A 722612-nucleotide genomic window follows, 5' to 3' on the forward strand; every position below is an offset into this window, starting at 1 on the left:
GGCCTGCTGCTGACCACGTCGTTCTACTGGGACATGGACGACAAGACCCGCGAATGGTCGAAGCGCTATTTCGCCAAGATGAACCGGATGCCGACGATGTGGCAGGCCGGCGTCTATTCCTCGGTGACCGCCTATCTGAACGCGATCAAGGAGACCGGCACCGACGATCCGCTCAAGGTCGCGGCCAAGATGCGCGAGAAGCCGGTGGAGGATTTCTTCGCCCGCAACGGCAGGCTGCGCGAGGACAATCTGATGGTGCACGACCTCTGGCTGGTTCAGGTCAAGACACCGGCGGAGTCGAAATATCCATGGGATTATTACAAGATCCTGGCCAAGATCTCGGGCGAGGACGCATTCGGGCCGCCGGATCCGGCCTGTGCGATGGCAAAGAAGTGAGATCAGCGAATGACGGATAGAGGGTAGCGAATAGGTGCGACCGTCAGCTATTCGCCACTCACTGTTTGCCGCGCTAGCGCGCCACCCCGATCTCGCGGAAATATCTCAGCACGCCGGGGTGGATCAGGTTGGGATCGGGCGCCGCGGCGACGGTGTTCGCCGCGGTGGTCTCGCAGGCCTGGACGAGCTTCTTGCAGAAATCAGCCTCGGCGCCATGCAACGTCTTCGCCAGCCGATAGGCGACGTCGTCGGGCAAGCTGTCGCGCACCAGGATGTAGCTCCAGGAGCCGATCGAAACGATCGGCTCGTTCTGCTTCGGATAGCTGCCGGCGGGGATCGTCAGCGGCTTGAGGAAACTGTGCTTGGCGCGGACGCGCGCGATCTCGTCCGCGGTCGGCGCAATGAACCGCGCTCCCGTCGCGCTTTCGGCGAGCTTGGTGAAACTCGGCCAGCCGATTCCGGCGCCCCACAGCGCGGCGACGCGGCCATCTTCCAGCATCGCGGGGCCATCGCCGGCGCGATCGAGATAGACCGATTTGAAATCCTCGTCCTGCTTCAGCCCGATGCCGTCGAGGATGTAGCGCGACAGGATCGGAATGCCGGACCCCTTGGCGCCGAACGCAACCGATTTTCCGACCAGATCCTGGATCGTCCGGTACGGGCTGTCGGCGCGCACCACGAACATGCCGGGGGCCGAATACATCGCGGTGAGGATCCTGAGTTTCGTCGCCTTCGGCCGGCCGATGCCCATGAAGGCCTCGTAGGCCGGCTCGCCGGCAACGGTTGCGATGTCGACGCTGTCGGCCTCGAGCAGCGGAATGTTCTCGCTGGAGCCCTTGGTGTTGCGCGGTTCGATCGACAGTGTCGGATCGGCCGCGTTCATCACCTCGGCGAGGGCGTTGCCATAGAGCGGAAAGCCGCCGCCCGGCGTCGCCGTGGCGAAACTGATCGTAGTTTTGGAAATGGTCTTGCCCCCCTCTTGCGCCGCCGCGCCGCCCGCCAGCAGCGCGCCGGCGCAGATCATAACAGCGAATTTCATCCCGAGCCTCAAGCATTGCACATGAGCAAGACTATCGTCGCACGGGCGGTGTCGTAGGCAAAGGCGGCGTTTTGTGAAACCATGACGGCAACAGTCACGAGAAAATGACGGGAGACATGATGATCCGGTTCGCACGTGCCGCCTTGCTTGGTTTGGCCTGCTGTCTTGCTTCGCTCAGCCCCTCAACCGCATCCGACTATCCGAACCGGCCGGTGCGCTGGCTGATCGGGTTTGCCGCCGGCGGCCCGGTCGACATCGTCGCCCGCATCATGAGCCAGTGGCTGTCGGACCGTCTCGGCCAGCAATTCGTGGTCGAGAACCGCGCCGGCTCCGGCGGCAACATCGCGGCCGCCGCCGCGATCAACTCGCCGGCGGACGGTTACACGCTGCTATTCGTCGCGCCCAACAATGCGATCTCGGCCTCGCTCTACAAGAAGCTGCCCTACGACTTCCTGCGCGACACCACGCCGGTCGCCAGCATCATGCAACTCACCAACATGCTGGTGGTCTCGAATGCGATGCCGGTGAAGACGGTTCAGGAATTCATCGACTACTGCAGGGCCAACCCGGGCAAGATCGCCTACGCCTCGTCCGGCAACGGCACCTCGGTGCACATGTCGGCCGAGCTATTCAAGGCGATGACCAAATGCGACATGCAGCACGTGCCGTACCGCGGCTCGGCGATCGCCTTCCCCGACATCATCTCCAACAAGGTGCAGCTGATCTTCGACAACCTGCCATCTGCGCTGGAGCAGTCGCGCGGCGGCAGCGTCCGGGCGCTCGGCGTCACCTCGCCGACGCGCTGGCCGGGCGTGCCCGATGTGCCCGCGATCGCCGAGACCGTGCCGGGCTTCGAATCGGTCGGCTTCTACGGCATCTCCGCGCCGAAGGGCACGCCGCCGGAAATCGTCGATGCGCTGAACAAGGCGGTCGGCGAGGCTCTGAAGGACCCCAAGCTGGTGGCGCGACTCGCCGAGGTCGGCGGCATCCCGAAGCCGATGACCCCGGCCGAATTCGGCAGACTGGTGGCGGACGAGACCGAGAAATGGCGCAAGGTGGTGGAGTTCGCCGGCGTCTCGGTGGACTGAGGCGCCGGCCGCCGAGCGCGCCGCCAATGGCTCCCCACCGCTGTCCCCTACGGCGCGCCGTGGGATTCGGCCGCGCCGCCGGATGCGGCGCCCGGGGCCTCCCGCGCGGCATTGCCGAAACCCCACGCACCCTGTAAACGGAGCCCGCACCGTTGCCGGCCGCCCCTCCGCGGCCCGCAAGGCGGCGGGGCCTGTAGCTCAATGGTTAGAGCCGGCCGCTCATAACGGTCTGGTTGCAGGTTCGAGTCCTGCCGGGCCCACCAAGAGGATCAATAACTTACTGGGTCCTCGTTGCCCGTAGCGCGACGGCCGCACCAGAAACCGCACCAGATACGTGCGCTTTCGTTCGTGCGACAGTTCGCGCATCGCAAATCGCTCGATGGGCTGGTCCAACTTGGGTCATGGCAAATCTAATCATCCCCCACTCATCGATTGGTGGAGATACTCCAACAAAGCCGCTGATTAAGAGACGCATGATTTGCAAGAAATATCAGTAGCTATTCCGACAAATGGGCAGATGGAACAGCATTGAACGAACGAGAGCCTTTTGATCTGTCGGAATGCTGGGTCCACTCGCTGTTGTTCGGCGCGCGGTTTGCCCCCCGATCGGCGCCGAAGGTTGACCCTGGCCAACACAGCCGAATTCATTGAACCGTCACGGGAATGTTCATTACGTATGGGGTCAATGTTGTAAGCTGATTGGGGTCAAAGTTCGGCGCTTATTCAAAGCCTGGCGGCGATAAAGGCAAAGGTCACACGTTCGAATCGTGTCGGGTGCGCCACTTCCGTACAGAACTGGGCACGCCAAAACCTGCCGTTTTTGCGCTTGAAGCCGCGACGAGCGTGCGCAGCCGCCAGTTCCGGCACCTGTCGCAAGCGCGACTTGACCCAACTGCAACATGAACAGAGCCGCAATGCCGCTGGCCACCACACTGCCCTTGCCGCCGGAGCACCCTGTTCTGGAGCACTTGGTATCGCGCTCGCAGTCTATTGTCCGACGACAATGCGATTGACACAATACATGCTCCGAGAACAAGCGTTGTAAGCTAAGCCTTCGATCTTTAGTCGGAGCGTTCAGGGATCCTCGACGCCAAGGCGCCCGTCAGACCACGCCCGCTCAAATGTTGTCAGCACGATGATCCGTAGATGGGAGCAAGGGAGGCATCCGTTTTGCATTTTATTCCTTCAACCGTCTGGCGGTTTGCACATGTCATGTCGGAGTGGACTTCTCGTTACATGCGGAGTCGATACGAGCTCATAGATCCTGTCATCACTCAAGCCCTTCAGACAGCCGAGCCTTTCCAGTGGTGCCGGGACTTGGAACGAAAAGCCCCATCCGCTGCGGCCCCCCGATACTTTGGGTATCGCGTCCATCACTAAAGTAGCGATCAGTTAAACCCCCGTGCAATAGAGCAACTATTCAATGTCTCCTAGGTGGATGAAGAGCCAAATGTTTTGGTCTCGTTATTTTCGCGCGGAGAAGCCAATGAGTAATTTTGTACGTCTCTCAGCAGGATTGATCGCTGCAGTCCTGATCACCGCCCCAGCTATGGCGCGCAAGCACCACGTCAAGTCCTGGCATGACAAGAGCGGGGCTGTTGTCGAAAGTTCGAACGTCGTGCACATCAATGGCCGTCATTGCATTCGCGCTCCGGATGTCGGCGCATTTGCGTCCGATCCTTACCGGAGGCCTCCCTGCGAACCGGCGCGTTGGTACTGAACTACTAGCGGGCGGAATGTGATTCGCATTCTGCCCGCTCCCGATCTCAAACTCGGCAACACACTGGCGGCGTGGCTATCCCGAAACTTGCAGACCCCTAGTCGAGCGACGAACCCCAAAGAACTTCCACGTTAGAATTTGGCCCAATCGTAGGCACCGACGGAAGTAGCCGCCTCGCAGCACTGTTGAGAACCCTCGCAGAAGTCCAGCTGAAGCCCACTACTCTTCTGGCATAGAGCAATGGAGAAAGACGATGCGCGTTTCATTGGCTTTGAGCTTGTTGCTCGGCTTGACTGCTTTGACGAGTACCCAAGCGACCGAGCAACGCCATCGGCGAGATCGTGTTGTCGTTCGCCCAAGTTTCACCGCGGGTTTTCCAAGCCAAGGCTACCGACCGGGTGGACCAAGTCCGATTAGCAACGTTCCTAATTCTGACGATCCCTCTGAGCTCGGCGGGCAACCACCTTGTGGCTGTTGAGACGCCACGGACGGACGGATCGTACCCCCGACACGCAATCAGACTGCGATTGCCCCGCTCCGACGCCCCGACCGGTCCGGACGTCGATGTTTGCGATACGCCGCCCAGCGATTTCTCTTGACAGCCACGGCTACACTCAGCGCTTCTGCTTAGCGTAACGCGGTCCCATGCGCGATCAGTGCTCCCAGGCAGGTGCTCCATGTGGCCTTTGCAATTAATCAACAATAGCGGGCAGAGTGAACTGAAAAACCGCTCCGCGGGGAACATTCGCGCCCGCAAATAGCCGCCCACCATGCGACTCGATAATTGATTGACAGATCGACAAGCCAAGCCCGAGTCCGCCAGGCTTCGTCGTGAAGAATGCTGTAAAGAGCCTTTCGATAGCAAACGACGATAGCCCGCCCCCCGTATCCCGTACCCTTACAAGGACATCCGAATTGTCAACCGCGGTCTCGATCAGCACCTCTCGCGAACGATCATCGACGCTCTGCGTCGCTTCCATCGCGTTGATCACGAGGTTCAACACCACCTGCTGCAGTTCCACCCGATCGCCCTTCACGGGCGGAAGGTGGGCTGAGAGGTCAGTGCGCACGCAAACGCCATACTTGACTGCTTCTCCACGAGTGAGCTCCACAACCTCGAGGATGCCCTGGTTGATATCAAGCGGCTTGCTGCTCAAGGAAGTCCGCTTAACGAGGCCGCGTATTCTGTCGATGACGTCGCCGGCACGCTTGCCGTCCTGCGCGATCTGCATAAGTGCTTCCCACGCTTCCTCTAGATCTGGCGGCTCCGCGCGCAGCAAGCGCTGGGCCGCTTGAGCGTTGGTGACCATTGCCCCAATCGGCTGCTTCACTTCATGCGCTATTGACGCTGTGAGCTGCCCCATCGTCGCGACGCGATTCGCATGTGCGAGTTCCTTCTCCATGCGTCGCGCTTGCGCTTCCGCGCGCTTACGCTCGGTTAGGTCAACAACAAAAGTCACCCATCGGTCTTGCCGCTCATCAATCGCAGCGGTCCCAACCATCACCGGAACGCGCGTGCCGTCCCTGCGGACGTATTCATCTTCGAATTGCTGGACCGCACCGTTCGCTTCAAGCGCCGCGAAAGGAACGGTTGCGACCCCGAGCCGTGCTGGCCCCGTCAGATCGGCCCAACGAAGGCGCCCCGCAGAGAGGTCTTCGCGCTCATATCCCGCGATCTTAAGGAACGCATCGTTTGCCTCGAAGATCCCACCGTCGCGGCCGGAGATGCATATTCCGACAATGTTGGCGTCGACCAACCTCCGGATCTTGGCTTCCCGCTCTTCGAGCTCACGATACAATCGGGCGTTCTCAAGAGCTATGGCCGCTTGAGATGCCAGCAGCTTGAGAACCGCTGTTCCGGTCGGGACAAATGCTCGGGGCACAAGGTTATTTTCAAGATAGATTGCTCCGACTAGTTTGTCTTGCGTCACGAGAGGCAAACAAAGAACAGAGCGTGCCCGCCGATCCTGTATATAGCGATCAGCGGCGAACGACGGTTCGACCGTGGCATCGTCGAGAATGACGGTCTTTCGCGTTCTCATGACATATTGTAGGACTGATCTCGGCAACGCCGTATCCAGACGGCATTGAAAACGCGCTCCCCCGCCATCATTGTTTGCGGTCGCTTCGGCAACAATCCGCTCTTCCATTCCCTCCGACAGAACGAGCACCGCTCGTTCAGCGCCTGCCTGAGCAAGTGCCAGTCGAGTTAGCTTTTCTACCAACCTTTCGAGCGCAATCTCACCGGCAATTGCCTGTGATATTTGCAGCACAATCGCCAAGTCCAGGTGTTCGATCGGCTGCTCGATGGTCCGCGTTCCGAAGGGATTCCGATCCAGAGCCCCGAGGCACGGATGCAACGCGTCTAGCTGAAGCACCTTTCCATCTGCTCCCCAGCGCTTGTAGCAGTACCGCGCCTCTTGGAGATGGACGCGACCCACTGTTTCAAGACCATGAGCGAGATAGAATCGAGCGGCTAGTTCATGCGCAAGCGCCTCATTTTGCACGAAGCCGCTCGAGCGGGCAGATCGAATCGCCGACTCGAACAGACGCATTGCCTCAATGTCTTTTCCTCGAATACGTGCGATCTCAGCTCCAACGAGAGCGGCTTGGTCTGCGAAGTTCTCGGAGCAAGCACTCGCCAGAGCCTCAAGTTCTTCGTGATTAGATATGAGCGTTTCTAGGGTCGATGGATCATCACCGGAAACGACAGAGCCATGGTGGGCCGACAGACTGAGCGAACTGTAAAGGTAGTAGTCGGCCGCTTCGATCGGTGAGGGTAGCGACCACAGCAGTTTTTCGACTATGCGCCCAATCTCAAGGGCCTCGGCATATTCGCCAGCGAAAAAGCGAGCCCGGAGCTTGTGTATCCAGTACTTCCGACCGGTCCGACCACTGTCCAACAAATCGCTTTCGATTTTGCGCTCTTCGAGCTCATCACCGCCTAGAGAACCAAATTTCGGACCGCGCCCACGGAGCATCTGTATAAGGCCAAGCAGCCCCCCAAGCCAGTCGACGACCGGGCTAAACCTCGCTTTCCTCGCGAATTCAAGACCGGCTACCGCCGCCTTTTCTGCATCAAGGAGCGCGTCCCCGGACGCGAGCATATTCTCAACTAGAACAGCGTCACTGTATCCGGCGAAAAGAAGATCCCCGTTCTCCCTCGCCAACTCCGCCGCTCGTCGTAATAGTTCCCGTCCCGCCCGCACGTGTTTCGTCAACAACATCAACTGGGCGCCGAAATGCAGATATATGCGTGGCTTTAGACGAGTGAAGCCGAGCCTTTCGATGAGTTCATAGCCAGTCTGTCCGAATCGAAATGCGTTCTCATAATCACCGAAATGCTTTCCAGCGATCAGGCCGAGGCCCACATACGCCAGACACGTCCCTTCGCTGTTCCCTTGCTCTAAGCCAATGCTCAAAACTTTGCATACAGCCAATATCCACAAATTAGGATCGGAAAGGAAAGCCGGCGTTGACATCTTGAGCAAGATATCGATCGTCGCGAGCGCTTCGGGAGCCAGCAAGAGAGGGAATTTTAGCAAATCCTCGACTGTACGGTCCTTGAGTTGCGAGCAAATGTGATTGTACTGCCGACGCGCTTCATCGTCTGTCGGCTGCAAACTCCAGTTGCAACCGAGGTGGTTCAGATACGCCAAACCGACAAGCACGGCACGTTCATTTCGCCCAAACGTTGTGTGCAGATCAATCTGCAATGACGTAATAGCGGCCCGATCAGCGGTAGTGATAGCACGAGCTGAGAGCAATTCCAATCTTTGCTCGGCTTCGGTCAACGCTCCGGTCAGGAATTCGCATTCAGCGCGAATGAGCTCAAATGATAACGGCAGCTGCAACTGGCGCTTTTGTGAATGGTCTGACAACAGACCAGCACCTGCACTGAGATAGGAGAGCGCAGATGCATAGGCATTCGAGTCCTTTGCTCGCCGTGCTGCGAGGAGGTTGAGCTCAGCGAGTTGTTCGCGCTTGTCACGATCGATACGCGCCACGCCATGATTGAGTTGATTGACAATATCGAATATTGCCTCTTCACGCCGCTCAAGCGCCGTCTGAGTGAGCATGAGATGGCCGATCAAAAGATGATAGTCGGCACGCTCCTCTTCGGAGATCATCGAATACGCCGCCTCCTGAACTCGATCATGCGCGAACCGATAAGAATCGGCTCGCCGCTCCAACAGACCGAGATGGAGCGCCGGCCACAGTGCGGCCTCCACGCCTTCCTTCGTCGACTCGAGGATCGTAGACAGCAGCGTGGTTCCGGCAGCATTGCCGAGACAGGCCAGATATCGCAGCGCCGCCTGGGTTTTAATGGGCAAACGTGCCAGCTTGCCGACCATGAGATCCACAACGTTGTCGGTACATCCCATGGCGCGGATACGCTCGAGATCCCAAGACCACCTCGCTGAGGTATAGTCGAATGTAAGCGAGCCTTCCTCAGCCAGGAGAGAGACAAATTGGCTGACAAAAAACGGATTGCCGCCCGTCTTCTGATAAACAATTTGCGCGAGCTGGGCTACGCTTGCGAGCTCACTGTGGAGTGTGTCTGCGATAAGCTGCTGCAAGTCGTGCACCGTCAGAGCAGAAAGTTCGATCGCACGGATCCTCCCGTCGAGCTCACGTATCCTCTCGAGTCGCCTTATCAACGGGTGGTTGGCTTCGACTTCGTTATCTCGATAGGCACCCACCAAAAGCAGGTGTTGCAAATTGGACCGGGTTAGCAAATCCTCGATGAGATCCAGCGTCGCCGCGTCCACCCACTGCAGGTCATCGATGATCAAGATCAGCGGATGTTCCGCACGAGCTAGAGCAGCGACGAAGCGTCGGATTGTCAGCTGGAACCGGCTTTGGGCCTGCTGCGCCGGAAGTTCTGGCACCGGCGGTGGTTCACCAACAATGAGCCTCAACTCAGGGACTAGATCCACTACAAGTCGCCCATTGGGCCCTAAAGCCTCCTGAAGCGAGAGACGCCAACTAGCGAGCTCGGCGTCGTTAGTGCTGAGAAGTGATTGTACGAGCCCTTCAAAGGCCTGCACCACCGGAAAGTAAGGAACATTGCGCTGGTGGGGGTCGCATTTGCCAGAGGCGACAACGCCTCGGGGCGTCACCACGGACTTATGCAGTTCGCCAACAACGGATGACTTTCCGATCCCCGCGTAACCAGAGATCAGCACGAGTTCTGTCGAGCCGGTCCTCACGACATGATCGAAGGCCGCAAGCAGGGCCCGGATCTCGCTCAGCCTTCCATACAATTTCTCCGGAATTATGAGCCGATCAGGGACGTCGTTTTGACCGAGTGGAAAGCTCGAAGACGGCGAGCCGATCTCGACGTTTGCCAGACAGCGTCTCAGATCTTCTTCCACACCAATTGCAGTCTGGTAGCGATCTTCGGCAGTTTTCGCGAGCAGCTTCATCACGATCGCGGAGATCGCGTCCGAGATATCAGGTCTTCGCTCACGGACGGAAACCGGTCGCTGAGCGATATGGCAGTTCACCCACCCCATTGGGTCTGCGGCGACAAAGGGCAGTTGCCCCGTCAGCATCTGATAAAAGGTGACACCGAGTGCATAGAGATCACTCCGAGAGTCGACCGAGCGGTTCATGCGTCCTGTCTGCTCGGGGGCCATGTACGCAAATGTGCCGGCGATCAATTCGGGCGGTCCCAAGCCATGTCGCTCGCGCCGCAAGCGCGAAGCGATGCCAAACCCGGTCAGACGCACCCGTCCGTCCAGGCAGTTCACCAGTATATGAGCGGGCTTTATGTCTTTGTGAACGATACCGTGCCGATGGACAGAGCCTAACGCAGCTACGGTGCCGAGCGCCAAATGAAGAAAGTCCTTCGGATCCATGGCTGCGCCAAGCAGTCCCTGGAGCGGCTCGCCGCCAGGATCCTCAAGCACCAGGGCCGTCTGCCCTGCTCTGCTCGCAAGCTCCAAAGGCCGAATGGCACCTGCCAACGCAAGTTCGTGCCTCAGCTCATATTCTCGCTTTAGCCGCTCCACGGTTGATGGCGAGGGTCGATCCACGGTGGGTACCAAGACGAGCACGGCGTCCGCCCCACCATCTTTCCCTCGCCGCTTCGTTCGGTACAAGACTCGATCGCTATCCTGAGACACGACCTCGACCCCATCTACGCCGAGGCCATCGATGGAAAGGGATCGACTCACTTGACGAGCCTGTTGTTTGACACGCGTGGGTCCGGCTCCGTCCCGAAAAACCTCATTACGCTCATTAGCGATCCGCTAGGTCGCCCTCGATCGACAGCAGTTCCTCGAACGCTCGCACATCGCCACGAGGAAAACGCGACCACACAGGTGTTCAGTTTCGATCACGCCTCATCGGTATCTGACCGACGTTTCAAAGCCTCATTGACACATTCAAGAAGCACAGACTCATCAAAGGGTTTGGTTAGAAAGCCAATAGCTCCGTGCTTCATAGCCTGACTTCGTACCCGCTCGTCAGAGAAGGCGGTTATAAAGACCATTGGGACTAGCCGACCTTGAGCAATCAAACGCTCTTGCAGATCAAGACCACTCATCCCTGGCATGGCCACATCTACTATCAGGCAGCATGCCTCATTTAAATGAGGCGACGATAACAGCTCTTCCGCCGACGCAAAACCGCGCGCCAAAAACCCCATCGCCTTGAGCAATCGCACGGTCGCCCCGCGTAGCGAGACGTCATCATCAACCACCAAAACCGTCGGCACTTCCACGTGACGGTCTCTCTTCATTGAGAGGATAGAGACCCAGTGGCATCTGTGCCAGAAACCACCGGTCCACCAAATAACATAGCAATTTCAGATCGAGAACTATACTTAGGTTTCGAGTCTCCTGATCGCACCACGCTTGGGGGCCTTTGTGTTTTCATCTGAGCACCTAAACCTTCAGCTATCAAAGCTGACCTCCGTGGCGACCGAACTCGTGTGGTACGATCCCTGCCGGCGCAGATAAGTCATTCCAGTCCCCTCCCGATCGCCGAAGCACTAAACGCGAAGACGTTGAATTTCTCGATACAAGATACCGGACAATGATCCATCAAATCTTCCAAAGGGACTGACATTATTCCCTAAGTGCACGCCGTGGCCGCAATCGTCGGAGTAGCTAAAATCGCTGTCGGACACCCGGCGGCGTTGACTTTCAATCCCTCGATTGCGGCGAAGGAATAGCCTTGCTCGAGTACTATTTCGGTTCATCGCTGCGCCATCTCTCCAAGGTCGCCTTAGCCTTGGACTATGCGCCAGCGGGAATTTCAAAAATTGACGTCGGACTGACCACCGCAATCATGATCGCGCTACGTTGCCTAAAGCGCCATCGGGTGTGACTAGTCGGTGCCCGCCGCTGGAATGGTAAATTCAAAGACTGCGCCCCCTCTGAGTCCCTGCCGGGCGGTCAGTTGTCCACCATGCCCCTCAACGATTGACCGGCAAATAGACAACCCGAGCCCCAAACCTCTCTGCTTGGTCGTATAAAATGCGGCGAACAGGTCATCGACAGCCAACGATGGCAGTCCGGGGCCGGCGTCCTGGACGCTGACGAGTACGCCCGCATCAACTGTAGCAGTAGTAATCATTAGTTGCCGGGAACCGCCGCTAACGGCATCCATCGCTTCAATCGCATTGACGATAAGGTTGAGTACGACTTGCTGCAGTTCCACTCGATCTCCGCGAATCGCTGGCAGACGTTCTCCAAACTCGGTCAGAACCAGCACATTGTTCTTCGTCGTTTCGCCCCTAGTGAGCTCGAGCACCTCTCGGATCGTCTCGTTGACTTCCAATGCATCCCTCCGAGGAGGCACTTTTCCGATCAAAGCACGAGTCCGGCTGATGATCTCGCCCGCCCGGCTTCCATCCTTGACGATATCGCCAAGAATAAGTTGAATTTCTTCCAAGTCCACAGGACTCGCATTGAGGAACCTAAGTCCAGCATTGGCATTCGTGACCGTCGCGGCTATCGGTTGCTGTATCTCGTGTGCTATCGATGCCGTGAGTAGCCCCATGGTCGCAACTCGATTGGCATGCGCCAACTCGCGCTCCATTTTGCGTGCCCCTGCTTCGGCCTGCTTAAGCTTCGACAGATCGAGTACAAAAACTACCCCATCTGCCTGACGCTCATCGAATGTCGCCGATCCAATCAATACAGGCACTCGCGTGCCATCTTTGCGCAAACATTCCTGTTCGTAAGGCTGGATGACAGCGGGAGCTAATAGCTCCCGCCTGACTTGGTCAGTGCTGCTCTGCCACCCCGACGCCATGAGCTCCGTCCAGCGGATGCGGTGCTCTGAAAGGTCTGCCCGGTCGTAGCCAACAATCTTGAGGAACGCATCATTGGCTTCGACAATTTCGCCAGTTCGCAACGTGATAGCAATTCCTACAATGCTCGTGTCGACCAAGCGCCGGATCTTAGCTTCCCGCACCGCCAGATCCTTGTAAAGTCTGGCATTTTCGTAAGCGATTGCAGCCTGCGACGCCAACAGTTTGAGGATGGCGCTCCTCGCCGGAACGAACACGCGAGGCGCCAGATTGTTTTCGAGATAGAGCACCGCCACAAGCCGCGCCTGTGTCGTCAGCGGCAAACAAAGAACTGAACGGACCTGTCGCTGCCGCACATAGGGATCCATTGCAAATTCAGGCTGGATCATGGCGTCATCTATAACAACTGTGTCGGCCGTGCGGACGACGTATTGAACGACGGATTCCGGATGCGCCGAGTCAACAGCTTCGCGAGCCCGAACGATCAATCCGCTGTCGCTAATGGTCGCTTCAGCCGCTATTTGATGTCCGACTTCGCCAAGAACAATTAACAGTGCACGCTCGGCACCTGCGTGAGTGAGAGCATTACGTAGCAACGTGTCGATCAATCTATCCAGAACAATCTCACCGGCAACCGCTTGCGAGACCTGAATTACCGTGGCCAAGTCCAGCCGTTCGATCGGCTCCCCGATAGTGCTCGTCGAGCCCGATTCGTAAATATTGGTCGCGAGACGTGGATGGTCCTCATCGAGCTGCTGCACTTTTCCATCAGCTCCCCATCGCAGGTAGCAGTAACGAGCATCGTATAGGAGGACGTCGGAGATCCTTCGAAAACCACGAACGGCGTAGAACAGCGCAGCACGCTCATTCGCCACCGCCTCAATATGGACAAATCCGTTCGTCCGCGATGAGCTAATCGCTTGCTCGTACGAACGTTCCGCATCTAGCTCACGTCCCTCGATTCTGGCGATCTCCGCACGAACAAGCGCAGCCCGACCATCGAAGTTCTCGCCGCAATTTTGGGACCAGATCTCAAGCTGTCGGCTGTATTTCTGTAACATTTCGAAGTATTGGCAGCCCTGCGGGCCGGCAGCGATGTCACAACGCGCAGCTATCGCCAATGCGCCGTAGAAATAGCACTCAGCCTTTTCGAAAATCGCTGGCGTTGTCCAAATCAGACGATCTGCTCTAAGGGTCGCATCGACAGCTACGTCATAGTCTCCAGCAAAGAACCTAGCTTGCAGTTTTCGCGTCCAGTACCAGCATTCAGGCAGCGCCAATGTGCCATCTGCGGCAAGATGGCGTTCAAATTCACTCTCATTGAATGTATCATTGTCAAAACAACCAAACTTTTGCGTTAGGCCGCGTAACGTTCGAATGAGTCCAAGCTGCGCGGCGATAATGTCTGAGACAAAGCCGAATCTCGCCTTCTGCGCAAATTCAAACCCCTTTTCCGCTTCCGACTGAGTCAGAGCGAGTGAATCACCTGCCGCTAGCATATTTGTGTTGAGGTTATTGCAGGCGTATCCGGCGATCGTCATATCGCCAACCTTGTTGGCGGCGTCGAACGCTTGCCGCATCAAATCCCGGCATAAGATGATGTGCCGATTCCACGGCATTACGAACTGCGCGAACCAAAGATATGTTCGAGCGGTGAAGCGTTTTAAACCGCGCTTTTCGACCAGGTCATATCCAACCCGAGCAAACTCAAATCCCGCGGAATAATTCTCGAACCGCGGTCCTGCTATCATTCCCAGCCAGACATATGCCACACATGATGCATCGCAGTTCCCATTCTCGATGCTTAGATTGACCGCACGACAGCTGGCAACCGAGAAGAGATTGGCGTCCGTGAACAACGCCGGCGGGAGAATCTTGCTGATAACGTCAAGGGTCGCAAGCGAGCCAGGGTCAGTCATCAGTCGTAGATCAAGAAGATCTTTGATTTCTAGGTCGTCTCCAAGATGCGACCATATGCGTGCATATTCGTCGCGCGCCTCCTGCTCCGTCGGATGTGCCGACCACATGACACCGAGATGACTAAGGTACTCCAGGCCAACGGCAACAGCTCGATCGCTTCGATTCAGCGTGGTGTAGAGATCAATCCGAATACATGCGACGTTCGCTCGTTCAACTGTGTCGGACGCCTGCCGCGAGAGTTCCGTTAGTCGCTCTTCCGCGGCATCGAACTCTCCGACGAGAAACTCGCACTCAGCCCGTTGTAGATCGAGCTGGAAGCTCAGTTGACGCTGCCGCACCCAACGGTCATCTCCGAGTTGCTCCTGTCCGGCCTTGAAGTATGTCGACGCTGACACATAGGCGGTCGACGCTTTGGCGCGATTTCCCGCGATCAGATTCAGCTGCGCCATTTCATCGCGTTCGTCGGACGAACCTGCAGCCGACATCCCGAGATTGAGTTGACTAACTATTTCGAAGACCGCCTCCTCCAGGCGCTCAGGAGGCGTTTTTGCCTTCAGCAGCCTCCCAATCTGCAGGTGGTTGGCAGCACGGGATGGTTCTGCAATTAGAGAGTAGGCGGCTTCCCGCACCCTATCGTGAGTAAAGTGGTACTGCATTCCGCGGCGCTCGACCAGCTCCTGACGCACCGCCGCCGCCAGGACCAAATGCACCTGCTCCTTCGGGCTGCCGAGAACGATCGATAGCATCTCAGTATGAGCGCTCGCTCCAAGGCATGCGAAGAGCTGAAGTGCCCTTTGTGTCTTAGCCGGCAAATGAAGTAGCTTTCCAACTACCAGCTTTACAACGCTATCGGCATATGTGTTAGCGTGAAGACTCCTAAGATCCCAATTCCAGCGTAGCGCGCCGAGATCAAACGAGAGCACCCTTTCATCGGCCAGGGTCTGCAAGAACTGAGTCACAAAGAAGGGATTTCCGGACGTCTTCTTGTGCACTATCTCCGCCAGGGGTGCTGCGCACGATGGCTGGCAGCGAAGCGCATCCGTCACCAGCTCTGCCACCTGTTCGTTACCAAGTGGGCCAAGGCGGATCTCTTCAACAAGACCTCCGGCACGGCGTATTGCCCCAATCTTGCTCGTAAGCGGATGTTCGGAATCAACCTCGTCATCTCGATACGCGCCGATCAGCATCAAGAATCGCAGGTCGGATTGAACAAGCAGATATTCAATTAGCTCGAGCGTCGCGATATCTAGCCACTGCAGGTCGTCGAGAAACAAAACAAATGGATGCTCGGGGCGCGCAAAGACCGCAAGAAAGCGCCCGAGTACGAGTTGGAATCGACGCTGGGAATCCGTAGGAGGCAATTCAACGACTGGCGGCTGATCGCCAAGAATCAGTCCTAGTTCCGGCACAAGGTCAACAACGAGCCGCCCGTTCGGTTCTAGGGCCTCCTGCAGCGCGCTACGCCACTCGTTCAGCTCTGCCTCACTCTTCCCGAGAAGCGCGCGGATGGGGGCCTGCAACGCTTGCTTAAAGGTAGAATATGGGATGTCATGCATATACTGGTCGAACTTACCGCCCGAAAGCAGCCCTCGACGCGGTACGAGCGTTCTGTAGAACTCATTGACGACGGCCGACTTGCCGATACCGGACTTTCCCGACACCAGCGCCAAGATAGGCGCCTCCCCGCGCGCTATACGATCGAACGCTGCGAGTAACGCATTGATCTCAGGCTCCCTCCCGTACAATTTCTCGGGCATCATGAGCCGATCGGGCACGTCATACTGCCCCAGCGGGAAGTCGTCTATCACCTGACGCCTGTCCCAATCATCAAGACAACGTCGCAGATCACGTTCGGCGCCGCCCGCGGTCTGATAGCGGTCTTCCGCCGTCTTTGCGAGCAACTTCATAACGATGGCGGCGACTGACTTCGGAATACTTGGCAGCAACTCACTGGGTGGAATCGGCCGTCTGGCTATATGGCAGTGTACCCACTCCGTGGGATCGGTTGCGACGAAGGGGAGCTGCCCCGTCAGCATTTGGTAGAACGTGACACCCAGTGAGTAGAGGTCACTGCGATGGTCGACTGATCGGTTCATACGTCCCGTTTGCTCGGGCGCCATGTAGGCGAGCGTCCCGGCGATGAACTCAGGTGGCGCGGGAGTGTATCGCTCGCGCTGCAACCGCGAAGCAATCCCGAACCCGGTGAGCCGCACCCGGTCGTCCCTGCAACCCACGAAGATATGAAGGGGTTTTATATCCTTGTGGACAAGGCCTCGCTGGTGGACCTTGCCCAACACCGCGGTGACGTCGATGGCCAAGCGCAAAAAGCTGGAAAGATTCATGGGGGAACGGAGCAGCCCCTGTAACGGCTCGCCGCCAGGATCCTCCATCATCAGAGCGGTCCTACCTGCCTCGATGAAGAGCTCAAGCGGACGGACCGCCCAAGAGGCATCCAGGTCTTCTCTCAAATGGTATTCGTGGGCCAGGCGATCTAAAACAGACGATGAAGGACGCTCTGACAACGGGATTATTGCCAGAACCGTTGCTGTATCAGCCCCCGCAACTCCACCCGATCTTCGACAGAGGATCTTCTCATCGTCTCGCCACAAGACTTGTAGGTCAGACGCACCGGAGGAGTTGGCATCGAGAGAACCGCTCACTTGCAGACTTCCTCCTAGCGGAGCCTTTGACCGCGAGCCGCGACCTGCTTTCGCAGTGTCGGGCATTCGTCGAGGTTCAATCTAACTACGAGCGCCTGTTATCTGATGCGCTGCGCTTTCTGAGTAAGGCTCTCTGAATGCATGCTAGCAATCTCGTCTCATCGAAGGGCTTAGCAAGAAGATCGACTGCACCCGCCCTCATTGCTCGATCCCTGAGTTGATCCTCGGGAAATGCGGTAATGAAGATGATGGGTGTTTCGTATCCAAGGGTGATCAAATGCTCCTGCAACTCAATTCCGCCCATGCCGGGCATTTCAACATCTGCTATCAGACAAAGCGTGTCATCTGCCCGACGCAACGAGAGATATTCGTGCGCAGACGCAAAGGACTCAGCGCAAAATCCCATGGATCTCAGCAGCCGGACGACCGCAGAGCGCAACGACTCATCGTCATCGATAATCGAAACCGTTTCACCTTTCACGCAAGTACCCTTCCCGAGAACCTACCGGATAAGGGCCGTCCCGCTTCGGCACCGCCGCGATCGCAGGCTAGCACAGGCACTACAGGTCGAAATACGATACTTAGGTTTCGAGATAGTAGCGTATCGGGGACCACTCTTCCGATTCTCGATTGAAGAAATACCGGTGCGATAGCCTTCAGCTTGAGGCTCGATTGCCGGATGGTTTGAACGAAGTAGGTTCGACGCCGAGAGCTTCCGCCATCCTGACCAACTCAGCCGCCGTTCTTGCTCCCATCTTTCTCATAAGATGGCTTCGATGTACTTTTACGGTGATCTCGCTGAGCCCGCACTTGACTGCGATCTGCTTGCTCATCATTCCGCTAGCCACAAGCGTCATGATCTCTCGTTCGCGAGTCGTTAAGGTTTCAAAATTCGTCTTCAACCGGGCAATCGAACGCTCCTTGTCACGCCGGTCCTGATCCCGTCGGATCGCCGCCGCGACTGCATCCAATAGATCCTGGTCACGGAAGGGCTTCTGAAGGAAATCGATCGCGCCTGCCTTCATCGCTCGAACGGTCATTGGAATATCTCCATGACCTGAGATGAACACAATCGGAGTCCGGATATCAGTCTTCGCCAGGTCAGCCTGAAAGTCGAGACCATTCAACCCTGGAAGGCGAACGTCAAGAACGAGGCAGCTCGGTACGTCGGGCCGTAAACTCCCGAGAAACTGCTGCGGCGATGCAAAGGCTTCGACGCGCAATTTTACAGAGAGAAAAAGCCTCGATAGAGCTTGGCGCATCGAGTCGTCGTCATCCACGACGAACACCACGGGCGACTCATCAACAACAGTCTTCATCGACGGTTTGCGCTGCGTCACCTTGTGTTCTCGCGCGGCTGACTATTCCAACGAAGCCCCTTCAGGCTTACGCAGCCCTCATCAGGGTTCAGTCAGCCAATTTAGGCCAAAACGGTATATCCCGCAACACGATTGCCTGCTCGAACAGGTTGCCCTCCTCAAGCACGATTGAGATTCCGCTGTTGCAAGACGTGCGTAGACGACCGGCATGCCTTTGAGAAGGAGGCCGCCTATCACGCTATCGTGCGCCCCAAGTGAGATAGCCCAGTAGACCCGTCTTGCGACCCAATCGCGGGGCGGCGCCAGGCAAAAGATTACAGGGATGGAGGAGGCCGGCAAACCAGTGCGTCGCGAACTCTTCGTTCTCACGCACGACCGCACGCCATCGCCCCGGTTTAGCAATGTTGCGCGCTCATCGGGTCCGCAATCGATGGCGTTGGGTATTGCCGTTACAATCGAGCCATCGCTTTGAAATCACATGATCGCGTTAATCAGCACAACCGGCCTCGATCCCGACCGTCGGCGACTGCCGGCGACCATCTGCTTCGATTCTATCGCTCAGTTCAATGAAAGGTCCCTGCGTGCACCATCTCAAACAGCTTGTGATTGTCGCGATAGTCGACGTGGACACCAATAATGACTGGCCCCTCGGTCTCAAACGCCTTCCTCATAATCGGCGCGATATCATTCGGCTCCTCGATCATGAGGCCCTTCGCACCAAACGCCTCGGCGTACCGAACGTAATCGACAGGGCCTAGATCAACACCAGTGGTCCGGCCGTACTTGAGCTGCTCCTGGACAGCCACCATATTATAGGAGCCATCGATCCAGACCATGTGGACCAGATTCGCGCGCAAGCGCACTGCGGTCTCGAGCTCCATAGCGGAGAAAAGGAAGCCGCCGTCTCCCGATACAGAGAGAATCTTCTCGGCTGGCCTTACGAGGGAAGCGGCGATACCCCACGGAAGCGCTACCCCCAACGTCTGCTGACCGTTGCTGATGAGGACCTGGCGAGGCCGAAAGCTGTAGAGATGTCGTGCAAACCAGAGGTGAAACGATCCAATGTCGAGACAGAGCGTCGTGTCTCCTCCAACGAATTGCTGCAAGTCATGCACCAAACGCATGGGATGGATTGGCGTGCCACCCCGGAGCGCGCTCTCGGTTCTCAGAAATTGCCGCTCGGCCACGATCATATCGAGGACCTCCAACGACAGCGGCGATCTCGTGCTTCGCTTGACTGCTGGCGTTAGCGTCTCCAACGTTTGATCGATACTGCCCGTCAGCTCCACAGTTGGCGAGTAGCAGTTGTCGAGATCAGACGGCAACACGTCGACATGAATAATCGTACGCTTTCGCTTTCCGTTCCAAAGCGACGGCCAGTACTCTACCGGATTGTATCCAATGGTGATCACGAGATCGGCCGCCTCGAGGAGCCGATCCGCCGGCTGGTTCGCGATCTGACCGACGCGCCCTCCGAAATTCTCGAAACTCATTGCTCCTACGGCACCTGCTGATTGGAAAGTACCGACGACAGGCAAGTTTCCCTTGGTCAAGAATGACTGCAAAGCACGGTTGTTGGATGGTTTACTGGCCAACATGCCCAACAGAACCACCGGATTGGACGCCACGTTGATGAGACGTGCAGCCTCCCTGGTTGCATTGGCATCGGCGGGGCCGAGGCCACAAAACGCCGGCACTTCTAAAGGCTCGTGCGCGCACGGAGCGGTCATGATATCCACCGGCAGATTGACGAAAGCAGCGCCAGGCCGCCCAGATTCGGCCGCGCGGAACGCGTTGGCTAGGACCTCACCCAACTGGTCGGGAGCGCCGACCGTCGCACTGAACTTGGTCACTGGCCTCATGATAGAGACAGCATCCAACGTCTGGTGCACTTGCTTCAATGCATCAGACGTCGGTACCGATCCGCCAAGCGCGACGACCGGGTCCCCTTCGGAATTCGCCGTCGCAAGGCCAGTCGTAAGGTTCGAGATGCCTGGGCCAGAGGTCGTGAGTGTCACCCCAGCCTTTCCAGTCATGCGCCCGATACCACCCGCGATAAATGCGGCATTCTGCTCGTGGCGGCAAACGACTGTCTTAATCTTGGAATCGGCAAGAGCATTGAAGACGGTGTCGATCCTGGCTCCGGAGACTCCAAGGACGTGCGTAACGCCTTGAGCTTCAAGAGTTCGAACTACCAGTTCAGCCCCGGTCTGCGCCCTAGTTTCCACCGCTTGGGCTTGGCGGCTTTCAGTGGGCTTGTTCGGCATAAGCGAGCTCCTCGGCTGTGTTCTTGCTAAGATCTGCCTTCAAAAAGGCTTCTGACTCCGGCAGCGCAAGATGAAACTCCGTTAGCGGCTCAAAGCCGAGGTGAAGCGACTTTGCCTCGACATCAAGTAGATGCCCGCCGTGCTGCCGGTCCTTCGAGATGAAGTGATAATGATAACCCGCAACACTAAACGCACTTGAGAAGCCAGGAGACCACAGCCCCACTAAAGTTCCGTCGATGTCCGCGAAACTGAATTCGCTCTGCGTCTTCGCGGCATCGACAAGACGCCCGCCGGACGGAGGCGGATTGACGGCCCGCGTGCGAACACGCGTAAAATGCCCATCCAATCGCATTGCGTAGAAGATGTTTCCAGAGCTGCGAAACTTGTCGCAGCAGATTTCCAACTCTTTGAAGCTTGCCACAGGCCCAATGTCGGCCTCGGCGTCTGGGTGAAAGCGCGTGACCACCGCGAAAGGTGCGCCAGCGCCCGCAGTCGCTTCCGATACTCGTCCGCTGCCCAGAACTTGAAACGCTCGGCCATCAAGCACGACCAATTCGCCATCCAAGTGCGCGAAAGTGCCCAGCCCGAAATCTCCATGCTCCAGGATCGATCGGACGCTAACTTCTCGATCGAAAACGCCTGCCACCAAGGCACCTGATATCGAGACCTGGAACAGCGTATGGATCGATACGCCAAGGAATTCTGATAAGGCAGCTGTTACGACAGACGACAAAGGTCGACCGATCCTTGCCACCTCAGCGTCCAGGGCCATTTTCAAGGACAGAGGAATATTCGTTGTCAGATCGGCCATTCGATTCCTCGCATTTGGTCGGCAGAAGTCTTGCATATCGATGCTGCGCTTTATGTTCTTCCGAGATGGACGCATTTTTCTTCCAAAGCACGTCGTTGCGGGCCAACGCGTGCGCAAAATACTTTTCACGATGAATCACCTTGAGTCGTCGACGCCGCGGCTGCACCACCGAATGTCTCCGCACCGATAGTGGGACGCCTGTTGAGCGACGGCTCAACCGTTTGGCATATGCTTTGGTGGGCAGCGGCGGAGCTGAAAAAGATGCGGCTCTTGAACTCCAGCTCATAGGCGGAGTACGCCTATTTTTCGGCAACACCGTTCAAGCGGCGCGCACTTCGCCATTGATACGGCGTATTATTCATGAAGCGTTTGAACACGCTAGTGAAGTGGGCCTGAGTACGAAAGCCTACAGTCAAGGCGATCTCGGCAAGAGACAGATCGGTTTGGCTCAGAAGATGCTCGGCCCGCCGTATTCGCTGACGAAGCAGATAGTCGTGAGGACGCATTCCAGTGGCTGCTCGAAATTGCGACGCGAAGTGCATTCGACTTAGTCCAGCGGCTGCAGCAATATCTTGCAGCGAGATCTTATCGGTCAAATGACTATCAATGTATTCGAGAACCCGCTTGAGGCGCCATCTCTGCAGCGCGCGACTTGGCCGGCAGGGCGCGCCTGCTTCAATGTTCTCTTCATCGGGATATCCCGAATTGAAGTGCAGTCCGACCATCCTGGCTACGATAGCAAGCCGCAATGCATCTGCTTGTATGCCGGCATCGCCACTTTCCATTGCCTGAGTGGTCCTAAGAGCGTCTGACAGCCTGACTACAACTGGATCATTGCTATCGTCTGCTAACACGTCATAGAGGACCGATGGCATGGCCATTCCGCCCAATTTGGCAACGTTGCGAGCGGCGATCGCCAACACCACATTCAGGTGCTGAAAAGCGAGCGTAATGCCTTGGCTGTCATCGCGAATTTTGCCAGACTTCCGTTCATCGGCAAGGCCGCTGAAGTGCAGAGACTCCTCCTTTTCCGCCGGCGGAAGGACCGCGCCCATGTCAACTCTCTCGCGCGAGAGAGTGAACTCGCCTAGGGCTATGGGTACTGGTTGCATTTTGAACGATCCTCTCTTGTTGTCGCCAACAGTCAGAACCATCCAAGCGCACCCAGCATCGCTCGATATCTCAGCATCAGCCGAAGACAGGTCCTAACCGTCTGAGACTACAATAAAGAGCAGATGCCGTTTTGCGCCATTCTACAGGTGAGTCGGCGTTCGAAACCTTGGTATCTATCGCCGCCCACTCGCGAAATCGGTCTTAGAACGTGGGAATGGCGCACCGAACTCTTCGGTCGAACCCAAGACGGTCGATAGTCCGAGTTGGACCGCGTCCCAGCCAGGCTGTGGTTTGCCGTGAGAGATCAATTTCCCGGTCTGTTCAAGTTTTCCACACTCAGCAAGTCCACGCAGGATCGACGCTTTGGTACGTTTGCATGCTCTACGCGCGCAGCGCGAGCTTCGGACGGAAGGTCCAGTTCAGCCGGACTGCGCGGTTCATTCCGTTCACAAAACTCAGCCTGTGAACGTAGGCATGGAAAGACACGGGCGAGACGACCCTCCGACGTGTCGTCTCGCCATCCTTGATACAAGATACCGGGCGATTTCAACGCGATTTCAGCACCTCAAGTCTGAATTCGGCCCCTGAACACCCGAAAAGAAACGACAGTGTAGACCAGCATTAATGGAAACACGAACAAGCCCGCACCCCAGAACATGAAGGCGAGACTCGCATGCGGCGCAGCAGCATCACGAATAGTGATCTCAAACGGTATCATGTAAGGCCAGAACGAGAGGGCTAGCGTGGCGAACGCTGCCACGAACACCAGCGCTACCATGTGGAAAGGCCAATAGTCATCGTGATGCTTGACGCTTCGCGCGAGAACGCCGGCCGCGATTGCACCAATCGCGGGAAAAATGAAAAGATAGGGCCGCTCGAGCCATCGATGAAGAATGGTCAAGTGTTCAAAGAGAGCGTGTATGAAGACGACTATAAGAAACACCGTCATTGCGATGGCGAGCACGCAGATATGACGGCGCGCAACATCACGAACTTCGCGGTCGCACTTTCGGACAAGCCAACAGGCACCAAGCAAACCATAACCAAAGCAAAGTCCAACACCGCATATGACTGAGAACGCCGAGACCCAGCCGAACGTCCCGCCGGAATACTGCCCATTTGTGAACGATAGTCCTTCGACCAAAGCGCCAACCATGGCCCCCTGCGCAAACGCTGCAACTAAAGATCCGCCCGTAAGGCTCATATCCCATATCCAGCGCGTGCCCTCTCCCTGATTGCGAAACTCGAACGCGACTCCGCGCAAGATCAACCCCAGCAGCATGACAATGACTGGCAAGTAGAATGCCGACAGCAGAGTAGCGTAAACGACTGGAAACGCTCCCCAGAGAATGACCCCGGATACCACCAGCCAAGTCTCGTTTCCGTCCCAGACGGGCTCGATTGCACGTAACATCTGACTGCGATGGTTCACGTTGGCCGTGGCACCGCATAAGATTCCCACGCCGAGGTCAAACCCGTCGAGCAACAGGTAAATCAAAGTGCTGATGGACAGAACCGCAACCCAGAACATCACCATCATCATTCTCCTGCTTTCAACTCGGAACGGGCACCAGACCCTTGACCAAATACGGTGGAGATGCCCGACGGGGCGCCATATGGCGTTTCAGCGGCAACAGCATGCGGACCGGCGCGCAACAACCTATAGATGTAGTAAACGCCGAATGAGAATATGAAGACATAGGCAGCACCGAACAGCACCAGCGTCGCGAAGGCCGCCTCTGCCGTCAAAAATGGTGTGACAGCCTGCGATGTGCGCAGAACTCCATAGACCGTCCACGGCTGCCGGCCAATTTCCGCCGTATACCAGCCCGTGAGGATCGCAATGAATGGTAGTGGGAAGTTGAGAAAGATGAGCCAGAGCACAGCTCGGCTGCCTTCGAGCCTGCGCTTGAACGCGAGGTAACAGCCGAACCAGGAAAGCACGAGCATGATCATGCCACAGCCGACCATGATCCGAAATGCAAAGAACGGAGCAAGGACAGGCGGCCTGTCCTGAGCCGGAAAGCTCGTCAATCCGACTTCCTTCGACGAGAGACTCATGCTCGCGATGATGCTACCGAGGACCGGGATCCGAATTTCGTATCGATTGGTCTCCGTTGCCGGATCCGGCAAAGCGAGCAGCACCTCGCTTGCTGGCTGTTCGTCATGCCAGCGCGCTTCGATAGCGGCGAACTTTGCCGGCTGATGCTGATGGACGTAGTCACCGACCAAATGTCCGAACAGGAGTTGAATGGGGATGAGCACTGCCGCGAGTCCAAGACCCATGTGCACCATCACCCGCGCTTCGGTGAGGTGGATGGAGCGCAGCAGATACCAAGCGCCTGTTGCGGCCACACAGAATGCACTGGTCAGATACGCAGCGAGCAGCATGTGGACGAAGCGGACGAGGACCACCCAATTGAAAATGATCTTCGACCAGCTTTCAGGAACGAATACGCCGTTCTCTACGGCGTAGCCCACCGGGACCTGCATCCAACTGTTGTTGGTCATGATCCAAAATGCCGACAACGTCGTTCCAAGCGATACCATTGCTGCTGAGAGGAGGTAGAACCACGCTGGCACTCGGCTACGGCCGAACATCAGGATGCCGAAAAAGCTCGCCTCCAACATGAAGGCCGTGAACGTCTCATATGACAACAGCGGCCCTTGGATCGGCCCGCTCATCCTAGACAGTTCGCTCCAATTCGTTCCGAACTGGAATCCCATAACGATGCCCGACACCACGCCCATCCCGAACGCAACACCGAATATCCTGAGCCAAAACTCGAAAAGAACGCGATATGCTCTACGGCCCGTACGAATGTGCAGTGCCTCAAGCAGGGTAAGCCAGGCAGCCAAGCCGATCGTAAAGGCCGGAAATATTATGTGAAACGAAATCGCGAATCCGAACTGAATGCGCGAGAGGAGCAATGCCGTAGGATCCATGGGAGAACTTTCCTTTGTTCACGACCACAGATTGGTTTTGGCTAGATCAACGAGATGCTCGCCGCGACCGTTGAACAGCGCCTTCAACATGTAGAGCGAGAAGCTCTTTGCCATGTCGAGCGTAATGGCTGGCGGTGCGGGAAGACGTAAATTTCCTCGACCGCAACTTCCGGCGCAGACAGCGAGCTCTCCCGTCAAGTGAGCTTCCGCACCCGCTGCGAAGGCTGCCGCTTCCTGGTGGCGCATGCGACCACACTCGATCCTGCCGTCGCGCCGGATCGCGCCCGTCAATCCGTTCAGGCTGTCGCCGACGATTCCGCAGATTCGCCTAACGCCTGCTGCCGTGAGGTTCTCTACGAACATCTCTGCAACCTTCGCGAACATAGCGACCTCTCCTTGTTTTCGGCGATGACGTGAGTTCAATCGCAACGCCGTGCGATCGCGTCCCTAAAGGCCTGCAAGCCTATGAGAGTTTCGTGCCCTGGGCTTCTTCGAAAGAACGGCTTTTGCGGACATACACGTTCTGTCCGCAATTCAATGACGCGACCGCAACATCGCGCAAGCAAGCGATCATTCCTCGTCTCACATAGACGACGGACGTACGAACGCGGGCGGCAGACACGTCGCTAGACAGAATCAGCTTGTTGCAATCCAGATGAGGCTAGCTCACATACTTGCAGCGGCCGCTTGGCGAGCTAACAGCTCGTAGAAATCGCCTCGCAAGTAAAGAGATCTGATCGAAGATATCTGAGCGCTACAATCAGGCTCTGTCGAAGGACGCGGAGCCATCAACCGTCTCCGTCATCACGGGCGTCTCGCTAGTCGAGGACGCACTCGACATCCGAAGATGATCTCGGTGCCCCTCCAACGAGGCGGACTCCCGCAAATAACCGCGGCCCGTCGAACGGCCCGCCGACCGACAAGCATTCCTGGCCCGGCAGCAGACCGAGGTATCGAAGAATCAATCGCTCGAGTTCGTCGCGATGCTTTGAGATGACAAGGACGGGGACGCTTGGCCGAAATTCCGGAGGATCACCCCCCTCCCTTGTTACTGGGCAACGTAAACCGGAGAATTGCGCCCTGATCCCCGTTTGCAGATGCCCACAAATGGCCGCCGTGGGACTCAACAATACGCCGACTGATGGCTAATCCCATGCCAGTACCTTGCGCCTTTGTCGAGAAGAACGGCTTAAAAATGTGCTCAGGCTCGCCAGCCGGAAGTCCACAGCCAGTATCACTCACCGATATCAGCAATTGACCATCATGAGTCATCCCCGACTCCACCTTCAGTTCACCACCGGTCCCCTGCATGGCTTCGATGCCGTTTAACATCAAATTCATCAGCACTTGTTGTAGCTGGACGCGATCCGCCAACGCGTCGGGAACAGTTGAATCGAGCTCGTTCCGCAATAGGACGAGACAGCGTCTCGCAGCCGGGTCAAGGACACCGGTCATCTCTCGAACCAAAGCGTTGACGTTGACCAATTCCCGCTCTGATCTTCCATGACCATAGAGAGCGCGCACCCGCCCAATAATGTCAGTCGCGAACGATAAGCTCGTCATTACGGCCTCGGCGGCTGCGCGCGCTTCATTGATGTCAGGCGTATGTGCGAGCAGCCACTGTCTGCACGCCTTGGCATTAATGATTCCAGCCGCGATCGGCTGCTGTACTTCATGCGTTAGTGCCGCAGCTAACTCTCCCATCATGTTGACGCGATTCATCTGGGCAAGTTCATGACGCAATCGCTCGCGCTCGAGTTCCGCACGTCTGAAGTCGTCGATATCAGTCAAAATTCCGTACCATTTGAGAATCCTACCCTGCTCATCGTGCAGTGGCACCGCGCGCACGAGAAACCATCGGTAGTCACCCTCCGCACTACGATGACGCGCCTCGTTCTCGAATGGCTCGCCGCTTCTCATCGACTGCTGCCATTTGACGATATGTTCAGAAAGGTCATCCGAGTGAATCGCCGATTGCCAACCCGCGCCCGCCGTCTCCTCGACGGTCAATCCAGAGTACTTGACCCACCGGTGGTTTATCCAAATACCTCGTCCATCGGGCTCAGCCGTGAATGCTATTGAAGGTATTGTATCGATGATGCCGCGAAGCTCTGCTTCGCTCCGGCGCAACGCGTCCTCGGCTGCTCGCCGTGCGGCCCGATCGCTAGCCTCACGCAGCGCACGCTGAACAGCTGGGATGAGTCTCGACAGCCGGCTCTTCAACACATAGTCGGTGGCGCCGACTTTCAGAGCTTCAATAGCCGCTTCTTCGCCGAGAGTACCAGAAACGAAGATGAACGGTAGGCCGGGGTGGACACTCATCGCCAAATGCAATGCGGACAGTCCGTCGAACGACGGAAGCTTGTAGTCGGAGAGGATCAAGTCTGAGTTGCCGACATCTTGGAGCGCCGTCAAGAACTCCGCGCGGCTCTGGATACGGATCACATGACACCTAAAGTGCTCGGCAAGCAGCGCTTCGATCAGATCAGCGTCGTTTGGATCGTCCTCAAGCAGTAGGATTTTCACGGTCCGCGTACTCATAGGGCTTTCTTTGCACTTCCGGGGGGAGGCTGGTTCACGATCCCCCAGAACAATCCGAGTTCCTTAACCGCATCCACAAACTCGTGAAAATCGACTGGCTTGACCACGTATGCGTTTACACCAAGCTGGTAGCTATCCAACACGTCCTTTTCTTCGTGCGATGAGGTGAGCACGACCACCGGAATCATCTTGAATTGTTCGTCGGACCTAATCTTCTGCAATACCTCCAGACCGTTGACTTTCGGCAACTTCAGATCCAATAGGATCACTGCCGGATTGCCTTCGGCTCGCGAAGCAAAACCCTCTCGACGACAAAGATAGTCCAGCGCCTCCTTGCCATCTCGAGTGACAACAACCTCGTTGGCGAGCTTGTATTCGTCGAGAGCCGTGAACGTCAACTCAACGTCTCTCGGGTCATCGTCTACGATCAGAATTCGCCTGAGTTCGCGCATGATGCGTCTATCGCCCTTTCCACTGGACACTTTTCCCTTGGCAGCGAAACATAGAACGTCGCCCCACGATCAACCGCCCCTTCTGCGCGCACTGATCCGCCATGCCGCTGGGCGATACGCTGAACGGTTGCCAAGCCAATTCCTGTGCCTTCGAACTCGTCAGTCCGATGCAGGCGCTGAAACACCCCAAATAATTTTCCCGCGTATTCCATATCGAATCCAACACCATTGTCCTTCACATAGATCTCCACCGAAGTCGCACTCCCCTCCAATGCGCCCACTTCGATTCTCGCCGGCTTTCGAAGGCTCGAAAACTTTACTGCATTGGAAAGCAAGTTCAGCATGACTAGCTTTAGAAGTGAGCGGTCTCCATGGCAGGCGGGAAACGCGCCAACCTCCCAGTGGATGTCTCGGCCATTCGTCTGCTGCTTAACTTCCGCAATCGCTTCCGTGATCAACCCTTGTAGATCAACGGTAGCCATCCTGCTTTCCGTTCGCCCTATTCTGGAGAACGTCAAAAGGTCGTCGATCAAGCTGCCCATTCTCTTTCCAGCATCGAAGATCGTCTCGACATACTTCTGGCCTTTCTCGTCCAGCGAACTCGACGCATGTTTGCGTAATAATTCCGAAAACCCGACAAGATGACGCAGCGGCGCGCGGAGGTCGTGCGAAACGGAATAAGTAAACGACTCTAGCTCCTTGTTAGCCGCAGCCAGTTCCGACGCGCGCAACGTCAACTCCTGATTTAACCTACGTATCTCACCCTCCCGCCGCTGGCGCTGATCGAGCTCGATCTGGAGGCGGTCGCGCGCTTGACGAAGGCTTTCTTCGCTGCGTCGACGGACGCTGCTGAAGAACGTCACTGTTACTGCGGAAAGCACGAAGATCACGAAATAGGGCAAGTCTTGTCCAGATACGTAGAATGTATAGATTGGTTCGACAAACAGGTAGTTGAAGGTCGCTGCAGCTAACACAACGGCAACTGCAGCGGGACCACTGCCCGCGTACCAAGTGACGATTCCAATCGCGAGTACGAGAGCCGGCAGCTCTGCGTCACGCAAATCGTATGATTGCAGTACCAACGCGACAGCAGTCACAATAAGTATCGACGTGACGGCGAAGACATAACGCATGACTGACGACCTAGGCAGCCGAAAGTCTTTTATCTTATGTATCACTTCCGATCACCCACGGCACGCCGCGGCCACAAGATGTAAGCGCCGAGGCCTGAGCGACACCGATGATTGCGATCATTGCACACTTTGTGTCCTATCGCCTACTCGGCTAATTTGTCCCTCGGACGGCTTAGTGCGCAGTCCTGGTGTCAGCGCAAGCGCTTCAGCTCGGTAAACAATACATCAACAACAGGGATGACCGACTTCAAAGCGGCCACCTTATTTCCAAATCGCATGATCAGGACACTGCGCCACGGCATAGAGCGTAAGTTACGGCTCTGAGGTGATCGTCGTGTCTCTCTCGTCTATTCTCGGCACGTGTGCCGGATCGTAATCGAGGTGCAGCAATGTCTTGGATCAGTGAGCCGTGCGCGGCCCATATCGACCCTAGGATGGCGCACGCCGCCCGTTTCGTTGATTGAACCCACGCCGGATACCAAACAAGGCTCCTAGCTGAAATGCCTCGGGTCGATCGGCACTGCCGTGCCGACGACCTAGCCGAGGAGTATCCGCCCTACATCTGCTCCTGCGGGGCAAGCCTCAGCATTGTAGGTCATCGGAAAAATCACGGTCGAGCTAGTTCCCTGAGGTCCAGATTTCACGTCGATTGTTCCATGTAAGCGAGAGACAAGAGCTGCAACGATCCGCAGTCCTCGGCCAGGCACAGCGCCTGGATGAGCCACGCCATTGTCACTGATCCGGCATGCGATCATGTTACTCGTCGTGAACAGTTCCAGATCGATTTTACCCGTACCGCTCAGGAACGCGTGCCGCGCAGAATTCGTAATTAGCTCAAACACGATCATTCCCAATAGCCAGCAACGTTCGGAAGTGATCCACACGGGACAGAGAGACAATGCCAGCTCAATCTTCCGGCTCTCAAGCTTCGAACGACAGAGAGCCTTACACAGCTTTTGAAGGTAGCTCGTCAGTTCGACAGTCGTGCTGCACTCCGGCATCTGCAACGAGTGATGGACACTAGCGTAGCCTTGAAGCCGATCCTGCACGGCAGCAAGCGTCGCTTGCACCTCACTGTTTTGACTACGCTTTGCCGCGAGCGAAATAAGACTGATGGCTGACGACAACTCATTGTTTATTCGGTGACTGAACTCGCGCAGTAGCAGATGGTCCGATACGGATCCGTTCTCAGGACGCGCAACTCTCGCCGAGCCGGTTTGCTCACCAAACCCCATCTAATCACCTCTTCACGTTCTAAATCGGTCAACGATCGTGCGGCCAACTGCCGCTCGACCCCTTGGTGCGCATCCAAGGGTGGGTTTCTATAGCAAGGCGTCATTTCTCGGTCTTTCCAAGGGCGAGACGCAATTCCGCGATTGCACGTCCACACCTTTGGCGATCGCTACCAAAGCGGGGCAACCCGCGACGGCTTAGTGGGTGCGGCCAAGTATCGGGTCCCTAGCGACAATGCCATTCGCCTGACGAAAGCCTCAGCGCAAGACCGCGCCACAATGCTAAACTGACTGCGATCACTAGCTCAGCTCCTGCGCGGGATATGCTGTAGTATGAGGCCGAAAAATATCGCTCGCGATTTCCGCACCCCAAATTCGGAGCTACCTAGTAGCCCCGCCAACCACGCAGCTAGGCGCGCTCAACTCTAGAATTGAGCGGCACTACGGACGAAAGGTCACAAGCGTGACGATCAAAAGTTTGATGTAGCCAATGAAGCTGGGTGCTGAGGCCATATTATGCGTGAGTCGAGATCCACCTGACTGCTGATAGAAGGCCAATCATGCGAGTTCAATAGTTCCAGTCGGATGTGAAATACTCTCCATGCGATCCAATATAGACAAGACGATGAGGGCTACCCCCAGCCCTTTGCCAGGCTCGAACGCGCTTCCTCCCACCGTCGAGCCGACTGGGCCGTCCGCTCCCCCCCCAGCGGGCGGCCCATTTTTTGGCCAACCGCTTGATCGGCATTTGCCGTGTCGGCAGCGACCTTCGTAAGCGAATGTGGGACTCTCTCCAGGCTACGCATTATTTAGTTCCGTTCCTCTAACCCGCGAAGCCTACCTGTCAAGTTGAGGAGTCCTCAGGACTCTGCTCGCTGCCTCTCAATGCGTCCCCTATGTATTCCGGACCGCCAGAGGACGAATCCTTTGCAGCTATTGTGGAACATATGACGCATCGCGTCGCGGTGATGTATCTAGGAAAATTTGTTGAAGTCTTGAAGTCGCAACTAGGCGGCAGATATTTTCAAAGCCTCGCCATCCCTACACTCTGGCACTGCTGTCGGCCGTGCCGGTGCCCGAACCTGATGCAGCACGGAAGCGCATCGCTTGGGCGGCGATGTGCCCAGTCCGATGAGTCCTCCGAGTGGCTTCCGGTTCAGCACTCGTTGCCCTTTCGCGTTCGATTGCTGCCAGCAGGAGGAGCCGTCGCTACAGGCGGATGAAGATGACCGAACCGTCGCGTGCCACCTATACGATCTGCCCGACGCTCACACGCTTCGTACAGCGCAGCTTGGCGGCACTATACGTCGGCATCAATTGGCTTTCCGCTGGCGAACCATTTCGGCAGTAACAAGACCAGGCTTTCCGCCAAAGTGAGCAATGACGTAGTTTGATACCGCGGCGAGCTCTTCCGCGGAATATGCTTTGCCAAACGGCGGCATATATGCCCTGACTTTACCCGAAGCTAGGTCTGCACCCGTGAGCAGTATCTGTATCAAGTTAGTACCTGTAGGGTCGTTAACAGTCTGGCTACCTGCGAGCGCGGCGTACGATGTTTGCTGTCCATTGCCGTTCCACTGATGGCAACTTGCACATGCGCCCTCGAATATTCGTCGTCCCAACCCGTCTGCATCTTCTTCAATGCCCGGTCCCCAGGGGCTTGATACCGCCATCGCTGGCGAGGAGAGGCTGATCTCGGACCCTCGCTGCCCTAATTGCGGTGAGATCCGCTTTAAGTATGCCACCAGTGCGTCAACATCCCCAGATGCCAGATACTGCAGGCTGTCGGCCACCGCCTCTCCCATAGGCCCGCCCGCGGATCCCCTGTTCGCCGCGTGCCCACTGCTTAGGTATTCGGCGAGAGCATTATCGCTCCAGCCGCCGACGCCGAAGCGTTGATCCGAGCTAATGTTGTAAGCACGCCATCCTTCGACGATGGCCCCTGCGAATTTCTTAGAGTTGTCAAGGGCGAACGCCATGTTCCTCGGGGTGTGACATTCGCCACAATGACCGAGTGCCGATGCCAAATACGCTCCACGATTTTCTCTATCGTTCAAGCTCGGGTCCGGTCGGAATCGTCTGTCTTTGAGGAATAGGAGATTCCATATCGCCATTGACCAACGTTGGTTAAAGGGAAACGATAGACTGTTGGCTCGTGGTGGCGCGTGAACCGCCGGAAGGCTGAACAAATATGCCTTGATTGCGACAGCATCTTCACGCCTCATCGCGGTGTACGACGTGTATGGAAATGCTGCGTAAAGATAGGTTCCATCCTTTGCAATTCCGCGGTGGAGCGCACGTACAAAATCATTGTCGCTCCACGACCCGATCCCAGTCTCTCGATCCGGAGTAATATTAGTCGAATAGATTGTCCCAAACGGAAGGCGAAACGCGACCCCGCCAGAGAATGGCGCGCGACCAGGTGCACTATGGCAGGCGACGCAGTCCGCTGCTCGCGCGAGGTACTCTCCCTTCGCAATCAAGGCAGGTGACGACTCGACGTCGGCTGCAACGACTTCAGGATCACGATCGAGCAGACGCCACGTCAGACCGGCACATAGCGCCGCAATGATGGCAATTGCGAATGCCCCCATGACGCGCAAGGCCCGACCTTTCCTGCCAAAGCTGTCCCAGAATCTGATGTTCATTGTGTCTGGGCCACCTGCTGTGCGAACGGAATACGGCGCAGACGCCGACCAGTCGCAGAATAGATCGCATTCGCCAGTGCCGGTGCCGCCGCCACGGTACCCGTCTCCCCGATCCCACCGATTGGAGCATCAGGATTGTTCACTAGATGGACCGATATTTCAGGCGCTTGGTTCATGCGAAGCATGCGATAGTCATTGAAGTTGCTCTGATCGACCCGACCATTCGTAACCGTAATCTCGCCGTAAAGTGCCATGGTCAGGCCGAAGATCATCCCTCCTTCCATTTGTGCTTCAATGATATTCGGGTTGACGACTGGGCCACAATCTACGGCAATGTGCACACGTCTTAGCCGTATTTCACCTCCGGAGATCTCCGCCTCAAGCACCGAGGCAACATGAGTATTGAAGGAGAATTGCAGCGCAACCCCCCTGCCCCAGCCCTTGGGAAGCGGCTTCCCCCATCCGGACTTCTCAACAGCGAGATCAAGCACCGAGCGGCCGCGAGAATTCTTTTTTAGAAACTTGCGCCGAAAGTCGACCGGATCCTGGGATGCAGCCGCAGCAAGCTCGTCCATCAAGCTTTCCACGACGAATACGTTGTGCGTCTGACCAACGCCGCGCCACCATAGCGTGTCGAATACGCGAGGTTCGCAACGAACGTAGTCGACCAGAGTTGCTGGTAGTTCGTACGGGGTTTCGGTGGCCCCTAAGACGGCGTCTGGATCAAGATGGCCGTCCTTCTGCATTCTGGATGGACGCCATCGGGCCGCGACGGACGATCCGGTCACACGATGGGTCCATCCGGAGATATTGCCTTGTGCGTCGAGCCCCGCAGAGACCCTATCGTAGTAATAGGGTCGATACAGGTCGTGCTGGATGTCCTCTTCGCGAGTCCAAATCAATTTTACCGGATACGGGAGTTGCTTTGCAATTCGTGCTGCCTGATGGATCGAGTCTACGTCGAGACGACGACCGAACCCTCCACCTAAATACTGATTATGAATGTTGATCGACTCTTGGGGCAAACCGGTAACGAGCGCGACGGCAAGTTGCGCGCGAACCGGGACCTGTGTGCCCACCCACACATCCGCACCATCGGCTCGAATGTGTATCGTCGTATTGATCGGCTCCATTGGAGCGTGGGCCAGAAAGGGAAGTTGGTACACAGCATCGATCCGTGTGACGCTACCCGCAATGGCGGAGACAGGGTCTCCCTCTTGTTTTGCCACGACGCCCGGCTGCCGGGACGCAGTGTCCAAGTCCTTGATCAGATCTTCCGTTGATACACTCTTGTTCGGTCCCTCATCCCAATGGGGATTTGCGGCGGCCAGGCCTTGCGTTGCAGCCCACATGTTGTCGCCGATTACCGACACCAAATCATCAAGGCGAACGACGTCGCGGACACCGGATACGCGCTTGGCCGCGGCTTCGTCGATAGAAACAAGGCGACCACCCCTGACAGGACAGGCAGCAACTGTCCCGATCTTCATTCCAGGGACCTTGATATCAATTCCGAAAGTCGCCGTCCCGTTAGCCTTTGCCGCACTATCCAGTCGGTGAGCCGATGAGCCTATCAGCCTAAACTCTGATGCTGGCTTGAGCGGCACATTGTCCGGAACGGGCTGTCGCGCCGCATCTTCCGCGAGTTCCCCATACGAGGCGCTGCGTCCGCTTGCGGAATGGGTGACCATCCCTTGTCGCGCTACGCAATCCTCGAAGACAACCCCCCACCGCTTTGCGGCCGCCATGATCAGCATAACTCGAGCGGTTGCACCCGCCTGGCGAAGTGGAATCCAACTACTCCTCGTTGATGCAGACCCGCCGGTTTCCTGCTGGCCCAGGATCGGGTCGGTGTATAGCGCCTCATTAGCCGGAGCCGCCAGCGCTTCGATCTGATCAAGACGCACCTCGAGTTCCTCTGCGATCAGCATGGCGGCCGCCGTGTAGATACCTTGGCCCATCTCGACACTGCGCATAATGAAGCTGATGGCTCCTCTTCCATCAATGCGAATGAACGCATTCGGAGAAAATTCGCCGCCATCCACTAAACGTTCAGATCCATACGCGAACTCGGGAAGGCGCATTTCGAGGAGAAGCCCCCCGCCGATGGCTACTCCAGCTCGTAACACCGACCGACGAGAAATTTCACTTATCATGACAAGCCTATCAGGTATTGACCGCGGCGGCATGGATCGCTCGTCGGATACGCACGTAGGTGCCGCAGCGGCATATGTTCCCCGACATTGCCGCGTCGATGTCAGCGTCGGTCGGATTTGGCACATGCTTCAAAAGTGCCGCAGCAGTCATGATCTGACCTGATTGACAGTATCCACACTGAATGACTTCGTGCTCGAGCCAGGCTGCCTGCACCTTTGAGCCTTCGGTAGTGGCGCCAATCGCCTCGATCGTCGTCACTGGGCGCGCGCCGACGTCACCGATTGACAGCACACATGATCTAAGCGCAAGCCCGCCGACATGCACGGTGCATGCTCCGCATTGGGCAATCCCGCAACCGAATTTCGTACCGGTAAGACCGAGAACATCGCGAATAACCCACAGCAAGGGCATATCAGCCGGCACGTCCACGTCATGCGTCGCGCCGTTGATGTTGATGTTGATGATGGCCACAAAACCTCCCGTCCTCTGCGGCACTAAGGGCAACGTAACGGCGCGCGCGGCCGACTCCCATCTACCGCATCAAGATGTGATCTCGTGACGTTGCGAGCCGAGATTGGCAATACCGCATTCCAGCACATCGCCTACCTTCATGAAGCGATTTTTACCGAAACCAACGCCAGGCGGCGTGCCCGTTGCCAAAATGTCGCCGGGAAGCAACGTCATGTGCGATGAGAAGTAGGCAAGCATCTCGGGGACACCGAACAGCATGTCGCTTGTATTGCCACGTTGCTCGTAGTTTCCGTTCAACTTGGTCCAGATATCGAGCTGCATTCCATCGACACCAGTCGTTAAATAGGGTCCGATCGGGGAATATCCCGGTCGCGACTTGGCGCGCACCAAGTGTTGCTGACCTTCTTCATCGACCTGCGTTGCGCGATCCGAAACGTCGTTCACACAGACGTAACCGAAGATGTAGTCGGCTGCGGCGGCAGCGCTGACATCTTTCGCTTCCCGCCCGATCACGATTGCCAACTCGACTTCCCAGTCAAGTTTCACGTTCTGATTAGGACCACGAGAGATCGGATCGAAGGGTCCCGTCAGTGAGCTGATCGCCTTCAAGAACACCTCAGGTTCCGTCGGCGGCTTCATCTTGAATTCTTCGATGTGCTTCTTGTAGTTGAAGCCCGTCGCCGCGATCTGCCGAATGCCATCGATTGGCGCCAGGTATGTGACGTCACCGGCGATCGGAGAGAGGCGAGAGGTATCGACATTGATTAAAGCACCTCCAGCTATCGCGTCCGGGTTGATGTCGGAAACAATGGGCCGCAGGTCGAGGTGCTCACTACCTTTCAGAATTACCGGAACGGCGCCTTTGTCTGTTAGTACACGCGCGAACTGTTGCATCGTCGGTTCTCCGTCACTTTGTCGGTTAAAGTACACATCGAGATATCCGACCTACCAACGCGGCCAACCTCCGTCTCCCCCGAACGAACGATATTGTCGCGAAAACACGGCACCTGAAGACGAAGCCGAGTCTGTCGCCGACCACTTCGCTAGGCCGATACGCCTGCTGTCGCCCACCGTCGGCACAGCCTGCAAATTGAGTCTCATCGTTTGCGAACGAAGAACGCACGCGATCTTCGGACGGGATTCTGTCGACGCAAACATGTCCAACCGCTCTTTCCGTTCTTTTGCGAAAGACCAGCAACTATTCCTCTTGCAAGTAGACAACACTGACCGCGACCGCCCTTTCGAGGATGAGCAAGATGACCAGGAGCACGAACTGCTACGCCACCATCACCGCGCTATTGGCCGCTACCTCCGCCCAAGCCAGTCCGTGCGCTCCTTCAATCGCGCGCGTTCAGGCACAGATCGACGCCGCCATCGAAAGACAAGCAGGAACCGATGGATGGAAGTCGGAAAGCCTCGACGCACTGCGCGGTTATCAGCCGACGCCGCGATCGCTGGCGGCCACCGAAGGCAGCCATCGGCGGGGCTTCGAACAGGCGCTCGATGCATTGGCTCAGGCTCGCGCCGCCAGCGACGCCGGGGACTCCGCTGGCTGCCATCGGGCGCTCACCAATGCGCGCGCCGCGCTGCGCCCGTAGTCGAAACGTCGTTGCAGGCGGCAGTATCCTGGTCAGGCGTGGAGAAGCGCGAAGGCACCGAGACGTGGCGCCGATGATCATCAGCGAATGCCACAACACGCTCCGGAGTTCGTTCATGCAGAAGCTGAAGGCTGATTGGGCACGGGTCAGGACTGACACCAAGATCGCGATGAAGAAGGATTGAAAACAAAATCTGAGCAGCGGCGTCCCGCGGCGACGTTGCACGATCGCTTAGCGGGCGACGGATCCAGCAAGCGTGTAAGACTCTCATGAATGAAAGGAAATAACGATGGATCGGATCATGACGATTTGCGGGGCTATCTTTGTCGTAATCTTGACAACGGCGGCGCCAGCTTACTCTCGCGGCGGTGGCCATGGTGGCGGCGGAGGCTTTCATGGTGGTGGCGCGCATTTCGGCGGCACCGGACGCTTTCGAGCCTCTTCAGCAGGAATTCGTGCCGCTGGCACTCTTCACAGATCTGCGATGGGCCTTGGTCGTCTAAATCACGTCGATGCGAATCGGCTCGGTGCTGGCAGATTCCATCACAATCGCACCCACCGATGGGCGTACGCGCGCGGCTTAGGACTTGGCGGCGCTTTGGTATCAGGCGCATACCTTGGCTGGCCCTACTATGGTGACGGCTACGACGATTGGCTCCACGATGATTACGATGTTGCCACTGCTTCCAACTTTTGCGCACAGAGGTATCGCTCGTACGATCCGAATACCGGGACGTATATCGGTTACGACGGAAGGAGGCACCCATGCCCCTAGCGATGGCGACCTAAGGAACTGCCTCTACGAAGACCTCAGAGTTTCCGCTGTGCTTCGTAGTTAGAAGGCGCTTGAACAAGCCGTTCCCGGCGCGGCGCGTATTTTCCAAAGCCCGTTTTCGTCACAGCATTACGGGAAACCGGCTGACGAATGCGAAGACTTCACGCGAAGTGTTCAGCCGGCTCCCAGAAGGAGTCGGCTGAAGCATCTTTTTTCGTACGACCGGATACCTCGACCTTCTCGCCAGTGCGATCCTGGCTAGCACGAGAAGCACCGCAATCGGTGTGCTCATAGCGTTAGGTAGGCCGAGCGGGCGAGTGGCTTCATCTAGTTATATCCAGAGTCCGAGCGTCGGGCCATCGACACCACCGGGTGGATTTATTGACGCAGATGCGCAGGAATCCGAGCCTCGTCGAAAGACTTCGAACGCGGTTGTTGTCGCAAGCAAGGCTCAAGGCCTGGCATTGAGGCGCCGTCGCTACTTCCAGATCAAAACACAACGCGCAACGTAGACGAAGACCAGGGTGTTTGTGATACTGCATGCTAACTTCAGAGCGGCCACACGGGTCCTTGCGCATTTGAGCGTTCGGCTTGGGAATTGGCGTGCGTCTCGGCAATACGGGATATGGCAAATTGCTATACCGTTCCGGTGAAGCAGCTGCTTCTGCATCGCAGCGAGTGCTAAGGGAGCCGTCGCGTTGAGCTACAAACGAGGGTTGCCATACGTGGTTGTGGGAACAGCGATTGTCGCAGTTATCGGCATTTCGGAAGCCACACTGAAACCTCCGGAAGTTTACACCAATCGCTTCTGCTTGTTGGACCAGGGCAAACGAACATGTCGCTTTCAGACACTCACTCAATGCATGACGGCGATGCCGACTTCAGACTCCGAGTGCGTGAGAGATACGGTGAAGCCCAGCACACTGAGAAGCAAGATACGTCGCTATTGCAGCGGTGACCCCGGCGCCGCTAGCCCACTTCGGTATGCCTGCACACGCTGGCTGTGATGAGATTTCCATCATAGGCGCGAACGTGAAGCGGATCATGCGCCGGCAACGACGGTGACCCCGTCAATCCGCAAGGAAGGCCTCCGGCTCATGCGCATCATGCAGCGCTCACTCTGCTCTTTATCATTGGCGTGCAACCTGGTTCGGAGCACCACACATGCGAAGACGGCTCAAATGGCACAGGGGCGCTTTCGTCCTGTGCATGTGGCTCGCAACCGGCGCGATCGGGAGGCCCGTTGCAGCAAATGCCCAGACGACATCTTCAACTCCGCCGTCGTCAGGCGCGCGAGCAACATCGCCATTCATGATGGAGCCGAGCGGCGCGCCAGGCATTCCGCTCGGCGCGACCGAAATCGCAACGCCCGGCGTAAGTCCGATCATCCCCTCGCCAGGTACAGGCATCGGGAATTGCGCCGGCTCGAGTGCTGCTCCGTCATCGAAAGCTCCATTCGACGGTGGCGGGATTTCCGGAAGCGCGCCGCTGTCGTGCACCGACAGCAGCATTCCTTCGTCTCCCCTGCCCTCGTCGTCGACGGCCGGACGTGCCGGGGTTCCCTTGGGAGCGACCGAGATCGGCAATGCCGGAATCAGCCAAGTCGCGCCCGTTGCGGGCCCAAGCACACCAGCCAATGCGGTTTCGATCACCGGTTTCGGCCATCCCTGAGATTCATGAGAGGAACACCACCGTGAAACGCAGCTTCATTGTCGTGCTGGTCGTGCTCGCCACTGCCCTTGGCGGCGGGAGCGTCTGGTACTTCGGCAAGAGAGCCCGGCCGGCCGCAGCGAGCCTGCCGGCGTCTGCCGCAATCCCAGTGGTCGCTGCCACGGTCACTGGCAGGAATGTCCCGATTTACCTGCGCGGCATAGGCACGGTGATCGCCTACAACACTGACGTCGTGCGCAGTCAGATCCAGGGACAAATCGTCCAGATCGCCTTCACCGAGGGCCAGACGGTCAAGGCCGGCGATCTGCTTGCACAGATAGATCCCCGTCCATACGAGGCCCAGATCGAGCAGTTCACAGCCAATCGCGACCGCGACCGGGCCCAGCTGACGAACGCGGAGGCAAATCTTTCCCGCTACACCCAGCTCGGCGACAAGGGATATGCCACTCCGCAATTGATCGAGACGCAGAAGGCGCAGGTCGCGCAGCTACAGGCCGCCGTCAAGTCGGATCAGGCGCAGATCGACGAAGCCAAAGTTCAGCTCAGCTACACGCGCCTGACGTCGCCAATCCCCGGCGTTACCGGCGTCAGGCAGATCGACGTCGGCAACGTCATTCACCCGACCGATCCGAACGGCCTTGTCGTAGTGACCCAGGTGGAGCCGATCTCGCTGCTCTTCACCCTTCCGGAGGCGGATCTCCCGGAGATTCAGCAGCAGTTGACCAAGGGACCGCTGAAGGTCGTCGCCTACAGCCAGGACGACAAGATCAAGCTCGACGAGGGTGAGCTGCTTCTCATCAACAACGAGATCATCCAGACGACGGGCACACTTCAGCTCAAGGCTACTTTTCCAAATCGCGATCACCGGCTATGGCCGGGACAACTGATAAATGCCCGCCTGCTGCTCGACACCCGCAAGGACGCCTTGACCGTCGCCGGCTCAGCCGTGCAGCAGGGCCCGAACGGCGCCTATGTCTACGTGGTGAAGCCGAACCAGACGGCGGAGCTCCGCCCAGTCCACGTCGCGCAGATCAGCGACGGGCAGGCGCTGATCGATCAGGGCCTGAAATCGGGCGATGTCGTCGTGATCGACGGACAGTACCGGCTCAAGGAAGGCAGCCAGGTTCAGGAGCTGCACGGCAAGGCCGCGCGCGAAGCGGACCTGCAAAGCTCTGTGCAGGACGCGCTGCCATGAATTTCTCCGCGCCCTTCATCTTACGGCCGATCGCAACCGCCCTGCTGATGGCCGGCCTGCTGCTGTGCGGCCTTGCGGCCTATCCCCTGCTTCCGGTCGGGGCGTTGCCCAACGTCAACTTCCCGACCATTCAGATCTCGGCGCAGTTGCCCGGCGCCGATCCGCAGACCATCGCATCGTCTGTTGCCACGCCCCTGGAACAGCAACTGAGCCAAATCCCGGGCGTCACGCAACTGACCTCATCGAGCGCGCTCGGTGTGGCTCAGCTGACCGTGCAGTTCGAGCTCTCACGTACTGTCGACAGCGCGGCCGTCGACGTCCTGTCGGCGATCAATGCCGCCAGCCCCTATTTGCCGCCGAATATTCCCTATCCGCCGACCATCCGGAAGGTGAATCCGGCCGAGACGCCGATCATGTTGATCGCGCTATCGTCGGATACGCTTCCGATGACGACCGTCGATGCCTACGCCGAGAATATCCTGCTGCCGAAGATCTCGCAGGTGCCTGGCGTGGGCCTGGTTGGAATCGGCGGGCAGCAGAAGCCGGCCATTCGTGTCCAGGTCAACCCGCAGGCCCTTGCCGATCGTGGCATTGGCCTCGAGGATGTCCGTAGTGTGATCGCCGGAGCCAACGTCGATCTGCCCAAGGGCACGCTCAACAGCCCGCGCGTGACCTACACGCTGAACACCAACGACCAGTTGTTGAAGCCGGCGGCGTATGACGACCTCATCATCGCCTATCGCAACGGCTCGCCGGTGCGGATCCGCGATATCGGCACGGCGATCGAGGGGCCCGAAAACAATCTGCTGGCCGGCTGGTACGGCAAGCAGCCCGCCATCATTCTCGCGGTCCAGCGGGTTCCGGGCGCCAATGTCATCGAAACCGTCGATCGCATCAGGACGTTGCTGCCAACACTGCAGGCGTCGGTGCCCCCCGCAATCAAGGTCACGATTGCCGCAGACCGGACCGCGACCATTCGCGCCGCCGTCTCGGACGTCCAGTTCACCCTGATGTTGACCGTTGCGCTGGTGGTGATGGTCATCTTCCTGTTCCTGCGAAATTTCTGGGCCACGATCATTCCGGCGGTGACCGTGCCGCTCTCGTTGATCGGCACGTTCGCTGTGCTTTACGTGCTCGGCTACAGCCTCGACAACCTGTCGCTGATGGCGCTGTCGATAGCCGTCGGCTTCGTGGTCGACGACGCCGTGGTCGTGATCGAGAACATCGTGCGGCATCTCGAAGCGGGGCTCACGCCCATGCAGGCGGCGCTCAAGGGCTCCAGCGAGATCGGATTTACGATCATTTCAATCACGCTTTCGCTGATTGCCGTGTTCATCCCGCTCTTCCTGATGGGCGGCTACGTCGGAAAGCTGTTCCAGGAATTTGCGATCACGATCACCGCAGCGCTACTGCTGTCGTTGATCATATCGCTGACCCTGACGCCGATGATGTGCGCGCGCCTGCTCAAGGATGAATCGCGCAGAAAGCACGGCAGGCTCTACCTGTTGTTCGAGAGGGGCTTCGATTCCCTGCTCGCGCTCTACGCGCGCGGCCTGCACGTCGTGCTGCGCCACCGCTTCGCGACGTTGCTGGTGATGCTCTCCACCATCGCGCTGACCGGCTACCTCTACGTCGTCATCCCGAAGGGCTTTTTCCCGCAGCAGGATACCGGACAGATCGTCGGCATTACCGAGGCCGCGCAGGACATCTCCTTCCCCGCGATGTCCGAGCGTCAGCAGGCGCTCGTGGGCATCCTGCAGAAGGATCCCGACATCGAATCGGTAGCAAGCTATATCGGGCCCGGCGGTCCGACCGCGACGCTCAATCAGGGGCGCATCTTCATCGTTCTGAAGCCCAAGCCGGGACGCAAGGCGAGCGCGGATCAAATCATCAACCGGCTGACGCGGGAGCTCGCCCACATCCAGGGCATCAACCTGTACATGCAGGCGGCCCAGGACATCACCATCGGCGCGCGCCTGTCGAAGACCCAGTATCAGTACACGCTCACCGACGCGGATTCCAATGAGCTGTCGCACTGGTCGGCGATCTTCCTGGACAAGCTGCGTGCGCTCGATGTCATCACCGACGTCGCCAGCGACCAGGAGAATGCCGGTCCGATGCTCGACGTGACAGTCAACCGCGAGGTTGCATCAAGCTACGGCATCCTGCCCTCGACGATCGACAACACCCTGGACGACGCCTTCGGCCAGCGAATCGTCTCCACGATGTTCACCTCGTTGAACCAGTATCACGTCGTGATGGAGGTCAATCCCAGCTTCCAGTACGGGCCCGACGCGCTCAAGGGCATCTATGTCAATTCCGCGAGCAACCAGCAGGTGCCCCTCAGCACGCTCGTGCATGCCGTCATCAAGCCGGCCCCGATTCTCATCAATCACCAGAGCATGTTCCCATCCGTCACGGTCTCGTTCAACCTGAAGCCGGGTGTCGCACTGGGCGACGCGGTCTCGGCGATCCAGAAGATCGAGCGGGACACCGGAAAGCCCGCTTCGCTGGCCACGTCGTTCCAGGGCAACGCCCAGGCCTTCCAGTCCTCGCTATCAGGTACCCCGCTGCTGATCGGCGTGGCGCTGATCGTGATCTACATCATCCTCGGCGTGCTCTACGAGAGCCTGATCCACCCGATCACGATCCTGTCGACCTTGCCTTCCGCCGGCATCGGCGCGTTGCTCCTGCTGCTCGCTGTGCACATGGACCTCAGCGTGATCGCCATCATCGGCATCATCCTGCTGATCGGCATCGTCAAGAAGAACGGCATCATGCTCGTCGACTTTGCCCTCGAGGTGCAGCGCGAGCATGGCCTGAGCCCGCAGGAGGCGATCTATCAGGCCTGCACGCTCCGCTTCCGGCCGATCCTCATGACGACGATGGCCGCGCTGCTCGGCGGCGTGCCGTTGATGGTCGGCACCGGCACGGGCTCGGAGCTGCGCCAACCGCTCGGCTACACCATCGTGGGCGGCTTGATGCTGTCGCAGATCCTGACCCTCTACACCACGCCGGTGGTCTATCTCTACCTCGACAAGCTCGGCGCGTGGCTCACCCGGCGGCCGCAGGGCGCCTCCGAAACATCCCCGCCCCCCGTCGCGGAAGAAACGAGGATTGCATCATGAATCCATTCGACAAGGTGACGACCGGCATGACCGCAGAAAAGGTCGTGGTCGTCACGCCCGAGATGACAGTCGGCCACGTCGTGCCGGGCATGCCCGCGGTGTACGGCACGCCGATGATGATCCTGCACATGGAGATGGCCTCGGGGTCGGCCATCCAGCCGTTCCTGCCGGTCGGTTATGTCAGCGTCGGCATGATGGTCAACATCCGCCATCTCGCGGCAACACCGATCGGCCGCACCGTCCGAGCCATTGCAAGGGCCGTCGGAGTCGAGGCAAAGAGTATCCTGTTCGAGGTCGAGGCCTGGGACGGCGACCGCAAGATCGGCGACGGCACCCATCGGCGGGGCATCGTCAACGTCGCCGAATTCGAGAGGCGGTTCGGCGTGACGAAGCCCGAGGCGGCGGTCACCTAAATGATCATGCGCTTAAGGTTCGAGATGGTCTGAACCGCGCCTCTGCTTCGCTGGGGTTGACGAAGCCCTACGGATCGTAGCGGCTGCGATGGTGGAATCGTGCCGGTGATTTGCCCGGCGTGTCGATTCGCCGGACATCGCGCAGGCGTCCATCAGCTGCTTTGCATGGGGTTGTTTTCGATGTTTTGCTGTGCGGGCCGGAAATCTCGCGACCATACCCGATCGTTGCCTCCGGCTGCTCCGCCGGAAGCTGGGTCCGAAGCTGCGATCCTCGATAGCGACGGCGCACGGTCCCCGACTTCGCCTCAGGCGGGCTTCTTCAGTGATCGAGCAGCACGGCGGCTTCATCGGTACCGCTGGATCGCACGAGCCGGATCGGGATGCCCTTGTAGGACGGCGTGAAGCTCAAGGGATCGCGGGCATAGAGCGGGACCAGCGAGTTGGTCTCCGGGTAGTACGCGGCGCAACAGCCGGTCGGGAAGGAATAGCCGACCACGCGGAAGTTGCGCACGACCCGCTCGACCCCGTCGGTCGATTCCGTGATCAAATCCACACGGTCGCCTTCGGCAAATCCCCGCCGTTTCATCTCGTATTCGTTGAGGAACACCACGTCACGCTGGCCGAACACGCCGCGATAGCGGTCGGACATCGAGTAGAGCGTCGTATTGTACTGGTCATGGCTTCGGATCGTGCTGAGCCACAGGAACTCCGGGTCGCTCTGTGGGGGATCCTCGCCGCAGCCTTCGAAGACCAGGAAGTTCGCCTTTCCGGACGGCGTCGCCCAGATGCGCTCGCGCGCCGTCGAGTTGAGATGAAAGCCGCCGGGAATCCGGATACGGGCGTTGTAGCCCTGAAAAATCGGAAAGACGGCTTCGATCGCCTCGCGGATCAGGTCATAGTCGGCGGCAAAGCCGTCCCAATCGACCACCGTGCGATCGCCGAGCGTCGCCTTCGCCATGCCGGCGATGATCGCCACCTCGCTGCGCAGATGTTCCGACGCAGGCTTGTTGCGTCCGCCGGAGGCGTGCACCATGGACATGGAGTCTTCCACGGTGATCGACTGCGGCCCGCCCGCCTGAATGTCGATTTCGGTGCGTCCGAGGCACGGCAGGATCAGGGCATTGCGACCGTGGACCAAATGGCTGCGGTTGAGCTTGGTCGAGACGTGAACGGTCAGATCGAGATTGGACAGCGCCGCCCGCGTCGACTGCCAATCGGGAATGGCGGCGGCAAAGTTTCCTCCCATCGCGAAGAAGACCTTGGCCTCGCCGCGGATCATCGCTTCGAGAGCCGTTACGACGTTGTGCCCTGGCGCTGCCGGTGGCTTGAAGCCGAACCGCTGCTCCAGACGCGCGAGCAGTTCCGCGCTGGGCACCTCGGTAATGCCGACCGTCCGGTCGCCCTGGACGTTGGAATGGCCGCGAACCGGGCACAAACCCGCTCCTTCGCGCCCGATGCTTCCGCGCAGCAGCGCCAGATTCGCCATCTGCTGGACGTTGTTGGCGCCGCGAAAGTGTTGCGTGATCCCCATCCCGTAGACGAAGATCGCGCGCTCCGATTTCATGTAGGCCTTGGCCGCATATTCCAGATCCTCGCGCGTCAACCCGGACCGGCGCTCGATGTCGGGCCATTGCGTGCGCTTGAGGTCATCGGCGAGCGCCTCGATGCCCACGGTGTGTCCGCGGATGAAATCCCAATCCAGGATCTCGGGCTGCTCCGCGGCGCGTGCCGCCTCATCCGCCTCGACCAGGATCTTCATGATCCCCTTGAGTGCGGCGACGTCGCCGCCGACCCGCACCTGGAATAGCTTTGAGCTGATCGTCGTCGACGACAGCGTGATCATCTCGACGGGGCTCTGCGGCGCCTGGAAACGCTCCAGGGCTCGCTCGCGGAAGGGATTGAACGAGATGATCGAAGCGCCGCGGCGAGCCGCGTTGCGCAGGCTCGTCATCATTCGCGGGCTGTTGGTGCCTGGGTTCTGGCCGAAGATGAAGATGCAGTCCGCCTTGTCGAAGTCCTCCAGCAGCACGGTCCCCTTGCCGACGCCGATCGATTTCGGCAGGCCGACGCTGGTCGCCTCGTGGCACATGTTCGAACAGTCGGGGAAATTGTTGGTGCCGTATTCGCGGACGAAGACCTGATAGAGGAAGGCCGCTTCGTTCGAGGTCCGCCCGGACGTGTAGAAATCCGCCATGTTCGGATCGGGCAGCGCCCTCAAGTGGCTGCCGATGGTTTGGAAGGCTTCGTCCCAGCCCACCGGAAGGTAGCGATCGGAGGCGGCGTCATAGGCCATCGGATGAGTGAGCCGTCCGACCATCTCGAGGTCGTAGTCGCTCCAGCCCGCGAGTTCCGTGACGGTATGCTCTGCGAAGAACTCTGGCGTGCAGCGCTTGGCTGTCACCTCCCAGGCGACCGCCTTGCCGCCGTTTTCACAGAACTCGAATGACGAGGTGTGCTTGGGATCGGGCCAGGCACAGCCGGGGCAATCAAAGCCCTGCGGCTGGTTCATGCGTCTCAGTGTCGCTGCACCTTTCACCGGGACCCGTTGTACCAGCAGAGCGTCGCTGAGCGCCTTGAGCGCCCCCCATCCGCCGGCAGGCTCGCGATAGGGACGAACCGATTTGCTGGTCATTTGAGATCTCTTTTGGTGCCACGATCCTGCTGTCAGTTAGGATCATCGCGCGAGCACCGTCTTTTCAAATCGGACTTCGCTTTTCGCGATCGCACAAGCACGGCGACCACCATCGACGGAGTCCGATCGGGCCAACACGCCTCGACAGTGCGTTCCGAAAAAAGAGACGCCCTTCGCGGAAGCCTGCAATGCACGGCGCCTATAGGCTCGCTCAAGGAGCCTGCCGCGATGAGTGCGGCTCGTTTCAACCACATTTCAGGAGCAACCAACATGTTCTCACGACGGGATTTGCTGGCTCTTTCGGCGGCGGGCGCGGCCGCGGTCAGCGCCGGGGCGCAAGCAGCCACGGTTGGCAACCCGGACGAGCCGGCTCAGGGAGCCATTAACGCCAAAAGCCCAGGAAGTCTGTCCGATCCCGGACCGCAAAGCCCGGAGCTCGCGAAGCAATTTCCTTCCATGCAATCGCCGCCAGCAACTGACGTAGGTGGTCTGCCGATGGATTGGGCTTCGTTCAATAATGCACCAAGGCGCATACAGAACGGCGGCTGGGCTCGTCAGGTCACTGTCAATGATTTTGCGATCTCGAAAGAAATATCCGGCGTCAATATGCGGCTTTCCGCGGGCGGCATTCGCGAGCTGCATTGGCACCAGGCCGCCGAATGGGCGATCATGACGTATGGCAATTGCCGCGTCACTGTTCTCGATGCTGAGGGTCGGCCTTATGTCGGCGACGTCAAGGCCGGCGACCTCTGGTATTTCCCGGCGGGCGCGCCGCATTCGCTGCAGGGACTCGGGCCCGACGGCTGCGAGTTCGTGATCTGCTTCGACGACGGCCATGCCAACGAATTCAATACGCTGCTTGTCACGGATTGGTTCATACATACGCCGCCGGAAGTTCTGGCAAAGAACTTCGGCGTCTCGGCCGATACCTTCGCGAACATTCCGCTGCACAATCTCTGGATCTTCCAAGGCAAGGTGCCCGGCGCCCTCGCCGCTGATCGCGAAGCGATCGCAAAACATGCCGAGGCGCCGCCCTATCCATTTATCTTCCCGCTTAGCAGTTCGGCTCCGGTCAAGGAAAACGCCGGTGGAACTATCCGCGTGGCCGACAGCAGCAACTTCAAGGTTGCCACGACGGTCGCGGCAGCGCTCGTAACGGTGCGGCCCGGCGGTATCCGCGAGATGCACTGGCACCCAAACGCTGATGAGTGGCAATACTACATTAAAGGGAAGGGGCGGATGACGGTATTCAACACGGGCCCGAATGCCATGACGACGGATTTTTCCGCAGGCGACATCGGCTATGTTCCGCGCAATCTCGGGCACTATGTCGAGAACGTCGGCGATACCGACCTGGAGTTCGTCGGCGTATTCCGTGCGCCGCGCTACGAAGAGGTTTCACTGTCCAACTGGCTGACGCACACTCCGCCGGAGTTGGTCGCCCAGCATCTCAATCTGGGTGCGAAGCTGATTGCTCAATGGCCTGACACCAGTCCCGGCGTGATGCCAAAGACCTGAACGACAAGAAAGGCCCCGAATCCAGCGCCTCTCTTTTGGCGGCTTGCGACCTGGCGCCTCTGAGGCCGCGCCGCCATCCCATCACAATCGTCTGATCCGAGTACAGTTGCAACCGAAGATCCCGGTTGCCCAAACAAGAGCTGCGCCGGTACCAAGATCGCAGCGTAAGCCCACGGCTATTTGGACAGACCGCAACCATCTACCGCAAACGAATGCCAGCTTGCCAACAAGCATGGTCTCGAAAGACATCAGGCCTGCCAGCGGTGGCGGCGACCACATAGTGCGAGAGCGAAAGTCAATAATGCGATCGGAACAATCAGGCCGCCGGCGCCCAGCCGCTTCGTTGCCAATGCTCCGGCCGCGGCGCCCAGCAGGAACATCAGGCAGATCGTGAGTATGACTTTCGCGCCGCGCACAGCCTCGCGACGGGGATCCGTTACTAGGAGATCGATGGCCCGGAGCGTGTTTCCGGTCACCGTGACCGAGAGGTATTTCCAGCGTTCGACCAGCCTGAAGCTAGCTGTCTGCAGCGCAACCCCGAAGGCGACTCCGATCACTGCAACCGGCTCGGCAAGCCGGTGCAGCAACAGCATGACCACGGTCAGAGATACGATCTCGCCCGCGAGACACAGCAGCGGCGCTCGGACCGTTGTCGCCACCCATGCGCCCGCGACAAAGGCAAGGATCGGAGGAACGTGATGAAGCGCCTGGAACCACTGTCCGCTCGCAGCATACACTCCGAGGAAGACGACATTTCCGGTCTGCGAATTCGCAAAGACGCCACCGAGCGAGAGCCACGTGAAGGCGTCGATGAAGCCGCCTGACATACTCAGCAGACACGCGACCAGCAGCGACTGTTCCGGCACGCAGGCTGCAACCTGCTTCCTTGCAGCCGAGTGCGGAGAGAGAGCTTCCATGGCTATCTCATGCAATCATCGATCGACAAGCGGCTTGCCGCGGCGATCGTCTGGCCAGAACGACGCGATGCGGGTGCGTGAATATGCCGTATCCATCATCGCGAGCAGCGTTATCCCCGCCCCTTCCGCCGTCCCGATAGCCAGCGTCGTCGGGGGCGACATGGCAATCACGAACGGTACGCCGATCACCGCCGTCTTCTGCACCTTCTCGACGGAGACACGGCTGGTCAGCAGCACAGCTCCGCCTGGTGCCGAGTGCCCATCGGCGGAAACCGCCCCGGCGAGTTTGTCGAGCGCATTGTGCCGGCCGACATCCTCTCTGACCAATGCGAATCCGGCCGCCGCATGCCAGAACGCCGCCGCGTGCAGGGATCGCGTCTGCTGATTGAGACTCTGAAGCGGAGCCCGCACCTCGATGGTTTCGATTTCGCTCACGTGCTCGACGATGCCCTCGGTGAGGGTGAATCCGATGCCGAACTCCTCTAGATCAGACGGCGTCGCCATCATCACGGCATGCGTTGATCCATCGTAGCTCAGCGCAATGGCCGTCTCTTCGGCAACGAGCCGCGACGTGTGCAGGCTATGGTTCCCGCGCCAGGCGATCTCGTCATGCGGCGTGCATGTCGAACCCGTTATCATGGCTCACACCGTTGCAGGCTGGTTTGAACGGCGGGACGCACGCGCCCTCAGTGCCAGGCCAAACAGGATCAGGCCCCAGCCCTGGAAGATCAGGTCTACCACCAGCATCACGCCAAGGAGCAAGAGGCCAATGGCCGGCCATGCCGCAACGACCACGGCGCCGACGCAGACGGTGAGCGCTCCGGCGGCGACGAGCCAGCCCAGCCCGCCGCGGGCCGCGCATGGAAACCGGCCCAAACCCTCATGATACCGGAGATAGTAATAAAAACGCCCGCAGTCAGAGACGACGTCAACGACGCGAAGATCGGGTCGTAGAGGATGATTGCGCCGGCAGTTGCATAGACGACTCCGGCAAGCAGCCAGAGCAGAACGCCGCCCGGTCCGCGCGCCGAGAAAGCGTGAAAGATCTGGATCAGCCCGGCGACTGCGATGGCTGCGCCGATCACCAGCACCGACGCCAGACTCGCCGCCAGCAGATTTGTCGATGCGACGCCGCCAAGGATCAACTCACCGACGCCAAGGGCAACGAACCAGCCCCACCTTGGCGCGATCGCGTGGATTGCAGCTCCAAGCGCCGGCTTCACATTCAAAGCATTTGTCATGATCTGATCCTTGTCGACGAGCCGGGTGCGGTCGTAAGTCGCTCAGGAGATCAGCCTAGGCGCCGCCGGCGCAGGCATCTTTCAAGAAGTCGGCCGACATTGCCCATCCGCACGATGAGGCATCCTCGCAAGAGACGCACGATAGCGAGCGTGCTTTTGCGCAACTGGAACTCCGATCTGGGAATACCCTCGACCGCAACGTTCGTAGGTTCGGTGAACGTTACCTTGCGGAGGTCGCTCCGGCTCATCTTCATGAGCAGGCGTCACTGCACCAGTTTCGCACTAGAAACGACCGGGTCGAGGCGCAACGAACGCGATCAAATTCAAACAAAGAGATGAAGCCAGCCGCTATCCCGCCGCTCATGACGGTCTGATCGCAGGGCATTGTGCACAGTCATGCCACTGGAATTCTGACCTGACCGCGGCGAGGCCCCGGTTTCCACGCCGCACATGAGGGAAGAGCTTGTCATGTTGATGGCGCTCGACGAACTCAAGGACGGCGGCCCGAAGATCCTGAGCGGAATTTCCCAGAGGAACATTTAACCAATTCGGCGGCGCATCAGGTTTGAAGGGGTCGTGCGGTTTCCCAAGTTCGTTTCGCGATCCTCGTCCGGGCGCCTCTCCGTCGTTGAAACGTATGTTGCATTTGTTGAAACACTTTACGGCTTCCCGAACGATGCTGTCCGCTAGGAGCGCGACCAAAATAAAACCATCTCAACATTCCTCGCTAGTGTGGCTGCGGTTCGGTGAACTCACGTGCGACCAGGGACATCGGGCGTTTGGGGAAGACACCGTGACGTGGTTGCACAGCACGCCTCGCGGGTCCGGCGCGCAAGAGGCGATAGATGTAAAACGTACCGAACGAGAAGATGAAGACGTCGACCGCGCTAAGCATAATGATGGAGGTCAAGGCCGCAGGCGTGGTCAAAACGGGGGCACCGCGTCAGCCGCGGGCCGGATGGGGGATGGCGCCGCCCCTGCGTTCAACCGCGCTCGAAGGCGAGCTACCATTTACGCTTGAGCTTACCGCCGAGGACTAGTTGAGGACCTCGATCGAGCCGCAGCGCGCTTGGCGCCATCGGGCATGTTGATCCAGCCGGCGTAGTCCGATGCGACCTGCTTCGCCCCGTCGAGCAGCTTGGTCAAGAACACATCCAAGTCCTCGGGGCGAACTGGTCGGCCGCGCCATGTTGGGCGGCCTTCGTGCGGGGAACGATGAAGTCACCGCGGGAGAGTAAGTCGCACTGCACCCGTGACCATTGGCGTATTCGCCGATCTCGGGGCACGCCTTCAAACGGCGACCTGCCTAGCGACGACGTGCATTTTAGAAACTATCGAGCATTCGTGGAAAAGTTAAATTGTGGCGGCATCATCTAATGCGGTAACCAAGCGCAATCCGGTCACGGCTCTGTTGTGCCGGGCAACTTGAACTCCGGCAGAAGAACAATGACCTCGATGTCCCTCCCGCTCGCTCGATCGATCATGATCGTGAACTTGCGCAGCGCGGCACGCCGCGCAATTCCACCTGCCGGATTGGTTCGAGGTATGCGACCGGCGAAAGCCAACAGCGACTCGCTTGATTGTGAATGACGGCTGACGAACCCGAACTGAAGGCGCAGATGCTGGCAAGCCGGTGTGGTGACGCGATCGCCTACCATGCGCTTCTTGCGAACCTCGCACCACGGCTGCGCAGCTACTACGAGCGCGAGCTGATCAGACTTGGACACAGCACGGACCAAGTGGAGGATCTTGTCCAAGAGACGTTGCTGGCGATTCATCAGAAGCGTCAGACCTACGATTGCAGAGCGCTGTTCACGCCATGGCTGCAAGCGATTGCTCGCTACAGGTTGATTAGCTTCCTTCGCAGCAGAGGCGCGCAGGCGATCGAAACCTCAATCGACAATGGCGAACGTCCGGCGGCGAATCACGATTGCCTGCGGATCGAAGCGAAAGTAAGCATCAAGGTCCATCGCAGCCTGAAGATCCTAGCTCCCTTGATCGGAAGGGGCCGCCGAGGTTGAGGTATCGTAGCCGCCTATGCCCTGACAATTTAAGAGCCTCCTACAAAGCTGGGGGTGGGAAGGGGATAGGGTGAGCAGCTCGAACCTCCTCCGGATCGGCAACATGCCGACGCCGCGCGTCGATGGTCACACGCAGCGAGAGCAGTGTGACCGCTGGTCCCAGTCGCAAAAAATCCATCCTCCGAACACACAGCCAAAACCTACGGTTTGGGCGGCGACTAGGGGTACCATCGCAAATTAGCCGCAACGGCCTTTATCGCGCACTCCTTGTTTTTGCTGCTCAATTCGAACAATGGGTTAGAGAGGAGGGAGCGTAGTAGCGGAAGCACCCTCCTCCGAACCCGCGGCGAAAAAACTACGGCTTTCGCGAGGAATTAGCGCAACATTGCGGAGTTCTTCGGTGATTTCGCGGTAGATTCGAACAATCGGATACTGGGGAGAGCTGTGGCGTAGAAATGGCGGAGAGAGTGGAAGTCGAACCCACGAGCCAAGCCGTTCAGCGGTCGGGATCGCAGGCTAAGCCAGCCGCACCAGTTTCGCACCAGAAACGATCCCTCCAAGAGCGATAAACGCGGCCAAACATCACAAAAAATGCCGAAAAATCAACGGCCGCATCCCTTTTCCGGCCGCTCATAACGGTCTGGTTGCAGGTTCGAGTCCTGCCGGGCCCACCAAAGAATCCAGTGCGACTATCGTGACGTCAGGCGCTGCCTTTCCTCATCCGTCAGCTGGCGCGCCTGCTCCGCCGTCAGGTCGCCGCTCCCGACCACGCGAAACATGCTGTCCGGATCGTAGCTCTGCCGCTCTTTGTTGCGGCGGCGACGCTCGTCATCGTCGCCCGGATCCGACGTGCCGTCGCCGCCGCCATAGCCGAGCACCTCGACAATGATGACCGAGGGCTGGCCAGTGCTGGCGGCCGGTGCCGCCGCCGTTGGCTGTTGGGCCGCACCCGCGGTGTTGTTCGCCGCAGTCAACGCGCCCACCGGCGGCCCCTGCACCACCGGCACACCGACCGAAGTGCCCTGCACCTGGATGTTGGCGACGTTGAGCACCCGAAGCGCTTCGAGGGTGAGATTGCCCGACACGCGAATGCCCGCTTCGCCGGCATCGATCGTGCCATGCGGCGCGAACAGGTCGACGTTGCCGGGGGGAACACCGGGAACGCCGATCAGGGTCGCGATGCCGGCACCGGTTTGCGGCGTGTTCGGCGTCTTGGCGGCGCGGCCATACTGGTCGTAGACGACCAGCGGCGGCGATGTCACGATCGAGGTCTGCTTGCCCTTGCCGGCGTTGAGGTCGCCATTGGTCGAGAACATCAGGATGTCGCCACCGAGCTCGGTGAAGACGCGCGACTGCGCCACCACCACGCTCCGGTCGGTGAAGATGTTGACGTCGCCGCCTTCGAGCGTCAGCAGGCCGGGGCGCGCGGTGTCGGTCTGCCCGGTCAGGTTGGGCGTCTGGTTCTCGATGCCGAGCGACACGCCGCCGCCGGGCGCCAGAATGTTGATGCTGCCACCCTGCTCGGTGCGGATGCGCGCGAGTTGGAACAGCGACAGGTTGCCGGCATAGGCCGTGGTGGTACCGCCGATCACGCTGCCCGGAAACAGGGTCTGGATCGCGCGGTAGGCGCGATCGTAACCCTTGCCGCCGGCACCTTTCCCGTTTGCCGCTGCCTCGCCGCCCGCCTTGAGCTCGGCGAAATACACCTGCTCGATGAACGGCAATTGTGCGGCCGGCGCAAGTGCGCGGAAATCGGCCAACGCCTGGTCGCGACCGAGGGTGACGCCCTCGTTCCGGCTCATGTAGCTGGTGAGCTGCGCGAGATAGCCTTGCGTCGTCGCATCCATGTTGCGCGGATCGAGATAGAGGCTGATGAAGTCCGCGTTGTCGGGGCCGTTGGCGCCGGTGCCGACTGCGACGCCGATCGAGGCGCCGGTCGGCGGCAGCAGCGGATTGTCCGCGTTGCCGACCGACGTGATGCCAAGGCCCTGCGTCTTATACTGACCCAACTGAGCGAAAATGTTGCGTCCTGCAAGGACGGACAGCGCGCCGGGACCCTCGACGCGAATGTTGAAGAAATCCGGGTAGGCCAGACTGCAGGGCTGGCAGCTGACGATGTCGCGCCCGGCCTGCACCAGCGAGGCGTCACCGGGGCCGGCATTCTCGATATTGATAATCGGCTGGACGATATCGAGACCGGCGCGCACCTGCGCGCGCTCCGACGTCGCTAGCGCGAGCCTCGTCAAGCTCCCCTGGACCGCATAGGCATGGACGGTATGCGGATCGTTGAACTGCACCAGGTTCGACGGCAGCGACTGGGAGCCACCGAACGTGTCGTAAGGCGACGGGTTGGTGAATGTACTCGCATAGTCACTGCCTGACGGCGCCGAGGCGCCATTGACCTGGGCCGACAGATCTGCCGCCGTCATGCTGACGCCAAAACCGACGATGTCCTGCTGGGCCAACAGATCGAGGCGGGCCGTCGGTGCGGCCAGTGCCGCGAGATAATTGTAGCCGAAGGTGCTTTGCGCAACGGTGCCGGCCCGGATCGACCCGCCGGCCGCCGTCAGCTCGAAGATCGGCGGCACGAAATCGCCATTCACGATGATGTCGCCACCTTCCGTGAGTTCGCTCAACGCGCTGTTGGCCGTCATGCTGGTGAAGAAGCCGTAGGGCCGCTGCACGTTGTACTGATATGAGGGCGGCCCATTGCCTTCCAGACCGGCCGGGATGCGATAGCTGGTAAGGCCCAATGGATCGGGCTGCTGCGTTACTCGCGTCGGATCGCCGATGATCGCGTTGATTCCGCGCCGAGACACCACATTAAACTGGGCGTCGCCGATCAGCAGATCCACCCGCGCGGTCGACAGGGAACTGGCCGCCAGTGGCGCCATCCCGATCTCGCCAGCCTGGATGTCCGCCGTGCCACGCCCGACCAGCAGATTGGCGTAGTTGATGCCGCCTCCCACCGCCAGCGAGAGATTGCCACCACCATACACCGCCACTGCGCCGGCTGCGGTCAATCCGCCTGTCGTCGGCACGCTGATGTCGACATTTCTGAGGTCGCCGTCGACAGCGACACCGACGTTACCTCCGCCCAGCGCACCGAGTCCCCTGAACGCCGCCACCGACGGGAATGAATCGTATCCACCCTTGAGATAGGGTTGATAGTAAGTCCCGAAATTGATGAACCAGGTTGGACTGGCCGCGAACGGCTCGGTCCACAGCCAGTAGGTATCGAGCGCGGAGGCTGCATAGTTCTTGCTGCTGCTGGTGTCGGCGCCGATCAGGCTGCCATGCACCTTGACCGTGAGATTGCCGCCGCCGGTCTGATAACTCGGATGGAACGCCTGGACCGGATAGGACAAATCGTACGACACCTTATGACGGTGCGCGTCATAGCCATACCCGAGATAGGTATCGTACTTGTACGTGAACGCCGACTTGATCAGCGCGCGCGACGGCACAGCGAAATCCGGCGACGCCTGCTCACCTGCGGTATAGATGCCGAACGCGGTCTGGATGTCGATGTTTCCCGCCGCAGCAAGGTCGAGGTCGCGTGCTCCGGTGCGCACGACGCTCGGAATCTGCACGGTGACATTGGCGTCGGTCAGATAAGAGGCGGCAAAGATGATGGAGCCCGGCTCCGGATTGGCGATCGTGGCGACGGGGCGCAGCACAGTCGGCACGACGGCCAGCGGATCCGCCGCCGCGAGATCCGCGCCGGCCACCAATCGGAACGTGGCGGAGCCCGAGCCCGCCGGCAACGGCGCCGCGATCGCGAAGATGTTGCCGTCCGGCGAACCGACCGGCGCCGCAAAGCCGTCGCTGAGGCTGCCATTGATCAGCAGGCTTCCGGCCGCGCGCAGCGTCAGCACCATCGGCTCGCCATTGTAGCGGTAGGTATGCAGATCGATTCCCGAGTTGGTCCTGGACGCATTTTGCAGCAGTCGCAGGTTGCCGCCACTGTCCAGCTCGATGCCGGGCATCAGGTGGAACGCGGTAACGGAGGTGCCGGTCAGCGACCCGATCCCGGCCTTGATATTTGCTGCGGCGATATAGGCCCGCGCATCACTATCTGCCATCGCCAGGCTGGCGTCGACATAGGGCGAGCCGGTAACGTCGTAGACCTTGACCGCCTCGACATCGATCTCGCGCGCGCCGACAACATGGACCCCGCTGTTGCTGATGCGCACACCGGTGGTGCCGTCGGCGTTGACCGTCCGCGGCACGCGCAGCCAGAGCTGTCCACCGTTCTGCGCGATATTCGGATCGGCACCGGCAACGTTGATCGTCGGCGTGCTGCCGGAGCCGGCGTCGACATCGAACGTCAACATGCCCGAGCTGTTACCGGCGAGGCCGAGCGTCACCGTACCGCCCCTGGCCGCGGTGGTGCCGGCATTGAGCACCGCATGCGCGCCGAGCTCCAGATTGTTGCCGGCGATCAGGCGGATGGTCGCATTGCTACCGCCGCTCGCATCGATCAGGCCGGTGACGGTGATGTTGCCGCCGTTCGCGATCAGCTCGACGTCGCGGGCCGTGATGTTGCCGACGTTGATGTCACCGTTCGTCAGCGTCAGCGCCTGCTCGCCGGAGAAACCCGCGATGCTGCCGAGCAGCGCGCTCGCGTTGCCCGAATTGACTGTGACGATCGCCTTGCCGCCGATGTAACGCGGATCGGCGCTGGCCAGCAACTGTCCGTCGAGATGGGCGGTTCCGTTCGGCGCGATGACGGTGAGTGTCCCGGCGTTGCCGCCCTGGTCGGAATCCACGACATCGAGCATAGGCATCGTCACCGAGCCGAGCCGGCCGCCACGCAGATCGACCACCGCGCCGGAGGCGACCGCGACATCGCCGTTTGCGGTCTGCAGTGTGACGCTGCCGGCCGGAGCAATCCGCACCACATCGAAGAACGGCGTCACCGCCCCCGCGACGTTGGTGACCGAGCCGGCCTGCAGCGTGATGCCGTTCTGCGCGGTGAAAGCGATCACGCCGGAAGGCAGGTTGATGGTGGTGCCCTGGACAATGCTCTGCGCCGAGACCGAGAGCGTCGCGCCGTTCGAGGTGGCGACCGGCTGGCCGGTACCGCCGGGCAGCGCGGCAAAGGTGACCGTGCCGGCATTGGCGACAAGCTGCGTCAGCGCGCCCGCCTGTGCCGTCACCAACGGCGTCGCGATCGTCAAACCTCCGTTGACGCTGAAGGTGCCAGGCATCACCTCGCCTGGAGCATAGGAGACCGTGCCGATCTTTTGCATCGCGCCCGCAGCGAGCGGGCCCGCATAGGAGACGCCGTCGATCACCTGCCGGGACGCCGCCAGCGTCACGGTGTTGAAACCGCCGAAGGCAAGGCTGCCACCGCCGCCAAGCGTCAATTGCGTCGCATCGATCTCGAACGCGCCCTGCCCGGTTCCTGTCGCCGCGGCGCTGGTTGCGCCGCCGTTCAGCGTGATCGTGTTGGCGCGGAGCTTGACGCTGTCGGTGGCTGCACCGAAGCCGTTGATCGCCGACGCGCTCAACGTCAGCGCGGCGAGCAGTGGCTGACCGGTCACCGGATCCAGATCACCGAGATCGACTGAGCCATAGACGTTGATCGCCGTGGACGCCGACAGCACCAAATTGCCGGTCGCTGGCAGATTGCGCAGAGGGTCACCTTCGGACAACTGAGCGAGCAGGCTGGCGCTTAGGTTGAAGCCTGACGCGCCACCGGTGCCGAAATTGATCACCGGCACGCTGACCATGACGGTCGGCGCCGCAAGGCGGGCGGACGGATCCATGCTGATGGTGTTCGATGCGCTCAGCGCGACCTCGCCGCCGCCGAGGACTTGCGCACCCGCACCGATGCTCAGCTTGCTCGCTCCACTCCCTGCCGGCAACGTGACCGGCAACACCGGAGCGTTGGACGCCAGCACGAACGCGCCTGCCCCGCCTCCGCTGACACGCGCCAGTGCAATCGATCCCAGGGTCTTGCCGGTCTTTGGATCGTTTGGGAACAAGGTGGAGATCGCGCCGAACGACGTCGTGTCGATCAGCGCACCGGCGCCGACCGTGATCGCGGTGCTCGCCGTCAGCATGATTTCGGGCGCGGTCAGCACCGCTCCACTGTCGATCTGGAGCTGCTGCGCCGCCGGCGTGATGGTCAGCACGTTGCCGTACAGGCTGCGCGTACCGCCGATCAGAATGCTCTGGGCGCCAATGCTGTCGAGCGCATTCGCCAGCAGTCCGGTCATGCCCGGCGCTGCGGTGCTCCCCGGCGCGAGGATCTCGAGATTGGACGCGACGATATCGACCTGCCCGCCCCGGCCGCCTGCCGGAGCCGTGAAGTCACCGAACCCGCCGGTGGCCGGCAGCGACAGGCTGTTGGTCGCACTGATGACGAGTTGCCCCGCGTCGATCGGCAGATAGGGAGCCGCGATGCCGCTTGCGGCCGCCTTGGACGCATAGAACTGGCTCGCCGTGGTTTCGGCATATTGCGACTGCTGTCGGACGACCGAGCCCGGCGTGACGATGTAGACCGAGGGAAGCGGATCGTGGAAGCCCGTATTGGCGACCTCGCCGTAGCCAAGTATGCGGTAAGAGCCGTCACGCTGCGCGAAATTCGACAACCCGGTAGCGGAGGTCTGATTCACCGCGACGGTGACCTTGAAGGCGCCGGGCAACAACGCGTAGTGCCCCGGCAGCAAGGTGTAGGTGCCGGCCGGCAGCCCGGGAGCCCCACTCAGATAGACCTGCTGACCGACCTGCAAAGCAACCGGCGCCGCCGCACTCTGCGTCGGATCGCTGAGCTGCATTTGCGGATCGCGCGGCGCATAGCGGTTACCGAGGCTCGGCAGGATCGCGAATGTCTGGGTGCCATCAAGCGTATCGACCGAGCCGCCAGCACCGCTGACGAACTGCGCGCCGTACATGTCGCCGCCGCCGGATTCGTCGATGCGCGCGGAGCCCACCCCACCGGACGCTCCCGCGACCGTCAGCGCCCGGCCATAAAATGAGATCGTCTTGGCCGGCGGCGCGCTCATCGTGTTCGCCGTGCCGCTGTTGTCGTAGCCGTAGATCCAGTCGGTGTTGCCAAGCGGTGCGCCATACGGGATCAGCGTGCCGCCCGCCGACACCGAGGTGATGCTGCCCGGGAGCAGGTTGATCGCGCGCGTGCCGGAGGGATTCTTCGGGTCTCCGAAGGTGATCTGCCCGAGCGGCGCCAGCAGGACGCCGCCCTGGTTGATGGTCGGCGCGACGATCTGCACCGATCCACCCACCGACAGCGGTATGTAAGGCGTCTGGCCGTTGCCGATGAAGCTGACCACGCTGTTCGGTCCGGTCGCCTGAATCACGAACTGACCACTGGATACGCTCGAGGATCCGTTGTTGATCGGCCCGGTGCTGACCGGATAGATTTCCGTCCCGGTGAACGTCACGTCACCGGCAGTCGCCAGCGTGGTCGTCTTGCTGCCGTAAAGGGGCGCATTCTTGGAGGTTGGCACCAGGCGGATGTCGCCCAGGCTGTTGAACGACATGCTGGCGAAGCCGGGCAGCGACACCGCCCGCTGAACCGGCGTGTAGAAATTGAGGTAGTTCGTGACATAGCTGTAATTCGCGCCGCTGCGCAGCCCGCCCTCGACGTCGATCAGGCCGGCATCGACCTCGAGACGCGCGGTGCCGGCCAAGGGCGTTGCGCCATAGCTGCCCAGTGGCACGAAGCTGGAATATTCGTTGATGTTGCGCTGTCCACCGCCGATGTCGACATAGGGCGCGCTGAGCCGGACGCTCGCGTCCGGCGTCGCGCTGATGTTGGTGGCGTTGATGGTCAGGCTGCGCGTCGCGGCGAGATTGACGCTGCCGTTGAATACCAACGCATCGACTGCGCCGAGCGACACCGACGCGAAGCCGCCGCCGGAGATCTGGTCGGCGCCAATGTAGAGCTGCCCGAGCAGGTTGCCCGGGATCGCCTGCCCCGGCGACAGACCCGCCGACATCAGCGGCGGCGCCTGGCTCACGATGGTCTGGAAGATCGGCTGCAAGTATTGCGAGACCCCGGAGCTGTCGGCGACATAGCTCCCGATCGTCTGATCGATCGTCAGGCTGCCGCCCGCCACCCCGGCCCCTCCCGCCTGCGCCTTCATGGTGGCGTCGAACAGCAGACCGAGCGATGCCCGGATCGCGACGCTGCCGCCTGCGGTCGCAATAGGTGACTGGGTCGTTCCGGATCGACCCGCGGCCTGGCGTATCGTCCCCGACGCCCCCGACACGTCAATGATCGCCCCGGCTTGCGCCACGACGACACCGAGCGGTTGCTCGCCATAAGGCTGGGTGGCCGAATAGGGATAGTAGAGCGACGGCTGAGCGTCCTGATTGATGTTGACCTGTCCGCCGCCGAGCACCGTGTTCACCGGGCGCCCCAACGGGTCGAGTGTCGAGGTCACGAGCCCAGGCGCCAGCAACCGGGCGTCCGCTCCGATCCAGAGCGTCTGCGTCGCAGCATAGAACGGCCCATTATAGGGCGGCGTACCAGCCGCTGATCCAATCGGAACCCAGGGACCGGGCACGCCGGTCAGATCGAGATTGATGGTGCCGGCGGGTGCGTTGATCGTGCCGTCGACCGTGAGTTGACGGCGCGCGTGCAGAGATATCGTCGCCTGCGGATCGGCGTTGATCGCGGCACCCCGCTGAACATTGAGATTGCCGTTGAAGGCGTCGATCGCGCTCAGGACCAGGTTCACCGGCGCCGACGGCTGATACGAGGGCAGCGCCCTCGCCGTCGCGACATCAGCGACATCGCTGCCGCTCGGCGCCGATACGGCCTGCAGATTCGGAATCAGATTGACCCCATGCAGCTCGAGATCGGTGCCGGCAGCGACCGTCAGGTTCTGATAGCTGTAGAGCGCGTACTGGCTGAAGCCGCCGCCGGCGAAGAAGCCCGGCGACAGCCGCAGCACACTCGCGGGATCGACCGGCGTGAGGTTGCTGGTCCCCTCGGCATTGATAGAGCTGACCGTGCGGAGCGTAAGGATGGCATCTCCGCCGATCTGGATCGCAGGCGTGGCGATGCTGAGCGCCCCGCCACGGGTGAAGCCATAGGACCGTACCGTGCCGTCGAGATAGACCCGCCCCGGATAGCTCTGCGCGATCGTCGCCGAGTTGTGCAGCGTCGCGCCGAAGCCGTTGCTGATCACCGTGATGTTGCCACCGGTTCCGACCGGCAGGCCGTTGCTGGTCTTGATCCGGCCGTTGCCCTGCATCCAGCCACCGCTCGACGCATCGATCATCGCCCCGGCATCGATCCGAACGCTGCCATAGGCGGCCAGGCTGACGTTGCCGCCGTCATAGAGCGTAGGCGTGGCGGTGCTGCCGCTGAGGAAATCGTTGACCCACAAGCCGCGCGTATCGATCACTCCGCCGGAGTGCAGTTCGACGTCGCCGGTCCAGATCGTCGATCCGTTCTGCGCAGCGTTGACGGTGACCGAGCCGGCCCGCGCCACCAGTTGGCCGTCGATCGAAATTCCCCCGCCGATCAGGGCGATAGACGAATTCAGCGCGATCGAGCCGCCGGGGGCAACCTGAAGCGTGGCGCCGCCCACGATGCTGATCGCCGGAGATACGGCTTTGCTGACCGGATCGGCCACGCCGCCCCGCGCATTGATGGTGATGCTGCCATAGTTCGCCTTGTCGAGCAGATCAGCCGGCAGATAAACCGTCTGCTGCCAGGACGCCGGCAACAGCGACGTCACGCTCGGAAGATCCGGCGGCGTCACCGACGGCGCGACGACCACGCTGGAGGGGGCAACGCTCGCATCGGATGCCCCGATGGTGAACGCCGCGCCGGCCGGAAGCGTGTTGGCGGTCCGCTGATACGGGCCGTTGACCGTCGCCGCGACAACCGAGGCGTCGACCTCGGCAGCGTTCGCAATCACGCTCAGGGCGCCGGCGGCGCGTCCTTCGAGATAGGCCGGCTGGTATCGCTGATCGGAGAAAAATGGATTGGCATAATACTCGGTGACACCCCAGTGGGCATGATTGACCGTAAAGCCGCCCCCGATCGAGATGTAGGTCAGATCGGCAGGGGCCTGGTTGGCGCTGTAGATTCTGCCATCCGAGCCGATCAGCCAGGTGACCGGCACGTAGCCGGCCTGGTGCGCGAGCGAGCCGCCGGAAATATTGATCGACGCACCAGGTCGCAGGACGACATCGCCAGTGGAATAGACGACCACCGTGCCGCCCATGGTCAGGCGCTGGTCGATCGGCCGGTCGACCTGACCGAGCCAGCCCGACACCTCCAGCAGGCCGCCCGCGGTGTAGACCCGGTCCGAAGCCACCGGGTTGAGTTCGTGGACGTTCACCCACACGTTCTTGCTGGAGAGGATGCCGCCGCGTTGCAATGGCGAGTCGCGCAGCTCGTTGGCGCGCACGTTGACCTGCACCACATCGCCCGACGCCGCGACCGGCACGCCCTGCAACCCTGAAACGTCGATCAGGGACCCTGCGTCGACGAGAACACGCGCACCATCGCGGTTGGAGTTCGTGTTGATCTTGGCAGCGGGATTGTCTTGCAGATAGAGCTGGTCTCCGTAGCTCGATGCCTCGAGCGCCACGCGCCCGGACGGCGCGATGATCGCAGCTCCCGCCTGCACGTTGACGAAGCCGCCTTCGACCAAAATCTGCGACTGCGCCTGCGGCTGCGTGTCCTTCGCAGTGAGACCATCCTCCTCGGGGAGCACGGCGGTGACGCTGCCGCGCGCGAGCTGCACCGTACCGGTCTGCGTCGACACCGCATAATGCGAGGAGCTGTCGTAGCCAAACTCCCCCTGCAATCCCTGCTGCGCGGACAACAGGATCGAACCGGCCTGATTGACCGAGGTGGTCGCCACCAGCACACCGGATTGCTGCAAGTTCATACCGACCAGCGTGACGTTTCCGGTCGGCGCCGCGATCAGGCCGGTGTTGCTGACCGTGCCGCCATTGAGCACGTTCAACACCAGGCCCTGCTGGCTCGTGCTGCCGCTCGTCGTGACATAAACCGACGTGCCGGCGGCGAGCGCGGCCTGTCCACCCGGCGTCACGATGCTGCCGCTGTTCTGCACATTGGCGCCGAGCAGGAATACGTTGCCGCCTCCCGTGGTGACGGATGCGGGCGGCGCCGTGACGATCACGGCACCAGCCTCGACGATGACGTTGCCGGTTGGGCCGCTGCTGTTGCCGAAGATCGGCGCCTTCAGATTGCCGGCATTGTCAAACGGCGAGCGATTGAGCAGGCCGGTCTTGAACTGTTGATCGGTGATATTGAGCGTCGAGGCCACCAGCGACCCGACATTGACCTGGCTTGCACCACCGAAAATGATACCGCTCTGGTTGATCAGCAGCACCTGGCCGTCGGCCCTGATGTTGCCAAGGATCTGGCTCGGCCCGACATTGCCGGTCACGCGATTGAGCGCGACCCAGCTGCTGTTGCCCTGCTGGTTGAACACGACATCGGTCTGGGCGCCGACATTGAAGCTCTGCCAGTTGAGGATTGCCTGCGGCGCGGTCTGGGTGATCCCGACACTGGTGCGCCCGTTCACATTGGCTTGGGTCGGAAGGTTGGCACCGGACCAGAGGCCGGATCCGGGCGCAACCTGCAGCCCACCCGGCGCAAGACCATCGGGCACCGCCAACTGCGGCAGCGTCCGCGACGTGCCGGCCGCCTGTGCGGCATTGCGCGCGGCCGCCTGCGCCGCTTGCATGGCCTGGATCGCCTGGGCCGCCCTGGTCAGCGCTCCCGAGCTCCTCGCAGCCGCGTCTGCTGCCTGCTGGGCCCCAGTGCTCGCCGCATCGGCCGCGTATTGTGGCGCCGCGACCGTCCATGCGCCACCAAACGGCCTCGCATTCGCAGGATGCGCAGCGAGCAACAATGTCGCCAGGCTCGTGCCGGCCATCAACCCGGCGCGGGACATCTGGCGCGACAGCGCGCTGCCGGCCAATTCACCGCGTGCACGGGGATGATGGGTGGTTTGAGCTCGAGCCGGCATGACACGTCCTTCCAGCGAACATCGCAGAGGTCACACCAGCGTGACGGGAAGCCCCGCTCAAAACTGCATGGGTTTTTTGTGAAAGTTTCGTGTCACCGCAGAGCGGCCGGGAGAATGTGGGAACCCAGTCAGCTCAGCAGCACGATTCCGCCAGGCAGCAACCGCACACGCGCATCGAACGCCTGCTGGATCTGGGTCAGGATCTCATCCATGCGATCGATGCGGAAACGACCGCTGACGGGCAGCCGCGCGATCTCGGCATTGACAATGAAGATGTGGCCAGGCCGGTATCGGTTGATCTCGTCGACCACATCGGCCAGCGGCGTGAAGCGGAACAGCAGGAAGCCGCGTTGCCAGGCGGAGGCAATCTCGATATCGGCAGCGGCAAGGCTCTCTCCCCGCGCGTCGTAGCGCAGTTGCTGCCCTTCCTTCATGGCGATCAGCTCGGCCCCACGCTCGACCTGCAGCTCGCCGTTGAGGCAGGTCACACAAACCGGCCGCTCGCCGCCAGCCGATATATAACGCACATCGAACTGCGCCCTGTTCGCCAAGATCCAGCGGTCGGCCGCACGGACGCCAAAGCTGCGACCGGCTGTGGCGAACGCAGCCTCGCCGGAAAGCAACTCGATCCGCGCCGCACCGGGATCGGCGGGCCGCAACGCGATGCTGGTCTGCACGTTCATCCGGATCGAAACATCGCCGGGCAGCGCCACGCTGCGCTGCTCGCCGGTGCCGGTGCGGTAGTCGGCCGCGAGATCCGACCAGGACGGCCACAGGCCGAGCGGCGGACGCGCCAGCGCATAGACACCCGCAGCGGAGGCCGCGGTCGCGAGCCCACCACCGAGCAACACACGGCGATTCAAGTGCGCCGCGCTCCGCGATTGTCTGGCCATCTCGGCCGCCCGCACATTGCGGCCCGCCGGTGCAAGGTCGCGCCACAGGCGGCTTGCTGCAGCGAAGGCGGCAGCATGCTCGGCGCTCTGGGCGCACCAGCGCCGCAGCGCCTCGGCATCCGCCGCGGTGGCCTGCCCGGAGGTAAGATGCCGCACCCAGCCGACCGCGTCCCGCTTGAGCGGATCAAATCTCATGTCGTCGTTATCCGTCGCGCTCATGGCTGGCGTCCGCCTCGTGCCTGCCTACGCCGGGGCGTGGCGATTCTCATCACCCCCCTCACAATGACGTTTCCTGCCGGGCGAAACCGCATGTTATCCGTCGCTCCGACCACGCCGCGCCAAACAATATTCCTGCGCCCGCTGCAGCTCCAGATCCACCAGCCGCAGGGAAATGCCGAAGCGGCGTGCTATTTCCTGCCGCGGCATCTGGTCGAGGCGTGACGCGAGCAGAATCTCACGGCGGCGCGCCGGCAGCTCGTGCAGAATGGCCTCGAGCCCTCGCAGGTCCGACCGCGCGCGTGCCACGTGCTCGGGACCGGGCGCACCATCGGCGATCTCGAGCAACCCGTCGACTTCGGCGGCGCTCAGAATCCGGCTATCGGCGTTACGTAGGCGATCGCGCGCCGCATTCATGGCGACGCCAAAAACGTAATTGCCGGGATTGCCGACCACACCAACCGAATCCGCCTGGGCGATCCGGAGCCAGGCGTCGTGCAGCGCCTCACCCGCGAGTTCGGACGATCCCAGCCGTCGTGTCAGCCGGCGCTTGAGCTCATCATAGCGCTCCACCAACAGGCGTCTTATCACGGCAAGGGACGTTTCAGTCATGGCGTGCCGGAGAACCGTCACAGCCCATCGTGATGCCGGATCCCTGCGGGACCACCACCAGGGTCACAGGCTGGGCAAGGCCTGCCGGCGGCGCCATATCGACCTGCATCCGGCGCAGAGCATGATCAATACCAGCATCGAGCGAGGCGCTGCCCGCCGAGCCCAGTCGCTCGAACCGTTCGACCTTGCCGGCCGGATCAATCCAGAACTGCAACGCGATCCGGTAGCCGCCCGGCCGCGCATCGGCCTCCGCACACAGCGCGGCCCGAAGGCTGGTCTGTAGTCGCGAATAATAATGATTCACCGGCGCCGGCAGCGCCGCCTGCGCCATGGCCGGTGTCGGATAGAGGATGAAAGACGTCTCTCCAAGCACGCGCGCCGACAGGCCGGTGCCTGCAAGCAGGCGCGCGAGCGCGATGCCCGCGGTCATGGGTCCCCGCACGGCGCTGGAATGCCGTCCGGCCGTCAAGTTGCTGTTGTAGAGCACGCTCCGACCAGCCACGTCACCATACTGCTCCAGCGCGGCCGCCAGCGGCTGAGCTGCGATATCAAAGTCGATTTGTTTCCCTTCTGCGGATGCTTCCGGCGCCGCCAAGGCAAGACAGGCACCGAACATCAGCGCACGGCACAGCCGGGCGCTCCGGGCTTGCGCTGGCGCATCCGGGGTCAACTCGGCTCCTCGCGTTACAAGATTGTCATGGTCGGGCGGAGACCATAGGCAGGCCGTGTAACAGTCTCATGTCAGGACGATCGGATGGCCGGCATGGCACAGACGAGGCGCTTGCGCATATCGTCGGTGAGCTCGCCGAGATGATTGTGCAGCACCGAGCCGGCATTGACCGGATCGAGATGGGCCGAAATGAAATCGGCGACGTCAGGCCCGTTGGCACCGACGCCGATCAACACGCTGATCGACGCGCCAGATCAAATTCAGCGGTAGCCATATTCGACCGCGAGCAGCAGGATGGCCAGGCACAGCGTCACCATCGTCGCGAACAGCGGGATAATGAACCTGACCCATTCACCGAATCGCACGCGCCCGACGGAGAGAAAAGCGAGCAAGGTGGGAGAGGTCGGTGAAATCAGGTTCGGCAGCCCGCCCCCGAAGAGAAACGCCAGGACGACCGATTGACCACTTACACCGGAAAGCGCGGCGACAGGTGCGAACAGCGGCATCGTCAGCGCCGCCCTTCCCGAAGTGGATGGAACCAACAGATCGACGATCATCTCAATCGTCATCAGACAAGCAGCTGCGGACGGGGGCGCCAGATCCGCCATTCTGCTCGTCAACGCAAAGATGATCGGATCAAGCACCATGGCGTCTCGCAGAATGAGCTCCACAGCCTTGGCGAGTCCGACAAGTACGCCGGCGAGCAGCATCGCCTTCATGCCTTCAAGAAATAGCTGGCATGCCTCCGTCGGCCGGATCCGCGCAATCAGGGCGATAGCGGTCGCGAGCCCGATGTAGGCAGCAGCGAGGTCTGCATGTCCCCAATGATGCCACCGCACGCCGTAGACGACGGAAAGGACGAACACTGCAATCGTGAGAAGAATGGCCAAATGCCGGTGCGAAAGCCGCCGAGCCGACGCCTCGCTGATTGGTTGCTGGCCAAGCGTCAGACGCGCCGTCTTATGCAGCACGAAAAGAACACCGACCGACAGGAGAATGACGAACGCCGCCAGTCGAACGCCGAGACCACTGAAGACGGGGACACCGACGGCCGTTTGAGCGACAACCAGGCCGATCGGATTCGTAACCGACGTGAGGTAGCCGATTTTCGCCGGTATGATCACGATTGCGGCAGCGAGCACACGATTGAATCCGAGACGTTCTCCCAACGCAACCGCGACGGGGACGAACGCGATGTATTCCGAAATCAGTCCGACAAAAGATGCGCCGAAGGCGATGGTCAGCATCAGGAGCGGAATGAGCAATCTCACCCTCCCTCCAGTCAACGCAAGCAAACGGTCGAGCCCGGCATCCAGCGCTCCCGTATTTCGGAACACCGCGAAGGCGCCGCCAATAAACGTGATCATGAAAATGAGGGAGGCCGTCGCCGTAAGGCCGGCTGGTATCGCCTTGAGCGTCGTGACCACGGAGGCGGGTGCAGCGACCGCGACACTGCTTGCTTCGCCTGAGAACAGCGCACCAATGCGACGGTCTTTCGCGATGAAATGAAAGCTGCCCGGTTCGACTGCTCCCGTCGGCGAGCGGTTGTAAAGCCCTGACGGCAGAACGAACGTCAGGCCGGCCGCGAGGACAATCATGAACAGCATGATCGTGACAGGGTGGCGGGACGAACTCCTCCGAATTCCCGTCTCCACCATGGTCTGCTGATGAGCGGCTGCCACCATCGTCAGTGCACCGGTCCAATATTATCCATCGTGCGCCGCCGGCGTCAGATCCCAGAACAGGCCGGTCATGATCCGCAAGCCTTCTTGTATCAGCGGTCCCAACACATGCTCATCGGGACCGTGCTGCTTGCACCCTGCGTAGGAATGCGGCACCCAGATCGTCGGCACGCGCAGCTGACGGGCGAATGCGTCGCTCGGCAAGGAGCCGGCTCCGTTCGGCACCACAATCGGAGGAGCGCCGACGGTACGCGCGATGGACTGAACCGCCCAATCCACCCAGGGACTGGCAGGATCGGTACGCGAGGCGGGATGAAAGTCGCCTTCCCGTGCGACGATCTTGACCTGCTGGAAGCCGTTCTGATCGAGAAAGCCGCGCAGGCCGTCGAGAAATTTTCCGCTGTCCACGTCGGCCGTGAAGCGCAACTGGCACGTCGCGCGCGCAAACGGCTGGACGCCGTTGACCGGCCGATCGGGTTGCCCGGCGACGACGGCGAGAACGATGAAGCTCGTCCAGCCGAACATCTTCTCCGCACGTGTCAGGCCAGGCTCTCCCCAATCATCGGCAATGTGCGGGAAATCAAATCCTGGATCGACCGCGCAATCCAGCAGCATGGCTCGAACCGCCGGCGGGATCGCGTCAGGTCGCCATTCCGGCACCAGGATCTGCCCGCGCGTTGTGGTGATGCAGGTCAAGGCATGCGCGAGGATGATCGCAGGATCCTCCAGAACGCCGCCCCAATGGCCCGAATGGCGACTGCCGTCGCGCAGGTGGACCACAAGGTCGAACGACATCACACCCCGGTTGCCCAGCTTGATATCCGGCCGCTCAACCTTCATTCTCGGACCGTCCGAGGCGAGAAAGATGTCCGCCTGAAGCTCGTCGGCGTGGTTGCCGATCACCTCAGCCAGTCCGGGAGACCCGACTTCCTCGCCCATGTCGATCAGGATTCTGGAATTGAAGCCGTGCCTCCCGCGGACCTTGAGCACCGTTTCAAGCGCAGCGATGACGATGCTGTGTTGGGCCTTATTGTCCGCAGTCCCGCGGCCGTAGTACCGGTCACCTATCCGGGTCAGTTTCCATGGCGATAGGCCCTCACTCCAAAGATCGGGCAACCCCTGCACGACGTCGCCGTGACCATAGGTGAGTACGGTCGGCAAGCCCTTGTCCTCGGTCCGGCTCGCGATCAGGAACGGCGCTCGGCTCGCCACCGAATTGTCGACCAGGCGGCACGCATAGCCCATCCGCTCCAGCGTCGGGACCATCTCCTGTTTCAGATAATCGAGCAGTACGAACTGCCGCTCCGGAACCGAGCTCTCCGTGGGAAAGGCCACGCGACGGCAAAGATCGTCAACGAACTGTCCGCCGGAAAAGTGCTCCTGGGCGGCACGCAGTGCTGCTTCGCGGCTCACAGATATTCCCACATCATTTGAGGTGTTCTTTTCAGGTGCGGAGAAGCTGAAGCATAGAATTAGATGCGTCAAACCAGTTTTATTTCGCCTATGGCTAAGTTAAATTGAGCCTATTATGAAGAGTGAAACCTTGCCTCCGCTCAACAGCTTGCGAGCTTTTGAAGCTGCCGCCCGACATCAGAGCTTTGCTGCCGCAGCAGCTGAGTTGGGCGTGACGGCGAACGCGATCAGCCACCAGGTGAAGAAACTCGAGCAGCACATCGGGACGCTGCTCTTCGAGCGCCTACCGCGTGCTTTGGTTCTGACCACCGAGGGCCGCGATTTCCTGCCGGACGTGACTGCCACATTCGATGCCTTGCGGATCGCGGCCGCACGGGTCGCGCATCCGCAACGCCGTCACGTCGTCGCGGCGACCGCGCCCGCGGTATTCGCGATCGGCTGGATGCTGCCCCGCCTGCAGCGGTTTCATCTTGAGAATCCGCAAATCGAGCTTCAGCTTTCGACAGCACGCCGACCCGTCGATCTGGAGGCGGAGGGGCTTGATGCGGCGATCCGGCACGGACGGGGCGAATGGCCGGGACTGATCGCGGATCATCTGTTCGGAGATGCCATTCTGCCCGTGTGCAGCCCGAGCTATCTTTCATCTCGTCCGCCGGTTCGGACATCGCATAGCCTGCTCGCCGAGACGCTGTTGTTTTCAGCCATTGCGCCGAACGATTGGAACGACTGGTTTGCTCACGCTGGTATCAAGCAATCGACAGGCATTCGGCGAAGGCTCAATTTCGGCAACTCAACGCTCCCGATCCAGGCGGCGGTGCAGGGACTGGGCTTTGCACTCGCAGACGTCAACCTGATCGAAGATGAGTTGCGGGACGCCCGGCTTATCGCTCCGGTGGAAGAGCCGAAGATGGTGAGGGGAACAGCCTGGTATCTCACCTATCGGCCGGAGAACGGAAGCCTGGCACCGCTTGATGCGTTCCGCCAATGGATCCTGAGGGAAACACTGCGGGTTTGATCCCGATGCTGCGATCCCGCATCAGGCTGGCCCCGCGGGAGCAACGTTCGTTCTCGGCTCGGCGGTTCCGCATCCCCATGATTGCCTGATGGAGCCTAGATCCGGAAAAGTGCGAAGCGGTTTTCCGAAAAGATCATGCTCAAACAAGGAGCTAAAGCGCGATGACGCTTCACTCCGGTCTCATCGCGCTTTGGATGTAATTCTCGAACGCCAACCGCTGCGCCGGCGTCAGATGCAGGCCATGCTTGGTGCGCCGATCCAGGAAGTCGGCAGGCCTCCTCGCCCACTCCGTCTCGCGCAGATACGCCGCTTCGCATTCATAGAGATCGCCGCCGAAATGCCGGCCCAGGTCGGCCAGGACCCGGGCCGAACCCAGCAGTTCGCGCGCGCGCGTCCCGTAGAGCCGCGCATAATGATGGACAAGCTTTTGCGGTAGATCGCGATAGTCGCGCGCCAGCGCGCGCGCAAAATCATCGAAACTGCCGCCGATGTCGCCGCCCGGCAACGGCCTGTCAGCGGTCCAGGCCGGCGACAGCTTCGCAAACCACGGCGCGAGGCGCTGCATCGCCTGCTCAGCCAGCCGCCGGTAGGTCGTGATCTTGCCGCCGAAGATCGAGAGCAGCGGCGGCGCCCCCTCGGCGCCGTGAACCTCGAACACATAGTCGCGCGTCACGGCCGATGGATTGTCGGCATTGTCGTCGTAGAGCGGGCGGACGCCGGAGAAGGCGTGCACGATCTCGCTTGGCTGCGGCGGCATCCGGAAATAGCGGCGCAGCACCTGAAACAGGTAGTCGGTCTCGTCCGCGCCGATCGCAACCTCCTCGGCACGGCCATCATATGGAATGTCGGTGGTGCCTATCAGCGCGAGATCATTCTCATAGGGATTGACGAAAATCACCCGGCGGTCGCTGTTCTGCAGCAGATAGGCTTGCGGCCCGTTCCAGAATTTCGGCACCACGATGTGGCTGCCCTTGACCAGCCGCACGTTCTGGGCAGAGTTCAGTCCCGTCACGCCCTGGATGACATCCTGCACCCATGGCCCGGCGGCGTTGACCAGCGCTCGCGACCGCACGACCTGCGCTGTTCCGTCATCGCCCTGCATCTCGAGCAGCCAGGTCTCGCCGTCCCGGCGCGCGCGCAGCGCTCGCGTGCGCGACAGGATGCAGGCGCCATTCCGTGCTGCATCGATCAGATTGAGGATCACCAGCCGGCTGTCATCGACCCAGCAATCCGAATACTCAAAGCCACGCCGGAACTCTTGACGTAGCGGTGCGCCCTCCGGACCCTGCGACAGATCCAGGCCGCGGCTCGCCGGCAGCTGCTTGCGGCCGCCGAGATGGTCGTAGAGCAACAGCCCGGTGCGGACCAGCCAGGCCGGCCGCTGCTCCGGCGAATGCGGCAGCACGAAGCGCATCGGCCAGATGATGTGAGGCGCCGAAGCCAGCAGCACTTCACGCTCGATCAGCGCCTCGCGCACCAGGCGGAATTCGTAATATTCGAGATAGCGCAGGCCGCCATGGATCAGCTTGCCCGAGCGCGACGAGGTGCCCTCGGCGAAATCATCCTTCTCGCAGAGCAGGACCTTCAGACCACGGCCGGCGGCGTCGCGGGCGATGCCGGCGCCGTTGATGCCGCCACCGATAACAGCGATATCGACCAGCCCGTGATCCCTGCCTGCGACCGGCGCAGTGCCCTTCATCGCTTGTTGCTACGCCGTTTCTCGGCGCGGCGTGGCGCCGCCTTTGCCGTCGCACGCGCCTTGCTCGGCTTCGGCGCCTGCAAGCCATAGGTGGAGAACCCCTTCGCGGTGTCGGCAATCTCCTCGTCGGACAGGATGATACGCGAATCGAGCGCGAGCGAGAGATAGTACTGCCGCGCGATGGTCTCGAGCTCGACCGCGAGCCACATCGCCTTGTCGAGATTGGCGCCGAGCGCGATCATGCCGTGGTTGGCGAGCAGGCAGCCATTGCGGCCCTCCAGCGCCGCGATCGCGTGGTCGGACAACTCCTTGGTGCCGTAGCGCGCGTAGCCGGCGCAGCGGATGTCGGTGCCGCCGAATGCCGCCATCATGTAGTGGCAGGCCGGGATCGGCTTGCGCGCGATCGCGAGCACGGTCGCATAGGTCGAGTGGGTATGGACGATGGCGCCGACATCGGGCCGCGCGCGCGTGATGTCGAGATGGAAGCGCCATTCGGTGGACGGCTGCAGCGGTCCTTCCCACGCGCCATAGTCACCCTCGAGCGGCATCGACGCGATCATCTCCGGCTTCATCGAATCATAGGGGGTCGCCGATGGCGTGATCAGCATCCGGTCCTTGTAGCGCGCGGAGATGTTGCCTGATGTCCCCTGGTTGAGTCCCGACGCATTCATCCATCGGCACTTGGCGATAACAGCCTCGCGCAATTGTCGTTCCTCACGGGTCATTCGGACTGCCTTTCTCTTCAGCATGGATTGCGTGGCGGCTCGCCGGCCAGGAAACGGCGAACCTCTTCGGCCGCCTGCTCGGCGGCCACGGTGACGGTGCGCACGGAGGCGCCGGCGATGTGCGGCGTCAGCGTGACGTTGGGAAGCCGCAACAGCGGCCAGTCCGCCGGGACGGGCTCGACCGCGAAAGTGTCGAGCATGGCGCCGCCGAGATGCCCCGATGCCAGCGCATCATGCAGCGCGTCGTAGTCGACCAGCGGACCGCGCGCGGTGTTGATCAGGTATGCGCCCGGCTTGATTCGCGCCAGCGCGTCGCGCCCGATGAAGCGGGTGGTCTCCGGCGTGACCCGCGCATGCAGCGTGACGATGTCGGCGCGGCCGAGCAACTCGCCCAGCGCGACATGCTCGACGCCGTCATTGCGGTCCTGGGCGCTGAGCTGGACATAGGGATCGGCGACCAGGATTCTGCAGCCGAACGCCTTCAGCAGCTTGACCACGCGGCTGCCGATCGCGCCGTAGCCGACGATGCCGACCGTCATCTCGCCGAGCTCGCGCCCGGTGCGGTCGGCGCGATAGAGATCGCCGCGCCATTCGCCTCCGCGCAGTGCCTCGTGGCCGCTGCGGATCAGGCGGGTCTCGGCGAGAATGGCGCCGACGGTGAACTCCGCCACCGCGCTCGCATTGCGGCCGGGCGTATTCACCACCAGCACGTTGTGGTCGCGCGCCGCCTGCATGTCGATGTTGACGGGGCCGCCCCGCGACACCGCGATGAACTTGAGCTTCGGCAACCGCGCCAGCATCGACCGCGAGATCGGCGCGAGGTGCGTGACCAGCAGCCCGGCATCGCCGATGAAGTCGATGATCTCGTCAGGCTGCCCCATGAATTCCTTCAGGCCGTCGAGCTTCGAGCCGGCGTAGCCATGCTCCATCGGCTCGTCCGGCCAGGGCTGCTCCAGGGTGCGGATATCGACGCCGTTGCCGCAAGCGATGCGGATATGCTCGGCAAACACCGACGGCAGCATGAAACGGTCGCCGACGATGGCGATGGAGTTAGACATGGTCGTCTCCGGCGCGTAGCGCGGCGAGTTGCTTCCAGACCGGCCGCGACGCCAGCCTTGCATCGAGATAGGTTGGAAAGATGCTGGCGTAGCGCTTTGCCAGCGTGGCGTCCGGCGATTGCGGCGCGCTCAGATGCGGTGTGACCCACTGTTCCGCACAGGCGCGCATGTCGGGATGGGCATCGATCGCGACCGCCGCGATCATCGCCGCGCCTGCCGCACCGGCCTCGGCCCGGCTGCAGATCCGGACCTCGCAATCCAGTGCAGCCCCGAGAATGGCGCCGAGCGCGCGGCTCTTCGCGGCACCACCGGTGATCCTGACATCGCGGGGCAGCGCGCCTATCGCGGCGTAGCAATCCCGCGCGGCGAAGGCGAGGCCCTCCATCACGCCGCGCATCAGATCGCCATAGCGGTGGCGCGAGCGCAGGCCGAAGAATTGTGCGCTGGCCTCATGCGAGACGAACGGCCCGCGCTCGCCGGCATCGGAGATGAACGGATGGAAAAGGACCTCGCCGGGCCTGGCCCGCAGCACCTGGTCGTCGAGCCGGAGGATCAGCTCGGTGCGCGTGCGCGTCACGCCCTCCGCCGCCAGCAAGTCGCAGGCGAGATCGAGCATCCAGTCGATGTTCAATGTCGCCGCCATGTTGGACTGCATCTGGGCATAGTGCCCCGGCACCGGAAACGGCATGGTGTAGCCGGTTGCCTCCCGGTTCAGCGTCACCGCGTCCGCACTTGGCACCAGCCGCATATGCATGCCGGTCGAGCCGATGATGGTGCAGCCGACATCGGGTGACGGATCGTAGAGGCCGGCGCCGAGCGCATTGCAGATCACGTCGACATAGCCGAGGCAGACCGGCACGCCCGCCGGCAGGCCGATCTCGATCGCGGCCGCTGCGGTGAGCGGATGCGTCATGACCGCACCGTCGACGACGGGCGGGAACAGCCGCGTCAGGTCGGCGATCCCGATCAACCCTGCGGTCTCCGCGTCGAAACCGCGCTTGCGGAAATCGCCACAGGAGAATGTCGCTTCCGACGGATCGGTGGCGCGCTCGCCGGTGAGCAGGAAATAGAGCCAGTCCTTGCAATGAAAAGCCGTCGTCGCCCTGGCGATCGCCTCAGGCATGTGCGCCTGCAGCCACGCCAGCTGTGGTCCTTGCTGGCAGGCGTTCAGCCCGGAGCCGGTGCGGCGATAGAGCGGTGCGTTGCGCTCGCTTGAGCGGATCTCCTCGACCAGCCGCCCGGCTCGCGAGTCCAGCCACAGCAGCGCCGGCGCAACCGGCCGGCCATCATCGTCGATCAGCCAGGTGCCGTCGCCCTGCCCGGTCACCGCGATCGCCGCAATGCGTGCGGACAAGTCAGGTACTGACGTTGCGAGCGCGCGAATGACTGCGATCGTATCGCTCCAGGTCCGCGCCATGTCCTGCTCGACGTGGCCGCCGGGCGCGCTGCTGTACGCATTCGGCCGCGAGACGTCGGCAAGCTGCTCGCCGGCCAGCGTGAACGCCACCGCCTTGATCAGCGAGGTACCGGCATCGATGCCGATGATGACGTCGCGGCGTGCTGACGCGGTCATGGTCGGGACACCTCCGCATGGCGGATGCAGCTTCCGTCGCTGCCGAAGATGTGCAGGTGACGCGGCTCCAGCGCGAACGAAACGATTTCGCCCGGCCGCGCCGCGACGCGGCCCGGCGTGACCGCGATCAGCATGCGGCCGCCGCAATCACCGGCGATATGCGACTGATCGCCGAGCCATTGGTTGGAGACGACCTTCACCTTGATGTCGCCGGCGCCGACCGCGATCTTCTGCGGACGAATGCCGATGCGCACCTGCGGCGTGCCGGCGAGCGCCTTAGCTGCCGCACCGTCAAGCCCATTGATATCGAAGGCCATGTCGGTTCCGGCCGACAGGCGGAAGCCGCCGTCCGACCGCGCAACCTCGGCATCGAACAGGTTCATCGGCGGCTCGCCGATGAAGCTCGCGACGAACAAATTGGCGGGCCGGCCCTTCAGTTCCTTCTCGCTGGCGAATTGCTGCAGCACGCCGCCTTCCATCACCGCGATGCGATCGGCCAGCGCGCTGGCTTCGGTCTGGTCGTGGGTGACGAAGATCGCGGTCATGCCGCGCTCGGCGAGCAGGCTCTTGATCCGGCCACGCAGCACCGCGCGCAACTGCGGTTCGAGCTGGCCCATCGGCTCATCGAGCAGGTAGAGATCGGCGTCGCGCACCAGCGCCCGCGCCAGCGACACGCGCTGCTGCTGCCCGCCGGAGATCGCACGCGGATATTTGTCGAGGATGTCCTCGATCTCGACCAGGCGGGCAATCTCGTCGACCCGACGCGTCACCTCAGAGCGCGGCAGCTGGGCGGATTTCAGCGCGAAGGCGATGTTTTCGCGGACGGTGAGCGGCGGATAGAGCGAGTAGCCCTCGAAGGCCATCGCGACCTTGCGGCGCGCCGGCGGCAGCACGTGGATCGGCCGCCCGCCCAGCGCGATCGATCCGGCCGAGACGTCCTCGAAACCCGCGATCATGCGCAAGGTCGAAGTCTTGCCGCAGCCCGACGATCCCAACAGCGCGACGATCTCGCCCTTCTCGACCGCCATATCGAGCGCCCGCACCGCGTGCACCGGCACCTTGCCGCGGCTGCGATAGAGCTTGTCGATGCCGCGAAGTTCGAGCATGTCCATGATCATCCGCTCCTATGCCGCCTTAAGCCGGCACGATGGCGCGATCCGGAGCCCGGTCGCGCGATCGAACAGCATCGCTGCATCGGCCGCGAAGCGGACGAAAACGCTATCATCGGCCACGCCTTGCGGCGCATCCGGCGGCAGCGCCGCCAGCCATTCCGTTCCGTCGGCAAGACGGAGCAGCAACACCGCCCTCTCGTGCATCGGGGTGATCGCGAGAATGCGCGCCGGGATGGCGTCGTCCGCAGATGCCGACGAGATCGCGATATCCTCCGGTCGGACGCCGAGCCAGCATGGACCGGCAGGCGCTGCGCCATCGGCGGCGCCGAGCCGCATCCGGGCGCCGGCCACCACGGCCGACAGCATGCCGTGCTCGGCGACCGGCGAAACCTCGGCAAGGTTGATGGTCGGATCGCCGAACAACCGCGCGATCGCGACCGACCCGGGCTGGGCGTAGATATCCGCCGGTGTCGCGACCTGCGCGAGCCGGCCGTCGATCAAGACCGCGATGCGGTCGGCGATCGCCATCGCCTCGCGATAGTCCTGGGTCACATAGAGCACGGCGGCGGTCCCGCGCCGCAGCAGGTTCGGCAGCTCGAGCCGCATCTCGTAGCGCAGCTTGGCGTCGACGTTGCGCAGGGGATCATCCAGCAGCAGCACGTCCGGATTGCCGATCAGCGCCCGCGCCAGCGCGGTGCGCTGCTTCTGTCCGTTCGACAATTCGCGCGGCGTATGGCCCAGCACGTGCTCGATCTTGAGCAGCTTGCTGATCGCGGCAACGCGACCGGCAACTTCGTTGCCGCCGGCACGCAAGCCGCTTGCGATATTGTCGCGGGCGGTCATGTGCGGGAACAGGGCAAAATTCTGGAACGCCATGCCGATGCCACGCCGCTCGGGCGGCGCGCCGACCACCGAGCGGCCGCCGATCAGGATGTCACCGTCGTCGGGCTCGAACATGCCCGCGATCATCCGCAGCAGCACGGTCTTGCCGCTGCCGGACGGTCCGAACACCGCGACGATTTCGCCAGGCTCGACGGCGAGCGACAATCCGTCGGCGGGCCGCGCCACACCGAACGCCTTGCTCACCGCATTGATCTCGAGACGTGCCATCGGATCAGCCTTTCACCGCGCCGAGCGAGAGCCCCTCGACCAGATAGCGCTGCGCATAGAGCGCCAGCAACAGGGTCGGCGTCACCGAGAGCACGATCGCCGCCGCGATCTGACCGTACTGGATTCCGGACGCGGTGACGAAGGCGAGCGCGCCGACGGTCACCGGCTGCTTGTCGGCGGAAGCCAGGATCAGGGCGAACACGAAATTGTTCCAGCAGAAGATGAACGACAGCAGCCCCGCCGCGGCGATTCCCGGCCCTGCCAGCGGCACCGCGATCCGGGTGAAGGCCTCGCGCCAGGAATGCCCCGCGAGCCGGTAGGCGTGCTCGATATCGGGGCTGATATCCTCGAAATAGCCGCGCACGATCCACAGGATCAGCGGCAGCGCGATCAGCTGATAGACCCAGACGATGCCGAAGTAAGTGTCGTTGAGCCCGAGCTCCTGATAGTACAGCGACAGCGGCAGCAGCACGAGCAACGGCGGCGCGAAGCGGAACGACAGCAGCGTGAAGGCGATGCTCTCGCCGAGGCGGAACTTGAAGCGCGCAAAGGCGTAGGCCGCCGGCACGCCGAGCAGCAGCGCCAGCAGCACCGCCGCGCTCGAGAGCACGACGCTGTTGAACAGGTTGCGCATGAAGGAGATCTGCAGATTGCCGGCCGCGGTGCGCAGCTGGCCGGAGATCAGCGCCTCGTAATTCGCAAGCGTCGGCTCGAACAGGATCCGAGGCGGAATTCTCAGGATCTGATCGTTGTTCTGGAACGACATCAGGAAGATCCAGACGATCGGAAACATGAAGAAGATCAGGATCAGCGTGAGCGCCACGCCGCGGAAGATGCGGCCGGCAAGGCTGGAATGTTCCATCGCGCCTCTCCCCGTCACGCGTGGCCGTGCGCACGCGCGCGCAACCGCAGCCAGTTCTTGATGAAGATGTTGGACAGGATGTTGGTGATGAGCCAGAGGATCATCAACAGCGCCGCCGACCTGCCGACATTGGTGTACTGGAAGAATTCCAGATAGGCCTGCACCTGGAACACCATCAGCCGGTCACCCGGTCCGCCCTGCGTCATCGCATAGATGATGTCGAACTGCTGGATCGAATCGAGCAGGCGGAACAGCGATGCCGTGATGATGTAAGGCGCGAGCATCGGCAGCGTGATCCGGAAGAAGACGAAGCTCGCCGGCACACCGTCGAGCGCCGCGGCCTCGAACGGCTGCCGCGGCAGCGAGCGCAGGCCCGCAAGCAGCAGGATCATGATGAAGGGCGTGTAGACCCAGACATCGACCAGCACGACCGTGAACAGCGCGCTCGACGGATCGGAGGCCCATTTGAAGTCGGTGACGCCGAACAGGCCGACCAGGTAGGACAGGATGCCGAAGCTCGGATTGGTCATCAGCTTCCACATCAGCGCGGCGATCGCCGGCGCCGTCATCAGCGGCAGCAGCAGCATGATCGACACCGCATTGTGGAAGCGGGTCGGCCGGCGCAGCAGCAGCGCGATGCCGAGGCCGAGCAAAAGCTCGAGCACGACCGTCACAGCGGTGTAGGTGATCGATATCCGGAACGTATTCCAGAACGCCGGATCGGACAGGAAGTCGATGTAGTTGCCGGCACCGATGAAGCCGCGCAGATAAGGCAGGTTCAGCCGGTAACGCTGCAGCGAATAGACCGCCGCGGTCACGAACGGAACCAGGATCGCCACGCAGACGAGCAGCGCCGGCAGGCTCAGCAGATAGGGCAAGAGGCGCACGCGCGGCCTTGGTTTGGCCGGCGCTGCCTGCGCGTTCGTCTGGAGGAGTTGGACCATGCTCATGATGATATGAGATCGCGTTTGGCTGGCAAAACGCCGCCGGCTCGGAATGGGACAAGGCTCCGAGCCGGCGGATGGGTGCGGTGCGGGGGATCAAGCACCGCACAGTTGGCCCGTCAGCCGAGACCGGCCTGCTTGAGCTGGCGGTTGATGCTGTCGGCGAGCTTGTCGAGCCCCTCGTCGACACTGACCTCCTTCGCCACCATCTTCTGCAGCGAGGCCGCCCATTCCGTCGTGAGATCGAAGAACAGCGGCTGCGCCGTGAAGTAGATCTTGGCGCCGGGCGACGACATGTCGTGCTGGTCGAGATAGCCGGGATAGGACTTCGCGATACGGTCGCGGAACTCGCTGTCCTTCCACACCGAGGCGCGCACCGGATTGACGAAGTCCATCTTGCGTGCGCCGAACAGGTCGTGCTCGACGGAAGCCGCCCACTGCATGAACAGCCATGCGGCGTCCTTCTGCTTGGAGAAGGTCGACATCGCGAGCGACCAGATCCAGACGTTCGGGGTCGGCGCCTTGGCGGCCGGATTGGCGGCAAACGGCGCGTAACCGAGATGCCCCTTTTCCTTGTTGTCGCCACCATTCATGAAGTAGCCGAGGATGTCGGCGTCGAAGATCATACCGGAGGCGCCGGCGCCGAGATCGGTGCCGACCTGGTACCATGTGTAGGTCGACCAGTTCTTCGGGCCCGAGGTCTGGATCATCTTGACCCATTTGTCGTGGAATTCCTTGGAGGCCTTGGTGTTCATCGCGGCCTTCAGCTTGCCGCCCTCCATCACGAAGTCCTTCTGGCCGAAATTCGAATAGGCCGACAGGAAACCCGGATGGATGGTCGCCCAGGAGCGCGAGCCGCGCACGCCGACACCGTAGGGCCCGCCGGCGTCCTTTGTGATCTTGGCGGCGACCTCCAGCATCTCGTCGAGGTTCTTCGGCGGCTTGACGCCGACCTTGTCGAAGACGTTGCGGTTGTAGGTGATGTTGTTGAGCTCATAGCCCCACGGGATGCACCATTGCTTGGCCTTGCCCGAGCCGAGCTCGGAGCCGGCGACGCCGTCCCATGCGGTGGAAGCACGCAGGCCCGGCAGCACGTCGTCCCAGGCGAAGGCCGGGTTGGTCTTGGTAGGATCCTTGATGTAGGTGTTGAGGTCCTCGATCCAGCCCGCCGGACCGTAGGTCCAGGTCATGTAGGCGCCGGTCATGAAGGCGTCGTACTGGTCGGATTTCGACGACAGCGCCGCCGTCACCTTGTCGAAATAGACGTCCTCCGGAAAGATGTCGTAGGTGACGTTCATGCCGGTCAGCGTCTTGAACGCCTCGATGTCGCCGATCATCGCATCGACATAGGGGTGCTTGTTGAGCAACAGCTTGACGCTCTTGCCGCTTTGGGCCTTCCAGTTGAAGTCCGCGGCCATCGCCTTCGACATCGAGGAGGCGAAGGCGGCGTTGGCGGCAAGGCCGGTGATGCCGAGCTTGGCGGCGCCGTCGAGGAGATCGCGGCGGCTGATGCGTTTGGCAGCGTAGGAGTCGAACAGATTCTTCTCGCGATCGAACATGTATTTCCTCTCCTTGTTGACGCTTGTTTTATTTGTCCTTCCGGGTCTTGCTTCTTGTCTTGCCGGATGTGGTCTCCGGCTTGTCTGTTGTGAGCGCCTTTGCAGTCACCTCGTCGATGATGAGGCCGTGCAGCACGCCGCTGCGCAGCACCCCGCGCAGCGCGGTCACCTTGGCCGGCCCGCCGGCGATGGCGACGATGCGGTGCTTTCTGAGATCGGCCATGCTCATGGAGGTGGCGCGGGCCGAGAGATCGGTGTCCAGCACCGCTCCGTCGGCGCTGAAGAAATGGCCGAGCAGATCCGCGCAGGCGCCGACGCGCTTCAGCTCGGCGACCTCGTCGGGCTTGATCATTCCGCTCGCCACCAGAAAGCCGTCATGGCTGACCTGGCCGATGCCGACGAACAGCAGCGAGGCCTTGCGGGCCAGCGCGAACACGTCGGCGATGCCGAATTGCTGCATCAGCACGGCGCGATCGGCGACCGAATTGGCGAACACCGGCACCGGCAGCAGATATGCTTCCGCGCCGGTACGTTCGGCGAGGCGATGAATCACGTCGAACGGATTGGCGGCAAATTTCCGCGTCAGTCCGCCGAGCAACGACACGAATTGCGCGTCGCGCGCCGGGGTCTGCGGCATCTGCTCGACCACGGCGGCGAGCGTGCGGCCATGGCCGACGCCGATCACCTTGTCGTCGCCTCGCTCCAGGATCTGGCGCAGGAAGCTCGCGCCTTCCAGCGCCAGCGCCTTGAGCGGCAGATCGCTCTCGCCGAGATCGGGCGCGACGCGGCAGAACGATAGGCCGAAGCGCTGCGTCAGATCGTTCTCCAACGCCACGCATTCGGCGACCGGCCCCTCGACGAAGACCCGGATCATGCCCTCGCGGCTGGCGCGCGCGATCAGGCGGTGCGCCTTGGTGCTCTGGATGTTGAGGCGGTCGGCGACCTCCGACTGGGTCAGCCCGGCCGCGAAATACAACCACGCCGCGCGCGTCGCAAGCGACGCCTCGCCGTCGATCGTCGGCAGCCTGTCGGGCGGTGTGGCCATGTCCGGAAAAGTCCGCTTGCAAATTTCTTCACGTCCTGCAAAAAATTGCAGAGGCCGAACGGGGCGTCAATCCCCCAAACGTGCTGCAGCGCAACCAACGTCGAAGCGCGGGCACGAGAGAGCGGTGAGGTCGGATGGGAGGCTTGTATCTCGGCATCGATGTCGGAACCGGCGGCGTCCGCGCCTGTGCGATCGATCCGCAGGGCGGCATCCGCGGCTTCGCTTCGATCGCGCTGCCTGCGCCGCGCGTCGACGGCAACGCCATCGACCAGAACCCGGAGCTGTGGTGGCAGGCTGCGGCCGCAGCCATCCGCAAGCTCGGCGAGACCGTCGGTCTTGGCGACGTCACGCGTATCGTCGTCGACGGCACATCGGGCACGCTGCTGCTGGTCGATGCGGCCGGCCGCCCCTGCTCGCCGGGGCTGATGTACAATGATGCGCGCGCCACGCACGAGGCCGCACGCGTGGCGGCAGTCGCACCGCGCGAGAGCGGCGCGCATGGTGCGAGCAGCGCGCTCGCCAAGCTGCTTTATCTCCAGAACGACGGCTACATCGGCGATGCGCGCCACGCGGTGCATCAAGCGGACTGGATCGCTGGCCGGCTTGCAAACCACCATGCCATCAGCGACGAGAACAACGCGTTGAAACTCGGCTACGACCCGGTCGCGCGCGCCTGGCCGTCCTGGCTCGACCAGCTCGGCGTGCGCGACGATCTGCTTCCCGAGGTGCTGGTGCCGGGAACGGCATTTTCCGAGATGGATCCGCAGGTCGCGCGCTCACTCGGGCTGCCCGCCACAGCTCACGTCGCGGCCGGCACCACCGACGGCGTCGCGGCCTTCATCGCGACCGGTGCCGATCAGCCGGGCGATGCCGTCACCTCGCTCGGCACCACGCTGGTGGTGAAACAGCTTACGACCCAGCCGATCTTCGCGGCCGACCAGGGTGTCTATTCGCACCGGCTCGGCGAGCGCTGGCTCGCCGGCGGCGCATCGAACTCCGGCGGCGCCGCGCTGCTGCTGCATTTCAGCGCCGACGAGATGGATCGGCTGACGCCGCAGGTGATGCCGGACCAGCCGACCGGGCTCGACTACTACCCGCTGCCAAAACCCGGCGAACGCTTCCCGATCGCCGATCCGGCGCTGGCCGCGCGGATCACGCCGCGACCGGCCGAAGATTGTCGTTTTTTCCAGGGCCTGCTCGAGGGCATCGCCTCGGTGGAAGCCCTCGCCTACCGGCAGCTGGCGCGACTCGGCGCACCGCATCTGCGCCGCGTCATCGGAATCGGCGGCGGCGCGAAGAACGATGCATGGACCAGGATCCGGCACCGCGTGCTCGGCGTCCCGGTCTCGCTCGCCGAACAGACCGAAGCAAGCTACGGCGCCGCGCTGCTCGCGCTGAACGGAGGTCCGCCATGAAGGCCGATGCGACCGCGATCGCCGGCCTTCATGTCATCGCCGACCGCTTCGATCACGTGCTGCTCGACCAGTGGGGCACGCTGCACGAGGGGTTGGCGGTGTTCCCCGCAGCGCTGGATTGCGTGGCGCGGCTGCGCACGGCCGGCAAGCACATCCTGATCCTCTCCAATTCCGGCAAGCGCGCCGTCGGCAACCAGCGGCGCCTTGCCGCACTCGGCCTGCCGCCGGAGGCCTATGACGGCGTGCTGTCGTCGGGCGAGGTCACCTGGCGCGGCCTGCACACGTGCGACCAGGCGCCCTTTGCCGAAATCGGACGTAGCTGCTTTCTGATCTCGCGCGACGGCGATCGCTCGATCGTCGACGACACCGGCCTCACGGTCGCTTCGACCGTACACGAGGCTGATTTCATCCTGCTCGGCGGCCTTGACGATGATATGGCCGAGCCGGAACGCTGGCGCTCGCTGCTGACGGCGGCCGCTGCCCGGCAATTGACGATGCTGTGCGCCAACCCCGACCTCGTGATGTTCGGCGTCGCGGGACTGATCCCTGCACCGGGCGCACTCGCCGCCTTCTATCAATCGCTCGGCGGCACCGTGCTGTTCGTCGGCAAGCCGCATCCACCGATGTTTACCGCCGCGCGCGATCAATTGGGACGTCCCGCGCCGGAGCGAATCCTCGTCATCGGCGACTCCCTCGATCACGATATCGCCGGAGGCCGCACGGCCGGCATGCTGACCCTGCTGATCGGCTCCGGCGCCCATCGCGCGACGCTTGCGCAGGCGCACGACCTGCCGCAGGCGATCAAGGCCGCGGCCGGCGCAGCGGCGCGGATGCCGCACTGGACCATGGACCATCTGACCTGGTGAGAGCCGAGATGCGACCGCCTCAAATGCTGAACGAACTGTGCCGCATGTCGGCACGCGTCGGCCGGAATATCCTGCTGGTGCAAGGCGCCGGCGGCAATTCATCAGTCAAGGAGGACGACGTGCTGTGGGTCAAGGCGTCAGGCACCTGGCTCGCCGACGCCGAGGACAAGGACATCTTCGTGCCGGTCGCCCTGTCGGCCGCGCGCGCGGCCCTGGCGCAAGGCGACGAACGCGTGCCGCTCGCGCCGGACGCCGGAACGACGCTGCGCGCCTCGATCGAGACCTCGCTGCATGCGCTGATGCCGCACAGGATCGTGCTGCATGTTCATTCCGTCAACACCATCGCGTGGGCGGTGCGCAGCGATGCCCGTGACGAGTTTGCCCGGCGTCTGGACGGACTGGCCTGGCGGTACCTCGACTATCACCACCCGGGACTGCCGCTGGCCCGCGCGGTCGGTGAGGTGATCGCACGGGATGCGATCGACGTGCTGATCCTCGGCAATCACGGCCTGGTGGTTGGCGCCACGACCTGCGACGCGGCGGAAGCCTTGGTGGCCGAGGTCGAAAAGCGCCTGGCGCTGGAGCAGCGTCGCGCGCCGGCCGCGGATCATGACGCGCTCCGGAGGATCTGCGCCGGCACGATCTATCGCCTGCCGCGCGATCCGCGCGGCCACGACATTGCCACCGACCGCTACAGCCGCGCGATCGCGACCGCCGGCTCGCTCTATCCCGATCACGTCGTCTTCCTTGGCCCGGGCCTGCCGGTCCTGGAGCCTCACGAGAGCCTGAACGTCAGGACCGCAGAGACCATCGCGATCGGCCTGCCGCCGCCGGTTGCGCTTCTCGTCCCCGATGTCGGCAGCCTCATCCGCGAGGATGCCAGCGACGGCGCCGAAGCCATGTTGAGCTGTCTCGCGCTGGTTACCAGCCGGCTGCCCCTGACTGCACGGGTCAACTATCTGACGGCAGAGAATGAGCATGCGCTGCTCAACTGGGACGCCGAGCGATATCGCCGGCAACTGACCGCCGATCGCTGATCCGCCAGATCGCGATCTCGGTGGCGCCCCGCCGCGTCATCCCTGCTCGGCGGAGAGAAACAGGCGATAGGCCGGATTCTCGCTCTCGTTCCAGTAGGGATAGCCGAGCGCATCCAGCGCTTGGACGAACCGGGCGCGCTCCTGCGGCTTGACTTCGATCCCCGCCAGGATGCGTCCATAGTCGGCGCCGTGATTGCGGTAGTGGAACAGCGAGATGTTCCAGTCCGGCGCCAGGCTCTCGAGGAATTTCAGTAGCGCACCAGGACGCTCGGGAAACTCGAAGCGGTAGATCACCTCGTCCCTGAGCAGCGGCGCGCGGCCGCCGACCATGTAGCGCACATGGTCCTTGGCCATTTCGTTCTCGCTCAGGTCCAGGATCGGATAGCCCTCGCGGCGAAGCAGCTCCATCACCTCCCGCTTCTCGGCCTCACCGCGGCTCAGCGCGATGCCGACGAAAAGCTGCGCCGGCGCGGTGGTCTCGGCAAAGCGGTAGTTGAACTCGGTGATGGCGCGGGAGCCGAGAATGCGGATGAAGTGCCGGTAGCTGCCCGGCTTCTCCGGCACGGTGACCGCAAGCAATGCCTCGCGATGCTCGCCGACCTCGGCGCGATCGGCGATGGTGCGGAGCCGGTCGAAATTCAGATTGGCCCCGCTGTTGACGGCGATCAGGCTGCCGTCGCTCAGCGCACCGCGCTCGGCATAGGCTTTCAGCCCGGCGAGCGCCAATGCTCCGGAGGGCTCGGCAACCGATCGCACGTCGTCGAAGATGTCCTTGATCGCCGCGCACATCGCGTCGGTATCCACGGTGACGACCTCGTCGAGCAGGTCGCGGCAGAGCCGGAACGTCTCGGTGCCGACCTTGCGGACCGCGACACCGTCGGCGAACAGTCCGACCTGATCAAGCGCGACGACGTTGCCCTTGGCGAGCGCGGCCGCCATCGACGCGGCATCCGCCGGCTCGACGCCGACGACCTTGATCGAAGGGTTGAGGAACTTGACGAAGGCGGCGACGCCGGCCGCCAGCCCACCCCCGCCGATCGGCACGAAGATCGCCTCGATCGGATCGGGATGCTGGCGCAGGATCTCCATCCCGACGGTGCCCTGGCCGGCGATCACATCGGGGTCGTCGAACGGATGCACGAAGGTCAGGCCGCGCGCGACCTCGATCTCCCTGGCCTTGGCTTGCGCGTCGTCGAACGCGTCGCCATGCAGGACGACATCGCCGCCCAGACGCCGCACGGCTTCGACCTTGATGGCCGGCGTCGTCCGCGGCATCACGATGGTTGCGGGAATACCGAGCTTGCGCGCCGACAGCGCGACGCCCTGGGCGTGATTGCCCGCCGATGCGCAGATCACGCCCATCCGTCGCTGCGCGTCCGGCAGCCTGACGATCTTGTTGTAGGCGCCGCGGATCTTGAACGAGAAGATCGGCTGAAAATCCTCCCGCTTCAGCAACACGGATCGCGACAAGCGCTCTGACAGCCGCGGCATCGGATCGAGCGGCGTCTCGACCGCCACGTCATAGACCCGTGCGGTCAGGATGCTTTGGGCGTAGTCGCGGAGTGCGTTGGCGGTCATCGGGTCGCTTCTGTCGATGGGAGGCAATCCTTATCGGTTGCACCTGCCCATCGTCGGCGCCGACCTGGCGAGCAGACGGCACGGGACCGCCGCTGCATCCCGCCCGAAGCATCGCATGACCGGAGGCGCGAGTGAAGCAAAGACCGCCGGCGGGCGGACGCTGCCAAAATATCGAAAACAACCCCATGCAAAGGAGCCGGCGGCGGCCAGCAACTTGACACGTCGGGCAACTCAGGGATATATTTCTAATATTCCGAAATATGCGGGCGAACGCCTCCGGCACCGCAGCTCAATCGGTGCCCCATCCAAACATGCCGCCCCGGCGTTGATCGGCTCACGCCATGAGACGCGACGAATTCCATTCCCGGCCATGGTCACCGGGGGCTTCCCAGCCCGTTTCGGTGACGATCAGCGTGTCCTCGAGCTTGATGTAACCGCGCGCAGGATGCAGCAGCGCGGTTTCGATCGAGATCACCATTCCCGGCTCAAGCGGCCGGTCGGCGTCATATGGCGTGTAAGGGACCGGACCGGTCGCGGTCAGCCGCGGCGCCTCGTGGCTGACCAGCCCGATGCCGTGGGCGGTGAAGTCGAGCACGGCGCGGTTCGGCGACGATTTGACCATAGCCTCACCTGCCGCGATGATGTCGCCGCCCATCGCGCCCGGCCGGATCACGCGCCGGGCGGCCTGCTGAATGTCCTCGACTTCGTGCAGCAATTCGCGAAGCTCGCTGTCGGGCTCTCCCAGGATGCCCATGCGGCTGAGGTCGCCGATATAGCCCCGGTAGTTTCCGCCGGAATCGATCGAGATCACGTCGCCTTCCGCGAGGCGCTGGTTCGAGGGCGCGCGGTTATGGCTGTTGCCTGCGGCAATCAGGCAATATTCGAACACCAGATCGCGCGCCTGTTCCTCATGCCGCAAGCGGGCGACGACCTCGTTCTTGGTCATGCCTGGCACACAGTTCCTGAACGTCGCCAGCATCGCATCGACGACGCGTTCAGAGGCTTCCCTGATGAGATCGAGTTCGGCGGGAGATTTCACGGCGCGAAGCCGTTCGAGGGTGAAATGAGCTTCGCGCAGTTCGACATCGTCGAGCCCGGCCCGCAGATGATCCCTGGCATCGGCCGGCAGGAAGCTCGCCTCGATGCCGACGCGCTTTGCCGGAGCCCCAAGCTTGCGCACATGATCGATCGCGAGGCCCATCGCATCGATCGTTCCCCAGCTGCCTGTCTTGACCAGCGGTGTCCATATCCGTCCGAGATCGTGCTCGAACTTTTCCATGCGGTTGCCGATGTAGATCGCATTTTCCGGATGCCGCTTCTGATAGACGAACACCGGCAGATAGCGGCTGGTGCCGATCGCCTCCATGACTTCGAAGAAGAAGAAGCGATAGCCGCCGAGCAGGTACTGCACATTGTGACGCGAGGTTGCGATCAGGATGTCGAGCCCCGCCTCGTCCATCAGCCGGTCGAGCTTCGCGGTGTCGAACGGCGCCGCGGTTGCGATCGTGTCGTGCGCATTGTCCATGATATGACCCTTCGTCTTCTCAACTTGCCGTTTTCGCGGCCAGCGATTTCGGTGCGGCGCCCGCATTCTCACCGAACAGAGCCACCGGGCGACCGTGCGGCTCGACGCCGAGGAACGTGAAGGCGAGCCCAATCAGAAGGCCTGCGCCGGCGAGAAAGCAGAACGCCGGCATCACCGCCGCGGCGGTTGCGCTCGGATGCACGAGATTGTCGGCCCCCGCGATCAACGCAAGACACAGCGGCCCGACGATCTTGCCGACCCCGTTCGAGAGCTGGGCGAGGCCGACCGCGCGCCCCGAAAGCTGGACCGGGAAGATTTCCGCGGGATAGGGCCCGATGTTCGAGAACCCGCCGTCGAAGAACACGGCGCCGATGATCAGGAACACCAGAAACAGCGGCACCGAACCGGCAAAGTCATTGTGGAAATAGGCGGCGAGCGCCAGCGTGACCGCAGTGCCGTAGCCCATCAACTGACCGCACGGTTTGCGGCCGATCCGATGCGCCAGGAAGGCAAAGCCGGTCCGACCGAGGACGCCGGCGAGGCTGACATAGATGAACATCTTGGCCGCCTCCTGCGGCGCAACGCCGAGCAGCAGCGCCACGATGGTCGGTCCCCACAGGAAGACGCCGTAGTTCGCCGTGCTGGCGCCGAACCAGACCAGAACGGTCAGCCAGAACCGCCGCTGCTCGGCGAAGAGATCGGCAAATGTTGCGGAGCTCGCCTGTTGCAGCGTGGGCAACGCGAACGTGTCGCCACCGACCCGGTAGAGTTTCCGGATACTCGCCTGCGCCTCGCGCACGCGGCCCTTGCTGATCAGCCAGCGCGGCGATTCCGGCATGATGATCATGGTGAGAATTCCGAGGATGATCGGCAGGAAGCCGACCGCCGCCAATCCGCGCCAGCCGACCAGCGGCAGCAGGAAGCTCGCCGTCACCGACGCCGACAGCACGCCGAAGGCGACCGGCACGACCACGAGGCTCGTGACCAGCGTGCGATGACGGGTCGGGGCGAATTCGACGATGGCCGGAACCGCCGCGGCCGCGCCCGCGGCGAGGCCGAAGCCCACGAAGAAGCGCAGGACCGCGAACGCAATCCAGCCGTCTTCCGGAATGAACGCGATTGCGCCCGAGGTCAGGCCGCACAGCATGACGCCCGCCACCGCCAGCGGCTTGCGCCCGAAACGATCGGCAAGGATCCCGGCGGCGAACGCCCCGAGCATCGCCCCGATCCCGGCGCTCATCAGCATGATCGAGGTCTGCCCGAACGTCAGGTGCCATGTCGGCGCCAGCACCGAGACCAGAAACCCGACCACGAAGAAATCAAAGAAATCGACCACGCCGGAAATAGCGAAAAGGATGATCGATAGCCAATAGCGCGTCGTCACCGGCGCTTCGTCGAACGGCACTGCGTTCGCCTGCTCCATGGTCTCCCCCTGTCGTTGTTGTCAAGCCGCCTTCTTCTTTGAACTCAGAAATGCCGTCACCGCTTCCGCCACGCGTTCGGGCACCTGGATCGAGGCAACGTGGCCCGCGTTTGCGATCGTGCTGGTTTCGACCTGGGCAAGATCGCGGGCGAGCGCGAATGTCTCCGCATTCGGGATCAGCCGGTCGTCGCCACCGACCAGCAGCAGCGTCGGGCGATCGAAGCCGGCGAGATCGGCGGCGACGGGCTGCGCGAGCAAGGCGCCGCGTCGCGCTTTCTGGCCGTCGTCGCGGCTGGAGCCGCGGAAGATCTCAATCAGCTCGGGCCGCGTGCGCAGGTAGTCCGGCGGGAAGAAGAATTCCGCGATTTTTGGTGCGTTGCCTGCGGTGTCACTGCGGTACGACGCGAGCGCACGGAAGGCATCCGCGTTGACGTCCAGCGGGCTTTTGTTGACCTTCCAGGTGCTGCTCAGGACCAGGCGGTCGATGCTGCCGGGATGGCGCGCCGCCAGCACTTGCGCGATCTGCCCACCCAGCGAGGTTCCGAAAACATGGGCACGATCGTAGCCGAGCCCTCGGATCAAGGCCGCGGCATCGTCGGCCAGATCGGCCAATGAATAGGACGACGGGGGATTCCTGGTGGCGCCGGAATCGCGCTGGTCGTAGGCGATCACGGTGAACCGCGTCGCCAACACCGGCGCAAGGCCGTCGAACATCGAGTGATCGGCCTCGCCGCCATGCAGCAACACGATCGGTTCGCCGCGTCCCGTCTTCTCATATGCCGTAACGATGCCGTTGGCTTCGAGCGACTGCATCGGAGACCTCCCTAATGCAGCAAGGTCGAGAGCGCGCCGGCGAGCTCTTTCGCCGGATCCGACGGCAGCCACGGCATCCGCCACGCCACGTGCCCATCCGGGCGCACCAGCACCGCGCCGCGCATGCCGAGCTGGAAGCCGTCCGCCGGGTCGGCCGACGGCAACTGCTTCAGCGACAGCGGCATGCCGGTCTTCTCCGATACCTGCTTGCCCGCCTCCAGCCACTCGCTGCCGAGCGGACCGGTGACGACGGTGAATTCCTTGTCGAACCAGTCGAGTGTCGACTTCTTGCGCGACGGCTCGAGCCACATATGCGGAAAGCGCGCACCGGGACGGTCGGTCGGCGTGTAGTAGCGGGAGTTCATCGCCTTCGCGACGGTGCCATCGGGGATCACCGCCCCCTCCTCGTAATTGTGTCCGAGGTTCTGCCCGATGCTGTGCAGGTGATTGTCCATGTCGTTGATCCAGAATTTGATCCGGTCCGGATTGCGCGAGCGAACGGCGTCATCAGTCAGCCCAAAGCGCAGCCGATTGCCGTAGCTGAAATTGGCGTTGGACTGCGCGATCGGACGGCGCTCGCTGGAATAGCTGTCGAGCAGCTTTTCGTCCGCGAGGCCCTTCAGCACGAATGCGAGCTTCCAGGCGAGATTATGCGCGTCCTGAACGCCAGAGTTCAGGCCGAACCCGCCGGTCGGCGGAAAGCGGTGGGCGCAGTCGCCGACGAGAAGCACCCGGCCCTTTCGGAAGGTCTCGGCGACCTGCATGCTGACGCGCCAGATCGAACGATTCAGAAGCGTGACGTCGAGATCGGGAATGCCGACATGGCCGCGCGCGATCTCGATGAACTCCTGGTCGGTCCACGGCCTCTCACGATCGTCCTTGGTCAGGCCGATCTGCGTCACGGTCAGCCAGCGATCCCGGCCATTGGTGTTCAGGATGGCGGCGCGCGGCAGATCGGGCGTGTCCGGGACGATGATGAAGCCGGCGGCCTCGCGCGCGATCGGCAGCCGCGACAGGTCGGCGCGCCAGTATTCGTTGGACATCACGGCCAGCGTGGATGGTCCGACCATGTCGATCCCGGCGCTGCGCCGCGTCTGGCTGCCCGCGCCATCGGCGGCGATCAGATAGGTCGCCGTCCAACGTGTGACCTCGCCGGTCTTCTGGCAGCGCGTCGTGACGTTGACGCCGCTGTTGGTCTCCTCGAACGATTCACATTCCGTGCTGAACAGCACCGTCGCGTGCTTTGACTTCTCGACCACGCGCAGGATCTCTTCCTCAACGGCATCCTGGGCGACCAGGCTTTTCCAGGCAGGCGTATGACCGACATTCGGTTCGGGACGGGTGCGGCCGAACTCGTGACCCGCGATGCTGTCGAGGAACACGAACATGTCGGAGTTGTCTTGCAATCCGCGCTCGCGGATCGCCTGCTCGATGCCCCACTGCCGGAAGATCTCCATGGTGCGGACCCAGCAGCCGCGCGACTTCGGATGATCCGTCGTCGTCGTGCTCTTTTCGACCACCACGCAGTCGATGCCGAAGCGGTCGAGCAGCAGCGACATCGCCAGGCCCACCGGCCCGCCGCCGGCGATGAATACGGATGTCCGGCGTGCCTCATCGGTCGCGATGCCCATCCTCGTCTCTCCTCCGTTTGATCGTTGCGGAGAGACTGCGCTCTTTTTGGTATCTCACAAGAATATGTTTGATATGGTATCCATCTCGATATGAGATGGAGTGCCTGTCATGGACCTGCGGCAGATCCGCTATTTCGTCTCCGTCGCCGAGCGTGGCGGCTTTGCCGCCGCAGCCAGCACGCTCAACATCGCCCAGTCGGCGCTCAGCCGCCACGTCAAGGAACTCGAAGACGAACTGGGCGGCGCCCTGCTCGAACGCGGCGCGCGCGGCGTCTCCGTCACGGAGTCCGGCAAGGTGCTGCTCGCGCGCGGGCGCTGGCTGCTTGGGACAATCGACGACATCAAGGCCGAGGTGCGCACGGAGAACCGCGAGCCGAGCGGCACGGTGCGGATCGGCGCGCCACCGAGCCTCGGCGATGTCCTCTACGCGCCGCTGGCCCAGACATTCGTGAAGCAGTTTCCGCGTGTGCGGCTCGAGTTGAACGAGGGGCTGACCGAGAATCTGTCCGAACGCCTGCTGCGCGGTGAGCTCGACCTGGCGATCGTGACGACGCCGCCTCCCAATGATCATCTCGACTATGAGGTGTTGATGTTCGAGCAGGTGTTCCTGATCGGACCGCCGCGCGATCCGCTGTTCAAGCGCGGCAGGCTGAGCCGCAAGGAGTTCGACGCCCTGCCGTCCGCCGTGGCTCCGCTGAGCCGCAACCCGTTCCCGTCGACGACGCACTCCGCGGTACGGGTCGACAACAGCACGCCGATGAAGCGCATGGTGGCGTTGGGCCTCGGCTATGCCTTGCTGCCGTTCTCGGGAATTCACCAGGAAGTGGCGGCCGGCGCGCTGTCGGCGGCGCTGTTGCCGTGGATGCGCGCCGAACGCGTGCTGGCGCTGCCGCGCGGCCGGCCGGTCAGCCGCGCCACGCGTGAAGCAATCGCCGCGCTGAAGACGATCTGCAGCGGCCTGATCGATGCAGGAATCATCCTGACGGCGCCGGCGCGCAAGACCTGAGCAGCTCTTGCCACCGCAACGGCCTGCTACGGAACCCGGCGTGATTTATGTTTCAGTAAGCAAGTTGTAGCTAGGATCAAGCAGTGCGTTGCGTTTGCGTATGGGAGACTTCCAGTGATCGACTTTGACGAACTTCGTAGTATCGCCGCGGACGTTCGTATCTTCATCGACGCATCGGAAGACAAGGGTGGTGCCTTGAAGGCCATCGTCGACGCCTACGACGTCGTGCTCGGCATTTTCCCGGCAGGCCCCGGCATGGACCTTCACGTGGTCAAGGGCAACGAAGTCCTCAATCACATCGCACAGACCCAGGCCTCGTCGGGCTTTACCCACACCGCCATCGCATTCCAGACCCGCGAGCAGGCTGTTGCGCTTGAGCAACTGATGGCGGCCTAGCCATCGCCAACGCGCAGCTGACGGCTGCGCATTTCGCTTTGAGATCAAACGATTGCCGCCCAGGCGGCGGGCCTGATGTGCACTTTGTGCCAATCCCGCCCAGGCCGTGCCGTCTGGAAACGAAACCGCCAATCCCGTGCCGTCGCCCGCGTTGCCTTCCCGGGCAAAACCGGCAAGAATCCGCGCCGTCTCGTCGTGCGAATCGAACCCATCGGGGCGGGTTGTGTCGGGTTGTATTTTGTACTGATTTCACGTCATTTGGTATCGGCAGATTGGTCGCGCTACACTTGTGGGCGTGGATATGGGCAAGGACCTGTCGATTCACACCGGCGAGCTTGACGGCTTCGAGGGGCTCCACGACGCCGTCAAAGGTTCGCATGTCGAAGTCATGCAGCTCGAGCGCGGCAAGCTGCGCGGCACGTTGTCCCACGTCGGGATCGGCGACTTTTCGCTCAGTATCGGCGCGTTCAATGTCGGGGTCCGCACCCAGCGCACCTCCGCCGACGACAAGCTGATCATCGGCATGCTGCTCAATGCGACGGACCGCGTCACGCATTGGGCATTCGACATGCAACCGGCCGACGTGCTGGTGATTCCTCCGTCGGTCGAGCATGACGGCGTGTTCCACCGGGCCTCGTCCTATGCGGCGATTCGCTTCGACATGACCGATCTTCCCGAGCTGTTCGGCGGCGAGCCGCGGCTCGCCGATGCCGAAACCTGGCAAGCGAAGAACCACTTCCGTGCCGACCCCGCCATCGGCATGAGCGCCGCGGACCGGCTGCCGCAGATCGTCTCGCATCTTGCACGGTATCCGGACGCGCTGTCGGAGGCGTCGGCCGAATTCTGGAAACGCGCGATCGTCGACTGCGTGAGCGCGACGGTCGTCACGTCGCTGCCGCCGGACGGCACCAGATATCTGCCCTCGGCGATGAGGCTGGTGCGCGACGTCGAGGACTATCTGCGCACCGCGGGCACCCGCCCGGTCCATGTCTCGGAAATCTGCACCGAGCTTCGGCTGTCGCGGCGCAGCCTGCACCGCGCCTTCCACGAGGTGTTCGGCGTCGGCCCGGTGACGTTCCTGCGCTACAAGCGGCTCTGCATGATCCGTTCGATCCTGCGCGAAAGCACGCCGGAGCAGACCACCGTGTCCAAGGTCGCGATCGAACAGGGCTTCATCGAGCTCGGACGCTTCTCGCAATACTACCGCGCGATGTTCGGGGAGTACCCGTCGCAGACGCTTGGCTACGCCGGCTAAAGCGCGATGATATTTGGTTGAATCGTCATCGCGCTTTAGCTCTTTGTTTGAGCATGATCTTTTCGGAAAACCGCTTCGCACTTTTCCGGATCATGCTTTAGAGCCCGCAGGCTCATTTCGATCGCCCCGGATCGCCATTGCCGGACAGCACCTGCGCGGCGCCGCCGATACCGCGGCGAAAGGCTTCGTCGAAGGTGACACCGCGGAATTGCCATTTGTAGTCCCGGCCATGCCAGGCCATCCGCCATTGCGTGGCCCAACCCAGATCCTTGTCGTCCCAGACCAGTTGCCCGACCAGGATGGCCCCGCCGCCCTGCGGTGCCACGATCGGGGCAAGCTTCGCCGGCTGCGTCTTCAAGAGCTCGGCCGCGGTGATGCCGGCATTGGTCAGCGCGGACGCATCCGGCAGCACGAAACGCATCCCGCGCTTGCCGGCCGCTGCCGCGAGCGCGTCGCGCTGCAAATCCGACTGCGTGCCGTCTGATGTGACGATATAGTCCTTCGGGCCGTGCAGCATCTCGACGAAGACGCCGAGCACTGGCCGCTGCGATCGCCACGGCTTGAGGCCAAGTCCGGCGAGAATGCCGTCGATCTTACTCTGGTCGAAGGCCACGGTGAGGTCGTAAGGCCGATCGCGGGTGCCCTGCTCGTCGTGATGCGGCTTGCCGGCATACTGGTCGTGATAGTCGAAACTGCTGACGAACTCCTTGGCCCTGGATTTATAGCCCGCGAGCCGGCGGTCGCTTGCCAGCATCGGCTGGCCGGAGACCTTGATCAGGACGTCCTCCAGACAGGCGCCGAAGCCGATGATGCGGTTCGGCTCGCCCTGTCCGGTGACGACGGTCTGCGCGCGGTAGAGGCTGTCGTCTGCCGCCGCGATCGCGACACCACAGCAAATCAATGCAGCGGCAAGCAGCATGCGGACCACGCTGCGCGCGAAGGTGACGATTGGATCGCGTCTCGTCGCAAGCACGGCAGCCACGGTCACCTCCGCCAGATCATTTCATCGTTCGGCATGGGTTGGCGGCATGTGCCGCCGGCACCAAATTGTTCCAGCATAGGCGCCATTCCATCGGCCGCACCTCGCGCACTGGCCATGCGCGGCAAGCCTGACATATGCTCGCTGGATACGCGGCGGTGCCGGGTGCGCGGCCCAAAACGAGAATATCGACGAGAACACCTAGCAGGAGGCGTCCCGTGAAATGCTACGAGTTGCAAGGCCCCGGCGGCGTCGACGCGCTTGCGCTGGTCGACAAGCCGGTTCCGCAGGCAGGCACCGGCGAAGTGCTGGTGCGGCTGAAGGCGGCGACGCTGAACTATCGCGACCTGCTCACGGTCAAGGGCGGCTACGGCTCGCGGCAGAAATTTCCGCTGGTCCCGGCCTCCGACGGCGCCGGTGTGGTCGAGGCGGTCGGCGCCGGCGTCAAACATTTCGCGGCCGGCGATCGCGTGATCGGCAGCTTCTTCGAAAGCTGGCTCGGCGGCGAGCCGAGCGAGGCGCGGATGCGTGCGGCGCTCGGCGGCAGCGTCGACGGCGTGCTGACCGAATACCGGGTCTTCCCGGCGCAGGCGCTGGTGCGCACGCCGGGCTATCTCAGCGACATCGAGGCTGCGGCATTGCCATGCGCCGGCCTCACGGCGTGGAGCGCGGTGGTCAAGCTCGGCGACATCAAGCCGGGACAGACGGTGCTGACCCAGGGCACCGGCGGCGTCTCGCTGTTCGCGTTGCAATTCGCCAAAATGTGCGGCGCCCGCGTCATCGCCACCTCTTCCAGCGACGCCAAGATCGCGCGGCTGAAACAGCTCGGTGCCGATGTCACGCTGAACTACAAGACCACGCCCGACTGGGGCAAGAAGGTGCGCGAGCTGACCGGGCGCGGCGTCGATCTGGTGGTCGAGGTCGGCGGCGTCGGCACGCTGAACGAGTCGATCCGCGCCACCAGGATCGGCGGCACCATCGCCTTCATCGGCGTGCTCGCAGGTCCCGCCTCGTCCGACTCGCGGCTGCCGCTGATGGTGATGCAGCAGCAGCGCCTGCAGGGCGTCACTGTCGGCTCGATCGAGGATCTGCAGGCGCTCTGCGACGGCATCAGCATGCACGGCGTCAAGCCTGTTATCGACAAGGTGTTCGCATTCGACGAGGTCAAGGACGCGTTCGCCCACATGGCGAGCGGTGCCCATTTCGGCAAGATCGCGATCGCTATCGGGTAGCACCTGGAGCGCCAAGGCCTAGCGTCCCGTGAACTGGGCCTTGCGCTTCTCGACGAAGGCCTTGCGGCCTTCCTGCGCGTCGGCGCTTTCGCGGATGATTGACTGCAGCTCGATCTCGCGGCGGAACTGCTCGGCGTAGCTCGCGTGCTCGCTCTCCTCGAGGAGCTGCCGTGTCGCGACCAGCGCCCGCGTCGGGCCATCGGCGAGGCGGCCGGCGAGCACTTTTGCCTCGTCGAGCAACTTTGCGTCATCGACGACCTCGCGCACCAATCCCCACTCCTTGGCCCGCTCCGCCGACAGCGGCTCGTTCAGCAGCATCAGGTCGAGCGCGCGCTGCCGCCCGATCAGGCGCGGCAAGAGCCAGGTCGAGCCGAGATCGGGCACCAGGCCGATTCGGCTAAACACTTGGATGAAGCTCGCCGAGCGCGCGGCCAGGATGATGTCGCCGGACATCGCAAGGCTGAAGCCGCCGCCGGCCGCGACGCCGTTGACCGCGACCACCACCGGCATCTGGCATTCGCGCAAGGCCTGCATCGCCGGCCAATAATGCTTCATCACGCCGGTATAGATGTTGTCGCCGAGCGAGTTGAACGCCTTGAGATTCTGCCCGGAGCAGAAGCCGCGCCCCTCCCCGGTCAGGATCAGGGCGCGAATACCCCGCTCGACCCCCATCTCGCCGATCGCACGCGCGAGATCGCCGAGCAGTTCCGGTGTCATCGCGTTCAGGCTGGCTGGATCATTCAGCGTGAGGATGCCGACCTTGCCGTCCCGTTCGCGCTTCACGCTGCTCATTTTCCGCTCCCTGAAACTGGTTCTTGTTGTTGCACTGACAGTGCCATGCCTGACATGCTACGCCAACGTGCCCCGCCCGCAACAAGAACAGCGAAAGCAACGCCATGTCCGATCAGTTCTCCAACTCGCAAGTGATCCGTAAGCCGGCCGTCAGCACCAAGGGCGGCATCGTCGCGGCGCAGTCGCGCCGGGCGGCCGAAGTCGGCGCCGAGGTCCTGGCGGCGGGCGGCGATTGCGTCGACGCCGTGATTGCAACCACCTTTACCCTTGGCGTGCTGGAGCCGTGGATGAGCGGCGCCGGCGGCGGCGGCGCGATGGTGCTGTATCGCGCCAAGGAGAACCGCGTCGAGGTGATCGACTACGGCATGCGCGCACCCGACGGCCTGCGCCTGGAGGATTATCCGCTGACCGGCGGTGCGGCCTCCGACCTGTTCCCCTGGGCTCGCGTGAAGGACGATCGCAACCTGCATGGCCCCGGCTCGATCGCCGTGCCCGGCGTCGTCGCCGGCATGGAGGAGGCACATCGCCGCCACGCCAGGATGCCGTGGAAGGACCTGCTGGCGCCGAGCGTCAAGCTCGCCGGCGAAGGCCTGTTGGTCGATTGGTGGACCACCGACATGATCGCAAGCTCCGCCGCCGATCTGCGGCGCTATCCCGCCAGCGCGGCGGCTTATCTGCTGGATGGCCTGCCGCCGAATGCGCAGTGGGGCATCCGCTCGGTGGTCCGGATGCCGCAGGACGCGCTGAAGGCGACGATGGCGCAGCTCGCCGCGGCGGGCCCGCGCGATTTCTATGAGGGCGATCTGGCGCGCAGCATCGCCGACGATATCCAGGCCGCCGGCGGCGCGCTGTCGGTGCGCGATCTCGCCGCCTTCCGCGCCCATCTGCGCGAGCCGCTCAGGATTCCCTATCGCGGCGGCACGGTCTACGCGACGCCGGAACTGACCGCGGGCCCCACGATGGCACGCACGCTCGGTCTGTTGCAGAAGGCGTTAGCACCGGCGCAAGGCGGCCCGGATGCTGTGGCCTATGCAGCCTATGCCGAAGCGCTGCAAGCCGCCTATCGCGAGCGGTTGAAGGACATGGGCGACGTCGATGGCCGCCGCGCGCTCGGTGCCGAGGCGGTGGCGCCATCCTGCACCACGCATTTCTCCGCAGTCGACCGCGACGGCAACATGGCCGCAGTGACGCAGACGCTGCTCTCGACCTTCGGCTCCAAATTCGTGACGCCGAACACCGGGCTGACCATGAACAACGGCATCATGTGGTTCGATCCGGTGCAGGGCAATCCGAACTCGCTCGCGCCGGGCAAGCGCTGCCTGACCAACTACACGCCCGTGGTGGCGGAAGCGGCCGACGGCCGCCGCTTCGCCGCCGGCGCGTCCGGCGGCCGCCGCATCCTGCCCGCGGTGTCGCAGCTCGTCTCCTTCGTAATGGACTTCGGAATGAATCTCGACACCGCGATCCACGCGCCACGCATCGACGCCAGCGAAGGCGCCATCGTGATCGGCGATGTCCGCCTGCCGCAAGCCGTGCGCGAGGCGCTGCGCGGCCGCTTCGACTATGAGGAGGCGCGGATCCAGACCCAGCCGAAGAAGTTCGCCTGCCCCAGCATCGTGCTGCGCGACGGCACGACGAACAGCGGCGCCACCGAGCCGTTCCATCCGTGGAGCGATGCCATCGCGGAAGCGTGAGAAGAACGCGGCACGCACAACAACAAGCATCTCGGGAAAGCCGTCGTCCCGGCGAAAGCCGGGAGGTGGATTCACACTCGAAGTGCAACACTTGAGCAGCAAAGACCTCTGCCGGGGTCCTGAAGTCAAGGCATTTGCGCGGGGTGTTGTTGTAGGCGGCGATGGACTTGCGCAGGCGGCGGGTTGGCAGCTTTTCGAGGTCGGTGTTGCGCGGGATGAAGCGGCGCATGCGGCCGATGGCGTTCTCGATGCCCCCTTTTTGCCAGGGGGCGTGGGGATCGCAGAAGTACGTCTTGATCAAGAGGCTTTGCAAGGCAAGGTGAGATGCGAACTCGGTGCCGTTGTCGAAGGTGACGGTCTGGCGGATCGGCTGTGGCAGGACCTCGAACAGGCGTACGAGATGGTGAGCGACGCCGGAGGCGAGCTTGCTTGCGAGGGGGACGCCGAGCAACAGGCGGGAGGTGCGCTCATGCACGGCCAGGATCTGCTGACCGTATTTGGAGAACATCATGAGGTCGGCCTCCCAATGGCCCGGGGTCTTGCGATCGGCGACCTCGACGGGGCGCAGATCCAGCGAAACACGGCCTTCGATGAAGCTTGCGGGACTGCCGCCCCGCTTGCCGCGGCGACCGCGCTTGCTCTTGCCGCGCGGCAGGTAGCGCCGCCAGCTGAAGTCCGAGGTGCGGGTGAGCTGGGCATAAATGAAGCGGTAGATGCTCTCATAGGAGATCACCTTGCGGCCGTGCTCGCGAGCCAGCCGGCCGGCGACCTGCTCGGGCGACCAGCCCCGGCCAAGACGTTCCAACACCGCACGGCGCAGGCCGGGCTCCCGTTCGAGGCGAGAGCCCGTCCAGCGCCGCGCTCGCATCTGTTGCTGGGCATAGCTGGGCTTGTAGCCGACCTGAACGCCAGAATTACGGTTCAGCTCCCGAGAGATCGTTGATGGCGGGCGATCCAAAGCTGCCGCGATTTGCCGGATCGAGCTGCCACCGGCCGAAAGCCTGGCAATCTCGCATCGCTCCTCCAGGGAGAGCTGCTTGTAAGTCCGCCCCATGGCAACACCTCCAGTTGGAAGTGTTGCACTTCGTTTGTGAACTCAGGGGACCCATACTCCGCGGCAGATGTTGTCGGCGGAACTCGTCGTTGCAACATCGCGCAACAATAGGCATCGGTGGTTATGGGTCCCGGCCTTCGCCGGGACGACTGCGAATATGTGGCGCGCCTGCGAGGCTTGTTCAGTGTCATCACCCGCGAAAACGGGTGATCCAGTATTCCAGAGACAGGCGTTGTTGGATCGATGGGCCGCGGCGTACTGGATCGCCCGGTCATCGAGCCGGGCGATGACGTGTGGGTGGAGACGCAGCTTCGCGTTCTTGCGACATATGGCGCGACTCGATCGCTGAGATATAGTCCGGACGCCTGTTCAACAACCATTCGGAGCACCGCAGAATGATTACCTGCTACCTGCGTTATGAGATCAGGCTGGGCAAGCTCGCCGACTTCGAAACCTATGCTGCGATGTGGCTTGAGCTGCTGCCGCGGTTCGGCGGTGTCCATCACGGCTACTTCCTGCCGTCCGAAGGCGCGAGCGACGTCGCGCTGGCGATGTTCAGCTTTCCGAGCCTCGCGGCCTATGAGCAGTATCGGAAGGATTCCGCCGCGGATCCGGACGTGCAGAAAGCGATCGCTTTCGCAAAGCAGACGGGGTGCTTCACACGCTACGATCGGTCGTTCTTCCGGCCGTTGTTTCCGAAAGCGGCTTGATGACAGTGACCGGCCCGGACAAAGCAAGTGCAGACCTGCCGCCCGGCGCGCAACTTCTCGGACGCGAGTGGCTGGGCTTCGACGGCGTGGTCACCTCGATCCGCTTCGAAGCGAAGCCCGTGTTCACCAACCGGCACGGCACGATCCAGGGCGGCTTCCTCGCCGCAATGCTGGATTCGGCCACGGGCCTCGGCGCACTTGCAGCACTTCCCGCAACACAGACGGTGGTCACCAAAACCCTCGCCACGCGACTTCTCAAACCGGCGCGCGCGGGTCCGATCACGGCCAAGGCGAAGGTCGTCTCGCAGACCGGGCGCGATATGATCGTTGAGGCCGACCTGATCGATGCGGAGAACGTGACGGTCGCCACCGCCACCGCCGAGTTGCGAATTCTCGACAAGCGATAGCCCTATGCGTTGGTCTCCCTTGCTGTTCTCCGCTCTGGTGTCGCTCAGCCTCTCGGCTGCACAGGCGGCTGGACTGCGGGCTTTCAACGTGCCCGCGAGCAGTGACGGGCCCGCGATCCGAGGGGTGATCTGGCATCCCTGCGCGGAAGCTCCGCACGAGATCGATGCCCGTGGCGGCCGAACGTTCTTCGGCGTGAACGACTGCCCGATCATTGGAAACAAGCTGCCGCTGATCGTGATCTCGCATGGACGACGCGGATGGCTCGGCGGTCATCACGACACTGCCGCTGCGCTGGCGGATGCCGGCTTCATGGTTCTGACATTCAATCATCCGACCGACACCGAACGCGATACCAGCGGCACCGACAGTCTTGCCGTGACGGTCGAACGGCCCGCCGACATCAAGCGCGCAATTGACTACGCACTTCAAGGATGGCCTGATGCTGCTCGCATCGACGCCGGACGCATCGGTCTCTACGGTTTCTCGTGGGGCGGCTATACTGCCCTCGCGGCGATTGGTGGTGAGCCCGATCTCCGCAAGGACCTGCCGAACTGCCAGACGTCGAGCTTGCGGGCCTGCAAGGAACTCGAAAGCGGAGAGAAGCCGCGCGGACCGATCATCCATGATCCGCGGATCAAGGCTGCCATCATCGTCGATCCCTTTCCCGTGCTGTTCTTTGCGCCCGAGGATCTGAAAGCCGTGGCGATTCCGGTTCAATTGTGGAGCTCGGACCCCGCGCAGAACGGCGACGGTCTCTCCGGATGCTGTGCTGCCGCCATCAACGAGCGGCTTCCGTCCAAACCGGACTTTCACCTGGTGAAAGATGCGAAGCACTTCTCTTTCCTCGCGACTTGCACGGCGGAGGAGACAGCGAAGATGGCTGCCATTTGTACCGACGCGCCGGGCTTCGATCGCGTCGCCTTCCATCGGCGCTTTCACGCCGCGGCCATCGCGTTCTTCAGGACGCACCTTGCCGAGACCGGGACGCGATAGCGTTACACCCCGAGCTTGTCCCGCACCCGCCCGGTCAGCACCGCGGCGGTGACGCCGACCCGCCAGAACGCGTGCATCGGCATCGGCTTGATGCCGGTCACGGGCATGTCGATCTCGGCCTTGGCACCGCCGATCAGGCGGCGGGCGAGCTGCGCGCCCATCGCGGTCGAGAGCGCGACACCGCGGCCGTTGCAGCCGAGCGAGATCAGCAAATTCTCCGCGGGCTCATGGACATGCGGGTAGTGGTCGGCGGTGATGGCAAGACGGCTGTTCCAGCCATGGGTCCAGCTCGTGCCCTTGAGCTGCGGCCACAGCCGCTCGGCGTAGCGGATCAGATAGGCGACGTCGGTCGGCTTGCTGATCCAGCGCATCGGGCCACGGCCGCCCATCAACAGGCGGTTGTGCTGGTCGATGCGGTAGTAGACGGTGATATGGCCGCTCTCGTAGAGCACCGGACGCGTCGGCATGATTGAACGCGCGACCTCGTCGGGCAGCGGCGCGGTCGCCGCGATCGACGAGAACACCGGCACGATGGTGCGGCGAAGAGCGGGCCAGAGATCGTCGGTAAAGCCGTTGGTCGCGAGCAGCACCTTGTCGGCATGCACGATGGCGCGCGGAGTTTCGATCCGCCAGCGGCTGCCGTCACGGCGGAGCCGCAGCGCCGGCGTCTCGCCATGGACGGCAACGCCGGTCCCGATCGCGGCGCGCGCCAGGCCGCGGGCGTAGCTCAGCGGATGCAGGTCACCGCCGCGCGCATCGAGCAACGCGCAGAGGTAACGGTCGCTGCCGGTCATCGCGCGCAGTTCGGCGGCGTTGAGCAGCTTCACCGGCATGCCGCGCTGGATGCACTGTTTGGCCGTTGTCTCAATCGCTGCGGCACTGGCCTCGTTGTAGGCCGCGCGCAGCGTACCATTCTGCCGCGCCTCGCAGGGGATCTGGTAGCGGCGGATCAGATCATGGGTGAAGTTGGTGGTGCCGTAGGAGAATTCGACCATGCGGCGGCCGAGATCGGCGCCGAAATCCTGCTCGATCTGATCGGGGTCGTGCTTCAAACCGGGATTGGTCTGCCCGCCATTGTTGCCGGACGCGCCCCAGCCCGGCTCCTGCGCCTCCAACACGGTCGCGAGCACGCCCTGCTCGGCGAGGTACAGCGCGGTCGACAGGCCGGTGAAGCCGCCGCCGATGATCGCAACCGGCACGGTCTTGTCCGACGTCAGCGGCGGCGTTGGCGTCGCCTCGACGGCGGTGTCGGCATAAAGGCTTGGTGGCAGCGGCAGACGAGCCGATGTGGTCATGATTGGAGCTCGTGCTTCACCTCTCCCATCGGGAGAGGTCGGCGCGAAGCGCCGGGTGAGGGGTTCAGGTCCCACGAGAGAGCGTCACCCCTCACCCGGATCGCATCTAACGATGCGATCCGACCTCTCCCACAAGGGGAGAGGTGGACCGTTGGCATGGCAACGTCTCTATTCAAGTCAACCATCAGCGATCACAGCGGATGCAGCACGCGGCGCAGGAAATCCTGGGTGCGCGGGTGCTGCGGTTGGTTGAGGACGGATTTGGCGGCGCCCTGCTCGACGATGACGCCGCCGTCGATGAACAGCACGCGGTCGGCGACGTCGCGGGCAAAGCCCATCTCGTGGGTGACGACCACCATGGTCATGCCGTCATCGGCGAGCTTGCGCATCACCGACAGGACGTCGCCGACCAACTCCGGATCGAGCGCCGAGGTCGGCTCGTCGAACAGGATCGCCTTCGGCTGCATCGCCAGCGCGCGGGCGATCGCGACGCGCTGCTGCTGGCCGCCGGAGAGCTTTGGCGGATGCACCTCGGCCTTGTCGGCGAGGCCGACCTGGGCGAGCAGCGCGCGGCCGCGGGCGATCGCCTGCTCGCGCGGCTCTTTCTTCACATAGAGCGGGCCCTCGATGACGTTCTCGAGCGCGGTGCGATGCGGAAACAGATTGAAGCGCTGGAACACCATCGAGACCTGGGTGCGGATCGCGACGATCGAGCGGTCATTGCTGTCGACACGCGCGCCCTCGACGCTGATCTCGCCGCGATCGTAGCTCTCGAGCCCGTTGATGCAGCGCAGGATGGTCGACTTGCCGGAGCCTGAGGGGCCGATGATGCAGACCACCTCGCTCTTGGCGACCGAGGCGGTGATGCCCTTCAGCACCTCGACCTTGCCGAAGCTCTTGTGGACGTCGCGGAGCTCGATCATTTGCGGTTCGCCTTGTTCTCGAAGTGCCGAACCAGCAGGATGAGCGGAATGCTCATGGTGAGGTACATCAGCGCCACCAGCGTGAACACGCTGGTGTTCTTGAAGGTCGAGGACGCGATCAGCTTGCCCTGCAGCGCCAGCTCGGCGACCGTGATGGTGGAGGCCTGCGATGAATCCTTCAGCATCATGATCATGACGTTACCGTAGGGCGGCAGGATGATCCTGACCGCCTGCGGCAGCACCACGCGGCGCATGGTGAGCCACCAGCCCATGCCGATGGTCTGCGCCGCCTCGATCTGCCCCTTGTCGATCGCCTCGATGCCGGCGCGGAAATTTTCCGCCTGATAGGCCGAATAGGCGATGCCGAGCCCGATGATCGCGGCCTGCAACGCCGACAGCGCGATGCCGAAATCGGGCATCACGAAATAGATGTAGAACAGCAACACGATGATCGGGATGCCGCGGATCAGATTGATGAGCGCGGCGCTGAGCCAAACGAGGATGCGGATGCCGGACACCCGCATCAATGCCCACACCAGCCCGAGCACGGTCGACAGCGCGAGCGAGCCGATTGTGACGACGATGGTCAGCCAGACACCCTGCAACAGGATCGGCACGAACTCGACGGCGTCGTGGAAGAATTTTTGCATCGGCTAGCCGTATCCAATCCCGTCACATGCTCGAGTGCTTTTACCGTCACCCTGAGAGAGTGTGAATGTATTCAGCGTCGTCCTGGCGAAAGCCAGGACCCATTACCCCAACCGCTTGCTGCTGTGCGACGCTGGGGCCACGATCGCACTCTGCATCGAACTCGGTGGTTATGGGTCCTGGCTTACGCCAGGACGACGCCGTGGGGCCCACCGGCCGGGCCGTGCATCCTTCGAGACTCGGCGAAGACGCCGCTCCTCAGGATGACGGGTCACCTGAAATCCCGTCGAAGCACTGGCCCTCACGACCCGCTGGCCTTCTGGCCCCATTTCTCCAGGATCTTCGCGATCGTGCCGTTCGCCTTCAACTTCGCCAGCGAGGCGTTGATCTTGCCGAGCAGTTCGGTGTCGCTCTTGCGGACGCCGATCGCGACGGTGCCCACGGTGACGGGCTTGTAGCCGTCGACCAGGCGGACGTCGGCGAAATTGCCCTGCTGCAGATTGTAGGCGAGGATCGGATAGTCGGCGAAGCCGGCCTTGAGGCGGCCGGCATTCACGTCGCGCAGGATATCGGGAATGGTGTCGTAGACCTTGACCTCGCTGAACAGCCCGGTCTTCTTCAACGCATCGACGAACGCGGTGCCGACCTGGGCGCCGACCACCGTGCCCTTCAGATCCTCCTGCGAGGCGTAGGCCTTGGTGTCGGATTTCGGCACCACCAAGCCTTCACCATAGGTGTAGACCGGCTCGGAGAAGTCGATCACCTCCTTGCGCGCCGCGGTGGCGAACATCGCGGCGGCGATGATGTCGATCTTGTTTGCGGTCAGCGAGGGGATCAGTGCCGAGAACTGCATCGGCTCGATCTGCACGGTAAAGCCGGCGTCCTTGCCGATCTCGGTGGCAAGATCGACCATGATGCCCTGGATCGAATTGGTCTTGGTGTCGAGGAAGGTGAAGGGGATGCCGGTCGGCGTCGAGCCGACCTTGAGCACCTGCTGCGCCCCTGACGGCGCGCTCACGGCAAGGGCAAGTGCCGCGACCGCGGCCTGGACGAAACGCTGAAAGGACATCGCACCACCTCCCGAGACTGACGCCAAAACCGGCCCCGGTGCCGCTGCGCCCGCTGTGTCAGCGCTTTTGGTTGCGGGCGACGCCGTTCCGGCCTATTTTCACCAATATGAAATTGTGGTCACGAAACCGCCGCCAATGCAAGCGGTTTTCATGCACATGAAGGAAGCGGACTGACGTGAGCGGCGGCAAGAGAATGCGCAAAGGCGCGGCAATGAGGCCTGCAACGGCACGCCGCGCCGCCGGAAAGCCAGCCAAGAAAGCTGGGAAGAAACTCGAAAAGAAACTCGAAAAGAAGCCGGCCGAGCCCGCGATGGATCTCGCGGTCGGACGCCGGATCCGCGACCTGCGCCGGGTCAAGGCGATGTCGCTGGAGACGGTGGCCGCGCGCACCGAGCTGTCGATCGGCTTCATCAGCCAGATCGAGCGCGGCCTGTCGTCGCCCTCGCTGCGCGTGCTGGCGACGCTGGCCGACGTGCTCGGCGTCGGCATCGCTGCACTGTTCGGCGCAACACCGAAGGATGGCAGCACCGGCGGCGTCGTGACCCGCGAGGTACAGCGCGCCGAGCTGAAACTGTGGCGCACCGGAATCTCAAAGCAGCTGCTGAGCCCTGCCGGCAGCGAGAGCCGGCTCAACCTGTTCCTGGTGCATCTCGATCCCGGCGGCAACACCGGCGACGAGTTCTACACCCATGACGGTGAAGAGGCCGGCCTCGTGCTATCAGGCGAGATGACGCTGACTGTCGACACCGAGACCTGGACGCTGAAGCAGGGTGACAGTTTTCGCTTTGCCAGCCGCCGCCCGCACCGGTTTTCCAATCCCGCCACTGATGCGAAGGCCGTGGTGCTGTGGGTGAATTGCGTGACGGCGGCTGGGTAAGCCTGCGCTCCCTCACCGTCGTCCCGGCGAAGGCAATCCTGCGTCGTCCCGGCGAAGGCCGGGACCCATTACCACAGGGCTGTGTTGTTGAAGAAGGCTGCGGCCCCAGCTTCGCGCAACAACTCACGTTGGTGGTTATGGTCCCGGCCTTCGCCGGGACGACGACGATGGCGGGTTCGCGATTCGTAATTGCGAGGAGCGAAGCGACGACGCAATCCATGGCTCCGCATGCGCGTAGGAATGGATTGCTTCGCTGCGCTCGCAATGACGAAGAGCGTTAGCCGCTCAGCCCCATCACCACGTCCTCGATCTTGATCGGGAAATTGCGCACCCGGATGCCGGTGGCGTGGAAGACCGCGTTGGCGACGGCGCCGGCGCTACCGGTGATGCCGATCTCGCCGACACCCTTGATGCCGAGCGGATTGACGTGCGGATCGTGCTCGTCGACCGTGATGACCTCCATCGGCGGCACGTCGGCATTAACAGGCACATGATACTCGGCGAGGTTCGCATTCAGGATGCGCCCCGAACGATGGTCCATCACGGCCTCCTCGTGCAGCGCGAATGAGAGGCCCCAGATCATGCCGCCGTAGAGCTGGCTCCGCACCATCAGCGGATTGATGATGCGGCCTGCGGCGAAGGCGCCAACCATCCGCGTGGCGCGGATCTGGCCGAGCTCCGGATCGACCTTGACCTCGGCGAACACGGCGCCATGCGCGTGCATCGCATATTGCGATTGCGCCGTTGCGTCGGCCGCACCAGTGCCGCTGCCCTCAACCTCGGCGACGCCGGCGCGCGCCAGGATCTCGGCATAGCTTTCGCTGCGTGCGTCGTCGTCGCGGCGATGCAGGCGTCCACCGCGCGCCACCACGCCGGCATTGCCGGCGCCGAACAGCGGCGAGCGCTCATCCGAGGTCGCAAGCTCGGCGAGTTTTGCGATCACCGCAGCACCTGCGTTATGGATCGCTGCGCCGACAGTTGCGGTATGCCCCGAACCACCGGCAATGCCGGCGTCCGGCAGATCGGAGCTGCCGGAGCGGAACGTCAGCTGGTCGAAATCGAGACCGAGCGAGTCGGCCGAGATCTGCGCCAGCGCGGTCCAGGCGCCCTGCCCCATGTCGTGCGCACCGGTCTCCATCACGCCCTTGCCGTCGGCACGGATCACCGCGCGCGCATTGCCTTGGAACATGATGGCCGGGAACGTCGCGGTGCCGACTCCCCAGCCGACCAGGAAGCCGTTCTCGTCGCGCATCTGGCGCGGCTGCAGCGGACGTCCCGCCCAGCCGAAACGCTCGGCCGCCCTGGCGTAGCACTGGCGCAGCGCCTTGGAGGAGAACGGCTTGCCGGTGGTCGGCTCGACCTCGGCATAGTTCTTCAGCCGGAACTCCAGCGGATCGATGCCGCAGGCGAACGCCGCCTCGTCGATCGCGCTTTCCAGCACGATCGATCCGGTGGCCTCGCCCGGCGCGCGCATGAACAGCGGCGTGCCGGTGTCGACGCGGACCGCCTCATGCGCGGTGCGGATCGCCGGGCTGGCATAGAGCGTGTGCGAGGCGTCGGCCGCGGGCTCGTAGAAGTCGTCGAAGCTCGACGTCGTGACGCGCGCTTCATGGTTGATCGCGGTCAGCGCGCCGGCATCGTCGGTGCCGATCCGGATGCGCTGGCGGGTCGGCGGACGGTGGCCGACCGGGCCATACATCTGACTGCGTCGCAGCACCAGCTTGACCGGACGCCCAATCAGCTTCGCGGCCATGATGCCGAGCACCTGCGGGCCGGAGATCAGCCCCTTGGAGCCGAAGCCGCCGCCCAGGAACGGGCTGTTGATATGGATATTCGCCGGCGAAATGCCGAACAGCCCGGCGATGCGCATCTGCGCGAACCCCATGCCCTGGCTCGGCGTATCGATGAACAGCCGGTCGCCATCCCACACCGCGACGATCGCGTGCGGCTCCATCGCGTTGTGATACTGCGCCGGGGTCTCGTAGGTGGAGTCGGTCAGCTTCGAGGCGGCAGCCATTCCGGCATCGATATCGCCGTGGCGGACTTCGGCCGGATTGCCGATGCCGACCACCGGCGGCGCATAGGCCTCAGTGGCGTCGAGGCCGACGCGCGCGATCTCGACCTGGTAACGCGGCGACAACAGCGCGGCGCCTTCGGTCGCTGCTTCCAGCGTCTCGGCGATCACGACCGCGATCGCCTGATTGGCGTAGCGCACCTCGTCGCTCTGCAACAGCTCCATCCGGAAGGCGAACGGATTGCCCTTGGCGTCGGGGTCTTCCGCAAGCTCCGGCTTGTGCGCCGGCGTCATCACGTCGAGCACGCCGGGATGGCGCTTGGCAGCGGCGACGTCGAGCGATTTGACGCGGCCGCGCGCGATGCAGCTGCTCGCGATCACGGCATAGAGCATGCCGGGCGGATGATTGTCGGCGGCATAGCGGGCCTTGCCGGTGACTTTGAGCACGCCGTCGGTGCGGGTCATCGGCTGGCCGATGTTCGAGCCATGGCGGATATGGGCGGGGTCGCGGGTCAGACTGATCTCAAGCGTCATGCGTCACGCTCCTGCAACGGACGAGAAGGGAGAGCCCGGCAGCGCCGGAATACGATCCGGCGTGCCTCTGGCAGCAAGGGTGAGCGCGCGCACGATGATGCGCTGCGCAAGCTCGATCTTGAAGGCGTTGTCGCCGGACGGCTTTGCACCGGCGAGTGCGGCCCGCGCCGCCTCGCGATAGCGGGCCGCATCGGGCGTGGCACCGGCCAGCACCTGCTCGGCCTCGCGCGCCCGCCACGGCTTTGCGGCGACGCCGCCGAGCGCAAGCCGGGCTTCGCGGATTTTCCCGTCCTCGATGCGCAAGGCAGCGACGGACGAGACCACCGCGAACGCATAGGACGTGCGCTCGCGGACCTTGATGTAGCGGGCATGGCCGGCGAAGTCTTTCGCCTCGCCAGGCAGCCGCAGCGCGACGATCAGATCGCCGCGCTCCAGCGCGGTCTCCCGCTCCGGCGTCTCGCCGGGCAAACGATGCAGCGCATCGAGCGGCAGTTCACGGCGGCCGTCCTTGCCCTCGATCTCGACGACGGCATCGAGCGCGACCAGCGGCACGCAGAAGTCCGACGGATGGGTCGCGATGCAACCCTCGCTCCAGCCGAGCACCGCGTGCAGGCGGTTCTCACCTTTGAGCGCGTCGCAGCCGGCGCCCGGCCAGCGCCGGTTGCAGGCGCTGCCGGCGTCGTAGAAATAGGCACAGCGGGTCCGCTGCATCAGGTTGCCGCCGACGGTCGCGGCGTTGCGCAGCTGGGCCGATGCGCCCGACAGCAGCGCCTCGGCGACCGCGGGATAGTTGCGCGCGAAGTCAGCGTCATGCGCGAGATCGGCATTGCGCACCAGCGCGCCGATGCGGAGCGAACCGTCGGCGAGACGTTCGATACGATCGAGCCCCGGCAGCCGCGTGACGTCGACGAGAACGCTCGGCCGGCTGACGCCGCCCTTCATCAGGTCGAGCAGATTGGTGCCGGACGCCAGATAGCTCGCGCCCTTTTCGGAAGCTGCCGCGATCGCATCCGCGACATTGGCCGGCCTGACATAATCGAAATTCATCATGCGGAGCGCCTCTGCTTGGTGGCGGTCATGTTGGATTGTGCCTCGAGCACGGCCTCGGTGATCCCGGCATAGGCGCCGCATCGGCACAGATTGCCGCTCATGCATTCGCGCACGCGCTCCGGATCATCGCCGGCCTGGCCCTCCTGGATCAGGCCGATGCCGCTCATGATCTGGCCCGGCGTGCAGAAGCCGCACTGGAAGCCGTCATGGGCGATGAAGGCGGCCTGCACCGGGTGCAGCTCGCCGCCGCGCCCGACGCCTTCGATGGTTGTGATCTCGGCGCCGTCATGGCTGACGGCGAGCGCGAGGCAGGAATTGATGCGGCGGCCGTCGACCAAAATGGTGCATGCGCCGCACTGGCCGCGGTCGCATCCCTTCTTGGTTCCGGTGAGGTCGAGCCGCTCGCGCAGCAGGTCGAGCAGCGTGACGCGGGGATCGTCGAGGACAATGTCTCGGCGGACCCCGTTAATGGTGAGACTGAGTGGGAGATTCATGCAAGGCGCTCCGATCCGTGTATGGTCGGGTTGAATCGAGGCAACGCAGACCCGTGGCCGCCGATCCAGGGGGTCGGCGCGCCTTGTCAGGCCCGGTGCTGGTCGCCATATACGGAGGCATCCTCCGTTTACAAGGGAGGGTGAAAAGAAAAAGCAATGGCCGGCTCATCACCAGAAATTGTCCGCAAGCCGCGCGCCGATGCGGTGCGCAACCGCGAGCGCGTGCTGGAAGCGGCCAAGGCCGTGTTCTCCGCCGGCGGCAGCGAAGCGAGCCTGGAGGCGGTGGCGCGGCAGGCCGGCGTCGGCATCGGCACGCTGTATCGCCACTTCCCGACCCGCGAAGCACTGTATGAGGCGGTCTATCGCCGCGAGGTCGAACAGCTCGGCGACCTGGCCGAACAGCTGCAGAACGCCCCCGAACCCGTCGAGGCGTTGCGGCGCTGGCTGCGCGCCAATGTCCAATTCGTCGCGACCAAGAAGGGCATGGTGGCCGCGCTGGCGCTGGTCGCGGCCGGCTCGAGCGAACTGCAGGCCTACTCGTTCGATCGCCTGACCAAGGCGATCGGCACACTCCTATCGCGCGCGGTCGCGGCCGGCGCGATCCGCGACGACATCAGCGCCGAGGACGTGCTGCGCGCGCTGATCGGCATGTGCTACATGCACGACCAGCCGGGCTGGCAGACCACCGCGCTCAGGCTGCTGGACGTGTTCGTGGACGGCTTGCGCGTGCTGCCGGCGAACCCGGTGCTGACGACAAGGCCTGCGAAGAAGACCACTCGAAGGCCATCGCGTTAACCGGTCCCAAATGGCCCGCATGAGCCAACGAGGCGCGCTTCAAGGGCGGCCGGTGCGTGGCGAGAGCCAGGTCATGATGACCGCATGTGGCGTTCGTCGGCTGCGCGGCAGGCGATGCCGCTGCAGCGCGGATGTCGCGAAGGCCGATGCCTGCGCGCTGGACTGCCGCTTCTCGCGCGTGAGGGTCATCCACTCGCGAATGACCGTGCGTCGTACCTTGGACATCCGGATTTCCTCCCGTTCGCATCAGGCCGCGAGGCGCAGCGGATCAGCCTGCGACCTGCGTGCCGACAGCGCGCAACCGCATTGGTGCACGATGCCTTGCTCGACGACAAAGCCGCGCCGCTCCAGCGCGGTCCGCAGGCTCTGGTTGGCCGCCGGCTTCTGCGCGTCGAGCCACACCACCAGCACTGCGCGTGCAGTGAGGAAATTCGTCAGCCAGTCAAGCGTCGGCTCGAGCGCGTGAAGCGTGCGCCGCCGCCAATCGACCAGCGCGGCGTCATATTGCGCGGCCGCACGGCCGCAATTGGCAGTCGAAGCGGTTCGCAGGAAGCCGCGCCGCTGCAATTCGAGCATCAGTTCGATGCTCCTCGTGCCGGCCACGACGATGCGCTGCTGCGTCGAGCAGCCTGCCAGCGCGATCATCGGCTCGAGAATCCGGTCGCCGGCGGCCAATTCAATCGAAGACATCATGTCACCTGTTCGCGTTCGCCCTCGCGCGCAACCGGCCGCGTGTCGGCCGGCCTGCACGATGCGGGAGCGTTCGGGGTCAATATCTTCAGGACGGGATATGAATTCGAGAGCGCTGAGCGACATGCCGCATAGGCGCGGCATAGGCTCGCCTGGACGGGTCATCGTGCCCGTGGCGATCAGGAAACACAGTCACGCCAGTTGTGCGAAACTGCACAGACGGTCCCGATCGCACAAATGAAGACAACCGGAGAGCCCGTCAACGCGAGCGATAGATATCCGGGCGAAAGACTTCCATGAAGCGCGATGGATTGCCGAGCGCGTCGAATCCGAATTGGCGATACAGCCCATGCGCATCCGAGGTCGCGAGCAGGAAGCGCCTCAGGCCTTGCAGATCCTCGTGCTCGACGACGCAGCGCACCAGCCATTTGGATAGCCCCTTGCCGCGATGTCCTTTGAGAACGAAGACATCGGCAAGCAGGGCGAAGGTCGACCTGTCGGTGACGACACGCGCAAAGCCGACTTGTACGTCGCCGTGATACACACCGAAGCACAGCGAATTGGCGATCGCCCGCTCCACGACCGATCTCGGGACACCCTGCGACCAGTAGCTTTCTTGCGCCAGGAAGGCGTGAATCACGTCCAGGTTCAGGCGGCGTGCATCGGTCGATATCTCGTATCCGGCAACGGTCTCTTGCGTCTGCATGCACGCGCCTCCTGCGATGAAGCGGCCCTCAGCCGAACCTGTGATCGTAGCGATTGATCGACAGCTCCTTGGTGTCGATCTCGGGCGTCTTGCCGGAGAGCATGTCGGCCAGCACCCGGCCGGAGCCGCAGGCCATGGTCCAGCCGAGCGTGCCGTGGCCGGTGTTGAGGTGCAGGTTCGAATAGCGCGTCGCGCCGATCACCGGCGGGCCGTCCGGCGTCATCGGGCGCAGGCCGCACCAGAACGTGGCCTTGGAAAGGGCGCCGCCGCGCGGAAACAGATCGGTCAGCGAATGGTCCAGCGTCGCGCGCCGCGCGTCGTAGAGCTTGGTCGAATAGCCCGAGATCTCGGCGGTGCCGCCGACCCGGATGCGGTCGCCGAGCCGAGTGATCGCGACCTTGTAGCTCTCGTCCATCACGGTCGATTCCGGCGCGCCGGACGCGTCCTTGATCGGCACCGTGATCGAATAACCCTTCACCGGATAGACCGGCAGCGAGATGCCGAGCGGCCGCACCAGATGCGGCGAATAGCTGCCGAGCGCGAGGACGTAGGCGTCCGCGGTCATCATCCCGGCGCTGGTCGCAACGACGGTGATGCGGGTTGCGTCCGCATTCAACCCGTCGATGCCGACATTGAAGTTGAAGCGCACGCCGATCTTCTCGGCTTCCAGCGCCAGGGCCTGCGTGAACATGTGGCAGTCGCCGGTCTCGTCATGCGGCAGCCGCAGCCCGCCGGCGAATTTCTGCTTGACGCCGGCCAGCGCCGGCTCGGCTTTGATGCAGCCCTCGCGATCGAGCACCTCGAACGGCACGCCATACTGCTTCAGCACGTCGATGTCGCCGCCGGTGTGATCGAGCTGGGCCTGCTCGCGAAACAGCTGCAAGGTGCCTTGCGCGCGCTCGTCGTATTTGATGCCGATTTCGTTGCGCAGCGCCTGCAGGCAGTCGCGGCTGTACTCCGCGATCGGGATCATCCGGGCCTTGTTCGCCGCGTAGCGCGCCGTGGTGCAGTTGCGCAGCATCTTGAGCAGCCACAGCCACATCACCGGATCGAGCTTGGGGCGGATCACCAGCGGGCCGTGCTTCATCAGCAGCCACTTCACCGCCTTCACCGGCACGCCCGGGCCGGCCCATGGCGACGAGTATCCGGGCGACACTTCGCCGGCATTGGCAAAGGAGGTTTCGAGCGCGGGCTTCGGCTGACGGTCGATCACCGTCACCTCATGGCCGGCGCGCGCGAGATAATAGGCCGAGGTGACGCCGATCACGCCACTGCCGAGAACCAGGACCTTCACTTTTCCTCACATCCTGCAGCGAAAACGCAATCGCCGCTGCGAAACCACTCTGCTTCGCAACGGCGACAGCAATTTGTAGAGCCAGCTAGAATCTAGCTAGCAATTATCAGGCCACGCGCTTGATCGAGTCGCCCAGGATCGAGACGATGTCGTCGATATGCGACTTCTCGACGATCAAGGGCGGCGACAGCGCGAGCGAGTCGCCGCTCATGCGGAAGTAGAGGCCGGTGTTGAAGCAATCGACCATCACGTCGTAACCGCGCGCGCCGACGACGCCGTCACGCGGCGAGAGCTCGACCGCGCCCATCAGGCCCTGGTTGCGGATGTCGACGACATGCGGCAGGCCCTTCAGCGAATGCAGCGCATCGCGCCAGTAGTCGGCGATCGCGGCGCCGCGGGTCAGCAGGCCCTCGTCCTTGTAGATGTCGAGCGTGGCAAGACCCGCCGCGCAGGCCACCGGATGCGCCGAATAGGTGTAGCCGTGGAACAGCTCCATGGCGTTGTCGGGGCCGACCATCAGCCCGTCATGGACCTGGCGGCTGGCGAACACCGCGCCGCACGGCACGGTGCCGTTGGTGATGCCCTTGGCGGTGGTCATCATGTCCGGCGTCACGCCGTAGAAGTTGGCGGCGAACGGGGTGCCGAGACGGCCGAAGCCGGTGATGACCTCGTCGAAGATCAACAGGATGCCGTGCTTGGTGCAGAGCTCGCGCAGCCGCTGCAGATAGCCCTTCGGCGCCGGCAGTACCGCGGTCGAGCCCGGCACGGGCTCGACGATCACGGCGGCGATGGTGTCGGCACCATGCAGCGCGACCATCCGCTCGACGTCGTCGGCGAGCTCGGCGCCGTGGTCCGGCTGGTCCTTGGCGAAGGCGTTGCGGGCGAGATCATGGGTATGACGGATGTGATCGACACCAGGCAGATGGGTCGCGAACTGGCGGCGGTTGGCGACCATGCCGCCGACCGACATGCCGCCGAAGCCGACGCCGTGATAGCCGCGCTCGCGGCCGATCAGGCGGGTGCGGGTCGGCTGACCGGCGGCGCGGTGATAGGCCAGCGCGATCTTCAGCGCGGTATCGACCGACTCAGAGCCCGAATTGGTGAAGAAGATCCGGTCCAGCCCCTTCGGGGCGATCTCGGCGAGACGCTCGGCGAAATCGAACGCCAGCGGGTGGCCCATGTTGAAGGACGGCGCGAAGTCCAGCGTCGACAGCTGACGCTCGACCGCGGCCGCGATCTGCGGGCGGCCATGGCCGGCGTTGACGCACCACAGGCCGGCGGAGCCGTCGATCACCTGCCGGCCGTCGACCGAGGTGTAGTACATACCCTTGGCGGAGGAGAACAGCCGCGGCGCCTTCTTGAACTGCCGGTTGGCCGTGAAGGGCATCCAGAACGAATCGGTCTTGATGGTGTTCGGAATCTGATGAACGGTCACGGCGGCGCTCCATTGTTGGTTAGCGTAGTCGGACCACTCTTCACGGCACTCAACAAGTCCTTTTCTGTCGCAGCGCAAGCCATTGATCTTGTTGAGGCGGTCTGCGAAGATTTGTTCGATCCGCAACACCTGCAACAGGGATTTACCAAGGGGACTGTCATGAGCGTCGACATCGGCGGTCGGCTTCGATTCATTCGCGCGCGGCACAAGCTGTCGCAGCGCGAACTCGCCAAGCGCTCCGGCGTGACCAATTCGACGATTTCGCTGATCGAATCCAACCAGATGAACCCGTCGGTCGGCGCGCTCAAACGCATCCTTGACGGCATTCCGATGGGACTTGCGGAATTCTTCGCGATCGAGCCGGAGCGGCCGCGCAAGGCGTTCTACCGCGCCGACGAGCTGACCGAGATCGGCAAGAAGCCGATCTCCTACCTGCAGATCGGCGACAGCCTGTTCGGACGCGCGTTGCAGATCCTGAAGGAGCGCTACGAGCCCGGCAGCGACACCGGCCGGGTGCCGCTGGTGCATGAGGGCGAGGAAGGCGGCATCGTGGTCTCGGGCCGGCTCGAGGTCACGGTCGACGACGAGCGGCGGGTGCTCAACGCCGGCGACGCCTATTACTTCGAAAGCCGCCGCCCGCACCGCTTCCGCTGCATCGGCGCCAAGCCGTGCGAGGTGATTTCGGCCTGCACCCCGCCGACGTTTTGAACCCGGCGCAGGCGGTGCGCGACCCAAGCCGCAAGGGCCGCGTGTCGCGGCGTTGCGGGTGACGTCGATGCCTTGCTCCCCACGGCTTGCCGCCGCCGTCGCGGCCATCTCGGTCCTTGCGTCCGCTCCGTCCGTTGCGATGGACGATTTCCTACGCGCATCGAGCAGCGCGCCGACCACGATCACGCTGTGCGGCGACAATGGCGACGCCACGATCAAGACTGCCGCCTGCAAGAAGGCCGGCACCGACAGGCTGGTGGCGCAGATCGACAAGGCGTTCGACGCGGCGCTCGGCAAAATGCCGGCCAACGTCAAGCCGCTGCTGAAGCGCGACCAGGCCTGGTTCAACGAGATGATCATCGACGCCGCCGGGGTGCTCACCGATGCCGACGCGGACGAGTTGAAGCAGGCTTTTGCCGAGACCTTGCGCCGCCGCGCGGCCGCGCTCGAGGCAATCGCATCCGGCCGGCCCGGCATCGCCGGCACCTGGGTCAACGCCTTCGGCAGCATCACGCTGACGCCGGCCGATAGCGGCGCCTATCGCCTCGCCGCCGATCTGCGCGGCGACTATGGCGGCGACCGCCGGCGCACCTGCCAGCTGACCGCCGATCTGAAACCCGCAGGCGGCGGCTGGCTCGCCGGTCCCGTAGTGACCGAAGCGGATACATCGTCCAATAAGGCGAAGACCGACGCAGCCGCCGCTCCCGCCAAGCCGCCGTCGTTAAAGCTCCGCCGCCAGGGCGAGACCTTGCGGATCGTCGGGACCATCGATGACGAGGGCTGGGACGGGTTCAACGACTGCTCGTCGATGTGGCAGGTCACGGGCAGCTATTTTGCCGCCGGCAAGGATGCGGCATCCGACAAGGCGGACACCACCTTCGTCACACCGACCTTCGACTGCACCAAACCCGAGACCGCGACCGACGAAGAAATCTGCGCCGATCCTGATCTCGCCGGCAACGACCAGCGGTTGAACCGAGCATGGAAGGCGTTGCAGCCGCGGCTCGACGAAGCGACGCGGCGCGCGCTGATCGACGATCAGCGCAACTGGGTGAAGAGCCAGACCGAGCAATATCCGGAATTCCTGCATCCGGCCTGGAACAAGCAGAGCTCGCAGGTGCATTTCACCGTCGATGCGCGCGATCACGTCGACGGCCTGCAGCGCGAGCGCCTGGCGCTTCTCGAAGGCTTCGACGACAAGCGCAGCGGGCTTGCCGGGGTCTGGCTCGCCTACAACGCCGTCATCAAGGTCACCGCCGACGGCAACGGCGCCGTGACGGCCAAGGGATGGAAATGGGACCAGGGCGACTGGAAAGCCGGCTGCGACTACGAGATGACGGGCAAGATCACCGGCGGCGCGTTCCGCTCCGACGAGCGGCGCAAGAATCCGGACACACTCGAGCGCGACCATGCGATGCTGATCGTCAACCGGCAGGACGACGTCTTTGCCAAAAAGCGCACCGACCAGGACAGCGATGAAGCAAAATGCAGGCGCCGGCTCGACAACTCCTCGACCGCACGGCTGTTTCCTGCCCGCCCTTCACGCGACATCGACAATTTCAAGGGCTCGATTCGATAGCGGCGCGACCGTCCGGCTGCGCCGTCACAGGTTGCGCGTTTGCCTGTCGCCGTAGGCGATCACGAAAGCGACCGTCGCGAACATCATGGTCACGGCGATGACGACGAGAATGGTATCCAAGGTCATGGCGTTCCTCCAAGCTTGACGACCGAACGCTAATGCGCCGGCTGGAAGGGGCCTTGCGGCAGATCAATTTTGATCGAAAACGTCTGGGCATGAAACCGCGGCGGCGTCTTTTGCGTATGCTCAGTCATTGATCAGGGAGCAGACCAATGCGCGCGATCGCCCTCATTGCCGCCATCCTGTTCACCCTCACCTCGCCGGCCGCGGCCGACGATGTCAGGGCAGCGCAGGACGTGATCCGCGCCCAGGAGCAGGCGTTCGGCCGCGACGACGCAGCTGGCGCCTATTCCTATGCCGCGCCTGCGATCCGGCAGATCTTTCCGCAGGCCGAGATCTTCATGTCGATGGTGCAGCGCCAATACGCGCCGGTCTATCGCCACCGAAGCTTCGAGTTCGGCGAAGCGCAGAGCGCGGGCGACCGGATTGCCCAGCGCGTTCATATCGTCGACGCCGATGGCGAGGCGTGGGAGGCGCTTTACACGCTGGAGCGGCAGGCCGACGGCAGCTTGAAGATCACCGGCTGCTCATTGCTGAAGGCGGGTCAGGCGGTATGAGCGCATCGGCCCTCGCCGCTGTAGCTTCAGGACAAGCCCTTTCTCAGCCGAAGCCGGTCTTCGAGCCAGTCGAAGATGACTTCATTGGCCAGAGTGGGATTATCGATATGTCCTTGCATGGCAGCGGTTTCGGCACGACGGAACAGGATCAGGCTGGCGTCGCGATGACTGTTGCCCAATTGATTGCCGAATTCAGTCAACGCACCTGGAAGCAGCCAGCCGGCTTCGCCCGCGGTGACGAGCAGCGGACATTCGATGCTGCGCGAGATCGCATTGGCCTCCTCGAGCCATCCGGTCTGCGCATTGTCGCCTGCTTGCCGATAGAAGAAGCTTCTTTCGTGCGAGTCCCATATTCCGGCATCGCAAACGGCGGCGGCAAACCGGGCATCACTTGCTGCCGCGCGGGCCACCAGGGAGGAATTGCACGCATCAGCCACGATGGCGATCCGCGTGCTGTCGACACCGGGCTTCTCCGAAAGAAAGTCCAGGACACGACTCATGGCGGCTTCGAACTTGTGGCCGTCGAGCCGTTCCGGCGACAGCGCCGCCTGCGTTCCGAGCAGGTCCATGGCGAGCAGCGAGAAGCCGCGCTCGTTCGCATGACCGGCGTATTTGGTGATCAACTCTTCCTTGTAGGAACCCGGCTCGCCGATGCAGACGATGACGGGCCCATCGTCGCGAAACGCCGACGGCAGGTAATAGGCCTGAAGCGACAGGTCTTCGGTCCACGGAATCGAGAGCACCTGGCCGGCCGGAACCCGGGTCTTCAAAAAGCTGGTTGCACATCGCCGCATGCCGTCGACGGCACGTGTCAGCAACTCGTTGGCGTATCCGGGAGGCCTTGCGGCGGCGTGAAAGTAGCTCGTGGCCCGCAGCCAATTGCGACGGGCGGTGACCAGATTGTTGTTCAGCAACGAATGCTCGGCGCGCGCCTCGTTCAGTTCCGCGGTCTTGATCCACTGCTCGGACCACGAGCTCTCCGACGCGAGGTTGATCTTGCTCAAGGTCAACCAGCATTCGGAGACCGTCGAACCGCCTTCCTGCGCGGCGGCCAGCAGCTTGACGAACTCGGCCGACAGATCCTCTCGATCCGGCCAGGCAGGCCAACCTTTGTCATCGAATTCGACGCTGCTTGACGAGGCTCCGCGCGTCCCACAGTGGTCATGCATGTTTCGTCAACTCGTTCGCACCCGGCTGCGCTGCCGGTATGCGTTATCGGTACGAGCCCGCTTGTTGTTGTCGACGAACCGCCGCTTCGGTAGCCGCGCGACGCTGGCGCCGAAATCGCAAACGCCAATCACCCAGCTCTCCCAAGGAATATTCCAAATTCGCTTCATATAATTGAAGTAATTCGGCAGCGGCAAATGTTGATATGGCGGCGCAGGAATGCGTTGCGCTTATGCCTGCGGACCGAACGTTGCTGCAGCAATCGTCGCCGAGCAAACGCTCGGTAATGTTCCGCTTGCGAACCTGCCGCCGGCGCAAGTCTGCTCACAGGATCGCGAGAACCGATACGCCGTCACTCACTCAGTCGTGACTGCGCGCACACCCAGCAAACACGAGGCATATCCCCGCACCGCTAATCGGGTGCGCTGTGGCTCTGTCCCTAACCGGGTAGTGCATCGCGACGAGATCGAGAACGCAGCGTCGTTCATGCAATCCAGCCAGCCGTCATTGATGTTCGGCTGCATCGCGCACGCGAGTCGGCGCGAGCCTACCGTCTTCAAATGAAGAACCTCCGGCAGGGCATTGCCGGAGGTTTTGGAGGCTAGTTCATGAAGAAGTCTGATATCTCCTCATCATGGTCGGCAGAGCAACCGACACCAAGTTTGTACATGATAGACTAATGTTAGTAAATCATACAATGTGCTCTTCGTTCAAAATCAAAGCCTCGACAGTTTCCCGTCGAGGCTTTGGGTCGTAATCAAGTCCCGATCAACCGGGCCTTACCAGTTGCGCTGCGCGCGGAGCAGCAGCATGTAGGTATCCTGGTTGCTGAGCGAGTAGACGGCGGCCGGCTTGCCGATCGCCGCACTACCCGGGTAGCTGATCGTGCCCGCGTAGTTCTGATCCAGATGGGTGTAGGTGAAGTCGGCCGAGAATGTCAGGTTCTTCACCGGAGTCCACTGGGTCTGCGTACCGATCTGGGCAACGCTGTAGTCGGGGTTGCACGAGGTCAGGTTCGAGGTGGCGCCGATCAGGACACCGAACGATCCGCCCACGCCGGTCCCGCCGGGGCCGCAGATGTAGCTCTTGGCGGTGCCATTATAGTTGACCTGGGCCCACGCACCGTAGACGCTGGTGTTCCAATAGGGATTCCAGTTGTGGACATACGCGCCGCGCACGCCGTACGTCGTGATCAGCTGCTGCGATCCGCCGGAGACGAACACGCTGTCCGGCGCAATGCCGAAGCCGATGCTCTGATAGGCACCGGGAACGCTGGTGTTGCCGAACGAGGTGAACGCACCGGCACCCGAGAGATCCTGGATGTTGTAGCGCGTTGCGCCGTTGGTATAGACGCCCTGCACGTTGATGGTATCGCCAGGTCCGGTCGGGATGTTCTTGATCGACAGGGCCAACTGACCCGCCCAGCCCCACTTGTCGTCGGGATGACCGGTGACTTCAGTGCCGCCGTAGTAGGCCGCGTGATTGTTATGCGCCGCGAACGACGCCTGGAACAGGCCCCAGGCTTGGTCGACGCGGAGCGACGCGACCAGATCCGGAGCAATCGTGCCGGCATAGTCGCTCGCGCCGTAGGGACCGAGAGCGCCGGTACCCTGCACACCGAGATTCTGCACGCCGGCCTGATAGTAGGCCGACTGATCCTGGGCCGACAAGGCCAGCGACACGCCGTTGCCGAACTGCGCGGTGTAGGTGAACTGGTTGACGCCGGTGATCGTGCCACCGCCGCCGACGAGGCCGTCGAAATTGTTGCCCGGATAGTTGGCCCACGGCGCCGAGAACTGCGAGACCGCCTTACCCATGGTGAAGCCGGCGAACTGGATGAAGGCGTAATAGACGCCGACCGTGCCGGCGGCGACACCGCCCGAGCTGGCGTTGTTCGGAGCAGCAGACGTTCCGATCGGCGAGTAGACCGTCGAGCCTGCCGCGGCGCCCGCGCCATAGCTGTCCGAGGTCCAGCTGAAGGTCGCATCGAAGAAGGTGCGAACCACGCCGTATTCGGTCGCGGTGCGGGTGTCGACGTTCAGGTCTTCACGCGAACGCCAGGTGTAGCCGTTGGTGAAGCGGTTCTGCGCACCGCCGGCGCCGGCGTAGTTGCCGGTGTGATCCGAGTTGGTGTTCGCCAGAACGTCGACGCGCAAATAGCCGCCCAGCTTGATGCAGGTGTCGGTGCCCGGAATAAAGTAGAAGCCCGGACCATAGAGCGAGCAGACCTTGACGTACTCGACTGCCTTGGCCTTGACCGGAAGGTCGGCCGCCATGGCTCCGCTGCTCGCGGCGAGAACTGCCGCCGAGCCCAACAAAAGGCCCTTAACTATCTTCATGCTATCCTCCAAGTGATGCCTTGCTCTGCCGGCAAAGCGACAAACGTTCCCCTCCCGAAAACCGCTGCGGCGCAGCCATTTTCAAGATGCGCGTGGTCAACTCGGCCACTGCAGGCGTGAGATGGTGGATGCCCCCCATCTACGATGCGGAACAATGCAATTGAGAGGTCACATATTCAACTTATATTAGTTAGTCATTCTATGTTTGCGCAGCCATGTGTCATTCAGGCAACGGCCGCACGAACATTTTCGTCCGGCGCCTGCTTCAAAAAATTGCTCGAAGATGAATTTTTGTTAAGGTAGGGCATGACCGAGCGCAAAGCGACCGACAAACTGCAGGAGGCGACTGAGCGACTGGCTTGGGAAATCGTGTCGACCAGCATCCGCCTCGACGAATTGCGCAGCATCTGGGCCAAGATGATCGGTATCACCGGCCCGCAATGGATGATCATGACGGTGCTGGCGAATGCCGAGGACCGCAATGTCGGCCTGCCCGTCGGCGCGGTCTCAAGGGCGCTGCGGGTCGACCAGTCCTTCGTGGTCACGCAGTCGAAGCTGCTCGAAAAGAAGAACCTGCTGCGCCGCAAGAGCTCGACCGAGGATGCCCGGGTCGTGAACCTGTCGCTGACCGAGCACGCCAAGAAGCAGATGGCGAACCTGTCCGCGCAGCGCCGGGAGTTGAACGAGTTCGTCTATGCCGAGCTCGATCTGCGCGAGCTGCAGCAACTGACCGGCAAGATGGATTCCATCAAGACCCGCCTGGAAAAAGCGATCGCCAGAATCTCGGTCGATCTCTAGGAAGATCGCTGATATCAGCCGCAGTCCCGATCAGATTCTTGTTTGGCATGATCTCGTCGGAAAACCGCTTCGCGCTTTTCCGGATCATGCCAGTGCCAGCCGCTGCCGCGAGCGCATCAGGAGCAGCAGGATAATGCTGACATTGAGCAGGTTCCAGGCGAGGCCATTGGTGAAGGCCGCAGCATAGGAACCGGTGGCGTCGAAGATCACGCCCGAGATCCAGCCGCCAAACGACATCCCGAACACCGAGGCGAAGATCACGATGCCGATCCGCGTTGCCGCTTCCGATGCCGGCATCGCTTCGCGCACGATGATGGCGTAGCTCGGCACGATGCCGCCCTGGAACAGGCCGAACATCGCGGAGATGACGTAGAGCGAGGTCAGGCTGTCGAAGAACAGATAGAACAGCAGCGCGGAGCCCTGCGCGATCGAGCCGATCAGGAGCGTGCGGATGCCGCCGATCCTGTCGGCGAGAAAGCCCGAGCCGATCCGGCTGATTATGCCGAAGCCAAGCATCAGCGACAGCATCTCGGCGCCGCGCGCCACGCCGTAGCCGAGATCGCCGCAATAGGCGACGATGTGGACCTGCGGCATCGACATCGCGACGCAGCAGGAAATCGACGCCAGCGACAGGATCGCGGTCAGCGCGTTGGTGGAAAGCCTGAGATCGACGCGCGGCGGCGCAGCATTGACATGGCTGCGCCGGGTCGCCGCGCCCATCAACAGCCGCAGCACCACGAGCGCCAGCGCCATCGCGACCGCGGTGAAGACCCCGATCGCGATATGGGTGGCGCGCCAGCCGAGGCTCTGGATGCCGAAATTGACCAGCGGCGGCCACACCGTGCCGCCGACATAATTGCCGCTGGCGGCAATCGCGACCCCGAGACCGCGGTAGCGCTCGAACCAGTGTGAGGCCTCCGCCATCAGGGGGCCGAAGGTCGCGGCCGACGACAGGCCGATCGCGAAATGGAGCAGGATGAAGGCCCAGACCGACGGCGCGTAGCCGGCGCCGACATAGCCGAGGCCGAGGATGCCGATCCCGGCGCCGATCGCCGCAACGATGCCGTAGCGGTCGCTGATCTTGCCGGTCACGACCTGGCCGAGACCGAAACCGAGCATCACCATCGTGAAGGCGAGCGAGGCGGTTCCGCGGGTCGCACCGAAGTCGGTCTGCACCACCGGCAGCGCCACCACGACCGACCACATGCCGACGCTGCCGAGCGAGCCGATCACCACGGCAACGGCAAGACGCAGCCATGCCCGGCGCGAGTCGGGAATGAACGTTGCGGCTTCGGGGGAATATTCAGAAGAAATTACCACGGCCCGCGGAACTTCGTCGGCAATTGCCTCAAGGTCAAGCCGCATTGCCGAGAGATTAGGCATGCAGCAGCAAGGGGACGCGCCGAACTTCACCGGCGCGTGAAGCGCCTCATTTGCCGTAGTTCGGGTCCTGCGCCTGGAACGGACCGCACTTGGCGTCGAGCCCGAACCGGTGATCGAAATCGACGGTGCCGCCGCCGAGGGGAATGCGGGTCGGCGGCAGGCCGCGCGTGTACTGATCCACGGTCACGAATTTCTTGTCCGCGCTCATCGTCACATGCACCGGCTCGAGGACCTTGCCCTTGTTGAGCTCGGTCAGGTCGAGCGTGTAGTAGCCGTCCGCCGTCGCGCCCGCGGCCATGCCGCCATGCGGCGCCAACACCACCGATTGCGGCAAAAAGACCTCCATCAACACGCCGTTGCCCTTGCAGGCGACCATGCGGATCAACCAGGTCCGGTCGTCCGGCAGCGTCGCGGCGAAGGCCGGCGCCGACAGCAGCGCAATTGCGGCAGCAAGCGCCGCCATCAAGGTTCGACCCGTCCGGTTCGACATGGATCCTCGGGGGTGATTGGTGTCTCGCGTTTCGTCGAGGGCCAGGCCGCGAAAGTTCAAATCCGCTTCGTGCACCGCAGGGATCACAGCCGCACCCGATCGACCGGGAATATTGGCGATCGCACCGTGATCCATGTTGACGAAGAAAACTGATACAATGCGAGCCGGTTCACACTGACGGCTCGCCGTCCGGACCTATCATCCCGCCGGATGGCGCGCAGCTCGCAGGTATGAGGATCGAAGCGCACACTGTCGGAGGCCCATCATGCATTCATCGTCAGCAGAATGGTTACCCGTTGCGTCAGCACCGCCGGACCGGGAACTCGAGGTTTGCATCCTCGACTATGACGGCATGGTCCATGCGCTGATGTTCCCGTGCCACCGGGACGGTGCCGAGTGGGTCGAGCATCTCAGCAGCAGGCATCTCGACATCCAGCCGACGCATTGGCGCAACTGGATGCCGTCCGCCAACTAAAGCGCCTGCCCGGATATTGCGCTAGATTTGCCACGTGAGGTTCAAGGGTGGGCCAGGAGGCTCGTCATGGAATCACACGTGATCCCTTTCGAGAATCGTTGGACGAACGGCGAGCATGCCTCGGAGTGGCATTGCGAGCTCGAGCGGCCGGGCGTGCCGACGGTCCGGACGATGTATTGCGAGCATGAGACGCATTACCGCGGCGAGACGGCGGTGGTGTTCGACATCCCTGCCGGCTTTGTCCACGACTGGCTGGCGTTCCACGCCCGGCGCGCCGCCCGGCAGCAATCGCTGTGGCGCGCCAGCGTCATCACGCTCGGCCTCATCGCCGCATCGGGCGCCGTGCTCGGTGTGCTGAGATAGGGGCAACGACCCCGTCCCCGGAACGGCCAGACGGTCCGCCCCGCCCTTTCCGGCCCCGGAATCGCCTGCCCAAAAGCCTGCGACGTCAGGCGCAGCCCTCCGACGGCACTTATTAACCCTTTGCTAACCATACACCCGGCAAGAATTGCCGAGTGAAGTCGAGTGTCGTCGAACGCGTCTAACGGGCGGAGATCCCCGTGAACGCCAGCGCGGTGCCTCACTTTCGGAACGGCGGCCCTGCGGCCGTCGCGCAGACGCTTGGCGGCCGCGGCCGCCAGTCGCGGGGGAGAGCGGCAACCATGGTCGACATCACGGCGGGTCAGGGCACGGCGGGCAAGAGCGGATTGCCGAGCCTCGGCGAGATCGGGGATATCCTCAAGCGCGGCGATATCGCGCTGGCGGTCGGCGTCCTCACCATCCTGGTGGTGCTGATCCTGCCGCTGCCCTCGATCGTGCTCGACCTCTTCCTGGCGGTCTCGATCACGGTCTCGATCCTGATCCTGATGACCTCGCTGTTCATCCAGGCGCCGCTGGAATTCTCGTCGTTCCCGACCATCCTGCTGATCTCGACCATGCTGCGGCTGTCGCTGAACATGGCCTCGACCCGGCTGATCCTGAGCCACGGCCACGAGGGCACGGCAGCCGCCGGCCACGTCATCGAGGCCTTCGGCAACTTCGTGATGGGCGGCAACTTCGTGATCGGCATCATCGTGTTCGCGATCCTGGTGATCGTGAACTTCGTGGTCATCACCAAGGGTTCGGGCCGTATCGCCGAGGTCGCGGCACGCTTCCAGTTGGACTCGATGCCCGGCAAGCAGATGGCGATCGACGCCGACCTGTCCGCCGGTCTGATCGACGAGAAGGCCGCCAAGGAACGCCGCAAGGCACTGGAAGACGAGAGCGGCTTCTTCGGCGCGATGGACGGTGCCTCGAAATTCGTCCGCGGTGATGCCATCGCCGGCCTCCTGATCGTCGGCATCAACATCGTCGGCGGTATCATCATCGGCGTCGCCCAGCAGGGCCTCTCCTTCAGCGAAGCCGCCCGCACCTACACCGTGCTGACAGTCGGCGACGGCCTCGTCACCCAGGTGCCGGCGTTGATCGTCTCGACCGCGGCCGGCCTGCTGGTCTCCAAGGCCGGCATCACCGGCGCCGCCGACAAGGCGCTGATGCGCCAGCTCTCCGGCTATCCGCAGGCGCTCGGCATGTCGGCCGGCGTCATGCTGGTGCTCGGGCTGCTGCCGGGCATTCCGACCCTGCCCTTCCTGGCGCTGGGCTCCGGCGCCGCGATGCTCGCCTGGAACGCGCGCAAGCAGAAGCGGGCGGCGAAGGCGGCCGAAACCGCGGCAGCCGCCGCTCCCGCCGCAGCCGCGGCCGCCGCCGCTGCCGCCGCGGAAGAGCCGATCGCCGCCGCGCTGAAGATCGACGACCTCAAGATCGAGCTCGGCTACGCGCTGCTGCCGCTGGTCAACGGGCCTGACGGCACCGACCGCCTCACCGAGCAGATCAAGGCGCTGCGCCGCTCGCTCGCGATCGAGATGGGTTTCGTGATGCCGGCGGTGCGCATCCTCGACAACGTCCAGCTCGAGGCCAACAGCTACGCCATCAAGATCAAGGAAGTCGACGCCGGCACCGGCAAGATCTGGCCGGCCCAGTTCATGGTCATGGATCCCGCCGGCAACCAGGTGCAGCTGCCCGGCATCCACACCATCGAGCCGACCTTCGGCCTGCCGGCGACCTGGGTCGATGCCGGCCTGAAGGAAGAGGCCGCGCTGAAAGGCTACACCGTGGTCGACGCCGCCACGGTGCTGTCGACCCACCTGACCGAACTGCTCAAGACCAACATGTCGGACCTGCTGTCCTACGGCGAGGTGCAGAAGCTGTTGAAGGACCTGCCGAAGGAGCAGGGCGAGCTGATCAAGGACATCGTGCCGAGCCAGGTCACGGTGTCGGGCATCCAGCGCGTGCTGCAATTGCTGCTCGCCGAGCGCGTTTCGATCCGCGATCTCTCGACCATCCTCGAAGGCATCGCCGACGCATTGGCGTTCTCGCGCAATCCGGCGACCATGGTCGAGCACGTCCGCGCCCGGCTCGCCCGGCAGATCTGCGCCCAGAACACCTCGCCGAACGGCTACCTGCCGCTGATCGCACTGTCGGCGCGCTGGGAACAGGCGTTCGCCGAGTCGATCGTCGGCACCGGCGACGACCGGAGCCTCGCGATGCAGCCCTCGAAGCTCTCGGAATTCATGACCGCCGTGCGCAACGCCTTCGAGCAGGCGGCGCGCGAAGGCGAGGCGCCGGTGCTGGTGACGTCGGCCGCGATCCGGCCGTTCGTTCGCTCGCTGGTGGAACGGTTCCGTTCGCAGACCACCGTTTTGTCGCAGGCCGAGATCCATCCCCGGGCCCGTCTGAAGACGGTCGGCAGCGTCTAGCGCTTCGGCTCCGACCGCGGCGGAACCGAAGCTCTGGGTTGTAGTTTGACGGTTTTCGTCACGCCGGGCGGGGCGTCAGTTCGCGGGAAAAATGCTGTAGTGGCCGCAAATCACTTACGTTTTCGCCCGTGTTTTCCCGCCACAGGCAACTGATTTATGTGGAACCGGCCGAAACGGCCCCATCTGGAATGCAGCATTCCAGCGTCAGCTCAAGGCACTGATATTACGAAGGTTTAATGCGATCTGAGATTACCAAAGGGTCATTTTTGATCGCGACCGATCACGTATGATCACGCTCTTGTGATGCCATCTGGGGAACGGAATCGGCAAATCCTACGTTAGCGAGGCACGAGACGTTGAACCGGGCACCAAGCCGAACCGACAGATTGACAGAGAGCAGGAAGGCGGCAGGAGACTTCCATGAACCACTCGATCTACAGCGCTGATCGTACGACGCACCTGAAGATTGTGGTGGTCGCTTTGGTCGCCGGTATCCTGGTCGCTGGCTTCGGCATCTCGGCGCACAATTCGTCGGACGAGGGTTACACTCAGACCGCTCGTGTCATGAAGGCCGGCAAGCCGGTCGCGATCACCAGCACAAGCAATTCGCTGGTCCGCTAACAGGAGAGTTTCACGGAATTCACGTAGCTCTTTACAGCCCCCCAAAGTCGCTGCGTGGATATTTAAGACCCCCAACTACCCCCAAGTTGACTATCGAAAACGCCCGCTCCCCACGGGCGTTTTCTTTTTGTGCGGCGGGTGTGGCTGTCTCCACGTCACTGCCGACAGTCTCTCACGATAGGGTGCGGCCGCTATCGTGACCCGGGCGGCACGGTCTCTATCAGCTTGCCGGTGAAGATCGGCGCCGAGGTCGGCTGGCCGTTCGGCGAACCGCCGGCCTGTTCGACGGTCACCGCGTAGGTGGCGCCATTGATCACGTCGGGATCGTAGCCCGACAGCACCGGACGGGCGGTGAAATCATCGGCGCCGATCACGCCGAGCGAGCGCGGCTGCGGCAGCTTGTCGGAGATCAGCCAGAGCTCGAAGCTCTTGCCGGGCTCCGACGCGGCACCGACCTTGCGCACGGTGAAATTCTTGGTCGCGCCGTCGATGGTCATGATGAAGGCCGGCCCGCCATTCGGTCCCTGCAACAGCGCGACATATTGCGCCGACGGCGTGAGTGCCGGCGCCGGCGTCTTCACTTCCACGGTCTGGATGCGCGGCTTCGGCCGGATCGCATTCGGCAAGGCATCGGGCCGGTAGATCTGCAGGCCGAGCGTCACCAGCAGCGCGGCCGCGATCGCCGTCGCAGCGGACGCGATGCCGCGCCAGCGCTTCATGCGGCCGGTCAGCGCGACCACGTTGCTGTCGTCGCCAAGGCGTGGCCGCACCGATGGCCGCCGGATCTCGGCCGGCTGCCGTATCCCTTCCGGCTGCGAAGGCTCCGGATCGAACGCCGAGCCGAACTCGACATCGTCTGCGATCGGCGTCGGTGGCGGCGGCGCCACCGTGGCGGCCGGCGTCTCGGGCAGCACCAGCGGCGCCTGCGGCGCGCTGGCATGGCCGATCGCCGCCTTGATGTTCTCCCAGACCACCGGGCGCGGCTCGACCAGACCGACCATCTGGTTGAGCGGCCCGAGCCTGAACTCCCAGGCCTGCACCAGCGCGCCGAACCCGCTGTCGACGGCCATCATGGTCTCAACCTGCGTGCGCTCATCGGCATCGAGGGTACCGAGCGCATATTCCGCGGCGAGCGCGATATGGTCTTCGCTATAGGCCATCAATCAGAGTCCAAGACACTCCCGGATATCCATCAGGCTGCGGCGCAGCCAGGTCTTCACCGTGTTCACCGGTGTCTCGAACTTTGCGGCGAGCTGCTCGCGGCTCCAGCCGTTGTAATAGGCGAGCAGCACGAGCTTCTGACGATCTGGCTCCAAACGACCGACGCACTCCAGCAACCGCTTCAACTCTTCCGTCATCTCCCGCCGCGCCAGCGGATCGGGCGAGTCGGCGGCAACCTCCATAGCAGCCGGCTCGTCCTCCAATGAGGACTCGCCACGCTTGCGCACCACATCGATGGCGCGATTACGCGCGATCGACGTCATCCACGTGATCGGGGAAGACAGGGCCGGGTTGAACTGCCCGGCACTGTTCCAGATCTTGACGTAAGCCTCCTGAATGACCTCCTCGGCGAGATCCTGACGCCGCAAGATACGGAGCACGACGCCGAAGAGTTTCGCGCGGGTCGCGGCGTACAGCCGCTCGAAGGCGGCCTCATCCCCCTTGGCGACGGCGGCGATCAGCCAGACCAGCTCAGCCGGCGTCAGCATTCAGCGCCCTCCAAGCCTGCATCCCCCATCGCCTCATTGCCACCGCGCTGCCGATTATCCGCTCCGGACCGGTGGTAGCATATTTTGGGACAGCACCATCCGCCAAGTGGCTGACAAGTGGCCGAGCAGAGGCCGGCTTGTGGACAGCGCCCAACAAAAAGCCCGGGCGGTCGGCCCCGGCTCTCAATGTGGTCTGCGGAGGGAGCGAGGGGTCAGGCGATGACGCCCAGACGGGCCCGCATCAGGCCGATCGAATCCATGTCGGCTTGCTCGCGGGCGCTCTCCTCCGCGCGTTCGCGCGCCTGGTCGCGCTCGTCGAGCAGTTCGACCTTCTTCAATTCCTCGAAGGCTTCCGACAGCAGCGCCTTGGCGTCGTCGAGCTGGGCGCGCAATTCGTCGGCCGAGCGGGTCAGGTTCTCGCGGCGCTGGATCGCGGCCTTGGCATAGGTAGGGTAGGCGAAGTGCGAGGGATCGTTGATCCCGGCGCGCTCCTGCTCGGTCTGGATCTCGCGCTCGAGCTCGACGGACATGCGCTGGAAGTCGGCGATCATGCCTTCGATCTGGGTAACCCGACGGCGCTTTTCATCGACCTGAAATTTCTTCAGGCGGATCAGCGTTTCACGTGACTTCATCGACTCATACTCCCCAGAAGTCCCCAATCCGAACGCGGGACAGAGCCGGCTCCCCGCTGGGCCCCGCCGGCATAGCTATGGTGTGCCGGCGATGATGGCCTGACAAAGTTAGCGTTCCGTTTCCAAACCCGACAGGATTTGAGCCAGTTGCCGGTAGCCATCGCCGAGGCTGGTCGCCTCGTCCTTGGCCTGGCGCAGGAAGCTCTCCAGCGGCTCGTGCAACCGGATCGCCTCGTCGACCTCGGGGCTGGAACCCGGCCGGTAGGCGCCGAGCCGGATCAGTTCCTCCATGTCGGCATAGGTCGCCATCACCTGCCGCGCCTTGTTGATGAAGGGCAGGAAATTGGGGTCAGCCGACTTCGGCATGGTGCGCGAGACCGACTTCAGAATGTTGACGGCGGGATAGCGGCCGCGCTCGGCGATCGCCCGCTGCATCACGATGTGACCGTCGAGGATGCCGCGCACCGCGTCGGCGATCGGCTCATTGTGATCGTCGCCGTCGACCAGCACGGTAAATATCGCGGTGATGGTGCCGGCGCCAGTGCCCGGCCCTGCCCGCTCCAGCAGCTTCGGCAGTTCGGTGAACACGGTCGGCGTGTAGCCCTTGGCGGTCGGCGGCTCGCCCGCCGAGAGCCCGATCTCGCGCTGCGCCATCGCAAAGCGCGTCACCGAGTCCATCAGGCACAGCACGTCCTGGTCCTCGTCGCGGAAATATTCCGCGATCGCGAGCGTGAGGTACGCCGCCTGGCGCCGCATCAGCGCCGGCTCGTCCGAGGTGGCGACCACCACGACCGAGCGCGCCAATCCCTCCTCGCCGAGATCCTCCTGGAGGAATTCCTGCACCTCGCGGCCGCGTTCGCCGATCAGCCCGATCACCGAGATCGCAGCATCGACGTTGCGCGCCAGCATCGACAGCAGCACCGACTTGCCGACGCCCGAGCCGGCGAAGATGCCGAGCCGCTGGCCGCGGCAGCAGGTCAGGAAAGTGTTAAGGCCGCGGACGCCGAGGTCGAGCGGCGGCCCGACCCGCTTGCGCGAATGCGCCGGCGGCGGCGAGTTGCGGTAGGACATCGGCGAGGCGCCCTGCACCAAGGGCCCCTTGCCGTCGATCGGCTCGCCCATCGCGTTGACGACGCGGCCGAGCCAGGCCGGCGACGGCCGCACCTGGCTTGCCGCGTTGGCGATCACAGCGCGGCAGCCGCGCCTGACGCCCTCGAGCCCGCCGAACGGCATCACCACCGCATTCTCGCCGGAGAAGCCGATCACCTCGGCCGGGATGAAGCGGCCGGCGCCGACATCGATCACGATGCGGGCACCGACCGACATCGCGTGAATGGGGCCTGCGATCTCGACCATCAGTCCGCGGACGCCGACGACACGGCCATAAATATTGACGCCGTCGATGTCGCCGATCTGCTCCGCGAGCGCCTTCATTGCGAAAACCTTAAGTTTCCGCAATTTTGCGCCGGCCGCTTAACTTCGTGTTTACCCGCATCATTAATCATTGCGTCACTGTCTTTGGTGACTGAGGTCGCTCGCCCATCAGAAGAAGGGCGAGTCGCGAGAGTCGGTTAGGCCCGATTCTTAATGTGGAAACTGAACGAGCGCGGTTAGGAAAAGCTTCTTCTACGCAATATCTTAGGGCGATTCGACAAAAATTGCACGGTTAGAGCTTGCGTCGAGGAATCAGTTTTTGTTAACCATATCTCGTCAGGATCCGAATCAGTTGTTCAAAGGCGTTTTGTGAGTGCCGCAAGTGCGGCCGACCTGACGCCCGGAGCGGCGACTATAGGGGACTGGCATGCGCGTTTTGCTAATTGAAGATGATAGCGCCGTCGCGCAGTCGATCGAATTGATGCTCAAATCCGAGAGTTTCAACGTCTATACGACGGATCTCGGTGAAGAAGGCGTCGATCTCGGCAAGCTTTACGACTACGACATCATCCTGCTCGACCTCAACCTGCCCGACATGTCCGGCTACGACGTGCTCAAGCAGCTCCGGGTTTCGAAGATCAAGACTCCCATTCTGATCCTCTCCGGCCTCGCCGGCATCGAGGACAAGGTCAAGGGTCTCGGCGTCGGCGCCGACGACTACATGACCAAACCCTTCCACAAGGACGAGCTGGTCGCCCGCATCCACGCGATCGTCCGCCGCTCCAAGGGTCACGCCCAGTCGGTCATCCAGACCGGCGATCTCGTGGTCAATCTCGACACCAAGACCGTCGAGGTCGGCGGTCAGCGCGTGCACCTGACCGGCAAGGAATACCAGATGCTGGAGCTGCTCTCGCTCCGCAAGGGCACCACGCTCACCAAGGAAATGTTCCTCAACCATCTCTACGGCGGCATGGACGAGCCGGAGCTGAAGATCATCGACGTCTTCATCTGCAAGCTGCGCAAGAAGCTCGCGAACGCCTCCGAGGGCCGCAACTTCATCGAGACCGTGTGGGGCCGCGGCTACGTACTGCGCGAGCCGCATGAGGCCGACGAACGCATTCCCGCCTGACGCTTTCTATAGCAAACCTCCTCAACCCCGCCGCAAATGGCGGGGTTTTTGTTTTTGGGACGCTACGCCACCGGGACCGCGGCAAGGGCGGCGAGCACATCCGCGCCCCTGGGAACGCCGAGCCCGGTGCAGGCGCTCCAGCCGGGGCCGGCATCGTAGCCTTTGCCGCCGACGCGGTTGTTGCCCTGCTGGACTACGCGGAAGGCGCCGGGATTGCCGTAGAGCGCCGCATTGAGCAAGCCGATCTGCTCGCCGCGCGCGGCGATCGCAATCGCGACCAGGGCGGCCCATAGCGGCGTCGCGGCGCTGGTCCCGCTCATCGCCATCGGTTGCCCGTTGACGATGATACGGTAGCCCGGGCTTGCCGCGGCCGCGCAGGCGACATCAGGGACGCCGCGCCGGATCGCGCCGTCGTTCTGCGATTGCGGCAGCGTCAGATGCGACTGATAGTCGGGGACGGGAAACGCATCGCTGATGCCGCCGCCGGTGCCGATGGTGCCGGCGTTCCAGACCGCCTCCGCCGCGGCCGCCCCATTGCCCGCAGCAGGCCCGGGCTGCGTGCCGCCGCAGCTCGTCGCATAGGGGCTCGAGGCCGGAAACCAGACATGGACCTTGCCGTCGGTCAGGCCGCTGGTTGCGAGCTGGTCGCCGGAGGCGAACAGCACACTGACGCGCAGCCGCACGGCATCGGCGAGGACCGCCTGCATCGCGTCGCGCCCGGGCCCGGTCCAGAATTTCTCCGCGCTGCCCCAGCTGACCGAGATCACCTGGGGCGCATGCGCTTCATCGAACACCGCCTGATGGATCGCATCCGTGAGACCGGCGGCAGAGTTCTCGGCAAAGTAGACCACGATCTTGCTCTTCGGCAGCAGCCCGGCGAGCACCTGGAGGTCGAGCGCGATTTCCTGATCGGCGACATCGCTGGTGCCGAGGCCGTTGTCATTGCCGGTCGGCGGGACATTGATCACGACCGGCGGCTGCCGGTTCATGCCGGCCAGCGCCATGGCGAGGTCGCTCTCGAGATAGCCGCCGCCGAGGGCTACGATGCCGACACAGATCGACGACACGTCGCGATCGAGCGGAATGCCGTAGCGGGCCGCAATGTCGGTCGGCCACAGCCCGCTGTCGCTCCCCGCGCTGCCGCGGGCCCGCAGCAGCGGCCTCGTGGTCCGGAGCGGCCGCTGATCGAAGCCGAGAATGGCGCGGGTCCATGGCGCGATCTCGGCCGGCACCGTCAGCCCGCCGACCCGCGCGCGAAACACGCGCTCGCCATCACGATAGGTGCGAAGCGTCGCGCCGAAGGTCTCGGCCATCTGCCTCGCCGTGCCCTCAAGCGCCACCGTACGCGCGACGAGATCGGTGGCAACGACGGTGAATCCGCGCTCCGCCGCCAGACGCGTGATCCGCGCGGCGGCGCTGGCATGGCTGCGGTGGCGCTGCGTTGCGAGCTGGCGCCGCGTGACCGGTCTGGCGAGCCGGGCCAGATCGCCGGCGCTTCCCGGCGTAAACTCGTCGGGGGTGCGCCGCTTGACATAGACCACGACGGTGATCCGCTCGTCGGGATCGACATCGCCGACCAGCGTCGCGCCTTCGGGCACGGCGCGGTTGCTGCCGGGCAGCGGAATCCTGCGCTCGGAGGTGCCCGCCATCAATGCGGTCTCACTTGCCGCCGCATGGTGTCGGCTGCACCGGATTCTGCGTATCGTCGTAGGCGCAGAACGGGATCGACCAGACAAAATCCGCCGAGGTCGTGAAGCGCGTGAGACCTGGCTTGCCCTCGAAGATCGGCGGCTGGCTTGAGAACTTCCAGTACCATTCCGGCAACAACGGCCCGAGCGGGCCGATCGGACCGTTCGGGCCGAACGAGAGGAATCCGGCCTGCGACGACGGCGTGCCGTCGGCCTTGAAGACCGCGCGGCCGTGGCAGGTGATGCAGGACGAGGTCGCGACGAAGCCATCCTCGGTGACGGAATTGCCGACCCTGATGTCGAGCCCGACATTGTCGGTAAAATCGGTTTGGGATCCCTTCAGGCAGTAATTGCTGTAGACGGGATCGATGTCGGCGCTCGATAGCATCGCCGCCAATGCGGGCGTCTTCGCGCAATCCGGATAACCCTGGCCGGCGGTGCGGTTGGACGGCACGAACGCGGTCTGCGCACCGAAATTGTCGCGGCAGCCGATGATGTCGCAGCGGCTCGGATTGAACCGGTGCTCGAACGTCGCCCAGGTCCAGTTCGGGACCTGCTTGCTGATCACATGCATCGAGACCAGGGCGTATTGCACGCCGTCCGCGCTGTTGACGTGATAAAGCTGCGGCACCTGCGCCACCGTCACCTTGTTGTGGGTGAATTGCGGAATGCCACTGACCGGCACCCAATTGCCCTTCACCTCGACGGAGTCGACCGGAAACGACAGCGTCTTGCCGAACGCGGCCTTGAGGCCCGACCGCTTGTAGAGATTGTTCTGCACGATGAAGTCGAACGTCGGCTTGTTGTGCCGCGCTTCCTCCATCTGCCCCTGCCCGGCGCCCGGCGGCAGCGCCGGCAGCAATCCGCCGCTCTGCTGCACGCCTTCTTGCGCCACCTGCGGCAGGATCGGCGGGCGCAACGCCGGCGGCGTCGCGGCCGCGGGAAACTGCGGATTGGGCTGGAACAGGTCGGTATCGCTCGCCCAGGTCTCGAAGGTCGAATTGCTGCCGCCGGCGCGGGTATTGGCCTGGATGAAGAGCTGCCAGGCGACCTGATCCGGCGCGGTCATGGCCGGATTCGACGGCGATTGCGCCGCGGCCGGAACGGCGGGAAGCGCAAACAGACTACAAAGGAGCAGCGCGTCGATCGACCTTCTCATCTTTGCTCTCCAAATCGGGTTCAAGGTTGGAATCCGTCCCCCATCCAGCGCGCATAGAGATCGAGCGGGTCCTGCAACCAGCGGTGACCGGGCGGCATGAAGCCGGACGACAGCGCGGCGAAGACGCGGCGTGCATTGGCATGATCGGCAAAATCACCATTGCCGGCCGGGTCGCAGATCCAGTCGGCGTCGCTGAGCCGAACCCCCTTCGGCGTCATGCAGGCGATGTCGCCCGGTCGAAACATCGGCAGGATGTCGTTGCCAAAGCTGGTCGTCATCGGGATCACCGAACCCTTCGCGACATGCACTTCTGGTTGCATATCGTATAAACGACCATCGCACAGGCCGCTGTGAAGCGGCTCACACCGCCGCGCAGCAATTTTTCCACCGGTCCGCGCACGCCGATGCCCACAAGCCGGGGGACCCTTCGAACCCAAACTTCGCGAATTGCGACCAATCAGCTATAGGATGACCATCTGGGGCAATTCGGGCGCATCACATGATCCTGCAATCCCTCGCCGGCCTGCCGGCGTTCCTGGTCTATTTCTGCACGGCGCTGATCGCCGTGGTCGCCTATCTGTTCGTCTACACGCGCGTCACGCCGCATGACGAATTCCAGCTGATCCGCGACAACGATCCGGCGGCAGCGATTGCGCTCGGCCTCAGCCTGCTCGGCTTCGTGCTGCCGGTGGTCAGCGCTATCGCCCATTCCGCCAATGTGATCGACTGTCTGATCTGGAGCATCATCGCGCTGATCGTGCAGATCATCGTCTATTACATCGTGAAGATCCCGGTGCCGAACCTGTCGGCGCGGATCGCCTCCGGCGAAATGGCGGCGGCGATCTGGCTCGGGCTGTCCTCGCTCGCCGCAGGTGCGCTGAACGCGGCCTGCATGATCTACTGAGCCATTGAGCCGAACCATGGCGCGCAAACCAAACCCGGAATTCGGCAAACGGCGGCCGGTGGTGCCGGCGGTACCGCCGCGGCCCGATCCGCCCTCCAAGCGGTCCAATCATGTCGCGCTGCTGATGATGGGCACGCTCGCGGTCGGCAGTGGCGCCTACGCGCTGATGCCGCGGCAGAATTGCCAGCCGATCCCGCCGACGCCGCCGGGCGTCACCACGCCGGCCGTCCCGCAACCCGGCGCCGATTGCACGCAGCGCAGCTCGTCGTCCGGATCGGGCGGCGGTGGCAGCGGTGGCGGCTCGCGCAGCAGCTTCTACAGCGGAAGCTCGTCGTCGGGCGGCTCTTCATCCTCGTCAAGCTCGTCGTCAAGCTCGTCAGTGAGCCGCGGCGGCTTCGGCTCGTTCGCGCATGCATTCGGCTTCGGCGGCGGCTGATGAGCACATTGGCGTGTCGTCGCGTGCTTTCGCTTGCCCGGCAATCAGAGCTGATGGAAACTCGGCGCGGCTCCGCAAATGGCAGGGCGGAAGGTAGGGATCGCGTCGATGAAGCGCTCACGCCGGGTCTGGCTGAAACTGATGGGGAGCGTCGCGATCGGCGCAGCTTCGATCGGGCTGACGCCGGCTCACGCCCGCAGCCGTCATCACCATGCCGGACACAAAACGAAGCGCGATCCGGAGCAAGTGTCGGTGTCGCCCTCCGGCGGCTTCGGCGGCGCGCCGCGCGGCCTCGCCCATTTCGGCCATCCGTCGCATGGTGGCGGCTGATACGAGGCTGAGTAGCGATCAGGTCCCCTTCATGCAACGCATCGCATGTCCCGAGCGCGACGACTGGCAGGCCACCGCCGAGAGCGTCGGCTTCACCTTCCATACCATCGAAGGCGAACGCTACTGGGACGAGCGCGCCTACTACGCTTTCACGCTCGACGAGATCGAGCGTTCGATCGAGGCGCCGACCGGCGAGATCGATGCGATGTGCCTCGAGCTCGCCGGACGCGCGGTCAGGGATGAGCGCTATCTGCGCCGGCTCAAGATTCCGGAGGCGTTCTGGGACCTGATCGCGGCGAGCTGGCGCCGCAGGGATCCAAGCCTCTACGGCCGGCTCGACCTCAGCTTCGACGGCAGCAGCCCGGCCAAGCTGCTCGAATACAATGCCGACACGCCGACCTCGATCTTCGAGGCGGCGGTGTTTCAGTGGACCTGGCTCGAGCAGGCGATCGCGCGCAACATCATCCCGAAACGCGCCGACCAGTTCAACTCGATCCACGAGCGGTTGATCGAAGCCTGGAAGACCATCGGCGCCAACCATCCGCTGCATCTCACCGGATTGACCGGCAATGCCGAGGACGCCGGCACGCTTGCTTATCTCGAGGACACCGCGGCGCAGGCCGGGCTGAAGACCACGCTGCTCGACATCGAGGAGATCGGGCTGCGCGATGACGGCCAGTTCGTCGACCTCGACGAAAGCCTGATCGCACTCGCCTTCAAGCTCTATCCATGGGAGTGGATGTTTCACGACGCATTCGGCAAGAACCTCAGCTCGGCGCCGACGCAATGGATCGAGCCGCCTTGGAAGGCGATCCTGTCCAACAAGGGCATCTTGCCACTGTTGTGGGAGATGTTTCCGGGCCATCCCAACTTGCTGCCGGCCTGGTTCGACGACGACCCGCAGGCCGCGCAGCTAGGCACCTCCTTCGTGCGCAAGCCGATCTATTCGCGCGAGGGCGCCAATGTCGAACTGGTCAGCGCCGGCGTCACGCTGGTCGCCGAGCAAGGCCCCTACGGCGCCGAAGGCTTCATCCGCCAGGCGCTGGCGCCGCTGCCTAATTTCTCCGGCCAGTATCCGGTGCTCGGAAGCTGGCTGGTCGACCACACGCCCTGCGGGCTCTCGATCCGCGAAGATGAAAATCCGATCACCGGCAACACCTCGCGCTTCCTGCCGCACGCGATTTTGTAGCCGGAAGCAGTTGAAGCAAGCGCGATCCTTTCCCGTCATCCTTGAGGTGCGAGCGGAGCGAGCCTCGAAGGATGCACGGCCCGGCTGGTGGCCGTCGACCCTTCGAGACGCCGCTTCGCGGCTCCTCAGGGTCACGGAACGCGCAGAGTTGCGCTTCCCGGTCTAGAGAGATCCAGTCAAGTCACCGCGCAGCGGACGCGACCGCCTTCAGCACATGCAACGCGGCTCCGGCGCGCGCGACCGGGGCGGTGCTGGGCTGATAGAGCCCGCGGCGGTCGGGATACGGCCGGAACAAATTGGTGATGCCGACCACGGATTCCGCCGCGCCTAGCGCCAGCACGCCGTCAGGCTCGAGCATCCGAGAGATCTTGCCGAAGATGCCCGCCTTGGTCTGCTGATCGAAATAGATCAGCACGTTGCGGCAGAAGATCACGTCGAAGGTGCCGAGATGCGAGATGTCCTGCAGCAGGTTGAGCTGGCGATGCTGCACCATGCCGCGGATATCGGCGTTGAGCTGCCAGAGCTCGCCCTGCTGCTTGAAATACTTCAGCAGCAGCTGGATCGGCAGGCCGCGCTGCACCTCGAACTGGCTGAACAGGCCGGCCTTGGACTTTTCCAGCACCGCCTGCGACAGGTCGGTCGCGACGATCTCGATGCGCCAGCCCGCGAACAGCGCGGTCATCTCCTTCAGCAGCATCGCGATCGAATACGGCTCCTGCCCGGTCGACGATGCCGCGCACCAGATCCGCAGGCTGCGGCGCGCCGCGCGCGCCTGTGCCAGCGCCGGCAGCACTGCGTCCTTCAGATGATCGAACGGGATCTTGTCGCGGAAGAAGAAGGTCTCGTTGGTGGTCATCGCTTCGACCACCTCCGAGGTCAGCGCCTCGGCGCCGCCCTTCATCTTCTGGACCAGCTCGGGAATGCCGGCAAGGTTCGACCTGCGCGCCAGCGGCAGCAGGCGGCTCTCGACCAGATATTGCTTATCGCTCGACAGATCGAGCCCAGAACGTTCCTTCAGAAGCTTACGCAGATACTCGTAGTCCAGCGGCGTCACGAACGGTCTCCGGCAAACACGCGAACAAGCTTCGACGCGATCTGATTGAGCGGCAACACCGCGGCGCAGATCCCGGCATTGACCGCAGCACCAGGCATGCCCCACACCACGCTGGTGGCTTCATCCTGGGCGATCACGCTGCCGCCGGCGGCGACGATGTCCTTGCCGCCGCGCATGCCGTCGGAGCCCATGCCGGTCAGGATCACCGACATGATGCTGCCCTGCCAGACATCAATGGCGGAGGTGAACATCGGGTCCACCGCGGGCTTGCAGAAGTTGACCGGCGGCCCGTCGTCGAGCGCGATGGTGGCGTCGATGCCGTGGCGGACGATGCGCATGTGGCGCGCTCCGGGCGCCAGATAGATCCGGCCCGGCTTGATGCTCTCACCGTCGATCCCCTCATGCGCCGGCCGCTTGCTGGCGCGCGCCAGGTGCTCGGCGAGAATCGTGGTGAAGGTCGGCGGCATGTGCTGGGTGATCAGCACCGGGACGCGATCGATCACCGCACCGATCTCCGCGACCAGCGACATCAGCGCCTGCGGGCCGCCGGTGGAGGAGCCGATCAGCAGCACCTTCGGCTGCAGCAGGCCGAACGAACGGCGCGCGATTGGGGCCGACGCCGTGGGCGCTGCAGCCGGAGCCGCCGGACGCGATTTGTCGTGACCGGGCGCCAGCGGCGGACTTACCGTCGTGTGCACGGTGCTGCGCCGCGCCTTGGCGCCGAGATGACGGATCTTCTGGATCAGATCGTGGCGGAAGGTTTCGGCCGCGGTGGCCTCGCGCGTGCTCTCCGGCTTCGGAATGTAGTCGGACGCACCGAGCGACAGCGCCTTCAGGCTGATCTCGGCATTGCGGCGGGTCAGCGTGGAGGCCATGATCACGATGAGATCGCGCTTCTTCGCCAGCAGCTGCGGCAGCGCCGAGATGCCATCGAGGTCGGGCATCTCGATGTCGAGCACCGCGACGTCGGGATTGATGCGATCGAGCTGGTTGACGGCATCGAGGCCGGTGCGCAGCGAAGCCACGACCTCCATGTCGGGCTCGGCACCGATCCAGCGCGAGATCATCCCGCGGATCACCACGGAATCGTCGACCACCATCACCCGCACCTTGTCGGTTCGGGTCGATGTCGGGACCGCAGAACTTGTCAACGCAACACTCATGACTTCACCAGCGACGCAACACGACGCACAACAACCGTTGAGCCGAAGGCTTCTGCCGCCGGATCGAACAGTGAACCTAGATAAGCCCGACTTCCTGGAACTTCGCGGTGACGATGTCCCGGTCGAACGGCTTCATGATGTATTCGTTGGCACCGGCATGCAGCGCGCGGGCGATATGCGCGACGTCATTCTCGGTGGTGCAGAACACGACCTTGGGCTGATCGCCGCCGGGCATGCGGCGGAGATTGCCGAGAAACTCGTAGCCGTCCATCACGGGCATGTTCCAGTCGAGCAGCACGGCCTCGGGCATCGCGCGCTTGCACGCCTCGAGCGCTTTCGCGCCGTCCTCAGCCTCGACGATCGTGAAATCGAGCCCTTCCAGGATACGGCGGGCGACCTTGCGAATGACGCTTGAGTCATCGACAACAAGACAGGTTCTCATCTGCGACCTCACCTTCCTCATCCCCGGGGGGACGTTTCAGTTCTTCAATTCTGTCGGCCCGTCTCAGGCCGCCTTGGCATCAGGCACCAGTTCAAGCACGCGATCGACATCGAGGACGACCATGAGCTGGCCGTCGAGCCGGTGGACGCCGCCGGCGAGCTTGGCCATGCGGAGATCGAGATTGACCGGGTTGTCCTCGCGGCTGTCGTCGGGCAGCCGCAGCACCTCGCCGATCTGGTCGATCAGGAGGCCATAGGATTCGCCGCGCTGGTCGACGCCGACCGCCATCGGCTTGCCGTCGTCGGCCTTCGGCAGCCCGAGCCGGGCGCGCATGTCGACCACGGTGACGATGCGGCCGCGCAAATTGAGCACGCCGGCGATCTCGCTGGAGGCCAGCGGCACCCGCGTCAGCCGCTCCGGCATGAACACATCCTGCACCCGCGAGATCGGCAGCCCGAACAGCTGCCCGCCGATCACAGCGGTGACGTACTCGGCCATCGCGCCTTCACTGGTCTCGGTCTTGGTCATCAATGCTGTTTCCTTCAAGCGGCGCGCCGCAACTCTGCGGTCTGCTCTTTCAGCGCCGCGATCAGCCCGGGACGGTCGAACTTGGCGACATAGTCGTGGAAGCCGGCCTGCCGGCCGCGCTCGATCGCCGCCGGCGACACCATCGCCGACAGCGCGATGATCGGCAGCTGGTTCAGATTGTGGTCAGACCGGATGTTCTCGGCGAACTCGAAGCCGTTCATCTCGGGCATCTCGATGTCGGTCAGCACGACGTCGAAGGCCTGCCCCGAGCGCAGCGCGGCGAGCCCCTCCTGCGCGCCGCCCGCGGTCCGCACCTTGTAGCCGGCGGCTTTCAGCACCGGCGCCAGCATGTTGCGGAAGAACGCGCTGTCGTCGACCAGCAGCACCGACTGCGCGCTGGCCGACGGACGCATCTCCTTGCGCGAGAACCAGTCGGCGAACGCCATCGGGAGGAAGTGGCCGACGTCGATCACCTCGGTGGCCTGGCCCTTGATCACGGCCGAGCCCAGAATGCCGTCCTGGCTGCCCGCGACCTCGATGTTGAGCTTTTCCTCGACGATGTCGATGATCTCGTCGACCACGAGCCCCATCGAGCGGCCGTCGTCGGCGAACACCAGGATCGGCTGCGACCCCTGCGCCTGCACCTCGACGCCGGCCATCTGCACCAGCGGCATCAGCTGCTCGCGGTACTGCACCATGTAGCGGCCGTTCGAGAGCTCGATCTTGTCGGTTGCGATCTCCTCCAGCCGCGTGACGAGGCCGAGCGGCACCGCCTTGGGCTGCGAGGAGCCGGCGCGGAACACCAACAGCGAGGTCAGCTGCTCGCCGCTCGCGGCATGGGCTGAGGCATTTTCGTCGGCCATGTCATGGGCCGAGGAGCCGGAGGCGCCGAGCGCCTTGGCGATGCCGTTGGGGTCGATGATCATGATCACGGCGCCATCGCCCAAAATGGTGTTGCCGGAGAACATGTCGATGTGCCGCAGTTTTGTGGACATCGGCTTGACCACGATCTCCTCGGTGTGGAACACGCCGTCGACCACGATGCCGAAGGTCTGGCTGCCGACCTGCGTCACCACGATGAAGCCGTTCTCGGCATCGCTGGTGGTGGTGGCGCCGTCGTCGATCCTCAGCAGCTTCTTGAGATGAATCAGCGGCAGCAGCTTGTTGCGCAGCCGCAAGACCGCGGTGTCCTTGATCCGCTCGATGCGGTGCTCGGAGTTGGCGCGGGCCCGCACCAGCTCGACCACGGACAGTTGCGGAATGGCAAAACGGTCGCCGCCGGCTTCCACGATCAGCGCCGAGACGATCGCCAAGGTCAGCGGGATCTTGATGGTGACACTGGCGCCCTCGCCGGCCACGCTCTTGATGTCGATGGTGCCGCCGATCTGGTCGATATTGGTTCGCACCACGTCCATGCCGACGCCGCGGCCGGACACCGAGGTCACCTGCGCTGCGGTCGAGAAGCCCGGCGCGAAGATGAACTTGTGGATCTGGGCCTCGGTCATCTTCTCCAATTCAGCCTCGGTGACGAGACCGTTCTGGAGTGCCTTGGCCTTGATCCGCTCGGTGTTGAGCCCGCGGCCATTGTCGGCGATGCAGATGATGATGTGGCCGCCTTCGTGATAGGCACTGAGGCGGATGGTGCCCTGCTCCGGCTTGCCGGCGGCGAGGCGTTCGGCGGTGGTCTCCAGCCCGTGATCGGCGGAGTTGCGCACCATGTGCGTCAGCGGATCCTTGATCAGGTCGAGCACCTGGCGGTCGAGCTCGGTGTCGGCGCCGTGCATCTCGAGCTCGATCTGCTTGCCGAGTTCGCCGGAGAGGTCGCGGACGATGCGCGGCAGCTTCTGCCAGGCATTGCCGATGGGCTGCATCCGCGTCTTCATGACGCCTTCCTGCAGCTCGGCGGTGACGTTGGAGAGCCGCTGCAACGGCACCTTGAACTCGGTGTCCTCGTTGCGGCGCGAGATCTCCAAGAGCTGATTGCGGGTCAGCACCAGCTCGGAGACCATGGTCATCAGGTGCTCGAGGGTATCGACATTGACCCGGATCGACTGGTTGGCGATCTTGTCGCCTTCCTGGACGTCTTCGGCGGCGGCCTTGCGGGCCGGCTTCTTCGCAGCTTCAGCCGGCTCGGCGGCGGGGGCTGCGGCAACGAGCTTCGCGGCAGGCGCCGGCGCAGGTGCAGCCACTTCGATCTCGGTCTCGCGGAAGGCACGCTCGAGCTCGTCGAGCGAGACCTCGCCCGGACGCAAGGGGCGCTCCAGCGTCTGCACCACCAGCGTGCCTTCGGCCATATCCGCCTGTACCGACGGCGCTTCGACGACCGGCACATCTTCTTCGGCAGCGGCATCACCGGCGGCCATTGCCGCCATGCCGCGCTCGACCATCGCTTCCAGCTGATCGATCAGATCGCGGTCGTTGCCTTCGGGCTCGGCCTCGGCCGCCTCGAGGCCGGCCAATATCTCCTTGATGCGGTCGATCGAGGACAGGATCAGCGTCACGGCTTCCGCTCTCACCGGCATGCCGTCGCGGAATTTGCCCATCAAGGTCTCGCCGGCATGCGCCAGCGCTTCCAGCCGCGGCAGCCCGAGGAAGCCGCAGGTCCCCTTGATCGTGTGCACAAGGCGGAAAATGTTGTCCAGGATCTTCGCGTTGTTCGGATCCTGCTCGAACTGCACCAGCTGGTTGTCGACCGTATCCAGGCTCTCGCTGCTCTCCGTCAGGAACTCGCGCAACAGATCGTCCATGAAACCAACCTTCGAAAAACGCCGAAAACGCAGCGGCGCGCGAGATCGACGCGCCTGACGGAACTTGGGTCAGCTTCTCCGCAAAGCGTTTAAGTTTGGTTGAGCAAATGGAAAAGAACGGGATCAACAAAGAGATAAGGCCGCGCGATTGAATCGCGCGGCCCATCGTAACCTTTGATTAATGATCTTCGCGCGGCTGCCTTCAGGCTGCGGCGACAATGACCTTGTCGCCGTCGAGCGTGAGCGTCACCTTCAGCCCGCAGGCTTCCGCCAGCAGGCGCGTGTAATATGGCTGAACCGCATGCGCATCGACCGTGTTCGCCGACGTCCCGTTGAGGATATCGACGATGTTCTGCGGCACGCGGGCATTGAGCCCTGCGGATGTGATCCGGAAGAGCGTCGCGTCACCCTCGCCGACCGGATCGACGGTGAGCGTGCCGCCGCGCGGGATCGTCTGCTGCGCGACCACCAGCATGTTCAGCAGCAGCTTGACGCGGTTCTTGGGCAGCAGCAGCCGCGGCAAATTCCAGGTCAGCGTCACCTTGCCGTCCTCGATGTGCCCCTTCGCCATGTTCTGGGCGTCGCCGAGATCGATCTGCGCGCCGGAGGAACCGGCGGCGCCGAATGCAAGCCGGCAGAATTGCAGCCGGGCCGATGCGGTCTTCGCGCTCTTGCGGATCAGATCGAGCGCGAAGTCGCGATCTTCGGGCTTCGGATTGTCGTCGAGGACCTCAAGCCCATTGACGATCGCGCCGACCGGACTGATGAGATCGTGACAGACTTTCGAGCACAGCAGTGCTGCGAGCTCGAGTGCATCGGGAGCGGGACCGGGAGACGAAGTGCCAGACATCAATTGTTTCCTGGAAAGCCGCACGCCGACCGAGGAGTGCGAATCACGCATGCCTGTCGGCTTGATACACCGGGCAGACGGATGCTGCCAGCTTGCGGCGGGACTGACATCATGATCTCAGGGGAAGGCGAACAGGATATGAGACCCGCCCATGAATAAGGCACAATCGGCCACCGTCGACTGCGACAAGGCCGCAACGCTACTCGAATCACTGACCGAGCTGGTGATCCGGGCCGGCGAGGCGATTCTCGCGGTCAACCGTTCCGCCATGCATGTGACCGGCAAGAGTGACGGCTCGCCGGTCACCGAGGCCGATCTTGCCGCCGATCACATCATCGTCGAGGGGCTGACGCGGCTGGCGCCGCATGTGTCGCTGCTGTCGGAGGAGCGCGTCCATCTGGCGACGCCGCCCTACAAGGACAGTTTCTTCCTGATCGACCCGCTCGACGGCACCAAGGAGTTCGTCGCCGGCCGCAACGAGTTCACCGTCAATGTGGCGCTGGTCACGCATGGCGTGCCGCTGCTCGGCATCGTCGGTGCGCCGGCGCTCGGGCTGATCTGGCGCGGCATCGTCGGCAAGGGCGCGGAGCGATTGACTTTGCAAGGCCACGCGGTGTCGCAGGCGGTGCCGATCAAGACCCGTCCCTGCCCGCCGCGTGGCGCGCCCTGGACCGTCGCGGTCAGCCGCTCGCACGGCGATGCACGGACCGAATCCTTCATCGACGAACGTGGCGGTGCGGTCCGCGCCGTGCTGGGATCAGCCGTCAAGTTCGGCCGCGTCGCCGAAGGCGAGGTGGATATCTATCCCCGCCTCTCGCCGACGTCCGAATGGGATGTGGCGGCCGGTCATGCGGTGATCGTTGCGGCCGGCGGCAAGGTGACCGATTCGCACGGGCATCCCTTGCATTTCGGGCTCGGCCGCGAAAACTTTCTGGTGCCGGAATTCATCGCATGGGGCGACCCAGCCGCGGCCTAAAGCATGATCCGGAAAAGTGCGAAGCGGTTTTCCGAAAAGATCATGCTCAAACAAAAGAGCCGATTACTGTGCGAGACCTTCTTCCAGCTCCGGCCAGCGCGCCGCGGCTTCCGTCAGGAAGCGCGCGGGATCGGCGGCAAAGGCATCGCGGCTGTGTTCCCGATTGAACAGATAGAGCCTGTTCCCGATCACGACCCAGAATCGCGGATTGCCCGCGCAGGTGACGCCCCGCACCAGATCGGTCGGGTCGTAGCCGCCGAACTGTGGGCCATAGATTTCCGGATGTGCCACGAATGAGGCACGGTTGCCTTCGTTACGGAAACGCCAGACCACGCCGCTTCCGGCGGCCTCGAATTCCGGCCGCCCCTGGGTGGCGGCGGCGTCGGTGAAATAGGCGACCGGATCGAATCCCTCGATCGCAAGGCCGGAGTAGCGGTTCGTCACCACGCGCTCGCTCGTGGTGGCCCGAACCGGCAAAGCGGGCCAGATGGCCGCCAAAATGCCCGCCAACAGGCCGAAAAACGCCATGCCCCGGCACGATCCATATCTTTCCTGCCGTTGTGCCGTCATAGTTGATACCGATAACATCCGAGTCGAGGGGACACCGGGCGCAACCTAGAGCCGTGCCTGTTGGCATCAGGTTAAAGGGCAACGCCCGGATTTCGATAGCAGGGGTTCTTAATGACTTTCGCATCACGCCTTGCCGCGGTCGCGTTTGCCGCGCTGATGTGCTGGAGCGCAGGGGCGTCCGCGCAGCAGCCCCCACCACCGCAATATCCGCCGCCGCAGCGTCAACCGACCCCGTATACTTACGGGCCCGACGAACTGGTCGGCGCCGGACACAAGTTCTTCGGCAACGTTTCGCGCGGACTCGCCTCGGTGATCGAGCGCGCGGTCAGCCAATGGGGTCTGCCCAACGGTTATGTGCTCGGCGAGGAAGGCTCCGGCGCGTTCGTGGCCGGACTGCGCTATGGCGAAGGCACGCTCTACACCAAGAACGCCGGCGACCTCAGGGTCTACTGGCAGGGTCCCTCGGTCGGCTTCGACTGGGGCGGCGACGGCGCCCGGACCATGACGCTGGTCTACAATCTGCCCTCGACGCAGGCGATCTATCAGCGCTTCGTCGGCATCGACGGCTCCGCCTATATCGTCGGCGGCTTCGGCATGACGGCACTCACCGCCAACAACATCGTGCTGGTCCCGATTCGCTCGGGCATCGGCCTCAGGCTCGGCGCCAGCGTCGGCTATCTCAAATACACCCCGCGCGCGACCTGGAACCCGTTCTAGGCCGCAAGCCCCGGTCGGTTGAATCCGCCGGGGCGCGTCGGCGCCGTTAGCGATTCACCTTAACGCGGCAACGGGCTGGCCTTCGGCTGGCCCGCCGTGGCATTGTGATTAACAAATTCTTTCTTCCTCTCCTGGAGTGATCTTTCATGATCGAGCCGATCATGTACGCGGCGATCGGTTTCCTGATCTCGATGCTGTGTGGCCTGATGATCGTGCCGCTGGTGCATAACCGGGCGGTGCGGCTGACCACGCGCCGGATGGAGGCGGCCACCCCGCTGTCGATGGCCGAGATCCAGGCCGACAAGGACCAGCTCCGCGCCGAATTCGCCATGTCGGCCCGCCGGCTCGAGATGAGCGTCGACCAGCTCAAGAGCAAGACCACGAGCCAGCTCGCCGAGCTCGGCAAGAAGACCGATGCGATCAACCGCATGAAGATCGAGCTCGGCGAGAAGAACGCCGCGATCTTCGCGCTGGAAGCGCGCGAGAAGGCAATGAAGGAGCAGCTTCGCGCCACCGAGGAAGAGTTCGCCGCCAAGACCGAGCTGCTGCGCACCGCCGAGCAGGCGCTGACCGACAAGCAGGGCGAGCTCGGCAGGATCAACGCCGAGCTCAACGACCGCTCGATGACCGCCGACAGCCGCCAGGTCGAACTGGTCGCGGTGCGGACCCAGGTCGAGGAACTGAAGACCCGCGTCGGCGACGCCGCCAGGGAATTCGCGGCGACCGAAGCCCGCCTCGCCCAAGAGCGCAGCCAGTCGGAAACCGCAACGCGCGATCTCACCGATGCGCGCGGCCGGGTCGAGAATCTGAGCCAGCGGGTCACCGATCTCGACCGCCAGCTGATCGTCCAGGTCAAGGAAGCCGAGATGCTCGGCAATCGCGTCAGCGACCTCGAGACACGGCTTGCGACCCAGGGCAAGCTGCTCGCCGAGCGCGAATTCGAGAACGGCCAGCTCAAGCAGGCCAATGCTGCCGCCGAGCGGACCCTGCAGGAATTGCGCGAGGAGATCGCCGCAACCGGCGGCGGCAAATCGTCCGCGCTCGAGAAGCTGCGCCAGGAGAAGGCCGCGCTCGAGGAGCAGCTACGCACAGCCCGCGACGAGCGCGGCAAGCTGCAGCGCGACATCAACGCGATCCAGCAGCAGGCCGAAAGCTCCTGGGCAACCGAGCGGATGGAGAACGCGCTGCTGCGCGAGCGCATCAACGACATCGCGGCCGAGGTGGCCAAGCTGGCAATCCAGCTCGAGGGCCCCAATTCGGCGATCGAGGCCATGCTGGCGGCGGAGCCGACCGTGCCGGCCAAGGCCGCCGCCAAGCCCGCCAACGGTGCAGCAAACGGCGTCTCGCCGGGCAGCGGGATGCCCGAAGGCGGCGGCACGCTCGCCGAACGCATCCGGGCGCTGCAGTCACACGCCTCCCGCGCCCGCCAGCAGGGAGCCTGATTTACGCAGGGTTTGGCTTGACACCCCTACCCGGCACTTCGTAAATCGCACGCTCTGACGAAGCGCCTTCATCGACCGGCCGCCGACCAGCGGCCTTTGGCACGTCACATCCCGGACGCATAGCTCAGCGGGAGAGCGTTCCCTTCACACGGGAGAGGTCCAAGGTTCGATCCCTTGTGCGTCCACCATTCCTTTCCCGCCTGTCACCCAACCGCAGACTTTGGCCGGGCGTTATGCCGTCCCCGTACCCGGTCCACCGCAGCGCAACAAGCGCGCCGGGGAAGATCGGCCGACCACCCCTCCCACGGAGTCCTACGGGGTTTTGTTTACAGGCCTCCTCGGCTACCTTCCCGGAACTCGCGGGGGCCAGGGAAGTCTCGATGCGCAAGGGCAACGACTACATTCTGAAGCTGCGGCCTTGGTCCCTGTCGACCTTCGTCGTCGCCCTGCTGGTCGTGGTGCTGGCGACCGCGACCCAGGAGATGTTCGCAAGCTTCGGCATGCAACTCTATTTCGCTGGCTTCGTGCCGGCGATCCTGGTCGCCGGCCTGATGGGCGGCGCGCCGGCCGGCGCTTTCGCCACGATCATCACCGTTCCGATCGTCTGGTGGGCGTTCATGCCGCCCTATTTCGAATTCGCCTGGCCGACGGCCGACGACTACGACAGCATCGCGATGTTCCTGCTGTCGAGCGGGCTCCTGGTCAGCTTTTCGCAGCTCTATCGGGAAGCGCTGGTCATCCTGCGCAAGTAACGCGCCCGGCGCGGACCGCTCCTGCTCGACTGTGGCGGCAAGCCGGCCGCCTGCACCGATCGACCGCCTCAGATCCCGAACATCCAGACCGCGACGATGGTGGCCAGCGTTGCCAGTCCGCTGGTGGTCCAGCCCACCGCGTAGAAGGTGTCGTCGGGGGCGGTGTCGAGCACCGTATTGGTGGTTTCCGTCACTGATCGCCAACGCATGGCGTCTCTCCTCGGAACTCCTGCCCGGCGACATAACGCGGCTCGCGGTTCCCGGTTCCGCCTCGATCGCAGCGGCCGCGCCGTTCACGCTGAGCTCACGGACTGCTGATCGGCAACGCGGAACCTGCGACATTCTGTCCCGTTGAGGGGCGCCGGAAACCAACTTGGGAGAACCATCCGATGCGAACACTGATCCTCGCCGCCACCGCCCTCGCCTTCGTCTCGTCCACCGCACTCGCGCAGGACAAGGCAGGCGGTACCACGGCCCCCGCAGCACAAAGCGGCGACACAGCGGCCAAGGGCGAGGCGACCAAGATGGCGCCGAAGAAGAAAGCCAAGAAGGCAAAGAAATCGAAGGCCAAGTCCGGCGGCGCCGCCACCACCGGCGACGATGCGACCAAGCAATAATCAGAAACAATCGCGCACCGCGATCACGGAAGAGACGAAACGGAAAAGGCCGCCCGAAGGCGGCCTTTTTGCTGTCTCGGTGCGGATGCTGCCTCGGCTCGTCACGTCGTGATCAACTGCGCCGATCGTGCGAGGCCTCGAATCCTATGTCAGCAACGGCTGGACCGGTGATCGCCGGACCAACGAAATTCAGGTGCGGGAGAGGGAGCGAAAGAGGCGCAGAGCCGATAATCCGCACCGCCATCGGATCGTTCTGAAAATTGACCACCGGCTCCAGGAATTGCTCCACCTCCCGCACCTTTTGTTGTGCCGCGCGTGCAGCGACGACGCATGATCCAAACGGGCTATCACCTCGATGCGGTGACAAGATTCATTGATCAGCTGGGTGCTGAGGGCCATCGTCGTGGCGCCCCGCGAGCCCGCTCTCTTGCACGCGCTCCGCAAACCAGCGCGACGTGGCGTGGTCGATCGCGCCGCCGGCATAGACTTCGGAAAAGCTCACGCCGTTCGGTCCGACGATCACGAGCACGCCCATCGCATAGGCAAACCAGACATTCGGATCGGTCAGCGCGGCCAGCTTGCGCTGATCGTGATCGAGCGGCTGGTGATTGCTGTCCTTGCGCAGCTCGATGGCCAGGAGATTGTTCGGGATATCGCGCTGATGCACGACGATATCGGGATAGATCGACTTGCCGAGATGGTCATCGGTCGAGCTACCCGAGCCGCGTGGCAGCCGCAGCGTGCGCTCGCCGAGCCGATCGTAGTTGCAATCGACCTGCCAGCCGGCGAACTGCCGCTCGACATAGACCGCGATTCGGTGAGTAAGCGTTCGCTCGCCGAGATCGCGCTCCAGCAGGAACGTCTCCTGCGCGTAAAACTCCTGCACGGCGGCGATCACCTTGTTCAGCTCGGTCTGCATGGGCGCCTCCGACTGGACAAAAGCGCGATGAGCTTCATCGCGCGTTGGCTTCTTGTTTGAGCATGATCTCCGCGCAAACGCTTCGCGTTTGTCGCGAGGGAAAACCGCGTCGCACTTTGCGCTAACGCGGCCGTTCCGGTCGGGATCATGCTCGGGGCCGCCGCCGCGGCCATTTCAAATCATGCTCGCTACATCTGCACTTCGATCAGCCGCGGGCCCGGTTCGGCAACGGCATTCGCCAGCGCCTTGTTGAACTCATCCGCGGATGCGACCGCCACGGCCGGCACGCCCATTCCCTTTGCCAGCGCGACGAAATCGAGCGTCGGCCGGTCAATCTTCAGCATGTCCTGCGCCCGCTTGCCCGGCTCGCCCGCGCCGACGCCGTCGAACTCGCCGCGCAGGATCTGGTAGATCCGGTTGGCGAACACGATGGTCACGACGTTGAGCCCCTCGCGCGCCTGCGTCCACAGCGACTGGATCGTGTACATCGCGCTGCCGTCGCCGACCATGCAGATCACCTTGCGGTCCGGACAGGCGACCGCGGCACCGGTTGCCACCGGCGTCGAGAAGCCGATCGAGCCGCCCATGTTCTGCAACCAGTCATGCGGCGCCGCGCCCGCCGTCGGCGGAAAGAAGCCGCGGCCAGTGGTGACGGATTCATCGACCATGATGGCGTTGTCGGGGATCGCGCACGCAATCGCCTGCGCGATCGATGCGTGATTGAGGGCGCCGGTCGGCTTGATCAGTTCCGGATGCTGCTGCGGCTTGACGTCCTGCGCCGTCGCATGCAGCGCATTGGCCAGCGCCTCGAGGGCTGCGACCGAATTCTCGCCCCAGGCGGTCATGCGATGCACCTCGCAGCCTTCCGCCTTCAGCATACTCGGCTTGTTCGGATAGGCGAAGAACGCGACGGGATCGTTGGCCTCGACCAGGACAATGTGACGAAAATTCTTCAGGATCGGCAGCGCCTGCTCGATCACATAGGGAATGCGATTGATCGAGAAGCGGCCGCGGCCGCGCGCCATCCGCGGATGATAGGTCTGGCCCATCACCGTGCAGCCGGTCTTGCCGGCGATGCGCTCGGCGAGCGCCAGCCCGTGCTCGGTCAGCGCGCTGCCGGTGACCAGCAGCAGCGTGTGCGCGGCATCGCCGTGCAGGATTTTCGCCGCGGTGTCGACCGCCTGAGGCGAATAGCTCGGGCGCTGGGTGTCGACCGGCACCTCGGCGATGCCGTCGGCCTCGTTCCAGGCGGTGTCGGCCGGCAGGATCAGGGTTGCGATCTGGGGCGGCGCGCTCTTTGCCGCGGCGATCGCAGCCGCACCGTCGGCGGCGACCGACTTGGCATCCGGCGAGGTGCGCACCCAGGACGACATCGGCCGCGCCAGGCCCTCGATATCGGAGGTCAGCGGCGCGTTGTAGCCGATGTGGTAGGTGGCGTGCTGGCCGACGATGTTGACGATGCCGGAATGCGCCTTCTTGGCGTTGTGCAGATTGGCAAGGCCGTTGGCGAGGCCGGGCCCGAGATGCAGCAAGGTCGAGGCCGGTGTTCCCTTCATGCGGAAATAGCCGTCGGCAGCACCCGTCACCACGCCTTCGAACAGGCCGAGCACGCAGCGCATGCCCGGGACCTTGTCCAGCGCCGCCACGAAATGCATCTCCGAGGTGCCCGGGTTGGTAAAACAGACATCCACGCCGCCCGCGACCAATGTCCGCACCAGACTTTCCGCACCGTTCATGCTCTCGCTCCCGTTTCGAGATGTTCTTGAGGTCGCTCCAGATCAACCATTCTTCATCCGCTTCGTCAAAGGCTTGGCCGGACAATGCAGCTATTGCCTGCGGTCTGTTGCTTTTTTAAACCGTGTTGCCGGAAAGTGCCTAAAGTCACCGCTTCGTCGCTTGCGCAACGCCGGCAATTGTGGACTCTCTGGGCATATATTTGATTGTTCGCGAGGACGACGACCATGCGCCCGTTTGCCTTGATGTTTGCCGCGCTCACGATCCTGGCAGGTGCCGGCCAGGCCCAAGCCCAGTTCTTCGACTCCCGGGGCTACCAATCCGAAGCCCCGAGTTTCTTTGGCGGTGGCGGCGCAAGCCCGATCCCGCGCACCACCGTCGACTACCCGACCAACTATGCCCCCGGCACCATCGTGGTGAACACAGCCGAGCGCCGGCTCTATCTGGTGCAGGGCAACGGCCAGGCGTTGCGCTACGGTATCGGCGTCGGCCGCGACGGCTTCCGCTGGAGCGGCGTCCACCGCATCAGCGCGAAGAAGGAATGGCCGTCCTGGACGCCGCCCTCGGACATGCTGCGCCGCCGCCCCGATCTGCCGCGTCACATGGCCGGCGGCATCGAGAACCCGCTCGGCGCTCGCGCGATGTATCTCGGCTCGACGCTGTACCGGATCCACGGCTCCAACGAGCCGGAGACGATCGGCCAGGCGGTCTCGTCCGGTTGTTTCCGCATGACCAATGAGGACGTCAAGGACCTCTATGATCGCGTCTCGGTTGGTGCCACCGTCGTGGTGAAGAACTGATCGCGACGATTTCAACGGAACCGGGCGTCGCCATCCGGCAAGCTCGCCGATCCCGTCTTGCGCTGCCGCAAAGCTTGCGGCAGCGTTGTCATGATGTCCCAGCACCGTCCTTCGATCCTGCTCCTTCTCGCCGCAACGCTCGCCGCTTGCCTCACTGATGCCACCGCGCCTGCCGCCGCCGAGGTGCCGGCCATCATCGCGCGCCAGCGTCACGAGAAGAAGGTCTTCACCGACGCCGAGATCGTCGAAGGTTTTCTGAAGACCGCGTTCGGCGCCGAATTTCATCTCGCCGGAAGGGTCGACCGCATCCGCAAATACGACCGGGCGGTGCGCGTGTTCGCCGACGGCAACCGCGCCGACCGCAAGGCGCAGCTGGCCAAGGTCGTCGCCGACATCCGGGGCAAGGTGCAGCATCTCGACATCGCGATGAGCGACACCCACGACGCGGCCAATGTCGTGGTCAAGCTGGTGCGCGACCGCGAGCTCTACCGCACGATCGCGACCTTCTACGGCCAGGAGCGCGCCAAGGAAATCCGCTCCTCGCTCGACCCGCAATGCCTGTCCGGCTTCCGCAAGAACGAAAACTACGAGATCGAGCATTCCGACGTCATCCTCACCGTCGACAATGGCGATTTCGTCTTCCTCGACTGCGCCTATGAGGAACTGCTGCAATCGCTCGGCCCCATCAACGACACCGCGACCGTGCCATGGACGATGTTCAACGACAGCGTCTCGATGGGTTTCTTCGACGTCTACGACCAGTATCTGCTCAATCTGCTCTACGACCCGCGCATCAAGCCCGGCATGACCGTGCAGGAGGTCAAGGCCGCGCTGCCCGACGTGCTCAGAGACGTCCGCGCCTGGGTGGCGAAGGTGAACCATCTGGAGTGAGGGTGGGTGCAACCGGTGCACGGCGCTCGCCAGAAACACCGCCGACGTCCTGGCGCAAGCCAGGACGTCGCTGGAGATGACTCGATTCAAGATGTCAAACAGCAGGATGTCATCACCCGCAAACGGGTGATCCAGTATTCCGGAGACGCTGGTGCCGCACCTCCCGCTTGACCTGGCCCCAGCGGCCGCCTCCATAGAAATGCGGTCAGACGACACGAGGTGATTCGATGAATGCTCCTGCTGCCCGTTTCCTCAGCCCGTCCGAAGCTGCAAGGCAGCTCGGCATCTCGGCGAAAGCGCTGCGCCTCTACGAGGAGCGCGGCCTGGTCGCGCCCGCCCGCACGCCGGCGGGATGGCGCGCCTATGGCCCGGTCGAGATGGCGCGCTGCGCCGAGATCGTCGCGCTGCGCGCCCTCGGCCTCAGCGTCGGTGAAGTGGCGCGGATCCTGAACGGCGACACCGCCATCCTCGGCCGCGTGCTGGCTGCGCACGAGGCCACGCTCGAAGCACGCATCCGCCAATGCACCGACAGCATCGCCAGGGTGCGTCGGCTGCGCAACGACCTCGGCTGCGGCAAAATGCCCGCGACGCACGACCTGATCGGTGCGGTCAGGGCGCGGCCGGCGATCGGCGTCGCATTCGATCTGCCGTGGCCGTGGGGCGGCGAGCGCTTCGAACTGCGCGATATCAAATCGCTGAACTACATCGTCGGCCCGCTCGGCAGCGGCAAGACGCGCCTCGCGCAGCGGCTTGCCGAAGCGCTGCCCGGTGCCAGCTTTGTCGGACTGGACCGTGCAGCCGACGGCGGCGCGGCCGTTCGCGCGCGGCTCGACGCCGACCCCGCCCACAAGGCGAGGGTCGAGGCGAGCCTTGCCGTCCTGCTGGCCGATGGCGCCGTAGACTCACCCGCGCTCATCACCCTGCTCGCAGTTCTCGAGGCCGATGACGGCGCGATCCCGGTGATCGACATGCTCGAACAAGGGCTCGATGCGGCCAGCCAGGAGGCCGTGATCGCGCATCTGCGCCGTCGCGGACCGGAGGCGCGGCCGCTGTTCTTCCTCACGCGCTCCAACGCGATCCTCGACCTCGATGCCGTCGGCGACGATGAAGCGATCATCCTGTGTCCTGCCAATCACAGCCTGCCGATCTGCGTCAGGCCGATTCCCGGCGCAGTGGGCTATGAAGCGGTTGCGACCTGCCTCGCCTCTCCGGAGGTGCGCACGCGCACTGAAGGCATGGTGGCCTGGCTGCCATCCTGATTTCTCGTATTGGTTGTATTATCATTATATGACAATGCACGACGCAGGTCGGATGCACTTCGAAAAAGTGTGCTATAAGCACACGCGATGACCGAGCTTCCCCGTACCCAGGCCTTGCGTTGCTTCATCACGGTTGCCCGTGAGGGCACTGTATCGCGCGCCGCAGCGATGCTGAAACTGACCCAGCCGGCGGTCAGCTTGCAACTCAAGGCGCTGGAGGAAAGCACCGGGTTGCAGCTGTTCAACCGCACACCCAGCGGCTTCACGCTGACCGAGGCCGGCGCCTCGCTGCTGCCGCTGGCGCACCGGGCGGTGGCGGCGGCATCCGACTTCAAGGCGATGGCGGATTCGCTCAACGAGGCGCAGCGCGGCACGCTGCGCGTCGGCACCATCCTCGACCCCGAATTCACCCGGCTCGGACCGTTCGTGCGCAGCCTTGCGATGTCGTCGCAACGCACCGAAGTCTTCCTGCGCCACGGCGTCAGCGACGACGTGCTGGCGCAGATCGGCCGGGGCGAGCTCGACGTCGGCTATTACGTCGACGCCACGCCGCAGGAGCACCTGGTCCATCACAGCTTCACCGAACGGACCATCGCCGACGGCCGCTACCAGCTGGCGCCACTGCTCAGCTACGACTACCGCGTGATCGCGCCGATCGGCTGGCGGGACCGGGTGATCGGCAAAGGCTGGGCGGAGCTTGCCGAGCTGCCCTGGCTCGCAACGCCGCCGCATTCGGGCCACCGCCGGATGCTCGACGACATCTTCCGCCCGCTCGGCGCCCTGCCGAAGCGCGTCGGCTACACCGACCAGGAAGAGGCGATGATCGACTTCGTCGAATCCGGCCTCTGTCTCAGCCTCGCGCGCGACAATGTGCTGGCGCCGCGGATGGCGCGCCCGCATCAGTTCGTGGTGGCCGACAAGGTGAAGCTGACCTGCGATCTCTCCTTCGTCAGCCTCACCGCCCGCCGCCACGAGCCGGTGATCGCCCACGCCTTCGCGGCCGTACGCGCGGTGTGGAATATCAAGCCGGCGATCGCCGGCGCCGGACCGACGCGGACGCGCAAGGTCGCGAAGAACGTGTGACGCTGCGCGCTGATGCCCGACGGCGTTCTCCCGCCCCAGTCTCGCATAGCTCGGATCTGAGGCAGCGGGCGACAGCAATCACGGCGACGAGCGGCCGATTATCGCGGAGCGGTCGTTGGCTGACCGCCCGTAAGCTTTGCACCAAGATCTAGGCAGCAACGATCAGCGGCTGCGTCATGTCCGCCATCGCAGGCACCAGCGACGGCGCCTCGCAATCCTGCAAGACGAGCTCGTCCATGAGCTCGCGCAGCCTTGGCGGCAGATCGGCGTAATCGCCGCGCAGGGCATAACGCAGTCTCTCGCCGATCTCGTCGCAGATGGCGCGCACGTGCTCGGGCGCGATCGGATGAGGCTCACTCATGGACGTCGACCGCTTGCGACGGCGGCGCGCCGCCAAACTGCACTTCCGCTACCACGGATCCCGCATACGCAGATGCGATCAAGACGAGGATCCGAACAATGCTGAACATGGTTCGTACTCCCTTTTCCGATCCCTGGATAACAGGCGGAGATTGCCGCCCGATTAGGGAAACTGGTTCCCGCGGCCTTTAGGGGAGTGGTAAACGCGAGGTTCACGGCAGCCTGGGGAAACGCCGGTGCTGTCCGTCCGGCTGTCCCCAATCAGGGGGACAGACCGCCGCGGCGAAATCGATATCATGCGAAACCGGACACCGGCCGGCTATCATCGGCCGCGCATAAAAAGAACCTGCTGGGAGGATTTGCGATGAAGCTGGCCGTGGCCGGACTCTGGGTACTCGCAGGCGTGACGCTGGTTGCGCCGCACGTGCGGGCGGACATCAAGGTCGGCGTCGTGGTGTCGGGATCCGGGCCGGGCTCAGCGCTCGGCCAGCCGCAGATGCGCACCATCGCGGCGCTGCCGAAGGAGATCGGCGGCGAGAAGGTGGTCTATATCGCGCTCGACGACGAGTCCGATCCGACCAAGGGCACGCAGAACGCCCGCCGCCTCGTCATCCAGGACGGCGTCGACATCCTGATCGGCTCCTCGCTCACCCCGGTGACCATGCCGATGCTCGACGTCGCCTTCGAAGCCAAGACCCCGATCATCTCGCTCGCCGCGGCGACCGCGATCGTGCAGCCGATGGACGAGCACCGCCGCTGGGCGTTCAAGGTGGTGCCCAATGACGACCTGATGGCGACGGCGATCCTGAAATACATCGCGAAATCCGGCATCAAGACGCTCGGCTATATCGGCGTGTCGGACGGCTATGGCGAGGGCTATTACAAGGAGGTGTCGCGGCTCGCCCCCGGGCTCGGCCTCACCGTGACGACGCATGAGGTCTACGCGCGCTCCGACACCAGCGCCACCGGCCAGGCGCTGAAGGTGATCGCGACCAACCCCGATGCGGTGTTCATCGCCTCGGCCGGCACGCCGGCCGTGCTGCCGCAGGAGGCGCTGCGCAGCCGCGGTTACGCCGGCAAGATCTTCCAGACCCACGGCGTCGCCTCGGAGGAGTTCATCAAGCTCGGCGGCGCCAATGTCGAGGGCGCAATCTTCACCGGCGAGGCTTTCACCATCGCCGACGATCTGCCGGCCGACGATCCGTTCCGCCAGGCGCGCGACGAGTTCGTGTCGTCCTACGAGAAGGCCAACGGGCAAAAGCCGAACATCTTCGGCGCGCATCTGTGGGACGCCGTGACGCTGTTCAAGCGGGCGGCGGCGATTGCGCTGAAGACCGCCAAGCCCGGCACGCCGGAATTCCGCGCCGCGCTGCGCGACGAACTGGAGCGCGGCAAGGACGTCTACCTGAACAACGGCCTCTCGACCATGAGCCCGACCGACCATAACGGCTATGACGAGCGCTCGGCGTTCCTGATCAAGGTCGAGGGCGGCAAGTTCAGGCTGGTGAAGTAGGCGCCCAGCAATGGTCTAGTCGCCGCCCCAGCGCCAGCGCGGCGGCTCGCCCTTCCACCAGCAGACGGCGGTGAGCAGAACGCTCAGCACGGCCACGTAGCCGATGAAGCGCGCCGGGGAGTGCGGGAGGTTGATCGCTGCGCCGACGGCAATCAGCGCCACTAAGCCCGCGAGCACCACCCAGCCCTGCCAGTTGTTCGGCGGTCCCCAGCCCCAGCCGTAGCGCTTGGCGGGAAACCAGTATTTGTCATTACGCTGCATGGGATTGCTCCAGTGCCGAAATCCGCTTGCCTCACGTCTTGCCGCAGATGCCCTTCAGCGCATGCCATTCGGCCGGCGACAGCAGCGGCTTGCCCGCGAGCTTGTTGCTGGCGTCGGCCTTGGCCATCCGTTCGAGGCGATCCTCGGTCAGTGGATGGCTGGCGACGAGCGAGAGCCCGTTGCCGCCTTCCTTGCCGGTGACGCGGAACATCAGTTCGCCCATCGGCTTCGCCGGACGGCCAAGCTTGTGCATGGTCTCGATCGCAAAGGTGTCGGCATTGGTCTCGGCGTCGCGCGAATAGGACGACGTCACCAGCGAGCGCGAGGCGAAGATCAGCGCGCCGGAGCCGGTGATGTCGCCGAACAACAGCCCGATCAGGAACGAGGTGCCGCCATTGTGGATCAGCTCGCGCATGCTGTCGCGGTGCCGGAGATGGCCGAGCTCATGGGCCAGGACGCCTGCGATCTCGTCGGGGCTTTCCGCTTTCTCCAGCAGTCCGTCGAACAGATAGACCTTGCCGCCCGGCAGCGCGAAGGCGTTCGGCACCGGCGTCGCCAGCACGCCCGACTGCACCGAATTGTCGAGGCCTGCGGTGTCCCGCAGCTTGCCGACCAGCTTCTCGAATGCCGCTTGTCCGGCCGCACTGCTGCACGGCTTGCCGTCGAACACCACCCTGACCTGCGCTTCCGCGACGTCGCCGAGGCGCCGCTCGAAGGAATCCGGCACCAGCGGCGTCAACCGCTCGGCGGCGAGCGGCACGCCGAACAGCACCACCAGCACGATCGATACCGCGGCCGCGAGCGACCAGCCGACAATGCCGGCGACGCCCTTGCGGTTCGGCAGGTCCTGCTCGAGCCTGTCGCAGCGCGCGACCAGCTCGGCGATCAGCCCGGCGTCGCGGACCTCGAGCCGCGCCAGTGCCGGCGCAGTCAGGCAGCTCAGCCGCAGCAGGCCGGACGGACTGTCGGCACGGCGGATGTCAGCAAACGCCCAGCGCGCCAGCCGTTCGCCATCTTCCCTGATCTCCAGCGCGTCGGACAGCTTGAGCGCGACGACGCGCCGGCGGCTCGATGCGCCGTCGAAGAACACCGCACCCGGGACCGGCGCCGCCGCGGCATTGGCCTGGTTGAGATCGGCTTCCATGACGCTAAAGCGCGATGAGATTGGGTTGAATCGTCATCGGGCTTTAGCTCCTTGTTTGCGCATGATCTTTTCGGAAAACCGCTTCGCACTTTTCCGGATCATGCTTTAGAACCCCGCGACGTCGAGGCCGTCGGCAAAACCTTCACCGAGCGCATTGGCGAGCTCGCCGCGCGCGGTGACGTTGGCGGCCGCCCCAATGTTGTGCACGATGGTCGACGACAGCACCCGGACCCAGAGATCGCGCATCAGATAGACCCGCATCACGACGTTCATCGCCAGCGCAAGGGCGAGATAGCCGATGCCGAGCAGGACCATCAGCGGAATGCTCTTGGCGAACGCCTCAGTCTTGAAGAAGGTCTCGATCGAGGAGCCGTCGATGCTGGCCGCCAGGAAGATGCAGAGCACGAGATAGGCCAGGAACACCGTGCCGAGCAGCATGGCCCAGCCGATCACCTTCCAGTACAGGCCGATCAGGGCGCCGCGACTCATGGTCGATTCCAGTCTGACCTCGCCGAACCGGATGCCCGACAGCCACCAGCGCCACTCGATCGCCTTGAACGCGGCATAGGCGAACGGGCCGAAGATCGTCACCAGCGCGAACGGCATCAGTAGCCAGAGCCACCAGCCGCGTTTGAAGAAATCCCAGCCGCGGCCTTCGAAGGAGCCCTGCAGATCGCCGTAATACGAATGCCGCATCTTGTAGCGTTCGAGCGCCGCCTCGCGCCATGACAGCGCAAAGCCAAGCGTGATCACGACCAGGAGGCCCCATAGCGAGGCCTTCAGCGCATAGATCCAGCCCGAGCCGCTCATCCAGAAGCGGACGCCGCGCCACACCGTGCGGGTGAGCCGGTAACGCCGCGCGCGATAGATCGCGAACTGGCCGAACACATAAAAGAAGGCGACCATCGGCAACGAGGAGAATGTCTGGCCGTGCTCGGCCTCGATCACGAGCAGGGCGTAGCCGAGATAGACCGGAACCAGGATCGCGAGTGCGACCAGAAAGCCGATCAGGAGCTCCTTGCCGCGGCCGGTATATTCCGCCCCATCGCCGTCGATCAGGGTGTTCGACCAGAGGTGACGGCGGATGTCGGTGGTGAGCCAGAACCGGTAGAAGCCGACCGTGAAGAGCTCGAGCCCGGCGCCGCGCGCGACCAGACGGAAGAACTGCGTCCGGCTCCCCGAAAACGCCACCGGCATCGGCGGCGGAACCGGTTGCGGCGGCGGCCCCGGCGGGGCCCAGCTCATGTCGTTCACGGAAAAACTCCAGGACAGGACAATCTCTGCGCATCAAAAGCACAGGTTTGTCGCTGCGAGTGTGATCCAGGTTTCATACACGGTCGAGAGTGCCGCCGCGGGATTCGGCGGGTGCGGTTGGCTATGCCTTAATGGCCCCCCGGAAACCGGCCGCCGTCCACCGCCCCGCGTGCTTCGAACCCGGCGGAAGGAACGACGGACTTACCGAATGGGCGCGGCCGCAAGGAACCGAGCAATGAACAAGTGGATATTGCCGGCGTGCGTGCTGGCGCTTGCCGCAGCTCCCGCTGGGGCCGCCGATGTGCGCCTGGAATCCTATCGCAATCCGGCCAACGAGAACTTCCGCATCTTCAATCATATGTATCTGGACGGCGTCAGGGGCGGCCTGATGGCTTCCAATGCCTGGTTGAAACGGCACGGCGGCCAATTGCTGTTCTGCATGCCCGACACCCTCGTATTGTCCACCGAGCAAACCGAAGAGATCATGCTCAAGTCGGCCGACAAGCGGTCCGCGAAAGGCGAGATGATGGTCGCCCTCCTGCTGCTCTGGGGCATGCAGGACACGTACCCCTGCGAAAAGCCGGCCAGCCGATAGACAGTCCCTGCACCGCCCGCATGCGCCGCCTGAGCAAATCAAACGCCGTTTGAAACGGGCGTGGTCGCCGCCGACGCCGGTCCGTCGTTGGAAAGGCCCGGATTCGGCCGTTTTGGCCGGCTACCAATGCGGCCAAAAGCGCGCTGTCAGCTCTTGCGCAAACCGCGGAATGAGAATGTAATTCGGTAAAACATGGCGCGCCGGCGATGCCCCGGCTGCTGCAACGGTTGAGGAGCCGCTCATGCACGGGACCATCGATCTCGTCGACACCGCCCATCTGGACGCCGCACGCGAACGCGCCAACACACTGGCGCTGTCGGACTACGATCCCGGCCATCCCGAGCTGTTCAAGACCGATACCTTCTGGCCGTATTTCGACCGGCTGCGCCGCGAGGATCCGGTGCATTACTGCAAGGACTCGATGTTCGGGCCGTACTGGTCGGTCACCCGCTACAACGACATCATGGACATCGAGACCAACCATTCGGTGTTCTCCTCGGCCGCATCGCTCGGCGGCATCACGATCCGCGACGTGCCGCCGGATCTGCGCCGCGAGAGCTTCATCGCGATGGACCAGCCGCGCCACTCGGCGCAACGCAAGACCGTGGCGCCGATGTTCACGCCGACCCATCTCGACGAGCTCGCGATCAACATCCGCAAGCGCTCGACCGAGTGCCTCGACAATCTGCCGCGCGGCGAGGTGTTCGACTGGGTCGACAAGGTTTCGATCGAGCTGACCACGCAGATGCTAGCCGTGCTGTTCGACTTCCCCTGGGAGGACCGCCGCAAGCTGACGCGCTGGTCCGACGTCGCAACCACCCTGCCCGGCGCCGGCGGCCTCGTCGCCACCGAGGACGAGCGGCAGGCCGAGCTGATGGAATGCGCCGGTTATTTCGCCCGGCTCTGGAAGGAGCGCTCGAGCCAGCCGCCGAAGAGCGATCTGCTCTCGATGATGGCGCACAGCGACGCCACGCGGAACATGGATCCGAAGAACTTCCTCGGCAATCTGATCCTGTTGATCGTCGGCGGCAACGACACCACGCGCAACACGCTGTCCGGCAGCATCTATGCGCTGAGCAAGCATCCCGAGCAATACCGCAAGCTGCGCGAGAACCCGGCGCTGATCGACAGTTTCGTGCCCGAGGTGATCCGTTGGCAGACGCCGCTCGCCCACATGCGGCGGACCGCACTCACCGACTTCGAATTCCGCGGCCGCCAGATCAAGAAGGGCGACAAGGTCGTGATGTGGTACGTCTCGGGCAACCGCGACGAAGAGGCCATCGAGCGGCCTTACGTGTTCGACATCCAACGTGCCCGGCCGCGCACCCACATCTCGTTCGGCTTCGGCATCCACCGCTGCGTGGGCCTGCGGCTTGCCGAGCTGCAACTCAAGATCATCTGGGAGGAGATCCTCAAGCGCTTCGACACGATCGAGGTGGTGGAGGAGCCGCAGCGGGTGTATTCCAGCTTCATCAAGGGCTACGAGACGCTGCCCGTGCGTATCGCCGCGTGAAGCTGCATCCGCAGTCGTGTTGAAACATTTGCGTCGCTTGACCTGAGTTAGGCGGGCACAGCGGATGGGTTCCCTCCCCCCTTGCGGGGGAGGGTTAGGGAGAGGGGTAAGCCGTACGGGCGGTGGTCGCGGCTCACCCCTCTCTCCAACTCTCCCCCGCAAGGGGGGGAGAGAGCCCAACCACCTCCCGTGCGGCCTTCGAAAATTGTGCAGAGAGAGATCATGAACGTCCAGACCGCCATCCGTGCCGACCGGGCCGAGCTACAGCGCCAGGCGCGTGAGGAAGCCTATGCGACTCCGCTCAGGGATTTTCATCCCGGCGCGCCAAAACTGTTCCAGAACGACACGCTGTGGCCATGGTTCGAGCGGCTGCGCAAGGAAGAGCCGGTGCATTACTGCACCAACGCGCCGATCGAGCCCTATTGGTCCGTGGTCAAGTACAACGACATCATGCATGTCGACACCAGCCACGGCATCTTCTCCTCGGATTCCACGCTCGGCGGCATCTCGATCCGCGACGTGCCGCCCGGCTACGACTATCCGAGCTTCATCGCGATGGATCAGCCGAAGCACGCCCATCAGCGCAAGACCGTGTCGCCGATGTTCACGCCTGATCATCTCGACGAGCTGGCCAAGCTGATCCGCCAGCGCTCGGCCAGCGTGCTCGACAACCTGCCGCGCAACGAGACGTTCAATTTCGTCGAGCGCGTCTCGATCGAATTGACCACCCAGATGCTGGCGACGCTGTTCGACTTCCCCTGGGAGGAACGGCGCAAGCTGACGCGCTGGTCCGACGTCTCCACCGCGCTGCCGAAGAGTGGCATCGTCAACTCGCCGGAAGAGCGGCGGCGGGAGATGGACGAGTGCTATGGCTATTTCTCGAAACTCTGGAACGAGCGGGTCAACTTGGCCCCGCGCAACGATCTGCTGTCGATGATGGCGCATAGCGACGCCACGCGGCACATGGACCCCGACAATCTGATGGGCAACATCATCCTGCTGATCGTCGGCGGCAACGACACCACCCGCAACACCATGAGCGGCTCGGTGCTGGCGCTGCACGAGCATCCCGACCAGTTCCAGAAACTGAAGGAGAACCCGGCCCTGATCGACACCATGGTGCCGGAGGTGATTCGCTGGCAGACGCCGCTGGCTCACATGCGGCGCACCGCGCTGCAGGACACCGAGATCGGCGGCAAGACCATCCGGAAGGGCGACCGCGTCGTGATGTGGTACGTCTCCGGCAATCGCGACGACGAGGTGATCGACCGGCCCGACGAGTTCATCATCGACCGCGCCCGGCCGCGGATCCATCTGTCGTTCGGCTTCGGCATCCACCGCTGCGTCGGCATGCGGCTCGCCGAACTGCAGCTCAAGATCGTGTGGCAGGAGATGCTGAAGCGTTTCGACCGCATCGAGGTGGTCGGCGAGCCGAAGCGGGTCTATTCCAGCTTCGTCCGCGGCATCGAGAACCTGCCGGTGCGGATCCCGGGCTGAATAATCCTTGGCTGCAATTGCGTTCGGCCCTATGTCTCGCCGCGTCTTGCAGCTTGGGCCAGTTGACGGATCATGAACCGAAAAGAACGGCGCGCGGCCGGTAAGCGACGGGACGCGGCCGGCAAGAACGTACCTGCCTTCGGCTCCGCGGGCATCAGCATTGCCGACCTCGCCGCGGAGGCCAGCCGGTTCTACGGAATGCGCCGCTTCAACGAGGCGCAGGAGGTCTGCCGGCACATTCTCGCGCGCGAGCCCAGCCATGCGCAGAGCCTGAACCTTCTCGGCCTGATGGCGCAGGCGGCCGGCGATCACCGCTCCGCGGTGAAGGCGTTCGCGAAAGCGATTGCTGCCGATGACGTGAACGCCGCGTGTCACTACAATGCCGGCAATTCGTACCAGGCGTTGGGCAATCGCGCCAAGGCCGCCGCGCATTTCAGCAAGGCGCTCGCGCTCGGCATGGACGCGAAGGCCGTGGGCTTCATCCTCCAGAGCCCGACCGTCACCCGCTATGTCGGGCGGATTGCCGGCAAGTGGCCGCTGCCGGTGACGAGCGCGGACTTGTTCGGCGGCGAAGGCGTTGCCGCGCTGGCCAGCGATCTGTTCCTGCGCTGCGCGATGGAAGCGACGACGCTGGCGGGCATGCAGCTCGAAGTGCTGCTCGGGCACGTGCGAGCCGAATTGCTGCGGCTCGCCGGCGAGCAACGCAGGGATGGCGATGACGACGATCTCATTGCCTTTGCCTGCGCGCTCGCCCGGCAATGCTTCATCAACGAATATGTCTATGGACAGACCGAGGCGGAAGCCGAACGGGCGGCTGCACTGCGCGATCGATTGCTGCACGACCTGGCATCCAACGCCGCGTTCACGCCGCTGACGCTGGCCGTCGTCGCGGCGTATTTCCCGCTTCATACTCTGCCGGCGGCGGACGCGCTGCTGCGCCGGGAATGGCCTCCAACCGTCGCCGGCCTGTTGCGAGTGCAGCTTCGCGAGCCGCGCGAAGAGATGGAAGAGCGCCGCGCCATTGTGACGCTCACGCCGATCAGGAACGACGTATCGGTCGAGGTGATGCGTCAGTACGAGGAAAATCCCTATCCGCGCTGGACCGTGAACCCGCTGACGGCATTCGTCGCCGATCGGGCGCGAGGAAAGACGGCCGCGACCGCGGAGCAGCAGGCCGAACGGGATATCCTGATCGCCGGTTGCGGCACCGGTTCGCACGCGATCCAGATCGCGCAGGTCTGTCCGAACGCCCGCCTGCTCGCGGTCGACATCAGCATGACCAGCCTCGCCTATGCGCGCCGCAAGACGCGCGAGCTCGGCTTGCGCAATGTCGAGTATGCGCAGGCGGATATCCTGGAGCTGGGCTCGATCGATCGCAGCTTCGACAGCATCGAGTCGGTCGGGGTCCTGCACCATCTCGCCGAGCCGATGACCGGCTGGCGCGTGCTGGTCTCGCTGCTGCGGCCGGGCGGCACGATGCGCATCGGCCTGTACAGCGAGCTGGCGCGCCGCGTCATCGTCGAGGCCCGCGATCGCATCGCCGCGCGCAACTATCGCGCCACCGCCGACGACATCCGGCGGTGCCGGCAGGAGATTTTCCGCGAGGCCGACCAATGGCGGACGCTGATCGGCGCCAAGGATTTCTACAGCATGAGCGGCTGCCGCGACCTGCTGTTCAACGTCATGGAGCACCGCCTCACCATTCCCGAGATCGCGGCGTTCCTGAACGAACATGACCTGTCGTTTCAGGGCTTCGAGCCGTTCGACGATCCGGCGGTGCTGGAAAAATTCCGCAAGCAGTTTGCGGCCGCAGCCGACGAGATCAACCTCGATCAGTGGCACCGCTTCGAGGTCGATCACCCCGAGACGTTCTGGGACATGTACGTGTTCATGGTGAGGAAGGACGCGCGCTGAGGCCTCCTTTCGGCCCGGCCGGAAAGGGTCGCGCTGCCCCCTATAAAATTCCGGCATAGCTGGGCGAGCCAGATGCGAAGAGAATAAGGCTCTCGCCTGCCCTAAGCCTCCCGGCATGACGGCGCTCCAACGCGCGCCCTAGCCGAGGCCATGATGGACCAGATTGCCGTTCACCAGGACAGCGCGACCAGCCAGGACTGGCCAGTTGCGATCTACCGCACGCTGAAGAGCTTTGGCGTGGCGCAGGTGTCCTATGTTCCCGATGCGGGACATTCCAAGCTGATCAAGCTGTCGCACGCCGATACCGGCATCAAGACTACGGTTCTGACCACCGAGGAGGAAGGCGTGGCGCTGTCCGCCGGCGCCTGGCTCGGCGGCGAGCGCGCGGTCCTGTTGATGCAATCGAGCGGCGTCGGCAATTGCGTCAACATGCTGTCGCTGATGGCAAGCTGCCGCTTCCCGCTGCTGACCCTGGTGACGATGCGCGGCGAATGGGCCGAGTTCAATCCGTGGCAGATCCCGATGGGCCGCGCGACGCCGCAGGCCTTCGAGATCATGGGCACGACAGTGCTGCGGCTCGAGAACCCCGACGACGCCGAGGAAGTCATCTCGGCCGCCGCCTCGCTCGCCTATGACGGAGACCAACAGGTCGCCGTGCTGATCTCGCAGCGGATGATCGGCCGCAAGAAGTGGACCAAGGAGACGCACTGATGTCGGCAGCAACAGGCACACTCGACCGCCGCGCCGCGGTGAAGGCGCTGCTTGCCGACCGCGGCGGCCTTCTGGTGATCTCCGGGCTCGGCTCCTCGTCCTACGATGTGTTCGATGCCGGCGACCATGCGGGCAATTTCTATCTTTGGGGTGCCATGGGCGGCGCCGCGATGGTCGGGCTCGGGCTGGCGCTGGCGCAGCCGAAGCGCCCGGTGCTGGTCGTCACCGGCGATGGCGAGCAGCTGATGGGGATCGGCAGCCTGCTGACCATCGCCACCAAGCAGCCCGGTAATCTCTCGATTGCGGTGCTCGACAACGGCCATTTCGGCGAGACCGGCATGCAGCCCAGCCACTCCGGCCTGGGTGCGAAGCTCGAGGTGATCGCGAGCGGCGCCGGCATCGGCAATGTTTCCGACATCGCGGACATGGCCGGCATCGAGAATTTCCGCAACAGCCTGCGCGATCTCGGCGGCGGCCCGCGGCTGGCACGAATCCGTATCGCGTCCGGCGAAGTCGAGCGCGCGCTGCCGCCGCGCGACGGCACCTACCTCAAGACCCGCTTCCGCGGCCATCTCGGCTTCGTGGTGAAGTGATGCGAAGCCGCGCTCAGGCGAGCTGGATATCCCAGAGCCCCTCGGCGCGCAGCGCAGCGACCTCATCGCGCAACAGCTTTGCGATCAGTGTCATCGCATTGGAGCCGGGATGCTCGACCGGCGAGGCCAAGGTCAGCTCGCGCCGCGGCGCCGGCCGCGCGATCGGCGCGGTCTCAAGCCGGCCCTCCGCGACCTCGCTGCGCACCGAGGACGGCGGCAGCATGGTGTATCCGAGCCCCTCCTCGACCAGGCTCGTCAGCACCCGGAACGAATCCGCCTCGAGCTTGACGTCGAGATCGATCTTCTTTCTGGCCGCGGCATGTTCGAGCAGCGCACGGAGGCCGTGCGAATGACTGGGCAGCACCAGGCGCTGGCGCATCAGCCAGCCGAAATCCACCTGCTTCTTCTGCTTCAGCCCGCTGCCGCGCGGGCCGACGGCGACGATGCTGTCGCGGCCGAGGCTCTGCACCGCCAGATGCAGGTCGACCGACGGGCCGTAGATCACCGCAAGGTCCATCTCGCCGCGATGCAGCCACTCGATCAAATGGCCGCTATAGCTCTCGACGATGCAGAGCGAGATGCCGGGATAGCGCTCCACCGTGCGCCGCGCCAGCCGCGCCGACAGCACGCAGCTCACCGTCGGCACGAGGCCGAGCACGACGCGGCCGGACGGTGCGCCGCCGGCGGACTGGATGTCGTCGCGGATCTGGTCGATCTGCCGCACGATACCGCTGGTGCGCGCCAGCAGCAGCCGGCCGGCATCGGTCAGCACCATGCCGCGGCCATTGCGCGTGAACAACTCGGTGCGCAGCTCGTGCTCCAGGAGCTTGATCTGCCGGCTCAGCGCCGGCTGCGCGACCCGCAAGGTATCGGATGCCTTGCTCAGACTCCCGAGTTCCGCGACGCACGCAAAGGTCCTAAGCTGCCGGAAATCCATACTTGCCAATCCTGGAAGGCAGGTTCATACGCTATAACAAAACAGCATAGGGAGTTTACCGGGACCCCACAACAGCGGGCGCATTGCCCGTATCACGTGCAACCTCTCGGCAAGACGAAACAATGACCGCACACGAACAACACACCGACGACCACTCAGACATCCGCGACGCCGTCGCAAAGCTCTGCGCACAGTTTCCCGGCGAATACTGGCGCAAGCTCGACCGCCAGATGGCCTACCCGAAGGAGTTCGTCGATGCGTTGACGGAGGCCGGCTATCTCTCGGTGCTGATCCCCGAGGAATATGGCGGCGCGGGGCTGAAGCTGTCGGCCGCGGCGGCGATCCTGGAAGAGATCCAGCGCGCCGGCTGCAACGGCGGCGGTTGCCACGCCCAGATGTACACGATGGGCACCGTGCTGCGGCACGGCAACGACGCGCAGAAGGCGAAGTATCTGCCGAAGGTCGCGACCGGCGAATTGCGGTTGCAGGCGTTCGGCGTCACCGAGCCGACCAGCGGCACCGATACCTCGTCGCTGAAGACCTTCGCGCGCCGCGAGGGCGATCACTACGTCGTCAACGGCCAGAAGATCTGGACCAGTCGCGCCGAATATTCCGACCTGATGGTCCTGCTGGCACGCACCACGCCGAAGGAGCAGTCCAAGAAGCGCACCGACGGCCTTTCGGTGTTCATCGTCGACATGCGTGAGGTGAAGGGCAAGGGGCTGGAGATCCGCCCGATCAGAACCATGATGAATCACGCCACCACCGAAGTGTTCTTCACTGACATGAAAGTGCCGGCGGAAAACCTGATCGGCGAGGAAGGCAAGGGCTTCCGCTACATTCTCTCCGGCATGAATGCCGAGCGCATCCTGATCGCCGCTGAATGCATCGGTGACGCCAAATGGTTCATCGCCAAGGCCACCAACTACGCCAAGGAGCGCAGCGTGTTCGGTCGGCCGATCGGCCAGAACCAGGGCATCCAGTTTCCGATTGCAAAGGCCTACGCCTCGATGCGCGCGGCGGAATTGATGGTGAAGGAAGCTACCCGCAAATACGAGGCCGGGCTCGACTGCGGTGCCGAGGCCAACATGGCCAAGATGCTGGCGGCCGATGCGTCCTGGGAGGCGGCCAATGCCTGCGTGCAGACCCATGGCGGCTTCGGCTTCGCCGAGGAATACGATGTCGAGCGTAAGTTCCGCGAGACCCGGCTCTACCAGGTGGCGCCGATCTCTACCAACCTGATCCTGTCCTTCGTCGCCGAGCACGTGCTCGGCATGCCCCGCTCCTACTGAGTTGCTTGACCATGTTGCCGCTTGAGGGATTGACCGTCATCGCCGTCGAACAGGCGGTTGCCGCGCCGTTCTGCTCGTCACGCCTGGCCGATGCGGGCGCCCATGTCATCAAGATCGAGCGGCCCGAGGGCGATTTCGCCCGTGGCTACGACGCCGCGGCAAAGGGCCAGAGCAGCTATTTCGTCTGGCTCAACCGCGGCAAGGATTCCGCCGTGGTCGACCTCGCCACCAAGGACGGCCGCGCAGAGCTGGAACGGCTGATCGCGGGCGCCGACGTTCTGTTGCAGAATTTGAAGCCCGGCTCGATGGACAAACTCGGCTTCTCGCGCGAGCGGCTGCGCAAGGACTATCCGAAGTTGATCATGTGCACGATCACCGGATATGGCGACACCGGCCCCTATGCCGACCGCAAGGCCTATGACCTGCTGATCCAGGCCGAGAGCGGCCTCGCCTCGATCACCGGCGGACCCGAGGGCGCCTCGCGCGTCGGCATGTCGATCGTCGACGTCGCGACCGGCGCCACCGCGCACGCGTCCATTCTCGAAGCGCTGATCGGCCGCAGCCGCACCGGCCAAGGCGCCGACATCCGGATTTCGATGTTCGACGTGATGGCCGACTGGCTCACCGTGCCGCTGCTCAATGCCGAGGACGGCAAGTCGCCCAAACGCATCGGCCTCGCCCATCCCTCGATCGCGCCCTACGGCGTGTTCCGCTCGAAGGACGGCAAGGAGATCCTGATCTCGATCCAGAGCGAGCGCGAGTGGAAGACGCTGTGCGCCAAGGTGCTGGGCCAGCCCGGCCTGCCCGACGATCCGCGCTTTGCCAACATGGTCGAACGCGTCCGTAACCGCACGGTGACCGACCAGATCGTCAGCGACAGTTTTGGCAAGCTCACGCGCGAGGAATTGCTGGCCAAGCTCGCCGAGGCCGACATCGCTTTCGCCGAGGTCAACAGCATGGATGACCTTGCGAAGCATCCGCATCTGCGCCGCATCGAGGTCGACACGCCGAACGGCAAGGTCAGCTATCCGGCGCCGGCCGCGATCGTGGTCGGCGAGGACAGGCACTACGGCAAGGTGCCGGCGATCGGCGAGCGCACCAAAGGTTCCTGAAATCCCTCCTGCCCGGGCAAGACAGTCATGACCGACAAACTCGACCTCGATCATCTCCGCCAGTGGATCGGCAAGACCGCCGAGGCTTCCGACGTCGTCACCAAATACCTGGTCATGGGGCTGCGCGCGACGCTGTTCCAGGAGATCGGCGAGCCGAAGACGGGCGATGCCGCGCCGTGGACCACGCATTGGTGCCTGGCGCAGCCGGTGTTTCCGATGTCGCAGCTCGGCCCGGACGGTCATCCGACCCGCGGCGGCTTCCTGCCGCCGGTGCCGCTGCCGCGCCGGATGTGGGCCGGCGGCGAGCTCGAATTTTTCGATGCACTGCGGATCGGCGACGAGGCCAAGCGCGCTTCCAGGATTGCGGACGTCACCGTGAAATCTGGCTCGACCGGCACGCTGTGCTTCGTCTCGGTCAATCACGAGGTGACGACCTCGCGCGGTCTTGCGGTTCGCGAGCGGCAGGACATCGTCTATCGCGAGATGACGACCACCCTGGCCGCAGCGCCGGCCAAGGCGCCGCCGCCTCCGGTCGCGCAGCACCGCGAGAGCCATGTCTCCGATCCCGTGCTGCTGTTCCGTTACTCGGCGCTGACCTTCAACGGCCATCGCATCCATTACGATCGCGACTATGTCACCAAGGTCGAGGGCTATCCCGGCCTGATCTTCCACGGCCCGCTGCAGGCCTCGTTCATCGTCGAACTCGCCGCGAGGCTGCGCGGCGGCAAGCCGCCGAAGAAGCTGTCCTATCGCGGCGTGCAGCCGCTGTTCGAAGGCAGCGAGTTCTCGATCAATGCCAACGACAAGGACGGCGGCATGGAGCTGTGGACAGCGAACGCCGAAGGCCAGCCGACCATGAAGGGCACGGCGACCTGGTAGGCGGCGCTCCGCAGTTCCTACCTGGACCTGCATGTGCCGATTGGCGAATTCCTTACATGAGCCTGACGTTTGCCCTGGCGAATGACAGCTCATCGCAGCGGTGCCTCAAAAAATCTGTCATAGTCTTGAGGCAAAGGTTCCGGCGGCTTCGACAAAGTCAAAGTCCATCGCAAGCTAGAGCATAGCCCGCCGCCCGAGCGGCCAATTCGCCTGCAGACAGGAGCGGACGATGACTGCCGCCGAACCCGAGACCTTGACCTCGAGCGCCGAAGCGATTCCGGCCGAGACACCTCCAGCGCACGGCGCGATCGGCGCGATGGCGATCGGCGCCCTCGGCGTCGTTTACGGCGATATCGGCACCAGTCCGCTCTACACCTTCAAGACCGCGATCGAGTGGGCGGGAGGAAAGGCGACGCCGGAGGTGGCACTGGGCATCCTGTCGCTCGTGGTGTGGACCCTGCTGATCACCACGTCGATCAAATATGTCGCAATCGTCATGCGCGCGGACAACGACGGCGAGGGCGGAATCCTTGCACTGATGTCGCTGATCGGAATCAAGCATGGCGATCGCCCATTCGTGATCGCGCTCGGCATCATCGGGGCGGCAATGCTCTATGGCGATGGCGCCATCACCCCCGCGATCTCCGTGTTGAGCGCGCTGGAGGGATTGAAGGATCCGCTGCCGTCCTTCAGCCCGTACGTGCTGCCCCTTTCCGTGCTCGTGCTGATCGCCGTGTTCGCGATTCAACCGCAAGGCACGGCCCGCATCGGCGCTCTGTTCGGCCCGATCATGACGGTCTGGTTCGTGACGATTGGCGTGCTCGGTATCCTCGGTATCTTGCGAAATCCCGCCGTGCTTGCTGCGCTCGATCCCCGCGTCGGCCTCAGCTACCTCTTCGGGCATGGCTTCACCGGCTTCCTGGTGCTCGGCGGCGTGTTCCTGTGCGCCACCGGCGCCGAGGCGCTGTACGCCGACATGGGGCATTTCGGCGCCGGGCCGATCCGCCTGACCTGGTACGGGCTGGTGCTGCCGACCCTGCTGCTGAACTATGCCGGCCAGACCGCGATGCTGGTGCAAGGCGATCTGGCGGCCGGATCAAATCCGTTCTTCGCGCTATGCCCGTCCAGCCTGCAACTGCCGCTGGTCGCGCTCGCGACCGTTGCCACCATCATTGCAAGCCAGGCGATCATCTCCGGCACGTTCTCGATGACCCGGCAAGCCATTCAGCTTGGACTATGCCCGCGCCTCAACATCACCCAGACCTCCTCGGAGGGTTACGGGCAAATCTATGTCGGCTTCGTCAATTGGACGCTGATGGTGCTGACACTGGCGCTGACCCTGAGCTTCCGCTCGTCCGACAATCTTGCTTCCGCCTTCGGCATCGCCGTCGCATTGACGATGCTCCTGACGTCGATGCTGATGTTTCTTGCCATGCGCGAAGTCTGGGGCTGGCCCTTCTGGTCGAGTGCGCTGGTTGCCGGCGCGTTCATCCTGGTCGACCTGTCGTTCGTGGCCGCGAACATGATGAAGGTGATGGAGGGTGGCTGGGTCCCGCTTGCGGTCGGAGCTATCCTGTTTTTCCTGATGTCGACCTGGCGCCGCGGCCGCAGGGCGCTCGAAGCCCAGCTCGAGCGCGATACGCTGCCACTCAGCGAGTTCATCCAGCAGGTCCGGAACAAGCCGCGTGTTCCGGGAACCGCCGTCTATGTGACGAGCCGGCTCGACATGGTGCCGGTGCCGCTGCTTCACAATCTGAAGCACAACAAGGTGCTGCATGAACGCATCGTCCTGCTGCGCGTGGCTACGCTCAATATTCCCCGCGTCGCATCTGATCACCGTCTCATCCGCACGGACCTCGACGGCAATTTCCATACCTTGGTGGCCCAATACGGCTTCATGCAGCATCCGAACGTGCCGCGGCTGCTCGACCGGTGCGGTACGATGGGGCTTGAATTCAACTTGATGGACACTTCGTTCTTCGTCGGTCGCGTCAAGATCGTGCCGGCGGAACACTCGAAGTTCGGCCGCTTTCGCTCCAGAATTTTCGAGATCATGCACCGCAATGCGCTGCCGGCGACCGACTTCTTCCGGATCCCGCCAAATCGCGTGGTCGAGTTGGGCAGCCAGACGGAAATCTGAGCCGCGTGACCTGCACTGTCAGCAGATCGCGGCGGTGCTGCGCCGGCGGCCGCTGCCGGCCTCCTCTCGATATCCTGGCGAGGTGAAGAGCCGGCTTCCACCGAAGCGCGGCATCCCCTACTGTGATGAGATCAATCCCTGGATCACGGATCATGAGTCGCTTCTGGAGTTCGGTCGTCCACAATCTGTCGCCATATGTGCCCGGCGAGCAGCCGAAGATCGATGGCCTCATCAAGCTCAACACCAACGAGAATCCCTACCCGCCGTCGCCGCGCGCGCTGGCCGCAATCGCGGCGACCGCGGATCGGCTGCGGCTCTATCCGGATCCGCGCGCAACCGCCTTGCGCGAGGCGATCGCAACGCGCTATGGCGTCTCATCAGATGAGGTGTTCGTCGGCAACGGTTCGGACGAGGTGCTGGCCCACGCCTTCCCGGCGCTGCTCAAGCACGATGCGCCGCTGCTGTTCCCCGACATCACCTACAGCTTCTACCCGGTCTACTGTCGCCTCTACGGCGTCCGCTATGAGGTGGTGCCGCTCGACGCCGCGATGCGGATCAATGTTGCCGACTACCGGCGACCGGGCAGCGCCATCCTCTTGTGCAATCCAAACGCGCCGACCGGCGTCGCGCTGCCGCGTGCAGCGATCGAGGCGCTGGTCACCGGGCACCCGGACCGTCTCGTTGTGGTCGACGAGGCCTATGTCGACTTCGGCGCCGAGAGCGCGGTGCCGCTGGTCGCGCGCCATGACAATCTGCTGGTGATCCAGACCCTGTCCAAGTCGCGCGCGCTGGCGGGATTGCGGGTCGGCTTCGCCATCGGCCAGCGTCCGCTGATCGAGGCGCTGGAGCGCGTCAAGGACAGCTTCAACTCCTATCCGCTCGACTGCTTCGCGATCGCGGGCGCGGTCGCCGCGATCGGGGACGACATCTGGTTCGAGGAGACCCGGCAGCGCATCATGAGGAGCCGCGAGGCGCTGGTCCGCGGCCTCACCGAGCTCGGCTTCGACGTGCTGCCGTCGCTGGCGAACTTCGTGTTCGCGCGCCATGCCGGCCATCGCGGCGCCGATCTCGCAGCGAAGCTGCGCGAGCGCGGCGTCCTGGTGCGGCACTTCCAGAAACCGCGGATCGAGGATTTCCTGCGCATCACGGTCGGTACGGACGATGAATGCGGCCGCCTGATCGGCCTGCTGCGTCAGACCGTCTGATCTTTCGCTCGCCGCCGGAGCTCTATGCGGCGGGCGTGCACCGCGTTGCCGAAATCTTGATGCCGAGCCCTGCGCTCTCCTCGCGAAACTGTGCGATCGAGCGCGCATTGCGATGCGCCTCGAACGCGGCGTCATCCTGGTAGACTTCGTAGATCAACAGCTTCGAGGCGTCCTCGCGCGGCACCAGGATGTCGAAATGCAACGTGCCCGGCTCATCCCTGAGCGAGCGGGCGCCATGCGCCGCGAGCTGCGACAACACTTGGTCCCGCTTCTCGGGCGCGACCTCGACGGTGGCGATGAGGGCAAGTTTGGTCATGACGGATGTGCCTTTCAATTCTCAGATCAGCTTGCGGAGCGGCCGAAACGCGTCCCGAACTTCCCTGCTGAAGATGTCGGGCTGCTCCCATGCCGCGAAATGGCCGCCGGCCTCGGCCTGATGGAAGTAGATCAGCTTGTGATAGGCTTTTTCCACCCAGCTCCGCGGTGCCACGAAACTCTCGCCGGGGAACGCGGTGACGGCGGCGGGGATCGTGACATTGGCGGGCAGATAGAGATTGGTCTTGTTTTCCCAGTACAGGCGGCCTGAGGAGATCGCGCTGTTGGTGAGCCAGTACAGCGTGATGTTGTCGAGCACGTCATCGCGGGTGAGCGCGCCGGCCGAATGGCCGTTGACGGCACGTCCGAGCACGGCTGATTGCATCGCGGAGGCCGGCTGGGCGTAGCCGTCGCCGTGATCGAGCAGCCAGGCGGCAAGGCCCGCCGGCGAATCCGCGAACGCCGCAAGGGACTGCGGGCGTGTGCCCATGATCTGCGCATAGGCACGCCGCTTCGCGAATTGAAGCTTGATCTGCTCGAAGGCGTGCTGCTCCTCCGCCGACAGATCGTCCGGCGCGGGACCTCCGGAGGAGACGGCCTTGAACACCTCGGGCGGAACGACGCCGGGCAGGTTGACGTGGATGCCGAGCAGCTCCGGCGCACCCAGCTTAGCCATTTCATTGGAGACCGGCGAACCCCAGTCGCCGCCCTGCGCTACGAACTTGCTGTAGCCGAGGCGCTTCATCAGTTGGACCCAGGCCCGCGCGATGCGCTGCGAATCCCAGCCGACCGTGGTCGGCTTGCCGGAGAAGCCGTAGCCCGGCATCGACGGGATCACGAGATGAAACGCATCCGATGCACTGCCGCCATGGGAGGTGGGATTGGTCAGAGGCTCGATGATCTTCATCTGCTCGATCACCGACCCCGGCCAGCCATGTGTGACGATCATCGGCAGTGCATCTCCGTGCTTCGAGCGAACGTGGATGAAGTGAATGTCCAGCCCGTCGATCTCGGTGATGAACTGTGGCAGCGCGTTGAGCCGCGCCTCGACCTTGCGCCAGTCGTAGTCCGTCTGCCAGTAGCGGACGAGATCGCGCAGCATCGCCTGCGGAACGCCCTGCGAGTCGTCGTTGACGGTCTCCTTGTCGGACCATCGGGTTGCGGCCAGGCGGCGGCGAAGGTCAACGAGGTCTGCCTCGGGAATATCGATGTGGAACGGGCGGATCGCATCATCAGCGGCTGCCGCAACCGGGCGCGCCGGAAACAGGCTGGCGGCGCCCGCGGCAGCGAGGCCCAGCGCCGCGCCGGTGAGCAGCCTGCGTCTGTCCTGGTCGATGGCTTCCGGGTTGGATTGGCTTGCGGCAATTGCAACTAGTGTCTTCGATGTCCTGGTCATTGCACTGGCTCCTTTGAACGAGGTGCCGCCGGCAATGCCGCGATCACCTCGGCGGTTGTCTGGATGGAATGCGCGTAAGTCGGGCCGTTCAGCTCGTGGGCGGCATGCATCATCTCGTGCGAGAACGCGGCCGTGGCATCACGCACCAGCGTCACGTGGTAACCGAGCTCCATGGCGAAGCGGGCGGTGGATTCGATGCAGGTGTTGGCCAGCAGACCGACCACGATCACATGCGTGATCCCTTTTTGCTTGAGCAGGAAATCGAGATTAGTGCCGGCAAAGCCGCTCTGCCCCCAATGCTCTCCGGCGATCAGATCGCCCGGTTTCGGCGCGAAGTCCGGATGCCATTCGCCGCCCCATTCGCCGCGCGCGAAGCTGTGACGCTGCATGATCAGTCGCTGGCTCGGGTTGGGGTGATCCCAATCCTCATAGTCGCCCGGCTCCCAGCGACGGTGCGGGACGATCACCACCTGGATGCCCGCGGCGCGCACCGCGCCATCGAGCCGGCGCAGATTGTCGAGCAGGCCGACCTCGTCGACGATCGGCTTGATGCGCGGAAACACCTTGCCACGCTCGGAGAGAAAATCGTTGTAGGGATCAACGAGCAGCAGCGCGGTTCTTCCGCGTGGATAAATGGTCTCGGGCATCGACTGTCTCCTTGACTGCCAAGCGGCCTGTTGCACGGGTTGCGGTTTCGACTATTCGGGCAGCGGCTTGCCCGCCTGCTCGCGGGCGATGTGTTCGGCATACCAGTCCGGCCAGTTCGCATCATGCCCACCGGTCCTCTTCTCATGCTCGCCATGAGCCATCGCCGCTCGGCGGAGCGCGGCGGCGAGATCAGCCGACGAGGAGAAGTTCGTGCTGTTGCCGTCGACGCGACCCGGCAGCCGCTGCGTGACCTGCTGCAGCAGCCAGACATTGCCGTCGGGATCATTGAATGTTGCGAGCGAACCGTAGCTCGGGCGCTCCGGATCCGGTCCCTTGATGCGGCCTTCCGCGCCGCGATGAAACACCTCGCTGACGTCGGCGCCGCGCGCGATCAGCTCGGCGCGTGCTGCTTCGATATCGTTGACGATCAGGTAGCGCGGCAGCCCGGCTCCCGAGCCGAGATGGATCGAGGTCGGTGAACCCGGCGGCGTGAGTTGCACGGCGCGCGAACCGTCGGGCCTGACGAAGTCGGCATCGAGCCGCCAGCCGAGGTCCTGGTAGAAGCGCTTGGCGCGATCGACGTCGGCGACGGGAATGACGACGACCTCGAGCTTCAGATCGACTTTGGCCGCTGCCGGCGCCTGTTCGGTGGTCATGGCTGGCTCCCTGGCGATGAAGACCTGGGCCCAAAGCGGCCCATTGCATTTGCGACGATGCCGGGCCATATTGCTATGAAAATCATAGTAACAAGCCCGATGAAGAAATCGTGATGACGAAAATCAAGGACAATACGACTGACCAAACGCTGTGCCCTGTCGCCCGCGCCGAAACCGTCGTAGGCGACCGCTGGACTGTACTGGTTTTGCGCGAACTGTTCGCGGGCAGTTATCGCTTCGAGGAAATCCAGGCGCAGACCGGTGGCACGCCGCAGATGATCACCGCACGGCTGAAGAAGCTGGAAGCGGACGGTCTGGTGACGCGGCAGGTCTACAACAAGCGTCCGCTCCGGCACGAGTATCATCTCACCGAGAAGGGCGAGGCGTTCTTTCCAGTGCTGATGGCGCTGCGCGCCTGGGGCGAGACCTGGTGCAAGTCACCCAGGGAAGCCCGCGCCATGAATTACACGCACGTCACCTGCGGCAAGCCGGCGGGGCTCGGCCCGGTCTGCGAATCCTGCGGCGAGCCGGTCCGTCGCGACGACATGGTTGGAGAGCGGACGCCCAAATATCAAAAAGAGCGCAACGCGCGATGGGAAGCCTTCAAGGCCAGTCGTTGACCCCTTTGGGACCAACGACGATGCGGACAACGCAATCGCCGTCAGACCAGTGAATCATTTCGACCACGCGGGTCTCTTATGGCCGGGCCCCGCGCAACACAGGAGACCACCATGCCATTCGTTCGTATCGACCTGAAGCGCGGCAAGTCCGCCGAGTATCGCAAGACGCTGGGCGAGATCGTCTACAAGGCGATGCGCGAGACCATCAACGTGCCCGAGAACGACAAGTTTCAGGTCATCACCGAGCATGAGCGCGGCGACCTGAACTACGCCGACAGCTATCTCGGCAACAGCTACAGCGACGATCTGATCTTCATCCAGATCACCATGAATGCCGGGCGTACGGTCGAGATGAAGAAGGCGTTCTACAAGCGCATCGTGGACGACTATCAGAGCCAGTTGCAGGGACGGCCCGACGATGTCGTCATCAACCTGGTCGAGGTCGTCAAGGAGAACTGGTCGTTCGGCCACGGCATTGCGCAGTACGCGAGCTGATCAGCGGAACAGTCATGCGCGGGACGGCGGGGCGCCCTGACCGGCGGCCTGCCGTCCGCCGCTTGCGGCGGCCGTTGCCAGCACGCATAGTGTGCCCCGTGCACGAACAACAAGCAGGGAGGCAACCATGAGGACGATCGCAGCCGCGCTGTGCGCGCTTGCGCTGATCGCAACCGGTGCGCAGGCACAGACGCTGAAGGATTTCATGGCCACGGTCATGAAGAAATGGACCGCACCGTTCGAGCCGTACCAGCTGATCGACAACATCTACTATGTCGGCACCGACGGGATCGCGGTCTACGTCATCAAGACCTCGCAAGGCCTGATCCTGATCGACACGGCGATGCAGCAATCGACCGGCATGATCAAGGACAACATCACGAAGCTCGGCTTCAAGGTCGCCGACATCAAGATCATCCTCAACAGCCACGCCCATCTCGATCACACCGGCGGCTTTGCCGAGATCAAGCAGGAGACCGGCGCGCAAATGATCGCCGGCGAGCGCGACAAGCCCCTGCTCGAGGGCGGCTACTATCCGGGCGACGAGAGCAACGCCGATCTGGCCTTCACGCCCGTCAAGGTCGACCGCGCCGTGAAGGAAGGCGACAAGGTCACGCTCGGCGACACCACGCTGACCGCGCACGCCACGCCCGGCCATTCGCCGGGCTGCACCAGCTGGGAGATGACCGTGAAGGACGGCACCGAGAAGCGCGACGTGCTGTTCTTCTGCAGCGGAACCGTTGCCCTGAACCGGCTGGTCGGCCGTCCGACCTATCCCGGCATCGTCGACGACTACCGTTCGACCTTCGCCAAGGTCAAGGCGATGAAGGTCGACGTGCTGCTCGGGCCGCATCCGGAGGTCTACGACATGCAGGCCAAGCGCGCCGAGATGAAGGATGGCGCGCCGAACCCGTTCGTCAAGCCGGGCGAAAACGCCACCTATGTGGCGGGGCTGGAGCAGGATTTCGACAAGCAGCTCGCCAAGCAGACCGCTGCGCTGCAGAAGGACAACTAGCGCTCAATTTTCAGCCGTTGCCGCGGCAACCATGGGTGCCGCGGCTTGACATCGTCGGGCAATCCATCGACAGGTGGATTGCCTTTCCGCTTTTGCCGCGCGCAATGACGGGAACGTAACAAGACACGAAATGGGAGCCGCCCGATGTCGTCGCGCAAACCCGCCGCCAGCAAAGGCAAGACCGTCACCGTCAAGGACGCCACCTTCGGCCTGCTGCGCGCGTGGGGCATCAAGAAGGTTTTCGGCAATCCCGGTTCGACCGAGCTGCCTTTCCTGAGCGACTGGCCCGACGACATCGACTACGTGCTCGGCCTGCAGGAGGCTTCAGTGGTCGGCATGGCCGACGGCTATGCGCTGGCGACCCGCAATGCCGGCTTCGTCAATCTGCATTCGGCGGCCGGCGTCGGCAACGCGCTCGGCAACATCTACAACGCCTATCGTAACCAGACCCCGATGGTGATCACCGCCGGCCAGCAGGCGCGCTCGATCATGCCGTTGCAGGCGTTCCTCTACGCCGAGCGCGCCTCCGAATTCCCGCGGCCTTACGTGAAATTCGCGGTCGAACCGGCGCGCGCCGAGGACGTACCCGCCGCGATCGCGCGCGCCTATTATGTCGCGATGCAGCCGCCCTGCGGGCCGACCTTCGTCTCGGTCCCGATCGACGATTGGGCGCATGCGACGCAGCCGCTCGATGCGCGCCAGGTCAGCCGCGAGATCGGCCCGGATGCGGCCGCGATGCAGGCGCTGGCGGCCGCGCTCGGCGAGGCCAAGCGCCCTGCCCTCGTCGTCGGCCCCGCCGTCGATCGCGCCGAGGCGGTCGACCTCATGGTGAAGGTCGCCGAGAAGACCAAGGCTACGGTCTGGGCGAGCCCGTTCTCGGCGCGCTGCTCGTTCCCCGAACGGCATCCGCAATTTGCCGGCTTCCTTCACGCAGCGCCGGGCCAGCTCTCCGACGCGCTGCGCGAGCACGATCTTGTCGTCGTGGTCGGCGCGCCCGTCTTCACCTTCCACGTCGAGGGCCATGCCGCGATCTTCGACGGCGCGACCACGATCTTCCAGATCACCGACGATCCCGATGCCGCCGCGATGACCCCGACCGGCCACAGCATCGTCGCCACCATGAAGCCGGCGCTGTCGGCGCTGCTCGAGTTGCTGCCCGAAACGAAGCGTGCGGCACCGGCCGGCCGCATCCTGCCACCAGCGCCCGCAGCCGGCGACCCGATCCCCGCCGAATATGCGCTACACGCGCTCTCGGCGGCGATGGGGCCGCACGATGCGCTGGTCGAGGAGGTGCCGTCGCATCGCCCGCTGATGCAGAAGGCGATGCCGATGCGCGGCCAGGACAGTTTCTACACCATGGCGAGCGGCGGCCTTGGCTACAGCCTGCCAGCCGCGGTCGGCATGGCACTCGGCCGCAGCACGGGGCGCACGGTTTGCCTGATCGGCGACGGCTCGGCGATGTATTCGATCCAGGCGCTGTGGACTGCGGCGCAGCGCAAGCTGCCGCTGACGGTCGTGGTGATGAACAATTCCGGCTACGGCGCAATGCGCTCGTTCAGCCAGGTGATGCAGGTGCGCAATGTGCCGGGCCTCGACCTGCCCGGCATCGATTTCGTCAAGCTCGCCGAGGGCATGGGCTGCGACGCGGTGCGGGTGACGAAGTCGGCCGAACTCGCGGACGCCTACAAGCGTGGCTTGTCGGCAACCGGCGCCAGCCTGATCGAGGTGATGGTCGATTCCGCGGTGCCGCTGCTCTACACGCAGAAGGGCTGAGCGGCAGACGCAATTTCTACGCTCTCGTCAGGAAGGCACCGGCGGAAGAGTTCCCTCCCCCTTGCAGGAGAGGGAGCCTGACCAGGGTGCTCACCTCACGGCGACGGACTTGGGCACACGCGCCGCGAGTCACGTCCCGTAGCTCTCGCGCATCTTGGCCTGGATCTTGGCCATGCCGCCGATCCAGCGGTCGTAGTTCTCGGTCTTCTTGCGCATGTAGCCAAGCACCTGCGGGTGCGGCAGGATCAGGAAGGTCTCCTGCTCGATACCCCTCAGCGCGTCCTGCGCGACCTGCTCCGCCGTGAGATCGCCGTCGCCGGATTGCGGGCCCTTCGGGATCGAGCGCAGCATGTTGGTGTCGACGCCCTGCGGGCAGAGGATCGAGACCTTGATGTTGTCGGCGCGGTGCGAGATCGCGAGGTTTTCGGCGAAGCCGACCGCGGCGTGCTTGGTGGTCGAGTAAGCGGGACTGCCGACCTGGGACAAGAGGCCCGCGGCCGAGATCGTGTTGAGAAAGTAGCCCTCGCCGCGCGCCTTCATGCGCGGCACCAGATGCCGCGCGGCATAGACATGCGCCATCACGTGGATCGCCCAGCTCCGCGACCACGGCTCGTCCGAGGTGCCGCCGGCATTCTTCGACAGCGGATCGAAGCCGCCGCCGATGCCGGCATTGGAGCAGAACAGCGCGATCGGGCCGAACATGCGCTCGGTCTCCTCGATCACATGCAGGACGTTCTTCTCCTGACCGACGTCGCATTTGAAGGCGGCGCCGCCGACCGAGGCGGCGACCTTCTCGGCGGCCGCATGATCGAGATCGACCACCACGACCTTGGAGGCACCGGCGGCGTGGAACGCCTCGCACAGCGCCTTACCGATGCCATTGCCACCGCCGGTGACCACCACGACCTTACCTGCCACCTGCATGGCCATCCTCCCGATATCTTGATTTCAGGGCATGATCCGGAAGCCGGTCTCATGCTCAACGAAGAGCGACCATGATAGCGCATCTTTTGCCGATGCATGATCTTTTCGAGAGGCCGGCCCGGCCTTCTGAAGTCCGCGCTAGCTCGCCAGCACCACGTCGAACACCGCCGTATAGTGGCAGGCGGCTCCGAGCAGCACGAAGCCGTGCCAGATCGCATTCTGGAAGCGCAGCCGCCGCCAGGAGTGGAAGATCACGCCGAGGCTGTAAAGAATGCCGCCCGCCAGCACGAAGCCGAGCGCCATCGCCGGCAGCGCCTTGACGACGCGGTCGTAGAGCATGATGCCGCTCCAGCCCATCGCGAGATAGAGCCCGACCGAGAGCCGGTCGAAGCGGCCGGGATAACGCAGCTTGAGCCAGATGCCGACGATCGCCACGCACCACACGCCGACCAGGAGCGCGATCGCAAAATAGCTGTCCTTCAATTCCACGATGAACGGCGTGTAGGTCGCGGCGATCAACAGATAGATCGCGGAGTGATCGAAGCGCCGCAGCACCCATTTGGCGCGCGACACCGGCCAGAGATTATAGGTCGCCGACAGCGTCAGCATCGCGAGCAGGCCCGCGACATAGACCGACACCACGGCGACATCGAACGGGCCGGCATAGACCGCGGTCAGCACGATCAGCGCGGTGGCTGCAACCAGCCCGAAAGCGACGCCGACCAGATGAACGACGCCGTCGGCGATCAGCTCGGCCCGGTCGTAGTCCCACAGCGCGGTACCAGCCGCGTGGATCGAGGTCGAGGCGAGTTGCTTCAGGCGGAAGACCGTCATGCAGGCTTTCCTGTGGGCCGATGGATATGGGTAACGCGGGTGGCGTGATGCGTTCAATTCCCCTCGCCTGTAAAGGCGCCGGAAATGTGAAGCTTGATTTTGGCCCGATAATCGCCACCTTGCGGGTGATCGCCCGCCCTTTTGGTCCCTCCTGCCGGGTTTGTCGTTAACCCTCCATGCCCCCGAGTTTCTCTGATATCGTCGAGGAAGCCCGTCTCTCGGCGCGGGCGCTGCTCGACTATGGCGAGGGCTTGTTCAACCCGACGGTGCGGCTCGGCGTCACCGGCCTGTCGCGCGCCGGCAAGACCGTGTTCATCACTGCGCTGGTGCACGGCCTGACCCGCGGCGGCCGCTTCCCGGTATTCGAGGCCTATGCCTCGGGACGGATCGCGCGCGCCTACCTCGCTCCGCAGCCCGACGATGCGGTGCCGCGCTTCGCCTATGAGAACCATGTCCGGACATTGGTCGAGGAACGGCTTTGGCCGAGCTCGACCACCGACATCTCCGAACTCCGGCTCGTGATCGAGTATCAGCGGCAAAATGGCGCGGACCGCACGCTCACCCTCGATATCGTCGATTATCCCGGCGAATGGCTGCTCGACCTGCCGCTGCTGAGCAAGAGCTACGAGCAATGGTCGGCGGAAAGCCTTGCGTTGTCGCGCGAGCCGCTGCGCGCGAAACTCGCGGCGCCCTGGCACGCCCATCTGGCCACGCTGAAGCCCGAAGCGAGAGAGGACGAGCAGGCCGCGCTCACCGAGGCGCGCCTGTTCACCGATTATCTTCGCGCCTGCCGCGACGAGCGTTTCGCGATGAGCCTGCTGCCGCCGGGCCGCTTCCTGATGCCGGGCAATCTCGCCGACACGCCGGCGCTGACCTTCGCGCCGCTCGACGTGCCCATGGACGGCAGCGCGCCCGATCACTCGCTATGGGCGATGATGCGGCGACGATACGAGGCCTACAAGGACGTCGTGGTGCGGCCGTTCTTCCGCGACCATTTCGCGCGGCTCGATCGCCAGATCGTGCTCGCCGATGCGCTCGCCGCGTTCAATGCCGGCCCCGAGGCCTTGCACGACCTCGAGGCTGCGCTCGCCGGCATCCTCGACTGCTTCCGGATCGGCCGCAGCACGATCCTGAGCGCGCTGTTCCGGCCGCGCATCGACCGCATCCTGTTCGCGGCGACCAAGGCCGACCACCTGCACCACCAGAGCCACGACCGGCTCGAAGCCGTGCTGCGGCGGATCGTGGCCAGGGCCGCCGCGCGCGCCGAATATGCCGGCGCCGAAATCGACGTCGTCGCGCTCGCCGCGGTGCGCGCCACCCGCGAGGCGCAGGTCCAGCGCGGCCGGGACAGACTGCCGTCGATCCTCGGCACGCCGGCACCGGGCGAGGTCGCCAACGGCGAGACGCTGGATGGCGAGACCGAGGTCGCGACCTTTCCGGGCGACCTGCCCGACAATCCGGAGGAGCTGTTCAATGGAGGATTCCGCGGCCTCTCCAGCTCGGGCGCCGAGGCGGCCGATTATCGTTTCCTGCGCTTCCGGCCGCCGAAGCTGGAACGAAACGGCGATGCGGAGCCGGCGCTGCCTCACATCCGCCTTGACCGCGCCCTCCAGTTCCTGATCGGAGACAAACTGCAATGAACGAGAAGACGCCCCCGCGGCGGCCGGCGACGTTCAAGCTCGACGATCCCGGCGTGGTCGTGATGGATCCGGAGGATAGCGGCCGTCTCACGCGCGGCACGATCCAGATCGTGCCCGAGGCTGAGCCGGCACAGCTGCCGGTGCCGGCAGATACGCCGCTGCTGCCCGCGCGCCGCGGCTTCCGCTGGGGCACGCTGTTCTGGAGCGCGGTCGCGGGCCTCGTCGTGCTCGGCAGCGGGCTTGGCGTCCTCAACCTGATCGAGGATCTGTTCGCGCGCAACGAAGGCCTCGGCTTCCTCGGGCTGGCGCTCGCCGTGGTCGCTGCGGTGGCGCTGGCGGTCGTCACCATGCGCGAGCTGGTCGGCCTGGCGCGGCTTGCGACCATCGAGAAGCTGCATCTGCGCGCCGCCGAGGTGCTGATCAGCGACGACCGCGCCGCGAGCCGGGCCGTCGTCGCCGACCTGCTCAAACTCGCGCACCACACCCCGCAACTCGCCCGCGCGCGCAGCGCGCTGCAGAGCCACACCGATGATATCATCGACGGTGCCGACATGATCCGCCTCGCCGAGCGCGAATTGATGACGCCGCTCGACGAGGAGGCGCGGCGGCTGGTGTCGTCGGCGGCGCAGCGCGTCTCTGTCGTCACCGCGGTCAGCCCGCGCGCGCTGTTCGACGTGCTGTTCGTGTTCGTGGCGAGCTTGCGGATGATCCGGCAGCTGGCGCGGCTCTATGGCGGCCGGCCCGGCGCGCTCGGCATGATCCGCCTGCTGCGCCACGTGATCGCGCATCTCGCGATCACCGGCGGCATGGCCGCGAGCGACAGCCTGATCCAGCAGATGCTCGGCCACGGCATCGCGGCAAAACTCTCGCAGCGGCTCGGCGAAGGCATGCTCAACGGCCTGTTGACCGCCCGCCTCGGCCTCGCCGCGATCGACGTCACCCGCCCGCTTCCCTTCAACGCTTTGCCCCGCCCCGCGCTGACCGATCTGGCGAAGGATTTGATCCGCAAGCGCGACGAAGAGGAATAGCGCTTCGTCGTTTCGACGCGGAACGGCGCCCATCGCTGCGCCCTCTCCCTTGTGGGAGAGGGCAGCTCAGGCAGCCGTCAAAGGCTCGCTTGGGTGAGGGGTATCCATCCTTACACACCGCGCCTGCGGAGAGGGGCCCCTCATCCGGCAGCCTTTGGCTGCCACCTTCTCCCACAAGGGGAGAAGGTGATCTCGCAAGGCTCTGAGAGCATCGCCAGCACGCGCCAGCGGAAGAATGTGGTGTCCGGCGGCGGCGACAGATCGGGCGTCCAGCCTGAGATCTTCTCCAGCGCGTAGGTGTCCATCACCATGCCGCGCCAGCTTCGCGTCACGCGCTCCAGCGGCTGACGCACCGCAGTGGTTTCATTCCACAGCGGCAGATTGTTCTCGGGTTCGCGCCCGACGTAGATGCCTGTGTGATCGCGGATCTTGTCCATGCCGGGATCGGCAAAGCCCTGGAAGCGGCCGCGCTCGTTGATCTCGACCACCGGCACCCGACCGCGCAGCATCCACCTCAGCATCGCATAGGTGCGGTAGTCCGTGGTCGCGACCCAGGTCGCGCCGGTCGCCTCAACCTGCGCCAGGGTATGCGCGGCCACCGCGTCGTAGCCTGCCTCGGTGCCGATCGGATCGGTAGGGCCGATCAGATTCCACGGCGCGAACATGTAATACAGGAACACGCAGACGACGAAGGCGATGCCTGTCGAGATCGCGGTCCGAGCCCAATAGATCGTCGATTTGGCGAGACCGGTCGACCAGCCCTCGAACGGCATCCGCGTCAGATTGATGGCGACCGCAGCAAAGCCGGCCGGCCACAAGAACATCGGCCAGGTGTCGCCGACCCGCAAGGTCAGCGACTTCCAGAGGAAATAGACGAGCGGCACCAGCACCGCCGTCGCCAGCAGGATCGCCACCGGCTCGCGCTTGCGATAGCCGCGCCAGGCCGTCAGCCCTGTTGCGAACAGCGTCACCGGCAGCAGCACGAAACCGACCAGGCCGAACTGCATGCCGATGAATTCGCCGAGGGTGCGCAGCGTCAGATCGCGTTCGACGGTGGCGCGCACCGCCTGGAAGCGAAACGAGGCCCAGTCATGCTCCGCATTCCAGATCAGCACCGGCGAGAACACGACGATCGCGATCAGCGCGGCGAGGTAGGGATACGGGCTGCGCAGCCAGCGCCAGCGCCAGTCCGGCACCAGCGCAAAGGCGAGCACCGCCGGCGCGAACATGATCGCGGTGAATTTCGACAGCAGCGCAAGCCCTGCGAACAGCCCGGCGGCGAGCCACCAGCGCCCATCATGGCTCTGCGCGAGCCGCACCAGCGACCACAGCATCGCCACCGAGAACGGGATCAGCGCCGTGTCGGGCGCCACCTTGGCCATCAACAACCCGTAGTAGAGTGCGGCTTCCGGCAGCAGCAACGCCAGCATAACCGCGCGGACATTGTTTGACGTGACGCGACGGACGATGTCGGCGAGCAGCAGCTGGGTCACCAGCATCGCCACAATGCCACCGAGGCGGACGCCGAGATTGGTGTCGCCGAGAACAGCGGTGCCGAAGCGGATGAACCAGGCGACCATCGGCGGATGGTCGAGGAACGACAGCACGTTTTCCTTCGACCAGGTCCAGTAATAGGCCTCGTCGGTGCGCAAATCGAGCGCATGGGCATAGACCAGCCGCATCGCGGTCATGGCAACGATCGCGGCGATGACGCCCCGCCAATCCGGCGCCCGCGAACGGGCCGGCTTAACGCTGATGCTACCGGCTCCGGGTTTAGGTTCGGCTTGGGCTATCGTCACGGCGGCTTTTTGTTCGACTCTTAACGGAGTGTCAACGCACCTCCGGCTGCCGCGGCCCAACCGGCCCGCGGTGGTGGTGTTCAGCGCGGGAATTAAACATTAGACTTGCAGATCATGAATCACATGACCTCCCCCTCGCGCGAGCACCTGCAGGACATGGCCCGCGGCATCGGCCAGCGGCAGGTCCGCCTGGTGACCGGGACGATCATGTTCGCCTACCTGATCAGCCATTTCCTCAACCATGCGCTGGGCAATATCTCGACCGAGGCGCTCGCGATCGGGGTGTACTACCACACCGAATTCTGGCGGTTCCTGCCGGTCGCCATCGTGTTCTACTCGGCCTGCCTGGTGCACACCGCGCTAGGCATCTGGGCGTTGTTCGAGCGGCGCGAGTTCCACTGGAAGGCGATCGAGCCGCTGCAGCTTGCGCTCGGCCTCAGCGTTCCGATGCTGGTCATCGTGCATGTCGTCGGCGTCCGGCTCGGGCAAGCCCTGTATGGGCACGAGAAGCTCTATCCGCAGGAGCTGTATACGTTCTTCATCGCGTCGCCGAACCGGCTGTGGCAGATGCTGGCGGTGCTGGTGGTCGCCTGGGTGCATGGCTGCATCGGCCTGTATTTCTGGCTGCGGATGCGCCCGTTCTTCAAGCGTGCGGCGCCGTTCCTGCTCGCCGGAGCCGTGTTGATCCCGACGCTGGCGATGCTCGGCATCTATCAGGCCGGCCGCGCCACGATCGCCGACTACCAGGATCCCGACTGGCGGCGCGAGGAGCTGTCGGTGCAGAAGCTCGGCACGGCGGCGCAGGGGGCCATGCTCGAGAAGATCACCGATGACCTGACGATCGGCTATCTCGGCCTGCTCGGCCTCGTGCTGCTCGCGCGCGGCGCGCGGACCCTGCTCGAACGCCGCGGCGGCATGATCGCATTGTCCTACGGCAACGGCCGCACGCTGCGGGTGCCGAAGGGCTTGAGCGTGCTGGAAGCGAGCCTGCGCTACAACGTGCCTCATGCGAGCGTCTGCGGCGGCCGCGCACGCTGCTCGACCTGCCGCATCCGCGTCATCGGCGATCACGCCGCCCTGCCCGAGCCTTCGCCGCGCGAAGCCTTCGTGCTGCACCGGGTCGGCACCGACGATCCGTCGATCCGGCTGGCCTGCCAGTTGCGGCCGACCGGCGACCTGACCTTCTTCCAGCTGTTCCTGCCGAGCACGATGTCGGCCAACGCGCATGCCGGCAATCCGACGCGGGTCGGCCAGGAGCGTTATCTCGTCAGCATGTTCGTCGACATGCGCGGCTCGACTCAGCTGGCCGAGAAGCGGCTGCCGTTCGACACCGTGTTCATCGTCAACCGCTTCCTCGGCGCTGTATCGCAAGCGGTGCTGGAAGCCGGCGGGCGGCCCAACCAGTTCATCGGCGACGGCATGCTGGCGCTGTTCGGGCTCTCCTCCGACCGGCACGAGGCCTGCCGCCAGGCGCTGCGCGCGGCGGCATTGATCGCAACCAATATCGACGAACTGAACCAATTTCTCAGCCACGATCTGCGCGAGCCGATCCGCTTCGGCATCGGCATCCATGGCGGCGAGGTGATCGTCGGCGATATCGGCTATCGCGACCATATGGTGTTCACCGCGCTCGGTGATGCCGTCAACGTCGCCGCACGGCTCCAGGACATGACCAAGGCGCTGGCCTGCGAGGCCGTCATTTCCGACGAGGTGCGCGTCACCGCGGGCCTCGCCGACGATGCCCTGCCGGCGCAGGAGGTCGCGATCCGCGGCCGCAACGAGCCGATGACGGTGCGCACCGTCGAGGCGACGCGCATCCTGTCCGCGCTGGTCGACGACCGGCGCGCCGTCGCGGCCTGACCGCTTCATCCCCCTTCACCGAGTGTGACCTGCCGCACATCCAGCGGAGCGTTCAGCCGCGATGCTCGAACGCGTCCCGTGCCGGATGCGACTGACTGGCGATGGGTAACACTGCAACCGCGCCGCGACAGAGCTCAACGCGCATCTGAAGGAGACGACCATGCTTCGCAAAGTCACGCTTGCTCTCGCTACTGCCGCAACCCTCGGCGCCGCCGCGCTGGCGCCGACCTCGGCGTCCGCCAAGCCGTTCTTCTGGCATCCGTACCACCATCACTTCTGGGGTGGCCCGGGCATCTCCGTCGGCTTCGTCGACTCCGGCTGCTACGTCACCCGCCTGGTAATGACGCCCTACGGCTATCGCTATCGCACCGTCAACGTCTGCTACTGATCGAACCTTCGACGTCGCTGGAAATGCCCCGGTCGCCCGCGCGACCGGGGCTTCTCGTTGTTGCGACGCAACGCTGCGAAAGCTCAATTGACTCGCGGTTCCCCGATGCGACATTTGTCGCCGCGCGCAGTCCATGATGCGAAGGCGCGCAGGCCAAGGTGAGCCTGGTGATGACCAGCTCACGACAGAACAGCTTCGGAGGAAGCGGAATGCTCGATCGACGAGACTTGATGAGGCGCGCCGGGTTGGCGGCTTTGGTGACGGGGCTGGGATCAAGGGGCGCGCTCGCCCTCGACACCGTGACACTGCCCTTCGACAACGGCGAACGGCCGCTGGTGCGCTACCCCCAGAAGCGCCCGATGATCGGCCTGACCAGCCGGCCGCCGCAGCTCGAAACCCCGTTTGCAATCTTCAACGACGGTCCGCTGACGCCGAACAACGCGTTCTTCGTCCGCTATCACCTCGCCGGCATCCCCTACGACCTCGATCCGGACAAGTTCACGCTCGAGATCAAGGGCAAGGTCGACAAGCCGCTGAGGCTGTCGCTGAAGGATATCCGCAAGCTGAAGCCGATCGAGCTGGTCGCCGTCAACCAGTGCTCCGGCAACAGCCGCGGCTTCTTCAATCCGCGCGTCGCCGGCGGCCAGCTCGGCAACGGCGCGATGGGCTGTGCGCGCTGGCACGGCGTGCCGCTGAAGACCGTGCTCGACATGGCCGGCGTGCAGGCCGGCGCCAAGCAGGTCACCTTCAATGGCATGGACGGCCCTGTCATGGAGACGACGCCCGATTTCGTGAAAGCGCTCGACATCGACCATGCGCGCGATGGCGAGGTGATGCTGGCCTGGGGCATGAACGGCGAGGACCTGCCGTTCCTCAACGGATTTCCGCTCCGCCTCGTGGTGCCCGGCTATTACGGCACCTATTGGGTGAAGCACCTCAACGAGATCACGGTGATCGACAACGTGTTCGACGGCTTCTGGATGAAGTCCGCCTACCGGATTCCGGATACGCCGAACAACGCGGTCGAGCCCGGCACCGCGCCGAAGGCGACGATCCCGATCAACCGCTTCACGGTACGCTCGTTCATGACCAGCATTGCCGACGGCGCCAGGCTGAAGGCCGGCCTCACCACGCTGCGCGGCATCGCCTTCGACGGCGGCAAGGGCATCAAGGAGGTCGTGGTCTCGACCGACGGCGGCAAGATCTGGACACCGGCCAAGCTCGGCAAGGACCTCGGCAAATACGCCTTCCGCGAATGGAAGCTGAAAGTCACGCTTCCCCCCGGCCCGTCGGAGCTGAAGGTGCGCGCCACCAACAATGCCGGCGACACCCAGCCGATGGATCCGTTGTGGAATCCCGCCGGCTATCTGCGCAACGTCGTCGAAACCGTGCGCGTCACCGCGGCGTGAGGAGAAGCATCATGACCAGCAAGCTGCTTGCTTCCCTCGCCGCGGGCGCGGCCCTCTCGATCGGGGCTGCGATCGCCACGCCCGTCAACTACACGCTTCCCGAGGAGACCGCTTCGTTCAAGCCGGGTCCGAACCTCGACGTGGTCCAGAGCAACTGCACCGGCTGCCACTCGGCGGACTACATCAAGACCCAGCCGCAGGGCGAGAAGTTCAAGAAAGACTTCTGGCAGGCCGAGGTGACCAAGATGATCAAGGTCTACGGTGCGCCGATCGATCAGGCCGACGTCGGCAAGATCGTCGAGTATCTTTCCGCGACCTATTGAGACGCGGTCGATCCATCCCCGCGCGCTGGCCGACAGGCCGCGCGTGGGTTGACCTATCCAATTCGGCTCAGAGGAACTGATCTGTTTTTGCAGCGCATCAATTGACCACGAAACAGGCAATCCGGCACCAAAACCCCACAAAGCGGGTTGTTTCCGGGCAAAAACACACCGTGGTTTGATCTACCCAGCTTTTTCCAAACTGCTATCCTGTGCGGTGCGGACAAGCCGGTTTGTGCGGGGACCAGCTGGTCTGTTTTCGATTGATTCCGCGGAGACGACTGGAATGCCCAAAGGTACAGTGAAGTGGTTCAACCCGACCAAGGGTTATGGATTCATCCAGCCCGCAACGGGCGGTAAGGACATTTTCGTGCATATTTCGGCGGTTCAGAAGGCTGGTCTGCAGTCCCTGAACGAAGGCCAATCGGTTGAATACGAAGAGATCGCAAATCGCGGCAAGACGTCAGCCGAGAACCTCAAGGTCTAGCGCACCGCGCAAGATCGAGCGGCGCACTCTCGGACGCCATCCGGGAGTGAGGGCCGAATCCAACATCACACGCGTGACGTTCGGCGGAGCGGGCACGGTGCCCGCGCGCCACGGCATCGAATTTTTCCCAGCCGTCATCGACCACGTGCCGCTATTGGCCATTTGCCCGTTACATCGGGGCATCGCCCTATTGCCGACGCGCCAATCCGCTATCGCGCGACCACCCGATTGCGCAGCTCAACATCGCAACGGCGTCAGGGACGAGGGGCCGCGCATGAATCTCGCCGACAGCTGGGACGCCGAATCCGGCCGATGGATCGAATGGGCGCGGCGTCCGGGGCATGACAGCTATTGGCGATATCATCGCGACCAGTTCATCACGCTGCTGCCGCCACCCGGCCTCCATTCAGCCGTTCAGTCTTCCGTCACCCACTTGGCGACGGTCATGACATCAGGCGGTTGCAGATAACCGCGGGGCCAGAGATCGACGGCCCATTCCACCTTGGTGGCGCGTTCCACCAGCACGGCGGTATTGTGCGGCGTCTGCATCAACTGAAAGCCGCGATAATGAGGATCCCCCACATCGTGGAACTTGAACAGGTTCCAGGTCTGCATCACCAGCATCAGGCTGGTCGTGTTGCGGGTGGTGTCCCAGCAGTCGTAATTGTGCTGATCATCGTTGGCGCGGAAGTCCGCTTTCGCGACACGCTTGTTGGTGCCGAGGATCGGCCCCATCCGGCGATCGAACCAGATCACGGCCTTTTGCACGGCGGCGCGTTCGGCGGCGGCGTTGGCACGGCCGGTGGCCATGATCCGGGTCAACGCGGCTCTGTCGGCCGCGCTGAAGTCGAGCATCTCACGGCGCCGGCAGACGAAGCCGTAGCACACCGTCATCACCGAGGCCGACGGCGGATAGATCGACACCGATGTGTAGAGCTGCATGATGCCGGAGCTGAGCTCGGCCGCAGGGGCCGGCGTCATCGCGAACAGGGACAACGTCGCGACGCATAACGCGCCGGCAACCCCGGTTCGCTTCGCACGTATCGGCTGATTGGTATCGTCCATGTCGCGGCCCCCAACTGGAGGGAGAATTATCGCGGGTGCGGCGCGATGCCAAGGTATCCGGCGCATGGCTGTGGATCAGATCAGCCGACCGGCAGCGGCGCGTCGCGCTTGACTTCCTCCATCACCGCATAGGTTCGCGTCTCGCGCACACCCGGCAGCGCCAGCAGCGTCTCGCCGAGAAACCGGCGATAGGCGGTCATGTTGGCGACGCGCGCCTTGACCAGATAGTCGAAGCCGCCGGCCACCATGTGACACTCCAGCACTTCCGGCGCGGTCTGCACCGCCCTGGCGAAGCGCTCGAACACGTCGGGCGTGGTCTTGTCGAGCAGCACCTCGACGAACACCAGGAGGCCAAGGCCCAGCCGGTGCGGATTGAGTCGCGCGCCATAGCCCTCGACGAAGCCGTCGCGCTGCAGCCGCTTCAGCCGTTCACCGACGGAGGTCGGCGACAGGCCGATCCTCTCGGCCAGTTCCACATTGGCAATCCGGCCATCCCCTTGCAGGATCGAGAGGATTTTGCGGTCTGTCTTGTCGATTTCTGTCATATCCACGGCCAAACCATCAACTATCCAGATTTTCTAAGGCAAATCTGCTAATTTGTCTATCGAACTACGGTCCACGGACGCGTAGGTGTTCCCGTGCAACCCCGAGGAACCGCCGAGAAACCGCCATGCCAGACCAGCTCCCGCCCCCGTTCAGCGCGCCCTACGCCCCCGATGACACGGCGATCGCCAGCCGCCTGCGTCAGAACGCCGGGCTGGGCGCGGACAAGGAGGCCAGGATCGACCGCAGCGCGACCCGCCTGATCGAAGCGATCAGGGCCAATGACGATCCGCTCGGCGGGGTCGAGGACATGCTGCGGGAGTTCGCGCTGTCGACCAAAGAGGGGTTGGCGCTGATGGTGCTGGCGGAGGCGCTGCTCCGCGTGCCCGACGCGCGCACCGCCGACCAGTTCATCGAGGACAAGCTCGGCCAGGGCGACTTCGTCAACCACGAGACCAAATCCAGCGCATTCCTGGTCAACGCCTCGGCCTGGGCGCTCGGCATGTCGGCGCGCGTGATCCAGCCCGGCGAGACGCCGCAGGGCACGATCGGCCGGCTGACCAAGCGGCTCGGCGCGCCGGCGGTGCGCGCGGCGACGCGGCAGGCGATGCGGCTGATGGGCAGCCATTTCGTGCTCGGCGAAACCATCGAGGCGGCGCTGGCGCGGGCGCAATCGCACACGGCGCGCGGCTCGCGCTATTCGTTCGACATGCTCGGCGAGGGCGCGCGCACCGCCGACGACGCAAGCCGCTATTTCGAATCCTACGCCCGCGCGATCGAGGCGATCGGCAAGGCGGCCGGCGATCAGGCCCTGCCCGATCGGCCCGGCATCTCGGTCAAGCTGTCCGCACTGCATCCGCGGTTCGAGGCGGTGAGCCATGCGCGGGTGATGGGCGAGCTGGTGCCGCAGCTGATCGACCTGGCGCGCCGCGCCAAGGCGTACGACCTCAACTTCACCGTCGATGCCGAGGAGGCCGACCGGCTGGAGCTGTCGCTCGACGTCATCGCGGCTGCCTTCGCCGATCCGTCGCTCGCCGGCTGGAGCGGCTTCGGGCTTGCGATCCAGGCCTATCAGAAGCGCGCCACCGACGTGATCGACTATATCGACGCGCTGACGCGCGCACTCGACCGCAGGATGATGGTGCGCCTCGTCAAGGGCGCCTATTGGGACACCGAGATCAAGCGCGCGCAGGAGCGTGGGCTCGACGGCTATCCGGTGTTCACCCGCAAGGCGATGACCGACCTGAACTACATCACCTGTGCGCGCAAGCTGCTGGCGCTGCGGCCGCAGCTGTTTCCGCAATTTGCCACCCACAACGCGTTGACCGTCGCGACCATCCTCGAACTGTCGGACGATCCCTCAAGCTTCGAATTCCAGCGGCTGCATGGCATGGGCGAGGCGCTCTACGCGCAGCTCGGCCAGGATCGTCCTGAGATCGCCCACCGCACTTATGCGCCGGTCGGCAGCCACCGCGACCTGCTCGCCTATCTGGTGCGGCGCCTGCTCGAGAACGGCGCCAATTCGTCGTTTGTGGCGCTGGCCGCGGACAATCGCGTCTCCATCGTGGACCTGTTGCGCCGCCCTGCCGAGATCATCGGCGCCGATGACAACGCGGCGTATTCCGGAATTCCGCTGCCGGCCGATCTTTACCGGCCGCAGCGCGAGAATTCGCACGGCATCGAGTTCGGCGAGCGAAAGGCGCTCGATGCGTTGACGTCGGCGATAACAGTCGAACCCAAGGCGGCGTCTGGTGCGGTCGCGGCATCGACGAACGAACAGGCGAATGCCGCCGTCGCCGCCGCACGCAGCGGCTTCAAGGCCTGGAACGCGACGCCGGCCACACGGCGCGCGGCCATGCTGGACAAGGCTGCCGATCTGCTCGCGCAGCGCCGTGCCCACTTCCTCGCACTGCTGCAGAGCGAAGGAGGCAAGACGCTCGACGACGCACTCTCCGAGGTGCGCGAGGCGATCGACTTCTGCCGCTACTATGCGGCACAAGGCCGGACGCTGTTCGAGCAAGGCGAGACGATGCCGGGGCCGACCGGCGAGAGCAACGTGCTGGAGTTGCACGGCCGCGGCGCGTTCGTCGCGATCTCGCCATGGAATTTCCCGCTCGCGATCTTCCTCGGCCAGGTGACGGCGGCACTGATGGCCGGCAATGCAGTGATCGCAAAGCCGGCCGAGCAAACGCCGCGCATTGCGGCCGAGGCCGTCGCCCTGCTGCATCAGGCGGGCGTGCCGACGTCGGCGCTGCATCTGGTTCAAGGCGACGGCGCGGCCGGCGCGGCGCTGGTCAATCATCCCGCCATCGCCGGCGTGGTCTTCACCGGCTCGACGGAGGTGGCGCGCTCGATCAACCGGACGCTCGCGGCCAAGGACGGCCCGATCGTACCGCTGATCGCCGAGACCGGCGGCATCAATGCCATGATCGTCGATGCCACCGCGCTGCCCGAGCAGGTCGCCGACGATGTCGTGACCTCGGCGTTCCGTTCCGCCGGCCAGCGCTGCTCGGCGCTCAGACTGTTGTTCGTGCAGGACGACGTCGCCGACCGCATGATCGAGATGATCGCGGGCGCCGCGCGCGAATTGAAGATCGGCGATCCCTCCGAGCCATCGACGCATGTCGGACCGGTGATCGATGCTGAGGCCAAGCAACGACTCGACGCGCATATCGCGCGGATGAAACAGCAGGCGCGGGTGCATCTCGCCGGCGAGGCGCCATTAGGCAATTTCGTCGCGCCGCATATCTTCGAGCTGTCGTCGGCAAGCCAGCTCAGCGAAGAGGTGTTCGGCCCGATCCTGCACGTCGTGCGCTATCGCGCCGAGCGGCTCGGTGAGGTGCTCGCCGCGATCGAGGCAACCGGCTTCGGACTGACGCTCGGCATCCATTCCCGCATCGACGACACCATCGAACACGTGATCGAGCGCCTTCAGGTCGGCAACATCTATGTCAACCGCAACATGATCGGCGCGGTCGTCGGCGTGCAGCCGTTCGGCGGCAGTGGCCTCTCGGGCACCGGCCCCAAGGCCGGCGGCCCGCACTATCTTGCGCGGTTCGCCACCGAGCAGACGATCACGATCAACACCGCCGCCGCCGGCGGCAACGCCGCGCTGATGGCAGGGGTCGAGTAGTCGGACGCGTCATTGCGAGGAGCGAAGCCACGAAGCAATCCATCCCCGAGGTCAGGTATGGATTGCTTCGCTCCTTTCGCAATGACGCCCCAACAACCCGTTGCATCGTGCCCCCGAGATGGGTCAAATGGCGATCCGATCGGAATGATCGCACGCGATAATTCCAGCTACCGGAAAAACACCAACAAGCGCCACGGGAGCGAGGGCACGATGGAAAAAGGCATTTTTGACGGGCTCAAGGTCCTGGACTGCGCGAGCTTCATCGCGGCGCCCGCGGCCGCCACCGTGCTGTCCGACTTCGGCGCCGACGTCATCAAGATCGAGCCGCCCGGCGCCGGCGATCCCTACCGCAACCTGCCCAATCTGCCCGGCTATCCCGCAAGCGAGCATAATTTCGCGTGGATGCTGGAGGCCCGCAACAAGAAGAGCCTCGCGCTCGATCTGACCAAGCCCGAGGCGCGCGAGGTGCTCTACAAGCTCGTCGCCGAGGCCGACGTGTTCATCACCAACATGCCGCCGCAAGTGCGCGAAAAGCTCGGCATCACCCACGACCATCTCGGCCATCTCAACGACCGGCTGATCTACGCGTCCTTCACCGGCTATGGCGAGAAGGGTGAAGAGGCCAACAAGCCCGGCTTCGATTCCAACGCCTATTGGGCCCGCTCCGGCCTGATGGATCTGGTGCGCGCCGACGAGGACACCACGCCGGCGCGTTCGGTCGCCGGCATGGGCGATCACCCCTGCGCGATGGCGTTCTACGGCGCGATCGTCACCGCGCTGTTCCAGCGCGAGAAGACCGGCAAGGGCTCGCACGTCTCGACCAATCTGATGGCCAACGGCGTCTGGGCCAATGGCGTGCTGGCGCAGGCCAAGCTCGCCGGCGCCAAGTTCAAGAAGCGCAAGCCGCGCGAAGAGGCGCTCAACGCCGTCACCAACCACTACAAGTGCAGGGACGGCCGCTGGCTGATCCTGTCGCTGCTCAACGAAGACCGGCAATGGCCGACGCTGGCGCGCTGCATGGGCCGCGAGGACCTCGTCGCCGATGCCCGCTTCGCGACCAAAGCTGACCGCCATGCGCGCTCGGTCGAGCTGATCAAGATCTTCGACGAGGTGTTCGCGAGCAAGGATCTCGCAGAATGGCGCAAGATCCTCGACGGCAACGGCCTGGTGTTCGGCGTCGTCGGCATCCTCGACGACATCCCGAACGACAAGCAGATGATCGAGAACGAGGTGCTGGTGCGCTTCGAGAACGACACCATGCTGACCGTCAACAGCCCGATCTTCATCGACGGCGCCAAGAAGGTGCAGCCGCGCAAGCCGCCCGAGGTCGGCGAGCATTCCGACGAGATCCTGCGCCAGGCCGGCTACGACGAGGCCACGATCCGGAAGCTGCGTGCGTCCGGCGCGGTGGCATAGCACATCGACCACGTCGTGAGTGGCCCGGATGGAGCGAAACGAAATCCGGGATCAACGTTTCATCCAGGCCCAGACGATGGCTACCACGATGATGCCGATGATGACCGCGAGCCCGATCGCCCAGCTGCTGACGCGGACGGCACTGACCGCCTGACGCTCGGCCTCGTTGGCCGCGATCTCGCGGTTGCGTTGCTTGTTGTCCTCGGAAGCACTCATCAGGCCGGTCTCCGGTCAAGAGCTTCAGGTCTTTGGCAAGCTCGAGTGTAGCATCAAATAATGACGCGGAGACGCTTCGGTTCCAGTGAGGAGTTACCTCCCCTTTACGAAGCACATCCCCATCCGCGAGGTCTTCCCCGCGACCTGGCACGCTAGCCCCTCGGCACAGGTCCAGCCGCGGAAACTGCGGTCGGCCTCGGCCGGCTTGGTGCCCGGCAGATAGCAATGCGCGCCCCAGCCGTCGCTGTACTCAGTGCCGGCAAGCTCGGCGCTGGCCCGCAGCTGCGGCCGGTTGGAGAAGCCGCGGGAAAAATCCGGCGTCTTGCCGTCGCGGAAGCTTGAGAGGATATCGCGGCGGCGAGGCTGGTCGCCGAAGAAGTGCGGCGAGGCCGGCACCACGGTGGAGTTCGACGGCTTTGCTGCCATCCAGTCGACGCCCGGGAAATGAAAACCGCCGATGCCGCGGGTCTGGTGGCAACCGGCGCAGGTGACGTCGTTGAGGCGTCGTTCGAAGCCGGCCAGCGACTGGATGATTTGCAGCCGCGTTCCGTCCGACGCGGCCTTCTGCAAGGCACCGACGACATCGCTGTCCGAGAACACCGCGTCGCCGGACGTCCCCTCGCCCTGCACCAGGCCGAATTCGGGCTCGAGGTTGCTGACATCGAAACCGATCGGAGTGGGCGCCACCGCCGAGATTGCGAGGAAGCGATCCGGGATCAGCAAGGTGCCGCGATCGAGTTCGACAAAATGTTTGGGATCGAGCAGCCAGGCCTTGAAGTCGCGCTTGAGCGCCTCGTCTGCCAGGATGCGGTCGCGATCGATCTGGTTCTCCAGCGGCGCCTCGGCAAAGCGTTTTGCCGCGCCGTCATAGTCGAACACCTTGAGCAGATAGTCGGTGCGGAAATCGCGCACCGCGGATTTCGGCGCGTGCGCAATCTGCAGATTGGTCTCGATGCGATCGATATTCCGGGCATCGATCAAATCGAGCGGCCCGTCCTTGCCGAACAATTTATCCATCGCAGGCGGCGCGCTAGCGGTCGCGAGCCAGCGCCGCGCGATCTCGCGGCAGCTGAGCGACGCGTCATTGCCGTCGCCCTTCGCCTTCAGCACCAGGTTCAGCGTCATCGGCAGCCGCTGCGAGACCGCGTTCTCGCCGATCAGCGGCACATCGGTGCGCGTCAGTCGATAGATCAGCCGGATCTCGCCGCAGTCCTTCGGCGCCACATAGGCGCGGTCCATGCGGTTGACGATGCCAGCCAGCACGAAGCGGACATCAGGTGACCCCAGCAGCGCACGGTCGAACAGCTGAAACGCAAAAGCGTCGCCGACGCCGATGCTCTCGTTCGGCAGGCTTGCCTGATGCTTCGATACATATCGATCGAATTCGTGGTCGAGCGCCTCGCGCACCGGCACCAGAGCGGGCAAGGCGAACAGGTCGCGATTGGACAACGGCGTGTCGGCGGAGCGATCCGGCGCGAGCATCCGGCCGAGGCTGAAGCGGCTGTGATCGAGCTCGCGCAGAATCGCGGGATCGATCACCGCCACGCCACGCTCGAGCGCGCGATCCTCTGCGGCGCGTGCAGGCACGGCGGCACCGAGCAGAACGGACATTATCAGGAGGCATTTCAGCGCGCGGCCCATGCCTCCACTAACACCGCGCGGCAAACCCTATTCAAGAAAAAAGGCGCTTCACATCGCGGTGAAGCGCCTTGGTATCGTCGTCTTTCCGCAATCAACGCGAAACGATCAGACCCTTGCTGGTGACCACCACCCAGCGGCCGTCCTGCTTGCGGATGGCGTCGACGCGGCCAAGGCCTGGGACGGGATCGCCAGCATAGACCTCGTAGATGCCGCCGCGGCCCTCGATCAGCGCGCCACCATTGCCGACGTCGCGCAGCGCCCAGCCGTCGACCACCGGCAGGCGGCCGACCTCCGGCCTCGGCGCGGCCGGTGCAGCCGCGGCAGCCGCCGGGGTGACCGAGCCCGTGACCTCGCGGGCGGGCGTCGCCGCCGCGACGGTCGTCTGCGGGGCGCGGAGCTTGTCGACGGTCTCGCTGAGCTTGTTGAGCCTGGCGATCGGCTCGGCCTGGGCCTTCTCGACCTTCTCGATCCGCTCGCTGGCCTTGCTGAACTGAACGGTCCCGTTCCTGGCGGTCTGGTCGATGCTGGACTTCAGGGCAGCGATTTCGCCATCGATCCTGGCGATCGAGGCGTCGAGCGCGTCCTTGGCGGCCGTCTCCTTGGCAGCCGTATCCTTGGCGGAGGCAGCGGCTGGGCTGGTGAGATGGCCGAGGCCCGCGGTCGCGAGCGCGCCACCGATGGCGCCTGCCACAGTCGCCAGCGCGATCACCGCGGCCATCGCCCCGAACCGACGGGTGCCGGCCGGTTTGGCAGCCTGCTCGGCGCCCGGCTTGGAGGCGGTCGCCTCATGATCCCAGGTCCGGTCACCGGGCGCCATGATCATCAGCTTGCCCGGGAAACGCGGCTCTGCTCGCTTGCCGGTCTCGACCTTGGGCACATCCATATTGGTCGGCTCGATCTTGGCATCGAGCTTGGCGTCGATCTTGGCCTCGATCATGGGATCGAGCCGGGACGGCTCAACCTTGGGGGATTCAACCTTCGGCGCGTCCATCCTGGGCGCGTCGGCCTTTGGCGACGTCTCTTCCTGCTCGGGCGCGAGCCTCGGAGCCTCGACACCGGCCGCGGCCATTGCGGGCTCGCTCTTCGCCGCCATTTCGGCGCCGGTCTGACCGCTGACCGGCTTGCTCTGCTGCTCACTCACGTTCAAAGTCTCCAGGCTAGGTTGACAATTCGGTAACTTTTATTGCTTGCGAAATGGTTACCCCGTCGCGCCATTACCTAAATTTTAGGGAGTTTTCCGGGCCGGATTTGGGCGATGCGGCGCTGCGGCAATCTGCGTCAGCTCCGTTTGCGCGCGGCGCTTTCCCAATTAACATACCGCCATCTTCCAGCCAGAAGGCAGGGGAGTGCCATGACGATCGAGAAGTGCATCAAGGAATTTGATGTCGATGACGTCATTTTTGAGGAAGGCTCGACCGGCCGCGAGTTGTTCGTCGTGCTCGACGGCACGGTCGACATCGCCAAGATCGATGGCGGAAACAAGACCGTCATCGTCAGCCTCGGCAAAGGCGAGTTCTTCGGCGAGATGGCCGTGATCGACGGCTCGGCGCGCTCGGCAACCGCCATCGCCTCCGCGCCCGCGACGCGCGTGATGCGGATCAACCACGCCCGCTTCGTCTACCTGGTCAGCCAGCAGCCGGCCTTCGCGCTGATGGTGATGGATGCGCTCTCGAAACGCCTGCGCGCGTCCAACGCCGTCACTTACCGGGCGGCGGCCGCACATGAGTGAGCGCAAACCAAGCCCGTTCAGAACGCTGTTCGAGGCCGACGTCGCCACCCTGATCCAGGCAGCCGACGACGTCTACCAGATCCGCTTCAAGAACCGCGCGGCGAACGCCTATCTGGTGCGCGGCAGCAAGCGGACCATCATGATCGACGTCGGGCTGTCGACCAATTATCCCTCGCTCGTCGCCTGTCTCGACCATCTCGGGGTGACGCCCGCGATGATCGACATGGTGGTGCTGAGCCACGAGCATCTCGACCACATCGGAGCGGCCTATCATTTCCACGGCTCAGCTTACATCGCCGCACACCGGCTCGCCGCCAACAAGATCATGCTGCGCGACGACTTCTCGATGCTGCGCAAGATGTTCAACGAACCGAACGCGCCGATCGACGTCGACATCTGGCTCGAGGAAGGCAATCTGATCGACCTCGGCAATTTCCGCCTCAACGTGATGTATACGCCGGGTCACACCTCGGCCTGCATCTCGCTGTTCGATCAGGACAAGGGCCTGTTGTTCGCCGCCGACACGTTGATGCCGGGTGGCGTGATGGGCGGCGTGTTCGGCTCCGGCTCGATCGCCGATTACATCCAGTCGCTGGAACGGCTGAAGGGCCTCAATTCCAAGATCCTGCTGTCGGGTCATGGCCGCCTGTCCGATACGCCGCAAGACGACGTGCGGATCGCGCTGCAACGCTCGCACGCCCTGCTCGAGGACACCGCGCAGCTGTTCGACGCACTCGATGCCCGCTCGAACTTCGAGCCGATCATGCAGTCGGTGCGCGACCTCAACAAGCTCGACGATTGATCTTCGCCCTCCCGTACATTTGACAAATCCATTCGCGGCCTGTTCAACAGTCACAACAAAGCAAGAAGACAGGGAGAGAGGACCATGAAGCTTTACGACTCGATCGGGCCCAATCCGCGCATCGTGCGCATGTTCATGGCCGAGAAGGGCATCGAGATCCCCAAGCAGACCGTCGACCTGCGCAAGGGCGAGAACCGCGAGGAGGCGCATCTGAGGCGCAATCCGCACGGCCAGATGCCGGCGCTCGAGCTCGATTGCGGCAACTACCTCTCGGAGATCACCGCGATCTGCGAATATCTCGAGGAGAAGCACCCCTCGCCTGCGATGATCGGCACCACGCCCGAAGAGCGCGCGGAGTGCCGGATGTGGACGCGCCGCGTCGATCTCAACATCGCCGAGCCGCTCGCCAACGGCTACCGCTTCGGCGAGGCGCTGAAATTCTTCGAGAAGCGGATTCCGGTGGCGCCCGAAGCCTCGCCGGGCTTGAAGATGATCGCCGCCAACCGCATCAAATGGCTCGATGACCAGATGGCCGACGGCCGCAAATACATCTGCGGCGAACGCTTCACGCTGGCCGACATGCTGCTCTACTGCTGGATCGATTTCGGCAACCAGGTCGGCCAGCCGCTGGATCAATCGAACGCCAACATCGTCGCCTGGTTCAATCGCGTCGGCGAGCGGCCGTCGGTGAAGGCGTAGGTCGAGCTTCACCCTCCCTTGGGGGCAGGGTTATCGCATATAGCCCGCCTCCCGGAGGGGCGCGCTGACAAAACATCGAAAACAACCCCATGCAAAGTAGCCGGCGGCGTGCCGGCATTCGACACGGGGTTCTTGACATGTCGGGCAACTCAGCGGCATAATTCTATTATTCGGAAATTGCGTGCGGCGCGCCTCCTCCAGGACAGGGGAATCGCATATGGCACAAGAACTTCGTCGTCCCGGACAAGCGGAGCGCAGATCCGGGACGCATAACCACACGGCGTGGTGATAAAAGCGAGCTGGAGCCACAGCCTTGTTCAACAACAAGGCCCTGTGGTTATGGGTCCCGGCCTTCGCCGGGACGACACTGAACTTTGCATCTGCGATTGCCCTGCCCCTCCAGAGGAGCAGTGCGCTAAATCACCACCGGCTTGTCAGGCAGCTCGTTCGGGCCGCCCTCCGCATGCGGGAAATACTTAGCCAGCTCGCGCGACACCGCGGCGATGCCGTTGACCACGCCCTGCTCGAACCGGCCTGCGCGAAAATCGGCTTCCATCGCGCGGCAGATCGCGCTCCAACCGGCCTGGCCGACCTTGGCGTCGATACCGCGGTCAGCAACGATCTCGACGTCGCGGTCGGCGAGCAACAGATAGATCAGCACACCATTGTTGTGATGGGTGTCCCAGATCCGCAAATGCGAGAACACGTCGAGCGCCCGCTCCCGCGCCGGCTGATCGCGGAACAACGGCACACCGTCGAGCGCGCCCTCGACGACGAAGCGGATCTGCCCGGAATGGGTGGCCTCGCCGGCCTTGATCGCCTGCTCGATGGCGTCGAGCACGCGCGGTGGAAACTCGCGCCGAACGCGCCAACGATGTTCGAGCAGATGCTTGCCGATACGCTTGATGCCCATATCCCTACCAGCTCCCCGAGGCGCCGCCGCCACCGAAGCCGCCGCCTCCGCCGCTGAAGCCGCCGCTCGAACTCGAGCCGCCGCCACCCCAGCCACCGCCGCCGGACCAGCCGCCGGAATAACCGCCGCCGCGCCGGTAGGGTCCCGAGCCCGCCGCGGGGCCGCCGAAGTTCAAGCCGCCGAAGATCAGCGCCGCGACGGCGGCGAACAGCCCGACGACGACCGCGGTGGCGAGCGAGCCGGCAACCATCCAGGCGAACGCGCCGACGATGCCGCCGGTCGCGACCGAGCCCAACAGCCGCCCCAGTATCGCGCGCAGTACGCTGGCCACGATGATGACGATGAAGATCGTCACCGGATTGGCGAGATCGACGAGATTGGGCCCCTGCCAATGCTCGGGCTCCGGCGCCGGCAATTGCTCGCCATTGACGAGGCGGATCATCCGGTCGACGCCGGCCGAGATGCCCGCGGCGAAATCGCCGGCCTTGAATTTCGGCGTGATGTCCTCGTCGATGATGCGGTGGGTGACGACGTCGCTCAGCACGCCTTCGAGGCCGTAGCCGACCTCGATGCGCAAATGCCGGTCGTTCTTGGCGACGACGAACAGCGCGCCATCGTCGACCTTCTTGCGCCCGATCTTCCAGGCCTCGGCGACGCGGATCGAGAACTGCTCGATGGTCTCCTCAGCCGTCGTCGGCACGATCAGCACTGCGATCTGGCTGCCCTTGCGGGTCTCCAGATCCCTGAGTTTGTCGTTCAGTGACGCGATATCGCCTGCAGATAGCGTGCCGGTCTGGTCGACGACGCGGCCCGTGAGCTGAGGCACCGCGACCTCGGCCCATGCCGGGCAGATGATGCCCAGCAGGAAGGCGAACAGGATGACGCGTGCGGCGATCATCGCGACGGGCGCCCGACGGCGCTATTTCGACGGCGCAGCCGCGGGAGATGGCGGCGGATTGAAATCGACCTTCGGCGCGGTCGAAATCTCCTTCTCATTCTCGACCGAGAAGTTCGGCTTCTCCTTGTAGCCGAACGCCATCGCCGTCAGATTGTTCGGGAAGGTGCGGATGCCGACGTTATAGTCCTGCACCGCCTTGATATAGCGATTGCGCGCCACCGTGATGCGGTTCTCGGTGCCCTCGAGCTGCGCCATCAGGTCGCGGAACAGCGCATCCGATTTCAGCTGCGGGTAATTCTCGGTGACGACCAGCAGCCGCGACAGCGCGCTGGTCAATTCGCCCTGCGCCTGCGTGAACTTCTGGAATGCCGCGGGGTCGTTGAGCACCTCGGGCGTGGCCTGGATGCTGCCGACCTTGGCGCGCGCGTTGGTGACGCCGAGCAGCACGTCCTTCTCCTGCTGCGCAAAACCCTTCACCGAGTTGACCAGGTTCGGCACCAGGTCGGCACGCCGCTGGTACTGATTCACCACTTCCGACCAGCTCGACTTGACCTGCTCGTCATTGGTCTGGATCGCGTTGTAGCCGCAGTTGGTCAGGCTCAAGGTCGCCAGCGCTGCCAGCACGGTCCAAAGCTTGCGCATGAAGATGGTCCTCCCGGTGGATTCCCCAACACGGTAACAGATTTTCGCCCGATAATCCCGTGGTGCGGATTTCGCGCCTTGTTTTGCGGATGATGGCCCTTGCCTATCCCTCCCCGCGCCGTTCATCATGGCGGAAAAATCGATCCCGGGAGGATCCATTGGTATCTGAACAATTCGAGACGATCGTTGTCGAGCGGCCCGACCCTGCGGTTACGCGGATCGTGATGAACCGCCCTGAGGCGCGCAACGCCCAGAACCTGCAGATGACCTACGACCTCAACGCCGCCTTCGACAAGGCGGTGCAGGACGATGCGGTCAAGGTCATCATCCTCGCCGGCAATGGCCCGCATTTCTCGGCCGGTCACGATCTGCGGCCGGCCGGCAAGAACGAGGCGGGCGTCGATTTCCCGCCAGTCGGAAATTGGGGCGGCTTCGCCGAACCCAATGCCCACGGCCGTTTCGCGCGCGAGCAGGAGATCTACCTGCAGATCACACGGCGCTGGCGCAATTTGGCAAAACCGACGATCGCGGAAATCCACGGCAAGTGCATTGCCGGCGGGCTGATGCTGGCCTGGGCCTGCGACCTGATCGTCGCGAGCCATGACGCCGAGTTCTGCGATCCCGTTGTGACGATGGGCGTCTGCGGCGTCGAATGGTTCGTGCATCCCTGGGAACTCGGTGCGCGCAAGGCCAAGGAGATGCTGTTCACTGCCGATGTCTGGAGCGCCGACGAGGCACATCGCCTCGGCATGGTCAACCATGTGGTGCCGCGCGGCGATCTCTCGTCGTTCACGCTGGCGCTGGCGCGCAGGATCGCCGCAAAACCCGCTTTTGCGCTGAAGCTGAGCAAGGAGGCGGTGAACCGCTCGATCGACATCATGGGGCAGCCGGCCGCGATCGATCAGGCCTTCGCGCTGCATCAGCTCTGCCACGCCCACAACCTTCAGGAATTCGGCATGGTGGTAGACCCCGCGGGTCTGCATCCCTCCGTCAAGAAAACCGCCAACGTGTAGAAAGCCAGATGGACCTCACCCTCAGTGACGAGCAGCGCCTGCTGCGCGAAAGTGCCGACCGCTTCGTGGCGGAAACCTTCACATCGGAGCATCGCAAGAAGGCGGTGAACGATCCGCTGGGCTATTCGCCCGACATCTGGAAGCAATTCGCCGAGCTCGGCTGGCTGGCGCTGCCGATCAGCGAGGCCCATGGCGGGCTCGGCGGCGGCGCGATCGAGATCGGGCTGTTGATGGAAGCGTTCGGCCGCGGGCTCGTGTCCGAGCCGTTCCTCTCCACGGTGGTGATCGGCGCAGCCCTGGTCGCCGAATGCGGCACCGAGGCACAGCAGCAGGCGATCCTGCCCAGGGTCGCCGAAGGTGCGCTGACGCTCGCCTTTGCACATTCGGAACGCGCTGCGCGCTTCGACCTCGCCCATGTCGACACGACAGCCACCAAGACCGCCGGCGGCTGGCGGCTGAACGGCAGCAAGATCGCCGTGCTCGACGGCGCGGCCGCCGGCCAGATCATCGTGTCCGCCCGCGTTGCCAACGCCAATGGCGCATCCGGCAAGCTCGCCCTGTTCCTGGTGCCGACCGGTGCGCCCGGCCTCACTCTGCGCGACTATGCGCGGCTCGGCGGCGGGCGCGGCTGCAATCTCGATCTCAGGGACGTGCAACTGCCCGCCGATGCGTTGCTCGGCGACGGCAGCGACGCGCTGCCCGCGATCGAAACCGTGGTCGACCATGCGATGGCGGCGCTCGGCGCGGAGGCGGTCGGCATCATGCAGACGCTGCTCGACACCACGCTCGAATACACCAAGATTCGAAAACAGTTCGGCCGTCCGCTGTCGGCCAACCAGGTGATCCGCCATCGCCTTGCCGACGTGGCGATGCAGGTCGACGAGGCGCGCTCGATGGCGCTCCGCGCGGCGCTGATGGCCAACGCCGAGCCCGTGGCCCGCGGCCGTGCCGCCTCCGGCGCCAAGGCGAAGATCGGCAAATGCGCGCGTTTCGTCGCCGAGCAGGCGGTGCAGCTGCACGGCGCCATGGGCGTCACCGAGGAGCTCGACATCGGCGCCTATTTCAAGCGGCTGCTCGCCTTCGACACGCTGTTCGGCGGCAGCGCCCATCATTATCGCCGCCACGCCGCGCTGAGCGGCCGCGCCCACGCGTAACGGAGAGCGCATCATGGATCTCACCTTCAGCGCCGAAGAGCGCGCCTTCGAACAGGAAGTCCGCGACTATATCGCCAGTAGCCTGACGCCGGAGATGAAGCGCGCCACCGCGCTGACTCCGTCGGTGTTCTCCGACCCCGATATCGGCATGGCCTGGCAACGCGCGCTGCACAAGAAGGGCTGGGGCGCGCCGGGCTGGCCGGTGGAACATGGCGGGCCGGACTGGACGCCGGCGCAGCGCTGGATCTTCGAGGCCGAATGCGCCCGCGCCGGCGTGCCGAATGTCAACGTGATGGGCGTGAAGATGGTCGGCCCCGTCATCATCGGTTTCGGCTCGCCGGAGCAGCAGAACTTCTATCTGCCGCGGATTCTCTCCGGCGAGGATTACTGGTGCCAGGGCTATTCCGAGCCGGGCTCGGGCTCCGACCTGTCATCGCTGAAGACCCGCGCAGTGCGCGACGGCGACGACTACGTCATCAACGGCACCAAGATCTGGACCACGCATGCGCACCACGCCAACCGCATGTTCGCGCTGGTTCGCACCAGCGACGGCGAGCGGCAGCAGGATGGCATCAGCTTCATCCTGATCGACATGAAGACGCCGGGCATCACCACGCGCCCGATCCTGACCATCGGCGGCGACCACGAGGTCAACCAGGTGTTCTTCGACGACGTCCGGGTGCCGGTCGCCAACCGCGTCGGCGAGGAAGGCAAGGGCTGGACCTACGGCAAGTACCTGCTCGAGTTCGAGCGCGGCTCCGGGATCGCATCTGCAAAACTGCGCGAGGCGCTGAAGACGATCTCCGATCTCGCAGGCTCCGATGTCACCGGCCGAGCCATCGAGGACCCCGACATCGCGATCCGGATGTCGGAGGTCGAGGTCGATATCGACGCGCTGGAGATGACCGAGCTCAGGGTGCTGTCGGCGCTGCAGACCGGGCAGAATCCCGGCGCGGTATCGTCGCTGATCAAGCTCCGCGTCAGCGAGATCCGCCAGGCGGTGACGCGGCTCGGCGTCGACGTGATCGGCCAGGACGGCCTTGCCGTCGAGCCGGCGCGGCCGTTCTACCGGCTCAACCACGAGCCGGCGATTCCCGAGGAGCTATTGCCGGTGGTCCCGGAATATCTCAACGGGCGGGCGTATACGATCTTCGGCGGCTCGTCGGAGATCCAGCGCGACATCATCGCGAAGATGGTGCTGGGATTGTAAGGCACTCTGCCTCGTCATTCCCCGATGCGCAATTGCGCATCTGAGGGCATCGCGGAGCGATGAGCCCGGAATCCATCAGGCCGCATGGCGTGTGGCGCGATGGATTCCGGGCTCGCGCTTACGCGCGCCCGGAATGACGGGTGGACAGAGAACGGCCTTACGCCGCCCCAACCTTCGCGTCCCTGATCGCCTGCCAGATCTTCACCGGCGTCAGCGGCGTGTTGAGCTGGGTGATCCCGACCTCGCTCAGCGCATCCATCACGCCGTTGGTGATGCAGGGCGGCCCGCCGATCGCGCCGGACTCGCCGCAGCCCTTGGCGCCCAGCGGATTGGTCTTGCACGGCGCGGAGGGATCGAGCGTCACTGACATCGGGGGAACGTCTGAGGCGCGCGGGATACAATAGTCCTGATAGCTTGCGGTCAGAAGTTGGCCCTCCTCGCTGTAGGCCACGCCTTCGTACAGCGCCTGGCCGATGCCCTGGACGACGCCGCCATGCACCTGCCCGGTCACCAGCATCGGATTGACCGCGACGCCGACGTCGTCGACCGTGGTGTAGCGCACCACGCGCGTGACGCCGGTCTCGGGATCGATCTCGACCTCGCAAATATGCGTGCCGTTCGGCCAGCTCGGGCCGTCGACATTGCCCTCACTCTCGACCGAGAGTTTCGCGCCGCTTTCTTTCCTCGCGATCTCGAACAGGCTGATGCGCCTGTCGGTGCCGACCACGGTGAGGAAGCCGTCGCGATACTCGATGTCGCCGACCGAGGCCTCCAGCAAATGGGAGGCCTTGTCGCGCGCCTTGTTGATCATGTCGTTGGCGGAGACCGCAACCGCGGTGCCGCCGACGAACAGCGAGCGCGAGCCGACGCTGCCGAAGCCGGTGGCAAGGTCCGTGTCGCCCTGGATCACGTCGATCTTGTCCATGCCGATGCCGAGCGCATCTGAAATCATCTGGGTATAGGTGGTCGCGAGCCCCTGCCCCATCGCCATGGTGCCGGAATGCAGCACGATGCGGCCTTCGGCGGTCGCATGCAGCGAGACGTTCTCGGTGGGGGCGCGGCCGCCGGTCCATTCGATGTAGCTGGTCAGGCCGCGGCCATAGAGCAGGCCCTTCTTCTTGGCCGCCTTCTTGCGCGCGGCAAAGCCGTTCCAGTCGGCGAGATCGGACGCGCGCTCCAGCATGTGGGCGAACGCGCCGGAATCGTACACCTGCCCGACCGCATTGGTGTAGGGCAGCTGCGCCGGCTTGATGTAGTTGACCTTGCGGATGGTGCGCGGGTCCATGCCGATCTGGCGCGCGGCGGCGTCAAACAGCCGCTCGACGATGAACACGGCCTCGGGCCTGCCGGCGCCGCGATAGGCACCGACCGGCGCGGTGTGGGTCATCACCGACTTCACCTCGAAATGCACCAGCGGCAGGTCGTAGACGCCAGTCTGCACGAACGGGCCGAGCACCAGCGGAATGATGTTGGCGGTGCCCGAGGAATAGGCGCCGGTGCCGCCGATCGAGCGCACCCGGTAGGCCAGCACGCGGCCCTTGGCGTCGAGCGCGAACTCGCCGGTCGAGGTGAGGTCGCGGCCGTGGGTGCCGCCGACGAACTCGTCGGTGCGGTCGCCGCGCCAGCGGATCGTCTCGTTCAGCTTGGTCGCGGCATAGGCGACGATGCCGTCTTCCGGATAGAGGCTGGTCTTCTGGCCGAAGCCGCCGCCGATATCGCCGACCAGCACCCGCACGCTGTCCTTCGGCCGCTTCAGGATCGATTCCGCGAGGAGATCGCGGGTCGAGCCCGGGGTCTGCGATTGCACGTGGAGGATGAGCCGTCCGGTCTTCTTCTCGATCTCGGCGATGGTCGAGCGCGGCTCCATCGCCGATGGCACCAGGCGCTGGCTGATCAGGTCGAGCGATACCTTGTGCGCGGCGCTGGCAAAAGCTGCCTCGACCTTGGCGGCGTCGCCATAGCTCATCGCAGCGACGATGTTGTCGGGCGCCTCCGGCCAGACCACGGGCGCGCCAGGCTTGACCGCCTCGACCGGATCGACCACCGAGGGCAGCACCTCGTAATCGATCTCGATCGCTTCCGCGGCGGTCTGCGCCAGCGTCCGCGAGGTCGCCACAACAGCCGCAACGCCCTCGCCGGCGTAGCGCACCACCTCGTGCGCCAGCAGGCGCCGCGGCGGCACGGTCATCGGCGAACCGTCGGGCCGCTTGAAGATCGCGAGCGTCGGCAGCGTGCCGATATCGTCCTTGACGAGATCGGCACCGGTATAGACCGCCTTGACTCCCGGCATCTCCAGCGCCGCCTTGACATCGATCGACTTGATGTTGGCGTGGGCATGCGGCGAGCGCAGTACGTGCAGCCAGAGCGTGCCGTCCTGCGGCTTGTCGTCGATGAAATGCCCCTTCCCGGTGACCAGCCGCTGGTCTTCCAGACGCTTGACTGGCTGGCCCGCACCGAAACGCATATTGCCGGGAAGAATGTTCATCGCAGGGTCCTTGAGTTCAGAAATTTCGGCGGGTTTTAACGGATTGCTGGCTTTAGACAACCACCACCAGCGTCATTCCGGGGCGCGCCCCCTTGGCGCGAGCCCGGAATCCATTCCTCCACGAAGCATACGGTCCAATGGATTCCGGGCTCGAGGCTTCGCCTCGCCCCGGAACGACGAAGTGGTGAGAGCGCCCGCAACGCGCAAGCCAGTTTCAGGCGAGATCGCGCAGGGCTGCCTCGACCACCTTGCACTGCTCGGCCGTCAGCGGCGCCTGCGGCGGCACGGGGTCGCCGACATCGTAGCCCTGGCTCGCGAGCCCGGCCTTGATGCAGGCGGCGAGGTTGAAGCGGGCGAACGCCTCGTTGATACGCCACAGCTTGCGCTGCAGGACCATCGCCTCGTCCCAGCGGGCGCGGCGGCAGAGATTGTAGAGCTCGACGCTCTGCCGCGGGATGATGCAGGCCGGGCCCGCCATCCAGCCATGGCCGCCGATCAGCATCACGGCGGCCGGAATATGGGCTGACGCCGAGAACACCTTCAGGCTGTCGCCGCAGCGGTTCATGATCGACAGCAGCCGGCCGGTATTGGTCGAGGCGTCCTTGATGTAGCCGATGCGCGGGTGCTGGGCGAGGCGCGCAATGACGTCGAGCGTGAGGTCGGAGCGCTGGAAATTCGGATTGGTGTAGATCACCACCGGAATATCGACGGCGTCGGCAATGGCGCGGAAATAGGATTCCACCTGGGCGTCATTGAGCGGAAAATACGCCTCCAGGATCGCGAGAATGCCGGCAGCGCCCCGCTTCTGATAGGCCTTGGCCTGCGCCACCGCATCGGCCGTCGCGGTGGAGGCGACGCCCGCAACCACAGGCACACGGCCCTGCGCGGCCTCGATCGTGGTCGCCACCACCTGCATGCGCTGGGCGTTGTTGAGATAGGCGAACTCGCCGGTCGAGCCGAGCGGTGTCAGCCCATGGACGCCGGCCTTGATCAGATCGTCGCAGAGCCGGCCCAGCACCTCGGTGCGGACATGGCCGGCTGGATCGACCGGGGACACCAGATACGGAAAGACGCCGTGGAAATCAGCCATGTGCGAGCCTCGCTGAGGGCGAGACATAATCGGGATCGTGCGCGAAGGGAAGCGGCTCGCCGCCGCGCAGGGCGCCGAGCACCGCCGCAAAATCGGTTACCGCGCGGAAACCGAGCAGCCGTTCGGCCTTGCCGGCATCGTAGATTCGGCCGCTCGATTTCGGCAGCTGCCAGCCCTGCCGCGCGAACAGCGCCGGCGCGCCCTCAGAACACCTTGGCGATCGCGGCCTGCGCGTCGCCCTGGATCTTGTTCAGATGATCCGGCCCGCGGAAGCTTTCGGCGTAGATCTTGTAGACATCTTCAGTGCCGGAGGGACGCGCGGCGAACCAGCCGGCGTCGCTCTCGACCTTGATGCCGCCGAACGGCTGGTCGTTGCCGGGCGCCCTGGTGCGGACCGCGCGCACCGGATCGCCGGCGAGCTCGGTCATGTTGAGCTGCTCGGGGCCAAGTGCTTTCAGGGCGCTCTTCTGCTTCGGCGTCGCCGCGACGTCGATGCGCTCGTAATAGGGCACGCCGAGCTCGGCGGTCAGCTCGTTGAACAATTCGCTGGGGTCGCGTCCGGTCCTGGCGATGATCTCGGCCGCCAACAGGCCGAGGATGACGCCGTCCTTGTCGGTGGTCCAGGCCGAACCGTCGCGCTTCAGGAACGAAGCGCCTGCGCTCTCCTCGCCGGCGAAGCCGAAGCCGCCGCTGCCGAGCCCGTCGACGAACCATTTGAAGCCGACCGGCGTCTCGGCCAGCTTGCGGCCCAGCTTCTTGGCGACGCGATCGATGATCGAGCTCGACACGATGGTCTTGCCGATCGCGGCATCCCCGCTCCATTGCGGCCGGTGCGCGAACAGATAGGCGATCGCGGTGGCGAGGAAATGGTTCGGGTTCATCAGCCCGTTGGAGCGCGTGACGATGCCATGGCGGTCGGCGTCGGTATCGTTGGCGAAGGCGACGTCGAAGCGGTCGCGCATCCCGATCAGGCTGGCCATCGCGTAAGGCGACGAGCAATCCATCCGGATCTTGCCGTCCCAGTCCGCGGTCATGAAACGGAAGGTCGGATCGACCGCAGTGTTGACCACTGACGCGTTGATGCCGTAGCGCGCGATGATCGGTTGCCAGTAATGCACCGCCGCGCCGCCGAGCGGATCGATGCCGATCCTGACGCCGGCCGACTTGATCAGCGCGAGATCGACGGTGTTACCGAGATCGGCGACATAGGGCGTGATGTAGTCGTGCAGATGCGTGGTTGCGGCCTTGCGGGCGCGGTCATACGGCATCCGCGCGACGCCCTTGAGCCCGGCCTCGATGTAGCGGTTGGCGTTCTTCTCGACCACGCCGGTGACGTCGGTATCGGCCGGCCCGCCATGCGGAGGATTGTATTTGTAGCCGCCGTCCTCCGGCGGGTTATGTGACGGCGTGATGACGACGCCGTCAGCCAGACCCGTGCTGCGTCCCCTGTTGTAGCTCAGGATGGCGTGCGAGATCACCGGCGTCGGGGTGTAGCCGCCTTGCGCGTCGATCATGATCTCGACGCCGTTGGCCGCGAACACTTCCACCGCGCTGGCCAGCGCCGGCTCAGCCAGCGCATGGGTGTCGATGCCGATGAACAGCGGCCCGGTCAGGCCCTTCTCGCGGCGGTAATCGCAGATCGCCTGCGTGGTGGCGAGGATGTGGTCCTCGTTGAACGAATTCTTCAGCGACGAGCCGCGATGGCCCGAGGTGCCGAACGCAACCCGCTGGGTGGGATCGCTGGGGTCCGGCTTTCCGGCGAAATACGCCGTGACCAGCCGCGGCACATTGGCGAGCGCTGAGGGATCGATGGGTTTGCCGGCGGCAGGATTTGGTGCAGTCACGTGACCTCTCAGATCTGGTATCGCCGGACATCAGCACAACGGGTGATGTTGCGGCGTGCTACCATGGTGGCTAACGTTCAATCAAGCCGAGCGCTTTTCGTTCCTTGCCGTCAGCGGCAATCCGCTATTCGACGTCGATCTGCTGCACCTTCTCGCGCAGCTCGTCGACCAGCACCCGCTTGTTCTCGGTATAGTCGATCGGCACCACGACGAGGTGCACGCCGCCGCCGGAGAACGCCCGCTCGAGCGTCGGGACGATCGCCTCGGTGCTCTCGATCCGCGAGCCCTTGGCGCCGTAGCTTTCGGCGTATTTGACAAAATCCGGATTGCCGAAGGTGAGGCCGAAATCCGGGAAATTGTCGACCGCCTGCTTCCAGCGGATCATGCCGTAGGCGGAGTCTTCCAGGATCAGGATCACCAGATTGAGCTTGAGGCGGACCGCGGTCTCCAGCTCCTGCGAATTCATCATGAAGCCGCCGTCGCCGCACACTGCGAGCACGCGGGTCTTCGGATACAGCATTGCCGCCATCATCGCCGACGGCAGGCCGGCGCCCATGGTGGCGAGCGCGTTGTCGAGCAGCAGCGAATTCGCCAGCAGCGTGCGGTAGTTGCGCGCGAACCAGATCTTGTACATGCCGTTGTCGAGCGCGACGATGCCGTCTTCCGGGATCACCTGCCGCACATCGTGCACGATACGCTGCGGCGTCGGCGGCCAGCGGCCCTCGGTAGCGCGGTCGGTGATCTTGGCCAGAATGCTCTCGCGCAGGCTGAGCAGCGCGCTGGCATGAGGCAGCTTGCCCTCGAGCCGGTCAGCCAGCAATTCGAGGCTCGGCCCGACATCGCCGATCACCTCGCATTGCGGGAAGTAGACCTGCTCGACATTGGCCGGCATGTAGCTGACATGGACCACCTGGGGGCCCTTCGGCCCCATGATGAAGGGCGGCTTCTCGATCGTGTCATGACCGATCGCGATGATCAGGTCGGCGCGGTCGATCGCCTCATGCACATAGTCGCGCTCGCTCAGCGCCGCGGTCCCCATGTATTGATTGGTGCCGCCGGACACCGTGCCCTTGCCCATCTGGGTGGTGAAGAACGGGATCTTGGTCCGCCGCACGAAGTCGCCGATGCCCGCGGTCGAGCGCGGGCGCGATGCCGCAGCACCGAGCATGATCAGCGGACGCTGCGCCTTCAGGATCATGTCGGCGGCGCGGTCGAGCGCGGCGGCGTGCGCGATCGGAATTTCAATCGGATGCGGATGCACCAGCTCGACCGGTGCGGTCTCCTCGCCCGCGATGTCCTCCGGCAGTTCGAGCAGCACCGGCCCCGGCCGTTCCTGCGTCGCGATCCGGAACGCGTCGCGGACCAGCGTCGGAATCGTCGCGCCGCTGACGATCTGCAGCGACAGCTTGGTCAGCGGTCGGAACGTGTTGACGATGTCGACGATCTGGAACTTGGCCTGCCGGCTGCTCAAGATGCCCTTCTGCCCGGTGAGCATCACCATCGGCATCGCGCCGAGCAGCGCGTAGGCCGCGCCGGTGGTCAAATTGAGCGCGCCCGGGCCGAGCGTCGTGATGCAGACGCCGGGCTTTCCGGTCAGCCGGCCGTAGGTCGCGGCCATGAAGGCGGCCGCCTGCTCGTGGCGGGTCACGATCAGCTTGATCGAGGATTTGCGCAGGCTCTCGACGACGTCGAGATTCTCCTCGCCGGGAACCCCGAACACCCGCTCCACGCCCTCGTTCTCGAGCGCCGCGACCAGCAAATCGGAACCTTTGACCATCTCAGCCTCACATTGTTGATTGCATGCCGCGCACCGAGCATAGCCGCATCGCGCGCCGCCGGAAACTCCCTCGCGATCTCACGGCTTGTGCGCCCTGATCCAGGCGTCGGCGGCAGGGAGCACCCGCTGGGAGAGATCGGCCGAGATCGCGATCGCCTGCAAAGCGCGCGCCACCATCACCCGGCCACCGCTGGTCGATTGCGACGGGGCGAAGGCGGCAAGCTCCACAGCATGGGCCTGATCGGTAAAATTGGTCATGAAGTTCGGCACGAACTGGTCGCGGAAGTTCGGCCCCTGCTTGGCGAGTAGTGCGTCGAAATTGGCCTGGACGAAGTCCCACGCAAGCTGCGGCTGCTCGCCCGCGGATGCAACGGCGCCGATCATTCCGGCAACGATCGTATCCGGCAGTTCGTTGGTCAGTGTCAACGCGAGCGTTGCGTGCGCCAGTTCGGCATCGCGGGCGCCGGCGGCGGCGAAGTAATAGCGCAGCCGCTCATTGGTGACCGTACTGTTGCGCGCCAGGGTCAGCAGTCTGTCATAGGTGGTCCGATCGGCGGTGATGCCGACGACATGGGTGACGGCATCGCGCAGCGTGGTCGGCAGCGCGTTGGAATCATCGAGGAATGCCGCGAAGCGACGCTTCGCCTCGGCCACCACGGCGGCGTCACCGAGATCGCCAAGCGCCGAGATCAGGCTCGCACGCAGCAGCGCGGTGTCGTCGTCGCCCGCTCCGTGGCCGTCCGATCCGATCCGATCGAACACCGGGCGCAGCTTCGCTCGGGCATAGGCCTGGATCACCGGCCGCTCGGCGCGGTCGCGCGACAGGCGGTTGAGCGTGAGAAGCGACGAGATCGCCTGGTCCCACACCGCACGACGGTCGCCGGCATCGAGCGCGTCGAGCAGCGCGAGGTAGGATGGCGGCTCGGCGCGGCCGGCCTGCACCAGTGCCCAGCTGTCGGTGACGACATTGAGCCGGTCATCGACCTGCATTTGCGGGAATGCGTTCAGCAATGCCGCGCGGTTCTTCGGCCCGTATTCGACCCTGTAGTAGCCGACGTCCCCGAGATTGACCTTGATCGCATCGCCGCAAGCGCCGGCCGCAATATCGGCGCTGCCTTTCAGCAGGATCTCGTCAAGGGCCCTGCCGTGCACCGGGCCGGCCGCAACCGGGATCTGCCAGCTGTGAGCCGGCAGCGGCGGATCGTTGGCCGCCGCGATCGCGAAGCGGTCCTGCCGCAACGTCAGGCGCTGCGCGTCGCCATCGCAGGCGGTCTCGGCCACGACCAGCGGCACGCCGTCCTGTTCGGTGAAGGAGGCGGCGATGCCGGTGATCGGTTTGCCGCCGGATTGTTCGAGCGCCTGCCAGAGATCGGCCGTGGTGGAATTGCTGTAGGCGTGCGCGGCCATGTATTTGCGGATGCCGTCGCGGAACGGTTGCTCGCCGAGATAATTCTCCAGCATCCGGATCAGCGCCTGCCCCTTGTTGTAGGTGATGGCATCGAACGCCGTGACCGCCTCACTGTGATCGGCGATCGGCTGCTGCACCGGATGCGAGGTGCGGCGCGCATCGAGCGCCATGGCGAACTGCTTGGCGCCATAGCCGTTCAGCCAGCTCTGCCATTGTGGATAGAACTGCTCCGAGGCCTTGGTCGCCATCCAGCTGGCAAAGCCTTCGTTGAGCCAGAGATTGTCCCACCACGCCATGGTGACGAGATCGCCGAACCACATATGCGCCATCTCGTGCGCGATAATGCCGAAGATGCCGCGCTTGGCGGTCTCCGCATTGGTCGCGGGATCGAACAGCAGCCGGCTCTCGAAGAAGGTGATGCCGCCCCAATTCTCCATCGCGCCGCCGAACCCGCCGGGAACGGCGATCAAATCGAGCTTCGGCAGCGGATATTTCACGCCGAAATAGTCGTTGTAGTAGCCGAGCAGTTTCACCGCGCTGTCGAGCGCAAACTGGCCCTGCCCGCTCTTGCCCGCCGTCGTCACCACGCCAACCGTGACGCCGCCGGCATCAGCGGTGACACGTTCAAGCTCGCCGATCGTGAGCACGAACAGATAGCTCGACATCTTCGGCGTCGGCGCGAACGCGACGATCTTGGAATTGTCGGCGAGCGGCTGCTCTTCGGCAACGGGCATGTTACCAACCGCCAGTAGGTTCTTTGGAATTATGACGGCCAGCTCAAAGCTCGCCTTGAATGCCGGTTCATCCCAGCAGGGAAAGATTCGCCGCGCGTCAGCGGGCTCCAGCTTGCTCGAGATCAGCCGCTTGGTGCCGGCCTTGGTCGGATAGTCGACCACAAACAATCCCGTGCCAAACCTGTTGATCTGCGCCGTGAACGCGATGGCGAGCCTGTGCCGCCCCGCAGCGAGCGGCTCGGCGAAGCTGAACGTCGCCGTCTGCGCGGCCGCATCGGTCGCGACGTCAGCAGTCTGGGTCCCATCGACGCTGACGACTTCGAATGTGGTGTTGATTGCATTCAGCGTCAGCTGCGCAGTCGGCGCCCCCACCTCAATGTCGATGATCTCGTTGCCGTGCAATGCCAGGGTGGTGAAGTCAGGCGAAAGCCGGATCGAGTAACGCAACGGGACGACCGTCTTCGGCAACTTTCCGGGCGTGCTGTCGAACGAGAACGTCTGCTCGGCCTGTGCGCCGGCAAATGTGACCAGCAGCAAGCCGATCGCCGTGGCAAGACGACGCAGCAGAGCGGTTCGGACATCGGTTGCAAGCTTGTTCATCGCGCGCGGCTCATGAGGAACCTCGGGGATTCTCGGAGGTCATTGCGGAGGGACGTAGCAACCAATCTAGTAGAGAAAATGTTGCCGCAAAACTGACAACTCCGCGACATTGAGATCGCAAAGGTCCCGATTGACCGGCGGACAATCGCTGCGCCACTCCGGCCAATCGGCCCTTGTTGCGCGACGGCGGGGAAGGTTAACTTGTCGTCGGCATCCAGCCGCGACGGCCGGCGACCGGAGACAACAATGTTCGAAAAATTCTCGCGCCGGCAATTCGCGGGCCTAGCAGGCCTCTCGGCGCTCGGCCTGTCGGCCCCCGGTGAGGCGGCGAACCACGCCCCACGGCCTGACGGCGCGAACTTTCCACCGGGGTTCGTCTGGGGCACCGCGACCTCGTCCTACCAGGTCGAGGGCGCGGTCAACGAGGACGGCCGCGGCCCGTCGATCTGGGACACATTCACCCATAGATCAGGCAAGATCGAGGACGGCTCGACCGGCGACCGCGCCAACGACCATTATCACCGCTACAAGGAGGATGTCCGCCTCATCAAGGAACTCGGCGCCAAAGCCTACCGGTTCTCGATCGCCTGGCCGCGGGTGTTTCCCGACGGAGACGGCCCACCGAACCCGAGGGGCCTCGACTTCTACAACCGCCTGGTCGACGAACTGCTCGCCAACGGCATCGAGCCCTATGCCACGCTCTATCACTGGGACCTGCCGCAGGCGTTGCAGGACCGTGTCGGCGGCTGGCGCTCGCGCGACACCTCGAAGGCATTCGGCGACTATGCCGGCTATGTCGCGCAGCGCCTGACCGACCGGGTCAAGAACATCTTCACCCTCAACGAGGTCGGGCGTTTCCTCCCCTTCGGCTATGCGCTCGGCGTCGACGCGCCGGGGCTGACGCTGCCGCCGGCCGAGGTGAACCAGGCGCGCCACCACGTCGCGCTGGCGCATGGCCTCGCGGTGCAGGCGATCCGCGCCAAGGGCCGCGCCGGCACGCGGGTCGGACCGGCCGAGAACATCACCGCCTGCGTGCCGGCGATCAACACGCCGGAGCACATCCGCGCCACCGAGATCGCCACGCGCGAGTTGAACGCGGGCTTTCTCGGCGTTCTGCTCGAAGGCAAGTACACCGAGGCCTTCCTGCAATATGCCGGCACTGATGCGCCCAAATTCACCGCCGAGGACCTGAAGATCATCGCGCAGCCCAACGATTTCGTCGGGCTCAACATCTACGCGCCGCACTGCTATGTCCTCGCCACCGACAGCGCGCCCGGCTGGAAGCCGCTGCCGATGCCGGCCTCGTTCCCGCATATGAATTCCGATTGGCTGCGGATCGCGCCAGAGACGATCTACTGGGCGCCGCGGATCGCGGCCAAGCTCTGGAACATCAAGAGCATCTATATCAGCGAGAACGGCACGTCCGGCGAGGACAAGGTGGAGCCGGACGGGCAGGTCTACGACCTCGACCGCATCATGTTCCTGCGCAACTACCTCGCCCAGTTGCAGCGCGCGACCGCCGACGGCGTCCCGGTCCAAGGCTATTTCCTGTGGAGCCTGATGGACAATTTCGAGTGGATCTTCGGCTACAAGAAACGCTTCGGCCTCTATCGCGTGGATTTCGAGAGTCAGGCGCGCCTGCCGAAACTGAGCGCGGCATTCTATCGCGACGTGATCGCGCGCAACGCGATCGGCGTCTGATCATCCCGCGTGCGGCCGCGCGCCGGACCATGCGCGCTTCAATAGATCGGCGATGCCACGCTCTTCGATCGGCCGCGGATTCCAGTAGGGATTCCTGGTAGCAAGCGCGGCGGCCTTGGCAATGCCGTCCTCGGGCATGCCTATCTCGGCGAGCGAACGCGGCGCACCGAGTTTTGCGGAGAGATCGAACAGACCATCGGCCGCGTCAGCCGCGCCAAGCGCCCTCGCAGCGTGGCCGATCGCATCAGGTGCGGCCGGCGTGTTGTAGGCGATGGTGTGCGGCAGCAGCACCGCGTGGGTCTCGGCATGCGGCAGGTCGAACAGCGCGCCGACGGTGTGGCAGAGCTTGTGATGCAGCGCCATGCCGACAGTGCCGAGACAGACCGCGCACAGCCACGCGCCATACAGCGCATCCGAGCGCGCGTCGAGATCACGCGGCCGGTCGATCACCTCCGGCAGCGACGACGCGAGCTTCGCAATCGCCTCTTCCGCCATCAGCGAGGTGATCGGATTGCCATCCCGCGCATACAGCGCTTCCGCCGCATGGGCGATCGCGTTGAGGCCGGATATCGCCGAGAACTTTGCCGGCATCGAGAGGGTCAGGTTGACGTCGTAGATCACGGCCTCGGGCAGGATATTCGGCGACGATTGCGTGGTCTTGACGCCATCAACGGTCTCGCCGAGCACCGGCGTCATCTCGGAGCCGGCATAGCTGGTCGGCACGATCAATTGCGGCAGGTCGGTGCGCAGCGCGATCGCCTTGCTGAGGCCGGTCGCGGCGCCGGCGCCGATCGCAACCACGCCGTCGGGCTTCAACTCGCGGACCAACTGCATGGCGCGTTCGGTAACCACGACCGGCGTGTGCACGACCGCGCCGTCGAACACGCCGGCCATGCGGCCGCCGGTCAAGCTTGCGAGATCGCCGAGCTCGGCCTGCTGCCGCCGGCTCGCCAGCACCAGCGCACGGGCGATGCCGAGACGATCGAGTTCGTCCGCCAGCTGCGCGACCGTGCCGGTCCCGAACACGACGCGCATCGGGCTGACTTGATAGATGAATGATTGAGCCATGGCGGTTTCCGAACGTTGCTCAGCCGCGACGCCAGTCGCGCGGCGTGCAGCCGAAGCGATGCTTGAACCGCCGGGTGAAATGCGACAGGTCAGAGAAGCCCCAGTCGAACGCGACGTCGCCGATCGCGCGCCCGGCGATCGCCGGGTCCTTCAGGTCGCGCGCCGCACCGTCGAGGCGGCGATCCATCATATAGCTGGCGAATGTGGTGCCGGCCCGCTCGAACAATTTATGGACGTAGCGCTCGCTGATGCCGATCGCGGCAGCGATGGTGGCAACGCCGAGGCCGGGTTCACGCAGCCTGCGGTCCACGGCACGACGCAGCGCGAGCCACGTCGCCTCCGCAAGGCCCGCGCTCTCGGCAACGCCTGTGCGACTGCTGCGCGAGAGGCTAAGTGCAACGAGGTCGAGCAACACGCCGAACAGCCGCGCATTGTCGGCGTCCGAGGCGCGCAGCGCCGACGAATTCAGCACCTGCGCGGTCTCGGCGATGAGGTGACCGACAAACGGATCATCCGACACCCGCGCCGGGGCCACCGCCGGTGCCGACCGCAGCCGTTCATCCAGCGCCTCGGCCGGCACCCAGAACGATGCGACCTGCAGCACGGGACCGCGGTCGTGCAGCAGCGAGAAGCGCTGTCCGCTGTCGAAGATTCCGACCTGGCCCGGCGACAGGCTGATCTCGCGCCCCGCCTGCTGGATGCGGCAGCGGCCGGCGAGCTTGAGATTGAGATAGTAGCAGCGCCGGCTGGATGCGGCGATGTCGGCGGCCGAGCGCCGCACCACGTGCTCGGGGAAGCTGACCCGATTGATCGCGCCGTTGCCGAGCCCGACCGTCTCGACCCGTGCCAGGAATCCGGGCGTCGCCGGCTGCTCCGGTGTCAGGTTCATGAAGGCCTGGCAGATCGCCTCGCGATAATAGGCGAACTGCTCGCCCGGCCTGGTGTCCGCGGTATTCCAGCTCAGCCCGCGCGAGCGATCCGCGGCCGCGATTTGCTGCATCAGTTCACTCCGAGCCCAGTCCGGTTCGGTTACAGCCAAGCGCGTTCCCGGGGTCCGGGTCAATATCCGTCGAGAGCCGCATGAAGCCCGCGCACATTCCGGAGCCATCCCGGACGCCGCGATTGATCTGACCAAACCACGCAGGGAGGTACAACATGTCGACTTACGTTCTCGTCCATGGCGCCTGGCATACCGGCGCCGAGTTCGAGCCGGTTGCGGCTACTATCCGCAAGGCCGGCCACGTGGTCCACACGCCGACCATCAAGGGTAACCGGCCCGGCGACAGGAAAGACTCCGGGCTTGCCGAGGCGATCCAGTCGATCGTGGACTATCTTGCTGAGCACAATCTGAACGACATCGTGCTGGTCGGTCACAGCTATGGCGGCATGGTCATAACAGGCGTTGCCGACGCCACCGCCAATCGCATCCGCCGGCTGGTGTACTGGAACGCGTTCGTGCCGAACAATGGCGAGTGCCTCAACGACATGGTGCCGCCGCACTATGTCGGCCTGTTCGACGCCATCCATGCCGAGCGCGGCGACGGCTCGGTGGTGCTGCCTTTCCCGGTCTGGCGCGAGGCCTTCATCAACGACGCCGATGTCGAGCTCGCGCAGCGCGCCTACGACAAGCTCAACCCGCACCCGCTGAAGACCTTCCAGGACAAGATCGTCCTGCGGACCAATCCGGCCGGGATGCCGATCGCGAAATCCTACGTCAACTGCACGGAGGACACCGCGATGCCGCACGGCCTGCCCTGGCATCCGCGGCTGTCGGAGAAGCTCGGGCTGTTCCGCCTGGTCCAGGTGCCGGGCAGCCACGAGCTGTGCTTCTCCAATCCCGAACGCCTCGCGCAGGCCTTCATGGATGCCGGCCGCGACTGACTTTTGAGTCGCATGATCTCTTCGGAAAACCGCTTCGCACTTTTCCGGATCATGCGTTACGCGACTGCCTTGTACACCGGCGCGGTCGCAAGGAAGCGCGCATAGGCGTCCGCGTCCGGCGGCGTGAACTTTTCGACGAGCGGGTTGCGGCGCGAGGCCTTGGTGCCGATGTCCGCGAGCAGCTCGTCGAAATGCTTGAAGTGATAGGGCGCGACGCATAGCCCTCCATAGACGCCGGCGGCGGGACGCCCGACGCGCTTGAAGTTCAGCATCATTTCGATGTTGTCGCGCATCTCGGCCGCGCTCGGCTGCCGTGCGAGCTGCCCGTCGGCATAGCGCACCAGCCAGTTCGCGGCGAGGTCCGCGCACAGCACGGTGCAGAAGCTCGAATTGAAGCCGACGAAGCCCATGTCCGGCAGATCGGGATTGGCGATCAGCCGGTAGAGCCGGTATTGCCCATCGGCTTCCACCAGCTTCTTCTGGTACTCCTCGGGCAGGAACGGCACGCCGAGCTTGTAGCCGATCGCGAGCACCGCGACGTCGGCGGCGACATGCTGGCCGCCGCTCATAACGATGGTCTTGCCCTCATAATGATCGAAGGTGCCCTGCACCGCCTTGATGCGGCCGTCGGCGACCATCGGATAGAAGCCCGGGGTTGCGATCGGCACCGAGCAGTTGACGCCGTCCTCTATCCGCTCCTTCGGCACCATGCCGCACTGCTTCAGCTTGAGCTGCATCTTCAGCATGCTCTCGAGCCCGCGCCAGTTCGCCCAGACGAACGGCTTTGCCACGGCATGCGCGAGGCGGCCCATCGGACCGATGCCCCAGCTCGCGAACATCTGCTCCTGCGCGCGGATGTAGAGGATGCGCTTGAAGTTGACGAGGCCGCCGATGAAATAGGGAATCCGCCACACCGGCTCGCGAAACACGATGGTGACCTCGCTGGCGCCGGAATTGACCGCGTTCACCGCGATGTCGGTCGCGGATTTGGAGCCGCCGAGCACGACCACCTTGCGGCCCTTGGCGAGATCAGGATCGGCGTATTGCGACGAATGCAGGATCTGGCCGCCCTGTGCCTTGAAGCCGTCCTCGCCGGGCAGCGGCAGTGACTGCGGTTCGTTGAACTGCCCGGTGCAGACCGCGACGAAGTCGAAATCCTCATGGCCGGTGGCGCCGTCAGTGGAGCGCAGCGCGAGCGTCCAGCCCGGCCTGCCGTCGGCGCGCCGCTTCATGCCCTCGACCCTGGTGTTGAACCGCATTGCGCCGTCGAGCCCATGGCTGCGCGCGTAGTCGCGCAGATAGGCGTGGACCTGCGGGCCCTTCGGCCATTCCGGATAGGACTCCGGCATCGCCTTGTCGGTGTAGCGATAGAGCTCCTTCGGACTCTGGGTCTGCACGTCGGGATAAGAACGCACCGGCTCCCAGACTCCGCCGAGATCGCCACTGCGCTCGATGATGGTCACCTTGTGGCCGCGCCCGGCGAAGGCCTTGGCGGCGGCGAGCCCGGAAATGCCGGCGCCGATGACGCACACATGCTTCTGCTTGACCATGAAACCGCTCCCATATGAATGAACAGACGCAAAATTCGTCAGCGCGCACATCCTCGACATCGCCGGAGCCAGCTCCGGCGATTGCCGCCTCGTGTGCATCGTCTGTTTGGCAGCCGGCCTAGTCGTTGGCTTCCGGCGGCAGGAAGTCCACCTCGTGCTCGGCGGAAATACGCACCACTTCGACGGGGTCCTGCAGATTGTGCAGCTTCTCGAACAGCGCCTCGAGCTTCTGCATCGGCGACACCCAGAACAGCGCCCGCGCCGGCTTGTCCGACTTGTTGAAATAGCCGTGCGGAATGCCGCGCGGCATGCGCACGAGGTCGCCGGCCTTCGCCTGCACCCAGACGCCGTCGAGCTTGAGGTCGAGCACGCCCTCCTGCACCAGGATGAATTCGTCCTGGGTCGGGTGGATGTGTACCGGCACGAACTGGCCGGGATCGCTGTTGGTCTCGAACGCGAAGGTCGAGTCGGTGACCGCTTTCGGATAATAGACCTGGCCGAGGATATTCCAGGTCTTGCCGCCGTAGCCGGTGCCGGTGCGGGTAATGCCTTTTTCGAGCGTGCCCATGTCAGCCTCTCCAGTTTGCTGCGTATTACGGACACGGAGCCTGTCGCCGGCCGGTGGGGCTGTCTAGCCGATAAACGAATCCGCAAGCAGTGCGACCATGCTGCAGTGCGGGAGCATCGAGCCCGTCGTTCCTGCCCGACGCCGCTGCAGCTGTGTGCGCGCCGATCGGGCAGATTGCGCGACGAAACGGCGTTCCCCTCTGCCGGCGAATGGACTAGGCTGCGTGATATTTTAGACCTCAAACAACTCCGGACGGCCGGCGTGACTGTTGTTGGCGACGAGGTTTCAACAAGAGCAGATCCCGCGAGGGCAAGGCTGAAGGATTTCGCGCGCGTCGCCACCGCCCGCGTCGACGACGCAGCCGAAGCGATCGGCCGCATCTTCTGTCCGCACGACCTGACACCGGTCGATCATTCCGAGCGCGATTTCTCCGCGCATCACAATTGCGCAGACTTCGACGGCTTCTCGGTCAACTATGTCGCCTATGGCGGATCGGTCGCGATCAATCCGGGCTGCCTCGACCGCTTCTTCCTGCTGCAGATGCCGCTGTCCGGCTCGGCCGCGGTGCGGACCGCCGCGCGCGAGCTCACCACCGGACCGCGACACTGCGCATCGCTGCTATCGCCGACCATTCCAACCGAAATGACCTGGCGCGGCGACTGCGCCCAGCTGATCCTGCTGCTCGACCGCAAGCTGGTCGAGCATCGTGCTGCTGCGCTTGGCGGCGCGACGGTGCGGCCGGTCGAATTCGATCCGGCGGTTGAACTGAGCGGGCCGCTCGGGCAGGCGCTCTCGGCCAGGATCGAGCAGCTCGTGACGACGGCCGAGCGGCTCGGGCCGCGCAAATCGCTGTCGGCGGTCGCGGCGGCCGATTGGCGCGAACAATTGCTCAACGTCCTGCTCAACGACCAGCGGCACAGCCTGAGCTCGGCGATCGATGTCTTCAACGGCCGCACCGAGGCGCAGCCGGCGGCGCTGAAGCGGGTGCGGGCCTATCTGGAAACCCGCGCGACCGAGCCGCTGGATCTCGCCGAGCTCGCGGAGATCGCCGGCACCGGCGTCCGCGCGCTGCAACTCGGCTTCCGCCGCCACTTCGGCACCACCGTGTCCGAAATGCTGCTCGACATCCGCCTCGCGCATCTCAATGCCCGCCTCAAGACGGCGCGGCCGGGCGAACGCATCGTCGACATTGCATTCGACCTCGGCTTTACCCATCTGAGCCGGATGGCAAGCGCCTACCGCGCCAAGTTCGGCGAGAGCCCGAAGGCGACCCTGCAGCGGCTGAGCTGAGCGGCCTAGCGGTGAAACGACGCCGTCCTTGCCTGCGCCGAAAAATCGGTGATCGGCGCGTCGATCCGCCTGGTCTGCTTGACCATATGCACGCGCGTCGTCTGCTGCGAACGCTGTGCGTATTTCGACGGCGCACTGGCGGAAGCACCGGCGTGAGCGACCGGCGCCAGCAACCCGGTCATCGCAAGAATGCCGATCAGAGTGACAACAGACTTCAGCATCGCACCCTCCAGGAGGCTGAGACACCGAATAGCAACGGGCGTTTCCTAGACGACGCCTCTGCTCGGCGCCTCGTTAATGAGGAGCGATGCTGATCTCAAATCCGCCGAACCGCAACAAAAATCATCAGCTGCCGATTTTTTGGACAACCTATTGCGTCGATCAAGAAAGCGGCACCCGGCTGAATCCGACCAAGTACAATTCGGAACACCTATTGGCCCGACCACATCGGCGATTTCGGTCCGCCATAGTAGCGCATGTGATTGCCGGCGGAGCCATCGGCCGCCGGGATTGTCACCTCACTGGCGCAGCCGGCAACCGTGGCGCAAAGACCGGCAACCACGATGCAGCGCAACAACGCCTGCTTCAACGTCGCGACTGTCATGCCTTCCTCCTGCCCGTTCAGTATTTCGCGACCACCGGACCGCCGAACTTGTAGTCGAGGCCAAGCGTCACGACCGAGTAGGTGTTGTCGACGGTGTAGGGGATCTGCGCGTTCAGCGGCGCCGCGCGCTCGTATCGGCCGAAGTCGTAGTAGCGATACTCGAACTTGCCGATCAGATTGTTGGTGATCGCATAGGCGATGCCGCCGCCTGCGGTCAGGCCGCTCCTGTTGGCGCTGAACCGATCGACGCCGAACACCGGATCGGTGTTGGTGTGCTGGAATTCGCCATAGGCCCAGCCGCCGGTGAAGAACAGAAGCAAGCGGTCGACGGCGATACCGCCGCGGGCGCGAAGCGTGAAGCCGTCGCGAAGGCTGGTCGCGTCAACCGAGCCGATCGGCAAGGTGCCGGCGTTGAATTGATCGACATCGCTACCCTTGATGCCGGACCAGAAACCGTCGGCTTCGACGCCGACCACGATGTTGCCGCTCTGCACGTTGTAGCCGAGCTCGCCGCCCGCGATTCCGCCAGTGGAGGAGTAGTTGATGGTGTAGTTGGCGAAGCCGGCCGGGCCGAGCGCGTTGTTGAGATTGTGGTTGCCGTAGCCGCCGCCACCGAACACGCCGACATAGAAGCCCGACCAGTCGTAAGCCGGCGCCGCGATCGCGGGCGCCTTGGTGTACATCGGAAGGTCGGCGCCGAGCACCGGCGAGGCGGCAGCCAGCAGCGTGAGCGCTGCGGATGTGAGAAGAATTCGCTTCATGTTTTTCCCCTGTCCCTTGTTCTGACGAAATGCCCGGCGGGCATGCCGGGCGCGCTCGCGGTCAGAAATGAATGATGATGTCCGCCGAACCGATCAGAGCGAAGTTCTTGGTCGGGGCGATGCCGAGGTTGGAGTTGCCGTTGAACGCATTCGCATCCAGCGACTTGTAGTAAGAGACCTCGGGCCGGATCTCGATCTGCGGTGAGAACCAGTGCTGCCAGCCGATGCCGGTCTCGACGTAGCGCGTCTTCACGCCCGTGCGCTGACCTTGCTTGTCGTCGTAGAACTCGATCCGATACGAAATGTTGTCGAGCGGCGACGCCTTGTAGTTCAGGTAGGCGAGATAGGTCTGCACCGACGCCGTGCAGGCGAACACCGCAGCGCTGCTGCACTGGGCGAGGCCCGGCGCGTTGAACGGCAGGTATTGCGGCGAGAACGGCGTCCCACCAGCATTGAAAGCAGCCATTGCAGCGGGATTGTTGGCGTTCAGCACATTGTTCTGGTGCAGATTGTAGGTCTCGAACGAGATATGCCACTGCTCGTTGAACTTGTGGTACGCCGTCAGGCCGTACCATTGCAGGTTGTTGTAACCCCATGTGCCGCTGTTGATCGCGTCGGCGACGACATAGACGCTGTCGTTGCCGGAATCGCTGGTCCAGCGCACGCCACCGGTGATGCTCGGCACCGCACCCGGATCCTTCAACATGGTGGTGCCGGGGAACAGCGGGTTGGGGGACGGGTTGGCGATCTTCGCGTTGGCATTCCACGGCATGGTGTCGCTGCCGACCGAAACGCCCAGCTGCAGCATCCAGTTCTTGGTGACCGCCAGCGTGCTCTGAAGACCGGTGTTGGTGTAGTTGTCGAACGTGTACGTCATCGAGTGCGTGTACATGTAGTTGTTCGGCGCGAGCTGGGCCTCGATGTCGGGGATCGAGATGAAGCGTCCGAAGCGCAGCAGCAGGCCTTCGGCGATCTGCGGAATGAAGACCTCGCCGTAAGCCATCGGCAGGTCGTAGCCATAGTTCTTGTTCTGGTTCAGCAGCTGATTGCTCCACAGGCCGTACGCGGTCGTGTAGCGATAGTTCTCGCCGTAGATCGGAGCGATGCGGAAGCCCCAGTCGACGTGGTCCTTCTGGACCGTGTCGGGCAGGCGCTCGATGTAGAGCACCGCCTGGTCGAGCTGGACCGTATTCGGATTGTAATCGTACGCGGCCGGCGCGTTGCCGCCGCGCACCGTGTTGGAGCTCAGATTGCCGCCGGCATTGATCCAGCCGTAGACCTGAATATGCGCGTCGTTCATCCACTGTCCCGCGGGCGTCGTGCCGAGCGCCGCCATCAACGGGCTGTCGACCGAGCTCGGCCGCGTCACGCCAATGCTGGTCGTGCCGCCATACGGCCATTCCGTGAACGGCATCGGCGGCGTGCTTTGCGGCGTCGCCGGCCAATAGTCGCGGCGGGACGGCGGCGCTTTCGGATCCGACGGTGCAGAATCGTGGCCCCATTCGAGCCGGTAATAGTTGACGAACCGCGTGAAGAAGTCACTGCCGAGATAGCTATCGAGGCAGGAGTAATTCTTGTAAGGATCGCACGTCGATGACGGCGCCTTCAACAAAGGCGGATTGGCGTCGGCTGCGTGTGCCGCGTTGAACAGGCTCAGCGCCGTCAACGATACGCCCGCCAAAACAAGTCTCTTCATGATTATGCCCCAGGATATTGCTACCGACGCTTCGAGCGCTCTCGCGATTAACGTCTGTGTAATCTTTCGTGGGGGCTTGAGAAAAAGGCGATACGGGTCTCGCCGCGGTTTCATTAAGATAAAATATCCGGAACGACGGGCTTCGCCCCGCCTGCGCAGATACGCGTCATTTGCATCAGCGATTGCTGAAGAACTCGGCAAGAATCGTAAGGTTTTGTGACAGCCGCGCGTTGCGGTGCGAGAGAATCCACGCGACCTGTGCCATTTCCGCCATAGCTCGATTGGTGCAGCGTCCCTCATCAACGCGCGCGCTATTTTATTGCTACGCAGATCGTCGTGAAACCGCATCGAAGATATACGCGCGCAGCGGCTAGGCTGACTTCATCCGGCGAATCCTCGCCGCAGGTGCAACGGAGCGCCGCGCATCGTGGCCAACGTGATCAACAGTGCGAGCGAAGAGATCGGCGACATCGATCTGAATTTCCTGCCGGCCGATCTCACGGCGCAATGCCGCAACTTGATCGAGAGCTATCACGACATCCATGGCTATGCCTGCCTGCCCGACATGCTGTGGCGGGCGCGGCTCGGGCCGTTCATCGAACGGCATCACGAATTCAGGCAGCGGCTGCGCAAGGCCTCGACGACCCGAAGCGCCAAGAAGTCCAACCAGGGTTTTGTGGAGATCGCGACGGCGATCCTGTCGCTGGAGATATTGGCGAGCAGCTTTGCGGGCTGGACCGCGCTCTATCCGGAGGCCGGCGTGCGCGCGCTTGCGGTGCTGAAGCGGCAACCCGGCGGCTCGCAGACGCCGCTGATGGACTTCTATCTCTACCCGCCGAAGTATTTCAGCGCGACCGCGATTGCCAAGCTGACGCCGCCGCGGGCGAGCCAGACCGGCGAGTTCAGCCTCTACCGCGCGTCGAGGCCGGAGCTTGCCGGCGAACGGCTGGCGCTCAGCTATGTCGGTGAGCTGCTGCAGAAGTCGGATGATGCCGCTCTGCTCGAGCGGCGCTGAGGACGCATGGCACCGTGGTGCCTCACCGGCGCGCGATCGACCCCTCGGCCGCCGGTCTCGCACCGCGACTATTTATTTTATATTTCTCGTCCGCCTCAACAACATGGATTTTCTATCCGTTCCTGGGGAATGCTCGGCTCGCTGGGTAGTTGGTGACATCGGAGCAGCACCCGACGGTCGAACGTTGAATCATTGGCGAGGGCATACGCCGTTCTGACGGCGCTGAACCTCGCGTCGTCAGCGTTCCCATCGGATGTTGCAGGGACGGATTTCGTGCTGGCCGGGATGGCCGTGACGGGGATCTTCCGGTGTCTTTGTCTACGAAGGCGAAATCATTGATCTACTCCCTGCCCCTGTTTCAACGGCTCGCGCATGTCCGCGCGCGCCGCTCGGAAGCGGAGCATGTGTTCGCGCCGGGCTTCGACGCGAAGCCAAGGCTGGCGGTGTGGGCCGACGTCCTGCCCCTGCTGTGGTCGGTCGGATCAGTCGCAATCATCACGGCGGTCCTGTTGGTGCTCGACGAGCCGATCGCCGCGAATCTGGTGCCGATCGCCTATCTGATCCCGGTGATCTTTGCAGCCACGAGATGGGGCATCTGGTCGGGCACGCTGGCCTCGCTGACCGCAATCGCCGCAGCCGACTTCTTCTTTTTCACGCCGCTCTACAGCCTCCGGGTCGATAGCCCGCAGGAAGCCATCGACCTCCTCGTCTTCCTCGTCGTCGCGCTGGTGAGCAGCAATCTGGCATCGCGCCTGCAACAGGAAACCGAAAGGCTGCGTCGGCGCGAGCGGGAGATTCAGCATCTCTATGAGCTCTCCAAACGCCTGGCCGCCTGCTTCACCATCTCCGACCTGATCGATGCCATCAGGCATTATCTGGCGCATACGCTCGGCCAGCGCGCGGCGCTGTTCGTCGCGTCCGCGGGAGGTCATTTCGAATCTTCGCCTGGATCGGGTGCGGCTCCGCCCGCCGTCCAGGAAAGCGTTGCGGCGATGGCCGTCGCCGTCGGCGCGACAGATCGCAGTGTCGTCGATGAACAGACCCAGGAGGTGTGGCTGCTCCGCGCCATCGGATCGAAAAGCGTGGTGCACGGGGTCATCGCCATCAATGTCGGTCGCGGCACCCATGATGCGATCAAATTGCGCGCGCGCCGGGTCGAAGCGGTGCTCGAAGAGGTCTCGTTGACCCTGCAACGGCTCGATATCGGCAAGGCGATGGACGACGCGAGACTGCATCTGCAGGCCGAGCTGTTGCGGGACGCCTTCCACGGCACGCTCTCGCACGAACTGCGCTCGCCACTCGCCGCGATCCAGGGATCGGTGAGCGTCATGCGGGAGATGCCAGCTGTCGCGACCGATGACCGGTTGCGCTCGCTGGTCGAAGCGGTCAGGGATGAAGTGATTCGGCTCGACGGCCACATCCGCAACCTTCTGAACGCGACGCGCGTGACGGCCGGCGGGCTGACGCCCCGCCTCGAATGGTCCGACCCGCGCGACATCGTCAACGCCGCGATCAAGGCCCGTGCGCGGCGGCTGGCGGCGCATCATCTCGAGATCGGATTTGACGACGACCTTCCGCTGCTCAAAGTCGATTCCGGGTTGATCGAGGAGGCCTGCGGCCAGCTGCTGGAAAACGCCGCCAAATACTCCCCGTCCGGGTCGACGATATCAGTGCAGACCCGTTATGACCGCGGGCACGTCGTGATGTCGATCATCGACCAAGGGGTCGGCGTCACACCGGACGAGCAGCGCCACCTCGGCCGCAAGTCATTCCGCAGCCCGCGCCATCAGGCAAGCGTCCCCGGCTCCGGGCTCGGCTTCTGGATCGCATCGACCTTCATCAGGGCGCATGACGGCACCGTGGAGATCGCCAGCCGCGGCCAGGGCCTCGGGACAACGGCATCGATCTTGCTACCGGTCCAGCACGCCCTGGATCCGGAATTGGTGACCTCCGACGATGAGTAAGCCGCGTAACCTTGTCCTGCTGATCGACGACGAGCCGAAGATCCGGCGTTTCCTGCACGCAGGCTTCGAAATCCACGGCTTCTCCGTCGTCGAGGCCGAGAACGCCGCTGACGGCTTGAAGATCGCGACCTTCAATGCCCCCGATCTGGTCATCCTCGATCTCGGTCTGCCCGACCTGCACGGCAGCGAGGCGCTGGAGCGGCTGCGCTCCTGGTCCAATGTTCCGGTGATCGTGCTCTCAGTCGAATCCGACGAGGACGAGAAGGTTCGCCTGTTGCAGGCAGGGGCCGACGACTATGTCGTGAAACCGTTCGGCATGGCCGAGCTGCTGGCGCGCAGCGACGCCGCGTTGCGCCGCTATTTCAAGAGCAGCACCGAGAATCCGGTGGTCGTGGTCGGTCCGCTCTCCGTCGATCTCGTCAGCCGGGCCGTTTTGCTGAACCAGACCAGGATCAAACTGACGCGGAAGGAATATCGCCTGCTGCACGTGCTGGCGGTCCATGTCGGCCTGGTGGTCACGCACGATCAGCTGCTGAAGGAGATCTGGACCGGCAATCAGCGCGACAACATCCAGTATCTCCGCATCCTGGTGCGCAAGCTGCGCCAGAAGATCGAAACCGACCCGAACCAGCCCCGCCTGCTCGTCACCGAGTCCGGGGTTGGCTATCGGCTGGAGAACCGGCTGGAGACCAGCGTTGCCGATTGAGCATCCGGCCGGCCGCCGGCCGGCATATATACAAAAATAATATATTTCTGACCGAGAAAGCCTTAGCGTGCCCCGAAAAGGGGCACGCGGTGCAGTTCCTGATTCAACCGTTTCACTTCCTCGGCTTCGAGGGCCAGATCTGGATGCTGATCGTGGTCGCGCTGATCGCGGGCTTCGCCCTGCTTGGCTTGAGGACTCGCGACCGGGGCTGACCGGGTCGGGCACCCAGGGCGCCCTGCGGCCCTGCCCATCCGGCCAGTTTCGCCGCCGGCCGCAACATCCCAGATTGCGGGAAGCCAACGGAGTTTCCCATGACCGAACCGAACATCCTTGCCTCGCTGTCACCAGCCCTATCGGCGACCATCGCGCGCGCCGCGCCATCGGTCGTCTCCGTGCATTCGCATCGCGCGCGCGCCTCCGGCTTTGTCTGGAAAGCGGGCCTGATCGTCACCGCCGACGAAGCGCTGGCCGACGAGGGCGAGATCGAGATCCAGTTCGCCGACGGCAGCCGCAGGCCAGCAGCCGTCGCCGGACGCGACCACACCACCGACATCGCCCTGCTGCGCGTCAATGGCGACGTCGCGCCGATCAAGCTGTCGACCGACATCCCGGCACTCGGAGCGCTCGCGGTGCTGGTCGCCGCCGACCGCGGCGCACCGGTCGCGCGGCTCGGCATGGTCTCGCGGTCAGGCGCCGCCTGGCGCAGCCTGCGCGGAGGCGAGATCGACGCCCGGATCGAGCTCGACATCCGGCTGCGGCACAGCCAGCAGGGCGGGCTGGCGCTTGACGCGAGCGGCATGCCGTTCGGCATGGCGGTGCTGGGTCCGCGCCGCGTGCTGACGATCCCGGCTGTGACCATCGAGCGGATCGCAACCCAACTCGAGACAAGCGGCCGCATCGCGCGCGGATATCTCGGCCTCGGGCTGCAGCCAGTCCGTCTCGAAGATGGCCTCGGCGCGATGGTGATGAATATCGACAAGGCCGGCCCATCGGCTGCCGCCGGCATCCGCCAGGGCGACGTGATCGTTGCGGTCAATGGGGAGAAGCTGTCGGGCGTGCGGGCGCTGTCGCGCGGCCTCGGACCGCAGAGCGTCGGCAGCGTCGTCGAGCTCACCGTGCATCGCGGCGGCGAGCCGATGAGCTTCAAGGTGAAGGTCGGCGAAAGGCCCGAGACGTGAACAGTGAGCCTGCCTCCGACATCGTCATTGCGCTCGAGATCGACGACCCCGTGCTCGCCGACCGGCTGGCGACGTTGCTCGGCAGCGTCGCCGGCCTGCGCCTTGCCGCGCCGGGCGAGCAGGCAACGGCTACGATCGTCGCACGCAACCGCGAGGCAGCGGGCGGCGACTTCGAGCTGACGCCGCGCGAGCTCGACGTGCTGGCGCTGCTGGCCGAGGGCGCGTCCAACAAGATGATCGCGCAGCGGCTCGGGATCTCCGTCCACACCGCAAAATTTCATGTCGGCTCCCTGCTCGACAAGCTCGACGCCACCGGCCGCACCGACGCCGTCGCGCACGCTGCACGGCGCGGGGTGATCAATTTGTGAACCCGCTATTCGCTGTCCCGCGCCACTCATCTCCGATGTCATCGCCGGGCGGTGACACCGGAGAGTGTTGAGCACACGGCTCCTTCCGCGCGTCGTCCCGGCGAAGGCCGGGACCCATAACCACCGCGCTCGGTGATGAGCGGGATCGCGGCCCCGGCGTCGCACAACAATTCGCATGCGTGGCAATGGGTCCCGGCCTTCGCCGGGACGACAGCAAGTGTGCGGCACGGTTTGTGAGTCATAGCCCCGGGACAACGACCCCAACTCAGTGATTGCGAAAATTCCACCACGCGGACGCTTAGACCAATTGTGTAAGTAGTCGTCCGGATACAGACATCTTCGCGATCTCGATATGCAAGCTTCCGCCAACAAAAAGAAACGGCATGAAGAAGCTGATCTATCGCCACCGGGACATTGAATACACACTCAGCAACATCGAACCCGACCTCTGGAGCTGGAAATTCGAAATCAACGGCACGACCAAGCGCGGCACCACGCGCGCGCGCCTCGGCCTGCTGGCGCAGCGCCGCGTCTGTATGTTGATCGATCGCGAATTGAAGAGCGTGGAACGCGGGAAGCCGAAACGAGCTGACTAGCCCATCGCTCCATGCTCCGTTCGTCCGCCGGAGCGATCCACCGTCGCCTTGGCCTCATGACAGCGCGAGAACGGTCGCAGCGATCTCGAGCCGCGGCCCGGCATAGCGCCTGTCGTCCGGTCCATGCTGTCCGCACCCGACGCTCCAGAGCGCGGGCCACGAGAACCGCTCGAGCCCGGTCGCCGAGATCGCCGCGCACGACGTCCAGTTGATGTCACCACGCCATCGCCACAGCACGCCGCCCGGTCCCATGTCCGGATAGAAGGCGATGTCGAGATCGAAATCCCGCTCACCGCCGAGATCCGGACCGACCCAGTAGTGCGGACTACGCCCTTGCTCACGTCCGAGGATCAAGGTGAGGGTCTGGTTCGGCCCGCGCAGGCCGAGCCAGAGCGGCGCGATCATGTCCGGCACCGGCGTGCAGAGCAGCGTTTGCGGCGCGGCGCATGCCGCGGCGCTGCGGCCCGACAATTTGAGGGCGACGACCGTTCCGGGCGCCGGCATCCCCGACAGCGGCGCAGCGCTGACCCCGTGCGGCAATGGCGACCACGCGGCCCGGTCGAGCGATGGCAGCGGCCATGCGAATTGCTCGCGCACGACACCTTCGGTGTCGAGCACCTGATAGCGGAGACCGTCCTGATCGAGCGCCGCCTGCACGCAATGCAGGTACTCGACGCCTTCGGGCATCCGGTGCGCGGTGCCCGCACCCGCTGTGCAGATCTGCAGCACACCGCGATGGACCTGGACGTCGAATGCGAGGATGTGGCTGCAGAGATAGGCGGTCACGCCGGCGCGCACCAGGATATCCCAGAAGTGCGCACTGTATTCGTGGCCGATCTCGCGCTGATAGCTGCCGCTGTAGCCATTGATTGGGTAGACGGGATGGTGACCCAGCACCAGTTTGTATCTCGCGTCCTTGTGCTGCTGGAGGACCGTTTCCAGCCAGCCGGTCTCGACATGCCCCTCGCCGCCGAGCCCGCTCCACAGCGTGTGCACGAACACCATCACGAGATCGTCGCGGCGGACCCAGTAGGACAGCCCCTCCTGGCCGGGCGGACCATTGCGCGGCAGCTTCAGCGTCTCGCGGAACACCGCCTCGCTCATCGCGTCATAGGTGGTGTGGTTGCCGGTCGTGTGCCACAGCGGCACCGCGCGCCGGTCCAGCCAGCCCATTTCGATATCGAGCCAGTACCGCCATTGCGCGCGCAGCGCATCCGCATCGGCGGTGAGGCCGATGATCTCGTCGCCGGGGAAAAGGATGAATTCGGGCTGCGGATGCAGCCGGCGGACCACATCGTTGACCGATGCGAAAGTGCGCTCATGCAGCGCGCCGGGAACGCCGGAGCAGGCGTCGGCATAGATCACGAACTGGTGGCCCGAAGTTCTCGGCAACAGTGACGGAATTGCATCTTGCATGGCTGGACCGTATCGGGAGGGAGCGCGTCATGCGACGATCATGCCATGATCGGGAGCAAACCACACCAAGACGTGACTTTCGGAAAAGCTGGTTTGCCGCCGTGTGCTAGGCGGCGGCGCGCCAAGCTGCTAGCCTTTTGCGCTTCAGATTGCCTTACTCGAGGATCGGAGCAAATGGACAACCGTAGTGATGTTTGGCGCGGCGTCGACACGATCAAGCCGCGTTTCATCGAATTGAGCGACCGGGTCTGGGCGATGCCCGAGGTCTGCTACACCGAGGCGCGCTCCTCCGCCGAACATCTGGCCGAACTGCGCCACCAGGGTTTCCGCATCACCGAGAACCTCGCCGACATTCCAACCGCGGTGATGGGCGAATGGGGTGAGGGCGGCCCGGTGATCGCCTTCCTCGGCGAATATGACGCCCTGCCCGGCCTCAGCCAAGAGGCCGGCGTCGCCGAGCATCGTCCGGTCGAGACCGGCGGCCACGGCCATGGCTGCGGCCACAATCTGCTCGGCTCCTCCGCGCTGCTCGCCGCGACCGCGGTGAAGGACTGGCTTGCCGCCAACAAGGTGCCGGGCCGGGTGCGCTATTACGGCTGTCCCGCCGAGGAAGGCGGCGCCGCAAAGGCCTTCATGGTGCGCTGTGGCGCGTTCGAGGACGCCGACATCGCCATCACCTGGCATCCGCACAGTTTCTGGGAAGTCGCGGTGACGCCGTCGCTCGCCAACACCCGTGCCGATTTCATCTTCACCGGGCGCACCTCGCATGCCGCAGCCTCGCCGCATCTCGGCCGCAGCGCGCTCGATGCGGTGGAACTGATGAATGTCGGCGTCAACTACATGCGTGAGCACATGCCGAGCGATGCCCGCGTGCATTACGCGCTGCTCGACACCGGCGGCATTGCCCCCAATGTGGTGCAGGCCCATGCCCGGGTCCGCTATTCGATCCGCGCCCGCGACCTCCCCGGCATGAACGAGCTGGTGGAGCGTGTGCACAAGATCGCGCAGGGCGCCGCCCTGATGACCGAGACCAAGGTCGAGATGAAGATCATCTCCGCGGTCTCCAACATCCTGCCCAACACCCCGCTGGAACAGACGCTGCACCGGATCATGGAGGATCTCGGCCCGCCGCATTTCGACGATGCCGACAAGGAGTTCGCCGGCAAGATTCGTGCGACGCTGACCGACAAGGACATCGCCTCGGTCTACTACGCCATCGGCATGGAGCCGACCGACCGGCCGCTCGCCGATTTCCTGGTGCCGATCGACGCCAAACGCAATCCGCTGATCGGCTCGACCGATGTCGGCGACGTCAGCTGGGTGGTGCCGACGGTGCAGGTCCATGCACCGACGGTTGCAATCGGCACCCCGTTCCACACCTGGCAGGTGGTGGCGCAGGGCAAGACCCCGGCCGCGCACAAGGCGATGGTGCAGGCGGCCAAGGCGATGGCCGGTCTCGGCGTCAAGGCGCTGCTGGAGCCGGAACTGATTGCCGCCGCCAAGGCCGATCTCAAGAAGCGGACCACGCGAACGCCCTATGTCAGTCCGCTGCCGGCGCATGTTGCACCGCCGTTGGACATGTCGGTCGCCTGACGAGCCAGGTTTGCGAGCCGGACCTGCATCTTTCTGCAAGGTCCGGCCAAAGCCACGTTAACGCGGCTTGTTGGCGCGAACCGGCAGCCGCTACGCTTGCGAACGTTCGCTTGTGGCAAAAAAGCATCTCGGAACAAAGAATAACGAACAAATTTTCCGCAGCTGCGAGCTGCGGATAAGCGTAGTTTTGGCGCCGAAATGCCGAAACGATGTGCGGCACGGAGCGGTTCTGCACAAGTCGTAGCCAAAAGATCTATGAGTGAGGTCACACCGGACGTTGACCTTGGCGGTCATTCGGTGTGCCATCTGCCGCCAGAACGGCGGCCGCTTCCAAGGCCCGCCGCAATCACACGTGAGCCTGACCGAGGGGACTATGTTCGACAATAATCTGCGAGGCATGATCGACGACGTGAAGGACGGACGGCTGGACCGCCGGGCTTTCGTCAAGCGAATGATTGCCGTCGGCCTTACCGCGCCGATGGCGAACCAGATCCTCAGCCTCGGCGGCGTCGCGATGGCGCAGAGCCCCAACCCCTACAAGCCGACCAAGCGCGGCGGCGGCGGTCCGCTCAAGTTGTTGTGGTGGCAGGGGCCGACCCTGCTCAACCCGCATTTCGCCACCGGCACCAAGGACCAGGACGGCTCGCGCATCTTCTACGAACCGCTGGCAAGCTGGGACGTCGACGGCCATCTCAACCCGATCCTCGCCGCCGAGATCCCCTCGATCCAGAATGGCGGACTCTCCGCCGACGCCAAATCGGTGACCTGGAAACTCAAGCCCGGCGTCAAATGGCATGACGGAAAGCCGCTCAGCGCCGACGACGTCGTCTTCACGTGGGAATATGCCAGCGACCCCGCGACCGCGGCGGTATCGATTGAAACCTACAGCGGCCTGACCGTCGAGAAGATCGACGACCTCACGATCCGCATCAACTTCAAGAAGCCGACACCGTTCTGGGCCAATGCCTTTGTCGGGGGCTATGGCAGCATCATTCCGAAGCATCTGTTCGCGGACTACAAGGGCGGCAAGTCCCGCGAGGCGCCCAACAATCTGAAACCCGTCGGTACCGGCCCCTACAAATTCGTCGAGTTCAAACCGGGCGATCTGATCCGTGGCGAGCTCAACCCCGACTACCACATGGCCAACCGTCCATTCTTCGACACGATCGAGATGAAGGGAGGCGGCGATGCCGTCTCCGCGGCGCGCGCGGTGATCCAGACCGGCGAATATGATTTCGCCTGGAACATCCAGGTCGAAGACGAGGTTCTGCAGCGCCTGGAAAAGGGCGGCAAGGGCAAGGCGCTGTTCGCGGTCGGCGGCGACATCGAGTTCATTGCGATCAACTTCACCGATCCGAACACCGAAATCGACGGCGAGCGCTCGTCGATCAAGACCAAGCATCCGATCCTCTCCGACCCGCGCGTGCGCCAGGCGCTGGCGCTCCTGGTCGACCGCGAATCCATCAAGAAGGCGATCTACGGCCGTGCCGGCCGCGCCACGGCGAATTATCTCAACGGCCCCGAGGAGTTCGTCTCCAAGAACACCAAATGGGAGTTCTCGATCGAGAAGGCAGCCGCGCTGCTCGATCAGGCCGGCTGGAAGGCAGGCTCCGACGGCATCCGCGAGAAGGACGGCAAGAAACTCAAGCTGTTGTACCAAACCTCGATCAACGGTCCGCGGCAGAAGACCCAGGCGATCGTCAAGCAGGCCTGCCAGAAGGCCGGCATCGACGTCGAGCTGAAATCGGTGGTGGCCTCGGTGTTCTTCTCCTCCGACGTCGCCAATCCCGACACCTACGCCCATTTCTACGCCGACATCGAGATGTTCCAGATCCCGATGACGCAGCCCGATCCCGCCTTGCACATGCGCCGCTATCATTCGCGCAACGTCGCCACCAAGGAGAACAAGTGGCAGGGGCCGAACTTCCCGCGCTGGGCCAACAAGGAATTCGATGCCGCGATCGATGCGGCCGATACCGAGACCGATCCGATCAAGCGGGCCGACCTCTACATCAAGGGCAATGACCTGATGTGGCAGGACAATGTGATGATCCCCGTGATGCATCGGCTCGCGGTCGAAGCCTCCTCCAACACGCTGCGGCCCGCGCTCTCGGGCTGGGCCAACCAGACCGACAATCTGCAAGACTGGTATCGTGAAAGCTGAGCCGCTGGGGGCTCGAGATGTGCTCCTCCCTCTCCCCGTTCTTGGGGGGAGAGGGCTGGAGTGAGGGGCTTTATTCGCAACTGCGTTGAGAGGTGAGTTCGCGGAGAGTCCCCTCACCCGGAATTCAAGCGGAGCCTGTCATCGGGCGGCGCTTCGCGCCGACCCGTTGGCTTGAATTCCGACCTCTCCCCGCGCGGGGCGAGGTAAAGCTCGCCTATCGACTGGACAGCGAAATCAACCTGCTCAAGGTGCAAGCGTAAGTCAGATGATCCGTTCATGAGTCAATACATCCTGCGCCGCCTGATGATCGCGATCCCGAGCCTGCTCGGGATTTCGGTCGTCCTGTTCGTCGTGCTGGCGCTCGCGCCGGGCGATCCATTCAGCGAGCTCGCGACCAATCCGAACGTGCCGCCCGAGGTGCAGGCCGCGCTGCGTGCCAAGTTCGGCCTCGATGACCCGATCTATCTGCGCTACCTGCACTGGATCGTGGCAATGGCCCACGGCGATTGGGGCTTCTCGTTCGTCAGCAGGGTCGATGTCGACACGCTGATCCTGCAGCGGCTGCCGACCACGCTTTACGTGGTCGGCTCGTCGCAGCTGCTGGCGCTCCTGATCGCGATCCCGGTCGGCGTCTATGCCGCCACGCGGCCCTATTCGCTGTTCGACCAGCTCGCCAACACCTTCGCCTTCATCGGCTTCTCGCTGCCCACCTTCTTTACCGGCATCCTGTTCATCCTGGTGTTCTCGGTGAAGCTGGACTGGCTGCCCTTCGTCTACACCAGCGTGCCGGGGAGCGGCATCCCCTGGGTGCTGGAGATGATCCGGCAGGCCATCATGCCGGTGATGGTGCTCGGCCTGTTCCAGGCGGCCTCGATGACCCGCTTCGTGCGCTCGGCGATGCTCGACGTGATCCGGCTCGACTATGTCACCACGGCGCGCGCCAAGGGCCTCGGGCAGGCCAAGGTGATCGTCAAGCATGTGATGCGCAACGCGATGATCCCGGTCGTCACGCTGATCGCGCTGCAGATGCCCGCGGTGTTCGGTGGCGCCATCGTCACCGAGCAGATCTTCCGGATTCCCGGCATCGGCTCATTGCTGATTTCATCCATCCTCGCCAACGATACGCCGGTCGTGATGGCCGTGACCTTCGTCTTCGCGTGTCTCGTGGTGCTGTTCAACCTGATCGCAGATGTCCTCTATGGCTGGCTTGACCCTCGCATCTCCTTCCGCTGAACGGCGCGGCTATTCGCCCTGGCGCGAAACCTGGCGGCGCTACCGCCGGCACAGGCCGGCCGTGATCAGCGCCGCGCTGCTGCTGCTGCTGATCGCGGCCGTGGTGGTCGGTCCGTTCGTCTGGCGCGTCTCGATCAGCGACATCGACGTGGTGGCGGGCCTGCAAGGGCCCTCGCTGGCGCATCCGTTCGGCACCGACGATCTCGGCCAGGACCTGCTCGCCCGCATGATCTATGGCGGACGCATCTCGCTCGCGGTCGGCCTCGCCGCGATGCTGGTCTCGGTGTTCGTCGGCACGCTGATCGGCGCGCTCGCCGGCATGTCGCGCGGCGCGCTCGGCTATGCGCTGATGTGGCTGACCGACCTGTTCCTGTCGCTGCCGCAGCTGCCGCTGCTCCTGATGCTGATCTATTTGTTCCGCGACGGGCTCAAGGCGATGTTCGGCCCGGAGGGCGGCATCTTCATCCTGATCGTGCTTGTGATCGGCGGCTTGCGCTGGATGCCGGTCGCCCGCCTGGTGCGTGCCCAGTTTCTCTCGCTGCGCGAGAAGGAGTTCGTCGAGGCCGCGCGTGCACTCGGCGCAAGCCCGGTGCGCCAGGTGGTGCGCCACATCCTGCCAAATGCGCTCGGACCCGTGATCATCGCCGGCACGATCGACGTCGCCGCCGCGATCATTGCCGAATCGACGCTGTCGTTTCTCGGCCTCGGCTTTCCGCCTGACACTCCGACCTGGGGCCGCATCCTCTATGACGCCAAGGATTTTCTCGACATCGGCCCGCATTGGGCGCTGTTTCCGGGCGGCGCGATCTTCATCGCGGTGGTCGCCATCAACTTCATCGGTGACGGGCTGCGCGATGCGCTCGACGCCCGCAAGGTGATCTGATGGCGCTGCTCGACATCAAGGGCCTGAAAACCCATTTCAACACCGACGCCGGCGTGTTGCAGGCGGTCGACGGCGTCGACATCTCGATCAACCGTGGCGAAACGCTCTGCGTGGTCGGCGAATCCGGCTGCGGCAAGACCGTCACCGCGATGTCGATCCTGAAACTGATCGCGATGCCGCCGGGCAAGATCGTCGAAGGCGAGATCATGTTCGAGGGCCGCGACCTGGTGCCGCTGACCAGCCACGAGCTCGACGACATCAGGGCCAAGGAGATCGGCTTCATCTTCCAGGAGCCGATGACCTCGCTCAATCCGGTGCTGACGATCGGCGAGCAGATCGCCGAGAGCCTGCGCCGCCATGAGGCGGTGACCAGGAAGCAGGCGCTCGAGCGCACCATCGAGATGCTGAAGCTGGTGCAGATCCCCAATGCCGCGGGCCGCGTGCATCACTATCCGCACCAGTTCTCCGGCGGCATGCGCCAGCGCGTGATGATCGCGATGGCGCTGGCCTGCCGGCCCAAGCTCGTCATTGCCGACGAACCGACCACCGCGCTCGACGTCACCATCCAGGCGCAGATCCTCGACCTGCTGCAGGACATGAAGGAGCGCTTCGGCATGGCGGTGATGCTGATCACCCACGCCATGGGCGTGGTCGCGGAGACCGCGCAGCGCGTCGTCGTGATGTATGCCGGCAAGGTGGTTGAGGAAGCGCCGGTCGAGGAGCTGTTCGGCGATCCGCGTCACCCCTACACCCAGGGCCTGATCCGCTCGATCCCGCGCATCGACCTCGACGCCGAGCACAAGACGCGGCTGGAGGCGATCGGCGGCTCGGTGCCGATCCTGATCAACCCGCCGCCCGGCTGCCGGTTTGCGCCCCGCTGCAAGCACGCCATGAGCATCTGCACCGAACAGGAGCCGCGCCTGCGCGAGATCGCGCCCGGCCATCGCATGGCCTGCCACCTCGGAGACGCGTCATGAGCGAACCGCTGCTGCGCGTATCCAATCTGAAGAAGCACTTTCCGGTGCTCGGCGGCCTGCTGTCGCGCGAGGTCGGCCAGGTCTATGCGGTCGACGGCGTGTCGTTTGCTGTCGACCGCGGCGAGACGCTGGGACTGGTCGGCGAATCCGGCTGCGGCAAGTCGACCACCGGCCGCTGCGTGCTGCGGCTGATCGAGCCGACCTCGGGCGAGATCGTGTTCGACGGCCAGAGCGTGACGGGTTTGGGCGGCGGCGACCTGCGCGCCATGCGGCGCAACATGCAGCTCGTATTCCAGGACCCGTTCGCCTCGCTCAATCCGCGCATGACCGTCGGCGCGATCCTCGGCGAGCCCTTCATCATCCATAACCTCGTCACGTCAGCCAGCGAACGCGAGGACCGCGTCGCAAGCCTCCTGGTCAAGGTCGGACTGAAGGCCGAGCACATGCAGCGCTACCCGCATGAATTCTCCGGCGGCCAGCGCCAGCGCATCGCGATCGCCCGCGCGCTGACCCTGGAGCCGAAGCTGATCGTGTGCGACGAGCCGGTCTCGGCGCTCGACGTCTCGATCCAGGCCCAGGTCATCAACCTGCTCGAGGACCTGCAGGCCGAGCTGAACCTGACCTATCTGTTCGTGGCCCACGATCTCTCCGTCGTCGAGCACATCTCGGACCGCGTCGCGGTGATGTATCTCGGCCGCATCGTCGAGCTCGCCAAGGCCAGCGACCTCTACCGCAACCCGCAGCATCCCTATACCAAGGCGCTGCTCTCGGCGGTGCCGGTGGCCGATCCCAAGGCGAAGCGCGACCGCATCCGCCTGAAGGGCGACGTGCCGAGCCCGATGAACCCGCCGAAGGGCTGCCACTTCCACACCCGCTGCCCGATCGCCGAAGAGCGCTGCCGCCAGGAGGCGCCGGAATTGCGCGAAGGCAGCAATGGGCACTTTGTGGCGTGCCATCTGGCTTAGGCGTCAGGCGGCTTCGACTTGCTCGGCTTGCGCGGGACAAAAATATCGAAAACAACCCCATGCAAAGGAGTGGCCGCTGCCGGCGTCCGACCGGGCGGCTTGACACGTCGGGCAAATCAGGGATAGATTTCTAATATTCCGAAAATTGTATCAGCACCGCTGGCCCGGGCAGCTTGCGCCTCGTCCGCTAGCGACGGCGCTTCTTCGATGCGGGCTTTACCGGCTTGCGCTTTGCCTTGCCCCTCGCCTTTGGCCGCGGAGCCGATGCACCGTTCTCGCTCTCATCCACTTCCGCTCGCAGCGTATCGAGCAGCCAGTCGCGGAAGGCGCGCATGCCGGGCGTCACCACGCGCGACTTCAGCCAGGTCAGCCAGTACGACCCTGCCGGGACCTCGGCCGCGAACGGCCGCTTGAGCCGGCCGGACGCCAGCTCGTTTTCAAACATCGCGATCGGCACCAGCCCGACGCCGACGCCGCGCGCGGCGGCCTCGGCCATGCCGACCGAGCTGTCGAAGATCGGCCCCTGGATCTTCGGGCACGGCGCACCGGCGACTGCAAACCACAACGGCCATTCCTCGGCGCGGTAGGAGCGCAGCAAAAATTCCTGCGCGAGATCCGACGGCTTGCGCAGCCGCGCCGCCGCATCGGGACAGCATACCGGCGACAGCGGCGCCGACAGCAGGTGGATCGCCTCGGTGCCGTGCCACGAGCCGTCGCCGAAGCGCAGCGCGAGATCGAGCCCGTCGCCCGCGATGTCGACGCGGTTGTTGTTGGTGAGCAGGCGCAGGTCGATATAGGGATGTGCGCGCTTGAAGCGGTCGATCCGTTGCAGCAGCCATCCGGTCGCGAACGTCGTGACGCAGCCGACGGTGACGACCTCGCGCGTGCCCTTGGCCTCGATGCGGTCGATCGCAGCGCCGATCCGGTCGAACGTGTCCGACAGCACCGGCAGCAGCGCCAGCCCCTCGTCGGTGAGCACCAGCCCGCGCGGCAGGCGGCGGAACAGGCTCGCGCCGAGCAGATCCTCCAACTGCTTGACCTGATGGCTGATCGCGGTCTGCGTCACGCGCAGCTCCATCCCCGCGCGGGTGAAGCTCAACAGCCGCGCCGAGGCCTCGAAGGCGCGCAAAGCGTTCAGTGGGAGGTGCCGGCGCATGGCGTCATGACCAAGTTTTTCTCATGCCTCGTTGTATAAATGATCGTTTGTGCGCCGTCACGCCGTTCGGCAGGTTCGCGCCGCCAACGGAGACGGGACATGCTGACGAGACGGACATTGGGATTGCGCGCACTGGGCCTTGCGGCCTCCTGGACCCTGCTGCGGCAAAGTGCAGCGGCGGGACAGAGTGCAGCGGCGGCACCGGGCGCGCCGGCGCAACGGCTGCAGGAGGAGTTTGCACGCATCGAGCTGGCGACCAGCGGCCGGCTCGGCGTCGCCGCGCTCGACATGGAGACGGGATTGCGCGCGAACCGGCGCGGTGACGAGCGGTTCCCGATGTGCAGCACCTTCAAGGCGATGCTGTCGGCCGCCGTGCTGCACCGGGTCGATCGCGGCGAATCCAGCCTTGATCAACGGATGCAGGTCGAGGCCAAGGATATCTTGGCCTACGCGCCCGTCGCCAAGCAACACGTCGGGTCGGGCATGACGCTGGCCGAACTCTGCGAGGCTGCGATCACGCTCAGCGACAATACCGCGGCCAACCTGCTGCTGCGCGAGATCGGCGGGCCTGCCGGCTTGACCAGCTTCTTCCGCACCATTGGCGACAATGTCAGCCGGCTCGACCGCTGGGAGGTGGAACTGAACGAGGCCGTACCCGGCGATCCGCGCGACACCACGAGCCCGGTCGCGATGCTGAAGAATCTGCAGCGCGTCGTGCTCGGCGATGTCCTGCAGGCCGCCTCGCGCCAGAAGCTGGTGGACTGGATGGTCGCCAACAAGACCGGCGACGCGAGGCTGCGCGCCGGCGTGCCGCGCGACTGGCGGGTCGGCGACAAGACCGGCACCGGCGAGCGCGGTACTTACAACGACATCGGCGTGTTCTGGCCGCCCGGCCGCAAGCCGATCGTGGTGACGGTCTACCTGACCGGAGCCAGCGCGCCCATGGACAAGTGCAACGAGGTGATCGCCAATGTCGCGCGCGCCGTCGCGAATGCGAGCGCCGGGCAGAGCGGCTAGCGCGGCAGAGCACCACCGCGCAGTACAACATCGCTGCGCGGCACAACATCGCTGCGCGGCTTGGCATCGCTGCGCGGCTTGGCAGCAACCGAGGATCATGCGACGTTCGATCCCAATGGCGCTGCGCTCAGCAGGGCTATACGGAGGACACGTCTTGTATCGCCGCATCGCCCTCGCCGTGCTGTTTGTCGTCGGCCACATCCACGCCGGCTTTGCTGCGGCCGATCCGGCCCGGTGCCGCGAGCAGACCCGCAAATACGAGACCGACAAGGCCCAGCTCAGCGCGGTCGAAATCTCGCTGGCGCTGTTCGCTGCCGCCAATGCCGACTGCATCAACCTTGCCACCACACTGCTCGACGGCGGCGCCTCGGTGGACGCGCGGGACCGACTGGGCGCAAGGCCGCTGAGCCACGCGGCCCGCTCCGGCCATCTCGACATGGTCGACCTGCTGCTGGCGCGCGGCGCGCCGGTCGATGCCCGCAACCTCGCGGGTTCGACCGCGCTCTACTTCGCCGCCGAGCGCGGCCACGCCGCGATCGTGCAGCGGCTGATCGACCACGGCGCCGACGTCAATCTCGCCGGGCGCAGCGGCGCCTCCCCGGTCGCGGCGGCGGCCTATGCCGGCAGGGACATGGTGGTGCGCATGCTGCTGGCACACGGCGCCGACGGCCGCAAGGCCGACGACACCGGCAAGCCGCCGGTGGTCTATGCGGCGGCCGGCGGTCAGCTCGGCATCGTCAAGCAGTTGCTTGCGCTCGATATCGACGTCAACGCCCGCTACGCCAATGATCTGACGCTGCTGATGTGGGCCGCCGGGCCTGACGAGGCCGTGGCGGAAGCGCAGGCGCTCGAGGTGGTCTCGTATCTCCTGGACGCGGGCGCCAGGGTCGACGAGCGCGATGCGCGCGGACGCACGGCGCTGATGATCGCCGCCGAAGGCAATCATCCCGCGATCGCGAAAGCGCTGCTGGCTCACGGCGCCGATGCCGCGCTGGCCGACAAGGCCGGCAAGCACGCCGCCGATCTCACCATCCTGTCGGCGCTGCGCGCGGAGCTGACGCCGCGTTGAGACATAAGCGGCCGGATATCAGCATCCTGAAGGCAGTGCGCCCCCTCTCCCGCTTGCAGCAAGGCAATCGCATATGAAAATCTCGGTGTCGTCCCGGCCGAGTGCGCGCTTGCGCACGGAGCCGGGACCCAACCCCAGGGAGCGGTTGCGGCGCGGGCAAACGACCACGAGTCTTCGCCAAACCAAATCCTGTGGTTATGCGTCCCGGATCTGCGCTCCGCTTCGCTGCGCTTGTCCGGGACGACGAAGTTTTTTTGCCATATGCTATTGGCCTGCCCGCAAGCCGGGGAGATGCAACCGGAACGCCGCGCGACCTTCGTACCGCTTACAGCCCCGCGAGATACTCCACCAGCGCCGCGAGGTCGTCGGGCGAGGTTGCCAGCATCAGGTCGGACATGCCGGGATTGTTGCCGCGTGCGCGGGTGCGGAAGTCGGCGATGGTCTTGGCGAGGTAGTCCCGTCCCATTCCGGCGAGCCGCGGCACCGTGCCGTCGCCCTGGAAGCGATCGAGATGGCAGGCCGGACAGCCGACCGATGCGCTGGCACTTTGCGCCTTCGCCGCGACGTCCTTGGCCGCGCGCGGCTGGCCGAGGTCGGGCCACGGCTTCTGCGAGAGGTATTCCGCGATCGCCAGCATGTCGTCGCGCTCGAATTGCGCCGCGATCGGCTGCATGATCTCGCTCTTGCGATCGCCGCGCTTGAAGTCGCGCAGCTGGATATAGAGATAGCCGGCCTGCTGGCCCCAGATCGTCGGAATGGTCTTGTCGACCGGCTTGCCGGCCTCGCCGTGGCAGCCGGCGCAGACTGCGACCTTGTCCTCGATCGTCTCCGCGCGCGCCTGGGCTGCCATCAGCAGCAGCACGGCACAGCACATCACTAGCTTACCGAACATGGGCTCATCCGAACAAAGAGAGGCGGGACCGACCGGGTCCCGCCTCGCCGTCAATATTTAGACGTTGATTATGCATCCCGCCCCGGCTCAGTCGAGCGTGAAAGCGATGATGTTGTTGCCGCGCTTGTAGTCGAGCTGGGTGTTGCCGCCAGCGCCGACCACGACATATTGCTTGCCGCCGATCACGTAGCTCGACGGCGGCGCATTGACGCCCGCGCCGGCGCGGAAGCTCCACAGCTCCTTGCCGTTCGAGGAGTTGTACGCCGCGAACTTGCCGTTGCCTTCGCCGGTGAACACCAGGCCGCCGGCCGTGGCGAGGATGCCGCCGATCATCGGCTCCGGCGTCTTGACCTGCCACTTGATCTTGCCGGTGTTGTAGTTCACCGCCGTGATGTTACCCGACTGCTTCTCGCTCGGGATCACCTTGAAGGCGCCGCCGAGCCACAGCTTGCCGTTCGGATAGGCCGAGCTCTCGACATGGTAGGTCATCGGCTGGTGCAGGTTGATGGCGTAGGCCAGCTCCTGTCCCGGATCGGTCGCGATCGGCGACCATTCGACGCCGCCATTGGCGCCGGGCAGCATGCGCGCGCCTTCCTTGGTCGGCAGCACCCACATGTTCTCCTGCGGCACCATCGCCTCGGAGAAGCGGATCAGGCTACAGTCCTTGCGATCGTGCACATAGATGTGCCCGGTCTTGCCGGCATGGATGACGCCGGGAATGGTCTTGCCGTCCTTGTCCTTGACATTGACCAGCACCGTCGGGCTGACCGCGTCGAGGTCCCACACGTCATGGGCGATGTACTGGAAGTGGCAGACATACTTGCCGGTGTCGAGATCGAGCGACACCAGCGAGTTGGTGTAGAGGTTGTCGCCGGGCCGGTTGGAGCCGTCGAGGTCGGGCGACGGGTTGCCGACCACGAAGTAGATCCGGTTGGTCGCGAGATCGACCGACGGATTCTGCCACACACCGCCGCCGAGCTTGGCATAGGGATCGCCGATCTTGGCGAGCATGTCCTTCTCAGCCTGGATGTTGCGATGCATGTCGCGGCCGGTGGCGTCCTTGGTCGCCCAGACGCCGACCGAGTTCTCCGGAATGGTATTGAAATTCCAGAGCTGCTTGCCGGTCTTGGCGTCATAGGCGCGCACGAAGCCGCGGATGCCGTATTCGCCGCCATTGGTGCCGATCAGGACCTTGTCCTTGACCACGGTCGGCGCCATCGTCTCGCTGTAGCCGAGCTCGGGATCGGCGATGTTGGTGGTCCACACCACCTCGCCGGTCTTGGCATTGAGCGCCATCAGCTTGGAATCCAGCGTTGCCAGATAGACCCGGTCGCCGAGCACCTGGACGCCGCGATTGTTGGGACCGCAGCAATAGACCGTGATCGGGCCCATCTTGTGGGCATAGTGCCAGAGCTGCTGGCCGGTCTTGGCGTCGAGCGCATAGACATGGCTGAACGACGTCGTGACATACATCACGCCGTCGACGACGATCGGCGACGTCTCGAGCGACTCCTTGACGTCGGTCTGGAAGATCCAGGCGACGTGCAGGTTCTTCACATTGTCGCGGCTGATCTGCTTGCCCGGATAAAACCGGGTCTGGGCGTAATTGCCGTTGGTCAGCAGGAAGTCTTTCGCGTTCTTGTCGGCTGCGTTGAGCTGCTCCTGGGTCACCGGCGAGACATTGGCGTTGCCGGCGACCGACTGTTTCTCCTGCTTGACTTCCTGTCCGATCGCCGCGCCGGACAACAGGCCAACGCCGACCGCTGCGGCGAATGCCGCAAGCCCTTTCAGATGCATATTTTCCCCCGGTATTTCTTGGTTGGAATATTAGGGATGGTGTTTGCTACTTCCCCTTCGAGGCCTGGCCGCCCTAGCAAGCGCACATCGTCGCGTGATCCGGTTGCGCTGCAATAGATAATCAAAATGACAACGACAGGTATCGATGGACGGTTCCATGTTAGCGCTGTCCTTCACAAAGACAATCGATGCGCTCAATGCGAAGCCGGAACAGGCCGCGTTCGCGCCAGCGAAACGCTATGCTGCCGGGCAGGCATCAAGCCGAGCGATATCGATGACTTGCGGCGCCTGCGCGCATCGCTCGACGCCGACGCCTTCGCAAGCGCAGCACGCAAAATGAGACTAGGCGTCAAGCGGCGCCATCGCGCGAGAAGCCGCGCCGGCTGAGGCCATCGATCTCCGCCGGCGCGCGCCTACTCCCAGGACCAGGCCGAGAAATCATTCTCGAACTGCGGGGCTTCCTTCCACACGCCCTTCAGCTTCTTGCTGGCGATCGTGATCAGTTGCGGCTGGAACAGGAAGCCGGCCACGGCATCGGTCGCCAGCATGCGCTGGGCGTCGCCGAGCAGCTTGGCCCGGACGGCCTGATCCGGCGTCGCCATGATCTGCTGGTAAAGCGCGTTGAACGCCTCGGACTTGTAGCCGAGATAGTAATCCGGCTCGGTGAGCTTCACGAGGTCGAACGGCTCGACATGCGCGACGATGGTGAGGTCGTAATTGTGCGGCCCGGTGAAGACCTGGGACAGCCACTGCGCCCATTCCACGTTCTCGATCTTGGCAATAATGCCGACCTTGGCGAGCTGGGCTGCGAGGATTTCGCCGCCCTGCCGAGCGTAGGACGGTGGCGGCAGCCTGAGGCTGAGCTCGAGCGGCGTCTTGACGCCGGCCTCGGCCAACAGCTTCCTGGCCAACTCCGGATCGTAGGGGTTGATGCCGGTGGTATCGACATAGCCGAGCGAGCCTGGCGTATAGAAGCTGCCGATCGGCGTGCCGAAGCCGTCGACCGCGCCGCCGATCATCGCCTTGCGATCGATCGCAGCCAGGATGGCGCGGCGAACCCTGACGTCGTCGAGCGGCTTCTTGCGCTCGTTGATACCGACGATGGTTTTTGTTCGCGAGCCGCCGATCAGCACATTGAAGCGCGGATCGGCCTTGAATTGCGCCAGGCTGCGCGCCGCCGCAACCCGCGGAAAGGCGTCGACGTCGCCCGACAGCAGCGCCGCGACCTGGGCTGCGGGATCGCCGATGAAACGGATCGTCACCTTGGCGAGCTTGATCGCCGCGGCGTTGCGATAGTCAGGCCATTTCACCAGCGTGATCGACGAACCCTTGGCCCAGCTGCCGAGCGTGTAGGGGCCGGTGCCGACCGGCTGCGTCGCATCGGTCGGCGCGCTCTTCGGCTCGACGATCGAGCCCGTCGCCTGGCCGAGCAGGAACGGCAGGTTCGGCTCGGAATATTTCAATGCGACGACGACGGTCTCCGGATCAGGCGCCGTCACCGATGCGAAGGCCTGGTACAGGCTCTTGTCCTTGTTGGTCGAGGTCGGCGCCGCGGCGCGGTCGAACGAGAACTTCACCGCGGCGGAATCGAACGGCTCGCCATTATGGAATTTGATGCCCTTGCGGAGCTTGAAAGTATAGGTCTTGAGATCGGGCGAGGCCTGCCAGCTCTCGGCGAGCAGCGGCGACACCGAGCCGTCCTCGTTGATCTTGGTCAGGGTCTCATAGACGTTATAGAGCGTGACTTCGGCAATCGCCGCCGCTGCCGCGTTGGTGGGATCCAGCCCCGGCGGCTCCAGCGTCATGCCCATCACGACGCTGTCCTTCTTGCCCTGCGCGAGGCTCGGCAGCGGCGCGGCAACGAGTGCGGCAGCCGCCGCGATGACGCACAATTTCCTCAACATTGGTCTGCTCCCCGGACGTATGCTCTTGTCAGCCTAGAGCATGATGAGTTTTGGTCGAGTCAGTTAGACTCGCAAGGTTCGTTCACCTCTCCCCAGCGGGGAGAGGTGAATTCCCACTGCTGCTCCAGATCAACCTAATCTCATCAAGCGTTAGGCTAACCCTTCACAAAAGACTAACCGGCCTCGGCGACCACCGGCGGCAGCGCCATCACGGCATCAGTGTGATGGCAGGCCGCCAGATGGGCGTCTCCGACATTGCGTAGCGCAGGCGCGGTCGCGCGACAATGCTGGTCGGCCAGCGGACAGCGCGGCGCGTAGGGGCATCCGACCGCGGCCGAGGCCTGCGAGCCGACCGGCTGCGCGCCGCGGCGCCGCCGGACGCCCCCGGCGCGCGCCCGCGGAACCGCATCGAGCAGCGCACGCGTATAGGGATGGGCAGAGTGCGCGAACAGATCGGCGGGCCGCCCCTGCTCGACGATCCGCCCGAGATACATCACCGCGATCTCGTCGCAGATGAGATCGACCACCGCGAGGTCATGGCTGATCAGGATGTAGCTCAGGCCGAACTCGTCCTGCAGGTCCTGCATCAGATTGAGCACCTGCGCCTGCACCGAGACGTCGAGCGCCGAGACCGGCTCGTCGGCGACGATCAGCTTCGGCTGGGTGATCAGCGCGCGCGCGATCGCGATGCGCTGGCGCTGGCCACCGGAGAATTCGTGCGGAAACTTGTCCATGTCGGCATCGCGCAGGCCCACCTGCCGCAGCACCGTGGCGACGCGGTCGCGCAAGGTCCCGCGATCGATGCGGCCGAGCGCGGTCAGCGGCTCGGCGACGATGCGCGCGATGGTCTGCCGCGGATCGAGCGAACCATAGGGATCCTGGAACACCATCTGGAAATCCCGGCGGGCGCGGCGCAATTCATCCGGCGGGATCCGGTTGAGGTCGCGGCCGAGCAGCGAGACCGTGCCCGCCGACGGCCGCTCCAGCGCCATCACCAGCCGCGCAAAGGTCGATTTGCCCGAACCGGATTCGCCGACCACGCCGAGGCTCCTGCCCGGCATGACCTGCGCCGTCACGCCGTTGAGCGCGTGCACCTGCGCCGCCGGCTTGAACAGGCTATCGCGCGGCAGCGTGTAGCGCTGCGCGAGGTCCTTCACCGCGAGCAGCGGCGTTCCGGGTGAAGGCTGGTCCGGCATCGTCATGCGCCGACGCTCCCAGCAGCCATCGAGACGTCGGTCCTGATGCAACGCACGCCATGCGCGGCGCCGACATCGACCACGACCGGCAGCGCCGCGCGGCAGCGCGCCTCGGCGATCGTGCAGCGATCGGCAAAGGTGCAGCCCGCGGGCAGGTCGGCCAGCTCCGGCACCGTGCCGGCGATGGTCTTGAGCCGCGTCCCCTTGCGCGCGCCGAGCCGCGGGCGGGCGCGGAACAGGCCCTGGGTGTAGGGATGACCCATCCGCGTGAACACGGCATTGGTCTCGCCGCTTTCGACGACGGTGCCGCCATACATCACCATCATGCGCTCGACATTCTCGGCGATCACGCCGAGATCGTGCGAGATCAGGATCATCGACATGCCGCGCTCCGCCACGAGGCCGGCGATCAGATCGAGGATCTGGCCCTGGATGGTGACGTCGAGCGCGGTGGTCGGCTCGTCGGCGATCAGGACGTCGGGCTGGCAGGCCAGCGCCATCGCGATCGTGATGCGCTGGCGCTGGCCGCCTGAGAATTGGTGCGGATAGGCATCGACGCGCTTCGCCGCATCGGGCAGCCCGACACGATCGAGCAAGGCGATGGCCTCCTGCCGCGCCTGCGCCGCCGAGACGCCGGTGTGGCGCAGCAAGGGCTCGGCGACCTGGTGCCCGATCGTGTGCATCGGATTGAGCGCGGTCATCGGCTCCTGGAAGATCATGCTGATGCGGTTGCCGCGCAGCCTGCAATAGGCCGCATCAGGCAGCCCGACCAGCTCCGCGCCTTCGAGCCGAATGCTGCCGCTGATCACGGCGCTGTCCGGCAACAGCCCCATCAGGGCCAGCGCCGTGACCGACTTGCCGCAACCGGATTCGCCGACCAGGCCGAGCGTCTCGCCGCGGCGAAGCGCAAAGCTGACGCCGCGCACCGCCTGCGCCGGGCCGCGGCTGGTGTTGAGCCTGACGCCAAGGTCCTTCACTTCGATCAGCGGCGCGTCTTCCTTGGCCATGCTCACCGCTCCTGCGCCAGACGGGGATCGAGCAGATCGCGCAGGCCGTCGCCGAGCAGATTGAGCCCGAGCACCGCGATCGCGATCGCGGCGCCCGGATAGACCGCGAGCATCGGCGACTGGAACAGCAGGGTCTGCGCATCGTTGAGCATGCGCCCCCAGGACGGCTGCGGCGGCTGGGTGCCGAGCCCGAGATAGGACAGTGCGGCCTCGGCGAGGATCGCGAGCGCGAACTGGATCGTCGCCTGCACGATCAGGATCGAGAGGATGTTCGGCAGCACATGCTCGATCGTGATGCGGAATGAGCCCTTGCCCGCGGCGCGCGCGGCCAGCACGAATTCACGGGCCCAGATCGCATTGGCCGAGCCGCGGGTGACGCGGACGAAGGTCGGGATCTGGAAGATGCCGATCGCGGTGATCGACGTCACCATGCCGGGGCCGGCGACCGCGGCGAGCATGATCGCCGACAGCACCGCTGGGAAAGCGAAAGTGAAGTCGCTCATCCGCATGATGAGCTCCTCGGTCCAGCCCTTGCGCGCGGCGGCGACCAGGCCGAGGCCAACGCCGAAGCTCAGGCCGATCCCCACCGCAATGACGCCGACCATGATGGTGGAGCGCGCGCCGACCAGCAGCAGCGAGACGATGTCGCGGCCGAGCACGTCGGTGCCGAGCCAGTGCGCCGCCGTCGGCGGCTGCAGTTTCGACGCGACATCGATGTCGGTAGCCGACCACGGCGTCCAGAGCAGCGACAGCAGCGCGGCGCCGAGCACGAACAGGCTGAGCACCGCCCCGAGCACGAAGCTGCGATGGCGCAGCGCGCGGCGCCAGAAGCCGGTCACAGGCCGCGCGCCCGGTGCGATTGCCGCGGTGCCGGCGGCTGCGGTCAGCGGCGTGCTCACAGGTTGGCGACCTTGATGCGCGGGTCGATGAAGGCATAGAGCACATCGACCACGAAATTGACGATCACGACCATCGCGGCCAGCAGCATCACGCAATTGCGCACCACGATCAGGTCGCGATTGGCGATCGACTGGAAGATCAGCCGTCCCAGGCCCGGCAGATAGAACACGTTCTCGATCACGATGGTGCCGGCCAGCAGATTGGCGAATTGCAGGCCCATGACGGTCATCACCGGGATCATGGCGTTGCGCAGCACATGGCGCCACAGCACCTCGCGCCTGCCGAGCCCTTTCGCGCGCGCGGTGCGGACAAAGTCCTCGCGCAGCACCTCCAGCACGGCCGAGCGGGTGACGCGGGCGAGGATCGCGGCCTGCACCACCGCGAGCGAGATCGACGGCAGCAACAGCGAGCGGATTCCCGGCCAGATGCCGTCATCCCAGCCGGCAAAGCCGCCGGCGGACAACAGTTGCAGCTTCACCGAGAACAGCAGGATCAGGAGGATCGCGAACCAGAAATTCGGCAGCGCGATGCCGATTTGGGTCAGCGACATCACGCCGACATCGCCGAGCTTGTTGTGATTTGCCGCAGTGTAGATGCCGGCGGCGAGCGCCAGCACCACGGTGATCAGCATCGACATGATCGCGAGCGGGATGGTCAGCACCAGCCGCTCCGCGATCAGTCCGGCCACCGGCGTGCCATAGACGTAGCTGTTGCCGAGGTCGCCGACCGCCATGCCCTTGAGCCAGAGCAGGTAGCGTATGGTGAGCGGCTGATCGAGGCCGAGCTTGACGGTGAGCGCGCGCACCGCATCGGGCGAGGCATCGGCGCCCATCAGCATCTGGGCGGCATTGCCGGGCAGCGCGTCGAGCACCAGGAAAATGATCAGCGAGGCCGCGACCAGCGTCGCCAGCAGGGTCAGGATCCGCCGCAGAAAGAATACGCTCATGCCCGCCAGCAACACGTGCAGGGTGTGGCTGTGCCAAGCCGGTACCGCAACGGCGGTTCACCTCTCCCTTGGGAGAGGTCGGCGCGTAGCGCCGGGTGAGGGGTTGCGGTCTCTCGTTGGAGCAGCACCCCCTCACCCGATTTGCTGCGCAAATCGACCTCTCCCCGCTGGGGAGAGGTAGACCGAGCCCGCGGTCGAACCGATTCAATCAACCTTCATCACCCCTGATGTTCACGGTCACGTTTCAACAAGTTCGCAGCCGAATGCAAGCATCGCGCAGTTCGGACCGTCAGGGCAAGGCCGGCCAGCGCCCGAGCAGATCGCTCGCCGCTTCGAACAGCGCCGCGACGCGCAACAGTTCCGCGTCGGCCCGGAAGCGGCCGGCCAGATGCAGGCCGATCGGCAGGCCATCGCGGCCGAAACCTGCGGGGATGCTGATCGCGGGATGCCCGGTCATGTTGAACAGCATGGTCCAGGGAAACCAGTGCGGCCGCACGCTGTCGAAGCTCCGGCCGTCGATCTCGATGGTGCCGAACAGATCCTGATCGATCGGCAGTGCCGTGCGGGTCAGGGTCGGCATCGCCAGGAGGTCGCCGCGCGCGAGCAGCGACTGCACGCGGCGGAATAGCGCGGTGCGGTCGAACATCGCCTGCTGGTAGTCGACGCCGCTCACATCAGCGGCGCGCGCGAGCTGCTTCAGGAAGGTCGGGCTGAGGTCATCGGGATGATCGGCCGCGAGCTTGTCGAAGCGGGTGCGCCAGACCGTGTGATTGATGGCGCGCCAGATTGGCTCGATGTCAAAGCCATCGCCGGAGAACTCCTCGAGCTCGGCGCCGAGGCTGGCCAGCCGGTCGAGGCTCGCCTTGAAGGCAGCGGCGACGTCTGATGTCACCGGGCGGCCCGGCGGCGACAGGCAGAACAGCACGCGCCTGCCCCTGAGATCGCCGCGCGGCGCGGCATGGTCGAGATAGTCGGGCACCGGCACACCGATCGACCAGGGATCGGACGGATCCTCGCCGGCCATCGCCTGCATCATCAGCGCGGTATCCGCCACGGTGCGCGTGGTCGGCGTGACATAGGTCTGGTTACCGAAGGCGTCCTGCACCTGGCTGTGCGGGATCACGCCGTTGCTCTGCTTGATCCCGACCACGCCGTTGCAGGCCGCGGGAATCCGGGTCGAGCCGCCACCGTCGGTCGCAACCGCCAGCGGCGCGATGCCGCTCGCGACCGCCACCGCGGCGCCGCCGCTGGAGCCGCCGCTGGAGCGCTCGGCACTCCACGCGTTGCGGGTGCGGCCGAACAGCGGCGAGTCGGTCAGGCACTTGCTGCCAAACTCCGGCGTCGTGGTCTTGCCGAGCAATATTCCGCCCTGCGCATGGAGCCGGGCCACCGCCACGGCATCGTGGTCGGGCACATTGTTCTTGTAAGGCACCGCGCCGAAGGTCGTGCGCACGCCCTTGGTGCTGACGATATCCTTCACGGTGAAGGGGATGCCGTGCAGCAGACCGAGCGGCTCGTCGGCCATCAGCTGCCGCTCCGCGGCCTTCGCCTGCGCCATCGCCTCCTCGCCGCACAGCGTGATGAAGCAGTTCAGTTCCGGCTGCAGCCGCTCGGCGCGGGCGATTACAGCCGCCGTGACCTCGACCGGAGACACGTCCCTGGCGGCGATGCGCGCGCGAAGGTCAGTGGCTGACAGCAGGCACAGATCGTCGCTCATTCGGGAACGCGCTCGCATCGGTCTTCGATGACGGCATCGTGCCGCGCCCGGTGCGGCAAGTCCATCACCTCGGGCGCATGGCTTACCAATAATCGGCAGGCAGCTCTTGGCTCCGCGGCGGATCAGCGCCCGCGCGGGTGCAGGTGAAGGCGGCGCATTTGCAGGCAAAGGCCAGCGCGCGCGTGAGCTCGGCGGCAGAGATGTCGGCGAGCCGCTGCCGCGCGATCCGGTCCAGCCGATGCAATGCGGCCAGCAGCGCCGCCTGAAAGCTGTCGCCGGCGCCGATCGTATCCACCACGTTCACCACCGGCGCCTTGACCTCGATCGGTCCGGCCTTTTGATGCCAGGCGGAGGCGCCGTCATTGCCGCGCGTGATGACGACGAGCGATGCACCGCCCGACAGCAGCGCCTCGGCCCTGTTGGCATAGGCCTCGTCGCCGAACAGATAGGCGAAGTCGACGTCGGACATTTTCACGATGTCGGCCTTGCCGGAGAACGCCAGCATGCGTGCGCGATAGGCGTCCCTGTCCTTGACCAGGTTCGGCCGGCAATTCGGGTCGAGCGCGATCGTCACGTTCGCCCTGATATCCTCGATGAAGGCGAGCGTCTCAGCCGCGCCCTTGTCATGGACCAACGTAGTTGAGCCGATATGAACGCAGGTGACCCCGTTGAGCGCGATCGCGCCGCGCCGGTAGGTCCAGTTCCGCGCTGCGGTGTCAGCGTCATAGAAGGCGTACTCCGTCTCGGTGCCGGTGACGCGCGCAAAGGCCAGCGTGGCCTGGTCGTCGCTGCGCGTCGCGCGGCTGAGATCGACGCCCGAAGCTGCGGCGTGATCGGCGATCATCTTGCCGAAGGTGTCGGTCGCGATGCCGCCGACAAAGCCGGTGGGCACATCGAGCCGCGCGCTGCCGATCGCGATGTTGAGGCAGGAGCCGCCGACCGCCGGTGTCAGGGCCTCGCGCCCATCCGCCGTCCGCGACGGCAGGAAATCGATCAACGCATCTCCGCAACTCAGCAGCATGCCAACACCTTAAACCGGCGCCTCGCCGGGCGCCCGCTTCATCGCCTCGCGGCTGTCGCGATCGAGCGCCCGCAGCATCTTGTGCACGCCGCGCTTCCGGCGATGGAAATCAGCCAGCTCCGGCGCGGTCGGCTCGCTCAGCCGCCCGAGCGCCGACATGCCCGCCATCGCCGCATTGATCGAATGATGCGCGCCGCTGGCGACGGCGCCCAGCATCGCGGCGCCCAGCAATACGGGTTCTTGCGTCTGCGGCAGCGCCACCGCATAGCCTGTCGTGTCGGCCATGATCTGGCGCACCAGCGGGCTGCGGCTGGCGCCGCCGCCGATCACGATGGTCTTGCCGCTGACGCCATGGGCCTGTAGCGCCTCGATGACGTCGGCGAGGCCATAGGCCAGTCCGCAAAGGCCGGCGATGAACAGCCGCTCCAACGCCGACACATCGGTGTCGAGATCGAGCCCCGCGATCACCGCGCGCGAGCCGGGATCGGCATAGGGCGAACGATTGCCGAGGAATTCCGGCAGAACATGAACGTTGCGCGCGAGCAGCGCAGCCGCACCGGCATTGCCGCTGCGCGTCAGGATGCGCTTCTCGAGATACTCGATGACATCGACGCCGTCGCGCTTCGCAGCGGCCTGGACTTCAGCATGGGCCGGATGCGACTTCAGCAGATGGTCGATCGCGGCGCCGGCCGCCGACTGCCCGCCTTCGTTGAGCCAGAAGCCCGGCACCATGCCTTCGAAATACGGGCCCCAGACGCCAGGCACAAAGCAGGGATCGACCGTCGTTGCCATGATGCACGCCGACGTCCCCATGATGTAGGCCAATCGCTGGCAGACATCGACCTCGGCGCCGGAGCCATCGCGGCCGCCGATCGCGCCGACGCCGCCGGCATGGGCATCGATCAGCGAGGCGCCGACCGCGGTTCCCGGCAGCAGGCCGAGATCGCGCGCCGCATCCGCCGACAGTCCGCGGCCAAGCGGCGAACCGGGCGGCACGATCTCGGTGCCGATGCGCCCAAAGCGATCGGCCGCGAGCGCCTCCAGTCCGACGCGCTTGAGGAAGGACTCACTCCAGCCGCCTTCGCCCGCAACATAAGTCCATTTGCAGGTCACCGTGCAGGTCGAGCGCGCCAGCGAGCCGGTGGCGCGGAACGAGAGATAGTCGGCGAGATCGAAGAAATGCCCGGCGGCCTCGAAGGTCGCCGGCAGATACCGCTTCAGCCAGAGGATTTTCGGGATCTCCATCTCCGGCGAAATGGCGCCGCCGACATAGCGCAGCACCCGGTCGCCGGTCGCGTTGACGAATTCGGTCTCAACCATCGCGCGGTGATCCATCCAGACCACGACATTGCGCGCGGAATCGCCGGACGGGCTGACGGTGAGCGGCCGGCCAGCCTTGTTGAGCACGACCAGCGAGCAGGTCGCATCGAAGCCGATGCCCTTGACCTGCTCGGCCGCAACCGCCGCCTCGCGCATCGCATGGCGCACGGACGCGACGCACGCCGCCCAGATGTCGTCGGAGGATTGCTCGACGATATCGCCCGGCTCATGCCAGACCCGGATCGGATGCCGGGCCGAACCCAGCAGCTTGCCCGCCTCGTCGAATACCCCCGCCCGGGCGCTGGTGCTCCCGACGTCCACCCCGATATAGGCTTGCCGCATGGCCGCTCCGTTATTTTCGGCGCGAGCTTACCAGCAAGTGTAGCCGCCATCGACCAGAACGATGCTTCCGGTCATCAGGCTCGCGGCCTCGGAGGCCAGGAACAAGACGACGGAAGCGATCTCGTCGACCTGCCCCATCCGGGCCATCGGGGTTCCGCCGATCCAGGCATCGTACATTCTGGGGCTGTTCTTGACGAAGGCATTCAGCGGCGTCTCGATATAGGTCGGCGCCACCGCGTTGACGCGAACCCCGCGCGCGGCCCATTCGGCCGCGAGCGATTTGGTCAAATGGTGCACGGCGGCCTTGGAGGCGTTGTAGAAGCACTGTTCCTGCGGCTTGTTGACGATGAAGCCGGACATCGAGCCGACATTGACGATGGTGCCGGACTTGGCCTTCAGCATGTGATTGCCGAAGGCACGGCAGCACCAGAAGGTGCCGTTCAGATTGACGTCGATGACGTTGAGCCAATGCTCGTCGGTGACGGTCTCGGCCGGGGTCTCGCTGCGGGCGATGCCGGCATTGTTGACCAGGATGTCGACCTTGCCGTACTTGCGCACCAGCTCGTCGGCGACCGCCGAGACGCGGCCGGAATCGGTCACGTCCATCAGCGCGATATCCGCATCATAGCCCTTGGCCTTCAACTCCGCCTGCGCGTCGTGGGCCGCCTTGGCGTCGCGATCACCGATGACAACCTTGGCGCCGGCTTCGGCCAGCGCCTCGGCGCAGGCGAGCCCGATGCCCTGCCCGGCGCCGGTGATGATGGCGGTCTTGCCGCCCAGCTTGAATTTTTCCAGATACATTTTCTTCTTCCTTACGCGTGGATCGATTTGCCGCTGTCGTCGAAACGATGGATGCGCGCCGGATCCGGGATCAGCGACACCTTGTCGCCCGGATGCAAATCGAGCTCGCCGATATAGCGCGCGGTCAGCATCCCCTGCGGCCCCGCATCGACATAGAGGAACGTATCGCTGCCGAGATGTTCGGCGACGGCGACCGTGCCGTGCCAGCCGCCCTGCCCGTCGCGCTCGACCTTCAAATGCTCGGGCCGCACGCCGATGGTGGCGGCGCCCTGCTGCTTTGCCAGCTCGCCGGTGACGAAGTTCATCTTCGGCGAGCCGATGAAGCCGGCGACGAACAGGTTTGCCGGCTTCTCGTAGAGCTCGAGCGGCGAGCCGTATTGCTCGATCTTGCCGCCGTTCAGCACCACGATCTTGTCGGCCATCGTCATCGCCTCGACCTGGTCGTGGGTGACGTAGATCGCGGTGGTGCCGAGCTGCTTCTGCAGGCGCGTCACTTCGAGGCGCATCTGCACCCGCAGCGCGGCATCGAGGTTCGACAGCGGCTCGTCGAACAGGAACGCCTTCGGCTCGCGCACGATGGCGCGCCCGATCGCAACGCGCTGGCGCTGGCCGCCGGAGAGCTCGCGCGGCTTGCGGTCGAGATAGGGCGTCAGGTTGAGGGTCGCTGCGGCGGCCTCGACCTTGCGGTTGATCTCGTCCTTGGCCATGCCGGCCATCTTCAGGCCGAACGCGATGTTGCCGCGCACGCTCATATGCGGATAGAGCGCGTAGGACTGGAACACCATCGACAGCCCGCGCTTGGCCGGTGGCACGTCGACCACGTTGCGGCCGTCGATCAGGATGGCGCCGCCGGTCACGTCCTCGAGCCCCGCGATCAGCCGCAGCAGCGTGGTCTTGCCGCAGCCGGATGGGCCGACGAACACGACGAAGGAGCCGTCCGCGATATCGAGGTCGGCGCCCTTGATGATGTGGACCGGCCCGAACGATTTTTGCACACCCTGCAGCGTAATCTGACCCATGAAAAAGCCTTTCTGCTACTTGACCGCGCCGAAGGTCAGGCCGCGAACCAGCTGCCGCTGACTGAACCAGCCGAGCACGAGAATGGGCGCGATCGCGAGCGTCGACGCCGCCGACAATTTTGCCCAGAACAAGCCTTCCGGGCTGGAATAGGATGCGATGAACACGGTGAGCGGCGCGGCCTCCAGCGTCGACAGATTGAGCGTCCAGAATGCCTCGTTCCACGCCAGGATCAGGTTGAGCAGCAGGGTCGAGGCGAGCCCCGGCACCGCCATCGGCGTCAGCACGTAGATCAGCTCGCGGCCGATCGTGGCGCCGTCCATCCGCGCCGCCTCCAGGATGTCCTTCGGGATCTCCTTGAAATAGGTGAACAGCATCCAGATCACGATCGGCAGATTGCCGAGGCACAGGATGAAGACCAGGCCGGTCCGGGTGTCGAGCAGGCCGACGGTCCGGAAGATCAGGTAGATCGGCACCAGCACGCCGACCGGCGGCATCATCTTGGTCGACAGCATCCAGAGCAGCACGTCCTTGGTGCGCTTGGTCGGCGAGAACGCCATCGACCATGCCGCCGGGATCGCGATCAGCATCGCGATCAGGGTCGATCCCCCTGCAATGATGATCGAGTTGAGCGCATGGTGTAAATAATCGCTGCGCTCCTGCACCGTGACGTAGTTCTCCGTGGTCCAGTGGAAGAACAGGAACGATGGCGGAATCGCGAACGCCTCGAGTTCGGTCTTGAAGCTCGCCAGCACCATCCACAGGATCGGGAAGAAGATCAGGAAGCCGACCAGCCAGGCGGCTGCCGTCGAGATCACCTTGCGCCGTGTCGTGACCATCCGCGCCATGACGTTACGCCTCCAGATTGCGGCCGACGATGCGAACGAGGAAGAACGCGACGATGTTGGCGAGCACCACCGCGACCAGGCCGCCCGCCGAGGCGCTGCCGACGTCGTACTGGATCAGCGCCTGCGAATAGATCAGGAAGGCGATGTTGGTGGTCTGCAGGCCGGGCCCGCCGCCTGTCGTGACGAAAATCTCTGCGAATACCGTGAGCAGGAAGATGGTCTCGATCAGGATCACCACCGTGATCGGGCGCGCCAGGTGCGGCAGCGTGATGTAGATGAAGGTCGAGATCGCGCTCGCGCCGTCCATCTCGGCCGCCTCCTTCTGCTCCTCGTCGAGCGATTGCAGCGCGGTGAGCAGGATCAGGGTCGCGAACGGCAGCCACTGCCAGGAGATGATCAGGATCACCGCGAACAGCGGCGCATCGTTGAACCAGTCGATCGCCGGCAGACCGAATAGATGCGCGATCCAGGCGAACAGGCCTGACACCGGATGCATCAACAGGTTCTTCCAGACCAGCGCGCTCACCGTCGGCATCACGAAGAATGGCGCGATTACCATCAGGCGGACGATCGAGAGCCCGACCACCTGCTGGTCGAGCAACAGCGCCAGCGGCACACCGAGGATGATCGTGATCGCGAGCACCGAGCCGACCAGCACCAAGGTATTCTGCAGCGAGGCGAGGAAGGCCGGATCGGTGAGGAAGTAGCGGAAGTTCTCTAAGCCAACGAACGATTCGGAGCCGGGATCGAGCAGATTGTAGTGCAGCGTCGCAAAGTAGATCGTGAGCGCCAGCGGCACGATCATCCAGATGAACAGCAGCGCCACGGCCGGCGTGAGCAGCGTGCGTGCGAGCAGTTGGGTCTGCTGGGTCGCCATCCCCGCCTCCTTCTCTAAAGCGCGATGATATTTGGTTGAATCGTCATCGCGCTTTGGCTCTTTGTTTGAGCATGATCTTTTCGGAAAACCGCTTCGCACTTTTCCGGATCATGCTTTAGGGAAAGGAGCGACCATCCCGCTGCGGGACAGGATGGTCGCGAGTGGTCCAGCTCGGGAGGTCTTGAGCTGGTCGAAGGGCCGCGACGCCGATCAGATCGCGTCGAGGCTATCTGTTTGCGCTACTTGATGTAGCCCGCCCGCTTCATTTCGCGCTCGGTCGAGGATTGGGCCGCAGCGAGCGCTGCGTCGACGGTGCTCGAGCCCGAGAGCGCGGCCGAGAATTGCTGGCCCACCGCGGTGCCGATGCCCTGGAACTCCGGAATCGCCGCATACTGCACACCGACATACGGCACCGGCTTCACGGTCGGGTGGCTCGGATCAGCCGCATCGATCGAGGCCAGGGTCATCTTGGCGAACGGCGCCGCCTTCAGATATTCGGGGTTCTGATACAGCGAGGTCCGCGTTCCCGGAGGCACGTTGGACCAGCCTTCCTTCGACGCGACGAGCTTGGAGTAATCCTTGCTGGTCGCCCAGGCGATGAACTTCTCCGCCGCATCGACCTTCTTCGAGCCGGCGGGAATGGCGAGACTCCATGCCCACAGCCAGTTGGCGTTCTTGCCGAGGCCGGTGTTCGGCGCCAGCGCGAAGCCGACCTTGCCGGCGACCGTGGATTGCGCCGGGTTGGTCACGAACGATGCCGCCACCGTGGCGTCGATCCACATCGCGCATTTGCCGGCGTTGAACAGAGCAAGGTTCTCGTTGAAGCCGTTGGAAGACGCACCGGGAGGGCCGGCCTGCTTCATCAGGTCGACATAGGTCGTCAACGTCTTCTTCCATTCCGGCGAGTTGAACTGCGGCTCCCACTTCTCGTCGAACCAGCGCGCGCCGAACGAATTCGACATCGCGGTCAGGAACGCCATGTTCTCACCCCAGCCGGCCTTGCCGCGCAGGCAGATGCCATAGACGCCGGCCGACTTGTCGGTCAGCTTCTTCGCCGCATCGACCACGAAATCCCAGGTCGGGCTGTCCGGCATCTTCAGGCCGGCCTTGTCGAACAGGTCGGTGCGGTACATCACCATCGAGCTCTCGCCGTAGAACGGCGCGGCGTAGAGCTTGCCGTCGACCGAGACCGCGTCGCGGATCTTGGGCAAGAGGTCATTGACGTCGTAATCGGCGCCGAGCTTGTCGAGCGGCACCAGCCAGCTCTTCTTGGCCCAGATCGGCACCTCATAGGTGCCGATGGTCAGCACGTCGAACTGACCGCCCTTGGTCGCGATGTCGGTCGTCACGCGCTGGCGCAGCACGTTCTCCTCGAGCGTCACCCATTTGACAGTGATGTCCGGATTCTTCGCGGTGAATTCGCTGGTGAGCCCCTGCATGCGGATCATGTCGCCGTTGTTGACGGTCGCCACCGTCAGCGTGGTCTGGGCGATCGAGGGGGCAGAGATCAAAAGCGCAGCCGCGCCCGCAACGGCGCAAAGGACGTTTTTCAAGGTAACCTCCCTTATGTCACGTTGAGCATATGCCCACGTGTTGAGCGTATGTTCATCCCGTCGTTAAAATTTGTCAAGCGCGCGGGTGCGCCGTCCCGCGCGATGGCGAGTTCCATTGCACGCTGCAATGGAGTTGTTGCGGAAGCGAACGGGGCGTTGAGCGCCAGGAAGCTAGGGCTAATTGCGCCGCAGCGGGACCGCGCTCCCTCGCCCCGTTCTTACGGGGAGAGGGTTGGGGTGAGGGGCTCTCTCGGCGCATACGGAGCCAGAGGAATGCGTGGAGGCTCCCCCTCACCCGGAATGCATCTGATGATGCATTCCGGACCTCTCCCCGCAAGCGGGGCGAGGTAAAGTGCAGTGCATGGCCCGATTCGATTATCTACCTCTTAGCGATCCAGCACGGCGCGCGCCGTCGCCTCGTCGGTGATCAGGCCGTTGATCACCCGTCCCGCCAATGCCGCCTTGATCGACGGCACCTTGGCGACGCCGACGGCGGCCGCGATCGTGGTCGAGACCGCGGGGATCTGCGGCGGGATGCTGGTCAGGCGCTTGTTGGTGCCGCCCTTGATCAGGCGGCCCTTGGCGTCGTAGGCCCAGCCGGTCACCTCGCCGACCGCACCGAGCCGCATCATCTCCAGCAGCTCCTCGCGGGTGACGAAGCCGTCGACATGAACCTGGGCCTTCTGGTCCATCTGGCCGATGCCGATCAGCCGCAGATCGGCCTTGGCGGCGACCGCCCTCACCCGCGCGATCGGATCGATGCGGACCATGCGGTTGCGCTCGTCCTCGCTCGACATCAAAAACGGCAGCGGCATCGGGTAGTGACGCGCACCGGTGCGGTCGGCGAGCCGGCCCACCGTGTCGTAGAAGCTCGCCGAGCCGTCGGCGGAGATGTTGCCGACCAGCGAGACGATCTGGTGATCGGGCCGCTCGATCGGCGAGACGCGCTCGACCGCCGCGCGTACCGCCCGGCCGGTGCCGAGCGCGACGATGACCGGCGTTTCCGAGCGCAGCGTCATCTCCAGCAGATTGGCGCTGCGCTCGGCAATTCCGGCATTCGACAGCGGCGCCGCTGGATCAGTCGGCACGACGTCGCAATGCACCAGATCGAACCGCGCCTTCAGACGGGAGGCGAGCTCCATGCAGGCCGCAATGGGGTGTTCGAGACGAAACGTGATCAGCCGCTCCGCCAGGCAGAGCGACACAAGGCGCTGCGCCGAAGCCCGCGACACCTGCAGCATTTTTGCAATTTCATCCTGGGTGTGCCCGGCGATGAAGTACAGCCAGCCGGCGCGCGCCGCATCGTCGAGGCGGGACTTTTCGTTGTCGGGCGCAACCATCGTGCCGTGTCAGCCTTCCATCCAGAAATCAGCCATCGCGGCGAAGATTCGATCCGCTCCCGCCTGTCGCAGCAGAGCACTGCCGTCCGCCAAGCGGTAGTGGGCGCCGCCGACAAATCCCCACACTTTCATGCCCGCGGCCTTCGCGGCCGTCACCCCGCTGACGCTGTCCTCGATCACCAGCGTGCGGCGCGGGTCGGCTGCCATCGCGCTTGCCGCATGCAGGAACAGATCCGGCGCCGGCTTGCCCTGCTTGACCATTTGCGCGGTGTAGAGCCGTTGCCCGAAGCTCGGCGCAAGGCCGGTCAGCTCCAGCGAGAATTTGACCCGCTCGAGATCGCTCGACGAAGCAACGCAATATGGCAGCCGCAACTCCGCAAGCACCGCCGCGATGCCGGCAATCGGCTTGAGCCGGGCGCGGAAGGTCTCGCGCACATCCAGCGCCAGTTCAGGCAGGAACGTCGCGGGCAATGGCTTTCCCACGCCCCGGCAATAGTCGACCAGGGCCGCGGTGCTGCGCCCGAGGAAGAGTTCTAGCACCTGCTCCGTGCTGATCTCGATGCCGGCCCGGACCATCGCCTCGGCGAGGCAGCGGCAACTCAACGCCTCGCTGTCGACGAGCACACCGTCGCAGTCGAAGATGACCAGATCGGTCTCGGGAAGCCGCGGATCCATTCCGCCATGAGATCATATGCTCACATGATGAGCAATAGATCACGATTCCCGCGCGGAATGCCGCGCCTCAAATGGTCGCGGTGCACCGCCGAGGATGCTGTGCGACAAGGCGAAATGCCGCATGACACACCTCTGATCGCGACCGTCGTCGCGGGCCTTGGCCTCGCCTTCGTCTTCGGAACCATCGCCCAGCGCTTTCGGGTTCCGCCACTGGTCGGCTACCTGCTCGCGGGCGTCGCCGTCGGTCCCTTCACACCCGGCTTCGTTGCCGATCAGGCGCTCGCCACCGAGCTCGCCGAGCTCGGTATCATCCTGCTGATGTTCGGCGTCGGCCTGCATTTCTCGCTGAACGACCTGCTGTCGGTACGCGCGATCGCGGTGCCTGGCGCGATCGCGCAGATTGCGGTCGCCACGCTGCTGGGGCTCGGCCTGGCGCTCCTGATGGGCTGGACCGTCGGCGCGGGCCTGGTGTTCGGACTGGCATTGTCAGTCGCAAGTACCGTCGTCTTGTTGCGCGCGCTGCAGGAGCGCCGCCTGATGGACACCGAACGCGGCAAGATCGCGGTCGGCTGGCTGATCGTCGAAGACCTCGCCATGGTGCTGGCGCTGGTGCTGTTCCCGGCGGTGGCGAGCTTCCAGAGCGGCGAAGGCGTGGCGCTCGCCTCCGATCCGCTTGCCACCCGCTTCGGCCTCGGGCTGCCCGGCGTGGTTGCGCTCACTCTCGTCAAGATCGCGGTGTTCATCGCGCTGATGCTTGTGGTCGGACGCCGGCTGATCCCATGGGTGCTGCATTACATCGCGCACACCGGCTCGCGCGAGCTGTTCCGCCTGACCGTGCTCGCGATCGCGCTCTGCATCGCGTTCGGCGCGACCAAGCTGTTCGGGGTTTCGCTGGCGCTCGGCGCCTTCTTCGCCGGGATGATGCTGCGGGAATCGCCGCTCAGCCAGCGCGCCGCGCAGGAGACGCTGCCGCTGCGCGACGCCTTCGCGGTGCTGTTCTTCGTCTCGGTCGGCATGCTGTTCGATCCGCTCAGCGTGGTGCGCGAGCCCTGGCCGTTCGCAGCGACCCTGTTCGTCATCGTGGTCGGCAAGTCGCTCGCCGCGCTGCTGATCGTCGTATTGTTCCGTCATCCGATGGCGACCGCACTGATGATCTCGGCGAGCCTCGCCCAGATCGGCGAATTCTCCTTCATCCTCGCCGAGCTCGGCGTCGCGCTCAACCTGCTGCCGAAGGCCGGCCGCGACCTGATCCTGGCCGGCGCGATCTTTTCGATCATGCTCAACCCGCTGGTGTTCGCGGTGGTCGATTGGCTGACGGCCCGGCTCGAGATGCCGCAGACCGCCTCGCCGACGGCCGCAACCGCGGAGCCGATCCCGGTCACGGACTTGCAGGACCACACCATCCTGGTCGGCTACGGCCGGGTCGGCAGCATCGTCGGCGACGCCCTGCACCAGCGCAACGCGCCGTTCCTCGCGGTCGAGGCGTCCGACGACATGGTGGCAAAGCTCAAGCAGCGCGGCATCGAGGCCCTGATGGGCAACGCCGCCCGCGCCAGCGTGCTGCGTGCAACCAATCCGGCCGGCGCCCGGTCGCTGGTCATCGCCATTCCCGAGGCGTTCGAGGCCGGACAGATCGTCGAGCAGGCACGCGCAGCGAATGCCGGCATCCAGATCATCGCGCGGGCGCATTCCGACGCCGAGGTCGATCATCTGAAGGGGCTCGGGGCCGACATCGTGATCATGGGCGAGCGCGAGATCGCCCGTGGTATGATCGAGGAGCTCGACCGGGGACACGCAGCCGTGGGCACGCAACATGCGCCGGCCGCCAGGGAAGATTCCGCAGCCTGAGGTCACGGCGCACGCGGTGATGCCGAGGCCTTGCGCGCGATAACACGACAAATGGAGATCACAGATGGCGTTCAAGAGCCCGCACGTTTCGCTGGTGTCGTTCTCGATCGAGATCGACGCGCAGGCGACGACGAACGTCATGCAGATCGAGACCGACCTGCATCTGAACACGCGTCATCCGAGCTATGATGCGGCCGGGGTGGAGCGGCTGGTCCGCGACGCACAGGCCTATCTCGCCGGCAATGCCGGCCAGGTCACAAGGATCCGGCTGGTCTCCAGCCGCAGCGGCCAGACCTGACGGCTCAACCGCCAAGAAACGCCGGCGCCAGATCTTCCTGCACGATGATGTTGGCGGCTTCCGTGGTCAGCTCGCTGCCGACGAGGTCCAGATTCTTCGCCGCCTCGAACAGCATCGCGCGGACGTCGTCCGGCGTCAGCACGCCCTTTGCGATCAGCTTGCGCACCAATGCCTGCAGGATGAGAACGTCGATCTCGCCATGGGCCAGCGGCGTCGGCTTGTCCGTCATGATCGTCTCCCGGGTCTGACGTTCGACTCAGACGAGCTTGTTGTTTGAGCATGATCTTTTCGGAAAGCCGCTTCGCACTTTCCGGATCATGGACTAGCGCGGCGATGACGCGATATCCTTGTGCAATTCTTCGAACGCACGGCGCAAGCCATGCAGCTGATCGACCAGATGCAGGATGACGTCGACGCCCTCGTCGTTGACGCCGAAATCGCCCTTGAGGTCCCTGATCAGATGCGCGCGCGCCACATCGGTGTCGGAGAAGCTGACGTCGTGAGCGGACTGCTCCGGAACCAGCCATTGCTGCTCGATCCAGAATTCCAGGGTCTGCACCTCGAGACCCGCATCGATGAGGAATTGCTGCTTGTTCATGGTGCACCGTCCTCGCGCGGATTGAAGCCCTTGCGATCCCAGTTCGATACGAACGCCTCGAGCGCGGGATCGGGTCCCTTGGGCAGGACCACCTTGAGCTTGACGAGTTCATCGCCGTGGCCGCCGCCGACCTTGGGCGCGCCCTTGCCGCGCAACCGCATGGTCGTGCCGGTGTTCGAGCCCTTTGGAACCGTCATGGTCACGGCGCCGGTCGGCGTCGGAACGTTGACCTTGCCGCCGAGCACGGCTTCCGACAGCGAGATCGGCAATTCCAGCGAGATGTCGTCGCCGTCGCGGGTGAAGCGCGGATCGGGGCGGACATCGACTTCGATCAGCGCATCGCCGGGGCCACCCTTGCCGCTGCCGGGCATGCCCTTGCCGCGCAGGCGGATGACCTGGCCGTCGATGAGGCCCGGCGGGATCGTCACATCGAGCGTGCCGCCGTCGGGCAATGTCAGCCGCTTGCTCGCACCGGCGATCGATTCGGCGAAGTCGATCACGAGGCTGTAGTGCAGGTCGTGGCCACGCCGATTGGCGCGCGCCTGCTCGGTGCGCCGGAGCAACTCGGCGAAGGCGTCGTCCTGGTCCATGTAGTCGGCATAGCCGGAGCTGTCGGCATAAGGATGCCCCGCATCCGCGGTGGCGAAATCCCGGTAGTAGCGGTGCTGCGGCCGCTCGGCGCCGCTTTCGTCGATCTCGCCGGCGTCGAAGCGCCTGCGCTTGTCGGCATCGCCGAGCAGATCGTTCGCAGCGGCGACTTCCTTGAACTTGTCCTCGGCAGCCTTGTCGCCCGGATTGAGATCCGGGTGCAGCTTCTTGGCCAGCTTGCGATAGGCTTTCTGGATGTCGGCCGCAGACGCCGTCGGGGCAACGCCAAGGACCTCGTACGGATTTCTCACAACCAGCTCCGCAACACCGTGAGTGCACCTGCGATCATGAGGGCGCAAAAGCGGGCGATTTGCAAGTGCGCTCGCTCGTCGCTCCGCAACAGGCGACGCGGCATGTACTCAGATCGCAGCCGCTACGAGGTATGCCCGGGATCCAGATATTTCGGCATGTTCTTTTCCTGCTGCGGCGTCATCTTGGCGGTGTCCGGCTTGCCCGGCACGCCTCTCGGCCCGAGCAGGGCCCGCTGCATATCGTCCTCGCTGAGGCGGGGCTTGCCGTCGTCGAGCTGTCCGTCGCCACCGTGACTCTGTGCCATGACCGATCTCCAGTGATGATTGCTTGCGCGCGGGCAAAACAGATATCGCGCTCCGCCGGAACGAGCCGGCGGAGCGCGATCATGGCTCAGTGTTGCTCCGGCCGCTTCTCCTCCGCAGGATGACCTGCGGGCGCGGGACGCGGCGGCGCCTGAACATGGGGCGGGGCCTGGACGTGCGGCTCTGGCCGGGCCGCCTGCTGCGGATGTGCCTCGGGCCGCGCCGCAGGCTCCGGCCGCGGTTCGGGCCTTGCTGCCTGCTCCGGCCGCGCGACGGGCTTCGCGGCCGGCTCGGGCCGCGGCTCTTCCCGGCGCACTTCCTCGGGTCGCTTCTCCTGCACGGCGGGATGCGCAGCTTCCGTTGCGGGACGCGGCTCGACCTTGGGCTCGGCGGCGGGCGCCGCGCGCTTCTCTTCGACCGCAGGCTTGTTCGCCTCGGCCGGTGGATGCCCCGCGACGCCCTTCTCAGGTGCCGGAAGCGCATGAGACCCGGCAGGCGCAGGCGCTGCCGGATGCGGCTCAAGCTTGGTCTCCGGAGCAGTGGTTGCGCGTCTCTCCTCGGCCGCGGGCTTGTTCTGCTGGGCGGGAGGAATCTCCTTCCCCGGGACCGGGAGCGCATGGGACTCCGCCGGCGCGGCGGCTGCAGCCCCCGGCCGTGCCGGTTCCCCCGCTGCCGGCTTTGCAGCGGTGGCGGGCACCGCCTCGCCGGCCGGCCGCGCATGGACCACGCCCGGTCCCTTCAACTCGCCGGGACGCGCCGTCGCCGCGACGGCGGGCACGCCGTTGTTGGCGCGCTTGAACAGGCTCGGATCCTGGCTCGCGGTCTCGACCTGCTTGCGTTGCAACGGTGTCGGCGCGAAATGCTGTTCGTTGGCGACCGCGCGCTCGGCAGGCGTCGGCCGCACTTCAATGCCACCGCGGCCACCATTGTAGCTGACGTTGTTGACGGTGGTCTGGTTGATCGTGACGTTCTTCTCGTAGACGTTGGTGATCTGCGCGCCCTGCAGATTGTTCACGGTGCGATTGTAGAAGAAGTTGCCGTGATCCCAGCGGCCGCCTTCGTAGCCCGAACCGCCGTAGCCGAAGCCGTAATTGATGCCACCGTAGAATCCGACGCGCTCGCCCCAATAGCCCTGGTGGAAAATGAAGCCGCCGCCGAACGCGCCCCAATAACCGGGGGTCCACAACAGTCCGACCCGCGGCGGCTGCACCCAGGTGCCCGGGACCCAGTAGTAATCGCCGCGATCCTCGTCCCACGACCAATTGCCTGGCGACCACATGTAGCCGGGCCCGGGAACCGGCGGCTGATCGTAGGTCGGCAGCGGCGGCGGCGCGGTGTCGACCGCGGAGACCGGCGCACATGCCGCGTCCTGCGCGATTGCCGGCACGGCGGAGACATAGAACAGCGCCGTGGCAATCGCTGCACACGACACGGTCGAAAGGAGACGAGTGGTCATTGGGAGCCTCTTCGATGAGCACGAGCCCGTTAACGTAACAGCCGGAACAAAAGTTCCGCGCATCGGCAACGCACCGACATACTTCATCGCTAGCTGCTTGACCTTACACGAGCCTGAAACGCATCGACGCGATTGGAAACGCACGCGCGCTGCCATTCATCGACGGTTCAGAGTACGCGGTGATGCAGCATCGCGTGATTCAGTGGAACATCGCGCGCGATGTTCACCAGCATCAACAGGTACACTTCGTGGCGAGCGAGGTGATCGTTTCCGAAAGCGCGAATCCGATCTTGGCTGTCGCACGATTGTAACGATCCGGGCTCGCCGGGTTGCGCGCCTTGCAGAGCACCGCGATCGCTCCAGCACTGCCTCCGGACGAGTGCCGGCGGCGCGCTCGGCGATTGACACACCTCTGAATCGACCACACGATACGACCCGCGGCAGCGTCGGGCGCGCGGTTTTCCGCCGGCGCACATGCACTGAGCTGCCGCATGATGGATGTCATCGTTCCGCCATCTGTCGCCGGCGGCAATGCATGGCATACCGATCGCGACGAGCTTGTGCTGCCTTGAGGTGCCACGATGAACATTGAAAAATATACCGATCGGGTCCGCGGCTTCATTCAGTCGGCGCAATCGCTTGCGACGCGCGAGGGGCATCAGCAGTTCTCGACGCTGCACATCCTGAAAGTCCTGCTCGACGACCCCGAAGGCCTCGCGGCCGGCCTGATCGACCGGGCCGGCGGCAATTCGCGCGCGATCCTCAAGGCGACCGAGGACGCGCTGGCGAAGGTGCCGAAGGTCAGCGGCGCCGGCTCCGGACAGATCTATCTGGCGCCGGAGACCGCGCGCGGCTTCGCCGCGGCGGAACAGGCCGCCGACAAGGCCGGCGACAGTTTTGTGTCGGTCGAACGGCTGCTGCAGGCCCTTGCGGCCGACAAGGACAGCGACGCCGGCAAGCTGCTCGCCAAGGGCGGCGTCAATCCGCAGAACCTGAATGCAGCGATCAACGCGCTACGCAAGGGCCGCACCGCCGACAGCGCGTCCGCCGAGAACGCCTATGACGCGCTGAAGAAATACGCCCGCGACCTCACCCAGGCGGCACGCGACGGCAAGCTCGACCCGGTGATCGGCCGCGACGAGGAAATTCGCCGCACCATCCAGGTGCTGTCGCGCCGCACCAAGAACAATCCCGTCCTGATCGGCGAGCCCGGCGTCGGCAAGACCGCGATCGTCGAGGGCCTTGCGCTGCGCATCGTCAATGGCGACGTGCCGGAAAGCCTGCAGGACAAGGCGCTGCTCGCGCTCGACCTCGGCGCGCTGATCGCCGGCGCGAAGTACCGCGGCGAGTTCGAGGAACGGCTCAAGGCGGTGCTGCAGGAGGTGACATCAGCCGAGGGTGGCATCATCTTGTTCATCGACGAGATGCACACGCTGATCGGCGCCGGCAAGGGTGACGGCGCGATGGACGCCTCGAACCTGCTGAAGCCGGCGCTGGCGCGCGGTGAGCTGCATTGCGTCGGCGCCACCACGCTCGACGAATATCGCAAGCATGTCGAGAAGGACCCGGCGCTGGCGCGGCGATTCCAGCCGGTGTTCGTGTCGGAGCCGACGGTCGAGGACACCATCTCGATCCTGCGCGGCCTCAAGGACAAATACGAGCAGCATCACGGCGTCCGCATTGCTGACTCTGCGCTGGTCGCCGCCGCCACGCTGTCGAACCGCTACATCACCGACCGTTTCCTGCCCGACAAGGCGATCGACCTGATGGACGAGGCCGCGGCACGGCTGAAGATGCAGGTCGATTCCAAGCCCGAGGAACTCGACTCGCTCGACCGCGAGATCATCCGGCTCAAGATCGAGCAGGAGGCGCTCAAGAAGGAGACCGATCTCGGCTCCAGGAGCCGGCTGCAGACGCTCGAGAAGGATCTCGTGGACCTCGAGAAGAAATCGGCGGACATGACGTCGCGATGGCGCTTGGAGAAGAGCAAGCTCTCCGATGCGCAGAAGATGAAGGGTGAGCTCGAGCAGCTGCGTACCGAGCTCGCCAACGCGCAGCGCAAGGGCGAATTCCAGAAGGCGGGCGAGCTGGCCTATGGCCGCATTCCCGAGCTTGAGAAGAAGCTCGCGGCGGTCGAGGCCAGCGAGACCTCGTCCGCCAGCGAAACCGTGACCGCGGACAATATCGCGGCTGTGGTGTCGCGCTGGACCGGCGTTCCGGTCGATAAGATGCTGGAAGGCGAGAAGGACAAGCTGCTGCGCATGGAGGAGATGCTCGGCAAGCGCGTCGTCGGCCAGGCCGAGGCGGTGCGTGCGGTGTCGACCGCGGTGCGCCGCGCGCGCGCCGGATTGCAGGACCCGAACCGGCCGATCGGCTCGTTCATGTTCTTAGGCCCAACCGGCGTCGGCAAGACCGAGCTTGCAAAGGCGCTCGCCGAATATCTGTTCGACGACGAGACCGCGATGATCCGCCTCGACATGTCCGAATACATGGAGAAACACTCGGTCTCGCGGCTGATCGGCGCCCCGCCCGGCTATGTCGGCTACGACGAGGGTGGCGCCCTGACCGAAGCCGTGCGGCGGCGGCCCTACCAGGTGGTGCTGTTCGACGAGATCGAGAAGGCGCATCCGGATGTCTTCAATGTGCTGCTGCAGGTGCTTGACGACGGGCGTCTGACCGACGGCCAGGGCCGCACCGTCGATTTCCGCAACACGCTGATCATCATGACCTCGAATATCGGCGCCGAATACCTCGTCAACCAGCCGGAAGGCCAGGGCACCGGCGCGGTGCGCGAGCAGGTGATGAACATGGTGCGGGCGCATTTCCGCCCCGAATTCCTCAACCGCATCGACGAGATCATCCTGTTCCACCGGCTGCAGAAGAGCGACATGGGCCGCATCGTCGAGATCCAGTTTGCGCGCCTGCGCAAGCTGCTGGAGGATCGCAAGATCGACCTCGAACTCGACCCGAAGGCCCGCGACTGGCTGGCGGAGAAAGGCTGGGATCCTGCCTATGGTGCCCGCCCACTGAAGCGGGTGATCCAGCGCAGCGTGCAGGATCCGCTCGCCGAGATGATCCTCGCCGGCGACGTGCGCGACGGCTCGCAGGTCAAGCTTTCCGCCACCAAGGCCGGCCTCACCTTCAACGGCAGGAAGCCAGAGAACGCGGCGGCCGACGAATTCGAGCCGGTGTGAAGCAGGCCCGGATTGCCGACGACGCGCTGTCATCGCCGCGTCGTCTGGGCGCATCATATGCAGACTGAGCTTCAACCAGGGAGAGCGCCATGACGCAGAACATCAAGGACAACATGGAGGTCATCGGCGCCGATGGCGTGCATGTCGGTACCGTCGATCGCGTCGAAGGCAACCGCATCAAGCTCAAGAAGAGCGAGAGCGACGGTTTCCACAAGGGTCATCACCACTATATCGAGCTCGGCTTCGTCGCCGGTGTCGAAGGCTCCAAGGTGCGGCTCTCGGCCAATGCCGCCATTGCAGTGACCCTCGAGGAAGAGAAGTCCGGCAAGCCGGTTGGTCCATCCGCGGAAGCCTAGCAATCGGGCTCTTGTAAAGGTTCCGATGGCATGCTCCTCTGCCATGTATCTGGACGCCGATCGGGCGTCCGGCCCGCCTTTCGTCGCCGTGACGTGCCGTTCTAGTTGAGGAGACTTGCGTGCCATCAGCCGTTCCGCAACCGGTCGCTGCGAAGCTGACGCGCGCGGCCATCTTCCTTGCGGTCACGATCAAGCCCGATCCGGAATATGATGCGGTGGTACGGTCGCTGTGCGCCGATGTGGCCGCGCTGGTGCGCGCGGTCGGCTTCCGCGATCTCGAGGGCCGGCTGTCCTGCGTCATGGGGATCGGCTCCGATGCATGGGACCGGTTGTTCGGCGCGCCGAAGCCGAAAGGTCTGCATCCGTTCCGCGAGATCAACGGCGTCCACCACGCCGTCGCAACGCCCGGCGATTTGCTGTTTCACATCCGCGCCGTGCCGATGGATCTGTGCTTCGAGCTCGCGACACAAATCATGTCACGGCTCGGCGATGCCGTCGCCACGTCGGACGAGGTGCACGGCTTCAAATATTTCGACGAGCGCGACCTGCTCGGCTTTGTCGACGGCACCGAGAACCCCGAAGATCAGGCAGCCACCGACGCCACCATCATCGGCGACGAGGACGCGGCGTTCGCCGGCGGCAGCTATGTGATCGTGCAAAAATACCTGCACGACCTGAAGAAGTGGAACGAACTGCCGGTCGAGATGCAGGAGAAGATCATCGGCCGCACCAAGCTGTCCGATATCGAGCTCGACGATGCGGTGAAGCCGAGCTATGCCCACAATGCGCTGACGACGATCGTCGAGAACGGCGAGGAGCTCGACATCGTGCGCGACAACATGCCGTTCGGCAATGTCAGCGAGGGCGAGTTCGGCACCTATTTCATCGGCTACGCCAAGTCCCCGCACCGGATCGAGCAGATGCTGGAGAACATGTTCGTCGGCAAGCCGCCGGGCAATTACGACCGCCTGCTCGACTTCAGCCGTGCCGTTACCGGCACGCTGTACTTCGTCCCGTCGGCGACCTTCCTGGAGGATGTCACCGTCGACGCGCCTGCCGCCGCTGAACCATCGCTGGACGACGCCGGGGCCGACGAGGCGCCTGCACCAAGAATAACGCCGGCCGACGGCTCGCTCGGCATCGGCTCACTGAAAGGAGACGCTGGACATGAATAATCTTCATCGGGGACTGGCCCCCATCTCCGACGCGGCATGGGCCCAGATCGAAGAGGAAGCCTCGCGCACGTTGAAGCGCCACCTGGCGGCGCGCCGTGTCGTCGACGTCGACGGTCCGAAGGGGACGGATTTCTCCGCGGTCGGCACCGGCCATCTCAAGAAGATTGCGACGCCCGGCGACGGGGTCGAGGCGACGCAGCGCGAGGTCCGCGCGCTGGTCGAGCTGCGCGTGCCTTTCGAGCTGTCACGCCAGGCGATCGATGATGTCGAGCGCGGCGCGAATGATTCCGACTGGGACCCGCTGAAGCAAGCGGCACGCAAGATCGCCTTCGCCGAAGATCGCGCGGTGTTCGACGGCTACGCCGCCGCCGGCATCCAGGGCATCCGCCAGGGCACCAGCAACCCGGTGCTGACGCTGCCGGCGAGCGTCAAGAACTACCCCAATGTGGTCGCGCAGGCGGTGAGCCAGTTGCGGCTCGCCGGCGTCAACGGCCCCTACACGCTGCTGCTCGGCACCGAGCCCTATACCGCGATCGGCGGCGCCACCGACGACGGCTATCCGGTGCTGCAGCACATCCAGCGGCTGGTCGACGGCAAGATCATCTGGGCGCCCGCGATCGAGGGCGGTGTCCTGCTCACCACCCGCGGCGGCGATTTCCAGCTCTCGATCGGCCAGGACCTGTCGATCGGCTATCTCAGCCACTCAGCGACCGCGGTCCAGCTCTATTTCCAGGAGACCATCACGTTCCTGATGCTGACGAGCGAAGCGTCGGTGGTGCTGGCGCCGGAGGCGAAGAAACCCGCCTAGCCTTGTCGGCGTTCACTCCAGGAAGCTCCGGCTGCCGCTGGAACTTCCGTTGAACTTCAACGGAGAGGAGGCGCGCAATGGACTACGATCTCTACATCAATCCGAAGAAGGCATCGGTCGGTCTCTACGTCCGCAAGGGCGCCGGCCTTCCTGATCTCGGTGATGCCAAGGACTGGGTTTTCGACGGCAGCTTCGGGCAGGCCAATCTGCCGGCGCAGCTCGTGAAGGAGATCGAGGCCAAAGGCCACGCCTTCCGCGACATGGACTAGATCAACCCGGCATTACTTGTCGCCGACCTTTACCGGCGCGGTCTCGGGCATCAGGCTCATCGCCACGATGCCGACCGCAGCCGCGAGCAAGAGATACCAGGACGGCGCCAAGGGATCGCCGGTTACGTGCAGCAGCCACGTGACCACGAGCTGCGCGGTACCGCCGAACGTCGCGATCGCGACCGCGTAGATCGTGGCGAACACGCCGCCGCGAATGTTCTGCGGCAGCGCTTCGGTGAAGGCGGCATAGAACGCCGTGAACGGCAGCGATCCGATGAACGATAGGAGGCCGAAGCCGAACAGCAGCGACCCCGCGCCGGGATCCCGGACGATCCACAGGAAGGCCGGATAGGTCAGCACCAGCACGACCAGTTGCGGCCAGATCATGATCGGCTTGCGCCCCAGCCGGTCCGCGAGCCAGCCGCCGAGCACCGCACCGATGATCTGAAGTCCGTTGCTCACCAGCGACACGGTGAACGCCAGCGACGGCGGCACATGCAGCGTGTTCTTGGCGTAGGTCGTCATGTACTGCGTCACGTAGGTCGAGATCGTGCCGCTGGCGAGGATCATCAGCGCCAGCACGATCACGCGAAAGTGCCGGCGCGCCAACGCGACATGGTTCGAGCTCTCGACATCAGCGCCGGCGCGCTCGCCGTGGGGAACCGTTTCCGGCAGCGTACGGCGCATCCAGATGCCGAACGGCAGGCAGACCGCCCCGAGCAGGAATGCGACCCGCCATCCGTAAGCCTGCAGCGCGTCGGGCGCCATCGTGCTGCTCAGGATGACACCGACAAGAGCGCCGATCGTCGCCGCGACCTCCTGGCTCGCGGGCTGCCATGCCACCACCAGGCCGCGATTCCTCGGCGCTGCGATCTCGATGAGATAGGCCGTGGTCGGTCCGACCTCGCCGCCGAGCGCGAACCCCTGCACCATCCGCGCCAGGATCACGATGATCGGCGCCACGATGCCGATCGCGGCATAGGACGGCGTCAGCGCGATGGTCAGGATCGCTCCGCCCATCAAGGCGAAACTCAGCAACATCGCCGGCCGTCGGCCGACCCGGTCGGAGAAGACGCCGAGCACGATGCCGCCGATCGGCCGCGTCAGGAAACCGGCGCCGAAGGTCGCAAGCGACAGCATCAGGCTGCCATACTCACTTTGCGCGGGAAAGAACGTGTGCCCGATCTCGGTCGCAAAGAAACTGTAGGTGATGAAGTCGTAGAACTCCAGCATGTTGCCGATGGTCGCGGCAAAGGCTGCACGCGTGACATCGAACTCGTCTTTGCTTGCAATGTCCGGCAACGCCGTCGGTTCCTTGTTTGCCCGTGCGGAGGAACTATTATTCCTCCGATCATGTCAGGCAAGGCAGGGCTCAGACAAGACTGGCGCGCAGCGCGATCTGCATGCGTCGCGAGCGAAAGGGCCTGGCGGACCGGTGGAGTGATCGCGCAGAGGATGTCTTCCTTCCAGCGCTGCCGGTGGTCGAATTGCCAAAAGACCCACGCCCGGCCGTTTCGTTCCGCGCTTCGAGGCCGCGGCCCGTCGGTTGCACTCCGCTCATCGGACGGGCTTGCGCTGGGGGGTGGATCGGGCCGGAGCGCAGAATGCACGCGGTATGTGTTTCAGTCCCTGGTCGACGAGGACCGGGTGCGGTTGAAAAGAAGATAGAGAGCGTGGGGATTTGTGGTCAGATAGCGCCAGAACAGCCGGCGCGGCTCGAGCCAAAGACGCCAGGCCCATTCGAGACCGACGATCTGCATCCATCTCGGCGCGCGGGGTCGCGATCCGGACAGGAAGTTGAACAATCCGCCCGAGGTCTTGATGACGCCGACATTGCCAAGCCGCGGCATGAACTCGTCGACGAAGGCCTGTTCATAGGGCACGCCGAGCGCGACCCAGAGGAAGTCCGGCGCCAGCGCGTTGATTTCGTCCACCTTGGCCCGCAGCGCATCGCCGCGCAGATAGCCGTGGGAATGGCCGACGATCTTGAGGGCCGGATAGGCGCGGCGGACATTGGCGATCGCCGATTTGTTTTCGGCGTCATTCGCCCCGAACAGATAGAAGGTCAGCCCGAGCTCTTCCGCCTTGCGCGCGACGTCGTGGAACAGATCCGTGGTCGCGACGCGCTCGGGAAGCGGGTTTGGCGACCGCAGCTTCGACACCATGACCAGCGGCTGGCCATCGGCATTGATCAGGTCGGCGGCACGGAACAGGCGGTCGGTCATCGGCTCGGTCGAGCAGCGCGACAGCACCTCGCCATTGGCCGAGGTCAGGTACAGCGGGCGGTCGATCCGCCGGTTCGGATACACCGCCTCGATCATGAAGTCCGCAGTCTGCTCGCGATCGAGCACGGCAAGACGCAGCCCGCCGACGGTTGCCCGCGGAACGCCGGCGGTCGCAGCCCGGCCGACGGGATTGGTGCGACGCTCCAGCATGCTGTTCGGCGTCGCAGATCCGGCTGGCACACCCGCCGCAGATACCGGTTGTTCGCTGCGCGAAGTGTTGCAAATCGGGACAGCCGAAGCAGCCATGTCCGAATCGGGGCGCCGAGCCGGCTCGCGATCGGCATGCGAGGGCGGGATGGCGCAGGAAACGCGCGCTTTTTGGCAGTGACTCAACATTTCACCAGTGGCTCGAGGACTTACGCGCCCCCAACTGCAATATCCGGTCCAGACGACGCATGATATCCCGCGGCAGATTGATTCAGGACGGACCGTAAACGGATTGTTAACGATGCAGGCCGCCGGGCTCGGCGGCGGCGACATCACACTTGATGCTTCCGCGAGGCCAGCGACGCCCGACCAGCAACAACAAGCAAAGGTCGAGGCACTGCATTAATACAAATCATATTCTACCGGTGCCCGAGGTCATCGGCCTTTGCTATGATGGCGGTGCGCCGGCTTGACCGGCGCTTTTTAAGGTGCCGTTTACTGGTTTCACATGAACAAGAATGATGACGCGTTCGATGTCTGCATCGACGACGCATTCGACTTCCTGTCTGAAGAATACGCGACATTGTTTGAAGGCTCGGACGCGACCGCCTTCCAGCATCCGCTTTGGTTGGACAGCCTCTACCGCAAGCTAGCTCCCGCCGCGGCAGCGAAGCCGCTGGTCGTCGTCGTCCGTCATCGCGCCAGCAAGGCGCTCGCAGCCGTGCTGCCGTTGCTGCGGGTGCGGCGCGGGCCGATGCGCACGATCGAGTTCGCGGACCTTCGCGTGTCGGACTATCTGTCTCCAGTCTGCGCCACCAAGACATTCACCGATCTGCTGCAGGACCGGCAGGCCTGCGAGACGCTCCGCAAGCTGGTCCGGCCGTTCGACCTGCTCCGCATACCCAAGCTGCTCGATGCCCGAATGCCGATCGAGAATTTGCTCGGAGCGCCTCACCGCAGCCTGATGGATACGAACGCCTATGCGACGGTTCTGGTCGCCCCGTTCGAGCAATGGCAGATCAATGCGTTGGGAAAGCCCTATCAAAAGGAGCTGGCCAAGAAGTGGCGCCAGATCCACAAGAAGGGCACGGTCACCTTCACATGCTGCGACGACAGCGCCTCAATCGGCGAGGCCATGGACGTCATGCGGAAGTTTCGCGGTCCGCGGTTTCGGGCCCGCGGTGACGGCGACCTGCTGCAGCGACCGGAGTATTTCGAATTCTACTCGAGCGTGGCGCTTCGCGGCATGGGCTCGTTTACGCGGCTCTATGCCATGAAAATGGACGGCAACGTCATCGCCACCGCCCTCGGACTGGTCCACCGCGGCAGCCTCCTCGTCGTCATGACGGCGTTCGACATCGAGCGATACAAGAGCCAGTCGATCGGCGCGCTGACCTTCGAACGTGTCGCCAAGGATTGCATTGAGCGCGGAGACCGGGTGCTGGATTTCACCATCGGCGACGAACCCTACAAGATGCAGCTCGGAGGCCAGCCGACGCCGATGTCGAGTGTGACACAGGCCGGCAGCGCGGCCGGCTCGCTGGCGTTGTTCGCCCTGAAGCAGGCGCCCTGGATCAAGCAGGCCGCCAAGCGCGTGACCGATCTCCGGCCGATCCGCACCTCGACCGGCACGCGCTAACGCATTTCGGTTCTGAATAGAGACGCGCGCGCCGCCCTAAAGCGCGATGCGATCATGTTGGTCGTCATCGCGCTTTAGATTCTTGTTTAAGCGTGATCTTTCGGAAAACCGCTTCGCACTTTTCCGGATCACGCTTTAATGCAGCGCGCTGCGCACGCGCATCACCCATCCCGGATGAATCCGGTCCACCCGATGGGTGATCATGCGGCGCAGGAAGTGCAGCTTCCGCTGCATGGTCCAGCGCACATCGGTGTTCGAGGTCAAGGCCTCGCGAAAGCGCGCCAGCTGCAGCGAGTGCCGGTCGGCGGCGAGCTTGTCCCGATCGGCATAGAACTGCGCGATCTTTTCCGTGCCCATGCCGTCGGTCTCGAGCCAGCGCGGCACATATTCGTTGCAGAGACGCTCGACATCGACCAGCAGGCGGCTGACGCCGGTTCCGGCCGCCGGACAGTTGGTCTGGAAGGCATCGCCGATCAGCACGATGCCCGGCTGCAGATGCCCCTCGGTCACTGACAGGTCCATGACCCAGTTGTGCACCGAACCGCGGATCTTGAAATCGCCGAGATAGCGCTGCAATCCCGGCATCAGGCGAAGCAGCGTCCGCGCGGTGTCGCGGCGCAGCTCGCGCATGATCGGATCAGTCGGATCGCGGAACATGAACAGGTTCGCCCGCATCCCGCCCGACATCGGAAACAGGCTGAGATAGTCGACGCCGTCGGCCGCCTCCTTGCCGTAGCAGGTCAGCGCATCGAAGCCGAACGGCGCGTTATCCGGCCGCGCGATGGTGAAGCCGAAGGTGACGGAATGACGCGCGGCAATCATTCGGCGGCGCATTCCGAGGTTGTAGCCAAGCACGCCGGCCATGCCGGTCGCCAGAACGACCAGCCGCGAGACCACGCGCTTTCCGGAGGCCAGCGTCAGCTGCTGGCGATCCTCGCTACAGCTGACGTCGGTCACCTGGTCAAGCAGGAAGGTGGACGGCTCCGGCGTCAGGCCGCGCGCCATGTTGACGAGGTCGGCATAGGAAACCCCGTAGGAGCGCCCGACACCGACATCGACCAGTCGGCCGCCCCTGATGTTGAGCACCCGGTCATAGGACGAGGCGACGGCCTCGACATCGCCCAGGAAGCCCAGGCGGCGGAAGATATCGATCTGCCGTCCCGCGACCTTCTCGACACGGAATTCGTCCGGCGGGATCGAGCGCTTGTCGATCAGGACGACCCGATACCCGGCCCTCGAGAGGACAGCCCGCGCCAGCGAGCCCGCCAAACCGGCACCAACAATGGCAACGTCCGTTTCGTTCATTTCAGCCTCGCAGGCCGCGATCGGCTGGTTGGTGCCTTCCTCGGCAATCATCTTTGTCCGCTCCGACGGCTAATAGGCCATGGAACTGCAACTTCCTTGCCTGCCATGCCACACCACCGGTCGAGCATGATGCGTTCTGTTGTTGAGGTTAACGAAAAGACCGGATTGCGATCAACGAGGTCGCGGCACATAGCTTGCACCGAGAGTGATCATGAAACCGACCCTTTGGAGGCTCCGCTGCGCGCTGGCGGGACAATTGCCTGGCCGTGGAGCTTCGACGGGTGCCGTTGACGCACCAGCGCGGCTTCGATCCGCGCCGCGCGCGCGGCAGGACCTGCTGCGGATCCCGATCCGACCTGCGCCGTTTGGGGACGGCGAAGAACAGCGACGTTCCAGAATGGAGCAGCGCGACATATTGGCCCGGTTCAGGACTGCCTGGAACGCGGGCCGTCGAGAGGAACGGAATTTTAGCAAGAGAACATTAACACTCCTGACCTCACCGATTGCTACGGTCAGCGGCCTGACAGGATATTGAGACGTCTCTGGTGATTGCCTCTGTGCTCCAAATGCTACGGCGCGATGTCACGCGCGGCGTTGCCGGGACCATCCTGCTCAAGGTCGGCAGCGGCGGGCTCGCGTTCGCCTTGTTCTCGCTGGCCGCGCGGACGATGACACCCGACGCGTTCGGGGACTTCGCAACCTTGCTCTCGATCGCCCAGATCGCCTCGGTCGCGGGACTGGTCGGCCAGGAGCTGCTGCTGGTTCGCTTCCTCAATGAATATGAGGTGCGCGGCCAGACCGAGCTCACCAAGGGTGTGCTGCTGTCGAGCCTGAAGAACTCGGCGATCGGGATGCTGATCTCGATCGCCGCGATCGCCGCGGTGGCAACCGTTCGCGGCGAATGGTGGTTGCTGATCCTCTCGGTCTCGGCGTTCACCGCCGTCAATGCCGGGCTCATGCTCGGCAGCCAGATCGCGCGATCCCTGGTCAGCATTCTGATGGGCGAAGGCAATCGCGAGTTCTTCTGGCGGGTTGCCGTCGTCCTGGTCCTGATCGCGGCGCTGTTCGGTCACCGGCAGCTCAGCCCCGTCGAACTGTTCACGGCGATGACCGTCGCGATGGCCATCGGGCTGATCGTGCAGATCGTGTCGATCATGCGCGTGCTGCCGAACCTGCGCACGGTCACGGCGCGCTTCGAGAGCTCGCGTTGGAATCGCAGTGCGTTCCGGTTCTGGCTCGCATCCATTCTCGAAGCGGCGAACCAGTATTTCGACGTCATCCTGGTCTACTGGATGCTGGATCCGGCGACTGCTGGCGTCTATTTCGCCGCCTCGCGCCTGGCGAACATCTTCGCCATGCTGTCGGCTGCGCTCTACACATTCGGCGCGCGCCGGCTGCCGTCGCTGTATTTCAGCAAGAATCACCGCGAGCTCGAACATACGCTGAAGCTGATGGCCGAGGTCACCGCGCTCTGCGTGCTCAGCGGGCTCGTCATCGTCTGGGTCGCTGCGCCCCACCTTCTCGGCCTGTTCGGGCCGCATTTCGCCGCGCAGCAGTGGGTGTTGATCGTGCTCGCGATCGGGACGGCGTTCCAGGCGGCAGGCGGTCCGTCGGCCGCGGTCCTGCAACTGACCGGGCATGAGCGCGATTACGTGCCGGTGGTCGCCGCCAACGTCGCATTGCGGCTGGTGGGATTTGTCGTGCTGATCCCCTGGCTCGGCGTGCTCGGTGCCGCGATCTCGGCGACGGCCTCGCTGGTGCTCGCCACCATCGCGCTCAACGTGCTGTGCCGCCGGCGGACCGGCGTCGATCCGTCCGTTCTGGTGCTGTCGCATCCATCGTCGTCGAAAGGCAACACCTACGCCGTCCGCGTTGCGGACCGTAACGACTAAGACTGAGCGTCGGCAGTTTCCCACGACGCTGCGGGTTCCATGACTTCGGAACGTCTCGGGCCTGCGCGGCTACCGAACTTCATGGGCTCCGACTCGAATTCAACTGACAGCACTGCTCTGTGCTGCACCAACGTGGATATCTATGGTTAATCGCCGGTTACCCATCTCTGCGCTGCCGTAACCAATTAGTTAACGAGCCGGCTGTATCCTGTGTGGGACCATGGCTCTCGATTGCTGACACATGTCTGATTGCTAAATGAGCAGTAACCTCAAAACGCGCTATTCGGTGCACGCGCACGCTTCGCGTGATAGTTACGCGCGCACGAATGGGGGAGACGAATCCACGCCCTCGACGGGTGAGGAATCCGTGCTCCAATACACGCCAAGCACAGAATTGCGCGAGGCATCGAGCGCATCAGGCGGTCGACCGAACGAGAGCAAGCCGAAGCTCCGTGTCGTCCTGGTGCAGACCCAGGCCGAGAACGCCGGCGCGCAGGAGATCTCGCGGCTGCTCGGCGCCGGCCTCACCGCGCGTGGCTATGACGTCGCCAACCTGTTCTTCTTCCGCAAATCCGACTGCTTCGACGAGCCGCCCAACACGTTCTATTGCGCGCAAACCCGGCCCGGAAATCCCCTGGCGCTGCTGCGCATGCTGTGGATGCTCGCCGGTCATCTCAGGACCATCAATCCGGACGTCGTGCTGACATTCCAGCACTTCGGCAATGTGATCGGCGGCGGCGTGTCGCGGCTCGTCAGCCGCGCCCCGGTGATCGCCAACCAGGTATCTTCGGCGCTGTCGATGAGCATGCCCGTGCGCGCTGCCGACATCATCATGGGCACGACCGGCTTCTTCCAGTGCATCACGCTGAACTCGCGCGACATGGAGCGTGAATACGCGCGCTATCCCGCTCCCTACCGGTCACGCATGAAGCATGTGCCGCATGGCTTCGACGACAAGTCGCACAGCCTGCCGAAAGATGTCGCGCGGCAGCAATTCAAGCTGCCGGCCGACCGCACCTTGCTCGGCTGTGCAGCAAGGCTGCATCCGCACAAGCGGCTCGATGCGGCAATTCGCCTGCTCGCTGCCGATCCGTCCTGGCAGCTTGCCCTAGCCGGCCAGGGCGCCGACGAAGGGCGGCTCCGGGCTCTCGCGGACGAGCTTGATGTCTCGGACCGGCTCCACTTCATAGGCGAGATTCCACCGCGCCAGATGGCCGATTTCCTGGCCTGCCTCGACGTCTTCGTCTTTCCGACGCAGGCCGAAACCTTCGGCCTCGCCGCGGTCGAAGCCGCGAGCGCCGGCATTCCCTGCGTCGTCAACGACCTCCCCGTGCTGCGCGAAGTGCTGTCCTATCAGGGGCAGCCCGCGGCAGTGTTCGTCGATGCTGCCGACGAGGCCGAATTCTCGGCCGCCGTGTCGAAGGTCCTGACGGATCGTTCGTTGAGCGACCAGCTGCGGCAAAGCGCCGTGGGCCTGAAGTCGCGCTATTCGTTGGATGCCATGATCGAGGAATACGTCCGCATTCTCGGCAATGCCGTGGGAGTGGACGCATACTAGGAAGTTGGGCTGGACATGATTATCGAGTTTCGCTGCGATCGAGAGCAGGCGCGGCTCTGGATGTGCCGTGATTCACTGCGCGTCAACGATCAGGATATTCCCGTTCAAATCGCCTGGACCACGACGCCGGCACCGCAACCCGCCGGCCTCGACATGCTGTTCGAGCTCGAACGCATCGTCCTGCGCAAGGGCAAGGCCGGCGGCGCCGACCGGGTGAAGCCGATCCCGCAGCGGCCGCGCGCGGGTCGCCCCGACGTGGTGATCGACTTCACCAGCGCCGAGCGGGATCCGAATTGTTCCGCCGGACTGTATCTCCGTCCGCGGTTCAACGGACACGCGGGAGAAAGTGCCGCATTGGCGGCCATTCTCGCCGGCGATCTGCCCGTGATCGAAATCGTCAATGAGTGCGACGGCGCGGTGCTGGACCGCGGCCATCCCTCCGCGGAAATCGCCGCCGGCCTGAGCGGCGGGCTCGAAACGGTGATGGCACGCACACTGGCGATGCTGCCGCCGATCCTGTCGGGAGCTCCGCGCCTGGTACCGCACTTGCCGGCTCCAGCGAATGGCGGCGCGCCGCGAAATCCCGCACCCTTTGTGGTGCGCGGCGTGGCGACCTCGATCGCCAAGGAGATCTATCGTCTGTGCTGCTACGCGCCGCACTGGCATGTCGGTTGGCGCTTCGCCGGGACCACGGATATCTGGCGCACCGGCGAACTGTCGGGACCTGCCTGGAACGTGCTCGCCGATCCTGGCAACCGCTGCTATGCCGATCCCTTCCCGGTGAAATGGCAGGGCAGGACCTTCGTGTTCTTCGAAGACCTTGACCACCGGACCGGCAAGGGCATCATCTCCGCGATCGAGTTCGACGGCAACGGACCGGTCGGCAAGGTGATGCCGGTGCTGGAAGAGCCTTGGCACCTGTCGTACCCTTTCCTGATCGAGAACGATGGCGAGCTCTGGATGATCCCGGAAAGCACCGCGCATCGGGACGTTCCGCTCTACAAATGCATCCGCTTTCCGGACAAGTGGGAGCGCCACTCGACGCTGCTGTCCGGGCTCGAGCTCGCCGACGTGACCATCACCCGGCATGACGGCCGCCACTACATGTTCGGGGCCTGGCGTGACGGCAGCGGCGGATATTCCGACACGCTTGCGATCTATCACGCCGAGCAATTGCTCGGCCCCTGGCAGCCGCATGCGGCCAACCCGATCCTGATGGATCGCGCCACCACGCGGCCGGCCGGCAACTTCGTGACCGTCAATGGAAAGTTGTGGCGGCCGGTGCAGGACTGCAGCAACGGCTATGGCGCGGCGCTCGGACTTGCGGAAGTGCTCGAACTGTCGCCTGCGACGTACCGGCAGGCAGTTCGACACGTGCTCAAGCCCGGACCGCTATGGACTGGGCGCAAGCTGCACACGCTCAACCGGTGCGGCCAGCTCGAGGTGATCGACGGCTCGCGGGTGCAGCCGAAGACCACGGCGTTTCTGGCAAGCCTGCGGTCGAGCGACCAGTCGTCGCAATGGGACTGGCACAGCGCGCTGGCAAAGCCGATCGCACGACGGCTCCACTAAAGCGCGATGAGATTGGGTTGAATGGTCATGGCGCGTCAGCTCGTTGTTTGAGCATGATCTTCCGGAAAACCGCTTCGCGCTTTTCCGGATCGTGCTCTGGCGCACAGGCAATGCAACAGCTCAGTTCGCGCCGGCGCTCTGCACGCCGCCGAACTGTTCCCAGGAGCTTCCAGTCCAGCGCTGCAGCTGAAGCTGGGTATAGGCCATGCTGTTGTCGGGGCCGGTGTTGATCGTGATGCCCGGCATCAGGGTCGGCAGCGCGAGCCCCTTGAGGTTGCGCGCCTGCTTCACGATGTTCTCGCGCGACAGATCGTCGCCGCACTGCTTCAGCACCTGCTCCAGAATCTGGCCCTGCTGGGTGCCGAACATATAGTTGCTGTCGCCGATGTCGGCCCCCGCAAGATATTTTTCGAAGTGAGCGCGATACCATTTGATGCCGGGATCGTCGGCCCACTTCTTGTCATTCGGATCCTTGACGATCGTCGCCACGACGACGCCCACCGCCTTGTCCACTCCGGCCGGCACGATGGTCGCGGAGATCGAGCTCGACACGTAGTTGACGATGGTGAGCGGCATCCAGCCGATCTCGCTCGCCTTCTTGATCGCCTGCGCCGCGAATTTCGGGGTGCCGGCGATCAGGAATGCCTGCGCGCCCGACGCCTTCAGCGATACGACGTGGGACTCGATGGTTGGCTCGGTGACTTCATAGGGAGATGTCACCACCTTCTTGTCGAAATCGGCCTTCAAGGCTTCCTTGAATGCGGCCACGAAATCGCGGCCGAGGTCATCGTTCTGGTAGAGGATCGCGATCTTCGCAGCGGGCGCCGTCTGCGCGATGTATTTGGCGTAGATCTTTCCTTCGGTGTTGTAGCTCGGCAAGCCCGTGGTGGTCAGCGGAAACTCGGTGAAGTTCGTGAACTTGGTCGCGCCGCTGACGACGAAGAGATGCGGCACCTTCTTCGCGGTCACGTATTTGATGGTCGCGCCGATCCCGGGCGTCCCGAGCGGGCTGAACAGGAACGCCACCTCGTCGCTCTCGATCAGCTTCCGGGTCTGCTCCACCGCCTTGGGTGGCGTATAGGCATCATCATAGGTGATGAGATTGATCCTGCGGCCGTTGACGCCGCCGCGATCGTTGACGGAGTGGACGTAGGCGACGAGACCCTTGCCGACATTGCTGAGCGGAGATGCCGGGCCGCTGAACGGGAATGTCGCCCCGACCTTGATCTCCGATTCCGAAATGCCCGGGGTTTGGGCGCGGGCCGGAGCCGCGGCAAGCGCCGCGAGCATTGCAACGGAGACCATGAGCTTCCTGAGCGACATCGAATTCCCCTTTGGCTCTCATGAATTGACCGCTGCGCCTACCAGGCTTCGCCGAACGGCCTGATCTCGACGTTGAACGACCACGCACTGCGGTCCTGATGGGCGACGTGCCAGACCTCCTCCGCAATCGCCTGCGGCTTGATGAAGAAGTCGTCCGGTCGCTCCGGCCAGCGCTTCCGCGTCCATTCGAGGTCGATCACCGCATCGATCACCAGATAGGCGACGTGGACGCCCCGCGGCCCCAGATCGCGCGCCATCGCCTCGGCGAGAATCCGCTGCGCCGCCTTGGTCGGCGCGAACCCCGCAAAGCCGGCCTTGCCACGCAATGCCGACGTGTTGCCGGTTGCGACGATTGCACCCTTGCCGGCGTCGACCATCGCCGGGGCGAACCGCCTCGCCAGATACAGCAGGCCCATCGTGTTGACCTGGAAGTTGCGATTGAGGATGTCCGGATCGATCTCGCGGAACGTGCCGAACGCGCCGCCGACGGCATTGTGGATCACGACAGTGGGGCTGCCGAGATCGTGCTCCACGGCCGAGGCCACCGTCTCGACCTGCGTGGGGTCGGAGACATCGCATCGATAGGCTTTTGCGCCCGGCAACTGCTGCTCGAGGGCGGCAAGGCGCGTTTCATTCCTGGCGAGGAGCGCGACGCGGTAGCCGCCCGCGGCGAACCTTCTGGCGAGCGCCGAGCCGGTGCCGGGCCCAACGCCTGATATCAGACAGACGGGTGCGGTCATGCGATCATCCCTCCGCGCTCGCGGCCAAAGGTTTCATGGTCAGGCAGCGGCCTTCGACCGCAGCTTCTCGACATAGGGCTTGAGGTCCGGCGCAAAATACGCGTGTTCCACCAGCCGGGCAAAGTGAGCGAACATCAGCGGATACCCATCCTGCACCCCGGGATGCAGGATCCTGGTCAATCCCTGCCTGTCCAATTGCTCGCTCCGCCCGTACTCGTTCATGAACAGCGCGAGCTCGGCGGCAAAGCAGATGTCGGCAAGCGAGATGCCGTCCCCGACCAGCGTCTCGCGCCGTGGTGACAGGGCCTGCTCGATCCCCGAAGCATAAATCGCGAACGCATCCCTGGCGCGGGCATGAATCGCCGCGTCGACCGTGCCGCCGGACAGCGCGAGCAGATAGATCTGCGAATCCCGCGCAAACACCAGGCTGACATCGAGGAAGCTGTCGATCCTCGACGCCTCATAGGCGTCGCGCCCGTAGAGCGGGAACTTGGCTTCGCCGAGCCGCGCCACCGCCCGCATGATGCTGTTGGATTCGAAGATCCCGACCTTGCCGTCAGGTCCGAACGCGGCCGGCACATTGCCGAACGGCTGCGCCGCCATGAACGCATCGGTCTTGAACAGCTGCGCGCCAGTCAGCCCGACCTTCCCGGTCCGCGCGAGCGCCGACATCGCGGTGCGCTCCTGCTCGGTCAGGGGATGCGCATCGTAGTCCCACAGCCAGTCCCGCAACTCCTTGCCGGAGGCGCCCCTGACCTCGACGTCGACGCCGCAGAACCGCGCCGCGATGGTTGCCTTCCAAACCCGCGGGTTCGGCAGATAGGAGAAGATGCGCAAGGCGGCCATGGCGGCTGCTCCAGGTGCTCTCGCCTCAGGCGGCGAGCTTCAGGATCTTGACGACGTCGGCGGGCTCGCGGATCGGCTGCGGGTTGGCGCGGGTGAAGATCGACAGCATCGCGTTCCGGCCGATCAGTTCGAAGCGGTCTTCACCGACACCGACATCGGCGAGCCGCCGCGGCAGGCCGAGCTCCGCGATGAAGCCGGCGAACGCCTCGCTCGCGTCGCGCCCCGGCGCACCGAGCGCGGCGGCGATCGCCTGCTGGGCTGTTTCCGTCGCGGGACGGTTGTAGCGCAGCACGCTCGGCATCATGACAGCCGTGCAGAAGTAATGCGGGACGTCGCAAGTGCCGCCGAGCACATGGCCGATGGCGTGGCTGGCGCCCATCGGCACCCGCGACTGCAATCCGAACGCCGACAACCACGAGCCCAGCTGGCAGCTCAGCCGCGCCGCCTCGTCGTCGGGATTGGACTTGGTGCGCAGCAAGCCATGATGCAGATAGCGCAGGCCCTGCTGGCACACCGCATCGACCAGCACGTTGGGCCGGCTCGAGCAGATCGCCTCGATGCCGTGATCCATCGCGCGGGTGCCCGAACCGAGCCAGAGCTTCTCCGGCGTATATCGCGTCATCGCCGGATCGAGGATGATGCTGCGCGGCATCATCATCGGATGGTTGAATATCTGCTTCAGCTTGCGGCTGGTGTCGGTGACCAGCGCACCTGAATTGTACTCGCCGCCCGACAGCGTGCTGGGGATCGCGATCATCCGGACCTTCGGGTTGCGGAACGCCCCGAAGCGGCGATCCGGCGTGGTCTCGAAGCCGTCGAGCCCCGCCGGCTCGAAGATCTCATGCTCGATGCACATCAGCACGATCTTCGCCGCATCGACCACCGAGCCGCCGCCGATCGCGACGACCAAATCGGCCCTGGCTTCGCTGGCCTGCCGCGCGATCAGCGTCACCACGTCCCGCGTAGTGTGCTGCGGCACGCCGTCGAAGGTCGCCGCATGGCGATCGCCGAGTCCGTTGCGGATCTTCTCGATCTCGTCGGTGGTGGTGTTCAGCGTCCGGCTGGCGATCAGGTAGACGCGCTTGGCGCCGAGCCGCTCGGCCTCCTCGCGCAGCGCCTCGGCTGCCGGTTTGCCGTAGATCACGGTTTCCATGGTGGGATATTGATGGCTGCCGACGATTTGCATGCTTGCCGCTCCCTCGATCTACCCGTGAACTCCTGACGGCTTCAGGCCGACAGCTTGCTGAAGTCAGGCTGACGCCGTTCGGCGAAGGCGGCAAAGGCCTCGCGGGCCTCGGGCGTCGTCAGCCGCTGCTTGAACAGCACGCCTTCCTCGGCGATCTGCGCCGCGATCCGCTGCTGCTCGCGCATCAGCGCCTTGGTCATGCTGAGCGAGCCGGCCGGCCGCTTGGTCAGCGCGATCGCCGCATCATGGGCTTTCTTGCGCAGATCAGCCTGCGGCACCACGGCATTGGCAAGGCCCGATGCCTGCGCGCCCTGCGCGTCCATCGGCTCGCCGAGCGCGAACATCGCATAGGCACGCGCGTGCCCGATCCTGAGCGGCAGCAGCCAGCTCGACGCCGCCTCGGGCACCAGCGCGAGATTGACGAACGGCGTGATCAGCCGTGCGGTCTCGGCGAGATAGACCAGGTCGCAATGCAGCAGCATGGTGGTGCCGACGCCGACGGCATTGCCCTGCACGGCCGCGACAATCGGCTTGCCGGCCTTGCTGATGGTGTCGATGAAGCGGTGCGCCGGGCTATCGACAGCGCTCTCGCCGCGGGCCTGGCTGGCGAAATCCGCAAGGTCGTTGCCGGCGGTGAAGCTGTCGCCGTCGCCCTGGAACAGGATGACGCGGACCGACGGATCCGCCTCGGCCTGCTTCAACGCGTTCGACATCGCGTCATACATGCCGCCGGTGAGCGCGTTCTTCTTCTCCGGCCGCTGCAGCGTCAGCGTCATCACGCCCGCGGCGATCTCAACCTTGACATGCTCCGTCATGGCACTCTCCTTCAGGCGACCGCGCGCGCCGGCTTGGTTTCGAACTTGCCGTCGAGGAAGCCGGTCAGGCGCTGCCGGATGATCTGCTCGGCCTCTGTCATGATGCGATCGATCAGCTCCTTGACGGTCGGGATGTCGTGGATCAGGCCGACCACCATGCCGCAGCTCCAGGCCCCCGCATCCATCTCGCCGTCGATCATCACCTTCGGGTAGACGCCGGCGACCTGCTCGTGGATGTCCTCGATCTTGAGCCTGGCGCCCTTCTCGCGCTCGATCTCGAGCAGCTCATCGACGCCCTTGTTCTTCAGCACCCGCTCGGTGTTGCGTAGCGCGCGCATCACAAGCCGCGTGTCGAGCTCGTCTGCATCGAGCAGCGCCTGCTTCACGTTGGGATGAACAGGCGCTTCCTTGGTCGCAATGAAGCGCGTGCCCATGTTCATGCCGGACGCCCCCATCGACAGCGCGGCAACGAGGCTGCGCGCATCCGCCATGCCGCCCGAAGCCACGAACGGGATCTTCAGCTCGTCAGCCGCGCGCGGCAGCAGGATCATGTTCGGGATGTCGTCCTCGCCGGGATGGCCGCCGCACTCGAAGCCGTCGACGCTGACCGCATCGCAGCCGATCTTCTCGGCCTTCAGCGAGTGCCGCACCGAGGTGCATTTGTGGATCACCTTGATGCCCGCCGCCTTCAGCGCCGGCATGTACTGCTCCGGGCTGCGGCCCGCGGTCTCCACCGCCTTGACGCCCCCCTCGCGGATCGCCGCGATATATTCCGGATAGGGCGGCGCGGTGAAGCTCGGCAGGAAGGTCAGGTTGACGCCGATCGGCTTGTCAGTCATGTCGCGGCAGCGCGCGATCTCCTTGGCCAGCAGCTCCGGCGTCCGCTGGGTCAGGCCGGTGATGATGCCGAGGCCGCCGGCGTTGGACACCGCGGCCGCCATCTCGGCGAAGCCGACATAATGCATGCCGCCCTGGATGATCGGATGCTGGATACCGAATAGTTCAGTGATTGCTGTCTTCACAAGTCTCTCCCGCGTTTCCGATCAGTGGACGATCTCGAACAGACCGGCCGCGCCCATGCCGCCGCCGATGCACATGGTCACGACACCGTATTTGGCCTTGCGCCGGCGGCCCTCGATCAGCAGGTGACCGGTGAGCCGAGCGCCAGTCATGCCGTAGGGATGGCCGATCGCAATCGAGCCGCCGTTGACGTTCAGCTTCTCAGGATCGATGCCGAGCTTGTCGCGGCAATAGATCACCTGCACCGCATAGGCCTCGTTGAGCTCCCAGAGATCGATGTCGTCGATCTTCAGATTATGCCGCTTCAACAGCCGCGGGATCGCGGCAACCGGGCCGACGCCCATCTCGTCCGGCTCGACGCCGGCGGCAACGAAACCACGGAAGATGCCGAGCGGCTTCAGCCCTTTCTGCGCAGCGATCCTGTCGCTCATGATCACGCAGGCCGAGGCACCGTCGGAGAGCTGGCTGGCATTGCCGGCGCTGATGGTCTTGCCCTCGAACACCGGCTTGATTTTTGCCAGGCCGTCCGCGGTGGTGTCCGGACGTGGACCTTCATCCTTGGCCAGAGTCACCTGCTGATAGCTGACTTCCTTGGTGTCCTTGTTGACCACGGCCATTCTGGTTGTGATCGGCACGATCTCGTCGTTGAAGCGGCCGCCCTGCAGCGCGGCGCCGACCCGCCGCTGGCATTCCAGGCTGTACTCGTCCTGCTTGTCGCGGCCGATCCCGTAACGCTCGGCGACGACCTCCGCCGTCTCCAGCATCGACATGTACATCTCGGGCTTCATCGCCATCAGCTCGTCGTCGACGGCGTGGAACCGGTTCATGTGCTCGTTCTGCACCAGACTGATCGACTCGATGCCGCCGCCGATCGCGATCTCGACGCCGTCAAGCATCACCGAGCGCGCCGCAACCGCGATCGCCTGCAGGCCGGAAGCGCATTGCCGGTCGATCGTGGTGCCGGCGACGGTGACTGGAAGTCCGGCGCGGATCGCGCCCTTGCGCGCGACGTTCATCACCATGGTGCCCTGCTGCATGGCGCAGCCCATCACCACGTCCTCGACCTCGCCGGGCGCTATGCCGGCGCGCTTCACCGCTTCCGCCATCACATGGCCGGCCAGGGTCGGGCCGTCGGTGTTGTTGAGCGCGCCCCGATAGGCCTTGCCGACGCCGGTACGCGCGGTGGAAACGATGACTGCATCTTGTGACATGCTTGCCTCTCTGGCTTTAAGCGGCCGCGTCGAGCTGCGCATAGCGCAGCACGTGATAGGCGGGATCGCCGAACTGGATGTTGATGGAGGAAATCCGCTTGAAATAATGACCGACGTTCAGCTCGTCGGTCATGCCCATGCCGCCGTGCAGTTGCACCGCCTGATCTGCCACGAACTTGCCGGCATAGCCGATCTTGGACTTGGCGCCCGAAGCCAGCCGCGAGAGGCCGGCCTCACCCTCGCTGAGGCTGAGCGACAGATGCTGCATCAGCGACAGCGCCTCCTGATGCGCGATGAACATGTCGACCATCCGGTGCTGCAGCACCTGGAAGCTGCCGATCGTGACGCCGAACTGCTTGCGCGTCTTGGAATATTCCAGTGTCGCGTCGTTCAGCTCGCCGATCGCGCCGACCGCCTCGGCACAGAGCGCACCGATCGCGCGGTTGCGGCAGGCTTCCAGCGCGGCGACGCCCTCGCCTTCCTTGCCGAGCAATTCTCCACGCACGCCGCGCAGGCTGATCTCGGCGGCACGGCGTCCGTCGATCGTCTTGAAGCTGGTTAGATCGAGATTGGCGGCACGGCGATCGACCACGAACAGGCTGACGCCGCCGCGATCATGACGATGGCCCGAGGTGCGGGCAGAAACGACGAGATGATCCGCCCATGGCGCAGCCACGACCGCCGTCTTCTCCCCGGTGAGCACATAGTCGTCGCCATACCGTCGCGCGGTCGTGGTGACGGTCGCGAGATCGAAGCGCGAGCCCTTCTCGGTCCAGGCCAGCGTCCAGAGCTTCGATCCCGCAATGATATCGGCGATGTAGGCCTGCTTCTGCGCCTCGGAACCCGCCCGCTCGATCAGGCTGCCGGCCACCACGACCGTCTCGACGAACGGTTCGACCACGAGATGCCGGCCGAACTCGTGCATGATGATCATGGTCGACAGCGGCCCGCCGCTGAGCCCGCCGACGGCTTCCGAGAACGGCGCGGCGAGCAGGCCGAGCTCGGCGAATTCATCCCATTGCCTGCGGCCAAGCCCCTCCTCGCTCGCAACGATCTTGCGGCGGGCGTCGAAATCATACTGGTCGCGTAGCATCCGCTGCACGCTGGACCGCAACAATTCCTGCTCTTCCGTGAACTGTATATCCATCCGATCCTCGTTGCCTTGTAGCTAGAGACCAAGCACCGCCTTGGCGATGATGTTGCGCTGGATCTCGTTCGATCCGCCGTAGATCGAAAGCTTGCGCGAGTTGAGATATTTCTCCGACGCCGTATGGCCGTAGTCCGGGCCTGGCATGAAGTGATTGGCGCTGACCGGATGCTCGCGGATCGCAAGCCCGTAATTGCCGATCGCCCGATGCGTGAGCTCGGTGATATTCTGGAAGATCTCGGTGCCGCGGATCTTGAACAGCGAGGCCGCAGGCCCCGGATCGATGCCGCGGGCCATCTGGGCGACGACGCGAAGCTCGGTCGCCTCGAGCGCCAGCACGTCGAGCTCGACGCGGGCGATGTCCCGGATGAATTCCAGATGCGCCGGATCGTCTTCCGGGATCTCGGCCTTCACGATTGTCTTCAGCAGGTTGAGATACCGCGTCGAGCGGCCGATGCCGGCCATGCTGGTGCGCTCATTGCCGAGCAGGAACTTGGCGTAGGTCCAGCCCTTATTCTCCTCGCCGATCAGGTTCTCGGCGGGGACCCGGACGTTCTCCAGGAAAACGTCGTTGACCTCGTGCGAGCCGTCGATGGTGATGATCGGACGCACGGTGACGCCCGGCGATTTCATGTCGATCAGCAGGAACGAGATGCCGGATTGCGGCTTGGCGGCGGGATCGGTCCGGACCAGGCAGAAGATCCAGTCGGCGTGCTGCGCCAGCGTGGTCCAGGTCTTGTGGCCGTTGACGATGTAGTGGTCGCCATCGCGCACCGCTTTGGTGCGAACGGTGGCGAGATCGGAGCCGGAGCCCGGCTCCGAATAGCCCTGGCACCACCAGTCCTCGCCGGAGAGAATCCGCGGCAGGAACTTCGCCTTCTGCGTCGCATTGCCGAAAGTGTAGATGACCGGGCCGACCATGGTGACGCTGAATGCCAGCGGCGGCATGGTGCCGGCGCGTGTCGTCTCCTGCTCGAAGATGAAACGGCGGGTGATCGACCAACCCGGCCCGCCATATTCCTTCGGCCAGAGCGGCGCGATCCAGCCCTTCTTGTGCAGGATGCGATGCCACAACAACATCTGCTCCTTGGAGAGATCGGTCTCCGGATTGGCGACGCGCATCTCCGCCGGATAATTGTCCTTGATGAAGGCGCGAACCTCGTCGCGAAACGCCGCATCTTCAGGGGATAGCGCGAGCTCCATCGGACCTGCTCCTTACCACTTCTCGCCGAAGGGCCGGATTTCGAGTTCGAAGGTCCAGGCGCTCTTCGGCTGCTGGTAGAGCTGCCAATATGACGCGGCGACCGAGGCCGGCGGCATCAGCAGATCGGGATTGTCGAGCGCGTTCGGACCGAGCGCCTCGATGCGGCGCTGCCGCACCCATTCGGTATCGACGCCGGAATCGATGATCAGATGCGCGACATGGATGTTCTTCGGTCCGAGCTCGCGCGCCATCGCCTGCGCCACCGCACGCAGGCCGAACTTGGCGCTGGCAAAGGCGGCATAGCCGCTGCTCCCGCGCAGCGAGGCGGTGGCGCCGGTGAAAAAGATGTTGCCCTCGCCGCGCGCCGTCATCAGCCGCGCCGCCTCGCGCCCGGCCAGGAAGCCAGAGTAGCAGGCCATTTCCCAAACCTTGCGGAACACGCGCTCCGTGGTCTCGAGGATCGGGAAATTGACGTTGGCGCCGATGTTGAAGATGCAGACCTCGAGCGGCGCATGCTTGTCGGCGTCGTTGAGGAAGGCGGTGATCTCTTCCTCCTTGCGCGCATCGAGCGAGCGCGCATGGATCTCGCCGCCGGCCGCCTCGATCTCCTTGACCAGCGGCGCGAGCTTGTCGCCGTTGCGGCGGCCGGCGAAGATCGTGAAGCCCTCGGAAGCGAACTTCTTGGCGATCTCGCCGCCGATGAAATCACCGGCACCAATGACGGCAACCGTCTTGTTTCTCTTCTGCATGGTGTACTCCGGTTCTGTTTGTGTGAACTGTCTTGCTCCGACGCCGGCAGCCTCAGCTGCGCAGCGATTCCGCCAGCTTGTGCTTCAACAGCTTGCCCGTCGATGTCGCGGGCAGCGCGTCCATCAGGATAATCTCCGACGGGCGCTTGTACGAGGTGAGTTGCGGGGCAACATGGGCCATCAGGTCCGCCACAGTTGCCGTCGAGCCCTTGATCAGCTGCACGAAGGCGACGACCTCCTCATTGCCCTCGACCGGCCGGCCGACCACGGCGCACTGCACAACAGCGTCATGCGTGCTCAGCACCGCCTCGATCTCGGCCGGATAGACGTTGAACCCGGAACGGATGATCATCTCCTTGGTGCGCCCGACGATGTAGAGGACGCCATCCTGGAAGCGGGCCAGATCGCCGGTATTGAACCAGCCGTCGGGGTCGATCGCCTTGGCGGTCAGATCGGGCGCACGGTAATAGCCACGCATCACGTTCGGTCCGCGGACGTGGAGCTCGCCGACCTCCCCGTCAGCGACCGGCTTGAGATCGCGGTCGACCAGCTTTGCTTCGAGGCCCGGCATGACTGCGCCGACGGCGTGGTCGGAGCGCGGATTGTCGGGCCGGACGCCGGAGATGCCGGGCGAGCATTCGGTGATGCCATAGCCGTTGAGCAACGGCAGGCCGAGCTCCTGCTCGACCCGGGTCTTGAGCTCGAGGTCGAGCGGCGCGCCGGCCACCGAGATCACGCGCAACCGGCCGCGATCGAGCTTCGGCAGACCCGCGTTGCGGCGATATTCGAGCAGGCGCTGATAGGTCGCTGGCACGCCATTCAGGATCGTGATGCCCTCTTCAGTCATCGCCTTGACCAGCGCCGCCGGATCGTATTTGGCGACCAGGCGCACGGTGGCGCCGACCATCAAGGTCATCGTCAGCAGCGAGATGCCGACGATATGCGAGATCGGCAGCACGCAATACTGCACGTCATCGGCCGTCATCTTGCGGAAGCCCGCGGTGCCCCGGGCGCTGAACAGGAGATTGCGGTGCGTCAGCATCACGCCTTTTGGCGTGCCCGTGGTGCCGGACGTATAGATGAGGACCGCGACCTGGTCGGCGCCATCGGCCTCGACCGGCTCGGCAATCGTTGCCAGGTTCAAGCTGGTGACGGCGACGCCGTGGAGCGGGCCGACATCCTGCACGACAGCCTCATAGCGCGCGGCATGGGCGGCAGCTTCCTGCGACACCTCGGCGGTCAGCAACACGCGGCGGGCGCCGCTGTGATCCCTGATCTGGTCGAGCTCACGGGGCGACAGTCGGGGATTGACCACGATCGACCAGACATCGAGCCGGCTCGCCGCCAGCAGCAGGCAGGCGAGCGGGATCGAATTCTCGCTCACGATCATCATGCGGTCGCCGGGGCGGATACCCAGCGCCTGCAAGGCGTCGGCGACGCGACTGACTGCCCCATCGAGCTCGCGATAGGTCAGGCGCGTACTGTCGTCGATCAGCGCCGGGTGATCCGGCGTCGCCGCGACGTGATAATCGATCACCTCATGGATCCGGTTCGGCAGGCCTTCCACACTTCCTTCGACAATCTGGATCGACGCCGGCACTGAAACCTCCCTGTCGCAGCCCTTCGGGCTTGATTTGTTGTGTTGAGGAATTTCCTGCTCAGGCGGTCCTGCGCCGCCCGGCAGCCAGCTGCGCCACGATCTCGTCCTCGACCTCGCGCAAACGGTCCTTGCCGAAGAATATCTCGTCGCCGACAAAGAAGGTCGGTGACCCGAACGAGCCGCGAGCCACGGCATTGCTGGTGTTCTCGATCAGCTTCTTCTTCACCTCGTCCTGCTGCGCGCGGGCGATGATGCGATCGATGTCGAGGCCCGAGGACAGGAACGCTTCGCGGAACACCTGCGGATCGTCCATCTTCTTGGGCTCGGACCACATGTGGTGATAGGCAGCGCGGAAATAAGGCTCGAACAGGCCCTCGAAATCGGCGGCGACGACGCCGCGCATCAGCATCAGCGTGTTGACCGGGAAGAACGGGTTCGACTTGAACGTCGTGATGTTGTGGCGGCGCAGGAAGCGCTCGGTTTCGAGCGCGTTGTATTCGGGCTTGTTCTTGATGCCGCGCAGGGACTCGCCGGGCGACATGTTGCCGGTCGCCTTGTAGACGCCGCCGAGCAGCACCGGGACATAGTCGAACTTGACGCCGGTGCGCTTCTCGATCCCAGGCAGCGCAAGCTCGGCGAGATAGGCGTTCGGACTTCCGAAATCGAAGTGGAATTCGACCTTGAGCGGAGCAGCCATGGAACGCCCTTCCCTTCGATGCGCAGCGCTCGTCCGTCGCCACCGGTTGATCGTGGCCCGAACCATAAGTTCTATTTTAGAACTGTCAATATGATATTTGTCATCCAATGCGCGACAGGCGGCCACTTTGGAAGCATCCTATTGAAACAACGTCAGTTCTGTTTTAGAATTTGGTTTGCGATATCGTTGCAGTGTGCAGGAGACGCCGATGAAATGGGATGCACTCGAGGAGGAGCCATGCTCGCTTGCCCGCACGGTCGCCGTGATCGGCGACCGCTGGAGCCTGCTGATCCTGCGCGAATGTTTCCTGCGCATCCGCAGGTTCGATGACTTCCAGGCCTCGCTCGGGATCACCCGGCATCTGCTCGCCGACCGGCTGAAGAAGCTGGTGCGGTTCGGCGTGCTGCGCAAGATTCCCTATTCCGAGGCGCCGAAGCGCTACGAGTACATCCTGACGCAGAAGGGGCTCGATCTCTATCCGATCATCATGTCGATCGTGCACTGGGGCAACGTCCACATGGTCGACGCGCGCGGCCGGCCGATGCTGCACGAACACAAGAGCTGCAAGAAGATGTTCGATCCGGTCATGGTCTGCTCGGAATGCGGCGAGCCGCTGAGCGCGAAGAGCGTCCATGTGCATCCGGGCCCCGGCGCGCGGCGGTCGTCACCGGTGCATGCGAGGGCGCAGGAGCGCGCCAAGCGAGGCGCTGAATCGACTTAAATCCTGTCGTCCCTTACTTGACCAGCGTCGCGCCGGTCTCCGGATGCTGCAGCCAGCCGAGCAGCGCCGCGTGGAAGCGCGCGGGCGCCTGGATCTGCGGCGAATGGCCGAGATCCGGGAATTCGATCAGCTGGATATGCGGGATCCGCTTCGCGGCTTCCTTGCCGAGCACCGGATAATTGCCGAGCGTCTTGCGGATCTCCGGCGGCGCGGTGTCCTTGGCGATCGCTGTGGTGTCCTTGTCGCCGATCACGAGCAGCGTCGGCGGCGCGATCCGCTCGAATTCGTAGAACACCGGCTGGGTCGCAATCATGTCGTAGAGCCGCGCCGAGCTCGACGCCACGGCGGCGCGGCCCTCGCCGCGATACATGCCCGCCAGCATCTGCACCCACACCTCGTAGGACGGATCCCAGGTGTCGGCATAGTAGGTCGCGCGCTCATAGGCGCGGATGCTGTCGGCGGTGACGCGGGTCTCGCGCTGCATCCAGCCGTCGAGGCTGAGCCACGGCACGCCCTTGACCTTCCAGTCTTCGAGGCCGATCGGATCGACCAGCACCAGGCGGTCGGTGGCGTCCGGATACATCAGCGCGTAGCGGATCGCGAGCATGCCGCCGGTCGAGTGGCCGACCATGATCGAATGCTCGATCCCGAGCGAGGCGAGCAGCGCGCGGCTGTTGCTGGCGAGTTGCTGGAAGGTGAACTGGTAGCGTTCCGGCTTACTGGATTTGCAGAAGCCGATCTGGTCCGGCGCGATCACGCGATAGCCGGCGCCGCTGAGCGCCTTGATGGTGCCGTCCCAGGTCGCGGCGCAGAAATTCTTGCCGTGCAGCAGCACCGCGGTCTGGCCGTTCGGCGTCGAAGGCTTGACGTCGAGATAGGCCATGTCGAGCTCCTGCCCCTGCGAGCTGAAACGATAATGCTCGACCGGATAGGGATAGTCGAAACCCTGCAGTTCCGGTCCGTAGGCCGGCTCGGCGGCCGACTGCGCCAGCGCGTTCGAGGCACCGAACGCGACGGTCGCGGCGACGACAAGATAAGACAGGGTTTTCATGTGCATCTCAGACGATCCAGCAATTAGGGGCGATCTCGTGATGCCGTAGCCGAACGCATCGGCGCCTTCCAGCGCCGATGGATGATTTGTTCGTGATCGGCGTAAAATTACGCCGGATCGAACGCCCGGATCGGCGGCAGATTGCCGTTGAAGCGCTCGACCTGAACCGTCGTCAGCTGCCCGGTGCAGCCCTGCGCGAAGGAGGACGTGCCGATATCGCGCGTCAGCACGTTGGGATTGCCGTGAACGCAGAGCGGCGCCTCGTCCTCGGGGTCCATCGGATCGTACCAGGCGCCGGTCGGCAGTTGCACCACGCCGGGGGCGATGCCGTCGGTGACATGCACCGCGGCAAGGCAGGCGCCGCGCGCGTTGAAGATGCGGATGATGTCGCCGTCGGCGATCCCGCGCGCCGCAGCGTCGCGCGGATTCATGCGCGCGACCTCGCGGCCGCGATGCTTGGCCTCAACCGAATGGCCGCCGAAATCGAGCTGGCTGTGCAGCCGCGTCACCGGCTGGTTGGCGACCAGGAAGCACGGCGTATCAGGTGTCGGCGTGTCCGTCTTCGCGAGCCAGACCGGATGGCCCGGGCAATCCGCATCGCCATGACCGGCGATCTTCTGCGAGAAGATCTCGATGCGGCCGCTCGGTGTCGGCAGCGGACGCGCGACCGGGTCCTCGCGGAAGCGGCGCAGCGCGCCGCCATCGTCGAGATGCTGCGGCACGACCAGACTGCCGCGCGCCCAGAACTCATCGAAGCCGGGCGCCTCCAGCCCGCGCGCGGCGAGCGCCTTGCGGGTCGGCTCGTAGAGATGTTGCAGCCATTCGCGCGAAGTGCGCCCCTCGGTGAAGGGCTCGCGGGCCCCGAGCCGCTCGGCGAGATCTGCGAAGATGTCGTAGTCGTCGCGGGCGAGGCCGAACGGCTCGGCGATCCGGTGCATCGCGACCATCAGGGGATCGTTGGTGGAATAGCCGATGTCCTCGCGCTCCAGCGTCATGGTCGCGGGCAGCACGATGTCGGCGTGGCGCGCGGTCGCGGTCCAGGCGAGCTCGTGCACCACGAGCGTATCGAGCCGCGCAAACGCCTTGCGCAGGCGATTGAGGTCCTGGTGGTGATGGAACGGATTGCCGCCGGCCCAGTAGACCAGGCGGATATCCGGATAGGTCCGCGTCTCGCCATTGTAGCGATAGGTCGTGCCGGGATTGAGCAGCATGTCGGCGATGCGCGCCACCGGAATGAAGTCGGCGACGCCGTTGCGGCCCTGGCCGAGCGTCGGTCCGGGCACGGCGTTGACGCGGCGCCCGTAATAGCCGATCGCGCCGAGCGAATAGGCGTAGCCGCCGCCGGGCAGGCCGATCTGGCCGAGCGCCGCCGCCAGCACCATGCCCATCCACACCGGCTGCTCGCCATGCTCGGCGCGCTGCAGCGAATGCGAGACGGTGATCAGCGCGCGCCGCCCGGCAAGCCGCCGCGCCAGCGTCCTGATCGTGCCGGCGTCGATGCCGCAGATCGACGCGGCCCAATCGGCGCTCTTCGACACGCCGTCGGTCTCGCCTGTGAGATAGCGCAAAAACACCGGCCAGCCCTCGGTGTAGCGATCGAGGAAGGCCTGGTCGTGCAGGCCTTCGCTGACCAAAGTGTGGACGATGCCGAGCATCAGCGCGGTGTCGGTGCCCGGTGTCGCGGTCAGCCATTCGGCGCCGGCCTCGACCGGGAGATCGTCACGCAGCGGGCTGACCAGCACGAACTCGCAGCCGCGGCGGTGCGCGGCCTGCATCGCGCCGCGCTCGACATGCTTGCTGATCGAGCCGCCGGCCACCATCGAGTTCTTCAGCGCCATGCCGCCGAACGCCAGCACGATGTCGGTCTTATCAGCGATCTGCTCCCAGGTGACGTTGCGCTTGGTGATGTCCTCGTAGCCGGTCAAAATCTGCGGCAGCAGCACCGAGGACGCGCCGGAGGAATAGGAGTTCACCGACCGGACATAGCCGCCCATCGCGATGTTGAGGAAGCGATGCACCTGGCTCTGCGCGTGATGGAAGCGGCCCGCGCTCGACCAGCCATAGGAGCCGCCGAACACCGCGCCGGGGCCGATCGTGTCGCGAACGCGCCCGAGCTCACCGCCGAGCAGATCGAGCGCCTTCTCCCAGCTGACCGGGACGAATTCGTCGCGGCCGCGGCGGTCGTCGGGCCCGGGGCCGCGCTCCAGCCAGCCACGGCGGATCGCGGGCCTCGCGATGCGCGCCTGGTGGCGCAGCGCGCCGGGGAAGTTGTTGATGATGCCGTTCGGATCGGGATCTCCGGCATAGGGCCGGACTTCGAGGCCGGCTTGGCCGAGCCGCGCCGAGAACACGCCCCAATGCGAGGTGTGCGGCTTGAAACCATCGGACAGATCGAGGCCGGGATCGGGGTGGCCAATGGTCTCGCTCATTTCAGCAGTGTCCTCAGATGCGGGCCTCGAGCCCGGTCGCAAAGCTGTCGGCAGTATAACGATCCGCGCCCCGATGTCTTCGGATTGAGGGTTGCGGGATGCGCAGGCGGCCCCGCGCAGGGCATCCGCGAGCGCGGATGTCGCACCGTGTCTCGCCGGGATCATCGCTGACGACGGTGGCGGAACTCGCCGCAATCAATGCGCGCGGCGAAAAACGCGAAAACAACCCCATGCAAAGGCGCAGGCCCGCCGCCAGCGCCTGACACGGCGGCTTGACACGTCGGGCAAATCAGGGGCATATTTCCAATATTCCGAAATCATGCAAGCGCCCCTGCAGGCGCCCCCTCGCCCGCAAGCGCGGGCTCGCCGGCTGCGATCGCGGCCGGACATCCTTAAACCCTCAATCGACATCGCACCCGCCGCCCGCAGCGAGCGATCGCCTGCGCGCGCGGCGCATTCCAGGGACTATCGACATGACCACTGCCCCCGATCTCACCGTGCCGACGCCGGCCGCCCTACCCGCCGAGCCGCAAGCAGCCGCACTGCCGCGCATCAAACTCTCGCGGCGCGGCTACGCGATCGATCACCCCGACCGGAAGCTCGGCGAGCAGCTGATGGCGAACGCGCTCGGGGTCGCCGATCGCGACGCGATGGACGGCATCCTCAGGCAATTGGTCAGGGCCAGCGTGAGCGGCGGCAGGCCCAGCGAGGTCAACCTCGCTTTCATGCTATCGATGGTGAAGAGCATTCGCCCGCGCGATGCCGTCGAGGCCATGCTGGTGGCGCAGATGGTCTCGGTGCATGTGATGGCGATGCGCTGTGCCCAGCACCTCGCGCATGCCGACGACCTCGCCCAGCACGACAGCGCGGCGCGCGCCCTCGGCCGGCTCGCCCGCACCTTTCCCGCCCAGATCGAGGCGCTGAACCGCTACCGCAGCCATGGCGAACCCGCCATCACCGTGCAGAACGTGAAAGTGGAAGACGGCGGCAACGCCATCGTCGGCAACGTCACCCAGCATGCGAACGTGATCGTCTCCGACAAGATGCCGGCACCCAAGACGCGGACGCCGAAGGCCGTGAGCGCCAGGCGCGCGCATGATGCCGCCGACGCTGGGCAGAACGCCCAGGCATGAGCAATCACACCAGCACCACCGGCCCAATGCTGGCGAGCGCGCGCTGCGGCGCCAGAACCCGCTCGGGCGGCGCGTGCCGCGCGCCGGCAGTGCGCGGCAAGAGGCGCTGCCGCATGCACGGCGGTGCCAAGGGATCCGGCGCGCCGAGAGCAAACCGGAATGCCCGCAAGCACGGGCTTTTCACCAGGGATGCGATCGCCGAGCGGAGGGAGATACGGGCGTTGTTGGGGGAAGCGCGGAAGATGCTGAAGGGAATGAGATTTCGACCATGACCGCGTCGTCCACCTGATGGGTTGGCGTCGACCTAGCCGGGTCCAAAAATCATGTAGAGCAGCGTCGTCCCGACAACGGCTGTCCAGCCGATCGAAGCTGCAATGGCCCACACCTGTATCGGCATTGGAGGATCCCTCCGCAAATGAATGCAGCAAAACGAAATGAAGCAAAACGAAGAGGTCGCTGGCGCTGACAGCGACCTCTTGGACCCGATCTCAAATGAACATCTTGGAAATACAATCGCCGCCGAAGGTCCGTCATCATTAGAGAATGAATCGGCGCTCCGGTGAAGAGCAAACACGCCCGGTCCCCAGCGGAACAATTGCAACGTTGCGAGGGCGACACACTTCCCTCAGGGCTGAGCGAGCAATCCCTCGAACAGCCGGCTACGACGCCGGCGCGGCACGGCCACGACAGGCACGGGCCTGCTGCCGCGGCGGGATCATTTCCCATACCTTCCCGGTGCAGTCAGCGCGCGTCGATTGCAAAATCCCGCGCATGCGCACGACATACGGCCGTGGGCGTCGCGTTCAGCGTGGCGCAAGCACGCGTTTCACTCAGTGTGGAACTTGACGCCGATCCATCCGCCTTTGCGCCAAATCACATGGCACAACCAGGTCTTGCTCGGCGGAATGATGAGGGTGAACTGATCGGGCAGTTCGAAATTCTGGTCTGCCCACACAGCGGCGCCATCCTCCGTGATGTCCCGCACGGTACAGCACAGCGACAGGTCGTCAAACCTGATGAGGGCATCATCCAAAGACGGATTGCGCGCAGACTTTCGTCTGTCGGGAAGGACAACCATTCCGTGGCCAATCAATAAATGATGCAAATCTGATCGATGCTCCGTCAGAAAGATTGCGTTTCCACTAACGAAGGCTTGATGCGACCCCGCGCTCCAAAGCCCAACAAACCAATTCAGGCCCTGCGCCGATTGGATCGATCCTTCCCCCGCCGGCGTCGCGGCCTGTCGCGGCGTCTTTGGGGAGGATCAAGCGATCTTGCGACCTCTGCCACTGGCTTCGCTGCGGGTACGCTGGATGGCAGATCGACGATTGTTCGAGGCGGTGGCTCTATCCGATTGGCAACCGCCGCCTCGAGCGCGGCGAGGAATTGCCGTCCCTCATCGGTGATTTCCCAGCCTTTGTCATCGCGGAGAATGTATCTGGCCGTGAAGATATTTAGATCGGGGGCATGCTGAGCCAAGCGCTTCATGCGATCGGTCCAGTCTTTGCCGCTGTTCATGAGGATTTCGACGGCGTGCCGGATTTCGGCAACGGAGGCACGCCCGGCGGACTGGCCGGCCAGCACTTTCAAGACGGTCAGTTGGAAGGACACTTCCACGTCTCCGGTCTGGCAGAAATAGTCTCGGCGAGGCCGGTTAACAGCCGGTCAAATTTCGACCTTGCCGCCCGACAATCTGCGCAATGGATCAAGTGCTCCGACCGCGATCAATGACGCCGCGGAGTCGACCTGAACCGGAATGGATGATGCGACGGCCGGAGTTCCCGAATTGACCTGATCGCGCAGCATCGAGCTTAACGCGCGAGTTCGTTTGCTTTGACGCGGGCGCCGATCAAACATCAGCGTACCGGATATTGCCCTCGATCCGGGTCCACCATGGCGAAGTCGTCGCGCCACGATATTCGGTGTGGCGACTTCGCTCTGGGCGAGCACCAACAGTCGCGTCGTCTTCGCCTCGACAGCCGATCCACCAGCGCCACCGGCATCCGCGGCGCGGGCGCCGAAGGCCGCGCGCGGCAGGCGAACGCATGATGCCGCCGATGCCAGGCAGAACGCCAAGGCTTGAGCGGTCATATCGGAACGACCGGGGCAAAGCTGGCGAGCCCGCGTTGCCGCGTTAAGACCCCTTGCGGCGGCGCGTGCCGCGCGCCGGCGGTGCGCGGCAATAGGCGTTGCCGCATGCACGGCGGCGCAAAGGGATCTGGCGCGCCAAGGGCAAACCGGAACGCGCGCAAGCACGGCCTGTTTACCAGGGAGGCGATCGAAGAGCGGTGGGAGGTACGGGCGTTGTTGGGGGAGGCAAGGAAGGTGCTGGAGGGGATGAAGTGATCGCTCTTGCAAAGAGCCGTCTGGCGCGCCGTTCAGAATAAAACCTGCAGGCCGCTATACAATTGATATTGCTATAGAAAATTGTTTACATTGCGAGCATTTGGCTTTGACGGAACGAGTCCTTTCTCTCCGTCCGCGGATGAGAGCATGCAGACGCTTGTTTTGACTCAATCCCTTTGTGGCGACGCCCGGAGACGTTGTGGCTCTTCTGCATAACTTTTCTTTACTTGGGCTCTTGGCTTGACGTATGTCGGCGGCCGTGCACGCATTCGTTGTATGGAAGGGGCTAGGTGAGAGCCGGGGCAGGCGTGACTACGAAGAAGCAGACTTTTACAGCGGCGAGTTCGGCTGCGGGCTACTATTATCAGGCTCGGCTTGCTCTATTTGAGAGCCTTCGCCTTGCATACGGTGAATTCAGCATTGATGTTGCGATAGAACGCTTCGACGACGTCTCGTTCGAGAAAGACGGAGAGCCCATCGAGCTGCTGCAAACGAAACATCACATAAGCAAGGTGGGAGATCTGACAGATACGAGCGTCGATCTTTGGAAGACTCTTAGGATTTGGTGCGAAGCGACGAGAGAGAATCCGGCGCTCCCTGGCCGGAGTCGGTTCGTTCTCATAACTACTGGCCATGCACCACCCCACTCCGCAGCCTCCTTCTTGCGCCCCGACGCCCACCGCGACATCACTCAGGCTGAAAAGCTACTCGTGTCCGCAGCCGAGTCGTCCGAAAACAAAACATTGAAGGATGCTTTCGCCGCCTTTCAAAAGCTGACGCCACAGATGCGTAATTCACTCCTCAACGCAGTGGAGGTGTTAGATCAAAGCCCTGTAATCACCGAGCTTGAAACGGCCATAGAAGAGCGTCTGAAGTTGATCGCTCCGCGGGGCAAGGCCTCTGTCGCGCGCCAAATGCTTGAAGGGTGGTGGTGGCCCCGCATATGCGTCGCGCTTCAGGAGGGAGGCGTGATCTCAATTCTTGAGCTCGAGGGAAAGCTCGATGACATCCGCGACGCCATGAGGCGTGACGCTCTCCCGACAGATATGGAGCATGTCGACCCCCCGCAGTCCGAACTCGACGCACTAAATGAAATGACATTTGTCCGGCAGCTGCGAAGCGTCGGGGTTGGAAACACAAGGGTCCAGTACGCGAAGCGGGATTATTACCGCGCCTTCACGCAGCGGTCTCTGTGGACTCGGCAAAATCTCCTGTTTGATGGAGAGGTGGCAAGATTCGAAAAAAACGCTTACAGAAGAATGGCAGCCTCGATTTGAGACTATGTGTGATGGTCTCAGCGATGCAGCCGATGATGCGACAGCTCGGCAGGCAGGTCAGCAACTGTATCATTGGGTAGAGGCCGAGGCCCGGTTTCCCTTTAGAACGGTAACTGCAAGATTTCTCAATGTAGGTTCCTACCATATCTTAGCCAATGATCTCAGGATCGGTTGGCATCGCAACTATGCATCTCTCTTTTCCTCAATAGAGGAGCCGGAAGATGCATAAGACCCAATGGGATTTGCGGTGGTCAGACAGGCCTTCTGAGGAAGCGCGCAATTTGAACCCGGCTTTCTGCGGCGAGCTAATTTTTCGAACCGTCGCTGAATTTTTTAGATTGAGAAAGCAACCGTTTAGCTTCGCGCTCTCGTTCGTTGTGCTTCCCCTCGTATTGCATCCGGCGACACGAGGCCAGCTTCCCGGCAATTCATCGACCGCATTCGCCGGATGGACCGCGGATCACAATCCGATTCTCGCTGAATTTCCGGACAGGGCTCAGCGACTAGTGCCGGTAACTCGTGAGGCGCTGCTCTTTCTCATTCAACACAAGGTACTTGCATTCAACGGAGGGGGGCTAAGGCCAGGTACCAAGTCCATTGGTCGTTCGGCGCGGCCATTGCTGGTCACGGATGATGTGAGTGAAGCCCGCAGTGCAGCCGCCCTGCTTGGAAGGTGGTTTGCAAACCAGGGGAGCGCTTCATCTATTATGCAGGGATTGGGAGTATCGCCATGAGTCTTCAATTGCGTTCAATTTCTATCTATTCGCATGAAGGTGAACGGCGCGACGTCGAATTCAAACTAAGTAGCCTGAACATCGTTACCGGCGCTTCAAAGACGGGTAAGTCTTCTCTTCTGGATATTGTCGATTATTGTTGGGGGCGCGCAGAGTGCACTGTCGCCGAAGGGGAAATACGCAAGAGCGTGTCTTGGTTTGCTCTCCATCTTGATCACGACGGAGAAGGAATCCTTCTTGCACGCCGCAATCCTGGTCCGGCAGGACGCGCAAGCGACGACACCTTTTTTGCTCGTGGTGTTGAGATCCTCCCCGCCACCTCGGCCGAATTCCAGAAGAACATTACGGCGGAGGGTTTGAAGACCCAGCTATCCACAATCCTCGGAATATCCGAGAATCTGCATGTCCCGGAGCAGGGCTCAACCAGGCTTCCATTGGAAGCGTCATCCCGGCACGCGATTTTGTTCTCCTTGCAAGGCCAAGACGAGATCGCAAACAGGCGCTTGCTATTTCATAGGCAGGGCGAGCAATTCATGCCCGCGGCGATCAGAGACAGCCTGCCGTATTTCCTTGGCGCGATTGACGAAAATCACTTCCTGACGCTGATGCGCTACAATGAGGTCCGAGCGAGATTAAGAAAGCTTGAACGGGAATATGCAGACGCAAGCGCGGTGACGCGTGAAGTGTCGACAAGTGCACAGGCTCTTCTGCAAGAGGCTCGACGCGTCCGACTAATACCACCAGATGCAACTGCTTCCAACGCGGAAAGTGCGATGGAGCTGTTGCGACAGGCTTCTGCACCTCGTCCTATCGATATAACCTCAATAGAGGAGCCTGAAGCCGATCTTAGCGAACTTGAAGATCGGCGTCGCAGACTTCGAGGCGAGCTCCAGGAGATGCGCGAGGAAATCGCAGATGTAGAACGACTTGGCCGCGAAGCTTCCGAGTTTGCCACGGAGGCAAAAGAACAGGAGGCCAGACTCGCTTCTATTAGTCTTATTAGAGCGGTTGACGGGCACACTGACATTTGCCCGCTGTGTGACAGCCACCTCGCCATCCCTGTTCCATCAGTTACAGAGCTAAGGGAATCCCTGGTTGGAATAGAGCAGCAGCTTACATCTGTTCACCGCGATTCTCCTCGGCTTCAGGCTCGCCTCGCTTCGCTTGAAGCCCAACGCGCCAGCATTGAAGAGCAACTTCGCGCGGTTCAACGAGACTTGGCTGCCCGTATTCAAGATAACGAGCGGCTACGGATTCAACAGGAGTCCTTTACAGAACAGGCCCGCGTCTCCGGTCGTATTGCGTACTATCTGGAGAACGTTAAAGCGACGGCCACCGACAGCCACCTTCCGCAAGCGATAGAGCGCCTTCGCGCCGAGATTGCTGAACTGGAGCAAGCATTGGAGGATGACACCTCCCAAAGCCGGCTCGACACGGCCCTGAGTCTTGTGAACCGGGACCTCACGACATACGCTCGACAGCTTGGCTTGGAACACGGCAACAATCCATTGAGGCTGGATATGAAGTCCCTCACGGTAGTTGCCGATACGGTCGACGGACCGCTTTCGCTTAGCCAAATGGGCAGCGGCGAAAACTGGGTCGGGTATCACGTTGCAGCGCACCTCAGTCTTCACAGATTGTTCTTCCTCCGAAGGCGTCCAGTGCCTGCATTCCTTATGTTGGACCAACCTTCGCAAGCGCACTATCCACCCGAGCGTGACGAAAATGGGCGCGTCGACGGACTGGCAGATGAAGATCAGGCTGCTGTGCATGAGCTGTTTGAGCTCTTGTGGAATTACTCAATGAGCGGCCAAGGTCCTCGCACCCAAATAATTGTAACTGATCATGTTGAGCTGCTTGAGCCATGGTTCCACGATTGCATCGTCCAGCGCTGGCGAGACGGGATCAAGTTTGTGCCCCAGACTTGGTTGCGGCCCTAATCGTGCTCGCTCTGTCGTCCGAGCGTGCTACGAATTCAACGCCGCGAAGCGGATGGCAAGTTCCATGCGAGAGCTTGAATCCAGCGTAAAGATTCAGCCGCCTAGCAAGAAGCCCGCATGAGCGAAGCGACACGCGGGATGGACCATCCCCCGGATATCACCGCACTCATCCGGGCTACGCTTGTTCATTCACTCAGTGACGAACTTGACGCCAACCCATCCGCCTTTGCGCCAAATCACACTGCACAAGCAAGTAGCCCGCATGAGCGCAGCGACATGCGGGAACGGGACCATTTCCCGGATGTCGCTACGCTCATCCTGGCTACGCTTGCTGCGGCTGGTCGAGCGATGACGGCGCGGAGGATGCGGGACAAGTATGATGCAAGTAGTGGTATCAGGCATCAATTGAGTGCATTGTCAGCGTCATCCAGCTTACTTACATTTTTTTCAGGGGGCGAGCGATGCGATGGGTGGTCGGTACCGTGCTTCTACTATTCGCTGCAAACCAGGCGCATGCCCTCGAAGGCACGCTGCAGGAATCGATCAGTTGCCCCGCCAGAAACTGCACGACGGTTTGCTACGCGGCGAGCGGCACGCCCAAGACCACCGTCACCTTGTACTCGAGACTGGACGTTTACCAGCAGTCGGCGTCATCGCCGAACAAGACCTGGCTGCAAAGTGACGGCAAGCCGCACGTCATCATGTTGGGGGATACCGACACCTGCGCCTTCGACGGAGATGCGCTGCCGATTTCCCCGCCACCGATCCCGCCGGTCAACCTGGACCCACCGCCCCCGCCTCCCGGTGGCAGCACCATTTGCATCTGTATTCCGGGCCATCCGTGCCAGCCTATCGGCTGTTCGCCCGGGCATTGATCGGGCAATTGTAGTGACAGCAATTGCGGTGCACTAAATCACCAAATTAAGTGCACTGCCCACCGAAACTTCCCTGTCGCCGAAACTCACCAAATTGCGGGAAGGCTCAGGGATGCCTAGCCAGCCTTTCGCTTGACGATCTTCACCAAGGCCTCGTCGATCTGGCTCTGCCACCCTTTGCCCTTTGCCTTGAAATGCTCGAGGACAACAGGGCTGAGCCGCAGCGTGACCTGCTTTTTGGTCGGCGCCTTGTTGGGTCCGCGGCCCTTCCTGAGCTTGGGCAGGAGTTCGTCAAAGGGAACGGCCTTCGCGAAGTCAGCCTTGGTCCATTCCGGATTGTCGCTCACAGCGCGCATGTCCGCCTTCGTGTAGGCTTTCTTAGCGACGGTTTTCTTCATAGAGGTCCCCTTCTGACTTGCTGGCGGCCCGCATGCTGATGATGCTGACGGCTTCCGCGCCGTAGACCGCGAAGACCACCGAAATCACGCCGCGCATGTTGACACCGATCGCTTGATATCGATTGAGCCTGGCCTTGCGAACCAGAGCCGTGTCGAAGAACCGCTCGTTGAGATCACCGAAATCCATCCCGTGCTTGTCGAGATTGGCGAGCCGCTTCGGTTCGTCCCAAATGATCTTCATGATTTATTTTGTAGTTACAAAATACTCTTAAGTCAAGCACCGCGGAGGCGCCGGAACGCAACACGCGCGCGACGTGGCATCGCGGCTTGACGTCCAGTTGGTCAAGGTAATAGATGATGATAATCATATATAAAAACCCAGCAGTTCGAGTTCCGGCCACACCGGTAAAAGCCCAACAGGAGCACCATGCGTCGAATTGTCGTAACGGGCCTCGGGACGGTGTCCCCGCTGGGCTGTGGCACCGAACTGGTCTGGTCGCGGCTGCTGGCGGGGCGGTCCGGGCTTCGGGCATTGCCGGAATGGGCAGCGAGCCTGCCGGCGCGCGTCGCAGGCCGGGTGCCTGACAAGGCCTCCGATGCCGAGGGCGGGTTCGATCCTGATCTGGCGGCGCCGCGCAAGGACCAGAAGAAGATGGACCGGTTCATCCTGTTCGCGCTGCTGGCGGCGGCGGAGGCCACAGCTCAAGCCGGCTGGATGCCGGCCGAGGCGCGGGCGCAGCAGCGGACCGCGACCGTGATCGCAACCGGGATCGGCGGGTTTCCCGCGATCGCGGATGCGGTGCGCACGGTGGCGACAAGCGGCGCGCGCCGGCTGTCGCCGTTCACCGTGCCCGCCTTCCTGGCCAATCTCGCGGCCGGGCACATCAGCATCCGCTATGGCTACAAAGGCGCGATCGGTGCGCCGGTGACCGCATGCGCGGCGAGCGTTCAGGCGATCGGCGATGCCGCGCGGCTGATCAGGTCCGATGAGGCCGACGTTGCGATCTGCGGCGGGGCGGAGGCCTGCATCGATCCGGTGAGCCTCGGCGGCTTTGCCGCGGCGCGGGCGCTTTCGACGTCCTTCAATGATGAGCCCGCCCGAGCGTCGCGGCCGTTCGACCGCGACCGCGACGGTTTCGTGATGGGCGAAGGCGCAGGCGTGCTCGTGATCGAGGAGCTCGAGCACGCGCTTCAGCGCGGCGCGACGCCGGTCGCCGAGATCCTCGGCTACGGCACGACGGCGGACGCCTATCACATCACCGCAGGCCCCGAAGACGGCGACGGCGCCCGCCGCGCCATGGAGATGGCGCTGGCGCAGGCCGGCCTGCGCGCGAGCGAGATCCAGCATCTCAACGCGCATTCGACATCGACGCCGGTCGGCGATCTCGGCGAACTCGAGGCGATCAAGCGCGTGTTCGGACGCGACGGCGGGATCGCCGTCAGCGCGACCAAATCGGCGACCGGGCATCTGCTGGGAGCTGCCGGCGGCGTCGAGGCGGTCTTCACGATCCTGGCGCTGCGCGACCAAGTCGCGCCGCCGACGCTCAACCTGGAGAACGCCGATCCGGCCGCCGGGGGTATCGACCTCGTTGCGAACGTCGCGCGGCCGATGGCCATCGAGCACGCGATCTCGAACGGTTTCGGATTCGGCGGCGTCAACGCCAGCCTCGTGTTTCGACGCTGGGCCTGAAACGGCCGGTTGGAGGTTCACCTCTCCGTTGGGAGAGGTCGGCGCACTCGGATCGGCGCTTTGCGCCGTCCGAGCACAGGCTCCGCGCCGGGTGAGGGATTCCGGTCCCTCGTTGGCGCTGCGGCCCCTCACCCGATTTGCTTCGCAAATCGACCTCTCCCAAATGGGGAGAGGTGAAACAAGCAGGCCGCACGGGCGCAGCGACAGGCGGCGACGAACGATTCCGCGGATGTCACCGCGCTCATCGGGGCTATCCGTGCTGCAGCGTTCTCACCAACGCCCTGCCCTCGTGATCGGATGTTGCGCAATCGAGGGCGATCTGCCAGTTTTCAACCTTTGATGGACGGGCGATGGCGCCGCATCGGTCATGTCTGCTGGCGTGACGGCCAAGGCCCGATGCTATTTGACCCGCTCGTTGCAACGGCCTTTTGAAACCCGGATCGGACACGGAGCGCGCGAAGGCGTCGGATGGCGGAAACAGGTGAGCCTCAGAAATCCAGTCCGGCCGCCGTTCAGCCCGCCTTTGCGCAGGCGATCGCGCTGCATCAGCGGGGGCAGCTGGCGGCGGCGGAGAAGATCTATGAAGACATTCTCCGCCGGCAGCCCGGCAATTTCGATGCGCTGCATCTGCTCGGCCTGATTTCCGCGCAGACCGGCCGCAGCGAGCGCGGCGTCGACCTGATCCGGCGCGCGATCAGGCTGAACGGCAACGTCGCGGATGCGCACAACAATCTGGGCAACGCGCTGCGCGATCTGCGCCGCTTCGACGAGGCGCTCGCGAGCTTCGAGCGGGCGACCGCGCTGAGGCACGACCTTGCGCCGGCGCTCTTCAATCGCGGATTGACGCTCGCAGACCTCGGCCGCCACGAGGAGGCGCTCGCCAGCTACGATCGCGTGATCGCGCTGGTGCCGGGCCATGCCGATGCCCATCGAAACAGGGGCGCCGCGCTGAGAAAGCTCGGGCGGCTCGACGAGGCGCTGGCGTGCCTCGACCGGGCGATCGCGCTCAGGCCCAACGATGCCGGTGCGCACAACGATCGCGGCAACGTGCTCAACGACCTCGAAAGGTTCGATGAGGCGCTGGCGAGCTACGACCGAGCGCCGGGCATTGCCGGCGCCTGCTACAACCGCGGCAACGTGCTGACCAGGCTGGACCGTCTCGAAGAAGCAGTCGCGAGTTTCGACCAGGCGATCGCGCTGCGGCCCGACTATGGCGAGGCCTACAACAACCGCGGCATGGCGCTGCTCAGGCTCAGGCAGCCCGATGCGGCGCTCGCCAGCATCGACAAGGCGATCCAGTACAAGGGCGACGATGCAGCGGCCCACGCCAACCGCGGCAAGGTGCTATCCATGCTGGAGTGCTACCACGAGGCTCTCGCTGCCTACGACAGGGCGATCGCGCTCAAGCCGGACCAGGCCGACATCGAAGGCTATCGCCTGCACGCCAAATCTCAAATCTGCGACTGGGCCAACTTCGACGCCGATTGCGCCCAGCTGATCGAGACGATCAGGAACCGGAACGCGACGACGGCGCCATTCCTGTTTTGCAGCGTTCCGTCATCGGCCGCCGACCAGCTGCTGTGCGCCACGCGATGGACCGCGAAGAACCATCCGCCGTCCGAAAACCAGCGCTGGCGCGGCGAGCGCTACCATCACGACCGGATTCGCATCGGCTATTTCTCGTCGGATTTCTGCAGCCACGCGACAGCGCATTTGATGGCCGGGATGCTCGAGTGTCACGATCGATCGACATTCGAGACGGCGGCGATCTCATGGTCGCCGAACAACGACCCGAAGATGCGGCGACGGCTGGAGGCATCGTTCGATCGGTTTGTCGAGGTCGGGGACATGAACGACGATGCGGTCGCCGACCTGATCCGACGATTGGAAATCGACATCCTGGTCGATTTGAAGGGCTTTACCGGGGGATCCCGCACCCGGGTCCTCGGCCGCCGGCCTGCCCCCATCCAGGTCAATTATCTGGGTTACCCGGGAACGCTCGGTGCCCCGTTCATCGACTACATCATCGCCGATCGGACCGTAATCCCGCACCACCATCGCGAATTCTACAGCGAGAAGGTGGTGGCTCTGCCCGACAGCTATCAGGCCAATGACGACAAGCGCGTCATCACCGATCGCGTGTTTGCGCGCAGCGAGGTGGGGCTGGCTCCGACGGGCTTCGTGTTCTGCTGCTTCAACAACAACTACAAGATCACGCCCGGCATGTTCGACCGGTGGATGAGGATCCTCGGCCGCGTCGAGGGCAGCATGCTGTGGCTGCTCGAAGCCCACGCCGAGTCTGGCGCAAATCTGCGCAAGGAGGCGGTCGCGCGCGGCATCGCTGCGGAGCGCCTGGTGTTCGCACAGCGGGCGTCGCTGCCCGACCATCTCGCGCGCCATCGCCTCGCCGACCTGTTCCTCGACAACATTCCCGTCAACGCCCACACCACCGCCAGCGATGCGCTGTGGGCTGGCCTGCCGGTGCTGACCATTCTCGGCGACACGTTTGTCGGCCGGGTCGCGGCGAGCCTGCTCCATGCGGTCGGCCTGCCCGAGCTGATTGCGGAATCGCCGGAGGCTTACGAGCAGATGGCGGTCGATCTTGCCACCGATCCATCGAGGCTCGCGGCGCTCAAAGCGAGACTGGCAGCCAATCGGCCGACGGCGCCGCTGTTCGACACCAAGCGCTTCACCCGTCATATCGAGGCCGCCTACACCGCGATGTATCGGCGCCACCAAGCGGGCCTTGCGCCCGATCATATCGACGTCCCGGCGTGATCGGCGCGGCGTCCCCTCACCCCTTCGTCACGCTCGCATCGATCAACAGCTTCGCGACCGCGAGCGCCGACTGCGCCGGCCCCTCTTCCGACTGCTGGCCGGTGCTGTAGATGCCCTCGATCAGCAGCAACAGCGCATCGCCGAGCACCGCGGGCTGACGCGCACCCATGCCGGCCGCGAGCTCGCGCAGGCGCTTGCGGAACACCTTCTTGTGCGCTTCGGCGACCTGCCGGGCCGGATTGTCGCGCGACGGATATTCCACGGTGGCGTTGCTGAGGCCGCAGCCGCGATAGCCCTCGCGCACCGCGCGGGTCGACAGCACGCGGATATAGGCGAGCACGTGCTCCCGTGGGTCGCTGTACGACTTGCCGCCGGGGTTCTCGAACTTCTCCCAGAAATCGAGGTCGTAGTCGCGCATATAGGCGGCGGCGAGATCGTCCTTGGAGGCGAAGCTGCGATAGAGGCTCGGCTTGGTGACGCCGGCGCGCTCGACCACCTCGTCGACGCCGACCGCGCGGATGCCCTCGCGATAGAATAGCTCGCTCGCGGAGGCGCGGATCCGGTCGGCGGCCCTGACGCCTTTTCCGTCCCGATGGGATCGGAGCGGGGCTCCGGACTCCTGTTTTGACGCGTTTTCTCGACGCGAACCGGCAGCCGCTTCGCCCGGAAACGCCTTGGCCGGGCGCTCGGCTGACGCATCGACGGATTTCTTCATGACGGGTCTCCGGATCTGCCCGGCCCTCTTGACAATGTTACTGACCGGTACGTATACACGCCGCATCACAATACGTACCGGTAAGTAACATGCCCTCAACAGCGCTTCAAGCCGCCCCCGTGTCGCGGCGGCCGTTCGGCCAGAACTACGCGTTCGTCGTCGTCGCCGTGATCTTCCTCGCGCTGCTCGCCTCCGCCGGCCTGCGCGCGACGCCGGGCGTCCTGATGCTGCCGCTGCAATCAGCGTTCGGCTGGGACGTCGGCGTGATCTCCTCGTCGGCTGCGGTCGGCATCTTCCTCTACGGCCTCGCCGGCCCGTTCGCCGCCGCCGTGATGCAGCGCTTCGGCATCCGCCGCACGGTGCTCGGCGCACTCGCGCTGATGTCGGTCTCGACCGGCATGAGCTATTTCATGACCGCGCCGTGGCAATTGTTCATGAGCTGGGGGCTGTTGTCCGGCATCGGCTCGGGCGCGGTCGCCAACGTGCTCGGCGCCACCGTCGTCAATCGCTGGTTCACCACCAATCGCGGCCTCGTCATGGGGCTTCTGACCGCGTCGACCGCGACCGGCACGCTGATCTTCATGCCGGGCCTCGCGGCGCTGGTGGCGTGGGGCGGCTGGAAGCCGGTGGTGCTGACGGTCGCCGCATGCTGCGCGGCGCTGATCCCGCTGGTGTATTTTCTGGTGCCGGAGCGGCCCGCCGCGGTCGGCCTGCGCTCATACGGCAGCACGCATGACGATCAGCCCGCGCCGCCCGCTGCGGGCAATCCGTTCACCGCCGCGATCAGCAACCTGGTGCGCGCCGCCAGGACGCGGGCGTTCTGGTTCCTGTTCGCGACCTTCTTCATCTGCGGCTTCACCACCAATGGCCTCGTCGGCACCCATCTGATCGCGTTCTGCGGCGACCATGGGATCGTCGAGGTGCAGGCCGCAGGCCTGCTCGCGCTGATGGGGTTCTTCGACCTGTTCGGCACCACGCTGTCGGGCTGGCTCACCGACCGGTTCGATCCGCGCAAACTGCTGTTCCTGTATTACGGGCTGCGCGGCCTGTCGCTGATCTACCTGCCCTACTCGGATTTCTCGCTTGCGAGCCTGTCGGTATTCGCGGTGTTCTACGGCCTCGACTGGATCGCGACCGTGCCGCCGACCGTGCGCATCGCCAACGAGGCGTTCGGCGACAAGAACGCGCCGCTGGTGTTCGGCTGGGTGGTGGCAGGCCATCAGTTGGGCGCCGCCTGCGCCGCGTTCTTCGCCGGCTTCATGCGCTCGGCGCAGGGCGATTACCTGCAGGCCTTCATGATCGCGGGCGCAACCGGCATCATCGCGGCCGTGCTGTCGCTCATGATCACACGGCGGCCGGCGCAACCGATGCTGGCCGCGGCGTGAAACCGCGTACCTCGTGGATCGACCAGTTCGGCGGCACGCCACTGAGTAGTAGCCATATTGATAGTTGTAGTGATCGAACCCGATGGTTCCATCCGGATTGGTCCTCAGCACCAGAGAGACCGAGGTCGGCAGCTATTCGACGGTCGGCGTTTCGACGGCCGATTGCACAAGATTGGCGTAGGTCTGCTGGGCCTGCCATGTCTCGGCCAACCGGACGGGCCGCCTGGGCGTCGGCTTCGCCCAAGCCGTAATCCTGGCTGTAGTGGAGGCCCGTGCCGTTCCAGTTGGCCGCGCTGTGGCTCATCCAATAACTGTAGGGGTCCGTCGTGGTCGCCGTCGGGTCGTTCACCTTGTCCGCGGAGTAGGCCAGGGTTTCCTGGACATCGCGCCGGAGATCGCCGCAGCGACGGCGCCGCCGATGATGGTACGGTGCCGGCGGGAGACCACTCGCCTTCTCGAACGTATTTCGGCGATGGACGCGAGCCTACGTTTGAAGGTAACGCCGGCTTCCTGCGCCGCCGAGATCGCTTCTCGAACTGCTATCCAAAAAAGACCAGGGCGCGAACCTCTATGCTCTCACGCGGCGGCGCGCCGGGTGCGAGCGGATTTTCGAACGAGGTGTGGAACGATAGCCGCGCACGACCGTCATTGGCGCTGTCATGAATCCGGATCAATAGCGCCTCGTCAGTCTGCATCTCGGAAAAATAGTACCAGCGATGGTTCGGTTTGTATTCCACTCGAGACGTTTCGCCACGAACATGAGCGTAAACGAGATCGCTGGGAATCAGATCATCGTCCGTGAATGATCGCGCGTCGCACAGCGCCAGCGGTGAATCCAATACCGGACCGCGCAGCGGACGCCATACGTTGACGATCCCAAATCGATGCTTCAGCAATTCGTCCGCCTCAGCTCCGAGGTGATCGCGGACCCTCCGCGGCGCAGAGTTGACGGTGTGATCGTTGTGGACCTGCCGGGATGGCGGTGCGAGACCGGGAACGCTCGCATTGCGTACGTTGTGATCGAAGATGTATACGCGGCTGGCGCCGACGGCGTCGCGCAGCAATTGCTCAACTTCCGGGTAATAGACGCGCTTGATTTCTTCCGAGTCGTAAAAATTGGCAACGGCGGTAGGCGCGTTGACCAGCGAGAAACCATTACGATCGAGCGAGAATTCCGACTCACGCCCCCGCACGTCCTCGATCGTCACCTCACGCTCATCGTCGATACCATTCCATTGCGGTACGCCAGGGGGTGGCTCGATACGGTAAAAGGTCGGCTTCTCGTCGCCGCGCTTGAGGTAGTGCAGTTTCGCGGTGAGATTGCGAGGAAAGATGGGTCCGTCGAGCGCCATGATCGCTACTCCACGTTGGCTCGCGGGAGATACCGCGACAGCTTTCTGGTTGCGATACTATCGCCACGGCGCACGAACGTCAGCGTCGCCATTCACCAAAGATCTCTCGTCCGCGCATGTGAAGCACCAAAACTCGACACGCAGAGGGCAATTGCTTCTCTTTGCAGCCGGAGCGCGCTTGACGTCCCGCGAAGCAAGTCTCGCCGCGCTCAATCAAGACAGGCAACAAAGACGTCGGCCGCCTCGCCGGCAAACTCTGTCGCCCACTCCCGAAAGATCACAATCTCCGGATCCGTCGCAACCCGCAAACGGCTTTCGGCATTCTCCGCATGACGTCGCCGTGAGCAAAAGCTGCCAAGCGCCACGGCGAACCAGTTTGCCCGCGTCATTGCTTCCGCGTCCTCACGGCTCCCCGCCTCGAATGCCAGCCTTCGCGCCCCCTCCGTCTCGATCACGAACACGCCGAGGTCCGGCGCAAGATGGCGCGGCAGGCCGCCTACAGAAAGGCGTTGGGTAACGGGCATTGCAGCAGATACTCGCTGCGCCTAAACGGCAGGCCGACCGGCTGCCGTCGCCTCGACCACCTCGTTGAGGCGGCCGGTCTTCACGTCGTAAATGAAGCCGTAGATCGGAATTTGCTTCGGCACCAGGGGATGGCTTCTGATCCGCTGCACATCCTCGAGCACACTCTTGGCATTGTCCTCAAACGTATGCCAGTGGACGAACTTGCCCGCGACCGAACCGCCTTCGTGTTTTGGATTCGACCATGTCTTGCCATCGAACTGCGCGGTGCCCAGATCGTCCGCCAGGAGGTCGCTGATGACCTCGTTGGTGAACAATTGCATCCCGCAATCGCTATGATGGACGACGAACCATTCATTCGTTCCGAGCAGCTTGTGAGAGATCACGAGCGAGCGGATCGCGTCATCGGACGCGCGTCCTCCCGCATTACGGATCACGTGAGCATCGCCCTCGGCAAGTCCAGCATACTTTGCCGGGTCAAGCCGCGCGTCCATGCAGGTCAGGATCGCAAAGCGTCGCGCAGGCGGCAATGCCAGCTTTTCCTTGTCACCGAATTCGGCAGCGTATTTGCCGTTGGCCGAAATGACTTCCTGTAACGTGGCGCTGGGCGTCGACATGGCGTGACATCCTTCGGTTATGAAAGCACGGTCAACTGTCAGATGGAATCAGCGCGAGGCTCGCACGTCAAGGAAATGGAATTTCGAAGTTCGTGCGAGCACGATGAAGTCATGTCGCGAATGGAAGCGCTTTCAGTCAGAACCATACCGGTCATCGCGCAGCTCATGCCTGCTGATGCGCAAGCCACCGGCCAACAAGGCCCGGTCGATTGCCGGACCGTGGGGTGAAACCCATGCGTCAATCGCTCAACGTGACGCCAAGCCTCACTGCAGCCGCAACTGTCGACGCGACATTTCGGTTCAAGCTTCGCGCGATCTTCTCGACGGGCATATTCGCCTTTGCCAAGCCTCTAAGCTTGTATTTTTCGGCTGCCGTCCAGGGGCGATCACTGCCCGGCCGGGATTGATCTCCGGCGGCTATTTCCGGTCGCGATCCCAATGCTGCCCCCTCGCCTTGACGACCAGAATCTCCATGCCGGCCGGTGCCGCGGCGAACTCGCCGCAGCCTCCCGGCGTGAACCGTACGCCCTAGTTGAAGAGATCCGGCTCGGCCTCGGTGATCCAGTCCCATAGCGGCTGGAAGCTGAAATAGCCTCCCTTATGCGTGCCGACCTGACTGGCAGTCAGCTTCGCCACGTCATGCGGAATCGGCTTTGGCGTGCCGGCCGCTTCGGCGAGCAATTGCGCGCGAGCGGCGTTATCCATCGCGATGTACCACCAAGCGGTCGCCTCGATCGTGGGGCCGACCGTCAACAGACCGTGGTTCTGCAGGATCACGGCCTTGTTCGATCCGAGCGCCTCCGCGATCTTCCGGCCTTCTTCCGCCTCAAGCACGACACCGGAGAACGGATCGAACAGCGCGTGATCTTGATAGAACGCGCAGGAGTCCTGGGTAAGCGGATCGAGCAACCGGCCGAGCGCCGACCATGCCTTGCCGTAAGTCGAGTGCGTATGGGCCGCCGCGATGACCTCCGGATGCGCAGCGTGGATCGCCGAATGAATCACGAAACCCGCCTGGTTGATCGGCTTGTCGCCAATCAGAATGTTACCGTCATGATCCACCAGTTGCAGGTCGGAGACCTTGATCTGACCAAAATGCTTCGACAGCGGATTGATCCAGAAGCGATCCGGAAACTCCGGGTCACGCACGGTGACGTGCCCGGCCAGGCCCTGGTCGAACCCATAGCGGGAAAACAGCCGGAAGGTTGCCGCGAGACGCTGCTTGCGATGCAGCCTCTCCTCCTCGAACGAAGCTGCCGGCACGCGCTCGACCAGGGAGTATTTCTTCGGCTTCTCGACGATCTGGTTCATTCTCGGGGCTCCTTGCTTAGTATCCCAGCTTCTTGTCAAAAACATCGGCCAACGGCGCGCCATGCGCGTAGGCGTCGAGGTTGACCAGCGTCTTGTCGGTCAGCCGCTTGATATCGTCTGCTCCGGTCCAGGACACGTGCGGGGTCAGGACGACCTTCGGGTGAAGGTAGATCGGATCCCCCTCCGGCGGCGGCTCCGGATCCGTGACATCGAGCGTGGCGCCCGCCAGTTGCCCGTTGTCGAGCGCACGCAGCAAGGCTTGCTGATCGATGATCCGGCCCCGCGCCACGTTGATCACGTGCAACGATTCCTTCGCATGCGTCAGGACCTCGGCGTTGATCAAATGCACTGTCTGCGGCGTTGCCGGCAGTGCGATCACGAGATGGTCGGAGGCCGCCACCAGCGCTTCGATGCTGTCGACCGGGAGGATACCCGGAACGGCATATTGCCACGATGAGCGTCGCAACACCTTGATCTGAACACCGAACGGCTTCAACCGCTCGGCGACGGCATGGCCGATCGCGCCAAATCCCGCGATTCCAACCGTTTTTCCGGCAAGCGAACCGAGCGGCGTGATCTTCCACTCCGCTCGACTGCGTGGACGCACGTCTTGGAGCCGTTTGGCAAAGCCCAGGATCGCTGCCAGGACATATTCAGAAATAGCATCGGCCGAGATGCCGCGCCCAACCGTAACCACCGGACCATCGAGCAGCCATTCCGGAAAGAAGTCGACGCCCGTCGACGCGGTCTGGATCCAGCGCAGGCCGTATGGCCACCCCCTCGGCTTCTCCCCCGGCGCCTTGCTCCAGCCTGCGGCCGGACGGGTCAGCAACACGTCGGCTTCCGGCGCGATGTCCCAGGCCGGACGCTCGGCGGGATGGTCAATGATCAGCGGGCGGGACCAGTGGTCGATCAGCGACGCGCGAACTTCGGCTCCAAGCTGGTTGATGATGATCGGCGAACGCACGCCGGTGGAGGCGCGACCGCTGTCGATACGAGGCGTGTTCATGGCGTGCACTCATGATTGCAAACTCGTGACATGCTAGGCGCCGGCGGCAAGATAGTCTTTTCAAAGATGCCTAAGGCTCTGCAACAACCGGGTAACGCGTCGAGACGATGCAAATGAAATCGCCTCTCTGAGTTTCATCCGCGATCGCACGCAACGTGGATGGCGTCTGCACTGAACCACGCCGGGACGAGAAAGAGCATCACATGCCGTGATCTGCAGCCTCGCGGCGAATCGACCGCGTTCTCGACAGAATCAGACTATCGGCGTGGATGACTTCAACCGCGTCGCGGCATCCGGCTCAGTCCAAGCACCTCCAATTTGCCGGATGGAAATCTGTTATATTGGAAGTCTCGCCGCAGCATCTCGCTCCGCTTCCATTTTCTCAGACGAAAGCGAATGAGATGAAACTTTCCCTATTCTCCAGTATCGCACCGCACTCTATCTACGACAGTGACGAAATTGAGCACGCCCTGCTCTACCCCTGGAGAACGACGATGAACACCGCGATGCAGATGATGCCCATGCCAATGATGATGGGCGGCATGATGAACCCCTCTATGGCCGGCGGCATGATGCCGATGATGAACATGCCCATGATGGGCATGCCGATGATGGCCTGTCAGATGAAGTGCACCATGACCCCCACCGGCATGACCTGCGAGATGATGCCGATGGATCCGGCAATGAAGGACATGTTCATGAAGTGCTGCGAGAGCATGATGAACATGATGCAGATGGGCATGCCCATGATGATGGGCTGCGGCGGCATGATGATGATGTGCATGCCGATGAAGGCCTAGGACCTCGACCGGCTCGCGCTGCCTTCCCAGGGGGCCGGCACTGCCGGCCCTCTTTTCGTTTCAGGTCGCGTCGTCGGCATAGGTCATGACGAGGTAGAGCACTGCCTCGCTGGCTACCAGATTCTTATATACATGCGGAACATCGGCCTCGAAGACGATCGCGTCGCCTTCCGTCAATGTCTGCGGCTTGTCGGAGCCGGCAGCGATCTCCACGACGCCCTTCGCCACGAACAGGTTTTCACGGGTGCCGGGCGCATGCGCTTCGGCGTTCTCGCGATGCAGCGGACCTATTCTGAGCTCGTAGAATTCGACCTGATGGCTGCCATCGAACGGAAACAGCGCGCGAGACGTGAACTGCCCTTGGCTCGATGAGAGCAGCTTGGCGTCACTTTGGCGGAGCACGACCGGGCCTCGCGCGACATCCGCCTGCAACAGATTGGCGAACGGAACGTGCAGTGCGTTCGCGACCTTCCACAGCAGCGCGATGGTCGGAACGCTCTTTCCGGTCTCGATCTGTCCAAGCATCGCACGGCTGACGCCGGACTGCTTCGCCAACCGTTCCAGCGAGTGGCCGCGGCTCGTTCGCAGCCGTCGCAGATTGCGTCCGAGGACCGCAGGCAGATCCTGCTCCGCGTCGGGTGACGGGTTGGCGTCTAATGAAGAAGCGACGTTACCGTCGCTCATAAAGCATCCCAGTGCGCAGCGGATGTCGCCGGTACCGCCATCGGCACCCACACCCAGGCGGGCCAGAGCCAGAAAAGCTGCATCGCGCCAAAGGAAGGACCGAAGGTGGCGTTTTGCCACTGTCCGGCGGATGTCGCCGGCTGCTGCCTCCGCCGCATTGATCGATAGGCGTCCAGATCAATGATCCGCGCTGAATTCAAGGCTTCTGTCACCTGCTGTGCCCGCGTTCGATTGCCGTCCTCGATATCCTAGTTGGACCCCGGCTCCCGACAAGCTGTTGTCGAACAAAACAACACGCGCTCTGTAAAGTTCGATCAGGTAGCAAAGACTTCTCGCGTCCGCGCTTCCAATAGCAACCGGCTCCTTTCGCTCGAAACGCGCTGCAACCGGCACACTGGCAATTGAGCCGGCGAACGCCGATGGGGCAGGAGACCTTTGATTGCGACGTTCCGACCACGCCGCCCGCGACTTGGACACCGTCATCAAAGGGCGCCACCCCACACAAAGAACCGATTTCTCCATTGCAGACGAATTGGAGAACAACAATCTCGCCCGTTGGCATTTCAACGAAGAAATCCTGGAGGTACCGCAATTGGTCCAATCCATTGGACCAATTGCAGCATTTCCTGAAGTGTGGCCAAAAGGGCCTGCAAAAGCGCGACGTGCCGCTTGGACCAACTGGAACTCAGAAGACCACAGAATGAATACATCGATGCTTCTACGTGCTGCCGCCCTCGCGTTGATCGCGCTCGCAAGCGGCGCCAATGGCGTCCGCGCGGAAACCGATCAACTTCGCATCGCGCAGCAATTCGGGATTGCCTATCTTCCGCTCATTGTCGCCAGCGAAAAGGGACTGATCGAGCAGGAAGCGAAAGCACTCGGCATCGCGCCGCCGAAGATCGAATGGCTTCGGCTGTCCGGTGCAGCGGCGATGAACGAGGCACTTATTTCCGGCGGGCTTGATTTCGCGACGGCGGGTATCACGCCGATGATCCTGACCTGGGACAAGACGCGCACAACCGCCAAGATCATCGGCGTGGCCGCCCTGGGCTCAATGGCCAACATCCTGACCACCAACAATCCGAGCATCAAGACGATTGCGGACTTCACCGAGAAAGACCGGATTGCGCTCCCGTCGGTCAAGGTCGGCTTCCAGCCGATCGTTCTCCAGATGGCCGCCGACAAGGCTTTCGGCAAATACGACAAGCTCGACGAACTCACCGTCAGCATGCCGCATCCGGACGCCACGGCCCAAATCCTGTCGGGACGTTCCGAGATCACAGCACACTTCACCTCACCGCCGTTTTCGCAGCAGCAGCTGGCAAGCGGCAAGGTGCATCAGGTCCTCAACAGCTACGATGTTCTCGGCGGTCCGCACACCTTCAACGTGGTTTACTCCACCACGAAGTTCGTCAACGACAATCCGAAGACGATTCAGGCTTTCGTTCGCGGTCTCGATCGCGCCAATGAATGGATCAAGGCCAATCCGAAAGACGCGGCCGCGCTCTATATCAAGGCCGAAGGCTCTAAGCTCGCTCCCGACTTCGTCGAAAGCATCATCCGCGACAAGGACGTCAACTTCACAACCGCTCCGGAAGGCGCGCAGAAGTTCGCAGATTTCGAGGCCAAGGTCGGCTTGATCAAGCAGGCGCCGGCGTCGTGGCGGGACTTGTTCTGGTCCGGGCTCGGAGACAAGCCGGGAAGCTGACATGAACCTCGCTCCCCGACCGGTCGACCTTGTCGGCGATGCCGCGTCTCCGTCCTTGCTCACGCTTGACCGCGTCAGCATCAGCTATCCGACGCGCGACGGCATCCTGACTGCAGTCGAAGATGTCAGCTTCGCTCTTTCGGCAGGCGAGCGGCTTGTTCTGCTGGGTCCGTCCGGCTGCGGCAAGTCCACGCTGCTCCGAGCAGTCGGCGGCTTTCTCAAGCCGAGCTCTGGAGAGATTCGGATGGATGGGCGGCCGATCGGAGCGCCGGGCCCCGAGCGGATGACGGTGTTTCAGGAATTTGACCAGCTGCTGCCGTGGCGCACCGTGCTGGGCAACGTCCGCTATGCCCTGGAGCGCGGCAAGTCGCTGCCGCGCCGCGAGGCCGAGACCGTTGCTCGGGGCTGGCTCGAACGGGTTGGGTTAAGCAAATTCGTCGATACTTTTCCGCACACTCTGTCTGGCGGCATGAAGCAGCGCGTCGCAATCGCGCGCGCCTTCGCACTGGAGCCGGCGCTGCTGCTGATGGATGAACCTTTCGCCGCGCTGGATGCCCTGACGCGGCGTCAGATGCAGGACGAGTTGCTCAAGCTATGCGAAGAGACCGGCAGTACGGCATTGTTTGTGACGCACGGCATCGACGAGGCGATCCGGGTCGGGACCCGCATCCTCGCCCTCACACCCCACCCTGGTCGGCTGGCCGCGACATTTGATGTCCCGCCGGAAAGCCGTATCCGCGGCACGGCGGGATTCACCGGGCTGGAACAGCGGATTCAGCAAGCCGTCTTTGCCGATCCGGAAATCGATCATGGCTGAGGTCACGGCCCCGAAGCTTCCTCACGCACCGGCACTGCGCCGCGCGATCGAGCAAACGCCCTGGCGGCGCTTTGTGATCCTTGCCGCCCTTGCGCTCGCCTGGGAACTCTACGCGCGCTGGCTTGACAACGCACTGCTGCTCCCGACCCTGGGGGCGACGCTGTCGGCACTCTGGTCGGCGATCCTGTCGGGCGAGTTGCCAAATCGGACGCTCACCTCGCTGCGCGTTCTGGTCACAGGCTATGCACTGGGCGTCGGCGTCGCCGCGGTGTTTACGGCACTGGCGACGTTGTCGCGCTGGGGCAATGAGGCCCTTGGCCTGCTGACCTCGATGTTCAATCCGCTTCCGGCGATCGCGCTGCTTCCAATTGCGCTGCTGTGGTTCGGCGTTGGCACGCCGAGCCTCGTTTTCGTGATTGTCCACTCGGTCCTGTGGCCGGTTGCGCTGGCCTGCCATGCCGGCTTTCGCGCCATCCCACCAACGCTGCTGATGGCCGGCCGTAACCTCGGCTTGTCGGGCGGCCGTTTCGTTGCCGAGATTTTGGTACCGGCGGCATTTCCCCAGATATTGTCAGGCTTGCGGATCGGCTGGGCGTTCGCGTGGCGTACGCTGATTGCAGCCGAGCTGGTCTTCGGCGTCAGCGCGCGCTCCGGCGGAATTGGCTGGTTCATCTACACCAGCCGCGCCCAATTGGAGACCGCAAGCGTCTTTGCCGGACTGCTCACCGTGATCCTGATCGGCCTCCTCGTGGAGAGCGTTGTGTTCCGGAGCCTGACACGGATCACCGTGCAGCGCTGGGGACAGGAGCGAACCTAAAGCAAGACCCTCATCGCACTCCAGGCCGCATGCGCGACTTGCACCTCATTTGAGTGGAAAGCCCAGGCCCCGCAGCTCCTCGACCAGGCGGTCCCGTCCATTCAGCGACCGGACCGATCCAAGCCGGTTGAGCACGGCTTGGGTCCAGCCGATCGCAGGCAATCCCTCGGCGGTCTGAAAATCGCGCAAGGTGGCGTCGTAGGCGGCGATTCCGGCATCATCGTCAGCCGTCGTGTAGCGCTCGCGATGGATGACGACGTCCTGGCGCAGGCGCGGCTTGACCCGGGCGGGCCGCGTCGGATCGGGATAGCCGATGCACAGCCCGAACACCGCAGCGGCCTGCGGCGGCAATCGCAATTCCTCGGCTACCGCCTGCGGCTTGTTGCGGATGGCGCCGATATAGACCGATCCGAGCCCAAGCGCCTCCGCAGCAACGACCGCGTTCTGGGCGGCCAACGCCGCGTCGACCACGGCCACGATGAACGTCTCGAGGAAGGGCAGTCCATCCTTGGGATGGTTCGCACTCCTTGCCAGGCGCTCTGCCCGCGACAAATCCGCGAGCCAAACCAGGAAAAGCGGCGCCTCGACGATATGCTTCTGCCCGCCGGCGAACTCGGCGAGGCGCGCCTTGCGCGCCTCATCCTCGACCACCACGACACTCCAGGTCTGGAGGTTGGAGGACGATGAGGCCGACTGCGCTGCCGCAACCAGCGTCTCCACGGTACCGCGCGGCACCGGATCCGGCCGATAGGCTCGCACAGAACGGTGGGCAAGGAGATTGTCGAGCACCCCGTTCCAAGCCTCGCCGATCAGAGGCAAATCCTTGCCGTAACGGGAGTGCAACGCCGCCGAAGCGGCATCATCAATCCCCGACGGGCCGGGCACCACAGTCGAGGCGGCCTTGCTTCTCGTGTTGCTCATCAACGCGATCCTCCGGGAAATTGCCTAGACGTCAATGTCGACCACGACGCGATTGGCAAGCTTGGCCGGATCCGTATTCGGCTTGATGATCGTGGCACGTTTCAGATCGCTCGTGATCTTCACGACCTCGCGACGCAGGTCTGCACCTGCCGGATGATGGCCGTGCGTGTGGCTGCGCAGCATCGTCGCCAGATCGGCGACCGCTACCTTCGGGGTGTACTTGGAAAATATCTCGGCAGCGTCATCTGGATGTTCGGCCACGTGATGCGCAGCTTCGCGGACGGCGAGGGTTAGCGCCTTCACCGCAGCGGGATCCGACGCCCAGAGCGAACTCCGCACGCCGAGCGTGCAGCACGACAGGTTGGCGTAATCCCCGCTCAGGTTCGATGCGATCTCGACGAGATCGCCATTGGCGCGCCGCTCCGTCAACCAGGCATTCGGGTCGGAGTCGGCGATCGCCTGTATCTCGCCGCGCTGCAGGGCGGTGAGCTGCAGATCGGCCGGAAATTCCCGCCATTGCACATCGCTCTGCGGATCGAGCCCGTTGTCCGACAGCAGAATGGCGAAGAAGTTGCGCGGAGGCCCGGAAATGCTGGAGACGCCGATCGTCTTGCCCTTGAGATCGGTGATATCCTTGAATCCGGACTCCTTGCGCACGAACAGCCGGGTGCAGCCGCCATGCAGGCCGGTGGTCAGCTTGACATCGATGCCCTGTTCCAGCGGCTTCAGCCAGTTGAGCAGCATGCTCGAGCCGGCATCTGCCTTGTCGGTCGCCAGCGACTGCAACATCTGGTCGGTGCTGCCTGCGAGCTGCAGGAACTCCACATCCAGATTGTGACGTGCGAAATGGCCTCGGTGCAGGGCGACGGGCACCGCCGCCGTGCAGATGCCCGTGCCATTGTAGGCAAAGCGGATGTGACGAGCCGGCCCCTTCGGGGCCTCGTCGGAATTCGCTACCCGACAGATCGGCGCTGCGCTCAGGGGATCAGCCGCCGGACCAAGACCCAACGCCGGAAAGGCGCGCGCGGCGCCCATGACGCCGAATGGCGCGGCGATGCCCGCCAGGCCGGCGAGACCGAGAAGGGCACGCCGCGACGGCGAGAATGGCTGATGTTGGTCTATCGTCATGATGCGCATTCCTGCTTTGCACTGTAGTCGCATATGCCCAGCCTGCCTGCGCGGCACAGAGCACCTGTCGTGTTCAACAGAGCGCTCATCAAGGCACGACATCCTGTCCGAAATGCTAGGTCCGGCATCCGATTGCGTCGATCGCAAAGTTTGCTTCAAACAGAGAGAGTTCATGTCGCTTTGCGACGAGCAATGAAAACAGCGTTGCTTATCGTCGCCGAAAATGTCGCCGCGGCGCCGGTCAGATACGCCGCCGCAACATCAGCGCCCGGCGTAACCGGGGTCCCCACCAAATCGGCGATAACGCAGTGGATCGACTGGCGGTCAGCGGTGTGAAGGCGGTGCGCCACATTCGAGGCCGAGCGCGCCTCGCCCCGCTTCACTGATGGATATATGGAAAGGAGTAACGTTCGGCCAGATATCGAAGGATGCGCTCTGACGAATCGATGAACCGCCGGCCGTTGACAACACCAGCGTCCTCGGGCACCGGCCCACTTTGGTCGAAAACCAGCACGGGCAACGATTGATGCAAATCACCGAGAATTTCGACGATCGGACCTCGCGGTCGCGCGAACGGCAAGCGCTGAACCTCGATCTGCGTGGCCAGACCCGGAAATGATGCGAGGAGACCTTCGATCGCATTGCAGTGCGGACAGACGAAGAACTTGCCGGCCTGCGCCGGGTCTTCGAATCCCGGCTTCAGAAGGAATAGCTGATCCTTGCTCATGTTGCTCACCTCGTACCCCGAGATAGGTCTTGCCCATCAGACCGTGCGCCCGCTGCACCGCGAACGAACCGCGATGTTCTGTAAAGCCGTCGCGGAGAACGCCGGGGCCGCGACGAGTGCGGCGGCGGAAACAGCAAGCGCGGCCGCGCGCCCCCACGTTCGCGACAGGGCAAAGGCACGAAGAGCACGACCCGCAAGCGTCGCCAGATTCATTGTAGAGACCTCCTTGCACCGTCGAGGAACGCTCGGATATTGAGGAAAAACGTTTCTATGCGCAATAAAACGTCAAACCAAAGTTGACTGCGACGATAGAAGGAATCGTGTTTCGCGAGCGCTTCAAACGGCGGCATCCTTGCAACGTCGGATGGATCCACGAACGATAACGCAGCCCTGAGACGTTCGCAGCGATCAACCGCGATCATACGCGATAATACAAGCGCGATCGGACGTTCGCCGCCTGCTCTTGCAGCTCTGACCTGATCTGCCTCACGGCCGCCAATGTGGCCGAGTCCTCGTCCGCGCCCTGCGCAAAGATGTGATCGGGCTTGATCCAGTCTGCGAAGCCCAGGCGGTCGAATGCCGCCAGCAAATCGGGACGAAGACCGGCGAGCCAGACCTCGATGCCGGCGTTGCGCGATTCCTTGAGAAATTGCTCGAGATGTTCGAGGCTGACGACATCCGGATTGCGCACGCGCTTGAGACGCAACAAGATGTGCCTGGCTTTTTCGCCCGAGGCTTGGTGCAGGATCAGATCGAGCACCTTGTGCAATTCCGGGCCGGCGCCGAAGAACAGTTCGCCTTCGAGATCGTAGAACAGAAACCCGCGATTTGAAGGCTCGGATGGCAACCGCTCCCGCACCACATCGTCCTCGTCGACAACGAGCTCTGCGGCCCTGATCTTCGCTGCGCGCGGCACGAATAACGCGATCGACAGCACGACGCCGATGATGATCGCGAGATCGAGACCGAATGCTATCGCCGACAAGGCAGTTATCACGATGACGCCGGCATCCACACGCGACGCGCGCAAGGCGTACGAGATGCGCTTGAAGTCAACCAGGCGCGACGCGGTCAACAACAAGAGCGCGGCGAGCGCAGGCTTCGGCACGTAGCGCGCAAGCGGCGCGAATGCGATGACGGCGATCGCAACGAACGTCGCGGTCAACATACCCGAAAAGCGCGTCGCGGCTCCCGCCTGGAAATTGATCGCCGAGCGAGACAGCGAACCTGATCCGGGCAGGCACTGAAAAAAACCTCCCGACAGATTGGCAAGTCCCTCGGCAAGACACTGCCGGTTGAAGTCCAACGGCTGTCGCGTCTGATGGGCGATCGACTTGGCGATGGCCAGCGCCTCCAGCAGCCCCAGGAACGCGATCGCCACGCTGTCGGAGAAAAGATCGAGCGCCCACCTCAACTGCACTTTCGGAATATGGAAGGATGGCAGGTCGGCCGGCACCGCGCCGGCGATTCCGATTGCCGTCTTGCCATCGCCACCGGGCACGGTCCAGCCGGCAAAATAGGCTCCGGTCGCGACGATCACCAGAACGGCCAGCATGTCGAACTGCGGCCATCGATTGCGCCGCACGACATGCCGAAGCGACACCGCCAGCACGAGCGTCACCAGCGTTACAACGACGGCCTTCATGTTAATGGTATCGCCGGTCGCGAGCGTCAACCAGAGCCGAGACAAGATGTGCTGGGCACCCGTCCCCTTGTCGCGTACGCCCAGCGCATTGCTGATCTGGCCCAAGGCCAGCAGCAGCGCGGCGGCGCTCATGAAACCGAGGATGACCGATTCCGAAATGTAGCGCGTGAGATCCCCGAGCCGCAAAACGGCGATAGCGATCTGGATCGTGCCGACCAAGGCTGCAAGCAGGAACATGGCCTCTGCTGCCTCGATCCTTTGATCGGCGTCGAAGATCGAGAGCGCGCTGAACACGACCAGCGAGATTGCACTGGTCGGACCGTTGATGAGGTGCGACGACGATCCAAATACCGAGGCGACAGCTGTGATCAGGATCGCGGAATAAAGGCCATAACGGGGGTCAACGCCCGCCAGAAGCGCATAAGCCATTGCTTGCGGCAGTGAGATCGCGGCGACGGTGAGGCCGGCGATCACGTCGCGTCGCAACGTCTGCGGGCTGTAGCTGATCCCGCCCATCATTTGTTCCGCAATGCAAAGGCGGCTTCCACGACGCCGTCTTCCGCGAAGAACCTGTCCTGCAGGTCGCTCCAGTCCTTGCCAATGGAACTGACTGGTATGAGCTTGATGGAGGGGAAGACCACGCCGATCTTCTGCGCGATCTCTGTCTTGTAGGGCCGGTATCCGAGCCGTGCGATCGTCTCCTGCCCGGCATCGCTGAACAGGAACGACAGATAGGCCCGGGCGTCGGCGAGACTTGCCTTGCGCACCGTATCGTTGCTTATCACGGCAACGGACGGTTCGGCGAGAATGCTGACCGGGGGATAGACGATCTCGAGAGCACCGTTTGAAGCCGCGACCTCGCGGATCGCCTCGTTTTCCCAGGTGAGATGCACGTCGCCGCCATCTGGATTCGCAAAGCGCAACGCTGCACCCCGCGCGCCCTCGTCGAACACAGGGACCTGTCGGAAAAGTGCACGGAGGAAAGCGACCGCATCGTCCTGCGTCCCGCCTCGTGTGACGGTCGCAGCCCAGGCCGCCAGCGACGCGAGCTTGCCGTTCCCCGACGTCCGAGGGTTGGGCATCACGACTTCCAGCTGTGGGGCGAGCAGATCCGGCCAGTCCCTGATTTGATGTGGATTACCGTGCCTGACGACGAAGACGATGGTCGACGTATAGGGCACCGCATGATTGGGAAACTGATCAACCCAACCCGGCTCGACAAGGCCCCGCTTGCGCAACGTCTCGATATCAGAGGCCAACCCCAGCGTCACGACGTCGGCCGGCTGCTCGCCATTGGCCACCTTGTGCGCCTGACGCGAAGATCCGCCATGCGATTGCACCACACGTAAATGGCGTCTCGTCTCCCGGGCATAGGCGGCGTCGAACAGGGGATTGATGGCCTGGTACAGTTCGCGAGTCGGATCATAGGAGACATTCACGATTTGGCGGTCGTCCTTTTCCGGAAGATTGACGGTCACAATGGCCGACAGGCCCGCGAGGGCGGCCACCACTGCGCCAACATTCACCCAAGTTTGGGAGCCTCCCACCACGGCCTCCGGATCAATCGACAACGGTCTATCGTGAGGCGACCTGTGCGCCTCTCTCTGAAAAATGACGAATTGCAGTAACCAACGATCGTAGAGCGGTCCAACCGGCTGTCCATGTCAAATTCCGCGCCACACGTAGATGAATGCTTCGAAAAAGGCGCCTTTAACAAATGACTTGCGCCTCGCGCCGAACGGTTCGTTGATGGTGGTTCGATCGGGTTGACGCTCACTCATGAAAACGGTGAGCTCTAGGCCAATTCGGGGTAACCCAGCTCTGCCGCTTCCGCCTCGTACGCGATCAGTCGCCCGTAAGCGGCCAGGTCCGGCGCGGAGACGTCGGTCAGATGCAGCGGCTCACGGATATGGCCGAGCCCCGGATCACGCGTCATCTCGCGCAGCGTCTCTGCGAGCACCGCGGCATCAGCCTCGGTTGTGACCGCCGACGTCACGAACGGCAACGACGGGCTCGGCAGCGTCTCTGCGAGGATCCGGTATCGTTTGGCGGCCATAGGCCGAAACTGTCGAAAATACCCCCACGTCACGCTGTCGATCGAACAGGCGTCGATCGTGGCCTCGTCGAGCCTTTGAAGACTTGCGACATGAGCCCCCGTCACTAGGACAGAGGAAAAGAACGGCTTGCCGCCGGCGATCCGCGCAAACGACAGACGGGGGAGGTTCATTCCGGTATTCGAGAACAGGCTGTTGCAGCCGAATACTCGCCCGCGCAGGTCCGCGAGCGATGCGGCGGCGTCGTCGGCGCGAACCATGACGAAGGCACGGTGATGCGAGCCTGCGCATCCGGGCATTGCATAATGCGGGGTCGCCAGGACGCGGTATTCATCGCCATGATACTTCAACAGCGGATAGCCGCAGACCTGCGTGAAGAGAACATGCGGTTGAGTGTCCGCCGCCTCGCCAGCAATGCGGCCGGCCGCCCTCACTCCCTTGCTATCGAGCCGATGCTCCAGCTCGGCCAGGAACGCGCCATTGGCGGCCGCCATCTCGGGAAGCTCGTACATCGGCAGATTCAGGACGCGACCAGCCCAGCTCAGTGTCTCCGGTTCAGTGCGGCCGCGCATACCGGTGGACCTCAAAACGTTGCGGGGGGCTGGCGCATCGATGCGTCGGGGTGACGAACCGAGCCTGGCGCGAAGCGATGCGGGTGAACCGGAACGAATACGGGCTTGACCAGCCAGCGCCGCGCGATCTCGCCGTAACCCCGGAATACGAATCCTCCGTTACGTGCCTTGATGTATTCGCGATGCTGCCGCCACACCCGGGGCACCTTCCACCACTGGAGTGTCGGAAAAGTATGGTGGACGGCGTGGAGGTTGTTCCACAGAAACAGCATGCCGAAAATCCAATTCGACTCGACGACCGCGGTTCGCTCCTCGGGCCGCTCACCCCACCGATGCTCGACAAAGCCGCGCATCATGCCGAACATCAGGCCGGGATAAACAAACACCGCCAGATACTGCAGAACGCTCACGCCGAAGGCTTCGACCACCAGCAGCACGAGCACGACGCCGATCAGATGCCGGCACCAGATGCCGGCGTTGGCGGTCTCGCCGGCGACCAGCCTCGCCATCTCCTTGATGAAAAGCCTTGGCGTGCACAAGATCGGACCGATGCAGATCCGGCCGAGGAAGGTCTGGTTGATCGTCAGCAGCCACCGGGAGAGATCGCCGAAGTCTTCCCAATCCTCCGCATCGTGATAGTACGATTCGGTGTCCTCACCAGGATAGGTGAGATAGCCGTTGCGATGGTGCTGCGAGTGCAGACGCCGATATAACTCGAACGGAAACCAGATCCCGATCGGGGGCCAGACCAGTGCTCGGCGGAGCCATTTCGGCACGCCCCGCATGCCGTGGATCGCTTCGTGCTGCAATGAGAAATGCCATTGAATGACATAACCGGCGACCGGCGCCATGACGTACCAGGGGACCTGGCGGTGCAGCAGAAGTAGGAGCAGCCAGCTGCCGTAAACGCCTCCGGCCACAAGGAAGGTGGGCCCATCGTGACGCTCGAACCAGGACACGGTGTCCGGCTCGTTGACGACGGGGTGAGGCCGGTCACCGGGTGGGCGAATTGCCGAAATCCCGCTCGTGACCCGATCACTCCGAACGTGTTCAAGCTCAAGCGACGACATCGAATTTCCATTTCGGCCAAGCAGGACGGGGGATTCCAGGGGCGCGGAAAGCATGACTGCGCGCATCCGAAGACGGACAGCGACCTTGTCGCCCGCTTCGGATCGGGTCAACGGAATGATTTACCGAATGATCGAACGATCAAAGTGGCGTTGCATTGCAGAGCCGGCATTCCTTAGTCGCGCGTTGCTCGCGAGAATACATCGCCTGCTCAAGCCGCGAACCAGGAAACAGGATTCCCGACTTTGGCCTCCTTGCCGCGATGAAGCGACTGTCCGCGCGAGCTCTCTGCAGGATTTGCCTGCGATCACTCGGTACAGCAGGCGAAATGTTGCCCCTTGCAGCCGAATTTTGGAATGGCAGCGGCGCCACGTTGATATCTACCGGATTTTCAAACATCAAAACCCGCGCCGATCCGGCATCGGTGATCAGAAAAAAAGCGTTGCCGTCTTGCCGGCTTTCAGCTCGCGGCAACAACTCTCGTTAGCCACAAAAGGTACGGCCCCAGTCTGGGGACCGGGGCCGAAGGGTACGCTCGAGTTCAGGAAGGAGGCGCGGAACCAACGGCGATACGTGAGCCGCCATTTAAACTCGACCCAAAGATTGCAGTTCAGCCTATTCCAAAGTGCGCAATAAAGTTGGGTTGCGTTGCCATGGACCGGGCATCGACACGTGTATAATTTTCTCGGCAGTTCCCAGGATTTTTGACCACAGTTACCTGGCGCTACCGGGCGAGTACGCGCCGACGAGGACGAAGAGCCGACACATGAAAACTCCTCAGCTTTCGACAAGAGCGCCGAATGCGTACTTCTCGAGGACACGTTGGTGAGCTTGGCCGGGTTCCTTTGGACTTGATGATCGTAGCTCAGGCTCGCGCCGACGCAGCTCGCCAAGGTATCAACCGCCGCTCCAGCCAACTCGCGCCACGATCGACCAGAAAACCAACCGAGCCGACGACGAGAATTCCGAGCATCACGAGATCCATGTCGAAGCGTTCGCGGCCGGCAATAATGAGGCCGCCGATGCCAGGGCCGGCAGCCATGAAGTATTCGGCACCGATGGTCGCGAGCCATGCATAGATCAACGCAAGATGCAGCCCGGTCAGCAGCGACGGCATCGCCGCTGGAAGATAGACATAAAGGATGAATTGCACGCGGTTGAAGCGAAACACCTCACCCACTTCGACGAGCTTGCGGGATGTTGCGTGAATACCCTCGACCAGGTTGAGAATGACGGGGATCGCCGCCGCGAGCCCGATGAAGACGATCTTGGCCATCTCATCGAACCCGAACCAGAGCGAGATCAGGGGAATCCATGCCAGGAGCGCGATCTGCTTCAGCCCATTGAACCAGGTCATGACGACGCGGTCCGCGATTGTGGAGAGGCCGAGCAACAGCCCGATCAACACCCCGGCGCCGGAGCCGAACACAAATCCGAGGAGATCACGGCGCAGGCTGGCGGCAAGCGCTTCAAGGAGCTCACCGCTCGCCAACTCCTGCCACGCGGTGGCGCCCACATGCTCGAGCGGCGGCAGGAACTGGCGGTTGACCAGGCCCGAATGGCTGGCGACCTCCCAGGTGAGCAGCAGGCCGATCGGCAAGACCAGCCCGCGACCGAGTGATCCGAGAGCGGCGCTACTGGACACCGTCAATCCGCCAGCGTTGCAGGCCGGTTTCGATCACGGCGAGGATCTTGTCGCTCACAAAGCCGATCACGCCGATCACGATCATGGCGACCAGCACGGTATCGAGCCAGAACATCTGACGGCCCCAGACCAGGAGGTAGCCGAGTCCCTCCGACGAGGCCAGCAGCTCGACGCTGACCAGCGCAATCCAGGCGTGGGTCAACCCGTAGCGCAGGCCCGTGAAGATCGGCGGTATCGCTCCCGGGAGGACGACATGGCGCAGCATCTGCAGGGGCGTGAAGCGGAATGTTTCTCCCACCTCGACGAACGCCCTAGGCACGTTCGCAATGCCCGCGCTGGTGTTCATGACCACTGGCACAAATGCCGCCTTCGCGATCACGACGATCTTGAGCCCCTCCCCGATGCCGAGCAGCAGCATCGCGAGTGGAATCCAGGCCAGCGCCGGCACTTGGGCGATCGCCGTGAACAGCGGACGGACATAATCGTCTACGCGCCGCGACAGCCCCATGGCGGAGCCGACGACCAGGCCAGCAGCCGCACCGATCGCGAAGCCCAACGCGACGCGCCGTAAACTGTAGCCCGCATGCTGGGCAAGCTCGCCGCTTGCGATCATGTCCCGCAACGTGTGCAACACATCGCCGGGGCGCGGCAGGATCTGCTCCGGAAGCCAGCCACGGTCGGTGCCGACGATCCAGATCGGGAGGGTGATGGCCGGCAGGATGAGCAACCAGCCAAGCTTCACGAGCTGACGAGGCACCACTTCACTGACGCGACCGGAGATACGTCGAAAACCCGCCGCCGCGGTGGTGCGAGGCTCAAGTGTCGTGCGAAGAGCTGCATCACTCATGCCGGGTCGCCGATCGGCGCGCCCCGGGCGCCGTCCTCTTCACCATCGCCGAGCGCGCGCAATACATCATTTCGAATTCGGACCAGATCATCATCGGTTCGCGACCTCGGCCTCGGCATGGAAATCGCGAAAATCCGCGACACACGACCGGGCCGGGGCGCGAGCACGATGACTCGGTCGCCGAGCAGTACCGCCTCGTCGACATCATGGGTGACCAGGACCATCGTGATCCTCTCGTGCGCCCAGATTCGCTGTAGCTCGACCTGGAGCCGTGCCCGCGTCAGCGCGTCGAGCGCACCAAAGGGCTCGTCCAGCAGCAGCAGCCGGGGGCGATTGACGAGGCCCCGCGCAATCGCCGCACGCTGGGCCATGCCACCGGAGAGCTGGTGCGGATATGCTTGCGCGAATCCATCAAGTCCGACCAACGTGATATGCGCGGCAACGGCCTCCCGTTTGGCCCGCTCGCTGAGCGGCGCATTCTTGAGACCGAGGGCGATGTTCTGGGAAACCGTCGCCCAGGGGAACAGTCGCGGCTCCTGGAAGACGATGCCGCGATCCAGGCTCGTCCCCGCGATCGCATTGCCATCCTGGTTGATGCTGCCACGAAATTCCGGCTCGAGCCCGGCGATCAGCCGCAACAGCGTCGACTTCCCGCAGCCGCTCGGCCCCAGCAGAACGACGAACTCGCCGGCTGCCACGTCGAGCGACACGTCCCGCAGCGCCTCAACGGGCGCGCCATTCACGACAAACGACTTGGAGACGTTGCGCACCTCCAGCCGCCCCTGTCCCTGGTCAGGGAATGCCGTTGTCCGCAGTTGCACGGCGACGTTCATTGTCCCGCCGCCTGCGGCCTTCCGCTCGCATCATATTCCTGCCAGTAGCCGACAAGACCCTGCTCCTTGAGCGCAATATCCAGGAATGAGCGGTCGAACCAGCCATTGAGGTCGACGTCGCGGCGAAGCAGACCGAACTCCCTCGCCTGCCTGGCCTGCACGCGATAGCTCTCGATGATCGATGCATCGATGATCGGGGTGTTGCGATATTTCAGCTCCTGGTTGGAGAAGTCAAAGCGATATCCTGACGCCGGGAAGCCTGTTCGGGCCGATATCTCAAAGAACGCCTCCCGGTTGGCTTCGTCCGACGCCCAGCGCGCAGCACGGACGATCGCCGAGACGATCTTCTGCGTGATGTCGGGATGCGCCTTGATGAAAGCGTCCTGCCCGATCAGCGTCGAATGCCGTTCATAGGCCGGATTGTCGCCTTTGGTGGTGTAGATGATCTCCGCGATATTCTTCTCGGCGAGGCTGGCCAGCGGGAAGTTGCCGAACGCAGCGTCGATATCCTTTGAAGTCAGCGCCGCATTCGTGGTCGCCGTATCCATATTGATGATCTGAACGTCCCGCTCCTGGAGACCGTTCCCGGCCAACACCTTGACGGCGGCGAGATGATTGTTGGTTCCGCGGAAAATAGAGACCTTGCGGCCACGGAGATCGGCGACCTTGCGGATCGCCGAGCCGAATGGAACCGCAAGATAGATCGGCGCATGGGCACCGGATGCGAGCAATATCCTGGTCTTTAGACCATTTGCACGGCCGATGATCTCGGGCAGATCACCCTGGATTGCGAAGTCGAGCTGGTTGTTGGCGAAAGCCTCATTGACGGCGGGGCCCGCTCCCTTGAAGAAATACCATTCGACCTTCACGTCCGGCCGGTCATGCAACGCCTGATCGAGATAATGCTCGGAATGGGCAACCGCCGCGGACGAGCCGCCGGAGAACTGGCGATTGTCGGCACCGACGGAAGCAAATCCGATCCGCACCGTGAGCGGTTCGGCGGCAAGCCCCGAGCTCGAACCGAACAGTAGACCGATCCCTGCAAGCAGGAGACTGAAGAGTTTGCGTTTTGCGATCATCAACACGTTCCTCGCCGCACCATCACCCGCCCGGCCTCATCGTCAGAGTATGACGATCCATGATCGCCCTGCGCAATCTCACAGATTTTTATTCTTGACGCGCAATGCGCTATTTTTCTTCTGCGCAGGCAGGCGAAAGGAAAAGAATGTGATGTCACGGCCTATACGGACGGGTCGATCCAGAGATCGGCGAAGCTGCCGTTCAATCCCTCGGCGCCGGGAGCGAAGTTTCGAACCTTCCTGTTGGCAATGATCACGCCGCCCGCCGCGACGATGTCGACGGAGGCCACCTCCTCGTGGACGATCGATTGGAACTTGGACCAGATCGCGCGCCGCTTCTCGGCATCCGGCTCGATCGCAGCCGCCTCCAGAAGCTGGTCGACCTCGGGATTGCTGTAATGCGCCGCGTTCGAGAACGGCAGGCCGATGCGGAAATTCTTCGACCAGTAAGCGCGTTGCACGCCGAGCGTCGGATCGAACGTGTTGGAGAGGCTTTCGATCGTCAGGTCAAATGCCCGATCCCGATAGACGACATTCAGGTAGGTTGCGAGATCGTACCGCAGAATCTCGATGTCCAGGCCAATTCGGCGCAGGGAATTGCGCAGGAAGTCGGCGAAGCTCGCGGGCAGGAATGGATTTTGCGTGAGCCTGAGCTTAGCCCTGATGCCGCCCGCGCCTCGCTTGAGGCCGGCCTCATCCAGCAATTGATCTCCCGCCTTCGGATCAAACGACCACGCCTGGATCTTCGGATCGTAGAACTTGGGCAGGGCCGTGCTGACCGGCGACGGAGAGATCAGGCCGTAGCCGAAGAACACGACGTTGACCAAAGCCCGGTGATCAATTGCATGGGCGATCGCCTTGCGGACTCGGCGATCCTGCAGGATCTGCGTATCGAAATTGAAGAACAGCTGCTGCTGTGGGCCCGAATAGGCGTAGGTCGTGGTATCGACCACGAACCGCTTGTCGAGCTTGAAACGCTCGATATCGCCATATGGCACCGGCGTCGCCCCGATATCGACCTCTCCCGCCTCAAGCGCCGCGGCACGCGCGGCCGGATCCAGCACGACCTTCAGCACCAGACGGTCGACATAAGGCTTCGGGGCATCCCAATAGTTCGGATTACGAACGAACAGAAGATGACTGCCGGGAACCCATTCCCTGAGAAGGAACGGACCGGTCCCGATCGTCTGCTCGAGCCGGGGCTGCTCCTCGGGCTTGAGAGCCTCGTAGATGTGCTTGGGCACGATCGGAGATTCGGCACCGGCCAGTGCTGAAATCAGGAAGGGGGCCGGTTTTGACAGCACGATCACGGCCGTCAGACGGTCCGGCGTTTCGACCGCCTCGACATTCGCGAACGTGATGCGTCCGCGCGGATGAGCGACCTTCAGCCGCTCGATGGAAAATGCGACGTCGGCCGACGTGAACTCCCTTCCATCAGACCATTTCACGTTCGGTCTCAGCCGGAACGTGTAGCGCCTGCCATCGTCGCTGATGGTCCAGGCCGTCGCCAGCACCGGCCTCGGATTGAGATCGTAGTCGTACGCAAGGAGCCCTTCGTTGATCTTGGTGCCGATCGTCTGCCCGGTTCCCGACGACGTGTTGATCGCGATGATCGCGGAAGGGTCGGGGTAGTACACCCAATTCAAGGTGCCGCCGGGCACGGGTTTCGCCTCGGCAGCCATCGCTCGTGATGGACCGAGCAGGCCGGCGGCGCCGGAGGCCAGAAGCCCGCGATTAAAGGTCCGTCGATCCAGCGACATCGCGCCTCCGCGTCAAGCCGCGACGCACGGAGAGAGCATCTCGCCGGATCCGCCGCGCAAGTCGTACCGCCTCAATCTTGATCACGTTTCGCAGAGAATTTGCTTTTGTTGTTCACAGCACCGGCGCGCGTTCATGAGCGCGACGTGCCACGCATGCAGCAGCAAAATTTTCATTATGCGCAGAAGCGCTCCGCAGGATTGATTGTCTGACCTCGAGGTGAATTATTGCGACGCGGTGTTCACAACTGACGTGCGATCGGCAATGAACTGGCTTACGCGCCGGCAAATTACAAAAGCTCTGCTGTGGAGCTCTGGCGCTCTTGTGAGCAGCTCAGTGGCGGGGCCAGTGCGCGCCGCTGATGAAGGAAAGCATGGCGGAACGCTGAACGTGGTGATTCAGCCCGAACCTCCCATCCTCGTCAGCCTGACGCACACCGCGGGCCCGACCACCCGCGTGAGCGGAAAGGTGACCGAGGGGCTCGTCACCTTCGATCTGGACTTCAATCCCCGTCCCCAGCTTGCGACCAGCTGGCAGAAGAGCGAAGACGGGCTCAGCTATCGGTTCGAGCTCCGGCGCGGAGTAAAGTGGCATGACGGCCGCGACTTCACGTCGGCAGACGTCGCGCACTCCATCGAGCTTCTCAAGCAGCATCATCCGCGCGGCCGCGGCACGCTCGCCTCGGTTCGCGAGGTGCGCACGCCCGATCCGCACGTTGCGGAAATCGTGCTCGACAAGCCCGCACCATACCTGCTCGCCGCCCTCACGGCCTCAGAATCGCCGATCGTGCCGCGACACATCTATGAGGGGACCGATCCCCTGGCCAATCCCAACGGACGCGCGCCGATTGGAACTGGTCCCTTCGTTTTCAAGGAATGGAAACAGGGCAGCCACATCGTGCTGGAGCGCAATCCCAACTACTGGGATCCGGGCAAACCCTATCTCGACCGCATCGTCATCCGCTTCATCGCCGACGCCAACGCCCGCGCGGTTGCGCTCGAGACCGGAGAGATCCACTACGCGCCTGATACGCCGGTGCCGCTCGGGCAGATCGAGACGCTCAAGGCCAACCCAAACCTCCTGATCGAAACACACGGCTATGACTATCAGCCCATCGTGTACCGGCTCGAGTTCAACCTCGCCAACCCCTACTTCGCCAAGCCGGAGGTCCGGCGTGCCGTCGCGCACGCGGTGGACCGCGACGCGATCAACCGCATCGTTTTCTACGGATGGACACAGAGCGCACCAGCCGCGATCAGCCCGGCGCTGAAGCAATTCCACAATCCCGGGATTCCGCGCTACGAATTCGCGCCGAAGAAGGCCGAAGCGTTGCTCGATGCCGCAGGCTTGCCGCGCGGGCCGGACGGTACGCGCTTCAAGGTTTTCCACGACTACATGCCGTATGGCGAGACCTATCAGCAACTTGGCGCCTACACGCGCCAGGCGCTTTCCACGATCGGCATCGGCGTGACGCTGCGCGCGCAAGACGTTCCGACCTGGTTCAAGCGGACCTACACAAACCGCGACTTCGACTTCATGAGCAACGGCATGAGCCATTCGTTCGATCCGACGGTCGGCGTGCAGCGGCTGTACTGGTCGAAGAACTTCAAGCCCGGCGTGCCCTTCTCAAACGGATCGGGCTACAGCAACCCTGAGGTCGACCGGCTGCTGGAGGCGGCCGCCGTCGAAAGCGATCCGGCAAAGCGCCGTGAGCTGTTCTATGCCTTCCAGGTCATCGTCGCGACCGACCTGCCCGACATCAATCTGGTGACGGGACCAAACCTGACCATCGTCAACCGCAAGGTCCGCGATCACACCACGACGATCGACGGGCCGTCCGCCAACTTTGCCGACGTCTGGCTGCAAAGCTGATCTCGCACGGGATATCCTCATGAGTTTCGATCTCGATACATCAAATCCCCATTTTGCCAAGGCCGTGCGGTTGCGCGAGATCTTCGCGCGCGACGCCGCCGAGCGCGACCGTGCCGGCGGCAAACCGCTCGAGCAGTTGGCCTTGCTGAAGGAGAGCGGCCTTCTCAACCTGTTGATACCGACGGAATTCGGCGGTGCCGGCGAACGCTGGTCGACCGCGCTGAAGATCGCCCGTGAGTTTGCCAAGGTGGACGGTGCCCTGGGACACCTCTACGGCTACCACTTCGGCTCCCAGCACGCTGCCCATCTGCGCGGCACGGCCGAGCAAGCTGCTGATATCTTCCGGCGGTCTGCTGCCGGCAACTGGTTCTGGGGCAATACCGCAAACAGCTTCTCGAAGAGCCTGTTCGGTCGCCGAGATGCCGATGGGTTTGTATTGGACGGGTTTCGCCCGTTCACGTCAGGATCGCATATCGCGGACTACCTGCAGGTCGCCTGGGAAGACCGCGATACCAATGCACGGAGCTTCGCGGCCATTCCGGCAAACCGGGACGGTATCCGGATCGAGAACGATTGGGACGGCTTCGGCCAGCGCCAAACCGGAAGCGGGCGCGTCACCTACACCGGGGTCCGGATTCATCGAAACGAGGTATTCGACCACAAGCCTGACGGCGGGCGTCCCTATCAGACCGTAACGCCCTTCCTGCAGCAGAGCACCCTGCTGAACGTCTTCATCGGCAGTGCGCAGGGCGCCCTGATCACTGCGCGCGACTATACGCGGGAAACGTCCCGCCCCTGGCTTCATTCGGGCGTTGAAAAGCACACCGATGATCCCTGGGTCAGAAGGGTCTATGGCGAGCTTTATACGCGGGTGAAAGCGGCTACGCTGCTCGCGGATGAGGCGGCCGCGACGCTCGATCGGGTCTGGTCGCGCGGCCGCGATCTGACGCCCCAGGAGCGCGGCGAGGCCGCGGTCGTGATTGCCGGCGCCAATGCTCATGCCGGCGAGGTCGCGCTTGATGTCACCAGCCGCATCTTCGAGGTGATGGGTGCACGCTCCGCCACCATTGCCAATGGCTATGACCGCTTCTGGCGCAATGTACGCATCCACACGCTGCACAATCCCGCCGAATACAAGACCCGCAATGTCGGGAACTGGTTTCTGACTGGCGTCCATCCCGAGCCGTCCGCATTCCAGTAGCTGAGAAAGCCCCTCGTGCCCAAGCAAATCCAGGTCAACGGCTTCGCCATCTTCAGCCCGGTTCACCTTTCTCCGGGGCTATGGCGCCATCCGGAGGACCGCTCGCTGGACTTCGATACGCTTGATTACTGGACGGACGTGGCGCGCATTCTCGAGGCCGGCAAGTTCGACTCGATCTTCATCGCCGACGGCATCGGTATTCACGACGTTTATGCCGGAACGGCCGACGCGGCGCTGAGCAGCGGGGCACAGATTCCGAAGCTCGATCCGATGCTGTTGGTCTCGGCCATGGCGCATGTCACCGAGCATCTCGGCATCGGCGTCACGGCCCCCGTATCGTATGAGCCGCCCTTCACGCTCGCCCGCCGCTTCTCGACCCTCGATCATCTGACCAAGGGGCGCGTCGCCTGGAACATCGTGACCGGCTACTCCAACGCGGCGTCACGTGCGGTCGGTCGCGACAACATCATGCCGCACGACCCCCGCTACGATCTTGCCGACGAATTCCTCGATGCGGTCTATGCACTTTGGGAAGGCAGCTGGGACGACGAGGCCATTGTCGTCGACCCCATCAAGGGCGTGATCGCGGATCCGCACCACATCCGCAAAGTTCATCACCACGGTGCGCATTTCAAGGTCGACGCCATCCATCTCGCCCACCCCTCTCCGCAACGGACGCCATTCCTGTTCCAGGCAGGCGCCTCCAATCGCGGCAAGGATTTCGCCGCCCGGCATGCCGAAGCGGTTTTCCTTGGGGAGCACTCCAAGGCGCGCACATCGGCCAATGTCGCCGAGACGCGGGCACGCGCGCGGGCATTCGGCCGCGACGAGCACGACATCCGCTTCTATGCGCTGACGACCGTGATTGTCGCCGAGACCCGTGTCGCCGCCGAAGCCAAATACCGCGACTATCAGCGCTATATTGACCCCAAGGGCTCGCTCGCATTGCTGTCGGGCTGGACCGGGATCGACCTGTCCCGCTATAGCCTGGACGACCCGTTTCCGACCGTGAAGAAGGACAACGCGGTCACTTCGATGATCGATTCCTTCTCCAGGAGCGAGCGCCCCTGGACCATCCGCGAGATCATCGAACACAACGGCATCGGCGGCCGCGGTCCGGTCATCGTTGGCTCACCCGCCGAGGTCGCCGACGAACTGCAGGCCTGGGTCAACGAGACCGATATCGACGGCTTCAACCTCAGCTACGCCGTGACGCCGGGCGGGTATCGGGATTTCGCCGAGCTCGTCGTGCCGGAATTGCAGCGCCGCGGCGTCTACAAGACCGAATACGCTCCGGGCACGTTGCGGGAAAAGGTGTTCGGAACCGGTCGGGCACGCCTGCCCTCGTCGCATCCTGCCGCCAGATTCCGGCCGTCCGCAGCGGGGCGGACGCCTAAAGCTGCCTCCGCCTGACCCGCATGGAAAACCGGTCAACCAATCTCGAGCTTCGGCACGGCATGGCGCAGCCCGGCCTGCTCCATCAATGGCAGCACGCGGCGGCCGAAGAAATCGAGATCAGGCTTGAAATCGAAGAAGCTGAGCTGAAGGCCGTCGATCCCGGCCTTCTTGAGTTGCACGAACTGCTCCACCACCTGCTCGGGTGTCCCGATCACCTCGATATTGCCACCGATGGCGCGACGCTTCGGCGCATCGACACCGACACGTCCCTTCCAGGCATGCGCATCGCTCGCAAAGTTCTGCATGCTGGCGACGGGATCGATGTGATCGACGATCGCGTCGTGATACTGCCAGGTCTCGCGCTCGGTTTCCCGGCAGACGACCATCGGATTGAGCAGCGTCCGCACTTCACGTCCGACGTCGATAGCGGACTGCTTCACGCGCTGGACATGCGCCGGCAGGGCTTCGATCGCACTCGCAAAGGACGAGCCCGCCGGGCTGGTAACGAACACGATGTCGGAATAGCGGCCCGCGAACGCGATGCCGGCGTCCGATCCGGTGGCGTTGACAAGGATAGGCCGTCCGAACCGCGGCTTGGGCGTCACGAACGCATTGCTCAGGCGCCAGGGAGATTGTCCTTTGAAGGAGAAGTTCTCCTTGTCGCCCCACAGCCGCTGCAGCACCTCGATGAACTCGGCCGCCAGCTCGTAGCGGCGGTCATGCTCGATCTGGTTCCAGCCGAATGCCTCATGCTCGATGGCGCGGTGGCCGGTCACGACATTGATCCCCCAGCGCCCTCCCGAAATATGATCCAGCGTGGCACCGTATTTGGCGAGATGCAGGGGATGGATCGGCCCGTAGAGCACGTGGATCGTCGAGATCAGCATGATCCGCGACGTGACAGCGGCAAGCGAAGCGGTCGTGATGAACGAATCGAGCGCTTCGCCCGTAAAGACGCCGCCGTAGCCGCCCTTCGGCAGCCACTGCGACAGCGCGAACACGAGATCGAAGCCGAACTGTTCGGCGCTGAGCGTGAGATCGCGATTGTAGTCGAACGTCCACGTCGTCGAGCGCGACAGGGTCGACGCGCTCCAGCCACCAGCCTGGATCGGCAGGAACAAGCCAAGCAGCAGCGGCTGTTGCAGCGCTTTCGACAAAGGACTTTCCGGAAACTGGCTGGGGCTCGAAAAGACTGGCCAGCCAACGATGTCGCCCGGCTTGTGCACTATGGTCATATTCATGTCCGTCGTGGTGATACGTGCCGTCCGTGGAGCATCCGCAACATCGATACGATCGCACGCGAATGCGTCGACGTTGGCGACGCGCATCGGCATTGTCAACGGCGTCTCCTCTCTCGTCGTGGCGTATCTCCGCGTGCCGACCGTGCGAGGAATGACAGCATGAGCAAATGCATCTTTTCGACACGTCATGGAAGTTAGAAGAAACATGTCGAGCATCCAGCGCATTGGAAAGACTTTTCGCCGGACGATCTGGCAGGCGATCCCGACGGTGATCGGAATCGTCGTCATCAATTTTTTTCTGCTGCAGCTCGCGCCGGGAGATGCCGCCGACGTCCTTGCCGGCGAGTCCGGATCGGCGACGATGGAAACGGTGGCGGCGCTGCGCAGCCGTTTCGGCCTCGATCAGCCGATCCTGCTGCAGCTTGCAGCTTACCTCGATAATCTCGCCCATTTGAGCCTTGGCTACTCACCGCGCTACAATCTTCCGGTCGCCGATATCATCGGTCAGCGACTGCCCGGCACGGTGGCCCTGATGGCAACCGCGCTCGTCATCGCCCTTGCCGGCGGCATCGCGCTTGGCATCGTGATGGCGACATTCGCCGGCCGATGGCCGGATCGTCTGATCTCGATCGTGGTCACGCTGCTCTACTCGATACCGGGCTTCTGGATCGGCCTGATGCTGATCCTGCTGTTTTCCGTCAAGCTGGGCTGGTTGCCGAGCGGCGGCGCTGCCACGATCGGCGCGAACCTCAGCGGCTTCGATCTGCTGATCGACCGTGCCCGCTACATGGTTCTTCCCGCCCTCTCGCTCTCGCTGTTCTACATCGCAATCTATTCCCGACTTGCCCGCGCCGCCATGCTGGAGGCTCAGGCTCAGGACTATGTGCGCACGGCCGCTGCGAAAGGGCTCTCTCCACTCACGATCACGGTGCGCCATGTACTGCGCAACGCCTTGTTGCCGGTGACCACGGTCGCCGGCATGCACTTCGGTGGCCTGCTAGGCGGCGCAGTGGTGGTCGAAACCGTGTACAGCTGGCCCGGCCTCGGCCGCCTCGCCTTCGAGGCCGTGATGAGCCGCGACTTCAGCGTGCTCCTCGGGATCCTCCTGCTCTCCTCCCTGCTCGTGATCATCGCCAACATGACGGTTGATCTCGTGCAGGCCTGGCTCGACCCTCGCATCGAGACCCGCTGACCATGACCGACGCCGCCCTCGACTCCACACATTCGACCGAACGGACCGCTGATGACCGGCCACGAACTGCGCCGGAGCGCTCGGAATGGCCGAACGTTCACGCACCGGACACGCATGTGATCGCTACCGACGCGAGCCAATCGCGATCGCAATTGTTCGGTCGCATCAGGCGAAATCCGTCTCTCGTCGCCGGCGCTACGCTGTTGCTGGTGATCATCGCCGCGGCTGTGCTAGCGCCGCTTCTTTATCCCGGCGATCCCCTCTCGATGGTGGCCCGACCGCTGTTGTGGCCCGGACAGGATCTTGGGTACCCTCTTGGAACCGACTCTCTGGGCCGCGACGTCGCCGCCGGCCTCATGCATGGCGCGCGAATTTCGCTCCTGATCGGCTTTGTCGCCACGACGATTGGTGTTACGATCGGCATCGCAGTGGGCGCCGTCGCCGGTTATCGAGGCGGCCTCGTCGACGACATCCTGGTCCGGATCATCGAGCTGTTCCAGACCGTTCCGAGCTTTATCCTGCTCGTCGTACTCGTCGCGATCGCGCAGCCCTCGATAGCAACGGTAACCTGGGCTATCGGGCTCGTCACATGGCCAACCATCGCACGGCTGGTCCGCGCCGAGTTTCGGGTGCTGCGTGAGAAGGAATTCGTCATGGCGGCGCGCTCGCTCGGCTTCAGCGACACCCGCATCGTCATTCGTGAGATCCTGCCGAATGCTCTCCCGGCCATTATCGTCACCACATCGGTGATGGTCGCAACCGCAATCCTGATGGAAGCCGCACTGTCATTCCTCGGACTGGGGGACCCGAATGTCGTGAGCTGGGGCAGCATGATCGGCTCCGGGCGCGAATTGATCAGAACGGCCTGGTATCTCACCGCATTGCCTGGCCTGGTTATCGTTCTGACTGTGCTTTCACTGAACCTGATCGGCGACGGACTGACGGATGTGCTCAATCCACGTCTCAGCAGGGAGCGATAGGATGGCACCCCTGCTCGACGTCCGCGATCTCACCATCGCCTTTCCAAGCGCAACGCCGGTGCGAAACCTCAGCTTCAGCCTCGCTCCAGCGGAAACGCTTGCCATCGTCGGCGAATCCGGCTCGGGAAAATCCCTGACGGCGTTGGCGCTGATGCGCCTGCTTCCCGGCACCGCGCGTATTGTCTCTGGTCGGGTTCGCCTCCGGGATGACGAGTTGCTCGTGCTCCCGGAGATCGAGATGCGCCGCCGGCGCGGTCGCGATATCGCAATGATCTTCCAGGAACCGATGACGTCGCTCAACCCGGTGCTGACCATCGGCCGGCAGATCACCGAGGTTCTGCAAGTGCATCGCGGCCTCTCAAAGGCGCAGGCGCGCCGTGAAGCCGCTGAACTGCTCGATCTGGTGCGCATTCCCAACCCTGAGCGGTGCCTGGACGACCATCCGCACCGACTGTCGGGTGGCATGCGCCAGCGCGTCATGATCGCGATCGCGGCGGCGTGCCGTCCGAAGATCCTGATTGCGGACGAGCCGACCACTGCGCTCGACGTGACCATCCAGGCTCAGGTGCTGGAACTGCTCGACCGCCTGCGTCGCGAACTGTCGCTTTCACTCCTGCTGATCACCCATGATCTCGGCCTGGTGGGCCAATGGGCTGACCGTGTCGTCGTCATGTACGCGGGGCGAAAGGTCGAGGAAGCGCCGCCTGGCGTCTTGTTCGAGCGTCCCCTGCATCCCTATACGCAGGGCCTTCTCGCGGCATCCCCGCGATTGCACGAGAAGCTGCACTACCGAAGCGCCAGGCTGTCCGAAATCCCCGGCAACATCGCTTCTGCCACCACCCAGGCAGGTTGTCCCTTTGCACCGCGGTGTCCGCACCGGTTGGCGCTGTGCCGGACCAATGTCCCGCACGAACGCGACGCGGCAATTGGACGGCGCGTTGCCTGCCACGTCGATCTCACCGAACCATCTCGCGGTCTGCCCCATGACGCTGCTGTCAGTTACTGATCTCAAGACCACCTATCGCGTCGGTACCGCCCCGGTCCACGCGGTGGATGGCGTATCGCTCGACATCGCGCCGGGCGAGACTGTCGGTCTCGTTGGAGAGTCCGGCTGCGGAAAGTCGACCCTCGGCAAGACGATCCTGCGGCTCGTTGAACCGTCGGCCGGCCGTATCGCGTTCGACGGCGTGGATCTCACCACGCTGCCGCAGCAGCGACTGCGGGCCTACCGGCGCAGGCTGCAGATGGTGTTCCAGGACCCGTTCGCCTCGCTCAATCCACGCCAGACCATCGGCGATATCCTGCTCGCACCGCTCGACGTCCATCGCGTCGGCTCTCGCGCCGACCGACGCCAGCGGGTCAGTGCAATCCTGTCCCAGGTCGGCTTGCCGGAGGACGCGATTGCACGCTATCCGCATGAATTTTCGGGCGGCCAGCGTCAGCGCATCGGAATCGCACGAGCGCTGGTCCTGGGACCGGACCTGATCATCTGCGACGAGCCGGTGTCCGCGCTGGATCTATCCGTGCAAGCCCAGATCCTCAACCTGCTCGCCGACATCAAGCGCGACTTGAAGCTGTCGCTGCTCTTCATATCCCACGACCTCTCGGTGGTGCGTTATCTGTCGGATCGGGTGCTGGTGATGTATCTCGGGCGCATCGTCGAAGCCGGCAGCCATGAGCAAATCTGGAAGAGCCCGCTGCATCCCTACACCCGCGCGCTGATCGACGCTGTCCCGGACCCCGCCCGGCGGCGCTACGCAGCACCCCTGCCAGGCGACCTGCCGGACCCACGCAACGCGACCAAGGGCTGTCGCTTCCAACCACGCTGTCCGCTAGCAACGGAGCTCTGCAAACAGCAGTCTCCTGAGCTGCGCAGCGCGCGCTCCGGCCAGCGGGTTGCATGCCATCACGCCGAGATAATTGCAGTATCGGGCCCGACCTAACCGCGCAGCCAAACGCCCGCAAAATTGCCCTGAACACCGGCACTATCGACGGTGTGGCCGATGACCTTCCGGTTGTAGACAGTCACCGGTTTGCTCAGCATCAAGGGGAGCACCGGAAGCTCATCCGCGACAACCTCCTGAAAGCGATCAATCAGCGCCCTGCGCCTGGTCGTGTCGGATTCGACGGCAATCTGGGCAAAGAGCTGATCGACCTCCGGATTGGAGTAATGGCTCGCATTGGTGAAGGCCACACCCTTCCGATAGTTGTCGCTGGTGAAGAACCGCTGCAGGCCGACCGTCGGATCGAACATGTTGGTGAAGGGGTGAAAGGTGAAGTCGTAGTCGCGGTCGGTATAGACCCGCTTCAGATAGCTTGGAAAATCCTGCCCGCGAACGGTCACGTCGATGCCAACGGCGGCCAACGCGCTCTTCAGGGCTTCGCCGCTGCGCTTGAAGTTCTCGCCAAAGGGTTGGAAGTCATGCGTCAGCGCAAACCGCCAACGGCCTCTCAGGGGGAAGCCGGCTTCGTCCAGGAGCCTGGCCGCTGCCTTCGGATCATAAGGGTATGTCGGGACCTTGTCGTTGTAGAACCGCTTCAAGGTCGGACTGACGATGCTGACCGTCCGTTCTCCCAGTCCGTACCAGGCCACGTTGAGCACCACGGCGGGGTCGACCGCATGCGCGATCGCCTTCCGAACTTGCGGGCTCTTCAGGATCGGATGATCCAGATTGAACTCCAGGCCGTACAGCGTCGGAGAGTATTCGTAACCACGCGTCTCCTGGCCCAGATGCGGAAGGGAGCGGAAGCGCTCGAGATCCAGCGGCGAAACGGGCGTCGATCCGCCGAGGTCGAGCTCACCGGTTTCAAATGCGACGGCGCGCGCAGCCCCGTCAGGAATTACGCGGACCAGCAAGGCGTCAAGATATGGCTTCGGGCTGTCCCAGTAGTTCGGATTGCGGACATAACCGACATAGTTGCCGAGCACCCATTCCTTGAAGACGAAGGGCCCGGTCCCAACTGGCGCACGATTGTTCGGGTTCTGCAGCGGATCGCCCTTGCCGTCGTAAATGTGACGCGGGACGATCGGAGACTCGCCCGCCGCCAGCGCGTAGAGCAGATACGGCGCTGGCTTCGACAGTTTAAGCACGACCGTATGCTCGTCGACCGCACCGGATTCGAGCAGGTTGGCAAAGGTCGTACGACCACGTGGATGCGCGGATTTGAGAAGACCGATGGAATAAACGACGTCCGCGGCCGTAAACGGCTGGCCGTCATGCCATTTAACGTTCCGCCGCAACTCGAAACGATATTGCAACCCGTCTTCGCTGACGCTCCAGGCCGTTGCGAGTTGCGGTCTGGGATTGAGCTCGAAGTCGTAGGTCAGCAGCCCCTCGACCACCTTGGTGCTGGCCTGGATAGCCGGCCCCTCCGTCGTGTTGAAGCACACCAGCGTGGTCGGTTCGGGTTGGATCACGAAGGATAGCCGCCCGCCGGCGCGGGGACTGCCCTCCTGCGCCCGCGCACCGCCAGCCGGCGCCGCGAGGGCAGCCACGCTTGCCGTGACGAACGTTCGTCGGGAAATCGAGACCATTTTGCTTGCCTACGACCCCGGGAAGGTCACGAGCGATCCGTAAAGCTCGCGCAACTTGGCATGCACAGCCTCGGAGTCGCGATAGACCGCGATGAAACGGCTCAGGCGCGCGTCGTCCTTCAATTCTGGCCGCGTCACGAACTGAAAGGCATAAATCGGTTCATTCTCGAAGATCAGGCCCGAGGACGGATCGAGCCCCGCAAGCCTCGCAAACGTCGGATAGGTTGCCGCGGCGTCAACGTCATCAAGGGAACGCGCAATCTGCGGCCCTTCGAGTTGGACCAGCTTCAATGGCTTGCGGTATGCGACGATGTCCTCGATCTTTGCACGATGATCGGCCCCCGGCTTGAGCTCGATCAGGCCGGCTCGCTGCAGGAGCAGCAGCGCTCGACCGGTGTTCACGGCATCACTTGAGATCGCGATCCGGGCATTGTCCGGGAGATCCGGGATTGACTTGTATTTCTTGGAATAGAGTCCGAATGGAGTGCTGAAAGCCGGCGCGACGGGAACGAGCTTGTAGCCTGCATTCTTGATGCTGAATTCAAGGAATGGAACGTGCTGGAACAGATTCGCGTCGATCTCCTTTTCGGCGACCGCGCGATTTGGCGTATTCCAGTCGTTGAACTCGATCAGTTCAACGTTCAGGCCCTGCGCCTTGGCTTCGCGCGCCGCAATCTCGGCGGCCTGGTTCGATATGCTGGTCGCAAGACCGATCCTGAGCGGTCTTTCATCGGCCGAAACCAGCGATACTCTGGCAAGCAACCCGAAGAGCGCCAGGCCAATCGCGAAATCTCGCCATGTCCGGCCCAGTTTGGACGAACGATACAGGCTCTCCTGTGACACTGTCTTCCCTTCTTGCTGCGGCCAGGAAGGCTGGTCCCTTGGTGGCGGAGCCGACTGTCGCGGGAGACCCGACCAAAGCCGCCGTTTGGTCGTTTCTCCTCGCGACAGTCCCGTTCTGATCAATCGACCGGCGAGACGGCCGGCTGCTCAGAACTCTCCCCCCGCCCCGGGAGCTGCGATTGCTGGCTTGTCCTTTGGCAGTTCGGCGACCAGCGCTTCCGTGGTCACGATCAATGAGGCGACCGAGGCCGCATCCTGCAACGCGGTTCGCACCACCTTCGCCGGGTCGACGATCCCAGCCTCGATCAGGTCGACATACTCCTCGGTCTGCGCGTTGAAGCCGTAGGTCGGCGATCGCTGCTCCAGGATCTTGCCGACTACGATGGACCCCTCAACGCCGGCATTCTCGGCGATCTGCCGGATCGGACTTTCCAGCGCCTTGAGCACGATGTTGATCCCCGCCTGCACGTCGGGATTGCCATGGCTCAGCCGGCCGATGGCGGCCTTCGCCCGCAACAGCGCAACGCCACCGCCCGGCACGATGCCTTCGGCGATTGCCGCGCGCGTCGCATTGAGCGCGTCGTCGACGCGGTCCTTCTTCTCCTTGACCTCGACCTCGGTCGCGCCACCGACGCGGATCACCGCAACGCCGCCCGAGAGCTTGGCAAGCCGCTCCTGCAGCTTCTCGCGGTCATACTCCGAAGTGGTCTCCTCGACCTGCGCCCTGATCTGGGCGATCCGGCTGTCGATATCCTTGCGCTTGCCGGCGCCGCCGACGATCGTCGTGTTCTCCTTGTCGATCCGAACCCGCTTGGCACGGCCAAGTTGCGACAGTGTCACATTCTCGAGCTTGATCCCGAGTTCATCCGAGATCGTCTGCCCCCCGGTCAGGACCGCGATATCCTCAAGCTGCGCCTTTCGCCGATCGCCGAACCCCGGCGCCTTCACGGCAGCCACTTTCAGTCCGCCGCGGAGCCTGTTGACGACCAGGGTCGCGAGCGCCTCGCCCTCGACGTCCTCGGCGACAATCAGCAGGGGCTTGCCGGACTGCGCGACCGCCTCAAGTACCGGCAGCAAGGGATGCAGCGAATTCAGCTTGGCTTCGTGGATCAGAAGATAGGGATCCTCGAACTCGACCAGCAATTTCTCCGCATTCGTGACGAAATAGGGCGACAGATAACCACGGTCGAACTGGAGGCCTTCCACGACATCGAGCTCGGTGTCGAGGCTCTTTGCCTCCTCGACGGTGATGACGCCGTCATTGCCGACCTTCTTGACGGCGTTGGCGATGATCTTTCCGACTGCGACATCGCCGTTCGCCGAGATCGTGCCGACCTGGGCGACTTCTTCGGAGGACTGGACCTTTCGCGCCCGCTTCTCGATGTCCTTGATCGCTTCGGCGACGGCCAGATCGATACCGCGCTTGAGGTCGAGGGGATTGAGGCTTGCTGCGACGGCCTTTGCGCCCTCCCGAACAATGGCTTGCGCCAGCACGGTGGCGGTCGTGGTGCCGTCGCCGGCGAGGTCGTTGGTCTTGGAAGCGACCTCGCGCAGAAGCTGCGCACCGATGTTCTCGTACCTGTCCTCGAGCTCGATCTCCTTGGCAACGGTCACGCCGTCCTTGGTGATCCGCGGAGCCCCGAACGCCTTTTCAATGACGACATTGCGCCCTTTGGGGCCGAGCGTCACCTTGACGGCGTTGGCAAGCGTGTCCACGCCGCGCAAGAGGCGATCGCGGGCATCGGTCGAGAATTTCACATCCTTTGCAGCCATATGCACTGTCCTTCGAGCAAGACTGTCCCTGCCGCGCACAAGACTGCGCGGTTGGACATCGTTGAGGTGTTGTTGATGACGAGGCCTAGGCGATCACGCCGAGAATGTCGGATTCCTTGGCGATCAGCAGATCTTCGCCATTGATCTTGACCTCTGTTCCGGACCATTTTCCGAACAGGACCCGATCGCCTTTCTTCACGTCGAGTGGATGCAGCTTGCCGGTTTCATCCCGCGCCCCGCCGCCGACGGCGACGACTTCTCCTTCCTGAGGTTTCTCCTTCGCGGTGTCGGGAATGATGATTCCACCCTTGGTCTTGTTGGTCTCCTCGATGCGGCGGATCACCACACGATCATGCAACGGACGAAAGCTCATCGGGACTACCTTCGAAAATTTCTGAGTTCAAGTTCGCGCATCAACGGCGCAATTTCGCCTTTGATGTCTTCAAAACGTTATGGTCGCGATGATTTCGTGTCCATATCAAATTGCGCTACCGAAATAGACGATTGCTGCCGATGCAGCGCGACGCGGAAAACGTTTCGGTCGGTGAAATGCAATGACACCCTGCAAGTCCTCGATGGCGAGACCCGCAGGGTGTCACGCCGCTAAGCTGCGGCCCTGCCCTGCAAGTGCCGCACGCGGGGAATCACGTGTTCGGCGAAGCGCGCCATGTTCTCGTCGACCGGCTGGAATTGCAGCATGAAGAGTTCGACACCAATCGCATTGAACTCGACGATACGCCTGGCGACCGTGTCATAGCTGCCGACCAGCCGCGCCGAGGTGCCGCCATTGGTCCCGACTCTTGCCTCCTTGGCCGCGGTCTTGAACATCTGCGCTTCGGGATCCGCATTCGCCACCAACCGGGCGCGCGCCGGCTTGTCTTGCTCCGCGATGGCAAACAACTTCGTCAGCTCGGCCTCCGCTTCGGCATCCGTCTCGCGGGCGATAACGAAGGCGGACATCCCGAAGCGGATCGGCGCTCCAATACGCGGCCTGTGGGCGACATCCTGGATCAGGGCGCGAATATCCTGAAGCGGCTGCCCATTCATGAAATAGACATCCGCGGCGTGAGCCGCGAGCGCCCGTGCCGCTTCCGACTCGCCGCCAAGATAGATCGCCGGTCGTGGCCGGAACTCGTCGCGCGGACGCAATTGATAGGCCTCGATGCTGAAGTGCTGCCCCCGGAAATCCACGCGATGGCCGGATGTCAGCCGCTCGAAAATCTCGACCCACTCCCGCCCATAGGCGTAGCGATCGTCATGATCGGGAAAGCCAATTCCCGAGCGCTCCAGTTCCGGACGGTACCACGCATTGACCAGATTGATGCCGAACCGCCCCTCACTGATATTCTCGATCTGCAGCGCCATCTTCGCGAGCACGACCGGGTGCACCAGCAAGGGCTTGATCGCGGCAATCAGCTCGATCCGGCCGGTCAGCGCGGCAAGGGCGGCCGCGCCGGTCCAGGTTTCGAGCAGATCCTGGTCGTCACCGCTCGGATGGATGATGTGCTGCGCAAGCAGCGTGGATTCATACCCAAGCGCTTCGGCCTGCAAGATCTGGGCACGAACGCGTTTCCATGACGCATCGGGCGGATCGCTGGGATGATGTCGGGAGGCCCAGCTGCCATGGGTGAGCGCCCATACGCCAAATCGCAGGGGTAACGTCATGCTCGAAACCTCGCGGTCCAATCACTCGGCGGCCGCGCTCAACGAACCCTGCCGCAGCGAAAGCTGCACAGGCGTCGGATTGCGAAGGATATCGAGCACCGGACAATGGGCGTCGACGACCTGCTTGAGACGCTCCAGCTCCGCCTGCGGGGCTGAGCTGTCGAGGATCACCTCGGCTTCGATCCCCTGAAAGCCCGCTCTGATGTCGGGTTGCACGTTGAAGAAGCCGCGCAAATCAATTGTCCCGGTGAGACGAACCGAGACACCATCAAGCGGAATGCCGAGCGCGTCCGCATAGAGCCGGTAGGTGATCTCCTGGCAGGACCCCAATGCAGCCAGGACGTATTCGACCGGGTTCGGCGCGGTGTCATTCCCGCCAAGGCCCGGAGGCTCGTCCACCGCGACATGAAACTGGCGGATTGAAACGGCGCTATTGACACCATCACCGAGGCGCGACTGCGCATGGAACGCGGCCTGAGCCTGCGCCGGGTCTACGCCCAATGCAGCCTGGGTTCCGGTGAACACGTCCTTGAACTTGAAGCTCATCGCAAGTCCCTTCGCTTGAGTAAGCTACGACGGCGAAATTGTGAGCCCGCACAACCTGCTTATCAATCGAGCCGCGACAAAAACGATGAACAGAGCCTCGCAGGTCGGATCGCCAACACATTCGTTCCACGGCTCGACCAGTGTGAAGGAAAACCGTCGCGGTCGCAGGCGCGTCGTTCGGCAGGCGATGCAGCCAGCCGCCGTCTTACGCCGTGCCGATCCGGTACTGGCCCGGCGGAGGTGTTCCGTTGACCGCGAAATCACCGACGATGCGATCCCGATAAACGCGAGGGTTATGGTTGGTGATGGTCCGTGCATTGCGCCAGTAGCGATCAAGCGCCAGATTGCGCGCTGCCGATGATGCACCCAAGGCATCGAAGAAGATCGTGGTCGCCTCCAGGATCAGGCTTGAGACAACCGTGACGGCCTGATCGAGCTCGAGCTCGGCAATGGCGACAGCAGCGGCAATTCGATCCTCATCCTGAGAGAGCTGCGATTCATGGGCGCGCTGCAAGGCCTCGGCGACCTTGAGCACGATTGCCCCGGCCGCATAAGCGTTGCCGCGTACCCTGCCCACCACCTGAAGTATCTGCGGGTCCGCCGCTACGCGATCGGCGTTGCCGTGGCTGAAAACCCGCGTCCGCTGCTTGACCAGATGCGCAACGTCATTGGCCGCGGCACGCCCAATGCCCGCGAGTGTTGCAAGGTGCACCAGTTGGTAGAATGGATTGGAATATTTGAACCGTGCGGTCACCGGAATGACCTGGTTACCCTCGACCGGAACATCCTTGAAGATCGTCGTGCCGCTCGCCGTGAGCGCCTGGCCAAAGCCGTCCCAATCGTCGAGCACCTCGACCCCGGGCGAATGGCGGGAAACGACGACACCGACCGGCTCGCCATTCTCATGCTGGGCCGCGATGTTGATCCAGTCGGCGAACAGCGTGCCGGTCGTGTAGTATTTGCGGCCGTTGAGCACCAGCTGCCCGTCCTTGCTGGAAACAGTGGTCGAGAACGCCTGCAGCTTGTTGTCGCCGACCTCACTGTGCCCATTGCCGAACAGGGTCTTCTCGCCGATGCGGCGCAGCCACAGTTCGCGGCGCTTTGGATCGGCCGAGTTGAGCACGTCCTCCGTGAAGCCAAAATGCGAGCGGAGCGAATTGGTGACGTTCGAGTCGGCCTCCGACAGTTCGATCAGCAGGTTGAACAGCTCCGGCAGCGTCGCGCCGGCACCGCCAAACTCGTCCGGCACCCGCACGGTCGTGAAGCCAGCCGCGCGCAACGCCTTGATCTCGTCATAGGGCAGGCGCCGCTCAAGATCGCGCGCGACGGCGGTGTCCTTGATCGAGCGGAACAACGGCCGAAAGGGTTCGGCAAGGTCTTCATATCGTGACGACGGGCCACTGCCCCAGGCTTGATCGATCTGCGTCATCGCTATCCTCCTGTTGCGGCTTCTGTCCCTTGAGCAGGACCGGCGACGATTGCGCCGGCAACTTGCGCCCGGGCGGTCAATCCACGCTGGATATCCGGGACTGCGGCGAGCAGCGCCCGCGTGTAGGGCTGTTGCGGATGTCCGAGCACCGCCTCGACGGTGCCCTGCTCAACCACGCGACCGTCGTGGAAAACGAGCACCCGATCGGCCAGATGTTCGATCACGCCGAGATCATGCGAGATGAAGAGCAGCGCCATGCCAAGCTTCGACTGCAACTCCGCAAGCAGGTCCAGCACCTGAGCCTGGATGCAGATATCGAGCGCCGACACCGGCTCGTCGCAGACGATCAGGGCGGGTTCGGCCGCCAATGCCCTCGCGATCGAGACCCGCTGACGCTGGCCGCCGGACAGCGACCTCGGCCGGCGTTCGAGGTATTCGGCACTCAGACCGACGAGCTCAAGCAGCGAAACGATGCGTTCACGCTGCTGCTTGCGCTCCGGCAGGCCCGCGAGATTTTCAGCGATGATGTCCTGAACGCGATAGCGGGGATCGAAACTGCTGAGCGCATCCTGCGGAATATATTGCAGCTTACGCCGAAGCGGCCGCCGCCCTGCTTCCGAGACAGTCGACCAGGGGCGACCGAGCAACCGCACCTCTCCCTGATCGGGTGAAAGCAGGCCGAGAACGATCTTGGCGCAGGTCGATTTGCCCGAACCCGACTCGCCGACGATGCCGACGACCTCGCCCGCCCTGACGTCGAAGCTGACGTCCTGCAGCACAGTCGAACGGACACGCCCCGTCGCCTTGGGCGAAATGTAGCTCTTGGAAATCATCTCGACCTCCAGAACCACCTCGCCGGCCTCGCGGCGGGACGGCAACGGCTCACGCGTGATCGTAACGGTATCTCCGTTTCCGGCGTTCACTGCCGCGAGCTCAATTCGCGCCGACGCGAGCCGCGCTCCGCGTGAGCGGACCGACGGAACGGCCGCGATCAACTGCCGCGTATAGGAGTGTCGTGGCCGGGTCAGCACGTCGTGGGTCGGTCCTCTGTCGACGACCCTGCCGTCACGCATCACTATCACCCGGTCCGCGATTCCGGCGACGACGGCGAGATCGTGACTGATCAGCAATACGCCCGCACCGTCGCGGATTCGTTCCGCGAGCACTTGCAGGACTTGCGCTTGCACGGTGACGTCGAGAGACGTGGTCGGCTCGTCTGCAATGATCAGATCGGGATTGGCGGCGATTGCCGATGCGATCAGCGCACGTTGGCGCAATCCGCCCGAAAGTTGATGCGCATACTGCATGGCGCGATCCGCCGGATTGGGAATGCCGACCCTGCGCAGCGTGTCCAGCGTTCGCTCCCGGATCGATCCGGGATCGGTCAGAATCCCGTGACTGGAGATCACTTCGGCGACCTCCTGTCCGATCGTGCGCAACGGGTCGAGCGAGACCAGCGCATCCTGCATGACGAGACCGGTGACCGTTCCACGCAGCTTGCGCCAGTCGGCCTCCCGATAGCCGCGCACATCGCGGCCCTTGATCTCGAAGCGACGGGCGGTTGTCGTGGCCCCCTCTCCAGCGAGGTTCAACAGGCTTCGCGCGGTCACGCTCTTGCCTGAGCCGGACTCACCGACCAGTGCGACGCACTCGCCGGGCCGGATCGTCAGATCGACGTCGATCACGATCGGCCTGTCGGCATTTGCGCCGGCAAAGCCCACATTCAGGCCCAGGATCTCGACCAGCGGAGCCTTTAGCTCGGGCGCGGATTGACCGGTGCTCATGCCATCCGCCCCTCGAATTTCTTCTGCAGGAAGTTGCCGACCACACTGAAGGCGATCACCGTGGCCGTGATCGCAAGGCCCGGGAACACGCCCGGCCACCACGCGACCCGCAGCACGTCGCGGCTCTCCGCCAGCATGACGCCCCATTCCGGCGTCGGCGGCTGCGGGCCGAGACCCAGGAAGCTCAGGCCCGACACGATCAGGATGGTGCTGCCGATATAGACGGTCGCGATGATCGGAATGGCGACCAGCACATTGGGCAATACGTGGCGCAGAAACACCTGCCGTTGGCTCAATCCATAGATTGTTGCCTGTGTCACGTAATCCGCGTCGCGCACCAATTGGGTCTGCGCCCGGACCACGCGGCCGAACTTGGGAATGCCGGCGATCCCGACTGCGATCGCGATATTAAGCATGCCCTGGCCGAGGAAGGTGACGATCAACATCGCAAGCAACACACCCGGAAAGGACGACAGCATGTCGAACAGACGCGACACGGATTCATCGAGGATCCGATTGCGCTGGCCGGCGATGATCCCGAGAATCACACCCAGACCGAGCCCGACGGCAACGCCGCCGAAGCCGATCAGAAGCGAGTACCGGGTGCCATAGATGGTTCGCGCAAAGACGTCGCGGCCAAGGCGATCAGTGCCGAACAGATGGGCCCAGCCTGGCGGCTTCAGCCCCTCGGTGAAATCGCCGACGAGCGGATCGAAATGGGTGAACAGCGACGGCGCCGTCGCCGCAGCGATCAGGAGCAGCACGAATGCCACGGCCACCACAAACGCGAGGGGCGGACGACGCCGAACCGCGGGCACTGGAAGCGAAGTTTCGAACCCGACGAGGTCCTCAGGTCGATCGAGCGGGACGGCTTGCTCGAATGAGCGGTGCGACGGCGCGGTCATTGAGCCCTCAATCTCGGGTCGATCAGCACATAAAGAATGTCGAGCAGGGTCGAGGCGGCGACGTGAATGAATGCAGCGAGCAGCACCACGGTCAGCACCACGGGCACATCATGCGTAAGCACGGCTCCGAGCGTCACCGTGCCGAGACCCGGCCGGCCGAAAACCTTCTCGGTGATCACCGCGCCGCCGAGCAGGCCGCCGATCAACCAGCCACCCAACGTCACTGCCGGCAGCAAGGCATGCCGCAGCACGTGTCGCCACCGGATGATGAACTCGCCGACGCCGCGCGCCCGCACCGTCGTCACGAACGGCTGGTCGAGCGTCTTCTCCATGGCCTCGCGCAGGACCTGCGTCAGCAGACCCGCCGTCGGCAGCGCCAGGGTGATCGACGGCAGGACGATCGACTTCCACCCCTCGGCGCCCGATACGGGGAACCAGCGCAGGTTGAAGGAGAATGCCATCAGCAGCAGAATGCCGAGCCAGAATACCGGCGTCGAGGCGAACACCAGTTCGACGAGTGATGCAACCTCTCGCGAGAAATTGCCGCGGCCGGCGGTCAGGAGCGCGATGCCGCCTGCGATCACGACCGCGAGCACGCCTGCGGTCAGGGCCAGCTCGACCGTCGGCAGCAGCTGCGAACCAACCACCTCGATCACGGGCTGCCGTAGCACGTAGGAGGTGCCGAAATCGCCGCGAAAGATACGCAACAGGAAATCGAGATATTGCTCAGGCAGCGTACGGTTCAGCCCCCATTCGGCGGCGATCGCTTCGCGCAGGCCGGGATATTCGAGGTCTCCGGCAAGAATATCCTGGATGCGCCCCGGCAGAGCGTGGAGCGCGACGAATGTCGCGGTCACGCTCGCCCAGGCGACCACCAGGCTGGTGAACAGCCTGGAGATGATACGAGACCACATCCGTCTGCCCTACTTCTTTGCGATCCAGAAGTCGTAAGCACTGGACGGCGAGTCGAGGCCAGCCTCGAAGCTCAAACCGTTGACGGTGCTCTTGGCCGCCAGGAACCAGCTTGGCGCAAACAGCGGCACGATAAAGGCCTGATCGACGCCACGCTTCTGGACCGCATCCGTCAGCTCCCGTTTGCGTACCGGATCAGTCGACGCAAGCGCTTCATCGATCTGGCGGGTGATCTCGGGATCCGGATTGGAGATGTTGGCATACAGGAATCCCTTCGAGCCGAGCATGTCCCAGAGTTCGCGCGCCGGATCAGAGGGATTGTCCGTGTTCGGGTAGATCGTCCAGGTGCCGTTGGCGTTGTTCTTGGCATACTCGCCGGCCGTGATGAGCCGCAAATTCAGATCGAGGCCCACATTCTTGCGGAGCGACGCTTGAACGCCCTGAATCAGGATGTCACGATTGTCCCGCACATAAGGTTGGGGATAGCCGACCTCGATCGACAGCCGCTTGCCGTCCTTGGTTCGAAACCCTTCGGAGTCGCGGCCGGTCCAGCCGGCTTCATCGAGCAGCTTGTTGGCTCCCGCGATGTCGTTGCCCCAAGAGCCGACGAGCGCCTTGTTGTATGCAGGATTGGCAGGCCCGATGATCGACCAGGCACGCGGCACCGTTCCCAGGTAGACCTGCTTGACGATCGGCTCGAGATCGAAGCCGTCGCGCAACGCCCGACGCACGCGGACATCGTCGGCCGGCGGACGCGTATAATTAATGTTGAAGGTGAAGGAGGTGCTGGCGCCGGATGGCCCGGTCAGCAGCTTGAAGTCCGGCTGCTCTGCAAACAGCGGCGCATCGGTCGGCTGCACGCCCTCGATCAGGTCAACTTGCCCGGACGTCAAAGCGCCGGTGCGCACGGCATATTCGGGCAGGAATCGAAACGTCACGCGATCCAGATAGGCCGGGCCGTCATGGGCCGCGTTCCCCGGTCCCCATTTGTAGGCTGGATTGCGAACGAACACCGCGGATTGACCGCGCGTGTAGCCCTCGAAGATGAACGGACCAGTGCCCGCCAATGCGCGCCCGCCGCCGCACAAATCACCCTTCTCCAGCGCCTTCGGCGAAATCAGTCCCAGCTTCACGTTCGATGTCGATTCCAGGAAGCTCGAGTCCGGCTTGGACAAGACGAGTTTCACGACGTAGGGCGAGACCACCTCGGCGTGATCGAAAGTCTGCAGAAGAGAGACCGCGGTCGCCGCATTCTCCGGCTTGAAGATGAAGTCGAAATTCGCCTTGACCGCCGCGGCATCGAATTTCTCACCGTCGTGGAAAACGACGTCCTCGCGGAGCTTGTAGGTATATTCCTTGCCGTCCGCTGAAATCGACCACTCCGTGGCGAGCCATGGCGCGAAAGTGCCGTCGGTCTTCTTCGCGATCAGCGAGTCGATATAGTTGCGCGCGACGAAGAACGCCGCTTGCTGCGATGAGCGGTGGGGATCGAAGCAGGATGGCTCGGTCGTGACACCCCATGTCAACGCCCCACCGGAGACCGGCTGATCTGCGGCCTGCGCCGCGCCTATCCCCAGCAACGCAACGGCAATCCCGCTTACGAGCAAACTATTGTTCTTCATTCGCATCACCTGCACTTATGTTCCAGTACCTGCATCGCCGGCGCATCGAACATTCCCCATCGGGAAGATGGCGAACGTCAGCGCATCAGCCATTTCTTGCAGGCGTCTCTTCTGTTGCAGTGCGATCTAAGTCGTGGCTGCGCGTGAGCGCAACATGCAAACGATCGACACATTGTCCGCAGGCGAAGTTTGAAAAATAATTCGCGATGCCGCATCGTTGATGGATAAAATCGATCCAACACGATGCGAAGCCGACAATCCGATGCTGCGCCGACGTGACACGAAACGGCGGTCGAACAGCGAAAGCCTGCGCCGGTCTTCGGGGTGCACTCTGCAGGATCAGCCAACGTCGCCGTATCAATCAACTTGCCGGTCGGAGCAGCCCGAGCGAACGACGCCGGGCAGCACCTTGAGCGAGTGCGTGTCGCGGCCGAAAGGCCCGGGCTTGATCCAGTGCCGAGCCGTTTCGACCGCCGGTGCAGCAGCGGCGCTGGGCGCAAATCGACTTCTCGCCAAAACGGCGAAAACAACCCCATGCACAGTAACCGAGCCGAGCCAGATCAAGGGCTTGCACGAACAGCCATGTGCGCGCGGAAACGTGTCGGATCAAGCTGTTTGACACGTCGGGCAGAACACCTGCATGATGCTATCGTCGGGGCATAGGGCGATGGCGAGACGGATCTCGCGACCTTCGCAACGGTGCACTAGCGTTCCATCGGTTCCGCTCGCGGATGAAGGTCGGCAGCGGAGCCGCCAGCTCTCCGGAGTAGCCTGGATGCCGATGACACCCCACGACGACCTGCTTCTCTGGCATGCCCTTCATCGTCTCGAGGTGACATATTGGCATGACGTCGACTTCAACGACGGGCGCACGGCCCATGACTTCTTCACGCCGGACGGCGTGAAGATCGTGGGTCACAACCGGTTTGAGGGACGTGAAGCGATCCGCGCATTTTATGAGTGGCGCGCGCGTCAAATCGGCGAGAACGCAGCGGATCGACTGGCGATCAGTGGCGTGAAAGCCGTGCGGCACCTGATCACCAATCTGCACGTCACGTCGAGCAGCGAACGCTCCGCGACAGTGGTAGGCATCATCGTGTTCTACGGCGGTCTGACCTATCCATCCACGCGTCAGTCAAATCCTCCAATGATGGTGGCGGATTTGATCAATGAGTGCGTGCTGAACGACAGCAATTCGTGGCAGTTCAAATCACACACAATCCAGCCGGTATTCATGAGTGCCGCTCAACCTCCGTCCATGGAGATCGATCCCATGTTCCTGAAGGACACCTGAGGGATGCACCCGATTTCATCGCCGATACGCCGCGGCGACGTCAGCTCCTGGGTTGATGCCAAACGATGTCGGAAACCGTGACCTTCTTGGGCACGATGCCAAGTTCATAAAAGGTGTCAGCCAGTTGCTGCTGCTGAGCGACCTGCGCTGAAGTCACCTCACCGAAGGTAAAGCTTGCCCGCGCGAAGGCAGCGCGCCATGATCTCTCGTCGATGCTGGTGGCGGCAGCGGCCAGTTTGGCCAGTTCTTCACGATGCTGGCCGGACCACTCCGTCAGCTTGCCGATCTCGTCCAGCGCAGCCGACAGCACAGCGGGAGATTTGTCGGCGAAGTCACGGCTCGACAGGTAGTACGACGAACTGGCCAGCCGCTTGTCGGAGGTGTCGGCAATAATGCGCGCATTGTAGCGCTCCTGAGCGATCGCGTAGAACGGATCCCACACCACCCAGGCATCAATGGTACCGCCGTTAAAGGCGGCCGTGGCGTCCGCCGGCGCCAAATAGGTCGGCACGATATCCTTGAGGCCCAGGCCGGCCAGCGCCAGCGCCTTGACCGCTACGTTATGGGCGCTGGAACCTCGGGCGAAGGCGACACGCTTGCCCTTGAGTTCTGCCAGGGTCTCGATAGGCGAATCGTGTTGCACCAGCACGGCGTGCTCGGCGGACGGCGTAGACGCCACATATACCAACGGGGAGCCGGCGGCTTGCGCGAAGATGGGCGGCGTGTCGCCCACCGAGCCGATGTCGATAGCCCCCGCGCCAAGAGCTTCCAGCATGGGGGGACCGAACTGAAATTCCACCCATTGGACGGCGTCCACACCCAATGGCTTCAGCCGCTTTTCAATCACTTGCTGCTCGCGCCCCAGAACCAAAATGGCTGCGCCCTTCTGGAAACCGACCTTGAACTCCTTCGGCACGTCGCCGCCCGGCGCGGCGATACTGACGCGCGGCGAAAGCAAGGCCGTACCAAGGAGACCGAGGCCGCTGGTGATGATCTGACGTCGGGACGTGGACATTGCCGTTCCTCGGCTCGCGGGTGGGGGCTACGGGAAGCGCGCTCGATAGCCGACCGTGCGCGAACGGAACTTCTTTGTAATCAGCCGCATCGAAAAAAGGCTTTCGTCCTTCAGTCTCGCGATGAAAGAGTGTTGCAAAGAGATGCTCGTTTGCATGTCAAATTTGCCATGATGAATGGAATGGGCCCTCGGTCCGCCGACCTCGGGGCCGAGCACGACCTTCGAAGTTACGAAGCAAGGGCCATCAGGTGTCTCAGCGAGCGTCGACGCGACACTCGCGTCACATGTTGTCTTGCCCTCCATCAAGGGGGCCAACAACCGACATCACGTTTCCGATAAGCGGCAGGAACGCGAAACCCAGTGCCTTAGGGCTTCCGCTTGGCGAGCACTATGCCTACGGCCAACGCCAAACGCCCAATTGATGAATCCATCCGCCCGTCTCGTGCCTCAAAACGCGGGGATCTGTCCGGGCAACTTATCCTTGATGAGTTGTCGGATGGTGTCGTTCTGATAGGCCTGCACCAGCTTGGCGACCCAAGGGGCATTCTTGTCGCGCTCGCGGACGGCGATGAAATTATTGTACGGATTGTCGACGGAGGATTCGATCGCGATGGAATCCTTGCCTGGGATCAGCCCGGCCGCTACGGCATAGTTGGTGTTGATCACCGCCGCGTCGACGTCGTCAAGGCTGCGCGGCAGCTGCGCCGCATCGATCTCGCGAATCTTGAGCTTCCTCGGATTGTCGATAATGTCCAGCACGGTCGGCAGGATGCCGACCCCATCCTTGAGCTTGATCAGATTCTGAGCCTGCAACAGCAGCAGCGCGCGGCCGCCGTTGGAGGGATCGTTCGGAATGCCGATCGATGATCCATCCTCGATCTCGGAGACCGATTTTACCTTTTTGGAGTAGAGGCCGATCGGCGCAACGATGGTCTCCCCCACCGGAGTGATCTTGTAGCCTCTTGTCTTGATCTGATTGTCGAGGAACGGCTTGTGCTGGAACGCATTGGCGTCGAGATCACCGGCATCGAGTGCGGCATTCGGCAGCAGGTAGTCGCTGAATACCACCACCTGAACGTCGAGTCCGTCCTTGGCTGCGATCTCCTTCACCTTCCCCCAGACGATCTCGGAATCACCTCCGGATATTCCGACCTTGATCTTCTGATCCGCAAAAGCAGGCGCGGTAAGGAGCGTGACTACGGCAATAAGTGCGAGCAGGCGATGTTTCATTGTCGTGCGATCTTGCAGCTTTGTTGAATGGGGTAGCGCATAGTGCAAAAAACTCCGCGCGCACTCAATGAAACTCTAAACCAAAGATGGGCGCCGGAATGGAAAAACCATACTTCGCGCATTGCGCCGCGGCGACATGCTTTCATCCGCACCGATAACGTTCCACGCGGTGAACGCAGCCGGTGCCATCGGTCACCCAAGACCGGTCAATTGCGGTCAAGAAAGCTCTGCACCTCACGGAACAGCACATCGCGCCCCGTCTCGACTTCGACGAAATGCGTGGCGCGCGGAATCTCGATCAAGTGGCGCACGGGCGCGGTTCTTTCGCCGAAGCCCGCAACCACGCAGCCGAGAGCGATACCAGCAGCGACGACAACAAGCGCTTCATGTTAACTTTCTTCGAGGAGTAACGGATTTCAGTTGAATTTTGTGACGCCGAGCGTTTACGCATTTGGGCGTTCGCGCTTGTCGCCGTCAATTCCAAATGGGTTCGCGAACTGAGAATGATTCAGCTCTGCTCCGCCCGCAGACGACGAACTTCATCAACGCTGCCTTCAGCGTCTTCCCGAAGAATGAATCTCATTCATCACGTGCGACGGAAGCGCAATTCATTGCGTTCGTCCGCGGCACGCTGAAACGAATATCTTATTTTTCGGCCGCGATTGACTCGCCGCCGTCGCGATGACGATCTGCACGCCTCATGCATGAAGGTGTACCATGACGACATATATCCGCGCGAGCAGGCCGGGACGACGCGACGTGCTGCGACTGGGCCTCGGCGCGGGCCTGCTGTCACTGACGGCAGCACGCAGCCGCGCACAGACCACGGCGAAGCCCGATGTCGTTCGCATCGGCTATCTGACGGCGGCGCGGGCCTGGGTGGTCGGCAAGACCGACGGCAGTTTCGACAAGGCGCTTGGTGTCAAGGTCGAGTGGGTACCGTTCCCATCGGGCGGACCGGCGCTGTCGCTGCTTGCCGCCAAGCAGATCGATTTCGCGATCTTCGGTAACACGCCGATCGTGGCCGGGCTTTCGCGCAAACTGCCCATTCAAATTCTGGGCTCGCCGGAGATCGTCGCCACCAGCGAGCGGCTCGTCGCCAAGGCGGGCATCACCACGCTCAGGGATCTCGAGGGCAAGCGCATCGCGGTTGCCCCCTCCTCCACGATGGCCTTCGCGCTTGAGGCCGTGATCCGTATCAACAAGCTCGACGCCGGCAAGATCAAGCGCCTGCCCCTGAGCCAGCCGGACACGATCGCCGCCTGGAAGCGCGGCGACATCGACGCGACCTATATCAATGGCCCGTTCTGGGCAGAGCTCCTGGCCGACGGCGGCCGGCAATTGCTGGTCTCCGAACAATTGCAGCCCTCAGGCGTCTTTGTCTGGAACAGCGCCGTGGTGCGGAGCGAATTCGCCGAGCGATTCCCCGAGACAGTGGTGGCCTGGCTGCAGACCGTTCAGGCGCAGTTCGACCGATACCGGTCCGATCCGGAGGGCGTGTCGCGGATTCTGGCAAAGGATTTCGGCGCACCGTTCGAAGCCGTGCGCGACACCCTGGCCGGGCTGCGCTATCCCACCTTCCAGGATCAGCTCGGTCCGAAATATTGGGGCGATGGACCGGCCGCAGCAAAGGATGCACCGCTCATCAAGGCGCTCGGCGATGCCGCTGCCTTCCTTGCCGAGACGGGCGAGATCAAACGCGACGACGTCCCCGCCTCGTTCGTCCCTGCGGTGAACTACGCATTGCTGCGGCGCGCGTTCCCGTCTTGAACGCCAGCCGTCGTTTCCTGATCGGCCTTGCCGCGGTCGCCGGCGTCACGCTGGCGTGGGAGATCGCCGGGCGGACTCATCTGGTCGAACCGTTGTTGCTTCCGCCGCCATCCGAGATCGTGACGACCGCGATCGATCTGGCGCGGGACGGCTATCGTGGCACCCCGCTCTGGCAACACCTGGCGCTCAGTCTCGCCCGCGCTCTGGGCGCGTTTGCCGCGGCGACGCTGGTCGGTGTGCCGCTCGGGCTCGCCATGGGAGCAGCGCCGGGCTTTGGCGCCGTGCTCGATCCTTTCGTCCAATTCCTGCGGCCGCTCCCGAAGCTCGCACTGATCCCGCTCGTGATCCTCTGGTTCGGCATCGGCGAAACCTCGAAGGTTCTTTTGATCTTCATCTCGGCCGCGCTCAGCATCATTGTCGGAACGGCAGCTGCGGTCAGCACCGTACAGAGACAACGGATCCGCGCCGGCCGGGCGCTAGGCGCTCACGGCCTGGCGTTGTTTCGCTACGTGATCCTGCCCCACATCCTGCCCGAGCTGTTCGTGACGCTGCGCCTGTCCTTCGGGATAGGCTGGACGACCCTGATCGCGGCCGAGATGATCGCCTCCGACGCCGGGATCGGCTGGATGGTCGTCAACGCCGGCTCCTATCTGCGCACTGACGTCGTCATGCTCGGCATCGTCATGCTCGGCGGCACAGGCTACGCGCTGGACCTGGCGCTGGTGGGGCTGCAGCGCTGGGTGGCCCCTTGGTCAGGGCGCGCCTGAGATGACGACCTCTCCACTGATCGTGCTTGAAGACGTCGAGAAGCGCTTTGAAGACCGGCGCGGCCGACACAAGACCGTCGCGCTCGACGGACTTTCGCTTGGCGTTGCGGAAGGCGAATTCGTGTGCCTGCTGGGACCCAGCGGATGCGGCAAATCAACCGTGCTCGACCTGCTGGCGGGTTTCGAACAACCCACGCGCGGCCGCGTGACGATCGATGGCAAGCCGGTCGGACGCCCGTCCCCCGATCGCGGCATCGTGTTTCAGGAAGCGACGTTGTTCCCATGGTTGTCCGTCATCGACAACATCACCTTCGCATCGCGTCTGGCCGGGCGCCCGGCGTCCGAATATCGGCCACGGGCGCAGGAGCTGATCGAGATGATGGGCCTGCGCGGCTTCGAGCATCATGCCGTCTATGAGCTGTCCGGTGGAATGCGCCAGCGCGTCGCGATCGCCCGCGCCTGGATATCGCAGCCGCTGCTCCTCTTGATGGACGAGCCATTCGGGGCGCTTGATGCCCAGACTCGACTCGCAATGCAAGAGCTGCTGTTGGCCGCACGCGAGCAGCGCCGCTCCACCGTCCTGTTCGTCACGCACGACATCGAGGAGGCGCTGTTCCTGTCGGACCGCATCGCCATCATGAGCGGCCGTCCTGGCCGGATCGTCGAAGAGATCATCGTCCCCTATCCCCGTCCACGCGCCTATCAGGAAATCATCGCGATGCGCTCGTTCGGTGAGCTGAAACGATCGATCCTGGCGACGCTGCGCAAACAGGCCGCACGCCTTCAACACGCAACAATGGAAAGCTTGGCACATGGTGACGACTGACGATCGTATCCGCGGTCTTATTGATCGGCGAAGTGTCCTGAAGGCGGGGGCCGGTGTGCTCGCGCTTCCGCTCGCCGGCTCGCCTGCGCTCGCGGCCGAAGCGCGGCGTGGCGGGACGCTGACTGTCGTCACACAGGGGGAACCGCGAACGCTCGTTCCCTTGCTCGACACCAACACACAGACCCGCAATATCAGCACCAAAATCACCGAGGGTCTGCTGGCTTACGATGCAGATTTCATACCACGTCCACTTCTGGCGACGGCCTGGAAGTCGAGTGCAGACGGACTCGAATATAACTTCACCTTGCGTCCCGGCGTCAAATGGCACGATGGCGCCGACTTCACGTCCGCCGACGTCCAGTTTTCGCTGCAAGCGCTGCAAAAGGCCGGGCCGCGTGGCCGGATCAGCTTCGCCAATCTCGATCGTGTCGAAACGCCCGATGCGCTGACCGCCGTGGTGAAGCTGTCGAAGCCGACACCCTACTTCCTGAAGGCGCTCGCGGCTGCGGAATCGCCGATCGTTCCGCGTCACGCCTATCAGCCCGATAATCTCGACGGCAGCGCCAACAACAACGCGCCGATCGGAACCGGTCCATTCATCTTCGAGGAATGGAAACGTGGCAGCCACGTCAGCCTGCGCCGGAACCCACAATATTGGCGGCCCGAGCGGCCCTTTCTGGATCGGGTGGTGGTCAAGTTCGTTGGTGATCCGGCCGCGGCCTCCACGGCGCTTGAGACGGGAGAAGCCGACACCAGCGGCAGCATTTCGCTCGGCGATGTGAAACGGCTGGCAGAGGGCGGGAAGCTTGTCGTCTCGTCTCAGCGAGACGCCTATCTCAACAACGCCGCCGTGCTGGAGTTCAGCCTCGACAACCAATACCTCGCCCAACGCGCCGTGCGGCACGCCATCGCGCGCACGATTGATCGCGATTTCATCCGGCAGTGGATTTATTACGGCTATGCCAGCCGGATCCGCTCGCCGATTCCCGAAGTGCTTTCATCCTACTTCGACCCGACGAGCTTCGACCATCCCTTCAATCTCGACGAGGCCAATCGCCTTCTCGATGAGGCGGGATTGAAGCGCGGAAGCGGCGGCATCCGGTTTGCACTGAGGCTGACCTTCATTCCGGGGGCCGCATTCAAGGCGACTGCCGGCTACCTGCGGTCCGCCCTCGGCCGTGCCGGCATCCGCGTCGACATCCTCGACGGCGATCTCGGCACCTTCATCAAGCGGGTCTATTACGACCGTGATTTCGACATCAACCTCAACGGGCTCGGCCTGCTGTTCGACCCGACGGTCGGCGTGCAGCGGATCTACTGGTCGGACGGAATCAAGCACCCGCTGCCCTATGTCAACGCGGCCCACTACAATAACCCGGCGGTTGATGAGCTGTTCCGGCAGGCAGCCACGGAGCGCGACGAAGCGCGGCGCGCGGATCAATTCCGGCAGATCCAGAAGATCGCCAGTGACGATCTGCCAGCCTTGCCACTGGTAGCGCTGGAGACAACCCTCGTCAGCAATGCGCGCGTGCGCAATCTTTACAACAGCGTCGACCTGACCGCGGGGGATTTTTCCGACGCCTGGCTCGACCGGTGATCCCGACGCCTCGATCACCGCCTTCGCTTGGTCACCCGAGCTTGCGTGCGAAAAATGAACTGACGGCGTCGAGCACGGCCTCAGGCTGCTCTTCCGGTTGAAGATGGCCGCCCGGAATAGCCCGACCATCGACATCGACAGCCCAGCTCCTCCAGATCTGGAGCGGAGTATCCGTCTCACCAAAGCGGCCCTGCTCCCACAGCACCAGCACAGGACAATCGAGCATTCGCCCGGCGGCGCGATCGGCAAGATCATGCTCATGGTCGAGGCTCGCGCCGGAGCGATAGTCCTGCATCATCGCGTGTCGTACCTCGGGCCGGCGAAATGCTTCGCGATAGGCGGCGCGGGCCTCATCCGACAGGGCAACGAGATCCTTGGCCATTCTTCGCAACGTCCAGTCCAGGAAGAAATCCGGATCGCCGCTCAACAGCCGTTCGGGCAGGTCATAGGGCTGCGCGAACAGCAGCCAGTGATAGGCGCCGAGCGCAAAATCCCTGCCGGCGCGCGCCCAGACCTCGCTGGTCGGGATCACTGTCAGCGATACGAAAGCCTGCACCGCTCCGGGATGGTCCAGCGCCAACCGGTACCCGACCCGCGCGCCGCGGTCATGCCCGATGACGGCGAAGCGATCGAAACCGAACTGCTTCATCACCGCGAGCTGATCGCGCGCCATCGTCCGCTTGGAGTAAGCCGATGCATCGACATGCTGCGGACCGCGGCTGTCGCCATATCCCCGCAGATCGGTGGCGACCACGGTGTAGTCGCGCGCCAGGACCGGGGCGATACGATGCCAGGCGACGTGGGTCTGCGGGTATCCATGGAGCAGAAGCAAGGGAGGACCGCTCCCGCCTACGAACGAGGCGATCGTCGCACCTTCGGTCTCGACATCGTGACGCTCGAATCCTTCAAACATGGCAGCTGTCCTGCATCGTTCGACAGATGCCTTGTTAGTCGACCCCCACGCGATCCGCCAGAGATCCGACGGTGGGAACGGCCAGACGGGCGCGCAACCGTTCAGCGATCGATGCCCCCGTTCACGAACGCTGCAATCTCCTGCAACGCCTCGATCGCCTCGGGAAACAAGCCGAGAAAAGCGTGCCAGACGTGGGGAAGCTCCGGCCAGATGCTCAGATTGACCCGAACGCCGGCGTCCACGAGCCGCGCTGCGAAATTCCGGCTGTCATAGGCGAGCGTCTCGATCGCACTCACCTGCAACAAGGTAGGTGGAAATCCGGCAAGCAGCGCGTGCGGTCCACGAGGCATGTACATCCGATCCGAGCCGGCCAGCGCGCCGGTGTGCGACACTGCCGCCTTGGCGCCGGCCTCGGAGCGGCCGATCTTGAAAGCCACCACCGGCTTGTCCTCATCGGTTTCGTGCCGCAGAAATCCCTGATGTCACGAAACTGGGTTCGATCGCCTCTCTTGCCGGCCGCGAGGTCGACCGCCTTGAGTTTCTCGGATGCCGATGCGTGCGCGGCACCAAGCAGAAGACACATCGTCGTCGACGCAATCAACTTCATTCCAAATCCCATCGCTTCGCTTCCTTCAATTGGCCATGACAAACCATGCGGCCTCGCTGAGGCCGGCACACCAGCTGCTCGCAGTGGATTTCTTCGGATACGCTAGGTGTCGTGCCGCTTCAGACCAGCGACGGTCGCCTGATGGAATGCTTTCCATACGAAGACGATTACACCGTCATCGGCACAACAGACGAGCCGTGGAACGGAAGACCGGAAGATGTCGCCATCTCCGATGCTGAGATCGAGTACATGATGAGAGAAGTGAATCACTTTTTCAAAAGCCCGGCGATGCGTCATCGCAGAGAGATATTACTTCTTCTCCCGTGGAGGCAAAAGCCATTGCTCAAACCGGCGTGCCTCCCGTGTATCAAGTGGACCAAGTATGCTGAAATTGCTACTGAGGCCCAACAGGATAGGGTCCCTCTTGGAACTCCCTGTCATGATAGCCTTTGCTGCCGACGGTACGGGCCAGAGGACTGCGAAAGTCTTCGCCGTTCTGCAGAAGTTTCAATGCTCGGTTGAAGTCCCATCGCGGCGTCCACTTCAACCTCTCGGCCGCGAGGTCGCTCACGTAGACGCGATCGATCTCGTCGAACATCGACCAACCCCTTGCGGCGTAGACCCGTTCAGCTTCGGGGAACAGTCTGCGAACCACGGCACCAGGGTTGCGCCGTAACTCGTCAAGATCGCCCTTGCTAAAGGGTGTCGGCGCGGAGACGATGAACCGGCCAAAACTATGTTGCGGCGCCAGTTCTAAAGCCCGCAGATGAGCCTGCACGACGTCGTCTAGATCGACGCGGCGATAGAGCAATTCGTTCAATTGCGCATTGTCGCGGCTAAAGTGGTTGCGGACAGAAGGAGAATCATCGTCCTCGGGAAAGAATCGCGACGTTCTTAGAATGATCGTTGGCAACTTCCGCCTAGACGCGAACACCTCGCAGAGGTGCTCGGCACTAAGTTTCGTCGCGCCATAAATATTCTTTGGTATGGGAACAACCTCTTCAGTTATCCAGGATGCAGGCATGCCTGGGGACGGTGTCAACGCTGATCCGAAGGCGCTTGTGGTGCTTGTGAATACGAAACTCTCGACGCCCGTCTCGCTCGCACCTTCGAGCAAATTGAGCGTTCCGGTCACATTGGTGTCCACGAAATCCTGATAAGAATGCGTCACGATATGCGGCTTGTGCAATGCCGCAGCATGGATGACCCACCGAACTCCTCTGCGGAAGAGAGCGTGCAAGAAATCCCTGTCGGTTAACGATCCCACATCGTCGGTATAAGGTGACGGCTTCATATCGACGCCAATGGCGGGCCGACCTGATTCCCGCAAAATGCGCATTAAAGCTTCACCAAGATGCCCCGCGCTTCCCGTTACTAGAACCGCCATCGCTTACATCGCCCGCTTTAAAGGTCCGCAGCTTCCGGTAGAAGCCACGGCTCGGCAGTCATACACACCTCAACATCCATTGTATCGTTGTCGCGAGTGAACATAGCGCATAAATTATGCGCGGACGTGCTCGTGCTGAATTGTCGAAACCAGGCGGACCGCACTGCCGTCGGCAAGCCAAAGCCGTTCCCAGAGCACCGTGCTGGGCGGAATCGGCACGTCCAGCCTAAAGTTCGAGCCGGTCTCGATAGACACCGCGCTAGACGGAGCGTCATACCACCCTTTCTCGCGCAGTCCTTCGTCAGCTGAAAGAATCTCCGTAGACGCATATCGGAGCAGAGATCGACCTATGACATCCCCAGGAGAGAGACGCCACTCGCCGTACCGCGATGGCGAGGCGGCTAAGAGCCTGTGTGTCCAGTCACAAATGAGATGGATGCTCAACGACGACCCCTCGACGAGCCGCCGAATTGCGCGGTCCGCGCCAGGGGACCGCGCTCCTAGTACACTTAAGGCAACTTCATATTGCCTTTCAGACATCCGGATCGCGCCGCTCTCCCATCGAGATACTGTAGTCTGCGTAACATTCATCAGTGTGGCGAGATGATCTTGCTTTATTCTGAGCAAGCTGCGCAAGCGCCGTACGTGAGCCCCACGCCAAGTGTCCATAGCCGCCTGACTCCTCGTGTTCCGTGAACTCCGCGAGTTCGCCAATGTACAACAGGCTTCTGAGCAACTCGCCTGCTACGTCGACCAGCCAGTCGTCAGAACTGCTATCGAACGAGAGCCGATCATTTAGAGTGGAATCAACTCATCAAGCAGCCACGTCAATGAGCCAAAGCAGCGAGTTCATCTAGCACCAACTGCTTTCGGTAACCAGCCTTGCTCCTAGGAACAACGCGCCATGGGCCGAAACCTGCCAGTGCCGCGCTCCCCGCATGTACCATCTCAAGACTACCCGCTCCGCCCCCATAATCGTCGCGATGTTTGTCTTGGACCATTCAAACGTGCAGCGACGCCGGCCAGGGCAAACTTCTGGACACGCTCGGACAGCACAGCCCGCGAAGTTCGGGGATGGCGCGAAGGATTTCGCTAAGCAGCCGGCCGCCTGGACGACAACCAGCGCACGATGAGCAAGCTCCATCGTGCGCTCCAAATTTCATGTGCCTTTGCGATCGAGAAAAATCGACCGCCTGCGGCGATCGCCCTCTTGAAGTCCGGGGCTTTGAGGCGCCTTGGCGAGGATTTCTCCGTCGATGGAGTCCAGCCAATTTTCGACCGCTCGGATGTGGCGCTCGACGATCTCGTCCGGACCGTCTTGCATGCAAGCCCCGAGCATGGCGTCGATGTCCATGAAGGCGGAACCGATCGAGCCCGACGGAAGTTCATCGATCTCCTCGCGCCGCTCCTGCCGCCGATCGAGTTCGCCCGGGGCCGCCTTCTCCAGGATGGCGAGCATCTTGTCGTAAAGCACGCCGTAGCGGTCCGAGTTTCGGAAGTACGGTTCGGCGCCCTGCTGGTCGAGGTAGTCCTGGACCGTGCCTGCGTTGCCGTACACGCCCTCCGTCTGCGGGTGCGGAGCAAGTCCTCCGAATGACTCTTCGCCCTCGGCCGACACCCAGCGGGCTAATGGGTAGATGCGGCACGCGAGTGGACGGTCCGGATGCACGGAGCAACCTCGATCGTTCAGGAAGACGCAATTGCCGTCTTCCGCTGAGCGCAAGACGGTGCCGCCGGCTTCCGTCTTGCTTTCGATGAACTCGGTCGTCGAGAGCCCCAAGCGCCGCGCCAGCCGCAGGACCTCATATGGATTGACGCGGATCGCCTTGTTCCTGCAGCAGCGCTTGCAGGCGTGACAGGTGTAGGAAAAGGGAGACGCGCGGGTCATATCGAAATCGACACGCCCGACGAGGTCGCCGTAAGCCATGTCGCGCTCCTCGAACTACTTTGGTGCCCTGATCCGATCGACGATGTCGCGCGTGATGTCGGCGCAGGTCCGCATGGGTTCGTCGGCGGCGCACCGCACGTCGATGGCTGTCGCGCCGTCACTTGCGACATCGACCTTGATGCGGCCGGCCTTGCCATCCCAGCGTCCTTCCTTGCCGCCGAACTTGCCTTCGCCCTTTCCTTCACCCTTGCCTTCGATCTTTCCTTCGCCTTTTCCTTCACCCTTCCCCTCGCCTTTTCCCTCACCTTTGCCTTCTCCTTTGCCTTCGCCCTTGGCCTCGGCCTTGCCCTCGCCTTTACCTTCTCCCTTTGCGTCCGCCTTGCCTTCGATCTTCGAGTCCGCCTTGCCTTCCCCCTTGGCATCGGCCTTGCCTTGCGCGAACGCGGTCGAGCGCATGCCGAGCGCGACGCCTAGCGCCGCGACGCCGGTAGCCAGAGCGAGGGTGCGCCGAGACAGGTCGGTCCGGCGGTCGCGATCTGCTTCATTGGTCATGTCTTCCTCCATTCACGCCGATCGGCCGATCGGCTCCGGTTGCTGGTTCTCGCTCGGACGAACGAGAACGGGTTTTGCCGGCGCGTCATCGAGGCGCCACCAGCGAAAGCGAGAGAAGCGAAAGAAGAAGGCTCGGCGGCATCACCAGGAGGCCGAGCTTCAGGAAGCGAGTGGCGCCGACGTCCTCACCCTCGCGACGAATGGCGATCAGCCAGAGGATCGTCGCGAGCGAACCTGTCACCGAGAGGTTCGGACCGAGGTCCACGCCGATCAGGATCGCGCCCGTTATTTCATGCGACGCTTGGGCGGCGTGAGACGTGGTCGCCGCAATGAGACCCATGGGAAGGTTGTTGATGAGGTTCGAAGCAAACGCGGTGACGATGCCGGCTCCCCATGCCGTGGCTTTCGGCGCATCGGCGGCGGCCCGCTTCAAGACGTCGGCAAGAGCCGGAAGCACGCCGGTATGGTTCAGCCCTTCGACGAGAATGAAGAGGCCGGCGACCAGCGGCAGCACCGACCAGGCGACGTCCCGAAGGACCGGCAGCGGAGACTTCCGCCCGAGCACCAGAACGATCGCCGTGACGATCGCGCCGCAAACGAATGTCGGAAGACCGATATCGCGACCGAGCGCTGATGCAGCCAGCAGCGCGACTGCCGTCGCGCCGATGCCGAAGGCAACGATCGCGGCGCCACGCGTCAACGCGATGCCCTTCTCTTCGCTCTCCACGTCACCTTGAAGGCTTTCGCGCTGGCTGAAGCGGAGCAGGACGAACGTCGCCACGATCGCGATCACCGACGGCAGCGCGAAGTAGCGCAGCCATTCGAGCAACGTCGGCATCCGCTCGCCGAAAACGACGAGATTGGCCGGGTTCGAGATCGGCAGAACGAAGCTCGCCGCGTTGGCAATGAAAGCGCAGACGAACAGGTAAGGCAGCGGTTCCACCTTGGCCGCGCGGGTCGCCGCGTAGACCGCCGGCGTCAGAACCACGGCAGTGGCGTCGTTCGACAGGAAGATCGTAACCACCGTGCCGACCGCATATACGATCGCGAACAACCGTGAAGCCGACCGGCGGGATTGCCGCACGGCCTGCACCGCGAGCCAGTCGAACAAGCCTTCCTTGCGCGCGACCTCGGCGAGCAGCATCATTCCGATCAGGAAGAAGTAGACGTCGACGCCTTTGCCGGCGGCCGTCAAAGCCTCGCGCCACGGCAGCAGGTCGAAGGCGACGAGCAGCACCGCACCGATTGCGGCCCAGATGAACTCCGGCAGATTCCACGGCCGCGCGACCACGCCGAGGGTGGCGAGGCCTGCAATGCCCCATGTCGCGGTGGCCGCGCTGAACATCAGCCCGCTCCTGCGACGGCAAATTCAGGCGCGGAACGGCTCGGTCTGCCGGCGCAGGCCGGCTTGAGCAAGGAAGCGAACGCCAGCCAGAGCCCGACCGACACCGCCGCGAACGAGCCCAGAATGAGGAACATCAGTCCGTAGCCCATCACCTGCGCGATCCAGCCGCCGATGGCCGGGCTGATCGAGGCTCCGATGCCCTGGACGGTCATGACCGCTCCTTGGCCGACGTTGACGCGGCCGGTACCGTCGAGAATCCGAGCCACCAATCCGGGAACGGCGACGCTCTGCAGACCGGCTCCGATGCCGTCGAGGATCTGCACGGGGTAGACGCCCCATTTGTTCAGCAGCCAGGCCGCGATGACGCCTCGGATCGGGAGAGCGACGAAGGAGACCAGCAACACCAGCCAGTAGCCTTCCTTCTCGGCCATCCGCATCGCGGCCAATGAGGTCAGGATCATCACGCCCTGGGCGATCACGATCGTCATCGCGACGAAACTTGCCGGATCCGCCTGCTTGTCGGCGACCACCGCCAGCCCGTAGAGGGGCAGCATCGCCGCGTTGCCGAGGTGGAAGAACAGCAACGCGGCCGAAAGGATCAACAACGGTTTGGATTCGACGAGGACCTGCAGCCCGCTGACATGGCCTTGCTGGCTGTCCTTCTGCTCGAGACCGCGCGCGGCGTCATCGTCGATGGCATCGCCCGGGATCATCAGCACGGATAATATCGAGAGCACGCCGAACGCCGCGGCGAGCCAGAACACGGCCGTGAACCCGTAGAGCCATCCGAGCAGCCCGGACAACGCCGCGCCGACCATGTTGCCCGCGTGATTGTAGGCCTGGTTCTTTCCGTTCTGACGGTTGAAGCCGGCTTGGCGCACGATACCGAGCGTGATGCCGGCCACCGCGGGCCCGATCGCAGCGCCGGCGATCGCGGTCGCCACTTGGGATGCCGCCACCAGCCAGAATTCCTGCGACAGCAGCACGATACCGGATGCGATGACGGTGCAGACGCCTGGAATGATCACGTACAGGCGCTTGCTGCGCGTCGAGTCGATCAACGCTCCCGCTGGCGTGGTCATCAGCATGCCGGCGACGCCGCCCGCGGTCATCACCGTGCCGATCCAGCCGCTCTGCCAGCCGTGGGCGAGGAGGAAGACGCCGAGGAACGGGCCGATGCCCGCCTGCATGTCCGCCATGAAGAAGTTCAAGGCGAGCAGGGGTGCGAGGGCTCGTTGCTGGGATTGCGCGAGCGTCATGCGGACCTCCCCTCAGAACTTCGAGATGAGAGCGATACCGGCCACCATGAGGATGGCGCCAGCAATGCGACCCAAGCTGAGCTCGCGGACCGTCATCCCGAACAATCCGTACTTGTCGATGATCAGCGACATCAGGATGTTCGCCGTGATGGTCAGGCCGCCGAACGTTCCGGCGCCGACCTGGCCGACGAAGATGAGGCCCGCGACCACCGCGAACGCGCCGATCAGCCCTCCGAGCGGGGCCCACCACGGCATCGCAGCGATGCTTTCCCGGGTCGGGAACGGATGAGGCTGACAGACCCACACGACGGAGAGGAACGCGACGACCGGCAGGAAGGAGATGATGCTCGACAGCCAGGGGTTCTCCATCGAGTTCCGCAAGGCGTTGTTCATCGGCGGGCCCCAAGCCTGCAGCGCGCCGCACACGAGGATGATCGGATAAAGCCAGACCGGACTGATGTTCTGCATGTCGTCAATTCCGCAAAATGAATTATGGGCGATCACCACTTCCGCCCGTTTCGATTGGGACCAAGTTGCGTTCCGAACAGATGGCGCTCGGGCCACGCACCGATCGAATTCGTGTCGCTGCCGCTCGACTTGCGACCACATTTTCCGTCCGGATCCCACTCGATCGCGTCGATGTCCTGCGAGCCGTTCTGGTCGGTCACCCGAACCTCGAGGCGATGGGCCTTGTCTGAACGGAAAGGTGCGCTGAACCGGCCTCCCTCGATGCTCGACATCCGAAGCCACGGTCCGTCATCGACTCGCAGATCCGCGTGTGCCGTCGGAGCCGCGCCCCACGCCGTGGCGCGCACTTCGGTCGGGCGGCCGTCGGCATCACCTTCGAACGATAGCCGCCGATCGGCCGGCGAGGTGATCATCACGAAAGGCCACGAAGATTCGAGCGGCTTGAAGCGCCAGCTGACGGCGTTGCCGTCGACCGCCATGAATGCGAAGCCGACAGGGCCTTCTTCGATCTGCCCCGTCGACCTTGTCGCTGCATAGACGGTGCGACCGTCGTGCGAGATTTCGTTGTAATGGGTATGACCCATGGCGACGAGCAGCGTACTGCTCTCGTCGAGAAGCTGCGTCAGTGCTTCCGCTTCGTCCCCGAGATCCGCGGGATAAGCGTGCATGAACACGACACACGTCTTTCCTTCTTCCTTGGCAGCTCCGAGCCTCAGCTTGAGCCAGTCGAACTGCTGTCCACCGAGCTTGAAATCGGGACCGCCGGTTCCTTGCGAGACCACGTCGAGGAATAGACAGACGCAGCCGTTGACCTCCTGCGCGTGGGGCAGCTTCGGGACATACAGACCGTCGTAGAAGCTGGTCAAGGATCTCGGCTTGAAGTCGTGATCGCCGGGGATCGCGCGCCAAGGGAGTTGGAGCCTCTTGAGGCCGTCGCGCACGATCGCGAATTGTTCATCGGTACCGTCGTCGGCATTGTCGCCCGGCAGATAGACGAAATCGACCTTGTCACCGACATTTCCGTTGAGCTCTTCGACGATCCGAAGAAAATCGCGATGGTTCTGCAGGCCATTATCGGTGACGTGCAGATCGCCGATCTGCACGAAGTGCAGCGGTCGGGAGTTCGGGACGCGCGCCATTGTCGGCACTCAACCGTGATGGCCAGGACGATGGTGCTTTTCGTGATGCTTGGGCTTCTTGTGATCGGGCCCGTGCTTGTGCTTCTTCGGACCTCCGACGGCTTTGAGCTCGTCCGAGGAAGGACCGATCTGCTTGGCTTCGACCATGGTCCCGAAGGAAGTGGTCGCTCCCTCGCCTTTCGCCGCGATCTTGCGACCGGCGACGAACAGATCGGAGAAGCGTTCGGCTTCGTGCGGCGGCAAGCGGATGATGCGCCCGTCCTCGAGAACGGCCCCTCGGGTCTCGCCCTTCGGTCCGTGGATCGGCTGGCGGACGATGCCCTGCACCGTCATCGGCCCGTGCTTGGCTTCCTCGAATTCGTCGTCGGGCCGCTGATCCGGCCCCTCGTCCAGCAGGCGGCCTTTGGGCGTCTCGATGGCGACGGCTGCGATCATGTCGACGGCGCGAGGACGCACGCCACGCACGCGCACCTTGCTGCCTGGGCAGACCTCGCGCAGCAGGCGCAGCGACAGGTGCGGCGGCACGTGGACTTCGCGACCGTCCGTCATGAGGAAGCCATCGGCTTCGCCGTGCTTGTTCATCAGGAATAGCTCGACGGTGCCGCCGACTTCCGGCAGATGATCGGGATCGATCCAGTGCATACGACGCTCCTTGCTATCGATGTTGTCGTGCAGGACATCGCAAGCGCCGTGCCAACGCCGGAGGCGTTGAAATCACGTCGTTAATTGGAGCGTTGCGGTTCGCTGGCCGTCGGCTTTGAAGACACCGCGTCCGCAATCACGACGCCCGCCGATGGCACGCGCGACGCAGCGGCTGCCAATGCCATGATCGGCGGGCCCGGATGGAATAAGCCGGCATGGCGCGGGCTGTGGGTTCCGTGCATACTCGGATGACGGTTTCGGAACGAGGTTCGGCGAATTGTTTCCACGCTCGATAGTCGGTTGGTTCGCCCTCTGCTGGGGATTGTTTTTGATCGCTGCGATCATCGTTGGGATCATGCTCGTTGCCCTCTACAAAGAGACGACGAGCCAGCGCATCGAGCGCGCGCAGACGACGTTGGTTTTGTCATGCGACGCGATTTTGAATGAAAGCGCACGCCTGCCGGTAGCCCGAGAAGGCAGCGGCGTCGCGCAAGCGTTGGAAGCTTTCAAAGGCGTCGAAGGCGGCGTGTGGCAGGCTGGAACCGGTTCCCTCGCTTATGCGTTCCCAAGCTACGAAGGCAGCGGGGTCAAGACGGACCTCCCGCAAGCGGAGGAGCCTACGATCCGCCAGGTCGCTGAAACCACGGTATCGAGCAACAGGCCTGTGGCCTGGAAGCGCGAGGGCACGTCGCAGATACTTTTGATCCAGGGTTGCCCGTTCGCCGACAAGTCCGGACGCGCGGCTTGGACGATGATGCGCGTCGTCAACGTAGCGGAGCGGCCGTTCCTTCTCGTCGCGACCGGTCTCTCGCTATTGCTCGTCGTGCTTCTCGGCTCTGCCGCACTCCTGGGCCGGGTCTTGTGGCGGTGGTCGCTGCGCTTGCGAGCGATCGAAAAAGCTCTCGCGGCCGGGTCCCAGGATCTACCCTTGCTGGCGGTCACCGGACAGCGCGACCTGGACCGGATCGTCCATGCGATCAACGGTGCCGGTGCGGCCGCCTCCGACGCACGTCGAAGTTCCGAGCGTCTTCAGAAGCAGGTCGCCGCCGCAGAGCGCCTTGCTGCGCTCGGACGGGTCGCCGCCGGCGTGGCGCACGAAATACGGAACCCGATCACGGCCATGAGGTTGAAGGCCGAGAACGCACTCGCGGAACCTGGAGACCCATCGCGTGCGAGAAATGCCCTGAGCGTCGTGGTCGATCAGGTCGCCCGGATGGAGCAGCTGCTGCAGAACCTGTTGCGCTCCGTTCAGAGTTCGAAAGTCGATCGACAGGAAGTGTCCGCAATCCGGGATTTCCTTTCTCAGCGCATTTCGCTCTTCGCCGAGCAAGCGGGCAAGAGGAAGATCACGCTCGAAGCCCCCGCCGAACTGCCCTGCCCTTTGTTCCTGGATGCGTCGCAGATCGGCCGCGCGGTTGACAATCTGCTCCTCAATGCGATCCAAAACTCCGCCGACGGCACGACCATCGCTGTCCGGGCGAGGGCGACGGACGATCGCGTTGCGATCGCCGTCGAAGACCACGGCTTTGGCGTTCCGGACGACGTTCGAGATCACCTCTTCGAGCCCTTTGCGACCGGACGCGCCGAAGGCACTGGTCTCGGCCTCGCTATCGTGCGGGAAATCGCGGAGGCTCACGGCGGCCAAGTCCTGCTGGAGCATCGAGACGACGGCACGACCTTCACGATCGATCTGCCATGCGGAGCGCCGACATGACCCGCGTACTGATCGTCGACGACGACAAGGTGCTGCGCGACGCGATATGCGAGACGGTGCGCGACCTCGGATATGAGACAAGCATGGCTTCGAACGGGAAAGAAGCGATCCGCGCGGCCGACGCTCACAGGCCCGACGCCGTACTGCTGGATCTTCGTATGCCCGATATGAACGGCCTCGACGTGCTTCGTCATTATCGCGAGATGGGCGACAAGCGGCCGCCAGTCGCGATAATGACGGCCTTCGCCAGCGCAGCCAACACGATCGAGGCGATGAGGCTCGGGGCATTCGACCATCTCACAAAACCGGTGGGACGGGACGATCTCTCATCGCTGCTGCGCCGGATGACGAGGCCGCGCGTCGCGAGCCGCGAGGCCGGGCGGCCGGAGGACGAAGACACGCCGGGCGATGATCTCATCGGCTCGAGCGCGGGCATGCGCATCGTTCAGAAGACCATCGGCCTTGTCGCCGACACCGACACGACGGTGCTGATCACCGGCGAGACCGGCACGGGCAAGGAAGTCGTGGCGCGCACCATTCATCGCGCCGGGGCGCGGTCGGTTGGTCCTTTCGTCGCTCTCAATTGCGCAGCCATTCCGACCGATCTGCTCGAAAGCGAGTTGTTCGGACACGTCAAAGGCGCATTCACGGGCGCCGTAGCGGAGCGCAAGGGAGCGTTCCGGGATGCGGACGGAGGCACGCTCTTTCTCGACGAGATCGGGGACATGGATCTCGTGATGCAGGCAAAAATCCTGCGAGCCATCCAGGAACGCGTCGTGACGCCCGTCGGCGGACGGTCTCAGCCGCTCGACGTTCGCATCATAGCGGCGACCCATCGGGATCTCGCGACTTGGGTGAGGCAAGGAAAATTCAGGGAGGATCTCTTCTACCGCCTCAACGTCGTGCCGATCGCGCTGCAGCCTTTGCGGGATCGAAGCGAAGATATCATTCCACTCGCTCGACACTTCCTGAATGCGGCGGGCAATCGATCGACCGAACTCTCCGCCGAAGCCGCCAAACGACTCAGCTCTCACGACTGGCCAGGCAACGTCCGCGAACTGCGCAATGCCATGGAACGCGCCGCCATCTTTAGCCGCAGCACGACGCTGGACGTCGACGATTTGGACTTCCTCTCGTCGTCGGCCGGCGCGGAAACGCAAGGCATCGTCGCGGAGGACCTGCCGGCAGCGCTCGAGCAACTCGAGCGCAAAATGATCACCACTGCCCTCGCCCAAAGCGGCGGCAATCGAACAGAGGCCGCCCGAAAGCTCGGGATACACCGCCAGCTGCTGCATACCAAGATGACGAAGTACGGGCTCACCTGACGTTGCCAAACGCAAGAAAGAGACATCGTTCCCCCTTCGTCATCTAGGGGAGCAGGTCCTCCGAGACGTCCATCCGCAGCACGTCGAGCAACAACGCATACTGACGTTGGTATCGATTGTCCGGTCCGTGCAGTTGAATTGGCTTGCTTGCGAAGACTGTTGCTTTGAAAGGCGCTCTGAGCAAGTTTGGCATGGGAGCATGTCATCGCTGCGGCCCGCATAGGTATACGTTCCACCGGCATTGCGAACGCACTTGTTGCCGCTCTTGGTCAAGCCGCCCTGGAAGGCCTCGCGCGTCTTGGCGTGGTTGCCCCAATACATCATCGTCGCCGACGGTGTGCGGATGTGCCGCGCGCCACCACTCCGCGTTCTGGAGCAAGATAAGGCCGCGGGCCAACCACGATTCGGCCTTCGCGCGGTTAGAAGTTGTCGTAACCCCGATTTCCTTGGACAGTTCTGCGTAAGGCGTTCGCGAGCCCGTCGGACAGTTCAGATCCTACCGGCTATGAGCGGTGAAGCGCAGCTAAGAAACCAAAAAACGCACAACCGACGGCAAGTACGCCGTGACAGAGCCGCTCGCTCCTTACTGAGTATCGGAGGGGGCGATTGGCCGTTTCTCGCGCCAATTCTCGCGGTGCTGAAGGACACGGGCGTATGACATCGTAAGATGGAGCTGCATCGCGCGTCGCCCGAGCTGTCCATCGCGCAGGCGTGCTGCGATCGTGATGTCCTCGTGATGGTGAAGGCTCTGAGCGAGTTCTGCCGGTGAGTACAGAAAAAACGACCGCACCACGATCGGCATGTCGATCATTGGCTCGAGGATCGCACGGAGCCGAGGCGAGCCGGCGAACTCGAGTAGGGTGCGATGAAACTCCCTGTTGGTCGCTTGAATGACCGAGATCGACTCGTCGTCGCCTTTTGCGATGGCAGATGCCATGATCTGGTTGCTTGCCTCCAGGCGCTTGGCAAGCTCCTCGTCACCTCGCGCCACTGCGCGTTCGGTGGCATGCGCTTCGAGCAAGATGCGGAGGCGGAACGTCTCCTCAATGTCGGCCTCGCTCCATTCCGTTACGTGAATGCCTTGGCCGGCGTCCGTCGTCGCGAGTCCGTCCTCAACCAGCCTTCTCAGGGCTGCCCGCACCGGCGTGCGGCTAAGACCCAGCTCTCTCGCCAGCGGTTCTTCCCGAAGGTGGAAACCGGGCGGATAATGCCCGCCGACAACCCTCAATCGTAGAACGCTGTAAGCCCGGTCCTGTCCACCCGCCATTGCCTCCCCCTAAACGAGAACTCGCAGCTTAGTCCCAAGGGAATTCGCAAGGCAATGGGGATTGCTCGCAATTGTACAAATAGTGTACTATTTTCAATCTTATTGGCTGAGTGTCGTGAGAATAATTGACATTTTGTATTTTTTTTGTTTTTAAGCAACAAAACAGGATGGGGAGGACGGCATGACCGAACTTAAGAATGTGAGCGGGCTTCCGGCGCTGATATTCAAGGACGTGGCGACCGCGGTTATCAGCGACAATCTTGAGCGCATGCCGGGCGCAACTGGGTTGCGCCCCTTTCACCGAGGCGGATCCATGGTCGGCCTTGCTTTCACGATCAGAACTGCCGCCGGCGACAATCGCGCCATTCATCAGGCCCTCGAATTGTTTCGCCAGGGGGACGTCCTCGTGATCGACGGCGGGGGCGACACAAGCCGCGCTCTGGTCGGCGAGATTATTGCCGAAATCGCGGCACGTCGTGGTGCAGCGGGCATCGTGGTCGATGGCGCGATCCGTGACGCTGGGGCGCTCGGGCGTTCGGATTTCCCCGTTTTTGCGCGCGCCGCGATTCATCGTGGTCCCTACAAGAATGGGCCCGGCCAGACGAATGTAGCGGTCTCGATCGGTGGCATGGTCGTGCAACCCGGCGACATCGTCGTCGGTGACGAAGACGGCGTCGTCGCATTCCCGCCCTCAATCGCCGAGGACCTCATCCGCTCCGTCAAAGAGCAGGAGGCCAAGGAAGATGCGATTCTGAAGAGCGTCCGCGATGGCACGTACAAGGGAGCGTACGCGAAGTAGCGCCTCAGAAGATTTTAGATCGAGGAGGATGATCTGTTGGGCAAGGTTCAAGTCAGGCTTGGCCTCGTGGGATATGGTGAGATCGGCAGCACGCTCGGGGCGGGTCTGCGTAATGCCGGGCTTCAAGTCGTTCATGCCTACGACAAGTATGCGTTCGATGGCCCGTTTGCCTCCCTGATCCAGCGCCGCGCCGCCGAAGCCGGCGTTACGCTCGTCCGCTCGAATCGTGAACTCAGCGAGTCGGCGGACCTCATCATCAGCGTGACGCCCGGATCGGCTTCGCTTGAAAGTGCTGCGGCCTTCGTGGGCTGCCTAGGCGCGCAACATACCTTCGTCGACTTCGCTTCGGCGACGCCGAAGATCAAGGTATCGGTCGCAGATACTCTAGCATCAAGTGGAGCGCTGCTTGCGGATGCGTCCATCGAGGGGACGCCCAAGAACGGCTACGCAATGCCTATCCTGTCGAGCGGGCCGGCCGGCGAGCGCGTCCGGGATCTGCTTAATCCCTGGGGCATGAACATCACGTTCGTAGGTCGCGAACTTGGGCGGGCGTCGGGGATCAAGATCCTGCGCTCCGTCTTGCTCAAGGGGATCGAGGCGCTGACCGACGAGATGATGCTGGCTGCCCGCCATTACGGTGTGGATGAGGTGGTGCTCGCTTCGGCCTGCAAGACGTTAGCGCGCCCTTGGATGGACACCGTCGAGAGTCTGGTCCCGTCGGGCGTGATCCACGCGAAACGCCGCGCTGAGGAACTGGAGATGTCGGCGGAAGCGATCGCGGACGCTGGTATCGAACCCGTTATGGCGCGCGCTATCGTCGCCCGCCTTCGTTGGAAGCAGGGATTGGGGCTCAAGGAGCATTTTCAGGGCGTCGAGCCCGCCGACCACAAGGTGGCAATTGACGCCATGCTTGCGAGGCTGCCGCCACATTGAACGCCGGCCAGCAGGGCCGGCCCGTCCAAAAAAACAAGAGTTCAAGTCCAGGGAGAGATACATCATGACGCTATCGAGACGCCATTTGCTCGCAGCCGGGTTGTCCGCGCCGCTTATCGTCCGTTCGAATTTCGCGAGCGCGGCACAGCACACATTGAAGATGGTCTATCCCGACACGCCGTCGCACCCGTTCATGGGAGTTGCGCTGCGCTTCGCCGACAAGGTCAAGGAAAAGACGGATGGGGGCGTCGAGATTCAAGTCTATACGACCGGACAACTGGGGTCGCAGGTCAACATGTTGACCGGCATGCAGACCGGCATTGTCGACCTCTGCTGTCACACGTCGGGCTTCATCCAGACGCTCTACCCGAAGTTCATGGTCGTCGACCTCCCGTTCCTGTTCAAGGACGCGGCGTCAGCTGAGCGAATGCTTGACGGGGAGATCGGTCCCAAGTTGCTGGAGGAACTGCCTGCAAAGGGCATCTATGGCCTTTCATATGCACATTTCGGCTGGCGCGTGACATCGACGACAGGTCGCTCTCTGGCGACGCCTGCCGAGGCGAAAGGAATGAAAATCCGCGTTCAGCCCGGCGCGATCTATGCCGCGATGTTCAATAGGCTCGGCGCCAACCCCGTCCAGGTTGACCTCTCTGAGGTGTACCTTGCGCTCTCCCAAGGTGCCATCGAAGCCATCGAAACGCCCATGATCTCAATGGCTGCATCGAAGCACGATGAGGTCATCAAAGTCATCACGAAGACTGACCACGTCTACAACCCGGGCGTGATGATGGCGAGCAAGCGCAAGCTCGACGGCCTTGCCACGAAGTACCAGCAGGCCATACGCGAGGCGGCGCACGACCTGAGAGCGGATGCGCGCGCCACCATCGCAAGAGCCAGCGAGGAGACCGAGGCGCGGTTTGTCAAGCAGGGGATCAAGATCCAAGGCGCCGATCGCACAGCCTACCGCACGGCCCTGCAGCCCGTTTACGACCAGTTCCGGCCGACTATCGGAGCGGAACTGATGGACGCCGTCCTGAGCCAGGCCGGTTGAGGGGCAGTTCATGTCGGAAGCGAGCGGCATTGAGTTGGCCGACGAGGTTCATCTCGGGTTGAAGCCGCCGGTCGATTCTCCGCCAGAGCGCGGCGCGTTCGTGCGCGTGTACGGTCAAATGATGTCCGCGATCGACACAGCGGCGCGCGTGGGGCTGTTCTTCGTATTGGTCGGCGAACTCGGGCTCATCTTGGTGGAGGTCGCCCAAAGAGGGCTGAGCGGTCACTCGTTCCTGTGGGCCGAGGAGGTCTCGCGCCTCGCCCTTCTGACCATTGCGTTCGTCGGCGGCGCCCTGGCCTATCGCGGCCGCCACCACACGGCCGTAGCGCTCGTGACTGACATGCTACCACTCGCCGCCCGGCGCGCAGTCCTGGCAACCATCGACGTCACCATTCTCGTCGTTGCGGTGGTCTCGTTCCTCGCTGCCATCGACCTGCTTGAGATCGATGCGCAGTCGATCATGCCAATGTTGCAGTGGAACCTCGGTCTCACGGTCGTGCCGTTCATTGCGGGGATGGTCCTCGTAAGCCTTTTCGCTGTCGAACGCCTCCTGAAAGTCCACAGGGTGCTCCCGATCCTCCACGGCTGCCTCATTCTTGGCGTCGTCGGAGCGCTCGTGTCTACCATCCGCGTTGTGCCCGGGATGCAACTGGGGACCGGATCCGGCCTCGTGCTGATGCTGCTCTTTTTCTTCGGGGCGATCCTCTTCGGCTTGCCAGTCTCGTTCTCGATGCTCGCCGGATCGATCCTGTTCTTGCTCGCGACCGATCTCGCCCCCATTGTCGCTATTGCCCAGAACACCATCGATGGCTCGGGCCATTTCATCCTCCTCACACTGCCGTTCTTCATCTGGGCCGGAATGGTCATGGAAAAAGGCGGCATTAGCCGGCGGCTCGTGGCGCTCGCAATGGCCCTGGTCGGCCATTTCCGCGGCGGCCTGCTGCAGGTTGTCGTAATGACGACCTATCTCGTTTCGGGAGTCTCCGGATCAAAGATCGCAGACGTGGTCGCGGTCGGTTCGGTCATGCGAGAGGAGCTCGAACGCAAAGGTTACCGCCTGAGGGATGGAGCGGCGGTGCTATCAGCCTCCGCCGCGATGTCGGAGACGATTCCCCCCAGCATCGCCATGCTTGTCCTCGGATCTGTCGTGCCGGTCTCGATTGGCGCGATGTTCATCGCCGGGCTCCTTCCGGCCGCGGTCCTGGCCGCGATCCTGATGATACTTGTGTATGTCATGTCGGTGCGCAATCCGACGGCGAGTGTTCGACAAGCCACGCGCAAGGAGATCGGCCAATCGGCCCGCGGAGCCGTGCTCCCGTTGATGATGCCAGCCATTCTCGTCCTTGGCATCAAATTCGGCGTGGCGACACCTACCGAAGTTTCGTCCGTAGCCGTCCTGTACGGCATTCTACTCTGCATGCTGGTTTACCGCTCCATCGGCTGGCGGACCTTCGTGACCGTCGCGACCGAGTGCGCGGTGATGTCCGGAATGGTCCTCTTCATCATTGCAGCGGCCGGCTCATTTGCGTGGATCATGGCAGCGGGAAATCTCCCGCAATACCTGGCCTCGATGCTCCATGCGGTCGGCGACAACCGCTATCTCTTCTTCGCCGGCTCCATCGTCATCCTGGTGGTCGTAGGCTCCCTCCTCGAAGGGCTGCCCGCGCTCATCATTCTCGGCCCTATCCTGTACCCGATGGCGACCCAGCTCGGCATCGACGGTGTCCATTACGCGATGGTGCTCCTGCTCTCGATGGGTGTCGGCATCTTCATGCCGCCGCTTGGGATTGGCTTTTACGTGGCCTGTTCTGTCATGGGTACGAGCGTGGAGGACGCCTCGAAGGCAATCGCCCCCTACATCCTCGCCCTCCTTCTGGGCATCCTGTCCGTAGCGGCGTTCCCGATCTTCTCGCTCGCGCTGCTGCACGTGTTCGGGCGCTGAGGCCTCAATGAAGGAAAGTCCGAACGCTCGTATCATGGCAAGTTTTGCCGGCGCGGCCGATTGCCACTTCCACATTATGGACGCAGCCTTTCCCACCGTGCCGAATGCAGTCGTCAGCAACATGACCGCATCCGTAGACCAGTATCGCGTATTTGCGGCCGAGAGAGGCACAACGCGCGGCGTCGTGGTGCAGCCGTCTCTCTACGGTACGGACAACCGGCACACGCTGGGCGCCGCCGCTGCGCTAGGCTCCGGTTACCGCGCAGTGGTGGTAATCAACGATCGTCTCGCGCATGATCAAATTTTCGAACTGCATGTGCAAGGTGCGCGGGGCGCTCGGTTCAATCAAGTCCAGGTCGGCAGCACCACCATGGATATGATGCCGAACGTCGCACGGTCGATCGCAGACCTCGGATGGCACCTCCAGTTGCACATGAAGGCGAGCGAACTCGCGCGGCACGAGGCGATGCTCAGCGATTTGCCGGTGCCACTGGTCATCGACCATTGCGGACGGGTTGAGCCCGGCGATCCAGCCCGCACAGGCCTTGATACGTTGCTGCGCCTTCTCGAGGGCGGACGGACCTGGATCAAGCTCTCGGCTCCTTACCTCAACACGAGATCCGGAGCACCGTACTACGACGATGCCGTCGCGATCGCGCAGCTTTTCGCCGACACCAACGAAGATCGCGTTCTATGGGGCTCTGATTGGCCGCACGTGACCGAAGCCGACAATCCGCCGGCTCCCGGGCCCCTCGCCGAGTTCCTGGTATCATGCCTGGGCAATGACGTCCGGCTTCGCAAGGCCCTCGTGGACAATGCAACGGCCCTCTACGGGTTCTGAGCCGCTCGCCGGCGACGGGATCGCATGTCCCTGAAGATCGCGATGACAGGGATGAAGGTCGACAAAAGGAAGGTCCGACGATGTCGCAAGTGCTGGGGGCAAACGCCGAGAACAAGGCTTCTGCAAAATCGAACTATCGATGGGTCGTGATGACCCTGATCTTCTTCGTTTACACGATGGCCGCCGCAGACCGCGCGAACATCGGCATCGTGCTGCCGTTCGTGAAGAGCGAATTCAACATGACGAACACCGAGGCCGGTGCGATCGTCAGTCTCTTCTTCATCGGCTATTCCGTCGCCCAGATTCCGGCCGGGTTCGTGGTGAAGCGTTTTGGCGTGCGGATGATCTTCCCGCTCTTCATGATTTTGACGTCGGTCTTTACGGGACTACTGGGCACGGCGACGTCGGCTCTGCAAATGAAATTCAACCGGCTGGCGCTCGGGCTGGCTGAGGCTCCGCTGCCTGTCGCGATGCTCTCGACCATGAACCACTGGTTTCCGCCAAAAGAAAAAGGAACAGCGGTCGGCATCTTCCTTGCGGCTGCAAAGTTCGGACCGGTCCTGGTGCCTCCGATCGGTGCCATCGTGATCGCCTCCTTGGGCTGGCAATATATCTTCTATATTTGCGCTGTTCCCGGAGTCATCTTCTCTGTACTTTGGTACTTTCTCGTCACCAACGATCCGGCGCAAAGTCCCTTTACGTCGAGCACGGAAGTTGAGCACATCCAATGCGACTCGCCGCCCGCCCCTTCGGATGCGGCCGGCGGGATTCCCTTGGTGGCTGGGAACAGGAGGCGTAACTTCGGTGGGATGGACAGGCTTATTCGTGCCAGGACAGTCCGACCAATCGCCACAGTCTCGGAGACTTTCCGCTCCCCCAATATCTGGGGACTGGCCATCGGATATTTGATGATGACGGGCATCATCAATGTCATCCTCGCTTGGCTTCCGACCTATCTGACGACCGAGAAGAAATTCTCGATTCTGAACGTAGGCTTCGTGGCAGCGGCTCCTTTCGTGGGTGGGGTGCTCGGAAACCTACTTGGCGGTCTGCTCTCCGACCGCGTGTTCGACAAGCGCCGCAAACCCACCATCGTCATCACGGCTCTGTCCAGCGTATTCATGATGTACGCCCTCATTCATGCGCCGAGCGATCCGCTCCTTCTCGGAGGAGCACTTCTCGTGGCGGGGCTACTTCTAAATTTGGGATATTCATCGTTCACGGTCTATCCGGCAGGGTTGACCACCAAGGAGGCTTATCCGCTCGCGGTCTCCGTCGTAAACACCGGTGGCCAGGCTGGCGGCGCCTTGTTCCCGTTCCTGACCGGTGTGATCCTCGACGCATATAGCTGGGATTCTGTCTTCCTTTTCCTGGCCGCCTCGTCCTTTATCGCCCTCGTGGTCATGATGTTCGTTGTGGAGCCGGTCGAAGATCCTGCGTTCCGACAGGCGGCGGCAGGGCGATAATAGTTGCGCCAGTCCAAGTCTGCCCATCGCAGCTACCCGACGCCTCCACTCGGGTCGGCGAGACGTCGCGTCCTGGCGCGCACACGCTGGCCTGCCAGTGACAGACCCGCCGGAGGTGGCACATCACGCCGCGCGGGCGCGCAGCTCAGGCTGGCGAAGCTTGTCCAGCAGTTGCTGCTCTTCGTGGATGCGTTGACGAAAACGCTCGCGCTCCAGTTCCGAGGTCGCGGTATCAAGGAGATACTGGTAATGACCGATGATCTTCTCGCTACCGCGAATGAGTATTGCCCGAAGGTCGATCATGGGTGGTTTTCTCCCGATGTTCCGGCGGCCGGGATCGACGTCGGGCGTGCGCCGAGAGGCGGGACGCTAGATGCCTCACGTTGCATGGCATCAAGCTCCTCGGCGAGACGCCGCTCGATGAACTGACGCTCCAAGTCGGAGAGCTGCGTACCCATAAGCCAGCGATAGCGGCGGATGTTGTTTCGGTGCGCTCGCAGTTGTTCAAGGCGCCGGTCGATCAATCCGGAATGTTGCGTCTCCTTCGAGCAATACCTTGACGACCACCGGGCTTCAATCCTGTCCACGACTTGCTTTGGCAGCCTGATATCGGTCATGGCAGGCTCCTAGGCTGCAAGGCGACGCATTTGTCGAGCGCATGCGAGGTGCTTACCACGCAGCGGATACTCGAACTTTCGTGGGTTCTGGAATGATGGCTTCAGATCATTCAGACAGGTAAGCGCGGTCGTCGGCCGCATGGCTGCCTCCGTTCTGTAGACGATATCGATGTGAAGGCTGCGTGCCGATTTCCGGCACGCAGCTCGGGCCGGGTCAGGCCGCAGATTCGAGCTGTCGCAGCGGCCCCGTCTGCGCCGCGTTGATCGCAATCCGCCGCGGCCTCATCGCCTCGGGGATTTCGCGCGCAAGCTCAATCTTGAGGAGCCCGTTGTCGAATGCGGCGCCTTTGACCTGGACGTAATCGGCCAGGCTGAACTGCCGCTTGAACCTCCGGGTAGAGATGCCACGGTAGAGGTATTCGCGCTCGGGCTTTTCGACCTTGTTTCCTTCGACGGTAAGTACGTTCTGCTCGGCCGTCACCGAAATCTCGTCGGACGAGAAGCCTGCGACTGCGAGTGCAATCTGATAGCGGTCTTCCGCCAGCCGTTCGATGTTGTAGGGGGGATAGTTGTCCTCCTCGCCCGACCGATTGGCCATCTCGGCGAGATCGAAAAGACGGTCGAAGCCGATGGTTGACCGGAAGAGAGGAGAGAAGTCGTATGTGCGCATAGCCAAATCCTCCAGGGAGCAAGATGGATATGAACGGCACCGGGACACGACCGGTGCCCGTCTGGTCTGGGTCCGGATTGGCACCCAAACACCGCCCCGTTAAGTTGGGGTGGCGCGGCAAAAATTAGGCAGCAGATTGATCGCGTCAAGAGCCACTCAGAAAAAAACTTGCGGTCCTCGCCGGCCCCTCATGATGATTCCGTTGGACGCTCCAGAAACCTTGCCGCGCCAGATCTGCTGCGATGTATAGGCCGCATGGATGCCGCCCCTTCCTGACATCCGATCGATGCCTTGCTGAGAGCTGAAAACTTCCCTTCTCGACGCTTCAGAGGTGCTCGCTTGCGCTGGGAGCCGGCGCGATCATGGCGACCGAGAAGAAACATACCGCCTCGTCGCAAGCCACCTCCGGCGTGCCGCAGAGACCGGCATGACCAAGCGAAGGGGTTGGAGGCGATCATGCGCGCAGACGCGATCGCGCGAAGCCATAAATCGCGAGGCGTATCGCCGAAGCTCTTTGGCCTGCTTCAAGAGGCACGCGACTACTGTCGGCATCACCACAGGTTAATAGCACAGGGTCTTTGCCTGCAAAGTCCCTGCGCTACTTCCCACTCGAGCAACGGTCAGCTAAGCGTCGGACAGCGTTGGGTCCGATCCTGACCAGGTTGCAGGATGCCCCACGGCGTCACGTTGGGCGACATCAGTATGTCGATCCTCAGCCTTGGAGCTTCCGCTTTCCACTGCATCCAGCGCATCGACTCGAGGTGCGCAATCGGCGGCGATGGCCGAACGTCAGCGGGTATTGCGGTCGTTCTGGGCGGACTATTCAACCCCCAAGCAGCCAGAGATGGCATCGCCAGCGCCGATGCCAGCGACGCCGTCAGAAGACGGCGCCATAGGCGCTGTGTGGAGTTCTTGCGCTTCTCCGCACGAGCGGAGCCAATGGTGTGATCCATGATCATCTCATCCTCCTGTCGTTAATATTGACCCATGCGATGGTTACGAAGCTTGAGACCGCGTGCGAGCGGCGGCGTCTGTATGCGCTCCTATCTGTCTGCGGTCTCCTTGACCGGCAAAAATCGCGCCCGGCCGCCACGCAAGCGGCCGGGCGCGGCATCTGTCAGAAGTCCATTGGTGGCGCGGCCGTTGAAGCAAGCTCAGCTTTCTTGGGCCTGTCGGCCACCAGCGCTTCGGTAGTGATCAACAGCGAGGCCACCGAAGCCGCATCCTGCAGGGCGGTTCGCACGACCTTGGCCGGATCGATCACGCCGGCTTTCACCAGGTCCTGATATTCGCCGGTCGCCGCATTGAAGCCCCAGCTATAGCTGCTGCTTTCGAGGAGCTTGCCGACGACGAGCGAGCCGTCCTCACCCGCATTCTGGATGATCTGCCTGGCCGGGACCTGGATGGCGCGGCGAACGATGTCGACGCCCGCCTTCTGGTCGGGATTCGCCGTTTTGACACCATCGAGCGCCTTGAGCGCACGCAGCAATGCCACGCCGCCACCGGGAAGGATGCCTTCCTCAACAGCAGCACGTGTCGCGTGAAGGGCATCGTCGACACGATCCTTGCGCTCCTTGACCTCGACTTCGGTTGCGCCGCCGACGCGGATGACCGCCACACCGCCCGCCAGCTTCGCGAGCCGCTCCTGCAGCTTCTCGCGATCGTAGTCGGAAGTGGTATCCTCGATCTGGGCCTTGATCTGCGCGACTCGCGCCTCGATGTCCTTCTTGGCGCCGGCACCGTTGACGATGGTCGTGTTCTCCTTGTCGATCACAACCTTCTTCGCGCGGCCGAGCATGTTGAGCTTTACGTTCTCGAGCTTGATGCCAAGGTCCTCGGAGATTGCGGTGCCGCCGGTGAGGATTGCGATATCCTCAAGCATCGCTTTGCGACGATCGCCGAAGCCGGGCGCCTTCACGGCCGCGACCTTAAGTCCGCCACGCAGGCGGTTGACGACAAGCGTCGCAAGGGCTTCGCCTTCAACGTCCTCGGCCACGATGAGGAGCGGCTTGCCGGATTGGACCACCCCTTCGAGCAGCGGCAGCATCGACTGCAGCCCGGACAATTTCTTCTCGTGGATCAGGACGTAGGGATCTTCGAGCTCGACACGCATTTTCTCGGTGTTGGTAACAAAATAGGGCGAGACATAACCGCGGTCGAACTGCATGCCCTCGACCACCTCGAGCTCGGTATTGAGGTGCTTTGCCTCCTCGACCGTAATCACGCCTTCATTGCCCACCTTCTGCATCGCATCGGCCAGGAAACGACCGATCTCGCTGTCACCATTGGCGGAGATAGTGCCGACCTGGGCGATCTCGTCATTAGACGTGACTTTCTTCGCGTGGGTCTTGAGGTCGTTGACGATGGCGTCGACCGCGAGATCGATGCCTCGCTTGAGATCCATCGGGTTCATCCCGGCCGCAACCGATTTCGCGCCTTCCTTGACGATGGCCTGCGCCAGAACAGTCGCCGTGGTCGTGCCATCACCGGCGAGGTCGTTGGTCTTCGAAGCAACCTCGCGCACCATCTGGGCGCCCATGTTCTCGAACTTGTCTTCGAGCTCGATCTCCTTGGCGACAGTAACGCCATCCTTGGTAATGCGCGGCGCGCCAAATGACTTCTCGATCACCACGTTGCGCCCCTTCGGACCGAGCGTGACTTTCACCGCATTTGCCAGCGTGTCCACGCCCCGCAGCATGCGCTCGCGGGCCTCGGTTGAAAATTTGACTTCCTTGGCAGCCATGATCCTGATCTCCTTTCTATTCGATGACTGTCAGCCTCTTTTGCGCCCTTAGGCCGCCTTCTTCAGCTTGTCGTGGTGTTCGACGACGCCGAGAAGATCACTCTCCTTCACGATCAGCAGATCCTGGCCATCGATCTTCACCTCGGTGCCTGACCACTTGCCGAACAGGACTCGATCTCCGGCCTTGACGTCGAGCGGGACCAACTGGCCTTGCTCGTTTCGCCCGCCGGGACCCGCGGCGATGACCTCGCCTTCTTGCGGCTTCTCCTTTGCTGTGTCGGGAATGATGATGCCGCCGGCGGTCTTTTCCTCGGCGTCGATGCGGCGCACGAGCACGCGGTCGTGCAATGGACGGAAATGCATGCACATCCTCCTTGATTGGGTATAGCGATGTCATAGACCGGGGCCGGAACCGGCCCCCGGCGGGAAAGGAATTAGGTTTGTGGCAGGGGGCTTCAAGAGGTCGGTCAAAAAATTTCGGCGGTCCATTTGGTCGACTGCTAAACTACTATCGATGGCGACCTTCGACGCTTCGCGACGCCTCACCGCTGCCGCAGGTTCGTGCAAACTGTAAACGACCGTCATTCCATGTAGTCCGGGGGTCGGCTTGCCCGGCTTGAGAAGCTCAGGAAGCTTTCCGCACAAGTGCAAGGCGTGCCTGAGGACCGACGCGTGAAGTTGGGCGCCGACCCGGGCAAGCTTCATGGATTCGTCCAGAGGATCCTGCCATCAATCCGGCAATTCCTAGAGCTCGGATGCGCCCATGCCTCCGGATGAGCGAGGGGGACGACGCACAAGGCGCCGAGCCATCGCCTTGGATGCAGCGGTGGCCGCATGGGCCGAGCGGGGCCTTACGATATTTTCCGAGGACTTTCTCTGCTGGCGTAGTCCTTCGATCGTGATCCGGCTCTGCGGCCTGCGAGCGCTCGCGCCGGAGATCTCCGATGCTGTCGCCGGCCGCAACGCGGGAATACGCGAGGCACTGGCGCACAGCAGGAGAAAGAGCGCACTTTGTGCCTTGTACCGCGCGGACGGGCGACTGGATTCCGACCCGCATAGGACGGTCTCTCCTCCGGCCGCACAGACGGACCATTTCCACCTGCCGCGGCCGCGTCTCTTCAGCACGATGTCGAATGCCGCGAAGCGGTCGTCTCCGGTTCGAGAGGGGAAGTTGGTCATAACGACGCCTCCGCGCTCGAGGGTGCGCCGAGATGTTTCGGCATGGTAAACGAGACGGGGAACGCTTCGGACCAGTGCCGCGAGGCGGCCCGCTCCTCTGACAATCGACCTTCGATATACTGACGCGCGAGGTCCGAAAGCCTGGTCTTCAGCAGATGTCCATACCTGCGAGTGTTACCGCGGCGGGCGCGGATACGGGCAATATCTTCATTGAACATTGTCGCCGCTCCAGACGGTCGTTGTTGTCCTTTTCTGCTTCGAGAAACGGGAATGAATTCCCGGTGGAGAAAAAATATTCAGGGCGCTCCCGCTGTCAAGCGGCGGCCGCCTGCCTTGCAAGCAACCCTTAACGTCCCTGCGTTGCGCGAGCTCCATGATGCGGCGCGGCATCTAGGGCGTCGAAAAATTTTCGCTGTCCCTCTTGAATCGGCTTGTCGTTTTTCTAACTCGTTTTCTGCCGCGAGAGCGGTGTATCGGACGCCGTCATGGGTCCGGTGCGGGCGCCGGGCGTCCGGTTTTCGGACCTGTCGTCTAGCGTTCCTTCGTAACCATCTTGCTCTTTGGAGGACTTGGTATGAGGACCACCTTCGACTTCGCGCCCCTGTGGCGCTCCACCATCGGCTTCGATCACCTGGCCGGTCTCGTCGACGGCGCGCTGCGCCACACGAGCGAGGACAACTACCCGCCCTACAACATCGAGCGTTCCGGCGAAAATCACTACCGGATCTCGCTGGCGGTCGCAGGCTTTGGCGCCGACGACATCAACGTCACAGCCGAGCAGAACGCGCTCACCATCGAGGGCAGGAAGCCCGAGAAGACCCCCGGCGAATATCTGTACCAGGGCATTGCGGCGCGTCCGTTCCGGCGCGTGTTCAACCTGGCAGAGCATGTCCAGGTCAAGCAGGCCTCTTTCAAGGATGGGCTCTTGATCATCGACTTGGTCCGCGAGGTCCCGGAGGCCATGAAGCCGCGCCGGATCGAAATCGCGAGCGGCGCATCTTCCCCCTCGCAGATCGAGCAGAAACAGGCAGCCTGACCGCTCGATCGAGGTTGATGATCACAGGACGCGGCGCGCCGACGCACAAGACGCGCTCCTCGTCCCACGCATGAAGGAGAAAAACATGGCAATCCGTGATCTCGTTCCCTGGTCGAGAAATCAGGAGCTCGCGCCTTCGCGCGGCAATTACGACCCATTCATCACGCTTCACCGCGAGATGAACCGTCTGTTCGACGACGCATTCCGCGGCTTCGGCACGCCAAGCCTGGTCCCCTTGATGGAAGGGCGGTTCGGCTGGCCGAAGCTCGAGGTCAGCGACACCGACAAGGCGGTGATGATCTCGGCCGAACTTCCCGGCATGACGGAGAAGGACGTGCAGATCGAAATCGCGAATGGCATTCTGACCATTCGCGGCGAGAAAAAGGACGAGCGCAGCAGCGAAGGCAAGCACTTCACCGAGCGCACCTACGGTGCCTTCGAGCGGCAGATCGCGCTGGAAGACGTCGAAGAGGATAAAGCGGAGGCCTCGTTCAGGAACGGCGTCCTGACGATCTTGCTTCCGAAAGCGGAGAACCCGAGAGCGGGCGTCAAGCGCATCGCCATCAAGGCCCAATAGGTACGATTACAGCCGGCGGCGTCAGCCGCCGGCTCATCGATCTGCAACACCGTCCCACGAAAGGAGCGTAAAGGGAGGCAACAAATGACCAATGCCAACACGAACTCCGGCAACATTCGTTGCTGGCTGCCCGTCAATTGAACGTCCAGAACTTCCGCTGTCCAGCCTTCCGGGATGGGTATGGGAGACAGGGTAAGTGCTTGAAAAACATGGTAGCGGGAGAGGGACTTGAACCCCCGACCCCAGGATTATGATTCCCGTGCTCTAACCAGCTGAGCTACCCCGCCATGGGCTCGCGATCGGCGGCGTGGAGCCGCTGCTTGCGAACGCGCGGCATATAAAGAGTGGCACGCGTACCTGTCAAGCAAACGCGGGCGGGGCTGCAAACTATTGCAGCCAGAGGCTATTTCGGCCTGACCGATGGGTCGCCACCGGGGCTGCCGGGCGGTGGAATCACCGGCGTATTGCCGCTTGGCAGGGTCGGCGCGCGCATTTCGGGATCGACACCGGCCGGCGGGCACAGCACGCCGTCGGATCTGGCGAGTTTATCGCCCAGCGAGGAGGCCACCTGCCCGGTGGTGGTTCCCTCCGGAACCGCCGCATCGGGATGCGACGGCTGCGGGGGCGCGCAGTTCCGATTCTGGGCGATGCGTGCCGACGCCTCTGGCGCGGTATGCGCCGGCGGTGTGGCAAGTGCGGGCGGCGCCTGCGCCGTGGCGACGAAGGGCGCCAACGTCAACGCACAGGACAAAGCAAAAGACAATGCAAGTGTCCGACTGCCGCGTGTCCAGTTGATCCTCATGATGAGAGAACCGGAACGGCGCGCCGATGTTCCCGGTCAAGATTGCGCAAGCCTCACGATTTGCGGAAGCGGATCAGCGAAAAATGCCCCATCGGCGGCATCGGCCTGCGTTCGGCGAGGCTAACGCCGCCATGCCTTGCCGCCCAGTTGGTCAGCCGCGCCCACGGGAACTCCGGACGCCAGCCGAGCCGCCGCGCCAGCGGTGCGAAGGCGAGCTCGAAGACGCGGCGCGCCCCGCTCTCGGCGCCGATGTGGTTGACTAGGATCAGCTCTCCGCCCGGCTTCAGCACGCGAACGAAATCGTCGAGCGTCGCCTCGGGATCGGGCACGGCGGTGATGACGTATTGCGCGACCACCGCGTCGAAGAACGAATCCGGGAACGCCAGGTTCTTGGCGTCCATCACCGCCAGCGTCTCGACGTTGCTGAGGCCCAGCGCGCGCACGCGCTTGAGCGCCCGCCGCAGCATCGGTTCGGAAATATCGACACCGCACAGTTTCGTGGTGCGCGCATATTCCGACAGCGACAATCCGGTGCCGACGCCGACGTCGAGCACGCGTCCGCCGATCCGGTCGGCTTCCGCGATGGTCGACTGACGGCCCTGATCGAACACCTTGCCGAACACGAGATCGTAGATCGGTGCCCAGCGGCCATACGCCTTTTCGACCCCTTCGCGGTCGATATCCCCAGCCATTCCCTGCCCCGACGCCTCGTATTTCTCTATCCGCGAACTGCTTCCGCGAGCTGCGCCATCGTTTCCTGCGTCGCGGCCCGCACCGCGCGGCTCGCGCTCGCGCTTCTGATGAAGCCGCCGCCCAGCACCCGCGCCTGACCGGACGGCGCATCGTAGAACACGCAGGCCTGGCCGGGCGAGACACCCTCCTCGCCCGCGACGAGCTCGACCTCGTAGCCGCCATCGGTGGCGCGCAGCCATGCCGGCTGCGGCGCGCGCGTCGAACGCACGCGGACATAGATCTCGATGCCCTCGCCGATCACGCGATCCAGCGCGCCGTCGCCGATCCAGTTGACGTCGCGCAGTGCGATGCGATCCATCCGCAACGCCTCACGCGGCCCGACCACCACACGACGCGTCGCCGCGTCGAGCTTGACCACATAGAGCGGGTGGCCGGAGGCGATGCCGAGGCCCTTGCGCTGGCCGACGGTGAAATGAACGATGCCCTGGTGCTGGCCGACGACGTTGCCGGCGAGGTCGACGATGTCGCCCGGTGCAATCGCATTCGGCTTCAGCCGTCCGATGATGTCGGTGTAGCGGCCGGTCGGCACGAAGCAGATGTCCTGGCTGTCCTGCTTGTCGGCGACCTCGAGCTCGAAGCGCCGCGCCAGCTCGCGGGTCTGCGGTTTGGTCATGTCGCCGAGCGGAAAGCGCAGGAAGTTGAGCTGCTCGCGCGTGGTGGCGAACAGGAAATAGCTCTGGTCGCGGTCGGCATCCGCCGCACAGACCAGCGAGCGCGCCCCGTCGGCAAGCCGGCGCGAGGCGACATAGTGCCCGGTGGCGAGCGCCTGCGCGCCGAGCTCGCGCGCGGTCGCGAGGAGATCGCGGAACTTGACCGAGCGGTTGCACTCGATGCACGGCACCGGCGTCTCGCCGAGCGCGTAGCTGTCGGCGAAATTGTCGATCACCGATTGCTTGAAGCGGCTTTCATAGTCGAGCACGTAATGCGGGATGCCGATCCGCTCGGCAACATTGCGCGCATCATGGATGTCGCGGCCGGCGCAGCAGGCGCCCTTGCGATGGGTCGCGGCGCCATGGTCGTAGAGCTGCAGCGTGATCCCAACCACGTCGTAACCCTGCGACTTCAACAGCGCAGCCGTCACCGACGAGTCGACGCCACCGGACATCGCAACGACGATCCGTGTGTCTTCAGGGCGGCCTTCAAGATCCAGACTGTTGAGCATCTCTAAGCGGTCATTGGTCACCGTCGCGGCGAGCTGATGCGCTCCGTGACGAAATTGGAAAAAGCCTTTTGTCCAGAAAGCCTTAGAGCACATCCAAGGCCGGGTCGGTTGGTTCGGGACGCGTCGGAGGCCACTCTTAATATAGGCCGTACTCCGGGGAGGCAATCCGGCGAAAACCGTAGCTGGCCGCGTGCGGACGGCAAATCTTGCCGCCAGGCAAAAAGGAGACTCGCCGGGAACCGGTTCCAGCCCGCCATCGCTGCCAATAACCATCTGAAATAACTCGGTATTTATGGCGTCACCCCGTTGGCCCGCTCCTTGCTGACAAAACGCTGGAAGTCTCATTTGCGAGGGTTGGCAGTGGTCAGCGTGACGTCGGAAGCATTGGCAGGCCGGTCCTTTCAGGGTTCGGCGCAGCGGTCGGCGCGGCCCGATCCCGCCTCGCAGGCGGGGAATGACGGCTTTGCCGCGCTGGTCGACAGCAACACTGCGTCCACGAGCGACAACAGCCGCCACGACTCCCAGCCGGCGCCCGCACGCAGGTCTGACGATTCGTCTTCGACGACCGACGCGCGCTCGCGTGACAACAGCAAGGCTCCGGACCCAACGTCACGGGATTCCGGCAATTCGCGCGACGACAACAAGGTCGACAGCAACAGCGACGCACCGCGCAAGACCAAGTCGAAATCGAAAGCGGACGATCAGAAGTCGAGCAGCGATACGCAACCCGCCGGCGACAAGGCTACGACGCAAGCCGTGCCGCAGCCGGATGCATCCAACACGGCAACCGCCGGCGCCGCGCTTGCCGTTCCCGTTGCCGCGGCAACGGCGACCGACCCGACCGCGACGGCGGCTGCGCCATCCAGCCAGCCGGCCGCACCTCTCGCGATCGCGGCTGCGGCCATCGCGGCAAGCGCGGCGATCACCGGTACCACCACCACCGCCGGCGTCGGAACGCCGGCCGGTGCCGGCACCGCAACCGCGGCGACCACCGCGGCGAATGCCGACAAGGTCGCCAAGGCGGCCGGCGTCAAGACCGAGGGACAGGTCGCCATCGCCGATGCGGCAACGGCTGCGGGCGCAGCGACCGCGACCGGCGACGCGACACTCGCCGCCACGGTCGCGGCGGGCACGCCTGCGACCAAGACGACACCGCAAGCCAAGGTGCAGCTGACCACGAAGGACGCGGTCGCGACGGCACCTGCCGGCCAGGACGCCGCAGCCCAGGGCGGCAACGGCACGGCGCAGGCAGCGCCGACCAACATCGTTCCCGCCGTCACGCAGCCGGCTGCGGTTGCCGGCAAGGCGAAGGCCGACGCGGACGGCGCAGCCGACGCCATCAAGGCCGACGCGGGCGGCGACGGCAAGGCCGCGCCGGCGGCCGGCGGCCAGGCCACCGCGCAGGCCCAGCCCACGACGCCCGATCCCGGCGCGCAGGCGGCGAACACACTCCAGCCACAACTCGCCACCCAGACGACGCCGTCGGCGACCGCGCAATTGACCGTCACCAACGCCGCGCAAAACGCCACGGTGCCGCTCAGCGGGCTTGCGATGCAGATCGCCGCCTCCGCCAAGAGCGGCAAGAGCCGCTTCGAGATCCGGCTCGACCCCGCCGAGCTCGGCCGCATCGATGTCCGCATCGATGTCGACCGCAATGGCCAGGTGACCTCGCATCTCACCGTCGAGCGCCCGGAAACGCTGTCGATGCTGCGCCAGGACGCCAACCAGCTGCAGCGCGCGCTCGACAATGCCGGCCTGTCGACCGGCAATGGTGGATTGCAGTTCAGCCTGCGCGACCAGTCGCAGTCGGGCCAGAACAACAACGGCCAGTCCAATCCGAACGCCCATCGTTTGATCGTCGCCGAGGAGGACAGCGTCCCCGCCGCAGCGGCCGGCCGTTCCTACGGCCGCGCAACCGGCGCCCTCGGCGGCGTCGATATCAGAGTGTAAGGAGTTCACCATGGCAGTCGATGCAACCATGCCGACACCGGTCGTCTCCGGAAAGGCCAACAACAGTGGCGCGAGCTCCGGAAGCAGCGGCACCGGCACCGGCATGACGACCTCGTCGCAGGGTATCGCCGACAACTTCCAGACCTTCCTGACGCTGCTGACCACACAGTTGCAGCACCAGAACCCGCTCGATCCGCTCGACACCAACCAGTTCACCCAGCAGCTCGTGCAGTTCGCCGGTGTCGAGCAGCAGTTGAAGTCCAACGATCAGCTCAAGCAGCTGATCGCGATCGAGAAGAGCGCGCAGTCGACCCAGGCGCTGGTCTATGTCGGCAACACGGTGGCGGTCGACGGCAGCAAGACGCAGTTCAACAAATCAGCGACCTGGAATCTGGTGTCGCCGCAAGCCACCAGCGCCACCATCACGATCACGAGCGCGACCGGCCAGACCGCCTATTCCGGCAATTTCAACCTGAAGCAGGGCAACGCCAGCTTCGTCTGGGACGGCAAGGGCAATGACGGCACGCAATGGCCGGCCGGCACCTACACGCTGACCGCGACCGGCAAGGATTCCAAGGGCAACGACCTGGCCATCTCGACCGAGATTCAGGGGATGGTCGACTCCGTCGATCTCACCGCCTCCCCGCCGCTGCTCTCGATCGGCGGCCAGACCTACACCACCGACAAGGTCAAGCGCGTGGTGCGCGGCACGACCGGCGGCAGCGGTAGCTAAGAAGTCAAGGCTTCGCTGCATCCTGCCGATCGGACCCTGAGTTTCGCGAAAGCTGCACGCGCGCCTTGAGCGTCGCGTACGCCACATACATCGCTGTCGTCCCTGCGGAAGCACACGACTTCACCGTCCGCCGCATGCGCACTCGTCAGTTGCGCAATCGGCGTCCACCGCATCTCACCATCTCACCGCAACACTCCTGACGATGCGCAGCACCCCTCGGGTGAGACGGAGCAACCACACATCGCGCTCGATTTCTGATAAAGAGAAATAGATTTCGGGCAAATCAGTGCCACGGCTCGTTGAACCCGGCATCTGCCCAAGCAGTCAACAGACACAATCAGCAACAAAATTAATTCCATGTAAGCTGCCTGTAAGCAAGCCGGCGTTATCTTTTGTGTACCGCGCTTGAGCGTCGATTCTGCCCCTAAACTTCGCAGCAGCTACAGGCTGGTCCCCTCGACCACCGGCAAGAGTAAGCTCGTGACCCCGACACGCCCCACCCCACCAGAACTCGCCCAGGGCTCCCGCCAGCCCGCGGCAGCGATCCATCCTCAGCTCGCCGAGACGATGGCCGAGAATGCGCGCCTCAAGACAATCGCCATCAACGTCATGCTCGAGATCGCGGCGCTCCGGGAGCGGCTGCCGCCGGCCGCCGGCGAGTAAGAGCGCAGCCGGGATTTCGGGGCAGCCGCCCGATGCGTATCCCGACAATTTGCAGCGATCCGTAATCTGGTTGCACATTCATCTCGTTTGGGCAGAGCGGATGCCCTGACCGCCAGCCAAGAGAAATTTGCATCCCGAACTGCCGGCAGCGCTGATCGCAAGGCCGGCCGGTTCGGCGTCCATGCCTGGCGGCTTCAGGAAACAGTAAGCATCTCTGCGGAGAAACCGGCCGCAACGAGCGGGCGGCGTCGCCGTGTCAGCTGTGCGTAAGTGAGCGTCCGTACCATCCGGAGCTCGATACCTCCATCGCAGTTTCAGAAACCTGTTAGAGCCACACCATGTTTCCTCGGATATTGGGTAGTATTTGCATGGCGGCTGCATCGCTTCCAATCGCCATCCATTTGAAATTCGCCGTTTGGGAAGTCTGGTCGCTCGCGTTCCTCGTCGGGATCGGTGTTTATCTGCTTGGCGCTGAGCGGCAAGTGATCCGGCACGACGAACCACACCCCGGCGCCTAGCGACCCATCCCGGATTGGTCACCCGCGGGGCCGCGCGCATCGAGGCCCACCGTCATCATCTGCTCGCTTGATGAAAATTTGAATCGTGCCGCACATCGGCTGTTTGCCACGTTCGGGCACAAGCGCGCGCGCGACGCAACCAATCCGTTCAAACCACGGTTTTTGCTCCGGTTAGACGCAACACGGAGGCAAACCACATGAGCGACCCGAATGCGTATGCTGATCAATATTTGGCCATGGGACAGGGCACGGCTCCCGGAGACTCCTCGTCCGGATCAGGCAGCTCCGGATCATCAGGACAATCGGCAGACGGCGGCGGCGCGGATGCAGGAGGCGGTGGCTCGGCGTCGGGCGGCATGACGGGATCACCGGGTTCCGGCGCCTCGGGCGGAGGCTCCTCGGGTGCGGGAGCTTCAGGCTCGGGTAGCTCAGGTGGCGGCACTTCAAGCGGGGGAAGTTCTGGTGGCGGCAGCTCAGGCGGCGGCTCGTCGGGCGGTGGCGCTTCGGGCGGTAGCGGCTCGGGTGGCGGCAACACCTCTTCAGGCGGCGGCAGCTCCAGCGGCGGAGGTTCCGGAAGCGGCGGATCACCGGGCCCCGGCAATGGCCTGATGCTCGCCGGACAGCACGGGCTGCTCCAGCCGGTGCTGAACCCGGTCAACGCGGCCGCGTCCAACGCAGCCGGTCTGCTCACCACGATCGGGCAGCAGGCGGGACTGGACGGCACGGGCCACGCCATCACCGGCCTCGCCGGCACGGTCGGACTCGGACAGCTCGGCGCCACCCCCGCTGCCGACGGCCATTCCAATCTCCTGACCGACCTGCTCAACACGCCCGGCGACGTCCTGGCAGGTCACACCTCCGACGCCGTGACGAATCTGGGCGCCGACCTCACCGATACCGTGAATGCGATCGGCGCGCTGCCGGCCGGTCTCGGCCAAGGCAACGGCCTGGTGCTCGCCGGACAGCACGGATTGCTGCAACCGGTGCTGAACGCGGTCAACGCCGGCGCGTCCGACGCAAGCGGTCTTCTCACGACGATCGGGCATGAGGCGGGCCTCGACAACGCGGTTCACGCCGTCACCAATCTCGCCGGCACGGTCGGGCTCGGACAACTCGGCGCTCCGCCCGCTGCCGACGGGCACAGCAATCTCTTGACCGATCTGCTCAACACGCCCGGCGACGTCCTCGCAGGCCATGCGACCGATGCGGTGACGCATCTCGGCGCCGATCTCACCGATACCGTGCACGCAGTCGATGCCGTGCCGGCCAATTTGTTGACCGGTGTTGTCAGTGGAAAGGACGACCCGACCAATCCCGTCGACAATCTGATCCAGGCTGTCGGCCACGACCTGCAGAGCCTGCCGCTGGTGACGGCGAATGGCGGGAACAATGCCGGCGACGGCGGACTGCTCGGCGGAATCGTCGGCAGCCTCGGCAACCCGAACAGCGGCCATCTCGTCACTCTCGACGTCGGTCCGACGCAACCGAACGGACAGGCGATCGATATCCTTGCCGCGCCGACCTCAGGCGATCATCACACCGTCGAGGTCAACGCCGTCGATGTCGGTGCGAACGGACCGCATCTGCTCGATCTCGGCGCGCTGACCGGCACGAATGGTCCGCTCAGCATTCCATCGCTCGGCGGAGCCGGCGCGGACGGGTTGGTCGGCAACCTGCTCGGCGGACTCAATCTCAGCCATGCGCTGGCCGGCAACGTTGCCTCCGGCAATACCGCGAACGCGCCGGTCGATGTCGATGCGGTCGTCCATGACCTGATCCCGCTCACGGGTGACCACGGCATTCTCAACAGCCATGGTGCGCATATCTTATAGAGCGCATGCCAAGCGGCCCTGGGAACGCTCAGCGTTGCCAGGGCCGCTGTGTTATTGATGCGTGGAGGGAGCTGGCACTCACTCCGGCCGTCCTGCGGCGTCGAGGATCAGCCGCGCGATCGGGTCGGGCTGCGAGATCAGCGCGAGGTGACTGGCCTTCAGCTCGATCGTGGTGGCGCCCATCCGCTTCGCCATGAAGCGTTCGAGATCCGGATTGATGGTGCGGTCCTCGGTCGAGACCGCGTAATAGCTCGGCTTGCTGCGCCAGGCCGCTTGGCTGGTCCTGCCAGTAAGCAGTTGCTTGTGGAACGGCTGCTGCACGGCGTAGAGCACCTTCGCCTTGGCTTCCGGCAGGTCGCCGGCGAAATCGCGCAGGAACGCGGCTTCGCTCAACCGGCCCTCGTCGCCGTCGAACACGATGCCGGCGCTCGCCGGCGGCGTCGGATAGGTTTTCGCCAATGCGGTGTAGTCCTCATCCGCATCGGGCGCGCGCGCGGCGACATAGACCAGCGCCGAAACGTTCGGATGCACACCGGCTTCGGTGACGATCATGCCGGAGAAGGAATGGCCGACCAGAACGGTCGGGCCATCCTGGCGATCGAGCACGTGCTGCGCCGAGGCGACCGCCTCCGGCAGCGTGGTCAACGGATTCTGCACGGACGTCACGTTGAGCCCGGCGGCCTGCAGGCGCGGAATGACCTCGGACCAGCACGAGCCGTCGGCGAACAGGCCGTGCACCAGCACGACATTGCGCGCCTGCACCGGCAGCGTGGGTGCGGCAAAACCGCGCGAGGACACCAGTGAAGCTGCCGCACCGGCAAGCAGGGCGGTCGAGAAAGCGCGTCTGTTCATCATCATGACAAGGACCCGAATGGGAGGATTGGCGATGCGCGCCGATCTGCGGCGAGCAGACAATCATTCCTACGCAGGCAACCGCGCGCGGTTACGCGCGGCGTCGCTCCGAGTGCGGAGATCAAGGATAGTTGAAGAGGCGGGAACCACGACGATCGTTCACGTTCGGCGGGGCGAGATTGTGGAAGCGAGCTTCCGATCGAGCATCTCGCCCGGGGCCACCCCTCTCCCCAACCCTCCCCCGCAAGGGGGGAGTGAGCCTGACTGGTGTGCTCACCTCACTTGGCGCGAGTCATTACACGTCAGATTTGTGAGGGACGTACCGGCGGGCGGGTTCCCTCCCCCCTTGCGGGGGAGGGTTAGGGAGAGGGGTACCGCTTGCTCCGTTGCCCGACGAAACCCTGCGAAGCCGCCTGTCCAGCAGCCGATCCGCTCCCTCGCCGTCCCCTTCCCGGCCACCTGTTCCCGGCCGTTCCAACGAGATTCGTATTGAACGCTTGGGCTTAGGCAAATTTTAAACCGGGAGGCGTAGGTTACCAATCGCGAGTTCAGTGGTTGAGAGTTTGTGAGTACACCATGACAGAACCCCATCGCCCGAGGGTGAAATACGTCATCGGGCCTGACGGCAGCCCGTTAACGATTGCGGATTTGCCGGCCCCCGGTACCAAACGGTGGGTCATCCGCCGCAAGGCCGAAGTCGTCGCTGCGGTCCGCGGCGGCCTGCTCTCCCTCGAGGAGGCCTGCAGCCGCTATACGCTGACCGTCGATGAATTCCTTTCCTGGCAGTTCTCGATCGACCAGCATGGTCTGGCCGGACTGCGCACCACACGTATCCAGCAATACCGGCAGTAACCCTGCCAATATCCGTGGCATTTGACGAAAACCGGCCTCGCTCTGCGAAGCCGGTTTTTTTCATGTCCGCGTTTTTGCCGCGGTTCTTAACCTTCGTTAACCATATGGAAACCATACCCTAGGCAATATTTGCCCAGTCGGACCCACGCGGGCCGAATCCCTGGGGGCCGTTGGTGCAAAGTCTGGTTGCTTTCCTGAGAGGTCTTGGTGCGGCCCGCCTCGCGGCCATGGTTGCGGTCACTGCGGCCCTGATCGGCTTCTTCGCGTTCGTCATCATGCGCGTCACCACGCCGCAGATGACCACCCTGTTCACCGACCTGTCGACCGAGGATTCCTCGGCCATCATCAAGGAGCTGGAGCGCCAGGCGATCCCGTTCGAACTGCGCAATGACGGCGCCGCGATCATGGTGCCGAAGGACAAGGTGACGCGGCTCAGGATGAAGCTCGCCGAGGGCGGCATGCCCAAGGGCGGCGGCGTCGGCTACGAGATCTTCGACAAGTCGGACGCGCTGGGCACCACGAGCTTCGTCCAGAACATCAATCATCTGCGCGCGCTGGAGGGCGAGCTCGCCCGCACCATCCGCGCCATCGACCGCGTCCAGGCCGCGCGCGTCCACCTCGTGCTGCCGGAAAAGCCGCTGTTCTCGCGCGAGACGCCGGAGCCCTCGGCCTCGATCGTGCTGCGGGTGCGCGGCGCGCTGGAGCAGCAGCAGATCCGCGCGATCCGCCATGTCGTCGCCTCCGCGGTCAACGGGCTGAAGCCGCAACGGGTCTCGATCGTCGACGAAGCCGGCCAGCTGCTCGCCGACGGCGCCCAATCCGACGCCGATGCCGCTGTTGGCGACGAGCGCCGCGCCGCCTTCGAGAAGCGGATGCGCAAGCAGGTCGAGGACATCGTCTCCTCGGTGGTCGGCGCCGGCCGCGCCCGCGTCCAGCTCTCCGCCGACTTCGACTACAACAAGATCACCCAGACCTCGGACAAGTTCGACCCCGAAGGCCGCGTGCTGCGCTCGACCCAGACCCGCGAGGAATCGAGCCTCACCGCCGACAATTCCGGCCAGGTCACCGTCGCCAACGAGCTGCCGGGCAGCCAGAACCAGGACAACGCCGCCCGCGCCCGCGACCAGAGCAAGAAGAGCGAGGAGACCAACAATTACGAGATCTCCCGCACCACCAAGACCGAGGTGACCGAGGCCGGCCGCGTCAACCGCATCTCGGTCGCGGTGCTGGTCGACGGCGCCTACGCCAAGAACGAAAAAGGCGAGATGGTCTACCAGGACCGCACCAAGGAGCAGCTCGACCGCATCGCCGCCCTGGTCCGTTCCGCGATCGGCTTCGACCAGAAGCGCGGCGACCAGGTCGAGGTCGTCAACCTCCGCTTCGCCGAGCCGCCCGCCTCGCAGCCGATCAGCGAGCCGACCGGCCTGCTCGGCATGCTGCAATTCACCAAGGATGACGTGATGTACGTCATCGAGCTCGGCGTCATGATGATGCTGGGCCTGGTGGTGCTGTTCATGGTGGTGCGTCCGCTGGTCAAGCGCATCGTCGCGGCCGACGCCATTCCGTCGCTCGCCGGCGGCGGCCTGCCTGCGCTCGCCGAAGCCCATGCCGAGAGCGCCGGGGCGACCGGCCAGGCGCTGATCCCGAGCGGCAGCGGCACGGCGCAGTTGATCGACGTGGCCCAGATCCAGGGCCAGGTGCACGCCCAGGCCGTGCACCGGGTCGGCGAGCTCGCCGAGCGCAATCCGAACGAGACCGTCTCCATCGTCCGTCAATGGCTGAGCGAGCCGGTAGAGAACTGACATGGCCGCCGTACCCCAGACCACCAACGCCAACGATATCGCCACCGTCCTGTCGACGCTGGCGAACCGGCAGAGCGCCCGGCCCAAAGGCAAGCCGCTGCCCGGCCCGAAGCGCGCCGCGATCCTGATGCTCGCGCTCGGCGAACAATATGGCGGCAAGATCTGGTCGATGCTCGACGACGAGGAGGTCCGCGAGCTGTCGGTCCACATGTCGACGCTCGGCACCGTCGAGGCCGACGTGGTCGAGGACCTGATGCTGGAATTCGTCTCGCGGATGTCGGCCTCCGGCGCGCTGATGGGCAATTTCGACGCCACCGAACGGCTGCTGCAGCAATATCTGCCGGCCGAGCGCGTCACCGGCATCATGGACGAGATCCGCGGCCCCGCCGGCCGCAACATGTGGGAGAAGCTCTCCAACGTGCAGGAAGAGGTGCTCGCCAACTACCTCAAGAACGAGTACCCGCAGACCATCGCCGTGGTGCTGTCGAAGCTGAAGCCGGAGCACGCCGCGCGGGTGCTCGCAATCCTGCCCGAAGACATCGCGCTCGACGTGGTCGGCCGCATGCTCCGGATGGAGGCGGTGCAGAAGGAAGTGATCGAGCGCGTCGAGCAGACGCTGCGCACCGAGTTCATGTCGAACCTGTCGCAGACCCGCCGCCGCGATGCCCATGAGGTGATGGCCGAGATCTTCAACAATTTCGACCGCCAGACCGAGACCCGCTTCATCACCTCGCTGGAAGAAGAGAACCGTGAATCCGCCGAGCGCATCAAGGCGCTGATGTTCACCTTCGACGACCTGATCAAGCTCGACTCCGCCTCGGCCCAGACCCTGATGCGCAACATCGACAAGGACAAGCTCGGCGTCGCGCTGAAGAGCGCCAATGAGGAGGTGCGCAGCTTCTTCCTCGGCAACATGTCCTCGCGCGCCGGCAAGATGCTGATGGACGACATGGCGGCGATGGGCCCGGTGCGGCTGCGCGACGTCGACGAGGCGCAGGCGCTCTTGGTCAACCTCGCCAAGGATCTCGCCGCCCGCGGCGAGATCACGCTGACCAAGAACCGCGCCGACGACGAGCTGGTGTACTGATGGCCGCACCTGCAAAATTCCTGTTCGACACCGACTTCTCGGCCCCGGACCGCGCCCGCGAGCGCGCGCCGACACCCGCCGAGGTCGCCCAGAAGGTCGCCGACGCCGAGGCCCGGGCCTATCGCGCCGGCTACGAGGCCGCGCTGCGCGAGGCCAAGGTCGAGAGCGACCGCCGCGCCGCGCAGGCACTCGAAGAGATCGGCACCGCGATCAAGGGCATTGCGGCGCGCTTTGCCGGCATCGAGACGCGGATGGAGACCGAGGCGGTCGACGTCGCCGTCGCGGTCGCCCGCAAGCTCTGCAATGAGCTGGTCGCGCGCGAGCCGCTCGGCGAGATCACCGCCTTGGTCAGCGACTGCTTCTCGCATCTGGTGGCGACGCCGCATCTCGTGGTCCGCATCAACGACGCGCTGTATGAGGCGGCGCATCACAACATCGAGCAGATGGCGGCGCATTCGGGCTTCCAGGGCCGGCTGGTGATCCTGGCCGAGCCGACCATCGCGACCGGCGACTGCCGGATCGAATGGGCTGACGGCGGCGTCGTGCTGGAGCGCGCCGCGATCGAAGGCAAGATCAACGAACTCGTCGGGCGCTATCTGGCGTCCCGCGGCCAGGCCGGCTGAAGGCGATTGAGGGCTGAACCATGAGCGACACCGACACCCACGTCCCGCTTCCCGATCTCAACGCCGCCGATGCGCCCGGGATCGACGACATCGGCTACAACGAGGACGAAAATGCCGCGCGCATCGCGGCCGACCTCGAGGCCGTGTTCGACGTGCCGGTGCAGGTTTCGGCGGTGCTCGGCCGCTCCAAGATGGACGTCGGCGACCTCCTGAAGCTCGGGCCGGGCACCGTGCTCGAACTCGACCGCCGGGTCGGCGAGGCGATCGACATCTATGTCAACAACCGCCTGGTGGCGCGTGGTGAAGTGGTGCTGGTGGAAGACAAGCTCGGCGTGACCATGACCGAAATCATCAAGGCAGAACGCTCTTAAACGAATGCAACGGTAGCGCGCGGAACCTGCGCGACCAGACGAACAGGAGATCATCATGCGGCTTCTCATCGTTGGCACCCTGAAGGGCCAGCTCACGACCGCGACCAAGATCGCGATGGACAACGGCGCCTCGGTGACCCACGCCGAGGCCGCCGAACAGGCGATGAACGTGCTGCGCGGCGGCAAGGGCGCCGACCTGCTGCTGGTCGATGTCGGCCTCGACATCCGCGATCTCGTGATGCGGCTCGAGGCCGAGCACATCCACGTGCCGATCGTCGCCTGCGGCATCTCCAACGACGCCCGCGCCGCGGTCGCCGCGATTCACGCCGGCGCCAAGGAATACATCCCGCTGCCGCCCGACCCCGAGCTGATCGCAGCCGTGCTCGCCGCGGTCGCCAACGACGCGCGCGACCTGATCTGGCGCGACGAGGCGATGGGCCGGGTGATCAAGCTGGCGCAGCAGATCGCGGGCTCCGACGCCTCGGTCATGATCACCGGCGAGTCCGGCACCGGCAAGGAAGTGCTGGCGCGCTATGTCCACTCGCGCTCGGCCCGCGCCAAGCGGCCGTTCATCTCGATCAACTGCGCGGCGATCCCCGAGCACCTACTGGAATCCGAGCTGTTCGGCCACGAGAAGGGCGCCTTCACCGGCGCGGTGGCCCGCCGGATCGGCAAGTTCGAGGAAGCGACCGGCGGCACGCTGCTGCTCGACGAAATCTCCGAGATGGACGTCCGCCTGCAATCAAAGCTGTTGCGCGCGATTCAGGAGCGGGTGATCGACCGCGTCGGCGGCACCAGGCCGGTTCCGGTCGACATCCGCATCATCGCGACCTCGAACCGCAATCTGTCCGAGGCGGTGCGCGAAGGCAGCTTCCGCGAGGACCTGCTGTTCCGCCTCAACGTCGTCAATCTGAAGATCCCGCCGCTGCGCGATCGTCCGGCCGACATCCTCGAACTGGCGCAGCATTTCGCCAAGAAATATGCCGAAGCCAACGGCCTTCCGGTCCGTCCGATCTCCGCCGAGGCCCGCCGCGTCCTGACCGCGAACCGCTGGCAGGGCAACGTCCGCGAGCTCGAGAACACCATCCATCGCTCGGTGCTGATGGCGCAAGGCGACGAGATCGGCCCCGATGCGATCCTGACCCCCGACGGCGACCGCCTCGACCTTGCCAAGACCGCGCCCGCGGTGGCGCATGCGACGCTGGCCGCCGAGCAGGTCACCCGCGCGCTGGTCGGCCGCACCGTCGCCGACGTCGAACGCGATCTGATCCTGGAAACTTTGAAGCACTGCCTCGGCAACCGCACCCATGCGGCCAACATCCTCGGCATCTCGATCCGGACGCTGCGCAACAAGCTGAACGAATATGCCGACGGCGGCATCCCGATCACCCCGGCCGGCAACGGCGCGCCCGACTATCAGCGCATGGCCAACGCCGGCTGAGCAAGCAAGCGGCGGGGAAATCCCGCTGCGTGCCTTGCCTCACGAATAGTTCGGCGCATCAGGCTTGCGAAAGATCCGGATCGGATCGCCCGGCGTGATGTCGCGGCCGGTGAAGGTCACATAGGCATAGAGCGCGAGATAGGCGACGGCGATCGCACCCACGAGATAGAACAGCCAGGCTCCCAGGCGCTTCATCGAACCGTCACGTCTCCGAAATATCCGCGGCTTTTAGTGCGCTTGCCGGAAAACCGCCACGGCCAACATGCTGCGCCGGCCTCCCTGCCGTTGATCCCTTGAATCTTGCGGCCGGTTGCCGTATTCAATCTCCTATTGTGATTTTACTTTTAGACAACTGGAGAGTGATATGGCTCTTTACGCGCAGACCAGCGGCAACCATTCGACGAATGCCCCCACCTGGACGCCGATTCCCGGCCTCGCTCTGACGATTCCCGAAGGCGTCGGCACCACGGCCGTCATCACCCTCAACGTTCCGATGCCCTATGCCACCGGCAACGAAAATCCAGGCGGCACATTCGGTGTCAGCGTCAACGGCGCGATTTCGCCAGTCGTGGCGAGCTTCACCTACAATGAGCCGGTGCCGATCAGTTCGGGCCGCATCCCGACCACGCTGGTCGTCGGCATCCCGCTCGCCAACGCGGCCCAGTCCGTTCAGGCGGTCTGGTACGGCGTCCGCGGCAGCACCGTGATCATCGACAGCCCGGCGACGCTGAGCGCGGTCCTCTGAAGCATGATCCGGAAAAGTGCGAAGCGGTTTTCCGAAAAGATCATGCTCAAACAAGAGCTAAAGCGCGATGACGATTCAACCAAATATCATCGCGCTTTAAAGGCAGATCCGGACGGGCGGCGCGGCTGCGCGGATCAGAGCCTAACCCACGTCCCGGGCGTGGACGTGCCGTGATGGCAGGCTGACCTCGGCCAGCCTGGCGGCGTCCTCGTCGCGGTCGATCGCGACGTATTCGCCGTGCCAATACGCCAGCGCGGCGGTGCGTTCCGATGCGATCACATCGAGCACGCGGCCGATGACGATTGCATGAGAATGCCGCTCGATGATCTCCTCGACCTCGCAGTCGATCGCCGCCAGCGCGCCGACCAGCAACGGAACACCCGTCGCGCGCGTCGCCCATTCGGCACCTTCGAACCGCTCGGCGCCCTTCAGGCCGCCCTTGCCGGTGAAACGCTCGGCGATCTCGAGCTGATCTGCGTTCAGAATGTTGACGCCGAACGCGCCGTGACGCGCGATCAGCGGCCAGGAAGAGGCGGCGCGGTTGATGCTGACGATCAGCGACGGCGGCTCGACCGACAGCGACGACACCGAGGTCACCGTCATCCCCGAGATGTCCTTGCCCTTACCGGCCGTGATGATGCTGACGCCGCCGGTGAGATGGCGCATCGCGCCGCGAAAGTCGGCGGCGCTGACCGCGGGTTCGATCGAAACATTGCGCACGACGGAGTTCATGGCGACCTCACAGACCGGATGTGTCTTCACTGCCCTCGAGCAGGTGCTTCAGGATCTCGCCTTCCAGCGCGGCGAGCTCGGCCGAACCGCGCCGGCGCGGCCGCCGCAGGTCGATCGTGACATCCTCGGCGATCCGGCCGTCCTCGATGACCAGCACGCGGTCGGCGAGCGCGACCGCCTCGGCGACGTCGTGCGTCACCAGGATCGCGGTAAAGTCCTGGTCGCGCCAGACCCGCTCCAGCAATTGCTGCATCGAGATCCGGGTCAGCGCGTCGAGCGCGCCGAGCGGCTCGTCGAACGCCAGCACACGCGGCTGGCTGACCAGCGCCCGCGCCAGTGCGACGCGCTGCTTCTGGCCGCCGGAGAGCACCGCCGGCCACTGGCCGCGCTTGTCGCCGAGGCCGACCTCGACCAGCGCGCGCTCGGCGCGCGCCTGCGCATCGGCCGAGGAACGCTCGCGCCCCAGCCCGACCTCGACATTGGAGAGCACCCGCGCCCAGGGCAGCAACCGCGGCTCCTGGAACATGACGCGGACATCCTGAGCCCGCGGCTGTTCGCCGAAAGCGATGCTGCCCGCGGTCGGCGCGTCGAGTCCCGCGATCAGGCGCAGCAGCGTGCTCTTGCCGCAGCCGCTACGGCCGACGATCGCGACGAACTGGCCGGCCGGGATGTGCAGGTCGATGCCGCGCAGCACCTCATTGTCGCCGAACGCCTTGCGCAGGCCGCGGATGGTCAGCGACAGGCCGCGCGCCGCGGCTTCGGGCGCTCGCCGCAGCTGCCGCGCCTGCACGACAATGTCGGCGCGGTCGACCGGCTCGCCGTCCACCGCCTGGAAACGAAGCGCTTCTTGCATTCTCATTCTCACTTCTTCTGGAAGGCGGGATGCCATGACAAGGTCAGCCGCTCCAGCGCCCGCGAGGCGCTGTCGGCGAGCTTGCCGAGCAAGGCGTAGATCAGGATCGAGAGCACGACGACATCGATCAGCATGAACTCGCGGGCCTGCATCGCCATGTATCCGAGCCCCGACGAGGCCGCGATGGTCTCCGCGACGATCAAGGTCAGCCACATGATGCCGAGCGCAAAGCGCAGGCCGACGAAGATCGAGGGCAACGCGCCGGGGAAGATCACCCGGCGGAACAGCTCGCCGTCGGTCATGCCGTAGATCCGGCCCATCTCGATCAGCTGCGGATCGACGGTACGGATGCCGTGCAGCGTGTTGAGATAGATCGGGAAGAACACGCCGAGCGCCACGAGAAAGAGCTTGGCCGACTCGTCGATGCCGAACCAGAGGATGACGAGCGGGATCAAGGCCAGATGCGGGATGTTGCGCACCATTTGCAGCGTGGTGTCGGTGAGCTTCGCCGATAGTTGCGACAACCCGTTGGCGAGGCCGAAGGCGAAGCCGATGCCGCCGCCGATCACAAAGCCGATCGAGGCGCGCCAGAAGCTGACCCAGATGTTGCGGACCAGCTCGCCCGAGAGCAGCAGCTTCCACCCCGCAAGCGCGACATCGGTCGGCGCCGGGAGCACGCGTGACGGCACGTAGCCGGTGACGCAGGCAAGCTGCCAGATCAGAACGATCGCGAGCGGCACGATCCACGGGATCAGGCCGTCGACCCTGGGCAATTTGAGAACGCTGGAGCTGCTTCCGTTCCGATCGGATCGGATCGGAGCTTCAGATTTTTGGTTTGACGTGTTTTCTTCACGCGAACCGGCACCCACCTCGCTCGAAAACGCTTTGCGGCGCGGGAGTGAATCGATCAAGCTCATGATTGCGACGCCTGTTTCTGCGGCCGATATTCGTTGCCGATGGTCTCACCGAACGGCCCGGTGTTGACCCTGATCGACGTCACGTTGTTGCCGTGCGCAAGCGACAGCAGCGGGAACACCAGCTCGGCGAAGCGATAGGCTTCCTCCAGATGCGGGTAACCCGACATGATGAACGTATCGACGCCGATCTCCTGATACTCCTTGATCCGCGCTGCGACGGTCTCGGGATCGCCGACCAGCGCGGTGCCGGCACCGCCGCGCACCAGGCCGACGCCGGCCCACAGGTTCGGGCTGATCTCGAGCTGGTCGCGCCGGCCGCCATGCAGCTGCGCCATCCGCTGCTGGCCGACCGAATCCATCCGCGAGAAGATCTTTTGCGCGGTAGCGATGGTGTCGTCGGTGACGTACTGGATCAGCTCGTCGGCCGCCTTCCACGCCTCGGCATTGGTCTCGCGCACGATCACGTGCAGGCGGATGCCGAACGAGAGCTTGCGGCCGCGCTGCGCGGCAACCGCCTTCACCTTGGCGATCTTCTCGGCGACCTGCGCCGGCGGCTCACCCCAGGTCAGGTACTTGTCGACGGTGTCGACCGCGACGTCGATGCCGGCATCCGACGAGCCGCCGAAATACAGCGGCGGCCGCGGCGACTGCACCGGATTGAACAGCAGACGGCCGTCCTCGATCCTTATGTGCTGGCCCTCGACGTTGACCGTCTTGCCCGCGAGCAGATCGCTGTAGACGTTGAGAAACTCGCGGGTCACCGCATAGCGCTCGTCGTGGTCGAGGAAGATGCCGTCGCCCTTGTTCTCGATCGGATCGCCGCCGGTGACGACGTTGATCAGCAGGCGGCCGTTCGACAGCCGGTCCAAGGTCGCGGTCATGCGGGCGGCGACGCTCGGCGACTGCAGGCCGGGCCTGACCGCCACGAGGTAACGCAGCCGCTCGGTCCAGGGCGCGACGGCCGAGGCCACCACCCAGGAGTCCTCGCAACTCCGCCCGGTCGGCAGCAGCACGCCGTAATAGCCGAGCTGGTCGGCGGCCTGCGCGATCTGGCGCAGATAGTTGAAGTTCACCTCGCGGCCGCCGATCGACGTGCCGAGATAGCGGCTGTCGCCATGGGTCGGCAGGAACCAGAGGATGTTGGCGTTGGTTGGGGTGCTCACGTGCCCGGCCTCCATGCGACGTCGGAAATCTTGATTTGTTTGGGGATCAGGCCGAGCGCGAAGAACGTGTCGGCAACCTGTTGCTGATCCGCGATGACGGCATCGGTGACCGGCTTGATGCCGTAGGCCTGCCGCTTCAGCGCGACCTCCACCACCGGCACCGACAGGCCGATGTTTGGCGCCAGCTGTTCGGCGACGGCGTGGATATCGCTCTTGGCCCAGTCATCGACTTCGCTGAGCTGCGCCAGCACCAGCTCGACGATCTTCGCATCGGCCTGCAAGAACTTCTTCGAGGCGAAGTAGAACTGGTAGTTGGCGACGACGCCGGTGCCGTCGGCAACCGTGCGCGCACCGGTCGCAGCTTCTGCCGCGGCCTGGAACGGATCCCAGATCACCCAGGCATCGACCGCACCACGCTCGAACGCCGCGCGTGCATCAGCCGGCGCCAGGAACACCGGCTCGATCTCGGAATATTTGACGCCGGCCTTCTCCAGCGCCTTCACCAGCAGATAGTGGACGTTGGAGCCCTTGTTGAGCGCGACTTTCTTGCCCTTGAGGTCAGTGACCGACTTGATCGGGCTGTCCTTCGGCACCAGGATCGCCTCGCCTTTCGGCGCCGGTGGCTCGTAGGCGACATACTGGATCGGCGCGCCCGCGGCCTGCGCGAAGATCGGCGGCGCCTCGCCGGTGTTGCCGAAATCGATCGCGCCGACATTGAGCGCCTCGAGCAGCGGCGGCCCGGACGGAAACTCGGTCCAGACGACCGAGTAGCCGACCGACTTCAGCTTCTGCTCGAGCGAGCCCTTGCTCTTGAGCAAAACCAGCTTGCCGTATTTCTGGAAGCCGATGCGGACCACCTTGTCCTGACCGTAGGACGCGCCGACCGTCGCCGCGACGATGCTGACCGATATCACCGCGCGGGCGACCCAGCGCCGGAACAAACGCGTCATGGGAAATTCCTCTGCATTGCAATGACCAATCACACGCCGATCAGGTCTGGGTATTGCGCCAGACGATGTCGCGGATCGCGATCTGCTTCGGGATCAGGCCCAGCTTGAAAAAGCGATCGGCAACACCCTGCTGGGTTGCAACCACGTCATCGGTCACGGGGCCGACCGAGAAGCCGGCCCGCCGCGCCGCGATGGTCTGGATATCGAGCGGCACGCCGGTGACGGCAGCCAGCGATTTCGCGACCTCGTCGGGATGCGCCTCCGCCCACTTCGCGCTCGACGTCGTGACGTCGACGATCTGCTGCAGCAATGCGCCGTGCTTGTTCGCGAAGTCGCGGTTGGCGATGTAGAACGCGTTGGTCTTGGTGACGTCGCTTGTATTGATCAGAATGCGGCCGTTCTGCTTGGTCTCGGCGATCGCGAAATACGGATCCCAGATCGCCCAGGCATCGATGCCGCCATTGGCGAAGGCGGGGCCGGCGTCCGGCGGCGTCAGATAGACCGGTGTGATGTCATTATAGGTCAGCCCGGCCTTCTCCAGGGTCTGGATCACGACGTTATGCGCGCTGGATCCCTTGGTGAAGCCGACGCGCTTGCCCTTGAGGTCGGCAATGGTCTTGATTGCCGAGTTCTGCGGCACCAGGATGCCCGATCCGTTGATGATGGGCTGGGCCGCGGCATAGACGATCGCCGCACCCGCGGCCTGGGCGAAAATCGGCGGGGAATCGCCGACTGCGCCGTAATCGACGCTGCCGACATTCATCGCCTCCATCATCGGCGGGCCCGACGAGAATTCGACCCATTTCACACTGACGCCCTGTGGCTTGAAATGATTTTCCAAGGACTCGCGCTGCCGCGTGATAACCAGCACGCCGTTCTTCTGGTAGCCGATACGAATTTCCTTCGAGTCCGCCTGCGCCTGCGCGCCACGGGACAGCGCGGCTGATGCGGCTGTGGCGAGCGACAGCTGGAGGAACTCACGACGCTTCATTCCAAGAATCTCCTGACGATCAAACGCGCTACCGGGCGCGCGATCATGCGATGTCAGGATGATGGGGCGCGCGAATGAAGCTGTCGAGCACCGCACAAAAATAGCGATGCCTGCACTTCGGTGCAGGCATCGCGCGTGCCGTTTCGTTCAAGGCACAGGTCGCACGTAGCGAATTATTTTCTTCACGCGATTGCGAGGTCGCTGCACATTAATTCATCAGGCCTGCGGCTGCGGTCTTCGGGCCGACATTGACCGCGAGCTTACCATAACGGTCCGAGAACGCCTGGGTGTCGATCTCCTCGAGCTGGATCGAGCCGTCAAGCACCCCCCTCTTCCAGGCCTCGTGCTCGGGATCGTGCTGGAACTCGGGCATCACCTCTTTCCCGAACAACTCGAGCGATTCACAGATGTGCTCATGGGTGTTCTTGCCCGCCTGGTTGAGCAGGATCACCTGGTCGATATGCGAGGCGCGGAAACGCCGCAGCTTCTTGCGCAGTGTTTCCGGCGACCCGATCAGGCCGCCGCGCAACGCGGCCTCCTGCGCCTCCGGATTGTCGCGCTTCCACTTGTTGTACTCGTCCCACATGTTGACGGTGCCGGGCGCCGGGCGTTGCCGGTTCTGCGCCTGGCCGTAATAGCGCAGCGCGAACTGGAAGAAGGTCGCGCCGTCGGCGCGCCGACGTGCCTCCTCGTCGGTCTCCGCGCACATGAAGAACGAAACCAGCGCCATGTTGGGATTGATCTCGTAGTCGGCGAGCTTCTTCAGCCGCTTGGTGATCGCATTGTAATAGGCGTGCACCCAGGCATGCGCCGCCTCGGCGCTGACGAACTGGAAGCCGAGTGCGCCGAATCCGTTCTGCCCGGCGCGTTCGATGGTCGGCAGCTGCGAGCAGGCCATCCAGAGCGGCGGATGCGGCTTCTGCACCGGCTTCGGCACCACATTGCGCAACGGGATGTCGAAATATTTGCCGTGATGCTCGGTGCCGGTCTTGGTGAACATCGGGAAGATCGCCTGCACCGCTTCCTCGAACACCTCGCGCTTGGTCTCCATGTCGCGGCCGAACGGCGTCAGCTCGGTGATCGAGGCGCTCTCGCCCATGCCGAATTCGCAGCGGCCGTTGCTCAGGAGATCGAGCACCGCAACCCGCTCGGCGACCCGCGCCGGATGATTGGTGGTGAGCTGGAAGATGCCGTGGCCGAGCCGGATATTCCTGGTGCGCTGGCTCGCGGCCGCAAGGAAGGATTCCGGCGCCGGCGAGTGCGAATATTCCTCGAGGAAGTGATGCTCGACGACCCAGGCGTAATCGTAAGCGAGCCGGTCGGCGGTCTCCAATTGTGTCAGCGCATTCTGGTAGAGCCTGAGCTCGTCGCCGTCATTCCAGGGGCGCGGCAGTTGCAGCTCGTAGAAGATGCCGAATTTCATGGCGTCACTCCCAAGGTCGGGTCCATCTATCGTGGCCCGACCACTTGTTGTTTTCAGGCAGTCTAGTGCTGCTCCGGACCAAGTCTAGCCTCGGGAGTGAAACGCCAATTCCGCGCAGCGGAAGCCGGCTTGATCGGAACGCACGAATGGTTAGCTTGTAAGGAGCTGAGTCGCGGCGTTATTGATCGCGCGCTCACCCTTCCGAAAGCTCATGACCACCTTTACGCCGCATCAGGATTCCGCGCTGAAAGCCGTCGCCGACTGGCTGAAAGCCAAGCCCGGTCAGAACGGGACGCCGCCGGTGTTCCGCCTGTTCGGCTATGCCGGAACCGGCAAGACCACGCTCGCCCAGCACATCGCCGAGGGCGTCGACGGCGAGGTGAAGTTCGCTGCCTTCACCGGCAAGGCGGCGCTGGTGATGCGCAACAAGGGGTGCGACAGCGCGTCCACGATCCATTCGCTGATCTACCGCGCCCGCGAGTCCGGCGTCGAGCAGCCGAGCTTCGAACTCTGGGACGACGCGCCGGCATCGAAGGCCAAGCTGATCGTGATCGACGAATGCTCGATGGTCGATGCCGAGCTCGGCCGCGATCTGATGTCGTTCGATTGCCCGCTGCTGGTGCTCGGCGATCCCGCGCAATTGCCGCCGATCCAGGGCGGCGGCTTCTTCACCGACGCCGAGCCGGACGCGATGCTGACCGAGGTGCATCGCCAGGCGCAGGACGATCCGATCGTGCGGATGTCGATGGATATCCGCGAAGGCCGCGAGCTCGAGATCGGCCGCCACGGCGAGAGCGAGGTGGTGTCGCGCAAGGAGCTCGATCCGGACCGCGTGATGAGCGCCGACCAGGTGCTGGTCGGGCGCAACAACACCCGCCGCGCCTACAACATGCGGGTGCGGCAGCGGCTGAACATCGAGGATCCCCTCCCCGTCGCCGGCGACAAGCTGGTCTGCCTGCGCAACAACCGCAAGAAGGGCCTGTTCAACGGCGGGCTGTGGCGGGTCAAGGCGCGCGCGCAGTCGAAATCCAAGATCATCACCATGCGCGTGATGCCGGACGAGGATTTCGGCTACAAGGTCACCAAAGTCTCGGTGCGCGGCGAATGCTTCGACGGCGGCGTCGAGGGCGTGCCGTGGGAGCAGCGCAAGCCCTATGACGAATTCGACTTCGGCTACGTGCTGACCGTGCACAAGTCGCAGGGCTCGCAATGGGACGACGTCGTGCTGTTCGACGAAAGCTTTGCGTTCCAGGACTCGCGCGCGCGGTGGCTGTACACGGGCATCACGCGGGCGGCGAAGCGGCTGAGCGTGGTGGTGTGATGGCCCCGCAGGCGCCGACGTCATCCTGACAGCAGATGAGTGCGTGACACCAACATTCAGCGTCGTCCTGGCGAAAGCCAGGACCCGTTACCCCGGCTGCTTGTTGCTGCGGGACGCTCTGGGGCCACGATCCCGCCGACAGTTACATTTGGTGGTTATGGGTCCTGGCTTTCGCCAGGACGACGTGCGTGGAGGGGCCCGCGGGCAAAAATCCATCACCGTCATCCCTGAACCTCGCTGATTTCCCTCACGAAACCGTGTGGCCCGTGCCGTAACAAAACGGCCCCTCGCCCGTATTTTGAAGCGTCGGAGCAGCCGGCCCGGTTTGCCAATGCCGGCGCCCGCTCTAGACTGGCCCTTAAATTGCGATCCCACGAGGAACCCATGCCCAAGAGCTCCCTCAGCCGCCTCTCGCTTTGCGCCGCCGCGATCGGCGCGCTGGCCGTGGCCGCCTTTGCAATCGCGCCCTCGCTTGCCGCCGAGGACGCCGTGATCATCCCGCCGCCGGCGGCGGACGCACATGAGAGCGGCATCAAGACAGCCGTCCTGTCGGGCGGTTGCTTCTGGGGCGTCCAGGGCGTGTTCCAGCACACCGCCGGCGTCACCAGCGCGGTGTCCGGCTACTCCGGCGGCAGCAAGGCGAATGCCGACTACGAGAAGGTCTCGACCGGCACCACCGGCCACGCCGAGTCCGTCGAAATCAAGTACGACCCGCAGAAGATCTCCTACGGCAAGATCCTGCAGATCTTCTTCTCCGTCGTGCATGACCCGACCCAGCTGAATCGCCAAGGCCCCGATTCCGGCACGCAATATCGCTCGGCGATCTTCACCACCAGCGAGGAGCAGAAGAAGGTGGCGGACGCCTATATCGCCCAGCTCAACGCGGCCAAGGTCTACAAGAAGCCGATCGTGACCAAGGTCGGAACGCTCGAGGCGTTCTATCCGGCCGAGGGCTACCACCAGGACTATCTGACGCTGCACCCGAACCAGCCCTATATCGCGTATAACGACATCCCGAAGGTCGAGAACCTGAAGAAGATCTTCGCGGAGAACTACGTCGAGAAGCCGACGCTGGTGAGCAGCACCAAGGTCACCAACTGAGCAGCTCGCAAAGGAGGTTGAATGTCCGATACCAAGACCGACGGCAAGGTCCGCAAGAGCGAGGCCGAGTGGCGCAAGGAATTGACGCCGATGCAGTACGCCGTGCTGCGGGAGAAGGCGACCGAGCGGCCGTTCACCGGCGAATACGAACATGACCCGCGCAAGGGCACCTATGTCTGCGCCGGCTGCGGCCAGACGCTGTTCGAGTCCGACCAGAAGTTCGATTCCGGCTGCGGCTGGCCGAGCTTCTCCAAGCCCGCGATCGAGAGCCACGTCGACGAGGAGCGCGATGTGAGCCACGGCATGATCCGCACCGAGGTGCTGTGCTCGAAATGCGACGGCCATCTCGGCCACGTCTTCAACGACGGCCCCGGCCCGACCGGCCTGCGCTACTGCATCAACTCGGCGGCGCTGAAGCTGAACGAGACGAAGTAGGCGGCCACTACCCAAGCCCCGCGCGACCACCAACCGGTCGCGCGGGGCTTTGCTTTGCCTCGAGGGCCCAACAATATCCTCGTGATCGGCCCGAGCGATTAACGACTCGCGGCCCGGAATGTGCTTTGCTTGGAATCCGCGGGGCCGTCGGCGTCTCGCCGTGCGGCTGCCGCCTGTTCTGAGGAGGGCGCCATGTCGCTCGGATTGATCCTCATCATCCTCCTGCTGGTTATCCTGTTGGGCGGCTATAGCGGCCGGATCCGCGGCTATGGCTACGGTCTCGGCCACTCCGGAATGGGCCTTTTCGGGGTGATTTTGATCGTGGTCGTGATCCTGGCCTGGCTCGACAAGATCTGAGAGTCATAAGTCATTGAAATAAATAGACTTATTTGACCGGACCTCATGCCATGCGCGGATTCAGCATGTGCCCTGCCGGGGGCGCTTCTGGGGTCGCATTTTTGTCAAAGAGGCCTATATTAGGGATCGAAATGACATGTACGGCGCGCTGCCGATTGTAGGCCGTCGTCCCCAAAAATCCCTTTCGCCACGCCAACTGACAAGAGCACAAGAGGTCGTCGACCATGCGTCCCCTGCGTCCGTTCAACTACAATACGTCTGCCGAACTGTTTCCTGCCGCGATCCGCAAGAAGAAGCGGGCGGGCTTCGCGTACCGCCGTTTCGGCACCGCTGCCGAAGCCGTGCAGTTCGCGATGGAGCAGCTGCCGGCGGATTCGCTGAACGGAGCCTATCTTCAGGTCGAGGAAGCCCGTTTCGATCAGAACGGCATCCGCTCGCTCTATGAGAGCGAGGCATTCCCGCTGCCGCGCCGTCCGCGCCCCGCCGCCAGCCAGACCGACGCCGACGCCGCATAAGCTTTCTGCTCCTCCCTCAACGAAAAGCCCTCGGATTGTCCGGGGGCTTTTGTTTTTGGCGAAGAACTCTTCCTGCGCATGACCTGATCGGAAAACCGCCGCCCCCTTTTCCGGGTCATGCGCCTATCGCGGCTGCTTGTCGAGCCAGCGGCGCAGCATCCGCACGTTGCGGATGTTGGCGCGGAACATGACATCGAAGGCATCGCCCGCCACCGGCACCATGCCGACCACGCCATCGACGGCGACATTGGCGAGCATCCGCGCGGTGATGTGCCAGGGCGCGCCCAACAGCCGCGCCTCGCGCACCAGCCACAACGAGATCGCAGTCGTGATGAGATCGCCGACCACGGGGATCAGGCCGATCAGCCCGTCGATGCCGTAGCGGACATTGGTGCCCGGCAAGACGAAGGCGACGTCGAGCAGCTTTGCGATCATCTCGAGCCGCTCCAGCCGCTGCTCGCGGGTCAGATTGCCGAACGGATTGGCGCTCGAGTTGCGGAAGTCGAAGCGGAAGCCTTCCTGAAAACCTTGGAACGGGGGATGCAGCGGATCACCGCCGAGCTCGCGTCCGTCCTGATCGATCACCTTGCCGCGCGCCTGCGCGCCGCCGAAGGGCGGCCGCGATCGCGTGGCATAGGGCGTGAAGATGTCGTCCTCGGGCATGGCCATCACATGGTAACGCAAGCAGGCGGTTCAAGCTGCTTCACATTACCACTGTGTCACGTTCAAGGCCCGTTGCCTTCGCGGCCGCCTAAAGCACGATCCGGAAAAGTGCGAAGCGGTTTTCCGAAAAGATCATGCTCAAACAGGGGGCTAAAGCGCGATGACGATTCAACCCGGTCTCATCGCGCTTTAGAACACGCCCTTGTTCATGCTTCTGAGCCGCTGCGCCAGCGTCCGCATTACCTTCAACGCAAAATGCGGCGTCTGGCTGACGAGGAAGAGAAACTGCTTTTCCGAGACCGGGACGAGCTCGACATCCGTCAGCGCCGTGGCGGTCGCGCTCCTCGGCTCGTTGTCGATCAATGCCATCTCGCCGAAGATCGTGTCGGGCGCGAGGTCCGCGATGGTCTTGTTGCCGACCTGGATGCGCACATAGCCGCTCTTGATGACGAAGAGCTCATCAGCCTGTTCGCCTTCGCGAAAAATGACGCCGCCGGCCCGGACCAGGCGCGTTTCGATACTGTTGCCCGTCAGAAGGCTGAAGCTTGCATCTGCCACTCGAAATCCCTTTCTGCGGTACTGCTAAAACAAATGCGCGAAAACGAAGTAGAGAATGCCCGAGATCAGCATCGCCACCGGCAACGTCAGAACCCAGGCCATCGCGATGTTGCGGATCGTCGACCATTGCAGGCCTGACCCGTTCGCGGTCATGGTGCCCGCGATGCCGGACGACAGCACGTGCGTCGTCGACACCGGCAAGCCGTATCCGTCCGCCGCAGCGATGGTCGCGGCCGCCGTGATCTCGGCGCAAGCCCCTTGCGCGTAGGTCAGGTGGGTCTTGCCGATTTTTTCACCGACCGTCACGACGATCCGTTTCCAGCCGACCATGGTGCCGAGGCCGAGCGCGATGGCGACCGCGATCTTCACCCAGGACGGGATGAATTTGGTGGCGGCATCGAGCGAGCCCTTGTAGCGGTTGAGCGTCGCAACATCGGCATCGCTCAGCCCGTTGTCGCTGCTCTTCATGAGCAGGCGGAGCGCTTCCGACACCAGATACATGTCGTTGCGCGTGTTGCGGACGGTCTCGGCCGGGAATTTGGCCAGCGATCCGTACTGGGTGACCTGGTCGCTGATTTCGCGGACCAGGACGGCGAGTGACGGATAGGTGTCGTCGGTGAGTCGGCGAAACGCGATGTAGTTCGTCACCGCCGGGCGCGGGTCGCCGGTCACCTTGCGATCGGCGCCCCTGTCCTCGACGACCTTGCTCGCCGCGGCCGAATTCGCGGTGAACGCCTCGATCTGACCGGCAGGCATCGCGCGGTTGAGGGCGTAAGCGGTCGGGACCACGCCGATCAGGATCAGCATGATGAGGCCCATACCCTTTTGGCCGTCATTCGATCCGTGAAAGAAACTGACCAGGGTACAGGTCAGGATCAGGATGCCGCGAATCCACCACGGGGGCGGCTGGTCGCCTTGCGGCTCGCCGAACAGCGCCGGCGTTGCGCGCAGCAGCGCCGTCTTCAAACCGTAGAGCAGGATCGCAGCAAGCAGAAATCCGAACAGCGGCGACAGCAGCAGCGCCTTGCCGGTGTTGGCGGCCTGCGACCAGTCCACGCCGGACGTTCCTTCCCGTCCGTGCATCAGCGCGTTCGCAATGCCGACGCCCATGATCGACCCGATCAGGGTGTGCGAGCTTGAGGCCGGCAGTCCGAAATACCACGTGCCGACATTCCAGATGATCGCCGCGATCAGCAGCGCGAACACCATGGCGAACCCGGCGCTGCTGCCGACCTGCAGGATCAGTTCGACCGGCAGCAGGGAAACGATGCCGAAAGCAACCGCGCCGCTGGAGAGCAGGACGCCGATGAGGTTGAAGAAGCCTGACCAGACCACGGCAATATGGGCCGGCATCGAACGTGTGTAGATCACGGTTGCGACGGCGTTTGCGGTGTCGTGGAAGCCGTTGACGAACTCGAAACCGAGCGAGATCAACAGCGCGACGAACAGCAGCAGGAACGCGGCATAGGAGGTCTTGCCGGCGCCCGTGGCGCCGACATCCGCGTAGATGCTGTAGGCCACGAACAGCAGCGCGGCGCCGATCACGCCGAGATAGATGATGCCGGTGAGGGGATGAAAGCCCTTCTCGAGATCGGGACCGCCACGCCGCGCAGGCTCGATCGAACCAGGTAACGCCACATCACTCATGGATCGCCCCTCACGGCCACGGGAGGACAAAAGCGGCCATGTGACATTGGGACTACATTTACATGACAATCATGTGACGATTGCATGAAGAGTATTTTGCCCGGCTTGCGGCCCCGGACCTAATGCATTAATAAATTTAATATAATGGTCTGCTCGTTTGCATGCATTTGCCTGGCCTTGGCTTCTAACCCGACTGCAATATGCTCATTTCGCCCGAGTAGGCGCATCACCATACGTAGCGCACCACACCCTTGCCGGCGTAGCTTGCGGTGACGCCGGAGAACTCGCCCTCGAACGTCGCGGCCGCCGACCAGCCGTTTCGCCATTTCATTTCAACCGATGCCGTCGTCAACGCGGACTCGCTTGCTTGCGCCGCGCCGCTGACGACAAAGCTGGCGCCCGGCAGCGCCTGGAAGGTGGCAGCAGCCACGCGGCTTGGATTGTAGTCGTGCGCCCAAGCGAAGCGCGTGCGCAATGTCAGGATGCCGTCCTGCACCAGGAAAGACTTGTCGCTGCGCAGGCCGACTTCGCTGCGGATGTCGGTCACGCTCTGGGCGCCATATTGAAGCGCAAAGCTCGGCAGACCGGAGGTCGCCTGCTCGGCATAGGCCGGCAGATCGAAGGTCGTGAACTCGGCCGCGGCGTAAGGCGTCACGCCGACGCCGCCAGTCCACGGCGCGACGAAACGATAACCGCCCTCGATCCTGCCGGAATAGGCGTTGGCGCTGAACTCGGCGCGAAGCTGGTCGATGCCGGCGGCCGTCACCGTGCGGTTCGTAGTGATGTCCTGCCAGCCATAGGCGAGCGCGGCAGTGATGTAGGCCGGGCCATTGAAGTGGCGGATGTACGCACCAGCCTGGAACAGATCGGAGCGGCCACCGCCGAGCGTGTTGAGACTGAAGCTGGTGCCGCCGCCGGCCAGCGCGAAGCCCGCGAGCGTGTTCGGCGAGAACAGATAGTCGGCGCCGACGGCCGTGCCCGCAATGCGGCTCGTCGTGTCATTCGAGCCGACGGCGGCATTGCCGCTCGTCGATTGCGAGCCGCCAAACCCCGCCACCCAAACGTTCCAGCGCGGCACGAACGCCGCCGGCGGTGCCTTGGTGAACATCGCAAACGCATCACCGCCCCGACGTGCCGCATAGGCGCTCGTCTGATCGGCCTCCTCCGCGTAACCGGTCGCTGCCGACGATCCGCCAAGGCCGCTGCCCCTGCCCGCGAATGGATCGGCGAGCACGCCCATGAACTGGTGCATCGCATCGAATGTGGTCTGCTGCGAGCCCGTGGCGGTCTCGCCGGAGACCTGCGCCAGGCCGCCGGCAGTGAGGGAGCCGTAGAGCAGCGGAATGCCGCCGTTGTTGTTGAAGAAACTGGTCAACGCATTGCTGACCGCCTGCTGGTTGCCGCTGAAATTGCCAGGATTCGCAAAGTTCAGGACTAGGTTGAGATAGGCGTCGTTGGCGTCGTAGCTCAATACCGAGTGGAAATTCGCCGGCAGGTTGGTGTCGACAGACGAGCCGAATGTACCGGACACGCCACCTGTTGCGCTCAATATCGTGTATTGCTTGCTGATATACCGGCCAGGGACATAGACCGCGTTCACGATGGCGCCGCCGATCGTCGCCGTGCCGCTGACGGTGGCGGAGGATGCGGCCGACGGATTGACCTGCACCTGATAGATCGCACCCGGATCCAGCAGCAGATTGCCCGATACTGTCATCGACGTGCCTGGCGCGCCGTTGCCCGGCGCGAAGACGCCGCCGGAGCTGACGCGCGTCGTTCCGACCGTGCCTGCACCCATCAGCGTGCCGCCGCTCGCCACACTGAGATTGGCTGCCGCAGACAGGTCGCCGCTGACATTGAGCGTGCCTGCATTCACCGCCCATGAATTGGTCTGTCCGTAGGTGCCGGTGACCGTCCAGGTCGCACCAACCACGTCGAAGGCCGAAAAGCCCCGGTATTGCTTGGCGGCACCGATCGAGCTCAGGTCGAACACGGCGTTGCCGCCGATGCCGCCGAGCTGGATAGTGTCGTTGCCAGACCCGAACACCAGGCCTTGGATGGATGAGCCAGGTGCAAGCGTCAGCACGTTATTCGCACCGATAAAAACAATTGCGGCAGAACCACCGGAGATAGTGCCGGCATTGAAGATCGAGGCCCCACCACCTATGCGGATTGCTTGAAAAGTGGCTGCAATGGAGCCGGCATTAATGATGGTCTCCTCTTCGGCGCCGAAAATTCCGTAAACTGCACCACCGATGCTGCCGCCCGCGGCGTTGATCACGACCGAATGGCCATCGAGCGACAGGCCTGAAGTAATGGCGCCGCTGATGCTGCCTTGGTTGGCGATGATGAGACCCGGCCCGCCGTACATCCCGACGCCGGTGCCGGTGATTTGTCCGCCAGTGGTGTTCACCACAGACCCGCTTGCGGCATAGATGGCCGCATAGAAGTTCCCTGAAATCACCCCCGAATTGCTGATGTTGGCTGCGCCGCTGACGGAGATGGCGGTCGCGCCATTCGAGGTGTTGATGACACCACCCGCCTCGTTGGTCAGCGACAGATTGCCGACAGCTACGATGGCGTTGTTTGGTCCCGAGATTGTGGATCCGGATCCATTGATCACCGTTCCGTCGTGAATGGTAATGCCGATTGAACTGCCGGTGAGCGTGCTCCCGGCGCCAATGTTGATGGTGATACCACTCTCAGTGCCGGTCCCGTACCCAATCGTGCTTGGACCACTGGTGCCGGGCGCGCCGCCGCCCTGATTGGTTGTCGTGCCCGTGCACGACACCGTCACTCCGCTGGCGGACGCAGGCGTGCAGGCGGCATAAGCCGGCTCGTCCATCCACAACGCACACGCTGTCAGCAGTCCTGTAGCCAGTGTCAAGCGACGCAGAGCGCCGCCGCAATCCCGAATTCCAAACTTGCGCATTCCCAGCCTTCCCGTCGGGCAATCAGATTAGAAAGCACCAACGCCCCGGGTCGCAACTTAAAGGAGATTGCCGCGTTAGACGCAATGTGGACTGAAGCGACAGGATTGCCGAATTTGCAGATCATCCGCGATTGTGGCTGCGCAGCAACAACCGGCTCAGCCATTCCGGCGCACAGCCCACACTGAACTGGAGTCACCTGAGCTTGCGATCGCACAGGGATCGCGGCGCCCAATGTCACCAACTTGTCACAAACAACGAGCTGACGCCTTCCACGGGAAGCCTACGAATACATGTCCTAGTGCTGCGATACCGGCTGCGCCGGCGCATGCAGCTCTTCGGCGTATTTGTGCGCCAGCCAGGACGTGATCACGCCCGGGATGAAGCCGACCAGCCCGTAGAGGATGAACTGCACCGGCCCGCTTTCGGAGCCGTGCGAGGCGTAGGTCAGCGCCGCGCCGAGGAACGCCACGAGACCGACGATCAGCATCCGCACCGTCGGCGCGATCCGCCGCATATGCATCAGGATGTCGTCGATCGCGCCGAACATCAGCGACGGCACGATGCCGAACAGATAATTGTATTGCAGCGACTTCACGAACACGACGAGCAGCTTCGCCACTTCGCCGCCATTGGTCTCGGTCCAGTAGCCGGACTGATAGGTGGTCATCAGCAGCAGCAGGAAGCCGCCGATGAACGGCCCGATGGCTGCGAAGATCAGATAGCGTTTCATGGCGTGCCCTTGCCCGACGTCGGCCAAGTGTAACGCAGTCGCACGATGGTTCTAGAGAAAATCGAAAGCGCCCGGAATGTTCCGGGCGCTGCGCGGTGAATGCGGTGCAACAGCCAGAGGTTGCTGCGATACGGAATCGCCCGGACACAGCCGGGCGATGACATCTCACCCACCGAGGTGAGTGCGGAGGCCGCTACTCACCCCACGCCGCGAACGCGTCGTTGAATGCACGCTCGCCGGGGGCACCCTTCTCGATCGCGATGATGGCGCGGCGCTGGTTGGTGTAGACCAGCGGCACGTCGAACCAGGAGCGCTCCTTGAGGAGCTGCAGGTTGCGCGAGCGGTCGGCATCGACGTTGGAGAGGCCGACCAGGAAGAAGCCGTCGGTGACCTTGACCGCGAGGCCGGCCAGCGGCGTGCCGCGCGCCTGCTCGTTGGACTTCATCAGGATGCCCGGCACGTTGCCGACGCCGCCATTGGCGAAGTCCTGCGGCAGGATGAAGGTCAATTCCGCGGTGTGGCTCGCCGGCAGCGATGAATCGGTGTTGCGGCGGAACGACATCGTCATCTTGAACTTGCGATCGGGGATGTCGATGTCGGCGCGCACGGCGATGTCGGGCTTCTGGTTGCCCGATCCCTTGACCTGCTCGGTGCGCCAGACCACCGAACCGACATATTGCTTGCCCTTCGGATCCGACGGGTCCTCGTCATAGAGCACGACGCGCTGCGCCACCGGAGCGACCGGCTCGCCCGACGACGACGGCTGGCCGACCCGATCGGTGATCTTCTTGCTCGACGGCGTCGCCGCGGCGTCCTTCGGCGCCTCGACCGGCGCAGAGGAATTGAACAGGGTGCTGACATAGGTCAGGGCCGGCTTGCCCCAGAGAATGCCGGCGCCGACCAGGATCAGCAGGATGCCGATCACGATCGCGGTCTTGAACGGGAAAATCGAACCGACGCGCGGCCGCTTCGGCTCGCGCTCGGCATTGCTGACCCGCGACCGTGGCGGCGGCGCCTGTGGCGGTTGCTGCGGGGTGTAGCGCTCCGCCTCCTCGATCGACTCGTCGTAGGAGTACGGCGCCTCGGGATCGCCGCCGCGGTTCTCCAGGCTCGGCTCGAGCCGGTCGAATTCCGGCGAGGGCGACGGCACGTTGGCGTAGGTCTTGCGCGCGTTGCGGCTGGCCTGCGCCGCGGCACGACCGAGATCGTCGGCGTCTGCGGTGATGTCGCGGAAGCCGCGCACGCCGGGCGCGGCCGGCGGCACCGGCGGCGGCGCGGCTTCGCCGGCGCGGCGCGGCGAAGGCGGCCGTGCCTGGGTATCGAGGCCGGGCGGGTTTTGCGGATTCTGCGGCCGAGGCGGGGCCGGCGGCGGCACATCGGGGCGCAAATTGCGCGGCGGACGCGGTTCGGCCGGCGGTCGCGGGCGCGCGGCAGTGTCGGCAGCATTCGCCTCCGGCGGCCGTGCATTGGCCTCCGGCGGCTTCGGATTGGCACGGCGCAACGGGTCGGTGCTGCTGCGGGCGGCGCCGCCGGGCCGTGAGGCTTCACGGGCGCGTTGCGCGGCCTCGGACTCGACCTTGCGCACCGCCTCTTCCAGCGACAGCCGTTCGCGGGTGATCTCGGACTCCGAGAGCGGCGGCTGCACGCCGCGAAGTTGCTGGATCAACGCCGTCCGCGCCCGCGCATACAGCGCGCGGCGGGCTTCGCCGGGAGCGTTGGGGTCCAGTCCGGCGATGGCACGGGCGATCAGCGGGTAGTAGTCAGCCATTTCCACACAATTGGTGGGATATAGGTAATATCCCGTTAAGCCTCGAACGGATTCTGTACCAGAATAGTATCTTCACGTTCCGGACTGGTGGACAGCAGGGCGATCGGACACCCCACCAGCTCCTCGACCCGCCGAACATACTTGATGGCCTGGGCCGGCAGGTCCGCCCAGGACCGCGCATTGGCCGTCGGCTGCTTCCAGCCCTCGATGATCTCGTAGATCGGCTCCACGCGGGCCTGCGCGCCCTCGCCCGCCGGCAGATGGTCGATTTCCTTGCCGTCGAGCTTGTAGCCGATGCAGACCCTGATGCTGTCGAACCCGTCGAGAATATCGAGCTTGGTCAGCGCCAGCCCGGCAATTCCGCAGGTCCGGACCGTCTGCCGCACCAGCATCGCGTCGAACCAGCCGACCCGGCGCTTGCGCCCGGTGTTGACGCCGAACTCCTTGCCGCGGCGGCCGATTTCCTCGCCGATCTCGTCGTTCAGCTCGGTCGGGAACGGACCTTGGCCGACCCGGGTGGTGTAGGCCTTGCAGATGCCGAGCACATAGCCGACGGCGCCAGGGCCCATGCCGGTGCCGGTCGCGGCCTGCGCCGCCACCGTGTTGGACGACGTCACATAGGGATAGGTGCCGTGGTCGACGTCGAGCAGCGCGCCCTGCGCGCCCTCGAACAGGATGCGCTTGCCCTCGCGGCGCTTGAGATCGAGCAGCCGCCACACCGTCTCGGCATAGGGCAACAGCTTCGGCGCCAGCGCCGACAGCTCGGCCAGGATGCTCTGGCCCTCGATCTCCGGCAGATTGTTGCCGCGGCGCAGCGCGTTGTGATGCGCCAGCAGGCGGTCGATCTTGTGCGGCAGCGTGTCGAGGTCGGCGAGGTCCATCAGGCGGATGGCGCGGCGGCCCACCTTGTCCTCATAGGCCGGGCCGATGCCGCGGCGGGTGGTGCCGATCGAAGTGATGGCGTTGGAGGATTCGCGCAAGGAATCCAGCTCGCGATGCAGCGGCAGGATCAGCGTGACGTTCTCGGCGATGCGCAGATTGTCAGGCCCGACCGCAACGCCCTGCCCCTTCAGCTTGGCGACCTCGTCGAGGAAGGCCTGCGGATCGAACACCACGCCATTGCCGATCACCGCCAGCTTGTTCGGGCGCAGCACGCCCGACGGCAGCAGCGCCAACTTGTAGGTCTCGCCGTTGATCACCAGCGTATGGCCGGCATTGTGGCCGCCCTGGAAGCGCACGACGATGTCGGCTTGTTCCGACAGCCAGTCGACGATCTTGCCCTTCCCCTCGTCGCCCCATTGGGCGCCGACGACGACAACATTGGCCATTGCGAAGATGTTCCCTTCAGGTGTTTCAGACCATGACCATGATCGCGGCGAAAACGCGTCCGCCACAGCGATCATGCGTTGATATGCCCAGCCCAAACCGCGGCGCCCGGCCGCGCGCACGCAAGGCGCCTACCGGATAACGGAAGCGGGTCGGCTGCGCAAGCAAGAAGGGGGCCGTTTGCGCCTTTTGGACAAGCTACAACCCTTTGATATCCCCTGAAAATTCCATACGGCGCCGCGCCGCGCCACCCTGGCGGGAATTTAATGTTGGCGCGGCCCGGGGCAGCCCGTCCGGGCGATTGATCGGCGAGCCCATTGCGGCGATCATTCCGCCGTAACAACCGGCCGGATCCATGCCCAATTCGACCCAGGCGACGATGGCGCTGCGCAAGCTAGGCATTGCCTTCAAGCTGCACACCTATGTCTACGATTCCAACGCCGAGAGCATCGGGCTGCAGGCGGCCGAGGCGCTCGGCGTCGACCCGAACCGCATGCTCAAGACGCTGATGGCGGAGGTCGACGGCAAGCCGGTCTGCGCCGTGGTGCCGTCCGACTGCGAGGTCAGCATGAAGAAGCTTGCCGCGGCGCTGGGCGGCAAGTCGGCCAGGATGATGCGCCCGGCCGATGCCGAGCGGCTGACCGGCTACCATGTCGGCGGCATCAGCCCGTTCGGCCAGAAAAAGAAGGTACCGACCGCGATCGACGAGACCGCGCTCAGCCATGTCACGGTGTTCGTCAATGGCGGCCAGCGCGGCCTGCAGATCGAGATCGATCCGAACGACGCCGCGCTCGCCGCCGGCGCCTCGATGAAGGCGCTGGTGGCGACGCAGGATTGATCGTGGCGATCAGTGCGAGGATTTGTCCCGGACAAACTCCGCGCCAACGTAATCGGACAGGCCGCTCAATTCCTCTGCCGAAATATCGTTGACGTTGAGCCTGAGCTGCATGATCGCCAGGTCGAGCAGATGTGCGGCAAAGGTTGCGCCGGCCGCCGTCACGATGCTGCGCTGTTCGACCAACACCGCGATGACGTCGCGCAAGCTCCGCAATTGCACTTGATCCATGGCCCTTTGCCCGATGCTGGCCGTCGTGATGTGTGTTGTCATGGGGAAACCGGTTGCAGTGTGCTGATGGACGCCGCGCCGACGGGTGGAATGTACGGCAGCCGCGCGGCCTCCCCGCCGAGCTGCGGGATGCGCGAGCGGACCTCACGGACTTCGATGTCGATGGTCATTGGGGGCGGCACCAGCGTCACCGAGGCTTTCGGCCACGGCGCCGGATTCGGACTGACGGCGGTAAAGCGATAGGCCGCGGCGATCTCGAGCGCGAGCAATTGCAGTTCGAGCATCGCAACGCCCATGCCGGCGCAGGCGCGCGGTCCGGCCCCGAACGGGATGTAGGCGTCGGTGTTGTAGCGCCGCGTCATCAGGAAGCGGTCGGGCTGCTCGAAATGCCTGGGATCGCGCTGCAATTGCCAGGGGCAGAGCAACAGCGAGGTGCCGACCTTGAGGTCGCGCCCGCCGATCGTCACCGGCTGCATCACCTCGCGGGAGAACCACCAGGCGCTGGGATAGAGCCGGCAGACCTCCTTGACCAGGGTCGCGCTGACGTCGGCACGCCTGACCGCATCGACGCGCAATTCGCCGTCGTCACCGATGCAATCGGCGGCCTCGTCCGCGATCTCGTCCATCAGCGCGGGATCGGCCGCCATGTGATAGAGCACCCAGGCGGCGGTCGATCCGGTGGTGTGGTGGCCGGCCAGCAGCAGCGTGAGGATTTCGTCGTGCAGGTCGCGATCGCTGAGGCCGAGCGCCTCGAGATCGCGCAGCGCGCTGGTCGAGCCGGCGCTGCTGCGCAGCCGCTGCACCACGGTCGACATCGCAAGCTTGGCGCAGATCCGGTTCTGCCGCCTGCGATACCAAGACACCGGTCCAAGCGGCAGCACACGGAACATCTCGTCGGCGAGATCATCCTCGATGGTGCCGACCGCCTGCACCAGGGCCTCCTCGTCGCCGGACGAGATGACCTGGGCGCCGAACACGGCGATGCAGATCGTGCGCAGCGCCAGCGTCGCCGTGAAGCGATGCGGATCGAACGCGCCGAGCCGCGCCAGCCGCGCGCCGACCGCGCGGATCTCGGCGCACATCTGCGGCAGGTATTTTTCGACGCTGCCCTTTGCCATGTGCTTGTGCAGCACCGCACGCCGCCGCTTGTGCTCGTCGCCATGCAGCATCAGCGAGCTCTGGCCCAGCACCGGCGAAAGCTTCTTGATCAGCCGGCCCTTGCCGATTTCGGTTTCCGGCGCCTTCAGGATCGGGCGGATCAGATCGGGATCATTCACCAGTAACACCGGCGCAGGCCCGAGATGGAGCGGCACCAGCCCGAGCGGCGCGGCGTTGCCGCGCTCAAGCAGGAATTTGAGCGGGTCGCTCCGAAACGCTCGAACGTCCGAGAACATGTGTGGCATCGTGGATCTCCAATTGCCGTCCAAGGTCGAGGAATTTGGTGAGGCCGGGATTGCCGGCGATATCGAGCGGGATCTCGCCGGCGAGCGCCGTCAGCGGTCGGCCATAGCGGTCGTTGCCGATCACCTGCGGCGGACCGTAGCGCTGGGTGCGGATGCCCATCCGCATCAGGAAGCGCTCATAGGTGAGGTCGGCCATCGCCACCAGCGCCGCTGCGCCGCGCAACTCGGCGAAGCGAAACATCAGCGCATAGTTGGCGCGCGCTGCGGATGCGGTGGCCGCACCCGGCAGCACACCGAAGCGGCTGATTTCCCAGGCGTCGCGGCGACTCGGAAAGCGGCGCTGTGCCAACTGCGGGAAGACCGACTTGGTGAGATAGGGGTAGTCGGTGCGGATGGCGCGGAAGCCGCCGATCAGTTCCGAGCCGAGAAACAGCAGGCAATGTTCGGTATACCAGACGTCGAACTGGTCGCGCTCGACGTCGCCGGTCGTGGTCAGAAGCCAGCCGCAATGATCGACGAACAGCTGCTTGCGCAGCCTGAGCATCGCCTGAACATGTGCCGGATAGCGCTCCTCGGTCGTGACGAGCGCATGGTATTCCCCCCAAAGGTGCGACATTCCCTCCGCCTCCAGATATCGCCGGCATCTGGGACAAAAAGGCTTAATTGTGGTACCCCCGGAAACCGGGGGTTTTACTCAATGGTCCTGGCAGAAGCGATTTCGAGCATCGAGGCGTCGGGCACGATCGACGAGCTTCGGCTGTCGCTGCACAAGGTCATCCAGGACTACGGCTTCGCCAGCTTCGCCTTCATCGATGCCGGCCGGCCCGAGCTCGACCTGCCCTACCACACCGGCACCTACAACCCGGCCTGGGAGCGCGCCTACATCCAGAACGACTTCGTCCATTGCGATCCGGCGTTGACGCGAGTCCGGCGAACCAACACGCCGTTTCACTGGGGCGAGCTGAAGCTGCCGGAGCGGCAAGGCCGCAAGCGTCCACCGGAGCTGAGGATGATGGAGGCCGCGCGCGATCAGGGATTTCGCCAGGGCTTCGTCGTGCCCTTCCACTATCGCGACCGGCTCGGCGCCGTGCATTCGAGTTCGACGGTGTTCTTCTGGGAAGACCAGCCGCGCGACTTCGACAAGCTGTTCATCTGCCACCGGCATGAACTGCATCTGTTGATGATCTACTGGGTGCAGCGGGCGATGGACATCGTCAACCGCGACCAGCGCAATGCGCCGTCCATCCTGAAGCCGGCCGACGCCGCCGAAACCATCAAGCTCACGGGGCGGGAAAAAGAAGTGATCGCCTGGGCGGCGCGCGGCAAGACCGTGGCCGACACCGCGCAGATCCTCGGTATTTCGCCGGAGACGGTGGAAGGCTTCATCAAGCAGGCGCTGCGCAAGCTCGAGGCATCGAACAAGACGCACGGGGTGGCGAAGAGCATCGCGCTCGGGATCATCGACTTGTGAGCGGCGCCGCGCAGCGATCGCGGCGGACTCGGGATTGCTGGCGCGCGTCAGGCGGAAACACCGCGACATGTGGCGAGGTCACACATCCGGGTTGGATTCATCACACCCGTCGCTCGCAAGTTGCATTCGTCTGCAGTCTTGATAATAAGGTCAGGGACCGGGTGATGCGAATGCGAGCGTCGCGGACCATGGGTGCGCATCGCACTGTCCACCCGGCGCGACGGCCCGGTTGTCGTGGAGGCGCGGATATTCCCGCATGTCGGACGGTGCGGCCGGACCAATCGTCGATCCGGATCATCCGTAGAAGTCCCGTCGCGACGAACCGCAGTTCCATTTGCTACCAATCTTGGTCGGGGACATGCCGCCAACCGACGTAGCTGGAGATCGCCGAAGCGCACCATGAGCACATCGCAGGACGACCAGATCGATCAACTGGTGCAGGCGCGCTGGCGCGCAATCGGATTGTCGCAGGCAGATCTCGCCGAGATCCTGTGCTCGGGGGCCTCCCTGCAGAAGAACGGCGTGGACGGCGCCGTGAAGGTGGATAGCGGCCGCTTGGCGACCGTTGCAGAGATGCTCGGAATCGCCGCCGACATGCTCAATCGGCGGCCGGCCGCGACGGCGCAGCCACAAGGCGGCCAGGCGGCAGAATCGCTGCAGTCCCTGCTCGAGCTGCGCATGCTGCGGGTGTTCCGCGACGTGCGGGACCCCGACACCAGGCGAATCCTGATCGAGCTCGCCGAGCAGATCGTCAAGCGCCAGGCCATGCCGCCGGAAACCGGCTAAAGCGCGATGAGATCAGGTTGAATCGTCATCGCGCTTTAGATTCTTGTTTAAGCATGATCTTTTCGGAAAACCGCTTCGCACTTTTCCGGATCATGCTTTAGCAGGACGCCGTCGCGGCGCTCCGTAAGGGGCCTTCGCGCATGGTCGCGATGCGTCCATCCCCATTGATGGAACGGCGGAATCCGTGTCTGTGACATGGGCCGGGGAAATCCATACCGGCCCGGCGACGCCTGCCGGGCAGGCCGCGGCGTCGTGAACCCGGGCCTCATCGCATGTCTGCCTCCGATTCCACCGCAACGCCTGCGTCCGGCTCCTGGATCGCCAATCAGCCCTACCTGCTGCTCTGCATCACCGCGATGTGCTGGGCCGGCAATGCGATCGTCGGCCGGCTCGCCGCCGGCCATATTCCGCCGGTGACGCTGTCGTTCCTGCGCTGGTCGGCGGCGTTCCTGATCATCCTGCCGTTCGCCTGGAAGCACCTTGCCCGCGACTGGCCCGTGATCCGCAACAATCTCGGCATCATGATGCTGCTGTCGCTCACCGGCATCAGCGCCTTCAACACGCTGCAATACTGGGCGCTCGAGCACACCCAGGCGCTCAACACGCTGCTGCTGCAATCGGCGGCGCCGCTGGTGGTCGCGCTGTGGTCGCTGATCCTGCTCGGCACGCGGCTGACGCTGGCGCAGCTCTGCGGCGTGCTGCTGTCGCTTGCCGGCGTGCTGGTGATCCTGCTGCACGGCGATCTCACGACGCTGTCGAAGATCGAGTTCAACAAGGGCGATCTGATCTTCATCGTCGCACTGGTGATCTTCGCGCTGTATTCGGTGCTGACGCTGAAACGGCCCAAGATCCACGGGCTGTCGGTGGCGGCCTTCACCTTCGGCTGCGGCGCGGCGTTGCTGATCCCGTTCTTCATCTGGGAGCTTGGCGCGCGGCCGGTGATGCAGCTCACGACCAACAACCTGCTGTCGCTGTTCTATGTCGCGGTGTTCCCCTCGACGCTGGCCTATCTGTGCTTCAACCGCGGTGTGCAGCTGATCGGCGCCAACCGCGCTGCGCCGTTCTTCCACATGGTTCCGGTGTTCGGCACCATCATGTCGATCGTGTTCATCGGCGAGCATCCGCAGGCCTTCCATTTCATCGGCTTCGCGCTGGTGCTGGCCGGCGTCTTCGCGGCGTCGCGGAAGCAGTCGGCGGCCTGATCGCTCCCCAGGGCGCGGTGACTATCGGCGGCAAATCCGCTATCTCTTGAGCTCTGCTTCGCGGACAGGTCCCAAACGCATGGCGCGCGCCAGCAATCTCGTGATCGGCACCCTGACGCTGGCCCTCGTCGCCGGCTCGCTCGGCGGCTGGCTCGGCTATCAGCGCTATGCCGGCATCAAGCGGATGGTGCCGTTCCGCGTCGTGTTCGAGGGCTCGGCGTCCGGCCTGCGTCGCGGCGGCAGCGTCAACTTCGCAGGCGTGCGGATCGGCGAGGTGGTCTCGATCAGGCTCGACCGCCACCGCGTGGTGGCGATGACGCGGATCGAGGGCAACGCCCCGATCAGGAAGGACACCCAGGTCGGCCTCGAATTCCAGGGCCTCACCGGGATCGCCGCGATCTCCTTCACCGGCGGCACCGACGATGCGCCGCCGCCGCCGCTCGGTGCCGACGGCATTCCCGAGCTGACCGCCGATCCCGAAGGCACGATGGGAATCCAGGAGAAGCTGCGCGTCGCGCTGCGCAATGTCGACCGCGTCATCACCGAGAACGAGGCCGGCATCAAGGACTCGCTGCTCGGGCTCGAGAACTTCACCAACTCGCTGTCGGGCAATGGCGAGCTGATCGCCGGCTTCATCGACGCCGCCGACGACGGCATCAGCACGGTCGACGCCAAGCTGGCCTCGGCCGACAAGTTCCTGAAGAGCTTCGGCAGCGACAAATATGGCGGCGAGCTGCTGCCGACCGTGATCTCGCTGCGCGAGCTGATCCAGAGCTTCGACAAGAAGTCCGGCGCGATGATCGCCGAGACGCGCAAGACGCTCAGCGACGTCAGCCAGTCCGTCAACGCGTTCAACGAGAAAATTGCCGGGCGCGGCGGCAGGCGCTAACGTCAGGCGCCGACCAAGAACCAAGAACAACGGAAACGACCGACGTGCACGACCGGACCGCAGCGCCCTCCCCGCCTCCCGCAACCGTCAACCGCGCCGCGAGCGCCGTGCCCCGGCATTTGCGGCGCTACCTCACGCTCGACGATTTCGAGCCGCGGGCGCGGCAGCTGCTGCCGAAATTCCTCTACGGCTACATCTCCGGCGGCGCCGAGACCGACGCGGCGCGATCAGACAATCGCCGGGCATTCGACGAATACGGCTTCGTGCCGCGGGTGCTGAAGGACGTCTCCGGCCGCGACCAGACCACGACGCTGTTCGGCAAGACCTACGCCTCGCCGTTCGGGATTCCGCCGATGGGCTCGTCCGCGCTGTGCGCCTATCGTGGCGACATCGTGCTGGCGCGCGCCGCGGCCGCCGCCAACGTCCCGATGATCCTCTCGGCCTCCTCGCTGATTACGCTGGAGGACGTCCGCGCCGCCAATCAACAGGCCTGGTACCAGGCCTATCTCGCTGGCCTCCCCGAGCGGATCGAGCCGCTGGTCGATCGCGTCGCGGCCGCCGGCTACGACACCTTCGTCGTCACCGCCGACGTGCCGGTGCCGCCCAATCGCGAGAACAACATCCGCAACGGCTTCCAGGTGCCGCTCGAGATCACGCCGCGGGTGTTCTGGGACACCATCACCCATCCGGACTGGCTGCTGAACACCTGGGCGCGCACCGTGTTCAATCACGGCATGCCGCATTTCGAGAACATGGACGCCAAGCAGGGCCCGCCGGTGCTGTCCAGGAATCTGATGCGCAACATCGGCAGCCGCGACCAGCTCGCCTGGAAGCATGTCGAGCTGATCCGCAAGCGCTGGCCCGGCAAGCTCGTGGTCAAGGGGCTGATCGCGCCGGAAGACGCCCGGCTGGCGCGCGAGCACGGCTGCGACGGCGTGATGGTCTCCAACCATGGCGGCCGCCAGCTCGACTACACCGTCTCCGCACTGCGCACGCTGCCGGAGATCGCCGCGGAGAAGGGCAACATGACGGTGATGATGGACGGCGGCATCCGCCGCGGCACCGACGTCATCAAGGCGCTGGCGCTCGGCGCGGATTTCGTCTGGATCGGCCGTCCGTTCCTCTACGGCGCCGTGGTCGCGGGCGAAGCCGGCGTAGCGCGCGCGATCTCGCTGCTGCACGCCGAGATCGACCGCGACCTCGCGCTGCTCGGCATCCGCAGCCTGAAGGAAATCACCCCGGACCTGGTTCGGAAATATTGAAGCGGTGACCGCACCGCCCGGATTCTTGTGGCCTAGTGGAAGGTCGGCACGCCATGCGCTTCTGGAGAACCCTGATACCGGACGAGCCGTTCATTTCCGACTATGACGACATGCTGTTGCCCGTACCGAAGTCCATACCGCCCGCCGTCAGTGGCTGGTGCTTCGTCGCAATGGTGTGCAATTGCGTGGTTGTCGCCATCGCGACAGCGATATACCGCAATATCGCCCCGCTGCTGGTCGGGGCCATCTTCACGATGTTTCCGCTCTGGATGCTGTTGTTCTGGCGTAATCTCGCATCGACCATGGACACGGTAAAGCGACGGACCGTCGAACGGCCGCCATTTCCGCTTCCGCTGCAGATCAATGTGAGCGTTCAGTGGGCGGCGATTTCGCTTTGCGCTGCCGCTCCGATGATGACCTCGCTCTTGCTGATCATATTGTGGTTCACGCAGATGAAGCGTTGAACCCGGCCGTGATGCTCCGGAAACCGTCATGCATAACGCGCGGCGCCCATGCAGATTGCGGTGATCGCGAGCAGCCCGGCCGCGATGCGCTGCGCGACGGCGAGCCGTGAACGTGCGGCCGACTGTTCGGCCGTGCCATTGCGCAGCTGCCTGACAGCGCCGCCGCCGACGATGATCTGCACGGCGATCGCAGCCAATGCCGCGGTCGCGCCACCCGCCAGGATCTGCTCCGACAGTGCGAACGAGCCTTCATGGACCAGGCGCCACAGCGTGGCGCCGGTCACGATCGCAACCGTCGCCGCGCCGATCTGCGGACCCAGCAGTTTCTCGCCGCCGAGACCGCCAGTGCGCGCCAAGGTAAAGCTGGAGCCGGCCCAAAACACCGATGACAGAACGTGAAGGGGCAGGGCTATGATGAGGACTGTCTGCATGACGTTGCTCCAACTGGGCATTGGAAATTAGATATACATAATGTATAGTCAATCCGACGAAACCAAGGCAAGCCGATGCCGCCGCGCAGCTATGTGAGCCCGGCGCGCAGCGCCGCCGCCGCCGAGACCCGCGAGCGCGTGATCGAGGCCGCCTCGCGTACGCTGCGCGAAGGCGAGAGCATTGCGCGGTTCTCGCTGGATACGGTGGCGAAGGTGGCCGGCGTGACGCGGCTGACGGTCTACAACCAGTTCGGCTCGCGGCGCGGGCTGCTCGAGGCCGTGTTCGACGAGATCGCGCGCCACGGCGGCCTGCATCAGCTCGCCGACGCCATGACGACGGCCGATCCGCGCGCCGGCCTCGACCGCATGGTCGAGATCTTCTGCGGCTTCTGGAGCCGCGATTCCGCGGTCGGACGGCTGCATGACGCAATGGCGACCGATCCCGAATTCGCCGAAGCCGTGCGCGAGCGCAACGAGCGCCGCCGTCGCGGTGTCACCGGATTGGTCGACCGCATCGCGGGCAAGCAAGCGTCGCCACAGGCCCGCAAGGATGCCGTCGACCTGATCTTCGCGCTGACGAGCTACCCGACCTTCGCCTCGCTGAGCGCCGCCGGGCGGTCGAGGGACGAGGTCTGCCGGGTGGTGCAGAGGGCCTGTCACGCGGCGCTTGCGCCGCTCTCCAACCCGTCATCCTGAGGCGAGCCTCGAAGGATGAATCGGCCACGGTCGGGCCGTCGACCCTTCGAGACGCGCTTCGCCCTCCTCGGGGTGACGGGAAGAGAGCAATGCCTCACCCCGCCTTGAATTTGCTGTAGGCCTCGCGCGTCGCGATGATGACGTGCGCCTCGCAGCCGTTGCGGCGGTGTGGGTCGCAGCTGGTCTCGTAGTCGGCCGATGTCATCATGTCGGTAAAGGCCGCGACGCTCGGATAATAGACCAGCGCGAGGTAATCCCAACGCTGGCCGTCCGGCTCGCCGAGCGCGACCGTCTCGGCGTTGCCGGTCCAGAGCAGCGTGCCGCCGCGCGCCTTGATCATGGGGACAGTGAGCGCGCTGTAGCGCAGATAGGCATCCCAACCCGAACCGTCGCCGTCGAGCGACCGCTGGCGAAATCGCATCAGATTGACCATCACGACCGGGGCCGTTTGATCCAGCTCGCTCAAGCCTTTGACGTTCAAGAGATCGACACCCATCCACCAGCTCCCACCCCACACCGCATTATTACGGGTCACTACGGTCCAGCCGCTTCGGTCCGGCCGCAACGATTATGTCACATCGCGGGACTACCCTGAAATGCTGGCAGGCCGTAAGCTCGCCACCCGATCTCGGAGGTCAATGCCGTGATGACCCTTCCCGAACTTGCGGCCGACGCACTCGGCAAATTCCTCGGCGAATACATGCAGCGCCGCTTCGGCTCTTCGCAGACCGAGCTCGTGGAGATGGTGCCCTCGATCGCGCGGATCGCCATCGAATGCATCGGCAACAGCGACGCGCTCTATCACAATGTCGAGCACACCATGCTGGTGACGCTCGCCGGCCACGACATCCTGCGCGGCCGCGCGCTGCACGCGCATATGAGCGCCGAGGATTATGCACATGTCATCATCGCCTGCCTGACCCATGACATCGGTTACGTGCGCGGGCTGTTCGATGCCGACGACCAGAACGGCTATCTGGTCGCGGCCGATGGCCGCAAGGTGATCCTGCCGCGCGGCTCGTCGGATGCGGCGCTGATGTCCTATCACGTCGACCGCTCCAAGATCTTCGTGATGGAGCGGCTCAAGGGCGTCGCGCTGCTCGACAAGGAGCGCATTGCGCGCGCAATCGAGGGCACCCGTTTTCCGCAGAGCACCCCGAACGGCGATGAGGACTTCGGCGACGAGGCCATCTTGCTGCGCGCCGCCGATCTGATCGGCCAGCTCGGCGATCCGCACTACATCCGCAAGGCCAACGCGCTCTACATCGAATTCGAGGAGGCCGGATTGAACCGCCAGCTCGGTTACGATTCGCCGGCCGATCTCGTCGACCTCTATCCGCGCTTCTACTGGGACAGCGTCGCGCCGCATGTGCAGAGGGCGATCCGCCACCTCAACATCACCTCAAGCGGGCGGCAATGGATCGCCAATCTCTACAGCAACGTGTTTCGCGCCGAGCGCGACATCTCGCTGTCGGGACCGCAGAAATAGGCGGGGCCTTCGAGACACGTGGAAGAGCTAGTCCCGACATCCTGAGGAGGCCGCACCGCGGCCGTCTCGAAGGGTCGACGGCCACCAGCCGGGCCGTGCATCCTTCGAGACGCGCTACGCGCTCCTCAGGATGACGGAATCCCGTTCTCGTGCTGCCGCGAGTGCTGTCGAGTTCGGCGGCGCATGGCTCCAATCCGCACTTTCGTCTTGTCGCAGCAGCGGATTCGGGCACAACTCCACCGAACAATGACCACCTTGCCCGCACCTGCCACAACCCCGCGCCGCACTCCGCTGCACTGGCTCAACAACCAGCCCTATCTGCTGCTCAGCCTGACGTCGCTGTTCTGGGCAGCCAATATCGTGCTGGCGCGGCATGTCGGCAGCCATGTGCCGCCGGTCACCCTGACCACGATCCGCTGGTTCGGCGTGTTCCTGATCCTGTTGCCGTTCGCCTGGCCGCATCTGAAGGAGGACTGGCCGAAGCTGCGCAAAGCGCTGCCGCTGATGCTGCTGTTGTCCGCGGTCGGCTTCGCGTTCAACAACGCGATCTCCTACTGGGCGATGCAATACACCGAGGCGCTGAATGCCCTGCTGATTCAGTCGGCAGGGCCCCTGTTCGTGGCGCTGTGGTCGCTGGTCCTGTTCGGCGTACGGCTGACGCCGGCGCAGCTTGCCGGCATTGCGATCTCGCTCGCCGGCGTGCTGACCATCATCCTGCGCGGCGACTTCTCGGCGCTCGCCAATATCTCCTTCAACCGCGGCGACATCATGTTCGGCGCCTCGCTGGTGTCGTTCGGCCTCTACTCGGCGCTGATCCCGCGGCGGCCCAAGATCCATCAGCTCTCGCTGATCTCGTTCACCACCTGCTGTGGTGCGCTGATGCTGCTGCCGGTGGCCGTCTGGGAATTCGCCAACGGCGTGACGCTGAAGCTCGACGTCCTGACCTTTGCCACGCTGGGCTACACGCTGATCTTCCCGTCCACGCTCGCCTATCTGTTCTTCAACCGCGGCGTCGCATTGATCGGCCCGAACCGCGCGGCGCCGTTCTTCCATCTGGTGCCGGTGTTCGGCTCGGCGATGGCGATCCTGCTGCTCGGCGAAACGCTGGCGCCGTTTCATCTGATCGGCTACGCCCTGGTGCTCGCCGGCGTCATCATCGCCTCACGGCAGGGCTCGGCGAAGCACTAGCCACAGGTATGGCTAGCTCACCTTGCGCAAGCCGGCGGATTTGCGTGGCGAACGCGGCTTTGCCGCCAGCGTGTCCGTGATGAAGTCGATGAATCGCCTTACCTTGGCCGGCACGTGGTTGCGCGAGGCGTAATAGACGTAGAGCGGAAAACGCTCGTCCGGCCAGTCCGGAAACAGCTCGATCAGCGCGCCGCTCCTCAAGTGATCGTCGATGCCGAGATCAATCACCTGCGCGATTCCGAAGCCGGCCAGGCAAGCGCCGAGCTTGGTTCCTGAATCGGTCACGGTGAGCCGCCCGTTGACCACGACCGGCACGACCTTGCCGCCGCGCCAGAACTCCCAATCGAAGGGGCGTCCGGTTGCCGCGTCGATCGCGTGGATGCACTGATGATCGCGGCTCGCGAGCTCCCGCGGATCACGCGGCCGGCCGTGTCGTTCGAGATAGATCGGCGAGGCCACGGTGAGCACGCGCGCATCGAGCACGCGGCGCGCAATCAGCGCCGACGGCGCCGGCTCGCCGAAACGCACCGCCAGGTCGAAACCGTCGCTGACCAGGTCCGCGATCCGGTCGCGGGTCTCGATCCGCAGCTCCATGCCCGGATTTTGCAGCAGGAACTCGCTCAGCTTCGGCGACAGCACCATGCGGGAGAACAGCGGATCGACATTGACCCGCAGCCTGCCGCGGACCGCATCGCGCGATTTCGAGGTCGCCGCCGCCGCCTCGCCGATCCCGGCCAGATGCGCGGCAACCCGTTCGACCAGCGCGCGTCCCTCCTCGGTGAGCTCGACGGCACGGCTCGTGCGGTGAACCAGCCGCGTGTCGAGGCGCGCCTCGAGCTTGGCGATCGCCTTGCTGACCCCGGATTGCGTCATGCCGAGCCGTTCGGCGGCGCGGCCAAAACTGCGCGCATCCGCCAGCGCCGCGAGGACCACCAGGCCGCCAACCAGCCGACCGTCAACTTCGTCCATGCCGATGCCTCTCAGTCATCCAAGAGATGACCGTCCAGTCGTAGCACTCCGCCACCATATCGGCCACTGTCGGCGCAGATGAGGTCACCGCCCCCTCATCAACTGAGGAGATTTGCAATGAGCGACATCCAGGCCATCGCATCCGCGATCGATGGATATTTCGATCTGATGTATGACGTCGACGACAGCCGTTTCCGCGACGTGTTCGCCGATGCCGCCATCGTGCACGGCATCCGGGACGGCAAGCACACGGTGCGGTCGGCGGCAGAATTCCGCGACTTCATCCGGAGCCGTCCGTCGCCGGCGTCGATGAAATCGCCGCGCGAGGAGGCCATCATCAGCATCGACCAGACCTCGCCCGATCTGGCCATCGCCAAGGTGCGCGTCAGGGCCGGCCAGACCGGCTTCATCGACCATCTGGTGTTTCATCGCATCGACGGCAGGTGGCTGATCACCACCAAGGCTTTTCACGTCGCGCAGGTGTTTCCGGAGGGCTCGTAACGCCCCCCGCAGTCAATTTCGGAATATTAGAAATATGACACTGATTTGCCCGACATGTCAAGTCGGCTGGTCGTAGGCCCGCCGTCACCCTGCCTTTGCATGGGGTTGTTTTCGATATTTTGGCAGCGCCTCCCTGATCGGCTGGTGCTGTGCGAGAGGCTGATCGCCGGCGCCGGGATCGGGAAGCAGCAGGCCGCTCCAAACACGAATGCCCGGGCAAGGCCCGGGCATCGTAACGATGTCGATTGATCGCGCCGGCCTTACGCCGCGCGCACCTTCTGCAGGAACTCGTCGACCGCGCTGCGCAGCATGCCGGACTGGGTGTCGAGTTCGCGCGCATTCGACAGCACGTCGCCCGCCGCGGTGCCGGTGGCGGCGGCCGCGGTGGTGACGCCGCCGATATGGGCGGAGATCTCGCTCGAGCCGGCCGCGACCTGCTGGATGTTGCGCGCGATCTCGCGCGTCGCATCGCCCTGCTGGTCGATCGCGGTCGAGATCGACGCCGTGATCTCGCTCATCTGCGCGATCGTCGCGGTGATGCCGCCGATCGAGGTCACCGCCTCGCCGGTGGAGGCCTGCATCGCGGCGACCTGCGCCGAGATCTCCTCGGTCGCCTTCGCGGTCTGGTTGGCCAGCGCCTTCACTTCCGAGGCGACCACCGCGAAACCACGGCCGGATTCGCCTGCGCGCGCCGCCTCGATGGTGGCGTTGAGCGCGAGCAGATTGGTCTGGGCGGCGATCGAATGGATCAGCTTGACCACCTCGCCGATCTTCTCGGCGCCGGTGGACAGCGCCTGCACGGTCGCATTGGTGCGCTCGGCATCGGCGACTGCCTGGCTTGCGACCTCGCTGGAACGCGCCACCTGGCGGGAGATTTCCGCAACCGAGCTGGAGAGCTCCTCGGCCGCCGCGGCGACGGTGCCGACATTGTTGGAGGCGCTGTCGGATGCGGCGCCGACCGTCGCCGCCCGCGCGCTGGCGTCGCTGGCGGTCGCGGTCATCGACTGCGCCGTGGTCTGCATGCCGGCGGCGGCGGAGGCCACCGTACGGACGATGCCGTTCACGCTGCGCTCGAAATCGCTCGCCAGGTTCTGCATCGTGCTGCGGCGCTCGGCCGTGGCGCGCGCCTGCGCTTCGGCTTCGGCCTGCTCGAGGCCGCGGATCCGGATCGCATTGTCCTTGAAGATCTGCACGGTCGCAGCCATCCCGCCGACCTCATCGCCGCGGCCGACACCAGGGATGTCGCCGTCGAGCTTGCCGTCGGCAATGTCGCGCATGCGGCTGCCGAGCAGATTCAGCGGACCGGAGATGCTGCGGCCGATCAGCCAGGCGACCGAACTCGAGATGACGCCGATGCCGATGATCGCGAGCCCAAGCAACCAGGCAATCGGGCGCATCTTGGCGTCGATGTCGTCGAGATAGGCGCCGGTGCCGATATACATGTCGAAGCCGGGGACCGCGACGGCGTAGCCGAGCTTGCGGATCGGGGTCTCCTGGCCGGGCTTCACATAATCATAGAACAGCAGGATATCGCCATTGGCCTTGACGCCGTTCATCAGCTCCCACGACAGCTTGCGGCCATTGGTCACGACCTCCATGCGGTTGGTTCCGACCTGCTTCGGATCGGGCGCCAGCACCGTGATGCCGTTGTAGTCGGTGCCGAACAGATAGCCGGCGCCGTTATCGTAGGTCATCGCGTTGCCGTGCTTGCCCAGCTCTGCGATTGCCGCTTCCTTGGTCATCTTTCCGGCGTCGACTTCCTTCTTCAGGCCTGCCGCCATGTTCTTCGCCATCTCGACGATGGCCTTGGCCTGGTCGATGCGAGCATTTGTCATCTCACGCTGCATCAAGTGTCCGGCGAGAATGCCGGCCGTGCACAGACCAAGGAGGGTCACCCCCACCAGAATGCCGAGCTTGGGGGTGATCTTCAGATTTGACAGCTTCACGGGGATCTCCAGGAGAGGCGGGGAACGCGACGCGATTGGCGGATTGATTCCGCTCACCGTAATGTGAGACCCTTTACCTGATGGTTACGCTGGTTCCCCGTAGTAGCCCGGAGAATCGGGCGGCGGACCAACCGGCAATTGTGGAGAGGACCACCCCGCTCGCGTACAAGTAGGCGAAAGCGGCGAAGCGAGCAGCGCTCGGAGAAGCAAGAAGACCAAGAAGCGAACCCAGCAAGAAGCAACAATCAAGAACAGAAGACCTCACATCGGGAGCAGACAATGTCGAAATTCAGGGTGGTGACGCCGAAGGGCGCAAGCTTCACGGTCGCCGGCGGCGGCTATGATTATGAGCGCGAGGCGCTCGATCCGATCGGCGCCGAGATCGTCGAGGCGCCGGCCAACGAGGCCGAGTTCATCGCCGCGGCAAAGACCGCGGATGCGATCTATGCCAAGGGCATGCCGATCACCAAAGCGGTGATCGACGCGCTCGAGAACTGCAAGGTGATCACGCTCGGCAGCGTCGGCGTCGATTCCGTCGACGTCAAGGCCGCGACCGCGCGCGGCATCCCGGTCACCAACATCCCCGACACCTTCATCGAGGAGGTCGCCGACCACGCCATGATGCTGCTGCTCGCAGGCTTCCGCCGCCTGATCGAGCAGGACAAGATGGTCCGCAGCGGCCGCTGGGCCGAGGGCCGCCCGGCGCTCTTGAAGATTCCGCGGCTGATGGGCCAGACCCTCGGCTTCATCTCGTTCGGCCGCGTCGCCCGCGCGGTGGCCAAGCGCGCGGCGCCGTTCGGTCTCAGGATGATGGCTTATGATCCGTTCATCCAGGAAACGCTGATGTACGACCACGGCGTGATCCCCTCGACGCTGTCGGAGGTACTGTCGCAATCGGATTTCGTCTCGATGCACGCCCCGGCGCGTCCCGAAGTGCACCACATGCTGACCGAGAAGCATTTTCGCCAGATGAAAAAGTCAGCCGTCTTCATCAACACCGGCCGCGGCGCGACCGTCGACGAGGAGGCGCTGATCAAGGCGCTGCAGGAGGGCTGGATCACCCACGCCGCGCTCGATGTGCTGGAGAAGGAGCCGCCGTCGCACAACAATCCGATGCTCGGGATGGACAATGTTACCTTGACCGCCCACGTCGCCTCGGCATCGGCACGTTTTGACGAGGCGCGCAAGCGCCGGGTGGGCTACGAATTGTCACTAGTGCTGCAAGGCATGTGGCCGGTAAGCTGCGTCAACCCGTCGGTGCTGCAAAACACCGCGCTGCGCCGCTGGCAGCCCGTCAGCATGGATCGCGGTCCGAACAGTTAGGCGGAACGCGCGCTTCACGCGAAGGCTCGTCTTACGAGATCGGTCCTTCGCGCGGCGAGCGCACCGAGACGACAAGGCCCTTCGCCGGCGGCCAACGCCGGGAAGGAAGCAAAAAAACAGGCAGGGAGTGCAAACGACATGACGTACGAGGTCACGCGTCGCGACGCGCTGGCGCTGGGAGCTTCCGCGGCGGCACTGGCCATCACCGGTGCTTCGGCGCAGGACGCATCGAAGGTCCAGGCTGCGGACGTGGCGGCGCCGTCGCTGCCGATCGAGAACGGCGCGACCCTGCGCATGCTGCGGCCGGTGCGCTTCGTTCAAGCCGACGAGGACGTGTTCCGCGCCAACGCCAAGAAGTTCACCGACAAGACCGGCGTCGAGATCAAGGTCGACTTCGTCGGCTGGGAGGACATCAACCAGCAGACTGCGGTGACCTCGAACTCCGGCGCCGGTCCCGATATCATCATCGGCTTCGGCGATGCGCCGCACATCTATGTCGACAAGCTGATCGAACTGACCGACGTCGCCGATTATCTCGACAAGCGTTACGGCGGCTGGCTTGCGCTCGCAAAACGCTATGGCATGCGCTCGAAGTCGCAAAGCTGGATCGGCCTGCCGTTCGGCGCCTCGGGCGGTCCGCTGGTCTATCGCAAGTCGCTGGTCAATGCGGCCGGCTTCGACAAGGTGCCGGAAGACCACGCCGGCTACCTCGAGCTCTGCAAGAAGCTGAAGGCGGCCGGCAAGCCGGCGGGCTTCGCGCTCGGCAATGCCGTCGGCGACGGCAACGGCTTCGCCAACTGGCTGCTATGGTCGCATAATGCCGCGCTGCTGGACGAGGAAGGCAACATCATCATCAACAGCAGGGAAACGATCGCCGCGTTGAAATACCTGAAGGAACTCTATCCGACCTTCATCGCCGGCACGCCGTCCTGGAACGACGTCTCCAACAACCGCGCCTACTCGTCGCAGGAAATCGGCCTGACCGCCAACGGCGTCTCGCTGTACTTCTCGCTGAAGAACGATCCCGCCACCAAGGCAGTGGCCGACGACACCGAGCATCAGTTTCTGCCCAAGGGGCTGGCATCGACCTCGCCGATGTCGGGCCTGACCCTGAATGCGATGGTGTTCAAGCACAGTCCGTATCCCAATGCGGCAAAGGCGCTCCTGCAGTTCATGCTGGAGAAGGAGCAGTACGAGCCCTGGCTCAATGCCAACTCCGGCTACTGGTCGCAGCCGCTCGCCGCCTACGCCAATGCCGCGGTGTGGTCGAGCGACCCCAAGGTCGCGATCTTCAAGGACACCATGAGGAGCCCCTATTACAACGGCTACAAGGGACCGATCTCGACCGCGACTGGCGCGGTCAACGCCGACTACGTGCTGGTGCAGATGTGCGCCTCCGTTGCGACCGATGCGGCAAAGCCGGAGGCCGCCGCCGCGGAGGCCGAGCAGCGCGCCAAGCGGTACTTCCGGCGGCAGGGCCGGTAGCGGCGGCCATTGAACTGCGAAACTCAATCAACCGTCATTGCGAGCGAAGCGAAGTAATCCATCGCGCCACCAGGGAGAAATGGATTGCGCCGTCGCTTCGCTCTTCGCAATGACGACAAGACGAGCATTCAATGTCCGTAACCACCTTCCCTTCACGCGGCGCGGCACTTCGCCAGCCCGGCTGGCTCGCGCGCCTGTTCGACTACAAGCCGTTCCTGATCGTGATGTGCCTGGCGCCCGCGATCGGCCTGCTGCTGGTGTTCCTCACCTATCCGCTCGGCCTAGGCATCTGGCTCGCCTTCACCGACACCACGATCGGCCAGCGCGGCATCTATGTCGGGCTCGAGAACTTCCAGTATCTGCTCAAGGATCCCCTGTGGTGGAACGCGGTGTTCTACTCGGTCTTCTACACCGCGGTCGCAACCTTCGGAAAGTTCGCGCTCGGCTTCTGGCTGGCGCTCCTGCTCAACAACCATTTCCCGTTCAAGAGCCTGATCCGCGCCATCGTGCTGCTGCCGTGGATCGTGCCGACGGTGCTGTCCGCGCTGGCGTTCTGGTGGATCTACGATCCGCAGTTCTCGATCATCTCCTATCTGCTGGTCGACGTGCTGCACCTGCGCGACAGCAATGTCGACTTCCTCGGGTCGCCCTGGCCAGCGCGGTTCTCGCTGATCGCGGCCAATATCTGGCGCGGTATCCCGTTCGTCGCGATCTCGCTGCTGGCCGGGCTGCAGACCATCTCGCCCTCGCTCTATGAGGCGGCGATGCTCGACGGCGCCACCTCCTGGCAGCGCTTCCGCTACATCACTTTCCCGATGATGATGCCGATCCTGGCGATCGTGATGACATTCTCGATCATCTTCACCTTCACCGACTTCCAGCTGGTCTACGCCATCACCCGCGGCGGCCCGGTCAACTCGACCCATCTGCTCGCGACACTGGCGTTCCAGCGCGGCATCGCCGGCGGCGAGCTCGGCGAGGGCGCCGCGATCGCGGTCTCGATGATCCCGTTCCTGGTGTTCGCGACGTTGTTCAGCTACTTCGGCCTCGCCCGCCGCAAATGGCAGCAGGGAGAAGCCAATGACTGACGTTGCGGCCCAATCCAACGTCGCCAGCGCCACCCCCGACACGATGGCGTGGGATAGCCGCGCCCGGCGCGTGGTGATGATCTATCTGCCGCTCGCCTGCTTCATCCTGATCCTGCTGTTCCCGTTCTACTGGATGGCGGTCACGTCGTTCAAGCCGAACGCGGAGCTCTTGAACCACAAGGCGCACAATCCGTTCTGGATCACCTCGCCGACGCTCGCGCATGTCAAGCACCTCTTGTTCGACACCTCGTATCCACGCTGGCTGAAGACCACCATGCTGGTCGCGATCGGCTCGACCTTCCTGTCGCTGTTCGCCTCGACGCTCGCCGCCTACGCGATCGAGCGGCTGCGCTTCCGCGGCAGTCCTTATGTCGGGCTCGGCATCTACCTCGCCTATCTGGTGCCGCCGTCGATCCTGTTCATTCCGCTCGCCACCGTGATCGTGCAGTTCGGCCTGTTCGATTCGCCGCTGGCGCTGATCCTGGTCTATCCGACCTTCCTGGTGCCGTTCTGCACCTGGCTGCTGATCGGCTATTTCAAGTCGATCCCCTATGAGCTCGAGGAATGTGCGCTGGTCGACGGCGCGACGCGGCTGCAGATCCTGTGGCGGATCACCTTGCCGCTTGCGGTGCCCGGCCTGATCTCGGCCGGCATCTTCTCCTTCACGCTGTCCTGGAACGAGTTCATCTACGCGCTCGCCTTCATCCAGAGCGGCGCCAACAAGACGGTGCCGGTCGCGATCCTGACCGAGCTCGTCACCGGCGACGTCTACCAGTGGGGTGCGCTGATGGCCGGCTCCCTGCTCGGCTCGCTGCCGGTCGCGCTATTCTACTCGCTGTTCGTCGACTACTACGTGTCGTCGCTGACCGGCGCGGTGAAGGAGTAGCAGAGCTCCGGGCCGCGAGCGGTTGAAGCGAACCCAATCTATCCCCGTCATGCTGAGGTGCGAGCGGAGCGAGCCTCGAAGCATGACGGAATATAGAACCCGCTAGCCCGATTAGAATGAGCTGGGATGTTACCGCGGCACGAACGCGACCGGCACGGAAAAACCCATCGAGCCCTGCGTAATATCAGCCGGAAACGCCGGGAACGGCTGGGCCTGGCGCACCATCGCCAGCGCCCGCGCGTCGAAGGTCGGATTGCCGGAGGAGCCGCCAAGATGGCTCGACAGCACCTGCCCACCGCGGCCGAGCGTGAACACCAGGCGGACCACGCCGCGCTGGCCGTTGCCGCCGGCCGGATAGGAATGGAAGCGCAGCAGATGCGCGCGGACACGCGCGTTGTAGGCTGCGATCGCCGATGCCGCCGCCCCCGCGCTGATCGCGGACGCCGCCGGAGCCCGGCGTTCGGCGCGGCTCGGCGCACTGGTGCGCGGCGCCGGCGTCGCCTCGGACGGCTTCTTCGCATCCCGGCGCACGACCTTAGGCTTGACGGGTTCAGTCTTGTGCTCCGGAACAACCTTCGTGGGCTCGGGTTTCGGCGGCGTGACCTGCGGCTTCTGCTCCGGCGGCGCGGCGACCTCGGGCTTCTCCTGCAACGGCGTCGGCGCGAGCTCCTCGTGCACGGCCTGCGCGGCGGCCGGCTCGGGCGGCGCGGCATCGGCCTCCTGCATCGCCGGACCCGGCGGCAGTTCGGTCTCTGAAATCTCCGGCGCTGAGGTGATCGGCGTCAGGTCGACCAGCACCGCCGGCACCGCGACACCCGGCGGCGGCAACGAGACCCAGCTCATGCCGAGCCCGATCATCGCAGCGTGCGCTGCCAGGATCGCGGCCGCCGACAGACCCCAGCGTCTCAGACAGATGTCACCGCCGGAATCATGCAGCGCATAGGCGTTCATCGAACTAGCTTCGTCCGTCGAGGCCGACCAGCGCGACCTTGAGGTAACCGGCATTGCGCAGCAGGTTCATCACCTCCATCAGGTCGCCGTAACTGACCGCCTTGTCGGCACGCAGGAAGATGCGTTCGTCCTTCTTGCCTTGCGTGGCGCCGTCGAGAGCCGACGTCAGCGTATCGCGCGCGATCACCTCCTCGCCGACCGCGACCGACAGATCCGGCTTCACCGTGACGAACACCGGTCTGTCCGGCCGCGGCTGCGGCTCGGCTGTCGAGGCCGGCAGATCGACGCCGAGATCGACGGTGGCGAGCGGCGCCGCCACCATGAAGATGATCAGCAGCACCAGCATCACGTCGATGAACGGCGTGACATTGATCTCATGCGCCTCGACAAGGTCGTCGTCACCGCGACGCCGGCCACCGAACGCACCGCCAGTGCCAAGCTTGACGCCCATCGCTCACTCCGCGGCGCGCGCCAGCCGGAACAGGCTGCGGTCGCCCTCGCGGCTCACCAGCAGCATCACCATGACGGAGGCGTCGCCGAGCAGCGCGCGGTAGCCCGCGATCGAACGGGTCAAGTGATTGTAGATCACGACCGCCGGGATCGCGGCGACGAGCCCGAGCGCGGTTGCGAGCAGCGCCTCGGCGATTCCAGGCGCAACAACCGCGAGATTGGTGGTGTGGGCCTCGGAAATGCCGATGAAGGCGTTCATGATGCCCCACACCGTGCCGAACAGGCCGACGAACGGCGCGGTGGCGCCGATGGTTGCGAGCACGCCGGTGCCGCGCGCGATCTGCCGCGACATCGCCGCTTCGACCCGCTCGAGCCGCAGCGCGATGCGTTCCTTGAAGCCGTCGTCGAACATGCCGCGGGAGAGCGTGGCCTCACGCGACGCCGACTGGATGATTTGCGCCACCGCATCGTTGCCGTCGCGGCTCGCCTGCTCGACCTCGGCGAGCTGGGTGTCGCGCTCGAGCTGGCCGATCCGCTGCCGGGCCAGCACGGTCTTGCGGCGGATCTCGACGGTCTTGGCGAGCCAGATCGTCCAGGTCGCCAGCGAGGCGAAGGCGAGCCCGATCATCACGGCCTTCACGACGATGTCGGCGCTCTCGAACATGCCCCAGGGCGAGAGGTTGCGCGGTAGCAGCGCGGCGTCGGATGCAGCAAGTGCGACGTCCGGCGGCATGCCGAGCGCGGCACACGCCGTTATGCAGATGCTTCGCACAAGCCAGCGCTGCGACATGGTCGCCTCCCGTCCCCGTTTTGCATCAGCCCGCCTGCGGCGCGAGACGGTCCGCCAGTGCGTGGAAACGCGCCAGCTGATCGCCGCGCAGCGCGCGCGCCTCGTCGCGGCCGACGAACACCTTGAACATGATGCCGCCGTCGCGGTTGATGAAAGCGATGAAGGCCGACACCTTGCCCATGAACGGGCGCTCGACGAACGCGATCGCCGCGCAGCGCTCATGCCTGAGATGGCCATGCAGCCCCTTCGGCTGCATCAGGTTGAAATAGCCGCGGCCGACCTCGCCTTTCGGAATGGCGCCGGTGAACTCGAAGATCGCGTCGTCGGTATGCACGATCAGCGTCACCTCGCCCCACTCCGCGATGTCCTGCATCGCGCCGGCGAATTCGCCGGCGCCGATCCGCACCATGCCCGCGGGCAGCGCCTCGAGCACCGCGCGCGGCGTCACCTTGCGCTCGCGCGCGACATCCTCGATGACAGCGCCGGGATTGTCGGCCATGTAGGCCTTCAACCCGGCAAGCTCCGCGTCCTGCACGGCTGCCTCCGTCACGCCGGGCTCTTCGCGCGTTCGGTGATCAGCACCTCAAAGCCCTCGAATTTGGGATGGCCGAGATAGAGGCTGCCGCCGGTCTCGTTGCCGGCGCGGGAATGGGCGCGGCGGAACGCATCCGACTTGGTCCAATCCTCGAACGCCGCCTTGCTTGCCCATACGGTGTGGGTCGCATAGAGCGTGTGGTCCTCGGCTTCGGGACCCTTCACCAGATGAAACTCGATGAAGCCCGGCAGATCGCCGAGATAGGACTCGCGCGTCTTCCAGACCGTCTCGAACGCCTGCTCCTTGCCCTTGATCACCTGAAACCGGTTCATTGCGATGAACATGAAAGCCTTCTCCTGCTTGTCGGCGGACTGATCCTGCCGGTTGATCTCGTTGATATCATGAATGCGCCAAAGCCGCGCTGGGGGCACCAGCGCGGCCGGAGCAACCTGGATGGAATGACCGGCTCGTCGCGTTACGCTCCACCAAGGTGAATCTTGAGCCCGGCCTTGTAGACGGTGCCCGGACCGGGGCTCGAGAACAGCACGTCGTTCTGCGTCGTGCCGTCGGTCGAGGAGCCCGGGATCGCGTAGGGCCGGTAGTACTGGTTCAAGAGGTTGTCGACCGACGCCGTGAAGGTGATGTCCTTGGTGGCGTTCCAGGTCAGGTAGAGATTGACCAACTCGTAACCGGTCGAGGGCAGATAGCCCGCCGGCAGATCGTTGTTGGCGCCGAAAGAGGACCATTGCGCGGCAATGATCAGCGAGCGGTCGAGCAGACGGACGCCGCCCGTCGTCGTCACCTTGCGCGGCGTGATGGTCGCGAGCCCGACATTGGTCGCCGTGTTGCGGCCGCGCATCAGATGGCCGGCGACGCCCACGAACCAGTCACCCGCGTCATACATCGTCTCGAGCTCGAAGCCTTCGATGCGGGCGTGGGCGATGTTCTGATACTGATAGAACTGGCTGAAGCGACCAAACGGCGTCGTGGTCGGCCTCGACGCGACGAGGTCGATATAGCCGTCGACGTCGTTGTGGAACACATTGATCTTGCCGCGGAACGAGTCGTTCGCGGTGAAGATGCCGTCATACTTGAGGTTGATGCCGGCTTCCTTGTTCTTGCCGACCTCGGGCCGCAGCGCCGCGTTCGGCAGGAAGCAGAACAGGCCGCTGGTGCCGTCGGGGCAGTTGAACAGCGCCGGTCCGCCGCCGGTGGCATGACCGCCCGAGATCAGCGTCTCCGTGATCGACGGCGCGCGATAGCCTTCGGCGTAGCTCACATAGGGCGTGAAGCCGGTTACCGGCGTGACGCCGAGCGTGATCTTCGGCGACAGCCGGTCGCCGCTGGTCGTCGTGTTGAGCGAGTTGAGTTCGTAACGATCGTAGCGAACGGCGCTGACCAGCTCGAGCCAGGTCGAATAATTCTGTTTTAGCTGCACGAAGCCGCCGGACACCGTCCGTTGGCCGCCCGGCGTCGTGATATTGGAATTGCCGCGGGAATCGAAAGTCTCGACATCATCGCGGAAGGCGTCGAAACCGTAGGTCACGGCGTTGCGCCAGTCGCCGAAATTGAAGCGCGTGGTGTTGTTGACGTCGAGGCCGACGGTGTCGAGCGAGTAGCCGCGCTTGTCGCCGACGCAGCCGGAGATGTTGTTGCCGGGATTGGCGAGCGCGCAGACGCCGCCACCCGTGGTGATGCGGTTGTTGTAGGTCTTGACCTGATCGTTGTCGGTGCGGTTGCCATAGACCGAGATATTCCAGTCGAACAGCATGTCGTCGGGCTTGGAGTATTTCCAGCTCAGCGTGCCCGTGTAGTTCCTGGCATCGGAGGCGTAGACCGAGGAGCCCGCGATCGCCGCCAGCGGCGCCGCCGTCGTGGTCGGGCCGCGGTTCGGCTGCCCGATATTGTACTGGTAGTCCTGGAAGATGCCGCCGATCTTGAACTCGTGGCCTTCGGCCGGGCGGATCGTCACCTTCATCAGTCCGGCCGCGATGTCGTTGCCGGTGTTGCCGATCTCGGTGCCGGCGCCGTCCTTGTAATTGCTCTGGGTGCGATAGACCGCGCCGCCGAACACGTCGACATTCGGGTCGGCGCGAACGCCGCCGAACACCGAACCCATGCCACGGTCCTTGTTGGAGCCATAAGAGCCCGACATGTCGACGCCCCAGCGCTCGCCGGGACGCAGCACGTCGTCGATGTCCTTGCTGCGGAACGAGACCACGCCGCCGATCGCGCCGGAGCCGTAGATGTTCGCGGTCGGGCCGCGCACCACGTCGACGCCGCCGATCAGTTCCGGATCGAGGAAGAACGAGCCGTTGGCATTGTGGCCCGTACGTTGATAGTTCTGCCGCGCGCCGTCGACGACGACCGCGACGCGGCCGAAATCCTGCAGGCCACGGACATTGACGACGGTCGCCGGATCGTCGCCGCGCTCCTGGAACGAGACTCCGGGCACGTTGTAGAAGATATCGGACAGCCGGTTGGGCTGCAGGCCCTGAACTTTCTCCAGGGTGACCGAGCTGACCGGCGCCAGCGCATCGATCGCGCGCTCCTCGGTCTTGGATGCCACGGCGGTGATGGTGTCGAGCGATTGCACCGGCACCGCGCCGATCTGCGCGCGCGCATTCGCCACAGGCTGCGCCGCCGCTTGCTGCTCGGCCGCAGGCTTCGGCTTGCGTTTGGCCTGCTTCGGCCGCTCAGTCGCGGGACGCGCCGCCGAAGCGTCAGACGTTTGCGCCAAACCGCTCTGCGGCAATGCCGCCGCAAATGAAAACACCGACGCACCCAATATCAAGGCGCGCGAAACCCCAGCCCCGTCAGCCATTCCAGCCCCAGCCTGATCATCGTATTTCTGGATTGGCTGGCGTGCGCTCCGGAGAGCGGCTTGCTGGCTACGTTGCAACGCAAGCCACCCGCCTGCATCGCGTGATGATTGGTTACGGGCCGGCAACAAAACGGTCAAGAATGCGGCGCCGCTGTTTATATCGATTGTAAAGTGCGGCCGTTGGAATGCGCCTTCGCCCCCTTGTACAAGCAGACACCATTTGAAGATTTCGAAGGCGCAGCACCACGAGATGTCGGCAACTTCCGGAGACAACATCGGCGCGGCCGAAAAGCAGGCCGAACCCGCGTCCGACGCCGCGAAAACACTCGTGATGCGCGGAAATCGCCTCGACAGCCGCGACCTGTTCTCGACCGAACGCGAGATCATCATCGTGCATGGCGAAGAGCATTACCGCTTGCGGCTGACCTCGCAGAACAAGCTGATCCTGACGAAATGATGCCCCCGATGACAATTTGCCGCACGCTCGCTTTGCTCGCGCTCTCCTGTCTGCTGCAGATCGGCACGGCGACCGCCGAGGGCATCACCGTGCATGACGCACGCGACCGCGACGTCGTGATCGACGATCCCTCGCGGATCGTCTCGATCGGCGGCGCGATCACCGAGATCCTCTATGCGCTCGGCTTCGAGGATCGCATCGCCGGCGTCGATGCCACCAGCCTCTATCCACCGGCAGCGCTGCGCGAAAAGCCCGATGTCGGCTATATGCGCCAGCTGTCGCCCGAGGGCGTGCTCGGCCTGCATCCGTCGCTGGTGCTCGCGGTGCAGGGCTCCGGGCCGAAGGAAACCATGGACGTGCTGGAGGCGGCGAAGGTGCCGCTGGTGCTGGTGCCGGAAACCTTCTCGGAGGCCGGGCTGGTCGAGAAGATCAGGCTGGTCGGTCACGCCATGGGCGCTGAACCACGTGCTGCCTGCCTGGCCACCGCAGTCGAAAACGATCTCGCGCAACTGCGCACGCTGCGCGCCAAGGTGACGAAGCCGGTGCGCGTGATGTTCGTGATGTCGATGTTGAACGGCCGGGCGCTGGCCGCGGGCCGCAAGACCGCCGCCGACGAGATCATCCAGCTCGCCGGGGGCGTCAACGCGATCGACGGCTACGATGGCTACAAGCCCGTCAATGACGAGGCGATCGTGGCGGCGAAGCCGGATGTTGTGTTGTCGATCGATCGCGGCAAGGATTCGCTGACTTCGGAGGCGGTGTTCGCGCATCCGGCCTTCGCGCTGACACCGGTCGCCGCCAACAAGGCCTTCATCTCGATGGAAGGACTCTATCTCCTCGGTTTCGGACCGCGCACCGCGACTGCAGCCCGCGATCTCTCGGTCAAGCTCTACCCGGCGCTGGCGCCGGAGGCCGGCAACTTCAAGCCGGCGGCGCTGACCGCGAACTGCCGGCAATGAGCGTGCTGGCCGGGCGCGGCGCGCGGGCGAAACAACGCCGCACCGGTATGTCGCCGCGGCCTGCGGCGACACTCACTTTGCTCTGCCTGCTTGCAGTGCTCACAGGGACCGCGCTGGCCGCCCTGACGGTCGGGGCTGCCGGCATTCCGATGGCACGGCTTCCGGCCGCGCTCGGGCTATGGGCGGACGGCACGGCCAACCCGCTGCTCGCGCGCGACCAGCTTGTGGTGTGGTCGATCCGGATCCCGCGCATCGCGGCAGCCGCGATGGTCGGCGGGCTCCTTGCCGTATCAGGCACGATCATGCAGGGCCTGTTCCGCAACCCCCTCGCCGACCCCGCGCTGGTCGGCGTCTCCTCCGGCGGTGCGTTTGCAGCCGCGGCCGCGATCGTGTTCACCGACAGCCAGCTCGGCGAGAGCCTGCGCTTCCTGCAGCACCAGCTGTTGCCGATCGCGGCCTTTGCCGGCTCGCTGCTCACGACCATCGTGCTCTATGCCATCGCCAGCCGCGGCGGCCGCACGTCGATTGCGATCTTCCTGCTCGCCGGGCTCGCGATTGCCGCGATCGCCAATGCCGGCATCGGGCTTCTGGTGTTCGTCGCCGACGACCGCCAGCTTCGCGATATCACTTTCTGGCTGCTGGGTTCGCTCAGCGGCGCGACCTGGAGCAAGCTCACGACGCTGGCGCCAGTGCTGGGCGTTGCGCTGATCGCCTGCCTCTCGATCGCGCGCGGGCTCGACGTGCTGGTGCTCGGCGAGGCCGAGGCATTCCACAGCGGCGTCGACGTCGAACGGCTGAAGCGGATCTCGATCGTGCTGGTGTCGGCGATGACCGGCGTCGCGGTCTCGGTCTGCGGCGTGGTCGGCTTCGTCGGCATCGTCGTGCCGCATCTCTTGCGGCTGGTGATCGGCCCCTCGCATCGCCTGCTGCTGCCGGCGTCGGCGCTGCTCGGCGCCATCCTGCTGGTCGGCGCCGACACGGTGGCACGCACCATCGTGGCGCCGGCGGAAATGCCGATCGGCATCCTGACCGCGGCGATCGGCGCGCCCTTCTTCCTCGCCATGCTGCTGCGCCAGCGCGGGCTGGTGTCGCTATGACGGCGCTGCTCGAGGCCCAGTCAGTGTCCATGACCGTCGGCGGTACGACCCTGGTCGACGCGATATCGCTCCGGATCGGCGCCGGCGAGATGGTGGCGATCGTCGGCCCCAACGGCGCCGGCAAGTCGACCCTGTTGCGGATGCTGTCGGGCGATCTAAAGCCATCCCGCGGGACGACCAGGCTCAAAGAGCGCGACCTGCACGGCTACGGTCCGCGCGAGCTGGCGCAGCACCGCGCGATGCTGTCGCAGCACGTCAACGTCACCTTCCCGTTCACGGTCGAGGAAATCGTCAGCATGGGCGCCGGCGAGAGCCCGCGCACGGCGGCGCGTGGCCTGGTCAGGGCGGCGCTGGACGAGGTCGGGCTGGCGCATTTCCGTTCCAGGCAATTGCCGACGCTGTCCGGGGGCGAGCAGCAGCGTGCGCATTTCGCCCGCGTGCTGGTCCAACTCGCCTGCGGCGAGGCGCTGCATGGGCCGGGGCTGTTGCTGCTCGACGAACCGACATCGAGCCTCGATCTGCGGCATCAGATCGACCTGGTCGAGACCGCGCGGCGGCGCGCCGCGCGCGGCACCGCCGTGATCGCGATCCTGCACGACCTCAACCTTGCGATGCGGTTCGCCGACCGTATCCTGCTGCTGCATCGCGGGCGGCTTGCCGTCGACGGCGACCGCGCCGCCGCCATGCGGACCGACACGCTCCGGCAGATCTTCGAAATCGACGCCGCGATCGACCACACCGCAAGCGGCGTGCCGTTCCTGCTGCCGCAAACCATGCGGCCGGCGAGCAAGGCGACGTAAGGCCGCAAGGCTTATCCCGTCGCAACATCGGCGATTCACAAAACTGTCAGCGGGCTGTAACAGGCGCCCCGGAGAACACCGCATCGTTTGTCCTTTGGGAGATCAACCATGCGCCTGTCACTGCTCTGTTCCGTCGCCTCGATCCTGCTCGCCGCACCGGCGTTCGCGCAGGGCGAAGGCGAATTCCCGGCGACGCTGGCGGGTCACGCCGTGATGCCGGCCGAGAGCTTCATCGACGCCCCCGCCGATGCGCCGGCCGATCTGAAGACCTCGGGCAAATACACCACCGGCAAGCGCGTCGACGCCATCGGCACTGTGATGGGCAAGTCCTACGAGCGGCCGACCGGCGTGTCGCTGCCGTTCAAGGGCCAGCCGCTGCAGGGCCATTCCGGCATCAAGGCAATGCCCGACGGCACGTTCTGGGTGATCACCGACAACGGCATGGGCTCGCGCTACAACTCGGCGGACTCGATGCTGTATCTGAACCGCTACAAGATGGACTGGGCCGGCGGCAAGATCGAGCGGCAGGAGACCGTGTTCCTGCACGATCCCGACAAGAAGGTGCCGTTCCGCATCGTGCATGAGGACACTGCCAAGCGTTATCTCACCGGCGCCGACTTCGACACCGAGGGCTTCCAGATCATCAACGACACGTTCTGGATCGGCGACGAGTTCGGGCCCTACATCCTCAAGGCCGACAAGACCGGCAAGATCCTCGCCGTGTTCGAGACCGTCGCCGACGGCAAGCCGGTGCGCTCGCCGGATCACTGGGCGGTGCAGTCGCCCGGCGCGCCCGGCGCCACCTACACCAACGTCAATCTGCGCCGCTCCAAGGGTTTTGAGGGCTTTGCCTCTTCCAAGGACGGCAAGTTCCTGTACGGCCTGCTCGAAGGACCGCTGTGGGATGCCGACAAGAAGGATTGGGAGAAGGTCGACGGCAAGGAAGCCTCGCGCATCCTCGAATTCGACGTCGCGGCGGAGAAGTTCACCGGGCGCTACTGGCAATATGTGTTCGAGCAGAACGGCAATGCGATCGGCGACTTCAACATGATCGACCCGACCCAGGGCCTCGTGATCGAGCGCGACAATGGCGAAGGCACCGCCGACAAGGCCTGCCCGCAAGGCCAGCGCGGCGAGAACTGCTTCCCCGATCTCGCCAGGTTCAAGCGCGTCTACAAGATCGAGCTGTCGGATGCCAATATCGGCAAGCCGGTGCGCAAGGTCGCCTATATCGACCTGATGAAGATCCGCGATCCGAACAAGAAGGCCCGCAAGCCGCTCAACGACGGCGTCTACACTTTCCCGTTCTTCACCATCGAGAACGTCGATCGGGTCGACGACACCCACATCATCGTCGGCAACGACAACAACCTGCCGTTCTCCTCGAGCCGCGATCCGAACAAGGCCGATGACGACGAGTTCGTGCTGCTCGAGGTCGGCGACTTCCTGAAGGCGAAGTGAGGCGGTCACACTCGCCGCATACACGCCTGTCGTCGCCCGGCTCGCCCGGGCGACCCAGTATTCCAGAGGCGTTCGAGTTCAACTGATAGGCCGCGGCGTACTGGATGCCCCGCTCAAGGCGGGGCATGACAGTGCGTATGCGAAGGCTGGTCCGGTCCTCCTGCGCCGGTGGCCGCGCGAGCCGTCAGACCAAACCAATCCGAAGGTTGTCTCACAATTGCACTTCTAGCAACGCGCTAGATGATGATAGCCTTCGCCGATACTGAATCGCTGCGGGGCAAATCATGGGCGAAAAATCCATTTTGACGTACATTGAGGCGCTGATCGCCGCGGGCTTCATTGCATACCTGGCCTGGGACCAAAGCTGGGGCCTGCCCCCGCCATGCGTCGCCTTGATGCTCGGCGTGATCGTTTACCTTGCCTATTTGTGCCTGATGCGATGGTTGGTGCGGCTTCATCAGAACACCTATCAGGTCGTGGCCACGATGCTGGCCCTTGCTTGGGCCGTACTGGCCTATTTCGCAACGGGGGCGCTGCAAGCGGGATTCGCCAACCAGATACCCGCCTCGCTGCTGATGTATCTGTGGCCGTGGATCGCGGCGATCGTAGCTTTCCTCGCAGCACTCGCCAGCAAGGTGCGCTTCATGGACGATGTTCGCGCACATGCCCTCGACCGTCGCGCGCGCTGGAACGATCAGCAATGGCTCGAGGAGAGCGCCGGCTTCTAACCGGCGCTCTCGCACGCATCGGCGGCAATCAGCGGCGGCCGACGCAGGTCAGCCCGCCGGCACCATCACGACGCCCTTGTCCTTCGGCCAGCGCATCCGCCAGGCGAAATTGATGTCTTTGATCTCGCCGGGCTTGGCCTCGAACGCCCATTCCAGCACGCCGCGCCTGTCGCGCAGATTGGTGGTGGTCGCAGGCGTCGAGGAGGGCAGCATCTCGACCACGATGTCGTCGTTCTCGCTGACCGGGAGCTGATCCTGGATCGCGACCTTGATCGGGAAGTCGTGGCCGTTGCGCACCGTGGTCTTGAACGCACGCTCGTCGGTCTTCGACGTGGTCACGATCAGGCCGGCCGAGCCTTCGTTGCGCTTCACCACCGTGCGCTCGATCTTGACCTTGTCGTCGGCGCCGAAGCCGAGCCGCACGGTCTCGTCCTTGGCGGCCGTCACCATCCGGCTGCGGCCGACGAAGATGCCGTCGCGGTAGATCGAGACCTGCCCCGGCAGCAGAGGCGCGTCGTCGGCCTGCACGAAGCTCGCTTCCAGGAACGCGGTCGGATCGAGCACGGGGACGGCGCGGACCGCGAGATCGGGGGTGATCGTCGCCGTCGCGATGCGCAGGCTCTTGGCGCCTTCATTGGCTGAAACGCTGACGCGGCCGGGGATCTTGAAGGAGGCCTGGAAGGCGCCGATTTCCGCCGTCGCCTCTTGTTCCCCAAAGGTCGACCCGCCATTGAAGCGGAATTGCTGGACCATATCGGCCTGCGGCGCAGGCGCCACGGCCTCACGCGACCGTATGCTGGCCGACGGCAGCGGCCGCGGCGGCTGCGGGTATTGCACGAGCAGTGAATTGAGCTCGGGCGCGTTGCCGCCCCGCGCAACCCGCACGGTGGAGACCGCAAGCGCCACATTCGACCAGTCCTCGCCGGTCGACTGGGTGATCTCGGCGCGACGCACCAGCTCGATCGCAGGCTTGCGGTCCTTGGTGCCGGTATCGAGACGGGCGTCGTAAATCGGCATCCAGCGCGCATTCCGCACCGCATAGGTCACCCGCAGGGTAGCCTTGGTAGCAGCGGCGGAGGCAAGCTCGATCCGTACCTCGAGGTGGCTCGGCGGCTTGGCACCGCGGTCGGCTTCCAGGCGCGCCAGTTCGCGGTCGATGTCGCGCTGCTTGCGCGTGGCGTCGCGGATCGCGCTGTCGGCGGTTGCGACTTCATCCGCCACCGCAGAGAACGCCGCCCGCCATTCGCTGACCGGGCGTGCCTCGCCCTTCTCGCCGATCCCGACCGGCGCGGCCTCGGCGAAGTGCTCGGCGAATTTGCGCCGCGCCTCGGCCGAGCTGATGATCCCCTGCAAATCCTCGCGCTGATCCCTCAGCGCCTCGATCCGCTTGTCGATGTCGGGCAGGTTGACCGGCGGCACCAGGTGCGGCGGCCGCGCGTCGATGGCACCGATCGTCAGCTTGGCGCCGGCATCGCCCTCGACCCGGAGCGAGGATGGATCGAGCCCCATCGGGAAATCCTTCGCGATGAGCGTGTTGTCTCCGGCTGGCAGATCCAGCGTGATGACGCGGGTAACGCTCGCGCCATCCGGATAGACGGTGACGGCGTCGACCTGCGACGCTGTATCGAGATCGGCCGCGTGGAGCGGCCCGACAACCAGCGCGCCCGCCAGCACCAGGCTGGTGGTCACAAGACAATTCGCAGTCCTTCGCATCACATCCCTCCGGGAAAACGCCGCATCGCGTGAGATGAACGGTGCGCCAAACGCGAAGGCGCGCCGCTTCTCGTGGTGAGACGCAACAAGGAAGAGACTGGTTCGATTGAGGTTTCCGTGCGGCGCGAGCATGGCGCCGCCGCGGCTGCCAGATGGCGCGGCGATGTTTTCGGGCGCTAGTGATCCGATCTGCGCCTAATGAACAGGTAATTCGGCACGAAGCCGGCAATGGTGATCGCGATCATGATCCACCAGCCGCGCTGGAATGCCGCGATCCTGTCAGCCATCGTGGCCGGCGTAGCCAGGATCGCGACAAAGATCGCGACGCCGATCGCAAGCATAGCCTGCCGGATCATGTTGATGACGCCGGAGCCGGTCGCGAACGACGACGGCGGCAGCGAGCCGGCGCCGACGCCCATCAGGGTCGGAAAGGTCAGCCCGACGCCGACACCCGTGAGCATCATACCCGCCACAAAAGCAGGCATGTCGGGGTCTGCACCAAGCCACGTTGCCCAGATCATAAGGCCGGCCGCGAACGACATGATGCCGACCGACACGACGGCGGCCGCACCAAATCGCGCGATCAGGCGACCGGCGAACAACAGAGACGTGAACGGAACAAGCAGCGGACCCGGCGCGATCGCAAGGCCGGTCTTGAGCGCCGACCACCCCCACACGGTTTGCTCCCACAGCGCCACCGACAACAGCATCGCGCCGAATGCCGCGGAGTAAGGCGCCATGACCAGCGTCGCACCGGTGAACGGCCTGACCGTAAACAGTGCGGGATCGACGAACGGGTTCTTCGAACGGAGACAGTGCCACGCGAACGCGGCGAGCGAGAGGCCCGCGACGGCAAAGCCGAGCACGACGCCTCGCGAGCTCCATCCCCAGTCATTCGCCTTCACGATGGCGAATGTCAGCGCGCCGATGCCGGAGGTCACCAGCAGCGCCGCCCACCAGCTCGGACGCGGCACGTCGTGGCCGGGCACTTCGGGCAGTTTGAGCCAGCCGATGATCAGTGCGACGACGCCGATCGGAACATTGACGATGAAGATCCAGCGCCAGTCGAAGGTGACCAGCACGCCGCCTGCCAGCGGCCCGAGCGCGGCCGCAAGTCCGCCGATCGCGGTCCAGGTCCGCACCGCACCTGCCCGCTGGTCGGGCGGAAACGACGCCAGGAGCAGGCCGATCGAGGTCGGAGTCATCAACGCGGCACCGGCGGCCTGCGCGACGCGGGCAACGACCAGCAATTCGACGTTAAGCGCGAGCGCACAGGCCGCCGACGCCGCCGTGAACAGCGCAACGCCGAGCAGAAAGCTCAGATTGCGGCTGTGGCGCTCCGCCAGACGGCCGAAAAACACCAGGAGCGCCGCATAGACGATCGCATAGCCGTTGAGGATCCAGGACAGATCCTCGAGCGAGGCGCCGCGGAATTCCTGCGCGATGATCGGCAGCCCGACATTGACGATGAACAAATCGAGATTTGCGAGGCAGATGCCGACCGATACGATCGCGAGGACCAGACGCGGTGAGGCCGTTGCAACCCGAACCCGCGGCCGCGCGTCAGTTGCGGTAGCCGGCCCGATCGTCTCCGCCTCGATCTCCGACATCGCATCCCCCGTATAAGTGCATATGCATCTATTGCTATTAGGTGCATATGCATGTATATGTCAAGCGTATTGGAGGCGGTGATGGCGAAGATCGAAACCAGTCGGTGTAATCTCACGGCATTGCGCAAGGCGACGCGGCGGGTGTCGCAGCTTTACGATCAGATCCTTGCGACGTCAGGGCTGCGCGGCACGCAACGGGCCATTCTGGCCTATGTCAAACGCTCGGGCTCGCCGACGATGGGGGAACTCGCCGCAGCGCTGGTGCTTGATCGCACCGCGCTCAATCACAACCTCAAGCCGCTGGAGCGCGACGGCCTTTTGACCATCACCGTCGACAAGAATGACCGCCGCAGCCGGCTGGTGCGGCTGACCAAACGCGGCGAAGCGCGGCTCGATGAGTCGCGGTCCGCCTGGCTCGAGGCGCAGGAGCGCTTCGAGACGGCGTTTGGCGCCGGGCAGGCCGCAGATCTCAGGCAGACGCTCGAACTGGTCGCTGCGCTCGAATTCGGTGAGCGCGCGGCGGATCTGCCGGCGGCTTGATCGACTTCAAGTGAAAAGCGGCCCGGCGTTACCGCCGGACCGCTCGTTCTCATGCAATCAGTATTGATCGCGCTCAGCTATAGATCTCGAACAGGCCGGCGCCGCCCTGACCACCGCCGATGCACATGGTCACGACGCCCCACTTGGCCTTGCGGCGGCGGCCTTCCTGCAAGAGGTGGCCGGTGAGCCGGGCGCCGGTCATGCCGAACGGATGGCCGATCGCGATCGAGCCGCCGTTGACATTGTACTTCTCGGGATCGATGCCGAGTTGGTCGCGCGAGTAAAGGCACTGGCTGGCGAACGCCTCGTTGAGCTCCCAGAGATCGATGTCGTCGATCTTCAGGCCGTGACGCTTCAACAGCTTCGGCACCGCGAACACTGGGCCGATGCCCATCTCGTCGGGTTCGCAGCCGGCCGAGGCCCATGCCACGAAGCGACCGAGCGGATTGAGGCCGCGCTTCTCTGCGTCCTTGGCCTCCATCAGCACCACGGCAGCGGCGCCGTCCGAGAGCTGGCTGGCATTGCCGGCGGTGACGAACTTGCCCGGGCCCTTGACCGGCTCGAGCTTGGCAAGACCTTCCAGCGTGGTCTCGGGGCGATTGCATTCGTCACGATCGACCACGTAGTCGACGATCGTCTCGGCCTTGGTCGCCTTGTCGACCACCTTCATCTTGGTCTTCATCGGGACGATTTCGTCCTTGAACTTGTTGGCCTGCTGCGCGGCGGCCATGCGGCGCTGCGACTCCAGCGAATACTCGTCCTGGTATTCGCGGCTGAGCTTGTAGCGCTCGGCGACGATGTCGGCGGTATCGATCATCGCCATGAAGATGTCGGGCGCGGTCTTGAGCAGGTCCGGATCGATCGATTCCTTCGGCGAGCCGCCGCCGGGAATCGAGATGCTCTCGACGCCACCGGCGACGATGCAATCAGAACCATCTGAACGAATCGAGTTCGCGGCCATCGCGATGGTCTGCAGGCCCGACGAGCAGAAGCGGTTCACCGAGACGCCGGCGGTCGACTTCGGCAGGCCGGCGAGCAGCGCGGCCTGGCGGCCGATGTTCGGCGCGCCATGCGCGCAATTGCCGAGATAGCAGTCCTCGACATATTCCTTGTCGACGCCGGCGCGGTCGACCGCGTGCTTGATGGCGTGCGCGGCGAGTGACATCGGCGGGGTGATGTTGAATCCGCCACGGCCGGACTTCGCCAGGCCGGTGCGCGCATAGGAAACGATTACGGCTTCACGCATTGTTTTCTCCCTCTGAGATGACGGTCATTGTGGCGTGTCGTGGCCCGTTCGTACACATTTTTCGGCGGGCGCAACAGCAATACCGGAGGCCCCGGAACGCCAAACGCCGCCTCCGGGGCCGGAGACGGCGTCATGTTCCGCAGATCGGAATTTGAATGCATTTGAACGGCAACTTCCCTCGTCATGCCCGGCACGTCCCGGACGACGAAGGGCCGCTCAAACAGCGTTTAAAACGTGAGCGCTTTGGCCTGCTTCACCTGCGGCAGCGCCTGCACCTTGGCGAGCAGCTCCGCCGGCACCGCGCCGTCGACCTCGACCAGCGCAATGGCGTCGCCGCCCTGCTTGACGCGGCCGAGATGGAAGGTCGCGATATTGATTTTCGCATCACCCAAGAGGCTCGCGAACGCGCCGATGAAGCCCGGCTTGTCCTCGTTGGTCACGTAGATCATCGACTTGCCGAATTCGGCGTCGACGCGGATGCCCTTGATGTCGACGAGGCGCGGCTTGCCGTCGGCATAGACGGTACCCGACACAGAACGCTCCTGGCGCTCGGTCGCGACTGTGACCGTGATCAGGCTCTCATAGTCGCTCTGCGCTGCGCGGACCACCTCGTCCACCACCATGCCGCGCTCCTTGGCGACGACAGGGGCGGACACCACGTTGACCTCGCCCAGCATCGGGCGCAGCAGGCCCGACAACACCGCCGAGGTGATCGCCTTGATCTTCATCTCGGCGACGTGGCCCTCATAGGTGATCGTGGTCTTGAGGATGCCGCTCTCGGTGAGCTGGCCGGCGAACGAACCGAGCTTCTCGGCGAGCTCGATGAATGGCTTCAGCTTCGGCGCCTCTTCCGCCGTGATCGAGGGGAAGTTGACCGCGTTCGAGATCGCGCCCGACAGCAGATAATCCGACATCTGCTCGGCGACCTGCAGCGCGACGTTCTCCTGCGCCTCGGTGGTGGAGGCGCCGAGATGCGGGGTGCAGATCACGTTGGGATGACCGAACAAGACGTTCGTCGTCGCCGGCTCCTCGACAAACACGTCGAACGCGGCGCCCGCGACATGCTTGGAATTCAGCGCATCGACCAGCGCCTGCTCGTCGACTAGGCCGCCGCGGGCGCAGTTGATGATGCGGACGCCCTTCTTCATCTTGGCGATCGCAGCCGCGTCGATCAGGTTGCGGGTCTTCTCGGTCAGCGGCGTGTGCAGCGTGATGAAGTCGGCGCGCTTGAGCAGGTCATCCAGCTCGACCTTCTCTACGCCGATGTCCTTGGCGCGCTCCGGCGACAGGAACGGATCGAACGCGATCACCTTCATGCGCAGGCCGAGCGCGCGGTCGGCGACGATCGAGCCGATATTTCCGCAGCCGATCACGCCCAGCGTCTTGGCGGTGATCTCGACGCCCATGAAGCGGTTCTTCTCCCACTTGCCGGCCTGGGTCGAGGCGTCGGCCTGCGGGATCTCGCGCGCCAGCGCCAGCATCAGCGTGATCGCATGTTCGGCGGTCGTGATCGAATTGCCGAACGGCGTGTTCATCACGATGATGCCCTTGGCGGTCGCCGCGGGAATCTCGACATTGTCGACGCCGATGCCGGCGCGGCCGATCACCTTCAGCTTCGTCGCCTTCTCGATGATCTTGGCGGTCGCCTTGGTGGCCGAGCGGATCGCGAGGCCATCATAATTGCCGATGATCTCGGCGAGCTTGTCCTTGTCCTTGCCGAGGTTGGGCTGGAAGTCGACCTCGACGCCGCGATCCTTGAAGATCTGCACGGCGGCGGGCGACAGCGCGTCGGAAATCAGAACTTTGGGTTTTGTCATCGGAATGATCCGTTGCTGAACGATGCGTTTGAATACACGACGGCCGCGGGCACGAAGCCCGCCCGGCCACTCTGCGCGATAGATGGCCGGGTGGAGCCCGGCCATAACGATGATGAGTTACGCGAAGCGGCTTGGGCCGCCTCTTTAGGCAGCCTTGTTATGCAGCCTTGGGCAGCGCTGCCTTGGTCTCGGCGAAGGCCCAGTCGATCCACTGCGTCAGCAACTCGACATCCTTGGCCTCGACGGTGGCGCCGCACCAGATCCGCAGGCCCGCCGGCGCATCGCGGTAGTACGCGAAGTCGAAGCCGGCGTTCTCCTTCTCCACCAGCGCGACCAGCTTCTTGCAGAAGTCGGCCTGCGCGTCAGCGGGAAGCGAGGTAATCGCGGGATCGGTGAACTTCAGGCACACCGAGGTGTTGGAGCGGATCGCGGGATCCTTGGCCAGGAAGTCGATCCAGGGCGTCCGCGCCTTCCAGTCGGCGAGCGCCTTGGTGTTGGCGTCGGCGCGCGCGATCAGGGCCTTCAGGCCGCCGATCGACTTCGCCCAATGCAGCGCGTCGAGATAATCCTCGACGCAGAGCATCGACGGCGTGTTGATGGTCTCGCCCTCGAAGATGCCCTGATTGAGCTTGCCGCCCTTGGTGAGGCGGAAGATCTTCGGCAGCGGCCAGGCCGGCTTGTAGGTCTCGAGCCGTTCGACCGCGCGCGGCGACAGGATCAGCATGCCGTGCGCCGCTTCACCGCCGAGCGCCTTCTGCCAGGAGAAGGTGACGACGTCGAGCTTGGCGAAATCGAGCGGCTGCGCGAAGGCGGCCGAGGTCGCGTCGCAGATCGTGAGGCCTTCACGGGTTGCGCTGATCCAGTCGGCGTTCGGCACGCGCACGCCCGAGGTGGTGCCGTTCCAGGTGAAGACGACGTCCGACGCCGGATCGACCTTGGAGAGATCGGGGATTTCACCGTAAGCCGCGTTCAGCTTGGTGACGTCCTTCAGCTTCAATTCCTTGACGATGTCGCTGACCCAGCCCTCGCCGAAGGATTCCCAGGCGAGCGTGGTGACCGGCCGCGCACCGAGCAGCGACCACAGCGCCATCTCGACCGCGCCGGTGTCCGACGCCGGCACGATGCCGATCTTGTAGTCCGCGGGCACCTCAAGCACTTCGCGCGTCAGTTCGATCGCGAGCTTGAGCTTGGCCTTGCCGACCTTCGCACGATGCGAGCGGCCGAGGGCGGCGTCCTTGAGATTGTCGGGGTTCCAGCCGGGGCGCTTGGCGCAGGGGCCGGAGGAGAAATGCGGCACGTTGGGCCGCGAAGCGGGCTTCGCTGCAGTCATAATCTACCCTTCCAGATAGCTGCCTCTCGGTGGGGAGAGGTTTCCCGCGGTCGGAGATAGTGGAAGGGTGCCCAAACGTCAAGGAAGTTCAGACTTTTCCGGAACAATCGGGAGATCACGGCTGATTGATGGGGCGTCCTCGACCTGCTGCAACGTCTCCTGATCGAGCAGATCTGCCGCCAGAGTCATGATCTTAACTGCCTTGCGCCGGCTCGATATTTTCAAAATGCTCTTGTCGCCGGCCTGCACGATGTACTCGTTGCCGACCCGCACGATCGAATAATCCGACATCCCAATCCCCAGTTGCCCGCCGCCCCGTGGGAGACGCCGGACATACCGGACTCGTTCCGACCCGTAAAATCACCGAGGCCGGCTTAGTTTATTGGCTGTTAACCGGATAGCCGAGCAGCGGCTACCGCAGGCATTGCCCTGCGTGCGGCACAACTTCGATCGCGTAGCTCAAAAGCGGAGCGTCATGCCGAGATGACTGCGCGCGAATCCAAGCCGTTCATAGAAGCGCTGCGCGTCGACACGGGTGTGATGCGTCAGCAGCTCGACCAGCGTGCAGCCTTGCGCGCGCGCCTCGGTCACCGCCCACTGCACCAACAGCTCGCCGATGCCGCGGCTGCGGCAATACTTTGCAACGCGGACGTCCTCAAGCAGGCCACGCGAAGAGCCCTGCGAGCTGATCCCCGGCAGCACCGCGAGTTGCAGGCAGCCGACGACGGCGCCCTCGCCGTCGACGGCCACCACGAGCTGCAGGTTCGCATCACGCTCGACCCGCGCGAAGGCTTCGTAATAGCTCTGCGGCAACGGATCTTCGATCCGCTCGCGCGCGCTGCCGAGTGGATCGTCCGCCAGCATGCCGACGATGGCGGCGACATCCTCGCGCCGCGCGCGACGGATCGTGATGCGTGAGGCTTCAGTCATGGCGGCGTTCACCCGAGGTCAGCGGACCGGCGGCAGCGCGAGCACGTGCTCGGCATCGGCGATCCAGCGGCGGATCATCGGATAGCGCGCGAGTGCGAGGCCGCCGTCCTCCGCCATGCGCGTATAGGCGAGCAACGACACGTCGGCGAGCGAGAATGCATCGCCGACCAGGAATTGCGTGCCTGCCAGGTGCCGCTCCAGGTGATCGAGCGCGACATAGCCGCGCTTGATCAGGTTCGGATCGATCTCGGAAACCGCCTTGCCGAGATACACGGTCTGGAAGCGGCAGACGGCGACATATGGCTCATGGCTGTTCTGCTCCCAGAACATCCAGGCATCCATCTGCGCCGCGCGATAGGGATCGCCGGGAATCAGGTCGCTGCCGCGCGCGAGGTAGCGGATGATGGCGTTGGATTGCGCGAGCGTGCGGCCGTCATCCAGCTCGACCGTCGGCACCTGGCCCCAGCCGTTCAGCTTGAGGAAGTCCGCCGTCCGGCTGCCGCCCTTCATGGTGTCGATCTCGACCCATGTGTAGGGCAGCGCCAGCTTGTCGCAGACCCATTTCACCTTCAGGCAATTGCCTGAATTGGCGTCGCCGTGGATTTTCATGTGAGGTCGCTCCGCTTGCGGAGCAACATCGGATCAGCCGCACATTGCGGTGTCAAGCGACGCTGCGCTGGTCAGAACTTGTAGCCGATGGCCGCACGCACGCTGTTCTGTGTGACCGACGTGTTCTTGACCGGCATGAACTTGACGTATTCCCACTCGCCGCGCAGGAAAACACAGTTCCACAGCATGTATTCCAGGCCGAGACCAGCGGTCCAGCCGGCAACGTAAGCGTCCGTTTTCGCATCCGTCGCGGTTTGCGCAAACTGCGGAAGTGCAAAGTTGGTCGAACTTCCATCGGCAAAGTTGATCGTTCTGTTCACGGAGCTCGTGACCGTGCGCGAAACATCCATTCGGCCGACCGCAAGGCCGCCGAAGATGTAAGGCAGGAAGTCACCGGTTGCCCAACCCGCCCGGCCGCGGAACGTCATCTCGTCCTTGAGCTTCATCGAAGCGCTTCCATTCAACGTCACGCTGTCGGCGGCAGTGGCGCCGACCGGCAGGACCAGGGTCGGTTGTGCGACTTGAATCGGACCCAAACTTCCGGTCGTCGTTGTGGTAAGCCCGGACCAATAGGTATAGTTTGCTTCGACACCGACCACGACGTCGTCATACTGCCAGTTGCGCCCGACAAACGCTCCGAAGCCCGAGCTTTGCGCATTGACCCGACCCAGCAGATTGAACTGGGATGTCGGTCCCTGCAGCGTGGTGTTGCGGAATATCGAATTGGTCAGGGATGCAACGCTACCGCCAAAGTCGGTGTTGATCCATGACTGGCCGACCTGGCCGCCGACATACCAGCCGTCCCAGTTTCTGGTTGGTGCGCTGGAAGCGGGCAGACTGCCGCGAAGGAAATCAGGCATGTCGGCCGCCTGCGCGCCGGTCACCGCCCCGAACATCATCGCCGCCAGCAAGAACCTACGCATCGCAACGCTCCATCCCACTCATCGAATGCGCGTTGATCATCGCCTGTTAACCTTAACCAATCGTTTCGCCGGCGGCTTTCGAGCATGCAAGTTGCAAGAAGCTCGCGACATCACGCGGCAAAGCAAAACGGCGCGGGACGATCCCGCGCCGTTTTCAATCGTTAACCGTGAAGGCTCGAAATTAACCCTTATTAGCCCTTGCGGATCAGCGGGGGCGGCGGCGGCGGGGGCGGCACGTCGCAGCACGGCAGGTTGAAACGCACGCCTAGCTTCACATCCTGCGAGGTGATGTCGCGGTACTGGAAGCTCGAGGGACCGGCCGGCGTGTTGTCGAAGAAGTGACCCTGGCCCTGGCCGGCGGTGCCCATGTCGAGATAGCGATAGGCCAGTTCGACCGTGAAGTTGTTGGTGACCTTGTAGGCGACACCGGCGTGCAGTGCCCAGGCGAAGTTGGTCTTGGTGGCGCCGTCGGCGATGAAGGAGCTGGTCAGGCCCGATCCGCTCGGGAACGTCGCATTGTCGGAGAAGGCCGCGGTCTTGATCACAGCGGCACCGACACCGGCACCGATGAACGGGGTCAAGCAACCCCAGGTGCCGAGATCGGCGTAGACGTTGACGAGGCCGACCCAGCTCTGAATGCCGCCATGATAGGTATCGCCCAGCGAGCTCGGCCCGGGGAACGTGAAGAAGTCGGTGCCGTTGAAGCTCACCTTCGAGCGATACTCACCGGTGACGTCGGCGCGGAACCAGCTGTTGAATTGATAGCCGACGCCGATGCCGTAGAGCATGCCGCCGTCAAAACCGTGGCCATACTGGTTGAAGGCCGTGCCGGCCGGCAGCCTGTCGTAGGCGTTGACGTGCAGCTTGGCCTGGGTGTTGGTCATGCCGATGTCGCCGCGCAGATACCAGCCGCCGAAATCCTGGACCGGCGGGGGTGCATACGCCATCGGGGGCGGCGGCATGATCGGCATGTCGGCAGCGAACGCCGCCGAGGACAGCAGAGATGCCGCGCCTGCGGCAATCAGGGTCTTTACGCTACGCATTGGCTTCGTCCTTTTGGGCCAGTGAGGCGACACAAAGCCCCACGTCTGAAACTCACGGGCGGACGATGCCAGCAAATGTTTAAGCGGCACTTAACCCTAATTTTTAAGGTTGATTTTCTGTCACCTATTTCTGCTCCTGTTGCTTATGGGTCCATAAATACGCGCATGCGGCAGCGAAAGATGGCGATTGCGCCACAGGTGCTAATGAAGCGTTGACGCAGGCGCGCCATTTGCAGCGCACGCAAGCTGCGCCTGTTAGCGAAGGCCCAATGAAGACGCGCCGTACGGCGAGAGCTCAGCGAACGGCCTTCGGCATCTTCGGCAGGAACACCGCGAGCAGGCCGATCGCCGGCAGGAATGCGCAGAGCTGATAGACGAAGGCGATCGAGGTGTGGTCGGCAAGCTTGCCAAGCACCGCGGCGCCCAGCCCGCCGATGCCGAACGCGACGCCGAAGAACACGCCGGAGATCATGCCGAAGCGATGCGGCATCAATTCCTGCGCGAACACGATGATCGCCGACGTCGCCGACGAGATGATCAGGCCGATCACGACCGTCAGCACCGCGCTGGCGAACAGCCCGGCATAGGGCAGCGCCAGCGTGAACGGCAGCGCGCCGAGGATCGAGAACCAGATCACGTATTTGCGGCCGAAGCGATCGCCGAGCGGGCCACCGATGAACGCGCCGGCAGCGTTCGCGGCAAGGAAGATGAACAGATAGAGCTGTGCCGCCTGCGTCGAGACGCCGAACCGGTCGATCAGATAGAAGATGTAATAGCTCGACAGGCTCGAGACATAGAGCTGTTTGGAGAACAGCAGCGCGACCAGCACGACAAGTGCGGTCATCACGCGCCGCCGGTCCGGATGGTCCGGATGCCGCTCGATGGCGGCGGCCTTCTTGCCGGCAATCTGCGGCTTGTACCAGACGCCGATGCGCCAGAGGATCACGATGGCGAGGAAGGCGATCGAGGAGAACCAGGCGATCGAGGGCTGACCGAACGGCACCACGATCAGGGCAGCGAGCACCGGTCCCATCGAGGTGCCGAAACTGCCGCCGAGTTGAAACACCGATTGCGCGAAACCGTAGCGCCCGCCTGACGCCAGCCGCGCGATGCGGGAGGATTCCGGATGGAACACCGCAGACCCGAGCCCGACCAGCGAAGCCGCGATCAGGATCATCCCGTAGGAGTGCGCGACACTGAGCAGCAGCAGCCCGAAAAAGGTGAAGCCCATGCCGATCGAAAGCGAAAACGGCTGCGCCTTCTTGTCGGTGAAGTGCCCGACCAGCGGCTACAGCAGCGAGGCGGTGAACTGGAACGCCAGCGTGATCATGCCGATCTGCGCGAAGTCGAGCGCGTAATTGTCCTTCAGGATCGGATAGACCGACGCGATCAGCGACTGCATCGTGTCGTTGAGGAAGTGCGAGAAGCTGATGCCTGCGAGCACGACATAGGCCGGCCCCGCAGCGGCGGCCGCCTTCGCGGCCTGCGCTGAGCCCAGCTCGGCGACCTGCACCGGTTCACCCAGCGTCTGTTCGCTCACGACGGGTTTGTTCACTGCAGCATTCCCGGATAGTTTCGCAAAAAATACCTCCGCGTCGTACGACGCGGAGGCAGCCGGGACCAGTTGCGCTAGCCGATGGCAGCGATGCGCCGTGTAGTAGCTGCCCGGCGATCGAACTCTCAGCCCGTCATCGTGAGGAGCCTGCGCAGCAGGCGTCTCGAAGGATGAATCGGCCACCTGCCGGGCCGTGCATCCTTCGAGACGCGCGCCAAAGCGCGCTGCTCAGGATGACGGATCGGCAAGCCTCTATATGGGAGAATTAGCTGCCCTTAAGCCGCCGCCGCGTGGCCGAGTGCGCTGACGATGTTGTCGACGACCTCTTCCACCAGGATGCGGTCATCGCCCTCGCCCATCACACGGATCACCGGCTCGGTGCCGGAGGGGCGGATCAGCAGGCGGCCATGACCGTTGAGGCGCTTCTCGCCGTCGGTGATCGCGGACTTGACCTCGGCGTCGTCGAGCGGCTTGCCGCTGCGATAGCGCACGTTCTTCAGAATTTGGGGCAATGGATCAAAGCGCCGGCAGATCTCCGACACCGGGCGGCGCAGCTTCTGCACCACGGCCAGCACCTGCAGCGCGGCGACGAAGCCGTCGCCGGTGGTCGAATAGTCCGACATGATGATATGGCCCGACGGCTCGCCGCCGAGATTGTAGCCGCCGCTCAGCATCTGCTCGAGCACATAGCGGTCGCCGACCGGGGTGCGGACCATCGAAAGCCCGTGGCCCTGCAGGAAGCGCTCCAGCCCGAGATTGGACATCACTGTCGTGACGATGCCGGGCTTGGCGAGGCGCCCCTCTTCCTTCCAGCTCTGCGCGATCACCGCGAGCAGCTGGTCGCCGTCGACGATGTGGCCACGCTCGTCCACCAGGATGACGCGATCGGCATCGCCATCGAGCGCGATGCCGATATCGGCGCGCATCTCGCGCACCTTCCTCGACAGCGCCTCCGGCGAGGTCGAGCCGCATTCCTTGTTGATGTTGAAGCCGTCGGGCTCGACCCCGATCGGCACCACGTCGGCGCCGAGCTCCCACAGCGCTTCCGGCACCACCTTGTAGGCGGCGCCGTTGGCGCAATCGACCACGACGCGCAAGCCGTCGAGCGAGAGGTCGCGCGGCAAAGTGCGCTTGGCGAATTCGATGTAGCGGTCGTGGACGCCATCGATGCGGCGGGCGCGGCCGAGGCTCGCGCTCTGCGCCAGGCGGCGGTCGAGCGATTCATCCAGCAACTGCTCGATCTGCTTCTCGACGTCGTCGGACAGCTTGAAGCCCTGCGGGCCGAACAGCTTGATGCCGTTGTCCTCGAAAAGATTGTGCGACGCCGAGATCATCACGCCGAGATCGGCGCGCATCGACTTGGTGAGCATCGCGATCGCCGGCGTCGGCATCGGGCCGACCAGCAGCACGTCCATACCGACCGAGGTAAAGCCCGCGACCATGGCGTATTCGATCATGTAGCCGGACAGCCGCGTGTCCTTGCCGATCACGACGCGATGGCGATGGTCGCCACGCTGAAATACCAATCCTGCGGCCTGCCCCACCTTGAGCGCGAGCTCCGGCGTGATCAGTCCATTGGCGCGGCCCCGAATCCCATCGGTCCCGAAATATTTGCGGCTCATGTAACCCCCAACACGGACCCCTCGAACCATCCGGCGAGAGAGCCCCGAACGCCCACCAGTCTAGCGTGCATCGGCCTTATAGACTGTCAGGCGCTAAGATGACTTCAAAAAATATGATGAATCATTACCATGGCCGAACCACATTCTTCAGCCTTAAGACGCTGAAAAATATAACATTCCTGTCGTTAAGACAATCCCCGGGGACGCGCGCTGTCCCCTACCCTTTGCCGTTGCGCTTGACGTGCTGGTCGCCCTTGGTGGGGGCCGGCTGGGTGACATTGACGGGATCGGAACCGGGAAACGTCTCCTCCAGGCCCTCTTCCAGGGCCTCGTCGAGCCGGCGCTTTTCGGTATTGTCGTCCGGCTTCGGCTTGGAGCCTGATTGCGTCATCGTGCTCTCCCATCCGTCTTCGATTTGGCGGGCCCTTCAACCATGCTAGATGACGGCAAGACCGAACATCTGCAAGAACTCGCTATCTCAGAACTTGCGACATAGAAGAAGGCCGGAAACGTCCATGAAGCACATTACCTGCATCGAAGACCTGCGCCAGCTGCACAAGCGCCGGGTGCCGAAGGCGTTTTTCGATTATGCGGACCGCGGCTCCTATACCGAGGACACGCTGCGCGCCAACTCCGAGGACCTGCAGCAGATCAAGTTCCGCCAGCGCATCCTGGTCGATGTGTCCAAGCGCAGCCTCGCGACCACGATCCTGGGCGAACCGGCCGCGATGCCGCTGATCCTGGCCCCTGTCGGCCTGCTCGGCATGCAGCATGGTGACGGCGAGATCTACGCCTGCCGCGCGGCGCAGGCGGCCGGCATCCCGTTCACCCAGAGCACGATGTCGATCTGCTCGATCGAAGACATCGCCGCTAGCGTCGACAAGCCGTTCTGGTTCCAGCTCTACGTCATGAAGGACCGCGGCTTCATCAAATCGCTGATCGAGCGCGCGATCGCGGCGAAATGCTCGGCGCTGGTGTTGACCGTCGACCTGCAGGTGATCGGCCAGCGCCACCAGGACATCAAGAACGGCATGACGGTGCCGCCGGAATGGTCGCTGTCGAAGCTGATCGACTTCGCAACCAAGCCCGCCTGGGTGTCGGGCGTGCTGCAAGGCAAGCGCCGCACCTTCGGCAACATCGCCGGTCACGTCAAAGGCACGGAGGATCTCACCAAGCTATCGGAATGGACCGCCTCGCAGTTCGACACCTCGTTGAGCTGGAAGGACATCGACTGGATCCGCAGCATCTGGCCGGGTAAGCTGATCCTCAAAGGGATTCTCGATGTCGAGGACGCCGAGCTCGCCGCCAAGACCGGCGCGCAGGCGATCGTGGTCTCCAACCATGGCGGCCGCCAGCTCGACGGCGCACCGTCCTCGATCGAGGTGCTGCCGGAGATCGTCGACGAGGTCGGATCACAGCTCGAGATCATGTTCGACGGCGGCATCCGCACCGGCATGGACATCATGCGCGCGCTCGCGCTCGGCGCGAAGTCCTGCATGATCGGCCGCGCCTATGCCTACGGCCTCGGCGCCGGCGGCCAGGCCGGCGTCGCCAAGGCGCTCGACATTTTGGGCAAGGAGCTCACCACCACCATGGGGCTGTGTGGCGTCAACACCATCGCCGAGATCGACGACAAGGTGCTGGCGGTTTGAGGCGATCGTAGCCACAAACTCGTCGTCGTCCCGGCGAAGGCCGGGACCATCACCACAGCCGCGCGAGATTTGAACGCGGCTGTGGCCACAGCCTTTCTCAACAATCGTCATCGGTGGTTATGGATCCCGGCCTTCGCCGGGACGACAGCGGAGCCTGCGGATCGAGATCCCCCGATGCGCAATTGCGCATCTGAGGTTCGATGCTACGCATCGCCCCGGAATGACACTTCGTGTCACATCGGCGGCGCGATGCCGTCGCGGCCGACATTGACGCGGTTGGCTTCGAGCGTGCCGTCGTCCTTCTTGACCGCGCCGAAGATGATGATCTTGGCGCCCGGCTTCAGCTCCGACTTGTCGCCGGAGACAAAGGTCACGACCGGGGTGCCGGGCGGCACCAAGACCTTCTTCTCACCGTCCTTGTATTTCACCGTGATGTTCTGGCCGTCGGTGCCCTGCACCGTCTCGGCGACGGTGGCATTGGTCATGGTCGAGTTGGCGCGCAGGTCCCAGGGACGAAAACCTTCGGCGGCGCCGCGCTGATTTTCCGGGAAGATGTGAACCGCGATCGCCCTCTGCGTCCCGTCCGGCTCGGGCATCGCGGTGACGCCGATGTAGGAACCGGACTTGATCTCGGACAGATCGGTCTTGGCGACACCGAACACCGCGACGTTATCGGTCGTCCGCACCTTCATGTCGGCGCCGTCGCGCGACTTGATCGACAGCATTGCGCCGTCGACGGCCTCGATGGTGCCGCGAATGCGCACGGTCGGCGGCTGCTGCGCCGACGCGGTCGAGGCAACGGCAACGAGAAGCAATGCGGCAAGGAATGGTGACTTCGGCATGGTGTCCCTCATGGGTTTGGCTGGCGATTGGGGAACACCGGGGAATTGGTGGTATTCCGTGCAAGCCACAACTCCTCGCGGGAGTGACGGCTTGCACGACATTTACGCACCGGATGAGGGACTGTTACTGCAGTCACGGACAGGTGATGCGCTTGAGCGCTGCACGGCGATCGTAGCCCGGATAGTCTTCGTCGTCCCGGGCAAGCGAATCGCGACCCGGGACGACGTGTTGAGAGAGCTACGCCTCGCGTCACATCGGCGGTGTCAGCCCGTCGCGGCCGACGCTGATGCGGTCGGTCTCGAACGAGCCGTCGGGCAGCTTCTTCATGAAGGCGATGACCTTGGCGCCGGCCTTCAGGTCCGCCTTGTCGCCGGGAACATAGGTCACGACCGGCGTTTCCGGCCCGACCTGCACTTTCTTCTCGCCGTCCTTGTACTTGACCAGCAAGGTATGGCCGTCATTGCTGACCACGGATTCCGCGACGGTCGCGTTGGTCATGCTGCTGTTCGGCTTCAGATCGTAAGGCCGCGAACCTTCACCGGTGCCGCGCATGTTTTCGGGGAACACATGCACCTCGACCGCCTTCGGCGTGCCATCGGGGCCGGGCACCGTGGTCGTGCCGATGAAGGAACCGACCTTGATGTCGGACAGGCCGATCTTGGTGAGGCCAAGCACCAGCATATTCCCTGCCATGTGCAGCTTGACCTCTTCGCCGCTGCGCGACTTCACCGCCAGCGTATCGCCATCGACGCTCTCGACGGTTCCGCGCACCCGGGTCGGGGTCGGCGGCTGCTGCGCAAGCGCGTAGAGCGTGGATGCCGTCACCATCGCAAGCGCAATGAACGGACGAACGAGATGGGAGCGGCGGGCAAGCATGGTTGATCTCCGGGAGGGAACGCGGGGGGACTAACACGAGACCCCGCTCCGGAGACGCTATTCCAAGGCTCAAGTCTTTGTGAGATCGGCCTCGACGATCGCACGCAGCTCCGCCGTTACCTGCGGGCGCTGCCCGAACCAAAGCTCGAAACCGCGCACCGCCTGATGCAGCAGCATGCCGAGCCCGTCGGCGGTCCTCAGCCCCCGCGCCGTTGCCGCCGCAAGCAACGGCGTCACCAGCGGCACGTAGACAATGTCGGAAACAACCGCGCCCTCCGGCAACAGGCCGATATCGATCTCCAACGGAGGCTGGCCGTGCTGGCCGAGCGACGTCGTGTTCACCAGCAGCCCCGCGCGCGGCAACAACTCGCCGACCGTGTCCCAGGTCGCAGGATGCACACCTGCGCCGTACAGGGCGGCAAGCGCGCGGGCGCGGTCGATCGTTCGATTGACCAGGTGCACGCGCGCAATCCCGCGCTCGATCAGGCCGAACACCACCGCGCGCGCTGCGCCGCCGGCGCCGAGCACCAGCGCGTCATCGGTCTTGTCCCAGCCGGGCGCGCAGGCGTCGAGATTGTTGATGAAGCCCTCGACGTCGGTGTTGGTCGAGCGCAACTCGCCATCGGCGAACCACAGCGTGTTGGCAGCGCCGACGGCGCGGGCGCGCTCATCCGGCGCCGACAGCGCCAGCGCGTGCTCCTTGTGCGGACGGGTGACGTTGGCGCCGACGAAGCCGCGCAGCGACAGGCGGAACAGGAAATCCTTGAAATCCTCCGGCGGCACCGCCTCGATCACGTAGCCGCCCTCGATGCCGAGGGTGCGCAGCCAGTAATGATGGATCAGCGGCGAGCGGGAATGCGCCGCCGGCCAGCCGATCAGGCACGCGGCGCGGGTTTTGCCTTGGGATGGCATGCTTGAGGATGTCATGACCGTGACATCGGCCAAGGCACGTGCGCTGTCAATCCGTCCGCTTCGTGTTCCCGAAAACCAGCGCGCTGAGGATGAAGGCGGTGCCGGCGGCGAACCAGATCGCGGCGAGATTGATCCAGTGGTAGGCGATGGCGCCGGCCAGCGCGCCCGCGACCAACGCCGCCCATAGCATCAGATTCGGTAGCCAGGCCCAGCCTGCGCCGCCGGTCAGCGCGGCGGCAATCAATTGCCCGGCCTTGACCAGCGCCCCGGTGACATAGGTCAGGCCAAGCCCGGCCCCGCCTGCAAGCTGGAACACCGCGTTCTCGAGCCCCATCGCCAGCACGATGGCGGCGACGGCGGTGTTCGGCAGACCATTGGCATAGGCCAGTGCCGCTGCCGCGAGCAGCAGCGCCTCGACCAGCAGGATCAGTGGCTGGCGATGCGCGAAGCGGCTGAGCACGATCAGGCTGCCGGCCGCGGCACCCACAACGAACAGCACGATCAGCGCCAGCGCCTCCAGCGCGTGCTGCCAATGCCCCTCGGCCAGCGTGACGCCAAGTCGCGTCGAATTGCCGCTCATGAAAGAGACGAACAGTCCGCCGAGCTGCAGATAGCCGATGGCATCGACATAACCGGCCAGCGCGCTGAGCGCGCAGGCCAGCGCCAGGTTACGGCGGGATTCCAGCATGATGACCTTGCGCCCCCATGGGGACGCAAGCTAGCTGGCCGCGGCCATCCTGCCAACGATCACGCCCGCAGTGCGTGATCGCAGCGCCAGCGTCACGCCGCGTCGCGATGCGCGGCGATGATCTGGTCGGCGGCGCGGCCCGTCACTTCGGCCATGCGGTCGAACTGGCGGGTGAAGGTGCCGGCGCCGGCGGTGGCCGAGCGCAGCTCCACGATGAGGTCGCCGATCTCGGATTCCGGCATCGTGGCGCGAACGCAGTCCCAGCCGCTCCAGCCCTCGCGGGTGTCGAAGCCGAGGATCTGGCCGCGGCGCGCCGACAGGATCGCATTGATCTTGGCGGTCGCCTCGGTCGGACACACGATCTCGACCATATGGATCGGCTCCAGCAGCACCGGCTGGCACTGCGGCAACCCCTCACTGACCCCGATCCGCGCCGCGGTGCGGAACGCGAGGTCGGAGGAATCGACGCTGTGATAGGAGCCGTCGGTCAGCGTGACGTCGACGTCGATCACCGGGAAGCCGAGCGGTCCCCGCGCCAGCGCGTCGACGACGCCCTCCTCCACCGCGCCGATATAGTTGCGCGGCACCGCGCCGCCGACCACCTTCTCGTGGAATTCGAAGCCCGATCCGCGCGGCTTCGGCTTGATGTCGAGCACGACGTCACCGAACTGGCCATGGCCACCGGACTGCTTCTTGTGCCGGCCGCGCTGCGTGATGGCTTTACGGATGGTCTCCTGGTAGCCGATCGCCGGCGGATGCGATTTGACGTTGACGCCGTAGCGGTCCTTCAGCCGCTCCTGGGCGACGCGCAGATGCATCTCGCCCTGCCCCCACAGCACGGTGTCGTGGGTGCGCGGGTTCTGGATCATGGTCAGCGACGGATCCTCCTCGTTCAGCCGCAGCAGCGCCTGGCCGAGCTTGACGTCATCCTTGCGGTCGGTCGCGGCGATCGAGATCGACAGCACCGGAGCCGCCGGCTCGACCTTGACCAGCGAGGCCGGGGCCGTCTTGCCGCTCGAGACCGTATCGCCGGTCTTGATCGCGTCGAGCTTGCCGAGCGCGACGGTATCGCCGGCCTCGGCCTGCGGCCGCTTGCTGTCATGCGCGCCCGAGACCGCGAGGATGCCGGAAACGCGCCCGCTGTCGCCGCTTGAGGATTGCAGCGTCGCGCCGTCATCGAGGCGGCCGGTCAGCACGCGCGTCAGCGACAGCTTGCCGCCATGCTGCAAATGCACGGTCTTGAACACAAAGGCCAGCGCATCCTTCTGATCCTTGATGCCGAGCCGTTTGGCGGTCTCGGTGACGCCCGGCGACTCGTGGCGCAGCGCCTTCATCAAACGGAGCACGCCGTTCTCGCGGCTCGCAGCGCCGAGCAGCACCGGACAGATCAACCCCTCGCGCAATTCGCGGGCGAGATCGTCGAACACGGCATCGCGCGGCGGCTGGATGTCCTCCAGCAATTGCTCCATCAGCGCGTCGTCGTGATCGGCGAGCTTCTCCAGCATCGAGAAGCGCGCTTCCTTCTCGCGATCGAGATTGCCGCCCTCGAGCGCCATCACCTCCGACGGCTTGTGCTCGCGATAGACGAAGGCGCGCTCCAGCGCGAGATCGACGAAGCCCTCGATCAGATCGCCGTTCCAGATCGGGATCTGGCGCAGCACCAGCGGCACGCGCGAGGCCGGCTGCAGCGTCGCGAGCGTTTCGCGGACGCGCTTGTTGGCGCGGTCGATCTTGTTCAGGAACAGGAAACGGGGAATGCCGAGCTCCTCGAGCTCGCGCAGGATGATCTGCAGCTGCGGCAGCTTCTTCTCGTCAGCCTCGCAGACCACGACCGCAGCATCGACCGCGGGCAACGCGGCACGCATGTCGTGCGCGAATTCGATCGAGCCGGGGCAATCGATAAAGGTGTAGCTGTCCCCCATGAAGGTGGTGGTAGCGGCGGTCAGGCCGACGCCCATCTTGTGTTGACGCGCCTCGGGGCTGGCATCGCCGACAGAGGTTCCGGCATCGACGCTGCCGGCAGTCTTGATGGCGCCCGTTCGCGCCAGGATCGCTTCCAGAAGTGTGGTTTTACCGCTTTGGAAAGGGCCCACCAGCGCGATGCACCGTGGACCTCGGGGACTTCTGACGTCTTGTCCCATTGCCGCCTCCTCGTGTTGGAGCTCGGCCCAAGATTGGGTCGGCGACCGTTCATGCTCTGCCTGCGCTTGGCGTTTGGCAAGCGGGAAAACGTCGCTGCGGTGCGGCGGCGCGAACGTTCACGATAACGGGGCTGGGCAACGCCGCTCTCCGAACGGATGTGCCCGATGCGCCGGCTCCTTGGCGCGGCGCCGCGCCAACGCATTCACGATCAGGCCCGTGACCGAAGGCTCCGGCCGCGCCGGATGCAGCACGAAAGCATCGTCGGACAATTCGGCGCGCGCAATGGCATCCTTCTCGGCAAGCGGATGTGCGCGCGGCAACGCCGCGACATGGGGCTCATCGAGGATCAGGCGCTGCGCGAGCCCGGCTTCGGCTGGTAGCGCCGGGCGCGCGAAGCCGACGTCGATCCGGCGCCGCCGCAACGCCTCGGCAATCTCTGCCGCCAGGCTACGCGCGCGCTTTAGCGACCCGGTCGCAGCTCCAGGCTCTCGAGGCCGGCGGCGATGTTGACGCCGACCTGGCCCTGCACGCTGAGCGGCTGCAGAGCGATCGTGTTGTCGGAGCCACCGACCAGCACATTGCCGCCGACGCCGACGCCGAGCGTCGCGCTGCCCTGCGCGCCGGCATAGTTGCCCGAGAGTGCCCCAGGCCCGAGCCGCTCCACCGGTGCGTAGACGCCCCAGGCCAGCGCCGATTCCTGGGTAATGCCGAGATCGATCCCGACCTTCTGGATGGTCGCGATGTAGCGGTCCTCGGGCAGGCCATTGGCGCGCAGCACGCAGCCGAGATGGGTCACGGAACCGACGATGAAGCCGACGCTCGCGCCGCCGCGGCATTCCAGGACGCCGACCTGTACGCGCTGGCTCGGCTGTTGGGCGTTGGCGCCGCCGATTGCGGCCAGCGTGGTGATGGCGGCAGCGGCGAGGAGAGTGAAGCGACGCATGTTGGGGAATCTCCGGCTGAGAGGCATGACGCGAGCAGAGAACTGAACGGCGCCGTGTCCGCGGCGCGGTTGCATCCTATGCCATAACACCGAATGGTCAGCCAGAATTTGCGGTGCCCGGCCACCGATTGTTGCCGGATGTGGCGGTGTTGCGATGTTCCTTCGGGGCCGCCGCAATGGACAGCAAGCAACAGACAAAAAAGAGGCCCGCTTTCGCGGGCCCCTTGATCAGACACCGACCGGCTTAGTGGTGGTGGTGATGACGGTGGTGGCGATGATGCCGGCGCGGACCGCTGGTGCGGACCGGCTCGAGATCGATCCCGGCGATACCGGCCGCGACGTTGAGGCCGGTCTGGCCCTGCAGGCTGATCGGCTGCAGCGCATAGGCGTTGTTCGGGCCACCGAACAGGAAGTTACCGCCGGCGCCGAGGCCGACCGAGGCGTTGACGCCGACGCCGCCGTAGCTGCCGGCGAGCGCACCGCGCGGCACCACCGTGGTCGGTGCACTGACGGCCCAGGCGAGCTGGGTCTGCCCGGTGAAGCCGAGGTCGACGCCGATCCGCTTCACGGTCGCAAGATACGGCTCGGGCCGACGGCCGCCGCTCTGGAACACGCATTCGAGGCGGGCAACGGAGCCGACGACGAAGCCGACGTTCTCGCCGCCCTGGCATTGCAGAACCCCGGCCTGAACCTGCTGGGGCGCCGCGTTGGCAGTGGCGAACGGCGCCAGCAACGCAAGCGCTGCAAGGGTGAGAGTCGAAAGTCGCATGGATCTGTCTCCGCAAGGTGAACTGAAATTGCAATTTGCGCGGCGGACAGAAAGCAAGGGTCGTGTCCAAAACAAGGCAGATCGCAAAGGGGTCGCAAAAACTTCCCGCGTGTGGCATCGATGTTCGCGCACACGCGCGTGAGGTGAGCAGGTTGTGAATTGACTCTGCGATTTTACCGGCGCGCGATGTCGCAGGATAAACGAAAACGCCCCCGCACCAGGTGCGGGAGCGTTTTTTAGTCTCTTGGTTCGGAATTAACTATCGCAGATTGCCGCAGAAGCGCTGGATGCGCTTGCAGGCATCCTCGAGATCCGAGGTCCTGGTGGCGTAGGAAATGCGGAATGCAGGGCCAAGGCCGAACGCCGAGCCCTGCACGACGGCGACGCCTTCGCTCTCGAGCAGCTCGGTGACGAACGCCTCGTCATTGTCGATCACCTTGCCCGAGGGGGCCGTCTTGCCGATCGTGCCGGCGCAGGACGGATAGACGTAGAACGCGCCTTCCGGCCGCGGGCACTCGATGCCGCTCGCCTGGTTGAGCATCGAGACCACGAGGTCGCGGCGCTCCTTGAACACCTTGTTGTTCGCGGCGATGAAGTCCTGCGGACCGTTGAGCGCCTCGACCGAGGCCCACTGCGCGATCGACGACGGGTTCGAGGTCGATTGCGACTGGATCGTCGCCATCGCCTTGATCAGCTGCGCCGGACCGCCGGCATAGCCGATGCGCCACCCGGTCATGCAATAGGCCTTCGACACGCCGTTCACGGTCAGCGTGCGATCGTAGAGGCTCGGCTCGACCTGCGCTGCGGTGGTGAAGACGAAGTCGTCATAGACGAGGTGCTCATACATGTCGTCGGTCATCACCCAGACATGCGGATGCTTGACCAGCACGTCGGTGATCGCCTTGAGCTCGCTCCTGGTATAGGCCGAGCCGGTCGGGTTCGACGGCGAGCACAGGATCACCCACTTGGTCTTCGGCGTGATCGCCTTTTCGAGATCTTCCGGACGCAGCTTGAAGCCGGTCGACGCGGGGCACACCACCGGGACCGACTCGCCGCCGGCGAGCGCGACCATCTCGGGATAGCTGACCCAATACGGCGCCGGGATGATCACCTCGTCGCCGGGATTGATGGTCGCCATCAGCGCGTTGTAGAGCACCTGCTTGCCGCCGGTGCCGACGATGATCTGGTTCGGCTTATAGCTCAGGCCATTCTCGCGCGAGAACTTGTTGATGATGGCTTCCTTGAGCTCCGGTATGCCGCCGACGTCGGTGTACTTGGTCTTGCCGGCCTCGATCGCGTGGATCGCCGCCAGCTTGATGTTGGCGGGCGTGTCGAAGTCAGGCTCGCCGGCCCCGAGGCCGATGACGTTGCGGCCCGCGGCTTTCAGCGCGCGTGCTTTGTCCGTGACCGCGATCGTCGCGGACGGCTTCACACGGTCGAGCGCAGCGGACAGGAAGGCCATTATCATCTCCTGGCAAACGTCGTGAGCCGTTGGGCCACGACTTGATTTGAATGGGATTGCGGCACCCTAGGCCTGTCGCCGCTGCATCGCAAGAAGCTTGGCGATAAAGCACGAAAACTTTCGCGCATGGCGCGCGACATGCGCAATATTCCGCAAGTTCCAGCCCCAAATGACTCATATCCGGCAAGACCTGTCATGGCCGCTCCGGCCTTGCCGGCAAGGCCCGCGGCTGCGTCCGCCGCCGCGGATTGCTCCGAGGACAATGTGCCGTGCGGCGCCTGCCTGAAGCTGCCGACGGCAGGCCGTCCGGCGCAGCCGGCAGCACATCCCGCGATGCGGCTGCCACGTTGACGTTTCTGAATTGCAGCACATCGGCCACCGCCATCGATGGCATCGACCGGCACCATGCACAGCGTCGCGCAGGCGTGATCCGAATTGTTCTGCTGTGTTGATGGAATCGTTCTGCACGCGTGCAGTGCGGTAGACGTTTCGACTTTTTCCACATTGCAGGGCTTGCGACGCACCCCTGTCAGCATCATTGTTTAGCGGCGTTGCGGTGTGACAGGCCGCGCAACTTTGAAGCGTACCGTCTCCCTGACCTGAGTGAACCCCGACGCAATGTACAAGCTCTATTCGATGCAGCGCTCCGGCAACAGCTACAAGGTTCGGCTTGCGCTTGCCGTGCTGAACACGCCGTACGAGGCGATCGAGATCGACATCCTGCGCGGCGAGAGCCGGACCCCGGAATTCCTGGCCAAGAATCCGAGCGGCCAGGTGCCGTTGCTCGAGGTCGCCGAAGGCCGCCACCTCGCCGAGTCCAATGCCATCCTCTGGTACGTCGCGATCGGCACGCCGCTGGCGCCGGAGTCGCGGATCGAGCGCGCCGAGGCGCTGCAGTGGATGTTCTTCGAGCAGCACGCGCTGGAGCCGAATATCGGCGCCGCCTATTTCTGGCTGTCGCTGGTCAAGGGCGGGCGCGACCTGCAGACCCACGCGCTGGAAGACTGGATGGAGCGCGGCTATGCGGCGTTGCAGGTGATGGAAAATCATCTCAAGAACCACACGTTCTTCGCCGCCGAGCAGTTCACCGTCGCCGACATCGCGCTCTACGGCTACACCCACGTCGCCGACCGCTGCGACTTCGACCTGGCGACCTTTCCGTCGATCCGGGCCTGGTTGAAACGGGTCGAGCAGACCCCCGGATTTGTCTCGATGGATTGGCAGCCGGGTCCCGAGGCGGAGCTCCAGGCTCGCCTCGTCGCCGGCGTCTGAATTCCGAGAATAGCGGGGAAATTGCCCAAATTGCGGGCAAAACCTCCGCATGGGCCGCATTTTCGCCGCTTTCAGTGGGCTCCGCCGCCGCAATGTTGCCGGTCACGGGCGGCAGATTCGCTCGGATGTCGTGAGTGATTCGCTCGCGACCTGAGGGATTTAGACCATGAAACGGTGGTCCGGCACGGCAGGCTTCCATGGCCGCCCTGCCCCGGTGGCATCATCCCGGCTGACCAACGCGATCGCCGCGTCGCTCGCGCTTGGCGCATTGACGCTGTGCCTGGTCGTCGCCGTGACGGTGCTGTCGGGCAACATCATCCTGGCAACACCGATCCCGGCATAATCAAGCAGTTTCCGATTGGCACCTGATCCGCGGCGAGGCGCGGGAGAGACAGCGGCACGACATGATGAAGACCCCCGTGGGACTTGTGACCGTGACGCTGTCGGCGGCGATCCTGCTGGCGGCATCGCTCCTGATCGTGACCGGCACGCAGGGCGAAGACCGCGCGCACCCCCCGCAGGTGACGACGCCTGCCGCCAAACCGGCCCAGCACCGCTAGACTAGCGCAAATGCGCTAGCTCCATCTGTGGAAGATGAAGAACGCGCCGGCGGCGATGAAGGCAAATCCGAGCGCGTGATTCCAGCCCAGCGGCTCCTTCAGGTACAAGACCGAGAAGGCTGCGAACACGACCAGCGTGATCACCTCCTGCATGGTCTTGAGCTGTGCCGCGCTATAGACCTCGCTGCCCCAGCGATTGGCCGGCACCGCCAGCCAGTATTCGAAGAAGGCGATGCCCCAGCTCACCAGAATGACGATGGGGAGCGAGTGATCCTTGAACTTGAGATGCCCGTACCAGGCGAAGGTCATGAAGACGTTCGAGGCGAACAGCATCAGGATCGGCAGCAGCGACGGAGAAATGGCGGGCATCGATATCCTCTTCGAGCAAAGCACGCGGTAACCCGCGGGCCCGGAACCGGGTTCCATCCGACCTGCATATCATTTGATTTGAAAGCAACGAAAGCTCGCTCGGCCCGCGCAAGGGTCGCTTAACGGTCGGCACGGAAATCCCGGCGCCGTTGCGGCCCTGTCGTCAAACTGCGGCTTTATCGTTTGTCCGATGGATAGCGAGAACGCGCATGCGGCTTGATTGGCGTGCAATTTCAGGTCCGGCCCTGGCGGCGATCACGGGGCTCGCCGCCTTCCTGATCGATCGCCTCATGATCGCCGTTCCCAACCCTGCGCCGCTGTTCGTCTGCATCGTGGCGCTCGCGAGCTCGATCAGCGGCATCACTTCCGGGCTGATCTCCGCCGCGATCGCGGTGGCCGCCTCGGCGCTGTTCTTCCTCGATCATCGCGCCCTGCCCGGCTACGACATAGCCGACCTCGCGCGGATGCTGATGCTGGCGGCGACCGCGGCCGGCACCGCCCTGATCACAGGAATGCTGCGGCAGAAATGGATCGATGCCTTTGCCGCGGAGCAGCAGCACCACGCCACCGCGGCGCGGCTCGCTGCCGCGCTCGACCAGGTCGACATCGGCATCGTGCTGCTCGACGCCGATACCCGCGCCGAGTTCATCAACCGCGCCTTCCGGGATTATTTCGCGCTGTCCGACGCCCAGGCCGACAGCAAGCCGCCCTTCGTCGCGCTGATGTATCATGGCCGCGACACCGGCGCCTATCAATTGCCCGAAGACGAGCTGAGCGCGTTCGTCGCCAAGCGCATCGAGATGATGCGCGCAGGCGATTCCACGCCGATCAACCTCAATCTCGCCGACGGCCAGGTGCTGCGCTTCAGCTGCACGGCGCTGCCCGACGGCGGTCGCATGCTGAGCTATACGCCGGTTACCGACCTCGTGCGCCACACCGACGATCCGGCCCGCGCCGACGAATACCGGGCGCAGCGCGCCGGGCGCGAACGCCATCTCGCAAGGCTGCTGCGCGCCGCCGAGTGAGGCACGGCCTCGTTCGCAATTGATCCAGCATCACCGCACCGATAGAAGGTTGCATGCGATGCGCAGGCATCGCGCAACGCAGGATCGCTCATGTCCGACGACGTCACCATCCGCTTTGTCACCCGCGACGATTACGCCCAATGGCTTCCTCTGTGGGACGGCTACAACGCCTTCTATGAGCGGTCGGGACCGACCGCGCTCGCGCCCGAGATCACCGCGATGACGTGGCAGCGCTTCTTCGATGCATATGAGCCGATGCATGCGCTGGTCGCCGACGCCGGCGGCGAACTGCTCGGCCTGACGCACTATCTGTTTCACCGCTCGACCACCGCGATCGCGCCGACCTGTTATTTGCAGGATCTCTTCACCAGCCAGGCGGCGCGCGGCAAGGGCGTCGGCCGCGCGTTGATCAACGGCGTCTATGCGCAGGCCAAGCTTGTCGGATCGCCACGCGTCTACTGGCAGACGCATGAGACCAATCACACCGCAATGCAGCTTTATGACAAGGTCGCGGACCGGCCCGGCTTCGTCATCTATCGCAAGATTGTCTGAGCGGGCATTCGCCGCCTGTGGTCGGATAGAGATGTCACCGGCACGTTACAAAGCCGGGCTAGGCTTCGCCCTGCGTAAGATCAGGCCCCCCGTCTCAGATCTTCGCCCCAAGCGGTCCCCGTCAGTCGCCGCGTCTGACCGGGACCGCTTTTTTTGCCGCACTGCTTTCATGACATTGCGTCTGTGACACTGCCCTGCGCGATCGGCGGTAGAACGGCACCTTGCTTGCGTCGTCCCGGCGAAGGTCGGGACCCACAATCACAAATCCGCGGGGTGATAGCGTGCTGTGGCTCGAACGTTTTTCAACAATCGAGTTCGGTGGTGATGGGTCCCGGCCTTCGCCGGGACGACGCCGTCGTTGTAGCGAGTACTACACCACCAACCCCTTCATCGGCTTCGCGGGCGCGCTGTCCGGAAACACCGCATCCGCCAGCACGCGCTCGCCAATTCCGAACTGGTCATGCAGCACGCCCTTGATCACGGCGCGCAGGTCGGTGGTCGCAGCGAGGTCGCGGGCCTGGTAGAGGTTGGCGGGCTTCAGGCCCGGCCAGTCGGTAATCATGCGGCCGCCATTCACCGCACCGCCGGCGAGCAGCGCGATGGTACCGGTGCCGTGGTCGGTACCTTCGGTGCCGTTGATGCGCGCGGTGCGGCCGAACTCGGTGGCGACCACGATCACGGTGTCGCGCCAGCGCGCGCCGAGGCCGCTCTGGAATTCCGCCAGCGCGCCGTCGAGACCGCCGAGCAGTTGCGCGAGCCGGCCGACCGGCCCGCCCTCGTTGGCATGGGTATCCCAGCCGTCGAAGGCGAGCGCACCGATCCGCGGACCGTCATCCGCCGCCATCAGCTTGGCGGCGCCGCGCGCCACCAGACGCATCGCCGCCACGCCGCCGCCGCCGGGCTTCGGCTTCATCTCGTCGCCCTGCGCCTGCTTCTCGAGTTGCAAGCCTTGCGTCAGCGCGCTCGCCAGCGTCGGATCGCGATGCTGATAGAGATCGAGCAGCCGCATCGCGGTGTCGTCGGCGGCCTGCGGCAGCGCGGTCGGCGCCCAGCCGACGGTCGGCGCGGCGCCGCGCAACACCAGAGGCGTGGTCGGGCCGACCGCGAGCGCGCTCGTCACCCGCTCGCCCTTCGGCAAGGCTTCGAGCGCGCGGTTGAGCCAGCCGGACTGCACGCGGCCGGGACCGGGAAAGCCGCTCTCCAACACGTCCTGGCCGTCGAAATGCGAGCGATCGCGATAGGAGGTCGCAACCGCATGCACCACCGCGGCCTGCTTGGCACGATACATCCGCGCGAATTCCGGCATCGCCGGATGCAGCCCGAAGAAGGGGTCGAGCATCACGGCCGCGTTCGGCCCATCCGCCCTCAGCGCGATCGCACCATGCAGGCCGGCATAATCGGGATCGCCGATCGGCGCGACGGTCGCAAGACCGTCGAGCGCGCCGCGCAGGATGATGGTGACGAAGCGTGGATCGCGGCCATCGGCGGCACGCGCGAATTTCGGCAGATAGGCCCAGGCGGCAAACGAGGCGCCGCCGAGCAGCAGCGCGCGCCGCGACGTCGCCTGCATCATCAGGCTCTCGGAGCAATCCATCGTCATCTCCTCTGGAATTCCGGCGACATCAGCAGCAGCGCCAGCGCCTGCTGCCGCGATTCCGCGCGCTCGATCGTGCGCCGCGTCTCCGGCGATGCGGCATCTGCCGCAATCAGCTCGAGCAGGTCGCGCGGATCGAACTTGTCGGCGAGCTGTGAGGCGAGCTGCGCCGAGATGTCGAGCCTGAGCTTGAGGCCTTCAGGCGCCGCCCAGGCGGCAGCGGTGTCCGGAAAACCGTTCGGCCCGGCCGGCGACCACAGCGGCTGGCCGAGCACATTGAGGCCGTTGAGATAGCGGCCCGGGTCCTCGGGATTGCGCGCCAACAGCCGGCCCGACGCGACCAGGAATTCGTAAGGCGAACGCATTTTTGTCAATGGCGCCTGCCACGCCTCGTTGGATCCAACGAGCGCGGTGGCGAGCGCCCTGAGATCGCCGTCGGTCTTGCTGAAAGTGTCTTGCAGCCTCGCCACCAGTGCCGGCGGCGGATCGTCGGCAACGAAGTGACGCGCGAACTTGGTCGCGATGAACTTTGCGGTCGAGGGATGCCGCGCGATGTCCGACAGCACTGCCTCGCCCTGCGCGATGCCGGCCTGCGCATAGGTCTTGCCCAGCACCTGCTGCGGACCGGGCTGGTGGGCGTTGGCGTTGAACACGAAGCTGCCGGGCGCGCCGAGCTGGCCCTGCCGTCCGGCGAATGTCCAGCCGGTGATGACGCGCGCCAGCGACGTCACGTCGTCCTGGGTGTAGCCGCCGCCGACGCCGAGCGTATGCAGCTCCATGATCTCGCGGGCGAGATTCTCGTTCAGGCCGCGGTGGCGATTGATGCCGGCGCGCGACTCCGGGCCGAGCGATTGCTGGTTGTCGAGGAAGAACAGCATCGCCGGATGCTGCTCGACCGCCTTCAGCATATCGGCGAAGCGGCCGAGCACGTGCGGGCGGATCGCCTCGCGCTCGAACGAGCCGGCCCACATCCGCGCCAGCGCGCCCTTGTTGGCCGAGATGCAGAAGTGGTTGGACCAGAACACCACGAGCCGCTCGGCGAAACCGCAATCGGCGATCACGCCGCGCTGCAGCCGCGCCAAGGCCTCGGCGCGGAACGTCTTCTGGATGATGTTGGGCGGCTCGGTCGGCGGCTTCGGTGGATTAGCCATCGTCTGCATCGTCGGAGGCTGCATCGCGGCCGGCAGCGTCATCGCCGCATTGGCATTGTCGGCCGACTGCATCGCCGGATCCTTCGCCGCGATCTCCTTCGCCGCCGACGACAGCGACAGATTGCGCCGCGGCTGCGGCTTCGCGTCCGAGCCCTGCGGTGGCATCTCGCTCGCACCTTGCTGCGCGGCTTTGGCGGCGTTGCGCTCCTGCTGGATCTCGAACTGATAGTCGAACACCTGCTTGCCGAGCTCTGGCGTCGAGAGCAGGCCCGGCACTTCGAGCAGCGCACCGTTCGGACGCGCAAGTTCCGTCAGCACGAAACCGCGCGGATCGGAGGCCGCGTTGATGAAGTCGCCGGCTGCGCCGCCGCGGGCGCCGAATCCAAACCGGTTGAGCGCAATCAGCGCCGCTTGCGAATCACGGGCCATCGGAATTCCCTTAACGGCCGATCCCGGCTATATCGGTTGCCGGCATCATAGCGCGGTCCGGGATGAACCCGAGATTAATTCGTGCATTAAATCGCGGTTAGAAATGGACCTCTCGTCAAGCGATCGTTCCGAACGAGCTTCACCACGTCGGCTCGCCTGCGCGGCATGCGGCAGCGAGTTCTCCTGCTCGCTCACGGGATCGTGCTGGTGCTTCGACGAGAGCTTTCGCCTGCCGATGCCAACCGACGGCGCGGACTGCCTGTGCCCCGCATGCCTGCGGAAACTGGCGGACCAGCAAGCGGCGGCGCGCGGCAAGTGAACATACAAGTGAACACGCCCTGGACCGTCGACGCTATCCTGCTCGACATGGACGGCACGCTGCTCGACACCGAGAAGGTCTACTTCGAGAGCCTGGTCGCGGCGCTCAATGCATGCGGTTACACCGACGATGTCGTCGCGCTGTGCCATTCCATGGTCGGGCTTCCCGGCCCGGTCTGCGAAGCGATGCTGCGCGATCATTACGGCGCGGCGTTTCCGCTCGATGCCGTCAACCTTGCATTCCTCGAACATCGCGACCGGATGATGCGCGCGGGCCTGCCGCTCAAATCAGGCACGCTCGACCTGCTCGACGCCATCGCCGCCGCGGAACGCCCGATGGCGATCGTGACCTCGTCCTCGCGCCGCTCGGCCGAGCGCAACCTCAGCCTCGCCGGCATCCGCGATCGTTTCGAAACGCTGCTGACGCTCGACGACGTGACGCATGGCAAGCCCGACCCGGCGCTCTATCTCAAGGCCGCCGCGCAGCTCGGCGTGCGACCTGCGGCCTGCATCGCGGTCGAGGACTCCAACCACGGCGTCGCCGCCGCGCATGCCGCCGGCGCGATCACGCTGATGGTCCCGGACATGGCGCCGCCGACCGAGGAGACGCGGGCAAAATGCGCGGCTGTGTTGCCGGACCTCAACGCGGTGCTGGCGCTGCTGCAGGAGCGCGGCGCGCTTTAAGCGCCATCGCGATCCCGCTCAGATCGTTCGCACCTTCGATGACTTCGCGGTCTTTGCGCGTTTCGCCGCGACGTGACTATCGCGCGCCGCATGGCGGCTGCGCGTCTTCGTGTCCAGCGCCGCCTGTCGGGTTTCGCCGCCACCGCGGTGCGCGGCATATTCCTTGCCATCGATCGGCGCCAGATGGGGCGGGTCAAAACCGAGATAGGGGCGCGCGACGCCAAACTCCTTGCCGTGCGCGTCGACCCATTTCCAGAGCCTTTCCGACGATCTCCAACGGTCGTCGCGGGTCGCGCCGTCGATGCTGACGATGTCGGCTGCGAGCCCATGACCGTAACCGCCACGGAAGCTGCCGCCGTGATACGACTTGTTGCTGGCCGCCTTCAGCCCGCTTGCAATCGACTGGCGGTAGTCATCTCGGAAGGCGCTGGTGATGCCGGGCGACAGGCCGGCCTGTTCCGCCGCGAGAAGCGCATGAAAGAGCTTCAGCTTGAAGCTCCGATCGACGCCTCCCATGACGTAGTCCATCATCGGCATGCCGGCTTTTTCTGCCGCCTTGGCGTCCTTCCAGGCGAAATCCTCATCGACGAGCCTGGTGAAGGTTCTGGTGACCGTCACCATCTTCTTCTTTCTCTTGACCGTCACCTGCCTCTGCTCCGGCACCTTGATGGTGTCTTCCTTGGGCGTCCTTTGATAGAGCGCCCACAGATAGCGATCGATGCAGGCGTCGACGTCCCAGCACTCGTCGAGGATTTCGACGGAGTCCACCGCCGGCCTGGCCGCGCGAGGCTCCGGATCCGGCGTGTTCGCTGCCGGCGCCTGCAGCGATTGAATATCCAGCGGCAGTGCCGGATCGGTCAACGCGGCCTCGACGACCGGTTCCGGTTCGTGCGCAGTCGGCACAGCATGGGCGGTCGTCACTGCTTCCTGTTCATTCTTGGTCCGTGCACGAGGGTCGTCGACGGCAGCGTTCGACATGGCAGTCGCCGGCGAACTCGCCGAGACGGCATCGGCGGCGACAGCAGGTGCGCGGGCCCCATCAATCGATGCAACGACGGCTGCCGCATCGGCGACCGACGCATCGATTTTCTCGATACCAGCCGAACCGAACGCCGCAAACCACGAGACAATGCAGCTCGACAGAACGACCGTCCCGCCCAACGCCGCCGCCCGCACCCGCCGCGAGTTCACCATCCCAGCCTCCACGGGCTCCCTCGGGAGCCAGATTGCAGCATGTGACGATGCGATCATCCGCTCGGGGCGTGGTCGCGCAATGGCGAATGAAGGTTAACGCCTCATCTTTCCGGACGATGTTGCCCGAATGCAACTCGTAGCCTGCCTCCGTTTTGGCCCCTTCATCGCCAGCGCCGTCTCGATCAGCGTGCGCGCGGCCTCGCCGGCCGTCTCCATGTAGCTGGCGTCGCGATGCAGCAGCACCACCGCGAATGATCCGTCCAGCAGCAGCAGGATCTGCCGCGCCAGCTTTTGCGGATCGGCAATCCGCTGCTCCAAGAAGGTCGCGCGCAGCCAGTCCTCGAACTTCTTCTTGTGCGCGGCGCCGATCCTGATCGCGGGATGGCCGGGCATGTTGGCAAGCTCGGCCGAGGTGCGCAGGAAGCCGCAGCCCTTCCATTTCGGGTGCCGCGCCGAGCGCGCGAGGTTCTTGAAGATCGCCTCGACCTTCGCCGGCAAGCCACCGTCGGCCTCCGCGAACCATTTCCGGAACAGCGCGAGGTTGGGTTGGTCGCGCGCGGCGAGATAGGCGGCGACCAGGTCGTCCTTGCTCTTGAAGTGATAATACAGCGTGCGCTTGGTGAGGCCGGCCTTGGCGGCGACCTCGTCGACGCTGACGCGGCGGATGCCTTCATTGTAGAACAGCGCGCTCGCCGCCTGGACGATGCGCGCGCGGGTCGGCTCGGAGGGGCGGGGCATCCGTCGTATGTATACTAACCAGTGAATATACACAAATCGCGGCTCACCCTACATTCAACTCCGACACACACGAATGCCGGAGACCGCATCATGTCCGAACCTATCCTGCTCGAGACCCAAGATGGGATCGCCCTGATCACGCTGAACCGCCCGGCGCAGCTCAACGCGCTGAACTACGCGCTGATCGACCAGCTGATGGCGGCGCTCGACCGCATCGAGGGCGAGGCCGCGGTGCGCGCCGTGATCGTGACCGGCGCCGGCGAGCGCGCGTTCTCGGCCGGCGCCGACATCAAGGAATTCTCTGGCAGCGTCCAACAGGGCGCGGCCGTCGCGGTGCGCGACTTCGTCCGCCGCGGTCAGGCGATGACCGCACGGCTCGAGGCGTTCAAGAAGCCTGTGATTGCCGCGGTCAACGGGCTCGCCTTCGGCGGTGGCTGCGAGATCACCGAAGCCGTGCATCTCGCCATCGCCAGCGACCGTGCGCTGTTTGCAAAACCCGAGATCAAGCTCGGCATGCCCCCGACCTTCGGCGGCACGCAGCGGCTGCCGCGGCTGGCCGGACGCAAGCGCGGACTGGAGCTGCTGCTGCCAGGCGATCCGTTCCCGCCCGAGCACGCGCGCGAGATCGGGCTGATCAACCAGATCGTGCCGCACGACCAATTGCTGAATGCGGCGCGCGAGCTCGCCGGCCGCATCACCAGGCACTCGCCGGGCAGCGTTGCCGGCACCATCACTGCGGTGACGCGCGGGCTGAACATGCCGATTGCCGAGGGCTTGCTGGTCGAGAGCGAGCAGTTCGCCGCGCTGGTGCCGAGCCGCGATCTCGCCGAGGGGTTGGCGGCGTGGAAGGAACGGCGACCGGCGAAGTATGTCGGGGCGTAGTCGGCGTCCCGCCCTCGTCATTGCGAGCAAAGCAAAGCAATCTATAGAACCGCATGCGCGGAAAAATGGGTTGCTTCGTCGCTTCGCTCCTCGCAATGACGTAGAGAGAGTCGGGCCCTACCGCACCACCGCCGCGGTCTGCCCGAACAGCAATTTCCGCTCTTCCTCGGTGCGGATCGCGGGCTGGCCGAAATTCGGGTTGACCTCCTTGGCCTTGGCATAGGCGCGCTCGGTCGCCGGGCGCTTGCCGATCGTCTCCAGCCAGCGCTTCAGATGCGGGAAGTCGTCGATCTCCTGGCCCTGGTTCTTGTAGGGCACGACCCAGGGATAGCTCGCCATGTCGGCGATCGAGTAGGCGCCGGCAATGAATTCGCGATCGGCGAGCCGCTTGTTGAGCACGCCGTAAAGCCGGTTGGTCTCGTTGACATAGCGGTCGATCGCGTAAGGCAGCTTCTCGACCGCGTAGTTGCGGAAGTGATGGTTCTGCCCGGCCATCGGCCCGAGCCCGCCCATCTGCCAGAACGTCCACTGGATCGCGTCGTAGCGGCCGTAGAGATCCTGGGGCAGGAATTGTCCGGTCTTCTCGGCGAGGTAAAGCAGGATCGCGCCGGATTCGAACAAGGAGATCGGCTTGCCGCCGCCCTTCGGCGCGTGATCGACGATGGCCGGAATGCGGTTGTTCGGCGCGACCTGCAGGAAATCCGGCTTGAACTGATCGCCCTTGCCGATGTTCACCGGGAAAATTTTGTACTCCAATCCGGTCTCTTCGAGGAAGATCGTGATCTTGTGACCATTCGGCGTGGACCAGTAGTGGAGATCGATCATGGGGGTGATCCTGTTGTCGGAAGCGAAACATGCGTTTGCATGAATTTGAATAATCCGGATGCCAAGTCAATGGTGCAGACTGCCATTCGCGCGCAATTGTGATGAGCCGATTGAGCGGATGCGCGATTGGGCCTAGGCTCCGCCGACAGTTTGTTTGTTTCAATGACGATATTTGCAGCGGGAGGAATTGCGATGATCAGGGATCTGGCACGACGCGACTTTCTGAAGGCATCCGCGGCGCTGGCCGGCGCGGCAGCGGCGAATGCATTTTCATGCGTCGAGATCGCGAGTGCCGCGCCGATCGAGGTGCCGACCGTCGACAAGCTCTCGATCCGCGTGCTGGTCGATTCCAGCTACGACCTGTTCTTCAAACCGAAACAGTCGGGCGGCGTCACGATCGCGCCGCCGCCGCGTGGAGCCGACTACCAGAAGTCGCTGCACAACGAATGGGGCCTGTCGCTGTGGCTGGAGTCGGAGACCAAGGGCGCGCAGCGCACGCTGATGCTCGACTACGGCTATACGCCGGAAGTCCTGCTCAACAACATGGCGCTGGTCGGCGTCGATCCGTCGAAGCTCGACGCGCTGATCGTGAGCCACGGGCATTACGACCATTTCGGCGGCCTCAACGGCTTCCTCGATAAATTCCGCGACAAGCTTCCGGCCGACGTCAAGCTCTACGCGGGCGGCGAGGACAATTTCTGCCACCGCGTCAGCGCCACCCCGACCAAGGGCCAGTTCACCGATTTCGGCACGCTGGACCGCCGCCAGCTCGCCGCGCAACGCGTCACTACCGTGCTGTGCGAGACCCCGACCGTGATCGCGGGCCACGCCTTCACGACCGGCAAGATCAACCGTCGCAGCGTCGAGCGCGTGCTGCCCAACACCTGGGTCGAGTTCGGCATCAAGGACGGGCTCGGCTGCAACGCCAGCCACTATCTGCCGGCCGAGCTGGACGGCAAGATCGTGCCCGACGAGCACATCCATGAGCATGCGACCTGCTTCAACGTGCGCGACTTCGGCCTCGTCGTGATCTCGTCCTGCGGCCATGTCGGCATCGTCAATTCGGTCAAGCAGGCGCAGGAGGTCTCGGGCATCCAGAAGGTGCACGCGATCGTCGGCGGCTTCCATCTCGGGCCGGCGCCGAAGGATTACCTCACCGAGGTCGTCGCCGAGATCAAGAAGCTCGACCCCGACGTAGTGGTCCCGATGCACTGCTCCGGGCTCAACTTCGTGCAGGAGGCGACCGCACAGATGGGCGACAAGGTGCTGGTCACGACCACCGGCAGCCGCCTTTCGTTCGGCATATGATCCGACCCATCCTGCGCGGTTTCGCTTGGGTGGGCGCCGGCCTATGGCTGACGCTGGCGCCGGCGCTGGCCGGCGACGCGCCAGCGCAATCGGCACGCTCGGCCGCCGAGATCATGGACATCCTGATGTGGAACAGGGAGCCGGTCGGCGGCCCGTTCGCACTGACCGATCAGGCCGGCCATGCGCGCACCGACAGGGACTTCCGCGGCAGGCTGATGCTGGTCTATTTCGGCTTCACCTTTTGCCCGGACGTCTGCCCGACCGATCTGCAGGCGATCGGGCTGGCGCTCGACAGGCTCGGCCCCGACGGCGACCAGGTGCAGCCGATCTTCATCACGGTCGATCCCGAGCGCGACACCGCAAGCCATCTCGCAGACTATGTGCCGATGTTTCATCCGCGCCTGATCGGGCTGACCGGCAGCGCCGATGCGATCCGCAAGGTCGCCGATGCCTACAAGGTCTATTACGCAAGGGTGCCGCAGGACGCCGGCGACTACACCGTCGATCACACCGCCTACATCTATCTGATGGACCGCGACGGCAATTATCTCGGCTTCTTCCCGCCGGGCACCTCGGCCGACCGCATGGTCGAGATCATCCGGCCGAGGCTCGTCGCGCCGGCGCGCTGACAAGATCGTCAACTATCGCTGCATCGGAGGTCCACCTCTCCCCTTGTGGAAGAGGTGAGGAACGCGGTGCCATCGAGATCTCAATGCATCCGCCCGTGCGCGCGCAGAAACGTCTCGCCACTCGCCGTCACCATCACCCGCATGCCCTCGATCGAGGGACGGCGCGCGACGTAACCGCGGTCGACGGCGTCCTCCCAGATCGTCAGCCGCGGGCATGAGGTGCGCCAGACCTCGAGCACTTCGGTATAAGGCCGCGGCTCGCGCGCGACCCATTCGACGAGATCGAGCACCAGGGCGTCCGTGGTCTCAGTCATTTGGTCCTCGCCGGGTCAGCAGGGATTCATCGTCCGCTATGTCTGCGCCGCTTGGCCTCGTCCCGCAAACTGAGTTATCTTGCCCTTGCATCAGCTTTCCTGAGGGTTCATGCGGCGGCTGCTCTTTCTCAACGGCATCAAGGCGTTCGAGGCCGCAGCGCGGACCGGCAGCTTCGCGGCGGCAGGCCATGAGCTCAACGTCTCGGCCGCCGCAATCAGCCGCATGGTGCATCTGCTGGAAGAGCGACTCGGTGTCACGCTGTTCGAGCGCAAGGCGAACCGCCTCATCACCACGCCGGCCGGCCGCGCCTATCAGGGCGGCCTGACCCCGATCTTCGACGCGCTGGCGAGCCTCACCGCGCAGGTCACGGCGTCGGCGAGTGCGCGCGTGCTGACCGTCGGCGTCGGGCCGACCTTTGCGATGAAATGGATGATCCCGCACCTCGCCGAGTTTCGCAAAGCGGAGCCCGACATCGAGGTGCGGATCACGACCGGCGGCATGGCGGTGCCGTTCGCCGACGACTGGAGCTGCGGCATCCAGCTCGGCGACGGCCAATGGCCGGGCCTCGTCGCCGAACCATTGTTCGCCGCCGACCTGATGCCGGTGTGCGCGGCGCGGCTCGCCAACGCCCTGAAGCGGCCCGGCGACCTCAGGGGACCGAGCCTGATCCGCGTCGCGCATTCGCCGGACGACTGGCCGTCCTGGCTGAAGGCCGCCGGCGTGACGCGTGTCACCGCGCGCGGCCCGGAGTTCCAGTTCTACGGCCAGGCGTTGCAGGCAGCCAGCGACGGGCTCGGAATCGCGATGGGCATCCGGCCCTACATCGACGACGATCTCGCCGCCGGTCGGCTGGTGGCGCCGTTTGCGCTCAGCGTGCCGAAGGGGATGCGCTGGTATCTGGTCTATCGCGGCTTCCACGCCGAGCAGCGCGACTTCGCCGCGTTCCGGCGCTGGATCATCCGCGCCGCGGCGGAACCGGCCGCGCACCGCAAGGGAGCGCGCAATGGCTGACGAGACCGTTGACACGCTGGTGATCGGCGGCGGCCAGGCCGGACTCACGATGAGCCATCGGCTCAAGCAGCGCGGCATCGGCCATCTGGTGCTGGAGCGGGGGCGGATCGCCGAGCGCTGGCGCAGTGAACGCTGGGACGGACTGATGTTCCAGTTTCCGAACTGGTCGGTGCGGCTGCCGGACTTCGCGTTTCCGCACGCCGATGCCGACGGCTTCTCCGACACCGCTGCCATCATCGCCTTCATCGAAGACTACGCTACATTCGTCACGCCGCCGATCCGCTGCGGCGTCGAGGTGACAAAGCTGCGCCGCGATGCCGGCGGCTTCGTTGCCGATCTTGCCGGCGGCAGCATCGCCGCCCGCAGCGTCGTCGTGGCCACCGGCCCGTATCAGCGGCCGCTGCGGCCGGCGCTGCTGGACGATCATCCCGGCCTGTTTCAGGTCCATGCCAGCAGCTACAAGAATCCAGCGCAATTGCCTGACGGCGCGGTGCTGGTGGTTGGCGCCGGCGCCTCGGGCGCGCAGATCACCGAAGAGCTGATGCGCGCCGGCCGCCGCGTCTTCCTGTCGGTCGGACGTCACAACCGTCTGCCGCGCCGCTATCGCGGCCGCGATCTGTTCTGGTGGCTGGCCGAGATGGGCGTTGACGAAACGCGGGTCGAGCAGCGCGGCCCGTCGCGCCTGCTGCCGGTGATCTCGGGCGCCCATGGCGGCCGCACCATCGATTTCCGCCGCTTCGCCGCCGATGGCGTGACGCTGCTCGGCCGCGTGACCGCAGCGCGCAACGGCGTGCTCGCGATCGCACCCGATCTCACCAGCAACATCGCCAATGGCGACGCCTACTACGCGACGTTCCTCGGGATCGTCGACGACTTCATCGCCGCACGCGGCCTCGATCAGCCCGCCGATCCCCTGGCGCGCCTCCGCCTGCCCGATCCGCCGTGCCTCACTGCGCCGCTGGATACGATCGACCTGCGCGCCGAGCGGATCACCGGCGTGATCTGGGCCACCGGCTATGGCCTCGATCTGAACTGGATCGACATACCGGTGCTCGACGCCAATGGCGTACCGCGACACCATCACGGCGTCTCCGAGGTGCCGGGCCTGTATTTCCTCGGCCTGCAATGGCTGTCGAAGATGAAATCCTCGTTCCTGTCCGGCGTCGGCGACGACGCCGCGGCCCTCGCCGATCACATCGCAGCCCGCGGCTAGCCGTTTTCGCGCGGTTCGCCCTAGGAAACAGCGGCAAAACAAAAAGCCGGAGCTGGTTTGCAATGCGGAAATAAACCGCGCGATTTGTGATCTGGTTCACATAAGGCGCCGCGCGCCCGTGCTTCCCTTGAGAAGGGCATCCCGAGGTCGCGAATGATTTACAGCGGTTTTGAGATCAAGTCGTTCGAAGTGGGGAAAGGGCAATGGCACGCCAGGATTCAACGGGTCGATCAAAGGCCGGTCGTCATCGATGGCATGCCGTTTCCGACGCTCGACATCGGCTTTGCGTGGTCCGATCCGGATGCGGCGATCGCCGACGCGAAGAAAACTATCGACCGGTTCCCACAGCGCTATGGCATAACGATGCCGGCAACCGGAGCGTCGGCGTGACCGGCAACGTGGTGCTCGCCGTGGTCCCGCAATGCGAGCCGGATCCGGTCTGGCCGGCGCAGGTCAGGACCAGCTGCCCGGAATGCGCCGCCCGGCTCTCGCTGCTGCGCGTGATTCCCGGCCGTGCCGCCGAATACTGGACCCTGCGCTGCGACGGCTGCGGCGGGATCCATCTCGACATCGTCGACCTGCCGCGCGCCTGAAGCGGGCTTCGCTCGCTAGACTAGCGCGCCGGCGCAACACCCCCCGCGGCATTCGGCTGCCCAACCGAACCGGTCGATTCCGGCTCGCGCTGTGGAGCAGCGATCGCCTTCGGAGATCCTGACGTCTCGGTCGGCGCCGCAGGCCGCCGCGCATACCGCGAGCGGGTGCCCACCGATGCGCTGTAGACGCGATTTCCCTCGTGCACCTTCACGAGGATCGATTCTCCGGAAGCCTGCGCAATCGCCTTGGTCAGCACGTCGGTGCAATCCGCCTGCTTGAGAAGATTGCTGCAGGACCGCCAGATCAACCGCGAAACCAGCACGAAGTGCGGCGCATAGGCTTCGATCCCCATGCCCACATAGTTCATCTGAAATGCGAAGTTGCGCCAGGCACGCAAATCGCCGTTGCCGTAGTTCAGGATGTAGAAGGCGTACGCCTTGGTCTGGCAATCGAGCGCAAAGCTCGGTGCGGGCGTTCCATCCTTGAGCAGCATGGTGTCGCGCGGCAGCGGATTGGGGTCCGCGCATGTTCGGGTGAGCGTGTCGGCGATGATCCACATGTTCATTTCAAGGGAGTCGCGATAGAGCGGCAGCAGCGTCAGCACCGGCCCCAGGCTTGAGAAGCTGAGATTCAGCAGGTCGTCGACGATCGTGGTCGTCTGATTGATTGCCCTCACTCCGAAGATTGCGGCCTTCGCCGACGCGGACAGCACCGGGACCTCACCGATCAGCTTGTCGCGGATCGACGCGAGCTGCACGCTCGTTTTCTCGTTGAAGAGCGAGCTCAGCGCGAGGCGGTACAGCGCGTAGTCAAGTCGCGCCATCTTCTCATCAAAGAACTGGCAAATGGTGGGGTTTGCGAAGTTGACCGCCTCGAAGGTGCCGATCGCACTGGCGGTGTCGACCTGGGTCGCGATCTTCAACCAGTTTGGCGGCGCGCCGGCGGGGTCCTGATAGAGGCACTCATAGGCTTCAAACGCCACGGCAAGCGCGGACTTCAAATTGCCTTCGATCGCAGCGACATCGGCCTCGTTGTGACCGCCCTGCCTGGCCGCCGCCAGCAGAACGCCGATCAGCAGATATGAACGGAACAGACGGTGACTCTTGGTATGCGCGGCGAACAGGACGTAGTCCTCGATTTCCGCGACCGTTCCTCCCCTGCGATCGATTTCCGCGCAGCCGATCAACATCGATAACGCGACGACAGCCGCGACGACGCGGCTTGCAGCCCTCAAAAACATCGCGGCCCCCGAAATGGCGTAATGAAAGAAATCAAACAGGCGGATCACGTCATGCGCGAGGGCGATTCGCGAGCTGGTTGTGAGCAAAACCGGCGGCTACCTTTGGATTTTCCACAAGCTTCGGTTCCCGTCAGCGCGCGCAGTCGGGCCCACGCGTCCTCGATGCAGCCGCCCTCTGCCAATGCCGCCCGGCTCTGCTGACACCCTGCTGTCAGCAGCATCGCCCGCACTCGGATCAGGACGCCATTTGCCCTTTCCTCGCTGCCGGACTCATCCCATATTCCGGCCATGGCGAAGACACCGAACACTCCGAAAAAGCCCGGCAAATCCCCCAAATCCAAGGCACACCGGCCCGAGGTCCAGCCGATCGGACCGGCGCTCGCGGAATTGCTCAATCCCGCGATCAATCGCGGCGATGCCGGCATGGGCTCGGGCACCGGCTTGCAGCCGCCGCCGGACAATTCCTGGGACCGCCGCGCCGGCGGCGAGGCCGCGGCGCATCGCGCGCGGGCGTCGACGCCGAAGAACTTCCCTCAGAGTTCCGCCGATCCTTATCCGATGCCGTTGCGACAGAATCCGCAACCGCCGGGCGCACGAACCAGGCCCGAAGGGCTCGAGGAGGCCCCGCAGGCCAATTACGGCACCTCGGCCACCATCCCGACGCTCGATCCGGAACTGGCGCGGCAGCTCGGCCTGCCGACCGCCGAGGATGACGACGAGGCGTTGGCCCGTCCGCCGCGCAGCAAGATGGAGGCGCTCGGCGTCAAGGCCACCGCCGACGCGCTGGAAAACCTGATCCGCGACGGCCGCCCGGAGTTCCGCAAGGACGACGGCTCGATGCGGGTATGGACCCCGCACCGGCCGCCGCGCCCGGAGAAATCCGAAGGCGGCGTGCGGTTCGAGATCAAGTCGTCCTACGAGCCGAAGGGCGACCAGCCGACCGCGATCGCCGAACTGGTCGAGGGCATCCAGCGTAACGACCGCACCCAGGTGCTGCTCGGCGTCACCGGCTCGGGCAAGACCTACACCATGGCCAAGGTGATCGAGGCGACGCAGCGCCCGGCGCTGATCCTGGCGCCGAACAAGACGCTGGCCGCGCAGCTCTACGGCGAGTTCAAGAGCTTCTTCCCCGACAACGCGGTCGAGTATTTCGTCTCGTATTACGACTACTACCAGCCGGAAGCCTACGTCCCGCGCACCGACACCTATATCGAGAAGGACTCCTCGATCAACGAGCAGATCGACCGCATGCGCCACTCGGCGACGCGCGCGCTGTTGGAGCGCGACGACGTCATCATCGTGGCTTCCGTGTCCTGCATCTACGGTATCGGCTCGGTCGAGACCTACACCGCAATGACCTTCGCGCTGAAGAAAGGCGAGCGCATCGACCAGCGGCAATTGATCGCCGACCTGGTCGCGCTGCAATACAAGCGCACCCAGGCCGACTTCACCCGCGGCACCTTCCGCGTCCGCGGCGACGTCATCGACATATTCCCGGCGCACTACGAGGACCGCGCCTGGCGCGTGAACCTGTTCGGCGACACCATCGAGACCATCGAGGAGTTCGACCCGCTCACCGGCCACAAGCAGGACGAGCTCGAATTCATCAAGATGTACGCCAATTCGCACTATGTGACGCCGCGCCCGACTTTGGTGCAGGCGATCAAGTCGATCAAATCGGAATTGAAGATGCGGCTCGACCAGCTCAACGACCAAGGCCGGCTCTTGGAGGCGCAGCGGCTCGAGCAGCGCACCACCTTCGACCTCGAGATGATGGAAGCGACCGGCAGCTGCGCAGGCATCGAGAACTATTCGCGCTACCTCACCGGCCGCCGCCCCGGCGAACCGCCGCCGACGCTGTTCGAATACGTGCCCGACAACGCGCTGGTGTTCGCCGACGAAAGCCACGTCACCGTGCCGCAGATCGGCGGCATGTTCCGCGGCGACTTCCGCCGCAAGGCGACCTTGGCCGAATACGGCTTCCGCCTGCCCTCCTGCATGGACAACCGCCCGCTGCGCTTCGAGGAATGGGACATGATGCGGCCGCAGACGGTCGCGGTGTCGGCGACGCCGAGCGGCTGGGAGATCAACGAGGCCGGCGGCGTGTTCGTCGAGCAGGTGATCCGCCCGACCGGCCTGATTGATCCGCCCGTGCATATTCGCCCCGCCCGCACCCAGGTCGACGATCTCGTCGGCGAGGTGCGCGCGACGGCCGCTGCCGGCTATCGCTCGCTGATCACGGTTCTGACAAAACGCATGGCGGAGGACCTGACCGAATATCTGCACGAGCAGGGCATCCGCGTCCGCTACATGCACAGCGATATCGACACCATCGAGCGCATCGAGATCATCAGGGATCTCCGCCTCGGCGCGTTCGACGCGCTGGTCGGCATCAACCTGTTGCGCGAGGGCCTCGACATTCCCGAATGCGCGCTGGTCGCGATCCTCGACGCCGACAAGGAAGGTTTCCTGCGCAGCGAGACCTCTCTGATCCAGACCATCGGCCGCGCCGCGCGCAACGTCGACGGCAAGGTGATCCTCTATGCCGACGGCATGACCGGCTCGATGGAGCGCGCGATCGCGGAGACCAATCGGCGCCGCGAGAAGCAGGTCGAGTACAACGAGGCCCACGGCATCACGCCGGAGAGCGTCAAGAAGTCGATCGGCGACATCCTCAACTCGGTCTACGAGCGCGACCACGTGCTGGTCGAGATCGGCGATGGCGGCATGGCCGACGACGTCATCAGCATCGGGCACAATTTCGAGGCCGTGCTGAGCGATCTCGAAACCAGGATGCGCGGGGCCGCCGCCGATTTGAACTTCGAGGAAGCCGCGCGGTTGCGCGACGAGGTCAAGCGGCTGCGCGCCACCGAGATGGCCGTGGTCGACGACCCCACCGCCAAGCAGCGCAACGTTCAGAAGCAGGCCGGCGCCTATGCCGGCACCAGGAAATACGGCGACGCCGCCAATTTGCCGGTCGCCGCGCTGAAGAACAAGACCGCGCAGACCTCGCTGAAGGCCAGCCGCGGCGGCAAGTCCGGCTCCCGCGTCCACAAGCCCGACCTCGACGAAATGCACGGCCCGGAATCGCTGCCGTTCCGCCCGGGCGGCGCACTGCCGGCAAAACCGTTCGGCACCACGAGCCGCATCATCCAGCCGACGGATTCAAGGCAGTCGGGGCCGGAGTTCGGCCCGTCGCCGCGGAGCAGCGGTGGTGCGCCGGGGAAGCGTGGTGGGTGGAAGAAGCGGTAGAGTATGACGCGCGCCGAGCTTCTCGCCTTCCTGCGGATGCACCGGCTCGCTGTGGTCAGCACAGTGCACGATGGCGCACCGCAGGCCGCCGTCGTCGGCATCGCGGTCGGCGACGATCTCGAGATCATCTTCGATACGCTGACCACCTCGCGCAAATACCAGAACGTCCGCGCCGATCCCCGCGTAGCACTTGTGATCGGCTGGGACGCCGAGCAGACCGCGCAGCTTGAGGGCGTCGCCGACTTTCCAACCGGCGCGGAACTCACCGCCTGCAAACAGGTGTATTTCGCGGCGTGGCCCGACGGCCCGGAGCGCGAGGCATGGCCGAACATCGGCTATGTCCGCGTGCGGCCCCGCTGGGTGCGGTTCAGCGATTTTGGCGCGGTGCCGGAGCGGGTTGCTGAGATCAAACTGGCGTAGACGTGTAGCGCTGGAAATTTGGTTCGGTTTCGCTACGCTGGCTTCATGAAACTCGGCTTCGAAGAATCGCAAACCTCTTACACCAGCGGCTCCCAAAGCGCTCGTGCCTGGACGGAGGCCTGGGTCAAGGCTTGGGCCTATTGTCCGCACTGCGGCACTGCAAAGATGTCGCAGTTCCCGAACAACAGTCCGGTGGCGGATTTCCTGTGCGGATCGTGCAGCGAGGAGTTCGAGCTCAAGAGCCAGAAGGGGAAGTTCGGCCCTAAGGTTGCTGACGGCGCCTACAAGACGAAGTGTGAGCGGCTCGCGGCGAGCAACAATCCCAACCTTCTCCTGATGAACTACGATCTGAAGCCGCTTGCAGTCGTCAATCTGCTGATCGTTCCCAAGCACTTCTTCGTCCATGACATCATCGAGGAACGGAAGCCGTTGGCCGCCACGGCCCGGCGCGCCGGCTGGATCGGGTCCAATATCCTCCTTGGCAAGGTCCCGGAATGGGGAAAAATCCACATCGTTCAAAACGGCGTCATTCGCGACAAGGAGCTGGTTCTTGCGGAATGGCAGAAGACACTCTTTCTCCGCGATCAATCGCTGGAGGCGCGGGGTTGGCTGCTCGACGTGATGAAATGCGTCGAAGCGCTGGGCAAGCGCGACTTTACCCTTGAAGAAGTCTATGCCTTTGAACGGCATCTTGGCGATCTGTATCCGGGCAACCAGAACGTCCGGCCGAAGATTCGCCAGCAGCTTCAATTCTTGCGCGATCGTGGGTTTATCGAGTTCCTGGCTCGAGGCAATTACCGATTGAAATCTTGAGAGGTCGACATGGCTTGGTTTCTCAATTTCTATAGATGTGAAAGTTGCCGCCGCCGCTGGACAGATGAATGGTCCTGCATGTGTGACAATGAATGCCCACACTGTGGCGCACGCGACATGACGCCGATCAGGAGCGAAGACCTTACTGATCTTATCGAGCAGGAAGGCAGTGAATTCGTCGTAATGCGCTCGCCCGACACGGCAGAACATGATCCCGACTATGAAGAAGTCGGACGCTTCCCTACGCGCGCAAAGGCGGAGGAATTTTTGGTCTCGACCGAGTTAGACTAATCTTTGGCCGATATCCATCGGTAACGCTCGTAGCTCTAAGGTATTCTTCACCGAACGCTGACCACCGCGACCGCCAGCAGCGACATCATGATCATCGTGGTCATGAGTTGCAGCGAGACCGTGGGCTGGCTCCGCCACTGCGCGATCTTCTCGGAAAACGACAGGCCGGCGTCGGAGAACATCGGCGCGTAGGCGCCGGCGAAACGTTTCGGGAATCTTGCGGCGAGCAGCGGCGTGATCGCGGCGTAGACCAGCGAGGCGAGCACGACGTAGATCGCGGCGCCGTAGCGATCGCCGACGATTTCCGGGGCACCGATCATCTTCAGCGCCAGCACGGCGGCGGCGAAGGTCGGCATCCCCTGCAGGATGGCGGTGAGCGCAAAGCCTTCGAGCCGGTTCCGCGCGGATGACTTCGGTGCGGCGATGGCGTTCATGGCGGCGTTTCCTCGGCAGTCGGGTGATCCGATGCCGCCAATCTAGCCGCGCGTGCCCGTCTGCGACGTGATGCGCGTCACGCCGGCAGCGGGCCCCGGCAGATTTATTCCGATTTTCGGAATTTAACTTGACGCGGGACCCAACTCAGATGTTCAATGTGCGCGTCTCACCCGACACGAGGGGCGGGTCGCGATCGTCACGAACGCGGTGTGAGATGCGGTGGACGCGGAATGCGCAGTCGACGAATGCGCGTGAAGCGGACGGTGAAGTCGTGTGGTCCTGACGCCCTCATGGTAGGTGTCTCTCGAATTGCGCGGTGCGCGTTGCGGAGACGGTGACAACAAAGCCCAGTCTCGCCGGGGAGAGCACGAAGTAAGCCGCACTACCATCGCGCAGGGAAGGCCGGGTTGTTTCCGGTTACACCTGTGGTCCTACCCCCGTGCTTTCTACCCATTGCACGGGGCCCATGGGTGCGATCGGCACCCGGTCTTCCCTGCGCCCTCTGTTCAGACGGAGGGCAAACGAAATGCAAAGCTCGGGCGAAACGCGCCGCGAGAATGCGAAGCTGCGTCACCATTCCCAGCCGTCATCGCCCGGCTCGCCGCCTTCGCTAAAGCTTCGGCGCGCCAGTGACTCATGGCCTCGTCGAAGCCTTGGCGAAGACGGGCCGGGCGATCCAGTACGCCGCGGCCTCTCGATTCAAGCACCGCGGCCTCTGGAATACTGGATCAGCCGCATGCGCGGGTGATGACGCTGAGCACGCTGTTTGACAGGTGAATCGGATTTCCACCGTCGTCCTGGCGAAGGCCAGGACCCATTACCCCAGATGTGCATTGCCGGACGAGGCTGGGGCCGCGGTCCGGCTCGCAACAAATAGCGGTGGTTATGGGTCCTGGCTTTCGCCAGGACGACGCCGAGGATGTGGAGCTACGCCCTACCCCGACCGCCGGTTGCTGGTGTTCTGGGTCAGATTGCCGTGCGCGGCCTGCTCGCGGATGTTGTGCTTCTCGTCGTCGCGATGGCCCTTGGTGGTGTCGAGGGGAACGCTGGGAGCGCTGCCGGGGCCCTTGTGGCTCTTGTTGTCGTCGGGAACGGGCTGGATGGTCTTTGTCTTTGGTTTCGTCATCATCGTCTCCGTTACGCAACGAGACAACGCCGCCCCTGCGGGCGGCGTTCCGGAAACGCGGCTTCACAACAGGCCGGGCCCTACAGCTTCTCCTGCTGCGAAGGCTGAGCCTGCTGCTGCTGGCGCTGACGTTCCTGCTCCTTTGCGTGATGGCGGCCGTAGAGGCATCCGGCGGCCGCGCCGAGCACGCCATGATGACCGGCATAATGGCCGGCGACACCGCCGACGACCGCGCCCTTGATGCAGCCCTTGGCGTCGGCGGGCGAAGTTGCGGCAAGCGCAGTGACGGCAATAATGGTTGCGACAAGAATGGATTTCATGATGCGGCTCCAATGGAATTGTCCGGCATCAACGGCCAAGCCACCCTGCCGGTTCCCGCCGCTTCGCGCCAGAAATTCGCTGCGCACAGGCCGCGATCATGCTCTAAATGCCGCCGCATTGCGGACCGTGTTTTGAAGATCGTGCAGACATTACATATTGCCTTCCTCGCGCGGGCGCTTGCCGCGGCGATCCTGGTCGTCGCCAGCCATTTCATCTCCAGCCCTGCCCACGCGGAGGATGGCGACCGTGCGCTGCTTGCGACTTTCTGCACCGGCGCCAATATCAAGGGGTCGACCTGCACGCGGGCGAAATCCTATCCCGGCGGCCGGGCCTGCGACGTCAAGCTGACCAAGGAGCGCTACGCCGGACGCTTCCTCGCTCCGGACAGCACATTGCTTGTCGTCAATTATGAAAGCGAATGCGAGCCGCACGCGACCGATTTCGGCGGCGTCGCGCTGTTCGAGCAGAACGGCAAGGCCACCCGCTTCGTGCGCTTCCTGGCGGGCGCGCAGGGCCATGACTGCATCGTGCTATCCAAGGATGAGCAGCAGGATGAGTTGGTCTGCACGGTTGGCCACATGGGCCAGGGCATCGTCGAGAGCGCGGTGGCGCGGATGGAGTTTTCCAGCAAGCCCGGCAAGCGGATCGAGATCACACCCGACTTCCTGCTCCGGGCCGAGGATGCGGTCAGCGCCTACGGCGCCAACGTCGTGAAGTGCAACGAGGGGCCGAAGTATTTCGGTCTATCCAACCTCGCCGCCGGCCCGCGCCGCAACACGGTTGCGGTCGACATCGACTACGCCGACGACGAGATCATCCGCACCGCCTGCGGCGCGGGCTTTCCGAAGTCGAAGGAGCTCTACTACGACCTCCAGGCCGGCGAGGCCTTTGTGCCGGAGGGTTCGGAAAGGAAGACGCGGTTTATCATCGACCTCGTGACCGGCAAGGCCGCGCCGGCGAATTAAGGCCGCGCCAGCGAGTTAACGGCCGCACCGGCGGATGAGCGCGCCGCGACAGCGAGCCGGCGCGATCTCACCGGCCGGCTGCCGGATCATGTGCACTTTGTGCCACAATACGTGGTGGTTGCCGAACCTAATCCGCTTTCGCACGTCAAACATGTGTTTGATAGTGGAACGCACGGGTTCAGAGTGTGGAACCGGGGCAAGTCGGATGGAACCGGCGGAGTCGATCATGGGCGAGGATTTGAACCGGCAACGCGTCTTGAACTTCCTCGACGTCTATTACGCGGGCGGCATCGAGGGCGCGCTCGAGCGCTGCAGCGACGACGTCGCGTTTCTCGCCAACGCCCCGATCGACATTCTCCCGCATATGGGCCAGCACCGCGGCAAACCCGCGCTGCGTCAGATGTGGACCACGATCCACGAGCGTTACTCCGACATGCGCTACGAGGCGCCGATCGTGGTGACCGAAGGCGACAAGGTCGCAGCACAGCTCCGCGTGTTCTTCCGCAAGCGCAACAATCGCCGCATGGTGCAGTTCGACGTCGCGGTGTTCTACACGCTGCGCGACGGCCTGATCACCGAGATCCGCGAGATCATCGACACCTTCGACCTCGTCCAGCAGGTGCTGGAGCGTGACATCGCGGCAGCGCTGACCGGGCAGAACGCGGACTAAAGCGAGATGAGTTTTGGTTGAATCGACTTGGCGCCGTCTTGCTTCACCTCTCCCCGGTGGGGAGAGGTCGGATTGCGAAGCAATCCGGGTGAGGGCTCTTGCTCTCTCGATAGACCGCAACCCCTCACCCGATTTGCTGCGCAAATCGGCCTCTCCCAAGGGAGAGGTGAACTTTCGATGCCGTTCCAGCTCGACCTAATCTCATCAGGCTTTAGCTTCCCGCAAACGCGTCACGCCCCGCAAATTCGCAACAACGGTGTTGAACCTCGAAGGCCCGCCGCGGACCTATCACTGGGCTTGTTGCGGTCGGGGCTGAAATTACCATGAAAGTCGCATTGCTCGCTGTGCTTGGCCTTGCACTGGGCGCCCTCGGCGGCGCCGCTCTCGGCATCGGAGCCGGGCTCACCTGGATCGGAATGGCCAGAACCTCGGGCCTCGACAGCGGAACGCTGGTGTTCTTCACCTTCATGCCGCTCGGCGCCGCGATCGGCGGCATCGGCGGTGCGCTGCTGTTCGCAGTGGTGGCGATCCGCGACGCCGAGATCGTGATCGAACGGCAGCCGGCGCGGCAACGCGACCGCTGAATTGTGTGACCGGAACGCTTTCGAGCGTCACACTCCGGTCGGATCCGGCGCAATTGTGCATTGCAAAAAAGTCATTTGCGTTTTGGCTATTCCGCACTATCTGAGGCGACAATAGCGATGTGCAGCAACCTGGCAGGGCGTCGGCGCTGACCGCCTGCCATTCGCTTGCTTTGAAAATCCAGTTTCAGGACCAGACCAAAATGACAGAGCATAGCCTCTGGCGTTTTTCGCGCGCATTGCATCGCGCGATCAACGAACGCCAGCTTACAGACGTCGAGCTGATGCTCGATGACGAAGTCGAATGGGCCATCTACGGACCGATCGACCTGTTTTCCTTCTTCGGCTCGCGCCGCGGCAAGGCCGCAGTGCTCGAGGTGATCCGGCAGATCGGCGAGAACCTGCGGGTTCACCGCTTCGACCGCGAGTCCATCATGCTGGGTGCGGATTCCGCGGCCTCGATGCTGCGCTATTCGCTGACGGCACTGGACTCCAACAAGCCGATCTCGCTCAGGATCGCGCATTTCGCGCAGTTCAGGGCCGGCAAGCTGACGAGCTTCCGCGTGCTGGTCGACAGTTTCGATCTGGTCGAGCAGACCGTCGGCTACCCGATCCATCTGCCGCGCATCGCGGTCTGACGGCCCCCCGATTTCACGGCTTCGTCATGTCCGGGGCATCTCAAGCGCGAAGCCCGTCTTCGCGTTGAGGCGCCCGCCCCGGCGGTAGACAGATCACGCGTTGATCATTTGCTTTCGCGGTTCCGTTGCCACAATTTTGCGCCACGGCAAACGCACACTGCCGCTCTGGAATTTGCGGGCTGGGAATGACTTCCACATTGCGATTTGGCTGGGCGAGGCTGCCAGTGCTGGCGGCCGGCTTCAGCGTGGCGCTCACGTTTTCGGCCGGCGCCCAGAGTTCACCGTGGCAGATCGCTCCCGCCGTCCAAAATACGGCCAAGGACAGCGCAGCGAAGGACACCCCGGCGGACGACGCCGAGGCCGCGGCCGGCGAGGCGCCGCCGGCGGCCGACGCCAATGACGCCGACATCCTGAAGGACATCGACCAGAGCAAGCTCGACTGGAGCCAGCTCGACACCGATTCCACCAGCCTGCCCACGCTGGCGCCGAAGGGCGCGGCCAAGCGCGGCAGCGTCGCCGGCAACGATCCGTCCTGGACCACCAACAACAACGCCAACGGCTCCTCGGCCGTGTCGGTCAAGCAGTCGATCTCGCCGTTCCTCGACACCCGCATCGGCGCCGACATGACGGTCGCCAAACCGGCCACGACGACGGCGTCGGAGCAATTGTCGGAACGGCTGGCCAATGGCGGCAGCCTGCCGCAATCCGGCGGCTCGGCCTGGGCCACGATGTCCGCGCCCGGCGTGGCATCGATCTGGGACAAGACCTCGGTCGAGGCGCGGGTCGACCCCGGCGCCGACCAGAGCAAGATCGGCACCTCCCTGAGCAAGTCGGTGCCGCTGTCGGAGCAGTATTCGCTGACGCTGCAGGGCGGCTATAATTTGATCCAGCAGGGCGTGGTCCCGGTGCCCGGCATCACCGGCGCCCCCTCGCACAGCTACGACACCGGCCAGTCAGCACGGCTGTCCGTTACCGACACCGGCACCAGCATCACCGCGGGCCAGACGCTGTCCTCGACCTCCGACGACAAATGGCTGCGCAAGATCGGCGCCGAGCAGAAGCTGTTCGACGGCGTCACCGTCTCCGGCTCAGTCGGCGAGACCCCCCAGGGCACGATCAACAAGAGCATCGGCGCCGGCTACAAGCGCTCATGGTGAACGATCTGTTATCCCTGTCGCGCTAATGATCAACCATTGCCCCAACTTGGCCCAGATGCGGTCAAATTCGGCGGCACTGATAGGTCCGTAACTTCATCAATTCGTCGTGCGGGGGACAGCCGCGCTTCGCTATTGCGAACCCAGGGGAAAGCCGATGAACGCCACCAACCGTACCGAGGAAGCCACAGAGGCGACGTCCGAGGTCGACACCAACCTCGCTGCGGTCTCGGAAGTCGAAGCCGGCATCCGCGACTTCGTGCGCAACGACATCGCCTATCTGCGCCGCCCCGTGGCGAGCCCGGAGACCGCGCCGACCGACACCAACACCGACGCCACGGTCAGCAACGTCAACTCGCTGATCCAGCGCGTCGCCGGCACCTCGCTCGCCGAGATCGAGAAGCTGATCGGCGAGCTCGAGAGCCTGCGCGACCTGCTGCATGCCGAGGGCCAGCGCGTCCAGCGCGAGATCTCCGGCTATGCCCAACTCAGCCAGGCCGCGATGAAGTCGACACGCATGATCGCCGACAACGTCTCGCAGTGGAAGCGCGCCGCCGACGGCCTGCGCAACAGCTGATCGCGATCCGTTCTAGGGCCAGCAGCCGCCGTCTCCCGACAAGGGGGGCGGCGGCTTCGTTTTGCATGCCCGCTGCGGCGTTGAACGATTCGTTATTCTGCGCGGTGTAAGCTCCGCGACGTCAATTCTTGCGGAAGCCGATTTGAAAGTTCGATGCCGAGCGGGCGTCCGATCCGGAAATCGGGTCCGGACCGCGCGCTGGCGGGCATCCATTTTGGAGAGAATTCATGCAGAGCGTCCGGCCTGATAACGCCGATCCTATTCCGCTGCGCCAGCCGCAGCAGGGCATCGGCACGATCATGCTCCGGTTTATCGGCATCCTGGCCGCCGCGACCGTCGTGATGGTGCTGATCTGGAATCGTTGAACAGGTTAACCGGTAGAATGTGACGCAGCCTGCCGACGGATCACATTGAAACACGCAAACGCACATCCCGGGGCGCTCGCCGAGAGCCCGCGGTTACAGAGGGTCGATCAGCGATCGATACTCGCGGTGGTCTCGAAGGAATAGTTGCCGTCGGCAAACCCCTTCACGACCATTCCGGTCGCCAGCATCACGACAACCGTTACCGTCGCGAAGATAATTCCGACGAGTTTCAGCGCGCTGCGATCTGCCATGGTATCCCCAGTGGTGCCTGCCCGGATGTCCGTGCCCTCAAACCATAGAGCAGGGACAAAGGTTCAAAATGCGTTAGCAAAAAATGAGTTCCGCGCAACGCACAACTGCGTAGGCAGCAGACTTAGTCTGCCACCATGGCGTCCGGGCAACATCAGAGGCGTGGGGGCAACATCAGGAACCGGGATTGCGGCGCGGCACGAAGGCGGTCGCGAGGAACGAGAACACCACCTCATTGCGCTGATTGACGCCGGTGTTGCGGGCCTGAAGGATGCCCCATTCGGGCCGCTTCCCGGACGTGCGCTTGGTCTCGACCTGGTTGGAGTAGCTGATGGTATCGCCCGCCAGCACCGGGCGGATCCAGCGCAGCTCGCGGAAGCCCGGCGAGGGTCCCCAGACCGCGACCTTCTCACCGCGCGCAGCGGCTTGCGCGGCGAGTTGCTTGCCGTCGGCGACCAGCAGCTTCATGCAGACGCTGGCGACGTGCCAGCCCGATGCCGCGAGCCCACCGAACAGCGAGTTGCGCCCCGCCTCCTCGTCGAGGTGGAAGCGCTGCGGATCGAACTGCGCGGCAAAGCGCTTGATGTCCTCGGCGGTGAAGGTGAATGAACCGATCGCGCGCTGGTCGCCGATCTCGATGTCTTCGAAGAAACGCATCTTAGTTACCCGCGCCTTGCCGGCGGCTGACGATGATCGGCGACTCCATCTCGCACAGAATCTCGCCACGCGCGTTGCGCATCGTGCCCTTGAAGGTGACGATGCCGGTTTCCGGGCGGCTCTTCGAAACCCGCGCCTCGACGACGCCGACGTCCAGCGTCAAATCGTCACCCGGACGCAGCGGCGCCACCCAGCGCATCTCGTTGACCCCGGGCGAGCCGAGCGAGGCGGTGCGGCCGATGAAGCCGTCGAACAGCATCCGCATCATCAGCGAGCCGAGATGCCAGCCGGAGCCCGACAGGCCGCGGAGCATGGATTTCTTCGCCGCCTCCTCGTCGAGATGCATCGGCTGCGGGTCGAATTCGGCGGCGAAGGCGAGGATTTCCTCGCGCGACACATGGCGAGGGCCGAACGTGCCGAAACGGCCGGGCTTGAAGTCTTCGAAGGTCAGCGTGGTCATGAGATGAGGATATGCCGGAGGGAAGCCCGATTGTGGCCGTTATTTGCAGCAATCACAACTGGCCCACTCGCATAGCTCGACCCTGGACTGCCGGCGCCCGGTCCGGGGCTGGCCTCTGGCGAGACCGATTGGGCTCCTGCGGTAGCGATCCCCGTGGTGCGGAAGCGCCTTGGCGCGGTCCTGGACCATTGGCCCGGCGAACGCTTCGTCCCCTATTGCCGCCTCCGCGCAGGCGCCTGGGATGAAGTGATCACGCCGGGGGTGACGCAGTAGGATGAACGAGACGCGAATCATATGTCGGCTGGCCGGGAGAACCATGATGTTCGATTTCCAGGATCTGTTTCAGTGGGACCGCTTCATCACGCCCACGATCATCAAGACGTTCTACTGGCTGGTGATCGCAGTCATCGTGCTGTTCGGAATCTCCGGCGTCCTGTGGAGCCTCACGGCAATGGCAATCAGCCCGTTCGTCGGCTTCATTCAGCTGCTTGCGTCGATCGCCAGCATGTTCGTCGGCATCGTGTTCTCGCGCATTATCGCCGAGTTCATCCTGATCGTGTTCCGGATCAACGAACATCTCGGCGCGATCCGCGACCGCGACGGCGGCATGCACTGAGCCGTCCGGCCTCTGGCCGAGCCGTGGTTAATCCGAAGTAGTCGGCGCGCGCAAATGCCAGCGAAATTCCGGCCAGGATATTAAAGCCGCTCGCGTATCACCCCTGCATTGCCGAGACCAATGCGGGGGCGTCGTGACTTCCAGGACTGGTTTTATTGCCGGGAGGCCGGGCACAGCGCCGGGCTTCACGACTGAGGATATTCTGTGGGCTGTCGGCATCTGGTCGGTGATCCTGACCCTGGCGCCGGTGATCGTGTTCTATCTGTTGATGGTGGCGTAACGCCATCCATCGCGTCATTGCGAGGAGCGCGCGACAAAATTGCAAAGCAATTTTGCGCCGAAGCGACGAAGCAATCCATCGGTCGGTACGCGTGGACAAAAGGATTGCTTCGCGGAGCCTGTCATCGGGCGCGCGTTCGCGCGACCCGTTGGTTCGCAATGACAATGGCTCGCAATGACAATCACGCAAAAAACGCGCGGGTACCGCGCGTTCTTTCCAGTTCGAACCAGAGCGGCGTTGTTACGCCGCCTGCTTGTGCATTGCGCCCGACGCCGACGCCGTACCGCGGATCGCCTTGATCGAACGTTCGATCGCGGCCCACAGCCGGTTGATTTCGGCAGCGGCGCGGCCTTCCGCGTAATATTCGCGAGCGCCTTCACCCTGGCCGAGCGCCATCAGCAGATCGGCGCGGTTGGTGATCTGGCCGCTCCACACCGGTGCGCGGAACTTCGCCAGCGCCTCGCGCGCGATCGCGACGATGCGGCTTTCGGCACCGTCACGCTGCGCGGGCGCGCCGTTGATCACGACGGCATAGGGCTTGCGCATCGAGCGGCAGGTCTGGATGGTTTCCTGCACCGCATTGACGTCGAACACGCCGGGACGCGCCGGAATGATCACCATGGTGGCGTTCTTGATCGAGTCGTCGACCACGGCCGACAGGTTCGGCGGCGTGTCGATGAACACCCACTCGATGCCGTCGCGCTTGGCCTGCGCGATGATCCCGCTGACCGAATTCACCGCCGTCTTGATCGCGGGTTCGTTGGTGCCGCGCAGCTTGTGCCAGAGAGTGAGCGAACCCTGCGGATCGGCGTCGATCAGCAGACAGGGCTTCGTCGCCTTGTGCACTTGCGCGGCGAGGTGAGCAGCCAGGGTACTTTTTCCCGAGCCCCCCTTACGCGAAGCGAAAACAATCACGTTCATACGTTGGCCTCCAGATTGACCCCAGGAGGCGAAAATGAATCAGCACGCTGATTCGCGAAAGAAAAAACTTCTTGCAATCCGCAAAGCGGCCAAGATTACCGGTGCATTCTGCTTTTTGAGTCACACTGTAATTATGACACAACCGAAAATGGAAGCTAAGCGCTTGATTTGACTCAGGGCTGGCATTTTTCGGCAGTTTTGGCGCGCTCGCGCGCGATCCATTTGCGTTCGATCCAGCCAAGCAGTTGCGCGGTGGGCCTCTGCAGCAACGGAACGTCCTGCGCGAACAAAAGGAGTCCGAGCGGCAGCATCCAGAGTCCGAGCACCGGCAGGAAGCTGAAGATGCCGCCGATGATCAAGAGGATCGCGAGCGGAATCCGCACATGGCGTGACGACGGTTTGCGCAGCCACGCGACGAAGCGTGCCGGCTTCTCCGGAAGCTTGGCCTCGAACCAGGCGAAGTGCCGATCGATCTCCTGTCTGTCAAATTCGCTCACGCGCCTCACTCCATCCGTTCCGGAACGGATCCTGCAAGCAACACCAGTCCCAGAGATGATGCTGCGTGACAGCGTCACAAGGCGTCAGTCTGTCGCGCATGACGGTCTTGAAAAACGCAGCTGCGCGATCGCGCGAAGTCGCGTCGCGCTTCGGGGACGCTTGCGTGCGCGCGACGGGAACCAGATCAGTAGGTGGACTTCTTCGCCTTGTGCGATCTGGAGACCTTGCGCTTGGCAGGCCGCCGCTCCTCGCGCTCGCTCGCCTCACGCGGCTCGGGACCACCGCGGAAGAAGACGCGGCAGGCGGGCGAGAGCTGCGCCCTATTCCTGATCATGCAGGCCGTGATGCGGTCGACGTCGGGAATCTCGGGACCACAAAGCCGGAACGCATCCGGCGTACAGGCCTCCTGCTGGTCGGGGGTGTAGGCCTCGCCCCGGCCCGGCAGCAGCAGCGCCGCAACGGCGACCACGAGCATCAACGCAAACGAAAAACTCCTTGAACCGGCGATCCCCATGCATCCCCCCAAGGCAGCACCAAGCGTATACAAAAGGTGGCGTTTCCGAGAGTGTGAGTGAAGAAACGCAGAAGCGCAAGCAGGCGTGGTGACACGCTGCGGCCGGTTGGATTTTCGCGACCATTGCAAGTTGCTGACAGAAATTGCCAATTCACGGCGCCGTTGTGGCTGACTGGTATCGCTTCCTCCCAAGTCGGTCGCCGACACGAGCCGGCGCCACGCTTGTCAATTCTATTAAAGCGAGTATCGTGTCTTCATTGCTCGCAGATACCATAATTCAGTGGCAACCTGCCCGGCCGCGGTGGCTTGTTCCGCTCGCGCCTGGTTCTTGCATGGTGGCCCGGCCATTGCAGGAGCGTCACATTGTCCGAACCAATCGCATTCGTGATGACCGGCGTCCGCCCGGACGGAACGACCCGCGGCGCTCGCGCTCCAGCCCCGACCGCAACGGAGCATCTGAAAGACTCCGTGATTGTGACGGCGCAACGCGGCGCCGGTGACGCGACCATCAAGACCAAAGCTGCCCTTCCCGGAGAGGATATCGTCGTCATCGATATCGCAGGTGGGCCTTCGCTGTGGCTTCATCCCGAATCCGCGCGGGATCTGCTGCAATCGCAGCATGATCCGCTCGCACGCGAGGGAAGCGCGCTCGGTCCGGGAGAGGTGCGCGTGCCCGGCCGGCTGCAGTGGCGCCTTGAGGACACGGCACCGCTGTCGCGCGGCATCTTCGGCGACGTGCAGGTGGGAGCGCTCCATATCGTCAGCGGGATCGTCGAGGACAAGGCGGCCGCCTTCGTCGCCTCGAAGGTCGTCAAGTCGTTTGATTCACAGGTCGACCCCGGCGTCTATCGGCTGCAGCCTGACAAGCTCGAGCCGCTCAAGGGGCGCGACACGTCCGCGATCGCCGCTGACGACGGGGCGTCGCTGGTTCTGATCCACGGAACCTTCAGCCAGACGACCGGCACGTTCGGCAAGCTCTGGACCGAGCACCCGGAGCTGGTGGCTGCGCTGTTCAAGTCCTATGACAACAGGGTCTATGCCCTCGACCATCCGACGCTCGGGGCCAGCCCGATCGCCAATGCCATCACGCTCGCCGAAGCGGCGCCCAGGAAAGCACGACTTCACCTCCTGACGCATTCGCGCGGCGGACTGGTCGCCGAGGTGCTGGCACGCGTCTGCGCCAATCCGCGGCTGTCCGATCTGGACCTGTTCAAGGAGGATGGTTCGAGCGCAGCTGAGCTCAAGAGGCTCGCCGAGATCGTCTCGGACAAGAAGATTTCAATCGAGCGCGTGGTCCGCGTCGCATGCCCGGCGCGCGGCACGTTGCTCGCCTCCAAGCGGCTTGATGCCTATGTGTCGGTGCTGAAATGGGCGCTCGAGCTCGCCCAGATTCCGATTGCGCCGCAACTCGTCGACTTTCTCGGTGAGGTCGCCCGTCGCCGCGCGAACCCCGACGAGGTGCCCGGTCTTGCGGCACAGATTCCGGACTCTCCGCTGATCCGCTGGCTCCACTCGGCAACGAGCCCGATCAGCGGCGATCTGCGCGTGGTCGCCGGCGATCTCCAGGGCGACTCGGTGGTGTCCTGGGTCAAGGCGTTGCTGTCGGACGCCTTCTTCTGGACCGACAACGATCTGGTGGTGCAGACGCGATCGATGTATGGCGGCTCACCCCGGGAGAGGGACTCGACATTCGTTCTTGATCAGGGCGGCAAGGTCTCGCACTTCAACTATTTCAGCAACACCCAGACGGCATCGGCGGTGGTCGACGCCCTGACCAGGACGGGCAGCACGTCGCCCGACGGGTTCAGCGTGATCGGCCCGCTCTCCTGGGCCGGACAATCATCGAGCGGAGCTCGTGCGCGACTGCCCGTACGTCCCGCCAGCAAAGCGGCCGAACTGCCGGCGCTGTTCGTCCTGCCCGGAATTCTCGGCAGCAATCTCAAGATCGACGACGAGCGGATCTGGTTGGGGTGGCGCCTCGTCAACGGTCTCAAGCGGCTCACCTACGAACCCGGCAAGAAGGACGGTGTTGAACCCGATGACCCGATCGGGATCTATTACGACGATCTCGCGACCGCGATGTTCAGCGATCATGACGTCAAGCCATTCGCATTCGACTGGCGCCTGCCGATTGTGGCCGAAGCAAAACGGCTCGCGGAGGCGATCGCGGCTGCGCTCGACGCGCGCAAGACATCGCGGCAGCCAGTGCGGATCATCGCCCATTCGATGGGCGGACTGCTTGCGCGCGCCATGCAGCTCGTCGATCCCACGACCTGGAATCGGATGATACAATCCGACGGAGCGCGGATTCTCATGCTCGGAACGCCGAACGGCGGATCCTGGACGCCAATGCAGGTGCTGTCGGGCGACGACAGCTTCGGCAATCTCCTCATCAATGTCGGCGCGCCGTTCTCCAGCAACGAGACGCGTCAGTTGATCGCCGATTTCCCGGGATTCATTCAGCTCCAGGCCGGCCTGTTGGACGGGCTCGACAAGGAGAGCGCCTGGAGAGATCTCGCAAAATCCGATCTCGATGCCATCCGCGCGCGCAGCACGTGGCATAATCTGGCACTTCAGCTGGCTCAATTCCAATGGGGTATTCCGCCGCAAGCCGTGCTTGATGATGCCGCCGAGCTCCGTCGCAGGCTCGACAAGCAGCGCGACGAGGACCTCGTCGCCTGGGCCGACCGGCTGCTGCTGGTGGTCGGCAAGGCGCCGAGCACGCCGGCCGGCTACGAGAGCTCGAGCGACGGCGACCGAGGGCTCGCCTATCTCGACGTCGGCGACGGCGATGGCCGGGTCACGCTGGAAAGCGCGGAGCTTCCGGGAGTAGCGACCTGGCTTGCGGATTCCGATCACGGTTCGCTGCCGCGGTACAAGGTTGCATTCGAAGCCTATCGCGAGCTTCTGAACACCGGCAGCACGACGCGGCTCGCCCGGGTCTCCGCGACCGGCACCGCCCGGCAAAAGACCGCTGACACCGTCGGACCGGTCGCGCGAGCCCGTCCTGCCCGACTGCGGATGCGGCAATCGCCGCCGCAAAGCGAGCTCGACGTGCTGTCCTCGGCGGCAGCGCGCGCGCCGCAAGCCGCACCAGCTTCGACATCCCTGCGTATCGACGTCGTCAACGGCGATCTCACCTTTATCGCCGAACCCTTGCTGATCGGCCACTACCGGTCGTCGAGCCTCACCGGCGCGGAAGCGGCGATCGATCGTGTCCTCAATGGTGCGATGAGCGCATCGTTGCAGCGCGGTCTGTACGCCACCGGTCCGGGAACATTTCAGATCTTCCTGAATCTCAGCCGCGATCCCGTCAAGCTGATGCCGCTGCCGGCAGCAGTGATCGTCGCAGGTCTCGGCCCCGAAGGCGAATTGCGCGGCTCGGATCTCGTCGACACGGTCCGGCAGGCCGTGATCGGATGGTCGCAGCGTCTCACTGAACGCAGTCCGATCGCCACCGGATTTACGCTGGCGACCACGCTGCTGGGCAGCGGCGGCAGCGGCATCACGCCCGGGCAGGCCGCCCAGCTGATCGCCCAGGGCGTCCGTGAGGCCAATGAGCAGATCGCGGAAAAGGGCCCTGCAAACGCGCAGTGGCCGCGTGTCGACCGGCTCAAGATCATCGAACTCTATCTCGACCGCGCGAGCGACGCCTGGAATGCGCTGCAGACCCTCGCGATCTCGGCACCCGGCGCCTACACCGTCGCCCCGACCATTGCAGGCGAAGCCGGCGCACTGCGCCGGCCGCCGGAGGCCGGATATCGCGGTGCCGACTACGACTTCATCAGTGCGCTCGTCCTGAAGACCGAAGGCGACAGCCAGGAGATCGCTTACACCATCAACTCGAAACGGGCGCGCAACGACGTGCGCCCCCAGCCGATGCAAGTGCGGCTCATCAAGAACCTGGTGACCACCGCCTCCAACAACACCAACACCGACACGCAGATCGGCCGAACCTTGTTCACCCTGCTCCTGCCCCGCGATCTCGAGTCGTTCCTGGGCGGCAGCACGGCGACGGTGCTGGAGCTTGACCAAGGAACGGCCCCGATACCCTGGGAGGCCCTGGAGTCGCCGACGGCTTCGAACCGGCAGAAGCCATGGTCGATCCGGACCAAGCTGTTGCGCAAGCTGCGGATGACGACGCCCGACATCGCGGTGAACAGCGCCACGGCCGATGACGACATTCTTGTGATCGGCGACCCTGCCTGCGATCGAGCGAACTATCCGATCCTGCTGGGCGCCAGGCGCGAAGCCCTCGAGGTCGCGACGTTCCTGACCGCGGCCACGACATCTCCCGATAGCCGGACGTCCGCCGCAGCACGGGTGACATCCGTGATCAGCGGTCCCAACCCAAGTGATCCCGAACCCGACGCTACCGCCGTGCTCAATGCGGCCTGCAAGAAATCCTGGCGGATCATCCATGTCGCGGGCCATGGCGAACCGCCGACGGAGACCGACAAGGGCTTCGAGACAAGGGGCGTGGTGCTCTCGGGCGGTTCGTTCCTGGGAGCCAATGAAATCCAGGCGTTACGGGTCCAACCCGAGCTTGTGTTCGTGAATTGCTGCCATCTCGGGACCAGCGCGCCGAACGATCTGCTCGGGCCTACCAACTACAATCGCGCGCAATTTGCGTCGGGTGTCGCCCAGGCCCTTATCAAGAGTGGCGTCCGATGCGTGATCGCCGCCGGCTGGGCGGTGGACGATGAGGCTGCAAGCGTATTTGCCAAGGAGTTCTATCACGCGCTGCTCGGAGGCAAGCGCTTCATCGACGCGGTCGCATCTGCCAGGGAAGGTGCCTATGCCCGCGGCGGCAACACTTGGGCGGCCTATCAGTGCTACGGTGACCCCGACTGGCGATTCCGGCCTGCAACCGGCGATGCACAACGCCCGACTGCTCCGGGGCAGGAATTTTCCAGCATTGCCTCTGCCCCATCGCTGATCTTCGCGCTCGAGCAGATCGGGGTGGAAAGCGAGTACCAGCGCAAGTCTCCTGACATTCAGGCCGGACGCCTGCGCTATCTGGAAGCAACCTTCGGCCAGTATCGAGACCGCGGGGACGTCGCCGAGGCGTTCGGAAACGCGTGGATGAAATCGCGCCGCTTTGCGGAGGCGATCGAATGGTACGAGCGCGCGAGGGCGGCACAGGATGGAGCGGCGTCCCTGATCGCGATCGAGCAACTGGCCAATGCGAAGAGCCGCCAGGCCTTGAACAACATCAAGAACAATGCCGCCCCGTCGGCGACGGCCTTTAGCGAGGCGCGCGCGGCCATCAAGGATGCGATGGCGCTGCTCGACACGCTGCTGACCTTGGCGCGGACCTACGAGCGGGAAAGCCTTTACGGCTCCGGGTTCAAGCGACTGGCGATGCTCGAAGCCCTGGCCGGCGATCACTCCGCCGAAATGCAGGCGATCAATCGGATGTGGCAGCACTACAGCGCCGCGGAGACGATTGCCCGCGACACCAAGACGCGTCCGTTCTTTTACCCGGCGATGAACCGGATCGCAGCGCAATTGGTGCTCGCGAGGCCGCTCAAGACCAATGACATCACGGAGGTGCGCCAATCGATGTCATCCGTCGCGCCGGACTTCTGGTCGGTCGTCGGACAGACCGAACTCGACCTGTTCGAGTCGGTCGCAGCCGGCAGTCTTGCGCCGGACGTCGACCGCCTGATCGAGGACTTCCGGAAACACTACGCCCGCGTCAGCAACCCCACGATGTGGGGTTCCGTCCTCGACAACACTGAATTCGTGCTCGCCAGATACGTCGGGTCTGCGGGGCAGAACGAGAAGACTGCCGCCGACCGGCTCCTCGCTGAACTGAGGTTGCACGCGGGAAGCGAGCCACCGGCCGCAGCGGCGAAGCCGGGCGCTGCCAAGCGGCGAGCCAAGACCGCCAAACGTGCAGCGAAAGGGAAGCGGCGTCGCTGATCGAGACGGGCAACAGAGAGACGATCGGGTCCTGGCGATTGATCCGATTGGTACAGTTGGGTGGGCTCGAACCACCGACCTCCTGTTCCACAGACAGGCGCTCTAACCAACTGAGCTACAACTGCATCCTGGCGCGCGGCCCCGCAAAAAGGGGGGCGGCGATTTCGGCGGAAACTAGGTGCAACGCCGCGCTTTGGCAAGGCCGTAACACGCTGATTTCCGCTCTTATCTCGGGCCGTTCGACGGCCCTCGTCCAGCAAAAAGGCCCGGACCGCTTCGGCCCGGGCCTTCGCTCAAGTCCTGCGGGCCAAAGATCAGGCGGCCGGCTGCTGGGTGAACTTCGCGGCGCTGGCCTTGATCGGCTCGGCGGTCTCGCTGGCGACCTTCTGGCCGAGTTCGGCCAGTTCCTTGGCCTGCGCGGTGTAGGTCTCGAACTGCTTGCGGGCGTGCGAGGTCCACAGCTCGACGGCTTCGGTCGGCGACTTCACGGTGAACAGCTCCTGGGCGAAGTCGAGCGAGGAGGTGGTGTTGGCCTTGAAGAACTCGATCAGCTTGGCCGAATACGCAGTGGCTCCCTTGTTGATCGAGGTGAAGACGGCCTCGACGGTCGAGTTGTGGGTCTCGGCAGCGTCCTTGAACTTGGCGTAGCTGTCGCGAGCCTGCAGCACGCCCTTCTCGGCGAACGCGCGAACCTGCTCGGGAACCTCGAACGGGATGATCGAGGCGGAAAACGGATCGGACGGGTTGGTCATACGTGTAATCCTTCGCAACGGGTGACTAGATGGAACTAGATGTGACCATTGCGGACGTCCCGGAGCCAGCAGGCCGGGAGCGTTGAAATGGATCACGCTGCCTTGATTCACGGGAGTGCCCTTCGTCGGGCGCGCCTAATAAACACCCATATCATGTCAATTTTGTGCAACGCAACGTAAGATCGCGTGCGGCGCCACATTTTTTATAAGGCGGAATATAGGGTTACCGCGCCCGACCCGGGTTGGGCCTGCCGCGGCCGCCCCGGATCGGCGGCCCGGTCAGCTCTCTTCAGCTCAGCTCTTGGGCTTCACCGCATCCATCGCGGCACGGCTGACCGCCTGGCCCATTTCGCTGGCCTGCTCGGCGAGCGCGCGCATCTGGCCCTGCACATATTCGCTGTGCAGCCGCATCACCTCGGTGAGGTCCTTGGCCTTGAGCAGCGACTGGGCGTAGTTGAGCGACGACTGCACGTTCTTTTCGGCATAGGACAGCGCCTTGGCGGAGACGTCCTTGGCGCCGGCGCGCATCGTGGCGTTGCGCTCCTCGATCTTGCCGGCGGTATCCCGCGCGTTGGTCACGAACTGCTCGAACGCCTTGCGCGCCTGATCGAAGCTCGCCTCCGCCATCGACCGCATGTCCTTGGGAATCTCGAATTTGGGGATCTCGAAATGGTCACGCCCGTTGTCGCTCATGGTCGCTCTCCCTCGCTTGGTGATCGGCCCGCCGGTTGGCCCCGCAGGCGCCCGGCAGCTTATATCGGTACACTGCGATAGCAGGTGTGACGCGGCACCGCCCTGGTTCCGCTTCACGCTGTCACAGCAGGTTCTGCGGGACAACGCGAAACGGCTGTGGATCGTTCAGCCAAGTTAACGTTATCCAGCCTTTGGCGGGGGCACTCTCGCGGCGGACATGGACCTGCCGCTCCCCGCTTGCGATACTAACCTTCTGTTAAGGCTGTCGTCCTGCGGCTGCCGGCCTTCGGCAATGCGAGGAAGAAAGCCAAACCTATGCGGTCAAATCTTGCGTGATGAGTGACGCTGAATTCCAGATCCAGGCGCTCGGCGATGTGAGGCTGGCGGACCATGCGACGGCAGCCCTGCCGGCATGGCTGTGGTCGGCCGACGGCGCACGGATCCGCTGGGCCAATCCGGTCGGCGCGCAGGTATTCGGTGCCGCCAACGGCGCCGAATTGGCGAAGCGCACTTTCGGTCCGGCCGATCCGCATCGCCGCCAGGTCGCGCGGCTCGGCTCCAATCTTGGCGCGGGCGGCGCGGTGCGGCTGGAGCGGCTGCGCGGCTTCGGCGCGCCGCCCGGCATGCTGGCGACCTGCGGCTGCAGGCGCATCGAGCTATCCGACGGCAGCCACGGCATCCTGATGACCGCGTTCAATGCTGGCGGCCGCGGCATGCCGCTCGCCGAGCGCTTGCAGCGGCTGGTGCAGGGACTGGAGCGTCCGGCCGCCGCCTTCACCGGCGACGGATTGTTGATCGCAGCCAATGAGGCGGCGCGTTCGCTGCCCGGCCTGCACGATCTCAGCGAAGCCGGCCTCGATGCGGCGCGCGGCGAGGCACTGGCGCAGGGCCGCGCGGCGGCGAGCGTCGCGATCGGCCGCGTCGTGCTGCAGCGGATCGGCCACGGCGCCGATCGCGCGCTGATCGCGTTGATCAAGCCGGCGCCCGCTGTCGCGGCCAAACCCGCGGCGCCGATCATGCCTGAGCCGGTTGCGCCGGAGGTGGCTGCAACGGAAGCCGCCGCAGCCACGCCGCAGGAGGCTGCGGCCGTGGCGCCGGCACCTGCCATGGTCGAACCGCGAGTGGCGCATCACGAGGCAACGCATCACGAGACTCCTGCAGAGATCGATGCGGCGCCCGCGAGCTTCACGCTGTTCGATGCGCTGGACCCGCCGGCGGAAGAAACCACCGCAGTCGAGCCGGTGATCAGCGCGGCTGCATCCGGGACCTCGGACGTTGCGGCATCTCACGCGCCGGCGGAACCGACGCACGTCGAGACAGTGTCCGCCGAGACCACGCCGTTCGATACCACGCCCGACGAGAGCCCCGCCGTCGAGGAGCCGCTGTCGGAAGCGCTCATCGAGGAGCCAGCCGAAACGCATCCGGAGACCGCGCCCGATCTCGAACGGACGGCAAGCGCGCCGGCTCCGGAACCATCGGCGCCGCCGGCCGATGCCGCGCCCTCGCCCTATGCGATCGCGGATGCGCCCGCTGCGCCGCCCGCCGCCGAACCGGAGCCCGCGTCGCAGGCGCCGGTGCCGCCGCCATCCTGGCTCGACGAGCCCTTGCCGGTGCGGCGACATCCGCTGCGCTTCATGTGGCAGATGGACCACGAGGCCCGCTTCTCGCTCGGCTCCGACGAATTCACCCGCCTGATCGGCCTGCACACCGCGGCAGGCTTCGGCCGGCTCTGGAGCGATATCGCCGAGGCCTTCGGCCTCGATCCGGAGGGCCGCGTCCTCAAGGCGTTCGCCAGCCACGACACCTGGAGCGGCATCACGCTGCACTGGCCGGTCGATGGCGGCGGCCGGCTGCCGGTCGAATTGTCCGGCTTGCCGGTGTTCGACAGGAACCGGAATTTCGCCGGCTATCGCGGCTTTGGTGTGTGTCGCGACCTCGACGGCCTTGCGCGACTCGCTGCATTGCGCCGCTATGAGTTCTTCAGCGGCTCGATCGCGCCGCGATCGCTGTCCGCCGGTGTCACGCCGGCGCCACGCGTCGATGCGCCGCCCGGGCCCGCCGCGTTGCCGCCCGAAAATCCTCCGCCGCACGCGGAGCCGCCGCCCGATACGACCGCGAGTGCACCACCCGAGGAATTGACCGAACCAGTCGCAACAGAGCCTTCACACCAAGCCGATCCGGATCACGCCGTGGAAACGAACGAGGAAACGCACGACGTGCGTCACGACCCGCCACCGAATGTGGTGCCGTTCCGCCCCGCCGGCGACACCAGGCCGCCGTCGCTGACGCCGGTCGAGAACAACGCCTTCAACGAGCTCGCGCGGCAATTGTCGGCGCGGCTCGAGAGCGAGGCCGGCCTCACCGCGACGACGAACGAGAGCGCCCCGATCGCGCCGGTTGCCGAAGCGCCGCCCGCGCTCGAAGCGCTGCAGCAGGCCGACGTGCAGCCGGAGACGGTCGCGCAACCGGAGACGCCGGCCGACACGCCGAAGGCCGGCTGGCTCGCCGCCGCCGGGCCCGCGCCGAGCGCCTATTCCCGCCGCGACCGCGCGCTGCTCGATTTGCTGCCGGTCGGCATCCTGATCTACCGGCTCGACCGCCTGCTCTATGCCAACCACGCGTTCCTCGCGCGCATGGGCCATGACAGCCTGCACGCCCTGGAAGCCGCCGGCGGACTCGACGCGCTCTATGTCGAGCCCGGCGTCTCGCAGGCGAGCAGCACCTCCGGCACCGGCACGCCGGTGACGATCTCCGCCAACCAGAACGGCGACACCGAGCAGGTGTCCGCGGAGGCGCGGCTGCACACCATCACCTGGGACGACGATTCGGCACTGGCGCTGATCTTCTCGCGCACGCTCGACGAGGACACCGCGGTCGCGGCCGCGTCATCTGATCCGGAGCCGGAGGCAGCGGCCGCGGAGCCTGTGCTCGCGCCGGCGCCGCCGCAGGCCGGCCACGCCGACGCTGAGGAGCTCGGCGCCATCCTCGACACCGCGGCCGAGGGTATCATCATGTTCGATGCCGAGGGCCAGATCCATTCCTGCAACCGTAGCGCCGAGGCGCTGTTCGGCTATGACGGCGACGAGCTCGTCATGCACAATCTCGCCGACCTGTTCGCACCGGAGAGCCGGCACGGCATCTTCGACTATCTCGCGAGCGTGAAATCTTCCGGCGTCGCCAGCCTGCTCGACCATGGGCGCGAGACGCTCGGCCGCGTCCGCCAGGGCGGCATCATCCCGCTGTCGGTGACGATGGGCCGTACCCGCGCCGACGGCCCGAACTTCTTTGCCGTGTTCCGCGACCTGTCACAGACCAGGAAGAACGAGAGCGAACTGCGCGAGGCGCGGCGGCTCGCCGAACGTGCGGCCAACGCCAAGACCGACATGCTGGCGCGGATCAGCCACGAGCTGCGCACGCCGCTCAACGCCATTATCGGCTTCGCCGAGGTGATGATCGGCGAACGCTTCGGCACGCTCGGCAACGAGCGCTATGTCGAATACATGAAGGACATCCGCGCCTCCGGCGAGCGGGTGATCGCCATCGTCAACGACCTGCTGGATCTGTCGCGGATCGAGACCGGCAAGCTCGACCTCGCCTTCACCAGCCAGAACCTCAACGAGATGGTGGAGAGCTGCGTCGCGGTGATGCAGCCGCAGGCCAACCGCGAGCGCATCATCATCCGCACCTCGCTCGCGCACACCCTGCCGCCGGTCGTCGCCGATGCCCGCGCGTTGCGCCAGATCACGCTGAACCTGATCGGCAACTCGATCCATCTCGCCAATGCCGGCGGCCAGGTGATCGTCTCGACCGCGCTGTCGGATTTCGGCGAGGTGATGCTGCGGGTGCGCGACACCGGCCAGAGCCTCAACGACAACGAGGTCGCCGCGGCGCTGGAACCGTTCCGCGCGCCGACGCCGTCCGACCAGGCCGGCTCCGGCGGCGTCAGCCTGTCGCTGACCAAGGCGCTGGTCGAAGCCAACCGCGCCAAATTCCAGATCAGGACCGGCGGCCGCACCGGCACCCTGATCGAGGTGACCTTCGCCCACGCCGCCGCGACGGCGTGAGGAATACGCTATGCGACGTTCCGCGTAAGGGACGCACTGGCGGAAGGGCTCCCTCCCCCCTTGCGGGGGAGGGTTGGGGAGAGGGGTAGCCACACGGCACGGCCTCTTCATTCAACAAGCTTCAACGCCCGCGGCGCATGGTTGCGAAAGCGACGCTCACGACGATCATCTCGCCCGGGGCGCACCCCTCTCCCCACCCTCCCCCGCAAGGGTAGGGGAATCGCATATGGCGATGGAGGGGTGTTGCCAAGCGGTTGGAACTGGATTCTTTGGGTGTCTCTCGCTTCCCGAGGGAGACCAGAATGCGCCAACTCAAGCGCCTGCTTCGACCACTCAAGGACCCCCGCGCCAGCAACGTGCGGCACGATCTGGTGGAGATCATCGTCATCGCCTTGGCGGCGACACTGGCCGGCGCCAAGACCTGCACCGAGTTCGAGTTCTTCGGCAAAGGCCGAGAGGAGCTGTTGCAGCGGTTCCTGGAGCTCAGATCCGGCATCCCCAGCCACGATACGTTCAGCAACGTCTTCCGTGCTCTGGACCCGAAGGGGTTGGAAGCGATTTTGCGCAAGCTCAGCAAGGGCTTCGGCATCAAGGGCGTGGTCAGCATCGACGGCAAGGCGTTGCGCGGCGCCTTCATGCGTGGGCGGCAATCCACACCGCTGCATATGGTCAATGTCTGGGCGGCAGGCACACGCATGGCGCTGGCTCAAAGGAAGGCCCCCAATCGCAACGAGGTTGCCGGCGTTCTCGAAGTCCTCGCCTCGCTCGATCTGGACGGCGCTCTTGTCACTGCCGACGCCTTGCATTGCCGGCCCGATGTCGCGCAAGCCATCCGCGACCGGAAGGGCCACTACGTTCTGGCCATCAAGAGCAATCGCGGCCGGCTCTTCAAGGCCGCCAAGGCGTTGCTCGACACCGCCCGACGGCCTGCGCGAGCAAGCCAGCGAAGAACCGCCGCCCACGATCGCATCGAGCGCCGGCAAGCCATCATCGTGCCGGCACCGCAATTGGCGAAGCAACATGGCTTCCCCGCTATCGTCGCGGTCGGCCGCATCGACAGCTGGCGCGCAACTGCCGGCAAGCCTGCCAAGCGGACGGCCCGATACTTTCTGGCTTCGCGGCGGCTGCCAGCCAAGAAGCTGCTCGACGTCGTCCGCGCCCACTGGAGCATCGAGAACAACCTGCACTGGGTTCTCGACGTTCTGTTCGACGAGGACGCTTGCCGCAGCCGCAAGGACCACGCCCCGGAGAACCTTGCCGTCATCCGCAAGCTCGCCATCAACGCCCTGCAAGCCACGCCAGGTCCAGCGCGGACCAGCCACAAAATGCTCCAGGCAAGATGGAGCAACGACTTCCTTCTCACCGTCCTGGCCCATATGCGATAGCCCTACCCGCAAGGGGGGAGGGAGCCTGAAGAGGGTGCTCACCTCACATGCACGACGCCGACGCGCCGCGCCTTACGGCTGCTTGATCTCCACCGTCTGGCGCTTGCCGGCGGCGATGGTGAACGGCTTTTCGACCTTCTGGCCGTCGGCATAGGTCGCGACCGCGACATAGTCGCCGGCGTTGAGCGCGACGTTGTAGGTCGCCTCATAGTTCACCGCGACGTGCTTGCGCTCGTCGTTGAGGTCGCGCTCGGCGCTGTAGATGTCGATCTGCTGGGCACTGTCGGTCTTGATCCCGACCACGCCGGCATTGAGATTGACCGTGACCCGGGTCGGCGCGCCGGACTTCACTTCCGTGCTCGCGGTGCCCCTCGCCTCGCCGACCGTCACCTTCACCTCGTAGCTGCCGCCGGGCAGATCGAACTTCGATTCGGGATCGTACTCCTGCGCGACCTTGTCGCCCTCGTCGCCGTCGGGCTTCGCAGGCTGGTGGACCGCGACCACGAGGTCCTTCTCGACCTTGGGCCCGCCTTCCGCATAGGTGGTGGTGACGATCAGCTTGCCGACATCGATCGTCAGCTGCACGTTGCTGGAATCGCCGGCGGCGACCGTGAACGGCTTGCTGGTCTTCGACTGGCCCTTGGTCAGCGTCAGCGTGTAATTGCCGGCGGCGAGCACGAAGCGCGGCACCGCGTCGTACTCCTGCGCAACCACCTTGCCGCCCTTGTCGGTGACCTGCCAGACCACGTCGTCGACCTTGCCCACACCGCCGGCCATCGCGCCTTCGCTGGTGACGTAGCCGGCATCGAGGATGACGTCGAGCGCAGCCGGTTTGCCCTTCTCGACCTTGAGCGGAAACTCGCGCTTGAGCTGCCGGTAGGTCACCTCGACGATGTAATCGCCGGGCGCGATATTGTCGGCGAACGGCGCACCGTAGAAGGTGTTGACGTGCTCGCCCTTCTCGTCGCCGGCGCGCTTGAAGATGCCCCAATTGACGTCCTCGTCGCTGATCGGATCGAGCCCTTCGGCGAGCCGCGCGACGCCGCGAAGGTTCTTGCCGAGATAGGGATCGGCCGCCGCCGGCTTCGGCGGCGCCTCGCTGGCGACCCTGGTGCCTTGCGTCGCCGCCACCGCCTTGGTCAGCGCGCCGGTCAGGCTCGCGGCGTTGCCGGCATCGAGATAGACCCCGCCGGTCGCGCGCGCGATGCATTGCAACTGGCTCTTCGCCGCGGGATCGGCGACGTCAAGGCCGATCACATGGGCGGTGAAGCCGATGCCGGCCTTCTTCAACTCGGCAGCCGCCGCGCACGGATCGGGCGCGCAGGTCTCGATCCCGTCGGAGACCAGGATCACGTTGGCCTTGTTCTCGGTCGAGTGCAGCGCCTCTGCGGCCGCACGCAGTGAATCCGAGATCGGGGTCTTGCCTTTCGGGTTGACGCCGTCGATCGCAGCCTTGATCCTCACCGGATCGAACGTGCTGACCGGCACCATCAGCTCGATGTCCTTGCAGTCGCCCTTCGAGCGATGGCCGTAGACCATGACGCCGAGACGATCGGCCGGATTCCATTTCGACAGGATCGCATCGACCGCCTGGCGCGCAGCGGAGATCTTGCTCTGCCCGTCGACCAGGCCCCACATCGAGCCGGATGCATCGAGCACGAGAATGGTGTCGGTGCCCTGTGCCTGCGCCTCGGCGCCGTGAAGTGACAGCAACGCCAGGCCAAGCGACAGCATACCGGCAACGAACGAGCGGCGAAGAATCTTGATCACGGATCGATCCTCGATGATGGAGACAATCGGAGGGCGGAGACGGCTGCGGTGGCACGGAGTGTCGAAGGATCACCCGCGTGCAACTTCAGCAGTCCCCTTGTTTTGGATTTTGTCTTTTGACGGCTGGTGTACTTAATCCACGCGATTTCGATGCGCGAGCAACCGGGCGCCTGAAGGGGTTGAGATAGCGCAACTCGCGTCCGGACACTTGGACTATAGCGACACGCGTTTGGCCTGACGCGACACACGGATGACAATTGGATTGCTTCCGCAGGTGCGATAGCTTGAAGCAAGAACTATCTTCATCGTCGTCCCGGCGAAGGCCGGGACCCTTTACCCCAAATCTCGATTGTTGCGCGTCGCTGGGGCCGCAGCCTGTGTTTCAACAACGCTACCCTGTGGTTATGGGTCCCGGCCTTCGCCCTAGGGCATGCACACATCTAGTTGGGTGGGGATTCCCGAATCGGTATTTCGTGTGATTCATATTGCGGCACTTCGGCTTTGGCGGAGGTGTCGACATGCTGGCGCAAATTGACTGGTCATTAGGTCGGTTCGGGGATCTCCGCCTCGATAAAGGGGGGCGGCGCTCGTCGAATGCATGGTCGCGGGCAAGGATGTCTGCCTGCGACGGCTGGCAGGAGGCATGCGTGCCCGGGAGGTGCGCTTCAACCGCTTTCTCGGCAATGCCAAGGTGACGACGACGCGGATAATCGAAAGCTGGAGCGATGGTACGGTAATGGCGGCCGAAGGCCGCCATGTGCTGGCGATCCAGGATACCAGCGAGATCAATTTTGCCACCAAGGCACAAAACCGGCGTGGCTTGGGCGAGATCGGTCATGGCAACACCCGCGGGGTGTTGCTGCACCCGATGCTGGCCGCAGACGCGGAAAGCGGCTGCTGCCTTGGCCTGTTGCACGGCGAGATCTGGACCCGCCAGGGCCGCCGCACCGTCTCGCACGACAATCGCGATCTGAAGGACAAAGAATCGCAACGCTGGATCGCGACCGCTCTGGCAGCCAAGCCGCTGTTGGCGAAGGCTGCGATGGTGACCATGCTGGGCGACCGCGAGAGCGACATCTTCGCGCTCTACGCCTGCGCCGCAGAACACCAGTTCCACGTCATTGCCCGGAGCATGCATGATCGCAAGCTGGCGGATGGCTGTGGCCTGTATGCGGCCAGCGAGGCCATGACCAGCATCGAACAACGGACCATCGTATTGCCTGCGCGAGCACAACGGCCTGAGCGGGCTGCGCTTCTCGATCTGCGCTTCGGCGCCGTCGAACTGGCCCGACCGCAAACCAAGTTCCTGCGCCATCTGCCGAAAAGCCTACCCTTGATCCTGGTCGATGTGCGCGAGATCGAGCCGCAGGCCGGGATCGAGCCGCTGCACTGGCGGCTGCTCACCACGCATCCGGTGACGAATGCAGAAGAGGCCTGGCGCATTATCGAATGGTACAAGCGGCGGTGGCTGATCGAGCAGTTCTTCCGCATCTTGAAGACACAAGGCCTCAAGCTCGAAGACAGTCAGATCGGGACCGCCGAGCGGCTTCTCAAGCTGGTCGCGATCGCGGCCAAGGCGGCAGTCATCTCCCTTCAGCTTGTGCAGGCGCGCGATGGTCGCGACAACCAGTCTGTCCGAATTGCCTTCAATGCTGGGGAAGTCGCTACACTTGCCGCCCTCAATCGCAACCTCGAAGCCCAAAGCAAGCGGCTGAGAAACCCGCACCCGCCTGACAGCCTCGCTTGGGCCGCCTGGATTATCGGCCGGCTCGGCGGCTGGGACGGCTATCCATCGTCCAAACCGCCGGGCCCCATCACTATGAAACACGGCCTGCAATACTTCCACGCCGCAGCCGCTGGATGGTCCCTCAGAGATCTGTGCATGCCCTAGGGCCTTCGCCGGGACGACAGCACCATTGGGCACAGGCGTACCACACCATCAACAACCACGGCTTGGATGTGTGGCGCGTTAGCCGCCCCCACTCAAATCGCCCGCGCAAACCTGCGAAAGCCCGGTGCGCCGGTCAGCGCTTCGAAGGCGGCGTCGCGCTTCTCTTCGGCGAAGGCGAAACCCGCCTTGGTGTAGCAGCGTTCGGCCGCGTCGTTGCCGATCAGGAACGAGATCGACGCCCGCGCGAAACCTGCCGCCTTGCCGTCGGCGAGCGCGCGGCCGATCAGCTCCTGCACCAGACCACGGCTGTGTTGCGACGCTTGCCTGGCGACATGCTCGATCAGCCAGTCACCCTCGCCGCCCTGCACCCAGCAGTTACGGGCATAGCCGCCGCGCGCGACGATGGCATCGGCATCCATGCCGGTCTCTGCCGCGACTTCCTCGATCGCCGCGCGGGCTGCGACGACCGTCCCGGACGCAGGCATCGCGCACAGCGCGGCAGCGGGGACGCCATCGACCTCAGCAATCAGGAAATGGGCGACGTGGTACCATGATCTCGCGCGCGCAACGGCGAGCCGCGTCATGAACGCCAGGCACTCTCCCTCCGGCCGATCGAGCGCGATGTCGAACCAGCCGCGCGGCACCGGGCCGCGCTGCGCGGCCAGCACGACACGGGCGATGAAGCCGGCATCGTCGGAGCGTGCGGGACGGATCGAGGATCGTCCCGCGCCGCTCATCTCAGGTGTTCTTCAGCGCGACGCGGAATTCCGCCTCGGTCTTGGCCTTGACCTCGTCGAGCGTGACGCCGTCGGCGAGCTCGATCAGCGCCATGCCATCCTTGCCGTGCTTGTCGATGGTGAACACCGCGAGGTCGGTCACGACCATGTCGACCACGCGCTCGCCGGTCAGCGGCAGATTGCACTGCTTGAGCAGCTTGGGGCCGTCCTTCGCGGAATGCTCCATCACGACGACGACGCGCTTGACGCCGGCGACGAGGTCCATGGCGCCACCCATGCCCTTCACCATCTTGCCGGGGATCATCCAGTTGGCGAGGTCGCCGTTCTGCGCCACCTGCATGGCGCCGAGGATCGACAGGTCGATATGGCCGCCGCGCACCATGCCGAACGACTCGGCCGAGGAGAAATAGCTGGTCGAGGGCAGCTCGCTCACGGTCTGCTTGCCGGCGTTGATGAGGTCGGCATCGACCTCGTCCTCGTAAGGGAACGGACCCATGCCAAGCATGCCGTTCTCGCTCTGCAGGTTCACGTCGACGCCGTCGGGGATGTAGTTCGAGACCAGCGTCGGGATGCCGATGCCGAGATTGACGTAATAGCCGTCGCGCAGCTCCTTGGCGGCGCGGGCGGCCATCTGTTCACGGGTCCAGGCCATGAGGCTCTCCTGAAAAGGTCTGATTTAGGCGGCGGGCCGCGGACGGGTGTTGCGGAATTCGATCCGCTTCTTGCCCGTGCCGACCTCGATGATGCGTTTGACGAAGATGCCGGGCGTGTGGATGTGGTCCGGGTCGATCTCGCCGGCCGGCACCAGATGCTCGACCTCGGCGACGGTGACCTTCGCGGCGGTCGCCATCATCGGGTTAAAGTTGCGCGCGGTCTTGCGGTAGACCAGGTTGCCGGCGGTGTCGCCCTTCCAGGCATGGACGATGGCGACGTCGGCGAACAGGCCGCGCTCCATGATGTACTTCTCGCCGTCGAATTCCTTCACTTCCTTGCCTTCGGCGATCAGCGTGCCGACGCCGGTCTTGGTGTAGAAGGCCGGAATTCCGGCGCCGCCGGCGCGGATGCGCTCTGCCAGCGTGCCCTGCGGGTTGAACTCGAGCTCCAGCTCGCCGGCGAGATATTGCTGGGCGAACAGCTTGTTCTCGCCGACATAGGACGAGATCATCTTCTTGATCTGGCGCGTCTCCAGCAGTCGGCTGAGGCCGATGCCGTCGACGCCGGCATTGTTTGACACGACCGTCAGGCCCTTGACGCCGGAATCGCGGATCGCGTCCGACAGGGTCTCGGCGATGCCGCAAAGGCCAAAGCCTCCCGACATGATCATGATGCCGTCCTTGAGGAGACCATCGAGTGCCGATTTGGCGTCGGGATAAACTTTGTTCATGCAGCGAATACCTGATGGAGGGCGCGGAACGGCTTTGGCAAAGCGGATTATTAGGCGAAATCTTCGCAATGCGTCAATCACGGCCCCGTGCGGCGACGGGCGGCAGCCTGCGGCGGCAACATGGCCTTGAAAGCGTCAAGAAAACCCTTCAAGTTGCGTGGGTTGGCAGGGGCCTCCGGCGAGCGCCCGCTGTGTTCGACAACGACCCGACAAACCTCAACCCGACCCGGATATGTCATTGACGATGGCCCAAGGAATTAAGCGCCTGGGGATGCCGATCGCGGCGCTTCTCGGCCTGGCGCTGGTCGGGCTGGTCGGAACGTCGTGGTTCCTCAACCGGGACGCGCTGCAGCGCGCGGTCGAGGCGCAGATTCGTGCCGTGACCGGGCTCGAGCTCGTCGTCAACGGGCCGATCGATGTTTCGGTGTTTCCGGGCAGCTACGTCTCCTTTCACAATGTCGGGCTGAAGGGCGCCGATACCGCCGGTCCCGCTTTGCAGGTCGACGTGCTGACCGCCAATCTGCGGCTGCTGCCGCTGTTGCTGCGGCGGTTCGAAATCGCCGACGTCATGATGCTCCGCCCGCATATCCGTGTGGTCCGCGACGCGGCCGGCGACAGCAACTGGACCCCCTTCGTCGAGACCATCGCCAAGGCGATGACACCAGGGGCCGAAAACCAGGTGTCATTCTCGGAAATCCGGATCCAGGACGGCGAGCTGAATTACGAGGACGGCACCAACAGCATCTCCGAACAGCTCGGCGATATCGACCTGTCGCTGGCCTGGCCGTCGATCTCGCGCTCCTTTGCCGCAACCGGCCAGTTCGACTGGCGCGGCGAGCGCGTCGACGGCTCGATCAGCGCCAGCGATTTCGTCGCGCTGCTGTCGGGCGACCGTTCCGGCCTCAAGGCCCGGCTGGCCAGCGCGCCGCTCAAGGTTGCGTTCGACGGAACCGTCGCCAACCGCACCAGCCTGATGATGGAAGGCACCGCCACCATGGACTCACCGTCGCTGCGCAACGCGCTGCGCTGGATGGGACAGGCGCCGCCCGGCGGCGGTGGCGGCTTCGGCCGCTTCGCGCTGAAGGCCCGCGCCAACGTGGTCGGCGGCTCGGTCGCGCTCACCAACGTCAACGTCGAGCTCGACGGCAATGTCGCCGAGGGCGTGATGACCTACGCCAATAACGGCCGGCAGACGCTGCAGGCGACGCTTGCCGCCGGCAATCTCGATTTCACGCCCTACATCTCGACCTTCCGCCTGCTCGCCAGCGGTCAGCGCGACTGGAACAGGCAGCTGTTCGACCTGTCCTCGCTGTCGTCGACCGATCTCGACATGCGCCTGTCGGCGGCCAAGGTCACGGTCGGCCCGTCGAAGCTCGGCCGCACCGCGTTCGGCGCCAATCTGCGCGGCGGCGCGCTCGCGCTCAGCGTCGGCGAGGCGCAGATGTATGGCGGCATCGCCAAGGGTTCGTTCGCGATCGCGCGCTCCGATGCGGTCGCCGACGTCAGGGCGCAATTCCAGTTCACTGATGTCGATTTGCAGGCCTGCGCCAGCGAGCTGTTCGGCATCAGCAAGCTCTCCGGACGCGGCAACCTCAACGTCTCGCTGACGGCCTCGGGCTCCAGCCCGTTCGGGCTCGCATCGTCGCTGGACGGCACCGCCACGCTGAACGGGCATGACGGCGCGATCGCGGGCTTCAATGTCGAGCAGCTGTTGCGGCGGCTGGAGAAGCGCCCGCTGTCCGGCGGCGGCAATTTCCGCTCCGGCTCGACGCCCTACGACAATCTCAACATCTCGGTGAAATTCGCCGACGGCGTTGCCACCGCCGACGACATCCATGTCGAGAGTCCCGCGGCGAAGATCACGCTGACCGGCACCGCCTCGGTGCCGTCGCGCGAGTACGATCTCAAGGGCGTCGCCAGCCTGACCTCGGCGGCAGCCGGCGGCAATGCGTTCGATCTGCCCTTCGTGATCCAGGGCCCATGGGACGATCCCTTGATCTTCCCCGATCCGGAAAGCCTGATCCGCCGCTCGCCGGCATCCGCCCCGCTGCTCGACGCGGTCAAGGATCGCAAGACGCGCGATGCGGTGCGCTCCGTGATCGAGCGCTTCACCGGCGGAGCCGCGCGGCCCGCCGCCGCGCCCGATGCGGCTGCCGGCGCGCCCGGCAACGGAGCGGCGACGGCGGCCGAGAACGCCAAGTCGAACTGACTGGCCGAACTGAGAAGCCGAACTGATCGATCCATTCACTTTCCGCATGGATGCACCGGGACTGATCCTTAGCCTTCATCGTGCACCCCTACAGAAGTCGTCGATCCGGCATCTTTATCGGGTCACGGGCATGCGCTAGTGTTTTCTCCAACCGGTTAAAAAAACCGGCCGCAAGAGGGAGAACAACGTGAGATCCAAGGTTATCGGTGCGCTATCGATTGCGGTCGCTGCGGTCGGCCTGTTTGCCGCAACTGCACCCGCTCTGGCCCAGGGCAATACGATCACCGTCTGGTGGGGCAAGGGATTTTACAAATCCGAAGACGACGCGCTGCTCGAGACGATCAAGAAATTCGAAGCCAAGACCGGCATCAAGGTCGAACTGTCGCAATACGCGATCCAGGACATGATTCCGAAGACGGTCGCCGCGCTGGATTCCGGCACCGTGCCCGACGTCGCCTATTCCGACACCTACGACGTGCAGGCCCAGGGCAAGTGGGCCTATGAGGGCAAGCTCGAGGATCTCTCCGACATCATGCTGCCGATGAAGGACGCCTTCGCGCCGAACACGCTGGAAGCGGCGCTGCTCTACAACGACGTCGCCAAGAAGAAGTCCTATTACGGCTTCCCGCTGAAGCAGCAGAGCATGCACGTCCAGATCTGGGGCGACATGCTGGAGAAAGCCGGCTTCAAGGCCGCCGACATCCCGACCAAGTGGGAAGATTACTGGACGTTCTGGTGCGACAAGGTGCAGCCGGCGATCCGCAAGGCGACCGGCCAGCGCATCTACGGCGTCGGCCAGCCGATGGGCGTGGAATCCACCGACTCGTTCCAGTCGTTCTACACCTTCATGGACGCCTACCACGTCAAGCTGGTCGACGACGACGGCAAGCTCCTGGTCGACGATCCCAAGGTGCGCGACGGCTTGATCCACGCGCTGAAGGACTACACCGACACCTACATCAAGGGCTGCACGCCGCCGTCCTCGACGACCTGGAAGGATCCGGACAACAACGTCGCCTTCCACAACAAGACGATCGTGATGACCCACAATTTCACGATCTCGATCGCGGCGAAGTGGTTCGAGGATTCCACCAACCCGGCGCTGACCGACGCGCAGCGCGCCGCAGGCAAGCAGGCCTATGAGCAGGACATCATCACGGCGTCCTTCCCCAAGGCGCCGGACGGCTCGACCATCAAGTACCGTTCCGACGTCAAGACCGGGCTGATCTTCGCCAACGCCAAGAACAAGGCCGAAGGCAAGCAGTTCATCGCCTTCCTGATGCAGGAAGACAATGTGCGGCCCTATGTCGAGGGCGCGCTCGGCCGCTGGTTCCCGGTAACCAAGGCGAGCCAGGCGAGCCCGTTCTGGCAGGCCGACCGGCACCGCAAGGCGGTGTGGAACCAGTTCACCGGCGGCACCACGCCGTTCGACTTCACCAAGAACTGGAAGTTCACCATCCTGAACAACGAGAACGTCTGGGCCAAGGCCATGAACCGCGTCGTCAGCGAGAAGGTGCCGGTGGACAAGGCCGTCGACGAACTGATCGCCCGCATCAAGCAAGTGGCGGGATGATGCAAACGATGACCAGCACTGCCGATACTTGCTCCGCGTCGTCCCGGCGAAAGCCGGGACCCATACGCCGCGGCAGTCATTTGAGAGCGAGTTGGTCATCGGCTTTCGTGCAACAACGACGGCCGGTGGTGATGGGTCCCGGCCTTCGCCGGGACGACGTAGGCGGCATCCTGCTCCAAGAGTAACCGAATGGCGATCACACTCTCCGCATCCGATGCCCCCTCGCCGCCGCTGTCGGCGCGGCTGTCGCCGCCGCAGGTCTGGGGCATCGCGCTGCTCGCGCCCTATCTTCTCGTCTTCCTCGCCTTCGTGGTTTATCCGGTCGGCTACGGCCTGTGGCTGGCACGGCATCCGTCGAGCTACGTCGCGCTGTATCATGACCCGATCTTCGCCCGCGCCGCGGTCAACACGCTGATCTTCCTGGTCATCGGCATCAACATCAAGATGCTGATCGCGCTGTTCCTGTCCGGCTTCTTCGCCCAGCAGCGGCCGTGGATCAGGTGGCTGTCGGTGATCTTCATCCTGCCCTGGGCGGTGCCGTCGATCCCGACCATTCTCTCGGTACGCTTCATGCTCAATCCGGAATGGGGCGTGGTCAACCAGCTGATCTTCAAATTCACCGGCGACGACGGTCCAAACTGGCTGAACGATCCTGCGGTCGCGCTGGCGATGGCGATCGGCGTCCACATCTGGAAGTCGCTGCCGTTCTGGACGTTGATCCTTTTGACCGGGCGGCTCGCCATCTCGCACGACCTGTATGAGGCCTCCGACGTCGACGGCGCCAATTGGTGGCAGAAATTCCGCTACATCACCTGGCCGTCGATGCAGACGCTCTACATCACCTGCACGCTGCTCTCGATGATCTGGACGCTCGGCGACTTCAACAGCGTCTATCTGCTCACCGGCGGCGGGCCGGCCGACCTCACCCATGTGCTGTCGACGCTCGGCATCCGCTATCTCAGGCTCGACCAGCTGTCGCTGGCGATGGCCTCGATCGTCTGCGCCATGCCGTTCGTGCTGCCGCTGGTCTATTACATGATGAAACGGTTGTCGCGATGAAGCTGCCCACCCTCCGCGAAGTCGGCACCGAGGCCAAGCTGCTGCTGATCGGCATCCCGGTCTTCATCTGGACCATGATCCCGATCTACCACATGTTCGTGTTCGCGATCTCGCCGAAGGAGGACGCGTTCACCGGCAAGCTGTGGCCTGATCATCCGACGCTGCATAATTTCTCGATCGTGTTCCACCAGCAGCATTACTTCCTGCGCGACTTCTGGATCCAGTTCTGGAATTCGACCGTGATCGCGCTCGCGGTCGGCGCGCTGACGCTGTTCGTCGCGACCGCAGCCGCGTTCTCGATCTCGCGGCTGCGGGTGCCGGGCGGCCGCGCCGTGATGAACATGGCGCTGTTCACCTACTTCATCCCGGCGGCATTCCTTGCCGTGCCGATGTACCGCACCATGGGCACCTATGGCCTCTTGAACAATCACTGGTCGCTGATCCTGGCGATGGTGACGATCGCCGCGCCCTACGCGATCTGGGTGCTGAAGCAGGCCTCCGACAAGCTGCCGGTCGAACTGGATGAAGCCGCGACGATGGACGGCGCCACCACGCTGCAGCTGTTCCGCCTGGTCTATGTGCCGCTGATGATGCCCTCGCTGGTCGCGGTCGGCACCTATGCGATCCTGCTCGCCTGGAACGAATATCTCTACGCGTTTCTGCTGCTCTCGAAGGACACCGACATCACGCTGCCGGTCGCGCTCGGCAACTTCCTCGCCGCCGACGATTCGCCGTGGGAGCTCTTGATGACCACCGGCTTCATCTACGCATTGCCGCCGGCCGCGGTCTATTACGCCTTCAAGCGCTACATGGTCGGCGGGCTGACGGCAGGAGCGGTCAAGTCCTGAGGCCCAAGTCGTAATCCCTCAAAGCGGCGCGGCGCTCTCGCCGCGCGCGCTCGACAGTTTCGAGGCGAACGAGGCGAGTACGATGATCGCGGCGATCAGCGCGATCACCAGCGTGCAGATCGCGTTGATCTCGGGCTTCACGCCGAGCCGCACTTCCGAGTAGATCCGGATCGGCAAGGTCGCCGAGCCGGGGCCGGTGGTGAAGCTCGCGATCACGACGTCGTCGAGCGACAGCGTGAAGGCGAGCATCCACCCCGCCACGATCGCAGGCACGATCAACGGCAGCGTCACCAAAACGAACGCGCGCACCGGATCGCAGCCGAGGTCCATGGCGGCCTCCTCCAGGCTGCGGTCGAGCGCCGAGAGGCGCGACTGCACCACGACGGTGACGAAGCACATCGTCAGCGTGGTGTGCGCGATCGTCACCGTCCAGAAGCCGCGCTCGGCATTGAGCGCCACGAACAGCAGCAGCAGCGACAGGCCGGAGATCACCTCGGGCATGACCAGCGGCGAATACAGCATGCCGGAGAACAGCGCCCGCCCGCGGAACCGCTCGCCCCGCGCCAGCCCGACCGCCGCCAGCGTGCCCAGCAGGGTCGCCAGCGTCGCCGAGACCGCCGCAACCGACAGGCTCATCCACGCCGCCTCCAGCATGGCGCGGTCATTGAAGAACTCTCGGTACCAGCGCAGCGACCAGCCGCCCCACACCGTCACCAGCCGCGAGGCGTTGAACGAGTAGATCACCAGGATGACGATCGGCAGATAGAGGAACGCCATCCCAAGCGCCAGCGAGGTCATGTTGAAGCGTGTCAGTCTGGTCGCAGCCCGCGCCATCAGCTGCCAGCCTCGAGTTGGCGACGTTGCAGGCGGTCATAGAGCACGAGCGGCGGCACCAGCAGCAGCAACAGCGCGACCGCTGCGGCCGACGCCACCGGCCAATCCTTGTTGGTGAAGAATTCGAGCCACAGCGTCTGCCCGATCATCAGCGAGTTGGAGCCGGCGAGCAGGTCGGGGATCACGAACTCGCCGACGATCGGAATGAAGCAGAGCAGCGCGCCGGCACCGACGCCGGGCAGCGACAGCGGGAACGTCACCAGCCAGAACGCCTGCCGTGGCGAGGCGCCGAGATCGCCCGCCGCCTCGAGCAGCGAGGAATCCATCTTCGACAGCGTCGCATAGAGCGGCAGGATCATGAAGGGCAGATAGGAATAGACGATGCCGAGATACATCGCGCTGTCGGTCGACAGCCAGACCACCCGCGCGGAAACAATGTGCAGCGCGAGCAGCACCTGGTTGAGCAGGCCGTCATGCTGCAGGATGTTGATCCAGGCATAGATGCGGATCAAAAACGAGGTCCAGAACGGCACGATTACCAGCATCATCGCCACACCCCGCCAGCGCTGCGGCAGCCGTGCCATGCCGTAGGCAATGGGATAGCCGATCAGCAGCAGGATCAAGGTCGAGGTCACCGCCACGACGAGGCTGCGCAGATAGGACAGGATGTAGAGATTGTCCTGCAGCAGCAGGCGGAAATTGTCGAACGACAGCTGCGCAAACGCGGCAGCCAATGCCGCCCGGCCCTCGGCGAAGTCGAACACCGGCGTATAGGGCGGCTGCGCGATCGCGGTCTGCGACAGGCTGATCTTCAGCACGAAACCGAACGGCACCAGGAAGAACAGCACCATCCAGAGATAGGGCGCGATCGCGGCGAGCCGTGCCGGGCGGGCGAAGATGCGGCGCGCGCTCATTGCTCCAGCACCAGGCAATCGTCGGCGGTGAACCACGCCACCACCCGCTGGCCGGCGAGGTAGGCGTCGACATCGAGCCGCGCGGTGTTGGCCATCGACGCGCGCAGCACCGCGCCGGTTTCCAGCTTGACACGGTAGCTGGTCACGCCGCCGAGATAATTGACGTCGGCAACGACGCCCTCCAGCCGGTTGATCACATGCGAGCCGCCGTCATCCAAGGCCGGCGCACGACGCGACAGCTTCACCTTCTCGGGGCGGATCGCGACACTGACGACCTCCTTGGTCACCGGCGGCCACAACTCGCTGACCGCGAGCGTGCCCGCTTCCGCGGTCGAAACCGTCAGGCGGCCGTGGTCGCGGCCGGCAACCTGGCCGTTGAACAGATTGATGTCGCCGACGAATTCGGCGATCCAGCGCGAGGCCGGCGCCTCGTAGAGATTGCGCGGGGTCGCGACCTGCACCAGCCGGCCGGCATCCATCACGCCGATCCGGCCGGCCATCGTCATCGCCTCCTCCTGGTCGTGGGTGACGATGATGAAGGTCATACCGAGCCGGCGCTGCAGCTCCATCAGCTCGCCTTGCGTGCTCTCGCGCAGCTTCTTGTCGAGCGCGGCGAGCGGCTCGTCGAGCAGCAGCACCTGCGGCCGGCGCGCCAGCGAGCGCGCCAGCGCAACGCGCTGCCGCTGTCCGCCGGAGAGCTGATCCGGCTTGCGCTTCTCGAGCCCTTCGAGCTTGACCAGCGCCACCATCTCCGCAACGCGGGTGGCGATATCCTTGCGCGTCATGCCGGCGCGCTTCAAGCCGAATGCGATGTTGTCGCGCACCGCGAGATGCGGAAACAGCGCGTAGTTTTGGAACATCATGTTGACGGGGCGCTCGTGCGGCAGCACCTGGGCGATGTCGCTGCCGCCGAGCAGGATGCGGCCCTCATCCGGCGTCTCGAAGCCGGCGAGCATGCGCAGCAGCGTGGTCTTGCCGCAGCCGCTCGGCCCGAGCAGCGCGAAGAACTCGCCGGCGCGGATGTCGAGCGAGAGCTGGTCGACCGCGCGGAAATTCCCGAACGACTTGGCGACGCCCTCGATCCGCAGCAGCGGCATGTCCGGGACGGCCGGTTCAGGCAACGGCCTCGCCGCCTCCGCAGTCGCTTCGCCTGCTATCACGTCCGTCAGCCCCGATTCCCCATAAGGTCCAATCCTGGCGGCAAGCTAGCGGCGGATCGCCACCGGCTCAACCGCCTCACGGACATCTCCCGCAATATTGTCGGCGTCTGCGCCTCTGCAGGGGCGGGCTCTCAATGCGTTGCGTCGGCTTTGAGGCACAAACCGGAAGGCATTGCACAGTCCGAACCTTACTGCTTGTGACCCTGAACGGCATCGCGCGCCGATTGCTGCATGCAGATCACTGAGGCAGCGCCACCCCGTCGATTTGCATGACGCCAAGCTGGTCGAACAACTCAATCTGCTCACCGTTCAGCACTGGAATGTAGCAACGACGTCTAGCAGACGAGATCAAGATACAGAGCTTATCCTCCGCAACTGCCCATGTCCCGGTTGCAGGTCCAAAGGACTCGTCCCAGTGCGGATAAGTCATCCTGCCGTCGGGCTCGAATCGCATAGATAACGGACCATTCTTGAGCTTCGGACCAAAGCTGATCGTCTTGCCCTTGAATTTTGCGGCCAGGGTCTCACCTGTCGGTCTTTCGCCGCTTGCCGCGGTGAGCGAGGCATCGGGCCCCGGATCATAGCCCGAGGCCTTCAAGATCAGCCAGAAGAGCCTGGCCATACTCCGGAAAGAAGGTTCGACGTACGGCGCGTCGCGGTCGACACGATGCACCACGACGAGGTCGAGCGCGGGCACGATTAGGGCGTATTGGCCACCCTGGCCTTGGGCCAAATAGCTGCCCGCGGGCAAAATCACCGTGGGCGCAACGTCACCGCCCATAAAACCGATCCACCAGAGATAGCCATAGCCCATCCCGAGATCCGCTCTCGAATAGCTGCGCGTGCTATCTTCCACCCACGTCTGCGGCACGACTTGGTGACCGGCCCAATTGCCTTTGCGCAGATAGAGTAGGGCAAAGCGCGCCAGGTCCCGTGCACTCATGCGGGTCTCATAGGCAGGGTGGATGGACGCTTCGCCGCGAACGTAGCTGCCGTCCTGTGGGCGGTAGTCTTGCATGCCGATCGGCTTTGCGATCCTCTGGTCGAGTGCCTCGAAGAGGCCGGTGCCGGTTGCGTGCTCGTAGATCGTGCCTAGCGCGTTGAAGTCCCAATTGTTGTAAAACCAGAAGGTACCGGGCGGGTGGCTGCCGCGCGGCGGTCTCCTCCTGGCCATGTCCGGCGTCTCATAGAGCGCCGGGTGGTAGACCCCGGAACGCGCTTCGAGGAGCTCGCGCACCGTCGCGCCCTTCTCGATTTCCGTTAAACCAGGCGGATTATCGTCGATGCCGAGTTCGCCAAGGGTGCTGTTGGGGTTGATCAGGTGATCCGACACGGCGATGCCGATCAGGGCGCTGAGCACGCTCTTGCGGATGGAAGCGAGCTCCATTGGCTTCGTCGTATTGCCCCACTCGGCCACGACCTTTCCGTGCTGAACGATCACAACCGCGCTCGAGCGAATCTGATCCGAAAAGGATCGCGCTTGGGCCAATTCGGTCTCTGACCAGCCCAATTCTGCAGGGGTGACGCGCTCCCACTCCGCTGCTGGAAAGCCATCTCCAGCTGTGGCAGGCCCGAACCGAACCAGAGTGCCGACCAGCACGACGGCGAAAACGATCTGGCGGATATACATTGGATCCCACGCGCTGCGAGCTTGATCTGATCGCAGCACAATACTCATTAACGGAAGCTTGGCGGAACGCTTATTGAAGTATTTTCTTTTGGAGTCCCGCCAACGCGTTCTCATAGGACGTCTCCTGTTGGCCCAGCTCGGACCATCCAGCGATATCAGCTTTTGCGATGCTGTTGAGGGCCAAGCAGGCGTAAACCCCGAAGCGGCTCGTTGCCTTTATGAGGACATGCCCTAAACTTCACGGCCAAACGCGGGAGGACAACCGATGATTTGCGACCGCTACGGCCTGCCGCTGACGACCACCTCGGACCGCGCCGCCGCGTATTATGTCGACGGCGTCGATCGGATGCTGGCGGCACTGCACGGCGCCGACGCAGCGTTCGAGGCGGCGATCGCCGAGGATCCCGACTTTGCGTTGGCCCATCTCGGCCGTGCCCGCGTCCACCAGCTCAACATGGAGGGTGCCGCGGCCCGCGCCAAGGCTGCCGACGCCCGGCAGCTCGTGGCGGCTGCCACCCCACGCGAGCGCCAACACATCGAGATCATCGCATCCGTGATCGAGGGCCAGGGCAAGATGGCGACGACGGCGGCCGAACAGCATCTCAGCGACTATCCGCGCGATGCGCAGATACTCTCGCTGCTGCTCGGCGCGTTCGGCCTCTATGCTTTTTCCGGCCGGCCCGACCATGACGCGGCGCGGCTCGCGATCACCGAACGTTACGCGAAGGACTATGGCGACGATTGGTGGTTCCTCACCTATCTCGGCTGGTCGAAGACCGAGGCCGGCGATGTCGTCTCGGGCCGCGCCATCACCGAGCGCGGCTATGCGCTAAAGCCGGAGAACGCCGGTGCCGCGCACGCGCTCGCGCATGCGCTGTTCGAGCAGGGTGACGGCGCCGAAGGCCGCAGCTTCCTCTCCGCCTGGCTGCCGGCGAACGACCGCGCCAGCTTCCTGCAAGGCCACCTCGCCTGGCACCTCGCCTTGATCGCTATCGAGGAAGGCGACGCCGACAGTGCGCTTGCCATCTACGAGCAGCACATCAAGCCGGCGGGCCGGCCCTATCCGCCGCTCAATATCTATACCGACACGGCCTCGCTGCTGTGGCGGCTCACGGTCGCCGGCAAGACCGGCCTCGAACCGCATTGGAAGGATGTCGCCGCCTATGGCGACGGCTATTTCCCGAAGGCCGGCGCGCATTTCGCCGACGTGCATCACGCGCTGGTCGCAGCCACGACCAACAAGGATGCGCTCGAGGCGCGGCTCTCCGAGATGGCGGCGCGCGATGCCGACGGCAAGCTGGCGCCCGGCCCCGCCGCGATCGGGCTCGGCCGGGGCGTTGCGGCCTTCGCGGCCGGCGACCATGACAAAGCCGTGCGCATCCTGGCGCCGCTGATGCCCGAACTGGTGCGGATCGGCGGCAGCCACGCGCAACGCGAATTGTGGGAGGACACCTTCATCGTCGCATGCCTGCGCGCCGGCCAGGGCCGGCAGGCGGCGAGGCTGATCTCGAACCGGCTACATCGCCGTCCGTCCCGGCGCGACCTCGCCTGGTCGCAGGAGGCCGCGAGGCAATAGCCGATCCTCAATCCGGCTTCGTCATGAACGCGGCGAGCGCGTCGCGGTCGGCTTGCGGCATGGTCAACCCGAGCTTGGAGCGGCGCCACAGTATATCATCGGGAAAGCGGGCCCATTCCTTCTGCATGAGGTAACGCACCTCGGCACCGGTCAGTTCAGCACCAAAGGCGGGACCAAGATCGGCCTTCGCTTTGGCGTCCCCCAAAACGTCCTTCACGTTCAACCCATAGGCGGCCACCAGCCGGCGCGCCTGCGCCTCGCTGAGGAAGCGCCAGTGGTCGCGCGCGATGTCGACCTCGGTCTCGAACCGTTGCCAGGCGAATTCGCCGCCCGGCAATGGCGCGGTCGCGGTCCAGCGCGGCGTCATCGGATGGAACCGCGTGAACTTCGACACCGCCCGCTCGGCACGCCACCGCGCGGTTGTCACGTCGCCGCCGAACATCGTGAGCAGCGGCGCCTTGCCGCGCCCGAAATCGAGCGACGCAGCGCCATCGCTTCTGTGCCGGCGCGCGGGCGCAATAACGGAATTGGCGGCGGAGATCGTCCGCAGCACATCGACCGGGGCGATCTGCTCGCGAAAATAACGATTGGCGGCGTCGCAGAGATAGGCCACTTCCCGCACGCCCATCGCGACAATGGCGGGATCGCCCTTGAAGGCATGCGTGATGCTACCGATCAGGGTGAAGTCGCGCTCATAGGGACTGGCGAAAATCAGCTGCCCGTCGGGGTTCTGGAACGCATAGACATTGTCGCAATCGAACAGGCGGCGCACCACGATCTGGCTGATCTGGACGGTCGCGAGCGGCGGCGCCGGCACGCGCAGCACGGTGTCGGCAACGGAGGCGGTCCATGCGCCGGTGGCGTTGACCAGCGATCGCGCCGTGATCACCCGCCGATAGCCGCGATCGATCGCGACCAGCCGCCAGGTCTCGCCGCGCTCGGCCCGGGTCACGCGCGCACCGGTGCGGATCTCGGCGCCGCGCGCCGCCGCGTCGACGGCGGTGAGCACCACCAGCCGGGAATCGTCGGCGACGCAGTCGGAATATTCGAACGCAGTTCCGAACGGCCGTTTCAGCGCATGGCCGACCGGATGGTGGGTGACGTCGAGGGTTGTCGAGCGCGGCAGGCCGCTGCGCGAAGCCAGCCGCTCGTAGAGCAGCAGCAACGACCGCAATTGCCAGGGCGGCCGTTCCTCGGCATGCGCCGGGATCACGAAGCGCGCCGGCCGCACCAGATGCGGCGCGATCCGCAGCAAGACGTCACGTTCCCTCAGCGCGCGCCGGACGCGGAAGAACTCCCGCCGTTCCAGGCCGGCCAGGTCGCCGTGGACCAGCCGCGGCGAGGCCTGCGACGCGCCGGAGCCGAGATCGCCCTGCTCCAGCAGGATCACGCGCAGGCCGCGGCCGGCCGCATCACGAGCCACGCTCGTGCCGTTCAGGCCACCGCCGATGATCGCGACGTCATAGTCCGCCATGCCAACGGCTATCGCATTTCAATGCGAACGAAATACGTGTTCGCACAAAAAATGCGTCACGGCGCAGCCCCAATCGAAGCAAAGAACTGTTCCGGCCCATCGACCTCGATCAGCTTCTTGCCTTCGATCACCCAGAACCGGTTGGCCACCGTCCGCACGAACTGGCGGTCGTGCGACACCAGGAGGCAGCTGGCCTGCCACTCCATCAGTTCCTCCTCCAGCGCCTCCTGGCCCTCGATATCGAGGTGGTTGGTCGGCTCGTCGAGCAGATAGAAGTTCGGCTGGGTCAGCCGCAGCACCAGCATGCCGAGACGCGCCTTCTGCCCGCCCGACAACCGCCCGATCGGACGGCCCTGCATCTCGATCGAGAGGCCTGCGCCGGCGAGCAGGCCGCGGGCCCGCTGATCGCCGACCTCGAAGCGCCGCGTCAGCATGCGCATCGGCGTGTCGCCATCCCTGAGATCGGCCAGCCCCTGGTCGCAATAGCCCAGCACCAAGGACTCGGTGGCCCGGATCGCCGCGACGGCCGCCTCGGGGGTCCCGATCGCGAGCCGCAGCGCCGCGACGAACCGGGTCTTGCCGGCGCCGTTCGGCCCGAGCAGCGCGATCCGGTCGCCCCTGCAGATGAACTGCTGGCCGGTCCTGAACAGCGGCCTGCCGTCGGGAGTGGCGACTTCAGCGTTGTTCAGCCTGATCAGAACCTTGGCATGGGTGTCGCGGTTGGCGAGCCGGATCGTCCCAGCGGATCGCTCCATATGCGCCGGCTTCGCCGTCTCCTCCAATTTCTCGGCGCGCTGCTTCAATTGCTTGGTCTTCGACAACAGAAGGTCGCTGCCGGAATTGATGCCGAGATTGTTGAGCTTCGCGGCCTGCTGCCGAAGCTGCCGGACCGCCTTCATGTCGCGCTGATAGCGCCGCTCGTCGGAGGCATCGAATTCGTCGAGCGCAGCGCGCGCCGCGGTGTAGGGCAACGAGAACAGCTGCGACCGCTCCGGACGCAGGAACAGCGTCCGGTTGGTGGTCGCATCGAGAAAAGCGCGATCGTGGCTTGCGATCACCACCGGCATTTCACGCGGCAGCGTGTTCAGCCAACTCTCGAGCCGGCCAATCTTGGCGAGGTCGAGATGGTTGGTCGGTTCGTCGAGCAGCAGCAGGTCCGGCTCGGTCACCAGCGTGCGCGCCAGCATGGCGAAGCGCAGCCAGCCGCCGCTCAATTGCTTGAGCGGTCTTGCCCACAGTTCCTCGGGCACCTCGAGCGATTGCAGGGCGACGTCGACCCGCCAGCCTTCGCTGCCGCGTTGCTCGGCGAGCAGCGCGTCGAGGACGGCGGCATGGAACGCCCTGTCCAGCAGGCTCAGTGGCGCATCCTGCTCGACGTGGCCGACGGTCAGGCCGCGCGCGCGGGTGATGTCGCCTTCATTGGGCTCCATCGCGCCTGCGATACAGCGCAGCAGCGTGGATTTGCCCCGGCCGTTGGCGGCCACGAGGCCGATCCGGTCGCCGGCATTGACGGCGAAATTCAGTTCGGAGAACAGCGGCGCGTTCAGCGTCACGCCGAGATTGCGTATGTTGATGAGGGACACGGTCAATTCTCTGGTCTTGCCGGCGAACACGGCATCCGGGCATCCAGCCATCGGATGTGCGTGTCGGAGCGCGGCGAGGAATTCAAATGCGACACGAACTCTCAAGTTCGACGCCGCACGGCCACGAAGGGCAGACCAGGAAGAGATTTTAGTCGAGTTTCCGGTCAGCCCTGCAAACGCATCTGCAGGGCGTTGACGGGGCCACGCTTGAGGTGGGGATCAGTGAATCTCGCCACGACGCAGCCCTCCTTTCTCGGCAAAAAAGTTGTGGTGCGCCGAGATTTATCCGGACGCGCAACCGATGGCAAGCGCAGCCGGCGGGGCCGGCCTGACGGGTCAGGCGGATTTACCCGGCTTTGCGCACGGTTTCGGCCAACCGGTCGCCGCCGACCAGCGCGGCAAATTGACCGATCGGAGCCGGCCGGCCGATCAGATAGCCCTGCACCGCGTCGCAGCCTTCCTCGGCAAGGAAGGCGAGTTGGGCCTCGGTCTCGACGCCTTCGGCGACGATCGACATTTCAAGGCCGTGGCCGAGATCGATCACCGCGCGCACGATCGCGGCCGATTGCGGATTGCGGCCGAGATTGATGACGAAGGCGCGGTCGATCTTGATCTTGTCGAACGGAAACGCCTGCAGATAGCTCAGCGAGGAATAGCCGCTGCCGAAATCATCCATCGAGATGCGCACGCCGAGCGCCTTCAGCCGGCGCAGCAGCGACAGGCCGCGGTCGAAATCCTCGATCAGCACACCCTCGGTGATTTCGAGCTCGAGGCGATCGGGCGTCAGCCCGGTCTCGAGCAGGATCGAATGGACCAAGCCGACGAGGTCGCCATGGGTGAATTGCGCCGGCGACAGGTTCACCGCGACCTGCATCGGAACCGTCCAGGAGGCCGCCTCGCGGCAGGCTTCGCGAAGGATCCATTCGCCCATCTCGACGATCAGGCCGCTCTCCTCCGCGAGCGGGATGAAGTCACTGGGCGGCACGAAGCCGCGCACCGGATGGTGCCAGCGCGCCAGCGCCTCGAAACCGATGATCTGGCTGCCCGCAACGCTCGCGCCAGCGACCGCCTGCGGCTGGTAGTAGAGCGACAACTCGCCGTTCTTGATCGCGACCGACAATTCCTGATGCAGCACCCGGCGATCGCGGATCTGCTGGTCCATCTCGGGCTCGAAGATCGAGATCGTGCCGCGCGACTTCGCCTTGGCGCGGAACAGCGCCGCGCCCGAATTGGCCAGCAGCGAGGCGGCGTCGGATCCATTGTGCGGGAACACAGCGATGCCGGTGGTGAGCCCGGTGCGCACCGATTTGCCGTCGATCAGGAAATCCTGCCCGAGCGCCTCGCCGGCCTGCTCGGCCAGCGCGATGCCGGCGACCGGCTGCCGGCCGTCGATGATGAGGCCGAATTCGTCGCCGGACAGCCGCGCGACCACGCCGCCGCGTGCCACGGCCTGCAAACGCTGCGCGACCTCGATCAGCACCTTGTCGCCCATCGCATGGCCGTAGACGTCGTTGATCTCCTTCAGCCCGTCGAGATCGACGCAGAGCACGGCGAACTCCTCGTCGGTGCCGTCGCAGGCCTCGATCATCTGGGTCAGCGCCTGCAGGAAGGCTGAGCGGTTCGGCAGATCGGTCAGGCCGTCATGATAGGCCATGTGCGCCATCCGCGACTCGGTCTGGCGCCGGTCGGTGACGTCCTCGTGGGTCTTGATCAGATATTGCGGCTCGCCGCTATCATCGAGCACGGTCATGCGGCGGGTCAGGAACAGCCGCAGGCCGTCCTTGGTCGAGATCGGGTGCTCCTCGGCGATCATGCTGCGCTTCCTGATCGCGGCCTCGTCACGGGCGACGATCAGCTTGGCTTCGCGCGCGTTGAAGATGTCGGACGCGGTGAGGCCCGCGGCATCCTCGCGGCGGCGGTTGAGGATCGTTTCGGCGCTGCGGTTGGCCAAGAGGTAGCGGCCGTCGCTGACCCGCTGCACGATCAGCGAGACCGGGATGTTGTCGACCACGAGCTCGAGGAATTTCTTGTTGTTCTCGAGCTCGCGCGACAGCGAGCGGCGGTCGGTGACGTCCTCGAACAGCGCGATCAAGAACTCCGGCTCGCCGGCTTCGTTGCGGGCGATCACCCGGTTCGACGCCAGGATGCGCTTCTCCGCACCGCGTTCGACGGAGAACTCGCTGCGATGATAGCCTTCCGGTGCGTTCAGCGCCGCGCGGTCGGCCGTGTCGATGCTGACGGCGGTCTCGGGGCGGAAGATCTCGTCGGCGCGCTTGCCCACGATGTGATCGCGCGAGAAGCGCGAGAAGCGCTCGAACGCGCGGTTGGCGAAGATGTAGCGGCCGTCCTCGATGTTCTTGGCCGCGACGCAGACCGGCACGTTGTCGAGCACGGATTCGAGGAACTGGGTGGTCGAGGCGAGCTTGCGCGACAGCTTGCGCTGGTCGGTGCAGTCGAGATGGGTCGCGACCGAGCCGCCGTTCGGCAGCGGAAAATATCGCACCAGCACCGATCGGCCGCCGGGCAGCTCGGTGACCATCCCCTCGGGCGTCGCGGCCCGCGCAAAGAAATCCTCGGCGCTGACGTCGAGCACGCCGCGGTCGCGGCGCAGCTCCAGCAGTTCGGTGCCGGTCATGTGGCGCCGGATGTCGGCCCGCGACAGGCCGTAGATATCGAGATAGCGGTCGTTGCAGAACACGATCCGCTCTCGCGCATCGGTCATCACCACGCCCTGGTTCAGATGGTTGAGGGCCGACGAGACAAAGGCGTTGCGCCGCAATTGCGCGCGCTTGGCCTTGCGCAGGGCGGAGAGCACCCAGAGCCCGATCGCACCGAGGAACGAGGCAACCACCACGCTGCCGATCAGGAGCTCCCAGACCACGCCGGGATCGAGGTCACCGAGATAGGTCGAGGGCGCAAAGGCGGCGGAGGCGGCCCGGGCTGCACCGAACGGCACGACGGCGGCGACCAGGCAAAGGACGGCCCTTGCCGGAATCCAATTCTTCCCGCCCGCCTGCCACTTCCTGCCAGCCATCGATCACCCGCGGATTTCCGGGGCGAGTGTCCGGTTCCGGCGGTTTGGATCGGGTAAACGCGTAGGGCTGCAACCGGGAAATGCCGCTTAATATACGGCAATTGCCCTGACATGATTAATGCTCCACTAACAGGGCATGGCTCCCCAACTAATTGAGATGGCGCAAACACTTGCCGAATGCGATCGGATCGGCAGAACGATGTTGGCGGCAACGGCCAGGGCATGGCTGCGCGGAAATATTCGGACCTGAAGGACAAGATGGACAGGGTTGATTGCGTGATCGTCGGTGCGGGGGTGATCGGCCTCGCGGTGGCGCGCCGGCTGGCACAGGCCGGCCGCGAAGTGATTGTGATCGAGGAGGCCGAAGCGATCGGCACGGTGACCTCGTCGCGCAACAGCGAGGTGATCCACGCCGGCATCTACTACAAGGCCGGCAGCCTGATGGCGCGGATGTGCGTCAGCGGCAAGCGGGCGCTGTACCGCTACTGCGCCGAGCACGGCATCCCGCACAAGAATTGCGGCAAGCTGATCGTCGCCACAACAGCGGCGGAGACCGAGAAATTGCAATCGATCCGGGCTCATGCCGCGGCCAACGGGGTCGACGACATGCAGCTGTTGTCCGGCGCGGCGGCGCGTGAGCTGGAGCCGGCGCTGAATTGCGACGCGGCGCTGCTGTCGCCCTCGACCGGGATTATCGACAGCCATGCTTACATGCTGGCGCTGCGCGGCGACGCCGAGGCGGCCGGGGCGGCGTTCGCCTTCCATACCCCGCTGCTGCACGCGCGGGCGACGGCCAACGGGTTCGAGGTCGAAGCCGGCGGCGCAGCGCCGATGACGCTCGCCTGCGATCTCCTGGTCAATGCCGCCGGCCTCGGCGCGACGGCGATCGCGCGCAATGTCGAGGGCATGCCGATCGATTTGATTCCAACGGCTTATCTGGCCAAGGGCAATTATTTCAGTTGCAGCGCCAGGGCGCCGTTCTCGCACCTGATCTATCCGGTGCCGGAGCCCGGCGGGCTCGGCGTGCACCTGACGCTCGACATGGCCGGACAGGCACGGTTCGGCCCCGACGTCGAGTGGATCGATCGCATCGATTATGCGGTCGACCCGGCTCGCGCCGAGCGGTTCTATCCGGCGATCCGAAAATACTGGCCGACCCTGCCGGATGGCGCGCTGATGCCGAGCTATTCGGGAATCCGGCCCAAGATCGTGCCGCCGGCGGTGGCGACCCAGGATTTCCTGATCCAGGGGCCGACCGATCACGGCGTCGCCGGCCTGATCAACCTGTTTGGGATTGAATCGCCCGGGCTGACGTCGTCGCTCGCGGTCGCCGACCACGTCGGCGAGCTGGCAGGGCTCTGAGCAAATGCAGCAAACCCTCCCGAGGGAGACGCGCTTCCGCGCTCATCCCTCGGTGAAAGGCCAGATTATTCGCTAGTTTGCGGGGACGGTGACTTAGTGGACCGTGTCGTCGGTGGAGAGTCTCAACCGTTCGATCTGGTCCTTGACCATGAGCTTGCGGCGCTTCAGCTCGCAAATGTGCAGGTCGTCTACGGAGGGGTGAACGAGCGCTTCGTGCAGTTCGTTCTCGAGTATTTTGTGCTTACGCTCCAGCTCAACGAGATGGGCCTGTATTGCCATTGCGAACACTCCTCGGTGCGTTAAACCTCAGGTTCGATCCGGACTCCTGAGTGTACACAAGTGGGCGGCGCTGTCGATGGGGGACGCGAAATGCCGCACGCACGCATTTCGGTTTATCTGTAACCAATCGTGACTATGGAACCGGTCCGGCTTGCGCAGCGCGCCCGCAGGGAGGATATTCCGGCGAGCGGCTGCTTCGGCCGCAACAACCTCGTCGTGCTTACCAGTCAATACGCAACCATGAACGATCAGGATGAGCGCGAACTCCTCTCCGAGCTTGCGCGTCTGCAACAAGAGCACCGCGACCTCGATGCCGCGATCGACGCGCTGCATCAGTCGCCAGCGCCGGATCTCCTGATGCTGCAGCGCTTGAAGAAGCGGAAGCTGCAATTGCGCGACCGCATCGCCTTCATCGAAGACCAGATCACGCCCGACATCATCGCCTGAGGCGCGCCAGCCGGGTTCGGCGGCCCGCCGGTTCAGGTCGGTCGGGGGTTTTCCCCGTCATCCACAGCACCCGGCCGGCTTCACGTTCGCGGCAACGGACGCGGGCGCGGTTTTCGGCGCTTGACTCCAAAAGAACAAAATAAGAACATACTGACGCAGCCTCCAGCCAGCCATCAGAGGGAGTTTCGCCATGTCCGCACCGCCTTCCCTGCCCGAGCACACCCACTACGAGAAGGCCTGCGACCAGGCGATCGCGATGTGCGACGGCAACCTGCGCAGCACCATCAAGGCGCTGATCATGGCCAACGAATATCTGGAAGCCGAGCTCGAGGAATTGCAGGCCGCGATCACGGCCGGCTGCGTGCCGGCGCGAACCCAGTTGGCGAGCGACGCGGCAAGCGACGCCGCCTGATCTCCGGGAGTACGGCAATGGCTGACGTGACCTATTACGTGGCACTGCCCTTCATGCAGGACGAGGACGGCACGCCGGTCGCCGGCAGCGGCGAGGAATGCCAGAGTTCGGCGATCGCCATGCGCCGGGCGGAAACGATGTCGCGGATGCCCGGCAGCATCGGCGCCGTCGCGTTCAGCCGCACCGGCGATCCCGCGATCGGCGAATTCGGCGATGCCAAGCTGCTGCGCGCCTACGGCAACGTGCCTGAAGATCTCAGCGCGCTGTAACCGCTGGGGATGACGGCCTCGAGAGTTCACCTCTCCCTTGGGAGAGGTCGAGGTGAACCGAGACCGCGCCAGGCCGATTCAACCAAAACTCATCCTGCTCTGGGATTCTCTTAGGACTCATGGCGCCGCTGCGCCTTGCGGACATACATCGCACGGTCGGCCTCATCGAGAACGCGGTCGACATCGGAATGCGCGGTGATGATCGCAACGCCTGCGGAGGCGCCCGCGGAGACGCGGCTGCCACGGAACACGAAGCTCAGGCGATCGATCGCGTCTTCCAGCGCAGCCGCCTTGGCACGCGCGTCAGTCTCACTGAGATTCCACAGCAGCACCGCGAACTCGTCGCCGCCGAGGCGGCCGATCACGTCGGAGGCACGTATCTGGTCCGATATCGCGGCAACGATCGTCTTCAGCACCTCGTCGCCGGCCGCGTGCCCGAAGGCATCGTTGATCGGCTTGAGGCGGTCGACGTCGAGCACGATCAGCGCGCCGGACGCCTGATAGCGCTTGATGAAGGAGAGCGACCGGGCGAGCTCGCGCTCGAAGCCGCGACGATTGAAGATGTCGAGCAGGAAGTCGGTCTCGGCCGAGGTCTGCAGCTCCTCGATCCGGGCCTGGGCCCGCGCCAGCTGCGTCCGCAACCTGCGGATGGTGGATTTATCGCTGGAGGCCACCGCGCCTCGCGTGGAGGCTTCGGTTCCAGCCGCCTTGGTTCCAGTCGCCTTGGTTCCAGTTCTGCCCGGCCCCGGGTTGCGCGCGGCGGGCGCGCTTTTTCGTCGCTTTGCGGCCCCTGAGGCGGCCGCCGTGGTCTTTTTCTTCATGCGCATCCTTGTTGAGGCCTGCTTATGAAGGCTTGCCGGGATTCACCAAGACAGGATAGTCCATTCTGACTCCCTTGCCACGCCTTGGATGAGAACCGGGCCGTCCCTATAATCGGCCTATGCTTTTGGATTCCTGCACAGAATTGAAGAGATGACCGCTCCGATCGCCATCATCATGGGAAGCCAGTCCGACTGGGAAACCATGCGCCATGCCGCCGAGACCCTGGCCGCGCTGGGTGTTGCCTGCGAAACGCGCATCGTTTCGGCGCACCGCACCCCGGATCGGCTCTTTGCCTTTGCCAAGGGCGCCAAGGCGGCCGGTCACAAGGTGATCATTGCCGGCGCCGGCGGCGCCGCCCACCTGCCGGGCATGACGGCCGCGCTGACGGAGCTTCCGGTGTTCGGGGTTCCCGTGGAGTCGAAAGCGCTGTCCGGCGTCGATTCGCTGTACTCGATCGTGCAGATGCCGGCCGGCATCCCGGTCGGGACGCTGGCAATCGGCAAGGCGGGTGCGATCAATGCCGCGCTGCTCGCGGCGAGCGTGCTCGCGCTCAATGATCCTGCACTCGCGGCCCGCCTTGCAGTATGGCGCAAGGCGCAGACCGATGCGGTCAAGGAACACCCGGAGGCCTCGGCGTGACGGCTTCGAACCCTGTGAAGCTGAAGCCGGGCGACACCATCGGAATCCTCGGCGGCGGACAATTGGGCCGCATGCTGGCGATGGCCGCAGCGCGCCTCGGGCTGCGCTGCCAGGTGTTCTCGCCGGATCCGGACTCGCCGGCCTTCGACGTGGTGCAGCACGCCACCTGCGCGGAATATGCCGACGTCGAGGCGCTCGAGCTGTTCGCCAACGACGTCGACGTCGTCACCTATGAATTCGAGAACGTGCCGGCCGCGACCGCAATGGTGCTTGCCGCGCGCCGCCCGGTGCTGCCGGCATACAAGATCCTCGAGACCACGCAGGACCGCCTTATCGAGAAGGATTTCGTCAGCAAGCTCGGCATTGGCACCGCCGATTATGCCGACGTCTCCTCTGTCGCCACGCTGCGCGCCGCGATCGAGCGGATCGGCCTGCCGGCCGTGATCAAGACCCGCCGCTTCGGCTATGATGGCAAGGGCCAGGCCATCATCCGCGCCGGCGACGACATCGAACAGGTCTGGGACGACCTCGGCACCAAGTCGGCCATTCTCGAAGCCTTCGTGCCGTTCGAGCGCGAGATCTCGGTGATCGCGGCCCGCTCCGCGTCCGGCGAGGTCGAGTGCTTCGACGTCACCGAGAACGAGCATCGCGATCACATTCTGAAATTTTCACGGGTGCCGGCCGCGATCCCCGAGGAGCTTGCCGCGCAGGCGCGCGCGATCGCCGAAAAGATCGCATCCGCACTCGACTATGTCGGCGTGCTTGCGGTGGAATTGTTCGTGGTGCCCGGCAATGGCAGCAAAGCGACGGTGCTGGTCAACGAGATCGCGCCGCGCGTGCACAATTCCGGCCACTGGACGCTCGACGGCGCCTCGATTTCACAATTCGAGCAGCACATCCGCGCGATCGCGGGCTGGCCGCTCGGCAAGCCGGTGCGCCATGGGGAGGTCACCATGACCAACCTGATCGGCGACGACATTCTGAGCTACGAGCAGTGGCTCACCGTTCCCGGCGCGACCGTGCATCTGTACGGCAAAGGCACGCCGCGCCCGGGACGCAAGATGGGCCACGTCACCGAAGTGACGCCGCCGCGCAAGTCATAGCCGATTGAGACCTGCTGGTGTCCCGAATCCCACGTTCGCATCATTTAAGTTGAACTGGTTTGACCACGGCTGCGGTTCACCTCTCCCCGACGGGGAGAGGTCGATTTGCGCAGCAAATCGGGTGAGGGGCCGCAGCTCTAACGAGAGACCGTAATCCCTCACCCGGCGCTACGCGCCGACCTCTCCCAAGGGAGAGGTGGACTCGGCTGCCGCTCTACACCAACCTAATCGCATCACGCTCTGCACGAAAATGGGATCGTGAGGCTCACGATCCCATTCGCCAATCACATCACGCAGTCTTGACGCCGGCGACGACGCCGGTCGGCTCGTCGCTGAGCCAGCGATAGATCACGCCGCCGAGCGCACCGCCGATCAAAGGCGCGACCCAGAACAGCCAGAGCTGCCCCAGCGCCCAGCCGCCGACGAACAATGCCGGACCGGTGCTGCGCGCCGGGTTCACCGAGGTGTTGGTGACGGGAATGCTGACGAGATGGATCATCACCAGCGCGAGGCCGATGGCGAGCGGCGCGAAGCCGGCAGGCGCCTTGCCGTGGGTCGATCCCATGATGATGAACAGGAACATCATGGTCATCACGACCTCCATGATGAAGCAGACCACCATGCTGTACTGGCCGGGTGAATGCGCGTCATAGCCGTTGGAGGCGAAGCCCTTGCTGACATCGAAGCCGGGCGCACCGCTGGCGATCACATAGAGCAGCCAGGCCGCGACGATCGCGCCGATGACCTGCGCGATGATGTAGGGCAGCACCTGGCCGCCGGGGAAACGCCCGCCTGCGGCGAGCCCGACCGTCACCGCCGGATTGAGGTGGCAACCGGAGATGTGGCCGATCGCGTACGCCATGGTCACCACGCTCAACCCGAAGGCCAATGACACGCCGACCAGGCCGATCCCGACCTGCGGAAAGCCGGCCGCAATGACAGCGCTGCCGCAGCCAGCGAATGTGAGCCAGAACGTACCGATCAGCTCGGCCGCGTATTTCTTCATATCCATGTGGCATCTCCCCTATTTCCAATGTCCGGGTTATCCAAAACTCCGGGAACGGCCTCGATCCTGGCGCCAAACCACCCAAATCAGGGCCGCACAAAGGCATTTTCGCCCCATTTCGTGGCTTTACTAGGCCCGAAAGTCACTCGACCGGTGGACATCTGCGCGTTTGTCTGATACATGCGCGCGCCTAGGGTTAAGAAGCAGGCCTTTTGCCGCCCCTTTACCCCGCCAGAATTCCGAACCGATCAATTCAAAAGAGGATGCCGCGTGCAGGTTCTCGTCCGCGATAACAATGTCGACCAAGCCCTGAAGGCGCTGAAGAAGAAGATGCAGCGCGAGGGCATTTTCCGCGAGATGAAGCTCCGCGGTCACTACGAAAAGCCCTCTGAGAAGAAGGCCCGCGAAAAGGCCGAAGCCGTGCGCCGCGCTCGCAAGCTGGCGCGCAAGAAGCTGCAGCGCGAAGGCCTGCTGCCAATGAAGCCGAAGCCGGTGTTCGGCGCTGGTCCCGGTGGCGACCGCGGCGGCCGTCCCGGTGGCGCTGGCGCTGGCCGCGGCCCCCGCTGAACCGTTTTGCCGATCTGGAAGTCTAACAGCGCGGGCCATGGGCCCGCGTTGTCGTTTTGATGCAAAGCCGCGTTCCGGGGCACCCATGCAAGATTACCGGCAAGAGCATTTTGCATGACGGATGCTCGGGCACCCCGCACTGGCTTTCCCGCACCATTCGACCGCAGTCGCGCGGCGCAATCCATCATCATCGCAATGGTTCTCGGCCTGCCGCTCGGGGGCTGCTCTTTCGACCTCGGCTCATGGGGCTTGGACGACAAGCCGAAACCGGCTGCTGCCGCCGCCGGCAAGCCGGCTGCCGACACCATCACGCCACAGGACATCAGCAGCGCCAGGGATCACGTCACGCGCGGCCAGGTGCTGGCGCGTTCCGGCAAGATCGACGAGGCGCAGGCGGAGTTCGAGCAAGCGCTGACCGCCGACCCCTACAACATCCAGGCGCTGTACGGCCGTGGCCTGATCTACCAGGGCCGCGGACAGCATCAGCAGGCGATCGACGATTTCACGGCGGCCAGCGGGCTGTCGCCGCAGAGGGCCGAACCCCTGGTCGGCCGCGCCACCAGTTACCTTGCGCTCGACAAGGCCAAGCAGGCCGCCACCGACCTCGATGAGGCGGTGCAGGCCGATCCCAACAATGTTGCGGCGTGGAGCGCCCGCGGCCAAGCCTATGAGCGGCTCGGCGACAAGGCCAAGGCGGCAGCGTCCTACAACCGCGCGCTGGCGCTACGGCCCGGCGACGGCAACGCGCGCAGCGGGCTGGTGCGCACGGGCGGATAAGGCCTGATGAGATTCGGTTGAGCTGTAACGGCGTCGAAAGTTCACCTCTCCCTTGGGAGAGGTCGATTTGCGCAGCAAATCGGGTGAGGGGTGACGGTCGATCGAGAGAGCAAGAGCCCTCACCCGGATTGCACTGGACGATGCTTCGCATCACCAGGCGCAATCCGACCTCTCCCCGGCGGGGAGAGGTGAACCAAGACCGCGCAAAGCCGATTCAATCAAACTCGCTTTAGTCTCAGGCTGCTTTCGGCAGGACGCTTACTTCGGCAGGACGGCGTGGAACATCGACCTCATGCCGGAGAACATGTCGTCGGTCACCGAGCTGTGCTCATTCTTCGGCGCAGCCATCGTCGCGTCGGCCCGCAGGTCGAGCGGCGCCTGGATCACCGGGACCGGAATGTCGGCCGGCGGGGTCAGCCGGTTCGAATCCTGCGCGCTGGCGGCGTAGGGCGGACGCGGCTGCGAGGATTGATCGGCATTGTCGCTGGACGGGTTCGACACCATGATCGGCGGCGGCAACGGCCGGATCGCCGACGAAGCAGTGGGGCGCTGCGCGTCAGGCAGACGGGCAAGATCGGTGCGCGGCGCATCCTGGGAGCGCGCGGCGTCCTGGGAGCGCGCCGCTTCCTGCGGGCGTTCCTTGCGCAGCCGCTCGATGGCAGCGCGCGCCAGATCGTTGGCGTCGCGGTTTTCCTCCGGCGTGGCGGCGGCCTCGACCGGTGCAGCCGTGGTAGCAGGCGCGGCCGGCTGCGGCGCGGCGGGCGTCACCTTTGCGACCGCCTTCGGCGCAGCCGGATGATGACGGGCGTCGGCGGGAATGCTGGCGGTATCAGCCGGCGCGTCAGGCTTCTGGTCGGCGGATTTCTCGGTGACGGTCGCCTTCTCGGACGCCGACCGCTCGATCAGCGTGCGCTCGGACATGCCCTTGGCCTTCACACCGGCTTCGGGAAGGCTGCTGACCACGGTGGCGGGCTTGGCGGCGGCTTTCGGATCGACGGCCGTGGTCACGGCTGCGGCGGCGGGCGCCTCCGGCTTGGACACGATGTAGTGATTGACGATGTACGCCCCGATGATGGTCGCTGCCACCGAGGGTAAGATGTCCATCACGAATTTCTTCAGGTAACTCAGCATGACCTGCCACTCCCCACCCCGTTATTTCATGCTGGAACTTTGAGGCACATTCAGGGATCAACTGCGACGGATCGGTGGCAAACCCCCGTTCCGACGTCACCTTTGGTGTCACTTTGGTTTCAGCGGAGGCGCCCCCTGCGTAGGCCGCATCCACCTCTCAATTCATCGTGCAGCCGTTAACGGGTTATGAATTTCCACAGCCGCGCCGGCTCGGACCTGCCATTCGGCGCGCGCAGGGTTAAGCACGGCGTCAGGGCTTGAGTTCAACCTCCAGGAACACGATCTCGCTGGCCGTCTCGTTCAGCACGTCGTGCTGAACCCCGGCCTTGCGGAAGTAGGACTTGCCGGCCCCAAGCTGCGCCTTCGAGCGCTCGCCATTCGGCGCCACGATGGTCATCTCCCCGGCCGTGATCGGTACGATGACGTAGTCCATCTCATGGGTGTGGTGGCCGGTGGCGCTGCCCGGCGCGAGCCGCCATTCGGTGACGCGAACCTCCGCCGTATCCACCTGCACCTCCGATTTGGCGCTGAGCATCGTCATTTTCTCCGAGTTTCTTGCTTGAGCGAATCATGCCCTACGGCACGAAAACCATGAACACGAACACCGCGAACACCACCATGTGAACGAGCCCGAACAGGATGTTGGTGCGGCCGGTTCCGAAGGTCAGCATGCTGACCATGAAGGTCAGCAGCAGGATCAGCATATGCTGGTTGCTGAGCCCGAGCACCAGCTGCTTGTCGAGCACATAGGCGGCGAGGGCCACCGCGGGAACCGTGAGCCCGATCGTCGCGATCGAGGAGCCGAGCGCGAGGTTGATGCTCTTCTGCAGGTCGTTCTTGCGCGCCGCCGCCACGGCGGCGACGCTCTCCGGCAGCAGGATCAGGGCCGCCACCACCAGGCCGGCAAAGGCCGGCGGCGCACCGATCTTGACGGTGACGACATCGACCACCAGCGAGAATTTCTTGGCCAGCAGCACCACCGCCAGCAGCGACACCAGCAGCAGGACGACGCTGATCGCGGTCTCACGGTCCGACATCACCTCGCCATGCGCCGCCGCCTCGTTGGCGCCGCTGACGAAGTAATCGCGGTGGCGGATGGTCTGGGTGTAGAGGAACACCGCATAGAGCAGCAGGGTCACGACGCTGATCACGGCGAGCTGGGCCGTGGAATAGATCGGGCCGGGCGCGGTCAGCGTGAAATTCGGCATGTCCAGCGTGATGGTCGCGAGCACGAACAGCACGCTGAGGTAAAGATTCGCGCCGGTGATCTGGAAATCCTGCTCGCGGTAGCGGATGCCGCCGATGAAGATGCAGAGCCCGACCAGGCCGTTGCAGACGATCATCACCACCGCAAACACGGTGTCGCGCGCCAGCGTCGGGGCCGGCGTATCGCCGAGCATGATGGTCGAGATCAGCGCCACCTCGATGATGGTCACGGCCAGCGTCAGGAGCAGCGTGCCGAACGGCTCGCCGATCCGCTCGGCGATCATCTCGGCGTGATGCACGGCCGCGAACACGGTGCCGAACAGGATCACCAGCAGCACGGCCGCGAACACCCAGCCGGCCGCCGACGGCGCGAAACTGTAGCCGGTGGCCGAGACCGCGGCAAACAACAGCACCGCCAGAACGGGATACAGCCAGGCCGACCGTGGCATCGGTCCGTGTGCGCTCATATCGTCAGACCTCTCAATTCGACTGCCGCGATTATGCGATAGACAAGCGCCGCCGTCAGCCTCTTGCGGCGTCGATGAACGGCCTCACCGTCCCCATCGCACCGAATTCGTCGAGATTGTCGTGCCCGCCGCCGGGCAGCCGCACGAACTGCTTGGGCTCGTGAGCGAGGCCGAACAGGCGCTCGCCGAAACGGATCGGGATCGCCGGGTCGTCGGTGCCATGCATGATCAGGAGCGGCACCGTGACCCCAGTGATTCGCTGGTCTGAATGGAATTGATCCCGCATCAGCAGGCTGACCGGCACAAACCAGAAAATCGCGCCGGCGACGTCGGCCGTCGACGTGTAGGGCGCTTCCAGGATCAGCCGGCCGACCGGATGCTCGGCGGCAAGCGCGACCGCAACGCCGGTGCCGAGCGAGAATCCCCAGGCCACGATCTCAGCGGGACGGTAGCGCGCAGTGGTGAACGCGTAGGCTGCCGCAGCGTCACGCAGCAGGCCCTGCTCGCTCGGAGATCCGCTCGAGCCGGCATAGCCGCGATAGGACAGCGCCACCAGCCCGGTGCCGTCGGCGGTGATCGCCTTGAAGCGCGCGACCCGCCCGGCAAGGAAATCGCCATTGCCAGGAAAGAAGAGCACGACGGGCCGGCCGGGCTTCGCCGCCACGTGCCAGACGATGACCTTCTCGCCGTCATCCGTGGTCAGGACATGCTCTTCGGCCTCGGGAAGGCCGGCGGCCGCGGGCGCCGTCCGTCCCACCGGCGGAATCGGAAACAGCATCTCGCGCTGCTTGACGTACAGCACCGCAAGGCCCCCGAGATAGACGACCGCGGCGACGATCAGCAGCCATTTCATGATCGTCAGCACCACGCGCAAATCCCGCCTGCCGCTCTAGATTTGGTGTGTCGGATGATGCGAGCCCCCATCGCTACTTTGCATGGGGTTGTTTTCGCGGTTTTTCGTCCCGCCCCTGATTCTTGGTGGTCGGCGAGACAGGCCTGCGCCTGGAAACGAGCAGCTTTTCGACCTCGAGCCTGACGCTGTCCGGAACGGGCCGGCACGCGCAAACATTCGCATGCGCCACATGCCACCTGATGCGCTGCTCGCGCGTCGCCCGGGGCGGCATGCGATGGTCTCGATGCCACTCCCGGTTCAGTGCCACTCGCCGCCCGCCTACATCGCCTTGACGATGTTCTCGGTGACCTTCTTGGCGTCGCCGAGCAGCATCATGGTGTTGTCGCGGTAGAACAGCGGATTGTCGATGCCGGCATAGCCTGACGCCAGCGAGCGCTTGATGAACATCACGGTGCCGGCCTTCCAGACCTGCAGCACCGGCATGCCGTAGATCGGCGAGGTCTTGTCCTCCTCCGCCGCCGGGTTGGTGACGTCGTTGGCGCCGATCACGAAGGCGATGTCGGCCTGGGCGAACTCCGAGTTGATGTCCTCGAGCTCGAACACCTCGTCATAGGGCACGTTGGCTTCGGCGAGCAGCACGTTCATGTGGCCGGGCATGCGGCCCGCCACCGGGTGGATGGCGTATTTCACCTCGACGCCTTCCTTCTTCAGGAGGTCGGCCATCTCGCGCAGCGCGTGCTGGGCCTGCGCCACCGCCATGCCGTAGCCCGGTACGATGATGACCTTGGAGGCGTTCTTCATGATGAAGGCGGCATCGTCAGCCGAGCCGAGCTTGGCGGGCTTCTGCTCGCCCGAGCCGCCGCCGGCCGCCGCGGTCTCACCGCCGAAGCCGCCGAGGATCACCGAAATGAACGAGCGGTTCATCGCGTGGCACATGATGTAGGACAGGATCGCGCCCGACGAGCCGACCAGCGCGCCGGTGATGATCAGCGCCGAATTGCCGAGCGTGAAGCCGATGCCGGCCGCGGCCCAGCCGGAATAGGAGTTCAGCATCGAGATCACGACCGGCATGTCGGCGCCGCCGATCGGGATGATCATCAAGACGCCGAGCGCCAGCGCCAGGATCGTGATCATCCAGAAGTCGAACGCGCTGCCCGAAAGCACGAGGCCGACGATGAAGAACACCAGCGCCAGCGCCAGCACGATGTTGATGACGTGGCGGAACGGCAGGATGATCGGCGCGCCGCTCATCCGCGCCGACAGCTTCAGGAACGCGATCACCGAGCCGGTGAAGGTCAGCGCGCCGATCGCGACGCCGAGCGACATCTCGACCAGGCTCTGCGGATGGATGTTGCCGGGCGTACCGATATCGAAGGCCTCGGGCGCGTAGAACGCGCCGGCGGCGACCAGCACCGCGGCCATGCCGACCAGCGAGTGGAACGCGGCGACCAGCTCGGGCATCGAGGTCATCGGCACCCGGCGTGCGATCACGGCGCCGATGCCGCCGCCGATCGCGACCGCGACAATCACCAGCAGCCAGGCCACGCCGTCGGCCGGCGGATGGCTCGCCAGCGTGGTGGCGACCGCGATCGCCATGCCGATCATGCCGAACATGTTGCCCTGGCGCGACGACGCCGGGCTCGACAGGCCGCGCAGCGACAGGATGAACAGCACCCCCGCCACGAGGTACAACAGTGCAGAGAGATTGGCGCTCATCTCAGGTCCCCCCAAATTCTTAACTCACCCCGAGGTGGTTGCCGTTACTTGGCTTTCTTCTTGTACATCGCCAGCATGCGCTGGGTGACCAGGAAGCCGCCGAAGATGTTCACGCAGGCGAAGATCAGCGCGACGAAGCCGAAGCCGCGGGCCCAGCCCGAGCCGCTCGACACCATGCCGACGCCGACCGCGAGCAGCGCACCGACCACGATCACCGAGGAGATCGCGTTGGTCACGCTCATCAGCGGCGTGTGCAGCGCGGGGGTCACCGACCACACCACGAAATAGCCGACGAACACGGCGAGGACGAAAATCGACAGCCGGAACACGAAGGGATCAACGGCCTGCGCGAGATGCTCCATGGCTTCTCTCCTTACTTCGGCTGGAAGTTGGGATGGATGACGGCGCCGTCCTTGGTCAGCGCGGTGGCCTTCACCAGTTCGTCGTCCCAATTGACCGCGAGTGCCTTGTTGGCCTTGTCGACCATCGTCTCGATGAACGAGAACAGGTTGCGCGCATAGAGGCTGGAGGCCGAAGCGGCGACGCGGCCGGCGACATTGGTGTAGCCGACGATCTTGACGCCGTCGGTCTCGACGACCTCGCCGGGCCTGGCGCCCTCGACATTGCCGCCGCGCTCGACGGCGAGATCGACCAGCACCGAGCCGGGCTTCATCGACTTCACCATCTCGCCGGAGACGAGTTTCGGCGCCGGACGGCCCGGAATCAGCGCGGTCGTGATCACGATGTCCTGCTTCTTGATGTGCTCGGCGGTCAGCGCGGCCTGCTTGGCCTGGTACTCCTTGGACATCTCCTTGGCGTAGCCGCCGGCGGTCTGCGCGTTCTTGAACTCCTCGTCCTCGACCGCGAGGAATTTCGCACCGAGGGATTCCACCTGCTCCTTGGTGGCGGGCCGCACGTCGGTCGCGGTGACGACGGCACCCAGCCGCCGCGCGGTCGCGATCGCCTGCAGGCCGGCGACGCCGACGCCCATCACGAACACCTTGGCCGCCGGAACGGTGCCGGCGGCGGTCATCATCATCGGGAAGGCGCGGCCGAACGCTTCGGCGCCCTCGATCACGGCGCGGTAGCCGGCCAGATTGGCCTGCGACGACAGCACGTCCATCACCTGGGCGCGGGTGATGCGCGGCATCAATTCCATCGCAAACGCCGACACGCCGGCATCGGCCATCGTCTTCAGCGCGGCCTCGTTGCCGTAGGGGTCCATGATCGCGATGACCAGCGCACCGCGCTTGTATTTGGAGAGTTCGGAGGCCTCGGGCCGCTTCACTTTGATGATGATGTCGGCATCCTTGAGCGCATCGGCGCTGACGGTGGCGCCCGCCGCGGTGAGCTCCGAATCAGGCAGGCCCGACTTGACACCCGCGCCCGGCTCGACCGCGACCTCGGCACCGAGCGCCTTGAACTTCTTGATGGTGTCCGGCGAAACCGCAACCCGCGGCTCGGACGGATCGATTTCCTTGGCAACGGCGATCTTCATGGGCCCTCCGGCGGCGCGAGCGGCGCACGCGTCTTAAAACTAGCGTTATTTTCGCCAGATTGGATACCCCGGTTTTTACAGCCGGGTTGAACAGGAATGCCGGCACCGCCGCGGGACGGCGATGCCGCTAGCCGACCGTAAGGATCAGACCAGGAAATAGGCCATCAGAGCGAGGAGGATGGCGACGCTGATCGTGCCCCATTTGACCAGCATGAGAAACCCTTCATAGGTCTGCTCATGTGCCACGTAGTCATTGCCGTCGGCGGTCGTATAGGCCACTTCGCTATGGTCTGCCATTGCTGTCCCCAGTCAGAAATTCGCGTTCTGCGAGCCATTACCGCAAACGGATTGGCAGGGCAACGGCGCGCTCCCTATCGGGTGATTTGGAGCGCAAATCGTCCCCGATTCACCCCTTAAGTGCCGGCCTTGCGGCCGCCGCTCGGGCAGGATCGATCTGCCGAACGCAGGTGTCATGGGATGGTCATGCCGCGAGGCGCAAAAAGCGCCGAACGAATCTGATCCGGACGGGCCGGAAGGCTGATGGGCCTCAGCCCATCGCCTCCAGCTCGTCGATCATGCCGGCGATCACGGACAGGCCGCCGTCCCAGAATTTCGGGTCCTTGGCGTCGAGGCCGAACGGCCGCAGCAGTTCGGAGTAATGCTTGGTGCCGCCGGCGGCGAGCATGTCGAGATAGCGCTCGGCGAAACCCTCGGACGCATGCTCGTAGACCGCATAGAGCGAGTTCACCAGGCAGTCGCCGAACGCGTAGGCGTAGACGTAGAACGGCGAGTGGATGAAATGCGGGATGTACATCCAGAACGTCTCGTAGCCCGGCTTGATCTCGATCGCAGGCCCGAGGCTCTCGCCCTGCACGCTGAGCCAGAGCTGGCCGATCCGCTCGGCGGTGAGCTCACCGTTCTTGCGCTCGGTGTGAACCGCGCGCTCGAATGAATAGAACGCGATCTGCCGCACCACGGTGTTGATCATGTCCTCGACCTTGCCCGCGAGCAGCGCCTGGCGCTGCTTGGCGTTCCTGGTCTGGGAGAGCAGCCGCTTGAAGGTCAGCATCTCGCCGAACACGCTCGCGGTTTCCGCCAGCGTCAACGGCGTCGGCGCCATCAGCGCGCCGTTCTTCGCCGCCAGCACCTGATGCACGCCATGACCGAGCTCATGCGCCAGCGTCATCACGTCACGCGGCTTGCCCTGGTAATTCATCAGCACGTAAGGATGCGCCGACGGCGTGGTCGGATGCGAGAACGCGCCCGGCGCCTTGCCGGGACGGACCGGCGCATCGATCCAGCGATCGTCGAAGAAGCGCTCCGCGATCTCGGCCATCCTCGGCGAGAAACCGTTATAGGCCGACAGCACCATGTTGCGCGCCTCGGGCCAGGCGATGGTGCCGGTCGCCGCGAACGGCAGCGGCGCGTTGCGGTCCCAATGCGGGAGCTTCTTCTTCTTGAACCAGCCGGCCTTCAACGCGTAGTAGCGATGCGACAGCTTCGGATAGGCCGCGCGCACCGAGGCGACCAGCGCATCGACCACTTCGCGCTCGACGCGGTTGTTGAGATGGCGGGAGTCGGCGACGTCCTGGAAGCCGCGCCAGCGGTCGGAGATTTCCTTGTCCTTGGCGAGCGTGTTGGTGATCAGCGCGAAAGTGCGCTCATTGTCCTTGAAGGTCTTGGCGAGCGCCTGTGCCGCCGCCTTGCGCTTGTCGCCGGCCTTGTCCTGCAACAGGTTCAGCGTCGGCTCGATGGCAAGCTCCTTGCCCGAGACCTTGAAGCGCAGGCCGGAGATGGTCTGGTCGAACAGCCGGTTCCAGGCGGCATAGCCGCTTTGCGCCTTTTCGTGGAACAGCTGCTCGACGCGATCCTCGAGCTGGTACGGCTTGTCCTTGCGCAGATCCTCGATCCACGGCCGGTAATGGCCGAGCGCCGGTTCGGCCATCGCGCGCTCGATCACGTCATCGTCGACGCGATTGAGCTCGAGCGAGAAGAACAAGAGATGCACCGACGCCGCCGTCAACCGTTCGGAGACATCGCCATAGAATTTCGAGATCGCCGGGTCGACGCTGTCGCCGGCATGGACCAGGCCGGCATAGGAGCCGAGACGACCGGCCAGGTCGTCGATCGCCTCGTAACGCCTGACCGCCTCGGCGAGCCACTTTCCGCCGCCTTCGCGAGCGGTATTTTCAGCAAGCTTACCCTTGTAGTCGGTCTCAAACGCGACGCAATCTGCATCCATTTTCTGCAGGTCGCGCCCGACTTCCGGCGCGTCGATACCGGAGTAGAGATCCGCCAGATTCCATTCCGGAAGCTTGCCGGTCTTGCCGGCGGCCGTTTTTGCCGCCGGTCCGCCTGCGGAGGGTTTGCGTTGGGCGCCGGTCTTGCGCATGGCGGCTTCCTTGCGGAGAGCGGCCTTGCTGGGAGCAGACTTGTTCGGGGCAGTTTTGGAGCGCGAGGTCATCTTGTTCGAAACCTTAGTTCAATCGGAAAGATGTCGGCGGCGGCGGAATAAGGGCGGGTTTGCAACGTTTAAGAGTGCGTTAATCGGCATCGGCGACATTGCCCCGATTCGAGACAAATAATCGTAGCGTGCGGGGAAAACCATGGCTGCCACCATTTTGATCGCCGATGACGACGCAGTACAGCGTCGTTTGGTTGAAAACATGGTGCAGAAGTGCGGCTATGAGCCCCTCGTCGTCGACAGTGGCGATGCGGCGATTGCGGCCCTGACCGCATCCGAGACGCAGGCGATCGATGCCGTCGTGCTCGACCTCGTGATGCCGGGCCTCGACGGCCTCGGAGTCCTCGCAAAGATTCGTGAAGCTGGTTTGAACGTCCCGGTCATCGTGCAGACCGCGCATGGCGGCATCGACAATGTGGTGTCGGCGATGCGCGCCGGTGCCCAGGACTTCGTCGTCAAGCCGGTCGGCTTCGAGCGGTTGCAGGTCTCCCTGCGCAACGCCCTCAACGCGTCGGCGCTGAAAGGCGAATTGCAGCGCATCCGCCACAGCCGCGAGGGCCGGCTGACCTTCTCCGACATCATCACCCGCAGCGAGGCGATGGCCGGGGTGCTGCGCACGGCGCAGAAAGCCGCATCCTCGACGATTCCCGTGCTGATCGAGGGCGAATCCGGCGTCGGCAAGGAACTGTTCGCGCGCGCCATCCACGGCAGCAGCGAGCGCAAGGCCAAGCCGTTCGTCGCGGTGAACTGCGGCGCGATTCCGGACAATCTCGTCGAATCGATCCTGTTCGGCCATGAGAAGGGCGCCTTCACCGGCGCCACCGAACGCCACCAGGGCAAGTTCGTCGAGGCTCATGGCGGCACCCTGTTCCTCGACGAGGTCGGCGAATTGCCGCTGGCGACGCAGGTCAAGCTGCTGCGCGCGCTGCAGGAAGGTACCGTCGAGGCGGTGGGCGGACGCAAGCCGGTCAAGGTCGACGTCCGCATCATCTCGGCGACCAACCGCAAGCTGCTCGACCTCGTGAAGGCCGGCGAGTTCCGCGAGGACCTGTTCTACCGCCTGCACGTGCTGCCGCTGACCATTCCGGCGCTGCGGCAGCGGCGCGAGGACATCCCGCATCTGCTGCGGCATTTCCTGGCGCGGTTCTGCGCCGAGGAGAACCGCAACATCACCGGCATCAGCGGTGATGCGATGGCGCATCTGGCGCAGCTCGATTGGCCCGGCAACATCCGTCAGCTCGAGAACACGGTGTATCGCGCCGTTGTCATGAGCGACGGCGACCAGCTCGGGCTCGCCGACTTCCCGCAAAGCTCGGCGCATCCGGCGCCGGAAGGAAAGTCCTTTCAGGGCGAGCCGCTGGTGGTGTCGCCCTCCACCGCGCCCGCCATGATTCCCGGTAATGAAATACCGACGTCGACTGCCCTCCCCACTGCCGGCGGCCTCTCGATGCTCACTGCTGCGGGCGAGGTGCGCCCGCTAGAAGATCTCGAGAACGAGATCATCCGCTTTGCGATTTCGCATTATCGCGGCCAGATGTCGGAGGTCGCGCGCCGCCTCAAGATCGGCCGCTCGACCCTCTACCGCAAGCTCGACGAAGCCGCGGCCGGCGCGCGCAGCAACGACGCCGGCTAAGCCCCGAGGCCGATGAGGCGATACCAGGGAACCTTTTGAACCGTGTCCCTCCGGTGACAGACAAAGGCTGTGCCGCGTGGCAAAAACGCACAGCCCGAGCGAAATCAGCCGCTTCGAGGTCAGTTTGTCGTGAGTTGCCCCGCATGGCGCTGGCTGCACAAGAGGGGCAAATGTATCGTCTGCGTTTGTTGCGTGCAGGCATACGAGTCGATCAAGAGGCCGGCGCTTTCGCGCAAGCTATGAAACCAATACTGATTTGAACTGTTCCAGAATCTGGGAGCAGTTCCACCCAGGGGGTGCGAAAATGCGTGACTGTTCGAACAACCGTCGAGGATTTGACCGCGTCTTGATGGCCGTCGCGGCAACCTTCCTCACGGTGTCCGCGACCACGGCTTTCGCACAAGACACGCCCCGCTCGAGCGCCTCGGAACTTGCGATCGACGCCGCGATCCCGCGCCCCGAACCGGCCAACGTCCCGCCGCCCACCGCGAGCGATTTCAAGGCCGACACCACCGCCGCGCTGCCCGACGCGGCCAAGCCGGCCGACGCGAAGCCCACCGATGTGCAGGCCACCGAAGCCAAACCGGTTGACGCAAAGCCGGCGGAGCCGAGCGCGACCGCAAAGGCCGTGGAGCCCGCTGACGCGCCGAAGGCCGATGCACCGAAGACCGACACCGCTGTTGCGCCGCCTGCAGCGGCACCCGCGCCTGCCACCGCAACGGCGCCCGCCGCAGCTCCGGCTCCCGCGACGGCCGCGGCCCCTGCGATTGAACCGGCGAAGGCCGCGAGCAATGTTGCCGTCGAGGATCAACCGGTCGCCGGCAAGGTGCGCGAACTGCTCGCCAGCAAGACTCTGCGCACCTTCGATCGCAAGAACGAGCGCGCGGCCGCAGAGAAATTCTATTCGGCCCGCGACTATGCGCCTGTCTTCACTAAGGCCGGCCAGCTGACCGACGCCGGCAAGGGCGTCATCGCCCGCCTGAAAGACGCGGCTGCCGACGGCCTCGATGCAGCAGATTATCCGGTGCCGGATTTCGCCGCAGCGTCGACCCCCGATGCGCTGGCCGACGCCGAGCTGAAGCTCGCGGCCAGCATGCTGGACTATGCGCGCCAGGCCCAGAGCGGCCGCATGCATTGGTCGCAGGTGTCGGCTGACATCCTCTATCCGGAGCACCCGATCGATCCGGCGGAAGTGTTCGCCAATGTGACCTCGGCCAAGGACGCCTCGGCCGCACTCGACAGCTACAACCCGCCGCAGAAGCTCTACAAGGAGCTGAAGAAGAAGCTCGCCGAGCTGCGCGGCCAGGGCGACGGCCCGGTCATCACGATCGCGGACGGTCCGGCGTTGAGATATGTGCCGGCGCGCAAGAAGCAGGCCGCGGTCGAGATGGACGATCCGCGCGTGCCGGACCTGCGGGGCAAGCTCGGCATCACCGAGAATGCCGACAGCACGAAGTATGACGCGCAGGTCGCGAAAGCGGTCGAGAAGTTCCAGAGCAGCGTTGATCTCAAGGCGACCGGCGTGCTCGACGAGCGCACGGTGAAGGCGCTGAACAATCCGAAGCGCGACCGTCAGATCGACACCGTGCTCGTCAACATGGAACGCTGGCGCTGGCTGCCGCGCCAGCTCGGCGCCGCCAATGTCGGCAATGCCTATGTGATCCTCAACATCCCGGACTATACGCTGAAGGTGATGCAGAACGGCGCGCAGGTCTGGACCACGCGCGTGGTGACCGGCAAGCCCGGCCAGCATGCCACGCCGCTGCTGACCGAGACGATGAAGTACATCACGGTCAACCCGACCTGGAATGTGCCGCCGTCGATCATCTACAACGAATATCTGCCGGCCCTGCAGCAGGACCCGACGGTGCTGCAGCGCATGGGCCTGAAGCTCGAGCGCAACCGCGACGGCTCGATCCATGTCTCGCAGCCGCCCGGTGAAGCCAATGCGCTCGGCCGCATCCGCTTCAACTTCCCGAACAAGTTCCTGGTCTATCAGCACGACACGCCGGACAAGTACCTGTTCGCGAAGGACGAGCGCGCCTTCAGCCATGGCTGCATGCGCGTGCAGAACCCGGATCAGTACGCATCCGTGCTGCTCAACATCACCGAGCCGAACCAGCACTACACGCCGGAGCGGATCCGCAGCATGTACGGCTCGAGCGAAGTCGATCTGAAATTCCCGACGCCGATCCCGGTCAACATCACCTACCAGACCGCCTTCGTGGACGATGCCGGCAAGCTGCAAATCCGCCGGGACATCTACGGCCGCGACGCCACCATGCTGTCGCTGCTCAAGAACAGCCGCGGCAAGGATCTTGAAACGGTGGTGGCGCACGCCCAGCCGAGCTACGCGCGGCCGCCGAGCAGCAGCCTGCCCGCAGGCGTCAACGTCGCCGGCGACAACAGCGGGTTCGGCTCCTCCGGACCGAACTTCTTCGAGCGCCTGTTCGGCGGCTTCGGACAGCCGGAGCCGCAGCCGGCCCGCCGCGGTCAGGCCCAGCAGCAGCGCCGGGTGATCACCCGCTGATCCGAGCACCGGCGCGATTCGGATAAATATTGCTGCAAAATCAACGATCTCGTTCAAAAAACGAGATCGTTTACGTTAACCATTTCCGGTGTCGGCCGGGGAACTGGGCTATCTTTTGCCACACTCGCCCAGTTAGTTAAGCCTAACTTGGGGGCGGGTCGGTAAACCTCGGTTAACCCTCCCGCTTTAAGAAAGCGTTCACCGTCTTCCGCAGGGGGTCTGCGAGGATGCCGAGCGAACGCTCGTCGACTGGGTGGGCTCATAGTGCTGGCTGTCTTCGCACGCCGCTTCAAACCGCTGTTGCTGCCTAAGGCCGGGTACCAAGCTGGCCTGACCGCGCTGTTGCTTTTGGCCGGCGCGGGATCGGTGCACGACGCGACGGCGCTGAACCAGACCCGCACGCTCTCGTTCCACCACACCCATTCCGGCGAAGACCTCACCGTCACCTTCAAGCGCGACGGCCGCTACGACGAAGCCGCGCTGAAGCAGCTCAATCACTTCCTGCGCGACTGGCGCTCCCAGGATGAGACGGTGATGGACCGTCATCTGTTCGACATCCTCTGGGAAGTCTACGGCGACGTCGGCGGCAAGCAGCCGATCCAGATCATCTCGGCCTATCGCGCCCCTGCCACCAACGCCATGCTGCGCCGCCGCTCCTCGGGCGTCGCGCGGCACAGCCAGCACATGCTGGGGCACGCGATGGACTTCTTCATTCCGGGCGTGCCGCTGGAGCAGATCCGCTACGCCGGCCTGCGCCTGCAGCGCGGCGGCGTCGGCTTCTACCCGACCTCCGGCTCGCCGTTCGTGCATCTCGACACCGGCGGCATCCGCCACTGGCCGCGAATGACCCGCGAGCAGCTGGTCAAGGTGTTCCCCGACGGCCGCACCGTCCATGTCCCGACCGACGGCACGCCGCTGAAGGGCTACGAGCTCGCCAAGGCTGACATCGAACGCCGTGGCAATGGCGACGATGCCGCCATCATCAGCAAGCCGACCCTGTTCGCAAAGCTGTTCGGGGGCGGCAAGTCGGGTGACGATGAGGACGAAGGCGGGGCCAGCGTGAACGACAAGCCCGCCGCCAACACGGTGGTTGCGGCCGCGGCTCCCGCCAAGCCTGCGGATACCAAATCCGCCGATCCGATTCCGCTGCCGCGCGCCAAGCCGCAATTCGCCGCCGCGATCCAGCTCGCCGCCGCCGACGCGCAGCTCGTTCCGACGCCAAAGGCCAAGCCGGCGATGCAGGTGGTGCAGACCGCCGAGAACACCGCGCCGCAATCGCCCGCCGACATCATCAATGCCCGCGGCTTCTGGGGCGACGAAACGGCCGCGCCGAAGCAGGCGTCGGCCGCACAGATCGCCGCGCTGAAGGCCCGTGAGGCGGTCGGCGGCGCCGATCCGCAGACCACGGCCAGCGCGACCGAGAACTTCAACAAGGCGCTCGCCTATGCGCCCGCCACGTCGTCGCCGGTCGATCGCGCCAACATCGTCGCAGCGACCGCACCGATCCCACGCAACGTGCGTCCGGCACGCAATGCTGCGGCGCCTAGCACCGAAATCAACACCGTCGTCGCGAAGGGCGCGCCCGGCCAGGGCGTCATCACAACGTCGGCGCGGATCTCGGCCGCCAAGGGTAACGATGTCTGGATGCGCGTGGTGATGCTGGCGCCGAGCGCGAGCAATGCCATGCTGACCACGGTGCTTGGCGACACCGACATGAGCACGATGCGGGCTCACTTCGTGAAGCCGCAGGCCACCGTCGCCATGACTTTCTCGGAAGATCCGATGATGGGTATGACCTGCGATCACTTCTCGGGCTCCGCGACCACCCCCCTGACCACCCAGTCCTTCGTGCTGCGCACCGCCTCGCTGCGCTAAAGCGCGATAAGATTTGGTTGAATCATCATCGCGCTTTTGACCTTTGTTTGAGCATGATCTTTTCGGAAAACCGCTTCGCACTTTTCCGGATCATGCTTTAGCTCATCCCGAAAGCCGTTTGATCAAGCCGGTAATCCTGCCTTACGCAGGCCGGCCTCGTAGCGCGCCCGGTCGGGCTCGCGCTTCATCACCTCGGCCGCATGGGCTGTCGCCGCCACCGAGTTGCCCATCTGCGCCAGGGTTGCGGCGAGGAACGCGTGATGGGTGTGGTCGGGCCGCGTGATGCGCCGTCGACGATCACATCGCCGAGATTGATGCCGATGCGAAACTGCATCCACCGCGCCGGCGCGACGTCGGTATTGCGTTTGGCCATCCGGCGCTGCACCTCGACCGCGCACAGCACCGCATCGACGACGCTGTGAAATTCGACCAGCATGCCGTCGCCGGTGGTCTTGATGATGCGGCCGCGATTCTTGGCGATGGCCGGATCGATCAGCTCGATTCGATGGGTCTTCAGGCGCGCAAGGGTGCCCGTCTCGTCAGCCTCCATGAAGCGGCTAAAGCCGACCATGTCGGCGGCGAGGACCGCAGCGAGCCGGCGCTCTGGTCCTGGCACGTCCATCTGAACGATCTGCCCGGTTGCCTTACCGCCAGTCTAGCAAATCAGGGGATGTCGCCCAAGCCGCCATAGCGGCTCCGCAGATGCCATCGGGAGTACCTTGGACGAGCGGCCTGACGGCGTCAGGCCCGCCCGCCTGCCGCCTCAGGCCCCGCGCGCCCGTGTGAGGGTTTCCGAGGGCATCTCGCCATATGCGCGGCTATAACATCTGGCGAAGTCGCTCAGATGCCAGAAGCCGTTGGCACGCGCGGCCGCGGTCACGGTCAGGAGCGGACTTCCTTTGACGAGGAGCTTGCGGACCGACCACATCCGCTTCGACCGAAGGTGCTGATGCAGGCTGACGCCGCAAATGTGCTGCACGGCAGTCTGGAGCGTCCGAACGGAAACGCCGAGCGTCTGTGCGAGACCGGTGCTGTAGAGGTCGGCTTCCCCGACAGCCGCCACCAGTTCATCCAGGCGCTCGACGAGCTTCCGATGCCGGTCGAACGAACCGGGAAGCACCCGCTTGACGCTATCCTGGACCAAGGCGTTGTCGAGCCCGGCGATGAGCGTTTCCTGCAGTTGCCCGCTCAACAACTCGAATTCCCTGAGATCCCTGCAGCCGGAAGCCAGGCAAAACATGTCCAGGATCGCCGATCGCAGCGCCAGCATCTTCGCCGGCGCCAGCCTGAACAGCTCGATTCCCCCATCGAACTCGGCCCATCCGCGATTGCTCATGTCGGAACCGAATCGCAGCATGAGATAGGTGTTCGCATGCCGTTCGACGACGTCGACGGGCACCCGACCACGGATGACCCCGATCGTGGAATCGCCAACCGCGTTGCCGTTCATCGTTGCATGGAAGGCGAGAGGAATGACGAGCCCAACCCCGCGATTTGCTCCGAGATCTCCCTCCATCCGCCGGGCGAACGATCGCTGCAGCACGAGAAGGCAGTCAGGAAGCGCAAGGATACTCCGCGAAGCCGAGATAGGCGACGAATCCAGCGGCGTGCTTCTCATTCCGCCGATGACATCATTGGGACGAAACTCATCGAAGCTGTTGAAGCGTTCGACACGCAGCACCGGCGAAGGATCGATCCAACGGACAGGCATCGTGGGCTCCTACGAAATCGGGTGGTCGAGCAACGCCTCGCTCGAGCGTACAATTCCCTTCATCAGTTCGACCGCCGACCGGAAGCTGTCCTCGCCGACCTGTCCGGCCAGTTTCGCCTGCACATCCCTCCAGCGCGGCAGCGCGCGGGACAAGGTTTTCCGGCCCTTGGCTGAGATCGAGATGTCGCGCACGCGGCGGTCTGCTCCCGGCACGATCCTGACCAGACCGCGGCGCTCGAGGATCGTGACGTTGCGAGCGAGCGCGCTCGGATCCATCGACATCCTCCCCGCAAGAGCCCCCATGGTCACGGTCGCCTGCCGCGCACAGGCTACGAGCAGCATGAATTGCGTCGGCTCCAGCCCGACCGGCGCGAAGGCCTCGGCATAGAGCCGGGTGATCACACGGCTCGCCTTCCGGACATTGAATGCGGCGCAACAACTGCCGACAGCGGCGAGTTCCTCAGGCGTCGGCGAGATGTCGTGCGTCATCAAGAATCCTTTTATAGGCATATACCTTGAATTTATATGCATATGCCGTTTTTAAATGGTTAAGCACAAGATTCCATGATCTTGCCGGATTCCGATAATCTGATTGATTGGCCGATTAAGACAGCTCGCTCAATATCCCCCTGCAACGAGGTCAGCACCGAATGCGTGCCAGGGGAGAAACCCAAATGCCGGACATCGTGAGACTTGATCGACGCAAGCGGCAGCTGCCCGAACGACCACTGACGCACTGCGCAAAGCCTGTCGACGCATCCGAGCTCTGGAGTGCCCGGCGACAGAAGGCGCGGGAAGCGCTTCAGGAAGCAATTTTTGCCCTTCAGATAAGCCACGCGCGAACGTCGATCATGATCGAGAAGATCGAGGACGAAGAGAGCCGGGAAAAGCTGCAATCCCAATCTGCGCGGGTAAGCACCTTGATCGACCTCGCCTGGTGTAGACTCGGCGATATCTGATGCGGTGCCGCCACGAGCGGCAGCGGAGGCGACCGGCGATCACCGAGCGGCCCCACCGCCGGATAGATCGACGATGCGATAGCGGCCATCGGTTCGATCAACGGAGCACGAACATCAGGACGGCCGCCACCCCCATCACGACGGTTGCGATCCAGCCGAGCAGCACCGTTACCCAACCTGAGACATACGGTCCCATCACCGAACGCTTCGATGCCAACAGGATGATGACGGCCATCAGCGGCACGGCGACAACACCGTTAATCACGGCGCTCCAGAACAACGCTTTCATCGGGCTGACCGGCGAATACTGAATGAGCAATCCGGCGATGACGCTGAACGCGATCACGCCGTAGAAGGCCCGCGCGTCCCGCACCTCCTTCTCGAGGCCTTCATTCCACCCCATCGCTTCCGCGAGCGCGTATGCCGAAGATCCTGCAAGGACCGGCACGCCGATCAGGCCGACGCCGACGATGCCCATTGCGAACAGGATGAAGGCGAAATCTCCGGCCAGCGGCCGCAACGCGCTCGCCGCCTGCGCCGCGGTCTCGATGTTCGTGATTCCCGCCACATGCAGCGTCACGGCGGTCGCCAGAATGATGAAGTAAGCGGTGATGTCGGAATAGAACATGCCGCTCCAGGTGTCCCACTGGATGCGCCGTAACTCTTTCGATGCAGCAGAAGAATCGGACACGAGCCCCGCCTTGCCTTGCGCCAGCATATCTTCCACTTCCTCGGAAGCCTGCCAGAAGAACAGGTACGGACTGATGGTCGTCCCGAAGACGCCGACGACGACAGCCGCGCTGTCCGCCGTGAATGGCAACCTCGGCCATACGGTATCTCGGAGCACCTGTCCCCAGGGCACGTGAACGGTGAGCAGAACGCCCGCATAGGCAAGGAGCGAAAGGGTTAGCCATTTCAGGAAGAAGACGTAGCGATGATACGGAACGAAGACCTGAAGCAGGAGTGTCGTGACGACAAAGGCCACGGCCATCGCATGCGCATTGAGCCCGCTCACGAGCTCGCCGACCTCGCCCATGGCCGCGACGTCGGCCCCGATATTGATGGTGTTTGCGATCAATAGAAGGAGAACGACGCCCTTGAGAACGACCGGCGGGAACTCGGCCTTGATGTTTGCGGCCAGGCCCCGGCCCGTGACCCTGCCGATCCGCCCGCACATGGATTGAATCGCCGCCATGAGCGGAAACGCCAGCGGCATCGTCCACAGCATGCCCGTGCCGAATTGCGCTCCCGCCTGGGAGTAGGTGGCGATACCGCTGGGATCGTCGTCAGCGACGCCGGTGATCAGCCCCGGACCCAGCCGCGCCAGCGGATGGGCCTTGAGGCGCGCGCGGCCAGACTGGAGGACGTCGGACAGGTTTGCGATAGTGCCACGCCGCGCGGGCAACTTCGGCCTGCTTGCGTCGATGATCCCTAGCCTGTCGGCACGTCGTCGTACACGCTGCATGCCTGCTCCCAGCTTTCGCTGCTTCTATAGCTTGCCGCACCGGGAGAGGAATTGAGCCGCGTCAAGCGCCGCCATCCGGATTGCGCCAGATCAACGCCCCGGATGATCAGTCATGCCAAAGTTCGGGTTGTTGTTCAGAGGAAGCCCGGGACATGCAGCACCTCTTCAGCTCGGTCCAACGCTGGTTCAGTGTTTTGGGATGGCAGGACATTGCGTCCGCCCCGTTCGACTGCGTGATCGAGCTCGCCGTGATCGACGACAAGCGACATCCGTTGGGCTTCCCCTGCATCCGGCGCGTGGACGGATTGTTCAATCTAAGCACAATGCAGGCCGTGTCGACGTCGCCGACGCACTGGCGCTATTGGCAGGCCGACGTGCTGCCGATGTGCTGTTGCTGACCGTGGCCCGGCTCGCCTCCATCGGCAGGTTGGCTTCCGTTCTGCTCTTGCGGCAACGAGCCGCACAATCCGGTCGACGGACCAACTGGACGCTGCTGCTGGCGCTCGCCTGCACGGCGCTGACCATCGCAGCTGCAGCCTCACTGGTGTATTTTCACTATCTGGATCGGCCGTGATCGCTCGCCGGCTCGTCGTCAGCGATGGCTCGCCAGGCCGCGCCGTCAAGGTCGTCATACTGTCCGCTCTTCAGCGACCAGAGGAAGCCGAGCAGGCCGACAAAGCCCAACGCAAGAGCAAGCGGCACCAGGATAATCAGAACTTCCATCAGACCACCTCCCTCGCACGCGCCCTCAGCGCATTGAGCATCACGATGACCGACGAGCCCGACATCGCCGCCGCGGCGATCAGAGGTGTGACCAGCCCGGCGATCGCGATCGGTACCGCCAGAACGTTGTAGACGACGGCAAGCGAGAGGTTCTGTCGCATCAACCGGAGCGCCCTGCGAGACACCTTGACCGCCGCCAGCACCGGCGCGAGACGATCGCCGAGAAACACCGCATCAGCCACCGCCTGGCTCATATGCGTGGCCGTAACCGGCGACATCGAGGCGTGTGCCGCAGCCAATGCCGGCGCATCGTTCAGACCGTCGCCGACCATCAGCACCCTACAGCCCTGACCCACCAACTGCTCGATCCGACTGATCTTGTCGACCGGGGAGACCCCGGCACGCCATTCGTGCACGCCGAGCATCTTGGCCGCGAGCTGGACCGCAGGCTCGCGGTCCCCTGACACGATCTCAACGGCGATGCCCATGCGGACCAACCCAGCCACGACCTCGGCCGCGTCTGGCCGCAGCCGTTGTCGAACCGCGAAGGCGTATCTGCTCTCGCCATAGCTGAACGCGACGACTGAGGCTTCCGGGTCGTTGCACAGAATCTCGTTGGCGAGTTCGCCGGCGCCACAGAATGACGGACGACCCAGCCGGATCGGACGTCCGTCATGAAGGCCGTGAACACCCTGGCCCGGCTCTTCCTGGATGTCCGGCAGCGGCGCCGCCGCTCCGGCGTGGCGCGCGACTGCGGCGGCAACGGGGTGGCGGCTCGACAGCGCCAGACGTCCAGCGAGCCGCACGACGTCCTCGGGAATCTCAGCGAGATTGGCAACATCGAGCTCCGGCAGGGTCAGGGTTCCGGTCTTGTCGAAGATCACCCGGTCGATCTCGGCGATGCGCTCGATCGCATCGCCGGCATTGAGCAGCACCCCGGAACCAAACAGCGCGCCTGACGCAACGGTCTGCACCGTCGGAATGGCAAGGCCCAGCGCGCAAGGACAGGTGATGATCAGGACTGCGATCGCCGTCACGATCGAGTCATGAAAGCTCGCGCCGTAGGCCAGCCAACCCAGCATCGTGAGCAATGCGGTCGCGTGCACGACGGGGGCATACAGCCTCGATGCCCGCTCCGCGAGCCGCAGATAGCGCGAACGCGCCTGCAGCGCGCGATCGAGCAGCCGGGATATTTCATCGAGCAGCGTGCCGCCGGAGGCCGCGGACGCCCGGACGCGCAACGTGCCGGAGCGGATCAGCGTACCAGCGAACACCGCGCTGCCGGGCGCGACCATTGACGGCAAGGTTTCGCCCGTAATCAGGCTCTGATCGACCTCCGATCGCCCTTCGATCACATTACCGTCGACCGCGCAGCGCTCGCCGGGCCGCAACAGCACGATGTCGCCCGGCCGGATCGCGGCCGCCGGAACCGTGCTGATTTCGGTTGGGCTGATGAACTTCGTCGCCGTCTCCGCCTTCAAGGCCGCGAGGTTACCGGCAAACGCGCGAGTGCGCCGCCGCATGTTCTGATCGAGATAGCGACCGGCGAGCAGGAACGCGACCAGCATGATCGCCGCATCGAAGTAGGCATGCTCGGCATGATTGATGGTCTCGATCACCGAGGTCGCCAACGCCAATACGATGCCGATGCTGATCGGCACGTCCATGTTGACGCCGCGCGCCCGCAGCGCTGACAGTGCCGAGGTGAAAAAGGGCTGAGCCGAATAGGCCACCGCCGGCAGCACGATCAGCGCCGACAGCCAGTGGAAGAAGTCGCGCTGCTCCGGCAACATGTCCGAAACGTTGCCGGACCACACCGGGATCGACAGCATCATCACGTTCATTGCCGCGAAGGCGGCGACACCCAACCGGCGCAACAAGCCCTGCGCGCGCTGCGCTTCCAATGTTTCGGCATCATCGCGTTGGAACGGATAGGCCTTGTAGCCGAGTTCGGCGAGCCTGTTCACGAACAGTGCCGGATCGAGCGCGCCCGCTTTCCATTCCAGCGCCAGACGACTGTCGGTCAGGTTGACGCGGGCGGAAGTGACGTCCGGAATGGTCGACAGGTTGCGCTCGATCTTGGCCATGCAGCCCGCGCAGTTGATGCCTTCGACCGCGAGATCGAGATGAATGAGCCCGCCGCCCGCGCTCTTCAGGTAATGTGAAAAATCGATCTCCGCCTGCATGGGGCCACCCTCAATTCAGGACGACGCGGTTCTTCGACAGGAACATGCGCCGGCCTTCGGCATCGCCCTCGATCACGAGGTCCCACTGCCCCGCGCTGATGCCTTCTGCGCGGCCATGAAAACTTCCCGAGCCCGCTTCGGTGACCTCGATCGCCCGGTCAGCACGCCGATCGGTAGGGCGTTGGAGACGGGCGAGAAAGTTCAGTCCAGCCAGTGGCGCGCCGGCATGGTCGCGCGCTTCGATTGCGACTGCGGCAGCGCCGTCGGGCCGCCGCTCGATATGCGCCTGGACTTGCCAGCCGCGCTCGTTCTGCTGCCGCGCTGCCAAGATCTCGCGCTGATAGGCGAGGCTGGCGCTGTAGGCGCTGTCGACCTCGGTGCCCGGCAGCGTCGTGATGGCGAACCGCATCATGACCATGTTGACGCTGATGACGACTGCGAAGAACGCGACCGTCGTGATCAGGACGAAGCGTCCGGTGATGGGTCGCGCGGTTGAGCTTGTGGCTGCCATGATTGAATTCCGCCGTTATGGGAGAACGAAATGGTCGGTTGCGGACGCCACTTCTCCAAGACCGATATCTGTGACGCGGAAGGTGACCGGCACGGACTTTTCGGCCTTTTCATCGAACGGCGCCGTCACCAGCACACGGAGTTCGGTGGTGGCGTCGCGGCCGAGGATGATCATCGGCCGGTCTGGCGTGACGGAATCTGCGCCGATGACGTGAAGCTTGGCCTCGGCCGGGCCGTCGACATCGATCGCGATCACGCGATCGAAACCGCGCTTGTTGAGGAACCGCAAGGTGTAACCGTTGCGGGTCGCCCCATCGCTGAGCCGCACGGCGATCGGATTGCGGTCGTGCAGCACGTTGACGTCGAGCAGCGTCCGCGACATCAAGGCGTAGAGCATGACGGCGCAGACCACGGTGATCAGGCCGGCGTAAACGACGGTTCGCGCCCGCACCGGCTTGAACACCTCCTGCATGCCGCCGATACGGCGCTGCACATTGATGTCGTTGTCGTATCCGATCAGGCCGGTCTTGCGGCTCACCTTGGTCATGACGGCGTCGCAGGCATCGATGCACAGGCCGCACTGGATGCAGCCCAGCTGTGCGCCATCACGGATATCGATGCCGGTCGGACATACGGCAACGCACTGGTTGCAATCGATGCAATCGCCTGCCTTGTCGCCGAGCGCACGGATGTCGAACGCCTTCTTCACCGAGCAGCGCGGCTCGCCGCGATCATACTTGTAGGTGACGTTGAGCGCCCATTCGTCGGTCAGGGCGGCCTGAATGCGCGGCCACGGGCACATATAGACGCAGACCTGCTCGCGCATGTAGCCCGCCAGCAAATAGGTCGATGCAGTCAGGATCGCGATCCAGACATAGGCAATCGCCGGAGCCTGAAACGTCGCCAGATTGCGCACCAGCGTCGGCGCATCGTCGAAATAGAGCACCCAGGCGCCGCCGGTCCACCAGGCGATCATCAGCCAGATCGCGTGCTTCAGCACCCGGCGACCGGCGCGACGCGCGGTCATCGGTCCGGAATCGGCCTTCATCTGCGCGCGACGGTCGCCTTCGACCAGGCGCTCGACCGCATAGAACAGATCGGTCCAGACCGTCTGCGGACACAGATAACCGCACCAGATTCGACCGCCCAGGGCATTCATCAAGAACAGGGTCAGCGCAGCCAGCACCAACAGGCCGGTGAAGTAGTAAACCTCCTGCGGCCACAGCTCGATGAAGAAGAAATAGAAACGGCGGTTTGGAAAATCGATCAACACCGCCTGGTCAGGCGCGCCGAGGCCTCGATTCCAGCGTACGAAAGGCAGCAGGTAGTAAATGCCGAGACAGACGGCCATCAGCCGCCATTTGATCGAGCGGAACCGGCCCGACACGCTCTGCGGGTACACTTTCTTGCGGGGCGCGTAGAGCGGCCCGTCTTCGTCGGTTATGAGTTCATCAGGCGACACGGGCTTGTTCATCGGTCTGCTCGAACGAGGCTTCGATTGCAGCCTACATTCCTGCGCCGGGTGCCAATTGACCTCGATCAACGGCCCCCGGATCGGCGCGGGAGGCGGCTACTTGCCGCCACCCAGGGAGTGCACGTAGACCGCCATCGCTTTGACGGTGACCGGGTCCAGACGACCCACCCAGGCTGGCATGACGCCGGCACGGCCGTTGGTGATGGTTTCGACCAGCGTGTCCTCGTCGGAGCCGTAGAGCCAGATCTTGTCGGTCAAGTTCGGCGCGCCGACCTCCTGGTTGCCTTTGCCGTCTTCACCGTGGCAGCTCGTGCAGTTCTCGGCGAAGATCTTCTTGCCCGCCGCCGCGTCGAACTTGGGCGCCGTGGAAAGGCCGGACAGCGAACGCACGTAGTTGGCCACCGTGACGATTTCGTCCTTCTTGAGAACCCCGTCGCGGCCAAACGCGAGCATCTGCCCCTCATGCGCCTTGGGGTTCCCCGAGCGTGCGCCGAACTGGATCGTCTGCATGATCTGATCGAGCGTGCCGCCCCACAGCCAGTCGTCGTCGTTCAGGTTGGGATATCCCTTTGCACCGGCACCCCCGCTGCCATGGCAAGGCGCGCAGTTGTCGGCAAACACGGTCTTGCCGCGTGCACGAGCCAGCGCCAGCAGGGCCGGATCCTTCTCGATGTCGGCGAGCGACGCGCTGCCGAGAACCGCCATCTTCTCGCCGCGCAGTTTCTCCAGATCGGCAAGGTCGGTCGCGACACTCGCGCGCGTCGAATACTGGAACAGCCCCGTGGTGTAGCCCGAGACCAGCGGCCAGGCCGGGTAGACGATCCAGTAGCCGATCGCCCAGATGATCGTCGCATAGAATGTCAGGACCCACCACCGCGGCAGCGGCGTATTGAGCTCCTTGATGCCATCCCATTCATGACCGGTGGTGCTGCGGCCGGAAACGCGGTCAATCTCGTCGTGCTCGCTCATGATCGGTCAGTCCTCACGCAGCGGCATGCGGGCTGCGGCGTCGAATTGGGCCTTGTTGCGGGGCCAAAGCGCGTAGGCGACGATGGCGATGAAGATTCCAACGAAGACGGGCGTCCAAAGCGTGCTGATCAGGTTCGACGCCAGGCTCTCGATTTGAATGATCGCTTTCATGCTCGCCCCTCAGCGCAGGTTGGCTTTTTCGTTGTAGAGCTTGAAGTCGACGAGCGTGCCGAGCATCTGCAGATAGGCGATCAGCGCGTCGAGTTCGGTCGGATTGCCGGCCTTGCCGTCGAAGTTGCGGACCAGGGCCTTCGGATAACGCTTCTGGAACGCGTCGGAGCCCGGGCCGTCGGGATCGGTCTGCGCCTTCAGATCGGCGGCCGCATTGGCGATCTGCTCTTCGGTATAGGGTACGCCGATCGCGCGGCTCGTCCGCAGATGGGCCGCGATGTCGGACAGATCGAGTTCCGTCCTTGCGAGCGAAGGATATCCGGGCATCACCGATTGCGGGACGATCGACCGCGGATTGATCAGATGCGTGACGTGCCAATCGTCAGAATACTTGCCGCCGACGCGTGCGAGGTCCGGCCCGGTTCGCTTGGAGCCCCACTGGAACGGATGGTCGTACATGCTTTCCGCAGCGAGCGAATAGTGGCCGTAACGCTCGACCTCGTCGCGCAGCGGCCGGATCATCTGCGAGTGACAGAGATAGCAGCCCTCGCGGACATAGATGTTGCGACCGGCGAGCTCGAGCGGCGTATAGGGGCGCACGCCGTCAACTACCTCGATCGTGCTCTTCAGGTAGAACAGCGGCGCGATCTCGACGAGCCCGCCGATGGCAATGACGGCGAGAATGCCGGCGATCAGGATGATCGAGTTCTTCTCAAAGATCTTGTGTCGGTTCCAGAGAGACATTGCGCGACCTATTCGGCGGGCTGGAGGGCACCGGCCCCCTCGGTTTCGCTGGCTTGGCCGGCATTGACCGTCATCCAGAGATTGAAAGCCATGATCAGGGCGCCCACCAGGAACAGCGCGCCGCCGGCGGCACGGATGATGTAGAAGGGGTGCATGGCCTCGACGGATTCGATGAAGGAATATTCGAGGAAGCCAAGCGACGTATAGGCGCGCCACATCAGGCCCTGCAGGATCCCCGACACCCACATCGCGGAGATGTAAAGCACGATGCCGATGGTCGAGATCCAGAAATGCCAGTTGACGAGCTTCAGGCTGTAGAGCTGGCGGTTCCACAGCCAGGGCACCAGGCAGTAGAGCGCGCCGAACGAGACGAAGCCGACCCAACCAAGCGCACCCGAATGCACGTGCCCGATCGTCCAGTCGGTGTAGTGGCTCAGCGAGTTGACCACCTTGATCGACATCATCGGACCTTCGAAGGTCGACATGCCGTAGAACGCGACCGACACCACCATCATACGCAGCACGGGATCGGTACGCAGCTTGTCCCAGGCTCCCGACAGCGTCATCAGGCCGTTGATCATGCCGCCCCAGGACGGCATCCAGAGCATGATCGAGAAGGTCATGCCGAGCGTCTGCGCCCAGTCCGGTAGCGCCGTGTAGTGCAGGTGATGCGGACCGGCCCAGATGTAGAGGAAGATCAGCGCCCAGAAATGGATGATCGACAGCCGGTAGGAATAGACCGGACGCTCCGCCCGCTTCGGGATGAAGTAGTACATGATCGCGAGGAAGCCGGCGGTCAGAAAGAAGCCGACCGCGTTGTGGCCGTACCACCACTGGAACATCGCATCCTGCACGCCGCCCCAGGCGATGTAGGATTTCGAGCCGAGGAAGGAGACCGGCAATGCGGGATTGTTTCCGAGATGGAGCACCGCAATCGTGATGATGAACGCAAGGTAGAACCAGTTCGCGACGAAGATGTGCGGCTCCTTGCGCTTCACCAGCGTCATCAGGAACACGAGCAGATAGGTCACCCAGACGATCGTCAGCCAAAGATCGGCATACCATTCCGGCTCGGCATATTCCTTCGACTGAGTCACGCCGAGCAGGTAGCCCGTGCCGGCGATCAAGATGAAGAAGTTGTAGCCGACCACGACGAACCAGGGCGACAGGTCGCCGGCAAGGCGCGTGCGGCAGGTCTTCTGCACGACATAGAAAGACGTTGCGATCAGGACATTGCCGCCGAATGCGAAGATCACGGCAGACGTATGCAGCGGCCGCAATCGGCCGAATGTCGTCCAGGGCAGATCGAGATTAAGCGCCGGCCACGCCAGCTGCATCGCGATGATCAGACCCACAGTGAAGCCCGCGATCCCCCAGAACATCGCCATCGCGGAAGCAAACTTGATCGGCCCGAGATTGTAATTGGGGCGCCCACCGATCTCAGCCGGCGGCGGTTCGGCCGGACGATCAAGGTAGCGGTTGCCGATCACGATCACGGATATCAGGCTGGCAGCGCAGCCAAGCGCCGCGTGAAAGCTGAACGCTGCATCGTGCCCCATCGCCGCACCGAGGAGACAAGCAAACGCAAAAACTGCCAGCCCCGATACCAAGCCGGCTTCGCCCATCGTCATCGACTTTGCAACAGAAGACGGACTGGTCATGTGGAGGCTTTCCTTGGCTGCGATGACGTCATGGGAACCACAATCTCGCCGGCATCCGCTTGATCGGCATCAATTCCGACGCTACGCCGCTCTGCACTGGCAACGCGGCTCAGCGCGGTCAGGGTGAATTCGTTCGGACAATACTTTGCCGGACTGGCGCGCCTCTCCCGCGCTAGGTCGCCGGCACAGCGCGCCGTCTCACGGCACAGCCCACAAACACGCTGCAGATCGCGCAGCACATCACTATGAGACGAAGCGAGCGCTTGTTCTGACAGGCCTGCATGCTTGAGGCGCTTGTACAGCAATTCCGGCGAGCCACGGCCGCGCGCCAAGGCTCGAAGATCCGATGCCGGAAGATTGAGCTCGTGGGCAATCTCATCGACCTCCCGAGCGGTCATCAGATCGAATTCGTGGCGGCGGGCGAGAAATGCTCGCAAGCGCGCGACGAGACTCTCGAATTGCGGCGAGCTATTGCTAACTGGTCGATCGGCCATTTTTTGCACCCCTTCGTTCCAGCCTTAGCGGATGGCTCGGATTCCGATTTGATGTGAGTCAACCACGCGCCATCACGCTCGCTGAGCTTTGAATGCTACCCGAGGTCACTACCCACCCCATGCGGACGGCAACGCCGACGGCATTCGAAGCTCCATCGAATCCGCAAAGATCGTCCAGTCGCGAACGCCCTTCTGTCTGCAGAAGTCGGCCTCGGCGAGCTGCGCGGCGGCGGAGAGCGTGGTGGCATCGACCTTGAACGCCGCCTGACAGGCACGGTGTTCGTGGCCGGTGTCGTCGCAAACGGTCTTGATGAAACGAATATCAAAGGACGGCATGGCACCCTCGCATGTGGGCTGATTCTTTGGTTGCCGATGCTGCTATCGAAGTGAGTATCCCGCTTTGATCTGCCGCAACGGAATGCGATCCAAATGCAGATTTCGTATCGTGAGAGACGCATCGAAATCATGCGCCTTCCGCCGCGAGCTTCCGTCCATATGCGCCACGACAGCTGCAATGCGATGGAGGCGGGCAAGATCGACGGGCACGAAGGCCAGATCGCTCTACTTGCGGAGAGACTCCTCGTCCGGGGACGGCGCTCGGGTCGACGGTGGCGACGCCGCGCCACCGCTCACGGTCCATGCCGACGCTGCGACTGCAAAGCCCACGATCGCGCAGATTATCAGCAGTGTTGCAGCCACCCCCAAGGTATCCGCACCGATCGTCGCGATCACAGCCAATGGAATCAGCATGTTTGCGAGTCGGACGGTCAACCTGCCATCCCGTGCGTTGCTCGGGCGGCAGCCACCCGCTCGTCTTCCGCGGACTGGATATAGAACCCGGAATAGGTGTCGACGTAGCACAGATGATCGTGCACTTCCTTGACGCCGGCAGTATTCTCCGCGGCGACGATAGCGGCCTGCCTGGCCCGTTCGTCCATGATGACGCCCCGGAGGTGCACCACGCCGTTGTGGACCGAGACCTGCAGACCGAGCGGACACCAATTCGCAGAATCGAGCGCGCGCACGATGCGGTCGTAGATGTGCTTGTCGTCCGCCGTGGGGTCGGGAATCTCGTGAGCGATGGACGCTACTGCCCGCAACAGATCGGATCGTGTAACAATGCCTACGAGCCGCCCGTCGCGCATCACCGGCAGCCGCTTGATGCTCTTCTTCTCCATCAGCCCAACCAGCTCTGACAAAGGCGCTTCTTCGGTCACGGTGACGGGATCATACGACATGATCTCTCCGACCCTCCGTCCGCGCTCGTGGACGAAGTCCGTCGCCGCGCTGCCCGAGCCGAGAAGGAATCGAAGCCAGCGAGGGCGGCGGCGCTGCGTGCCGATCTCGCTTCGGCGCAAGAAATCGCTTTCCGACAGGATGCCGACCAACCTTCCGGCCGCATCGACCACCGGCAAGCCGCTGATGTGATGATCCAACATCAACTTGGCGGCATCGAGAATGGAGGCCTCGGTTCCGACCGTGATGACATGTCCCGCCATGATCTGATGTGCGCGCACTGCCGTTCTCCCTTCAAGGCTTGGCAGCAAACCCTCACATCAAATCGGTCTATTCGCTTTGATCTTTCTCAACGTCCGCTGTTGACGGGGATCGAGGCGCGGCAGCCCCTGATCGGAGATACGGGCGTCCCGTCGAGAGAAGAGAACCACGCTGCAGAACCTGCTCGCCTCGATCGGAGTTCTCGCGATCGCTGTCGTGATCCTGGCCCGGATCCTCCTGTCGGCAGGGCGTCCCTTACTCAGGCAGCCTGCAGGAACTGGCAACCTGCCAACCGCGGACCGCTTTAGCCCGCGCGCGCCGATTGGTTCGCTCATGCGAAATCTTTGACCTGCGTCAATGCGGAGCTGTGCGCCGCCGCTAGAAAGTTGTCATCCGTCGGGATCGTGCAAATGGCAGACGTAAGGGCTTGGCGCCCCATTCTATTCTTGTGTCCAAATACCGGTGATCGAGTTCAGGGCTTGCTTCCCGGCGACACATCCGAACCTGTGGCAGACGATTTGCATACGATTTCCTGCGCAGCGTGCGACGGCGTCCATTTCATCAACCTGAGAACCGGTGCGGTTATCGGGTCTGAACGCGCTTAGGTTGTCGGCCAGCCGCTACGGGCCGGATGCCATCGAGTTGACACATATCAACATACAAGCGCCGTCAGCATGGGAAGCAGAACCTCCCTCAACGAAGGATGTCGAACATGACAGACCGCAGCGAAACCCCTCCCATCGCCGACGCCATCCAGAGCACCGCGAAACGGGCGATGGCCGTACAATCGGAATTTTCGGAGAAGCTGATCGAGGCGAATCAGCATTGGTTCGAGCAGATCCAGATCGAATCAAACGAAGCCTGGGAGCTGTTCCGCAAGTTCAACTCCACTGCCTCCGTGGCAGAGAAGATCACCGCTCTGCAGGACTGGACCAAGGGCGTCACGGCGCGCACCGCGCAGGATGCAACGTACGCGATCGAGATCGCGCGCTCGCTCGGTTTCATCGAGCTCAACCTGTTTGGGCGACGGACCGGTGGCGCCGACCGGGCGGCTCAGGAGGCTGCCTGACGTGCCAGCACACGATGCTCCAGAGCGCCCGGAGGCCCGCGCCAGCGAGACATGGGAGGGGGTCGCCACCGCCCCCTTCGATCGAGACCTCGAGCTCGCCGTCATCGAAGGTAACGCCATTCACAAGCTCGTCTTTCCCTGCCGTCGGACTCTAGGTGGCTGGGTGAAGTCAGGGACCGTCGAGCGTATCGTGGTGCAGCCGACGCACTGGCGCTCTTGGGCCAAGTAGGTTACGTCACCTGCCGCATTAGGCGGCCAGTGGCTTCCAGCGCTCGAACGTTGTAATGTTGGATGGTTCGAGGGCTTTGCCCGGGGGAATATGTCCGACAGCATCTGGTACCGCTATGGCACTGCCGCGGCAGCGGTCGCCCTCGTATTTGCAGTGCGCGCGGGCATGGACAACTATTTCGAGGATCGCTCCTTCACGATCATCTATGTTCCCGCCGTGCTGTTTGCCGCTTTCGCCGGTGGCCGCGGTCCGGCGATCCTTACCACGCTTCTTTGTCTTCTCATCAGCGCCAAGTTCCTGGGCAGAAGTCTGGTCACTGAGCCCGGAAATCTGATCGATATCGGGTGCTTTACGATCCTTGGTCCGATCCTTGGCTTCATGGGTGACCGCCTGCTGAGGGAGAGCGATCAAGCCCGAAATCGCCAGGCCCATCTGCAGTCGATCCTGGATACCGTCCCGGACGCGATGATCGTGATCGACGACCATGGCAGCATTCGTTCGTTCAGCGCGGCGGCCGAGCGCCTGTTTGGCTGGAAAACGGACCAGGTCATCGGAAAGAACATTTCGAGCCTGATGCCGCAACCTTATCGCGGCGAGCACGACCGGTATCTCGAACGCTATCTCACAACTGGCGAGCGACGCATCATCGGCATCGGCCGCATCGTGGTCGGAGAGCGGAGTGACGGCTCGACCTTTCCGATGGAGCTTGCCGTCGGCGAAGCCAAGGTACGCGGTGAGCGCTTCTTCACCGGCTTTATCCGGGATCTCACCGAACGTCGTGCGCAGGAGCGGCGGCTTCAGGAACTGCAATCGGAGCTGGTCCATGTGTCCCGATTGACCGCAATGGGCGAAATGGCATCGTCCATCGCCCATGAGATCAACCAGCCGCTATCGGCCATCACCAACTACATGCGCGGCGCGAAGGCACTGTTGGTCCCGGAGATGCCGGACGCGATGCGCATTCGAGACGCGCTCGAGCGTGCCGCGCAGCAAGCATTGCGGGCCGGCAACATCATCAAGCGCCTGCGCGAGTTCGTTGCCAAGGGCGAAACCCAGCACTCCGTGGAGAGCCCGGTCACGCTGCTCGAGGAGGCCGTCGCGCTGGCGCTGCTCGGTGCCAAGGAGCAAGGGGTTCGGGTGGCGATCCGCAGCGACCGCGACATACCCTCGATCATCGTCGACAAGATCCAGATCCAGCAGGTGGTGCTGAACCTGGTTCGTAATGCGATCGAGGCGATGGCTTCCAGTCCGCGCCGCGAACTGACGGTGGGAGTCACCAAGACGGATGGCGTGGCGACATTCATTGTGGCCGACACCGGGCCCGGGATCAGCCCCGATGTTGCTGACCGCTTGTTCCAACCCTTCATCACGACGAAAGAAAACGGGATGGGCGTGGGCCTCTCGATCTGCAGGACGATCGTCGAATCCCATGGTGGGCGCATCGTTGCGTTGCCAAACGCCGGCGGAGGTACGGTTTTTCAATTTACCCTCCCGTTTGCGGAGGACGGAGAAGAAGCATGACGACGCGCCGCACGATCCTTGTTATCGACGATGACCCCGCGATGCGGGATTCGCTCGCCTTTCTGCTCGATGTCAACGGCTTTTCCGTAACGACTCATGAGACAGCCGCCGATTTCCTCGATCATTTCGGGAGAAGCAACGTCGATTGCGTCGTATCCGATATCCGCATGCCCGGCATGACCGGCCTCGACCTGGTCCGCAAGCTTAAGGCCGATGCAGTGGCATGTCCGGTCATCCTGATGACAGGACATGGCGATGTCGCACTCGCCGTCGAGGCCATGAAGGCAGGTGCGATCGACTTTATCGAAAAGCCGTTCGAGGACGAGGTGCTTCTGCACGCAATCCGCGATGCCCTGGACTCGCAGCCAGCCAAACCGGCAGACGACACCGCCAAGCGCCAGGCGGAGACACGTCTCGCGGACCTGACACCCCGCGAGCGCGACGTTCTGAGAGGCCTGTTGGCGGGAAAGATCAACAAGGTGATCGCCCACGACCTCGGCATTAGTCCGCGGACGGTCGAAGTCTACCGCGCAAACCTGATGGCCAAGACCAGTGTCCGCAGCATGTCGGAACTCATGCGGATCGCGATCGCAGCTGGGCTGTAGAGATCGGTCGCAAGGCAAGCACGGCTTTGCGAGCAGCCTCGCACATCGAGGTGCCGCCGCTAGGCGGCGGCGGGCCGAGCTCGCTCAGCCGCGAGTATCGCAGTCAGTTCCTGCTCGATCTCGGCTGTCAGATTCAAACTGATCAACACCGAGCCACGATCCATACGCGCCACGACACCGCCAAGCCGGAATGAAAGTCCGTCGATCGCCAGTTCGACAGGCTCGCCGATCATTGCGTCCGGCAGTTCGCACTCAATCGACACCGCCCCCAACGACACATCACGAACTTCAATGCGCCTCGTCTCGCCGCGACGCGCCAGCGTGCCGGCCCGCTGGAAGACAACACGCGACCCGGCCCGGCGGTCGACATCTGTCGTCGAGGTACGGATGACACGAATAAGCGTCGTGCGCAGCTCGGTTACATTCTCCGCGATTGCCGCCGATCCGTCGTGTATTTCCGATGCCCGCCGTCCGGTTTCCACCGCTTCTGCCGAGACCGATGCAATCTGGGATGCGACCTCGCGGGCAGCGTGCGAGGTCTCTTCGACCGTCCGCGAGATATCGGCCGTGACCATGTTTTGCTCTTCGACCGCGACGGAGATCGCAGCCGACACGGATTCGACGCTGCGGATCATCTCGCCAATGGTGGTCATGGATGCAACCGAGGCATGCGTCGCCTCCTGGATCTCCGCGATCTGCTGAGCAATCTCACTCGTTGCCTTCGCCGTCTGTTCGGCGAGCGACTTCACTTCAGCCGCAACGACCGCGAAACCGCGGCCGGCAGTTCCGGCACGCGCGGCCTCGATCGTGGCGTTCAATGCCAGGAGGTTTGTCTGGCCGGCAATTTCGCTGATCAGGCTCGTTACCGTTCCCACTTTCGAGGCAGCTTCCGACAGCTTGGCGATCGTGGCCTGGGCTTGCGTCGATGCCGTCACGGCCTCCAGCGTCAACGAACGCGATGTCCCCACCTGATCGGCGATCCGCGAGATCGATGCGGCGAGCTGTGAGGATGCCTTTGCGACGGTCTGCGCGTTGGTGAGCGCCTCTTCGGCTGCGGCCGCGACACTGCTGCTGTTCCTCTCCAGCGTGAGCGCCGTATCCTTCATCATCGACGCGTTTCTGGCCATCCGATCCGTACCGGACGCAACCTCGCCGACAGCGGCTTTGGTGGCATTCTCGACGTTCTCGGCCATCTTCCGCAGCGCCGATGCCCTGGCTTCCTCGGCCGCGCGCCGCCTCTCTTCGTCCTGCTTCGCCTCGTCGCGCACCTTTTCGGCAGCCTTGATCCTGAACCGTTCGATCGAGCGGGCCATGTCGCCCAGCTCGTCGCGCCGCTCGAGTCCCGGGAGCACCATGTCGAAATCCCCCCTACTCAAACGGTTGAGGGCGCCCGTCATGGTGGCAAGGGACGCGGATACCCGCCGGGCAAGCAGCAGGGTTGTCAGTCCAACGGACAGCACGATCGCCGCAGCGACCATGATGACGCTTCTGGCCTGCTCCCAGAGCTGGGCCTGAAGATCGTCGATGTACACGCCCGTTCCGATCACCCAATTCCACGGTCGAAAGCCTGCGACAAACGACAGCTTCGGCTGCGGCGCATCCAGCCCCGGCTTTGGCCATTGATAGTCGACAAACCCCTCGCCTTGCCGTTTCACGATCTCGGCAAATTCGACAAACAGCCGCTTGCCTGTCGGATCCTTGATGTCACGCAAATCCGTGCCGTCGAGCTCCGGCTTGATCGGATGCTTGATCATCGTGGGTCCTAGATCGTTTATCCAGAAATAGTCTCCGTTCCCGAACCGTAGCGCGCCGATCCTGGCCGCTGCATTGCGGCGAGCAGTTTCGTCGGCAACTCCCCTGCCCGCGACAGCAGCGTGCTCCTCCTGCGCGATGTTCAGAGCCAATTGAATAAGGTGCCTCAGCTCGCTCTGCCGCTGGCCGCGCAAGGCGTCTGCGAGAGAGCTCGTCTGCACAACGGCAAGGCCGGTAAGTCCGCAAAGGCTGAGCCCGATGATTGCGTAGATGCGCTGCGCCAGAGAGATTCTGAGTTTCATTTTCTTGTCACCAGCCAAAGGCCCGTCCGAACTGATGAGGACTATTGAGCCGCACTACTTAGTTCACGTAAAGCGCACTATCGGAATTCAGCAACGGACCGATAATTTATTGATTGGACACGGCAAGAAGCCGCATCCAAATCCGGGCTATCACCAACCGGACGACGGATGACCGGTCGGCGGCCGGTGACAAGCGTTGGTCGGGAGCGGTATCGAACCGACCTCGATCATCAAGCAGTGTTCCTGCGCGACGGCAAACTGCTTGAGCAGTTGATCATGCTGCTGCTTCAGCGTCGCACGGGCACATCCCGCCGGGCACGCAGCGACGAGTTCGCCGACCTGAACGATCTGCAGCTCGAGCATCCGCATGATCTTTTGGATGGAGTGGTAAGCGTCCATGGCTGGCCGCCTCTCCCAATGCTGCTGCTGGCTTGATCCCGGAAAGCGTACAACTTTTCCCACTACCATCTCCAATCCAACGATGGGGGAAGAATGCATTCTGGCATCCCCTCCCTTGAACCAGACATTTTGTCTGGAAGCAGAAAGTCCGCATTGATCCAGGTCAAAACGAACGTCCCGTTGCAGATGAGCTAGATCAAAGGAGCAGCTGCGGTGTCATGCACTGATGCACAGCGTCCCGGTCTCACCGGGCCGCGACATCAAGAACGCCAATACGAGGAAACGCACGCTATTACCGGAGCAGTGGATCCGAGGGAGGGATCGATGGAAGAGATCACGCATTTCATTGCAGTGCCATATGACCGGGCCGACCGTGAGCTCGTTTCAGGTCAGCAGATCAAATGCGCTAACCCCAGTTCGGCGATAGAGCACGCCAAGCACTTGTGGAAGACATTCGGTCATGCCGGGGCTGCCGCGATTGTCCGTACCGGCCATCCAGAAACCAGAACCATGGTGCTGAGGACCTACGGCATGGTGCCACACGACCTGGAGCAGGAGCCTCGGCGGGTCGCGAGCTGACACGGACGACTTGTTCGCGCGAAACACGTCCGCATGACGAGGTTTCGCCGCCGGCGGTATCCCGTCAAGTCGAATTGACCTGACGCAAGGTTCGCACACGCTGGATCCTGCATTTTCCATGGAAAGAAAGGGCAGACATGCGCTCGGATCTCGCACGACAATACGGACAGGATCGGCTTCCCCGCTATACGAGCTATCCGACTGCGCCGCACTTCGGCCCCGCGATCGGTGTTGCAGATTATCGGAGATGGCTCAGATCCATTCCCACACGGCGCCCCGCCTCGATCTACCTGCATGTACCTTTCTGCCGATCCATGTGCTGGTACTGCGGCTGCCACACCTCGGTGATGAGGCGAGACGAACCAATTGCCCTTTACACCTCTGGCTTGCGCACCGAGGCGCATCTTGTCGCCGAAACCATCGGCCAGCGCCTCCCGGTCTCACACATCCACTTCGGCGGCGGTACGCCGACGATCATGGCGCCGGAGGCGTTCGCCGACCTCGTCGGCGCGCTGCGCTATTCCTACTTCGTGCTGCCTGATGCTGAGATCGCGGTCGAGATCGATCCGCGCACCCTCACGGAGCCGATGGCCGAGGCTCTCGGCTTCAGCGGCGTCAACCGCACAAGCCTCGGCGTACAGAGCTTCGATCCCGATGTCCAACGCGCCATCAACCGCATGCAGAGTTTCGAGCAGACGGCAACATGCGTCGAACGTTTGCGGCGGGCCGGCATCGACAAGCTCAACTTCGATCTCCTCTATGGGCTGCCGCTCCAGACCGTGGATTCGTGCCTGGATACGGTCGCCAAATGCATCGAGCTCCGTCCCGACCGCTTCTCGGTGTTCGGCTACGCGCACATTCCGTCGTTCAAGAAGCACCAGCGTGCGATCGATGAAAGCATGCTTCCCGGCAGCGCAGACCGCCATCTGCAATCGGAAGCGATTGCAGATGCCCTCGTCGGCGCCGGCTACGTGCGCATCGGCTTCGATCACTTCGCTCTGCCGGAGGATGGTCTCGCGGTGGCGAAACAGGACGGCCGGCTGCGCCGGAACTTCCAGGGTTACACGGACGATTGCGCGGAAACGCTGATTGGCCTCGGCGCCAGCGCCATCGGACGCACGCCGCATGGGTTCGTGCAGAACGCCGTCGCGATCCGCGATTATCTGGCCTGCGTCGCCGAAGACCGACTCGCAATCGTGAAGGGCTATGCATTCACCGATGACGACCGCTTCAGAGCCGACATCATCGAGCGGGTCATGTGCGACATGGCTGTCGACCTCTCGCAAATCGCCCTGTCTCACGGCCGGGATCCGCAGACCGCGATCGTCGATCGACGACGGCTCGAGAGCTTGATCGCAGACGGCGCGATAACCGTGGACGACGGCCGGGTCTTCGTAAGCCACGGAGCGGAATTCCTGGTTCGCAGCGTCGCCGCCGCATTCGACGCCCACCTCGCGCGTTCGGTAGCAACTCACAGCCGGGCTGTCTGACCACGCTCCAGGACGATCGACAGATTTCCGGCGAAGAAGTTGCGCTGGCTCAGATCGCGGCGAAGCGTGACATGCTTGAAGACCTCACTGGCACGAGCAGCTCATTCTCCCTGGAGGTTGTCTCGATACTCAATGCCCGGCCGCTTCGGCCGGCTCTTTTTTGCCTCCGCGCGAGTTGGCGCAAGAGCGGCGCCGGAGCCATCGGGAAGCAATGTTTCCCGCAACCATGTAGCTGCTACGGCCGAACGTGGGTACACCCTCTGCGGGTCTGGCGGCCGATGGGTGACGGCTTCGCGGTACCCTTATGTCCTGCTCTTCGCCCGAGCTCCGCTCCGTGTTGTGGCGTGAGAAGCGCGTGCAGCTCGTATCCCCAGGGCTTCGCGAACATCATCGTCTTCAACAACATCCAGGAACCATCGGCGATCGGCGGAATCTTCGCAACGGACATTCGCGGTGTCCTCGTGGCGTGACGCTGGCTGCACGATAGGGAGTTTCACCGGGTGGGTCATGGCAACGCTCGTCAGAATGAGAGAACACCTGCCAACATCTGCAATGACCCGCACCGGTGCATTGAGCATCGTCAATTCGCAGGCATGACACGACGTGCCCTTCCGGGAAGTGGCCGCGACCGGGGTCTCGCAGTATCAGGTTCCACTTCGAGGCAATCTAGCCCGGTGGCGCGGATTGACACGCATGTTTGCGCTGGCTCAAGCCATTCCGGTCATATTGGCCCTCTAACATGGAACCGATGGACGCGTTCGAGATCATCCCTGAATCCTGCTTCGGGAGAACGACATGCAATTGACGACGACTTCAAACGAACAAGCACGTACGGATCATCTCGAGTTGCTCGATCGCTACTGGCGAGCCGCCAACTACCTTTCCGTTGGTCAGATCTACCTGCTCGCGAACCCGCTCCTGAGAGAACCGCTGAAGCCCGAGCACATCAAGCCTCGGCTGCTTGGGCATTGGGGCACCACGCCGGGCCTCAACTTCATCTATGCGCACCTCAATCGTGTGATCCGCACCTCCGATCTCGACGTCATCTACATCTGCGGCCCCGGCCATGGCGGCCCCGGCATGGTCGCCAACACCTATCTCGAGGGCACCTACACGGAAATCTATCCCGAGGTGACGCGCGACGCTGAAGGCTTGCGAAAGCTGTTCCGCCAGTTTTCCTTCCCCGGCGGCATTCCGAGCCATGCGGCGCCGGAAACGCCCGGGTCGATCCACGAAGGCGGCGAGCTCGGCTATGCACTCGTCCACGCTTACGGCGCGGCGCTCGACAATCCCGACCTGGTTGTCGCTTGCGTGGTCGGCGACGGCGAGGCTGAGACCGGCCCGCTGGCCGCGTCCTGGCATTCCAACAAGTTCCTCAATCCGGCGCATGACGGCGCGGTGCTGCCGATCCTCCACCTCAACGGCTACAAGATCGCCAATCCAACGGTGCTGGGCCGGATGACGGACGAGGAAGTCCGCCATCTCTTCGCAGGCTATGGCTACGAGGCCTTGTTTGTCGAAGGCGACGATCCGCGCACGATGCACCGGCTGATGGCCGACACGCTCGACACCGCGCTCGCGAGTATCCGCTCCATCCAGCAAGGCGCGCGCCAGCAGGCGTCGGGTTTCAAGCGACCGGTATGGCCGGTGATCGTGCTGCGAAGCCCGAAGGGATGGACCGGACCGAAAGAAGTGGACGGATTGAAGGTCGAGGGATTCTGGCGGGCCCACCAGGTGCCGATCGCCAATCCGCGTGGAATTCCCGAACACTTGAAACTGCTCGAACACTGGATGAAGAGCTACGAGCCCGACAAATTATTCGACGCCGACGGGCGGCTTGTAGCGGAGTTGCAGCAACTCGCGCCGCGGGGCGATCGCCGGATGGGAGCCAATCCGCACGCCAATGGCGGGCTGCTCAAGCGCGAGCTCAAACTGCCGGATTTCCGCGCCTATGCCGTCGACATCCCTCGTCCCGGCGGTGTCGTCGCCGAAGCCACCCGCGAGCTCGGCAAGTTCTTGCGCGAGGTCGTCAAGCTCAACGCAGTCGCGCGCAATTTCCGCATCATGGGGCCAGACGAGACCGCATCCAACCGGCTCGACGCGGTGTTCGAGGTCACCGACCGGGTCTGGATGGAAGGCATCGAGCCCTACGACGTCCACCTCGCCCGTGACGGCCGCGTAATGGAGGTATTGAGCGAGCACCTTTGCCAGGGCTGGCTCGAAGGCTATCTGCTCACCGGCCGCCACGGCTTCTTCTCCTGCTACGAAGCCTTCATCCACATCGTGGATTCGATGTTCAACCAGCACGCCAAATGGCTGAAGGTCTCGCGCGCGCTGCCATGGCGGCGCCCGATCGCCTCGCTGAACTATCTCCTCACCTCGCATGTCTGGCGCCAGGATCACAACGGTTTCAGCCATCAGGATCCCGGCTTCGTCGATCTCGTCATCAACAAGAAAGCCGACATCGTGCGCGTCTACTTCCCGCCAGATGCCAATACTCTGCTTTGGGTGGCCGATCACTGCCTACGCACCTATGACCGCATCAATGTAATCGTCGCCGGCAAGCAGCCTGCTCCGCAATGGCTGCCGATGCGCGAGGCGATCACCCATTGCGAGGCGGGCATCGGGATCTGGAAGTGGGCCGGCACCGAGGCGCCGAATGGCGAGCCCGACGTGGTGATGGCCTGCGCCGGCGACGTTCCGACACTGGAAACGCTCGCCGCTGTCGATCTCTTGCGTGAGGCGTTGCCGGATCTCAAAATCCGCGTGGTCAATGTCGTTGACCTGATGACGCTGCAGCCAAGGGAGCAGCACCCTCACGGCCTGTCCGACCGCGACTTCGACAGCCTGTTCACGCGGGACAAACCGGTGATTTTCGCCTATCACGGCTATCCCTATCTGATCCATCGCCTGACCTACAACCGCACCAACCATGCCGGCCTGCATGTGCGTGGTTTCGCCGAGGAGGGCACCACCACGACGCCGTTCGACATGGTCGTCCTAAATCAGCTTGATCGTTTCCATCTCGCGGTCGAAGCGATCGAGCGCGTGCCGGGCCTCGACATCGCTGCCGCTCACATCAAGCAACAATTCCGAGACAAGCTCATCGAGCACTCTCGCTACGTGCGCGAGCACGGCGAGGACATGCCGGAAATCCGCGACTGGGCTTGGCGCGACCGCGCAGATGGCGTCAAATCGCTCTGAGCGGGGAAGCCGCCAATGTCGGACAATGTCCTGGTGCTCAACGCCGGTTCTTCCAGCATCAAGTTCGGCCTGTTCGACATCGGACCGGCCGAGCCGGAGCTGAGATGCAAGGGCGTGCTCGACGAACAGGAGAAGGCGCCGCGCATCGTGGTGACCGACCCATCGGGCAAGCAGCTGTTCGAGAAACGCCGCTCCTGCGACGAAACGACCGATCACGGTCTGCTCGCCGATATCTTCAGCTGGGTCGACGATTATCTCGAGGCCGACCCGCTCGTCGCGGTTGGCCATCGTGTCGTCCACGGCGGACGGGACTTTTCCAGCCCCATCGCGCTTGATGAACGAACCATCACGGCGCTCGACGCGCTGACGCCGCTGGCGCCGCTGCATCAGCCACGCTGTCTCGCCCCGGTCCGGGCAGTGCAATCGCTGCGGCCCGGACTAGCGCAAATCGCCTGCTTTGACACCGCCTTTCATCACGGCCTGACGCCGCCTGCCAGCCGGTTCGCCATTCCCCGGAGCCTTGAAGAGCGCGGTATCCGCCGCTACGGATTCCACGGACTTTCCTTCGAATATGTCGCAGACCGCCTCACAACGCTCGCCCCGACGCAGACACGTATGGTGATCGCGCATCTCGGCAACGGCGCCAGCCTCTGCGCCCTGCAGAACGGCAAGAGCGCCGACACCACAATGGGTCTGACTCCACTCGACGGCCTTGTGATGGGGACGCGCTGTGGGACGATTGATCCTGGGATTCTGCTTTATCTGATGCAGGAAGAGAAGATGACGGTCGACGAGGTGCAGCACCTGTTGTACGACGGTTCGGGCCTGCTCGGTGTCTCCGGCGTGTCAGCCGACATGCGCACCCTGCTGACAAGCCGCGAGCCTGCCGCGCGCGAAGCCATCGAGCTCTTCACTTTCCGCGTTGCCGCTGAAGTCGCCGTGATGGCGAACACGATGGCCGGCCTCGACGGCTTGATATTCACCGGCGGCATCGGCGAGCATGCCGCCGAAATCAGGCAGCAAATCTGCGACCGGCTTGCCTGGCTCGGTGTCCGGCTCGATCCGGCGGCAAATGCGAAGGGGGCGGCGCGCATTGCAGCTCCAGGCAGCCTGGTGGACGTGTTGGTCGTTCCGACCAACGAGGAGATGAGTATTGCTCGACACTGCCGCCGATTGCTCGTTGCTGGCCCCTAGCCTCGCTCCCGGCTTGCCGCCGCGCCGCCACGTCCGCCGGCTTCCGCTCACTCAGATTCCGGATTCCTGCATGATGCGTTCAATCTCGGCGAGGAGCTGGCGAAGCTCGTCGACCGAGAAAGTTTCAAGGATGTCCGCGATCTGCTCCCGCAGTTGGATTTGCTCGTTAACTTGTCTCAGATTGTCCCGGTCATTCTGTGCCATTGCTCCCCTCGGCAAAATCGGGCCGGAGCGTCCCGGCTATCGGCCGCCGGCAAGTGCCATCGCGATGCACCGGCGCTGGCGCCTGCGTAGCGCAGCCGAATGCGTCAATCACTTAAGGGGAAGTACTTAGTTCCCGCTCAGGACCTCGGCACTCATGCCCCCGATGATGTCCACGTGACGAGCTTGCGCGCCAATGCACCGAAGGCATTGTCGAAGGCGGTTGCGGCATTGTCGGGCGAGAGAGCCGCGAGGGGGGCAGTTTCCTCGAACAATTGTGCAGCCTTGATCTGCCCATCGGAGCCCACGATCTTCGCCGACAGCGCCATGACCGCCTTCGGCTGCGGCCCAAGCGCGATCTCGAAGCGCCGCAAATCGATCAGCAGGCGCGGGACGCCCTCAACGGAGCTGTCGGCACGCAACGGCGCGTGAGAAATGTCATAGTTTTCAAAGCTCTGCTGAAGGCGCGCTTGCAGCAGCACCGGCAAGCTGTCGCCCCATTGTGCGTCCGCGAAGCCGGCGACGTCCTCGTCAGGCGTAAACAGGAAACGCTGCGTTTGCAGACGCGCGATCGCGGTCGGCTCCGCCATCACCATGGGGGAAGGCAACGATCCGCCGTGCTGCGGGCCGAATTCCGCAACGGCGTGAAGATCGTAGACAACCTTGCGGGGCGCAGGAGCTCCACCCGTCATGCGCTCCAGCCCCGCCACGATGCCGTCGAGCTTCGGCGTGTTGCGTGCCAGCCCCTCGGCAAAGGTGCCGAGGTTCTCAATCGTGCTGTGCAGCGGCGCGGAATTCTCCGACAGGACGGCATCGACCCTGCGCAGCGCATCGCGGGCAGCTTGCGTCAGGCTCCGCCCGGCGCCCTTTTCGGCGACCAGCGGCGCGCGCGCCGGCGGCGCTGCGGGATCATCGCCCCCCTCTAGCGCGATCACCGGGACGCCGGTCAGGCCCTGGAAATCAACGCCGACACGCGTGTCGCTATGCACCGGCGTGCGCTCGGCGACGGCGATCGTGGCGTGAACCTCGCGAGGGCGCTCCGGCACCAGTTCGAGCGCGGTCACCTCGCCGACGCGAATGCCGTTGAAGAGCACGCCCGCACCAACGAGGAGCCCCGGCACGGGATCCGTGAACACGAGTTGGTAGCTCTCTCGCTTGCCGATGCCGCCGACATTGTCCAGCCAGTAGACAAAGCCGAACACGGCGACGATCGCCGACAATACGAATGCACCGACGACAACATAGGGCGCGCGAATTTCCATATCCATCTCCCCTGCCTAGGTGCCAAAACCAAGCGTCTGGGCCCGCGCACCGTGAAAGTAAGCCTTGACCCAGGGATGGTCGGATTCGAGCACGGATGACAGCGGCCCCACCGTTACGATTCGCCCCTCGGCGAGTGCGGCGACCCGGTCGCAAATCGCCTGCAAGCTGTTGAGGTCGTGCGTCACCATGAACACTGTGAAGCGAAGCGTCCGGTGCAGCGTTCTGATCAGGGCATCAAACTCGCCCGCCGCGATCGGATCGAGGCCGGAGGTCGGCTCGTCCAGAAACAGCAGGGCGGGATCCAATGCGAGTGCGCGGGCCAGCGCGACCCGCTTGGTCATGCCGCCCGAGAGCTCGGAAGGAAACTTGTCGCCGTCCGCGCGGGAGAGACCCACCATCTCCAGCTTGGCATCCGCGATCTCATCGAGGAGCCGCGGCGAGAGATGCGCATTCTCGCGGAGCGGAAATTGAACATTCTGCCGCGCCGTCAAAGCCGAGAACAGCGCGCCTTGTTGGAACAGGATACCCCAGTTCCGCTCACCTTTCCCGTGGTCGACATAGTCGATTTGCCCGCCACGTTTCGGCAGCAGGCCGACCAAGGCTCGCATCAGCACTGATTTTCCGCCGCCTGACGCACCGACGAGACCTAGGATCTCGCCCTGCCTCACGTCAAGATTGAGATGGTTGAGGATCGTCTTGCTGCCGAAGCCAACCACCAGATTGCGGATATGGATAGCCGTCGAGCCCATGCTACATCCCAATCGAGGCGAAGAAGACGGCGAACAGTCCGTCGAGCACGATGACCAGGAAGATCGATTTCACGACCGACGCAGTCGTCTGCTGTCCCAACGACTCTGCGCTGCCTTTGACACTCAGTCCCTCCACCGCGGCGACAAGTCCGATCACGAGCGCCATGAATGGCGCCTTGATGATACCGACTTCAAAATGCGTGATGGAGACCGCGTCATGCAGGCGCGCGATGAAGATTGCCGGACTCATGCCACCATAGAGCCAGGCGATTAGCCCGCCGCCATAGAGCGCGGCGAGCGATCCGAGAAAGGCAAGGATCGGCAGCGCCACCACGAGCGCCAGCACCCGCGGCAAGATCAGCACCGCGACCGGATCGAGCCCCATGGTACTGAGCGCGTCGATCTCCTCGCGCATCTTCATGGCACCGATCTCGGCCGTATAGGCACTGCCCGATCGTCCAGCCACCATGATGGCGACGATCAGCACGCCGATCTCGCGCAGCACAAGGATGCCGACCATGTCGACGACATAGGACTCGGCGCCGAAGCGACGGAAATGGAAGATCCCCTGCTGAGCGATGATGGCCCCGATCAAGAAGGTAATCAGCGCCATGATCGGCACCGCTTGCCAGCCCACCCGGCCGAGCTGATAGAAGGTCGACGTCAGCCGAAACGACCGCGGATGCCTGAGCACCGCGAACAGCGCTGCGCTGAAAGCGCCGAGCATATGCAGGAAGGCCCCGGAATCGGATACCAGCCGCCTGCTGCCACGACCGACCTGGTCGAGTTTCTCCAGCAGGGGGTTTATGGATTTGCGTTCACCGCGCTCGGCACGGTTCAGCCCCCGCACTTCTTCCAACAAATCGCCATACGGGCCGTCCACGCCGGTCAGCGCCGCTCTGGTTGGACCGCCACGGGCCAATCTTTCAAGCAGCCAGGCCCCGACGGTGTCGAGCGTAGTGACGCAGCGTAGATCGATCGCTCCGATATCCGCGTCCGCCGCGCGCTCGCATAGCCGTTCCAACACCTCGACGTTCGCAACGTTCCACGCCCCGCCTGCCGCAAGCACGCGCGGATCGTCCTCATTCGCTTTCAGGACCGGAGAGTTGAGCAATAGGCCGACTCCAACTTGGAAAGCCAAGTATAGGAAGCCGAGGTCGGCAGTGTTTGACCCAACGCAACTGGTTCACGGCTTGGAGCTGTTCTTGACGAAAATCAACCGCTTGGCGAGCCAGAAGATTACGTTCTGGCGGATTGGCCCGGCAGCAAGGGCCCGTTAGGGAGATTTCAATGAACCGTCCAGCCTTCAGGCCTCTGCAGAATACAGCGTTGCCGCACTCGTTCAGGGTGATCCGCCTCGGACGCGCTCGCGAACATGACCACCCCGAGGGCGCACCTGCGATCGGCTATATCATTGTTGCTCCGCTAGACGCAGCGTCGCGGATCGATGTCGAAACCTGGAAGACCCATCGCGAGGCCTGCCGCGTCGTTCGCCAGCGGCCCGCCGAGGACGATCAGCTCGGCCACCTCGTACATGGTCCGGGCGGCAGCTGGCGTTTCCATTATGACGTGGCCGGCACGGCCGCCGACGAGGCCGGGCATCATTTCGGGGACGAGCGCTTCACGCTCGGCGAATATGTCTCTGTCCGCGAAGCGGACGGCATGCATCCCTATCGCGTCGTCGCCGTCACACCGCTTTGATCGGTTCCGGTCTGATCAGGATGTCGGTCCCTACGGCATCCGCCACCGGAAGGGAAAGGTCGAGGACGACATTGACGACCCGGTGGTCGGTCGGTTCTTTCGTGGCGGTGAATCCGAGCTCATGACACATGCTCAGCATGGTTGTGTTCTCGATCAACACCTCGCCGGACAGGCGTTTCAGTCCCTCCGACCTCGCGTAGCGGATCAGGAGCTGCATCAACGCCCATCCAAGGCCTTTTCCCTTGAGGTCGGACTGTAGCAGGATGGCGTACTCCGCGGTCTGGTAGAGTGAATCCGAGTGAAGCTGGACTGCACCCAGGATCTCGCCGGTCTGCGGATCCAGCGCGACGAAGGCCATCGCGCGGGCATAGTCGAGCTGGGTCAGGCGCGCGATGAACGAGTGAGAGAACTGCTTCACCGCGTGGAAGAAGCGCAGCCTGAGGTCCTCGATGGTCACGCGTTTGAAGAAGGCCTCGACCATGGGCTCGTCTTCCGGCCGCATCGGCCGGACCGCGACCCGGAAACCATCTCGCAAGCTGAGCTGACCTTCCCATTGCGATGGGTAGGGCCGCACGGCGAGCCGGGTCTGACCGGCAAACAGCCGCGCCGGCTTGCGGACCGCCACGCGCGCGTCGAGCGCCAGCACGCCGGTTTCGTCCGCCAACAGCGGATTGATGTCGAGCTCGGCGATTTCGGGAATATCGGCCGCCATCTGCGCCAGCTTGACGAGCGTAAGCGGCACGACGTCGGCAGGAACTGCCGGCACATCGCGGTAGGCTGCAAGCAATCGCGAGACCCGCGTGCGCCCGACCAGGTCACGGGCCAGATTCATGTCGAGCGGCGGCAGCGCCAGCGCCTTGTCGTTGATCACCTCGACCGCCGTCCCGCCGCGACCGAACACGATCACCGGGCCGAAGGTCGGATCATCGGCAATTCCGACGATCAGTTCCCGAGCAGCACGCCGCACGATCATCGGCTGGATCGTCACCCCCTGCAGGCAGGCATCCGGGCGAGCGCTCCGGGCGCGCGCCAACACCGTCCTCGCTGCCTCGGCGACGCTTTCGCGGGTCCGCAGACCGAGGATGACCCCGCCGACATCCGACTTGTGCGTGATGTCGCGCGAGAACAGCTTGACGGCGACCGCGAGCCCCTTGGTCAGGAACGGCCCAGCCTTGTCTGCGGCATCGTCGGCGTCGCGGGCGGCGACCGTCGGAACAACCGGGATGCCATAGGCCTCGAACAGCGCGACGATCTCGACCGGATCGAGCCACTGGCGCTCCTCCGATAGCACCTGCGCGATCACGCGCCGCGCCGCCGTAATCTCGGGCGTAAACGTCGAGGCGATGCTTGGCGGAGTGGCGGAAAGCGCGAGCGACGCCTCGCGATACCGTACCAGGTACATAAAGGCGCGCACCGCGTCGTCCTCAGTCGGAAAATGCGGGATGCCGGCGGCCTCGAAGGTCGCACTCGTGCGTTCGTCAGTGCCCGCCCACGCTGCAAGCACCAGCGGAGCTACCACACTCCTTTTGGCGCGGAAGTCGCCGACACGCCGTGCCACGGCTTCGGCGATGCCCTCAGCCGGCGCCACGGCCGTTTCCACATTCATAACCAGAACAGCGTCGCTATTGGCGTCCTCGAGCAGGGCGTCAAGTGCGGATATGTAACGTGCAGCATCCGCATCGCCGGAAATGTCGACGGGATTGCCATGCGACCAATTGGGCGGCAGAACCTTGTCGAGCGACGCGACCGTATCGGCGGACAAGTTGGCGGCCGCACCGCCCAATTCCGCGAGCCGGTCGATCGCAAGGACGCCGATCCCGCCGCCATTGGTCAGAAGCGCGAGGCGGTTGCCGCGCGGGACAAAGCCGCGGCCGAGGAGCTCGGCACAATCGAACAACTGACGCAAGTCGTACACGCGAAGCATGCCGGCGCGACGAAAGGCGGCGTCATAGACAGCATCCGATCCGGCCAGCGCGCCGGTGTGGGTGGCCGCCGCCTTGGCACCCACCGCCATTCGCCCCGATTTGACGACGATCACCGGCTTCAGTCGCGCAGCGGCGCGCGCCGCCGACATGAACTTGCGGGCATCCGTGACGCTCTCGATGTAGAGCAGGATTGCGTTGGTATGGTCGTCCTGCGCGAAATAGTCGAGCAAGTCGGCAACGTCGACATCGAGCTGGTCGCCGACCGATACGATGCCCGAAAAGCCAAGCCGCCGTTCGGCCGCCCACTCGATCATCGCCGCCGCAATAGCGCCGGATTGCGAGATCAGCGCCACGCGTCCATCGGATGGGCGGTGCGCAGCAAAGCTCGCATTGAGATTGGCGCGGGGTATCATCACGCCGATGCAATTGGGTCCGATCAGACGTATCCCGTGCATGCGCGCGGTCCGCGCGGCCGTCTCGGCAAGCGAGCCCGCGCCGTGGCCGAGACCGGCCGACAGGATCACCGCGCCGGCAACGCCAACCGCGGCGGCATCCGCGATGATCCCGGGGATCGCAACAGCAGGCGCCGTGATGACGACAAGATCCGGAACGAACGGGAGCGACTTCAGGTTTGGAACGGTCTCCGCGCCGTCGACCACGGCGTAATTTGGATTGACCACCGCGATTCGGCCGGCGAAGCCACTCGCCTTGAGGTTCATCAGAACAGCCAAGCCAAGTGACGATGGACGCGAACTGCCACCAACCACCGCGACAGTCCGAGGCGAGAAAACCCGCTCTAGACCAAACGTAGACATCGGACAGTCTCGCAGGGAACGAGCGGAGGCGTCTGCCGCTTCGTGCAGCGCGCCAGGGCTCGCATGACATCCTCGCGAGCAATAATGCCGAGCAGGTGGTGATACTTGTCAATCACGGGAAGACTTTTGAGCCGATGGGTCACCATCAGCTGCAGAACGCGCTGGAGGTTGGTGTCCGGTTGGACTGAAATCACGTCGCACGACATGATCTCGTCGACCGTGGTTCCCATACGATCGTCGTAATGCGGCAGTATGTGATCAGTCGTGCAGGTGAACACCTTTAGCGCATCGAGCTTGGTGACGAACCCGACCACGGTATCGTCACGCAAGACGGGGTAGGCATCATGATCTTCCTTTGCGAACAGCCGATACAGGTCACCCACGGTCATTTCGGGAGCGACGCTTCGCACTGACCTCGTCATGTTGTTCGCAACGGTCTCCTGCAGGAATTCGTACATGGTTGATCCCTTCGGGTGGGCGGCTGTCCGTGGGCGCTTGGCGGCCAGACGAACAGCGCGTCCGCGATACCGGGCGAACCTAATCAGGAACGGCCGATCGGCGTTGACCAGGATCAAAACAGGGCTGATGTCACGTGATCAAAGAGAGGTTACGAACCTCAGAGAATCCCGTCATGCACGCGATGACCCTGCCCGCACGCGGCGCAAGGCTGCAGTATGTGGAACGGCCGGATCCTGTTCCCGGCCCCGGCGAAGTGCGCGTCAGGATCAGCGCTTGTGGCGTTTGCCGCACCGACCTTCATGTGGTCGATGGGGAACTGCCAAACATCATCTATCCGATCGTTCCCGGCCACGAGGTGGTCGGTCGCATCGATGCCTTGGGTCGCGGCGTAAGCGCCGGGCTTCTCGGTGCGCGCGTCGGCGTTCCCTGGCTCGGCTCAACCTGCGGGCACTGTCCATACTGCCGGGAGGGCAAGGAAAATCTCTGCGACAATCCCGTTTTCACCGGATACACGCGGGACGGCGGCTTTGCCACCCACCTGGTAGCGGACGCGCGCTACTGCTTTCCACTCGGCGAGCACGGCGAGGATGTCGAACTGGCGCCCCTGCTGTGCGCAGGCCTGATCGGCTGGCGCTCGCTTGTGATGGCCGGTCACGGCCGCAAGCTCGGCATTTACGGCTTCGGCGCGGCGGGACACATCGCAGCGCAGATGGCTCGCTGGCAAGGACGGGATGTCTACGCCTTCACTCGCCCAGGTGACGTCGAGGCTCAACGTTTGGCATTGTCGCTCGGCGCATGCTGGGCTGGAGCCTCCGAGGACAGGCCGCCCGCCGAGCTTGACGCCGCAATCATCTACGCGCCGGCCGGGCCTCTTGTCCCGCTTGCCCTGCGCGCATTGCGTAAGGGCGGACGCGTGGTCTGTGCCGGCATCCACATGTCGGACATTCCAAGCTTTCCCTACAACATTCTCTGGGGCGAGCGACAGCTCGTGTCGGTCGCCAATCTCACGCGACAGGACGGCAATGATTTTCTCAAGAGTGCAGCGAAGGCCGGCGTTCGAACACGTGTCACGGTTTTCCCGCTCGATCAGGCGAACGAAGCGCTCTCTCGCCTGCGTGACGGCAGGCTTGTCGGCGCAGCCGTTCTGAAGCCATGACGACGCCGGCGTCATCAACCGACGCGAGCGCGGGTGACGTCAGCCAGACCGCCGTGTTGTCGTTCCTGGCTGGAGGTCGGCCGAACTTGGCCGTACAACGGATCGACACCCATTGTTCGATCATTTTCCTCGAGCCATCGCGCGCCTTGAAAGTCAAGCGCGCGGTCAAGCTCCCATATCTGGACTTCTCGACATTGGAGAAGCGCCGTCGTGCTTGTGAAGATGAGATCACCGTCAACAAGCGCCATGCGCCTTCAATCTATCGTGGGGTGGTCCCGATCACGCGTGAACGCGACGGCTTGGCGATCGGAGGCGTCGGCCCCGTCGTTGAGTGGGCCGTTGAAATGGTTCGCTTCGACGAAAGCGAGACTCTCGACCGCCTTGCATCGGGCGTCCTTGAACCAGAACTTGGCGACGATTTGGCCGCCGTCCTGCTCGATTCTCATCGGGTTGCTGTCATCAGCGAGGGATCGAACTGGCTTGCCTCGCTACCCGTGATCGTAGGTCGCAACACGGAACAGTTTCGCAGCATACCAGACCTTGCCCGCGACCGGATCGACAAACTGCACCAGTTGAGCCATCGCGAAATAGCACGAAATCGCGAGCTCCTGCGTGCCCGCGCTGCGTCGGGGCAGGTGCGGCACTGCCACGGCGACGCACACCTCGGCAACATCGTCATGATTGACGGCAAGCCGGTCCTGTTCGACGCGATCGAATTTGATCCTGATATCGCGACAACGGATGTGCTGTACGATTTCGCGTTCCCTCTGATGGATCTGTTGGCGTTTGGAAGCGATGCCGTCGCCAACAGACTATTCAACAGCTACATGCAGGCCGCCTGGGCCGAACAGTCGGCTGCGCTCTGCCTGCTGCCGCTGTTTCTCTCTGTTCGCGCGGCAATTCGCGCCAACGTGCTGTTCACTAAACAGCGGCAACATCCGCACGATCGAACGATCGCCACGATTGCGAACAGATACTTCGACCTCGCACTGCGGCTGATCACCCCCGAGCACCCCATCCTTCTTGCGATCGGCGGAAAATCAGGTACTGGCAAAAGTGTGCTGGCCCGTGACATCGCTCCCTTGATCGGACCGCCACCCGGCGCGCTGATCCTGCGATCAGACGTCATTCGCAAGCGACTTCATAACATGAGCGAGCACACGGCCCTGCCCGCAGCGGCGTATACCCTGAAGGCTTCCGATCGCGTCTATCAGGCAATGCTGGAGCAAGCCGCGCGAACCCTGGCCCAGGGGGTCTCGGTGACACTCGATGCGGCATTCCTGAGATTGACCGAGCGCGATGCCGCAGAGGTCATCGCCCGGAGCGCCCGAGTTGAATTTCGCGGCATCTTCCTGACCGCAGATCGCGCAATGCGGCTGCATCGCGTGGCATCGCGGCGACACGACGCGTCGGATGCGACCGCCGACGTGGTCCGGCTTCAGGAGAACATCGAGACCGGAACGATTGGTTGGAGCGTCGTAGACGCGTCCGGCACACCGGCGATCACGCTTGAACGCAGCACATCTTGTCTGCGAACGGCTTCGCAGGCGGTAGATCACCTTAAGGGAAACTCCTGAATTGGTTGATGCTGTCGGGTCTGGCACCATCCCTCCGCCAACAGGAGGACCTCCATGAAACGCCGATTGAGCTTTATCTTCGTCGGTAGCGCGATCCTCGCGGTCGCACTCGCTTTGTTCTGCAACTGGTACTTCCCGGACGTGGTGCCGCTTGCCACGACCGAGCCGGCGCCCCATGGCTGGCGGCTTGACGCGGCTTTTGCCGTATCCACGGTCAGGTGGACCGCGGCATTTGTCGCTGCGTCATGTGCAGTAGCACTGATGTTAATGAACGTCACCAAGCGCCCAAACAAGCTCGAGGGACGCTAGACGATTCCTTTCGAAGCGTTCTCGGCATTCGCAATCGACTCTCCGAAGGCCGGCTTAGAGCCGGCCTTCGGCCGTTGGATCGTCGCGAAAGCTACTCGTGCAATGCGAGGCCTCCATCCGCCGTCCGCCATGGTGAACGGCGCATCAGCCAGGCCTCCCGAAGCCGTGGGTTGTCAGGCTTGTCGCCGCCACAGGCTCCAGAGACTGCCGACGAGCAAGACCCCGGTCACGAGCAAGATAACCACGAACATTTGCATGATGTCGAACTTCAGGGAGTCACGAGCGACAAACAACGCGGTGATGAATCCCGCTATGGCAAGGAAGATACGAAGGATCAGGCTCATGACTTCCTCCTGGAGCCGCAAGGGCCTGGCGCCGACAACCATGACGCTGCAAGCCCATCTCGTAATACCGTAGTGGTTCTCGCCAGCGAGCAATTGCGACGGATCAACTCCGCCCGCGGCGCACCTTGCCGGATCAATGCTCCAGAACATACTGCCCAGGTGCATCCTCGAGCGGCGGTCCACCCTCGGGCGTATGAAGCGACGGCTGCGCCGCTACCCAGGCATCTGAATGCGCCGTGAGGAAGCGAACCCACTCCAGCCACCAGGATCCCTCGCGATGCGGCGCCTTCTGCAGCCACTCGTCGGGTCCGACATAGGGTTGATCCTTCTTCTTCTCCAGCACCTGATAGGTGTGACCGTCCTCCGAAGGCGGGGCCACTATGCCGGCATTGTGACCGCCGCTCGCCAGCGCGAACGTAATATCGGCCTCAGCGAGCAGATGGATCTTGTGTACCGACCGCCACGGCGCCACATGGTCACGCATTGTGCCGACGACGAACATCGGAACACGGAGGTCGGACAGCGCGACCGGCTGCCCGTCCACCACGTACCGGCCCTCGGCGAGGTCATTGTCGAGAAACAGCTTGCGCAGATAATCCGCATGCATCCGGTAAGGCATCCGCGTGGCGTCGGCATTCCACGACATCAGATCGCTTGGAGCGTCCCGTTGGCCGATCAGATAGTCGCGCACCAGACGCGACCAGATCAAGTCGTTCGATCGTAGCAGCTGGAACGCACCGGCCATCTGCGGCGCATCGAGCACGCCGCGCCGCCACATCATATCTTCGAGAAACGCAACCTGGCTCTCGTTGATGAACAGGGTCAGCTCACCCGCCTCGGTGAAATCGACCTGGGCCGCCAGCAGCGTCACCGATCGCAGGCAACCGGGCCGCTCCTTCTGCAGACGGGCCGCGGCGATCGCGAGCAATGTACCGCCGAGGCAGTAGCCCGTGGCGTGGATCGCGCGTCCGGGAGCGATCTGATTGATCGCGTCGATTGCGGCTTCGACCCCGAGCCTGCGATAATGATCGAGGCCAAGATCACGGTCGGCCGGCCCCGGGTTGCGCCATGAGATCGCAAACACAGTGAAGCCGCGTTCAACCAGGAAGCGGATCAGGGAATTCTGCGGGGAGAGATCGAGAATGTAATATTTCATGATCCAGGCCGGTATGATCAGCAACGGCTCCGGGCAGACATCCGCGGTCACGGGCGCGTATTGGATCAGCTCGATCAGCTCGTTGCGGTAGACGACCTTACCCTCGGTCGCCGCAACGTCCTTGCCGACCACGAACCGGGCAGGCTCGGATGACTGGCTTCCGAACCGCTTTCTGCAATCATCCAGCCAATTGTGCCAGCCCGAAACGAAGTTGCCGCCGCCCGAATCCATCATCTGGCGCAGAACTTCGGGGTTGCTGAGCGCGAAGTTGGACGGAGCTGCGGCGTCGAGGCATTGTCGGATCACGAAATCCACGATCGCGGCATTTCCCTTCGAAACGCCATGCAATCCGCTTGCCGCCGAATGCCACCACTGCTCGCCGAGCAGAAACGCCTGGGCCACGATATTGAAGGCCGGCAACGTCCAATCCGCGCCTGAGAATCGGTGGTCGCTAGGTTGCGGCTTGACCATGAACCAGGGCTGCCAGGCAGCATGCGGCGTCAATACCATGCGCGCGAAACGTGAACCGTCGCCCAATGCCTTCAGGGCAAGCTCAAGCCGCTTGCCGGGCGACGCGGCGAGATGCAGCTGCCAATCGGCGAAGGCAAGCGCAAGGCCCGCGGGTGAGAGCCCGCCGGTCCACTGCGCAATCGCCGCGTGGACCAGATGGTCCATCGATTCGGCGCCGCTCAATGCCTCCCGTTCAGACGGCACAGGAGCAGGCGCTCCGGCCGCAACCGAATCGTCATTGGCAGGGGACGCTGCTTGGTCGAGAATTGCATTGACTGTCACCGCTCGCCTCCTTGCCCGCGCCCGACGAGCACGAGCCTCATGCTGCTCGGCACCAAATGCCGCCCGCTCAGTCGAGCTGGAACCGCTGCCGACCCAAGGCCACGATCTCACGATCGGTCGGATGATCGCTCGCCTCGACATGCAGATTGAGATCGGGCCGTTCCGCTTTCAGATAGTGCACCAACTCCGTCTTCTCGATGCCCGGGCCGATGACCAGCAGATCGGTGCAACTGCTTAAGGCTTCTCCGACCCTGGCGAGAAAGGTCGGGTCGCCCTGGACGCGACCGTCGCCGATCGTATTCGCCTTGTGGTGAAGATGCTGGGACGGCAAGTGAGCATGGACGGCGGCCGCGCTGACACCCGTCAGCCCAACACCGAATATCTTCGCCACGAAATGATCGATCCAGACGACCGCGCGTGCATGCGGTTGAACCGTGATCTCGCTCATGAATGATCTCCAGTGCCTGCTTTTTCTGCATTCTCTCTCAATCGCAATGCCAGAGCCGCAAGCAGCTCCCTGCGGCTGACGATACCGACGACAGCTCCGGCGCAGATCACCGGAACCTGTGACACGTCGTAAACATCCATCTGCGCGACAACGTCACCGATCGAGGCCTCTACATCGACGGTGATCGGTGCAGAACTCATGAGCGTCGCGACACGCAACGAGCGCATACGTTCGCGTTCCGGCGTGTTCTCCGCGATTCCCAGCAGCGATTCCAACCAGTTTCCGAACGGTGGGTTGACGCCGAGCTCGTCGCGGTGAAGGAAATCGCCCTCCGAAATCATGCCGACGAGATCGCCGTCATCGTTGATGACCGGCAGCCCGCGCTGATCGGTTTCGAGCAACAGCTGGACGGCATCGAGCACGTTGGCAGTCGGCTTGATCGTCGCGAACGAACTGCGCATCACATCGGTTGCAAGCATTGTCGCTCCTCCCATTCAGCTCATATGCTGGCCGCCATTGATCGACAGCGTCGATCCGGTGATGAAACCCGCCTCATCTGCGGCAAGAAAGATCACGGCTCGGGCGATCTCCTCCGGCTCGCCCAGCCGCCCGACCGGGATCTGCGGAAGGATCGCGCTCTGCATGACGTCCGTCGGCACGGCAGCCAGCATCTCGGTGTTGATGTAGCCCGGGCAGATCGCGTTGACGGTAATCCCCGACCGCGCACTTTCGAGGGCGAGAGCACGGGTGAAGCCGAGCTCGGCGGCTTTCGCCGCGGCATAATTCGTCTGCCCGATCTGGCCCTTCTGTCCGTTGATGGACGAAATGTTGATGATCCGCCCGAACTTGCGAGCCCGCATGCCCTCGATGAGCGGCCTGCACATATTGAACAACGAATCGAGATCGGTGCGGATCACCGCGTCCCATTGCGGCTTGGTCATTCGATGCAGCGTGGCGTCGCGCACGATACCGGCGTTGTTGACCAGGATGTCGATCGGCCCAACCGCCGCTTCCACCTTGCGGACACCGGCCGCGCAGGCTTCGAAGTTCGCGACATCCCACTGGAAGACGCCGATTCCGGTCTGGTCGTGAAACCGGCGCGCGGCCTCGGTATTCCCTGCATAGCTGGCCGCCACCTGATACCCCGCCCCGGCGAGAGCCCGCGAAATCGCGGCGCCGATTCCCCGACTTCCGCCCGTTACCAATGCGACGCGTGCCATGCCTGCTTCTCCAATCTCTCGGCAGGACAAATGGGCGAAATTCGCATCCCGCGGATTGATCTCGCTCAAACGACGACAACTCGCATGTATGAGGCAGATCAAATTGTGCTACGCGGGCCTGTGCTTTGATGGGTTTGTCTCTTCCACGCTTCAGGAGAACGACCCATGTTCAGGAACATCCTGGTCCACATTCCCACGGAACTGTCGCCGCGTCCCGCGGTCGACGGATCGGTTTCGCTTGCGCTCAGTACGGGCGCGCATCTCGATGCAGTTGCGATCGGATACGAGACCGCCAACGTCCCGTTCGTCATCGAAGGCGGTGTGGCCGTCGCCTCCCTCTTCGAGGTGGAGCATGCCCAGGCGCTCGAACGCGCCGAGGCAGCGCTGCGCGTCTTCGACATAGAGGCCCGGAATGCCGGAATTTCATACACGACACGCGCCGCGGCTGCCGTTCCGATCGATGCTCGCGAGATCGTCTGTGCGAGCGCGCGACTACATGACCTGACTGTGGTAGCCCAGCCGCAGCATCAGCACGACAGCTACGACAACGTCATCCCGCGGGAGCTCCTGTTTGAAGCCGGAGGGCCCGTCCTGTTCATGCCCTACACATTCCACGGCGCATTCTCCGCCAAGCGCATCGGAATCTGCTGGGATGGCAGCCGGCTTGCCGCCCGGGCGTTGCATGACGCGATGCCGCTGCTGCACAAGGCTGACGCCCTCACCATCGTCACCATCGACGGTCCAGACCCGATGCCCGCGGAGAGTTCCACGAACCATCTGGTGCGATACCTCGCCAAGGCAAGTCTCCCGGCCAAGGTCACGTCGCTGCCCGCATCCCGAACCGAAATCCAGTCGGTCCTGCTGTCGATCGCGGCAGATGAGAGCCTCGACCTTCTGGTGATGGGTGGATACGGCCACTCCCGGCTGCAGGAGAGCCTGCTCGGCGGTGTGACGCGCGACATGCTTCGCGCGATGACCATTCCGGTCCTGATGTCCCATTGAACGCGAGTCGGCCCCGTGAGACATCGTGCCAGGACACTGCTCCATTTCGTCGGTAGCGGCGTCGTCGCCATCAGCACGATCTGCGCCCTGCCGGCTCCGGCCGTAGCCGATCAGGCGCAGGGTCGGCGCCTTGCTCAGCTCTACTGCGCCCGGTGCCACGCAATCGACCGGGTCAGCCCAAGCCCGCTGAAGATTGCGCCGCCGTTCCGAACCCTGCACGAGCGATATCCGGTCGAGATGCTGCAGGAAGCGCTGGCGGAGGGAATCGTGACCGGGCATCCGACCATGCCCGAGTTCAGCTTCGAACCGGACCAAGTCAACGACTTCATCCTGTTCCTGAAATCGCTGGAGTCCGGTGCGGCCAACCGTTGAGGCAGGTCAACATGACCTGCGAGCAAAGGTCTTAGAATTCAACTTTCAACCTGGAGGTCCACATGCGCGCGCATCAGGTCATGACCAAGCATATCATCGCGGTCAGCCCGCATACGAAGATCATAGATGCTGCCAACATCATGCTGCGATGCCACCTCAGCGGCCTGCCGGTCATGGACGAAGATGGCACGCTCAAGGGGATGGTGTCGGAGGGAGATTTCCTGCGGCGTGTCGAGATCGGAACAGGTCACAAGCGATCGACCTGGCTGGAACTGTTCACGGGCGTCGGTGGCGCCGCGACCGATTTCGTGCACGAGCGCGGCCGCAAGGTCGAGGACGTCATGACCACGAACCCGATCACCGTCGAAGAGCAGACGCCGCTCGATGAGATCGTCCACCTGATGCACAAGCATGGCGTGAAGCGGGTGCCGGTTGTGAACGGAAAGACCATGGTCGGAATCGTCACCCGGGCAGACATCTTGCAGGCGGTCGCGTCGCTGGCCCGCGAGGTTCCGGACCCAACGGCCGATGATGCTCACATCCGTGAACGGATCCTGCGCGAGATCAACGCGACCGGCTGGCGACCGGCCGGCTTCCAGGTCTGGGTCCGCAACGGCGCCGTACACCTGCATGGCCTGATCTTCGACGAGCGTGCCCGCCAGGCCGCGATCGTGCTCGCGGAAAACACCTCGGGCGTCAAGGAAGTTCACGATCATCTCTGCTTCGTCGACGGCTACTCCGGCTACTACGTCGAATCGCCGGAGGACATCAAGGCGGCCAGCTGATCGGATCTGAGGAGACTAACATGGCCATGGATACGCTGTTGGTCGTCTCGGTCGTCGGCCTCGTCTTCTCGTCTTTTGCGCTAGTGCTCGCCTTGGCCGATCACAGCACGACGCGCTGGCAGCGTCTGGAGAAGGACGAGGATCGATCCAGCATACGCGCCTCTTTTCCTGGCAAGCACATCGCCTGATCCGTCCCAACAAGCGCGCCGCAGGACTGACGTCGAGCGGCGCGCGGGATCTTGCTTGCTTCCAATGGTCAGGCCCTACGTACAAATACGTAAGTGGTTTCTACTTAGGTGAAACATCCAAATTTCCCCGCCTGTTGGATGCGGTCAATGTGGCTCCATCGATCTTCCCAATGGAGCGTCGCCGTGCAGACCCAGACCGCCGTTTCTTCCGATATCAGCCGCCACCCGAGCAACATCCTTGACCGGCGGTCACGTGCCGAAGGGCCGTTCGGGATGATCGGGACACCGATGCGGTTTACCCGCAATAGCGAGATCTACGGCGAGGACGAGGCCGCGGAATATCTTTATCAGGTCGTTTCCGGCGCCGTCCGGACCTACAAGATTCTTGACGACGGACGTCGCCAGATCGGCGCGTTCTATCTGCCCGGTGATATCTTCGGCTTCGAGGCCGGCGAAACCCATATCTCCTCGGCCGAGGCGATCTGCGAGACGCGGGTCATCGTGGTCAAGCGCTCCGCGCTCATGGTCCGTGCCGACCACGAAAAGGATCTGGCACGCCAGCTTTGGGACGCGACGGCCCAGGAATTGCGCCGGTTTCAGGAGCACCTGATGCTCCTGATCTGCAGTGCCGAGGAGCGGGTCGTGGGGTTCCTGCACGAGATGGCGCGCCGCACTGTCAAGAATGCCGCCATCGAGCTTCCGATGTCGCGGCAGGACATTGCCGACTATCTAGGTCTGACGATCGAAACGGTATCGCGCACCTTTACGCAACTCGAGCAGAACGGCGCAATTTCCCTTCCGACCTCGCGCCGGGTCGAACTGCGCAGGCGCGCGACCTGCAATCGGATATTGGTGGGCTAAGGGTGTCGCAGGCCGTCCCGGCGGGACTCGGAGCGACACGCCCGGCTCAAGCGCTGACGCCTCGTGGCTTGGAACGCCGCGCGGCGGTTCAGATTTGATCTCGCGCAAGCAGCAAGACGGCCTTCGGCTCTATCCTGGATACTTCCTCCGAGGAGAGGCGCCGCCGTGATCATCGATCTTCTGCGCCGTGAACACCGCAACATTGATCTGCTCCTCACCGTCCTCGAGCGTGAACTGGCGCTTTTTGAGCGCGGGCATCGCCCCAATTATGAGGTTATTCGGGCGATCATCAGCTATTTCGAAGTCTACCCCGAGGTATACCATCATCCCCAGGAAGACCTGATCTTCTCCAAGCTAAGGCTTCGCGATCCGGATGCGGCCGCAAAGGTCGGTGATCTCGCACGTGAGCACACGGATGGGGCCGACCGCTTGCATCGCTTCGCCCGGGCAATCGACAGCGTGCTTGCAGGTCGTGAGATTCCTCGACAGGAGGTCGGCAACATCGTGCGAGATTTTATCGTGCGCGAGCGGCAGCACATGATGATGGAGGAGCGCGATTTCTTCCCCGCAGCCGTAAAGGCTCTATTGCCGCAGGATTGGGAGGAGGTTAGCTCGGCCCTGACCGATCATAGCGATCCGCTCTTCAGTGACGCCGCCGAAGAGACCTTCGCTACCTTGCGGGCGCATATTCTGCGATTGGAGCTGGAAGCAGAAGCTGAACGAGACCGAGTTAAGGGATAATCCGCGATAGCGGCGGGCGGTAAGGTGGACTACGCGCGGCGCCCCGATCGCGGGTTGATCCGAATCAAGCTCGACCATCCACCCGAATGCGATCCTAGCGTGGCTTGGTGCATGGTGACGACAGATGGACCGATCGCGGCAACGAAACGGACCGACGTTCGACAAGATGGGCGGCACCGGTGCTCCCGCCATGACGATCGCATCATCGATGCAGACCCTCGAACATCCCGCGCCGCGCCCACGCCACCGAGACGGCCCAACCGTCTCCTGGTACGGCCGCCTGCTGATTGTCAGCACGTTGCTGCTGGCAGCCGGCTGGGAGATACTCCGACTGCTTCTGACCATCGTCACGCTGGACTGAAGTCCGTCGATCGGATTTTGCCTCAGCAGGACATTGTGCTGTCGTCTTGAGACAGCTCTGTCGAATGGTGCCTGTTCGCGTCCCATTTCCGGAAATACAGCGCGTCCGCTCCTGGGATGCTCACGCAATGATATCTCTTTGCAAACTCCGCGACGGCGGCAGCAGCCACCTCGTTGATTCCAAACAACCGTTCATAATCGGACTCGGAGATCCTCAGAATGGCGCCCGCGCCGAGGCGGTTGAGCCGTGATCGCAACTCGGCAAGAGTAAGGTCTACGCCCATCAGCGCCGCCGCATCTTCAGACTGCGCTGGACTTCTGAAGGGTGCCTATGCCCAACAATGTATAGAGCGGGCGGTACGAGAAGAATGACGTAGCAGTCAGGACGAGCGCGAGGGACCCGGCGACCAGCCAACCTGCCCCAAGCGCGCCGTCCTTCACGATATAGGCGATCAAAGCCAAACCGATGATGATCCGGAAATACTGATCAATGCGTCCGACATTAGGTGTCATGGCAATGTGCCTCCTCGTTCCGGCCGCATACTGAACACGCTCCAACGCGCTGCCTTGATCATGGTCAATTGCACAGTGCGGCCGTCACAACCATCGAGATCGATCTGGCGTCGTCGATGTGTCGGCACCTGCGTGGACCGCACCGTTCATATGACGATCTCATGAATGATCTAGCGCAAGGATATCCGGCTCGTGCCTGCCTAGAATGCGCCACCATGAAAGCAACAATCGTCAGAGAACTCGGACAGCCCGACATTCTGTTGCCGTCGCTGGTTGCGGAAGGGCTGGCCGCGAACGATCGCATCAAGCTCCGCTTGAGTGCCCTTCAGGCTGCCGTTCAGCATGCCAGGGCTCCACATCGCGCCGTCGCCGATCTCACGATCGAAAGCCGGGCAGCGGGACTTGCGCCAGCCATGCTGGCAACGCTGATCGGCGGCGCTCATCTGGCAGGGGGCAGCAAGATTGTCGCTCCCGGCCTCGCGCCGTTGCTCAAGAGCATCGAAGGCGACGCAGAAACCATGATCCGCGCGGTCACCGCCGGTGATCCGACCGAGGGCGAGAAGTTCAGGATACGGCTCGGCACCATTCGAGCGGCCGGTCATCTCGAAGCGTCGACCGAAATCGAAATTGCCCGCATCGGGCGCCTTACCGGCGTCACGCAGGACGACGCGGACGGCCTTCATCGGCTCGTCATGGACCTGCATAAGGCCCTGAACCAGCTCGCCGCAAGTCGCTCCGAGGAGATCGTAGCGGGCGCCCGTGTCTTCGGGCTCCAGAAGGAGGATCGTGCACCGGTCGAAAGCTTCATGCGCGGCGTCAATGAGACCCGTGCCCTGAAGTTCAACCACCCCGGCCTCGAGGCCACAGCGGTCCGCTCGGGCGATCGCCTTGTGATCCAGAATGACATCGGCACCACTGACGCACATGTTGTCGTCATCGCGATCAGGGGCAATGCGGTGACGGTCACCTACACCGACGTGCACCGGTCGCGCGCCAAGTTCTTCGTGTCGCTGTTCGACGGGTTTTCGCTCAAATGGAGCGGTCTGGACCGGCACTCCGCCGCAGGTCTGGAGGAGGAGAGCGCGTTCTTCCTGGTCACCGGGCTGCTTGAAGCACCCTCTGCAGCGGATCGCGACGCCTTCCTGACAGCGATTGGCGGGTCGCTGGTCTTCTTGATCGACTGGAACAAGGCGCGAAAGCTGCTGCGCAACTGGGTCTCGAGGGATGATGCTGCCCGCATACTCGAATGGGCCGCCCGGCACAGGATCGGCCACCGCGCGTTCCTGGAGCTCGGCGGCGGTGAGCTGCTCGGCGCCGCCGTACGCAACGCGGCCCCAGCCCGGATAGGCTTCGGCGAGCGACTGGACCAGGTGCTCGGTCGAGATGCGGCGATCGACCTGCTGAAGGCGACGTTGCGGGTTTCGGCCGACGTGCTGCTCGCCGGGCAATCCTTCAGACTGGCGCGCGACCGTGTCGGCGCGGAAGTCGTCCAGCATCTCGAGCGTGTCGACCGCACGCTGCTCGCGGTGGTGCTGCGCCAGATCGGATTGGCCCAGGACCTTGCCGTCGCCGTGTCGCGCCACATCGGCGATACGAAGGCCGATACGCACGCCGGAAAGCAGCTTGCTCTCCGGGCCGGTCGAATTGAACAGAAGGCCGACCGGATTGCGATTGAGGCGCGCGGAGAGATCGCGCGCCTCAATGCCCGGCCACTCATTGGCGAGCTGGTCGATTGCGTCGAGCAAGCCATCGACGAGCTCGAGCAGGCTGCCTTTCATCGCCTCGCTGACACGGGAAGCCGCCGACACCGCGCTGCAATCGGCGCTGGTCGCGCTGTCGTCGATCTCGGTGACTGCGACCGAGGTGGCGGCGTCCGGACTTGCCGCAGCAGCGGAGGTGCAGGAAGGCCGGCGCGCCGATTCCGATGATGCGCTTGCTGCAGTGGCCCGCCTGATCGACGCCGAGCATGCGGCCGATGCCCAGGAGCGTGACATTACCGCGCGCGTCCTTGCCGGCGGTCTCGACGTGGCCGCGTCGCTTGCCGCACTGGAGTTGGCCCGCGCCATCGAACGATCCACCGATCGGCTCGCGAGCTTCGCACACATCCTGCGGCGCTACACGATGAATGATCTCTCGATCTGAGGACGAACTGCCATGAAGATCGTAAGAATTGGCGGTCAATCGCGTGAGCTGCCGTCTGCGGAAGAAGTCGGCGCGAAGGCGACAAACCTCGCACGTATGGCGGCGCTCGGCCTGCCGGTCCCACCCGCCTTCGTGCTACCCGTCAGGCTTTGCGCGGACGTCGTTGCCGGCAAGGCCCATGCGACCCGCAATCTGCGCGACGGATTGGCGGAAGGCATCGCTTTCCTCGAGCAGGCGACCGGAAAGTCGTTCGGAGATTCCCGCAAGCCATTGCTGGTCTCGGTGCGATCCGGGGCCGCACGGTCGATGCCGGGCATGCTGGACACCGTGCTGAACGTCGGCTGCACATCGACAGCCGTGCGCGGCTTGATCCGTGGGACCGGTCGGCCTCACCTTGCGTGGGATTGCCGCCGACGCTTCTTGGAGTGCTATGCCGAAACGGTGGCAGGGCTCGACCCTGCTCCGTTCGAGGCCCGGCTGAACGAATTGATCGCCGCGGAGGGCGTCGAGAGCGACCGCGATCTCGACAGCGAAGCGCTGGAGCGACTGGCGTCTGATGAACGAAAGGTGCTGGAAGACGACGATGATGGCTGGCTCGAGGATGCCGGCACTCAGCTCGAGCGTTCGGCCCGCGCCGTCTATCGCTCATGGATGAGCGAGCGGGCGCAGACCTACCGCCAGCTCGAACGACTGGGGCACCTCCATGGAACCGCCGTTACCGTGCAGGCGATGGTATTCGGCAATGGCAGTCCGTCGTCGGGTGCCGGCGTGGCATTCTCGCGCGATCCTTCGACCGGCGCGCCAGCAGCCGTGATCGATGTGCTGTTTGACGCCCAGGGCGAGGACGTCGTGTCGGGCCGTCGTACCCCCGATACGGAGGCTGCACTGGCTCGCGTGCTTCCCGCCATCGCGGACGAACTTCGTTCCATCCTGAAACGGCTGGAACAGGAGTTCCGTGAGGTGCAGGACGTCGAATTCACCATCGAGAACGGTAAACTGTGGATCCTTCAGACCCGCTCGGCCAAGCGGACGCCCCGCGCGGCGTTGCGAATCGCGATTGATCTCGTGCACGAGGGACTGATCACCCGCGAACAGGCGCGGGAGACGATCGCAGGCATCGATCTCGCTACGCTCGTCGAAACATCGCTGCTTCCAGCACAACCCGCCATCACGGCGGGGATCGGTGCTTCCGGCGGAATTGCCGTTGGACGAGCGACCTTCGACTCCGGTACGGCACAACGCCTCGCTGCCACCGGCGATCCCGTCATCTTGATGCGGCCCGACACCAGCACCGCCGATATTGCCGGCTTCGCTGCCGCGGCCGGCATCGTGACGGCGGCTGGCGGCCGCACCGCGCATGCCTCGCTGGTTGCACGCCAGATGGGCAAGCCGTGCCTGGTCGGGTGCCGTGAGCTTCGCATCGACACCGGCGCCCAGCGCGCGCAGATCGGACAAGCCGTCATTGCAGCAGGCGACTGGGTCACGGTTGATGCCAACGAGGGCTGCGTTTATCTGGGCCGCGGCGACATCGTCACGCGCCGGCCCGAAGCTGAACTGGCCGAGGTTTCAGGCTGGCAACAGCCGCACGCGCTGAAGCAAGATGCGACCTCGTGAGAACGCGAGCGCACAACGTTTTGAGTCGGCACACGCGGGCGCGGCGCATCATGCCGCCGCCAGATCAGGCCTGCGGCGGTGCCCCGATTCGTCCGTTATCAGCGCCTACTCCGCTCCTCGCCCCACGCTGCGAGCGGACGCCGCCAACGCCTCATATCCGGCCGCGATCTTCATGAAGTGCTCGCGAGTGGCCTGATCCTGATATCGTCCCGCCTGACGCCTCGTCCGCTCGGCGCGGGACTCCCAGTAGGCCGCGTCGTCCTGCGGCCCTCTGACGGGCGGTTTCCTTTGCACTGCCCCGGCGGCCTCCTCCGCCGGTTTGCCCGACGGCTGTGGGTCCGCAGCAGCCTCGCGCCCGCATCGCTTCGACCGACGCCGCTTCGTATGTTCCGAGCGCTTCACGACAACCTCCGAATTGATAGCTATCCCGCAGCAGCACGGGCCCACAAGCCATGCAGATCAGTCCATCGCCGGCTCGGAGACCACAGCGCGTTGCTGGAATTGGTCGTATGCCTCCAGCGCGTCGGCGGCATACATCAAGGAAGGTCCACCGCCCATGTAGATGGCCATGCCAAGGGCCTCCGCGACCGCCCGGCGATCAACGCCGAGCTTGACCAGCGCCTCAACATGGAAACCGATACAGCCGTCGCAGCGGGCGGCGACGCCGAGAGCAAGCGCGATCAATTCCTTGGTCCTGGTGTCCAGGGCACCGCTTTTCGTTGCCGCCTGCGCTAGGGCCGAGAAAGCTCGCATGGCCTCAGGAATATCGCGGCGCAGATCGCCGAGATTGCCGGAAATATGCTTGCAGATGTTGGAATAGTCTTTTCTCATATCAATCCCAGTCTTCGGCATTAGGGTTAGCCAAGAAAGGGCGGACCTGCTGACGGGCGATTCGTCAAGGACCGCGCTTCGTCCAACGCAGCCCAGGGACACGATCCAGCCTGAAGGACATGCGTGTTCGGCCTGCAAGGATGCGCATCATCTGACGCGCACTTTCGCTGCCGTTCATTGCGCCAGATCAAGCCAGGCGGACTTTCTCGGCTTGCATCGGACCACGGCTGCGCACAGCGCCGCATCGACGACGCCATGAAACTCGACCAGCATGTCGTCGCCAGTGGTCTTCCAGCATGTCGTCGCCAGTGGTCTTGATGAGGCGGCTGAAGCCGACCATGTCGGCGGCGAGGATCGCAGCGAGCCGGCGTACTGGTCCTGGCACGTCCATCCGAACGATCTGCCCGGTTGCCTCACTGGCACCCAGCAAATCCCACGACGTCGCCCGAGCCGCCGCAGCGGCTCCGCTGGAGCCATCGGGAGTACCTTGGCGGGGCGGCCTGACGGCGTCAGGCCGCCCCGCCGGCCGCCTCAGAGCATCCCGAGCGCCTGCATATAGGTCTCCAGGATGGTCTCCTGCTCCTGGCGCTCGTTGGCATCCTGCTTGCGCAGACGCACGATGGTCCGCAGCGCCTTGACGTCGAAGCCGTTGCCCTTGGCCTCGGCGTAGACGTCGCGGATGTCGTCCGAAATGGTCTTCTTTTCCTCTTCCAGCCGCTCGATGCGCTCGATGATGGACCTGAGCTGGTCCTTGGCAAATCGCGTTGCGGGCTCTTCCTGAACGGCGGCAGACGTGGTGGCCATCGCGTACTCCTGAAATGGCAATGAAATGTCGCGCGAATACGCGCCACGCGCACCGCTTGCTGCGGGCGACCCTCGATTTTGGAGCCGGCTCCGTCAAGGAAACATCGCGCTCATCCACAGCGCGCCCACAAGAGATGCGAGCGCCGATGGAACTGACGTCACACAGATCGGGAATTAGTGCCCGCTTTGGGCCTTCTTCATCGCCGCGAGCTGGTCCGGCGTCGCGCTGCCCTGATACTTCGCCTTCCACTCCTCATAGGGCATGCCGTAGACCGCCTCACGGCTCTCGTCCTTGCTCACCGCAAGGCCCTTGGCGTCGGCCTCTTCCTTCATCCAGTTGGACAGGCAATTGCGGCAGAAGCCGGCAAGGTTCATCAGGTCGATGTTCTGCACGTCGGTCCGGTTGCGCAGATGACTGACGAGACGCCGAAACACCGCAGCCTCAAGTTCCGTTCTCGTTTTGTCGTCAATGCTCATGATCGTGATCCCGGTGTGTGACGCTCACCATATTGATATCAGGTGGGAATTGTCACAGATTTTGCCACATCGACGCGCAATACGGACCTGTCCGGCCACACTTGCCGCGATCCCACAGCGCGGGAGACGGGCACCCGCCCGTTGACAGTGCCTGCCGGGCACGCGAAATCCTCAATGATTTGATATAGCTTCGCCGCATGAGCCCAACAGATTCTCTCGCCTCAGCTCCCCGCATCATCCGCCTGATCATGGCCGGTCTCCCGCCGGTGCTGGGGCTTGTCGCGGCCTGCCTGTGGACGAGCCCGGCGGCCGCCGATTTCCGGCTCTGCAACAACACCTCAAGCCGCGTCGGGATCGCGCTCGGCTACAAGGATGCCGAGGGCTGGACCACCGAAGGCTGGTGGAACGTATCGTCGCGGACCTGCGAGACCTTGCTCCGCGGCAATCTTGTAGCGCGCTACTACTACATCTACGCTCTCGACTACGATCGCGGCGGCGAATGGTCCGGCCAGGCCTTCATGTGCTCGCGCGACAAGGAATTCACCATCAAGGGGACCGAGAATTGCCTGGCGCGGGGCTTTGACCGCACCGGCTTCTTCGAGGTCGACACCGGCGAGCAGCGTGCATGGACCGTCCAGCTGACCGAAGCCAACGAACAACAGCCGCAGAAAGTACCGGGAATGCCGGGCGGCGTGGCCCCGGGAAGCCCCGGGGCGATGCCGGGCCTGCCAAACCCGCCGCCGGGCGCAACGCCGCCGGGCGCGCCGGGTCTGCCGCCAGCCGCAACGCCGCCCGGAAACAAACAATGAGACGACTGCGTCGAATCAAGATCCTCGCAACGCTCGGCCCGGCCTCCTCAGACAGCGCGATGATCCGCAAGCTGTTCGAGGCGGGCGCCGACGTGTTCCGCATCAACATGAGCCATACCCCGCATGACAAGATGCGGGAGCTGGTGAAGACCATCCGCAACGTCGAATCGAGCTACGGCCGGCCGATCGGCATCCTGGTCGACCTGCAGGGGCCGAAGCTGCGGCTCGGCTCGTTCGCGGAAGGATCGACCCAGCTCAAGAACGGCCAGAGCTTCATCCTGGATTCCGACAAGACGCCGGGCGACAACAGCCGCGTCCAGCTTCCGCATCCGGAAATCCTCGCCGCGCTCCGCCCCGGCCACGCGCTGCTGCTCGACGACGGCAAGGTGCGGCTGATCGCCGAGGAGACCTCGCCCGAGCGCGCCGTGACGCGCGTCGTGATCGGCGGCAAGATGTCGGACCGCAAAGGCGTCAGCCTGCCCGACACCGATCTTCCCGTGTCCGCGATGACGCCGAAGGACCGTGCCGACCTCGAAGCTGCGCTGCCGGAGGGAATCGACTGGGTGGCGCTGTCCTTCGTACAGCGGGCCGAGGACGTGATCGAGGCCAAGAAGATGATCCGCGGCCGCGCTGCCGTGATGGCCAAGATCGAGAAGCCTCAGGCGATCGACCGGCTCGCCGACATCATCGATGCGGCGGACGCGCTGATGGTGGCGCGCGGCGATCTCGGCGTCGAGCTGCCGCTGGAACGGGTGCCGAGCCTGCAGAAGCAGATGATCCGGATGGCACGCCGCGCCGGCAGGCCGGTGGTGGTCGCAACCCAGATGCTGGAGTCGATGATCCAGGCGCCGGTGCCGACCCGCGCCGAAGTCTCCGACGTCGCCACCGCGGTCTACGAAGGCGCCGACGCCATCATGCTGTCGGCGGAGTCCGCCGCCGGCAAATTCCCGGTCGAAGCGGTCTCGACCATGAACCGCATCGGCGAAGAGGTGGAGCGCGATCCGACCTATCGCAGCGTGATCAATGCGCAGCGCGTCGATCCCGAGGCGACGGTGGGCGACGCCATTGCCGATGCCGCGCGGCAGATCGCCGAGACGCTCGACCTGTCGGCGATCATCTGCTGGACCTCCTCAGGTTCGACCGGCATCCGCGTGGCGCGCGAGCGGCCCAAGGTGCCGGTGGTCGCGATCACGCCGAACCTCGTCACCGGCCGCAAGCTGTCGGTGGTGTGGGGCGTGCATTGCGTGGTCGCCGAGGATGCGCACGATCTCGACGACATGGTCGACCGCGCCGGCTCGATCGCATTCCGCGACGGTTTTGCCAAGGCCGGCCAGCGCGTCATCATCGTCGCTGGCGTGCCGCTCCGCGCCCCCGGCACCACCAACATGCTGCGCATCGCCTCGGTCGGGCCGAACGGCGACGCGCAGCTGTAACAGGCGTCTTCGCGATCAGCCCTGCAACGATGCCTCGAGCGTGATCTTGGTGTTGAGCAGCTTCGACACCGGGCATCCGGCCTTGGCCTTGCCCGCCAGTTCCTGGAACGTCGCGTTGTCGGCGCCCGGGATCTTGGCTGACAGCGTCAGGTGCACCGCGGTGATGGCAAAGCCGTCGGCGACCTTCTCAAGCGTCACGTCGGCCCTGGTTTCCATATGCTCGGCGGTAAGCTTGGCTTCGCCGAGGATCAGCGACAGCGCCATCGTGAAGCAGGCGGCATGCGCCGCGCCGATCAGTTCTTCGGGGTTCGAGCCAGGTTTGCCCTCGAAGCGGCTGGCGAAGCCGTAGGGGTAATCGGCGAGCGCGCCGCTCTTGGTCGAAATCGCGCCCTTGCCGTCCTTGATGCCGCCCTGCCATTTGGCCGAACCATGGGTCGTCGTCATGCGTTGCTCCCTGAGCTTGGTTGAACCGGGCCACGAGCCTACAACGCCAATGCGACGGAAGTGTTCGCCGCGCTCGGACGTTAAGCGCCGACCAGCGCCTTCGCCGGCGTCGTCGCCTGCACCACAAGACCACGGGCGCGCGCATCCATCACGCCGACCGCGCGCAGCGCGAGCAGCGTCACGGTCTGCACCGCATCACGCAGCTTGATCGGATCGTCGAGATTGCTTGGCGCCAGCGGGCCGACCAGCGCCTCGTGCAGCGCGCCGAGCAAGGCAGTGGCGGCCAGCGCCGTGTCCTGCGCCGGCAGATGGCCGGCGCGCACGGCCGCATCGATGCGCATGGCGAGCTCGCCGGAAATATCGCGGCGGCTGGCGAGGCGAGACGCCGTGACGTCGACATCGACCGGCTCGGCGAGGATGCCCCAGGCGAGCTTGCGCTGCGACAATACATGGACCGCAATCGTCGTCACCGCGGCAGCGAGCGCCGAGGATGGTCCAGGCGCTGCGTCGGCGGCACGCCGGATTGCGGACAGCTCGTCACGCGAGACTTCCGTGATCAATTCCGAGATCAGCTCGGCCTTGGACGGGAAATAGCGATAGACAGTGCCGGCCGCGACATTGGCCCGCACCGCGACGGGTGCGATCTGGACCGCCGCCATGCCGCCCGCCGCCGCAGCATCGCGCGCTGCCGACAGGATGGCGCTGCGCCGGGCAGCCAGCCGTTTCACGACCTGATGTGTTCGCCGGTAGACCATGGCGTTCCGTCCCCCACCGTGTGCCCGGGCCCGGCGCCCACCGGCAGAACACACGCGTCTTCAATGTTTTGAACGATTGATCCCGCAATCGCCTGAAGAAGTGAACAACTATTCAGACCGAATGACAAGCTGGAATTGTAAGGATTTTGCGACAGCCGGATGCCACCTCGGTTGCGCGGCGGCTGCTCCGGCCCATGGACGCGTGGGGCGGAGCGGAATTCGGTGACATCTCGCCAGCTGCCGGCATCTCACGCGTTCCGATCGGGCCTTCCGATGGTCAATGGCGAGCTAACGTGGTCGCTCGCAATCGAGACATCTGGTCTCGCCCGGAGCCGCGAGATGGGGCGGCATTTACCGGAATTTATCGGAAGCCGTGGTCGAGTGCGCCGAACGTCGCCTGTGGCGTTGCCTTGATGTCCCCGGCCGAGCCAAGAAAGCGCATGTCACTGTCCGTCACCAGCAACGCGAGCAGCCGTAGCGCCGCGCGAGGATTAGTGCCGCTGTGTGCCGCCGTGGGGGCCTATCTGTTCTATCTGTCCGCAGGCGAAATCCTGCTGCGCGATTCCGACACGGAGTGGCAGATCAAGGTCGGACAGTGGATCCTCGAACACGGCGCGCTGCCGACATCGGACGTGTTCTCCTTCACTCGTTTCGGCGAGCCATGGATCTCGAGCTCGTGGCTGTCGCAGGTGGCGTACGCCCTCGTCTATGGCGGCGATTGGGCCGGGGCGGTGATCCTGACCTCGATCGCGATCGGCGCGACGGTTGCGATCTTCCTGCATCTGCTCAGCCCGTATTTCGATCCCGCGCGCGCATTCCTGATCGCGGCGCTGGCGCTGGTTCTATCGACGATCCACTTCTTCGCGCGGCCGCATGTGTTGGCGCTGCCGGTGTTGCTGGCGTTCATCGGTGGCTTGATGGCGTCAGCGGATCGCCGCACTTATCCATCATGGTGGCTGCTGCCGCTGATGACGCTGTGGGCCAATCTGCATGGCGGCTTCGTTCTCGGCCTGACGCTGATCGGTCCGATCGGACTTGAGGCGGTGTGGAGCGCGGAGCCCGGCCGCCGCCGTCAGCTCGTCGTGCGATGGGGATTGTTCGGCATCGCCGCGCTGGCCGCGAGCTGCGTGACGCCCTACGGCTGGAACAGCCTGCTCGGCGCGACCAAGATCCTCAGCCTCGGCAAGCTGCTGACGCTGATCGGCGAATGGATGCCCGCGGATTTCAGCAAGCCGAGCTTCTTCGAAGCCACCCTGCTCGGCCTGATCGGCCTCATCTGCTATCGCGGGCTGACCCTGTCGGTGCCGCGGATCCTGCTGCTGCTCGGGCTGGTCTGGATGGCGCTGAGCCATATCCGCAACATCGAGGTGTTCGCGTTCATCGCGCCGCTGGTGCTCGCGAAGCCGATGTCAGAACAATGGGGGATGGCGGTCGTCACCGCCGCCCGCTTCGAGGAACGCCGCTCCCTCCCCGTCGTCACGATGCTGGCTGCCGTCGCGATGGTGATCGGGGCGTGGGTGACGACGACGACTTTCGTCGCGCAGCATGAGTTCAAATTCCTTCCGGCATTCTGGCCCGCTGCGGCGGTCGACGTGCTCCAGCAGCACAAGGCGCAGCGCGTGTTCAATACCGCGCCGTTCGGCGGCTATCTGGTGAGCCGCGACATCAAGGTGTTCATCGACGGTCGCGCCGAGTTGTATGGCGAGCAATTCGTGCTCGACTATTACGCCGCGCTCGACGCCCGCGACACCGGCCAGCTGCTGGACCTGCTCGACAGATACCGGATCGACGCCACGCTGCTGAGCTCGGGCTCTCCGGCCGGAAACGTGCTCGACCACCTCAAGGGCTGGAAGCGGCTCTACAAGGACGACGTCGCCGTCATCCATGTGCGGTCGGACGACAAGGCCGCCGCGGCGCCGGCGGCCGGGAGCTCGAACTAGACTGATGATAGAAGGCGCGCGCGCCATGTCATTCTTCCGTCATTGCGAGCTAAGCGAAGCAATCCATCGGACCGCATACGCGGAACGATGGATTGCTTCGTCGCTTCGCTCCCCGCAATGACGCCGAGAGACGAGCGGCGGGCCTCTCAGTTCCCCGTCTGAAGCTCCCCGAAGCGATCCCAGGTCTTGCCGTTGAAGCGCATCAGCTGCATCTGGTCGACCGGCACATGGTCGACCGAGGACGTGTTGACCTTGATGCCCGGCAGCAGCATCGGCAATTCCAGATCCCTGATCGCGAACGCCTGCCGCAGAATGTTCTCGGTCGAGAGATCGTCGCCGCAGGCCTTCAGCACCGCCTCCAACGCCATCGCGCTGTTATAAGCGTTGACGTAGTTGGTGTCGTGCTGATCGCCTTCAGGCAGGTATCTGGTCATGAAGTCGCGCCAGCCCTTCATGCCGGGATCATCCTTCCAGACCGGATCGTCCGGATCCTTCACATAAGCCGTTGAGATGATGCCGGTGCCGGCTTCGACGCCAGCCGGCTGCATCACGGTCGAGATCCATACCGCAGTGTTGGACAGGAAAGTCATCGGCCGCCAGCCGATCTCGAAGGCTTTGCGGATCGACTGCGCGGCGAATTTCGGCGTCGCCGCGATCACAAAGACGTCGGCATTGGTGGCCTTCAGCTTGACGATCTGCGAGTCGATCGTCGGGTCCGATATCTCATAGGTCGCAACGGTGACGAGAGAATCATACTTGTCGCCTAGCACATCCTTGATACCTGCAAGATAGTCGCGGCCGTAATCGTCGTTCTGCGAGATCACCGCAAATCGCGCGTTCGGATTCTTCGCCAGCGCATAGCGCGCGTAGAGCCGCGCTTCGTAGCGGAACGGCGCCTGCACGCCCATCGTCGCCTGCGGGAATTGCGCAATGTCGCCGAACTTCGAGGCGCCGGAGGCCAAGAACAGCTGCGGGATGTTCTTGCCCTGCAGATACTTTGCGATCGCCGTGTTGTGCGCGGTTCCGATCGAAGAGAAGATCAGCGCGACCTCGTCGCTCTCGACGAGGCGGCGCGTCTGCTCCACCGTCTTCGGCGGAGCATAGGAATCGTCCAGCGAGATGAAGTTGATCTTGCGGCCGTTGATGCCGCCGTGCTCGTTGAGCATCCTGAAATAGCCGGCCTCGCCCTTGCCCAGCGCGCCGAACGCAGACACCGGCCCGCTATAGGGCATGGTCTGGCCGATCCTGATTTCGGTTGATGTGATGCCACGCATCTCAGCGGGGAATGAAACGGCAGGCAGCAGCAGGAACGAAATGGCGCCAAGCGCGCCGAATGCCTTGCGCATCGGCCTCCCCCTCTTCCTTGCCGCGCTTCTCGGACGACGCGGCCGTGCCGTTTGACGACTTGGCATGAAGATGCCACGGCGCCCCAATGGAGGCCAAGCACATTCGCCGCGGCGATCTCAGCGCTGGCCGCGTTCCTTGACCGGGATCACGAATTTCAGGCCCGACCAGACCGCGTCGACGGCGCAGACCTTGACGTCGATCAAGCCGCTCGCAAGCCCGGTTTCGCGAACCACCACATCGGTGAGATCGGTCGCGACGCCTGAGCTCTTCTTCGGCCACGACACCCAGATCATGCCGTCAGGCGCGATCGCCTCCCGGTAGCGCCGCAGCCTGGCCGAGAGCCCCCTGGCCTCGGCAGCGAAAAGATGCACGGCATCGAGTGGCGCCCGCGCGGTCTTCGCGATCCGCAGGTCGGCCGGCAGCTCGCCGACGATGTCGCGGTAAGGAACGGACAGCCCGTCGACAAAAATGCAAAAGCCCGGCTTGAGGCCGAGCTTTTGCACAATCGGTTTGCCGGACGTGCCGGCCATGGCGAGGCTTATGCCTGCGGCTGCGGTTCCATCCCGGTGTCCGGATCGGGACGCGGACGCGGCTTGCCGGCCGGCGGCACCGCGGACGCGCGCGGACCGATCGGCTCCAGGACCGACTCGCGGCTCGGCTTCTTGCCGTTCAGCAGGTCCTTGATTTCATCGCCGGACAGCGTTTCGAACTCCAGCAACGCCTTTGCCAAGGTTTCGAAATCGACCTTCTTCTCCGTCAGGATACGCCGCGCAGTCTCGTAGCCTTCTTCAACCAGACGCCTGACTTCGGCATCGATCTTCTGAGCCGTCGCTTCCGAGATACTCTGCTGGCGTCCCATCGACATGCCGAGGAACACCTCTTCCTGATTGTCGCCATAGGCGACGGTACCGAGTTGGTCGGAGTAACCGAGCTGCGTGACCATGGCCTTGGCCATCTTGGTCGCCTGCTGGATATCGCTCGACGCGCCGGACGTGATGTTGTCCTTGCCGAAGGTAATCTCCTCGGCGACGCGCCCGCCCATGGCGACCGCGAGCTGGGAGGTGAACTCCTTGTACTTCATCGAATAACGATCACCCTCAGGCAGGAACTTGACCATGCCCATCGCACGGCCGCGAGGAATGATCGTCGCCTTGTGGACCGGAATGCCGGCCGGGACGTTGAGGCCGACGATCGCATGACCGGCCTCATGATAGGCCGTGAGCATCTTCTCTTCCTCACTCATGACGAGCGACTTGCGCTCGGCACCCATCATCACCTTGTCCTTGGCCTCTTCGAACTCGGCCTGCGTCACCATCCGCTTGTTGCGACGCGCGGCAGTCAGCGCCGCCTCGTTGACGAGGTTCATCAGGTCGGCGCCGGAGAAGCCCGGGGTGCCGCGCGCGATGGTCTTGAGGTTGATATCCGGTGCCAGCGGCACCTTGCGGACGTGAACCTTCAGTATCTGCTCGCGACCACCGACATCCGGGTTCGGCACCACGACCTGACGGTCGAAGCGGCCGGGACGCAGCAGCGCGGGATCGAGCACGTCGGGACGGTTGGTCGCTGCGATCAGGATCACGCCTTCATTGGCCTCGAAGCCGTCCATCTCGACCAGCAACTGGTTCAGCGTCTGCTCGCGCTCGTCATTGCCACCGCCGAGACCGGCGCCGCGATGACGGCCGACCGCGTCGATTTCGTCGATGAAGATGATGCACGGCGCATTCTTCTTGGCCTGCTCGAACATGTCGCGGACGCGGCTTGCGCCGACGCCGACGAACATTTCAACGAAGTCCGAACCGGAGATAGTGAAGAATGGCACATTGGCTTCGCCCGCGACCGCACGCGCGATCAGCGTCTTGCCGGTGCCGGGAGGGCCGACCAGCAGCACGCCGCGCGGAATGCGTCCGCCGAGCCGCTGGAATTTGCCGGGGTCGCGGAGGAATTCGACGATCTCCTGCAGATCGAGCTTGGCTTCGTCGACGCCGGCAACGTCCTCGAAAGTGACGCGGCCGTGCGCCTCGGTCAGCATCTTGGCGCGCGACTTGCCGAAGCCCATCGCCTTGCCGGCGCCGCCCTGCATCTGCCGCGACAGGAAGATCCAGACGCCGATCAGCGCGATGAACGGCAACCAGGAGACCAGCAGCGAGACGAACCACGGCACGTTGTCGCCGGGCGCCTTCGCGGTGATCTGCACCTTGGCGTCATAGAGCCGCTTCACGAGCGTCGGATCGCTCGGCGCGTAGGTCTGGAAGCTCGTGCCGTTGTTGAAGGTGCCGTGAATCTCGGGCCCCTGAATCACGACGTCGCGGACATGGCCCTGATCGACCTCAGTGAGAAGCTGCGAGAAGGAGATGTCCGATGACGACGAGCGTTGGCCAGGATTCTGGAAAAGCGTGAACAACGCCAGCAACAGCAGGACAATAATGACCCAGAGGGCGAAATTCCGCAGATTGGCGTTCATGGTCTTCCTTCGGTGGTCGCGCGGATCGCGGCCTCTCTCTATCCTTGGGCAGGGTCTGTGGGAATCCCCAGGGAATCCATCCCGTCGATGCCCTACAATCTAGGTGCCGCTGGGGTCGATGCCAAGGGAACCACGCACGACTATTTACCGCATCCTAGCGCGATTCCCGGTCAAAAAATGACGCAGAATCCGGTGTTTTTCCGGGGTGGTTAAGCCGCCTTGCCGGATTATGACAACGGTTGAAACAATCGAACCCGGCTCAGCGGGAACGTGCCCGGCGGGGCGGCGCCGGGCTGATCCTGATGCGGCCGGAAGCGACGCTGATCACGGCTCCGGCAAGCGTCTGTTTCAGCTTGGATTCGCGTGGTCCCAAGGCCCCATCCAGGGCCTGATCGACCGCGGCGAGCAGGGCTTCGACCTTGCCGAGTTCGGCCGGCCCTTCGTGTCCCGCGCGGTCGATGGCGCGCTTGAGCAGACGGAGGCGGATCTCGTCCGGCATCACTGCGAACAATGCGGCGTCGAAGCCCGCGTCGGGGTTATCCTCGCTTTTCAACGCAAGATAGCGCTCGGCGCCATCGACCAGCACCTCCAGCGCGGCGTTGGCGCGCGCGATCCGCGCGGCGAGCCGCGCCAGGTTCCGCGCGTCGCCGCCTTCCTCGGCCAGCAGCGGCATCAGCGCGCGCAGCCGTGGGCGCGTGAAGGACGGATCGCGATTGGTCGGATCGTCGGCAAAGCCGATGCGCGCCTTCTGCAGCGTCGCGATCAGCTGTGCCTTGGAAATATCGAGCAGCGGTCGGATCAGTCGAATGCCGTCGCGCTCGGTCTCGCGCGCCATCGCCGAGAGGCCCGCGACGCCGCTGCCGCGCAGCATCCGCATCAACAGCGTCTCGGCTTGATCGTCACGGGTGTGCGCGGTCAGGATATGGGTGGCGCCGTACTTGCGCGCGGCTTGCGCGAGCAGGCGGTAGCGGGCCGCGCGCGCGGCTGCCGGCACGCCGGCCCCGGGTTTCGGTCCGCTCCAGCGCAGCGTCTGATGCGGCAGGTCCAGGCTTCGCGCCAGCCGCTTGACGTCGCGCGCCTCGCGGGCCGCTTCAGGACGCAGACCATGATCGACGGTGACCGCCACCAGCCGCGGTCCTTGCGCGAGAGCGCGGCGCCAGCGCGCGGCGAGCCACATCAGCGCGACTGAATCGGGACCGCCCGACACCGCGAGCACGATCGCCGGCGCGCGCACGAGGCCTGCGAACAGGCGCTTGGCGTCCCTTGCCGGGATGGCGGATTGGTCGTCAGGCATCGCAGAACCAGCGGATCGCGGGAAGGCCGGAAGCGGCCTCCCTGCTGGTTTAGCACTTCACGCGCTTCTGCTCGCGGTCAACCGCAGCCTTGACCCCGCCGGAGGCGCGCGGGTACTTCCGGGCGATCTCGCCGAACGCGGCGCAGGCGGCTTCCTTTTCCTTCAGCGCCGCCAGCGACTGGCCGAGCCGCAACAGCGCGTCGGGCGCCTTCGCGGACTTGTCGAACTTGGTGGTCACGCCGAGGAAGGTTTCCGCAGCGTCGCGATATTGCTGGCGCTGGAAATAGCTCTCGCCGAGCCAGTATTGCGAGTCGGCCACCAGTGGATCGGTCGGATATTTCACGGCGAAGTTCTTCATCGTCTCTTCGGCGAGCGCGTAGTCCTTGCGCTGCATGTAGCCGATGCCGAGGTCGAATTCGTCCTTCGGTGTCGCCGACGGCGGCAAGGTGGTCAGCGCCGCGCTCGCGCCGGGGGCGCGCTGCGGGCTGGTGTTGCCAAGCTCGAGCGGCTCGCCGGCCCCGCGGCCGCCGGGCGCACCGACCGCCGCCTCATTCTGCATCGGCATCTGGCCGCCGCCACCGAGCACACGCGGGGCGCCGGGGGCATTCGGGTTCTGGGTCGGATCGAAGGCGTCGCCGCGTCCACGGCGGCCTGGAGCCGCTGCCGGTGGCGGCTCCTGTACGATCGGCTGGGGCGCAGCGATCTGCTGCTGGTCATAGCCACCTTGCGGTTGCCGGCCATAGCCTTGCTGGGGCTGCCCGTATCCCTGTTGCGGCTGGGCGTAGCCCGGCTGGACTTGCGGGTAAGCCTGCGGCTGCTGTGCCGGAGGCACCGCCGCGACATTGGGTTGGCCGGCCGGAGCCTGTCCAGGAGCGCCGCCCGGCTGGCCGCCGAGCTGGCGCAGCCGCTCCTCGAGCTGGCGGTTGCGGTACTGCAACTCCTCGTTCTGACCGGTCAGCTGCCGCAGCTGGTTTTCAAGCCGCTCGATCCGCATCTCGGCATCGGAATCGTCGGATTGGGCAAACACTGGTGCAGAAACGGCGAACAGCGCCGCGATCGCCGCGGCGGAGGAAAGAAAATGAAACCTGGATGACATTTTGCCCTGACGACGAGATCGACGTGAAAAGCGAGCGACATTGAGGGACGGAGTACGCCGGAATTGTGACTGGCAGTTCAAATCCGGGATAGCGTCTCAAGACAGCGTCGCTGACACCGGTTTAGTACGGACGCTGGAACAAGCAAGCGGCCAATTGCACGCAGCCTCGTCCATCTTGATGAAAGCCGGTTTGTGCCTTCGCGCGGCCAAAACAAAACCGGCGCCCGAAGGCGCCGGCTTGGAAAACCCATCCAGGATCGCGTCAGGAGCTGGCGTTCAGCACGGTGACGGCGCGACGGTTCTGCGACCAGCAGGAAATGTCGTTGCAGACCGCGACCGGCCGCTCCTTGCCGTAGGAGATGGTGCGCATGCGGCTCGGATCGATACCGCGCGAGGCGAGATAGGCGCGAACCGACTGCGCGCGGCGCGCACCGAGCGCGATGTTGTACTCGCGCGTGCCGCGCTCGTCGGCATGGCCTTCGATGGTGAAGGAATAGCGGTTGTAGGTCTGCAGCCACTGCGCCTGCTTGTCGAGGGTCGCGGTCGCCTGCGGGCTGAGATCGGTCTGATCGCTCTCGAAGAACACGCGGTCGCCGACATTGACCACGAAGTCCTGCTGGCTGCCCGGGGTCGCGGCGCCCCCAATCGCACCATTGGCGTCCAACGGGTTCTTGTTGGCGCAGGCACCCATCGACAGCGCCACCGCCAGAACCGCAACCAGCTTCATACCCTGGAGATATTTCATTCCCGGAGCCTCCACGCTCACGCTCTTCGTACTACCCAATCGGTCTACAGGGCGATGGTTAAGCGAACGTTCCGTCAACCTTGACGAGACCTTGCTGGACCCCATCAAATGCCAGGCAATGCCGGAAAGCGCCCCCGATGGTTAATGGGTGGCAAATGTGGCGCGATGGTGAAGGGAAGGCAAGGTTCGCGGGAACCGGCCGCTTTTGCAAGACAATTTGGTCCGCGGGCAACAGCCGGCCAACGTCAGATCGATGCGAATGCCGGTTTTCTCAGGGATTCGGCACGATCGACGCGCGCTCGAACGGCCGGACCATACCATCGGGCTGCAATTGGCCTTCCCGATCGAACAGCATCCGGCGCTCGAAGGCACTCGAGCGCAGGAACGGATAGCGGGCCAGCACGCGTTCCCGCACCGTCGGCAGATGCGACGCCATTAACCCGACCGGCTTCACGAGCCCCGGGTAGAGGCGCGGCTCCGACCAGGTCTCGTGCAGGAACACGCGCCGGTAGAACGCCATGTGCTCGGGCCGGACCGGCGCCAGGCCGTAATCGGCATTGAAATGCACGCCCGCGGTCGAGCCGAGCCGCACCGTGACATAGGGCAGTTCCGGATTGTTCCGCGCCTTCTCGGGGTCCGCGACGAAGCGCGTCGAATCGATGAAGACCAGCCCCTGATCGAGTTTCGGCAGCAGCACATCGCCGAACACGTCGAGCGTCGGCGAGGAGCGCCACTCCGGTGTCACCACCGTGATGCGGATCGAACTGCAGAGCTCACCTTGCAGATAGACGCCGAACACCCAGGCATTCGGCGCATCATCGAACGCATCGACCACACGCTCATCTGCCGAGGGCCGGATCGCGCCCTCGCGCAGATAGGCGCGGTAACGCAGCCGGTAGATCTCGTCTTTCTGTTCCGGGGTCTGAGCGAGGCGGTAGTCGACTTGATCGAGAGGGTCCGCAAGCCTTCCTGTCGCGGGCTTAATGGCTTCGGCCGCGGACCTCATGCGGTACTCCCCTAACAACCCAACAACTTCAACGCGCGTGCCAAAAAGATTAACAGCTTCTTAATTTTCGTCAAAGCAATCGAGGCAATACGGTTAACTTCCGACCGCAAGGCTGCATTTCAAATCGTGCGGTCGAATGTTCCCACAACTATCGATTGAGCCTATTGCGCTGGATCAAGCAATTGAGCGCGAGGGAACCACTTGCAGCTGCTCATCGGTCCGCCGGCCATGCGACGCATTGAGCAGCTGGCGGATGCGGACCGCGGGAACCGGCCGGCTGAACAGGTATCCCTGGGCTTCGGTCACCGCGCCGTCGGCGCTGATCAGTTCGAGCTGCTCGTTGGTCTCGATGCCCTCGACCACGACCGACATGCCGAGGTCCGCCGACAGCCGCGCCACGCCGCGCAGCAGGGTCAGCGGCCGATCGCTGTCGATGCCTTCGAGGAAGGAACGGTCGATCTTGACCTTCTGCAACGGGAAATTGTGCAGGTAGCTGAGCGACGAGTAGCCGGTGCCGAAATCGTCCAGCGAAATCCGCACGCCGAGCGAGCGCAGTTGCGACAGCACGTCGTGGGTCAGCTCGGTGTTGTGCAGCAGCGAGGATTCGGTGATCTCGATCTCGAGCCGGTGCGCCGGCAGGCCGGAGACCTCGAGCGCGTAGCGAACCTCGCTCAGCACGTCGCGCTGGTGGAACTGCTGCGGCGAGAAATTGACCGCGACGCTGACCGCCTCCGGCCACTTCATGCATTCCATGCAGGCCTTGCGCAGGATCCAGCGGCCGAGATCGACGATCAGGCCCATGTCCTCAGCGACCGGAATGATGTCGACCGGAGAGACGGTGCCGCGCGCTGGATGGTTCCAGCGCAGCAGCGCCTCGCAGGTGCTCACCTTGCCGGACTTCAGATTGATCAGCGGCTGATAAAACAGCTCGAATTCCTCGTTGGCCAGCGCCTTGCGCAGGTCGAGCTCGAGGATGCGGCGGGCCTCGACGGTTTGCGCCATCTCGTCGCGGAAGAAGCAGAAGGTGCCGCGGCCGTCGGCCTTGGCGCGGTAGAGCGCCATGTCGGCGTTCTTCAGCAACGTGTCGGCGCTGACACCAGGCGCAGTCATCGCGATGCCGACGCTGGCGCCGATCTCGACCAGGTGGTTGTCGATCTTGTAGCGCTCGCTGAGGCGGTCGACGATGCGCCGCGCCAGTGCGGCGGCGTCCTCGTGCGATTGGATGTTCTGCTGGAACACGACGAACTCGTCGCCGCCGAACCGCGCCACGAAATCCTCCGGACGCAGCATCTCGCGCAGCCGCTCGGCGACCGCGCAGAGCAGCTGGTCGCCGCAGGGATGGCCGAGCGTATCGTTGACCTGCTTGAACTGGTCGAGGTCGACGAACAGCAAGGCGGAGCGGTGGTCGCCGCGCTGCATGGCGAGCAGCCGGCCGATCTCGTCGCGGAAATTGACGCGGTTGGGCAGCGCAGTCAGTTCGTCGTAACGTGCGAGGTGGCTGATCCTCGCCTCGGCGTCCTTGCGCTCGGTGATGTCCTCGACCAGCACCACCATGCCGCCGCCGACCATCGGCTGGAACGTCCAGTCGAGCGAGCGGTTCTGGGCCGGATCGGGATCGCTGGTGACGATGTCGCCGCGCTGCGAACTCTCGATCTCGTAGAGAATCTGTTGCGCGGCCGCGACCGAGATCACGCCGGACAGCACGCACGCATTGCAGATGTCGGTTGCGCTGGCGCCGCGCTGCACGAAGTCGTCGGACAGCTCCATCATCTCGATGAAGCGGTGGTTCATCACCGCAAGGCGTCCGTCGGCGCGGAACATGCACAAGCCGTGCGGCATGTTGTTCAGCGCGGTATCAAATTGATGCGCCAGCGCCGCCTCGCGCTCCTTGGCGATCCAGGCATTGACGTAGATGCGCTGCAGGCTCGTGGTGAGGTGGCGGATGGCGCTGAAGAATACCAGGCTGAGCAGCGCAAGCGCGATGTGATAGGGACCGCCGACATACATCAGCGCGGCGATCAGGGGACCGATCGACATCAACAGATGCAGATGGAAAATCTGCGGCCGGCCGAAGGTCCGTCCGACCCCCGCCGAGGTATAAGCGACCACCGTGGTCACGCAGAGCATATGGGCTGCGGCATCGTTGGTAGTGACCAAGACGGCAGCGCCCCACAGGCCGAGCGCAATGCCGTAGGCGAGGCTGCCGATCCGGTAGCGCTTCTCCCACGTCACGGATTCTTCGACGGTGAGCCGGGAATTGCGCTGCTGGTAGCGGTACATCTGCCACGCGCGCGCCAGACCGACCACGATGAACAGCGGCACGCACAGCCAGGACAACAGATTTCCGGTGACGAACGCAATCACGGCGCCCGCGATCGCAGGGCCGAAAGCGCCGAAGATCATGGGCGCAGGGTTCATGAACAGGGAATCGACCAGCGCCGCGGAGATCGTCGGCGACATCGACTGGTCCGGTTCTCCCGTCTGACTTGCAAACTGCATTGTGAGAGCGCATGTCCTTTTCAGCTCGCACTCTTACTGGTCGCTGGTGAAGTCTTTCTGAGGGAATATCGTTAGCGAGTCCTTGCAATGGACCGCCAAAGGCCGGAATACACCATTAAATTCAGTGCGCTAGATGATAAGCGCCGACGGCTACCGTGGTTCCCCGTGGCCGTCGACGAAAGCTCATGACAACAGCGGCGACCAGGCGGGATCGGAGGCAAAACCCGGGGTCGGCACCCGCAGCTCGTTGCGCCCGGAGACGTCGATGGTGAACAGCGACGGTCCGCTGTTACCGCCCGGATCGCGGAAGAACATCACGACGCGCCCGTTCGGCGCAAACGTCGGACCCTCATTGTGGAAGCCCGAGGTCAGGATGCGCTCGCCCGAGCCGTCCGGCTTCATGATGCCGATCGCGAACTGCCCGCCGCCCTGCTTGGTGAAGGCGATGTAGTCGCCGCGCGGCGACCACACCGGCGTCGAATAGGTGCCGTCGCCGAACGAGATGCGCTGCGCCTGGCCGCCGGTTGCCGCCATCACATAGATCTGCGGCTTGCCGCCGCGATCGGACTCGAAGCACAGCCGGGTGCCGTCGGGTGCGTAGGACGGCGAAGTGTCGATCGCCGGCGTGTCGGTCAGCCGCGTCATCGACTTCGAGCGCAGATCCATCACGAACAAATTGGAGTTGCCGCCCTGCTGCAGGCTCATGATGACGCGCTGGCCGTCGGGCGAGAAGCGCGGCGAGAACGACATGCCCGGGAAGTTGCCGACGATCTCGCGCTGGCCGGTCTCGATGTTGAGCAGATAGACGCGCGGGTCGCCCTGCCCGAACTCCATATAGGTGATTTCCTGGGTCGACGGCGAGAAGCGCGGCGTCAGCACGAGATCCGAGCCGCGAGTGAGATAGCGCACATTGGCGCCGTCCTGGTCCATCAGCGCGAGCCGCTTGACGCGGCGATCCGCCGCGCCGCTCTCGTCGACGAACACGACGCGGGTATCGAAATAACCCTTCTCGCCGGTCATGCGCTCGTAGATCTGGTCGGAGATGATGTGCGCGATGCGGCGCCAGTATTCGGCCGAGGTGTCATACTGCTGGCCGGCCAGCTGCTGGCCGGTGTTGACGTCCCAGAGCCGGAATTCCGCCTTCACGCGGCCGCTGCCCTGGCGCGTCATCCGGCCGGTCACCAGCGCCTGCGCGTTGATGCTCTTCCAATTGTTGAAGTTCGGCGCCGCGTCGATGTTGATCTGCTTCTCGAGATAGGCGGCCTGATCGATCGGCGCGAACAATCCGCTGCGTTTCAGATTGTTGGTGATCACCTGCGTGACGCCGACGCCGACTTCGGCATCGCCGGGCGTGCCGGCAGCGAAATTCGGAATTGCGATCGGCACCGGGGCAAACTCGCCTCCTGGAATCTGAATCTGCTTGCGCCCACCCTCCTGTCCGATGGCTTGACGGAAGGGGCCGCCAGCCAGCGCTCCAAGCGCGGCCATGCCGGAAATCATCTGTCGGCGGTTGAGGCGATCTCTCATCGCGCACCAATTATTCTTGTCTGTCATCGTCGGTAGACTTTGGTTGATGTTGGCAAAAGCATCGCCGCTAATCTCACGTATTATTCTCTTTGAACACTGGTGCGAATGCCTTCCATTCGTCGTACCAGCCCGCGGGCAGATTGTACGGCTGGCAGGCGATAATCGCGCGCATGGCGCTTTCCTGATAAACGCGCATATAGGGCGTCGCCGGCGTGTCTACTGCTACCGGCATGCGTGCGAGCGTGCCGTCGCGCTTCAGATCGATATCGAACACCACCTGGGTCCGCTGCTCCTCGAGACTGCCGTAAGGTTTGTTTTTCCAGCAGCGTTCGACCTGCTGCCTGAACATCGCGCCCCAGCTGGCGGAATTGTCGGCGGACTTGCCCTTTGCCGTACCGAGCGCCGCGTTGGCGTTCATTGTGTCACCGGTGATCGACGCGCGTGTCGGATCGCGCTTGTCGAGTAGAGCCGCGATCTTGCTCTGGTCGAACACGCGATCCTTCGGCTTCTGCTCCTGTGGCGGCTTGGCGGCCTGCTGGACCGGCTTAGGCGGCGGCTTCTTCTCTTCCTTCTTGATCGCTTCCGCGATCGGATCTGGCTTCACCGGATCGGGCTTCTTCTCGACCGGCTTCGGCTCTTCCTTCGGCTTGTTCTCGACCTTCTTCGGCGGATCCGGCTTCCTGTCTTCCGGCTTCTCCACCTTCGGTGTCGGCGCCGGGGCCATATCGGTCACCACCGGCGGCTTCTTGTCCTCGATCTTGCCGACGGCATCGTCAACCGGCTTGGCTTCGGCGACCTTCTCGACCAACGGCTTGGGATTTTCCTTCTTGCCGTCCTTTTGGCCGGCCATGGCTTTGGAGAGCTGGCTGGCGTCGATCACGTCGACCGCGACCGCGTCCTCTTCCGGCATGACGAAGGCCCTGGTCGAAAACGACACCAAGCCCCACCCGATCACGAGGACGTGCAGGACAATCGATGCCGCCAGAGTCTTGTCGACCTTGACCTTCAAATCAGGCTTCCCCGTGCCTTGTCGCACATGGTGGTTATCCGCCTTCCGGGATGATGACGATGTTCGCCTTGAATCCCGCGGCCCGGACTTCCCCGAGCAGTTTCATCATATCCGTGTAACAGACGTCCTTGTCGCCGCGCAGATAGACCACTTTTTCAGCGTCCGACCGGGCGTCTCCGATCGCCTTGATCTTGGCCGGGAAATCGACTGCCGTGACCGGCGCGTCGCCGAGATACAGCTCGACATTCGAGTTGCAGCCGCCGCCGGTCCGCTTGACCGACAATGTCAGCGGCGGCTGGTTCGACGAGATCGACTTGCCGCCGCTCGCGACCGGCAGGTCGATGTCGATGTTCGACGTCATCAGCGGCGCCGCCACCATGAAGATGATCAAGAGCACCAGCATCACGTCGACCATCGGCGTGACGTTGATCTCGGCCATCACCGGCTTGCGCCCGCGGCGGCGCCTGCCGCCACCGCCGGACCCTGCCATGCTCATCGCCATGATCGTGCGCTCACAACAGTGACCATCATTGGTCTCAGCCCCGCTCGTCGATCTGACGCGACAGGATGGCCGAGAACTCGTCGGCGAACCCCTCCAGGCGCGCGGCCTGCCGGTTCACCTCCGAGGTGAACTTATTGTAGAAAATAGTCGCCGGAATTGCGGCAATCAGGCCGATTGCGGTCGCAAACAGCGCCTCGGCGATGCCGGGCGCCACCACCGCCAAAGAGGTATTTTTCGAGGCCGCGATCGACTGGAAGCTCGACATGATGCCCCAGACGGTGCCGAACAGGCCAACGAAGGGGCCGGCCGAGCCGACGGTAGCGAGCACCAGGAGCCGGCGTTCCAGCCGCTCCACCTCGCGGGCGATCGAGACGTTCATGACCTTCTCGATTCTGGCCTGCAGGCCGGCAAACGACCGCGACTGGCTCTCGAAGGAGCGCTTCCATTCGCGCATTGCGGCCACGAAACAGGCCGCCATCGACTGGGTCGGCTTGGCCGAGAGCGCCCGGTAGAGTTCCTCGATCGACTGGCCGGACCAGAACGCCTGCTCGAACTTGTCCATCGCCCGCTTGGTGCGGGCGTAGAGCAGGATCTTGTCGATCGCGATCGCCCAAACCCACACCGAGCAGGACAGAAGTCCCAGCATCACGCATTTGACGACCCAATGGGCCTGCCAAAACAACGCGATGAGCGACACATCGCTCGATGCCAGTGGCAGAGTTGACTGAGCCACATCGGCGGGATTCATCGGCAATATCCTCTCAACGCAAGTGTCCCCAATTCGGCGGGCCGCCAATCGGCGCCCCTTCCACGGCCACGCGCCCGGCGCGGCAAAACTGCGCGAGAGCCTCTTACATCTGTCGCATGGGGGGCCCGTCCAAAGCCGGGCCTTGCTTCCCCTGCCAACATGTCAAAACGAGGGCTTTTCACGCGTCATTCCGACCCTAACCAGACGCTAATCATGGTTAAGGCGAGGTTACCAAAGGGAAATTTGGAGGCGGGAAACGCCGCCGGCGGAGGGCGTTGGCGAGTTCCCGGGATGAACGGTTTGCCGCCGGGTGGCGGGGTGGCTCCCCGTCGTCCTGGCGAAAGCCAGGACCCATAACCACCGCATTCGGTAACGGACGGGATCGTGGACCCGGCATCGCGCAGCAATTGAGATTTGGGTAATGGGTCCTGGCTTTCGCCAGGACGACGGTGGTGGAATGGTCGCGATCCCACTGCCACACCACCGGTGTCCCGGAATCCATTCATCCATCCGATGCGCCGCCTGATCGATTCCGGGCTCTCGCTTCGCAAGCCCCGGAACGACGACGGAATGGTGATCGCCTCGCTAACCTCGGCTCAGGTCAAATGCCGCACAATCGCCAATCCGGCAAACAGCCCCATGATCGACAGCGCCACCGAGCCCACGACATACAGCGCCGCCAGCCCCAGCTCGCCGCGCTCATAGAGCAGTGCGGTGTCGAGCGAGAAGGCGGAGAAGGTGGTGTAGCCGCCGAGGATGCCGGTCATCAGGAACAGCCGCCAGGGCTGCGAGGCCTCGCCCCTGAAGGCGAGATAGCCGGCGATCAGGCCCATCACGGTCGAGCCGGTGATGTTGATGATGAAGGTGCCCCAAGGAAATGCGGTGCCGATGGAGCGCGCACAGGTGACGTTGACCAGATGACGCAACGTCGCGCCGAGACCGCCGCCGAAGAAGACGAGGAGATAGCTTGTCAGTTGCCCCATGAGGGCTTTGTGCCGCATGGCGGCCGATGTCGCAAGAAAACAAAAAGGGCGGCAATCGATGATGCCGCCCTCTTCCAAAAAATCTCGTCGTCATTCCCCGGTGCGCAATTGCGCACCTGAGGGCGGTCCGCAGGACCGAACCCGGAATGACAGCCGATGTGTTTAGCCGGCCTTGCCGAACAGCTCGTCGACGTAGTCCCAGTTGACGAGGCTGTCGACGAACGCCTTCAGATAGTCCGGACGGCGGTTGCGGTAGTCGATGTAGTAGGAGTGCTCCCAGACGTCGACGCCGAGGATCGGCACCGCGCCGTGGACCAGCGGGTTCTCGCCGTTCGGGGTCTTGGCGATCTCGAGCTTGCCGCCCTTGACCTGCAGCCAGGCCCAGCCGGAGCCGAACTGGCCGACGCCGGCGGCGGCGAAGTCGGTCTTGAACTTCTCGAAGCCGCCGAGGTCTTCGTTGATCTTCTTCTCGAGCCGGCCGGGCAGCTTGCTGCCGCCGCCATTCGGCTTCATCCACTTCCAGAAATGGATGTGGTTGTAGTGCTGACCGGCATTGTTGAAGACGGCCGCGTTCTTGCCGAACGAGCCCTTCACGATCTCCTCGAGGGACTTGCCTTCGAATTCGGTCCCCTTGATCGCGTTGTTGCCGTTGGTGACGTAGGCCTGGTGATGCTTGTCGTGGTGAAACTCCAGCGTTTCCTTGGACATGTAGGGCGCAAGGGCGTCGTGGGCGTAGGGCAGATCGGGTAGCGTGAAGGTCATGGGGTAATGTCCAACAGAGGGTGGGAGACTACACTTAACGGGTCCCCCTTATAGAAGGTTCCACGGCGGAGAAACACCGCATTTTCAGATCGTGTATGACTGGCCGGCAGAGCCCGAGACCACACCCAGGACGGCGACGATGAGCATCGAAATCGACATTCTCAACGGAGATGCGTCATGGCAGCGCGCCGAGCCGCTGCTTCGGGCGGTCTGGAGCCCGGAAGTCATGCGGAATAAGAGCTGGGCCGATATCAGATGGGCTCACGCGGATTTGCGCGTGCTGCTCGATGCGCCCGACGACAGCGGGCTGGCCTGCCATGTCGGTATCTATTTCCGGACCATCACCTGGAATGGCCACAAGGTGCATGTCGGCGGCATCGGCGGAGTTGCGACCCGCGAGGACTGCCGACGACGCGGCTATGCGTCGCTCGCGCTCGACGCCGCCGTACACACCATTCGTGCCAATGACGCGGTGAAATTTGCAATCTTATTCTGCGAGCCGCACAATTTCGCGTTCTACGAGGCGCGCGGCTGGCATCCCTTCAGCGGCGAAGTCACTTGCGAACAGCCCTCTGGGCAGATTCGGTTCGAGGCAATGGCGCCGTTCGTCAACGACATCGTCCGCGCCCCGCGCCAGGGCAGGATCGACCTATGCGGCCTGCCGTGGTGACCCCTGCACGCGCGCGGGTGGTTCGCGGAGGCCGCGCACCGTAACATGTCGATCATCATTTATTGATTCCGAGATGATCGATTGACGTCGAACAGCGCCCGCATCGGCAACATGCCCCCTCTCCCGCGGGTCGCCGACGCATGACCATTGAAGCCTCGATCGACGATGCACGTTCCGCCGCGGCCGCGCCTGCGGTAGCGGTCGATCACCTGCTCACCGCACCGATCCTGCCGACGCTTCTAAGGCTCGCGGTCCCCAACACCATCGCGATGTTCGGCTCGACGCTGGTTGCGGTCGCCGAGACCTCCTATATCGGCCGGCTCGGCACCGAGCCGCTGGCCGGCATCGCGCTGGTGTTTCCGTTCGCGATGCTGAACCAGATGATGTCGGCAGGCGCGATGGGCGGCGGCGTCTCCTCGGCGATCAGCCGCGCGCTCGGCGCCGGCGACCGTGACCGCGCGGCCGACCTGGCGCTGCATGCGGCGATCATCGGGGTTGGCCTCGGCCTGTTCTTCACCGTGATGATGCTGGGCTTCGGCAGCAACTTCTACGCGCTGCTCGGCGGACGCGGCGGCGTGCTCGAACAGTCCTTGCATTACTCGCAGGTGCTGTTCTCCGGCGCGATCTCGATCTGGCTGGTCAACACGCTGGCCTCCGTCGTACGCGGCACCGGCGACATGCGAATTCCCTCGATGACGCTGATCACGGTTTCGATGGTCCAGATCGCGGTCGGCGGTGTGCTCGGGCTCGGGCTGTTCGGCGTGCCGAGCTTCGGTATGCGCGGCGTCGCTGCCGGCCAGCTCACCGCCTTCACGTGTGGCGCGATCTTCCTGGCCTGGTATCTCGCCTCTGGCCGCAGCCGCCTGAAGCTCGACATCGCCGCCTTCAGATTCCAGCGCGCGATGTTTCTCGACATCCTCAAGGTCGGCGCGATCTCCTGTCTGTCGCCGCTGCAGAGCGTGCTGACCATCCTGATCTTCACCAAGATCCTGGCGGGCTTCGGCACCGAGACGCTGGCCGGATACGGCATGGGCTCCCGGCTTGAATTTCTGTTGATCCCGATCGCATTCGCGGTCGGCGTCGCCTCCGTGCCGATGGTCGGCATGGCGATCGGCGCCGGACTTGTCACGCGGGCCCGCAAGGTGGCGTGGACCGCCGGCACGGTCGCCGGACTTGTCGTCGGATTGGTCGGGCTTGTGGTCGCCCTCAAGCCGACGCTGTGGATCGCGCTGTTCACCACCGATCCCGGCGTGACGGCCGCGGCTTCGTCGTACTTCGCGCTGGCCGGACCGGGCTTCGGCTTCTTCGGCGTCGGCGTTTGTCTTTATTTCTCCTCACAAGGCGCGGCCAAGGTCGGCGGGCCCGTGCTGGCCGGCACCATCCGTCTGTTCATGGTCGGCATCGGCGGCTGGTGGCTCGCAACCGCGAGCGCCCCGGCTTGGACGCTGTTTGCGCTGGTCGGGGCGGCGATGATGGCATTCGGCCTCGCTACCATCATATCGATTCGGCTAACCCGCTGGGAATAGCATCGCCTTACCTGAGCATGGCGGCCGCGGAAACTATCTACAGAATTTTTTGGATCATACGCGCCTGATCGCGCGAATATGACATTGCAGAAATCTTTCGACTTGTTATGCAGGCCGACCTTTTGGGGAATTGCCATGACCTGCAAACTCGGATTCGTGATCGCAATCATCGCAACGGCGCTTGCCGTACCTGTCGCGCATGCACAGGGCGCGCCTGAACCTTTCGGCGTCTGGCAGACCCAGGCGGGCGACGCCCGCGTCAAGATCAGCAAATGCGGCGGCGGCATCTGCGGCGTGGTGGTGAGCCTGCGTGACCCGATCGATCCGATGACCGGCAAGCCGCAGGTCGACAACAAGAATCCCAACCCGTCGCTGGCCAACCGGCCGATCATCGGACTGTCGTTGTTCTCCGCCATGCAGCCGGTCGCCGCGGGCAAATGGTCCGGCCAGATCTACAATGCCGACGATGGCGGCACCTATGCGAGCAGCGTCTCGGTCACCAGCGAGAGCACGCTGCGCGTCGAAGGCTGCGTCGGGGCCCTGTGCGGCGGCGAGACCTGGACGCGGGTGGGACGGTGATTTCTGGCTAGGACCGCGAAGAAGGTGCGCTCCCTCTCCCGCTTGCGGGGGAGGTGCGTCGAGTTTGCGGCATCAATCGAAACTAAATCGCGCGTGCCTTCAGCACGGTAGCGGCGGAGGCATAACCGCCGCGGGCGCCGTCGATGAAGTGAACGTGGTCGGCGCGCATCACCGACGGCGTAAAGCAGGTCATCATCGCCGCATCCTGTTCGTGCAGGCCGTAGCGCACGACGCCCTGCGCGGCTGCGGCGACGAGGCGCTGCTCGAGCTCCGCGGCGAGCTCCGCCGTGCAGTCCAGGATCATGCGCAGGCCGTCGTCAAACTTGCGGAAGTCGGAATTCTCGACCAGCTGCCGCACATAGGCCTTCGGCACAAATTTGCCGACCGGGATGTTGAACCGCATCAACGTGTACGCCCACAGCGTGAAAGCGAGCACGACCGCACGCCGCAGCGCGAGCGAGCCACCGCGCCGCGCACGCGCTTCGTATTCCAGCCCTTGCGGCGGCCAGCGCAGCGGCGGGCCATTGGCGGGCACCGGCCGTCCGGCATCGGGACTTTTCTCGACGCGCCCGACGATGTCCTCGATCACCCTGCGGAAGGAATCCGGATCGGCACCCTTCGCCGGCAGCACCAGTACCGAGAGGATGACACCACGCGCCGAGGGCATCACCTCGAAACGGCAGGACAGGCCCGACAGATCGGGCTGCGTACCGGGCGGCGCCGGATCGACCGCGAACTCACCGCGCTTCATCGCGGCATCGGCGTAAGCCAGACCGCCGCCGGAGAACATCGCATAGGAGAGATTGGCCGACGGCCCGAACCGCGCGACGCGCACATCGAAGCCCGCGGCGCGGATCGCGGACATCGGCACCAGCGCCACCCGCAGCACCAGGTCGAGGTCGTCGCGCACCCAGCGCGCGGTCGCGGCCAGCGCTTCGCGCGCTCGCTCGAGATCGGCGGGCGCAACCGCGAAGCTCGCACCGTCGCCACCGAACACGAACGGAAAATCGCGACCCTCCAGCGCATTGGTGACGGAAGCGACCACCGCGGCACCGGCCATGTTGACCGCCTTGTAGCGCTGCGCTGCGATCGCCTTGGTCGATTCCACGATGTCGGCGACGCCGACCGTCCAGTCACCGGGCAGCGGCGCATACAGCGCCGGATCCATCAGGCGCGCGAAGCCGCGAAACACCGGAATGCCGCTGTAGAAGACCTCGCTGCCGCCCGCCATCGCAACGCCGTGTTGTTTCCTTGCCCAGAGCAGACTCTCTAGCAGATACGCGGGGAATTGGGGCGGGGTTTTGCCGCGTAGCCCGGTCCCGTCATCCCCGCGCAAAGGCTTCGCCTTTGTCGCTGGAGGAGCCGCGAAGCGGCGTCTCGAAGGATCGACAGCCACCAGCCGGGCCGATTCATCCTTCGAGGCTCGTCCAGCGGCGCAAGTGCCCGCAAGGCTCGCGCCTCAGGATGACGGGACTTGCACCATCCGCGGGACAAGGCATCCGACCATGTCGATGAATTTGGTGGCGTCACGCCGCCTCGCCCGCCCGCCGCCACGGCGGAAACGGATCGCGCAGCTTCTGCCATGCCTGCGGGTCCATGCCGGGCTTGCCGGTGACGAGGCAGGCATCGAGCCGGCGGCGAATGTCGTCTTCGCTCATCCCGGAGCCGATGAAGACCAGCTCCTGGCGGCGGTCGCCATAGAGATCGTTCCAGCTCCGCTGCATCATCAGCCGCCAATCCGGCTGATCCGGCCAGCGCTCGCGCGGGATCGCGGCCCACCACGAGCCGAGGCCTTCGGTACGCACGATCGCGCCGGCCTGGCTCATCTCGCCGCACCAGTCCGGGCGGGTCGCGATCCAGAAATGGCCCTTGGCGCGGATCACGCCCTGCCAGCTTTCGCGCAGGAAGGCATGGAAACGCACCGGATCGAACGGCCGCCGCGCGCGATAGACGAAGCTTGTGATGCCGTATTCCTCGGTCTCCGGCACATGCCCGGCGAACCCATAAAGCTCCTTGTGCCAGAGCGGGTGCTGCTGCGCGCGCTCATGGTCGAAGCGGCCGGTGTCGAGCACACGGTCGAACGGGATGTTCGCGAAGCTCGCCTCGACAATGTCGGCATCCGGGTTGAGCGCGCGCACGATCGTAGCCGCGGCCTCGCGCTGCGCCGGGGTTGCCGCATCGATCTTGTTCAGCACGATGACGTCGGCGAACTCGATCTGCTCGACCAGCAGGTCGACCAGCGTGCGCTTGTCGCCGTCGAGCGCCTCGCCGCGCTGGCTGAGGAAATCGGTCGAGGCATAGTCCTTCAGCAGGTTGGCGGCGTCGACCACCGTGACCATGGTGTCGAGCCGCGCGACGTCGGACAGGCTCTGCCCATCCTCGTCGCGAAACTCGAAGGTCGCAGCGACCGGCAGCGGCTCGGAGATCCCGGTGGACTCGATCAGCAGATAGTCGAACCGGCCGCTCTCGGCGAGCGCGCGCACCTCCTTCAGGAGATCGTCGCGCAGGGTGCAGCAGATGCAGCCGTTGCTCATCTCGACCAGTTTCTCGTCAGTCCGGGACAGGTTCGCACCGCCATCGCGAACGAGGTCGGCGTCGATGTTCACCTCGCTCATGTCGTTCACAATCACCGCAACCTTCAGGCCGCGGCGGTTGTTCAGGACGTGGTTCAGCAAAGTGGTCTTTCCAGCCCCGAGGAAGCCGGACAAGATGGTGACGGGGAGTTTTTGCATCGAGATCAAACAGTTGCTGGAGGGACAGGCGGCGGCGGGACATGCGGCATTCACTAGATGTAATGTTATAACATAACAACAATAGTCCACGGCCTTGTCAAGATGGAAGCTGCCTTCAGCGGAGACGGCGGCTTGTCGAATGCGCGCACCGGCCCCGTCGCGAAAAGCATCCACTCAAATGTGGGCCGCTTCACGCGCGCGTCTCATCTCAGGTTGTAGGTTTGGAAGAATGCCCGCCTGAACCCGAAAGGAACACGCCGTGACCCTCGCCTACGGATTCGTCAAGACCAAGGTGACCTCCGAGCCCACGCTGAAGCCGTCACGCCACGGGCACGAGACGCAATATCACCTGCACTGCAATCTCGATGTCGACGGCGAGCAATGGGACGTTGCAATCAATGTCGGCACCAATGACGCGGACGATCTGCTGAAATACAAGCTGGTGTTCGACTTCCGCCATCCGGTCATCCAGACGCTTGCGGCTGCGGCCGGCGGTTCGCAGGATCTAACCGGGCAAAGGAAATTGCCGGCGCTCGATTTCCTGCGCAGCAACCTGCTCGACAACACCGGCAAATGGCGCGACAGCGACGTGATGGACGGCTCCGACGACACCGAGCCGGCGGCGACGCTGAAGCGGCTGCTGTCGCGCGCGCATCGGGAGAGCCGCGACGTCTACATCTTCGGCCGCTTCTACGCGCAGGGCGACGGCCTGCACGACGTCCATCTCAACCAGGGCTCGAGCAAGGGTTTCATCCATCGCCCGGGCGATGACTCCAACGACCACAACGACATCTGGCAGGACGGCGCCGTCATGGTCGATCTCGGCGAGCCGGAATGGGCGGCCTATTTCTCCGCCTTCACCCAGCAGTTGGTACCGACCGACGATCTCGGCAATCCGCAGCCGGACGCAACCACGATCGGCTGAACAGGGCTACCCCTTCCCCAAGCCGCGCAGCACTAGCTGGTTCATACGGCTGGCGAACGCGGCGGGGTCGGCAGGCATCTCACCGTCGAGGATCTGCGCCTGCTCGAACAGCAACAGCGCGAGGTCCTTTGCCTGTGCCGTGTCGGTCGCGAGCGCTGCGACCAGCGGGTGGCGCAGATTGATCTCGAGGATCGGTTTGGTGATCTCGCCGCGGTTTTGCTGCGCCAGCAGCCGCTCGAGCGCGCGGTCGCGCGCATCGCCACCGGCGACGAGGCACGACGCGCTCGCAGTCAGCCGCTGCGAGGCGCGCACGTCAGAGACGCGCTCGCCGAGCGCATCCTTGATCACGGCGATCGTGGTCGCGGCATCGGCCGCGGGCTCGTCCGTCTTGTCCTGCTTGTCGTCGGCGAGCGGAATCAGGCCGAAATCGACATCGCCCTGGCTCAGCGACTTCAGCGGCTTGCCGCCGAAATCGATCGGCGCCGAGGTCCAGAACGCATCGACGGGATCGGTCAGCAGCAGCACTTCGATGCCGCGGGCGCGCGCCGATTCCAGCTTCGGGTTCGATTTCAGCCGCTCGACGCTGTCGCCGACCAGGTAATAGATCTCAGTCTGGTTCGGCTTGAAGTCGTCGACAATCTGCTTCAGCGAGCGGTTCTCGCCCGACGTCGTGGTGAAGCGCGAAAGCGCCAGCAGCTTCTCGCGGCGCTCGAAATCCTCCCACAGGCCTTCCTTGATGACAGGGCCGAACGCATCCCAGATCTTGCCGAAGCTCTCGGGCTCCTTCTCGCTGAGCGTCTCCAGCTCGCCGACGACGCGGCTGGTGACCGCCTTGCGGATCTGCGCGAGTTGCGGATTGTTCTGCAGCATCTCGCGCGAGATGTTGAGCGGCAGATCCTCGCTGTCGATCACGCCGCGGATGAAGCGCAGGTAGGCCGGCAGCAGCTCGGCGTCGTCGGCGATGAAGACGCGGCGGACATAGAGCTTGACCTTGCCCTTGCGCTCGACCTGGAACAGGTCGAACGGCTTTTGCGACGGCGCGAACAGCAGCACCGCGTAGGACTGGCGGCCCTCGGCGCGGTAATGCAGCGTCATCGCCGGCTCGTCGAACGCGCCCGCGATCTGCTTGTAGGCCTGCGCATAATCCTCCGGCTTCAGCTCGGATTTCGAGCGCTGCCACAGCGCGCTCGCCGAATTGATCTGGCGCGGCTCGCCCTCCTCCGGCACCAGCAGGATCGGAAACTGGATGTTGTCGGAATATTCGCGGACGATGCGCTCGATCTCGTAAGCCTCGAGATATTTGGCGGCGTCCTTCTTCAGATGCAGCACGATCTCGGTGCCGCGCGCGACGCGCTGGGCTGCCTCCTCGCTGGCCGGCGCGATCTCGAAACCGCTGCCGCCTTCCGACGTCCACACCCAGACCTCGTCGGAGCCGGCGCGGCGGCTGGTGACGATGATTTTGTCGGCGACCATGAAGGCGGCATAGAAGCCGACGCCGAACTGGCCGATCAGATTGGCGCCGTCCTTGGCTTCGGTCAGCTTCGACAGGAACGATTTGGTGCCGGAGCGCGCGATGGTACCGAGATTGTCGATCAGCTCCGCCCGCTCCATGCCGATGCCGGTATCGACCACGGACAGCGTGTCGGCCGCCTTGTTCGGGATGATCCTGATCTCCGGCGGCGTGCCATCGGTGATCAGGCCGGGATTGGCAATCGCCTCATAGCGCAGCTTGTCGCAGGCATCAGACGCGTTCGAGATCAATTCGCGCAGGAAGATGTCGGTCTCGGAATAGACCGAATGCACCATCAGGTGCAGCAATTCGGCAACCTCGGCCTGGAACGGCTGGGATTCAGCGGCGGCAGTTGTGGTCATGCGGGAAACTCGGACAAACGTGAGGTGGCGGAAAGCCCTGATATAGCGCGATCGCGCCCCGTGGCAAGATTTGCGAGCCGAGGGAACCGTCAATCCGATATCGCGGAGAGATAGCGCTGCACCGATCGGTCGAACGCTGCCTTGGCATCGGAGGCGATGTTCTTGCCCCACCAGGCGCCGTAGATGCGATCATACGCCAACAGCTCGACCGCGCGCGCGACGCGGCGGACCGCTGACGCATTGAGCGGGATGTAGTTCGGATAGGAATACATGAAACTGACCGAGCGGCGGTCCATCGCCACCATCGCAATGTCGCCGGTGAGCAGCGCACCGCGCCCGTCGGCGCCCCTGCGCCAATGCAGCATGGTGGCGCCGGCGAAATGCCCCCCGGCCCGCACCAGCACGATGTCGTCGGAGATGCGATGGCTGTCACCCTGCCACGGTACGATCGACCGATAGGGCCGCGTCACCCATTGCGCGTCGTCGCCGTGCAGATAGACCGGCGCGTCGTCGAACGCGGCGCTCCAGTCGGCGACCGCACCATAATAATGCGGATGCGAGATCGCGATCGCCTTCAGCCCGCCGAGCGATCTGACATGTGCGATCGCCTCGGCTGTCGCCAGCGGCACGCAGTCCCACATCACGCAGCCGCCGCGATCCGGCACCAGCAGCGCGCGCTGCCCGATCGCAAATGACGGCTCGAGCGCCAACCCGACGAGGCCGAGATCGTCGCGCCAGACGAGCTTGTGCCGGCCTGCGAGCTGCTCGCGAGTCAGCCACGCCTGCCCGTTCCAGTTGACATATTGCCGCTCGTCCTCGCAGATCGGGCAGCACGGCGGCGGCGCCGCGGTTTCGGGAAATTGGGCGCCGCATTGTTCGCAGGTCCAGAGAGGCATGAGAGCACACGCGTTGGGGTGAAGCCGTACGCCTGCTGTACGTCAGCAGCGGAAGACGTTCAATGCCGGCGCCCCAGTTCCATCTGCATCTCGGCGACCAAGCTGTTCGGCCAGTGGGGTATCGACGGCACCTCGCTCACCGACGTCGCTGGGGTGGCGAAAGTACCGCTCTCCAGCATCTACGACTATTTCGAGGACAAGCGCGCGCTGGTGCTCGACGTGCCCGAAGGCAATTACGAAGCGCTGTATCAGAAGACCGAGCCGCTGCTGGTGAAGGGCGGCGACCCGGTCGAGCAGCTTCGCATCACGGCCGCAAATACGACCTGGTGAAGAAGGGCGGGACGCTGTTCACCACCCTGCACAACGGGTTCGTTCAGCACTAAAGCGCGAGAGGTTGGGTTGAATCGTCATCGCGCTTTGGTTCGTTGCTTGAGCATGATCTTTTCGGAAAACCGCTTCGCACTTTTCCGGGTCATGCTTTAGGCGTGCCCTCGACGCGCCGGCCGTGCAAATGACGACGGTTTGGTACAAGCGATCGTTGCAGAAAATCGTTACACAGTCTTGCCGATCATGTTCTAGTGTGACACGGCGACGCCCCGCGGCCGGACGCGCGGGCACCGGGGATGGGAGCGAACCGATGGACGTCAAGGCTGTTCTGCCGCCGCGAGGCCGCGACTATCGGCTCGATCTTCTGCGCGGCTTCGCCAATTGGGCGATCTATCTCGATCACATCCCGAACAACGCGGTGAACTGGATCACGCAGAAGAACTTCGGCTTCAGCGACGCGGCCGATCTGTTCGTGTTCATCTCCGGCTACACCGCATCCTTCGTCTACGCGCGCATGATGCTCGAACGCGGGACGGTGATCGGCGCCACCCGACTGATCAAGCGGGCCTGGCAGATCTATGTCGCGCACGTCCTGCTGTTCGTGATCTACATCGCCGAGATCGGCTACCTCGCGCAGCGCTACCACGACCCCAATCTGGAGAACGAATTCAACGTCGCGGGCTTCATGCAGAATCCGGCCGAGACGCTCTATCAGGGCCTGATCCTGGCGTTCAAGCCGGTCAACATGGACGTGCTGCCGCTCTATATCGCGCTGATGCTGGTCTATCCGCTGGTGCTGTGGGCAATGCTGCGGAAGCTCAATCTGACGCTGGCAGCCTCGTTCCTGCTCTATCTCGCCGCACGCCATTTCGGCTGGAACCTGCCGGCCTATCCGTCCGGCACATGGTACTTCAACCCGTTCTGCTGGCAGTTCCTGTTCGTGTTCGGCGGCTGGTTCGCGCTCGGCGGCGCCAGCGAATCGATCAATTTCATCCGCTCGCGCGCCTTCCTGTGGCTCGGCGGCGCCTATCTGCTGTTCGCACTGGTCATGACCCTGGCGGGCCGCTTCCCCGAACTCGGCCAGGCGATGCCGCCCTGGCTCTATGATGCGTTCAACCCGAACGACAAGACCAACCTCGCCCCCTATCGCGTGCTGCACTTCGTGGTGCTCGCCTTCTTCGTCACGCGCTTCCTGCCGCGCGAATGGCCGGGCTACGAATGGCCGATCATGCAGCCGATCATCAAATGCGGTCAGCAGTCGCTCGAAGTGTTCTGCACCGGCGTCTTCCTCGCGGTGGTCGCGCATGTGGTGCTGGTCGAGGTGTCCGGCAGCCTCTGGATGCAGATCGTGGTGAGCATTGTCGGCATCGTGCTGATGACCGTGCTCGCTTATTACCGCTCCTGGTCGAAGAAGGTCGACAAGGCGCCCGCGAAGAAGCAAGTGGCTGCGCAGGCGCCGGCGGCCGCAAATCCGGCGGAATAGCCGGCAGGCCTCTCAAGGCCGGCGCGGGTGGCCAGCGGCGCTCTCGATGCGCTAGAGTGGTGGGATGTCCCGCGCCTTTGTTCACGACCATCCCGACATCCTGCAACTCGAAGCCGACGTGCTCGACGCACGGCCCGGCGCAATCCTGGTCGAACACTCGCCGTTCTTTCCGGGCGGTGGCGGCCAACTCGCCGACCGCGGGTTCTGAGATGGTCGGGCGGCGAGCTGTTGGTGACCGGGCTCGCGCGTGACGAACGCGGCCTCTGGCACATGGTGGAGGATGATCGCCTGATCTTCGGCAAGGTCATGCTCGAGATCGAGCCGACATTTCGCGCGTTGATGTGCGAGCTGCACACGCTCGCCCATGTCATCAACGCGCTGGTCTACACGCGGTTCGGCGGCGCGCTTCTGACCGGGGCGCAACTCAATGCCGACGGCACCTTCCGGGTCGATTTCGACCTGCCCGGCGCCGACAATGAAGGCCTGCGGGCGCTCGAGGCGCCGCTGAACGACATCATCCGGCAGGACCTTCCGGTCAGTGCCGCCTTCATGGCGCATACCGAGGCGCAAGCCATCCCCGGATTGTTCCGCAGCAAGGCCGTCGCGCCGCCGGTCGGCGAAGACGGCCTCGTCCGGATCGTCGAGATCCTCGGTCTCGACCGGCAGGCCTGCGGCGGCACCCATCTGGCCTCGACCGGGCAATCGCGCCCTGCGCGTATCGTCAAGATCGACAACAAGGGCCGCCAGAACCGCAGGATCAAGCTCGCGGTCTGACCGGCCCCGGCAAGCCTTGCACCGAGCAACCCTTACGCCACCAACGTCCTGGTCGTGCCTGGGGACGGCGTTGCGAGCGGGTGCTCGACGGGGCGCGATCGGCTTGTTAAGTCGCGTCTTCGCAAGGATGATTTGAGTCGAGGACATGACCGTAGCGATCGAGATGGGACAAACGACGGCCGGCGCCGCGGCGGCCATCGACCTCGAGGAGCTATTGGCCACGCGCCTGCTGGTGCAGGGCAATTCGGGTTCCGGCAAGTCCCATCTGTTGCGCCGTCTGCTGGAGCAGAGCGCGCCCTGGGTGCAGCAGACCATCATCGATCCCGAGGGCGACTTCGTGACCCTGGCTGAGCGATTCGGTCACCTCGTGATCGACGCCGAGGATCACACCGAGCGCAGCCTGCAGGTCGCCGGCGAACGGGTACGCATCCATCGCGTCTCCACGGTACTCAATCTCGAGGGGCTCGACGCCGAGAATCAGATGCGGCGCGCTGCGGCCTTCCTCGGCGGCTTGTTCGACGTTGCCCGCGACCACTGGTATCCGATGCTCGTGGTGGTGGACGAGGCGCAGCTGTTCGCGCCCGCGATCGCAGGCGAGGTGTCCGACGAGGCGCGCAAGCTGTCGCTTGGTGCGATGACCAATTTGATGTGCCGCGGCCGCAAGCGCGGGCTTGCCGGGATCATCGCGACCCAGCGGCTGGCGAAGCTCGCCAAGAACGTCGCGGCCGAGGCCTCGAACTTCCTGATGGGCCGGACCTTCCTGGATATCGACATGGCGCGCGCCGCCGATCTGCTCGGCATGGAGCGGCGGCAGGCGGAAGCCTTCCGCGATCTCGAGCGCGGACAATTCATGGCGCTGGGACCGGCGCTTTCGCGCCGACCGCTCGGCCTGCGCATCGGTCCGACCGACACACAGCCGCGCAATGCGGCCCCGCGCCTGATGCCGCTGCCTGAAGCGACACTGGAGGACGCGCGCGCCATCATCCTCGCGGCCCCGCCGCCCGAAACGACCGCCAGGCCGCCGCGCCGGGCGCCGGCACCCGACCTGCTCAGCCAGCTGATGGCCGCCAGGCCGGCGGTGCCGGAGTTCGATCCCGAGGCCGCGGAGCCGTCGCCGAGCGCCGAGCAACTGGCCGAGCGGCGTGAGCGGCTGGATCGTATCCTGCGCGCCATTCTCGCCGAGCCCGATGCCGGCTTCCGCGCCATCGGCGTGCTCTATCAGGAGTTCGTGGTGCGCTGCCGGATCGAGGGTCTCGGAGCCGTGGTGCCGGAGCTGACCGATTTCCGCCGCATGCTGACGCGCGCCCGCGCCGGACTTGGCACCGAGATGGCGGAAGACGACGCCTGGCAGGATGTGCAGCTGCGCGCCGCGATCCTGCCCGAGGACATGCAGGGCGTCTTCATGATGATCGCGCGCGCTGCGAAGGAAGGCTGGCCCTGCCCGAGCGATGCCGCGATCGCCCGCGCCTACGGCACGCACTCGCTGCGCCGCGCGCGGCATCTTCTGACCTATATCGAAGAGCAGGGCCTGATCGTCTGCCAGCTCGACGGCGCCGGAAGGCGGATCGTGACGCTGGTGGAACTGGCCTGGGCGACCGCGGCCGCCGACCCGAACGCCGACGACGTGGCAACGGAGGCGGCCAGCTCGCCGCTGTGATCGAACGGTGAGCCGCGCGCCGCCGGGCACGGTGCGTACCCCGGAAGCACGGCATGAGACGAACATGAAACGAAAAGGCCCACCGAGTGGTGGGCCTTTTGTCTCTGCCGACGGGCGGAACCACCTACCTTGGTGGCGGCCCCGCATGCCTATCCTTCAAACCTTCACGCGTGCTGTGGCTGCGCCAGCTGACTGACCTGCGTCGCCGGCGGATCGACAACCAGGGTGCCGCCATGGCCATCACTCGAGGCCGTGAATGTCGAGGCCATGTAGTTGCCCAGCAGCGCAACACTTGCCGTGACGGTGCCGTCCGTCACCGTGAGCGTTCCTCGCGTGGTGTTTCCGCTGAAGGTCGGCGTGTGAACATTCGCAAAACTGATGTTCGCGAAATCGATCGCGTCCGAACCCATCATGCCGGCGACGGTGCCGTTAAAGCTCGCGGAATTGTCGAGCTTCAGCGTTCCTGTCGAGCTCTGGAACAACACGGTGGCGTTCGAAGCCCCCGGCAATTCCAGCGTGGCACCCGATGCGATGGTCGCATTGCTGGAGCTCTCCCCCGTCACGTTGAATGGCTGCCAGGCCCCCCACGCGATGCCGTCATTGGCCCGGATCCAGAGCTGATCGGTGCCCGAGCCGGCCAGATAGGTCGCCGTGGCAAGTTGTGCCGCGGTGAGGTCGATCTCGGTGTTCGCCGGCTGCGTCGCGTTGTTGACGATCCACGCTCCGTTCGTGTTGGAATCCCACAACGCATATTTCGTTATGGTATCGCCATCCGCGTCGGTCGCGCTGAACAGGCTCGATGCGGCGAAGGTCTGGCCGGAGACCGTCACCACGTTCGAGGCCGACACCGTCGGCGCCTGGTTGGTTGCGGTCGCCGAGAACGCCGTCCAGTTCCCCCACAACATGCCGTCATTGGCGCGCACGTAGAGCAGATCCGCCGGCGAACCGCCGGGGCCGAACACGTAGCTCACCTGCGACAGGTTCGCCGCCGACACATCGATCTCGGTGTTGGCCGCCTGCGCGACACCATTCACCACCCAGTGACCGTTGCCGCCGGTGTCCCAGAACGCATACTTGGCGATCGCGTCGTTGTCGGCGTCCGTGGCCGTGAACAGGCTGGTAGCCGCGACCGAATGGTCGTGAATCCCGGTCGCGCTCGACGCCGTCACGACCGGAGCCTGGTCGGGCCCCGGTGTTGCCGTGAACGCCGTCCAGCTGCCCCACAAAAGGCCATCGTTGGCCCTGACGTATAGGAGGTCGGGCGGGGTGCCGGTCGGCCCGAACACGTAGCTCACCTGCGACAGGTTCGCCGCCGACACGTCGATCTCGGTGTTGGCTGCCTGCGCGACACCATTCACTGCCCAGTGGCCGTTGCCGCCGGTGTCCCAGAACGCGTACTGGGTAATGGCGTTGTGGTCGGCATCCGTGGCCGTGAACAGGCTCGTGGCAAGCGCTGACGTCTCTCCGTGGACTGCTGCCACGTTCGGCGCCGTCACGACCGGCGGATGATCGGACCCTGACGGTGCCGTGAACGCCGTCCAGGCGCCCCACAAGTAGCCATCGTTGGCCCTGATGTACAAGGTATCGGATGGCGCCCCCGACGGCCCGAATACGTAGCTCACCTGCGACAGGTTCGCCGCCGACACATCGATCTCGGTGCTGGCCGCCTGCGCGACACCATTCACGACCCAATGGCCATTGCCGCCGGTGTCCCAGAACGCGTACTGGGTGATGGCGTCGTGATCGGCGTCCGTCACCGAGAACAGGTTCGAGGCGAGTACTGACGTCTCTCCTGCGGTTACGGTCACGTTCGGCGCCGTTACAACCGGCGCCTGATCAGGCCCCGGTGTTGCCGTGAACGCCGTCCAGGCGCCCCACAAGAAGCCATCGTTGGCCCTAACGTACAGCGTATCGGGTGTCGACCCTGTCGGTCCGAACACATAGCTCACCTGCGACAGGTTCGCCGCCGACACATCGATCTCGGTGTTGGCTGCCTGCGCGACACCATTCACCACCCAGTGGCCATTGCCGCCGGTGTCCCAGAACGCGTACTGGGTGATGGCGTTGCCCGTGGCCGAGAACAGGCTCGTGGCGAGCGCTGACGTCTCTCCATGGATCGCGGTCACGTTCTGCGCCGTAACCACCGGCGGAGTGTCGGCCCCCGGTGGCGCCGTGAACGCCGTCCAGGCGCCCCACAGGTAGCCATCATTGGCCCTGACGTACAGCGTATCGGGCATCGAGCCGGGCGCACCGAACACATAGCTCACCTGCGACAGGTTCGCCGCCGACACATCGATCTCGGTGTTGGCCGCCTGCGCGACACCATTCACCACCCAGTGGCCATTGCCGCCGGTGTCCCAGAACCCGTACTGGGTGATCGCGTCGTGGTCGGCGTCCGTGGTCGTGAACAGGTTCGAGGCGAGTACTGTCGTCTCTCCCTGGGTTACCGTCACGTTCGGCGCCGTCACAACCGGCGCCTGGTCAGGCCCCGGTGTTGCCGTGAACGCCGTCCAGGCGCCCCACAAGAATCCATCGTTGGCCCTGATATACAGCGTATCGGGTGCCGAGCCTGTTGGTCCGAACACGTAGCTCAACTGCGACAGGTTCGCCGCCGACACATCGATCTCGGTGTTCGCTGCCTGCGCAACACCATTCACCGTCCAGTGGCCATTGCCGCCGGTGTCCCAGAACGCGTACGTGGTGATGGCGTCGTGGTCGGCATCCGTGGCTGTGAACAGGCTCGTGGCGAGCGCCGATGCCTCTCCATGGATTGCTGTCACGTTCGGCGCCGTCACAACCGGAGCCTGGTCAGGCCCCGGCGTCGCCGTGAATCCGGTCCAGGCGCCCCACAGCATTCCGTCGTTCGCTCTTATGTACAGCGTATCGGGCGCCGACCCTGTCGGCCCGAAGACATAGCTCACCTGCGACAGGTTCGCCGCCAACACATCGATCTCGGTGTTTGCCAGCTCGGTGATGCCGTTCACCACCCAGTGGCCGTTACCGCCCGTGTCCCAGAACGCGAACTGGGTGATCGATTGCCCAACATCCGGATCGGTCACTGTGAACAGGGTCGATGCCGCAACCGACGTTTGGCCGTGCGCCGCAGTGACGTTGCTGTTGTTGGCGATCACGGTCGGCGGCGTATCGACAAACGCCTTGGCCGTGAATTGAGTCCAGCCGCCCCAGGCCGTGCCGTCATTGGCCCGTACGAACAGCGTATCGGTCGAACCGCTCGGACCGAACACGTAGCTCACCTGCGACAGGTTCGCCGCGGGAACATCGATCTCCTGGTTGGTAGCCTGGGTGACGCCGTTGATAGCCCAGTGTCCGTTACCTTGCGTGTCCCAGAACGCATATTGGGTGATGACATCGCCATCGGCGTCCGAGACGCTGAAGAGGGCGGAGGACAGCACGGAGCTCTCACCAAGGATTGCCGTGACATTGGCTGCCGTCGTAACCGGCGGGTTATCTGCATGCGTCGTGACCAGAGTGCCGGTACCGCCCGTGTCCACGCTGACGCTGAACCGCACAGCGGGTGTCTGATCGAGCTGCAGACTGTAGGAAGAACCACCCTCCGTGACCCGCAGGACATTGCCCGGGAGCAAGGTCGCCGAGCCGCCGGAAGAGAAAGTGACGCCGGCCAGATCGATGCTGTCGCCCAGCACCAGCCCGCTGATCGTAGTGGTCGGCATCGACGTGCCGTCAATCTTGAGCTGCCCGCCGGAACCGCTGAAGGTGATGCCGCCGCTCGCGACGCTTCCCGCCTGCAATTCAACCTGGCCGCCGGCAATCGTGACAGGCCCCGTGGAGCCGCCCGACGATACCAGCTCGATACCTCCGGCGAACACCCCGATGTTGTTCGTCACCGCGCCGGCAACATTGAGCACACCGCCGCTCGAAACACCGACGAACGCCGCTGAACCACCGGCCAGAACGTTCAAGATACCGCCGGCGGAGACGCCGGTGCCCGAGCCGATCGCGCCGGAAATGAGACCGCCCGACAGCACGTTCTCGACGCCGCCGGCGCGGACCCCGACCATGCTGAGCGTCGTGCCGGCCACGTTGAAGATGCCGCCGCTCGACACGCCGACATAGCTGGCCGAACCGCCTGCCGATACGTTGACCGTACCGCCCGAAATGCCGGTGCCGGAACCGCTCGCGCCGGAAATCGATCCGCCCGACAACACGTTCTCGATGCCGCCGCTGTAGACGGCTGTGTTGCTGAGCACCTGGCCTGCAACATTGAAGGTGCCGCCGCTCGACACACCGATGTGAACAGCCGACCCGCCGGCCGAAACGTTCAGGATGCCTCCGGAGGCAACTCCGGTTCCCGAGCTCGTGACACCGGAGATCAGTCCGCCGGACAGGACGTTCTCGACGCCGGTGTCCGTGACGTACGTGTTGCTGGTGATCGTGCCTGCAACATTCATGGTGACGCCACTCGACACCGTAATGTTGTGCGCCGTACCACCGGCGGAGACGTTCAGAACGCCACCGTTCCAGGCCGTCACGTAAGCAAGCGAACCGCCTGACGACACGTTGAGTGTGCCGCCGGAAATGGCGGTCCCCGAGCCCGACGCGCCTCCGACAACGCCACCCGCGAGGACGTTCTCGATGGCGCCGGAAGATACGGTCACGTTGCTGAGCACGGTGCCCGCCACGTTGAACGTGCCGCCGCTCGAAACGGTCAGGAAGGCCCCGGTACCACCGGCCAGAACATTCACGGTGCCGGCAGCGGAAATGAGAGTCCCCGAGCCGAACGTGCCGGAGATCAATCCACCGGACAGCACGTTCTCGACACCGCCGCTCGAGACCGTCACGTTGCTGGTCATGGTGCCGGCAACGTTGAGCGTGCCGCTCGACACCACCACGTTGTGCGCCGTGCCCCCGGCGGACACATTCATCGTGCCGCTCGAAACGGTCAGATGATCCAGTGCTCCGCCCGCAAACACATTGACGGTGCCGCCGGACACACCTGTCCCAGAGCCGGGCACGCCAGTAACAACACCACCGGAGAGGACATTCTCAACACCGCCGCTAACGACGCTCACATTGCTGAGCACCGTGCCCGCAACGTTGAAGATGCCGCCGCTAGACACGCCGACGAATGCCGCCGAGCCGCCGGCCAACACGTTGAGCGTACCGCCCGAAACTCCCGTTCCAGACCCGATCGCCCCGGAGATAGATCCGCCTGACGACACGTTCTCGACGCCGCCGCTGTAAACGGCGGCATTACTCAGCACATTGCCGAAGACGTTGAATGTGCCGCCGCTCGACACACCAACATGCGTAGCCGAACCGCCGGCCAGCAAGTTCAACACGCCTCCGGCGGAGACGCCGGTTCCGGAACTCGTGGCTCCGGAAATCAGCCCGCCTGACAGCACGTTCTCGACACCGCCGCTGGCGACGCCGCCCTCGCTGACGACCGTGCCCGCGACGTTCAGGGTGCCGCCACTATACGCCTTGATGAAAGCGGCCGAACCGCCCGCCGACACATTGACAGTGCCGCCCGAAATTCCCGTTCCGGAGCCGAACGTGCCCGAGATGAATCCGCCGGACAGGACGTTCTCGACACCGCCGCCGAAGACCGCCGTGTTGCTGGTCATCATGCCCGCGACATTCAAGGTGCCGCCGCTCGACACCAGGACGGCGTGCGCCGTACCGCCGGCGGAGACGTTGAGCACACCGCCGTTGCTGACAACGGCGTTTTGCTCGGCTCCGAAGACATTCTCGGTGCCACCACTGAGTACGGTGCCGACCGTCGTTCCGCCGGACAGGACGTTGAGCGTCTGACCGCTGCTGATGACCAGCCCCACGTCGGTCTGGCCGCTGCTCACGGTGATGTTGCCGCTGCCACCGCTGCTGGTGAAGAGGAAGATGTCGGTGCCGGTGGCATCGCCCGCGCGGCCGAACGGATTGGTAAAGGTCTGGCTCGGGTCCAGCTGAAGCGTCAGCGTGCCGTTATCGGTGGTCGCTATCTGAAGAACGTTGTTCGCGCCGAGGCCCACGCTGGTGACGTGCGAAGCGCTCTCGCTGGTAAGGTTGATCGTGTCGCCGACGACGAAGCCGGAGATGGTGGCTCCGGGCATCGTGGTGCCATCAATCTCCAGCTTGCCGCCATTGCCCGAGAACCCGGTCCCACCGGAAACGCCAGGCCCGGAGAAGTCAAACTCGCCGGCGGAGCCGCCAACCTGGAGCTCGACCGTGCCGCCCCAGACGCCGATGCTGCCCGCCGATCCGGCAACATTGGCGATGCCACCGGAAAATACATCGAAACGCGTCGCCGAGCCGCCTGCCTGGAGATTGAGCGTACCGTAATCGCCCGTGAACGTGCCGCCCGACCCTGAGATCAAGCCGCCCGACAACACGTTCTCGACGCCACCGCTCGAGATCACACTATTGCTGAGAATGACGCCGGCCACATTCGCCGTGCCGCCGCTGTTCACGCCCACAAAGGCTCCCGACCCGCCGGCAGAGATGTTCAGGGTGCCTCCCGCATAAACCCCCGTGCCCGAATGCGGGGCGCCACTGATGAAGCCGCCCGAAAGGACGTTCTCGACGCCTCCCGAAATACCGACGGTGCTCAGCGTTTCGCCGGCGACGTTCAGGACACCGCCGCCATAGACCGCGATAAAAGCCGCGGAACCACCGGCCAGGACGTTCTCCACGCCACCTGAAAAAACGCCGGTGCCCGAACCGATACCACCGCTGGTAGAGCCGCCCGACGATATGTTCAGCACGCCGCCGCCGCCGACGCGGATATGATCCACCACGCCGCCGGCCAGCACGTTGACAGTGCCGTTGTCGCTGTTGAAAACGCCTGTGCTGCCGCTGCCGGTGCCGCTCATCGCGCCGCCGGCGCTGATCGTCGCGCTGCCGCCGCTCGAAATCGTGGTCGCGGCTGCGTAGCCGCCGGAATCGACCAGGAGCTGACCACCGCTGCTCAGCGTCGTCGAGACCGCCGAGCCTCCGTTGAGGACTTCGAGCGTGTTGCCGCCCGTTTCGATCAAACCTGAGCTGGTAACACCCGAGCTTACGAAAGTGGTGCTCATGGCAGCGCGCCCCCCCAATGAAAAAGGCTAGTCAGTTCTTGAAAAAATCGGCTAGAGCTTGAATCCGGGAATAGTCCTGATCACCGATTTGACGTGATCCACCGTGATCAGCCTTGTGCACTCGAACTGACGCGGCGTCCCCTTGTGGCGGGGACACCAGAAGAAATCCTTGTGGTCGAAGCGAACTGCCGGATCGTTCCAGCAGCTGTTGCAGGCGTGATAGTTGACGACGCGATAGGGCGTAGCAAATTCGTTTGTCGGATGCGTGAAGCCCGAGATCATGACCACCGGCGTGCCGACCGCCCAGGCCAGCCACGCAAGTCCGCTCGATAGACCGACAAAAAATTCCGCGTGCTTGATGAGATTCGCGCGCTCCTGAATCGGCCGGTCACCGGTCCAGTCCTCCGCGCCGTTCGGAATGTGATTCCATACCAGTTCGTGACCGTGCGTCGGCTTCTGATCGATGCAGATCACGCGATAGCCGGCCTCTTTGAGAAAACTGGTCAGCTCACGCCAGCCGTTGGGGTTATTCCAGTACTTGCATTGCGTGGTACTCTGTACCGCGATGCAGACGTAAGGCTCGGGGATCGGCCTTTGGTCATCGGCCAGCGAGATGCGCGGCGCGACTTCAGTCGGATCGACGCCGAGGATATATCCGGCGGTCCGGTGCAGTCCGACAAAGCGGAAGTCGCATGGTTGATAGACGAAGTTCTTGTCGTCGAAAAACAATCCGACGCTGTAGGTGGCGTAGTAGCGGTCGGTTTGAATCTCCTCGTGCGTGACGAAGTTGATGTCGGGGTACGCATCCCGAAACAGCGGAATCAACTTTTCCGCCATTGCACAGGTCAGCCTGCAATTGTGAGCTTCCCTGAACTTCGCCACATAGGGAAACCAGCCGATCGTATCTCCCAGCGTCCCGATCGGAAGCTGGATCAAAACGTGACGATCCGTCGCGTTGTACTCGTGCGAGAAGACGACATCATCGCCCTGCAAGACTTCGATGCGGAAGCGAATGTAGTAGCGCTTTGAGCTGTTGACGCGACCGCCCGCGAACTGCGTCTCGAAGAGAAGGTTGCCGGTCTCGGCGTCCCAGAGCCGCACGCGCCATGGGATTTCTCCCTGGGGACAAAACACCCGGGCGCCGTCGTTGAAGTCGAAGCGCAGCCCCTTCGGACCCAATTGGGTCGGCTGTTCGGCTGCAGGGGGATAGGCAGGCTTCGGCGCGTCGGCACCCGACGAAACGGCTTCCGACTTGCCCGATATAGCGCTCGTCGAACGATCGACGATTATTTTGGGTTGGTCGGTGACATCGTCAATCGAGCGCTTCAGCCCAATCGCCGGCGCAACGGCAATGGCATTCACGAAATATCCCCTGCCCTGAAATAATAAACAGCCTCTTAAAAAGTGCATGGAAGGTAAGCGAGATTGACAACCGCGTCAACGGACGAAAACCTTAGCGGGTACCCCTTCGCAGCCGTTCCTTAACGGCATACACAAAGAAACACACCACGATGAGCCGCACTCCCAGCAAGATCCCGTTTGTGATCGCAGCATCGGCGCATGGCCCGCTGATCGTCAACCGGCTGGACTATCACACGGCGGGCGGCCACACTTTTGGAGTCGGGATTCAGATTCTCGAGCATGGCGCGTTCGACGTCACTGAAATCGAGCTGACGAAGGGTCTTCTTGCACTGCGAAGAACCTACCGGGGCGATGGCGTGGTCGCGATCGACTGCGGGGCGAACATCGGTGTTCACACCATCGAATGGTCCAAGCACATGGACGGCTGGGGCTCGGTCGTTGCCATCGAGGCGCAGGAACGGGTCTACTACGCGCTTGCCGGCAATATCGCCGTCAACAACTGCTTCAATGCGCGGGCGATGCACGCGGTGATTTCGTCGGAAACCGGGAAAACTTGGGTGCCGACTCTCAGTCATCAAGAGCCCGCCAGTTTCGGCAGCCTGGAGATAACGCAACGCTCCGCCACGGAGCAGATCGGTCAGAAGATCGATTATTCAGCGGCCAGCGGCACCGAAACGGCGATGGTCACCCTGGACTCCCTGAATTTGAGCCGCTGTGACCTGATCAAGATCGACGTCGAAGGGATGGAGTTGAAGGTGCTGGAGGGGGCCAGCGTCACGATCCGGCAGCATCACCCCATCATTCATGCGGAATTCATCAAGACCGACAAGGCCGCACTCGTTCACAAGCTGAACGATCAAGGATACCGGACATACGACGCCGGCCAAAACTGCCTTGCGATCCATGAATCCGATCCAAGCCTGAGCCACGTGGAAGCCCGAACCACGTCGTGACTGCCTGACTTGCTGCACTCCATCACCGCTCTCGCAGAGCATCCTGCCGGTAGCGCACGATCGGCGACAGCAAATAGCTCATGATGCTGCGGGCGCCCGTCCTGATTTCGACGGTGACGGTCATTCCCGGCGAAAGATTGATCTCCTTGTCATCGACGACCATCTTGGTCCGGTCGATCGAGACATGCGCGATATAGACCGGCCCCTGTCCCTTTGGCTCGCTGCTGCTCCCCTCCGTCGCTGCGCCATTGGGCTCGCGGGCGGAATCCCGCGCCTTGTCGCGGGAGACGGAATCGGGCGAGACGCTGACGATCTTGCCGTGCAGCAGGCCGTAACGCGTGAAGTTGAAGGTATCGACCTTGATTTCGGCGTCCTGGCCCGGGTGCACAAAGCCGATATCGCGATTTGAGACCATCGCTTCGATTTCAATCAGATTGTCGCTCGGCACGACCACCGCAAGCGTCTGGGCCGGCGTGACGACACCGCCGACAGTGTGCACGGCCAATTGCTGCACCACGCCGTCGATCGGCGCCGCGAGCTTCTGAAGGTTGGTCCGGTGCTCGGCTTTGGACACCTCGTCCTTGAGGCTGCCGGCCTTCTGCGTCGCCTTGGCCAGATCGTCGTACAGGCGGTGGCGGTACTCCGAGACAAGCTTGGCGCGCGTCTCATCGAGTGCGGCCACGGCTGCGTCGGCTTCCTGGAGCTTGCTCCGCTGCACCAGGATGTCCTGCTGCATCCCGACCAGTTCCTGAAGCTCCTGCAAATATTGCAGCTTTGAGCCGTACTCCCGGTCCGCCAGATACTTGCGAACGCTGACGCGCTCCTGCAGCACCGGCAGCAGAGCTTCGATCTTGGCGATGCTGGCGTCGATCGTCTTGGTCTCCGCCACCTTCTGCACCCGCTGCCGATCCAGCTCGGACAATTTGGCGCGCTGCTCGGAATCCTGACTTCGCAGGTATTCCATGTGCATTTGGACCAGGGCGGGCGGCGCGTCGTCCGGCGCGCCGTCAAGCCCGCTCGTGTTTCCATCAAGCGCGGAACGCGTGCGTGCGATGTCCAGCAATGCGGCGAGAAGATCGTTTTTCTGGTGCTGAAGCTCCGCCTGGTTGCTGGTCGGATCCAGCTCGATCAGAATCTCGCCGGCCTTGACGGTTTGGCCGTCGCGGACGTGAATCGCCCGCACCACCCCGATCTCGAGCGGCTGGACCAGCTTGACGCGGTCGCCCGGCACGATCTTGCCGGGGGCGGAGGCCACGATGTCGATCTTGCCGAGGCCGGCCCAGGCCACGGCGCAACAGAACAGGGCAGCCAGCAAGACGGCAGTCAGCCTGGCAGTGGGCGATGGCGGCGTCTCGACGATTTCGAGGGCGGCCGGCAGGAAAGCCAGCTCGTCCCGGGTTTTGCGCCCGGCCGCAGGCGCTTCACGAGCCGACTTCATGGATCCCCGCCTGCAACCGGTAAAGCGACGCGTATCTTCCGCCCGAGCTCAGCAGCTCCTCGTGGGACCCCTGTTCAACCAGCCTGCCGCGATCGATGGTGATGATTCGATCAGTACGCCGCACGGCGGACAGCCGATGCGCAATGACAAAGACCGTTCGCCCCTTCACGATCCGGTTCATATTGTCCTGAATGACTCGTTCGCTTTCGTAGTCCAGCGAACTGGTCGCTTCGTCGAAGATCAGGATGCGCGGATCGGTGATCAGGGCGCGCGCGATCGCGATGCGCTGCCGTTGCCCTCCCGACAGACTGGAGCCGCGCTCGCCCACGACGGTGTCGTAGCCTTCGGGGAGCTCAAGAATGAATTCGTGGGCTCCCGCAAGCTGGGCCGCGGCGATCACCTGCTGCATCGGAGCGGCCGGGTCGGCGAGCGCGATGTTTTCCCGGACGCTGCGATTGAACAGCACGTTTTCCTGCAGCACGACGCCGACCTGGCGGCGCAGCCACGCCGGATCGACCATCGCAAGGTCGACGCCGTCGACGAGGACCCTGCCCTTCTCCGGAACGTAAAGGCGCTGAACGAGCTTCGTGAAGGTGCTCTTGCCTGAACCGGACGGGCCGACGATGCCGACGACCTGGCCGGCTGGAATGTTGATGTTGATCTCGTGCAGCACCTCGGGTCCATCCACTCGATACCGGAAGGACACGTGCTCGAGCGTGACCTGCCCCTTGATGGGGGGCGGCACGGCGCGACCGGGGTTGAACGTCTGCTCCGCCGGCGTGTTCAGGATATCGCCGAGCCGCGCGATCGAGAGCCTGGCCTGATGGAAGTCCTGCCAGAGCTGCGCCAGCCTCAGAACCGGCGCGCTGACGCGTGACGCGAACATGTTGAAGGCGATCAGCTCGCCGACCGTGAGGCTGCCGTCGATCACCAGTTTGGCGCCGGCATAAAGGATCACCGCGGTGACGAGCTTGCTCACGAACTGGACCGACTGGCTCGCAACATTGGCGAGGCTGAGCACACGGAAACTCGCCGCCACGTATTCGGCAAGCTGCTCCTCCCAGCGGCGCTGCATCTGCGGCTCGAGCGCCATCGCCTTGATGGTTTCGACCCCGGTCACGCTCTCGACCAGAAACGCCTGGTTCTCGGCCCCGCGCTCGAATTTGGTGTCCAGCCGCTGACGGAACAGCGGCGTCGCGCCGGCGGAGATGCCGACATAGAGCGGGAAGGATCCGAGCACGATCCAGGTCAGGATCGGCGAGTAGACGAACATCACCGCGATGAAGACGACGGTGAAGAACAGGTCGATCACGACCGTCAGGGCCGAGCCGGTCAGGAAGTTGCGGATGTTCTCGAGCTCGCGGACCCGCGCAACCGAATCGCCGACCCGGCGAGCCTGAAAATAGGCAATGGGCAGTCCGATCAGGTGCCGAAACAAGCGGGCCCCCAGTTCGACATCGATCCTGTTCGTCACATGGGAGAACAGGTAGGTCCTCAATATTGCGAGGGCCGTCTCGAAAACCGCGATGCCGATCAAGCCTACGACGAGCACATCGAGTGTGCTGAGTGTGTGATTGACCAGGACCTTGTCGATCACCACCTGAAAGAACAGCGGCGACACCAGCGCAAACAGCTGCAGGAAAAAAGAGGCGATCAGCACCTCCACGAAATGGTACCGATATTTGTGGATCGCTCCCAGAAACCATGACAGGTCGAAGCGGCGTGCAAGATTGACCAGCCCCGCCCGGCGGCTCACCAGGATCAACTGGCCGGTCCACACTGCCTCCAGATCAGCCCGCGTTATCAACTCCGGGCGCTCCGACAGCGGCGATTGAACGAGGATCTTGTCGGCGCCCACCTTGGCAAGGATCAAATGACCACCGTCGCGCAACAACGCGATGGCGGGAAGCGGCGCCTTCTCCAGCCTTAGCCAGTTGGTGGTCACCTCCCGGGCCTTGACGCCGGTCGAGCGCGCGTGGCGCAGCATCTCCGGCGTTCCGAACGGGCCATTGCCGACTTGATGACGAATCTGGTCGACATCGGCCGCGATGCCGTGAAAACGCAGCAGCATCGCGAGTGCAACGATCCCGCTGTCTGCTGCCGTACCACTCCGCGTTTCAATCATCTCACGATTTAATCTGCTCAGTAGCTGAAAATGACTGCCGTCGAACGCGAGCCGACACTGTCGTGAGCGCGCCCCCTGCCCTTTCGGCCTCGCCGTCAGCGCAAGCTGACTATTCGTAACGAACCGGTAGAGCAGCAGATGAATATGACGGCCAGAGTACTATGGCTCTCCGGCGAGATGCAATTGGCGTTGTCCGCGACCAAGCAGAATTCGCGAACAACATCATGCCGATCCCAGAATCGATCGTTGGAACCGTTCGCAGCCGAAGCAGGCTCCGTAGTCTTACGGGTCGCCGTGCTTGATATCGCCTCCAACGGGGTCACCCGGATGAGCTCGTCGGCCGTTCGGTGCAATAGAGAGCATGCCTTTCTGGTCTTGCAGGATACAGAAATGACTGGTCACATGAATATTAATTATTATTGGTACGCTACCATAGATTGAAGGCTCGACCAATATGACTTGGAATTATTCCGTAACGTTGAATGATTCTTCGAGCGCAGGCGGATCGGCCGAGGCCTCTCTCGTTTACGATCTCGAGCAGGCCCTCAATGTCTGGCAGCGATACATCCTGGGCAATGGCACCCTGGTGGTGCAGCTCAACATCCTGCCCACCACCGTTGGCCGCGCCGATGGCGGGCCTACCTCGAGCTACAACGTCGGCACAAACGGCGGGCTCGCGGTGTATGAGCCGTCAAGCCAGTACGAGCTGACCACCGGACAGCATGTCGCCGGCACCACAAGCGACATCACCATCAACATCGATCCCGGCTACTTCCAATATATCGACATGGATTATGGCCTGACCTACGCCAGTCAGGTGCCCGCAAACGTGATCAATCCGATCGACGTTTTTCTTCATGAGCTCATGCACGGCTTCGGCATGACGGGCTGGTACAACCAGAGCGGCCAGCTGCCCGGCGCCTACGAATCGACGTTCGACACCCTGATCCAAAAGAGCGGCATGGGCGCCTACTTCGTCGGCGCGAATGCCGAGGCCGCCTACGGTGGCCCGGTGCCCCTGACCACGAACAGCACCACCCAGAACTACTACCATTTCGGCAACCAGCAATCCGACCTCTACGCCACCCCGTCGACGGTCAAGGACCCGCTCACGCTGGACTTGATGAACGGGATCGTTTTCTTCTCCGATTACCAGTACGCGATCTCCAACCTGGACATCGGAATTCTGAAGGATCTCGGATACAGCATCCGGACGACACCGGTCGTGACGGCCGGCGATCAGGCCGCGGGCCGAAATCAGGTTTTCGCGGCCTCATCGCTGTTCTCGGTGAACATGGCCGCCGGCGATTCCGTTACCGAATATTCCTTTTGGGACAGCAACGGCAACGGTCACTGGACGGTGGGAGGAACAGTCCAGGGCACCAAGACCGAGATCGACATCAGCGCGTCGCAGCTGGCGCAAACGAGCTATCAGGCTGGACCCGGCGCCGACACTTTGTGGGTAAGAGCCTTCGACGGCTATTTGTGGAGCGACTGGAAATCCTTTGTGATCTCGCCGGCCGATCACGCGCCGGTGGTCACGGCGGCGAACGTCACCGTTCCATACACGCAACTCGCGGCGACCGGTTCGTCCCTGTTCTCCGCCAGCGACTCAGACGGCGACACGATCACCAAATATGGGCTGTGGGACACCGAGGGTCACGGGTACTGGATGATCGGCGGCGTTGCGCAAGCCACCGACGCCGAGATCGACGTCTCGGCGGCCAGCCTCTCACAGGTGAGCTATGTATTCGGAACGGCCCCGGACACGCTCTGGGTCCGGGCCTATGATGGATATCTCTGGGGAGCATGGGTCCCGTTCACGGCCACGCAAAATGTGGATCACCCTCCGGTCGTCTCGGCTTCCGGCTTCACGGCGGCGCACGGACAAGCTTCGGTCGCGGCTTCCGGGCTGTTCAGCGCCACCGACCAGGATCACGATGCGATCACCCAATACGCACTCTGGGACAGCAACGGCAACGGCCACTGGGTGGTGAACGGTGCCGTTCAGGCCACCGAAGTGGAAATCGACATCACCGCGGCGCAGCTTGCCCAGACCAGCTACCAGTTTGGCCAGGCTCCAGACCAGCTCTGGGCGAGGGCCTATGATGGATATCTCTGGGGAGCATGGGTCCCGTTCACGGCCACGCCAGGTCCGAATCATGCACCGGTGGTCAGCGCGTCTGATGCCACCGCCACACACGGTCAGGACATCGCCGCGTCCCATCTGTTCAGCGTCAACGATGCCGACAACGACACGATCACCGCCTATCAACTCTGGGATTCAACGAGTGATCCCGCCAGCGGGCACTGGGTGGTCGGCGGCGTCGCGCAGGCTGCCGGCATCGCGATCGATGTGTCGCCCGCTCAGTTGACGAGCACCTCGTTCCAGTCGGGCTCCGGTTCGGATGACCTCTGGGCGCGGGCCAATGACGGCATCACATGGGGGGCCTGGAAAGAATTCCACGTCACCGCGCCGATCGACCAGGGTCCCGTGGCCAGCGCGTCTGATGTGACCGCCACACATGGTCAGGACATCGCCGCGTCGAACCTGTTCACGGTCAGCGATGCCGATGGGGACTCTATCACAGCCTATCAGCTCTGGGATTCAACGAGTGATCCCGCCAGCGGGCACTGGGTGGTCGGTGGCGTCGCGCAGGCTGCCGGCATCGCGATCAATGTGTCGCCGGCTCAGTTGACGAGCACCTCGTTCCAGTCGGGCTCCGGTTCGGATGACCTCTGGGCGCGAGCCTTCGATGGCATCACATGGGGGGCCTGGAAAGAATTCCACGTCACCGCTCCGATCGACCAGGGTCCCGTGGCCAGCGCGTCTGATGTGACCGCCACGCATGGTCAGGACATCGCCGCGTCGAACCTGTTCACGGTCAGCGATGCCGATGGCGACACGATCACCGCCTATCAGCTTTGGGATTCGACCAGCGATCCCGCCAGCGGTCATTGGGTGGTCGGCGGTGTGGCGCAGGCCGCCGGCATCGCGATCAATGTGTCGCCGGCTCAGTTGACGAGCACCTCGTTCCAGTCGGGCTCCGGTTCGGATGACCTGTGGGTGCGGGCCAATGACGGTTTCACATGGGGGGCCTGGAAAGAATTCCACGTCAACGCACCGCTTGACCATGCTCCTGTCGTCACCGCAGCTGACTTCCACGCGACCGTCCTCAACCAGAACGTGGCCGCCACCAGCCTGTTCTCGGTCGCCGACGCCGACGGGGACAGCATCACCCAATATCAAGTCTGGGATTCGACATCGTCAGCCGGCAGCGGCCACTGGAGCATCGGCGGCGTCGCGCAGCCCGCCAGCACCGCTATCAACGTCAGCCCCGCCCAGCTCGCCGGCACGACCTTCCAGGGCGGCACCGTGACTGACGACCTCTGGGTTCGCGCCAACGACGGCATGATGTGGAGCGCCTGGCAGGAATTTCATTTCATCGTCTAGCGGGAGGCTCGAGCCAAACAAAAATGGCCCGCGAGATGCGGGCCATTTCATCGGAACCGTTGGGTCCGAACTTGGTTGCGGGGATAGGATTTGAACCTATGACCTTCAGGTTATGAGCCTGACGAGCTACCGGGCTGCTCCACCCCGCGTTAAACCGTTGCATGCCTTGCAGAAAGAGTGCCCGAACCTGCCGGCCAACGCTGCTAACGGCGCCGATCGATCCGTCCGGAGAGCTTCCTGAGAAGGCGACCCAGGCCGAAGCCGTCGGGTGCGGGGCGTATGTATCAACGTGTGCCCGGTTTGGAAAGCCCCGGATGCGGGTTTTTGAGGATTTTGTGACGTCCAAATCACCGGTTTTCCTGACAAATTTACCGCCGGGAACCGGGCCTTGCCAGATCGTGCGTAAAAGCGGAGCTTGGCGCCAACAAAATCCGTCAAGGAAACGTCATCCGAGGGGAAACGCTGATGGACCGGCCATTGAAGAGCCCGGGGCTGCACGCGCTTGAGGAGGCCTTTCACCGCCAATTCGAGCTGTCGCGCAGCGAGCCGGCGCCGACCTTGCAGGCGCGGCTGGACCGGCTGCGGCGCCTGCGCGCCGCGCTGACCGAAAACGAGGCCCGATTCGCGGCCGCGATCTCGGCCGATTTCGGCCACCGCTCCACCGTCGAGACCGCGATCGCAGAGACCATGCTGGTGCTCGGCGAGATCAAGCATGCCGCCAAGCACCTCAAGGGCTGGATGGCGCCCGAAAGGATCCCGACCACGGTACAGTTCGCGCCGGCCAAGAACCGGCTGATCCCGCAGCCGCTCGGCGTGGTCGGGATCATCGCGCCGTGGAATTATCCGCTGCAGCTGACGCTGGCGCCCGCGGTCGCGGCGATCGCAGCCGGCAACCGCGCCATCATCAAGCCGAGCGAGCTGGTGCCGCGGTTCTCCGAATTGCTGATGGAGGCGATCGCGAAGAAATTCGACACCGCCGAACTCGCGGTCACCGATATCGACGACGACATCGCGAAAGCCTTTGCCGCGCTGCCGTTCGATCATCTGATCTTCACCGGATCGACCCGGATCGGCCGGCTGGTCGCCGAGGCCGCCGGCCGCAACCTCACACCGGTCACGCTCGAGCTCGGCGGCAAATCGCCCGCGATCGTCGACGGCTCCGCCGACATCGACGAGGCCGCGCAACGCATCGCCTACGGCAAGCTGCTCAATGCCGGCCAGACCTGCATCGCGCCCGACTACGTGCTGGTGCCGCAAGCCTCGGTGCAGCCGTTCGCGATGCGGTTGCAGGGCCACATGCAGCACATGTTCGGCACCGATCCGAAAAATCCCGACTACAGCTCGATCGTCTCCGACCGGCATTACGCCCGGCTCGAGGCCCTCGTCGCCGACGCCGCCGCGAAGGGCGCGACCATCATGCAGCCGGCTGCGCCGAACGATCCCGAGTGGAAGGAGCGGCGCAAATTCCCGCCGACGGTCATCGTCGATGCGACGCCCGACATGACCGTGATGCAGGAAGAGATCTTTGGGCCGGTGTTGCCGGTCGTCGGTACCCGCGACGCAGCGGAAGCGATCGCCTTCATCAACAAGCGCGACCGCCCGCTCGCGCTGTACTGGTTCGGCACCGATCACGCCGCCCGCGACGCGGTGCTGGCGCGCACGGTGTCCGGTGGCGTCACCGTCAATGACTGCCTGTTCCATTTCGCGCAGGCCTATCAGCCAATGGGCGGCGTCGGCGCCTCAGGCAGCGGCGCCTATCACGGCGAATGGGGATTCAGGACGCTGACCAAGCTGAAGCCGGTGTTCTACCGCTCGCGCTTCAACCGGCTCGCTGATCTCTATCCGCCCTATGGCGCGAAGGTCGCGCGGCTGGAGAAGCTGATGCGGTTGTTGTCTTAGCAGTCATTCCGGGACGCGCGCAGCGCGAGCCCGGAATCCATTCATCCACGTCACTGCAACGCGATGGATTCCGGGCTCGATGCTTCGCATCGCCCCGGAATGACAAATAAAAGTAAGCATGGGGAAACAAGAATGACTGACACATTCGATTTCGTGGTGGTGGGCGGAGGCTCCGGCGGCTGCGCGGTGGCAGGGCGGTTGTCGGAGGATCCGGCGACCTCGGTGGCGATGCTCGATGCCGGCGGAAAGAACGACAATTGGGTGGTGACCACGCCCGGCGCCATCATTCTGATGCTCTCGAGCAAGCTCAACAACTGGGCGTTCGACACGGTGCCGCAGAAAGGCTTGAACGGCCGCATCGGCTATCAGCCGCGCGGCAAGGGCCTCGGCGGCTCGTCGGCCATCAATGCCATGGTCTACATCCGCGGCCATCGCGCCGACTACGACCACTGGGCTTCGCTCGGCAATACCGGCTGGAGCTACGCCGACGTGCTGCCCTACTTCAAGCGCTCGGAGAACAACACCGAGCTCGACGGCGAGTATCACGGCAAGGGCGGGCCGCTCAACGTCACCGGCCTGCAGTCCGACAATCCGGTCAAGGAGATGTTCCTGCAGGGCGCGCGCGAGGCGCAGTTCCGGATCCGCGACGATTTCAACGGCGCCGAACAGGAAGGATTAGGCATCTATCAGGTGACCCAGAAGAATGGAGAGCGCTGGAGCGCGGCGCGCGGCTACATCCATCCGCACATGGGCCGCCGGCCCAATCTGCGCATCGAGACCCAGGCACATGCGACCCGCATCATCTTCGAGGGCAAGCGTGCCGTCGCCGTCGAATACATGCAAGGCAAGGAGAAGAAGGTGCTGCGCGCAAAGCGCGAGGTCATCCTCTCGGCCGGCGCGTTCCAGTCGCCGCAACTGATGATGCTGTCGGGCGTCGGCGATGCCGCAGCGCTCGGCAAGCACGGGATCGCCAGCGTGCATCACCTGCCGGGTGTCGGACAGAACCTGCAGGATCACCCTGATTTCGTGTTCGGCTTCGCCTCCGACGCACCTTATTTCTCGGGACTGTCGTGGGGCGGCATCGGCCGGATCATCAAGGGCATCGGGCAATACCGGCGCGAGCGGCGCGGCCCGATGACCTCGAACGTCGCCGAATGCGGCGGCTTCCTGAAGACGCGGCCTGACCTCGACATCCCCGACATTCAGCTGCATTTCTGCATGGCCATGGTGGAAGACCATGGCCGCAAGCCGCGCTGGGGCACCGGCTTCTCCTGCCATGTCTGCCTGCTGCGCCCGGCAAGCCGCGGCAGCGTGTGGCTGAACAGCGCCGACCCGCTCGCAGCGCCCGCGATCGATCCGAATTTCTTCGGCGAGGACAGCGACGTCGAGACCATGGTCGCCGGCTTCAAGATGACGAAGCGGCTGCTCGACGCGCCGGCGCTGCGCGCGCTGCAGCAGAAGGACATGTTCACCGCGGATGTCCGCACCGACGACGACATCCGCGGCATCCTGCGGGCGCGCTCGGACACCGTCTATCACCCGGTCGGCACCTGCAAGATGGGCACCAATGATCCGCTCGCGGTGGTCGATCCGACGCTGCGCGTGCATGGGATCGAGGGCCTGCGCGTGGTCGATGCCTCGATCATGCCGACGCTGATCGGCGGCAACACCAATGCGCCGACCATCATGATCGGCGAGAAGGCCGCGGACATGATCCGGGCAGAGATGCGCGCGGGGTGATTTCCTTCGTCATTCCGGGGCTCGCCGTAGGCGAGAACCCGGAATCCATTCATCCACCGAACCTGCGGCCCAATGGATTCCGGGCTCGCGCTGACGCGCGCCCCGGAATGACGGCGAGCGTCGGCGACGAGGATGATTTCTTTACCGGCATCGAATAGGCCAGACATCGACAGGTTGCCGGAAGCGGGCGATTGATCGCTACAATTGTCCTTGATGCAAAACCGGTTTCATCAACCCGGGAACCGTAGGAGATCGGGCAGGAAATCCTTACCCATGAACCTCTTCGACCTCGCCGTGACCATCGGCTTGCTGTTTGCGGTCGTGACCGGCTTCACGACCGGCCTGCTGCGCAGCGCGGTCACCATCCTGGCCTATCTCGTTGCGATGCCGCTCGCGGTCGCAGCGCTGGCGATGATCGGGCCCCACATCGCGACGCTGCCGTCCTCGCCCTTTCCGCCCAACGGCGTGCTGCTGTTCGGCCTGTTCCTCGTGATCGGCGTCATCCTCGGAAAGATGGCGCGGACAATGCTCGACGACACGATGGGCGCAGAGATCGGGATCGGCGACCGACTCGGCGGCGCGCTGCTTGGCGCCGTCAGGGTCGGCCTCGTCGTGACCACGCTGGTGCTGGTGTTCGACCAGCTGGTGCCGCTGGCGAGACAGCCGCAATTCCTCAACGGATCACAATTGCGCCCCTGGTTCTCCGCGGCCGGACAGGCCGGCTTCCGGTCGCTGCTGCCCGAAGCCACCATGGCGATCGAGCGGCTGCGGCGCGAGCAGCGCATCTAGCTCGCCGCGTTCGCCCGGCTGTTCCTGCCCGGCATGCACTTATGCATTGCACATCCCTTATCGGCGCTGCCTAGCTTGGCTAGAATGCATCCATCAAACCTTTACAAACCGACCCGACATCACAGGGAGCGAACTCGTGGATCTTGGAATCAAAGGCCGCCGTGCCATCGTCTGCGCATCGAGCAAGGGACTGGGCCGCGCCTGCGCGATCGCGCTCGCCAATGAGGGGGTGCATGTCACCCTGACGGCGCGCGGCGCCGAGGCGCTGAAGCAGACCGCCGACGAGATCCGCAAGGCGCATCCGTCCGTCACCGTGACCGAGATCGTCGGCGACATCACGACGCCGGCGGGTCGCGAAGCCGTGCTCAAGGCCTGCCCTGAACCGGACATCTTGATCAACAATGCCGGCGGCCCGCCGCCCGGCGATTTCCGCAACTGGACCCGCGACGACTGGATCAAGGCGATCGACGCCAACATGCTGACACCGATCGAGCTGATCAAGGCGACCGTCGACGGCATGATGGCGCGCAAGTTCGGCCGCATCGTCAACATCACTTCGGCGGCGGTGAAGGCGCCGATCGAGATTCTCGGCCTGTCCAACGGCGCCCGCGCCGGCCTCACCGGCTTCGTCGCCGGCCTGTCGCGCAAGACCGTGATCAACAACGTCACCATCAACGGCCTGCTGCCAGGCCCGTTCGACACCGACCGCCTGCGCGGCACCGCCAAGCCCGAGGCCGAGAAGCGCGGCATCTCGGCCGACCAGGTCCTGAGCGAGCGCGCCAATCTGAACCCCGCCGGCCGCTTCGGCCGTCCCGACGAGTTCGGCTATGCCTGCGCCTTCCTGTGCGGTGACAAGGCCGGCTTCATCACCGGGCAGAACATCCTGCTCGATGGCGGCGCCTTCCCGGGCACGTTATGAGAGCCGTCTGGTACGAGCGAACCGGCGCGGCGCCGACGGTGCTCACCGTCGGCGAGATGCCGACGCCCGACGCAGGTCCCGGCGAGGTCCGGGTTCGCCTCGAGGCCTCCGGCGTCAATCCGGCCGATGTCGGCCGGCGCAGCGGCAATTATCGCGCGATGGAGTTTCCCCGCGTGATCCCGAACAGCGACGGCGCCGGGATCGTCGACCAGATCGGCGAAGGCGTGACGCGCTTTGCCGTCGGCGACCGTGTCTGGCTGTTCAACGGCCAGCGCAACGGCCGTGCCTTCGGCACCGCAGCCGAATACATCACGCTCGCCGACTATCTGGTGACGCCGCTGCCACATGACGTGTCGTTCGCGGCAGGAGCCACGCTCGGCATTCCCTGCATGACGGCATGGTGCGCGCTGTTTGCCGACGGTCCGGTCGCGGGCCAGACGGTACTGGTCACCGGCGGCGCCGGCGCGGTCGGCCACTACGCCGTGCAACTGGCGAAGTGGGGCGGCGCGCGGGTGATCGCGACCGTGAGTTCGCAGGTCAAAGACGTCGAGGCGCGGCTTGGCGGCGCCGACATGGTCGTCAACTATCGGACCGAGGACGTCGTCTCCAGGGTGATGGCGTTCACCGAGAACCGCGGCGTCGACCGCGTCATCGACGTCGATTTCGGCGGCAACCTCGCGACCACGCTGAAACTCATGGCGCTGAACTCGACCATCGCGGTCTACGCCACCAACGGCAACCGTACACCCACGCTGCCGGTGCGCGAATTGATGGAGAAGTGCATCACGGTGCGCTCGCTGGTGCTGTTCGCGCTGCCGCCGCCGCTGCTCGCCGCCGCGCAGGCCGACATCACGAAATGGCTGGAATCGGGCACCCGCGTGCACAACATCGCCGGGCAATTCGCGCTTGCCGAGACCGCCGATGCCCATCTCGCCGTCGAGAAGGGCGACAAGATCGGCACGGTGATCGTCGACTGCGCCAGATAACAAGAACCGAGGATACGCCGCATGCACTGGACCGTAGGCAAGGTCAAAATCACCAAGGTCGTCGAACTCGAGACCGTCGGCAGCACACGCTTCATCCTGCCGCTCGCGGGCCGAGAGGAGATCCAGAGCCTGCCCTGGCTGATCCCGCATTTCGCCAATGAGGACGGCCGGCTGAAAATGTCGATCCATTCGCTGCTGGTGGAGACCCCGGAGCACCGCATCATCGTCGACACTGGGCTCGGCAACGACAAGCAGGGCCGCAACGTGCCGACCTGGAACAACCGCAGCGATCCGTTCCTGGAGAAACTGACCGCGGCGGGATTTGCCCCCGACAGCATCGACACCGTGCTGTGCACGCATCTGCATGTCGACCATGTCGGCTGGAACACCAAGCTCGCCGGCGGCAACTGGGTGCCGACCTTCGCCAATGCGCGCTACGTGTTCGGCAAGACCGAGTATGAGCACTGGCGCGACCACAGCGACGATGCGGCGCATGCCGCCGTGTTCGCCGATTCAGTGAAGCCGATCGCGGATGCCGGCAAGGCCGAGCTGGTGCCGAGCGACCACCGGCTGACCGAAGAGATCACGCTGATCCCGACGCCGGGACACAGCCCCGGCCATGTGAGCATCCACATCAAGTCGGCCGGAGAGGAAGGGCTGCTGACCGGCGACGTCGCGCATCATCCCTGCCAGATGTACCATCTCGACTGGTCGTCGACCGCGGATTCCGACCAGAAGCAATCGGCGGCTACGCGGCGCGACCTGTTCTCGCGCTTTGCCGACACGCCGACGCTGGTGATCGGCGGACATTTCGACGCCGGGCACATCAAGCGCGATGGCGACGCATTCAGGTTCATCGCGCCCGAGAGCTGAGCTAACTCAGACTGGCACGCGCGAGGAACAGCGCGTCGGCCTCGCTGGCCGCGATCGCTGCCGGATAGGGCAAGGCCTTGGCACGGCCGGGCAGGCTGCGCTCGAGCTCCGCGCGTTCCTCGTCGTCATCAGCGATATAGACCGTGACCCGGATCAACCGGCCGAGCTCGGCCTTGTGCGCCTTCATCCACAGCACCATCGGCTTGCCGGCGGCGACCTCCGGCTGATCGTTGACGTTGACGATCACGGCGAGCGGCCGGTTCGCGGCCAGCAGCTCGGAATATTCCACGGTCCAGTCACAACCATCCTGCTCGGTCTGCAAGCAGCCGGTCGCGATGAAGATGCCGGGTTCGGCTTCGTGAAAGAATTTCATGGGCGAGACTCCTTGGTGCGGATGAGGTGTGATCATGACTTTCTGGCGAACGCAGATCCCGGCAGTGTCCGCCGCGCCTGCAACGCAGCGGCTGCAAGCGTTGCCGCCGCCAGCAGCGCGAACAGACCGGCCAGCGTGGCCGCGGCGGAAAAACCGCGGGCGAGCGCACTCGCCAGCATGGCGTGAAAGGTGTCCGGTGCTATGCCGAGACCGCCCGGCATTTCGTGACGCCGGATCGCGATGGAGGCAAGTTCAGCCGCGTTGCCGACCTTGGCATTCATCAGGGCGGTCGTGAGCGACGCAGTTGCGGTGGTGGCCAGCACTGTGCCGAGCAGGGAGATGGAGATCGTCATGCCGCTCTGCCGCAGGGCGTTCATCGTCGCGGACGCGATACCACTGCGCTCGCGCGGCGCCACCGCCATGGTCGCAGCGCCCGTCGCCGGCACCGAGAGCCCCAGGCCCGCACCGAGCAGCGCGAACAGTGGTGCGATCACGGCATAGGGCGTCGCTTCCGTGAACGAGCTCATGCCGAGCATGGCAACGCCAAGCAGAACATACCCAACGATCATCAGCCGGCGCAGCCCGAAACGCGCCGCCCAGCGGCCGAACAGCAGCGATCCAGTCGCCGCGACGACAAACACCGGCGCGATTCCGCTGCCAGCCTGGGCGGCCGACCAGCCCTGCGCTTGCTGCAAGAACAGAGAGAACGGGAACAGGCTGCTGTAGCCGGAAAAGCCGAGCGCGAACGAGGCGAAGTTCACCGCCGCGAAGGCGAGATCGCGAAACAGATCGACCGGCACCAACGGGCGCGCGGCGCGCCGCTCGACCATGACGAACAGCGCCAGCGCAGCTGCCGCGACGGCGAAGGCCGTCAAGGTGGCCGGCGCAGTCCAGCCACCGCCGGCGGCGATAAAGGCGTAGGTCAGCGCGCCGAGAAACACGACGCTCAAGACTTGGCCGGCCGGATCGAGCTCGGCGTGGTCGGGATCGGCGCTCTCGTCGATGCCGTATAGTCCGAGGCCGAGTGCGACCGCGCCGACCGGCAGGTTGATCAGGAACACGCTCCGCCAATCGACGGTGTCGACCAGGATGCCGCCCAGCATCGGGCCAAGGATGAGCGACACGGCGCTGAAGGACGACCAGCCGCCGATCGCATGCGCGCGTCCGGCCGGATCGGGGAACGCCTGGGCCAGGATCGACAAGGCGCCCGGAATGACCAGCGCGCCGGCAACGCCCTGTAGCGCGCAGCCGGCAATCAGGACCGCAAGCGACGGCGCGGTCACGGAGGTGGCCGAGCCGAGCGTGAACAGCACGACGCCGAACAGCCAGGCGCGCTTGCGGCCGTAGCGATCGCCGATCGGCCCGGCCGAGAGCATGCAGGCGGACAGGCTCAGCGCGTAGGCACCGACCACCCACTGCAACCCGGCAAGCTCAGCCCCGAGGCCGGCTTGGATGGCAGGCAGCGCCACGGTGACGATGCTGATCGCAACCGTTGCCATGCAGGTGCCGAGATAGACCGCAAGAACGGCCGCGGATTTGCGGGACAGGGACATGGGCATGCCGCCGATTGTTGGACACGGCGGCACAAATACGTATTGACTGACGGTCGGTCAATATAACCAAGCTATTTCAAAGTCATTCTAAATATGCGATTCAAAATCGGACATCAGGCGCAGGTGGATGCTGACGGCATGATCGGGAAGCGGCAGACGGCGGCGCCACGCGGCGCAGCGCAGCGTTGGAGACGGACTCAGCCCGCCGAGGTCAGGGTGGACGACCTGATGTCGGCGGCAGCCGCCCTGTTCATCGCGAAGGGCATCGAGGCCACCACGATCGACGACATCGTCGCCCGAGCCGGCGTCGCTAAGGGCACCTTCTATCATTACTTCTCGACCAAGGCCGACGTGATCATCGGCCTGCGCGCACGCTTCTCGCAGGACTTCCTCGCCCGCGTCGCGGCGTCGATCGCCGAGCGTGCTCCCGACGATCATGCTGGGCGGCTGTCGGCATGGCTGCGTGGCGCGGTTGGAACCTATCTCGCCAATGTCGAACTGCACGACGTCGTGTTTCACGATTTCCCGCATCATCAGCGTCAGTCGCAGGAAAAGGACGACGTGATCGCCCAGATCGTTGCTGTGCTGGAGGATGGCCGGAAGGCCGGCATCTGGGCCTTCCCGGATGCCCGCAGCGCAGCGTTGATCGTGTTCGACGGAATGCACGCAGTGGCCGACGATGCGATCGTCGCCGGCACGCGCGATCCGGAGCCGCCATGCCGGCTGCTGGAAGACATGTTCACACGGATGCTGGCGGCGCCGCGCCAGCAATCATGACAGGCATTTGAACAAACCGTTCAAGGCCGCCACGCTGGGAGGTGATGGCTGCAATGCCGCGACCGTGAAGCGGTTGAATTTCCGCCCGCGCTGTTCCATGAAGCGTGTCGAGGTATACCAGCAACAATCCTCAGGACACCGTAGGGAGTGATCAACATGAAGCTTGTTCGTTATGGCGAAAAGGGTGCGGAAAAGCCCGGTCTGATCGATAAATCCGGCCAGCTGCGCGACCTCTCGGCCCATCTGAAAGACCTGACCGGCGACGCCTACGCGCCGGAATCGCTGAAGAAGCTTGCTGCCCTCGATCCCGCCTCCCTGCCCGCCGTCTCCGGCAAGCCGCGCTTCGGCGCCCCGGTCACCGGCATCTCGAAGTTCGTCGCGATCGGCCTGAACTATTCCGACCACGCCAAGGAAACCGGCGCAGCGATCCCGACCGAACCGATCATCTTCATGAAGGCGAACACCTCGCTGTCCGGCCCGAACGATGCGGTCGAGAAGCCGCGCGGCTCGACCAAGCTTGACTGGGAAGTCGAGATCGCCGCGATCATCGGCAGCCGCGCCAAGTACGTCTCGGAAGCCGACGCGCTCAACCACGTCGCCGGCTATTGCGTCTGCAACGACGTCTCCGAGCGCAACTTCCAGACCGAGCGGCTCGGACAATGGACCAAGGGCAAGTCGCACGACACGTTCGGACCGGTCGGCCCTTGGCTCGTCACCAAGGATGAAATCGCCGACGTGCAGAACCTGTCGATGTGGCTCGACGTCAACGGCCAGCGCCGCCAGACCGGCTCGACCAAGACCATGATCTTCACGATGGCGAAATGCATCTCCTACGTTTCGCAGTTCATGACGCTGCTGCCCGGCGACATCATCACGACGGGCACCCCGCCCGGCGTCGGCCTCGGCATGAAGCCGCCGACCTTCCTCAATGTCGGCGACGTCGTGACGCTCGGCATCGAGGGCCTCGGCGAGCAGCGCCAGGAAATCGTCGCGGCTTGAGGTCCTGTTAGCACCAGCCGTCATTGCGAGGAGCGAAGCGACGAAGCAATCCATTCATCCGCGCGTGTGGGCAGATGGATTGCTTCGCTCGCAATGACGGTTCAATCCGACAGCATAGGGGCCTCCCATGAAACTCACCTTCTCTCCCGCCTCCCCGTTCGCTCGCAAGGTGCGCATCGCGGCGATCGAGCTCGGCCTGATCGACAAGATCGAGCTGGTGCCGGCCAGCGTCGCACCGGGCACGGCCAACGAGGAATACTCGAAGATCTCGCCGCTGAAGAAACTGCCGGTACTGATCCTCGATCATGGCGACGTGATTTTGGATTCCTACGTCATCGTCGAATACCTCAACGAGATCGGCGGCGGCCGGCTGATCCCGGGTTACGGCCCGCGGCGCTGGAAGCTGAAGACCGATCATTCGCTGATCAACGGCATGCTCGATTCCATGCTGCTGTGCCGTTACGAGAAGATGGTGCGACCGCAGGGCTCGCTGTGGCAGGCTTGGCATGACGATCACTGGAACAGGGCCTGGGCCGGCATGGCGCGATTCGAGCAGCGCCCCGACGTGCTGGACGGCTCGTCGTTCGACATCGCGCAGATCGGCCTCGTCTGCGTGCTCGGCTACGCCGACTTCCGCTTCGCCGATTGCGGCTGGCGCAAGGCCTATCCGAAGCTCGACGCGTTCTACCAGCGCATGCTGGAGCGGCCGTCGGTGAAGATTTCCGCGCCGCCAGCGGCATAGCGTGCAAGGTGGGGGGATGAGGATGCGCCATCGCCTCCCCCGCCTGCTGCTTATCGGCGCGAGCCTCGTGCTCGCGTTGACGGCCTCCATCACCACACTGAGGGCCGACGACATGAAAGCTGGACATGACCAGCCCTGCGGGTCGCCGACCGCGCTCGACGATGGCTGGCCGATCGCGTCACCCGACAGCGTCGGCATGGATGGCGAGCGGCTGTGCGGCATCGCCGCGCGGCTCGGCCTGCGCAGCAGCGAGGTGCATTCCGTCGTTGTGGCGCGGCACGGCAGACTGGTGTTCGAGCAATATTTCGCCGGCATCGACCAGCCATGGGGGTACAAGGAAGGCCGCACCGAATTCACGGCGACGACCAGGCACGACATACGTTCGGCATCGAAGAGCGTGACGTCGCTGCTGGTCGGCACCGCCATCGACCGCAAGCTGATCGCCGGCGTTGACGAGCCCGTGGTGAAATTCTTCCCCGAACACCGGTCGGTAAAGTCGGCCGGATGGGACGCGATCACGCTGCGCCATCTCTTGACGATGTCGTCAGGCATCAAATGGGACGAGACGCTGCCCTGGACCCATCCCGACAACGACGAGCCGCATCTCGCCTTCGATGCCGATCCGATCGGCTATGTCCTGGCCAAGCCGATCGCAGCGTCGCCGGACACGCTCTGGACCTACAATGGCGGCGGCACGGATCTGCTCGGCAACATCATTGAACAGGTCTCCGGCAAACCGCTCGAAGCCTTCGCGCGGGAGACGCTGTTCCAGCCGCTCGGCATCACCGATCTTGAGTGGAAGACCTATCCGAAGAACGGCAAGATTGCCGCCGCTGCCGGCCTCCGCTTGCGGCCGCGCGATGCCGCGAAAATCGGCCAGCTCTTGCTCAATGGCGGGAAATGGAACGGACAGCAGATCATCTCGGCCGAGTGGATCGCGCAATCGATCGTGCCGCGCTTCCAGGCCGTCGGCTATTTCGGCGGCACGCTGTTCTATGGCTATCAGTGGTGGATGGGCCGCTCGCTGTCCGACGGCAAGGAAGTGAAATGGGTCGGCGCCTTTGGCTGGGGCGGTCAACGCATCATCGTCGTGCCCGATCTCGATCTTGTGATGATGACGACGGCAGCCCAGTACGGCCAGCCCAAGGAAGGGCTTGCGGCGATGGACATCCTTGCCAACATCATCATTCCCGCCGTGCGCGACGCGCACTGACCCTTTTCTACGCGTTTTCTTCACGCGAACCGGACTCCACTTCGCTCGAAAACGCTAACGCCAAGGAATCACCCATGAGCCTGAAATTTGCGGCCGGCGATCTCACCATTCATCGCATCGTGGAGGAGGAAGGCAAGTTCCTGCCTGCGCAAGACATGTTGCCCGAACTGACACCGGAGCTGCTTGCGGAGAACCGAGCCTGGATGAAAGCGGCCCGGGCGCTCGACGACAGCGACACGTTGATCCTTGCGTTCCAGTCCTACGTCGTGAAGACGCCGCACCACACCATCCTGATCGACAGCTGCATCGGCAATCACAAGCCGCGGCCGGGTCGGCCGAGCTGGAACATGAAGACCGACGACAGCTATCTGCGCGGCCTTGCGTCCGCCGGCTTCTCGGTCGGCGACATCGACTACGTGATGTGCACGCATCTGCATGTCGACCATGTCGGCTGGAATACGCGGCTCGAGAACGGCCGCTGGGTGCCGACCTTCCCGAACGCGCGCTATGTGTTCGACAAGACCGAGTTCGACTACTGGACCGAGACCAATGCCAAGGCGGAAGTCCCGCCATTCGTCGACAGCGTGCTGCCGGTGGTCGAAGCCAAGCGGGCCGAGCTGGTCGGCAATGATTTCGCGATCGGCGACCACATGCGCATCCTGCCGACGCCCGGCCACACGCCGGGCCATCTCGCCTTCACCTTCGGTCGCGGCAAGGACGACGCGGTGTTTGCCGGCGATTTGATGCACTCGCCGATCCAGACGCTCTATCCGGAACTGTCGCCGAAATTCGACGTCGACCCGGCGCAGGCGGCGAAGACACGTCGCAGCTTCCTCGAGCGCTATTGCGACACCGACACGCTGTGCTGTCCCGCGCACTTCCCCTCGCCATCGGTCGGCAAGATCAGGCGGAAGGGGAATGGGTTTGTGTGCGAGACGGCGTGAGGTGAGCTGAATTCGCGGCGAACTCGCAACCACTCAACCCTGGAGGGATCGTTTCTCGCCCTCCAGGGGAGGATAGAAGAGCATTCGCTCAATCAAACAAACTCGGCGTGTGGTTCACCGCCGCGCCTTCGATCTGCAGCATCTTCAGCTTGGTGACCACGCCGCCATTGGCCGAGAAGCCGCCCGGCTTGTTGCCCGCCGCCAGCACCCGGTGGCAGGGCACCACGATCGGGCACGGGTTGCGGCCGAGCGCCTGGCCGACGTCGCGCGACAGCTCGACGCCGCCGAGCTGCTTGGCGATGTCGCCATAGGTCACGGTCTTGCCCGGCGGAATCTTCCGCGCGATGTCGTAGACGCCGCGGTTGAACTCCGGCACGCCGTCGAGATCGAGCACGATGTCGGCGAGATCGTTCGGCTTGCCGGCGAGCAGCTCGATCATGCCGTCGATCGCGTGCTGCACCTCGGCCGGCGGCGCCGCCTCGGTGAGGTCGCCGTTACGCTGGGCAATCCGCTTGCGGGTCTTCTCTTCGTTGCCCATCGGCAGCTGCACGCCGGTAACGCCATGCTCGCCCCAGACGACGCCGCAGGCGCCGATCATGGTCTCGAAGATTGCAAAATGCTGGCCGGTCATGGCTCACTCCAGATATTCGTTAGGCTCACAAACTGAAGCCTGCTGTTGATCTGAAATCTAGGCTTGGAGAATGTTGCTATCCACCCGAATTCCGTGGGAACTTGGGCTCAATCAACAACATCTCCTGCCCTCCGCGAGCCCTTCAAATGCACAGCCTCCACGTCAACGGTTTCGACATGCCCTATCTCGATATCGGAGCGGGGCCGCCGCTGGTCTGCGTGCATGGTTCGCTGTGCGACTTCCGGATCTGGTCGGCCGTGCTCGGCCCGCTGATCCGCCACCATCGCGTGATCGCGGTCAGCCTGCGGCATTTCTTCCCCGAGCATTGGGACGGCGTCGGCGACACCTATTCGATCGCGCAGCATGTCGACGACGTGATCGCCTTCATCGAGGCCTTCGATACCAAACCGGTCGACCTGATGGGGCATTCCCGCGGCGGGCATATCTGCTTCCGCGCCGCGCAGCGGCGGCCGGACCTGCTGCGCAGGCTGATCCTGGCCGAGCCCGGCGGCGAGCTCGACGAGAGCCTTGATCCCGACTTCAAGCCGGGCCCCTCGCCGCTGGCGGCACGTTTCGCGGCATGCGCCGCGGAAATCGCCAAGGGCGACATCGACGGCGGCCTGCAGATCTTCATGGATGCGCTCGAAGGTCCCGGTGCCTGGAAACGGATTCCGGCGACCTCCAAGCAGCTGTTGCGCGACAACGCGACCACGCTGATCGGCCAGACCCGCGACCAGCGACCGCCCTTCTCGAAGGCCGATGCAGAGGCGATCAGGACGCCGACGCTGTTAATCGGCGGCGCCAACACCAAGGGCGTGCTGCCGAAGGTGCTGCACGCCCTCGCCGCAAACGTGCGGGGATCACGCACCGAGATGATCCCGGGCACCACGCATCCGATGTTCGAGCAGGCCCCGCAGCGCTATTGCGAGATCGTGCTGGAGTTTCTGGCAAGCTGACCGCCCGCGCGCACGAACCTCGTCGCTTGCGGGGCGAGGTATCGTCCGCCTGTTCGCACTTTTCCGGATCATGCGTTAGTGTCTCCTTCCGCTCATGCCTGGGAGGACAATCATGAAATTATCCGTCAAATTGCTCGCGTCGGCCGGTCTGCTTTCGCTCGCCCTCGCCTCGTCCCACGCCCTTGCCGCCGCGGATGAAAAGCTGCGCGCGGCCGCCGAACAGGCCCAACCGGCGGTGATCGAAAGCCTGCACGACATGGTGCTGATCGAGTCGGGCTCCGGCGATGTCGAAGGCCTGAAGAAGATGGCCGACTACACCGAGGCGCGGCTCAAGGCGCTTGGCGCCAAGACCGAGCGCCGCAAGACCACCAAGGGCGCCGGCGCCGATATGGTGATCGGCACCTTCGAAGGCACCGGCAGCAGGAAGCTGATGCTGATCGCGCATATGGACACGGTCTACGAGCACGGCATCCTCGACACCCAGCCCTACAAGGTCGACGGCAACAAGATCTATGGACCCGGCATTGCCGACGACAAGGGCGGCATCGCCGTCATCCTGCATTCCCTGAAGATCCTGAACGATGCCGGCTGGCGCGACTACGCCAAGCTCACGGTGTCGTTCAATCCGGATGAAGAGGTCGGCTCGATCGGCTCCGGCGAGATCATCGCCGAGCTCGCCGACCAGCACGACGTGGTGCTGTCCTGCGAGCCGACGGTCGCACCGCCGGTGGCCAAGAATGAAAGCCTGCTGCTCGGCGCCAGCGGCACCGCGACCGGCACGCTGGACGTGAAGGGCAAGGCCTCGCATGCCGGCGCCGCGCCGCAGCTCGGCCGCAACGCGCTGATCGAGCTCGCGCATCAATTGCTGCAGACCCAGGACGTCGCGAAATCGATTCCGGGCACGCAGCTGAACTGGACCACCGCGACGGCCGGCACCGTGCGCAACCAGATCCCCGATCATGCCTCTGCCGGTGCCGACATCCGCCTCACCATTCCGGACGGCGTGCAGAAGCTGCAGGCGGCGCTCGACGAGAAGGTGAAGGACAGGCTGATCGCGGACACCGAGGTAACGGTGAAGGTCGCCGCGGGCCGCCCGCCCTTCGTCGCTGACGATCGCGGCCGCGCGCTCGCCAAGCAGGGACAGGCGATCTACGCCGAGCTCGACCGCACGCTGGATATCGCGGAGATGACCGGCGGCGCGACCGATGCCGGATACGCCGCGCGCAGCGGCAAGGCGGTGGTCGTCGAGAGCTTCGGGCTCGCCGGCTGGGGCTATCACGCGCGCGACGAATACATCGACACCAACTCGATCGTGCCGCGGCTCTATCTGATGACGCGGATGCTGATGGAGCTGGGCAAGGCGAAGTAGCGGGGCGAGATCAGCGGCAATGGCGCTGAGACGGTAGCACCGATCTTTTAGGCCAGCGCCCGGGCCCCCCCCCCTCTCCCCACCCTCCCCCGCAAGGGGGGAGGGAGCCCAACCCATGCGCTCGCCTCACTTAGCTAATCATCCGCCGGCACTGGGGCACCCCCTCTCCCCCAACCGTCACTTGCGGGAGGCGGATTGCCAAAATATCGAAAACAACCCCATGCACAGTAGCTCGAGGTTGACTGGGCGCCAGACCCGGTGAGAACGTCTGGCACGTTCAAGCCGCAGGAAAGTTTCTCACTTTCAAACGCTTAGACCCAATCACCTGGAGCCTTGACCGGACGCACAACCGGCAGTAGTCTGTTTCCGAATACGGAATTCTGTATTCCGAATTGGACAGCCGGCATGATCCCGTTGGACCCGCTTCCGAACCTCATCGACCAAGTCTACGGGCGGTTGCTCGAGGCGATCATCGACCGCACGCTGCTGCCCGGGCAGCGCATTACCCAGAACGAGCTGGCCGATCGGCTCGGCGTCTCGCGTCAGCCGATCTCGCACGCGCTGCATCTGCTGCATCGCCAGGGCCTGGTCGCGGAAAGCGGCAAGCGCGGCTTCGAGGTGACGCAGCTCGATCCGCAGCGCATTCGCGAGCTCTATGAAGTGCGCGGTGCGATCGACGCGCTCGCGGCGCGGCTTGCCGCGACGCGCGTGAAGGAGGATGCCGCGGCCCGCGCGCAGCTCGAGAGCGCGCTCGAAGCCGGGCGCGCGATCGATGACCACGCACCGCTGGCGCGCCTGATCGCGCTCGATGTCGACTTCCACAGCGCGATCTATCGGCTCGCCGGCAATTCCGCGATCGAGGAGATGATCGCGCCGCAATGGCCGCATATGCGCCGCTCGATGGCGACCGTGCTCGCCGAACTCGATTACCGCGACAGTGCCTGGACCGAGCACGAGACCATCGCCGCGCAGATTTTTTCCGGCAATGCCGCCGCCGCGGAGGCTGCCGCGCTGGCGCATGCGCAGACGGCTGGACGGATGACCGAAGAGAGATTGAGAGCGACCGACGTGGCGGCGTGAACCCGAACCTGACGGCGCCGCAAGAACGAAGACCAATAATCAAGGGAGGAAAGCACCATGAAACTGACCCAAGAGCAGGTCGAATTTTTCCATCGCGAAGGCTGGCTGTTCCTGCCCGAGCTGTTCAGCCAGGAAGAGGTCGATTTCCTCGCCCGCGAGGCGGTCGCGATCTATGACGCCAACCGCCCCGAGGTGTGGCGCGAGAAGAGCGGCGCGCCGCGCACCGCCTTCGCCGCGCATCTCTACAACGAGGCGTTCGGCATCCTCGGCGCGCATCCGCGCATGATCGACCCGATCGAGCAGCTGTTCGGCGAGAAGGTCTACATGCACCAGTTCAAGATCAACGCCAAGGCGGCCTTCACCGGCGACGTCTGGCAGTGGCACCAGGATTACGGCACCTGGAAGCGCGACGACGGCATGCCGGAGCCGCGCGCGATGAACATCGCGATCTTCCTCGACGAGGTGATGCCGATCAACGGCCCGCTGATGCTGGTGCCGCAGAGCCAGACCGCGGGCGACCTCAAGGCCTCGCACGATCTCGAAACCACGTCCTATCCGCTGTGGACGCTGGACGAGGAGACGGTGACCCGCCTCGTCAAGCAGGGCGGCATCGTCGCGCCGACCGGCAAGCCCGGCGGCATGCTGATGTTCCACGGCAATCTGGTGCATGGGTCGAGCGGCAACATCACGCCCTATCCGCGCAAGATCGTCTATTTGACGCTGAACGCGGTCTCGAACTACATCCGCACCCCGACGCGGCCGGACTACATCGCGCATCGCGACTTCACGCCGATCCAGACGGTCGCCGACGACGCGCTGCTGCGGCTCGCCCGTGCGCCGCGGCAGGCGGCGGAGTAAACGCGCAACTGTCATTCCGGGGCAACGCGCAGCGGCGAGCCCGGAATCCATTTGACCGCGCACTTGTTGTGAGATGGATTCCGGGCTCGCGACTTTGTCGCGCCCCGGAATGACGAATTCTGAATTTGTCGCGTCCTGCGCGACCACACCATCGGTAACAAGCATCATGAACCTGCATCACCTCCTCAAAACCCGCGCCGCCGCCGGCAAGCCGGTGCGCGTCGTCCTGATCGGCGCCGGAAAATTCGGCTCGATGTTCCTGTCGCAGGTGCCGCATACGCCGGGGCTCGAGGTGCCCGTGATTGTCGATCTCGACCGCGAGCGTGCCCGCGAGGCGTGCCGCACCGTCGGCTGGGACGACGCGCGGATTAGCGCGACCACCTTCACCGACGATGGCGCGCGCGCGATCGCCGGCGGCGCATTCGATGTCGTGGTCGAAGCGACCGGCAATCCCGCCGTCGGCATCCGCCATGCCCGCGCGGCCATCGCGGCCGGCAAGCATGTCGTGATGGTCAATGTCGAGGCCGACGTGCTGGCCGGCCCGCTGCTCGCCGAAGAGGCGCGCAAGGCCGGCGTGGTCTATTCGCTCGCCTATGGCGACCAGCCGGCGCTGACCGCGGAAATGGTCGACTGGGCGCGCGCCACCGGCTTCCACGTCGTCGCCGCCGGCAAGGGCACCAAATATCTGCCGGCCTATCACGACGTGACGCCGGAGGGCGTGTGGCAGCATTACGGGCTCACCGCGGGCGAGGCGCAATCCGCCGGCATGAATCCGCAGATGTTCAACTCCTTCCTCGACGGCACCAAATCCGCGATCGAGATGGCGGCGATCGCCAACGCCTGCACGCTCGACGTGCCGTCGGAGGGATTGTTGTTTCCGCCGTGCGGCGTCGACGATCTGCCGCATGTGATGCGGCCGCGCGACAAGGGCGGCGTGCTGGAGAAATCCGGCATCGTCGAGGTGGTGTCGTCGCTGGAGCGCGACGGCCGCCCGGTGTTCCGCGATCTGCGTTGGGGCGTCTACGTCGTGCTGGAAGCGCCGAACGACTATGCCGCCGATTGCTTCAGGCAGTACGGCCTCAAGACTGACGCATCCGGGCGCTATGCGGCGATGTACAAGCCCTATCACCTGATCGGGCTCGAGCTGAACATTTCGGTGCTGTCGGCGGCGCTGCGCAATGAGCCGACCGGCCAGCCGCGCGGCTTCCGCGGCGACGTCGCAGCGGTGGCCAAACGCAATCTGCGCGCCGGCGAGATGCTCGACGGCGAAGGCGGCTACACGGTGTGGGGCAAATTGATGCCCGCCTCCGCCAGCCTCGCCGCCGGCGCACTGCCGATCGGGCTCGCGCATCGCGTCAAGCTGAAGAACGACGTCGCCCATGGCGCCGTGGTGCGCTGGAACGACGTCGAGGTCGATGAGGCGAACGACACGATCAAGACCCGCAAGGCGATGGAGCGCGCGTTTTCGCGGTAGCGCTCTCTTTCACTCAGCTCTTCACCTCTCCCCGCTCTTTGCGGGGAGAGGTCGGATCGCATCGCAGATGCGATCCGGGTGAGGGGCGAGGCACGCTGCTCAACAAGCGGCGAAGTGCTCACCGGATGGAAGCCCCTCACCCCAACCCTCTCCCCGCAAGAGCGGGGCGAGGGAGAAGAGAGAGCGCGCACCGACCAACTACGGCAACAACCGGCTCGCCTTCGCCAGCTTGAACCACTTCCGGAACATCACCTCGGTATCCATCATCTCGGTGAAGCCGGCCTGGTTGATCTTGACCGTCGACACGATCGACGGCGGACCGGATTCGGTCTGCCCATGGCGCATGCTGTAATCGGCATACTGGAACGACAGGCCGACGAACTCCTCGAGGCCAGGCGCGATCAGATCGTGCGTCCTGCGCAGCTCGTCCCAGAGCGGAATCCATTTCGGATACTCCTTCGCCAGCGACAACGGCACATGCGCGCCCGGCGTCATGTCGAGCGCATCCGCGATCGCCGGCCAGATGTTCTCCCAGGTGAAGACGTCGCCATTGGTGACGTTGAACGCTTCGTTGCGCCCGGCCGCGGCATCGCCCGACCAGGCGATCGCGCGCGCCAGCAGATCGACGTCGACCGCCTGCGCCACGCGTGGCGCACCGCCGGGATAATCGAGCGGCCTGCCCTGCGCGCGCAGCACCGCCGCATAGACGCCGAGCGGCGGGATCAGGTCCATCGCGCCGCCCATGGCTTCGCCGATGATCAGCACGGGACGCAGGATGCTCCAGTGCCAGCTCTTGCCCCTCTGCAACTCACGCAGGAAATTCTCCTGCACCCAATAGAAATTCGGCTGCTCGTACATTTCCGAGCGGCCCTCGCGCGCCGGCACCGTCAGCGGCCGGACATGCACGCCATAGGCCTTGGTGCCCTGCAGCAGCGCGACGTGCTTGAGAGCTGGCGCTGCGGGTTCGAGCGCGCCCATCAAATTGCGCAGCATGCGGTCGTTGGTCTCGATCTGCCCGGCGTCGCGCCAGCCATCGACCAGGCTCGGCGCCTCATAGAGTGCGGCATAGATCAGATGGGTTGCACCGCCGAGCTCGGCCGCGGCGCGGCGGCAATCCTCGGCGCTGGTGAGATCGATCGGCACGTGCCGCGCGCCGTAGAGATCGCGCGGCTTGCGGCGCGACAGCGCGATGCGCTCGCAATCATCGGATGCACCGAAGTGCCGCAAGGCGGCGCTGCCGACCAGGCCGGTGGCGCCGGCGACCACGACTTTCTTGTTGGCCATGTCCTTGAACTCCCGTCCCTCACTGCCTGCGTAGCAGATCGCCGAAGGGCCCGCAGCCCGTCGCACGGGTATCGGATGAGACCTTCAGCATCGATTCGCCGGCCCCGGGCCGGATCGCCGGGCTCTCGTTTGATGGTTTCAGGATGCGGATGCACGCGCGTCGCTGCACCGAACCCGTTCCGCATTAAAAAAGCCCCGGAGAAATTCTCCGGGGCTCTTTTTTCGGTTCGATTCGGACGAGAACGGCTCAGTTGTCGTCGCTGCCGCCGAACTCTTCCATCAGCTTGTCGTAGCTCTTGGTCACGATATCGATGTTGCCCTTGTTCTCGACCGCGGGCGGCGGCGATTTCAGGGCTTCGTTGAGGTCGGCCAGCGCGTCCTTCTTGTCCTTGGCCGACATCTTCTTGTCGGCCTGGACCTGGGCGATCTGCGCCTTCACGACGGCCTCGGGGCCGACATATTTCTTGGTCTGCGGATCGAAGCCGCCGAGCACCAGCGAGATGTTGTCGACGACGCTGTTGTACTCGTCGTAGCTGGCAAAACCGTTCTTCTTGGCGATGGCCTCGAGCTGGGCAACGACCTTCGGATCGGGCTTGGCGTCCTGGGACAGCTTGGCGGTGATCGGGTCCATTTCCTTCGCCGCGGCGATCGCGCCGTCGACCTGCTTGTCGGTGAGCGCGATCTGCTTGATCGGCGGGGCCTGATCCTGTGCGGGAGCGGCGGCCTGCGCAGGAGGTGCAGCTTGCGCGGGCTTCGCCGCCGGTGCCATCTGCTGCTGCTGCTGCTGCTTGGCCTGCGCGAATGCGCCGCTGCTCGACGCTGCGGTCATCGCGAGCGCAAGACACGCGACGCCGAGCGCAGCAGTTACGGGACGGACGATCTCACGCATGGAAGTCTCCTTGTTGGGGCAGTTTGCCGAGCTTCTTGAGTGGAATGGGTACGGAAATCGAAATGAACGGCCCATGAACTTTGGTCGTAGA

638 protein-coding genes, 5 tRNA genes and 14 pseudogenes (1 of these 657 running past the window's edge) are annotated in these 722612 nt (G+C 64.0%); 285 read left to right on the plus strand and 372 right to left on the minus strand.

What is annotated here, in order from left to right:
• A protein-coding gene (locus JQ507_25640; protein ID QRI68289.1) for an ABC transporter substrate-binding protein crosses the window boundary here: on the plus strand, window positions 1-396 show its 3' portion. 816 nt of this gene lie to the left of the window's left edge; the window shows 396 of its 1212 coding nt (coding positions 817-1212); its start codon lies beyond the left edge, outside the window; the stop codon is at window positions 394-396.
• Window positions 397-469: 73 nt separating this feature from the next.
• Here JQ507_25640 and JQ507_25645 read toward each other — a convergent pair whose 3' ends face one another.
• On the minus strand, window positions 470-1435 hold the full coding sequence (locus JQ507_25645; GenBank protein QRI68290.1) for a TAXI family TRAP transporter solute-binding subunit: 966 nt from the start codon (window positions 1433-1435) through the stop codon (window positions 470-472).
• A gap of 119 nt (window positions 1436-1554) precedes the next feature.
• Here JQ507_25645 and JQ507_25650 point away from each other — a divergent pair, with 119 nt between their 5' ends.
• The 3 genes from JQ507_25650 (at window position 1555) to JQ507_25660 (ending at window position 3903) form a co-directional block, all read left to right on the plus strand.
• Window positions 1555-2523 carry a tripartite tricarboxylate transporter substrate binding protein gene (locus JQ507_25650; GenBank protein ID QRI68291.1) on the plus strand — a complete coding sequence of 323 codons (969 nt, stop codon included), beginning with the start codon at window positions 1555-1557 and terminating at the stop codon, window positions 2521-2523.
• Window positions 2524-2710: 187 nt separating this feature from the next.
• Window positions 2711-2786, plus strand: a tRNA-Ile gene (locus tag JQ507_25655).
• Window positions 2787-3669: 883 nt separating this feature from the next.
• Complete coding sequence (locus JQ507_25660) at window positions 3670-3903, plus strand: autoinducer binding domain-containing protein (GenBank protein QRI68292.1); 234 nt, start codon at window positions 3670-3672, stop codon at window positions 3901-3903.
• A gap of 1032 nt (window positions 3904-4935) precedes the next feature.
• Here JQ507_25660 and JQ507_25665 read toward each other — a convergent pair.
• The 15 genes from JQ507_25665 to JQ507_25735 form a co-directional block, all read right to left on the minus strand.
• Window positions 4936-10425 carry an AAA family ATPase gene (locus JQ507_25665; GenBank protein QRI68293.1) on the minus strand — a complete coding sequence of 1830 codons (5490 nt, stop codon included), beginning with the start codon at window positions 10423-10425 and terminating at the stop codon, window positions 4936-4938.
• Between the two features lie 161 nt (window positions 10426-10586).
• Entirely contained in the window at window positions 10587-10991 is a 405-nt protein-coding gene (locus tag JQ507_25670; GenBank protein ID QRI68294.1) for a response regulator, read from the minus strand.
• A 590-nt stretch (window positions 10992-11581) separates the two neighbouring features.
• Window positions 11582-17155 (minus strand): AAA family ATPase, encoded by a 5574-nt coding sequence (locus JQ507_25675; protein QRI68295.1) that lies wholly within the window; start codon window positions 17153-17155, stop codon window positions 11582-11584.
• Window positions 17156-17174: 19 nt separating this feature from the next.
• Window positions 17175-17570 carry a response regulator gene (locus JQ507_25680; protein QRI68296.1) on the minus strand — a complete coding sequence of 132 codons (396 nt, stop codon included), beginning with the start codon at window positions 17568-17570 and terminating at the stop codon, window positions 17175-17177.
• A gap of 175 nt (window positions 17571-17745) precedes the next feature.
• Window positions 17746-18408, minus strand: a complete 663-nt coding sequence (locus tag JQ507_25685) for a response regulator transcription factor (GenBank protein ID QRI73512.1) — start codon at window positions 18406-18408, stop codon at window positions 17746-17748.
• Between the two features lie 563 nt (window positions 18409-18971).
• Window positions 18972-20675, minus strand: a complete 1704-nt coding sequence (gene alsS, locus JQ507_25690; protein QRI68297.1) for an acetolactate synthase AlsS — start codon at window positions 20673-20675, stop codon at window positions 18972-18974.
• Window positions 20656-21486 (minus strand): acetolactate decarboxylase, encoded by an 831-nt coding sequence (budA, locus tag JQ507_25695; GenBank protein QRI68298.1) that lies wholly within the window; start codon window positions 21484-21486, stop codon window positions 20656-20658. The genes alsS and budA overlap by 20 nt, the downstream gene beginning before the upstream one ends.
• A 299-nt stretch (window positions 21487-21785) precedes the next feature.
• Window positions 21786-22640 carry a helix-turn-helix transcriptional regulator gene (locus JQ507_25700; protein QRI68299.1) on the minus strand — a complete coding sequence of 285 codons (855 nt, stop codon included), beginning with the start codon at window positions 22638-22640 and terminating at the stop codon, window positions 21786-21788.
• A gap of 524 nt (window positions 22641-23164) precedes the next feature.
• Window positions 23165-24136, minus strand: coding sequence for a cytochrome d ubiquinol oxidase subunit II (gene cydB / locus JQ507_25705; protein QRI68300.1), 972 nt, complete (start codon window positions 24134-24136; stop codon window positions 23165-23167).
• Between the two features lie 2 nt (window positions 24137-24138).
• Window positions 24139-25545 carry a cytochrome ubiquinol oxidase subunit I gene (locus tag JQ507_25710; GenBank protein ID QRI68301.1) on the minus strand — a complete coding sequence of 469 codons (1407 nt, stop codon included), beginning with the start codon at window positions 25543-25545 and terminating at the stop codon, window positions 24139-24141.
• 18 nt (window positions 25546-25563) lie between these two features.
• Entirely contained in the window at window positions 25564-25929 is a 366-nt protein-coding gene (locus JQ507_25715) for a hypothetical protein (protein QRI68302.1), read from the minus strand.
• A gap of 648 nt (window positions 25930-26577) precedes the next feature.
• Entirely contained in the window at window positions 26578-28086 is a 1509-nt protein-coding gene (locus JQ507_25720; GenBank protein ID QRI68303.1) for a PAS domain-containing protein, read from the minus strand.
• Window positions 28083-28538: a response regulator gene (locus JQ507_25725; GenBank protein ID QRI68304.1), complete on the minus strand. Its 456-nt coding sequence runs from the start codon at window positions 28536-28538 to the stop codon at window positions 28083-28085. Before JQ507_25725 ends, JQ507_25720 begins: the two co-directional genes overlap by 4 nt.
• Window positions 28514-29671, minus strand: coding sequence for a DUF4118 domain-containing protein (locus JQ507_25730; GenBank protein ID QRI68305.1), 1158 nt, complete (start codon window positions 29669-29671; stop codon window positions 28514-28516). The genes JQ507_25725 and JQ507_25730 overlap by 25 nt, the downstream gene beginning before the upstream one ends.
• Before the next feature lie 536 nt (window positions 29672-30207).
• Window positions 30208-30906 (minus strand): sensor histidine kinase, encoded by a 699-nt coding sequence (locus tag JQ507_25735; protein QRI68306.1) that lies wholly within the window; start codon window positions 30904-30906, stop codon window positions 30208-30210.
• A gap of 893 nt (window positions 30907-31799) precedes the next feature.
• On the opposite strand from JQ507_25735, the pseudogene JQ507_25740 reads away from it, so the two are divergent.
• Both JQ507_25740 and JQ507_25745 read left to right on the plus strand, forming a co-directional pair.
• Window positions 31800-32038 (plus strand): annotated as a pseudogene (locus JQ507_25740) (hypothetical protein).
• Entirely contained in the window at window positions 32011-32280 is a 270-nt protein-coding gene (locus JQ507_25745; GenBank protein ID QRI68307.1) for a hypothetical protein, read from the plus strand. Before JQ507_25740 ends, JQ507_25745 begins: the two are co-directional and overlap by 28 nt.
• Here the strand turns inward: JQ507_25745 and JQ507_25750 are convergent.
• The 4 genes from JQ507_25750 to JQ507_25765 form a co-directional block, all read right to left on the minus strand.
• Complete coding sequence (locus JQ507_25750) at window positions 32217-33551, minus strand: cytochrome c (protein ID QRI68308.1); 1335 nt, start codon at window positions 33549-33551, stop codon at window positions 32217-32219. The genes JQ507_25745 and JQ507_25750 overlap by 64 nt on opposite strands.
• Window positions 33548-35707, minus strand: a complete 2160-nt coding sequence (locus JQ507_25755) for a xanthine dehydrogenase family protein molybdopterin-binding subunit (GenBank protein QRI68309.1) — start codon at window positions 35705-35707, stop codon at window positions 33548-33550. The genes JQ507_25750 and JQ507_25755 overlap by 4 nt, the downstream gene beginning before the upstream one ends.
• Window positions 35708-35717: 10 nt before the next feature.
• Complete coding sequence (locus tag JQ507_25760; protein ID QRI73513.1) at window positions 35718-36173, minus strand: (2Fe-2S)-binding protein; 456 nt, start codon at window positions 36171-36173, stop codon at window positions 35718-35720.
• A 75-nt stretch (window positions 36174-36248) separates the two neighbouring features.
• Complete coding sequence (locus tag JQ507_25765) at window positions 36249-37073, minus strand: fumarylacetoacetate hydrolase family protein (GenBank protein QRI68310.1); 825 nt, start codon at window positions 37071-37073, stop codon at window positions 36249-36251.
• A 362-nt stretch (window positions 37074-37435) separates the two neighbouring features.
• Here JQ507_25765 and JQ507_25770 point away from each other — a divergent pair, with 362 nt between their 5' ends.
• Together JQ507_25770 and JQ507_25775 are read left to right on the plus strand one after the other, a co-directional pair.
• Window positions 37436-37777, plus strand: coding sequence for a hypothetical protein (locus JQ507_25770; protein QRI68311.1), 342 nt, complete (start codon window positions 37436-37438; stop codon window positions 37775-37777).
• 289 nt (window positions 37778-38066) lie between these two features.
• Complete coding sequence (locus JQ507_25775; protein ID QRI68312.1) at window positions 38067-38552, plus strand: BA14K family protein; 486 nt, start codon at window positions 38067-38069, stop codon at window positions 38550-38552.
• A 1130-nt stretch (window positions 38553-39682) separates the two neighbouring features.
• On the opposite strand, the gene JQ507_25780 is transcribed toward JQ507_25775, so the two are convergent.
• The gene (locus JQ507_25780) at window positions 39683-40204 is read right to left on the minus strand and encodes a hypothetical protein (GenBank protein QRI68313.1); all 522 of its coding nucleotides are present in this window, start codon (window positions 40202-40204) and stop codon (window positions 39683-39685) included.
• Window positions 40205-40245: 41 nt separating this feature from the next.
• On the opposite strand from JQ507_25780, the gene JQ507_25785 reads away from it, so the two are divergent.
• The 3 genes from JQ507_25785 to JQ507_25795 are packed head-to-tail and all read left to right on the plus strand — an operon-like array spanning window position 40246 to window position 44959.
• The gene (locus JQ507_25785) at window positions 40246-41418 is read left to right on the plus strand and encodes an efflux RND transporter periplasmic adaptor subunit (protein QRI68314.1); all 1173 of its coding nucleotides are present in this window, start codon (window positions 40246-40248) and stop codon (window positions 41416-41418) included.
• Complete coding sequence (locus JQ507_25790) at window positions 41415-44546, plus strand: efflux RND transporter permease subunit (protein ID QRI68315.1); 3132 nt, start codon at window positions 41415-41417, stop codon at window positions 44544-44546. Before JQ507_25785 ends, JQ507_25790 begins: the two co-directional genes overlap by 4 nt.
• Entirely contained in the window at window positions 44543-44959 is a 417-nt protein-coding gene (locus JQ507_25795) for a thioesterase family protein (GenBank protein QRI68316.1), read from the plus strand. Before JQ507_25790 ends, JQ507_25795 begins: the two co-directional genes overlap by 4 nt.
• A 319-nt stretch (window positions 44960-45278) precedes the next feature.
• On the opposite strand, the gene JQ507_25800 is transcribed toward JQ507_25795, so the two are convergent.
• On the minus strand, window positions 45279-47591 hold the full coding sequence (locus tag JQ507_25800; GenBank protein ID QRI68317.1) for an FdhF/YdeP family oxidoreductase: 2313 nt from the start codon (window positions 47589-47591) through the stop codon (window positions 45279-45281).
• A 270-nt stretch (window positions 47592-47861) separates the two neighbouring features.
• Here JQ507_25800 and JQ507_25805 point away from each other — a divergent pair, with 270 nt between their 5' ends.
• Complete coding sequence (locus JQ507_25805) at window positions 47862-49109, plus strand: oxalate decarboxylase family bicupin (GenBank protein QRI73514.1); 1248 nt, start codon at window positions 47862-47864, stop codon at window positions 49107-49109.
• Between the two features lie 248 nt (window positions 49110-49357).
• On the opposite strand, the gene JQ507_25810 is transcribed toward JQ507_25805, so the two are convergent.
• From JQ507_25810 to JQ507_25820, 3 genes and pseudogenes are all read right to left on the minus strand, one after another.
• Complete coding sequence (locus tag JQ507_25810) at window positions 49358-50026, minus strand: DUF1275 domain-containing protein (protein ID QRI68318.1); 669 nt, start codon at window positions 50024-50026, stop codon at window positions 49358-49360.
• Window positions 50027-50033: 7 nt separating this feature from the next.
• Window positions 50034-50665, minus strand: a pseudogene (locus JQ507_25815) (formate dehydrogenase accessory sulfurtransferase FdhD).
• 3 nt (window positions 50666-50668) lie between these two features.
• Window positions 50669-51267, minus strand: a pseudogene (locus JQ507_25820) (DUF308 domain-containing protein).
• Window positions 51268-52853: 1586 nt separating this feature from the next.
• Between JQ507_25820 and JQ507_25825 the strand changes: the two are divergent.
• A complete protein-coding gene (locus JQ507_25825) occupies window positions 52854-53288 on the plus strand; it encodes an RNA polymerase subunit sigma (protein QRI68319.1) in 435 nt (144 codons plus the stop codon).
• Between the two features lie 689 nt (window positions 53289-53977).
• Here JQ507_25825 and JQ507_25830 read toward each other — a convergent pair.
• The 7 genes from JQ507_25830 to JQ507_25860 form a co-directional block, all read right to left on the minus strand.
• On the minus strand, window positions 53978-65284 hold the full coding sequence (locus tag JQ507_25830) for a filamentous hemagglutinin family protein (protein QRI68320.1): 11307 nt from the start codon (window positions 65282-65284) through the stop codon (window positions 53978-53980).
• Window positions 65285-65412: 128 nt separating this feature from the next.
• Window positions 65413-66396: a FecR domain-containing protein gene (locus JQ507_25835; GenBank protein QRI68321.1), complete on the minus strand. Its 984-nt coding sequence runs from the start codon at window positions 66394-66396 to the stop codon at window positions 65413-65415.
• Between the two features lie 93 nt (window positions 66397-66489).
• Window positions 66490-67005, minus strand: a complete 516-nt coding sequence (locus tag JQ507_25840; GenBank protein ID QRI68322.1) for a sigma-70 family RNA polymerase sigma factor — start codon at window positions 67003-67005, stop codon at window positions 66490-66492.
• Window positions 66998-67675, minus strand: coding sequence for a TonB family protein (locus JQ507_25845; GenBank protein ID QRI68323.1), 678 nt, complete (start codon window positions 67673-67675; stop codon window positions 66998-67000). The genes JQ507_25840 and JQ507_25845 overlap by 8 nt, the downstream gene beginning before the upstream one ends.
• A 71-nt stretch (window positions 67676-67746) precedes the next feature.
• A complete protein-coding gene (locus JQ507_25850) occupies window positions 67747-67908 on the minus strand; it encodes a hypothetical protein (GenBank protein QRI68324.1) in 162 nt (53 codons plus the stop codon).
• A gap of 27 nt (window positions 67909-67935) precedes the next feature.
• Window positions 67936-69360, minus strand: coding sequence for a YfcC family protein (locus JQ507_25855; GenBank protein QRI68325.1), 1425 nt, complete (start codon window positions 69358-69360; stop codon window positions 67936-67938).
• Window positions 69361-69381: 21 nt separating this feature from the next.
• Complete coding sequence (locus JQ507_25860; GenBank protein QRI68326.1) at window positions 69382-70770, minus strand: M20 family metallopeptidase; 1389 nt, start codon at window positions 70768-70770, stop codon at window positions 69382-69384.
• Between the two features lie 115 nt (window positions 70771-70885).
• Between JQ507_25860 and JQ507_25865 the strand changes: the two genes are divergently transcribed.
• Window positions 70886-71785, plus strand: coding sequence for a LysR family transcriptional regulator (locus tag JQ507_25865; GenBank protein ID QRI68327.1), 900 nt, complete (start codon window positions 70886-70888; stop codon window positions 71783-71785).
• Between the two features lie 169 nt (window positions 71786-71954).
• Here JQ507_25865 and JQ507_25870 read toward each other — a convergent pair whose 3' ends face one another.
• The 10 genes from JQ507_25870 to JQ507_25915 all read right to left on the minus strand — a co-directional run bounded on the left by JQ507_25870 (window position 71955) and on the right by JQ507_25915 (window position 83472).
• Window positions 71955-73484 (minus strand): glycerol-3-phosphate dehydrogenase, encoded by a 1530-nt coding sequence (locus tag JQ507_25870; protein ID QRI68328.1) that lies wholly within the window; start codon window positions 73482-73484, stop codon window positions 71955-71957.
• Window positions 73481-74209, minus strand: a complete 729-nt coding sequence (locus tag JQ507_25875) for a class II aldolase/adducin family protein (protein ID QRI68329.1) — start codon at window positions 74207-74209, stop codon at window positions 73481-73483. Before JQ507_25875 ends, JQ507_25870 begins: the two co-directional genes overlap by 4 nt.
• Before the next feature lie 17 nt (window positions 74210-74226).
• Entirely contained in the window at window positions 74227-75267 is a 1041-nt protein-coding gene (locus JQ507_25880; protein ID QRI68330.1) for a 2-hydroxyacid dehydrogenase, read from the minus strand.
• Window positions 75260-76840, minus strand: coding sequence for a carbohydrate kinase (locus JQ507_25885; protein ID QRI68331.1), 1581 nt, complete (start codon window positions 76838-76840; stop codon window positions 75260-75262). The genes JQ507_25880 and JQ507_25885 overlap by 8 nt, the downstream gene beginning before the upstream one ends.
• The gene (locus JQ507_25890) at window positions 76837-77946 is read right to left on the minus strand and encodes an ABC transporter ATP-binding protein (protein QRI73515.1); all 1110 of its coding nucleotides are present in this window, start codon (window positions 77944-77946) and stop codon (window positions 76837-76839) included. Before JQ507_25890 ends, JQ507_25885 begins: the two co-directional genes overlap by 4 nt.
• An 18-nt stretch (window positions 77947-77964) precedes the next feature.
• A complete protein-coding gene (locus JQ507_25895; protein ID QRI68332.1) occupies window positions 77965-79062 on the minus strand; it encodes an ABC transporter ATP-binding protein in 1098 nt (365 codons plus the stop codon).
• A 4-nt stretch (window positions 79063-79066) separates the two neighbouring features.
• Window positions 79067-79924, minus strand: coding sequence for a carbohydrate ABC transporter permease (locus tag JQ507_25900; protein QRI68333.1), 858 nt, complete (start codon window positions 79922-79924; stop codon window positions 79067-79069).
• A gap of 14 nt (window positions 79925-79938) precedes the next feature.
• The gene (locus JQ507_25905) at window positions 79939-80868 is read right to left on the minus strand and encodes a sugar ABC transporter permease (protein ID QRI68334.1); all 930 of its coding nucleotides are present in this window, start codon (window positions 80866-80868) and stop codon (window positions 79939-79941) included.
• 119 nt (window positions 80869-80987) lie between these two features.
• Complete coding sequence (locus JQ507_25910; GenBank protein QRI68335.1) at window positions 80988-82427, minus strand: extracellular solute-binding protein; 1440 nt, start codon at window positions 82425-82427, stop codon at window positions 80988-80990.
• A 28-nt stretch (window positions 82428-82455) separates the two neighbouring features.
• Entirely contained in the window at window positions 82456-83472 is a 1017-nt protein-coding gene (locus JQ507_25915; GenBank protein QRI68336.1) for a sugar-binding transcriptional regulator, read from the minus strand.
• A 134-nt stretch (window positions 83473-83606) separates the two neighbouring features.
• Here JQ507_25915 and JQ507_25920 point away from each other — a divergent pair, with 134 nt between their 5' ends.
• The 3 genes from JQ507_25920 to JQ507_25930 are packed head-to-tail and all read left to right on the plus strand — an operon-like array spanning window position 83607 to window position 86790.
• Window positions 83607-84887, plus strand: a complete 1281-nt coding sequence (locus JQ507_25920) for an FGGY-family carbohydrate kinase (GenBank protein QRI68337.1) — start codon at window positions 83607-83609, stop codon at window positions 84885-84887.
• Window positions 84884-85753, plus strand: coding sequence for a TIGR01459 family HAD-type hydrolase (locus JQ507_25925; GenBank protein QRI68338.1), 870 nt, complete (start codon window positions 84884-84886; stop codon window positions 85751-85753). The genes JQ507_25920 and JQ507_25925 overlap by 4 nt, the downstream gene beginning before the upstream one ends.
• Window positions 85754-85761: 8 nt before the next feature.
• On the plus strand, window positions 85762-86790 hold the full coding sequence (locus JQ507_25930) for a class II aldolase (protein QRI68339.1): 1029 nt from the start codon (window positions 85762-85764) through the stop codon (window positions 86788-86790).
• A 36-nt stretch (window positions 86791-86826) separates the two neighbouring features.
• Here the strand turns inward: JQ507_25930 and ilvA are convergent, their stop codons facing one another.
• The 5 genes from ilvA to JQ507_25955 all read right to left on the minus strand — a co-directional run bounded on the left by ilvA (window position 86827) and on the right by JQ507_25955 (window position 93760).
• The gene (gene ilvA / locus JQ507_25935; protein ID QRI68340.1) at window positions 86827-88368 is read right to left on the minus strand and encodes a threonine ammonia-lyase, biosynthetic; all 1542 of its coding nucleotides are present in this window, start codon (window positions 88366-88368) and stop codon (window positions 86827-86829) included.
• A gap of 334 nt (window positions 88369-88702) precedes the next feature.
• A complete protein-coding gene (locus JQ507_25940; GenBank protein QRI68341.1) occupies window positions 88703-89893 on the minus strand; it encodes an aminopeptidase P family protein in 1191 nt (396 codons plus the stop codon).
• Between the two features lie 19 nt (window positions 89894-89912).
• Window positions 89913-91316, minus strand: a complete 1404-nt coding sequence (locus tag JQ507_25945; protein ID QRI68342.1) for an MFS transporter — start codon at window positions 91314-91316, stop codon at window positions 89913-89915.
• A gap of 21 nt (window positions 91317-91337) precedes the next feature.
• Window positions 91338-92129 carry an alpha/beta hydrolase gene (locus JQ507_25950; protein ID QRI68343.1) on the minus strand — a complete coding sequence of 264 codons (792 nt, stop codon included), beginning with the start codon at window positions 92127-92129 and terminating at the stop codon, window positions 91338-91340.
• Window positions 92130-92140: 11 nt separating this feature from the next.
• On the minus strand, window positions 92141-93760 hold the full coding sequence (locus tag JQ507_25955; protein ID QRI68344.1) for an FAD-dependent monooxygenase: 1620 nt from the start codon (window positions 93758-93760) through the stop codon (window positions 92141-92143).
• 109 nt (window positions 93761-93869) lie between these two features.
• On the opposite strand from JQ507_25955, the gene JQ507_25960 reads away from it, so the two are divergent.
• The 3 genes from JQ507_25960 (at window position 93870) to JQ507_25970 (ending at window position 96417) form a co-directional block, all read left to right on the plus strand.
• Window positions 93870-94766 carry a LysR family transcriptional regulator gene (locus JQ507_25960; GenBank protein ID QRI68345.1) on the plus strand — a complete coding sequence of 299 codons (897 nt, stop codon included), beginning with the start codon at window positions 93870-93872 and terminating at the stop codon, window positions 94764-94766.
• Window positions 94767-94880: 114 nt separating this feature from the next.
• Entirely contained in the window at window positions 94881-95162 is a 282-nt protein-coding gene (locus tag JQ507_25965; protein ID QRI68346.1) for a hypothetical protein, read from the plus strand.
• Between the two features lie 301 nt (window positions 95163-95463).
• Complete coding sequence (locus JQ507_25970) at window positions 95464-96417, plus strand: helix-turn-helix domain-containing protein (GenBank protein QRI68347.1); 954 nt, start codon at window positions 95464-95466, stop codon at window positions 96415-96417.
• Window positions 96418-96529: 112 nt separating this feature from the next.
• Here the strand turns inward: JQ507_25970 and JQ507_25975 are convergent, their stop codons facing one another.
• Entirely contained in the window at window positions 96530-97399 is an 870-nt protein-coding gene (locus tag JQ507_25975; protein ID QRI68348.1) for a DUF2066 domain-containing protein, read from the minus strand.
• Between the two features lie 215 nt (window positions 97400-97614).
• On the opposite strand from JQ507_25975, the gene JQ507_25980 reads away from it, so the two are divergent.
• Entirely contained in the window at window positions 97615-98628 is a 1014-nt protein-coding gene (locus JQ507_25980; GenBank protein QRI68349.1) for an NAD(P)-dependent alcohol dehydrogenase, read from the plus strand.
• 18 nt (window positions 98629-98646) lie between these two features.
• Here JQ507_25980 and JQ507_25985 read toward each other — a convergent pair whose 3' ends face one another.
• On the minus strand, window positions 98647-99420 hold the full coding sequence (locus tag JQ507_25985) for an enoyl-CoA hydratase/isomerase family protein (GenBank protein QRI68350.1): 774 nt from the start codon (window positions 99418-99420) through the stop codon (window positions 98647-98649).
• A gap of 104 nt (window positions 99421-99524) precedes the next feature.
• Here JQ507_25985 and JQ507_25990 point away from each other — a divergent pair, with 104 nt between their 5' ends.
• Window positions 99525-101114: a gamma-glutamyltransferase gene (locus tag JQ507_25990; protein QRI68351.1), complete on the plus strand. Its 1590-nt coding sequence runs from the start codon at window positions 99525-99527 to the stop codon at window positions 101112-101114.
• 97 nt (window positions 101115-101211) lie between these two features.
• Here JQ507_25990 and JQ507_25995 read toward each other — a convergent pair.
• Window positions 101212-102168 (minus strand): annotated as a pseudogene (locus JQ507_25995) (IS30 family transposase).
• Window positions 102169-102563: 395 nt separating this feature from the next.
• On the opposite strand from JQ507_25995, the gene JQ507_26000 reads away from it, so the two are divergent.
• The 3 genes from JQ507_26000 to JQ507_26010 are packed head-to-tail and all read left to right on the plus strand — an operon-like array spanning window position 102564 to window position 104279.
• Window positions 102564-102878: an NIPSNAP family protein gene (locus JQ507_26000; protein ID QRI68352.1), complete on the plus strand. Its 315-nt coding sequence runs from the start codon at window positions 102564-102566 to the stop codon at window positions 102876-102878.
• Between the two features lie 35 nt (window positions 102879-102913).
• Window positions 102914-103285 carry a PaaI family thioesterase gene (locus tag JQ507_26005; protein ID QRI73516.1) on the plus strand — a complete coding sequence of 124 codons (372 nt, stop codon included), beginning with the start codon at window positions 102914-102916 and terminating at the stop codon, window positions 103283-103285.
• Window positions 103286-103289: 4 nt separating this feature from the next.
• The gene (locus JQ507_26010; GenBank protein ID QRI68353.1) at window positions 103290-104279 is read left to right on the plus strand and encodes a dienelactone hydrolase family protein; all 990 of its coding nucleotides are present in this window, start codon (window positions 103290-103292) and stop codon (window positions 104277-104279) included.
• A 2-nt stretch (window positions 104280-104281) separates the two neighbouring features.
• Here JQ507_26010 and JQ507_26015 read toward each other — a convergent pair whose 3' ends face one another.
• The 4 genes from JQ507_26015 to JQ507_26030 form a co-directional block, all read right to left on the minus strand.
• Entirely contained in the window at window positions 104282-105574 is a 1293-nt protein-coding gene (locus JQ507_26015) for an FAD-binding oxidoreductase (GenBank protein QRI68354.1), read from the minus strand.
• Between the two features lie 191 nt (window positions 105575-105765).
• Window positions 105766-106497, minus strand: coding sequence for an amino acid ABC transporter ATP-binding protein (locus JQ507_26020; protein QRI68355.1), 732 nt, complete (start codon window positions 106495-106497; stop codon window positions 105766-105768).
• Complete coding sequence (locus tag JQ507_26025) at window positions 106494-107147, minus strand: amino acid ABC transporter permease (GenBank protein ID QRI68356.1); 654 nt, start codon at window positions 107145-107147, stop codon at window positions 106494-106496. Before JQ507_26025 ends, JQ507_26020 begins: the two co-directional genes overlap by 4 nt.
• A gap of 299 nt (window positions 107148-107446) precedes the next feature.
• The gene (locus JQ507_26030) at window positions 107447-108214 is read right to left on the minus strand and encodes an amino acid ABC transporter substrate-binding protein (protein QRI68357.1); all 768 of its coding nucleotides are present in this window, start codon (window positions 108212-108214) and stop codon (window positions 107447-107449) included.
• Window positions 108215-108390: 176 nt separating this feature from the next.
• On the opposite strand from JQ507_26030, the gene JQ507_26035 reads away from it, so the two are divergent.
• Window positions 108391-109092, plus strand: coding sequence for a cupin domain-containing protein (locus tag JQ507_26035; protein ID QRI68358.1), 702 nt, complete (start codon window positions 108391-108393; stop codon window positions 109090-109092).
• A 277-nt stretch (window positions 109093-109369) separates the two neighbouring features.
• On the opposite strand, the gene JQ507_26040 is transcribed toward JQ507_26035, so the two are convergent.
• Genes JQ507_26040 through JQ507_26050 form a run of 3 tightly spaced genes read right to left on the minus strand, consistent with a single transcriptional unit; the run spans window position 109370 to window position 113184 of the window.
• Complete coding sequence (locus JQ507_26040; protein QRI68359.1) at window positions 109370-111640, minus strand: xanthine dehydrogenase family protein molybdopterin-binding subunit; 2271 nt, start codon at window positions 111638-111640, stop codon at window positions 109370-109372.
• A gap of 3 nt (window positions 111641-111643) precedes the next feature.
• Window positions 111644-112690 carry a xanthine dehydrogenase family protein subunit M gene (locus JQ507_26045; protein QRI68360.1) on the minus strand — a complete coding sequence of 349 codons (1047 nt, stop codon included), beginning with the start codon at window positions 112688-112690 and terminating at the stop codon, window positions 111644-111646.
• On the minus strand, window positions 112687-113184 hold the full coding sequence (locus JQ507_26050; GenBank protein QRI68361.1) for a 2Fe-2S iron-sulfur cluster binding domain-containing protein: 498 nt from the start codon (window positions 113182-113184) through the stop codon (window positions 112687-112689). The genes JQ507_26045 and JQ507_26050 overlap by 4 nt, the downstream gene beginning before the upstream one ends.
• Before the next feature lie 156 nt (window positions 113185-113340).
• Between JQ507_26050 and JQ507_26055 the strand changes: the two genes are divergently transcribed.
• A complete protein-coding gene (locus JQ507_26055) occupies window positions 113341-113979 on the plus strand; it encodes a TetR/AcrR family transcriptional regulator (GenBank protein QRI68362.1) in 639 nt (212 codons plus the stop codon).
• Between the two features lie 39 nt (window positions 113980-114018).
• Here the strand turns inward: JQ507_26055 and JQ507_26060 are convergent, their stop codons facing one another.
• The 5 genes from JQ507_26060 to JQ507_26080 all read right to left on the minus strand — a co-directional run bounded on the left by JQ507_26060 (window position 114019) and on the right by JQ507_26080 (window position 118104).
• On the minus strand, window positions 114019-114204 hold the full coding sequence (locus tag JQ507_26060; GenBank protein QRI68363.1) for a hypothetical protein: 186 nt from the start codon (window positions 114202-114204) through the stop codon (window positions 114019-114021).
• 21 nt (window positions 114205-114225) lie between these two features.
• Complete coding sequence (locus JQ507_26065; protein QRI68364.1) at window positions 114226-114672, minus strand: hypothetical protein; 447 nt, start codon at window positions 114670-114672, stop codon at window positions 114226-114228.
• Window positions 114673-114928: 256 nt separating this feature from the next.
• Window positions 114929-115375: a GNAT family N-acetyltransferase gene (locus JQ507_26070; protein QRI68365.1), complete on the minus strand. Its 447-nt coding sequence runs from the start codon at window positions 115373-115375 to the stop codon at window positions 114929-114931.
• Window positions 115376-115403: 28 nt separating this feature from the next.
• Window positions 115404-116669, minus strand: coding sequence for a D-amino acid dehydrogenase (locus JQ507_26075; protein QRI68366.1), 1266 nt, complete (start codon window positions 116667-116669; stop codon window positions 115404-115406).
• 106 nt (window positions 116670-116775) lie between these two features.
• On the minus strand, window positions 116776-118104 hold the full coding sequence (locus JQ507_26080; protein QRI68367.1) for an aspartate aminotransferase family protein: 1329 nt from the start codon (window positions 118102-118104) through the stop codon (window positions 116776-116778).
• Between the two features lie 159 nt (window positions 118105-118263).
• Here JQ507_26080 and JQ507_26085 point away from each other — a divergent pair, with 159 nt between their 5' ends.
• From JQ507_26085 to JQ507_26095, 3 genes are all read left to right on the plus strand, one after another.
• The gene (locus JQ507_26085) at window positions 118264-118812 is read left to right on the plus strand and encodes a cupin domain-containing protein (GenBank protein ID QRI68368.1); all 549 of its coding nucleotides are present in this window, start codon (window positions 118264-118266) and stop codon (window positions 118810-118812) included.
• A gap of 67 nt (window positions 118813-118879) precedes the next feature.
• Window positions 118880-120391, plus strand: coding sequence for a DUF1311 domain-containing protein (locus tag JQ507_26090; GenBank protein ID QRI68369.1), 1512 nt, complete (start codon window positions 118880-118882; stop codon window positions 120389-120391).
• Between the two features lie 272 nt (window positions 120392-120663).
• Window positions 120664-121068, plus strand: a complete 405-nt coding sequence (locus JQ507_26095) for a DUF4864 domain-containing protein (protein QRI68370.1) — start codon at window positions 120664-120666, stop codon at window positions 121066-121068.
• Between the two features lie 26 nt (window positions 121069-121094).
• On the opposite strand, the gene JQ507_26100 is transcribed toward JQ507_26095, so the two are convergent.
• Together JQ507_26100 and JQ507_26105 are read right to left on the minus strand one after the other, a co-directional pair.
• On the minus strand, window positions 121095-122237 hold the full coding sequence (locus tag JQ507_26100; protein ID QRI68371.1) for a dienelactone hydrolase: 1143 nt from the start codon (window positions 122235-122237) through the stop codon (window positions 121095-121097).
• A 777-nt stretch (window positions 122238-123014) separates the two neighbouring features.
• Window positions 123015-124574, minus strand: coding sequence for a porin (locus tag JQ507_26105; GenBank protein QRI68372.1), 1560 nt, complete (start codon window positions 124572-124574; stop codon window positions 123015-123017).
• 306 nt (window positions 124575-124880) lie between these two features.
• Here JQ507_26105 and JQ507_26110 point away from each other — a divergent pair, with 306 nt between their 5' ends.
• Window positions 124881-125372 (plus strand): MarR family transcriptional regulator, encoded by a 492-nt coding sequence (locus JQ507_26110; protein ID QRI68373.1) that lies wholly within the window; start codon window positions 124881-124883, stop codon window positions 125370-125372.
• Window positions 125373-125456: 84 nt separating this feature from the next.
• Here the strand turns inward: JQ507_26110 and JQ507_26115 are convergent, their stop codons facing one another.
• On the minus strand, window positions 125457-126692 hold the full coding sequence (locus tag JQ507_26115) for an MFS transporter (protein ID QRI68374.1): 1236 nt from the start codon (window positions 126690-126692) through the stop codon (window positions 125457-125459).
• Between the two features lie 109 nt (window positions 126693-126801).
• Window positions 126802-127245 (minus strand): hypothetical protein, encoded by a 444-nt coding sequence (locus JQ507_26120; protein ID QRI73517.1) that lies wholly within the window; start codon window positions 127243-127245, stop codon window positions 126802-126804.
• Between the two features lie 265 nt (window positions 127246-127510).
• Between JQ507_26120 and JQ507_26125 the strand changes: the two genes are divergently transcribed.
• From JQ507_26125 to JQ507_26140, 4 genes are all read left to right on the plus strand, one after another.
• On the plus strand, window positions 127511-127720 hold the full coding sequence (locus JQ507_26125) for a hypothetical protein (protein ID QRI68375.1): 210 nt from the start codon (window positions 127511-127513) through the stop codon (window positions 127718-127720).
• Window positions 127721-127786: 66 nt separating this feature from the next.
• The gene (locus tag JQ507_26130; protein ID QRI68376.1) at window positions 127787-128083 is read left to right on the plus strand and encodes a hypothetical protein; all 297 of its coding nucleotides are present in this window, start codon (window positions 127787-127789) and stop codon (window positions 128081-128083) included.
• Between the two features lie 299 nt (window positions 128084-128382).
• Window positions 128383-130515, plus strand: coding sequence for a flagellar biosynthesis protein FlhA (gene flhA, locus JQ507_26135; GenBank protein ID QRI68377.1), 2133 nt, complete (start codon window positions 128383-128385; stop codon window positions 130513-130515).
• A gap of 420 nt (window positions 130516-130935) precedes the next feature.
• Window positions 130936-131136 (plus strand): hypothetical protein, encoded by a 201-nt coding sequence (locus JQ507_26140; protein QRI68378.1) that lies wholly within the window; start codon window positions 130936-130938, stop codon window positions 131134-131136.
• A 191-nt stretch (window positions 131137-131327) separates the two neighbouring features.
• On the opposite strand, the gene JQ507_26145 is transcribed toward JQ507_26140, so the two are convergent.
• From JQ507_26145 to fliI, 4 genes are all read right to left on the minus strand, one after another.
• Window positions 131328-132296 carry an anti-sigma factor gene (locus JQ507_26145; protein QRI68379.1) on the minus strand — a complete coding sequence of 323 codons (969 nt, stop codon included), beginning with the start codon at window positions 132294-132296 and terminating at the stop codon, window positions 131328-131330.
• 3 nt (window positions 132297-132299) lie between these two features.
• Window positions 132300-132845, minus strand: a complete 546-nt coding sequence (locus JQ507_26150; protein QRI68380.1) for a sigma-70 family RNA polymerase sigma factor — start codon at window positions 132843-132845, stop codon at window positions 132300-132302.
• Between the two features lie 212 nt (window positions 132846-133057).
• Window positions 133058-133477 (minus strand): flagellar export protein FliJ, encoded by a 420-nt coding sequence (gene fliJ, locus JQ507_26155; GenBank protein ID QRI68381.1) that lies wholly within the window; start codon window positions 133475-133477, stop codon window positions 133058-133060.
• A 108-nt stretch (window positions 133478-133585) separates the two neighbouring features.
• Entirely contained in the window at window positions 133586-134911 is a 1326-nt protein-coding gene (gene fliI / locus JQ507_26160; GenBank protein ID QRI68382.1) for a flagellar protein export ATPase FliI, read from the minus strand.
• Window positions 134912-135278: 367 nt separating this feature from the next.
• Here fliI and JQ507_26165 point away from each other — a divergent pair, with 367 nt between their 5' ends.
• On the plus strand, window positions 135279-135980 hold the full coding sequence (locus JQ507_26165; protein ID QRI68383.1) for a response regulator transcription factor: 702 nt from the start codon (window positions 135279-135281) through the stop codon (window positions 135978-135980).
• A 62-nt stretch (window positions 135981-136042) separates the two neighbouring features.
• On the opposite strand, the gene JQ507_26170 is transcribed toward JQ507_26165, so the two are convergent.
• The 3 genes from JQ507_26170 to JQ507_26180 are packed head-to-tail and all read right to left on the minus strand — an operon-like array spanning window position 136043 to window position 139105.
• Window positions 136043-137629, minus strand: coding sequence for a S8/S53 family peptidase (locus JQ507_26170; GenBank protein ID QRI68384.1), 1587 nt, complete (start codon window positions 137627-137629; stop codon window positions 136043-136045).
• A gap of 10 nt (window positions 137630-137639) precedes the next feature.
• Window positions 137640-138827: a hypothetical protein gene (locus JQ507_26175; protein ID QRI68385.1), complete on the minus strand. Its 1188-nt coding sequence runs from the start codon at window positions 138825-138827 to the stop codon at window positions 137640-137642.
• Window positions 138828-138847: 20 nt separating this feature from the next.
• Window positions 138848-139105, minus strand: a complete 258-nt coding sequence (locus JQ507_26180; GenBank protein ID QRI68386.1) for a hypothetical protein — start codon at window positions 139103-139105, stop codon at window positions 138848-138850.
• Between the two features lie 221 nt (window positions 139106-139326).
• Between JQ507_26180 and JQ507_26185 the strand changes: the two genes are divergently transcribed.
• From JQ507_26185 to JQ507_26200, 4 genes are all read left to right on the plus strand, one after another.
• Window positions 139327-139731 carry a DUF350 domain-containing protein gene (locus JQ507_26185; protein ID QRI68387.1) on the plus strand — a complete coding sequence of 135 codons (405 nt, stop codon included), beginning with the start codon at window positions 139327-139329 and terminating at the stop codon, window positions 139729-139731.
• 16 nt (window positions 139732-139747) lie between these two features.
• Window positions 139748-140167 (plus strand): hypothetical protein, encoded by a 420-nt coding sequence (locus tag JQ507_26190; protein ID QRI68388.1) that lies wholly within the window; start codon window positions 139748-139750, stop codon window positions 140165-140167.
• Window positions 140168-140275: 108 nt separating this feature from the next.
• Window positions 140276-140497, plus strand: coding sequence for a hypothetical protein (locus tag JQ507_26195; protein ID QRI68389.1), 222 nt, complete (start codon window positions 140276-140278; stop codon window positions 140495-140497).
• A 31-nt stretch (window positions 140498-140528) separates the two neighbouring features.
• Window positions 140529-141686 carry a glutathionylspermidine synthase family protein gene (locus JQ507_26200; protein ID QRI68390.1) on the plus strand — a complete coding sequence of 386 codons (1158 nt, stop codon included), beginning with the start codon at window positions 140529-140531 and terminating at the stop codon, window positions 141684-141686.
• A gap of 181 nt (window positions 141687-141867) precedes the next feature.
• Here the strand turns inward: JQ507_26200 and JQ507_26205 are convergent, their stop codons facing one another.
• The 6 genes from JQ507_26205 to JQ507_26230 form a co-directional block, all read right to left on the minus strand.
• Complete coding sequence (locus tag JQ507_26205; GenBank protein ID QRI68391.1) at window positions 141868-142740, minus strand: protein-glutamate O-methyltransferase CheR; 873 nt, start codon at window positions 142738-142740, stop codon at window positions 141868-141870.
• Complete coding sequence (locus tag JQ507_26210) at window positions 142737-143903, minus strand: chemotaxis response regulator protein-glutamate methylesterase (GenBank protein QRI68392.1); 1167 nt, start codon at window positions 143901-143903, stop codon at window positions 142737-142739. The genes JQ507_26205 and JQ507_26210 overlap by 4 nt, the downstream gene beginning before the upstream one ends.
• Window positions 143904-143979: 76 nt before the next feature.
• Window positions 143980-144345 carry a response regulator gene (locus JQ507_26215; protein ID QRI68393.1) on the minus strand — a complete coding sequence of 122 codons (366 nt, stop codon included), beginning with the start codon at window positions 144343-144345 and terminating at the stop codon, window positions 143980-143982.
• A gap of 63 nt (window positions 144346-144408) precedes the next feature.
• Window positions 144409-144876 (minus strand): chemotaxis protein CheW, encoded by a 468-nt coding sequence (locus tag JQ507_26220; protein QRI68394.1) that lies wholly within the window; start codon window positions 144874-144876, stop codon window positions 144409-144411.
• 11 nt (window positions 144877-144887) lie between these two features.
• Entirely contained in the window at window positions 144888-147620 is a 2733-nt protein-coding gene (locus JQ507_26225) for a hybrid sensor histidine kinase/response regulator (GenBank protein QRI68395.1), read from the minus strand.
• A 202-nt stretch (window positions 147621-147822) separates the two neighbouring features.
• On the minus strand, window positions 147823-148470 hold the full coding sequence (locus JQ507_26230) for a histidine phosphotransferase (GenBank protein QRI68396.1): 648 nt from the start codon (window positions 148468-148470) through the stop codon (window positions 147823-147825).
• A gap of 151 nt (window positions 148471-148621) precedes the next feature.
• Here JQ507_26230 and cysQ point away from each other — a divergent pair, with 151 nt between their 5' ends.
• Window positions 148622-149446 carry a 3'(2'),5'-bisphosphate nucleotidase CysQ gene (gene cysQ / locus JQ507_26235; GenBank protein ID QRI68397.1) on the plus strand — a complete coding sequence of 275 codons (825 nt, stop codon included), beginning with the start codon at window positions 148622-148624 and terminating at the stop codon, window positions 149444-149446.
• Window positions 149447-149509: 63 nt separating this feature from the next.
• Here the strand turns inward: cysQ and JQ507_26240 are convergent, their stop codons facing one another.
• Window positions 149510-149974 carry a hypothetical protein gene (locus JQ507_26240; GenBank protein QRI68398.1) on the minus strand — a complete coding sequence of 155 codons (465 nt, stop codon included), beginning with the start codon at window positions 149972-149974 and terminating at the stop codon, window positions 149510-149512.
• A 153-nt stretch (window positions 149975-150127) separates the two neighbouring features.
• Here JQ507_26240 and JQ507_26245 point away from each other — a divergent pair, with 153 nt between their 5' ends.
• The 4 genes from JQ507_26245 to JQ507_26260 all read left to right on the plus strand — a co-directional run bounded on the left by JQ507_26245 (window position 150128) and on the right by JQ507_26260 (window position 152927).
• Window positions 150128-150733: a DUF1134 domain-containing protein gene (locus JQ507_26245; GenBank protein QRI68399.1), complete on the plus strand. Its 606-nt coding sequence runs from the start codon at window positions 150128-150130 to the stop codon at window positions 150731-150733.
• Window positions 150734-150879: 146 nt separating this feature from the next.
• Complete coding sequence (locus JQ507_26250; protein ID QRI68400.1) at window positions 150880-152175, plus strand: hypothetical protein; 1296 nt, start codon at window positions 150880-150882, stop codon at window positions 152173-152175.
• Between the two features lie 113 nt (window positions 152176-152288).
• A tRNA-Val gene (locus JQ507_26255) sits at window positions 152289-152363 on the plus strand.
• Window positions 152364-152555: 192 nt separating this feature from the next.
• Complete coding sequence (locus JQ507_26260) at window positions 152556-152927, plus strand: DUF4118 domain-containing protein (GenBank protein ID QRI68401.1); 372 nt, start codon at window positions 152556-152558, stop codon at window positions 152925-152927.
• Window positions 152928-152995: 68 nt separating this feature from the next.
• On the opposite strand, the gene JQ507_26265 is transcribed toward JQ507_26260, so the two are convergent.
• Window positions 152996-153136, minus strand: coding sequence for a hypothetical protein (locus tag JQ507_26265; protein QRI68402.1), 141 nt, complete (start codon window positions 153134-153136; stop codon window positions 152996-152998).
• A 180-nt stretch (window positions 153137-153316) separates the two neighbouring features.
• Here JQ507_26265 and JQ507_26270 point away from each other — a divergent pair, with 180 nt between their 5' ends.
• Window positions 153317-153544 carry a hypothetical protein gene (locus JQ507_26270; GenBank protein QRI68403.1) on the plus strand — a complete coding sequence of 76 codons (228 nt, stop codon included), beginning with the start codon at window positions 153317-153319 and terminating at the stop codon, window positions 153542-153544.
• Window positions 153545-153914: 370 nt separating this feature from the next.
• On the opposite strand, the gene JQ507_26275 is transcribed toward JQ507_26270, so the two are convergent.
• Together JQ507_26275 and JQ507_26280 are read right to left on the minus strand one after the other, a co-directional pair.
• The gene (locus tag JQ507_26275; protein QRI68404.1) at window positions 153915-154463 is read right to left on the minus strand and encodes a hypothetical protein; all 549 of its coding nucleotides are present in this window, start codon (window positions 154461-154463) and stop codon (window positions 153915-153917) included.
• Window positions 154464-154651: 188 nt separating this feature from the next.
• Window positions 154652-156199 (minus strand): acetolactate synthase large subunit, encoded by a 1548-nt coding sequence (locus JQ507_26280; protein QRI68405.1) that lies wholly within the window; start codon window positions 156197-156199, stop codon window positions 154652-154654.
• Window positions 156200-156424: 225 nt separating this feature from the next.
• On the opposite strand from JQ507_26280, the gene JQ507_26285 reads away from it, so the two are divergent.
• From JQ507_26285 to JQ507_26300, 4 genes are all read left to right on the plus strand, one after another.
• A complete protein-coding gene (locus tag JQ507_26285; GenBank protein QRI68406.1) occupies window positions 156425-156997 on the plus strand; it encodes a L,D-transpeptidase in 573 nt (190 codons plus the stop codon).
• 93 nt (window positions 156998-157090) lie between these two features.
• On the plus strand, window positions 157091-157888 hold the full coding sequence (locus JQ507_26290) for a DUF2927 domain-containing protein (protein ID QRI73518.1): 798 nt from the start codon (window positions 157091-157093) through the stop codon (window positions 157886-157888).
• Window positions 157889-158115: 227 nt separating this feature from the next.
• Window positions 158116-159147, plus strand: a complete 1032-nt coding sequence (locus JQ507_26295) for a MerR family transcriptional regulator (GenBank protein QRI68407.1) — start codon at window positions 158116-158118, stop codon at window positions 159145-159147.
• Window positions 159148-159234: 87 nt separating this feature from the next.
• On the plus strand, window positions 159235-160230 hold the full coding sequence (locus tag JQ507_26300) for a LysR family transcriptional regulator (protein ID QRI68408.1): 996 nt from the start codon (window positions 159235-159237) through the stop codon (window positions 160228-160230).
• Between the two features lie 148 nt (window positions 160231-160378).
• Here JQ507_26300 and JQ507_26305 read toward each other — a convergent pair whose 3' ends face one another.
• Complete coding sequence (locus JQ507_26305) at window positions 160379-160591, minus strand: hypothetical protein (protein QRI68409.1); 213 nt, start codon at window positions 160589-160591, stop codon at window positions 160379-160381.
• Between the two features lie 363 nt (window positions 160592-160954).
• Here JQ507_26305 and JQ507_26310 point away from each other — a divergent pair, with 363 nt between their 5' ends.
• Window positions 160955-162103, plus strand: a complete 1149-nt coding sequence (locus JQ507_26310) for an ABC transporter substrate-binding protein (protein QRI68410.1) — start codon at window positions 160955-160957, stop codon at window positions 162101-162103.
• Window positions 162104-162118: 15 nt separating this feature from the next.
• Here JQ507_26310 and JQ507_26315 read toward each other — a convergent pair whose 3' ends face one another.
• The 3 genes from JQ507_26315 to JQ507_26325 form a co-directional block, all read right to left on the minus strand.
• A complete protein-coding gene (locus tag JQ507_26315) occupies window positions 162119-162364 on the minus strand; it encodes a hypothetical protein (GenBank protein QRI68411.1) in 246 nt (81 codons plus the stop codon).
• 31 nt (window positions 162365-162395) lie between these two features.
• Entirely contained in the window at window positions 162396-163508 is a 1113-nt protein-coding gene (locus tag JQ507_26320; GenBank protein ID QRI68412.1) for a M48 family metallopeptidase, read from the minus strand.
• Between the two features lie 105 nt (window positions 163509-163613).
• On the minus strand, window positions 163614-164753 hold the full coding sequence (locus JQ507_26325; GenBank protein ID QRI73519.1) for a DUF898 family protein: 1140 nt from the start codon (window positions 164751-164753) through the stop codon (window positions 163614-163616).
• A gap of 244 nt (window positions 164754-164997) precedes the next feature.
• Between JQ507_26325 and JQ507_26330 the strand changes: the two genes are divergently transcribed.
• From JQ507_26330 to JQ507_26355, 6 genes are all read left to right on the plus strand, one after another.
• Window positions 164998-165357, plus strand: a complete 360-nt coding sequence (locus JQ507_26330) for a hypothetical protein (protein QRI68413.1) — start codon at window positions 164998-165000, stop codon at window positions 165355-165357.
• 241 nt (window positions 165358-165598) lie between these two features.
• Window positions 165599-166870 carry a cytochrome P450 gene (locus tag JQ507_26335; GenBank protein ID QRI68414.1) on the plus strand — a complete coding sequence of 424 codons (1272 nt, stop codon included), beginning with the start codon at window positions 165599-165601 and terminating at the stop codon, window positions 166868-166870.
• Window positions 166871-167092: 222 nt separating this feature from the next.
• Entirely contained in the window at window positions 167093-168367 is a 1275-nt protein-coding gene (locus tag JQ507_26340; protein QRI68415.1) for a cytochrome P450, read from the plus strand.
• A 198-nt stretch (window positions 168368-168565) separates the two neighbouring features.
• Window positions 168566-170281, plus strand: a complete 1716-nt coding sequence (locus tag JQ507_26345; protein ID QRI73520.1) for a methyltransferase domain-containing protein — start codon at window positions 168566-168568, stop codon at window positions 170279-170281.
• 150 nt (window positions 170282-170431) lie between these two features.
• On the plus strand, window positions 170432-170992 hold the full coding sequence (locus tag JQ507_26350; protein ID QRI68416.1) for a phosphonopyruvate decarboxylase: 561 nt from the start codon (window positions 170432-170434) through the stop codon (window positions 170990-170992).
• Window positions 170992-171585, plus strand: a complete 594-nt coding sequence (locus JQ507_26355) for an aldehyde dehydrogenase (GenBank protein QRI68417.1) — start codon at window positions 170992-170994, stop codon at window positions 171583-171585. Before JQ507_26350 ends, JQ507_26355 begins: the two co-directional genes overlap by 1 nt.
• A gap of 13 nt (window positions 171586-171598) precedes the next feature.
• Here JQ507_26355 and JQ507_26360 read toward each other — a convergent pair whose 3' ends face one another.
• Window positions 171599-172522: a LysR family transcriptional regulator gene (locus tag JQ507_26360; GenBank protein ID QRI68418.1), complete on the minus strand. Its 924-nt coding sequence runs from the start codon at window positions 172520-172522 to the stop codon at window positions 171599-171601.
• A 122-nt stretch (window positions 172523-172644) separates the two neighbouring features.
• Here JQ507_26360 and JQ507_26365 point away from each other — a divergent pair, with 122 nt between their 5' ends.
• The 5 genes from JQ507_26365 to JQ507_26385 all read left to right on the plus strand — a co-directional run bounded on the left by JQ507_26365 (window position 172645) and on the right by JQ507_26385 (window position 179150).
• On the plus strand, window positions 172645-173814 hold the full coding sequence (locus JQ507_26365; protein ID QRI68419.1) for an acyl-CoA/acyl-ACP dehydrogenase: 1170 nt from the start codon (window positions 172645-172647) through the stop codon (window positions 173812-173814).
• Between the two features lie 11 nt (window positions 173815-173825).
• Window positions 173826-174926, plus strand: coding sequence for a CoA transferase (locus JQ507_26370; GenBank protein QRI68420.1), 1101 nt, complete (start codon window positions 173826-173828; stop codon window positions 174924-174926).
• Between the two features lie 27 nt (window positions 174927-174953).
• Window positions 174954-175805 carry a MaoC family dehydratase N-terminal domain-containing protein gene (locus tag JQ507_26375; GenBank protein QRI68421.1) on the plus strand — a complete coding sequence of 284 codons (852 nt, stop codon included), beginning with the start codon at window positions 174954-174956 and terminating at the stop codon, window positions 175803-175805.
• Between the two features lie 316 nt (window positions 175806-176121).
• Window positions 176122-177945, plus strand: a complete 1824-nt coding sequence (locus JQ507_26380) for a potassium transporter Kup (GenBank protein QRI73521.1) — start codon at window positions 176122-176124, stop codon at window positions 177943-177945.
• A gap of 152 nt (window positions 177946-178097) precedes the next feature.
• Window positions 178098-179150: a histidinol-phosphate transaminase gene (locus JQ507_26385; protein QRI68422.1), complete on the plus strand. Its 1053-nt coding sequence runs from the start codon at window positions 178098-178100 to the stop codon at window positions 179148-179150.
• 22 nt (window positions 179151-179172) lie between these two features.
• On the opposite strand, the gene JQ507_26390 is transcribed toward JQ507_26385, so the two are convergent.
• The 4 genes from JQ507_26390 to JQ507_26405 are packed head-to-tail and all read right to left on the minus strand — an operon-like array spanning window position 179173 to window position 182165.
• A complete protein-coding gene (locus tag JQ507_26390; GenBank protein QRI68423.1) occupies window positions 179173-179466 on the minus strand; it encodes an antibiotic biosynthesis monooxygenase in 294 nt (97 codons plus the stop codon).
• Between the two features lie 21 nt (window positions 179467-179487).
• Window positions 179488-180861: an alpha/beta fold hydrolase gene (locus tag JQ507_26395; GenBank protein ID QRI68424.1), complete on the minus strand. Its 1374-nt coding sequence runs from the start codon at window positions 180859-180861 to the stop codon at window positions 179488-179490.
• Entirely contained in the window at window positions 180858-181508 is a 651-nt protein-coding gene (locus tag JQ507_26400; GenBank protein QRI68425.1) for a cysteine hydrolase, read from the minus strand. The genes JQ507_26395 and JQ507_26400 overlap by 4 nt, the downstream gene beginning before the upstream one ends.
• A gap of 51 nt (window positions 181509-181559) precedes the next feature.
• Window positions 181560-182165 (minus strand): VOC family protein, encoded by a 606-nt coding sequence (locus tag JQ507_26405; GenBank protein QRI68426.1) that lies wholly within the window; start codon window positions 182163-182165, stop codon window positions 181560-181562.
• 113 nt (window positions 182166-182278) lie between these two features.
• On the opposite strand from JQ507_26405, the gene JQ507_26410 reads away from it, so the two are divergent.
• The 4 genes from JQ507_26410 to JQ507_26425 all read left to right on the plus strand — a co-directional run bounded on the left by JQ507_26410 (window position 182279) and on the right by JQ507_26425 (window position 186068).
• A complete protein-coding gene (locus JQ507_26410) occupies window positions 182279-182785 on the plus strand; it encodes a helix-turn-helix transcriptional regulator (protein QRI68427.1) in 507 nt (168 codons plus the stop codon).
• 111 nt (window positions 182786-182896) lie between these two features.
• Window positions 182897-183280, plus strand: coding sequence for a tautomerase family protein (locus JQ507_26415; GenBank protein QRI68428.1), 384 nt, complete (start codon window positions 182897-182899; stop codon window positions 183278-183280).
• A gap of 127 nt (window positions 183281-183407) precedes the next feature.
• Window positions 183408-184295 carry a BJP family subclass B3 metallo-beta-lactamase gene (gene blaBJP, locus JQ507_26420; GenBank protein QRI68429.1) on the plus strand — a complete coding sequence of 296 codons (888 nt, stop codon included), beginning with the start codon at window positions 183408-183410 and terminating at the stop codon, window positions 184293-184295.
• A 144-nt stretch (window positions 184296-184439) separates the two neighbouring features.
• Window positions 184440-186068: a benzoylformate decarboxylase gene (locus tag JQ507_26425; GenBank protein ID QRI68430.1), complete on the plus strand. Its 1629-nt coding sequence runs from the start codon at window positions 184440-184442 to the stop codon at window positions 186066-186068.
• Between the two features lie 129 nt (window positions 186069-186197).
• On the opposite strand, the gene JQ507_26430 is transcribed toward JQ507_26425, so the two are convergent.
• Both JQ507_26430 and JQ507_26435 read right to left on the minus strand, forming a co-directional pair.
• Entirely contained in the window at window positions 186198-186992 is a 795-nt protein-coding gene (locus tag JQ507_26430; protein ID QRI68431.1) for an SDR family oxidoreductase, read from the minus strand.
• Window positions 186993-187130: 138 nt separating this feature from the next.
• Window positions 187131-187826 (minus strand): hemolysin III family protein, encoded by a 696-nt coding sequence (locus tag JQ507_26435; protein QRI68432.1) that lies wholly within the window; start codon window positions 187824-187826, stop codon window positions 187131-187133.
• Window positions 187827-188002: 176 nt separating this feature from the next.
• Here JQ507_26435 and JQ507_26440 point away from each other — a divergent pair, with 176 nt between their 5' ends.
• Window positions 188003-189466 carry a YcjX family protein gene (locus tag JQ507_26440; protein QRI68433.1) on the plus strand — a complete coding sequence of 488 codons (1464 nt, stop codon included), beginning with the start codon at window positions 188003-188005 and terminating at the stop codon, window positions 189464-189466.
• Complete coding sequence (locus tag JQ507_26445) at window positions 189463-190494, plus strand: TIGR01620 family protein (GenBank protein ID QRI68434.1); 1032 nt, start codon at window positions 189463-189465, stop codon at window positions 190492-190494. The genes JQ507_26440 and JQ507_26445 overlap by 4 nt, the downstream gene beginning before the upstream one ends.
• Window positions 190495-190706: 212 nt before the next feature.
• Here JQ507_26445 and JQ507_26450 read toward each other — a convergent pair.
• A pseudogene (locus tag JQ507_26450) lies at window positions 190707-192185 on the minus strand (glycosyltransferase family 39 protein).
• A gap of 231 nt (window positions 192186-192416) precedes the next feature.
• On the opposite strand from JQ507_26450, the gene JQ507_26455 reads away from it, so the two are divergent.
• The 5 genes from JQ507_26455 to JQ507_26475 all read left to right on the plus strand — a co-directional run bounded on the left by JQ507_26455 (window position 192417) and on the right by JQ507_26475 (window position 196757).
• Complete coding sequence (locus JQ507_26455; GenBank protein ID QRI73522.1) at window positions 192417-194153, plus strand: adenylate/guanylate cyclase domain-containing protein; 1737 nt, start codon at window positions 192417-192419, stop codon at window positions 194151-194153.
• 160 nt (window positions 194154-194313) lie between these two features.
• Window positions 194314-194541: a hypothetical protein gene (locus JQ507_26460; GenBank protein ID QRI68435.1), complete on the plus strand. Its 228-nt coding sequence runs from the start codon at window positions 194314-194316 to the stop codon at window positions 194539-194541.
• Window positions 194542-194750: 209 nt separating this feature from the next.
• Window positions 194751-195950, plus strand: coding sequence for a molybdopterin-dependent oxidoreductase (locus tag JQ507_26465; GenBank protein ID QRI68436.1), 1200 nt, complete (start codon window positions 194751-194753; stop codon window positions 195948-195950).
• A gap of 11 nt (window positions 195951-195961) precedes the next feature.
• Complete coding sequence (locus JQ507_26470) at window positions 195962-196273, plus strand: cytochrome c (GenBank protein QRI68437.1); 312 nt, start codon at window positions 195962-195964, stop codon at window positions 196271-196273.
• A gap of 283 nt (window positions 196274-196556) precedes the next feature.
• On the plus strand, window positions 196557-196757 hold the full coding sequence (locus JQ507_26475; GenBank protein QRI68438.1) for a cold-shock protein: 201 nt from the start codon (window positions 196557-196559) through the stop codon (window positions 196755-196757).
• A gap of 414 nt (window positions 196758-197171) precedes the next feature.
• Here the strand turns inward: JQ507_26475 and JQ507_26480 are convergent, their stop codons facing one another.
• Together JQ507_26480 and JQ507_26485 are read right to left on the minus strand one after the other, a co-directional pair.
• Window positions 197172-197822 carry a hypothetical protein gene (locus tag JQ507_26480; GenBank protein ID QRI68439.1) on the minus strand — a complete coding sequence of 217 codons (651 nt, stop codon included), beginning with the start codon at window positions 197820-197822 and terminating at the stop codon, window positions 197172-197174.
• Between the two features lie 80 nt (window positions 197823-197902).
• Window positions 197903-198367 (minus strand): Lrp/AsnC ligand binding domain-containing protein, encoded by a 465-nt coding sequence (locus JQ507_26485; GenBank protein QRI73523.1) that lies wholly within the window; start codon window positions 198365-198367, stop codon window positions 197903-197905.
• Between the two features lie 125 nt (window positions 198368-198492).
• On the opposite strand from JQ507_26485, the gene putA reads away from it, so the two are divergent.
• Both putA and JQ507_26495 read left to right on the plus strand, forming a co-directional pair.
• Complete coding sequence (gene putA / locus JQ507_26490; protein QRI68440.1) at window positions 198493-201498, plus strand: bifunctional proline dehydrogenase/L-glutamate gamma-semialdehyde dehydrogenase PutA; 3006 nt, start codon at window positions 198493-198495, stop codon at window positions 201496-201498.
• Between the two features lie 210 nt (window positions 201499-201708).
• Window positions 201709-202914 carry a CoA transferase gene (locus JQ507_26495; GenBank protein ID QRI68441.1) on the plus strand — a complete coding sequence of 402 codons (1206 nt, stop codon included), beginning with the start codon at window positions 201709-201711 and terminating at the stop codon, window positions 202912-202914.
• Window positions 202915-202965: 51 nt separating this feature from the next.
• On the opposite strand, the gene JQ507_26500 is transcribed toward JQ507_26495, so the two are convergent.
• From JQ507_26500 to JQ507_26510, 3 genes are all read right to left on the minus strand, one after another.
• A complete protein-coding gene (locus tag JQ507_26500) occupies window positions 202966-203130 on the minus strand; it encodes a hypothetical protein (GenBank protein QRI68442.1) in 165 nt (54 codons plus the stop codon).
• A gap of 93 nt (window positions 203131-203223) precedes the next feature.
• Window positions 203224-204771, minus strand: coding sequence for a hypothetical protein (locus JQ507_26505; protein ID QRI68443.1), 1548 nt, complete (start codon window positions 204769-204771; stop codon window positions 203224-203226).
• A 91-nt stretch (window positions 204772-204862) separates the two neighbouring features.
• The gene (locus JQ507_26510; GenBank protein QRI68444.1) at window positions 204863-205918 is read right to left on the minus strand and encodes a hypothetical protein; all 1056 of its coding nucleotides are present in this window, start codon (window positions 205916-205918) and stop codon (window positions 204863-204865) included.
• A 204-nt stretch (window positions 205919-206122) separates the two neighbouring features.
• Here JQ507_26510 and JQ507_26515 point away from each other — a divergent pair, with 204 nt between their 5' ends.
• The 3 genes from JQ507_26515 (at window position 206123) to JQ507_26525 (ending at window position 208001) form a co-directional block, all read left to right on the plus strand.
• A complete protein-coding gene (locus tag JQ507_26515) occupies window positions 206123-206500 on the plus strand; it encodes a cyclic nucleotide-binding domain-containing protein (GenBank protein QRI73524.1) in 378 nt (125 codons plus the stop codon).
• Window positions 206493-207302, plus strand: a complete 810-nt coding sequence (locus JQ507_26520) for an MBL fold metallo-hydrolase (GenBank protein QRI68445.1) — start codon at window positions 206493-206495, stop codon at window positions 207300-207302. The genes JQ507_26515 and JQ507_26520 overlap by 8 nt, the downstream gene beginning before the upstream one ends.
• 84 nt (window positions 207303-207386) lie before the next feature.
• The gene (locus JQ507_26525) at window positions 207387-208001 is read left to right on the plus strand and encodes a glutathione S-transferase family protein (protein ID QRI68446.1); all 615 of its coding nucleotides are present in this window, start codon (window positions 207387-207389) and stop codon (window positions 207999-208001) included.
• 415 nt (window positions 208002-208416) lie between these two features.
• On the opposite strand, the gene JQ507_26530 is transcribed toward JQ507_26525, so the two are convergent.
• Genes JQ507_26530 through JQ507_26540 form a run of 3 tightly spaced genes read right to left on the minus strand, consistent with a single transcriptional unit; the run spans window position 208417 to window position 210454 of the window.
• Window positions 208417-208914, minus strand: coding sequence for a TPM domain-containing protein (locus JQ507_26530; GenBank protein ID QRI68447.1), 498 nt, complete (start codon window positions 208912-208914; stop codon window positions 208417-208419).
• A gap of 4 nt (window positions 208915-208918) precedes the next feature.
• A complete protein-coding gene (locus tag JQ507_26535; protein ID QRI68448.1) occupies window positions 208919-209812 on the minus strand; it encodes a YgcG family protein in 894 nt (297 codons plus the stop codon).
• 21 nt (window positions 209813-209833) lie between these two features.
• Window positions 209834-210454 (minus strand): LemA family protein, encoded by a 621-nt coding sequence (locus JQ507_26540; protein ID QRI68449.1) that lies wholly within the window; start codon window positions 210452-210454, stop codon window positions 209834-209836.
• Between the two features lie 158 nt (window positions 210455-210612).
• On the opposite strand from JQ507_26540, the gene JQ507_26545 reads away from it, so the two are divergent.
• The 3 genes from JQ507_26545 to JQ507_26555 are packed head-to-tail and all read left to right on the plus strand — an operon-like array spanning window position 210613 to window position 213831.
• Window positions 210613-211467 carry an enoyl-CoA hydratase gene (locus JQ507_26545; protein QRI68450.1) on the plus strand — a complete coding sequence of 285 codons (855 nt, stop codon included), beginning with the start codon at window positions 210613-210615 and terminating at the stop codon, window positions 211465-211467.
• An 8-nt stretch (window positions 211468-211475) separates the two neighbouring features.
• Window positions 211476-212621, plus strand: a complete 1146-nt coding sequence (locus tag JQ507_26550) for an acyl-CoA dehydrogenase family protein (protein ID QRI68451.1) — start codon at window positions 211476-211478, stop codon at window positions 212619-212621.
• Window positions 212622-212634: 13 nt separating this feature from the next.
• Window positions 212635-213831 carry an acyl-CoA dehydrogenase family protein gene (locus JQ507_26555; GenBank protein QRI68452.1) on the plus strand — a complete coding sequence of 399 codons (1197 nt, stop codon included), beginning with the start codon at window positions 212635-212637 and terminating at the stop codon, window positions 213829-213831.
• Between the two features lie 157 nt (window positions 213832-213988).
• On the opposite strand, the gene JQ507_26560 is transcribed toward JQ507_26555, so the two are convergent.
• The 5 genes from JQ507_26560 to JQ507_26580 form a co-directional block, all read right to left on the minus strand.
• Window positions 213989-216316 (minus strand): xanthine dehydrogenase family protein molybdopterin-binding subunit, encoded by a 2328-nt coding sequence (locus tag JQ507_26560; GenBank protein QRI68453.1) that lies wholly within the window; start codon window positions 216314-216316, stop codon window positions 213989-213991.
• 214 nt (window positions 216317-216530) lie between these two features.
• Window positions 216531-217406, minus strand: a complete 876-nt coding sequence (locus JQ507_26565) for a dihydrodipicolinate synthase family protein (protein ID QRI68454.1) — start codon at window positions 217404-217406, stop codon at window positions 216531-216533.
• A gap of 203 nt (window positions 217407-217609) precedes the next feature.
• On the minus strand, window positions 217610-219250 hold the full coding sequence (locus JQ507_26570; protein QRI68455.1) for an alpha-D-glucose phosphate-specific phosphoglucomutase: 1641 nt from the start codon (window positions 219248-219250) through the stop codon (window positions 217610-217612).
• Window positions 219251-219374: 124 nt separating this feature from the next.
• Entirely contained in the window at window positions 219375-221027 is a 1653-nt protein-coding gene (locus tag JQ507_26575) for an acetolactate synthase large subunit (protein QRI68456.1), read from the minus strand.
• 78 nt (window positions 221028-221105) lie between these two features.
• A complete protein-coding gene (locus JQ507_26580) occupies window positions 221106-223769 on the minus strand; it encodes an ERAP1-like C-terminal domain-containing protein (GenBank protein QRI68457.1) in 2664 nt (887 codons plus the stop codon).
• A 246-nt stretch (window positions 223770-224015) separates the two neighbouring features.
• Here JQ507_26580 and JQ507_26585 point away from each other — a divergent pair, with 246 nt between their 5' ends.
• Entirely contained in the window at window positions 224016-225470 is a 1455-nt protein-coding gene (locus JQ507_26585) for a beta-glucosidase (GenBank protein ID QRI68458.1), read from the plus strand.
• On the opposite strand, the gene JQ507_26590 is transcribed toward JQ507_26585, so the two are convergent.
• Both JQ507_26590 and JQ507_26595 read right to left on the minus strand, forming a co-directional pair.
• Window positions 225471-226538: a maleylacetate reductase gene (locus JQ507_26590; GenBank protein ID QRI68459.1), complete on the minus strand. Its 1068-nt coding sequence runs from the start codon at window positions 226536-226538 to the stop codon at window positions 225471-225473.
• A 19-nt stretch (window positions 226539-226557) separates the two neighbouring features.
• Window positions 226558-227538 carry a helix-turn-helix domain-containing protein gene (locus JQ507_26595; protein QRI68460.1) on the minus strand — a complete coding sequence of 327 codons (981 nt, stop codon included), beginning with the start codon at window positions 227536-227538 and terminating at the stop codon, window positions 226558-226560.
• Between the two features lie 155 nt (window positions 227539-227693).
• On the opposite strand from JQ507_26595, the gene JQ507_26600 reads away from it, so the two are divergent.
• Complete coding sequence (locus tag JQ507_26600; GenBank protein ID QRI68461.1) at window positions 227694-228419, plus strand: alpha/beta hydrolase; 726 nt, start codon at window positions 227694-227696, stop codon at window positions 228417-228419.
• Between the two features lie 56 nt (window positions 228420-228475).
• On the opposite strand, the gene JQ507_26605 is transcribed toward JQ507_26600, so the two are convergent.
• Together JQ507_26605 and JQ507_26610 are read right to left on the minus strand one after the other, a co-directional pair.
• The gene (locus JQ507_26605) at window positions 228476-229969 is read right to left on the minus strand and encodes an NAD(P)/FAD-dependent oxidoreductase (protein QRI68462.1); all 1494 of its coding nucleotides are present in this window, start codon (window positions 229967-229969) and stop codon (window positions 228476-228478) included.
• Between the two features lie 118 nt (window positions 229970-230087).
• A complete protein-coding gene (locus JQ507_26610) occupies window positions 230088-230537 on the minus strand; it encodes a cupin domain-containing protein (GenBank protein ID QRI68463.1) in 450 nt (149 codons plus the stop codon).
• A gap of 315 nt (window positions 230538-230852) precedes the next feature.
• Here JQ507_26610 and JQ507_26615 point away from each other — a divergent pair, with 315 nt between their 5' ends.
• Window positions 230853-231827, plus strand: a complete 975-nt coding sequence (locus JQ507_26615; protein QRI73525.1) for an AraC family transcriptional regulator — start codon at window positions 230853-230855, stop codon at window positions 231825-231827.
• A gap of 5 nt (window positions 231828-231832) precedes the next feature.
• Here the strand turns inward: JQ507_26615 and JQ507_26620 are convergent, their stop codons facing one another.
• From JQ507_26620 to JQ507_26635, 4 genes are all read right to left on the minus strand, one after another.
• Entirely contained in the window at window positions 231833-232048 is a 216-nt protein-coding gene (locus JQ507_26620) for a hypothetical protein (protein ID QRI68464.1), read from the minus strand.
• A 209-nt stretch (window positions 232049-232257) separates the two neighbouring features.
• On the minus strand, window positions 232258-232431 hold the full coding sequence (locus tag JQ507_26625) for a hypothetical protein (protein ID QRI68465.1): 174 nt from the start codon (window positions 232429-232431) through the stop codon (window positions 232258-232260).
• 17 nt (window positions 232432-232448) lie between these two features.
• Window positions 232449-233192, minus strand: coding sequence for a porin family protein (locus JQ507_26630; protein ID QRI68466.1), 744 nt, complete (start codon window positions 233190-233192; stop codon window positions 232449-232451).
• A 61-nt stretch (window positions 233193-233253) separates the two neighbouring features.
• The gene (locus JQ507_26635) at window positions 233254-234888 is read right to left on the minus strand and encodes an outer membrane beta-barrel protein (GenBank protein ID QRI68467.1); all 1635 of its coding nucleotides are present in this window, start codon (window positions 234886-234888) and stop codon (window positions 233254-233256) included.
• A gap of 427 nt (window positions 234889-235315) precedes the next feature.
• On the opposite strand from JQ507_26635, the gene JQ507_26640 reads away from it, so the two are divergent.
• The 6 genes from JQ507_26640 (at window position 235316) to JQ507_26665 (ending at window position 240715) form a co-directional block, all read left to right on the plus strand.
• Window positions 235316-235903: a hypothetical protein gene (locus JQ507_26640; GenBank protein ID QRI68468.1), complete on the plus strand. Its 588-nt coding sequence runs from the start codon at window positions 235316-235318 to the stop codon at window positions 235901-235903.
• Between the two features lie 335 nt (window positions 235904-236238).
• Window positions 236239-237867 (plus strand): DUF4118 domain-containing protein, encoded by a 1629-nt coding sequence (locus JQ507_26645; GenBank protein ID QRI68469.1) that lies wholly within the window; start codon window positions 236239-236241, stop codon window positions 237865-237867.
• Window positions 237860-238573, plus strand: coding sequence for a response regulator (locus JQ507_26650; protein QRI68470.1), 714 nt, complete (start codon window positions 237860-237862; stop codon window positions 238571-238573). Before JQ507_26645 ends, JQ507_26650 begins: the two co-directional genes overlap by 8 nt.
• A 311-nt stretch (window positions 238574-238884) precedes the next feature.
• Entirely contained in the window at window positions 238885-239751 is an 867-nt protein-coding gene (locus JQ507_26655; GenBank protein ID QRI68471.1) for a serine protease, read from the plus strand.
• Window positions 239748-240119 (plus strand): LuxR family transcriptional regulator, encoded by a 372-nt coding sequence (locus JQ507_26660; protein ID QRI68472.1) that lies wholly within the window; start codon window positions 239748-239750, stop codon window positions 240117-240119. The genes JQ507_26655 and JQ507_26660 overlap by 4 nt, the downstream gene beginning before the upstream one ends.
• Window positions 240120-240502: 383 nt before the next feature.
• A complete protein-coding gene (locus JQ507_26665; GenBank protein QRI68473.1) occupies window positions 240503-240715 on the plus strand; it encodes a hypothetical protein in 213 nt (70 codons plus the stop codon).
• A 54-nt stretch (window positions 240716-240769) separates the two neighbouring features.
• On the opposite strand, the gene JQ507_26670 is transcribed toward JQ507_26665, so the two are convergent.
• Entirely contained in the window at window positions 240770-242131 is a 1362-nt protein-coding gene (locus JQ507_26670; protein QRI68474.1) for a metallophosphoesterase, read from the minus strand.
• Between the two features lie 174 nt (window positions 242132-242305).
• On the opposite strand from JQ507_26670, the gene JQ507_26675 reads away from it, so the two are divergent.
• From JQ507_26675 to JQ507_26700, 6 genes are all read left to right on the plus strand, one after another.
• Complete coding sequence (locus JQ507_26675; GenBank protein ID QRI68475.1) at window positions 242306-243724, plus strand: amidohydrolase; 1419 nt, start codon at window positions 242306-242308, stop codon at window positions 243722-243724.
• 373 nt (window positions 243725-244097) lie between these two features.
• A complete protein-coding gene (locus JQ507_26680; protein ID QRI68476.1) occupies window positions 244098-245888 on the plus strand; it encodes a peptide ABC transporter substrate-binding protein in 1791 nt (596 codons plus the stop codon).
• A gap of 276 nt (window positions 245889-246164) precedes the next feature.
• Window positions 246165-247121 (plus strand): ABC transporter permease, encoded by a 957-nt coding sequence (locus JQ507_26685; GenBank protein ID QRI68477.1) that lies wholly within the window; start codon window positions 246165-246167, stop codon window positions 247119-247121.
• Window positions 247087-248004, plus strand: a complete 918-nt coding sequence (locus JQ507_26690; GenBank protein ID QRI68478.1) for an ABC transporter permease — start codon at window positions 247087-247089, stop codon at window positions 248002-248004. The genes JQ507_26685 and JQ507_26690 overlap by 35 nt, the downstream gene beginning before the upstream one ends.
• The gene (locus JQ507_26695; protein QRI73526.1) at window positions 248001-248981 is read left to right on the plus strand and encodes an ABC transporter ATP-binding protein; all 981 of its coding nucleotides are present in this window, start codon (window positions 248001-248003) and stop codon (window positions 248979-248981) included. Before JQ507_26690 ends, JQ507_26695 begins: the two co-directional genes overlap by 4 nt.
• Complete coding sequence (locus JQ507_26700) at window positions 248978-249946, plus strand: dipeptide ABC transporter ATP-binding protein (protein ID QRI68479.1); 969 nt, start codon at window positions 248978-248980, stop codon at window positions 249944-249946. Before JQ507_26695 ends, JQ507_26700 begins: the two co-directional genes overlap by 4 nt.
• 187 nt (window positions 249947-250133) lie before the next feature.
• Here the strand turns inward: JQ507_26700 and JQ507_26705 are convergent, their stop codons facing one another.
• Window positions 250134-251102 carry a LysR family transcriptional regulator gene (locus tag JQ507_26705; GenBank protein ID QRI68480.1) on the minus strand — a complete coding sequence of 323 codons (969 nt, stop codon included), beginning with the start codon at window positions 251100-251102 and terminating at the stop codon, window positions 250134-250136.
• 99 nt (window positions 251103-251201) lie between these two features.
• On the opposite strand from JQ507_26705, the gene bla reads away from it, so the two are divergent.
• Together bla and JQ507_26715 are read left to right on the plus strand one after the other, a co-directional pair.
• Entirely contained in the window at window positions 251202-252119 is a 918-nt protein-coding gene (bla, locus tag JQ507_26710; GenBank protein ID QRI68481.1) for a class A beta-lactamase, read from the plus strand.
• A 154-nt stretch (window positions 252120-252273) separates the two neighbouring features.
• Complete coding sequence (locus JQ507_26715) at window positions 252274-253188, plus strand: ankyrin repeat domain-containing protein (protein QRI68482.1); 915 nt, start codon at window positions 252274-252276, stop codon at window positions 253186-253188.
• Window positions 253189-253513: 325 nt separating this feature from the next.
• On the opposite strand, the gene JQ507_26720 is transcribed toward JQ507_26715, so the two are convergent.
• The 17 genes from JQ507_26720 to JQ507_26800 all read right to left on the minus strand — a co-directional run bounded on the left by JQ507_26720 (window position 253514) and on the right by JQ507_26800 (window position 273341).
• Entirely contained in the window at window positions 253514-254065 is a 552-nt protein-coding gene (locus JQ507_26720; protein ID QRI73527.1) for a c-type cytochrome, read from the minus strand.
• A gap of 102 nt (window positions 254066-254167) precedes the next feature.
• Window positions 254168-255877 carry a PQQ-binding-like beta-propeller repeat protein gene (locus JQ507_26725; protein ID QRI68483.1) on the minus strand — a complete coding sequence of 570 codons (1710 nt, stop codon included), beginning with the start codon at window positions 255875-255877 and terminating at the stop codon, window positions 254168-254170.
• Between the two features lie 413 nt (window positions 255878-256290).
• Entirely contained in the window at window positions 256291-257781 is a 1491-nt protein-coding gene (locus tag JQ507_26730) for an ABC transporter substrate-binding protein (protein QRI68484.1), read from the minus strand.
• 173 nt (window positions 257782-257954) lie between these two features.
• On the minus strand, window positions 257955-258983 hold the full coding sequence (locus JQ507_26735) for an ATP-binding cassette domain-containing protein (GenBank protein QRI68485.1): 1029 nt from the start codon (window positions 258981-258983) through the stop codon (window positions 257955-257957).
• Complete coding sequence (locus JQ507_26740) at window positions 258980-259984, minus strand: ABC transporter ATP-binding protein (GenBank protein QRI68486.1); 1005 nt, start codon at window positions 259982-259984, stop codon at window positions 258980-258982. The genes JQ507_26735 and JQ507_26740 overlap by 4 nt, the downstream gene beginning before the upstream one ends.
• Window positions 259985-259986: 2 nt before the next feature.
• Complete coding sequence (locus JQ507_26745) at window positions 259987-260883, minus strand: ABC transporter permease (GenBank protein QRI68487.1); 897 nt, start codon at window positions 260881-260883, stop codon at window positions 259987-259989.
• Window positions 260880-261830: an ABC transporter permease gene (locus JQ507_26750; protein ID QRI68488.1), complete on the minus strand. Its 951-nt coding sequence runs from the start codon at window positions 261828-261830 to the stop codon at window positions 260880-260882. Before JQ507_26750 ends, JQ507_26745 begins: the two co-directional genes overlap by 4 nt.
• 289 nt (window positions 261831-262119) lie before the next feature.
• Window positions 262120-263547, minus strand: a complete 1428-nt coding sequence (locus JQ507_26755; protein QRI68489.1) for an amidase — start codon at window positions 263545-263547, stop codon at window positions 262120-262122.
• 82 nt (window positions 263548-263629) lie between these two features.
• Entirely contained in the window at window positions 263630-264568 is a 939-nt protein-coding gene (locus tag JQ507_26760; protein QRI68490.1) for a carbohydrate kinase, read from the minus strand.
• Window positions 264569-264577: 9 nt separating this feature from the next.
• Window positions 264578-266230, minus strand: coding sequence for an FGGY-family carbohydrate kinase (locus JQ507_26765; GenBank protein ID QRI68491.1), 1653 nt, complete (start codon window positions 266228-266230; stop codon window positions 264578-264580).
• 27 nt (window positions 266231-266257) lie between these two features.
• Window positions 266258-267031, minus strand: a complete 774-nt coding sequence (locus JQ507_26770; GenBank protein QRI68492.1) for an SDR family oxidoreductase — start codon at window positions 267029-267031, stop codon at window positions 266258-266260.
• A gap of 11 nt (window positions 267032-267042) precedes the next feature.
• Entirely contained in the window at window positions 267043-268050 is a 1008-nt protein-coding gene (locus JQ507_26775; GenBank protein ID QRI68493.1) for an ABC transporter ATP-binding protein, read from the minus strand.
• Between the two features lie 15 nt (window positions 268051-268065).
• Window positions 268066-268896: a carbohydrate ABC transporter permease gene (locus tag JQ507_26780; protein ID QRI68494.1), complete on the minus strand. Its 831-nt coding sequence runs from the start codon at window positions 268894-268896 to the stop codon at window positions 268066-268068.
• Between the two features lie 4 nt (window positions 268897-268900).
• Entirely contained in the window at window positions 268901-269773 is an 873-nt protein-coding gene (locus JQ507_26785; GenBank protein ID QRI68495.1) for a sugar ABC transporter permease, read from the minus strand.
• 239 nt (window positions 269774-270012) lie between these two features.
• Window positions 270013-271326, minus strand: a complete 1314-nt coding sequence (locus JQ507_26790; protein QRI68496.1) for a sugar ABC transporter substrate-binding protein — start codon at window positions 271324-271326, stop codon at window positions 270013-270015.
• Between the two features lie 386 nt (window positions 271327-271712).
• Complete coding sequence (locus tag JQ507_26795) at window positions 271713-272666, minus strand: sugar-binding transcriptional regulator (protein ID QRI68497.1); 954 nt, start codon at window positions 272664-272666, stop codon at window positions 271713-271715.
• Between the two features lie 9 nt (window positions 272667-272675).
• Window positions 272676-273341 carry an HAD family hydrolase gene (locus tag JQ507_26800; GenBank protein ID QRI68498.1) on the minus strand — a complete coding sequence of 222 codons (666 nt, stop codon included), beginning with the start codon at window positions 273339-273341 and terminating at the stop codon, window positions 272676-272678.
• A gap of 114 nt (window positions 273342-273455) precedes the next feature.
• On the opposite strand from JQ507_26800, the gene JQ507_26805 reads away from it, so the two are divergent.
• Window positions 273456-275189, plus strand: coding sequence for a Kef family K(+) transporter (locus JQ507_26805; protein QRI68499.1), 1734 nt, complete (start codon window positions 273456-273458; stop codon window positions 275187-275189).
• Between the two features lie 64 nt (window positions 275190-275253).
• Window positions 275254-275487, plus strand: a complete 234-nt coding sequence (locus JQ507_26810) for a hypothetical protein (GenBank protein QRI68500.1) — start codon at window positions 275254-275256, stop codon at window positions 275485-275487.
• Window positions 275488-275491: 4 nt separating this feature from the next.
• Here JQ507_26810 and JQ507_26815 read toward each other — a convergent pair whose 3' ends face one another.
• The 5 genes from JQ507_26815 to JQ507_26835 form a co-directional block, all read right to left on the minus strand.
• The gene (locus JQ507_26815; GenBank protein QRI68501.1) at window positions 275492-275716 is read right to left on the minus strand and encodes a hypothetical protein; all 225 of its coding nucleotides are present in this window, start codon (window positions 275714-275716) and stop codon (window positions 275492-275494) included.
• 93 nt (window positions 275717-275809) lie between these two features.
• Window positions 275810-276085: a MerR family transcriptional regulator gene (locus JQ507_26820; protein QRI68502.1), complete on the minus strand. Its 276-nt coding sequence runs from the start codon at window positions 276083-276085 to the stop codon at window positions 275810-275812.
• A complete protein-coding gene (locus tag JQ507_26825; protein ID QRI68503.1) occupies window positions 276082-276984 on the minus strand; it encodes a J domain-containing protein in 903 nt (300 codons plus the stop codon). Before JQ507_26825 ends, JQ507_26820 begins: the two co-directional genes overlap by 4 nt.
• A gap of 122 nt (window positions 276985-277106) precedes the next feature.
• Entirely contained in the window at window positions 277107-277289 is a 183-nt protein-coding gene (locus JQ507_26830) for a hypothetical protein (GenBank protein QRI68504.1), read from the minus strand.
• Between the two features lie 86 nt (window positions 277290-277375).
• Window positions 277376-278743 carry a YXWGXW repeat-containing protein gene (locus JQ507_26835; protein QRI68505.1) on the minus strand — a complete coding sequence of 456 codons (1368 nt, stop codon included), beginning with the start codon at window positions 278741-278743 and terminating at the stop codon, window positions 277376-277378.
• 581 nt (window positions 278744-279324) lie between these two features.
• Between JQ507_26835 and clpB the strand changes: the two genes are divergently transcribed.
• The 5 genes from clpB to JQ507_26860 all read left to right on the plus strand — a co-directional run bounded on the left by clpB (window position 279325) and on the right by JQ507_26860 (window position 284545).
• A complete protein-coding gene (clpB, locus tag JQ507_26840; GenBank protein ID QRI68506.1) occupies window positions 279325-281937 on the plus strand; it encodes an ATP-dependent chaperone ClpB in 2613 nt (870 codons plus the stop codon).
• Window positions 281938-282026: 89 nt separating this feature from the next.
• A complete protein-coding gene (locus JQ507_26845; protein ID QRI68507.1) occupies window positions 282027-282293 on the plus strand; it encodes a DUF2171 domain-containing protein in 267 nt (88 codons plus the stop codon).
• A gap of 119 nt (window positions 282294-282412) precedes the next feature.
• Window positions 282413-283468 (plus strand): Dyp-type peroxidase, encoded by a 1056-nt coding sequence (locus JQ507_26850; protein ID QRI68508.1) that lies wholly within the window; start codon window positions 282413-282415, stop codon window positions 283466-283468.
• Window positions 283461-284276: a bacteriocin family protein gene (locus JQ507_26855; GenBank protein QRI68509.1), complete on the plus strand. Its 816-nt coding sequence runs from the start codon at window positions 283461-283463 to the stop codon at window positions 284274-284276. Before JQ507_26850 ends, JQ507_26855 begins: the two co-directional genes overlap by 8 nt.
• A 77-nt stretch (window positions 284277-284353) precedes the next feature.
• Window positions 284354-284545 carry a hypothetical protein gene (locus tag JQ507_26860; GenBank protein QRI68510.1) on the plus strand — a complete coding sequence of 64 codons (192 nt, stop codon included), beginning with the start codon at window positions 284354-284356 and terminating at the stop codon, window positions 284543-284545.
• A 12-nt stretch (window positions 284546-284557) separates the two neighbouring features.
• Here JQ507_26860 and JQ507_26865 read toward each other — a convergent pair whose 3' ends face one another.
• Entirely contained in the window at window positions 284558-285847 is a 1290-nt protein-coding gene (locus tag JQ507_26865) for an MFS transporter (GenBank protein ID QRI68511.1), read from the minus strand.
• Between the two features lie 320 nt (window positions 285848-286167).
• Window positions 286168-286980, minus strand: a complete 813-nt coding sequence (locus tag JQ507_26870; protein ID QRI68512.1) for a WecB/TagA/CpsF family glycosyltransferase — start codon at window positions 286978-286980, stop codon at window positions 286168-286170.
• Between the two features lie 505 nt (window positions 286981-287485).
• On the opposite strand from JQ507_26870, the gene JQ507_26875 reads away from it, so the two are divergent.
• Window positions 287486-288616: a GNAT family N-acetyltransferase gene (locus JQ507_26875; protein QRI68513.1), complete on the plus strand. Its 1131-nt coding sequence runs from the start codon at window positions 287486-287488 to the stop codon at window positions 288614-288616.
• Window positions 288617-288751: 135 nt separating this feature from the next.
• Here the strand turns inward: JQ507_26875 and JQ507_26880 are convergent, their stop codons facing one another.
• On the minus strand, window positions 288752-289972 hold the full coding sequence (locus JQ507_26880) for an FAD-dependent monooxygenase (GenBank protein ID QRI68514.1): 1221 nt from the start codon (window positions 289970-289972) through the stop codon (window positions 288752-288754).
• Between the two features lie 494 nt (window positions 289973-290466).
• On the opposite strand from JQ507_26880, the gene JQ507_26885 reads away from it, so the two are divergent.
• The 3 genes from JQ507_26885 to JQ507_26895 all read left to right on the plus strand — a co-directional run bounded on the left by JQ507_26885 (window position 290467) and on the right by JQ507_26895 (window position 294943).
• On the plus strand, window positions 290467-291813 hold the full coding sequence (locus JQ507_26885; protein ID QRI68515.1) for a polysaccharide biosynthesis C-terminal domain-containing protein: 1347 nt from the start codon (window positions 290467-290469) through the stop codon (window positions 291811-291813).
• Between the two features lie 256 nt (window positions 291814-292069).
• On the plus strand, window positions 292070-293371 hold the full coding sequence (locus JQ507_26890) for a glycosyltransferase family 4 protein (GenBank protein ID QRI68516.1): 1302 nt from the start codon (window positions 292070-292072) through the stop codon (window positions 293369-293371).
• Between the two features lie 15 nt (window positions 293372-293386).
• Window positions 293387-294943: a hypothetical protein gene (locus JQ507_26895; protein ID QRI68517.1), complete on the plus strand. Its 1557-nt coding sequence runs from the start codon at window positions 293387-293389 to the stop codon at window positions 294941-294943.
• Window positions 294944-295063: 120 nt separating this feature from the next.
• Here JQ507_26895 and JQ507_26900 read toward each other — a convergent pair whose 3' ends face one another.
• From JQ507_26900 to JQ507_26955, 12 genes are all read right to left on the minus strand, one after another.
• The gene (locus JQ507_26900) at window positions 295064-296266 is read right to left on the minus strand and encodes an ABC transporter substrate-binding protein (GenBank protein QRI68518.1); all 1203 of its coding nucleotides are present in this window, start codon (window positions 296264-296266) and stop codon (window positions 295064-295066) included.
• A 38-nt stretch (window positions 296267-296304) separates the two neighbouring features.
• Window positions 296305-297006, minus strand: a complete 702-nt coding sequence (locus JQ507_26905) for an SDR family NAD(P)-dependent oxidoreductase (protein ID QRI68519.1) — start codon at window positions 297004-297006, stop codon at window positions 296305-296307.
• Between the two features lie 39 nt (window positions 297007-297045).
• Entirely contained in the window at window positions 297046-297852 is an 807-nt protein-coding gene (locus tag JQ507_26910) for a glutathione S-transferase (GenBank protein ID QRI68520.1), read from the minus strand.
• A 25-nt stretch (window positions 297853-297877) separates the two neighbouring features.
• Window positions 297878-299038: an iron-containing alcohol dehydrogenase gene (locus JQ507_26915; GenBank protein QRI68521.1), complete on the minus strand. Its 1161-nt coding sequence runs from the start codon at window positions 299036-299038 to the stop codon at window positions 297878-297880.
• 41 nt (window positions 299039-299079) lie between these two features.
• Window positions 299080-299853, minus strand: coding sequence for an enoyl-CoA hydratase/isomerase family protein (locus tag JQ507_26920; GenBank protein ID QRI68522.1), 774 nt, complete (start codon window positions 299851-299853; stop codon window positions 299080-299082).
• 11 nt (window positions 299854-299864) lie between these two features.
• Complete coding sequence (locus JQ507_26925) at window positions 299865-300875, minus strand: nitronate monooxygenase (GenBank protein ID QRI68523.1); 1011 nt, start codon at window positions 300873-300875, stop codon at window positions 299865-299867.
• A gap of 21 nt (window positions 300876-300896) precedes the next feature.
• On the minus strand, window positions 300897-302084 hold the full coding sequence (locus tag JQ507_26930) for an acetyl-CoA C-acyltransferase (GenBank protein QRI68524.1): 1188 nt from the start codon (window positions 302082-302084) through the stop codon (window positions 300897-300899).
• A gap of 16 nt (window positions 302085-302100) precedes the next feature.
• Window positions 302101-303231 (minus strand): acyl-CoA dehydrogenase family protein, encoded by a 1131-nt coding sequence (locus JQ507_26935; GenBank protein ID QRI68525.1) that lies wholly within the window; start codon window positions 303229-303231, stop codon window positions 302101-302103.
• 21 nt (window positions 303232-303252) lie between these two features.
• Window positions 303253-304434, minus strand: a complete 1182-nt coding sequence (locus tag JQ507_26940) for an acyl-CoA dehydrogenase family protein (GenBank protein QRI68526.1) — start codon at window positions 304432-304434, stop codon at window positions 303253-303255.
• Window positions 304435-304446: 12 nt separating this feature from the next.
• On the minus strand, window positions 304447-305184 hold the full coding sequence (locus JQ507_26945) for an SDR family oxidoreductase (GenBank protein QRI68527.1): 738 nt from the start codon (window positions 305182-305184) through the stop codon (window positions 304447-304449).
• Window positions 305185-305236: 52 nt separating this feature from the next.
• The gene (locus JQ507_26950) at window positions 305237-306751 is read right to left on the minus strand and encodes an AMP-binding protein (GenBank protein QRI73528.1); all 1515 of its coding nucleotides are present in this window, start codon (window positions 306749-306751) and stop codon (window positions 305237-305239) included.
• Between the two features lie 91 nt (window positions 306752-306842).
• A complete protein-coding gene (locus JQ507_26955) occupies window positions 306843-307481 on the minus strand; it encodes a 2-hydroxychromene-2-carboxylate isomerase (GenBank protein ID QRI68528.1) in 639 nt (212 codons plus the stop codon).
• 208 nt (window positions 307482-307689) lie between these two features.
• Here JQ507_26955 and JQ507_26960 point away from each other — a divergent pair, with 208 nt between their 5' ends.
• Window positions 307690-308202: a helix-turn-helix transcriptional regulator gene (locus JQ507_26960; protein ID QRI68529.1), complete on the plus strand. Its 513-nt coding sequence runs from the start codon at window positions 307690-307692 to the stop codon at window positions 308200-308202.
• 13 nt (window positions 308203-308215) lie between these two features.
• On the opposite strand, the gene JQ507_26965 is transcribed toward JQ507_26960, so the two are convergent.
• Window positions 308216-309259, minus strand: coding sequence for an alpha/beta hydrolase (locus JQ507_26965; GenBank protein ID QRI68530.1), 1044 nt, complete (start codon window positions 309257-309259; stop codon window positions 308216-308218).
• A gap of 101 nt (window positions 309260-309360) precedes the next feature.
• On the minus strand, window positions 309361-311682 hold the full coding sequence (locus tag JQ507_26970) for a molybdopterin guanine dinucleotide-containing S/N-oxide reductase (protein QRI68531.1): 2322 nt from the start codon (window positions 311680-311682) through the stop codon (window positions 309361-309363).
• Between the two features lie 473 nt (window positions 311683-312155).
• Between JQ507_26970 and JQ507_26975 the strand changes: the two genes are divergently transcribed.
• Complete coding sequence (locus JQ507_26975; GenBank protein QRI68532.1) at window positions 312156-312815, plus strand: hypothetical protein; 660 nt, start codon at window positions 312156-312158, stop codon at window positions 312813-312815.
• An 826-nt stretch (window positions 312816-313641) separates the two neighbouring features.
• Here the strand turns inward: JQ507_26975 and JQ507_26980 are convergent.
• The 3 genes from JQ507_26980 to JQ507_26990 form a co-directional block, all read right to left on the minus strand.
• On the minus strand, window positions 313642-313893 hold the full coding sequence (locus tag JQ507_26980) for a PilZ domain-containing protein (GenBank protein QRI68533.1): 252 nt from the start codon (window positions 313891-313893) through the stop codon (window positions 313642-313644).
• Window positions 313894-314006: 113 nt separating this feature from the next.
• Entirely contained in the window at window positions 314007-314426 is a 420-nt protein-coding gene (locus JQ507_26985; GenBank protein ID QRI68534.1) for a hypothetical protein, read from the minus strand.
• Between the two features lie 54 nt (window positions 314427-314480).
• Window positions 314481-314906 carry a hypothetical protein gene (locus tag JQ507_26990; protein ID QRI68535.1) on the minus strand — a complete coding sequence of 142 codons (426 nt, stop codon included), beginning with the start codon at window positions 314904-314906 and terminating at the stop codon, window positions 314481-314483.
• A 563-nt stretch (window positions 314907-315469) separates the two neighbouring features.
• On the opposite strand from JQ507_26990, the pseudogene JQ507_26995 reads away from it, so the two are divergent.
• The 4 genes and pseudogenes from JQ507_26995 (at window position 315470) to JQ507_27010 (ending at window position 319987) form a co-directional block, all read left to right on the plus strand.
• Window positions 315470-316667, plus strand: a pseudogene (locus JQ507_26995) (hypothetical protein).
• The gene (locus JQ507_27000) at window positions 316660-317172 is read left to right on the plus strand and encodes a hypothetical protein (protein ID QRI68536.1); all 513 of its coding nucleotides are present in this window, start codon (window positions 316660-316662) and stop codon (window positions 317170-317172) included. The pseudogene JQ507_26995 and the gene JQ507_27000 overlap by 8 nt, the downstream one beginning before the upstream one ends.
• Complete coding sequence (locus tag JQ507_27005; protein QRI68537.1) at window positions 317169-319112, plus strand: DUF3732 domain-containing protein; 1944 nt, start codon at window positions 317169-317171, stop codon at window positions 319110-319112. Before JQ507_27000 ends, JQ507_27005 begins: the two co-directional genes overlap by 4 nt.
• A 470-nt stretch (window positions 319113-319582) precedes the next feature.
• Entirely contained in the window at window positions 319583-319987 is a 405-nt protein-coding gene (locus JQ507_27010) for a hypothetical protein (protein ID QRI68538.1), read from the plus strand.
• Between the two features lie 116 nt (window positions 319988-320103).
• Here the strand turns inward: JQ507_27010 and JQ507_27015 are convergent, their stop codons facing one another.
• Both JQ507_27015 and JQ507_27020 read right to left on the minus strand, forming a co-directional pair.
• On the minus strand, window positions 320104-320385 hold the full coding sequence (locus tag JQ507_27015; GenBank protein QRI68539.1) for a BrnA antitoxin family protein: 282 nt from the start codon (window positions 320383-320385) through the stop codon (window positions 320104-320106).
• On the minus strand, window positions 320366-320626 hold the full coding sequence (locus JQ507_27020; GenBank protein QRI68540.1) for a BrnT family toxin: 261 nt from the start codon (window positions 320624-320626) through the stop codon (window positions 320366-320368). Before JQ507_27020 ends, JQ507_27015 begins: the two co-directional genes overlap by 20 nt.
• A gap of 186 nt (window positions 320627-320812) precedes the next feature.
• Between JQ507_27020 and fabF the strand changes: the two genes are divergently transcribed.
• Together fabF and JQ507_27030 are read left to right on the plus strand one after the other, a co-directional pair.
• Window positions 320813-322075: a beta-ketoacyl-ACP synthase II gene (fabF, locus tag JQ507_27025; protein QRI68541.1), complete on the plus strand. Its 1263-nt coding sequence runs from the start codon at window positions 320813-320815 to the stop codon at window positions 322073-322075.
• Between the two features lie 468 nt (window positions 322076-322543).
• Window positions 322544-324853, plus strand: coding sequence for a tetratricopeptide repeat protein (locus JQ507_27030; protein ID QRI68542.1), 2310 nt, complete (start codon window positions 322544-322546; stop codon window positions 324851-324853).
• 16 nt (window positions 324854-324869) lie between these two features.
• On the opposite strand, the gene JQ507_27035 is transcribed toward JQ507_27030, so the two are convergent.
• Window positions 324870-325568 (minus strand): TetR/AcrR family transcriptional regulator, encoded by a 699-nt coding sequence (locus JQ507_27035; protein QRI68543.1) that lies wholly within the window; start codon window positions 325566-325568, stop codon window positions 324870-324872.
• Between the two features lie 89 nt (window positions 325569-325657).
• Here JQ507_27035 and JQ507_27040 point away from each other — a divergent pair, with 89 nt between their 5' ends.
• Window positions 325658-326953 (plus strand): MFS transporter, encoded by a 1296-nt coding sequence (locus JQ507_27040; GenBank protein QRI68544.1) that lies wholly within the window; start codon window positions 325658-325660, stop codon window positions 326951-326953.
• Window positions 326954-327492: 539 nt separating this feature from the next.
• Here the strand turns inward: JQ507_27040 and JQ507_27045 are convergent.
• The 5 genes from JQ507_27045 to JQ507_27065 form a co-directional block, all read right to left on the minus strand.
• A complete protein-coding gene (locus tag JQ507_27045; protein ID QRI68545.1) occupies window positions 327493-328305 on the minus strand; it encodes a methyltransferase in 813 nt (270 codons plus the stop codon).
• A gap of 209 nt (window positions 328306-328514) precedes the next feature.
• Window positions 328515-328829: a hypothetical protein gene (locus JQ507_27050; GenBank protein ID QRI68546.1), complete on the minus strand. Its 315-nt coding sequence runs from the start codon at window positions 328827-328829 to the stop codon at window positions 328515-328517.
• A 21-nt stretch (window positions 328830-328850) separates the two neighbouring features.
• Window positions 328851-329444 (minus strand): carbonic anhydrase, encoded by a 594-nt coding sequence (locus tag JQ507_27055; protein QRI68547.1) that lies wholly within the window; start codon window positions 329442-329444, stop codon window positions 328851-328853.
• Between the two features lie 528 nt (window positions 329445-329972).
• On the minus strand, window positions 329973-330755 hold the full coding sequence (locus JQ507_27060) for a class II aldolase/adducin family protein (GenBank protein QRI68548.1): 783 nt from the start codon (window positions 330753-330755) through the stop codon (window positions 329973-329975).
• Window positions 330756-330771: 16 nt separating this feature from the next.
• Window positions 330772-331764, minus strand: coding sequence for a glyoxylate reductase (NADP(+)) (locus tag JQ507_27065; protein ID QRI68549.1), 993 nt, complete (start codon window positions 331762-331764; stop codon window positions 330772-330774).
• A gap of 494 nt (window positions 331765-332258) precedes the next feature.
• On the opposite strand from JQ507_27065, the gene JQ507_27070 reads away from it, so the two are divergent.
• Window positions 332259-332564 carry a hypothetical protein gene (locus JQ507_27070; protein QRI68550.1) on the plus strand — a complete coding sequence of 102 codons (306 nt, stop codon included), beginning with the start codon at window positions 332259-332261 and terminating at the stop codon, window positions 332562-332564.
• A gap of 60 nt (window positions 332565-332624) precedes the next feature.
• Here JQ507_27070 and JQ507_27075 read toward each other — a convergent pair whose 3' ends face one another.
• A complete protein-coding gene (locus JQ507_27075) occupies window positions 332625-333248 on the minus strand; it encodes a helix-turn-helix transcriptional regulator (GenBank protein QRI73529.1) in 624 nt (207 codons plus the stop codon).
• Window positions 333249-333948: 700 nt separating this feature from the next.
• Between JQ507_27075 and JQ507_27080 the strand changes: the two genes are divergently transcribed.
• Genes JQ507_27080 through JQ507_27090 form a run of 3 tightly spaced genes read left to right on the plus strand, consistent with a single transcriptional unit; the run spans window position 333949 to window position 336590 of the window.
• Window positions 333949-334956 (plus strand): ABC transporter substrate-binding protein, encoded by a 1008-nt coding sequence (locus tag JQ507_27080; GenBank protein QRI73530.1) that lies wholly within the window; start codon window positions 333949-333951, stop codon window positions 334954-334956.
• A 1-nt stretch (window position 334957) separates the two neighbouring features.
• Window positions 334958-335773: an ABC transporter ATP-binding protein gene (locus JQ507_27085; GenBank protein QRI68551.1), complete on the plus strand. Its 816-nt coding sequence runs from the start codon at window positions 334958-334960 to the stop codon at window positions 335771-335773.
• Window positions 335766-336590, plus strand: coding sequence for an ABC transporter permease (locus JQ507_27090; protein ID QRI68552.1), 825 nt, complete (start codon window positions 335766-335768; stop codon window positions 336588-336590). The genes JQ507_27085 and JQ507_27090 overlap by 8 nt, the downstream gene beginning before the upstream one ends.
• Window positions 336591-336635: 45 nt before the next feature.
• Here JQ507_27090 and JQ507_27095 read toward each other — a convergent pair whose 3' ends face one another.
• The 13 genes from JQ507_27095 to JQ507_27155 all read right to left on the minus strand — a co-directional run bounded on the left by JQ507_27095 (window position 336636) and on the right by JQ507_27155 (window position 350869).
• Entirely contained in the window at window positions 336636-337511 is an 876-nt protein-coding gene (locus JQ507_27095; protein QRI68553.1) for a nitroreductase family protein, read from the minus strand.
• A gap of 24 nt (window positions 337512-337535) precedes the next feature.
• A complete protein-coding gene (locus JQ507_27100; GenBank protein QRI73531.1) occupies window positions 337536-338639 on the minus strand; it encodes an ABC transporter substrate-binding protein in 1104 nt (367 codons plus the stop codon).
• Window positions 338640-339018: 379 nt separating this feature from the next.
• A complete protein-coding gene (locus JQ507_27105; GenBank protein ID QRI68554.1) occupies window positions 339019-339366 on the minus strand; it encodes a DUF3088 domain-containing protein in 348 nt (115 codons plus the stop codon).
• A 418-nt stretch (window positions 339367-339784) separates the two neighbouring features.
• Entirely contained in the window at window positions 339785-341527 is a 1743-nt protein-coding gene (locus JQ507_27110) for a SulP family inorganic anion transporter (protein QRI68555.1), read from the minus strand.
• Entirely contained in the window at window positions 341527-342558 is a 1032-nt protein-coding gene (locus JQ507_27115; GenBank protein ID QRI73532.1) for a sulfate ABC transporter substrate-binding protein, read from the minus strand. Before JQ507_27115 ends, JQ507_27110 begins: the two co-directional genes overlap by 1 nt.
• Before the next feature lie 248 nt (window positions 342559-342806).
• Complete coding sequence (locus JQ507_27120) at window positions 342807-343577, minus strand: PhnD/SsuA/transferrin family substrate-binding protein (GenBank protein QRI68556.1); 771 nt, start codon at window positions 343575-343577, stop codon at window positions 342807-342809.
• 71 nt (window positions 343578-343648) lie between these two features.
• Complete coding sequence (locus tag JQ507_27125) at window positions 343649-344707, minus strand: fatty acid desaturase (protein ID QRI68557.1); 1059 nt, start codon at window positions 344705-344707, stop codon at window positions 343649-343651.
• A gap of 139 nt (window positions 344708-344846) precedes the next feature.
• Entirely contained in the window at window positions 344847-345179 is a 333-nt protein-coding gene (locus tag JQ507_27130) for a hypothetical protein (GenBank protein ID QRI68558.1), read from the minus strand.
• Between the two features lie 391 nt (window positions 345180-345570).
• The gene (locus tag JQ507_27135) at window positions 345571-346356 is read right to left on the minus strand and encodes an ABC transporter permease (GenBank protein ID QRI68559.1); all 786 of its coding nucleotides are present in this window, start codon (window positions 346354-346356) and stop codon (window positions 345571-345573) included.
• Complete coding sequence (locus JQ507_27140; protein ID QRI68560.1) at window positions 346340-347197, minus strand: ABC transporter permease; 858 nt, start codon at window positions 347195-347197, stop codon at window positions 346340-346342. Before JQ507_27140 ends, JQ507_27135 begins: the two co-directional genes overlap by 17 nt.
• Window positions 347194-348030 (minus strand): ABC transporter ATP-binding protein, encoded by an 837-nt coding sequence (locus JQ507_27145; GenBank protein QRI68561.1) that lies wholly within the window; start codon window positions 348028-348030, stop codon window positions 347194-347196. The genes JQ507_27140 and JQ507_27145 overlap by 4 nt, the downstream gene beginning before the upstream one ends.
• A complete protein-coding gene (locus JQ507_27150) occupies window positions 348027-349109 on the minus strand; it encodes an ABC transporter substrate-binding protein (protein ID QRI68562.1) in 1083 nt (360 codons plus the stop codon). The genes JQ507_27145 and JQ507_27150 overlap by 4 nt, the downstream gene beginning before the upstream one ends.
• 161 nt (window positions 349110-349270) lie before the next feature.
• Window positions 349271-350869: an ABC transporter substrate-binding protein gene (locus JQ507_27155; GenBank protein ID QRI68563.1), complete on the minus strand. Its 1599-nt coding sequence runs from the start codon at window positions 350867-350869 to the stop codon at window positions 349271-349273.
• 262 nt (window positions 350870-351131) lie between these two features.
• On the opposite strand from JQ507_27155, the gene JQ507_27160 reads away from it, so the two are divergent.
• From JQ507_27160 to JQ507_27170, 3 genes are read left to right on the plus strand one after another with little or no spacing between them, the layout of a single operon-like run.
• Entirely contained in the window at window positions 351132-352739 is a 1608-nt protein-coding gene (locus JQ507_27160) for an ABC transporter substrate-binding protein (protein QRI68564.1), read from the plus strand.
• 19 nt (window positions 352740-352758) lie between these two features.
• Window positions 352759-353940, plus strand: a complete 1182-nt coding sequence (locus JQ507_27165; protein QRI68565.1) for an acyl-CoA dehydrogenase family protein — start codon at window positions 352759-352761, stop codon at window positions 353938-353940.
• Window positions 353941-353955: 15 nt separating this feature from the next.
• Window positions 353956-355353: an LLM class flavin-dependent oxidoreductase gene (locus JQ507_27170; protein ID QRI68566.1), complete on the plus strand. Its 1398-nt coding sequence runs from the start codon at window positions 353956-353958 to the stop codon at window positions 355351-355353.
• Between the two features lie 17 nt (window positions 355354-355370).
• Here JQ507_27170 and JQ507_27175 read toward each other — a convergent pair whose 3' ends face one another.
• Window positions 355371-356573, minus strand: coding sequence for an LLM class flavin-dependent oxidoreductase (locus JQ507_27175; protein ID QRI68567.1), 1203 nt, complete (start codon window positions 356571-356573; stop codon window positions 355371-355373).
• Window positions 356574-356784: 211 nt separating this feature from the next.
• Between JQ507_27175 and JQ507_27180 the strand changes: the two genes are divergently transcribed.
• The 4 genes from JQ507_27180 to JQ507_27195 are packed head-to-tail and all read left to right on the plus strand — an operon-like array spanning window position 356785 to window position 360694.
• Entirely contained in the window at window positions 356785-357771 is a 987-nt protein-coding gene (locus JQ507_27180; GenBank protein QRI68568.1) for an ABC transporter permease, read from the plus strand.
• 2 nt (window positions 357772-357773) lie between these two features.
• Window positions 357774-358751, plus strand: a complete 978-nt coding sequence (locus JQ507_27185; protein ID QRI68569.1) for an ABC transporter permease — start codon at window positions 357774-357776, stop codon at window positions 358749-358751.
• A 1-nt stretch (window position 358752) separates the two neighbouring features.
• Window positions 358753-359757: an ABC transporter ATP-binding protein gene (locus JQ507_27190; protein ID QRI68570.1), complete on the plus strand. Its 1005-nt coding sequence runs from the start codon at window positions 358753-358755 to the stop codon at window positions 359755-359757.
• Window positions 359735-360694, plus strand: a complete 960-nt coding sequence (locus JQ507_27195) for an ATP-binding cassette domain-containing protein (GenBank protein QRI68571.1) — start codon at window positions 359735-359737, stop codon at window positions 360692-360694. The genes JQ507_27190 and JQ507_27195 overlap by 23 nt, the downstream gene beginning before the upstream one ends.
• Here the strand turns inward: JQ507_27195 and JQ507_27200 are convergent.
• From JQ507_27200 to JQ507_27250, 11 genes are all read right to left on the minus strand, one after another.
• Window positions 360691-362286, minus strand: coding sequence for an ABC transporter substrate-binding protein (locus tag JQ507_27200; GenBank protein QRI68572.1), 1596 nt, complete (start codon window positions 362284-362286; stop codon window positions 360691-360693). The two genes, JQ507_27195 and JQ507_27200, sit on opposite strands and share 4 nt — an antisense overlap.
• Window positions 362287-362295: 9 nt before the next feature.
• Window positions 362296-363129 carry an iron ABC transporter substrate-binding protein gene (locus tag JQ507_27205; protein ID QRI68573.1) on the minus strand — a complete coding sequence of 278 codons (834 nt, stop codon included), beginning with the start codon at window positions 363127-363129 and terminating at the stop codon, window positions 362296-362298.
• 147 nt (window positions 363130-363276) lie between these two features.
• Entirely contained in the window at window positions 363277-364902 is a 1626-nt protein-coding gene (groL, locus tag JQ507_27210; GenBank protein ID QRI68574.1) for a chaperonin GroEL, read from the minus strand.
• Between the two features lie 85 nt (window positions 364903-364987).
• Window positions 364988-365275, minus strand: a complete 288-nt coding sequence (gene groES / locus JQ507_27215) for a co-chaperone GroES (protein ID QRI68575.1) — start codon at window positions 365273-365275, stop codon at window positions 364988-364990.
• Window positions 365276-365505: 230 nt separating this feature from the next.
• Window positions 365506-366567 (minus strand): LLM class flavin-dependent oxidoreductase, encoded by a 1062-nt coding sequence (locus tag JQ507_27220; protein ID QRI73533.1) that lies wholly within the window; start codon window positions 366565-366567, stop codon window positions 365506-365508.
• Window positions 366568-366588: 21 nt separating this feature from the next.
• Window positions 366589-367113: an OsmC family protein gene (locus JQ507_27225; protein ID QRI68576.1), complete on the minus strand. Its 525-nt coding sequence runs from the start codon at window positions 367111-367113 to the stop codon at window positions 366589-366591.
• A 205-nt stretch (window positions 367114-367318) separates the two neighbouring features.
• A complete protein-coding gene (locus JQ507_27230; GenBank protein ID QRI68577.1) occupies window positions 367319-368542 on the minus strand; it encodes an acyl-CoA dehydrogenase family protein in 1224 nt (407 codons plus the stop codon).
• 2 nt (window positions 368543-368544) lie between these two features.
• A complete protein-coding gene (locus tag JQ507_27235) occupies window positions 368545-370326 on the minus strand; it encodes an ABC transporter ATP-binding protein (GenBank protein ID QRI68578.1) in 1782 nt (593 codons plus the stop codon).
• Window positions 370323-371105 (minus strand): ABC transporter permease, encoded by a 783-nt coding sequence (locus JQ507_27240; protein ID QRI68579.1) that lies wholly within the window; start codon window positions 371103-371105, stop codon window positions 370323-370325. Before JQ507_27240 ends, JQ507_27235 begins: the two co-directional genes overlap by 4 nt.
• A 122-nt stretch (window positions 371106-371227) precedes the next feature.
• Entirely contained in the window at window positions 371228-372145 is a 918-nt protein-coding gene (locus tag JQ507_27245; protein QRI68580.1) for an ABC transporter permease, read from the minus strand.
• A 9-nt stretch (window positions 372146-372154) separates the two neighbouring features.
• Window positions 372155-373765: an ABC transporter substrate-binding protein gene (locus tag JQ507_27250; protein ID QRI68581.1), complete on the minus strand. Its 1611-nt coding sequence runs from the start codon at window positions 373763-373765 to the stop codon at window positions 372155-372157.
• A 775-nt stretch (window positions 373766-374540) separates the two neighbouring features.
• Between JQ507_27250 and JQ507_27255 the strand changes: the two genes are divergently transcribed.
• Window positions 374541-375059 (plus strand): nuclear transport factor 2 family protein, encoded by a 519-nt coding sequence (locus JQ507_27255; GenBank protein ID QRI68582.1) that lies wholly within the window; start codon window positions 374541-374543, stop codon window positions 375057-375059.
• Window positions 375060-375099: 40 nt separating this feature from the next.
• Here the strand turns inward: JQ507_27255 and JQ507_27260 are convergent, their stop codons facing one another.
• Window positions 375100-376074, minus strand: a complete 975-nt coding sequence (locus JQ507_27260; protein QRI68583.1) for an aliphatic sulfonate ABC transporter substrate-binding protein — start codon at window positions 376072-376074, stop codon at window positions 375100-375102.
• Between the two features lie 447 nt (window positions 376075-376521).
• Window positions 376522-377304: a MetQ/NlpA family ABC transporter substrate-binding protein gene (locus JQ507_27265; protein QRI68584.1), complete on the minus strand. Its 783-nt coding sequence runs from the start codon at window positions 377302-377304 to the stop codon at window positions 376522-376524.
• A 182-nt stretch (window positions 377305-377486) separates the two neighbouring features.
• Between JQ507_27265 and JQ507_27270 the strand changes: the two genes are divergently transcribed.
• The 5 genes from JQ507_27270 to JQ507_27290 all read left to right on the plus strand — a co-directional run bounded on the left by JQ507_27270 (window position 377487) and on the right by JQ507_27290 (window position 382264).
• The gene (locus JQ507_27270; protein QRI68585.1) at window positions 377487-377714 is read left to right on the plus strand and encodes a hypothetical protein; all 228 of its coding nucleotides are present in this window, start codon (window positions 377487-377489) and stop codon (window positions 377712-377714) included.
• 469 nt (window positions 377715-378183) lie between these two features.
• A complete protein-coding gene (locus JQ507_27275) occupies window positions 378184-379074 on the plus strand; it encodes an ABC transporter substrate-binding protein (protein QRI68586.1) in 891 nt (296 codons plus the stop codon).
• A complete protein-coding gene (locus tag JQ507_27280; protein ID QRI68587.1) occupies window positions 379071-379841 on the plus strand; it encodes an ABC transporter permease in 771 nt (256 codons plus the stop codon). Before JQ507_27275 ends, JQ507_27280 begins: the two co-directional genes overlap by 4 nt.
• 1 nt (window position 379842) lies before the next feature.
• Entirely contained in the window at window positions 379843-380667 is an 825-nt protein-coding gene (locus JQ507_27285; GenBank protein QRI68588.1) for an ABC transporter ATP-binding protein, read from the plus strand.
• Window positions 380654-382264: an ABC transporter substrate-binding protein gene (locus tag JQ507_27290; GenBank protein ID QRI68589.1), complete on the plus strand. Its 1611-nt coding sequence runs from the start codon at window positions 380654-380656 to the stop codon at window positions 382262-382264. The genes JQ507_27285 and JQ507_27290 overlap by 14 nt, the downstream gene beginning before the upstream one ends.
• Before the next feature lie 31 nt (window positions 382265-382295).
• Here JQ507_27290 and JQ507_27295 read toward each other — a convergent pair whose 3' ends face one another.
• The 11 genes and pseudogenes from JQ507_27295 to JQ507_27345 all read right to left on the minus strand — a co-directional run bounded on the left by JQ507_27295 (window position 382296) and on the right by JQ507_27345 (window position 392464).
• On the minus strand, window positions 382296-383177 hold the full coding sequence (locus JQ507_27295; GenBank protein ID QRI68590.1) for an alpha/beta hydrolase: 882 nt from the start codon (window positions 383175-383177) through the stop codon (window positions 382296-382298).
• Between the two features lie 350 nt (window positions 383178-383527).
• A pseudogene (locus JQ507_27300) lies at window positions 383528-383623 on the minus strand (hypothetical protein).
• A gap of 555 nt (window positions 383624-384178) precedes the next feature.
• Complete coding sequence (locus JQ507_27305; protein QRI68591.1) at window positions 384179-385171, minus strand: NAD(P)-dependent oxidoreductase; 993 nt, start codon at window positions 385169-385171, stop codon at window positions 384179-384181.
• 114 nt (window positions 385172-385285) lie between these two features.
• The gene (locus tag JQ507_27310; GenBank protein ID QRI68592.1) at window positions 385286-385840 is read right to left on the minus strand and encodes a helix-turn-helix transcriptional regulator; all 555 of its coding nucleotides are present in this window, start codon (window positions 385838-385840) and stop codon (window positions 385286-385288) included.
• A gap of 490 nt (window positions 385841-386330) precedes the next feature.
• Complete coding sequence (locus JQ507_27315; protein QRI68593.1) at window positions 386331-387098, minus strand: YkgJ family cysteine cluster protein; 768 nt, start codon at window positions 387096-387098, stop codon at window positions 386331-386333.
• A 15-nt stretch (window positions 387099-387113) separates the two neighbouring features.
• Window positions 387114-387611, minus strand: a complete 498-nt coding sequence (locus tag JQ507_27320; protein ID QRI68594.1) for a hypothetical protein — start codon at window positions 387609-387611, stop codon at window positions 387114-387116.
• Window positions 387612-387696: 85 nt separating this feature from the next.
• Window positions 387697-388956, minus strand: coding sequence for an arsenic transporter (locus JQ507_27325; GenBank protein ID QRI68595.1), 1260 nt, complete (start codon window positions 388954-388956; stop codon window positions 387697-387699).
• Window positions 388956-390155 (minus strand): MFS transporter, encoded by a 1200-nt coding sequence (locus JQ507_27330; protein QRI73534.1) that lies wholly within the window; start codon window positions 390153-390155, stop codon window positions 388956-388958. Before JQ507_27330 ends, JQ507_27325 begins: the two co-directional genes overlap by 1 nt.
• 72 nt (window positions 390156-390227) lie before the next feature.
• On the minus strand, window positions 390228-390683 hold the full coding sequence (locus JQ507_27335) for a DMT family transporter (GenBank protein QRI68596.1): 456 nt from the start codon (window positions 390681-390683) through the stop codon (window positions 390228-390230).
• 32 nt (window positions 390684-390715) lie between these two features.
• A complete protein-coding gene (locus JQ507_27340) occupies window positions 390716-391822 on the minus strand; it encodes a metallophosphoesterase (GenBank protein ID QRI68597.1) in 1107 nt (368 codons plus the stop codon).
• Between the two features lie 9 nt (window positions 391823-391831).
• Window positions 391832-392464, minus strand: coding sequence for a hypothetical protein (locus JQ507_27345; protein ID QRI68598.1), 633 nt, complete (start codon window positions 392462-392464; stop codon window positions 391832-391834).
• 328 nt (window positions 392465-392792) lie between these two features.
• Here JQ507_27345 and JQ507_27350 point away from each other — a divergent pair, with 328 nt between their 5' ends.
• Entirely contained in the window at window positions 392793-394178 is a 1386-nt protein-coding gene (locus JQ507_27350; GenBank protein QRI68599.1) for a sensor histidine kinase, read from the plus strand.
• Window positions 394175-395503, plus strand: coding sequence for a sigma-54-dependent Fis family transcriptional regulator (locus tag JQ507_27355; GenBank protein QRI68600.1), 1329 nt, complete (start codon window positions 394175-394177; stop codon window positions 395501-395503). Before JQ507_27350 ends, JQ507_27355 begins: the two co-directional genes overlap by 4 nt.
• 583 nt (window positions 395504-396086) lie before the next feature.
• Here the strand turns inward: JQ507_27355 and JQ507_27360 are convergent.
• A complete protein-coding gene (locus JQ507_27360; GenBank protein QRI68601.1) occupies window positions 396087-396770 on the minus strand; it encodes a GntR family transcriptional regulator in 684 nt (227 codons plus the stop codon).
• 181 nt (window positions 396771-396951) lie between these two features.
• Between JQ507_27360 and JQ507_27365 the strand changes: the two genes are divergently transcribed.
• From JQ507_27365 to JQ507_27390, 6 genes are all read left to right on the plus strand, one after another.
• Window positions 396952-397569: an RraA family protein gene (locus JQ507_27365; GenBank protein ID QRI68602.1), complete on the plus strand. Its 618-nt coding sequence runs from the start codon at window positions 396952-396954 to the stop codon at window positions 397567-397569.
• 33 nt (window positions 397570-397602) lie between these two features.
• Window positions 397603-398502: an NAD(P)-dependent oxidoreductase gene (locus JQ507_27370; GenBank protein QRI73535.1), complete on the plus strand. Its 900-nt coding sequence runs from the start codon at window positions 397603-397605 to the stop codon at window positions 398500-398502.
• 64 nt (window positions 398503-398566) lie between these two features.
• Entirely contained in the window at window positions 398567-399553 is a 987-nt protein-coding gene (locus JQ507_27375; GenBank protein ID QRI68603.1) for a TRAP transporter substrate-binding protein, read from the plus strand.
• Window positions 399554-399563: 10 nt separating this feature from the next.
• Window positions 399564-401495, plus strand: a complete 1932-nt coding sequence (locus JQ507_27380) for a TRAP transporter large permease subunit (GenBank protein QRI68604.1) — start codon at window positions 399564-399566, stop codon at window positions 401493-401495.
• A 7-nt stretch (window positions 401496-401502) separates the two neighbouring features.
• On the plus strand, window positions 401503-402336 hold the full coding sequence (locus tag JQ507_27385; protein ID QRI68605.1) for an amidohydrolase family protein: 834 nt from the start codon (window positions 401503-401505) through the stop codon (window positions 402334-402336).
• A gap of 80 nt (window positions 402337-402416) precedes the next feature.
• Window positions 402417-403802, plus strand: a complete 1386-nt coding sequence (locus JQ507_27390; GenBank protein QRI68606.1) for an MFS transporter — start codon at window positions 402417-402419, stop codon at window positions 403800-403802.
• A 123-nt stretch (window positions 403803-403925) separates the two neighbouring features.
• On the opposite strand, the gene JQ507_27395 is transcribed toward JQ507_27390, so the two are convergent.
• The 5 genes from JQ507_27395 to groES (JQ507_27415) all read right to left on the minus strand — a co-directional run bounded on the left by JQ507_27395 (window position 403926) and on the right by groES (JQ507_27415) (window position 408195).
• On the minus strand, window positions 403926-404105 hold the full coding sequence (locus tag JQ507_27395) for a hypothetical protein (protein ID QRI68607.1): 180 nt from the start codon (window positions 404103-404105) through the stop codon (window positions 403926-403928).
• Window positions 404102-404326: a hypothetical protein gene (locus tag JQ507_27400; GenBank protein ID QRI73536.1), complete on the minus strand. Its 225-nt coding sequence runs from the start codon at window positions 404324-404326 to the stop codon at window positions 404102-404104. Before JQ507_27400 ends, JQ507_27395 begins: the two co-directional genes overlap by 4 nt.
• A gap of 307 nt (window positions 404327-404633) precedes the next feature.
• Complete coding sequence (locus JQ507_27405) at window positions 404634-405089, minus strand: Hsp20 family protein (protein QRI68608.1); 456 nt, start codon at window positions 405087-405089, stop codon at window positions 404634-404636.
• 1117 nt (window positions 405090-406206) lie between these two features.
• Complete coding sequence (groL, locus tag JQ507_27410; GenBank protein QRI68609.1) at window positions 406207-407832, minus strand: chaperonin GroEL; 1626 nt, start codon at window positions 407830-407832, stop codon at window positions 406207-406209.
• A 48-nt stretch (window positions 407833-407880) separates the two neighbouring features.
• Window positions 407881-408195, minus strand: a complete 315-nt coding sequence (groES, locus tag JQ507_27415; GenBank protein QRI68610.1) for a co-chaperone GroES — start codon at window positions 408193-408195, stop codon at window positions 407881-407883.
• 1390 nt (window positions 408196-409585) lie between these two features.
• On the opposite strand from groES (JQ507_27415), the gene JQ507_27420 reads away from it, so the two are divergent.
• Both JQ507_27420 and JQ507_27425 read left to right on the plus strand, forming a co-directional pair.
• Window positions 409586-410047, plus strand: coding sequence for an Hsp20 family protein (locus JQ507_27420; protein QRI68611.1), 462 nt, complete (start codon window positions 409586-409588; stop codon window positions 410045-410047).
• A gap of 85 nt (window positions 410048-410132) precedes the next feature.
• Complete coding sequence (locus tag JQ507_27425; GenBank protein QRI68612.1) at window positions 410133-410624, plus strand: Hsp20/alpha crystallin family protein; 492 nt, start codon at window positions 410133-410135, stop codon at window positions 410622-410624.
• A gap of 210 nt (window positions 410625-410834) precedes the next feature.
• Here JQ507_27425 and JQ507_27430 read toward each other — a convergent pair.
• From JQ507_27430 to mnmA, 4 genes are all read right to left on the minus strand, one after another.
• A tRNA-Met gene (locus JQ507_27430) sits at window positions 410835-410911 on the minus strand.
• Window positions 410912-411027: 116 nt separating this feature from the next.
• On the minus strand, window positions 411028-411357 hold the full coding sequence (locus JQ507_27435; protein ID QRI73537.1) for a hypothetical protein: 330 nt from the start codon (window positions 411355-411357) through the stop codon (window positions 411028-411030).
• Window positions 411358-411479: 122 nt separating this feature from the next.
• A complete protein-coding gene (locus tag JQ507_27440; GenBank protein ID QRI68613.1) occupies window positions 411480-412118 on the minus strand; it encodes a methyltransferase domain-containing protein in 639 nt (212 codons plus the stop codon).
• A gap of 26 nt (window positions 412119-412144) precedes the next feature.
• A complete protein-coding gene (gene mnmA, locus JQ507_27445; GenBank protein QRI68614.1) occupies window positions 412145-413341 on the minus strand; it encodes a tRNA 2-thiouridine(34) synthase MnmA in 1197 nt (398 codons plus the stop codon).
• A 360-nt stretch (window positions 413342-413701) separates the two neighbouring features.
• Between mnmA and JQ507_27450 the strand changes: the two genes are divergently transcribed.
• The 5 genes from JQ507_27450 to JQ507_27470 all read left to right on the plus strand — a co-directional run bounded on the left by JQ507_27450 (window position 413702) and on the right by JQ507_27470 (window position 419037).
• Window positions 413702-415291, plus strand: a complete 1590-nt coding sequence (locus JQ507_27450; protein ID QRI68615.1) for a flagellar hook-length control protein FliK — start codon at window positions 413702-413704, stop codon at window positions 415289-415291.
• Window positions 415292-415301: 10 nt separating this feature from the next.
• On the plus strand, window positions 415302-416024 hold the full coding sequence (locus JQ507_27455; GenBank protein QRI68616.1) for a flagellar biosynthesis protein FlgD: 723 nt from the start codon (window positions 415302-415304) through the stop codon (window positions 416022-416024).
• Between the two features lie 480 nt (window positions 416025-416504).
• Window positions 416505-416687, plus strand: coding sequence for a hypothetical protein (locus tag JQ507_27460; GenBank protein ID QRI68617.1), 183 nt, complete (start codon window positions 416505-416507; stop codon window positions 416685-416687).
• 368 nt (window positions 416688-417055) lie between these two features.
• On the plus strand, window positions 417056-417205 hold the full coding sequence (locus JQ507_27465; GenBank protein ID QRI68618.1) for a hypothetical protein: 150 nt from the start codon (window positions 417056-417058) through the stop codon (window positions 417203-417205).
• A 608-nt stretch (window positions 417206-417813) separates the two neighbouring features.
• Window positions 417814-419037 carry a hypothetical protein gene (locus tag JQ507_27470; GenBank protein ID QRI68619.1) on the plus strand — a complete coding sequence of 408 codons (1224 nt, stop codon included), beginning with the start codon at window positions 417814-417816 and terminating at the stop codon, window positions 419035-419037.
• 78 nt (window positions 419038-419115) lie between these two features.
• Here JQ507_27470 and JQ507_27475 read toward each other — a convergent pair whose 3' ends face one another.
• On the minus strand, window positions 419116-419895 hold the full coding sequence (locus JQ507_27475; GenBank protein ID QRI68620.1) for an alpha/beta hydrolase: 780 nt from the start codon (window positions 419893-419895) through the stop codon (window positions 419116-419118).
• Window positions 419896-420465: 570 nt separating this feature from the next.
• Here JQ507_27475 and JQ507_27480 point away from each other — a divergent pair.
• The 6 genes from JQ507_27480 (at window position 420466) to JQ507_27505 (ending at window position 426065) form a co-directional block, all read left to right on the plus strand.
• Complete coding sequence (locus JQ507_27480) at window positions 420466-420741, plus strand: DUF1153 domain-containing protein (protein ID QRI68621.1); 276 nt, start codon at window positions 420466-420468, stop codon at window positions 420739-420741.
• A 173-nt stretch (window positions 420742-420914) separates the two neighbouring features.
• Window positions 420915-422543: a flagellar M-ring protein FliF gene (fliF, locus tag JQ507_27485; protein ID QRI68622.1), complete on the plus strand. Its 1629-nt coding sequence runs from the start codon at window positions 420915-420917 to the stop codon at window positions 422541-422543.
• A gap of 1 nt (window position 422544) precedes the next feature.
• On the plus strand, window positions 422545-423630 hold the full coding sequence (fliG, locus tag JQ507_27490; GenBank protein ID QRI68623.1) for a flagellar motor switch protein FliG: 1086 nt from the start codon (window positions 422545-422547) through the stop codon (window positions 423628-423630).
• Window positions 423630-424253: a flagellar assembly protein FliH gene (fliH, locus tag JQ507_27495; GenBank protein ID QRI68624.1), complete on the plus strand. Its 624-nt coding sequence runs from the start codon at window positions 423630-423632 to the stop codon at window positions 424251-424253. The genes fliG and fliH overlap by 1 nt, the downstream gene beginning before the upstream one ends.
• Before the next feature lie 20 nt (window positions 424254-424273).
• On the plus strand, window positions 424274-424624 hold the full coding sequence (gene fliN / locus JQ507_27500; protein QRI68625.1) for a flagellar motor switch protein FliN: 351 nt from the start codon (window positions 424274-424276) through the stop codon (window positions 424622-424624).
• A 55-nt stretch (window positions 424625-424679) separates the two neighbouring features.
• Window positions 424680-426065: a sigma-54-dependent Fis family transcriptional regulator gene (locus tag JQ507_27505; GenBank protein QRI68626.1), complete on the plus strand. Its 1386-nt coding sequence runs from the start codon at window positions 424680-424682 to the stop codon at window positions 426063-426065.
• A 39-nt stretch (window positions 426066-426104) separates the two neighbouring features.
• On the opposite strand, the gene JQ507_27510 is transcribed toward JQ507_27505, so the two are convergent.
• Window positions 426105-426260 (minus strand): hypothetical protein, encoded by a 156-nt coding sequence (locus JQ507_27510; protein QRI68627.1) that lies wholly within the window; start codon window positions 426258-426260, stop codon window positions 426105-426107.
• A 169-nt stretch (window positions 426261-426429) separates the two neighbouring features.
• Here JQ507_27510 and JQ507_27515 point away from each other — a divergent pair, with 169 nt between their 5' ends.
• Window positions 426430-426810 (plus strand): hypothetical protein, encoded by a 381-nt coding sequence (locus tag JQ507_27515; GenBank protein ID QRI68628.1) that lies wholly within the window; start codon window positions 426430-426432, stop codon window positions 426808-426810.
• A gap of 141 nt (window positions 426811-426951) precedes the next feature.
• Here JQ507_27515 and JQ507_27520 read toward each other — a convergent pair whose 3' ends face one another.
• The 7 genes from JQ507_27520 to JQ507_27550 form a co-directional block, all read right to left on the minus strand.
• Complete coding sequence (locus JQ507_27520; protein ID QRI68629.1) at window positions 426952-427542, minus strand: flavin reductase family protein; 591 nt, start codon at window positions 427540-427542, stop codon at window positions 426952-426954.
• Between the two features lie 7 nt (window positions 427543-427549).
• Complete coding sequence (locus JQ507_27525; GenBank protein QRI73538.1) at window positions 427550-428395, minus strand: ATP-binding cassette domain-containing protein; 846 nt, start codon at window positions 428393-428395, stop codon at window positions 427550-427552.
• A gap of 8 nt (window positions 428396-428403) precedes the next feature.
• A complete protein-coding gene (locus JQ507_27530; GenBank protein ID QRI73539.1) occupies window positions 428404-429210 on the minus strand; it encodes an ABC transporter permease subunit in 807 nt (268 codons plus the stop codon).
• A gap of 98 nt (window positions 429211-429308) precedes the next feature.
• Window positions 429309-430490 (minus strand): FMNH2-dependent alkanesulfonate monooxygenase, encoded by a 1182-nt coding sequence (gene ssuD / locus JQ507_27535; protein ID QRI68630.1) that lies wholly within the window; start codon window positions 430488-430490, stop codon window positions 429309-429311.
• Window positions 430472-431425 carry a sulfonate ABC transporter substrate-binding protein gene (locus tag JQ507_27540; GenBank protein QRI68631.1) on the minus strand — a complete coding sequence of 318 codons (954 nt, stop codon included), beginning with the start codon at window positions 431423-431425 and terminating at the stop codon, window positions 430472-430474. Before JQ507_27540 ends, ssuD begins: the two co-directional genes overlap by 19 nt.
• Before the next feature lie 40 nt (window positions 431426-431465).
• The gene (locus JQ507_27545) at window positions 431466-432416 is read right to left on the minus strand and encodes a sulfonate ABC transporter substrate-binding protein (GenBank protein ID QRI68632.1); all 951 of its coding nucleotides are present in this window, start codon (window positions 432414-432416) and stop codon (window positions 431466-431468) included.
• A gap of 208 nt (window positions 432417-432624) precedes the next feature.
• Window positions 432625-433839, minus strand: coding sequence for an LLM class flavin-dependent oxidoreductase (locus JQ507_27550; protein QRI68633.1), 1215 nt, complete (start codon window positions 433837-433839; stop codon window positions 432625-432627).
• Between the two features lie 211 nt (window positions 433840-434050).
• Here JQ507_27550 and JQ507_27555 point away from each other — a divergent pair, with 211 nt between their 5' ends.
• From JQ507_27555 to JQ507_27575, 5 genes are all read left to right on the plus strand, one after another.
• Window positions 434051-435160 (plus strand): ATP-dependent RecD-like DNA helicase, encoded by a 1110-nt coding sequence (locus tag JQ507_27555; protein ID QRI68634.1) that lies wholly within the window; start codon window positions 434051-434053, stop codon window positions 435158-435160.
• A gap of 384 nt (window positions 435161-435544) precedes the next feature.
• Window positions 435545-436261 (plus strand): peptide-methionine (S)-S-oxide reductase MsrA, encoded by a 717-nt coding sequence (gene msrA / locus JQ507_27560; protein QRI68635.1) that lies wholly within the window; start codon window positions 435545-435547, stop codon window positions 436259-436261.
• A gap of 21 nt (window positions 436262-436282) precedes the next feature.
• A complete protein-coding gene (gene msrB / locus JQ507_27565; GenBank protein QRI68636.1) occupies window positions 436283-436696 on the plus strand; it encodes a peptide-methionine (R)-S-oxide reductase MsrB in 414 nt (137 codons plus the stop codon).
• Between the two features lie 192 nt (window positions 436697-436888).
• Complete coding sequence (locus tag JQ507_27570) at window positions 436889-437053, plus strand: DUF3309 family protein (GenBank protein QRI68637.1); 165 nt, start codon at window positions 436889-436891, stop codon at window positions 437051-437053.
• Between the two features lie 224 nt (window positions 437054-437277).
• A complete protein-coding gene (locus JQ507_27575) occupies window positions 437278-437568 on the plus strand; it encodes a hypothetical protein (GenBank protein QRI68638.1) in 291 nt (96 codons plus the stop codon).
• A gap of 123 nt (window positions 437569-437691) precedes the next feature.
• Here JQ507_27575 and JQ507_27580 read toward each other — a convergent pair whose 3' ends face one another.
• The 7 genes from JQ507_27580 to JQ507_27610 all read right to left on the minus strand — a co-directional run bounded on the left by JQ507_27580 (window position 437692) and on the right by JQ507_27610 (window position 447195).
• Window positions 437692-438237 carry a DUF4112 domain-containing protein gene (locus JQ507_27580; protein QRI68639.1) on the minus strand — a complete coding sequence of 182 codons (546 nt, stop codon included), beginning with the start codon at window positions 438235-438237 and terminating at the stop codon, window positions 437692-437694.
• Between the two features lie 183 nt (window positions 438238-438420).
• Window positions 438421-438789, minus strand: coding sequence for a cyclic nucleotide-binding domain-containing protein (locus JQ507_27585; GenBank protein QRI68640.1), 369 nt, complete (start codon window positions 438787-438789; stop codon window positions 438421-438423).
• A 24-nt stretch (window positions 438790-438813) separates the two neighbouring features.
• Complete coding sequence (locus tag JQ507_27590; protein QRI68641.1) at window positions 438814-440436, minus strand: inorganic phosphate transporter; 1623 nt, start codon at window positions 440434-440436, stop codon at window positions 438814-438816.
• Window positions 440437-440662: 226 nt separating this feature from the next.
• Window positions 440663-443368 (minus strand): autotransporter domain-containing protein, encoded by a 2706-nt coding sequence (locus JQ507_27595; protein ID QRI68642.1) that lies wholly within the window; start codon window positions 443366-443368, stop codon window positions 440663-440665.
• 296 nt (window positions 443369-443664) lie between these two features.
• Window positions 443665-444099 carry a DUF5413 family protein gene (locus JQ507_27600; GenBank protein ID QRI68643.1) on the minus strand — a complete coding sequence of 145 codons (435 nt, stop codon included), beginning with the start codon at window positions 444097-444099 and terminating at the stop codon, window positions 443665-443667.
• 193 nt (window positions 444100-444292) lie between these two features.
• A complete protein-coding gene (locus JQ507_27605; GenBank protein QRI68644.1) occupies window positions 444293-445867 on the minus strand; it encodes a hypothetical protein in 1575 nt (524 codons plus the stop codon).
• A 35-nt stretch (window positions 445868-445902) separates the two neighbouring features.
• A complete protein-coding gene (locus tag JQ507_27610; GenBank protein QRI68645.1) occupies window positions 445903-447195 on the minus strand; it encodes an adenylosuccinate synthase in 1293 nt (430 codons plus the stop codon).
• Window positions 447196-447548: 353 nt separating this feature from the next.
• On the opposite strand from JQ507_27610, the gene ybaK reads away from it, so the two are divergent.
• Window positions 447549-448031 carry a Cys-tRNA(Pro) deacylase gene (ybaK, locus tag JQ507_27615; protein ID QRI68646.1) on the plus strand — a complete coding sequence of 161 codons (483 nt, stop codon included), beginning with the start codon at window positions 447549-447551 and terminating at the stop codon, window positions 448029-448031.
• 9 nt (window positions 448032-448040) lie between these two features.
• Here the strand turns inward: ybaK and JQ507_27620 are convergent, their stop codons facing one another.
• The 3 genes from JQ507_27620 to JQ507_27630 are packed head-to-tail and all read right to left on the minus strand — an operon-like array spanning window position 448041 to window position 450278.
• On the minus strand, window positions 448041-448259 hold the full coding sequence (locus tag JQ507_27620; GenBank protein ID QRI68647.1) for a hypothetical protein: 219 nt from the start codon (window positions 448257-448259) through the stop codon (window positions 448041-448043).
• A gap of 38 nt (window positions 448260-448297) precedes the next feature.
• Window positions 448298-449653: a cytochrome P450 gene (locus JQ507_27625; protein QRI73540.1), complete on the minus strand. Its 1356-nt coding sequence runs from the start codon at window positions 449651-449653 to the stop codon at window positions 448298-448300.
• Window positions 449601-450278, minus strand: coding sequence for a hypothetical protein (locus tag JQ507_27630; GenBank protein ID QRI68648.1), 678 nt, complete (start codon window positions 450276-450278; stop codon window positions 449601-449603). The genes JQ507_27625 and JQ507_27630 overlap by 53 nt, the downstream gene beginning before the upstream one ends.
• Before the next feature lie 81 nt (window positions 450279-450359).
• On the opposite strand from JQ507_27630, the gene JQ507_27635 reads away from it, so the two are divergent.
• The 6 genes from JQ507_27635 (at window position 450360) to JQ507_27660 (ending at window position 455736) form a co-directional block, all read left to right on the plus strand.
• Entirely contained in the window at window positions 450360-451133 is a 774-nt protein-coding gene (locus tag JQ507_27635) for a LuxR family transcriptional regulator (GenBank protein ID QRI68649.1), read from the plus strand.
• Window positions 451134-451532: 399 nt separating this feature from the next.
• Window positions 451533-451919, plus strand: coding sequence for a hypothetical protein (locus JQ507_27640; GenBank protein ID QRI68650.1), 387 nt, complete (start codon window positions 451533-451535; stop codon window positions 451917-451919).
• Between the two features lie 272 nt (window positions 451920-452191).
• Window positions 452192-453121 carry an EamA family transporter gene (locus tag JQ507_27645; protein QRI68651.1) on the plus strand — a complete coding sequence of 310 codons (930 nt, stop codon included), beginning with the start codon at window positions 452192-452194 and terminating at the stop codon, window positions 453119-453121.
• Window positions 453122-453200: 79 nt separating this feature from the next.
• Window positions 453201-454010, plus strand: coding sequence for an MCE family protein (locus JQ507_27650; GenBank protein QRI68652.1), 810 nt, complete (start codon window positions 453201-453203; stop codon window positions 454008-454010).
• A gap of 107 nt (window positions 454011-454117) precedes the next feature.
• Window positions 454118-455272, plus strand: coding sequence for an alpha-hydroxy-acid oxidizing protein (locus JQ507_27655; protein QRI73541.1), 1155 nt, complete (start codon window positions 454118-454120; stop codon window positions 455270-455272).
• 53 nt (window positions 455273-455325) lie between these two features.
• Entirely contained in the window at window positions 455326-455736 is a 411-nt protein-coding gene (locus JQ507_27660; GenBank protein ID QRI68653.1) for a hypothetical protein, read from the plus strand.
• Between the two features lie 26 nt (window positions 455737-455762).
• Here the strand turns inward: JQ507_27660 and JQ507_27665 are convergent, their stop codons facing one another.
• The gene (locus JQ507_27665) at window positions 455763-456167 is read right to left on the minus strand and encodes a hypothetical protein (GenBank protein QRI68654.1); all 405 of its coding nucleotides are present in this window, start codon (window positions 456165-456167) and stop codon (window positions 455763-455765) included.
• Between the two features lie 75 nt (window positions 456168-456242).
• Here JQ507_27665 and JQ507_27670 point away from each other — a divergent pair, with 75 nt between their 5' ends.
• Complete coding sequence (locus JQ507_27670; GenBank protein ID QRI68655.1) at window positions 456243-456863, plus strand: TetR/AcrR family transcriptional regulator; 621 nt, start codon at window positions 456243-456245, stop codon at window positions 456861-456863.
• A gap of 94 nt (window positions 456864-456957) precedes the next feature.
• Here JQ507_27670 and JQ507_27675 read toward each other — a convergent pair whose 3' ends face one another.
• Window positions 456958-457359, minus strand: a complete 402-nt coding sequence (locus JQ507_27675; protein ID QRI68656.1) for a DUF1330 domain-containing protein — start codon at window positions 457357-457359, stop codon at window positions 456958-456960.
• 147 nt (window positions 457360-457506) lie between these two features.
• On the opposite strand from JQ507_27675, the gene JQ507_27680 reads away from it, so the two are divergent.
• Window positions 457507-458352, plus strand: a complete 846-nt coding sequence (locus JQ507_27680) for a metal-dependent phosphohydrolase (GenBank protein QRI68657.1) — start codon at window positions 457507-457509, stop codon at window positions 458350-458352.
• Between the two features lie 246 nt (window positions 458353-458598).
• On the plus strand, window positions 458599-459540 hold the full coding sequence (locus tag JQ507_27685; protein ID QRI68658.1) for a DMT family transporter: 942 nt from the start codon (window positions 458599-458601) through the stop codon (window positions 459538-459540).
• Window positions 459541-459552: 12 nt separating this feature from the next.
• Here the strand turns inward: JQ507_27685 and JQ507_27690 are convergent, their stop codons facing one another.
• Entirely contained in the window at window positions 459553-460509 is a 957-nt protein-coding gene (locus JQ507_27690; GenBank protein ID QRI68659.1) for a LysR family transcriptional regulator, read from the minus strand.
• Window positions 460510-460626: 117 nt separating this feature from the next.
• Between JQ507_27690 and JQ507_27695 the strand changes: the two genes are divergently transcribed.
• Complete coding sequence (locus JQ507_27695; protein ID QRI68660.1) at window positions 460627-461010, plus strand: nuclear transport factor 2 family protein; 384 nt, start codon at window positions 460627-460629, stop codon at window positions 461008-461010.
• Between the two features lie 260 nt (window positions 461011-461270).
• Here JQ507_27695 and JQ507_27700 read toward each other — a convergent pair whose 3' ends face one another.
• Entirely contained in the window at window positions 461271-462956 is a 1686-nt protein-coding gene (locus JQ507_27700) for a cache domain-containing protein (GenBank protein ID QRI68661.1), read from the minus strand.
• A 279-nt stretch (window positions 462957-463235) separates the two neighbouring features.
• Between JQ507_27700 and JQ507_27705 the strand changes: the two genes are divergently transcribed.
• The 4 genes from JQ507_27705 (at window position 463236) to JQ507_27720 (ending at window position 467738) form a co-directional block, all read left to right on the plus strand.
• Complete coding sequence (locus tag JQ507_27705) at window positions 463236-464279, plus strand: C-terminal binding protein (protein ID QRI68662.1); 1044 nt, start codon at window positions 463236-463238, stop codon at window positions 464277-464279.
• Between the two features lie 138 nt (window positions 464280-464417).
• A complete protein-coding gene (locus JQ507_27710) occupies window positions 464418-465764 on the plus strand; it encodes an extracellular solute-binding protein (protein ID QRI68663.1) in 1347 nt (448 codons plus the stop codon).
• Window positions 465765-465895: 131 nt separating this feature from the next.
• Entirely contained in the window at window positions 465896-466852 is a 957-nt protein-coding gene (locus tag JQ507_27715) for a sugar ABC transporter permease (GenBank protein ID QRI68664.1), read from the plus strand.
• Window positions 466845-467738: a carbohydrate ABC transporter permease gene (locus JQ507_27720; GenBank protein QRI68665.1), complete on the plus strand. Its 894-nt coding sequence runs from the start codon at window positions 466845-466847 to the stop codon at window positions 467736-467738. The genes JQ507_27715 and JQ507_27720 overlap by 8 nt, the downstream gene beginning before the upstream one ends.
• 129 nt (window positions 467739-467867) lie before the next feature.
• Here JQ507_27720 and JQ507_27725 read toward each other — a convergent pair whose 3' ends face one another.
• The 6 genes from JQ507_27725 to JQ507_27750 form a co-directional block, all read right to left on the minus strand.
• On the minus strand, window positions 467868-468689 hold the full coding sequence (locus JQ507_27725) for an energy transducer TonB (GenBank protein ID QRI68666.1): 822 nt from the start codon (window positions 468687-468689) through the stop codon (window positions 467868-467870).
• Between the two features lie 4 nt (window positions 468690-468693).
• On the minus strand, window positions 468694-469140 hold the full coding sequence (gene exbD, locus JQ507_27730) for a TonB system transport protein ExbD (protein QRI68667.1): 447 nt from the start codon (window positions 469138-469140) through the stop codon (window positions 468694-468696).
• A gap of 3 nt (window positions 469141-469143) precedes the next feature.
• Window positions 469144-469929: a tonB-system energizer ExbB gene (gene exbB / locus JQ507_27735; GenBank protein QRI68668.1), complete on the minus strand. Its 786-nt coding sequence runs from the start codon at window positions 469927-469929 to the stop codon at window positions 469144-469146.
• 25 nt (window positions 469930-469954) lie between these two features.
• Entirely contained in the window at window positions 469955-470464 is a 510-nt protein-coding gene (gene hutX / locus JQ507_27740) for a heme utilization cystosolic carrier protein HutX (GenBank protein QRI73542.1), read from the minus strand.
• A gap of 11 nt (window positions 470465-470475) precedes the next feature.
• Window positions 470476-470808 carry an antibiotic biosynthesis monooxygenase gene (locus JQ507_27745; protein ID QRI68669.1) on the minus strand — a complete coding sequence of 111 codons (333 nt, stop codon included), beginning with the start codon at window positions 470806-470808 and terminating at the stop codon, window positions 470476-470478.
• A gap of 131 nt (window positions 470809-470939) precedes the next feature.
• On the minus strand, window positions 470940-473288 hold the full coding sequence (locus tag JQ507_27750) for a TonB-dependent hemoglobin/transferrin/lactoferrin family receptor (GenBank protein QRI68670.1): 2349 nt from the start codon (window positions 473286-473288) through the stop codon (window positions 470940-470942).
• Window positions 473289-473538: 250 nt separating this feature from the next.
• Between JQ507_27750 and JQ507_27755 the strand changes: the two genes are divergently transcribed.
• The 6 genes from JQ507_27755 (at window position 473539) to JQ507_27780 (ending at window position 478790) form a co-directional block, all read left to right on the plus strand.
• On the plus strand, window positions 473539-473745 hold the full coding sequence (locus JQ507_27755; protein QRI73543.1) for a hemin uptake protein HemP: 207 nt from the start codon (window positions 473539-473541) through the stop codon (window positions 473743-473745).
• A gap of 8 nt (window positions 473746-473753) precedes the next feature.
• Window positions 473754-474704 carry a hemin ABC transporter substrate-binding protein gene (locus JQ507_27760; GenBank protein QRI68671.1) on the plus strand — a complete coding sequence of 317 codons (951 nt, stop codon included), beginning with the start codon at window positions 473754-473756 and terminating at the stop codon, window positions 474702-474704.
• A complete protein-coding gene (locus tag JQ507_27765; protein ID QRI68672.1) occupies window positions 474701-475801 on the plus strand; it encodes an iron ABC transporter permease in 1101 nt (366 codons plus the stop codon). Before JQ507_27760 ends, JQ507_27765 begins: the two co-directional genes overlap by 4 nt.
• Window positions 475798-476601: a heme ABC transporter ATP-binding protein gene (locus tag JQ507_27770; GenBank protein ID QRI68673.1), complete on the plus strand. Its 804-nt coding sequence runs from the start codon at window positions 475798-475800 to the stop codon at window positions 476599-476601. Before JQ507_27765 ends, JQ507_27770 begins: the two co-directional genes overlap by 4 nt.
• Before the next feature lie 108 nt (window positions 476602-476709).
• The gene (locus JQ507_27775; protein QRI68674.1) at window positions 476710-478062 is read left to right on the plus strand and encodes an esterase-like activity of phytase family protein; all 1353 of its coding nucleotides are present in this window, start codon (window positions 476710-476712) and stop codon (window positions 478060-478062) included.
• 284 nt (window positions 478063-478346) lie between these two features.
• On the plus strand, window positions 478347-478790 hold the full coding sequence (locus JQ507_27780; GenBank protein QRI68675.1) for a hypothetical protein: 444 nt from the start codon (window positions 478347-478349) through the stop codon (window positions 478788-478790).
• Between the two features lie 48 nt (window positions 478791-478838).
• On the opposite strand, the gene JQ507_27785 is transcribed toward JQ507_27780, so the two are convergent.
• Together JQ507_27785 and JQ507_27790 are read right to left on the minus strand one after the other, a co-directional pair.
• The gene (locus JQ507_27785; GenBank protein ID QRI68676.1) at window positions 478839-480503 is read right to left on the minus strand and encodes a mucoidy inhibitor MuiA family protein; all 1665 of its coding nucleotides are present in this window, start codon (window positions 480501-480503) and stop codon (window positions 478839-478841) included.
• A gap of 176 nt (window positions 480504-480679) precedes the next feature.
• Window positions 480680-482113 carry an MFS transporter gene (locus JQ507_27790; protein QRI68677.1) on the minus strand — a complete coding sequence of 478 codons (1434 nt, stop codon included), beginning with the start codon at window positions 482111-482113 and terminating at the stop codon, window positions 480680-480682.
• A 120-nt stretch (window positions 482114-482233) separates the two neighbouring features.
• Between JQ507_27790 and JQ507_27795 the strand changes: the two genes are divergently transcribed.
• Window positions 482234-482653, plus strand: a complete 420-nt coding sequence (locus tag JQ507_27795; protein ID QRI73544.1) for a MarR family transcriptional regulator — start codon at window positions 482234-482236, stop codon at window positions 482651-482653.
• A gap of 73 nt (window positions 482654-482726) precedes the next feature.
• Here JQ507_27795 and JQ507_27800 read toward each other — a convergent pair whose 3' ends face one another.
• From JQ507_27800 to JQ507_27845, 10 genes and pseudogenes are all read right to left on the minus strand, one after another.
• Entirely contained in the window at window positions 482727-483899 is a 1173-nt protein-coding gene (locus JQ507_27800) for a thiolase family protein (GenBank protein QRI68678.1), read from the minus strand.
• 227 nt (window positions 483900-484126) lie between these two features.
• Window positions 484127-485716 (minus strand): phosphoglycerate dehydrogenase, encoded by a 1590-nt coding sequence (locus tag JQ507_27805; GenBank protein ID QRI68679.1) that lies wholly within the window; start codon window positions 485714-485716, stop codon window positions 484127-484129.
• Between the two features lie 157 nt (window positions 485717-485873).
• Window positions 485874-487046 carry a phosphoserine transaminase gene (locus JQ507_27810; protein ID QRI68680.1) on the minus strand — a complete coding sequence of 391 codons (1173 nt, stop codon included), beginning with the start codon at window positions 487044-487046 and terminating at the stop codon, window positions 485874-485876.
• A 78-nt stretch (window positions 487047-487124) separates the two neighbouring features.
• Window positions 487125-487337, minus strand: a complete 213-nt coding sequence (locus tag JQ507_27815; protein ID QRI68681.1) for a hypothetical protein — start codon at window positions 487335-487337, stop codon at window positions 487125-487127.
• Between the two features lie 168 nt (window positions 487338-487505).
• Window positions 487506-488585, minus strand: a pseudogene (locus tag JQ507_27820) (GNAT family N-acetyltransferase).
• A 71-nt stretch (window positions 488586-488656) separates the two neighbouring features.
• Window positions 488657-489508: a porin family protein gene (locus tag JQ507_27825; protein ID QRI68682.1), complete on the minus strand. Its 852-nt coding sequence runs from the start codon at window positions 489506-489508 to the stop codon at window positions 488657-488659.
• Window positions 489509-489699: 191 nt separating this feature from the next.
• Window positions 489700-490551, minus strand: a complete 852-nt coding sequence (locus tag JQ507_27830; protein ID QRI68683.1) for a porin family protein — start codon at window positions 490549-490551, stop codon at window positions 489700-489702.
• 295 nt (window positions 490552-490846) lie between these two features.
• Window positions 490847-492106, minus strand: a pseudogene (locus tag JQ507_27835) (MFS transporter).
• Between the two features lie 275 nt (window positions 492107-492381).
• Window positions 492382-493728 (minus strand): phosphoglucosamine mutase, encoded by a 1347-nt coding sequence (locus tag JQ507_27840; protein QRI68684.1) that lies wholly within the window; start codon window positions 493726-493728, stop codon window positions 492382-492384.
• Between the two features lie 217 nt (window positions 493729-493945).
• Entirely contained in the window at window positions 493946-494119 is a 174-nt protein-coding gene (locus JQ507_27845; GenBank protein ID QRI68685.1) for a hypothetical protein, read from the minus strand.
• A 124-nt stretch (window positions 494120-494243) separates the two neighbouring features.
• On the opposite strand from JQ507_27845, the gene JQ507_27850 reads away from it, so the two are divergent.
• A complete protein-coding gene (locus tag JQ507_27850; protein ID QRI68686.1) occupies window positions 494244-495380 on the plus strand; it encodes an alpha-hydroxy-acid oxidizing protein in 1137 nt (378 codons plus the stop codon).
• A gap of 233 nt (window positions 495381-495613) precedes the next feature.
• On the opposite strand, the gene JQ507_27855 is transcribed toward JQ507_27850, so the two are convergent.
• From JQ507_27855 to JQ507_27895, 9 genes and pseudogenes are all read right to left on the minus strand, one after another.
• Complete coding sequence (locus JQ507_27855) at window positions 495614-496222, minus strand: hypothetical protein (protein ID QRI68687.1); 609 nt, start codon at window positions 496220-496222, stop codon at window positions 495614-495616.
• 250 nt (window positions 496223-496472) lie between these two features.
• A complete protein-coding gene (locus JQ507_27860) occupies window positions 496473-497099 on the minus strand; it encodes a hypothetical protein (GenBank protein ID QRI68688.1) in 627 nt (208 codons plus the stop codon).
• Between the two features lie 69 nt (window positions 497100-497168).
• Window positions 497169-498011, minus strand: coding sequence for a shikimate dehydrogenase (locus tag JQ507_27865; GenBank protein QRI68689.1), 843 nt, complete (start codon window positions 498009-498011; stop codon window positions 497169-497171).
• Between the two features lie 46 nt (window positions 498012-498057).
• Window positions 498058-498699: a DUF1275 domain-containing protein gene (locus JQ507_27870; protein QRI68690.1), complete on the minus strand. Its 642-nt coding sequence runs from the start codon at window positions 498697-498699 to the stop codon at window positions 498058-498060.
• A 92-nt stretch (window positions 498700-498791) separates the two neighbouring features.
• A complete protein-coding gene (locus tag JQ507_27875; GenBank protein ID QRI68691.1) occupies window positions 498792-500840 on the minus strand; it encodes an elongation factor G in 2049 nt (682 codons plus the stop codon).
• A 204-nt stretch (window positions 500841-501044) separates the two neighbouring features.
• Window positions 501045-501287 (minus strand): annotated as a pseudogene (locus JQ507_27880) (LysR family transcriptional regulator).
• 14 nt (window positions 501288-501301) lie between these two features.
• Window positions 501302-501784, minus strand: a complete 483-nt coding sequence (locus tag JQ507_27885; protein ID QRI68692.1) for a DUF992 domain-containing protein — start codon at window positions 501782-501784, stop codon at window positions 501302-501304.
• A 244-nt stretch (window positions 501785-502028) separates the two neighbouring features.
• A complete protein-coding gene (locus JQ507_27890; GenBank protein ID QRI68693.1) occupies window positions 502029-502553 on the minus strand; it encodes a DUF992 domain-containing protein in 525 nt (174 codons plus the stop codon).
• 259 nt (window positions 502554-502812) lie between these two features.
• A complete protein-coding gene (locus JQ507_27895; GenBank protein ID QRI68694.1) occupies window positions 502813-504015 on the minus strand; it encodes a pyridoxal phosphate-dependent aminotransferase in 1203 nt (400 codons plus the stop codon).
• Between the two features lie 618 nt (window positions 504016-504633).
• Here JQ507_27895 and JQ507_27900 point away from each other — a divergent pair.
• From JQ507_27900 to JQ507_27910, 3 genes are all read left to right on the plus strand, one after another.
• The gene (locus tag JQ507_27900; protein ID QRI68695.1) at window positions 504634-505287 is read left to right on the plus strand and encodes a glutathione S-transferase family protein; all 654 of its coding nucleotides are present in this window, start codon (window positions 504634-504636) and stop codon (window positions 505285-505287) included.
• Window positions 505288-505453: 166 nt separating this feature from the next.
• On the plus strand, window positions 505454-505630 hold the full coding sequence (locus tag JQ507_27905) for a hypothetical protein (protein QRI68696.1): 177 nt from the start codon (window positions 505454-505456) through the stop codon (window positions 505628-505630).
• Between the two features lie 61 nt (window positions 505631-505691).
• A complete protein-coding gene (locus JQ507_27910) occupies window positions 505692-505847 on the plus strand; it encodes a hypothetical protein (GenBank protein ID QRI68697.1) in 156 nt (51 codons plus the stop codon).
• A gap of 15 nt (window positions 505848-505862) precedes the next feature.
• Here the strand turns inward: JQ507_27910 and JQ507_27915 are convergent, their stop codons facing one another.
• Window positions 505863-506216 carry a DMT family protein gene (locus JQ507_27915; protein QRI68698.1) on the minus strand — a complete coding sequence of 118 codons (354 nt, stop codon included), beginning with the start codon at window positions 506214-506216 and terminating at the stop codon, window positions 505863-505865.
• 209 nt (window positions 506217-506425) lie between these two features.
• Between JQ507_27915 and JQ507_27920 the strand changes: the two genes are divergently transcribed.
• Together JQ507_27920 and JQ507_27925 are read left to right on the plus strand one after the other, a co-directional pair.
• A complete protein-coding gene (locus tag JQ507_27920; protein ID QRI68699.1) occupies window positions 506426-507241 on the plus strand; it encodes a PAS-domain containing protein in 816 nt (271 codons plus the stop codon).
• Between the two features lie 90 nt (window positions 507242-507331).
• Window positions 507332-507793: a GNAT family N-acetyltransferase gene (locus JQ507_27925; GenBank protein QRI68700.1), complete on the plus strand. Its 462-nt coding sequence runs from the start codon at window positions 507332-507334 to the stop codon at window positions 507791-507793.
• Between the two features lie 370 nt (window positions 507794-508163).
• Here the strand turns inward: JQ507_27925 and JQ507_27930 are convergent, their stop codons facing one another.
• Window positions 508164-509393, minus strand: a complete 1230-nt coding sequence (locus tag JQ507_27930) for a DUF1501 domain-containing protein (GenBank protein QRI68701.1) — start codon at window positions 509391-509393, stop codon at window positions 508164-508166.
• Entirely contained in the window at window positions 509390-510967 is a 1578-nt protein-coding gene (locus tag JQ507_27935; GenBank protein QRI68702.1) for a DUF1800 family protein, read from the minus strand. Before JQ507_27935 ends, JQ507_27930 begins: the two co-directional genes overlap by 4 nt.
• A gap of 327 nt (window positions 510968-511294) precedes the next feature.
• Here JQ507_27935 and JQ507_27940 point away from each other — a divergent pair, with 327 nt between their 5' ends.
• Window positions 511295-511969 (plus strand): HAD family phosphatase, encoded by a 675-nt coding sequence (locus JQ507_27940; GenBank protein QRI68703.1) that lies wholly within the window; start codon window positions 511295-511297, stop codon window positions 511967-511969.
• Between the two features lie 18 nt (window positions 511970-511987).
• Here JQ507_27940 and JQ507_27945 read toward each other — a convergent pair whose 3' ends face one another.
• A complete protein-coding gene (locus JQ507_27945) occupies window positions 511988-513220 on the minus strand; it encodes a peptidase M15 (protein QRI68704.1) in 1233 nt (410 codons plus the stop codon).
• 36 nt (window positions 513221-513256) lie between these two features.
• Window positions 513257-513901, minus strand: coding sequence for a TetR/AcrR family transcriptional regulator (locus JQ507_27950; GenBank protein ID QRI68705.1), 645 nt, complete (start codon window positions 513899-513901; stop codon window positions 513257-513259).
• A 90-nt stretch (window positions 513902-513991) separates the two neighbouring features.
• On the opposite strand from JQ507_27950, the gene JQ507_27955 reads away from it, so the two are divergent.
• On the plus strand, window positions 513992-514783 hold the full coding sequence (locus JQ507_27955) for a crotonase/enoyl-CoA hydratase family protein (GenBank protein ID QRI68706.1): 792 nt from the start codon (window positions 513992-513994) through the stop codon (window positions 514781-514783).
• A 117-nt stretch (window positions 514784-514900) separates the two neighbouring features.
• Here JQ507_27955 and JQ507_27960 read toward each other — a convergent pair whose 3' ends face one another.
• A complete protein-coding gene (locus tag JQ507_27960; GenBank protein QRI68707.1) occupies window positions 514901-515608 on the minus strand; it encodes a glutathione S-transferase N-terminal domain-containing protein in 708 nt (235 codons plus the stop codon).
• Between the two features lie 192 nt (window positions 515609-515800).
• Here JQ507_27960 and JQ507_27965 point away from each other — a divergent pair, with 192 nt between their 5' ends.
• Together JQ507_27965 and JQ507_27970 are read left to right on the plus strand one after the other, a co-directional pair.
• The gene (locus JQ507_27965) at window positions 515801-516916 is read left to right on the plus strand and encodes an MBL fold metallo-hydrolase (protein QRI68708.1); all 1116 of its coding nucleotides are present in this window, start codon (window positions 515801-515803) and stop codon (window positions 516914-516916) included.
• Entirely contained in the window at window positions 516913-517545 is a 633-nt protein-coding gene (locus JQ507_27970) for an SCO family protein (GenBank protein ID QRI68709.1), read from the plus strand. Before JQ507_27965 ends, JQ507_27970 begins: the two co-directional genes overlap by 4 nt.
• An 80-nt stretch (window positions 517546-517625) precedes the next feature.
• Here the strand turns inward: JQ507_27970 and JQ507_27975 are convergent, their stop codons facing one another.
• Window positions 517626-517859: a hypothetical protein gene (locus JQ507_27975; protein QRI68710.1), complete on the minus strand. Its 234-nt coding sequence runs from the start codon at window positions 517857-517859 to the stop codon at window positions 517626-517628.
• Between the two features lie 109 nt (window positions 517860-517968).
• Between JQ507_27975 and JQ507_27980 the strand changes: the two genes are divergently transcribed.
• The 4 genes from JQ507_27980 to JQ507_27995 all read left to right on the plus strand — a co-directional run bounded on the left by JQ507_27980 (window position 517969) and on the right by JQ507_27995 (window position 520677).
• Window positions 517969-518871, plus strand: coding sequence for a LysR family transcriptional regulator (locus JQ507_27980; GenBank protein ID QRI68711.1), 903 nt, complete (start codon window positions 517969-517971; stop codon window positions 518869-518871).
• Window positions 518864-520084, plus strand: coding sequence for an NAD(P)-binding domain-containing protein (locus tag JQ507_27985; GenBank protein QRI68712.1), 1221 nt, complete (start codon window positions 518864-518866; stop codon window positions 520082-520084). The genes JQ507_27980 and JQ507_27985 overlap by 8 nt, the downstream gene beginning before the upstream one ends.
• Window positions 520085-520237: 153 nt before the next feature.
• Window positions 520238-520474 (plus strand): hypothetical protein, encoded by a 237-nt coding sequence (locus JQ507_27990; GenBank protein ID QRI68713.1) that lies wholly within the window; start codon window positions 520238-520240, stop codon window positions 520472-520474.
• Window positions 520475-520485: 11 nt separating this feature from the next.
• Complete coding sequence (locus tag JQ507_27995; GenBank protein ID QRI73545.1) at window positions 520486-520677, plus strand: hypothetical protein; 192 nt, start codon at window positions 520486-520488, stop codon at window positions 520675-520677.
• Window positions 520678-520697: 20 nt separating this feature from the next.
• Here JQ507_27995 and JQ507_28000 read toward each other — a convergent pair whose 3' ends face one another.
• Window positions 520698-521918 carry a hypothetical protein gene (locus JQ507_28000; GenBank protein QRI68714.1) on the minus strand — a complete coding sequence of 407 codons (1221 nt, stop codon included), beginning with the start codon at window positions 521916-521918 and terminating at the stop codon, window positions 520698-520700.
• 288 nt (window positions 521919-522206) lie between these two features.
• Between JQ507_28000 and uvrB the strand changes: the two genes are divergently transcribed.
• From uvrB to JQ507_28020, 4 genes are read left to right on the plus strand one after another with little or no spacing between them, the layout of a single operon-like run.
• Window positions 522207-525170, plus strand: a complete 2964-nt coding sequence (gene uvrB / locus JQ507_28005) for an excinuclease ABC subunit UvrB (protein QRI68715.1) — start codon at window positions 522207-522209, stop codon at window positions 525168-525170.
• Window positions 525171-525173: 3 nt separating this feature from the next.
• A complete protein-coding gene (locus JQ507_28010; GenBank protein QRI68716.1) occupies window positions 525174-525590 on the plus strand; it encodes a pyridoxamine 5'-phosphate oxidase family protein in 417 nt (138 codons plus the stop codon).
• A gap of 45 nt (window positions 525591-525635) precedes the next feature.
• Window positions 525636-526403: a restriction endonuclease gene (locus JQ507_28015; protein QRI68717.1), complete on the plus strand. Its 768-nt coding sequence runs from the start codon at window positions 525636-525638 to the stop codon at window positions 526401-526403.
• Window positions 526404-526412: 9 nt separating this feature from the next.
• Window positions 526413-526694, plus strand: a complete 282-nt coding sequence (locus tag JQ507_28020) for a hypothetical protein (GenBank protein ID QRI68718.1) — start codon at window positions 526413-526415, stop codon at window positions 526692-526694.
• Between the two features lie 47 nt (window positions 526695-526741).
• Here the strand turns inward: JQ507_28020 and JQ507_28025 are convergent, their stop codons facing one another.
• From JQ507_28025 to JQ507_28035, 3 genes are all read right to left on the minus strand, one after another.
• A complete protein-coding gene (locus JQ507_28025) occupies window positions 526742-527128 on the minus strand; it encodes a hypothetical protein (GenBank protein QRI68719.1) in 387 nt (128 codons plus the stop codon).
• Window positions 527129-528063: 935 nt separating this feature from the next.
• Window positions 528064-528258, minus strand: a complete 195-nt coding sequence (locus tag JQ507_28030) for a hypothetical protein (protein ID QRI68720.1) — start codon at window positions 528256-528258, stop codon at window positions 528064-528066.
• A 77-nt stretch (window positions 528259-528335) separates the two neighbouring features.
• Window positions 528336-528575 (minus strand): hypothetical protein, encoded by a 240-nt coding sequence (locus JQ507_28035; protein ID QRI68721.1) that lies wholly within the window; start codon window positions 528573-528575, stop codon window positions 528336-528338.
• A 141-nt stretch (window positions 528576-528716) separates the two neighbouring features.
• Here JQ507_28035 and JQ507_28040 point away from each other — a divergent pair, with 141 nt between their 5' ends.
• From JQ507_28040 to JQ507_28070, 7 genes are all read left to right on the plus strand, one after another.
• Window positions 528717-529541 carry a hypothetical protein gene (locus tag JQ507_28040; protein QRI68722.1) on the plus strand — a complete coding sequence of 275 codons (825 nt, stop codon included), beginning with the start codon at window positions 528717-528719 and terminating at the stop codon, window positions 529539-529541.
• A 226-nt stretch (window positions 529542-529767) separates the two neighbouring features.
• Window positions 529768-530211, plus strand: a complete 444-nt coding sequence (locus JQ507_28045; GenBank protein QRI68723.1) for a nuclear transport factor 2 family protein — start codon at window positions 529768-529770, stop codon at window positions 530209-530211.
• 323 nt (window positions 530212-530534) lie between these two features.
• Window positions 530535-530795: a hypothetical protein gene (locus tag JQ507_28050; GenBank protein QRI68724.1), complete on the plus strand. Its 261-nt coding sequence runs from the start codon at window positions 530535-530537 to the stop codon at window positions 530793-530795.
• A gap of 200 nt (window positions 530796-530995) precedes the next feature.
• Window positions 530996-531430: a nuclear transport factor 2 family protein gene (locus JQ507_28055; GenBank protein ID QRI68725.1), complete on the plus strand. Its 435-nt coding sequence runs from the start codon at window positions 530996-530998 to the stop codon at window positions 531428-531430.
• 185 nt (window positions 531431-531615) lie between these two features.
• Complete coding sequence (locus tag JQ507_28060) at window positions 531616-532587, plus strand: hypothetical protein (GenBank protein ID QRI68726.1); 972 nt, start codon at window positions 531616-531618, stop codon at window positions 532585-532587.
• A gap of 154 nt (window positions 532588-532741) precedes the next feature.
• Window positions 532742-533161 (plus strand): hypothetical protein, encoded by a 420-nt coding sequence (locus tag JQ507_28065; protein ID QRI68727.1) that lies wholly within the window; start codon window positions 532742-532744, stop codon window positions 533159-533161.
• Window positions 533162-533388: 227 nt separating this feature from the next.
• Window positions 533389-533526, plus strand: coding sequence for a hypothetical protein (locus tag JQ507_28070; protein ID QRI68728.1), 138 nt, complete (start codon window positions 533389-533391; stop codon window positions 533524-533526).
• A 107-nt stretch (window positions 533527-533633) separates the two neighbouring features.
• Here the strand turns inward: JQ507_28070 and JQ507_28075 are convergent, their stop codons facing one another.
• From JQ507_28075 to JQ507_28085, 3 genes are all read right to left on the minus strand, one after another.
• Window positions 533634-533777: a hypothetical protein gene (locus JQ507_28075; protein ID QRI68729.1), complete on the minus strand. Its 144-nt coding sequence runs from the start codon at window positions 533775-533777 to the stop codon at window positions 533634-533636.
• Between the two features lie 172 nt (window positions 533778-533949).
• On the minus strand, window positions 533950-534432 hold the full coding sequence (locus tag JQ507_28080; protein ID QRI68730.1) for a MaoC family dehydratase: 483 nt from the start codon (window positions 534430-534432) through the stop codon (window positions 533950-533952).
• Window position 534433: 1 nt separating this feature from the next.
• Window positions 534434-534892 carry a MaoC family dehydratase gene (locus JQ507_28085; protein ID QRI68731.1) on the minus strand — a complete coding sequence of 153 codons (459 nt, stop codon included), beginning with the start codon at window positions 534890-534892 and terminating at the stop codon, window positions 534434-534436.
• Window positions 534893-535211: 319 nt separating this feature from the next.
• On the opposite strand from JQ507_28085, the gene JQ507_28090 reads away from it, so the two are divergent.
• Together JQ507_28090 and JQ507_28095 are read left to right on the plus strand one after the other, a co-directional pair.
• Window positions 535212-535508, plus strand: a complete 297-nt coding sequence (locus tag JQ507_28090; protein QRI68732.1) for a DUF4282 domain-containing protein — start codon at window positions 535212-535214, stop codon at window positions 535506-535508.
• Window positions 535509-535641: 133 nt separating this feature from the next.
• Window positions 535642-535788 (plus strand): hypothetical protein, encoded by a 147-nt coding sequence (locus JQ507_28095; protein ID QRI68733.1) that lies wholly within the window; start codon window positions 535642-535644, stop codon window positions 535786-535788.
• Window positions 535789-536028: 240 nt separating this feature from the next.
• Here the strand turns inward: JQ507_28095 and JQ507_28100 are convergent, their stop codons facing one another.
• A complete protein-coding gene (locus JQ507_28100) occupies window positions 536029-536709 on the minus strand; it encodes a ParA family protein (GenBank protein ID QRI68734.1) in 681 nt (226 codons plus the stop codon).
• A gap of 34 nt (window positions 536710-536743) precedes the next feature.
• Between JQ507_28100 and JQ507_28105 the strand changes: the two genes are divergently transcribed.
• Window positions 536744-536881, plus strand: coding sequence for a hypothetical protein (locus JQ507_28105; GenBank protein ID QRI68735.1), 138 nt, complete (start codon window positions 536744-536746; stop codon window positions 536879-536881).
• 1 nt (window position 536882) lies between these two features.
• Here the strand turns inward: JQ507_28105 and JQ507_28110 are convergent, their stop codons facing one another.
• Both JQ507_28110 and JQ507_28115 read right to left on the minus strand, forming a co-directional pair.
• Window positions 536883-537215, minus strand: coding sequence for a hypothetical protein (locus JQ507_28110; GenBank protein ID QRI73546.1), 333 nt, complete (start codon window positions 537213-537215; stop codon window positions 536883-536885).
• A 176-nt stretch (window positions 537216-537391) separates the two neighbouring features.
• Entirely contained in the window at window positions 537392-537682 is a 291-nt protein-coding gene (locus JQ507_28115; GenBank protein QRI73547.1) for a hypothetical protein, read from the minus strand.
• A gap of 402 nt (window positions 537683-538084) precedes the next feature.
• Here JQ507_28115 and JQ507_28120 point away from each other — a divergent pair, with 402 nt between their 5' ends.
• Window positions 538085-543649 (plus strand): CHAT domain-containing protein, encoded by a 5565-nt coding sequence (locus tag JQ507_28120; GenBank protein ID QRI68736.1) that lies wholly within the window; start codon window positions 538085-538087, stop codon window positions 543647-543649.
• A 48-nt stretch (window positions 543650-543697) separates the two neighbouring features.
• Here JQ507_28120 and JQ507_28125 read toward each other — a convergent pair.
• The 3 genes from JQ507_28125 to JQ507_28135 all read right to left on the minus strand — a co-directional run bounded on the left by JQ507_28125 (window position 543698) and on the right by JQ507_28135 (window position 545094).
• Window positions 543698-543774, minus strand: a tRNA-His gene (locus JQ507_28125).
• 189 nt (window positions 543775-543963) lie between these two features.
• The gene (locus JQ507_28130; GenBank protein ID QRI68737.1) at window positions 543964-544401 is read right to left on the minus strand and encodes a phasin; all 438 of its coding nucleotides are present in this window, start codon (window positions 544399-544401) and stop codon (window positions 543964-543966) included.
• Between the two features lie 294 nt (window positions 544402-544695).
• The gene (locus tag JQ507_28135) at window positions 544696-545094 is read right to left on the minus strand and encodes a phasin family protein (protein ID QRI68738.1); all 399 of its coding nucleotides are present in this window, start codon (window positions 545092-545094) and stop codon (window positions 544696-544698) included.
• A 335-nt stretch (window positions 545095-545429) separates the two neighbouring features.
• Between JQ507_28135 and JQ507_28140 the strand changes: the two genes are divergently transcribed.
• Window positions 545430-549158: a PAS domain-containing protein gene (locus JQ507_28140; protein ID QRI68739.1), complete on the plus strand. Its 3729-nt coding sequence runs from the start codon at window positions 545430-545432 to the stop codon at window positions 549156-549158.
• A 302-nt stretch (window positions 549159-549460) separates the two neighbouring features.
• Window positions 549461-550543, plus strand: coding sequence for an ISAs1 family transposase (locus JQ507_28145; protein QRI73548.1), 1083 nt, complete (start codon window positions 549461-549463; stop codon window positions 550541-550543).
• Window positions 550544-550615: 72 nt separating this feature from the next.
• Here JQ507_28145 and JQ507_28150 read toward each other — a convergent pair whose 3' ends face one another.
• Complete coding sequence (locus JQ507_28150) at window positions 550616-552313, minus strand: VWA domain-containing protein (GenBank protein ID QRI68740.1); 1698 nt, start codon at window positions 552311-552313, stop codon at window positions 550616-550618.
• Between the two features lie 598 nt (window positions 552314-552911).
• Between JQ507_28150 and JQ507_28155 the strand changes: the two genes are divergently transcribed.
• Window positions 552912-554204, plus strand: a complete 1293-nt coding sequence (locus JQ507_28155) for an IS4 family transposase (protein QRI68741.1) — start codon at window positions 552912-552914, stop codon at window positions 554202-554204.
• 92 nt (window positions 554205-554296) lie between these two features.
• Here JQ507_28155 and JQ507_28160 read toward each other — a convergent pair whose 3' ends face one another.
• Genes JQ507_28160 through JQ507_28170 form a run of 3 tightly spaced genes read right to left on the minus strand, consistent with a single transcriptional unit; the run spans window position 554297 to window position 556325 of the window.
• Window positions 554297-554941 carry a GNAT family N-acetyltransferase gene (locus tag JQ507_28160; protein QRI68742.1) on the minus strand — a complete coding sequence of 215 codons (645 nt, stop codon included), beginning with the start codon at window positions 554939-554941 and terminating at the stop codon, window positions 554297-554299.
• A 1-nt stretch (window position 554942) separates the two neighbouring features.
• On the minus strand, window positions 554943-555593 hold the full coding sequence (locus JQ507_28165) for a CoA transferase subunit B (protein QRI68743.1): 651 nt from the start codon (window positions 555591-555593) through the stop codon (window positions 554943-554945).
• Window positions 555594-555617: 24 nt separating this feature from the next.
• A complete protein-coding gene (locus tag JQ507_28170) occupies window positions 555618-556325 on the minus strand; it encodes a CoA transferase subunit A (protein ID QRI68744.1) in 708 nt (235 codons plus the stop codon).
• Window positions 556326-556569: 244 nt separating this feature from the next.
• Between JQ507_28170 and JQ507_28175 the strand changes: the two genes are divergently transcribed.
• The 4 genes from JQ507_28175 to JQ507_28190 all read left to right on the plus strand — a co-directional run bounded on the left by JQ507_28175 (window position 556570) and on the right by JQ507_28190 (window position 562014).
• Window positions 556570-558534, plus strand: coding sequence for an AsmA family protein (locus tag JQ507_28175; GenBank protein ID QRI68745.1), 1965 nt, complete (start codon window positions 556570-556572; stop codon window positions 558532-558534).
• A gap of 187 nt (window positions 558535-558721) precedes the next feature.
• On the plus strand, window positions 558722-560107 hold the full coding sequence (locus JQ507_28180) for a carbohydrate ABC transporter substrate-binding protein (GenBank protein ID QRI68746.1): 1386 nt from the start codon (window positions 558722-558724) through the stop codon (window positions 560105-560107).
• Between the two features lie 189 nt (window positions 560108-560296).
• A complete protein-coding gene (locus JQ507_28185; GenBank protein ID QRI68747.1) occupies window positions 560297-561166 on the plus strand; it encodes a sugar ABC transporter permease in 870 nt (289 codons plus the stop codon).
• Window positions 561163-562014 (plus strand): carbohydrate ABC transporter permease, encoded by an 852-nt coding sequence (locus tag JQ507_28190; GenBank protein QRI68748.1) that lies wholly within the window; start codon window positions 561163-561165, stop codon window positions 562012-562014. The genes JQ507_28185 and JQ507_28190 overlap by 4 nt, the downstream gene beginning before the upstream one ends.
• A gap of 18 nt (window positions 562015-562032) precedes the next feature.
• Here JQ507_28190 and JQ507_28195 read toward each other — a convergent pair whose 3' ends face one another.
• From JQ507_28195 to JQ507_28210, 4 genes are all read right to left on the minus strand, one after another.
• Window positions 562033-562848, minus strand: coding sequence for an ABC transporter permease (locus JQ507_28195; protein QRI68749.1), 816 nt, complete (start codon window positions 562846-562848; stop codon window positions 562033-562035).
• Complete coding sequence (locus JQ507_28200) at window positions 562848-563762, minus strand: ABC transporter permease subunit (GenBank protein QRI68750.1); 915 nt, start codon at window positions 563760-563762, stop codon at window positions 562848-562850. Before JQ507_28200 ends, JQ507_28195 begins: the two co-directional genes overlap by 1 nt.
• Window positions 563759-564931 (minus strand): ABC transporter ATP-binding protein, encoded by a 1173-nt coding sequence (locus JQ507_28205; protein QRI73549.1) that lies wholly within the window; start codon window positions 564929-564931, stop codon window positions 563759-563761. The genes JQ507_28200 and JQ507_28205 overlap by 4 nt, the downstream gene beginning before the upstream one ends.
• Before the next feature lie 229 nt (window positions 564932-565160).
• Window positions 565161-566552 (minus strand): serine hydrolase, encoded by a 1392-nt coding sequence (locus tag JQ507_28210; protein QRI73550.1) that lies wholly within the window; start codon window positions 566550-566552, stop codon window positions 565161-565163.
• Between the two features lie 346 nt (window positions 566553-566898).
• On the opposite strand from JQ507_28210, the gene JQ507_28215 reads away from it, so the two are divergent.
• Window positions 566899-568128 (plus strand): tetratricopeptide repeat protein, encoded by a 1230-nt coding sequence (locus JQ507_28215; GenBank protein QRI73551.1) that lies wholly within the window; start codon window positions 566899-566901, stop codon window positions 568126-568128.
• Between the two features lie 7 nt (window positions 568129-568135).
• On the opposite strand, the gene JQ507_28220 is transcribed toward JQ507_28215, so the two are convergent.
• The 3 genes from JQ507_28220 to JQ507_28230 all read right to left on the minus strand — a co-directional run bounded on the left by JQ507_28220 (window position 568136) and on the right by JQ507_28230 (window position 574219).
• Window positions 568136-569602: a glycerol-3-phosphate dehydrogenase gene (locus tag JQ507_28220; GenBank protein QRI68751.1), complete on the minus strand. Its 1467-nt coding sequence runs from the start codon at window positions 569600-569602 to the stop codon at window positions 568136-568138.
• A gap of 56 nt (window positions 569603-569658) precedes the next feature.
• Entirely contained in the window at window positions 569659-571185 is a 1527-nt protein-coding gene (locus JQ507_28225; protein ID QRI68752.1) for an ABC-F family ATP-binding cassette domain-containing protein, read from the minus strand.
• 346 nt (window positions 571186-571531) lie between these two features.
• Complete coding sequence (locus JQ507_28230; protein QRI68753.1) at window positions 571532-574219, minus strand: EAL domain-containing protein; 2688 nt, start codon at window positions 574217-574219, stop codon at window positions 571532-571534.
• Between the two features lie 222 nt (window positions 574220-574441).
• Here JQ507_28230 and JQ507_28235 point away from each other — a divergent pair, with 222 nt between their 5' ends.
• Window positions 574442-575581, plus strand: coding sequence for an NAD(P)/FAD-dependent oxidoreductase (locus JQ507_28235; protein ID QRI73552.1), 1140 nt, complete (start codon window positions 574442-574444; stop codon window positions 575579-575581).
• Between the two features lie 93 nt (window positions 575582-575674).
• Here JQ507_28235 and JQ507_28240 read toward each other — a convergent pair whose 3' ends face one another.
• Entirely contained in the window at window positions 575675-575860 is a 186-nt protein-coding gene (locus JQ507_28240; GenBank protein ID QRI68754.1) for a DUF465 domain-containing protein, read from the minus strand.
• Window positions 575861-576100: 240 nt separating this feature from the next.
• Between JQ507_28240 and JQ507_28245 the strand changes: the two genes are divergently transcribed.
• The 3 genes from JQ507_28245 to JQ507_28255 all read left to right on the plus strand — a co-directional run bounded on the left by JQ507_28245 (window position 576101) and on the right by JQ507_28255 (window position 576988).
• Window positions 576101-576307, plus strand: coding sequence for a DUF465 domain-containing protein (locus JQ507_28245; protein QRI73553.1), 207 nt, complete (start codon window positions 576101-576103; stop codon window positions 576305-576307).
• A 190-nt stretch (window positions 576308-576497) separates the two neighbouring features.
• Window positions 576498-576719, plus strand: coding sequence for a hypothetical protein (locus JQ507_28250; GenBank protein ID QRI68755.1), 222 nt, complete (start codon window positions 576498-576500; stop codon window positions 576717-576719).
• A gap of 17 nt (window positions 576720-576736) precedes the next feature.
• On the plus strand, window positions 576737-576988 hold the full coding sequence (locus tag JQ507_28255; GenBank protein QRI68756.1) for a hypothetical protein: 252 nt from the start codon (window positions 576737-576739) through the stop codon (window positions 576986-576988).
• A 110-nt stretch (window positions 576989-577098) separates the two neighbouring features.
• On the opposite strand, the gene JQ507_28260 is transcribed toward JQ507_28255, so the two are convergent.
• A complete protein-coding gene (locus tag JQ507_28260; protein QRI68757.1) occupies window positions 577099-577815 on the minus strand; it encodes a GGDEF domain-containing protein in 717 nt (238 codons plus the stop codon).
• Window positions 577816-577960: 145 nt separating this feature from the next.
• Here JQ507_28260 and purE point away from each other — a divergent pair, with 145 nt between their 5' ends.
• Entirely contained in the window at window positions 577961-578449 is a 489-nt protein-coding gene (gene purE / locus JQ507_28265) for a 5-(carboxyamino)imidazole ribonucleotide mutase (protein ID QRI68758.1), read from the plus strand.
• Window positions 578446-579552 carry a 5-(carboxyamino)imidazole ribonucleotide synthase gene (locus tag JQ507_28270; GenBank protein ID QRI68759.1) on the plus strand — a complete coding sequence of 369 codons (1107 nt, stop codon included), beginning with the start codon at window positions 578446-578448 and terminating at the stop codon, window positions 579550-579552. The genes purE and JQ507_28270 overlap by 4 nt, the downstream gene beginning before the upstream one ends.
• A gap of 289 nt (window positions 579553-579841) precedes the next feature.
• On the opposite strand, the gene aqpZ is transcribed toward JQ507_28270, so the two are convergent.
• Window positions 579842-580564 (minus strand): aquaporin Z, encoded by a 723-nt coding sequence (gene aqpZ, locus JQ507_28275; GenBank protein ID QRI68760.1) that lies wholly within the window; start codon window positions 580562-580564, stop codon window positions 579842-579844.
• Between the two features lie 264 nt (window positions 580565-580828).
• Between aqpZ and JQ507_28280 the strand changes: the two genes are divergently transcribed.
• Together JQ507_28280 and JQ507_28285 are read left to right on the plus strand one after the other, a co-directional pair.
• Complete coding sequence (locus JQ507_28280; GenBank protein ID QRI68761.1) at window positions 580829-581125, plus strand: 30S ribosomal protein S21; 297 nt, start codon at window positions 580829-580831, stop codon at window positions 581123-581125.
• 195 nt (window positions 581126-581320) lie between these two features.
• Window positions 581321-581902, plus strand: coding sequence for a tetratricopeptide repeat protein (locus JQ507_28285; protein QRI73554.1), 582 nt, complete (start codon window positions 581321-581323; stop codon window positions 581900-581902).
• Window positions 581903-582160: 258 nt separating this feature from the next.
• On the opposite strand, the gene JQ507_28290 is transcribed toward JQ507_28285, so the two are convergent.
• The 9 genes from JQ507_28290 to JQ507_28330 all read right to left on the minus strand — a co-directional run bounded on the left by JQ507_28290 (window position 582161) and on the right by JQ507_28330 (window position 591237).
• Complete coding sequence (locus JQ507_28290; protein ID QRI68762.1) at window positions 582161-583033, minus strand: hypothetical protein; 873 nt, start codon at window positions 583031-583033, stop codon at window positions 582161-582163.
• Window positions 583034-583283: 250 nt separating this feature from the next.
• A complete protein-coding gene (locus JQ507_28295) occupies window positions 583284-583568 on the minus strand; it encodes a cupin domain-containing protein (GenBank protein ID QRI73555.1) in 285 nt (94 codons plus the stop codon).
• A 40-nt stretch (window positions 583569-583608) separates the two neighbouring features.
• Window positions 583609-584706: an ionic transporter y4hA gene (locus JQ507_28300; GenBank protein ID QRI68763.1), complete on the minus strand. Its 1098-nt coding sequence runs from the start codon at window positions 584704-584706 to the stop codon at window positions 583609-583611.
• Window positions 584707-584761: 55 nt separating this feature from the next.
• The gene (locus JQ507_28305; protein QRI73556.1) at window positions 584762-585568 is read right to left on the minus strand and encodes an alpha/beta hydrolase; all 807 of its coding nucleotides are present in this window, start codon (window positions 585566-585568) and stop codon (window positions 584762-584764) included.
• Window positions 585569-585877: 309 nt separating this feature from the next.
• Window positions 585878-587275 carry an NAD(P)(+) transhydrogenase (Re/Si-specific) subunit beta gene (locus JQ507_28310; protein ID QRI68764.1) on the minus strand — a complete coding sequence of 466 codons (1398 nt, stop codon included), beginning with the start codon at window positions 587273-587275 and terminating at the stop codon, window positions 585878-585880.
• 44 nt (window positions 587276-587319) lie between these two features.
• Window positions 587320-587637, minus strand: a complete 318-nt coding sequence (locus JQ507_28315) for an NAD(P) transhydrogenase subunit alpha (GenBank protein ID QRI68765.1) — start codon at window positions 587635-587637, stop codon at window positions 587320-587322.
• Between the two features lie 11 nt (window positions 587638-587648).
• Window positions 587649-588773 carry a Re/Si-specific NAD(P)(+) transhydrogenase subunit alpha gene (locus tag JQ507_28320; protein QRI68766.1) on the minus strand — a complete coding sequence of 375 codons (1125 nt, stop codon included), beginning with the start codon at window positions 588771-588773 and terminating at the stop codon, window positions 587649-587651.
• Between the two features lie 144 nt (window positions 588774-588917).
• Window positions 588918-589070, minus strand: a complete 153-nt coding sequence (locus JQ507_28325; protein ID QRI68767.1) for an aa3-type cytochrome c oxidase subunit IV — start codon at window positions 589068-589070, stop codon at window positions 588918-588920.
• Between the two features lie 250 nt (window positions 589071-589320).
• Complete coding sequence (locus tag JQ507_28330; GenBank protein QRI68768.1) at window positions 589321-591237, minus strand: M3 family oligoendopeptidase; 1917 nt, start codon at window positions 591235-591237, stop codon at window positions 589321-589323.
• 142 nt (window positions 591238-591379) lie between these two features.
• On the opposite strand from JQ507_28330, the gene JQ507_28335 reads away from it, so the two are divergent.
• From JQ507_28335 to JQ507_28345, 3 genes are all read left to right on the plus strand, one after another.
• Entirely contained in the window at window positions 591380-592870 is a 1491-nt protein-coding gene (locus JQ507_28335) for a sigma-54-dependent Fis family transcriptional regulator (protein ID QRI68769.1), read from the plus strand.
• Between the two features lie 304 nt (window positions 592871-593174).
• Entirely contained in the window at window positions 593175-595400 is a 2226-nt protein-coding gene (locus JQ507_28340) for a L,D-transpeptidase family protein (GenBank protein ID QRI68770.1), read from the plus strand.
• A gap of 264 nt (window positions 595401-595664) precedes the next feature.
• On the plus strand, window positions 595665-597275 hold the full coding sequence (locus tag JQ507_28345) for a DUF882 domain-containing protein (GenBank protein QRI68771.1): 1611 nt from the start codon (window positions 595665-595667) through the stop codon (window positions 597273-597275).
• A gap of 289 nt (window positions 597276-597564) precedes the next feature.
• On the opposite strand, the pseudogene JQ507_28350 reads toward JQ507_28345, so the two are convergent.
• From JQ507_28350 to JQ507_28360, 3 genes and pseudogenes are all read right to left on the minus strand, one after another.
• Window positions 597565-597897 (minus strand): annotated as a pseudogene (locus JQ507_28350) (adenylate/guanylate cyclase domain-containing protein).
• A 141-nt stretch (window positions 597898-598038) separates the two neighbouring features.
• Window positions 598039-598986, minus strand: coding sequence for an AraC family transcriptional regulator (locus JQ507_28355; GenBank protein QRI68772.1), 948 nt, complete (start codon window positions 598984-598986; stop codon window positions 598039-598041).
• A gap of 9 nt (window positions 598987-598995) precedes the next feature.
• Entirely contained in the window at window positions 598996-599475 is a 480-nt protein-coding gene (locus JQ507_28360) for a winged helix-turn-helix transcriptional regulator (GenBank protein ID QRI68773.1), read from the minus strand.
• Window positions 599476-599660: 185 nt separating this feature from the next.
• Here JQ507_28360 and JQ507_28365 point away from each other — a divergent pair, with 185 nt between their 5' ends.
• A complete protein-coding gene (locus JQ507_28365; GenBank protein ID QRI68774.1) occupies window positions 599661-599945 on the plus strand; it encodes a hypothetical protein in 285 nt (94 codons plus the stop codon).
• 97 nt (window positions 599946-600042) lie between these two features.
• Here JQ507_28365 and JQ507_28370 read toward each other — a convergent pair whose 3' ends face one another.
• Window positions 600043-601410, minus strand: a complete 1368-nt coding sequence (locus tag JQ507_28370; protein ID QRI68775.1) for a divalent metal cation transporter — start codon at window positions 601408-601410, stop codon at window positions 600043-600045.
• A gap of 152 nt (window positions 601411-601562) precedes the next feature.
• Here JQ507_28370 and JQ507_28375 point away from each other — a divergent pair, with 152 nt between their 5' ends.
• Window positions 601563-601808: a hypothetical protein gene (locus JQ507_28375; protein ID QRI68776.1), complete on the plus strand. Its 246-nt coding sequence runs from the start codon at window positions 601563-601565 to the stop codon at window positions 601806-601808.
• A complete protein-coding gene (locus tag JQ507_28380; protein QRI68777.1) occupies window positions 601796-601984 on the plus strand; it encodes a hypothetical protein in 189 nt (62 codons plus the stop codon). Before JQ507_28375 ends, JQ507_28380 begins: the two co-directional genes overlap by 13 nt.
• On the opposite strand, the gene ccoS is transcribed toward JQ507_28380, so the two are convergent.
• From ccoS to JQ507_28435, 11 genes are all read right to left on the minus strand, one after another.
• Complete coding sequence (gene ccoS / locus JQ507_28385; GenBank protein ID QRI68778.1) at window positions 601966-602133, minus strand: cbb3-type cytochrome oxidase assembly protein CcoS; 168 nt, start codon at window positions 602131-602133, stop codon at window positions 601966-601968. The genes JQ507_28380 and ccoS overlap by 19 nt on opposite strands.
• Window positions 602133-604319, minus strand: coding sequence for a heavy metal translocating P-type ATPase (locus JQ507_28390; protein ID QRI68779.1), 2187 nt, complete (start codon window positions 604317-604319; stop codon window positions 602133-602135). Before JQ507_28390 ends, ccoS begins: the two co-directional genes overlap by 1 nt.
• 10 nt (window positions 604320-604329) lie before the next feature.
• Window positions 604330-604830, minus strand: coding sequence for a FixH family protein (locus JQ507_28395; GenBank protein ID QRI68780.1), 501 nt, complete (start codon window positions 604828-604830; stop codon window positions 604330-604332).
• Window positions 604831-604845: 15 nt separating this feature from the next.
• On the minus strand, window positions 604846-606303 hold the full coding sequence (gene ccoG / locus JQ507_28400) for a cytochrome c oxidase accessory protein CcoG (protein ID QRI73557.1): 1458 nt from the start codon (window positions 606301-606303) through the stop codon (window positions 604846-604848).
• Between the two features lie 96 nt (window positions 606304-606399).
• A complete protein-coding gene (ccoP, locus tag JQ507_28405) occupies window positions 606400-607272 on the minus strand; it encodes a cytochrome-c oxidase, cbb3-type subunit III (protein QRI68781.1) in 873 nt (290 codons plus the stop codon).
• Window positions 607273-607278: 6 nt separating this feature from the next.
• Window positions 607279-607443 (minus strand): cbb3-type cytochrome c oxidase subunit 3, encoded by a 165-nt coding sequence (locus JQ507_28410; protein QRI68782.1) that lies wholly within the window; start codon window positions 607441-607443, stop codon window positions 607279-607281.
• 9 nt (window positions 607444-607452) lie between these two features.
• The gene (gene ccoO / locus JQ507_28415) at window positions 607453-608187 is read right to left on the minus strand and encodes a cytochrome-c oxidase, cbb3-type subunit II (protein QRI68783.1); all 735 of its coding nucleotides are present in this window, start codon (window positions 608185-608187) and stop codon (window positions 607453-607455) included.
• Window positions 608188-608195: 8 nt separating this feature from the next.
• A complete protein-coding gene (gene ccoN, locus JQ507_28420; protein ID QRI68784.1) occupies window positions 608196-609848 on the minus strand; it encodes a cytochrome-c oxidase, cbb3-type subunit I in 1653 nt (550 codons plus the stop codon).
• A complete protein-coding gene (locus JQ507_28425) occupies window positions 609845-610342 on the minus strand; it encodes a hypothetical protein (GenBank protein QRI68785.1) in 498 nt (165 codons plus the stop codon). Before JQ507_28425 ends, ccoN begins: the two co-directional genes overlap by 4 nt.
• Before the next feature lie 108 nt (window positions 610343-610450).
• Window positions 610451-610678 (minus strand): hypothetical protein, encoded by a 228-nt coding sequence (locus JQ507_28430; protein ID QRI68786.1) that lies wholly within the window; start codon window positions 610676-610678, stop codon window positions 610451-610453.
• 431 nt (window positions 610679-611109) lie between these two features.
• The gene (locus tag JQ507_28435; protein ID QRI68787.1) at window positions 611110-611859 is read right to left on the minus strand and encodes a CBS domain-containing protein; all 750 of its coding nucleotides are present in this window, start codon (window positions 611857-611859) and stop codon (window positions 611110-611112) included.
• 692 nt (window positions 611860-612551) lie between these two features.
• Between JQ507_28435 and JQ507_28440 the strand changes: the two genes are divergently transcribed.
• From JQ507_28440 to JQ507_28450, 3 genes are all read left to right on the plus strand, one after another.
• The gene (locus JQ507_28440) at window positions 612552-612908 is read left to right on the plus strand and encodes a hypothetical protein (GenBank protein ID QRI68788.1); all 357 of its coding nucleotides are present in this window, start codon (window positions 612552-612554) and stop codon (window positions 612906-612908) included.
• Between the two features lie 319 nt (window positions 612909-613227).
• Window positions 613228-614658: a PAS domain S-box protein gene (locus JQ507_28445; GenBank protein QRI68789.1), complete on the plus strand. Its 1431-nt coding sequence runs from the start codon at window positions 613228-613230 to the stop codon at window positions 614656-614658.
• Entirely contained in the window at window positions 614655-615263 is a 609-nt protein-coding gene (locus tag JQ507_28450; protein ID QRI68790.1) for a response regulator, read from the plus strand. Before JQ507_28445 ends, JQ507_28450 begins: the two co-directional genes overlap by 4 nt.
• A 59-nt stretch (window positions 615264-615322) precedes the next feature.
• Here the strand turns inward: JQ507_28450 and JQ507_28455 are convergent, their stop codons facing one another.
• Together JQ507_28455 and JQ507_28460 are read right to left on the minus strand one after the other, a co-directional pair.
• Window positions 615323-617317, minus strand: a complete 1995-nt coding sequence (locus JQ507_28455; protein ID QRI73558.1) for a cache domain-containing protein — start codon at window positions 617315-617317, stop codon at window positions 615323-615325.
• Between the two features lie 150 nt (window positions 617318-617467).
• Window positions 617468-617716 (minus strand): hypothetical protein, encoded by a 249-nt coding sequence (locus JQ507_28460; protein QRI68791.1) that lies wholly within the window; start codon window positions 617714-617716, stop codon window positions 617468-617470.
• Between the two features lie 324 nt (window positions 617717-618040).
• On the opposite strand from JQ507_28460, the gene JQ507_28465 reads away from it, so the two are divergent.
• The 4 genes from JQ507_28465 to JQ507_28480 all read left to right on the plus strand — a co-directional run bounded on the left by JQ507_28465 (window position 618041) and on the right by JQ507_28480 (window position 624183).
• Window positions 618041-618295 carry a hypothetical protein gene (locus JQ507_28465; protein QRI68792.1) on the plus strand — a complete coding sequence of 85 codons (255 nt, stop codon included), beginning with the start codon at window positions 618041-618043 and terminating at the stop codon, window positions 618293-618295.
• Window positions 618296-618432: 137 nt separating this feature from the next.
• Window positions 618433-619785 carry an oxygen-independent coproporphyrinogen III oxidase gene (gene hemN / locus JQ507_28470; GenBank protein QRI68793.1) on the plus strand — a complete coding sequence of 451 codons (1353 nt, stop codon included), beginning with the start codon at window positions 618433-618435 and terminating at the stop codon, window positions 619783-619785.
• Window positions 619786-620580: 795 nt separating this feature from the next.
• A complete protein-coding gene (locus tag JQ507_28475) occupies window positions 620581-622989 on the plus strand; it encodes a phosphoketolase family protein (protein ID QRI68794.1) in 2409 nt (802 codons plus the stop codon).
• A 15-nt stretch (window positions 622990-623004) separates the two neighbouring features.
• Window positions 623005-624183: an acetate/propionate family kinase gene (locus JQ507_28480; protein QRI68795.1), complete on the plus strand. Its 1179-nt coding sequence runs from the start codon at window positions 623005-623007 to the stop codon at window positions 624181-624183.
• A 51-nt stretch (window positions 624184-624234) separates the two neighbouring features.
• Here the strand turns inward: JQ507_28480 and JQ507_28485 are convergent, their stop codons facing one another.
• The 4 genes from JQ507_28485 to JQ507_28500 form a co-directional block, all read right to left on the minus strand.
• The gene (locus JQ507_28485) at window positions 624235-624387 is read right to left on the minus strand and encodes a hypothetical protein (protein ID QRI68796.1); all 153 of its coding nucleotides are present in this window, start codon (window positions 624385-624387) and stop codon (window positions 624235-624237) included.
• Window positions 624388-624539: 152 nt separating this feature from the next.
• Window positions 624540-625646, minus strand: a complete 1107-nt coding sequence (locus tag JQ507_28490) for a membrane integrity-associated transporter subunit PqiC (GenBank protein ID QRI68797.1) — start codon at window positions 625644-625646, stop codon at window positions 624540-624542.
• A gap of 15 nt (window positions 625647-625661) precedes the next feature.
• Window positions 625662-626396, minus strand: coding sequence for an ATP-binding cassette domain-containing protein (locus JQ507_28495; GenBank protein QRI68798.1), 735 nt, complete (start codon window positions 626394-626396; stop codon window positions 625662-625664).
• A gap of 1 nt (window position 626397) precedes the next feature.
• Window positions 626398-627465, minus strand: coding sequence for an ABC transporter permease (locus tag JQ507_28500; protein ID QRI73559.1), 1068 nt, complete (start codon window positions 627463-627465; stop codon window positions 626398-626400).
• Window positions 627466-627686: 221 nt separating this feature from the next.
• On the opposite strand from JQ507_28500, the gene JQ507_28505 reads away from it, so the two are divergent.
• Entirely contained in the window at window positions 627687-628097 is a 411-nt protein-coding gene (locus JQ507_28505) for a hypothetical protein (protein ID QRI68799.1), read from the plus strand.
• Here the strand turns inward: JQ507_28505 and JQ507_28510 are convergent.
• The gene (locus tag JQ507_28510) at window positions 628084-630837 is read right to left on the minus strand and encodes a bifunctional acetate--CoA ligase family protein/GNAT family N-acetyltransferase (protein ID QRI68800.1); all 2754 of its coding nucleotides are present in this window, start codon (window positions 630835-630837) and stop codon (window positions 628084-628086) included. The genes JQ507_28505 and JQ507_28510 overlap by 14 nt on opposite strands.
• Window positions 630819-631295 (minus strand): CBS domain-containing protein, encoded by a 477-nt coding sequence (locus JQ507_28515; protein ID QRI68801.1) that lies wholly within the window; start codon window positions 631293-631295, stop codon window positions 630819-630821. Before JQ507_28515 ends, JQ507_28510 begins: the two co-directional genes overlap by 19 nt.
• A 173-nt stretch (window positions 631296-631468) precedes the next feature.
• Between JQ507_28515 and JQ507_28520 the strand changes: the two genes are divergently transcribed.
• From JQ507_28520 to JQ507_28530, 3 genes are read left to right on the plus strand one after another with little or no spacing between them, the layout of a single operon-like run.
• Complete coding sequence (locus JQ507_28520) at window positions 631469-632452, plus strand: zinc-dependent alcohol dehydrogenase family protein (GenBank protein QRI68802.1); 984 nt, start codon at window positions 631469-631471, stop codon at window positions 632450-632452.
• Window positions 632449-634029: an AAA family ATPase gene (locus JQ507_28525; protein QRI68803.1), complete on the plus strand. Its 1581-nt coding sequence runs from the start codon at window positions 632449-632451 to the stop codon at window positions 634027-634029. The genes JQ507_28520 and JQ507_28525 overlap by 4 nt, the downstream gene beginning before the upstream one ends.
• 54 nt (window positions 634030-634083) lie before the next feature.
• On the plus strand, window positions 634084-634338 hold the full coding sequence (locus tag JQ507_28530; protein ID QRI68804.1) for a hypothetical protein: 255 nt from the start codon (window positions 634084-634086) through the stop codon (window positions 634336-634338).
• 173 nt (window positions 634339-634511) lie between these two features.
• On the opposite strand, the gene JQ507_28535 is transcribed toward JQ507_28530, so the two are convergent.
• From JQ507_28535 to phbB, 5 genes are all read right to left on the minus strand, one after another.
• A complete protein-coding gene (locus tag JQ507_28535; protein QRI68805.1) occupies window positions 634512-634682 on the minus strand; it encodes a hypothetical protein in 171 nt (56 codons plus the stop codon).
• 133 nt (window positions 634683-634815) lie between these two features.
• The gene (locus JQ507_28540; protein ID QRI73560.1) at window positions 634816-636513 is read right to left on the minus strand and encodes a polyhydroxyalkanoic acid synthase; all 1698 of its coding nucleotides are present in this window, start codon (window positions 636511-636513) and stop codon (window positions 634816-634818) included.
• Window positions 636514-636697: 184 nt separating this feature from the next.
• Window positions 636698-637078 (minus strand): hypothetical protein, encoded by a 381-nt coding sequence (locus tag JQ507_28545; GenBank protein ID QRI68806.1) that lies wholly within the window; start codon window positions 637076-637078, stop codon window positions 636698-636700.
• On the minus strand, window positions 637075-637557 hold the full coding sequence (locus JQ507_28550; protein ID QRI68807.1) for a CBS domain-containing protein: 483 nt from the start codon (window positions 637555-637557) through the stop codon (window positions 637075-637077). Before JQ507_28550 ends, JQ507_28545 begins: the two co-directional genes overlap by 4 nt.
• Window positions 637558-637572: 15 nt before the next feature.
• A complete protein-coding gene (gene phbB, locus JQ507_28555; GenBank protein QRI73561.1) occupies window positions 637573-638298 on the minus strand; it encodes an acetoacetyl-CoA reductase in 726 nt (241 codons plus the stop codon).
• Between the two features lie 165 nt (window positions 638299-638463).
• Here phbB and JQ507_28560 point away from each other — a divergent pair, with 165 nt between their 5' ends.
• The 7 genes from JQ507_28560 to JQ507_28590 all read left to right on the plus strand — a co-directional run bounded on the left by JQ507_28560 (window position 638464) and on the right by JQ507_28590 (window position 642608).
• The gene (locus JQ507_28560) at window positions 638464-639300 is read left to right on the plus strand and encodes a universal stress protein (protein ID QRI68808.1); all 837 of its coding nucleotides are present in this window, start codon (window positions 638464-638466) and stop codon (window positions 639298-639300) included.
• A gap of 36 nt (window positions 639301-639336) precedes the next feature.
• A complete protein-coding gene (locus tag JQ507_28565) occupies window positions 639337-639672 on the plus strand; it encodes a cytochrome c (protein ID QRI73562.1) in 336 nt (111 codons plus the stop codon).
• A gap of 62 nt (window positions 639673-639734) precedes the next feature.
• Entirely contained in the window at window positions 639735-640457 is a 723-nt protein-coding gene (locus tag JQ507_28570) for a CBS domain-containing protein (protein QRI68809.1), read from the plus strand.
• 20 nt (window positions 640458-640477) lie between these two features.
• Window positions 640478-640645 carry a hypothetical protein gene (locus JQ507_28575; protein ID QRI68810.1) on the plus strand — a complete coding sequence of 56 codons (168 nt, stop codon included), beginning with the start codon at window positions 640478-640480 and terminating at the stop codon, window positions 640643-640645.
• 147 nt (window positions 640646-640792) lie between these two features.
• Window positions 640793-641506 carry a helix-turn-helix domain-containing protein gene (locus tag JQ507_28580; GenBank protein ID QRI68811.1) on the plus strand — a complete coding sequence of 238 codons (714 nt, stop codon included), beginning with the start codon at window positions 640793-640795 and terminating at the stop codon, window positions 641504-641506.
• A 165-nt stretch (window positions 641507-641671) separates the two neighbouring features.
• A complete protein-coding gene (locus tag JQ507_28585) occupies window positions 641672-642247 on the plus strand; it encodes a hemerythrin domain-containing protein (protein QRI68812.1) in 576 nt (191 codons plus the stop codon).
• A gap of 124 nt (window positions 642248-642371) precedes the next feature.
• The gene (locus JQ507_28590; GenBank protein QRI68813.1) at window positions 642372-642608 is read left to right on the plus strand and encodes a hypothetical protein; all 237 of its coding nucleotides are present in this window, start codon (window positions 642372-642374) and stop codon (window positions 642606-642608) included.
• 299 nt (window positions 642609-642907) lie between these two features.
• Here the strand turns inward: JQ507_28590 and JQ507_28595 are convergent, their stop codons facing one another.
• Window positions 642908-643120, minus strand: a complete 213-nt coding sequence (locus tag JQ507_28595) for a DUF2892 domain-containing protein (GenBank protein ID QRI68814.1) — start codon at window positions 643118-643120, stop codon at window positions 642908-642910.
• Between the two features lie 215 nt (window positions 643121-643335).
• On the opposite strand from JQ507_28595, the pseudogene JQ507_28600 reads away from it, so the two are divergent.
• Both JQ507_28600 and JQ507_28605 read left to right on the plus strand, forming a co-directional pair.
• A pseudogene (locus JQ507_28600) lies at window positions 643336-645262 on the plus strand (hypothetical protein).
• 12 nt (window positions 645263-645274) lie between these two features.
• Window positions 645275-646876 carry a pyruvate, phosphate dikinase gene (locus JQ507_28605; protein QRI68815.1) on the plus strand — a complete coding sequence of 534 codons (1602 nt, stop codon included), beginning with the start codon at window positions 645275-645277 and terminating at the stop codon, window positions 646874-646876.
• A gap of 459 nt (window positions 646877-647335) precedes the next feature.
• Here the strand turns inward: JQ507_28605 and JQ507_28610 are convergent, their stop codons facing one another.
• The 3 genes from JQ507_28610 to JQ507_28620 all read right to left on the minus strand — a co-directional run bounded on the left by JQ507_28610 (window position 647336) and on the right by JQ507_28620 (window position 648988).
• Window positions 647336-647707 carry a carboxymuconolactone decarboxylase family protein gene (locus JQ507_28610; protein ID QRI73563.1) on the minus strand — a complete coding sequence of 124 codons (372 nt, stop codon included), beginning with the start codon at window positions 647705-647707 and terminating at the stop codon, window positions 647336-647338.
• Between the two features lie 531 nt (window positions 647708-648238).
• Window positions 648239-648511: a DUF2312 domain-containing protein gene (locus tag JQ507_28615; protein ID QRI68816.1), complete on the minus strand. Its 273-nt coding sequence runs from the start codon at window positions 648509-648511 to the stop codon at window positions 648239-648241.
• Between the two features lie 174 nt (window positions 648512-648685).
• A complete protein-coding gene (locus JQ507_28620; GenBank protein QRI68817.1) occupies window positions 648686-648988 on the minus strand; it encodes a DUF1244 domain-containing protein in 303 nt (100 codons plus the stop codon).
• 197 nt (window positions 648989-649185) lie between these two features.
• Between JQ507_28620 and JQ507_28625 the strand changes: the two genes are divergently transcribed.
• Both JQ507_28625 and pyk read left to right on the plus strand, forming a co-directional pair.
• Complete coding sequence (locus JQ507_28625; protein QRI68818.1) at window positions 649186-649797, plus strand: DUF1036 domain-containing protein; 612 nt, start codon at window positions 649186-649188, stop codon at window positions 649795-649797.
• On the plus strand, window positions 649794-651230 hold the full coding sequence (pyk, locus tag JQ507_28630) for a pyruvate kinase (protein ID QRI68819.1): 1437 nt from the start codon (window positions 649794-649796) through the stop codon (window positions 651228-651230). The genes JQ507_28625 and pyk overlap by 4 nt, the downstream gene beginning before the upstream one ends.
• 15 nt (window positions 651231-651245) lie before the next feature.
• Here the strand turns inward: pyk and JQ507_28635 are convergent, their stop codons facing one another.
• Together JQ507_28635 and JQ507_28640 are read right to left on the minus strand one after the other, a co-directional pair.
• A complete protein-coding gene (locus JQ507_28635; protein QRI68820.1) occupies window positions 651246-651674 on the minus strand; it encodes an OsmC family protein in 429 nt (142 codons plus the stop codon).
• A gap of 80 nt (window positions 651675-651754) precedes the next feature.
• Window positions 651755-652429: a TetR/AcrR family transcriptional regulator gene (locus tag JQ507_28640; protein QRI68821.1), complete on the minus strand. Its 675-nt coding sequence runs from the start codon at window positions 652427-652429 to the stop codon at window positions 651755-651757.
• A 440-nt stretch (window positions 652430-652869) separates the two neighbouring features.
• Between JQ507_28640 and JQ507_28645 the strand changes: the two genes are divergently transcribed.
• Window positions 652870-654369 carry a hypothetical protein gene (locus JQ507_28645; protein ID QRI68822.1) on the plus strand — a complete coding sequence of 500 codons (1500 nt, stop codon included), beginning with the start codon at window positions 652870-652872 and terminating at the stop codon, window positions 654367-654369.
• A 146-nt stretch (window positions 654370-654515) separates the two neighbouring features.
• On the opposite strand, the gene JQ507_28650 is transcribed toward JQ507_28645, so the two are convergent.
• The 14 genes from JQ507_28650 to JQ507_28715 all read right to left on the minus strand — a co-directional run bounded on the left by JQ507_28650 (window position 654516) and on the right by JQ507_28715 (window position 670348).
• Window positions 654516-655715: an ABC transporter substrate-binding protein gene (locus JQ507_28650; GenBank protein ID QRI68823.1), complete on the minus strand. Its 1200-nt coding sequence runs from the start codon at window positions 655713-655715 to the stop codon at window positions 654516-654518.
• Between the two features lie 117 nt (window positions 655716-655832).
• The gene (locus JQ507_28655) at window positions 655833-656246 is read right to left on the minus strand and encodes a DUF3052 domain-containing protein (GenBank protein QRI68824.1); all 414 of its coding nucleotides are present in this window, start codon (window positions 656244-656246) and stop codon (window positions 655833-655835) included.
• Window positions 656247-656254: 8 nt separating this feature from the next.
• Window positions 656255-658177: an ATP-dependent zinc metalloprotease FtsH gene (gene ftsH / locus JQ507_28660; protein QRI68825.1), complete on the minus strand. Its 1923-nt coding sequence runs from the start codon at window positions 658175-658177 to the stop codon at window positions 656255-656257.
• Window positions 658178-658436: 259 nt separating this feature from the next.
• The gene (gene tilS / locus JQ507_28665; protein QRI68826.1) at window positions 658437-659471 is read right to left on the minus strand and encodes a tRNA lysidine(34) synthetase TilS; all 1035 of its coding nucleotides are present in this window, start codon (window positions 659469-659471) and stop codon (window positions 658437-658439) included.
• Window positions 659472-659520: 49 nt separating this feature from the next.
• Window positions 659521-660567 carry a tol-pal system protein YbgF gene (ybgF, locus tag JQ507_28670; GenBank protein QRI68827.1) on the minus strand — a complete coding sequence of 349 codons (1047 nt, stop codon included), beginning with the start codon at window positions 660565-660567 and terminating at the stop codon, window positions 659521-659523.
• A 262-nt stretch (window positions 660568-660829) separates the two neighbouring features.
• Window positions 660830-661312, minus strand: a complete 483-nt coding sequence (gene pal / locus JQ507_28675) for a peptidoglycan-associated lipoprotein Pal (GenBank protein ID QRI68828.1) — start codon at window positions 661310-661312, stop codon at window positions 660830-660832.
• Between the two features lie 271 nt (window positions 661313-661583).
• A complete protein-coding gene (locus tag JQ507_28680) occupies window positions 661584-662318 on the minus strand; it encodes a hypothetical protein (protein ID QRI68829.1) in 735 nt (244 codons plus the stop codon).
• Window positions 662319-662492: 174 nt separating this feature from the next.
• Window positions 662493-664817, minus strand: a complete 2325-nt coding sequence (locus JQ507_28685) for an EAL domain-containing protein (GenBank protein QRI68830.1) — start codon at window positions 664815-664817, stop codon at window positions 662493-662495.
• Window positions 664818-665000: 183 nt separating this feature from the next.
• A complete protein-coding gene (gene tolB, locus JQ507_28690) occupies window positions 665001-666344 on the minus strand; it encodes a Tol-Pal system protein TolB (protein ID QRI68831.1) in 1344 nt (447 codons plus the stop codon).
• Between the two features lie 73 nt (window positions 666345-666417).
• On the minus strand, window positions 666418-667353 hold the full coding sequence (locus tag JQ507_28695; protein QRI68832.1) for a protein TolA: 936 nt from the start codon (window positions 667351-667353) through the stop codon (window positions 666418-666420).
• A gap of 34 nt (window positions 667354-667387) precedes the next feature.
• A complete protein-coding gene (locus JQ507_28700; protein ID QRI68833.1) occupies window positions 667388-667855 on the minus strand; it encodes a biopolymer transporter ExbD in 468 nt (155 codons plus the stop codon).
• Window positions 667856-667889: 34 nt separating this feature from the next.
• Window positions 667890-668603 (minus strand): protein TolQ, encoded by a 714-nt coding sequence (gene tolQ / locus JQ507_28705; protein ID QRI68834.1) that lies wholly within the window; start codon window positions 668601-668603, stop codon window positions 667890-667892.
• 596 nt (window positions 668604-669199) lie between these two features.
• Complete coding sequence (gene crcB, locus JQ507_28710) at window positions 669200-669586, minus strand: fluoride efflux transporter CrcB (protein ID QRI68835.1); 387 nt, start codon at window positions 669584-669586, stop codon at window positions 669200-669202.
• Window positions 669587-669748: 162 nt separating this feature from the next.
• The gene (locus JQ507_28715) at window positions 669749-670348 is read right to left on the minus strand and encodes a superoxide dismutase (protein QRI68836.1); all 600 of its coding nucleotides are present in this window, start codon (window positions 670346-670348) and stop codon (window positions 669749-669751) included.
• Between the two features lie 139 nt (window positions 670349-670487).
• Here JQ507_28715 and JQ507_28720 point away from each other — a divergent pair, with 139 nt between their 5' ends.
• From JQ507_28720 to JQ507_28730, 3 genes are all read left to right on the plus strand, one after another.
• The gene (locus tag JQ507_28720; GenBank protein ID QRI68837.1) at window positions 670488-671018 is read left to right on the plus strand and encodes a GNAT family N-acetyltransferase; all 531 of its coding nucleotides are present in this window, start codon (window positions 670488-670490) and stop codon (window positions 671016-671018) included.
• Between the two features lie 140 nt (window positions 671019-671158).
• The gene (locus JQ507_28725; protein ID QRI68838.1) at window positions 671159-672544 is read left to right on the plus strand and encodes an MATE family efflux transporter; all 1386 of its coding nucleotides are present in this window, start codon (window positions 671159-671161) and stop codon (window positions 672542-672544) included.
• Between the two features lie 135 nt (window positions 672545-672679).
• Window positions 672680-673123 (plus strand): DUF2147 domain-containing protein, encoded by a 444-nt coding sequence (locus JQ507_28730; protein ID QRI68839.1) that lies wholly within the window; start codon window positions 672680-672682, stop codon window positions 673121-673123.
• A gap of 82 nt (window positions 673124-673205) precedes the next feature.
• Here the strand turns inward: JQ507_28730 and JQ507_28735 are convergent, their stop codons facing one another.
• Together JQ507_28735 and zigA are read right to left on the minus strand one after the other, a co-directional pair.
• A complete protein-coding gene (locus JQ507_28735) occupies window positions 673206-674354 on the minus strand; it encodes a DUF3095 domain-containing protein (protein ID QRI68840.1) in 1149 nt (382 codons plus the stop codon).
• A 295-nt stretch (window positions 674355-674649) separates the two neighbouring features.
• Entirely contained in the window at window positions 674650-675855 is a 1206-nt protein-coding gene (zigA, locus tag JQ507_28740) for a zinc metallochaperone GTPase ZigA (protein QRI68841.1), read from the minus strand.
• Window positions 675856-676114: 259 nt separating this feature from the next.
• On the opposite strand from zigA, the gene JQ507_28745 reads away from it, so the two are divergent.
• The gene (locus tag JQ507_28745; GenBank protein QRI68842.1) at window positions 676115-676780 is read left to right on the plus strand and encodes a DUF2278 family protein; all 666 of its coding nucleotides are present in this window, start codon (window positions 676115-676117) and stop codon (window positions 676778-676780) included.
• 6 nt (window positions 676781-676786) lie between these two features.
• On the opposite strand, the gene htpG is transcribed toward JQ507_28745, so the two are convergent.
• Together htpG and JQ507_28755 are read right to left on the minus strand one after the other, a co-directional pair.
• Complete coding sequence (gene htpG / locus JQ507_28750) at window positions 676787-678652, minus strand: molecular chaperone HtpG (GenBank protein QRI68843.1); 1866 nt, start codon at window positions 678650-678652, stop codon at window positions 676787-676789.
• 89 nt (window positions 678653-678741) lie between these two features.
• Window positions 678742-679548, minus strand: a complete 807-nt coding sequence (locus tag JQ507_28755) for an MBL fold metallo-hydrolase (protein ID QRI68844.1) — start codon at window positions 679546-679548, stop codon at window positions 678742-678744.
• Between the two features lie 81 nt (window positions 679549-679629).
• Between JQ507_28755 and JQ507_28760 the strand changes: the two are divergent.
• The 4 genes and pseudogenes from JQ507_28760 (at window position 679630) to JQ507_28775 (ending at window position 683789) form a co-directional block, all read left to right on the plus strand.
• Window positions 679630-679931 (plus strand): annotated as a pseudogene (locus JQ507_28760) (helix-turn-helix transcriptional regulator).
• Window positions 679932-680185: 254 nt separating this feature from the next.
• Window positions 680186-681358 carry an OpgC domain-containing protein gene (locus JQ507_28765; protein ID QRI68845.1) on the plus strand — a complete coding sequence of 391 codons (1173 nt, stop codon included), beginning with the start codon at window positions 680186-680188 and terminating at the stop codon, window positions 681356-681358.
• A 64-nt stretch (window positions 681359-681422) separates the two neighbouring features.
• Window positions 681423-682132, plus strand: a pseudogene (locus JQ507_28770) (alanyl-tRNA editing protein).
• Between the two features lie 145 nt (window positions 682133-682277).
• A complete protein-coding gene (locus JQ507_28775; protein ID QRI68846.1) occupies window positions 682278-683789 on the plus strand; it encodes an ATP-binding protein in 1512 nt (503 codons plus the stop codon).
• A gap of 164 nt (window positions 683790-683953) precedes the next feature.
• On the opposite strand, the gene JQ507_28780 is transcribed toward JQ507_28775, so the two are convergent.
• A complete protein-coding gene (locus tag JQ507_28780) occupies window positions 683954-690841 on the minus strand; it encodes a hypothetical protein (GenBank protein QRI68847.1) in 6888 nt (2295 codons plus the stop codon).
• 51 nt (window positions 690842-690892) lie between these two features.
• Window positions 690893-692251 (minus strand): autotransporter strand-loop-strand O-heptosyltransferase, encoded by a 1359-nt coding sequence (locus JQ507_28785; protein QRI68848.1) that lies wholly within the window; start codon window positions 692249-692251, stop codon window positions 690893-690895.
• 101 nt (window positions 692252-692352) lie between these two features.
• Between JQ507_28785 and JQ507_28790 the strand changes: the two genes are divergently transcribed.
• A complete protein-coding gene (locus JQ507_28790; GenBank protein ID QRI68849.1) occupies window positions 692353-693156 on the plus strand; it encodes an FkbM family methyltransferase in 804 nt (267 codons plus the stop codon).
• Between the two features lie 22 nt (window positions 693157-693178).
• Here the strand turns inward: JQ507_28790 and JQ507_28795 are convergent, their stop codons facing one another.
• Entirely contained in the window at window positions 693179-694594 is a 1416-nt protein-coding gene (locus tag JQ507_28795) for an HlyD family type I secretion periplasmic adaptor subunit (protein ID QRI68850.1), read from the minus strand.
• Window positions 694578-696719 (minus strand): type I secretion system permease/ATPase, encoded by a 2142-nt coding sequence (locus JQ507_28800; GenBank protein ID QRI68851.1) that lies wholly within the window; start codon window positions 696717-696719, stop codon window positions 694578-694580. Before JQ507_28800 ends, JQ507_28795 begins: the two co-directional genes overlap by 17 nt.
• A 2860-nt stretch (window positions 696720-699579) precedes the next feature.
• Between JQ507_28800 and JQ507_28805 the strand changes: the two genes are divergently transcribed.
• Window positions 699580-700173, plus strand: coding sequence for a hypothetical protein (locus JQ507_28805; protein ID QRI73564.1), 594 nt, complete (start codon window positions 699580-699582; stop codon window positions 700171-700173).
• Between the two features lie 72 nt (window positions 700174-700245).
• Here the strand turns inward: JQ507_28805 and JQ507_28810 are convergent.
• Window positions 700246-700322: transfer RNA gene (locus tag JQ507_28810), tRNA-Met, on the minus strand.
• Between the two features lie 316 nt (window positions 700323-700638).
• On the opposite strand from JQ507_28810, the gene JQ507_28815 reads away from it, so the two are divergent.
• From JQ507_28815 to JQ507_28845, 7 genes are all read left to right on the plus strand, one after another.
• On the plus strand, window positions 700639-702072 hold the full coding sequence (locus JQ507_28815) for an aldehyde dehydrogenase family protein (GenBank protein QRI68852.1): 1434 nt from the start codon (window positions 700639-700641) through the stop codon (window positions 702070-702072).
• A gap of 132 nt (window positions 702073-702204) precedes the next feature.
• Window positions 702205-703812: a choline dehydrogenase gene (locus JQ507_28820; protein ID QRI68853.1), complete on the plus strand. Its 1608-nt coding sequence runs from the start codon at window positions 702205-702207 to the stop codon at window positions 703810-703812.
• A complete protein-coding gene (locus JQ507_28825) occupies window positions 703809-703970 on the plus strand; it encodes a hypothetical protein (GenBank protein ID QRI68854.1) in 162 nt (53 codons plus the stop codon). The genes JQ507_28820 and JQ507_28825 overlap by 4 nt, the downstream gene beginning before the upstream one ends.
• A 115-nt stretch (window positions 703971-704085) precedes the next feature.
• Window positions 704086-704601 carry a CvpA family protein gene (locus tag JQ507_28830; GenBank protein QRI68855.1) on the plus strand — a complete coding sequence of 172 codons (516 nt, stop codon included), beginning with the start codon at window positions 704086-704088 and terminating at the stop codon, window positions 704599-704601.
• Between the two features lie 136 nt (window positions 704602-704737).
• On the plus strand, window positions 704738-705520 hold the full coding sequence (locus JQ507_28835) for an SDR family oxidoreductase (protein ID QRI68856.1): 783 nt from the start codon (window positions 704738-704740) through the stop codon (window positions 705518-705520).
• Window positions 705517-706506, plus strand: a complete 990-nt coding sequence (locus JQ507_28840; protein ID QRI68857.1) for an NADPH:quinone reductase — start codon at window positions 705517-705519, stop codon at window positions 706504-706506. Before JQ507_28835 ends, JQ507_28840 begins: the two co-directional genes overlap by 4 nt.
• Before the next feature lie 21 nt (window positions 706507-706527).
• Window positions 706528-707379: an MBL fold metallo-hydrolase gene (locus JQ507_28845; protein ID QRI68858.1), complete on the plus strand. Its 852-nt coding sequence runs from the start codon at window positions 706528-706530 to the stop codon at window positions 707377-707379.
• A gap of 1 nt (window position 707380) precedes the next feature.
• On the opposite strand, the gene JQ507_28850 is transcribed toward JQ507_28845, so the two are convergent.
• Window positions 707381-707752, minus strand: a complete 372-nt coding sequence (locus JQ507_28850) for a hypothetical protein (GenBank protein QRI68859.1) — start codon at window positions 707750-707752, stop codon at window positions 707381-707383.
• A 32-nt stretch (window positions 707753-707784) separates the two neighbouring features.
• On the minus strand, window positions 707785-709305 hold the full coding sequence (locus JQ507_28855; GenBank protein QRI68860.1) for an MFS transporter: 1521 nt from the start codon (window positions 709303-709305) through the stop codon (window positions 707785-707787).
• Between the two features lie 138 nt (window positions 709306-709443).
• On the opposite strand from JQ507_28855, the gene JQ507_28860 reads away from it, so the two are divergent.
• The 5 genes from JQ507_28860 (at window position 709444) to JQ507_28880 (ending at window position 713980) form a co-directional block, all read left to right on the plus strand.
• The gene (locus tag JQ507_28860; GenBank protein QRI68861.1) at window positions 709444-710082 is read left to right on the plus strand and encodes a TetR/AcrR family transcriptional regulator; all 639 of its coding nucleotides are present in this window, start codon (window positions 709444-709446) and stop codon (window positions 710080-710082) included.
• Between the two features lie 156 nt (window positions 710083-710238).
• Window positions 710239-711081 (plus strand): fumarylacetoacetate hydrolase family protein, encoded by an 843-nt coding sequence (locus JQ507_28865; GenBank protein ID QRI68862.1) that lies wholly within the window; start codon window positions 710239-710241, stop codon window positions 711079-711081.
• A gap of 127 nt (window positions 711082-711208) precedes the next feature.
• Entirely contained in the window at window positions 711209-711823 is a 615-nt protein-coding gene (locus JQ507_28870) for a glutathione S-transferase family protein (GenBank protein QRI68863.1), read from the plus strand.
• A 22-nt stretch (window positions 711824-711845) separates the two neighbouring features.
• Window positions 711846-713036: a serine hydrolase gene (locus JQ507_28875; GenBank protein QRI68864.1), complete on the plus strand. Its 1191-nt coding sequence runs from the start codon at window positions 711846-711848 to the stop codon at window positions 713034-713036.
• A gap of 74 nt (window positions 713037-713110) precedes the next feature.
• Window positions 713111-713980: an MBL fold metallo-hydrolase gene (locus tag JQ507_28880; GenBank protein ID QRI68865.1), complete on the plus strand. Its 870-nt coding sequence runs from the start codon at window positions 713111-713113 to the stop codon at window positions 713978-713980.
• 88 nt (window positions 713981-714068) lie between these two features.
• Here the strand turns inward: JQ507_28880 and JQ507_28885 are convergent, their stop codons facing one another.
• Window positions 714069-714611: a methylated-DNA--[protein]-cysteine S-methyltransferase gene (locus tag JQ507_28885; GenBank protein QRI68866.1), complete on the minus strand. Its 543-nt coding sequence runs from the start codon at window positions 714609-714611 to the stop codon at window positions 714069-714071.
• 146 nt (window positions 714612-714757) lie between these two features.
• On the opposite strand from JQ507_28885, the gene JQ507_28890 reads away from it, so the two are divergent.
• The 5 genes from JQ507_28890 (at window position 714758) to JQ507_28910 (ending at window position 720348) form a co-directional block, all read left to right on the plus strand.
• A complete protein-coding gene (locus JQ507_28890) occupies window positions 714758-715567 on the plus strand; it encodes an alpha/beta hydrolase (GenBank protein QRI68867.1) in 810 nt (269 codons plus the stop codon).
• A 112-nt stretch (window positions 715568-715679) separates the two neighbouring features.
• Window positions 715680-716936 carry a M20/M25/M40 family metallo-hydrolase gene (locus tag JQ507_28895; protein QRI68868.1) on the plus strand — a complete coding sequence of 419 codons (1257 nt, stop codon included), beginning with the start codon at window positions 715680-715682 and terminating at the stop codon, window positions 716934-716936.
• A gap of 405 nt (window positions 716937-717341) precedes the next feature.
• A complete protein-coding gene (locus JQ507_28900; GenBank protein QRI68869.1) occupies window positions 717342-718016 on the plus strand; it encodes a GntR family transcriptional regulator in 675 nt (224 codons plus the stop codon).
• Window positions 718017-718073: 57 nt separating this feature from the next.
• Window positions 718074-718874 (plus strand): phytanoyl-CoA dioxygenase family protein, encoded by an 801-nt coding sequence (locus tag JQ507_28905; protein QRI68870.1) that lies wholly within the window; start codon window positions 718074-718076, stop codon window positions 718872-718874.
• Between the two features lie 166 nt (window positions 718875-719040).
• Complete coding sequence (locus tag JQ507_28910) at window positions 719041-720348, plus strand: Gfo/Idh/MocA family oxidoreductase (protein QRI68871.1); 1308 nt, start codon at window positions 719041-719043, stop codon at window positions 720346-720348.
• A gap of 198 nt (window positions 720349-720546) precedes the next feature.
• On the opposite strand, the gene JQ507_28915 is transcribed toward JQ507_28910, so the two are convergent.
• Together JQ507_28915 and JQ507_28920 are read right to left on the minus strand one after the other, a co-directional pair.
• Window positions 720547-721632, minus strand: coding sequence for an NAD-dependent epimerase/dehydratase family protein (locus JQ507_28915; protein ID QRI68872.1), 1086 nt, complete (start codon window positions 721630-721632; stop codon window positions 720547-720549).
• A 247-nt stretch (window positions 721633-721879) separates the two neighbouring features.
• Window positions 721880-722521: a hypothetical protein gene (locus JQ507_28920; GenBank protein QRI68873.1), complete on the minus strand. Its 642-nt coding sequence runs from the start codon at window positions 722519-722521 to the stop codon at window positions 721880-721882.
• Window positions 722522-722612: the final 91 nt, after the last annotated feature.

The organism is Bradyrhizobium sp. PSBB068 (assembly GCA_016839165.1).
GTDB lineage: Bacteria > Pseudomonadota > Alphaproteobacteria > Rhizobiales > Xanthobacteraceae > Bradyrhizobium.

Excerpts from the sequence above, each read along its gene's own strand:
- JQ507_25645 (QRI68290.1), bottom strand. The coding sequence starts at position 1,435 with ATGAAATTCGCTGTTATGATCTGCGCCGGCGCGCTGCTGGCGGGCGGC.
- JQ507_25650 (QRI68291.1), top strand. The coding sequence starts at position 1,555 with ATGATCCGGTTCGCACGTGCCGCCTTGCTTGGTTTGGCCTGCTGTCTT.
- JQ507_25660 (QRI68292.1), top strand. The coding sequence starts at position 3,670 with ATGGGAGCAAGGGAGGCATCCGTTTTGCATTTTATTCCTTCAACCGTC.
- JQ507_25670 (QRI68294.1), bottom strand. The coding sequence starts at position 10,991 with ATGAAGAGAGACCGTCACGTGGAAGTGCCGACGGTTTTGGTGGTTGAT.
- JQ507_25675 (QRI68295.1), bottom strand. The coding sequence starts at position 17,155 with ATGCCCGACACTGCGAAAGCAGGTCGCGGCTCGCGGTCAAAGGCTCCG.
- JQ507_25685 (QRI73512.1), bottom strand. The coding sequence starts at position 18,408 with ATGAAGACTGTTGTTGATGAGTCGCCCGTGGTGTTCGTCGTGGATGAC.
- alsS (QRI68297.1), bottom strand. The coding sequence starts at position 20,675 with ATGCCGAACAAGCCCACTGAAAGCCGCCAAGCCCAAGCGGTGGAAACT.
- budA (QRI68298.1), bottom strand. The coding sequence starts at position 21,486 with ATGGCCGATCTGACAACGAATATTCCTCTGTCCTTGAAAATGGCCCTG.
- JQ507_25700 (QRI68299.1), bottom strand. The coding sequence starts at position 22,640 with ATGGTTCTGACTGTTGGCGACAACAAGAGAGGATCGTTCAAAATGCAA.
- cydB (QRI68300.1), bottom strand. The coding sequence starts at position 24,136 with ATGGTGATGTTCTGGGTTGCGGTTCTGTCCATCAGCACTTTGATTTAC.
- JQ507_25710 (QRI68301.1), bottom strand. The coding sequence starts at position 25,545 with ATGGATCCTACGGCATTGCTCCTCTCGCGCATTCAGTTCGGATTCGCG.
- JQ507_25715 (QRI68302.1), bottom strand. The coding sequence starts at position 25,929 with ATGTTCGCGAAGGTTGCAGAGATGTTCGTAGAGAACCTCACGGCAGCA.
- JQ507_25720 (QRI68303.1), bottom strand. The coding sequence starts at position 28,086 with ATGAGTACGCGGACCGTGAAAATCCTACTGCTTGAGGACGATCCAAAC.
- JQ507_25725 (QRI68304.1), bottom strand. The coding sequence starts at position 28,538 with ATGCGCGAACTCAGGCGAATTCTGATCGTAGACGATGACCCGAGAGAC.
- JQ507_25730 (QRI68305.1), bottom strand. The coding sequence starts at position 29,671 with ATGCGTTATGTCTTCGCCGTCACGTCGATACTTATTGTGACTGCTGTC.
- JQ507_25735 (QRI68306.1), bottom strand. The coding sequence starts at position 30,906 with ATGGGGTTTGGTGAGCAAACCGGCTCGGCGAGAGTTGCGCGTCCTGAG.
- JQ507_25750 (QRI68308.1), bottom strand. The coding sequence starts at position 33,551 with ATGAACATCAGATTCTGGGACAGCTTTGGCAGGAAAGGTCGGGCCTTG.
- JQ507_25755 (QRI68309.1), bottom strand. The coding sequence starts at position 35,707 with ATGATAAGTGAAATTTCTCGTCGGTCGGTGTTACGAGCTGGAGTAGCC.
- JQ507_25765 (QRI68310.1), bottom strand. The coding sequence starts at position 37,073 with ATGCAACAGTTCGCGCGTGTACTAACAGACAAAGGCGCCGTTCCGGTA.
- JQ507_25770 (QRI68311.1), top strand. The coding sequence starts at position 37,436 with ATGACCAGGAGCACGAACTGCTACGCCACCATCACCGCGCTATTGGCC.
- JQ507_25775 (QRI68312.1), top strand. The coding sequence starts at position 38,067 with ATGGATCGGATCATGACGATTTGCGGGGCTATCTTTGTCGTAATCTTG.
- JQ507_25790 (QRI68315.1), top strand. The coding sequence starts at position 41,415 with ATGAATTTCTCCGCGCCCTTCATCTTACGGCCGATCGCAACCGCCCTG.
- JQ507_25795 (QRI68316.1), top strand. The coding sequence starts at position 44,543 with ATGAATCCATTCGACAAGGTGACGACCGGCATGACCGCAGAAAAGGTC.
- JQ507_25800 (QRI68317.1), bottom strand. The coding sequence starts at position 47,591 with ATGACCAGCAAATCGGTTCGTCCCTATCGCGAGCCTGCCGGCGGATGG.
- JQ507_25805 (QRI73514.1), top strand. The coding sequence starts at position 47,862 with ATGTTCTCACGACGGGATTTGCTGGCTCTTTCGGCGGCGGGCGCGGCC.
- JQ507_25810 (QRI68318.1), bottom strand. The coding sequence starts at position 50,026 with ATGGAAGCTCTCTCTCCGCACTCGGCTGCAAGGAAGCAGGTTGCAGCC.
- JQ507_25825 (QRI68319.1), top strand. The coding sequence starts at position 52,854 with ATGACGGCTGACGAACCCGAACTGAAGGCGCAGATGCTGGCAAGCCGG.
- JQ507_25830 (QRI68320.1), bottom strand. The coding sequence starts at position 65,284 with ATGCCGGCTCGAGCTCAAACCACCCATCATCCCCGTGCACGCGGTGAA.
- JQ507_25835 (QRI68321.1), bottom strand. The coding sequence starts at position 66,396 with ATGAGCGCGACGGATAACGACGACATGAGATTTGATCCGCTCAAGCGG.
- JQ507_25840 (QRI68322.1), bottom strand. The coding sequence starts at position 67,005 with ATGACTGAAACGTCCCTTGCCGTGATAAGACGCCTGTTGGTGGAGCGC.
- JQ507_25855 (QRI68325.1), bottom strand. The coding sequence starts at position 69,360 with ATGGTGGCAGCCGCTCATCAGCAGACCATGGTGGAGACGGGAATTCGG.
- JQ507_25865 (QRI68327.1), top strand. The coding sequence starts at position 70,886 with ATGAAGAGTGAAACCTTGCCTCCGCTCAACAGCTTGCGAGCTTTTGAA.
- JQ507_25870 (QRI68328.1), bottom strand. The coding sequence starts at position 73,484 with ATGAAGGGCACTGCGCCGGTCGCAGGCAGGGATCACGGGCTGGTCGAT.
- JQ507_25875 (QRI68329.1), bottom strand. The coding sequence starts at position 74,209 with ATGACCCGTGAGGAACGACAATTGCGCGAGGCTGTTATCGCCAAGTGC.
- JQ507_25880 (QRI68330.1), bottom strand. The coding sequence starts at position 75,267 with ATGTCTAACTCCATCGCCATCGTCGGCGACCGTTTCATGCTGCCGTCG.
- JQ507_25885 (QRI68331.1), bottom strand. The coding sequence starts at position 76,840 with ATGACCGCGTCAGCACGCCGCGACGTCATCATCGGCATCGATGCCGGT.
- JQ507_25890 (QRI73515.1), bottom strand. The coding sequence starts at position 77,946 with ATGCTCGAACTTCGCGGCATCGACAAGCTCTATCGCAGCCGCGGCAAG.
- JQ507_25895 (QRI68332.1), bottom strand. The coding sequence starts at position 79,062 with ATGGCACGTCTCGAGATCAATGCGGTGAGCAAGGCGTTCGGTGTGGCG.
- JQ507_25900 (QRI68333.1), bottom strand. The coding sequence starts at position 79,924 with ATGGAACATTCCAGCCTTGCCGGCCGCATCTTCCGCGGCGTGGCGCTC.
- JQ507_25905 (QRI68334.1), bottom strand. The coding sequence starts at position 80,868 with ATGGTCCAACTCCTCCAGACGAACGCGCAGGCAGCGCCGGCCAAACCA.
- JQ507_25910 (QRI68335.1), bottom strand. The coding sequence starts at position 82,427 with ATGTTCGATCGCGAGAAGAATCTGTTCGACTCCTACGCTGCCAAACGC.
- JQ507_25915 (QRI68336.1), bottom strand. The coding sequence starts at position 83,472 with ATGGCCACACCGCCCGACAGGCTGCCGACGATCGACGGCGAGGCGTCG.
- JQ507_25920 (QRI68337.1), top strand. The coding sequence starts at position 83,607 with ATGGGAGGCTTGTATCTCGGCATCGATGTCGGAACCGGCGGCGTCCGC.
- JQ507_25925 (QRI68338.1), top strand. The coding sequence starts at position 84,884 with ATGAAGGCCGATGCGACCGCGATCGCCGGCCTTCATGTCATCGCCGAC.
- JQ507_25930 (QRI68339.1), top strand. The coding sequence starts at position 85,762 with ATGCGACCGCCTCAAATGCTGAACGAACTGTGCCGCATGTCGGCACGC.
- ilvA (QRI68340.1), bottom strand. The coding sequence starts at position 88,368 with ATGACCGCCAACGCACTCCGCGACTACGCCCAAAGCATCCTGACCGCA.
- JQ507_25940 (QRI68341.1), bottom strand. The coding sequence starts at position 89,893 with ATGGACAATGCGCACGACACGATCGCAACCGCGGCGCCGTTCGACACC.
- JQ507_25945 (QRI68342.1), bottom strand. The coding sequence starts at position 91,316 with ATGGAGCAGGCGAACGCAGTGCCGTTCGACGAAGCGCCGGTGACGACG.
- JQ507_25950 (QRI68343.1), bottom strand. The coding sequence starts at position 92,129 with ATGCAGTCGCTCGAAGCCAACGGCATCGTTACGGCATATGAGAAGACG.
- JQ507_25955 (QRI68344.1), bottom strand. The coding sequence starts at position 93,760 with ATGGGCATCGCGACCGATGAGGCACGCCGGACATCCGTATTCATCGCC.
- JQ507_25960 (QRI68345.1), top strand. The coding sequence starts at position 93,870 with ATGGACCTGCGGCAGATCCGCTATTTCGTCTCCGTCGCCGAGCGTGGC.
- JQ507_25970 (QRI68347.1), top strand. The coding sequence starts at position 95,464 with ATGGGCAAGGACCTGTCGATTCACACCGGCGAGCTTGACGGCTTCGAG.
- JQ507_25985 (QRI68350.1), bottom strand. The coding sequence starts at position 99,420 with ATGAGCAGCGTGAAGCGCGAACGGGACGGCAAGGTCGGCATCCTCACG.
- JQ507_25990 (QRI68351.1), top strand. The coding sequence starts at position 99,525 with ATGTCCGATCAGTTCTCCAACTCGCAAGTGATCCGTAAGCCGGCCGTC.
- JQ507_26000 (QRI68352.1), top strand. The coding sequence starts at position 102,564 with ATGATTACCTGCTACCTGCGTTATGAGATCAGGCTGGGCAAGCTCGCC.
- JQ507_26010 (QRI68353.1), top strand. The coding sequence starts at position 103,290 with ATGCGTTGGTCTCCCTTGCTGTTCTCCGCTCTGGTGTCGCTCAGCCTC.
- JQ507_26015 (QRI68354.1), bottom strand. The coding sequence starts at position 105,574 with ATGACCACATCGGCTCGTCTGCCGCTGCCACCAAGCCTTTATGCCGAC.
- JQ507_26020 (QRI68355.1), bottom strand. The coding sequence starts at position 106,497 with ATGATCGAGCTCCGCGACGTCCACAAGAGCTTCGGCAAGGTCGAGGTG.
- JQ507_26025 (QRI68356.1), bottom strand. The coding sequence starts at position 107,147 with ATGCAAAAATTCTTCCACGACGCCGTCGAGTTCGTGCCGATCCTGTTG.
- JQ507_26030 (QRI68357.1), bottom strand. The coding sequence starts at position 108,214 with ATGTCCTTTCAGCGTTTCGTCCAGGCCGCGGTCGCGGCACTTGCCCTT.
- JQ507_26040 (QRI68359.1), bottom strand. The coding sequence starts at position 111,640 with ATGACGCTTGAGATCAGTCTGACCCGCGACCCCGCCCATATCCGCCAT.
- JQ507_26045 (QRI68360.1), bottom strand. The coding sequence starts at position 112,690 with ATGATGAATTTCGATTATGTCAGGCCGGCCAATGTCGCGGATGCGATC.
- JQ507_26050 (QRI68361.1), bottom strand. The coding sequence starts at position 113,184 with ATGAATCTCCCACTCAGTCTCACCATTAACGGGGTCCGCCGAGACATT.
- JQ507_26055 (QRI68362.1), top strand. The coding sequence starts at position 113,341 with ATGGCCGGCTCATCACCAGAAATTGTCCGCAAGCCGCGCGCCGATGCG.
- JQ507_26060 (QRI68363.1), bottom strand. The coding sequence starts at position 114,204 with ATGTCCAAGGTACGACGCACGGTCATTCGCGAGTGGATGACCCTCACG.
- JQ507_26065 (QRI68364.1), bottom strand. The coding sequence starts at position 114,672 with ATGATGTCTTCGATTGAATTGGCCGCCGGCGACCGGATTCTCGAGCCG.
- JQ507_26070 (QRI68365.1), bottom strand. The coding sequence starts at position 115,375 with ATGCAGACGCAAGAGACCGTTGCCGGATACGAGATATCGACCGATGCA.
- JQ507_26085 (QRI68368.1), top strand. The coding sequence starts at position 118,264 with ATGAGCGTCGACATCGGCGGTCGGCTTCGATTCATTCGCGCGCGGCAC.
- JQ507_26090 (QRI68369.1), top strand. The coding sequence starts at position 118,880 with ATGCCTTGCTCCCCACGGCTTGCCGCCGCCGTCGCGGCCATCTCGGTC.
- JQ507_26095 (QRI68370.1), top strand. The coding sequence starts at position 120,664 with ATGCGCGCGATCGCCCTCATTGCCGCCATCCTGTTCACCCTCACCTCG.
- JQ507_26100 (QRI68371.1), bottom strand. The coding sequence starts at position 122,237 with ATGCATGACCACTGTGGGACGCGCGGAGCCTCGTCAAGCAGCGTCGAA.
- JQ507_26105 (QRI68372.1), bottom strand. The coding sequence starts at position 124,574 with ATGAAGATAGTTAAGGGCCTTTTGTTGGGCTCGGCGGCAGTTCTCGCC.
- JQ507_26110 (QRI68373.1), top strand. The coding sequence starts at position 124,881 with ATGACCGAGCGCAAAGCGACCGACAAACTGCAGGAGGCGACTGAGCGA.
- JQ507_26120 (QRI73517.1), bottom strand. The coding sequence starts at position 127,245 with ATGTCGAACCGGACGGGTCGAACCTTGATGGCGGCGCTTGCTGCCGCA.
- JQ507_26125 (QRI68375.1), top strand. The coding sequence starts at position 127,511 with ATGCATTCATCGTCAGCAGAATGGTTACCCGTTGCGTCAGCACCGCCG.
- JQ507_26130 (QRI68376.1), top strand. The coding sequence starts at position 127,787 with ATGGAATCACACGTGATCCCTTTCGAGAATCGTTGGACGAACGGCGAG.
- flhA (QRI68377.1), top strand. The coding sequence starts at position 128,383 with ATGGTCGACATCACGGCGGGTCAGGGCACGGCGGGCAAGAGCGGATTG.
- JQ507_26140 (QRI68378.1), top strand. The coding sequence starts at position 130,936 with ATGAACCACTCGATCTACAGCGCTGATCGTACGACGCACCTGAAGATT.
- JQ507_26145 (QRI68379.1), bottom strand. The coding sequence starts at position 132,296 with ATGGCCTATAGCGAAGACCATATCGCGCTCGCCGCGGAATATGCGCTC.
- JQ507_26150 (QRI68380.1), bottom strand. The coding sequence starts at position 132,845 with ATGCTGACGCCGGCTGAGCTGGTCTGGCTGATCGCCGCCGTCGCCAAG.
- fliJ (QRI68381.1), bottom strand. The coding sequence starts at position 133,477 with ATGAAGTCACGTGAAACGCTGATCCGCCTGAAGAAATTTCAGGTCGAT.
- fliI (QRI68382.1), bottom strand. The coding sequence starts at position 134,911 with ATGAAGGCGCTCGCGGAGCAGATCGGCGACATCGACGGCGTCAATATT.
- JQ507_26165 (QRI68383.1), top strand. The coding sequence starts at position 135,279 with ATGCGCGTTTTGCTAATTGAAGATGATAGCGCCGTCGCGCAGTCGATC.
- JQ507_26170 (QRI68384.1), bottom strand. The coding sequence starts at position 137,629 with ATGGCGGGCACCTCCGAGCGCAGGATTCCGCTGCCCGGCAGCAACCGC.
- JQ507_26175 (QRI68385.1), bottom strand. The coding sequence starts at position 138,827 with ATGAGAAGGTCGATCGACGCGCTGCTCCTTTGTAGTCTGTTTGCGCTT.
- JQ507_26180 (QRI68386.1), bottom strand. The coding sequence starts at position 139,105 with ATGACGACCAGCTTTGGCAACGACATCCTGCCGATGTTTCGACCGGGC.
- JQ507_26185 (QRI68387.1), top strand. The coding sequence starts at position 139,327 with ATGATCCTGCAATCCCTCGCCGGCCTGCCGGCGTTCCTGGTCTATTTC.
- JQ507_26190 (QRI68388.1), top strand. The coding sequence starts at position 139,748 with ATGGCGCGCAAACCAAACCCGGAATTCGGCAAACGGCGGCCGGTGGTG.
- JQ507_26195 (QRI68389.1), top strand. The coding sequence starts at position 140,276 with ATGAAGCGCTCACGCCGGGTCTGGCTGAAACTGATGGGGAGCGTCGCG.
- JQ507_26200 (QRI68390.1), top strand. The coding sequence starts at position 140,529 with ATGCAACGCATCGCATGTCCCGAGCGCGACGACTGGCAGGCCACCGCC.
- JQ507_26210 (QRI68392.1), bottom strand. The coding sequence starts at position 143,903 with ATGAGTGTTGCGTTGACAAGTTCTGCGGTCCCGACATCGACCCGAACC.
- JQ507_26215 (QRI68393.1), bottom strand. The coding sequence starts at position 144,345 with ATGAGAACCTGTCTTGTTGTCGATGACTCAAGCGTCATTCGCAAGGTC.
- JQ507_26225 (QRI68395.1), bottom strand. The coding sequence starts at position 147,620 with ATGGACGATCTGTTGCGCGAGTTCCTGACGGAGAGCAGCGAGAGCCTG.
- JQ507_26230 (QRI68396.1), bottom strand. The coding sequence starts at position 148,470 with ATGTCTGGCACTTCGTCTCCCGGTCCCGCTCCCGATGCACTCGAGCTC.
- cysQ (QRI68397.1), top strand. The coding sequence starts at position 148,622 with ATGAATAAGGCACAATCGGCCACCGTCGACTGCGACAAGGCCGCAACG.
- JQ507_26240 (QRI68398.1), bottom strand. The coding sequence starts at position 149,974 with ATGGCGTTTTTCGGCCTGTTGGCGGGCATTTTGGCGGCCATCTGGCCC.
- JQ507_26245 (QRI68399.1), top strand. The coding sequence starts at position 150,128 with ATGACTTTCGCATCACGCCTTGCCGCGGTCGCGTTTGCCGCGCTGATG.
- JQ507_26250 (QRI68400.1), top strand. The coding sequence starts at position 150,880 with ATGATCGAGCCGATCATGTACGCGGCGATCGGTTTCCTGATCTCGATG.
- JQ507_26260 (QRI68401.1), top strand. The coding sequence starts at position 152,556 with ATGCGCAAGGGCAACGACTACATTCTGAAGCTGCGGCCTTGGTCCCTG.
- JQ507_26265 (QRI68402.1), bottom strand. The coding sequence starts at position 153,136 with ATGCGTTGGCGATCAGTGACGGAAACCACCAATACGGTGCTCGACACC.
- JQ507_26270 (QRI68403.1), top strand. The coding sequence starts at position 153,317 with ATGCGAACACTGATCCTCGCCGCCACCGCCCTCGCCTTCGTCTCGTCC.
- JQ507_26275 (QRI68404.1), bottom strand. The coding sequence starts at position 154,463 with ATGCAGACCGAGCTGAACAAGGTGATCGCCGCCGTGCAGGAGTTTTAC.
- JQ507_26280 (QRI68405.1), bottom strand. The coding sequence starts at position 156,199 with ATGAACGGTGCGGAAAGTCTGGTGCGGACATTGGTCGCGGGCGGCGTG.
- JQ507_26285 (QRI68406.1), top strand. The coding sequence starts at position 156,425 with ATGCGCCCGTTTGCCTTGATGTTTGCCGCGCTCACGATCCTGGCAGGT.
- JQ507_26290 (QRI73518.1), top strand. The coding sequence starts at position 157,091 with ATGTCCCAGCACCGTCCTTCGATCCTGCTCCTTCTCGCCGCAACGCTC.
- JQ507_26295 (QRI68407.1), top strand. The coding sequence starts at position 158,116 with ATGAATGCTCCTGCTGCCCGTTTCCTCAGCCCGTCCGAAGCTGCAAGG.
- JQ507_26300 (QRI68408.1), top strand. The coding sequence starts at position 159,235 with ATGACCGAGCTTCCCCGTACCCAGGCCTTGCGTTGCTTCATCACGGTT.
- JQ507_26305 (QRI68409.1), bottom strand. The coding sequence starts at position 160,591 with ATGAGTGAGCCTCATCCGATCGCGCCCGAGCACGTGCGCGCCATCTGC.
- JQ507_26310 (QRI68410.1), top strand. The coding sequence starts at position 160,955 with ATGAAGCTGGCCGTGGCCGGACTCTGGGTACTCGCAGGCGTGACGCTG.
- JQ507_26315 (QRI68411.1), bottom strand. The coding sequence starts at position 162,364 with ATGCAGCGTAATGACAAATACTGGTTTCCCGCCAAGCGCTACGGCTGG.
- JQ507_26320 (QRI68412.1), bottom strand. The coding sequence starts at position 163,508 with ATGGAAGCCGATCTCAACCAGGCCAATGCCGCGGCGGCGCCGGTCCCG.
- JQ507_26325 (QRI73519.1), bottom strand. The coding sequence starts at position 164,753 with ATGAGCTGGGCCCCGCCGGGGCCGCCGCCGCAACCGGTTCCGCCGCCG.
- JQ507_26330 (QRI68413.1), top strand. The coding sequence starts at position 164,998 with ATGAACAAGTGGATATTGCCGGCGTGCGTGCTGGCGCTTGCCGCAGCT.
- JQ507_26335 (QRI68414.1), top strand. The coding sequence starts at position 165,599 with ATGCACGGGACCATCGATCTCGTCGACACCGCCCATCTGGACGCCGCA.
- JQ507_26340 (QRI68415.1), top strand. The coding sequence starts at position 167,093 with ATGAACGTCCAGACCGCCATCCGTGCCGACCGGGCCGAGCTACAGCGC.
- JQ507_26345 (QRI73520.1), top strand. The coding sequence starts at position 168,566 with ATGCGCCGCTTCAACGAGGCGCAGGAGGTCTGCCGGCACATTCTCGCG.
- JQ507_26350 (QRI68416.1), top strand. The coding sequence starts at position 170,432 with ATGATGGACCAGATTGCCGTTCACCAGGACAGCGCGACCAGCCAGGAC.
- JQ507_26355 (QRI68417.1), top strand. The coding sequence starts at position 170,992 with ATGTCGGCAGCAACAGGCACACTCGACCGCCGCGCCGCGGTGAAGGCG.
- JQ507_26360 (QRI68418.1), bottom strand. The coding sequence starts at position 172,522 with ATGGATTTCCGGCAGCTTAGGACCTTTGCGTGCGTCGCGGAACTCGGG.
- JQ507_26365 (QRI68419.1), top strand. The coding sequence starts at position 172,645 with ATGACCGCACACGAACAACACACCGACGACCACTCAGACATCCGCGAC.
- JQ507_26370 (QRI68420.1), top strand. The coding sequence starts at position 173,826 with ATGTTGCCGCTTGAGGGATTGACCGTCATCGCCGTCGAACAGGCGGTT.
- JQ507_26375 (QRI68421.1), top strand. The coding sequence starts at position 174,954 with ATGACCGACAAACTCGACCTCGATCATCTCCGCCAGTGGATCGGCAAG.
- JQ507_26380 (QRI73521.1), top strand. The coding sequence starts at position 176,122 with ATGGCGATCGGCGCCCTCGGCGTCGTTTACGGCGATATCGGCACCAGT.
- JQ507_26385 (QRI68422.1), top strand. The coding sequence starts at position 178,098 with ATGAGTCGCTTCTGGAGTTCGGTCGTCCACAATCTGTCGCCATATGTG.
- JQ507_26390 (QRI68423.1), bottom strand. The coding sequence starts at position 179,466 with ATGACCAAACTTGCCCTCATCGCCACCGTCGAGGTCGCGCCCGAGAAG.
- JQ507_26395 (QRI68424.1), bottom strand. The coding sequence starts at position 180,861 with ATGACCAGGACATCGAAGACACTAGTTGCAATTGCCGCAAGCCAATCC.
- JQ507_26400 (QRI68425.1), bottom strand. The coding sequence starts at position 181,508 with ATGCCCGAGACCATTTATCCACGCGGAAGAACCGCGCTGCTGCTCGTT.
- JQ507_26405 (QRI68426.1), bottom strand. The coding sequence starts at position 182,165 with ATGACCACCGAACAGGCGCCGGCAGCGGCCAAAGTCGATCTGAAGCTC.
- JQ507_26410 (QRI68427.1), top strand. The coding sequence starts at position 182,279 with ATGACGAAAATCAAGGACAATACGACTGACCAAACGCTGTGCCCTGTC.
- JQ507_26415 (QRI68428.1), top strand. The coding sequence starts at position 182,897 with ATGCCATTCGTTCGTATCGACCTGAAGCGCGGCAAGTCCGCCGAGTAT.
- blaBJP (QRI68429.1), top strand. The coding sequence starts at position 183,408 with ATGAGGACGATCGCAGCCGCGCTGTGCGCGCTTGCGCTGATCGCAACC.
- JQ507_26425 (QRI68430.1), top strand. The coding sequence starts at position 184,440 with ATGTCGTCGCGCAAACCCGCCGCCAGCAAAGGCAAGACCGTCACCGTC.
- JQ507_26430 (QRI68431.1), bottom strand. The coding sequence starts at position 186,992 with ATGCAGGTGGCAGGTAAGGTCGTGGTGGTCACCGGCGGTGGCAATGGC.
- JQ507_26435 (QRI68432.1), bottom strand. The coding sequence starts at position 187,826 with ATGACGGTCTTCCGCCTGAAGCAACTCGCCTCGACCTCGATCCACGCG.
- JQ507_26440 (QRI68433.1), top strand. The coding sequence starts at position 188,003 with ATGCCCCCGAGTTTCTCTGATATCGTCGAGGAAGCCCGTCTCTCGGCG.
- JQ507_26445 (QRI68434.1), top strand. The coding sequence starts at position 189,463 with ATGAACGAGAAGACGCCCCCGCGGCGGCCGGCGACGTTCAAGCTCGAC.
- JQ507_26455 (QRI73522.1), top strand. The coding sequence starts at position 192,417 with ATGACCTCCCCCTCGCGCGAGCACCTGCAGGACATGGCCCGCGGCATC.
- JQ507_26460 (QRI68435.1), top strand. The coding sequence starts at position 194,314 with ATGCTTCGCAAAGTCACGCTTGCTCTCGCTACTGCCGCAACCCTCGGC.
- JQ507_26465 (QRI68436.1), top strand. The coding sequence starts at position 194,751 with ATGCTCGATCGACGAGACTTGATGAGGCGCGCCGGGTTGGCGGCTTTG.
- JQ507_26470 (QRI68437.1), top strand. The coding sequence starts at position 195,962 with ATGACCAGCAAGCTGCTTGCTTCCCTCGCCGCGGGCGCGGCCCTCTCG.
- JQ507_26475 (QRI68438.1), top strand. The coding sequence starts at position 196,557 with ATGCCCAAAGGTACAGTGAAGTGGTTCAACCCGACCAAGGGTTATGGA.
- JQ507_26480 (QRI68439.1), bottom strand. The coding sequence starts at position 197,822 with ATGGACGATACCAATCAGCCGATACGTGCGAAGCGAACCGGGGTTGCC.
- JQ507_26485 (QRI73523.1), bottom strand. The coding sequence starts at position 198,367 with ATGACAGAAATCGACAAGACAGACCGCAAAATCCTCTCGATCCTGCAA.
- putA (QRI68440.1), top strand. The coding sequence starts at position 198,493 with ATGCCAGACCAGCTCCCGCCCCCGTTCAGCGCGCCCTACGCCCCCGAT.
- JQ507_26495 (QRI68441.1), top strand. The coding sequence starts at position 201,709 with ATGGAAAAAGGCATTTTTGACGGGCTCAAGGTCCTGGACTGCGCGAGC.
- JQ507_26500 (QRI68442.1), bottom strand. The coding sequence starts at position 203,130 with ATGAGTGCTTCCGAGGACAACAAGCAACGCAACCGCGAGATCGCGGCC.
- JQ507_26505 (QRI68443.1), bottom strand. The coding sequence starts at position 204,771 with ATGGGCCGCGCGCTGAAATGCCTCCTGATAATGTCCGTTCTGCTCGGT.
- JQ507_26515 (QRI73524.1), top strand. The coding sequence starts at position 206,123 with ATGACGATCGAGAAGTGCATCAAGGAATTTGATGTCGATGACGTCATT.
- JQ507_26520 (QRI68445.1), top strand. The coding sequence starts at position 206,493 with ATGAGTGAGCGCAAACCAAGCCCGTTCAGAACGCTGTTCGAGGCCGAC.
- JQ507_26525 (QRI68446.1), top strand. The coding sequence starts at position 207,387 with ATGAAGCTTTACGACTCGATCGGGCCCAATCCGCGCATCGTGCGCATG.
- JQ507_26530 (QRI68447.1), bottom strand. The coding sequence starts at position 208,914 with ATGGGCATCAAGCGTATCGGCAAGCATCTGCTCGAACATCGTTGGCGC.
- JQ507_26535 (QRI68448.1), bottom strand. The coding sequence starts at position 209,812 with ATGATCGCCGCACGCGTCATCCTGTTCGCCTTCCTGCTGGGCATCATC.
- JQ507_26540 (QRI68449.1), bottom strand. The coding sequence starts at position 210,454 with ATGCGCAAGCTTTGGACCGTGCTGGCAGCGCTGGCGACCTTGAGCCTG.
- JQ507_26550 (QRI68451.1), top strand. The coding sequence starts at position 211,476 with ATGGACCTCACCCTCAGTGACGAGCAGCGCCTGCTGCGCGAAAGTGCC.
- JQ507_26555 (QRI68452.1), top strand. The coding sequence starts at position 212,635 with ATGGATCTCACCTTCAGCGCCGAAGAGCGCGCCTTCGAACAGGAAGTC.
- JQ507_26560 (QRI68453.1), bottom strand. The coding sequence starts at position 216,316 with ATGAACATTCTTCCCGGCAATATGCGTTTCGGTGCGGGCCAGCCAGTC.
- JQ507_26565 (QRI68454.1), bottom strand. The coding sequence starts at position 217,406 with ATGGCTGATTTCCACGGCGTCTTTCCGTATCTGGTGTCCCCGGTCGAT.
- JQ507_26575 (QRI68456.1), bottom strand. The coding sequence starts at position 221,027 with ATGGTCAAAGGTTCCGATTTGCTGGTCGCGGCGCTCGAGAACGAGGGC.
- JQ507_26580 (QRI68457.1), bottom strand. The coding sequence starts at position 223,769 with ATGAACAAGCTTGCAACCGATGTCCGAACCGCTCTGCTGCGTCGTCTT.
- JQ507_26585 (QRI68458.1), top strand. The coding sequence starts at position 224,016 with ATGTTCGAAAAATTCTCGCGCCGGCAATTCGCGGGCCTAGCAGGCCTC.
- JQ507_26590 (QRI68459.1), bottom strand. The coding sequence starts at position 226,538 with ATGGCTCAATCATTCATCTATCAAGTCAGCCCGATGCGCGTCGTGTTC.
- JQ507_26595 (QRI68460.1), bottom strand. The coding sequence starts at position 227,538 with ATGCAGCAAATCGCGGCCGCGGATCGCTCGCGCGGGCTGAGCTGGAAT.
- JQ507_26600 (QRI68461.1), top strand. The coding sequence starts at position 227,694 with ATGTCGACTTACGTTCTCGTCCATGGCGCCTGGCATACCGGCGCCGAG.
- JQ507_26605 (QRI68462.1), bottom strand. The coding sequence starts at position 229,969 with ATGGTCAAGCAGAAGCATGTGTGCGTCATCGGCGCCGGCATTTCCGGG.
- JQ507_26610 (QRI68463.1), bottom strand. The coding sequence starts at position 230,537 with ATGGGCACGCTCGAAAAAGGCATTACCCGCACCGGCACCGGCTACGGC.
- JQ507_26620 (QRI68464.1), bottom strand. The coding sequence starts at position 232,048 with ATGCTGAAGTCTGTTGTCACTCTGATCGGCATTCTTGCGATGACCGGG.
- JQ507_26625 (QRI68465.1), bottom strand. The coding sequence starts at position 232,431 with ATGACAGTCGCGACGTTGAAGCAGGCGTTGTTGCGCTGCATCGTGGTT.
- JQ507_26630 (QRI68466.1), bottom strand. The coding sequence starts at position 233,192 with ATGAAGCGAATTCTTCTCACATCCGCAGCGCTCACGCTGCTGGCTGCC.
- JQ507_26635 (QRI68467.1), bottom strand. The coding sequence starts at position 234,888 with ATGAAGAGACTTGTTTTGGCGGGCGTATCGTTGACGGCGCTGAGCCTG.
- JQ507_26650 (QRI68470.1), top strand. The coding sequence starts at position 237,860 with ATGAGTAAGCCGCGTAACCTTGTCCTGCTGATCGACGACGAGCCGAAG.
- JQ507_26655 (QRI68471.1), top strand. The coding sequence starts at position 238,885 with ATGACCGAACCGAACATCCTTGCCTCGCTGTCACCAGCCCTATCGGCG.
- JQ507_26665 (QRI68473.1), top strand. The coding sequence starts at position 240,503 with ATGAAGAAGCTGATCTATCGCCACCGGGACATTGAATACACACTCAGC.
- JQ507_26670 (QRI68474.1), bottom strand. The coding sequence starts at position 242,131 with ATGCAAGATGCAATTCCGTCACTGTTGCCGAGAACTTCGGGCCACCAG.
- JQ507_26675 (QRI68475.1), top strand. The coding sequence starts at position 242,306 with ATGGACAACCGTAGTGATGTTTGGCGCGGCGTCGACACGATCAAGCCG.
- JQ507_26680 (QRI68476.1), top strand. The coding sequence starts at position 244,098 with ATGTTCGACAATAATCTGCGAGGCATGATCGACGACGTGAAGGACGGA.
- JQ507_26685 (QRI68477.1), top strand. The coding sequence starts at position 246,165 with ATGAGTCAATACATCCTGCGCCGCCTGATGATCGCGATCCCGAGCCTG.
- JQ507_26690 (QRI68478.1), top strand. The coding sequence starts at position 247,087 with ATGGCTGGCTTGACCCTCGCATCTCCTTCCGCTGAACGGCGCGGCTAT.
- JQ507_26700 (QRI68479.1), top strand. The coding sequence starts at position 248,978 with ATGAGCGAACCGCTGCTGCGCGTATCCAATCTGAAGAAGCACTTTCCG.
- JQ507_26705 (QRI68480.1), bottom strand. The coding sequence starts at position 251,102 with ATGCGCCGGCACCTCCCACTGAACGCTTTGCGCGCCTTCGAGGCCTCG.
- bla (QRI68481.1), top strand. The coding sequence starts at position 251,202 with ATGCTGACGAGACGGACATTGGGATTGCGCGCACTGGGCCTTGCGGCC.
- JQ507_26725 (QRI68483.1), bottom strand. The coding sequence starts at position 255,877 with ATGCATCTGAAAGGGCTTGCGGCATTCGCCGCAGCGGTCGGCGTTGGC.
- JQ507_26730 (QRI68484.1), bottom strand. The coding sequence starts at position 257,781 with ATGTTGAGGAAATTGTGCGTCATCGCGGCGGCTGCCGCACTCGTTGCC.
- JQ507_26735 (QRI68485.1), bottom strand. The coding sequence starts at position 258,983 with ATGACGATGCCGGACCAGCCTTCACCCGGAACGCCGCTGCTCGCGGTG.
- JQ507_26740 (QRI68486.1), bottom strand. The coding sequence starts at position 259,984 with ATGGCCAAGGAAGACGCGCCGCTGATCGAAGTGAAGGACCTTGGCGTC.
- JQ507_26750 (QRI68488.1), bottom strand. The coding sequence starts at position 261,830 with ATGAGCGTATTCTTTCTGCGGCGGATCCTGACCCTGCTGGCGACGCTG.
- JQ507_26755 (QRI68489.1), bottom strand. The coding sequence starts at position 263,547 with ATGAGCGACGATCTGTGCCTGCTGTCAGCCACTGACCTTCGCGCGCGC.
- JQ507_26760 (QRI68490.1), bottom strand. The coding sequence starts at position 264,568 with ATGCTGCTGAGTTGCGGAGATGCGTTGATCGATTTCCTGCCGTCGCGG.
- JQ507_26765 (QRI68491.1), bottom strand. The coding sequence starts at position 266,230 with ATGCGGCAAGCCTATATCGGGGTGGACGTCGGGAGCACCAGCGCCCGG.
- JQ507_26770 (QRI68492.1), bottom strand. The coding sequence starts at position 267,031 with ATGTATCTGGAAAAATTCAAGCTGGGCGGCAAGACCGCCATCATCACC.
- JQ507_26775 (QRI68493.1), bottom strand. The coding sequence starts at position 268,050 with ATGGGTCAGATTACGCTGCAGGGTGTGCAAAAATCGTTCGGGCCGGTC.
- JQ507_26780 (QRI68494.1), bottom strand. The coding sequence starts at position 268,896 with ATGGCGCGGATGGTCACGACACGGCGCAAGGTGATCTCGACGGCAGCC.
- JQ507_26785 (QRI68495.1), bottom strand. The coding sequence starts at position 269,773 with ATGGCGACCCAGCAGACCCAACTGCTCGCACGCACGCTGCTCACGCCG.
- JQ507_26795 (QRI68497.1), bottom strand. The coding sequence starts at position 272,666 with ATGGTTGCGCCCGACAACGAAAAGTCCCGCCTCGACGATGCGGCGCGC.
- JQ507_26800 (QRI68498.1), bottom strand. The coding sequence starts at position 273,341 with ATGGATCCGCGGCTTCCCGAGACCGATCTGGTCATCTTCGACTGCGAC.
- JQ507_26805 (QRI68499.1), top strand. The coding sequence starts at position 273,456 with ATGCCGCATGACACACCTCTGATCGCGACCGTCGTCGCGGGCCTTGGC.
- JQ507_26810 (QRI68500.1), top strand. The coding sequence starts at position 275,254 with ATGGCGTTCAAGAGCCCGCACGTTTCGCTGGTGTCGTTCTCGATCGAG.
- JQ507_26815 (QRI68501.1), bottom strand. The coding sequence starts at position 275,716 with ATGACGGACAAGCCGACGCCGCTGGCCCATGGCGAGATCGACGTTCTC.
- JQ507_26820 (QRI68502.1), bottom strand. The coding sequence starts at position 276,085 with ATGAACAAGCAGCAATTCCTCATCGATGCGGGTCTCGAGGTGCAGACC.
- JQ507_26830 (QRI68504.1), bottom strand. The coding sequence starts at position 277,289 with ATGGCACAGAGTCACGGTGGCGACGGACAGCTCGACGACGGCAAGCCC.
- JQ507_26835 (QRI68505.1), bottom strand. The coding sequence starts at position 278,743 with ATGACCACTCGTCTCCTTTCGACCGTGTCGTGTGCAGCGATTGCCACG.
- clpB (QRI68506.1), top strand. The coding sequence starts at position 279,325 with ATGAACATTGAAAAATATACCGATCGGGTCCGCGGCTTCATTCAGTCG.
- JQ507_26845 (QRI68507.1), top strand. The coding sequence starts at position 282,027 with ATGACGCAGAACATCAAGGACAACATGGAGGTCATCGGCGCCGATGGC.
- JQ507_26855 (QRI68509.1), top strand. The coding sequence starts at position 283,461 with ATGAATAATCTTCATCGGGGACTGGCCCCCATCTCCGACGCGGCATGG.
- JQ507_26860 (QRI68510.1), top strand. The coding sequence starts at position 284,354 with ATGGACTACGATCTCTACATCAATCCGAAGAAGGCATCGGTCGGTCTC.
- JQ507_26870 (QRI68512.1), bottom strand. The coding sequence starts at position 286,980 with ATGCTGGAGCGTCGCACCAATCCCGTCGGCCGGGCTGCGACCGCCGGC.
- JQ507_26875 (QRI68513.1), top strand. The coding sequence starts at position 287,486 with ATGAACAAGAATGATGACGCGTTCGATGTCTGCATCGACGACGCATTC.
- JQ507_26880 (QRI68514.1), bottom strand. The coding sequence starts at position 289,972 with ATGATTGCCGAGGAAGGCACCAACCAGCCGATCGCGGCCTGCGAGGCT.
- JQ507_26890 (QRI68516.1), top strand. The coding sequence starts at position 292,070 with ATGAGCAGTAACCTCAAAACGCGCTATTCGGTGCACGCGCACGCTTCG.
- JQ507_26895 (QRI68517.1), top strand. The coding sequence starts at position 293,387 with ATGATTATCGAGTTTCGCTGCGATCGAGAGCAGGCGCGGCTCTGGATG.
- JQ507_26900 (QRI68518.1), bottom strand. The coding sequence starts at position 296,266 with ATGTCGCTCAGGAAGCTCATGGTCTCCGTTGCAATGCTCGCGGCGCTT.
- JQ507_26905 (QRI68519.1), bottom strand. The coding sequence starts at position 297,006 with ATGACCGCACCCGTCTGTCTGATATCAGGCGTTGGGCCCGGCACCGGC.
- JQ507_26910 (QRI68520.1), bottom strand. The coding sequence starts at position 297,852 with ATGGCCGCCTTGCGCATCTTCTCCTATCTGCCGAACCCGCGGGTTTGG.
- JQ507_26915 (QRI68521.1), bottom strand. The coding sequence starts at position 299,038 with ATGCAAATCGTCGGCAGCCATCAATATCCCACCATGGAAACCGTGATC.
- JQ507_26920 (QRI68522.1), bottom strand. The coding sequence starts at position 299,853 with ATGACGGAGCATGTCAAGGTTGAGATCGCCGCGGGCGTGATGACGCTG.
- JQ507_26930 (QRI68524.1), bottom strand. The coding sequence starts at position 302,084 with ATGTCACAAGATGCAGTCATCGTTTCCACCGCGCGTACCGGCGTCGGC.
- JQ507_26935 (QRI68525.1), bottom strand. The coding sequence starts at position 303,231 with ATGGATATACAGTTCACGGAAGAGCAGGAATTGTTGCGGTCCAGCGTG.
- JQ507_26940 (QRI68526.1), bottom strand. The coding sequence starts at position 304,434 with ATGGAGCTCGCGCTATCCCCTGAAGATGCGGCGTTTCGCGACGAGGTT.
- JQ507_26945 (QRI68527.1), bottom strand. The coding sequence starts at position 305,184 with ATGCAGAAGAGAAACAAGACGGTTGCCGTCATTGGTGCCGGTGATTTC.
- JQ507_26955 (QRI68528.1), bottom strand. The coding sequence starts at position 307,481 with ATGGCTGCTCCGCTCAAGGTCGAATTCCACTTCGATTTCGGAAGTCCG.
- JQ507_26960 (QRI68529.1), top strand. The coding sequence starts at position 307,690 with ATGAAATGGGATGCACTCGAGGAGGAGCCATGCTCGCTTGCCCGCACG.
- JQ507_26965 (QRI68530.1), bottom strand. The coding sequence starts at position 309,259 with ATGCACATGAAAACCCTGTCTTATCTTGTCGTCGCCGCGACCGTCGCG.
- JQ507_26970 (QRI68531.1), bottom strand. The coding sequence starts at position 311,682 with ATGAGCGAGACCATTGGCCACCCCGATCCCGGCCTCGATCTGTCCGAT.
- JQ507_26975 (QRI68532.1), top strand. The coding sequence starts at position 312,156 with ATGACCACTGCCCCCGATCTCACCGTGCCGACGCCGGCCGCCCTACCC.
- JQ507_26980 (QRI68533.1), bottom strand. The coding sequence starts at position 313,893 with ATGGTTGTCCTTCCCGACAGACGAAAGTCTGCGCGCAATCCGTCTTTG.
- JQ507_26990 (QRI68535.1), bottom strand. The coding sequence starts at position 314,906 with ATGACCGCTCAAGCCTTGGCGTTCTGCCTGGCATCGGCGGCATCATGC.
- JQ507_27000 (QRI68536.1), top strand. The coding sequence starts at position 316,660 with ATGCATAAGACCCAATGGGATTTGCGGTGGTCAGACAGGCCTTCTGAG.
- JQ507_27005 (QRI68537.1), top strand. The coding sequence starts at position 317,169 with ATGAGTCTTCAATTGCGTTCAATTTCTATCTATTCGCATGAAGGTGAA.
- JQ507_27015 (QRI68539.1), bottom strand. The coding sequence starts at position 320,385 with ATGAAGAAAACCGTCGCTAAGAAAGCCTACACGAAGGCGGACATGCGC.
- JQ507_27020 (QRI68540.1), bottom strand. The coding sequence starts at position 320,626 with ATGAAGATCATTTGGGACGAACCGAAGCGGCTCGCCAATCTCGACAAG.
- fabF (QRI68541.1), top strand. The coding sequence starts at position 320,813 with ATGCGTCGAATTGTCGTAACGGGCCTCGGGACGGTGTCCCCGCTGGGC.
- JQ507_27030 (QRI68542.1), top strand. The coding sequence starts at position 322,544 with ATGGCGGAAACAGGTGAGCCTCAGAAATCCAGTCCGGCCGCCGTTCAG.
- JQ507_27035 (QRI68543.1), bottom strand. The coding sequence starts at position 325,568 with ATGAAGAAATCCGTCGATGCGTCAGCCGAGCGCCCGGCCAAGGCGTTT.
- JQ507_27040 (QRI68544.1), top strand. The coding sequence starts at position 325,658 with ATGCCCTCAACAGCGCTTCAAGCCGCCCCCGTGTCGCGGCGGCCGTTC.
- JQ507_27045 (QRI68545.1), bottom strand. The coding sequence starts at position 328,305 with ATGGCGCTCGACGGACCCATCTTTCCTCGCAATCTCACCGCGAAACTG.
- JQ507_27050 (QRI68546.1), bottom strand. The coding sequence starts at position 328,829 with ATGCCCGTTACCCAACGCCTTTCTGTAGGCGGCCTGCCGCGCCATCTT.
- JQ507_27055 (QRI68547.1), bottom strand. The coding sequence starts at position 329,444 with ATGTCGACGCCCAGCGCCACGTTACAGGAAGTCATTTCGGCCAACGGC.
- JQ507_27060 (QRI68548.1), bottom strand. The coding sequence starts at position 330,755 with ATGAACCAGATCGTCGAGAAGCCGAAGAAATACTCCCTGGTCGAGCGC.
- JQ507_27065 (QRI68549.1), bottom strand. The coding sequence starts at position 331,764 with ATGAACACGCCTCGTATCGACAGCGGTCGCGCCTCCACCGGCGTGCGT.
- JQ507_27070 (QRI68550.1), top strand. The coding sequence starts at position 332,259 with ATGAACACCGCGATGCAGATGATGCCCATGCCAATGATGATGGGCGGC.
- JQ507_27075 (QRI73529.1), bottom strand. The coding sequence starts at position 333,248 with ATGAGCGACGGTAACGTCGCTTCTTCATTAGACGCCAACCCGTCACCC.
- JQ507_27080 (QRI73530.1), top strand. The coding sequence starts at position 333,949 with ATGAATACATCGATGCTTCTACGTGCTGCCGCCCTCGCGTTGATCGCG.
- JQ507_27085 (QRI68551.1), top strand. The coding sequence starts at position 334,958 with ATGAACCTCGCTCCCCGACCGGTCGACCTTGTCGGCGATGCCGCGTCT.
- JQ507_27090 (QRI68552.1), top strand. The coding sequence starts at position 335,766 with ATGGCTGAGGTCACGGCCCCGAAGCTTCCTCACGCACCGGCACTGCGC.
- JQ507_27095 (QRI68553.1), bottom strand. The coding sequence starts at position 337,511 with ATGAGCAACACGAGAAGCAAGGCCGCCTCGACTGTGGTGCCCGGCCCG.
- JQ507_27100 (QRI73531.1), bottom strand. The coding sequence starts at position 338,639 with ATGACGATAGACCAACATCAGCCATTCTCGCCGTCGCGGCGTGCCCTT.
- JQ507_27105 (QRI68554.1), bottom strand. The coding sequence starts at position 339,366 with ATGAGCAAGGATCAGCTATTCCTTCTGAAGCCGGGATTCGAAGACCCG.
- JQ507_27110 (QRI68555.1), bottom strand. The coding sequence starts at position 341,527 with ATGGGCGGGATCAGCTACAGCCCGCAGACGTTGCGACGCGACGTGATC.
- JQ507_27120 (QRI68556.1), bottom strand. The coding sequence starts at position 343,577 with ATGTACGAGCTTCCCGAGATGGCGGCCGCCAATGGCGCGTTCCTGGCC.
- JQ507_27125 (QRI68557.1), bottom strand. The coding sequence starts at position 344,707 with ATGTCGTCGCTTGAGCTTGAACACGTTCGGAGTGATCGGGTCACGAGC.
- JQ507_27140 (QRI68560.1), bottom strand. The coding sequence starts at position 347,197 with ATGAGTGATGCAGCTCTTCGCACGACACTTGAGCCTCGCACCACCGCG.
- JQ507_27145 (QRI68561.1), bottom strand. The coding sequence starts at position 348,030 with ATGAACGTCGCCGTGCAACTGCGGACAACGGCATTCCCTGACCAGGGA.
- JQ507_27150 (QRI68562.1), bottom strand. The coding sequence starts at position 349,109 with ATGATCGCAAAACGCAAACTCTTCAGTCTCCTGCTTGCAGGGATCGGT.
- JQ507_27155 (QRI68563.1), bottom strand. The coding sequence starts at position 350,869 with ATGTCGCTGGATCGACGGACCTTTAATCGCGGGCTTCTGGCCTCCGGC.
- JQ507_27160 (QRI68564.1), top strand. The coding sequence starts at position 351,132 with ATGAACTGGCTTACGCGCCGGCAAATTACAAAAGCTCTGCTGTGGAGC.
- JQ507_27165 (QRI68565.1), top strand. The coding sequence starts at position 352,759 with ATGAGTTTCGATCTCGATACATCAAATCCCCATTTTGCCAAGGCCGTG.
- JQ507_27175 (QRI68567.1), bottom strand. The coding sequence starts at position 356,573 with ATGACCATAGTGCACAAGCCGGGCGACATCGTTGGCTGGCCAGTCTTT.
- JQ507_27180 (QRI68568.1), top strand. The coding sequence starts at position 356,785 with ATGTCGAGCATCCAGCGCATTGGAAAGACTTTTCGCCGGACGATCTGG.
- JQ507_27185 (QRI68569.1), top strand. The coding sequence starts at position 357,774 with ATGACCGACGCCGCCCTCGACTCCACACATTCGACCGAACGGACCGCT.
- JQ507_27190 (QRI68570.1), top strand. The coding sequence starts at position 358,753 with ATGGCACCCCTGCTCGACGTCCGCGATCTCACCATCGCCTTTCCAAGC.
- JQ507_27195 (QRI68571.1), top strand. The coding sequence starts at position 359,735 with ATGACGCTGCTGTCAGTTACTGATCTCAAGACCACCTATCGCGTCGGT.
- JQ507_27200 (QRI68572.1), bottom strand. The coding sequence starts at position 362,286 with ATGGTCTCGATTTCCCGACGAACGTTCGTCACGGCAAGCGTGGCTGCC.
- groL (QRI68574.1), bottom strand. The coding sequence starts at position 364,902 with ATGGCTGCAAAGGATGTGAAATTCTCGACCGATGCCCGCGATCGCCTC.
- groES (QRI68575.1), bottom strand. The coding sequence starts at position 365,275 with ATGAGCTTTCGTCCGTTGCATGATCGTGTGGTGATCCGCCGCATCGAG.
- JQ507_27220 (QRI73533.1), bottom strand. The coding sequence starts at position 366,567 with ATGACGTTACCCCTGCGATTTGGCGTATGGGCGCTCACCCATGGCAGC.
- JQ507_27225 (QRI68576.1), bottom strand. The coding sequence starts at position 367,113 with ATGAGCTTCAAGTTCAAGGACGTGTTCACCGGAACCCAGGCTGCATTG.
- JQ507_27230 (QRI68577.1), bottom strand. The coding sequence starts at position 368,542 with ATGACGCAGATCGATCAAGCCTGGGGCAGTGGCCCGTCGTCACGATAT.
- JQ507_27235 (QRI68578.1), bottom strand. The coding sequence starts at position 370,326 with ATGAGCACCGGTCAATCCGCGCCCGAGCTAAAGGCTCCGCTGGTCGAG.
- JQ507_27245 (QRI68580.1), bottom strand. The coding sequence starts at position 372,145 with ATGTGGTCTCGTATCATCTCCAGGCTGTTCACCAGCCTGGTGGTCGCC.
- JQ507_27250 (QRI68581.1), bottom strand. The coding sequence starts at position 373,765 with ATGAAGAACAATAGTTTGCTCGTAAGCGGGATTGCCGTTGCGTTGCTG.
- JQ507_27255 (QRI68582.1), top strand. The coding sequence starts at position 374,541 with ATGCCGATGACACCCCACGACGACCTGCTTCTCTGGCATGCCCTTCAT.
- JQ507_27260 (QRI68583.1), bottom strand. The coding sequence starts at position 376,074 with ATGTCCACGTCCCGACGTCAGATCATCACCAGCGGCCTCGGTCTCCTT.
- JQ507_27265 (QRI68584.1), bottom strand. The coding sequence starts at position 377,304 with ATGAAACATCGCCTGCTCGCACTTATTGCCGTAGTCACGCTCCTTACC.
- JQ507_27285 (QRI68588.1), top strand. The coding sequence starts at position 379,843 with ATGACGACCTCTCCACTGATCGTGCTTGAAGACGTCGAGAAGCGCTTT.
- JQ507_27290 (QRI68589.1), top strand. The coding sequence starts at position 380,654 with ATGGTGACGACTGACGATCGTATCCGCGGTCTTATTGATCGGCGAAGT.
- JQ507_27295 (QRI68590.1), bottom strand. The coding sequence starts at position 383,177 with ATGTTTGAAGGATTCGAGCGTCACGATGTCGAGACCGAAGGTGCGACG.
- JQ507_27305 (QRI68591.1), bottom strand. The coding sequence starts at position 385,171 with ATGGCGGTTCTAGTAACGGGAAGCGCGGGGCATCTTGGTGAAGCTTTA.
- JQ507_27310 (QRI68592.1), bottom strand. The coding sequence starts at position 385,840 with ATGGACACTTGGCGTGGGGCTCACGTACGGCGCTTGCGCAGCTTGCTC.
- JQ507_27315 (QRI68593.1), bottom strand. The coding sequence starts at position 387,098 with ATGGCTTACGGCGACCTCGTCGGGCGTGTCGATTTCGATATGACCCGC.
- JQ507_27320 (QRI68594.1), bottom strand. The coding sequence starts at position 387,611 with ATGACCAATGAAGCAGATCGCGACCGCCGGACCGACCTGTCTCGGCGC.
- JQ507_27325 (QRI68595.1), bottom strand. The coding sequence starts at position 388,956 with ATGTTCAGCGCGGCCACCGCGACATGGGGCATTGCAGGCCTCGCCACC.
- JQ507_27330 (QRI73534.1), bottom strand. The coding sequence starts at position 390,155 with ATGGCGGACATGCAGGCGGGCATCGGCCCGTTCCTCGGCGTCTTCCTC.
- JQ507_27335 (QRI68596.1), bottom strand. The coding sequence starts at position 390,683 with ATGCAGAACATCAGTCCGGTCTGGCTTTATCCGATCATCCTCGTGTGC.
- JQ507_27340 (QRI68597.1), bottom strand. The coding sequence starts at position 391,822 with ATGGCGCGCGTCCCGAACTCCCGACCGCTGCACTTCGTGCAGATCGGC.
- JQ507_27345 (QRI68598.1), bottom strand. The coding sequence starts at position 392,464 with ATGCACTGGATCGATCCCGATCATCTGCCGGAAGTCGGCGGCACCGTC.
- JQ507_27355 (QRI68600.1), top strand. The coding sequence starts at position 394,175 with ATGACCCGCGTACTGATCGTCGACGACGACAAGGTGCTGCGCGACGCG.
- JQ507_27360 (QRI68601.1), bottom strand. The coding sequence starts at position 396,770 with ATGGCGGGTGGACAGGACCGGGCTTACAGCGTTCTACGATTGAGGGTT.
- JQ507_27365 (QRI68602.1), top strand. The coding sequence starts at position 396,952 with ATGACCGAACTTAAGAATGTGAGCGGGCTTCCGGCGCTGATATTCAAG.
- JQ507_27375 (QRI68603.1), top strand. The coding sequence starts at position 398,567 with ATGACGCTATCGAGACGCCATTTGCTCGCAGCCGGGTTGTCCGCGCCG.
- JQ507_27380 (QRI68604.1), top strand. The coding sequence starts at position 399,564 with ATGTCGGAAGCGAGCGGCATTGAGTTGGCCGACGAGGTTCATCTCGGG.
- JQ507_27385 (QRI68605.1), top strand. The coding sequence starts at position 401,503 with ATGAAGGAAAGTCCGAACGCTCGTATCATGGCAAGTTTTGCCGGCGCG.
- JQ507_27390 (QRI68606.1), top strand. The coding sequence starts at position 402,417 with ATGTCGCAAGTGCTGGGGGCAAACGCCGAGAACAAGGCTTCTGCAAAA.
- JQ507_27395 (QRI68607.1), bottom strand. The coding sequence starts at position 404,105 with ATGATCGACCTTCGGGCAATACTCATTCGCGGTAGCGAGAAGATCATC.
- JQ507_27405 (QRI68608.1), bottom strand. The coding sequence starts at position 405,089 with ATGCGCACATACGACTTCTCTCCTCTCTTCCGGTCAACCATCGGCTTC.
- groL (QRI68609.1), bottom strand. The coding sequence starts at position 407,832 with ATGGCTGCCAAGGAAGTCAAATTTTCAACCGAGGCCCGCGAGCGCATG.
- groES (QRI68610.1), bottom strand. The coding sequence starts at position 408,195 with ATGCATTTCCGTCCATTGCACGACCGCGTGCTCGTGCGCCGCATCGAC.
- JQ507_27420 (QRI68611.1), top strand. The coding sequence starts at position 409,586 with ATGAGGACCACCTTCGACTTCGCGCCCCTGTGGCGCTCCACCATCGGC.
- JQ507_27425 (QRI68612.1), top strand. The coding sequence starts at position 410,133 with ATGGCAATCCGTGATCTCGTTCCCTGGTCGAGAAATCAGGAGCTCGCG.
- JQ507_27440 (QRI68613.1), bottom strand. The coding sequence starts at position 412,118 with ATGGCTGGGGATATCGACCGCGAAGGGGTCGAAAAGGCGTATGGCCGC.
- mnmA (QRI68614.1), bottom strand. The coding sequence starts at position 413,341 with ATGCTCAACAGTCTGGATCTTGAAGGCCGCCCTGAAGACACACGGATC.
- JQ507_27455 (QRI68616.1), top strand. The coding sequence starts at position 415,302 with ATGGCAGTCGATGCAACCATGCCGACACCGGTCGTCTCCGGAAAGGCC.
- JQ507_27465 (QRI68618.1), top strand. The coding sequence starts at position 417,056 with ATGGCGGCTGCATCGCTTCCAATCGCCATCCATTTGAAATTCGCCGTT.
- JQ507_27470 (QRI68619.1), top strand. The coding sequence starts at position 417,814 with ATGCTCGCCGGACAGCACGGGCTGCTCCAGCCGGTGCTGAACCCGGTC.
- JQ507_27475 (QRI68620.1), bottom strand. The coding sequence starts at position 419,895 with ATGATGATGAACAGACGCGCTTTCTCGACCGCCCTGCTTGCCGGTGCG.
- JQ507_27480 (QRI68621.1), top strand. The coding sequence starts at position 420,466 with ATGACAGAACCCCATCGCCCGAGGGTGAAATACGTCATCGGGCCTGAC.
- fliG (QRI68623.1), top strand. The coding sequence starts at position 422,545 with ATGGCCGCCGTACCCCAGACCACCAACGCCAACGATATCGCCACCGTC.
- fliH (QRI68624.1), top strand. The coding sequence starts at position 423,630 with ATGGCCGCACCTGCAAAATTCCTGTTCGACACCGACTTCTCGGCCCCG.
- fliN (QRI68625.1), top strand. The coding sequence starts at position 424,274 with ATGAGCGACACCGACACCCACGTCCCGCTTCCCGATCTCAACGCCGCC.
- JQ507_27505 (QRI68626.1), top strand. The coding sequence starts at position 424,680 with ATGCGGCTTCTCATCGTTGGCACCCTGAAGGGCCAGCTCACGACCGCG.
- JQ507_27510 (QRI68627.1), bottom strand. The coding sequence starts at position 426,260 with ATGAAGCGCCTGGGAGCCTGGCTGTTCTATCTCGTGGGTGCGATCGCC.
- JQ507_27515 (QRI68628.1), top strand. The coding sequence starts at position 426,430 with ATGGCTCTTTACGCGCAGACCAGCGGCAACCATTCGACGAATGCCCCC.
- JQ507_27520 (QRI68629.1), bottom strand. The coding sequence starts at position 427,542 with ATGAACTCCGTCGTGCGCAATGTTTCGATCGAACCCGCGGTCAGCGCC.
- JQ507_27525 (QRI73538.1), bottom strand. The coding sequence starts at position 428,395 with ATGCAAGAAGCGCTTCGTTTCCAGGCGGTGGACGGCGAGCCGGTCGAC.
- ssuD (QRI68630.1), bottom strand. The coding sequence starts at position 430,490 with ATGGAGGCCGGGCACGTGAGCACCCCAACCAACGCCAACATCCTCTGG.
- JQ507_27540 (QRI68631.1), bottom strand. The coding sequence starts at position 431,425 with ATGACGCGTTTGTTCCGGCGCTGGGTCGCCCGCGCGGTGATATCGGTC.
- JQ507_27545 (QRI68632.1), bottom strand. The coding sequence starts at position 432,416 with ATGAAGCGTCGTGAGTTCCTCCAGCTGTCGCTCGCCACAGCCGCATCA.
- JQ507_27550 (QRI68633.1), bottom strand. The coding sequence starts at position 433,839 with ATGAAATTCGGCATCTTCTACGAGCTGCAACTGCCGCGCCCCTGGAAT.
- JQ507_27555 (QRI68634.1), top strand. The coding sequence starts at position 434,051 with ATGACCACCTTTACGCCGCATCAGGATTCCGCGCTGAAAGCCGTCGCC.
- msrA (QRI68635.1), top strand. The coding sequence starts at position 435,545 with ATGCCCAAGAGCTCCCTCAGCCGCCTCTCGCTTTGCGCCGCCGCGATC.
- msrB (QRI68636.1), top strand. The coding sequence starts at position 436,283 with ATGTCCGATACCAAGACCGACGGCAAGGTCCGCAAGAGCGAGGCCGAG.
- JQ507_27570 (QRI68637.1), top strand. The coding sequence starts at position 436,889 with ATGTCGCTCGGATTGATCCTCATCATCCTCCTGCTGGTTATCCTGTTG.
- JQ507_27575 (QRI68638.1), top strand. The coding sequence starts at position 437,278 with ATGCGTCCCCTGCGTCCGTTCAACTACAATACGTCTGCCGAACTGTTT.
- JQ507_27580 (QRI68639.1), bottom strand. The coding sequence starts at position 438,237 with ATGGCCATGCCCGAGGACGACATCTTCACGCCCTATGCCACGCGATCG.
- JQ507_27590 (QRI68641.1), bottom strand. The coding sequence starts at position 440,436 with ATGAGTGATGTGGCGTTACCTGGTTCGATCGAGCCTGCGCGGCGTGGC.
- JQ507_27595 (QRI68642.1), bottom strand. The coding sequence starts at position 443,368 with ATGCGCAAGTTTGGAATTCGGGATTGCGGCGGCGCTCTGCGTCGCTTG.
- JQ507_27600 (QRI68643.1), bottom strand. The coding sequence starts at position 444,099 with ATGAAACGCTATCTGATCTTCGCAGCCATCGGGCCGTTCATCGGCGGC.
- JQ507_27605 (QRI68644.1), bottom strand. The coding sequence starts at position 445,867 with ATGGCTGACTACTACCCGCTGATCGCCCGTGCCATCGCCGGACTGGAC.
- JQ507_27610 (QRI68645.1), bottom strand. The coding sequence starts at position 447,195 with ATGGCCAATGTTGTCGTCGTCGGCGCCCAATGGGGCGACGAGGGGAAG.
- ybaK (QRI68646.1), top strand. The coding sequence starts at position 447,549 with ATGCCCAATTCGACCCAGGCGACGATGGCGCTGCGCAAGCTAGGCATT.
- JQ507_27620 (QRI68647.1), bottom strand. The coding sequence starts at position 448,259 with ATGGATCAAGTGCAATTGCGGAGCTTGCGCGACGTCATCGCGGTGTTG.
- JQ507_27625 (QRI73540.1), bottom strand. The coding sequence starts at position 449,653 with ATGTTCTCGGACGTTCGAGCGTTTCGGAGCGACCCGCTCAAATTCCTG.
- JQ507_27630 (QRI68648.1), bottom strand. The coding sequence starts at position 450,278 with ATGTCGCACCTTTGGGGGGAATACCATGCGCTCGTCACGACCGAGGAG.
- JQ507_27635 (QRI68649.1), top strand. The coding sequence starts at position 450,360 with ATGGTCCTGGCAGAAGCGATTTCGAGCATCGAGGCGTCGGGCACGATC.
- JQ507_27640 (QRI68650.1), top strand. The coding sequence starts at position 451,533 with ATGAGCACATCGCAGGACGACCAGATCGATCAACTGGTGCAGGCGCGC.
- JQ507_27645 (QRI68651.1), top strand. The coding sequence starts at position 452,192 with ATGTCTGCCTCCGATTCCACCGCAACGCCTGCGTCCGGCTCCTGGATC.
- JQ507_27650 (QRI68652.1), top strand. The coding sequence starts at position 453,201 with ATGGCGCGCGCCAGCAATCTCGTGATCGGCACCCTGACGCTGGCCCTC.
- JQ507_27660 (QRI68653.1), top strand. The coding sequence starts at position 455,326 with ATGCGCTTCTGGAGAACCCTGATACCGGACGAGCCGTTCATTTCCGAC.
- JQ507_27665 (QRI68654.1), bottom strand. The coding sequence starts at position 456,167 with ATGCAGACAGTCCTCATCATAGCCCTGCCCCTTCACGTTCTGTCATCG.
- JQ507_27670 (QRI68655.1), top strand. The coding sequence starts at position 456,243 with ATGCCGCCGCGCAGCTATGTGAGCCCGGCGCGCAGCGCCGCCGCCGCC.
- JQ507_27675 (QRI68656.1), bottom strand. The coding sequence starts at position 457,359 with ATGGGTGTCGATCTCTTGAACGTCAAAGGCTTGAGCGAGCTGGATCAA.
- JQ507_27685 (QRI68658.1), top strand. The coding sequence starts at position 458,599 with ATGACCACCTTGCCCGCACCTGCCACAACCCCGCGCCGCACTCCGCTG.
- JQ507_27690 (QRI68659.1), bottom strand. The coding sequence starts at position 460,509 with ATGGACGAAGTTGACGGTCGGCTGGTTGGCGGCCTGGTGGTCCTCGCG.
- JQ507_27695 (QRI68660.1), top strand. The coding sequence starts at position 460,627 with ATGAGCGACATCCAGGCCATCGCATCCGCGATCGATGGATATTTCGAT.
- JQ507_27705 (QRI68662.1), top strand. The coding sequence starts at position 463,236 with ATGTCGAAATTCAGGGTGGTGACGCCGAAGGGCGCAAGCTTCACGGTC.
- JQ507_27710 (QRI68663.1), top strand. The coding sequence starts at position 464,418 with ATGACGTACGAGGTCACGCGTCGCGACGCGCTGGCGCTGGGAGCTTCC.
- JQ507_27715 (QRI68664.1), top strand. The coding sequence starts at position 465,896 with ATGTCCGTAACCACCTTCCCTTCACGCGGCGCGGCACTTCGCCAGCCC.
- JQ507_27720 (QRI68665.1), top strand. The coding sequence starts at position 466,845 with ATGACTGACGTTGCGGCCCAATCCAACGTCGCCAGCGCCACCCCCGAC.
- JQ507_27725 (QRI68666.1), bottom strand. The coding sequence starts at position 468,689 with ATGAACGCCTATGCGCTGCATGATTCCGGCGGTGACATCTGTCTGAGA.
- exbD (QRI68667.1), bottom strand. The coding sequence starts at position 469,140 with ATGGGCGTCAAGCTTGGCACTGGCGGTGCGTTCGGTGGCCGGCGTCGC.
- exbB (QRI68668.1), bottom strand. The coding sequence starts at position 469,929 with ATGTCGCAGCGCTGGCTTGTGCGAAGCATCTGCATAACGGCGTGTGCC.
- JQ507_27745 (QRI68669.1), bottom strand. The coding sequence starts at position 470,808 with ATGTTCATCGCAATGAACCGGTTTCAGGTGATCAAGGGCAAGGAGCAG.
- JQ507_27750 (QRI68670.1), bottom strand. The coding sequence starts at position 473,288 with ATGGCTGACGGGGCTGGGGTTTCGCGCGCCTTGATATTGGGTGCGTCG.
- JQ507_27755 (QRI73543.1), top strand. The coding sequence starts at position 473,539 with ATGTCGGCAACTTCCGGAGACAACATCGGCGCGGCCGAAAAGCAGGCC.
- JQ507_27760 (QRI68671.1), top strand. The coding sequence starts at position 473,754 with ATGACAATTTGCCGCACGCTCGCTTTGCTCGCGCTCTCCTGTCTGCTG.
- JQ507_27765 (QRI68672.1), top strand. The coding sequence starts at position 474,701 with ATGAGCGTGCTGGCCGGGCGCGGCGCGCGGGCGAAACAACGCCGCACC.
- JQ507_27770 (QRI68673.1), top strand. The coding sequence starts at position 475,798 with ATGACGGCGCTGCTCGAGGCCCAGTCAGTGTCCATGACCGTCGGCGGT.
- JQ507_27775 (QRI68674.1), top strand. The coding sequence starts at position 476,710 with ATGCGCCTGTCACTGCTCTGTTCCGTCGCCTCGATCCTGCTCGCCGCA.
- JQ507_27780 (QRI68675.1), top strand. The coding sequence starts at position 478,347 with ATGGGCGAAAAATCCATTTTGACGTACATTGAGGCGCTGATCGCCGCG.
- JQ507_27785 (QRI68676.1), bottom strand. The coding sequence starts at position 480,503 with ATGCGAAGGACTGCGAATTGTCTTGTGACCACCAGCCTGGTGCTGGCG.
- JQ507_27790 (QRI68677.1), bottom strand. The coding sequence starts at position 482,113 with ATGTCGGAGATCGAGGCGGAGACGATCGGGCCGGCTACCGCAACTGAC.
- JQ507_27800 (QRI68678.1), bottom strand. The coding sequence starts at position 483,899 with ATGCGTGAAGCCGTAATCGTTTCCTATGCGCGCACCGGCCTGGCGAAG.
- JQ507_27805 (QRI68679.1), bottom strand. The coding sequence starts at position 485,716 with ATGACAAAACCCAAAGTTCTGATTTCCGACGCGCTGTCGCCCGCCGCC.
- JQ507_27810 (QRI68680.1), bottom strand. The coding sequence starts at position 487,046 with ATGACTGCAGCGAAGCCCGCTTCGCGGCCCAACGTGCCGCATTTCTCC.
- JQ507_27815 (QRI68681.1), bottom strand. The coding sequence starts at position 487,337 with ATGTCGGATTATTCGATCGTGCGGGTCGGCAACGAGTACATCGTGCAG.
- JQ507_27825 (QRI68682.1), bottom strand. The coding sequence starts at position 489,508 with ATGCGTAGGTTCTTGCTGGCGGCGATGATGTTCGGGGCGGTGACCGGC.
- JQ507_27830 (QRI68683.1), bottom strand. The coding sequence starts at position 490,551 with ATGCGTAGCGTAAAGACCCTGATTGCCGCAGGCGCGGCATCTCTGCTG.
- JQ507_27840 (QRI68684.1), bottom strand. The coding sequence starts at position 493,728 with ATGAGCCGCAAATATTTCGGGACCGATGGGATTCGGGGCCGCGCCAAT.
- JQ507_27845 (QRI68685.1), bottom strand. The coding sequence starts at position 494,119 with ATGACGCAATCAGGCTCCAAGCCGAAGCCGGACGACAATACCGAAAAG.
- JQ507_27850 (QRI68686.1), top strand. The coding sequence starts at position 494,244 with ATGAAGCACATTACCTGCATCGAAGACCTGCGCCAGCTGCACAAGCGC.
- JQ507_27855 (QRI68687.1), bottom strand. The coding sequence starts at position 496,222 with ATGCCGAAGTCACCATTCCTTGCCGCATTGCTTCTCGTTGCCGTTGCC.
- JQ507_27860 (QRI68688.1), bottom strand. The coding sequence starts at position 497,099 with ATGCTTGCCCGCCGCTCCCATCTCGTTCGTCCGTTCATTGCGCTTGCG.
- JQ507_27865 (QRI68689.1), bottom strand. The coding sequence starts at position 498,011 with ATGCCATCCCAAGGCAAAACCCGCGCCGCGTGCCTGATCGGCTGGCCG.
- JQ507_27870 (QRI68690.1), bottom strand. The coding sequence starts at position 498,699 with ATGCTGGAATCCCGCCGTAACCTGGCGCTGGCCTGCGCGCTCAGCGCG.
- JQ507_27875 (QRI68691.1), bottom strand. The coding sequence starts at position 500,840 with ATGGGACAAGACGTCAGAAGTCCCCGAGGTCCACGGTGCATCGCGCTG.
- JQ507_27885 (QRI68692.1), bottom strand. The coding sequence starts at position 501,784 with ATGCGTCGCTTCACTCTCCTCGCCGCTGCCGCCATCACCACGCTGGCC.
- JQ507_27890 (QRI68693.1), bottom strand. The coding sequence starts at position 502,553 with ATGCGACTTTCGACTCTCACCCTTGCAGCGCTTGCGTTGCTGGCGCCG.
- JQ507_27895 (QRI68694.1), bottom strand. The coding sequence starts at position 504,015 with ATGGCCTTCCTGTCCGCTGCGCTCGACCGTGTGAAGCCGTCCGCGACG.
- JQ507_27900 (QRI68695.1), top strand. The coding sequence starts at position 504,634 with ATGTACAAGCTCTATTCGATGCAGCGCTCCGGCAACAGCTACAAGGTT.
- JQ507_27905 (QRI68696.1), top strand. The coding sequence starts at position 505,454 with ATGAAACGGTGGTCCGGCACGGCAGGCTTCCATGGCCGCCCTGCCCCG.
- JQ507_27910 (QRI68697.1), top strand. The coding sequence starts at position 505,692 with ATGATGAAGACCCCCGTGGGACTTGTGACCGTGACGCTGTCGGCGGCG.
- JQ507_27915 (QRI68698.1), bottom strand. The coding sequence starts at position 506,216 with ATGCCCGCCATTTCTCCGTCGCTGCTGCCGATCCTGATGCTGTTCGCC.
- JQ507_27920 (QRI68699.1), top strand. The coding sequence starts at position 506,426 with ATGCGGCTTGATTGGCGTGCAATTTCAGGTCCGGCCCTGGCGGCGATC.
- JQ507_27925 (QRI68700.1), top strand. The coding sequence starts at position 507,332 with ATGTCCGACGACGTCACCATCCGCTTTGTCACCCGCGACGATTACGCC.
- JQ507_27930 (QRI68701.1), bottom strand. The coding sequence starts at position 509,393 with ATGACGATGGATTGCTCCGAGAGCCTGATGATGCAGGCGACGTCGCGG.
- JQ507_27935 (QRI68702.1), bottom strand. The coding sequence starts at position 510,967 with ATGGCCCGTGATTCGCAAGCGGCGCTGATTGCGCTCAACCGGTTTGGA.
- JQ507_27945 (QRI68704.1), bottom strand. The coding sequence starts at position 513,220 with ATGATCGCATCGTCACATGCTGCAATCTGGCTCCCGAGGGAGCCCGTG.
- JQ507_27950 (QRI68705.1), bottom strand. The coding sequence starts at position 513,901 with ATGCCCCGCCCCTCCGAGCCGACCCGCGCGCGCATCGTCCAGGCGGCG.
- JQ507_27955 (QRI68706.1), top strand. The coding sequence starts at position 513,992 with ATGTCCGAACCTATCCTGCTCGAGACCCAAGATGGGATCGCCCTGATC.
- JQ507_27960 (QRI68707.1), bottom strand. The coding sequence starts at position 515,608 with ATGATCGATCTCCACTACTGGTCCACGCCGAATGGTCACAAGATCACG.
- JQ507_27965 (QRI68708.1), top strand. The coding sequence starts at position 515,801 with ATGATCAGGGATCTGGCACGACGCGACTTTCTGAAGGCATCCGCGGCG.
- JQ507_27970 (QRI68709.1), top strand. The coding sequence starts at position 516,913 with ATGATCCGACCCATCCTGCGCGGTTTCGCTTGGGTGGGCGCCGGCCTA.
- JQ507_27975 (QRI68710.1), bottom strand. The coding sequence starts at position 517,859 with ATGACTGAGACCACGGACGCCCTGGTGCTCGATCTCGTCGAATGGGTC.
- JQ507_27980 (QRI68711.1), top strand. The coding sequence starts at position 517,969 with ATGCGGCGGCTGCTCTTTCTCAACGGCATCAAGGCGTTCGAGGCCGCA.
- JQ507_27985 (QRI68712.1), top strand. The coding sequence starts at position 518,864 with ATGGCTGACGAGACCGTTGACACGCTGGTGATCGGCGGCGGCCAGGCC.
- JQ507_27990 (QRI68713.1), top strand. The coding sequence starts at position 520,238 with ATGATTTACAGCGGTTTTGAGATCAAGTCGTTCGAAGTGGGGAAAGGG.
- JQ507_28000 (QRI68714.1), bottom strand. The coding sequence starts at position 521,918 with ATGTTTTTGAGGGCTGCAAGCCGCGTCGTCGCGGCTGTCGTCGCGTTA.
- uvrB (QRI68715.1), top strand. The coding sequence starts at position 522,207 with ATGGCGAAGACACCGAACACTCCGAAAAAGCCCGGCAAATCCCCCAAA.
- JQ507_28010 (QRI68716.1), top strand. The coding sequence starts at position 525,174 with ATGACGCGCGCCGAGCTTCTCGCCTTCCTGCGGATGCACCGGCTCGCT.
- JQ507_28015 (QRI68717.1), top strand. The coding sequence starts at position 525,636 with ATGAAACTCGGCTTCGAAGAATCGCAAACCTCTTACACCAGCGGCTCC.
- JQ507_28020 (QRI68718.1), top strand. The coding sequence starts at position 526,413 with ATGGCTTGGTTTCTCAATTTCTATAGATGTGAAAGTTGCCGCCGCCGC.
- JQ507_28025 (QRI68719.1), bottom strand. The coding sequence starts at position 527,128 with ATGAACGCCATCGCCGCACCGAAGTCATCCGCGCGGAACCGGCTCGAA.
- JQ507_28030 (QRI68720.1), bottom strand. The coding sequence starts at position 528,258 with ATGATGACGAAACCAAAGACAAAGACCATCCAGCCCGTTCCCGACGAC.
- JQ507_28035 (QRI68721.1), bottom strand. The coding sequence starts at position 528,575 with ATGAAATCCATTCTTGTCGCAACCATTATTGCCGTCACTGCGCTTGCC.
- JQ507_28045 (QRI68723.1), top strand. The coding sequence starts at position 529,768 with ATGGGCGAGGATTTGAACCGGCAACGCGTCTTGAACTTCCTCGACGTC.
- JQ507_28050 (QRI68724.1), top strand. The coding sequence starts at position 530,535 with ATGAAAGTCGCATTGCTCGCTGTGCTTGGCCTTGCACTGGGCGCCCTC.
- JQ507_28055 (QRI68725.1), top strand. The coding sequence starts at position 530,996 with ATGACAGAGCATAGCCTCTGGCGTTTTTCGCGCGCATTGCATCGCGCG.
- JQ507_28060 (QRI68726.1), top strand. The coding sequence starts at position 531,616 with ATGACTTCCACATTGCGATTTGGCTGGGCGAGGCTGCCAGTGCTGGCG.
- JQ507_28065 (QRI68727.1), top strand. The coding sequence starts at position 532,742 with ATGAACGCCACCAACCGTACCGAGGAAGCCACAGAGGCGACGTCCGAG.
- JQ507_28070 (QRI68728.1), top strand. The coding sequence starts at position 533,389 with ATGCAGAGCGTCCGGCCTGATAACGCCGATCCTATTCCGCTGCGCCAG.
- JQ507_28075 (QRI68729.1), bottom strand. The coding sequence starts at position 533,777 with ATGGCAGATCGCAGCGCGCTGAAACTCGTCGGAATTATCTTCGCGACG.
- JQ507_28080 (QRI68730.1), bottom strand. The coding sequence starts at position 534,432 with ATGCGTTTCTTCGAAGACATCGAGATCGGCGACCAGCGCGCGATCGGT.
- JQ507_28085 (QRI68731.1), bottom strand. The coding sequence starts at position 534,892 with ATGACCACGCTGACCTTCGAAGACTTCAAGCCCGGCCGTTTCGGCACG.
- JQ507_28090 (QRI68732.1), top strand. The coding sequence starts at position 535,212 with ATGTTCGATTTCCAGGATCTGTTTCAGTGGGACCGCTTCATCACGCCC.
- JQ507_28100 (QRI68734.1), bottom strand. The coding sequence starts at position 536,709 with ATGAACGTGATTGTTTTCGCTTCGCGTAAGGGGGGCTCGGGAAAAAGT.
- JQ507_28105 (QRI68735.1), top strand. The coding sequence starts at position 536,744 with ATGAATCAGCACGCTGATTCGCGAAAGAAAAAACTTCTTGCAATCCGC.
- JQ507_28115 (QRI73547.1), bottom strand. The coding sequence starts at position 537,682 with ATGCTCGTGGTCGCCGTTGCGGCGCTGCTGCTGCCGGGCCGGGGCGAG.
- JQ507_28130 (QRI68737.1), bottom strand. The coding sequence starts at position 544,401 with ATGACCAACCCGTCCGATCCGTTTTCCGCCTCGATCATCCCGTTCGAG.
- JQ507_28135 (QRI68738.1), bottom strand. The coding sequence starts at position 545,094 with ATGAGCGACAACGGGCGTGACCATTTCGAGATCCCCAAATTCGAGATT.
- JQ507_28140 (QRI68739.1), top strand. The coding sequence starts at position 545,430 with ATGAGTGACGCTGAATTCCAGATCCAGGCGCTCGGCGATGTGAGGCTG.
- JQ507_28145 (QRI73548.1), top strand. The coding sequence starts at position 549,461 with ATGCGCCAACTCAAGCGCCTGCTTCGACCACTCAAGGACCCCCGCGCC.
- JQ507_28155 (QRI68741.1), top strand. The coding sequence starts at position 552,912 with ATGGTCGCGGGCAAGGATGTCTGCCTGCGACGGCTGGCAGGAGGCATG.
- JQ507_28160 (QRI68742.1), bottom strand. The coding sequence starts at position 554,941 with ATGAGCGGCGCGGGACGATCCTCGATCCGTCCCGCACGCTCCGACGAT.
- JQ507_28165 (QRI68743.1), bottom strand. The coding sequence starts at position 555,593 with ATGGCCTGGACCCGTGAACAGATGGCCGCCCGCGCCGCCAAGGAGCTG.
- JQ507_28170 (QRI68744.1), bottom strand. The coding sequence starts at position 556,325 with ATGAACAAAGTTTATCCCGACGCCAAATCGGCACTCGATGGTCTCCTC.
- JQ507_28175 (QRI68745.1), top strand. The coding sequence starts at position 556,570 with ATGGCCCAAGGAATTAAGCGCCTGGGGATGCCGATCGCGGCGCTTCTC.
- JQ507_28185 (QRI68747.1), top strand. The coding sequence starts at position 560,297 with ATGGCGATCACACTCTCCGCATCCGATGCCCCCTCGCCGCCGCTGTCG.
- JQ507_28190 (QRI68748.1), top strand. The coding sequence starts at position 561,163 with ATGAAGCTGCCCACCCTCCGCGAAGTCGGCACCGAGGCCAAGCTGCTG.
- JQ507_28195 (QRI68749.1), bottom strand. The coding sequence starts at position 562,848 with ATGGCGCGGGCTGCGACCAGACTGACACGCTTCAACATGACCTCGCTG.
- JQ507_28200 (QRI68750.1), bottom strand. The coding sequence starts at position 563,762 with ATGAGCGCGCGCCGCATCTTCGCCCGCCCGGCACGGCTCGCCGCGATC.
- JQ507_28210 (QRI73550.1), bottom strand. The coding sequence starts at position 566,552 with ATGTATATCCGCCAGATCGTTTTCGCCGTCGTGCTGGTCGGCACTCTG.
- JQ507_28215 (QRI73551.1), top strand. The coding sequence starts at position 566,899 with ATGCTGGCGGCACTGCACGGCGCCGACGCAGCGTTCGAGGCGGCGATC.
- JQ507_28220 (QRI68751.1), bottom strand. The coding sequence starts at position 569,602 with ATGGCGGACTATGACGTCGCGATCATCGGCGGTGGCCTGAACGGCACG.
- JQ507_28230 (QRI68753.1), bottom strand. The coding sequence starts at position 574,219 with ATGGCTGGCAGGAAGTGGCAGGCGGGCGGGAAGAATTGGATTCCGGCA.
- JQ507_28235 (QRI73552.1), top strand. The coding sequence starts at position 574,442 with ATGGCTGCGCGGAAATATTCGGACCTGAAGGACAAGATGGACAGGGTT.
- JQ507_28240 (QRI68754.1), bottom strand. The coding sequence starts at position 575,860 with ATGGCAATACAGGCCCATCTCGTTGAGCTGGAGCGTAAGCACAAAATA.
- JQ507_28245 (QRI73553.1), top strand. The coding sequence starts at position 576,101 with ATGAACGATCAGGATGAGCGCGAACTCCTCTCCGAGCTTGCGCGTCTG.
- JQ507_28250 (QRI68755.1), top strand. The coding sequence starts at position 576,498 with ATGTCCGCACCGCCTTCCCTGCCCGAGCACACCCACTACGAGAAGGCC.
- JQ507_28255 (QRI68756.1), top strand. The coding sequence starts at position 576,737 with ATGGCTGACGTGACCTATTACGTGGCACTGCCCTTCATGCAGGACGAG.
- JQ507_28260 (QRI68757.1), bottom strand. The coding sequence starts at position 577,815 with ATGCGCATGAAGAAAAAGACCACGGCGGCCGCCTCAGGGGCCGCAAAG.
- purE (QRI68758.1), top strand. The coding sequence starts at position 577,961 with ATGACCGCTCCGATCGCCATCATCATGGGAAGCCAGTCCGACTGGGAA.
- aqpZ (QRI68760.1), bottom strand. The coding sequence starts at position 580,564 with ATGGATATGAAGAAATACGCGGCCGAGCTGATCGGTACGTTCTGGCTC.
- JQ507_28285 (QRI73554.1), top strand. The coding sequence starts at position 581,321 with ATGGTTCTCGGCCTGCCGCTCGGGGGCTGCTCTTTCGACCTCGGCTCA.
- JQ507_28290 (QRI68762.1), bottom strand. The coding sequence starts at position 583,033 with ATGCTGAGTTACCTGAAGAAATTCGTGATGGACATCTTACCCTCGGTG.
- JQ507_28295 (QRI73555.1), bottom strand. The coding sequence starts at position 583,568 with ATGCTCAGCGCCAAATCGGAGGTGCAGGTGGATACGGCGGAGGTTCGC.
- JQ507_28300 (QRI68763.1), bottom strand. The coding sequence starts at position 584,706 with ATGAGCGCACACGGACCGATGCCACGGTCGGCCTGGCTGTATCCCGTT.
- JQ507_28310 (QRI68764.1), bottom strand. The coding sequence starts at position 587,275 with ATGAGCGCCAATCTCTCTGCACTGTTGTACCTCGTGGCGGGGGTGCTG.
- JQ507_28315 (QRI68765.1), bottom strand. The coding sequence starts at position 587,637 with ATGGAGCATCTCGCGCAGGCCGTTGATCCCTTCGTGTTCCGGCTGTCG.
- JQ507_28320 (QRI68766.1), bottom strand. The coding sequence starts at position 588,773 with ATGAAGATCGCCGTTGCCAAGGAAATCGATCCGTCCGAGCCGCGGGTT.
- JQ507_28325 (QRI68767.1), bottom strand. The coding sequence starts at position 589,070 with ATGGCAGACCATAGCGAAGTGGCCTATACGACCGCCGACGGCAATGAC.
- JQ507_28330 (QRI68768.1), bottom strand. The coding sequence starts at position 591,237 with ATGACCTCGCGCTCCAAAACTGCCCCGAACAAGTCTGCTCCCAGCAAG.
- JQ507_28335 (QRI68769.1), top strand. The coding sequence starts at position 591,380 with ATGGCTGCCACCATTTTGATCGCCGATGACGACGCAGTACAGCGTCGT.
- JQ507_28340 (QRI68770.1), top strand. The coding sequence starts at position 593,175 with ATGCGTGACTGTTCGAACAACCGTCGAGGATTTGACCGCGTCTTGATG.
- JQ507_28355 (QRI68772.1), bottom strand. The coding sequence starts at position 598,986 with ATGCCTGTCCGTTGGATCGATCCTTCGCCGGTGCTGCGTGTCGAACGC.
- JQ507_28360 (QRI68773.1), bottom strand. The coding sequence starts at position 599,475 with ATGACGCACGACATCTCGCCGACGCCTGAGGAACTCGCCGCTGTCGGC.
- JQ507_28365 (QRI68774.1), top strand. The coding sequence starts at position 599,661 with ATGCCGGACATCGTGAGACTTGATCGACGCAAGCGGCAGCTGCCCGAA.
- JQ507_28370 (QRI68775.1), bottom strand. The coding sequence starts at position 601,410 with ATGCAGCGTGTACGACGACGTGCCGACAGGCTAGGGATCATCGACGCA.
- JQ507_28375 (QRI68776.1), top strand. The coding sequence starts at position 601,563 with ATGCAGCACCTCTTCAGCTCGGTCCAACGCTGGTTCAGTGTTTTGGGA.
- ccoS (QRI68778.1), bottom strand. The coding sequence starts at position 602,133 with ATGGAAGTTCTGATTATCCTGGTGCCGCTTGCTCTTGCGTTGGGCTTT.
- JQ507_28390 (QRI68779.1), bottom strand. The coding sequence starts at position 604,319 with ATGCAGGCGGAGATCGATTTTTCACATTACCTGAAGAGCGCGGGCGGC.
- JQ507_28395 (QRI68780.1), bottom strand. The coding sequence starts at position 604,830 with ATGGCAGCCACAAGCTCAACCGCGCGACCCATCACCGGACGCTTCGTC.
- ccoG (QRI73557.1), bottom strand. The coding sequence starts at position 606,303 with ATGAACAAGCCCGTGTCGCCTGATGAACTCATAACCGACGAAGACGGG.
- ccoP (QRI68781.1), bottom strand. The coding sequence starts at position 607,272 with ATGAGCGAGCACGACGAGATTGACCGCGTTTCCGGCCGCAGCACCACC.
- JQ507_28410 (QRI68782.1), bottom strand. The coding sequence starts at position 607,443 with ATGAAAGCGATCATTCAAATCGAGAGCCTGGCGTCGAACCTGATCAGC.
- ccoO (QRI68783.1), bottom strand. The coding sequence starts at position 608,187 with ATGTCTCTCTGGAACCGACACAAGATCTTTGAGAAGAACTCGATCATC.
- ccoN (QRI68784.1), bottom strand. The coding sequence starts at position 609,848 with ATGACCAGTCCGTCTTCTGTTGCAAAGTCGATGACGATGGGCGAAGCC.
- JQ507_28425 (QRI68785.1), bottom strand. The coding sequence starts at position 610,342 with ATGGCCGATCGACCAGTTAGCAATAGCTCGCCGCAATTCGAGAGTCTC.
- JQ507_28430 (QRI68786.1), bottom strand. The coding sequence starts at position 610,678 with ATGCCGTCCTTTGATATTCGTTTCATCAAGACCGTTTGCGACGACACC.
- JQ507_28440 (QRI68788.1), top strand. The coding sequence starts at position 612,552 with ATGACAGACCGCAGCGAAACCCCTCCCATCGCCGACGCCATCCAGAGC.
- JQ507_28445 (QRI68789.1), top strand. The coding sequence starts at position 613,228 with ATGTCCGACAGCATCTGGTACCGCTATGGCACTGCCGCGGCAGCGGTC.
- JQ507_28450 (QRI68790.1), top strand. The coding sequence starts at position 614,655 with ATGACGACGCGCCGCACGATCCTTGTTATCGACGATGACCCCGCGATG.
- JQ507_28455 (QRI73558.1), bottom strand. The coding sequence starts at position 617,317 with ATGAAACTCAGAATCTCTCTGGCGCAGCGCATCTACGCAATCATCGGG.
- JQ507_28460 (QRI68791.1), bottom strand. The coding sequence starts at position 617,716 with ATGGACGCTTACCACTCCATCCAAAAGATCATGCGGATGCTCGAGCTG.
- JQ507_28465 (QRI68792.1), top strand. The coding sequence starts at position 618,041 with ATGGAAGAGATCACGCATTTCATTGCAGTGCCATATGACCGGGCCGAC.
- hemN (QRI68793.1), top strand. The coding sequence starts at position 618,433 with ATGCGCTCGGATCTCGCACGACAATACGGACAGGATCGGCTTCCCCGC.
- JQ507_28475 (QRI68794.1), top strand. The coding sequence starts at position 620,581 with ATGCAATTGACGACGACTTCAAACGAACAAGCACGTACGGATCATCTC.
- JQ507_28480 (QRI68795.1), top strand. The coding sequence starts at position 623,005 with ATGTCGGACAATGTCCTGGTGCTCAACGCCGGTTCTTCCAGCATCAAG.
- JQ507_28485 (QRI68796.1), bottom strand. The coding sequence starts at position 624,387 with ATGGCACAGAATGACCGGGACAATCTGAGACAAGTTAACGAGCAAATC.
- JQ507_28490 (QRI68797.1), bottom strand. The coding sequence starts at position 625,646 with ATGGAAATTCGCGCGCCCTATGTTGTCGTCGGTGCATTCGTATTGTCG.
- JQ507_28495 (QRI68798.1), bottom strand. The coding sequence starts at position 626,396 with ATGGGCTCGACGGCTATCCATATCCGCAATCTGGTGGTTGGCTTCGGC.
- JQ507_28505 (QRI68799.1), top strand. The coding sequence starts at position 627,687 with ATGAACCGTCCAGCCTTCAGGCCTCTGCAGAATACAGCGTTGCCGCAC.
- JQ507_28510 (QRI68800.1), bottom strand. The coding sequence starts at position 630,837 with ATGTCTACGTTTGGTCTAGAGCGGGTTTTCTCGCCTCGGACTGTCGCG.
- JQ507_28515 (QRI68801.1), bottom strand. The coding sequence starts at position 631,295 with ATGTACGAATTCCTGCAGGAGACCGTTGCGAACAACATGACGAGGTCA.
- JQ507_28520 (QRI68802.1), top strand. The coding sequence starts at position 631,469 with ATGCACGCGATGACCCTGCCCGCACGCGGCGCAAGGCTGCAGTATGTG.
- JQ507_28525 (QRI68803.1), top strand. The coding sequence starts at position 632,449 with ATGACGACGCCGGCGTCATCAACCGACGCGAGCGCGGGTGACGTCAGC.
- JQ507_28530 (QRI68804.1), top strand. The coding sequence starts at position 634,084 with ATGAAACGCCGATTGAGCTTTATCTTCGTCGGTAGCGCGATCCTCGCG.
- JQ507_28535 (QRI68805.1), bottom strand. The coding sequence starts at position 634,682 with ATGAGCCTGATCCTTCGTATCTTCCTTGCCATAGCGGGATTCATCACC.
- JQ507_28540 (QRI73560.1), bottom strand. The coding sequence starts at position 636,513 with ATGGACCATCTGGTCCACGCGGCGATTGCGCAGTGGACCGGCGGGCTC.
- JQ507_28545 (QRI68806.1), bottom strand. The coding sequence starts at position 637,078 with ATGAGCGAGATCACGGTTCAACCGCATGCACGCGCGGTCGTCTGGATC.
- JQ507_28550 (QRI68807.1), bottom strand. The coding sequence starts at position 637,557 with ATGCTTGCAACCGATGTGATGCGCAGTTCGTTCGCGACGATCAAGCCG.
- phbB (QRI73561.1), bottom strand. The coding sequence starts at position 638,298 with ATGGCACGCGTCGCATTGGTAACGGGCGGAAGTCGGGGAATCGGCGCC.
- JQ507_28560 (QRI68808.1), top strand. The coding sequence starts at position 638,464 with ATGTTCAGGAACATCCTGGTCCACATTCCCACGGAACTGTCGCCGCGT.
- JQ507_28570 (QRI68809.1), top strand. The coding sequence starts at position 639,735 with ATGCGCGCGCATCAGGTCATGACCAAGCATATCATCGCGGTCAGCCCG.
- JQ507_28575 (QRI68810.1), top strand. The coding sequence starts at position 640,478 with ATGGCCATGGATACGCTGTTGGTCGTCTCGGTCGTCGGCCTCGTCTTC.
- JQ507_28580 (QRI68811.1), top strand. The coding sequence starts at position 640,793 with ATGTGGCTCCATCGATCTTCCCAATGGAGCGTCGCCGTGCAGACCCAG.
- JQ507_28590 (QRI68813.1), top strand. The coding sequence starts at position 642,372 with ATGGACCGATCGCGGCAACGAAACGGACCGACGTTCGACAAGATGGGC.
- JQ507_28595 (QRI68814.1), bottom strand. The coding sequence starts at position 643,120 with ATGACACCTAATGTCGGACGCATTGATCAGTATTTCCGGATCATCATC.
- JQ507_28605 (QRI68815.1), top strand. The coding sequence starts at position 645,275 with ATGAAGATCGTAAGAATTGGCGGTCAATCGCGTGAGCTGCCGTCTGCG.
- JQ507_28610 (QRI73563.1), bottom strand. The coding sequence starts at position 647,707 with ATGAGAAAAGACTATTCCAACATCTGCAAGCATATTTCCGGCAATCTC.
- JQ507_28615 (QRI68816.1), bottom strand. The coding sequence starts at position 648,511 with ATGGCCACCACGTCTGCCGCCGTTCAGGAAGAGCCCGCAACGCGATTT.
- JQ507_28620 (QRI68817.1), bottom strand. The coding sequence starts at position 648,988 with ATGAGCATTGACGACAAAACGAGAACGGAACTTGAGGCTGCGGTGTTT.
- JQ507_28625 (QRI68818.1), top strand. The coding sequence starts at position 649,186 with ATGAGCCCAACAGATTCTCTCGCCTCAGCTCCCCGCATCATCCGCCTG.
- pyk (QRI68819.1), top strand. The coding sequence starts at position 649,794 with ATGAGACGACTGCGTCGAATCAAGATCCTCGCAACGCTCGGCCCGGCC.
- JQ507_28635 (QRI68820.1), bottom strand. The coding sequence starts at position 651,674 with ATGACGACGACCCATGGTTCGGCCAAATGGCAGGGCGGCATCAAGGAC.
- JQ507_28640 (QRI68821.1), bottom strand. The coding sequence starts at position 652,429 with ATGGTCTACCGGCGAACACATCAGGTCGTGAAACGGCTGGCTGCCCGG.
- JQ507_28645 (QRI68822.1), top strand. The coding sequence starts at position 652,870 with ATGTCACTGTCCGTCACCAGCAACGCGAGCAGCCGTAGCGCCGCGCGA.
- JQ507_28650 (QRI68823.1), bottom strand. The coding sequence starts at position 655,715 with ATGCGCAAGGCATTCGGCGCGCTTGGCGCCATTTCGTTCCTGCTGCTG.
- JQ507_28655 (QRI68824.1), bottom strand. The coding sequence starts at position 656,246 with ATGGCCGGCACGTCCGGCAAACCGATTGTGCAAAAGCTCGGCCTCAAG.
- ftsH (QRI68825.1), bottom strand. The coding sequence starts at position 658,177 with ATGAACGCCAATCTGCGGAATTTCGCCCTCTGGGTCATTATTGTCCTG.
- tilS (QRI68826.1), bottom strand. The coding sequence starts at position 659,471 with ATGCCTGACGACCAATCCGCCATCCCGGCAAGGGACGCCAAGCGCCTG.
- ybgF (QRI68827.1), bottom strand. The coding sequence starts at position 660,567 with ATGTCATCCAGGTTTCATTTTCTTTCCTCCGCCGCGGCGATCGCGGCG.
- pal (QRI68828.1), bottom strand. The coding sequence starts at position 661,312 with ATGAAATATCTCCAGGGTATGAAGCTGGTTGCGGTTCTGGCGGTGGCG.
- JQ507_28680 (QRI68829.1), bottom strand. The coding sequence starts at position 662,318 with ATGAGGTCCGCGGCCGAAGCCATTAAGCCCGCGACAGGAAGGCTTGCG.
- JQ507_28685 (QRI68830.1), bottom strand. The coding sequence starts at position 664,817 with ATGCAGTTTGCAAGTCAGACGGGAGAACCGGACCAGTCGATGTCGCCG.
- tolB (QRI68831.1), bottom strand. The coding sequence starts at position 666,344 with ATGAGAGATCGCCTCAACCGCCGACAGATGATTTCCGGCATGGCCGCG.
- JQ507_28700 (QRI68833.1), bottom strand. The coding sequence starts at position 667,855 with ATGGCGATGAGCATGGCAGGGTCCGGCGGTGGCGGCAGGCGCCGCCGC.
- tolQ (QRI68834.1), bottom strand. The coding sequence starts at position 668,603 with ATGAATCCCGCCGATGTGGCTCAGTCAACTCTGCCACTGGCATCGAGC.
- crcB (QRI68835.1), bottom strand. The coding sequence starts at position 669,586 with ATGGGGCAACTGACAAGCTATCTCCTCGTCTTCTTCGGCGGCGGTCTC.
- JQ507_28715 (QRI68836.1), bottom strand. The coding sequence starts at position 670,348 with ATGACCTTCACGCTACCCGATCTGCCCTACGCCCACGACGCCCTTGCG.
- JQ507_28720 (QRI68837.1), top strand. The coding sequence starts at position 670,488 with ATGAGCATCGAAATCGACATTCTCAACGGAGATGCGTCATGGCAGCGC.
- JQ507_28725 (QRI68838.1), top strand. The coding sequence starts at position 671,159 with ATGACCATTGAAGCCTCGATCGACGATGCACGTTCCGCCGCGGCCGCG.
- JQ507_28730 (QRI68839.1), top strand. The coding sequence starts at position 672,680 with ATGACCTGCAAACTCGGATTCGTGATCGCAATCATCGCAACGGCGCTT.
- JQ507_28735 (QRI68840.1), bottom strand. The coding sequence starts at position 674,354 with ATGGCGGGCGGCAGCGAGGTCTTCTACAGCGGCATTCCGGTGTTTCGC.
- zigA (QRI68841.1), bottom strand. The coding sequence starts at position 675,855 with ATGCAAAAACTCCCCGTCACCATCTTGTCCGGCTTCCTCGGGGCTGGA.
- htpG (QRI68843.1), bottom strand. The coding sequence starts at position 678,652 with ATGACCACAACTGCCGCCGCTGAATCCCAGCCGTTCCAGGCCGAGGTT.
- JQ507_28755 (QRI68844.1), bottom strand. The coding sequence starts at position 679,548 with ATGCCTCTCTGGACCTGCGAACAATGCGGCGCCCAATTTCCCGAAACC.
- JQ507_28765 (QRI68845.1), top strand. The coding sequence starts at position 680,186 with ATGGACGTCAAGGCTGTTCTGCCGCCGCGAGGCCGCGACTATCGGCTC.
- JQ507_28775 (QRI68846.1), top strand. The coding sequence starts at position 682,278 with ATGACCGTAGCGATCGAGATGGGACAAACGACGGCCGGCGCCGCGGCG.
- JQ507_28780 (QRI68847.1), bottom strand. The coding sequence starts at position 690,841 with ATGAGCACCACTTTCGTAAGCTCGGGTGTTACCAGCTCAGGTTTGATC.
- JQ507_28785 (QRI68848.1), bottom strand. The coding sequence starts at position 692,251 with ATGCACTTTTTAAGAGGCTGTTTATTATTTCAGGGCAGGGGATATTTC.
- JQ507_28790 (QRI68849.1), top strand. The coding sequence starts at position 692,353 with ATGAGCCGCACTCCCAGCAAGATCCCGTTTGTGATCGCAGCATCGGCG.
- JQ507_28795 (QRI68850.1), bottom strand. The coding sequence starts at position 694,594 with ATGAAGTCGGCTCGTGAAGCGCCTGCGGCCGGGCGCAAAACCCGGGAC.
- JQ507_28800 (QRI68851.1), bottom strand. The coding sequence starts at position 696,719 with ATGATTGAAACGCGGAGTGGTACGGCAGCAGACAGCGGGATCGTTGCA.
- JQ507_28815 (QRI68852.1), top strand. The coding sequence starts at position 700,639 with ATGGACCGGCCATTGAAGAGCCCGGGGCTGCACGCGCTTGAGGAGGCC.
- JQ507_28820 (QRI68853.1), top strand. The coding sequence starts at position 702,205 with ATGACTGACACATTCGATTTCGTGGTGGTGGGCGGAGGCTCCGGCGGC.
- JQ507_28830 (QRI68855.1), top strand. The coding sequence starts at position 704,086 with ATGAACCTCTTCGACCTCGCCGTGACCATCGGCTTGCTGTTTGCGGTC.
- JQ507_28840 (QRI68857.1), top strand. The coding sequence starts at position 705,517 with ATGAGAGCCGTCTGGTACGAGCGAACCGGCGCGGCGCCGACGGTGCTC.
- JQ507_28845 (QRI68858.1), top strand. The coding sequence starts at position 706,528 with ATGCACTGGACCGTAGGCAAGGTCAAAATCACCAAGGTCGTCGAACTC.
- JQ507_28850 (QRI68859.1), bottom strand. The coding sequence starts at position 707,752 with ATGAAATTCTTTCACGAAGCCGAACCCGGCATCTTCATCGCGACCGGC.
- JQ507_28855 (QRI68860.1), bottom strand. The coding sequence starts at position 709,305 with ATGTCCCTGTCCCGCAAATCCGCGGCCGTTCTTGCGGTCTATCTCGGC.
- JQ507_28860 (QRI68861.1), top strand. The coding sequence starts at position 709,444 with ATGATCGGGAAGCGGCAGACGGCGGCGCCACGCGGCGCAGCGCAGCGT.
- JQ507_28865 (QRI68862.1), top strand. The coding sequence starts at position 710,239 with ATGAAGCTTGTTCGTTATGGCGAAAAGGGTGCGGAAAAGCCCGGTCTG.
- JQ507_28870 (QRI68863.1), top strand. The coding sequence starts at position 711,209 with ATGAAACTCACCTTCTCTCCCGCCTCCCCGTTCGCTCGCAAGGTGCGC.
- JQ507_28875 (QRI68864.1), top strand. The coding sequence starts at position 711,846 with ATGCGCCATCGCCTCCCCCGCCTGCTGCTTATCGGCGCGAGCCTCGTG.
- JQ507_28880 (QRI68865.1), top strand. The coding sequence starts at position 713,111 with ATGAGCCTGAAATTTGCGGCCGGCGATCTCACCATTCATCGCATCGTG.
- JQ507_28885 (QRI68866.1), bottom strand. The coding sequence starts at position 714,611 with ATGACCGGCCAGCATTTTGCAATCTTCGAGACCATGATCGGCGCCTGC.
- JQ507_28890 (QRI68867.1), top strand. The coding sequence starts at position 714,758 with ATGCACAGCCTCCACGTCAACGGTTTCGACATGCCCTATCTCGATATC.
- JQ507_28895 (QRI68868.1), top strand. The coding sequence starts at position 715,680 with ATGAAATTATCCGTCAAATTGCTCGCGTCGGCCGGTCTGCTTTCGCTC.
- JQ507_28900 (QRI68869.1), top strand. The coding sequence starts at position 717,342 with ATGATCCCGTTGGACCCGCTTCCGAACCTCATCGACCAAGTCTACGGG.
- JQ507_28905 (QRI68870.1), top strand. The coding sequence starts at position 718,074 with ATGAAACTGACCCAAGAGCAGGTCGAATTTTTCCATCGCGAAGGCTGG.
- JQ507_28910 (QRI68871.1), top strand. The coding sequence starts at position 719,041 with ATGAACCTGCATCACCTCCTCAAAACCCGCGCCGCCGCCGGCAAGCCG.
- JQ507_28915 (QRI68872.1), bottom strand. The coding sequence starts at position 721,632 with ATGGCCAACAAGAAAGTCGTGGTCGCCGGCGCCACCGGCCTGGTCGGC.
- JQ507_28920 (QRI68873.1), bottom strand. The coding sequence starts at position 722,521 with ATGCGTGAGATCGTCCGTCCCGTAACTGCTGCGCTCGGCGTCGCGTGT.